This window comes from Achromobacter xylosoxidans A8, assembly GCF_000165835.1.
GTDB classification, from domain to species: domain Bacteria; phylum Pseudomonadota; class Gammaproteobacteria; order Burkholderiales; family Burkholderiaceae_B; genus Achromobacter; species Achromobacter xylosoxidans_B.
On sequence record NC_014640.1, the window covers coordinates 4,162,980 to 5,057,863 of the forward strand.

The 894,884-nt window shown below is 66.1% G+C and carries 861 protein-coding genes, 7 tRNA genes, 4 pseudogenes and 2 riboswitches (2 of these 874 cut by a window edge); of the genes and pseudogenes, 379 read left to right on the forward strand and 493 right to left on the reverse strand.

Annotated elements, in window-relative coordinates:
- Positions 1–172: the 3' portion of a ribulose-bisphosphate carboxylase large subunit family protein gene (locus tag AXYL_RS19160; protein ID WP_013394503.1), read on the forward strand. The gene continues 1,106 nt to the left of window position 1, outside the view; only the last 172 of its 1,278 coding nucleotides appear in the window; its start codon lies beyond the left edge, outside the window; it ends in the stop codon at positions 170–172.
- Positions 169–1,542 (forward strand): four-carbon acid sugar kinase family protein, encoded by a 1,374-nt coding sequence (locus AXYL_RS19165; RefSeq protein WP_013394504.1) that lies wholly within the window; start codon positions 169–171, stop codon positions 1,540–1,542. Before AXYL_RS19160 ends, AXYL_RS19165 begins: the two co-directional genes overlap by 4 nt.
- A 14-nt stretch (positions 1,543–1,556) precedes the next feature.
- Here AXYL_RS19165 and AXYL_RS19170 read toward each other — a convergent pair whose 3' ends face one another.
- The 6 genes from AXYL_RS19170 to AXYL_RS19195 are packed head-to-tail and all read right to left on the reverse strand — an operon-like array spanning position 1,557 to position 6,675.
- Positions 1,557–2,654, reverse strand: a complete 1,098-nt coding sequence (locus AXYL_RS19170) for a CaiB/BaiF CoA transferase family protein (protein ID WP_013394505.1) — start codon at positions 2,652–2,654, stop codon at positions 1,557–1,559.
- 28 nt (positions 2,655–2,682) lie between these two features.
- Positions 2,683–3,513 carry an SDR family NAD(P)-dependent oxidoreductase gene (locus tag AXYL_RS19175; RefSeq protein WP_013394506.1) on the reverse strand — a complete coding sequence of 277 codons (831 nt, stop codon included), beginning with the start codon at positions 3,511–3,513 and terminating at the stop codon, positions 2,683–2,685.
- 34 nt (positions 3,514–3,547) lie between these two features.
- Positions 3,548–3,970, reverse strand: a complete 423-nt coding sequence (locus tag AXYL_RS19180) for a MaoC family dehydratase (protein ID WP_013394507.1) — start codon at positions 3,968–3,970, stop codon at positions 3,548–3,550.
- A gap of 13 nt (positions 3,971–3,983) precedes the next feature.
- The gene (locus AXYL_RS19185) at positions 3,984–4,427 is read right to left on the reverse strand and encodes a MaoC family dehydratase N-terminal domain-containing protein (protein WP_013394508.1); all 444 of its coding nucleotides are present in this window, start codon (positions 4,425–4,427) and stop codon (positions 3,984–3,986) included.
- Positions 4,428–4,455: 28 nt separating this feature from the next.
- Positions 4,456–5,649, reverse strand: coding sequence for a lipid-transfer protein (locus tag AXYL_RS19190; RefSeq protein WP_013394509.1), 1,194 nt, complete (start codon positions 5,647–5,649; stop codon positions 4,456–4,458).
- 39 nt (positions 5,650–5,688) lie between these two features.
- On the reverse strand, positions 5,689–6,675 hold the full coding sequence (locus tag AXYL_RS19195) for an NAD(P)H-dependent flavin oxidoreductase (RefSeq protein WP_013394510.1): 987 nt from the start codon (positions 6,673–6,675) through the stop codon (positions 5,689–5,691).
- A 98-nt stretch (positions 6,676–6,773) separates the two neighbouring features.
- Between AXYL_RS19195 and AXYL_RS19200 the strand changes: the two genes are divergently transcribed.
- From AXYL_RS19200 to AXYL_RS19240, 9 genes are all read left to right on the forward strand, one after another.
- Positions 6,774–9,449, forward strand: coding sequence for a LuxR C-terminal-related transcriptional regulator (locus AXYL_RS19200; protein WP_013394511.1), 2,676 nt, complete (start codon positions 6,774–6,776; stop codon positions 9,447–9,449).
- 75 nt (positions 9,450–9,524) lie between these two features.
- Entirely contained in the window at positions 9,525–10,526 is a 1,002-nt protein-coding gene (locus AXYL_RS19205) for a Bug family tripartite tricarboxylate transporter substrate binding protein (protein WP_013394512.1), read from the forward strand.
- 109 nt (positions 10,527–10,635) lie between these two features.
- A complete protein-coding gene (locus AXYL_RS19210; RefSeq protein WP_013394513.1) occupies positions 10,636–12,957 on the forward strand; it encodes an acyl-CoA dehydrogenase family protein in 2,322 nt (773 codons plus the stop codon).
- A gap of 14 nt (positions 12,958–12,971) precedes the next feature.
- On the forward strand, positions 12,972–14,183 hold the full coding sequence (locus AXYL_RS19215) for a CaiB/BaiF CoA transferase family protein (RefSeq protein ID WP_013394514.1): 1,212 nt from the start codon (positions 12,972–12,974) through the stop codon (positions 14,181–14,183).
- On the forward strand, positions 14,183–15,004 hold the full coding sequence (locus tag AXYL_RS19220) for an enoyl-CoA hydratase/isomerase family protein (protein WP_013394515.1): 822 nt from the start codon (positions 14,183–14,185) through the stop codon (positions 15,002–15,004). The genes AXYL_RS19215 and AXYL_RS19220 overlap by 1 nt, the downstream gene beginning before the upstream one ends.
- A 63-nt stretch (positions 15,005–15,067) precedes the next feature.
- The gene (locus AXYL_RS19225) at positions 15,068–16,051 is read left to right on the forward strand and encodes a Bug family tripartite tricarboxylate transporter substrate binding protein (protein WP_013394516.1); all 984 of its coding nucleotides are present in this window, start codon (positions 15,068–15,070) and stop codon (positions 16,049–16,051) included.
- A gap of 1 nt (position 16,052) precedes the next feature.
- Positions 16,053–16,859 carry an enoyl-CoA hydratase/isomerase family protein gene (locus AXYL_RS19230; RefSeq protein ID WP_013394517.1) on the forward strand — a complete coding sequence of 269 codons (807 nt, stop codon included), beginning with the start codon at positions 16,053–16,055 and terminating at the stop codon, positions 16,857–16,859.
- 160 nt (positions 16,860–17,019) lie between these two features.
- Positions 17,020–18,393 (forward strand): amidohydrolase family protein, encoded by a 1,374-nt coding sequence (locus AXYL_RS19235; RefSeq protein ID WP_237709916.1) that lies wholly within the window; start codon positions 17,020–17,022, stop codon positions 18,391–18,393.
- A gap of 115 nt (positions 18,394–18,508) precedes the next feature.
- Positions 18,509–19,486 carry a Bug family tripartite tricarboxylate transporter substrate binding protein gene (locus AXYL_RS19240; RefSeq protein WP_013394519.1) on the forward strand — a complete coding sequence of 326 codons (978 nt, stop codon included), beginning with the start codon at positions 18,509–18,511 and terminating at the stop codon, positions 19,484–19,486.
- Between the two features lie 33 nt (positions 19,487–19,519).
- On the opposite strand, the gene AXYL_RS19245 is transcribed toward AXYL_RS19240, so the two are convergent.
- Complete coding sequence (locus tag AXYL_RS19245; protein WP_013394520.1) at positions 19,520–20,593, reverse strand: porin; 1,074 nt, start codon at positions 20,591–20,593, stop codon at positions 19,520–19,522.
- A gap of 191 nt (positions 20,594–20,784) precedes the next feature.
- Positions 20,785–22,323 (reverse strand): amidohydrolase family protein, encoded by a 1,539-nt coding sequence (locus AXYL_RS19250; protein WP_080551079.1) that lies wholly within the window; start codon positions 22,321–22,323, stop codon positions 20,785–20,787.
- A gap of 151 nt (positions 22,324–22,474) precedes the next feature.
- Between AXYL_RS19250 and AXYL_RS19255 the strand changes: the two genes are divergently transcribed.
- Positions 22,475–23,380 (forward strand): LysR family transcriptional regulator, encoded by a 906-nt coding sequence (locus tag AXYL_RS19255; RefSeq protein ID WP_013394522.1) that lies wholly within the window; start codon positions 22,475–22,477, stop codon positions 23,378–23,380.
- Between the two features lie 64 nt (positions 23,381–23,444).
- Positions 23,445–24,344, forward strand: a complete 900-nt coding sequence (locus AXYL_RS34080) for a TonB family protein (RefSeq protein ID WP_013394523.1) — start codon at positions 23,445–23,447, stop codon at positions 24,342–24,344.
- A 77-nt stretch (positions 24,345–24,421) separates the two neighbouring features.
- On the opposite strand, the gene AXYL_RS19265 is transcribed toward AXYL_RS34080, so the two are convergent.
- Entirely contained in the window at positions 24,422–25,144 is a 723-nt protein-coding gene (locus AXYL_RS19265) for a GntR family transcriptional regulator (protein ID WP_013394524.1), read from the reverse strand.
- A gap of 153 nt (positions 25,145–25,297) precedes the next feature.
- On the opposite strand from AXYL_RS19265, the gene AXYL_RS19270 reads away from it, so the two are divergent.
- The 5 genes from AXYL_RS19270 (at position 25,298) to AXYL_RS19290 (ending at position 31,197) form a co-directional block, all read left to right on the forward strand.
- Positions 25,298–26,269 carry an Ldh family oxidoreductase gene (locus tag AXYL_RS19270; protein ID WP_013394525.1) on the forward strand — a complete coding sequence of 324 codons (972 nt, stop codon included), beginning with the start codon at positions 25,298–25,300 and terminating at the stop codon, positions 26,267–26,269.
- 30 nt (positions 26,270–26,299) lie between these two features.
- Positions 26,300–27,526 (forward strand): iron-containing alcohol dehydrogenase, encoded by a 1,227-nt coding sequence (locus AXYL_RS19275; protein ID WP_013394526.1) that lies wholly within the window; start codon positions 26,300–26,302, stop codon positions 27,524–27,526.
- Positions 27,527–27,557: 31 nt separating this feature from the next.
- Positions 27,558–29,006: an NAD-dependent succinate-semialdehyde dehydrogenase gene (locus AXYL_RS19280; RefSeq protein WP_013394527.1), complete on the forward strand. Its 1,449-nt coding sequence runs from the start codon at positions 27,558–27,560 to the stop codon at positions 29,004–29,006.
- A gap of 70 nt (positions 29,007–29,076) precedes the next feature.
- The gene (locus AXYL_RS19285) at positions 29,077–30,165 is read left to right on the forward strand and encodes an isocitrate/isopropylmalate dehydrogenase family protein (RefSeq protein WP_013394528.1); all 1,089 of its coding nucleotides are present in this window, start codon (positions 29,077–29,079) and stop codon (positions 30,163–30,165) included.
- A gap of 48 nt (positions 30,166–30,213) precedes the next feature.
- Positions 30,214–31,197: a Bug family tripartite tricarboxylate transporter substrate binding protein gene (locus tag AXYL_RS19290; protein WP_013394529.1), complete on the forward strand. Its 984-nt coding sequence runs from the start codon at positions 30,214–30,216 to the stop codon at positions 31,195–31,197.
- Between the two features lie 15 nt (positions 31,198–31,212).
- On the opposite strand, the gene AXYL_RS19295 is transcribed toward AXYL_RS19290, so the two are convergent.
- The 5 genes from AXYL_RS19295 to AXYL_RS19315 form a co-directional block, all read right to left on the reverse strand.
- Positions 31,213–33,513, reverse strand: coding sequence for a DNA internalization-related competence protein ComEC/Rec2 (locus AXYL_RS19295; protein ID WP_413772862.1), 2,301 nt, complete (start codon positions 33,511–33,513; stop codon positions 31,213–31,215).
- Positions 33,514–33,753: 240 nt separating this feature from the next.
- Positions 33,754–34,686 carry an SDR family NAD(P)-dependent oxidoreductase gene (locus AXYL_RS19300; RefSeq protein WP_013394531.1) on the reverse strand — a complete coding sequence of 311 codons (933 nt, stop codon included), beginning with the start codon at positions 34,684–34,686 and terminating at the stop codon, positions 33,754–33,756.
- 2 nt (positions 34,687–34,688) lie between these two features.
- Complete coding sequence (locus tag AXYL_RS19305) at positions 34,689–36,230, reverse strand: AMP-binding protein (RefSeq protein WP_013394532.1); 1,542 nt, start codon at positions 36,228–36,230, stop codon at positions 34,689–34,691.
- Positions 36,231–36,433: 203 nt separating this feature from the next.
- On the reverse strand, positions 36,434–36,853 hold the full coding sequence (locus tag AXYL_RS19310) for a MaoC/PaaZ C-terminal domain-containing protein (RefSeq protein ID WP_013394533.1): 420 nt from the start codon (positions 36,851–36,853) through the stop codon (positions 36,434–36,436).
- A gap of 11 nt (positions 36,854–36,864) precedes the next feature.
- Positions 36,865–37,311: a MaoC family dehydratase N-terminal domain-containing protein gene (locus AXYL_RS19315; protein WP_013394534.1), complete on the reverse strand. Its 447-nt coding sequence runs from the start codon at positions 37,309–37,311 to the stop codon at positions 36,865–36,867.
- A 205-nt stretch (positions 37,312–37,516) separates the two neighbouring features.
- On the opposite strand from AXYL_RS19315, the gene AXYL_RS19320 reads away from it, so the two are divergent.
- The 4 genes from AXYL_RS19320 (at position 37,517) to AXYL_RS19335 (ending at position 41,141) form a co-directional block, all read left to right on the forward strand.
- On the forward strand, positions 37,517–37,915 hold the full coding sequence (locus AXYL_RS19320) for a Zn-ribbon domain-containing OB-fold protein (RefSeq protein ID WP_013394535.1): 399 nt from the start codon (positions 37,517–37,519) through the stop codon (positions 37,913–37,915).
- An 11-nt stretch (positions 37,916–37,926) separates the two neighbouring features.
- Positions 37,927–39,075, forward strand: a complete 1,149-nt coding sequence (locus AXYL_RS19325) for a thiolase C-terminal domain-containing protein (protein ID WP_237709917.1) — start codon at positions 37,927–37,929, stop codon at positions 39,073–39,075.
- Between the two features lie 55 nt (positions 39,076–39,130).
- Entirely contained in the window at positions 39,131–39,871 is a 741-nt protein-coding gene (locus AXYL_RS34395) for a TetR/AcrR family transcriptional regulator (protein WP_013394537.1), read from the forward strand.
- Between the two features lie 64 nt (positions 39,872–39,935).
- The gene (locus tag AXYL_RS19335) at positions 39,936–41,141 is read left to right on the forward strand and encodes a benzoate/H(+) symporter BenE family transporter (protein WP_013394538.1); all 1,206 of its coding nucleotides are present in this window, start codon (positions 39,936–39,938) and stop codon (positions 41,139–41,141) included.
- A gap of 36 nt (positions 41,142–41,177) precedes the next feature.
- Here AXYL_RS19335 and AXYL_RS19340 read toward each other — a convergent pair whose 3' ends face one another.
- The 3 genes from AXYL_RS19340 to AXYL_RS19350 are packed head-to-tail and all read right to left on the reverse strand — an operon-like array spanning position 41,178 to position 44,603.
- Entirely contained in the window at positions 41,178–42,740 is a 1,563-nt protein-coding gene (locus AXYL_RS19340; protein WP_158307668.1) for an amidohydrolase family protein, read from the reverse strand.
- 20 nt (positions 42,741–42,760) lie between these two features.
- Positions 42,761–43,735 carry a hypothetical protein gene (locus AXYL_RS19345; protein ID WP_013394540.1) on the reverse strand — a complete coding sequence of 325 codons (975 nt, stop codon included), beginning with the start codon at positions 43,733–43,735 and terminating at the stop codon, positions 42,761–42,763.
- Between the two features lie 10 nt (positions 43,736–43,745).
- Positions 43,746–44,603 (reverse strand): DUF2272 domain-containing protein, encoded by an 858-nt coding sequence (locus AXYL_RS19350; protein WP_013394541.1) that lies wholly within the window; start codon positions 44,601–44,603, stop codon positions 43,746–43,748.
- 482 nt (positions 44,604–45,085) lie between these two features.
- Here AXYL_RS19350 and AXYL_RS19355 point away from each other — a divergent pair, with 482 nt between their 5' ends.
- The 5 genes from AXYL_RS19355 to AXYL_RS19375 all read left to right on the forward strand — a co-directional run bounded on the left by AXYL_RS19355 (position 45,086) and on the right by AXYL_RS19375 (position 50,388).
- Complete coding sequence (locus AXYL_RS19355) at positions 45,086–46,609, forward strand: amidohydrolase family protein (RefSeq protein WP_013394542.1); 1,524 nt, start codon at positions 45,086–45,088, stop codon at positions 46,607–46,609.
- 117 nt (positions 46,610–46,726) lie between these two features.
- The gene (locus AXYL_RS19360) at positions 46,727–47,836 is read left to right on the forward strand and encodes an ABC transporter substrate-binding protein (protein WP_013394543.1); all 1,110 of its coding nucleotides are present in this window, start codon (positions 46,727–46,729) and stop codon (positions 47,834–47,836) included.
- 9 nt (positions 47,837–47,845) lie between these two features.
- Positions 47,846–48,697: an ABC transporter permease gene (locus AXYL_RS19365; RefSeq protein WP_013394544.1), complete on the forward strand. Its 852-nt coding sequence runs from the start codon at positions 47,846–47,848 to the stop codon at positions 48,695–48,697.
- Positions 48,694–49,503, forward strand: a complete 810-nt coding sequence (locus AXYL_RS19370; RefSeq protein ID WP_013394545.1) for an ABC transporter permease — start codon at positions 48,694–48,696, stop codon at positions 49,501–49,503. The genes AXYL_RS19365 and AXYL_RS19370 overlap by 4 nt, the downstream gene beginning before the upstream one ends.
- A gap of 15 nt (positions 49,504–49,518) precedes the next feature.
- Positions 49,519–50,388 (forward strand): ABC transporter ATP-binding protein, encoded by an 870-nt coding sequence (locus tag AXYL_RS19375; protein WP_013394546.1) that lies wholly within the window; start codon positions 49,519–49,521, stop codon positions 50,386–50,388.
- 47 nt (positions 50,389–50,435) lie between these two features.
- Here AXYL_RS19375 and AXYL_RS19380 read toward each other — a convergent pair whose 3' ends face one another.
- The 9 genes from AXYL_RS19380 to AXYL_RS19420 form a co-directional block, all read right to left on the reverse strand.
- A complete protein-coding gene (locus tag AXYL_RS19380) occupies positions 50,436–51,389 on the reverse strand; it encodes a Bug family tripartite tricarboxylate transporter substrate binding protein (RefSeq protein WP_013394547.1) in 954 nt (317 codons plus the stop codon).
- A gap of 138 nt (positions 51,390–51,527) precedes the next feature.
- A complete protein-coding gene (locus AXYL_RS19385; RefSeq protein ID WP_013394548.1) occupies positions 51,528–51,947 on the reverse strand; it encodes a nuclear transport factor 2 family protein in 420 nt (139 codons plus the stop codon).
- 8 nt (positions 51,948–51,955) lie between these two features.
- Positions 51,956–53,179, reverse strand: coding sequence for an NAD(P)/FAD-dependent oxidoreductase (locus tag AXYL_RS19390; protein WP_013394549.1), 1,224 nt, complete (start codon positions 53,177–53,179; stop codon positions 51,956–51,958).
- Entirely contained in the window at positions 53,176–53,496 is a 321-nt protein-coding gene (locus AXYL_RS19395; RefSeq protein ID WP_013394550.1) for a non-heme iron oxygenase ferredoxin subunit, read from the reverse strand. Before AXYL_RS19395 ends, AXYL_RS19390 begins: the two co-directional genes overlap by 4 nt.
- A 2-nt stretch (positions 53,497–53,498) precedes the next feature.
- Positions 53,499–54,767 carry an aromatic ring-hydroxylating dioxygenase subunit alpha gene (locus AXYL_RS19400; RefSeq protein WP_013394551.1) on the reverse strand — a complete coding sequence of 423 codons (1,269 nt, stop codon included), beginning with the start codon at positions 54,765–54,767 and terminating at the stop codon, positions 53,499–53,501.
- Positions 54,768–54,789: 22 nt separating this feature from the next.
- Complete coding sequence (locus AXYL_RS19405) at positions 54,790–55,281, reverse strand: aromatic-ring-hydroxylating dioxygenase subunit beta (RefSeq protein ID WP_013394552.1); 492 nt, start codon at positions 55,279–55,281, stop codon at positions 54,790–54,792.
- A 35-nt stretch (positions 55,282–55,316) separates the two neighbouring features.
- Entirely contained in the window at positions 55,317–56,420 is a 1,104-nt protein-coding gene (locus tag AXYL_RS19410; protein ID WP_013394553.1) for a cupin domain-containing protein, read from the reverse strand.
- Between the two features lie 57 nt (positions 56,421–56,477).
- Positions 56,478–57,476 carry an ornithine cyclodeaminase family protein gene (locus AXYL_RS19415; RefSeq protein ID WP_013394554.1) on the reverse strand — a complete coding sequence of 333 codons (999 nt, stop codon included), beginning with the start codon at positions 57,474–57,476 and terminating at the stop codon, positions 56,478–56,480.
- Positions 57,469–58,341 carry a fumarylacetoacetate hydrolase family protein gene (locus AXYL_RS19420; RefSeq protein WP_013394555.1) on the reverse strand — a complete coding sequence of 291 codons (873 nt, stop codon included), beginning with the start codon at positions 58,339–58,341 and terminating at the stop codon, positions 57,469–57,471. The genes AXYL_RS19415 and AXYL_RS19420 overlap by 8 nt, the downstream gene beginning before the upstream one ends.
- Before the next feature lie 216 nt (positions 58,342–58,557).
- Here AXYL_RS19420 and AXYL_RS19425 point away from each other — a divergent pair, with 216 nt between their 5' ends.
- On the forward strand, positions 58,558–59,289 hold the full coding sequence (locus tag AXYL_RS19425) for a GntR family transcriptional regulator (protein WP_013394556.1): 732 nt from the start codon (positions 58,558–58,560) through the stop codon (positions 59,287–59,289).
- A 15-nt stretch (positions 59,290–59,304) separates the two neighbouring features.
- Complete coding sequence (gene thiM, locus AXYL_RS19430; RefSeq protein WP_013394557.1) at positions 59,305–60,123, forward strand: hydroxyethylthiazole kinase; 819 nt, start codon at positions 59,305–59,307, stop codon at positions 60,121–60,123.
- A gap of 3 nt (positions 60,124–60,126) precedes the next feature.
- Here thiM and AXYL_RS19435 read toward each other — a convergent pair whose 3' ends face one another.
- Positions 60,127–62,229 (reverse strand): TonB-dependent receptor, encoded by a 2,103-nt coding sequence (locus tag AXYL_RS19435; RefSeq protein ID WP_013394558.1) that lies wholly within the window; start codon positions 62,227–62,229, stop codon positions 60,127–60,129.
- 287 nt (positions 62,230–62,516) lie between these two features.
- Between AXYL_RS19435 and AXYL_RS19440 the strand changes: the two are divergent.
- Positions 62,517–64,256 (forward strand): annotated as a pseudogene (locus tag AXYL_RS19440) (5'-nucleotidase C-terminal domain-containing protein); the annotation flags it as partial.
- 341 nt (positions 64,257–64,597) lie between these two features.
- On the opposite strand, the gene AXYL_RS19445 reads toward AXYL_RS19440, so the two are convergent.
- Genes AXYL_RS19445 through AXYL_RS19465 form a run of 5 tightly spaced genes read right to left on the reverse strand, consistent with a single transcriptional unit; the run spans position 64,598 to position 70,374 of the window.
- The gene (locus tag AXYL_RS19445; protein WP_013394560.1) at positions 64,598–65,362 is read right to left on the reverse strand and encodes an ABC transporter ATP-binding protein; all 765 of its coding nucleotides are present in this window, start codon (positions 65,360–65,362) and stop codon (positions 64,598–64,600) included.
- Positions 65,359–66,345, reverse strand: coding sequence for an iron chelate uptake ABC transporter family permease subunit (locus tag AXYL_RS19450; protein ID WP_013394561.1), 987 nt, complete (start codon positions 66,343–66,345; stop codon positions 65,359–65,361). The genes AXYL_RS19445 and AXYL_RS19450 overlap by 4 nt, the downstream gene beginning before the upstream one ends.
- Positions 66,338–67,330, reverse strand: coding sequence for an ABC transporter permease (locus AXYL_RS19455; protein WP_013394562.1), 993 nt, complete (start codon positions 67,328–67,330; stop codon positions 66,338–66,340). Before AXYL_RS19455 ends, AXYL_RS19450 begins: the two co-directional genes overlap by 8 nt.
- Before the next feature lie 32 nt (positions 67,331–67,362).
- Entirely contained in the window at positions 67,363–68,313 is a 951-nt protein-coding gene (locus AXYL_RS19460) for a siderophore ABC transporter substrate-binding protein (RefSeq protein WP_013394563.1), read from the reverse strand.
- A 42-nt stretch (positions 68,314–68,355) separates the two neighbouring features.
- A complete protein-coding gene (locus tag AXYL_RS19465; protein ID WP_013394564.1) occupies positions 68,356–70,374 on the reverse strand; it encodes a ligand-gated channel protein in 2,019 nt (672 codons plus the stop codon).
- A 212-nt stretch (positions 70,375–70,586) separates the two neighbouring features.
- Here AXYL_RS19465 and AXYL_RS19470 point away from each other — a divergent pair, with 212 nt between their 5' ends.
- Positions 70,587–71,300 (forward strand): response regulator transcription factor, encoded by a 714-nt coding sequence (locus tag AXYL_RS19470; RefSeq protein ID WP_013394565.1) that lies wholly within the window; start codon positions 70,587–70,589, stop codon positions 71,298–71,300.
- Complete coding sequence (locus tag AXYL_RS19475) at positions 71,300–72,691, forward strand: ATP-binding protein (RefSeq protein WP_013394566.1); 1,392 nt, start codon at positions 71,300–71,302, stop codon at positions 72,689–72,691. The genes AXYL_RS19470 and AXYL_RS19475 overlap by 1 nt, the downstream gene beginning before the upstream one ends.
- Before the next feature lie 15 nt (positions 72,692–72,706).
- On the opposite strand, the gene AXYL_RS19480 is transcribed toward AXYL_RS19475, so the two are convergent.
- Genes AXYL_RS19480 through AXYL_RS19490 form a run of 3 tightly spaced genes read right to left on the reverse strand, consistent with a single transcriptional unit; the run spans position 72,707 to position 75,479 of the window.
- Positions 72,707–73,525: a TatD family hydrolase gene (locus AXYL_RS19480; protein WP_013394567.1), complete on the reverse strand. Its 819-nt coding sequence runs from the start codon at positions 73,523–73,525 to the stop codon at positions 72,707–72,709.
- A 39-nt stretch (positions 73,526–73,564) separates the two neighbouring features.
- Entirely contained in the window at positions 73,565–74,254 is a 690-nt protein-coding gene (locus tag AXYL_RS19485) for an ABC transporter ATP-binding protein (protein WP_041653982.1), read from the reverse strand.
- Entirely contained in the window at positions 74,247–75,479 is a 1,233-nt protein-coding gene (locus tag AXYL_RS19490; RefSeq protein WP_237710035.1) for a lipoprotein-releasing ABC transporter permease subunit, read from the reverse strand. Before AXYL_RS19490 ends, AXYL_RS19485 begins: the two co-directional genes overlap by 8 nt.
- A gap of 178 nt (positions 75,480–75,657) precedes the next feature.
- Between AXYL_RS19490 and AXYL_RS19495 the strand changes: the two genes are divergently transcribed.
- Positions 75,658–76,602, forward strand: a complete 945-nt coding sequence (locus AXYL_RS19495) for a hypothetical protein (protein WP_013394570.1) — start codon at positions 75,658–75,660, stop codon at positions 76,600–76,602.
- On the forward strand, positions 76,584–78,284 hold the full coding sequence (gene recJ, locus AXYL_RS19500; RefSeq protein WP_013394571.1) for a single-stranded-DNA-specific exonuclease RecJ: 1,701 nt from the start codon (positions 76,584–76,586) through the stop codon (positions 78,282–78,284). Before AXYL_RS19495 ends, recJ begins: the two co-directional genes overlap by 19 nt.
- A gap of 94 nt (positions 78,285–78,378) precedes the next feature.
- Here recJ and AXYL_RS19505 read toward each other — a convergent pair whose 3' ends face one another.
- The gene (locus tag AXYL_RS19505) at positions 78,379–79,689 is read right to left on the reverse strand and encodes an MFS transporter (RefSeq protein WP_013394572.1); all 1,311 of its coding nucleotides are present in this window, start codon (positions 79,687–79,689) and stop codon (positions 78,379–78,381) included.
- Between the two features lie 259 nt (positions 79,690–79,948).
- Between AXYL_RS19505 and prfB the strand changes: the two genes are divergently transcribed.
- The 4 genes from prfB to AXYL_RS19525 all read left to right on the forward strand — a co-directional run bounded on the left by prfB (position 79,949) and on the right by AXYL_RS19525 (position 83,720).
- Positions 79,949–81,053, forward strand: a protein-coding gene (gene prfB / locus AXYL_RS19510) for a peptide chain release factor 2 (RefSeq protein ID WP_148260614.1) whose coding sequence is annotated in 2 segments (ribosomal slippage) — positions 79,949–80,029 and positions 80,031–81,053 — 1,104 coding nt in all. Because the reading frame shifts where the segments join, the coding sequence is not laid out codon by codon here.
- A gap of 41 nt (positions 81,054–81,094) precedes the next feature.
- On the forward strand, positions 81,095–81,850 hold the full coding sequence (locus tag AXYL_RS19515; RefSeq protein WP_013394574.1) for an SDR family oxidoreductase: 756 nt from the start codon (positions 81,095–81,097) through the stop codon (positions 81,848–81,850).
- 10 nt (positions 81,851–81,860) lie between these two features.
- Positions 81,861–83,384, forward strand: coding sequence for a lysine--tRNA ligase (gene lysS / locus AXYL_RS19520; protein WP_013394575.1), 1,524 nt, complete (start codon positions 81,861–81,863; stop codon positions 83,382–83,384).
- 15 nt (positions 83,385–83,399) lie between these two features.
- Complete coding sequence (locus tag AXYL_RS19525) at positions 83,400–83,720, forward strand: preprotein translocase subunit TatB (RefSeq protein WP_013394576.1); 321 nt, start codon at positions 83,400–83,402, stop codon at positions 83,718–83,720.
- A gap of 21 nt (positions 83,721–83,741) precedes the next feature.
- Here the strand turns inward: AXYL_RS19525 and AXYL_RS19530 are convergent, their stop codons facing one another.
- From AXYL_RS19530 to AXYL_RS19565, 8 genes are read right to left on the reverse strand one after another with little or no spacing between them, the layout of a single operon-like run.
- Positions 83,742–84,368, reverse strand: a complete 627-nt coding sequence (locus AXYL_RS19530) for a TetR/AcrR family transcriptional regulator (protein WP_193353253.1) — start codon at positions 84,366–84,368, stop codon at positions 83,742–83,744.
- Between the two features lie 16 nt (positions 84,369–84,384).
- Positions 84,385–85,539, reverse strand: coding sequence for a thiolase family protein (locus AXYL_RS19535; protein WP_013394578.1), 1,155 nt, complete (start codon positions 85,537–85,539; stop codon positions 84,385–84,387).
- Complete coding sequence (locus AXYL_RS19540; protein ID WP_013394579.1) at positions 85,536–87,395, reverse strand: AMP-dependent synthetase/ligase; 1,860 nt, start codon at positions 87,393–87,395, stop codon at positions 85,536–85,538. The genes AXYL_RS19535 and AXYL_RS19540 overlap by 4 nt, the downstream gene beginning before the upstream one ends.
- On the reverse strand, positions 87,392–88,186 hold the full coding sequence (locus AXYL_RS19545; protein WP_041655753.1) for an ABC transporter ATP-binding protein: 795 nt from the start codon (positions 88,184–88,186) through the stop codon (positions 87,392–87,394). The genes AXYL_RS19540 and AXYL_RS19545 overlap by 4 nt, the downstream gene beginning before the upstream one ends.
- A 52-nt stretch (positions 88,187–88,238) precedes the next feature.
- Positions 88,239–89,420: an ABC transporter substrate-binding protein gene (locus tag AXYL_RS19550; protein WP_013394581.1), complete on the reverse strand. Its 1,182-nt coding sequence runs from the start codon at positions 89,418–89,420 to the stop codon at positions 88,239–88,241.
- A 55-nt stretch (positions 89,421–89,475) separates the two neighbouring features.
- On the reverse strand, positions 89,476–90,513 hold the full coding sequence (locus AXYL_RS19555) for a branched-chain amino acid ABC transporter permease (protein WP_013394582.1): 1,038 nt from the start codon (positions 90,511–90,513) through the stop codon (positions 89,476–89,478).
- Positions 90,514–90,516: 3 nt separating this feature from the next.
- Entirely contained in the window at positions 90,517–91,395 is an 879-nt protein-coding gene (locus AXYL_RS19560) for a branched-chain amino acid ABC transporter permease (RefSeq protein ID WP_013394583.1), read from the reverse strand.
- Complete coding sequence (locus AXYL_RS19565; RefSeq protein ID WP_013394584.1) at positions 91,395–92,219, reverse strand: ABC transporter ATP-binding protein; 825 nt, start codon at positions 92,217–92,219, stop codon at positions 91,395–91,397. Before AXYL_RS19565 ends, AXYL_RS19560 begins: the two co-directional genes overlap by 1 nt.
- A gap of 230 nt (positions 92,220–92,449) precedes the next feature.
- Between AXYL_RS19565 and AXYL_RS19570 the strand changes: the two genes are divergently transcribed.
- Positions 92,450–93,253, forward strand: coding sequence for an enoyl-CoA hydratase/isomerase family protein (locus AXYL_RS19570; protein ID WP_013394585.1), 804 nt, complete (start codon positions 92,450–92,452; stop codon positions 93,251–93,253).
- Between the two features lie 26 nt (positions 93,254–93,279).
- Here AXYL_RS19570 and AXYL_RS19575 read toward each other — a convergent pair whose 3' ends face one another.
- Genes AXYL_RS19575 through AXYL_RS19585 form a run of 3 tightly spaced genes read right to left on the reverse strand, consistent with a single transcriptional unit; the run spans position 93,280 to position 96,268 of the window.
- Positions 93,280–94,065 (reverse strand): enoyl-CoA hydratase/isomerase family protein, encoded by a 786-nt coding sequence (locus tag AXYL_RS19575; RefSeq protein WP_041654010.1) that lies wholly within the window; start codon positions 94,063–94,065, stop codon positions 93,280–93,282.
- A 14-nt stretch (positions 94,066–94,079) separates the two neighbouring features.
- Entirely contained in the window at positions 94,080–95,291 is a 1,212-nt protein-coding gene (locus AXYL_RS19580; protein WP_013394587.1) for a CaiB/BaiF CoA transferase family protein, read from the reverse strand.
- 2 nt (positions 95,292–95,293) lie between these two features.
- Positions 95,294–96,268: a Bug family tripartite tricarboxylate transporter substrate binding protein gene (locus AXYL_RS19585; RefSeq protein ID WP_013394588.1), complete on the reverse strand. Its 975-nt coding sequence runs from the start codon at positions 96,266–96,268 to the stop codon at positions 95,294–95,296.
- Positions 96,269–96,397: 129 nt separating this feature from the next.
- Between AXYL_RS19585 and AXYL_RS19590 the strand changes: the two genes are divergently transcribed.
- Positions 96,398–97,357, forward strand: a complete 960-nt coding sequence (locus AXYL_RS19590; RefSeq protein ID WP_013394589.1) for a LysR family transcriptional regulator — start codon at positions 96,398–96,400, stop codon at positions 97,355–97,357.
- Here the strand turns inward: AXYL_RS19590 and AXYL_RS19595 are convergent.
- The 11 genes from AXYL_RS19595 to uvrB form a co-directional block, all read right to left on the reverse strand.
- On the reverse strand, positions 97,350–98,234 hold the full coding sequence (locus AXYL_RS19595; protein ID WP_013394590.1) for a methylglyoxal synthase: 885 nt from the start codon (positions 98,232–98,234) through the stop codon (positions 97,350–97,352). The genes AXYL_RS19590 and AXYL_RS19595 overlap by 8 nt on opposite strands.
- 139 nt (positions 98,235–98,373) lie before the next feature.
- Positions 98,374–98,568, reverse strand: coding sequence for a Fe-S cluster assembly protein IscX (gene iscX / locus AXYL_RS19600; RefSeq protein ID WP_013394591.1), 195 nt, complete (start codon positions 98,566–98,568; stop codon positions 98,374–98,376).
- Positions 98,568–98,909 carry an ISC system 2Fe-2S type ferredoxin gene (fdx, locus tag AXYL_RS19605; protein WP_013394592.1) on the reverse strand — a complete coding sequence of 114 codons (342 nt, stop codon included), beginning with the start codon at positions 98,907–98,909 and terminating at the stop codon, positions 98,568–98,570. Before fdx ends, iscX begins: the two co-directional genes overlap by 1 nt.
- A 9-nt stretch (positions 98,910–98,918) precedes the next feature.
- Positions 98,919–100,781: a Fe-S protein assembly chaperone HscA gene (hscA, locus tag AXYL_RS19610; protein WP_013394593.1), complete on the reverse strand. Its 1,863-nt coding sequence runs from the start codon at positions 100,779–100,781 to the stop codon at positions 98,919–98,921.
- 72 nt (positions 100,782–100,853) lie between these two features.
- Positions 100,854–101,366: a Fe-S protein assembly co-chaperone HscB gene (gene hscB, locus AXYL_RS19615; protein ID WP_013394594.1), complete on the reverse strand. Its 513-nt coding sequence runs from the start codon at positions 101,364–101,366 to the stop codon at positions 100,854–100,856.
- Positions 101,367–101,369: 3 nt separating this feature from the next.
- Positions 101,370–101,693, reverse strand: coding sequence for an iron-sulfur cluster assembly protein IscA (iscA, locus tag AXYL_RS19620; RefSeq protein ID WP_013394595.1), 324 nt, complete (start codon positions 101,691–101,693; stop codon positions 101,370–101,372).
- 2 nt (positions 101,694–101,695) lie between these two features.
- Complete coding sequence (iscU, locus tag AXYL_RS19625; RefSeq protein ID WP_013394596.1) at positions 101,696–102,100, reverse strand: Fe-S cluster assembly scaffold IscU; 405 nt, start codon at positions 102,098–102,100, stop codon at positions 101,696–101,698.
- A gap of 33 nt (positions 102,101–102,133) precedes the next feature.
- Complete coding sequence (locus AXYL_RS19630; protein ID WP_013394597.1) at positions 102,134–103,345, reverse strand: IscS subfamily cysteine desulfurase; 1,212 nt, start codon at positions 103,343–103,345, stop codon at positions 102,134–102,136.
- Positions 103,346–103,366: 21 nt separating this feature from the next.
- On the reverse strand, positions 103,367–103,909 hold the full coding sequence (gene iscR, locus AXYL_RS19635; RefSeq protein ID WP_013394598.1) for a Fe-S cluster assembly transcriptional regulator IscR: 543 nt from the start codon (positions 103,907–103,909) through the stop codon (positions 103,367–103,369).
- 194 nt (positions 103,910–104,103) lie between these two features.
- Entirely contained in the window at positions 104,104–104,595 is a 492-nt protein-coding gene (locus AXYL_RS19640; protein ID WP_006386176.1) for a low molecular weight protein-tyrosine-phosphatase, read from the reverse strand.
- A 250-nt stretch (positions 104,596–104,845) separates the two neighbouring features.
- Positions 104,846–106,966: an excinuclease ABC subunit UvrB gene (gene uvrB / locus AXYL_RS19645; protein WP_237709918.1), complete on the reverse strand. Its 2,121-nt coding sequence runs from the start codon at positions 106,964–106,966 to the stop codon at positions 104,846–104,848.
- Between the two features lie 75 nt (positions 106,967–107,041).
- Here uvrB and AXYL_RS19650 point away from each other — a divergent pair, with 75 nt between their 5' ends.
- Together AXYL_RS19650 and lexA are read left to right on the forward strand one after the other, a co-directional pair.
- The gene (locus AXYL_RS19650; RefSeq protein WP_013394600.1) at positions 107,042–108,241 is read left to right on the forward strand and encodes an amino acid aminotransferase; all 1,200 of its coding nucleotides are present in this window, start codon (positions 107,042–107,044) and stop codon (positions 108,239–108,241) included.
- A gap of 180 nt (positions 108,242–108,421) precedes the next feature.
- On the forward strand, positions 108,422–109,072 hold the full coding sequence (lexA, locus tag AXYL_RS19655) for a transcriptional repressor LexA (RefSeq protein ID WP_013394601.1): 651 nt from the start codon (positions 108,422–108,424) through the stop codon (positions 109,070–109,072).
- A 123-nt stretch (positions 109,073–109,195) separates the two neighbouring features.
- Here the strand turns inward: lexA and lon are convergent, their stop codons facing one another.
- The 5 genes from lon to AXYL_RS19680 form a co-directional block, all read right to left on the reverse strand.
- Entirely contained in the window at positions 109,196–111,646 is a 2,451-nt protein-coding gene (gene lon, locus AXYL_RS19660) for an endopeptidase La (RefSeq protein WP_013394602.1), read from the reverse strand.
- Between the two features lie 259 nt (positions 111,647–111,905).
- A complete protein-coding gene (clpX, locus tag AXYL_RS19665) occupies positions 111,906–113,204 on the reverse strand; it encodes an ATP-dependent Clp protease ATP-binding subunit ClpX (RefSeq protein ID WP_013394603.1) in 1,299 nt (432 codons plus the stop codon).
- Positions 113,205–113,304: 100 nt separating this feature from the next.
- Positions 113,305–113,958, reverse strand: coding sequence for an ATP-dependent Clp endopeptidase proteolytic subunit ClpP (clpP, locus tag AXYL_RS19670; protein WP_013394604.1), 654 nt, complete (start codon positions 113,956–113,958; stop codon positions 113,305–113,307).
- A 4-nt stretch (positions 113,959–113,962) separates the two neighbouring features.
- The gene (gene tig, locus AXYL_RS19675; protein ID WP_013394605.1) at positions 113,963–115,273 is read right to left on the reverse strand and encodes a trigger factor; all 1,311 of its coding nucleotides are present in this window, start codon (positions 115,271–115,273) and stop codon (positions 113,963–113,965) included.
- A gap of 169 nt (positions 115,274–115,442) precedes the next feature.
- Positions 115,443–116,198 (reverse strand): M48 family metalloprotease, encoded by a 756-nt coding sequence (locus AXYL_RS19680; protein WP_013394606.1) that lies wholly within the window; start codon positions 116,196–116,198, stop codon positions 115,443–115,445.
- A gap of 260 nt (positions 116,199–116,458) precedes the next feature.
- On the opposite strand from AXYL_RS19680, the gene AXYL_RS19685 reads away from it, so the two are divergent.
- Entirely contained in the window at positions 116,459–117,010 is a 552-nt protein-coding gene (locus AXYL_RS19685; protein ID WP_013394607.1) for a TIGR00645 family protein, read from the forward strand.
- A gap of 141 nt (positions 117,011–117,151) precedes the next feature.
- Here the strand turns inward: AXYL_RS19685 and AXYL_RS19690 are convergent, their stop codons facing one another.
- The 5 genes from AXYL_RS19690 to AXYL_RS19710 all read right to left on the reverse strand — a co-directional run bounded on the left by AXYL_RS19690 (position 117,152) and on the right by AXYL_RS19710 (position 119,879).
- Entirely contained in the window at positions 117,152–117,358 is a 207-nt protein-coding gene (locus AXYL_RS19690) for a cold-shock protein (protein WP_006225311.1), read from the reverse strand.
- A gap of 334 nt (positions 117,359–117,692) precedes the next feature.
- A complete protein-coding gene (locus AXYL_RS19695; RefSeq protein WP_013394608.1) occupies positions 117,693–118,256 on the reverse strand; it encodes a DUF924 family protein in 564 nt (187 codons plus the stop codon).
- 231 nt (positions 118,257–118,487) lie between these two features.
- Positions 118,488–118,691, reverse strand: a complete 204-nt coding sequence (locus AXYL_RS19700; RefSeq protein WP_006220190.1) for a cold-shock protein — start codon at positions 118,689–118,691, stop codon at positions 118,488–118,490.
- A 375-nt stretch (positions 118,692–119,066) separates the two neighbouring features.
- Positions 119,067–119,387: a hypothetical protein gene (locus AXYL_RS19705; protein WP_013394609.1), complete on the reverse strand. Its 321-nt coding sequence runs from the start codon at positions 119,385–119,387 to the stop codon at positions 119,067–119,069.
- Positions 119,388–119,480: 93 nt separating this feature from the next.
- On the reverse strand, positions 119,481–119,879 hold the full coding sequence (locus tag AXYL_RS19710; RefSeq protein WP_013394610.1) for a hypothetical protein: 399 nt from the start codon (positions 119,877–119,879) through the stop codon (positions 119,481–119,483).
- Between the two features lie 124 nt (positions 119,880–120,003).
- Between AXYL_RS19710 and AXYL_RS19715 the strand changes: the two genes are divergently transcribed.
- Positions 120,004–120,303 (forward strand): DUF2513 domain-containing protein, encoded by a 300-nt coding sequence (locus AXYL_RS19715; RefSeq protein WP_041655757.1) that lies wholly within the window; start codon positions 120,004–120,006, stop codon positions 120,301–120,303.
- 19 nt (positions 120,304–120,322) lie between these two features.
- Here AXYL_RS19715 and AXYL_RS19720 read toward each other — a convergent pair whose 3' ends face one another.
- The 3 genes from AXYL_RS19720 to AXYL_RS19730 form a co-directional block, all read right to left on the reverse strand.
- On the reverse strand, positions 120,323–120,595 hold the full coding sequence (locus AXYL_RS19720; RefSeq protein ID WP_013394612.1) for a hypothetical protein: 273 nt from the start codon (positions 120,593–120,595) through the stop codon (positions 120,323–120,325).
- A gap of 79 nt (positions 120,596–120,674) precedes the next feature.
- Complete coding sequence (locus AXYL_RS19725; protein WP_013394613.1) at positions 120,675–121,061, reverse strand: RidA family protein; 387 nt, start codon at positions 121,059–121,061, stop codon at positions 120,675–120,677.
- 23 nt (positions 121,062–121,084) lie between these two features.
- Positions 121,085–122,242, reverse strand: coding sequence for a DSD1 family PLP-dependent enzyme (locus tag AXYL_RS19730; protein ID WP_013394614.1), 1,158 nt, complete (start codon positions 122,240–122,242; stop codon positions 121,085–121,087).
- A gap of 98 nt (positions 122,243–122,340) precedes the next feature.
- Between AXYL_RS19730 and AXYL_RS19735 the strand changes: the two genes are divergently transcribed.
- Complete coding sequence (locus AXYL_RS19735; protein ID WP_013394615.1) at positions 122,341–123,246, forward strand: LysR family transcriptional regulator; 906 nt, start codon at positions 122,341–122,343, stop codon at positions 123,244–123,246.
- On the opposite strand, the gene AXYL_RS19740 is transcribed toward AXYL_RS19735, so the two are convergent.
- Together AXYL_RS19740 and AXYL_RS19745 are read right to left on the reverse strand one after the other, a co-directional pair.
- Positions 123,243–123,641, reverse strand: coding sequence for a RidA family protein (locus AXYL_RS19740; protein ID WP_013394616.1), 399 nt, complete (start codon positions 123,639–123,641; stop codon positions 123,243–123,245). The genes AXYL_RS19735 and AXYL_RS19740 overlap by 4 nt on opposite strands.
- Before the next feature lie 62 nt (positions 123,642–123,703).
- Entirely contained in the window at positions 123,704–124,894 is a 1,191-nt protein-coding gene (locus AXYL_RS19745) for an MFS transporter (RefSeq protein ID WP_013394617.1), read from the reverse strand.
- A gap of 93 nt (positions 124,895–124,987) precedes the next feature.
- Here AXYL_RS19745 and AXYL_RS19750 point away from each other — a divergent pair, with 93 nt between their 5' ends.
- The 4 genes from AXYL_RS19750 to AXYL_RS19765 all read left to right on the forward strand — a co-directional run bounded on the left by AXYL_RS19750 (position 124,988) and on the right by AXYL_RS19765 (position 128,089).
- On the forward strand, positions 124,988–125,572 hold the full coding sequence (locus AXYL_RS19750) for a TetR/AcrR family transcriptional regulator (RefSeq protein WP_013394618.1): 585 nt from the start codon (positions 124,988–124,990) through the stop codon (positions 125,570–125,572).
- Between the two features lie 118 nt (positions 125,573–125,690).
- The gene (locus tag AXYL_RS19755) at positions 125,691–127,133 is read left to right on the forward strand and encodes an MFS transporter (protein WP_013394619.1); all 1,443 of its coding nucleotides are present in this window, start codon (positions 125,691–125,693) and stop codon (positions 127,131–127,133) included.
- Positions 127,134–127,227: 94 nt separating this feature from the next.
- Positions 127,228–127,536 carry a hypothetical protein gene (locus tag AXYL_RS19760; RefSeq protein ID WP_013394620.1) on the forward strand — a complete coding sequence of 103 codons (309 nt, stop codon included), beginning with the start codon at positions 127,228–127,230 and terminating at the stop codon, positions 127,534–127,536.
- A gap of 121 nt (positions 127,537–127,657) precedes the next feature.
- Positions 127,658–128,089 (forward strand): hypothetical protein, encoded by a 432-nt coding sequence (locus tag AXYL_RS19765; protein WP_013394621.1) that lies wholly within the window; start codon positions 127,658–127,660, stop codon positions 128,087–128,089.
- A gap of 25 nt (positions 128,090–128,114) precedes the next feature.
- Here AXYL_RS19765 and AXYL_RS19770 read toward each other — a convergent pair whose 3' ends face one another.
- Entirely contained in the window at positions 128,115–129,764 is a 1,650-nt protein-coding gene (locus AXYL_RS19770; protein WP_013394622.1) for an intermembrane transport protein PqiB, read from the reverse strand.
- A 176-nt stretch (positions 129,765–129,940) separates the two neighbouring features.
- On the opposite strand from AXYL_RS19770, the gene AXYL_RS19775 reads away from it, so the two are divergent.
- On the forward strand, positions 129,941–130,426 hold the full coding sequence (locus tag AXYL_RS19775; protein ID WP_013394623.1) for a GNAT family N-acetyltransferase: 486 nt from the start codon (positions 129,941–129,943) through the stop codon (positions 130,424–130,426).
- A 24-nt stretch (positions 130,427–130,450) separates the two neighbouring features.
- On the opposite strand, the gene AXYL_RS19780 is transcribed toward AXYL_RS19775, so the two are convergent.
- From AXYL_RS19780 to AXYL_RS19815, 8 genes are all read right to left on the reverse strand, one after another.
- Complete coding sequence (locus AXYL_RS19780; protein ID WP_013394624.1) at positions 130,451–130,759, reverse strand: hypothetical protein; 309 nt, start codon at positions 130,757–130,759, stop codon at positions 130,451–130,453.
- A 66-nt stretch (positions 130,760–130,825) separates the two neighbouring features.
- Complete coding sequence (kdsA, locus tag AXYL_RS19785; RefSeq protein WP_013394625.1) at positions 130,826–131,683, reverse strand: 3-deoxy-8-phosphooctulonate synthase; 858 nt, start codon at positions 131,681–131,683, stop codon at positions 130,826–130,828.
- A gap of 92 nt (positions 131,684–131,775) precedes the next feature.
- Positions 131,776–132,339 carry a cytochrome b gene (locus AXYL_RS19790; RefSeq protein WP_013394626.1) on the reverse strand — a complete coding sequence of 188 codons (564 nt, stop codon included), beginning with the start codon at positions 132,337–132,339 and terminating at the stop codon, positions 131,776–131,778.
- Between the two features lie 77 nt (positions 132,340–132,416).
- On the reverse strand, positions 132,417–133,106 hold the full coding sequence (locus tag AXYL_RS19795; RefSeq protein ID WP_013394627.1) for an MgtC/SapB family protein: 690 nt from the start codon (positions 133,104–133,106) through the stop codon (positions 132,417–132,419).
- A gap of 51 nt (positions 133,107–133,157) precedes the next feature.
- A complete protein-coding gene (gene aqpZ, locus AXYL_RS19800; RefSeq protein ID WP_013394628.1) occupies positions 133,158–133,871 on the reverse strand; it encodes an aquaporin Z in 714 nt (237 codons plus the stop codon).
- Positions 133,872–134,128: 257 nt separating this feature from the next.
- Complete coding sequence (locus tag AXYL_RS19805; protein ID WP_013394629.1) at positions 134,129–134,521, reverse strand: VOC family protein; 393 nt, start codon at positions 134,519–134,521, stop codon at positions 134,129–134,131.
- A 148-nt stretch (positions 134,522–134,669) separates the two neighbouring features.
- Complete coding sequence (locus AXYL_RS19810; RefSeq protein ID WP_013394630.1) at positions 134,670–134,999, reverse strand: hypothetical protein; 330 nt, start codon at positions 134,997–134,999, stop codon at positions 134,670–134,672.
- A gap of 44 nt (positions 135,000–135,043) precedes the next feature.
- Positions 135,044–135,376 carry a hypothetical protein gene (locus AXYL_RS19815; RefSeq protein WP_013394631.1) on the reverse strand — a complete coding sequence of 111 codons (333 nt, stop codon included), beginning with the start codon at positions 135,374–135,376 and terminating at the stop codon, positions 135,044–135,046.
- 1,168 nt (positions 135,377–136,544) lie between these two features.
- On the opposite strand from AXYL_RS19815, the gene AXYL_RS19825 reads away from it, so the two are divergent.
- From AXYL_RS19825 to AXYL_RS35440, 3 genes are all read left to right on the forward strand, one after another.
- The gene (locus tag AXYL_RS19825; RefSeq protein ID WP_013394633.1) at positions 136,545–137,201 is read left to right on the forward strand and encodes an SOS response-associated peptidase; all 657 of its coding nucleotides are present in this window, start codon (positions 136,545–136,547) and stop codon (positions 137,199–137,201) included.
- Between the two features lie 37 nt (positions 137,202–137,238).
- On the forward strand, positions 137,239–137,532 hold the full coding sequence (locus AXYL_RS19830; RefSeq protein WP_013394634.1) for a hypothetical protein: 294 nt from the start codon (positions 137,239–137,241) through the stop codon (positions 137,530–137,532).
- Between the two features lie 87 nt (positions 137,533–137,619).
- Entirely contained in the window at positions 137,620–137,850 is a 231-nt protein-coding gene (locus AXYL_RS35440; protein WP_013394635.1) for a CrpP-related protein, read from the forward strand.
- A gap of 45 nt (positions 137,851–137,895) precedes the next feature.
- On the opposite strand, the gene AXYL_RS19835 is transcribed toward AXYL_RS35440, so the two are convergent.
- Together AXYL_RS19835 and AXYL_RS19845 are read right to left on the reverse strand one after the other, a co-directional pair.
- Complete coding sequence (locus AXYL_RS19835; protein WP_041655761.1) at positions 137,896–138,132, reverse strand: hypothetical protein; 237 nt, start codon at positions 138,130–138,132, stop codon at positions 137,896–137,898.
- Between the two features lie 854 nt (positions 138,133–138,986).
- Complete coding sequence (locus AXYL_RS19845) at positions 138,987–139,598, reverse strand: hypothetical protein (RefSeq protein ID WP_013394638.1); 612 nt, start codon at positions 139,596–139,598, stop codon at positions 138,987–138,989.
- Between the two features lie 897 nt (positions 139,599–140,495).
- Here AXYL_RS19845 and AXYL_RS34900 point away from each other — a divergent pair.
- Complete coding sequence (locus AXYL_RS34900; RefSeq protein ID WP_148260615.1) at positions 140,496–140,717, forward strand: CrpP-related protein; 222 nt, start codon at positions 140,496–140,498, stop codon at positions 140,715–140,717.
- A 12-nt stretch (positions 140,718–140,729) separates the two neighbouring features.
- On the opposite strand, the gene AXYL_RS34085 is transcribed toward AXYL_RS34900, so the two are convergent.
- From AXYL_RS34085 to AXYL_RS19960, 22 genes are all read right to left on the reverse strand, one after another.
- The gene (locus AXYL_RS34085) at positions 140,730–141,215 is read right to left on the reverse strand and encodes a hypothetical protein (protein WP_013394639.1); all 486 of its coding nucleotides are present in this window, start codon (positions 141,213–141,215) and stop codon (positions 140,730–140,732) included.
- Complete coding sequence (locus tag AXYL_RS19855) at positions 141,212–141,622, reverse strand: M15 family metallopeptidase (protein WP_013394640.1); 411 nt, start codon at positions 141,620–141,622, stop codon at positions 141,212–141,214. The genes AXYL_RS34085 and AXYL_RS19855 overlap by 4 nt, the downstream gene beginning before the upstream one ends.
- Entirely contained in the window at positions 141,619–141,909 is a 291-nt protein-coding gene (locus AXYL_RS19860; protein WP_013394641.1) for a phage holin family 2 protein, read from the reverse strand. Before AXYL_RS19860 ends, AXYL_RS19855 begins: the two co-directional genes overlap by 4 nt.
- 18 nt (positions 141,910–141,927) lie before the next feature.
- A complete protein-coding gene (locus AXYL_RS19865; protein WP_148260616.1) occupies positions 141,928–144,195 on the reverse strand; it encodes a hypothetical protein in 2,268 nt (755 codons plus the stop codon).
- A gap of 54 nt (positions 144,196–144,249) precedes the next feature.
- On the reverse strand, positions 144,250–146,904 hold the full coding sequence (locus tag AXYL_RS19870) for a host specificity factor TipJ family phage tail protein (protein ID WP_041654013.1): 2,655 nt from the start codon (positions 146,902–146,904) through the stop codon (positions 144,250–144,252).
- Positions 146,905–147,478: 574 nt separating this feature from the next.
- The gene (locus tag AXYL_RS19880; RefSeq protein ID WP_013394645.1) at positions 147,479–147,994 is read right to left on the reverse strand and encodes a DUF1833 family protein; all 516 of its coding nucleotides are present in this window, start codon (positions 147,992–147,994) and stop codon (positions 147,479–147,481) included.
- On the reverse strand, positions 147,984–148,484 hold the full coding sequence (locus AXYL_RS19885; RefSeq protein WP_013394646.1) for a hypothetical protein: 501 nt from the start codon (positions 148,482–148,484) through the stop codon (positions 147,984–147,986). Before AXYL_RS19885 ends, AXYL_RS19880 begins: the two co-directional genes overlap by 11 nt.
- A complete protein-coding gene (locus AXYL_RS19890; protein ID WP_013394647.1) occupies positions 148,481–151,261 on the reverse strand; it encodes a phage tail tape measure protein in 2,781 nt (926 codons plus the stop codon). The genes AXYL_RS19885 and AXYL_RS19890 overlap by 4 nt, the downstream gene beginning before the upstream one ends.
- Before the next feature lie 3 nt (positions 151,262–151,264).
- Entirely contained in the window at positions 151,265–151,570 is a 306-nt protein-coding gene (locus AXYL_RS19895; RefSeq protein ID WP_013394648.1) for a DUF1799 domain-containing protein, read from the reverse strand.
- An 8-nt stretch (positions 151,571–151,578) separates the two neighbouring features.
- The gene (locus AXYL_RS19900; protein ID WP_013394649.1) at positions 151,579–151,890 is read right to left on the reverse strand and encodes a phage tail assembly chaperone; all 312 of its coding nucleotides are present in this window, start codon (positions 151,888–151,890) and stop codon (positions 151,579–151,581) included.
- Positions 151,887–152,543 (reverse strand): phage tail protein, encoded by a 657-nt coding sequence (locus tag AXYL_RS19905; RefSeq protein ID WP_013394650.1) that lies wholly within the window; start codon positions 152,541–152,543, stop codon positions 151,887–151,889. The genes AXYL_RS19900 and AXYL_RS19905 overlap by 4 nt, the downstream gene beginning before the upstream one ends.
- A 61-nt stretch (positions 152,544–152,604) precedes the next feature.
- Positions 152,605–152,943, reverse strand: coding sequence for a DUF3168 domain-containing protein (locus AXYL_RS19910; RefSeq protein WP_202798611.1), 339 nt, complete (start codon positions 152,941–152,943; stop codon positions 152,605–152,607).
- Between the two features lie 7 nt (positions 152,944–152,950).
- On the reverse strand, positions 152,951–153,448 hold the full coding sequence (locus AXYL_RS19915) for an HK97 gp10 family phage protein (RefSeq protein ID WP_013394652.1): 498 nt from the start codon (positions 153,446–153,448) through the stop codon (positions 152,951–152,953).
- Entirely contained in the window at positions 153,441–153,794 is a 354-nt protein-coding gene (locus AXYL_RS34405; protein WP_013394653.1) for a head-tail adaptor protein, read from the reverse strand. The genes AXYL_RS19915 and AXYL_RS34405 overlap by 8 nt, the downstream gene beginning before the upstream one ends.
- Positions 153,791–154,267, reverse strand: a complete 477-nt coding sequence (locus AXYL_RS19925) for a phage gp6-like head-tail connector protein (protein ID WP_013394654.1) — start codon at positions 154,265–154,267, stop codon at positions 153,791–153,793. The genes AXYL_RS34405 and AXYL_RS19925 overlap by 4 nt, the downstream gene beginning before the upstream one ends.
- 2 nt (positions 154,268–154,269) lie before the next feature.
- Positions 154,270–154,524, reverse strand: coding sequence for a hypothetical protein (locus AXYL_RS19930; protein WP_013394655.1), 255 nt, complete (start codon positions 154,522–154,524; stop codon positions 154,270–154,272).
- A gap of 51 nt (positions 154,525–154,575) precedes the next feature.
- On the reverse strand, positions 154,576–155,820 hold the full coding sequence (locus AXYL_RS19935; protein WP_013394656.1) for a phage major capsid protein: 1,245 nt from the start codon (positions 155,818–155,820) through the stop codon (positions 154,576–154,578).
- Between the two features lie 2 nt (positions 155,821–155,822).
- Positions 155,823–156,662, reverse strand: a complete 840-nt coding sequence (locus tag AXYL_RS19940; RefSeq protein WP_013394657.1) for a head maturation protease, ClpP-related — start codon at positions 156,660–156,662, stop codon at positions 155,823–155,825.
- Positions 156,640–157,926: a phage portal protein gene (locus AXYL_RS19945; protein ID WP_013394658.1), complete on the reverse strand. Its 1,287-nt coding sequence runs from the start codon at positions 157,924–157,926 to the stop codon at positions 156,640–156,642. The genes AXYL_RS19940 and AXYL_RS19945 overlap by 23 nt, the downstream gene beginning before the upstream one ends.
- Before the next feature lie 8 nt (positions 157,927–157,934).
- The gene (locus tag AXYL_RS19950; RefSeq protein WP_013394659.1) at positions 157,935–159,641 is read right to left on the reverse strand and encodes a terminase large subunit; all 1,707 of its coding nucleotides are present in this window, start codon (positions 159,639–159,641) and stop codon (positions 157,935–157,937) included.
- Positions 159,642–159,645: 4 nt separating this feature from the next.
- Positions 159,646–160,107, reverse strand: coding sequence for a terminase small subunit (locus AXYL_RS19955; RefSeq protein ID WP_013394660.1), 462 nt, complete (start codon positions 160,105–160,107; stop codon positions 159,646–159,648).
- A gap of 363 nt (positions 160,108–160,470) precedes the next feature.
- Positions 160,471–160,803 (reverse strand): HNH endonuclease signature motif containing protein, encoded by a 333-nt coding sequence (locus tag AXYL_RS19960; protein ID WP_013394662.1) that lies wholly within the window; start codon positions 160,801–160,803, stop codon positions 160,471–160,473.
- A gap of 198 nt (positions 160,804–161,001) precedes the next feature.
- Between AXYL_RS19960 and AXYL_RS34415 the strand changes: the two genes are divergently transcribed.
- The 3 genes from AXYL_RS34415 (at position 161,002) to AXYL_RS34905 (ending at position 162,378) form a co-directional block, all read left to right on the forward strand.
- The gene (locus tag AXYL_RS34415; protein WP_080551082.1) at positions 161,002–161,187 is read left to right on the forward strand and encodes a type II toxin-antitoxin system HicA family toxin; all 186 of its coding nucleotides are present in this window, start codon (positions 161,002–161,004) and stop codon (positions 161,185–161,187) included.
- Between the two features lie 70 nt (positions 161,188–161,257).
- Positions 161,258–161,671 (forward strand): type II toxin-antitoxin system HicB family antitoxin, encoded by a 414-nt coding sequence (locus tag AXYL_RS19965; protein WP_013394663.1) that lies wholly within the window; start codon positions 161,258–161,260, stop codon positions 161,669–161,671.
- A 32-nt stretch (positions 161,672–161,703) separates the two neighbouring features.
- Complete coding sequence (locus AXYL_RS34905; RefSeq protein ID WP_013394664.1) at positions 161,704–162,378, forward strand: hypothetical protein; 675 nt, start codon at positions 161,704–161,706, stop codon at positions 162,376–162,378.
- 115 nt (positions 162,379–162,493) lie between these two features.
- On the opposite strand, the gene AXYL_RS19970 is transcribed toward AXYL_RS34905, so the two are convergent.
- The 9 genes from AXYL_RS19970 to AXYL_RS20010 form a co-directional block, all read right to left on the reverse strand.
- On the reverse strand, positions 162,494–163,291 hold the full coding sequence (locus AXYL_RS19970) for a hypothetical protein (protein ID WP_013394665.1): 798 nt from the start codon (positions 163,289–163,291) through the stop codon (positions 162,494–162,496).
- 208 nt (positions 163,292–163,499) lie between these two features.
- Entirely contained in the window at positions 163,500–164,153 is a 654-nt protein-coding gene (locus tag AXYL_RS19975; protein WP_013394666.1) for a hypothetical protein, read from the reverse strand.
- Positions 164,153–164,575: a hypothetical protein gene (locus AXYL_RS19980; RefSeq protein ID WP_237709919.1), complete on the reverse strand. Its 423-nt coding sequence runs from the start codon at positions 164,573–164,575 to the stop codon at positions 164,153–164,155. Before AXYL_RS19980 ends, AXYL_RS19975 begins: the two co-directional genes overlap by 1 nt.
- Positions 164,572–165,276 carry a hypothetical protein gene (locus tag AXYL_RS19985; protein ID WP_013394668.1) on the reverse strand — a complete coding sequence of 235 codons (705 nt, stop codon included), beginning with the start codon at positions 165,274–165,276 and terminating at the stop codon, positions 164,572–164,574. Before AXYL_RS19985 ends, AXYL_RS19980 begins: the two co-directional genes overlap by 4 nt.
- Entirely contained in the window at positions 165,260–166,090 is an 831-nt protein-coding gene (locus tag AXYL_RS19990) for a YdaU family protein (RefSeq protein WP_013394669.1), read from the reverse strand. Before AXYL_RS19990 ends, AXYL_RS19985 begins: the two co-directional genes overlap by 17 nt.
- On the reverse strand, positions 166,087–166,581 hold the full coding sequence (locus AXYL_RS19995) for a nuclease domain-containing protein (RefSeq protein WP_013394670.1): 495 nt from the start codon (positions 166,579–166,581) through the stop codon (positions 166,087–166,089). The genes AXYL_RS19990 and AXYL_RS19995 overlap by 4 nt, the downstream gene beginning before the upstream one ends.
- Positions 166,578–166,877: a hypothetical protein gene (locus tag AXYL_RS20000; RefSeq protein WP_013394671.1), complete on the reverse strand. Its 300-nt coding sequence runs from the start codon at positions 166,875–166,877 to the stop codon at positions 166,578–166,580. Before AXYL_RS20000 ends, AXYL_RS19995 begins: the two co-directional genes overlap by 4 nt.
- Positions 166,870–167,085 (reverse strand): hypothetical protein, encoded by a 216-nt coding sequence (locus tag AXYL_RS20005; RefSeq protein ID WP_049797839.1) that lies wholly within the window; start codon positions 167,083–167,085, stop codon positions 166,870–166,872. Before AXYL_RS20005 ends, AXYL_RS20000 begins: the two co-directional genes overlap by 8 nt.
- A gap of 86 nt (positions 167,086–167,171) precedes the next feature.
- Entirely contained in the window at positions 167,172–167,615 is a 444-nt protein-coding gene (locus tag AXYL_RS20010; RefSeq protein WP_013394673.1) for a phage regulatory CII family protein, read from the reverse strand.
- Positions 167,616–167,871: 256 nt separating this feature from the next.
- Here AXYL_RS20010 and AXYL_RS20015 point away from each other — a divergent pair, with 256 nt between their 5' ends.
- Together AXYL_RS20015 and AXYL_RS20020 are read left to right on the forward strand one after the other, a co-directional pair.
- Positions 167,872–168,132 carry a hypothetical protein gene (locus tag AXYL_RS20015; protein ID WP_013394674.1) on the forward strand — a complete coding sequence of 87 codons (261 nt, stop codon included), beginning with the start codon at positions 167,872–167,874 and terminating at the stop codon, positions 168,130–168,132.
- Positions 168,133–168,517: 385 nt separating this feature from the next.
- Positions 168,518–169,222, forward strand: coding sequence for a S24 family peptidase (locus AXYL_RS20020; protein WP_013394675.1), 705 nt, complete (start codon positions 168,518–168,520; stop codon positions 169,220–169,222).
- Between the two features lie 24 nt (positions 169,223–169,246).
- Here AXYL_RS20020 and AXYL_RS20025 read toward each other — a convergent pair whose 3' ends face one another.
- Entirely contained in the window at positions 169,247–169,786 is a 540-nt protein-coding gene (locus AXYL_RS20025; protein WP_013394676.1) for a hypothetical protein, read from the reverse strand.
- A gap of 374 nt (positions 169,787–170,160) precedes the next feature.
- Between AXYL_RS20025 and AXYL_RS20030 the strand changes: the two genes are divergently transcribed.
- From AXYL_RS20030 to AXYL_RS20040, 3 genes are read left to right on the forward strand one after another with little or no spacing between them, the layout of a single operon-like run.
- The gene (locus AXYL_RS20030; protein WP_013394677.1) at positions 170,161–170,358 is read left to right on the forward strand and encodes a hypothetical protein; all 198 of its coding nucleotides are present in this window, start codon (positions 170,161–170,163) and stop codon (positions 170,356–170,358) included.
- A 39-nt stretch (positions 170,359–170,397) separates the two neighbouring features.
- Positions 170,398–170,583 (forward strand): hypothetical protein, encoded by a 186-nt coding sequence (locus AXYL_RS20035; RefSeq protein ID WP_013394678.1) that lies wholly within the window; start codon positions 170,398–170,400, stop codon positions 170,581–170,583.
- A 10-nt stretch (positions 170,584–170,593) separates the two neighbouring features.
- Complete coding sequence (locus tag AXYL_RS20040) at positions 170,594–170,899, forward strand: hypothetical protein (protein ID WP_013394679.1); 306 nt, start codon at positions 170,594–170,596, stop codon at positions 170,897–170,899.
- 261 nt (positions 170,900–171,160) lie between these two features.
- Here the strand turns inward: AXYL_RS20040 and AXYL_RS20045 are convergent, their stop codons facing one another.
- On the reverse strand, positions 171,161–171,364 hold the full coding sequence (locus tag AXYL_RS20045; RefSeq protein WP_193353254.1) for a cold-shock protein: 204 nt from the start codon (positions 171,362–171,364) through the stop codon (positions 171,161–171,163).
- A gap of 243 nt (positions 171,365–171,607) precedes the next feature.
- On the opposite strand from AXYL_RS20045, the gene AXYL_RS35415 reads away from it, so the two are divergent.
- Complete coding sequence (locus AXYL_RS35415) at positions 171,608–171,736, forward strand: hypothetical protein (RefSeq protein WP_272941961.1); 129 nt, start codon at positions 171,608–171,610, stop codon at positions 171,734–171,736.
- Positions 171,733–171,960, forward strand: coding sequence for a hypothetical protein (locus AXYL_RS34910; protein WP_013394682.1), 228 nt, complete (start codon positions 171,733–171,735; stop codon positions 171,958–171,960). The genes AXYL_RS35415 and AXYL_RS34910 overlap by 4 nt, the downstream gene beginning before the upstream one ends.
- Here AXYL_RS34910 and AXYL_RS34095 read toward each other — a convergent pair.
- A complete protein-coding gene (locus AXYL_RS34095; RefSeq protein WP_013394683.1) occupies positions 171,957–172,586 on the reverse strand; it encodes a DUF6680 family protein in 630 nt (209 codons plus the stop codon). The two genes, AXYL_RS34910 and AXYL_RS34095, sit on opposite strands and share 4 nt — an antisense overlap.
- Before the next feature lie 177 nt (positions 172,587–172,763).
- On the opposite strand from AXYL_RS34095, the gene AXYL_RS20060 reads away from it, so the two are divergent.
- Genes AXYL_RS20060 through AXYL_RS20090 form a run of 7 tightly spaced genes read left to right on the forward strand, consistent with a single transcriptional unit; the run spans position 172,764 to position 176,501 of the window.
- Positions 172,764–173,735 carry a hypothetical protein gene (locus tag AXYL_RS20060; protein WP_013394684.1) on the forward strand — a complete coding sequence of 324 codons (972 nt, stop codon included), beginning with the start codon at positions 172,764–172,766 and terminating at the stop codon, positions 173,733–173,735.
- Positions 173,732–174,409 carry a hypothetical protein gene (locus tag AXYL_RS20065; protein ID WP_013394685.1) on the forward strand — a complete coding sequence of 226 codons (678 nt, stop codon included), beginning with the start codon at positions 173,732–173,734 and terminating at the stop codon, positions 174,407–174,409. The genes AXYL_RS20060 and AXYL_RS20065 overlap by 4 nt, the downstream gene beginning before the upstream one ends.
- Positions 174,406–174,912: a hypothetical protein gene (locus AXYL_RS20070; protein WP_013394686.1), complete on the forward strand. Its 507-nt coding sequence runs from the start codon at positions 174,406–174,408 to the stop codon at positions 174,910–174,912. Before AXYL_RS20065 ends, AXYL_RS20070 begins: the two co-directional genes overlap by 4 nt.
- Positions 174,909–175,130 (forward strand): hypothetical protein, encoded by a 222-nt coding sequence (locus AXYL_RS20075; protein ID WP_013394687.1) that lies wholly within the window; start codon positions 174,909–174,911, stop codon positions 175,128–175,130. The genes AXYL_RS20070 and AXYL_RS20075 overlap by 4 nt, the downstream gene beginning before the upstream one ends.
- The gene (locus AXYL_RS20080; RefSeq protein WP_013394688.1) at positions 175,130–175,411 is read left to right on the forward strand and encodes a DUF4031 domain-containing protein; all 282 of its coding nucleotides are present in this window, start codon (positions 175,130–175,132) and stop codon (positions 175,409–175,411) included. The genes AXYL_RS20075 and AXYL_RS20080 overlap by 1 nt, the downstream gene beginning before the upstream one ends.
- Positions 175,408–175,848: a hypothetical protein gene (locus AXYL_RS20085; protein ID WP_013394689.1), complete on the forward strand. Its 441-nt coding sequence runs from the start codon at positions 175,408–175,410 to the stop codon at positions 175,846–175,848. The genes AXYL_RS20080 and AXYL_RS20085 overlap by 4 nt, the downstream gene beginning before the upstream one ends.
- A complete protein-coding gene (locus tag AXYL_RS20090; protein WP_013394690.1) occupies positions 175,845–176,501 on the forward strand; it encodes a hypothetical protein in 657 nt (218 codons plus the stop codon). The genes AXYL_RS20085 and AXYL_RS20090 overlap by 4 nt, the downstream gene beginning before the upstream one ends.
- Before the next feature lie 19 nt (positions 176,502–176,520).
- Here AXYL_RS20090 and AXYL_RS35190 read toward each other — a convergent pair whose 3' ends face one another.
- Positions 176,521–176,673 carry a hypothetical protein gene (locus tag AXYL_RS35190; RefSeq protein ID WP_013394691.1) on the reverse strand — a complete coding sequence of 51 codons (153 nt, stop codon included), beginning with the start codon at positions 176,671–176,673 and terminating at the stop codon, positions 176,521–176,523.
- 157 nt (positions 176,674–176,830) lie between these two features.
- Here AXYL_RS35190 and AXYL_RS20095 point away from each other — a divergent pair, with 157 nt between their 5' ends.
- Together AXYL_RS20095 and AXYL_RS20100 are read left to right on the forward strand one after the other, a co-directional pair.
- Complete coding sequence (locus AXYL_RS20095) at positions 176,831–177,130, forward strand: ASCH domain-containing protein (RefSeq protein ID WP_013394692.1); 300 nt, start codon at positions 176,831–176,833, stop codon at positions 177,128–177,130.
- A complete protein-coding gene (locus AXYL_RS20100; RefSeq protein ID WP_013394693.1) occupies positions 177,127–177,357 on the forward strand; it encodes a hypothetical protein in 231 nt (76 codons plus the stop codon). The genes AXYL_RS20095 and AXYL_RS20100 overlap by 4 nt, the downstream gene beginning before the upstream one ends.
- Here the strand turns inward: AXYL_RS20100 and AXYL_RS20105 are convergent.
- The 3 genes from AXYL_RS20105 to AXYL_RS20115 all read right to left on the reverse strand — a co-directional run bounded on the left by AXYL_RS20105 (position 177,332) and on the right by AXYL_RS20115 (position 179,126).
- Positions 177,332–177,874 (reverse strand): hypothetical protein, encoded by a 543-nt coding sequence (locus AXYL_RS20105; protein WP_013394694.1) that lies wholly within the window; start codon positions 177,872–177,874, stop codon positions 177,332–177,334. The genes AXYL_RS20100 and AXYL_RS20105 overlap by 26 nt on opposite strands.
- Positions 177,875–177,916: 42 nt before the next feature.
- Positions 177,917–178,657 carry a tyrosine-type recombinase/integrase gene (locus AXYL_RS20110; protein ID WP_148260618.1) on the reverse strand — a complete coding sequence of 247 codons (741 nt, stop codon included), beginning with the start codon at positions 178,655–178,657 and terminating at the stop codon, positions 177,917–177,919.
- A gap of 382 nt (positions 178,658–179,039) precedes the next feature.
- Positions 179,040–179,126, reverse strand: a tRNA-Leu gene (locus AXYL_RS20115).
- Between the two features lie 47 nt (positions 179,127–179,173).
- Between AXYL_RS20115 and dapC the strand changes: the two genes are divergently transcribed.
- The 9 genes from dapC (at position 179,174) to AXYL_RS20160 (ending at position 190,641) form a co-directional block, all read left to right on the forward strand.
- On the forward strand, positions 179,174–180,370 hold the full coding sequence (dapC, locus tag AXYL_RS20120; protein WP_013394696.1) for a succinyldiaminopimelate transaminase: 1,197 nt from the start codon (positions 179,174–179,176) through the stop codon (positions 180,368–180,370).
- Between the two features lie 25 nt (positions 180,371–180,395).
- Positions 180,396–181,217 carry a 2,3,4,5-tetrahydropyridine-2,6-dicarboxylate N-succinyltransferase gene (dapD, locus tag AXYL_RS20125; RefSeq protein ID WP_013394697.1) on the forward strand — a complete coding sequence of 274 codons (822 nt, stop codon included), beginning with the start codon at positions 180,396–180,398 and terminating at the stop codon, positions 181,215–181,217.
- On the forward strand, positions 181,218–182,351 hold the full coding sequence (gene dapE / locus AXYL_RS20130; RefSeq protein ID WP_013394698.1) for a succinyl-diaminopimelate desuccinylase: 1,134 nt from the start codon (positions 181,218–181,220) through the stop codon (positions 182,349–182,351).
- A 13-nt stretch (positions 182,352–182,364) separates the two neighbouring features.
- On the forward strand, positions 182,365–183,261 hold the full coding sequence (gene prmB / locus AXYL_RS20135; RefSeq protein WP_013394699.1) for a 50S ribosomal protein L3 N(5)-glutamine methyltransferase: 897 nt from the start codon (positions 182,365–182,367) through the stop codon (positions 183,259–183,261).
- The gene (locus tag AXYL_RS20140) at positions 183,258–185,192 is read left to right on the forward strand and encodes an ABC-F family ATP-binding cassette domain-containing protein (protein WP_085947807.1); all 1,935 of its coding nucleotides are present in this window, start codon (positions 183,258–183,260) and stop codon (positions 185,190–185,192) included. Before prmB ends, AXYL_RS20140 begins: the two co-directional genes overlap by 4 nt.
- A 123-nt stretch (positions 185,193–185,315) precedes the next feature.
- Complete coding sequence (locus tag AXYL_RS20145) at positions 185,316–185,804, forward strand: RNA polymerase sigma factor (RefSeq protein ID WP_013394701.1); 489 nt, start codon at positions 185,316–185,318, stop codon at positions 185,802–185,804.
- Positions 185,805–185,806: 2 nt separating this feature from the next.
- Positions 185,807–186,724: a FecR family protein gene (locus AXYL_RS20150; protein WP_013394702.1), complete on the forward strand. Its 918-nt coding sequence runs from the start codon at positions 185,807–185,809 to the stop codon at positions 186,722–186,724.
- A gap of 117 nt (positions 186,725–186,841) precedes the next feature.
- On the forward strand, positions 186,842–189,475 hold the full coding sequence (locus AXYL_RS20155) for a TonB-dependent receptor (RefSeq protein WP_013394703.1): 2,634 nt from the start codon (positions 186,842–186,844) through the stop codon (positions 189,473–189,475).
- Positions 189,448–190,641 carry a cytochrome-c peroxidase gene (locus tag AXYL_RS20160; protein WP_013394704.1) on the forward strand — a complete coding sequence of 398 codons (1,194 nt, stop codon included), beginning with the start codon at positions 189,448–189,450 and terminating at the stop codon, positions 190,639–190,641. Before AXYL_RS20155 ends, AXYL_RS20160 begins: the two co-directional genes overlap by 28 nt.
- A 66-nt stretch (positions 190,642–190,707) precedes the next feature.
- On the opposite strand, the gene AXYL_RS20165 is transcribed toward AXYL_RS20160, so the two are convergent.
- The 3 genes from AXYL_RS20165 to AXYL_RS20175 are packed head-to-tail and all read right to left on the reverse strand — an operon-like array spanning position 190,708 to position 194,518.
- Positions 190,708–191,013, reverse strand: a complete 306-nt coding sequence (locus AXYL_RS20165) for a chorismate mutase (RefSeq protein WP_013394705.1) — start codon at positions 191,011–191,013, stop codon at positions 190,708–190,710.
- Positions 191,014–191,018: 5 nt separating this feature from the next.
- A complete protein-coding gene (locus AXYL_RS20170; RefSeq protein ID WP_013394706.1) occupies positions 191,019–193,313 on the reverse strand; it encodes a UvrD-helicase domain-containing protein in 2,295 nt (764 codons plus the stop codon).
- Complete coding sequence (locus AXYL_RS20175) at positions 193,310–194,518, reverse strand: fatty acid desaturase (RefSeq protein WP_013394707.1); 1,209 nt, start codon at positions 194,516–194,518, stop codon at positions 193,310–193,312. The genes AXYL_RS20170 and AXYL_RS20175 overlap by 4 nt, the downstream gene beginning before the upstream one ends.
- Positions 194,519–194,873: 355 nt before the next feature.
- On the opposite strand from AXYL_RS20175, the gene AXYL_RS20180 reads away from it, so the two are divergent.
- A complete protein-coding gene (locus AXYL_RS20180; protein WP_013394708.1) occupies positions 194,874–195,269 on the forward strand; it encodes a hypothetical protein in 396 nt (131 codons plus the stop codon).
- Between the two features lie 14 nt (positions 195,270–195,283).
- On the opposite strand, the gene AXYL_RS35445 is transcribed toward AXYL_RS20180, so the two are convergent.
- Together AXYL_RS35445 and purN are read right to left on the reverse strand one after the other, a co-directional pair.
- On the reverse strand, positions 195,284–196,654 hold the full coding sequence (locus AXYL_RS35445) for an RsmB/NOP family class I SAM-dependent RNA methyltransferase (RefSeq protein WP_041655791.1): 1,371 nt from the start codon (positions 196,652–196,654) through the stop codon (positions 195,284–195,286).
- Positions 196,655–197,768: 1,114 nt separating this feature from the next.
- A complete protein-coding gene (purN, locus tag AXYL_RS20190; protein ID WP_085947881.1) occupies positions 197,769–198,425 on the reverse strand; it encodes a phosphoribosylglycinamide formyltransferase in 657 nt (218 codons plus the stop codon).
- Positions 198,426–198,559: 134 nt separating this feature from the next.
- Here purN and AXYL_RS20195 point away from each other — a divergent pair, with 134 nt between their 5' ends.
- The 4 genes from AXYL_RS20195 (at position 198,560) to coaBC (ending at position 204,286) form a co-directional block, all read left to right on the forward strand.
- Positions 198,560–199,525 (forward strand): bifunctional riboflavin kinase/FAD synthetase, encoded by a 966-nt coding sequence (locus AXYL_RS20195; RefSeq protein WP_013394711.1) that lies wholly within the window; start codon positions 198,560–198,562, stop codon positions 199,523–199,525.
- Entirely contained in the window at positions 199,515–202,376 is a 2,862-nt protein-coding gene (gene ileS, locus AXYL_RS20200) for an isoleucine--tRNA ligase (protein ID WP_013394712.1), read from the forward strand. The genes AXYL_RS20195 and ileS overlap by 11 nt, the downstream gene beginning before the upstream one ends.
- Before the next feature lie 2 nt (positions 202,377–202,378).
- Positions 202,379–202,918, forward strand: a complete 540-nt coding sequence (lspA, locus tag AXYL_RS20205) for a signal peptidase II (RefSeq protein ID WP_013394713.1) — start codon at positions 202,379–202,381, stop codon at positions 202,916–202,918.
- 168 nt (positions 202,919–203,086) lie between these two features.
- Positions 203,087–204,286, forward strand: coding sequence for a bifunctional phosphopantothenoylcysteine decarboxylase/phosphopantothenate--cysteine ligase CoaBC (gene coaBC / locus AXYL_RS20210; RefSeq protein ID WP_013394714.1), 1,200 nt, complete (start codon positions 203,087–203,089; stop codon positions 204,284–204,286).
- A gap of 98 nt (positions 204,287–204,384) precedes the next feature.
- Here coaBC and AXYL_RS20215 read toward each other — a convergent pair whose 3' ends face one another.
- The 8 genes from AXYL_RS20215 to AXYL_RS20250 all read right to left on the reverse strand — a co-directional run bounded on the left by AXYL_RS20215 (position 204,385) and on the right by AXYL_RS20250 (position 211,110).
- Positions 204,385–205,278, reverse strand: coding sequence for a cation diffusion facilitator family transporter (locus AXYL_RS20215; protein WP_013394715.1), 894 nt, complete (start codon positions 205,276–205,278; stop codon positions 204,385–204,387).
- Positions 205,279–205,302: 24 nt separating this feature from the next.
- The gene (locus AXYL_RS34425; protein ID WP_041654015.1) at positions 205,303–205,605 is read right to left on the reverse strand and encodes a zinc-ribbon domain-containing protein; all 303 of its coding nucleotides are present in this window, start codon (positions 205,603–205,605) and stop codon (positions 205,303–205,305) included.
- 136 nt (positions 205,606–205,741) lie between these two features.
- Positions 205,742–206,731, reverse strand: a complete 990-nt coding sequence (locus AXYL_RS20225) for a Bug family tripartite tricarboxylate transporter substrate binding protein (RefSeq protein ID WP_013394716.1) — start codon at positions 206,729–206,731, stop codon at positions 205,742–205,744.
- Between the two features lie 117 nt (positions 206,732–206,848).
- Positions 206,849–207,535: an AroM family protein gene (locus AXYL_RS20230; RefSeq protein WP_013394717.1), complete on the reverse strand. Its 687-nt coding sequence runs from the start codon at positions 207,533–207,535 to the stop codon at positions 206,849–206,851.
- Positions 207,532–208,461, reverse strand: a complete 930-nt coding sequence (locus AXYL_RS20235; RefSeq protein WP_013394718.1) for a DUF1177 domain-containing protein — start codon at positions 208,459–208,461, stop codon at positions 207,532–207,534. The genes AXYL_RS20230 and AXYL_RS20235 overlap by 4 nt, the downstream gene beginning before the upstream one ends.
- The gene (gene pepE / locus AXYL_RS20240) at positions 208,458–209,162 is read right to left on the reverse strand and encodes a dipeptidase PepE (protein ID WP_013394719.1); all 705 of its coding nucleotides are present in this window, start codon (positions 209,160–209,162) and stop codon (positions 208,458–208,460) included. The genes AXYL_RS20235 and pepE overlap by 4 nt, the downstream gene beginning before the upstream one ends.
- A gap of 76 nt (positions 209,163–209,238) precedes the next feature.
- Positions 209,239–210,006 (reverse strand): IclR family transcriptional regulator, encoded by a 768-nt coding sequence (locus tag AXYL_RS20245; RefSeq protein WP_013394720.1) that lies wholly within the window; start codon positions 210,004–210,006, stop codon positions 209,239–209,241.
- Positions 210,007–210,159: 153 nt separating this feature from the next.
- Positions 210,160–211,110, reverse strand: coding sequence for a LysR family transcriptional regulator (locus tag AXYL_RS20250; RefSeq protein WP_013394721.1), 951 nt, complete (start codon positions 211,108–211,110; stop codon positions 210,160–210,162).
- 137 nt (positions 211,111–211,247) lie between these two features.
- Here AXYL_RS20250 and AXYL_RS20255 point away from each other — a divergent pair, with 137 nt between their 5' ends.
- Both AXYL_RS20255 and AXYL_RS20260 read left to right on the forward strand, forming a co-directional pair.
- Positions 211,248–212,240: a Bug family tripartite tricarboxylate transporter substrate binding protein gene (locus AXYL_RS20255; protein WP_013394722.1), complete on the forward strand. Its 993-nt coding sequence runs from the start codon at positions 211,248–211,250 to the stop codon at positions 212,238–212,240.
- 16 nt (positions 212,241–212,256) lie between these two features.
- A complete protein-coding gene (locus tag AXYL_RS20260) occupies positions 212,257–213,684 on the forward strand; it encodes an amidase (RefSeq protein WP_013394723.1) in 1,428 nt (475 codons plus the stop codon).
- Between the two features lie 13 nt (positions 213,685–213,697).
- Here AXYL_RS20260 and AXYL_RS20265 read toward each other — a convergent pair whose 3' ends face one another.
- Positions 213,698–214,738, reverse strand: coding sequence for a metal-dependent hydrolase (locus tag AXYL_RS20265; protein WP_013394724.1), 1,041 nt, complete (start codon positions 214,736–214,738; stop codon positions 213,698–213,700).
- A 106-nt stretch (positions 214,739–214,844) separates the two neighbouring features.
- Between AXYL_RS20265 and AXYL_RS20270 the strand changes: the two genes are divergently transcribed.
- From AXYL_RS20270 to AXYL_RS20295, 6 genes are all read left to right on the forward strand, one after another.
- Positions 214,845–215,483 (forward strand): DedA family protein, encoded by a 639-nt coding sequence (locus tag AXYL_RS20270; protein WP_013394725.1) that lies wholly within the window; start codon positions 214,845–214,847, stop codon positions 215,481–215,483.
- 16 nt (positions 215,484–215,499) lie between these two features.
- Positions 215,500–216,021, forward strand: coding sequence for a hypothetical protein (locus AXYL_RS20275; protein ID WP_013394726.1), 522 nt, complete (start codon positions 215,500–215,502; stop codon positions 216,019–216,021).
- 69 nt (positions 216,022–216,090) lie between these two features.
- Positions 216,091–216,777: a dUTPase gene (locus AXYL_RS20280; RefSeq protein WP_013394727.1), complete on the forward strand. Its 687-nt coding sequence runs from the start codon at positions 216,091–216,093 to the stop codon at positions 216,775–216,777.
- Positions 216,778–216,955: 178 nt separating this feature from the next.
- On the forward strand, positions 216,956–217,678 hold the full coding sequence (locus tag AXYL_RS20285; protein ID WP_013394728.1) for a 2OG-Fe(II) oxygenase: 723 nt from the start codon (positions 216,956–216,958) through the stop codon (positions 217,676–217,678).
- Positions 217,679–217,728: 50 nt separating this feature from the next.
- Positions 217,729–218,433, forward strand: a complete 705-nt coding sequence (locus AXYL_RS20290; RefSeq protein ID WP_041655795.1) for a 2OG-Fe(II) oxygenase — start codon at positions 217,729–217,731, stop codon at positions 218,431–218,433.
- Positions 218,433–219,179, forward strand: coding sequence for a 2OG-Fe(II) oxygenase (locus AXYL_RS20295; protein WP_013394730.1), 747 nt, complete (start codon positions 218,433–218,435; stop codon positions 219,177–219,179). The genes AXYL_RS20290 and AXYL_RS20295 overlap by 1 nt, the downstream gene beginning before the upstream one ends.
- Before the next feature lie 63 nt (positions 219,180–219,242).
- Here AXYL_RS20295 and AXYL_RS20300 read toward each other — a convergent pair whose 3' ends face one another.
- Complete coding sequence (locus AXYL_RS20300) at positions 219,243–220,178, reverse strand: LysR family transcriptional regulator (RefSeq protein WP_013394731.1); 936 nt, start codon at positions 220,176–220,178, stop codon at positions 219,243–219,245.
- Positions 220,179–220,324: 146 nt separating this feature from the next.
- Between AXYL_RS20300 and AXYL_RS20305 the strand changes: the two genes are divergently transcribed.
- Positions 220,325–221,314 (forward strand): tripartite tricarboxylate transporter substrate binding protein, encoded by a 990-nt coding sequence (locus AXYL_RS20305; RefSeq protein ID WP_013394732.1) that lies wholly within the window; start codon positions 220,325–220,327, stop codon positions 221,312–221,314.
- A gap of 23 nt (positions 221,315–221,337) precedes the next feature.
- Entirely contained in the window at positions 221,338–222,405 is a 1,068-nt protein-coding gene (locus AXYL_RS20310) for a maleylacetate reductase (RefSeq protein ID WP_041655797.1), read from the forward strand.
- Positions 222,406–222,447: 42 nt separating this feature from the next.
- On the opposite strand, the gene AXYL_RS20315 is transcribed toward AXYL_RS20310, so the two are convergent.
- From AXYL_RS20315 to AXYL_RS20340, 6 genes are all read right to left on the reverse strand, one after another.
- Complete coding sequence (locus AXYL_RS20315) at positions 222,448–223,560, reverse strand: NADH:flavin oxidoreductase/NADH oxidase (protein ID WP_013394734.1); 1,113 nt, start codon at positions 223,558–223,560, stop codon at positions 222,448–222,450.
- A gap of 106 nt (positions 223,561–223,666) precedes the next feature.
- Entirely contained in the window at positions 223,667–224,437 is a 771-nt protein-coding gene (locus AXYL_RS20320; RefSeq protein WP_013394735.1) for an amino acid ABC transporter ATP-binding protein, read from the reverse strand.
- Positions 224,434–225,105, reverse strand: coding sequence for an ectoine/hydroxyectoine ABC transporter permease subunit EhuD (gene ehuD, locus AXYL_RS20325; RefSeq protein WP_013394736.1), 672 nt, complete (start codon positions 225,103–225,105; stop codon positions 224,434–224,436). Before ehuD ends, AXYL_RS20320 begins: the two co-directional genes overlap by 4 nt.
- Positions 225,102–225,755 carry an ectoine/hydroxyectoine ABC transporter permease subunit EhuC gene (gene ehuC, locus AXYL_RS20330; RefSeq protein ID WP_013394737.1) on the reverse strand — a complete coding sequence of 218 codons (654 nt, stop codon included), beginning with the start codon at positions 225,753–225,755 and terminating at the stop codon, positions 225,102–225,104. The genes ehuD and ehuC overlap by 4 nt, the downstream gene beginning before the upstream one ends.
- Before the next feature lie 9 nt (positions 225,756–225,764).
- Positions 225,765–226,673 carry an ectoine/hydroxyectoine ABC transporter substrate-binding protein EhuB gene (ehuB, locus tag AXYL_RS20335; protein ID WP_013394738.1) on the reverse strand — a complete coding sequence of 303 codons (909 nt, stop codon included), beginning with the start codon at positions 226,671–226,673 and terminating at the stop codon, positions 225,765–225,767.
- Positions 226,674–226,849: 176 nt separating this feature from the next.
- Entirely contained in the window at positions 226,850–228,004 is a 1,155-nt protein-coding gene (locus AXYL_RS20340; protein WP_013394739.1) for an ABC transporter substrate-binding protein, read from the reverse strand.
- Positions 228,005–228,276: 272 nt separating this feature from the next.
- On the opposite strand from AXYL_RS20340, the gene AXYL_RS20345 reads away from it, so the two are divergent.
- Complete coding sequence (locus tag AXYL_RS20345; RefSeq protein WP_013394740.1) at positions 228,277–228,702, forward strand: OsmC family protein; 426 nt, start codon at positions 228,277–228,279, stop codon at positions 228,700–228,702.
- Positions 228,703–228,831: 129 nt separating this feature from the next.
- A complete protein-coding gene (locus tag AXYL_RS20350; RefSeq protein ID WP_013394741.1) occupies positions 228,832–230,121 on the forward strand; it encodes an Nramp family divalent metal transporter in 1,290 nt (429 codons plus the stop codon).
- Here the strand turns inward: AXYL_RS20350 and AXYL_RS20355 are convergent.
- A complete protein-coding gene (locus AXYL_RS20355; protein WP_148260721.1) occupies positions 230,094–231,053 on the reverse strand; it encodes a LysR family transcriptional regulator in 960 nt (319 codons plus the stop codon). The genes AXYL_RS20350 and AXYL_RS20355 overlap by 28 nt on opposite strands.
- Before the next feature lie 201 nt (positions 231,054–231,254).
- On the opposite strand from AXYL_RS20355, the gene AXYL_RS20360 reads away from it, so the two are divergent.
- Positions 231,255–232,160, forward strand: coding sequence for a LysR substrate-binding domain-containing protein (locus tag AXYL_RS20360; protein ID WP_013394743.1), 906 nt, complete (start codon positions 231,255–231,257; stop codon positions 232,158–232,160).
- A 62-nt stretch (positions 232,161–232,222) separates the two neighbouring features.
- On the opposite strand, the gene AXYL_RS20365 is transcribed toward AXYL_RS20360, so the two are convergent.
- Positions 232,223–232,444, reverse strand: coding sequence for a hypothetical protein (locus AXYL_RS20365; RefSeq protein WP_013394744.1), 222 nt, complete (start codon positions 232,442–232,444; stop codon positions 232,223–232,225).
- A 197-nt stretch (positions 232,445–232,641) separates the two neighbouring features.
- A complete protein-coding gene (locus AXYL_RS20370) occupies positions 232,642–233,250 on the reverse strand; it encodes a TetR/AcrR family transcriptional regulator (RefSeq protein WP_013394745.1) in 609 nt (202 codons plus the stop codon).
- A 104-nt stretch (positions 233,251–233,354) separates the two neighbouring features.
- Between AXYL_RS20370 and AXYL_RS20375 the strand changes: the two genes are divergently transcribed.
- A complete protein-coding gene (locus AXYL_RS20375) occupies positions 233,355–234,638 on the forward strand; it encodes an MFS transporter (protein WP_013394746.1) in 1,284 nt (427 codons plus the stop codon).
- 73 nt (positions 234,639–234,711) lie between these two features.
- Here AXYL_RS20375 and AXYL_RS20380 read toward each other — a convergent pair whose 3' ends face one another.
- Positions 234,712–235,413 (reverse strand): GntR family transcriptional regulator, encoded by a 702-nt coding sequence (locus AXYL_RS20380; RefSeq protein ID WP_148260620.1) that lies wholly within the window; start codon positions 235,411–235,413, stop codon positions 234,712–234,714.
- 128 nt (positions 235,414–235,541) lie between these two features.
- Between AXYL_RS20380 and AXYL_RS20385 the strand changes: the two genes are divergently transcribed.
- Genes AXYL_RS20385 through AXYL_RS20395 form a run of 3 tightly spaced genes read left to right on the forward strand, consistent with a single transcriptional unit; the run spans position 235,542 to position 238,660 of the window.
- A complete protein-coding gene (locus tag AXYL_RS20385; RefSeq protein WP_013394748.1) occupies positions 235,542–236,537 on the forward strand; it encodes a Bug family tripartite tricarboxylate transporter substrate binding protein in 996 nt (331 codons plus the stop codon).
- A 51-nt stretch (positions 236,538–236,588) separates the two neighbouring features.
- Positions 236,589–237,389, forward strand: a complete 801-nt coding sequence (locus AXYL_RS20390) for an enoyl-CoA hydratase/isomerase family protein (RefSeq protein WP_013394749.1) — start codon at positions 236,589–236,591, stop codon at positions 237,387–237,389.
- Positions 237,390–237,409: 20 nt separating this feature from the next.
- A complete protein-coding gene (locus tag AXYL_RS20395) occupies positions 237,410–238,660 on the forward strand; it encodes a CaiB/BaiF CoA transferase family protein (RefSeq protein ID WP_013394750.1) in 1,251 nt (416 codons plus the stop codon).
- Between the two features lie 330 nt (positions 238,661–238,990).
- Here the strand turns inward: AXYL_RS20395 and AXYL_RS20400 are convergent, their stop codons facing one another.
- The 13 genes from AXYL_RS20400 to clpS all read right to left on the reverse strand — a co-directional run bounded on the left by AXYL_RS20400 (position 238,991) and on the right by clpS (position 262,103).
- Positions 238,991–239,722 (reverse strand): ABC transporter ATP-binding protein, encoded by a 732-nt coding sequence (locus AXYL_RS20400; RefSeq protein ID WP_013394751.1) that lies wholly within the window; start codon positions 239,720–239,722, stop codon positions 238,991–238,993.
- The gene (locus AXYL_RS20405) at positions 239,719–240,519 is read right to left on the reverse strand and encodes an ABC transporter ATP-binding protein (RefSeq protein ID WP_013394752.1); all 801 of its coding nucleotides are present in this window, start codon (positions 240,517–240,519) and stop codon (positions 239,719–239,721) included. The genes AXYL_RS20400 and AXYL_RS20405 overlap by 4 nt, the downstream gene beginning before the upstream one ends.
- The gene (locus tag AXYL_RS20410) at positions 240,516–241,604 is read right to left on the reverse strand and encodes an ABC transporter permease subunit (protein ID WP_013394753.1); all 1,089 of its coding nucleotides are present in this window, start codon (positions 241,602–241,604) and stop codon (positions 240,516–240,518) included. The genes AXYL_RS20405 and AXYL_RS20410 overlap by 4 nt, the downstream gene beginning before the upstream one ends.
- On the reverse strand, positions 241,601–242,530 hold the full coding sequence (locus tag AXYL_RS20415) for a branched-chain amino acid ABC transporter permease (RefSeq protein WP_013394754.1): 930 nt from the start codon (positions 242,528–242,530) through the stop codon (positions 241,601–241,603). The genes AXYL_RS20410 and AXYL_RS20415 overlap by 4 nt, the downstream gene beginning before the upstream one ends.
- Positions 242,531–242,687: 157 nt before the next feature.
- Positions 242,688–243,833: a branched-chain amino acid ABC transporter substrate-binding protein gene (locus tag AXYL_RS20420; protein WP_013394755.1), complete on the reverse strand. Its 1,146-nt coding sequence runs from the start codon at positions 243,831–243,833 to the stop codon at positions 242,688–242,690.
- A gap of 237 nt (positions 243,834–244,070) precedes the next feature.
- Positions 244,071–247,892 (reverse strand): trifunctional transcriptional regulator/proline dehydrogenase/L-glutamate gamma-semialdehyde dehydrogenase, encoded by a 3,822-nt coding sequence (gene putA / locus AXYL_RS20425; RefSeq protein ID WP_013394756.1) that lies wholly within the window; start codon positions 247,890–247,892, stop codon positions 244,071–244,073.
- 195 nt (positions 247,893–248,087) lie between these two features.
- Positions 248,088–248,804: a membrane integrity-associated transporter subunit PqiC gene (locus AXYL_RS20430; RefSeq protein ID WP_013394757.1), complete on the reverse strand. Its 717-nt coding sequence runs from the start codon at positions 248,802–248,804 to the stop codon at positions 248,088–248,090.
- A 5-nt stretch (positions 248,805–248,809) separates the two neighbouring features.
- Positions 248,810–250,474, reverse strand: a complete 1,665-nt coding sequence (locus AXYL_RS20435) for an intermembrane transport protein PqiB (protein ID WP_013394758.1) — start codon at positions 250,472–250,474, stop codon at positions 248,810–248,812.
- A 39-nt stretch (positions 250,475–250,513) separates the two neighbouring features.
- Positions 250,514–251,830, reverse strand: a complete 1,317-nt coding sequence (locus AXYL_RS20440) for a paraquat-inducible protein A (RefSeq protein WP_013394759.1) — start codon at positions 251,828–251,830, stop codon at positions 250,514–250,516.
- Positions 251,831–251,838: 8 nt separating this feature from the next.
- On the reverse strand, positions 251,839–254,151 hold the full coding sequence (gene clpA, locus AXYL_RS20445) for an ATP-dependent Clp protease ATP-binding subunit ClpA (RefSeq protein WP_013394760.1): 2,313 nt from the start codon (positions 254,149–254,151) through the stop codon (positions 251,839–251,841).
- A gap of 55 nt (positions 254,152–254,206) precedes the next feature.
- On the reverse strand, positions 254,207–256,429 hold the full coding sequence (pbpC, locus tag AXYL_RS20450; protein ID WP_013394761.1) for a penicillin-binding protein 1C: 2,223 nt from the start codon (positions 256,427–256,429) through the stop codon (positions 254,207–254,209).
- Positions 256,426–261,627, reverse strand: coding sequence for an MG2 domain-containing protein (locus AXYL_RS20455; RefSeq protein ID WP_080551084.1), 5,202 nt, complete (start codon positions 261,625–261,627; stop codon positions 256,426–256,428). The genes pbpC and AXYL_RS20455 overlap by 4 nt, the downstream gene beginning before the upstream one ends.
- A 161-nt stretch (positions 261,628–261,788) precedes the next feature.
- Complete coding sequence (gene clpS / locus AXYL_RS20460) at positions 261,789–262,103, reverse strand: ATP-dependent Clp protease adapter ClpS (protein ID WP_006383989.1); 315 nt, start codon at positions 262,101–262,103, stop codon at positions 261,789–261,791.
- 225 nt (positions 262,104–262,328) lie between these two features.
- On the opposite strand from clpS, the gene AXYL_RS20465 reads away from it, so the two are divergent.
- On the forward strand, positions 262,329–262,574 hold the full coding sequence (locus tag AXYL_RS20465) for a cold-shock protein (protein ID WP_006220277.1): 246 nt from the start codon (positions 262,329–262,331) through the stop codon (positions 262,572–262,574).
- Between the two features lie 200 nt (positions 262,575–262,774).
- Entirely contained in the window at positions 262,775–263,182 is a 408-nt protein-coding gene (locus AXYL_RS20470; protein ID WP_148260723.1) for a DUF192 domain-containing protein, read from the forward strand.
- A gap of 94 nt (positions 263,183–263,276) precedes the next feature.
- On the opposite strand, the gene pcaF is transcribed toward AXYL_RS20470, so the two are convergent.
- From pcaF to xseA, 5 genes are all read right to left on the reverse strand, one after another.
- Positions 263,277–264,482, reverse strand: a complete 1,206-nt coding sequence (gene pcaF / locus AXYL_RS20475) for a 3-oxoadipyl-CoA thiolase (protein WP_013394765.1) — start codon at positions 264,480–264,482, stop codon at positions 263,277–263,279.
- 174 nt (positions 264,483–264,656) lie between these two features.
- Positions 264,657–266,051, reverse strand: coding sequence for a chloride channel protein (locus AXYL_RS20480; protein ID WP_013394766.1), 1,395 nt, complete (start codon positions 266,049–266,051; stop codon positions 264,657–264,659).
- A gap of 72 nt (positions 266,052–266,123) precedes the next feature.
- Positions 266,124–267,815: a methyl-accepting chemotaxis protein gene (locus AXYL_RS20485; RefSeq protein WP_013394767.1), complete on the reverse strand. Its 1,692-nt coding sequence runs from the start codon at positions 267,813–267,815 to the stop codon at positions 266,124–266,126.
- 277 nt (positions 267,816–268,092) lie between these two features.
- Positions 268,093–268,671, reverse strand: coding sequence for a superoxide dismutase [Fe] (gene sodB, locus AXYL_RS20490; RefSeq protein ID WP_013394768.1), 579 nt, complete (start codon positions 268,669–268,671; stop codon positions 268,093–268,095).
- A 174-nt stretch (positions 268,672–268,845) separates the two neighbouring features.
- Positions 268,846–270,213: an exodeoxyribonuclease VII large subunit gene (xseA, locus tag AXYL_RS20495; RefSeq protein ID WP_041654018.1), complete on the reverse strand. Its 1,368-nt coding sequence runs from the start codon at positions 270,211–270,213 to the stop codon at positions 268,846–268,848.
- Positions 270,214–270,564: 351 nt separating this feature from the next.
- Here xseA and AXYL_RS20500 point away from each other — a divergent pair, with 351 nt between their 5' ends.
- The 10 genes from AXYL_RS20500 to rpsT all read left to right on the forward strand — a co-directional run bounded on the left by AXYL_RS20500 (position 270,565) and on the right by rpsT (position 278,679).
- Complete coding sequence (locus tag AXYL_RS20500) at positions 270,565–271,188, forward strand: MotA/TolQ/ExbB proton channel family protein (protein ID WP_013394770.1); 624 nt, start codon at positions 270,565–270,567, stop codon at positions 271,186–271,188.
- Entirely contained in the window at positions 271,185–271,598 is a 414-nt protein-coding gene (locus AXYL_RS20505; RefSeq protein WP_013394771.1) for an ExbD/TolR family protein, read from the forward strand. The genes AXYL_RS20500 and AXYL_RS20505 overlap by 4 nt, the downstream gene beginning before the upstream one ends.
- A complete protein-coding gene (lpxK, locus tag AXYL_RS20510) occupies positions 271,595–272,638 on the forward strand; it encodes a tetraacyldisaccharide 4'-kinase (protein ID WP_013394772.1) in 1,044 nt (347 codons plus the stop codon). Before AXYL_RS20505 ends, lpxK begins: the two co-directional genes overlap by 4 nt.
- 74 nt (positions 272,639–272,712) lie before the next feature.
- Complete coding sequence (locus tag AXYL_RS20515) at positions 272,713–272,895, forward strand: Trm112 family protein (protein ID WP_013394773.1); 183 nt, start codon at positions 272,713–272,715, stop codon at positions 272,893–272,895.
- A gap of 11 nt (positions 272,896–272,906) precedes the next feature.
- On the forward strand, positions 272,907–273,671 hold the full coding sequence (gene kdsB, locus AXYL_RS20520) for a 3-deoxy-manno-octulosonate cytidylyltransferase (protein ID WP_013394774.1): 765 nt from the start codon (positions 272,907–272,909) through the stop codon (positions 273,669–273,671).
- Positions 273,672–273,762: 91 nt separating this feature from the next.
- Positions 273,763–274,419, forward strand: a complete 657-nt coding sequence (adk, locus tag AXYL_RS20525) for an adenylate kinase (protein ID WP_013394775.1) — start codon at positions 273,763–273,765, stop codon at positions 274,417–274,419.
- A 133-nt stretch (positions 274,420–274,552) separates the two neighbouring features.
- Positions 274,553–275,311 carry a 3-hydroxyacyl-CoA dehydrogenase gene (locus AXYL_RS20530; RefSeq protein WP_013394776.1) on the forward strand — a complete coding sequence of 253 codons (759 nt, stop codon included), beginning with the start codon at positions 274,553–274,555 and terminating at the stop codon, positions 275,309–275,311.
- A gap of 109 nt (positions 275,312–275,420) precedes the next feature.
- Positions 275,421–276,980, forward strand: a complete 1,560-nt coding sequence (gene murJ / locus AXYL_RS20535; protein ID WP_013394777.1) for a murein biosynthesis integral membrane protein MurJ — start codon at positions 275,421–275,423, stop codon at positions 276,978–276,980.
- Positions 276,981–277,171: 191 nt separating this feature from the next.
- Positions 277,172–278,152: a FecR domain-containing protein gene (locus tag AXYL_RS20540; RefSeq protein WP_013394778.1), complete on the forward strand. Its 981-nt coding sequence runs from the start codon at positions 277,172–277,174 to the stop codon at positions 278,150–278,152.
- 263 nt (positions 278,153–278,415) lie between these two features.
- Positions 278,416–278,679 carry a 30S ribosomal protein S20 gene (gene rpsT, locus AXYL_RS20545; protein WP_006396042.1) on the forward strand — a complete coding sequence of 88 codons (264 nt, stop codon included), beginning with the start codon at positions 278,416–278,418 and terminating at the stop codon, positions 278,677–278,679.
- A 132-nt stretch (positions 278,680–278,811) separates the two neighbouring features.
- Here the strand turns inward: rpsT and AXYL_RS20550 are convergent, their stop codons facing one another.
- Positions 278,812–279,720 (reverse strand): LysR family transcriptional regulator, encoded by a 909-nt coding sequence (locus tag AXYL_RS20550; RefSeq protein ID WP_013394780.1) that lies wholly within the window; start codon positions 279,718–279,720, stop codon positions 278,812–278,814.
- 176 nt (positions 279,721–279,896) lie between these two features.
- On the opposite strand from AXYL_RS20550, the gene AXYL_RS20555 reads away from it, so the two are divergent.
- Genes AXYL_RS20555 through AXYL_RS20565 form a run of 3 tightly spaced genes read left to right on the forward strand, consistent with a single transcriptional unit; the run spans position 279,897 to position 283,879 of the window.
- Positions 279,897–281,468, forward strand: coding sequence for a GMC family oxidoreductase (locus AXYL_RS20555; protein WP_013394781.1), 1,572 nt, complete (start codon positions 279,897–279,899; stop codon positions 281,466–281,468).
- Positions 281,465–282,937: an aldehyde dehydrogenase family protein gene (locus AXYL_RS20560; protein ID WP_013394782.1), complete on the forward strand. Its 1,473-nt coding sequence runs from the start codon at positions 281,465–281,467 to the stop codon at positions 282,935–282,937. The genes AXYL_RS20555 and AXYL_RS20560 overlap by 4 nt, the downstream gene beginning before the upstream one ends.
- Positions 282,938–282,979: 42 nt before the next feature.
- A complete protein-coding gene (locus AXYL_RS20565; protein ID WP_013394783.1) occupies positions 282,980–283,879 on the forward strand; it encodes a catalase in 900 nt (299 codons plus the stop codon).
- Here the strand turns inward: AXYL_RS20565 and AXYL_RS20570 are convergent.
- Positions 283,837–284,790 carry a LysR family transcriptional regulator gene (locus AXYL_RS20570; RefSeq protein WP_049797844.1) on the reverse strand — a complete coding sequence of 318 codons (954 nt, stop codon included), beginning with the start codon at positions 284,788–284,790 and terminating at the stop codon, positions 283,837–283,839. The genes AXYL_RS20565 and AXYL_RS20570 overlap by 43 nt on opposite strands.
- Before the next feature lie 116 nt (positions 284,791–284,906).
- Between AXYL_RS20570 and lysA the strand changes: the two genes are divergently transcribed.
- Positions 284,907–286,142, forward strand: coding sequence for a diaminopimelate decarboxylase (lysA, locus tag AXYL_RS20575; RefSeq protein ID WP_013394785.1), 1,236 nt, complete (start codon positions 284,907–284,909; stop codon positions 286,140–286,142).
- A gap of 6 nt (positions 286,143–286,148) precedes the next feature.
- On the opposite strand, the gene garL is transcribed toward lysA, so the two are convergent.
- The 6 genes from garL to AXYL_RS20605 form a co-directional block, all read right to left on the reverse strand.
- Positions 286,149–286,916: a 2-dehydro-3-deoxyglucarate aldolase gene (gene garL, locus AXYL_RS20580; protein WP_041655817.1), complete on the reverse strand. Its 768-nt coding sequence runs from the start codon at positions 286,914–286,916 to the stop codon at positions 286,149–286,151.
- Positions 286,917–287,014: 98 nt separating this feature from the next.
- Positions 287,015–288,010: a tripartite tricarboxylate transporter substrate binding protein gene (locus tag AXYL_RS20585; RefSeq protein WP_013394787.1), complete on the reverse strand. Its 996-nt coding sequence runs from the start codon at positions 288,008–288,010 to the stop codon at positions 287,015–287,017.
- 47 nt (positions 288,011–288,057) lie between these two features.
- Positions 288,058–289,803, reverse strand: coding sequence for an L-arabinonate dehydratase (gene araD, locus AXYL_RS20590; RefSeq protein WP_013394788.1), 1,746 nt, complete (start codon positions 289,801–289,803; stop codon positions 288,058–288,060).
- A gap of 47 nt (positions 289,804–289,850) precedes the next feature.
- Positions 289,851–290,891, reverse strand: coding sequence for an Ldh family oxidoreductase (locus AXYL_RS20595; RefSeq protein ID WP_413772875.1), 1,041 nt, complete (start codon positions 290,889–290,891; stop codon positions 289,851–289,853).
- A 121-nt stretch (positions 290,892–291,012) separates the two neighbouring features.
- The gene (locus AXYL_RS20600; RefSeq protein WP_013394790.1) at positions 291,013–291,786 is read right to left on the reverse strand and encodes a FadR/GntR family transcriptional regulator; all 774 of its coding nucleotides are present in this window, start codon (positions 291,784–291,786) and stop codon (positions 291,013–291,015) included.
- Positions 291,787–291,875: 89 nt separating this feature from the next.
- On the reverse strand, positions 291,876–292,805 hold the full coding sequence (locus AXYL_RS20605) for a dihydrodipicolinate synthase family protein (RefSeq protein WP_013394791.1): 930 nt from the start codon (positions 292,803–292,805) through the stop codon (positions 291,876–291,878).
- A 225-nt stretch (positions 292,806–293,030) separates the two neighbouring features.
- Between AXYL_RS20605 and AXYL_RS20610 the strand changes: the two genes are divergently transcribed.
- The 3 genes from AXYL_RS20610 to AXYL_RS20620 all read left to right on the forward strand — a co-directional run bounded on the left by AXYL_RS20610 (position 293,031) and on the right by AXYL_RS20620 (position 296,165).
- Positions 293,031–294,044, forward strand: coding sequence for a tripartite tricarboxylate transporter substrate binding protein (locus AXYL_RS20610; RefSeq protein WP_013394792.1), 1,014 nt, complete (start codon positions 293,031–293,033; stop codon positions 294,042–294,044).
- Between the two features lie 74 nt (positions 294,045–294,118).
- The gene (locus tag AXYL_RS20615; RefSeq protein ID WP_013394793.1) at positions 294,119–295,105 is read left to right on the forward strand and encodes a Bug family tripartite tricarboxylate transporter substrate binding protein; all 987 of its coding nucleotides are present in this window, start codon (positions 294,119–294,121) and stop codon (positions 295,103–295,105) included.
- 103 nt (positions 295,106–295,208) lie between these two features.
- On the forward strand, positions 295,209–296,165 hold the full coding sequence (locus AXYL_RS20620) for a 2-hydroxyacid dehydrogenase (protein WP_013394794.1): 957 nt from the start codon (positions 295,209–295,211) through the stop codon (positions 296,163–296,165).
- 147 nt (positions 296,166–296,312) lie between these two features.
- Here the strand turns inward: AXYL_RS20620 and AXYL_RS20625 are convergent, their stop codons facing one another.
- The 4 genes from AXYL_RS20625 to AXYL_RS34915 form a co-directional block, all read right to left on the reverse strand.
- Positions 296,313–296,552 (reverse strand): hypothetical protein, encoded by a 240-nt coding sequence (locus AXYL_RS20625; protein ID WP_013394795.1) that lies wholly within the window; start codon positions 296,550–296,552, stop codon positions 296,313–296,315.
- 162 nt (positions 296,553–296,714) lie between these two features.
- A complete protein-coding gene (locus AXYL_RS20630) occupies positions 296,715–297,494 on the reverse strand; it encodes a sulfite exporter TauE/SafE family protein (RefSeq protein ID WP_013394796.1) in 780 nt (259 codons plus the stop codon).
- A 93-nt stretch (positions 297,495–297,587) separates the two neighbouring features.
- Positions 297,588–298,949: a DNA repair protein RadA gene (gene radA / locus AXYL_RS20635; protein WP_013394797.1), complete on the reverse strand. Its 1,362-nt coding sequence runs from the start codon at positions 298,947–298,949 to the stop codon at positions 297,588–297,590.
- Positions 298,950–299,038: 89 nt separating this feature from the next.
- Positions 299,039–299,221 (reverse strand): hypothetical protein, encoded by a 183-nt coding sequence (locus AXYL_RS34915; RefSeq protein WP_148260621.1) that lies wholly within the window; start codon positions 299,219–299,221, stop codon positions 299,039–299,041.
- A 142-nt stretch (positions 299,222–299,363) separates the two neighbouring features.
- Here AXYL_RS34915 and AXYL_RS20640 point away from each other — a divergent pair, with 142 nt between their 5' ends.
- Positions 299,364–299,978 (forward strand): hypothetical protein, encoded by a 615-nt coding sequence (locus AXYL_RS20640; RefSeq protein ID WP_013394798.1) that lies wholly within the window; start codon positions 299,364–299,366, stop codon positions 299,976–299,978.
- 96 nt (positions 299,979–300,074) lie between these two features.
- On the forward strand, positions 300,075–300,539 hold the full coding sequence (hpaR, locus tag AXYL_RS20645) for a homoprotocatechuate degradation operon regulator HpaR (protein ID WP_013394799.1): 465 nt from the start codon (positions 300,075–300,077) through the stop codon (positions 300,537–300,539).
- Here the strand turns inward: hpaR and hpaD are convergent, their stop codons facing one another.
- Positions 300,540–301,391: a 3,4-dihydroxyphenylacetate 2,3-dioxygenase gene (gene hpaD, locus AXYL_RS20650; protein WP_013394800.1), complete on the reverse strand. Its 852-nt coding sequence runs from the start codon at positions 301,389–301,391 to the stop codon at positions 300,540–300,542. It abuts the gene before it with no gap.
- Positions 301,392–301,429: 38 nt separating this feature from the next.
- Positions 301,430–302,896, reverse strand: coding sequence for a 5-carboxymethyl-2-hydroxymuconate semialdehyde dehydrogenase (hpaE, locus tag AXYL_RS20655; RefSeq protein ID WP_013394801.1), 1,467 nt, complete (start codon positions 302,894–302,896; stop codon positions 301,430–301,432).
- Between the two features lie 201 nt (positions 302,897–303,097).
- Here hpaE and AXYL_RS20660 point away from each other — a divergent pair, with 201 nt between their 5' ends.
- The 4 genes from AXYL_RS20660 to hpaI are packed head-to-tail and all read left to right on the forward strand — an operon-like array spanning position 303,098 to position 306,555.
- On the forward strand, positions 303,098–304,138 hold the full coding sequence (locus tag AXYL_RS20660) for a fumarylacetoacetate hydrolase family protein (protein WP_013394802.1): 1,041 nt from the start codon (positions 303,098–303,100) through the stop codon (positions 304,136–304,138).
- A 15-nt stretch (positions 304,139–304,153) separates the two neighbouring features.
- Complete coding sequence (locus AXYL_RS20665) at positions 304,154–304,903, forward strand: fumarylacetoacetate hydrolase family protein (protein WP_013394803.1); 750 nt, start codon at positions 304,154–304,156, stop codon at positions 304,901–304,903.
- Between the two features lie 33 nt (positions 304,904–304,936).
- Positions 304,937–305,740 (forward strand): 2-oxo-hept-4-ene-1,7-dioate hydratase, encoded by an 804-nt coding sequence (hpaH, locus tag AXYL_RS20670; RefSeq protein ID WP_013394804.1) that lies wholly within the window; start codon positions 304,937–304,939, stop codon positions 305,738–305,740.
- A 14-nt stretch (positions 305,741–305,754) separates the two neighbouring features.
- The gene (hpaI, locus tag AXYL_RS20675; RefSeq protein ID WP_013394805.1) at positions 305,755–306,555 is read left to right on the forward strand and encodes a 4-hydroxy-2-oxoheptanedioate aldolase; all 801 of its coding nucleotides are present in this window, start codon (positions 305,755–305,757) and stop codon (positions 306,553–306,555) included.
- A gap of 34 nt (positions 306,556–306,589) precedes the next feature.
- On the opposite strand, the gene AXYL_RS20680 is transcribed toward hpaI, so the two are convergent.
- The 3 genes from AXYL_RS20680 to AXYL_RS20690 all read right to left on the reverse strand — a co-directional run bounded on the left by AXYL_RS20680 (position 306,590) and on the right by AXYL_RS20690 (position 309,292).
- Entirely contained in the window at positions 306,590–307,339 is a 750-nt protein-coding gene (locus AXYL_RS20680) for an alpha/beta fold hydrolase (protein ID WP_013394806.1), read from the reverse strand.
- Between the two features lie 10 nt (positions 307,340–307,349).
- Positions 307,350–308,327 (reverse strand): Bug family tripartite tricarboxylate transporter substrate binding protein, encoded by a 978-nt coding sequence (locus AXYL_RS20685; RefSeq protein WP_013394807.1) that lies wholly within the window; start codon positions 308,325–308,327, stop codon positions 307,350–307,352.
- Positions 308,328–308,398: 71 nt separating this feature from the next.
- Positions 308,399–309,292: an MBL fold metallo-hydrolase gene (locus AXYL_RS20690; protein ID WP_013394808.1), complete on the reverse strand. Its 894-nt coding sequence runs from the start codon at positions 309,290–309,292 to the stop codon at positions 308,399–308,401.
- Positions 309,293–309,400: 108 nt separating this feature from the next.
- Between AXYL_RS20690 and AXYL_RS20695 the strand changes: the two genes are divergently transcribed.
- Positions 309,401–310,354 carry a LysR substrate-binding domain-containing protein gene (locus AXYL_RS20695; RefSeq protein ID WP_013394809.1) on the forward strand — a complete coding sequence of 318 codons (954 nt, stop codon included), beginning with the start codon at positions 309,401–309,403 and terminating at the stop codon, positions 310,352–310,354.
- Between the two features lie 22 nt (positions 310,355–310,376).
- Here the strand turns inward: AXYL_RS20695 and AXYL_RS20700 are convergent, their stop codons facing one another.
- Positions 310,377–310,757 carry a tautomerase family protein gene (locus AXYL_RS20700; protein ID WP_013394810.1) on the reverse strand — a complete coding sequence of 127 codons (381 nt, stop codon included), beginning with the start codon at positions 310,755–310,757 and terminating at the stop codon, positions 310,377–310,379.
- Between the two features lie 81 nt (positions 310,758–310,838).
- Here AXYL_RS20700 and AXYL_RS20705 point away from each other — a divergent pair, with 81 nt between their 5' ends.
- Complete coding sequence (locus AXYL_RS20705; protein WP_013394811.1) at positions 310,839–311,696, forward strand: LysR family transcriptional regulator; 858 nt, start codon at positions 310,839–310,841, stop codon at positions 311,694–311,696.
- A 5-nt stretch (positions 311,697–311,701) separates the two neighbouring features.
- Here the strand turns inward: AXYL_RS20705 and AXYL_RS20710 are convergent, their stop codons facing one another.
- Together AXYL_RS20710 and alr are read right to left on the reverse strand one after the other, a co-directional pair.
- Complete coding sequence (locus AXYL_RS20710; RefSeq protein ID WP_013394812.1) at positions 311,702–312,421, reverse strand: SDR family oxidoreductase; 720 nt, start codon at positions 312,419–312,421, stop codon at positions 311,702–311,704.
- Positions 312,422–312,574: 153 nt separating this feature from the next.
- Positions 312,575–313,702, reverse strand: a complete 1,128-nt coding sequence (alr, locus tag AXYL_RS20715; RefSeq protein ID WP_013394813.1) for an alanine racemase — start codon at positions 313,700–313,702, stop codon at positions 312,575–312,577.
- 131 nt (positions 313,703–313,833) lie between these two features.
- On the opposite strand from alr, the gene hpnC reads away from it, so the two are divergent.
- Genes hpnC through hpnE form a run of 3 tightly spaced genes read left to right on the forward strand, consistent with a single transcriptional unit; the run spans position 313,834 to position 316,848 of the window.
- A complete protein-coding gene (hpnC, locus tag AXYL_RS20720) occupies positions 313,834–314,664 on the forward strand; it encodes a squalene synthase HpnC (protein WP_013394814.1) in 831 nt (276 codons plus the stop codon).
- Position 314,665: 1 nt separating this feature from the next.
- Positions 314,666–315,529 carry a presqualene diphosphate synthase HpnD gene (hpnD, locus tag AXYL_RS20725; RefSeq protein WP_013394815.1) on the forward strand — a complete coding sequence of 288 codons (864 nt, stop codon included), beginning with the start codon at positions 314,666–314,668 and terminating at the stop codon, positions 315,527–315,529.
- On the forward strand, positions 315,526–316,848 hold the full coding sequence (hpnE, locus tag AXYL_RS20730; protein WP_013394816.1) for a hydroxysqualene dehydroxylase HpnE: 1,323 nt from the start codon (positions 315,526–315,528) through the stop codon (positions 316,846–316,848). The genes hpnD and hpnE overlap by 4 nt, the downstream gene beginning before the upstream one ends.
- A 24-nt stretch (positions 316,849–316,872) precedes the next feature.
- Here hpnE and AXYL_RS20735 read toward each other — a convergent pair whose 3' ends face one another.
- Together AXYL_RS20735 and AXYL_RS20740 are read right to left on the reverse strand one after the other, a co-directional pair.
- The gene (locus tag AXYL_RS20735) at positions 316,873–317,265 is read right to left on the reverse strand and encodes a fluoride efflux transporter CrcB (protein WP_013394817.1); all 393 of its coding nucleotides are present in this window, start codon (positions 317,263–317,265) and stop codon (positions 316,873–316,875) included.
- Positions 317,266–317,271: 6 nt separating this feature from the next.
- Positions 317,272–317,826 (reverse strand): HdeD family acid-resistance protein, encoded by a 555-nt coding sequence (locus AXYL_RS20740; protein ID WP_013394818.1) that lies wholly within the window; start codon positions 317,824–317,826, stop codon positions 317,272–317,274.
- 188 nt (positions 317,827–318,014) lie between these two features.
- Here AXYL_RS20740 and AXYL_RS20745 point away from each other — a divergent pair, with 188 nt between their 5' ends.
- From AXYL_RS20745 to AXYL_RS20765, 5 genes are read left to right on the forward strand one after another with little or no spacing between them, the layout of a single operon-like run.
- Entirely contained in the window at positions 318,015–318,641 is a 627-nt protein-coding gene (locus tag AXYL_RS20745; RefSeq protein WP_013394819.1) for a PepSY-associated TM helix domain-containing protein, read from the forward strand.
- Positions 318,642–318,668: 27 nt separating this feature from the next.
- Positions 318,669–319,184 (forward strand): DUF2271 domain-containing protein, encoded by a 516-nt coding sequence (locus tag AXYL_RS20750; RefSeq protein WP_013394820.1) that lies wholly within the window; start codon positions 318,669–318,671, stop codon positions 319,182–319,184.
- 20 nt (positions 319,185–319,204) lie between these two features.
- The gene (locus AXYL_RS20755) at positions 319,205–320,005 is read left to right on the forward strand and encodes a DUF4198 domain-containing protein (RefSeq protein ID WP_013394821.1); all 801 of its coding nucleotides are present in this window, start codon (positions 319,205–319,207) and stop codon (positions 320,003–320,005) included.
- Between the two features lie 14 nt (positions 320,006–320,019).
- A complete protein-coding gene (locus AXYL_RS20760) occupies positions 320,020–321,045 on the forward strand; it encodes an FAD:protein FMN transferase (protein WP_013394822.1) in 1,026 nt (341 codons plus the stop codon).
- 4 nt (positions 321,046–321,049) lie between these two features.
- On the forward strand, positions 321,050–322,420 hold the full coding sequence (locus AXYL_RS20765) for a sulfite reductase subunit alpha (protein WP_013394823.1): 1,371 nt from the start codon (positions 321,050–321,052) through the stop codon (positions 322,418–322,420).
- Between the two features lie 15 nt (positions 322,421–322,435).
- On the opposite strand, the gene AXYL_RS20770 is transcribed toward AXYL_RS20765, so the two are convergent.
- Positions 322,436–323,395, reverse strand: a complete 960-nt coding sequence (locus AXYL_RS20770; protein ID WP_013394824.1) for a tripartite tricarboxylate transporter substrate binding protein BugE — start codon at positions 323,393–323,395, stop codon at positions 322,436–322,438.
- A gap of 32 nt (positions 323,396–323,427) precedes the next feature.
- Positions 323,428–324,897: an N-acyl-D-amino-acid deacylase family protein gene (locus AXYL_RS20775; protein ID WP_013394825.1), complete on the reverse strand. Its 1,470-nt coding sequence runs from the start codon at positions 324,895–324,897 to the stop codon at positions 323,428–323,430.
- A 127-nt stretch (positions 324,898–325,024) separates the two neighbouring features.
- Here AXYL_RS20775 and AXYL_RS20780 point away from each other — a divergent pair, with 127 nt between their 5' ends.
- Positions 325,025–325,990 carry a LysR family transcriptional regulator gene (locus tag AXYL_RS20780; RefSeq protein ID WP_013394826.1) on the forward strand — a complete coding sequence of 322 codons (966 nt, stop codon included), beginning with the start codon at positions 325,025–325,027 and terminating at the stop codon, positions 325,988–325,990.
- 16 nt (positions 325,991–326,006) lie between these two features.
- Here the strand turns inward: AXYL_RS20780 and AXYL_RS20785 are convergent, their stop codons facing one another.
- The 3 genes from AXYL_RS20785 to AXYL_RS20795 are packed head-to-tail and all read right to left on the reverse strand — an operon-like array spanning position 326,007 to position 328,551.
- Positions 326,007–326,450 (reverse strand): SRPBCC family protein, encoded by a 444-nt coding sequence (locus AXYL_RS20785; protein ID WP_013394827.1) that lies wholly within the window; start codon positions 326,448–326,450, stop codon positions 326,007–326,009.
- 47 nt (positions 326,451–326,497) lie between these two features.
- Positions 326,498–327,328 (reverse strand): phosphoenolpyruvate hydrolase family protein, encoded by an 831-nt coding sequence (locus AXYL_RS20790; RefSeq protein WP_013394828.1) that lies wholly within the window; start codon positions 327,326–327,328, stop codon positions 326,498–326,500.
- A gap of 11 nt (positions 327,329–327,339) precedes the next feature.
- Entirely contained in the window at positions 327,340–328,551 is a 1,212-nt protein-coding gene (locus AXYL_RS20795; RefSeq protein ID WP_013394829.1) for a Tm-1-like ATP-binding domain-containing protein, read from the reverse strand.
- 138 nt (positions 328,552–328,689) lie between these two features.
- On the opposite strand from AXYL_RS20795, the gene AXYL_RS20800 reads away from it, so the two are divergent.
- Positions 328,690–329,370, forward strand: coding sequence for a TetR/AcrR family transcriptional regulator (locus tag AXYL_RS20800; protein ID WP_013394830.1), 681 nt, complete (start codon positions 328,690–328,692; stop codon positions 329,368–329,370).
- 10 nt (positions 329,371–329,380) lie between these two features.
- Here AXYL_RS20800 and AXYL_RS20805 read toward each other — a convergent pair whose 3' ends face one another.
- From AXYL_RS20805 to AXYL_RS34210, 6 genes are all read right to left on the reverse strand, one after another.
- The gene (locus AXYL_RS20805) at positions 329,381–330,031 is read right to left on the reverse strand and encodes a GntR family transcriptional regulator (protein WP_013394831.1); all 651 of its coding nucleotides are present in this window, start codon (positions 330,029–330,031) and stop codon (positions 329,381–329,383) included.
- Between the two features lie 73 nt (positions 330,032–330,104).
- Positions 330,105–331,151 (reverse strand): hydroxyacid dehydrogenase, encoded by a 1,047-nt coding sequence (locus tag AXYL_RS20810; protein WP_013394832.1) that lies wholly within the window; start codon positions 331,149–331,151, stop codon positions 330,105–330,107.
- Positions 331,148–331,825 carry an RraA family protein gene (locus AXYL_RS20815; protein ID WP_013394833.1) on the reverse strand — a complete coding sequence of 226 codons (678 nt, stop codon included), beginning with the start codon at positions 331,823–331,825 and terminating at the stop codon, positions 331,148–331,150. The genes AXYL_RS20810 and AXYL_RS20815 overlap by 4 nt, the downstream gene beginning before the upstream one ends.
- A 34-nt stretch (positions 331,826–331,859) precedes the next feature.
- Positions 331,860–332,825, reverse strand: a complete 966-nt coding sequence (locus AXYL_RS20820) for a Bug family tripartite tricarboxylate transporter substrate binding protein (RefSeq protein ID WP_013394834.1) — start codon at positions 332,823–332,825, stop codon at positions 331,860–331,862.
- Between the two features lie 65 nt (positions 332,826–332,890).
- Positions 332,891–333,766, reverse strand: a complete 876-nt coding sequence (locus AXYL_RS20825) for an NAD(P)-dependent oxidoreductase (protein WP_013394835.1) — start codon at positions 333,764–333,766, stop codon at positions 332,891–332,893.
- Positions 333,767–334,054: 288 nt separating this feature from the next.
- Positions 334,055–334,873 carry an IclR family transcriptional regulator C-terminal domain-containing protein gene (locus AXYL_RS34210; protein ID WP_013394836.1) on the reverse strand — a complete coding sequence of 273 codons (819 nt, stop codon included), beginning with the start codon at positions 334,871–334,873 and terminating at the stop codon, positions 334,055–334,057.
- Between the two features lie 137 nt (positions 334,874–335,010).
- On the opposite strand from AXYL_RS34210, the gene AXYL_RS20835 reads away from it, so the two are divergent.
- The 9 genes from AXYL_RS20835 (at position 335,011) to AXYL_RS20875 (ending at position 343,637) form a co-directional block, all read left to right on the forward strand.
- Positions 335,011–336,588 (forward strand): alkaline phosphatase family protein, encoded by a 1,578-nt coding sequence (locus AXYL_RS20835; protein WP_013394837.1) that lies wholly within the window; start codon positions 335,011–335,013, stop codon positions 336,586–336,588.
- 50 nt (positions 336,589–336,638) lie between these two features.
- Entirely contained in the window at positions 336,639–337,607 is a 969-nt protein-coding gene (locus AXYL_RS20840) for a Bug family tripartite tricarboxylate transporter substrate binding protein (RefSeq protein ID WP_013394838.1), read from the forward strand.
- A gap of 72 nt (positions 337,608–337,679) precedes the next feature.
- Positions 337,680–338,174: a hypothetical protein gene (locus AXYL_RS20845; RefSeq protein WP_013394839.1), complete on the forward strand. Its 495-nt coding sequence runs from the start codon at positions 337,680–337,682 to the stop codon at positions 338,172–338,174.
- 29 nt (positions 338,175–338,203) lie between these two features.
- Positions 338,204–339,217 (forward strand): hydroquinone dioxygenase large subunit, encoded by a 1,014-nt coding sequence (locus tag AXYL_RS20850; protein WP_013394840.1) that lies wholly within the window; start codon positions 338,204–338,206, stop codon positions 339,215–339,217.
- 35 nt (positions 339,218–339,252) lie between these two features.
- Positions 339,253–340,713 carry an aldehyde dehydrogenase family protein gene (locus AXYL_RS20855; protein ID WP_013394841.1) on the forward strand — a complete coding sequence of 487 codons (1,461 nt, stop codon included), beginning with the start codon at positions 339,253–339,255 and terminating at the stop codon, positions 340,711–340,713.
- 9 nt (positions 340,714–340,722) lie between these two features.
- Positions 340,723–341,595, forward strand: a complete 873-nt coding sequence (locus AXYL_RS20860; protein ID WP_013394842.1) for an intradiol ring-cleavage dioxygenase — start codon at positions 340,723–340,725, stop codon at positions 341,593–341,595.
- Positions 341,570–341,947 carry a Rieske (2Fe-2S) protein gene (locus AXYL_RS20865; protein ID WP_013394843.1) on the forward strand — a complete coding sequence of 126 codons (378 nt, stop codon included), beginning with the start codon at positions 341,570–341,572 and terminating at the stop codon, positions 341,945–341,947. Before AXYL_RS20860 ends, AXYL_RS20865 begins: the two co-directional genes overlap by 26 nt.
- A gap of 74 nt (positions 341,948–342,021) precedes the next feature.
- Positions 342,022–343,212: an FAD/NAD(P)-binding oxidoreductase gene (locus tag AXYL_RS20870; protein ID WP_013394844.1), complete on the forward strand. Its 1,191-nt coding sequence runs from the start codon at positions 342,022–342,024 to the stop codon at positions 343,210–343,212.
- The gene (locus AXYL_RS20875) at positions 343,209–343,637 is read left to right on the forward strand and encodes a DUF1641 domain-containing protein (protein WP_013394845.1); all 429 of its coding nucleotides are present in this window, start codon (positions 343,209–343,211) and stop codon (positions 343,635–343,637) included. The genes AXYL_RS20870 and AXYL_RS20875 overlap by 4 nt, the downstream gene beginning before the upstream one ends.
- A gap of 151 nt (positions 343,638–343,788) precedes the next feature.
- Here the strand turns inward: AXYL_RS20875 and clpB are convergent, their stop codons facing one another.
- A complete protein-coding gene (gene clpB / locus AXYL_RS20880) occupies positions 343,789–346,395 on the reverse strand; it encodes an ATP-dependent chaperone ClpB (RefSeq protein ID WP_013394846.1) in 2,607 nt (868 codons plus the stop codon).
- Positions 346,396–346,531: 136 nt separating this feature from the next.
- Between clpB and AXYL_RS20885 the strand changes: the two genes are divergently transcribed.
- From AXYL_RS20885 to AXYL_RS20920, 8 genes are all read left to right on the forward strand, one after another.
- Positions 346,532–346,966, forward strand: coding sequence for a gamma-glutamylcyclotransferase (locus AXYL_RS20885; protein WP_013394847.1), 435 nt, complete (start codon positions 346,532–346,534; stop codon positions 346,964–346,966).
- Positions 346,967–347,063: 97 nt separating this feature from the next.
- Complete coding sequence (locus AXYL_RS20890) at positions 347,064–347,792, forward strand: helix-turn-helix domain-containing protein (protein ID WP_013394848.1); 729 nt, start codon at positions 347,064–347,066, stop codon at positions 347,790–347,792.
- Positions 347,793–347,854: 62 nt separating this feature from the next.
- Complete coding sequence (locus AXYL_RS20895) at positions 347,855–348,991, forward strand: hypothetical protein (protein ID WP_041655825.1); 1,137 nt, start codon at positions 347,855–347,857, stop codon at positions 348,989–348,991.
- Positions 348,992–349,185: 194 nt separating this feature from the next.
- Positions 349,186–350,490, forward strand: coding sequence for an MFS transporter (locus AXYL_RS20900; protein WP_013394850.1), 1,305 nt, complete (start codon positions 349,186–349,188; stop codon positions 350,488–350,490).
- Between the two features lie 62 nt (positions 350,491–350,552).
- A complete protein-coding gene (locus AXYL_RS20905; protein WP_013394851.1) occupies positions 350,553–351,005 on the forward strand; it encodes an ArsR/SmtB family transcription factor in 453 nt (150 codons plus the stop codon).
- Positions 350,891–351,355: an SRPBCC family protein gene (locus AXYL_RS20910; protein WP_013394852.1), complete on the forward strand. Its 465-nt coding sequence runs from the start codon at positions 350,891–350,893 to the stop codon at positions 351,353–351,355. The genes AXYL_RS20905 and AXYL_RS20910 overlap by 115 nt, the downstream gene beginning before the upstream one ends.
- Positions 351,356–351,409: 54 nt before the next feature.
- Positions 351,410–352,111, forward strand: a complete 702-nt coding sequence (locus AXYL_RS20915) for a DUF899 domain-containing protein (protein WP_013394853.1) — start codon at positions 351,410–351,412, stop codon at positions 352,109–352,111.
- Positions 352,062–352,547, forward strand: coding sequence for a hypothetical protein (locus AXYL_RS20920; protein ID WP_237709921.1), 486 nt, complete (start codon positions 352,062–352,064; stop codon positions 352,545–352,547). Before AXYL_RS20915 ends, AXYL_RS20920 begins: the two co-directional genes overlap by 50 nt.
- Here the strand turns inward: AXYL_RS20920 and AXYL_RS20925 are convergent.
- The 3 genes from AXYL_RS20925 to AXYL_RS20935 form a co-directional block, all read right to left on the reverse strand.
- Positions 352,528–352,863 carry a 2Fe-2S iron-sulfur cluster-binding protein gene (locus AXYL_RS20925; protein WP_013394855.1) on the reverse strand — a complete coding sequence of 112 codons (336 nt, stop codon included), beginning with the start codon at positions 352,861–352,863 and terminating at the stop codon, positions 352,528–352,530. The genes AXYL_RS20920 and AXYL_RS20925 overlap by 20 nt on opposite strands.
- Positions 352,864–352,889: 26 nt before the next feature.
- Positions 352,890–353,477 carry an NUDIX domain-containing protein gene (locus AXYL_RS20930; RefSeq protein WP_013394856.1) on the reverse strand — a complete coding sequence of 196 codons (588 nt, stop codon included), beginning with the start codon at positions 353,475–353,477 and terminating at the stop codon, positions 352,890–352,892.
- Positions 353,478–353,566: 89 nt separating this feature from the next.
- On the reverse strand, positions 353,567–354,586 hold the full coding sequence (locus tag AXYL_RS20935; RefSeq protein ID WP_013394857.1) for a zinc-dependent alcohol dehydrogenase family protein: 1,020 nt from the start codon (positions 354,584–354,586) through the stop codon (positions 353,567–353,569).
- A 163-nt stretch (positions 354,587–354,749) separates the two neighbouring features.
- Between AXYL_RS20935 and AXYL_RS20940 the strand changes: the two genes are divergently transcribed.
- On the forward strand, positions 354,750–355,670 hold the full coding sequence (locus tag AXYL_RS20940) for a LysR substrate-binding domain-containing protein (RefSeq protein ID WP_013394858.1): 921 nt from the start codon (positions 354,750–354,752) through the stop codon (positions 355,668–355,670).
- A 5-nt stretch (positions 355,671–355,675) separates the two neighbouring features.
- On the opposite strand, the gene AXYL_RS20945 is transcribed toward AXYL_RS20940, so the two are convergent.
- The 12 genes from AXYL_RS20945 to AXYL_RS21000 all read right to left on the reverse strand — a co-directional run bounded on the left by AXYL_RS20945 (position 355,676) and on the right by AXYL_RS21000 (position 365,800).
- Positions 355,676–356,929: an Hsp70 family protein gene (locus AXYL_RS20945; RefSeq protein ID WP_013394859.1), complete on the reverse strand. Its 1,254-nt coding sequence runs from the start codon at positions 356,927–356,929 to the stop codon at positions 355,676–355,678.
- 65 nt (positions 356,930–356,994) lie between these two features.
- Complete coding sequence (locus AXYL_RS20950; protein ID WP_041655827.1) at positions 356,995–358,173, reverse strand: RhtX/FptX family siderophore transporter; 1,179 nt, start codon at positions 358,171–358,173, stop codon at positions 356,995–356,997.
- Between the two features lie 25 nt (positions 358,174–358,198).
- A complete protein-coding gene (locus AXYL_RS20955) occupies positions 358,199–358,627 on the reverse strand; it encodes a cupin domain-containing protein (RefSeq protein ID WP_013394861.1) in 429 nt (142 codons plus the stop codon).
- A gap of 56 nt (positions 358,628–358,683) precedes the next feature.
- Positions 358,684–360,753: a TonB-dependent siderophore receptor gene (locus AXYL_RS20960; protein ID WP_013394862.1), complete on the reverse strand. Its 2,070-nt coding sequence runs from the start codon at positions 360,751–360,753 to the stop codon at positions 358,684–358,686.
- Positions 360,754–360,922: 169 nt separating this feature from the next.
- Positions 360,923–361,801: a helix-turn-helix transcriptional regulator gene (locus tag AXYL_RS20965; protein WP_013394863.1), complete on the reverse strand. Its 879-nt coding sequence runs from the start codon at positions 361,799–361,801 to the stop codon at positions 360,923–360,925.
- 96 nt (positions 361,802–361,897) lie between these two features.
- The gene (locus AXYL_RS20970) at positions 361,898–362,227 is read right to left on the reverse strand and encodes a hypothetical protein (protein ID WP_013394864.1); all 330 of its coding nucleotides are present in this window, start codon (positions 362,225–362,227) and stop codon (positions 361,898–361,900) included.
- Between the two features lie 152 nt (positions 362,228–362,379).
- The gene (locus AXYL_RS20975) at positions 362,380–362,604 is read right to left on the reverse strand and encodes a DUF3820 family protein (RefSeq protein ID WP_041655832.1); all 225 of its coding nucleotides are present in this window, start codon (positions 362,602–362,604) and stop codon (positions 362,380–362,382) included.
- Between the two features lie 5 nt (positions 362,605–362,609).
- Positions 362,610–363,161, reverse strand: coding sequence for a cysteine hydrolase family protein (locus AXYL_RS20980; RefSeq protein WP_013394866.1), 552 nt, complete (start codon positions 363,159–363,161; stop codon positions 362,610–362,612).
- A 23-nt stretch (positions 363,162–363,184) separates the two neighbouring features.
- Positions 363,185–364,093: a sigma-70 family RNA polymerase sigma factor gene (locus AXYL_RS20985; protein ID WP_013394867.1), complete on the reverse strand. Its 909-nt coding sequence runs from the start codon at positions 364,091–364,093 to the stop codon at positions 363,185–363,187.
- Positions 364,094–364,105: 12 nt separating this feature from the next.
- A complete protein-coding gene (locus AXYL_RS20990) occupies positions 364,106–364,552 on the reverse strand; it encodes a carboxymuconolactone decarboxylase family protein (RefSeq protein ID WP_013394868.1) in 447 nt (148 codons plus the stop codon).
- 115 nt (positions 364,553–364,667) lie between these two features.
- Positions 364,668–365,315 (reverse strand): glutathione S-transferase family protein, encoded by a 648-nt coding sequence (locus AXYL_RS20995; protein ID WP_013394869.1) that lies wholly within the window; start codon positions 365,313–365,315, stop codon positions 364,668–364,670.
- 11 nt (positions 365,316–365,326) lie between these two features.
- Complete coding sequence (locus tag AXYL_RS21000) at positions 365,327–365,800, reverse strand: OsmC family protein (RefSeq protein WP_013394870.1); 474 nt, start codon at positions 365,798–365,800, stop codon at positions 365,327–365,329.
- 163 nt (positions 365,801–365,963) lie between these two features.
- Between AXYL_RS21000 and AXYL_RS21005 the strand changes: the two genes are divergently transcribed.
- Positions 365,964–366,389 carry a copper resistance protein NlpE gene (locus AXYL_RS21005; protein WP_013394871.1) on the forward strand — a complete coding sequence of 142 codons (426 nt, stop codon included), beginning with the start codon at positions 365,964–365,966 and terminating at the stop codon, positions 366,387–366,389.
- 83 nt (positions 366,390–366,472) lie between these two features.
- A complete protein-coding gene (locus AXYL_RS21010) occupies positions 366,473–367,210 on the forward strand; it encodes an ABC transporter substrate-binding protein (RefSeq protein WP_041655839.1) in 738 nt (245 codons plus the stop codon).
- A 71-nt stretch (positions 367,211–367,281) separates the two neighbouring features.
- Here the strand turns inward: AXYL_RS21010 and AXYL_RS21015 are convergent, their stop codons facing one another.
- Together AXYL_RS21015 and fmdA are read right to left on the reverse strand one after the other, a co-directional pair.
- On the reverse strand, positions 367,282–367,614 hold the full coding sequence (locus tag AXYL_RS21015; RefSeq protein ID WP_013394873.1) for a zinc ribbon domain-containing protein: 333 nt from the start codon (positions 367,612–367,614) through the stop codon (positions 367,282–367,284).
- 11 nt (positions 367,615–367,625) lie between these two features.
- Positions 367,626–368,855, reverse strand: coding sequence for a formamidase (gene fmdA, locus AXYL_RS21020; protein ID WP_013394874.1), 1,230 nt, complete (start codon positions 368,853–368,855; stop codon positions 367,626–367,628).
- A 260-nt stretch (positions 368,856–369,115) separates the two neighbouring features.
- On the opposite strand from fmdA, the gene AXYL_RS21025 reads away from it, so the two are divergent.
- Complete coding sequence (locus tag AXYL_RS21025; protein ID WP_013394875.1) at positions 369,116–370,309, forward strand: two-component system sensor histidine kinase NtrB; 1,194 nt, start codon at positions 369,116–369,118, stop codon at positions 370,307–370,309.
- Positions 370,310–370,333: 24 nt separating this feature from the next.
- Here the strand turns inward: AXYL_RS21025 and AXYL_RS21030 are convergent, their stop codons facing one another.
- Entirely contained in the window at positions 370,334–370,723 is a 390-nt protein-coding gene (locus AXYL_RS21030; protein WP_013394876.1) for a response regulator, read from the reverse strand.
- Positions 370,724–370,892: 169 nt separating this feature from the next.
- Here AXYL_RS21030 and AXYL_RS21035 point away from each other — a divergent pair, with 169 nt between their 5' ends.
- A complete protein-coding gene (locus AXYL_RS21035) occupies positions 370,893–371,258 on the forward strand; it encodes a hypothetical protein (protein WP_013394877.1) in 366 nt (121 codons plus the stop codon).
- 40 nt (positions 371,259–371,298) lie between these two features.
- Here the strand turns inward: AXYL_RS21035 and AXYL_RS21040 are convergent, their stop codons facing one another.
- On the reverse strand, positions 371,299–372,783 hold the full coding sequence (locus AXYL_RS21040) for an aminotransferase class V-fold PLP-dependent enzyme (RefSeq protein WP_013394878.1): 1,485 nt from the start codon (positions 372,781–372,783) through the stop codon (positions 371,299–371,301).
- A gap of 108 nt (positions 372,784–372,891) precedes the next feature.
- Between AXYL_RS21040 and AXYL_RS21045 the strand changes: the two genes are divergently transcribed.
- Together AXYL_RS21045 and AXYL_RS21050 are read left to right on the forward strand one after the other, a co-directional pair.
- On the forward strand, positions 372,892–373,365 hold the full coding sequence (locus AXYL_RS21045; RefSeq protein WP_013394879.1) for an Lrp/AsnC family transcriptional regulator: 474 nt from the start codon (positions 372,892–372,894) through the stop codon (positions 373,363–373,365).
- A gap of 207 nt (positions 373,366–373,572) precedes the next feature.
- Positions 373,573–374,730 carry a porin gene (locus AXYL_RS21050; protein WP_013394880.1) on the forward strand — a complete coding sequence of 386 codons (1,158 nt, stop codon included), beginning with the start codon at positions 373,573–373,575 and terminating at the stop codon, positions 374,728–374,730.
- A 173-nt stretch (positions 374,731–374,903) separates the two neighbouring features.
- Here the strand turns inward: AXYL_RS21050 and AXYL_RS21055 are convergent, their stop codons facing one another.
- The 13 genes and pseudogenes from AXYL_RS21055 to AXYL_RS21115 form a co-directional block, all read right to left on the reverse strand.
- Complete coding sequence (locus tag AXYL_RS21055; RefSeq protein WP_013394881.1) at positions 374,904–375,266, reverse strand: winged helix-turn-helix domain-containing protein; 363 nt, start codon at positions 375,264–375,266, stop codon at positions 374,904–374,906.
- Between the two features lie 30 nt (positions 375,267–375,296).
- Complete coding sequence (locus tag AXYL_RS21060; RefSeq protein WP_013394882.1) at positions 375,297–375,602, reverse strand: DUF4148 domain-containing protein; 306 nt, start codon at positions 375,600–375,602, stop codon at positions 375,297–375,299.
- A gap of 133 nt (positions 375,603–375,735) precedes the next feature.
- Positions 375,736–376,398: a class I SAM-dependent methyltransferase gene (locus AXYL_RS21065; protein ID WP_013394883.1), complete on the reverse strand. Its 663-nt coding sequence runs from the start codon at positions 376,396–376,398 to the stop codon at positions 375,736–375,738.
- 341 nt (positions 376,399–376,739) lie between these two features.
- On the reverse strand, positions 376,740–377,231 hold the full coding sequence (locus AXYL_RS21070; protein WP_063827958.1) for a methyltransferase domain-containing protein: 492 nt from the start codon (positions 377,229–377,231) through the stop codon (positions 376,740–376,742).
- 442 nt (positions 377,232–377,673) lie between these two features.
- Positions 377,674–378,435, reverse strand: a complete 762-nt coding sequence (locus AXYL_RS21075; RefSeq protein ID WP_013394885.1) for a hypothetical protein — start codon at positions 378,433–378,435, stop codon at positions 377,674–377,676.
- Positions 378,436–378,799: 364 nt separating this feature from the next.
- Positions 378,800–379,576 carry a hypothetical protein gene (locus AXYL_RS21080; protein WP_013394886.1) on the reverse strand — a complete coding sequence of 259 codons (777 nt, stop codon included), beginning with the start codon at positions 379,574–379,576 and terminating at the stop codon, positions 378,800–378,802.
- Positions 379,577–379,786: 210 nt separating this feature from the next.
- A complete protein-coding gene (locus AXYL_RS34430; RefSeq protein ID WP_148260622.1) occupies positions 379,787–380,344 on the reverse strand; it encodes a hypothetical protein in 558 nt (185 codons plus the stop codon).
- Between the two features lie 100 nt (positions 380,345–380,444).
- Positions 380,445–381,011: a hypothetical protein gene (locus tag AXYL_RS34920; protein ID WP_013394888.1), complete on the reverse strand. Its 567-nt coding sequence runs from the start codon at positions 381,009–381,011 to the stop codon at positions 380,445–380,447.
- Positions 381,012–381,279: 268 nt separating this feature from the next.
- Positions 381,280–382,140, reverse strand: a pseudogene (locus AXYL_RS21095) (IS3 family transposase); the annotation flags it as partial.
- On the reverse strand, positions 382,131–382,463 hold the full coding sequence (locus AXYL_RS21100) for a transposase (RefSeq protein WP_013394409.1): 333 nt from the start codon (positions 382,461–382,463) through the stop codon (positions 382,131–382,133). The pseudogene AXYL_RS21095 and the gene AXYL_RS21100, both read right to left, overlap by 10 nt.
- A gap of 269 nt (positions 382,464–382,732) precedes the next feature.
- Positions 382,733–382,948 (reverse strand): hypothetical protein, encoded by a 216-nt coding sequence (locus AXYL_RS21105; protein ID WP_013394889.1) that lies wholly within the window; start codon positions 382,946–382,948, stop codon positions 382,733–382,735.
- A 1-nt stretch (position 382,949) separates the two neighbouring features.
- The gene (locus tag AXYL_RS21110; RefSeq protein WP_013394890.1) at positions 382,950–398,150 is read right to left on the reverse strand and encodes a hemagglutinin repeat-containing protein; all 15,201 of its coding nucleotides are present in this window, start codon (positions 398,148–398,150) and stop codon (positions 382,950–382,952) included.
- 55 nt (positions 398,151–398,205) lie between these two features.
- A complete protein-coding gene (locus AXYL_RS21115) occupies positions 398,206–399,912 on the reverse strand; it encodes a ShlB/FhaC/HecB family hemolysin secretion/activation protein (protein WP_013394891.1) in 1,707 nt (568 codons plus the stop codon).
- A gap of 458 nt (positions 399,913–400,370) precedes the next feature.
- On the opposite strand from AXYL_RS21115, the gene AXYL_RS21120 reads away from it, so the two are divergent.
- The 7 genes from AXYL_RS21120 to AXYL_RS21150 all read left to right on the forward strand — a co-directional run bounded on the left by AXYL_RS21120 (position 400,371) and on the right by AXYL_RS21150 (position 408,571).
- Positions 400,371–400,883: a winged helix DNA-binding protein gene (locus AXYL_RS21120; RefSeq protein ID WP_013394892.1), complete on the forward strand. Its 513-nt coding sequence runs from the start codon at positions 400,371–400,373 to the stop codon at positions 400,881–400,883.
- Positions 400,884–400,892: 9 nt separating this feature from the next.
- A complete protein-coding gene (locus tag AXYL_RS21125; RefSeq protein ID WP_013394893.1) occupies positions 400,893–402,746 on the forward strand; it encodes a dipeptide ABC transporter ATP-binding protein in 1,854 nt (617 codons plus the stop codon).
- A gap of 54 nt (positions 402,747–402,800) precedes the next feature.
- Positions 402,801–404,333: an ABC transporter substrate-binding protein gene (locus AXYL_RS21130; RefSeq protein WP_013394894.1), complete on the forward strand. Its 1,533-nt coding sequence runs from the start codon at positions 402,801–402,803 to the stop codon at positions 404,331–404,333.
- 162 nt (positions 404,334–404,495) lie between these two features.
- Positions 404,496–405,419 carry an ABC transporter permease gene (locus AXYL_RS21135; RefSeq protein WP_013394895.1) on the forward strand — a complete coding sequence of 308 codons (924 nt, stop codon included), beginning with the start codon at positions 404,496–404,498 and terminating at the stop codon, positions 405,417–405,419.
- 5 nt (positions 405,420–405,424) lie between these two features.
- Positions 405,425–406,294 carry an ABC transporter permease gene (locus AXYL_RS21140; RefSeq protein ID WP_013394896.1) on the forward strand — a complete coding sequence of 290 codons (870 nt, stop codon included), beginning with the start codon at positions 405,425–405,427 and terminating at the stop codon, positions 406,292–406,294.
- A 34-nt stretch (positions 406,295–406,328) separates the two neighbouring features.
- On the forward strand, positions 406,329–408,068 hold the full coding sequence (locus tag AXYL_RS21145; protein ID WP_013394897.1) for a peptidase M14: 1,740 nt from the start codon (positions 406,329–406,331) through the stop codon (positions 408,066–408,068).
- 65 nt (positions 408,069–408,133) lie between these two features.
- Entirely contained in the window at positions 408,134–408,571 is a 438-nt protein-coding gene (locus tag AXYL_RS21150) for an acetyltransferase (protein ID WP_013394898.1), read from the forward strand.
- A gap of 35 nt (positions 408,572–408,606) precedes the next feature.
- On the opposite strand, the gene AXYL_RS21155 is transcribed toward AXYL_RS21150, so the two are convergent.
- The 6 genes from AXYL_RS21155 to AXYL_RS21180 all read right to left on the reverse strand — a co-directional run bounded on the left by AXYL_RS21155 (position 408,607) and on the right by AXYL_RS21180 (position 414,017).
- On the reverse strand, positions 408,607–408,792 hold the full coding sequence (locus AXYL_RS21155) for an oxidoreductase-like domain-containing protein (RefSeq protein ID WP_013394899.1): 186 nt from the start codon (positions 408,790–408,792) through the stop codon (positions 408,607–408,609).
- Complete coding sequence (locus AXYL_RS21160) at positions 408,789–409,397, reverse strand: GNAT family N-acetyltransferase (protein ID WP_013394900.1); 609 nt, start codon at positions 409,395–409,397, stop codon at positions 408,789–408,791. The genes AXYL_RS21155 and AXYL_RS21160 overlap by 4 nt, the downstream gene beginning before the upstream one ends.
- Positions 409,398–409,473: 76 nt before the next feature.
- Complete coding sequence (locus tag AXYL_RS21165) at positions 409,474–410,076, reverse strand: class I SAM-dependent methyltransferase (RefSeq protein WP_013394901.1); 603 nt, start codon at positions 410,074–410,076, stop codon at positions 409,474–409,476.
- The gene (locus AXYL_RS21170) at positions 410,073–411,722 is read right to left on the reverse strand and encodes a lytic murein transglycosylase (RefSeq protein ID WP_013394902.1); all 1,650 of its coding nucleotides are present in this window, start codon (positions 411,720–411,722) and stop codon (positions 410,073–410,075) included. Before AXYL_RS21170 ends, AXYL_RS21165 begins: the two co-directional genes overlap by 4 nt.
- 135 nt (positions 411,723–411,857) lie before the next feature.
- Positions 411,858–413,240, reverse strand: coding sequence for an MATE family efflux transporter (locus AXYL_RS21175; RefSeq protein WP_013394903.1), 1,383 nt, complete (start codon positions 413,238–413,240; stop codon positions 411,858–411,860).
- A 54-nt stretch (positions 413,241–413,294) separates the two neighbouring features.
- Positions 413,295–414,017: a hypothetical protein gene (locus tag AXYL_RS21180; RefSeq protein WP_148260624.1), complete on the reverse strand. Its 723-nt coding sequence runs from the start codon at positions 414,015–414,017 to the stop codon at positions 413,295–413,297.
- 174 nt (positions 414,018–414,191) lie between these two features.
- On the opposite strand from AXYL_RS21180, the gene AXYL_RS21185 reads away from it, so the two are divergent.
- From AXYL_RS21185 to AXYL_RS21200, 4 genes are all read left to right on the forward strand, one after another.
- Positions 414,192–415,127, forward strand: a complete 936-nt coding sequence (locus AXYL_RS21185) for a LysR family transcriptional regulator (protein WP_013394905.1) — start codon at positions 414,192–414,194, stop codon at positions 415,125–415,127.
- Between the two features lie 60 nt (positions 415,128–415,187).
- Positions 415,188–416,138, forward strand: a complete 951-nt coding sequence (locus tag AXYL_RS21190; RefSeq protein WP_013394906.1) for an adenosine deaminase — start codon at positions 415,188–415,190, stop codon at positions 416,136–416,138.
- Between the two features lie 148 nt (positions 416,139–416,286).
- A complete protein-coding gene (locus tag AXYL_RS21195) occupies positions 416,287–417,555 on the forward strand; it encodes a carboxylesterase family protein (protein WP_013394907.1) in 1,269 nt (422 codons plus the stop codon).
- Between the two features lie 73 nt (positions 417,556–417,628).
- The gene (locus AXYL_RS21200) at positions 417,629–418,579 is read left to right on the forward strand and encodes a Bug family tripartite tricarboxylate transporter substrate binding protein (protein WP_013394908.1); all 951 of its coding nucleotides are present in this window, start codon (positions 417,629–417,631) and stop codon (positions 418,577–418,579) included.
- 23 nt (positions 418,580–418,602) lie between these two features.
- On the opposite strand, the gene AXYL_RS21205 is transcribed toward AXYL_RS21200, so the two are convergent.
- Positions 418,603–419,232, reverse strand: coding sequence for a TetR/AcrR family transcriptional regulator (locus AXYL_RS21205; RefSeq protein ID WP_013394909.1), 630 nt, complete (start codon positions 419,230–419,232; stop codon positions 418,603–418,605).
- Positions 419,233–419,375: 143 nt separating this feature from the next.
- Here AXYL_RS21205 and AXYL_RS21210 point away from each other — a divergent pair, with 143 nt between their 5' ends.
- Both AXYL_RS21210 and AXYL_RS21215 read left to right on the forward strand, forming a co-directional pair.
- Entirely contained in the window at positions 419,376–420,869 is a 1,494-nt protein-coding gene (locus AXYL_RS21210) for an MFS transporter (RefSeq protein WP_013394910.1), read from the forward strand.
- A 144-nt stretch (positions 420,870–421,013) separates the two neighbouring features.
- Positions 421,014–422,402 carry an amidohydrolase gene (locus AXYL_RS21215; RefSeq protein WP_013394911.1) on the forward strand — a complete coding sequence of 463 codons (1,389 nt, stop codon included), beginning with the start codon at positions 421,014–421,016 and terminating at the stop codon, positions 422,400–422,402.
- 48 nt (positions 422,403–422,450) lie between these two features.
- On the opposite strand, the gene AXYL_RS21220 is transcribed toward AXYL_RS21215, so the two are convergent.
- Positions 422,451–422,948 carry a GNAT family N-acetyltransferase gene (locus AXYL_RS21220; protein ID WP_013394912.1) on the reverse strand — a complete coding sequence of 166 codons (498 nt, stop codon included), beginning with the start codon at positions 422,946–422,948 and terminating at the stop codon, positions 422,451–422,453.
- 175 nt (positions 422,949–423,123) lie between these two features.
- Here AXYL_RS21220 and AXYL_RS21225 point away from each other — a divergent pair, with 175 nt between their 5' ends.
- Positions 423,124–423,927: an aspartate dehydrogenase gene (locus AXYL_RS21225; protein WP_013394913.1), complete on the forward strand. Its 804-nt coding sequence runs from the start codon at positions 423,124–423,126 to the stop codon at positions 423,925–423,927.
- A 25-nt stretch (positions 423,928–423,952) separates the two neighbouring features.
- On the opposite strand, the gene AXYL_RS21230 is transcribed toward AXYL_RS21225, so the two are convergent.
- Entirely contained in the window at positions 423,953–425,821 is a 1,869-nt protein-coding gene (locus tag AXYL_RS21230; protein WP_013394914.1) for an ABC transporter ATP-binding protein/permease, read from the reverse strand.
- A 205-nt stretch (positions 425,822–426,026) separates the two neighbouring features.
- Between AXYL_RS21230 and AXYL_RS21235 the strand changes: the two genes are divergently transcribed.
- From AXYL_RS21235 to AXYL_RS21245, 3 genes are read left to right on the forward strand one after another with little or no spacing between them, the layout of a single operon-like run.
- Positions 426,027–426,407, forward strand: coding sequence for an RNA-binding S4 domain-containing protein (locus AXYL_RS21235; protein WP_013394915.1), 381 nt, complete (start codon positions 426,027–426,029; stop codon positions 426,405–426,407).
- 46 nt (positions 426,408–426,453) lie between these two features.
- Complete coding sequence (locus AXYL_RS21240) at positions 426,454–426,816, forward strand: translation initiation factor Sui1 (RefSeq protein WP_013394916.1); 363 nt, start codon at positions 426,454–426,456, stop codon at positions 426,814–426,816.
- A 19-nt stretch (positions 426,817–426,835) separates the two neighbouring features.
- On the forward strand, positions 426,836–427,189 hold the full coding sequence (locus AXYL_RS21245; protein ID WP_013394917.1) for a DOPA 4,5-dioxygenase family protein: 354 nt from the start codon (positions 426,836–426,838) through the stop codon (positions 427,187–427,189).
- 4 nt (positions 427,190–427,193) lie between these two features.
- On the opposite strand, the gene ppk2 (AXYL_RS21250) is transcribed toward AXYL_RS21245, so the two are convergent.
- Positions 427,194–428,429, reverse strand: coding sequence for a polyphosphate kinase 2 (gene ppk2 / locus AXYL_RS21250; protein ID WP_013394918.1), 1,236 nt, complete (start codon positions 428,427–428,429; stop codon positions 427,194–427,196).
- Positions 428,430–428,616: 187 nt separating this feature from the next.
- Between ppk2 (AXYL_RS21250) and AXYL_RS21255 the strand changes: the two genes are divergently transcribed.
- The gene (locus AXYL_RS21255; RefSeq protein WP_041654030.1) at positions 428,617–429,096 is read left to right on the forward strand and encodes a hypothetical protein; all 480 of its coding nucleotides are present in this window, start codon (positions 428,617–428,619) and stop codon (positions 429,094–429,096) included.
- On the opposite strand, the gene AXYL_RS21260 is transcribed toward AXYL_RS21255, so the two are convergent.
- The 7 genes from AXYL_RS21260 to AXYL_RS21290 form a co-directional block, all read right to left on the reverse strand.
- Positions 429,071–430,261 (reverse strand): trans-sulfuration enzyme family protein, encoded by a 1,191-nt coding sequence (locus tag AXYL_RS21260; RefSeq protein ID WP_013394920.1) that lies wholly within the window; start codon positions 430,259–430,261, stop codon positions 429,071–429,073. The genes AXYL_RS21255 and AXYL_RS21260 overlap by 26 nt on opposite strands.
- Positions 430,262–430,315: 54 nt before the next feature.
- Complete coding sequence (locus tag AXYL_RS21265; protein WP_013394921.1) at positions 430,316–430,972, reverse strand: methionine ABC transporter permease; 657 nt, start codon at positions 430,970–430,972, stop codon at positions 430,316–430,318.
- Positions 430,953–432,059, reverse strand: a complete 1,107-nt coding sequence (locus tag AXYL_RS21270) for a methionine ABC transporter ATP-binding protein (protein WP_013394922.1) — start codon at positions 432,057–432,059, stop codon at positions 430,953–430,955. Before AXYL_RS21270 ends, AXYL_RS21265 begins: the two co-directional genes overlap by 20 nt.
- A gap of 15 nt (positions 432,060–432,074) precedes the next feature.
- The gene (locus AXYL_RS21275; protein WP_013394923.1) at positions 432,075–432,890 is read right to left on the reverse strand and encodes a MetQ/NlpA family ABC transporter substrate-binding protein; all 816 of its coding nucleotides are present in this window, start codon (positions 432,888–432,890) and stop codon (positions 432,075–432,077) included.
- A gap of 155 nt (positions 432,891–433,045) precedes the next feature.
- On the reverse strand, positions 433,046–433,471 hold the full coding sequence (locus AXYL_RS21280; protein ID WP_237709922.1) for a CopD family protein: 426 nt from the start codon (positions 433,469–433,471) through the stop codon (positions 433,046–433,048).
- Between the two features lie 93 nt (positions 433,472–433,564).
- A complete protein-coding gene (locus AXYL_RS21285) occupies positions 433,565–434,431 on the reverse strand; it encodes a DUF2242 domain-containing protein (protein ID WP_013394925.1) in 867 nt (288 codons plus the stop codon).
- 214 nt (positions 434,432–434,645) lie between these two features.
- The gene (locus tag AXYL_RS21290) at positions 434,646–436,022 is read right to left on the reverse strand and encodes a spinster family MFS transporter (protein WP_013394926.1); all 1,377 of its coding nucleotides are present in this window, start codon (positions 436,020–436,022) and stop codon (positions 434,646–434,648) included.
- A 124-nt stretch (positions 436,023–436,146) separates the two neighbouring features.
- Between AXYL_RS21290 and AXYL_RS21295 the strand changes: the two genes are divergently transcribed.
- From AXYL_RS21295 to AXYL_RS21305, 3 genes are all read left to right on the forward strand, one after another.
- On the forward strand, positions 436,147–437,157 hold the full coding sequence (locus AXYL_RS21295; protein WP_237709923.1) for a helix-turn-helix domain-containing protein: 1,011 nt from the start codon (positions 436,147–436,149) through the stop codon (positions 437,155–437,157).
- Between the two features lie 116 nt (positions 437,158–437,273).
- Positions 437,274–438,371, forward strand: coding sequence for an NAD/NADP-dependent octopine/nopaline dehydrogenase family protein (locus tag AXYL_RS21300; protein ID WP_013394928.1), 1,098 nt, complete (start codon positions 437,274–437,276; stop codon positions 438,369–438,371).
- 16 nt (positions 438,372–438,387) lie between these two features.
- Positions 438,388–439,383, forward strand: coding sequence for a 3-hydroxybutyryl-CoA dehydrogenase (locus AXYL_RS21305; protein ID WP_013394929.1), 996 nt, complete (start codon positions 438,388–438,390; stop codon positions 439,381–439,383).
- A 17-nt stretch (positions 439,384–439,400) separates the two neighbouring features.
- On the opposite strand, the gene ampC is transcribed toward AXYL_RS21305, so the two are convergent.
- Positions 439,401–440,537, reverse strand: a complete 1,137-nt coding sequence (gene ampC / locus AXYL_RS21310; RefSeq protein ID WP_237710043.1) for a class C beta-lactamase — start codon at positions 440,535–440,537, stop codon at positions 439,401–439,403.
- A gap of 156 nt (positions 440,538–440,693) precedes the next feature.
- A riboswitch (glycine riboswitch) is annotated at positions 440,694–440,786 on the forward strand.
- 1 nt (position 440,787) lies between these two features.
- A riboswitch (glycine riboswitch) is annotated at positions 440,788–440,876 on the forward strand.
- Positions 440,877–440,920: 44 nt separating this feature from the next.
- Between ampC and AXYL_RS21315 the strand changes: the two genes are divergently transcribed.
- The 3 genes from AXYL_RS21315 (at position 440,921) to AXYL_RS21325 (ending at position 442,826) form a co-directional block, all read left to right on the forward strand.
- Positions 440,921–442,150 (forward strand): D-amino acid dehydrogenase, encoded by a 1,230-nt coding sequence (locus AXYL_RS21315; RefSeq protein WP_013394931.1) that lies wholly within the window; start codon positions 440,921–440,923, stop codon positions 442,148–442,150.
- Positions 442,151–442,221: 71 nt separating this feature from the next.
- Positions 442,222–442,503 carry a type II toxin-antitoxin system Phd/YefM family antitoxin gene (locus AXYL_RS21320; protein ID WP_013394932.1) on the forward strand — a complete coding sequence of 94 codons (282 nt, stop codon included), beginning with the start codon at positions 442,222–442,224 and terminating at the stop codon, positions 442,501–442,503.
- Complete coding sequence (locus tag AXYL_RS21325) at positions 442,500–442,826, forward strand: type II toxin-antitoxin system RelE/ParE family toxin (RefSeq protein ID WP_013394933.1); 327 nt, start codon at positions 442,500–442,502, stop codon at positions 442,824–442,826. Before AXYL_RS21320 ends, AXYL_RS21325 begins: the two co-directional genes overlap by 4 nt.
- Positions 442,827–442,904: 78 nt before the next feature.
- Here the strand turns inward: AXYL_RS21325 and dmpG are convergent, their stop codons facing one another.
- The 5 genes from dmpG to AXYL_RS21350 form a co-directional block, all read right to left on the reverse strand.
- The gene (gene dmpG / locus AXYL_RS21330; protein WP_013394934.1) at positions 442,905–443,948 is read right to left on the reverse strand and encodes a 4-hydroxy-2-oxovalerate aldolase; all 1,044 of its coding nucleotides are present in this window, start codon (positions 443,946–443,948) and stop codon (positions 442,905–442,907) included.
- A 12-nt stretch (positions 443,949–443,960) separates the two neighbouring features.
- Positions 443,961–444,866 (reverse strand): acetaldehyde dehydrogenase (acetylating), encoded by a 906-nt coding sequence (locus AXYL_RS21335; protein ID WP_013394935.1) that lies wholly within the window; start codon positions 444,864–444,866, stop codon positions 443,961–443,963.
- Between the two features lie 41 nt (positions 444,867–444,907).
- Positions 444,908–446,191, reverse strand: coding sequence for a TRAP transporter large permease (locus AXYL_RS21340; RefSeq protein WP_013394936.1), 1,284 nt, complete (start codon positions 446,189–446,191; stop codon positions 444,908–444,910).
- Positions 446,188–446,670 (reverse strand): TRAP transporter small permease, encoded by a 483-nt coding sequence (locus tag AXYL_RS21345; RefSeq protein WP_013394937.1) that lies wholly within the window; start codon positions 446,668–446,670, stop codon positions 446,188–446,190. The genes AXYL_RS21340 and AXYL_RS21345 overlap by 4 nt, the downstream gene beginning before the upstream one ends.
- Before the next feature lie 143 nt (positions 446,671–446,813).
- Positions 446,814–447,836, reverse strand: coding sequence for a TRAP transporter substrate-binding protein (locus tag AXYL_RS21350; protein ID WP_013394938.1), 1,023 nt, complete (start codon positions 447,834–447,836; stop codon positions 446,814–446,816).
- A gap of 260 nt (positions 447,837–448,096) precedes the next feature.
- Between AXYL_RS21350 and AXYL_RS21355 the strand changes: the two genes are divergently transcribed.
- Complete coding sequence (locus AXYL_RS21355; protein WP_013394939.1) at positions 448,097–449,524, forward strand: FAD-binding oxidoreductase; 1,428 nt, start codon at positions 448,097–448,099, stop codon at positions 449,522–449,524.
- 54 nt (positions 449,525–449,578) lie between these two features.
- Here the strand turns inward: AXYL_RS21355 and AXYL_RS21360 are convergent, their stop codons facing one another.
- The 8 genes from AXYL_RS21360 to AXYL_RS21395 all read right to left on the reverse strand — a co-directional run bounded on the left by AXYL_RS21360 (position 449,579) and on the right by AXYL_RS21395 (position 458,446).
- Entirely contained in the window at positions 449,579–450,376 is a 798-nt protein-coding gene (locus tag AXYL_RS21360; protein WP_041655857.1) for an IclR family transcriptional regulator, read from the reverse strand.
- 109 nt (positions 450,377–450,485) lie between these two features.
- Positions 450,486–452,042, reverse strand: a complete 1,557-nt coding sequence (nadB, locus tag AXYL_RS21365) for an L-aspartate oxidase (protein ID WP_013394941.1) — start codon at positions 452,040–452,042, stop codon at positions 450,486–450,488.
- A 20-nt stretch (positions 452,043–452,062) separates the two neighbouring features.
- Entirely contained in the window at positions 452,063–453,202 is a 1,140-nt protein-coding gene (nadA, locus tag AXYL_RS21370) for a quinolinate synthase NadA (RefSeq protein ID WP_013394942.1), read from the reverse strand.
- A 146-nt stretch (positions 453,203–453,348) separates the two neighbouring features.
- Positions 453,349–454,137: a PhzF family phenazine biosynthesis protein gene (locus AXYL_RS21375; RefSeq protein WP_013394943.1), complete on the reverse strand. Its 789-nt coding sequence runs from the start codon at positions 454,135–454,137 to the stop codon at positions 453,349–453,351.
- 93 nt (positions 454,138–454,230) lie between these two features.
- A complete protein-coding gene (locus tag AXYL_RS21380; protein WP_013394944.1) occupies positions 454,231–454,728 on the reverse strand; it encodes a transporter suffix domain-containing protein in 498 nt (165 codons plus the stop codon).
- Between the two features lie 14 nt (positions 454,729–454,742).
- The gene (locus tag AXYL_RS21385) at positions 454,743–455,807 is read right to left on the reverse strand and encodes a DUF2955 domain-containing protein (protein ID WP_013394945.1); all 1,065 of its coding nucleotides are present in this window, start codon (positions 455,805–455,807) and stop codon (positions 454,743–454,745) included.
- Entirely contained in the window at positions 455,797–456,906 is a 1,110-nt protein-coding gene (locus AXYL_RS21390) for an HlyD family secretion protein (protein ID WP_013394946.1), read from the reverse strand. The genes AXYL_RS21385 and AXYL_RS21390 overlap by 11 nt, the downstream gene beginning before the upstream one ends.
- Positions 456,899–458,446 (reverse strand): efflux transporter outer membrane subunit, encoded by a 1,548-nt coding sequence (locus AXYL_RS21395; RefSeq protein ID WP_013394947.1) that lies wholly within the window; start codon positions 458,444–458,446, stop codon positions 456,899–456,901. The genes AXYL_RS21390 and AXYL_RS21395 overlap by 8 nt, the downstream gene beginning before the upstream one ends.
- Positions 458,447–458,692: 246 nt before the next feature.
- Between AXYL_RS21395 and ppk2 (AXYL_RS21400) the strand changes: the two genes are divergently transcribed.
- From ppk2 (AXYL_RS21400) to AXYL_RS21410, 3 genes are all read left to right on the forward strand, one after another.
- Positions 458,693–459,514: a polyphosphate kinase 2 gene (gene ppk2, locus AXYL_RS21400; protein WP_013394948.1), complete on the forward strand. Its 822-nt coding sequence runs from the start codon at positions 458,693–458,695 to the stop codon at positions 459,512–459,514.
- Between the two features lie 47 nt (positions 459,515–459,561).
- Positions 459,562–459,816: a hypothetical protein gene (locus AXYL_RS21405; RefSeq protein ID WP_013394949.1), complete on the forward strand. Its 255-nt coding sequence runs from the start codon at positions 459,562–459,564 to the stop codon at positions 459,814–459,816.
- A 135-nt stretch (positions 459,817–459,951) separates the two neighbouring features.
- A complete protein-coding gene (locus AXYL_RS21410; protein ID WP_013394950.1) occupies positions 459,952–460,398 on the forward strand; it encodes an SRPBCC family protein in 447 nt (148 codons plus the stop codon).
- Positions 460,399–460,431: 33 nt separating this feature from the next.
- Here AXYL_RS21410 and AXYL_RS21415 read toward each other — a convergent pair whose 3' ends face one another.
- A complete protein-coding gene (locus AXYL_RS21415; RefSeq protein WP_013394951.1) occupies positions 460,432–461,016 on the reverse strand; it encodes an SAM-dependent methyltransferase in 585 nt (194 codons plus the stop codon).
- Between the two features lie 174 nt (positions 461,017–461,190).
- Between AXYL_RS21415 and AXYL_RS21420 the strand changes: the two genes are divergently transcribed.
- A complete protein-coding gene (locus AXYL_RS21420) occupies positions 461,191–461,646 on the forward strand; it encodes a DUF1801 domain-containing protein (protein WP_013394952.1) in 456 nt (151 codons plus the stop codon).
- Positions 461,647–461,697: 51 nt separating this feature from the next.
- Here AXYL_RS21420 and AXYL_RS21425 read toward each other — a convergent pair whose 3' ends face one another.
- The gene (locus AXYL_RS21425; protein WP_013394953.1) at positions 461,698–462,654 is read right to left on the reverse strand and encodes a LysR family transcriptional regulator; all 957 of its coding nucleotides are present in this window, start codon (positions 462,652–462,654) and stop codon (positions 461,698–461,700) included.
- Between the two features lie 162 nt (positions 462,655–462,816).
- Here AXYL_RS21425 and AXYL_RS21430 point away from each other — a divergent pair, with 162 nt between their 5' ends.
- Both AXYL_RS21430 and AXYL_RS21435 read left to right on the forward strand, forming a co-directional pair.
- Positions 462,817–463,827, forward strand: coding sequence for a Bug family tripartite tricarboxylate transporter substrate binding protein (locus tag AXYL_RS21430; protein WP_013394954.1), 1,011 nt, complete (start codon positions 462,817–462,819; stop codon positions 463,825–463,827).
- A gap of 27 nt (positions 463,828–463,854) precedes the next feature.
- Positions 463,855–465,570, forward strand: a complete 1,716-nt coding sequence (locus AXYL_RS21435) for an N-acyl-D-amino-acid deacylase family protein (protein ID WP_013394955.1) — start codon at positions 463,855–463,857, stop codon at positions 465,568–465,570.
- An 84-nt stretch (positions 465,571–465,654) separates the two neighbouring features.
- On the opposite strand, the gene AXYL_RS21440 is transcribed toward AXYL_RS21435, so the two are convergent.
- Positions 465,655–466,302, reverse strand: coding sequence for an IclR family transcriptional regulator (locus tag AXYL_RS21440; protein ID WP_041654055.1), 648 nt, complete (start codon positions 466,300–466,302; stop codon positions 465,655–465,657).
- 94 nt (positions 466,303–466,396) lie between these two features.
- On the opposite strand from AXYL_RS21440, the gene AXYL_RS21445 reads away from it, so the two are divergent.
- Both AXYL_RS21445 and AXYL_RS21450 read left to right on the forward strand, forming a co-directional pair.
- Positions 466,397–467,365, forward strand: a complete 969-nt coding sequence (locus AXYL_RS21445) for a Bug family tripartite tricarboxylate transporter substrate binding protein (RefSeq protein ID WP_013394957.1) — start codon at positions 466,397–466,399, stop codon at positions 467,363–467,365.
- Between the two features lie 14 nt (positions 467,366–467,379).
- Entirely contained in the window at positions 467,380–468,255 is an 876-nt protein-coding gene (locus AXYL_RS21450) for a TauD/TfdA dioxygenase family protein (protein WP_013394958.1), read from the forward strand.
- 15 nt (positions 468,256–468,270) lie between these two features.
- On the opposite strand, the gene AXYL_RS21455 is transcribed toward AXYL_RS21450, so the two are convergent.
- Positions 468,271–468,750: a thioesterase family protein gene (locus AXYL_RS21455; protein WP_041654058.1), complete on the reverse strand. Its 480-nt coding sequence runs from the start codon at positions 468,748–468,750 to the stop codon at positions 468,271–468,273.
- Positions 468,751–469,099: 349 nt separating this feature from the next.
- Between AXYL_RS21455 and AXYL_RS21460 the strand changes: the two genes are divergently transcribed.
- On the forward strand, positions 469,100–469,654 hold the full coding sequence (locus tag AXYL_RS21460; RefSeq protein ID WP_013394960.1) for a hypothetical protein: 555 nt from the start codon (positions 469,100–469,102) through the stop codon (positions 469,652–469,654).
- Between the two features lie 60 nt (positions 469,655–469,714).
- On the opposite strand, the gene AXYL_RS21465 is transcribed toward AXYL_RS21460, so the two are convergent.
- Positions 469,715–470,695 (reverse strand): GlxA family transcriptional regulator, encoded by a 981-nt coding sequence (locus AXYL_RS21465; protein ID WP_041654061.1) that lies wholly within the window; start codon positions 470,693–470,695, stop codon positions 469,715–469,717.
- A 170-nt stretch (positions 470,696–470,865) separates the two neighbouring features.
- Here AXYL_RS21465 and AXYL_RS21470 point away from each other — a divergent pair, with 170 nt between their 5' ends.
- Together AXYL_RS21470 and AXYL_RS21475 are read left to right on the forward strand one after the other, a co-directional pair.
- The gene (locus AXYL_RS21470) at positions 470,866–471,222 is read left to right on the forward strand and encodes a DUF1428 domain-containing protein (protein ID WP_013394962.1); all 357 of its coding nucleotides are present in this window, start codon (positions 470,866–470,868) and stop codon (positions 471,220–471,222) included.
- 54 nt (positions 471,223–471,276) lie between these two features.
- Positions 471,277–471,780, forward strand: coding sequence for a VOC family protein (locus tag AXYL_RS21475; protein WP_013394963.1), 504 nt, complete (start codon positions 471,277–471,279; stop codon positions 471,778–471,780).
- On the opposite strand, the gene AXYL_RS21480 is transcribed toward AXYL_RS21475, so the two are convergent.
- Both AXYL_RS21480 and AXYL_RS21485 read right to left on the reverse strand, forming a co-directional pair.
- A complete protein-coding gene (locus AXYL_RS21480) occupies positions 471,777–472,298 on the reverse strand; it encodes a DUF1993 family protein (RefSeq protein ID WP_013394964.1) in 522 nt (173 codons plus the stop codon). The genes AXYL_RS21475 and AXYL_RS21480 overlap by 4 nt on opposite strands.
- A gap of 138 nt (positions 472,299–472,436) precedes the next feature.
- Positions 472,437–473,519, reverse strand: a complete 1,083-nt coding sequence (locus AXYL_RS21485; protein WP_013394965.1) for an alpha/beta hydrolase family esterase — start codon at positions 473,517–473,519, stop codon at positions 472,437–472,439.
- A gap of 210 nt (positions 473,520–473,729) precedes the next feature.
- On the opposite strand from AXYL_RS21485, the gene trhA reads away from it, so the two are divergent.
- Positions 473,730–474,374, forward strand: coding sequence for a PAQR family membrane homeostasis protein TrhA (gene trhA, locus AXYL_RS21490; protein ID WP_013394966.1), 645 nt, complete (start codon positions 473,730–473,732; stop codon positions 474,372–474,374).
- A gap of 17 nt (positions 474,375–474,391) precedes the next feature.
- Here the strand turns inward: trhA and AXYL_RS21495 are convergent, their stop codons facing one another.
- Both AXYL_RS21495 and AXYL_RS21500 read right to left on the reverse strand, forming a co-directional pair.
- Positions 474,392–475,579 carry an FAD-dependent oxidoreductase gene (locus tag AXYL_RS21495; protein ID WP_013394967.1) on the reverse strand — a complete coding sequence of 396 codons (1,188 nt, stop codon included), beginning with the start codon at positions 475,577–475,579 and terminating at the stop codon, positions 474,392–474,394.
- Positions 475,580–475,642: 63 nt separating this feature from the next.
- Entirely contained in the window at positions 475,643–476,410 is a 768-nt protein-coding gene (locus tag AXYL_RS21500) for an AraC family transcriptional regulator (protein ID WP_013394968.1), read from the reverse strand.
- A 151-nt stretch (positions 476,411–476,561) separates the two neighbouring features.
- On the opposite strand from AXYL_RS21500, the gene AXYL_RS21505 reads away from it, so the two are divergent.
- Both AXYL_RS21505 and AXYL_RS21510 read left to right on the forward strand, forming a co-directional pair.
- Complete coding sequence (locus AXYL_RS21505; RefSeq protein WP_013394969.1) at positions 476,562–477,374, forward strand: sulfite exporter TauE/SafE family protein; 813 nt, start codon at positions 476,562–476,564, stop codon at positions 477,372–477,374.
- Positions 477,375–477,585: 211 nt separating this feature from the next.
- Positions 477,586–477,999 (forward strand): DUF4168 domain-containing protein, encoded by a 414-nt coding sequence (locus tag AXYL_RS21510; RefSeq protein ID WP_013394970.1) that lies wholly within the window; start codon positions 477,586–477,588, stop codon positions 477,997–477,999.
- A gap of 34 nt (positions 478,000–478,033) precedes the next feature.
- On the opposite strand, the gene AXYL_RS21515 is transcribed toward AXYL_RS21510, so the two are convergent.
- Positions 478,034–478,471 (reverse strand): helix-turn-helix domain-containing protein, encoded by a 438-nt coding sequence (locus AXYL_RS21515; RefSeq protein WP_013394971.1) that lies wholly within the window; start codon positions 478,469–478,471, stop codon positions 478,034–478,036.
- A 79-nt stretch (positions 478,472–478,550) separates the two neighbouring features.
- On the opposite strand from AXYL_RS21515, the gene AXYL_RS21520 reads away from it, so the two are divergent.
- The 4 genes from AXYL_RS21520 to AXYL_RS21535 all read left to right on the forward strand — a co-directional run bounded on the left by AXYL_RS21520 (position 478,551) and on the right by AXYL_RS21535 (position 481,339).
- Complete coding sequence (locus tag AXYL_RS21520; RefSeq protein WP_013394972.1) at positions 478,551–479,045, forward strand: DUF2938 domain-containing protein; 495 nt, start codon at positions 478,551–478,553, stop codon at positions 479,043–479,045.
- 89 nt (positions 479,046–479,134) lie between these two features.
- On the forward strand, positions 479,135–479,662 hold the full coding sequence (locus AXYL_RS21525) for a GNAT family N-acetyltransferase (RefSeq protein WP_013394973.1): 528 nt from the start codon (positions 479,135–479,137) through the stop codon (positions 479,660–479,662).
- Positions 479,663–479,678: 16 nt separating this feature from the next.
- On the forward strand, positions 479,679–480,527 hold the full coding sequence (locus AXYL_RS21530; RefSeq protein WP_041655864.1) for an arylamine N-acetyltransferase family protein: 849 nt from the start codon (positions 479,679–479,681) through the stop codon (positions 480,525–480,527).
- A gap of 113 nt (positions 480,528–480,640) precedes the next feature.
- Positions 480,641–481,339, forward strand: coding sequence for a glutathione S-transferase family protein (locus AXYL_RS21535; RefSeq protein ID WP_013394975.1), 699 nt, complete (start codon positions 480,641–480,643; stop codon positions 481,337–481,339).
- A 25-nt stretch (positions 481,340–481,364) separates the two neighbouring features.
- Here AXYL_RS21535 and AXYL_RS21540 read toward each other — a convergent pair whose 3' ends face one another.
- From AXYL_RS21540 to AXYL_RS21565, 6 genes are all read right to left on the reverse strand, one after another.
- A complete protein-coding gene (locus AXYL_RS21540) occupies positions 481,365–482,126 on the reverse strand; it encodes an ABC transporter permease (RefSeq protein WP_013394976.1) in 762 nt (253 codons plus the stop codon).
- Complete coding sequence (locus AXYL_RS21545; protein WP_013394977.1) at positions 482,123–483,046, reverse strand: ABC transporter ATP-binding protein; 924 nt, start codon at positions 483,044–483,046, stop codon at positions 482,123–482,125. The genes AXYL_RS21540 and AXYL_RS21545 overlap by 4 nt, the downstream gene beginning before the upstream one ends.
- Before the next feature lie 104 nt (positions 483,047–483,150).
- Positions 483,151–484,080, reverse strand: a complete 930-nt coding sequence (locus AXYL_RS21550; protein ID WP_013394978.1) for a dihydrodipicolinate synthase family protein — start codon at positions 484,078–484,080, stop codon at positions 483,151–483,153.
- Between the two features lie 2 nt (positions 484,081–484,082).
- Positions 484,083–485,255: an L-rhamnonate dehydratase gene (locus AXYL_RS21555; RefSeq protein WP_013394979.1), complete on the reverse strand. Its 1,173-nt coding sequence runs from the start codon at positions 485,253–485,255 to the stop codon at positions 484,083–484,085.
- 46 nt (positions 485,256–485,301) lie between these two features.
- A complete protein-coding gene (locus AXYL_RS21560) occupies positions 485,302–486,336 on the reverse strand; it encodes a 4-hydroxythreonine-4-phosphate dehydrogenase PdxA (RefSeq protein ID WP_013394980.1) in 1,035 nt (344 codons plus the stop codon).
- 7 nt (positions 486,337–486,343) lie between these two features.
- Positions 486,344–487,318 carry a Bug family tripartite tricarboxylate transporter substrate binding protein gene (locus AXYL_RS21565; protein ID WP_013394981.1) on the reverse strand — a complete coding sequence of 325 codons (975 nt, stop codon included), beginning with the start codon at positions 487,316–487,318 and terminating at the stop codon, positions 486,344–486,346.
- Between the two features lie 127 nt (positions 487,319–487,445).
- On the opposite strand from AXYL_RS21565, the gene AXYL_RS21570 reads away from it, so the two are divergent.
- Both AXYL_RS21570 and AXYL_RS21575 read left to right on the forward strand, forming a co-directional pair.
- The gene (locus AXYL_RS21570; protein WP_013394982.1) at positions 487,446–488,378 is read left to right on the forward strand and encodes a LysR family transcriptional regulator; all 933 of its coding nucleotides are present in this window, start codon (positions 487,446–487,448) and stop codon (positions 488,376–488,378) included.
- 108 nt (positions 488,379–488,486) lie between these two features.
- The gene (locus tag AXYL_RS21575) at positions 488,487–488,828 is read left to right on the forward strand and encodes a zinc ribbon domain-containing protein YjdM (RefSeq protein WP_013394983.1); all 342 of its coding nucleotides are present in this window, start codon (positions 488,487–488,489) and stop codon (positions 488,826–488,828) included.
- Positions 488,829–488,903: 75 nt separating this feature from the next.
- Here AXYL_RS21575 and AXYL_RS21580 read toward each other — a convergent pair whose 3' ends face one another.
- The 10 genes from AXYL_RS21580 to AXYL_RS21625 all read right to left on the reverse strand — a co-directional run bounded on the left by AXYL_RS21580 (position 488,904) and on the right by AXYL_RS21625 (position 497,008).
- Positions 488,904–489,140 carry a hypothetical protein gene (locus tag AXYL_RS21580; RefSeq protein ID WP_013394984.1) on the reverse strand — a complete coding sequence of 79 codons (237 nt, stop codon included), beginning with the start codon at positions 489,138–489,140 and terminating at the stop codon, positions 488,904–488,906.
- Positions 489,141–489,156: 16 nt separating this feature from the next.
- Positions 489,157–489,366, reverse strand: coding sequence for a FixH family protein (locus tag AXYL_RS21585; RefSeq protein WP_013394985.1), 210 nt, complete (start codon positions 489,364–489,366; stop codon positions 489,157–489,159).
- Between the two features lie 20 nt (positions 489,367–489,386).
- Complete coding sequence (gene ccoG, locus AXYL_RS21590; protein ID WP_013394986.1) at positions 489,387–490,877, reverse strand: cytochrome c oxidase accessory protein CcoG; 1,491 nt, start codon at positions 490,875–490,877, stop codon at positions 489,387–489,389.
- A 76-nt stretch (positions 490,878–490,953) separates the two neighbouring features.
- On the reverse strand, positions 490,954–491,904 hold the full coding sequence (ccoP, locus tag AXYL_RS21595; RefSeq protein ID WP_013394987.1) for a cytochrome-c oxidase, cbb3-type subunit III: 951 nt from the start codon (positions 491,902–491,904) through the stop codon (positions 490,954–490,956).
- Positions 491,901–492,077, reverse strand: a complete 177-nt coding sequence (locus AXYL_RS21600; protein ID WP_013394988.1) for a cbb3-type cytochrome oxidase subunit 3 — start codon at positions 492,075–492,077, stop codon at positions 491,901–491,903. The genes ccoP and AXYL_RS21600 overlap by 4 nt, the downstream gene beginning before the upstream one ends.
- Positions 492,078–492,079: 2 nt before the next feature.
- Positions 492,080–492,811, reverse strand: coding sequence for a cytochrome-c oxidase, cbb3-type subunit II (gene ccoO / locus AXYL_RS21605; protein ID WP_013394989.1), 732 nt, complete (start codon positions 492,809–492,811; stop codon positions 492,080–492,082).
- Between the two features lie 10 nt (positions 492,812–492,821).
- The gene (ccoN, locus tag AXYL_RS21610; RefSeq protein WP_013394990.1) at positions 492,822–494,309 is read right to left on the reverse strand and encodes a cytochrome-c oxidase, cbb3-type subunit I; all 1,488 of its coding nucleotides are present in this window, start codon (positions 494,307–494,309) and stop codon (positions 492,822–492,824) included.
- A 136-nt stretch (positions 494,310–494,445) separates the two neighbouring features.
- Positions 494,446–494,622: a cbb3-type cytochrome oxidase assembly protein CcoS gene (gene ccoS / locus AXYL_RS34215; RefSeq protein WP_013394991.1), complete on the reverse strand. Its 177-nt coding sequence runs from the start codon at positions 494,620–494,622 to the stop codon at positions 494,446–494,448.
- On the reverse strand, positions 494,619–495,593 hold the full coding sequence (locus AXYL_RS21620; RefSeq protein ID WP_013394992.1) for a membrane protein: 975 nt from the start codon (positions 495,591–495,593) through the stop codon (positions 494,619–494,621). The genes ccoS and AXYL_RS21620 overlap by 4 nt, the downstream gene beginning before the upstream one ends.
- Before the next feature lie 146 nt (positions 495,594–495,739).
- The gene (locus AXYL_RS21625) at positions 495,740–497,008 is read right to left on the reverse strand and encodes an adenosylmethionine--8-amino-7-oxononanoate transaminase (RefSeq protein ID WP_013394993.1); all 1,269 of its coding nucleotides are present in this window, start codon (positions 497,006–497,008) and stop codon (positions 495,740–495,742) included.
- Positions 497,009–497,156: 148 nt separating this feature from the next.
- On the opposite strand from AXYL_RS21625, the gene AXYL_RS21630 reads away from it, so the two are divergent.
- From AXYL_RS21630 to AXYL_RS21650, 5 genes are all read left to right on the forward strand, one after another.
- Entirely contained in the window at positions 497,157–498,347 is a 1,191-nt protein-coding gene (locus AXYL_RS21630; protein ID WP_041654063.1) for an aminotransferase class I/II-fold pyridoxal phosphate-dependent enzyme, read from the forward strand.
- 26 nt (positions 498,348–498,373) lie between these two features.
- Positions 498,374–499,030, forward strand: a complete 657-nt coding sequence (locus tag AXYL_RS21635; RefSeq protein ID WP_237709924.1) for an alpha/beta fold hydrolase — start codon at positions 498,374–498,376, stop codon at positions 499,028–499,030.
- Positions 499,027–500,463, forward strand: coding sequence for a dethiobiotin synthase (bioD, locus tag AXYL_RS21640; protein ID WP_013394996.1), 1,437 nt, complete (start codon positions 499,027–499,029; stop codon positions 500,461–500,463). Before AXYL_RS21635 ends, bioD begins: the two co-directional genes overlap by 4 nt.
- Positions 500,464–500,840: 377 nt before the next feature.
- Positions 500,841–505,019: a hypothetical protein gene (locus AXYL_RS21645; protein WP_013394997.1), complete on the forward strand. Its 4,179-nt coding sequence runs from the start codon at positions 500,841–500,843 to the stop codon at positions 505,017–505,019.
- 9 nt (positions 505,020–505,028) lie between these two features.
- Entirely contained in the window at positions 505,029–509,672 is a 4,644-nt protein-coding gene (locus AXYL_RS21650) for a hypothetical protein (RefSeq protein WP_013394998.1), read from the forward strand.
- Between the two features lie 74 nt (positions 509,673–509,746).
- Here AXYL_RS21650 and aceA read toward each other — a convergent pair whose 3' ends face one another.
- Complete coding sequence (gene aceA, locus AXYL_RS21655; RefSeq protein ID WP_013394999.1) at positions 509,747–511,066, reverse strand: isocitrate lyase; 1,320 nt, start codon at positions 511,064–511,066, stop codon at positions 509,747–509,749.
- Positions 511,067–511,391: 325 nt separating this feature from the next.
- Here aceA and queF point away from each other — a divergent pair, with 325 nt between their 5' ends.
- On the forward strand, positions 511,392–512,216 hold the full coding sequence (gene queF, locus AXYL_RS21660; RefSeq protein ID WP_013395000.1) for an NADPH-dependent 7-cyano-7-deazaguanine reductase QueF: 825 nt from the start codon (positions 511,392–511,394) through the stop codon (positions 512,214–512,216).
- A gap of 15 nt (positions 512,217–512,231) precedes the next feature.
- Here the strand turns inward: queF and AXYL_RS21665 are convergent, their stop codons facing one another.
- The 13 genes from AXYL_RS21665 to AXYL_RS21725 form a co-directional block, all read right to left on the reverse strand.
- The gene (locus AXYL_RS21665; protein WP_013395001.1) at positions 512,232–513,233 is read right to left on the reverse strand and encodes a cytochrome-c peroxidase; all 1,002 of its coding nucleotides are present in this window, start codon (positions 513,231–513,233) and stop codon (positions 512,232–512,234) included.
- A gap of 108 nt (positions 513,234–513,341) precedes the next feature.
- Positions 513,342–514,646, reverse strand: coding sequence for an MFS transporter (locus AXYL_RS21670; protein WP_013395002.1), 1,305 nt, complete (start codon positions 514,644–514,646; stop codon positions 513,342–513,344).
- 185 nt (positions 514,647–514,831) lie between these two features.
- The gene (pgsA, locus tag AXYL_RS21675; RefSeq protein WP_013395003.1) at positions 514,832–515,404 is read right to left on the reverse strand and encodes a CDP-diacylglycerol--glycerol-3-phosphate 3-phosphatidyltransferase; all 573 of its coding nucleotides are present in this window, start codon (positions 515,402–515,404) and stop codon (positions 514,832–514,834) included.
- A gap of 215 nt (positions 515,405–515,619) precedes the next feature.
- A complete protein-coding gene (gene uvrC / locus AXYL_RS21680) occupies positions 515,620–517,446 on the reverse strand; it encodes an excinuclease ABC subunit UvrC (protein WP_013395004.1) in 1,827 nt (608 codons plus the stop codon).
- On the reverse strand, positions 517,409–518,467 hold the full coding sequence (nagZ, locus tag AXYL_RS21685) for a beta-N-acetylhexosaminidase (RefSeq protein WP_013395005.1): 1,059 nt from the start codon (positions 518,465–518,467) through the stop codon (positions 517,409–517,411). The genes uvrC and nagZ overlap by 38 nt, the downstream gene beginning before the upstream one ends.
- 57 nt (positions 518,468–518,524) lie before the next feature.
- Positions 518,525–518,962 carry a holo-ACP synthase gene (gene acpS / locus AXYL_RS21690; RefSeq protein ID WP_013395006.1) on the reverse strand — a complete coding sequence of 146 codons (438 nt, stop codon included), beginning with the start codon at positions 518,960–518,962 and terminating at the stop codon, positions 518,525–518,527.
- A 42-nt stretch (positions 518,963–519,004) separates the two neighbouring features.
- A complete protein-coding gene (gene pdxJ, locus AXYL_RS21695) occupies positions 519,005–519,745 on the reverse strand; it encodes a pyridoxine 5'-phosphate synthase (RefSeq protein ID WP_013395007.1) in 741 nt (246 codons plus the stop codon).
- Complete coding sequence (locus AXYL_RS21700; protein WP_013395008.1) at positions 519,742–521,229, reverse strand: efflux transporter outer membrane subunit; 1,488 nt, start codon at positions 521,227–521,229, stop codon at positions 519,742–519,744. Before AXYL_RS21700 ends, pdxJ begins: the two co-directional genes overlap by 4 nt.
- Positions 521,226–524,459 carry an efflux RND transporter permease subunit gene (locus AXYL_RS21705; protein ID WP_013395009.1) on the reverse strand — a complete coding sequence of 1,078 codons (3,234 nt, stop codon included), beginning with the start codon at positions 524,457–524,459 and terminating at the stop codon, positions 521,226–521,228. Before AXYL_RS21705 ends, AXYL_RS21700 begins: the two co-directional genes overlap by 4 nt.
- Positions 524,460–524,521: 62 nt before the next feature.
- A complete protein-coding gene (locus AXYL_RS21710) occupies positions 524,522–525,784 on the reverse strand; it encodes an efflux RND transporter periplasmic adaptor subunit (RefSeq protein ID WP_013395010.1) in 1,263 nt (420 codons plus the stop codon).
- A 197-nt stretch (positions 525,785–525,981) separates the two neighbouring features.
- Positions 525,982–526,347 carry a helix-turn-helix domain-containing protein gene (locus AXYL_RS21715; RefSeq protein WP_013395011.1) on the reverse strand — a complete coding sequence of 122 codons (366 nt, stop codon included), beginning with the start codon at positions 526,345–526,347 and terminating at the stop codon, positions 525,982–525,984.
- A gap of 193 nt (positions 526,348–526,540) precedes the next feature.
- On the reverse strand, positions 526,541–527,734 hold the full coding sequence (locus tag AXYL_RS21720; protein WP_013395012.1) for a DUF3734 domain-containing protein: 1,194 nt from the start codon (positions 527,732–527,734) through the stop codon (positions 526,541–526,543).
- Between the two features lie 33 nt (positions 527,735–527,767).
- On the reverse strand, positions 527,768–528,358 hold the full coding sequence (locus tag AXYL_RS21725) for a DUF4136 domain-containing protein (protein WP_013395013.1): 591 nt from the start codon (positions 528,356–528,358) through the stop codon (positions 527,768–527,770).
- A 158-nt stretch (positions 528,359–528,516) separates the two neighbouring features.
- Here AXYL_RS21725 and AXYL_RS21730 point away from each other — a divergent pair, with 158 nt between their 5' ends.
- Positions 528,517–529,311, forward strand: a complete 795-nt coding sequence (locus AXYL_RS21730) for a TOBE domain-containing protein (protein WP_013395014.1) — start codon at positions 528,517–528,519, stop codon at positions 529,309–529,311.
- Positions 529,312–529,315: 4 nt separating this feature from the next.
- Here the strand turns inward: AXYL_RS21730 and AXYL_RS21735 are convergent, their stop codons facing one another.
- The 8 genes from AXYL_RS21735 to AXYL_RS21765 all read right to left on the reverse strand — a co-directional run bounded on the left by AXYL_RS21735 (position 529,316) and on the right by AXYL_RS21765 (position 535,059).
- Complete coding sequence (locus tag AXYL_RS21735) at positions 529,316–530,002, reverse strand: sulfate/molybdate ABC transporter ATP-binding protein (protein WP_013395015.1); 687 nt, start codon at positions 530,000–530,002, stop codon at positions 529,316–529,318.
- Entirely contained in the window at positions 529,999–530,685 is a 687-nt protein-coding gene (gene modB / locus AXYL_RS21740; RefSeq protein WP_013395016.1) for a molybdate ABC transporter permease subunit, read from the reverse strand. The genes AXYL_RS21735 and modB overlap by 4 nt, the downstream gene beginning before the upstream one ends.
- A gap of 23 nt (positions 530,686–530,708) precedes the next feature.
- Complete coding sequence (gene modA, locus AXYL_RS21745) at positions 530,709–531,467, reverse strand: molybdate ABC transporter substrate-binding protein (protein WP_013395017.1); 759 nt, start codon at positions 531,465–531,467, stop codon at positions 530,709–530,711.
- Between the two features lie 143 nt (positions 531,468–531,610).
- Positions 531,611–531,961, reverse strand: a complete 351-nt coding sequence (speD, locus tag AXYL_RS21750; protein WP_041654064.1) for an adenosylmethionine decarboxylase — start codon at positions 531,959–531,961, stop codon at positions 531,611–531,613.
- Positions 531,958–532,119: a hypothetical protein gene (locus AXYL_RS35195; protein ID WP_013395019.1), complete on the reverse strand. Its 162-nt coding sequence runs from the start codon at positions 532,117–532,119 to the stop codon at positions 531,958–531,960. The genes speD and AXYL_RS35195 overlap by 4 nt, the downstream gene beginning before the upstream one ends.
- A gap of 4 nt (positions 532,120–532,123) precedes the next feature.
- Positions 532,124–533,593, reverse strand: coding sequence for a DUF4178 domain-containing protein (locus AXYL_RS21755; RefSeq protein ID WP_013395020.1), 1,470 nt, complete (start codon positions 533,591–533,593; stop codon positions 532,124–532,126).
- Between the two features lie 6 nt (positions 533,594–533,599).
- Positions 533,600–534,631: an SPFH domain-containing protein gene (locus AXYL_RS21760; RefSeq protein WP_013395021.1), complete on the reverse strand. Its 1,032-nt coding sequence runs from the start codon at positions 534,629–534,631 to the stop codon at positions 533,600–533,602.
- Between the two features lie 41 nt (positions 534,632–534,672).
- Positions 534,673–535,059: a DUF350 domain-containing protein gene (locus AXYL_RS21765; RefSeq protein WP_041654065.1), complete on the reverse strand. Its 387-nt coding sequence runs from the start codon at positions 535,057–535,059 to the stop codon at positions 534,673–534,675.
- Positions 535,060–535,148: 89 nt separating this feature from the next.
- Here AXYL_RS21765 and AXYL_RS21770 point away from each other — a divergent pair, with 89 nt between their 5' ends.
- The 3 genes from AXYL_RS21770 to AXYL_RS21780 all read left to right on the forward strand — a co-directional run bounded on the left by AXYL_RS21770 (position 535,149) and on the right by AXYL_RS21780 (position 539,635).
- Positions 535,149–536,660 carry a polyamine aminopropyltransferase gene (locus AXYL_RS21770; protein ID WP_013395023.1) on the forward strand — a complete coding sequence of 504 codons (1,512 nt, stop codon included), beginning with the start codon at positions 535,149–535,151 and terminating at the stop codon, positions 536,658–536,660.
- Positions 536,660–538,291, forward strand: coding sequence for an NAD(P)/FAD-dependent oxidoreductase (locus AXYL_RS21775; RefSeq protein ID WP_013395024.1), 1,632 nt, complete (start codon positions 536,660–536,662; stop codon positions 538,289–538,291). Before AXYL_RS21770 ends, AXYL_RS21775 begins: the two co-directional genes overlap by 1 nt.
- Before the next feature lie 96 nt (positions 538,292–538,387).
- Positions 538,388–539,635: an NAD(P)/FAD-dependent oxidoreductase gene (locus AXYL_RS21780; RefSeq protein ID WP_013395025.1), complete on the forward strand. Its 1,248-nt coding sequence runs from the start codon at positions 538,388–538,390 to the stop codon at positions 539,633–539,635.
- A 65-nt stretch (positions 539,636–539,700) separates the two neighbouring features.
- On the opposite strand, the gene AXYL_RS21785 is transcribed toward AXYL_RS21780, so the two are convergent.
- The 3 genes from AXYL_RS21785 to AXYL_RS21795 all read right to left on the reverse strand — a co-directional run bounded on the left by AXYL_RS21785 (position 539,701) and on the right by AXYL_RS21795 (position 542,777).
- Positions 539,701–540,495: an ABC transporter ATP-binding protein gene (locus AXYL_RS21785; protein ID WP_013395026.1), complete on the reverse strand. Its 795-nt coding sequence runs from the start codon at positions 540,493–540,495 to the stop codon at positions 539,701–539,703.
- A 1-nt stretch (position 540,496) separates the two neighbouring features.
- Complete coding sequence (locus tag AXYL_RS21790; RefSeq protein ID WP_013395027.1) at positions 540,497–541,387, reverse strand: ABC transporter permease; 891 nt, start codon at positions 541,385–541,387, stop codon at positions 540,497–540,499.
- 418 nt (positions 541,388–541,805) lie between these two features.
- Positions 541,806–542,777 (reverse strand): ABC transporter substrate-binding protein, encoded by a 972-nt coding sequence (locus AXYL_RS21795; RefSeq protein ID WP_013395028.1) that lies wholly within the window; start codon positions 542,775–542,777, stop codon positions 541,806–541,808.
- 273 nt (positions 542,778–543,050) lie between these two features.
- Between AXYL_RS21795 and AXYL_RS21800 the strand changes: the two genes are divergently transcribed.
- Positions 543,051–544,007 (forward strand): aldo/keto reductase, encoded by a 957-nt coding sequence (locus AXYL_RS21800; RefSeq protein WP_013395029.1) that lies wholly within the window; start codon positions 543,051–543,053, stop codon positions 544,005–544,007.
- Positions 544,008–544,049: 42 nt separating this feature from the next.
- Here the strand turns inward: AXYL_RS21800 and AXYL_RS21805 are convergent, their stop codons facing one another.
- From AXYL_RS21805 to AXYL_RS21855, 11 genes are all read right to left on the reverse strand, one after another.
- Positions 544,050–545,021: a Bug family tripartite tricarboxylate transporter substrate binding protein gene (locus tag AXYL_RS21805; protein ID WP_013395030.1), complete on the reverse strand. Its 972-nt coding sequence runs from the start codon at positions 545,019–545,021 to the stop codon at positions 544,050–544,052.
- Between the two features lie 197 nt (positions 545,022–545,218).
- On the reverse strand, positions 545,219–546,760 hold the full coding sequence (locus AXYL_RS21810) for a malonate--CoA ligase (protein WP_013395031.1): 1,542 nt from the start codon (positions 546,758–546,760) through the stop codon (positions 545,219–545,221).
- Between the two features lie 5 nt (positions 546,761–546,765).
- The gene (locus AXYL_RS21815; protein ID WP_013395032.1) at positions 546,766–547,557 is read right to left on the reverse strand and encodes an enoyl-CoA hydratase/isomerase family protein; all 792 of its coding nucleotides are present in this window, start codon (positions 547,555–547,557) and stop codon (positions 546,766–546,768) included.
- A gap of 45 nt (positions 547,558–547,602) precedes the next feature.
- The gene (locus AXYL_RS21820) at positions 547,603–548,949 is read right to left on the reverse strand and encodes a malonyl-CoA decarboxylase domain-containing protein (protein ID WP_013395033.1); all 1,347 of its coding nucleotides are present in this window, start codon (positions 548,947–548,949) and stop codon (positions 547,603–547,605) included.
- Positions 548,900–549,652, reverse strand: coding sequence for a GntR family transcriptional regulator (locus AXYL_RS21825; RefSeq protein ID WP_013395034.1), 753 nt, complete (start codon positions 549,650–549,652; stop codon positions 548,900–548,902). Before AXYL_RS21825 ends, AXYL_RS21820 begins: the two co-directional genes overlap by 50 nt.
- Positions 549,653–549,821: 169 nt before the next feature.
- Complete coding sequence (locus AXYL_RS21830) at positions 549,822–550,592, reverse strand: spermidine synthase (protein ID WP_013395035.1); 771 nt, start codon at positions 550,590–550,592, stop codon at positions 549,822–549,824.
- Positions 550,593–550,645: 53 nt separating this feature from the next.
- On the reverse strand, positions 550,646–551,686 hold the full coding sequence (locus AXYL_RS21835) for an acyl-CoA dehydrogenase family protein (RefSeq protein ID WP_013395036.1): 1,041 nt from the start codon (positions 551,684–551,686) through the stop codon (positions 550,646–550,648).
- Between the two features lie 5 nt (positions 551,687–551,691).
- A complete protein-coding gene (locus AXYL_RS21840) occupies positions 551,692–552,879 on the reverse strand; it encodes an acyl-CoA dehydrogenase family protein (protein ID WP_013395037.1) in 1,188 nt (395 codons plus the stop codon).
- Between the two features lie 4 nt (positions 552,880–552,883).
- Positions 552,884–553,852, reverse strand: a complete 969-nt coding sequence (locus AXYL_RS21845; protein ID WP_013395038.1) for a Bug family tripartite tricarboxylate transporter substrate binding protein — start codon at positions 553,850–553,852, stop codon at positions 552,884–552,886.
- Positions 553,853–553,888: 36 nt separating this feature from the next.
- Positions 553,889–555,973, reverse strand: coding sequence for an acetate--CoA ligase family protein (locus tag AXYL_RS21850; protein WP_013395039.1), 2,085 nt, complete (start codon positions 555,971–555,973; stop codon positions 553,889–553,891).
- Positions 555,970–556,773, reverse strand: a complete 804-nt coding sequence (locus AXYL_RS21855; RefSeq protein ID WP_013395040.1) for an enoyl-CoA hydratase — start codon at positions 556,771–556,773, stop codon at positions 555,970–555,972. Before AXYL_RS21855 ends, AXYL_RS21850 begins: the two co-directional genes overlap by 4 nt.
- A 148-nt stretch (positions 556,774–556,921) precedes the next feature.
- Here AXYL_RS21855 and AXYL_RS21860 point away from each other — a divergent pair, with 148 nt between their 5' ends.
- Positions 556,922–557,656 carry an IclR family transcriptional regulator gene (locus tag AXYL_RS21860; RefSeq protein WP_013395041.1) on the forward strand — a complete coding sequence of 245 codons (735 nt, stop codon included), beginning with the start codon at positions 556,922–556,924 and terminating at the stop codon, positions 557,654–557,656.
- Positions 557,657–557,752: 96 nt separating this feature from the next.
- Here the strand turns inward: AXYL_RS21860 and bktB are convergent, their stop codons facing one another.
- Positions 557,753–558,934 (reverse strand): beta-ketothiolase BktB, encoded by a 1,182-nt coding sequence (gene bktB, locus AXYL_RS21865; protein ID WP_013395042.1) that lies wholly within the window; start codon positions 558,932–558,934, stop codon positions 557,753–557,755.
- 177 nt (positions 558,935–559,111) lie between these two features.
- On the opposite strand from bktB, the gene AXYL_RS21870 reads away from it, so the two are divergent.
- Both AXYL_RS21870 and AXYL_RS21875 read left to right on the forward strand, forming a co-directional pair.
- Entirely contained in the window at positions 559,112–560,017 is a 906-nt protein-coding gene (locus AXYL_RS21870; RefSeq protein ID WP_013395043.1) for a LysR family transcriptional regulator, read from the forward strand.
- Between the two features lie 81 nt (positions 560,018–560,098).
- Positions 560,099–560,539, forward strand: coding sequence for a CBS domain-containing protein (locus AXYL_RS21875; RefSeq protein ID WP_013395044.1), 441 nt, complete (start codon positions 560,099–560,101; stop codon positions 560,537–560,539).
- Positions 560,540–560,570: 31 nt separating this feature from the next.
- Here AXYL_RS21875 and AXYL_RS21880 read toward each other — a convergent pair whose 3' ends face one another.
- Entirely contained in the window at positions 560,571–561,335 is a 765-nt protein-coding gene (locus tag AXYL_RS21880) for a TSUP family transporter (protein ID WP_013395045.1), read from the reverse strand.
- Positions 561,336–561,624: 289 nt separating this feature from the next.
- On the opposite strand from AXYL_RS21880, the gene AXYL_RS35335 reads away from it, so the two are divergent.
- From AXYL_RS35335 to AXYL_RS21895, 3 genes are all read left to right on the forward strand, one after another.
- Positions 561,625–563,253: an FxLYD domain-containing protein gene (locus AXYL_RS35335; RefSeq protein WP_013395046.1), complete on the forward strand. Its 1,629-nt coding sequence runs from the start codon at positions 561,625–561,627 to the stop codon at positions 563,251–563,253.
- 210 nt (positions 563,254–563,463) lie between these two features.
- On the forward strand, positions 563,464–566,055 hold the full coding sequence (acnB, locus tag AXYL_RS21890; RefSeq protein ID WP_013395047.1) for a bifunctional aconitate hydratase 2/2-methylisocitrate dehydratase: 2,592 nt from the start codon (positions 563,464–563,466) through the stop codon (positions 566,053–566,055).
- A gap of 203 nt (positions 566,056–566,258) precedes the next feature.
- Positions 566,259–566,858 carry a hypothetical protein gene (locus tag AXYL_RS21895; RefSeq protein WP_013395048.1) on the forward strand — a complete coding sequence of 200 codons (600 nt, stop codon included), beginning with the start codon at positions 566,259–566,261 and terminating at the stop codon, positions 566,856–566,858.
- Between the two features lie 13 nt (positions 566,859–566,871).
- Here the strand turns inward: AXYL_RS21895 and AXYL_RS21900 are convergent, their stop codons facing one another.
- The 8 genes from AXYL_RS21900 to AXYL_RS21935 form a co-directional block, all read right to left on the reverse strand.
- Positions 566,872–569,076 (reverse strand): TonB-dependent receptor, encoded by a 2,205-nt coding sequence (locus AXYL_RS21900; protein WP_013395049.1) that lies wholly within the window; start codon positions 569,074–569,076, stop codon positions 566,872–566,874.
- A 249-nt stretch (positions 569,077–569,325) separates the two neighbouring features.
- On the reverse strand, positions 569,326–570,843 hold the full coding sequence (locus AXYL_RS21905) for a M81 family metallopeptidase (protein WP_013395050.1): 1,518 nt from the start codon (positions 570,841–570,843) through the stop codon (positions 569,326–569,328).
- A complete protein-coding gene (locus tag AXYL_RS21910; RefSeq protein WP_013395051.1) occupies positions 570,840–572,123 on the reverse strand; it encodes a Zn-dependent hydrolase in 1,284 nt (427 codons plus the stop codon). The genes AXYL_RS21905 and AXYL_RS21910 overlap by 4 nt, the downstream gene beginning before the upstream one ends.
- 47 nt (positions 572,124–572,170) lie before the next feature.
- Positions 572,171–572,869 (reverse strand): ABC transporter ATP-binding protein, encoded by a 699-nt coding sequence (locus tag AXYL_RS21915; RefSeq protein WP_013395052.1) that lies wholly within the window; start codon positions 572,867–572,869, stop codon positions 572,171–572,173.
- A complete protein-coding gene (locus tag AXYL_RS21920; protein ID WP_013395053.1) occupies positions 572,866–573,645 on the reverse strand; it encodes an ABC transporter ATP-binding protein in 780 nt (259 codons plus the stop codon). Before AXYL_RS21920 ends, AXYL_RS21915 begins: the two co-directional genes overlap by 4 nt.
- Positions 573,642–574,631: a branched-chain amino acid ABC transporter permease gene (locus tag AXYL_RS21925; RefSeq protein WP_013395054.1), complete on the reverse strand. Its 990-nt coding sequence runs from the start codon at positions 574,629–574,631 to the stop codon at positions 573,642–573,644. Before AXYL_RS21925 ends, AXYL_RS21920 begins: the two co-directional genes overlap by 4 nt.
- On the reverse strand, positions 574,631–575,488 hold the full coding sequence (locus AXYL_RS21930) for a branched-chain amino acid ABC transporter permease (RefSeq protein ID WP_013395055.1): 858 nt from the start codon (positions 575,486–575,488) through the stop codon (positions 574,631–574,633). The genes AXYL_RS21925 and AXYL_RS21930 overlap by 1 nt, the downstream gene beginning before the upstream one ends.
- 89 nt (positions 575,489–575,577) lie before the next feature.
- The gene (locus AXYL_RS21935) at positions 575,578–576,777 is read right to left on the reverse strand and encodes an ABC transporter substrate-binding protein (protein ID WP_013395056.1); all 1,200 of its coding nucleotides are present in this window, start codon (positions 576,775–576,777) and stop codon (positions 575,578–575,580) included.
- 320 nt (positions 576,778–577,097) lie between these two features.
- Here AXYL_RS21935 and AXYL_RS21940 point away from each other — a divergent pair, with 320 nt between their 5' ends.
- Positions 577,098–577,934 (forward strand): FadR/GntR family transcriptional regulator, encoded by an 837-nt coding sequence (locus AXYL_RS21940; protein WP_013395057.1) that lies wholly within the window; start codon positions 577,098–577,100, stop codon positions 577,932–577,934.
- A 72-nt stretch (positions 577,935–578,006) separates the two neighbouring features.
- On the opposite strand, the gene AXYL_RS21945 is transcribed toward AXYL_RS21940, so the two are convergent.
- Genes AXYL_RS21945 through AXYL_RS21955 form a run of 3 tightly spaced genes read right to left on the reverse strand, consistent with a single transcriptional unit; the run spans position 578,007 to position 581,434 of the window.
- A complete protein-coding gene (locus tag AXYL_RS21945; RefSeq protein WP_013395058.1) occupies positions 578,007–578,993 on the reverse strand; it encodes a Bug family tripartite tricarboxylate transporter substrate binding protein in 987 nt (328 codons plus the stop codon).
- Positions 578,994–579,047: 54 nt separating this feature from the next.
- Positions 579,048–580,550 carry an AMP-binding protein gene (locus tag AXYL_RS21950; RefSeq protein ID WP_013395059.1) on the reverse strand — a complete coding sequence of 501 codons (1,503 nt, stop codon included), beginning with the start codon at positions 580,548–580,550 and terminating at the stop codon, positions 579,048–579,050.
- Entirely contained in the window at positions 580,547–581,434 is an 888-nt protein-coding gene (locus AXYL_RS21955) for an SDR family oxidoreductase (RefSeq protein WP_041655877.1), read from the reverse strand. Before AXYL_RS21955 ends, AXYL_RS21950 begins: the two co-directional genes overlap by 4 nt.
- Positions 581,435–581,582: 148 nt before the next feature.
- Here AXYL_RS21955 and AXYL_RS21960 point away from each other — a divergent pair, with 148 nt between their 5' ends.
- Positions 581,583–582,512, forward strand: coding sequence for a LysR family transcriptional regulator (locus AXYL_RS21960; RefSeq protein ID WP_013395061.1), 930 nt, complete (start codon positions 581,583–581,585; stop codon positions 582,510–582,512).
- A 290-nt stretch (positions 582,513–582,802) separates the two neighbouring features.
- Complete coding sequence (gene acnA, locus AXYL_RS21965) at positions 582,803–585,508, forward strand: aconitate hydratase AcnA (protein WP_013395062.1); 2,706 nt, start codon at positions 582,803–582,805, stop codon at positions 585,506–585,508.
- 89 nt (positions 585,509–585,597) lie between these two features.
- On the opposite strand, the gene AXYL_RS21970 is transcribed toward acnA, so the two are convergent.
- Positions 585,598–586,374, reverse strand: a complete 777-nt coding sequence (locus AXYL_RS21970) for a DODA-type extradiol aromatic ring-opening family dioxygenase (protein WP_013395063.1) — start codon at positions 586,372–586,374, stop codon at positions 585,598–585,600.
- A 209-nt stretch (positions 586,375–586,583) separates the two neighbouring features.
- On the opposite strand from AXYL_RS21970, the gene AXYL_RS21975 reads away from it, so the two are divergent.
- The 3 genes from AXYL_RS21975 to efp all read left to right on the forward strand — a co-directional run bounded on the left by AXYL_RS21975 (position 586,584) and on the right by efp (position 589,610).
- Positions 586,584–587,786 (forward strand): DUF2863 family protein, encoded by a 1,203-nt coding sequence (locus AXYL_RS21975; protein ID WP_013395064.1) that lies wholly within the window; start codon positions 586,584–586,586, stop codon positions 587,784–587,786.
- Between the two features lie 6 nt (positions 587,787–587,792).
- Positions 587,793–588,905 carry an elongation factor P maturation arginine rhamnosyltransferase EarP gene (gene earP, locus AXYL_RS21980; RefSeq protein ID WP_013395065.1) on the forward strand — a complete coding sequence of 371 codons (1,113 nt, stop codon included), beginning with the start codon at positions 587,793–587,795 and terminating at the stop codon, positions 588,903–588,905.
- 144 nt (positions 588,906–589,049) lie between these two features.
- A complete protein-coding gene (gene efp / locus AXYL_RS21985; RefSeq protein ID WP_013395066.1) occupies positions 589,050–589,610 on the forward strand; it encodes an elongation factor P in 561 nt (186 codons plus the stop codon).
- Between the two features lie 71 nt (positions 589,611–589,681).
- Here efp and AXYL_RS21990 read toward each other — a convergent pair whose 3' ends face one another.
- The 17 genes from AXYL_RS21990 to AXYL_RS22070 form a co-directional block, all read right to left on the reverse strand.
- Complete coding sequence (locus AXYL_RS21990; RefSeq protein ID WP_013395067.1) at positions 589,682–590,140, reverse strand: DUF1178 family protein; 459 nt, start codon at positions 590,138–590,140, stop codon at positions 589,682–589,684.
- Between the two features lie 139 nt (positions 590,141–590,279).
- Positions 590,280–590,984, reverse strand: a complete 705-nt coding sequence (locus AXYL_RS21995) for a DUF2968 domain-containing protein (RefSeq protein WP_013395068.1) — start codon at positions 590,982–590,984, stop codon at positions 590,280–590,282.
- A 117-nt stretch (positions 590,985–591,101) separates the two neighbouring features.
- Entirely contained in the window at positions 591,102–592,496 is a 1,395-nt protein-coding gene (locus AXYL_RS22000; protein ID WP_013395069.1) for a sigma 54-interacting transcriptional regulator, read from the reverse strand.
- 49 nt (positions 592,497–592,545) lie between these two features.
- Complete coding sequence (locus AXYL_RS22005; RefSeq protein ID WP_237709925.1) at positions 592,546–594,639, reverse strand: pilus assembly protein TadG-related protein; 2,094 nt, start codon at positions 594,637–594,639, stop codon at positions 592,546–592,548.
- A 50-nt stretch (positions 594,640–594,689) separates the two neighbouring features.
- Complete coding sequence (locus AXYL_RS22010; RefSeq protein WP_013395071.1) at positions 594,690–595,130, reverse strand: DUF3613 domain-containing protein; 441 nt, start codon at positions 595,128–595,130, stop codon at positions 594,690–594,692.
- Positions 595,131–595,152: 22 nt separating this feature from the next.
- Positions 595,153–596,022: a tetratricopeptide repeat protein gene (locus tag AXYL_RS22015; RefSeq protein WP_013395072.1), complete on the reverse strand. Its 870-nt coding sequence runs from the start codon at positions 596,020–596,022 to the stop codon at positions 595,153–595,155.
- Positions 596,022–597,017, reverse strand: a complete 996-nt coding sequence (locus tag AXYL_RS22020) for a type II secretion system F family protein (RefSeq protein WP_013395073.1) — start codon at positions 597,015–597,017, stop codon at positions 596,022–596,024. Before AXYL_RS22020 ends, AXYL_RS22015 begins: the two co-directional genes overlap by 1 nt.
- A gap of 12 nt (positions 597,018–597,029) precedes the next feature.
- The gene (locus AXYL_RS22025) at positions 597,030–597,953 is read right to left on the reverse strand and encodes a type II secretion system F family protein (protein ID WP_013395074.1); all 924 of its coding nucleotides are present in this window, start codon (positions 597,951–597,953) and stop codon (positions 597,030–597,032) included.
- Complete coding sequence (locus AXYL_RS22030) at positions 597,953–599,314, reverse strand: CpaF family protein (protein WP_013395075.1); 1,362 nt, start codon at positions 599,312–599,314, stop codon at positions 597,953–597,955. The genes AXYL_RS22025 and AXYL_RS22030 overlap by 1 nt, the downstream gene beginning before the upstream one ends.
- A 33-nt stretch (positions 599,315–599,347) precedes the next feature.
- Positions 599,348–600,673, reverse strand: coding sequence for a pilus assembly protein CpaE (locus tag AXYL_RS22035; RefSeq protein WP_041654070.1), 1,326 nt, complete (start codon positions 600,671–600,673; stop codon positions 599,348–599,350).
- Positions 600,670–602,031 carry a type II and III secretion system protein family protein gene (locus tag AXYL_RS22040; RefSeq protein WP_013395077.1) on the reverse strand — a complete coding sequence of 454 codons (1,362 nt, stop codon included), beginning with the start codon at positions 602,029–602,031 and terminating at the stop codon, positions 600,670–600,672. The genes AXYL_RS22035 and AXYL_RS22040 overlap by 4 nt, the downstream gene beginning before the upstream one ends.
- Before the next feature lie 64 nt (positions 602,032–602,095).
- Complete coding sequence (gene cpaB, locus AXYL_RS22045; RefSeq protein WP_013395078.1) at positions 602,096–603,055, reverse strand: Flp pilus assembly protein CpaB; 960 nt, start codon at positions 603,053–603,055, stop codon at positions 602,096–602,098.
- A complete protein-coding gene (locus AXYL_RS22050) occupies positions 603,052–603,540 on the reverse strand; it encodes a TadE/TadG family type IV pilus assembly protein (RefSeq protein WP_013395079.1) in 489 nt (162 codons plus the stop codon). The genes cpaB and AXYL_RS22050 overlap by 4 nt, the downstream gene beginning before the upstream one ends.
- 1 nt (position 603,541) lies before the next feature.
- On the reverse strand, positions 603,542–604,003 hold the full coding sequence (locus tag AXYL_RS22055) for a TadE/TadG family type IV pilus assembly protein (protein WP_013395080.1): 462 nt from the start codon (positions 604,001–604,003) through the stop codon (positions 603,542–603,544).
- Positions 603,949–604,470, reverse strand: coding sequence for a prepilin peptidase (locus tag AXYL_RS22060; protein ID WP_013395081.1), 522 nt, complete (start codon positions 604,468–604,470; stop codon positions 603,949–603,951). The genes AXYL_RS22055 and AXYL_RS22060 overlap by 55 nt, the downstream gene beginning before the upstream one ends.
- Before the next feature lie 141 nt (positions 604,471–604,611).
- Positions 604,612–604,809 (reverse strand): Flp family type IVb pilin, encoded by a 198-nt coding sequence (locus tag AXYL_RS22065; RefSeq protein WP_013395082.1) that lies wholly within the window; start codon positions 604,807–604,809, stop codon positions 604,612–604,614.
- Between the two features lie 122 nt (positions 604,810–604,931).
- Positions 604,932–605,762: an MHYT domain-containing protein gene (locus AXYL_RS22070; RefSeq protein WP_013395083.1), complete on the reverse strand. Its 831-nt coding sequence runs from the start codon at positions 605,760–605,762 to the stop codon at positions 604,932–604,934.
- A 546-nt stretch (positions 605,763–606,308) separates the two neighbouring features.
- Here AXYL_RS22070 and AXYL_RS22075 point away from each other — a divergent pair.
- The 3 genes from AXYL_RS22075 to AXYL_RS22085 all read left to right on the forward strand — a co-directional run bounded on the left by AXYL_RS22075 (position 606,309) and on the right by AXYL_RS22085 (position 610,605).
- On the forward strand, positions 606,309–607,970 hold the full coding sequence (locus AXYL_RS22075; RefSeq protein ID WP_013395084.1) for a ShlB/FhaC/HecB family hemolysin secretion/activation protein: 1,662 nt from the start codon (positions 606,309–606,311) through the stop codon (positions 607,968–607,970).
- A 348-nt stretch (positions 607,971–608,318) separates the two neighbouring features.
- Positions 608,319–610,031: a collagen-like triple helix repeat-containing protein gene (locus AXYL_RS22080; protein ID WP_013395085.1), complete on the forward strand. Its 1,713-nt coding sequence runs from the start codon at positions 608,319–608,321 to the stop codon at positions 610,029–610,031.
- 28 nt (positions 610,032–610,059) lie between these two features.
- A complete protein-coding gene (locus AXYL_RS22085) occupies positions 610,060–610,605 on the forward strand; it encodes a MarR family winged helix-turn-helix transcriptional regulator (RefSeq protein WP_013395086.1) in 546 nt (181 codons plus the stop codon).
- A 46-nt stretch (positions 610,606–610,651) separates the two neighbouring features.
- Here the strand turns inward: AXYL_RS22085 and AXYL_RS22090 are convergent, their stop codons facing one another.
- The 7 genes from AXYL_RS22090 to AXYL_RS22120 form a co-directional block, all read right to left on the reverse strand.
- Positions 610,652–612,349, reverse strand: a complete 1,698-nt coding sequence (locus AXYL_RS22090; RefSeq protein ID WP_013395087.1) for an ABC transporter ATP-binding protein — start codon at positions 612,347–612,349, stop codon at positions 610,652–610,654.
- Complete coding sequence (locus AXYL_RS22095) at positions 612,346–613,854, reverse strand: ABC transporter permease (protein ID WP_013395088.1); 1,509 nt, start codon at positions 613,852–613,854, stop codon at positions 612,346–612,348. The genes AXYL_RS22090 and AXYL_RS22095 overlap by 4 nt, the downstream gene beginning before the upstream one ends.
- A 5-nt stretch (positions 613,855–613,859) precedes the next feature.
- Positions 613,860–614,837 (reverse strand): ABC transporter permease, encoded by a 978-nt coding sequence (locus AXYL_RS22100; protein WP_013395089.1) that lies wholly within the window; start codon positions 614,835–614,837, stop codon positions 613,860–613,862.
- Positions 614,834–617,071, reverse strand: a complete 2,238-nt coding sequence (locus AXYL_RS22105) for an ABC transporter substrate-binding protein (RefSeq protein WP_013395090.1) — start codon at positions 617,069–617,071, stop codon at positions 614,834–614,836. The genes AXYL_RS22100 and AXYL_RS22105 overlap by 4 nt, the downstream gene beginning before the upstream one ends.
- A gap of 121 nt (positions 617,072–617,192) precedes the next feature.
- On the reverse strand, positions 617,193–617,852 hold the full coding sequence (locus AXYL_RS22110) for a thermonuclease family protein (protein ID WP_013395091.1): 660 nt from the start codon (positions 617,850–617,852) through the stop codon (positions 617,193–617,195).
- Between the two features lie 62 nt (positions 617,853–617,914).
- Positions 617,915–618,919 carry a magnesium and cobalt transport protein CorA gene (locus tag AXYL_RS22115; RefSeq protein WP_013395092.1) on the reverse strand — a complete coding sequence of 335 codons (1,005 nt, stop codon included), beginning with the start codon at positions 618,917–618,919 and terminating at the stop codon, positions 617,915–617,917.
- A 63-nt stretch (positions 618,920–618,982) separates the two neighbouring features.
- A complete protein-coding gene (locus tag AXYL_RS22120; protein WP_041655886.1) occupies positions 618,983–621,088 on the reverse strand; it encodes an ATP-dependent helicase in 2,106 nt (701 codons plus the stop codon).
- A 119-nt stretch (positions 621,089–621,207) separates the two neighbouring features.
- Here AXYL_RS22120 and AXYL_RS22125 point away from each other — a divergent pair, with 119 nt between their 5' ends.
- Complete coding sequence (locus AXYL_RS22125; RefSeq protein WP_013395094.1) at positions 621,208–622,104, forward strand: DUF72 domain-containing protein; 897 nt, start codon at positions 621,208–621,210, stop codon at positions 622,102–622,104.
- Here AXYL_RS22125 and AXYL_RS22130 read toward each other — a convergent pair.
- Positions 622,090–623,601 carry a PLP-dependent aminotransferase family protein gene (locus tag AXYL_RS22130; protein WP_013395095.1) on the reverse strand — a complete coding sequence of 504 codons (1,512 nt, stop codon included), beginning with the start codon at positions 623,599–623,601 and terminating at the stop codon, positions 622,090–622,092. The genes AXYL_RS22125 and AXYL_RS22130 overlap by 15 nt on opposite strands.
- Before the next feature lie 95 nt (positions 623,602–623,696).
- Here AXYL_RS22130 and AXYL_RS22135 point away from each other — a divergent pair, with 95 nt between their 5' ends.
- The 3 genes from AXYL_RS22135 to AXYL_RS22145 all read left to right on the forward strand — a co-directional run bounded on the left by AXYL_RS22135 (position 623,697) and on the right by AXYL_RS22145 (position 627,552).
- Positions 623,697–624,962, forward strand: coding sequence for a 4-aminobutyrate--2-oxoglutarate transaminase (locus AXYL_RS22135; RefSeq protein WP_013395096.1), 1,266 nt, complete (start codon positions 623,697–623,699; stop codon positions 624,960–624,962).
- 123 nt (positions 624,963–625,085) lie between these two features.
- Positions 625,086–626,555: an NAD-dependent succinate-semialdehyde dehydrogenase gene (locus AXYL_RS22140; RefSeq protein ID WP_013395097.1), complete on the forward strand. Its 1,470-nt coding sequence runs from the start codon at positions 625,086–625,088 to the stop codon at positions 626,553–626,555.
- 142 nt (positions 626,556–626,697) lie between these two features.
- A complete protein-coding gene (locus AXYL_RS22145) occupies positions 626,698–627,552 on the forward strand; it encodes an inositol monophosphatase family protein (RefSeq protein ID WP_013395098.1) in 855 nt (284 codons plus the stop codon).
- A gap of 161 nt (positions 627,553–627,713) precedes the next feature.
- Here AXYL_RS22145 and AXYL_RS22150 read toward each other — a convergent pair whose 3' ends face one another.
- The 7 genes from AXYL_RS22150 to AXYL_RS22180 all read right to left on the reverse strand — a co-directional run bounded on the left by AXYL_RS22150 (position 627,714) and on the right by AXYL_RS22180 (position 637,385).
- Positions 627,714–628,532 (reverse strand): NAD-dependent protein deacetylase, encoded by an 819-nt coding sequence (locus tag AXYL_RS22150; RefSeq protein WP_013395099.1) that lies wholly within the window; start codon positions 628,530–628,532, stop codon positions 627,714–627,716.
- Positions 628,533–628,634: 102 nt separating this feature from the next.
- Positions 628,635–629,582, reverse strand: a complete 948-nt coding sequence (epsC, locus tag AXYL_RS22155; protein ID WP_013395100.1) for a serine O-acetyltransferase EpsC — start codon at positions 629,580–629,582, stop codon at positions 628,635–628,637.
- Positions 629,583–629,756: 174 nt separating this feature from the next.
- Complete coding sequence (galE, locus tag AXYL_RS22160; protein WP_013395101.1) at positions 629,757–630,806, reverse strand: UDP-glucose 4-epimerase GalE; 1,050 nt, start codon at positions 630,804–630,806, stop codon at positions 629,757–629,759.
- Between the two features lie 13 nt (positions 630,807–630,819).
- The gene (gene pgi, locus AXYL_RS22165; protein WP_013395102.1) at positions 630,820–632,487 is read right to left on the reverse strand and encodes a glucose-6-phosphate isomerase; all 1,668 of its coding nucleotides are present in this window, start codon (positions 632,485–632,487) and stop codon (positions 630,820–630,822) included.
- A gap of 13 nt (positions 632,488–632,500) precedes the next feature.
- On the reverse strand, positions 632,501–633,904 hold the full coding sequence (locus AXYL_RS22170; RefSeq protein WP_013395103.1) for a phosphomannomutase/phosphoglucomutase: 1,404 nt from the start codon (positions 633,902–633,904) through the stop codon (positions 632,501–632,503).
- Between the two features lie 20 nt (positions 633,905–633,924).
- The gene (locus tag AXYL_RS22175; RefSeq protein WP_013395104.1) at positions 633,925–636,186 is read right to left on the reverse strand and encodes a GNVR domain-containing protein; all 2,262 of its coding nucleotides are present in this window, start codon (positions 636,184–636,186) and stop codon (positions 633,925–633,927) included.
- A gap of 62 nt (positions 636,187–636,248) precedes the next feature.
- Positions 636,249–637,385, reverse strand: a complete 1,137-nt coding sequence (locus AXYL_RS22180) for a polysaccharide biosynthesis/export family protein (RefSeq protein WP_041654095.1) — start codon at positions 637,383–637,385, stop codon at positions 636,249–636,251.
- A 242-nt stretch (positions 637,386–637,627) separates the two neighbouring features.
- Between AXYL_RS22180 and AXYL_RS22185 the strand changes: the two genes are divergently transcribed.
- The 13 genes from AXYL_RS22185 (at position 637,628) to AXYL_RS22245 (ending at position 650,935) form a co-directional block, all read left to right on the forward strand.
- Complete coding sequence (locus AXYL_RS22185) at positions 637,628–639,037, forward strand: undecaprenyl-phosphate glucose phosphotransferase (RefSeq protein WP_013395106.1); 1,410 nt, start codon at positions 637,628–637,630, stop codon at positions 639,035–639,037.
- Positions 639,027–639,545, forward strand: a complete 519-nt coding sequence (locus AXYL_RS22190) for a GDP-mannose mannosyl hydrolase (protein WP_080551086.1) — start codon at positions 639,027–639,029, stop codon at positions 639,543–639,545. Before AXYL_RS22185 ends, AXYL_RS22190 begins: the two co-directional genes overlap by 11 nt.
- Before the next feature lie 5 nt (positions 639,546–639,550).
- A complete protein-coding gene (locus tag AXYL_RS22195) occupies positions 639,551–640,981 on the forward strand; it encodes a mannose-1-phosphate guanylyltransferase/mannose-6-phosphate isomerase (protein WP_013395108.1) in 1,431 nt (476 codons plus the stop codon).
- 61 nt (positions 640,982–641,042) lie between these two features.
- A complete protein-coding gene (locus AXYL_RS22200) occupies positions 641,043–641,405 on the forward strand; it encodes a VanZ family protein (protein WP_013395109.1) in 363 nt (120 codons plus the stop codon).
- A 10-nt stretch (positions 641,406–641,415) separates the two neighbouring features.
- Complete coding sequence (gene gmd / locus AXYL_RS22205; RefSeq protein WP_013395110.1) at positions 641,416–642,525, forward strand: GDP-mannose 4,6-dehydratase; 1,110 nt, start codon at positions 641,416–641,418, stop codon at positions 642,523–642,525.
- A gap of 6 nt (positions 642,526–642,531) precedes the next feature.
- Entirely contained in the window at positions 642,532–643,485 is a 954-nt protein-coding gene (locus tag AXYL_RS22210; RefSeq protein WP_013395111.1) for a GDP-L-fucose synthase family protein, read from the forward strand.
- Between the two features lie 38 nt (positions 643,486–643,523).
- Entirely contained in the window at positions 643,524–644,840 is a 1,317-nt protein-coding gene (locus AXYL_RS22215; protein WP_013395112.1) for a lipopolysaccharide biosynthesis protein, read from the forward strand.
- A gap of 20 nt (positions 644,841–644,860) precedes the next feature.
- Entirely contained in the window at positions 644,861–645,763 is a 903-nt protein-coding gene (locus AXYL_RS22220; RefSeq protein ID WP_013395113.1) for a glycosyltransferase family 2 protein, read from the forward strand.
- 27 nt (positions 645,764–645,790) lie between these two features.
- Positions 645,791–647,086 carry an O-antigen ligase family protein gene (locus AXYL_RS22225; protein WP_013395114.1) on the forward strand — a complete coding sequence of 432 codons (1,296 nt, stop codon included), beginning with the start codon at positions 645,791–645,793 and terminating at the stop codon, positions 647,084–647,086.
- Complete coding sequence (locus AXYL_RS22230; RefSeq protein ID WP_013395115.1) at positions 647,079–648,209, forward strand: glycosyltransferase; 1,131 nt, start codon at positions 647,079–647,081, stop codon at positions 648,207–648,209. Before AXYL_RS22225 ends, AXYL_RS22230 begins: the two co-directional genes overlap by 8 nt.
- Before the next feature lie 13 nt (positions 648,210–648,222).
- Positions 648,223–649,110, forward strand: a complete 888-nt coding sequence (locus AXYL_RS22235) for a glycosyltransferase family 2 protein (RefSeq protein ID WP_013395116.1) — start codon at positions 648,223–648,225, stop codon at positions 649,108–649,110.
- Positions 649,107–649,667: a putative colanic acid biosynthesis acetyltransferase gene (locus AXYL_RS22240; protein WP_013395117.1), complete on the forward strand. Its 561-nt coding sequence runs from the start codon at positions 649,107–649,109 to the stop codon at positions 649,665–649,667. The genes AXYL_RS22235 and AXYL_RS22240 overlap by 4 nt, the downstream gene beginning before the upstream one ends.
- Positions 649,664–650,935, forward strand: a complete 1,272-nt coding sequence (locus tag AXYL_RS22245; RefSeq protein WP_013395118.1) for a glycosyltransferase WbuB — start codon at positions 649,664–649,666, stop codon at positions 650,933–650,935. The genes AXYL_RS22240 and AXYL_RS22245 overlap by 4 nt, the downstream gene beginning before the upstream one ends.
- A gap of 117 nt (positions 650,936–651,052) precedes the next feature.
- On the opposite strand, the gene AXYL_RS22250 is transcribed toward AXYL_RS22245, so the two are convergent.
- The 3 genes from AXYL_RS22250 to AXYL_RS22260 all read right to left on the reverse strand — a co-directional run bounded on the left by AXYL_RS22250 (position 651,053) and on the right by AXYL_RS22260 (position 654,999).
- Positions 651,053–651,718: a response regulator transcription factor gene (locus AXYL_RS22250; protein ID WP_013395119.1), complete on the reverse strand. Its 666-nt coding sequence runs from the start codon at positions 651,716–651,718 to the stop codon at positions 651,053–651,055.
- Positions 651,719–652,077: 359 nt separating this feature from the next.
- Positions 652,078–652,830 carry a response regulator transcription factor gene (locus AXYL_RS22255; RefSeq protein WP_013395120.1) on the reverse strand — a complete coding sequence of 251 codons (753 nt, stop codon included), beginning with the start codon at positions 652,828–652,830 and terminating at the stop codon, positions 652,078–652,080.
- A gap of 564 nt (positions 652,831–653,394) precedes the next feature.
- A complete protein-coding gene (locus AXYL_RS22260) occupies positions 653,395–654,999 on the reverse strand; it encodes a hypothetical protein (protein WP_013395121.1) in 1,605 nt (534 codons plus the stop codon).
- Between the two features lie 381 nt (positions 655,000–655,380).
- On the opposite strand from AXYL_RS22260, the gene AXYL_RS22265 reads away from it, so the two are divergent.
- The 10 genes from AXYL_RS22265 to AXYL_RS22310 all read left to right on the forward strand — a co-directional run bounded on the left by AXYL_RS22265 (position 655,381) and on the right by AXYL_RS22310 (position 669,636).
- Positions 655,381–656,046 carry a TetR/AcrR family transcriptional regulator gene (locus AXYL_RS22265; protein ID WP_013395122.1) on the forward strand — a complete coding sequence of 222 codons (666 nt, stop codon included), beginning with the start codon at positions 655,381–655,383 and terminating at the stop codon, positions 656,044–656,046.
- Between the two features lie 47 nt (positions 656,047–656,093).
- The gene (locus tag AXYL_RS22270; protein ID WP_013395123.1) at positions 656,094–658,442 is read left to right on the forward strand and encodes an acyl-CoA dehydrogenase; all 2,349 of its coding nucleotides are present in this window, start codon (positions 656,094–656,096) and stop codon (positions 658,440–658,442) included.
- 12 nt (positions 658,443–658,454) lie between these two features.
- A complete protein-coding gene (locus AXYL_RS22275) occupies positions 658,455–659,750 on the forward strand; it encodes an acetyl-CoA C-acetyltransferase (RefSeq protein ID WP_013395124.1) in 1,296 nt (431 codons plus the stop codon).
- On the forward strand, positions 659,747–661,705 hold the full coding sequence (locus AXYL_RS22280) for a 3-hydroxyacyl-CoA dehydrogenase NAD-binding domain-containing protein (protein WP_013395125.1): 1,959 nt from the start codon (positions 659,747–659,749) through the stop codon (positions 661,703–661,705). The genes AXYL_RS22275 and AXYL_RS22280 overlap by 4 nt, the downstream gene beginning before the upstream one ends.
- A 77-nt stretch (positions 661,706–661,782) precedes the next feature.
- Entirely contained in the window at positions 661,783–663,105 is a 1,323-nt protein-coding gene (locus AXYL_RS22285; protein ID WP_013395126.1) for an OmpP1/FadL family transporter, read from the forward strand.
- Positions 663,106–663,175: 70 nt separating this feature from the next.
- Positions 663,176–665,566, forward strand: a complete 2,391-nt coding sequence (locus AXYL_RS22290) for a 3-hydroxyacyl-CoA dehydrogenase/enoyl-CoA hydratase family protein (protein WP_013395127.1) — start codon at positions 663,176–663,178, stop codon at positions 665,564–665,566.
- A gap of 1 nt (position 665,567) precedes the next feature.
- Complete coding sequence (locus tag AXYL_RS22295) at positions 665,568–666,767, forward strand: acetyl-CoA C-acyltransferase (protein ID WP_013395128.1); 1,200 nt, start codon at positions 665,568–665,570, stop codon at positions 666,765–666,767.
- Positions 666,768–666,784: 17 nt separating this feature from the next.
- Positions 666,785–667,330, forward strand: a complete 546-nt coding sequence (locus AXYL_RS22300; protein WP_013395129.1) for a PaaI family thioesterase — start codon at positions 666,785–666,787, stop codon at positions 667,328–667,330.
- Positions 667,294–667,884, forward strand: coding sequence for a chalcone isomerase family protein (locus AXYL_RS22305; protein WP_013395130.1), 591 nt, complete (start codon positions 667,294–667,296; stop codon positions 667,882–667,884). Before AXYL_RS22300 ends, AXYL_RS22305 begins: the two co-directional genes overlap by 37 nt.
- 48 nt (positions 667,885–667,932) lie before the next feature.
- Positions 667,933–669,636 (forward strand): AMP-binding protein, encoded by a 1,704-nt coding sequence (locus AXYL_RS22310; RefSeq protein ID WP_013395131.1) that lies wholly within the window; start codon positions 667,933–667,935, stop codon positions 669,634–669,636.
- A 51-nt stretch (positions 669,637–669,687) separates the two neighbouring features.
- On the opposite strand, the gene AXYL_RS22315 is transcribed toward AXYL_RS22310, so the two are convergent.
- Both AXYL_RS22315 and AXYL_RS22320 read right to left on the reverse strand, forming a co-directional pair.
- Positions 669,688–671,256, reverse strand: a complete 1,569-nt coding sequence (locus tag AXYL_RS22315; protein ID WP_013395132.1) for a sulfatase-like hydrolase/transferase — start codon at positions 671,254–671,256, stop codon at positions 669,688–669,690.
- Positions 671,257–671,266: 10 nt separating this feature from the next.
- Positions 671,267–672,241 (reverse strand): tripartite tricarboxylate transporter substrate-binding protein, encoded by a 975-nt coding sequence (locus AXYL_RS22320; protein ID WP_013395133.1) that lies wholly within the window; start codon positions 672,239–672,241, stop codon positions 671,267–671,269.
- 166 nt (positions 672,242–672,407) lie between these two features.
- On the opposite strand from AXYL_RS22320, the gene AXYL_RS22325 reads away from it, so the two are divergent.
- The 6 genes from AXYL_RS22325 (at position 672,408) to AXYL_RS22350 (ending at position 679,633) form a co-directional block, all read left to right on the forward strand.
- Positions 672,408–672,932, forward strand: a complete 525-nt coding sequence (locus AXYL_RS22325) for a MarR family winged helix-turn-helix transcriptional regulator (RefSeq protein WP_013395134.1) — start codon at positions 672,408–672,410, stop codon at positions 672,930–672,932.
- 241 nt (positions 672,933–673,173) lie between these two features.
- Positions 673,174–675,300 carry a TonB-dependent siderophore receptor gene (locus AXYL_RS22330; protein WP_013395135.1) on the forward strand — a complete coding sequence of 709 codons (2,127 nt, stop codon included), beginning with the start codon at positions 673,174–673,176 and terminating at the stop codon, positions 675,298–675,300.
- Positions 675,301–675,448: 148 nt separating this feature from the next.
- Positions 675,449–676,474, forward strand: a complete 1,026-nt coding sequence (locus tag AXYL_RS22335; protein WP_013395136.1) for a 2-keto-3-deoxygluconate permease — start codon at positions 675,449–675,451, stop codon at positions 676,472–676,474.
- Positions 676,471–677,688 (forward strand): D-threonate kinase, encoded by a 1,218-nt coding sequence (dtnK, locus tag AXYL_RS22340; RefSeq protein ID WP_013395137.1) that lies wholly within the window; start codon positions 676,471–676,473, stop codon positions 677,686–677,688. Before AXYL_RS22335 ends, dtnK begins: the two co-directional genes overlap by 4 nt.
- Positions 677,685–678,737, forward strand: coding sequence for a 4-hydroxythreonine-4-phosphate dehydrogenase PdxA (pdxA, locus tag AXYL_RS22345; RefSeq protein ID WP_013395138.1), 1,053 nt, complete (start codon positions 677,685–677,687; stop codon positions 678,735–678,737). Before dtnK ends, pdxA begins: the two co-directional genes overlap by 4 nt.
- 5 nt (positions 678,738–678,742) lie before the next feature.
- Positions 678,743–679,633, forward strand: coding sequence for a GntR family transcriptional regulator (locus AXYL_RS22350; protein ID WP_013395139.1), 891 nt, complete (start codon positions 678,743–678,745; stop codon positions 679,631–679,633).
- A gap of 92 nt (positions 679,634–679,725) precedes the next feature.
- Here the strand turns inward: AXYL_RS22350 and AXYL_RS22355 are convergent, their stop codons facing one another.
- On the reverse strand, positions 679,726–680,394 hold the full coding sequence (locus AXYL_RS22355; RefSeq protein ID WP_013395140.1) for a FadR/GntR family transcriptional regulator: 669 nt from the start codon (positions 680,392–680,394) through the stop codon (positions 679,726–679,728).
- Between the two features lie 187 nt (positions 680,395–680,581).
- On the opposite strand from AXYL_RS22355, the gene AXYL_RS22360 reads away from it, so the two are divergent.
- Both AXYL_RS22360 and AXYL_RS22365 read left to right on the forward strand, forming a co-directional pair.
- Complete coding sequence (locus AXYL_RS22360) at positions 680,582–681,451, forward strand: fumarylacetoacetate hydrolase family protein (RefSeq protein ID WP_013395141.1); 870 nt, start codon at positions 680,582–680,584, stop codon at positions 681,449–681,451.
- Positions 681,452–681,511: 60 nt separating this feature from the next.
- The gene (locus AXYL_RS22365) at positions 681,512–682,483 is read left to right on the forward strand and encodes a tripartite tricarboxylate transporter substrate binding protein (protein WP_013395142.1); all 972 of its coding nucleotides are present in this window, start codon (positions 681,512–681,514) and stop codon (positions 682,481–682,483) included.
- 33 nt (positions 682,484–682,516) lie between these two features.
- On the opposite strand, the gene AXYL_RS22370 is transcribed toward AXYL_RS22365, so the two are convergent.
- From AXYL_RS22370 to AXYL_RS22390, 5 genes are read right to left on the reverse strand one after another with little or no spacing between them, the layout of a single operon-like run.
- A complete protein-coding gene (locus AXYL_RS22370) occupies positions 682,517–684,013 on the reverse strand; it encodes a class I adenylate-forming enzyme family protein (RefSeq protein ID WP_013395143.1) in 1,497 nt (498 codons plus the stop codon).
- A 9-nt stretch (positions 684,014–684,022) separates the two neighbouring features.
- A complete protein-coding gene (locus AXYL_RS22375; protein WP_013395144.1) occupies positions 684,023–684,757 on the reverse strand; it encodes a CoA-transferase subunit beta in 735 nt (244 codons plus the stop codon).
- Positions 684,750–685,583, reverse strand: coding sequence for a CoA transferase subunit A (locus tag AXYL_RS22380; protein WP_013395145.1), 834 nt, complete (start codon positions 685,581–685,583; stop codon positions 684,750–684,752). Before AXYL_RS22380 ends, AXYL_RS22375 begins: the two co-directional genes overlap by 8 nt.
- Before the next feature lie 33 nt (positions 685,584–685,616).
- Entirely contained in the window at positions 685,617–686,339 is a 723-nt protein-coding gene (locus AXYL_RS22385) for an enoyl-CoA hydratase/isomerase family protein (protein ID WP_013395146.1), read from the reverse strand.
- The gene (locus AXYL_RS22390; protein ID WP_013395147.1) at positions 686,336–687,505 is read right to left on the reverse strand and encodes a CaiB/BaiF CoA transferase family protein; all 1,170 of its coding nucleotides are present in this window, start codon (positions 687,503–687,505) and stop codon (positions 686,336–686,338) included. The genes AXYL_RS22385 and AXYL_RS22390 overlap by 4 nt, the downstream gene beginning before the upstream one ends.
- 284 nt (positions 687,506–687,789) lie before the next feature.
- Between AXYL_RS22390 and AXYL_RS22395 the strand changes: the two genes are divergently transcribed.
- Positions 687,790–688,758: a Bug family tripartite tricarboxylate transporter substrate binding protein gene (locus AXYL_RS22395; RefSeq protein WP_013395148.1), complete on the forward strand. Its 969-nt coding sequence runs from the start codon at positions 687,790–687,792 to the stop codon at positions 688,756–688,758.
- 12 nt (positions 688,759–688,770) lie between these two features.
- Here AXYL_RS22395 and AXYL_RS22400 read toward each other — a convergent pair whose 3' ends face one another.
- The 3 genes from AXYL_RS22400 to AXYL_RS22410 form a co-directional block, all read right to left on the reverse strand.
- Positions 688,771–689,535 (reverse strand): IclR family transcriptional regulator, encoded by a 765-nt coding sequence (locus AXYL_RS22400; protein ID WP_013395149.1) that lies wholly within the window; start codon positions 689,533–689,535, stop codon positions 688,771–688,773.
- 61 nt (positions 689,536–689,596) lie between these two features.
- Positions 689,597–690,223 carry a cysteine dioxygenase gene (locus AXYL_RS22405; RefSeq protein ID WP_013395150.1) on the reverse strand — a complete coding sequence of 209 codons (627 nt, stop codon included), beginning with the start codon at positions 690,221–690,223 and terminating at the stop codon, positions 689,597–689,599.
- 141 nt (positions 690,224–690,364) lie between these two features.
- Positions 690,365–690,985 carry a hypothetical protein gene (locus AXYL_RS22410; protein WP_148260625.1) on the reverse strand — a complete coding sequence of 207 codons (621 nt, stop codon included), beginning with the start codon at positions 690,983–690,985 and terminating at the stop codon, positions 690,365–690,367.
- 185 nt (positions 690,986–691,170) lie between these two features.
- On the opposite strand from AXYL_RS22410, the gene AXYL_RS22415 reads away from it, so the two are divergent.
- The 3 genes from AXYL_RS22415 to AXYL_RS22425 all read left to right on the forward strand — a co-directional run bounded on the left by AXYL_RS22415 (position 691,171) and on the right by AXYL_RS22425 (position 692,549).
- Complete coding sequence (locus tag AXYL_RS22415; protein ID WP_013395152.1) at positions 691,171–691,773, forward strand: helix-turn-helix domain-containing protein; 603 nt, start codon at positions 691,171–691,173, stop codon at positions 691,771–691,773.
- A 101-nt stretch (positions 691,774–691,874) separates the two neighbouring features.
- Entirely contained in the window at positions 691,875–692,123 is a 249-nt protein-coding gene (locus tag AXYL_RS22420; RefSeq protein ID WP_013395153.1) for a hypothetical protein, read from the forward strand.
- Between the two features lie 204 nt (positions 692,124–692,327).
- Positions 692,328–692,549 (forward strand): DUF3079 domain-containing protein, encoded by a 222-nt coding sequence (locus AXYL_RS22425; RefSeq protein ID WP_041655893.1) that lies wholly within the window; start codon positions 692,328–692,330, stop codon positions 692,547–692,549.
- A gap of 90 nt (positions 692,550–692,639) precedes the next feature.
- On the opposite strand, the gene AXYL_RS22430 is transcribed toward AXYL_RS22425, so the two are convergent.
- Positions 692,640–692,716 (reverse strand) — tRNA-Arg (locus tag AXYL_RS22430).
- Between the two features lie 334 nt (positions 692,717–693,050).
- Here AXYL_RS22430 and AXYL_RS22435 point away from each other — a divergent pair.
- From AXYL_RS22435 to AXYL_RS22445, 3 genes are all read left to right on the forward strand, one after another.
- Positions 693,051–693,740: a DUF3313 domain-containing protein gene (locus AXYL_RS22435; RefSeq protein WP_013395155.1), complete on the forward strand. Its 690-nt coding sequence runs from the start codon at positions 693,051–693,053 to the stop codon at positions 693,738–693,740.
- Between the two features lie 82 nt (positions 693,741–693,822).
- Positions 693,823–695,265 (forward strand): DUF1254 domain-containing protein, encoded by a 1,443-nt coding sequence (locus tag AXYL_RS22440; protein WP_013395156.1) that lies wholly within the window; start codon positions 693,823–693,825, stop codon positions 695,263–695,265.
- 98 nt (positions 695,266–695,363) lie between these two features.
- Entirely contained in the window at positions 695,364–696,140 is a 777-nt protein-coding gene (locus AXYL_RS22445; RefSeq protein ID WP_013395157.1) for a hypothetical protein, read from the forward strand.
- Between the two features lie 82 nt (positions 696,141–696,222).
- Here the strand turns inward: AXYL_RS22445 and AXYL_RS22450 are convergent.
- The 9 genes from AXYL_RS22450 to cysS form a co-directional block, all read right to left on the reverse strand.
- A tRNA-Arg gene (locus AXYL_RS22450) sits at positions 696,223–696,299 on the reverse strand.
- A gap of 126 nt (positions 696,300–696,425) precedes the next feature.
- A tRNA-Arg gene (locus AXYL_RS22455) sits at positions 696,426–696,502 on the reverse strand.
- Positions 696,503–696,614: 112 nt separating this feature from the next.
- Entirely contained in the window at positions 696,615–697,679 is a 1,065-nt protein-coding gene (gene mnmH / locus AXYL_RS22460) for a tRNA 2-selenouridine(34) synthase MnmH (RefSeq protein ID WP_013395158.1), read from the reverse strand.
- A 152-nt stretch (positions 697,680–697,831) separates the two neighbouring features.
- Positions 697,832–697,924, reverse strand: a tRNA-Ser gene (locus AXYL_RS22465).
- A gap of 87 nt (positions 697,925–698,011) precedes the next feature.
- Positions 698,012–699,277, reverse strand: a complete 1,266-nt coding sequence (locus AXYL_RS22470; protein ID WP_041654177.1) for an aspartate kinase — start codon at positions 699,275–699,277, stop codon at positions 698,012–698,014.
- Positions 699,278–699,419: 142 nt separating this feature from the next.
- Positions 699,420–700,394 (reverse strand): tRNA lysidine(34) synthetase TilS, encoded by a 975-nt coding sequence (gene tilS / locus AXYL_RS22475; protein WP_041655896.1) that lies wholly within the window; start codon positions 700,392–700,394, stop codon positions 699,420–699,422.
- Between the two features lie 151 nt (positions 700,395–700,545).
- Complete coding sequence (locus AXYL_RS22480; protein ID WP_013395161.1) at positions 700,546–701,511, reverse strand: acetyl-CoA carboxylase carboxyltransferase subunit alpha; 966 nt, start codon at positions 701,509–701,511, stop codon at positions 700,546–700,548.
- A 36-nt stretch (positions 701,512–701,547) separates the two neighbouring features.
- On the reverse strand, positions 701,548–702,192 hold the full coding sequence (locus tag AXYL_RS22485; RefSeq protein WP_013395162.1) for a DNA-3-methyladenine glycosylase family protein: 645 nt from the start codon (positions 702,190–702,192) through the stop codon (positions 701,548–701,550).
- Positions 702,193–702,212: 20 nt separating this feature from the next.
- Positions 702,213–703,667, reverse strand: coding sequence for a cysteine--tRNA ligase (cysS, locus tag AXYL_RS22490; RefSeq protein ID WP_013395163.1), 1,455 nt, complete (start codon positions 703,665–703,667; stop codon positions 702,213–702,215).
- A gap of 308 nt (positions 703,668–703,975) precedes the next feature.
- Here cysS and AXYL_RS22495 point away from each other — a divergent pair, with 308 nt between their 5' ends.
- The 3 genes from AXYL_RS22495 (at position 703,976) to AXYL_RS22505 (ending at position 706,069) form a co-directional block, all read left to right on the forward strand.
- Positions 703,976–704,659, forward strand: a complete 684-nt coding sequence (locus AXYL_RS22495; RefSeq protein WP_013395164.1) for a tetratricopeptide repeat protein — start codon at positions 703,976–703,978, stop codon at positions 704,657–704,659.
- A 134-nt stretch (positions 704,660–704,793) separates the two neighbouring features.
- Positions 704,794–705,303 (forward strand): peptidylprolyl isomerase, encoded by a 510-nt coding sequence (locus tag AXYL_RS22500; RefSeq protein WP_041654179.1) that lies wholly within the window; start codon positions 704,794–704,796, stop codon positions 705,301–705,303.
- Positions 705,296–706,069 (forward strand): UDP-2,3-diacylglucosamine diphosphatase, encoded by a 774-nt coding sequence (locus tag AXYL_RS22505; RefSeq protein ID WP_013395166.1) that lies wholly within the window; start codon positions 705,296–705,298, stop codon positions 706,067–706,069. Before AXYL_RS22500 ends, AXYL_RS22505 begins: the two co-directional genes overlap by 8 nt.
- A 96-nt stretch (positions 706,070–706,165) precedes the next feature.
- Here the strand turns inward: AXYL_RS22505 and AXYL_RS22510 are convergent, their stop codons facing one another.
- The 3 genes from AXYL_RS22510 to azu all read right to left on the reverse strand — a co-directional run bounded on the left by AXYL_RS22510 (position 706,166) and on the right by azu (position 709,276).
- On the reverse strand, positions 706,166–707,029 hold the full coding sequence (locus AXYL_RS22510; RefSeq protein WP_013395167.1) for an undecaprenyl-diphosphate phosphatase: 864 nt from the start codon (positions 707,027–707,029) through the stop codon (positions 706,166–706,168).
- A gap of 19 nt (positions 707,030–707,048) precedes the next feature.
- Positions 707,049–708,632, reverse strand: a complete 1,584-nt coding sequence (locus tag AXYL_RS22515) for a TerC family protein (RefSeq protein ID WP_013395168.1) — start codon at positions 708,630–708,632, stop codon at positions 707,049–707,051.
- Between the two features lie 194 nt (positions 708,633–708,826).
- Positions 708,827–709,276, reverse strand: a complete 450-nt coding sequence (gene azu / locus AXYL_RS22520) for an azurin (protein ID WP_013395169.1) — start codon at positions 709,274–709,276, stop codon at positions 708,827–708,829.
- A gap of 282 nt (positions 709,277–709,558) precedes the next feature.
- Here azu and AXYL_RS22525 point away from each other — a divergent pair, with 282 nt between their 5' ends.
- From AXYL_RS22525 to AXYL_RS34440, 8 genes are all read left to right on the forward strand, one after another.
- Positions 709,559–711,811, forward strand: a complete 2,253-nt coding sequence (locus AXYL_RS22525; protein WP_080551087.1) for a NosR/NirI family protein — start codon at positions 709,559–709,561, stop codon at positions 711,809–711,811.
- 52 nt (positions 711,812–711,863) lie between these two features.
- Positions 711,864–713,780: a TAT-dependent nitrous-oxide reductase gene (nosZ, locus tag AXYL_RS22530; RefSeq protein WP_013395171.1), complete on the forward strand. Its 1,917-nt coding sequence runs from the start codon at positions 711,864–711,866 to the stop codon at positions 713,778–713,780.
- 5 nt (positions 713,781–713,785) lie between these two features.
- A complete protein-coding gene (locus AXYL_RS22535) occupies positions 713,786–715,081 on the forward strand; it encodes a nitrous oxide reductase family maturation protein NosD (RefSeq protein ID WP_013395172.1) in 1,296 nt (431 codons plus the stop codon).
- Positions 715,078–715,980, forward strand: coding sequence for an ABC transporter ATP-binding protein (locus AXYL_RS22540; protein ID WP_013395173.1), 903 nt, complete (start codon positions 715,078–715,080; stop codon positions 715,978–715,980). Before AXYL_RS22535 ends, AXYL_RS22540 begins: the two co-directional genes overlap by 4 nt.
- Complete coding sequence (locus AXYL_RS22545; RefSeq protein WP_013395174.1) at positions 715,977–716,807, forward strand: ABC transporter permease; 831 nt, start codon at positions 715,977–715,979, stop codon at positions 716,805–716,807. The genes AXYL_RS22540 and AXYL_RS22545 overlap by 4 nt, the downstream gene beginning before the upstream one ends.
- On the forward strand, positions 716,804–717,304 hold the full coding sequence (locus AXYL_RS22550; protein WP_013395175.1) for a nitrous oxide reductase accessory protein NosL: 501 nt from the start codon (positions 716,804–716,806) through the stop codon (positions 717,302–717,304). Before AXYL_RS22545 ends, AXYL_RS22550 begins: the two co-directional genes overlap by 4 nt.
- A 25-nt stretch (positions 717,305–717,329) precedes the next feature.
- Entirely contained in the window at positions 717,330–718,328 is a 999-nt protein-coding gene (locus AXYL_RS22555; RefSeq protein ID WP_013395176.1) for an FAD:protein FMN transferase, read from the forward strand.
- An 81-nt stretch (positions 718,329–718,409) separates the two neighbouring features.
- Positions 718,410–719,758 (forward strand): IS3 family transposase gene (locus tag AXYL_RS34440; protein ID WP_085947818.1). Its coding sequence is split into 2 segments (ribosomal slippage): positions 718,410–718,857 and positions 718,857–719,758, totalling 1,350 coding nucleotides; the frame shifts between segments, so codons are not numbered across the junction.
- 74 nt (positions 719,759–719,832) lie between these two features.
- Here AXYL_RS34440 and AXYL_RS22570 read toward each other — a convergent pair.
- The gene (locus AXYL_RS22570; protein ID WP_013395177.1) at positions 719,833–720,618 is read right to left on the reverse strand and encodes an inositol monophosphatase family protein; all 786 of its coding nucleotides are present in this window, start codon (positions 720,616–720,618) and stop codon (positions 719,833–719,835) included.
- A gap of 130 nt (positions 720,619–720,748) precedes the next feature.
- Here AXYL_RS22570 and AXYL_RS22575 point away from each other — a divergent pair, with 130 nt between their 5' ends.
- Positions 720,749–721,540: an RNA methyltransferase gene (locus tag AXYL_RS22575; protein ID WP_013395178.1), complete on the forward strand. Its 792-nt coding sequence runs from the start codon at positions 720,749–720,751 to the stop codon at positions 721,538–721,540.
- Positions 721,541–721,604: 64 nt separating this feature from the next.
- Here the strand turns inward: AXYL_RS22575 and AXYL_RS22580 are convergent, their stop codons facing one another.
- Positions 721,605–722,594, reverse strand: a complete 990-nt coding sequence (locus AXYL_RS22580; protein ID WP_013395179.1) for a Bug family tripartite tricarboxylate transporter substrate binding protein — start codon at positions 722,592–722,594, stop codon at positions 721,605–721,607.
- Between the two features lie 159 nt (positions 722,595–722,753).
- Here AXYL_RS22580 and AXYL_RS22585 point away from each other — a divergent pair, with 159 nt between their 5' ends.
- A complete protein-coding gene (locus AXYL_RS22585; protein WP_013395180.1) occupies positions 722,754–723,515 on the forward strand; it encodes an IclR family transcriptional regulator in 762 nt (253 codons plus the stop codon).
- Between the two features lie 74 nt (positions 723,516–723,589).
- Here the strand turns inward: AXYL_RS22585 and AXYL_RS22590 are convergent, their stop codons facing one another.
- The 5 genes from AXYL_RS22590 to AXYL_RS22610 all read right to left on the reverse strand — a co-directional run bounded on the left by AXYL_RS22590 (position 723,590) and on the right by AXYL_RS22610 (position 729,572).
- Positions 723,590–724,423: a mechanosensitive ion channel family protein gene (locus AXYL_RS22590; RefSeq protein WP_013395181.1), complete on the reverse strand. Its 834-nt coding sequence runs from the start codon at positions 724,421–724,423 to the stop codon at positions 723,590–723,592.
- Between the two features lie 152 nt (positions 724,424–724,575).
- Positions 724,576–725,691 (reverse strand): DUF1513 domain-containing protein, encoded by a 1,116-nt coding sequence (locus tag AXYL_RS22595; RefSeq protein WP_013395182.1) that lies wholly within the window; start codon positions 725,689–725,691, stop codon positions 724,576–724,578.
- The gene (locus tag AXYL_RS22600) at positions 725,681–726,769 is read right to left on the reverse strand and encodes an imelysin family protein (protein ID WP_013395183.1); all 1,089 of its coding nucleotides are present in this window, start codon (positions 726,767–726,769) and stop codon (positions 725,681–725,683) included. The genes AXYL_RS22595 and AXYL_RS22600 overlap by 11 nt, the downstream gene beginning before the upstream one ends.
- On the reverse strand, positions 726,769–728,277 hold the full coding sequence (locus AXYL_RS22605) for a di-heme oxidoredictase family protein (protein ID WP_013395184.1): 1,509 nt from the start codon (positions 728,275–728,277) through the stop codon (positions 726,769–726,771). The genes AXYL_RS22600 and AXYL_RS22605 overlap by 1 nt, the downstream gene beginning before the upstream one ends.
- On the reverse strand, positions 728,274–729,572 hold the full coding sequence (locus AXYL_RS22610) for an imelysin family protein (RefSeq protein WP_013395185.1): 1,299 nt from the start codon (positions 729,570–729,572) through the stop codon (positions 728,274–728,276). The genes AXYL_RS22605 and AXYL_RS22610 overlap by 4 nt, the downstream gene beginning before the upstream one ends.
- 220 nt (positions 729,573–729,792) lie before the next feature.
- Here AXYL_RS22610 and AXYL_RS22615 point away from each other — a divergent pair, with 220 nt between their 5' ends.
- From AXYL_RS22615 to AXYL_RS22630, 4 genes are all read left to right on the forward strand, one after another.
- Positions 729,793–730,719, forward strand: a complete 927-nt coding sequence (locus AXYL_RS22615; RefSeq protein ID WP_013395186.1) for a LysR family transcriptional regulator — start codon at positions 729,793–729,795, stop codon at positions 730,717–730,719.
- 107 nt (positions 730,720–730,826) lie between these two features.
- Entirely contained in the window at positions 730,827–731,627 is an 801-nt protein-coding gene (locus AXYL_RS22620; RefSeq protein ID WP_013395187.1) for a class II aldolase/adducin family protein, read from the forward strand.
- Between the two features lie 82 nt (positions 731,628–731,709).
- Positions 731,710–732,669, forward strand: coding sequence for a Bug family tripartite tricarboxylate transporter substrate binding protein (locus AXYL_RS22625; protein WP_013395188.1), 960 nt, complete (start codon positions 731,710–731,712; stop codon positions 732,667–732,669).
- 10 nt (positions 732,670–732,679) lie between these two features.
- Positions 732,680–733,675 (forward strand): D-2-hydroxyacid dehydrogenase, encoded by a 996-nt coding sequence (locus tag AXYL_RS22630; RefSeq protein WP_013395189.1) that lies wholly within the window; start codon positions 732,680–732,682, stop codon positions 733,673–733,675.
- 55 nt (positions 733,676–733,730) lie between these two features.
- Here AXYL_RS22630 and AXYL_RS22635 read toward each other — a convergent pair whose 3' ends face one another.
- From AXYL_RS22635 to AXYL_RS22645, 3 genes are all read right to left on the reverse strand, one after another.
- Positions 733,731–735,050, reverse strand: coding sequence for an MFS transporter (locus AXYL_RS22635; RefSeq protein WP_013395190.1), 1,320 nt, complete (start codon positions 735,048–735,050; stop codon positions 733,731–733,733).
- 45 nt (positions 735,051–735,095) lie between these two features.
- Positions 735,096–735,767: a DUF4286 family protein gene (locus AXYL_RS22640; RefSeq protein WP_013395191.1), complete on the reverse strand. Its 672-nt coding sequence runs from the start codon at positions 735,765–735,767 to the stop codon at positions 735,096–735,098.
- Positions 735,768–735,893: 126 nt separating this feature from the next.
- Positions 735,894–736,805: a LysR family transcriptional regulator gene (locus AXYL_RS22645; RefSeq protein ID WP_041655899.1), complete on the reverse strand. Its 912-nt coding sequence runs from the start codon at positions 736,803–736,805 to the stop codon at positions 735,894–735,896.
- Between the two features lie 362 nt (positions 736,806–737,167).
- Between AXYL_RS22645 and AXYL_RS22650 the strand changes: the two genes are divergently transcribed.
- A complete protein-coding gene (locus AXYL_RS22650; protein WP_013395193.1) occupies positions 737,168–737,875 on the forward strand; it encodes a GntR family transcriptional regulator in 708 nt (235 codons plus the stop codon).
- Positions 737,876–737,911: 36 nt separating this feature from the next.
- Here the strand turns inward: AXYL_RS22650 and AXYL_RS22655 are convergent, their stop codons facing one another.
- Positions 737,912–738,442 (reverse strand): antibiotic biosynthesis monooxygenase, encoded by a 531-nt coding sequence (locus AXYL_RS22655; protein ID WP_013395194.1) that lies wholly within the window; start codon positions 738,440–738,442, stop codon positions 737,912–737,914.
- Between the two features lie 337 nt (positions 738,443–738,779).
- Between AXYL_RS22655 and AXYL_RS22660 the strand changes: the two genes are divergently transcribed.
- The 3 genes and pseudogenes from AXYL_RS22660 (at position 738,780) to AXYL_RS22665 (ending at position 740,798) form a co-directional block, all read left to right on the forward strand.
- On the forward strand, positions 738,780–739,334 hold the full coding sequence (locus tag AXYL_RS22660; protein ID WP_013395195.1) for an NADPH-dependent FMN reductase: 555 nt from the start codon (positions 738,780–738,782) through the stop codon (positions 739,332–739,334).
- A gap of 145 nt (positions 739,335–739,479) precedes the next feature.
- A pseudogene (locus AXYL_RS34445) lies at positions 739,480–739,635 on the forward strand (integrase); the annotation flags it as partial.
- The gene (locus tag AXYL_RS22665; protein WP_013395197.1) at positions 739,632–740,798 is read left to right on the forward strand and encodes a PDDEXK nuclease domain-containing protein; all 1,167 of its coding nucleotides are present in this window, start codon (positions 739,632–739,634) and stop codon (positions 740,796–740,798) included. The pseudogene AXYL_RS34445 and the gene AXYL_RS22665, both read left to right, overlap by 4 nt.
- A gap of 634 nt (positions 740,799–741,432) precedes the next feature.
- On the opposite strand, the gene AXYL_RS22670 is transcribed toward AXYL_RS22665, so the two are convergent.
- On the reverse strand, positions 741,433–741,648 hold the full coding sequence (locus AXYL_RS22670; protein WP_013395198.1) for a dodecin: 216 nt from the start codon (positions 741,646–741,648) through the stop codon (positions 741,433–741,435).
- A 188-nt stretch (positions 741,649–741,836) separates the two neighbouring features.
- Between AXYL_RS22670 and AXYL_RS22675 the strand changes: the two genes are divergently transcribed.
- Positions 741,837–742,343: a DUF6496 domain-containing protein gene (locus AXYL_RS22675; protein WP_013395199.1), complete on the forward strand. Its 507-nt coding sequence runs from the start codon at positions 741,837–741,839 to the stop codon at positions 742,341–742,343.
- Between the two features lie 26 nt (positions 742,344–742,369).
- Here AXYL_RS22675 and AXYL_RS22680 read toward each other — a convergent pair whose 3' ends face one another.
- Entirely contained in the window at positions 742,370–743,272 is a 903-nt protein-coding gene (locus AXYL_RS22680) for a LysR family transcriptional regulator (protein ID WP_013395200.1), read from the reverse strand.
- A 113-nt stretch (positions 743,273–743,385) separates the two neighbouring features.
- Here AXYL_RS22680 and AXYL_RS22685 point away from each other — a divergent pair, with 113 nt between their 5' ends.
- From AXYL_RS22685 to AXYL_RS22695, 3 genes are all read left to right on the forward strand, one after another.
- Complete coding sequence (locus AXYL_RS22685; RefSeq protein WP_013395201.1) at positions 743,386–744,180, forward strand: SDR family NAD(P)-dependent oxidoreductase; 795 nt, start codon at positions 743,386–743,388, stop codon at positions 744,178–744,180.
- A gap of 15 nt (positions 744,181–744,195) precedes the next feature.
- Positions 744,196–745,209, forward strand: coding sequence for a zinc-binding alcohol dehydrogenase family protein (locus tag AXYL_RS22690; protein WP_013395202.1), 1,014 nt, complete (start codon positions 744,196–744,198; stop codon positions 745,207–745,209).
- A 164-nt stretch (positions 745,210–745,373) separates the two neighbouring features.
- On the forward strand, positions 745,374–745,607 hold the full coding sequence (locus AXYL_RS22695; protein ID WP_013395203.1) for a hypothetical protein: 234 nt from the start codon (positions 745,374–745,376) through the stop codon (positions 745,605–745,607).
- Between the two features lie 51 nt (positions 745,608–745,658).
- On the opposite strand, the gene AXYL_RS22700 is transcribed toward AXYL_RS22695, so the two are convergent.
- The 3 genes from AXYL_RS22700 to AXYL_RS22710 form a co-directional block, all read right to left on the reverse strand.
- Complete coding sequence (locus tag AXYL_RS22700) at positions 745,659–746,015, reverse strand: hypothetical protein (protein ID WP_013395204.1); 357 nt, start codon at positions 746,013–746,015, stop codon at positions 745,659–745,661.
- A 75-nt stretch (positions 746,016–746,090) separates the two neighbouring features.
- Entirely contained in the window at positions 746,091–746,999 is a 909-nt protein-coding gene (locus tag AXYL_RS22705) for an aldose 1-epimerase (protein WP_013395205.1), read from the reverse strand.
- An 88-nt stretch (positions 747,000–747,087) separates the two neighbouring features.
- Entirely contained in the window at positions 747,088–747,978 is an 891-nt protein-coding gene (locus AXYL_RS22710) for a LysR substrate-binding domain-containing protein (RefSeq protein WP_013395206.1), read from the reverse strand.
- 121 nt (positions 747,979–748,099) lie between these two features.
- Between AXYL_RS22710 and AXYL_RS22715 the strand changes: the two genes are divergently transcribed.
- The 5 genes from AXYL_RS22715 to AXYL_RS22735 all read left to right on the forward strand — a co-directional run bounded on the left by AXYL_RS22715 (position 748,100) and on the right by AXYL_RS22735 (position 752,353).
- On the forward strand, positions 748,100–748,888 hold the full coding sequence (locus AXYL_RS22715; RefSeq protein WP_013395207.1) for a 3-hydroxybutyrate dehydrogenase: 789 nt from the start codon (positions 748,100–748,102) through the stop codon (positions 748,886–748,888).
- Between the two features lie 76 nt (positions 748,889–748,964).
- Complete coding sequence (gene fahA / locus AXYL_RS22720) at positions 748,965–750,275, forward strand: fumarylacetoacetase (RefSeq protein ID WP_013395208.1); 1,311 nt, start codon at positions 748,965–748,967, stop codon at positions 750,273–750,275.
- Positions 750,276–750,346: 71 nt separating this feature from the next.
- Complete coding sequence (locus AXYL_RS22725) at positions 750,347–751,306, forward strand: tripartite tricarboxylate transporter substrate binding protein (protein WP_013395209.1); 960 nt, start codon at positions 750,347–750,349, stop codon at positions 751,304–751,306.
- Positions 751,307–751,538: 232 nt separating this feature from the next.
- Positions 751,539–751,946 carry a hypothetical protein gene (locus AXYL_RS22730; RefSeq protein WP_013395210.1) on the forward strand — a complete coding sequence of 136 codons (408 nt, stop codon included), beginning with the start codon at positions 751,539–751,541 and terminating at the stop codon, positions 751,944–751,946.
- Between the two features lie 74 nt (positions 751,947–752,020).
- On the forward strand, positions 752,021–752,353 hold the full coding sequence (locus AXYL_RS22735; RefSeq protein WP_013395211.1) for a hypothetical protein: 333 nt from the start codon (positions 752,021–752,023) through the stop codon (positions 752,351–752,353).
- Between the two features lie 140 nt (positions 752,354–752,493).
- Here the strand turns inward: AXYL_RS22735 and AXYL_RS22740 are convergent, their stop codons facing one another.
- Entirely contained in the window at positions 752,494–752,958 is a 465-nt protein-coding gene (locus AXYL_RS22740; protein WP_049797851.1) for a hypothetical protein, read from the reverse strand.
- A gap of 397 nt (positions 752,959–753,355) precedes the next feature.
- Here AXYL_RS22740 and mutS point away from each other — a divergent pair, with 397 nt between their 5' ends.
- The 3 genes from mutS (at position 753,356) to AXYL_RS22755 (ending at position 757,675) form a co-directional block, all read left to right on the forward strand.
- Complete coding sequence (gene mutS, locus AXYL_RS22745; protein WP_013395213.1) at positions 753,356–756,040, forward strand: DNA mismatch repair protein MutS; 2,685 nt, start codon at positions 753,356–753,358, stop codon at positions 756,038–756,040.
- Complete coding sequence (locus AXYL_RS22750) at positions 756,037–757,230, forward strand: cupin domain-containing protein (RefSeq protein ID WP_013395214.1); 1,194 nt, start codon at positions 756,037–756,039, stop codon at positions 757,228–757,230. Before mutS ends, AXYL_RS22750 begins: the two co-directional genes overlap by 4 nt.
- Positions 757,231–757,447: 217 nt before the next feature.
- Positions 757,448–757,675, forward strand: coding sequence for a hypothetical protein (locus tag AXYL_RS22755; RefSeq protein ID WP_013395215.1), 228 nt, complete (start codon positions 757,448–757,450; stop codon positions 757,673–757,675).
- Between the two features lie 242 nt (positions 757,676–757,917).
- On the opposite strand, the gene bamC is transcribed toward AXYL_RS22755, so the two are convergent.
- The 4 genes from bamC to AXYL_RS22775 form a co-directional block, all read right to left on the reverse strand.
- A complete protein-coding gene (gene bamC, locus AXYL_RS22760; protein WP_013395216.1) occupies positions 757,918–759,042 on the reverse strand; it encodes an outer membrane protein assembly factor BamC in 1,125 nt (374 codons plus the stop codon).
- 17 nt (positions 759,043–759,059) lie between these two features.
- Entirely contained in the window at positions 759,060–759,965 is a 906-nt protein-coding gene (gene dapA, locus AXYL_RS22765; RefSeq protein WP_013395217.1) for a 4-hydroxy-tetrahydrodipicolinate synthase, read from the reverse strand.
- Between the two features lie 87 nt (positions 759,966–760,052).
- Positions 760,053–760,700 carry a site-2 protease family protein gene (locus tag AXYL_RS22770; RefSeq protein WP_013395218.1) on the reverse strand — a complete coding sequence of 216 codons (648 nt, stop codon included), beginning with the start codon at positions 760,698–760,700 and terminating at the stop codon, positions 760,053–760,055.
- A 69-nt stretch (positions 760,701–760,769) separates the two neighbouring features.
- Positions 760,770–761,396, reverse strand: a complete 627-nt coding sequence (locus AXYL_RS22775; RefSeq protein WP_013395219.1) for an L-threonylcarbamoyladenylate synthase — start codon at positions 761,394–761,396, stop codon at positions 760,770–760,772.
- 86 nt (positions 761,397–761,482) lie between these two features.
- Between AXYL_RS22775 and AXYL_RS22780 the strand changes: the two genes are divergently transcribed.
- The 3 genes from AXYL_RS22780 (at position 761,483) to AXYL_RS22790 (ending at position 763,817) form a co-directional block, all read left to right on the forward strand.
- Positions 761,483–762,337, forward strand: a complete 855-nt coding sequence (locus AXYL_RS22780) for a neutral zinc metallopeptidase (RefSeq protein ID WP_013395220.1) — start codon at positions 761,483–761,485, stop codon at positions 762,335–762,337.
- A gap of 182 nt (positions 762,338–762,519) precedes the next feature.
- Positions 762,520–763,056, forward strand: coding sequence for a hypothetical protein (locus tag AXYL_RS22785; protein ID WP_013395221.1), 537 nt, complete (start codon positions 762,520–762,522; stop codon positions 763,054–763,056).
- Positions 763,053–763,817, forward strand: coding sequence for a DUF1828 domain-containing protein (locus AXYL_RS22790; protein WP_013395222.1), 765 nt, complete (start codon positions 763,053–763,055; stop codon positions 763,815–763,817). The genes AXYL_RS22785 and AXYL_RS22790 overlap by 4 nt, the downstream gene beginning before the upstream one ends.
- A 7-nt stretch (positions 763,818–763,824) precedes the next feature.
- On the opposite strand, the gene AXYL_RS22795 is transcribed toward AXYL_RS22790, so the two are convergent.
- Entirely contained in the window at positions 763,825–764,097 is a 273-nt protein-coding gene (locus AXYL_RS22795) for a hypothetical protein (RefSeq protein ID WP_041655905.1), read from the reverse strand.
- 291 nt (positions 764,098–764,388) lie between these two features.
- The gene (locus tag AXYL_RS22800) at positions 764,389–765,126 is read right to left on the reverse strand and encodes an ArsR/SmtB family transcription factor (protein ID WP_013395224.1); all 738 of its coding nucleotides are present in this window, start codon (positions 765,124–765,126) and stop codon (positions 764,389–764,391) included.
- 85 nt (positions 765,127–765,211) lie between these two features.
- On the opposite strand from AXYL_RS22800, the gene AXYL_RS22805 reads away from it, so the two are divergent.
- On the forward strand, positions 765,212–766,480 hold the full coding sequence (locus tag AXYL_RS22805) for an MFS transporter (RefSeq protein ID WP_013395225.1): 1,269 nt from the start codon (positions 765,212–765,214) through the stop codon (positions 766,478–766,480).
- Here the strand turns inward: AXYL_RS22805 and AXYL_RS22810 are convergent.
- From AXYL_RS22810 to AXYL_RS22820, 3 genes are all read right to left on the reverse strand, one after another.
- Positions 766,440–767,072: an FMN-binding negative transcriptional regulator gene (locus AXYL_RS22810; protein WP_013395226.1), complete on the reverse strand. Its 633-nt coding sequence runs from the start codon at positions 767,070–767,072 to the stop codon at positions 766,440–766,442. The two genes, AXYL_RS22805 and AXYL_RS22810, sit on opposite strands and share 41 nt — an antisense overlap.
- Before the next feature lie 95 nt (positions 767,073–767,167).
- Entirely contained in the window at positions 767,168–767,581 is a 414-nt protein-coding gene (locus tag AXYL_RS22815; RefSeq protein ID WP_319946386.1) for a GNAT family N-acetyltransferase, read from the reverse strand.
- A gap of 127 nt (positions 767,582–767,708) precedes the next feature.
- Entirely contained in the window at positions 767,709–767,903 is a 195-nt protein-coding gene (locus tag AXYL_RS22820; RefSeq protein ID WP_013395228.1) for a hypothetical protein, read from the reverse strand.
- A gap of 271 nt (positions 767,904–768,174) precedes the next feature.
- On the opposite strand from AXYL_RS22820, the gene AXYL_RS22825 reads away from it, so the two are divergent.
- The 13 genes from AXYL_RS22825 (at position 768,175) to AXYL_RS34925 (ending at position 780,372) form a co-directional block, all read left to right on the forward strand.
- On the forward strand, positions 768,175–768,870 hold the full coding sequence (locus AXYL_RS22825; protein ID WP_013395229.1) for a DUF3313 domain-containing protein: 696 nt from the start codon (positions 768,175–768,177) through the stop codon (positions 768,868–768,870).
- A gap of 200 nt (positions 768,871–769,070) precedes the next feature.
- Positions 769,071–769,238 carry a hypothetical protein gene (locus tag AXYL_RS35200; RefSeq protein WP_013395230.1) on the forward strand — a complete coding sequence of 56 codons (168 nt, stop codon included), beginning with the start codon at positions 769,071–769,073 and terminating at the stop codon, positions 769,236–769,238.
- Positions 769,235–769,690 carry a YiiX/YebB-like N1pC/P60 family cysteine hydrolase gene (locus AXYL_RS22830; protein ID WP_013395231.1) on the forward strand — a complete coding sequence of 152 codons (456 nt, stop codon included), beginning with the start codon at positions 769,235–769,237 and terminating at the stop codon, positions 769,688–769,690. The genes AXYL_RS35200 and AXYL_RS22830 overlap by 4 nt, the downstream gene beginning before the upstream one ends.
- 238 nt (positions 769,691–769,928) lie before the next feature.
- A complete protein-coding gene (locus tag AXYL_RS22835) occupies positions 769,929–771,578 on the forward strand; it encodes a hypothetical protein (RefSeq protein ID WP_013395233.1) in 1,650 nt (549 codons plus the stop codon).
- Positions 771,579–771,647: 69 nt separating this feature from the next.
- On the forward strand, positions 771,648–772,550 hold the full coding sequence (locus tag AXYL_RS22840; protein WP_013395234.1) for a LysR family transcriptional regulator: 903 nt from the start codon (positions 771,648–771,650) through the stop codon (positions 772,548–772,550).
- Positions 772,551–772,739: 189 nt separating this feature from the next.
- Positions 772,740–773,678 carry a hydroxymethylglutaryl-CoA lyase gene (locus AXYL_RS22845; protein ID WP_013395235.1) on the forward strand — a complete coding sequence of 313 codons (939 nt, stop codon included), beginning with the start codon at positions 772,740–772,742 and terminating at the stop codon, positions 773,676–773,678.
- A 9-nt stretch (positions 773,679–773,687) separates the two neighbouring features.
- A complete protein-coding gene (locus AXYL_RS22850) occupies positions 773,688–774,656 on the forward strand; it encodes an SMP-30/gluconolactonase/LRE family protein (RefSeq protein WP_013395236.1) in 969 nt (322 codons plus the stop codon).
- Positions 774,657–774,684: 28 nt separating this feature from the next.
- A complete protein-coding gene (locus tag AXYL_RS22855; RefSeq protein WP_013395237.1) occupies positions 774,685–775,707 on the forward strand; it encodes a TRAP transporter substrate-binding protein in 1,023 nt (340 codons plus the stop codon).
- Positions 775,708–775,710: 3 nt separating this feature from the next.
- Positions 775,711–776,295: a TRAP transporter small permease gene (locus AXYL_RS22860; protein WP_013395238.1), complete on the forward strand. Its 585-nt coding sequence runs from the start codon at positions 775,711–775,713 to the stop codon at positions 776,293–776,295.
- Positions 776,292–777,572 (forward strand): TRAP transporter large permease, encoded by a 1,281-nt coding sequence (locus tag AXYL_RS22865; RefSeq protein ID WP_013395239.1) that lies wholly within the window; start codon positions 776,292–776,294, stop codon positions 777,570–777,572. The genes AXYL_RS22860 and AXYL_RS22865 overlap by 4 nt, the downstream gene beginning before the upstream one ends.
- 31 nt (positions 777,573–777,603) lie before the next feature.
- The gene (locus AXYL_RS22870; RefSeq protein ID WP_148260626.1) at positions 777,604–778,782 is read left to right on the forward strand and encodes a CaiB/BaiF CoA transferase family protein; all 1,179 of its coding nucleotides are present in this window, start codon (positions 777,604–777,606) and stop codon (positions 778,780–778,782) included.
- A gap of 126 nt (positions 778,783–778,908) precedes the next feature.
- Positions 778,909–779,871 carry a Bug family tripartite tricarboxylate transporter substrate binding protein gene (locus tag AXYL_RS22875; RefSeq protein ID WP_013395241.1) on the forward strand — a complete coding sequence of 321 codons (963 nt, stop codon included), beginning with the start codon at positions 778,909–778,911 and terminating at the stop codon, positions 779,869–779,871.
- Between the two features lie 249 nt (positions 779,872–780,120).
- Positions 780,121–780,372, forward strand: a complete 252-nt coding sequence (locus AXYL_RS34925; protein ID WP_013395242.1) for a hypothetical protein — start codon at positions 780,121–780,123, stop codon at positions 780,370–780,372.
- Positions 780,373–780,615: 243 nt separating this feature from the next.
- Here the strand turns inward: AXYL_RS34925 and AXYL_RS22880 are convergent, their stop codons facing one another.
- From AXYL_RS22880 to AXYL_RS34115, 21 genes are all read right to left on the reverse strand, one after another.
- Complete coding sequence (locus tag AXYL_RS22880) at positions 780,616–781,017, reverse strand: hypothetical protein (protein WP_013395243.1); 402 nt, start codon at positions 781,015–781,017, stop codon at positions 780,616–780,618.
- A complete protein-coding gene (locus AXYL_RS22885; protein ID WP_013395244.1) occupies positions 781,014–781,424 on the reverse strand; it encodes a M15 family metallopeptidase in 411 nt (136 codons plus the stop codon). The genes AXYL_RS22880 and AXYL_RS22885 overlap by 4 nt, the downstream gene beginning before the upstream one ends.
- A 34-nt stretch (positions 781,425–781,458) precedes the next feature.
- On the reverse strand, positions 781,459–781,767 hold the full coding sequence (locus AXYL_RS22890; RefSeq protein ID WP_013395245.1) for a hypothetical protein: 309 nt from the start codon (positions 781,765–781,767) through the stop codon (positions 781,459–781,461).
- 92 nt (positions 781,768–781,859) lie between these two features.
- Positions 781,860–782,270 (reverse strand): hypothetical protein, encoded by a 411-nt coding sequence (locus tag AXYL_RS22895; protein ID WP_013395246.1) that lies wholly within the window; start codon positions 782,268–782,270, stop codon positions 781,860–781,862.
- A gap of 5 nt (positions 782,271–782,275) precedes the next feature.
- On the reverse strand, positions 782,276–783,328 hold the full coding sequence (locus tag AXYL_RS34110; protein ID WP_013395247.1) for a hypothetical protein: 1,053 nt from the start codon (positions 783,326–783,328) through the stop codon (positions 782,276–782,278).
- Positions 783,318–783,992: a DUF2612 domain-containing protein gene (locus AXYL_RS22910; protein WP_013395248.1), complete on the reverse strand. Its 675-nt coding sequence runs from the start codon at positions 783,990–783,992 to the stop codon at positions 783,318–783,320. The genes AXYL_RS34110 and AXYL_RS22910 overlap by 11 nt, the downstream gene beginning before the upstream one ends.
- Positions 783,989–785,200 (reverse strand): baseplate J/gp47 family protein, encoded by a 1,212-nt coding sequence (locus tag AXYL_RS22915; protein WP_013395249.1) that lies wholly within the window; start codon positions 785,198–785,200, stop codon positions 783,989–783,991. The genes AXYL_RS22910 and AXYL_RS22915 overlap by 4 nt, the downstream gene beginning before the upstream one ends.
- A gap of 7 nt (positions 785,201–785,207) precedes the next feature.
- Entirely contained in the window at positions 785,208–785,558 is a 351-nt protein-coding gene (locus AXYL_RS22920) for a hypothetical protein (RefSeq protein WP_013395250.1), read from the reverse strand.
- Positions 785,555–786,286 (reverse strand): Gp138 family membrane-puncturing spike protein, encoded by a 732-nt coding sequence (locus AXYL_RS22925; protein ID WP_013395251.1) that lies wholly within the window; start codon positions 786,284–786,286, stop codon positions 785,555–785,557. Before AXYL_RS22925 ends, AXYL_RS22920 begins: the two co-directional genes overlap by 4 nt.
- Positions 786,279–787,160 carry a baseplate hub protein gene (locus AXYL_RS22930; protein ID WP_013395252.1) on the reverse strand — a complete coding sequence of 294 codons (882 nt, stop codon included), beginning with the start codon at positions 787,158–787,160 and terminating at the stop codon, positions 786,279–786,281. The genes AXYL_RS22925 and AXYL_RS22930 overlap by 8 nt, the downstream gene beginning before the upstream one ends.
- Positions 787,157–787,432, reverse strand: a complete 276-nt coding sequence (locus AXYL_RS22935) for a phage baseplate plug protein (RefSeq protein WP_237710046.1) — start codon at positions 787,430–787,432, stop codon at positions 787,157–787,159. Before AXYL_RS22935 ends, AXYL_RS22930 begins: the two co-directional genes overlap by 4 nt.
- A gap of 20 nt (positions 787,433–787,452) precedes the next feature.
- Positions 787,453–788,097, reverse strand: coding sequence for a hypothetical protein (locus AXYL_RS22940; RefSeq protein WP_013395254.1), 645 nt, complete (start codon positions 788,095–788,097; stop codon positions 787,453–787,455).
- The gene (locus AXYL_RS22945) at positions 788,097–789,761 is read right to left on the reverse strand and encodes a phage tail tip lysozyme (protein WP_013395255.1); all 1,665 of its coding nucleotides are present in this window, start codon (positions 789,759–789,761) and stop codon (positions 788,097–788,099) included. The genes AXYL_RS22940 and AXYL_RS22945 overlap by 1 nt, the downstream gene beginning before the upstream one ends.
- 168 nt (positions 789,762–789,929) lie before the next feature.
- On the reverse strand, positions 789,930–790,364 hold the full coding sequence (locus tag AXYL_RS22955) for a hypothetical protein (protein WP_013395257.1): 435 nt from the start codon (positions 790,362–790,364) through the stop codon (positions 789,930–789,932).
- 1 nt (position 790,365) lies between these two features.
- Entirely contained in the window at positions 790,366–790,797 is a 432-nt protein-coding gene (locus tag AXYL_RS22960; protein ID WP_013395258.1) for a phage tail fiber protein, read from the reverse strand.
- A 9-nt stretch (positions 790,798–790,806) separates the two neighbouring features.
- Positions 790,807–792,285 carry a DUF3383 domain-containing protein gene (locus tag AXYL_RS22965; protein ID WP_013395259.1) on the reverse strand — a complete coding sequence of 493 codons (1,479 nt, stop codon included), beginning with the start codon at positions 792,283–792,285 and terminating at the stop codon, positions 790,807–790,809.
- A gap of 4 nt (positions 792,286–792,289) precedes the next feature.
- Positions 792,290–792,823 (reverse strand): LIC_12616 family protein, encoded by a 534-nt coding sequence (locus AXYL_RS22970; RefSeq protein WP_013395260.1) that lies wholly within the window; start codon positions 792,821–792,823, stop codon positions 792,290–792,292.
- Between the two features lie 300 nt (positions 792,824–793,123).
- Positions 793,124–793,384 (reverse strand): hypothetical protein, encoded by a 261-nt coding sequence (locus AXYL_RS22975; protein WP_013395261.1) that lies wholly within the window; start codon positions 793,382–793,384, stop codon positions 793,124–793,126.
- Positions 793,381–793,737: a hypothetical protein gene (locus tag AXYL_RS22980; protein ID WP_013395262.1), complete on the reverse strand. Its 357-nt coding sequence runs from the start codon at positions 793,735–793,737 to the stop codon at positions 793,381–793,383. Before AXYL_RS22980 ends, AXYL_RS22975 begins: the two co-directional genes overlap by 4 nt.
- Positions 793,730–794,419 carry a hypothetical protein gene (locus tag AXYL_RS22985; RefSeq protein ID WP_237709928.1) on the reverse strand — a complete coding sequence of 230 codons (690 nt, stop codon included), beginning with the start codon at positions 794,417–794,419 and terminating at the stop codon, positions 793,730–793,732. Before AXYL_RS22985 ends, AXYL_RS22980 begins: the two co-directional genes overlap by 8 nt.
- A gap of 40 nt (positions 794,420–794,459) precedes the next feature.
- Positions 794,460–795,290 carry a YdaU family protein gene (locus AXYL_RS34115; protein WP_013395264.1) on the reverse strand — a complete coding sequence of 277 codons (831 nt, stop codon included), beginning with the start codon at positions 795,288–795,290 and terminating at the stop codon, positions 794,460–794,462.
- 111 nt (positions 795,291–795,401) lie between these two features.
- On the opposite strand from AXYL_RS34115, the gene AXYL_RS23000 reads away from it, so the two are divergent.
- Positions 795,402–796,505: a helix-turn-helix transcriptional regulator gene (locus AXYL_RS23000; RefSeq protein WP_013395265.1), complete on the forward strand. Its 1,104-nt coding sequence runs from the start codon at positions 795,402–795,404 to the stop codon at positions 796,503–796,505.
- 595 nt (positions 796,506–797,100) lie between these two features.
- Here AXYL_RS23000 and AXYL_RS23005 read toward each other — a convergent pair.
- The 3 genes from AXYL_RS23005 to AXYL_RS23015 form a co-directional block, all read right to left on the reverse strand.
- Positions 797,101–797,787 (reverse strand): hypothetical protein, encoded by a 687-nt coding sequence (locus tag AXYL_RS23005; RefSeq protein WP_237709929.1) that lies wholly within the window; start codon positions 797,785–797,787, stop codon positions 797,101–797,103.
- Between the two features lie 443 nt (positions 797,788–798,230).
- Positions 798,231–798,503 carry a DUF6881 domain-containing protein gene (locus tag AXYL_RS23010; protein WP_013395268.1) on the reverse strand — a complete coding sequence of 91 codons (273 nt, stop codon included), beginning with the start codon at positions 798,501–798,503 and terminating at the stop codon, positions 798,231–798,233.
- A 136-nt stretch (positions 798,504–798,639) separates the two neighbouring features.
- The gene (locus AXYL_RS23015; protein ID WP_041654195.1) at positions 798,640–799,239 is read right to left on the reverse strand and encodes a hypothetical protein; all 600 of its coding nucleotides are present in this window, start codon (positions 799,237–799,239) and stop codon (positions 798,640–798,642) included.
- Between the two features lie 56 nt (positions 799,240–799,295).
- Here AXYL_RS23015 and AXYL_RS35090 point away from each other — a divergent pair, with 56 nt between their 5' ends.
- Positions 799,296–799,436 (forward strand): hypothetical protein, encoded by a 141-nt coding sequence (locus AXYL_RS35090; RefSeq protein WP_013395270.1) that lies wholly within the window; start codon positions 799,296–799,298, stop codon positions 799,434–799,436.
- A 20-nt stretch (positions 799,437–799,456) separates the two neighbouring features.
- Here the strand turns inward: AXYL_RS35090 and AXYL_RS23020 are convergent, their stop codons facing one another.
- Positions 799,457–800,077, reverse strand: coding sequence for an HNH endonuclease (locus AXYL_RS23020; protein ID WP_013395271.1), 621 nt, complete (start codon positions 800,075–800,077; stop codon positions 799,457–799,459).
- A 423-nt stretch (positions 800,078–800,500) separates the two neighbouring features.
- Between AXYL_RS23020 and AXYL_RS23025 the strand changes: the two genes are divergently transcribed.
- Entirely contained in the window at positions 800,501–800,758 is a 258-nt protein-coding gene (locus AXYL_RS23025; protein ID WP_237710047.1) for a transposase, read from the forward strand.
- Positions 800,755–801,180, forward strand: coding sequence for a hypothetical protein (locus AXYL_RS23030; protein ID WP_237709930.1), 426 nt, complete (start codon positions 800,755–800,757; stop codon positions 801,178–801,180). Before AXYL_RS23025 ends, AXYL_RS23030 begins: the two co-directional genes overlap by 4 nt.
- Before the next feature lie 25 nt (positions 801,181–801,205).
- On the opposite strand, the gene AXYL_RS23035 is transcribed toward AXYL_RS23030, so the two are convergent.
- Positions 801,206–801,281, reverse strand: a tRNA-His gene (locus AXYL_RS23035).
- 182 nt (positions 801,282–801,463) lie between these two features.
- On the opposite strand from AXYL_RS23035, the gene cls reads away from it, so the two are divergent.
- Positions 801,464–802,921, forward strand: coding sequence for a cardiolipin synthase (gene cls / locus AXYL_RS23040; protein WP_041655921.1), 1,458 nt, complete (start codon positions 801,464–801,466; stop codon positions 802,919–802,921).
- Positions 802,922–802,953: 32 nt separating this feature from the next.
- Complete coding sequence (locus AXYL_RS23045) at positions 802,954–803,868, forward strand: LysR family transcriptional regulator (RefSeq protein WP_013395275.1); 915 nt, start codon at positions 802,954–802,956, stop codon at positions 803,866–803,868.
- Between the two features lie 43 nt (positions 803,869–803,911).
- Here the strand turns inward: AXYL_RS23045 and AXYL_RS23050 are convergent, their stop codons facing one another.
- The 3 genes from AXYL_RS23050 to AXYL_RS23060 are packed head-to-tail and all read right to left on the reverse strand — an operon-like array spanning position 803,912 to position 806,888.
- On the reverse strand, positions 803,912–804,703 hold the full coding sequence (locus AXYL_RS23050; protein ID WP_013395276.1) for an enoyl-CoA hydratase: 792 nt from the start codon (positions 804,701–804,703) through the stop codon (positions 803,912–803,914).
- A 12-nt stretch (positions 804,704–804,715) separates the two neighbouring features.
- A complete protein-coding gene (locus AXYL_RS23055; protein ID WP_013395277.1) occupies positions 804,716–805,684 on the reverse strand; it encodes a Bug family tripartite tricarboxylate transporter substrate binding protein in 969 nt (322 codons plus the stop codon).
- 22 nt (positions 805,685–805,706) lie between these two features.
- Positions 805,707–806,888: a CaiB/BaiF CoA transferase family protein gene (locus AXYL_RS23060; RefSeq protein ID WP_013395278.1), complete on the reverse strand. Its 1,182-nt coding sequence runs from the start codon at positions 806,886–806,888 to the stop codon at positions 805,707–805,709.
- Positions 806,889–807,145: 257 nt separating this feature from the next.
- Here AXYL_RS23060 and AXYL_RS23065 point away from each other — a divergent pair, with 257 nt between their 5' ends.
- Positions 807,146–808,120, forward strand: coding sequence for a Bug family tripartite tricarboxylate transporter substrate binding protein (locus AXYL_RS23065; protein ID WP_013395279.1), 975 nt, complete (start codon positions 807,146–807,148; stop codon positions 808,118–808,120).
- Between the two features lie 79 nt (positions 808,121–808,199).
- Here the strand turns inward: AXYL_RS23065 and AXYL_RS23070 are convergent, their stop codons facing one another.
- From AXYL_RS23070 to AXYL_RS23100, 8 genes and pseudogenes are all read right to left on the reverse strand, one after another.
- The gene (locus AXYL_RS23070) at positions 808,200–808,628 is read right to left on the reverse strand and encodes a PaaI family thioesterase (protein WP_013395280.1); all 429 of its coding nucleotides are present in this window, start codon (positions 808,626–808,628) and stop codon (positions 808,200–808,202) included.
- A 92-nt stretch (positions 808,629–808,720) separates the two neighbouring features.
- Positions 808,721–810,823 carry a 3-hydroxyacyl-CoA dehydrogenase NAD-binding domain-containing protein gene (locus AXYL_RS23075; protein WP_013395281.1) on the reverse strand — a complete coding sequence of 701 codons (2,103 nt, stop codon included), beginning with the start codon at positions 810,821–810,823 and terminating at the stop codon, positions 808,721–808,723.
- Positions 810,824–810,848: 25 nt separating this feature from the next.
- Positions 810,849–811,964 carry an acyl-CoA dehydrogenase family protein gene (locus AXYL_RS35345; protein ID WP_237710048.1) on the reverse strand — a complete coding sequence of 372 codons (1,116 nt, stop codon included), beginning with the start codon at positions 811,962–811,964 and terminating at the stop codon, positions 810,849–810,851.
- Positions 811,959–813,146, reverse strand: a pseudogene (locus AXYL_RS35350) (acyl-CoA dehydrogenase family protein); the annotation flags it as partial. The pseudogene AXYL_RS35350 and the gene AXYL_RS35345, both read right to left, overlap by 6 nt.
- On the reverse strand, positions 813,136–813,798 hold the full coding sequence (locus tag AXYL_RS23085) for a 3-oxoacid CoA-transferase subunit B (protein WP_013395283.1): 663 nt from the start codon (positions 813,796–813,798) through the stop codon (positions 813,136–813,138). The gene AXYL_RS23085 and the pseudogene AXYL_RS35350, both read right to left, overlap by 11 nt.
- A complete protein-coding gene (locus AXYL_RS23090) occupies positions 813,795–814,484 on the reverse strand; it encodes a 3-oxoacid CoA-transferase subunit A (RefSeq protein WP_041655929.1) in 690 nt (229 codons plus the stop codon). The genes AXYL_RS23085 and AXYL_RS23090 overlap by 4 nt, the downstream gene beginning before the upstream one ends.
- 8 nt (positions 814,485–814,492) lie before the next feature.
- Positions 814,493–815,653 (reverse strand): thiolase, encoded by a 1,161-nt coding sequence (locus tag AXYL_RS23095; RefSeq protein WP_013395285.1) that lies wholly within the window; start codon positions 815,651–815,653, stop codon positions 814,493–814,495.
- A complete protein-coding gene (locus AXYL_RS23100; protein ID WP_013395286.1) occupies positions 815,650–816,039 on the reverse strand; it encodes a Zn-ribbon domain-containing OB-fold protein in 390 nt (129 codons plus the stop codon). Before AXYL_RS23100 ends, AXYL_RS23095 begins: the two co-directional genes overlap by 4 nt.
- A gap of 216 nt (positions 816,040–816,255) precedes the next feature.
- On the opposite strand from AXYL_RS23100, the gene AXYL_RS23105 reads away from it, so the two are divergent.
- Complete coding sequence (locus AXYL_RS23105; protein ID WP_013395287.1) at positions 816,256–817,128, forward strand: NAD(P)-dependent oxidoreductase; 873 nt, start codon at positions 816,256–816,258, stop codon at positions 817,126–817,128.
- Positions 817,129–817,210: 82 nt separating this feature from the next.
- Here the strand turns inward: AXYL_RS23105 and AXYL_RS23110 are convergent, their stop codons facing one another.
- Positions 817,211–818,473, reverse strand: coding sequence for an MFS transporter (locus AXYL_RS23110; RefSeq protein ID WP_013395288.1), 1,263 nt, complete (start codon positions 818,471–818,473; stop codon positions 817,211–817,213).
- 272 nt (positions 818,474–818,745) lie between these two features.
- Here AXYL_RS23110 and AXYL_RS23115 point away from each other — a divergent pair, with 272 nt between their 5' ends.
- Positions 818,746–819,645 carry a DMT family transporter gene (locus AXYL_RS23115; protein WP_013395289.1) on the forward strand — a complete coding sequence of 300 codons (900 nt, stop codon included), beginning with the start codon at positions 818,746–818,748 and terminating at the stop codon, positions 819,643–819,645.
- Here AXYL_RS23115 and AXYL_RS23120 read toward each other — a convergent pair.
- Together AXYL_RS23120 and AXYL_RS23125 are read right to left on the reverse strand one after the other, a co-directional pair.
- Positions 819,642–820,142 carry a cupin domain-containing protein gene (locus AXYL_RS23120; protein WP_013395290.1) on the reverse strand — a complete coding sequence of 167 codons (501 nt, stop codon included), beginning with the start codon at positions 820,140–820,142 and terminating at the stop codon, positions 819,642–819,644. The two genes, AXYL_RS23115 and AXYL_RS23120, sit on opposite strands and share 4 nt — an antisense overlap.
- Before the next feature lie 52 nt (positions 820,143–820,194).
- Entirely contained in the window at positions 820,195–820,851 is a 657-nt protein-coding gene (locus AXYL_RS23125; RefSeq protein ID WP_013395291.1) for a GntR family transcriptional regulator, read from the reverse strand.
- 193 nt (positions 820,852–821,044) lie between these two features.
- On the opposite strand from AXYL_RS23125, the gene AXYL_RS23130 reads away from it, so the two are divergent.
- Both AXYL_RS23130 and ggt read left to right on the forward strand, forming a co-directional pair.
- Positions 821,045–822,019, forward strand: a complete 975-nt coding sequence (locus tag AXYL_RS23130; RefSeq protein WP_013395292.1) for a Bug family tripartite tricarboxylate transporter substrate binding protein — start codon at positions 821,045–821,047, stop codon at positions 822,017–822,019.
- Between the two features lie 24 nt (positions 822,020–822,043).
- Positions 822,044–823,639: a gamma-glutamyltransferase gene (gene ggt, locus AXYL_RS23135; RefSeq protein ID WP_013395293.1), complete on the forward strand. Its 1,596-nt coding sequence runs from the start codon at positions 822,044–822,046 to the stop codon at positions 823,637–823,639.
- A 140-nt stretch (positions 823,640–823,779) separates the two neighbouring features.
- Here ggt and AXYL_RS23140 read toward each other — a convergent pair whose 3' ends face one another.
- The 5 genes from AXYL_RS23140 to AXYL_RS23160 are packed head-to-tail and all read right to left on the reverse strand — an operon-like array spanning position 823,780 to position 831,902.
- Positions 823,780–825,225: an ArnT family glycosyltransferase gene (locus AXYL_RS23140; protein WP_013395294.1), complete on the reverse strand. Its 1,446-nt coding sequence runs from the start codon at positions 825,223–825,225 to the stop codon at positions 823,780–823,782.
- Entirely contained in the window at positions 825,216–826,241 is a 1,026-nt protein-coding gene (locus AXYL_RS23145; RefSeq protein ID WP_013395295.1) for a glycosyltransferase family 2 protein, read from the reverse strand. The genes AXYL_RS23140 and AXYL_RS23145 overlap by 10 nt, the downstream gene beginning before the upstream one ends.
- Before the next feature lie 21 nt (positions 826,242–826,262).
- Complete coding sequence (locus tag AXYL_RS23150; protein WP_013395296.1) at positions 826,263–829,433, reverse strand: CusA/CzcA family heavy metal efflux RND transporter; 3,171 nt, start codon at positions 829,431–829,433, stop codon at positions 826,263–826,265.
- 13 nt (positions 829,434–829,446) lie between these two features.
- On the reverse strand, positions 829,447–830,631 hold the full coding sequence (locus tag AXYL_RS23155) for an efflux RND transporter periplasmic adaptor subunit (protein ID WP_013395297.1): 1,185 nt from the start codon (positions 830,629–830,631) through the stop codon (positions 829,447–829,449).
- Positions 830,632–830,645: 14 nt separating this feature from the next.
- The gene (locus tag AXYL_RS23160) at positions 830,646–831,902 is read right to left on the reverse strand and encodes a TolC family protein (protein ID WP_013395298.1); all 1,257 of its coding nucleotides are present in this window, start codon (positions 831,900–831,902) and stop codon (positions 830,646–830,648) included.
- A 228-nt stretch (positions 831,903–832,130) separates the two neighbouring features.
- On the opposite strand from AXYL_RS23160, the gene AXYL_RS23165 reads away from it, so the two are divergent.
- From AXYL_RS23165 to AXYL_RS23180, 4 genes are all read left to right on the forward strand, one after another.
- Complete coding sequence (locus AXYL_RS23165) at positions 832,131–832,472, forward strand: DUF4148 domain-containing protein (protein WP_013395299.1); 342 nt, start codon at positions 832,131–832,133, stop codon at positions 832,470–832,472.
- Positions 832,473–832,626: 154 nt separating this feature from the next.
- The gene (locus AXYL_RS23170) at positions 832,627–833,316 is read left to right on the forward strand and encodes a heavy metal response regulator transcription factor (protein ID WP_013395300.1); all 690 of its coding nucleotides are present in this window, start codon (positions 832,627–832,629) and stop codon (positions 833,314–833,316) included.
- On the forward strand, positions 833,316–834,665 hold the full coding sequence (locus tag AXYL_RS23175) for a heavy metal sensor histidine kinase (RefSeq protein WP_013395301.1): 1,350 nt from the start codon (positions 833,316–833,318) through the stop codon (positions 834,663–834,665). The genes AXYL_RS23170 and AXYL_RS23175 overlap by 1 nt, the downstream gene beginning before the upstream one ends.
- 159 nt (positions 834,666–834,824) lie before the next feature.
- Positions 834,825–835,298: a DUF4148 domain-containing protein gene (locus tag AXYL_RS23180; protein WP_013395302.1), complete on the forward strand. Its 474-nt coding sequence runs from the start codon at positions 834,825–834,827 to the stop codon at positions 835,296–835,298.
- 51 nt (positions 835,299–835,349) lie between these two features.
- Here AXYL_RS23180 and AXYL_RS23185 read toward each other — a convergent pair whose 3' ends face one another.
- Together AXYL_RS23185 and AXYL_RS23190 are read right to left on the reverse strand one after the other, a co-directional pair.
- Positions 835,350–836,855 carry a tripartite tricarboxylate transporter permease gene (locus AXYL_RS23185; RefSeq protein ID WP_013395303.1) on the reverse strand — a complete coding sequence of 502 codons (1,506 nt, stop codon included), beginning with the start codon at positions 836,853–836,855 and terminating at the stop codon, positions 835,350–835,352.
- A 183-nt stretch (positions 836,856–837,038) separates the two neighbouring features.
- On the reverse strand, positions 837,039–838,010 hold the full coding sequence (locus AXYL_RS23190) for a Bug family tripartite tricarboxylate transporter substrate binding protein (protein WP_013395304.1): 972 nt from the start codon (positions 838,008–838,010) through the stop codon (positions 837,039–837,041).
- A gap of 130 nt (positions 838,011–838,140) precedes the next feature.
- On the opposite strand from AXYL_RS23190, the gene AXYL_RS23195 reads away from it, so the two are divergent.
- From AXYL_RS23195 to AXYL_RS23225, 7 genes are all read left to right on the forward strand, one after another.
- On the forward strand, positions 838,141–839,085 hold the full coding sequence (locus AXYL_RS23195; RefSeq protein ID WP_013395305.1) for a LysR family transcriptional regulator: 945 nt from the start codon (positions 838,141–838,143) through the stop codon (positions 839,083–839,085).
- A 132-nt stretch (positions 839,086–839,217) separates the two neighbouring features.
- Complete coding sequence (locus AXYL_RS23200; RefSeq protein ID WP_049797953.1) at positions 839,218–841,293, forward strand: hydantoinase/oxoprolinase family protein; 2,076 nt, start codon at positions 839,218–839,220, stop codon at positions 841,291–841,293.
- A 9-nt stretch (positions 841,294–841,302) separates the two neighbouring features.
- On the forward strand, positions 841,303–843,039 hold the full coding sequence (locus AXYL_RS23205; protein ID WP_013395307.1) for a hydantoinase B/oxoprolinase family protein: 1,737 nt from the start codon (positions 841,303–841,305) through the stop codon (positions 843,037–843,039).
- A complete protein-coding gene (locus tag AXYL_RS23210) occupies positions 843,036–844,721 on the forward strand; it encodes a thiamine pyrophosphate-dependent enzyme (RefSeq protein ID WP_013395308.1) in 1,686 nt (561 codons plus the stop codon). Before AXYL_RS23205 ends, AXYL_RS23210 begins: the two co-directional genes overlap by 4 nt.
- Positions 844,718–845,020, forward strand: a complete 303-nt coding sequence (locus AXYL_RS23215; protein WP_013395309.1) for a (2Fe-2S)-binding protein — start codon at positions 844,718–844,720, stop codon at positions 845,018–845,020. The genes AXYL_RS23210 and AXYL_RS23215 overlap by 4 nt, the downstream gene beginning before the upstream one ends.
- On the forward strand, positions 845,011–846,393 hold the full coding sequence (locus AXYL_RS23220; RefSeq protein WP_013395310.1) for an FAD-dependent oxidoreductase: 1,383 nt from the start codon (positions 845,011–845,013) through the stop codon (positions 846,391–846,393). The genes AXYL_RS23215 and AXYL_RS23220 overlap by 10 nt, the downstream gene beginning before the upstream one ends.
- Positions 846,390–847,508, forward strand: coding sequence for an NAD(P)/FAD-dependent oxidoreductase (locus AXYL_RS23225; RefSeq protein WP_013395311.1), 1,119 nt, complete (start codon positions 846,390–846,392; stop codon positions 847,506–847,508). Before AXYL_RS23220 ends, AXYL_RS23225 begins: the two co-directional genes overlap by 4 nt.
- A 43-nt stretch (positions 847,509–847,551) precedes the next feature.
- Here the strand turns inward: AXYL_RS23225 and AXYL_RS23230 are convergent, their stop codons facing one another.
- On the reverse strand, positions 847,552–848,313 hold the full coding sequence (locus tag AXYL_RS23230) for an IclR family transcriptional regulator (protein ID WP_041654199.1): 762 nt from the start codon (positions 848,311–848,313) through the stop codon (positions 847,552–847,554).
- Positions 848,314–848,489: 176 nt separating this feature from the next.
- Here AXYL_RS23230 and AXYL_RS23235 point away from each other — a divergent pair, with 176 nt between their 5' ends.
- The 6 genes from AXYL_RS23235 (at position 848,490) to AXYL_RS23260 (ending at position 855,272) form a co-directional block, all read left to right on the forward strand.
- Complete coding sequence (locus tag AXYL_RS23235) at positions 848,490–849,833, forward strand: NAD(P)/FAD-dependent oxidoreductase (protein WP_013395313.1); 1,344 nt, start codon at positions 848,490–848,492, stop codon at positions 849,831–849,833.
- Between the two features lie 47 nt (positions 849,834–849,880).
- Positions 849,881–850,903: a dipeptidase gene (locus AXYL_RS23240; RefSeq protein WP_013395314.1), complete on the forward strand. Its 1,023-nt coding sequence runs from the start codon at positions 849,881–849,883 to the stop codon at positions 850,901–850,903.
- 17 nt (positions 850,904–850,920) lie between these two features.
- Positions 850,921–851,916, forward strand: coding sequence for a tripartite tricarboxylate transporter substrate binding protein (locus AXYL_RS23245; RefSeq protein ID WP_148260628.1), 996 nt, complete (start codon positions 850,921–850,923; stop codon positions 851,914–851,916).
- Positions 851,917–852,036: 120 nt separating this feature from the next.
- The gene (locus AXYL_RS23250; RefSeq protein WP_013395316.1) at positions 852,037–853,047 is read left to right on the forward strand and encodes a Bug family tripartite tricarboxylate transporter substrate binding protein; all 1,011 of its coding nucleotides are present in this window, start codon (positions 852,037–852,039) and stop codon (positions 853,045–853,047) included.
- A gap of 51 nt (positions 853,048–853,098) precedes the next feature.
- Positions 853,099–854,862 carry a gamma-glutamyltransferase family protein gene (locus AXYL_RS23255; protein ID WP_013395317.1) on the forward strand — a complete coding sequence of 588 codons (1,764 nt, stop codon included), beginning with the start codon at positions 853,099–853,101 and terminating at the stop codon, positions 854,860–854,862.
- A 176-nt stretch (positions 854,863–855,038) separates the two neighbouring features.
- A complete protein-coding gene (locus AXYL_RS23260; RefSeq protein ID WP_013395318.1) occupies positions 855,039–855,272 on the forward strand; it encodes a hypothetical protein in 234 nt (77 codons plus the stop codon).
- A gap of 3 nt (positions 855,273–855,275) precedes the next feature.
- Here AXYL_RS23260 and AXYL_RS23265 read toward each other — a convergent pair whose 3' ends face one another.
- Positions 855,276–855,482, reverse strand: a complete 207-nt coding sequence (locus AXYL_RS23265) for a hypothetical protein (RefSeq protein ID WP_013395319.1) — start codon at positions 855,480–855,482, stop codon at positions 855,276–855,278.
- A 143-nt stretch (positions 855,483–855,625) separates the two neighbouring features.
- Complete coding sequence (locus AXYL_RS23270) at positions 855,626–856,024, reverse strand: PRC-barrel domain-containing protein (protein ID WP_013395320.1); 399 nt, start codon at positions 856,022–856,024, stop codon at positions 855,626–855,628.
- 192 nt (positions 856,025–856,216) lie between these two features.
- Between AXYL_RS23270 and AXYL_RS23275 the strand changes: the two genes are divergently transcribed.
- The 4 genes from AXYL_RS23275 to AXYL_RS23290 all read left to right on the forward strand — a co-directional run bounded on the left by AXYL_RS23275 (position 856,217) and on the right by AXYL_RS23290 (position 859,469).
- Positions 856,217–856,567 (forward strand): hypothetical protein, encoded by a 351-nt coding sequence (locus AXYL_RS23275; protein WP_013395321.1) that lies wholly within the window; start codon positions 856,217–856,219, stop codon positions 856,565–856,567.
- A gap of 182 nt (positions 856,568–856,749) precedes the next feature.
- Entirely contained in the window at positions 856,750–857,706 is a 957-nt protein-coding gene (locus AXYL_RS23280) for a glycosyltransferase family 9 protein (RefSeq protein ID WP_013395322.1), read from the forward strand.
- Positions 857,681–858,799 carry a glycosyltransferase family 4 protein gene (locus AXYL_RS23285; protein ID WP_013395323.1) on the forward strand — a complete coding sequence of 373 codons (1,119 nt, stop codon included), beginning with the start codon at positions 857,681–857,683 and terminating at the stop codon, positions 858,797–858,799. Before AXYL_RS23280 ends, AXYL_RS23285 begins: the two co-directional genes overlap by 26 nt.
- Positions 858,800–858,863: 64 nt before the next feature.
- A complete protein-coding gene (locus AXYL_RS23290) occupies positions 858,864–859,469 on the forward strand; it encodes a hypothetical protein (RefSeq protein ID WP_013395324.1) in 606 nt (201 codons plus the stop codon).
- A 51-nt stretch (positions 859,470–859,520) separates the two neighbouring features.
- Here the strand turns inward: AXYL_RS23290 and AXYL_RS23295 are convergent, their stop codons facing one another.
- A complete protein-coding gene (locus AXYL_RS23295; RefSeq protein ID WP_013395325.1) occupies positions 859,521–859,910 on the reverse strand; it encodes an OsmC family protein in 390 nt (129 codons plus the stop codon).
- 255 nt (positions 859,911–860,165) lie between these two features.
- Positions 860,166–861,131, reverse strand: coding sequence for a Bug family tripartite tricarboxylate transporter substrate binding protein (locus AXYL_RS23300; protein ID WP_013395326.1), 966 nt, complete (start codon positions 861,129–861,131; stop codon positions 860,166–860,168).
- A gap of 149 nt (positions 861,132–861,280) precedes the next feature.
- Between AXYL_RS23300 and AXYL_RS23305 the strand changes: the two genes are divergently transcribed.
- The 3 genes from AXYL_RS23305 (at position 861,281) to AXYL_RS23315 (ending at position 865,246) form a co-directional block, all read left to right on the forward strand.
- Entirely contained in the window at positions 861,281–862,237 is a 957-nt protein-coding gene (locus AXYL_RS23305; protein WP_013395327.1) for a helix-turn-helix domain-containing protein, read from the forward strand.
- A 107-nt stretch (positions 862,238–862,344) separates the two neighbouring features.
- Positions 862,345–863,712 carry a glycolate oxidase subunit GlcF gene (glcF, locus tag AXYL_RS23310; protein ID WP_013395328.1) on the forward strand — a complete coding sequence of 456 codons (1,368 nt, stop codon included), beginning with the start codon at positions 862,345–862,347 and terminating at the stop codon, positions 863,710–863,712.
- Between the two features lie 7 nt (positions 863,713–863,719).
- On the forward strand, positions 863,720–865,246 hold the full coding sequence (locus tag AXYL_RS23315) for an FAD-binding oxidoreductase (protein WP_013395329.1): 1,527 nt from the start codon (positions 863,720–863,722) through the stop codon (positions 865,244–865,246).
- Positions 865,247–865,306: 60 nt separating this feature from the next.
- On the opposite strand, the gene AXYL_RS23320 is transcribed toward AXYL_RS23315, so the two are convergent.
- The 5 genes from AXYL_RS23320 to AXYL_RS23340 are packed head-to-tail and all read right to left on the reverse strand — an operon-like array spanning position 865,307 to position 870,053.
- The gene (locus tag AXYL_RS23320; RefSeq protein ID WP_013395330.1) at positions 865,307–866,398 is read right to left on the reverse strand and encodes an SDR family oxidoreductase; all 1,092 of its coding nucleotides are present in this window, start codon (positions 866,396–866,398) and stop codon (positions 865,307–865,309) included.
- Between the two features lie 7 nt (positions 866,399–866,405).
- A complete protein-coding gene (locus tag AXYL_RS23325) occupies positions 866,406–867,377 on the reverse strand; it encodes a Bug family tripartite tricarboxylate transporter substrate binding protein (protein WP_013395331.1) in 972 nt (323 codons plus the stop codon).
- Between the two features lie 59 nt (positions 867,378–867,436).
- Entirely contained in the window at positions 867,437–868,354 is a 918-nt protein-coding gene (locus AXYL_RS23330) for an SMP-30/gluconolactonase/LRE family protein (RefSeq protein ID WP_013395332.1), read from the reverse strand.
- 11 nt (positions 868,355–868,365) lie between these two features.
- Positions 868,366–868,692 (reverse strand): hypothetical protein, encoded by a 327-nt coding sequence (locus AXYL_RS23335; protein ID WP_013395333.1) that lies wholly within the window; start codon positions 868,690–868,692, stop codon positions 868,366–868,368.
- A 2-nt stretch (positions 868,693–868,694) separates the two neighbouring features.
- On the reverse strand, positions 868,695–870,053 hold the full coding sequence (locus tag AXYL_RS23340; RefSeq protein WP_013395334.1) for an acyclic terpene utilization AtuA family protein: 1,359 nt from the start codon (positions 870,051–870,053) through the stop codon (positions 868,695–868,697).
- Between the two features lie 109 nt (positions 870,054–870,162).
- On the opposite strand from AXYL_RS23340, the gene AXYL_RS23345 reads away from it, so the two are divergent.
- The 6 genes from AXYL_RS23345 to AXYL_RS23365 all read left to right on the forward strand — a co-directional run bounded on the left by AXYL_RS23345 (position 870,163) and on the right by AXYL_RS23365 (position 875,855).
- On the forward strand, positions 870,163–871,056 hold the full coding sequence (locus AXYL_RS23345) for a LysR family transcriptional regulator (protein WP_013395335.1): 894 nt from the start codon (positions 870,163–870,165) through the stop codon (positions 871,054–871,056).
- A gap of 249 nt (positions 871,057–871,305) precedes the next feature.
- Positions 871,306–871,779, forward strand: coding sequence for a (2Fe-2S)-binding protein (locus AXYL_RS23350; protein WP_013395336.1), 474 nt, complete (start codon positions 871,306–871,308; stop codon positions 871,777–871,779).
- Positions 871,776–874,067, forward strand: a complete 2,292-nt coding sequence (locus tag AXYL_RS23355) for a xanthine dehydrogenase family protein molybdopterin-binding subunit (RefSeq protein WP_013395337.1) — start codon at positions 871,776–871,778, stop codon at positions 874,065–874,067. Before AXYL_RS23350 ends, AXYL_RS23355 begins: the two co-directional genes overlap by 4 nt.
- A 2-nt stretch (positions 874,068–874,069) precedes the next feature.
- Positions 874,070–875,140, forward strand: a complete 1,071-nt coding sequence (locus tag AXYL_RS23360) for an XdhC family protein (protein ID WP_013395338.1) — start codon at positions 874,070–874,072, stop codon at positions 875,138–875,140.
- 78 nt (positions 875,141–875,218) lie between these two features.
- Positions 875,219–875,401 carry a type II toxin-antitoxin system HicA family toxin gene (locus tag AXYL_RS34450; RefSeq protein WP_013395339.1) on the forward strand — a complete coding sequence of 61 codons (183 nt, stop codon included), beginning with the start codon at positions 875,219–875,221 and terminating at the stop codon, positions 875,399–875,401.
- A 61-nt stretch (positions 875,402–875,462) separates the two neighbouring features.
- The gene (locus AXYL_RS23365) at positions 875,463–875,855 is read left to right on the forward strand and encodes a type II toxin-antitoxin system HicB family antitoxin (protein WP_041654201.1); all 393 of its coding nucleotides are present in this window, start codon (positions 875,463–875,465) and stop codon (positions 875,853–875,855) included.
- A gap of 124 nt (positions 875,856–875,979) precedes the next feature.
- Here the strand turns inward: AXYL_RS23365 and AXYL_RS23370 are convergent.
- The 7 genes from AXYL_RS23370 to AXYL_RS23400 form a co-directional block, all read right to left on the reverse strand.
- Positions 875,980–876,056: transfer RNA gene (locus tag AXYL_RS23370), tRNA-Arg, on the reverse strand.
- Between the two features lie 85 nt (positions 876,057–876,141).
- Entirely contained in the window at positions 876,142–876,726 is a 585-nt protein-coding gene (locus tag AXYL_RS23375; protein ID WP_013395341.1) for a helix-turn-helix domain-containing protein, read from the reverse strand.
- A gap of 12 nt (positions 876,727–876,738) precedes the next feature.
- Complete coding sequence (locus tag AXYL_RS23380) at positions 876,739–878,031, reverse strand: NAD(P)/FAD-dependent oxidoreductase (RefSeq protein ID WP_041655948.1); 1,293 nt, start codon at positions 878,029–878,031, stop codon at positions 876,739–876,741.
- A gap of 11 nt (positions 878,032–878,042) precedes the next feature.
- Complete coding sequence (locus tag AXYL_RS23385) at positions 878,043–878,732, reverse strand: amino acid ABC transporter permease (RefSeq protein ID WP_013395343.1); 690 nt, start codon at positions 878,730–878,732, stop codon at positions 878,043–878,045.
- A gap of 2 nt (positions 878,733–878,734) precedes the next feature.
- Positions 878,735–879,427, reverse strand: coding sequence for an amino acid ABC transporter permease (locus AXYL_RS23390; RefSeq protein WP_013395344.1), 693 nt, complete (start codon positions 879,425–879,427; stop codon positions 878,735–878,737).
- Between the two features lie 4 nt (positions 879,428–879,431).
- A complete protein-coding gene (locus AXYL_RS23395; RefSeq protein ID WP_013395345.1) occupies positions 879,432–880,223 on the reverse strand; it encodes an ABC transporter substrate-binding protein in 792 nt (263 codons plus the stop codon).
- A gap of 142 nt (positions 880,224–880,365) precedes the next feature.
- A complete protein-coding gene (locus tag AXYL_RS23400; RefSeq protein ID WP_013395346.1) occupies positions 880,366–881,115 on the reverse strand; it encodes an amino acid ABC transporter ATP-binding protein in 750 nt (249 codons plus the stop codon).
- A gap of 150 nt (positions 881,116–881,265) precedes the next feature.
- Between AXYL_RS23400 and AXYL_RS23405 the strand changes: the two genes are divergently transcribed.
- Both AXYL_RS23405 and AXYL_RS23410 read left to right on the forward strand, forming a co-directional pair.
- Positions 881,266–882,768, forward strand: coding sequence for an aldehyde dehydrogenase family protein (locus AXYL_RS23405; protein WP_013395347.1), 1,503 nt, complete (start codon positions 881,266–881,268; stop codon positions 882,766–882,768).
- 137 nt (positions 882,769–882,905) lie between these two features.
- On the forward strand, positions 882,906–884,198 hold the full coding sequence (locus AXYL_RS23410) for a phospholipase A (RefSeq protein WP_013395348.1): 1,293 nt from the start codon (positions 882,906–882,908) through the stop codon (positions 884,196–884,198).
- 23 nt (positions 884,199–884,221) lie between these two features.
- Here AXYL_RS23410 and pdxK read toward each other — a convergent pair whose 3' ends face one another.
- The 6 genes from pdxK to AXYL_RS23440 form a co-directional block, all read right to left on the reverse strand.
- Positions 884,222–885,055, reverse strand: a complete 834-nt coding sequence (gene pdxK, locus AXYL_RS23415; RefSeq protein ID WP_013395349.1) for a pyridoxine/pyridoxal/pyridoxamine kinase — start codon at positions 885,053–885,055, stop codon at positions 884,222–884,224.
- A 35-nt stretch (positions 885,056–885,090) separates the two neighbouring features.
- On the reverse strand, positions 885,091–885,453 hold the full coding sequence (locus tag AXYL_RS23420) for a cupin domain-containing protein (protein WP_013395350.1): 363 nt from the start codon (positions 885,451–885,453) through the stop codon (positions 885,091–885,093).
- 43 nt (positions 885,454–885,496) lie between these two features.
- The gene (locus AXYL_RS23425; protein WP_013395351.1) at positions 885,497–886,051 is read right to left on the reverse strand and encodes a helix-turn-helix domain-containing protein; all 555 of its coding nucleotides are present in this window, start codon (positions 886,049–886,051) and stop codon (positions 885,497–885,499) included.
- Between the two features lie 104 nt (positions 886,052–886,155).
- Positions 886,156–886,938 carry an aldolase gene (locus AXYL_RS23430; protein ID WP_013395352.1) on the reverse strand — a complete coding sequence of 261 codons (783 nt, stop codon included), beginning with the start codon at positions 886,936–886,938 and terminating at the stop codon, positions 886,156–886,158.
- A 28-nt stretch (positions 886,939–886,966) separates the two neighbouring features.
- On the reverse strand, positions 886,967–887,608 hold the full coding sequence (locus AXYL_RS23435; protein ID WP_013395353.1) for a glutathione S-transferase family protein: 642 nt from the start codon (positions 887,606–887,608) through the stop codon (positions 886,967–886,969).
- 2 nt (positions 887,609–887,610) lie between these two features.
- Positions 887,611–888,579 carry a Bug family tripartite tricarboxylate transporter substrate binding protein gene (locus AXYL_RS23440; protein WP_013395354.1) on the reverse strand — a complete coding sequence of 323 codons (969 nt, stop codon included), beginning with the start codon at positions 888,577–888,579 and terminating at the stop codon, positions 887,611–887,613.
- A gap of 519 nt (positions 888,580–889,098) precedes the next feature.
- Between AXYL_RS23440 and AXYL_RS23445 the strand changes: the two genes are divergently transcribed.
- The 8 genes from AXYL_RS23445 to AXYL_RS23480 form a co-directional block, all read left to right on the forward strand.
- On the forward strand, positions 889,099–889,425 hold the full coding sequence (locus AXYL_RS23445) for an ArsR/SmtB family transcription factor (protein ID WP_013395355.1): 327 nt from the start codon (positions 889,099–889,101) through the stop codon (positions 889,423–889,425).
- Between the two features lie 13 nt (positions 889,426–889,438).
- A complete protein-coding gene (locus AXYL_RS23450) occupies positions 889,439–889,921 on the forward strand; it encodes an ArsI/CadI family heavy metal resistance metalloenzyme (protein WP_013395356.1) in 483 nt (160 codons plus the stop codon).
- Positions 889,922–889,929: 8 nt separating this feature from the next.
- Positions 889,930–890,430, forward strand: a complete 501-nt coding sequence (locus tag AXYL_RS23455; RefSeq protein WP_013395357.1) for an arsenate reductase ArsC — start codon at positions 889,930–889,932, stop codon at positions 890,428–890,430.
- Between the two features lie 4 nt (positions 890,431–890,434).
- The gene (gene arsB, locus AXYL_RS23460) at positions 890,435–891,514 is read left to right on the forward strand and encodes an ACR3 family arsenite efflux transporter (protein ID WP_013395358.1); all 1,080 of its coding nucleotides are present in this window, start codon (positions 890,435–890,437) and stop codon (positions 891,512–891,514) included.
- Positions 891,515–891,517: 3 nt separating this feature from the next.
- Positions 891,518–892,708: an MFS transporter gene (locus AXYL_RS23465; RefSeq protein ID WP_013395359.1), complete on the forward strand. Its 1,191-nt coding sequence runs from the start codon at positions 891,518–891,520 to the stop codon at positions 892,706–892,708.
- Between the two features lie 31 nt (positions 892,709–892,739).
- Positions 892,740–893,162: an arsenate reductase (glutaredoxin) gene (gene arsC, locus AXYL_RS23470; protein ID WP_013395360.1), complete on the forward strand. Its 423-nt coding sequence runs from the start codon at positions 892,740–892,742 to the stop codon at positions 893,160–893,162.
- Entirely contained in the window at positions 893,155–893,877 is a 723-nt protein-coding gene (arsH, locus tag AXYL_RS23475; protein WP_013395361.1) for an arsenical resistance protein ArsH, read from the forward strand. The genes arsC and arsH overlap by 8 nt, the downstream gene beginning before the upstream one ends.
- 411 nt (positions 893,878–894,288) lie before the next feature.
- Positions 894,289–894,884 carry the start of a nuclease-related domain-containing protein gene (locus AXYL_RS23480; protein WP_013395362.1) on the forward strand. Its footprint extends 1,573 nt past the window's final position, so only the first 596 of its 2,169 coding nucleotides appear in the window; the start codon lies at positions 894,289–894,291; its stop codon lies beyond the right edge, outside the window.

The window sequence follows — 894,884 nt, forward strand, 5'->3', positions numbered from 1 at the left end:
GCTGTTCATGTCCGGCGGCGGCATCCTCGCCCACCCCGACGGCCCCGCCGCGGGCGTGCTCAGCATCCGCCAGGCCTGGCAGGCCATGCGCGACGGCGAGCGCCTGGAAGACTATGCCCGCAATGCGCCCGAACTGCGGCGCGCCATCGAATGCTTCGGCCACCGCGCATGAGCGCAACCGCGCACACAGACACGCCGCTGGAACCGCGGCAGGAAACGCGGCCGCGGCTGGGCTGGTACGGCGACGACTTCACCGGCGCCACCGACACGCTGGCGGAAACCGCCCGCGCCGGCCTGCGCAGCCTGCTGTTCCTGGGCGTGCCGACCCAGGAACAGCTGCGCCGCGCCGGCCCGCTGGACGCCATCGGCATCGCCGGCGCGGCGCGCGGCATGGCGCCGACGGAAATGCAGGCCGAGCTGCGCGCCGTGGGCCGCTACATGGCGGGCGCGGGCGTGCGCGTGCTGCATTACAAGTGCTGCTCCACCTTCGACAGCGCGCCGCAGGTGGGCAGCATCGGCGCCGCGGTGCTTGAACTGCGCCGCCACATGCCCAACCCGCTGGTGCCCATCGTCGGCGGACAGCCCAGCATCGGCCGCTATTGCAGCTTCGCCCAGTTGTTCGCGCGCGCGGGCTCCGCGCCCGAGATCCACCGCATCGACCGCCATCCGGTCATGCGCGCGCATCCCGTCACCCCGATGCACGAGGCCGACCTGCGCCTGCACCTGGCGGCGCAAGGCCTGCCGGACATCCGCTCCTTGCCGCACACGGCCTACCCGCGCCTGCGGCGGGCAGCCGACGCGCCGCTGCTGGACGACTGGATAGACCAGGTCATCGAGACCACCGACGGGCCGCTGCTGCTGGACCTGGTCGACGAGGAACAACTGGCCGTCATCGGCCGCCTGATCTGGCGCGCGGCGTCCTGCCTGCCCTTGCTGGCCGTGGGTCCCAGCAGCGTGCAGCAAGCGCTGGCCCGCGCCACCCCGGCAGGCGGCGCAAACGCCACGGCCGCGCCGCTGCAGGCCGCCAGCGGCCCCGTGCTGGTGGTGGCCGGCAGCCTGTCGCCCGTCACCGCCAAACAGATCGACGCTTGCCGGCAGTACCAGCGCCAGCCGCTGCAAGCGGAACGGCTGCAGCGGGATCCCGCCTACGCGGCGGAACAGGTCCGGCAAGCCGCGGCCATGCTGGCCCAGGGGCGCAACGTGCTGGCGCACACCGACAGGCCGGCGCAGGCGCTCGGCGCGCATCAGACCGCCGCCACCGCGCGCGCCACCGGCAAACTGGTGGCGGACATCGTGCGCGCCAGCGCGCAAGCCGGCACGCGCCTGTCGCGCATCGGCATTGCCGGAGGCGACACCTCCAGCCAAGCCACCCTGGCCCTGGGCCTGTGGGGCCTGGCGTTCCGCTGCGTGCTGGCGCCCGGTGTCACCGTCAGCCTGACGCGCAGCGACGACCCAGTGACCGACGGCATCGAACTGATGCTCAAGGGCGGGCAGATGGGCGGCGATCTGCTGTTCGACGAGCTGGCGCTGGGGCAGCGCTGAACGCAGACCGATCTTCACCTCGGAAGCCAGACCTCGCCCGCGCCTCGCTCCAGCGCGGCGAGCACCTCCGCCGTGTGCTGGCCAGACGTCGGCACCTCGCCAGCCGGCAGGGCCACTCCATCGAAACGCGGCGCCGCACGCGCCTCCAGGCGTCCATCCCGCTCGAAATACACGCCGCGCGCCTGCATATGCGGGTGGCGTGCGGCCTCTTCCGGGCTGAACACCGCGCCAAAGCAGACGTCGGTTCCCTCCAGCAACGCGCACCATTCCGCACGCGTGCGCTCGACAAAGATCGCGGCGAACTTGCCCCGCAAGGCCGGCCAACGCTGCCGCTCCCATTGCGGAAAGTCGACCGGATCGAGTTCCAGCTTGCGCAGCAGCAAGGCGTAGAACTGCGGTTCGAGCGCGCCCAATGTGATGTACTCGCCGTCCTTGCAGCAATAGCTGGAAAAAAAGTGCGAGCTGTCATGCACGTTCTCGCCCCGACGGCCCGTGACCAAGCCTTTTGCCTTCGTCGCCAGCATCAATGAAAGCAGATGCGCCGAACCGTCGACGATGGCGGCATCGACCACCGTGCCCAAGCCGGTCTCGCGGGCTTTCATGACCCCCGCCAGGATTCCGATGGCCAGATAAAGCGCGCCGCCGCCGATGTCTCCGAGGGCCGTGATCGGGGAAATCGGCGCTTCGCCCCGTGTTCCCGTGTAATAAAGCGCCCCCGACAGGGCGATGTAGTTGTTGTCGTGGCCCGCGGCCTGCGCCAGCGGGCCGGTCTGGCCCCAACCGGTCATGCGGCCATACACCAGCCGCGGATTGCGCGTGTGCAACGGGTCCGGCCCCAGGCCCAGCCGTTCCATTACGCCAGGGCGCATCCCTTCGATCAGGACATCGGCCTGTTCTGCAAGCTTGAGCACCGTATCCCGGCCTTGCGCCGACTTGAGGTCCAGGGCGACCGTGCGCTTGCCGCGGTTGATGACCTGCCGTTCGTCCGCCCGCCGCACCGGATCGGCTCGCTCGACCGCAATTACGTCCGCGCCCAGGTCGGCCAGGTGCATGGCGCAGAACGGGCCCGGCCCCAGTCCGCAGATTTCGACGACTCTGATGCCTGACAACATGATTGCCTCCTGGATCCGTGAACCCGCCTCAAACGCTGCCCATGCCGCCGCCGCACACCAGCACCTGCCCGCTTACGTAGTCGGACTCCGGCTGGCAGAACAGGTAGACGGCGCCTGCGGCTTCGGCCGCCGTGCCGGGGCGGCCCAGCGGGATGGACTTCTTCGATTGTTCCATCAGGGCCTCGCCTATCCCGACCTTGATCTCGCGGCCTTCGATATGCACCGTCTTGCTTTCCGCCCCGGTCAGTGGAACGGTCAAGCGAGTTTCAATATGCCCGAACGCCACCGCGTTGACGTTGACCTTGAGCCGGCCCCATTCGCGCGCCAGGGTCTTGGTCAATCCCAGAATGCCAGACTTGGCAGCCGAGTAGTTGGACTGCCCCACATTGCCCCCTGCGGCGATCGAAGAAATATTGACCACTTTGCGGAATACCTCGCGGCCTTCCGCCGCCTCGGCCTTGGCGGCCGCGGAGATCACGGGGTAAGCCGCCCGCAGGATGCGGAACGGCGCCGTCAGGTGGCAATCCAGAATCGCGTACCACTGCTCGTCGGTCATCTTCTGGATAACGTTGTCCCAGGTGTAGCCGGCGTTGTTGATCATGATGTCTATGCCATGAAAATGCTCGACGGCGGTGCCGACCAGGCGTTCGGCGAAGTCGGTGGCCGTGACGCTGCCCACGCATGGCTGGGCGATGCCGCCGCGCGCGCGGATCATCTCGACCACTTCATGAGTGGGATCGGCATCCAGGTCGTTGACCACCACGCTGGCGCCTTCCGACGCCAGCTTGAGGGCCACTTCGCGGCCGATGCCGCGGCCGGCGCCCGTGACGATGGCGGATTTGCCGCTGAGTTTGCTCATGTCTTCTCCAGATAGCGTTGGTATTGCCTGTCGGTCAGGGCAAGGCCAGCACCGCCGTGCCCAGCAGCTTGTCCTGCCCATATTGATTGCTGCAGCGGATCGCCACCTTGATGCGGCGTTCGCCGCCGGCCTCGGACTTTTCAATGATCTCGCCAGTGCATAGCGGCGCATTTCCCAGATGGGTGATGCCGGTGAAGCGCATCGCCATGCCGCGCAGCGCCGCCTGCGGCGCCCAACCGGTCAACAACCGCCCGAGATAGGCGGCCGACAGCATGCCGTGAGCGAACACGTCGGGCATGCCCGAGCGCCGGGCAAAATCAATATCGACGTGTATCGGGTTGTGATCGCCCGACGCGCCGCAGTACAACGCCAGCGTGGTCCGGGTGACGGCAGGCAACTGCAGCGGCGGCAGGATGTCGCCCACGCACACGGTGTCATAGCCAGGGATTTCGCGCATTGTCCGGCCCTCCTCAGCCACGGCGTTCGACGATGGTGCAGCGCAGATCCGCCACATGCTCGCCGTTCTGGTTTTCAACCCGGGTTTCCTGGACCACGAAATGCAGCGCGCCGCCCTTCTTGTCGTAGACATCGGCCACGCGTGTGTCGAAGAACAGCCTGTCGCCGGCATGCGCCATGCAGTGGTACTCGAACGCCTGCTCGGCATGAAGAATGCGGCCGAGGTCCAACTGCAGGAATTCCAGGATGCCGGCCAGCTCCGCCACTTCGCTGTTCAGGCAGAACAGGAAAGTCGGAGGCACGGGCAAGCCAGCATGGCCGGCCTCGCTGGCGGCGCCCGCGTCGGTGTAGATCGGATCCGTCTCGCCAGTCGCCAGGGCGAAGAAGCGCAGGCGTCCCGGTTCAACCGCTATCTCGCCGCGCGAGACGCGCCGGCCTATGAAACTGCTGTCTGCCATCTGATCGCTCCTTGATAGGGCGTCCGCATCAGGACGCGCCGCACCCATACAGGGTGACCACGCAAGCCCCGCCCAGTCCCAGGTTGTGTTGCAGCGCCAGCCGCGCCCCCTCGACCTGGGTCGGACCTGCGGCGCCCCGGATCTGGCGGGTGAGTTCGTAGCATTGGGCCAGACCGGTGGCGCCCAGCGGATGGCCCTTGGACAGCAAGCCGCCCGACGGGTTGGTGACCACCTGTCCGCCATAGGTATTGGCGCCGTCCATGACGAAGCGCTCTGCCTCTCCCTGCGGGCAGAAGCCCAAAGCCTCGTAGCTGAGCAGTTCGTTGTGGGCGAAGCAGTCGTGCAGCTCGGCCACCGCGATATCGTCCGGGCCGACGCCCGATTCCTCGTAGACCCGTAGTGCCGCCTCGCGCGCCATGCTGAAACCCACCACTTCGATCATGGACCGCGTGTCGAACGTTTCCGGGCCGTCGCTGGTCATGGACTGCGCCAGGATGCGGACCGTGGCGCGGACGCCGTGCTTTCTGGCAAATGCCTCGGAACACACGACTGCGGCCGCGGCCCCGCAAGTCGGCGGGCAAGCCATCAATCGGGTCATCACGCCTGGCCACACCACCGGATCGTTCAATACCTCTTCGACCTCAATCACCTTGCGGAAGATTGCCATCGGGTTGTTGGCGGCGTGACGACTGGCCTTCGCGCGTATCGCCGCAAATGTCTCCAGGCGGGTGCCGTACTTCTCCATGTGCTCCTTGCCGGCGCCGCCGAACTGCAACAGCGCCATCGGCATGCCTTCCTCTGCCTGCCGTGGATTCAGCGCTCCCGCAATGTCCAGGAACGCGCCCAGCGGCGCGGGCCGGTCATCCCAATGCGCTTTCAAGGCGCCGGGCTGCATCTGTTCGAAGCCGAGCGCGATAGCGCAGTCCACCGCCCCGCTGGCCACCGCCTGGCGGGCCATGAACAGCGCGGTCGATCCGGTGGCGCAGTTGTTATTGACATTGATGACCGGGATACGCGACAGGCCGACCGGATAGAGCGCGGCCTGGCCCGCGCAGGAATCGCCATAGACGTAGCCGACGTAGGCCTGCTGCACCAAGTCGTATGGAATGCCGGCATCGGCCAGCGCCATGCGCGCGGCCTGCGCGCCCATTTCGACGTACGTGTCGCTGGCGCCGGGCTTCTTGAACGGGATCATGCCGACCCCCGCAACTACGATGGACATGGAGTGCTCCTGAGTGATGGTGTTGGTACTGGACCCGCCTCAGACGGATATCCCCGCATCGGCCGCCACGCCAGAAAGCCGCGCACGAGCCGCCTCGTATTCCAGCCGCATGGAGGCCACGATGTCGCGCGTCGGCACGATGGCATCGATGCAGCCCACCCCCTGGCCGGCAGACCAGATATCGCGCCACAGTTTTCTGCGCGGCTCGCCCTGCGCCGCCAGGGTTTCGCGGTAGCTGTCGCGCGTGGGCAGCCGATCCGTATCCAGCCCCAGATCGGCGATGCTCTGCTTCAAGTAATTGGCGTGAACCCAGGAAAACAGGTCGCTATAGATGACGCCATCCGTACCCGCCTCCAGCACCGCCTGCTTGTAGGCTGGCTCGATGCTGGCCTCAGGACTGGCCAGGAAGCGCGTGCCCACATAGGCAAGGTCCGCGCCCATGGCGCGCACCGCCAGCACATGCTCTCCGGTGCTGATCGCCCCAGCCACGAGCAGCAGGCCATCGAACCAGCGCCGCACTTCGCCCACGAGGGCAAAGGGCGAAAGGTTGCCGCCATGGCCGCCTGCCCCGGCGCATACCAGGATGAGGCCGTCCACGCCCGCGGCTGCCGCCTTGCGCGCGTGGCGTTGGTTGATGACGTCGTGCAACACCACGCCGCCGTAGCCATGCACGGCGCGCACCACGTCCTTGGGATCGCCGACCGACGTAATCACGATAGGCACGCGGCGCCGCACGCACGTTTCGAGATCGGCATGCTGCCGGTCGTTGGAGTGGTGCAGTATGATGTTTACGGCATAGGGGGCCGCCGGCGCCGAGGGATGCACCGAGTCATGCGCCACCAACGCCGTCTCGATGCGCGAGATCCATGCGTCGAGTTCTCCTGGTCCACGCGCATTCAATGCCGGGAACGAGCCCACGATGCCGGCTTGGCACTGGGCCAATACCAGATCGACGCCGCTGGCGATGAACATGGGAGAAGCGACTACGGGCAGTCGCAGATTGCGTAACACGGAGAGCTTGGTCATGGAATGAACGAGTCGGGTGGTTCGTGCAGGAAGTAAAGCACCGGGAACGCCCCAGGCATCCCACCCCGAAAGAGTAGGTCCCAGGATCGACGCGACCGATGCACTCCAAAACCGATTCCATGTCCGCAAGAGGCCCGCTGGTGGAGCGGCCCCGTCTGCTGGAGCGCCTGGCGCAGGCTCGTGGCCGACGCTGTGTCGTCCTGCACGGTCCGGCCGGCAGCGGCAAGACCAGCCTGATGCTGGCCTGGCGGCGCGAACTGGTGGCAGCCGGCGTGGACGTAGCCTGGCTGGCCCTGGGCCGGGCTGATGACGACCCCGCCCGCTTGTTCGATGCCCTGCAGACCGGCCTGCGCAGGGTCGACCCCGCCCTGGTGTCGGAAGCCGCCGTGCTGGCCGGCCGCGGCAATGATGCCAGCGCCATCGAAGCGGCGGTGATCGCCCTGGTGCGTGCCATTGCCGCCCATCCGCGCGAACTGGTGCTGATGTTCGACGATGCGCATCATCTGCGCGACCCGCGCGTCGCTGGCGCCGCGCAACTGCTGCTGGACTACGGTCCGGCCAATCTGCAATGCGTCCTGTCGGCGCGACGCCAGCCTGCCCTGGCCTTGGGGCGGCTGCGCGACCAAGGCCAATTGGCAGAGCTAGGCATGGAAGAACTGCGCTTCACGCCCGAGGAATCGGCTCAACTGGCGCACAACCTGCTGGGCTCGATCGACGAAAACACCGCCGCGCAGTTCTACGAACAGACTGGCGGCTGGGTGGCGGGCCTGAAACTGCTATGCATGGATCTGCGCCATGTGCGCCGCGGCGCGCCGGTACGCGACGCACGCAGCTTCGCGCGCTACTTCGAGCAGGAGGTCATCGAGCAGCTCCCGCCGGAACTGGTCGCCTTCCTGATCCGCTGCGCGCTACCTGAACACTTCAACATCGAGTTGTGCGCCCAATTGTTGGGCGACGCTCCCGACATCGGAGCGAGCCTCGATCAGTTCGCCATGCTGGAGCGGCAGGGCCTGTTCATGGTCCCCGCGGGCCCGCGCTACCCCGATGGTTGGTGGCGCCTGCATCCGCTGCTGCGCAATGTGCTGACCGCGCGGCTGGATGCGCTGGCGGCAGAGCCGCTGCGCGCGCTGCACACCGCGGCCTGGCGCTACTTCGCGGCGCATGGCATGCACTATGACGCGGTGCATCATGCATTACGCGCCGGGGCGGTGGACGACGCCACCGCCCTGGTGGAAGCCTGTGCCGCCGAACTCTTTGCGCGCGGCGACCTGCGCCAACTGGTGGGGCTGATGCGCCTGCTGCCGCCGGCTGCCGTGCGCGCCCACGCGGGCCTGCGCCTTTGGGTCGCCTGGACCCAGCTGTATGAGCAACGCTTGTCCGAATGCGCCCGCACCATAGAGCAATTGCAGGCCGACCTGGTCGGCGCCCCGGCGCGCGAGCGCTACCGCCTGACACTCTTGCGCGGCTTGCTCGCAGTACAGCGCGACGACACGGCCGCGGCAATGGCCGTACTGCCGCAATTGCTGACGCCTCCGGACGATGCCGACGGCATCACCCTGACCGGCCGCCGCTGCCTGCTCACCTGGATCCATCTGTATCAAGGCCAGTACGAAAAAGCGCGTGTCGCGCAATTGGAAGGCGCCACGCCCACGGTGCAGGGACAGCCGCTCTACGGTACGCCGATAGGCCTGTTGGCCGGCCGCAGCCTGGTCGGACTGACGCATGCGGTGCAGGGACAGGTCATACAGGCGGAGAGAGTCTACCGCGACGTCCTGTTCGAGGCCGAGCGGCGCGGGCCGAGCTGCGCCGATGCCGGTACCCTGGCGGCGGCCCTGCTGGGCGAAGTGCTGTATGAACTGAACGACGCGCAGGGCGCGCTGAACCTGCTGGAGCCACGCCTGGAAGTCATGGAGCGCGTATCCATCCCGGACACTCGCGTACGCATGATGCTGGTCCTGGGACGAGCGCGCTGGATGATGGGCCGCCCGCTGGATGCCATGGACTACCTGGAGCAATCCCGCGACTACGCAAGTCGCATGGGACTGGACCGCATGCTGTCATACGCGCTGCTGGAGATGCTGCAGTTCCGCCTCAAGCAAGGCGAACGGCAAGCCGCGCACGAGCTGCTGCAGGAACTGGAGGCGCTGGATGCCAGCCACACCGGCTCCGAGGTCGGCACGCTGAGCGAGATCCTTGTCGTCGCCGAACGCGCGCGTATCCGTCTGTGGCTTGGTTCCGGCGACCTGGACCTGGCGCTGACGAGGCTGGAGTCCCTGGCGGAACTCTGCCGCCAGCGAGGCCGGGTGCGCCGCGTGCCTTTTCTGCAGCTGCAGGCCGCGGCGGCCCTGCGGCAACTGGGCCGGCACGATTCGGCCCGCGACCATGTGCGCAGCGCGTTGCGGCTTGGCCATGAACTCGGCCTGGTACGCACGCTGCTGGACGCGCACGAGGACGTGCCCGCCCTGGTCGGCGACGCCCTGCGCGATCCCGCACTGGATGCCGTGCTGGGCTTCTACGCCGAACGGCTGACGGCAGCCGCGCGCGACCCTGGCGCCGGCACGCCGGCCCCGGCCGCGCCCAGCCGTCCCGGACTGGAAGCGCTCAGCCCGCGCGAAATCGAAATCGCGCAGTTGCTTGCGCAGAACCTGCCCAACAAGAAGATCGCGCGCGCGCTCGACCTGTCCCTGAACACGGTCAAGTGGCATCTGAAGAATGTCTACGGCAAGCTGGGCGCAAGCGGGCGCGACGAAGTGATGGAACGGCTCAGGCTCTAGGCCCCCCCATCAGGGGTGGGGGCTGGCGGGGCCGGCAGGCAGCACGATGCCAGCACCAGAACGAAGAGACCGCCCATGCCTTCCATGCCCCCGCGCCCTTCCGTCGTCCTTCTGCTGCGCACCGGCGCGCTGCTGTTCTGCGCCGCCCTGCTCGCCGCGCCAGCCCGCGCCGACTACCCTGAACGTCCGGTGCGCCTGCTGGTGGGCGTGCAGGCCGGCGCCAGCACCGACACCCTGACTCGCCAGTTGGCCCAGCGCCTGAGCGAGCAGCTCGGCCGTCCGTTCGTGGTGGAGAACAAGCCCGGGGCCGCCACCCGCATCGCCATGGAGGCCGTCAGCCGCGCACCGGCCGATGGCTACACCCTGGGCGTGGCCAACGCGGTCAGCGCCAACTTTCCCATGATGTTCGACGACTTTGCCTTCATCCCCGGCAAGGACTTCACCCCGATCAGCCTGCTTGGGCGCGCGCCCTCCTACCTGGCGATCCGGGCCAGCCTGCCGGTAAGGAACGTGCAAGAGTTCGTCGCCTACGCCCAGGCCAACAAGGGCAAACTGAACTATGGCCAGGGCAGCAACGGCAGCAACCCGCATCTGGCTGCACGGCTGCTGGTTCAATCGCTGGGAATCCAGGCCACGGAGGTCGCCTACAAGGGCAACGCACCCACCGGCATCGCGCTGGCGTCTGGCGAAATCGATTTCGCGATTCTCGAATACCCCTCGGTGCGCCCGCTGGTCGAACGCGGCAGCGTGCGCCTGCTGGCTGTCACGGAGCCGCGCCGGGCGGCGCTGGCGCCTGACGTTCCGACCAGCACCTCACAAGGCCTGACACCCCGGCTCGAAGGTGTCACGCCCTGGTTCATGTTGGTGGCGCCCGCCGGCACGCCCGCCAACGTCATCGAACGATTGAACCGCGAGGTCAATCAGGCGCTGCGCTCGCCCGATGTGCGCCAGGCCGCGGAGGCCGCAGGTCTTGAACCGGCAGGCCTGGACGTCGCTGAAACACAGGCCTACTTCCTGCGTCAGCGAGAAAGCGCCGCGCAGTTATCGCACGAATTGAATGTCTCGCTGAAGAACTGAGGCTGTCGCCCCGTCTTGCCACGGCGCAGCCGCGGCCCGATTCGTCTCCGGCGAGCACCCCAGCCACGACTGGAATGCCTTGCCTGGCCTTTGAGGATCCCTGATCGCCATGTCTACCACCCCGCTCTCCACCGATCTCGAAACCTTCCGCACGGAAGTACGCCTAGCCCTGGAGGGCCTCCTGCCACAGGATATCCGTGCCGCCGTGCAGGCGCAGTGCCTGGTCACGCGCGAACAGGCGCAACGCTGGCACGGCATCCTGCACGCGCGCGGTTGGGGCGCGCCCGGATGGCCGCGCGAGCACGGCGGGCCAGGCTGGTCGCTGGCCCAGCAAGCCGTGTTCCGGGAGGAACTGGCCGCCAGCGAGGCGCCGCGCTATGAGAACCTGGGCATAGACACCATAGGTCCGACCATCATGCGTCATGGCACGCCGCAGCAATGCGCCACTTTCCTGCCGCGCATCCTGTCGTTCGAGGATTTCTGGGCGCAGGGCTACTCCGAGCCTGATGCCGGCTCGGATCTGGCATCGCTGCGCACCGTAACGCGCCGCGAAGGTGACCACTACGTGCTCAACGGCACCAAGATCTGGCAGAGCTACGGCCATTGGGCCAACTGGGTGCTGGTGCTGGCGCGCAGCGATGCCGCGGCGCAGCGCAAGCAAGACGGCATTTCCGTGCTGCTGGTGGACATGACCGCGCCTGGCGTCACGGTCCGGCCTATCCGCTTCATGCATGGCGGCGTTCTGCACGTGCAGATTTTCTTTGACGACGTCCGCGTGCCGCTGGCCAATCTCGTGGGCGCCGAACATGCGGGGTGGTCCGTCGCCAAGGGCCTGCTGGTCACCGAACGCCTGTTCGTGGCCCGTGTGGCCGAGACCAAGGCCGAACTGCAGGCGACGCGCCGGCTGGCGTCCGGTCGCGGACCGGGAGGAGCTTCACTGCTGGAACAGGACGTCTACGCGCGACGCTATGCCGAGCTGGACATCCGGGCGCGCGCCCTGGACGCGTCCTGGTGGCCCGCCGTGGCCGCGGTCGAACGAGGAGAAGAGCCCGCGCTGGCGGCCTCGCTGCTCAAGCTGCAAGGCAACGAAGTCCTGCAGGACACCCATCAGCTCCAGTTGGACCTGTTGGGCGGCGACGCGTTGGCCTTCGACCCCGCCGCCGTCGCGGGCGCCCCTTCCGATCCGCCCCTATCGCCGCGGCATGCCGGCAATCTGTCGATGCACGTCTGGCGTTACCGCGGCATCACCCTGGGCGGCGGCACCTCGGAGATTCAGCGCGGCATCGTCGCCAAGGCAATCTTCGGCGGCCAGACCGAAATCGACATGCCGCAAGCCTTGCCCGAGCAACAGGCGATGCTCGACGATGGCCTGCGGCGGCTGCTGGCCGATACCTACGACTTCGACCGGCGCCGCGCCATGCTGGAAGCCGCCGCGACGCAGGCTCCTTCCTTCTGGGCGGGCTACGGCGAACTGGGCTTGCGCGGTTTGATGGTGCCAGAGCGCGATGACGGCTTCGGCGGCGGCCTCTCCGATCTCGTGCCAGTCATGGAAGCGTTGGGCGAATTCCTGGTGCTCGACCCGGTGCTCTGGAGCCACCTGCTGCCTCTGCAACTGTTGCTGGACGCGCCCGGCTACGCGGGACGCGCCGCCGCCATCGCGGCACTGGTGGACGGCCATCCCATCGCCTTCGCGCATGGCGAGCGCGGCGCGCCGCTGACGGCGCGCCGCGATGGCGATGGCTGGCGCCTGTCTGGCGTCAAGACGCAGGTGCTGGGAGGCGACAGCGCGCGCCGGGCGCTCGCCAGCGCTCGGCTGGAAGGAGGCGGCAGCGCACTGTTCGATTGCCCCATGGGAACGTCCGGCATCCAGGTGCGCGCATACCGTCTGCACGATGGCCGCGGCGCCGCCGACCTGACGTTCGACGACTTGCGCCTGCCGGCCAGCGCCCGCGTGGCCGGCCCCGAACGCGCCGATGGCATCATCGACGAAGCGCTCGCCTTCACAACCATCGCGCTATGCGCCGAGACCGTCGGGGCCATGCGCCAGGCGCTCGCTCTGACCATCGAGTACATGCGCACCCGCAAGCAGTTCGGCCGCAATCTGGCCGAAAACCAGGCCTTGCAACATCGCGTGGTCGAGCATTACCGCAACTGGATACATGCACGCGCCTTGCTGCGCGAGGCTGTGGCCGGGTGGGATACGGCTTCGCCGTCGGAGCGCGCCATACGCGTCAGCGCCGCCAAGTGGATGGCGGGCCGCGCAGGCCGGGGCATCGCCCTGGACGCGCTGCAACTGCATGGCGCGGTCGGTTTCCAGGAGGAGACCGCCATCAGCCACTATGCGCGCCGACTGGCCGCGAACGATGTCCTGCTGGGCGACGCTGTTTTTCACCTGGGCCGCTGCGCTGCCCTCAATGGTCCATACGCATGAAGGAAGCATCCGCCATGAACGCCTCCCACCCGGGCCGCGGCCCCCTGCAGGGCCTGCGGGTCCTGGACATTGCCACCATCGTAGCCGCGCCCTCCGCCGCGGCGCTGCTGGCGGACTACGGCGCCGAGGTGCTGAAAATCGAGTTGCCCGGCGGCGACGGCTGCCGCAGCTTCCCGCCGCACAAGGATGGCAAGCCCCTCTGGTGGAAAGTGACCAACCGCAACAAGCAACTCATCTCGCTGGATCTGCGCAAGCCCGAGGGCGTCGCCCTGCTCAAGCGCCTGCTGCCGCGCTTTGACGTGCTGATCGAGAATTTCCGTCCAGGCACCCTGGACCGCTGGGGCCTGGACCGCGACACACTGTGGGCCATCCAGCCGCGCCTGGTGATCCTGCGCACCACGGCATTCGGCCAGGACGGCCCATACCGCGACCGCGCCGGATTCACCAGGATATTCGAGGCCATGGGCGGACTCACCTACATCACCGGCGAGCCGGACGGCCAACCCATGCACGCCGGCTATCCGATAGGCGACTCCATCGGCGGACTGTTCGGCGCTTTAGGCATCATGACCGCCCTTTGGAAGCGTGCGCGCACCCCCGACGCGCCCGGCGAGGAAATCGACCTGGCTCTGACCGAGGCCATGTTCAAGCTGATGGAATTCCTGCCGCTCAAGCACGACCTGCTGGGCGAAAACCACGGGCGCTCCGGCAACACCAGTCAGTATTCGGCGCCCACCGGCGTGTTCCGCAGCCGTGACGGCGATTGGGTATCCCTGTCCGGCAGCACAGACACCTTGTTCGCCGCGAATTGCCGCGCCATCGGCCGCGAGGACCTGATCGCCGATCCGCGCTACGCCAGCAACGCTGCGCGCTGCCGCCACACTGAAGCCTTGAACGCGCTGTTCGCCGAATGGTTCGCGCAGCATGATCTGGCGGACATCCTGCAGCGCTTCGAGCAACACCAAGGCACCCTGGCGCCCATCTACTCGACCCGCCAGATTGTCGACGATCCGCAGATGCGCGCGCGCGGTTTTCTGCGCACGGTGCCAGACCGGGACTTCGGCACGGTCCGCGTGCAGGATGTAGTGCCCCGTTTCCGCAACGATCCCGGCCATGTCTACAGCACCGGCGGCGACATCGGCCAGGACAACGACACGATCTATGGCGACTGGCTGGGTCTGGATCCGGCAGAACGCGCGGCGCTGCGCGAACAAGGAGTGATCTGATGGAAAAACTGAACTTTCGTGAATCCCGCCTCGACCTGCATGCCGACGGCGTGGCAGTCTTCCACCATCTGCGCGGCGAGGCGCGCAGCCCCCTGTCGATGGCGCTGCGCGACGACTACGCCGACATGCTGGCCGCGGTGCGGGAGCGCCAGGCGCGGGCCCTGGTGCTCGCGGGCGGCGAAGGCGCCTTTTGCGCCGGCGGCGACGTCAAGGCCATGCAGCAACGGTTGGCCGACGGTTCACAATCCGCGGGCGTGCGCCAGCGCCTGCAGGATATGCATATCTGGCTGCAACAACTGCGGGACCTGGAGATCCCGGTGATCGCCGCGGTTGACGGGGCAGCCTGGGGCGGCGGGTTCGCGCTGGCCTTGTGCGCCGACTTCATCCTGGCCACGCCCCGGGCTTCTTTCTGCATGGTGTTCCTGCGTATCGGCGCCCTGCCCGACATGGGCGCGCTGCACCTGCTGCCCCGCGCGGTCGGGCTGCCCAAGGCGAAAGAACTGCTTATGACCGGGCGGCGCATCGACGCACAGGAAGCCGAGCGGCTGGGCTTTGTGCTTGCCTTGCATGAACCGGAAGCCTTGCAGGCCGAAGCGCTGGCCCTGGCGCGCCGCTTCCTGCCCGCTTCGCGCGTGGCCCTGGGCTTGACCAAACGCCTGGCCAACCGAGCATACGAACTGGACCCGGCCACCATGGCGGAACTGGAGGCCTGCGCCCAGGTCTCCTGCCTGGCCGAAGCGGATCACGCCGACGCGCTCGAACGTTTCGTGCAGAAGCAGCCCATGCGCTACGACTGGGACGGCAAGGCTCCGCCCGCCTGAATCGCCCGTTTACGGCGACACTGACGACCATAACGACGATAACTATCCCACCAAGGAGACATCATGAGCGGAATCCGACACGCAGGAGGCAGGCGGCGCGCGTGCGCCATCCTGATCGGGGCGACCTTGCTGCCGCTGGCCGCCTGGTCCCAGGGGCCGGCCAACCCGATCACCTTGATCGTGCCGTTTCCCGCCGGCGGCCCGACTGACGCAGTCGCCCGCAGCGTGGCGCAGCACATGAGCGAAACCCTGGGTCAGACGCTGATCGTGACCAACCGGCCCGGCGCCGGCGGCAGCATCGGCTCCTCGGCGGTGGCGCATGCCGCTCCCGATGGCCTGACCTTGCTGGTCGGCACCGCCGCCTTGATGACCAATCCCTATCTCTATAAATTGAACTTCGATCCGATGAAGGATCTGCAGGCGATAGCGCTGCTGGCGAAGACGCCCGTCTTCATCTGGGTCGACAGCCGTTCTCCGTTCCGGAGCTTGCCGGATCTGTTGGCAGCCTTGAAAGCCAACCCTGGAAAATTCAACTACTCATCCTCGGCGCCCACCACGCTAGCCCATCTTGGCAGCTTGCGCCTGCTCGACGAGGCTGGCGTCAAGGCCACCCACATCAATTACAAGGGCTCGGCCCAGGCCACCACCGACTTCCTGGGTGGCGTGTTCTCGATCTACTTCGAGGTCGGTCAGCCGCTGGCGCCGCATCTGGCCGCCGGCAAGGTGCGGCCCCTGGCTGTGCTGGCGGACAAACGCAGCCCCTTGATGCCCGACGTGCCCAGCATCACCGAGTTCGGCTTGCCCGCCATCAACGCAGAGCCTTTCATGGTGCTGCTCGCGCCGCACGGTACGCCCGCAGCGTTGATACAGCGCCTGAACGAACACGCCCACCGGGCATTGCAGGCGCCATCCGTCCGCGGCAAGCTGGGCGCGCTTTACTTCGAGGTCGACGAGGGAGGCCAACCGGCAGGCGTGCAGGATTGGCTGCGTGCACAATCCAGCCAATGGGGCGACGTCATCGCCAAACACGGACTGAAGGCGGAATGACATGGCCGGAACCCCTGATGCGCAATCCGTGACCTGGCATGTACAAGACCATGTCGGGCACATCATGCTAAACCGTCCCGAGGACGCCAACGCGATCGACCTGCCATTTGCCCTCGCCTTTTCCCGTGTCGTGGAGCAGGCCGCGCGCGCCGATATCGGCGCCGTCCTGCTGTCCGCGGCCGGCAAGCAATATTGCGCCGGAGGCGATATCAATGCCTTCGCCGCCTGTGAAGGCACGCTGGACAGCCTGATAGGCGAACTGCTGGACATCCTGAATCCGGCCGTCGCCCGCCTGGCCGCCCTGCCGCTGCCGGTGATCAGCGCCGTGCATGCGCCCGTGGGCGGCGCCGGCATCGCATTGGCGCTATGCGCCGACATCGTCCTGGCCTCTCCGGCCATGAAATTACGCGGCGGCTACTCGGCCCTCGGGCTGAGTCCGGACATCGGCGCATCGTACTTCCTGGCTCTGCGCGCAGGCGCCGCCCGCGCCAAGTACATATTGATGACGAACCGCGCCATGCCCGCCGAGGAATGCCTGCGCCTGGGGCTGGTGGACGAGGTTTGGTCGCAGGAGGACCTGCAAGACGCCGCCGTGGCATTGGCCGGCCGCCTCGCGGCGGGCGCGACCGGCGCCTTGGGCGGCATCAAGCGCCTGTGCGAGGACGCCGGCAGTCATGACTTGCCCACTCACCTGGAACACGAACGCCGCGCCCTGCTGCGCTGCGCGCGCGCCGCGGATTGCCGCGAAGGCATTGCAGCCTTCCGACAAAAGCGTCCGCCCCGTTTCGACGATCCGCGCATCGACTGAACTCGGCGTGGGCGCCAAGGCCATTCTTTTGCTATTGGAAAGCCATTGTTTCCCATACCTGGATTTATCCGGCCAATGGAAGCTGACAGAATCTGTGCTCCCCAAAGGAGACACGGAAGACATGGCAAGAACATTGATAAAACATGCCGGCATCCTGAGCATGGATGCAAAGCTCGGCGAACTGCATGGCGACGTCCTGATCGATGGCGACCGCATCGCCGCGATCGGCCCGGACCTGCAAGCGCAGGACGCTGAGGTCATCGACGCCAGCGGCATGATCCTGATGCCCGGACTGATCGATGCGCATCGCCACGTATGGGAGATCATCGACATGGGCCGGCTGGTGAAATCCCGACCGGCCGAGTATGCCAGCAACTACCAGAAGTGGAAGATGCGGACCATCGTCTGCATGACGCCCGAGGACAATTACCTGGCTGAACTCGTGGGCGGACTGGAAGCGATCAATTCCGGCGTCACCACGGTTTTCGACTTCGCCCATGGCCAGCCCACCGAGGACCGCGCGCTCGCCGCCGCCCAGGGGCTCAAGGATTCGGGCATCGCCGGCTGGTTCGGTTTCCAGCTGGGCGTGTCCTCGTCCTACGGACCCGGCGACACGGTGCCGCTGGCCCAGGCCGACGGCCAACGCATCGCCAAGACCACGGAAACGCATTGGCGCACCGCCGAGCGCCTGCAGCGCGAGTATTTCTCCGATAGTTCGGCACCGCTGCAGCTAGCGCTGGCGCCTAGCGGCAACAACGGCAGCGCGCTGGACGACATCCGCGCCGAATGGGGCCGGGCCCGAGGCATGGGCGTCGGCATGCTCGCCGCCCATATCCACAAGCCCGAGGCGCCCCACCCCGCCGGCTTCATGGGGCATCGCGACTCGGGCATCGGCGACCTGCACGAGGCCGGCCTGCTCGGGCCGGACTATCAGGCCACGCACGCCAACCGCCTCACGTCCGAGGAATTGGCCATGCTGCGTGATACCGGCGGCATGATCTGCGCCACCGCCATGGGCGAGTTCCCCTATGTCATGTCGGCCGACAAGGGGCCGTCCGTACATGGCCGCTCGCGCCGCGCGGGCGTGCCCACCGGCATGGGCATCGACATCTCCCTGGCGTTGCCGGGCGACTACTTCGAGCATATCCGCGCGACCTACTGGAACCTGTACCTGGATCCGGAAGTCCGCGACGTGATGAAGGCCTGTTCCTCCGACTACATCCTGGACTTCGCCACCGGCCTGGGCGCCAAGTCGGTGCGGCTGGGAGACACCGCCGGCACGATCAGCGTGGGCAAGCGCGCCGACCTGGTATTGCTGAGCACCGATCGCATTGGCTTCGGCATGGCGGGCAGCCTGGCCGACCGCGTGGTCAGCTTCGCCAGCACGGCGGACGTGGACAGCGTGTGGATCGCCGGCAAGGCGCGCAAGCGCCACGGCCAGATGTTGGGCGTAGACTGGCCCGCGCTCAAAAAACGCCTGGTCGAAGCGCAGGAGCGCGTTGGCCAGTTGGCGGCCACGATACGTCTCGTCTGATCGTCATTTTTCCTTCGGACGCCTTCAACATGGCGGCTGCAGACCTCGCCAGGACACGCATCCTGGACATGTCGCAGCCGCCGCGGGCGTTTCACGCGTACAGGATTTTTCGAACATGAAAAAGATACTAGGTATTGCCACCCTCGCCGCCCTCCAGGCCTGTTTCACCCCAGCCGCCGCGCAGGGCGCGGATTCCTGGCCAAACCGGCCGGTGCGGATCATCCATGGCTTCGCGCCCGCCGGTCCCATCGATAATTTCGCGCGCCTGCTGGCCGCGCAATTCAACGACCGCTTCGGCGAGCCGGCCATCGTGGAGGGCAAACCGGGCGCCGGCGGCACCATCGCCGCGCGCTTCGTCGCACGCAGTCCGTCGGACGGATACATCCTCTACCTGATGGCCTCCGGCCATGCTTCCGCGCCCGGCCTCTACAAGTCCCTGGGCTACGATCCCATCAAGGACTTCACCATGATCTCCGTCGTGGCCCAGAGCCCTTATGCCGTGATCGCCAATCCCGCCGCCGGCTACGGCTCGATGCGCGAACTCATCGACGCGGCCCGCCAGCAGCCGGAGAAAATCGACTATGGATCCGGCGGCATAGGCAGCGGTATGCACCTGGCCGCCACGCTGCTGCAGGCACGCACCGGCGTGCGCCTGAACCACGTGGCCTACAAAGGCGGCGGCGCGCCCGCGCTGGCGGTGATCGGCGGCGAGGTTCCCGTCATCATGACGGCCCTGGCGGGCATGAGCACCTATATTGCTGAAGGCAAGGTCAAGCCGCTGGCGGTCACGACCGCGCAACGCTTTGCGCAGTATCCCGATGTGCCCACTCTGTCGGAAACGGTAGCCCCCGGCTTCGACGTCACGGCCTGGTATGCCTTGGCGGGTCCCAAGGACCTGCCGCCCGCCATCGTCGCCAAGCTCAATGATATGGTGCGCGACACGCTGCAACGCCAGGACATCATCGAAAGCCTGCGCCTGCAAGCGGCGGAACCGGCGGCGTCCAGCCCGGCCGTGGCGCAGGAGCTGCTGGCCAGCGAAGTCGCCCGGTGGCAGAAAGTCGTCCGCGAGGAAGGCCTGGCGGACATGAACTGAACCCGCATGGCGCGCCGCAGCGCGCCATGCCCCTCAGAACTTGTGGCGGATGCCTAGCGCCACGGCGGCCTGGCTGTCCTTGCCAGCCGGCAGCGTGCTCAGCGGCGCGAAGTTCAGCGCCGAATTCCGCGCATAGGCAGCGGCCGCATACAGGTCGGTGCGCTTGGACAGGCCGCCGTACACGAGTTGCAGCGCATGCTGCCGGGGATTCGGCGGATTGCCCGCCCCCGCCCTGGCCTTCACGTCGTCGTAATAGAAGGCGGCCGTGATCCGCAACACAGGAGAAATGCGGTACCCGACTCCGATCCACCACATGTCGTCGCGTTGGTTCAGATTGCCTGTCGCCGTCTTGTCCTGCGCCCACCGGTAGCCTATGGTCAACCGCCACGGGTCCGGCGCATAGGTTGCGGCCAGGGCCAACTTGCGCAGCCGGTTGGATGCGGCTGCCGCCACGCCGCCCGATTGGTCATAGACCGCCGCCAGGCCGAAAGGGCCGGAGAGGTAGCTCACGCCGCCGCCCCAGGCCGACCGCTGGTACGGCGCGCCGGATGCGTCATCGAGCTGGTAGTGCGCCTGCGCGGCCAGCGGCCCCGTCGCGACACGATACTTGACCGAATTGTCGAGGCGCAGGTTGCCCATGAGAAACGGCATGGGCTCGTAGGCGCCCGCGTAGGTCAGGGGCATGAAGGCCGGCAACAGGTCGAACATGCTGACGTATTGCCGCCCGAAACTCAGCATGCCGTAGGGGCCGTTCAGGCCCAGGAATGCCTGCCGGTTGAATGGCCGCCCCGCCTCGCCCATCGCCCCCGTGTGCATATAGAAGCCGCTCTCCAGCGCGAACACGGCCTGCGTTCCTCCGCCCAGGTCCTCCACGCCCCGCAACCCCCAGCGAGAGCCGGACAGTCCTCCCGAATTCATCCGCAACGCGGACCCTCCGGACGAGGACGAATCCGCAGACGAGCGATTGTTGCTCCGGTACTCGATATAGCTGTCGGCCAGCCCATACAGCGTCAGGCTGGACTGTGCGAGTGCCGATGGCCCGTATCCAGCACAGACAGCCAAGGCCGCCCATTTCGCCAGAGCTTTGAATTGCGTGCTGCACTTCATGAACACCCCCCTTTTTGACTTCGTTATGTTTGCCATGGACGGCAACAAGCCTGCCGCAGGACGCAGCAACTCCCGGCGCCGCGCGAACCGGGATACGCGCGGCGCCGTACTACAGGCAGGATTGATGAATGCCGGCGGACGCCGGCCTCATGCAGGAAGCGGGCCCGCGCTCAGGCGGACCCGCGCCCGCGTCACGCGGTGAACGTGATGGTTTGCGCCTGACCGCTGATGCGTTGCTGCACGGCGGCGAGCTCCGCTTTGAGCTTCGCCCAATCCACGTCGAGCATCTTGCCGTGGCGCTTGCGGGCCCGGCCGGCAACCCAGACGCTATCGATGTCCGCCAGGGAGGCGAAGTTGGCGACGCGATCGGCCAGACTGCCCTGCATGGGGAATCCGATGCGGTCCGTGGCCAGCAGCACCAGGTCAGCGCGCTTGCCGACGCTGATGCTGCCCGCCATGTCCCCCGCCCGGACCGCGCTCGCCCCGAGCGAGGTCGCGAACGCCAGCGCGTCCTGCGACTTGTACTCGCGCACGATCTCGCGCCCTTCCGGCTCCAGGAACAGGCTCAGGAACGCGCCGCGCACATGTTCGAAGAAGTCCTGCTGCACCACCAGCGCGCCATCGATGCCAATGCCGGTCGCCACGCCGGCCTGACGCGCGCGTCCATGGGAAGAAGCCATCATGTTGGGCGACAGCATGTAGGGAAATTCGCCCACCACGGTAGCGCACAGCATGCCCCCCGTATCGCGCAACAGTCCGAGTTCCTCCGCCGTCAGGCGGTTGCCATGGGCGAGGTGATAGTCCGGCCCCAACAGCCCAGCCTCGTACAGATCCTGGATGCCGGACCCGCGGTGGCCGATCGCGCCCAACGGCTTGGGCGCCGGCGGTTTGTGCACGTGCGCCGCGAGCAGCTTCACGCCCGTGTCTCGGACCCGCGCCCATTCCTTCTTCACGTCCGCGACCGCGCGGCCGATGGCGTCCGAGGGCGCCAGCCCCAATTGCAGCGGCGCGATGCCATCCGAGAATATTTCGGAGCGCAGCCGCTCCACGGTGCGCCAGTTCTGCTCGGTGGTGGTGGTGAGATCCGCCTGGACCCGCGCCATGGAGACCGTTGATCCAGGACCGAACGCCAGCGTGCGTCCGAGCTGGAACGCGAACCAGCCGTTGACGCCCGAATCGCGGATGCCGCGCGCCGCGGCCAGCGCCGTTTCCTCGGAGGGCTGCCCATGCGCATAGTCCAGCACCGTGGTCACGCCCGAGTCGATGGCCTGCAGGCCGCCAATCAACTCCACCAGGTAGTTGTCTTCCGGCGTCATGCAGGCCATGGTCCGGCGTTGCCATCCCAGATAGGCGCGCGAGTATCCCGTGGGGTCCATCTTGACCAGGCGTCCGGCGTCGATGCACTGCCAGAGATGGCGATGACCGTCGACCATGCCAGGCATCAGGATTTTCCCGCTAGCGTCGATAACGTCCGCGTCGCCCGCGGACAAGTTCCTGCCTATGGCCGCGATGCGGCCCTGGTCGATCAGCACGTCCGCGCCGGTCATTTCCTGATGCTGCGCGTCCATGGTCAGCAGGTCCGCATTCCGGATCAAAGTCCGGGAGAATCCCGATGCGGGGCGCGCGGCCACGGTGAACTTCCGAAGGGGCTCCTGCGCAAACGCGTTGCCGCTCGCGGCAGCAGCCGCCACCCCGCCCAAGGACAGGCGCAGAAAGGATTTCCTGCTCATCTTGATTGCGTCCCAAGACTCCAACGGAACGCCTGTTCTTTTCTGTGCCACGCTAGTCTCCCTCGTTATAATCAGCCGCGATATTGACATCGCCAGGTCCCGTGATTAAAGGGCTGCTTCAGAAATAAACGGTTTCGCTGCGGGAAAAAATATGAATCGCCTGGTGGCAATGAGCGTCTTCTGCAAAGTCGTCGAACATGGAAGCTTCACGGTCGCCGCAACACGCTTGGACATGTCCACCGCCTCGGTCAGCAAGAACGTGTCCGCGCTGGAAGACCACATCGGCACGCCGCTGCTGGCGCGCACCACCCGCCGTATCGTGCTCACGGACGCGGGCAAGACCTACTACGACAAATGCTCGCGCATCCTGGAGGATGTCGAGGAAGCTGAACGCACCGCCGGTCAGGTCCAGACCACGCCGCGGGGGCTCTTGAAAGTGCGCGCGCCCATCTCCTTCGGCAGCGCCAACCTGGGCCGCCTGATCACCGCATTCACCACGAGTTTTCCCGAAGTCACTGTCGAGATGACGCTCAACGACAGGTATCTCGATCCGGCCGAGGAAGGCGTCGATGTGGCGCTCTACATCGGCGCCACGCCCAAGCATTTCGCGGCCGGCGCCCAAGCCATCGCCACCCTGCCCAGAATGCTGGTCGCGGCACCGCTCTACCTCGAGCGCCAGGGCCTCCCCACGGAAATCCAGGACCTCGCCAGCCACCAATGTTTGGTCTACACGCGCGGCGCCAGCCCCAGCGAATGGCGCTTTACGCGCAACGGCGTGGAGCAGACCGTCCACGTCAGCGGCTCCCTGCGCTGCAACAACAGCCAGACCCTGCACGACGCCGCGCTGAGCGGCGCCGGCGTCGGACTGTTGCCGACCTTTCTGGTGGCGCAGGATCTGGCTTGCGGCCGTCTCACGCACCTGCTGCCGGATTGGCAGCCTGCGGAAAGAAACCTGTACGCCGTGTATCCGCAACCGCGACGCTCTTCGCCCAAGGTGCGCGAGTTCGTCGAGCTGTTGGCCAGCAATCTCGATTTGGGATCGCCGATCGCGTCCTAGCGGCCGGGTTATGCTGCCAACGCGCCCCGCTTGCGGGCGCCATTCACTCTGGAGACTCGCCGACATGAACTGGCCGCTGCGCACTTGGACAATCGCCGCGATCACGCTGTGCGCATCCACCACCGTCTTGGCCGCCGCACCGGCCGATCGGGCCGAATGGACCAGCGGCGTCATGCGCAAGCTGCATCGCGACCTGTCGATGCCCAAGGAAGCGCAAGGCCTGGATGGCTCGCTGAGCCTGCGCCTGCGGCTAACGGTGATGCGGGACGGCAGGATCGCTGCGGTGGAACTGGCCAGGTCCTCGGGTCATGTCGCCGTGGACATAGCGGTCACCCGCATGATCCAACGCGCCAGTCCGCTGCCGGCCTTTTCCGCCGACATGCCGGCCGACAAGGAAATCTTGATGGTACCGGTGCGTTTCGAGATCGAAGATCAGCCCCCGCGGCCCACACGCAATGTGCAGCTCCGCTACGCCGACCCGGCGCGCGGCTTCGGCGTGACCGTGCCCGCCCCCTACCAGATCGCGCGGGTCGGCAAGTCCGAGGAATTCGACGTGCTGGTGCAGATCGCCAGCACCGCCAGTACTCCGCAAGCAGCGGGTGCGGCGGGCTATCTGTGCGGCGTCGGCTTCAGCACACCGCGCAAGGCGCTGAAGACCCACCCCGGCGCCGAAGCCCCGCTCTCGGCCGCTTCCCGGCTGGCGGCCGCCGTAGCCATTCTGGCCGCGCAAAACGAGTCGCCCGGACAGCGGAGCGGCTTTGAATTGCAGGGCGTCAAGGGCATCGACTACCTCGCCCCGGCCGGCAGCAGAGCGGATGGCGTGCCCCTGCTGGAGTACAACGCGTTGCTGGACAGCCCCACGCTGCGTGTCGCCATGCGCTGCACCACGACGAGCCGCGACATGCCAGGCGCCCTGTCCGCATTCCGCCAGATACGGGACGGAATCAGCCTGGGCAAGCAATAGGGCGGGCTCCCCGCCCCGCCCTGGCCGAGGGACTCCCGCAGCGCACGGCGGCGGGAATCGAAACCCGACGCCTCGACTCAGTCCAGCATTTCAAAGAACGGCGCCATGCGCTCGCGCGATCTCAGGATGTGGTCGCGCATGGCGGCCTGCGCGCCGTCGGCGTCACGCGCCTCCAGCGCCTGCACGATGCGCGCGTGTTCAGTCACGGCTTCCTCGGTGACCCGCGAGTGGAAGCGCAGCCGGAACAGATGGGTATGCGCATACAGCCGCGCCAGCGCTTCGGCCAGCAGCTCGTTGCCGCTCTGCTGCGCAATCCAGGAATGGAACTGCGCGTCCAGCACGGCGAACTTGCCGTAGGCCACGCGCGCGTCGTCGGCGCTTGGGGCGCTCATCGCAGCAGACAGCGCGGCCAATTCCTGGCGCGCCGCGTCCGTCATGTGCTGCGCGGCCAGGCTCGCCCCGAACGGCTCCAGTTGCAGGCGCAGTTCATACATCTGCTCGAAGCGCCGGCGCGTGGGCATGGGCGCCGCACTGTATCCCACGTGGTGGGTCTTGACGACGAGGCCTTCCGTTTCAAGCCGGATCAGCGCAGCGCGTATTGGCGTCTGCGACACGCCCAATTCGCGCACCAGCGCATCGACCGCGATACGCATGCCGGGCGCGATCTTCAAGGAAATGAGCTGCGACAGCAGCGTCTCATAGACCTCATCGCCCAAGGAGCGCACGCGCTCGCCCAGGCGCTGGCCGCTCGCCGGCGCGTTTGATGGCGCGGCTCCGGAACCGAGAGAGAGAGTCGTCATGGTTGTTTCACCCAGGTTTGCCAACAATGTGTTGACGTCCAATTTGTTACGAGGTTAGCATAAATCAGATCGTATTTCGGATCCGATCGGATTTAACAACTTAACGAGACTATGACGACAACGATAAAAACGGGGGAGGCAAGGCGGGCTTGCATGCGCGCGCTGGAACTGGCGGGGACCCCCACGAGCCACGCCGCGACACAGACCAGCCTGCTGCTTGAAGCCGAATTGCGAGGCCGGGCTTCCCACGGCCTGCTACGGCTTCCGCGCATCATCGAACGGATCCACAACGGCGTGGCCGACCCGAAAACCCGCGGCGCCGCCGTTTGGCGCTCCCCCGCCTTCCTGGACATGGATGGCGAACGAGGCCTGGGCCCGGTCATCGCGTTGGCGGCCCTTGACCAGATCTGCGACCGCGCCCGCGACACGGGTATCGCGATCGCGGCGGTCAGCAACAACAACCACATCGGCATGCTGGCGTTGTATGCGGAACAGGTGGCCCGTGCAGGCCAGATCCTGCTGGCCCTGTCGACCAGCGAAGCCCTGGTACATCCATGGGGCGGCCGCCGCGCCCTGATCGGCACCAATCCCATCGCGATCGGCGTGCCTACCGAGGACGAACCCTTCGTGCTGGACATGGCCACCAGCCAGGTCGCCATGGGCAAGATCCACGACTACGCCAACCATGGCCGGCCGCTGGACCCGGGATGGGCGCTGGACGGCGCGGGCAATCCCACCACGGACGCCACGGCCGCCAAGGCAGGCGCACTGGCGCCCTTTGGCGAAGCCAAGGGCTACGCGCTGGGGCTGGCGTTTGAACTGCTGGTGGCCAGCCTGACGACATCCGCGCTCGGCACGGCGGTCAAGGGCACGCTGGATTCCACCGAGGTCTGCAACAAGGGCGACGTCTTCATTGTGGTCGAGGCGGGGTCGGGCGCGGTCGCCGACCGCATCACCCGCTACCTGGATGAAATCCGCGCATGCCCCGCCCTACAGCCTGAGCGGCCCGTCGCGGTACCGGGCGACCGGGCGCGCGCCGAACGCCGGCAACGCCTGGACACCGGCATCGAGCTGGCCGACGAGGTCTGGCACCGCATTCTCGATCTGGCGCAATGCGCCGCCTGAACGCACTACGACTTCCCTCAAGGATCCGCAATGACTGATTTGTTTGGAATCATGCGCGCGCCGCGCGCTGTCTTGTTCGGCAACGGCCAGCGCCTGGCATTGGGCCGCGTCGCGGCCGCCCTGGGCCAACGCGTACTGATTTGCACCGACGAGCGTTTTGCCGGCACGCCCGAAATGTCCGCACTGCTGGCGTCGCTGGAAACCGCGGGCGTGCGCGTCCAGGTGTACGACCGCACCCAGCCCGACCTGCCGGTCGAAGGCGTCTACGAATGCGTGGCCGCGCACCGCGCCTTCCAGCCTGATGCCATTGTCGGGCTGGGCGGCGGCAGTTGCCTGGATATGGCCAAACTCGTAAGCCTGCTGCTGGCGCACGGCGGACAAGCGTCCGACTATTACGGCGAGTACAAAGTACCCGGCCCAACCATCCCTGTGATCGCACTGCCCACCACGTCGGGCACGGGCTCCGAGGTCACGCCCGTGGCCGTGCTGGCCGACAGCGCTCGCGACCTGAAGGTCGGCGTATCCAGTCCGCACCTGATACCCCACACCGCCATCTGCGATCCCGAGTTGACCCTGACTTGTCCCAAGGGGCTGACCGCCATCGCCGGGGCCGACGCATTGACCCATGCCATCGAGGCCTTGACCGCCGTCCGGCGCAGCCCCGACGCCGACATCGCGCAGACGCGCGTGTTCGTCGGCAAGAACGCCTTCAGCGACCAACAGGCGCTGGTCGCCATCCGCGCGCTCGCGTCGTATCTGCCTCGGGCGGTCGAGAACGGCGCCGACCTGCACGCCAGAGGGCAGGTCATGGCCGCGGCGCTGGCCGCAGGCCTGGCTTTCGGCGTGGCCGGCACCGCCGCCGCTCACGCCATCCAGTACCCCATCGGCGCCCTGACCCACACGGCGCATGGCGCGGGCGTGGCCACGCTGATGCCCTACGTCATGGACTTCAATGCGCCGGCCTGCGCCGCCGACTACGCGGCGATCTCACAGGCCATGGGGGATACGGAAACCGATCCTCAACGCCTTGCCGGCAACGCCCCGCGCCATGTCTACGAACTGTTCGCGGGCATCGGCATCCCTGCAACGCTGGAAGGATTGGGCGTACGCGCCGACCAGTTGGACTGGATCGCCGAGCAATCCATGCTGGCCGCGCGCCTGGTCACGAACAATCCCCGCCCGCTGGACCAGACCGGCATCGCGGCCATCGTGGCCGCTGCCCACGCAGGCCGCGGCTCGTTTCGCCCATCCCGATAACCCCTACCCCATCCCTATCCGGAGCTGACACATGACCATCGAGGCCAGCAAGCTGTCCACTGACCTTTACATCGACGGCGCCTGGCGCGCCGCCACCTCGGGGCGCCGCATCGACGTGTTCGACCCGTCCACCGAGCAGGTAATCGCAAGCGTGGCCGACGCCACGCTGGAAGACGCCGCCGCGGCCGTGGATGCCGCCGCGCGCGCCGCCGCCGGCTGGGCGGCCACCCCCGCCCGCCAGCGCGGCGAAATCCTGCGCAGATGCTATGAACTGATGGTGCGCGACGCCGACGACCTGGCCCGCCTGATCTCGATGGAGAACGGCAAGGCGCTGGCCGACGCGCGCGGCGAGGTCGCCTATGCCGCCGAATTCTTCCGCTGGTTCTCCGAGGAAGCGGTGCGCATCAACGGCGACATCAGCGTGTCGCCTGGCGGCGCCAGCCGCATCATCGTCCAATACCAGCCCATAGGCATCGCCCTGCTGGTCACGCCGTGGAACTTCCCTGCCGCCATGGCCACCCGCAAGATCGCACCCGCACTCGCGGCAGGCTGCACCTGCATCCTCAAGCCCGCCACCGAAACGCCCTTGACCGCGTATGCCGTCATGCGACTGCTCGAGGAAGCCGGCGTGCCTCCGGGCGTGGTCAACGTGTTGACGACGTCGTCGGCGGGCAAGTTCGCCAATGCCGTGCTGGACGATCCGCGCGTGCGCAAGCTCTCCTTCACGGGGTCGACGGAAGTGGGCCGTGTGTTGCTGCGCAAGGCTGCGGACTCGGTCATCAGCTGCTCGATGGAGCTGGGCGGCAACGCGCCGTTCCTAGTCTTCGACGACGCGGACATCGACGCCGCCGTGGAAGGCGCCATGATCGCCAAGATGCGCAACGGCGGCGAGGCCTGCACGGCGGCCAATCGCTTCTACGTGCAGCGTGGCGTCGTCGAGACGTTCAGCGCCAGGTTCGCCGCCCGCATGGCGGCGCTGAAAACCGGCGACGGCGTCAATCCGGACACGCAATGCGGCCCCCTGGTCAATGCCGGCGCGGTGGACAAGGTGGCCTCGCTGGTGGACGACGCCGTGGCCAAGGGCGCGCGCGTCAAGGCCGGCGGCAAGCGGCTGGACCGTTCCGGCTATTTCTATGAGCCCACCGTGCTGGTGGACGTGCCGGCCGACGCCGACCTGCTGACCGAAGAGATCTTCGGCCCCGTGGCGCCCATCGTGGCCTTCGATACCGAAGACGAAGCGGTGGCATTGGCCAACGCCACCGAGTACGGCCTGGTGGCCTACGTCTACACCCGTGACCTGGCCCGCGGCCTGCGGGTCTCCGAGAGCATCGAAAGCGGCATGATCGCCCTGAACCGGGGCCTGGTGTCGGATCCGGCAGCGCCCTTCGGCGGCGTCAAGCAAAGCGGCCTGGGCCGCGAAGGCGCGCACCACGGCCTGCTGGAATTCATGGAAGCGAAATACATCTCGACCAACTGGTAACTCCGAGCGGCCGCGTCGCGCGCGCGGCCGCCCCTCCCATTTCGAACCCCAAACGAGGAGATAGCCAGACATGGCTAAATATGAAATTGCGACCATCGACGGCGATGGCATCGGTCCGGAGGTCTGCCAGTCGGCGATCACCGTGCTGAAGGAAGCCTGCGGCTCCGGCCTGCTCGCGTTCAGCAGCTACGACGGCGGCGCCGACCACTACGTCAGGTCGGGCTACGTGCTGCCCGACGACACCTATGCGGCCTGCAAGGCGGCCGACGCCATCTTGCACGGCGCGGCAGGCATGCCTGGCGTGACCTATCCCGACGGCACCGAGGTCGGCAACGACCTCCACTTGCGCCTGCGCTTCCGGCTCGACCTGTACGCCAACGTGCGTCCCATCCGGCTATACCAGGGAGTCGACTCGCCGCTCAAGCACTTCCAGCCGGGACAGATCGACTACGTGATCGTGCGCGAGAACACCGAGGGCCTCTACGCCAGCCGTGGCGGCGGCATCGTGCTGCGCGACGAAGTGGCCACCGACACCATCGTCGTCACCCGCAAGGGCATCGAACGCGTGGCGCGTTTTTCATTTGAACTCGCCCGCCAGCGCAAGGGCGCGCCGCGCGACGGCAAGCGCCGCGTCACGGTATGCGACAAGGCCAACATCCTGCGCACCTACGCCTTTTTCCGCGCCGTCTGCGACGAGGTCGCGACGTCCTACCCCGACGTCGACATCGACTACGCCTATGCCGACGCCATCACTGTGCACATGCTCAAACGGCCGGACTTCTATGACGTGATCGTGGCCGAAAACATGTTCGGCGACATCATCTCCGACCTGGGCGCCGCCACCATCGGCGGCATGGGCCTGTCCGCCTCGGCCGAACTGGGCGACACGCACGGCCTGTTCCAGGGCGCCCACGGTTCCGCCCCCGACATCGCCGGCCAGAATGCCGCCAGCCCGCTGGCCACCATCCTGTCGGGCGCGCTCATGTTGCGCTGGCTGGGCGACAAGCATGCCGATGGCGCGTTGACCGACGCCGCGCAGCGCATCGAGCTCGCCGTCGAACAGGTGCTTGCCAAGGGAGACCACGTGCCGCGCGACCTGGGCGGCACCGCAAGCTGCACCGACATGACCCAGGCGGTCTGCCGCGCGCTGTCCCGCTGAGCGGCGTACGCATCCACACACACAAAAGCAATGACGAGGAGACACCCCATGCTACGCATCACCCCCATCCTGTGCGCCGCGCTGACCGCGGTATCGCTTGCCGCCCCCGCGGCGGCCCAGGACTATCCCAGCCGTTCCATCACGGTCATCGTGCCCTTCGCGCCGGGCGGCACCAGCGATACGCTGGGCCGTCTGGTGGCAACTTCCCTGGCCAAGCAGCTGGGCCAGACCGTGGTGGTCGAGAACTCCGGCGGGGCCGGTGGCCTTATCGGCATGCAGAAGCTGCAAAAGAGTTCGCCTGACGGCTACACCCTGGCCTTCAACAACATGTCGCTGGCGATCCTGCCGCACCTGCATCCCAAGGCCAATTACGATCCGCAAAAGGAACTGGCGCCCATCGGCATCGTCGCTACCGTGCCGATGGTGCTGTCGGTCAGCAACAAGAGCGGCATCCAGGACCTGCCCGCCATGCTCAAGCGCATCCGCGACACGAACGCCGTCAAGCTCAACCTGGGCTCCAGCGGTCCCGGCAGCACTGCGCATCTGGCAGAGGCCATGTTCCTGCACTTCGCCAATGCGCGCGGCGAACTCATTCCCTATCGCGGCACGGGTCCCGCGTTGACCGACCTGATGAGCGGGATGATAGATGGCGTCATCGACCAGACCGTGACCATGCTGCCCCTGCACCAGGACAAGCGCGTCAAGGCCATCGCCGTCACCGGATCCGCCCGTCTGGCGCAGAGTCCGGACATTCCCACCTTTGCCGAGGGCGGCCTGCCCGAGTTCGACCTGGCGATCTGGAACGGCCTGGTCGCGCCCGCAGGCACTCCCCAGCCCGTCGTCGACAAGCTGTCCGCCGCCCTGTCCCAGGCCATCGACACGCCCGAGTTCAAGACGCGTCTGGAACAACTGGCGGCGCAGGCTCCGGCTACGCAAGAACGCGGTCCCCTTGCTTTCGCCGATCTGCTCAAGCGCGACTCGGAACGGGTGTCCTCGCTGGTCAAGAGCGCGAACTTGCTCGGCGCCAACTAAGCGTCGCGGGCGGTCTCAGGGGCCATGCCAGTACCGCCGCCCGCGCTCCCGCTCAGCCCAAACCTCCAGGCCCTCGGGACCTGAGCTCGCCATCACCGCGCCATCGCGGTCGCTGCGCCAGAAGGCGGCGCCGGCCCGTGTCCATCGCAGCTCCACCGCGCGAGCCGGATGGTGGAAGCGGTTCAAGTGTCCCGCCTGCGCGATCGCATGGCCGGCGGCCGCGGCGGCCACCAGGTCCCTGCCCGAGGACGACGCCGAGCCATGATGCGGCGCCATCACCACGTCGATGCGCGGCAAGTCCTGGACCAGCGCGCTTTCCTGCGCCACGCCCACGTCGCCCGTCAGCAACAGCGAATGTGACTTCCCCTGCACCAACAGCACGCAGCTATCGGCATTGCGGCCCTGCCCGCCCTTGCCGCCGGCATCCACCGGATTCAGGAAGGTGAACGCCACGCTGTCCGCCTCCCAGCCCTGGCCGCGCCGGCAACGCCCCATGTCGTCAGGCAAGGGCGGTGCAATGCTGCCCGCGTCCGGCCACAACCCAATGTCGCGGCGCAGGAACGCGGCCACATCGAACGAGGCAAAGCCGCGTAATGCCGGAACCGCCGCCAGCACAGCGCGCAAGCCACCCACGTGATCCAGGTCGGCGTGCGACAGGACCAGCACGTCCAGCTGCCGGATACCGCGCGCCAACAGGAATGGCGCCACCACGCGCTCGCCCGCGTCGCTGCCGCCGTAGTGGCGTGGGCCCGCGTCGAACAGCAGGGTTTGGTTGGCGGTCTCCACCAGGATGGCGCTGCCCTGCCCCACGTCCATCGCGCTCATGCGCCAATGGCCCGGCTCGGGCCGGTCGGGCCGCCAGAACAGCAGCGGCAGCATGCAGATCCACCCCAAATGCCTGCCCGGCCATCCGCGTACCTGCAACGCCCATGCCATCCCAGCCACCGCCAGCAGCAGCCAGGGCCATGGCGCCGCCGCGACCGGCACGCTGGCCCAGGCGGCGTTGCCCACCCAGGACACGGGCGCCATGATCAGGTCGAACGCCAGCAAGCCCCATTGACCCGCGAACGCGGCCAGCGCCTGTGCGCCCGGCAGCACCGACAAGGCTGCGCACAGCAAGGCCAGCGGCGTCACGACGAAGGTCACGACGGGAATGGCCACCGCATTGGCCAGCGGCGAACCCAGCGACACCTGGTGCACCAGGAAGGCCAACAGCGGCGTCAGGCCTACGGTCACCATCAACTGCAAGCGCGTCGCCTGCGCCAATCTGGCCACGCAGCGCCGGCGCCAGCCGGCCTCGTGGTCCACCGGCGCATCCGCGATACGCAACAGCACCGCCACCGCGCCGAACGACAGCCAGAATCCCGCCGACACCGGCGCCCAAGGATCCAGCGCCACCACCACAGCGGCGGCGCACGCCAGTACCCGGCCGGCCGACAGCGGCAGGCGCGACACCGCCGCCGCCAGCACCACCGACAGCATGAAAAAAGTGCGCCGCGCCGGCACACCCCAACCGGCCAGCAGGCAGTACAGCAACGCGACCAACGCGGCCGCCGCCCCGCCCGCCACGCGCGCGGGCACGTGCTCGGCCAACCCCGCGCCGCGCCAACGTCCCCGCCGCCACAGTGCCGCCACCAGCACCCCGGCGATGCCCGCTATCGAGGTCACGTGCATGCCGCTGATCGACACCAGATGCGTGATGCCGCTGCGGTTGAACAATCGCCAGTCGTCGCGCGCCACGCCGGCCTGATCGCCGATGGCCAGGGCGATCAACACCGGCGCGTAGCGATGCTCGCCCAGGGCCGCGCGCAAACCCTCCCGCACCCGATGGCGCGCCCGCTCTATCGCGATGCCCGGTGTCGCCCAAGGCCGGTCCGCCAGCAGCCTGGGCTGCCCGCGCACCGTGCCCACCGCGCGTATCCCCTGCGCGAACATGCGCCCTTCCGCATCGGGCCCGGCGGGATTCAGCAGACCGTGGGGACGCCGCAGCACCAGCGCCATGCGCCAGACCTGGCCGGGCTTGAGTTCAGGTAGCGCGGCCTGCGGGCCGGGCGGCGCCTGCCAGCTGACCTGGATGCGCGACGGAATCCCTGGCGGCGCCGGCTCGTCCAGTTCGGCCAGAAAGCGCTGGCTGCGCGCATCGCCGTCCGGCAACTCCGCGACGCGCAGCGCCAGGCGCGACACGGCATCCTGGTGCGCATCCGACAGCCTATCGTCAAGCCTGGATTGCGCTTGCAGGCTGGCATTGAGCAGGCCCGCACATAGGCCCAGCGTCAGGGCCGCGAGCAAGCGCCCGGCGCGGTGCCGCAGCCGCATGCCGACGGCGGGCGCGAGCAGGCACGCCCCCGCCAACAACCATGTGGCCCCAGCTCCTGGAAGCCGGGGGCACAACTGGATCAATCCCGCGCCCGCCACGAACGCCATGCAGAAAATTCGGCCTGTGATGTGCGACTCCCGAAACGGGACAGCGTAGGCCGAGGCGCGGCGTTGCGGCGGATAGTGTGTATGTTTTCAGCCAGCTCGGCTGAACGCAGATCAGAAGCGCTGGCGCGCCTTCTAGCCCGCTGACGCGTTAGCCAGCTGTGCCGCGAACACGCTGGGCGGCAGACCATCGGCAACCTGCTTGAAGGACTTTTCCAGCATGGAAGACAATTGATCGAACTGCCAGGGACTCGAGGAACTGATCTGGCGTATCTCTTCCGGATTGCTGTACAGCCCCACATCGAAACCGCCAGCGGACAGCGTGCGGCCAGTCAGCCAGCTCGATCGTTCGCTGGCAAGATACAGCACGATGGGCGCGATATTCTCCGGCATGAGCGCGGCTATTCCGGGACTGTCCACATCGCCCACCTTCTTGTCGCTGGGAATCGTGCCGGTCAACCGGGTCGCGGCCACCGGCGCAATGGCGTTCGCCGTAACTCCATATCGCGCCAATCCTTGCGCCAACGAATACGTCAGGCCCACCACCCCCATCTTGGCTGCGGCGTAGTTCGCTTGCCCGGGAGACCCTTGCAAGCCCGAAGCCGAGGTGAAGTTGATGATGCGATAGTTCCCGTTCGGGTTGCGCTGCTGGCGGAAATAGGCCGCCGCCGGCTGGACAGTGCTGAAATGCCCCTTCAGGTGTACGCGGACGACGGCATCCCAATCCGCCTCGGTCATGTTGAAGATCATTCGATCGCGCAAGATGCCCGCAACGTTGACGACGATATCGAGCTTGCCGAATTTCGCCACCGCCGTCTCGACCAGCCGCCGCCCGGTTGCCACGTCGGCAATGTCACCGGCGTCGGCAACGGCGCTGCCTTTCAGATCGTTGATCTGCTCGGCGACGCGATGCACCGGGCCGTTGTCGCCGCCAGTGCCGTCCGGGCCGGTACCCAAATCGTTAATGACCAGATTCGCGCCCTCTCGCGCGAAGGCGAGCGCGATGGCAGCGCCAATTCCCTGTCCTGCTCCCGTGATGATCGCGGTACGGCCTTTCAGGATACCCATGCTCAAATCTCCATTTTGGATGTGTTGTAACGATCTCTGAGAACATTCCTCTGCAGCTTCCCCGCTTCCGTGCGGGGTAGCTCATCAAGAAATTCATACCTGCCCGGGCACTTGTAGCCGGCCAGGGTTTCGGCCGCGTAGGCCCGGAGTTCTTGAACCAAGGCTGCCCGGTCGCTGCCTGCGTCGGCAGGCTGTATCACCGCCAGGACGCTCTGCCCCCATTCCGGGTCGCTGACTCCAATGACCGCAACATCCTTCACCGATCCGTGGGTAATCAGGCGGCCTTCGATTTCAGCGGGATAAATGTTCACGCCACCCGACAGGATCAGATCGTTGCGGCGGTCGAGAATGAACAAGAAGCCATCCTCATCGATGGTGCCGATGTCGCCAGCGGTCGCGTAGCCATCGTCAAGACGGGACGACCGGGTCTTTTCTTCATCGTTGTGATAGGAATAATCGGTCATCGCGCTACGCGCATAGATCATGCCTACTTCGCCCGCGGGCAGTTCCTGCCCATTCTCATCGACGATCCTGAGCACCGTTCCAGGTGCGGCCCGGCCCACCGTTCCTGGCTTGCTCAGCCAGTCCTCCGGGCCCACCATCGAGTACATGCCAGCCTCGGTCGAACCGAGGTATTCCCAGATTTTTGGCCCGAGCCATTTCATCATCTTGAACTTGACATCGATCGGGCAAGGCGCGCCGGCATGCACCACGCACTTCAAGCTCGAAACATCGTATTTCTTGCGGTTTTCCAGCCGCAGCAATCTGACAAAATGGGTCGGCACCATGTGCACGGTCGATACCCGATATTTTTCGATATCCCGCAATGCCAGTTCGGCATCGAACTTGTTGCGGCAAACTATCGTATGGCCGCGATGCAGGGACATCATCGCCCATGCGGCAGGCGCCGAATGATAGAGGGGCGAGAACACCAGGTGACAACCAGGGTCATGAGAAACGCCAAACAGATCGAGCGCGTCCGGGAGGTTGCCGATGACATCCTCGGGGCTCTTGTCCGCGAGCTTGCGCTTCACGCCCTTGGGCCTGCCGGTAGTCCCGGATGTGTAGCCCATCCACGAGCCCGCGCTGCGTTGATCGGGGACGCGGCTGTCCGCCTTCAATTCGTCGAATCCGCCCCATCCACGCTCTCCTCCCTCGATGCTGAAGCGCATCGCTGGCAATTCGGCGGAGGCAAGGCCGGGCGCGAACTCATTTGACGCGATCAGCATCTTTGAGTCGCTATCGCGCAAGATGTAGACGATCTCCTCGGCAGTGAGGTGCCAATTGATCGGCACCATGTACAGCCCGAGCTGCCCCGTGGCCAATGCAAGCTCGAAATAAGCTTGACAGTTCTTTAGAAGCACGGCGACCGCGTCACCCCTACGCAGACCTCGCGCGCGAAGTCCATTCGACAGTCTGTTGACCTCGTCCAGCAACTTGCCAAAGGTCGTCGTCGTTCCGTCCGCCTCGATGTACGCAATGCGCTCGGGATGCCTGCTGGCGAGGCTGTAGAAACCTTTCGATTCGGGTCCTTTGCCGTGCATGGGTCTTCCTCCAATGATTTGCTGTGCAAACTCGGTCTCTTTCATCCGGAATTTGGCGCTTTTTTTACGGACGTTTTTTGTCTGTAAATAATAATATTGCGGTTCTTTGAGGTCAAGCGGCTAGGCAAATTGTCCGGTTTCGAGAGACGGGCGAACGAGTTCGCACGCGAGCGGCGCGTTGCCTTGAGGACGACATTGTGGCGTCAATAGGCCGCCACTACCGCCTCGCCAATCACCTTCTGCGCACCGTTCTGGTCCGCGCAGCCCAGGCTTAGCTTGACGAGCTTATCCCCCTGCGCGGTGGACTTTTCAATCACGCGCCCGACGCAATGAGGCTTGTCGCCCACGTTCGTAATTCCCGTAAATCTCACTGACATGCTGCGGATGTCTTCCTGCGGTACCAGCTTGGTCAGCAACCTTCCCAGATATGCGGCCGAAAGCATGCCGTGCGCGAATACGTCCTGCATTTTTGCCTTTCTGGCGAAATCGATATCCACATGAATCGGGTTATGGTCGCCGGATGCGCCGCAGTACAACGCCAAGGTGGTCCGGGTGATGGCCGGTATATCCGTCAGCGCGATCTCATCTCCGACCGAGATGGCAGAAAAATCAATTCTTTGCATGGGTATTCTCCTTATCCGTTTCTACGCTCGACGATTGTGCTGCGAAGCTGCGCCACCGCGTCCCCATTGACGTCGCTCACGGCAGTTTCCAAGACGACAAAATGAAGCTGGCCGTCTTTCTTGTCGTATACGTCGGCCACCTTGGTTTCAAACTGCAGGACGTCTCCGGCATAGGCCATTTTTTTATAGGTGAAAGCCTGCTCGGCATGCAGAACGCGCGCCAGATCGAGTTGCAAGCGCGACATGGTATTGCTGGAGGCCGCGGCCTCTCCATTTAGGCAAAACAGGAAGGTCGGCGGAATCGGAATACCTCTGTAGCCGGCGGCAAGCGCCGCGGACTCTTCAAAGTAGATCGGATTGTTCTCTCCGATTGCTTTTGAGAAAAATTTCAACCGCCCCATCTCCGCCGTCGCGGTTCCCCGCGACAGGATCGTCCCGATATCAGTCGGCTCAGCCATAGCGCATCTCCGTGGAAAAAGTTTTCGCTCTGGTACGCGCGGACGCCGCAGACCGCCAATCCCCTGCCTTCAGGACTGTTGACACGCCCGTACGCCAGCACTATTATTTTCAGACTTATTTCGTCCGTAAATCGTAGCACGGAAATTGCAGAGATCAATAGCAAGTCAACGCAACGCCATCGTCAATCAAACCGAAACGACATTCATGAAGCCCATACCTACACCAGACACCCTTCCATACTGGAACGCGGCAAAACAAGGCCGGCTCGAAATTCAACATTGCAATGATTGCGGCCAGTTCTACTTCTATCCGGGGATTTTCTGCCGGCATTGCCTTTCCGATCAGGTCCGGTGGAAGCAGGTTTCCGGAAAAGCAAAGTTGATCTCCTATGTGATCAACCACCGGCCCATCCCGGGCAATGAGGGCGCATCACCCGTCATCGCCCTGGTCCAGCTGGCCGAAGGCCCTCGCATGATGACCAACATCGTGGGCATCGCGCCCACACCGGAAAACCTGGCATTGGACATGGACCTGATCGTCGACTTTGTGCAGCGCGATGGCATATCGCTGCCCGTGTTTCAGCCCGAGGGAATCAGCAAATGAGCGAAAAAAACATGCATGGCGGCAACGTGGTCATCGTGGGCGCCGCCGAAACCGATGAGATTGGCATCGTTCCCTCCAAATCCGTGATCGCGCTTCACGCCGAAGCCGCCAGAAACGCCCTGCGCGACGCAGGCTTGTCACCCTCGGACGTAGACGGCATCGCCACCGCAGGACTGATGCCGATGGAGGTTACGCACTATTTGGGGATCACCCCCAGATGGATCGATGGCACGATGGTCGGCGGATGCAGCTTCCTTTCCCATGTGCGACACGCCGCGGCCGCCATCGCTTCGGGCGCCGCGAACGTGGTCCTCATCACGCATGGCGAGTCCGGCCGTTCACGAGTCGGGGCGCCCGCCTGGACCATCAACGCGGCGGCAGCGGAAGGACAATTCGAAGCGCCATACGGGGCCGTGGCGCCATACTCGACCTTTACCGTGCCCGCCTTGCGCTTCCTGCATGACCGCGGCATGGGGCCGCGGGATCTCGCGGAAGTCGTGGTCGCGCAGCGAAAATGGGCCAGCCGCAACTCCCGCGCCTTGCGCCGAGAAATCGTCACGGCCGATGAAGTGTTGTCCGCGCCTGTCATCGCTTACCCGTTCACGCGCGACATGTGTTGCGTCGTCACGGACGGCGGCGGCGCCCTGGTATTGACCAGCGCCGAGCGGGCCGCGAACCTGCCTTCGGCGGACCGCGCGGTCTTCTTGCTGGGCTCCGGCGAATCCGCCGAATCACGGCTGGTATCGCAAATGGAAGACGTCAGTTCGTTCCAGTCCTTCCGCCGATCTTCCAAAGAGGCGTTCGAAACCAGCGGAATCAGCCATGACGATGTGGACCATCTGATGTGCTACGACGCGTTCGCGCACTTGCCGCTATACATGCTCGAAGATATCGGATTCGTGGGCAAAGGCGAGTCCGGCGCCTTCATTGCCGAGGGCAATACGCTGCCGTCCGGCAGGCTGCCCATGAATACCAATGGAGGGGGGCTCTGCTACACTCATACGGGCATGTACGGCATGTTTGCCATTCAGGAAGCAGTACGCCAGTTGCGAGGCAGCGCCGAAGCTCAGGTCCAAGACGCGCAGCTTAGTTTTGTACAGGGCGTGGGGCTGTTTTTTGCGGCATCGACCAGTCTGGTACTAGCCGCCAGCCGCCCCTGATTCCCGTAAGCGGGTATACGCCTGGCATCTGAGCGGTAAGTCCCCCCGAAGGAGCATGCGCGATGGCGGCATGCTCCGTTTTGCTTTATGGCGCGCCTTGCTCGCCATCCGCTTCGTATCCGAGGGCAGAATTCTGAATCCGTCTACACCTGGCCGCGGCCGTCCAATAGATCCTACGCTCGAACCCCGGGTCTTTGCCGCAACACTCACCCTCTATAAAGAGCTGGGCTGGGCCGGACTGACCATCGATGGCGTTGCGCGTGCGGCGAAAGTCGGTAAAGCCGCGATCTACAAGCGCTGGCCCAACAAGGAAGCCTTGATTGCGGACACCTTGCAGGACATGTCCGCCCCATTTCCGGATTTCGGCAATACCGGATCCCTGCGCGGAGATCTGGTCCACCTGGCGGTCGCCATCCTGCGATTCTATGCGCAGGGCTACGGGCTCATCGTCGCCCGGGTCCATATCGAGGCAAAGCTCTTTCCGGAAGTACTGGGCAGATCGCTGGCAGGCTGGGAACGCCATAGCCGGGAACACGGACGCAAGATCATCCTGCAGGCGATGGCGCGCAATGAAATCCCGAAAGACGTCTCCCCTGCCCTGGTACTCGATCTGGTCGCCGGCGCGCTGCTGAATCACTTCCTGTACACCCCAGACGACAAAATGGAATTGCTTCAGAAAAACTGCGCGAGCTATGCCGAAACGGTGGTCGACTTCGTGCTGCGCGGCGTGGGCTACCAACCCATCCCGCCTGACAGCTCGCCGGCCACTCCGGCCCGGCCAGCCCGCGGCTCATAGGGCGACATTTCCTGTATTGTGTCGGTGCCCGGCAAGATGCTTCACTCATTAATGAGATAAGTCCATGGCCCACCCAGACACGATTCCAGCCGCTCCATCGTCATTCCCGGCAACCGAGCTGACGAACGCTTTCGTCGCCTTCCTGTTCTCCGCGTCCGCGCCGGTGGCCATCATCCTGAGCGCGGGCGTGAAGGGAGGCCTCAGCCAGGCGACTCTGGCTTCGTGGATATTTGCCGCATTCGTGCTCAACGGCATCCTCACCATCGTGATGTCCGCCATCTACCGGCAGCCGCTCGCCTTCCTCTGGACCATCCCCGGCGCGGTGCTGGTCGCCAGCGCCCTGCAACATCTGCCCTTTGCCGAGGTCATCGGCGCCTATCTGCTGACCGCCGCGCTGATGCTGGTGCTGGGATTGACGGGCTGGGTCGGCGCCATCATGGACCGCATCCCCATGCCCATCGTCATGGGCATGGTCGCCGGCGTCTTCCTCAGCTTCGCGCTGGACTGGATCAAGTCGTTCGCATCCGATCCCTGGCTCGCGGGCGTCATGACCGCCACCTTCTTCCTGGTCTCGGTCTTCCCTGCCGTGCAAAAGCGGCTATCGCCCATTATCGGCGCGCTGATCGCGGGAATAGGCGTGCTGATGTTCATGGGACGAGCGCCACAGCTGGAACACGTGACGCTGGCGACCTCGGTGGCCAGCCCGCAGTTCTACGCGCCGGTATTCTCCTGGGCCGCGGCATTCGAGCTGGTGCTGCCTCTTGCGGTGACCGTGATCGCGGTGCAGAACGCGCAAGGGATTGCCGTGCTGAGGAATTCGCTGCATCGGCCGCCGGTCAATGCGATCACCAACGCCTGCGGCGTGTTCTCGGCGCTGACCGCCTGCCTGGGCTGCGTCTCGACCTGTCTGGCCGGTCCATCGAACGCCATCATCGCCTCCGGCGCCGACGCGTCGCGGCACTGGCTGGCCGCGATCTTCCTGGGCGTGATGGTGATCGTGTTCGGCCTGTTTTCGCCGCTGGTCACGCAGGCGCTGCTGGCCACGCCCGCCGCCTTCGTGGCCACGCTGGCGGGGCTGGCGCTCCTGCGCATCCTGCAAGGCGCGTTCCATACCGCTTTCCGCCAGCACTTCACGCTGGGCGCCCTGGTCGCCTTCCTGGTGACCCTGGGCGGCCTGCCCCTGCTTGGCATCGGCGCGCCGTTCTGGGGCGTGGTGTTCGGCGTGGCGACCAGCTTCATCCTGGAGCGCGCGGATTTTTCGAAGACCTGATGGCCAAAATCGAGCGGACGGCGCACAAGTACTGACTCAAGAAACCGGAGGCGGTTGTGCTGCTTTGCCAAAACAGCCAATCGCATTGCCTCCAAAGAGCGATTCAGGATTTATGAAATCTCTCGTCGCTCGCAAGATTTCCGACGGATACCGGGCCCATGCGCGCTCTTGAGAGAGCATGTGCCAATCGCTGCCATACATGAGTCTGGCATTCAGCACTGCATGAGTTTCGAAGATCCTCTTCAATTGATCGCGCGCGATGCAACTCTCCAACTTTCCACATCTCAGATTTTCCCAGTAACCCGTATCGCCATAGAGGTTCTTCCCCGCGCCAGCCTCCATCAGTGCGGCAAACCCGGCTGACCAGCCCTCAAGATCGTCTCCCCCAAAGTGGCCGATGTTCACACGGGGCGAGTCCAGTTTCATCAGCGCTTGCGTCCATCCCTGCGGGCTTGCGTACTCGTCATGCAGGTCATCCAACCCCATTGTTGATGCGCCGTGAGCCATCACCGGTACGTCCAGACGCTGGGCAATGTTCCACATCGCCGTCAGCTCACGTTCCAGGGCTGCGCCCGAGGGTATCCCCGGGCGCATCGGGTGAACGTCAGGGTTTACAAGCGGCCTGAATCCGTTCGGCGGGTAAATCTTGATGCCGACAAACCCCCGCCTTTCTATCGCGTCGGCCACCCGCAAGCGCACCCGCTTGGGGTCCAGCACCGCACTCCAGGGGTTGTACGCAACCAAGGGGCGCATGTATCCATTCGACAGCACTGAAAGCAACTGATGCAGCGCTATCTGGCTCTCTTGCGATGAAAGGGCTGCGGGAGCCAGCCAATAATCAAAGTCGACCAAGGAAGCAAACACGCGGTCCACCCCGAAAGCCTGGTCACCGGTGGTGAACGACTGCTGGTACGCGAGCAGGTTCATCCATCGATAAGACAGCATGTATCCCACAAAACCCACAACACCTTCGCGATATGCTCCACCTCCCTGGGCCGCGCCATCGCTCATGGGTTCTACCAGTCCTCCGGTCTCGGTGGCTTGAAAAACCATTGCCATCGTGTCCGGTCCCAAGTTTCCGTCCACCCCTCCCTGTGTAAAGCTCGCTGGCGCCGCATCGTTGTAGATCGTCTCAAATTCGGTTCCTCGTACCACCTCGAAGAAGAAGGCTGACTGTCTTTTCAAGAACTCTGCTCGCCGCTGGTGCAGGACAGTTTCGCTTGCCTCTGGCGGCAGGCCCATTACCGCATGGTTGCGGGCCATCCCGACAAGCTCTTTGATTTCTTCATCGGCGGTCGGCGCCAGGGATGCAATCCGGCCGGCAAGTGGGGCCAATGCCCTAATCAGCGTCCTGGATACTCCGGACCTGCTATGCGCAACCGGTCCCGCCAGGAATCCTTCCACCGGCACATCGCTGGCATTAAAGAAGTGCGCGTGGGTATCGACCACCCAAGCCGGAGCGCCCTCGGCCTTCCGCCCAGGACGCGGTGTCAGGATAGGGCTGAGGCCCTCGGGCGGAGCGCTGCCTTGAGCGTTTTCCGAAGCTCGGCGCGGCCATCGGCACCCCCCAACAAAGGGCAGCGCGGCGAGCGCGCTCAAGAGTTCGCGACGCCGGGGTTTCATACAGGGAGCCAGCTCGCGCGGCTTAGTTTGCGCGAATGGCGCGGCTCAGGCTGGTTCTCCGCGAAAAAAGAAAATGAAACGTGCGTCTCGTCGATATCGACGAGACCATAGTTCCTGTACGTCTCTCCTACCGTCACGGCGTATTTCACTGCCGCGCCCGATGAGGTCGCCTCATGCAGGGGCCAACCCGTGGTGAAAAAAGCATCGGACTCGTTACGGTGGATATCGCCGCTGAGCACCAGGATCTTGCTGATGGCTGCCCGACCAAGCAGCCACTCCCAGTCACCGGCATACCCAACCTTGTAATCAGCACAGGTGGAGCCACTGGCGAAGAGGTGAATGGCATCAGGTGCGCGCTCCATAGCAGCGTCGAAGCCGGCTCTTTGTCGGGCGCCCAATATCGTGCGCGCGTCGTCTGGAATCAGCCAGGTTCCCGTACGCCAGCTACGCACATCGGCAAGATGCAACATCACGTCATTCGACAGCTTGATACTTGGCGATTCCAGAGGCGGCTGATTCTCCTTCCAAAGGGACGGAGCATTGTAGGCATTGGGAAATGAGCCCGCCGCCATGCCTTTTTTCAGAGTCCTACGAAACGCCTCATGCAGGGCAGTGCTGATACGCAGTTTCGGCGCCTGAGCGGGGCTTTCCCTGGCAACCGCTCCCAGGACATCATTCCATAGGCAGTCGTGATCGTCCCAAGTCGTCCAGACACGACCTGTTGGCAACGACTTCACAAGTCTTGAGAACTGCGCCTGCTGAAGCAGCTCGCTGTACCGAGAAAACGCATGCTTGGCAAAGTCGTCCACGCCCATATCTTTTGGATGCCCTGCTTCCTCGACATGTATGTCCAGGTACATGCTGTCACCGAGCAAGATCAGATGATCTGGCGCTTGCGCCCTGATCCAGTCCCAAACGGGTTGGTCATTGAATACATTGGTGGCGATGCAGGACGCAAATGCGATGCGCATAAGAGTTCCCTCAAGCGATTCGATTTTTCATCAGGACAATTGCTTCTCCAACCAACTTTCCCTTATCGAATCGCTGGTTCTTTCCGAGTTTTCCGTCGGCGGTCAGCTGGTATCCGGTGACGAAGACGGACTGCCTGACGTTGCCGCCCACGGCCAATGCAACCTCGGAACCTACCGCCACGACAATGTCAGAATGGCTAGGAGCCTCCGGATTTTTCGTCGCCGCGAGATATTGGTCGAACGCGAAGGGAGTTCCCCGCCAACTGCCGATGATGTCGCCGACCTGCGGCTTGTCTTCCGTTAGGGGAACACCCCAGAACGGCGCGGACGCATCCTTGCTTGCCCCCTTCTTGATGGCATCCCACATGAACCTCGCGTGGCCGATGGACTGCTTGAAGGCCTGGTACTCCGGGATAACCTTCGCCGCGTTCCTTACCATGAGGGAAATGGCAACGGCAGACCAGGGGTAAGCAGTATCTTTCCCGGTCAGGTTCTTACCCAGCGCCTTCCACATTTCGTGGATGTAGCTGCTATAGGGTTCAGCGTTCTCTTTACCCTGCCCTTTGTCGAATCGAAGCCACTGCTCCACCGCGGCCGCCACAAGCGCTTCGCGGGCGCGCGTAGCGGGTGACCGCAACGTTGGCTGTTTGGCCTTGGCCCACTTGAACTTCGAGTCCGCCAGGCCGTCAACCGAGTATCCCTGGAGCGGCACCCCGCCAATTTCCGTTTGAACGTGATGCCACCCACCGGGCGCGTCCCCCAGATCGAAGATTTCCTCGCCTAGCGTGAGACTGCCGATCGGTGAGTTCTTCACAGTACTGGGCGTGGCCCGCAGGTTGACAGCCTCGACATTGACGAAACGTTTCATGAGACGCTCCCTGACCGCACCCGGGCATTGGCCGCTGTGCACGCCAAACCGAGACAACGATCTCTATCAACTCAATATGCAAAAAGCCGGCACCTTTTCCAAGGTGCAGTGCAAGCCAAAGTACGTGAAAAGATCCGCATCATCTCTCCGCCAATTGCATGAAACACAATGGCGCAGATACCATCCGCACACACGAAAATCCCGGGCAAGAGGTGCTCCCCTCAAGTTATTGCCATAGGAGCGATGTGCGCGGCCTTGGCCGAAACCATGTTAGGAGCGTCTTTTTGTCGGCGCATACCCAAATTTGAGTATGCGGACCGCAAGACCCGTCCATTGCCACACCCAAGCCATAAGCACATCACTCAGTTAGAAATTGCGTATCAGTCGTTTGGCCTGACGACCATCTCCCGTACTGTGATCAGTCCGCGCCAGCCTTGCCGAATCCGCAAGGCGCCGCGTTCGTTTCACTCTCGGAGACCCGCATGAACGACCGGCTGCACCGTACCCAGGCTTCCCGCTCCGCCGCCATCAAGGCGAAGCTGGACTATCCCGTGATCGATACCGACGTACACGTCAACGACTATGCGCCTGTGCTGGAGGACTACATCCAGCACTATGGCGGCTCCAAGCTGGTGGATGTGCTGCGCAAGACGCAGGGCTCGCGCTTCGCCACCAAGTCCCAGGGCAAGGACTGGTATCAGCAGACGCCCGCGGAACGACAACACAACCGCACGCTGCGTTCGCCCTGGTGGGCGCGCGTCACACGCAATACCCTGGACCTGGCCACGGTCACGCTGCCGGAGCTGCTATATGAACGCCTGGAGGAGCAAGGCTCCGACTACTCCATCCTGTTTCCCAACGACGTGCTGGCGCCGCTGGGCGCGGGCGACGAATACCGTCAGCCCTTGCATCGCGCGATCAACCATTTCCATGCGGACCAGTACCGCAAGTACAGCGACCGGCTGACGCCCGTGGCGGGCATTCCCCTGAACACGCCGCAGGAAGCCATTGAAGAACTCGAATTCGCCGTCAAGACGCTGGGGCTGAAGGTGGCGAACATTCCGGGCGGCGTGCGCCGGCCGATCAAGGCCATCGCCGACAAGTACCCGCCGGCGGAGTACCCGGAGATCGCGCGGCATGCGTCCTACGTCGACTTCTTCGGCCTGGACAGCGAGTACGACTACGACCCGTTCTGGGCCAAGGCGGTGGAACTGGGCGTGCCGCTCGCCACCCACTACGGCAGCCAGGGCTGGACTGGCCGACATTCCATCAGCAACTACATGTTCAACCATATCGGCCATTTCGCCGATGGTTCCCAGGCCTTCGCCAAGGCGCTGTTCTTCGGCGGCGTGACCCGGCGCTTTCCCGATCTGCGCGTGGCCTTGCTGGAGGGTGGCGCGGATTGGGGCGCGCATGTGTATGCGCACCTAGTGGACCGCTGGGAAAAGCGCAACCGCAACGCCGTGCAGCAATACAACCCGGCCAACGCCGACGTGGAGCTGTTGGCAGACCTGTTCGAGCGCTACGGCGCCGGACTGCTGAACGGACGCGAAATCAACAAGGACACCCTGCTGCGCGACAGCCTGGGCCTGTCGGCGTTGCATCACAGCCGCGAGCCCCAGGGCGATGAGCTCGACGACTTCGCCGCGGCCGGCATCGACAGCGTGGAGGATATCCGCAAGCGCTGGGTCGACAGCTTCTACTTCGGATCGGAGGCCGACGACCGGACCATAGGCGCCGCCTTCAACGACCGCGCCAACCCGCTGAACACCAAGCTCAACGCGATCTGGTCGTCGGACGTCGGCCACTGGGACGTACCCGACCTGACCGAACCGCTGGCCGAAAGCTGGGACCTGGTCGAGGACGGCGTGATCAGCGCGGCGGACTTCAAGGCCCTGGTGTTCGACAACCCCTACCGCTTCTATACCCAGGCGCACCCCGAGTTCTTCAAGGGCACGCGCATCGAGCAGAAGCTGCAGGCGCGCTCCCAGAAGCGCGCGGCCTGACCCTCACCGCAAACCGCACTGCCACCCGCCGGTTCGCGCCGGCGGATGGACAGTCCTGCCCGCGGCTGGCGCGCGCCGGCCCGGGCCTGTCTTTCATCATCATCTTACGGAACGACCATGCGCACCCTGCCCTCTCTCCACAGCCTGATTTCACGCCTGATGCTGGGCGCTGCCCTGTGCGCCGTCAGCCTGGCCTCCCTGGCCGCGCCCGACGTGGTCCGTATCGGCTTGGCGACCGCCGGCGGCGGCGACCCCATCACCTGGGGCGGCTCGCCGGGCGGCGTGGCGCGCGCCAACAACTGGCTGGAGGAAGCCTTCCAGGGCACCGGCACCCAGGTGCAATGGCTGTTCTTCAAGGGCGCCGGCCCGGCGGTCAACGAAGCGCTCTCGAACAAGCAGATCGATTTCGCCTACCAGGGCGACCTGCCGTCGGTGGTGGGCCGCTCCAACGGGTTGAAGACCCGCATCCTGCTGGGTAGCGGCGTGCGCAACAACCTGTACGTCTCCACGCCCAAGGATTCCGCGCTGCAATCGCTGGACGATTTGAAGGACCGCAAGGTGTCGATCTTCCGCGGCACCAATGGCCATCTGGTCGCGATCAATGTGCTGGCCTCGCGTCAGCTGACCGAGCGTGACATCAAGGGCGTCAACCTGGACACCGGCAGCGCGCAGGCGGCGCTGGTCTCCAGTGGCGTGGACGCCGCCTTTGGCGGCTATGAGTACTTCAAGCTGCGCGACCAAGGCCTGGCGCGCATCATCTACTCGACCAAGGGCCAGGATCCCTCGTTCACCCGCCAGGCGTCGTTGTTGGTGCGCGAGGACTTCGAGAAGGAGAACCCCGAAGCCGTGCAGCGCGTGGTCGACGTGTTCGTGCGCGCGGCGCAATGGTCCTCCGACGAACAGAACCGCGACGCGCTCTTCAAGGTCTGGGCGCGCAGCGGCACGCCTTACGCGTCCTGGCAGGCGGAGTTCGAAGGCGAAGTGCTGGCCGTGCGCAACTCGCCGCTGCTGGACGAGTTCCTCGCCGCGCGCTACCAGGCCGTGGCGGACGATGCCCTGAAACTGAAGCTGATCCGCCGTCCCGTGAGCGTGGACGGCTGGTTCGAGCCGCGCTACCTCGACGCCGCGCTGCGCAAGGCCAATCTTGCCACCCGCTGGACCGCGTTCAACGCGCAGGGCCAGCCGGCGTCCGGCGAACGCCAGGCCAACGCCGCCACGGCACGATAAGGAGTGGTCATGTCCACGAATACTCTGAGCGCGCCGCTGCCGTCCGCGCGCCATGCACCTCTTGATCTGCTGCGCAACGCCGGCGGCCGCCTGCTGCCCTGGCTGCTGCCGCTGGCGTTGCTCGCGCTCTGGCAGCTGGGCGCGGCGCAGGGCTGGATCTCCCCGCAAGTGCTGCCTTCGCCCCACTTCGTCTGGCTGACCTTGCAGGACCTCTACAGCAGCGGCGACCTCTGGCTGCACGTGCAGGCCAGCATGCAGCGCGTGCTGGTGGGCTTCGCGGCCGGCAGCGCGTTGGGCCTGGCGCTGGGCGCGGCGATGGGATTGTGGCGTCCGCTGGAAGCCTACATCCTGCCCACCTTCAACGCGCTGGTGCAGATTCCGGTACTGGCCTGGCTGCCCTTCGTGCTGCTGCTGGTAGGCATAGGCGAACCGCTGAAGTACATCCTGATCGCCAAGGCCGCGCTGGTGCCGGTGACGCTGAACACCTTGCAGGGATTCCGGCAGACCCCGAGCAACTTGCTGGAAGTGGCCCGCGTCTATGGCTACACGCGCCGCCAGCAGGTGCTGGAAGTGGTGCTGCCGCATGCGCTGCCCACGCTCTTCACCGGCCTGCGCCTGGGCTTCACCAAGGCCTGGCTGTCGCTGGTCGTGGTGGAGCTGGTCGCGTCCAGCGAAGGGCTGGGCTACCTGATCGTCTATGGCCGCCAGCTGTTCCAGCTGGACCTGGTGATGGCGGCGGTGCTCGTGGTGGGCGCCATCGGCTATGCCATCGACAAGTTGTTGGACCTGGCCGAAGTCCGCGCGGGCGGCGGCCAGGCCGCTACCCGCCTGGGTACGACGTCCACGGGAGCCCACGCATGATGGCGGCATTTATCTCCTCGCCTCCCGCCGCCCGCCGCGCAAGCCGTTGGCTGCAAGCACGCTGGCGCGGCCTGGTGCTGCCCGTTGCCGCGATCCTGGTCTGGTGGGCGCTGGCGCGGCTGGACTGGGTCTCCACGCCCTTGCTGGTGTCGCCGGGCAAGGTGCTGGACACCGCGGCCAGCCAGATCTCCTCGGGCCGGCTGTGGCGCGCGCTGAGCGCGAGCCTTGCGCGTGAATTTACCGGCTTCGCAATAGGCACCGTGCTCGGTCTGATACTCGGCGCGCTGCTGGGCCTGCTGCCGCTGTTCAACCGCATCGTGGGCCCCAGCTTCAATACCTTCAAGCAGATCTCGCTGTTCGCCTGGATTCCGCTGATCTCGGTTTGGTTCGGCCTGGGCGACGTGGCCAAAGTGACGTTCCTGTCGCTTGCGGCCCTGGTGCCCGTGGTCGTCAATACCTGCGACGGCATACGCAGCACGCCCACGGCCCTGCTGGAGGTAGCACGCGTGTTCGGCTATTCCCGCTGGCAGACCTTGCTGCACGTGGTGCTGCCGTCGGCGGCGCCTTCGATCTTCACCGGCGTGTACCTGGCGCTGATCTACTCCTGGCTGGCGACCATAGGCGCGGAGTACCTGTTGGTGGCCGGCCACGGCATCGGCAATACCCTGATCGAAGGCAGCGAACACTTCCAGATGGATCTGGTGATCTTCGGCATGTTCGTGATCGGCCTGGTGGGATGGACCATGAATGCATGGGCCCGCGCGCTGGAGCGCCGGCTGACGCGGCACCGCCCGGGCGCCGCCTGATAAAGAAGGAAAGGAATGACGAGCATCTTCGGCAAGGAATTGAGTATCCGCGGCGTGGGCAAGCGGTATGCCGGCCCCGGCGACGGCGCGCAGGCGCTGCAAGTGCTGCACGACATCAACCTCGACGTGTCCGCCGGGCGCTTCGTCAGCATTGTGGGCGCCAGCGGCTGCGGCAAATCCACGCTGCTGCGCCTGATCCTGGGGCTGGACGGCGACTACTCCGGCCAGATCCTGCTGGATGGCAAGTCAGTGCAAGGCGCGGGCCTGGACCGCGGCATCGTGTTCCAGGACCATCGCCTTTTCCCATGGCTGAACGTGGAACGCAATATCGCGACGGCGCTACGCAACGCGCCCTTGTCGAAGGCGGAAAAGCGCGAGCTGGTGGCCGAGCATATCGCGCTGGTCGGATTGCAGGGCTTCGAGCAGTCCTACCCGCACCAGATTTCGGGCGGCATGGCGCAGCGCGTGGCGATCGCGCGCGGCCTGGTCAACCGGCCGCGGGTGCTACTGCTGGACGAGCCGCTGGGCGCCCTGGACGCGTTGACGCGGTCGCGGTTGCAGAACGAGCTGCAGCGCATCTGGCAACACGAAAAGATCACCATGGTGCTGGTCACCCACGACGTGGAGGAAGCCGTATTCCTGGGCGACCGCGTGGTGGTGATGCAGCCGCGTCCGGGCCGCATACGCCGCATCGTCGACATCGATCTGCCGCATCCGCGCCACCGCAGCGATCCGCGCTTCATCCGGCTGCGCGATGACGTGCTGAGCGATTTTCTCGATCCGGACGGGCGCGTGGCCGACAACGAACCGCTGCCGCCTCCCGGAGGACTGGCGGCCACGGTGGGAGCCTTGCCCGCATTGGGACGCTTGCGCATGGCTTGGTAGGAAGCCGGCGGCTCACGCCGCCGGCTTCCACTGCGAGGGTCCGCCGCTCAGTCGATCGACGCGCCCGCCACCTTCACCACCTTGCCCAGCCGCGCGTACTCTTCCGCGCCGAACTCCGCCAGCGACTGGCGCGAGGTGGCCGACGGAATGGCGCCGCGAGACTCCAGCATCTTGCGCACTTCGGGCTGCTGCAACGCGCGGTTGACGGCGGCGTTGAGCTTGTCCAGCACCGCCACCGGCGTACCCTTGGGCGCGTACAGGCCGTCCCAGGCGAAGAACTCATAACCCTTCAGGCCCGCCTCGTTGATCGTGGGAATGTCCGGGTTGGACGCCACCCGCTCCGGCGTCGTCACGCCCAGCGCGCGCAGCTTGCCTGCCGCGATCTGCCCCGACACATTGGGCATCACGTCGATCATGAACGAAATGCGGCCGCCCAGCAGATCGGTCATGGCCGCGCCACCGCCCTTGTAGGGGATGTGCATGACCTTGGTCCCCGCCATCTGGTTCAGCAGCTCACAGGCCAGGTGCGAGGACGTGCCGTTGCCCGCCGAACCGCAGGTCAGTTCGCCGGGGTTGGCCTTGGCATAGGCCAGCAGCTGCGCCAGGGTCTTGAAGCGCTCGTCCGTGGCGTTGACCACCAGCGCCGCGGCGATGACCGTGAAGCGCGAGATCGGCTCGAAGTCGGAAGGCGCGTAGCCCGGCGACTTGTACAGCCAGTGGTTGGTGGCCTGGGTGCCGTTGGTGCCGTAGGCCAGCGTGTAGCCGTCGGGCTTGGCGCGCGCGGCGATCGAGGTGCCGATATTGCCGCCCGCGCCGGGGCGGTTCTCGACGATGATGGATTGGCCGAGTTCGCGCGACAGCGGTTCCGCGACCAGGCGTGCCAGCGTGTCGCCGCCGCCCCCGGCCGCGAACGGCACCACCAGCGTGATCGGGTGGGTCGGCCAGTCGGCCTGTTGCGCCTGGACGCCGGACACGACGGCCGCACAGGCGGCCGCCAACATGCATTGCAAGATTCTTGAAGGTTTCACGGTTTGTCTCCTGAGGAATTTTAGTTTCGCGTCCGCTGCTTTTTGAATAGTCCGGACGCGCGAGCTTGTATCGGTTCGGGGTAGGCGGGGATCTCGGTGATGCTCATGCCGTCATTCCGGCGGAAGATGGCGGCGGCTGCTCTTGTCGGCCAAGCGCCAGCCGCCGTCCGTCTCCACCAGCACGTCCTGGCATTCGCGGATGGCCACCAGGCGCGGCGCGCCGCCTTGTTCATGCGGCACGCTGTCGTAGGCGGTCAGGAAGTAGCCGACCGTCGCTCGCGCGCCGGCCAGTTCGATCAGCCGCAAGTTGGTGATGACATGACAGGTGCTGCGTTCCGGCGCGCGGGCATTCAGGGCTTCCAGGATTTCCTGGCGGCCGGCAAGCCGGCGTCCCTGCCGCTGCCAGACGCCGTCCTCGGCCATGAGCGCGGCGGCGGCCTCGTGACGCCGCGTGTCCAGGGCGTGAAAGAATTCCAGCACCACGGATTCGCAGGCCGTCTTGGCCAGCATGGGCAAAATCGGGTTTTCCATTGCGATCCTCATTCAATCTGGGCGCTGGCCAGCGGCACATCCGGCCGCTGCAACAACGCCGGGTCCAGGGCCGCGCGCTGCGCGATCCATTTGCGCAGCTGGCGGAAATCGCGCGCCGCATCCACCGATACGCCGGCCACGGCGCGACCACCGGGGTCCAGCGCCACCGACAGCAAGGCGCGGTCCCCCGCCTGGGGCCGCAGCACTTCGCTGCAGGCCAGGCCAGGGAATCCGACGATCTGCACCATGGCGTCGTATTGCTCCGACCAGACGGCGCCGGTCGGCGCATAAGGCTCGCCCAGTCCCAGCGCCGACAGCGCGGCGGCCGTGCCCTGGTCCTGCGCGTTCTGCCAGGACTCCATGCGCGCGTGGCCGTCCTCGGCCGCCAGCACCGCGACGTCGCCCGCCGCGTAGACGTCGGGCGACGAGGTCCTGCAATATGCGTCCACCAGCACGCCGCGTTCGCAGGCGATGCCGGCCTCGCGCGCCAGTTCGTCATTGGCCCGCAGGCCCACGCCCAGCACGATGGCGTCGGCATCCAGGCGGGTGCCGTCGGACAGTTCCGCCACCGGACGGCCGTCCGCCTGCGCCAGCACCGCGCGCAGACCGGTGTTCAGCCGCAAGTCCACGCCATGCGCGGCATGCAGCGCGGCCAGGTGCGCCGAGACGCCGGGCTGCACGCTGCGGGCGCACAGCCGCGGCCCTTGCTCCAGCACAGTCACGGCGCTGCCCGACTGGCGCGCCGTCGCCGCCACCTCCAGCCCGATCCAGCCGCCGCCGACCACGACCAGGCGGCGGCCCGGTCCCAGGCTGGCGCGCAGGCGCAAGGCGTCGCCACGGGTGCGCAGCACGTGCACGCCCGGGCCGTCGATGCCCGGCAGCGCGGGCACTATCGGTCTGCCGCCCATGCACAGGATCAGCTTGTCGTAGGCAATGGCGCCGCCGTCCGAAGCATCCACCTGCCTGTCAGCCAGGCGCAGGCGCGTGGCCGCCACGCCCGGCTGGAACTCGATACGCAGCCCGGCCAGCCGATCGGCCGAAAACAGCTCGGTGCTTTCAGGCACGGCCTGGCCGCCCAGCACCGCCTTGCTCAAGGGCGGGCGCTCGTACGGCGCGTGAGCTTCATCGCCCAGCAGCACGATGCGGCCTTCGTAGCCGCGCTCGCGCAAGGTCGCCGCGGCCCAGCCGCCCGCCTGGCCCGCACCGACCACCACCATGGCGGCCGAGCTCATGCAGCCTCCGCCTTCAGGTAGACCGTGCCCGCCTCCACCCGCACCTCGTAGCGGCGCAGGTCCGTCGTGACCGGCGGGCATTGCGGCTTGCCGGTGCGGATGTCGAAAACGCCCTGGTGCAACGGGCATTCGATGGTACCGTCCTCCAGGTAGCCATCGGCCAGGCTGGCGTTGCCGTGCGGGCAGCGGTCCTGCGTGGCGCAGATATCGCCTTGCAGGTCGTAGAGGCAGACGCCCTCGCCTTCGTGCACCACGCGCAGGGTGCCGGTGTCGGGCGAAATGTCCGACACCATCGCCACAGGTTTCCAGGTATCCATGCTCACAGCCCCATCGCCTGGCGGTAGTAGTCGTAGAAGGACCGGATCAAGACCTCGGTCACCATGTAGTCGGCGGGCTCGGTATCGCGGCCGCCCATCTCGACGATGCCGCGCGCTTCCGGATAGCCGGTAACGCCGATCTGCACCTGGTTCAGCATTTCGCTGTCGTCCATCGACACGAAGCCAGCGGGACCCAGCAGGTTGGCGTGCTTCAGGCGCAGGCGGGTCATTTCCTCGTCGTCGTCCTCGTAGCCGTAATAGGTGAACACCAGCTCATGCTCGGTGGGGCTGCGCGGGATGACGTGGCGGGTCTTGAGCGAATTGGCCTGGATGCCGAACTGGGCGGCGGGAAATACCCAGGCGCCGCCGACACGGCCGCGGTTGAACTCGGCGCGCGGGGTCACCGTTTCCAGGTCCAGCAGTTCGAGGTCGTCGCGGAAGCGGCTCATTTCCGTGGTCGCTTCAGTCTTCTTCTTGCCCTCGTTGTGCGACACCATCACGCTGTGCGCGCCACCGCCCGTGGGGATGCACTCGGACTTGGAATCCGCGCGCCACAGGCCGAAGGTGATGTAGAAGGTGTGCAGCAGCGTGGCGTGGTACGGATCCTTCAGGTTCTCGAGGTACATCTTCCAGTTGCTGGGGATCAGCTGGCGGCTGTAGCCCAACAGCTTGAGCGGCTTGCCGGGCAGCATGTGGTCGATCTCGGCCAGCACCTCGGGGCCGCAATAGTCCTCGAAACTGGGCGCGTCCTCGGCGAAGGTGGCCCAGATCGAGCCGCCGCGGTTCACGCTGCGCAGCTTGCGGATGCCGTTCTGCTTGGGATCGAAATCGCGCGGCATGCCCCCCTTGCCCATGGCGCCGCGGCGGAACGGCACGCCCTGCAGATTGCCGTTCAGGTCATAGTTCCACTGGTGGTAGGGGCAGGTGAAATCCTCGACCTTGCCGGTGTTCTGCCAGCAGATCTGCGCGCCGCGGTGCGCGCAGCGGTTTTCCAGCACGTTGATCTCGCCTTCCGCGTTGCGGACCATGACCACGGGGCGGTTGCCGATCCAGTTGCGCTTGTAGCAGCCCACTTCGGGCACTTCGCATTCCAGGCCCACGTAGTTCCAGGTCTTGCCGCCGAAGAACACGTCCATTTCCTTCTGGAAGATGGCGGGATCGGTGTAGACCCAGTTGGGGATGCGCGTGTAGCCCTCCTTGGGCCAGCGGCGTTCGATATGGATGGGGGCCGCCGCCGGAGCCTCCGGCGCGGTGGTGTGGGAACAGGTCATGAGAGGTATCCTCGGGGCGGATTCAGATGGGAACGATGAGCGAGGTGCGCACGCGGTAGTTGTCGTACACGCAGTCGCGGCGGCTGAAGGCCAAGCCCTCGGGCGTCACGCGCACCACGTCCAGGTAGCGGCCCACCATGTTCAAGGTGGGCTCCCGGTCGGACAGGGACTCCATCACCGCGAAGTTGGCCTGCGCCACGATGTGGTCGCCCTGCACTTCCAGCACGCGTACGCCGCTGACGAAGTGGCGCAGCGAGCGCGGCTCGAACATGGTGGTTTCGCGCAGGGCCGTGACGCGGTCGCGCACCATGTTCTTGTTCATGCAGTAGATCAGGCCCAGCGGCAGGCCGGCGTCATGGTTCTCGCGCGACAGCACGCGGTAATGGCAGTCTTCGGTGAAGAAGCCAGGCCAGTCCTCCAGCCGGTCTTCGTCCAGGCAGTAGGCGTAGTCGTCGTAGAAGTCCCGCAGGCGCGCGCGCAGCGCCGGGGTGTCGGAAAGCTCGGTCATGGTCATTGCGGATCCAGGTATCGGTTCTAGGAAATCGCGTGCTAGCGCGGCGTGGCGGCCAGTTGCGCGCGGTTGCTTTCGAAGCCGCTCTGGCTGCCCAGCGCCAGGATCGGCTCCTGCATGCGCTCCTGCCAGATCAGCGACTCCATGGCGATCTGCAGCGGATGGTCCTGCACCGTCAGCGCGGAGGTGGTCTCCGTGCCCGAGTGATGCGAGTGCATGGCCCAGCCCGGCGCCGACAGGATCAGGTCGCCCGCCTTCCAGTCCAGCCGCGTGCCGTTGACCTTGCTGTAGCCGTTGCCGCGCAGGTAATAATTGATGGCCGACGAGCTGTGACGGTGCGGCACGTGATGGTTGTCCGGCGGCGACGAGGAAATGGTGGCGAAGAAGCTGTGCGTGGTGCCGATGCGGCGTTCGGTCGCCGGGTTGTACAGCACGAACAGGCGGCGGCCGTTGTAGCCGCGCGCCATGTCCTCGACGCTGGGCAGCTGGCGCGAGACCGCGGCCCAGGGCCAGTGCAAGGCCTTGGATTCCAGCACCTCGATGTCGATCAGCCATTCGTAGCCCAGCAGCCAGGCGCCTTCAGGCGTGATCTGCTCGCGCAGCGCCAGGTCGCGCGAACGGGCCGCATCCGGCGCGCGCGGCGGCACCGGCTTGGTGTTGGCGTCGGCCGGCGGCACGCCGCCCTCGAATTCCTCGACGTAGTGGATCTCCAGCTTTTCCAGCAACGGCGCGTTGGAGTACGACAGCCGCACCCACGGCGTCTTGCCCTCGTTACGGTAGGAATGCACCTGCATGGCGGGGGTGTTCCATACGTCCCAGTGCCCCACGCGGATGTCGCGCCCGGCCACCGTGGCCACGCCCTCACCGCTGATACAGATCTCCAGCATGTTGGAGTTCTTGCGCAGGTTGTAGGTGCTCTCGCCCGGATTGACCACATTGACGGTGACGTCCGTTCCCGGGGCCAGGCCCAGACCCGGCGCCGTGGCTTCAGGGTGCACGATGAGGGACGCGCGGCGGCCGTTGTCCGGCCGGGGCGCGTCCGTCAGGCGCGCGATCTCAAGATCGATATCCTCTTTGGGGATGACGATGGACTGCCATTTGTTTTGTTCCCGCGGACTGGCGCCGCTGACATCGACGAACATGGGGTCTCCTCTTGCCGCCGGCGCCTCGCGCCGGCTGTCTGGTGATGCGGATTCGGTTCAGGGCTGCGACAGCAGCAGGTTCTCGCGGGTCTGCGGCGGCAGCGCCACGCCCAGGCCATGGTCGCGGGCATGCTCGTACACCACCCGCGCCATCGCCAGGTCGGACAAGCCCATGCCCATGCCCTTGAAGATCGTCAGCCGGGCGTCCTGCGGGCGGCCTGCGTCGGCGGCGAGCAGATCGCTCAGCACCGTAACGCCCTGCCACGGCGCGCCGTCGGCGCCGTAGCGCTCGCGCAATTCACGCGAGCCGCGGCGCGCGTTCTCCATATCGTCCACCACCACTCGGTCCGCGCGCTCGAACACGTCCTGCGCGAATTCGGCCTTGGCCGGCAGGATCGCGCCCACGGCGTTCAGGTGCCGGCAATCAGCCAGCATGGCCGCGTCGACGAAAGGCTCGACGGCACGCGTGATCAAGGTGACGATCTCCGCGCCGGCCAGCGCCTGCTCCAGGCTGGACGCTTCCTCGATCTCGAATCGATACCTGCCTTGCACGCTGGCGACAAAGGCGCGGCGCTTTTCCGGCGTGGGGCTGTAGACGCGCACGCGGCGCAGGTCGCGCACGGCAGCCAGCGCGGCCAGCTGAGTCACGGCCTGCGGCCCTGTGCCGATCAGCGCGGCACAGGACGCATCGGCCGGCGCCAGCGCCCGCGTGGCGACGCCGCTGATCGCGGCGGTGCGCAGCATGCCCAGCGCGCGCGCCTCGATCACGGCGCGCAGAAAGCCCGACTCGGCATCGAACAGGCTGAACAGCGAGCCGCCGCCGTTCTTGGTATGGACCCAAGTCTTGAATCCCGCATAGCCGCCGGCGCCGGTCTGCACCGAACCCAATGCATGCATCGAACTGCCGTCGCCCCAGGTCGCCAGCGCCTTGGGCAGGTTGCGCGCCTGCTCGCGCCCTTGCGCGACCAGCATGGCATGCAGGGCTTCGATCGCCTTGGGAATGTCCAGCACCGAGACCACGTCCCGTTCCGTCAGGTACCGCAGCGCATCAGTCATGCGCGTCTCCTTGTTGGTCGGCGGCGGGCTCTTCCGCCACCGTGTTGACCAGTGTTCCGATGCCGGGAATCTCGACTTCCAACGTGTCGCCGACGTTCATGAAGCGTGGCGGCTTGCGGCTGGAGCCGACGCCCTCGGGCGTGCCGGTGGCGATCACGTCGCCGGGCGACAGGCGGGTGAAGCTGCTGATGTAGGCAATCAGCTCGGGAATGGGGAAGATCAGGTCGGACACCTGGCCGTGCTGCATGACCTCGCCGTTGAGGCGGGAAATGACTTCCAGGCGCGCCGGATCGCCGATCTCGTCGGCGGTGACCAGACAGGGGCCGAGCGCGCCGCTGCGCTCGAAGTTCTTGCCCGGCGTCACTTGCGCGTTGTGCTTCTGGAAATCACGCACGGAGTTCTCGGCCATGCAGGTGTAGCCAGCCACGTGCGCCAGGGCGTCCTTGGCAGCGATGTGGCGGCCGCCGCGGCCGATCACCACGGCCAATTCGGCCTCGTAGTCGAACCGGTCAGAAGCTTGCGGTTTCCACACCGGGTCGCCATGGCCGACGAAACTGTCCGCAAAGCGCGCAAACAGCGAGGGATGGGCGGGCAGTTCGCGCCCGGCCTCGGCCACATGGCGGCCGTAGTTCAGCCCTACGCAGAGGATCTTGCGCGGCGCCACGACCGGCGGCAGCAGACGCAACCCGGCCAGGGGCAAACAGGCCGCCGGGTCTTGCGCCTCGGCGGCGCGCGCGATCTGCTCCACCCCTGCCTCCAACGCCGCGACCATGTCCGGCCAGATCTGCGTCAGCGCCACGACCTCGGTGCCGCGCAACACGCCCCAGGCGCTGCGGCCTGCCTGAACGAAGCTGATGAGCTTCATGTTGTCTCCTGTGCTTGCGGTGGCTTATCGCATGCATTGAGAGATTTCTTTGCATGCATTCGTCGCCTTATTCGTACTTGAACCGCTGTTTTTCCGAATTATTGCATGCAATTTTGATAAATCGCAAGGCGAAGAAGGTTTTTTTATTGACTATTGCATGCAATTTTGACGGTACACTGAAAGCCTTCAAAGACCGGGATCCGCCCACATCTCTCTATGGCCGCACAAATCGATAAAGTCATTTCGGAACTCCGGGACATGGTGCTTTCAGGCGTGCTGCAGCCCGGGGAACGCGTGGTCGAATTGCAGTTCTCGGCGCGCCTGGGCGTGTCGCGCACCCCGCTGCGCATCGCGCTGACCGAGCTGGAAAAGGAAGGTTTGCTGGAACGGCTGCCGTCGCGCGGCTTCCGCGTGCGGGCCTTCACCGTGGACGAGATCGGCGATGCGGTGGACGTGCGGGGCGTGCTCGAAGGCATGGCGGCGCGCCTGCTGGCCGAGCGCGGCGCGTCGCAGGAGGTGCTGGACCGACTGTCGCAGGCGGTGGAAGAAGGACGCGCCCTGTTGGCGCCGGCCCGCCGCGATCCCAACACCACGGTGGATGCGCGCGCCTGGGGGCAGATCAACCGGCGCTTTCACGAGATCCTGTGCGAAGCCGCGGGCAACCGCGCGCTCTTGTCGGCGCTGGAACACAACAACAAGACGCCCCTGGCCGGCCCGGCCGCGCTGACCCTGCCGTCCACGCCGTCGTTGCTGGAAACACCGTTCGTGCTGCGCGCGCAGGCGGACCACGAAGACCTGCTGCGCGCCATCACGCGCCGCGAGGCCGTGCGCGCCGAAAACCTGATGCGCGAACATGCCTACCGCAGCCGTGAAAACAAGCGCGTGCTGCTGGAATCGCTGCGCGGCGCCCTGCCCGCGCAGCCCGGGCTGTCGGACGTCAGCGCTTAATCAGAGCCCCTACGCATGCAACACACCCCAGACCTTTCCGCCCAGGCGCTCATTTCGCGCGAGCTTTTCACCGCCTTGCGCCGCGATGCGCCGCTGGTGCAGTGCCTGACCAATTTCGTTTCCATGAACACCGCGGCCAACGTGCTGCTGGCCATGGGCGCCTCGCCCGCCATGGTGCATGCCCAGGAAGAAGCGCCCGAGTTCGCGCGCCTCTGCGGCGCGGTCGTGATCAATATCGGCACCCTGTCCTCGCCCTGGCTGGACAGCATGCTGCTGACCGCCGCCTCGGCCAACGAAGCCGGCATCCCCTGGGTGCTGGATCCGGTGGCCCACCACGCCACCGCCTTCCGCCGCGACGCGGTGCGGCGCCTGCTGGACCTGCGGCCCGCCATCATCCGCGGCAATGCCTCGGAGATCATCGCGCTGGCTGGTGGACAAAGCGCGGGCAAGGGGGTGGATACGGGCGACGCCGTCGCGCAGGCGGAAGCATCGGCGCACGCCCTGGCCGTAAGCCTAGGCACGGTGGTGGCAGTCACCGGCGAAACCGACTACGTCACGGATGGAACGCGCGCCGTGCGCATCGCGGGCGGCTCGTCCCTGATGCCGCGCGTCACGGCCACCGGCTGCGCGCTGACGGCGCTGGTCGGCGCCTGCGCCGCAGTGTCCAAGGAAGACCCATACTCGGCGGCTGTTGCCGCCTTGTCGTGCTTCGCCATCGCGGGCCAGCGCGCCGGTGAACTGGCGCAAGGACCCGGATCGTTCGCGTGGCGCTTCCTGGATGCGCTGGCGGCGTTGGAAGCGGACGACCTTGGCCGGGAATCGCCGCTGCGCTAGCCATTACATGCGGTACTGCAGGCTCAGCATCGCATTGCGCGGCGCGCCCGGCATGTTCAGGTTGGGGCTGCTGCCGTGGGCCGACACGATGTAGCCGGCGTCGAACAGGTTGTACACGTTCAACTGCACCGAATACGGTCCCTTGCGCCACCACGCCGCGGCGTCGGCCGTCACATAGCCCGGCAGCCTGACGGTATTGCCCGGATTGGCGTAGCGCGCGCCCACCAGGTTAAGGCCGGCGCCCACGCCAAAGCCCTCTCCCAGGTCCTTGGTGACCCAGACGTTGCCGGCGTGGCGCGGCGTCAGCGTGGCGCGTTTGCCTTCCACGTTCTTGCCGCCGTCCCGGGCAATGGATTCAGTGATACGGGCATCGAGGTAGGCGTATCCCAGCATCGCGCGCCAGCCGTCGCCAAGTTCTCCCGCCAAGGTCCATTCCGCGCCGTCCGTGCGCTGCGTGCCGACCGGCACCAGCGTGTTGGTGACGGGGTTGTTGACCTTGATATCGGTGCGCTCCAGGCGGAAGACTGACACCGTGGTCGACAGCTTGCCACCAAGGAAGTCGTACTTGGCGCCGATTTCGTAGTTGGTGGTTTTCTCGGGCGCCAGGTCGGCGTTGTTCGCGGCCAGCGAGAACGCTTCGCCGGATGGCTGGTACGACTGGCTCCACGAAATGTAGTACGACTGCACCGAATCGGGCTGGAACACCAGGCCCAGGCGCGGGCTCCAGTTGGAATCGGTACGGGCCAGGTTGGTGCCGTTGCGGCGGTCTTCGGTCTTCTGCTCGAAGCGGTCGTGGCGCACGCCGCCCAGCACTTTCCAGTGTTCGCCCAGCGACACCATGTCCTGCACGTACAGGCCCAGGGTGTTGAAACGGCCCAGGTTGTCCGTGCCGGGACGGCCGCCCAACTGCAAGGGCAAAGTCGGCAGCACCGGATCGAACAGGTCGACGGTCGCCACATTATTGGCCGAGTAGTTCACCAGGTCCTTGTTCTGCTGGCCGACCTCCACGCCGTACAGGATCTCGTGCCGCACCGCGCCCCACTGCGCGCGTTGCGTCAGTTCGGTCTGGTTGGTCCAGCCGTGTTCTTCGCGCATCACGTTCGAGCGGTTCAAGGTCACGGTCCTTGCGGCCTCGTTCACGATGCCGGGCAAGGTGTTATTGCGATCCAGGGTGTAGTGGTAGTAGCGCGTGGCGTTGCGCAGCGACCAGTTCTCGTTGAAACGATGGTTCAGCGTGGCGGCATACGACTGCACCCGCGCCTGCGAGTAGTCCGCGTCGCGCGCGTTTTCGGCGCCGTAGTAGGTGGAAGGATCCACCTCCACCGGACGGCCATGGTAGGCCGGGATGCCAAAGTCCGTGACGCGGCGGTCTTCGAGGAATTCGGTCTGCAGCAGCAGCGTCGTATCCTCGCCCAGGCGGAATTGGGCGGACGGCGCTATCGCCTTGCGGTCCAGGAATTGCTTGTCGCGGTAGCTGTCGCCCTTCTCCACCGCGCCGGTCAGGCGCCACGCCATGCTGCCGCTTTCCGTCGAACGGCCCAGGTCCAGATCCAGGCGCCGGTCATTCCAGGAGCCGTAGCTCAGGCCCAGTTGCGTGATGTCCTCTCCGGGCTTCTTGGTGATGCGGTTGATCAGGCCGCCCGACGATCCTCGGCCGTACAACACCGCGGCCGGTCCCTTGATGACGTCGATGCGCTCGACGTTGGACAGGTCGCGGAAATACAGCGCGTCGTCGCGGAAGCCGTCGACGAACTGGTCGGCGATGGCGGTAAAGCCCCGGATCGACACCTGGTCGCGCTGTCCATCGCCAGTGGAGAAGCTCACGCCCGGCACGTTCTTCAACGCGTCCTGCATCGAATTGGAGTGCTGATCGCGCATGACCTCCGCGGGCACCACGTTCACGGTCTGCGGAATATCGCGCAAGGGAACATCGATCTTGGTGGCGCTGGACGAGTCAGGCGGGTTATAGCTTTGCGCCGCCGCGTCGTTGCCGTACACGCTGACGGCGGGCAAGGTTGGAGTGCTGGTCTGGGCTTGCGCGGGAGCCGGGCTGGCCAGGGGTGCCAGGACAATCAATGCTGCGGAAATCGAACGAGGGGCGTGCATGGCCGTGCTGCGTCTTTCTAAAGTAGTTTGAAATGGAACGATCGGCGATTTTCCGGTTAATGAGAATAGGTCGCAATCTTTTTGTCATTTCGTTGCCGGCGGGCCACGATAAATGAGACAGGCGTCCAATTCAGTTCCTTGTCAGTACGTGTATGCCACCCGTGCGCGAACCGTGGCCGCGCCAGCCTTCGCCCATGTCACGGCCGGGTCACACGCTGTCCCCAAAATTCCTTTCCTTCAAACCCGGAGGAAAGACGGTGAAGCCGAATCTAGGAAAGATCCTTGCAATGTCCGCCAGCGCCGCGCTGTTGGCGGGCCTGGCCGCTTGCGGCGGCGATGACGACGACGATGACACGCCCGCGACGCCACCGCAGGCCAGCGTGCCGCAGGGCTCCACGCTGGACGTGGCCATCCTGGGCACCACCGACCTGCACGCCAACGTGCTGGGTTACGACTATTACAAGCTGGCTGAAGACAAGAGCTACGGCGTGGACCGCACGGCCACGCTCATCGCCAATGCCCGTAAGCAGAACGCCAACACCCTGCTGTTCGACAACGGCGACACCATCCAGGGCACGGCCCTGTCCGACTACCAGGCGCTGGTGGCCCCGGTGCAATGCAGCGACATGCTGGCGATCTACAAGCAGATGAAGCTGCTGGCCTATGACGCCGCCACGCTGGGCAACCACGAGTTCAACTACGGCCTGCCCTTCCTGTCGCAGATCACGAATACGGACCTCGGGCTGGCCGGCATCGGCAAAGGCACGGCCCAGACCAACCCCGCCGGCGCCAAGGACTGCGCGGCGCCAGGCTTTCCCTTCGTGTCCGCCAACGTCGTATCGGCTGCGAGCAAGCAGCCCGTCTTCAAGCCCTGGGTGGTGCTGGACAAGACCTTCAAGGCCGCCGATCCCAACGGCAAGCAAATCGACGTTGCGCTGAAAGTGGGCGTGATCGGCTTTGCGCCTCCGCCCATCCTGCAATGGGACAAGGCCAACCTCGAAGGCCACGTCGAAGTCTCCGGCTGGAAGGAGTCGGCGCAGCGCTACGTGCCGGAAATGCGCGCGGCGGGCGCCGACCTGGTGGTGGCGCTGGCGCACGGCGGCATCGACATGGTCACCGCCTATAGCCCCGCCATGGAGAATGGCGCCGGCTACCTGAGCCAAGTACCCGGCATCGATGCCCTGATCACCGGCCACCAGCACCTGCTGTTCCCCGACACCAACGCCAAGTCGCAATTCGCGGGCCAGCCCGGCATCGATCTGGAGAAGGGTCTGATCAACGGCGTGCCCGCGGTGCAGGCCGGCCAGTGGGGCAACAACCTGGGGCAGATCACGCTCAAGCTGGCGTATGACAAGAGCTGGCAGGTGCAGAAGGACGCCACGCGCGTGCAGCGCATCTCCACCCGCCTGACCGCGCAGAGCGGCGCCACGCCCGCGACCTACGTCGAACCGGATGCCGCCACCCAGCAGCTGGTGCAGGCGGAACACGCGGCCACCATCGCCTACGTCAAGACACCCATTGGCCAGAGTCGCTTCGACATGGCGACCTATTACGCGCTGGCGGGTGACGTGTCGGCGTTGCAGATCGTGAACATGGCGCAGATCGATTATCTGGCGGACTACATCGCCAAGAACAAGCCGTCATACGCCGCGCTGCCCATCCTGTCCGCCGCTGCGCCCTTCAAGGGCGGACGCAACGGTCCGGGCGACTTCACCTACGTGAAGCAGGGCAACATCGCCATCAACAACGCCGCCGATCTGTACCTGTACCCGAACACCCTGCAGGTAGTGCGGGTCAGCGGCGACATCGTGCGGCAATGGCTGGAGAAGACGGCCGAACAGTTCCGCCAGATCGACCCGGGCCAGGTCGCGCCGCAGGATCTGATCGACACCGGCTTCCCGACCTTCAACTTCGACGTGCTCTACGCCGCCGGCAACGCCCTGCAGTACGAAATCGACGTGACCAAGCCCAAGGGCTCGCGCATCACGAAGCTGACGTACCAGGGCGCGCCGCTGGATCCCGCCGCGCAATTCCTGGTGGTGACCAACAACTACCGCGCCAGCGGCGGCGGCGACTTCCCCGGCCTGGCCGGCGGCAAGGGCGACATCGTGCTGCAAGCCCCGGACGCCAGCCGCGACGTGCTGATCAGCTACATCAGAAAGCACCCGGATCTGGACCTGGCAAGCTATGGTCTGGACCGCAGCTGGCGCTTTGCGCGGGTGGGTGCATTGGCTGGACCGGTGGTGTTCGCGTCGGTGCCGGGGACGCTGGCCATGGCCGCGGCGCATGGCGTGGACAACGTCAGCGTGCATGACGCCACGCCCGACCCGGTGACCCAGCTGTCGCGCTACGCGGTGGATCTCAGCCGCTAAGGCTGGCGGTAGTAGACGCAGATGCGCCGGCCGCCGATCTCGTGCACCTCGATCGGCAGCTCGTACAGTTCGCTCAGGATCTCCGGCCGGACCAGTTCGGCCGGAGTCCCCTGATGCGCGATGCGCCCTGCCCGCATCGCCACGATGCGGTCCGCGTAGGTGGACGCGAAATTGATGTCGTGCAGCACCAGCACCACGGTCTTACCCAGTTCGTCCGCCGCCCGCCGCAAGGTGCCCATCATGGCGACGGCGTGCTTCATGTCCAGGCTGTTCAAGGGCTCGTCCAGCAGCACGTAGCGCGTGTCCTGGCACAGCACCATCGCGACGAAGGCGCGCTGGCGCTGTCCGCCCGACATCTCGTCCAGGTAACGGTCGGCCAGCGGCTCCAGGTTCAGGTAGGCAATGGCGCGGTCGATGTGGTCCTTGTCGTCAAGCGTCAGCCGGCCGCCGGTATGCGGATAACGGCCGAACGCGACCAGGTCCCTCGCCGTCAGCCGCAGTGGCAGGTGGTTGTCCTGGCGCAGGATGGCCAGGCGGCGCGCCAGCTCGCGGCTGTCCGCCCGCGTCACGTCCAGGCCTTCCACCAGCACCCGGCCGGCGGACATGGGCAGCAAGCGGCTGACCATGGACAGCAGCGTGGACTTGCCCGCGCCGTTGGGGCCGATGATGGCCGTAACGCCGCCCGCCGGCAGCGCCAGGCTGACATCGTCGACCACCACGCTATCGCCGTACTGCTTGCTGATTTTCTGGATCTCTATCATCGGCGCCCCCTGCGCAGGATCAGGACGAGGAACATCAGGCCGCCCAGGAATTCGATCACCACGCTGACGGTGGTGTTCAGGCCCAGCACGCGTTCCAGCAGCGTCTGGCCGCCCACCAGGAAGATCACGCTCAGCAGCACGGCCGCCGGCACGGTGTGGCGGTGCCGGTCGGAACCCATGGCCTGATAGGCCAGGTTGCTGACCAGCAGGCCGAAGAAGGTCACCGGACCGACCAGCGCCGTCGATACCGACACCAGCACCGCAATGGCGGCCAGCGTCAGCATCAGCGTGCGGCGATAGTCCACGCCCAGGTTCACCGCAATATCGCGGCCCAGCGCCAACACGTCGTAGCGGCGCCGCATGCGCCACACCAGCAGGGACGCGGCGCACACCGCGGCCAGCGCGATCGGCAGCAGGCCCACGCGCACAGTGTTGAAGCTGGCGAACATGCGGTCCTGCAGCACCAGGAACTCGTTGGGATCGATCAGCCGCACCACGAAGCTGGACAGGCTGCGGAACAGCAGGCCGAAGATGATGCCCACCAGCATCATCAGGTGCAGGCTGCGCACCGCGTCGGAGAACAGCCAGCGGAACAGCAGGCAGGCAAACGCCGTCATGGCGCCGACCTCCAGCAGGAACGCCGCCACCGGATGGCTGGCGGCGGTGGCCGCCTGGCCGAAGCCGAACACCACCACCGCCTGGATCAGCAGGTACAGGGCGTCGAAGCCCATGATGGCGGGCGTCAGGATGCGGTTGTGGGTGATGGTCTGGAACAGCACCGACGACACCGCCACGGCATAGGCCACCAGCAGCATCGCCGCCAGCTTGGCGCCGCGGAACGGAATCACGAAGGACCACTGGCCATTGGCGCCCAGGGTCATGAAGGCGACGGCACAGGCCAGGGCGGCCGCGCCCAGCAGCCATAGGCGCCAGGCTTGCGGCGCGCGGACCGGCGCAGCTGCGCGGATTGCGAATTCAGCCAAGTCGGTTCCTCCGCGTGCGCAACAGCCACAGGAACAGGATGCTGCCCAGCACGCCGACCACCGTGCCGATGGGAATCTCGTAGGGATGGATCACCAGCCGGCCGATGACATCGCAGGCCAGCACGAACACCCCGCCCAGCACCGCCACGTAGGGAATGGAGCGGCGCATGTTGTCGCCCAGTACCAGGCTGACGGCGTTGGGCACGATCAGGCCCAGAAAGGGAATGCTGCCGGCCGTCACCACCACCACGGCCGAAATCGCGGACACGATCAACAGTCCCGCCAGCGTCAGCCGCGCATGGTTCAGGCCGAGGTTGGCGGCGAACTCGCGGCCCATGCCCGCCACCGTGTAGCGGTCGGCGGCCGCGTAAGCCGCACAGGCCAGGCCGAAGCCTATCCACAGCAGTTCATAGCGCCCCCGCAGCACGCCCGAAAAATCGCCCGTGGTCCAGGCATGCAGCGACTGCAGCAGGTCGTAGCGGTAGGCGACGAAGGTAGTGGCAGCGTGGATCACGCCGCCCAGGATCAGCCCGATCAGCGGCACGATGAAGGGCGTGCGCAGCGGCACGCGCTTGAGCAAGGCCAGGAACAGCAAGGTGCCAGCCAGCGCGAAGCCCGTGGCCGTGAGCATCTTGCCGATGACCGGCGTATCCGGCGCCAGCAGCGTGACCACCAGTATGCCCAGGGTGGCGGACTCCACCGTGCCCGCGGTAGTGGGCTCCACGTAGCGGTTGCGCACCAGCATCTGCATGATCAGCCCCGCCACCGCCAGCGACATGCCGGCCAGCAGCAAGGCGAGCGTGCGCGGTATCCGGCTGACCATCAGCAGGCGCCAGGCCCGCTCCGCGTCCTCGCCGCCGCTCCACAGCGCGGCCAGGCTGAGCTGGCCGGCGCCCAAGCTGATGCTGGCCGCGCACAGGGCCAGCAGCAAGGCGACCGCCGCCGCCAAACCGCCCCAACCGCCTATCGACTGCCGCCAGCTCACCCGCAATGCTCCCGCCGCTCAGGCATAAGGCTTTACTTGCCCGCCGCCAGCGCGCCAGCGATCTCGTCCACGTTCTGCTGCATGGCGGTCAGGCCCGCGCTGCCCAGCAGATACCAGTTGTAGCCGTTCAGGTAGACCACGCGCTGGTTCTTCCAGGCCTTGGTCGGACGCACCAGCTCGTTGTCCAGCATGCGCTGGGCCGACACGCCTTCGCGGCCGATGGCGGCATCGCGGTCGATCACGAACAGCCAGTCAGGGTCGGTCTGCGCGATGAACTCGAAGGAGATCGCCTGGCCGTGGTTCGACACGCTCAGCCCCGTCGTCGCCGGCTTGATGCCGAAGGCGTCGTGGATCACGCCGAAGCGCGAACCCGGGCCATAGGCGCTCATTTTGCCGCCGGTGGTCAGCACGATCAGCGCGGTGCCGGCGCTTGCCGCCTTGCCGTTCAGATCCGCGATCGAAGCGCGCAGCGCGTCGAGCTTGGTCTTCGCAACGTCCTGTTTGCCGTAGATGGCGGCCAGCGTTTCGGTGTTGCGCGTGACGCTGCCCACCAGATCCTGGGCGTTCACCGTCAGGTCCACGGTGGGCGCCAGCTTGGCGAGTTCGTCGTACTTGGGCGCGGAGCGGCCCGCCACGAAGATGAGCTGCGGCGCGGCGGCGTGGATCACCTCGTAGTTGGGCTCGAACATCGAACCCACCTTCAGGTAGCGCTGATCGGCATACTGGCTCAGCTGCGGCGGCCACTTGGCGACCGTCGGCACGCCCGTCGCGTCCACGCCCAACGCATGCAGCGTGTCCAGCACGGCCAGGTCCATGACTACCGTCTTCGCCGGGTTGGCCGGTACGGCGGTTTCACCGCGCGCGTGCTTTACCGGCACTGTCGCCTGCGCCGCGCATACCGCCGTAGCGGCGCCGAGGACCAGCGCGGCCCCGGCCTGGACCGCCCAACGCCGGACGCGGCCTGCTTGCGTTTGCTTCTTCATGCATACCTCTTCATGTAGCGGGCGCCAGGCGCCCTTTCAAACTCAGAACTTGACGCCCACGCCCAGCCAGTAGCGGCGGCCGTCCTCGACATAGCCGTAGTCGTCGTACGTGACCAGCTTGTCGAACAGGTTGTAAATGCCGGCGTACACCGCCACGGTCTTGTTCACTTGGTACGAGCCGCCCAGGTCCACGAAGGTGTAGGAAGGCGCCACCACCGACGAGGAAGACGGGCCGGTGATGGGCTGGCTTTCCTTGCCGCGGTAGTTCAGACGCGCCCATGCCTGCAATGCGTCCGAGGCCTGCCAGTTCACCGTGGTGGTGAACAGATGCTTGGGCAGCTGGTTCAGCGGCTGGCCCTGGTACTGGCCGGACTTCTGTTCCGACTTGGTGAAGGTGTAGCTGCTGGTCATGGACCAGTCGCGCGACAGCGGCAGCTTCAAGTTGGCTTCCACGCCGCGCGAATTGGCCTTGTCCACGTTCATGTAGGTGGTCGGGTCCGAGCCGAACTGGTTCGGGCCGTCCGTGCACTGGGTCGCCGGGCAAGCCACGCGGGTGATCTTGTCCTTGAAGTCATTGTTGAAAATGGTCAGGCCGGCGTTGAAACCTTCGCCGTCGTCATACAGGATGCCGATTTCCTCGGTCACCGACTTCTCGGGCGTCAGGTCCGGGTTGCCGTACATATTGCCGCCGCGGCTGACCTGGCCCCAGCCAGCCACCGTCTGGCGCAGATCAGGCGCGCGGAACCCCGTGGACACGCCGCCCTTCAGGGTCCAGCGGTCGGCCATGTGCCAGACGCCGTACAGGCGCGGGCTGAAGTGCGTACCGAAGTTCTCGTCTTCGTCCATGCGCAGGCCGGTTGTGACAGCGAAGGTCTCGGTCAGGCGCCATTCGTCCTCGGCGAACAAGGCCCACTGGTAGCGGTCCACCTTGCTGGGGCCGTTGGCCAGCTGGTTGCCGGTCTGGTCGTTCAGGCGCTGGCTCAGGTAGCTGCCGCCCAGGGTCAGCATGTGCGAGCCCAGCGGCAGCGTCCAGCTGGTCTGGATGTCCAGGTTCTTGATCTTCATCTGGCGCGAGCGGTTGTCGAATTCTTCCTGCTGCACGTAGCTGTCCGACACGCCCCAGCCCCAGCGTCCGGTGTGCGACAACGCCCACTTGTTGCTGCGGTAGTCGGTATCGGACGAGGCCGGGCAGCCGTTGCGCCCGCAAGCCTGGCCGGGCGGCAGCGGCTCAACGGTCTTGCCCAGCGTTTCGTGCAGCTTCTGGCGCATGGTGGTCGCTTCCAGCACGATGTCGTGGTCGCGGTTGGGCGTCAGCGCCAGCTTGGCCGTGACGCTTTCCGAGTTGCGCTTGCGGAAGCCGTCGACGATGTCGTCTTCGTCGCGCTGCGTGGCCTGGCCGTAGATCTGCAGGCCCAGCAGGTCGGTCTTGATCGGGCCGGACAGGTAGAAGTTGCCCTGGTAGATGTCGCCCGACTTGTTGCTTTCCTGGATGGTCGTGTCCAGGCGGATCTCGCCGCCCCACTCCGACGGCACCTTGCGGGTGATGATGTTGATCACCCCGCCCATCGCGTCCGAGCCGTACAGCGAAGACATGGGGCCGCGCACCACTTCGATGCGCTCGATGGCGGAAAGCGGCGGCGTCCAGCCGCCTTCGACGCCCGTGGAGTCCGAGTTGGTGCGGGTTTCGCGCGAATTCTGGCGCTTGCCGTCGATCAGGATCAGCGTGTACTTGGGTCCCATGCCACGCAGGCTGATGTCCTGGCGGTCGCCGCCGCCGGTGACGATCACGCCCGGCACGTCCACCAGCGCGTCGTTGATGTCGCGATAGAACTTCTTGTCCAGGTCCTCGCGGGTGATCACGCTGATCGACGCCGGCGCGTCCTGGATCTGCTGCTCATAGCCCGAGGCCGTCACCACCACGGTATCCAGCGTCTTGGCGCTGTCCGCGCTTTGCGCCCACAGGGGCTGCGCCACGCCGAAACCCGCGGCGCACAGGGCTGCCGCCAATTGCGTGCGCGAACCCGGACCGCGCCGGCCGGCGACCATTTGTTTGCTGCTCATGATTCCAATTTCTCCCGTCCCAGGCCTGCGCCGCACCCCGCGTGCGGCGTCCGTCCTACCCCGTACTTATTAATGAAAACCATTCTCATATTAGAATTGGAGCTGCCGGGAGCCAGCAACACGCTTTCCGCAACTTTTATCTTCTTTGAACTTCTTGACACTCCGGTCCGCGGCCATAAGCCAAACTGCCGGATGCAGAACCGACGACACGCATGCCTTTTTCCCACGCTCCGGCGACGCGCCGCATCCTGCTGATCGACGACGATGTCGAGCTCGCGCAGATGCTGCGTGAATACCTGGAACCCGGCCATTGCCAGCTCACCCTGGCGCATAGCGGCGCGCACGGCCTGGCCCTGCTGGCGCAAGACGACTACGACCTGGTGCTGCTGGATTTGATGCTGCCCGACGGCAACGGGCTGGATCTGCTGAAGCAGTACCGCCAGCGCTCGCGCCGGCCCGTCATCATGTTCACCGCCCACGGCGGCGAGACGGACCGCGTGCTGGGCCTGGAGTTCGGCGCCGACGATTACCTGGCCAAACCTTTTAGCCCGCGCGAACTCAAGGCCCGCATCAGCGCGGTGCTGCGCCGCTTCGAGGAAGTGCCCGACACCGCCCGGCCCGCCTTGGCGTTGGGCGCGGTGTCGCTCGACCCCGCCACCGGCCTCTTGCGGGTGGGCGACAGTGAAATCGCGCTGACCGGCGCCGAGCAGCGCATCCTGGAAATCCTCCTGCGCACGCCGGGCCAGGTGGTCGGACGCGACCAGATCGGCCTGTACGCGCTGGGCCGCAAGCCGGACCGCTACGACCGCAGCATCGATACCCACATCAGCGCGCTGCGCAAGAAGCTGCGCAGCGACAGCGGCGCCGAAACGCTGGCCATTCGCAACCTGCGCGGCCTGGGCTACGTGCTGGCGGGCGCGGACTGATGGCCTGGCTGCCCGCCCGCTCGCTGTTCTGGCGCGCTTTCCTGACTTTCTGGGGCGCGATGGCCGTCATCCTGGTGTGCGGCATGGTGCTGACGGCCGCGGTCGCCTGGTACCGCTTCAACTCCCTGGACGGCCTGAATCCCGGCAACCTCACGCGCGACGCAGCGCAGATCGCCCGCACCGAAGGCGAGGTCGGCCTGAAGCGCTGGGTTCAGGCCATGGACCAGCGCTACTCGGCGCTGAAGATCTACGTCATGGACGCTCAGGACGCCGACATCCTGGGCCGGCGGCTGCCCGCCCGCATGGAAGACTGGTTGAGCGATTTCCGCGCAGGACCCGACCGCTCGCCAAAGGCGGACTACCTGCCCGCCGACCCCACCGGCGAACGGGTCTCCTGGTGGGAACCGCAAAAGCTGGTGCTGCCCGATGGCTCGGTGCTGCTGATGCTGTTCCTGCCGTTCGATTCTTCGCATTGGGAAGTGCTGGCCCTATCGCCGGTCGCGCTGGCGCTGGTGCTGTTCGCGTTGGCGGTGACCGCTCCGTTCTGCTGGGCTCTGAGCCGCCACGTGACGGCGCCGTTGGCGCAGCTGCGTCAGACCACTCATGCTCTGTCGGCCGGCCGGCTGGACGTCCATACCCCTGCCAAGCTGGCTCGCCGCAAGGACGAACTGGGCCTCTTGGCACGCGACTTCGACGCCATGGCCGACCGCCTGAAGGCCCTGGTCGACACGCGCGAGCAGTTGCTGCACAACATTGCGCATGAACTGCGCTCGCCGCTCGCGCGGCTGCGGCTGGCGGCCGAACTGGCGCGGCGCAAGGACGAACGCCAGGACCTGCAGCTGGATCGCATCGAACTCGAATGCGAACGCCTGGACGCGCTGGTTGGCAACACCTTGAGGCTGGCGCGCCTGGGCGCCTTGCCCGTCCCCACCGAAAACCTGGACCTGGCCGAAGTCGTTTCCGACGTGGTCAATGATGCCCGCTACGAAGCCGGCGGCCGGCAGATAGGCATAGAGTGGCAGCAACAGGCCCCGGTGCCGCTCATCGGCGATCGCTGCAGCCTGGCCAGCGCCATCGAGAATGTGCTGCGCAACGCCCTGCGCTTCGCGCCCGCGCACAGCGCGATCCGCGTGCGCCTGCTATCGAACTCGCAGGAGGCCTGCCTGGAGATCGAAGATCGCGGGCCGGGCGTGGCATCCGAAGAACTGGAAGCGCTGTTCGAGCCCTTCTACCGCACCGCATCGGGCGCGCGCAAGGCCGGCAGCGGCGCCGGGTTGGGGCTGTCCATCGCCCAGGCCGCGGTGGCCGCGCACAAGGGCACGATGTCGGCCCGCAACATCTCGCCGCAAGGGCTTTGCGTGCGGATGGAGCTGCCGCGCCTGGCCGGCTGAACCGGGCAGCCGCGGTCAGTCGGCATCGGCCAGGATCGCGGCCGGCAGCCGCGGCAAGACACGCATGGCATTGGCCGTGGTGGCATGTGCCACCTGCGCGGGCGTGATGCCGCGCAGTTCCGCCAGCGTGGCGGCGATGCGGACCAATTCCGCCGGCGCGTTGCGTCGCTGCGGCGGATGCAGCCAGGCCGGGGGAATGTCCGGCGCATCGGTCTCCAGCACCAGGTGCGCCAGATCCACGTCCACCGCATGGCGGCGGATCTGCAAGGCGCGCTCATAGGTCATGGCGCCGCCCAGGCCCAGCGCGAAACCCTGCTCGATGAAGGCCTGAGCCTGCTGCGCGCTGCCGTTGAAGGCATGCGCAATGCCGCCGATACGGGGATGGCGGCGCAGGTATTTCAAGAGGATGTCCTGCGATCTGCGCACATGCAGCAGCACCGGCAGGTGGAACTCGGCGGCCAGCGCCAGTTGGGCGGCGTAGAACCGTTCCTGGCGCTCGCGCGGCTCGCCAGAAGCGATTTCAGGAACGAAGAAGTCCAGGCCGATCTCGCCGATGGCGACGAAGCGCGGATCGCCCAGCGCTTCCTTGACGGCCGCACGTAGCGCGTCCAGATCATCATCGCTGGCGCGCTGCACATACAACGGATGAATGCCCAGCGCATAGGCGCCGCCGGCGGTCTTGCCGGCCAGATCGCGCACCACGGAAAAATTGGCGCGCTCGACCGCCGGAATCACGATGGACTGGACGCTCGCCTCGCAGGCGTCGTCGGCGACCTGCTCGCGGTCGGCGTCGAACTCGGCGGCATCCAGGTGGCAATGGGTATCGATCAGCATGGGCGCGACCTCCTTGCCCGGATTATCGCCCGGCGCGCCCTAACCCGAAACCAGGCGGCCGTTTTCCATCAGCAGTTGGCGATCGGCGCGGGCGGCCAATTCCGGATCGTGGGTGACGATGGCGAAGGCCGTGCCAGATTCCTGGTTCACCCGCGTCAACAGTTCGAACATGTTGTGCGCGGTGTGGCGGTCCAGGTTGCCGGTGGGTTCGTCGGCCAGCACGCAGACGGGACGCGTGACCAGGGCCCGCGCCAGCGCCACGCGCTGCCGCTCGCCGCCGGACAACTGCCCCGGGAAATGCCCTTCGCGGGCGGCCAGGCCCACCATGCCCAGGACTTCGTGGGCGGCAGCCCGCGCGCGGTCGCGGCTCTCGCGGCGCACGATCAGCGGCATCGCCACGTTGTCCAGCGCGGAAAACTCCGGCAGCAGGTGGTGAAATTGGTAGACGAAGCCCAGGCTGCGGTTGCGCACCGCGCTCTTGCGGCCCTCGGACAGGCCGACGGCGAGCTGGCCATCCACCGAGACGGAGCCGCTGGTGGGCACGTCCAGCAGGCCCAGGATATGCAGCAACGTGCTCTTGCCCGAGCCCGAGGCGCCGACGATGGCGACCATTTCGCCGCGCGCCACCGTCAGGCTGACGTTGCTCAGCACTTCGATGCGCGCGGGGCCTTCGTCGTAGACCTTGACGATATTGTCGGCCTGCAGCGCGTGAGTCAGCATGTCAGTCATGGCGCAGCACCTGTGCGGGTTGCAGGCGCGAGGCGCGCCAGCTGGGATACAGGGTCGCCAGCAACGACAGCACCAGAGAGGTCACGCCGATGGTGACGATGTCGCCCATCTGCGGATCCGAAGGCAAGGCGCTGATGAAATAGATTTCGCGCGGCAGGAAATGCACGCCCAGCAGGCCCTCGATGAACGGCACGATCACGTCCACGTTGTAGGCGATCAGGATGCCGCCCGCCACGCCCAGCAGCGTGCCGATCACGCCGATCAGCGCCCCCTGCACCAGGAAGATGCGGGCAATCTCGCGCGGGCCGGCGCCCAGCGTGCGCAGGATGGCGATGTCGGACTGCTTGTCCTTCACGGCCATGACCAGGGACGACAGCAGGTTGAACGCGGCCACGGCCACGATCAACGCCAGAATCAGGAACATCATGCGCTTTTCGGTCTTCACGGCCGCGAACCAGGTGCGGTTGTTGCGCGACCAGTCGCTCGCCATCATGTAGGGCGGCAGCACCTTCTGCAGCTCGGCCGCCACTTCCGGCGCGCGCTGCATGTCGGCGACGCGCAGGCGCACGCCGGCGGTGCCGCTATCGCGGAACACGCGGGCGGCATCCTCGTCGTCGACGAAGGCCAGCGAGGAATCGTATTCATAGTGGCCGGACGAGAACACGCCCACCACGGTGAACTGGCGCATGCGCGGCGTGAAACCCGCCGGGCTGATCGAGCCTTGCGGCGCCATCATCAAGAGCGTGTCGCCCAGCTTCACGCCCATGCCATCGGCCAGTTCATTGCCCAGCACCACGCCGAAACTGCCGGGCTTGAGGTCGGTCAGCTTGCCCGACACCATCTGGCGCGGCAGGTCCGAGACATTGCCTTCGGTCTGCGGATCGATACCGCGTACCTGCACGCCGCGCAAGGCCTGCCCGCGCACCAGCATGCCTTGCGCCGCCACGAATGGGGCGCCGGCCTTGACCTCGGGGTTCTTCTCGGCGGCGGACGCGAATTCCTGCCATCTCTCCAGCACCCGCTCGGGCGCAGCCCCCGGAATATAGAGTTCGATGTGCGGCAGCACCGACAACATGCGGTCGCGCACTTCCTTCTGGAAGCCGTTCATTACGGACAGCACCACGATCAGCGCGGCAACGCCCAGCGCGATGCCCGCCATCGAACTGGCGGCGATGAAGGAGATGAAGCGATCGCGGCGGCCGCGTCGCTGACGGATTCTGGCCAGCCCGGCATAGCGGGCGCCTATCCATAGTTCGTAGGGTATTTTCAGCACGTGCGCATTATGGCATTAACCGCCTGGATTCCGGCCCGCGGATGTGCGGTTCGGAGACCAGGCGTTTCAAGCTATGGCAGTCCGCGGCGCCGCTTAGTTCCCGGCGCCTGCGGGGACTACAATCGCGCCCATGCTGATCGTCATTCCGGGCGCCCTGCCCGCCCTACCCTTTGCCGCCGAACTGGCCAAGCTGTTGCCTGAACGCGCGCCCACGCTGCATGGCTGGCTGCTCGCCGGCAGCGCCCGGCCCCAGGCCCATGACCGGCGCGCGCAGGGCTGCACGCCCTACGAAGCCTGGCTGCTGGACCGCGCGGGCTACGTCCCCGAGCCCGGCCTGCCGCCCGGCGCCGGACTCGGCCCGCTGCTGGCCGGGGCGCAAGCCGAAGGCAGCGGCCCCATCTGGCTGGCCGAACTGGTCCATCTGGCGCTAGGCACGGACCAGGCCACCTTGCTGGATCCCGGCCTGATGGACCTGCGCGCCGAGGAAACGGCCGCCCTGCTGGACACCGCCCGCCCCCTGTTCGAGGACACGGGCTTCGCGGTTGAAGAACTCTCGCCCGAACGCTGGCGCCTGCGCCTGCCGGAGGGCCTGCGTCCGCAGACCGCCAGCCCGCTGGCCGTGGCTGGACAGCGCCTGAACGACTGGTGGCGCCAGGACGCGGAAGCGCGCCCCTGGCGCCGGCTGCTCAATGAAATACAGATGGCCTGGCATGAACACCCGGTCAACGACGCCCGCGCGGCGCGCGGCTTGCCGCCAGTCAACGCGCTATGGTTGTATGGCGGCGGCACGCCCTGGACGCAGTCCCGGCCGACCCCGGCGCAGGTGTACGCCGATCTGGACGCCCCGCAGCGGGCCGGCGATTGGGCCGCCTGGCTGGACGCCCTGGCAGCGCTGGACGCGCAGCATCTGCGCCCGCTGGCCGGCAAGCATGGCCTGCCGGCCGCGCCCGCCGAACTGCTGCTGCTGGGCGACGACCGCAAGGTCGCCCTTACCCTGAAACCGCGCGGGGGCCTGCTCGGCTTGCTGCCCGCGCCCAAGAAAAACTGGAGCGCCTGGTGGTCTCACCCCGCTTAACCGTCCGCACGCCCGACCTGCAGGCCTGCCACATCCTGGAAGCCTCAGGCATCCACCCTCTGCTGGCCCGCCTGTGGGCCGCCCGCGGCGTCACCCATCCTGATCAAACCCAGCTCGCCTGGAAGTCGCTGCTGCCGCCTAACGGCCTGACGCATTCGGACCACGCTGCCGGCGTGCTGGCCGACGCCATCCAGGCCGGCAAGAAGCTGCTGATCGTGGCCGACTATGACTGCGACGGCGCCACCGCCTGCGCGGTCGGCCTGCGCGCCCTGTCCGCCATGGGCGCCGACGTGGACTTCCTGGTGCCCAACCGCTTCGAAACCGGTTACGGCCTGTCGCCCGCTGTGGTCGACCTGGCAGTCCGGCATCGCGCCGGCAAGCCCGACATCATCATCACGGTCGACAACGGCATTGCCAGCGTCGACGGCGTGGCCGCGGCCAACGACGCCGGCATCGGCGTGGTCATCACCGACCACCACTTGCCCGGCGACACGCTGCCGGCGGCCCTGGCCATCGTGAACCCGAATCAGCCCGGCTGCGGCTTTCCGTCCAAGAACCTGGCGGGCGTGGGCGTCATTTTCTACATGATGCTGGCCCTGCGCGCCGAACTGCGCCGCCGCGGCGTCTACGCGGCCGATGGCGGCCCGCGCCTGGACGCGCTGTCCGACCTGGTGGCGCTGGGCACGGTAGCCGACGTGGTCAAACTGGATGCCAACAACCGCCTGCTGGTCACCCAGGGCCTGCAACGCATGCGCGCCGGCCGCCTGCAGCCCGGCTTGCGCGCACTGTTCGCCGTAGCCGGGCGCGAGCCGCGCGCGGCCAACGGCTTCGACCTGGGCTTCGCGCTCGGCCCCCGCATCAATGCGGCCGGCCGTCTGGCCGACATGAGCCTGGGCATCGCCTGTCTGACCACCGACGACGAGGCGCAGGCGCTGGAAATGGCGCGCGAGCTCGACAACATCAACCGCGAACGCCGCACGATCGAAGCCGAAATGCGCGAGCAGGCGCTGGCCGCCATGGAAGCGCCGAACGCGGCCGCAGGCGCCACGGTCTGTGTGTTCGACCCGGGCTGGCACCAGGGCGTGGTGGGCCTGGTGGCCTCGCGCCTGAAGGAAAAATTCTGGCGCCCGACGCTGGCCTTTGCGCCCGCGGGGGACGACGAAATCCGCGGTTCGGGCCGCTCGATCCCCGACGTGCACCTGCGCGACGCGCTGGACCTGGTGTCCAAGCGCCATCCCAACCTGATCCGCAAGTTCGGCGGCCACGCCATGGCGGCCGGCCTGACCCTGGGGCGCGAGGACTTCGCCGCCTTCGCCCCCGCTTTCGACGCCGCCGTGCGCGAGCTGACGGGCCGCGATACCTTCGAGCCAGTGATCGAGACCGACGGCTCGCTGGAATCGGGCTACGCCAACGCCGACGTCGCCGGCATGCTCCAGCAGCAAGTCTGGGGCGCCGGCTTCGCCGCCCCGCTGTTCCTGGACGAGTTCGTGGTGCGCAACCAGCGCCTGGTCGGGGAAAAGCACCTCAAACTGTCGCTGGAGCGCGGCCATCAGCGCTTCGACGCCATCTGGTTCGGCCACGACCAGTCGCTGCCCGAACATATCCAGGCGGCTTACCGGCTGGAGCAGAACGTGTGGAACGGGATGGTGTCGGTTCAGCTGGTCATCGAGCACGCGGGCTGAGGCCCGCCATGGGCGCAAGCCCCGATAAGGCGGGAAACGTCGCACGCGGAGCGGACCCGGGTACCTGTCCCGGGCCGCTCGCACGGCGTCCGGCCTACTTGTTCACCAGCTTCGCAGGCTGCGCCAGGGCCACCAGCGCGCCCACCACCAGGCAGCCCGACAACATGTAGAGGCCTGTATTGGTTGTGCCCGTCATGTCCTTGAGCCAGCCCACCAGATACGGGCTGACGAAGCCAGCCAAGTTGCCCACCGAATTGATGAGCGCGATGCCGGCCGCCGCGGCGGTGCCGCCCAGCAAGGCCGTGGGCAGGCTCCAGAACAACGGCAGTACCGTGCAGATGCCGATATTGGCCACCGTCAGCGCCAAGATCGCCAGTACAGTGTTGCCGCTCCAGATCGCCGAGAACAGCAGGCCCAGCGCGCCGAACAGCGCGGGCAAGGCCACATGCCAGCGGCGCTCCCGCAGGCGGTCGGAGTTGCGCGAGATCAGGATCATGCCGATCACGGCGAACAGGTTCGGAATCGCCGTCAACAGGCCAATGGCCAGCGGACTCTGCACGCCCGTACTCTTGATCAGGGTCGGCATCCAGAAGCCCACGCCGTACAGCCCCATCACGAACGAAAAGTAGATCAACGCCATCGCCCACACCCGCGGCTTGACCAGCGCGGCGCGGATCGGCGGATCTTCCTTCTGCTGTTCCTCGGCCGCAATATTGCGGATCAGCACGGCCTTTTCATTGGCAGTCAGCCACTTGGCCTTGTTGATGCGGTCGTCTAGATAGATCAGCACCAGAACGCCGATCAGCACGGACGGAATCCCCTCCAGCAGGAACAGCCACTGCCAGCCCGACAGCCCGTGGTCGCCGTGGAAGGTGCTCATTATCCAGCCGGAGATCGGGCCGCCGATCAGCCCGGACATGGGCACCGCGGTCATGAAAAAGGTCGTGATGCGGCCGCGCCGGGCCGCCGGATACCAGTAGGTCAGGTACAGGATGATGCCCGGAAAGAATCCGGCTTCCGCCGCGCCCAGCAGGAAGCGCAGGATGTAGAACATGTGCACGCTGCTCACGAACATCATGCAGGCGGAAATGATCCCCCAGGTAATCATGATGCGGGCGATCCAGATCCGCGCGCCCACCTTGTGCAGGATGATGTTGCTGGGAATCTCGAAGATGAAGTAGCCGATGAAGAAAATGCCCGCGCCCAGCCCGTACACGGTTTCGCTGAACTGAAGCTCTTGCAGCATCTGTAATTTGGCGAAACCCACGTTGACGCGGTCCAGGTAGGCCACGACGTAGCACACCACCAATAGCGGCACCAGCCGCCAGCCTACCTTGCGGTAGATCCGGTCTTCCTCTGTCGCCGGGATCGCCGGCGAAACCCCGGGGGCCATCGCGTTGTCCATCTATGTCTCCATTCCTCTGTCGGGATAGGCCGGCAGCTCGCCGGCGCCGTCGCGGTCCATCCCGTCCCGATCAGGAACGGCCGGGCCGTTGCCCCCAGCCTAGAACCCCCGTCTTGACAAAAAACTGAACAATTCGGATTTTCTGGCAGAAACCTCCGCGATAAGATCCGTCCCCCTTCTTGTCCACTGTGGCCGCGCACTTGGCCCAAGCACGGTAAAATGTTCGGTTTCGCACAAAAGTCATCAGGACAGGATCATCATGGAAGCCGAACGTCAGAACCAGCTCGCAGCCCGCCTCGCCGATTACGCGGAGCGCGAACAGGCTCTACGGAGGTATCTTTGACTACGATGCCAAAGCTGAACGCCTGCAAGTCGTAAACGCCGAACTCGAAGACCCGGCGGTCTGGAACGACCCCAAGCACGCCCAGGACCTGGGCCGTGAAAAGAAAGCCCTGGAAGACGTGGTGGAAACGCTCACCGCCCTGGGCTCGGGCCTGGCCGACTCGAACGAATTGTTCGAACTGGCCGCCTCCGACGACGACGACGCGACCCTCGAATCCATCGAGCAGGATGCCGACGCCTTCCAGGAAAAGCTGGAAGCGCTGGAGTTCCGCCGCATGTTCTCCAATCCGGCCGATCCGCTGAACTGCTTCCTGGACATCCAGGCCGGCGCCGGCGGCACGGAAGCGCAGGACTGGGCCTCGATGCTATTGCGCCAGTACCTGAAGTACGCCGAGCGCAAGGGCTTCAAGGCCGAAGTGCTGGAAGAATCCGACGGCGATGTCGCGGGCCTGAAGTCCGCCACCATCAAGATCGAAGGCGAATACGCCTTCGGCTACCTGCGCACCGAAACCGGCGTGCACCGCCTGGTGCGCAAGAGCCCGTTCGACTCCTCGGGCGGCCGCCACACCTCGTTCGCCAGCGTCTTCGTCTACCCCGAGGTCGACGAATCCTTCGAAGTCGAAGTGAACCCCGCCGACCTGCGCGTGGACACCTACCGCGCTTCCGGCGCGGGCGGCCAGCACATCAACAAGACCGATTCGGCCGTGCGCCTGACCCACATCCCCACCGGTATCGTGGTGCAGTGCCAGAACGACCGTTCGCAGCACCGCAACCGCGCCGAAGCCATGCAGATGCTGAAGTCCAAGCTCTACGAACTGGAAATGCGCAACCGCATGGCCGAGCAACAGAAGCTGGAAGACTCCAAGACCGACGTGGGCTGGGGCCACCAGATCCGCTCCTACGTGCTGGACCAGAGCCGCATCAAGGACCTGCGCACCAACGTCGAAATTTCCAACACCCAGAAGGTGCTGGACGGCGACCTGGACCCCTTCATCCAGGCCAGCCTGAAGCAAGGCATCTAAGTTTCGCGATACTTCCCCTCAACGCATCCAGAGGTTCACGAATGTCCGACACCATCGTAATTCTCACCGGCGCATCGCGCGGCATCGGCGCCGCCATGGCGCGCGGCCTGGCCAAACCGGGCACCCGGCTGATCACCCTGGCGCGCCGGGAAGATCCCGAACTGGCTGCCTATGCCCGCTCGCAGGACGCGCAGCTGGAACAGCTGTCCGTGGACCTCTCGGACCTGAATGCGGCCGAGACCGCCGCGCAGCGCATCTGCGCGTCGCTGCCGCGTGACGCCCGCCGCTATCTGCTGATCAACAACGCCGGCACCGTGCACCCCGTCGCCGGCACCGACGCGCTGGTCGACGGCGCGGCCATCGCCGCCGCCTTCAACCTGAACGTTAGCGCCGTGATGCTGCTCACGGCGCGCTTCCTGGCCGCGGTCGAGGACCTCAAGGCCGACCGCCGCGTGCTCAACATCTCCTCCGGCGCGGGCCGCAACCCGAACGCCGGCTGGGGCGTCTACTGCGCCACCAAGGCCGCGCTCGACATGTACTCGCGCGTGGTCAAGGCGGAGCAAGGCGCCGACGGCGCGCGCATCGTCGCGCTGGCCCCCGGCATCGTCGACACCGACATGCAGGTCGCCATCCGTTCCAGCGATCCGGAAAGTTTCCCGGCGCTGGCCAAGTTCCAGGAGTTCCACGCGACCGGCAAGCTGTCCTCGCCCGCCAACGTGGCCTCCCGCATCCTCGCCTACCTGGACCGCGAAGATTTCGGCACCACCGAGATCGACGACATCCGCAATTACGACTGATTCCCCGACCATGACCGACCACTCGACCACTCCGGCGCCCGCCCAGGACGAAAACCGCTTGATCGCCGAACGGCGCGCCAAGCTGGCCAAACTGCGCGAAACCGGGGTCGCGTACCCCAACGACTTCGTTCCCGACGCCCGCGCCGCCGCCCTGCATGACAAGTACGACGGCCAGGAGCAGGAAGCGCTTGCCGCCAGCCCCGTCACCGTCAAGGTCGCCGGCCGCATGATGCTCAAGCGCGTCATGGGCAAGGCCAGCTTCGCCACGCTGCAGGACAGCACCGGCCGCATCCAGATCTACCTGGACCGCGGCACCCTGGGCGAAGACAGCTACGCCGCGTTCAAGCAATGGGACATCGGCGACATCATCGCGATCGAAGGGTCGGTCTTCAAGACCAACAAGGGCGAACTCTCGGTGCACGCCGCCAGCGCGCGCCTGCTGTCCAAGTCGCTGCGCCCGCTGCCCGACAAGTTCCACGGCGTGGCCGACCAGGAACTGCGCTACCGCCAGCGCTACGTCGACCTCATCATGACGGACGCCACGCGCCGCACCTTCGAGGCGCGCAGCAAGGCCGTGGGCAGCATCCGCCAGTTCATGCTGAACGCCGGCTTCCTCGAAGTGGAAACCCCCATGCTGCACCCGATTCCGGGCGGCGCGGCAGCCAAGCCCTTCGTCACGCACCACAATGCGCTGGACATGGAAATGTACCTGCGCATCGCGCCCGAGCTCTACCTCAAGCGCCTGATCGTCGGCGGCTTCGAGCGCGTCTTCGAAGTCAACCGCAACTTCCGCAACGAGGGCGTGAGCCCGCGCCACAATCCTGAATTCACCATGATGGAGTTCTATGCGGCCTTTGCGGAATACCGCTGGCTCATGGACTTCACGGAAGAGCTGATCCGCCAGGCCGCCATCTCGGCCACCGGCAGCGCGGTGCTGACCTACGGCGAACGCGAACTCGATCTGTCCAAGCCGTTCGACCGCCTGACCATCTGCGAAGCTATCCTCAAGTACGCCCCCGGCTACACCCAGGCGCAACTGGACGATGCGGCCTTCGTGCGCGCCGAACTCAAAAAGCTGGGAGCCGATGCCGACGGCCCGGTGCTGTCGCGCGCCGGACTGGGCGCGCTGCAGCTGGCCCTGTTCGAAGAGACCGCCGAAGCCAAGCTCTGGAACCCCACCTACATCATCGACTACCCGGTGGAAGTCTCGCCGCTGGCGCGCGCCTCCGATACCCGCGAGGGCATCACCGAGCGCTTCGAACTCTTCATGACCGGCCGCGAAATCGCCAACGGCTTCTCGGAATTGAACGATCCCGAAGACCAGGCCGAGCGCTTCCGCTCGCAGGTCGAGGCCAAGGACGCGGGCGACGAGGAAGCCATGTTCTACGACGCGGACTACATCCGCGCCCTGGAGTACGGCATGCCTCCGACGGGCGGCTGCGGCATCGGCATCGACCGCCTGGTCATGCTGCTGACCGACAGCCCCAGCATCCGCGACGTCATCCTGTTCCCGCACCTGCGCCGTGAAGACTAAACGGCGGCTGGCATCATGATCTTCAAGATCCTGATGCTGCTGCTGGTCGTGGCGGGGCTGATCTACTGGATCAAACAGCCCCGCGGCGGCCAGCCCTACACCTCCTATCCGGCGGCGCGTCCGCGCCGGCCGGTGTTCATTGCTCTGTGCATCGCCGCGGCGCTCTCGGTGGCGGCTTCCCTGACGACCTTCCTGCTGTGGGCAGGCGGCGTGGCGGGCGGCGTCACCGGCGGCGGCTATCACGGCCAGGTGGATTTCCTGCTGCCCGTGGCGGGCACCCTGCTGGCGCTGGCCGTCGTCTGCGCCGTGGGCGCATTCTTCAAGCGCCGGGGCTGAAGTCCTGCCCTGGCGGCCCGCCTATTCCGGCCATTTGCCGGCTCCCGCCGGCAGCGAGGGCAGCGATGCCTGCAACATCGCATCGATGAACTCGGCAGGCCGCAAGCGGCCGTCCGGCTTGTACCACTGCACCGTCAGGTTCATCGCGCCCAGCACGCAGCGCTTGATGACGCGCGCATCGCCCTGCAGCAGTCCCACGCCGACAGCGGCCGCCACCGCGTCCTGCCACATCGTCTCGTAGCGGTCGCTCAGCGATTTCACGGCCGCGCGGCTGGGCGGCGAAAGACTGCGCCATTCGTAGACCAGCGCATTCATGGCGTCGCCACCGGCGCCATGCAGCATGCTCCACATGTGCACGCGGAATAGCGCGGCCAGCCGGTCCGCCGGCGCCTTGTACCGCGCCAGCGCCCGTTCGCCGTCGTCTATCACCTCCTGGATGCCGTTGTTCATCACCGCCACCAGGATCTCTTCCTTGCTGCGGAAATGATGGAACAGGCTGCCGGACTGCAAGCCCACCGCCCGCGCCAGCTCGCGCACGGTGGTGCGTTCATAGCCGTGCTTGCAGAATAGCTGCCCCGCCGTCAGGACCAGCTCGCGCCGGCGTTCGGACTCCGATCCCTCGTCCCGCCCTTGCGCGGCCTCCCGGATTTTCTCCATGGTGCGGTCACAGCCTTTGAATGATGGTCGCCGTGGCCATGCCGTGGCCGATGCACATCAGCTGCATGCCCAGCTCGCCTTCGGTGGCTTCCAGTCCCGTCAGCATCTTGGCCATCAGCCCGGCGCCGGTGGCCCCTAGCGGATGGCCGTGAGCGATCGCGCCGCCCCAAGGATTGACGCGCGACAGCTTGGCGCCCAGTTCGCGCTGCCAGGCCAGCACCACGCTGGCGAAGGCCTCGTTGATCTCGATCCAGTCTATGTCCTCCAGGCTCAGGCCGGCGCGCGCCAGCGCCTGCCGGGCCGCCGGGATCACGCCCGTCAATTGCAGCACCGGGTCCGATCCCACCACCACCCGCGCCAGGAAGCGCGCGCGCGGCCGCAGGCCGTCGGCCAAGGCCGCATCGCGATCCGCCAGCAGCACTGCGGAGGCGCCGTCCGCCAGTTGGCTGGCGTTGGCGGCAGTGACGCCGCCCTGGCCCGGCAGCCGCAAAGCAGGCGCCATGGCCGCCATGCGGGCGGGATCCGTCTTCTCGCGTATGCCTTCGTCGCGCCCGGCATCTGCGCGCGGCCCCGGCAGCAACTCGGCGTGGCGGCCGGCCTGCGCCGCGCTCCAGGCGCGCGCATGGCTCTCCCTGGCCCATTCGTCCATCTCGGCCTGGGACAGCTGCCAGCGCTCCGCAATCCGCTCCGCGCTCTCGATCTGATGAATCAATGGATAGCGTTCCAGCAAGGCGGGGTTCAAGCCTTCAAAGCCGCGGAACTCGCCCTGGCCCAGCGTCACGTCCAGGAACATCGGCACCCGGCTCATGCTTTCGACGCCGCCGGCCACCACGTAGCGCATGTCGCCTGCGGCAATCGCTTGCGCGCCGAAATGCACCGCCTGCTGGCTGGACCCGCACATGCGGTTCAGCGCCACGCCCGGCACGCTCTCGGGCAAGCCCGCCAGCATGGCGGCCAGCCTGCCGATGTTGGCGCCCTGCTCGCCCGCCTGGCTGACGCAGCCCGCGATCAGGTCCTCGACCTGCGCGCCCGGCAGTCCGGCTCGCGCCAGCAGGCCCTGCACGGTCTCGGCCAGCAGCGTGTCCGGCCGCGTATCGGCCCACCATCCGCCGCGCCGCCCGAAGGGCGTGCGCACGGCCTCCACGATCACGGCTTCATTCATGCCGTCGTCTCCTCAACGTAGAGCGCTTCGATTTCATCCGCATAGCTGCGGTAGATGCTGGCGCGCCTGACCTTCATGGTCGCGGTCACTTCGCCGTCATCATGGTCCAGTTCCTTGGTCAGCAGATGGAAGCGCTTGATCTGCGCCACGGGCGCGAGGCCCGCGTTGGCGCGCGCGACCTCCTGCTGCACCAGCTCGCGCACCTGCGCGCATTCGGCCAACGACCGGAAATGCGTGAAGGCGATGCGGCGCGACTCGGCCCACTTGCCCACCGTATCGAACTCCAGCTGGATCAGCGCGGACACGTACTTCCTGCCATCTGCGATCACGATGCATTCCTTGACGTAGGGGCTGCCCTTGACCGCGTTCTCGATCTCGGAAGGCGTCAGGTTCTTACCGCCCGCCGTGATCATGATGTCCTTCAGGCGGTCCACGATACGCACCCGGCCCGCTTCTTCAGCCACCACATCGCCCGTGTACAGCCAGCCGTCGCGCACGGTACTGGCGGTGGCTTCCGGGTTCTTGTAATAGCCCTGGAACACCATCTCGCCGCGCACCAGCAGCTCGCCGGCATCGCCCATGCGCCATTCCACCCCCAGGATGGGTTCGCCCACCGCGCCCACCTTCACGCGGTCCGGATGCTGGCCGAAGATCATGCCCGCCGACTCCGTCAGCCCGTAGACCTCGATCAGCGGCACGCCCAGCGTACGGAAGTAGCGCACCACGTCGGGCGAGATCGGCGCGGCCCCCGTCATGGCCACGCGCACCCGCCGCAGACCGATGAAGTTCTGCAAGGCGCGCAACACCAGCCAGTACCAGAGCCAGCGGGTCCAGCGCTCGCGCAGCGTGTATTGCGCAGGAGACTTCTCCAGGAACGGCGTGCAAGCCGCCAGCGCGCGCCGGTACAGCCATTGCTGCAAGCGCCCCGCTTCCTGCATCTTGATCGAAATGGCGGCGTGCAGCTTTTCCCAGATGCGCGGCACGCCCAGGAATATCGTCGGCGCGACTTCGCGCAGATCTTCCTGCACCGTGCGTATCGATTCGCCGAAGTTCACCTGCGCGCCCAGATAGAGGGGCACGAAGGTGGAGAGCATCTGTTCGGCCACATGGCACAGCGGCAGGTAGGACAGGTGCACGCTATTGCCGTCCATCGCCAGCCGCTCGGCGATGCCCGGCGCCACGCCGCGCATATTGCCGTAGCTCAGCATCGCGCCCTTGGGCTTGCCGGTGGAGCCGGAGGTGTAGATCATGAGACCGGTGTCGTCCAGCCGCTGGCCGTCCAGCGCCTGGTTCAGGGCAGCGAGCTCGGCCGCCTCGCGCCGCGCGCCTTCGGCCTCGATCTCGGCGTAGGTCACGATGCGCTCACGCTCCGCCGGCGCATAGGAGCGCAGGCCCTTGGTCTCCATCATGACGATGCGGCGCAAGAGCGGCAGCCTGTCGGCCACCTGCAGCACCTTGTCGGTCTGCTCCTGGTCCTCGCACACCACCAACTCAACATCCGCGTGCTCCAGCACGTAGCCCATTTCCTCGGCCGGGCTGGTGGAGTACACGCCCACCGCCACCGCGCCGACCGCGCCCGCTCCCATCTGGGTCAGCAGCCATTCCACGCGGTTCTCGGAGACGATGGCGACCCGTCCGCCCGCGCTCAGACCCAGGGCGCGCAGGCCCAGTCCCACGCGGCAGGCCCGGCTCCAGTATTCCGCCCAGGTCATGGGCTTCCAGATGCCGAAGTCCTTCTGCCGGATGGCGATGGCCCCCGGCTGGCGGCGCGCCTGCTCGCGCAGCATCTGCGGCAGCGTCAGGGCCGGCCACGCCTGCGCCGAAGCGCCGGAGATATCCATGTGCTTGTCCGTCATGACAGCCAGCGCTTGCGGCGCTTGTAGTGCTTGATGTCGCGAAAGCCGCGGGCCTCGCCCGTGCCGCCCACGCCCAGGTAGAACTCGCGCACGTCCGGGTCCGCCGCCAACTTTTCGGCGCTGCCGTCTATCACCACCTTGCCGGTTTCCATGATGTAGCCGTAATGGGCCACCGCCAGCGCCACCGAGGCGTTCTGCTCCACCAGCAGCATCGACACTCCTTGCTCGTGGTTGATGCGCGCAATGATGGAAAAGATGTTCTCCACCAGCATCGGCGACAGGCCCAGCGAAGGTTCGTCCAGCAGCATCAGGCTGGGCTGCGCGATCAGCGCGCGGCCGATGGCCAGCATCTGCTGCTCGCCGCCCGACAGATAGCCCGCCAGGCCGCGGCGGCGCTCGAACAGGCGCGGGAAGTAGCCATAGACCAGATCGAAATCGACCTTCGCCCCCGGCCTGCCCGTCAAGGCATAGGTCGCGGCCACCAGGTTCTCTTCGACAGTCAGGTCCTCGAACACCCGGCGCCCTTCCATCACGTGCGCCAGCCCCGCGCGCACCAGGTTCTGCGGCCTGGCGCCCGCGGTGTCGCCGCCATTGAAGACGATCTGCCCGCGCACCAGCGCCCCGTCCTCCAGGTCCAGCAGGCCGGACACGGCCTTCAGCGTGGTGGACTTGCCGGCGCCGTTGCTGCCCAATAGCGCCACGATGCTGCCGGCCGGCACCGACAAGGACAAGCCGCGCAGCACCTGCACCGCCTTGTTGTAGACGACTTCGATATTGTTGATATCGAGCACCGCCGGAGCCGGCGGCGCGGCCTGCGCCTCATGTCCAGGGTTCACTGGCGCCTCACTTCAGCACGATCCAGTCGGAGGCCGGCACCATCTGCTTCTGCTTCACGTCGGCGCGATAGATCCGGCCCACCGGGATCGAATTACCCTTGATCGAAATCGGCACGCCGATCAGGCCGCCCGTGTCGAAATCCTTGATGCCGTCCAGCGCCGCCTTCATGTTGGCGCTGGTCAGCTCCTTGCCGGCGTCCAGCGTGCGCTTGGCCACCTCGGTGAACAACATCGCCGCCAGGAACCCCTGCATGTAGCCCGTGCTCTGGTACGTCGGGCGCATCTCGCGGATCTTCTTCAGCATCGGCGCATCGGCCGCGGTATCGTAGTAGTAGCGGTACGGCATCACGCCCATGAAGCCCTCGGCGTCCTCGCCCATCTGCATCACGGTGGAGTTGTCCATGGTCCAGAACGTGCCCATGTAGCGCGTCTTCAGGCCCATGCGCTTGCCCTGCCCCACGAACTCGGGAATGGGCGCCAGCACGTAGCCGTGGAAGATGGTGTAGTCCGGATCGGCGCGGCGCAGTTTGATGACCTCGGTCGACACGTCCACGCTGCCCGGCGGCGTCATGATCTCGGTCGCGACCTTCAGGCCCAGCTTTTCCGCCACCGCGCGCGAGCTGGCGATGGGATCGCGGCCGAACTCCGTGTCCGAATACACGAACGCCACCTTGGCGCCGGGCTGCTCCTTGGCGATGTAGCGCAGCAGGATGCCGAACATTTCCGTGTAATCCGGTCCCAGCATGAACTGGGCCGGATACTTGGCCGGATCGTTCAATTCGGTGGCAAACGACGCGCCGGTCATCAGGATATCGCCCGTGCGGATCAACTCGGCATTGATGGTCTTGGAGAAACCGGTGGAGTCGCCGTAGTAGAAGTTCACCTTGTTCTGGCTGGTGATCTTCTTGAACGCCGCCACCGACGCATCCACCTTGTAGGCCGTGTCTTCCGGCACGTAGCGCAGCTTGCGCCCCTTCACGCCGCCCTGGTCGTTGACGATCTTCACGTAGTCGGTAATGCCGGCATGGATGCCCTGCCCCGCGAAGGCGAACACGCCGCTCAGAGGGATGGAGCCGCCCAGCACCAGGTCCTCGGCCCCCTGCGCGGCCGGCGCCGCTGACAGGGCCGCCGCCAGGCCCAGGGGGGCCAACAACCTCGATAAACCGCTGCCGATCCGGATGCGCTTCATGGTTAGTCTCCTGAGGGTCTTATGGATGGCCGCCGCCGCGCTCGCCTCGCATGGGCTAGGTGCGGAAGGGCCAGAGGTGGAAGTAACGGCGCACGCGCCGCCAGATTTCCGCGAGCCCGTGCGGCTCGAAGATCAGAAAGCCCACGATCAGCAGGCCGAAAACAATGGTGCGCACCGGCGAGATCAGGCGCAGCGCGTCGCCGCCCACCGGCAGCCAACCGACGATCAGCTTGAGCAGTTCCGGCACCATGGTCATGAAGATGGCGCCCAGGATGGAGCCCAGGATCGTGCCCATGCCGCCCACGATAATGGCGGCCAGGAAGAAGATCGACATGATCAGCGGGAAGCTCTCGGGGGTGACGACCCGGAAGAAGTAGGCCCACATGCCGCCCGCCACGCCCGCATAGAACGAGGACAGGCCGAACGACAGCAGCTTGTAGCGCAACAGGCGTATGCCCAGCACCTCGGCCGAGATGTCACGGTCGCGTATGGCGATGAAGGCGCGGCCGATGCGCGTGCGGAACAGGTTGGCCGCGCCCAGCACCATCAGCGCCGTCACCGGCACGATCAGCCAGTAGATCTTGAACGAGGTGTCCAGGTCCACGCCCAGCACCCGCGCCGGCGGCACCTGCATCCCCGTCGTGCCGCCCGTGAACTGCCAGTTGGCGAAGATGAAATGCGCGATGAACGAGGCGGCGATCGTGGCGATGGCCAGGTACAGGCCCTTCACCCGCAGGGACGGAATGCCGACCAGCAGACCACCCAGCATCGCCACCAGCCCGCCAGCCACCAGATTCAGCAGCACCGGCGTGCCCAGCCGCTGCTCCAGCACCGCCACCGTGTACGCCCCCAGGCCCATGAAGGCCGCCTGCCCCAGGCTGACCAGGCCGGTATAACCCGTGAGGATGTTCAGCCCCGTGGCACTGGCGACATTGATGGCCACCAGGCAAGCCAGGTACAGCCAGTAGGCATCGGCCACGAAGGGGAACATGACCAGGGACGCGGCCAGCAAGACCAGCCACGCCTTCTGCGTACGGGTGTCGAACAGCGCTTCGTCCGCAAGATAAGTCTGCTTGGCAGTCGCGATGCGCATCGGTCAGAGCCTCTCGATTTCACGGGTGCCGAACAGGCCGTAGGGCCTGACCATCAGCACCACCACCAGCACGATGAAGGTAGCCAGCAATTTGTATTCGCCGCCCATGTAGGCGCCGGCCCAGGCTTCCAGCAGGCCGATGAAGACGCCGCCCACCAGGGCGCCGGCCACGCTGTCCAGCCCGCCCACGATCACCACCACCAGCACCGACAGGCCGAACACGCCCATCGACGAAGAAATGCCGCCGATCGCGCCGACGATTACGCCCGACACCGCGGCCAGCGCGCCCGCCGCCACCCAGGCCAGCGAGAACACGCGCGGCACGTTGATGCCCATGGCATACGCCGCGCCCTGGTCCGAGGCCGTGGCGCGCAACGCCACCCCGCCGCGCCAGTAGCGGAACACCACCAGCACCAGCAGCGCCAGCACCACCGCCACCCAGAAACCGTAGAACACCTTGGGCGCGACGAATGCCTCGCCTATCATCACCGGCGAACGCGGCATGAATTCCGGCAGGCGGCGCTGGTCGGCCGTCCAGATCAGTTCCACCGCGCCCACCAGGATCGACGCCAGGCCCACCGTGATCATGAACACCGAGATCGGCGCCTCGCCCAGCATGGGACGGATGGTCAGGCGCTCGACCACGGCGCCCAGCGCACCCGACACCACCACCGCGCCCACGATGGCCAGCCAGATCGGCCACTCCATGCCCGTGGCGAAGGCGTAGAACACGTAGGCGCCCAACATCAGGAATTCGCCGATGGCGATGTTCACCACCCGGGTCGCCTTGTAGACGATGACGAAGGCCAGCGCCGCCAGCGCATAAAGTCCACCGCTGCCCAGCCCGGCCAGCGTGACTTCCAGGAAGAACAGCCAGTCCATCAGGCCGCCTCCCGCAGGCGGCGGCGCAGGTCGCCGACGTCGCCCGCGCCCAGATAGGCCTGGATGACATGGGGATCCGCCTGCACCTGCGCAGGCGTGCCGTCGGCGATCACCTGGCCGAAGTTCAGCACCACCACGTGGTCCGACAGGTCCATGACCATGCCCATGTCGTGCTCCACCATCAACACCGTCACACCCCATTCGGAGCGCGCGTCCAGGATGAAGCGCGCCATGTCGTCGGTCTCTTCGCGGTTCATGCCCGCCACCGGCTCGTCCAGCATCAGCACCTTGGGATTCATGGCCAGCGCCCGCGCCAGCTCCACGCGTTTCTGCAGGCCATAGGACAGCGCGGCCACCGGCGCGTGGCGGATGTGGTCGATTTCCAGGAAGTCGATGATGCGTTCTTCGATGTCGGCGCGCAGCGCCATTTCTTCGCGGCGCGCCCGCCCCAGATAGAACAAGGCGTCCAGCACATTGGTGCGCAGGTGGGCGTGGCGGCCCAGCTTGATGTTGTCCAGCACGGTCATGCCGCGGAACAGCGCAATGTTCTGGAAGCTGCGGGCCAGGCCCAACCGCGCGCGTTCCGGCGCGGCCATGCGCGTGATGTCGCGACCCTGGAAGCGGATCTGCCCGGACGCCGGACGGTAGAAACCGGAAATGGTATTGAACAGCGAGGTCTTGCCCGCGCCATTGGGGCCGATGACCGTGGTGATGGACCCAGGCGCCACGCGAAAGCCCACGCCGGTAAGCGCCTTGACCCCGCCGAACGCCAGCGTGACCCCATCCACCTCCAGCAAGGCAGTGCTGTCGGACTGATCCACCATTTGTCTCCTCGCTTTTACATGCGAAGTTTTTATCGACGTCGGTCTGGCGAACCCGCGAGGCAGGAGATGCAACGAACCTGTCTTTACCTACGCCAGTACAGCGCCGGAAAATCGTTCTATGCGTTACGCTAAGCGTGCTTAAAAGAAAACCAAGCAAGCGCTCGGTTCAGACCATAGCATCGCGGTTTTTGGATCGACAGCTGGTACTTACCCGATAACGGAGACTCGCCATGACCCAAGGACTTCCCGTCTTCCAGACGCTGTTTCTGGAGACCGACGGCGCAATCGCGACCGTGACGCTGAACCGCCCCGATGCCCTGAATGCCATCGACGTGGCGCTGGCGCAGGACCTGCAAGGCGCCGCGCAATGGCTGGAAACGCGCGATGAAATCCGCGCGGTCCTGCTGCGCGCCACCGGCAAGGCTTTCTGCGCCGGCGGCGACATCAGCATGTTCATGGGCGACCCGGCCCAGGTGCGCGCCACGCTGCTGGACCTGTTCACGCCGTTGAACGATTTCATCGCGCGCATCGCCCGCATGGACAAGGTCTGGATCGCCCAGGTGCACGGCATCGCCGCGGGCGCGGGCCTGTCGCTGGTGCTGGCCTGCGACCTGGCCATCGCCGATGCCGAGGCCCGCTTCATGACGGCCTATCTCAAGCTTGGAGCGACGCCGGACGCCGGCATGACGCACGGCCTCACGCGGGTGCTGGGCGCCCGACGCGCGCTGGACCTGCTGCTGCGCCATGACGCCTTCTCCGCGAACGACGCGCTGGCCTGGGGCATCGTCACGCGTACCGCCGCATCCGGCGAACTTGCCCAAGCGGCGCAAGCCTATGCGCAGGACATCGCCCGCCACGCGCCGCACGGCATCGCCGGCGCCAAGGACCTGTTGCGTTCGGCCGAGCACGCCACGCTGGAAACCCAGCTGGCCGAAGAAACGGCGCGCTTTTTGGACACGGCTGCGCGCCAGGATTTCGCCGAAGGCGTGCGGGCGTTCCGCGAGAAGCGGACGCCGCAGTTCAAGGGAAAGTAGGCCAATGCACGCACGCGGCGCCGGCTCTACCCGCCGTTGCGCAGCCCGCTCCAGTCCGGCGCGCGCTTTTGCACGAAGGCGCTCAAGCCCTCGCGCGCCTCGGGCGTGGCGGCTGCATTGCAGAACACTTCGACCGCCGTCGCCACCCTGCGACGGTATTCGTTGTCGTTGCTGTAGACGAAGGCGCGCCGCCCCATCGCCAGGACTTGCGGCGGCTTGTCCGCCAGCGAGCGCGCCAGCAGGCGGGCCTGCTCCAGCAATTGCGCCGCGGGCGCGACGCGCGCCACCAGCCCCAGCCCGTGCGCCTCTTGCGCATCGAAGATGCGCCCGGTGAACAGCAGGTCGAACGCCCGGTGCTTGCCCACGATGCCCGGTAGGTGCACGTAGTGGATCGCCGGCAAGACGCCGACATCGATTTCCGGATAGCCGAAAGTGGCGGTATCCGCGGCCACCACCAGGTCGCTGGAAATGGCCACCGTCATGCCGCCGCCGCGCACCGCGCCCGACACCACCGAGATCGAGGGCTTCGTCAGGTTGAACTGCGTGTCGTAGAGCTTGATGTACAGCTTGGACAACAGCGCATGAATCCGCGCCGGCGTGCTGTCCAGCAACTTCTTCATGTCCAGCCCGGCGCAGAAGCGCCCAGGCAAATCGCTGGCCAGCAGCACGGCGCGCACCGCGGGATCGGCATTGGCCCGTTCCAGCGCGGCGATCAGCGCGTCCAGCATGTCTTCGTCCAGCGCATTGACGGGCGCATGGCACATATGGATTTCCGCAATCCGATCGCGGACTTCGTATCGCAGGAATGTCATCTGTCTTCTCGCATTCAGGAATGGGTTTGCACGCTGCCCGACGCCAGCAGCGCTTCGATTTCAGCTTGCGCGTAGCCCAGCTCGGCCAGGACTTCGCGAGTGTGCTCACCCAGCACGGGCGCGGGCAGCGCAGCCTGGCGAGGCTGGCGGCCGAACCGTATCGGCAGGCCGACGTTGCGGACCTCGCCCAGCACCTTGTGCTCACTCTTGACGATCAGTTCGCGGGCAGCGACCTGCGGATGCGCCAGCGCTTCGTCCAGCGTGTGGATGGCGGAACAAGCAATGCCCGCGGGCTTGAGCGCATCCAGCCATTGCGCCACGCTGCGCGTCTGCATGCGCGCCTGGACCAGCGCGACCGTCTCGGCAAAATGGCGGACCCGGTCGGCGTTGGTCGCGAATTGGGGCGCATCGACATGGTCCTGCAGTCCCGCGACCGCGCAAAAGCGCTGCCATTGCGCATCGTTGCCCACGCCCAGCATGATGTCTCCATCGGCCGCGCGAAACGCCTGATAAGGGCACATGGCCGGATGGCCCGTGCCCATGCGGCGCGGAATCTGGCCGGTGCGCCAGTAGTTCTGCGCCATGTACGACATCAGGCCAAGCGAAGTGTCCAATAGGGAAACGTCCAGATACTGTCCCTTGCCGGTCTGGCTGCGCTCCAGCAGCGCGGCCAGGATCCCGCTCAGCGCGAACGAGCCCGTGCCCAGGTCCACCGGCGAGAAGCTGGCGCGCGCGAAATTTCCATCAGGCTCGCCCATGGTGCTGATCATGCCGCTGAAGGCCTGCAGCATGACGTCATAGCCCGGCTCCTCGCCCATCGGGCCCTCGCGGCCATAGCCCGATATCTCGCAGTACACCAGACGGGGATTGAGGCCGCTGAGCGTCTCGTAATCCACGCCCAGGCGCGCGGCGGTCTTGCCGCCAAAGCCCTGCAACACCACATCCGACTGTTGCGCGAGGCGGTGCACCACGGCGCGCCCTGCCGGCGTCTTGAGATCCACGGCCAGGCTGCGCTTGTTGTGGTTCACCGCCAGGAAAGTTGCGGATTGGCCGGCATCCTGCGGCAGCCAGGCGCGCGTGTCGTCGCCCTTGCCCACGGGTTCGACCTTGATCACCCGCGCGCCCAGTTCGCCCAGATACTGGCCGCATAGCGGCCCGGCCAGCACCTTGCTCAGGTCCAGGACGGTGATGTTCTTCAACGGCATCATGCGTGCTTCAGTCGACATGATTACTGCTCGCCCTTCAGGCCGATGGTTTGCGCAGCCTGGGTCCATTGCGCGGTTTCGCGCTTGAAGAACGCATCCAGTTCGGCGGGAGCGACTCGGAAAGCCTCCGCGCCGCGCTCCTGCATCGCCTTGCGGTAGGCATCGCTCGCGACCACTCGGGCCACGGCCTCGCGCAGCTTCTGCACCACGTCCGGCGGGGTGCCCGCAGGAGTCTGCAGGGAGAACCAGAATTTGAGATCCAGGCTGGGATAGCCCGCCTCCTTCAGCGTGGGCACGTCCGGCAACAAGGGCGAACGCTCGGCGGCGGTAATCGCCAGCGCCCTCAGCCGGCCGCCTTGCACCTGGCCGAGGCTGGTCGACATGCTGTCGAACAGGAAATCGACCTGCCCGCCGATGACGTCGGTCACGGCGTTCGCGCTGCCCTTGTAAGCCACGCCCACGGCCTGAAAACCCGCAAGCTTCTGCAACGACGCGCCATAGACGTGCGGCGAACTGCCGGGGCCGAAGGTGGCATAGCTGAGCCCGTTCTTCATGTCGCGGCCGCGCTGGACCAGCTCGGCCAAGGTCTTGACCGGCGTGCGCTCGGGATTGACCACCAGCAGATTGGGCATGGCGCCCGTCGTGCCGACCGGCACATAGTCCTGCAGCGGAGCCATCTTCGCGCTCGGGTACATCAGCGGATTGATGGCCTGCATGGCCACCGTGTTGTGCATCAGCGTATAGCCATCCGCGGGACCGTTCAGCACGCTCTGGTAGCCGACATTGCCGCTGGCACCCGGCTTGTTCTGCACGATGACCTGCTGCCCCAACTCGCGCGCCAGAGGCTCGGCCACCAGGCGCGCGATGAAATCAGTCGGACCGCCGGCCGAAAACGGCACGACCAGCGTAATTGGCTTGGCAGGCCAGGTACCTGCCAACGCCGGGCCGGACAGCGCCGCCGCAGCCGCGCAAGCGGCAAGAATTCTTTGGAACGCCATGATGTCTCCGTTGTGTTCTTAGAGGGATGGCGTCCATTATGCGAAGCGTCTTGATATATTAGAAATACCGTTTAAATATGCAGGCCATAATAAATTTGTGATGGCCTGCCTGCACGAGGTTCACGCATCATGTCGATGTCCATCCGCGCGATGCAATGCTTTGTCGCCGTGGTTTCCACTGGATCGATCAGCCGCGCCGCCGCCGCGCTCCATGTCGCGCAACCCGCGCTAAGCCTGCTGATACGCAATCTGGAAGAGGATCTGGGCGTGGTGCTGTTGCATCGCAGCGCCCGCGGGGTCACGCCAACGGCTGCGGGATCGCGCATGCTGGCGCACGCGCGCGAGATACTTGGCCGCATCGACGCGGCGCGCGCCGACGTGCGCGAAGACCTCAGCGCACCGCGCGGGACCGTCTCGCTGGCCATGTCCATGTCCATGGCCAAACTGCTCACCGTGCCGCTCCTGCGCTTTTCCCTGGAACACTGGCCCGGCGTCTACCTGAAGATCATCGAGTCCAGCACCGGGTACATCCCGGGCTTCGTCAGTTCCGGCCATGCCGACCTGGGACTGACCTTCAGCGACGACGCCTCGGTCGACCTGCGCTTCCAGTACCTGATAGATGAAGAACTGGTCGTGGTTTCGCCGCCGTCGGCCAAGCCGCGCAAAAAGCCGGCCCCAGCCGCGCTACGTGCGCTGCCGGTCATGGATCTGCACGCGCTCGCCGAATTGCCGCTGGTATTGCCTGGCAGCCAGCACAGCCTGCGCCGCCTGCTGGACCAGTATCAACAACAGGAGCGCGCCGAATTCCGCGTCATTGCCGAGGCCAACGCCATTCCGCAACTGATCGAACTGGCGCAGGCTGGCATCGCGCACACCATCCTGTCTTACGCGGCGGTGCACCAGGAAGCCGCGCGCGGCGAGGTCATCCTGCACCGCATCGTCAAGCCGCGCCTGGCGCGGCCCGTGTTCCTGTGCAGGTCCGATGTCCTGCCATTGTCCATGGCAGCATCCGCCGTGGCCGACCGGGTCAGCCGCATCATCACGGACTCCCGACCTGGCGACGCGCCCACCCGGGCCAGGTTCAGATGACGCGCTTTTCCACCGCCTGCGCCCAGCGCCGCGCCACCACCGGCGAAGTGGCGCAGGTCGCGGACTCGGTCACCACGCGCACCGCGCGTTCCAGCAGCTGGATGTCGGCCTCGTGCTGGCGGGCCACATGCGGATCTTCGAAGAAGATCACGCGCTGGCATTGGTGTTCCAGCACCAGCTCCGCGATCTGGGCGTCGCCGCCCAGCGGCCCGCTCAGGTAGCGGTGCACCCAGGGCGTATCCTTGGGCCAGCCGCGCGACCAGGCCAGGTCGTTCAAGCGGCCGCCGGTGGTGCCTGTGGCCACGCGCCGCGCAAACCGCGACAGCACGTCGAAATGCTCGCTGGCGAACGCCACCATCTCGTCCTTGAGCGCATCGTGGGCGATCAGCGCCACGGTCTGGCCGGTGAAGTTGAAATGGCGCGAAGCCGAGACATCCGGCGGCAAGCCGGCATGGACGCGTTCGACTTCCATCCATTCGATGGCGCCCGCGAGCGTCGAAATGAACGGACGGCCGTGCGTGATGCACTGGCGCTTGAGCGCCAGCGCCTCCGGGAAAATCGATGACGGGTCGACGGGATCGATCAGGTAGATCGCGCCGTCGAACGGCGCCTGCCCGTCGCGCCCTTCCGTCACCCGGGCCACCAGCTTCATCAAGCCGCCCTCACGGCCGTAGGGATAGCGGATCAGCCCACCGTAGCCCTGCAGCATGCCCTCGCGCACGATCGCATCGTGGGTGCGGCCGACGGTGTGCAGCTGCACCCCCAGCTCGCGTATCGTGCCCGAACATGCGCGCAGCCAGGTAAACAGCGCGGCATCGGGAGTTTCGTGGTGCAGCCGGTTGGCGGCCAGGCCAAAGCGCAATTGGGCAGCGGGCATCGGTGGACTCAGGGAGGTAGGGACGACAGGAAGATCCTTGATGATACCGTGGCGGACATGGCCGCGGCGGGTTCGGCCCGCATCTGCAGCGCTCCAAAACAAAAAACGCTCCCCGCAGGGAGCGTTTTCGACTCAGCGATCAATCCGCCTCATCGATCCAGGCCATCTGGATGGCCTCCAGGATCTTTTCACCACAATGCGCGGGGTCGTCGTTGAAGCCCGGCAAGGCCAGGACCCACTCGCGCAGCTGCACGAAACGCAGCGTCTTGGGATCCTCGTCGGGGTGCGCGTCGAGCAGCGCTTCGGCGATCTGGTAGGTGTCGGTCCACTTCATCAATGGCCCTCTTTGGCGTGGTTGATGGTGTACTTGGGAATCTCGACCGTCAGGTCGGCGTCGGTCACCAGCGCCTGGCAAGACAGGCGCGAGGTCGGGGTCAGGCCCCAGGCCTTGTCCAGCAGATCCTCTTCGTCGTCGGTGGCGTCTTCCAGCGAAGAGTAGCCCTGCTTGACCACCACGTGACAGGTCGTGCACGCACACGAGAGTTCGCAGGCGTGTTCGATATCGATGTGGTTGTCCAGCAGCACGCGGCAGATCGACACGCCCTTCGGCGCGTCTTCGATTACGGCGCCTTCCGGGCAGTAGTCGGGATGAGGCAATACAGTCAGTTTCGGCATAGCGTGTTATCAGGCAATCTCATCAAGTTTGCGGCCCGCCAGCGCGGCGCGGATGCTGCGATCCATCCGGCGCGCAGCGAAATCATCGGTCGCGGCCGACAAGGCCTGGACTGCGTCCTTCACCGTGTCCACGTCCTGGGCGTCCTGGGCTGCCATGGCGGCCTGCAGGCATTCGTCCACGCGCTTGCGTTCCTCGGCGTCCAGCAAGTCGCCGTCGGCGGCCAGCGCGGCCTGCACCGACTCGACCAACTGGCGGGCGTCCACTTGTTGCTCCCGCAGCATGCGGGCGCGGGCATCGGTATCGGCTTGCGCCACGCTGTCGGCCAGCATCTGCGCGATCTCGTCATCCGTGAGGCCGTAGGACGGCTTGACGGACACCATGGCCTCGACGCCTTTGCTCTGTTCGCGCGCGGTCACGCTCAGCAGGCCGTCGGCGTCCACCTGGAAGGTCACGCGGATGCGCGCGGCGCCAGCCACCATGGGCGGAATGCCGCGCAGTTCGAAACGGGCCAGCGAGCGCGAATCGGCGACCAGGTCGCGTTCGCCCTGCACCACGTGGATGCTCATGGCCGTCTGGCCATCCTTGAAGGTCGTGAATTCCTGCGCGCGCGCCACGGGGATGGTGCTGTTGCGCGGGATGATGCGCTCCACCAGGCCGCCCATGGTTTCCAGTCCCAGCGACAGCGGAATCACGTCCAGCAGCAGCCAGTCCTCGCCAGGCGCACGATTGCCTGCCAGCAGATTGGCCTGCAAGGCGGCGCCCAATGCCACCACCTGGTCCGGATCCAGATCGGTCAATGGCTGCGAGCCGAACAGCTTGCCCACGGCCGCGCGCACGACCGGCATGCGCGTGGCGCCGCCGACCATCACCACGCCGCGCACGTCGGCCGGCGTCAGCGCAGCGTCGCGCAAGGCGCGGCGCGCGCAGTCCAGCGTACGGACGATGAGAGGCTGGGCCAATTCTTCGAATGCCGCCCGCGTCAGGCTCGTGTCCACGGTCCTGCCGTCGGACAATGCCAGCTTCAGGCTGGCGGCATCCGCATCCGACAAGGCTTCGCGCGCGGCGCGCGCCGACATCAGCAGGCGGCGGCGATCCGCCGGCGTAAACTCGCCGGGAGCAAGCCCCGCCACCACATGATCGACGATCAACGCATCGAAGTCGTCGCCGCCCAGCGCGGTATCGCCGCCCGTGGCGATGACTTCGAACACGCCCTGGGTCAGGCGCAGAATGGAAATATCGAATGTGCCGCCGCCCAGGTCGTACACGGCATACACGCCTTCGGCGGCATTATCCAGGCCGTAGGCGATGGCCGCCGCCGTCGGTTCATTCAGCAGGCGCAGTACGTTCAGACCAGCCAGACGGGCGGCGTCGCGCGTGGCCTGGCGTTGCGCGTCATCGAAATAAGCGGGCACAGTGATGACGGCGCCGACCAGATCGTCGCCCAACACGTCTTCGGCACGCTGGCGCAGGACGGCAAGGATCTGCGCCGATACTTCGACCGGGCTCAGGTCGCCCTGGACGGTGCGGATGCGCACCATGCCGGGCGCGTCCACGAATTCGTAGGGCGCGCGGCTGGCGCGCGCCTCTTCCAGCGAACGGCCCATGAACCGCTTGACCGAAACAACGGTGTTCAACGGATCCTCGGCCTGCTGCGCCAGCGGCTCGCGGCCCGTGGTGACCTTGCCGCCCGCGAAATAGCGCACGGCGGAAGGCAGCAAGGCGTGGCCCTGCGCATCCGTCAGCACTTCGGCGACGCTGCTGCGCACAGCCGCGACCAGGGAATTGGTAGTGCCCAGATCAATCCCGACCGCCAGCTTGCGCTGGTGCGGCGCGGGCGATTCGCCAGGCTCGGATATCTGCAATAAGGCCATGATTCTGCTTTTATGGTCAGTAGGCGGCGCGATGCCGGCGCCCGCCTCGCGGGCGCTCCGGCGCGCCCTGGGCTATGCGGCGGGCTGGGCGTGCGCCAGTTCTTCCGCCAGCTTCTCCACGAACATCCATTCCCGCACCTTGAGCCCGGCCGCCGCGTAGTCGCGGTCCTGGTCCAGCAAGCGGGTCAGCGTGGCCCGCATGGTGGCGCGCGCCTGCTGCAACTCCGCTTGCAAGGCCGCCAGGCCGTCAGCGTCGTCGCGCGCGTCGTCCAGCATCTCGCGCCAGGTCATCTGCTGCATCAGGAACTCGGGGTCCATGGCCGTGTTGCTCTCGGTCTGCAGGTCCACGCCCGCCTGCTCGCACAGGTAGCGCGCCCGCAGCAAGGGATCGCGCAACAGGCGGTAGGCCTCGTTGGCGCGCGCCGCCCACTGCATGGCGACGCGGCGTTCCGCGGGGCTGGCAGTGGCATAGCGGTCGGGATGCACCTGCGCGGCGACAGCGCGCCAGGCGGACTCAAGCGCCTGGGCGTCCAGATCGAAGCGCGCCGGCAAGCCGAACAGGCTGAAGTGATCGTCTACAGCCAAGACCTACACCGTGAACGACTCGCCGCAGCCGCAGGTCGCCTTCTCGTTGGGGTTGCGGAACTTGAAGCCTTCGTTCAGGCCTTCGCGGGCGTAGTCGAGTTCGGTGCCGTCCAGGTAGGACAGGCTTTTCGGGTCGATGAAGACCTTCACGCCGAAGCTTTCGAACACCACGTCTTCCGGCGCCACGTCGTCCACGTATTCGAGCTTGTAGGCCATGCCGGAGCAGCCCGTGGTCCTAACGCCGAGCCGCAAGCCGATACCCTTTCCGCGCTTCTGCAAGTAGCGGCCGATATGGGTGGCAGCCTGTTGGGTCAGGGTAACGGACATGTTCAGCCCGCCACAGCTTCGGCCGGGGCCGTATGCTTTTCTTTGTAGTTCTGCACCGCGGCCTTGATCGCGTCTTCGGCCAGGATGGAACAGTGGACTTTCACGGGCGGCAGGGCCAATTCTTCGGCGATCTGCGTGTTGCGGATGTTCATCGCTTCGTCCAGGGTCTTGCCCTTGACCCATTCGGTCACGAGCGAGCTGGAAGCGATGGCCGAACCGCAGCCGTAGGTCTTGAAGCGCGCGTCTTCGATCACGCCGGCTTCGTTCACCTTGATCTGCAGCTTCATCACGTCGCCACAGGCGGGTGCGCCGACCATGCCGGTGCCCACCGATTCGTCCGACTTGTCGAACGAACCGACGTTGCGCGGGTTTTCGTAGTGATCCAGAACTTTGGTGCTGTAAGACATGTTAATTCTCCACGAATTTCTAGGCGCGGGCGCTTAGTGCGCAGCCCACTGAACGGTGTTCAAGTCGATGCCTTCCTTGGCCATTTCCCACAGCGGCGACATATCGCGCAGCTTGCCGACGCGGCTCTTGAGCAGTTCGATGGCGTAGTCCACTTCCTTTTCGGTCGTGAAACGGCCCAGGGTGAAACGGATCGAACTGTGCGCCAACTCGTCGTTGCGGCCCAGGGCCCGCAACACGTAGGACGGTTCCAGGCTGGCCGAGGTGCAGGCCGAGCCGCTGGAGACGGCCAATTCCTTGATCGCCATGATCAGGGATTCGCCTTCGACATAGTTGAAGCTGACATTCAAATTGTGCGGAACGCGCTGATCCATGTCGCCGTTGAGGTAGACCTCTTCGATCTGCGACAGGCCTGCCCACAGGCGGTCGCGCAGCATGCGAATGCGCTCATTTTCGGTGCCCATTTCCTCGCGGGCCAGGCGGAAAGCCTCGCCCATGCCGACGATCTGGTGCGTGGCCAGCGTGCCCGAGCGGAAACCGCGCTCATGGCCGCCACCGTGCATTTGCGCTTCGATGCGGATGCGCGGCTTGCGGCGCACGTACAGCGCGCCGATGCCCTTGGGACCGTAGGTCTTGTGGGCGGAGAAGGACATCAGGTCGACCTTGAGCTTTTGCAGGTCGATGGCCACCTTGCCGGTCGCCTGGGCGGCGTCCACGTGGAAGATGATGCCCTTCTCGCGGCAGATTTCACCCAGGGTTTCCACGTCCTGGATCACGCCGATTTCGTTGTTCACCATCATCACCGACACCAGCACGGTATCAGGGCGCAGCGCGGCCTTGAAGGTGTCCAAGTCGATCAGGCCGTTGTCCTTGACGTCCAGGTAGGTCACCTCGAAGCCCTGGCGCTCGAGTTCGCGACAGGTGTCCAGCACAGCCTTGTGCTCGGTCTTGACGGTGACGATGTGCTTGCCGCGTTCGGAGTAAAAGTTCGCGGCGCCCTTGATCGCCAGGTTGTTGGACTCGGTCGCGCCGGAGGTCCAGACGATTTCGCGCGGGTCGGCGTTGACCAGCTTGGCGACTTCTTCGCGGGCGCGTTCGACGGCATCTTCGGATTCCCAGCCAAACGCGTGGCTGCGCGAGGCCGGGTTGCCGAAGTTCTCGTACAGCCAGGGCACCATCTTGTCCACGACGCGGGGGTCGACGGGCGTCGTGGCCGAATAGTCCAGATAGATCGGGCGGGTGGTCATTTCTACAACTCCTGATACTGCTTATACGGTGGCGTTGGCGGCGACGGTCGCGGCCGGAGCATTGGCGGCGCTTGCGGCGCCCCCCACCCGGTTCACGCGTACCGCGCAAGCCTGCGCTTGATTGTTGGCTTCCTGCAATTGGCGCACGCGCTGCTGATCGACCAGATCTTGCAGGGACACCGAATCCAGGTAATCCACCATCTTGCGATTCAACGTAGCCCAGAGTTCGTGCGTCATGCACTTGCCCGGCTTGCCGTCGTTGCCGCTCGTACAGTCCCGCTTGCCGCCGCAACTGGTGGCGTCCAGGGGTTCGTCGACGGCAAAGATGATGTCGGCGACGGTAACGTTACGGGCCAGGCGTGCAAGCGAATAGCCGCCGCCGGGACCGCGCACGCTGTCCACGAGTTCGTGGCGACGCAGTTTCCCGAACAGCTGTTCCAGGTAGGACAGCGAAATATTCTGACGCTGGCTGATGGCCGCTAGAGTGACCGGACCGCTATGCTGCCGCATAGCCAGATCGATCATGGCAGTCACGGCGAAACGCCCCTTGGTAGTTAGCCGCATGGTAGGTTCCCTGTGATTCGGCAATGGCCGCAGGCGAATCCAGCGGTCAATACCCGAGTAATTGGCTCAAGTATAGCCTATTCCCGACTAATTTGGTATGGCTCCCGGCTAGAAAAAACCGCGCATTCGCGCGGTTTTTTTCTGCCCAGTTTCTCCGAGAACCGCCCGGCGGGCAGCCCTGCGGAAAAAACGGATCACGCCGCCTGATACTGGGTAGCGCGCTTGCGCACCAGCTCGAGCACACCCTGACAGGCGTCTTCCAGGTAGTCCAATACCTTGCCGAAACCATCGGCGCCGCCATAGTACGGATCGGGCACGGTGGCCTCCTCGAACTCGTTGGCAAAGCGCATCAGCAGCATCAGCTTGTGCTGGTAGGCCTTGGGGCACTGCTGCTGCATGGCAGACAGGTTGTCCCAGTCCATGGCGAGGATCAGGTCGAAATCGCGGAAATCCTCCGCGGTGACCTGACGCGCTTCGCAGTGCGTGATCTCGTAGCCGCGCTTGCGCGCTGCGGCCTGCGCCCGGGCATCAGGCGCCTCGCCGATGTGAAACGCGTGCGTGCCCGCGGAGTCGATGCGAACCACATCGCCCAAACCCGCGTCGTTCACCAAATGGCGAAACACGCCCTCTGCGCTCGGCGAGCGACAGATATTGCCCATGCAAACGAAAAGTACCTTGGTCATCATGGAAGTAAGTGTGCGGGAAAACCCGAGATAAGGCAAGCTTTTTTTGCGTTTGCGAGATTCGGGCCGAGCCAATACATCGCCATTATTAACTCAAACAAATCATACACTTACGACTGAATCCGGATCCTGCGCCTGAACACTGGACCCGGAGAATTCGCCTGATTGCGACAGCTTGATTGCAACGCAACAGATTTTCTAAAAATTCAGCAGACCGTCAGCCAATAGAAACATTTAGGTACACCAACCTGGCCTATACCGCCCCATCCAGAAGCACCCGCTGCTTCAGCGCGGTCAAGGCGTCGCGGGCGGCCGCCGCCTGCTCGAACTCCAGATTCCGGGCATGGTCCATCATCAGTTTCTCCAGGCGCTTGATCTCGCGGGCCAGGGCCTTTTCGTCCTTCAGGAACTCAGCCGGCACCGCCGCCTCGAGCGCATCGTGCTGCGTGGGCGCGACCACGCCGTCGATCAGCTCGCGCACGGCCTTCTGCACGCCCCTGGCAGTGATGCCATGATCGGCGTTGAATTTCTGCTGCTTGGCGCGTCGTCTCTCGGTTTCTTCCATGGCGCGCTGCATCGAATCGGTGATGCGGTCCGCATAGAGGATGGCGTGGCCATTCAGATTGCGCGCCGCGCGGCCTATGGTCTGGATCAGGCTGCGCTCCGACCGCAGGAAACCTTCCTTGTCCGCGTCCAGTATGGCAACCAGCGAGACTTCAGGGATATCCAGGCCTTCGCGCAGCAGGTTGATCCCCACCAGCACGTCGAACGTGCCCAAGCGCAGGTCGCGGATGATCTCCACGCGCTCTACGGTGTCGATATCCGAGTGCAGGTAGCGCACCCTCACCCCGTGTTCGCTGAGGAAGTCCGTCAGGTCCTCGGCCATGCGTTTGGTCAGGGTGGTGACCAGCACGCGCTCAGCTTGCGAGACGCGCGCCTTGATCTGCCCGAGCAGATCGTCGACCTGCGTGCGGGCAGGCAGGACCTCGACCAGCGGATCCACCAGCCCGGTGGGTCGGACGACCTGCTCCACGACGTTGTCGGTGTGCTCTTTCTCGTACGCAGCCGGCGTGGCCGATACGAATACGCACTGGCGCATCCGGGCCTCGAATTCTTCAAGCTTCAACGGCCGGTTGTCCAGCGCCGAAGGCAGCCGGAAGCCGTACTGCACCAACGTTTCCTTGCGCGCACGGTCGCCGCGGTACATGCCGCCCAACTGCCCGATGGTGACGTGGCTTTCGTCGATGAACATGAGCGCATCGGACGGCAGGTAGTCGATCAAGGTAGGTGGCGGTTCGCCCGGCGCCGCGCCCGACAGGTGCCTGGAGTAGTTTTCGATGCCCTTACAGAACCCCAGTTCCTGCAGCATTTCCAGGTCGAAACGGGTGCGCTGCTCCAGCCGCTGGGCCTCGACCAGATGACCGTCGTCGACAAAACGCTTGACGCGTTCGCGCAGCTCTTCCTTGATGGTTTCGATGGCGCGCAGCACGGTATCGCGCGGCGTGACGTAGTGCGAACCGGGATAAACGGTGAAACGCGGCAGCTTCTGGCGGATGCGGCCGGTCAGCGGGTCGAACAGCTCCAGGCTTTCGATTTCGTCGTCGAATAGCGTCAGGCGCAGCGCCAGCTCCGGACTTTCCGCCGGGAAGATGTCGATGGTCTCGCCGCGCACCCGGAATACGCCACGGGTGAACTCGGCGTCGTTGCGGGTGTACTGCATGGCGACGAGGCGCGCCAGGATCTCGCGGCGGGCGATCTGATCCCCAGCGCGCAGGATCAGCACCATGGCATGGTAGTCGCCCGGGTTGCCGATACCGTAGATGCAGGACACCGTGCCCACGATGATGGTGTCGCGGCGCTCCAGCAGGCTCTTGGTCGCGGACAGCCGCATCTGCTCGATGTGTTCATTGATGGACGAATCCTTTTCGATGAACAGGTCGCGCGTCGGGACGTAGGCCTCAGGCTGGTAGTAGTCGTAATACGAAACAAAGTACTCGACCGCGTTCTTCGGGAAGAACTCCCGCATCTCGGCGTACAACTGGGCGGCCAGCGTCTTGTTGGGGGCCAGCACCAGCGCCGGCCGTCCCATGCGGGCGATCACGTTGGCCATGGTGTAGGTCTTGCCGGAGCCCGTCACGCCCAAAAGCGTCTGGAACATCAGGCCGTCCTCTACCCCCTGCGTCAGCCCCTCGATGGCGGTGGGCTGATCCCCAGCCGGCGGATAGGGTTGGTACAGATGAAACGGGCTGCCCGGGAAGTCGATGAATCCAGGGCCTGGCGCGGACGGGTCCGCCACGGCCGATGCCGCCACGGGATCGGCCGCCGGGTTCGCCGCAGCCCCCGCCGTAATCGGGTCTATTGCGCTCTTAGGCATGCTAGACTCTTCCAGGGTAAACCCCTCATTATCCACAGCAGCCTGTACTGCGTCCACCCACCTCATCAGACTCCCATGAGCACCCTTTTCGATTCCGTCGAACTCGCGCCGCGCGACCCCATTCTTGGCCTGAACGAACAATACAACGCTGATACGCGTCCCGGTAAGGTGAATCTGGGCGTGGGCGTGTACTACGACGATCAGGGTCGCATTCCCCTGCTGGGCGCGGTGCGCAAGGCCGAGGCCGCCCGCATCGAAGCCGCCGCCGCCCGCGGCTACCTGCCGATCGAAGGCATCGCCGGCTACAACACCGGCGCGCAAGCCCTGTTGCTGGGCAAGGATTCGGCGCTGGCCGCCGCCGGCCGCGTGCTGACCACCCAGGCCCTGGGCGGAACCGGCGCGCTGAAGATCGGCGCCGACTTCCTGCGCCAGCTGCTGCCGACCTCCAAGGTCCTGATCAGCGATCCCAGCTGGGAAAACCACCGCGCCCTGTTCGAGCGCGCCGGCTTCGAGGTCGGCACCTATTCGTACTACGACGCCGCCACCCGCGGCCTGAATTTCGACGCCATGCTGGCCGACCTGAAGGCCGCCCCCGCCAAGACCGTCGTCGTGCTGCATGCCTGCTGCCACAACCCCACCGGCGTGGACCCCACCCCCGACCAGTGGAAGCAGATCGCCGCCGTCGTCAAGGAAAACAAGCTGGTCCCGTTCCTGGACATCGCCTACCAGGGTTTCGGCGACGGCCTGACCGAAGACGCCTCGGTCGTGCGCATGTTCGCCGATCTGGACCTGACCATGTTCATCAGCTCGTCGTTCTCGAAGTCGTTCTCGCTGTACGGCGAACGCGTGGGCGCGCTGACGGTCGTGGCCGGCAGCAAGGACGAAGCCACCCGCGTGCTGAGCCAACTCAAGCGCGTGATCCGCACCAACTACTCCAACCCGCCCACCCACGGCGGCACGGTGGTGTCGACGGTCCTGAACACGCCTGAACTCTTTGCCATGTGGGAAGAGGAACTGGCCGGCATGCGCGACCGCATCCGCGAGATGCGCAAGCAACTGGTCGACAAGATCAAGGAACACGGCGGCAAGCAGGACTTCAGCTTCGTGCTGCAGCAGCGCGGCATGTTCTCGTACTCGGGCCTGACCGCCGCGCAAGTGGATCGCCTGCGCGAAGAGCATGGTGTCTACGCCGTGTCCAGCGGCCGCATCTGCGTCGCCGCGCTGAACAGCGGCAACATCGACAAGGTCGCCAAGGGCATCGCAGCAGTGCTTTAAGGCCGCTTGCCGCGCACAGGCCCATCCGGGCCTGCCGCCAGGAACGGGACCTTCGGGTCCCGTTTTTCTTTTGGCGCGGGCCGGCTTTTTCTTTTGGCGCGGGCTGGCTTGCTTTTTTGCGCTGCGTCCCCCAGAATGGCGCTGTATATATGTACAGTCCGCTAGCACCGGATCATCGCCATGGCCAGCAAACTCACTGATCGCCAACAACAAATCCTGGACCTCATCCGGCAGACCGTCGCACGCACCGGCTTCCCGCCGACGCGCGCCGAAATCGCCCTGGCCCTGGGTTTCCGCTCCCCCAATGCAGCGGAAGATCACCTCAAGGCGCTGGCGCGCAAGGGCGCCATCGAACTGACGGCGGGCGCCTCCCGCGGCATCCGCCTGAAAGACGCCTCCCCCACTTCCACGCAAAGCGCGCTGCCGATGCCGGGTCTGGCGCAATTGCTGCTGCCCCTGGTCGGCCGCGTGGCTGCGGGCAGCCCCATCCTGGCCGCCGAGCACGTCGAGCGCGAAGTGGGCGTGGACCCCAACCTGTTCGCCCAGGCGCCCGACTACCTGCTCAAGGTCCGCGGCATGAGCATGCGCGATGCCGGCATCCTGGAAGGCGACCTGCTCGCCGTGAAGAAAGCCTCGGAAGCCCGCAACGGCCAGATCGTGGTGGCCCGCCTGGGCGACGACGTCACGGTCAAGCGGCTGCAGCGCCAGAACGGCCACATCGAACTCCTGCCCGAAAACCCCGATTTCGAACCCATTGTGGTCGAAGCCGGCCAGGATTTTGCGCTGGAGGGCATTGCAGTAGGCCTGATCCGCACACACGCACTGCACTAGACCCCGGCGTTCTGCCTCCGCGCACTACGTAAAAAAACCCCGCCGATTTTCTTGGCGGGGTTTTTTGTTGAAGGCCCTGTCTTGGAGAAACGCCACCCGAGGGCGGCGTCCTCCAGGCGTTCATCAGTGCTTGAGTACCGGATCGGTCGAACCGGGTTCGGCAGGCTTGGCCACCAGGGGTTCCTTGACGGCCTCTTCCTCGGCCAGGGGCTCCGGCAGGCGCTCAAGGGCCATTTCCAGCACCTTATCGATCCAGCGCACCGGCACGATTTCAAGGTGGTTCTTGACGTTGTCCGGGATCTCCGCCAAATCCTTGACGTTTTCTTCCGGGATCAAGACCGTCTTGATGCCGCCACGGTGAGCTGCAAGCAGCTTTTCCTTCAGGCCGCCGATGGGCAGGACTTCGCCGCGCAGCGTGATCTCGCCGGTCATGGCGACGTCGGCGCGCACCGGGATGCGCGACAAGGCCGACACCATGGCCGTGGTGATCGCGATACCCGCGGACGGACCGTCCTTGGGCGTCGCGCCTTCCGGCACGTGCACGTGCATGTCGTGCTTCTCGAAGACGCTGTCGGCAAAGCCCAGGCGGCGGGCGCGCGAACGCACCACCGTGCGGGCCGCTTCGACCGATTCCTTCATCACGTCGCCCAGCGAACCGGTGCGTTGGATGACGCCCTTGCCCGGCATGTCCGCGACTTCGATCGTCAGCAGATCGCCGCCGACTTCGGTCCAGGCCAGACCCGTCACCTGACCGATCTGGTTTTCCTTTTCGGCCATGCCGAAGGCGTAACGGCGCACGCCCAGGAAATCGCTCAGGTTGTCGCCCGTGACGTTGACCGGTTTGACCTCGACGGTCTTGCCTTCAGCCTTGGCGCGGTCGTTCTGGGTCAGCAACTGCTTGATGACCTTGCGGCAGATCTTGCCCACTTCGCGCTCGAGCGCACGCACGCCGGCTTCGCGGGTGTAGTAACGCACGATGTCGCGCAGCGCGCTGTCGTCGACCGTGAGTTCGCTATCCTTCACGCCGTTGTTCTTCATCAGCTTGGGCAGCAGATGGTCGCGGGCGATGTGGATCTTCTCTTCCTCGGTATAACCCGACAGGCGGATCACTTCCATGCGGTCCAGCAGGGCCGGCGGAATGTTCAGTGTGTTGCTGGTAGCCACGAACATCACGTCGGACAGGTCGAAGTCGACTTCGATGTAATGGTCCTGGAACGTATGGTTCTGTTCCGGATCCAGCACTTCGAGCAGCGCCGACGAGGGATCGCCACGGAAATCCATGCCCAGCTTGTCGATTTCGTCGAGCAGGAACAAGGGATTGCGCACGCCGACCTTGGACATGTTCTGGACGATCTTGCCAGGCATGGAGCCGATGTACGTACGACGATGGCCGCGGATCTCGGCTTCGTCGCGCACGCCGCCCAGCGCCATGCGCACGAACTTGCGGTTCGTTGCCTTGGCGATGGATTGGCCGAGCGAGGTCTTACCCACGCCAGGAGGGCCGACCAGGCACAGGATGGGCGCCTTCACCTTGTCCACGCGCTGTTGCACGGCAAGATATTCGAGGATCCGTTCCTTGACCTTTTCCAGACCGTAGTGGTCGTTGTCCAGCACCGTTTCCGCGTTGCTGATGGAATTGTTGATCTTGCTCTTCTTCCTCCAGGGGAGGTTGATGAGCGTATCGATGTAGTTGCGCACCACGGTGGCTTCGGCCGACATGGGCGACATGAGCTTGAGCTTCTTGAGCTCGGCATCGGCCTTCTTGCGCGCCTCTTTGGGCATGTGGGCAGCGATGATCTTCTTTTCAAGCTCTTCGATGTCCGCGCCCTCTTCGCCTTCGCCCAACTCTTTCTGAATGGCCTTGACCTGCTCATTCAGGTAGTAGTCGCGCTGGCTCTTCTCCATCTGCTTCTTCACGCGGCCGCGAATCCGCTTTTCGACCTGGAGGATGTCGATTTCGGTTTCGAGTTGCGTGAGCAGGCCTTCGAGGCGCTCGGAGGTGCCGACGATCTCGAGCATCTTCTGCTTCTGCTCGAGCTTCAGGGGAAGATGTGCGGCGATCGTGTCGGCCAGGCGCCCGGCATCATCAATGCCAGCCAGCGAGGTCAGGATCTCCGGCGGGATCTTCTTGTTCAGTTTTACGTACTGCTCGAACTGAGCCACGATGGCGCGGCGCAGGGCCTCGGTCTCGGAGCCTTGCATGGCGTCCGGTTCGATCGGGCTCACCTGGCAGGTGAAGTGCGAATCGGCGTCTTCGATGCTGTTGATACGGGCGCGCTGGGTGCCTTCGACCAGCACCTTGACGGTGCCGTCGGGCAATTTGAGCATCTGCAGGATGCCGGCTACGCAGCCGATCTCGTAGACGTCTTCGGGGGTGGGGTCATCCTTGCCGGCGGATTTCTGGGCCACGAGCATGATGCTCTTGCCCGCTTCCATCGCAACCTCGAGCGCGCGGATAGAGCGCGGACGGCCGACGAACAGCGGGATGACCATGTGCGGAAACACCACGACGTCGCGCAGTGGGAGCAGGGGCAGGTCGATCGGGTCGGAAGGCAGGGTCTGGCTGGCAGACATAGGAGGTTCCTCGGTATGACTCGGCGTATCGGGGACGGGAGATCCGGGTATACCCGGGCAATCCACGTCGGTTACGTCTGTTATGGGAACAATAGCCGAAAATTCAAGATCTCGGCGCCCGGATAACCCAAAGGCTGGAAAAAACCCCGGGGCGGCACTCCCAGTATGCAAGCGTCGCGCCTGCGGGAAAAGCGTGTTTGCACCCGGGAATGCGCCTTAGGCAAAAAAACCCGTTACAGGAACGGGCTTTTTTGAAATATCAGGCTGCGGCGTCGCGGACTTCTCCGCGTTCTGGCTTGTCGGCAGCCGCGTCCTCGTCGGCGTAGATGAGCAATGGCTTGCCCTCGCCTTCGATGGCGCCCTCGTCCAGCACCACGCGCTTGACGTTGCCTTGGGAAGGCAGGTCATACATGGTGTCGAGCAGGGCCTGCTCGATGATGGAACGCAGGCCGCGTGCGCCCGTCTTGCGGCGCAGCGCCTTGCGGGCGATCGCCTTCAGGGCCGCGGGCCGCACGTCGAGCTCAGCGCCTTCCATGGCGAACAGCTTCTGGAATTGCTTGAGCAAGGCGTTCTTGGGCTCGGTCAGGATCTGCACCAGGGCCGCTTCGTCCAGTTCGTCCAGGGTGGCGACCACCGGCAGACGGCCGACCAGCTCGGGAATCAAGCCGAACTTGATCAGGTCTTCCGGTTCGACTTCGGAGAACAGCTCGCCCACGCCGCGTTCCGACTTGGCGCGCACCGAGGCCGAAAAGCCGATGCCCGATTTTTCGGTACGGTCGCGGATGACCTTTTCCAGTCCGTCGAAGGCGCCGCCCACGATGAACAGGATGTTGGTCGTGTCGACCTGGACGAAGTCCTGGTTGGGGTGCTTGCGGCCGCCCTGCGGGGGCACCGAAGCGACCGTGCCTTCGATCAGCTTCAGCAAGGCCTGCTGCACGCCCTCGCCCGACACGTCGCGGGTGATGGACGGGTTGTCGGACTTGCGGGAAATCTTGTCGATTTCATCGATGTAGATGATGGCGCGCTGCGCCTTTTCCACTTCGTAGTTGCAGTTCTGCAGCAACTTCTGAATGATGTTCTCGACGTCTTCGCCCACGTAACCGGCTTCGGTCAGCGTGGTGGCGTCGGCCATGACGAAGGGCACGTTCAGCATGCGCGCCAGCGTCTGGGCCAGGAGCGTCTTGCCCGACCCGGTGGGGCCGATCAGCATGATGTTGCTCTTGGAGAGCTCGACTTCGTCGCCCTTGATCTCGCCGTGGCGGATGCGCTTGTAATGGTTGTAGACGGCCACGGCCAGCATGCGCTTGGGCGAGTTCTGCCCGATGACGTACTGGTCGAGGAAGGTCTTGATTTCAGCCGGAGTGGGCAGTTCGGAACGAATCGCCGCGCGCGCGGTGGCTTGCGCCTCCTCGCGGATGATGTCGTTGCACAAGTCTATGCATTCATCGCAGATGAATACCGACGGACCCGCGATCAGCTTGCGGACTTCATGCTGGCTTTTATTGCAAAACGAGCAATGCAGCACTTTTGCGTCTGCCGATCCCTTTTTTTCAGGCATATTTCTTTCGTATCTCAGGTAAAGATGCGCCAGGCTGGAACTTAGCCTAGCGCATGCGCTTACTCAAACATGATGGCAGCGGGTCAGATCAACCTGGAAGTCAGCCTTCCGAGCGGGAGGTCATCACCTTGTCCACCAGTCCATACGATACCGCATCTTCGGCCGACATGAAGTTGTCACGCTCCGTGTCTATGCCGATGCGTTCCATGGTCTGGCCGGTGTTTTCAGCCAGGATGCGGTTCAGGCGTTCGCGCAGGTCCAGGATCTCGCGAGCCTGGATCTGGATATCCGAGGCCTGCCCTTGGGCGCCGCCCGAGGGCTGGTGGATCATGATGCGCGAGTTGGGCAGGGTGAAGCGCTTGCCCTTCTTGCCTGCGGCCAGCAGGAACGCGCCCATGCTGGCCGCCAGGCCGGTGCACAGGGTGGACACGTCCGGCTTGACGAACTGCATGGTGTCAAAAATGGCCATTCCCGCGTACACCGACCCGCCGGGCGAGTTGATGTATAGGGAAATGTCCTTGTCAGGATTCTCCGATTCCAGGAACAGCAACTGCGCCACGACCAGGTTGGCCGTTGCGTCATTGACCGGACCCACCAGGAAAATGAGCCGCTCGCGGAGCAGACGCGAATAGATGTCATAGGCGCGCTCGCCGCGCCCCGACTGCTCGATCACCATGGGAATGTAGCCCAGGCCGGTGGGGGTCACCGAAGACCCGCCATTCATTGCCGCATAGAAATCGGTGAATCTCTGCATAGTGTTACGCCATCCCCATCAACTGATCGAAAGGCACCTTCTCTTCGGTGACCTTGGCCTTTTCCAGCACGTGCGCGACGACATTGTCTTCCAGCACGATAGCCTCGATTTCAGCACGACGCTGGCGGTCAGCCAGGTAATAGCTGACAACCTGGGCGGGTTGTTCGTAGTTCTCGGCGAACTCTTCGATACGCGCGCGAACTTGCTCGGGCTTGGCTTGCAACTGGGCTTGCTTGACCAGCTCCGACACCAGCAGGCCCAGGCGCACACGGCGCTCGGATTCGGTGGCGAAGGCTTCAGCCGGGATCGGCACGGATTCGGCGTTCGGGATGCCGCGCTGCTTGAGCTCTTCGCGGGCAGCGGCGACGCGGCCTTGCACGTCGTTGTCGACCAGTGCCTTCGGCACGTCGAACTTGCCGGCTTCGACCAGGGCGTCCATGACGCTGGACTTGGTGCGGCCAGCCGAGCGGACCTTGACTTCGCGTTCGATGTTGCTGCGGATGTCGGCCTTCAGCTTTTCGACGTCGCCTTCGGCCTGGCCGAGGGACTTGGCGAATTCGCTGTTCAGCTCGGGCAGCACGCCTTCAGCCACTTCCTTGACGGTGATGGTGAATTCGGCGGTCTTGCCGGCGACTTCCTTGCCTTGGTAGTCATCGGGGAACTTGAGCGGGAAGACCTTGCTTTCGCCAGCCTTCAGGCCGCGGGCGGCTTCTTCGAATTCCGGCAGCATGCGGCCTTGGCCGAGCACGAACGGGAAATCTTCGGCCTTGCCGCCTTCGAACGGCACGCCGTCGATGGTGCCGGCAAAGTCCAGCGTGACGCGATCGCCGTCTTGCGAGGCGCGGCCTTCACGGGCTTCGAACGTGGCGCGCTGCTTGCGCAGGACGTCCAGCGTTTGCTGCACTTCGGCGTCGGTGACGGCCGTTTCGTAGCGGGTCACGGCCAGGGTCGACAGGTCCGGCACGGCGACTTCGGGATAGACCTCGAACGTGGCGGTAAACGCCAGCGTGTCGTCGGCAACGCCGTCGGTCTTGGGTTCGAGGTTCGGGGCGCCAGCGACGCGCAGCTTGGCGCCGTCGACGGCTTGTTCAAAGGCACGGCCAACTTGGCCATTGATCACGTCGTAGCGGATGCCGGGGCCATGGCTGCGCTCGAGCATGGCAAGCGGAGCCTTGCCAGGACGGAAGCCGGGGACCTTGGCGGTCCGTGCCACGCGCTTCAATTGCGCCTGGACTTCCTTTTCGACGTCGGCCACCGAGACGGCCAGATCAACACGGCGCTCCAGGCCGGAGAGGGTTTCAACCACAGGCTGCATTAAAAGACCTATTTTCCGAGAGATAAAGAGATGACGGGCGGATAAACGCGGCATTTTACCGGAAACTTCCGGCCCCCTGACGCAAAGGGGCGCGAGCACCCGGATAAGTCCGGATACTCGCGCCCCGTTTTCCACCCGGAACGGGAGGAGAAACGCCTGTACGGACGCTTTATTTGGCCTTGGCGATGCGCTCTTCGATGTGCTGCGCACGCTTGGCCGAGGACGGGTGCGAGCTCATCATATCGCTCTTGCCGCCGTCGAGTTCGGCCAGCTTCTGGAAGGCCGTCACCAGGCCGCGGGTATTGAGACCCTTGGCCTGCAACTGGTCGAAGGAATAATCATCGGCGGCGCTTTCCTGCGATTGCGAGAATTGCGCGTTGATGAACTTCTCGGTCAGGTCGCCCAGTTGAGACGAGCTCAGCGCGGCCACGGTAGCGCCGCCTGCCGCATTGGCGGCGTCGCGCGCGGCGGAAACGGTGTAGGCGGTCTGCATTGCCTTCTTGCTGTGGCCCAGCGCGACGTGGCCGATTTCGTGGCCCACCACGCCCAGCACTTCATCGTCGGTCATCATGTCCATCAGGCCGCTGTAGACGCGGATGCAACCGTTGGCCATGGCCCAGGCGTTGACGTCCTTGGTGACGTAGACCTTGTAGCTGGCCTTCTGGCCGTTGACGGTGCCGCCCAGTTGCTTGGCGATCTTCTGCAGGCGGGCGTCGTACTTGCTGCCGGGAGCAGCAATCTTTTCCTGCGAATCGCTTTGCGCGCAAGCCTTGTCCGACAGGGTCTTGATTTCGGCATCGCTCAGCGTGGCCGCCTGAACGACCTTGCTGCCGGCGCCGACCAGGCCGCCGATGTCCAAAGCCTGGGAGGCGGAGAAAGGGGCGAGCGCAACGCTCAAGGCGGCAACGGTGTAGCGGATCTTCATGGGAACAAACTCCTCTTTACTGGCTCTATGCGAACGAGGCCGCAATTCTATATACGACCAATGCACACAAAGCGTTTCGCCACACAGTTTCGCAAATGCCAGCTTTCCTTACATAAAACCCCAACAAGATCCGCGCAGTCATGCTAGCCGGCGCTTGCGCCGGACTGGATCGCTCTTAAAAAACTGATATCTGCGGCAACGCGGCATTGATAGAATTGCGCCCGCCTTTTTCGCACATACCATTCGGCTCGCACCCACAAATGAACTCCAACACCCCTCCCCGCCTGGGCTTGCTGCCCAGCCTCATCTTCAGCTCGCGCTGGCTGCAACTGCCCCTGTACCTGGGCCTGATCGTCGCCCAAGGCGTCTACGTCATGCTGTTCCTGAAAGAGCTGTGGCACTTGGTGACGCACGCCAGCAGCTTCGGCGAAATGGAGATCATGCTGCTGGTGCTGGGCCTGATCGACGTGGTGATGATCTCGAACCTGCTGGTCATGGTGATCGTGGGCGGCTACGAAACCTTCGTGTCCCGCCTGCGCCTGCAGGGCCATCCTGACCAACCGGAATGGCTCAGCCATGTGAACGCCAGCGTGCTCAAGGTCAAGCTGGCGATGGCCATCATCGGCATCTCCTCGATCCACCTGCTGCGCACCTTTATCGAAGCCGGGACGCTGGGCACCCCCAACGCGCGCTTCTCCGAGGCCGGCGTGATGTGGCAGACCGTCATCCACGCGCTGTTCATCCTGTCGGCGCTGGGAATCGCGCTGGTCGACAAGCTTGCCACGCCGCCCGCCAACCACGCCAAGCACTGACGCCAAATCAGTCTCCGCGAGCCTCGCCCGCCTTGCGGGACGCACCAGGCCTCGGGAGCAAAAAAAGCCCCCGCACATTGCGTGCGGGGGCTTTTTTCTGGGCGGAGCGCCGGGCCGGCCCGGGGCGCTGCCCTGCGAAGGTCAGGCCGCTACCTTGATGTTCTTTGCGCTGGGACCCTTGGGGCCGGTGCCGACCTCGAAGGTGACGCGCTGGTTCTCCTGCAGCGACTTATAGCCTTCGCTGCGGATCTCCGAGTAGTGAGCGAAAAGATCCTTGCTGCCGTCGTCGGGCATGATGAAGCCATACCCTTTTTCGGCGTTGAACCACTTAACGATGCCGGTTGCCATGGAATGTCCTTGAACCTAGAAAAAGCGATTGCTCGCGGGGCGCCAGATCATCAAGGATGGGAGAGGAAGCAACCGCAGTACCACTGACGGCGACAAGTGAAACGCAGACCGCGTCGCTTGAGAATCTCGCTAAACCCAGTGTATTGGCGAACCCCGAAAAACGTCAAATATCCGCAAGTTTGACGGCGCCCCGAAAGCGGCGGAAAGCAAGGCCGGGCAAGGGTTTGCACCGGCGCCATCCACCTGGAATTTTCAACTTGCCACGCGTGGACACAAGCGGATACTTGATGCCGCGCCGCTGCTCGAACAGCCGTTTCCCACGGTCGCGACCGCGCTATCCGGCGAAGCCGCCGGAATCGAGGAATTCCTGCTCTGCCTGCGAGGTCTGCCGGCCAAGCGCGGCATTGCGATGGGGAAAGCGTCCAAAGCGTTTGATGATGTCGCGATGCAGGACCGCCCAACGCAGCGTGTCGGCATCCAGCGGCTCCATCAAGGCCACGCCGCGGTTCTGCGCCGCGAGGTTTTCCGCATGTTCGAAAGGCAGGTAGAAGAACGGACGCAGTTGCGGGTCCACCGCCAGGTCGTGGCCCGCGGCAATGGCGCGATCGGCGAAATACTGGGCCAGCGGGTCCGTGGCGAACATGTGCGCGGTGCCGCGGTAGGCATTGCGGGGAAACTGGTCCAGCAGAATCATCAGCGCCAGAGCGCCCGTGGCGTCATCCAGCCACGCATCCAGCTGGCGCGCCGCGGCTGCCATGTGGGCGGCTTCGAAACGGGCGCGAAAGGCAGCGTCGAACTCCGCGTTCTTACTGAACCATTGCTGCGGACCGGCATCGATCCAGAACGTGACCACGTCCTGAGCCTGCGGGGCAATCTGCGTGGAGAAAGATGAAGTCATGAGAACGCGCATCCTGAAGTCTGAGCAAGGGCGACGATAACAGAGACCGTGCCGGCATTAGGGCTCATACACCAGATGAATGAATCGGGTGCGATTTCAGTATCAGGAATTACCGCACTCTAGGGATTACCCTGACATTATTGGCGGACAGATACTTTCCATGTTTAGGAAATGCTGCCGCAGAAAACAAAAAAAGCCCCACGAGGGGGCTTCTACCGAAAACTCAGACCCTTACAGGACCTGGATCTTCGTGGCTTGCGGGCCCTTGGGGCCATTGGCCGTCACAAAGCTGACGCGCTGGTTCTCTTCCAGAGACTTGAAGCCCGAGCCCTGAATTTCGGAGAAGTGAGCGAACAGATCCTTACCACCCGCTTCCGGAGTGATGAAGCCATAGCCCTTTTCCGAGTTGAACCACTTGACGACGCCGGTTTCCATACTGTATTTCCTAGAGATAATGGGCAAATGCCCGGAGGTCACGAATCAATCAAGGAGGGGACAGTAGAACAATAACGCTGAGCCGGAAAAGGCACGGCACTGAACGAAAATCGCAACGCTTGTGATCGTGTGCCGACACTATCGTTAGGTTCCCCTCACAAGTCAACATAATCCTAAAAAATGCGTGCCAATAATGCAACAAAGAGAAACTGCACGCGGATTTCACACATTTTCATAGGCAATAAGAAGTCCTGCATAGGTGTTTACACCCACGCATCATAAACAAACTATCAAGGCTTATATAAATGCCGCCTGCCCGCGTACGAGGATTTCTTCATACGCCGTTCGGGCTAGCACTTTGGTTTGCCGCCAGGCTTACTCGTCGATAGGTAAACCCAGCAGATCGAGCGCCGCGCCAAAAGCATCGGGGCCCGAGCAAAGGAAAACCGCCACGTCGCCGGGATTCATATTCTCCAGGACTTGGTCGATCTGTTCTTGCGCATTATCAACATTGTCGACACTAGAGGCGTGTATGTCAGCCCCAGCTTCGACCTTTTCACGCGGCACGATGTCTGCGATCGCATTGAGATCCGTCACGCCATCTACGACGTAGACGCTGATGCTCTCGCCATCCAGCGTGGTGTGCAGCTCGACGCCGCCCGCTATGTCGGCAACCTGCCGACTTACTATTTCCATGATCCATCTTCCTTGATTTGCGGGCACCGCCCGCCTGGGCACGCACCTTGCAGGTGCACTCGCACGCCCAGGCGCGACTATAACAGCCTTGGGCTAATGCTTCTTGACAGTAGGACCAAGTGACTGCCGCGCGGCCCCCGAAGTGGCGGCGACGGAACGGGTGCGCACCCCGGCGTCGGCCAGCGCGCGGATCAGCGGCTTCTGCGCCGCCAGGAAGGCGCCCTTCTCCTCTCCGGCCAGCTTGCAGATGAACATCTGCGCCAGCAACTGCGTGCGGCGGGCCTTGCGGTTGTCAGCCTCCTGGGCGAGCCAGTCGCCGACCCAGGCCGCCGCCGCGTCGGCATCTGCCTGCAGCTTGATGTGGCCAAGCAGGTCGAACACGGTCACGCCTGCGATGCGGCCGTCCTCGCCGCGCGTGAGAAAGAGCTTGGCGGCCTGGCCCGTATAGCCGGGGACCAGCGCGAGGCAATCGCGCTCTGCGGGTTTCTTCATGGGATCTGCATGTATCGGTTGTCGAGAACCCTGGACTGTAACCCGGCCGCGCGGCTGTCGCGTGGCAGCAATGGATCTCTGCTATCGTCGCCCTATCTTTTACCCCCAATGAATGGTGGACATCATGCAACGCGATTTCGATCTGGTCGTCACTATCCTGGGCGCCCTGCGCGACGCCCCGGGCCCCAACCTGAGCACGCACGACATCAAGAACGTGGCGCTGGCGCCCCATCCCGAAGAACAGGGCCTGCAGGTAATTGCACACCACCTGGACCTGCTGGAGGACGCTGGCCTGGTCAAGCAGATCAGCGAGACCGCGGCGACCGCGGGCGCAACGCGCTGGCGCATCACCTGGAAGGGCTACGACGCCCTGGAGCAGGATGAGGACGACGAAGACGACGAGGATTTCGACGCGGAAGAATAAGGCGCCGGGCGCCCCAGGCTCAGCGGCGCAGCAGGATGCGCCGCGTCAGCAGCGACGCGGCGGCGCCGATCACCAGGCTGAACATGAAAGCGGCGATCGACAGCATCGCCGACAGCTCGCTGAAGCCGCCGTGGCGGGACAACAGGAACACTGCCACGCCCACCGCCGCCGCCAGCGCGGCAACCCCCAGCAGCACATGCTTGACGGAGCCCAGGCGGCCGCATAGCGAGCCGCCAACCAACGCCGCCGCCACCATCGCGGCCATGGACCAGAACAGGTATTCGTACTGCATGCGGACGGTCTCCCCCGAAGGTATTGAGGCGCAGGCATTATAGGCGCGGCCTCGCACGCGTCCGCGCGTGCGCGGACCGCTAGGCTACGGCGACCACGCTGATCTCGACCAGGGCGCCGTAGTGCAGTTCGCGGGTGGGCACGATGGCCCGCGCGGGCCGGTGATCGCCGAAACACAGTTCGTACACCCCGTTGACCTCGTCCCAGAGCGCCACGTCCGGGATGTATACCGTCACGCTGGCGACGGTGGCAAGCGAGGCGCCGGCCGCTTCCAGGATGGCGCGGACGCTGCGCAGCGCTTCCCGGGTCTGGGCGGCCGCGCCGCTGGCCAGCGCGGGCCGCTCCCCAGGAGCTGCGGGCGGCAAAAAGCCCAACTGCCCCGAGACAAAGATGAAGCCGTTGGCGCGGACCGCCTGCGAATAGTGGCCGGCGGGCGGCGTGGCCTGATGCGTATGGATGAGTTCCATGCGTGCCTCCTCTTGAATGACGGCTACCAGCCGCGAAAGCGTTCCCAATGCGCCACCACTTCGGGCGAACCCGGGCGCACGACCTCGTAGGCGTCGTGCTGGGCGCAGGTGGCGCAGGCGTGGTTGGGCACGATGCGCAGCTTCGCGCCCAGCGGCAGTTCGGGCAGGGCCGCGCCGCTGCCGGGGCGTACCTTGATGATGCCCTGCTCCTGGTTGGTCTCGGCCAGCAGCAGGTCGGGATAGACCGTGCCGTCCGCATCGCACACCAGGCCGTACAACTGATCCACCCGCTGCCTGGCGGTGCCCCGGTCGCGCGACATGGCCATCCATCCGGCGTCGACCAGGATCCAGCCCTTGTCGGGTTGATGGCCGATTACGGTCGTCAGAACGGTGGCTGCAATGTCATCCACCGAACACACGCCCAGCCCTGCCATCACCAGGTCGAAGAATACGTACACGCCGGCGCGGACTTCCGTCACACCATCGAGCCTGTGGGCGAAATGCGCGGTGGGCGTGGACCCCACGCTGACCACCGGACATGGCAGGCCGGCCTGGCGGATCGCCTGGGCGCAGGTAACCGCCGCCAGGCGCTCCTGCTCGGCCATGTCGGCAATGGCTTCGACGCTGTCGCAACCGTAGGACTCGCCGGCATGGGTCATCACGCCCCTCAGGCACGCGCCGTCCTCGTGCAGGACCCGCGCGATCGCCAGCAGTTGCGCGGTGTTGCCCGGCTGCACACCAGCGCGGTGGCCGTCGCAATCGATCTCGATCAGCGCGGGGATGGCGTCACCCGCTTCCCGCCCCCGCTGGGCGACGGCGCGCGCCGCCTCCAGGCTGTCCACCACCACGGTGAGATCCACGCCGCGCCGCCGCAGCGCCAGCACGCGGTCCAGCTTGGCGGGCGACACGCCCACGGCGTATAGCAGGTCGGTGACGCCGGCGGCCGCGAACTGCTCGGCTTCCTGCAGCGTGGACACGGCCGCGGGCCCCTGCGGCGAAGACATGAGCCGGCGCGCGACGTCGATGGATTTGGGCGTCTTCAGGTGCGGGCGCAGTTGCACGCCGTGCCCGGCCATCAGCGCGTTCAGGCGCTCGATGTTGCGCGCCATGCGCGTTTCATCCAGCAGCAGGCATGGCGTGTCGAGGGTATCGAGGGAGGAAGGCGTGGCGTTCTGGTTCATGGCGCTCTCGGCATGGCGGATTGGAATGGCTGAAGTATGGCGCGGCGACAGTTCCGCGTGTTTAATCTGGACTTAATCATCCATTAATCCATGCCTGCATGATCACGACCGAAGACCTGCGTTTCTTCCTCAGCCTGGCAGCGACCCGCTCGCTGGCCGAAGCGGCGCGCGCGCTGGACGTGACCCCGCCTGCCGTCACCCAGAGACTACACACGCTCGAGAAGCGGCTGGGCGTCAGGCTGGTCAACCGCTCGGGGCGCGGCACCGCGCTGACCGACGAAGGCCGGCTGCTGGCCTTGCGGGCGGAACAGATCTGCGGCGAGCTGGGCGACCTGGCCGACGAACTGGCCGGACGCCGGGACGTGGTGGCGGGCCATCTGCGCGTGGTCGCCCCCCTGGGATTCGGCCAGCGCTACATCGCCGGGCTGGTCGCCGAATTCCGCGGGCAGAACGCGGACGTCACGGCCAGCCTGACGCTGTCCGACGGGCCGCCGCGGCTGGCTTCCGACGACTGGGATGTGATGGTCCATATCGGCGAGCTGCGCGATTCGACCCTGGTCGCCTACCCGCTGGCGCCCAACCGCCGGATCCTGTGCGCGTCGCCCGCCTACCTGGCGCGTCGCGGTGCTCCCGCCAAACCCGAAGATCTGCGCGCGCACGACTGCATCGCGCTGCGTGAGAACGATGAAGACGTGACCTTGTGGCGCTTCAAGCACGGGCGTGGCCCGGCCGTGGGAGTGCGCATTGCGCCGGCGCTGTCGAGCAACGCAGGCGAAACCGCCGTGGAATGGGCGCTGGCCGGGCACGGCATCATGGTGCGGTCGGAATGGGACGTGGCCGCGCATCTGCAGGCGCGCGCGCTGGTGCCCCTGCTGCCTGGCTGGAGCCTGCCGTCGGCCGACGTGGTGGCCCTGGTCAAATCGCGCCAGGAACTGCCCGCGCGGACGGCGGGTTTCCTGGCTCATCTGCGCGCCGCCTTTGCCGCGGCGCCCTGGCGCCGCTAGTCCAGCATGGCCTCCGCCTCGATCTCGATCAGCCATTCCGGCAGCGACAGGCCGCTGACGATGACCCAGGACGACGGCGGGGGATCCTTCTTGAAGCGGTCGCGCAGCGCCTGGGCGATGACTTCCTGATCTTCCCTGGCCGTTTCGCAGATGTAGATGCGCAGCATGATGACCTGCGCCAGCGTGCCGCCTGCCGCAGCGAGCACGCGCTCGACATTGTCCAGCGCGGCCTCGGTCTGCTCCTGCAGGCCCGGCCCCGCCGTGCGTTCGTTGGCATCGACGCCAACCTGGCCGGACAACAGCATGCGGCGCTGCCCCGTGACGATGACGGCCTGGCTGAAACCGTATTGCACGGTGTTGGGCACGGTATCGGGATTGACGACGGTTCTGGACATGAGCATCTCCGGGCGGCGCGCCTGAACAGGCGCCGAAACCGCCATTCTATCGACGTGCCGCCTCAGGCGCCGGCACGTCCCGCCACGCGGCCGCGCCCGGCCGGCAAGGCAGCCAGCAGCACGATCGCCCCCGCGCAAACCGCCGTCCAGAACCCCGCGCCCACGCCATGGTGGTCGACCACCCAGCCTGCCAGCGCCGCGCCCGCCGCGACGCCCGCGCCCAGACCGGTCACCAGCCAGGTCAGCCCCTCGGTCAGACGATGGCCCGGCACGCTGCCTTCCACCAGCGCCATCGCGATGATCATGGTCGGCGCAAAGGACAGGCCGGCCAGCAGCACGCCCAGCGCCAAGGTGAGCAGATCGTTTACCAGCAGCAGCGGAACCGTCGTCAACGCCGTGACCGCCGCCGCAACCACCAGAAGGCGGGCAAGCGGCATCTGAAACTTCAACACGCCGAACACCAGACCCGCGACGCAAGAGCCCAGAGCATAGGAGGACAGCACCAGGCTGGCGCCGGCCGGGAAGCCCTGCTGGCGGGCGAAAGCGACGCTCAATACATCGATGGTGCCCACGATGACGCCCATGGCGGCCATCATTGCAAGCAGCGATAGCATGGGAGGCATACGCAGCACCGACGCCTGGCGCCCCTCCTGCCTGAACCGCACCGCGGGCGCCGTGGCCCGCTGCAGGACGAAGGCCGTGACGCCCACCGCCAGCAGCAAGGCGGCGAACAAGGGGCCGGCCTGGGGAAAGAACAGCACGCTCAGCCCGACGGCCAGCGGCGGACCGACAATGAAACTCAGCTCGTCGGCCACGGACTCCAGCGCATAGGCGGTACGCAACTGCGGCTGGTCCCTGAATATCTCGGTCCAGCGCGCGCGTATCATCGCCGGCATGCTGGGCAAGGCGCCCGCCAGCGCGGCGAAGAGGAATAGAGTCCAGTCGGGCGCTCCCCATTGCACGCAAGCCGCCAGGCCGACCAATCCCGCGACGCTCAGGCCCGCCGCCACGGGCAGCACCCTGCCCTGACCGTGGCGATCCACCAGACGGGAAATCCGCGGAGCCAGCAAGGCGGTGGCCAAGGCGAAGGTGGCCGCGACGCCGCCCGCCAGCGCATAAGCGCCGCGCACTTCGGACAGCATGGTAATGATGCCTATGCCGATCATGGGCAACGGCAGGCGCGCCACGGCGCCAGCCAGGACAAAACCCAGGGCGCCGGGCGCCTGGAACAACTCGCGATACGGATTCGACACCGGAAACCCTTGAATGGCATGGACAGCGGCATCGTATTCACATACGATGCGTATGTCAATTTACATACGCACCGTATGTCTTTGGAGAGGAGCATGACGCGTTCCCGCGCCGAGATGATAGAAGCCACCCGCGCCAAACTGCTGGCCACGGCCCGGCAAGCCTTCCGCGAGGCCGGCTACGCGGCCACGTCGATGGACGATTTCACCGCGGCGGCGGGATTGACGCGGGGCGCGCTGTACCATCATTTCGGCGACAAGAAAGGCTTGCTCGCGGCGGTGGTCGAACAGATCGACGGCGAAATGGACCAGCGCCTGGCCGCCATCGCGGCGCGGGCGCCCGATGCCTGGAGCGCCTTGCGCGGACGCTGCCGCGCCTATCTGGAGATGGCGGCCGAACCCGAGATCCGGCGCATCGTGCTGCAGGACGCGCGGGCGGTGCTGGGCGCGGCGGCGGACAGCTCGCAGCAGCAGTGCATTGCTTCGCTGGGCGCGCTGCTGCAGACGATGATGGACCAGGGCGTGATCGAGCAGGCGGCGCCGCAGGCGATAGCGCGGCTGATCAATGGCAGCCTGGTCGAAAGCGCCTTCTGGATCGCGCAGGATTCCGCCGATGGCCCGCGCTTGGCGCAGGCGTTGCAGGCGCTGGACCTGCTGCTGCGCGGGCTGCGCAAGTCCTGACCACGGCCGCGAGCATGGCTGCGGCGCCGCGATACGGGCGTTTGCGGTTGCGCCCAGGCATGCGTATTATCCAATATAAATCTTGTTTAAATAATTTCTCTCGAAGGCGGAAGACCGCGTGAGTACCGGCACAACCCATGTTTCAAGCGCGTCCTGGGCAGATCTGCTGCATGGGACCAATGCCCTGCGTTCCATCGCGCTGGCGGGCGGCGTGGCGTTGCACGCCATCAACGTCTACATCGTCACCACCATCCTGCCCAGTGTCATCAAGGATATCGGCGGACTGGAGTACTACGCCTGGAACACCACGCTGTTCGTCGTGACGTCCATCGTCGGGTCGGCGTTGTCCGCCCGGTTGATCGAAACGCTGGGACCGCGCGCGGCCTATCTGCTGGCCGTCGCGGTGTTCACCGGGGGTTCGGTGGTGTGCGCGCTGGCGCCCAGCATGCCCATGCTGCTGACCGGACGCAGCATCCAGGGCCTGGGCGGCGGCATCCTCTTCGCGCTCAGCTATGCCTTGATCCGCCTGGTGTTCGAAGCGCCGCTCTGGTCGCGCGCCATGGCCCTGGTGTCGGGCATGTGGGGCGTCGCCACCCTTTGCGGTCCCGCCATCGGCGGCGTTTTCGCCCAGACCGGGCACTGGCGGCTGGCGTTCTGGGCCTTGCTGCCCGTTGCCGCGGGCCTGGCCGCGATCGTGGCCCTCAAGGTCGGCGGCAAGGAGTCAGTCCCGCCGGCCCGGCCCAGCCCCCTGCCCCTGACCACGCTGGGTCTGCTGGTGGCCAGCGTGCTGGCGATCACGCTGGCCAGCCTGTCGAAGGATCTGCGCTGGAACCTGGCAGGCATTGCCGCCGGGCTGGCCATCGCCGCGCTGATCGCGGCGGTGGACAAGCGCGCCGCGAAGCGGCTGCTGCCTACCGGCGCGTACTCCATCGCCACGCCCTTGGGCGCGCTGTATGCGGTCATGTGCCTGGTGGTGGCCGCCATCACCACTGAAATCTTCGTGCCGTATTTCCTGCAAGTGATCCATGGCATGACACCCCTGGCCGCCGGCTACATGACGGCGGCCATGGCGGCGGGCTGGACTCTGGCGGCCATGCCCAGCGCCACTCGCAGCGGCCCGGCCGCCAATTTCCTGGTGCGGCTGAGCCCGGTTGTGATCCTGGCCGCGCTGGCAGCCCTGGCCTGGATGACGCCGCGCGCAACGCAGCTGCAGTCCTACCCTGGCCTGGCGGTCTATGTGCTGGCGCTGGCTGCCGTGGGTTTCGGCATCGGCCTGAGCTGGCCGCATCTGCTGACGCGCATCTTCACCGCTGCGCCTGCCGGTGAAGAAACCTTGACCTCTTCGTCCATCACCACCGTGCAGCTTTATGCGACCGCGTTGACGGCGGCGCTGGCGGGCGTCATCACCAACAGCGCGGGCCTGGCGGATCCGGGCGGCGTGGCGGGCGCGCAGCATGCGGCGCAATGGCTGTTCGCGGCGTTCGCGCTGGCGCCGGCCGGGGCCCTGCTGTTGCTCGGCCGGATCACCCGCAACCACGCGCCAGGGGCCATCCAGAAATAGGATTCGACCGGGCCTGCCAGTTTCCGCCAAAGGAAGGATGGAAGGCCCGGGCAGCTTTTGCTACGCTGGGCTCCATCTGCAAGGGGTCCTCGCCATGATCAACAGAATCCGCGTGCTGACCGTACAGCCTTCGTCGCTCTCGGCGCGTTTTGCATTCCTGGGAATCGCCCTGCGCTGGACCCTGGGCGCGACGCCCCGTCCCACCCGCCTGCTGATCGGACCGCACGATCTCGAGCCGGTGGGTTCCGAGGCCGCGTTCTGGCAATTCGCCTTGCGCCATGCGCTTGTCGGCCGATCCTTCCTGGTGACGCGCGGCGACCGCTGGGACTTGGCAGCGTCAGTGGACGGCGACGAAGTCCGCGCTTTCGGCCGCAAGTTCGCCTTGCGGCAATGCCTGTTCTGACTCGGCCGGCGCGGACACTGGTACGCTTACGCGCCCGCCAGTACGGAAAGGACCCGCCATCTCGAATCCCGGCATTACCGTCATCCATATCAACGGCCCGATCAACAGCGGGAAATCCACCGTGGGCGCCGCCTTGGCCGCCCTGCTACCGGCTGCGCGCTTCGTCGACGGCGACGACCACGACGCCCCCAGCCATCTGCCATACCCCGAGCAGTGGGCGCTGGCATTGGCCCGACTCGCCAATCTGATCGCTACCGCGCAGGACCGCTATCTGGTCATCGCCTACCCCTTGGAGCAGGACAGCTACGAACAGATCCTGGCTGCGTGCCAACAACGTGGCGCCCTGCTGCGGGTGGTGACGCTGGCACCCACGCTGGCAGCCGCGCAGTCGGACCGGGGCGGACGCGTACTGACCGAATGGGAGCGCCAGCGCATCGCGCAGATGTACCTCGAAGGCTATGCCACGCGTCCGTTCAGCGACCTGGTACTGGACACCTCGGACACAGATGCGCAATCCAGCGCCCGCCAGATTGCGCAGTGGCTGGGTAGATAGCCAGGGCCAGCAATATTGACGGGCTCTAGCGCGCCGGCTGGCGCTGGTACTGGGCATCCGGTGCGCGGCCGCGCAGCAGCGACTCCGGATGCGCTTGCAGGTAGTCCGCCAGTTCGCGCAGGGACCGCGCGGTGCGCGACAGTTCCTGCAAGACCGCGTTGGCATTGAGCGGCAGGCCGGCGTCGGGACTCAGCACGCTTCCCACGGCAGCCAGCGATTTGCCAGCCTGCCGCAGCATGGCTTGCGCCTCGGGCGCGAGGCGGGTATCCAGCCGCTTCATCAAGCTGGAGGTGGCGCGCAACAACTGGCCCAGATCGGCCCCCAAGCCTTCGAACGGCACCCTGTCCAGCTTGGTCAGGATGCTGTTGATCTGCTGCTGCAGCTGATCCAGGTTGTTCGGCACGGTAGGAATGAAGGGATCCTCTTCCATCTTGAACGACACCGGCTCGGCCTCCGGGAACACCGCCAGTGCGACATACAACTGGCCGGTCAGCAGGTTGCCGATGCGCAGCTGGGCGCGCAGGCCCTGTTTGATCAAGGCGGCCAGCAGCTTGCCGTTGGGATGCTCCAACGTCGAGCCCGAATATTCCTTGATTTCCTCGACCGTCTGCGCGCCCAGGCGTTCGGGATAGACGGTGGCGCCAACCAGGGCGTAGAACTGCTTGATGGCCGGGTCGAACTCCAGGCGGATAGAGTCCACCTGGCCGATAGCCGCGCCATAGGCGTCGATGGGCGCACCTACCACCAGCCCCCGCACCGACTGGTCAAAGCGCATGCGGATATGCAGCGGCGCGCCATCGGGTTGCGCGCGAGCCGCGCCTTCCGACGGAAAAATGGTGAACTCCGTGTCGGCTTTGGCCGTCACGTGCGCGTGCCGCTCGATGGTGTCGAACGCGACGCCCCCCACGATTACCGACAGCAGAGATTGCGAACGCACCTGCAGGCCGCGCGCATCGACACTGAAGTCCACGCCGCTGGCGTTCCAGAAGCGCGTGGCGCTGTTGACGAAATCGTCATTGGGCGCGTCGATGAATACCTGCACATTGACGCCTTCGCCGCTGCTGTCCAGGTGGTAGGCCACCACCTGCCCCACCGCGATGCGCCGGAAGTAGACGGGTGAGCCTATGTCCAGCGAGCCCAGGTCGCGGGCCTTGAGGGTGTAGCGCTTGCCGGCGCGGTCCTGCGGCACTTCGGGCGGGGTCTCCAGGCCGACGAAGCTGTATTTGGTGGCCCGGCTCTCTCCCTCCTGGCGGAACCGGTCGGACGGGTCCACGCCGATATACGCCCCGGAGAACAAGGTGCTCAGGCCCGACACGCCGCTTAGCGTCAGCCTGGGCCGCACCACCCAGAACACGGTCCCTTCCTGCAGCAGGCTGCCGGCTTCCTTGTTGATGCGCACGGTTGCGACGACGCCCGAGCGGTCGGAATTCAAGGCCACGCGCTCGACCACTCCGACGTTGACTTCCTTGTAGCGGACCTGGGTCTTGCCGGCCTCCAGCCCTTCGGCGGTCTGGAAACTGATGGTTGCCGTGGGGCCCGCCTCCATCCAGACGCGCACCACCAGCGCCAGCCCGCCCAAGGCTGCGATGAGAGGCACCAGCCAAATCCATGACAGGCGACGCCTTTTACGGCTTGCTGCAGGCGTGCTGGCGGTGGCGGAGCCAGACTCAGGCATGGGAGATGTCCCCTGTTGTACGCATTGGACTCGAGGGCAGAACGCTTTCAAGAATCGCCCCCGAGCGCCCGACGCGCAAGTAAGGGTATTCCCGAAATCGGCGCGCCAGGCGGCCATGCACGCGGACGGATTCACGGGTAGGATAAGGCCCCCTAAAGTAGTAGTAGGAAGTACCCGTGACTATCGAAATTCGTCCGGCCGTCGCTTCGGATGCGGCCCAGATCCATGCCTTCATCACCGAGCTGGCCGTGTACGAGCGCGCCGCCCATGAAGTGATCGCCAACGCCGACGATGTCGAGCGCACCCTGTTCGCCGCTGACGCGCCCGCCAAGGCCCTGATGTGCCTGCTGGATGGCAAGCCCATCGGCTACGCCGTCTACTTCTACAGCTATTCGACCTGGCTGGGAAAAAACGGCATCTATCTGGAAGATCTGTACATCACGCCGGAGCAGCGCGGCATCGGCGCGGGCCGCGACCTGCTGCGCCATCTGGCGCAGGAAGCGGTGGCCAATGGCTGCGGCCGGTTGGAGTGGAGCGTGCTGGACTGGAACACGCCCGCCATCGATTTCTACAAGTCGATCGGCGCGCTGCCGCAAGACGAATGGGTGCGCTACCGGATGGCTGGAGACGCCCTGCTCAATTTCGCGCAGGGCCGGCGCTAGGCGCCGCCAGCCGACCTGGCGGGATCAGAATTCCGGCAGGTCGAAGAGCGTATACAGGGTCGAACTGGCAACCGGCACGGACGCGAGATGCTCGCGCCCGTCGTCATCCACCAACACGCGCACCGGCCGCAGCGCCACGCTCATGCCGTCCTGGCTGATGGCGGTTTCGACTTCCGCTCCGTCCTTGATGGCCTCGATGACTTCGGATGCCGCCGCCGTCACCGGTTCGGTGACCCAGCCCGGGACGCCGCGTTCGGCCTGGCCCCAGCGCACATAGGCCACATGCCCGCTGACGGGCTCTTTTCGAACGGCGACGATCACATACAAAGACATCCCGGCCTCCCCAATGTTTGGCCCGGATCGTATAACAACTTTGCGCAGCCGTTATGACCGCCAGTCTCAAGGTTCGATGTCGATGGGGGCAAAGGACTTCACCAGGTCGTCCAGCCTCTTCAGCTGGGTCAGGAAGGGCTCCAGCTTGTCCAGCGGCAAGGCGCTGGGACCGTCGCACTTCGCGTTCTTGGGATCGGGGTGGGCTTCCAGGAACAGGCCGGCCAACCCCACGGCCATGCCTGCGCGGGCCAGTTCGGCCACCTGTTCGCGGCGGCCGCCGGATGCCGCGTCCAGCGCCGAGCGCTGCTGCAAGGCATGCGTGACGTCGAAAATGAGCGGCCGGTTGCCGGACACTTTCTTCATCACGCCAAACCCTAGCATGTCTACAACCAGATTGTCATAGCCGAAGCTGGTGCCACGGTCGCACAGGATCAGCTTGTCGTTGCCGGCCTCGGTGAACTTCTCGACGATGTTCAGCATCTGGCCCGGGCTGAGAAACTGCGGCTTCTTGATGTTGATGACGCGCTGGGTCTTGGCCAGCGCCACTACCAGGTCCGTCTGCCGGGCCAGGAAGGCCGGCAGTTGCAGGATGTCGACGACCTCGGCCACGGGAGCGGCCTGCCAGGGTTCATGCACGTCGGTGATGACGGGCACGCCGAATTCCTTCTTGACCGCTTCGAAGATCTTCATGCCCTCTTCCAGGCCCGGACCGCGATAGGAATGGATGGAGGAACGGTTGGCCTTGTCGAACGAGGCCTTGAATACGTAGGGGATACCCAGCTTGCGGGTGACGCGCTGGTATTCCTCGCCGGCGCGCAGCGCCAGATCCATGGATTCCAGCACATTGATGCCGCCGAACAGCACGAAGGGGCGATCATTCGCGCAGCTGATCGAGGAGGAGATAAACACTTCTGGGGCGGTCATGATGGGTGCATCCTGTGGAAATTGGGCAGTGATAGTGCGTAATGTACAACCTGCCCGCCCCGGTTTTCACGCCGCGTCCCTGACGCGCGGCCTTAGCGGCCCGACAGCATGCGGCGCAGCGTCCCGTCGCGCAGGACGTAATGATGGAAGAGCCCGGCCAGCGCGTGCAGCAGCGCCAGCGCGATGATGCACCACGCCACGGTGTTGTGCAGCCCGCCGATGAAGCGGCGCTGCTCGTGATCGATGGCGATCAGCGTGGGCACGTCGAACAGGCCGAAGAACGCGAACGGCTCGCCCTGCGCCCAGCGGAACAGAAAGCCCAGCACGATCTGCGCCGCCATCAACAGGTACAGCAATCCATGTACGCCCGTACTAGCCGTGCGCAGCCAGCCGCTGGACGCCGGCGGCAAGCGCCTGCCCGCGGTGAGGCGCCAGACGGCGCGCAGCACGAACACGGCGGCAAACAGCAGGCCGAACGAAATGTGCAAGTGCTGCAGCAAGCGCCGCGCGGGTGTGCCGCGCGGCAGGAAACCCCAGGTTTCGGCCAGCGCGAACAGGCCCACCACCAGCAGCGCGGTCAGCCAGTGGAATGCGATGGTGATGCGGTCATAGTGCGCAGGGCCGGTGGGCGCGGCAAAGGAAATCGGTGTGGTCACGGAATACGCTCATCATCTGGAGGCAGGTGTGCAAGCGTATTGACATCGGACTTACGGCGTCCTGATTCCGGGCGGCATCAGGCGTTGCCGGTGTCCGAAGTCCATCTGGCCGAGTAGGTCTGCGGCAGCAGGCTGAGGCTGCCCACCAGCTGTTCCACCCGTTCGTCTTCCTGGCGCATGGAATAGACCACCGCGGTCACTTCGGAGCGGCCGCCGTCGCGCTGCTGGCTTTCAACGCCGCGCAGGCGCAGGCTGTGCTTGCCCAGGGCGTTCAGCAGTTCCGCACGCACCAGGGCTTCGTCCGTGGAAGCGCAGGTCAAGGCGATGTTGTAGTAGCGCTCTTCGGTTTCCGCTTCAGGCACGTAGCGGTCCACCAGCCTGGCGCCGCGCCGCAGCAGCACATTGGTAACCAGGATCAGCGCCGTCACCGCACTGGCTTCGGCCAGGAAGCCGTAGCCGGCCAGCACGCCCACGGCGCCGGTAGCCCAGATGGTGGCCGCCGCGCTCAGGCCGCGTATGGTCAGGCCGTCCCGCATGATCAGGCCCGCGCCCAGGAAGCCGATACCGGTCACGACCTGGCTGCCCAGGCGCATGTCGTTACTGGCGTCCAGCAGCGCGGGCAAGGCGGTGTAGGCGGCCGCGCCCAGCGAGACCAGTGCATGCGTCACCACGCCTGCGTAGTTCTGGCGCCATTGGCGCTCGACGCCGACGGCGGCGCCCAGCAGCATGGCCAGCGCAAGATTGATGGCAATCGTAAATTCGTTCATGGGACCAGGATCAAAGATTTGGCCCCATTATCGCCCGGTGCAAGGCCAGGCTTAGCTGCGTTCCTGCGCCGGATCGCTGACCAGCCGGTAGGCGATGGCGCCGACGATCGCCCCGGCGATGGGCGCGACCCAGAACAGCCACAGCTGCTCCAGCGCCCAGCCGCCCACGAACAGCGCGGGGCCGGTGGAACGGGCCGGATTGACCGAGGTGTTCGTCACCGGGATGCTGATCAGGTGGATGAGCGTCAGCGCCAGTCCGATCGGGATCGCCGCGAAACCGGCGGGCGCGCGCTTGCTGGTGGCGCCCAGGATCACGAAGATGAAGCCCGCGGTCAGCACGACTTCCGTCACCAGGGCGGACACCATCGAGTACTTGCCCGGTGAATAGGCGCCGTAGCCGTTGGCCGCGAAGTGGCTACCCTTGAGGTCGAAACCCAGCTTGCCGCTCGCGATGCAGGCCAGGACCGCTGCCGCCACGATCGCGCCCAGGACCTGGGCAATGACGTAGGGCAGGATTTCCTTGGCGGGAAAGCGTCCGCCCGCCACCAGGCCTACCGTGACGGCCGGGTTGAAATGCCCGCCGGAAATGTGGCCTACCGCGAACGCCATGGTCAGCACGGTCAGGCCGAAGGCCAGGGCCACGCCCGCGAACCCGATGCCCAGCTCGGGGAAACCAGCTGCCAGCACCGCCGCGCCGCAGCCCCCCAATACCAGCCAGAACGTGCCAAAGAACTCCGCTCCGCAACGCTTAGAAAGCGAATACATTTCGACTCCCCCGAAAAACGAAAATGCAACGGTATCGCGGGGCGGGAACGGCGACTTTAAAGCAATGTAAATCTTGACAATTCTTGAGCGCAGCCGGACGTGAACACCCCTGCCGCAACCACGGTAACTTCGCCGCGCGGGCTAGGGGATCGCCCGGACCGGCTAGACGGAAAGGTTCACAGGCTGGAATAGCTTGGCAGAATCGGCTGCGCCGGACGGCATCCGGCGCATGGCCTGCACTGCGGCAACGAATGCGCCTAGCCGTGCACAGGCGTGCAAAGCTCCACCAGCGTGCCGTCCGGACAACGCACATACGACACGACCTGCCCCCAGGGCTTGGGCGCGGGCGCGCTCATTTCCCGAGCGCCCGCCGCAAGCGCTCGGGCATGCGCGGCGGCAACGTCGTCGGTCACGAAAGCCACTTCCATGCCCAGAGGCTCGGCCGAAGCGGAAGCCGCCACATGGCCGCCATGGAAATTCGCCTCGCCTAGTTCATGCGCGGCGAACGACAGCGTGGTCTCGCCGGTTTCCAGTTCGCCGTAGGTCTGGGATTCATGCAGGAAGCGCCTGGCGAATCCGAACGCCTGTTCAAAAAAGGATAGCGATGCGGCGACGTCGGGCACGTAGATGATGGTGTATCCGAATTTCATGGTTCGTCCTGGTCGTGGGGATGGGCACCCTGCCCGTGCGTGCACGGGGACGGGAGGCAGCCGAGGGCATGTTCAGATTGAACCAGATAACTGTTTATTTATCCAGTATTTTATGGAGCACACATATACCGGGCGACCGGTCCCCATCCTAGGCCGCGCTCTCTTCCAGCCCGCTGCTGGACCAGCGGTCCACGTCGCGGATCAGATACAACAGGAATTTGGTGTATGCCACGTCCAGCGCCAGCATCCAGGCGGAATTGTCCTGGCGGGCGCAGGAAGCGCGGATGGCGCAATCCAGCGTCTCGGCCAGGTGGCTGATCGTGGCGCCGGACATCCGGAAGCAGATCGGCGCCAGACAGGAGTGTCTGTGGGCATGCCGTAACGCGCTATCGCGCGCCTGCGTCGTGGCTTGGGCGTTGGCCACGTCGCGCAGCAAGCGGTTCAGGATTTCGCACCAGTCGGCCAGCAGCTCATGCACGGCTCACCTCTCAGGGAACACGTCTGCGTCAGGAAGAAGGAGTACTAGGCGGCGGCGTGCAGCACCGTCACCAGCACGGTGGCATCGCGCACACCCAGCAATGCGTGCGGCTCGTGGGCAGCCAGCGCCATGAGCTGGTCTTCGCGCAATTGGCGGATGCCATCGCGCGATGTCACGCTCACTTCGCCGGTGATGCACTGGATGGTGATTTCGCCCGCCACGGCGTGCTGCGGGAGGCCCTTGCCCGCTGGCAGCACCAATTGCAGCAATTGCATGTGCGCGGTCTTCATCAGGCTGACGCTGACGGCCTCCCCGTGCTCGCGATGCGGGGTGCGCAGATCGATGACATCCAGAAATGCAGCGTGCTTGAGCGCCATGGGAGGCTCTCCTTATCGTGCTGTTTTGGGTGCTGTGTTTGATGCGGCCGAGGCGCCGTATGGAAGGCTGTCTGCCGCGCCTCCTGCTGAGAAGCTTTTACCGCGCCTATCGGCAAGCCTTTGCCGAAGAGCGCGAAGATATATCAAAAATGTGCTTTCAGCACGGGAGGTTATCCCTAAGCGCGAAACCCGTGCCGGCAAAAGAAAAGCCCCCGGCACGGATGCGGGGGGCTTTCAGGGCGCTGTTGGCGACATGCCAGATCAGTACCCAAATAGGGTTGGTGCGAAGGAGGGGACTCTCGAAGCTAGTAATGGCGGGGTTCAGTTCGATTTATGGGGCCATTTTGGGGCCACTTATGAGACCGTGTTCAAACCGTTTTCGTCAACCTCCAATCCGTACATGGACCTGAGCTGCCGCAGATCAACTTGGTACCACGTAGCGACCGACCTAGCCTGCTCAGAAATCAGCGGCCATGTGTGCGCTTTATCAGGCATGTGGTCGGACGTCACAAGCAGTACGGCCATCTTTGAGTTCCTGACGGTGATGGTCGCTCCCTGCCCAATGCGTACGCTCAGATTCATGACCTGCTCGGAGATTTCCGATATCTGACTAAGGTCATTGACTAGCCGCACCGTAACGAACGTCGGTACTCCGCTTGCTGGTCTTAGCATCCCATCGAACACGAGATCCTCAACCTGAACATTCGGCAAAACTGTGGCGCCAGTGACCATCCCCAGCCACATTAGCCCAAGAGTTTTTGCGTCCGATACAGCTCGCAGAGCCGTTTCGAACGACTGCTTGACACTAGGCGTAGCAGCCGCGGGGGAATCGCTGCTGACAGGCTGATCGCGTTGGCGGGGCTGGCCTATCCCCTCGAAACCCTCCGCCGCCCTTAGAACGACCTCTTGCGCTTCCTGCCGCAATCGCATGCGCTGCTCACTCGGCGGAGTCTGACTCGCCCCGAGAACGAACCCTGGCCCTCTCAGTTCAGCGCCATCTTCGATACGCGTCGTGACAACCGTGAATAGGGCACTGATGGTCTTTTCAAACCGGAGCAAAGCCCACGCAATCAGTCCGACCCATAACAGGGTTTGCAAGAAAGCCGACACTCCCCTCTCCTATCATCGCGACGACCGAGTGTAGCTGTATGTTACGCGAGGGCCAACCATGTGCAGCCACTATCAGACACTGAAGGATGCCGAGTACCTGCTGAAGAAATTCGGCGTCCAACCTCCCGCGCGCCCCTATTCCTACGACATGCGGCCAGGCTTTGATGGTCTATTCGTCCGACGGCCCGACGGAAGAGCCGGCCGGGAAGCAGTAGTTGGTCATTGGGGCCTGGCACGGCGCGGCACCAGAGTGTCGCCCAAGGTCTCGACCTTCAACGCGCGCTCCGACCGGCTTGAGTCGGCGCGCACATTCCAGGAGGCTTGGCAGGCCGGCCAGCGCTGCATCATCCCGGCTGACGCCATATTCGAGCCAGACTGGCGGCAGAAGTATCAGATCTCTACCCGCTTCACACGAAGCGACGGCGCCCCACTCGGTTTAGCTGGACTCTGGGATATCGCCGTTGATGCCGGTGGCGATCCGATGGAGACCTACACCATGATCACCGTCAATGCCGACGACCACGCGCTTTTCAAGCTCTACCACGGGCTCAAGGACGAGAAGCGCATGGTGGTGCTGTTGCCCGACGATGCCCATGACGCGTGGCTTGACGCGGATCCAAGCCAGGCCATGGCCATGCTGCGCGGCGCGCCAGCGCAGGCGTGGACCGCCACCCCGATGCCGGTAGGGAACGCGACGAATCTGTCACTGTTTTAGACGGAATATACTGGATATTCAACCAGTTTTTTCCGCCATGCCGTTCAAAGACCCGCTCACCTGCGCCGACCTCCGGGCCATCCGGGAGCGTCAGCCCTGGAATCCCGATGTCCTCACCCTGCTGTGGGAGGTGAAGCGCCTGCGCGCGGCCCTACTGCGCATGCACCAGGTGTCCTTTGAACTGAAGCGGCCTGCGGGCCTCATGGGTGGAATCTACGACGACCTGCTGGCCGGCCTGGCCGTGGAGCCCTGTGTGCTGGAGAAAGACCAGATGACCATGGAGCTCCTGGAATCCCCGCGCAAGCTGCGCAAGGGGATGGCGCCGCGCTAGGCCAGGTAGTCCCGCCACACTATTGCAAGCGCTACGCCCCGTGCGCAATACTGACCTTCCCGTGATCTTCTTTTGGAGGGTATAGCAATGCAACGCGACGACATCCGAAAGTTGGGCGCCAAAGCGGCCCGCGAAGGGCTGAGCTTATTCGATTGCCCCTACTACGTAGCCTCCGCGATGCCAGGCCACACGGGCGAGGCTATCCAAGAATGGCGCGAAAAAGTCGACGCCTGGGAGGCTGGATGGACGCAGGAGAAAGAAGTTACAAGACCCCCGCCGAGTAGCCGCAGCCACCCAACAGGCCGACGTGGCATGTAAGTCTTAAGCATGCGCCCCAATGCGGGGCGCACCTGCTAGATTGTTTCACTCCGCGGAAGGATCGCGCGTAAACGTGCGGCGATAGTCTTCAGCCCGCGCTAGAGTCCGATAAAACTGGCCGCCCACACCAACCAGTTCGTGAGTCTCCTCCACGGTCAACCTCGCCTCTATCCGCTCCAGCACTGCGGCATAGGCATAGATCACCTCCGTCCAATCTCCGAATCCCAAATTCTCGGGGCTGGCAGTCGCAATCATCTTAGATACAAACTCGTCCGTATTCACATCGATCCCCAAGAGTCCCTGCAGCGAGCAGCAAGATTCATACCCAGGGTAGCACTGGAAATACAACCGAGCTAAGGGTCCGGGTCCCCGTCCGCTACGTCTGGCATGGTCCAAGACTTGGAATCGCCGCGCAAGCTGCGCAAGGGTATGGCGCCCCGCTAGAGGTTGCTACGGCTGATCTCGCCGAGCCTTGCATCCCGTACCCGCTTAAAGAGCTCAGTGATGCGCGCATCTAGCGCCCTTCGACGCCGAGTTTCTAACTGAAGGCGGCGCAGCTGGATGAAGAGCACAATACAGGCGACGGGAAATGCCATTGCGGAAAGAAGCAAGACCTCAGCGAGTTGAAAGTGCTCATGCTGAATTACAAGGATTCGGATCAGCGCATAGGCATCCGTGCCCACCAAGACCTGATAGCCGACAAATAAATATGCCACGGTGAGGAATACGACCTCCCCCCAACCCTCCCATACTTCTCCGGCTCTAGTCCAATCGCGCGCACGAAACATCGCCTTCTCCCATATGGTGTAACCAATTGATAGAGGGATTTCGTGACGCTATCACAATATCGGGACGGCGGCGCGGGTATTGTCGTCATGCCTTCGATCTATGACTATTTATGCATTTTGCTTCGTCGCCCTCTCGATCAAGTTACATCACTATGGACGCAGTGCGTCTTAGCTCCACTCGCACGTCACTGGAGTGCGAGCACGATCCACAACGCCCGCGAGCGCCTCAACCCAATCGACACCGCGGGCGGCGGGCCCGGCCCTTGCACCTTGTATGTTGGAGTCCGACCAGATGACGGCCGATCTGCTGGAATCGTCCTCCAAGCCAACCAGGTGCGTTGTCTCGTGCTACAGCATCTTGTCCCGGTCTTGCTCGGCCCTAGACGCACCGATCGCGCTCTCTACCTTCCTGACTTCTTCGGGCGGAGGCAGTACGGCAGGGAATCCCAGCGCCTCAATCCACAATTCACGAGTCCACCCCATTGTGTGATAAAGATGGTGGTCTTCGTCTTTTTCCACCGCCTCATAGGCCTTTTTGAGAGTCTTCGCCTCTGCGCCTGAGAGCTTATCAGCCACTAGACCGACCAACTCCCAATTCTGGTGGTCCTTCGTTTCAGCAAGCACCACGCATTCCGCTGCCACAATCTGCGCTGCCGCTGGGTCACCGCCAGTCTTCGCGAGCTCGATGGCAGCGACCAGAGACTGACCATGGTGTCTAACTACTTTGCGTCCAGGTGATTCCTGATTCGGATCCAAGCCCAGTTCCTCAAACACCGTGAGCAAGACCTGCTTGTGCGTAGTCGTCTCTTCCAGGTACTCCTGCCATTCTTTAGCGAGATCCTCGTTCGTGGCACAAGATAGTGCCGCGGTGTAGACCTGGATCCCGCCCAGTTCCGTTTCCAACGCCTGATACAGCAGCTCCTGAATTCTTGCAATGTCACCCTTCGTTTTGGTAGCCATACGGTTCTCCTTCATGGATTTCGGTGTGTACATCCAACCCCTCTCCGCAAATAGCGTGCCCACCCATCGCCCAGCAAACCATTTGCCCAAGCCCACGCGCCTCGCACTGACGGCTCGCATCTGTTGTTTACACAACTCAGCCGCTGACCATCCCTGCACGCAGACGAGAGATTAGGCGGGGAGCGCCAACGCCAGAGCACGTGGGGTGCCCATGCACTGCGAGTGACGCGGTGGCCCTTGCTTGATCAGGCGCTCGCGCCCGATCTTGCGCAGCCCCAATAGCCGGCATGACACTTGCTGCTCCCTTCTCGTCGCAGCGCTCTGTCGCCTGGGTAGTGCATGTCCCGGCGATTAAAGGGCTGACGCCATGAGCGGGCGGCCATCCCGCAGAGCGCTGCGGCATAGGCGCGCGTTGCCAGATCGCGCGACCCTTTGGCGCCCGCCTTGCGCGGGCGTTCTTTCATTCGTGGGCGCTCCGATCGAACGCGCCCACCTGCAGAGGAACCGTCATGCCGAAGCTACCCTTTCACGCTGAATCCGATAACCTCCGCCGCGACGGCCAGCCCACAGTCGACAGCCCGCCTACAGAGCAAGAGAACCCCGACCCTGACACGAACTCTGGCTACCCAGCTGGGGGAAAGGAGCTTCCTGAAGGCGAGGACGCGTTCGGTCGTGACCGTAAAACACAGGAACAAGCCGGGAAGGCTCCGCCTAAAGGGAGCACTCGCGGTCGCTGAGGTTCAGGCGGCGGTGCATTCACGAAGCTGCGGAGGGCGCGGGGCGGCTTGCATGGTGTCCTTGCATCAAGCCCTAATTTCGTTCGGTAACAAGGCTGGACACTCAAATACATGGAGTCCATCGTAAGCCGTAGGCCACATGCCTACTAGGAGGTACGAAATGGACGACATCCATCACCGAGCTGGTCGAGAAGCTGCAAAGTATGGCGTACCCCTTTCGGCTTGCCCGCTCATGAAGGCAGCCAATATGCCTGCCCACATAGGCGAGGCACCAGGCAAATGGAACGCCAAATTGTCAGCGTGGGAAGCAGGCTGGAAGGAAGAGACCGCGGCGCGACTCGCTGACCTTAGGCGGCGAACGCAGCAATTGCTCAACGACTGAGCATTAAGTCTGCTAGGGCCTCGCCTGGAGCGCTTTGGCCCAGGCGTCGCCCTCTCTCATTCCGTCGATGACTCCATCAGCGTCTCTTGCCAACGCAGCATATTCGTCCGTGCACGCTTTGAGAACGTCCCAGGCTCTGGTAGCGGCTTGTTCAGAGAGGCCGGCGCGGGCGGCAGCTTGGGCGGCTCGGGCACGCTGGGCAACGATGGCGTCCCGCAGGCTGTCAGCAGCGCCAGCAGCGGAATCGCGCTCAGCATTCGATAGGCGGATGGCTTCATTGGCATTCTCCAGGCGGCTCGCATATTCGGCCGCCATTTCCTGTTCCTGGCGCCGGTACTGCGCCTCGATCTGGCGGGCGTTGGCTGCCGCCTCCAGTTGCGTGCGGGTGACGCCGGCCGCCTCCCGGTGGGATCCATACCAGGCCACGCACAGCCCAGAGACCGCCACCAAGGCCGCCCCGATCAGGTATGGCGCCGCAGCGCGCAGCAGCGGGTTCATGCCCGCCCCCTCCAGTCGCGCGGAATTTGGAAGTGCGGGCCATCCTTGAACGACTTCCAGTCCCCGCCCCACTCCACCGGCACGCCCAGTTCCGCGGCACACGCCTTGACCACAGCCGCCAAGTCAGCAAAGGCCTGCCAGTCGTTCCACGGAATCGCGCCTCCCACCAGCGGCGCCAGGTCGACGGCATGGCCGAGTCCGTCCGCTTGCGGCAAGTGGCAGCTGGCCATCGTCTGGCTGGCACCGCGCGCGACGTATTCGCGCTGCTGCGCGACCGTTCGCACACCCTCCACCACGGTGAAGTCCACCGCCGTACGCTGGATGGCCAGTCTCACGACCTCGACCAGGTCGGGGTGGACGCCGACCAGCCGCGTCAGGCTTCGCTGCGACAGTTGAAATCCGCTCATTTCGGATCACCTCCGAACTTGAAGGCAATCAGCCTGCGAGCAGCCAGCTCCAGCACCTGTTCGCCCAGAATGCCCAACGCAGCGCCGGCGCCCAGCGTCACCGGCATAGGGGCGTCCGGGAAGGGGATGTAGATCAAGGCTGCCACAGTGGCCACTGCGCTGCCCAGGATCGTGCGCCCGATCACCACGCGCCACGAAAGACGCTCCGTGCTTGTGAGTGCGCGGCCGACTGCAATCAGCGCACCGATGCCCGCCAACCAGGCAAGGTTCTTTTCCCAATCATTCATGAGGTTGCCTCACTCCAATCACAGCAGACGATGCAGCCGAAGGTCATACGACAGCCCGAAAGCACGCCCGGACAGTCCCGCTGAGTCCATGACGATGTTGACTAGCACGTATTGACGCCCGTCCGAGTCGGTTGCGAACGTGGCACTCGATATATCGAGCGAGAGATTTTCATTGGCCTGTCCCGAAAGCGTGGATTGCTGTATCGGTGTCAGAGGGAACAAGCTATTGCTGCCCGGAGAAGATCGGCTTGAGATGAAGTTCCAGGTCTTGCTCCGGGTGCTGAATCGGCCGGCGGCGTTGTGGCGCATGGAACCGTGCAGAGTCAGGTAGCCCACGATTTCATCGGGCTGTTCAATGTCGGCAAACGTGTCGAGGTAGATGACAAACGACGTATTGGCAGGCGTGTTTCCGGTTCCGATGGCCACCGGCCCGCGCGCCTCTGCGTACCCCCCGACAGCGTCCACAAGTGCGAACGGCAGAAGAAGGGTCGGATTACCCCCTATCACTCGCGGCGCGACCAGTGGCGGTCGCACAATGCGCGGCGCATTCTGCATCCACTTCTTGCCTGGGAGGCCGTCTCCCCCAATCCGCATGCCCGGGCCGATCTCGAGGTTTGTGATGTTCCCTCTAGAAGTCAGGGACATCCCCATCACCGGCATCGTCAGGTGCGACACGCGCACGTTTCGCCCGAAATTGACGGCAAAGCACGGCAGCGTCGTCCGCAAAGGCGCGCGCCACTTCACGTAGTGCGCATCGAAATCTGCATCCCCGTACAGGTACAGATACTCGGGCTTCAGCAATATGGATTGGAACTGCGGCAATTCCGCCGTGTCGTCCGCCAGAGTTTCGATGGTCCCATTCTGCAACGAGCCGCCTATCGTCCGCAGGTTGGCCAGCCCCGTTTCGCGGCGGCAGGCGACATTCGAAAAATGGACGTTGAAGGAAGGATGCGCGGAGACGGCCGAATTGCAATCACTGGCGTCCACCCCGTCCACGTAGAGGCCCGACGACCAGTCAGCGGCCTCTACCGTGTGGCGGCAAGCGTTGGCGGTGATATTGGTTGCTCGCACATTGCGCGTGGCGCCGTCCAATATGACCGGATAGGACATGCGAGTAAAAACCGAATCGGTAGCGACAGCGCCGAAACAGCGGTTAAACGAGATGCCGACTCGGTAAATGTTGGTCGCAGTATTGAAGGGCGCCGGCCCCGTGATGACGGGGCTTTCGATCGCCACATCCTGGCACCCCCGAATTTCGATCAGTACGCGCGGCGTGGCGTCCGAGGATATGACCAGGTGCGGGTTGCGCAGGGTAAGGCGTTTCGGCTTGTACGTCATGACCTGGAGCCCTGCATCGCCCGGCGCGTAGCTGAAATTCAGCCCTTCTTCGAGCAATACGTAATCCGTGCCCGTGAACCCCTTGACGCGAATGCAGTCCTTCTTCGTGTCCACCCATTCGGTGGAGGGCGCAACCGTCGTCTCAACATAAAGCAGGTCGCCCACCTCAATGCCGGCCACCGAGTTCAGACGAATCGCCCCGCCGCCCCGCTGCACCGCCTCGGTCACGGTGCGGCCGCTCACGCCCACGGGCGATGCGATCGTGATGCGAGCCGTATCGCCAAACGTGATTTGGTTGCCCCCGAAGTCGATCACGCTATCCCGCGTCAGCGTGATGGTGCGGGAGCCCTGAAAGCGATAGCCCGCATCGGTCCGGGGGAAGAATACAGAGGGTGCCGCAACCAACGCGTTTGCCAAGGCAACGCCAGACTCAGCTGTACCGTTGCCGTCCGCACCGTATCGAAGCGCTGAGCCGGCGTCAGATTTCCTGACCAGATCTAGCGCATCTTGGACGTTGCTTGATCCGTACCCAATCATCACGGACCCGGAATCACCACTACCGGCGGCCTTCGCCAGTTCCTGGCGCAGCGCAGCGTCACCAACCGCCACGAACTTGGACGACTCACTCGCCCACACCCCGGTGGTGGTGTAAGGCAGGCCAAGACCTTTAGAAGCCCGATAGAACTCTCCATCTTTACGAAAAATATGATTCAAGCTGGAGATGTTCAACCCAGGCCCATACTCGCCAAGCACGTCATAGCCAGATGACAGCAAGAACTGCTGGAATCTTGCATGGGAATCTGCCAACACCTTGGCATAGTTGGGTTTGGGTCCACCAAATCGCGTATCGACAACCGCCGGCACATCGTCATTCACAATTCGTTGAAGATCCTGTGCATCGTCTGATGCGTTCCTTAGCTGCTGAATAGAGATCGGGTCAGTTGCCATTTGAGAGCCCATAAAAAAACCCCGCCGTGGCGGGGTAAATCTGATTCGTTTTGCCTAAACAAAGTCGCGATCGTTCTGGTAATAGCGACTGTCATAGTTGATTGCGGTAAGTGGGATAGTGCCGTCGTCATTCGGCGCACCCTTCTCATCCACCAGGAAGGCCATCGCCTCACGAGGGCTATCACCTTCGCCAATGATGTACGCCGTGGGGTTGTAGCCGTCCCCTCGAAGAATGATCGGCGTGCGCGGCTCGCGCTCCAGCAGCGCGAAGCGGGGTCCGCCACCCGACTGAACCACCATGGACTCCACCGAAGCATCACTGCTCTGCAGGAAGATTCGATATGCCTTTCCCGACTTCCAGTCGAATGGCTGAGACAGCTTCACTAGTCGGCCGTCATCGTCCGCAACATCGACGATCTCGCCGTCGCTGCTCTGGCCTCTCGTGTTATCCGCACATCTGATTCTCTCCGTCACCGCGAGCAAGTTTGCCTCTGGTAAAGCGTCGAACTCCGTGGCCACATCCTGGTACTGAAGCTTGTTCCACGCTCGATGGGCATGGATATGCGCCTGCTCGAGAATCCGCACCCCAACCGACTCGATGCGCTTCGGGTTGACGGCTGAGCGGTCCTCCGGCAAGTAAATGGTGACCGGCGAATCATCTTCCGGCCGAATCCACTGGTACTCAAGGCCATCATTCTCGACCGTGCTGCCCTCCGTCCGCCGCTCCGATCCCGGCAGCTTATTGCGGTGATTGAATAGCAGCGTCGCATCCTCGGTGGCGCGCTCGAAGAACAACCGAATCACGCTACCGCGGCGATACGCCCGACAATAGACGGCCTCCGCGATCATCGAAAGCGTTTCTTCAAAAGAGAGGTTATCGCTGTCGATGGTGTAGTTGAACTGAGCGACATCCACGCCGAAGTACTCCCGGATTTCCTGGGTCGTGTTGTAGATGTTGTCGAAATCGACTTCGGCCGGTGAACGGTTGCCAATCAAGGCATCAAGACAGATGGCCGAGATGATATCGGCCACGTCGTTTGTCGGATAAAGCTCGCTCGTGAACGTTGCTCCAGAAACCCTCTTCGGAAGCCTTCGTGTCACCAGCAGATTCAGCTTTCGCTCCTTGACCGCAAGAGCCCCATCCGTGGCAAACGTCACGGACTGCACCGTGGTGACATCGCCGAAATGCGCTTGCTCCACGGCGGAGCAGACGTACAGATCGCGCCATTGGATCTCATCAACCACAGTACCCTCAAATTCCGTATCGGAATTCGTCAGGCGGCGCTCTCGGAATTGCCACCGCCGGCTTGGCTCGCCAGGCAGTTCAGCCTCAAGAGTGTCCGCCCGCACTGCCCGCGTAACGGCCGAACCGCGGATCGTCCGATCGAACACATGCACCGGGCCATAGGGCTCATTGTTCGCGTCAACGCGCTGCGCCTCCATGCGGTAGACAATGTCCCTTCGGTACTGCTGGCGCCCGTTGTCCTTGTATAAGCCGCCCAGCGCCACGGTATTGGCGATCACCCGAGAAATGGGCTGAACGCTTTCAACCGTCAGCCACCCGACCCAACGCTCGCCTGTCGTACTGATGGTCGGATTGAGCAAGGTTGACTGCCCCCCATACTCGTTCGCCATCGTGGTCCAGCCCGCATTGACCGCTGCGGGGTTATCCAACGTCAGGAGGCCAGCAGTGACCGTGTTGACAACGTACTGACCGGACAGATCAAACTGCACAGTGCCCGATGGCCGCGTGAGCGTGGGCGACCCCGTGACGGGCGTCAAGGCTAATCTGAAAGCGCGCCATGCGCTGGAATTCTGGCTGACATCGAGCCTGATGACCGTCAGATCGCGCAGAGCGTCGTAACTCACCGCAACAACACCGTAAATTCCCGTCACGTTGCTGCTCGCGGTATACGGTAAATCGCTTCCTCCACCCGTAGAGTCCGTCCAGCTCACGTAGCCATTGGACACAGTAACAATCTGCCCGGCCGCCCACTCAGCCAGGTGGTTACCCGTAAAGGAGGCTTCACCCCATGCTGTTGGAGCCCCTACGTCCGACCGGAACGTAACGTCAGCAGGTGGCGTATAGGAGAAAGTGCCCTGAGTCTGCGCCGCGTTCTGTATGGAAATCACGTCGCCGGCAATGAACAACTCCGCAAAATCAATGCCGTCATCCTGCGAGACAACCTCATTCGGAGATCGGAACACAATGCCTCGACGAATCACGCTGCCGTAGTCTTGGGGTTGAAGCGTCTGACCATTAACGCTGTTAACGCGCTTGGAAGCAATGACTCGCTGATTGATTGTATTCCCGACGCGCAATTGCGGCGCATGACCACTGTTCGGTGAGGTGAATGGCGCATACACCTCCACAGACGCACCAGGAATCTGCGAAATCATGGTCGTGTCGTCGCGCGCATCATGCAATTCATACGCGCCACGGCCAATGCACATGTACGCGATCTCTTTCTCAACGTGGTTCTCGAACACCTTATAGGGCTGGGCCAACAGGTCAGGGGTCGAGCGAACAGTCCCATAAATGTCGGGCACCCGGCCGTTCACCCGCGCGCGATTGGTACGCTCCGAGAGTCCATTATTCGGAGACTCTTTCTGTACATTCCGAGCTGTAGCGTTCGGAGGCTCCGGCGCAAGGATGGAAGCGAGGATCATCGACGCCGTTGATACTGCAATCGACGCAGCGATGGCCATCCAGGTTCCTGGATCTCGCGGAAACACCTCCACAACGAAAGGACCCGGAAGTGCCCGCAGCGCCATAACATCTGCTGGCCTCTGTGGAGTCACGGCAGTGCCCGTAGCCATGTCGGTGATCCTGCCCCCGGGCGGAAAGCGCGGCCCAAGCTCAGCCTTCAAGAACGACAGAAGATCGTTGACTTGATGGGTTTCCCTTTCCTTATCGGGGGCTCGGAAGATGTGAACAGTAATCACAGATAGAACCTCATATTTCTGTACGTGGCTGAAATTGCCTCGACAAGAAAGAACTGTGGCCCGCTTTCATTGATGTGCAAGAGACGCCGCCGCAGGCAAACACCCATGTGCAATTGGCCGTCTGGCGCGTCCATCAACGCGATTGATGGTGCGACTGTCGGGTCCGCCTGACGCCGTAAGCCGCGGAAGATCTCCACAACACGCCCAGCGCGAAAAGCTCGCTCCTCGACCAGGTGAAGGCGACGGTCGCCCGTCAGATATTCCCAAGCTTCCGCAGAAAAATGCAGGCAGTTGTATGCCTGGCGGTCGTACTCTCTCGACAGTAGGAAATCTATGCTCACAGGAACCCCCTGAGCATTGGGAACAGATCAGTCCGGTATGGAACCCCGGTCTTGCTCGTGTTCACCTGCGGAGCTGTGGCATCGAACTGCGCGCCATCACGTGACCGCGTAATGGGTTGCGCCTGCAACACAATCGGCCCGAACATTGGCCGCTCCAAGTTGTCGGAACGGTAGGTCCGATGCACCACCTTAGGCGGCGACGTTCGAAGCGTCCCGGCAACACGCGCCCGCTGAATTTCGTCTGGAAGGATTTCCCCCAAATCTCCAACAGTGACGGAAATCCCGAAATCCAGAGTGCCGCGGTCCTCCAGTAGCTTCAGCAGCAACGGAACATACCGAAAAAACACCAACTCGCCTGACTCTACGCGCGCCCAAAGTCCATCCCGAAAATTGGCTTGCAGGCGCCATACTTGCGAGAAGCTTGGCTGACTAATTTCAATCGTTTCTAGCCCTACCGCGTTACGCGGCGCGCCAAAGAAGTAGTCCACAAAAATGGCATTTTCATCTGGCATGAGGAAGGTCCTCGTTCACGAGCTTCGCAAGTAGATTCATCATTTCCTTGATCGCCGGGAGGCTGCCGTAAATTGCAAACAGCGTCAGGATTGCCCCCCAGTAATCAAGCGTCTCGTCGTCGAACTCTGGAAGCGATTCAACCTCAAGCTGAAACGTGACGGTCCAACCATCCCCCCCAATCGGTACCGGCCGCGCACTTCCGGGAATGAAATGCGCGACATACCGATTGCTGAGGCTGCTGTCAATGGTCAGGTCGGCGTAGAACGGCCCACCGCCAATCCGCCGCATCTTTCTCCAGAAGCCCATCAGAAGGCCGTATTCCTCGCCAAACACAACATATGTCGCTTGCAGCGTATGGGCCATTGACTGAACCCCTGCGCGATAGCGCCCACTTCCACCTTCCAGAGCGATGCGCTGCGACCCATCCCCGAGAGCGGGCGCATAGCCGGCCTGAATTGGGCGAAACGGCAACACAGGGATATCGGTCATCGGTTTCGCTCCGTTTTAAAGTTGTTCGTCATTGCGCGAGACCCGCGAGAACTCGAACGCCCGAACTGCGCCTCCATCATCTTTGGCCCTTGCTCAAAGACCTGATCGCGGGAGATCAGCACCACCTCGTCGCGAGTCAATCGCTCGACGCGGTAGTCCTGCGGCGTACCGTTGTTATTGATCGTTATGCGTGGTCCCTGGCCCGCGTCCGCGCCCGACGCCGTTGACTTGGTTAACGGAGTCACATAACCCCCCTCTCCACCTGACATCAGATAGGTGCGGCCTTTGTAGTTGTAGAGTTCCGGCCCCAACTCGTTCACTTCATAGAAGGTTCCCGGCGCCGTGGGCCCGCCGCCAGCGCGCCCATCTAGAAGCCCCAATGAAGAGAGACTCCACGGGTTGTTGGCGGCGGTGGTCGTCCAGTTCCCCGCCAAGCCGCCAATCGCACTGCTTAGAAAGCCGGCCAACGGTGCTGTCACATTCTGCTGAACCAGCATCTTCGCGATATCGGCAAGAACTTGCTGCGCGACATTTCCGAGACTGCGAAAATCCAATTTCAGCTTCGTGATCGCTGTGGTTCCAAACGCCTCCAGCCCTTGAAAGGCAGTGGAGAATACGGACTTTGTGCCACCGGCCACGTTCGCAGCTTCGTCGGCGTAGTCCTGCAACGCTGAAGTTGCCCCATTGGCCCAATCCACCTCGGCCGCTTTGACCTCTTCAAAGTAGGCCTGCTGCATTGCCAGCCGCTGCTGAAGATGATCGGCCAGGAGCTGAGTTTCCTCACGGTAAGTCTGTTCCGACACCTTCCCAACGGTCCGATCGCGGGTCGCCTGATCCAACTGCCGCTGGTAATCACGCAGAATGGCCTGGCGGGCACGCAACTCTTCCTGGTCTCGTCTGCCCGTGCCGACCCCAGCAAGCTGGTCGTTGTACTGTCGTTGCTCGACCTCTCGCGAAGAGCTCAGGCTTGCCCGCATCACTTCCACGCGAGCGCTTTCCTGCGCCAGGCGTAATGTCTGTTCTGCGGCCACGTTACGCTCCAACGCCGCGCGCAACTGATCCTGCTGGGCGACCAGGCTCTTTTGGTCGGCCGTTAGGCTCTTCTTCTCCTTAAGATCCGAAATTTGCTGTTCGAACTCCAGCCGGCGCTTCTCCCATGTGCCCAACTTCTCTTGCGCGACGACCTGGCCGCGCAGTGCTGCTTCCGCCTGGGCATACTCCGCGAGTAACCGAGTTGCGCTGTCGTCCCTGGTCGGTGAAGCGCTGCCCCGCTCCTTATACTGACGCTCGATCGCCTCACGAGCGGCCTTGATGTCGGAAGCGGCCAGGGCAGTACCGTCCTTCTGCGCCTTCGCGATGCGTTTGTCCAGATCATCGAACGCCTTGCGCCGTTTTTCTGCCTTGGAGGCGCCATCCTCTACAAGCTTCGCAATCTCCTGCCGCGCCAGGATCGCCTCTCGATTGATGCGCAATTGCTCGGCTTGAGCCTTGGCCGCGTCCTCGGCCTCCTTCTTTTGTGTCTTCAGTGAATCAACAAGCGCCTGTGCCCCGGCCAACCCTCGCTTCTCTTTTTCGCTGATTGCGGCGCCGTTTTCAGTGGCAATGCGGATGTTTTCCGATCGCTGCCTCACCTCCCGCTCTGCCGACCGAATCTTGTCATCAACCGCGGCTTCGCGGCCCATGTCCAGCATCTTGTCCCAAGCCCAGCTCGCCGCGCGCCCCAGGTTATTCCAGGCTGATTCAAGCGAGCCGAGGTTCTCCCTTTGCGCAGCGGTTCGGCTCGTGAGCTCCGAAGCGGCCTGTCGCGCAACGATTTCGACGGCCTCTTGAGCGCGCCCTTGCTCCGTCAGCGCCTGTACCTGTGCAAAAATCGTGCCGTTCAGAATTCCGTAGCGTTCGTTGAGCTCAACAACGGCTTCGACTGGATCCTTGCTCAATTTCGCGAAAGAGTCGACCGTCTTGCCGATTTCCGCTCCAGTTGCCCGCTGCATTTCCGCCGCAATTAGGGCGATGTCGCTAATCGCGGATCCTGCAAAACGTCCGGATGATGCGATGGCGCTCAACGCTTGTACTGCACGGGAATGACTCCCGACGACAGCGCCGAGACCGTGAGCCAAACTCACTAGGTTGTCGGCCGTGACGCCGGCCGCATTCCCGCTCAGAATCAAGCCCTCACGGAAATTCTGCCCCTCCGATGAACCCTTAACCCACGCCACAGTCAGGCCAGCGAGTGCCGCGGCAGCTACGGTATACGGATTCACCAGGCCCAATAGCGCCCCTCCAAGCGCCCGAGCGGCCGGTACGATCCCTCCGAACATATCCTTAAGCTGGCCGCCTTGTTGCAGCAGCACCGTCAAAGGCTGTTGCCCACCCTGGATCGACACAATAATGTCGGTCAACTGAGCAGGCACGCCGCGAAGTGCCGCAGCCTGCTGAGCGGCACTCAAACCGTATTGGTTTAATTGCTTGCCAGCACCGGCCGCTGCTGCCCCCGTTGCGGTCAGCTTCGCCCTCAATTCGTCCAGAATGGACGTGGGCACCTCACGCAACGCGGCGTTATAGAGAATTTGCTGCTTGCGGTTGAATTCAATCGTGTTGGCCTGATTGACCAGAGCATCAACACGACGCCGCTCCGCGGCCGTCAGCTTCGCATAGTCGGCCTGAGCGGCCTCAGACATCCCGCTTGTACCGCGCTTGGCAGCAGCAATAGCGGTATCAAACTGAGAGGTATCGACAACAATGTCTAGCCGCGCAGTGCCTATGCTTTCCTGTGCCATATTTCAACTCTTGTGAAGAAATTCCAGCGCGGCGCGCTCAATAGATCTGAGCGTTCCCATGATCTCGTCCTGCTGGGCCAGATCTACCCCCCTTCGATCCATATCCGAGTAGAGGGCGTTGTAGTCCAAGCCCACCGGGCCGCCAGCACCAACGCGCCATTGCGTATGGTTCCGGGCAAATAGGTCAAATGCAGGCGCGAGATCAGCCCATACCTCAACAGCGGGTCGTTTGAAGAGCGATGGCCGGAAACGCAGCCCGGCCTTTGCCAACGCTTCGGCGGATGGCGGCGTCCAATAGAACGCAGCCACCGCCCCCTTCAGTTTTTTTCACGTTCGACCCGAAGCGCTTCGTTGTAGGCCTGGACGATCGCCAGATCCGCCCCCGGCTGGTGTTGCCGCAGCGTATGAATGGAGGCATCTTCCAGCGGCATGTCAGCGTCCCAGCGCTCGATCAGGTGCAGCAGCAGATCGGCAGTGGTGATCTTCCCTTCCCGCAGCTGCCCCATCAGATCGTCGTACTCGTCCTTGGTCTTATGGCGGAACGAGACGATCAGCTTTTGGGTACGGCCCTGGCCCTTGATGGTGATAACTGCTTCAATAGCCGGATCGGCTTTGATGATGAAGGTCATTGGGCACCATCGTACGTAGTAGTTTCGGCGCGCAGAGACAGAGCGAACGTATTCTGCAGGTTCGCATTGGTGCCGCCGACAGGATTCTTGTTGAAGGACGGGAACCCGTAGTAGTACACGACGCTGCCATCCGGATAGACGCCTTCGACCACTACGGGCGACTTCAGGATGTCGGCAGCGATCAGCTCGCCGTACCACTCCTTCTTGCGGTCGTAGTCCAAGGTGAAAGTCAGGACAACCGGCGTCTTGAACGTGGGTTTCTGCAACTGCTGACTGCGGGGATCTTCGACGTACTGGTACTGGTAATTCTGTTGCTCGCCCCCGGTGATTTGCACATCCTGTATCTGATCCAAGCTGAACCAGTCGGTGACCTTGCGGAAGAAGCCTGCGCCTTTTCCCTGCGGGTAAAGCCGCTGCGGGGTCGTATCAGCCCCTTCCAGCTCGAAACTGCCAGCAGCAGCGGCTGTGGCGCGCCAGACGGTTTCGTCCAGGGCCGGCCAGCCAGAATTGACCACGAGGATGTCGCCATCGGTAGGAACCGTCACCGCAGATGCCACGGGGTTCTTGGCATTGGTGATCGCAGAAATCGCACCGATCGAGCTGATCGTCTTGGAAACGCGAAACTGCGTGCCATTGATGAAAATGGAAGACATATCTTTCCCTCATAAGAAAGCCCGGCACAAAGCCGGGCAAGGAATGAAAAATTGCGGTGTTTTAGGGGAGATGCCAGATCCCAAAGTCCTGACGCGTGCCGTACTTCTTGATTGCCTCTTCGTAGAGACTGGTGGGCGAGCCGTATGGCTCCACGGCCGGAAAGTCGCTTTCGCACAGGGCGGTGCCGATCTGATCGGCGATGGAGCTCGCATGCGCCCGCGTCGTAGCCCAGACAAACACCTGCAAGCGCTGGTGCCGCTTCTCGCGGCGCTTGCCCTCGACGTACCAACGCTCTTGCCCGCCCGCGCCCTGGTAAACGATCAGCGGGAATTCCGGCTTATCCGGTGTGACATCCGGATACGCGCGCCCGCCGACCAACGGCCCCAGCAGCGCTTTCAATTTGGACTCAAGTGTCATCGTTCACCTCTCTGCCCGCCAGAAGCTCAGGCAGGCGCTGCCGCCCGCGCTGTATCATTGCCGCCTGTGCGCGCTCCGAGGCGGCTTCATAGGCCGGCCGCAGAAACGGATAGGCGGGCACCCACTTCGGCGTAGCCAGCCTGCGACGCTTGTCCGTGACATAGCTGCCGTCCGGCTTGCGGACTACGGCATAGATCTGCCAGTGTCCGAACTCCACCAAGTGGCCGTGCGGTGCCTTACGCTTGTTCCAGGTGACTGCGTACTGGACCTCCTGATCTGTCGAGTACCGTTCCCGGAAGGCAAGGTAGATGGCGGCGCCCAGAACTCCGTTGTGCGTATTCACCCGCGCCTTGGCTTCATCCCGCAGCACCTCGCCGCCAGCGACGGCCATCGAGCGCGCCAGGCTGACCCGTGCGGGTCCTAACAGCCGATCCAAGCCCGCAGACCAGCCGGACGTATCGAACGTCGCCTGTAGACCCTTAGCCATCGCCGCCTCCTTGCTCGCAGATCAAGTCCGTCCACTGCCGTCGCCCAAGGTCCATCCGCACATTCTTGATGTCGAAGGGATCGCCGACCGGTTGCCCGTCGTACAGCTCCAGTAGGCGCATCCCCTGGTCGATGCCGCGGCGGAACCGGATCCGGAAACTGTATGCGTTGATGGACGCGCCTATGTCTTCCTGATTGCGGGTAATGGCGCCCATACCGGTCTGACCGCGGGGATCTGCCGGTACTGTTGCAACTTCCACCCAGGATCCATTCGGCTGCCCCGCGTCGTCTTGCCCATCTTCCCGCCGTTCGATCCGAATCCAGGTGCGCAGCGTCCCAGCCCTCATGGCATCATCTCCCGCCTGTCGGCGCGCAGAAGTTCCGGCACCCCTTGAGGAAGCCGAGCGGCGCTTGCACCAACAACCACCTCTTCGCGGTTGGCATACAGATTGCCGAGCGTCAGCCGCACTGCGGCCCTGACACGAGGTGTCGCCACCATGCCGAACAGCACGCGCTGAAAGCCGATCTTCGCTTCCTTCAACCGCTCCGTCGCAAGTGCAGTTGCCATTTGACGCGCAGCCGGGTTGCCAAGATCCGCTGCGGCGGCCATGGCAGCCTCATATGCGTCCTGAGCGTCGCCGGCAGCCTGCGGCAGCGCGTCCTGCGCGGCGACGAGGTCGGCTTGCGCCGAAAAGAATGCGCGGTTGAGATGGCCTGCCACTGCGCTTTCAGCAGCGGCGAGCAAATCGCTCAGCAATGACGCGTCCGCCGGATCGGCGTTGCAATGAGCAATGCACTCTTCAGGCGTCAGCAGTGACATGATCAGTCCTTCGCGCCTTCGGCCAGCGCTACACGGAGCTTGTCGAGGCCCCAGCGTTTGTCATACTTGATCTGCGCCGCGTCCAGCTGGGCCATCAGGTCTTTCTTCTCGTCTGAATCGTCCGCACTCGCTTCCAGCACGCCCAAAGCCCGCGCGCCGGCTTCAAGTTCGGGAGGGCATTCCTCACCGGCCGAAAATTCAACCGGGTAGATAGCGCCCTTCGGCACACCCCGAAACGCCTTGATCAGCTTCGCCATATAACTCTCCTGAGATGGGGAAGGACGCCGGCCGGCGCCTTCCCGCGGTATTTAGTCCGCAGCGACCGTCATGGCACGCATCGGCTCGGGGTTATGCACTCCGCCCCCGACGCGCTTGGTCGTGTAGAACAGCACGTACGGCTTGTTCGTGTACGGGTCACGCAACACCCGCACGCCCACGCGATCGAAGATGGTGTAAGTGCGCTTGAAGTCGCCGAACAGCACCGGCGTTGCGCCGGCCACCGCATCCGGCATGTCAGGAACTTCGGTCAGCGGGAAGCCACCCACGGTGGCGGGTTGACCGGCGACGAAGGACGGCTGCCACAGGTAGTTGCCTTGACCATCCTTCAACTTGCGGACCTGGCCCTGCGTCTTACGGTTCATCGCGAAGCGCGCGTTGCCCGTGAATGCCGAAGGCAGGTCATAGATGAGGTCGATGATGCCGTCCGAAGTGATGGCCGCCGCCGCACCGCTATTCACCACCTTGATCGCGCCGAACGGATGCTTGGCCGCATTGGCGCCGCCGGCAATATAGGTCAGAATCCCGAAGGGCTTGTTCGTGCCGTTGCCCGACACGTAAGCCAGGCCCTCCTGCTTGGAAAACTCGGTTTCCACTTCCCCGCCCAGCCAGCTTTCCAGGTTGATCGCCGCATCGTCGAGCAGCTGCTGCGTTGCGGCGGGGTTTGCGTAGAGCTCCCCCCAGCCGAAGCCCAGCGAAGCAAAGCCGGCGGTGTTGGTCTGCGGCCGGGGGTCCGTCTCGCCGACCCAGCCCGAGGCCGTACCGCCCAGGTTGTAGAGCTTGGTCAGACCCGCGCCCGACACGGGCTGCACCGTCGCCAACTGGCGCATCGGCGACACCAGCACCAGTTTGTCGGTGATGGTGCGATCCCACTCCACCGGGGCCAGATAACCGCCCTCATCTGCGGCGCCCTTGTTCAGCGCCGCCTGCACGTCGCCCTTTTTGAAGTGAGCGTTGAAGGCGTCGCTGTATTCGGAGTCCTTCAGGCGCTGACCGGTGCCGTCGCCCATCTGCGCCGACGCAATCTTCATGTTTGCGTCGTCGATGGCCGATTGAAGCCGGGAGATGTCCGCGTTGATCTTTTCGACCTTGAAGGCCTGAAGCGCATCATGCGTGCCCTTCTTGACCTCATCCAGCTGCTTGGAGTGTTCGTCTTTGAACGTGGCGAACGCTTGGTTCAGCTGTTCGATGAGGGCCTTCACCTCACCCGGGCCGCCAGCATCGGCGCGTACGGAAACCAGCCCGCGGGGGACGCGGGCATTCGATTGTTGCTTCATGTTTAACCTCGCAGGGTTGAAAGTGTGGTTTGCAGCAGGGCTGCTACGTCGTCACCAGCGCACGGCGTGGTGGTTGTGGCAGCGCTCGGCTTGCCGGAAAAAAGTGCTTTGAATGTGTCGCGACGGGAGGTACGGCTATATCCGGCGCGCGCCATTGCGGCTTCCACCTGGGCCAAGGCCCGCCGTTCCCCGCTCGATTGCGGTTGCTCGATAACCGCGGCGCCATCCAGTAGCCCGGTGGCGAAACCATCCTCCACCGCCTGATCAGCGCCGATCCAGGTTTCCTTATCCATAAGGGCTGCGGCCTGTTTCGACGTCAAACCCGTTCGGGCTGCGTAAACCTGGGCCATCGCTTCATCGAACGGCTCCAGCTTCGCGGCTGCGTCGACCAGGTCGTGCCGGTTTCCAATGGCTACTGCCCAGGCGTTGTGGATCATCAGGAACGATCCCTGCCCCATTAGGATGTCATCGCCCGCCATCGCAATTACCGATGCGGCCGACGCTGCCAGCCCCAACACCTTGATGGTTACCTTGGCCTTGTGCTCGCGCAGCGCGTTGTAGATCGCAACCCCTTCGAAGAAATTGCCGCCGGGTGAATTCACGTTCACCGTCACGTCACGGGCCCCGACAGAACGCAGCGCGGCCTGAATACGCTTGACCGTTACGCCGCTGCCATCCCAGGTTTCCCCGATGGCGTCGTAGATGGAAATGGTGGCGTCTTCGTCCGTGCCGGCGGCGCGCACTTGGGGCGCCCACCGCTCCAGCGCGTCCGGGCGCAGATCGAAGTCGGCGGCACCCAGACGGGCGTCCGCCTTGATCTCAGGCAGTTGCAGCAAGCTCATTGGATTTTCCTTTTTGGGTAATGGGATCGCGTAGCTTGTTTGCCTGCGGGTCATCGCTCGCCGGCAGGTCTGACAGGTCGCGGATCTCGTTCTGCCACATCCACGGGGCATGACCGCCGGCGCCGGACGCTTTGGCGAAGTAGTCCGCCTGGTCCTTCAACGTGCCGCGCATCAGAGCCCGCTCGTTGAACTTGTAGGCCAGCTGGTCCAGTTCCTCGTCAGTCAGAAAGGTGCGCATCGCCGCCTGTTCCCACGCCGTGAACCAGAACTGCAGCCCGTACTGCACGAAGAAGATTCCCAACTGCTCGATGCCCGACCCCCAACTGGTGTCGTCCATCATCAAGAGGGGCCGCGGCACGCCGAAGGCGCGCGCTACCTCTTCAATCTGGGCGTTGCGGTTCTCGATGTGCTGCGCTTCGGCTGCGGTCACCTTGAACTTGTTTGCCTTGGCGCCTTCCTCCAACAACATCCAGCGCTCAGCGTTCTCAGCACCCGCAAAATCCGTGTCCAGGGAATTGCGCATCCGCCCGTAGGCCGTATCCGATAGCGCCTTGGGCACCTCCACGGCGCCGCCCGCCAGGTTGCCCGTCCGAAATACGCGGCCAGCGGCGCGCTCGGCGTCGCGCGCCAGTGAGATGGCATCGCGCGCGAGCTTCATACGGCCCAGCCCTTCCACCCCATCAATGGTGATGTCCCGCAGGTGGAACACCTCCTTCTGCGATAGCTTTACCTGCTGGCCATCCGGCCGGGTGTACGTGTAACGCATCTCCCAGCCCACAAGCTCGGCCTTGACGGACCCGAGCGCCATTGGCACCAGGGCGATCGGCCTGCCAGCTGACCAGATAACCCTGGCGTAGGCATTGCCTTGCTGCAGGACATGCAGCTGCATCATGCTTTTGAATTCGAAGGGCGTTTGCCACCCGTTCGGCTTCAGCTTCATCAGCCGATAGCCCGGGTGGTCTTTCGCTGGCGCCTTGGATGCGTCGTTTCGAATCAGGTTGAGCGGCAGCATGCCAAGTGAAGTGACGATCAGCGACACGCACCGCAGTGCGGCCATGTTCCGTAGCGACTCGACCCGGCTGTTGTAGTCGCCGCTGCGGATGTATTCCAGCAGCGCTGGATCATCCAAGCCTCGGAACGCCTGCCCCCTGGGCTGCGCCGACGCCTGCGCGCTTTCTAGCGCAATGGTGGGCTCAAGCCGCGGGCCGGCTTCAGGCGCCGACTCGTCCGCCGAGCCGCCCAGAAAGCGGTCCAGTAATTTCATGGGTTCTCTCAGATAAATCGAATCCCGCGGGACTCGTATACCGACCGGCCGGAGGCCTCGGGATTAAGGACCATCAATTGCGCTGCATCGAATGTCGCCATCAAGGGATCAATCTTCGCGGTGCCGCTCGCCTGCTTGGTAATCAAGATGCCGTTGGCGCGCAGTTCGATACGAGCATTGCCCACAGCCCAAGACATCAGAGCCTGATCGCCATGTACGAAGGTGCCTTCGGCAAGCTTGCGCTCCACTGTCTTGATGATGCCGCCCAGCTTCCAGCCCTGCGACACACCGACGATCAATTCCTCGGGGATTTCAGCCTCTACCAGCGCGTCATTGAAGGTCACGCCGTTTTGGTCGGCACCGATGCCACATTTCTCGGGGAACAAGCCAGCGTCGTACACCTGGCGGATGAGGGCCGCCAGTTCTGCGGTGTCATCGCCGATCTGCTTGACTATGACCAACTCGCCAGCCCGTTCGAAGTCGCGCAACCTGGGTTCAATCTCTTTGCGGCGCTCCAGAACAGACGGGTGCGCCCAGGCTCGCGCCCAATGCAGCCAGTTTCCCGTCCCACGCTCGCGCCCTAGAAATGCCAGGCCCAGCAGGTCATCCAGGCCACCGCCGTCGATACCGGCCGTGACAACTTCGGAACGCTCCATCAGCGCGCGAAGCGTCAGTACTCGCTTCCCCCGCTTTAGCCAGTGATCAGCACCTGCCCAACGGCCAGAACGCAGGTTCAGCCCGATCTCGACATTCAGATGCTTGGCAAGAAATTGTTGGAATGCTCCGTCCGTTCTGGCCTGCAATAGCTTGAGCTGATCCCCCAACCATTCGGCGCTGACCGAGCGGCCGAGGTTCGGATTGGTGATGTAGAAGTTCGCCGGGTCGAGATAGGCTTTTGCCTCGACCATTTCTTCCGGAAACTCGTACAGGATGCCGAGCGTCTTCGGATCGACCACGCGCCCGTCTCGCACATCGCGCCAGTAGGCGAGCTTTTCTTTGAAGACACCCGCCGGCGGCTCATCGCTTTGCGTCGTCAGGTAGATGACCCAACCTTCATCCCGGGATATCTGGCCTCCCAGCGCCTCAAGGAACATCGCCACGGCGTTCGCCCGCTTGCCAAACAGCCAAAGCTCGTCAACTAGAATGCGGCCCGATTTCTTGCCCGACACCGTGTCGGTGTCGGCGGCGACCACCTTCAGGCTGTTGCGCGTCGTCCGGTGCGTAATGGTGCGAACGTGGTCCTGGACGTGGAACATGTCCGATAGCTCCTCATCGGCCCGAATCATTGCTGCGGCCGGCTTGAAGCTGTTGTCTGCCACCTCCTTTGTCGGCGCCAGAATCAGGTGTTCCTCTTCCTGGCGCCAGCAGATGATGACCGCCGTCAGCATGATGCCGGCGGCAATGGTGGATTTCGTGTTCTTCTTGCTGATGAGCAGGCCATACTCACGGATCAGCTGCTTACCCGTGTCCGCCTCATAGCCACCAAAGATGGCGCGAACGAAGTCAAACACCCATTCTTCGGAGCATTCGCCAAACGTCTGGTGCCGGTATTCGCCGATGGCATCGTCATAGACCTGCGGCAGGTCAACCACCTTCAGCTGCTTGAAGATGCCCAACGCATACTCGGCCTGGTCAGGGAATATTGGTGGCGGAATAATCGACTTGCGCGCCCGTAGCCGATCTGCCCAGTCTGGGCACGCAGTTGTCCAGGCCATTCGCTTACCCCTTCCCGACCACGCGCAGAAGCGGCGGGCGCGGCGGCGCTCCGAACTTGCCTCCGGCCACTGCATCGCCCGCCGCCTTCTTCTTGGCGTCTTTCTTGCCCTGTTCCCCAATCTTTCCATGGACGTAGGGAACCCACGCTTTTGCCGCATCGACCCGCAGCTTCATGTCCTGCTCAGGATCGTTCGCGACTGCCTTCAGGAACTCCAGGGGATCGGAGTAAAGCTTGCCCAGATCCGGCAGCGAAATCTCCGTCCCAGTGGCCGCGGCCTCTTCCTTCAATTTGTTAACTTGTTTAACACGACCGAGAGCTTCCTGAACGTCCTTGTCTTTCATCAGGCGGGACGCTGCAACGGCCGCCCCTTTTTCGCTGTAACCCGCATGGATAGCGGCTTTCGCACCGGACAGGCCCGACTGCAACGCCTGCACAAAGCGGCGCTTTTTGTCGGTTAATGCCATTAACAATCTCGGTTAACAAATCCGGTTAAGGGGAAATTTTCCGCGCATGAGGGAACAGGTGGTTTCCGGAAGGCATACCCGCCAGACTTTCACCCCGCCCCCCCGTTGCCATGGCCCATTACGCCCGTGCACAGGCCTGCCAGGACGCGATCCTAGACGCGCTAGGGTCGCGCCATCACCGTGACTGCACAGCGCGCAACGGCCTTCTGATCGTGCGAACGGACAGGCCGCGCCTAATCCATCGCTGCACCTTACCCCAATGGGGCGTTGCGCCCGTCGTGCGGGCAGCGATGGCCACGCCATAGAGATACCAACGCACCCACCACGCGATATGGATGGAAACCGTGACTGTCTGTTGCGCCATCACTCTCTGCCCCTGTAGCCCATGTCCCGCCGCGTCTTGGCGTCATGGCATCCGGTCTTCCGCCCGTTCACATCGCGTGACACGCACAGAATCTGCGTGTTCGCATCGGTGTCTTCGCCGCCGTCGAACAGGCTCACCTTGTGGTCCAGTTCAAACCCATACGGATAGATGGTCAGCGTCCGGCAATGCGCACAGTGCGGGTCAGCAGACCAGACGTGCAACCGGCGCTCTTGCAGCTTGCGACCCGTCATGCGCTTGGCGCTGGGTGTGGGCGCAGCGGCAAGCCTGGAGCCGGCTATTGCTATGCGCGGCTTGAGGGTCGTGAGCTTCATGCATATTCCCTTTGTGATCTGGCCGGGTGCTATCCACTGCACACCGCCCGGCGGCGATGACCGAATCCCCGAGCGCTAAGCCCAGCGCGCGGACCCTTGATAGCGAAAGGGTGGAGCCTCTTTAAAAAACAACAAAAAAAATGCTCAATGCATCTTTTGTGTTGTATAATTCCTTATCGATTCAACGAAGGGGAGGTAATGAAATACAGCGAGTTCAGGCGGTGGCTACTCAAGCAAGGTGTGAAGTTAGAAGCACACAAAGCAGGAAGCAGTCACTACAAAGCAACCCTTGGAGATCGAATCACCAGCTTTCCAGACCACGGCGCTAAAGAAATCGGTACGGGACTGGTACAGAAGATCAAAAAGGATTTAGGTCTGAAATAAAGGGGGTGGCCCGCAGGGGCCGCCTCTCCCCCGTTGTATGAATGCCTCCCCTGCTCACAGAGGACAAACCATGTTGACCTACTGCTTCACACTGACGCCGGACACGAACGGCACGAATCTGATCCAGTACCCGGATTTTCCCGAAGGTGCCTCGGTAAGCGAAGGCGATCACGACTTGCAAGCCAACGCAGCGGAAGGACTGGAAGCCGTGCTGCAGCTTTACATTGACGCGCGCCGCCCTATCCCCATGCCTGAGGCAGTCGGGGACGGGAGCGTGACGCTGGGTGCGATGACGACGGCCAAAGTGCTGCTGTCTAACGAAATGGTCCGCCAGGGCATCCGCAAAGCAGAGCTGGCTAGACGTCTGGGAATTCACAATCCTCAGGTAGACCGTTTGCTGGATCTGACCCACAGTTCAAAGCTGGAAGCCATCGAAGCGGCGATCCGAGATCTGGGGCGCCGTCTCGACATCTACATTGCCTGACACCACCCGCATCTTTCAAAGCACAAAGCTCAATGTCCCTAGCTGAAGAGACCCAGAATAAAAAGCGTCGAAACCTCATGGTCACCACATTGGCCGTCATCATCGCGGCCTTTCTTGGTCTGAGATTTCCGATCATCTCGGCTGTCCTACCGACCACAACGGATCCAGCCGACGTTGCCTGGAAATTCTGGACCGTACCGGCCGTGCTCATCCTCTACCAAGTATGGAGATGGTCCACAGATAGTGCGACAAAAGAAGAGTATGGCCGTGTGGGGCAGGTGCAAATGAGCAACTACGAAGCTGTGGCCAAACGCCATCTTGTGATTGCCGTGCGTAGGAGTCTCTGCAGGCAACGGACGAGTTACGACATTCGGATCACCTCGGAACTGCCCGACGGCGACGATTGGAGCTGGAGAAAAGCTACTCTCAAAGCTGCCCCTTACATTGCAGGGAGACCCTTGCCAATATCTGACACAGGGCAGGCATTCATCGAATTCACCGTACGCTCGCAGGACACCCTACGGCATGCAACTTCGTCCTTTGGCGTCGTTTACCAAGCGGGAAGGGGCGCGGCGTTCTTATTCCACGCTCAAGCCGCAGCGCTCACCTTGTGGCAATCTCCAGACTGCCAAGATGTAGCAGTACCTTGGCTTCTGGCTCCCATTGCATTGGGAATCTGCGTCTTCAAAGTCGCTGCTCTGACCTGAAGAACAAAAAAACCCGCCAGCTTTCACATGGCGGGTTTTTTCTGGACGCAGTAATACACCGCACCTGAGTGCCGAAACTGAGGAGGCCAGCGCTAGCCCCACGCATCCGCGGTGTTTACTTATCGAGGACTTCCAACAGTTCCGTGACGTAGTAGAGAACGGGCTTTTCCTCTACCGTCTCTACCTTTACGTTGACAATGAACGCCTTGCTGAAGGGATGGGAGACATCGAGCAACATGTGCTTCTTCAATTCCGCCGAGGCAAATCGAACCTTCACCGGTTTCGGATAAATGCTTTCGATCGTGGCTCGGTCTGTGGTTGCGTTTTTTTCCGAATTGGTGGCGCGCGCCCAGTACATCGCTACCTCTTGATGCTCGCCAGCTTGCACTTGAGATTTACTGTCCCATTGCAGCAACATCTTTGCCCTATTCTGAATAGCATTTGCCTCAGTACTATTCAATGAAAAGACATTAATGACTCCGTGGTTCTCGATGGTCCCAACATTGAGTTGGGCTGCCGCATCCTTTGCCACGGGCTCGACGAACTTTGAAACATTGCGCAGGGTAACTGCGTCGAGCTTTTGAGCCTCTGATTTGTCGCGTCCTAGCAGGACACTGGCAACGGTCTTCAGATGGTTAGCAAAATCGTGCACGACGTTGTACTGCTCAATCAGCGGTATGGCCACGGATGCCAACGCGCCTAGTGTCGCCACTATGCTGCCCTGCCGTATTTCTTTGATATATAGCTTGGCATCTGGCACAGCTGAAGCCAGGCCAAATCGCTCCAAATAATGAGCGTACTGGTTGCCGGCCCCGAGCATGCTATTTGCGAAATCTAGCAGCTCAACCGGTTCCCCATTCTTAAGTTCGATGACAACTTGCATATTGGAGTCGATCAATACTTCCGCTGCCACAAATGCCTCCCGTCTCTATTTGTGACTGGAGTTTACAAGGCCAATCGGAAGCAAAATACTGGATAAACATACAGTAATCGATTAACTCGCTTGTGCCAAGCGCAAAAAACCCGCTGGCTTCCGTCGCAGCGGGTTTCTGAAAACGCACTTATTCAAAGTGACTAAACAGGGCGAACTTTAGCAGACAAATTTCACCTGCGCAACAGGGTCAATCACACAGGCCCTTTGCCGCCAACAGATCAGCCGCGTACTCCATCGCGAGCGCTTCGACGCCTTTCTGGCCCACGCCACGCTCGCCGCCCTTCTGCTTCGTGGTGCGGGTCCCGTACAGCCAGAGCTTGACCTTGCCGTTGTGATTGGTAGCCGTCGCCGCGCTTACGCCAGCCCGCTCAGCCGCATCGGAGAGCTTCACGTCCTTGCCGAAGTAGCGCGCCACGATTGCATCGCGCAGGACGCGCGGCGTCGGATGCGCGGACAGGGCATCGCACGCCGCCGCGTCGGAAATCTCGCGCACGGCCGCCAGCCAATCATGCCGATCAACAGTACCCTGGCAGCACTTGCAACGGTCGGTGCGGGGTGCGAAGCGTGCGACCAGGATTGCACGGTAAAGACGGGGCAGCTTTTCCAGCGCGCCCAATACGAACGCAGCCTGCGCGGCTCCATCCGTGCCGCCCAGGCCCTTTCCCTCGGCACCAGCCTGGGATTGAGCCTGTGCGAGGCGCGCCATCATGGGCTTGTCATACACCTGGTCCGTATGGTTGTAGGCAAAGGTCAGCGCCGCGTGAGCGGTGGCAAACAGTCGGCTCGGTTGCGCTTCTACGACCGGGGTCGATGGAAAGCGCGAAAGGGTCAAAGTAGTCATCAGATAATCCCCGGGGAATAAGTCACTTTCGCGGGCAGCATTTCCCGCATCCATTGCATTGCTGCTTCCCATGCGAAGGTGACGGTATGCCGCCCCCGGACAGGAAAGGTTCTTGGGTTGACGTGGTGGGCATCCACCATCACCGATTCACCACGCGCCCCCGTTTGTCTGTAGATCAGCACCGGCACGCCCTGCTCGCCAGCCTGCTGCTGCGCCTGGCGCCACCACGCGGGCAAGCAAAGCGTGTTGGCGTGCTTGCATTCGATGACGATGTGCGCAAAGGCAGGGTCGTCCGCAACCACATCGCTATCGTCTGCGGCGTTGCGCACGCGCCGACGCCATACCTTCCCAGTCGCCTCGGTCAGCAGGTTGGCCACCTTGCGCTCATACGCCGCCCCTTTGTTACGCTGCATTGCGCTCATGCCTGCGCCCCCGTGTCCGGATAGGCGTCCATGGCAGCTTTCGCCATGGCAATGACCGTGGGCGAATACTGCCGACCGCCCTTCTTGCCCGCTTCGGCGAGGATGCGCTTTGCACCGCGCCGAGGATCACGGCCAGACTCATTCATGATCGCGCCCGCCCCCATCGCCCTGAGCGCCTTTTCAGCGTCCTCTTTAGTGGCCTGCGTAGCGCCCGGGGCCGGCAACGCTGGCGCAGGAGTCGGCACCGCATGCCATTGACCGTGCGCAAGCTCTTCGGAGAATGCACGCTCCCAGCGCGCCTTCAGGACCGCATAGCCGCAATTCAGCAGGTCATGCGTGCCGACTGCCACCGCCGCCCAGTAAATGGCCGGATGTGGCCAGTTACCGATTTCACCGCGCCGCCGGGCATTCATACCGGCCACCGCGTCGTGGAACGCAACCTCAGGCACCGTCCATGGGCGACACAGGCGCATGAACTCCGGCAACGTCGGGGGCCAATCGCGGCTGAGGCAGGCAACAAGGCCGACACGCGCTTCCGCTTCCGTGTAGCCTGCCAGCTTTTGATTCCATGCGTCCTTGACCTCGCGGGGCGTCAGCCCTTCCCATGCCTGGGCGAACTTGGACCCGTACATCAGGCGCAGTTCCGCGACGACCATGCCACCCAGCGCAGCGTCAACGGCCGGATTAGTGAGTTGTGACATCGATGATCCCCATGTCGATTTCGGTCCGCGGCGCGCCCTGTGCAAGCGACGCGCCCAGTTCCTCATTCCACGATGCGCGCCGCTGCGCCGCACTCGGCTGGCGCGCAGGTCGCGCAGCCCCCGAACGCAAGACGCGTTGCAGGTAGCCCACGGGCTCAATCGCCTGGTCGTCCACGCATAGCTGGATGGCCCGAACGATGTCCTCGTCCTGGTGCGACTTGCGGAACATGCCCAGCATCGAACGGGCTTGCTTCTCCGGCTGACCAGCAGCGATCAGCAAGGGCAATCCAAGGGCGAAAATCTGGTCTACGGCCGAAGGCGGCTCCGGCGGCGTGCCGCCCGTTCCGTTAGGAACGGAATATTTATTGGTTATTGGTTCTTGGTTAGGGTTACGACTGGGTTTTTCCTGGCCCCCCACTGGGTTTTCTGTGGGTTCCGCCTGGGTTCCTTCTGGCAACCCATCAGAAACCGACTGGGTTTCGTTGGGTTTCTTCTTCGGCCTTCCGCCCGCCTTTCCGTTATCCCGGTTGGTTTTCGCCTTCTGCTGATACGCGGCGATTTCGCTATCCGCCCGCTTATTGCGCCAAGCGCCGTCCACCAACTCGAAGAACTCCTGCAAGATCATCGGCACCGCAGCGCGCTCTTCCTCCGTCCGCGCCCCCACCCAACGGCAGACCTGCTGCATGTCGTCTTTGATCGGCTGTTCCTCGGCGTAGTAGCGGCGCAGGAGGCGGCTGTAAATGGCGTCCTCAATCAGGCTCAAGTGCATCGTGGCCTGGGCGTAGTCGCCGATGTTGTGGCTGTAGTAGTTCATTCGGTGACTCCGTAGAGCGCCTGATAGCCGCGCTCCGCTTCCTCGGGCCACTTGCCCAAGGCGATGATGCGCAAGCGCGTAAGACGCAGCCCGGGAACGAAGTAGCTCAGCTTCATTTCCCACGGCGCGGTTGATTGATCCAGGAAGAAGTGGCACCCGCCGCAGCCGAAGGCAATTGCCCAGTCGTGCGCCTTGATCCCCTTCCCTTTCCCGTCGCGGATCTGGTTGGAATGGCAGGCCACAGTCGTATCTGTGCCGCCCTGGCAGTACTTGGGCACGCGCAGCAAGCATTCCTCGCCCTTGGCAAGGTCCAGCAGCGCCGGGTTGCGATAGACGGTCTTGGGCGGCTTCTTGCCCTTCTTGTGCGCCTTCATGGCCGCACGGGGCGGCGGCAGCGGCTTGGCGCGCATCATCGGGGCCTTGGCCTTCAGCGGCGCGCCACGCTTCATAGGCGTCTTCTGGCGAAGGGGCGTCTTGCGTTGCAACGTCATGCCGCCCCCGTGTGCTTTCGAACGCGCCACCATGCCGGCAGATGCCACGCGTTCATGCGCTGCCTGACCAGGCCGGCCCGTACCGCGTCGAACAGGAACGATCTGACGGCACATCGGGCAGCTTCGCCCCGCGAGGTGCTGGACCAGGGATCGACCGGCTGCAACGTAGGCTCAACGATTGCCCGCAGCGCCCCCACGTCCACCCGGCGCGGGGTGTCGATGATGGCCTGGCGGACGGCTTCCACCGTCTTCGCTGGCACGCGGTAGCCCCTGAACATGTGCAAGCAGTCAGCCATAGATGCCGCTCCATGCCACGAACGGCTTGCGGATGGCCGTATGGAACAGCCCTGCTGCTTTCGCGTTGTGGTCCAACTCCGCGCGACTGGCGACTCCGCACATGTCGCGCACGTACTGCGCCGCGTGCTGGCTCGGGGCCACGCCCTCGGGGACGGCGCCGATGCGGGAAACAACCCACCGCTGGAACTTCGCGCTGCTGCACATCATTGCAGCCGTGCGCGACAGCGCCGCCCCCTTACGCTCCGTGGACGGGACACGCGCCCGCACGGGTACACCCGATGTTCCGCGCTGCATCATTCTTCGGCCATCCCGCTCAGACGGTTCGCAACACTCGCCACAGCCTCCATGACCACGCGTCCAGCAGCGGTGACGCGTGCCACCTCCTGCTGGTCCACGCCGCCGTCGGCCAGAGCGTCGTACACCTCATGACCAAACTTGCCGTGGGCGACCATCAGGCCGGCGACCTGCTCCAGCACGGAAATGTCGCTTTCGCCACATGCCTCCGGAGCCTTCACCAGCAGATAGCCATTGCAATGCGCAAACGCCGCCAAGATCCGGGCATCCCCCGTCATGCGGACGATGCGATCCGCCTCGGCAAGCGTCAGGTGGTGCGTGTTGTTGTTGGGATTGACCTTGTTGCGCAGGACGGCCGCCGAAATGCCGACCAACGGCCCCAATGACTCGCTCCCGCCCTTGTACTCATGCACCGTCAAATCGGCCGCAGTGGTGATGTTCATTTCCTGATTTCCTGAACGTATCTATTGCTCAGCAGCGGCCTTACGATGCGCTGCATGGAAAAGCGAAGTGCGCCCTACACATCCAACGGCCCGATCTGGACCTTGTCGCTAGGCTTTGCCGGTGCCGCCGGCAGCGGTGCCGGCTGGGCCGGCATCGTCGCGCTATCCATGCGCTCTCTCCTTCAAATGGGTGGTCAGCCCCTTAGAATGTTTGCTCTCACACAAAGCACTCGCCCCGAACAGGAGGGGGCCGACCATGGAAAACTTGCAGCAGATCACCGAAAACATCTGCCAACTGAAGGGCGAACTTTTCGCCATGCATGCCCTGTTGGACGCCATGTTCCAAAGCATCCCGATGGACCAGTTGCGGACCTTGGCGCAAGCGCATGCCCAATCGACGGAAGCTGCGCGCGTGGTCCTGCTCAACAGTGCAACCTCGGGCGAATTCGTCATTTCCGCCTTCGACGATCATTCGGAGAACTTGTCTTCCAGGCTGCAGAACCTCGCTGGCCTATAGCCGACTCGAAGAACTTCTTCTGGGATGCCGCGTGACTTGTCGGGCACATCGTGACGGCGTGGCGCTCCAGCGCAGGCTGGATCAGCCACAGGACGAGTCGGGCATAGAGGCTATGCATGGGAAGGCTCTTGGTTGGGCTTCGGCAGCCGGAACAAATCAGGCCGCAATGCGCGCAGGTACTGCCTGCGTGCCTTTGGAATTCCTGATCGGCGCCATTGAGAAACGGCCTGGGGCTCGCATTCGCACACCTTCGCCAATGCGACGGTTCCACCAAAGGCATCAATAATTTCGTTGTCGGGATGTTTGTCGGCCATAAGCCGTATGGAACCATACTTACATCCCATATAGCAAGCATTCTTACATTGAGGTATGGAAGAATCCTTACATGCACACATTCGGCGACCGTCTGAAATTTGCGATCAAGCTGCGTGGCACCACGGCCGCGGCACTTGCTCGACATCTTGGGGTAGCGCCCCAGGCCATTTACCAGGTGCAATCTGGTAAGTCCGGAGCTATGAACGCGTCGAATGCTGCTTCAGCGGCTGAGTTCTTAAGGGTTCCTATCCGCTGGCTCACGGACGGAGAGGGCTCAACTCCAAGCCTATTGCCGAAAGACACGCCGGCCCCTGTTCAACCCGGCCCTTCCGACTTCGATGCCAATGTCGTGCCAGCACCGATAGGCAGCCGCCGTGTCCCGTTGATTAATTATGTTCAGGCAGGCGAGCTAACAGAAATCGGCGTTTCGTTTTCTGGCGAGGCAATGGAGTACCTGCTCACCGACCTCCGGCTCTCCGACTATTCATTCGCGCTGGAAATCCAAGGCGACTCGATGTCGCCAGAGTTCCGCCCCGGCGACCGCATCATTGTGGACCGCGAGGTATGCCCAAGACCCGGCGACTTCGTTGTTGCGCGAAATGGTGGCTATGAAGCCACGTTCAAGAAGTACCGGCCGCGCGGCATAAGCGAAACCGGCCATGAGGTTTTTGAACTGGTGCCACTGAACGAGGACTACCCTACGCTCTACAGCGAAAGACAACCGCTAATAGTTATCGGCACAATGGTAGAGCATAGGAAGTACTACCGCAGATAGAGTTAGCTAAGATTCCCTAACGGGCTAAAACGTGGCCTTGCAGATAGCAAAGACGCGTTCCATGGCTTGCTTCGCGCCAGCAATGGGAAACTCAATATCAGTTGTCTCAAACTGATGACTGTACTGTCTCACTAAGAGCGTTTTGCCATTCATGATGAAGCGGGAAAACCAGCGCGCCTTTTCTGCGTCAAACTGAACCGCCCCGTCTTTCACGTAACGCCACTGCTCTTCCGTCTTGCTCTGCTTGTCGACACGATAGACAAATGGGCGCGTCTTGTCGCGCCCAGTTTCGCCCTGGTAAGGGCCAAGAACCTGCACGTACATCCCATCCCCGACGGAATCACACTTCACCAGCAAAGCGGCCCTGGGTGTTCCAACGCTACGCGCTATAGCTATGCCTCGGGTGGTGTCATCCATCTTATCGACCAACTCTTCGACCTCCCAGTCCGTAAACCGCTCCTTCACATTCGTGGCATGCGCTACCGTGCCCCACACCGTTGCTGCTGCGGTCAGCGAAACTGCCGCCAGCAAGAACCCTTTCAACATATCTTCCTCATCGAACATCTGTAAATAGTAGCCATACCGTGTAACAGAAAATCAGGAAGCAATCCACCGCGCTACCTGGGCATTTTTTATCCATTGATGTAAGAATACTTGCATCAAACATATTTATATGGAATCATACTTACATCGCTCTTTAACAACCGAGGCCGCCCGCCCCCGCAAGGGAGGAAGGGCGAAACAGGACAACCAGGCGCCAGCGCGCCCCCGGACCCTGTGTGCCTGGTCCTCGCGGCCAGGCAACGCCCAGCCGGGCGTGGCGACGATAACCCCGGCCTCTTTCCGATTCCGCTGAAAAGCGGGTTTCGGCCAGCGCCGCGTGCGGCGCTTACCGAAGCCAACAACCCCGCCACCCGGCGGGTAACAGGGAGAACAGCATGTCCGCAAGCCTCAAGCTCTGCCGCCGAATCTACCGCCTGGCCGAATCACGCGGCCATGCATTCGACGCCAACACCTATTTGAGCCTGCGTGGCGAAGGTTGGGCCGCAGACGACGCGCTGATGTACGCACGCCGCGCCTACTGCGGCCAGGCAAAGGCCTACCGCCCGCGCCAACTGCGCCCAGACTGGGCCTGACCTTCCCTACCCCGCCCCGTCCGGGGCAAGGAAACCACCATGGAAACCACTTTCGCGCTTAGCTACGCGATTTCCAAGCAACTCGCAGCCGCCGAGGCAATCACCACCAGCTACGGCGATATCCCCCTCGATGACGAAATGCGTGCCGCCCTCGATGCAGCCCTGCGGCCCGTCCTCAAGCGCCGCTTGAATGCGCTCATCAGCGAAGTTCAACCCCAGCACTGAGGAAATGACCATGAAAGACACAGCAATTGGGATCGATCCAGCCGCACCGGGCAGCGAGCTGACCACCATCCAGTTTTTGGGCTGCAAGGATTTCGAAGCATTCAACGCCGCCGAGGACTGGTGCCGCAAGAACGACATCGCCATGGGCAGCATGGAGCGTGATTGCCCTATCGGTTTGATGTGGGGCGCTGACGCTCACGAGGTCAGCAAGTGGACTCGCATGACTCGCGCCGAGCAAGACGCGATGGACGGGCGCCTGACCGGCAACAAGCGCCACGGGCCGATCACGATCACTATCATGCCGCGCACGGCCTGACAGCCCCGGCTCATGCCCCGCGTGCGGGGTATCGGCAGGCGCTGTTGCCTGAACACCATCCCATCAATCCACGGAGCAATGCCATGCTCGAAGCACTCGTACGCTTCATTGAAGAACTGATCGACGTTTTCAACTTCGGCAGCAGCATCACCAAGTAGGCTCGACGGAGCCCAAAAGCAAAGGGCCGAATCCAATGTTTCAAAGGATCCGGCCCCACAACCTGCTACCCAGCTGCCCGCATTCCAGCGAGCAACTCGGCTACTAAATCGGCTTGATCATCGTCGCCGTCGGGCCTTTTTGCCCTTGGCCAGCAACGAATGACACTCGCTGGTTCTCTTCCAGAGATTTGTGGCCATCACCCTGAATTTCAGAGAAATGGGCGAAGAGGTCTTTGCCACCCAGCTCCGGCATGATAAAGCCGAAGCCCTTGTCGTTGTTAAACCACTTCACGATACCAGTTTCAATCTTCAATGTAAGTCCTAGATTTGCAGGGAAAAATGTTCCCGGGGCCACTATCGGTGATTAGCCCCAACAAAGATATGTCCGTTACGAATTAACACATATCCTGCAACCGCTTCCCGGTTGCTTCGGAGAGCGGGCCGGCGCCGCTACGTCACCGGCGCAAAAGTGACTTTCCAACGTGAAGCGATGACCGGGCCTCCGGCCTGCTCTCCGAAGCCCACCACCGCGCAATCCGCGCAGATCCCCATGCCATCAACTATCCCCGCCATCTGGTGGGGCCTGGCGCTGCTCGCCCTGGTGGCGGTGGCCCTGGTCCGCATCGGCAACTACTTCACCCGCCGCTATGTCGCGGCCGATCCTTGGAGCCCCACATGAACACCATCAGCGCAACTGCGCCCCCAGCCCGCGCTGGCGTTCGATCTGCCACGGTCAAAGTCGCAACACAATTGGCCGAGTTCATCGCCCCCAGCGACCACGCAGGAAAGGGCAACTGGGACAGCAACAAGTGGCCGCCGCCTATCGCGTGGATCGGCGCAGCCGTCTTCGCCTTCATCTTTCTGGTGGTCCTGCCCTGGCTTGGTCGTGGTGCAGGCTTCTAATGCGCGTTGCTACCAACGTTGTCACGAATGGCACTCAACAGGCTCGTTACTTCATTGCGAAAGTTAACTTCACTTTCGGGCGTCTCTACTTCTCGAAGGGCAAAGCCCAAATTTCGTTTGCCACTTAGTACGTCCTCAACCAAGCGACGAATGTCGTTCTGCTGCTGCTCCACCATGTAATGAGCATCCGGCGTGTATTGACCGGTCTGAAGCCGCACCGGATCGAAGTGATACCCACGCTCCCGAGCGATCGCTCCAAGCAATGCAAAGAAATACTGCTCAAGCTGGGCAGACCAAATATTCAATGCCGCACTGTCCATTGTTCCAGCGTTCTGCTTCAGGTGGTGGTGCATGACACTCCACGCGTCCACTACAGCCTGCTCCGATTTTGTTCGCTTCCGATCCCCTGACCCATAGTAGGTCAAATCGATCATATTCAAAGCTGCGACATGCTCGGCTGAAAGCCTCGCCCCCCTCGTGCGCATCAGCGTTTCGAACAGGAATTCGCGCCGTTCATTTCCTCTTCGACGTCGCTCAATCCATTGCTGAGCTTGCACTGCAAATATCGGTCCCATCAGGGTCGCAAGGACGATGAGGCCATCGCTAATCGTTATCGAACTTTCCATACGTTCCCCACATGAAATAGATAACCGAACGCCCTCTTTCCGGGTGCGGCATGGGTCATACCTGCGAAGCCCTGGGACGAATAGAAAGCAGCGTACAGCGTGATTCAAATATTCCTAAAAGAAGTGGCGATAACGACTATCTGTGTTCCTAAAAACCAACATTTTTGAGGCTTCACCATGAATCAGAATACGGCAGTGTCCTTTCGCCAAAAGATCCTGTCCAAGGAAATAAAGCGCGCCCATGCAATGCAGGTCCGGTATGAGGATCTGCATGTCGAACCCGGCTTCAACCTCCGCGTCCCAATCGAACGCCTGGGCGGCAAGCTTCGCCAGCAGGCCGAAGCGGCCGAAGAAAGCCTGTTCCGCCACATCATGTCCGGCGATCAGTACCCCGCGCTTGAGGTTCGCCCCCGCGCCGAAGGTGGGGTCTGGATCGTGGACGGCCACCGCAGACACAGGAACATCGGGCGGGCAATCGCTGCCGGCGCTCCGCTCCAGGACAAGGACGGCTTTGTGATGATCGACGTCGTTGCGTTCGAAGGCAACGACGCCGAGCGGACGAAGCGCGTCATCTCCAGTTCGAAAGCGCAGGGCCTGTTCATCCTCGATACCGCGCTTGGATATGCGCGCTTGGCACGCTTCAAATGGGACAACGACCGAATCGCAGAGATTGAAGGCGTCTCTGCCGTATGGGTCGGAAAGCTTCTGACCCTGGCGAACGCCAATACCGACGTTCATGACCTCATCCTGGCTGACCTGGTGAAGCCCACCGTAGCGATTGCAGCAGTCGAAAAGTACGGCGAAGCTGCCGGCGAGTATCTGCGAAATCGGGGAAAGACCACGGTCGGCGATATCAAGGGCCGGCCCCTCCCCCACAAAGTCGTCTCCCCGCTCATCAGCGGCGTGGACTCCTTCATCAAGGGACTGGACGCCAACCAGCGCGCAATCCTCATCGACATCCAGGAAGGCCGCGTAGCAGCCGACACCATCACCGTGCCCACATCCGCCCTGCTGGACCTGTTCCAGGCCCACGGCGCCGTCGAAACCGTCCGCGCCAAACGCGCCGAGAAAGCCGCCAAGGAGGCACAGCAAGCCGCCCCCGATACACAGGCACCTATAGACCTTGAACAAGAGGAAGCCACCGCATGAGCGCCCTTACCGAAAACGAATTCCTGCGCGACGTGGCCGATCACGTCATGGAGGTCATGTGGGATGAAGGCGTGTACCGCCACATCCGGTTCCGCGAGCCCGGCACGATGTGCATGCACTTCGATCTGATCACCTGGCCGGGATACCTCTGCTACACGGGCGACATGGGCACCTATGTGTTTACGCGCCTGGCTGACATGTTCGAGTTCTTCCGCACAGATCGAGAATATGCGCAGCGCGGGCGCCGACTGGCTGTCAATCTGTCGTACTGGTCCGAAAAGCTTGAGGCCGTCAACGGCAGTCGGCGCGGCGGGGCTGCCGAAGAGTTCGACCCGGCAAAGTTCCGCAAGGTCATAGAAGAGTATCGGCTGAACTGGATCCGCGGCGATGCGCGCAGGCTGTTGACCAAGGACGAGCGGCGCGAACTCTGGGAGGCAGTGGATTGCGACGTGCTGAATCGGATCGATGATGGCGAACACTACGCCTGCACCGCTGCAAACGACTTCAATTGGACCCCGTCCCGCTATACCCCCGGCCCTGGCCGTACCTGGTTCTTTGACGATCTCTGGGAACACAACTTCAACGATTACACGCGCCGGTTCCGCTGGTGCTGCTTCGCCCTTGCCTGGGGCATTGAAACCTACGACGGCAGCAAGGAGGAAGTCACAGCATGAGCGCCCCCGAGATATCCATCCCCGTTGAAGTCGTGGACGCCGCCATCAATGGCTGGTTCAGCACCCTCCCGGATAGTAGGGATCAGCAGGAGCATTTCCGCATTCGCATGCGCGCTGCCCTTGCGGCGGCGGGCTTCTCCGCTGCTGGCGATGCGCATGAGCTCAAGCGTAAAACCGACCTGATTGCTGAGCTCAGCAAGATCATCCACAACATGACGGTCGCGCAGCAGGCGGCTTGGATCGAGTGGCAGCACGGCGCAGGCGCCCAGGCAGGCATGCGGTGGATCGAGAACGGCTTAGCTGGGCCGGGTCAAATTCCCGAGGAGGATGAACCCTACGGCACCGAGGCGCAGGCGTACTTCGACGCCAACCAGGCCGATCCCTTGCCTGCATGCCATTGCGGGCGCCCGTCCAACATCCTCCATATGGGCAACGGGTACTGCTCGCAGGAGCACTATGCCTCCGCCATTGCCGCCCAGCAGGGCAAAGGGGGTGAGGCATGAAGACGATCCAGCTTATCGATGTGGCCCACGTGGAAGCCGCCGCCCAGGAAATGGCGAAATACGCAGAGTCGTGCCGGCGTGCGGCCAAGGACGTTCCGATCCTGGCCGACATCTACACCGCGCAGGCGCTCTCCGGCGACATGGCGGCGCGCTACCTGCGGACGATCATCGAGCAGCACGGGCGTATCGCGGCCGCCTCTCAGCAGCAGGAGGGGTGATGGCGGTCTATGTCGACAACATGCAGGCGCGGTTCGGCAGGATGGTCATGTGCCACATGGTGGCCGACACCGACGACGAGCTGCACGCCATGGCAGCACGGATTGGCGTGGCCCGCCGCCATCACCAGTCGGCAGGCACCTACCGCAGCCACTACGACATCTGCATGACCATGCGCACCAAGGCGGTGAACGCCGGCGCCCAGGAAATCAACCGCGCCGAGCTGGGCGCGCTGCTTAAGAGCAAGCGCCAAGCCGTCGCGAAAGCCAAGGAAAGGACATGACCGACCACACCACCGCCGCCCAGGCGGCAATGCAGGAAACACTCTTCGATTGCTATAGCGTCAACGGCGAGGACTTCCAAGATGGCTGCGCAAGCGAAGCGCTACAGGCGCTCGACGACGATGGTCTGCTGACGCTAGGCACCGAATACCGCCTGGGCGTATCGGTAAGGCCTGACCCCGCCGACTTCTTCGATGTGGATCATCTGATTGAACAGATGCAAGAGAGCGCCCACGACGCAGGCGGTGAATTTGCCGAGGACTACCTGGCAGACGTTACCGAGGAACAAGTTCGGGAGCTGGACCGCGTGATCAAGGCCTGGCTGTCGTCGGTCAATCCCAGCGTCACGTTTTTCAGGGTGAAGGAGATCCAGACATTCAAGGTCACGCAGGAAGACATCAACGAAATCCACGACCGAACCGGCAAAGGGACAGCATGAGCAACCAGAACACCGCCGCCCAGGCGGCAACGCAGGAAGCCCACCGGATCGCTGCGGCCGACGAGTATTTCGCGGCCCGAACCTGGATCATGGACACGAACGACCACCGGCGCCTCTTCGAGGCCGGCTTCGACCGTGCCTACACCCTGCTGTCCAAGCTGCGCGCCCCTGTAGCCGACGAGCATGAGGGCTTCGAGGCTTGGCGCAAACACGCGTTGTCGTGGACGACCCCAGCCACAACGGGAATTTCCTTTGCATGGGACGCGTGGCAAGAGCGGGGACGCCGCGCTGCCCTGGCAAGCGCCCCTGTAGCCGGGGAGGCGGTGGCGTGGCGTGTCACGCACTCGCGCTGCCCCAAGCCCGGCTGGCAGGATGCAGCGCGCGAACCACCACCCAGCCATGACGAGGTGAAGCAGCAGGACTCGGATTTGATCTTGGAATTGGCCTATGCCGCGCCCCAGGCCAGCGAGGCGGTGCGCGTTCATCAACTGGAAGCTGCCCGCATCGCATATGCCCGCGAGTTCCCGCCCGATGAAAACGGCGATCCCGACGTGGGCAACATCCACGCGAACATCCGCAAGCTCAAGTCGCAGCTTGCCGCCCTGTCCACGCAACCGGGCGCGCAGAAGAAACGGGAGGCACCTAATGCGTAGCGTGCCTCCCAGAATGCGATTAGCAGTTGCCCTTCTTGGCCTGCCCCGGCGGACAGAATCCGCCGCCACCACCACCGCCATGCGGATCGACGATCACGGCGCCATCTGGCGTGTAAACGGCACAGCCGGCCAACAGAGTGGCCACGATGGCCAAGCTACAGAGAATTTTCATATGAAAGACTCAGGGTTGAAGATGCGCGCAGTTTATTGCCCTTCGATGAAACAAGGCCAAAGCGGCGGTTACAGGCTGTACGACCACCTCGCCCGTGTCCGCGCAGCTGCGGAAATCGTTTCCCAGGCCCACCCCGACAACAAGGACGGAGGCGCGAATGGCTGACCTGCATCTGGCCCTCAAGGGCGAATACTTCGACGCCATCAAGGCCGGCACGAAGACCGAGGAATACCGGCTCTGCACACCCTACTGGATGAAGCGCCTGGCCAGCCCATTCGGTCTGTACGACCGGATCGTGCTGACCCGGGGCTACCCTCACCACGACGACGCCGACCGCCGGCTGGTGCTTCCCTGGCAGGGCTACACCATCAAGCAAATCACGCACCCGCACTTCGGCCCGGATCCGGTCACGGTCTACGCCATCGGCGTGCGCATCGATGACATGGGGCACCGATGACCGTCACCATGGAGCAAGACGAACTGCAGCGCCTGCTGGTCGAAGCGGCGCGCCTCGGGGCCAACCACGCCATCGAGGACCTGGTTTGCTATCACCTACAGGACGCCTGCGTCCGTCTCGACATCAGCTACAACACTCTGAAGAAGCGGATTGCCCAAGGCAAGATCCACTGCGTCGATGGGCGAATTACTGGCGCGGAAATCAGGCGGTATCTCGCGGCCGTGTAGTTAAGTCCACCGTCGAAAGCCAGCTGATGGCGGTAAACCAGAACTTCCCGAAGCACATCACAAAGTCCGCACGAAGGTTTCCACCGCCAAAGGCCCATCGCTCGCCCGGGAATTTATTAGGAAGCTCGAGGAAACCCTCCTCGATTGGCTTCCACCCGGATCCACTATCAACCACCGCACGCAGCCCATTTACAAGACGGCCGAGCTGTTTTAAGTCACCCTCGTCAATGCCCGTCTCGTCCCGATGAGCCAACTTGTTGCGCATTTTATTGATGTGATGCATGACAGCCACCAGCGGGACAGGCAACCCAGCGACTGCCGCGTATCCCAACTTATCCGAGAAGTTTCGCGGTATGGGCGCAAATTGCTTGACGTCCGAAGGCAGCAGTACATCACGCGTAACTTCCAAAAACGCCTCGGCCAGCAAATGCAACCGTAGGACGGTTCCTAGTTCGTCGTCGGTCTCGGCCGCACGCACCAGCACGTTGTACTGTAAATCCAACTTATCAAGGTCCATATCTGAGCCCGTATGCGCGATCAAAAAGTGAGGGCACCGGCCTTAGCCCAAGCGGGCTGCGATGCTTGACCCATGGGGGTTGTAATAGACCATCGCCATCTTGGGATCGGTCCAGCCAAACATTTTGCACAGGTCCAACACGTCGATTTTCTTGGCAATCATCGTCGCTGCGGTATGCCGAGTATCGTGAAACGTGAAGCCAGACAGCTCTGCGCGCTCGCGGTACTTGCGGAACAAGGCATCCAGCGATGCCGGCCGGATTCCGAAGACGAGGGTTTCATCCCAGCCTTTCATCCGCCTCAGGATCGCCCGAGCCCGCGTCGACAGTGGCACGTCGCGCGGCCGGTCGCTCTTCGTGTCGGGCAGATGCGCATGCAGGTCGTGCACATTCGCCCATGTCAGGCCGCACAGTTCCCCAGCGCGCATGCCCGTGCGCAGCGCCAGCATCATGCAGTTGGCAACTGCCTCTGCGGTGCTGCCGATGCGCCCCGAGCGCTGATAGCCCATCTCGCGGAGCATCCTGCGCACCTCGGGCATACTGATAATCCGATCGCGGTGCTTGCCCTTAGCGGGCTTTCGGATCCCGCGGACGGGGTTTAGTTCTACCCACTCCCATTCCAGTCGGGCCGATTCGAACACCGACGCCAGCAGGCTCAGCTCACGCAATACCGATGATGGCCCAATCGTCTTGGCGCGATCATCCCGGAAGGCCCCAATATGCTGGGCGGTCACCTTGGACATGGCTAGATCGAGCGGCAGCTTGTAGCTCTCGAAGGCAGCCAAGCGCACCTGTTCCCACCGCTCACCCTTCCGCTGCGGGGACACTTCATCGCTGTATTTTCGCAACGCTTGGCGCAGCGTATGCAGGTCGCCGGCCGGCTTAATGGCGTGATCCCGGATATGGGATTCACGTTTCGCCGCCCATTCGACGGCCTCTCGCCGCGTGGGAACACCTGGCTGTCACGGACGCCAAGCAGTTTTATTTGTGCCCGATACCCTTTTGCGGTCTTCTGGATGCTTGCCATGTGGGGCCGAGAGCGGGGCTCAGATGGGGCCGGAGACTGCGAATTCTTGCTTTTTGGCAGTCAACCGATCACCCACCCGCCCTGCTAAGCCGTTGATTTGAAAGAAATTGATCATAGCCGATCAACGGTTTGAATAGTCTTGGTGCGAAGGAGGGGACTCGAACCCCTACACCTGTTACGGCGTCAGGACCTAAACCTGGTGCGTCTACCAATTTCGCCACCTTCGCGTTAAGCCAAGCCCGCTATTGTAGCTTGCTTGTTAAAATCTTGCGTCATGAATCCGCGCCTCGATGCCCTACACCCCTATCCGTTCGAAAAACTGCGCGCTTTGCTGGCTTCGGCCAGCCAGCAGTCGGACGGTCTGACGCCCATCAATCTGTCGATCGGCGAGCCCAAACACGCCGCGCCCGAGCGCGTCGAACAGGCCATCCGCGACAGTCTCGCGGGCCTGTCCGTGTACCCGTCCACCAAGGGCGACCCTGCCCTGCGCAGGGCGATCTCGGAGTGGCTGGCGCGGCGCTACAGCATCCCTGCCCCCGATCCGGAAACGCAGGTGCTACCGGCGCTGGGCTCGCGCGAGGCGCTGTTCGCGTTCACGCAGACCGTCATCGATCCGTCCGCCGGTTCGGTGGTGATCTGCCCCAACCCGTTCTATCAGATCTATGAAGGCGCGGCCCTGCTGGCCGGCGCCACGCCCTACTTCGTCAACGCCGACCCGGTGCGCAATTTCGCCAGCGACTGGAACCAGGTGCCGGACGACGTCTGGAAGAAGACGCGCATGGTGTTCGTCTGCTCGCCGGGCAACCCGGCCGGCAACGTCATGTCGCTGGACGAATGGGAAACGCTGTTCGAACTGTCCGACCGCCACGGCTTCGTGATCGTATCGGACGAGTGCTATTCCGAAATCTACCTGGACGAAGGCAATCCGCCGCTGGGCGGGCTACAGGCGGCGCGCCGTCTGGGTCGCGATACCTACCGCAACCTGGTGGCGTTCTCCAGCCTGTCCAAGCGCTCCAACGTGCCGGGCCTGCGTTCGGGTTTCGTAGCGGGCGACGCCGCGCTGATCGGCCGCTTTCTGCTGTATCGCACGTATCATGGCAGTGCCATGAGTCCGATCGTGTCCGCGGCCAGCATCGCGGCCTGGACCGACGAGGCGCATGTGAAGGACAACCGCCGCCTGTACCGCGAAAAATTCGACGCCGTCGTGCCCATCCTCCAGAAGGTGCTGGACGTGTCCCGCCCGCAGGCCTCGTTCTATCTGTGGGCGGCCACGCCGGGCTCGGATACGGCCTTCGTGCGCGACCTTTTTGGCCGTACTGGTGTTACCGTGCTGCCGGGCAGCTTCCTGGCGCGCGAGGCGCACGGCGTGAACCCCGGCCAGGGCCGCATCCGCATTGCTTTGGTGGCGCCTTTGGCTGACTGCGTGCAAGCAGCCGAGCGCATCGCCCATTTTGTGCATACTTCCGTTTGATCAACCTTTTAAGAGCTGAGCCGCTATGACTCTCGACCTGCAGACCACCATCGAAAAAGCCTGGGACGACCGGGCCAACCTGTCGCCCACCGACGCCAGCGCCGAAGTGCGCGAAGCGGTCGAGCGCACCATCGACGGCCTGGATCTGGGCCGCTTGCGCGTGGCCGAGAAAATCAACGACGACTGGGTCGTGCACCAGTGGATCAAGAAGGCCGTGCTGCTGTCGTTCCGCCTGAACGACAACGCCATCATGGGCCAGGCTCCGCTGCAGTTCTACGACAAGGTGCCGCTCAAGTTCTCGGAATACGGCGACAACGCCTTCAAGCAAGGCGGCTACCGCGTGGTGCCGCCGGCCGTGGCCCGCCGCGGCGCCTACCTCGCCCGCAACGTGGTGCTGATGCCCTCCTACGTGAACATCGGCGCCTACGTCGACGAAGGCACCATGGTCGACACCTGGGCCACGGTGGGCTCCTGCGCCCAGATCGGCAAGAACGTGCACCTGTCGGGCGGCGTGGGCATCGGCGGCGTGCTGGAACCGCTGCAAGCCAACCCGACCATCATCGAAGACAACTGCTTCATCGGCGCCCGCTCGGAAGTCGTGGAAGGCGTGATCGTCGAAGAGAACTCGGTGCTGGCCATGGGCGTGTTCCTGTCGCAAAGCACCAAGATCTATGACCGCGCCACCGGCAAGATCACCTATGGCCGCGTGCCCTCGGGTTCGGTCGTGGTCCCGGGCTCGCTGCCGTCGGCCGACGGTTCGCACAGCCTGGCTTGCGCGGTCATCGTCAAGCGCGTCGACGCGCAGACCCGCGCCAAGACCAGCATCAATGATCTGCTGAGGGCCTAAATGAGTACTGCCGTACTGGATCTGGTCAAGGACCTGATTGCCCGCCCTTCGGTCACGCCGGCCGATGAAGACTGCCAGGCCACGCTCGCCGCGCGCCTGGAACGCATCGGCTTCACCTGCGAGACCATCGCCCAGGGCGGGGTCACCAATCTGTGGGCGCGGCGCGGTAGCGCGGCGCCGCTAGCCGTGTTCGCCGGTCACACGGACGTGGTGCCTCCGGGTCCGCGCGAAAAGTGGGACAGCGATCCTTTCGTTCCCACCGAGCGCGATGGCTACCTGTACGGCCGCGGGGCGGCCGACATGAAGAGCTCGATCGCCGCCTTCGTGGTGGCGGCCGAGGAATTCGTGGCGGCCCACCCGCAGCATGGCGGCTCGATCGCCCTGCTGATTACCTCCGACGAAGAAGGCCCGTCCATCGACGGCACCGCCATCGTCTGCGACGCGCTGAAGGCGCGCGGCGAACAGATGGACTATTGCATCGTGGGCGAGCCCACTTCGGGCGACGTGCTGGGCGACACCTGCAAGAACGGCCGCCGCGGCTCGCTGTCGGGCAAGCTCACGGTCAAGGGCATCCAGGGCCACGTGGCCTACCCGCATCTGGCGCGCAACCCCGTGCACCAGTTGGCGCCGGCCCTGGCCGACATCGTCAACATCGAATGGGACCAGGGCAACGAGTACTTCCCGCCCACCACGTTCCAGGTGTCGAACCTGAACTCAGGCACCGGCGCCACCAACGTGGTGCCGGGCGAGGCCGTAGCGCTGTTCAACTTCCGCTTCTCGACCGCCAGCACGCCGGAAGGCTTGCAGGCGCGGGTGCACGAAGTGCTGGACCGCCATGGCCTGGAGTACACGCTGGACTGGGAGCTGGGCGGCGAGCCCTTCCTCACGCCGCGCGGTTCGCTGACGGATGCGCTGGTCTCGGCCATCCGCGACGAAACCGGCGTGACGGCAGAACTCTCCACCACCGGCGGCACGTCCGATGGCCGCTTCATCGCCAAGATCTGCCCGCAGGTCATCGAATTCGGTCCCTGCAACGCCACGATCCACAAGGTCAACGAACGCGTCGAAGTGGCATCGCTGGATCCGTTGAAAAACATTTATCGGCGCACGCTGGAAAACCTCCTGCTCGCCTAGAAAGAAGTCCCCTATGTACCAATCCGCCCGCCAAGAACTGCTGACCCTGCGCGACCTGATCCGCTACGGCGTATCACGCCTGAACGCCGCCCAGGTGGCGCTGGGGCACGGCAGCGACAACGCCTGGGACGAGGCGGTCTACCTGACGCTGCACGCCTTGCATCTGCCGCTGGACACGCTGGAGCCCTTTCTGGACGCCCGCGTGCTCAGCGAGGAACGCAACCGCGTGCTCGAACTGATCGACCGTCGCGTGACCGAGCGCCTGCCCGCCGCCTACCTCACCAACGAGGCCTGGCTGCGCGGCCACCGCTTCTACGTGGACCAGCGCGTCATCGTGCCGCGCTCGCCCATCGCGGAATTGCTGGACCAGGGCCTGGCGCCCTGGGTGCAGGATGCGCTGGCGGTCGAGAACGTGCTGGACATGTGCACGGGGTCCGGCTGCCTGGCGATCCTGTCGGCGCTGGCCTTCCCCTACGCCCACGTGGACGCGGTGGACGTGTCGCCCGACGCGCTGGAAGTGGCGCGCCGCAACGTCGACGACTACGGCCTGGCGGACCGCCTGGACCTGCACGCAAGCAATCTGTTCGACAATCTGCCGCCACGCCAGTACGACGTGATTATCTGCAACCCGCCTTACGTCAACAGCGGCTCGATGGACGCGCTGCCCCAGGAATACCGCCACGAACCACAGCTGGCCCTGGCCGGCGGCGACGACGGCATGGACCTGGTGCGCCGCATTCTCGACGCGGCGCCGCGGTTCCTGACCCCGGAAGGCGTGCTGGTGCTGGAGATCGGCCACGAACGCGACTTCTTTGAAGCCGCGTTCCCGCAGCTGTCGCCCGTGTGGCTGGACACCGAAGAAGCCTCCGACCAGCTTCTGCTGCTTACCCGCGAGCAACTCAGCCTGTGATACGCGCTACTGGATTGACCCTGCGCCGCGGCACCAAGGTGCTGCTGGACGGCGCCGAATTCGTCGCGCACCCGGGTGAACGCGTGGGCATCGTGGGCAAGAACGGCGCGGGCAAGTCCTCGCTATTCGCGCTCTTGACCGGCGCGTTGGACCTGGACGCCGGCAACCTGGCGATGCCGGCCGGCTGGCGCATCGCCAGCGTCAAGCAGGAACTCGAAGCGGACGAACGCCCGGCGCGCGAATTCGTCATCGACGGCGACACCCACCTGCGCGAACTGCAGGCGCGCCGCGCCGAACTGACGGACGAGCAAGGCACGCAGATCGCTGAAGTGGAAGCGGCGCTGGTGGAAGCCGGCGCCTGGAGCGCGGCCTCGCGCGCCGAGCAGCTGCTGGCCGGCCTGGGCTTCAAGCCCGCCGAATGGATGCAGCCGGTGGCGAGCTTTTCCGGCGGCTGGCGCATGCGCCTGGCCCTGGCCCGCGCGCTGATGGCGCCGTCCGAATTGCTGCTGCTGGACGAGCCCACCAACCACCTGGATCTCGACGCCATGCTGTGGCTGGAGAAATGGCTGGCTGCCTATCCCGGCACCGTCATGCTGATCTCCCACGATACCGAGTTCCTGGATGCGGTCGCCAAGTCCATCCTGCATTTCGACCACGCCAAGCTGGTGCGCTACCGCGGCGGCTATGGCGACTTCCTGACGCAACGCGCCGAGCGCCTGCGCCAGACCAATATCGCCTACGAGCGCCAGACCCGCGAAGCGGCCCGGCTGCAAGGCTTCATCGACCGCTTCAAGGCCAAGGCCTCCAAGGCCAAGCAGGCGCAAAGCCGCGTCAAGGCGCTGGCGCGCATGCAGGTGCTGGCGCCCTTGCATGCCGAAGCGGGCATCGATATCCGCATCCCCTCGCCCGATCAGGTGCCGGATCCGCTCTTGACCCTGGAGCACCTGTCGGCCGGCTACACGGACGCCGAAGGCAACGCCGTGCCCATCCTGCGCGACGTGACGCTGATGGTGCGCGCGGGCAGCCGCGTCGGCGTGCTGGGCGCCAACGGCGCCGGCAAGAGCACGCTGATCAAGACCCTGGCCGAAGAGCTGCCAGTGCAGGCAGGCGAACGCCGCGCCTCGCGCGGGCTGGCCATCGGCTATTTCCATCAGCACCAGCTGGACATGCTGGACGTGGACAGCACGCCCATCGCCCATCTGGCGCGCCTGGCCCCCGAGACCCGCGAACAGGAGCTGCGCAACTACCTGGGCGGCTTCGGTTTTTCCGGCGACACGGTGACCAGCAAGGTCGGCCCCATGTCCGGCGGCGAAAAGGCGCGCCTGGCGCTGTCCCTGATCGTCTGGCAAAAGCCCAACCTGCTGCTGCTGGACGAACCCAGCAACCACCTGGACGTGGAAACGCGCGAGGCCCTGGCCGCCGCGCTGGCGGACTTCGGCGGCAGCATGCTGCTCGTGTCCCACGACCGCCATCTGCTGCGCACCACGGTGGACAGCTTCTGGATCGTGGCCGACGGGGCGGTACAGGAGTTCGATGGCGACCTGGAGGACTACCGGGACTGGCTCGCCGCGCGCAACGCCGGTGAACGCGCCGAAGCGGCGCGCGAGAACGCCGAAGGCGGCGAACCGGTGGTGGACCGCAAGGCCCAGCGCCGCGCCGAAGCCGAACAGCGCCAACGCCTGTCCGCCCTGCGCAAGCCGCTGGAATCCAAGCTTGCCAAGATCGAGACCGAAATGGAGAAGCTGCGCGCCAAGCTGCATGCGCTGGACGCCGTCATCGCCGACCCGGACCTGTACTCGGACGCACGCCGCGCCGAACGCCAGAAGGTCATGGCCGAGCACGGCGAACACGGCAAGCGCATGGACGAGCTGGAAGAACAGTGGCTGGAAATCCAGGGCTCGCTGGAAGAGATCGAACAGTCCGAGGCCTGACGGCTTGCGGCGGGCGCCCTGCCCGCCGCCGCCTCACTGTTTCCGGTTAATCTAGAAATAGAAATCGTTATCATTTATACTCTGCCGCGAATTTGACTCTATCTGGCGCCCGGCGCCGGCGACATGTCTTCGCTCACGGATGTATTTCTCCGCCATTACCGAGAGGTGCTGGGTTTCCTCTCTTTGCGCACCGGCTCGCGCGACGTCGCGCAGGACTGCGCGCAGGACACCTGGATCAAGCTGGCGGAATTCAAGGACAGGACGCGTCCCGACAACGACCGCGCCTACGTGTTCCGCGTGGCCGCCAATATCGCCACCGACTGGCACCGGCGCCGCAGCCGCGAACTGGCGGCCACCGCCGATTACGCGGCCTCGCGGCCTCCTCAGCATGAACCCGACACCCTGGATGTCGCCGCCGCACGGCAGATGCTGCGCCGGCTGGAAACCGCCCTGCTTGCCCAACCCCGCCGCAGCCTGGATGTGTTCGTACTGCACCGGCACGAGGGCCTGAGCTATCGCGCCATTGCCGAACGTTTCGCGATCTCGGTCAGCGCGGTGGAAAAGCACATGATGCGCATCCTGCTGGCCTGCGACCAGGCACTGGCGTCCTGACCATGGCTGCCCCCCGTATCCGCAGCGCCCAGGAAGAAGCGTCGCGCTGGGTCGTGCGCCACAGCGGCCAGGGCATGGATGCGCAGGCCCAGGCGGAGTTCGAAGCCTGGTACCGGGCGGACGCCAGCCATGCCGACGCCTACGAGCGGCTGGCGCGCCTGTGGCGGCGGATGGGTGAAATCGAGCGCGGCAAGCTGGCGCCGCGGCGCGCGCGCAAGCGTGGCGCTGCAGCGGCGCTGGCGTTGCTGGCAGCCTGGCCGGCCTGGCAATTGCTGCGCACGGCCCATCCCGGCGCCGATTACACGAGTGGCGCCGACGTGCGCCGCGTGGCCCTGCCCGACGGCTCCAGCGCCACGCTGGATGCGGATTCGGCCATCGCCATCGACTTCGCACCGGGCAAGCGCGAGGTCAGGCTCCTGGCCGGACGGGCGCTGTTCACGGTCGCACCTCGCGCCCCCGGCGGCCCGGATTTCACGGTAGTGACGCCAGACGCCTCCGCCACCGCGTTGGGCACCCGCTACTCCGTCGCGCGCGAAGTCGACGGCTCGCGCGTGGTGGTCTACGAACATCGCGTGGCGGTCCAGTGCCTGACCTGCCAGGATGGGCAGAGCCTGGCGCTGGACGCGGGCCAGGGAGCTGCCGTGTCGGCAACAGGCATCCTGCGCCTCGCCGCTGCGCAAGAACCGGCGCCGGACTGGAGCCAGGGCCTGCTGGCATTCAACGATGTCGCCTTGCCCGAGGCCGCGGCCCGACTCTCCCGCTATGGCGGCAAGCACATCCTGGTGCTGGGTGAGGCAGCACGGAGTTTGCGCGTGTCAGGCACCGCCAGCATCGGCGATCCCAAGCGCGCCCTGGCGCTGCTGCTGGCGCAGGCCAAGGTCGGCATCACCGAACTGCCGGGCCTGCTGATCGTGCGATGAAGCTTATCTTCAATCGGTAAATGAGAATCGATATAAATTATTCATGAGCAATCCGATGAGGTAACCCGCGCCTGGATACGTCCTACGGCTGATATCAACACCCGCCTGGACGCATTCATGCAGTTTCACCCCTTCAACCGGCGCGTTCGCCGGTCCAGCGCTTCCGCAGCGCTGCTCATCGCCGCCTTGATCACGGTCTCGCCAAGCGCCGCCCAGCCCGCCGCGCGCGCCGCCTACGACATGCCGGCGCAACCGCTGGGCGAAGCGCTGCTGGCGCTGGGCCGGCAAGCCGGCCTGGAGATTTCGTTTCCGCCTGCGGCGGTGGCGGGCAAGACCTCGCCCCCGCTGCAGGGTGAGTATTCGCCGCTGCTCGCGCTGAACCACCTGCTGGCGGGGTCCGGCTTGGCTTTGCGCGCGGAGGGGCCGGGCCGCTACATCGTCTACGTAGACAAGACCAACCTGTTTTCCGCCCTGCGCCTGGACGCCGTACGGGTCTATGGCGAACAGATCGGCGAGCGCATCTATACCCGCGAGGACATCGCCGAGACGCCCAGTTCCAACCGCGACCTCAGCACGCTGGTGGCGACGCATCCGGCGGTACGCACCAACCCAGGCGCCGCCGGCTCGCAGAACCGCGGCTCGCTCAATGTGGAGGACATATCCTTCCACGGCTCCAGCCCCTACCAGAACCTGTTCCAGCTCGACGGCATGGACGCGACCAACCGCGTGGACCCGGCCAGCAAGAACCTGAACCTGCAGGTCGGCAATGTGCCCAGCAATCCGCAGTCGTACTTCGTCGACACGAGCTTGCTGGAGGAAGTGCGCGTACACGACAGCTTCGTACCCGTGGAGTACGGCCGCTTCACGGGCGGCGTGGTGGACGCCAGATTGCGCCGCTTTTCCGGCGAAAACCGCTTGAATCTGGACTACCGCTGGAACACTTCCAAAATGACGCGGCAGGAGGTGGCCGAGGGCGAACAAAACAGTTGGGCGCAGGGCAAGCCGGGCTATTCACCGGAATGGAAAAAGCGCTTCTACTCCGCCGTGGGCGACCTCGCCTTCAACGAAAAATCAGGCACCGTGCTGGCCATGTCGCGCCGCGAATCGGACATCACCCGCTGGAACATGGGCGTGGATGACAAGGGGCAGCCGGCGCCGGGCCAGGCGGCCTACAGCGACCGGATTGACAACTTTCTGGGCAAGTTCAGCGTGCGCGCCAGCGCCGATACCACGGCCGACCTGACGCTGAAATACAGCGACCGCAGCGAAACCCTGGCCAGCGACCTGTTCCGGCACACGCGCTGGGACAACAATCATGAGGCGCGCGGCATAGGCGTCAACGTAGACCACTACTTCCAGGGCGGCCGGCTTGCGCTGCAGGCGGGCTGGGACCGGTCGCTGAGCAACCGCGAATCCGTGGGTGACGAGCTGGTGACATTCAGCCCCTACCAGCTGCCGCGGTACACCGCGGGCGGCTTCGGCAAGGAGCAGACGCGCCAGGACACCTGGACGCTGAAGGGCCGGGTCGACCTGGATCCGGTGCGCACGGGCGTGTTCACGCACAGTCCATATGCAGGCGCGGAACTGAACCAGGTGCAGGCCAACTTCGAGCGTTTCCAGGAAAGCCACTCCTACCAGCGCGCCTACAACCGCGACGGCAGCTATCGGGATTTCAGTAAGGTCCGCTACCTGCCCGGCACCGTGGACGTGAACTACAACATGGCCAGCCTTTATCTGTCGGACCGCATCGAATGGCAACGGCTGGCGCTGGACGCCGGCCTGCGCTACGACCGCGAGACCTTCCTCGGCAACAGCAACCTGTCGCCGCGCACGCGGCTGGATTGGGACATGTTCGGTTCGGGCGATACCCTGCTCAGCGCCGGCTGGTCGCGGTACTACGGGGCCGGCGTGCTGGAGACGGCGCTCAGAGAGGAACGTAGCCGCCTGCGACGCCAGGTGCTGGACAAGAACGGCAAGCCTGTGGCGGACGGCAGCAAGGAGTACTACGTCCAGTACAAGGGCCTGCGCATGCCCTATGACGACGAATGGGCGGTCTCGCTGCGCCAGCGCATGGCGGGCATGGAAGGCGTGCTGAGCTATGTACGCCGCAACGGCCGCGACCAGTGGAGCATGACCGGCAACGACAAGGACGGCTACCGCTACAGCAACGAAGGCCTGTCCACCACCGACGGCGTCAGCCTGTCGCTGCGCACGCTGGAGCCCTGGCGCCTGGGCGAAACGCGCTGGAACATGCAGGCAAGCTGGAGCTGGCAGAAGCGCAAGACCAACGCGGACCTGGTCGAAGGCTACAGCGGCGACGCGCGCGACCCCGGCGACTACGTGATCTACAACGGCTCGCGCCTGCGCGCCATCGATCTGCCGCCAAGCTCCTTCTACCAGCCGCAGATCGCCACGCTCAGCCTGACGGGCGCGTGGCCGCGCGCGGGCCTGACCTGGAGCAACATGATGAACTGGCGCAGCAAGCGCGACGCCACCGTCTATGTGGGAGTGGGCCCGCGGCCCGAGTATCTGGAGCGCTTCGAATCCGGCGAGATCCCGTCCTACTGGACCTGGGACACCAAGCTTTCCTGGAATCCCACGTTCGCGCGCAGCCTGGAATTCACGGTCGAAGTCCTGAACGTGCTGGACCGCCGACCTGCCCTGACGGCCAGCAATCCGAACGTCAAGACCGATCGCAGTACCTACCAGACGGGACGGGAACTATGGCTGCAAGTCGGTTATCGCTTCTGATCCTGGGCGCGGCGCTGGCGCTGGCGACGCCTTTGGTTCGCGGGGACGGCGGCCAGGCCCGGACGCCGGCCGCCGGCCCGTCCGGCTGCCACGGGCCGGCGGGCTGGGATGCGGCTTGCCTGCGGCCGCACTACTCGGGGCCACCCGCGTCCTGGCCCGCGCCTTCCATCGATCCCGGCGTGGCCTGGCACGAATGGAGTGCAGTGCCCCCTGCCACCAGCCCACCCCTGAGTTGGACCGCCGCCAATGCCGGCCAGCAGGAGTTGGCCGCCGACGTCGCGCGTCCGGCGGTCGTGACTCTGGGGCAGATGCTGTTCTTCGATACCGCGCTGTCGCGCAAGGGGCAGGTGTCCTGTGCTTCCTGTCACCTGCCGCAGCGCGCCTTCACGGACGGGCTCGCGCTGGCCGTGGGCGAAGACAGACTGATGGGCAGGCGGCGCTCAACCCCGCTGTACGCGGCTCCGTTCGCACCGCGGCTATTCTGGGACGGGCGCGCCGCCAGCCTGAAGGAGCAGGTGCTGGGCCCCATTCACGATCCCCGCGAAATGAACCATGACGCCGGCGGCGCCGTGGCGCGCCTGCTTGAAACCGAGCCATATCCGGCGCAGTTCCTGCTGGCGTTCGGCGCGGCCTCTGCGCCGCAACCGCCGGTGGACGCGGACCGCTTGGCGCGCGCGTTGGCGGCCTACGTCGCAACATTGCGTCCGGAGCCGACGCGCTTTGACGAATTCCTGGAAGGCCGTTCCCAGGCGCTGGACGATACCGAGTTGATCGGCATGCATCTGTTCCGCACGCAGGCGCGCTGTATGAATTGCCACAGCGGCCCGATGCTGACCGACCATCAATTCCACAACATCGGCCTGTCGTTCTATGGCCGCCGCAATCAGGACCTGGGCCGCTACGAAGCGACCCGCGACCCCGCCGACCTGGGTCAGTTCCGCACGCCCAGCCTGCGCAATGTGTCGCGCGCCGGCCCTTGGATGCACAACGGGCTGTTCGCGGACCTCAAGGGTTTACTGCGGATGTACAACGCCGGCATGGGCCGCGATCCGGCGCCCGCCGATCCGCCCGATCCGTACGCGCCGCGCAAGTCCGAGCACATCCGACCGCTGGAACTGAGCGCGGACGAAATCGACGCCTTGCTGGCGTTCATGCGGGTCTTGTAGGAAGAAAGGGAAAGGCGGCGCGCGGGATCTCTGCAGACGAAGATCCCCGGCGCCGCCGTCCTGGCATTACGAGTACGGACGCTCGCGCAGGCGGGTGTGGTGGTCGACCACGGTGTCGATCACTTCACGCAGGATGGTTTCGGCAAGGGCGGGCGGCACGCCCGCCTCTTGCGCCAGGCGACGGATGCGCTCGACTTGCTGTTCCTCGCGCTGGGGATCGACCAGGTCCATGCCCAGGTCGCGCTTGAGCTCACCTATCATATCCGTGCAACGGAACCGCACGCCCAGCAGCAGCATGATCTGCTGGTCGATTTCATCGACCTCGGCGCGCAGCGACGCCAACTCGGCTTTGGGAGAATCGTTGTTGGCCATGTGTGTCAACCCTGAACAATATCGAGTTTGGCGATGCCCAGCGCCAAGGTCTTGGCGCCCACGTCGCGGAACTGGATTTCAGCCTGGGCGTCCTGCCCTGCTCCGCTCAGGCTCACGATCGTGCCATCGCCGAACCGCGCGTGATGCACGCCCTGCCCCACACGATACTGCTTGTCGCCCACCGTGACACCGGTAGCGACGCCACGCGGTTGACGCGGCGCAATGGTATTGGTGGGCTTGCGTCCGAAAGCGTCGCCACGATTGCCGCCACCCCAGCCCGCGCCCGTGCCGCCGACCTGGGCCAGACCGGCCTTGGGCGACAGCCACTTCAGGTGCTGTTCCGGAATTTCGTCCAGGAAGCGAGAACGCATCGCGTAGCGCGTCTGGCCATGCAGCATCCGGCTTTGTGCCAGGCTGATGTACAGGCGCTGGCGCGCGCGCGTAATGGCCACGTACATGAGGCGGCGCTCTTCTTCCAGTCCGGAAGCTTCCAGGACGCTGTTCTCGTGCGGGAACAGCCCCTCTTCCAGGCCGGTGATGAACACGGCGTCAAACTCCAGGCCCTTGGCCGCGTGCACGGTCATGAGTTGCACGGCGTCCTGGCCCTGTTGGGCCTGGTTGTCGCCGGCTTCCAGCGCCGCATGCGACAGGAACGCCGCCAGCGGCGTCAGGCCGTCGGACGCCACAATGGGCGCGTCCACCACGCCCGCATTGAGCGTGGAGGCCGTGTCCTGTTCGGGCACCACGCCAGCGGGCATGCCGTCGTAGTTTTCCTCGGACGCGAACACGGCCGCGGCCGTGATCAGTTCATTCAAGTTTTCCAGACGTTCCGCGCCTTCGCGTTCGGCCTTGTAGTGCGCGTTCAGGCCGCTGGCCTCGAGCATGTGCTCGACCATTTCCGGCAGCGGCAGGTCGCGGGTCTCTTCGATCAGGCGATGGATCAGCTGCGCGAACTGCGCCAAGTTGGAACCGCCCTTGCCCGGCACCAGAGCCACGGCCGCGTACAGGCTGGTGTCGTGCGCGCGCGCGGCGTCGCCCAATTGCTCCAGCGTGCGCGCGCCGATGCCGCGCGTGGGAAAGTTGACGACCCGCATCCAGGAGGTATCGTCGTGCGGGTTGGCCATCAGGCGCAGGTAGGCCAGCGCGTGCTTGATTTCCTGGCGCTCGAAAAAGCGCAGGCCGCCGTAGACCTTGTAGGGAATGCCGGCGGAAAAGATGGCGTGTTCCAGCACGCGCGACTGCGCGTTGCTGCGGTAGAGCACGGCGATCTCGCGGCGCAGGCTGCCTTCGCGGATCAGGGAGCGGATCTCGTCCACGATCCACTGCGCTTCCATGCCGTCGGACGGCTGCTCGATGACGCGCACCGGCTCGCCGTCGCCCTGCTCGGTCCAGAGATTCTTGCCCAGCCGGCCGGTGTTGTGACCGATCAGCGCGTTGGCCGAATCCAGGATGTGGCCAAAGGAACGGTAGTTCTGCTCCAGGCGGATCACGGTGCCGCGCGCGTAATCGCGCTCGAAGTCGGCCATGTTGCCGACGTTGGCGCCGCGGAACGCGTAGATGGACTGGTCGTCGTCGCCCACCGCGAAGATCGCGGCGCCACCGCCGGCCAACAGACGCAGCCACTTGTATTGCAGCGTGTTGGTGTCCTGGAACTCGTCGACCAGGATGTGGCGGAAACGGCGCTGGTAGTGCTCGCGCACGGGCGCGTTGCGCGACAGCAGTTCGTAGGCGCGCAGCAGCAGCTCGGCGAAGTCCACCACGCCCTCGCGCAGGCACTGGGCCTCGTAGAGTTGGTAGATCTCGATCAGGCGGCGGCGATGGGCGTCGTAGGCTTCGACGTCGGCGGGACGCAGGCCCTCTTCCTTGGCGCCGTTGATGAAGCGCTGCACATCGCGGGGAGGATACTTTTCGTCGTCGACGCCGTTGGCCTTCATCAGCCGCTTGATCGCCGCGAGCTGGTCGGTGACGTCCAGGATCTGGAAGCTCTGCGGCAGGCCGGCATCGCGGTGATGCGCGCGCAGCATGCGGTTGCACAGACCGTGGAAGGTACCGATCCACAGGCCGCGCGTATCGATCGGCAGGATGGCCGACATGCGCGCGAGCATCTCGCGCGCCGCCTTGTTGGTGAACGTGACCGCCAGCAGCCCAAAAGGCGAGGCCTGGCCGGTTTGAATCAGCCAGGCCATGCGGGTGGTGAGCACCCGGGTCTTGCCGCTGCCCGCCCCGGCCAAGACCAGGGCGTGCTGCGGTTCTAACGTTACTGCGGCGCGTTGTTCAGGATTGAGCTTCTCTAGCATCATGCCGCGTAGCGGCGCAGACGTTGAGCGAATTGCTCGAGCCCGGCGATGCCGCTTTGCTGGGCGCGCTGGCACCAGGCCTGCAGGTCATGAAGAAGCTGTTCGCTGCTGGCGCTGGAGCTTTCCCAGATGCGGCCGAGTTCGCGGCGCATCTGTACCAGCGTGGCCAGCGACTTGTTCTGGGCGATGGCCTGGTCCACGGCGGCAACCTGTTCGGGCTGGAGGATGTCCTCGTTGCGGTGGATGGCGCGGCGCACGCTGTGCAGCTTGGTCCAGTCGCACTCGGCGCTGCCCTTGTTGCGCGAATCCTTCAGCTTGGCCAGCTCTTCGCGGGCCGCGCTCTTGATCACGTCCGCATAGCGGGCCATGACTTCGTAGCGGTGCGTGATCACGCCTTGCAGGGTGCGCAGGTCGATGCCGGTCTTGCTGTCGTCCAGCTTGAGCTTGGGCGCAACCTTCTTGATCTTGGCCAGGCCGAAGAACTTCAGGATGTTGATGTAGCACCAGCCGATGTCGAACTCGTACCACTTGGCCGAGAACTTGGCCGACGTGCCGTGGGCGTGGTGGTTGTTGTGCAGTTCTTCGCCGCCGATCACGATGCCCCAGGGGAACACGTTGGTGCTGGTGTCCGGGCTGTTGTAGTTGCGGTAGCCCCAGTAGTGGCCGATGCCGTTGACGACGCCGGCGGCCCAGAAGGGAATCCAGGCCATCTGCACGGCCCACACCGTGACGCCGATGGCGCCGAACAGGGCGACGTCGATGGCGAGCATGCTCAGCACGCCCCACAGGCTGTGCTTGCTGTAGACGTTGCGCTCGAGCCAGTCGTCAGGCGTGCCGTGGCCGAACTTGGCCATGGTTTCCTTGTTGTTCGATTCTTCGCGGTACAGTTCCGCGCCGCGGAACAGCACCTTCCAGATGCCGAACAGGATAGGCGAATGGGGATCGCCTTCCTTTTCGCACTTGGCGTGGTGCTTGCGGTGAATGGCCACCCATTCCTTGGTGACCATGCCGGTCGTCATCCAGAGCCAGAAGCGGAAGAAGTGCATGACGGCCGGATGCAGATCCAGACCCCGGTGCGCTTGGCTGCGATGGAGGAAGACCGTGACCGCCACAATCGTGATGTGCGTCACAACCAGAGTGAACACGACGACCTGCCACCAAGTAGCTTGGGTCAGACCGCCGGCAATGAAGGAAAGGATGTAATCCATAAAGCTGTTAGGAGCCTCGCTAGAGAAGTGCCTGGAGTTTAGCTTACCTTGACCGACTTATGACAAGGTAGTTTCAAAATAGTTTTTGAGCGAAATCAAGGACTAAGCCTCGGTTTTTCAGGGCAAAAAACCACTCTCGCCGCCAGAAACGAAGGTTGCGAGGCCGAGCCTTGCGGCACGCGGCGCTAGGGCCGTCCTCCCCAGGGAACGTGGGGGGCATACGCGAAGGCGCAAGGTTTGGGCTGGATTTCGTCGTTAAAGTTCCTGTCAGCTGGGCATCCGGTCTTGAAGCAGACTCGCGGCTGGCGCACACTGCGGGTGCTTTGCTGACCAAACTGTCTCTTTTGCCCAACTGATGTTGCTGAAAAAAATACGTCCCCAATTATTTTGTACCGTGGCCGCGCTGGCAGCCGCCCTGCCTGCCTCCGTTCCCGCACAGACGGTGAAGTCGGGCGACGTCGCCGTGTTGGCCTCGTACTACGAGATCCGCGGCGCGGACTGCCTGGCGCTGCGCGCGCCGCGGGTATCGCTGACCATGATGCCGCGCCTGGGCAAGGCCAACATCATGCAGACGCGCGGCCAGTCCAGCGATTCCGGCCGCTGCGCCTACCAGGCCGTGCCGGTATCCCAGGTGGTCTACCAGGCGGACCAGCCCGGCAATGACAGCCTGGCCTGGGAAGTGAAGTACCAGAACAAGACGCTCGGCACGCGGCGCTACAGCGCCACGGTGGTGGTGACGCCGGGTCCCTGACCCGGCGTTCCCGTTCAGGCCGGCTGATCCTGCGGGCCGGCCGCGGTTTCCTTGGCCGGCGTTTCCGCCGATGCTTCGGTCGACGTTTCAGCGGGGACATCGTCGGCGTTCGCTACCTCGGCGTTCTCAGCCCCGGCTGCCGCGCCCTTCTTCCTGCGTTCGAACACCGCGGCAAAGAAGCCGTCGGTGCCGTGCACGTCAGGGCGCAGTTGGACGTAGGGTCCGTCCAGCTTCAGGGTTTCGCAGCGGGCGGCCAGAATTTCGGCGGCGTCCAGGCGCTCGAAATCGGGGTGGCTGGCCAGGAAGCGCTCGGCCTGCACCTCGTTTTCCTCGGCCAGCAGGCTGCAGGTGGCGTAAACCAGGCGGCCGCCCGGCGCGACGCAGCGCGCCGCACTGTTGAGAATGCGTTCCTGCAACTGGCCCAGTTCGGCCAGCGCCTCTGGGTGCTGGCGCCATTTCAGGTCCGGATTACGGCGCAGGGTGCCGATGCCGCTGCACGGGGCGTCGACCAGCACGCGCTGGGCCTTGCCGGCCAGGCGCTTGACGCGGGCATCGTTTTCGCTGTCGATGACCACGGGTACCACGTTGGACAAGCCGCTGCGGGCGAAGCGCGGCTTGGCGCGCGCCAGGCGGGCCGCCGACACGTCGAAGGCGTACAGGCGGCCGGTGGAGCGCATCAGCGCGCCCAGCAGCAGCGTCTTGCCGCCCGCGCCAGCGCAGAAGTCGATGATCATTTCGCCGCGGCGCGGCGCCACCAGCAGGGCCAGCAGTTGGCTGCCTTCGTCCTGGACCTCGATGCTGCCGTTCTCGAACTGCGGCCAGCGGTTGATGGCCGGGCGGCCTTCCATGCGGATGCCCCAGGGCGAATAAGGCATCGCGACCGGTTCGTAGCGGCCGGCGCCCTGCTGCAATTCCGTCAGCATGGCGTCGCGCTCGACCTTCAGCGGGTTGACGCGCAAGTCCAGGCTGGCCTGGCGGTTGAGCGCCTCGATCAGGGTTTCGGGGCTGTCCATGGCGCCCAGGCGCTCGTCCAGCCAGTCAGGAATGCTGCCGCGCACGGCGCGCGGCAGCGTCGCCAGATCGATCTGCGACACGCGTTGCAACCATTCGGCTTCAGCGGCGTCCATGCCTTCGGTCAGGGCCTCGGCGCCCAGCGTCGCGGCCAGGCCCAGGATGGCCAGGCGGCGCGAGGCCGGACCGACACCGCTTTCGCCGAATTGGCGGTAGCGGCGCAGATGGCGCAGCACGTCATAGACGGCTTCGGCGACTTCGGAACGGTCGCGCGCGCCCAGATTGGGGTGATGGCGCAGCCAGTGCGACAGGGCCGCGTCGGCCGGATAGGTCCACTGCAGGATTTCGCCCAGGACGCGCTGGACCTGGTCGATACGGATGGCCGCATGCGACTGGCGCGGGCGGTTGAACTGGGGCTTGGGCGGGCGGTCCTGGCCGCCGTCGCTGCCGCCGCCGCGCGGGCCGCCATACTGGCCCCGCTCGCCACCGCGATCATCGCCTCGCGGCGCGCCGTAGGACGGACGCGAGTCCGAGCGGCCTTCGCGACGGTCCGAACCATAGGACGCGCGTTCGCCGCCACGGCCTTCACCGCGCGGGGCGTCATAGGACGGACGCGAGTCCGGACGACCTTCGCGGCGTTCCGAACCATAGGAAGCGCGTTCGCCGCCACGGCCTTCGCCGCGCGGAGCGTCATAGGATGGGCGCGGACCCGGACGGCCTTCGCGACGCTCCGAACCATAGGACGCGCGTTCGCCGCCGCGGCCTTCGCCACGCGGAGCGTCATAGGATGGGCGTGGACCCGGACGGCCTTCGCGGCGCTCCGAACCATAGGAAGCGCGTTCGCCGCCACGGCCTTCGCCGCGCGGAGCATCATAGGACGGACGCGGGCCCGGACGGCCTTCGCGACGTTCCGAACCATAGGAAGCGCGTTCGCCGCCACGGCCTTCGCCACGCGGGGCGTCATAGGACGGGCGCGGGCCCGGACGGCCTTCGCGGCGCTCCGAACCGTAAGGGGCGCGCTCGCCGCCACGGTTTTCACCGCGCGGGGCGTCATAAGAAGGACGCGGCGCCGGACGGCCTTCGCGGCGCTCCGAACCGTAGGAGGCGCGTTCGCCGCCACGGTTTTCGCCACGCGGGGCGTCATAAGACGGACGCGGGCCCGGACGGCCTTCGCGGCGTTCCGAACCATAGGAGCCGCGCTCGCCGCCACGGTTTTCACCGCGCGGGGCGTCATAGGAAGGACGCGGCGCCGGACGACCACTGGCGCGCTCGTCGCGGCTGCCGCCCGAACGATCGTCACGGGCGCTGTCGCGCGCGACCGGCGTGCGCGCATCGCCCTTGGGGCGCGAGAAGAAGGACCGACCGTCGCGGCCTTCGGAGGCGGCCCCGGCGGCGCCTGCCGGACGGGAACGCGGAGATTGGGGTTTGCTCATGGTGTATTCCAATGGGGCGGAGGGCTTCCGCCCGAAAAATGCGATTCGGGGCCGCTCAGGCGGCCGGCGACCAGGCGAACAGGCGGTCGGGATCGCCTTGCACGTTCACCCGGTGGTCACTGGTCAGGGTAACCCGGCCTTCAGCCAGCCAGCGCACCGCCGCCGGAAAAGCGCGGTGCTCCACCGCCAGCACGCGCTCGGCCAGGGCTTCGGGCGTATCGCCCGCCAGGACCGGGACGCAGCCCTGGGCGATGATGGGGCCATGGTCCAGCACCGGCGTGACGAAATGCACAGTGCAGCCATGCACGCGCACGCCGGTAGCCAGCGCCTGGGCGTGCGTGTGCAGTCCCGGGAAAGCCGGCAGCAGCGAGGGATGGATGTTCACCAGCCGGCCGGCATAGTGATTGACGAAGCCCGGCGTCAGCACGCGCATGAAGCCCGCCAGGATGACGTAATCGGGTTCGTAGCGGTCGATTTCGGCGGCCAGCGCGGCGTCGAAGGCTTCGCGGCTGGCGTAGTCCTTGTGGTACAGCGCACCAGTGGGGATGCCCTGGTGGGCTGCCCATTCCAGGCCCGCGGCGTCGGGCTTGCTGGCGATGACGGCGGCGACTTCGGCAGGCCAGCCCTCATTGCGGCAGGCTTCGGCCAATGCCTGCATGTTGCTGCCGCGTCCCGAGATCAGGATGACGATGCGGCGCTTGATGGTAGATATTTCCGGCAAGATAAGGAATTCCAAGGGAAATCGGGCCCGTCCGCCCTCCAGAATCCCGCGTGCGGCAACAGCCTGGACGCGCGTCAGGAGGAAACAGGAACAAACCCGGAATCCAAAATTGTAAACTCTCGCTCGTGAAACCATCGCTGCGCATCTACCGATCCCTGCCCCCGCCCGACCGGCGCGCCCCTTGCGCGCTGACGATCGGCAACTTCGACGGCGTCCACCGCGGACACCAGGCCATGCTGGCGCGCGTCTGCCAGGTCGCGCGCGACCGCAACCTGACGCCCGCCGTGATGACCTTCGAGCCGCATCCGCGGGAGTATTTCGCCACCCTGAACCAACGCCCGGAACTGGCGCCCACCCGCATTTCGGGTTTGCGCGACAAACTGGCCGCGCTGGCGCGCTACGGCATCTCCCAGGTCGTGGTGGAGCGCTTCAACGCCCGCCTGGCTGAAATGTCGGCCAACGCCTTCATCGAACAACTGCTGGTCCAGGGCCTGCACGCCAAATGGCTGCTGGTGGGCGAGGATTTCCGCTTCGGCCACAAGCGCAGCGGCGACATCGACCTGCTGCGCGAGGCCGGCCTGCGCCATGGCTTCGAAGTGCAGACGCTGGCGGACGTGACCGACCAGCAAGGCCACCGGATCTCCAGTTCCGAAGTGCGCACCGCGCTGGCTGTGGGCGATCTGGAACGCGCCCGCCACCTGCTGGGCCACCCGTACCACATCAGCGGCCACGTGATCCACGGCCAGAAGCTGGGCCGCACACTGGGCTTCCCCACCATGAACCTGCGCGTGGCGGAGCGCTGCGCCGCGCGCTCCGGTATCTACGTGGTGCAAGTCTACGGCCTGGCCGACCGTCCGTTGCCGGCGGTCGCCAGCCTGGGCGTGCGCCCCACCGTCGAAGACCGCGGCCGCGTGCTGCTGGAGTCACACCTGCTCGACGAGACCATCGACGCTTACGGTAAACTCGTACGCGTCGAATTCCTGCAAAAGCTGCGGGACGAAGAAAAATTTCCTGACCTCCCTTCCCTGACTGCCGCCATCGCCGAAGACGCGCGAAACGCGCGCGCCTATTTTGCCGTTCATGGACTATAAAAAGACCCTCAACCTGCCCGATACCTCCTTCCCCATGCGGGGCGACCTCGCCAAGCGCGAGCCCGCCTGGATTTCGCAGTGGGAGGAAAACCACGTCTACCAGGCAATCCGCGCCGCCAGCCGCGGCCGGCCGCGCTTCGTGCTGCACGACGGCCCGCCCTACGCCAACGGCGACATCCACATCGGCCACGCGGTCAACAAGATCCTGAAGGACATCATCGTCAAGAGCCGCAACATGGCCGGCTATGACGCGCATTACGTGCCGGGCTGGGACTGTCACGGCATGCCGATCGAAATCCAGATCGAAAAGAAATACGGCAAGCACCTGCCCGTGGCCGAAGTGCAGTCCAAGGCCCGCGCCTACGCGCTCGAACAGATCGACCGCCAGCGCAAGGACTTCAAGCGCCTGGGCGTGCTGGGCGAGTGGGATCGTCCCTACATGACGATGAACTTCAGCAATGAAGCCGACGAAATCCGCGCGCTGGGCCGCATCCTGGACAAGGGCTACGTGTTCCGCGGCCTGAAGCCCGTGAACTGGTGCTTCGACTGCGGCTCGGCCCTGGCCGAAGCCGAGGTCGAATACGCCGACCGCGTCGACCCGGCGGTGGACGTGGCCTTCCCGTTCGCCGAACACGCCAAGCTGGCCAGCGCCTTCGGCCTGGACTCGGTCGACGATGGCGCCATCGTCATCTGGACCACCACGCCCTGGACCATCCCGTCCAACCAGGCGCTGAACCTGCATCCCGAGATCGAATACGCGCTGGTGCGCGTGTCGCCCGCGCCCAAGTTCGGCCCCCTGCTGCTGATCGCCAAAGAGCGCGTCGAAGCCTGCCTGAAGGCCTGGAACCTGGAAGGCGAAGTCATCGCCACCGCTCCGGGCGCGGCGCTGTCGGGCATCGAGTTCCGCCATCCGCTGGCGCAGTTCAATGCCGCCTACGACCGCAAGTCGCCCGCCTACCTGGGCGACTACGTGACGGCCGACTCCGGCACCGGCGTGGTGCACTCGGCGCCGGCCTACGGCATCGAGGACTTCGTGTCGTGCAAGGAGCACGGCATGAAGGACACCGACTTCATCAGCCCGGTCATGGGCGACGGCAAGTACGTGGACAGCCTGGCGCTGTTCGGCGGCCTGTCCATCTGGGACGCCAACCCCAAGATCGTCGAGGCGCTGCAGGAAGCCGGCGCGCTGATGCACGTGGAAAAGCACAAGCACAGCTACATGCACTGCTGGCGCCACAAGACTCCGATCATCTACCGCGCCACCAGCCAATGGTTCGCCGGCATGGACGTGAAGCCCAAGGACGGCAGCCCGACCCTGCGCGAATCGGCGCTGGCCGGCATCGACGCCACGGCCTTCTATCCGGCCTGGGGCCGCGCCCGCCTGCACGCCATGATCGCCAACCGTCCGGACTGGACCCTGTCGCGCCAGCGCCAGTGGGGCACGCCGATGGCCTTCTTCGTGCACAAGGAAACCGGCGCGCTGCATCCGCGCACGTCCGAACTGCTGGAACAGGTGGCGCAGCGCGTCGAGCAAGGCGGCATCGAAGCCTGGCAGACGCTGGATCCGCGCGAGCTGCTGGGCGACGAAGCCGACCAGTACGAAAAGAATCGCGACACGCTCGACGTGTGGTTCGACTCGGGCAGCACCCACGCCACCGTGCTGGGCGGCAAGGACGGCGACTTCGCCGGTTCGCACGGCGCTGAACTCGCCTGGCCCGCCGACCTGTACCTGGAAGGCTCGGACCAGCACCGCGGCTGGTTCCATTCGTCGCTCCTGACCGGCTGCATGCTTTACGGCCAGCCGCCCTACAAGGCGCTGCTCACGCACGGCTTCGTGGTGGACGGCCAGGGCCGCAAGATGAGCAAGTCGGTGGGCAACGTGATTGCCCCGCAGAAGGTATCCGACTCGCTGGGCGCGGAAATCCTGCGCCTGTGGGTGGCCTCCACCGACTACTCGGGCGAACTGTCCATCTCGGACGAGATTCTCAAGCGCGTGGTCGAAGGCTACCGCCGCATCCGCAACACGCTGCGCTTCCTGCTGGCCAACCTGGCCGACTTCGACGCCGTGACGCAGGCCGTGCCCTACGGCGAACTCTTCGAGATCGACCGCTACGCGCTGGCCATGACGGCGCAGATGCAGGCGGAAGTCCAGGCCAACTACGAACGCTACGACTTCCACCCGGCGGTCTCGCGCCTGCAGACGTTCTGCTCGGAAGACCTGGGCGCGTTCTACCTGGACATCCTGAAGGACCGCCTGTACACCTCGGCCGTGGACAGCCGCGCGCGCCGCTCGGCCCAGACGGCCCTGCTGGACATCACGCAGACGCTGCTCAAGCTGATGGCGCCGATCCTGTCCTTCACCGCCGAAGAAGCCTGGAAGGAACTGGTCAACTCGGCCCTGAAGAATCAGGCCGACGCCGCCCGCACCACCATCTTCACCGAGGTCTACCACGCCCTGCCGCCGTTCGCGGACGCGGACGCCTTGTCGGCCAAGTGGACCCGTCTACGCGCCATCCGCGCCGAAGTCCAGCGCAAGCTGGAAGAAGTGCGCACGGCTGGCGACATCGGTTCCTCGCTGCAGGCCGAAGTCGATCTGTACGCCAACGGCGCCGACCAGGAACTGCTGGCCAGCCTGGGCGACGACCTGCGCTTCGTGCTGATCGTCTCGCGCGCCACCGTGCATGCAGGCGAAGGCGAGACCCGCATCGAGGTCACGCCGTCGGCGCACAAGAAGTGCGAGCGCTGCTGGCACTGGCGCCTGGACGTGGGCCAGGACGCTGACCACCCCGAGATCTGCGGCCGCTGCGTGTCCAATCTGTTCGGCTCGGGCGAAGCCCGCGACAAGGCTTGAGCATGGCCCGCCCCTCCGAACCCGGAGTGACGGGCGCCACCGCCCCCGCCCGCGCCGCGCCGGCGCGCGTGGGCGGCTGGCTGGCGCTGGCATTGCTCATCATCGTGCTGGACCAGCTGACCAAGGTCTACTTCAACACCTCGTTCCAGTACGGCGAGCGCGTCAACGTGCTGCCGGTCTTCGACTTCACGCTGATGTACAACCGGGGCGCTGCGTTCAGCTTCCTGGCTTCCGAGGAAGGCTGGCAGCGCTGGCTGTTCACCGGCCTGGGCTGCGTGGCGGCGGTGGTCATCACCATCATCCTGCGCCGCACTCACGGCCAGCCGCGCTTCAGCCTGGCACTGACCCTGATCCTGGGCGGCGCCATCGGCAACGTCATCGACCGCGTGGTCTATGGCCACGTGGTGGACTTCCTGTTGTTCTACTGGAACGACTCCTACTTCCCCGCCTTCAACCTGGCGGACGTGGGCATCAGCTGCGGCGCCGTGCTGCTGGTGCTGGACGAGCTCCTGCGAGGCCGCAAGGCCAAGACCCAGGCCTGAAAACGGCCCGGCCGGGGCGCCGCCATGCCCCGGCCTCCCCCCTCTTTCTCACGGTTTTTGTCCTGCTTGATGCCCCCTGAACGCATCGCGAACGGCGCAATGCCGCAATGCAGAATAAAATCACTGTCCGTTCCTCGTTTACACGGCGCTGAACCCGCCGCCTCCCTCATGCTCGACCTCGCCCGCAAACGCATCGTCCTCGGCCTGACCGGCGGCATCGCCTGCTACAAAATCGCTGAACTGGTGCGGCGCATGACCGAACAAGGCGCCACCGTCGACGTGGTGATGACCGAGGCGGCCACGCACTTCATCACCCCGGTCACCATGCAGGCCCTGTCGGGCCGCCCGGTGTTCGTGGACGCGTGGGACGCCCGCGTGCCCAACAACATGGCGCACATCGACCTGACGCGCGGCGCGGACGCGGTGCTGATCGCGCCCGCCAGCGCCGACTTCATGGCCAAGCTGGCCCATGGCATGGCCGACGACCTGCTGTCCACGCTATGCCTGGCACGTGCCTGTCCCTTGCTGGTGGCGCCCGCCATGAACCGCGAGATGTGGGCCAACCCGGCCACGCAGCGCAACGTCGAACAACTGCGCGCCGACGGCATCAGCGTGCTGGGACCCTCCGCCGGCGAACAGGCTTGCGGCGAAACCGGCGACGGCCGCATGCTGGAAGCGCATGAGCTGCTGACCGACCTGATCGCCTTCTTCCAGCCCAAGCTGCTGGCCGGCCGCCACGTGCTGCTGACCGCGGGCCCCACGTCCGAACCGGTGGACCCGGTGCGTGTGCTGAGCAACCGCTCTTCCGGTAAGACCGGCTACGCGCTGGCGCGCGCCGCGCGCGAGGCCGGCGCCCGCGTCACGCTGATCACCGGCGCCACCTTCTTGCAAGTCCCGCGCGGCGTCACCGCGCTGTCGGTCACCACCGCGCGCCAGATGCACGACGCCGTGATGGCCAGCGCGGCCGACGCCGACATCTTCATTGCCGTGGCCGCCGTGGCGGACTGGCGCGTCAAGAACGTCAGCAACCAAAAGCTAAAGAAGACCAGCGAAGGCGGCGGCGCGCCCGTGATGGAATTCGAACCCAATCCGGACATCCTGGCTGAAGTCGCCAAGCTGCCCAATGGCCCCTGGTGCGTGGGCTTCGCCGCCGAAACCGAAAAGCTGGCGGAACATGCCGAAGCCAAGCGCACGCGCAAGGGCATTCCGCTGCTGGTGGGCAACCTGGCGCACAAGGTCATGGACGCGGACACCACTGAACTGGTGCTGTTCGACGAACAAGGCACCCACCCCCTGCCCGCCGGCGACAAGCTGGACGCGGCGCGGCGCCTGATCGCCGAGATTGCCGCGAGAGTGCCCAGCAAGTAAAAAACCAGGCCTCGCGGCTTGGCCTGGCTGCTGATGAACCCCTGTCCTCGGACAGGGGTTTTTCTTTACTGGCGGCTCTGCCGCGGGATTGGCCGCGCTCAGTGGATGTGTTCGTCGGCCGAACGATCCTCGCGCTCCATCTGCAGCGTCGTATGGTGCAGGTCAAAATCCTCCTGCAAGCGGGCTTCGATGGCGCAGCGCACCTGTTCGCCGTCCGCCCCGGGCGCCAGCACCACATGGCCCGTGAGCATCGGATTACTCTGCGTCACCGCCCACAGATGGATGTCGTGGATGGCGGCCACGCCGGCCGTGCCAGCGATGGCATCGCGCACGGCCTGCAGGCTCATGCCCGGCGGCACGCCTTCGAGCAGGATATTCACGCATTCGCGCAGCAAGGTCCAGGTGCGCGGGAACACCATGAAGCCTATGCCTACCGCCAGCGCGGAATCCACCCAGCGCCAGCCGGTGAACCAGATGAGCACGGCGCCGACGATCACGCCGATTGAGCCCAGCATGTCGGCCCATACCTCCAGGTAGGCGCCCTTCACGTTCAGGCTCTCGTCCTTCGCACTGGCCAACAGGCGCATCGAGATCAGGTTGACGACCAGCCCAACCACGGCGACGGCCAGCATCCCCAGCGACTGGATGTCCTGCGGCGCCGACAAGCGCTGGTAGGCCTCGTACAGGATGTAGAACGCCACGCCCAGCAGCACCAGCGCGTTGACCGCCGCCGCCAGGATCTCGAAGCGGGCGTAGCCGTAAGTGCGCATCAGGTCGGCCGCCTTGCGGCCCGCGCGTATCGCCACCAGCGCCAGCAGTAAAGCCATGGCGTCGGTCAGCATGTGCATGGCATCGGAAATCAATGCCAGGCTGCCTGTGATCATCCCGCCCGCGATCTCCACCAGCATGAACGTGCTGGTCAATGCAAAGGCGATCCAGAGGCGGGATTCGGGCAAGGCGCGCACGTCACCGTGCTGATGGCTGTCGCTCATGGCTGTCCTGGTCGTGGAAGGAAATCAAGGCTGAACCGTGCGCGCGACCGCGGTGCCGCACTGTCCGCAGAAACTCGCTCCTGGGGCAAGCGCGGTACGGCACTGGGGACATGCGGCCGCCGCGAGCGAGGCGCCGCATTGCGAACAATACCGGCTGCCCGCAGGCTGCGCCGCGCCGCAACTATTGCAGGCCACGCCTGCCGCATGCGAGGAAGCGCTTTGCGGCGGATTGCCGTGGGAGCCCCCCCGATGGCCATCGTAGCCATGACGGCCGCCGTAACCATGGCGGCTGCCCTGTCCGCCCAGCAGATGCTTCAGTATGCCCATTTCAGACTCCGAATCGCCGTTCCGGCGTATTGCCAGGCCTCATGAAAAAGCCTGAAGTAACTTCAGAGTCAAGCTCGGCAGCGTGGAACATAAAAAAACCCTCCGTGTTACTGGAGGGTCTTTGGGGCAACCTGGCTTACTGTTCCAGGCTGATGTTGGCCGCCTTGACGATGTCGGCCCATTGCTGGCGGTCCTTCTCCAGGAATTGGCTGAACTGCTCAGGCGTCATGCCGGTGACCGGCTCGGAACCCAGGCCGGCCATCTTCTCGACCAGCGCGGGCTGCTTCAGCACGTCCTGCATGGCCGCGTAATAGGCAGCCAGCACGTCGGCGGGCAGGCCGGCGGGCGCGAACACGCCCTGCCAGGTCGGCATGTCGAAACCCTTCAGGCCTTGCTCATCCAGCGTCGGCACGTTGGGCAATTGCGGCGCGCGCTTGATCGAAGCCACGGCGATGGCCTTGACCTTGCCTTGCGAGGCCAGCGGCGCGGCGGTGGAGATGTTGTCCATCGTCATGGCGATGTGGCCGCCCAGCAGATCGGTGATGACGGGCGCGGCGCCGCGATAGGCGGCGTGCGGCACCTTCACGCCCAGCTTGTACAGCATGGTCTCGGCGATCAGGTGGTTGGAAATGCCCACGCCAGCAGTGCCGTAGGTGGCGGTCGGCGTCTTCTGGAAATACTCCTTCAGTTCGGCCAGGTTGTTGGCCGGCACGTCCGTGTTGACGATAACCACGTTGGGCTGCACCGCGGCCAGCGTGATGGGCGTGAAATCCGCCGGCTTGTAGTTGGTGCCCTTGGGATTCAGGACATGGGTAATGGCCATGGAACCGGCGGCGGCAATGCCGATGGTGTAGCCGTCGGCCGGGGACTGCGCCAGGCGGTAGGCCATGATGTTGCCGCCGGCGCCGGCCAGGTTTTCGACCACGACGGGCTGGCCCAGGCGCTGCGACAGCGGCTCGGCCAGGAGGCGCGCCAGGGTGTCGGCGGAACCGCCGGGCGCGAAGCCCACCAACAGGCGCACCGGCTTGGCGGGTTTCCAGGCGTCGGCGGCGTAGGCCGGCGCGGCCGTCAGGGTTGCGACGGCGAACAGTGCGCCAGCGGCGCGATGCAGATTACGGCTGAACATGAAAAACACTCCCAACGATTGATTGACGAAGCCCGCTTCGTCTCCTCTCGCCGCTCGTCCGCCCCGGCCTTGCCGCGCATCGCTGTGTGCGGCAAGGCTGGAACGGTTCCCGCGGCGTTATTCCAGTATTTGCGCCAGCGCCTGCGCCACCATGCGGTTGGACAGCAGCACCGGCCGGCCCGAGGCTTGCGCCACCGCCTGGCGCATGCGCTCGGCGTAGCCCATGCAATGCATGACGATCAGGTCGCAGGACGCGAGTTCGCGGCCCGCCTGCTCGAAGTTGCGCGCGGCCTGCGCCGCGTCGGCTTCGTAGGGCGAGGCATGCACGACCAGGGTCTCGCAGGACAGCGGCACGACCATGTGGAAGGCGTCGACCTGCGCCTCCAGCGGCACTACCAGCCCCACCTTGCGGCAATGCTCGGCCAGGCCGGCGACCAGGTGGTCCACCACCTGCTGCGGCTCGACCACCAGCGTGCGCATCGGCGCGATCGCGGTGCCGGTGCACAGCGGCACCAGCACGTCGTAGCCCGCCGCGTCGGCCTGGCGCATGACCTCGGCCAGGCGCGCCTCGGCGGCGGCCGCGTCCAGTTCGATCTGCGAGCCGTCGCGCATGCGGGTGGCAAAGCGGTACTCGCCCGGCTTGGGCGCCAGCGCGGCCAGGCCGGCGGCATCCAGGCCGTCCAGCGCGCCGAACTCGTCGATGCGCACCTGCTCGCCCAGGAGCGGCGCCATCTCGGGCACCACGTCGCTGCGCGGCGACTGGCCGATGGTGAAGAACGCCACGCGGCGCGGCTGCGCGCTCATGCCGCGCCCGCGTCGACGCGGCCCACCGTCTGCAGATGCGCCATCGAGCCGTAGCGGCTTTGCAGCGCGGCCCATTCGGCTTCATCCACGAAGCTCATCGCGCCCTGTCCGTAGAGCTTGGCGATCTCGATGCAGAAGCGCATGGCGACGTCGGCGTCCACGGCGTTGGTGACGCCCGTGGCGCAGCCCGGCACCGTGGTCTGCGCGGTCAGCGCCACGCCCACCACCGGCGCGCCGGTAACGATCGTGGGCTGCATCAGCGAGTTCACATGCCACAGGCCGTTTTCGTAGGGCGTGATGTCCTGCGTGGTCAGCGGCAGAGTCACCGGCAGTTCGCCGCTGACCCAGCCCATGACGTCCAGCATGGTTTCGGGAATGCGCAGCAGATAGCCCTGGCGCGCGACCGGCGTCAGCGCCACGCCACGGTGGTTGACCAGGCGGTTGCCGCGTGTGGTGTCGACCGACAGAATCGCGTCCATGCGCGGGTCGACTTCATGCGACATCATTTCGCGCATGGGGAACGGCGAGCGCATCATCGGCACCGGATGGTGCGGCCGCGTGCCGGCGCGCGGGCAGATGTGGGTGCGGATACGCACCGTGCCCGGCAGGACGTCGCCCTGGCGGGCCATGGCCATCAGCTTGAAGGCCGCGGCGATGGCGACCACCGCGCCGTCGCTGTCGGACACCAGGCCGGTGACCGCGGGACGCGCGCCGATGCCGCCCAGGCGGCCGACGATGCCGAGTTGCGGCGCGGCGTCATCAAGGCCGGGAATCACGATGGACAGGAATTCGGTGGCGGCGCCGTCGCGCTCCAGCCGGGTCACCTCGACCTCGCAGTTGCCAGCCGCGCGCAGTTGCCCGGCAACGGCCTCGCCGGTGATGTGGGCGGAGGACAGCAGTTCGATGGTATCGATGACGTGCTTCATGCCGGGATCTCCACGGGGCCGGGGCGGAACACGCGGGGCTCTTCGCGGCCGATGAACAGCGGCGCATCGTGCGGGCCGATCAGATCGATCTGGCTACCGCGCACGCGCAGGGCCGAGCCTTCCGGCAGGCCGAGGACGGGCATCTGCGGGTTCAGCGTGCAGAATTCGGCCAGGCGCTGGGCGCGGGTTTCGCCGCGATGTCCGGGCGGATGCGCGTTGGTGTAGTGCGGGTTGATCTGGAACGACAGCAAGCCCAGGGCGTCGAAGCCTTGCGGGTCGGTGATGGGCATGTCGTTGGTGGTGCAGATGCTGGGGCAGCTCAGGTTGGAGCCGGCGCTCCAGCCCAGATAGGCCGCGCCCTCGCGCACGCGGCGCGCCACGACGTCAAGCAAGCCCAGGCGGCGCAGCTGGCCGAGCAGGTTGAAGGTGTTGCCGCCGCCCACGATGATGGCCGCGGCGCCCGCCAGCGCGGCCGCGGGATCCTCGGCGCGATGCAGCCCCTGGATGTCCAGGCCGGTATCCGCCAGCGCCGACGCCACCAGCGCGGTGTAGTCGTCCCAGTCGCGCGTAACGCCGGCGTACGGCACGAAGACGGCCGGCGCGCCTTGCGGCAGCGATGCGATCAGTTCGCGGATGTCGGGCAGCGCGTGGACCAGATAGCCGGCATCGCTGCTGGAGTTGCTGAGGAGCAGTAGGTTCATGTGGAGGATTTCCGTAAGGGGATTTTCTGGATGTCCGGCGGCGCGGACGCATCTGTATTTGTGAGCCTGCAAGCGTTCAGGCCAGCCAATAGGGATCGTTCAGTTCGCGCCCCAGCGCCCCGACCTGCCGCAGCACGGACTCGCGCAAGCGCGCGACGCGGTCGGCATCGGCCTGGAAGGAAACGAAGGACAGGCACAGGCCGCGCAGTTCGCCGGTGGCGGGGTCGCGCACGGCGGCAGCCACCGCGCCTATGCCCGGCATGGCCTGGTCGATGGCCACGCCGCAATGGTCCGCGCGGGTCTGCGCCACCAGGCGGACCAGGTCGCCGACCGTGGCGGGACAATCGCGGCCTTCGGTGGGCAGCGGCTGATCGGGATCGGTGCCATACAGCGCCTGGAACTCCGTTTCACTTAAACGCGACAACAGCGCCCGGCCCATGGCGGTGCCCGAAGCGGCGCGGCGCGAGCCGGGCGGCGACAGCACCTGCACCGGGTGCGAGCCGTTCAGGCGTTGCAGCACCACGGTTTCGCGCTGGTTCAGGGTAGAGAGATAGGCGGTCAGGCCGCTGTCGTCGGACAGCCGGGTCAACACGGCGCGGCAGGCATCGTCCAGCGGCGTGGCCGCCATGCCGGCGCGCACGGCCTGGGCCAGCATGGTCCCGGCGCGATAGCGGCGCGTGGCGGCGTCCTGGTCGAGCAGGCCGTAATGCTGCATCTGATTGAGCAGGCGCGATGCGCTGCTCTTGGGCATGGACAGGCGAGCCGCCACTTCGGTGAAGCTCAGCTCCGACGCGCCTTCCGCGTACAGCCCCAGCACGCGCTGGACGCCATCGAGAATACTCATGCTTGTTCCATAAATCGGAACTTATGTTCCTTTAAGTTGAACAAGAATAATGCAGGGGCTGGATGGCGGTCAATACGGAAACGCCATGAAAAAGCCCCCGGGTCACCGGGGGCAGAAATCCGTCGGATCAGCCTGTCGAGAGGAATGGAACCCTTACTCGATCGTCTTCCCGTCCTGCGGCGCACCGCAGAATTGCAGAAACCGATGGAGCGGAGGATGCCGTTCGGCGGCGCGCTGCCAAGCGATGATCGTGGGCGGATTGTGTTCGTGCAGGTCGACCGGCAGGATGACAGCCTCGGCTGCTCGGGTCAGACGTTGCGCCGCCGCCAGCGGCAGCATGACCAGATAATCCGTGCTGCGGATGAACTCGTCGGTAAGCAGCAGATCGCTCACCTGGATACCACGCAGCGGCAGGCTCAAATCCGCCCCCAGAAACAACGCGGTCAGCTTGTCATGCATCATCGTGCCCGGACGCGGCTTGCACCAGGGCTGCGCGTGCAGATCCTTCAGCGTGAGGCGCCGCCGCGCCGCCAGCGGCGATAACCGCGCATTGGCGACAACCACCAAGGGCTGCGGCGCCACCAGCCGCAAGCGGCCCAAGCCGGGTGCGATCAGCTCGGGTGCGTCGTAACACACCAGCGCATCCAGCTTGTCGTCCAGCAGCAGATCCGCCATGGCGCGATACCCGCCAGCCTGCACGTCGAGGGCAACGCCCGGCTGCGCCTGGTTGAAGGCATGGATCAACGGCGCCAGGCTCAGTTTGCCCATATCCGTGGCCACGCCGATCCGTAGCTCGCCTTGGTGGCCGCCGCGCACGTCCATGACTGTCTGGGCCAGCCCGCGCGCCTGCGCCACCACGGCTTCCATCATGGGCAGGACCTGGCGGCCCATTTCCGTCGGACGCTTGGCATTGCCCATGCGCTCGAACAACTTGAATCCCAACTGCGATTCCAGTTCAGCCAGGGTTTTCGAGACCGCTGATTCGCTCACGTTCGCGGCCACGGCGACCTCCTTGGCCGAGGGCGCATCGCGCAAGGCCAGCGCAATCTGCAAATGCCGCAGCTTGAGGCGGGAGGCTAGGGACTCCAGGGATGGCTTGAGCATTTCCTCAATACCTTGAGCAAATAATTCACTATACGGTAAAGCCAGGCGATCCGATCATAGTGGCATAGCGCGTGGCCATGGGCCGATCCGAGGGCATCAGATCCGCGGACGTGAAGCCGCGCCGACAGGAGACCGACTTGCTGGACCGCACCCGACTACTTGCCTTCATCCTTGCCGCCGCGACGACGGCCTGCCTGCCACCCAGCGCCATGGCCCAGGAGCCGGCCGGCGGCGACAAGGTCGTACGCCTGATAGTCGGCTACGCAGCGGGCGGCGCGGCCGACGCCGTGGCCCGCGCCTACGCCGAACAGCTGCAGACGGCGGGGTATGCCAATGTCATCGTCGAGAATCGTCCCGGCGCATCGGGACGGCTGGGTTTCGATGTGGTGAAGCGGGCCAAGGCAGACGGCCTGATCTTGTATCTCGGCTCGTCGCCAATGTTCGTGATCTTTCCCCTGACCTACAAGAAGCTGGGGTACGACCCGGATCACGACTTGCGCCCCGTCGCTCTGGTGGCGGACGTGCCTACCGGCGCTGTAACGGGCGCCACCCAACCGTATGGCAGCATGGCTGAATACGTGCAATGGGCCAAGCAGGCAGGCGCCAAGGCGACCTTGGGCCTGGCGACGCAAGGCAGTCCCGGTCAGCTTGGAACCATAGAGATGGGCAGCCAGAACGGCCTCGAAGTCGTGCCGGTACTCTACCGCGGCGCTGCGCCCATGCTGGTGGACGTGGCCGGCGGCGAGGTATCGATGGGCTGGGACGCCGTCGCCAGCATGCTGCCGCTGTACAACGCCGGCAAGGTGAAATTCCTGGGCGTGGCCGGCAGCCGCCGCCTGCCCACGCTGCCCAATGTGCCGACGCTGCTGGAACAGGGCTACCCGCAGTACCAGCACGCCGCCAGCTGGTATGGCGTGTACGCGCCCGCAGCCACGCCGGACGCCACCATCGCCCAGCTGGAACAGGCTTTCATCGCGGCCGGCAAGCGGCCGGCGCTGGTGGAAAAACTGCAGACTGCGGGCTTCCTGGTCGAACCCCAGGACGCACAGGCCGCCAAGCGCCGCATCGGCGTCGAGCGCGCGCACTGGGCCCCCATCGTCAAAGCCGCCGGCATTTCCTTCGACGAATAGGCGGAACGTGGCTTCGATGAGCGATTCTCTTTGCGAGCTGAGCGCGGTCGAGGCCGCGCGCCTGGTCCGAACCAAGGCCGTGTCCCCGGTAGAGCTGGTACGCGCCTCGCTGGACCGGGCCGAGCGACTGCAACCCGTCCTGAACTGTTTCATCACCTTGTGCGCCGACCAGGCTATCGCCGAGGCCAGGCTTGCCGAAGCCGCGCTGATGCGCGGCGATGCGGCGGGCCTCTTGCATGGCCTGCCCTACACGGTGAAGGACCTGGTCAATACCGCGGGCGTGCGGACCACCTTCGGCGCCGTGCCGTTCAGCGCGAACGTGCCGGCCGAAGACGCCGTGGCGGTGGCGCGGCTGCGCCAGCATGGCGCCATCCTGATCGGCAAGACCACGACGCCTGAGTTCGGCTCCAAGTCGATGACCGATTCCCCGCTGTTCGGCCATACCCGCAACGCCTGGAACCTGGAACGCACCTGCGGCGGTTCGAGCGGCGGCGCCGCCGCGGCGACGGCCGCCGGCATCACGGCGCTGGCGGTGGCCAGCGATGGCGGCGGCTCCACCCGCATTCCCGCCGCGTGCAACGGCGTGGTGGGATTCAAGCAAAGCCTGGGCGCGATACCGCACAGCCAGGCGCAGGACGCCATCGGCAACCAGACCTATGTGACGCCGACCACGCGCAGCGTGGCCGATACCCGTTTGATGATGGCGGCCATGGCCGGCCCGCACGATTGCGATCCGTGGTCCCTGGGCGTGCCCCGCGCCGACTACGCCGGCGCGGCGGCCTCCCACGAAACGCTGCGCGGCAAGCGCATACGCTACTGCGCCGCCCCGCCCGGCCGCCCCGTGGCTGCCGACGTGCGCCGCGCATTCGAGGCGGCACTGGCGCGCCTGGCCGATCTGGGCGCGGAAGTCGAGCCGTTCGACGGCGCGGGCTTCGATGTCGAGCCGATCTGGCGCGTCATCAACCATACCGTCTGGCGCACTCGCTTCCTGCCCCTGATCGAGCGCGAACCCGACGCCTACAGCGCCACCTTCCGGCGGCAGATCGCCACCGCCGCGGCGTTCAGCGCCCAGCAATACCAGGAAGCCATGTTTGCCCGCACCGCGCTCTATCGCAAGGTGCAGGCGCTGTTCGATCAGGCCGACCTGCTGGCCATGCCGACCATGTCCCGCACCGCCTTGCCGCTGGGCACGGACATCTTCGACACCATCGACATTGACGGCCGCTCGTTCGGCGACATCCGCGCCCATTGGTATCCGTGGACCATGCTGTTCAACCTGACCGGCCACCCCGCCGTCAGCGTGCCTTGCGGACTGGGCCAGGATGGCCTGCCGCTGGGCTTGCAACTGGTTGGCCCCTGCCACGGCGACCTGCAGCTGCTGCTGGCCGCCGAGGCCTACGAGCAGGCCTGCGCGCCGCCGCCGCGGCCGCCGGTGATGGCATAGTCCGCGTCCCGGCCTATCGCGTCGACAGCTCCGACCACTGTGCCAGCGGCAAGGGCGGCTGCGCATGCAGGATGCGGCCCAGCACCAGCTTCAGTTCAGCCCAGCCGCCGCGCTCGGTGGGCCAGCTGGACGGCGTCACCGCCTGCCAGCTGCCGTCCGCCGCGCGTTCCGCCATCTTGAAGCGGAAGGTGTAATGGCCCGCCATGCCCATGCGCAGGTCCGTCACCACCAGCGCGTTGCCTATGACGTCGTAGCGTAGCCAGTCGTCCGTGAACCAGCGCAGGCGCTGGTGCAGCGGCGCGTCCGCCAGCGCCTGCGCCACGTCCAGATTGAGCGGCTGGCGCAGCCATTCCGGCGGATCCCGGTCGAACAGGCTGCTGACCGATTCGTAATAGTGGCCGTCGGGCGTCTTGGCGATGACGCGCCACACCAGCGTGTTGAAAGGCATGGGCACGGCGCGCAGTTCGCTGACGGCAATGCCCTGCGCCTGCATCGCCTCGCGCACGCGGTCCTCGGCGGCAATGCGCGCGGCCAGCCCGAATCCCAGGTAGGCCGTGCTGAAGACCAGCGCGGCGGCCAGCAGCCTGCGCGCGGTGCGCGTCATGCCGAAGCCGACGGCGAACAGCACCGCCAGCAGCAACGGCACGGTATAGACCGGGTCGATGATGAACACGGCGGCCCAGCTTTCAGGGATGAGCGCCAGCGGCCAGAACAGCTGCGTCCCGTAGACCGTGAAGGCGTCCAGCACGGGATGGGTCACCAGCACCAGCCATAAGGTCAGGAACAGCCGGCGTCCGCTGTACGGCGCCTGCGGCCAGTATTTGCGGATCAGCCAGGTCAGGAAAACCGCCAGGCCGGTCAGCACGAAGACCGAATGCGAGAAACCGCGGTGGTAGGTCATGAGCGACACCGGGTCCGGGTAGCTCATCAGCACGTCCAGGTCCGGCACTGTCGCCAGCGCCGCGCCGTAGATCAGCGCCCGGCGCCCCTGCACCCGTCCCAACAGGGCGCCCTGTATGCCCGCGCCCAGCACCGCCTGCGTAACCGAATCCATAACTCTCCAACATTTAGCTTCATCCAGACGGACTATACGGCGCACCGGCAGTTCCGCAGGCGTTAACATACCCGATTGCGTTCAGCTAAATTTCAACTTTGTATCCATGGACCAATACGTCGACCAGATCGCGATGTTCATCGAGGCCAACCAGGCCTGGGCGGGCCCGATTACCTTCCTGCTCACCCTCGGCGAATCGATGGTGCTGCTGGGCCTGTTCATCCCGGCCACGGCCCTGATGCTGCTGACCGGCGGCCTGATCGGCGCGGGCACCCTGAACCCCTGGAGCATCATCGCCTGGGGCATCGCCGGCGCCATCGTGGGCGACGCCCTGTCCTACTGGCTGGGCCGCTGGGCCGGTCCCGGCGTCCTGCGCCGCTGGCCGCTGAAGCAACAGCGCAGCGGCGTGGCGCGCGCCCGCCTGTTCTTCTACCGCTACGGCTTCGCTTCCGTGCTGATCGGCCGCTTTCTGGGGCCTATCCGCTCCACCATCCCCACGGTCGCCGGCGTGATGGGCATGGGACACAGCCGCTTCCAGCTGGCCAACGTCACGTCCGCCATCCTGTGGATGCCGTTGATGCTGGCGCCGGGCTACATCACGGCGCGCAGCCTGGGCACGGCGGACAATGCGCAACAGATTGCCATGATGATCGGCGCGGGACTCTCGGTGCTGCTAGGATGCGGGCTGTTGATAGCCATGCTGCGCAAGCGCCGGGTCCCGGCGCGCCAACGCCGCGGCAACTGAACCGGAGAGAGGGGCCATGGCCATAGATGGGGAGCCCAGGAATGGCGACTTCGCGCGCTATATCGAGAACCTGACGCGTGCCGGCGGCGTAACGCCGGGGCAGGTTCCCGACAAGCGGGCGCAATCCCGCCCGGCAGCTCCCCCGCCCCCTCCCGCGCCCCCGGCCTCTCCCTCTGAAACGCTATCCGGCGCGCCCTGGGGCAAGCCGGCCCCGCCGCCCCTGCAATCGCGGCAAGCGCCCGCGGCTCCGGGCCAGACAGATGCCGCCGAGGTATCGATGGCCCGCCAAGCCACCCAGCGCAAGATCGGCGTCATCCTGACGGTGGGCGGCATCCTGGCCGGCTGGGCCGGAGCGCGCATCATCTTCGAAGCCCTGCGCGGCCCCGGGTTCGACCTGGACGAGGCCATGCCCGCCGTCTTCCTGTTCTTCTTCGCCATGATGCTGTTCAAGGCCGCCCGCAACGCGCGCAATCCGCGCGGCAAGGCGCCGCTGCCTCCGCTCAAGCGCTCTTCTTACCGCAAGGACGGAGACGCCTGATTCCGCCACCGGGGCGGCCCGGCTCGGGCGGGCAATGGTGCTAACATTTCCGCCGCTGTCGAAAGACCCATGAACCACGGAGTGAAAGTGAATAACGTAGTCGGATTGAACCAGGCCCAGGCGGCCACGATGCTGAAGCTGCAGGGCCACTTGAACAGCATGATCAATCCGGATTGGGTCAACGGCGGAGCCCGCTTCCTGCGCGCCGCCTTCGTCGAATCCGCCGAGGCGCTGGAACACTACGGCTGGAAGTGGTGGAAGAAGCAGACCATCGACCTGCCGCAGGTGCAAATGGAACTGGTGGACATCCTGCACTTCTACCTGTCGCACACCATCGTGCAAGCCCGCGGCGACATCGGCGCCGCCGCCGGCGCGCTGGTCGCCGACCTGTCCGGCCCGGCCTCGGTCGCGCTGGACGGCAAGACCCACACGCTGGACCAGTTGAACGTGCCCGAGCTGCTGGAACTGATCGGCGGCCTGGCCGTGTGCGGCCGCGCCAGCTTCAAGGTGCTGGAACAGACCATGACGTCCTGCGACATGAGCTGGAACGACGCCTACACGCAATACGTGTCCAAGAACGTGCTGAACATCTTCCGCCAGCAGCATGGCTACAAGGAAGGCACTTACATCAAGATCTGGAACGGCGAGGAAGACAACGTCGTGCTGGCCCGCCTGCTGTCGCAGCTGGACCCCGCGCGCGAGGATTTCGCCGACCAGCTGCATCGCGAACTGGAGCAGGCGTACTCGCGCCTGTAAGCGCCCGCCTGCCCCGCCCGCCTGAAAGACGCCGCGCTCGCGGCGTTTTTTCATGGCGGAGCCGGCAGCGCCAGGCTCCCAGGGAAGCGCGCTTCCCAGCCAAGCGCAAGGAACGGAGTTTTAAAAGAGGCGTGAGTTTTTATACTGAACGGGTCTTCAAGCGCAGAGAGGATCCGGCATGCACGCCGCGGCAAGCGAGAACCAGGCGATGAACGCCGCCCGCTATGACTGGGTGACTGTGGAGCATGCCCTGGATGCCCATGGCAACGCCGTACTTCCCCGACTGCTGACGGCGCGGCAATGCCGCGGCCTTTCCGCTCTTTACCCGGACGAAGCGCGCTTCCGTTCGCGCATCATCATGGCGCGCCATGGATTCGGACGCGGCGAATACCAATACTTCGCGTACCCCTTGCCGCCGTTGCTCGACTGCCTGCGCCATGCGCTTTATGCCCGGCTCGCGCCGATAGCCAACCGCTGGAATCAACAACTGCGCAAGGATACGCAGTACCCGCCTGAACTGGACGCCTTCCTGCAACGCTGCCATCGGGCGGGCCAGGCCCGCCCCACGCCATTGATGCTGCAATACGGCGAGGGCGACTACAACTGCCTGCACCAGGATCTCTATGGCGAGCATGTGTTTCCGCTGCAGGTCGCCATCCTGCTGTCCGAACCCGGCAAGGATTTCACCGGCGGCGAATTCGTCATGACCGAGCTTGGCGCCAATGGCCAGCGCGCCGACGTCGTGGCGCTGAACCAGGGCGACGCCGTGGTGTTCACCGTCAATCAACGGCCTGCGGCGGGCGCGCGCGGGCCGCGCAAGGTCGCCATGCGGCACGGCGTGAGCCGCGTGCGCGGCGGCCTGCGCCACACCGTGGGCCTTATCTTCCATGACGCAGCATGACGCCACGCTGGCTTCCGAACATCGATGAGAACCCTATGCATGACAGCGGCATGACCGCCCTCGAGACCCGCCTGGAGCGCCTGGATTGGGCAGACATCGGATCGCAGCTCGATACCGAAGGCTATACCTTGCTGCCCGGATTGCTGGACACCGAGCTGGCGCGCAGCCTGGCGCGGCAGGTCGACGCGCCGCAAGCCAGGCGGGTAAGCCTGGAATCCAGCGGGCTGGGGCGCGGCGAGCTGTACTACTTCGACGCCGCCATGCCGGCGCCGCTGGAGCCGGTGCGCGCGTCGCTGTACCGCCGGCTGGCCGGCCATGCCAATCGCTGGAACGAGCGCATGGGCGCCAGCCTGCGCTACCCCGCCGAGCTGCCGGAATTCCTGGCGCGCAACCGGCAGGCGGGCCAGACCAGGGCGCGCTCTCACCTGAACCGACTCGGCGTCGACGACTACGTGGCGCTGCATCAGCGCAATGATGGCGAGCAGGTATTCCCCATGCAGGTAGTCGCGCTGCTGTCCGAACCGGGCGATGGCTTTCAGGGCGGCGAATTCGTGATGACGGAGCAGCGTCCGCGCATGCAGTCGCGTCCGATGGTGGCGCCGCTCAAGTTCGGCGACGCCGCCATCATCGCCACGGCGGAACGCCCCTTCTCGGGTTCCAAGGGCGACTATCGCGTCAATCTCAAGCATGCCGTCAGCCGCGTGCGCAAGGGCGAGCGCGTCGGCCTGGAACTGTATTTTCACGATGCGCCCTGATGCCAACCTGCACCATGCCGACAACGATCCTGCAACACGAGCCGCCTGAAGCCCGGATTGCGGCGGCCGACTGGCAGGCCGCCGAAGACGCGCTCGGCCGCGATGGCTACGCCGTCCTGCCCGCGCTGCTGACGTCCGCCCAGTGCAGGGAACTCGCGCGCAGCTACACCGACGAAGCGCGCTTTCGCAGCCGCATCGTGATGGAGCGCTATGCGTTCGGCCGGGGCGAGTACAAGTACTTCGGCTACCCGCTGCCCGACGCCGTCCAAGGCTTGCGGCAGTCGCTCTATCCTCGCCTGGCGCCCATCGCCAACCGCTGGCATGCCGCCATGCGGATCGAGGAACGTTTTCCCGCGACCCACGACGAGTTCCGCGACATCTGCCATGCGGCGGGCCAACGGCGGCCCACGCCGCTGCTGCTGCGGTATCAGGTGAACGATTACTGCTGCCTGCATCAGGACTTGTACGGCGATCACGTCTTTCCGTTCCAGGTCATCTTCCTGCTGGACGAGCCAGGGCGCGACTTCGAAGGCGGCGAACTGCTGTTGGCCGAAAGCAACCCCAAGCAGCCTGGCCGGGCCGACGTGGTGCCGCTGCGGCAAGGCGATGCCGTGGTGCTTGCCGTCAACCACAAGCCGGTGCGTTCGGGGCGCGGCTATTACCGGGCCCATCTGCGGCACGGTGTCAGCCGGCTGCGCAAGGGCGAGCGGCACACGCTGGGGATCATTTTCCACGACGCCAAATAAGGCGCGGCGCCAGCGGGGCCGCCCAGCCGCGGATGACGACCGCGCAACCTGTTTCCAGGCGCGTCAGGCCGCGCGCGCCGTCTCGATGGCCGCGTCCCACACCAAAGGGGAGCCGATCTGCCGCCGCAACTGCTCGGTGAAAGCGCGGATACGCGCATTGGCGCGCGGCATGGCGCGCAGCAGATAAATGCCGCTTTCCGGCGGCGGACTGGCGTCCTCCAGCGTCAACTGCACCAGGCGCCCGGCGCCGATGTCCGCGCCCGCGGACCAGTTGGGCATGAGCGCGATGCCCAGCCCTTCCAGCGCCGCGAACCGGCGCGCGTCGCAATCGTCGCATTCCAGCACGAATCGGGCGTCCTGCGCCCACTGGCCATCGCCCAGCTCGCGCCAGCCGCGCACGCTGGTGCTGTGGCGCCGGTCGATCAGGCGATGGCGCGACAGGTCCGCCAGCGTGCGCGGCACGCCATGACGCTCCAGGTATGAGGGCGCGGCGCAGATCAGGTAGCGATGGCTGCCGATGCGCTGCCCGATCAGGCTGCTGTCGGGCTGCTGCCCCACCCGCACCACCACGTCCATGCGCTCCACCACCGGGTCCACCACGCGCTCGGTCAACTCCAGCTCCACCTGCAACTGCGGATGGCGTTCGCCCAGCTGCTGCAGCATGGGCACCACGTAGCGCCGCGCGAACGCGGGCAGGCAACTGACGCGCAACAGGCCTTGCACGGTCTGCTCCAGAGATATGACTTCGGAGCGCGCCTCGGTCATGTCGTGCAGGATCTTCACGGCGCGCTCGTAGAGCACCTCGCCTGCCTCGGTCGGCATCAGGGCGCGGGTGGAGCGCACGAACAGCGGCACCTTGAGTTCGGACTCCAGCGCGCCGATCTGCCGCGCCACGGACGAGGCCACCATGCCACGGCGGCGGGCCACCTCGGAAAAGCTCTGAGCGCGGGCGACGTCGACGAAGATGGACAGGCTTTCGGCGAATTTGACGGTTTTCATTTGTGCGTATGGCGCAAAAGGCTTTGGCGTGCGACGCCAGCTTTCCTGGGGAATTTGCCAATTACGATACCGTGCATGGCCGCACTTTGGCAATTTTGACAAAGATAGACGGCCGGATACAACGACGATAAGCCCAGGAGACCCGCATGCCCCCTATTACCGCCCCCCGCCGCTCGCCCCGCGCCCTGCTGGCGACCGCCGCCCTCGCCGCAGGCGCCTGGGCCACCGCCCTGCCCGCGCTGGCGGATTCCTATCCCAGCAAGCCGGTGACGATCGTGGTGCCTTTTGCCGCGGGCGGCACCGTGGACCGGGTAGCGCGCCAGGTGCAGCAGGCGCTGCAGGACAAGCTGGGCCAGACGGTGGTCATCGACAACCGCGGCGGCGCCGGCGGCACCATAGGCACGGCGCTGGTCGCCAAGTCCGCGCCCGACGGCTACACCGTGGAAATGGTGTTCGATTCCTACGCCACCGAGCAGCACATCTACCCCAAGCTGCCCTATGACACGGCGCGCGACCTGACCGGCGTGTCATACATGGTGCGTTCGCCCATGGTGCTGGCGGTGACGGCCAGCGGCCCCTACCAGACGCTGGCCGATTATGTGGCGGCCGGCAAGAAGGGCAGCGTGTCCTACGCCTCGGTCGGCGCGGGCAGTTCCAACCACCTGGCGGCCGAAATGTTCCACCAGGCCGCGGGCACCAGCGGCATCCATACGCCCTACCGGGGCGGCGGTCCGGCCGTGTCGGACCTGATGGGCGGACACGTGGAATCCATCATCGCCAGCCTGCCGCTGGTGCTGCCCCACATCCAGAGCGGCAAGCTGCGCGCGCTCGCGGTGACCGCGCCCAAGCGCGTCGCCGCCCTGCCGGACGTGCCCGCCATCGCCGAAAGCTATCCGGGCTTCGAGATCTATTCCTGGGTGGGCATGGTGGCGCCGGCGCAAACGCCGGCGGCGACGCTGGACAAGCTGGCCGACGCCACCATCGCGGCGCTGCGCGACCCGGCCGTCGCCGGACGCATCACCGAATCCGGCTTCGAAGTGGTGGCCGGCGGCCGCGACGACATGAACCGGCTGGTGCAAGCCGAATCCCAGCGCTGGGGCCAGCTCATCAAGAACCGCGGAATCGTTGCACAATGACCGATATGCCGACCGGGAACGCCATGCAATCCTTCATCTACGCCAGCCGCGCCCAGCGCGTGGTCTTCGGGCCGGGCAGCCTGGGCGGCCTGGCGGCCGAACTCGATACGCTGGGGCTGCGGCGCGCGCTGGTGCTTTGCACGCCGCCGCAGCGCGCGCAGGCCGAACGGGTCGCAACCTTGCTGGGCGAGGCGCGCGTGGCCGGGATCTTCGACCAGGCCGTGATGCACGTGCCGATCGAGATCGCGCGCCAGGCGCGGGAGGCGGCGCGCGAGCTGGGCGCCGATTGCGCGGTGGCCGTGGGCGGCGGCTCCACCATCGGCCTGGGCAAGGCCATCGCCCTGGACTCCGGGCTGCCAGTCATCGCGGTGCCCACCACCTATGCGGGCTCGGAAATGACGCCGATCTACGGCATCACCGAGGCCGGCATGAAGAAGACCGGCAAGGATGACCGCGTCCTGCCGCGCAGCGTGGTGTACGACCCGGAACTGAGCCTGTCGCTGCCGGTATCGATGAGCGTGACCAGCGGCATCAACGCCATCGCCCACGCGGCAGAGGGCCTGTATGCGCGCGACGGCAATCCGATCATGGACCTGATGGCGCAGGAAGGCATACGCGCGCTGGCGCAGTCGCTGCCCGCCATTCACGCCGGCGCCGGCGGCGCGGCTCTGCTGGAGGCACGCAGCAACGCGCTCTACGGCGCCTGGCTGTGCGGAACGGTGCTGGGCAGCGTGGGCATGGCACTGCATCACAAGCTCTGCCACACGCTGGGAGGCAGCTTCAACCTGCCGCACGCCGAAGTCCACACCGTGGTGCTGCCGCAAGCCCTGGCCTACAACGCCGCGGCCGCGCCGCAAGCCATGGAGCGCATCGCGGCGGCGCTGGGCGCGCCGGCTGCGGCGGCTGGCGTGTTCGACCTGGCCCGTTCGCTGGGCGCGCCCACCGCGCTGCGCGATATCGGCATGCGCGAGCAAGACCTGGACCGCGCCTGCGACATCGCCTTGCAAACGCCCTACCCCAATCCTCGTCCGCTGGAACGCGAAGCCTTGCGGACCCTGCTGCAAGACGCCTACGACGGCACGCGGCCCTGAGACGGGGTTCCGGCAGGCCGCGGACTAGCCTGCCGCTTTCGCTTAGCGCTGGCCGAAGCGGGTTTCGCCGAACAGCGCCTTCTGATCCCGCGGCTGCGAGCGCCAGTATTGGCGCGGCGCGCTGACCTGGCCGCCCAATTGCGCCGCGGCGTGCCAGGGCCAGCGCGGGTCATACAGCATGCCGCGCGCCAGCGCGACCATGTCGGCCTGACCGTGCTCCAGGATGTCTTCCGCCTGTTGCGCCTCGGTAATCAGGCCCACCGCGATGGTGGGCATGCCCACCTTGCGCTTGATCTCGTCGGCGAACGGCACCTGATAATTCGGCCCGGCGGGGATCTTCTGCTGCGGCGAAACGCCGCCGCTGGAGACGTCGATGAACTCGCAGCCCCGTTCCTTCAAGGCCTGCGCCAACACCAGCGTCTGTTCCAGATCCCAGCCGCCCTCGACCCAATCGGTGGCGGATACGCGCACGCCCAGCGCCACGGACGGCGGCGTGACCTCGCGCAGCGCCTGGAAGACTTCCAGCGGAAAACGCATGCGGTTCGCAAGCGAGCCGCCGTAGGCGTCGTCGCGCCGGTTCGACAAGGGCGACAGGAACTGGTGCAGCAGATAGCCGTGCGCAGCGTGCAGCTCGATCGCGTCGAAGCCCAGCCGGATAGCCCGCTGGGCGCTGGCCACGAAGGCGTCGCGGATGCGCGCCAGGCCCGCCGCGTCGAGCGCATGGGGCGCGGGTTCGGACGCATTGTGCGGCAGCGCCGAGGGCGCCCAGCCCTGCCAGCCGCCAGCCTCGGGCGGGACCAGTTGGCCGCCGTTCCAGGGCGCGTCGCTGGAAGCCTTGCGGCCCGCGTGGGCGAGCTGTATGCCCAGCTTGATGGGCGCATAGCGGCGGATGGCGGCGACGACGCGGCCGATCGCCGCCTCGGTTTCGTCGGACCACAGGCCCAGATCTCCCGGGGTGATGCGGCCGTCGGGCTCCACGGCGGTGGCTTCCACGAACAGCAGCGCGGCGCCGGACAAGGCCAGGTGTCCCAGATGGATCATGTGCCAATCGGTCGCCAGGCCATTTTCAGCCGAGTACTCGCACATGGGCGCGATGACGATGCGGTTGGCCAGCTCCAGCTGGCCGATGGAGATGGGACTGAAAAGCAGGGACATGCTGGAGCCTCCGGGGCATGGGATGCGAAAGCATAGCGCCCCAACCCGGCTGGCGGCCTGAATACCGCAGGCCCGGGCGGGGTCAACCGCAGCCGCGAGCGATGCGCTACTGCCCTTCGATCACCGAATCCAGGAACTGGCGCGTGCGCGCCTCTTGGGGCTGGCTGAACAGCACCGACGATTCGGCGTCCTCGACGATATTGCCCTCGTCGAAGAACAGGGTCCGGTCCGAACTGCGTTCGGCGAACTTCATCTGGTGGGTCACGATGATCATCGTCATGCTGCGCCGGGCCGACAGGTCGCGCAGGATTTGCAGGATGCCGCCCACCAGTTCCGGGTCCAGCGCCGAGGTCACCTCGTCAAACAGCATGATGTCGGGACACATGGCCAGCGCGCGCGCGATGCCCACGCGCTGCTTCTGCCCCCCCGACAACTGCGCCGGATAGACGTCGAGCTTGTCGCCCAGGCCGACCATTTCCAGGTATTCCACGGCGCGTTCGCGCGCCTGGATGCGCGACATGCCCAGCACGTGCAGCGGCGCCTCCATGGCGTTGGCCAGCGCCGTCATGTGCGGGAACAGGTTGAAGTGCTGGAACACCATGCCGATCTTGCCGCGGACCTTGCGCAGATGGTCCGAATTGGGCCCGGCGGGGCGGCCCTGGGCGTCGGTCCACATGGGCACGCCATCGATCTCGATGTCGCCGCTGGTGGGCCGGTCCAACGTCATCAGCACGCGCAGCAGGGTGGACTTGCCCGAGCCCGAAGGGCCGATCACGGCCACGGTCTGGCCCGACGGGATCTCCAGGTTGATGCCGCGCAGCACCTCCAGATCGCCGTACTGCTTGCGCAGGTTCTTGATGCTTACGCTGGCGCTCATCGCTTTCCTCCATATCGTTGCAGGCGGGCCTCCAGGCCGCGCACGCCCCAGGCCGCCACTAGGCTCAGCGCCAGGAACAGCAGGCCCACCAGGGTCAGGGGCTCGGTGTAGCGGAACGTCGCCGAGCCGATCATCTTGCTTTGCTGCAGCAGTTCCACCACGGTGATCGCCGACAGCAGCGGCGTGTCCTTGAACATGGCGACCAGGTAGTTGCCCAGCGCCGGCACCACCGGCGGAATCGCCTGCGGCAGCACCACGCCCACCGCCGTGCGCCAGCGCGACATGTTCAGCGCGGTGGCAGCCTCCCATTGGCCGCGCGGCACCGCCTCGATGCCGGCACGGTAGACCTCGGCGCAATAGGTCGCGTAGTGCAGGCCCAGCGCGGCGATGCCGGTGGCCAGCGGCGACAGCCGCACGCCGGTCAGGGGCAGGACGTAGAACAGGAAGTACATCTGCACCAGCAAGGGCGTGCTGCGCACGAACTCGATCACGAAAGCCGTGGGCAGCGACACGATGCGCAGGCGCGAACGCCGCAACAGCGCCAGCGCCAGGCCGAGCGTGACGGCCACCAGCATGCCCAGCACGGTGGCCTGGATCGTGATGAGCAGCGCGGAGCCCAGCGTGGGCAGGATTTCCAGGGCGAAGGACCAATCGAATACCGGCTTCATCGCACGCGCACCTTGCGTTCCAGCAGCCGCACGCCGGCCGTGATCAGCAGGGCCACGGCAAAGTACATCAGCAGCATCAGGGTGAAGATCTCGGTGGTGCGCAAGGTCTCGCTGCGCAGCAACTGGCCGCGGAAAGTCAGGTCGGTGATGGTGATGAGGGACACCAGCGCGGTGTTCTTCAGCAGTTCGATCAGCAGGTTGCCGGCCGGCGGCAGCATGGCCGGCACGGCCTGCGGCACCACGATGCGGCGCATGATCTGGCCGCGCGTCAGGTTCAGCGCGACGCCGGCTTCGCGCTGGCCCGGCGGCACCGCGCGGATCGCGCCGCGCACCACTTCCGCGCCATAGGCGCCGGCATTCAGCGCCAGCACCACGATGCCCACCAGCATGGCGGGCAGTTGCACGCCGAACAGCGGCAGCACGAAATAGAACCAGAACAGCTGCACCAGGGCCGAGGTGCCGCGGAACACCTCGACGTAGACCGCCGCGATCCAGCGCAAGGGACGCAGGGACGACAGGCGCCCGATGCCCGCGGCCAGCGCCAGCGGGACGGCCAGCACCACCGCGCCGGCCATGATCTCAAGCGTGACCGCCAGCCCTTGCAGCAGTGGCGGCACGAGCTCGGCGAAATGCTCGGATATCAACCGCATGCGCCCCCCTTACTGGCCGGCGCACAGCTTGGCGGCCGTGACTCCCTTGGGCAGCTCCTGCGGGGTGAAGCCGAAGGGCGCCACCAGCTTCTGGTGTTCTTCGGTACCGATGAACTTGGCCAATTCAGCGTTGAAAGCGTCGGCAAAAGCCTTGTCGTCGGAACGGAAAGCATAGGCGCCGTAGCCGCGCACATCCTTGCCGTCGATGACGGGGTCCTTGAACGGATCGGCCTTCTCCAGGCCGCTGGCCGCGCTGGTCTTGCCCATCAAGTCGTTGACCGTGAGCGCCGTGGCCGCGTAGGCGTCGGCGCGCCCGGCCTGCACGCCGGACAGCGCGCTGACCGCGTCGGGAAACACCACCACTTGCGCCGGCGGCACCTTGATCTTGGAGGCGTACTCCGCTTCGATCGCGCCCACCACCACGCCCAGCTTGGCGTCGGGATTCTTCATCACGTCTTCGTAGCTGTGCAGGTTCTTGGGATTGCCCTGCTTGACCAGGAAGGACTGGCCGACGCCATAGGTGGGGTCGGAGAACGCCACCTGCTGGCAGCGTTCGGGGGTGACGTACATGCCCGCCGCGATGATGTCGAAACGCTTGGCCTGCAGACCCGGAATAAGGGAGCCGAACTCGGTCAGGACGCCCTCCACCTCGTTGATACCCATGCGCTTGAGCACTACCCGCGCGATCTCCACGGACTCGCCCGTGACCTTGGCTTCCTTGCTGTCCATGTAGGCGAAAGGCGCTTCGTTGGCGTAGCCGATGCGTATCTTGCCGGCGGCCTTGGCGGCCTCCAGGGTGGACGCCGCGGCGGGTGCGCTCGCGGCCGGCGCAGCCTTGTCGGACCCCGAGTCGGAACATGCCGCCAGCACCCCCAGGCTCAAGGCGGCAAGCAAACGTCTGGATCGGATCAGGCTCATGGCAGTTTCTCCTGTATTTATTTCGAGGTATATGGATTCACTAAAAATAATACGCTATTAAATGATTTCTACACGAATGATGTGTTCGAAAAAAAGCAGGCCGCAGCCTGCTTTTCGATCCGTCGCCCTATGAGAGGTCAGGACAAGTTACGAATGGTAGACGTCTATGTCCCCACTTACTCCGCGTAGGAAAAACGGCCGTTCTTGACGATGCCCATGACTCGGGCGCGCTCGTCGAAGCCTTGGTGGTTGTCCTTGGTGATATTCAGGACGCCATTGGGCACAACCAGATCACGCGTGTTTTCCAGGGCGTCGCGCAGCGCCGCGCGGAACTCCGGGGTGCCGGGCTTGGCGCCAGTTTTCAGCGCCCGCGCCACCGCCGAATCCAGCAACATCCAGGCGCCATAGGCGTCGCCCGCGAACTGGGTCAGCGTGTTGGCGCCGTAGCGGGCTTCGTACTTGTCGGCGAAGGCCACCGCCACCTTCTTGACCGGGTTGTCGTCCGGCAGCTCGCGCGCCACCACGCCGGGGCCGGTGGGGAACAAGGTGCCTTCCACGTCCGCGCCCCCGACCTGCAGGAACTCCAGCGTGCCGATGCCATGCGTCTGGTAGATGGCGCCGGTGTAGCCGCGTTCCAGCAGCGTCTTCTGCGGCAAGGCGGAAGGCGTGCCGGCGCCGGCGATCAGCACGGCGTCGGGCTTGGCGGCGATGACCTTCAGCACCTGTCCCACCACCGACGCGTCGGTGCGCTGGAAGCGTTCCTGCGCCACGATCTTCAGGTCGGTCCCGGCAGCGGCGGTGAACTCCTTCCACCAGCTGTCGCCGTAGGAATCCGCGAAGCCGATGAAAGCCACGTTCGTCAGGCCCTTCTTCTTCATGTCCGCGACCAGCGCGGTGGCCATCAACGAATCGTTCTGCGGCATCTTGAAGGCCCAGGCGCGTTTCGGATCCGACAGCGGCTCGACGATGACGCTGGACGCGGCCAGCGCGATCATGGGCGTGCCGGTCTCGGCCAGCACGTCCAGGCCCGCCAGTGCCGCAGCCGTGGTATTGGGGCCGACGATGGCGTCGACCTTGTCTTCCGAGGTCAGCTTGCGCATGTTCTTCACCGCCCTGCTGACGTCGGTGCCGTCGTCCAGCACCACGTAGCGGGCCGGCTCGCCGCCCAGCGTGGCGGGCCACAGGCGGATCGCGTTATTGGTCTGGATGCCGATGGCGGCGGCCGGGCCGGTCGTGGACACGTCCACGCCGATGACGATTTCGGCGTGGGCGGACAAGGCGGGGACGGCCAGCGCGACAGCGCAGGCGTAGCGGACGAGCTTGTAAGACATGACAGCAGTTCTCGGCGAAGTTTGAGCAGATGCCCGTATTTTGCCTGATGGGCGCGCGCCGCCTTGCGACGCGCATCAAGCAGTCGCGCTGCAAGACCAGCGGTTACATAGGCTTGCCGTTGCGCGCAGACGCTTTCCGCGCCTAGCGCCCATGCCCGCCGTATCATCGGTCATGCCAACCCAGGCAATGCGCTCCGCTCCCAGCCGGCGGCCCGCGCCCTCCCACACCGGCCGCGCTCGCGACGGGCGCGGCCCTACTACAGGAGTCACGCATGAAGAAAACCGCAACCGCCCACTGGTCCGGCGACCTGAAGACCGGCAAGGGCACCATCTCCACGCAGAGCGGCGCGCTCAAGGAACAGGCCTACGGCTTCAATACCCGCTTCGGCGACACCCCGGGCACCAACCCCGAGGAGCTGCTGGGCGCGGCCCACGCCGGCTGCTTCACCATGGCCCTGTCGAACATCCTGGCGGAAGCAGGCATGGTCGCGCAAAGCCTGGACACCAAGGCCGAGGTCACGCTGGACAAGGTGGACGATGGCTTCTCGATCACTGCCGTCCACCTGACCGTGGAAGCCGTCATCCCCGGCGCCAGCGCCCAGGCCTTCGAGGACGCCGCCCGCAAGGCCGAGAAAGGATGCCCGGTGTCCAAGGTTCTCAACGCCAAGATCTCCATGGACGCGAAGCTCAAGTCCTGATCCCGCTGCGGCCCAGGGCCCGTCCGGCGAGGGCGGCGCCATTGGGCCAGCCTATCCCCTGCTTGCCCAAAATCAATTTGACGCTCCGCCCCTGCGAGAGAATGATGAGAATCATTCTCAGGAGCGAGCATGAGCCAATTCATCTACGCGATATCCGGCGGCAGGACCGCGCTGGCGCAGGACGTGCAGGTGTCGGCGGGACTGCGCCGCATCGCTGGCCCGGGCATCCTGGTGGCCGTGGGCTATATCGATCCGGGCAACTGGGCCACCGACATCGCCGGCGGCAGCGGCTTCGGCTATGGGCTGCTGCTGGTTGTGGTCATCTCGGCCCTGCTGGCGCTGGGCTTCCAGATCCTGGTGTCGCGCCTGGCGCTGGCTACCGGCCAGGACCTGGCCACGCTGACGGCCCGGCACCTGTCGCCGCGCCTGGCCAGGACGGCCTGGCTGGCCGGCGAGGCGGCAATCCTGGCAACTGCCCTTGCCGAGCTCATCGGCGGCGCGATCGCGCTGCGCCTGCTCTTCGGACTGCCGCTGATCGCGGGCGTCGCGGTCACCGGCGTCGGCACCTTCGCCGTGCTGGCGTTGACCCGCGGCAACGCCGACAAGCATGAACGCTTCATTGCCCTGCTGCTGTCGGTGGTCGCCATGTCCTTCGTGTTCCTGCTGTTCAAGGCCAATCCGGCCTGGACCGAAGTGGCGCACGGCGTCACCCAGACCGGCCGGGCGCTGCGCGACCCGCAGGGCTTCCTGATCGCGCTGGGCATACTCGGCGCCACCCTGATGCCGCACAACCTGTACCTGCATTCGGGCTCGCTGGCCCAGCGCGCGCAGCAACTGCCGCCCGCCGCGCGCGACCTGGCCATGCGCGTGGCGCGCAACGACACCATCGTGTCGCTGGGCCTGGCGATGCTGATCAACGCCGCCATCATGATCGTCGCCGCCGCATCGCTGTCGGGTTCGGGACTGATCGTCTCCAGCCTGGACGACGCGCATGCCGTGATCGGCCAGACGCTGGGCGTGGGCGCGGCCATTGTGTTCGCCGTGGCGCTGTATGCCGCGGGCCAAAGCTCCACCATCACCGGCGTGCTGGCCGGACGCATTCTGTCCAACGGTTTCCAGATCCGCCAGGGCTGGTCCGACCGGCGCCGCGCGCTTGCAACCCGGTTGCTGGCGGGCGCGGCGGCGGTCGGCCTGTTGGCGTTCACCGGCGGCCAGGACCCCGACAGCCTGCTGGTGCTGAGCCAGGTCATCCTGAGCCTGGCCCTGCCCTTTGCGCTCGGCCCGCTGGTGCTGCTGGCCTGCCGCAAGAGCCTGATGGGCAAGTACGTGTTGCGCGGCGCCTGGGCCTGGGCGGCGATTGCGGCCACGGTCGGTATCCTGCTGCTGGACGGCTATCTGGTGGCTGACATGCTGGTCTGAACCCAGGACTGGCCGGTGGCCTCGCCGCGCGGCGCCGCGCCGCGGCGGAGCTCGATGGCCTCCCGCAACATGCCGATGATGGCCCGGGTCTTCCGTGGCAACGGCCTTTGCGGCGGCGTCAGCGCGGTGACCGGCAGCGAACGCATCCGATGGTCGGACAGCAGGCGCACCAGCCTGCCGGACGCCAGCTCCGCAGCGCAAGCGGGCTGCTGCACGACTCCGATACCGCCCGCTCCCAGAATGATGTCGAACATCGCGCGCCAATGCGTGGTGGTGACGGCCGTGCGGATTGCCGCTGGCCGGCTTTCGCCCGCGGCATCCATCATGGGCAAGGCCTTGTTCTGGAAAGCGTCCTTGACGCGGATGAAGGGATGCCTGGCGAGATCCTGCCTGTTGAGGACCGGGCCGTACCGGTCTAGATATTCGGGCGTGGCCACCAGCACGTGGTCCACCTCTCCCAGCGGATAGGCAAGATAGCGCCCGTCGCCGGCGCTCCCCAGGCGAATCGAAAGATCGACCCCTTCGACGGCCGGATCCACGGCCGCGTCGTTGAGGATCAGATCCATCAGCAGGCCCGGGTGTTCGTTCCGCGCCGCGATCAACGTAGGAACCACAACCTTTTCGCCGTAGCAATGGGCGGCGGCGATCCGCAGCGTGCCGCCGATCTCCTGGCCCGTCGCCCAGACGGCCTCGGCCGCCTCGGCTGCCGAAGCCAGCAAGCCCTGGCTGCGTTCGTAGAAGATTCTGCCCGCTTCGGTGCACTTGAGCGCGCGTCCCGTGCGCAACAGCAAGGTGGCGCCCAGGAAGCGCTCGAGTTTCTCGATGCGTTCGCTCACCGCTGGCTGCCCCATGCCCAGGTCGCGGGCGGCGCCCGACATCGTCTCGCGTTCGACGACGCGGACGTAGATGCGCATCGCTGCCAAAAGATCCATACCCATCCCGAAATTCCACCCGCCGCCCCCCAACGTGCATGCATGCGCAAGCCGGGGACTTTGGAGTGCGCCCGCTTTCGCAATCCTGCGCAACCGCCGCAGCACTCCCAGGGCGCATTCTAGGGATGCCTACGTAAACCGAAAAGCCAAAATTCTCTTATCATCGTTTCCGTTTGGTTTACACATAAACGGCGGTGGTCCATGAAACCCAACCAGTTGCAGGCATTCGTCGCGGTCGCCACGCAACACAGCATCCGCGCTGCCGCCCGCAGCTTGGACGTTTCGGCGCCCGCCGTGACCAAGATCGTGCGCGAACTGGAGCGCGAACTCGGCGCCGCCCTGGTCGAACGCAGCGTCAAGGGCATCACGCTCACGGAATGCGGGGCGGCCCTGCTGCCCCGCGCGCAGCTGCTGCTGGATGACATGCGACGGGCGCGTGACGAGGTCGCTCAGTTGCGTGACGGCAATGCCGGCCAGGTGCGCGTGGCGGTCAGCGCCGCGTTCGCGCAGACCTTGTTCATCCCGACGTTCCGGCGGTTGCGGCAACGGCGCCCCGGCGTTTCGCTGCACGTCAGCGAAGCCGGCCTGGCAGGCATTCTGACGCGGCTGCGCGAGCCGCAGGTCGATTTCGCGGTCATGCATGCAGACCCGGAACTGTTGCAGGACGAGTTCGAATGCCAGCCGCTGTTCCCGGTGCGGCTGGTGGTCGGCATGCGCAGGCAACATCCCTTGCGCAACCGGCGCTCGATGCACGAACTGCTCAACGCTGAATGGGCCTTGCCCGGCGATGGCGGCGATCCGCTATCGGCCACGACCCGACTGTTCGCGTCGTTGGGCATGCCGGTGCCGCCACGCGTGGTGCAAGGCGATTCGCTCACCGCGGCCCTGGCCCTGGTGTCGCAGACGGATCATCTGGGACTGTTCGTGGAGCCGCTGGCGGACGCGGTCTTCAAAAACCTGGGCATCCGGCGCCTGGAGCTTGACGATGCGCTGCCGGTCCTGCAGGTCTGCGTCATACAGCGCAAGGGCAGCGACCTGACGCCAGCCGCCCGGCAATTCATCGCCTGCCTGCGTGAAGTCCTGGACGAGACTCAACTGGCGCCATGAAAAACGCCGGCAGATTGCCGGCGTTTTCGCTCGCGACGCTGCGCGCGTCGCTCCAGGGCACTTCAGTGATAGGCGGAAACCACGGGGTGTTGGCGGCGGCCAGCGTCCATGTCGTGCAGCACTTCACCCACGGCGCCGCCAAACGCCGCCAGGCGCACTTTCAGGCGCAGCCAGCGCGAGCCGGAGGCATAGCCGGACAGGCTTTCCGCGATGATGGCGTCATGAATCAGGGTACGTTCCAGCTCATCCGACATGCGGGCATTCTTCAGCGCGGTATCGCTCATGGTTCTCTCCTTGAGAAAGCGATGTGGAACAACACGAGTCCATCTTAGACCTGTGCTTGCTGCGTCGCAATAAATTTCTCAAGCATTTTTTTGTGCGTTGCGCAATGGGTACAAACACCAAAAATGGTGCACATGTGCACTGCTGCCTGCACCTTGCTGGTGCCGCCCCCGTCCCCTCGATCTGGAGGCGCGCCGTATCAGGCCTGTGCCAGATGCGCCTGAATCAGCATGTCCGCCATCTGCGCGACCCGCCCGGCAGGTCCGCCTTCGCCGAAAAGCTGACTGGAGACGAAGGCGCCCTCGAACAACAGCAACAAGCCATCCCCCAGTGCGTCAGGGTCGGCCGCCCCCATTTCCGCCGCCATGGCGGCTAGGCGCCGGCGCAGCTCCGCCTTGTGCTCCACCGCCACGGCGCGCGCAGGATGACCGGCTTCGGGATACTCGACCGCCGCGTTCGTCAGGCCGCAGCCGCGGTATCCGCTCTGCACGGCCCGCCCGGCCAAGCCGGTCAGATAGGCCAGGATCTGCGCACGAGGGTCTCCCGGGTGCGCCTCGCAAGCCGCGTCAAAACGCGCCCAGAATTCAGCGTCGTAGTCGCGCAGATAGGCCGCCGCCAACTCATCCTTGGACGAAAAGTTGCGGTACAGGCTAGGTTTGGTCACCCCCGCCTCGCTGACGATGGCGTCCACGCCCACCGCCCGGATGCCGTCCCGATAGAACATTTCGCGCGCGGTCTTGCGGATGCGATCGGCCGCCAGCGGCGGCTTGGATGCGGGCCGGTCGGCGGCGGTGGTTTTGCTGGCCATGGATGGGCTCCTTTTCCGGATGACGGACGCGACGAGAAATCGCTTGACTATGTTACTGACCGGTACGTACTATTCGCAAACCCCATTACGTACCGGTCAGTAACATGAGTATAGCCCAGCCTCCCATTCCTTTCCGGCGCGCCGGCCAGAAGTACGCTTTCGTCGTCGTCGCAGTCATTTTCCTGGCCCTGCTGGTTTCCGCCGGCCTGCGTTCCTCGCCCAGCGTGCTGCTGGTGCCGCTGGAAGAAACCTTTGGCTGGAGCCGCAGCACCATCTCCCTGGCCGCCGCGGTCGGCATCTTCCTGTATGGCATGGTCGGCCCCTTCGCCGCCGCGGCGATGGAACGCTTCGGCTTGCGGCGGGTGCTGATCGGCGCCCTGGTCGTGATGGCAGCGTCCAGCGCGGCCAGCGCCTTCATGACCGAGTCCTGGCATCTGTTGCTGACCTGGGGCGTGTTCTCGGGCCTGGGTTCGGGCGCGGTGGCGGTGGTGCTGGGCGCGACCGTGGTCAACCGCTGGTTCACCAAGCACCGCGGCGTGATGATGGGTCTGTTGACCGCTAGTTCCGCAACCGGCACGCTGGTGTTCCTGCCGGTGCTGGCGGCGCTGGCCTCGTCCGGCGACTGGACCCGCGTGGTCTGGACCGTGGCGGCCGCGGCGGCGGCGCTGGTGCCGCTGGCCTGGTGGCTGGTGCCGGACCGCCCCGCCAGCGTCGGGCTGGTGCCGTTCGGCAGCGATCCGCATGCGCCGCCGGCGCCCGCCGCGCCGCGCACCGGCATGCTGGCCGCCACCTTCGGCGCGCTGGCGCGGGCCTCGCGCACCCGCACCTTCTGGTTCCTGTTCGCCACTTTCTTCGTTTGCGGCTTTACCACCAACGGTCTGGTGGGCACGCACCTGATCGCGCTTTGCGGCGACCATGGCATGCCCGAGGTGCAGGCCGCGGGCCTGCTGGCGCTGATGGGCATTTTCGACCTGATCGGCACCACGGCGTCCGGCTGGCTGACCGACCGCTACGATCCGCGCAAGCTGCTGTTCGTCTACTACGGCCTGCGCGGGCTGTCGCTGATCTACCTGCCCTATTCCGACTTCTCGTTCTACAGCCTGTCGATCTTCGCCATCTTCTTCGGCCTGGACTGGATAGCCACGGTGCCGCCCACGCTGCGCCTGACGACCGAAGCCTTCGGCGAGCGCGATGCCCCCATCGTGTTCGGCTGGATCGTCGCCGGCCACCAGTTGGGCGCCGCCAGCGCCGCCTGGATGGCGGGCGCCGTGCGCGAAGCGCAGGGCAGCTACCTGATGGCTTTCGTCATCTCCGGCATGACGGGCCTGATCGCCGCCGTCATCGCGCTGATGATAGGCAGGCAGCGCGCGGTGCCGCAGCCGGCCTGAACGCGACTGCGGGCGGACCGCCAGCCCCCGGCCGCGCGCCGCCCGCGCAAATCACAGGCCTACACAGGCCTAGTCAGGCCTTGGCTGCGCCACCCGCGCGCCCGCGCAAGTTGTAGGTCTTCTTGCTGCCCACATGCTTGCGGATGAGCGACTCCGCAAGCTCGCCATCGCGCCGCATCAGCGCCTGGACGAAGGCCTCATGGTCGGCCACCGCCGCCGTCCATTCGTCGATATCGAAATTCGACTTGTAGCGCAGCGCCTGAACCTGCAGGTTGAACCTGTCATAGGAATGCGTCAGCGCCGGGTTGTGGGCGGCGCGGTTGATGGCGATGTGCGTGCCCATGCTGGCCGCGAAATACGCGCGGATGTCGCGCTGCTCATACCCCTGCAGCATCTGCGCGTGCAGTTGCGCGATGTGCGCCAGCTCCGCGTCCGTCGCGCGCTCGGCGGCGCTGCGCACCGCCAGGCCTTCCAGCACCGACAGCACATCGAAGATGTTTTCGACGTCATCGGCCGACAACTCGATCACCATCGCCCCGCGCTTCGGCTGCAAGGTCACCAGCCCGTCCGAGGCCAGCATGCGGTAGGCCTCGCGCAGCGGCGTGCGCGAAATCTTCAACTGCTCGCACAGGTCCCGTTCGTTGAGCCAGGTGCCCGGCTTGAAGGTGCCGTCGATGATGAGCTGCCGCAGTTTCTCGGCCACCACGGCCGGCAGCGTGGGGTGATGGATGGCCAAATCGGGGACGGACTGGTCCATAACTTCAGGGTTAGCCATGAGTTGTTGCCACTCGCTAATTCGACTATTTTTGTATCTGGTATACCAAACACCAGCGGCATACCAACCTGACCCCATCATAGATCAAGCAACACGCGGGCAGGCTTACAACCACCAAGGAGACCCATATGCACAAGCACGCTCGCGCCTGGGCCGGCGCCCTGGCGTTGACCGCCAGCCTGGCCGCCGCCAGCCCCGCCCTGGCGCAGGACGCATCCAAATGGCCGGAACGGCCAGTACGCCTGATCGTCGGTTTCGTGCCCGGCGGCGGCACCGACGTGTCGGCCCGCATCCTGTCAGCCCGCCTGTCCACGCTGCTGGGCCAGCAGGTCGTGGTCGAGAACAAGCCCGGCGCGTCGGGCCTGATCGCGGCCGACTTCGTGGCCAAGGCCGACGCGGACGGCTACACGCTGCTGCTGGCCAACATGCAGTCCACCGTCGCCGCGCCCTACGTGGTGCAGTCCAGCGTCGACCCGATCAAGGATTTCACGCCGGTGCGCTACATCGGCTCGGTGCCCAATGTGCTGGTGGTCAACCCGGCCAAGCACAGCTACGCCAGCGTGCAGAACCTGGTGGACGACGCCCGCGCCAAGCCCAAGCAGCTAACCTACGCGTCTTCCGGCATGGGCAGCCCGCAGCACCTGAGCGCCGCGCGCTTTTCGCAGATCGCGGGCGTGAGCATGGAACACGTGCCCTACAAGGGCAGCGGCCAGGCCATGACCGACCTGCTGGGCGGCAGCGTGGACATGAACTTCGACACCTTGCCCGGCGCCATCAACCAGATCCAGGCCGGCAAGCTGCGTCCGCTGGCCGTGACCAGCACGGAACGCAGCAAGCGCCTGCCCGACGTGCCCACGCTGGCGGAGTCCGGCATCAAGGGCCTGGACGTGGTGCAGTGGTACGCGGTGCTGGCCCCGGCCAAGCTGCCCAAGCCGGTCCTGGACAAGCTCGACCAGGCCCTGAGCCAGGCCCTGGCCGATCCCGAGATCAAGGCCAAGCTGGCCGACCAGGGCATGGAACTGGGCGGCGGCCCCAGCAATCCCGCGGCCTTCGCCAGCTACGTCCAGGATGAATGGAGCAAGTACGGCAAGCTCACCGCCAGCCTGGGCCTGACCAAGCAGTAAGCCCGCAGCAACCCGGCGGGGGTGCGCCCCCCGCCCAAGCAAAGGAACACCATGAGCGCTACCCCCAATTCCGATTCCTCCCCCATCCTGCGCCAGCGCGACGGCGACATCGTGACCGTAGTGCTGAACCGCCCGGAAAAGCTCAACGCCTTCACCATAGACAGCTGGCGGCTGCTGGGCGACACCTTCCTGGAGCTGGACGCCGACGACAGCGTGCGCTGCGTGCTGCTGCGCGGCGCGGGCGAGAAAGCCTTCTCTCCCGGCAACGACATCAGCGAATTCGAGACCGCCCGCAGCAACAAGCGTCAAGCCATCGAGTACGGCGCGGTCATGCGCCGGACCATAGAGGCCATCGGCAACTGCCGCCATCCCGTGGTGGCGCAGATACACGGCATCTGCGTGGGCGGGGGCATGGAGATCGCCAGCCTGGCCGACATCCGCATCTGCGGCGCGAGCTCGCGCTTCGGCGTGCCCATCAAGAACCTCGGGCTGGTGATGTCGTATTCGGAACTGGCGCCGCTGGTGCGCCTGGTCGGCCCGTCCGCTGCGCTGCAGGTGCTGCTGGAAGGCACCATCTTCGACGCCCAGGAAGCGTTGCGCCTGGGCGTGGTCACGCGCGTGGCGCCCGACGACCAGGTCGCCGCGGAAGCGCAGGCCGCCGCCCGCCGCATCGCCGACGGCGCGCCGCTGGTGGCGCGCTGGCACAAGAAATTCATCCGCAACCTGGTGGACGGCAAGACCTTGACCGACGCCGACCGCGACGAAGCCTTCGACTGCTTCGACACCGAGGATTTCCGCACGGGCTACCAGGCCTTCCTGGCCAAGGCCAAGCCGCAATTCAACGCCCGCTGAACCCCATGCAAGGAGGACTCATGCATAACGATACCCAGGGCGACACCCAGCGCCCCGCCGGCGCGCTCGCCGGCATGCGCGTGATCGAGCTGTCGCAGATCATGGCCGGCCCGACCTGCGGCATGATGCTGGCCGACATGGGCGCCGACGTCATCAAGGTCGAGAAGATCGACGGCGGCGACGACTCGCGCCAGTACCGCGACCCGCAGATCAACGGCATCTCGGCGCCCTACCTCATGCTCAACCGCAACAAGCGCGCCATCGCGCTGGACCTGAAGCACCCCGAGGGCAAGAAGGTGCTGCTGCGCATGATCCGCGATGCCGACGTGGTGACCGAGAACTTCCGCAAAGGCACGATGGAGAAACTGGGCCTGGGCTACGAACGGCTGCGCCAGGAGAACCCCGGCCTGATCTATTGCGCGGTATCGGGCTACGGCACCACCGGCCCCTATGCTGACAAGGGCGGTTTCGACCTGGTGGCGCAGGGCTTTTCCGGCCTGATGGCGATCACCGGCGAACCGGGCGGGCCGCCGCTGCGCACCGGCAATTCGGTCGCGGACATCAACGCCGGCCTGCTGGCGGCCTTCGGCGTGCTGGCGGCCTATCAGCACAAGCAGCGCACCGGCGAAGGCCAGATCGTGGAAACGTCGTTGCTCGAAGCCAGCTTGCAGCAACTGTACTGGCATGCCGCCATCTATTTCGGCAGCGGCGTGTCGCCCGGCCCCACCGGGTCGGCGCACGTGCTCAGTGCGCCGTACCAGGCGTTTCCCACTGCCACCGACTGGATCATCATCGGCGGCGCCAACGAGAAGAACTGGCAGCGCATCACTCAGGCGCTGGGCAAGCCGGAATGGGCCGAAGATCCGCGCTACGCGCGCAACCGCGACCGCATGCAGAACCGCGATCAGCTGGTGGAAGAAATGTCCGCCATCCTGAAGAGCCGCAGCGCGCAGGAATGGCTGGACGTTTTCGACGAGGCCGGCGTGCCTGCCGGACCGGTGCATTCGATCGCGCAGGCGTTGTCGCATCCGCAAACGCTGGCGCGCGGCATGGTGGTGGAACAGGATCACCCGGTGGCCGGCAAGGTGCGCACCGTGGGCATGCCCGTGAAGCTGTCGGCCACGCCCGCGCAATACCACCGCGCGGCGCCCAGGCTGGGCGAAGACACCATCGCGATCCTGGGAGAGTTCGGCTATGGCCAGCAGGAAATCGACGCACTGATCGAGGCTGGCGTGGTCACGGCTGTGGACCGTGAACGCGCATCGGTTTAGGGCATTTTTGGCGGAATTGCTGACGATCGGTTTTGTGAGGCGGGGTTCTTGAGTCGCCGGCGTCCGGACTGCGGGATTCCGATGCTCGCCCCAGTGGGGCTGCGCTTCGGATCCCTCCGCCCGGCCACCGGCTCAAGGCATCTGCCCATGAACGGATTCCGAAACCAATGCACTGGGCGACTGCCAGCCGAGGCTGCCCGGAGCCATCCGAAGCGCAGCCCCACTGGGGCGAGCATCGGAATGGCGCAGGGCGGCCTCGGCGGCTAAAGAACCCTGACGTCCGCAAGCTCGAAGCCCTGCCCCGCCCGCCCCCAAGATCCTGGCCGCGCCCTACTCAGACTCGCCCAGATAAGCCGCGCGCACCTTGGGATCGTGCAGCATGTCACCTGCGGGACCGGACAGGATGATCTCACCAGATTCCATCACGTAGCCGCGATGGCTGTTTTCCAGCGCCAGGCGTGCATTCTGCTCGATCAGCAGAATGGTGACGCCTTCGCTGGCGATGGTGCGCACCACCTCGAAGACCTTCTCCACCATCAGCGGCGCCAGGCCCATCGAGGGCTCGTCCAGCAGCAGCAGCTTGGGACGCGCGATCATGGCGCGGCCCATCGCCACCATTTGCTGTTCGCCGCCCGACAAGGTGCCGGCCGCCTGCTTGCGACGCTCGGCCAGGCGCGGGAACAAGGTGAAGACGCGGTCGGTGTCTTGGCGGATCTGGGCCGCGTCGCGGCGGATGTAGGCCCCCATCGCCAGGTTTTCCTCGATCGTGAGCTGGCCGAAGATGCCGCGTCCTTCCGGCACCATGACCAAGCCGCGGCGCACCAGTTCATGCGATTTCTGGCCGCCGACGGACTGGCCGCCGTAGACCACTTCGCCGCCCGCCAGCGGCACCAGTCCGCAGATGGCGCGCAGCGTGGTGCTCTTGCCGGCGCCGTTGGCGCCGATCAGGCAAACCAGCTCGCCTTGGTCCACGCGCAGGTCGATGCCGCGCACGGCGCGAATGCCGCCATAGGAAACCTGCAGGCCCCGCAATTCCAGTAGGGGTTGGGATACTGCCGTCATGCCGGGCGCTCCTGATGAATCTGCGGATCCTGCGCAGCGCCGGCGCCCAGATACGCTTCAATGACCTTGGGGTCGCGCTGCACCTGGGCAGGTTTGCCCATGGCCAACACCTTGCCGTATTCCAGCACCAGCACGCGGTCGCACAGGCCCATGACCAGCTTCATGTCGTGCTCGATCAAGAGCACGGTGACGCCGTCGGCGCGGATCTTTTCGACCAGCTTGCGCAGCACCACGGTTTCCGACGCGTTCATGCCGGCCGCCGGTTCGTCCAGCGCCAGCAGCTTGGGATCGGTGGCCAGGGCCCGCGCGATCTCCAGGCGCCGCTGGTCGCCGTAAGGCAGCGAGCGGGCGACGTCGTTGGCGCGGTGGCCGATGCCGACGTAGTCCAGCAATTCCTGCGCTCGCGCTTCCGTCGCGGCCTCTTCGGCACGCGTGCCGCGCGTGCGCAGCACGGCGCCGAACACGCCCGACTTGGTGCGCATGTGGCGGCCGATCATCACGTTTTCGATGGCGCTCAGGTTGGCGAACAGGCGGATGTTCTGGAAGGTGCGCGCCAGTCCGGCAAAGGCGACTTCATGCGGCTTCTTGCCGGACATGGATACGCCATTGAAGGTGCAGCTGCCCTCTTCCGGGATGTATAGGCCGGTCAGCACATTGAACAGCGTGGTCTTGCCCGCGCCGTTCGGACCGATCAGGCCGTAGATCTCGCCCTGCTCGATGTCGAAGCTGACGTCCGACAGCGCCTGCAGGCCGCCGAAGCGCTTGCCCAGTCCCTGGGCTTGCAGCAGTTTGCTCATGCCGCGCCTCCCTGGGTCTTGGTCGCCAATTCACGCTTGCGCACCGCCGACGGCCACAGGCCGGCCGGACGGAACAGCATCACGCAGACCATGGCCAAGCCGAACAACAGCATGCGTATGCCTTCGGGGTCCAGCACCACGGCGCCGAACAGCATGTGCTGCACGGGCTCGACCACGGCGCGCAGGAATTCCGGCAACGCGGCCAGGATCAACGCCCCCAGGATCACGCCCGGAATGTGGCCCATGCCGCCCAGCACCACCATGCACAGGATCGAGATGGATTCCATCAGCGAGAAGCTCTCGGGGCTGACGAAACCCTGCATCGACGCGAACAAGGCGCCCGCCACGCCGCCGAACGACGCGCCCATGGCGAACGCCAGCAGCTTGATGTTGCGGGTATTGATGCCCATGGCCTTGGCCGCGATCTCGTCTTCGCGGATCGCTTCCCAGGCGCGGCCGATGCGCGAATTCTGCAGGCGCACGCAGACCACCACGATGATCAGCGTGATCGCCAGCAGCAGGTAGTAGTACTTTTCCGGCCCGGTCACGCGCAGGCCCAGCAGGCTTTCCGTGCGGCCGAAGGCGAACTCGCCCACCTTGAAGGTATCGATGCGGTTGATGCCCTGCGGCCCGTTGGTGATGTTGACCGGCGCGTTCAGGTTGTTCAGGAAGATGCGGATGATTTCCCCGAAACCCAGGGTGACGATGGCCAGATAGTCCCCTCGCAGCTTGAGCGTGGGCGCCCCCAGCAGCACGCCGAACAGGCAGGCCACCGCCAGCGCGATCGGCAGGATCGCCCAGAACGGCAGGTGCAGGCCGAAGTGCGGCGAGGCCAGCAGCGCCCAGGTATAGGCGCCCACCGCGTAGAACGCGATGTAGCCCAGGTCCAGCAGCCCCGCGAAGCCCACCACGATGTTCAGGCCCAGCGACAGCATCACGTACAGCAGGGCGAAATTCAGGATGCGCACCCAGCTCTGGCCGGCCATGCCGATCACAAAGGGCAGCACCGCCAGCACCACGCCGATCAGCGCGATGCCGATCAGGTTGCGGGTGGAGAACCCGCTGCTTTTCAGGTTTGCGCTCATGCCCGGTCTCCCACGCGTTCGCCCAGCAGGCCGGACGGACGGAAGATCAGCACCAGCACCAGCACGAAGAACGCGAACACGTCCTGGTAGTGGCTGCCGAGGAAGCCGCCGGTCAAGTCGCCGATGTAGCCCGCGCCCAAGGATTCGATGATGCCCAGCAACAGGCCGCCCGCCATGGCGCCGACCAGGTTGCCGATGCCGCCCAGCACCGCGGCCGTGAAGGCCTTCAGGCCGAGCATGAAGCCCATGGTGTATTGCGACACGCCGTAGTAGGTGGCGACCATCATGCCGGCCACGGCGGCCAGCGCCGAACCGATCAGGAACGCCGCCGAAATCACGGTGTTGATGTTCACGCCCATCAGCCCGGCCACTTCGCGGTTCTGCGCGGTGGCGCGCATCGCCGTGCCCAGGCGGGTCTTGTGCACCACGGCCAGCAGCCCGCCCATGATCAGCGCCGCGATCACCACGATGGCGATCTGCAGCGAACTCATGCGCGCGCCTGCAATCTCGAACACCTGCGGCGACAGCACTTGCGGGAAGTTCAGATAGTTGCGGCCCCAGCCCATCATGGCCACGTTCTGCAGGATGATGGACACGCCGATGGCGGTGATCAGGGCAGCCAGGCGCGGCGCGCGGCGCAGCGGCCGGTAGGCGACGCGCTCGGCGGTCCAGCCCACGGCCATGCACAGCGGCACGGACACCAGCAGGCCGACGCCCAGCACCACGAAGGCCGAGGTCGAAGGATCGCCGCCCACCAGCGAGATGGCGATGGTCGTCGCCGCCATCGCGCCTATCATGACGACGTCGCCATGGGCGAAGTTGATCAGCCCGATGATGCCGTACACCATGGTGTAGCCCAGGGCGACCAGGGCGTACACGCTGCCTAGCGTGACGCCGTTAATCAGTTGTTGAATGAAGATATCCATAGGGGCCGCGGAATAAGCCTGGAAAAATCGCGCGGATCGCGCGGTGGCGGCCCTCGGGGCCTGCCACGGCGCCGCGCATGGCGCGCGCCCGGCGGCGCGCACGCTGCGATGCGGACGGGAAGCAGCTGCGCCGCCTCTCCGCCCCGGTCAAGCCGCCTTAGTTGGCTTGGCTGACCATCGTTTCAACCATCTCCCACTTGCCGTTCTTGACTTCGTAGATGGTGACCGAGATTTCCTTCAGGTCGCCCTTGGCGTCGTAGGAAATGTGCTCGCTGGTTGCGCCCTTGCGGTTCAGCTTGGCCAGGGCCGGCAGGTACTTCTCGGGCTTGGCCGAGCCGGCCTGCTCGATGGCGGCGATCATGTTCCAGGCGCCGTCATAGGCGTAGGGCGCATAGACGCCGGGGGCCTTCTTGAAGCGCGCCTGGTAGCGCTGCTCGAAGTCCTTGCCTGCCGCCATCTTGTCCAGCGGCACGCCGGCCAGCGAGGCGTAGGTGCCGTCGGCGGCGTCGCCAGCCAGCTTGATGAAGGTGTCGCTGCGGGTCATTTCGCCCGAGACCAGCGGCGCCTTCAGGCCCAGCGTCGCCAGTTGGCGCTTCATGGGACCGGATTGCGCGTCCAGGCCGCCGTAGAAAATGGCGTCGGGCGCGGAACCCTTGATGTTGGTCAGGATGGCGGTGAAGTCGTTGGCCTTGTCGGTGGTGTATTCGCGGCGCACGACCTGGCCGCCAGCGGCCTTGACGGCCTTTTCGACTTCGTCGGCCAGGCCCTGGCCGTAGGCGGTGCGGTCGTCGATGATCGCAACCTTCTTGGCCTTCAGGCTTTCCACCATGAACTTGCCGACCGCGGCGCCCTGCTGGGTATCGCTGGTCATCATGCGGAAGGTGGTTTCGTAGCCTTGCTTGGTGTATTCGGGCGACGTGGCCATGGCGATCTGGGGCAGACCGGCTTCATGGTAGACGCGCGAAGCGGGGATGGTCGTGCCCGAGTTGAAGTGGCCCAGGATGCCGACCACGTCCTGGTCGACCAGTTGCTGGGCGACCTGCACGCCGACGCGGGGATCGGCCTGGTCGTCGCGCGACACCAGCACGAACTTGGCGGTTTCGCCGTCGACCTTGATGCCCTTCTTGTTGGCTTCTTCCAGGGCCAGGTTCAGGCCGTTCTGCATGTCCTCGCCATAGTGCGACTGCGGACCGGTAAGCGGTGCGGCAAAACCGAACTTGACGTCGGCGGCCTGCGCGGAGGCGGCCATGCCGGCGGCGGCGATGCTGGCGGCGAGAAGCTTCAAAGTGGTGCGGAACTTCATGGGTATCCTCCGAGTGTCGGACTTAAGACCTTGTTATACCTGAGCTTTTAGCCAGGCCTTTGGTTTTTCACTACTGCAAGCCCGATGTAGCGGGAGCTTGCGCATGCATGTTCTGCAAAATCCGGAAGCCGGGTTGCGACTTCCGAATTTGAGGTGCGACCGGATTTTGCTTCCAGTGCAACCCCGCCCGATATTGGAGATAACCCTTGGATACCCAAAGGTTGCCCCCGGTCGCCCTCAACCTATGGTCATCAGGCTGGCGTTACCGCCCGCCGCCGCCGTGTTGACGCTGATGGATCGCTCCGTCAGCAGGCGCTCCGGCACATAGCCCGCGCCGGCCGCGATCGCGTCGGAAGTCAGACCATGTACCGACAGGATGGCGCCCGGGCGCTGGGCGATGCGCTGGTTCAGCGCCTGCAGCGCGTCGCCATCGCCTTCAAACAGCACGGCCTGGTAATCCGCCTGGTCGACCTCGTCGTCGGCCAGGATGCCCGCCTGCTCCTGCTGGCTGGCGTCCAGCGACGCCAGCAGCGCCTGCGCCGCGGGCGTGTCCGCGAACCAGGCGTGGTTGCCGGTGAGCTTGGCGACCGACCACTGCGCCCGCGCGCCGGCCTCGGTGGCAGCCACGCAATAGACCGCGCCGCGCGGCTCGACCATATAGGTGTTGGTCTCGCCGGTCGGCCCCGGCAGCGCAATGCGCTGCGGCAGCGGCGCCGCCGCGTCCAGCGCCGGCGGCAGTCCCGCCGGGCGCGTGCCCAGCAGCCGGTACATGTAGAGCGGACCGCCGGCCTTGGGGCCGGTGCCGGACAGGCATTCACCACCGAAGGGCTGCACGCCCACCACCGCGCCCACGATATTGCGGTTGACGTAGACGTTGCCCGCATGGACCTGGCCGGTCACGTGCGCAATGGTTTCGTCGATGCGGGTATGCACGCCGAAGGTCAGGCCGTAGCCGGTGCCGTTGATGGCGTCCAGCAAGGCATCCAGTTCGTCGCGCTTGTAGCGCACCACGTGCAGCACCGGGCCGAACACTTCGCGCGTCAGTTCGCTGACGTTGTCGATTTCGATGATGGTCGGCGGCACGAAGGTGCCGTGGCGGCATTCGCCGTTGAGCTCGACCTGATCCACGCGATGACCCGCGGTGCGCATCGTTTCGATGTGCCGCTGGATGCCGTTGCGCGCTTCGGTGTCGATCACGGGACCCACGTCTACCGACAAGCGGTCGGGATTGCCCACGCTCAGTTCGCGCATCGCGCCGCGCAGCATGGTCAGCACATGCTCGGCATTGTCTTCCTGCACGCACAGCACGCGCAGCGCCGAGCAGCGCTGGCCGGCCGAATCGAAAGCCGAGGTCAGCACGTCGAACACGACCTGCTCGGACAGCGCCGAGGAATCCACCACCATGGCGTTCTGGCCGCCGGTTTCGGCGATCAGCGGAATGGTGTGGCCGTGGTCGTCCAGGCGGTCCGCCAGCGTGCGTGCGATGATGCGCGCGACGTCGGTGGAGCCGGTGAACATCACGCCGCGCACGCCCGGATTGGCAACCAGCTGGGCGCCCACGGTTTCGCCGCGGCCCGGCAGCAGCTGCACGGCGCCTGCGGGCACGCCTGCCGCCCGCAGGATGGCCACGGCTTGCGCGGCAATCAGCGGCGTCTGTTCGGCCGGCTTGGCCAGCACCGTGTTGCCCGCGGCCAGCGCCGCCGCGATCTGGCCGGTGAAGATGGCCAGCGGGAAATTCCACGGGCTGATGCACAGCACGGTGCCCAGCGGGCGGTGCGTGTCGTTGCTGAATTCGGTTTCGGCCTGGTCCGCGTAGTAGCGCAGGAAGTCGACCGCCTCGCGCACTTCGGCGATGGCGTTAGGCAGCGATTTGCCGGCCTCGCGCACGATCAGGCCCAGCAGGGTCTGCATCTGCTCTTCCAGCAATTGCGCGGCGCGGCGCAGGCACTGGGCGCGTTCGGCCACCGGCGTGGATTGCCAGATCGGAGCGGCGTTGGCGGCGGCGCGCAGCGCGGCCTCGGCCTCGTCCGTCTGCGCCTCGACCACATGGCCCACCACATCGCGCAGATTGGCCGGGTTGCGAACTTCCATGGCGCGGGAAACATCCCAGGCTTCGTCGCCCTCGCCCAGCATGGGCCCGGCGCGCCACGGCATGCCGGCGCTGGCCAGCAGGGCCGCTGACAGCGAACCCAGGCGATGCTCGTTGCTCAAGTCCAGGCCGGCCGAGTTGGCGCGGGCGCCCTCTTGCAGATCGCCATAGAGTTCGCGCGGCAGCGGGATCTTCTCGTGCGGCGCGCCCAGCGGCACGATGCGCGCGGCGGCCTCAACGGGGTCGGCCACCAGGTGCTCGACCGGAATGCTCTCGTCGCCAATCAGGTTCACGAACGAGGTGTTGGCGCCGTTTTCCAGCAGGCGCCGCACCAGGTAGGCCAGCAAGGTTTCATGGGTGCCGACCGGCGCGTAGATGCGGCAGGGACGGTTCAGCTTGCCCTGGGACAGCGGACCCACGACTTCGTCATACAGAGGTTCACCCATGCCGTGCAGACACTGGAACTCGTACTGGCCCGGGTAGTAGTTCTGGCCGGCCAGTTGATAGACCGCGGCCAGGGTGTAGGCATTGTGCGTGGCGAATTGCGGGTACACCGCCTCGGGCGCGCCCAACAGCTTGCGGGCGCAGGCCAGGTAAGCCACGTCCGTGTAGAGCTTGCGGGTATAGACCGGATAGCCCTCCAGGCCGTCGACCTGGGCGCGCTTGATCTCGCTGTCCCAATAGGCGCCCTTGACCAGTCGCACCATCACGCGGTGGCGGCTGCGGCGGGCCAGGTCGATCACGTAGTCGATCACGAAGGGCGCCCGCTTCTGGTAGGACTGGATGACAAACCCGATGCCGTTCCAGCCGTCCAGCTCGGGCTCGAAACAGAGTGCCTCCAGCAGGTCCAGGGAAATTTCCAGGCGGTCCGCTTCCTCCGCGTCGATGTTCAAGCCGATGTCGTAGCTGCGCGCCAGCACGGTCAGCGCCTTCACGCGCGGCAGCAGCTCGGCCATCACGCGTTCACGCTGGCCGCGCGAATAGCGCGGGTGCAGCGCCGACAGCTTGATCGAGATGCCCGGACCTTCATAGATGCCGCGGCCGGCGGCAGCCTTGCCGATGGCATGGATGGCCTGTTCGTACGAGGCGTAATAACGGTCCGCGTCCTCGGCCGTGGTGGCGGCCTCGCCCAGCATGTCGTAGGAATAGCGGAAGCCGCGGGCTTCCATCTTGCGGTTGTTGGCCAGCGCTTCGGAGATGGTCTGGCCCGACACGAACTGCTCGCCCATCATGCGCATGGCCATGTTCACGCCCTTGCGCACCAGCGGTTCGCCGCCCTTGCCGATCAGGCGGGTCAGCGCCTTGGACAGCGACTGTTCGCTGCTCACGGCCACCAGCTTGCCCGTGATCATCAGCCCCCAGGTGGCGGCGTTGACGAACAGCGATTGCGAGCCGCCCATGTGCGACTTCCAGTCGCCGCGGGCAACCTTGTCGCGGATCAGCGCGTCGCGCGTGGCGCGGTCGGGAATGCGCAGCAGCGCTTCGGCCAGGCACATCAGCGCCACGCCTTCCTGGCTGGACAGCGAAAACTCCTGGATCAGCCCTTCCACCCCGCCGCCGCTGCGCTTGCCGCGCAGCTTCTTGACCAGGTCGGCGGCCATGGCATGGATCTTTTCCAGATTGGGCATGCGGGCCTGGCCCAGCAGTAGCGGCACGCACTCGGGCTCGGGACGCCGGTAGGCGGCGGTGATGGCCGCGCGCAGCACCGACTGCGGTTGCACGTCCTGACCGAACTCGTAGAACGGTGGGGTGGGCGCCGCATGGCCCTCACCCGCTTCGTCCTCACCGCCTGCATCCATGCCCAGGTGGGACATCTCGGCGGGCAGGTGGCCGCGCTCGATCTTGTCCAGGTAGGAAAGGATCGCCTGCTTGTGCAGCCAATGCGGCGTGCAGTTGAGTTTTTGCGCGGCGGCCTTCAGCCGGTCGCGGAGCGCGTCGTCGACTTTAACGCCTAGGGTCGTGCTGGCCATAAGAGATTGCTTCCTGTCGCATGGCAAAGGTGATACCAGGCCCTAGCGGGACCCGGTATGGGTAGGACCGTATGCTAGACAGGTTGCAACTTGGTTTGCACTATGGTTAACCCTAGGTTAACCAATTGAGATAAAGCGGAATTTTGGGCTGGCGCGTGCAGCGCTTGCGCCAGCCCGTTCTCCTGCGCGCGGCCCTCAGTCCTTGAGCGCCGCGCAACCCAGCATCTGGACCGAAGCCGATCCCGCCGGGGTCTGCCCGCGGATGGCCGAGGCCATGGCGCCGGCCAGGCTGACCACGGCGCGCTGCTGCGCGGCGATCAGCGCGGGCACGCCCTCTTCCGTCACCGGTTCCGTGACCACGCTGCGGCACAACAGGCCGGAACCCTTCATATTGACCGGCCGCACGCGCCAGGTCGCATCCAGCTGGGCCATGCGGCCCGATTCCAGCTCGAAACGCTGCACATCGGTCTGCACGCGCCAGACCGCGGCGCCCGGCCCCGGCTTGACCAGTTGCACGTCCAGCGCGCCAAGCTCGCGCTTCAGCGCGTCCGACAGCGCGCCCCGCAGTTCGTCGCCCAATGGCGAGCTCCAGCGCTCGGAGTAGAGCGCGGCCAGGCTGCCCTCGCCGGTGCGGACCATCAGTTGCGGCTGATCCGCCTGCGTCGAAATGTTGACCGGCTGCACTTCGATCAAGAAGTTGGCCGGCGCCACCCCAGCCCCCGGGGCCTGCGCTGCCGGCACCTGCAAGGTGTGGTACTGCACGGGCGCCGAGGAACCGCAGCCGGCCAGCGCGGCGGTCAATGCCAGCAAGGACAGGACAGGACGCAAACGCGGCGTCAACCTGCCTGCGGACCGGGGCTGCCCGGAACTGGGGTGCGCCTGACCAGCGCGGGGGAATGGGCGTCTATTCATGGGTTTCAGTTCCTGACAGGACCGGCGCCGGGGATCGGGTCTGGGCCGCGGCCGCGCAACAAGGCCTCGGGGTTGGCTTGCAGGAAGTCGGCCAGGGCGCGCAGCGAACGAGCCGCGCGGCCCAGTTCCTGCATCGCCTTTTCCGTATTGACCGGCAAGGAAGCGTCGGAGGCCAGCAGCGCGTTGACCTGCGCCATCGATTCCTTGGCCTGCTTGAGCATGTTCTGCGCTTCGGGCGCGACCTGCTTGTCCAGGCGGTTCATCAGCTTGGAGGTGCTGGCCAGCGTGGTGCGCAAGTCTTCGCCGATCTTGTCGAACGGGATCTTCTCGATCTTGGCGACGATGTTGCTGATCTGCTGCTGGAGCTGATCCAGGTTGCCAGGCACCGTCGGGATCATGGCCGGGTCCGACAGCTTGAATTCGACCGGCTTGGCGTTCGGGAAGTCGTCCAGCGCCACGTACAGCTGGCCGGTCAGCAGATTGGCGGTGCGCAACTGCGCGCGCAGGCCATGCTTGATCATGCCGCCCAGCAAGCGGTTGCCCGCGGCGTCGCCGTCCTTCACGGCGCGCTCGCGCACTTCGTCGAACACGCGGCCCAGGCGCTCCGGATACAGGGTGGCATCCACCAGCGAGTAGAAGCGCTTGGCGATCGGATCGAAATCCATGTTGATCTGCGTCACGTTGCCCAGCGTGATGCCGCTGAAGTCGATCGGCGCGCCCACCGTCAGGCCGCGGATCGACTGGTCGAAACGCATCCGGATCGGGAAAGCCTCGCCGTCCGGATTGGCCTTAGCGGCCGTCTCGGTCGGGTACAGGTCGAACTGGGCATCGGCTTGCGCCGGCTTGCCGGCGTCGCGCGCGCTGATGACCGGTTCGAACGCGACACCGCCCACCGCCATCGATACCAGCGATTGCGTGCGTACCTTGAGGCCATCGGCATTGACGCTGAAATCCACGCCGCTGGCGTTCCAGAAGCGCGTGCCCTGGGTCACGAACTTGTCGTTGGGCGCGTCCACGAACACCTCGACGTTCACGGCCTTGCCGGTCTCGTCGAGCGCGTAGCCGATCACGCGGCCGACGTTGATGCGGCGGAAATACACGGGCGAGCCGATGTCCAGGGACCCCAGATCGGACGCCTTGAGCTTGAAGCGCTTGCCGGCGCGGTCGTGCGTGACCGCTGGCGGGACTTCCAGGCCCTCGAACTGCAGCTTGGTGGCCTTCTTGGAACTGTCCTTGCCTTCGACCGCGTCCACGCCGATATAGGCGCCAGACAGCAGCGTCCCCAGGCCGGACACGCCGCTCACGTCCAGGCGCGGACGCACCACCCAGAAGTTGGTGCCTTCGCGCGCCAGGTCCGAGACATCCTTGGACAGTTCGGCCTGCACCACCACCTTGGTACGGTCTTCGTTGAAGCCGATGGACCGCACCGTGCCGATGTTCACGTCCTTGTAGCGCAGCTGGGTCTTGCCGACTTCCAGCCCTTCGGCCGTGTAGAATGAAATGGAGATGTCAGGCCCTGCCTGCATCCAGGTCCGCACGACCAGCGACAGGCCCATCAGGGCCGCCACGATGGGCACCAGCCAGATCCATGAAATCCGGCTCTTCTCCTTGCGCGAGATCGCGGGTGAGGCAAACTTCTCTTCACCGGATCCGGGTGCTTGCTCGGACATCTACTATTCCTTGTTCGTGGGCCGAAGCCGCGGCGCTTCCTAGCCCAATTCCTTGCCGGCCACGGGCGCCGCCTGGCGCCCGCCCTCCACCGGTGGCGATTCTATTTCACTTTGATCTTCAAGGTCCCAGCTGCGGCGCAGGTCGAAGCTCATGGCGGACAGCATGGTCAGGATCACGACCACGCCAAAGGCCGCCGCGCCCGCACCAGCGCTGATCTCCATCAAGCCCTGGAAATCGGCCAGGGCCGCCAGCAATATAACGACAAAAACGTCCAGCATCGACCATTGCCCGATGAACTCGACCATTTGATACAAGCGTGTGCGCGGACGCAGATTGGTGGTGCTGCGCCATTGCTCGGTCAGCAGCAGCAGGATGAGCGCCAGCAGCTTGGTCAGCGGCACCGCCACGCTGGCGATGAAGACGATCAGCGCGATATCCCATGAACCCATTTCCCAGAGTTCGACCACGCCGCCCAGGATGGTGTGGGCGCTGTCGCCCAGCACGGAACGGACCTGCATCACCGGCAGCACGTTGGCGGGAATGTAAAACACCACGGCCGCCAGCAGCAGCGCCCAGGTGCGCGCCAGGTGGTCCGGCTTGCGGTAGTGCACCTGCGCCTCGCAACGCACGCAGTGATGTTCTTCTTCCGGATTGGCTGCCCGCGGCACGGCCTGCACCTGGCCGCATACATGGCATCCGGTCAGGACGCTGTCCGGCCCGGCTTGCGGCACATGCACGGGCACCACGCCCACGCTCTCGGCATAACGCCACAGCACGTGTGGCGACAGGCGCCCCAGCATCGTCAATAGAATGGTCAGAAGGCCGAACGCGCCCAGGCCTATGCCCGGCGCCACCGCCGCCATGCCGGCCAGCTTGACCACCGCCACCAGCACACCCAGCAGAAACACCGGAATCATGCACCAGGGCCGCAGCGCGCCCAACAGGCGCATCGCAGTCCGAAAACCCGCGGGCTCGCGGCCGCGCGAGAGCGGCCCCAACACCCACAGCAGGACGCTCAGCTGCAGCAAGGGCAGCACGAAACCCGCCAAGCCCGTCATGATGGCAACCACCCAGTGGTCCTGCCGCCAGGTGATAGAAATGGCGTCCAGCAAGGAGGCTTGCTGCACCATGCCCTGCACGGCCATGGACGCGACGGGATAGGCATTGGCCACCCCGAACACGATGAGGGCGGAAATGGCGAGCGCTAGCCAATTGGACAAAGTAAGCCCGCTGTAGCGCCACAAGGTGGCACCGCAGCGGGCGCAATTGGCGGTCTCTCCAGGTTCAAGCTGATGCCGGCGATAGATGCTTGCGCAGTGTTCGCACTCGATCAGCGGCTGGCGGTCCGCGGTCATTGAGTCGCCTAATCGACCAGTTCGACTTCCTGTTTGTCAGGCGCATCCGACGAGGGCGGCTTGCCGCTATCGTCGAAGTCCAACTTGACCTTGCCTTCCTCGTCCAGGTCCACCGTAACCGTGCCGCCGTCGACCAGCTTGCCGAACAGCAGCTCGTCGGCCAGCGCGCGCCGGATGGTGTCCTGAATGAGGCGCTGCATGGGGCGTGCGCCCATCAGCGGATCGAACCCTTCCTTGGCGAGATGTTCACGCAGCGTGGTGGTGAAGATCGCTTCCACGCGGCGCTCGTGCAACTGGTCTTCCAGCTGCATGAGGAACTTGTCCACCACGCGCAGGATGATTTCGCGGTCCAGCGGCGCGAACGGAATGATCGCGTCCAGGCGGTTGCGGAACTCGGGCGTGAACATGCGGCGGATTTCCGCCATTTCGTCGCCCACCACGCGCGAATTCGCGAAACCGATGGACGGACGGTTCAAGGTTTCGGCGCCCGCATTGGTCGTCATGATGACGATGACGTTGCGGAAGTCCGCCTTGCGGCCGTTGTTGTCGGTCAGCGTGCCGTGGTCCATGACCTGCAGCAGGATGTTGAACACATCCGGGTGCGCCTTTTCGATTTCATCGAGCAGCAGCACGCAATGCGGCTGCTTGGTGATGGCCTCGGTCAGCAGGCCGCCCTGGTCGAAACCGACATAGCCCGGAGGCGCGCCGATCAGGCGCGACACCGCGTGCCGTTCCATGTATTCCGACATGTCGAAACGCAGCAGCTCCACGCCCAGCGTGAACGCCAGCTGGCGGGCGACCTCGGTCTTGCCCACGCCGGTGGGGCCGGAGAACAGGAAGGCGCCGATCGGCTTTTCCGGCTTGCCCAGGCCCGAACGCGCCATCTTGATGGCGGCGGACAGGGCCTCGATGGCGTTGTCCTGGCCGAACACCACGGTCTTCAGGTCGCGGTCCAGCGTCGCCAGCTTGCTGCGGTCATCGTTGGAGACGGACTGCGGCGGAATACGCGCGATCTTGGACACGATGTTCTCGATGTCCACCTTGCCGATCACCTTCTTCTGGCGCGAGCGCGGCAGCAGGCGCTGCGCAGCGCCGGCCTCGTCGATCACGTCGATGGCCTTGTCCGGCAGATGGCGGTCATTGATGAAGCGCGCCGACAATTCGGCCGCGGCCGACAGGGCGGCAGCCGAGTAGCGCACGCTGTGGTGCTCCTCGAAGCGGCTCTTCAGGCCGCGCAGGATCTGCACGGTCTGCTCGACGCTGGGTTCGGCCACGTCGATCTTCTGGAAACGGCGCGACAGCGCATGGTCTTTTTCAAAGACGCCGCGGTACTCGGTGTAGGTGGTGGCGCCGATGCACTTGAGCTGCCCGGACGACAAGGCCGGCTTCAAGAGGTTGGACGCGTCCAGCGTGCCGCCGGAAGCCGAACCGGCGCCGATCAGCGTATGGATTTCGTCGATGAACAGAATGGCGTCGGGGTTGCCGCGGATCTGCTTGAGCACGCCCTTCAGGCGCTGTTCGAAATCGCCGCGGTACTTGGTGCCAGCCAGCAAGGCGCCCATATCCAGCGAAAAGACCTGGGCGGCCTGCAGGATTTCGGGCACTTCGCCGCGCGTGATGCGCCAGGCCAGGCCTTCGGCGATCGCGGTCTTGCCCACGCCGGCCTCGCCAACCAGCAGCGGGTTGTTCTTGCGGCGGCGGCACAGCACCTGGATCACGCGCTCGACTTCGTGCTCGCGCCCGATGAGGGGATCGATGCGGCCCGCCAGCGCGGCGGCGTTCAGGTCGGTGGCGTACTGGTCCAGCGGCGACTGACGCGATTCGCCCTGTTCTTCACCATTGGTCTGCTGCTCTTTCTGCACGGCGGCGGACTCCACCTGGGGCTGTTTGGTAATGCCATGCGACAGAAAATTGACGACGTCCAGCCGCGTCACGCCCTGCTGTTGCAGGTAGTACACGGCGTGCGAATCCTTTTCGCCGAAAATGGCCACGAGCACGTTGGCGCCGGTGACCGGCTTCTTGCCGGTGCCGCCCGCCGATACGTGCATGATGGCGCGCTGGATCACACGCTGGAAACCCAGCGTGGGCTGCGTGTCGACCTCGGCGCCGCTTGGGATCACCGGGGTGTTCTCCGAAACGAACTGGCGCAGGTTGCGGCGCAGGTCATCCAGGTTGGCGGCGCATGCGCGCAGCACTTCAACGGCCGAAGCGTTGTCGAGCAACGCCAGCAGCAGATGCTCGACGGTAATAAATTCATGCCGGGCCGAACGGGCCTCGACGAAAGCCATATGCAGGCTGACTTCAAGCTCTTGAGAAATCACGCTTCCTCCGTAACGCATCGAAGCGGGCAAATACACGATTCATATTCTATGCCGATCATGGCGTAACGCCAGCGATTTCAAAAACCACTCTATCGTGGCGGCCTTGCGTATCCATGACGGTAAGCGTATATCGGCCGTCCATGGCCAGCACTAATTTAAACGGATGACCCGACGCGCCGTGACCCACCACGCGCCCGTCCAGCATCCACCATACTTCGCCTTCTGTTCCTTGCACGTCCACATCCAGCGCCACTTCGCGCCCGCCCGGCACGGGCCGCAGCACCGAACCGCTGGCCACCCCGCCCAGACGCAAGGGTCCGCGCGAAGCGTCGGCGTAGCCGGCAAAAGACGGCGGCGCCGTTTCATTCAGCACCCAGGCTGCGCGCTGCTCCGGACATACGCCGGATGGCACGCTGCCGAGCTTGTAACCCAGGGGCCAGCAAGTCACCGCGGCCTGCACCGTTTCGGGCCTGACGCGGACCTGTTGGGCGCCTTCGGGCAAGGCCGCCACGATATCCTGCAGTAGCGGCGCCGCCACGTTGGCCCCGAAAAATCCAGGGTTGGGCGTGCCGTCCGGACGGCCGACCCAGACGCCCATCGTCCACCTGTCGGTCACTCCGACGGCCCAGGCGTCCCGGAATCCGAAACTTGTCCCGGTTTTCCAGGCCAGTTGCCGCGCCGGACTGCCCGACTGGTAGAACGGCCGGTCCGGATGGCCGCCGCTCTCCAGGATGTCGCGGACGATCCAGGCCGCCCCAGGACTCATCATACGGGACTCGACCTTCGCCTGCTCCGGCCGCAGGCGGGGCCGTCCGGAGACGCCACCGCGGGCCAAGGCCCGGTAAGCGCCCACCAGTTCTTCCAATGTGGTGCCGCCCCCGCCCAAAATCAAGCTCAAATTCGGTTCGGCGCCCGCAGGCAAACGTAACCGTACCCCGCCGGCCAGCATGACCGAGGCAAAACTGCTGGGCCCGACACGGTCCAGCAGGTCCACCGCCGGGACGTTGAGCGAGCGCTGCAGGGCCTGCGCCACGCTGATCGGGCCGGCAAACGCTGCCTGGAAATTGCCGGGCGCGTAGCCGCCAAACGACATCGGCGCATCCATCAGCAAGCTTTCGGAGTGGATCAGGCCCTCGTCGAGCGCCTGGGCATACAGGAAGGGCTTGAGGGTGGAGCCTGGCGAACGCACGCCGCGCACCATGTCCACGTGGGCAGCGCGGCTATCGTCGGAAAAATCCGCGGAGCCCGCGTAGGCCTTGACCTCCAGCGTATCGTTGTCCATCACCAACACGGCCATCGACACCTTGGGCGGCAAGCCGTCCACCCGGTCCTGAAGCATGCGCTCCACCGCGGCCTGCATATCCGCGTCCAGGGTGGACGTGACCACCGCGGGCCGCTCGCCGGGGCGCCGGCCGGCGCTGCGCTGACTGCCCGCCTCCTGCAGCAGGCGCTGCGCGGCCAGGGGCGCCAGCCAGCGCGCCCGCAGCGGCGGCGCGACCACGTTCTCGATCTTGGCGTCGGCCACCTCCGCAGGGGTCCAGCGGCCGAGTTCGACCATGCGGTCCAGCACCTTGTCGCGCGCGGCCTGCGCGGCCTCCGGATGGCGGTCGGGACGCAGGCGCGACGGCGCCTGCGGCAAGGCGGTCAACATCGCCGCTTCGGCCGGGCTCAGGTCGCGCGCCGGCTTGCCCAGCCACAGGCGCGAGCCCATTTCCACGCCCTCCACGATGCCGCCCATGGGCGCGTGGGTCAGATACAGCGACAGGATCTCGTCCTTGCTGTAGTGCATTTCCAGCTGGATCGCACGCCAGGCCTGCCGCAGCTTGGCCGACATGGAGCGCGAAGGCTTGCCGGCCAATTCCGGATCGATCAGCCGTGCGACCTGCATGGTCAGGGTGGAGCCGCCCGAGACGATGCGGCGGTTGGTGGCCCACTGCCAGCCAGCGCGCGCCATTGCCACCGGATTGACGCCCGGGTGCCAGTAGAACCAGCGGTCCTCGTAGGTCAGCAGCGTTTCCAGATAGCGCTCAGACACCTGGTCGGGCGTGACCGGATAGCGCCAGATGCCGTCGCGGCTGGGATAGTTGCGCAGCGGCGTGCCGTCGGCGGCCACGACGACCGCCGCGCCGCCCGAATCCACGGCCGGCAAGGGATAAAGGCGGTCGAGCGTGAATAACGACGCGGCCAGCGCAAACAACGCGCTGGCCGCGAAGATTCCGCGCCGCCGCCAGCGGCGGGCGCTCGAGGCGCCCGCCACGGGGGTGGCGGCGGGGTTCAAGGACGCTTGGCGCCGCGGTCGCGGATCTCTACCGTGCTCCATTGCTCGCCTACGCCCCGGATTTCAGGCCGGTACATGTCCTCGGCCACCGTCGACGGCACCGCGTAGCGGCCCGGCGTCACGACGCGCACCAGATAGAACACGTCCACCTTGCCGCGTCCCAGCGACACCGCGGCCACATAGCGGTCGTCGCGGAACTCGCGGTGCTTGATGTTGGGATCGGACATGGCTTCGGCCACGCGGCGTCCGCCGATCGTCCATTCCTGCATCTCGGGGCTTTGCGACAGGTTCAGGTTTTCGACTTCAAAACCCGCCGGCACGCGGTCCACCAGCAAGCCATCCGGAATGTTCTGGTTGGCGCTGGCCTGCACCCACACCACCAGCATGTCGCCGGTCTGCAGGCTGCCGCCATCCCACGGACGGCCGTCCGGACGGTACCAGCCGCGCTTGAGCTGGATGATGTCGCTGCGCGGCGCGGGCGTGGCGGTCGGGCTGCCCTGGATGTCGTACTCGACGAACAGGGCTTGGCTGCCGGTGTTCAGCAGTTGCGTGCCCGCCAGATCGGCCGCCGACAGCGACACGCTCTGGTCGCTCTTGCCGCCGACCAGCGGCTTGCTGACGCCGTTGACGGTCAGCGTGGCCGACCAGGGCGTGGACTTGTCGCCGCCCAGTGCGCGAGCCGTCAACAGCAGGGCCATCTGCTCTTGCGTCGACAGGTACGAGCGGTTGCCCAGACGGCTGGCCAATTGCGTCAGCAGATTTTCCAGGCGCTCATGGCGCAGCTCATACTTGTTGGCGATCGCATAGGCCAGCGCGTAGTCGCGCACGCTGCTGCCGTAGTCGCCCAGCCAGTCGTCGTAGTAGCCGGAATTGCGGCGCGCGTTGAGTCCGTACTCGCGCGCCATGGCCTGGTCGAGCGCACTCTTCATGCGCCCTTCGTCGCCCATCAGCTTGAACGCGGCCGCCAGCTGAATCAGCGGCAGCGGCGAGCGGGCACGCTCCTGGTAGTTGTCGTACAGCTGGCGCACCGTGGACAACGGCGCCTTCTTGTCGCGCGCCAGCGCCAAGGCGGCAGTGGCCAGGCCGGCGAAGCGGCGGTGGTCTTCCCGCAGGATGCTGGCGTCGTTGGCGTCGTAGCGTCCGGACTCGAGGTTGCGCTTCAGGTTGGCCGACCAGGTGCCGAACGCGCCGGAGCTCTGCTGCACCTGCTCCAGCAGCCACTGGCGCGAACGGTCCAGCGATGCCTCGGGCACCTCGAAACCGTTGTCGCGGGCGTCCTGCAGGAAGCCGACGGCATAGGCCGTCAGCCACACGTCGCGCGAGGACGAGCTGCTCCACAGGTTGTAGGAACCGACGGCGTTGCGCATGCCGGCCAGGCGGCCGATCGCGCCAGCCACCTTGGCGTCGCGCTCGGCCTTGGTGCGCGGCTTGAGGCCGAACTGCTTGGCCGCTTCCTCATCCAGCATGACCCACGGCAGCGTCGCGCTGATGGTCTGTTCGGTGCAGCCGTAGGGATAGTTGAGCAGCCCCTCGACCAGGCGGTTGACGTTGATCGGCGGACGGTTCGAGACCGTCATGCTGACCGTGGTCGAATCCGGGTAGTAGGAAGCCACCCACGACGCCTGCGGCGCATTGGCTTCGCCCGGACCCACGCGCAAGCGGCGTACCTGGCGCTCGGCCGCGTAGGCCGGTTGCACCTGCAGCACGGATTCGCGCACGATGTGCACGGGCTTGCCGCCGCCCTGCCCGTCGACGGTCAGGCGCATCAGGCCCAGGCCGTACGAACCGGTAGTCGTGGCGGTGAAGCGCAGCGTGGTGCGCTGCTTGTCCTTCAAGGTCACGGTCTTGACGCCGTCGACGATGCCCAACGGATCCAGCGCTTCCAGCTTGACCGTCACCTTCTGCTCGGCGCCGCTCATGTTGGTCAGGTCCAGCGCGATCGCGGCCTGGTCGCCCGGCGTGATGAAGCGCGGCGTATTCAGCTCGGCAACGATGGGCGCCGCCACCACCATTTCGGTGTCGGTGCTGCCGTAGTTGTCCGGCGTGAAGGCCACGGCCATCAGGCGCAGCGTGCCGTTGAGGTCGGGCAGATCCAGCGGAATATCCGCCTCGCCTTGCTCATTCAGCGTGACCGGACCGGAGAACAGGTCCACCAGCTTGACCTTCTTCGGCAGGCTCTTGCTGTCGCCGCGCATGGCGGCGTCGCCGCCCCACTTCAGCTTGCCCTTGGTGCCGTCCATCTTCTCGATCAGCTTGCCGTACATGTCCAGCAATTCGGGCGCGTAGCGATGCTTGCCGAAGAAGTAGTCCAGCGGATCGGGCGTCTTGTACTGGTTGATGTTGAGGATGCCCACGTCCACCGCCGACAGGGTCACGGTGGCCTGCTTGCCCTGGGCGCCGTCGACCTTGACGCGCACGGTCGCCTTGGTTTCGGGCACCGCCTTGGGCGGCGCGGTCAGCTTGACGTCCAGCTTGCGGTCGCCGCTGGCGATCGGCAGGAAGGTCAGGCCCAGCGCGCGCGCCGGGGTCACGCGGTCGCCTTCGCTGCCGGGACGGAACACGGCGGCGGCGATGTACAGGTCGTGGCGCTTCCAGCTCTTGTCGACCGGAATCTCGACCTGCGTGCCCGTCGCTTTCACGGCCACCCAGGTGGACCACAGCATGCGGTCGCCTTCGACAGTGATGAGCGCCTGGCCGTCATGCGGCGGCGTCAGGGTCAGCTTGACCGTGTCGCCCGGTTTGGCGGGAACACCTTCGAGCTTCATCTGCACGCGGTCAGGGCGATTGCCCATGGAGTCGGCGTCCTGCGCGTTCCAGCCGGCGTAGAAGCGGTAGCGCAGGGTCTGGCCGGTTTCGGGATCGGCGATCTCCAGGCGGTAGCGGCCCCACTTCACAGGGACGGTCAACTGGGCGCGGTCATTCAGCGCGATCTCGCGCGAATCCAGCAATTCGTCGGTTTCTGTGTAGCCGCTGTTCCAGCCGCGCTGGTCGTCGAAACGCCAGTAGTACTGGCGCTCTTCGCGGTACAGGCGCATCTGCGCCTGCGCCAGCGGCGCAATCTCGCCCTGGGCGTCCACGCGCAGCACTTCAAAACTGGCAGGCGCGCCTTCGCGGGCCACGTCGCCGTCAAATTGCGGACGCACGGCGATCAGGCGGTCGGCGGGCCAGACGCTGCGCTCGATCGAGCGCACCACCGGACGGCCGCCCGATTCGAGCAGGCTGGCCGATACGCGAACCTTCATCGGCGAACGCGTGCCGCCGGTGCGCGGGTCGACCTCGAGCTGGCCATGGCCCTTGTCGTCCAGGGCCGCTTCGGGCAATTCCTCGAAATGGCGGCGGCTATCGTCGGCCACGTCGCCGAAGATAAAGCCGGGCCATTGCTGGGGCAGCGCAAAACGGTCGCGCTTGACCTGGAAGCTGGAGAGCAGGCGGTTGCCGGCGGCGGGCGCGCCGTAGAGATAGTCGCCCTGCACGTCGATGGTCAGCGTTTCCTCCGGCGACAGCACTTCCTGGTCGGAGGTCAGCGCCATCTTCATGCGTTCGGGCAGGAATTCCTCGACCTGGAACTTCCAGGACGCGTCCGGCGCGCGCGACGCGGGGTCCACGCGCAGTTCGAGCATCCAGGTACCGGTTTGCGCGTCCAGCGGCAGATCGATGCTGCGTTCGATGTAGCCGGGCAGATCTTTCTTGGGCTGCCACAGGGTGGTCAGCACCGTGCGGCCGTCGGGACGCTTGATGGTGGCGGTCAGGGGCGACGGCGCCAGCATGCGGCCGTCCAGGTCGCGCGGCAGGACCGACACGTTGAAGGTTTCGCCGGGGCGGTACAGATTGCGGCCGGCGTAGACGAACAAGTTATTGGGGCGCGAAACGTGGCCGCCGGTGTCGAATTCCGACAGGTCCAGGGCGGGTTCGCCCAGGGCCAGCACCGTCATTTCCTTGTCGCGCGAGGCGCGGATGACGCGCGCATTGGCGAAGCTGCCATCAAAGCGCACATGGCCCTGGCCATCGGCGGCGGCCTTGGCCAGCGACTTGCCGGCGCCGTCCACCAGTTCGAACACGGCGCCCGAGATGGCGGTGCCGCTCTTCAGCGACACGGAATAGGCTTCGATGCGGTCGCTGTAGCGGCGCGCGTGCAGGCCGATGTCGCTGACGTAGAAATACGTCACCTGGTATTCGTAACGGAAACGGCCGGGCTGGCTCATCACCGCGACATAGATGCCGGGTTCCTGCAGTTCCTTGATGCCTTCGACCGGCAGGAAGGTGACATGGCGGCGGTTGGGCTTGTCGTCGGTAACGAAACGGCCTTGATAGACGCTGGTCGTCAGCGAGTTCAGGCGGTCCAGATCCCAGTTGCTGACCGAGCCTTTCAGGCTGCGGTTGTCGGAATAGCGCCAGCCGTCCTCATCGTTGCCACCATCGTCTTCCTCATCGGCGGAGGCGCCGGTATTGCGGCCAATGCCCAGCACCGTGTCGAACAGTTCGGGCACGCGCTCCGGCGACACGCGCAGGAATTGCACGTCCACTTCGGACACGTTCACCGTGGCCACGGGCAGACCGCCGTTTTGGCCGGCCGGCAGCACCACGCCGCGGCTGGCGAAATAGAACGAAGGTGGCATGGCCTGCGTGCTCACCTCGCAATTCGAGGCTTCCGCCAGCTTGACCCCTGCGCCCGCGCCGGGCAGCCCGGCGCGCACCGAAATCGCGTAGGAACGCTGCGGCTGCACGTAGGGGAAATAGACCATGCGGGGGTTGTCGCCGACCACCCAACTGCCCTTCAGGATCTTGCCTTTGGGCGCCGAGTCGCCCGGCCGTACCGAGGCAGGCTGATCGCCGCTGGTGGCGGACGATTCATGGTCCTGGTCGCTAGCCGTGCCCGTGTCGGTCACCTGCAGAAAGCTGTCCAGGTTGGACTTGGCGTCCACCGGCTGAGTGAAAGTCACCGCGAGCGCCAAGGTATCGTTGTACTGGCGCGGCTGGCAGGAAAGCGCCGCGAAGGGATCGGCCGCGCCGACCACCGCGCTGGCGGGCAACGCCGGTTTGGCGTCGCCACCCGTCGGAGCCGCAGGCTGCGACACGACGGCTGGCGCCGGGTTGGCGGGCTGACGCTCCTTGCCCATCCACCAGCCCACGCCGATGGCGCCGGCCAATACCACGACCCCGGCTGTCGCCAGCCAGGCCTTGCTGATCTTTCCACTCACGGTAAATCTCCCGCTCACTCAAATATTCAGACGCACCGCCCCTTAGCGGCGGAGCTGCCGACCTGATCATTCCGCGCGCTTCTCGGGTACGCGGATACTGCATTTCAAAATAACCGGACAACACAACGCCGCCATGACAGGCGGCGCATCAAATGCTGGGTTCAGACGGGTTCCATCACGCATTGCAGAGGGTGCTGGCGCGCCCGCGCGTACTGGGCCACTTGCGCGATGCGCGTCGCGGCGAGGTCGCGGGGATATACCCCGCAAACACCACGCCCTTCGTGATGCACCTGCAACATGATCCTCGTCGCCTCTTCGTGATTCTTATTGAAGAACTTTTGCAGTACTTTCACGACGAATTCCATCGGGGTGTAGTCGTCGTTCAGCAGCAGGACCTGATACATCGGAGGCGGCGCGGCGCGCGCCGGAGCCTTCTCGACGGCCAAATCATGCTGGGTATCCAAGGTAGAACTCATAGGGCCGCTATTCTATTTAAACTGGGGACGGCTAGCGTGCAACTTACGGAAAATTACACGTAGAAATGCGTAGTTTCCATACTTGACGCCGCAAAGAAAAGCGGCGCATTATCCACGCATTCTGGGGTTTTCAACTCATCGAAAATCTGCCAGGAAGCCGGAGGGGGGACAGGGGTCTAGGCCGCGATGCCCTTCGTCAACATACGATTCAATGAGGCAGTCCGCATGTCTGATACGACCGCAACCGCCGTCCAAGGGGACAATCCCAAATCGACGGGCACCGTCAAATGGTTCAACGATGCAAAGGGGTTTGGCTTCATTACGCCCGACGACGGCGGTGAAGATCTGTTCGCCCATTTTTCGTCCATCCAGATGAATGGTTTTAAAACCCTGAAGGAAGGCCAGAAAGTCGCCTTCGAGATTATTCAGGGGCCCAAAGGCAAACAGGCGCTTAATATCACGGCTGCCTGAGTTACCCTTAAAGCGCAACGGTAAGGTTGCGCCATTATTCAGGCGGGGCTTTCGAGCCCCGCCTTGTTATTTTTCATTCATTGCGCCAGGTCATGCCCAAGAACGCCGTTTTAATTCCTGTCAGCCTCACGTTGTTCAAGACAGCGTTCTTCAGAAACCTCCTGCCGAAAGCCCTGGCCCCCGCCCTCGCCGCCATCGCGATGGCCCTGCCCGCAGCGGCTGGCGCGCAGCAGACTGGCCCGCAAGCGCCTCTGCCCACCACCCAGCTATCGGCTGGCATCCATATTATCCGCGCAGAAGTCGCCAACACGGAAGCGACCCGCCGCGACGGCCTGATGTTCCGCAAGGAGCTGCCCGGCAACGACGGCATGCTGTTCGTGTTCGAACAGCCCGACGTGCAGTGCTTCTGGATGCGCAACACCCTCCTGCCGCTCTCGATTGCCTTTATCGCCGACGACGGCACGATCGTCAACATCGAGGACATGGCGCCACAGACCGAAGATCCGCATTGCGCCAAGAAGCCGGTGCGCTACGCCCTGGAAATGGCCCAGGGCTGGTTCGAGCAGCACGGCATCAAGGCCGGCAAGAAGCTGGACGGCCTGCCCTGAAACAGCCCGCCGGCAGATATGAAAAGGGAGCCCTCGAGGCTCCCTTTTCGTTCCAGCACGCATGGGCCGCAGGCGGCCCAAACGTGCCCGGCGATTACACGCGCTCGATAATCAGCGCGATGCCCTGGCCCACGCCGATGCACATGGTGCACAGCGCATAGCGACCACCGGTGCGGTGCAGCTGGTTGATCGCGGTGGTGGCCAGGCGTGCGCCGCTGGCGCCCAGCGGATGGCCCAGGGCGATGGCGCCGCCGTTGGGGTTCACGCGCGGGTCGTTGTCGGCAATACCCAGCTGGCGCAGCACGGCCAGGCCCTGGGCGGCAAACGCCTCATTCAGCTCGATGACGTCCATCTGCTCGAGCGTCAGGCCGGTCTGGGCCAGCACCTTCAGCGTGGCGGGCGCCGGGCCGATACCCATGATGCGCGGCGCGACGCCGGCCGTGGCCATGCCGACCACGCGGGCGCGCGGGGTCAGGCCGTGACAAGCGGCAGCCTTTTCATCGGCCAGCAACAGCGCGGCAGCGCCGTCGTTGACGCCCGAGGCATTGCCGGCGGTGACGGTGCCGCCTTCACGAACCACGCCCTTCAGCTTGGCCAGCGATTCCAGCGTGGTTTCACGCGGGTGCTCGTCCTTGCTGACGACGATGGGATCGCCCTTTTTCTGGGCGATCGACACGGGCACGATCTCGGCGTCGAAGAAGCCTTCTTTTTGCGCGCGCGCGGTCTTCTGCTGGCTGGCCAGCGCGAACAGGTCCTGGTCTTCGCGGCTGATCTTGAAATCGTCGGCGACGTTCTCGGCCGTTTCGGGCATCGAGTCCACGCCGTATTGCGCCTTCATCAGCTTGTTGATGAAGCGCCAGCCAATGGTGGTGTCGTAGATCGCGGCGCTGCGCGAAAAGGCGCTGTCGGCCTTGCCCATGACGAACGGCGCGCGGCTCATGCTTTCCACGCCGCCGGCCAGCATCAAGCCGGCTTCGCCGGCGCGGATGGCGCGGGCGGCGCCGCCGATGGCGTCCAGGCCCGAACCGCACAGGCGGTTGACGGTGGCGCCGGGCACTTCGATCGGCAGACCGGCCAGCAGCGTAGCCATGCGGGCCACGTTGCGGTTGTCTTCACCCGCCTGGTTGGCGCAGCCCATGATGGCGTCGTCCAGTTCTTCCCAGCGCACGCCGGGATTGCGCGCCACCAGCGCCTTGATGGCTACGGCGGCAAGATCATCGGGGCGCACGGAAGCCAGCGCGCCGCCGTAGCGGCCGAAGGGGGTGCGGATCGCGTCACAAATAAAAGCATGCACGGTCATGGGAAGCTCGAAGTAAGTGAGAAAAAATCCGGATCGGCCGATCTTAACGCAGCGCTTTCGCGCCAAGTTGGTGCACCTGTGGGATGTCCGCTGCACGGACAGTGTCCAATGGCTGTTCACCCAAACGGTGCGCGCGGCGAGCCCTGCGCCGGGACGCGGGCCCGGGTTTTGAACTCAGGCCGCCGGCGGCCTGGCGGCGCGCGCCGTGTCCACGATGGCCTGCCGGCGGAAGCGTCCGGCGGCCAGATGATAGAAGGGTTGCGGGCAGAACTGGCGCGACACGCCCGAGGCCAGCAAGGATCCCACCAACAGCCAGAACAGCATGGGCTGGCTGCCCGTCATTTCCATCACCACCACGCTGGCGGTCAGGGGCGCCTGGGTCGCGGCGGCCAGGAAGGCTGCCATCGAAATCAGCACCAGCACGCGGTGATCCACGCCATCTCCCGCCAGTTGCCAGATGTGATGGCCGATGCCCGCGCCCGTGGTCAGGGCGGGCGTGAAAATGCCGCCAGGTATGCCGGCCCAATAAGACGCGACCGTGGCGGCCAGCTTGGCCAGGCCGAAACTGGCCGGCGCCGCGTCCTTCCCCGACAGCAGGTCCGCCGCCACGCCATACCCCGTGCCGTAAACGCTGCCCGCCGTGGACAGGCCGATGACGGCAAGGATCAAGCCCATGATGAAGGCCGTCCAGATCGGATGCGCGCGGATCCAGGCACGCCAGGACTGCGGCGCGCTGCCGGCCGCCCCCTTGCCGAGCAGACGGGCGAATATGCCGCCCAGCGCGCCGTTGAGCGCCGCGCAAATGACGACCCACATCACCATGCCATGGGCCAGCGGCGCGCCGCCGAAGACGCCGAAGTAAGGGTTGTTGCCGACCACGGCCACGACCAGGAAGCCCGAGGCCAGCACCCCGATCAGCACCAGCCGCTGCCAGCGCAGCACGGTGCCCCGTCCCAGTTCCTCGATGGCGAAGATAACGCCGGCCAGCGGCGCGTTGAAGGCGGCGGCCAGGCCACCCGCAGCGCCGGCGGCGATCAATTCATTGGCGTGGAAGCCGCGCAGTTGCACGCCGCGGCGCTTCCAGAAGTCGCCCCAGGCCAGCATGAGGGCGGCGCCCACCTGCACCGACGGCCCTTCGCGGCCGATCGACGCGCCGGCCAGCATGCCGAAGAATGCGAGGGGAATTTTCCAGAGGGTCTGCCCCAACGCCACCAGGCTGTTCTGGCTGGGACCCGGCGGCAGCGACAAGGCGCCGATGACCTGGGGAATGCCGCTACCGGAGGCGTTGGGCGCAAAACGCAAGGTCAGCCAGCGCAAGGCAGCCAGGCTCAGGGGCAGGACCAGCAAGGCCAGCCAACCGTTGTAGGCCACCCACTCGCGATTCCATTCCAGCGCCTTGTCGGCCAAATAGGCAAAGCCCAGCGACATCAGCGCCACCAGACCGGCGCCTCCCAGCAGCAGCCCCATCTGCACGCTCTTGCGCGACAGGCGGTTGATCTGGCGCACCTTGCGATGCGCCCACCGGCGCGGGCCGGCCAGCAGCCGGCGTAGGGGGTCGGGCAGGTTCATGGGCAAAAGCCGGCGCGGTTGAAAGTGGCTAACCTTACCACTCCCACCTGACCGGCAGCCCACAGCGCGAGATCAGAACGTCGACCAGTCGTCGTCCGAACCTTGCGCCAGCGACGGACGCGCCGCAGGCGCCGCCGCCTTGCGCGGCGTGGCGGGCACGGCCTGCACCAGGCGGACCTGGGCTTCGCGCGCCGAGCCGCCACCCGCTTCCACCTTGAAGCGGCGCACTTCCTGGGCCAGCCGGGTGGCTTGCTCCTGCATGCTGGCGGCCGCGGCGGCCGCCTCTTCCACCAGCGCGGCGTTCTGCTGGGTCACGGTGTCCATCTGCGCCACAGCCTGATTGACCTGGCCGATGCCGGCGGACTGCTCTTCCGAGGCGCTGGCAATCTCGCGCACCAGCGTGGCGACCTGACGCACGCTGTCCACCACCTCGCGCATGGTGCGGCCGGCCTCGTCGACCTGGCGCGTGCCGCCCTCGACGCGCGTGACCGACTCGTCGATCAAGGCCTTGATCTCCTTCGCGGCCACCGCCGAACGCTGCGCCAACGTGCGCACCTCGCCCGCCACCACCGCAAAGCCGCGGCCCTGCTCGCCCGCGCGCGCCGCTTCCACCGCGGCGTTGAGCGCCAGGATGTTGGTCTGGAAGGCAATGCCGTCGATCACGCCGGTGATGTCGGCGATGCGACGCGAACTGTCGGAGATCGCGCTCATGGTCTGGACCACGCCGTCCACCACTTCGCCGCCACGCACCGCCACGCTGGACGCCTGGTTGACCAGGCGGTCCGCTTCGCTGGCGTTGTTGGCGTTCTGCTGCACGGTGCTGGTCAACTGCTCCATCGACGCCGCGGTTTCCTCCAGCGACGAAGCCTGTTCCTCGGTGCGCTGCGACAGATCGGCGTTGCCCTGGGCGATCTGCGAGGATGCCGAAGCAATGCTCTCGCAACCGTCGCGCACGTCCTTCACGATGCGCGCCAGGCTTTCGTTCATGGTCTTGAGCGCGCCCATCAGGTCGCCGGTTTCGTCGCGCGTGGCGACCTGGATGTCGGTCGTCAGGTCGCCCGCCGCCACCTGGCGCGCGGCCGTCACGGCGTGTTCCAGCGGACGCACGATGCCGCGCGTCACCAGCCAGCCCAGCAGCATGCCGACCGCCACGCCGATCACGGCCAGGGCGAGCATGAGCGCGCGCAGATTTTCGTAGAGATCCGTGCCGTTCTGCACGCTTTGCGCGGCGACGGTTTCCTTGATCTTCGCCAGGCTGGTCATCAGATCGTCCAGCTTCTGCGACGAGGCGATCACGCGAGCTTCGACCTCGGCCACGCGCGGATCGGCCTGGGTCAATGGCCGGGCCTGGGCGGCGGCGAAAAACGCGGCGGACTCGCTCTTCCAGACCTGTTCGGTCTCGGCGAACTGCGCCAGCAGACGCTTGCCATCTTCCGAATAGAAATTGGCCGCGGCCTTTTCACGCAGCTTGTCCATCTGCGCGACGGCGTCGTCGAACTGCTTGCGCAGCGCCTGGCGCTCCTTTTCCGTGGACGCGGCCAGGTAGCCATTGCGGGCGCGGCCCGCATAGATCAGATTGATATTGGCTTCCTTGACGTCCGAGATGCCGCGCAGCTCGGTGTCGTAAAGCCGGTCGTTCATTTCATTGATGCGCGCCAGGCCCCAAACTCCGAAGCCCCCGATCGCACCGCCTATCACCGCCACCAGCAAAAACGCGCCCGACAGGCGCGCGCCGATGCGCAAACCCGAAAAAAACCGCAACATGCTTCCCTTCCCTGTAGTTACCACGGTTTATGGCGGGCATGCCGCAGCCGTGGACCCCGTGGTTCAGTCGCCGACCGGGGCCAACGATAGTGGTTGCCAAACCTAGGGATAACCCGGAAGAAAAGCCGGTTTGTTCTTTATTTCCCCGCAATGGATTCGACAATCGACAGGGATTTCGCAAACTGAATTTTTACTGAACAAAAAGAAAACCCCAGGCTTGCGCGAGGGGTCTGTTCAGGGTCGCGGCGCAATGCCGCGGCAGGCCTGGCTTTGCCGGTCAGGCGAAGTTCTTGGCCGCGAATTCCCAGTTCACCAGCGCCCAGAAGTTTTCCAGGTACTTGGGACGGGCATTGCGGTAGTCGATGTAATAGGCGTGTTCCCAGACATCACAGGTGAGCAGCGGCTTGTCGGCCGTGGTCAGCGGGGTGGCGGCGTTGCTGGTATTGACGATGTCGACCGAGCCGTCGGCCTTCTTGACCAGCCAGGTCCAGCCCGAACCGAAGTTGCCGGCGGCCGACTTGTTGAAGGCTTCCTTGAAGGCGTCAAAGCTGCCCCACTTGGCATTGATGGCGTCAGCCAGCTTGCCGGTGGGAGCGCCGCCGGCCTTGGGGGCCAGGCTGTTCCAGTAGAACGTGTGGTTCCAGATCTGGGCGGCGTTGTTGAAAATGCCACCCGAGGACTTCTTCACGATGTCTTCCAGCGACAGCGTTTCGAATTCCGTGCCCGGGATCAGGTTGTTCAGGTTCGTGACGTAGGTCTGGTGATGCTTGCCGTAGTGGAACTCCAGCGTTTCCTTGGAGATGTGCGGAGCCAGTGCGTCCAGTTCGTAAGGCAGGGGGGGAAGAGTATGTGCCATTGAGGTTCCTTCTGTTGAGTGCACGATCAAGCCGTTCAATTGTATCGGCAACTACTGAGGATACCGCGTTAACCCCCCGCCCGCGCGGGGTTAAGGGACGCATCTGCTTATCACTGGAAGCATGTACTCATGAGGGCAGGCGCTTGACCCGCCAGGCAGGCGCGCGGCCTGCGCTTAGGACGCTTCGCGACTATCGCGGGTACGCGTGACTGCGACCTCGGCGCCGCCATGCGCGAAGCTCAGGTCCAGCGCCTGCCCCGCCGCCAGCGCGGCCGCGTCGCGCACGATGCGGCCCTGCTCGTCGCGCGCGATGGCGTAGCCGCGGGCCAGCGTGTTGCCCGGGTCCAGCGCGCGCAATTGCGCCGTGGCGGCGGCCAGCCGGTTGCGCCGCTGCACCAGCAGCCGCGCATGCGCCTGGCCGAGCTGGCGCGCCGCGCCCGCCAGGCGGTCGGCGGCACGGCCGGTGTCCGGCACCCGATGCGCCAGGCGCTGGGTCAGCAGATTGACGCGCGCGGCGCGGCGCTCTTGCGGACCGGACCAGGCGGTGGCCAGGCGGAAACGCAGGCTGTTCAGGCGCTCGCGCTGGTGCTCCAGGCGCTGGGCCGGCGACACCAGTTGGGCGGCGGCGCGGTCGAGCCGCTGGGCGGCGCGCTCCAGGCGGCGCTGCTGGCCCCGTGTCATGGCCTCCGCCGCCTGCATGACCCGGCCGAGCAATTCGGAACGCGGCACGCAAGCCAGTTCGGCTGCCGCGGTCGGCGTCGGCGCGCGCACGTCGGCCACGAAATCGGCAATGGTGAAATCCGTCTCGTGCCCCACGCCGCTGATGACGGGGATTTCGCTGGCCGCGACCTCGCGCGCCAGCGCTTCGTCGTTGAAGCTCCAGAGATCCTCGATGCTGCCGCCGCCGCGCACCAGCAGCAGCGTGTCGACTTCCGCGCGCTGGTTGGCCGTGCGCACCTGGGCGGCCAGCCGCCCTGCCGCGTCCGCCCCCTGGACCGGCGCCGGATAGATGATCACGGGCACCTGGGGTGCACGCCGCGCCAGCGCCGACAGCACGTCCCGCAACGCCGCGGCGTGCAGTGAAGTGATCACGCCGATCGCGCGCGGCAGCCCCACGGGTTCGCGCTTGCGTGCCGGATCGAACAGGCCTTCGGAAGCCAGTTGCTCCTTCAGGCGCAGGAAGGCCTCGTACAGATTGCCTAATCCTGCCCGCCGCATGGCGTCGGCCTGCAGCTGATAGTCGCCACGGGGCTCGTAGAGGGACACCCGGGCCCGGATTTCGACCTGATCGCCTGCCCGCGGCGTGAAACCCACCGCGCTGGCGCGGCTTCTGAACATGACGGCGCGCACGGAGGCCCGGCTGTCCTTGAGCGTGAAGTACCAATGCCCGGAAGCCGCCGCTGTGAAGTTGGAAATCTCTCCACGCACCCACAGCGCCGGGATGCTGCGCTCCAACAACTGCCCCACGGCTTGATTCAGCTGGGCAACCGTCAGGATATCCCGCGCAAATACGTTGTTTGTGACTGTAGATTCAATTGTCATGGGGCTTTCCGATGCGTACCTGTCCACAGGGGCCGCGTAGCGGGCCGCAATCATACCGCGTCCCAGCATATTTGCAGCAACCGGCCCGAAAGCCAGCAAATTCGAATTAAATCATTGATTTTTATAGATATTTATCAAAAACAGAGCTGCTCGCAATTGAAGCAAACAAGTGCAAGCCCTGTGCCCATAAGCATTCCTGGGAAGTTTTGCACAGAATTATCCACAGGATCTGTGGATAGATTGGGGGTCGTACCGACTTGCCACACCCCCCGCCGCGCCGTTACAGTTTCGGCTTGATCAGTTGCCGGTTTGCGCGCCCTTGCGCGCCGGCTCCCCCGGGAGTTGAACGCTTTGCTTTCCATACTGCGCGAGGCCGGCTGGCCGATCTGGCCCCTGCTGGCGACATCCGTCCTGGGCCTGGCGCTGATCTTCGAGCGCTTCCTCTCCCTGCGCCGCGGCTTGGTCATGCCGCGCGGCCTGAGCGATCAAGTGGCTGAAATGCTGCGCAACCGCCAGGACACTCCCGAATCGATCAACCGCCTCGAACGCAACTCGCCGCTGGGCCGGATCCTCGCCGACGTGATGCGGCACCGCCACCTGCCCCGCGAAGAACTGCGCAACGTGGTCGAAGACACCGGGCGCGCCGTCGCCCACGATCTCAGCCGTTATATTCCCGCCATCGGCACCATCGCCGTGGTCGCGCCCCTGATGGGCCTGTTCGGCACCGTGGTCGGCATGATCGAAATCTTCGGTTCCTATACCCCCGGCGGCGGCGATCCCGCCCAGCTGGCGCGCGGCATCTCGATGGCGCTGTACAACACCGGCTTCGGCATCCTCATCGCCATTCCCGCCATGATCGCGCACCGCTACCTGCGCAGCCGCGTCGACGGCTACCTCAGTGCCATGGAACAGGCCGCGTCGCGCCTGGTCCGCGCCGTCTCGCCCGGATCCGCCCCGCGCGAGGGCCGTTCATGAATTTCCGCGGCCCCCGCGGCGACCGCGATGAGCTGGATATCAATCTGATCCCGCTCATCGACGTGCTGCTGGTCATCCTGATCTTCCTGGCGGCGACCACCTCCTTCGCCCGCTTCACGCAACTGAAGGTGACCCTGCCCCAGGCCTCGATGGAACAGGACACGCCCCCAGCGCTGGAAGTCGCCGTCAGCCAGGACGGGCGCTACGCGCTCAACGGCACCCTCATCGATGTCTCCACGCCGCCCGAAATCGCCGACGCCCTGCGCCAGGCCGCGGCCGGCAAGACCGAGCCGCTGGTCGTCATCAATGCCGACGCCCAGGCCACCCACCAGTCCGTGATCAACGTCATGGAAGCCGCCCGGCTGGCTGGCATCGGCCGCGTCAACTTCGCCGCGCAGACCACCCGGTGACCGCCAAGCATGCTTCGACGCTGCTGGCGCGCCAATGGCAGCACGGCGGCTGGCTCTCCAATCTGCTGCTGCCGCTGTCCAGGCTGACCGCCTGGGAAGTGGCGCGCAAGCGCCAGCGCTATCTGGACGGCAGCCGCAGCGCCTATCGCGCCCCCGTTCCCGTCGTGGTGATCGGCAATGTCTACGTCGGCGGCACCGGCAAAACGCCCATGGTCATCGCCACCGTCGAAGCGTTGCGGTCGCGCGGCTACACCCCTGGCGTGGTCAGCCGCGGCTACGGCGTCAAGGTCGGCCCCCACGCCCGCGTCGGGCTGGGCGAGCTGGAAGCGGCCCGTTTTGGCGACGAGCCCGCGCTGATCGCCCGCGCCACTGGCGCCCCGGTCTCCGTGCACCCGAAACGCGCCCTGGCCGCCCAGGCCCTGCTGCGGGCCCACCCCAAGGTGGATGTGATCGTCTCGGACGACGGCCTGCAGCATCTGGCGCTGGCCCGCGACATCGAAATCGTGGTGCAGGATGAACGCGGCGTGGGCAATGGCCGCCTGCTGCCCGCCGGTCCCTTGCGCGAACCGGCCGAACGTCTGCGGGAAGTCGACGTGGTGGTGACCAACATCGGCACGCCCGACGGCCAGCCGCAAGCCCTGGGCGCCACAGGCCAGCCGCGGCAGGTCAGGATGTGGCTGGAACCGGGCGACACGCGCCAGATCTCGGGGCGCGGCAAGCGTCCGCTGGCGGCCTTCGCCGGACTGCCCCGCGTCGCGGCGGCGGCCGGCATCGGCAACCCGGAACGTTTCTTCACCACGCTGCGCGGCGCCGGCATCACGCTGGCAACCGCACTGCCCCTGCCGGATCATCACGCTTACACCGAATCGCCTTTCCGGGCGCTCACGGCCGACGCCATCCTGGTCACGTCCAAGGACGCGATCAAATGCGCCGCCCTGGACGACCCGCGCCTGTGGGAAGTCCCGGTACGCGCCGGCTTTTCCGATCCGCAGTTGTTCGACTGGCTGGCGCAGGCCTTGCGCCAACCGGCGCGGCGGTAGAAAAACGCCAGCCTGGCGGTGCCGCGGCGGCAAAGCCGGTCCGGCCCCAGGCAAACTGTTTTAGAATTCCGATCATGGAATCCCGCCTACTCGACATCCTCGTCTGCCCGCTGTGCAAGGGCCGCCTCGAACACGACCGGCAGCAAGCCGAACTGGTCTGCCGCGCCGACCGCCTGGCCTTCCCCGTGCGCGACGGCATCCCCGTCATGCTGGAATCGGAAGCCCGCGCGCTGGACGACGCCCCCGCTGCCCCCTGAACCGCCGCCGCATGAGCTTCATCGCCCTGATCCCGGCGCGCACCGCCTCGACCCGGCTGCCCGACAAGCCGCTGGCCGACATCGCTGGCAAGCCCATGGTCGTGCGCACCGCCGAGCGCGCGGCGCTGTCCGGCGCTGCCCGCGTCTATGTCGCCACGGACGACCTCCGCGTCCAGCAGGCGGTCCAGGCGCATGGGCTGCAAGCGCTGATGACCCGTGCCGACCACCCGACCGGCACCGATCGCCTGGCCGAAGCCGTGGAGCAACTGGGCCTGCCCGACGACGCCATCGTGGTCAACGTGCAGGGCGACGAGCCGCTGATCGAACCCGAACTGATCGACGCCGTCGCAGCCAAGCTGCAAGCCAGCCCCGAGGCCGACATCGCCACCTGCGCCTGCCCCCTGGCCGACGCCGACGCGCTGTTCAATCCCAATGTGGTGAAGCTGGTCTGCGCCGCGGACGACCGCGCACTGTACTTTTCCCGCGCCCCGATCCCCTGGGCGCGCGACGCGCTGGCCTCGGGCGAACGTATCCTGGCTGAAGGCCTGCCCGCGTGGCACCACATCGGCCTGTATGCCTATCGGGTGTCATTCCTGCGCCGCTACCCGCGCTTGCCGCAGGGCGCGCTGGAACGCTTCGAATCGCTGGAACAGCTGCGAGCCATGGAACACGGCCACGTCATCGTCGTCCATCGGGCGTCCCACCCTCCTGCCGCAGGCGTAGATACCCCGGCAGACCTGGAACGCGTCCGAGCGGTCTACAGCAAGCAGATATAAGGGTTATTTCCTATGGCGCGGCTCCGCATCGGCTGCTGCATTGCGGCATAATTCCCCGGATCACAAAAAATACACCCCTTCAGGAGCACTCATGCGTCTCATCTTGCTCGGACCTCCCGGCGCCGGCAAAGGCACCCAGGCCGCGTTTCTCACCCAACACTTCGGCATTCCCCAGATCTCCACCGGCGACATGCTGCGCGCCGCGGTCAAAGCGGGCACGCCGTTGGGCATTGAAGCCAAAAAGGTCATGGATGCCGGCGGTCTGGTTTCCGACGAGATCATCATCGGCCTGGTGCAGGACCGCCTGCAGCAGCCCGACTGCGCCAACGGCTACCTGTTCGACGGCTTCCCCCGCACCATCCCGCAGGCCGACGCGCTCAAGAGCGCCGGCGTCAAGCTGGATTACGTGGTGGAAATCGAAGTCCCCGAAGAGGACATCATCGAACGCATGAGCGGGCGCCGCGTGCACCAGCCCAGCGGCCGCAGCTACCACGTGCGCTTCAACCCGCCCAAGGTCGAAGGCCGTGACGACATCACCGGCGAAGAACTGATCCAGCGCGACGACGACCGCGAGGACACCGTGCGCAACCGCCTGTCGGTGTACCGCGAGCAGACCCGCCCCCTGGTCGATTACTACTCGTCCTGGGCGCAGCAGAATCCCGCCGATGCGCCGAAGTACCGCAAGATCTCCGGCGTCGGCGCGGTCGAAGAAATCAAGGCGCGCCTGTACGCAGCCGTCCAAGGCTGATCGGCGCCTCGATGGCTCACAGGCCTTCGGCGCCGGCTCCGGAACGCATCGCGTCCGGCCGGCCCCGAAGGCCTAGTCATATCCGGCGCCTGCCGCGCCGCTTTCATCCCTAGAACTCACTGGTGGTAGACACATGGAAATCGCGAACAAGGTATTCATCGTCACGGGCGGCGCGTCCGGACTGGGCGCCGGCACGGTGCGCATGCTGGTCGAAAACGGCGCCAAGGTCGTTATCGCCGACGTGCAGGACGAGCCGGGCTCGGCCCTGGCCAAGGAACTGGGCCAGCGCTACGTGCACTGCGACGTGACCCAGGAAGCCGACGGCAAGAACGCCGTGGCGGCCGCGCTCGAACTGGGCACGCTGTTCGGCCTGGTGAACTGCGCCGGCGTCGCGCCCGCCGCCAAGATCGTCGGCAAGAACGGCGCGCATCCGCTGGAACTGTTCCAGAAGGTCGTGTCGATCAACCTGATCGGCAGCTTCAACATGATGCGCCTGGCCGCCGAGGCCATGAGCGCCAACGCGCCCGAACCCACCGGCGAACGCGGCGTGATGATCAACACCGCCTCCGTCGCCGCCTTCGACGGCCAGATCGGCCAGGCCGCCTACGCCGCTTCCAAGGCGGGCGTGGCCGGCATGACCCTGCCCATCGCGCGCGACTTGTCCAAGGCCGGCATCCGCTGCATGACCATCGCCCCCGGCATCTTCGGCACGCCCATGATCTTCGGCATGCCGCAGGAAGTGCAGGACTCCCTGGCCGCCAGCATCCCCTTCCCCGCCCGCCTGGGCCGCCCGGAAGACTACGCCAAGCTGGTCCACAGCATCATCACCAACGACATGCTGAACGGCGAAACCATCCGCCTCGACGGCGCCATCCGCATGCCGCCGAAGTGATGTAGTACAAAGACAGGCCCACCAGGTGGGCCTGTTTTCATTGGGCGTCTCGCGCTTGCGCGCAGCCTCGCCGGGCCGGACCGGCCCTTTTTTTTCAGTAGTCCTATCCATGAGCCTGTTTCGTTCGGCGGCCACGGTCAGCAGCTTCACCCTGCTGTCCCGCATTTCCGGCCTGATCCGCGACATCCTGGTGGCCCGCGCCTTTGGCGCCGGCCCCATCACCGACGCTTTCTGGGTCGCCTTCCGCATTCCCAATCTGCTGCGCCGCCTGTTCGCCGAAGGCGCTTTCGCCCAGGCCTTCGTGCCCATCCTGGGCGCGGCGCGCAACAACCGTTCCGAGGCCGAGGTCCGCACCCTGCTGGACCGGGTGGCCCTGCTGCTGACGGCGGCGCTGATGTTCATCACGCTGATCGGCATTGTCGCCGCGCCCTGGGTCGTGTCCGCCATGGCCAGCGGCCTGCGCGGGGCGGACCGCGATACCGAATTCGGCGCGGCGGTCTGGATGACGCGGATGATGTTCCCCTACATCTTCTGCATGTCGCTGATCGCCTTCGCCTCGGGCGTGCTCAATACCTGGCGCCGCTTCGCCGTGCCGGCCTTCACGCCCGTGCTGCTCAACCTGGCCATGATCGCCGCCTGCATCTGGCTGGCGCCGCGCATGGACGTACCGGTCTACGCGCTGGCCATCGGCGTCATGATTGGCGGCGTAGCGCAACTGGCCGTGCAATGGATTGCGCTGGCGCGGCTCGGCCTGACGCCCCGCTTTACGCTGCGGTTCCGCGAAGCCTGGGGCGACCCCACGGTACAACGCATCCTCAAACAGATGGCGCCCGCCACCCTGGGCGTCTCGGTCGCGCAGATCTCGCTGCTGATCAACACTAACATCGCCACCTGGCTGACGCCGGGCAGCGTGACCTGGCTATCCTTCGCCGACCGCCTGATGGAATTTCCCACTGCTCTTCTGGGCGTGGCGCTAGGGACGGTGCTGCTGCCCAGCCTGTCCGCGGCCCATGCCCGCGACGACCACGGCGGCTACAGCGGGCTGCTGGACTGGGGCCTGCGCCTGGTGCTGCTGCTGGGCCTGCCGGCCGCGGTGGGCATGGCGTTGCTGTCCGATGGGCTGGTTGCAACGCTGTTCCACTATGGCGCCTTCGCCGCCCAGGACGTGACCCAAACCCGCCTGGCGGTCATTTCCTATTCCGCCGGTCTGATCGGCCTGCTGGCCGTGAAGATCCTGGCGCCCGGCTTCTACGCCAAACAAGACATCCGCACGCCGGTAAAGATAGCCATCGGCGTGCTGATCACCACGCAGCTGATGAACCTGGTGCTGGTGCCCCTGATGGCGCATGCCGGACTGGCCCTGGCCATCGGCCTGGGCGCCTGCCTGAACGCGCTGGCGTTGCTGATCGGACTGCGCCGCCGCGGCGTCTATCAGCCCGGTCCCGGCTGGACCGCGTTCGCGCTGCGCCTGCTGCCCGCGCTGGCGGCGCTGGCGGCCCTGCTCTGGTATGCGGACGGGCGCATCGACTGGATAGCCCTGCAGTCCCACTCCGGACAGCGGGTGGCCTGGTTGGCCGGGGTGCTGGCGGCCAGTGGAGCGGTCTACTTCGGAATGTTGTTACTGTTTGGCTTCCGCCCTAGGGACTTCGGCCGACGTCCGTCGCGTTAAGTTCGGACAATCTGCCTATATACCCCTCAAAAGCCGGTCTTGTACCGGCTTTTTTGCATTAGATTCGTCAAGAATTGACAATCAGCCGGTAATCTTTGGTAAAAAACCTTTATTATTTACAAATTGCCATCGAAAGGATCCCCCTTGAAGCACTGTGGGGACATGAAGTGAAGTACGCCCAAGGACAACCCATGGCGGACCAGGTAATCAATTGGCTGCTGTTATTGCGCTCCGGCAAGGCGACCGCACAGGACTATAACGACTTCCTGGCGTGGCGCGCTGCCGACCCAGCCCATGAAAACGCCTGGCAGCAGCTGACCGGCTCACTGGAAGGCTCGACGTTCGGCCGGCTTGGCGATGCCTATCCCGCAGGTTACGCCACCGCCGGCCCTGCCATCGCGCCACACGCGGCCCCTCCCGGCCCCGGCCCGGGCCCCGTCATCGCCCCTCCACGCCGCCGCTTCCTGGCCGGCGCGCTGGCGCTCGCCGGTACGGGCGCCTGTGCGGCTTACGTGGGCAACGCCTTCTATCCCCTGGGCAACGTCGCCGCAGATGCCGCCACGGCCACTGGCGAACGCCGCCGCTATGTGCTGTCCGACGGCAGCCAGTTGCTGCTGGACGCCCGCAGCCGGGTCAACCTGGACTTCACCCCCGCCTACCGCCAGGTCCGGCTGCTGGATGGCGCCGTGACGGTGTCGGTGGCTCCCGACTCGCGCCGCCCCTTCCTGGTCCAGACGGCCGAAGGCACGGTCCGCGCCCTGGGCACCCGCTACATGGTGCGCCAACAGGCCCAGCGCACCCTGGTGGTGGTGCATGAACACGAGGTCGAAGTCGAAACCATGTCCGGCGGTCACGGCACCGTCCGGGCCGGCACCGGTGCCCGGTTCGACGCGGCACGCATGGACACCCCGCGCGCCGAACTGATGGCCGAGGCCGCCTGGGAAGCCGGTTGGGTCGAAGCCCGGGGCCGTCCCCTGGCCGAAGTGATCGCGGCGCTACGCCCCTACCGCAGCGGCACCCTGCGCGTTTCCATGGCCGCTGGCGGCCTGCCGGTGTCCGGCCATTTCCCGCTGGACGACACCGACGCCGCGTTGGACACGCTGCGCGACATCATGCCCATCCACGTCCGCCGCTTCACCCCTTGGTTCGTCTCCATCAACGTCGCTACCTGACAACGCCGCGCCCGGCGTTCCGCTCTCGAGGGCGGCTTCGTTGTATACTAGTTACGGTGTTTTTATCCAGTAGGCGCCACGGATTTTCCTCAAGGCTTTACATGAGGACCATCCGCAAGGGCTCTCCAGCCCGGGGAATTTTTCCCGCAGCGCCCCCGCCCGGTTGACGGGCGCTCCCTCGGTCGATCAGACATTAAAAGCTTGCAATCCCGCAGGGACTTGCTACAATGTTCGACTTTGCCGAATTCAACTTATATAGCAACATGGCCAATACCGCCCAAGCCCGCAAGCGCGCTCGCCAATCCGTTGAGCGCAACAAGCACAATTCCAGCCTGCGCTCGATGCTGCGCACCGCCATCAAGCGCGTTCGCCAATCCATCGCCGCTGGCGACAAGGCTGCGGCTGGCGAAGTGTTCCAGAAGGCCTCCAGCGTGATCGATCGCGTGGCCGACAAGAACATCATCCACAAGAACAAGGCCGCTCGCCACAAGAGCCGCCTGGCTGCCGCCATCAAGGCGCTGGCCTAAGCCATTCTGCCGCCCTGTTTTCAGGGCGTCACGAATACGGCAAATGAAAAAGGATGCCCCTGGGCATCCTTTTTTGCGTCCCCGGCCGCCGCAACGCGCCTATCCCATTCCGGCAACCGTCGACTGAGGCAGCTACAGTTGCGACGCGATCCTCTCGGCAAAGAAATCGATGAACGCGCGCACCCGGGCGACCTCTGCCGAGCGGGGCGCCCATAGCAGCGAAACGCTGCCGCGGCTATCCGTGTAGTCCTCGAGCACCGGCGTGAGCCGCCCCGCCTCCACATCGTCCTTTACCAGGTAGTTCGGCACCTGCACGATCCCCAGTCCGCTGATCGCCGCGGAAGCCAGGGCCTCGCCATCGTTCAAGATGCCGGAAGGCTTAAGCGGCTTGTCCGGCTGCTCGCCCTTGAACGCCCAGGTTTCTGGCCTGCCGGTGGTCGGAAACCGGTAATAGATACAGCAATGTCCGCTGAGATCCGCCGGCGTCCGCGGCGTGCCGCGCTGCGCCAGGTATGCCGGCGAGGCGCAAGTCGTGAAGCCATGCGGTCCGATCCGGCGGGCCTGCAGCCCGGAATCCGCCAATTCGCCCAGCCGCAGCGCCAGGTCGTAGCCGTCCTCGATCACGTCGACGATCAGGTCGTCGAGGTTGATATCGACCAGGACCTCGGGGAAGCTCAGGTGAAATTCGCTGAGCGCCGGCAACACGATCCGGCGGCCCATGACAGTGGGAACGCTGATCTTGAGACGGCCACGCGGCGCATTCTGCACCAGGTGCAGTTCCCGTTCCGCCTCCTGGAGGTCCTTCAGGATCTTGGCGACATGACGATAGAGAACCTCGCCCTCGCCGGTTGGGCCCAGCGAGCGGGTGGTGCGATGCAATAGCCGCACGCCCAATCTGAGTTCGAGCCGTTCGACCGCCTTGCCCGCCGCGGATGCGGACAGGCCCAGCTTGCGCCCGGCTGCGGCAAAACTGCCGGATTCCACCGTGGCCGCGAAAGCGACCAACCCACTGAACGATTCTATCGAGAAGATTCCGGACATAGGTTCGCGAGTCTAGAGACGGCCACCCATCTTCTGTCTGAGACGGTACGGATGAATGATGCACCCAAATGAACGACTGATGAAGCGGCGGCACCTGCCTGATCCGATCGGTCTTCCGTGCGTTCATTCAAGCCGCCAATCCTGACACAAGCTGGAATTTTTTGATCGAGGCCGCTATGAAAATAGGACTGCGTCACCCTCCGGGATCAGAAAAATCAGAAGATAAGAACGCCGCCTTCGACGTCATCGTGGTTGGAGGCGGGTCAGCGGGCGCCGTGCTGGCCAGCCGCCTGAGCGAAGACGCATCGCGCCGCGTGCTGCTGCTCGAGGCCGGCCGGGCCTACCCGCCCCATGCCTATCCCGATGCCGTCCGCGCCCAGAACATCATCGGCGGCGATGCCGGACACGACTGGGGATATTCATCCCTGCCGGGCTGGGGCGGAAAATCGTTCCCGGTTCCGCGGGGCAAGGTGCTGGGCGGCTCTTCGGCCGTGAATGCCGGCGTCTGGATGCGGGCGCCCGCCGCAGACTTCGCGCGATGGACCCGTGCCGGCCTGCCGCATTGGTCCATCGCCGACGTGCTGCCGTTTTTTCGTGGCAGCGAATGGACCGCCTCGGGCGCCGACCAATGCCATGGCCGCTCCGGCCCGGAACCGGTGCACCAGCTGCAGGACGACGAAATCTCCGACATGCAGCGCGCGTTCCTGGCCTCGGCCCAGATGGCCGGCCATCCCAGGGTCGAGGATTTCAATGGCGACGCACCATTCGGTGTCGGCCCCTATCCCATGAACAACCGCATGGGACAGCGGCTGAATACGGGCATGACCTATCTCTCGGATGCGGTGCGCGCGCGCCCCAATCTGACGATCCGCAGCGAAACGCTGGCGGACCGCATCGAGATCGAAGGCGGCCGGGCCCAGGCCGTGATCCTGGCCGATGGCGAGCGGATAGCGGCCGGCGAGATCGTGCTGTCTGCCGGCACATACGGATCGGCCGCCATCCTGCTGCGCTCCGGCATCGGGCCGGCGGCCGACCTCGAGGCATTGGGTATCCCCGTCGTGGCCGATCTTCCCGTCGGCCAACGCCTGCAGGAGCATCCCTTCTTCTTCACGATCTGGGCCGCGCATCCCGAACGCCTGGGGCTGCCCATCCCGCCGGTCGGCGCCATCCTGTGGACGCAATCATCCCAAGCCGGACCGGGCGACGGCGATCTGCAGGTCAGCGCCGTGCACTATGGCGATCCCGCGGAATCCCCCACCGGCGCCATCTTCATGCTGGCCCTGGCGCTGACCCGCCCCACGTCCACCGGCACGCTCAAGCTGCTGGACCGCGATGCCCGCACAGCGCCGCTCATCGACCTCAACATCCTCGGGACAGTGCGCGACCGGGAACTGATGGTCGAGGGCATCCAACTGATCCGCCAGATGGCGAGCCAAGGTCCGCTGTCCGAGATCATCGCGCAGGAACTCGTGCCCGGCCCGGACGCGGCCGACGCCGCGGCGCTGGAAGCGGCCCTGCCCAAAGCGCTCGACATCTACCATCACCCCACCTCGACCGCGCCCATGGGCGGCGACGGCGCTCCGGCCGCAGTGACGGACTACCAAGGCCGCGTCCGCGGCATCGCCGACCTGCGGGTCGCCGACGCATCCAGCTTTCCTGATGTGCCCTCGGTCGCCACCAACCCCACGGTGGTCATGCTGGCCGAGCGCGTCAGCCACTGGATCAGGAATACGGAGGCCAAATCGTGAACGACACCGCAAGCATCGCCTGGACCCGCAAGGCCTACAACTGGATCGGCGGCGTCCAGCGCTCCGAAGGTCCTTTGAAGGAATCGATCGACCCCGCCACCTACAACGTCATCGGCCACTATCCCGACAACGGCCTGATGGCAGCGAGATCGGCCGTCGCCGCGGCCGCGCGGGCCTTTCGCGCAAGCTCTTGGGCGCACGACCACGAACTGCGCGCCCGCGTGCTGGAGCAAGTGGCGCGCGCCTTCGAACGCAACCGCCAGCGGCTGCTGGACATCCTTTCGCTCGAAAACGGCAAGATCAAGGGCGAAGCCGGTTTCGAGCTCGACATGATTCCCAGCAAGCTGCGCTACGCGGCCGCCGCGGCCCTGCTCGAAAGCGGCCGGGCGCTCACGCCCAGGCCCGGCAGCATCTCCATGATCCTGCGCCAGCCCATGGGCGTGGCAGGCGTGATCGCGCCCTGGAATTCGCCGGCGGTGCTGACCATACGTTCGCTCGCGCCAGCGCTGGCGGCGGGATGCACCGCGGTCATCAAGCTGCCCGGCCAGGTGGCGCAAACCGCCAGCTTCATGGCCGAGGTCATGGCCGAAGCCGAGGACCTGCCGGACGGCGTGATCAACCTGTTCTTCGAAAGCGGGTCCGAGGGCTCCGCCTATCTCGTGGACTCGCCCGAGGTTCCCGTCATCAGCTTCACCGGATCCACCCGCACCGGCCGCGCGATCAGCGGCGCCGGCGCCAGGCACTTGAAGCGCTTCGGCATGGAACTGGGCGGCAAGACGCCCATGATTCTGTTCGATGACGCGGACGTGCACGGCGCACTGCCCGTGCTGGAAAAAGCGCTCACTGTCTTCAGCGGCCAGTTCTGCATGACCGGCTCCCGCCTGCTGGTGCAGAGCGGCATCTATGCAGCAGTACGGGACGGACTCGCCAACCGGCTGCGCAAGGTCAGGGTCGGCCCGGCAGCCGATCCTGCCAGCGACATGGGGCCCCTGATCGACCGCGCCAATGTCGAACGCGTCGACCATGCGGTCGACCTTGCGATCGCGGCCGGCGCCAGCGTCGTCGAACGCGGCGGGCCCGTGAACACGGGCCCTTTGGCCAGCGGCGCCTTCTACCGCCCCACCTTGCTGGAAGTGTCCGACAACAGCCTCGCCATCGTCCAGCAAGAAACCTTCGGCCCGGTGCTGACGATCCAGCGCTTTGCCGACGAGACTGAAGCCATACGCCTGGCCAACGACAGCGAATACGGTTTGGCCGCCAGCGTCTGGACCCGCGACGTCGATCGGTCGCTGCGCGTCGCCCAGGCCATCGACGCGGGCTCGGTGTGGATCAACGACTGGGCCAAGGTCTACGACAACACCGAGGAAGGCGGCTTCAAACAGTCCGGACTCGGACGCCTGAACGGTCTGGCCGCGCTGGAGGATTTCATCGAGTACAAGCACATCGCGCTCAAACCTGGCCTCGGGTAGCGCCGGCGAGCCAGAACATCCATTAGAAAAAAGGAGACTCCCATGCCGGATTCCATCGCCGCAAAGCTGATCGACGCGCTCCATGCGGGCGCGGACGTCCCGCCAGGCTGTCGTGTCAATCACGCGCGCGGACTGCTTGTGGAAGGCAGGTTCCTCGGCGTGCCCCTGGCAGCGCAATTTTGCGCTTCGCCCATGTTCGACGACGCGGAGCTGCCGCTCATCGCCCGGTTCTCGGACTCCGGCCCCGACCCGCGGATTCGCCAGGACAGTCCGCAAGCCGAACCGCGCGGCCTGGCCGTGCGCATCGGGCAGGATTCCCAGTTGGTGCTCGTCGGCCACTCGCTCGAAGGCTTCCCCGCGCAGGACCCGCAAACGTTTCTTGCCTTCATACAGGCATTGAACACCCAGCACACGGCCCCCGAATCGCTGCAAGCCCACCTGGCGGCCAATCCCCCGGCACAACGCTTCGACCAACTGCGGCACGACGCCCTGCCCACGGGCTATGCCTCCCGCAGCTATCACATGCTTCATGCCTACCGCCTGACGGCCGCGGATGGCCAGACGCGAACCGGCAGGTTGACGATCCGGGGCAGGAACGCCGACGGGGCGCACAAGGCCCTGGCCGGCCGGAACTGTATGAACGAGGCCCTGCGCCATGCCATGGAAGCGGGCCCGGTGGCGCTGGAACTGGCGTTCACCCCGGCGCCGGAACAAGGCGCGACGGACGACCTGTCCACGGCCTGGCCCGGACACGGCAGCTCGATGCTCCTGGGATACCTGATGCTGGAGCGTATCGCGCCAGATCAGGACGCGCAACGCGCCCTGGTGTTCGACCCTTCCATCCTGCCTGCCGGCATCGAGTTCGCGGGCGACCCGCTGCTGAAGGCGCGCTTGCAGGCCTACCGGCTGGCGGCAGAGCGACGACTGCGCGGCGTTCCCTGATCCAGGTCTGACGCCAGGCGGCTCCGGGCTGCCTCTGCCGCTACGCGCAGTGACGCCATCAGCGCGCCCACCAGCGGATTGCCCGGCCGATGCTCCGGAAACACCACGCTGACCCGGAACGGAAACGAGCGCGTCAAGGGACGGATATGCAGCCCCCGGCCGACGAAATCCAGCGCCGTCAGCGGGTTCACGATGGCTAGGCCGAGGCCCTGGCGCACGAAGGTGCAGACGGATACGGCGGTCGTCGTCTCGACGATGGAGCGCCGCAGCCCGCCGGCTTCGGCAAAGGCTTCATCGAGCTGGATCCGGTAGGGATCGCTGGAGGACAGGCTGACGAACGCATGGCCTTCGAAATCAGCCAAGTCCATGCGCTGCTTGCCCAGCAGCGCGTGGCCGTCGGGCAGCACGCAGACCTCGTCCACTTGCAGCAGCAGCTCCACCCGCGTGCCGGCCGGCGCTGCGTCGTGCTCGGTCAGGCCCAGGTCATAGCGCTGGGCGCTCAGCCATTCCTCCAGGAAGGGCGATTCCTGCGTCTCCAGCGTCAGGCTGACCCCAGGATGGCGCTCATGGAAGCGCCGGAACGCATCCGGCAGGATGGAATGAGAGAAGACCGGCAAGGCGATCACCGATAACTGCCCGCCCTGGTAGGCCCGCAGGCGGGCGGCAGCCGAGGCCACCCGCTCCAGGCCGGCATAGGACTGGCGCACCTCGTCGAACAGCGCCAGGCCCGGCATGGTGGGCCGCAGCCGCCCCGCCACCCGGTCGAACAGCGTGAAGCCTATGCCCTGCTCCATGCGCGCCAGTTCCCGGCTTACGGTCGGCTGGGACGAGCCCAGCAGTTCGGCTGCCTTGGTCACGCTGCCGGCAATCATGACCGCGCGGAAGACTTCGACTTGCCGGTGCGTCAGCATGGCCCCACCCATATCAGGAATGAATCGACGAAGGAAATATAAGCATTTTACTGGATGACCGAAGGCAGGCATCATGCCGCCTTGTATTCACCTCCACAAACAAGGTTTCGCCCGCCATGGCCTTCGATCCGCGCCAACTCACCCAACTCGCCGCCGAACACGGCACGCCGCTCTGGGTGTACGACGCCGCCGTCATCCGTGAACGCATTGCGCAATTGCGCCGCTTCGACACCATCCGCTATGCGCAAAAGGCCTGCTCCAACCTGCACATCCTGCGCCTGATGCGGGCCGAAGGCGCGGTGGTGGACGCGGTCTCGCTGGGCGAGATCGAGCGCAGCCTGGCCGCCGGCTTCCAGCCCCAGGGCGAACCGGAAGGTATCGTCTTCACCGCCGACCTGATCGACCACGCCACGCTGGCCGCCGTGCTCAAGCACGGCATCACCGTCAACGCTGGCTCCCTGGACATGCTGGCCCGCGTCGGCCAGGCCTCGCCCGGCCATCGCGTCTGGCTGCGCATCAACCCGGGCTTCGGCCATGGCCATAGCAACAAGACCAACACCGGCGGACCGCAAAGCAAGCACGGCATCTGGATCGGCGACGTGGCCGAAGCCATGGCCATCGTGCGCCGCCACGGCCTGAAGCTGGTCGGCATCCACATGCATATCGGCTCGGGCGTGGATTACGCCCACCTGTCCAGCGTCTGCGACGCCATGGTCGACGTGGTGGCCTCGCTGGACCACGACATCGAGGCCATTTCCGCGGGCGGCGGCCTGTCCATCCCCTACCGCGAAGGCGATGCCCGCATCGACTGCGACCACTACTTCGAGCAATGGAACGCGGCTCGCCAGCGCATCGCCGAGCGCCTGGGCCACGAGATCCGCCTGGAGATCGAACCGGGCCGCTTCCTGGTCGCCGAGGCCGGCGCGCTGGTGTCGGAAGTGCATTCGATCAACCGCCGCCCGGAACGCGACTTCGCGCTGGTCGACGCCGGCTTCAACGATCTGATGCGCCCGGCCATGTACGGCAGCTACCACCGCATTTCAGTGCACGCGCCCGACGGCAGCCAGCCGCAGGGAGCGGCCGAAACCCGCATCGCCGTGGCTGGCCCGCTGTGCGAATCGGGCGACGTGTTCACGCAGGACGCGGGCGGCGTCGTGTCCGACCAACTGCTGCCGCAGCCGCGCATCGGCGATTTCCTGGTGTTCCACGACGCGGGCGCCTATGGTTCATCGATGTCCTCGAACTACAACAGCCGGCCGCTGGCGCCGGAAGTGCTGCTGGACAACGGCGCCGCCCGGCTGATCCGCCGCCGCCAGACGATAGGTGAATTGCTGGCGCTGGAAGACGCCTGAGCATCCTCAGGTCGGGAAGGCCTCGCGCAAGGCGAAGGTCGCCTGCTTGAACACGCCCAGGTCGGTGCCCACCGCCACGAAGTGCATGCCCATGTCCAGGTAGCGCCGCGCATCCGCATGCACCGGCGCCAGGATGCCCACCGCCTTGCCTTGCGCCGACACCCGCTGGTACAGGTGGCGGATGGCCTCCTGGACTTCGGGATGGCCCGGATTGCCGATATGGCCCAGCGCCGCGGCCAGGTCGGACGGCCCGATGAACACGCCGTCCACGCCTTCCACCGAGGCGATCTCATCGACCGCGTCTATGCCCGGGCGGCTTTCGATCTGCAGCAGCACGCAGATGTTGTCGTTGATGGTGTGCAGATAGTCCGGCACCGTGCCGTAGCGGTTGCTGCGCTGCGCGCCCGCCACGCCGCGCATGCCCTGCGGCGGATAGCGCGTGGCGGCCACCGCGCGGCGCGCGTCCTCTTCCGATTCGATGAATGGAATCAACAGGTTGTAGAAGCCGATATCCAGCAGCCGCTTGATCTCCACCGGATCGTTCCACGACGGCCGGCCCACGGCGGCGCTGGCGCTGCCCTGCAAGGCCTGTAGCTGCTGCAGGAACATCGGCACTTCGTTGGGCGAGTGCTCGCCGTCCAGCAGCAGCCAGTCGAAGTTGGCCAGCCCCACGAGTTCGGCCGTGATGTGGCTGGACATGCACATCCAGAATCCGATGAGCCGTTCGCGCGCCAGGATGCGTTGCCGGAAACGGTTGGGTAAGGGTGAGTTCATTGCCATCTACGCTTCATAAAAAAACAGGTGGATCCAGGCCCGCGGGCCTGGCCGTGCATTCGATCCGTGGACTCAAGCCACGCAAGTAGTCCAGGCATTCAATCCATCTTCGCGCCGGACGCCTTGGCCGCCTTGCCCCACTTGGCGATCTCGTTATCCACGAAGGCCGAAAACGACTTGGGGTCGTCCGCCACCACCACGAAGCCCCCGCTCTCCAGCTTCTGCCGGATGTCGGGCGAGGACAGGGCCTTCACCGTTGCCTGGTTCAGGCGCTGGATCACGGCGGGTGGCGTCTTCGCGGGGGCCGACAAACCGAACCAGGACTCGGCCGAAAAGCCCGGATAACCGGATTCCGCCACGGTGGGCGTGTCGGGGTAGGCAGGGTTGCGCTTGGCGCTGGCCACGGCCAGCGCGCGCAGCTTGCCCGAGGTGACTTGCGGCAACAGCGCGTCCTGGTTCAGGAACAGTACCGAGACCCGGCCTCCGATGGTGTCGGTGATGGCGGCAGCACCGCCCTTGTAGGGCACGTGCACCAAGTCGATCTTGGCGTCCTGCTTCAGCATTTCCATGGCCAGGTGGCCGGAGGAACCGCTGCCCGAACTCGCATGCGTGTACTTGCCCGGGTTCTCGCGAGCCAGCTTGATGAAGTCCGCGAAGGTCTTGCCCGGAAAGTCGTTGTTGGCCACCAGCACGTTTGGGCCGGTCGCCAGCAACGAGATATGCGCGAAGTCGCTATTGCGGTACGGCATGTTCTGGTAGATCGCGTAGCTGATGGCGTTGGAGCCGACACCCGACAGCAGCAGCGTGTAGCCGTCAGGCTCCGCCTTGGCCACCATGTCGGAGCCGATATTGCCGTTGGCGCCGCCCTTGTTTTCCACCACCACGGTCTGGCCCAGTTCCTTGGACAGCTCGGCCGCCAGCAGGCGGCCCACCGAATCGGTGCTGCCGCCCGCGGGAAACGGCACCACCAGCTTGAGTTGCTTGGTGGGCCAGGCCGCGCCCTGCGCCATCAGCATGCCGGGCAGCATGGCCAGCGCCCCCGCGGCCGCCAGGATGGCCAGGCGGGCGCGCGCCGCCGGTTTGTTCTGTTGCATGGTTGTCTCCTCTTTGGGTTTTTTAGTATGTGCGCCCGGTGTCCGGGTCAGTGGATTTCAGGCTCGCCCGCGGCCGGAGCGCGCGTCTCGGTCTGAAGAAAATCGAAATCGCAGCCCGTGTCGGCCTGGCCGATGTGCTTGAGGTACAGCACGCCGTAGCCGCGCTCGAAACGCGGCGGCGGCGCCTGCCAGGCGGCGCGGCGCGCGGCCAGTTCCTCGTCGGACACCAGCAATTCCAGACGCCGCGCCGGCACATCCAGCGTGATGCGGTCGCCGTCCTGCACCAGCGCCAGCGGGCCGCCCACATAGGCCTCGGGCGCCACGTGCAGCACACAGGCGCCGTAGCTGGTGCCGCTCATGCGCGCGTCCGAAATGCGCACCATATCGCGCACGCCCTGCTTCAAGAGTTTTTGCGGAATCGGCAGCTGGCCCCACTCCGGCATGCCGGGCGCGCCCTGCGGCCCGGCGTTCTGCAGCACGATGACGCTGTCGGCATCCACGTCCAGGTCTGGATCGTCGATGCGCGCGGCCATATCGTTGTAGTCCTTGAAGACCACCGCGCGGCCCGTGTGCACCTGCAGCTGCGCCTCCATGGCGGGCGGCTTGATCACCGCGCCGTCGGGCGCCAGATTGCCGCGCAGCACCGCCAGCCCGTCGCGCTCGATCAGCGCCTGCGCGCGCGGCCGGATCACGTCTTCGTTGAAGATGCGCGCCCCCGCGATGTTCTCGCCCAGCGTGCGGCCATCCACGGTGCGCTGCGTGGTGTCCAGCAGGTCGCCCAGCTGCACCAGCATCGCGCGCAGGCCGCCCGCGTAATAGAAGTCTTCCATCAGGTACTTGCCCGCCGGCCGCAGATTGGCCAGCACCGGCGTAGTGCGCGCAAGATGATCGAAGCGGTCCAGGTCCAGCCCGAAGCCGCTACGGCGGGCCATGGCGATCAGGTGCACCACCGAATTGGTCGAGCCTGACAGCGCCAGCACCGTGCGCACGGCATTGTCGAAGGACGCGGCGGTCAGCAGGTCGGACGGCTTCAGGTCTTCCCATACCATCTCCACGATGCGCTTGCCGGTCAGGCTGGCCATCTGCGCGTGGCGCGAGTCCGGCGCGGGAATCGACGAGGCCCCCGACAGGCACAAGCCCAGCGCCTCGACCGCGCCCGTCATGGTGGAAGCGGTGCCCATGGTCATGCAGTGGCCGGGCGAGCGGGCGATGCCGTCCTCCACGCCCTGCCAGTCTTCCTCGGTGATGTTGCCGGCGCGCAGTTCGGCCCAGTACTTCCAGGTGTCCGATCCCGAACCCAGGGTGTTGCCGTTCCAGTTGCCGCGCAGCATGGGGCCGGCCGGCATGAAAATGGTGGGCAGGTCCATAGATACCGCGCCCATCAGCAGCGCCGGCGTGGTCTTGTCGCAGCCGCCCATCAGCACACAGCCGTCCGCGGGATACGAGCGCAGCAGTTCTTCCGTCTCCATCGCCAACAGATTGCGGTAGAGCATGGTGGTGGGCTTCTGGAAAGGTTCCGACAAGCTCATGGCCGGCATTTCCACCGGGAAGCCGCCCGCCTGCCAGATGCCACGCTTGACCTCTTCGACGCGCTGCTTGAAGTGGCTGTGACAGGGGTTGATGTCGCTCCAGGTATTGATGATGGCGATCACCGGTTTGCCGGCGTAGTCCGAGCGGTGATAGCCCATCTGCGCGGTGCGCGACCGGTGGCCGAACGAGCGCAGGTCGCGCACGCCATACCAGCGGTGGCTGCGCAGTTCTTCGGGTTTCTTGCGCTTGTCTGAATTGCTCATGTCTCTGTTCCTGTGCTCTTGGGCAAGGGTTTATAGGGAAGATGGAATCACGCCGCGTCCAGCAGATAAGGCGTGCCTGCGCGCTCGCAGATGGCGCGCAGGCGCTCGGCCAGCGCGGCGGGTATGGGGATGCCCTCGCGCAGCCGGCGCGCGCGCTCGGCGGCTTCGGGCTCGCCCGCCACCAGCACCGGTTCGTCCGGATTGGCGGGCGGCGTATCGTGCATGGCGTCGATCATGTCGTCCATGTCGGACTCGAACGAACCGGCCGCGCGGAACGCGTCGGGGTTCAGGGCCAGGAAGAAATGGCCCACGTCGTCGGGCTCGCCCGGACGGCGCGTCGGGGCGCGGCGCGCGGCGAAGGCGCTGCCGCTGAGCGTGCCGCCCAGGATCTGCGCCATCATCGCCAGGCCGTAACCCTTGTGGCTGCTCATGGCGGCGGTGCCGCCCAAGGGGGTCAGGCCGCCCTCGGGATGCTTGAAGATGAACTGCATGGCGGCGGCCGCATCGGTGACCGCCCCGCCCTGCCCGTCGACCGCCCAGCCCGGCGGCAGCGGCTGATCCAGGAAGTCATAGACCTTGACCTTGTTGGCGGCCACGGTGGTGGTCGCCATGTCCAGCAGAAACGGCTCGTTGTAGGCGGCCGGCGCGCCGAAGGCGATGGGGTTGGTGCCCAGCATGGGCATGGCGCCGCGCGTGGGCACCATGATGACGCCGTTGGCGCTGCTGGTCACCAGTCCGACCACGCCGCGCTCGACCGCCATGCGCGCATAGACGCCAGCCGCGCCGAAGTGATGCGAATTACGAACCGACACGGCGCCCACGCCATGCTCCAGCGCCTTGTCCACGGCCAGGTTCATCGCCTGCGCCGCCACCGGATAGCCCAGGCCGCCCATGCCGTCGATCAGCGCGCTGGCGCCGCCGTCGCGCAGGATCCGCGGCCTGGCGTCCAGCCGCAGGCTGCCGGCGCGCAGCTTGTCCTCGTAGGCCGGCAGCATGGAGATGCCGTGCGAATCGATGCCCAGCAGGTCGGTGCGCGCCATCAGGCCCGCGGTGATGTGCGCCAGATCCTGCGCCATGCCCCATGCCATCAATACCTGCAGGATCTGCTCGCGGACCTGCTCCACCGGCACGTCCGCCGCTATGACTCCGTTCCCTGGCACTCTGGTCTCCTGTGGTTCTGGTTCGGTCGCGGCGGGCGGGCGGCGAAGATCAATCGCGCTCGCGGTCCACCAGCCGGTGGCGGGCCTGGCCCAGGTGGAACTGCATGGCGACGCGGGCGCGCTCGCTGTCCTGTTCGCGGATCGCGTCCAGGATCGCCGCGTGCTCGTCCACCACGCGCTGCGCGCGCTGGCGCGAACCGGTACGGGTCAGGTTCAGGGTCAGGCGCATGAAGCCGCTGATGGATTCGTGAATGCTTTCCAGCACGCCCAGATAGAAGTCGTTGCCGCTGGCTTCGGCGATGCTGGCATGGAACGCCAGGTCGGCCTCGGCCGATACCTGGCCGCGCGCCAGGCTGTCGGCGAAGGCCGCATGCGCGTCCGCGATCTTCCTGAGCTGCTCGTCGGTGCGGCGCAGCGCCGCCAGGCGCGCGGCGTCGCCCTCCAGCGCCACCCGCACCTCCTGGGCCCGCAGATAGGCGCTGACGTTCTGCACGTCGTTGAAGGTCTTCAGGCGCGGCGCGGGCGCGTGGCTGACGAAGGTGCCCAGCCCCTGGTGCGCGGTGATCAGGCCGTCGGCGCGCAGCCGCAGCAGCGCCTCGCGCACCACCGGCCGCGACACGCCGAAGCGTTCGGAGATCTCGTTCTCGGAAGGCAGCTTGTCGCCCACGTTCAGTCCGCCGGACACGATCTGCTCGAAGATCTGGCCGTAGAGCTGGTCAGCCAGGCGGACCCGATGCCCGCGTTCGAGCACCAACGCACCCGCGGCGTCGGATTCGGCGGGCGCCTGCGGCGCAGGCGCCGGTGTTGCTTTGGGTCGGGCCACGAAACCTCCTCGATGCTATGGCGCAGTCCGCAATGGCGGGACAGCGCTCATCGTACCGTCAATGCGCGCGCCCCGGCCCGCTTGCGGGTTCACGCGGCGGCCGCCTCCCGGTCCCAGGCCGCCAGGGCCCGCGCCACCGGCGCCACGCGCTCGCGCTCGGCGGCGGAGATGCCGGTCAGCAGGGGCAGCATCGGCCCCATGTCCGCCACGCCCGACAGCGTCACGGCATCGTGCAGCACGCGGATGGGGCTGATGCTGTCGCGGCAGTCCTCCAGGCCCAGGTACTGCTGGCGCACGGCTTCGGCTTCGTCGTAGCGGCCGTCGCGCAGCAGATGCAACAGGCGCATCGAGCCTCGCGGCGCCACGCAAACCGAGCCCGAGGTAAAGCTCTTCAGGCCGAAATCGCGGTAGTGCACAATGGCCGGGCGCTCGCCGATGCCGCTAACGACCCAGCGCGCGTCCACCGCCTGCAGCAGCGACGACAGATACGTGTCCTGCGACGGGTCGTCGCGGACCACGGCGTACTTGAAGGCCACGATGCGGCCCTCTTCGATCAGGCGCGCGGCGCTTTCCGGCGCCAGGTAGCCGGACGACTTGATGTAGATCACCGCAGGCTTGCCCAGCGCGTCCGTGAAGCGGCGCACGCCTTCGGCCAGTCCCGCGTCCGTATAGGGAAAGGACATGGGCAGCAGCATGGCCGTGGGAAAGGCGCGCGTACGCAGGATCGCCGCCTGATCCATCATCTTGCCGTAGTCGGGCCCCACCGAAGGCAGGATCCAGGTGTCCGCACCCGCCAGTCCGGCCAGCATGTCGACGATGCGCGCGTACTCGCCCACGCCCACGTTATAGAAATTGGCATTGCCGCCATACATCACGTTGCGCACGCCGCCCGCTTCCAGATGGCCGAGCAAGGCCTTGTTGGCCGCCTCGTTCAGCGAAAGATCGTCGTGGCGCGCCAATGGCGGCACGGCAATGACCGAACGCTGCAAATCCTGCGCGGTGACCGGGGAGGTTTTCATGGGCGGGGGCTCCTGGCTGATCCAGCTATCGGGTGTAGGGGTTCGAAAAAGTATACTTGGTTGACAAGCACAAGCTCAATACATATATTTGTTTTACAAGTAGTCAGGCAGCAAAACGCAGGGCGCCGCGGGGTGCCATGCGGCTTCAAAGCCTCGGGCCATGCCAGGGGCGGAATACCCCCAGAAACGATGCGCGGCCACGCGCACACCGAGGAGACGAGTTCCATGCATGCAGCCCCTGCGCGAGGCCGGTCCGTCCTGTCCGCCCTGTCTACCGCCGTCCTGACGGCAGCCGCCTTGCTATTGCCAGCCGCGCCGGCGCTGGCCGGCTACCCCGAGCGCGACGTCAAGATCATCGTGCCTTTCCCGGCCGGCGGCACCACCGACATCGCGGCGCGCATCGTCGCGGCCGAACTGGGCAAGACCTGGAACAAGGCCGTGGTGGTGGACAACAAGGCGGGCGCCGGCGGCAACGTCGGCACGGCCGAAGCCGCGCGCGCCGCGCCGGACGGCTACACCCTGCTGATGGGCACCGTCAGCACCCATGCCATCAACCAGTCCGTCTATGCCAAGCTGCCCTACGACCCCGTCAAGGACTTCGTGCCTGTGACCCTGGTGATCCCGGTGCCCAACATCCTGGAGCTCAACCCCGCTTTCGCCGACAAGCACGGCATCCGCACGGTGGCCGACCTGATCAAGTACCTGAAGGCCAATCCGGGCAGCGTCAACATGGCGTCCACCGGCAACGGCACTTCCACCCATCTGTCGGGCGAGCTGTTCCAGAACATGACGGGCACGCGCATGACCCATGTGCCCTACAAGGGCAGCAGCCCGGCCCTGACCGACGTGATGGCCGGTTCCGCCGATCTGATCTTCGACAACCTGCCGTCCTCCATGGGCTTTCTCAAGAGCGGCAAGCTGCGCCCGCTGGCGGTCACCAGCGCCCAGCGCTCGCCCGCCCTGCCCGACGTGCCCACCATGGCCGAGGCCGGCGTGCAGGGCTATGACGCGTCCAGCTGGTTCGGTCTGCTGGCGCCCGCCGGCACGCCGCAGGCGGTGGTCGACAAGATCCAGCGCGACGTGGCCGCCGCCCTCAAGCTGGAATCGGTGCGCGCGCAGTTGCAAGCGCAGGGCGCCACACCGTCCGGCAACACCCCGGCACAGTTCAAACAGTTCATGGCGCAGGAGTCCGCCAAATGGGCGGAGGTCGTGAAGAAATCCGGCGCCAAGGTCGACTGACCCCAAGCCGATCCGGGCCCGTCCGCAACGCGTGGGCGGCGGGCTCTTCACCAGCACGCGAACCAGGAGACACCATGAACAAACTGATGAGCGCCGCGGCCATGGCAGCCGCCGTCGCCGCGGGCGCCGTGCTGCTCGGGACGCCCGCAGCGCAGGCCGCCGGCTATCCCGACAAACCCGTCACGATGATCGTGCCCTTCGTGCCAGGCGGATCTTCCGACATCACCGCGCGCTCGGTCACGCCAGGGTTGACGAAGATCCTGGGACAGACCTTCGTGGTCGAGAACAAGCCTGGCGCCAACAGCGCCATCGGCGCGCAGGCGCTGGCCCGCTCCACGCCCGACGGCTACACCATGATGGTCGGCTCCATCGGCACCTTCGCCATCAACGAGGCGCTGTACAAGAACCTGTCGTACAACCCCAGCAAGGATTTCGAATACCTGACCCAGGCGGTGCGCAATCCCAACGTGCTGGTGGCCGCTCCCGCATTTCCGGCCAGCACCGTCGCCGAACTGATCGAGTACGCCAAGAAGAATCCGGGCAAGGTGTCCTATGCCTCCTCGGGCACGGGCTCGTCGGACCACCTGTCGGCCGTGCTGTTCCGCCAGCGCACCCAGAGCACGGGCGTGGACGTGCCCTACCGCGGCGGCGGCGCGGCCATCGCCGACCTGATCGGCGGGCAGGTCAACGTGTCGTTCCAGAACCTGGGCGCGGTCCAGACCCACATCAAGGCCGGCAAGCTCAAGGCGCTGGCCATCACGGGCGACGCCCGCGCCGCCGACCTGCCGGACGTGCCCACGCTGGCCGAGGCCGGCATCAAGGACATGGTGGTGTATTCCTGGCAGGGCTTCGCGGTGCCCAAGGGCACGCCCGCGCCCGTCGTCCAGCAACTGTCCAAGGCGTTGCAGACCGCGCTGCGCGATCCCCAGACCGAAAAGACCCTGCAAGGCCTGGGCTTCGAGGTCGTGGCCAACACGCCGCAGCAGTTCACGGCGTTCCAGCAGGCCGAGGTCAAGCGCTGGAAGGACGTCATCCAGAAAGCCAATATCCAGCTCGAGTGAGGCCGCGATCAGACTGCAGGGTGCCCCTGGCGGGCATCCTGTCAGCCTGGTTCAAGGCCGGATCAAGTAGCATCAACGTTTTGCCACCCACCTGTACGACAACATGACCACCAAGCATCGCATCATCCAGGTCGGCTCGCTGGCCGGTTCCCCCTACGCCAACAAGACGCTCGCGGACCGCTACGACGTCGTCGAACTATGGAAGTACCCGGACCGCAAGGCGGCGCTGGCCGAGCATGGCAAGGGCATCACCGCCGTCGTCACGTCCGCCACCTTTGGCGCCAACGCCGAACTCATCAACGCCCTGCCCGACCTCAAGGCCATCTGCAGCTGGGGCGTGGGCTACGAGACCATCGACGTCCAGGCCGCCAAGCAACGCGGCGTGCAGGTCAGCAACACCCCCGACGTGCTGACCGACTGCGTCGCCGATCTGGCCTGGGGCCTCTTGATCGCGGGCGCGCGCCACATGGGCCAGGGCGAACGCTTCGTGCGCGCGGGCCAGTGGGGCCAGGTGCATGGCGGCATTCCGCTGGGCCTGCGGGTCAGCGGCAAAAAGCTGGGCATTGTCGGCCTGGGCCGCATCGGCGAGGCCATCGCCCGCCGCGGCATGGGCTTCGACATGGACGTGCGCTACCACAACCGCCGCAAGCGCGATGACGTCGAGTACGGCTACGAGGCCTCGCTCACCGATCTGGCCAAGTGGGCCGACTTCCTCATCGTGGCCACCGTCGGCGGTCCCAGCACGCGCCATCTGGTGAACCGCGAAGTGCTGGAAGCGCTGGGCCCCACGGGCATCATCGTCAACATCGCGCGCGGCCCCGTCATCGACGAAACCGCGCTGGTCGCGGCCCTGGAAGCGGGCAAGCTGGGCTGCGCCGCGCTCGACGTGTTCGAGCACGAGCCCAAGGTGCCCGAGGCGCTGCTCAAGACCGACAAGGCGGTGCTGCTGCCGCATATCGGCAGCGCCACGCTGGAAACCCGCATGGCCATGGAGAACCTGATGCTGGAAAATCTGCAAGCGTTCTTCGAAACCGGCCGCGTGATCACGCCGGCGGAGTAAGCCCGCCATCCGCCGCGGCCCCGGCCGCGGCGCGCCCATGAAAAAGCCTCTCGGCGCCCATACCGAGAGGCTTTCGACTTTCCGGCCCCCGCGGGAATCGGAAGTCGTTTACGCAAAGGAACTATCAGGCCGCAAGGCCCGTCGCGATTACTTCGCCGGCGTCGCGACGCCGGAATGCTCCGTCTTCGCGGCCCCTCCCGACTTGCCCGCCGCCGGTTTGGCGGAGGTCTTGTCGGACTTGTGATGCTTGTGCTGCGCCTGGGTCTTGGTTTCACCCGTCTTGGACGTGGCATCGGCGCCCGCCGCAAACGCTGTAGGCGCGGCGGCAAGACCGAGGCACAAGGCCGAGGTGGATAGGAACGCAGCAATACGGGAGTGAGTCGTCATTTCATGAACTCCTGAATGTAAAAGGACCGGGATCCTTTTTTCGACACGGGGCGGCAACATCGCCGCTTTACCCGTTCCCGTTTGAACGGGACCCATCCAGAAGGTTCAGCGCGGAACCAGAAAATTGCGGTCGCTAACGCTTCGAAATATGGCGCGGACGGTTCAGCTCTCGAAGGCCAGCAGCGCCACGGTAGCGAACAGCATCAGCGCGAAGCAGGCTCTCAGCTTGCGTTCAGGCAGCCGGTACGCAAGCTTCACGCCGATGGGCACGAACAACAAGCTGCCCAGGGCCAAGGGTACGCCCACCAGCCAGTCGGCCTGCCCTGCCCAGGTGTAGGTGATCAAGGCGATGAAGGAACCCGGTATCACCATGCTCAGCGCAAGCGCCTGCGCGGTAGTCTGCGGCAGCCGGAACACGGTGGTGATGATAGGCACGGCCAGCACCGCGCCGCCCACGCCAAAGAAGCCGCCCAGCGTGCCGCACAGCATGCCCAGTACGCTGGCGCGGCGCGGCGTGAAGACCGGCGCCGCGCCCTTGGCCGCAGGCTTGCGCGCGGCGGCGGGACGCGAGGCGCGCCAGGTCTGCCAGACATAGAACAGCGCGATGAAGAACAGGAACACGGCGAAGCTGCGGCGCAGGATGCCGGAGTCTATGCCCAGCGCCAGCTGCGCGCCGACCCAGGTGAACACCACGGCGCCGGCGGCGCCCGCCAGCGCCACGCGCTTGTCGATGCGGGTCTGCTGGTTGTACTTGCGCACCGCCATCATGATGGTGGGCAGGACCATGATCAGCGCCGTGCCCTGCGCCAGCTGCTGCGACATGCCCATCAACAGCACCAGCGCGGGAATCGCGATCAGGCCGCCGCCGATGCCCAGCACGCCGCCCATGAAACCGATCAAGCCGCCGGCGGCCAGGCACGCGGCGATAACTAACAGACTCACGTCTTGCTCCAGCAGGCCCGGCCTGTGGCAGGCCGGGCTATCAAATTACCGATACCAATCTGCGCAGGCGGCCGGCATCCGCCGGCGCCAGCGTCAGCGCAACTTGTCCAGCGCGGCGTCCAGCCGGTCCACCGCCCAGATCTCCAGCCCTTCGATGGGCTGGCGCGGCGCATTGGCCTTGGGGATCAGGGCGATCGAAAAGCCCAGCTTGGCGGCTTCGCGCAGCCGCTCCTGTCCGCGCGGCGCGGGCCGGATCTCGCCCGCCAGCCCCACTTCGCCGAAGGCGATCAGGCCGCGCGGCAGCGGCTTGTCGCGCAGCGAGGACATGATGGCCAGCAGCACCGGCAGGTCGGCCGCAGGCTCGGTGATGCGCACGCCGCCCACCGCGTTGACGAAGACGTCCTGGTCGAAGGTGGACACGCCGGCGTGCCGGTGCAGCACCGCCAACAGCATCGCCAGGCGGTTGCCCTCCAGGCCGACCGTGAGCCGGCGCGGGTTGGGCGCGTGCGAGCTGTCCACCAGCGCCTGGATTTCCACCAGCAGCGGGCGCGTGCCTTCCTGCGTGGCCATGACGCAGGATCCCGCGACCTGCTGCTCGTGCTGCGACAGGAACAGCGCGGACGGATTGGCCACGCCGCGCAACCCGCGGTCCGTCATGGCGAAGACGCCCAGTTCATTGACCGCGCCGAAGCGGTTCTTGAAGGCCCGCACCAGACGGAACGAGGAATGCGTGTCGCCCTCGAAATACAGCACGGTGTCGACGATGTGCTCCAGCACCCGCGGCCCGGCCAGCGCGCCGTCCTTGGTGACGTGGCCGATCATGACGATGGCGATGCCCGTCTGCTTGGCCAGGCGCGTGAGCTGCGCAGCGCATTCGCGCACCTGCGAGACCGAACCCGGCGCCGCGCTCAGCTCACTGCTGTACAGCGTCTGGATCGAGTCGATCACGGCGACAGTGGGCTTCTGCTCGGAGACCGCCGCCTGGATCGACTCCAGCCGGATCTCGGCCAGCAGGTTGACGTTGCCGGTCTGCAGGCCCAGGCGGCGCGCGCGCAGCGCCACCTGCTCGGCGGATTCCTCGCCCGTGACGTACAGCACATTGGTGACTTCCGACAGCGCGGCCAGCGCCTGTAACAGCAGGGTCGACTTGCCTATGCCCGGATCGCCGCCGATCAGCACCACGGCGCCGGCCACCAGGCCGCCGCCCAGCACGCGATCGAACTCTTCCAGTCCGGTGGGCTGGCGCGGCGTTTCGCGGGCTTCGATTTCAGACAGGCTGCGCACCGGGCTGGCGGCCGCCAGCGGCGCATAACGGTGCGAGGCGGCGGCGGGGGCCGACGACTCCACGGTTTCTTCCAGCGTGTTCCAGGCGTTGCAATGCGGGCATTTGCCCTGCCACTTCGGGGTGGTGCCGCCGCAATCGGAGCACACGTATACGGTTCGGGATTTGGCCATGCGCGAAAGTGTACCGGCAAGCCAGGGCTGCGGCGCGCGTCAGGCGCGCGCATTCGTCCCGGCGCGCACCATGACGGTGCGCCTATCTGTCATTCTGCTTTCAAAAACAGGGACAAGCTGAAGTTACATGATGCAAACTCAAGAAATTCTCTGGCGGATTTCTCCAGATCGCGCATAATCATCAAGTGCAGCGCATTGACGAACCGTCCGGCCCAGGGCGGCATACCTGCAACCGTACGCCCCAGGGCGCGGATGCGGGAATCGCGGCGCAATCACCCTGCGGCTTTCCAGGAAGCCGCCTAAACCGGAACAGGACCCGAGCCACGACGAGACCGCCGGACCACCGGCGCGGCGTGCGTAGAGGTCAGACGCGGATGCGCCTTGCCACCAGGCGTATGCGCGAGGAGTACGCGCATGAGCATTACCTACCGCCCCCCTTTCGACGAAGACGATGAACGGGAGCTGCGCGCCTTGTACCGTAGGCATGGCCCCGCGGCCAGTCCCGAACTGGACGCCGCGGTGCGCCGCAGCTGGCATCCCGGCCATAGCTGGCACCCGGCCTGGGGCGCAGCCGCCTGCGCCGCCATGGTCTTCGGCCTGTTCGCCTGGACCGAAATGCGCGAAGCCCAGGACTTTACCGAGCAAAACACGCCGGTCATCGCTCCGCACGAAATAGGGACAAGCTCCGAACGCTCGCCCGCCCTGCTTTCCACGCCGGCGGAAGCGCCCGCCGAACAGACCGCGCCCGTCACCGAGCGCGTGGCCGCGCCACCGCAGGAAGCCGCGCCGCAAGCCGCCCCGGCCCAGGAAGCCGCCGCCGCGGAACAGCCGGCCGCCGAGCCTGCCGCGCCGGAAACGCCTGCCCTCAGCGACCAGGACATCGAAGCCCGCGTGACCCATATCCGGGCGCTGGTGCGCGAGGAACAGCCGCAAGAGGCCATACAGGCGCTGCGCGAATTGCAGCAGGCTGCCCCCGATCTGGAGCTGCCCGACGACCTGCAGGAACTGGCTCAGCAGATCCCGTCCTGACCGCCGCTGCCCATCGGCGCCGCGCTTTGCGCGGCCGATGGGTGCGCATGTCCGATATCAACCGGCGCAGCTCGGCTTCTTGCTAACATAGCCGCCATGAGTCCGAGCTTCCACCACCGCAATCTGCCCCATCTGCTGCTCTACGCGCGCGAAACCTTGATGGCGCATTTCCGCCCCATCCTGCACGCCGCAGGCGTCACCGAACAGCAATGGCGGGTCCTGCGCACGCTGAGCGAGGTGGGCTCCATGGAACCCAACCAGATCGCCCGCACCTGCCAGATCCTCAGCCCCAGCCTCACCCGCATGCTGGCGGGCATGCAGGAACAGGGCCTGATCAAGCGCGCGCGTTCCAGCGCCGACCAGCGCCGCCAGGAAATTTCGCTGACGCCCAAGAGCAACAAGCTCATCGACCGCATGCGGCCGCAAGTGGATGCGAAATACCAAGAGATCGAGGCCAGGATAGGCAAGGAATTGCTGGACCGCCTGTACCGCGACGTCGACACCATGGTTGAACTGATCAAGCGCGAGCCCGCCGACCCGCGCGCCTCCGAGGAAGAATGATCAGGCCGGCACGGGGAAGATCGCGTTGATCTGCCCGGTGCCGGAACTAGCGAAGTAGTCCGTCACGATCTCCACCGGCTGGTCGTAGCCGTCCCAGCCCAAGAGGCCCAGCAGCATCGCGGTATCGTGCATGCCGCCCTCGCCCACGCACAGGTCGGCGTATTCGGGCAGCATGGCGCAGAAGGTTTTCCAGTCCCCCTGGCGCCACAATTCCACCACGCGCAAGTCCACCTGCCGGAAGAACTCGCGGCTGATCTGGTGCATGGCGGCCTCGGGGCTGCCGTTGTCGTTGAAGCGATGCGATAGTGAACCGCTGGCCAGCACCGCCACGCGGCTGTCGCTGGCCTCGATGGCCTGGCGCAGCGCGGCGCCGAAGCGCCGGCTATCGTCCAGCGAGTGCCAGGCGCACCAGGCGGCGACCGATACCACGTTGAAGTGTCCGTCGCCGTTCATGTAGCGCATGGGCACCAGGGTGCCGTACTCCAGTTCCAGGCTGTCGATTTCGTGCGAGCGCGTGCCTACGCCCGCGGCGTTGGCGCATTCGGCGATGCGGCGGCCCAGCTGAGGATTGCCGCGGTAGGCGTAGTCCATGTCTTTGATGAAATGCGGCAGCTCGTTGCTGGTGTAGCGGCCCTTGAAGCCGCTGTTGCAGTTCACGTGATAGCCGCCGTTGACCAGCCAGTGCACGTCCAGCACCACGATGCTGTCCACTTCCAGGTCGCGGCAACGCTGGCCGATGATGCGGTGTCCCTGGATCGCGGCCTCCCTGCAGCCCTGGTGCTTGCCAGGCAATTCCGAAAGATACATGGACGGCACATGCGTTACCTTGGCCGCCAGCGCGAGCTTGCCCATGATGCTAGTCTCCTCGTTCTTGTCAGTCCGGACCGGGCTCAGACGCCCCATCTGGGGATGTGGTGGCTGCCCATGGACACGCACACGTTCTTGATTTCGGCAAAGACCTCGTAACTGTATTCGCCGCCTTCGCGTCCCGTGCCGGATTCCTTGGTGCCGCCGAAGGGCTGGCGCAGGTCGCGCACGTTCTGGCTGTTGATGAATACCATGCCGGCTTCGATGCCACGGGCCAGGCGGTGCGCGCGGCCGATGTCGCTGGTCCAGATGTAGGACGCAAGGCCATACTTCACGTCGTTGGCCAGCGCCAGGCCCTCGGCCTCGTCCTTGAACGGCAGCAGGCAGGCGACCGGGCCGAAGATCTCTTCCTGCGCGCAGCGCATGCGGTTGTCGACGTCGGCCAGCACCGTGGGGCTGACGAAATTGCCGCCCGACAGATGAGCCGGCAAGCCGGCGGGCCGGTCCACGCCACCCGCGAGTATGCGTGCCCCCTCCTGCTCGGCCAGACGGATGTAGCCCGTGACCTTTTCCCAGTGCTGGCGCGTGATCATCGCGCCCACATGGGTATCGTCATCGGTCGGGTCGCCTACCGCCAGGCGCCGCGCGCGTTCGGCGAACCTGAGCACGAACTCGTCGTAAATGGTCTGCTGGATGAAGATGCGCGAGCCCGCGGTGCAGCGTTCGCCATTGAGCGAGAAGATGGTGAAGAGCGCCGCGTCCAGCGCCCGTTCCACGTCGGCATCGTCGAAGATCAGCACCGGCGATTTGCCGCCCAGCTCCATCGAGTACTTCTTGACGCCGCCGGCGCTGGCCAGGATCTTCTTGCCGGTCACGGTGCCGCCCGTGAACGAGATCGCGCGCACGCCGGGATGGCGCACCAGCGCGTCGCCGGCGGTGGCGCCGTAGCCCTGCACCACGTTCAGCACGCCGGCCGGAATACCGGCCTCCAACGCCAGCATGCCCAGCTGGTCCGCCGTCAGCGGCGAGAGTTCGGACATCTTCAGCACGGCGGTATTGCCCAGCGCCAGGCACGGCGCGGTCTTCCACGTGGCCGTCATGAACGGCACGTTCCAGGGCGACACCAACGCGCACACGCCCACCGGCTGATACAGCGTGTAATTCAGCATCTGATCGTCCACCGGGTAGGTGTGGCCGTTCATACGTGTGCAGACCTCGGCGAAGAAATTGAAGTTTTCCGAGGCGCGCGGGATCAGTTGCTTGCGGGTCTGCGAAATCGGCAGACCGGTGTCGCGGGTTTCCAGTTCCGCCAACTGCGGCACGTTCTGGTCTATCAGTTCGCCTAACTTGCGCATCAGGCGGGCGCGTTCCTTGGCGGGCGTGTTGGCCCACTTGGGAAAGGCCTCGGCCGCGGCCGCGACAGCCGCGTCGATTTCGGCCTGCCCGCCGGCGGCCACCTCGGCGATCGCCTCGCCCGTAGCCGGGTTGCTGGTGATGAAACGGTCGCTGCTGTCGACCTGCTTGCCATTGATCCAGTGCTTGATGCTCACGCGCGGCTCCTCGTCCCGATTGCGCCGGATCGGCCGGCGCAAATTTTATTAACACGTTAACGTTATGCTTGCCGGACGATGCTGTCAACGCCGGGAAAGCCCCAGGCGATGCCAAGCGCCGAAACCTTCTGGCGGATTGTTGTTACCGCGGTTTTTCATTAATATAGTTAACATGATAATTACATTCAGTGGAGCAAGGCCATGCCCCATATCTGGATCGAATACTCGGGCAATCTGGCCCTGGATACGCAGGCCCTGATGCGGACCGTGCAGGACGCCGCCGTGGGCGACGGCAGCCTGTTCCCGCTGGCCGGCGCGCGCACCCGTGCGCTGCGGGTGGACGACTGCCTGATCGTCGACGGCCATCCCGACAATGCCTTCGTCCACGTGGTGCTGCGCATCGGCCACGGCCGCAATGCCGAACAGAAGGCCGCGCTCGGCGAACGGGTGTTCCAGGCGCTGAGCGCCGCGCTGGCGCCGCAGATGGCGGCGCGCCCGCTGGGTATCTCGATGCAGATCGAGGAAGCCGACCCGGTGCTGAACTACAAGCTCAACAACTACCGCGAACACCTGGCCGCGCGCGCCATGGCCGCCGCAGCGCCTTGGCCGAGGACCGTGGTGGGCGCGGCGCTGAACACGCGCCAGGCGCTGGCCGCGCTGGGCGATGCCGTGGATTCCGCTCCCTATAAGGCCGCTCCCAAGGCGCCGGTGCTCTATATCAAGCCCGCCAACACCTACGCCCGCAATGGCGACGTCATCACCCTGCCCGCCGACGTGGACGCAGTCGAAGTGGGCGCCTGCCTGGGCGTGGTGTTCGCCCGCCGCGCCACCCGCGTCAGCGAAGCCGAGGCGCTGGATTACGTGGCGGGCTACCGCGTGGTGGCCGACCTGTCGGTGCCGCATGCCAGTTACTTCCGCCCGGCGCTCAAGCAGAAATGCCGCGACGGCTTCTGCCCCATCGGCCAGGATCTCGCCCCCGCGGCCGCCGTCGGCGACCCTGGCTCGCTGGACATCGAAGTGCGCATCGACGGCCAGGTGGCGCAACGCGCCAGCACCGCCGACCTGATCCGTCCCCTGGCGCGGCTGATCGCCGACGTCACCCAGTTCATGACCTTGGAAGCCGGCGACATCCTGCTGGCAGGCGCCCCTCACGGCGCGCCGCAAGCCCGCGCCGGACAGCGCTACGACATCCGCATCGCGCGGGTCGGCGAACTGGGCAATTCGCTGGCCGCCGCCCGATAAGCACAGGAGCCCGTCATGAAACATGCCCGCATCTCCCTGGATGGCGTGATCCACGCCGCCACCGAAGCCGGCCCCGGCCAGGTCCGCCTGGCCGACGGACGCGTGTATGCCGAAGACGCAGTCGACTGGCTGCCGCCCTTCGAACCGCGCACCACTTTCACGCTGGCCATCAACTATGCCGACCACGCCAAGGAACTGGCCTTCAAGGCGCCCGATGAACCGCTGGGGTTCCTCAAGGCCGCCAACACCTTCGTCGGCCACCGCGCCCGGACCTTGCGCCCCGCCGACGTCGCCTTCATGCACTATGAGTGCGAGCTGGCGGTGGTGATAGGCAAGACCGCCAGCAAGGTCAGCCGTGCCCAGGCTTATGACTGCGTGGCCGGCTACATCGTGGCCAACGACTACGCGCTGCGCGACTACCTCGAAAATTGGTACCGCCCCAACCTGCGCGTCAAAAGCCGCGACACCTGCACGCCGCTCGGCCCCTGGCTGGTGGACCGCGACGACGTGCCCGACCCCATGAACCTGAACCTGCGCACCACCGTCAACGGCGTCGAGACGCAGCGCGGCAACACCCGCGACATGGTGTTCGACGTGCCCGCGCTGATCGAGTACTTCAGCAGCTTCATGACGCTCTCACCCGGCGACCTGATCCTGACGGGCACGCCCGACGGCATCGTCAACGTGCAGCCCGGCGACGAAGTCGTGACCGAAATCGAAGGCGTGGGGCGGCTGGTCAACACGCTCGTCCCCTACCCCGACTGATTCCACTACAACTCCACTACACCTGGAACCCCGATGCTAGACAAAGATACCGTGCGCGCCATCGCCGCGCGCCTGCACGAAGCCGAACGCACCCGCCAGCAGATCCACCAGATTTCGCTCGAGTACCCCGACATCACGATCGCCGACGCCTACGCCATCCAGCGCGCCTGGATGGACATCAAGCTGGCCGAAGGCCGGATCAAGCGCGGCCACAAGATCGGGCTGACCTCGCGCGCCATGCAGCAGGCCTCGCAGATCGACGAACCCGACTTCGGCATGCTGCTGGACGACATGTTCTTCAATGACGGCGCGGACATCCCCGCCGGCCGCTTCATCCTGCCGCGGCTGGAGGTCGAACTGGCCTTCGTGCTGGGCAAGCGCCTGCAAGGCCCCAACGTCACGCTGTTCCAGGTCTACGACGCGGTCGACTACGTGGTCCCGGCTCTGGAAATCATCGACGCGCGCTCGCACAGCATCGACCCCGACAGCAAGCGTCCGCGCAAAGTGTTCGACACCATCGCCGACAACGCCGCCAACGCCGGCGTGGTGATGGGCGGACGGCCGGTGAAAATCGGCGACCTGGACCTGCGCTGGATCGGCGCCATCCTGTCGCGCAACGCCGTCATCGAGGAAACCGGCGTGGCCGCGGGCGTCTTGAACCATCCCGCCAATGGCGTAGTATGGCTGGCGAACAAGCTGGCCGCCCACGACGTGGCGCTGGAAGCCGGAGAGATCATCCTGTCGGGTTCCTTCACCCGTCCAGTGCTGGCTCGCCCTGGCGATACCTTCAACGTCGATTACGGCGTGCTGGGTTCCGTCAACTGCCACTTCATCTGACCGCGGCTCCATCCATGGACATACTGACCAATACCTTCAAGCAGACTCTGCGCAGCGGCAAGCCCCAGATCGGCCTGTGGGCGGGCCTGGCCAACGCCTACTCCACCGAGATCATCGCCGGCGCCGGTTTCGACTGGCTGCTGATCGATGGCGAGCACGCCCCCAACACCTTGCAGACCACGCTGCAGCAGCTGCAATCCATGGCCGCCTACCCGGTCGCGCCAGTGGTGCGCCCGGCCTGGAACGACGCGGTCCAGATCAAGCAGATCCTGGACACGGGTGCGCAGACGCTGCTGGTGCCGATGGTGCAATCCGCCGAAGAAGCCGCCGCCGCCGTGGCCGCGGTGCGCTATCCGCCGCAGGGCGTGCGCGGCGTGGGCAGCGCGCTGGCCCGTTCGTCGCGCTGGAACCGCATTCCCGACTACCTGCGCCGCGCCAACGACGAGATGTGCGTGCTGGTGCAGATCGAAACCCTGCGCAGCCTGGACGCGCTGGAGGACATCCTGGCGGTGGACGGGGTGGACGGCGCCTTCATCGGCCCCGCGGACCTGGCGGCCAGCATGGGCTACCTGGGCCAGCCCGAGCATCCGGAGGTGGTCAAGACTATCGACGACACCATCGTGCGCATCGTGCGCAGCGGCAAGGCAGCCGGCATCCTGCACAGCGGCGTGGACCGCGCCAAGCACTATCTTTCGCTGGGCGCCACTTTCGTCGCGGTAGGCGTGGACGCCACCCTGCTGGCGCGCGCGGCTGAACAGCTGGCGGGCCAGTTCAAGAACACCGCCGCGCCCGCTGCGGACCAAGGTCCCTACTGATCCGGACGCCGGGGGCCGCAGCCCCCGGCCCGCATCACTGCCCCGCCAGGAAGCCGCGCACGGCGGCGTTGAACAGCAACGGCCGCTCCAGGTGCGCGGCATGCCCGCAATCCGGCAACACGCACAGGCTGCCATGGGTCAGCGCCGCGCGCAGCGCCAGCGCCGAAGCCAGCGGATGGCTGCGTTCATGTTCGCCCGATATGACCAGCACCGGCGCGCGCACCGCGGCCAGCGCCTGCGTGTGGTCCACGCCGTCGACGGCGGCGATCATCGAGGCCGCGCCCGCCGCGCTCATCGACACGCCATCTTCCAGGCAGGCCGCATAAGCGGGCGCCTGCTCTCCCGCCGCGAACCAGGTCTTCAGCACGCGCCGCGCCGTGGCGCGTGGACCGTCCGCGCGCAGGCGCGCCAAGGTCTGGTCCATGGGTTCGAAACGCGCACCGCGATCGACCCGCAGGCCCGCGCCATACAGCACCGCCCGGCCCACGCGCCCAGGAGCCGCGCACAGCAATCGCTGCGCAACGAAACCGCTGAACGAATGCCCCAACACGTCGAAGCTGGCTATGCCCAACCGGTCCGCCAGGGCGACGAGCGCGTCCGCGTAAGCCGGCAGGCCCTGCAAGGGCGGCGCGTTCGCGCCACGCCCGAAGCCCGGCCAATCGATGGCGATCACGTCATGCCTGTCGGCCAGCGCGCCAGCCAGCCCGTCCCAGATCGCGGACGAAGAACAGAAGCCGTGCAGCAGAAACAGCGGGCGGCCCGAGCCGCGGCGGTTGTATTCCATGGCGCGCGCCTCAGTTGTCCAGCACCACCCCGGATTCGCGCACCACCGCCTGCCACTGCGGCGCTTCGCTGCGCCAGGCCGCGGCAAAGGATGCCGGCGTGTCCTGCCCGGGCACGAAGCCGCCGGCCAGGAAGGCCTGGCGCACCTCCGGCAAGGCCAGCACCTCGTGCAGGACGTCCGCAAAGCGCGCCACGCGCTCGGGCGGCGTGCCCTTGGGCGCGGCGAAGCCCCACCAGTTGCCCTGCACCACGTCCGGCATGCCGGCCTGGGCCGCGGTAGGCACGTCGGGCAATCCGGCAAAGCGCTCGGGCGCCGCCACCGCCAGGGCCCGCACCTTGCCCTGCGGCATATAGGCGGCCGCGATGCTGTAGCCGCCGATGTACATCTGGATCTCGTTCGCCAGCAGGGCCTGCACCCCCGGCGAAGAGCCGCGGTAGGCGATGTGCGTCATGCCCGCGCCCATGGCATGGGACAGGCGGTAGCCGGACAGATGCGGCGTGGTGCCCATGCCCGGCGAGCCATAGTTCAGCTTGCCGGCGTGGGCCCGCGCATACTGCGCGAACTGGGCGTAGTCCTGCGCCGGCACCTGCGCGCTGACATAGACGAAAGCCGGCACGTCGGCCAGCTTGCCCACCGGCTCCAGATCCGCCAAGGGATCAAAGCCCAGCTTGCGGTACAGGAACTGGTTGATGACGAAATTGTTGGTCGCGCCCAGCACCAGCGTGTAGCCGTCGGGCTTGGCGCGCGCCACTTCCAGCGCGCCGATATTGCCGCCGGCGCCGGTCTTGTAGTCAACGATCAGGGGCTGGCCCAGGCGTTTTTCCAGCAAGGGCTGGATCTGCCGCATGGCGACGTCGCCCGCCGCGCCCGGCGCATACGGCAGGACGATGCGGATGGGGTGATCGGGATACTGCGCCCGGGCGGCCAGCGGCAAGGCCGCCGCGCCCAAGGCAAGCAAAACGGATACGGCGCAAGTCCGGTACGTCATGGTGTTCTCCCTGGCCGGCGGGCGGCGCCCGCGCGCGCCGGCCTCGCGGCCGGCCGGTTTCCTCGCGAGCGCTAGAGATCGATGCGCATCAGGTCGTGGGCCAGCCGCAGCGGACCCGAATAGTTCTTGCGGATGTCGGCCACGATCTCGTCCATCAGGTGCGGCCCCATCAGTTCCACCGGCAGATGCTTGGCGGCAGCGCGCTTGATCACCGGACTGGTCGAATCGAAGTGGCCAAAATGCGTCGCCACCAGGCTCTTGACGCCCGCGCGGCTGGCGATGATGCCGAGGTCCGTGGGACTGGTGTGCGCATAGGTGCCCACGCCGGTCTTGGCGCGGTGCGCGATGAACGATTCGGGGAAAGTGCATTCATGGATCAGCAGGTCGGCGTCCTGCGCCAGCCGCACCATGGCTTCACAGGGCGCGGTGTCGCCGCTGAAGGCGATGACCTTGCCCTCGGCCTCCACCCGCACGCCGAAGCACTCACACACGTCGCGCGGAATGTGCTCGACCCAGTCGACCGAAATGCGCACGCGGCCATCGTCGAATACCGGCCCGGGACTGACTTCGCGCACTTCCGGACGCATGGCTTCCAGGTTGGCCTGGCGCACGGGATAGGCGCTGCGCGCCTGGTAGTCGGTATGGTAGGCGCCGTTCTCGAACAGGTGGTCGACGAAATGGCGCGTGCCCTTGGGCCCCAGCACCAGCGGCGCGCCGGTCTTGTTCAGCATCCAGCTGGAGATGACGAAGTAGGGATAGTCGCAGATATGGTCGTGGTGCAGGTGCGTCAGGAACACGAAACCCACCTTGGCGGGATCGACGTTGGCGCGCACCATCTGGCGCGTGGCGCCCTCGCCGCAGTCGAACAGATAGTGGGTATCGTCATCCAGGGTCAGCAGGATGGCCGATTGGCCGCGGTCGGGATCGGGCAGCGCGGCACCGGTTCCCAGCATCGTGATTTTCATGTTTTCCCCTTTTACGCAGGACAGTTGAACTGCGATCCAGTATAGGGATGGGGTGCATACAATCTAATCAATTATTAGAATGCTGTGATAACCAAAAGGAATTGCAAAATGCCAGCCACTCCCCGCATTCCAGAACTGCACCACATCGGCGGCCGCCTGCGCATGCGCCACCTGGACCTGCTGCGCGCGTTATACGCGCTGGGCAGCGTGCACAAGGCCGCGGCCGAGCTCGGCATGACGCAGCCCGCTGCGAGCAAGCAATTGCTGGAACTGGAAGACATGTTCGGCGTGCCGCTGTTTCAGCGCACGCGCCGCGGCATCGTGCCCACGGGCTTTGGCCACGCGCTGGCGCGCAAGGCCGACGTGCTCTGGTCCGACCTGTCCGGCGCCCGCAACGAGATCGCCGCGCTGGCCGCCGGCGCCAGCGGCCGCATCCGCGTCGGCGTGCAGCAGGTGGCGCTGCCCGTGCTGGTGCCGCGCGCCCTGCAACGCCTGCGCGCCGACCACGCCGGCGTCACCGTCATGCTGCAGGAAGGCGCGCACGATGCGCTGCTGGCCGGCCTGGCGCGCGGCGAACTCGACTGTGTGCTGGGCCGCCTGATGCTGGACGCCACCCAGCCCGTGTTCCGCACCGAAGTGCTGTACGAAGAGCCGATCTGCGTGGTGGCGCGCGTCGGCCATCCGCTGGCCAAGTCCACCCGCATCACCGCGGCCGCGCTGGCGCGGCAGGACTGGATCCTGCCGCCGCCGCAGGCGCCGCTGCGCCAGCGCATCGACTCCTACTTCGCCGAACAGGGGCTGACGCTGCACGCCCCCATGGCCGAGTCGGTATCGCTGCTGGCCAACGAGGTGCTATTGCGCAGCAGCGACCTGCTTTCCGCCATGCCGCGCGCGGTGGCGCAGCACTATGCCGCGCTGGGTGTGCTGGCCATCCTGAGGTTCCGTCCCGACTGGAACCTGCCGCCGGTGGGCGTGGTGCAGCGGGCGCAGGTGGAAGCGGCGCCCGCCTTGCAGCGCTTTCTCGATGCGCTGCGGGTCGAAGCCGGCGCGTTGGGCGCGTAGCGCCGTAAGCGCCCCTCTGCTCTCAAGCGTATTGCGCGAGCCCGTGGCCGAAAGACCAGTTCTCTTTCGCCACTTCCACCAGGTTCACGAACACGTCCTCGGGCCGCAGGCCGGGATCATCGCCCAAGCGTTGCGCAATCCGCTGGAACAGCGCCTTCTTCTGTTCCAGGCTGCGCGTGTTGTTCGCCGTGATCTGGATGTACACGAGGTCGTCGCTGCGCGCCACATCCATGTAGGTCGGGCTGTAGCGGAAGTTCGACGCGTCATGCTCGGTCATGGTCATGAATTGGTCGTCTTCGGGCACATTGAAGGTTTCGCGCATGGCCAGATAGATGTTGTCGAAAATGGCCTGGCGGTAGGCTTGCGGCTTTCCGGCGCGCAATGAGACATGGACTAGCGGCATGGTGGATTCTCCCTGTTGGACCGCTTCATATTAGCCATTCTGATAAGCTATTTGTCTATATTTCAATGATAAGCATCTGAAATGACTGAGCGCTCGCTGGATGTCGCCGCCGTCAGGGCCTTTGTCCGCATTGCCGAGCTGGGCAGTTTCACGCGCGCCGCCGAAGTCCTGCAAACGACACAGGCGGCCATCAGCCTGAAACTCAAGCGGCTCGAAGACCGGCTGGGCTTCCGCCTGATCGAACGCACGCCGCGGTACGTGGAGCTTTCGGCGCGAGGCGCCGCCTTTCTTGGACAGGCGCGCGAACTGCTGGCGGCGCACGACCGCGCGCTGTCCGCGGCTGCCGAGGGCAGGCAACGCCTTGCCATCGGCATCAGCGAACACGTGGCGGGCCCTGAACTGCCGGCGCTGATCGCACGCATGAACGCGGCGGATCCCCGGCTGCTGATCGAAATCCGGATTGCCTCCTCCGGCGACCTGCTCCAGAGCTTCGACCGGCGTGAACTCGATACGGTGATCGTGCGCCTGCATGCGGGACGCGACGACGGACAGGTTCTGACCAAGGAAAAATTCGGCTGGTACGCGGCGCCCGGTTGGCAGCAGCGGACAGGAGAACCGCTGCCCCTGGCCACCATGGCGCAACCTTGCGGCGTGCGCGCCATCGCCGAACAACTGCTCGACGAATCGGGCATACCGTGGACGGAGGTCTTTGTGGGCGGCGGCGTGATGGCGGTTGCGGCCGCGGTAATGGCGGGACTTGGCGTGGCGGCGCTGTCTCCGCGCATGCTGCCCTTCGGCGCGATCGACGCGGGCCCGAGGCTCGGACTGCCCGCCCTGCCGCAATTGCCGGTCTTATTGCACACCAGGGTCAGGGATGGCCGCGCGCGCGATGCGCTAACGGCCCTGGGCGCCGCGTTCCGCAGCGCCGTGAAAGGCTGAAAGCCTCAGGAACGGCCGCCCAGGCTGCCGCCGCCGTCCACGCCCAGCACCTGGCCGGTAATGAAGCCGGCGTCGTCCGACAGCAGGAAGGCGATCGCGGCAGCCACTTCGGCGGGCGTGCCCAGGCGCTTCATGGGCACGGAGGCCAGCGCGCGCTTTTCGGCATCGCTGCCGGCCGGGCGCGTGGCCCGGAACATCTCGGTTTCGATCGGACCGGGTGCGACCGCATTGGCGGTGACGCCGTATTCGGCCAGTTCGAGCGCCCAGGTGCGGGTGCAACCCACCAGCGCGCTCTTGGCGGCCGAATAGGCGGTGCGTTCCATGCCGCCATGGATGGCGCGGCTGACCACGTTGACGATGCGTCCGGCGCGGCGCACCTTCATGGATTCGATGAATGCCTGGGTGACCTGCACCGCCACGCGCACGTTCAGATCCAGCACGTTGTACAGCGTGGCCAGGTCGATCTCGCCCAACGGCTGGGGCGAAACGATGCCCACGTTGTTGACCACGGCGTCGACCGGGAATTTCTCGCGGATCTCGCGCAGCACTTCCTCGGTGCGGCCGGCGTCCGCCAGGTCACAGGCGTAGAGGTAGCCCGGAAAATCCACGTCGGTGGTGTTGCGCGCGATGCCAACCACATGACAACCCATGTCGGACAGCCGCTGAGTAAGCGCCCAGCCTATGCCTTTGGTGGCGCCCGTGACGAGCACGCATTTGTCCTTCATGGATAGAAACCTCGCTGGTGTTTTCTTGGTGAAAAACGGGCGCTTGGGCGCCCGGTCTTCCAAGTAGACACCATCCGGCGCCACCTGTCTTGTAAATTGCGTAGCAATTCTTGCCTGCCGGACAGCCCGCCTGACGAGGTGGAACCGGCCGGCTCAGACGTCCCGGGTGACCGGAACGCGTGGCGCCAGGGCGCACAGCAGCTCGTAGCCAATGGTGCCGGCGGCTTGGGCCACTTCGTCCACGGAGGGGCCTTCCTCGCCCCAGAGCGACACGGGCGAACCGACGCCGGCGGCGGGGACAGGCCCCAGATCGACGATCAGCATGTCCATGGAAACGCGGCCCACCAATTGGGTGCGGATGCCGGCCACCACCACCGGCGTGCCGGTGGTCGCGTGGCGCGGATAACCGTCGGCATAGCCGCAGGCCACGATGCCGATGCGCATGGAGCGGTCGGCGCGGAAGATGGCGCCGTAGCCGACCGAATCGCCGGCCTTCAGATCCTGCACGGCGATGATTTCCGAGCGCAACGACATGGCTGGTTTCAGGCCGAAGGAAGAAGCTTCGGCGTCCGCAAACGGCGATGCGCCGTACAGGCAGATGCCAGGGCGCACCCAGTGCGCCTGCGTTTCCGAGGCGACGGCGATCTCGGCGAAGCGCAGCGTGGCGGCCGAATTGCAGACGCTGATGGCGCCCGGCATCTTATGCGTCACCGAATTGAACAGCGCCAGCTGTTCGTTCACGCCTTGGGGGCCGTCGGCGCAGGCGAAGTGGGTCATCTTGCCCACCGAACCCAATACACCCTGCTGTTGCAGCAGCATGGCGCGTTCATGCGCCGCGGCGTAGGCGGCGGGGCTGAAGCCCAGGCGGTTCATGCCGCTGTTCAGCTTGAGCATGATGTCGACGCGGCGCGAGAAGCGCGCGCGGGCCAGCATGTCCAGTTGCTCCCGGTTGTGCACCGTGGTGCTCAGGTGGTAGCGGTCGACAAGGTCCAGGTCGGAGGGTTCGAAAAAGCCTTCCAGCAGCAGGATGGGACCGCCCCAGCCCGCTTCGCGGCAGCGCACGGCTTCGTCCAGGTCCAGCATGGCCAGGCCTTGCGCCTTCGAGAAGCCGGCGACGGCCTGCTCGATGCCGTGCCCATAGGCATTGGCCTTTATCACGGCCCAGATCGAGGGCGGCAGGCCCGACGCGGCCTCCGCGGTCTGGTCCAGGTGGCGGCGCACGGCCGCGAGGTTATGCGCTAGCGCGGAGACGGAGACGGTGGCGGAGATTGGACGCGGCATGGTGTGGGATCCTGTGGCGCTTAAGTCTAACTGATCCGCACCTCACGCGGCATTGCGCCGTGTCACCGGGATGCGACTACTCTAAAATGGATTGATCCAGGCCCCGCGGGGCCAGATCCGCCAGTCCAAATATGCCCATCGATCACTACGAGAACTTCCCCGTCGCCTCGCTGCTGCTGCCGCGCAGGCTGCGCGGCGCCGTGACCGATATCTACCGTTACGCCCGCGCGGCGGACGATATCGCCGACGAAGGCAGCGCCACCGACGAAGAACGGCTGAAGCAGCTGGCCGCGTTCCGCGCCGAGCTGCACCGCATCGGCGCCGAACCGGGCGCCAGGCCCGAACCCGGCTCGCCCGAACTGGCCAGCATCTTCGTCCCGCTCGCCGCCACCATCGCGCGCCACCAGTTGCCGATCACCCCCTTCTACGACCTGCTGTCCGCCTTCGAACAGGACATCAGCGTCAAGCGCTACGAAGACTACGCCACGCTGGCCGACTACTGCACCCGCTCCGCCAATCCCGTGGGCAGGCTGATGCTGCACCTGTTCGAAGCCACCAATCCCCAGAACGTGAGCGAGGCCGACGCCATCTGCACCGGCCTGCAACTGGTGAACTTCTGGCAGGACGTGCGGGTGGACTGGCACAAGCAGCGCGTCTACCTGCCGCAAGAGGACCTGCGCCGCCACGGCGTGACGGACGAGGACCTGGCCGCCTGCCGGCTGACGCCCGCCTGGCGCGACCTGATGGCCTTCGAAGTCGAACGCGCCCGCGCACTGCTACACTTCGGCGCTCCGCTGGCGCGCCGCCTGCCGGGCCGCATGGGCCTGGAGCTGCGCCTGGTGGTGCAAGGCGGGCTGCGCGTGCTGGAGCGTATCGAGGCGGGCGGCTACGATGTATTCATGAATCGCCCCGAATTGGGCGCCAAAGATTGGGCCATCATGATGTGGCGCGCAATTACCTGATATGACCCCTGACGAATACTGCCAGGAGAAAGCCGCCAAAAGCGGTTCCAGCTTCTACTACTCTTTCCTCTTCCTGCCGCCGGAGCGGCGGCGCGCCATCACGGCGCTGTACGCGTTTTGCCGCGAAGTGGACGACGTGGTCGACGAATGCACCGACCCGTCGCTGGCCCGCGTCAAGCTGGCCTGGTGGCGCACGCAGGTCGACCAGATGTACAACGGCAATCCGGACCATCCGGTGACCCGCGCCCTGCAACCGCACCTGCAAAGCTGTTCGATCACCCGCGAACGCCTGCTGGCCGTGGTCGACGGCATGGAAATGGACCTGGACCAGACCCGCTACCTGGACTGGCCGGGTCTGCGCAAGTACTGCTGGCACGCCGCCGGCGTGGTGGGCGAACTGTCCGCCGGCGTCTTCGGCTATTCCGACCCCAAGACCCTGGTCTATGCGGAAAAGCTGGGCCTGGCGTTCCAGATGACCAACATCATCCGCGACGTGGGCGACGATGCCCGCCGCGGCCGCATCTACCTGCCCGTCAACGACATGCAGCAGTTCGAGGTCAAGGCCTCGGACATCCTGAACGGCGAATACTCCGAACGCTTCAGCGCGCTGATGAAGTTCCAGGCCGATCGCGCCCGCGAGCTGTACCGCGAGGCCATGAGCAACCTGCCCGAGGTCGACCGCCGCGCGCAGCGCCCGGGCCTGATGATGGCCGCCATCTATCACGCACTGCTCGACGAGATCGAACGCGACAACTGGCAGGTGCTGCATCAGCGCATCTCGCTCACTCCCCTGCGCAAGCTGTGGCTGGCCTGGAAGACCTGGGTGAGCGGCGGACGCGGACTGGTCCGCCGGTTGGCCCGGTGAAGGCCGCGGTCATCGGCGCCGGCTGGGCCGGCCTGGCAGCCAGCGTCGCGCTGCGCGAAGCGGGCGCCAAGGTCACCGTCTTTGAAGCCGGCCATACGCCGGGCGGCCGCGCCCGGCGCGTGTTCCACACCGATTTCGACGCGCCGCTGGACAATGGCCAGCACCTGCTGTCGGGCGCCTACAAGCACACGCTGGCGCTGATGCGCCGCGTCGGCCGCAACCCGGACGCCTTGTTGATGCGCCGGCCCTTGCAGCTGGCCAGCCTGGACGGCCGCTTCCGCCTGGCCGCGCCGCGCCTGCCCGCGCCGCTGCACATGGCGGCGGCGATCCTGCGCGCGCGCGGCCTGTCCTGGAAGGACCGTCTCGCGACCCTGCGCCTGATGCGCGGCTTGAAAGCCATGTCCTGGACGCCGCCGCGCGACTGGACCGTGCTGCACCTGCTGCATTACCACGCGCAATCGGACGCCCTGATCCGCCAGATCTGGGAACCGCTGTGCCTGGCCGCGCTGAACACGCCCGCCGCCACCGCCAGCGCCGCGCTGTTCGCGCGCGTGCTGCGCGACAGCCTGACCGGCAGCCGCGAAAACAGCGACATGCTGCTGCCCTGCACCGACCTGTCCGCGCTCTGGCCCGACGCCGCCGCGCGCCAGGTAACCATGCGCTACGGCAGCACCGTGCGCCAGCTCCGCCCCTCCCGCGAAGGCGTCGACATCAACCAGGAACGGTTCGATGCGGCCGTGCTGGCGGTGCCGCCTGCCTTCGCCGCGCGACTGCTAGACGCCCCGCTGCGCGAGGCCGGCGCCAACGGCCTGCTGGACGCGCTCAAGGCATTCGACTACATGCCCATCGCCACGTTGAACCTGCGGCTGCAGGATCCCTGGCGCCTGCCCGAACCCATGATGATGCTGCGCGAAGAAGCCGCCCGCGACCACTACGGTCAATGGCTGTTCGACCGCGCGCAACTGGCCGGCGACACCAAGGCCGGCGAACTGGCCGTGGTGACCAGCGCGGCCACCGGCATCGCCGAACGCAACCGCCAGCAGGTCATCGAAGCGCTGATCGACCAGGTGGCGGAACAGGCGGCGCGCCATCCCGCGCGCCTGCCGGCCATGCCGGAAGTGACGGCCGCGGAACTGTTCATCGAAAAACGTGCGACCTTCGCGGCGGTGCCGGGTCTGACCCGCCCGCTGAACTCCACGCCCTGGCCCACGCTGGCGCTGGCCGGCGACTGGACCGACACTGGCTATCCGGGGGTGCTGGAAGGCGCGGTGCGCAGCGGCCTGCAGGCCGCCCGCGTGCTGGATCCCGCCGTGGCCTGAGCGCCGCCGCGGCGCCTGCCAGCCCTAGCGCAGCAGGCTGGCGGTGGCCAAGCCCGCCGCCGTCAGCAGCAGCGAACCCGCCAGGCTGAAGCCCGCATAGCCCAGCGCGCTGGCGTAGGCGCCGCGCTCCAGCATCGCCACCGTCTCGGCCGAAAAGGTCGAGAAGGTGGTCAGCCCCCCCATGAAACCCGTGATCGCGCCCAGCCGCACCCAGGCCGGCCATTCTGGATGCCCGGCCACCAGCGCCAGCGCCAGGCCCACCAGATAGCCGCCGGCCAGGTTCACCGCGAAGGTGCCCCAGGGCCAGGACTCCACGTTCAGCCACAGGCTGACCAGCCAGCGGACCCAGGCGCCGAACATGGCGCCCACGCCCACGGCCAGGAAATTCAGGGGAATCAGGGTTTGATACGCGGACATCGGGCTTCAGGACGCCTTGTGCTGTTTGAGGCGGAAGGAAAAAACCAGCAGCAGTATGCCGAAAAACACGGCGTAGGCGCCAATCACCCAGACCAGCGCGAGCGCGCCGGCGCCGGGCTGCATGATCAGCATGCCGCCGAACAGGATGGACACCAGGCCCGACAGGCCCAGCAGCCATTCGTTGCGGATGTCCTTGCGGAAGCGGATGGCGGCCACGACCTGGAACACGCCGGACACCAGCGCCCAGATCGCGATGATGTAGAGCAGGACCAGCGCAGTCAGGCCCGGATAGACGAAGGTCACGATGCCGGCCGCGATGCCCAGCAGGCCCACGATGATGAGCGCCCACAAGGGCTTGCCGTTGTCGCGGATGCGCACCCCCGCAACCAGGGCCAGCACGCCGTCCACCAGCGCGAAAGCGCCCCATACCAGCACCAGCGCCGACAAGGTGATGGCGGGCATGAGCAAGGCCATGAGCCCGAAAAGGATGGCGACGACGCCGCGCAACGCCACCCAACCCCAATGACGACCGATCTGATCCACGACTTGCTGTTCAAGCATGACGACCTCCGGTGTTTGTAACGGGTGGCCTATGTTATCTCCGCCAGGCGGCAGGCGCCACGTCGCGCCCGGCCCGCCAGCGGCGCCGCCCCGAAATCGATTGAAATTTCCTTGGGCGGACAAGGGCGGCATTTATAAGAGTCATTCTCATTAAATGTTAGAATCCGCGGGCTTTCACCCTATACCCCATGGACAGTCAACCCACTCCCCGCCGCCGGGCCTATTGGCTCAAGACGCTGCACCAATGGCATTGGATCAGCTCGGCGTTGTGCCTGTTGGGCATGCTGCTGTTCGCGGTCACGGGCCTGACCCTGAACAATGCCTCGCACATCGAGGCCAAGGCAGTGGTGACCAGCCGCGAAGCGCACATGCCCGCCGCCGTCCTGCAGCAACTGACCCCCGCGCCCAAGCAGAAAAAGGCTCCGTTGCCCGCGCCCGTGGCGCAGTGGCTGGACGACACGCTGGACACGTCCGCCGCCGGCAAGCCGGCCGAGTGGTCCGCCGATGAGGTCTACCTGTCGCTGCCGCGCGCCGGCGGCGACGCCTGGCTGTCCATCGACCTGGCCAGCGGCGACGTCGAATACGAACGCACCGACCGCGGCTGGATCTCGTACCTGAACGATTTGCACAAGGGCCGCAACACCGGCCTGGCGTGGAGCTGGTTCCTCGACATCTTCGCCGTCGCCTGTCTGGTCTTTTCGCTGACCGGACTGGTGCTGCTCAAGATGCACGCCGGCAACCGCAGCGCGACCTGGCCCATGGTCGGCCTGGGCGTGGTGATCCCGGTGGTGCTGGCCCTGCTTTTCATACATTGATTCCAACGATCCGCCCTGGAGATTTCCATGCGCAAGCTGTTGTTGTCGGCCCTGCTGGCCGGCCTGATCGCCCGAACGGCCCAAGCGGCCGACATCGGCCTGTCCATCGAGATCCCGCGCCTGGATGTGGCCGAGTACCACCGTCCCTACGTGGCGATCTGGATCGAGAACCCCGACCAGAGCGTGGCCACCGACCTGGCCGTCTGGTACGACGTGGCCAAGAAGAACGACGAAGGCACGGAATGGCTCAAGGACATGCGCCAGTGGTGGCGCCGCAGCGGCCGCAACCAGAAGTTCCCGGTGGACGGCGTCAGCGGCGCCACCAAGCCCGTGGGCAAGCACGCCCTGAGCTTTGACGCGGCCAGCAAGCCCCTGTCGGGCCTCAAGCCCGGCCAATACGCCGTGGTGGTCGAAGCCGCGCGCGAAGTCGGCGGCCGCGAGCTGCTGCGCATCCCCTTCCAATGGCCGCCGCAAAAAGCCGAGCAGTTGACGGCGCGCGGCGAACACGAACTGGGCGCCATCGCGCTCGACCTGAAACCCTGAGACCTCCTAGGAGCACAACGATGAAATCCGCCGCCAAACTGGCCGCCGCCCTGGCGCTGTGTCTGCCCTTCGCCTCCCAGGCGCATGACGTCTGGATGGTGCCATCCTCGACCGTGCTGTCCGGCGTCGACAGCTGGGTCACCGTCGACGCCGCCGTCGGCAACGACAAGTTCTACTTCAACCACGCGCCGCTGCGCCTGGACGGCCTGGCCGTGACGGCGCCGGACGGCAGCGCCGCCGAAGCCGATAACGTCAACAAGGGCAAGCTGCGCAGCACCTTCGACCTGCAACTGAAGCAGGCCGGCACCTACCGCGTAGCCGTGGTCAACGACGGCGTGTTCGCGCGCTGGAAGGAAGACGGCAAGAACAAGCGCTACTTCGGCAAGCCCGAAGGTCTGGCGCAAGCCGTGCCGGCCAAGGCCGATGAGCTGGAAGTCTCGCAAAGCCTGGGCCGCGTCGAAACCTTCGTGACCGCCGGCAAGCCCTCGGCCGTGAAGCCCGTGGGCCGCGGCCTGGAACTGGCGCCCGTGACCCACCCGAACGACCTGTTCACCGACGAACCCGCCACCTTCCAGATGCTGCTGGACGGCAAGCCCGCCGCGGACCTCGAAGTCAACGTGGTGCCCGGCGGCAGCCGCTATCGCGACAAGGTCGGCGAGATCCAGCTGAAGACGGACAAGGACGGCAAGTTCTCGGTGAAGTGGCCGCAGCCCGGCCTGTACTGGATCGAGGCCGGCATGGAAGACGCCAAGGTCAGCGTGCCGCAAGCCAAGAAACGCCGCCTGTCCTACGCCGGCACCGTCGAAGTGCTGCAGCCCTAAACCGCTGCAGGCGCATGGCCAGTACTCCTTCCTACGCCCAGCACGGCGCGCCGGCCACGGCCGTGCGCGTCGCCTACGGCGCCATGCCGGCAATGCCGGCGGCGCCCGCGGCGCTGGCCGGCGCCACCATGGGCACCACCTGGTCGGCGCGCATGGCGCTGCCGGCCGGACGCACGGAGGCCGCTGCGCGCCAGGCCATCCAGGCCGCTCTGGATGAGGTGGTCGCCCAGATGAGCACCTGGGAAGCCGATTCCGACATCACGCGCTACAACCAGGCTGCATCCGGCTGGCAGGATCTGCCGGCGGAGTTCTTCCACGTATTGAGCCATGCCTTGGCGCTGGCCGAGGACAGCGGCGGCGCGTATGACCCCACGGTCGGGCCGCTGGTGAACGCCTGGGGTTTCGGGCCGCATCAGCGCGCGTTTGAACCGCCCTCGCCCGCCGCCATCGATGCCGCGCGCGCCCGCTGCGGCTGGCGCCGCGTACAGCTCGATGCCGAACGCCGCGCCGCACTGCAGCCGGGCGGCGCCTATCTGGACCTTTCCTCCATCGCCAAGGGCTACGGCGTGGATCGCGCCGCGATGGCGCTGGATGCCCTGGGCATTGCCCATTACCTGGTCGAAGTGGGCGGCGAGTTGCGTGCGCGCGGCCGGCGGCCCGACGGCCAGTCCTGGCGCGTGGCCATCGAAGTGCCGGACGCCAGCGACGACCACGCACTGGCGTTGCCGCTGTGCGACCGCAGCATCGCCACCTCGGGCGACTACCGGCGCCACGCCGGCAGCGGCGACGAACGCTACGCCCACACCATCGATCCGCGCAGCGGCCTGCCGGTACGCAACCAACTGGCCTCGGTCACCGTGCTGCATCAAGGCTGCATGCAAGCCGACGCGCTCGCCACCGCCCTGACCGTGCTGGGCGAAGACGAGGGCCTGGCCTACGCGCGCCGCCACGATCTGGCGGCCTTGTTCATCCTGCGCGAGCGCGACGCCTGGCGCGTCGCCGCCACGCCCGCATTCCAGGCGCTGGCCGCCATAGCCTGACGCCATGCCAGCAACACGATTGATCGCGGCGGCATGCGTGGTGGGAGCCTGGCTGCTGCTGTGCGTCTGGGCCCGGCGCCGCGCCCTGCGTCACGAGGCGCAGCAGGCGCTGGCGCTGCAAGCCCTGCAAGCGCCGGTCCCCGAAGACACCTTGCTGATCGCCTACGCCACGCAGACGGGCTATGCCGAATCGCTGGCGGCGCAGACCGCCGACTCCCTGCGCGCGGGCGGCCTGGCAGTGCGCGTGGCCGCCATGGAACAACTGGACGCCAAGCGCCTGGCGGAGTACCGCCGCATGCTGTTCGTGGTCAGCACCTATGGCGAAGGCGATCCGCCCGATGCCGCCGCGGCCTTCGCCGAACAGATGCAGCAGGCGGCCCCCGCGCTGGCCGGCGCGCATTACGCAGTGCTGGCGCTGGGAGACAGCGAATACGCCCAGTTCTGCGGCTTCGGCCATCGCCTGGACGACTGGCTGCACGCGCAAGGCGCGACGCCGCTGTTCGACCTGGTCGAAGTCGACAACGGCGACCCGGCAGCCCTGCGGCATTGGCAACACCACCTGGGCCTGTTGGCCGGACGCAGCGACCTGCCCGACTGGCAAGCGCCGGTTTATGAATCCTGGCGGCTGGCCGCGCGCGAGCCGCTCAATCCGCAAAGCCAGGGTGGCCCTTGCTACCTGCTGACGCTGACGCCGCCCGCCGATAGCGCGCGCGATTGGCAGGCGGGCGACATCGCCGAAATCGGCCCGCGACGTGAGGCCGGCGGGCCCTTGCTGGCGCATCGCGAGTACTCGATCGCTTCGTTGCCCGAAGACGGCTCGATTCAATTGCTGGTGCGCCAGATGCGCGGCGCCGACGGTGCGCTGGGACTGGGTAGCGGCTGGCTGACCCACGTCGCCCAGCCCGGCGACGCGATCGACCTGCGCGTACGCGTCAACCGCAATTTCCACGCGCCGGCCGACGAGCGCCCGCTGCTGCTGGTGGGCAACGGCACCGGTCTGGCCGGCCTGCGCGCCCTGATCAAGGCGCGCCGCGCCGCGGGCCACCGGCGCAACTGGCTGGTCTTCGGCGAACGCAATGCGGCGCACGACTGGTTCTGCCGCGAAGAGATCGAGGCCTGGCGCGAGGACGGCACGCTGGAACGCGTGGACGCGGTGTTCTCGCGCGATCAGGCTGAGCGCCGCTACGTGCAGCACCACCTGCGCGACGAGGCCGAGGCCGTGCGCGCCTGGGCCGACATGGGCGCCGCCATCTACGTCTGCGGCAGCCTGCAAGGCATGGCCGGCGGCGTGGACGCCGCCTTGCAGGACATCCTGGGCGCCGCGCGCCTGCAGGCCATGCAGCGCGACGGCCGCTACCGCCGCGACGTGTACTGAACGCGGCCGCTACGCTTACTGCAGCTTGATATCGGCCTTGTCGATCACGGTCTTCCAGCGGTCACGCTCGGCGCGGATCTGCTGGCCGAATTCGGCCGGAGTATTGCCCAGCGGAAAAGCGCCCGTCTCTTCCATCTTGGCCGCGGTGGCGGGATCGCGCACGGCGCGCGCGAAGGCGTCAGCCAGCTTGTCGCGCACGTCATCAGGCATGCCGGCCGGGCCCACCACGCCGTACCAGGCGGTCACGTCGTAGTCCTTGTAGCCCTGCTCCGCGAACGTCGGCACGTCCGGCAGGCGCGGATTGCGCTGGGCGCCGGTGATGGCCAGGGCGCGCAGGTGATTGCTCTTCAGGTAGGGCAGCGACGAGGGGAAATTATCGAAGATCACCGGCACCACGCCGCCCACCGTGTCGGTCAGCGCGGGCGCCGATCCGCGGTAGGAGATGCTGTTCATCTTGCCGCCGATGATCTGCAGGAACCAGATCATGCCCAGGTCGTTCACGCCGCCTGCGCCGGCGTTGGCATAACCGTCCTTGTTGGGATTGGCGCGCACGTGCTCGACGAACTCAGCCAGCGTCTTGGCCGGAAACTGCGGATTGACGCTGAGGATGTTGGGGCTGGTAACCAGGTTGCTGACGGGCGTGAAGTCCTTGACCGGGTCGTAGGCCAGCTTGGGGAACAGGTGCGGCGCGGTGCCATGCGTGCTGACGGTGGCCAGGCCGACGGTGTAGCCGTCCGGCTTGGCGCGCGCGGTGGCGGTCATGCCTATGGTGCCGGACGCGCCCGTGCGGTTCTCCACCACGATCTGCTGGCCCAGGATCTCGCCGGCTTTCGCGGCGGCGAGACGGCCCACGATGTCGGTCGGTCCGCCGGCGGGAAACGGCACGATCAGCGTAATGGGATGGTCGGGAAATGCCGCGTGGGCGGCGGGCAGCACGGCGGCCAGCGCCAGGGCAACGCAAGTCTTGCGCATCATGGGTATGTCTCCTGTAGGGATGGTTGGAATTCTTATGTGGCTGCACTGGCGGCGGCTTGCGCCATCGCCTCGCGGCGCAGGATCTTGCCGGGGCGGGCCGTCCCGGCTTCTGCCGGGAAGACCTGTTGGCCATTGACCAGCACGTGCTCCACCCCGGCGGACGCCAGCGTCGGCGACTCCCAGGTGGCGCGGTCCTCGACCGTGTCGGCGTCGAACACGACGATGTCGGCCCAGGCGCCCTCGCTCAACTGGCCGCGTCCGCCCAGGCCGAACACACGCGCCGGCAGGGACGTCATCTTGGCGACGGCGCTCTCCAGCGTCATCAGTTCGGCCTCGCGCACATAGCGGCCCAGCACGCGCGTGAAGCTGCCCCACAACCGGGGATGCGGATGGGCGTCGTTGGGCAGCCCGTCCGAGCCCACCATGCAGCACTCGTGCTGGAAGATGCGCTGGACCTCGGCCTCGTCCATCGCGAAATAGATGGCGCCCGCCGGGCACAGGCGCTGCGCCGCCGAGGTCTTGTCGCAGCCCCAGCGCGCCGCGATGTCGCCAAGGAACTGGCCGCTGCATTCCGGATGCGGTGTGGACCAGGTGATGCGTATGTCTTCGATGATTTCGGCGCGCTCCGGAATCAGGATGGTGGAACTGCCGGGGTACGGGTAGATGTCCAGCGCCACCTCGACGCCCTCGCCGCGCGCGCGGTCGATGTTCGCCAGCGTGGCGCGGCTCTTGCCCCAGTTCTGCGGCATCATGCACTTATGGTGCGACAGCACGGTGGCGCAGCCGGTATTGCGCCCCACCGAGAGCACCTCGTCGACGGCCTCTTCGACCGCGTCGCCTTCGTTGCGGATATGGCTGGTGTGCATCGCGCCGCGCGCCGCCGCCACCCGCGCCAGGCCTTCCAGCTCAGCGGGGCGGGCCGCGCCGCCGGGCTGGTACGCCAGGCCGGTGCTGAAGCCCACCGCGCCCGCGGCCAGGGCTTCGTCCAGCATGCGCTGCATGCTCTCCTGTTCTTCGGCCGTAGGCTGCGCCGCAGGGTCGCGCATGGCGGCCAGGCGCAGGTTGGCGTGCCCCACCAGCGCCGCCACGTTGATCATGGGCCGCTGCACGCGCAGCTCGCTGAAATAGGCCTGCATATCGGCGAACAGGGGCGTTTCCCCCAGCAGCGCCAGCGCCGCGGCGGTATTGCCCGGCAAGGGCGCGGGCGCGCCGCTCACGCCGCAATTGCCCACCACCACCGAAGTAATGCCCTGGCTGGTCTTCCATTCCAGGCCGGGCCGTTCCACGAACATCAGGTCATCGTGGCCGTGCACGTCGATGAAGCCCGGCGCCACGATCTTGCCGCGCGCGTCCACCCTGTGCGCAGCCGCTGCCCCCGACAGGTCGCCGATGGCGGCGATGCGTTCGCCCGCCACGCCCACGTCGGCGCGGCGCCGGGGGCCGCCCAGGCCGTCGACGACCCAGCCGCCTTCGATGATCAGATCCAGAGGTTCCTGCCGCATGGTGCTCCCGCCTTGAGGGTCTTGCCGGCGGACGCGCTTGAATCCGCGGACGCCGAAAGGGTCTAGTATCGTCGGCCCGATCAATCTGGGAAAATTGTTTTAATTGATCCATCTATCATGATTTGAAATGAATCGTCTGCCCAAGCACGTCACCCTGAAACACCTGACCGCCTTCGTCGCGGTGGCCCAGGAATCCAGCTTCACGCATGCGGCCAAGCGCCTGTTCCAGACTCAGTCGTCCGTGACCAGCCTGGTGCGGCAACTGGAGGACGCGCTGGCCACGCAGCTGTTCGCGCGCACCAGCCGGCGCGTGCTGCTGACAGCGGCGGGCGAGGAATTCCTGCCGCGCGTCATGCGGCTGCTGGCGGATTTCGATGGAGTGATAGACGATGTGCAGCGCTACGGCGCGCTGGAGCGCGGACGCGTCGGCGTGGCGGCGGCGCCGTCGGCCATCACGCAGATCATCGCGCCCGCCGCCGCGGCCTACTCGGCCCGCTATCCGGCCGTGCGGCTGTACCTCAGCGACGACAACTCCGGCCGCATCCAGCGCAAGGTCGCCGCGCGCGAAGTGGATTTCGGCTTGACCAGCCGCTGGGCCGACGCGCCCGGACTGCAGTTCGACGCCCTGCTGGAGGACCGCTTCGGCGTACTGTATCGGGAGGACGACGCCAGTCTGCGCCCGGCGCGCGACGGCACGATGCGCTGGTCGGATCTGGCCGGCCGCAAGCTGGTCGGGGTGGTGGACGAGACCGGCATCATGGCGCTCTTGCGGGCCCGCGCCGACCTGCCGATAGAGGCCGGCGCGCCCTTCTACGAGGCTTCCAGCACCACCTCGCAGGCGGCGCTGGTCCAGGCCGGACTCGGCGTGGCGCTATTGCCGGCGCTGGCGGCGCAACGGGTGATGGAGCCCGGCCTGGCCTATGCCCTGCTGGCCCGGCCCACGGTGGTGCGCACGGTCTGCATCATCCGCCACAAGGAATACCCCTTGAGCCCCGCCGCGCAAGCCCTGATCCACGCCATTCACGACTATCTGCGCACGGCGCAGTTGCCGGCCGGCTGCAAACGCATGCCGGCCAAAGGCTTGAAAGCGTAAAAGCAGCGCGGCGCGCTCAGGCCCCGCGCAGCTTCTCGTCTAGCGCCGCCAGTCCCGCCGCGAACACGTTGCGACCCACGGCGTTCACTACGTCGCTCAATTCCGCGCCCTCGACGCGGAAATCCGCCCACCATTCCACCAGCGTCTGGCCGCCTTCGGTGACGGCATGCAGCGACACGCCGGCGGTGTAGTCGCGCATGGGCAGGTCGGTCTCGACGATGGAATAGCGCAGCGCCGTGCCCGGATCGTCCAGCATCAGCAACTGCTCGCGCACGAAGCCGGAAGGCTTGAGCGACAGGTGCCGCACGCTGCCCACGGCGTCATGGCGGCCGCCCTCTTCCAGGCGGCTTTCGGCGATGCCGGGGTGCCAGTCGGCCAGGCCGTTGAAATCGCGGAAACTGGCCCAGACTTTCTGTAGCGGCGCGTGGATGATGGCGCTGACGTATACGGTGTGCGGCATGCGGACTCCTGCGGGCGCGCGGCCCAGGGATTGAGGAAACTACGGAATCAGAACGTCAGGCTCTTGAATTCGCGGGTCGCCGCGGTCAATGCCTGTTCAGTCGGCAGCCGCTCCATCGAGCTGGCGCCGTAGAAGCCATGGCAATGCTTGCACGCGCGCAGCACGTGGGCCGCGTCTTCGGGCGTGGCTATCGGACCGCCATGGCACAGCACGATGATATCCGGCCGCACCGCCAGCGCGGCCGCGGCGATGCGGTCGATGGCCGCCACGCAGTCGTCCAGCGTCTGCGCGGTTTCCGCGCCGATCGAGCCGCCAGTCGTCAGGCCCATGTGGGCCACGATGATGTCGGCCCCGGCCTTCGTCATGGCAACGGCGTCGTCCTCGTTGAACACGTAGGGCGTGGTCAGCATGCCCTTCTGATGCGCCAGACGGATCATGTCCACTTCCAGCGCATAGCCCATGCCGGTCTCTTCCAGATTGGCGCGGAAGGTGCCGTCGATCAGGCCCACGGTGGGAAAGTTCTGCACGCCGGCAAAGCCCTGGCGCTTGAGGTCGTCGAGAAACACGTCGAAGTCGCAGAACGGATCGGTGCCGTTGACACCGGCCAACACCGGTGTCTTCTTCACCACCGGCAGGACTTCGCGCCCCATGTCCACCACGATCTCGTTGGCGTTGCCATAGGCCAGCAGGCCGGCCAGCGAACCGCGGCCCGCCATGCGGTAGCGGCCCGAGTTGTAGATCACGATCAGGTCGATGCCGCCCGCTTCCTCGCACTTGGCCGACAGGCCGGTGCCCGCGCCACCGCCGACGATGGGCGTGCGCGCGCGCACCATGGCGCGATACTTGTCCAGGAGTTCGTTGCGGTCAAAGCGCGGCATGGCGGCGGTCCTCAGTGTGTGGCGATTTCAAGAAATTGGTCGACCGCGGTCTGGGCGAACAGCGGGTCATTGATGTGGCAAGGCACGCGCACCAGGCGGCGGTCGGCGGTCTGCACCAGATTCGCCTCCAGCGCCGCGTACAGGGCAGCGTCGGCCTCCGGGTCCCAGAACGCCTGGCCCGGCGCGTCCAGCGCGGATACGCCGCCTTCCGGGATCAGGAAGCGCACCGGCCCCTGGCACTGGTTCAGGCGGGCGGCGATCCACTCGCCCTGGCGGGTGTTTTCTTCCACGGTGGTGCGCATCAGCGTCACCTGCGGATTGTGCGGATAGAACTTGCGGCCGCGGTAGCGCTCCGGCACGGTGTCCATGGCGCCGAAGTTCACCATGTCCAGCGCGCCGCAGGAGCCCACGTAGGGCAAGCCGGTGCGGGCCACGGCGCCGAAACGGTCCTCGGTGCAGGCCAGCACGCCGCCGAACAGGAAGTCGCAGACTTCGGTTGTGGTCAGGTCCAGCACGCCGCCCAGCAAACGGCTGTCCAGCAGCTTTTCCATCGACTGCCCGCCCGTGCCCGTGGCGTGGAATACCAGGCAGTCGTAGCGGGACTCCAGCAGCGGCGTGACTTGCTGCACGCAGGCGGTGGTGACGCCGAACATGGTGATGCCCACGGCGGGCCGGCCGTCGTCGGCGACCGCGCGGGCGGCCTGCCGGAAGGCGCCGCCGATCGCGCCGGCGGCGTTGGCCAGCACCCGGCGCGAAATGCGGTTCAGGCCCGCGACGTCGGTCACGGAATACATCATGGCGATGTCCGACGGCCCGACATAGGGCGCGACATTGCCCGAGGCCATGGTCGACACCATCAGCTTGGGCGTGCCGATGGGCAGCGCGCGCATGGCCGGCGTGATCAAGGCGGTGCCGCCCGAACCGCCCAGGCCCAGCAGCGCGCCGATTTCCGCATTGGCGGCAGCGTAGCGTTCGAAGGCCAGCGCCATGGCCGCGATGGCCGTACCCCGGTCGCCGGTGAAGACCGCGCCGGCGCCCCCGGGATGGCTGGCGGCCACCTCGCTGGCCTGCACCTGGGCCGCGCTGGCGGCGCCGGAGGTGGACACGTCCACCGATACCGGGTCCAGCCCATCCCGCCGCAGCAGGTCCATCACGTATTCGGCCTCTTGGCCTTTCGTGTCGTAGGTGGCGGCCACGTAGACCCGCCGGTTCGAATGCGTCATGACTCCTCCGCGGGCGGCTACACTCGGTGCGCGCCTCGATATGTGAGGCCGCTAGGCCTGTAGAATCTAGAAATGAGACGAAAGAATCATACTGAGACACCTGTCTCACGTCAAACTCCCGCCCCCTCCGCAACCGGCATGGCGCGGCTGATCGCGCCGGCCAGTCCGCAGGCCGCCGCCAGCGGCGAGCCGCCGCACGGGCCGCGCGCGCGCATGCGCAAGACCCTGCTGGATGCGGCGCAGCGGCTGATGGCCGAAGGCATCACGCCATCGGTGGCCGAACTGGCCGAACACGCGCAGGTCTCGCGCGCCACCGCCTACCGCTACTTTCCCAGCCAGAGCGCGCTGATCGCCGCCGTGGTGGACGAGAGCCTCGGCCCCATCCTGGCCTGGGACTCGGCCGCGCCAGACGCCGCCGGGCGGGTCGACGAACTGCTGCGCTTCGCCTATCCCCGGCTCGAATCGCATGAAGCGCCGCTGCGCGCCGCCATCATGGTGTCGCTGCAGCAGCACGCCGAGGCCAGCGCCGGCCGTGGCGGCGCCGAACCGCGGCTGGTGCGCGGGCATCGCGTCGACATCCTCAAGCGCGCCATCGCGCCGCTGTCCGCCGAACTGACGCCGGCCCAACTGGACCGCGTGACGCAGGCCCTGTCGCTGGTCTACGGCACCGAGGTGTTCCTGGTGTTGAAGGACATCTGGAAACTGGAACTGCCCGAACTCACGGACGTGGCGCGCTGGACCGCCCAGGCCATCATCGCGCAGGCGCTGGCCGAGGCCGGGTCCGGCAAGGAAGCGCCAGCAAAGCGCGTCCGGAAGTAACGCCGGCCCGCTACTGGCCCGACTTGCGGTGGCTGCGGAAAAGCAGATGCGTGGCAGCCAGATGGAAGCGCATGGCGATCTGGGCGCATTCCGCATCGCGCGCGCGCAGCGCCGCGATGATCTGGCGATGATGCTCCACGCTGCGCAGCATGTCGTCCTTGGTGTAGAAGTAGAACGAGCCGATGATGATGGGCATGTCCAGCAAGCTTTCCACCATAGACCGCACGCGGGCGGATTGCGCCGCTTCGAGCAGCGCGTGGTGGAACTGGTTGTTGAAGTGCTGCACCTGCGCGACGCTGTCGGGAGCATCGGCGTTGATGGCATCGAGCATGCACTGGTTGATGCGCTCGAGTTCGCCTATCTGCTCCGGGCTGGCCCGTTCGGCCGCCGCCTTGGCGGAATACGGTTCAAGCAGCATGCGCAGCTCGAACGCTTCGTCGATGTCGCGGTCCTGCCAGCCCAGCACCACGGCTCCGCGCCGGCCTTCGTGCTTGACCAGACCGTCCGTCACCAGGCGTTCGATCGCGCTGCGCACCGGCGTCCGGCTGACGGAGAGTTCGGCGGCGATGTGTTCTTCGCGCAGCCGTTCGCCGGGCATGAAAGCGCCCGCCATCAAGCGGCGGCGCAACTCTGCATAGACGTAATCGCGGGCGCTCGACATGATGGCGCATGACTCCAGATCAGGGTTCTCGAACTATACCGGAAGCCCATCCCGGCAATCGCGCCTGGCTGCGTCAATACTGGCGTTGCGCAAGCCGCTCCAGGAACCTGGGCCAGACCTCCGGATTCAGCAGCCGTTCGGGGCGGCGTCCGGCCAACATTTCCATGATCTGGCTGGCGGACCCTTGCGCGACCTTGCGCCGGCCTTCGTGCGTGACGCCTCCCGTGTGGTAGGTCGCCACGACATCGGAACGCAGCAGCAGGCCATGCCCGGGCGGGGGAGGCTCCTCGTCCCAGACATCCAGCCCCGCGCCGGCCAACCGCCCGTCCTGCAAGGCGGCAAGCAGCGCCTGCTCGTCATGGATGCCGCCGCGCGCGGTCGAAATGAACAGCGCGCCGGGACGCATCCTGGCGTACGCCGCGGTCCCGATCATGCCCCGCGTGTCGTCATTCAGCGGGCAATGCAGGCTCACCACGTCGGCCTGTTCGAGCAGTTGCGGGAGGCTCACGGGCTCGGCGCCGCGGGAGCGGATTTCCTCGGGCGCAAGCAGCGGATCGCATGCCATCACCCGCATGCCGAAGCCGGCGGCAATACGTGCCACTCGGCGGCCAATTTCACCGATGCCCACGATCCCCAGCACGCGCCCTTCGATCTCGCGCCCCATCAGGGCCTCGCGCGAGGCGGCGGATCCCGCCAGCAGCGCAGACTGGGATTCACGCAGGCGCTTGACCAGCGACAGCAGCAAGGCAAACGTCATTTCCGCCACTGACGCGGCGTTGGCGCCGGCCTGGTTCACCACGGCCACCCCGGCCTGCGTGCAGGCCGCTACGTCCACGGTGTCGTAGCCCGCGCCGCCCGAGGACACGCAAAGCAGTGCCGGGCACTGTGCCAGCAGGCTTTCCGACACTTGCCAGCGCGCGGGGACCTCGTCCTTGGCCGCGCTGACATGGTAGGCATGCGCGCCGGCCAATCCCGCCGCCGTGATCGTCTCGTCGCGCGCAGGCAGCACTTCGACGCTCAAGCCGGGCTCGCCCTGGATGCAAGCGTCGAACGCAGGGTCGATCCAGAGATCCAACCGGACGATGCGCATGCCGCCCGGCAGCCGCGCCGTCACGCTCACGACCGCGCCTCCGTGCAACCCAGCTGCTTGAGCCGGGCATCGACCCAGGAGGTATCCAGCGATCCCGCCGCGATGTCAGCCAGCATCTTCGTTTCCAGTTCGTGCTTGGACGCGGCAGCCAGATAGACCGCTTCAGTCTGCTCGAACGGAATCGACAGCAGGCCGTCCTCGTCGCCCAGGATCAGATCGCCCGGCGCAATCGTCATGCCGTTCAGGGAAATGACGCAGTTGATCTCGCCGGGCCCGTCCTTGTAGGGCCCCCGGTGGGTCACGCCGGCCGCATAGACCGGAAACGCGCCGCGGCGGATCGTGCCGCTGTCGCGGATCGCGCCATTGATCACAATGCCCGCAATGCCGCGCGTCTGCGCGTAGCTGGTCATGATTTCGCCGATGATGGCGTTGGTCAGGTCGCCACCCGCATCCACCACGATCACGTCGCCGGGCTGCGCCAGATCAAGCGCCTTGTGCACCAGCAGATTGTCGCCAGGGCGGGTGCGCACGGTCAGGGCCGGACCGGCCAGCGGGCTGCCATCGTGCATGGGCTGCAAGCGCGCACCGCCGGCCGTCATCCGCGACATGCAGTCGCTGATGTTGGCGACCGGCACGCCTTTGAACTTGTCCACGGTTTGCTTGCTTGCCGCACGCTTGCGGGCGTGGATCTCAAAACCGATCATGTTTGCTCCTGTCGGGAATTGCAATGCGTTGCCATTACTGTTTGGGAATGCCGGCGTCCTGCACGACCTTGCCGAAGATCTCGTGATCCGCCCGATGCTGGCGAGCCAGATCCTCGGGCGCGCCCTTGAGCACGCTATAGCCGGCGTCTTCCAGTTTTTTCACCAGTTCTGGCTGGGACTGGACCTGCTGCAAGGCCCGGTTCAATGCGGCGACCACGTCATCCGGCGTCTTGGCGGGTGCCATCAACCCCCACCATATCGACTGGTCGATCGTCTTGAATCCGCTTTCCACGAACGTGGGCACGTCGGGCAAGGCCGGCGCGCGTTCCTTGGCAACCACCGCCAGCGCGCGGACCTTGCCGCCGCGGATCTGCGGCAGCAGCGAAGCCACGGAGCCCACATACATATCGATGCGGCCGCTGGCCAGGTCCGGGAACGCCTGGCCCCAGCCCCGGTAAGGCACATGCATCAACTCCATGTTCGCGGCCTTGCGCCAGAGATAGCCGGTCAGGTCGCCAGTGCCGCCGATGCCGGGAATGCCGAGCGAAACCTGACCAGGGCGAGCTTGCGCTGCCTTGACCACATCGCCGACCGTCTTGAACGGGGATTCGGGCAGGACCACGAAAACGCTCGGCGATGTGGCCACGGGACCGACATGCCGGAAATCCTTGAACGTGTCGTAGCTGAGCTTGTTGTAGAGCCAGGGATTCAGCACGATGTTGTCGGTCTGGGCCATCACCAGCGTATGTCCGTCCGGACGCGCGCGGGCGGTGGCGTCCAGCGCCAGGTTGCCGCCGGCGCCCGGCTTGTTCTCCACCACCATGTTCCAGCCCTGGTCCTGACCGATCGCGCTGCCGATCATGCGGGTCAGCGTATCGGTGCCGCCGCCAGGCGGAAACGGGGAAATGAGCGTGATGGGCGCCGTGCCCATATCCGCCGCGTTCGCGGCGGCGCAACCCAGCACCAGCGTTGCCGCCAGGAGTTTCTTCAGAGCCTTCATTGTCTTCCTCGCACAGTTGATTCTTGTTGGATATGCCGTCGCTGCGTCGCGATGCAGCGCGGCGCTCAGCGCTCGCGCGCCAAAGCCGTCAGCCAGGCCAGGCGCGCCTCGACCGAATCCGGCAGATTGAAATCGCCACTCGCCCGCGCGTCCTGGATGCCCATGCTGGTGCGGCTGAAAAGCCGTTCGACGCCGTCCAGAACCAGGGGCTCCAGTCCCGCCTCGATCAGTTGCTCGCGGGCTTCGCGGACTTCCGCCTGCCGGCGCTGGGCATGCAGCACGTGGGATCGGACGAACGAATCCATGAAGGCCGTAAGCGGCGTCTGGTCTATGTCCGCCAGCACCTCGTAAAGCGAGGCTCTCAATCCCATGGATTCGGCCGCCACCAGGCATTCCACCGCCAGGCTTTCCATGCCCTTGGTCATGATGCTGCGCAGCAGCTTCAGGCGCACGGCATCGCCCGCCGCTCCCTGTATGGCGCGCGCCGGCGCCCCGCCGCTCTCTGCCAGCCGCAGCACCGCGTCCGTGCCGGTCCCCGCGCAGAGCAAGGGCGTGCGTTCCGCCAACAGGGCAATGGCGCCCATGATCGCGACGTCGGTGAAGTCGATGTTCCGTTCCGCTGCGGCCGCCGAAGCGGCCTGCATGTCGGGCGCGCTGGCTGTCGTGAAGTCGGCATAGACCGCGTCCTGGCGCATATGCGGAAAGCTCTGCCGCGCCATCTCCAGCGCCGCATGGCCGTACACCGCCGACACGACGATATCCGCCTCTCCCAGCCATGCGCCGGGCTCGGCGTGCAATCCCGCGCCATGACGCCGGGCGCGTCCCGCCATTTCCTCGTCCTGCCGCAACTCGCAGATCCCGACCAGCGTATGCCCGGCGGCGCCCCATGCCTGCGCATAGCAGGAACCGACCTCGCCGCAGCCCAACAGAGCAATTTTCATCTCTAAAAATACATAAAAAAACAATGATGCTTTATAGAATGAAAATTTCGTTGATATTATTCGTGTAAACCCTATGATTTCTATATTTTTAGTACATTAAAAAAACATTCATTGACCCAAGCCTGTACCCGGCCGGTCGCAACCAGACGCCCGCAAGCGCCGCGCCACGCGGGGCAGACGCCGGATTGGCGCATGCCCTCGCGATGGTTGGCGGTCGTTCAGAGAGAAGGGATGGCGCGATGCGCGGAGCTGCTCGGCAGCCAGCTGCCGCAGTGCATTCCTGGCGCCTCAGGCGCGCCGGACCATGCCGGCGGAGATGGCTCGCGCCGTGCGGCACAGCGGCTCCAGGCACTGCTCGACCATCTGCCCGGTCGAGCGCACGCCCTGGATCCACACAATGTTGACGCAGCCGTACAGCTTTCCCGGAGCGGCCATGATGGGCACGGCAATGGCCTCCAGCCTGTCGTTCTGGTCCTTGCGGGTCTTGTCGTAGTCGCCGCCGAAGCGTTGCTCGCGCAGGGCATAGCCCTGGCGGCGCGTCTGCTCCAGCAGCTTGGCCACGGCGGCGCAATCGTGCGCCAGCGCGTCGCCCTCGCGGCGGCTGCGGCGCAACGCCTCCAGGATCGAATCGCGCTCTTTGTCGGCGCAGAACGCCAGATAGGCCCGCCCCACCGCGGAGCGCAGCATGTTGATCTGGAAGCCGATGTTGTCGCGGCGGATGGTGAAGTACGACTGGCTGCGATTGGTTTCGCGCACGATCATGGCGCTGCCGCGCCGCACCGTCAGGTCCGACGGCCATAGCACCTCCGCCTGCAGGCGGTCCAGCTCGGGCGCCGCGCACTGGCCCAGCAGGTCCAGCACGCGCGCGCGCCGGCTGGGTTCATTGAGCGAACTGGCCGGGCAGAAATAGTCGTCGGCGATCCGCCGCCAGATCAGCCCGCGCAATTGCAGCGTCGCCAGGATGCGCAGCAGCGTGGCCTTGGCATAGCCGGTGCGCACATGCAATTCCTGCAAGCTTGCGCCCTGCGTGGCGCGCACTTCGTCCAGCACGATCAGGCCGCGCTCCAGCGCATCTATGGTCTTCACCTTCGGCGTCCAACGGCTCATTGCGCCCTCTTCCACAAATCTGGAAATTTCACCCAGTGAAACTCTAGCAAAACCTGCTTGAGCCGCCCAGCCCCCGCGAAATATCGTGGCGTCTATCGCAAGCCGTGGTGGCTGGCGGAACCGGACGAGAGGCGGGAATGAGCGGACAGGCTGTACGCAATGTGCTCTGGATCATGTGCGACCAACTGCGCTGGGACTATCTGTCCTGCTATGGGCATCCGCGCCTGCGCACTCCCAATATCGACCGCCTGGCCGCCGAAGGCGTGCGCTTCGACAATGCCTTCGTGCAGGGGCCGGTCTGCGGCCCCTCGCGCATGTCCTATTACACCGGCCGCTATGTCACCAGCCACGGCGCCGTGTGGAACTTCGTACCCATGCCGGTCAGCGAAATGACGCTGGGCGACTATCTGCGCCCGCTGGGCGTGCGCGTGGCGGTGGCGGGCAAGACCCACGTGGAAGCCGACAGGGCCGGCATGCGGCGCCTGGGCCTGGACCCGGCGAGCGCCGTGGGCATCCAGGCGGCGCAAGGCGGGTTCGAGCCCTATGACCGCGACGATGGCATCTGGCCGCCGGGCTTCAGCGATGAATCGCACCGCTACACGCAGTACCTGCGCCAGCAAGGCTACGACGGTGCCAACCCCTGGCACGACCACGCCAATTCGGCGCTGGGCGCCAACGGCGAGATCCTGTCCGGCTGGAACATGCGCTATGCCGGCCTGCCGGCGCGCGTCGCCGAAACGGACTCCGAAACGCCCTACATGACGCGGCGCGCGATCGAGTTCATGGAGCAGAGCGGCGAGCAGCCCTGGGTGCTGCACCTGTCCTACATCAAGCCGCACTGGCCCTATGTTGCGCCCGCGCCTTACCACGCCATGTATTCGACCTACGACATCCAGGCGGCCAAGCGCGTTGCGCGCGAACTGGAGAATGCGCATCCCGTGCTGCAGGGCTTTCGCCAGGCGGAGGTCAGCAGGAACTTCTCCTGCGACCAAGTGCGCGAGACCGTGATACCCACCTACATGGGCCTGATCAAGCAGCTCGACGACCAGTTGGGCGTGCTGTTCGACTATCTGCGGCGCAGCGGCCGCGACCAGGACACCATGGTCATTTTCTGCAGCGACCATGGCGACTACCTGGGCGATCACTACCTGGGCGAGAAGGAGCTGTTCCACGACTGCGTGGCCAAGGTGCCGCTGATCGTGCGCCTGCCAGGCGACGACGCCCGGCGCGGCGGCGTGGAATCGCGGCTGGTGGAAGCCATAGACCTGGTCCCCACCATCCTGGACGCCCTGGGCGCGGAGATTCCCGACCACATCCTCGAAGGACGCTCCCTGTTGCCGCTGCTGCGCGGCGAGGAACCGGCAGACTGGCGCCGCGCCGTGTACTCGGAAAACAACTACGCGTTCCGCGACTTCGTGCGCGAGCCGCTGGGCCGTCCCGCCGACGGCTGCCACACCATCATGGTGCGCGACCACGAATGGAAGTACGTCCATTTCGAAGGCCTGCGCCCCCAGCTATTCGACTTGCGCGCCGACCCCGACGAATACGACGACCTGGGCGCGGACCCCGCGCACGCAGCCATCCGGGAACGCTACCAGGCCATGCTGTTCGACTGGCTGCGCAACCGCAAGATCCACCCCACCGTCAGCCACGCCGCCATGACGGGATGGACACGCAAGGAGGAATCGGCCGGCATCCATATCGGCAGGTGGTAGCGCAGCGCGCCTGGACCCGCGCGCCTGAAAAATAAACGTCAGGAGACAGCATGAAACCGCATTTACTTGCGCTGGCAGCCTGTGTGGCCGCCAGCACGGCGTCGCACGCCCAGCCGAAAGAGGACTGGCCCACGCGCGCCATCCGCATCGTGGTCGCCTTTCCCGCGGGATCGCCGGGCGACACGGCGGCGCGCATCGTGGCCGACGCCGTGGGACAGTCGCTCAAGCAGCCGGTCATCATCGAGAACCGGCCCGGCGCGGGCGGCAACATCGGCGCCGAAGCGGTGGCCCGGTCGCCCGCCGACGGCTACACCTTTCTCGAGGCGCCGGACACAGTGGTCACCATCAACCCGGCCATCTACCGCAAGCTGAACTTCAAGGCCGACGACCTGACGCCCGTGGTCGCGCTGGCGAACTTCAACCAGATGCTGGTGTGCTCGCCCGCGACGGGCCTGCGCACCCTGGCGCAGCTGGACGCGCAGGCCAGGAAGACGCCCGGCGCGCTCAGCTATGCCTCCGGCGGCCAGGGCGTGCCGGGACATCTGGCCATGGAGCTTTATCTGTCGGGCGCAGGACTGGACATCCTGCATGTGCCCTACAAGGGCCCGTCGCCCGCCACCCAGGACGTGCTGGCCGGGCAAGTGCCCTGCGGCTATCTGGCGTCGCCCGTGGTCGCGCCCTACGTCGCGGCCGGCAAGCTCTACGGGCTGGCGGTGTCGGGCAGCGCGCGCTCGGTCCAGGCATCGGACGTGCCGACCATGCAGCAGGCGGGCGTGGCCGGCTACGACGCCACCTTCCGCGAAATGCTGTTCGCGCCCAAGGACACGCCGGCCGCCATCGTGCAACGCATGAATGAAGAGGTGGCGCGCGCCCTGGCGCTTCCCGAGGTGAAGCAGAAGCTGCAAGGCAACGACCTGGATCCGCAGCCCGAATCGCCCGACGCCACCGCGCTGCGCCTGCGCGAGGACGCCGCCAAATGGACTGCAGTCATCCGCAAGATCAACCTCAAGGTGGACTGACACACCCGCCCCGCTCCCGCCGTCCGCGCCACTTCCGCCGCGCGCACGGCATTCCCCGCCAAAGGAGGCCACATGAACGCCGCAACACCCGCCACCGTCTTCGGCTCGCTGAAGGACTACCGCAAGGGCTCGATCGAGATCACGCAGGGCTCACCGCGCCACTACGTCTTTTCCAACATCTTCGAGGTGGCGGCCAACTCCGCGCCCTACGAAAAAGTCGTGGTCGGCAAGAACCTGGAGTACGTCATCGAAACCCTGCGCGCCGAAGGCGTGTCGCCCTGGTACGCCTGCAGCCATGACGAGTTCGCCATCCTGATGGACGGCCAGGCCCAGGTCGAGTTCCTGGCCCTGGACCAGCCGCCCGCCAGCGCGGACGGCAGCGTGCTGGCGGGCCAGGCTCCGGCCGGCAAGCCCATGGGCCGGGTGCTGCTGGGCCGCGGGCACCAATGCCTGCTGCCCGCCGGCTGCGCCTACCGATTCACCGCGCCGTATCCGGGCGTGCTGCTGATACAGACCCGCGCGGGCGAATTGTCCGTCGAGAAGTGGGCGGACATCTGCCTGCAGTAAGCCCCCCCTTTTCCTTCAGGAGTACCGATATGGCCATGCTGGACACACACGCCCCCTCTTTCGCCGCCGGCAAAGTCGCCGCCGGCGCCGCCGACGCCGCCACCGGCTACAAGCGCTTCGACCTGGGCGCGTTCACCTTCATCCGCGACGAATACTTCGTCAAAGTGCACTGGCCCTCCAAAGGCCAGATCCGCACCCACGCCATCCCGGCCGATGCCTTCCTGCGCGCGCTGATGCGCGACGTGGCCTGGGGCTTTTTCTATGGCTGGGTCAACTTCGACCACGTGTTCGGCACGCGCAACCATTACGGCAAGGTGGACGTCTACGCCGGTTCGTTCAACGGCGTCATGAAGGCGGCGGGCGTGGACTACACCGAGACTTTCGACACCCCGCTCATCATGGCCACCTTCAAAGCCATGCTGCACGACTGGACCAACGAGGGTTTCGATCCCTTTGCCGCGCCCGAGGAGACCGGCTCGGCCTTCGGCCGCAAGCATGGCGACAATATCGCCGCCATCGAGCGCTCGCGCATCGCCACGCGGCGCATGCCGGGCCTGCCGGAAGACTCGCCGCTGCGCGACGAACTGCCGGTCAACCGGGCCTTCGCCGACGTGACCCAGGACGAGCCGCAGATCCATGCCGAGCCGGGCTACGAAGGCGCGCTGCATGCGTTCAGCCTGTTCAAGTACCTGTCGCGCTCGGACGTCACCTGGAATCCTTCGGTCACTTCCGTTTGCGGCGCCAGCCTGTTCTGCCCCACCACCGAGGAATTCATCCTGCCGGTGTTCCACGGCAACGACCGCGTCGAATGGTTCCTGCAGCTGTCGGACGAGATCGTCTGGGACATCGGCGACAAGGACACCGGCGCACCGCGCGCCCGCGTCACCATGCGCGCCGGCGACATCTGCGCCATGCCCGCCGACATCCGTCATCAGGGCTATTCGACCAAGCGCTCGATGCTGCTGGTCTGGGAGAACGCCACGCCCGACCTGCCCCAGCGGTATGAATGCGGCGAACTCGCGCCCTACCCGGTCGAGTTCTGAATCCGCCCCCTTCCACTCATTACGTACCCAGAGCCATGCAGAACAAACTCTTTATCGACGGCCGCTTCGTGGACGCCGCCGCCGGCGGCACGATAGACGTGCTCAACCCGCACGACGCCACCCTCATCACCGCCATCGCCGCGGCCGAAGCCGAAGACGTGGACCGCGCCGTAGCGGCCGCGCAGCGCGCCTTTCCCGCCTGGTCGCGCATGGCCGCTGCCGAACGCGGCCGCCTGCTGCTCAAGCTGGCCGACCTGATCGAAGCCAACTCGGAAGAACTGGCGCAGTTGGAGACGCTGGACACAGGCCATCCGATACGCGACACGCGCGGCCTGGACGTGCCGCGCACCGCCGGCTGCTTCCGCTACTTCGGCGGCATGGCCGACAAGCTGCAAGGCAGCGTCATCCCGGTGGAAGCCGGCTTCCTCAACTACGTGCAACGCGCGCCCATTGGCGTGGTCGGCCAGATCGTGCCCTGGAATTTCCCCTTGATGTTCACCAGCTGGAAACTGGGACCCGCGCTCGCGGCCGGCAACACAGTGGTGCTCAAGCCGTCCGAACTGACGCCGCTGTCGACCTTGCGCATCGCCGAACTGATGGCCCAGGCGGGCTTTCCGGCAGGCGTCGTCAATATGGTCCCCGGCTACGGCCACACGGCGGGACAGCGGCTGGCAGAACATCCCGACGTGGGCAAGATCGCCTTCACCGGTTCCACCGCCACCGGCCGCCGCATCGTGCAAGCGTCCCAGGGCAATCTCAAGCGCGTGCAGCTGGAACTCGGCGGCAAGGGCGCCAACATCGTGTTCGACGACGCCAACCTCGACGCCGCCATCAACGGCGCGGCCTGGGCCATCTTCCACAACCAGGGGCAGGCCTGCATCGCGGGTTCGCGCCTGATGCTGCACGAGAAGATCGCCGATGCCTTCCTGGAGCGTTTCACGGCGCTGGCCGACTCCATCCGCCTGGGCGATCCGCGCTCGCCCGACACCGAAATGGGTCCGCTGACTTCGGCCCAGCACCGCGACAAGGTGCTGTCCTACGTGAACATTGCCGCCGAACAGGGCGCGCGCGTGCTGGCCGGCGGCACAGCGCCCGGCGGCGAGCTGGCCCGCGGCTACTACGTCGCGCCCACCATCGTCGAAGCCAGGCCCCGGGACCGCGTCGCGCAGGAAGAAGTGTTCGGCCCCTTCGTCACCGTGCTGCGCTTCGGCAGCGACGAGGAGGCGCTGGCCATCGCCAACGCCACCGACTACGGCCTGGGCAGCGGTTTGTGGACGCGCGACCTTGCGCGCGCCCACAAGCTGGCGGGCGCCATCCACGCCGGCATGTGCTGGATCAACTGCTACAAGCGGGTCAATCCCGGCAGTCCGTTCGGCGGTGTGGGCCAGTCGGGCTATGGCCGCGAGATGGGCTTCGAGGCCATGCATGACTACACTGAGGCCAGGTCCGTGTGGGTCAATGTGGACGCCGCCGTGCCGCCGCATTTCAAGCGCTGAGGAGCCGCCATGAACCCTGCCCTGCCGAACGCTGAAACCGCCTTGACCGACACGGTCGCCGCAGCCTACGCCCAGACGCCGGATCCCAGGCTGCGCCAGTTGATGCAGTCGCTGGTGCGGCACCTGCACGCCTTCGTCGCCGACGTCGAACCCACCGAGGCCGAATGGATGGCGGCGATCCGGTTCCTGACCGAAACCGGCCAGATCTGTGACGGCGTGGTGCGGCAGGAGTTCATCCTGCTGTCCGACACGCTGGGCGTGTCGATGCTGGTGGACGCCATCAACCACCGCAAACCCGGCCAGGCCACCGAAAGCACGGTGTTCGGCCCCTTCTACATCGCCGGCATGCCCGAGCGCGCGGCCGGCGAGGACATGGCGCAGACGCCCGGCGCGCCCGCGCTGGTGCACGGGTACGTCCGCGACACCGAAGGCCGGCCGCTGGCTGGCGCCGTGCTCGACGTATGGCAGACGGCCGCCAACGGCATGTACTCGGGCCAGGACGTAGAGCAGCCGCAAGGCAATCTGCGAGGACGTTACCGCAGCGGCGAGGACGGCTACTTCGCGATCCGCACCATCCTGCCGGTGTCCTATCCGATCCCGGGCGACGGCCCAGTCGGCCGCATGATGGCGGCGACAGGCCGCCACGTCTTCCGGCCCGCGCACCTGCATTTCATGATCGACGCGCCGGGACACCAGCGGCTGGTCACCCATCTGTTCAATGCCGGGGATCCGTATCTCGAGTCGGATGCGGTGTTCGGCGTGAAGCCTACGCTGGTGCTGCAATACGACCGGCAACACGCGGATTCGGCGCTGGGCCGGCGCCATGGATTCGATTCGGACTTCCACGAGGGGCGCTATGACTTCGTGCTGCCCCGCGCTTGAATCCGCAGCGGAGGCTGCGCTGTGCCGGGTCGACGATATTCCAGACGGCGGTTCGCTGACCGTGGACATCGGCGCGCAGCCGGTGATCCTGCTGCGGCGCGGGCAGTCGGTCTGGGGCTACCTGAACCGCTGTCCGCACTTCTCCGTCACGCTGAACGCCGCGCACGGCGCTGTCCTGACCTATGAAGCCCAGGTGCTGATGTGCGCACATCATTCGGCCTTGTTCCGCTTCGAGGACGGGCTGTGCATCGAAGGCCCCTGCCAGGGCGCGGCACTGGATCCCCAGCCACTGCGCGTGGATGCGGGACGCGTCTACGCCGGCCGCGGCACGCTCCTGGATCCTGCTGGTTGACGCAGCCCGCCACAATTGCTACACACACAGACGCATTGCACTTGCCCTCAGAATCTCTCCATAAGAGGTGGTTTATGAACAAGCGTATTGTTGTCGTAGGCGGCGGCGTAGGCGGCACCATGCTCGCCAATCAGCTGGCCGGAAAGCTCTACCCCGAGATCACGCGCGGCGAAGTCTCCATCACGCTGCTCTCGGACACGCCGGATCATTACTACAAACCGGCGTTCATGTACGTGGCCTTCAACCTCTTCTTCCAGGAAGAACTGAAACGGCCGGAACGCTCCCTGCTGCGGCCCGAAATCGAGTTCCGCGTCGACAAGGTCACGCGGTTCCACTTCGACCGCCAGGAAGTCTCCACGCAGAGCGGCAAACGCTACGGCTATGACTACCTGGTCATCGCCACGGGCTGCGTGCCATCCCCCGAACGCATCGAAGGGCTGAAGGAAGCCGGGGATCATTTCTACCAGTACGCGCCCGCCAGGCAGCTGGCGGACCGCTTGTCGCGCATCGAACGCGGGCGAGTGTTCATCAGCGTCACCTTCCCCAAGACGCCCAACGTCCCACACCAATGCGGCATCGCGCCCATTGAAACCACGCTGATGCTGGACGACTACCTGCGGCGGCGCGGCGTGCGCGACAAGATCGAGATCGCCTACACCTACCCGACCACCTCGCAGCTGCTGCGCAACTGCCTGTTCCTGCAACGCCCGACCTGCGAAGTGCTGCCCGCCATCTTCGAGCAGAAAGGCATACAGTTCCAGCGCGGCTTCACGCTGTCGCGGGTGGACCCGGAGCGGCGCATCGCCTATTCGGAGGAAGGCGGCGAGCAGCCCTTCGACATCCTCATGGCCACGCCGCCGATACGCGCCGTGGACGTGGTGCTGGAATCCGGCGTGTCGCAGGCCGAGAACAATGAAGGCTGGCTGCCGACCGACCACGAGACCCTGCAGGTCTACGGCCTGCAGAACGTCTACGTCATCGGCGACACCGTCGACCTGCCGGTCAGCAAGGCGGGCGGCTCCTGCCACAACCAGGCGCCCGTGGTCGCCAACAACATCGCGGGCGAGATCCGGCTGGGCCATCCTTGCAGCGTCTATGACGGCCGGGTGCAGGCGGTCGCCCAGATGGGGCTGAACGCCGGCATGCCGCTCTGGTACGACTACACCCACGACGTGCTGCCCACGCCGCCCACCAAGCTCGGCGGCCTGCTGCGCCACGGGTTCAACCGCGGCCTGTACTGGGCCGTCGCAAGGGGAATGCTATGAACGCGCCGCATGAAGCAAGCGCCACCCAGGCCGCCGATACGCCATCCGCATTCCTGGGCGGAGGACCTGGCGCGCGCGCGTTGGCCGACAGGCTGGGGCTGCTGGCCGAAGCCGGACGGCTGGACAATATCGCCGACCTGCTGTCGCTGACCTCGGACCTGGTGGACCTGTTGGACCAGTCCATGGTGGAAAAGCTGGCGTTGCTGTCGGAGCAGGCCAGCAGCGCCGCCTGGACCGCCGCCAACACCCTGCGCGACGCCCATGCCCGCACGCTGCAGGAAGCCCGCCCGCCGAGCCTGACGGGCCTCATCGGCCTGCTGCGCGACGAAGACACGCGCCGCGGCATGGCCGTGGTGCTGCGAGCGCTGCAAACGCTGGGCCGGCAGATGGCGGCGCAGCGCAAGGACTACGCGGGCGTTACCTGAGGCTGCGCCGCGCGGCTGCACACCTCCTGGCGTCCGGCCATCCGCGGATACCAGGACCGCGCATGTAAAAACCCCCGGCAGCTGGATTTCAGTCCAGCTGCCGGGGGTTTGTTCTATGCGCTGCGGTATGCCCGCCGCGCGCCGGACCTGTTTACTGCAAGGTCCGCGTGAAGACGAACTGCCCGTCCTGCCAATCCACCGGCACCACGTCGCGCGGACCGAAGCGGCCTTCCAGGATCAGCCGAGCCACCGGGTTCTCGATCTGCTGCTGGATCGCGCGCTTCAAGGGGCGCGCGCCGAACACTGGATCGAAACCGGAGCGGGCCAGTTCCGCCAGCGCGGGTTCGCTCACTTCGAGGCGCATCTCCTGCTTTTCCAGGCGCTCGCCCAGGCGGCGCAGCTGGATGCGGGCAATCGACTCGATATGCTGCGCTTCCAGGCCATGGAACACCACCACTTCATCGATGCGGTTCAGGAATTCAGGACGCAGGGTCTGCTTGAGTTCATCCCACACCACTTCCTTGACCACGTCGTAGGGCTTGCCCGCCAGGCTCTGGATATGGTGCGAGCCCAGGTTGGACGTCATCACGATGACCGTATTGCGGAAGTCCACCGTGCGGCCCTGGCCGTCGGTCAGGCGGCCGTCGTCCAGCACCTGCAGCAGCACGTTGAAGACGTCCGGATGGGCCTTTTCCACTTCATCCAGCAGGATCACGGAGTACGGCTTGCGGCGCACGGCCTCGGTCAGATAGCCGCCCTCTTCGTAGCCCACGTATCCGGGCGGCGCGCCGATCAGGCGGGCCACCGAATGCTTCTCCATGAATTCGCTCATGTCGATGCGGATCATGTGCTCTTCCGAGTCGAACAGGAACTCGGCCAGGGCGCGCGTCAGTTCGGTCTTGCCCACGCCGGTGGGGCCCAGGAACAGGAACGAACCATAGGGCCGCGACGGATCCGCCAGGCCGGCGCGCGAACGCCGGATGGCGTCGGACACCAGCCGCACGGCCTCGTCCTGGCCCACCACGCGCTTGTGCAGGTATTCCTCCATGTGCAGCAGCTTCTCGCGTTCGCCCTGCATCATCTTGGACACCGGGATGCCGGTGGCGCGCGACACGACCTCGGCGATTTCCTCGGCGCCGACGCGGGTGCGCAACAGGCGCGGACGCCCTTCGCCGCCCTCGGCGTCCTCGGCCGCTTCCGCGGCGCCCACTTCGGCCGCCTTCAGGCGCGCTTCCAGGTCAGGCAGCTTGCCGTACTGCAACTCGGCCAGCTTGTCGAACTGGCCCTTGCGCTGCAGTTCCGCCATTTCGGCGCGCACGCTGTCGATTTCTTCCTTGATGGCCTGCGTGCCTTGCACGGCCGCCTTCTCGGCCTTCCAGATTTCCTCGTAGTCGTTGTATTCGCGTTGCAGCTTTTCGAGTTCGTCCTCGATCACGCCCAGGCGGCGCTTGGAAGCGTCGTCGGTTTCCTTCTTGACGGCCTCGCGCTCGATCTTGAGCTGGATGATGCGGCGGTCGAGCTTGTCCATCACTTCCGGCTTGGAATCGATTTCCATGCGGATGCGCGCGCCGGCCTCGTCGATCAGGTCGATGGCCTTGTCGGGCAGGAAGCGGTCGGTGATATAGCGGTGCGAAAGCTCGGCCGCGGCCACGATGGCCGGGTCGGTGATTTCCACGCCGTGGTGAATTTCATAACGCTCCTGCAAGCCGCGCAGGATGGCGATGGTGGACTCCACGTCGGGCTCGTCGACCAGCACCTTCTGGAAGCGCCGCTCCAGCGCCGCGTCCTTCTCGATGTACTTGCGGTATTCGTCGAGCGTGGTCGCGCCGATGCAATGCAGTTCGCCGCGCGCCAGCGCCGGCTTGAGCATATTGCCCGCGTCCATCGCGCCTTCGGCCTTGCCTGCGCCCACCATGGTGTGGAGTTCGTCGATGAAGACGATGTTGCTGCCGTCGTCCAGCGACAGCTCCTTAAGTACGGCTTTCAGGCGTTCCTCGAATTCGCCGCGGAACTTGGCGCCGGCCAGCAGCGCGGCCAGGTCCAGCGACAGCACGCGCTTGCCGCGCAGGGTTTCGGGAACTTCGTCGTTGACGATGCGCTGCGCCAGGCCTTCGACGATGGCGGTCTTGCCCACGCCGGGTTCGCCGATCAGCACCGGGTTGTTCTTGGTGCGGCGCTGCAGGATCTGGATGGTGCGGCGGATTTCATCGTCGCGGCCGATCACCGGATCGAGCTTGCCCTGGCGGGCGCGCTCGGTCAGGTCCATGGTGTACTTGGACAGGGCTTCGCGGTTGGATTCGCCTTCCGCGCCGGAGACGTTCTCGCCGCCGCGCACGGCGTCGATGGCGGCTTCCAGGGCCTTTTTCTGCAGACCCGCATCACGCAGGATGCGGCCGGCGTCGCCTTTGTCGTCGGCCAGGGCCAGCAGGAACAGTTCGCTGGCGATGTAGGTATCGCCACGGCGCGCGGCTTCCTTGTCGGTGCGCGTCAGCACCGCCTGCAGGTCGCGGCCGACCTGGACGTTATCGTCGCCCTGCACCTGCGGCAGGGACTTCAAGGCGCTGTCGATGGCCGACTGCACCCGGTTGACGGCTACGCCGGCGCGCGCCAGCAGGCTGCCCGCGCCGCTGTCGGAATCCGACAGCAAGGCGGAGAGCACGTGGATGGGCTCGATATAGGGGTGGTCGTTGCGGGCGGCCAGACTTTGGGCGTCGGCCAGGGCTTGCTGGAACTTGGTGGTCAGTTTGTCGAATCGCATAATGGTCGTTTGGCTTGTTGGGGAGCCTGACCGATACGTGCCGGCTGGCTCGATATCCTGAATATGCGGCCAGATGCGAGAATTTCAACACCTTGCCCGCGCCATGGTTTTTCGACGTGCAGCAACAATCTGACTTATGAGCATATACGTTTTTGTCTACGGCACGCTACGCGCGGGCGAAATCAATGATCTGGCGCAAGCCGCCGCGCGGCGCGGGCTGCCGGCGGCGCGCTACGTCGGCCGGGCCAGCGTGCCGGGCAGACTGGTGGACTTCGGCGACTGGCCGGGCCTGATCCCCGTGGACGACGGTCGGCGCGTGCGCGGCGACGTGTTCCAGGTCGCGCCGGCCCTGGTGGCCCTGATGGACGAAATCGAGGAGTACCAGCCCGGCAAGCCCTGTTGCTTCGTGCGGCGCGAGGTCCTGGCGCGTCTGGAACCGCCCGCGGCAGCCTCCGAACTGCGCTGCCAGTACTACCCGATAGACCCGGCCCTGCGCGGCACGGCAGCCGATATCGACGCCGACGATTGGGTCGCATACCGCCTTGCCCGCCCCCTCCCGAGGGGCCGGTAAGACGCCCGTAGTAACAACGGACTACAATACAGCTTGTCTTAAGCTTTATACCCATGCCGGCATGCGTCCGCGCAATGGGCACTATAGAGGTCATCGTATGCAAAAACGGGTCCCCGTTGCCCCTGATGCCGCCCACTGCTCCACCTGCATGCTGGGGCATGTGTGCGTGCCCGTGGGCATGGCAGCCGCCGAAGTGGAAAAGCTGGACGAACTGGTCAGGGAACGTGTGCGCCTTGAAAAAGGCAAGCCGCTCTATTCGCTGAACCACCCGCTCGACGCCGTCTACAGCGTGCGCTTCGGCAGCCTCAAGACGCAGTTGGAAGACGCGACCGGCCAGATCCAGGTCACCGGCTTCCACCTGCCCGGCGAAATCGTCGGCATGGACGGCATGCTGGATGGCAAGCACGTTTCGACCGCCGTCGCGCTGGAAGATTCCGAGGTCTGTGTCATCCGCCTGGCCGATATCGACCGGGTCGCGGCCCACCTGCCCTCGCTGCAGCAGCAGTTCCGCCGCCTGATGAGCCGCGAGATCAACCGTTCGCACCAGATGCTGGCCTCGCTGGGCTCCATGCGCTCCGAACAGCGCCTGGCCGCGTTCCTGCTGAACCTGTCGCAGCGCTATGCGTCGCTGGGCTATTCCTCCACCGAGTTCGTGCTGCGCATGAGCCGCGAGGAAATCGGCAACTACCTCGGCCTGACCCTGGAAACGGTCAGCCGGCTGTTCTCGCGCTTCGCGCGCGACGGCCTCATCAAGATCAACCAGCGCGAGGTCCGCATCCTGGACCTGCCCGCGCTCAAGCAGCTGCTGGGCCAAGAGAGCTGCTGAACGCCCGCCGCGCCATGCGCCGCGCGCCCATCCTCCCCCTGCTTCAAGCGCGCCCGGGACGCATGCGCGCCCTGGCAGCCTGGTGCGCCCTGGCGGCGCTCGCGCCGCTGGCTGCGTACGCGCAGACGCCGCTGCCTGATCCCTACGACTATAGCGAAACCGCGCCCGCGCCCAAGCGCGCGGCGCCCTTGCGCTGGCAGTCCGTGGAACTGGGCAAGCCCGGCCACCGCTACAAGATGCCGGTCTACGCCAACCGCGACCTGGCAAAGGACGACCTGCGCAACATCAAGCAGGTCGTGGTCGTGATCCACGGCGTCAAGCGCGATGCCGACCGCTATTACGAATCCGTCGCCGCCCTGCTGGCGCACAACCCCGAGCGGGCCCGTGACACCCTGATCCTGGCGCCGCGCTTCTCGGGCTCGATCGATTCGGGCTTCGGCGGCATGGCGGCATGGCGCAAGGCCAGTTGGGAGGACGGCGAAGACAGCGTGCAGGCCACGGGACGCCCCGCGCCGGTCAGCTCATTCCAGGTGCTGGACGACCTGCTGCGCAGCCTGGACGACCGCAAGCGCCTGGCCTCGCTGGCCGGCATCGTGCTGGCCGGCCACTCGGCCGGAGCGCAACTGGTGCAGCGCTATGCGGTGCTGAACAACATCGACGGCCCGCTGCGACGCGACGGACTGGCGCTGCGCTACGTCATCGCCAATCCCTCGTCCTACCTGTACCTGAGCAACGAACGCCCGCGCGCCGACGGCAAGGGCTATGCGCCCTACGAACGCGGCATCTGCCCCACCTACAACCAGTACAAGTACGGCCCGGACAAGCTGCCCGCCTATTCGCGCGAGACCGACGAGTCCAAGCTCTTCGTGCGCTACGCGGCGCGCGACGTCACCTATCTGCTGGGCGGGGCCGACAACAATCCCGAAGACCGCCTGCTGGACAAGACCTGTGGCGCCGAAGCCCAGGGCGCGACCCGGCTGGCGCGCGGCACGGGCTATGTGCAATACGAGCACGTGCTGGCGGCACGCGGCGCCAGGCCCGTGACGCTGCATCGGCGCGCGTTCGAAGTAGCCGGCATCGGCCACAACAGCAAGAGCATGTTCGGCTCGGTCTGCGGCACGCGGGCGCTGCTGGGCGACGAGGCCCAGACGGCCGACGGCGCCGCGCCCTGCGTAGTCATCAAGCCGCGCGGCAAGTAAGGCGGCGCGCCCCATTCGGCGCGCAGGCCTGACAAAAAACTGAACGAAAAACAGCGCCGCAGAGCGTGCATTTCGGCACGGGCAGGCGCAACATAACGCAATGCGTGTTCCATTTCGCGGCTGGCCCGCCGTCATGGGTCGAGGCGGCGAGCGCGTGTCCGGCGTCCCCCGACAAACGCACCCGAAGGACGGATATGACGCAAGCATATCTCGACATCCCCGACGCAAAGCGCCGCATCAAGGCGATCTTCATCGGCTCCATGGGCAATCTGGTGGAATGGTATGACTTCTATGCCTACACCGCCTTCGCGCTGTACTTCGCCCCCGCCTTCTTTCCCTCCCACGATCCCGTCGTCCAGCAACTGAACGCGGCCACGCTGTTCGCGGCCGGCTTCATCGTGCGCCCGCTGGGCGGCTGGCTGTTCGGCCATCTGGCGGACCGGCACGGGCGGCGTCTGTCGCTGATGGTGTCGGTGGGGATGATGTGCGTGGGCTCGCTGATCATCGCCATCACGCCCACCTACGCCACCATAGGCCTGGCCGCGCCGGCCCTGCTGGCGCTGGCGCGCGTGGTCGAAGGCCTGAGCCTGGGCGGCGAGTACGGCGCCAGCGCCACCTACCTGACCGAGATCGCGGACCCCGAGCATCGCGGCTTCTATTCCAGCTTCCAGTACGTCACCCTGATAGGCGGCCAACTCTGCGCCATCCTGGTGCTGTTGCTGCTGCAGAACGTGTTCCTGACCCACCAGCAGCTGGTGGAATGGGGCTGGCGCATTCCCTTCGTGATCGGCGCCATGCTGGCCATCATCACCGCCCTGATGCGGCGCGACATGCCCGAGACGGACTCGTACAAGGAAGCGCAGAAGGCGCCCAAGCCGCAGACCAGTTCGCTGCGCGGCCTGCTGCAGTATCCGCGCGAGGTAGCGATCGTGGTGGGCCTGACTGCCGGCGGCACCGCGGCGTTCTATACCTTCACGACGTACATGCAGACCTTCGTGCGGCAGACCTCGGGCTTCTCCGATATCGTCACGACCTACATCATCGCCGGCTCGCTGATCTTCGCGCTGATCCTGCAGCCGGTCTATGGCGCGCTGTCCGACAAGATCGGGCGCAAGCCGCTGCTGGTGTTCTTCGGCGTGGCGGGCGCCGCGCTCACCGTACCCATCCTGATGACGCTGTCGCACACGCGCTCGCCCTTCATGGCCTTTCTGCTGATCTGCGGCGCCTGGGTGTTCACGGCCGGCTACACCTCCATCAACGCGGTGGTGAAGGCGGAACTCTTCCCCACCAACATCCGCGCCACCGGCGTCGCCGTGCCCTACGCCGTGACGGTGTCGATCTTCGGCGGCACGGCGCCGGCCATCGCCCTGTTCTTCAAGCAGCAAGGGCATGAGGAGTGGTTCTACTACTACCTCGCTGGGATCATCTTCCTGTCGCTGCTGGTGTACGCCACCATGCGCGACACCAAGCACCGCTCGGCCATGCACCAGCACGCCTGATTCCTGATCGCGCCAACTTTGTTGCTTGACAGCCATGCCGTTGCGGCTTAATACTTAACCCTATGGTTAAGTTTAAAGACGACATGCTCGACAGCATCTTCTCGGCCCTGGCCGACGGCACGCGGCGCCGGGTGCTGGCCGACCTGGAACAAGGCGCGGCCTCGGTCAGCGAGCTGGCCCGGCCGCACGCCATGTCCCTGCCCGCCTTCATGAAGCATCTGCGCGTGCTGGAAGACGCCGGCCTGATCGCCCGCGCCAAGGACGGCCGCGTCGTCAATTGCACGCTGTCGCCCGAACCCATGCGGGCGGCATCCGACTGGCTGGCCCGCTACGAGAAGTTCTGGAGCGGACAGCTGGATTCGCTGGCGCGGTACCTGTACCACGAGGAAGAGGTCCACCCATGGAAAACCGAAGCACCCAAGACGAATCAGCCCCCATCGAACTCCGGCTCAAGCGGCGCTTCGACGCCCCCGTCGAACGCGTCTGGCGCGCCTGGACGGACCCGCAAGCGCTGATGCGCTGGTTCGGCCCGGCCGAGACCCGCAAGGTACTGCGGGCGGAAACCGATGTGCGCGTGGGCGGCGCCTATGAGGTGGGCTTCGCCACCGAGGACGGTCTGGAGCACCATGCCAGCGGCCACTACCGCGAAGTCGAGCCGCAACGCCGGCTGGTCTTCACCTGGGCCTGGCGCGACACGCCCGCCGAAGTCTCGTTGATCACGCTTGAATTCACCCCCGCGGGCGGCGGCACCGAGCTCGCCTTCCTGCAGACCCCGTTCGTCGACCAGGCCACCCGCGACAGCCATCAGCATGGCTGGGCTGGCGCGCTGGAGCGGCTGGCGGCCCATCTGGCGAATCCGGCCTGAATCCCGGCCACTCGCCCTACCCGGGCCTACCGGCCCGTTCCGAGGAGACACACGATGCAGACCGATCACCCCGTCGTATCCCGAGCGCAATGGGACATCGCCCGCGAGGCGCTGCTGCGCCGCGAGAAAGAACTGACCCGGGCCCACGACGCCCTGGCCCGCGAGCGCATGGCGCTGCCCTGGGTCAAGGTGGACAAGCCTTACCGCTTCGAGGGCGAGGCCGGCGCCGTGGGCCTGGCCGAGCTGTTCCAGGGCAGAAGCCAGCTCATCGTCTACCACTTCATGTTCGGCCCGGACTGGGAAGAAGGCTGCGTGGGCTGCTCGTTCCTGGCGGACCACATGGACAGCGCGATCTTGCACCTGCGCCAGCATGACGTGACGGTGGTCGCCGTGTCGCGGGCTCCGTACGCCAAGCTGGACGCGTTCAAGCGGCGCATGGGCTGGCGCTTCCCCTGGTATTCGTCCGAAGGCTGCGATTTCAACTTCGACCTGCAGGCCAGCGTGCCCAAGGCCGACGGCGGCATGGAGGAAAATTCCGGCGCCAGCGCGTTTTTCCGCGACCCGGACGGCGAAATCTTCCATACCTATTCAAGCTTCTCGCGCGGGGTGGAGCGGCTGGCCGGCGCCTACAACTACCTGGACTTCGCGCCGCTGGGCCGCAACGAGCACGGCCCGCACTTCAATCTGGGCGACTGGGTACGCCACCATGACCGCTACGACGACGCCCCGGCGCACGCCTGCCACGCCTGCGGCTAGGCCCAAGCCTGGCCGTGCCGTCCGCCTGGCCTCCGACGCGGCATTCCTGTGGCTGGCCTGCACCGCCGCCATGGCCGCGGGCCTGTGGGCGGATACGCTGCGCACGCCTGCGGCGCTGCTGGCCAGCCAGTGCGCGGCGCCCGGCGGATTGCTGGAGCAGGCGTGGCGCCATGCCGCCCTGATGCCCGCCAGCAGCGCGGCCATGCTGATCGCCGCATTGTTGCCGCTGCCGGGCGCTCCCCGCATGGCTGCGCGGCTGGCCTGCGCGCTGGCGATGGGGCTGGGCATGCTGGCGGGGGCTCAATGGGGCATGGCGGCGGCCCTGGCCGCGGGCGCCGCGCCGTTCGGCGGCATGGCCGCGGGCATGGCGCTGGGCATGGCGGCCGCCATGGCCGCTGGGGTGCTGATCGCCGCCGCTAGCGCCGCGCTCCGGTAAGCGGGCGCGGCGGCGTCCCTGGCGCGGCCTCGATGGGCGCGGCCAGCGGCGCCTGGATTTCAAGCGCGGATCCGGCCCGCGCCACGCAGGGCAGGATCCAGCCTTCTTCCTTCTCGTCGCGCGACAGCCCCGGCCATTCGATGCTGTAGGAGATCTCTCCTTCCAGCAGCAGGCACATGCAGGCGCGGCAGGTGCCGTTGCGGCACGAGCTGGGCAGCTTGATGCCGGCGGCCTGGGCCGCCAGCAGCACGGAGGTATCGGCCGGCGCATCGAAGCGCAGGCCGGCAGGCTGCACCAGAACGGGAAATGCGGACATGGTTGGACGGATCTCGCGGGCGGGCCTCAGCCCGCGTTGTCCTGCCAGTCCAGCTGCCAGGCGCCCGACAGCACGTTCTGCATCCACAGCACGCAGGTCAGCGTCTTGGCGTCGGTGACTTCGCCCTGGGCGCAAGCCGCGATCAGTTCGGCGGGGTCCGCGCTGATCACGTCCAGGAATTCATCCTGGTCCAGCTGGCGTGGTCCGGCGCGCAGGCCGCGGGCGAAGTAGATGTGGATGATCTCGGTGGAATAGGCGATGGCCAGGTGCAAGGCGCCCGCATGGGCCCACTGCGCAGCGGTGTAGCCGGTTTCCTCCAGCAGTTCACGCTTGCCGCAAACCAGCGGATCCTCGCCCGGGTCCAGCTTGCCCGCGGGAAATTCCGTCATCACGCGCCCGATGGGATAGCGGAACTGCCGTTCCAGCAAGACCCGGCCATCATCCAGCAGCGGAATCACCACCACCGCGCCCGGATGCACCACATATTCGCGCGTGGCCGTGTTGCCGTTGGGCAGGCTGACCGTGTCGCGGCGGATCTTCAGGAAGGCGCCGTTGTACGGCGCCTCGCTGGCAACGAGTTTTTCTTCGAGATGGGAATCGGGCTTGCGGGTCATGGGGGTCGGCTACCTCAAGGAACACGCAGGCGGCTGGCCCACGCGGGCAGCACGAGCTTACCATCGCTGCCCGCCTCCCCCGATGACGCCTACTCCGCGACCCGGATGACGATCTTGCCGAAGTGCCGGCCCGACGCCAGGTGCTCGAAGGCCTCGCGCGCTTCGGCAAACGAGTACACGCGGTCGATGACAGGGGCGATGCGCGCCACGTCGACAAAGCGCGCCACGTCCTCAAGCATCTTGCGGCTGCCGACGAAGATGCCTTCCAGGCGCTTGACGCCCGCAATCAGGGCCAAGGGCGCCACCGGCACGGCCGCAAAGCCGCTGACGCCGCCGATGACCGCGATGGTGCCGCCCATGCGCGCGGCCGCCACGGAACGTTCCAGCGTGCCTTCGCCGCCGACTTCCACCACCACATGCGCGCCTTCGCCGCCGGTCAGGCGCAGCACCTCGTCCTGCCATTGCGGCGTCTCGCGGTAGTTGATCGTCAGGTCCGCGCCCAGTTCGCGCGCCCGGGCCAGCTTGTCGGCGCTGGACGAGGTGATGATGGCGCGCATGCCGGCCGCCTTGGCCAGTTGCAGGCCCCAGATGGAAACGCCCCCGGTACCCAGGAACAGCGCCGTCTGGCCCGCCTTGGCGCGTCCGGCAACGAACAGCGCGTTCCATGCGGTGACGGCGGCGCAAGGCAGGGTCGAGGCCTGCTCATCGCTCAGGGAGTCCGGCGTGGCGACCAGGGCATGCTCGGAAAAGATGCTCTCGGTGGACAGCAGGCCGTCGGTGGCGGCGCCCGGGGCCAGCGCCACGGTGGCGGGCGTGGGTTCGCCATCGATCCAGTCCGGCATGAACGCGCCCATGACGCGGTCGCCGATCTTGAAGCGGGTCACGCCCGCGCCCACCTCGATCACCTCGCCCGCGGCGTCGGAGGCGGGTATGACCGGGTCGCCCGAACCCTTCAGATACTCGCCGCGCGCCACCATGAGATCGCGATAGTTCAGCGACACCGCCTTGATGCGCACGCGCAGCTCCAGGGGAGCCAGGCTGCGCGGTTGACGCGTGACGCGTTCCAGCGAAGCGATGTCCTTGCCGCTGGTGATGGTGTAGGCCTGCATGTTGTTTCTCCTGTATCGGTTCAAGAAAGCCGCCTTTCGGCGTCTGCCGCTAGATGTGGCGGCCAAGTACCGATAAGATATATGGGAATTAATTTCCCCAGTGGCGAATCTTTTTCTTTTTACCGATTCCAAATTGGAACCAATCAGGACGAAGGAGCCCGTGATGGCAACCGCGATCACCTATGACAGACTGAGCGGCATCGAAGTCTTTGTGCAGGCCGTTGAGGCAGGCAGCTTCGCGCTGGCGGCAGAACGCCTGAACCTGACGCGCTCGGCGGTGGGCAAGTCCATCGCGCGGCTGGAGGCGCGCCTGGGCGCGCGGCTGTTCCACCGCACCACCCGTCAGCAGAGCCTGACCGACGACGGCCAGGCCTACTACGACCGTTGCGTGCGCGCGCTGGCCGAGCTGCAGACCGCCGAAGCCGAGCTGGACAGCGGCCGCCGCGAGCCCCAGGGACGCCTGCGGGTCAGCGCGCCCCTGGTGTTCGGCCGGCACTGCGTCGCGCCGGTGCTGCGCGAACTGGCGCTGCAACATCCGCAGCTGCAGATCGAGATCTCCTTCAACGACCGGGTGGTGGACCTGATCGAGGAAGGCTATGACCTGGGTATCCGCGTGGGCGAGCTGCCCGACAGCGCCAGCCTGGCCGCGCGCCGGCTGGGCATGCAGACAATGGGAATCGGAGCGTCTCCCGCCTACATCCAGGCGCACGGCCGTCCAACCACGGTGGACGAGCTGACGCAGCACTCCTGCATCGCCTACACGCACAACGGCATCGAGAGAGGCTGGACCGTGAAGGGAGCGGACGATCAGGTCATGCAGCTACGCTTGCGGCCGTGCCTGCGGCTGGACGACCTGCAAGCCATCGCGGATGCCGCCATCGCCGGTGCGGGGCTCGCCTGGCTGCCCTGCTGGATGCTGACGCACTATGTGCGCACCGGAGAGTTGGACGTGCTGATGCACGGCGACCGCCTGGCCGCGCAAGAGGTGCATGCGGTCTGGCCGCAAGCGCGCTACCTGCCGTCCAAGACACGCGCCGCCATTGATGCGCTGGCGGCGCGCGTGCCGGCCATGCTGGCCGCCTGAGCCGCTCAGCCGAACTTGCGGCGGGCGTCCAGCGCCAGGCCGGCGCCGATGCTGCCGAACAGGTCGCCTTCGACGCTGCGGGCGTCCGGCACCAGGGCCGAGACGGATTCGCGCAAGCGCGGCACGCGGCTGGAGCCGCCGGTGAAGAACACCGTGTCCACGTCGGACGTCGACACGCCGGCATCGCGCAGCAGCGCGCCCACCGTGGCCTCGACCTTCTCGATCAACCGGCCGACGCAGGCGTCGAACGACGGCCGTGTTACGTCCACGCCCAGCTCCGGCGCGATGCGCGACAGGTCGATGCGCGCGGCCGGCGTTTCCGACAGCGCAATCTTGGCCTCTTCGACCTGCACCGCCACCCAGTGGCCGGCGCGCTGTTTGACCAGGTTGAGCAGCAGATCGATCTTCTCGCGGTCGCCGGCTTCGGCGCGGATGTAGGCGAAGTGCTCGGCCGCCTTGCGGGTATAGGCCTGGTTGATGGTGTGCCAGCACGCCAGGTTGCCGTATTGCGTGGACGGCACGTCCTTGCCGCTGCGCAGCTGGCTGCCCAGCCCCAGCATCGGCATCACGTGGGCCAGGCTGAGCTGCTTGTCGAAGTCCACCCCGCCGATGTGCACGCCGCCATACGCCAGGATGTCCTCGCGGCGGTCGGCCTTGGCGGCGCGGCCGGGTCCCAGGCGGATCAACGAAAAGTCGGAGGTGCCGCCACCGATGTCGATGACCAGCACCAGCTCTTCGCGGTCGATCTGCGATTCATAGTCGAATGCGGCCGCCAGCGGTTCGAACTGGAATTCGATATCGGTAAAGCCCACGCTGCGCGCGATCTCGCCCAGCGTGTCCTGGGCGGTCTGGTCGGCGGCGGGGTTGTCGTCCACGAAGAACACCGGCCGGCCCAGCACGGCGCGCGTGAAGCCGCGACCCGCCGCGGTTTCGGCGCGGAGCTTGAGTTCGGCGATGAAGCGCGTCAGCAGGACGCGGAACGGAATCGAACGGCCCTGCACTTCGGTCGAGCCATCGATCAGCGAGCTGCCCAGCAGGCTCTTCATCGAGCGCATCAGGCGCCCGTCGTAGCCGGCCAGGTAGTCGGAGATGGCGGCGCGGCCATAGCTGACCTCGGCGTCTTCATCATGGAAGAAAATGGCCGAAGGCAAGGTGGTCTTGCCGTCTTCCAGGGCCAGGAGCGCGCGCTGATCGGGGCGGCTCCAGCCCACGGTGGAATTGGACGTGCCGAAGTCGACGCCGCATGCGGTGGAAATCATGAGGAATTCTGGGGCTGAAAGCAAAACGGCGCACAAGTGTAGCCGCAACCGCCAGAATCGCCATATCAGCCCGCGCGCGCCAGCGCCCTGGCCGTGAACGCCAGCGTCGCGGCGGCCACCAGCAGGCCGCTGGCAAAGCCGCCGGCGTAGCCGACCTGGGCCGCCAGCCCGGTCATGAGCGACGAGGTCAGGATCTCGCCCAGGTCGCGGGCGCTCTGCACCGCGGTCATGTCGGTGCCGGCCTGCTCGCCCCGGCTGGCGAAGCGCATGGCCAGCGTCATCAGGGCCACGGACGCGGCGCCCGCGCCGAACGCGCCCAGCGCCTGCGCCCCCAAGGCCGTGCCGGCCTGCGCCGGCGTCCAGCCCTGGGCCTGCGCCAGCCAGGCCAGCGCCGCCGCGCCCGAGGCGGCCAGGCCCAGCGCCAGCACGGCACGCGCACCCAGCCGGCCGATCAGCCATGCGCCGCCGCCGCAGCCCAGCAGCACCGTCACCACGCCGCCCGCCATGCCGATGCGCCCCACCGCCTCGACCGCCCAGCCCGCATCCACCAGGAACAGCTTGGACAGGCCGTAGCCCGCCACCGCGGTCATGGCCGACAGGAACGCGGCCGCGGCCAGGGCCCAGGCGCCGGGACGCCGCACGAAGGCCGCCAGCGTGGCGCGCTGCCGCGCCGCGGGCGCCGTCAGCGCGGTTTCGCGCCAGGCGGCTGCCAGCAACAGGCTGAACGCCACCACCGCCGCCAACATCAACAGCGCGCCGGTCTGGCCCACATGGCCGGCCAGCACCAGGCAGCCCGGCCCGCCAAAGAAAAAGCCCACCATCGTGCCGCCGACCTGCACAGCGTTGGCGCGCGCCAACGCCTGCCCATGGAAGCGTTCCGCCGTCAGGCCGTCGGTGGCGATGTCCTGCGTCGCGCTGGCCAGCGACGCCAATGCCATCAGCGCCACCACCCAGCCCGCCGCAGCGGCATCGATGCCCAGGAAGGCCAGCGCCAGCAGGCAGGCCAGCACGATGGCCTGCATCGGCAGGATCCAGCTGCGCCGCCGGCCCATGGCGCCGGTCCAGCGGTTGTCCACCACGGGCGCCCACAGGAACTTCAGCACCCACGGCAAGCCAACCAGCGGCAGCCAGGCCAGCGCGTGCAGGTCCGCGCCATCGCGGCGCAGCAGCGTGGGCAAAGCCTCCATGGCCACGCCCAGCGGTATGCCCTGGGAGAAATACAGGGCGCCTATCATCACGAACATGCGTCCGTCTGCATTGCGATTCACTTCAGATTTCCTTCAACGAGGGGCTGCGGGATTGGGGCTCATCCGCGTGGCGGTGTTCACTACCCTGCCCCGGCGTCACGAACAGGATCTTGCCGGGACAGGCCACGTGCAGCCGGTGCCACACGCCGCGCGGCACGATGGCGCTGCGGCGCGTATCCAGCAGCAGGTCGGTCTGGGCGCCGTCCTCGGCCATCAGGGTGACCACCACGCGCCCTTCCAGCACGCAGAGCATTTCGTCGCCGGCAGGGTGGCGTTCCCACACATCGCCATGCACGTCGGCGTCGCTGGCCACGGCCTTGATGCCGACCAGCCATTCGTCCTGCGGCGCGAGCCGGCGCAGCCGGCCCACGTCGCGCATGGCGCCGTCGCGGCCCAGCGCCACGAAATGGTCCAGCCAGTCGAACACGGGCCCGGTGTCGGGTGCATTCATCGATCTCTCCTTCTCGTTGGCGGCGGACGTCCGCGAACGGCGCCCGCCGCGGGTCATCAGTATTCGGCGCGCAAGGTCAGCATGACGTTGCGGGGCTCGCCGTAGCGGTTGTTCCAGGCGGTGCCCGACAGGCTCTGGTAGTAGCCGCGGTCGAACAGGTTGTTGACGTTGAGCGACGCGGTCACGTGCTTGTCCACGCGGTAGGCCATGCGCAGATCCACCAGTGCGTAGCCGCCCTGGCGCAGCGTGACGGGGCCGGACACCGTGGAGTAACCCGACTGCACCTGCAGGCCGCCGCCCACGCTCAGGCGCCGCTCCAGCCCGGGCAAGGCATAGTTCGTCCACAGCCGGAAGATGTGCTTGGGCGTGAAGCGCGCGAAAGGCTGTCCGCCGGACTCCGAGTCCGTCAGGTACTTGCTGGTGTTGAAGGTGTAGCCCGCCGCCACCGTCCAGTAGGGCGTGATGCTGCCGGAGGCTTCGGCCTCGATGCCGCGGCTGCGGACTTCCCCGCCCGAGATGTAGTAGCAGTTGCGGCCCACGCAAGGCCAGGCCGGGTCTTCCTGCGCGCGGTTCTTCTGCTGGATCTGGAACACGGCCAGCGACACGTTCAAGGCGCCGTCGGCCAGTTCGCCCTTGACGCCGGCCTCGTAGTTGGTGCCGGTGATGGGATCCAGCGGCTGGCCATCGCGGGTCAGCTCGCCCTGCGGCTGGAACACCTGCGCATAGCTGCCATAAAGCGACCACTGGCGGCCCAGGTCCACGATCAGTCCGCCATACGGCGTGAACTCCGGATCGATGCGCTGCCGCGCGCGCGGCGCGCTCTGGTTCCACCAGCTCATGCGTCCGCCCAGCACCAGGGTCACCGGATCGGCCAGCGAAAAGCGGCCCATGCCGTAGACGCCTTGCTGCTTCAGCCGGGTTTCGCCGGGCGAGGTGTACGGTCCCACGCCCGGCTCGGGCACGCTGTGCGGATCCCAGTCGAACACATTGACCGGCACGTTCGGATAAGGCGTCAGGTCCGCGCTGTACTGCTCGGACGTGGTGCGTTGGGCATTGCCGCCCAGCAACAGTTCATGGCGCCGGCCGAACAGTTGCACCGGGCCGCCGACATAGGCGTCCACGCTGGCCTGGGTGTTGTCGAACTTGTAGGCGGCGCCCATCAGGGATGAACCCAGCCCGGTCTGGCGGTCTATCGCGCCATAGGCGCCGGCGTACTTCAGGTTGCTGTCGGCGGTCAGGTAATTGGCGCTGACCTTGGCGCTCCAGCCCTGGCCGAAGCGATGCTCCAGGTCCGCGAACACGCGCGTCGTATTCCAGTTGAAACGGTCCCAGGCCGCGTCCAGGTAGGTCGAGCGCTTCAGGCCGATATCGCCGCCGTCCTTGTACAGCGGCACGCCGGCCATGTTGGTGGTGGAGCGGATGCGCTGATATTGCAGGCCGGCCGACAGCACGGTGTCCCGCCCCAGGTCCACTTCGCCGATGCCGTAGAACAGCGCCGACTTCTGGTCCGCCACGTCGTAGAAGTAGCCGCGGTCCTCCACGGCGCTGACGATGCGGCCGCGCACGCTGCCGCTGTCGTTCAGCGGACCGCCCAGGTCGGCTTCGGCGCGGTAGCGGTCCCAACTGCCGGCGCTGAGCGAGCCGTTGAAGGACAGCTCGCGCTGCGGCCGCTTGCGCACCAGGTTGACCGTGGCGGCGGGGTTGCCGGCGCCGTGCATCAGGCCGTTGGCGCCGCGCAGGATCTCCACGCGCTCGTATACCGCCATGTCCTGCGGCGACGCGGCCATGTTGCCCATCAGCACCGGCACCCCGTCCTGCTCGAACGAATCCACCTTGAAGCCGCGCGCGTAATACGCGGTGGTCAGCAGTTGATAGGGCTGCACCGTGATGCCGGTGGCGTGCTGCATCACCTCGTCCAGGCTTTGCAGGTTCTGCTCGCGCATCCGCTCCTGCCCGATCACCGTCACCGACTGTGGAATCTCGCGCAGCGTCAGCGGCAGTTTGCCCAGGGTCGCCGTGTCCTGCGCCACGCCCTCGCCGCTGACCGTCACTGCCGGCAGCGACGCGGCCTCCTGCGCCAGCGCCGGCCCCGCAGCCACCGCCAGCCACAGAGGCCAATGGCGCACACTCGACGCGTTCCTGCGCGGCGCCCCCGCGCCCGTTTTCACCTGTTTTCGCACTGCCTGTCCTCTTAGAACTTTATTGAGAATAATTCTCAAGTAATTCTAAAAACGAGGGCGGCCGCGTGCTGGCGATTGCGGAAGTCTTGCTGGCGATTGCGGAAGTTTCGGCGCTTCAGCGGCCGGGCGCGACGCTGCTGGGCAGCACGCCGTAGCGGCGCAGGAATGCCTTGGTGAAGTGCGAATCGGTGTAGCCGCAGGCATAGGCCGCCTCGGATACCGTATAGGCGCCTTCGGCCAGCAGGACGTGGGCCTGCTCCATGCGCCTCTCGCGCACATAGGCGTAGACGCTCTGGCCGAACAGCTTGCGAAAGCCGGTGGTGAGCTTGTTGACGTTGACGCCTGCGCGCCGCGCCAGTTCAGGCAAGGACGGCGGATCCTGCAGGTTCGCGGCGACCAGGTCGCGCGCATGATGCAGGCGTTCCACGTCCGCCCGCGTAAGGCCGCGCGCATGCGCATCCAGCTCCGCAGGTTGCAGCGCGCCCAAGGCGAGCGCGGTCAGTTCCAACGCCTTGGCCGACAGGTACATGCGCTTGAGCGCGCCCTGCACCGGGCAGGCCAGCATCTGATGGCCTAGGGCCTCCAGCTTGCGGTCCGCCCGCATATTGGTTTCGGCGTAAGCGCCGTCGGCCCCCGGCGCGCGCAACAGGGCAGCCAATTGGGCCGGGTCCATGCAGAAGGCGTCGCGCAGATGATCCAGGCCCGTGCGCAAGGACACGAAGCGCAAGGACTGGTGGGCGCCGAATTCATGCTCCATGCCCATCGCGTCCTGGCAGACGCTCAGGTGCAAGGCGGGGCCGCTCACGCGGGTAGGCGCCGTGCCGCGCACGCTATAGCGCAGATCCCCATCCAGCACGAGCACCAGCTTCAGTCCAGGATCCAGGCGCTCCTGCACCCGCTCGTCGCGGCCAAAGCGCAGCGTGCCGCCGGCCAGCGACATGGCGGGCGTGGCGGCCGACAGGGTCCAATCAGGTTCGGGTGAGGCGACGGTCAAAGTAGCGGCTCCGCGGCGAGCAGCGCTGTTGATGAGATTGAATATTATTACCGTTTGACCCGAACGGAAAGCCGCCCGCCTGGCGGGCAGCGCGATTTATTGTTGCCGGCGCTGCTCCAGCTCCTTCAGACACTGCGCCACGCCGGCCTGCATCTGCGCATTCGACACGGCGGCGCGATCCGATACCTCGCGGCAACGCACGTACTCGGCCTGGCTTTCCGGCGTATCGCGGATGACCGCGGGCGCGGCGCCTGGCTCGGGCGTGACCGTCATGCGCAGCGTGGAAGGCGGCGAGAGGCTGCCGTCCTTGGAGCGCACGCTGGGGTACTGGTATTCCTGCGTGGCTGGAGGCGCGTTCTGCGCTTGCGCGGCGCCCGCTGCGCACAGGGCGGCCAGCAGGAAAGCGGATATGTGGAGTTTCTTCATGGCGACCTCTCTTCAATGAGCTGGCGTCCAGGGAGCGGACCGCGACCGCTGGACAGGCCGCACTATCGTATCCCCGGGCGCCCATGCACAGCGTGCCAAGACGCTACACAATCCGCCACAGTTGTTTCCCGGGGTTTCTCCCGCAGGCCGGCCTACTTCTTCGGGGCGGACTGACGCAAGGGGGCCAGCAATGAAGACAGCCCGTTGTGGTCCAGCTCGTGCATCAGGGCCAGCAGGCGCCCCAGCTCGCCCGGCGGAAAGCCCTTGCGCGCGAACCAGGCCAGGTACGGGCCGGGCAAGTCGGCGATGAGGCGCCCCTGGTACTTGCCGAAGGGCATGGTGCGCGTGACCAGCAGCGATAGCAGTTCGGGATCCATGGAGATCACCGCCCCGCCCTGGCGGCGAAAACGATATCCACCGCGGGCACGGCGGCGATCTTCACGCCGAAACTGGCAATGGACGACAAGGTCGCATTGTGATGCGCGCGGATCTGCGCGCCCGGCGCGTGTGGCTTGTCCTGGGTGGTATGGGCGTCCGCCGCCAGCGTGACGGGAAAGCCCAGCGCGGCCGCGCGGCGCACGGTCGTGTCCACGCAGAACTCGCTGGCATAGCCGCACACCACCAGCTCCGTCGCGCCGGCTTGCGCCAGCACATCGGCCAATTCGGTGCGCAGGAAGGAATCGGGCGTGGTCTTGCGCACGCGGACGTCGCCATCCGCCGGTTGCAGCCGCAAGTCCAGCTGCCAGCCCGGCAGGCCGTGGTCCATGGCGCTGCCGGGACTTTCGTGCTGCACATAGATGACGGGCGCGCCAGCCTCGCGGGCGCGCGCGGCCAGCGCATTGATGCGGGCCAGCACGGCCTCGGCATCGGCCGGCGCGGGAGAGGCCTCGAACAGCGCGCGCTGCACGTCTATCACGATCAAAGCGGACGTCATGTATTTCTCAAAGAGGTCGGGAATCAGCGTTGCGGCAGACTGGGCGGCAGCGCCGCGACATGGCGCAGCTTATCAGGGTTGCGCACGATGTAGATGGCGGTGATCCTGCCGTCGCGCACCTCCAGCGTGGTGGACCGGGGCAGACCGTCCAGCTCGGTCGCCAGTACGCCCGGCATGCCGTTCAGCTGCGTCACCACGGCCTCCAGGAACTGGCCGCTGGGCTTGGACGACAGGCCGGCGAAGAAGCGCGCGATCTTGTCGCTGCCCAGGATGGGCCTGAACACAGCCAGCTTCTTGCCGCCGCCGTCGGCATGCAGCACCGCGTCCTCTGCCAGCAGGCTGCGCAACGCGTCCACGTCGCCCGCCCGCGACGCCTGCCAGAAGGCATCGGCGATGCGCGCGCCCTCCTGCTCCGTCACCGCGAACCGCGGACGCGCATCACGCACGCGGCTGCGCGCCCGCGCGGCCAACTGGCGGCAGGCGGCCTCGTTGCGGCCCAGCGTCGCCGCGATCTCGGCGAACGGCATGTCGAACACGTCGTGCAGCAGAAAAGCGGCCCGCTCGAGCGCCGACAGCCGCTCCAGCGCCAGCATCAGCGCCACCGACAGATCGTGCGCGATTTCCCCCGCCCCCGGCGCCTGATAGCTGGCGGCGTCGGGCAAGGGTTCCGGCAGCCATGGTCCGACGTATTCCTCGCGCCGCGCGCGCGCCGACTTCAGCTGGTCCAGGCACAGACGCGTGACCGTGCGCGACAGGAAGGCGCGCGGCGTTTCGACCTGACCGCGGTCCGCGTCGCGCCAGCGCAGCCAGGCGTCCTGCACGACGTCCTCGGCCTCTGCCCATGAACCCAGCATGCGATAGGCCAGGCCCTGCAGATGCCTGCGATGGGGCTCGAAGTCGGCAACGGCATCGGAAATGGCGGATGCGCTCATGGAGCCAGGGCCTCAGTGCTTGGGATGCTGCGAGCGGAACCCCACGGCGATGCGGTTCCAGCTGTTGATCATGTTGATGGCGACCGTCAGGTTGACCTGCTCTTCCTCATTGAAATGCCTGGCCATTTCGGCGTAGTCGGCGTCCGGCGCGCCGGTCTCGGGCAACCGGGTCAGCGCTTCCGTCCACGCCAGTGCGGCGCGCTCGCGTTCGCTGTACAGCGAAGACTCGCGCCAGGCGTCCAGCAGGTACAGGCGCATTTCGGTTTCGCCCTGCTTGCGGGCATCGGTCGAGTGCATGTACAGGCAGTAGGCGCAGCCGTTGATCTGCGAAGCGCGCATCTTCACCAGTTCAAGCAGGCTGTGTTCCAGGCCGCAGTTCTCGACGAAGTCGTTCAGGGCGATCATCGCCTTCATGGCCTTGGGCGAGGCGGTGTAGGCGTTCAGGCGGGCAGTGCTCATGGGTCTTTCTCCAGCAAGGTCGGCATGCGCCGCGGAATGCAGCGCCATCACCCCCCTAGGACGAGATAGCCTGGCAGGATGTGACATCGTCCATCGGGAAATTTGTAAATCCGGCCTAGAAATCCAGCCGCCCGCGCAACTCCCCGAACGGCACCATCACATGCTCGCGATAGGCGGGACGGGCCTGCAGGCGCTCGTACCAGGCTTGCAGATGGGGCATGGGCGGATGCGGGATATCCAGTTCGAAATAGCGGTAGAGCGTGGTGCCGGCCGGGATGTCCGCCAGTCCCAGGGACTCGCCGCACAGATAGGGCCGGTCCGCCAGCGCGCGGTCCAGCTGCCGCAGGCAGGCGTGCGTGGCCGCGACGGCGCGCTCGATGGCCGCCGTGTCGCGCTGGGCCTCCGGCGTGCGGTAATAGCCCCAGAACACGCCCGTCAGGAAAGCCGGCTGCAAGGCGGTCTGGGCCCAGTCCATCCAGCCGTCGGCGCCCGCCCGCTGCGCCGGGTCGTCCGCCCAGAACCGGCCAGCGCCGTCGCGCGCGGCCAGATAGCGCAGGATGGCATGGGACTCCCACACCACCGTGGCGCCGTCGCGCAACAGCGGCACCTTACCGTGCGGGTTCATGGCGCGAAATTCGGGCGTGTCCAGCAAGCCGAACTGGCCGCCGGCCAGCACGTGCTCGTATTCCAGGCCCAGCTCGCCCGCCAGCCACAGCACCTTTTGCACATTGAACGAACTGCGGCGTCCCCAGATGGTCAGCATGGCGGTGGCCCTCAGTCGGCGTGCACGATGCGCGGCTCGCAGCGCACCGGGAAGTTGACCGAGTTGGCGATGAAGCAGAAGTGATGCGCGCGCTCGTGCAGCTCGGCCGCCAGCGCCGCGTCGTCGCCGGCGCGGATGGTCACTTCGGGCCGCAGGGTGACGGCGCTGAAGGCGCCGCCGCGCTCGCGGTCCTCGACCATGACGCCTTCGGCTTCATCGCGGTAAGCCTGCACCGTCACCCCTTCAACCGCGCAGAAGTGCAGGTACCACAGCTTGTGGCAGGCCGACAGGGACGCCACCAGCATGTCCTCGGGATTCCAGCGCGCGGGATCGCCGCGGAAGGCCGGGTCGGACGAGCCCGGCACATCGGGCTTGCCCGCCGCGCGGATCAGGTGGTCGCGGGAATAGGCGGCGTAGCTGGAGGTGCCCGTACCGGTGTTGCCGGTCCAGTCGACGGTGACGTTGTAACGGTGTTCGCCTTTCATCGGAATCGTCCTATTCAAGGGAGAAGGCCCAGGCCGGCGCGCCCGGAAAACAGCCTAGCGTAGCGCATGCGCGGCCGCGCCAGGCCCGCGCGCTTTACATCCCGTTTCAGCACCGCCCCGTTACTATCCGTATCGTGACCGGTCTGCCAAACAGGAGCTCGCCATGATGAAAACCACCCTGACCTGCGCCCTGACGCTAGCCCTGCTCGCCGGCTGCGCGCCTTCCCGGCCCGGCTCCGGCGGGTCCGTGCCCGTCGACAGCCACACCGCCCGCGATTCGCTGGACTGGGCCGGCAGCTACGAAGGCACCCTGCCTTGCGCAGACTGCCCGGGCATCCGCACCCGGCTGACCCTGGAGCAGGACGGCCGCTACGAAAGACAGACCCAGTACCTGGACCGCCAGCCGCAGCCCGAGGTCGTAACCGGGACATTCAGCTGGGAATCCGACGGCAGCACCATCCGGCTCGACGCGTCCGGCGATAGCCAGCGCTATTTCGTCGGCGAAAACCAGGTAACCATGCTGTACCGCGACGGCACCCGCCCGACCGGCCCGCTGGCCCCGCATTACGTCCTGCGCCGCGCCCAGTAACGCATCGCGCAACGCGGGCGCTTGCGGCTATGCTTGCCGCATCGTCCGCGCCCGTGCGCGCGATCCCCATGCCCAAGGAAATCATGAAGACCGATCACGAGCTGCTCTCCGCCTTCGCCCCCACCGGCACGCTGCGCGCGTCCATCAACCTGGGCAATCCCATCCTGGCCAACGCAGACCCCGTCACCGGCCAGGCCGGCGGCGTGTCGGTGGACCTGGCCACTGAACTGGCGCGGCGCCTGGACGTGGGGCTTGAACTGGTGGTGTTCAAGTCGGCCGGCGAATCCGTCAACGCCGTGGCCGCCGAACAGGCCGACGTGGGCTTCTTCGCCATCGACCCGCTGCGCGGCGCCCAGATCGCTTTCACCGCACCCTACGTGGTCATCGAAGGCGCCTACCTGGTGCGCCAGGACTCGCCCATCGCCAGCATGGAGGAAGTGGACCGCAAGGGCCAGCGCGTGGTGGTCGGCAAGGGCAGCGCCTACGACCTGTACCTGACGCGCGAGCTCAAGCAGGCGGAGATCTTCCGCGCGCCGACCTCGCCGGCCGTCGTCGACACCTTCTTGCAGGAAAACATGGAAGTCGCCGCAGGCGTGAAACAGCAGCTTGAAGCCGACGCACAGCGCCTGGGCGGCCTGCGCCTGCTGGACGGCCATTTCATGCTGATCCGCCAGGCCATGGGCGTGCCCAAGAGCCGCGGCGACAAGGCCAGCGCCTACCTGGCCGCCTTCGTCGAAGCCATGAAGAAATCGGGCTTCGTCGCCGAAGCCCTGGCCCGCCACAAAATCCAGGGCGCCGCGGTGGCGCCGCTGGAAGCCTGAACCGGCGGGCATACGTGCGGTAAGAACAAGGCCCCGCACAAGCAGGGCCTTTGCACGCTGGCGGCACGTTCTCAGTGGCTGATCATCCAGGGCCTGGCGCCCGCGAATGATTTTGCCCCGTCCGACGTGGTACGCGTCTTGCCGCCCGTCTTGCCGCCGGAACAACATCCGCAATTCATGCCGTGGCCGGACCGCGAGCTGCGCGGCTCGTGCGCGCTGCGCTCGTTGACGGCGCGCGCCCGGTTCACCGCGGACGACAACGCCGAAATCGCCGGCGCTCCGCCCACGATGCGGCCGCACATCGCGCCGCATTGCGGGCAGGCGGCGGGATCGCGCCACCGGGCCAGCGGCACCAGCGCCGCGAACTCGCCGCAATCGCCGCAGGCATAGTCATACATGGGCATGGCGGCTTCTCCTAGCGGTCGCGCGACAGCGGCATGTCCACGCCACCCTGGATGTGCTTGACGGGGCCGGACGCCGAGGGCTGGATGTCGAAATCGAATATCTCCGTCGGCAGCCACAGCGTGGCGCAGGAATTGGGTATGTCCACCACCCCGCTGATATGCCCCTGCACCGGCGCGCAGCCCAGCAGCGAATACGCCTGGGCGCCCGAATAGCCGAACTTCTTCAGGTATTCGATGGCGTTCAGGCAAGCCTGCCGGTACGCGACGTTCACATCCAGATAGTGCTGCTTGCCGGATTCATCCACCGAAATCCCTTCGAAGATCAGGAAGTCCTTGTAGGCCGGCGTGATCGGGCTGGGCTTGAAGATCGGGTTCTTGATGGCGTACTTCTCCATGCCGCCCTTGATCAGCGACACGCGCATGTGCACCCAGCCCGCCATTTCAATGGCGCCGCAGAAGGTGATCTCGCCGTCGCCCTGCGAGAAATGCAGGTCGCCTACTGACAGGCCGCCGCCCTGCACATAGACCGGAAAAAACACCCGCGCGCCGCGCGACAGATCCTTGATGTCGCAGTTGCCGCCGTGTTCGCGCGGCGGCACGGTGCGCGCGCCCTCGCCCGCCGCCTTGTCGCGGTCGGCGCCCTGCATGGCGCCCATGTGCGCCGTCTTCGGCGCGGGCGGATTGGCCAGCGGCGGAACGCGGTTGGGATTGGTGTCGATCAGCGCCTGCTCGCGCCGGTTCCAGGTGTCCAGCAGCTTCTTGTCGGGCAGGCAGCCGATCAGCCCGGGATGGATCAGCCCGGCGAAGTTCACGCCGGGAATATGGCGCGACGAAGTGAACATGCCATGGAAATCCCAGATGGATTTCTGCGCATGCGGAAAATGCTCGGTCAGGAAACCGCCGCCATTATTGCGGCTGAAAAAGCCATTGAAACCCCACAGGCTGTCCGGCTTCGCGCCGATGTCCAGCAGGTCCACCACCAGCAAGTCGCCGGGCTCGGCCCCTTCCACGCCCACCGGCCCCGAAAGAAAGTGCACCGTGGACAGGTCCACGTCGCGGACGTCGTCGGCGCTGTCATCGTTCTTGATCGCGCCGCCGGTCCAGTCATAGGTTTCCAGCACGAAGTCGTCCCCCGGCTTGACCCACACGGCCATCGGAATATCCGGATGCCAGCGATTGTGGATCTGCGCGTTCTCGTAGGGGGATTGGGCCAGGTCGACCTTGATGAGGGTGTCGGTCATTCTCTTTCATCTCCAACGTAACGTGTTGATAAAACAGAAATTTCTATCTTCGACCGTTTAACACGAAGGCGCATGGCAGCGCTTGCGGGTCGTTGATATGTGAAGCACAGTAGGCGAGTTTTGGAACGCCGTAAACTGGGTTTCCGACCAGTAGCCCAGGGATGGTTCAAGGCGAAGGATGGCTGCGGGCGCCGCACCATTGCACGGTCGGTTTCGTCGATGAATAATTGGTGCTCCCAGCACCGCGAATTGGAGTACCAATGAGCCTCGTCGAGCCCCCGAAAGAAGGGACTGCTGCCCCTTTCAGCAGCTTGGCCCAATTGGATGAACCCTACCGCTACCAGCTTCTGGTGGAGGGCGTCCTTGACTATGCGATTTTCCTGCTCGACGCCAATGGCTTCATTGCAAGCTGGAATGCCGGCGCGCAGCGCTTCAAAGGCTACGAAGCCGCCGAAATCATCGGGCAGCATTTCTCGCGCTTCTACACCGATGAAGATCGCGCCGCAGGCGTCCCGCAGCGGGCCTTGGCCATCGCGTCGAGCGAAGGCAGATTCGAGGCCGAGGGCTGGCGAGTCCGCAAGGGCGGCTCGCGATTCTGGGCCAGCGTGGTCATAGACCCCATACGGGACGGTTCGGGCAAGCTCATCGGTTTCGCCAAGGTCACGCGCGACATCACTGAAAAGCGGCACAGCCAGCTCGAGTTGCAGGCGACCCAGCTGGCTCTGCATCGGGCCCAGCGCATGGAAGCGCTGGGGCGCGTGACTGGCGGCCTAGCCCACGATTTCAACAATTTCATCTCGGTCATCGACGGGGCCGCGGAGTTGCTGCGCAACCCCGAACTCGCGCCTGAAAAGCGCGTCAAGTACCTCAATGCCATTGCAGATACGGCGCAGCGGGCGACCCACCTGACCCAGCAAATGCTGGCGTATGCGCGCCGCCAGCCTCTCGAACCCTCCCAGGTAGACGTCGGTCTATGCATCGAAGGGATGAAGCCGATTTTCCAGGCAACACTTGGAGCAGCAGTCCGGGTGCAGTACCAGCTCCCTGATGATCCCTGCCTCATTTGCGCCGACGTCAGCCAGCTGGAAAACGCCTTGTTGAATCTGGTGGTCAATGCCGCCGACGCCATGCCTTTCGGCGGCAATGTAAGAATTGCAGTCAGCTGCGTGGACTCGCGCCCGGATGAACAGGGAGGCCTCGCCGCCGGGCCGTTTGTCGCCGTCAGCGTTTCGGACGATGGCGAAGGCATCGCGCCGGAAATTCTGGACCACATCTTTGAACCCTTCTTCACCACCAAGCCGGAAGGCAAAGGAACGGGCTTGGGCTTGAGCCAGGTTTTCGGCTACGTCTCGCAAACAGGCGGTCACGTCGATGTGGCCAGTTCCGCCCAAGAGGGTACGACATTCACCCTCTACTTCCCCAAGGCCTCCCCCGGGCAGGGGGCCGCACAATGATGGTATTTCGGCCCGCCTGCTTCCTTAGTAGCTGAGGCACAGCACTGTTTCCAATTCACGGATCAACTCATCCGCAGCCCATGGTTTCAGGATGAACTTCGTCGCTGGCGGAAGATCACCCGCTGTGGGGTAATGACGGCCGGACGTGAGAAGCACGGCAATTTCGGGTGATTGACTGCGTATTCGCGCCGCCATCTCGAGGCCATCCATGGAGCCCGGCATCTCGATGTCCGTAATGACCGCGCGTATGTCGGGACGCTCCCCGAGCCGCTCCAGCGCCTCGTCGGCATTGCCCGCCTCGCAGACGGCATAACCCTCCCCGGCCAATATCTCGGCCAGTATCCATCTGGCGGTCTCGTTGTCATCGACAACGAGAACAGCCTTCCGCCCAGCGCAGATTTTGGCATCCGTCATATGTCCCAACCTGAATGGTGGAGCCGGTGGATTTTCGAGGCCTTAACGGCATGCGGGAGTCAGCAAGCGTCATGCCTGTCTACAAAGGGCCGATCGCATCGGCTCCTGTCCCGATTTTCCCAGCAGTTATGATGCTGCCCATTCTGTCGCACTATCAAGGTATCTCCGCATGGCCGCCCTTAACCGCCGTACTCTTGCCGTCCTGCTCATCTGCACCGCCAGCGCCAGCGCGCCCGCAGTCGCGGAAGACTGCATCGCGCAGATCGAGGCGGAGCAGGCGCGCATCGACCGCGCGCAGGACGTGCAGCGCACGCGCGAGGCTTCCAACGACCTGCAATTGAATCGCGAACTGTGCCAGGGCCGGCTGGACCTGCTGGATGCCCGCTACGCCCTGGTCGACGACTTCGAGGCTTGCCGCCGCCAAGGGGTGGAGTTTCCGGCAAGGATGGCGCGCGCGCTGAGCGACGCGTCCGACGAATTGGCGGACAAGAAGGCCGCGTGGATCAGAACCTGCGGCCTCCAGATGAAGGACTGAATGAGGGATGGAGCGGTCCGCCTGGCGGCGGGCGCGCGTCTCACGCGGCCTGCTTGTCGGCGCTTTTCGGGAAGAAAATCGCGCGGCTCGGGTCGAAGCCGTAGCGCTGCTCGAACTCGGTTGCGTCCGCGGCCAGCGCCAACACCGAATCCAGGATGAAATCGGCCTTCTCGTCCGCCAGCAGCACGCTGAAGTTCAGCCGGATGAAGCCCGGCTTTTCCATTTCCCGGCCGTCCAGGATGGCCTGGCGCATCTGCAGCGATTCATCCGCGCCGATATCCAGCAAACGATGCACGTAAGGACCCGCGCAAGCGCAGCCGCCGCGCGCCTGGATGCCGAAGCGGTCGCTCAGCATGCGCGTCACCAGTTGCTGATGCACGAAGCCGCCGCGGCCATTGCGCACCCGGAACGAAAAGATCGGCAAGCGTGCCGCCGTCAGCGAACCCAGCAGTTCCAGTTGCGCCGCGCCCTGCCATCTGGCCAGCGCGCGTTGCACGAAGTGTTGATTGCGCTGGCGCATGAAGTCCGCGCCCAGCGCTTCCTTCACCAGCAGCACCAGGGCGGCACGGATATCGCCCACCACATTGGGCGTGCCCGCTTCCTCGCGCGCTTCCAGGCTGCCGCTGTAGTCATGGCCCACGGGCGAAACGAAGCGGACCGTGCCGCCACCGGGCCAGGTGGGCGTGGTGTCCAGCACCGCGTCGCGGCGCACGATCAGCACGCCAGACGCGCCCGGGCCGCCGATGAACTTGTGCGGCGAGAAAACAATCGCGTCGATCGCCGCATCGGCGGCGGGCGTCATCCGGATCGGCAGATAGGGCGCGCCGCCGGCATAGTCCCACAGCATCTTGGCGCCCGCAGCGTTGACGCGCCGGGTCACTTCCGCCACATCCGCCACGATGCCCGTCACGTTCGAAGCCGCCGACAGCGCGCAAACCACCAGCGCGCCCTCCCCGGCTTGCAGCGCCGCATCCAGCTGCGCCAGGTCGGGGCCGCCTTCAGGGCTTTCCGCCAGCTCGACGATTTCCGCGCCGCATTCGCGCCACGGCAGGATGTTGGAATGATGTTCGTAGGGGCCAATGATGACGCGCACCTTGCGGCCCGCGGCGATGGCCTCGCGCACGCCGAACAGATGCACCAGCCGATTGATCCCCGCCGTCGCGCCCGAGCCCGCAAAAATCACCGCGTGCTCATCGCCCGCACAGCAGCAGCGCGCAATCGCCGCGCGCGCCTCGCGGCGCAGGCGGGTAATGAAGCCGCCGCAATAAGACGCCTCGGTATGCGAGTTGGCGTAGTACGGCAGCACCTGCTCCAGAACGAAGCGCTCGACCTGCATTAGCGCCCGGCCGGACGCAACGTAATCCGCATAGACCAGTGGCTTGACGCCATAGGGACCGTCGACCACCGCATCCTTGCCGATCAGCCCATCGGCCAGCGCCGCGGCGACGTCGTCCGCCTTCAGGCTTTCTTGAAATTGCTGCAACGGGGTAGCCGGGGCGGAGGCGGTTTTGGTGATCGTATTCATGTCGAGGATATTCCTGGGAACGTCGGAATATCATACGATGGGGTGAAATTTAAAACCTCACCTAATTTTTGCCTGAATTCATGAAAATTGGGTAATTTGATCTTTTATATGGAAAAAATAGACAAGTTTGATCTGAATATCATCTCCTGCCTGCAAAAGGACGGCGCGCTGTCGCAACGCGAGCTGGCCGATCGCGTCGGCCTGTCCCAAAACGCCTGCTGGCGCCGGCTGCAGCGTCTGAACGCCTGCGGCATCATTCGCGGCACCCGGGCCGAGGTCAACCTGGTCGAACTGGGGCTGGACCTGACGGTCTTCGTAATGATCCGCACCAGCCACCACGCCAAGGCCTGGGCCGATGGTTTCCGGCAACACGTGGGGCGCCTGCCCGAAGTGACCGAGTTCTATCGCATCGGCGGAGATTGGGACTACCTCATCAAGGTGGTCTGCCGCGGCATGGCCGGGTACGACCGCTTCTACCAGAAGCTGATCACGGATTTCGAGCTGTCGACGGTGACGGGGTTCTTCAGCATGGAGGCCATCATCGAGAACCGGCCGCCGGATCTGGGAGGGCTGGAGGGCTAAGACCAGCGGCCAGGCACCGCGTCATGTGCGATCCACGCGGACATGACAAAACCGTGATGCCGGGACGATCAGATTTGTAATTTCAGCGACCGCGGATTGTCGGGCAACGGCCTTCACACTGGCCCTGCCTATCCGCCAGAAGACATGTTTTCCGTGGCTTCCGGTCGGTATGACGCATATCGATCTTCCCTGCTCACGGAGTCCACAATGAAAAAGCTATACGTCGCGGCGGCCGCCACGGCACTGTCCGGCGCCGCCTATGCGCAGTCCTCTTCCGTCACGCTCTATGGCCTTATCGATACCGGCATCGGCTACGCCAACGTCGACGGCACCTACACCGATCCCGCCACCGGCAGCCGCACCCGCGTCGACAGCAGCCGCATCGGATCCACCACCGGCACCACCGCGGGTTCGCGCTGGGGCCTGCGCGGCAAGGAAGACCTGGGCGACGGCCTGTATGCGCTGTTCCAGCTGGAGTCCGGCTACGACAGCCGCAACGGCAACTCGCTGCAAAGCGGCCGCCTCTTCGGCCGCGAAGCCACGGTGGGCCTGGGCAGCGCCGACTGGGGCGAGGTCCGCCTGGGCCGGCAGTACAACGTCGCCGCGCGCTACTTCACCGGCATGTTCGGCTCATCGTTCGGCGGCGGCTTCAATCAATTGAACACCGGCGCCGGCCTGGGCTTCAGCTCGGCCTACTTCGTGCGCTACGACAACCTGATCGTCTATGAAACCCCGTCGATGGCCGGCTTCAAGGGCGCCGTCGGCTACGCCTTCAACGCCGACGACCGCCGCCTCGCCCAGACCGGTTTCGCCACCGCCGACAACACTCGCGCCATCACCGCCGGCCTGCGCTACGACAACGGCCCCGTCATGGGCTTTGCCACCTACGACCAGCTCAACGCCTCGAACAAGCTGAGCCAGAGCCAGACCGATGCCACGCCGCGTTCCTACATCATCGGCGGCTCCTACGACTTTGAAGTCGTCAAGGTGGCCCTGGCCTACAACCGCATGACCGACGGCTGGTTCGCCGGCAAGGGCTTCCCCAACGGCGGCAGCATCGGCGGATTTACCGGTACGCCGTCCTACGCCTTCGTCAAGGGCTTCCGCTCCAATGCCTACATGCTGGCGCTGGCCGCCCCGGTCGGCAAATCCGGCGGCGCCTTCGCATCGTGGCAACGCGCCGACGCCAACAACAAGCAGCTCACGGGCGGTGACGCCACCAGCAACACCTACAGCCTGGGCTACAACTACAACCTGTCCAAGCGCACCGATCTGTATGCGGTGGCCTCCTACACCACCAACTGGGCCTTCCTGGACAACGCCAAGGCGACCGAGGTGAATATGGGCATCCGCCATCGGTTCTAGCGCCAGCTTTCATAAAACGCTGCAAGCAGGAAATCCCTTGATCGAGCCCTCCTCCGCGAAGGGAAGGCCTGATGATCGCCGCGCGCCTTTCGGGTGCGCGATTTTTTTTCCTGGTATCGCGCGGCGCATGGCGACCCGACGCATGGCGACCGCCGTTCAAGAACTTGTGCGCGTCACAACGGGCCTTCCGTCAGCAGGTAGCTGCCGCCCCGTATCGTATGCAGCAGCTTGGGACCCGAACCCGCATCGACCTTCTTGCGCAGCCGGCGCATCGCGACCGCAACGGCATGGGACTTGAAATTGCGCTTGTCGTGGACATGCAGCTTCATTTTCCAGACCTGCTCGGCAAGCTCCCAACCCACACACACCACCCCGGGCCGCTGCATCAGGAAAGCCAGCAAGCCGAACTCCTTGGGCGTCAGCGGCAGGAACTGCCGGTTGCGATAGGCGCGGCAACGCAACAAGTCCAGCTCCAGGTCGGCAAGCTGCAACCTGGGACTGGACTCGGGGGGATTGATGACGGAGGAGTCAGCCACGCCGGGCTCTCCCGCCGCGTCGGCCGGCTATCAGCGCAGCGCGTTCTGGCGCTGCACTTCGGCTTGATACTCCGGCCCCGAACGCAGGCGGAAGTACTCAGTGAATGCGGCCTTGTACTCCGGGCTGTAAATGTCCGGCGTCTCCTCGCCACGCCAGAACCGGTCCACGCCCGCGCGCTTCCAGAGCGCCAGGTCGGCCAGCACTTCGGCACGCGTCAATGACGGACCGTAGGGATTGGCCAGGCCGGCGGGAGGCGACGCAGGCTGCGCCAGCGCCGCGCCGGTAGCGGCGGCCGACAGCGCCAGGATCAATGCGGCTTTGCGGATCATCTGCATGCTTAATTCCTATATATCGTGGAGGGGACTGCACGATCAAATTCTAGGAAGGCGATGCAGACAGAAAGCGGATAGCGGGATTACGTTTTTGAAATGCTGAGCCATACGGACGCGGCTGCGCGCTCTGCCATGGCTACCAAGCCAGGCCCTGCTCCGCAAGCCCGAGGCGCCGGGGCCTCAAGAACACATAGCAATGCTGGAACCCGTCCGCCACGACGTGCCGCGCACCCGTCATCCCGGCGATGCCGGGCTCAAATGTCTTGTAGACCTGAAACCCCTTGGCCTGCTCGACCTTGAAGCTCAGACGATCGGGCTTGTCGTTATAGCCGAGCACCAGCATCCCATCGCCCGTCAGGACGCGATGGCATTCAAACATCAATTGATTGAATGCCTCCTCGGTATCCAGGCCAAAACCGATCAACCCATTGGCAAACACCACATCAAAACTGTGGGGTGGATAGTGAGAGGACAGCTCTGTCGCCGAGCCCACCACGTGCCTGTTGGGCTGGCCGTAGGCCGCATTGCGCGGATTCAGGTCGATTGAATAGAAGTCAAGACTCAACAGCTGGTCGTAATGCCAGTTGTGCTTATCCAGACCGATGAAAAGGCACCTGGCCACGGGAGCCGCCGCGCCGCGCCGGAAATGTTCATTGACGTAGTCAAAGACCTCTTGCTCCATGAACATCCGGCTAGGCACCCGTAGCTGGAAATTGGCGCCCAACCTTCTTAAGAGAGCCGGAGAAACCCGGAAAATAGCGCGCTTCAGGGCGTAGGTTATTTTCTTGACGAACTTCATGAGCCCCAAAAACCTCAGAAAGAACTTAATAGCGTCGAGCACGCTAGTGGCCTTGCCGCTGAGCGTCAGCCGAAGTTTCAAATTCTATGTTTTGGCGGAGGTTTTCTATCCAGAGTTTTTCTGAATTGGTATTTACTTTTTTTGTAGCGACGACAGGCCTCAACGCCGGTTTTTGGGGCGGAACCGTCGTGAGAAATAAATAAGATTGGAGGCAGGCATCACCGCGCGATCGTCCCGATCCGGCAACGTAGCTTGCGCTACCGCTAGGCGTGATCAGGCTGCATGCATGCAACCACATGCACGCAGCTCTCTATTCCCTGCAGTCCTGACCGCGCGCCAGCTCAAGCCGCAGCAGCAATATCCATCTCTCCGGCGACATGCCCCATGCGCCGTGGCCGCAGGAATACATAGCAATGCTGAAACCCGTCCGCCACGACGTGGCGCGCCCCTGTCATACCCGCTATGCCAGGCTCGAAGGTCTTGAAGACTTGATAACCCGGGGCCTGCTCAATATTGAAGTTCAGGCGGTCGGGCTTGTCGTTGTAGCCGAGCACTAGCATTCCATCGCTGGCCAATACGCGATGGCATTCAAACATCAATTGGTTGAACGCTTCCTCGGTATCCAGGCCAAACCCGATAAGCCCATTGGCGATCACCACATCGAAGCTGTTCGGCCGATAGTAGGAAGACAGTTCGGTTGCCGAACCCACCACGTGCCTGTTGGGCTGGCCATAGGCCGCATTGCGCGGATTCAGATCTATTGAATAGAAGTCCGGATCCAGCAGCCGGTCGTAGTGCCAGTTGTGCTTATCCAAACCGATGAAGCAGGTCACGCCGTGTCCGTACAAAACCATGGAGATGGCCGCGTCCCAAGGGAAAGAGTCCTGGCCGGGCTGCTCGATAGGCAGCAGTCTGATGAATCAATTTGCCGGCGCTGTCCCAGTGCGTCGCCCCGTTGCGCTGCCCTGGGATAGGAATCCTGCGTCGTAGCCGCTCAGGAGGGAGCCTGAAGCTACGCTTCTTCTATTGATAGCTAATGGCTGGCCAGGGCGATTCTTAATGTCTTGGGTTTGTTTTTTGAATTTTTTTCGCCCCAAAAACTCCCCCGGCAATCCCCCGCAAAAGCGATGATGTGGATTCAGACGGTCAGTGCAGCATTGCGTCCAGTACTTCAGCCGGGGGCTTGAACCTCAACATTTTTCCGGGGCGAGAGTTTAGCTTGGCGGCAACTGAATCAAGCTCGCCGGCCAAGGACGTTGAGTCATCGGGCGTTACCTACTTCGCCGTGGGTTGATCCGGGAAATGGAAGATCTCGGTGTAAAGCGGCTCGCTCCAATAATTCAGCCTCGCGCTCAGTTCGCCGCGCGCGCCCTTGTAGTCTTCAAGCAAGCCCGGGTAGGTAAGGAAAGTCTTGTCCGACTCGCCGTAGAAGCGGTCGAAAAAGCGCGACATCAGCGCCGTTCCGTCCTCGTCCTTCAACGCATACTCGATGATCGTCACTGGCTTATAGGTATCTGTAGCGGACCTGGCTCCATATCCGGCGCTGAGTCGCAAGATAAGCTGCATGTAACCCGCGGTGGGCTCCATATCCTTGGACACGCTCGCTGCCAGATTGTCGCCGCCCGAAGGGCGCGTCACCTTTGTGACCTTCACTCCCCGGCCCTCCTTGGCAATCAAGTCGGCGACATTGCGCGCGAACATCTGGTTGATGCTCTCATCGGGAAAGTTCTCGGCAACCAGTTTGGAGAATTCCTCGGAGCGACGTTCCGCACGCGCCTTGAAGTCCAGTTTGTGCGCCGCGTCCGCCGTCATGCCCATCAAGAGACCTACCGGGCCAAGAATGCCGAGCACGTTAGCCGCTTGGGATCCGCCAAGATCCATGACCACGAATTGATCGTCGTGATAGAAGATTTCCACCGGTTTGCCGGACTGGATGAGGGCCTGATTGGCCTGTTTATCCAATTGGTATTTGGGCGTCGGCTGCTTGACTGCGCATCCGCTCAGGAAAATAAGAACAACGGAAAGCAACTTCTTCATGTTTCAACTCGCAAAAGACAGCCTAAGTCCTGGCGTTGAAGCATCCCCGTGGCTATACGCGAACTCCCGACTCGCGTTCATCCGGATGCCGCCCCAGAGGACTCTTGCCATTTGGCTTTTAAGTTTCACATTGAAACTAATTGTCCAATAATTTTGCCTTAAACGACAATAAATAACAATAGATGTCTTTTTGTAAATTAACAACAAAGCAAGTTATTGAAAGACGTTGAAGCAAGAAGCGAGAACGATCGCGTAATTGACGAAAAATTGAGCTTGTCAGAGGACCGAACGAAGCGAGGGCCGGCCGTCGAGCCAGCCGAGTAGGAAATCAATGTCGTTGTCCAGGCGCTCCCCCATGCCCGGATCAAGTCACCGTGGCACTCGGTGCGAGTTGAACACCCTCTTCCATGGGCTTAAGCGCCAGCGTCCGATAGCTGACCGACATCGAGGTCACGGAAATCAGAGTGGCGGCGAATGTCGCGATGGCGCTGTACAGGTAGTATCCGATGCTCGGCTCTCTCGGCATCTGCAGCACAAAGATCCGGGCCGCCTCCAACAGCAGCAACAGCGGCACCGGCAGCGCGGCCACGGCCAGCAGGCGCAACCGGTTGCCTCGCACCAGCGGCGCGATCCGCGATATTTCCATCTTGCCGGTCAGGGCGGCGTGCGGCAATGCCAGGAAGATGTAGCCCATGAAAAAACACGGCGCCAGCACCAGCAGCAGTACCAACACAACGCCGAGCCAATGTGAGCCGTCCGGCCCCTGCGCGAACAACATCACGATGTAGCACAACAGTGTCGCCACGAACATCAAGGCGGCACCCACGATCAGCACGATGAAATACATGCGCTCCGGCTTGCCCGCCACGACGCGCGCGGGCGGCGTCTCGCCCAGCAGAATGCATCGGTGCCAAGCCACCGCCGCCAATACCGGCGCGGCCGTGCTCACCACCCAGCCTGTCAATTCCAGCAGTTTGCTGTGCTCGACATACGCCATGTAATCCAGGTGCATGCCGAGTGCAATGCCTGCCAGCAGGATCAGGATCAACAGGGGCGACGCGCCGATCAACGGTCCGCCGTGGTCGCCCAGGTAATCGAAGGTTTGGCGGGCGACCCGCAGTATTGGTAGTTTTTGCCGCACAACGCACTCCGTGAATGCCCCGACTCTCTAGTTAGGCGTGGACCGTCGCCAGTCTGGCAGTCGATAGCCAAATCCAGATGACCCAAAAGGTCAGATCAAGACCGGCATATGGAAATGGCAGGGTAGGCACGTCAGCCCATGCTTCAGCCATCTACAGCGAAGACATGACCAAATCTCCGCTACCAAACTAACGGCAGACGCATGCGGTTCTTAACTTCCGTTGGCCGCACAAGCCTTCGTGGGAGTGAGTTCAATGAGTCGGCTGGCGCTGTCTACGCCGTCCACGCCTAGGTCTTCGACGATTACTTTGCGATCCCGAACATATATCTCGTAGTTCGCGCCAGCTATCGGCGTGAAATAGCCTGCGTCACGCGTTTCGCGCATATAAATGGAGACGCCCGGCGAATGATACTTACCACCGACCTGACCATATATGGTCAAGGGAATGCCGGCCTTTATGATGAATTCATCGAAGACAGCATCGCCACGCTTTGAAGTGGGAGCCATGCCAACGCTGCGACTGCCCTGATAATGGCTCCGCTGCATGGTCTCCAACCCTTCCCCATGTCCCAACAGGCCAGGACTGGTGTAGCAGGTACGATCAAAATCCAGACGAATTCGATCGGCGGTGTAGACAAAAACACGGACGCGTGAGTTTTGGGTCGCGTCGTAGCTATTGAGAATATTAGGATTTGTTGCTGAGCAACCTGAGAGCCCACCTGATATCACTAATACAGAGACCAATATTCGAAACACAAAATTTGACACTTCACGAACCTCGGCACAAGATAAATTCTGATGCTTGCATCAAGCGAAGACTACAGTTTCAGCTGAAGAAACCCAGCCCGACGCCCTGCTAATTGATAGATTATTTCCCGAATGCATCACGAGGTTCCGCGAAACGCAGCAGGCCAGTCTTATGACATTGGTAGGGATACTTCTCGATGCACCGCTGCACCATGGAGCGCGCCAGCTTGTTCGCGACATCCGCTGCGATCCGCTGTCCCTCGGCGTTCGGCCCACGGTTTGAAAAGTCGCGCAGCGAGATCCCATACGTATCTTCTGCCATGCCCCGGTACTCGCCCGACTCCGCGTCATACAGACGAATACCCACCGATACGCTGGCAGGATACTGCTGAGAACCCTCAAATGCGTTCGGCTGGCTCACCGCGACTACATACTTGACGCCTGCGGTCAGTGCATCCTCTTTCATCGTTTCCGGCCTGGCCGTCTTGAGGTCGAATTTGCGCAACTTTAATATTGCCTTGACACCCGCCGCATCCATGGCAGCTGGCAGTTCGGCATTCAACGCGTTGCATACTGATTCGGCAGCGTAGGTCGCAGGATAGGCTGTTCTGGCACCTATGAAACCGACACTCGCGATCTTCTTTTTGAAATCGCAATCGGTGATGTATATCAGCACCGGACTGATCATCTCGCGAGGTTCCGGGTTCGTTGCCAAGGCTGCCGGCGGCGAGCCCATGATGAAGGAGCAGCCTGCGGAAGCGAATAGCGAGGCGAGTGTCAATATAAATCTACAGAAAAGCATAGTCTTCTAATTCTCTGATTTCTAAGAAATCTACCTAAAAGAGCTTCCGACTGGAATCAGCCATCATCCCTGGCCATTTACACATTCACTCGTCATCAGCTGATTGATGCCTCTATGTCAGACTGAGCTGACCCGGATTTCTCGGACAGTTTGGTTAAGACACGGAGGCCTCGACCTGGGCAGGGGTTCGATAACCTAGCCCCTGGTGGATTCGCTGGCGGTTATAGAAGACCTCAATGTAGTTAAAGATCGCCAGCCGCGCATGCTCCCTGCTGTGGAAGACCTTGTGATGCGTTAATTCGTTCTTTAAGTTGCTGAAGAAGCTCTCTGCGACGGCATTGTCGTAGGGATCCCCCTTGGCGCTCATGCTGATGATGATGCCGTGGTCCTTAAGCATGCCTCGGTACTCTGCCGAACTGTACTGCGCACCGCGATCGCTGTGGTGCAACAGTCCAGGATCGGGACGGCGCCGGGCTAGGGCCATTTGAAGTGTATGGATCAACAACCTGCGGTCGGCCTTCTCGGCCATGCTCCAGCCGATCACCGACCGAGAGTAGAGATCCAGCAGTACGGCCAGATATAGCCAGCCTGTCCGTGTTGGTACAACCGTTATGTCGCCCACCCAGACTTTATTGGGACATTGCACGGTGAACTGACGTTGCAGGCGGTTCGGGGCTGGCCCCAGCAGCGAATGCTTCTCCAGCCGACGAAACCGCTGCTTGCGCAGCGCCTCGATGCCGGCTTGGCGTCGCAGTCTTGCGACGCGATGCTTGCCGCACGCCACGCCGTTGGCGTTAAGCGCGCGCCAGGTCTTTTCCGCGCCATACGCTTGCCGGCAGGTCTGATGGGTCTGCTCGATGGCCGCGAGCAGCTTGACGTCCTCTTGCTGCCTTGCCGAGGGTTCACGACGTTGCCAGTCGTAATACCCGCTGCGGCTGACGTGCAAGGCCCGGCATAACCGAGCGACCCGGAACTGCTGCTGATGAGCCTGCACAAAGGCGTACCTCACGGCAGTTCCCGCGCAAAGTACGCTGCCGCTTTTTTTAAGATATCGCGCTCTTCGGTGACCTCGGCCAACTGACGCTTGAGGCGCTGAATCTCGGTCTGCTCGTCGGTGCGAGCCTTGCCTTTACCGGGAAATGAGACGTCTGGGCCGTGTGTCGCCAGCTCTTTCTTCCATCGGTAAATAATCGACCGCTTCACGCCCAGCATCAGCGATAGTTGCGTGCCGCTGACCTTGCCTTCCTCCAGTTGTCTGACCGCCTCGATCTTGAACTCCCGACTGTGATACTGGCGTTTGGCTTCAAGCGGCTTGCCTTCGGGTTTGGATTTATCCATGGGACACCTCCTTCAAGTATTGTCTACTTCTTCGGGTGTCCGGAAAACCCGGGTTAGCTCAGACTAGATTTAGATAACCAGAAAATCTAGCCTGATATCTTATTTAGACACCTTATTTATGTAGTCTGACTACCTTATTTATGGAAGCCGTCATTGCGATCAATTTTAGCCAGCACGAGAACTTCTCCCGTTTTCCGTGATTTTCTACTCGACCAAAAAAATACCCGACGCTCTTCTTTTCGAGCCCCTGAACGCAATAACCTTAAAATTCAGTACTTCCCTTTTTCCCTGAAGGGCTTGACATTAACCATAGCGGCCTTCGCCGCATACATACCCACGCCCCCAACCACCACTCCGATCAGGGCCAAAAAATAAATATCAAACCGCAACCCAAGCAGGGCCAAGACAACCCCAACCCAAATTAACAATCCTCGGAACCAGCGCTTGAAATTTCCTTCCGCGATTATCACGCCATAGAAACTCATGTCATCTCCTACCAACACTATTCAAATAACCATTGCTTTTTACCAACTCCGCAAGCTCATTAATAGCGGGCGCAAGCACTGGATATCTATCTGACGCAAAAGCGCCTACCATATCAACGGTCGAATCACTTACAGATTTTTTCCAATTTGGCCTCACCATTTGCTCGAACAGACTACTTGCAGCACCTATCGCGGTGGCGGCACCAGCAACTGGGGCATTTCCCGCGGCAGTTGCTGCAGCAGCGATTCTCCCGGCCATACTCGACACCCAAGCGGCGTTATCTGCAGCTCGAATCGCCTGTTGAACATGACCCAGCTGAGTCATGTTCGGAGCCAAACCAGCTACACATTCGGCTGTTGCGCAGTACCTAGCCACAGTATCATCAATTGGAATATAGCCTGTTCGTGGACTAGTATCACGAAAAATCGGAGCAGGCAAATACTGGGCCATATATGGAATTTCACTTTTATTTACGAAATCAGCTATGAATGCCTGAATAGCCGGATCCACCTTTCCCGCTTTCTGAACATAGACAACCGAGCCAGCCTCATTTGACCATACGGCTCCCGAGTCAGTTTGCGTCACACCACCAATCTGAACATCAGGTACCCCAGGATAAGTCGTGCCTCCGATCACGAAACTCATCTGGCGCATTTGATCTTCAATATATTCAAGCGAAACATCTCCACCTTTCGCGCGTATGGCATCGGCAATTTTTTTTGCGACCGCCCTTTCTTCGGGATGCAATTGCCGGTTGTACATGTCCGCAACGGAGGCCCCCCCTGCTCCACTGAGCCCACCAGCAGCCCCGCCAGCCGCACTACCGATGACGTTGAGAATCACCCTGGTAACTTGCTCTCGCGCTTCGCCTGACAAGCCCGCAACGGCTTGTTCCACTTGCTCCTTAACCAAGCTGGTTGCAAGATCTCCCGCAACCGTGCCCGCAATAGCCCCAGCTACATTTCCCCCGCCCAACGCCGCAGCAATCCCCGCCACTGCCGCATGCAACCCGATCGCGCCCGGCTTACCTTCCCCCCAAAGATCCGGATCCTTCTCCTTTAGGGTCTTCAGCGCATCCCCCGCAAGCTGCATCCCCAACTGGCCGAAGGCTTGCTGGAACTCCAACTGCTCGCGGACCTTGTCCTTGTCGAAGATCTGCCCAATGCTGCCGTTCGCGCCAGCAGTATCCCGACTAAGCCCCGCCGTGCTATCCCGGCCGCTGTCCTTGTCCGAACGCACCTCAATCGTGCCCGGAGCAATCGCAGCGTAGGTAGTGCCGGAATCGCTGCCGCTGGTTTGGCCGAAGCTGAAGCCCGACGGTCCCCCCTTGTTTGCGCCGCCCTTGTTGGCAACGTCGAAGGCTCCTGACATGCCCAGATTCACGCCCACGGTGGTGGACTTGTACTCGGCCTTGTTCTTCAGGTCGGTAAAGCCCAACGTTTCCGTCGACAGCCTGTTCTTCGCGGCATCGGCATCGCTGGCGATCACCGCGCCGTCGAGCTGGGTATGTTTGCCCACGGAGACGTCGAAGCCGCCCGAACCCGCATACAGTCCGGACTGCTCAATCACGCTGTCGTAGTTCGACTTGGTCTTGCCCGTGCTGGCGCCGATGTAGGCGCTGCCCGTCATGGAACCGAAGCTGAAGCTGCCGCCCGCGTTGGCCTGTTTCTGCTTGGCGTTGTAGCGGTCCGTGTCCTGCTGGCTGGCTATGGTCAGATTCCTGCCGATGTCTGCGCGGATGCTGTCGGCGCGCGCTTGCGCGCCTTCCAGCAACGTGTCGCGGCCCGAAGTCAGCGTCAGGTTGTCCCGGGCGCTGATCTGGGTTTCGCGGTACGTCGTGCCGTTGCCCTTGGCGTTGCCACTGCCCATGTAACCGCTGGCGAAGATGTTGATGCCGCCACCGCTACCGCTGTCGGATACGCCAATGCCCACGCCCACCTTCCACCCGCTGTTCTTGTTGGTTGAGGTCTCCGTGGAACTCTGTGCCTGGCTCAGCAGCGAAAGATCGTTCGTGGCTCCAAGCAGCACGTTCTTGCCAGTGACATCGCTTCCGATGATGGACAAATTGCCCGAGCCCGGAACGCCTCGCTCACCCAAGGCCACGATGGAGACATTGCCGCCTCCCATGACGGAAGAGCCGAATACCGACTCCTGCGTGCGCTTCGTTTCGCTGACCGATTTGCTGGCGCCTACGCTAATCTGGATCTGCGCGCTGGCGTTCTCCTTATCCGCTGCCGTGGCATTGGTTCCTTCTGCAGCCTCCAGCATGCGATTGGCCTGCACCGCCTGATAGGCGGCCTGGCCCACTTTGACCGCGGCCAGGCGGCCGCTCTTGGCATCGTCTGCCTGTTTGAGCGTGCCGTGTATCTGTTGGGCGGCACCGAGCACGCCGCCCGCCACGCCTATCGTGATTCCGGATTGCTTGAACTCGTGGTACTCGTGCTGACGGGCTTCACCGACGCCAGCGATGATCGCCACATTGCGGCCGCTGATCGAGATATCTCCGTCCTGCGCCAGTACGTTGCTGGCGAAGATTCCCACGTCGCGCCCGGCGTCGATGGTCAGATTGCCGCCCACGCTGCCGACAGTGCTGCTGGAGTAGCCTCCGCTTTCGCCCTTCATCCAGTCGGTTCGTTGCTGCTTGCTATAACCGACGCTGAAGCCACCGCCACCGCCAAAGCCAGACTTGGTCACCTTCTCGTACTGGTAGTCCTTGTACGACTCGGTCGCTGCGGCAATGTTGATGTCCCGATTCGCCATCAGCGTGACGTCGTTGTCCCCGATGACATTCGACCCCACCACATTCAAATCCCGCCCAGCCATCAACACCGCCGTGTCACCGGTAAAGGTCGACCCCTTGGCCTGTTCCCAGTCGCTGGAGGAGATGGTGTGCGTGGTCTTGGACGACAGGAAGCTCTTGGTCTTGTAGCGAACCTCGTCATAAGCCGAGCCGGTTTCCACCCCGGCGACCAGGTTGATGTCGCGTCCCGCGCCCACCGCCAGCTGCTTGCCAGCAGTGACTTCGGCCGCACGCGCATTGACGTCCTGGCCCGCGACCAACGTGAGATTGCCGCCCGCCGCGATGGTCGAGCTGACTTCGGAGCTGGTGCTCAGGTCGTGGCGGTTGTTCTTCTTCAAGACCAGCGATTCGCCGTGGCTCTCCGTAAGCGTTTCCAGGGCGATGTCACGCCCGGCCTGCAGGCGCGCGTCATCCTTGACCGAGACTTGCGCCGCGGTCAGCGTGATGTCGCGGCCAGCCTGCATGTTGAGGTTGCCTGCGTCGACGCGGGCCACGCCGCTGACGTGCGTGCCCCAGGTGCTGCCGAAGTTCTCGGAGGCCGCGGTGGACGTCAGGGCGATGTCTCGTCCCGCCTTCAGGGCGACGTTGTCGCCCTTGATCAGCGACACCAGATTGGTCAGGTCCTCGCGCGCGGCGAGGTCGACGGTGGAGCCCTGGATCAGGCCGCCGCCCTGGTTGACGATGTTGCCGGCGGTCATGACGGTGGCTTCGCGCGCGCCGATGGTGCCGCTGTTGACGATGTCGCCTTCGGCTTCCAGCTTGACGTTGCGGCCGGCCATGAGGGTGCCGTCGCCCTTCAGGTCGCCTTCGCGCACCAGCAGGTAGACCTGCGGAACCAGCACGGTCTCGGTGGTGCCGTCGGGCAGCGTGACGGTCTGTTCGACCAGCCAGACCAGGTCAGTGCTGAGTTGGCGCTGCTGCGCCTCGGTCAGCGCCACGCCGAGCTGGATGCCGTTGTCGCGGGCGAACTGCGCACCGGCAGCGAGCAGGGCCTTGTACTGGCTGTCGTTGTCACTGTACTTGTCGAGGAAGCGCTGGCCGGTGGTGGCCAGGATCTGGTCGGACACGAGCTTCTGTTCATAGAAGCCGTCGCCCAGGCGCTTGGGTTGGCCCGAGGGCGTCAGGAATTTGGCGCCCGCGGGCACCAGCGAATCCCAGCTGCCCAGGCGCGCGCCGGACAGGTTCTGGCCGTCGGCTGCGGCGGTGGCGCCGCTGGCAGAGAGCGAGCCGCCCGCGCCGAGCGCGGCGCCGGCGAGGCCGGATGCGCCTTGCGCGTCCAAGCGCTGGCCGTCCAGGCCGCTATTGGCGCCGACCGTGGCGCCGGCCTGACCCGCGTTCGAGACCGAACCCGCGCCGACGCCGGCATTGACGGCTCCGGAGTTGCCTTGGTCGTCCAGGCGCTGGCCTTGCAGGCCGTTGCTGGCGCCGACAGTAGCGCCGCCCTGGCCCGAAGTCGAGACCGAGCCCGCGCCAACGCCGGCATTGACCGTGCCGGCCGCGCCGGGTTGGTCGTTGCGTACGCCCGTCACGCCGCCGCCCGAGCCGACGCCGTTGCCGATGCTGGTGCCAGGCAGCGCGCCCGGCTGGCTCAGCAGGTCCAGCAGGTAGTCGCTGGAGACGGTCGGACGCTGGCCGACGAAACGCGGATCGGTGGCGACGACGTAAGGCGCATCCGGCCTGCCATTGACGGTGTAGAGCTGGCTGTCCGGAATGCCGGCAGGATGGGAGACAGTGCGCACCACCGTGCCGCCAGGCAGGCCGACGCTGGCGACCAGCACTGGTCCAGGCGCGGCGCCGCCATTGCTGGCGCCGGGTCGGGAGCCGTTGAGCTGGACGGCGACGTTGCCGCCGGAGGTGCCGACCGGCAGTTCGATGGGCTGGCCCGCGAGGGTGGCGTTGTAAGCCTCGGAGTATTCCTTGCGGTCGCGCGAACGCGCCTGGGTAACCGTCATGGTCCCCGTCCGCGTGACGGTACGTTCACCGCCCGCGCCGATGTTGTTGATGGCGGGACCGGCCACCGTGAGCGCGCCGCCTGCGGCGATCTGGCTCTTGTCATTGGTGACTGAGCCCGTGAGCGTCATGGCCCCACCCGACAGGATCTTGCCGGGGTCGGACGAGAGGGTACGGGTCTCGGTAACGGTCTCCTGCACCTGGTAATAGGTGAACGTGCCGACCAGGCGGTTGTTGAAGTCGGCGTTGAATGCCCGGATGCGCGCTTCCAACTCCATGTGCGGCGCCTTGTAGGCGGCGTAGGCTTCTTCGTAAGCCTTGCGGCGCGCTTTCTCGGCTGCGCAGCCATCGATAATCGCGCAGTTGTCATACAGCGGCGGAACCCAGACCGGCATGGGGCCGGCCGGAGGCGTGACACCGAAGACAGACCAGATGCGCTCTCCGGAACCGTAAAGGAATTTCTCCGGCCGGTCCCAGCAAAGGTCGGCCGCATCGCCGCCGCTGCACCCGACGTCGGGAGGGGTATAGGTCGGCGTAATGGGCGAAGTCTCGCCGCCCCTGCCCTTCTTGCTCGGCGTGTAGTCGAACGGCGGTCCATAGCGCGACGCCGGATACTGGGTGGACGGCAGCAGGAACATGCGTTCCGGATCATCGTTCAGCCAGGCCGGATCCTTGCTGCACATAGGCGTCACTTCGTCGCACAGCCAATTGGTCTCGGCGTCGTACATGTCGGTGGTACCCGCCGGGGTGAAGTACACCTTGGACGTGCTGGACACCTGCACCGTTTCGTTGCTGTAGCGGTCGTTCTGGTTGCGGATGGACGCGGCCGAGATGTCGGCATTGCCTGCCGCTTCAATAGTGGCGGACGCGTTCAGGAGCGAACCGGCCTGGCCGATGGCGCGGCCGGCGGCGTCCAGCGCGCCGCCGATGCGCAGGTCGGCGCCCGCGTAGACCAGCGCGTGGTCGCGGTTGACCAGCGAGCCCACGCCCAGGTCCATGCTCCCGCGCGATGCGATGACGGCTCCGCCGCCCGCGCCTGCACCGTTGACCAGCGTGCCTGCCTGGATCGACACGGCATCGCCGTAGATGCGGCCGGTGTTGTCGACGCGGCCCGCGGTGATGCGGGTCGAAGCGCCGTCGATGAGGCCGGCGTTGGTCAGGCCCTGCGTCACCGTGATGCGGTTCTGGCCGCCGGCCAGCAATTGGCCGGAAGCCTGGTTGTTCAGCGAGTCCGCCGAGATGCTCAGGTCGCGGCCGGCGCTGATCTTGGCGCGGTTGTCCAGCGCGCCGCCCAACGATAGATTGAGGTCGCGACCGCTGGAGATGTCGCCTTCCTGGTTGAGGGAGCCGGCATACGCGAACGACAGGTCACCCGCGGATTGCAGCACGCCCAGCCCCTGCAATACTTGCGCGATGACGGTCAGGCTCTTGCCGGCTTGCAGCGTGCCCTGCGTGTTCTTGAGCGTGTCGGCGTCGATACGCGCGCTGCCCTGGGAAGCGATGGTGCCGCCCGTGTTGTCCAGTTCCTTGGCGCCCAGGCTCAGGTTCTCGATCGCCTCGATGGAGCCGCCCTGGTTGTTGACGCGGTCCGCCACGATGGAGACGACCTTGCCCAGCACGCCCTTGGGCGGGGCGCCGGCCGCGGTCAGCGTGCCGCTGTTGTCCAGGCTGGCTGCGTTCAAGGTCAGCAGGTTGTCGGCCTGGATCAGGCCGCCACGGTTGTCCACCGCGCCGGTGGCGGTAATGGTCAGGTCGCGGGCGGCCAGCGTGCCGTCGCGGTTGACGACGCTTGCGGCTTCGATGCGCGCATCGCCGGCCGCGGCGATCACGCCGCCTGTGTTGTTCAGCGTGCCGCCCAGCTTGATGGTCGCATCGCCGGTCGAAGTCAGCTTGCCGCCCTGGTTATGAAGATTGGCGGCGTTGATAGCCAGGGCGCCGCCTTGCACCACCGCGTTGCGGCTGTCGACGTCGCCTGGCGTGGCTAGCGTGACCTTGCCGATGGCGGACAGCTTGCCGCCCGCCAGATTCAAGCTGCCCCCGGACAAGCTCAGGTCCTTGCCGGCCAGGCTGGTGCCGCCGTGGACAATGGAGCCTCCCGTCAGCGTGATGCTGCCCGGCTGGCTGAGCGCGCCGTCGGCGCCCACGCCCGCCACGAAACGGCCGGCGTTGGAGAGTTGTCCCAAGGCGGTTGCGATGAGGTCGCCGCCGGCCAACACCGATCCAGTGTTGTCCAGCGTGGATCCGGCCCACAGCTTGGCCTGCGTGCCCGCGGACGCGACGCCCGCGTTGAGCAGCGCGCCGCCGGCGCTCAGATCCAATCCCGCACCGGACTGCAAGCGGCCGTCCGCCGTGACGGTGAGCTTGCCGCCGGCGCTGGCGATCAGTGCGCCCGCCTGCGTGGCGGCGACACCGCCCAGCGTTGCGTCCGTGCCTGCCCGCAGCGTCATGCCTTGTTCCGCCGCGGCCGAGCCGAACGCGGTGAGCGCGCCGCCCGCCAGCGCGGTCAGACCGCCCCCGGCCTGCAGGCGCGAAGCCGCGCCCAGCGCGATGTCGCCGCGCTGCGCGGTCAAGGACAGATCGCCTTGCAAGGCGGCGACGGTACCGTCGACCGTGATCTTGTCGCCCGCGGTCAGCGTTTGCGAACCGCCGGCCAGCATGCGTCCGGCCGCCTGCAACGCCTCTTGGGCGGTCGCAGTCAGAGTACGGCCGGCCTGCGCCAGCCCCGCCGCGCCCACGGCTACGTTGCGGCCCGTCAGCGTCAGGTTGGCGTCGGTCGCGGCGGTGCCGTCTACCCGCGCGTCGCGCGCGGCGGCCAGCAGCATGTCGCCCACCGAACTCAAGGCGCCCGTTGCATACAGGTCGCGGTCGGCGCGGGCAGTCAGCGTGCCTGCGGCTTGCAACTGGCCGTTCTGCTTGACGATGAGATCGCGTCCGGCTGTGATCGAGGCATTGCCCGCCGCGCGTTCGCCCAAGGCAGCGGCAAGGCCGCCCAGCAGGACGTCTCCACTTGCGGCGAGCGTCAGGCCGCCGCCCGAGGCAATGACGCCGTCGGACCCCAGGTTGGCGCCTGCGCGCGCGCTGAGCCCGTCGGAGGCCTGCATCCTGCCGCCTGCACCGACCAGCAGGTTCGCGCCCGCGTCGGCCGTCAGGCCGCCTTCCAGCGCCGTGGCGATGCCGTCGATGCGGATATCGCGCTGCGCGCCCAGGACGATGGGCGAGCCGGCGGTCGCCGTGCCCGTGATGAACAGGTCGCGCCCAGCCTGCGCCTGCAACGTGCCGCCCGCGGCGCCTGCGCCCGTGGCGGTGCCGGCCGTGCCTGCGATGCGCAGGTCCTGGCCCGCGCCCAGCAGCAGCTTGCTGCTGCCCTGGGCCAAACCCGCCTGGCCGATGGTGAGATCCCAGGCCGCATCCGCGCGCAGGGTGCCGTTGGCGACGGTCTTGCCGTTCAGTTCGGCGTCCGTGCCGGCCTTCAGCGTGATGTCCTGCTCGCCCGAAATCGTGCCGTTGGCCAGCAGCTTGCCGCCAGCCTGCGCCGCCAACAGTCCGCCCGCCTGCAGCGCGCTTGCGCCGCCCAGCGTCATGGCGCCGCCGCTATTCACGGTGAGCGCGCCCGCATCGGCCAGGACCGTGCCGTCCACTGCCAGATCCTTGTCGATCCGCAGCGCCGCGGATTGGCCCGCCACCAGCGTGCCTGCCAGCGTGGCGCTATCGGCCTGCACATCGACCGAGCCATCGGCCTGCAGACGCGCGTCCGCGCTGGTGGCCAGCGCGCCGCCGGCCTGAAGCGCCAGCTTGCCGGCCGCGAGGTTCTGGCCTTCGAGGCGGATATCGGCAACCGCGTCCAGGATCAGATCGGCCAGCGAGGAAATCGTGCCGGCCGCCGTCAGCGAACCGCCCGCGCGCGCTTGCAGCGCGCCGCCGGACAAGGCGCGGCTGCCGGCCGACAGGGCCAGGTCTTCGCCTGCGATCAGGTCCAGGGCGCCGTTGGCGGATGCTGCCGTGCCGGACAGATCCAGGCGGCCCCCGGCGGTCAGGCTGGCGCCCTTGTCGCCGCGCATGACCCCGGCCATCTCCAGATTGCCCGCGGCCGCGATCCGCGCCTGCTCCGAGGCGTCCAGCTGCGCCGCCGCGCCGATGCGCAGATTGCCCCTGGCGCTGAAATCCAGCGCGCCGTCGGCGCCCAGCTTGCCATCCGCGCGCGCATCGCGCACAGCCTGTAGTTCCGCGCCCGCGGTGGACACCAGAACGCCGCCCAGCGCCAGATCGCGGCCGGCGTCGGCCTGCACGCCCTTGCCCTGCAGCTGGCTGCCCGCCCCAAGCAACAGGTCGTTGCCGCTCTTGAGCCGCAGCGCGCCGCCATAGGCGAGCGCGTTGCCCTCCACGCGCAGGTCGCGCGCGGCGTCCAGCGACATGCCGCCTTCGGCCAGCGCCGTGCCGGCGAGGTTCAGATCCTGCCCGGCCTGGAGCGTCATCGATGCGTCGGATTGCAGATGCGAACCGCTAGCCGCCGTCAGCGCCTGGCCCGCCTTCAGGTCCAGGCCGCGCGCGGCGTAGACCTGTCCCGCCACGGCCGCGTTGCGCGCGGCCTGAAGGGTCAGGGCGTCCAGGGAACTAAGCGCGCCCGCCACGCGGAGATCGCCTAGCGTCGTGACGCTGACCGCGCCCTTGGCCGCGACCCGCGCCAGCCCGCTCATCGACAGATCGCCGCCGGCGTTCAAGCTCAGGCCGCCGGCGCTGGCGGCAAGCGTGCCGTCCACGGACAGCTTGCCAGTGGCATCCATGCTCATATCGCCGTTGCCGCGCCAGGCGCCGGCCAGCGTCATGTCGTTGCCGGCCTGGGCCCGCGACGAACCTTCGGCGTCCCATTGCGCCGTCTTGCCCATGACAAGGTCGCGCGCGGCAATCAGCGAGATGTTGCCAGTGGCCGCGGCCTTGCTGTCGATACGCGCGTCGCGTCCCGCGTTCAACACGATGTCGCCACGCGCGGCCATCGCGCCGCCCGCTTGCACATCGCCCTTGGCGCTCCCCGACACGCCTGCGCCCTGCGTGCGGCTGGCGTCGGCCAGGCGCAGATCGTTGCCCGCGTTCATGACCAATTGGCCGCCGTAGGCCAGCGCCGCGCCGTCCACCCGCACATCGCGCCCGGCCTCCAGCGTCAGGCCCTTGTTGGTTTCCGCCTCTCCGGCCAGGACCAGGTCCTGCCCCGCGCGCAAGGCCATGGCGCCTTCCGATTGCAGGCGCGCATCCGCGCCGGCCAGCAGTTGTCCTATCGCCTCCAGCAGCAGCGGACCGCCGGCCAGCAGCTTGCCCGTAATGGTGGCGTCGGTTCCCGCTTGCGCCGTCAACCCGGCCAGCGAGGACGCCGTGCCAGCAACGTTCAACGCGCCCTTCGTGATCATGGACAAGGGGCCGCCTGCTTGCGCATTGCCGCCCACCGTCATGTCACCGTCCGCGGCCAGTGTCAGCGCGCCCTGTGCCGCGCCGGCCGTGCCGCTGACATCCAGCGCGCCTCCCGCACGCAGTTCCGTGCCCTGGTTGCTGAGCAGGCTGCCCGACAGCGCCACATTGCCGCCGGTCTGCAGGCTGGCAGCGCCCGTCGCTTGCAACTGACCCGTGACTTTCGCCGTCTCTTGCGCGCGCAGCGTCAGGTCGCCGTCGGCGCCCAGCTTGGCGCCGAACACCGCGTCGCGGCCTGCCGTCAGGGTGGCCGATCCCGCCGCCACCATTTCACCGCCGGCGATGAGGTCGCGCGTCGCTTGCGCCGTGACGCCCTTGCCTTGGGTCTTGCTGGCATTGCCCAGCAGCAGGTCGCTGCCGGCATTCATGAAGAGCTCGCCGCCATAGGCAAGCGCGCTGCCGTCCACGCGCAGATCGCGCGCCGCGTCGATCGCGATGCCGCCGTCGCTCAAGGCGGCGCCCGCGAGGCTGGCGTCCTGGCCTGCGCTCAACGTCATGTTTTTGGACGATTGCAGTTGCGCCGCGGATCCCGTGCGCAGGTCCTTGCCTGCCTGCAACGACAAGGCGTCGCCGGACAACAGCTTGCCGTCCACCGTTGCGCCGCCTGCCGACACCAGGGTCAATGCGCCCTGGCTGGCCAGCTCGCCAGCCACCGACAATTCGCCGCCGCTCTCGCCGCGCAGCGTGCCGCCTGCCAACGCCTTGCCGCTGGCGCCTATTGTCAGGTCGCCTCCGGCCAGCAGGTCGATTCCGCCCGATGCTGCCGAGGTCGCGCCGTCCAGGCGCAAGGCGCCCCCCGCTTCGATGCGGTTGCCCTGGTTGCTGCGCAGTGCGCCCGCCAGCGTCGCGTCCTGCCCCGCCTTGAGTTGCGCCTTGCCTTCCGCGTCCAGTTGAGCGCTTTGGGCGAGGGTCAGATTACGCCCGCTATCGAGCTTCAGGTCGCCCGCGGCCACGGTCTTGCCGCCCAGGCTGGCATCGCGGCCCGCAATCAATGCGATATCGCCGCGCGACGCCATGGCGCCGTCCGCCAGCAGATCGCCGCCGGCACGCGCGGTCACGCCCTCGCCCTGCGTGCGGCTGGCGTGGTCCAGGCGCAGATCTTTGCCCGCGTCCATGGCCAGTTGGCCGCCGTAGGCCAATGCCGCGCCGTCCACGCGCAGGTCGCGCGCGGCATTCAGCGTCAAGCTCTTGTTGGCTTCCGCCTGACCCGCCAGAATCAAGTCTTGGCGAGCGCGCAACTGCATGGCGTCTTCCGATTGCAGGCGCGCATCTGCGCCCGCAACCAGCTGGCCTATCGTTTCCAACAGCAGTGGGCCGCCGGCCCGCAGCTTGCCGTTGATCGTGGCATCGCCCGCAGCCTGGGCCGTCAGCCCAGCCAGCGAGGACACCGTGCCTGACACGTTCAGCGCGCCCTTGGCGACCATGGACAAGGGACCGCCGGATTGCGCGTTGCCGCCCACGGTCATGTCGCCACCCGAGGCCAGGCTCAATGCGCCCTGTGCCGCGCCGGCCGTGCCGCTGACATCCAGCGCGCCTCCCGCCCGCATTTCCGTGCCCTGGTTGCTGAGCAGGCTGCCCGACAGCGCCACATCGCCGCCGGCTTGCAGGCTTGCGCTGCCCGTCGCTTCCAGCTGGCCCGTGACCTTTGCCGTGTCTTGGGCGCGCAGCGTCAGGCCCCCGTCGGCGCTGAGTTTCGCGCCGATAGCTGCATCGCGGCCCGCGGTCAGCGCCACGGAGCCCAGCGCCACCATCTCGCCACCCACGTCGAGATCCCGTCCCGCGAGGGCGCTAATGCCCTTGCCCTGGGTCTTGCTGATATCGCCCAGCCACAGATCACGACCGGCGCTCATCGACAAGCCGCCGCCGTAGGCCAGCGCGCTGCCGTCCAGGCGCAGCCCGCGCGTGGCGTCTATCGATATGCCCCCGTCGCTCAAGGCGATGCCCGCGAGCTGGGCATCCTGGCCCGCGCTCAACGTCATGCCCTTGGAGGATTGCAGTTGCGCCGCGGATCCCGTGCCCAGGTCCGTGCCTGCGCGCAGCGACAAGACATCGCCGGACAACAGCCGGCCGTCCACTGTCGCGCCGCCTGCCGATGCCAGGCTCAGGCCGCCTTGGCCCGCCAGTTCGCCGGCCACCCGCAAGGCGCCGCCGCTTGCGCCGCTCAGCGCGCCGCCCGCGTATGCCTTGCCCTGCGCGCCCACCGACAGATCTCCGCCCGCGAGCAGATCGATTGCGCCAGCGACAGAAGACGTTTCGCCGTCCAGGCGCAGCTTGCCCCCGGCTTCGACGCCTATGCCCTGATTGGTGCGCACCGCGCCGGCCAGCGCCGCGTCTTGTCCGGCCTTGATCTGCGCCGCGCGTTCCGCCTCCAGCAACGCGCCCTGCGCGATCGTCAGATTGCCTCCGCTATCCAGCGTCACGTCGCGGGTAGCGACCGTCTTGCCGCCAAGCTGCGCATCGCGCCCCGCCATCAGCTCGACGTCGCCGCGCGCAGCGATTGCGCCGTCCGCTTGCAGATCGCCGCCCGCGCGCGCCGACACGCCCTCGCCCTGTGCGCGGCTGGCGTGGGTCAAACGCAGATCGTTGCCGGCGTTCATCGACAGTTGGCCGCCATAGGCCAATGCCGCGCCATCCACGCGCAAATCGCGGCCCGCGCCCAGCGTCAGGCCGGCATTGGTTTCCGCCATGCCTGCCACGGACAGGCTCTGGCCCGCGCGCAGCTGCATGGCGCCGTCCGACTGCAGGCGCGAATCCGCACCCGCCGCCACCTGGCCTATCGCTGCCAGCAGCAGCGGACCGCCGGCCAGCAGCTTGCCGTTGACCGTGGCATCGCCCGCCGCCTGGGCCGTCAGCCCCGCCAGCGAGGACACCGTGCCCGCCACGTTCAGCGCGCCCAGCGTGCGCAGCACCACCGGCCCACCGGCCTGCGCGCTGCCGCTGACGGAGAGGTCTTCGCCAGACGCCAGGTTCAGCTCGCCTGCCGCCGCGCCCACCGCGCCGCTGATGGCGAGCGGACCCGCCGCGCGCAGGTCCACACCCTGATTGCCGCTGAGACTGCCCGTGAGCGCAATGCCTGCCCCGGACTGCAGCCGCGCGCGCCCCAGGGCTTCCAGTTGCCCCGTGACGGCCGTCGCGCCTTGCGCGCTCAGGTCCAGGTCGCCGCGCGCCAGCACTCGCGCGCCCACCGCGGCCTCGCGTCCGGCCTTCAATCCGGCCGCGTTCTCAGACACCAGTTCGCCATCGGCCCGCAGATCGCGCGCCGCGTCCAGCCCGACACGCTTGCCCTGCGCCTTGCTGGCCGCGCCCATGCGCAGATCGCCGCCGCTCTTCAGATCCAGCGCGCCGCCGTAGGCCAGCGCGCTGCCGTCCAGGCGCAGGTCGCGCGTGGACTCGATCAGCATCGCGCCATCGGTCAAGGCCGCGCCAGCCAACGTGACGCCCTGGCCCGCGCGTATCGCCATGCCGCGTCCGGATTGCAGTTGCGCGCCGGCCTCCGATACCGCGTCCGCGCCGGCCTGCGCCTGCAGCGCGCCAGATGCGTACACCTGACGCGACAGCAGCATGTCGCGCCCCGCCTGCAACGTGACGCCTTCCTTCGCGGACACCACGCCGCCCGCCGTGGAGACGCCGCCGCTTTGTTCCCCCGGCGCAGCCGGTTCAGGCGTCTTGCCGGGTTCCGCGCCGGTGCCGGAGTCCGAGCCGGAACCCGTGCCAGTTCCCGAACCCGACCCCGTGCCATTGCCGGCTCCCGTGCCGGTGCCGGTCCCCGCGCCCGTGCCGCCGCCTTGCCCTGGTTGCGGCACGACAGCCTGTCCCGCCACCTTCAGGTTGCGCCCCGATTGCGCGCGCAGGTCCTGGTCCGAAGTCAGCAGACCTCCCGACAGAGAAAGGTCCTTGCCCGCGGCCACGCGTAAGGCGCCCTGCGTGCGCAGGCTGCCCTGCGCGCCCACCGCGACATCGCCGCCGGCCTCCACATTCAAGGAGCCGCCCGCGCCCACGGCGCCCTGCACGGACACGTCGCGCGCAGCCGCGAGCGCGGCTGTTGCGCCGGCCTGCGCCGCGCCTTGCACGGCCAGATCGCGGCCGCTGTCCACGCGCAGATTGCCGGCTGCCTGCGCCGTGCCGCGCGGCGCGATGCGGACGTCGCCCGCCGCCGTGACTTGCAGATCGCCGGTCAGGGCCACCAGGTTGCCGCCGATGTTCACGCCCACCCCAGCCTCGGTGCCGATCAGGCGCACGCTGTTGGCATACATGCCGCCCAGCGCCGCGGTATCCAGCGCCACTTCGGGCGCCGCGCCTTCCCCTGCCTGCGCCGAAACGGCCCCGGAGGCGTAATCGACGCGCGCCGCGCCCGCGGTCACGTTGAGCTTGTCGGCCCAGACGTCGGCATTGATCTCCAGCGTGCGCGCCAGGAGATCCACCTGGCTGAGATTGGCGCCGTTCAGGCCGGCGCCATCGATGCGGATCTTGCCGGAAGCGATATCGAAACCGATGCTGCCGTCAGGCCCGACCTGCGGTTTGCCCGTGGTCAGGGTGGCGCGGTCCGCATTCAGAAAACCGCAGCCGTTGCAGGTGATGCCTGCCGGGTTGGCGACGATCACATTGGCCCGGTTGCCGGCCACTTCCAGGGTGCCCAGCAGTTGCGACGGATTGGGCGCGGTGACCTGGTTGAGAATGGTGCTGGCGCGCTGGTTGCCCAGCATGGGATTGCCGCCCACCTGCCCCGCCAACTGGGTCTGGCTGGCGCCGCCGCTGTTGTTGAGCACCGCGCCGGACGGACCGACGTTGAATTGCGTGTAGCGGTTGTTGGACACGCCGCCGGCCGAAGGCGGCGCGATGTTGATGACGGGCACGCCGTTGCTGACGCCAACGGAAGGCTTCGCGCCTGCCACGCTCTTGTCCACCGAGATCGGCAAGGTCTGCGCCAGCACTGGCGACCAGACCTGGGTAAAGACGACGGACCAGACGATCAGGGAGCGAAGCTTGGACATCATGCGTATCCGGGTGGACTAAGAATGGACGGCGGTCAGGCGGCACGCGGCCGCCAGGTCAGAACTCGAACATCAGCACCGCCGCGAACACGGTCGAGGCGGTTTTCAGGGATTCAGGCTTTTTCAGCGGCCAGCCGGCGGACAGGTCATAGCTGGCATTGACATAGGGCATGGCGATCCGTCCGCGCAGCCCGGCCACGGCGCCGACCAGCGTGCGGCCAGACAGCGACGCCGCCGACGGACCGCCCACCCGGCCCACGTCCAGACCCGTGTACAACTGGTGGCCAGGCACGCGCAGCAGCTTGTCCAGGCTCAGCGACAAGTCGTTGCGCAAGGTCCAGCCGTCCTCGGCGGCCAGCGTCATCTGGCCGTCGAAACCCCGCACCGCATAGCGGTTGCCGATGGTGAAGTAGTCGGACGGCACGATGGGCGTCTTGGCGTGCTGGATCTGCCAGTTCAATTGGTAGGCCCAGGGCTGCTCCGCCAGCTCGAACGGCAGATGCAGGCCGGCGTTGGCCGAAACGATGGTGCTGCGCCCGTTCCAGTCCGGATCGCCATAGACATAGCCGGGCCGGTCGGACAGCCCGGCGAGCGTGCCGCGCACGCCCCCGCCGATGTCCAACGCGGCGCGGCCCAAATAGTGGCGATGCCCCAGGTTGAACTCGTAGCCGGTGACGTCGCGCCGCTGCACTTCGATGTCCACATCGTTGAGCGTGCTGGTGGTGCGCTTGCGCAGCAGGGTCAGCGATGAGGTGCCCTTGTAAGTGGCGCCGCGATACGGCACCACCGAGACGCCCGCCTGCACCTGCTTGGTGGTGCCGCCGTAGATGATGGGTTCATCGAAGCCGGCCACGGTCTGCCGGTAGGTCGATTTGCTGGCCCCGGCAAAGAAGGTCCAGTAGCCGAAGGGAACGCTGTAGTTCAGGGAAGCCGCGCGCGTGTTCGACTCCGCGTCGCGCCAGCGCGCATTGCTGTTCCATGACACCGACAACTGGTCGTACAGAAACAAGGGCGAGTCCAGGGTCAGGCCGGCGTTGACCTGGTACTTGCCGATAGCGTCCATACCGGCGTTGTCGCCGCCGATGTATCCATGCCAGCGCTTGCCGGTGCCGGGACGGATAAGGATGTCGGAATCACCCAGCTCCGGTCCGGGAGCGACGTCAATGGCCGCGTCGGCCTGGCTGCCCAACCTGCGGATGTTCTCCAGCGCCTGGTCCAGGTCGCGCTGGTTCACTTCGCCGCCCGGCCCGGTGGGCAAGGCCGTGCGCCACCAGCCTATGGCGCCCTCGCCCTTGACGGCGGAGATGCGGCCCGGCAGGTAGCGCAGCGTCAGCGTGCCCGCAGCCAGCGATTGTTCCGGCACGACCACCCGCGCGGTGACGAGTCCGCGATCGATCAACAGGCCGATCAGATGTTCCTGCAAGGCCCGCAGTCCCAGGCCGCCCACGCAATGGCCAATCACGGCATCGGCTGCGCGCGCCAGCGATTCGGCAGGCTGCGCTCCGTCCCAGACGACTTCCTTCAGGGCGAAGCAAGGCGTTTCGACCGGCAGGACCAAGCCGCCGGCAGCCGGCCCGGCGGGCGACAACACGTCTGGCCGTTCGGCCGCGCGGGCGCGCTGCGCCCCCAGTTCCTGCTCTTGACGACGTTCGATCTCGGTGGCGCGCAGGGCTGCCTCGGGCAGCGGCTGAGCGCCGGAACCGGCGGCAAAAAAGCCAGCCGCCAATGTGCCCGCGGCCATGCGCAGGCGCCAGTAGTGATTCATGCCGGTACGGCGCCTGCGGACGTGCGCGGCGCTCCTTGTTGTCTATGTATGAAACTAAATGTTTGCCAAGTTTGCCTTAACGCACAATTAATTACAATAAATATCTGATTGTATACAGGCTACTATCAAAGCACTTAAATGAAATTAGGAGATAAAGACTGATTAATTGGGGCATGAATGCCATAGTTCCGGGGTGCGGAACTATCACGATTGGACCAAGCGTGATTTGATATGAAACAAAACGCTAACAGCTCGGCCGCGCCGCCAGCAGCTGCTTTTTTGGTGCCAGCCTTTTTATTCGAGCATCTGGAGCGGATAAATAAGGGGCGTCCGAAAGCTTGCGGCCCACCTTGTTCATACCGGTTGCACACGGGTTATCCCGGATACGGCCACATCCACAAATCGTCAATAATTCGCCAACGTTTTATCGCCGATCCGTCCCCTTCCCCTGCCAGCCCATGCCTGTATCCGTCCGGGACGCCATTGTTTCCTCCTCCCACCTGGCCTCTTCAGCTCCCGAGCTTTCCGAAGTCGAATTCGGCCTGATCATCGCCTCGCATGCGTTCAACCGCTGGATGGTGCGCTGCATGGCCTGTGCGGGACTGCCCGAGCTGACCTCGCTGGACATCCTGGTGCTGAACCACGTATTCCATCGCGGCCGGGGCAAGAAACTGGCGGACATCTGCTTCACGCTCAATGTCGAAGACACCCACCTGGTGAACTATTCGCTCAAGAAGCTGGAGCGCCTGGGCGTGGTGCAAAGCGCCAAGACTGGCAAGGAAGTGATCTACACGGCGACCGACGCTGGCGCAGCTGCGATCCAGCGCTACGCCGAAGTGCGCGAGCAGTGCCTCGTCAAACCCTTCATCGACTCCCCCGCCGCGGACGAAGCCAGCCATCAGCTGGCCAACACCCTGCGCGCCCTTTCGGGCCTGTACGACCAGGCTGCCCGCGCCGCCACCTCGCTGTGAGAATCCACGTTGTCTAGCATTTCTGCATCCACTTCCGCCCCGCTGTTGTCCGTGCGCGGCGTGTCGGTCGACTTCAATACCGAAAACGGCGTGTTCCGCGCCGTCGACAACCTGGATTTCGAGGTGCGCCCCGGCCGGACGCTGGCCATCGTCGGCGAATCCGGCTCGGGCAAGTCGGTCACGTCCATGGCCATCATGCGCCTGACCGACTACACCAGCGGCCGCATCGCCACGGGCCAGATCCTGTTCCGCGACAGCGCCGACCGCGAAATCGACCTGACCGCGGCCTCCGACGAAGACATGCGCGCCATCCGCGGCAACGACATCGCGATGATCTTCCAGGAGCCGATGACCTCGCTGAACCCGGTCTTCACCATCGGCGACCAGATCGTCGAGGCCATCATGCTGCACCAGCAGCTGTCGCGCTCGGCCGCGCGCCAGTCCGCATGCAAGCTGCTGGAAAAGGTGCGCCTGCCCGACGCCGAGCAGATGCTGGACCGCTATCCGCACCAGCTATCGGGCGGCATGCGTCAGCGCGTGATGATCGCGATGGCGCTGTCGTGCCAGCCGCGCCTGCTGATCGCCGACGAGCCGACCACGGCGCTGGACGTCACCATCCAGGCGCAGATCCTGAACACCATCCGCGAACTGCAGCGCGATCTGGGCACCGCCGTGATCTTCATCACGCACGACATGGGCGTGGTGGCGGAAATGGCCGACGACGTGGTGGTGATGCTGCGCGGCAAGAAGGTCGAGCAAGGCACGGTGGACGAAATATTCAACGCACCCAAGCATCCCTACACCCGCGCGCTGCTGGCGGCGGTGCCGCGCCTGGGCAGCCTGACGGGCCGCGACCTGCCGCTGCGCACGCCGCAGACCGTGCTGGAAGGCGACACGCTGCGCGAAGTGGGCGAGACCCGCGAACAGGACACGGCGCGCTACGACGAACCGGTGCTGCGCGTGGAAAAGCTGACCACCCGCTTCGACGTGGGCCACAATTTCTTCGGCCGGGTCACGCACCGCGTGCATGCCGTGGAAGAAGTGAGCTTCGACGTCTATCCCGGTGAAACGCTGGCGCTGGTGGGCGAATCCGGCAGCGGCAAGTCCACCATCGGCAAGACCCTGCAGCAACTGGTGGCGCCGACCTCGGGCGCCGTGCGCTACAACGGCCAGGACATTTTCTCGATGGACAGCGCCGGCCGCCAGCGCCTGCGCCAGGAGATCCAGTACATCTTCCAGGATCCCTACGCTTCGCTGGATCCGCGCAAGACGGTGGCCTTCAGCATCGCCGAGCCGATCCGCACGCACGGCCTGCTGAGCGGCGAGGACGCCATCGCCCGCCGCATCGGCGAACTGCTGGAACAGGTCGGCCTGAAACCGGAACACGCCAAGCGCTATCCGCATGAATTCTCGGGCGGCCAGCGCCAGCGCGTATGCATCGCGCGCGCGCTGGCCAGCAACCCAAAGCTGATCATCGCCGACGAATCCGTGTCGGCGCTGGACGTGTCGATCCAGGCGCAGATCCTGAACCTGCTGATGGACCTGCAGAAGGACCGCGGCCTGTCCTATCTGTTCATCACGCACGACATGGCGGTGGTGGAAAAGGTCAGCCACCGCGTTGCGGTCCTGTATCTGGGCCAGATCGTCGAACTGGGCACCCGCCGCCAGATTTTCGAATCGCCGCAGCACGCGTACACGCGCAAGCTGCTGGCCGCCGTACCCGTGGCCGAGCCCGGCCGCCACATCGACACCTCGCTGATCGAAGGCGAGATCCCCAGCCCGGTACGGCGCGTCGGCGACGAGCCCGCCATCATTCCCCTGGTTGAATTCGCGCCCGGCCACCAGGTGGCCCGCGCGGCTTGAGCCGCATCCTCTTTCCACGTCGGCCGACCCGACTTCCCGTCCCTGGAGTTGAACATGCTCTCCCTACGCAAAACCTACACCGCCACCGCCCTGGCTTTGGCGCTGGGCGGCGCGCTGCCCGCCGTCTTCTCGACCGCGCATGCCGCCGGCACGCTCAATGTCGCCATCAACCAGGACCCGGGCAGCTGGGATCCGATCGACACCTTCGTGACCTTCTGGGGTTCGGTGGGCAGCAACCTGTATGACGGCCTGACCATGCGCGGCGCCGACCTGAAACTGCAGCCGGGCCTGGCCACCAGCTGGGAATACCTGGACGACAACAAGCGCCTGCGCTTCAAGCTGCGCGAAGGCGTCAAGTTCCACAACGGCGAACCCTTCAACGCCGAGGCCGTGAAGTTCACCTTCGAGCGCCTGTTGGGCGCGGAAGGCGCCAAGGGCCCGCAAAAAGCCAACTACGACTCGATCGGCGAGATCAAGGTGGTGGACGAATACACCGTGGACTTCATCCTGAAGCAGCCCGATCCCGTCCTGCTCACCAAGCTGGCCGGCTACGGCGCCATGATCGTGCCGCCCAAGTACATCAAGGAAAAGGGCGAGGACAACTTCAACATCAACCCAGTCGGCACCGGCCCGTTCAAGTTCGAAAGCTACCAGCCCAAGGTCAACGTGACGCTGACGCGCAACGACGACTACTGGGGCGGCAAGCCCAAGCTGGACAAGGTGGTCTACCGCTTCATCGGCGAGCCCGGCACCCAAGTGGCCGAACTGCAAGCCGGCCGCATCGACATCGCCACCCTGATCCCGCTGGGCCTGATCGAAACCGTGAAGAAGTCCGGCAACGCCGACGTCATCTCCACGGGCGGCCCGGTTGCCTTTGCCCTGCGCTACAACACCAAGAACGGCATCACGCAGAACCGCGACGTGCGCCGCGCGCTGATCATGGCGGTGGACCGCGACGCCATCGTCAAGCAACTGCTGCTGGGCCAGGCCAAGACCATCGCCAGCTTCCAGGGCCCGCAATCGTTCGGCTACAACCCCGAGCAAAAGCCCCTGCCCTTCAACCCCGCCGAAGCCAAGAAGCTGCTGGCCGCCGCCGGCGTGAAGCCGGGCGCCACCGTGCAGATCGACGTGCGCGGCAGCGATTCGAACTTCCGCGAAGTGGCCCAGGCCGTGTCGGGCTACCTGCAAGGCGTGGGCGTGCGCGCCACGATCAAGCCGTATGAAACCGGCGTGCTGCTCAACGACATCATCCCGGGCGGCAAGACCGGCGAGATGTGGCAGAACCAGTGGGGCGGCTGGACCTACGACTACGACAACACGGCCTACCTGATGTACCACACGGGCCAGAAGTGGAACCCGTACGACAACGACGCCAAGCTCAACGGCATGCTGGAAGCGCAGCGCACGGTCTACGACGTGAAGAAGCGCGAAGCCATGCTGCAGGAGATCGCCGGCTACGTGGCCGACCAGGCGCTGGAACTGCCGCTGTACAGCCTGAACACGATTGTCGGGGTGAACAAGCGCGTGAAGGACCTGGAAGTGCCGGGCGACATCCGCTTCCGCTTCCTGAACGCCGCTATAGAGTAGCCCCCCGAAGCGCTGCGCGCTTCCCCCCAGGGGGCATGCCTGCGGACCGGCAAAGCCGGCTCCGCGGCATCCCGCTAGATTGATATACGTTGAAGCGTCGGCGATGTCCGTTGCCGCATTAACCCCACCGACCCGTTCCGGTGCAAGCCGGGGCGGTGATTTATGACCGGATTTCTCATCAAACGCGTGTTGCAGGCCGTCTTCGTGATCGTGGCCGTGACGCTGCTCGTCTCCTATGCCGTGCGCCTCACCGGCGACCCTGCGCTGATGCTCAGCCAGGGCTCGGGCAGCGTCACCGAGCAGGACCTGGCCAATATCCGCCAGGCGCTGGGCTTGAACCGCCCCTTCCACGAGCAATACCTGTCTTATATGCAGGGACTGCTGCATGGCGATTTCGGCCGCAGCTTCATGGGCGGCACCTCGGTCGCCAAGCTGATTGGCGACGCCCTGCCCGCCACGCTGATGCTGGCGTTCACTTCGCTGCTGGCGTCCATTCTGATCTCGTTGCCGCTGGGCATCCAGGCCGCGATCAAGCGCGGCAAGGCCACCGACCAGGCGATCCGCATCCTGTCGCTGGTGGGGTTGTCCTTCCCCAACTTCTGGCTGGCGCTGATGCTGGTGCTGCTGCTGTCGATCACCTTCCCGCTATTGCCGCCGTCCGGCTGGAGCGGTCCCGCCAGCCTGGTGCTGCCCTCGCTGACGATGGCCATCATCCTCAGCGCCACCAATATCCGCCTGGTGCGCACCACCATGCTGGAAACGCTGTCGGCGCAATACATCATGGTGGCGCGCAGCAAGGGCCTGAAGGAACGCGTGGTGCTGTACAAGCACGCGCTGCGCAACTGCGCGATTCCGCTCATCACCTACCTGGGCTTGCAGTTCGGCGGCTTGATCGGCGGCATCGTGGTGATTGAAATGGTCTTCAACTGGCCGGGCCTGGGCACGCTGGCGTTCGATGCCATCTCCGGCCGCGACTACCCGGTGTTGCAAGGCACGGTCACCGTGCTGGCCACCGTCATCGTCCTGGTCAACCTGATCGTCGACATCGCCTACGGCATCGTCGACCCCCGCATCCGCACGCGCTGAGCCTTATGCAGACTACTACCCCCACCGCCGCCGCCCCCAAGGCGGCCAAGCCCCGCAGCCGCTACCGCTCGCTGGAATTCGTGCTGGGCGTCGTGCTGACCGGCACCATGATCCTGCTGGTACTGACTTCCGGCTGGCTGTTCCCCGATGGCGGCGAAGCCATGGACCTGGCCGCCCGCCTGACCGCGCCCTTCGCTTCGGCGGCCCATCCCTTCGGCACCGATCCGCTGGGCCGCGACGTGCTGGCGCGCGTCATCGTCGGCGGCAAGATCTCGCTGACGGTGGGCTTCGTCTCGGTCGTCGGCGGCGCGCTGCTGGGCATCGTCATGGGCCTGATCGCCGGCTATTACCGCGGCTTCTGGGACATGATCGTGATGCGCTTTGCCGACGTGCAGCTGGCACTGCCGTTCATCCTGGTGGCCATCACTTTCATCGCCATCCTGGGCGGCGGCCTGTTCAACGTCATCTTCTTCATGATCGTGTCGCAGTGGGTGCAATACGCGCGCCTGGTGCGCGCCCAGGTCCTGGCCCTGCGCGAGCGCGAGTTCGTGCTGGCCGCCCGCGCCTTCGGCGTGCGCGACCTGGCCATGATCCGCCACCACATCGTGCCCAACCTGCTGGGCCCGCTGGTCATCCTGATGACCCTGAACGTCGCCAACAACATCCTGCTGGAAAGCAGCCTGACCTTCCTGGGCCTGGGCGTGGATCCCATGATCCCGAGCTGGGGCGGTATGCTTGCCGACGGCCGCACCTACATGCAGACGGCCTGGTGGGTCAGCGTCTTCCCGGGCCTGGCCATCATGCTGACGGTACTGGGCCTGAACCTGCTGGGCGACTGGCTGCGCGACCGCCTGGACCCGACCGGCAAGGTCTGAAGCCGCCCCGGTCCGCCTGAAAGGAATATCGAGTATGTCTTTGCTGGAAAAAACATTCGACCGCACGCTGGACGCCTGGACCCACGCCTACATGGCGCCGGCCTGGCGCGGCGCGGTCGTGGAAGGCTGGCTGTTCGAAGGCGTGGAGGCGCGCCGCGCGGCGCAGGAACGCCTGGCCCAGGCCGGCGTCACGGCGCGCTTTCGCAGCGCCTACAAGCCGCTGCTGCACTACTTCCTGGAAGAGGTCGAGCGCGCAGGGCTGGCGTCCGTCGTGGTGCGCTATCCGCTGCACGAACAGGCCCAGGCCAAGCGCTTCACGCTGGAAGCCTATCCGCTCATCGCGCTGCTGCACGGCGTGGACGTCGCCATGCAGCCCGGCGCGGACGACCTGCATTACGACGTCAGCCTGAGCTACGTTGACGGCCGCAAGATCGATACGCGCGTCTATGCGCCGAACCAGATCGGCTACGCCCAGGACGGCACGCCGGAGCTCTCGCCCACCGGTTGGCTGCGGGTGCGCGACGCCGAAGGCGCGCTGCAGACCGATGCCGCCCAGGCCACCGAGTACCAGCAGGCATTCCGCGCCATCGTGGACACGGTGCGCAACCATGCCTGGGGTGCGCACGAGCCCTATTTCGAACGCCTGGAAATCCGCGTGGACCTGCCGGGCATCGACTTCGCCCTGCCGGTGGACGAGGAAATCGTCAGCACCTTCGAAGCGCTGCACGAAGACATCTATTTCTCGCTGCTGGAACACTTCCAGAAGCATTCCGGCCGCCCGTCCGGCGACCGCGGGCTGCAACCCGGCCAGATCATTCCCGACATCCGCCGCCACGACGGGGCGGCGCGCGTGCAGATCTCGCTGGAACATTTCGGGGCTTTGACGCCCGTCGCTCCCGCCGCGCCCGATGCGCCGCTGGCCCAGCTCCGCGAACCGCTGTCCGCCGGGCAGATCGCCGGCTGCATGGCCGCGTTCGGCGGCGACGCCTTCCAGGCCGTCTCGCGCCAGGGCCGCCCGGTGCTGGGCACTTATCTGCGCGGCCCCGGTCCCGCCGTCTTCATCTCGGGCGCGCAGCACGCCAACGAAACCTCCGGCGTGGTCGGCGCCCTGCGCGCGGCGCAAACGCTGGCCGAGCGCGGCGATGCCCATTTCGCCCTGATCGCCGCCGAAAACCCGGATGGCTACGCGCTATTCAACCGCCTGCGCGAACACCATCCGCGCCATATGCTGCATGCCTCGCGCTACAGCGCGCTGGGCGATGACATCGCCTATCGCGAACGCGCGCCGTTCTTCGAGCGCGAAGGCCGCCACCAGGCGCACGCCATCAGCGGCGCGCAGTTGCACATCAATCTGCACGGCTATCCCGCCCATGAATGGACCCGGCCGCTGTCCGGCTATCTGCCGCGCCACTTCGAGCTGTGGACCATCCCCAAGGGCTTCTTCCTGGTGCTGCGCCATCATCCGGGCTGGGGCGATCGCGCCCGCCGCCTGATCGAAGGCGTGACCGCCAGGCTGGCCCGCAACGTCCCCGGCCTGGTCGAGTTCAATGCCCGGCAGCTTGAACTATTCCAGGCGCACGCGCTCGAAACCGGATTCGATGTGCTGAACGGCATCCCGGTGCAGATCAGCGAAAGCGACCGCGAAGACCTGCCCATGGCGCTGATTTCGGAGTTTCCGGATGAAACCGTCTACGGCGACCGATTCGTTTTCGCGCATACTGTGCAAATGGAAACCGTCCTGGCGGCGACCGAGCTCTACCGCGCAGGGCTCTAGCGGCAAAAAAGCCCGGCGCAGGCCAAGGACCACGCCGGCACCCGACCTGTAAAACCATTAGAAAAATGAATATCCGAGAACGCAACCACGGCGATGACCTGGCCCTGGTGGACATCTGGCTCCGTTCGGTACGCGCCACCCACACGTTCCTGACGGAAAAGGAAATCCAGGCCATGTACCCGCAGGTGCTCAACACCCACCTGCCTTCGGTACGGGTCTGGGTCTGTGAGGACGATGCCGGCGAAGTCGCCGGTTTCATGGGCCTGAATGGCAACAAGGTCGAAATGCTGTTCGTGGACGCCAACAAGCGCGGCAAGGGAGCAGGCCGGCGCCTGCTGAATTTCGCGCGTTCGCTGCACGGCACCCTGCTGGTGGACGTGAACGAGCAGAACCCCCAGGCCCATGGCTTTTACAAGCACTACGGTTTCGAGGACGTGGGCCGTTCGGCGCAGGATGACTCGGGCCGCCCCCGCCCCATCATCCACATGAAGCTGGCGGGCTGAGGCCCTGCTGACGCCCCGTCCCCCCTGACAGGCGCCTAGCCCTTGGATTGCTCCGGATGCCTGGCCCGCCAGGCTTTCAGCGCTTCCCGGTAGTCGTCCATGGCTTCGTTATAGGTGTCATAGACGCAGGGTATGCAGCCGCTGTTGCAACACTCTTCGGGCGCGGGCGCTTCGGGCGGAACGGGCTGCGGGTCGTCGACGGGGATCTGCTTGGTGCTCATACCCGAATCTTAGCGCCGATGCCGGGTGCAGCGTCCGCGGCCGGCAGCGGCCATTCGGCACGGCGGATTTCGTAGTGGCGCTTGCCGACGCCGCCCGCGCCCGCGCCGCCGATCTGGCGCATGCCGCATTTTTCCAGCACCCGGCAGGACGCGGCGTTCTCTTCCAACGCCACGGCGGCCAGCGCGTCCACCGACAGCCGCTTGAACCCCAGCGACAGCAGCGCCTGGGCGATTTCCGTGGCGTATCCCTTGCCCCAGCTCGCGGGCAGGAAAGCATAGGCCACCTCGACCTCGTCGCGGCCCCGCGACTGGGTACGCTTCAGGCCTGCCCGCCCCGCCAGCAGGCCGCTGGCGCGGTCAGTCAGCACATACATCCCGAAGCCTTGCTCGGCCCAATGCTCGACGTTCTGCAATAGATAGCGGCGGCTGGCCGACTCCGTCCGGGTGCCGCCCATGGTCGCCATGAGGCGCTCGTCCGCATGCATGGCGGCAATGAAGGAAATATGCGTGTCATCCATGCGCAGGGCATGCAGCCTGGCGGTCTGGAAGGTATCGGGGAGTAGCGCGGCAGGCATGGCGGGCGGAAGGAACAGGATGCCGGACATGATACCGGCGGCCGGCCCGCCGGCCCATCGTCCAATGGACGAATCCCGCGGACCGAGGCCGGACCGGGATTCGGCTTCAGTCGCGGCGCAGGCCCAGGAAACTCCAGCGCACGTCGGCGCGGTCCAGCATGTCTTCGCGTGAACTGAGATGGTGCGAAGACAGGCCGTGGCCGGCTGCCAGCGCGATCGTTTCCTGCGCGGACACGTCGAACATGCGGCGTCCTTGCGGCACCGGACCGTGCCGCAGCGACATCAGGATCTGGCCTTGCGGCGCCAGCAGCGCGGCCAGCGCCTGCATGCCCAACCTGCGTTCATCGGCGTCCAGATGCATCCACACGGCCGTCAGCATGATCACGTCGAATACCCGGCCCTGGCGCCGCAAGAGGGCCAGTTCGGGCAGAGCGTCGTCGACCCACTCCAGGTTGGGCAGCGCGTGACGGCGCTGACCCTCCTGGCGGAGTTCGGGCGTGGGTTCGGCCGCAACCACTGCATGGCCCATCCGCGCCAGCGCGGCGGCGTCGCGCCCTGACCCCGCGCCTATGTCGGCGATGCGCGACGGCGCCGAGGGGATCAGGTGCGCCACGTCGCGGTGCACGTCTGCGAACGCAATGCTCTCGTACTGGTCTGCCAGGGCTGCGGCGTTTTCGCCATAGCCCTGCGTGCCGGCGGCTCCTGTCATTGCTGGGCCGCCGGGCGGGCCTGGATCGCCGCGGGCGGCCAGGTGGCCTTGATCGCATCGTAGATGCGCTTGCCCACGCGGCCGTCCTCGGGCAGCTTGCGCTTGACCTGTTCTTCGCGCACGGCATCGCGGGTCTTGCTGCCCGGGATGCCATCGGCCACGCCTACGTCATGGCCCAGGCCATAGAGCATCTCCTGCAGTTCCTTGATCTGCGCGCGCGACAGCCCCGGATCGTCCGTGGGCCAGGCCGCGACCAGGTCCGGACCGCCTTGCAGGCGGTTGAGCAGCATCGACACCGCCAGGCCATAGCGGCGCGACTGGTTGTAATGCAGGATGGCGTCGAAGTTCACGGTGGCCAGGAACACCGGGCCGGCGGAGCCGGTGGGTGCGAACAGATAGGCCTGCTCTTCGTTGCCCGAGGGCAGCTTCAGCGCCGAGCCGTTGCCCTGCTTCAGGCCGGCCTGGGCCCACTGGGCAATCGTGCGGCGGTCCTGCGAGCCCACGTATTCCGCGTCAGGCGAGGCCGGGATGGCGGCGGCCAGCTCGGCCGGCACGCGCACTTCAATCACGGCAGGCAGATTGTGGGTCCACTTGGCGCGGCGCTTGCGCAGGTGGTTGGCGGTGGAAGCCAACGCGTCGGGCAGCGAGTTGTACAGGTCGATCTTGCCGTTGCCGTCGCCGTCGGCGGCCAGTTCATAGAACGAGGTCGGGATGAACTGCGTCATGCCGAAGGCGCCGCTCCAGGAGCCGATGAAATTATCCGCCGGCACCACGCCATCACGCAGCAGGCGCACCGAGGCGTAGGCGTTCTTTTCCCACAACTGCTTGTTCTCGGTGCAGGCGCGCGTCAGCCAGGCGTCCAGCACATTGGTCTTGCCGACCTGGCGGCCGTAGTTGGTTTCGATGCCGAAGATGGCGACCAGCGTGGCCGGGTCGACCTGATACTGCTGGCTGATGGCCGACAACTGCGGACCGTATTTGGCAAGCACCGCGAGGCCGTCGCGCACGCGCTCTTCGTCCACGGTCTTGGCGATGTAATCCCACCAGGCTTCGCGCCCTTCGGGCTGGCCCTTGGCGGATGCGACCGTGGTGGGCAGCAGCTTGGCGTTGGCGGTGTACTTGTCCCAGTCCGCCACGGTCAGGCCGTTGGCCGTGGCGCCCTTGCGCAGCTTGGCGATGCAAGCCTTGGTGTCGAGTTCGGTCGGAATGATGACCGTGGGAGCGGGCGCGGCGGTGGCGGCCGGCGCTGCCGGAGCGGCGGTAGCAGCCGGCGCAGCGGTGGCGGCGGGAGCGGCGGTCGCCGCCGGAGCCGCCGCTGCCGGGGCCGCCGTGGGCGCGGGCAAGGTTGCGGGCGCAGGCAAGGTTGCCGGCGCAGGCGCGGCCGACCTGGGAGGCAACGCCTGGCCGGCCCGGTCGTCAACCGAAGCCGCCGGCGCATTGCTGGCAGGCGCGGGCGCATCGTCGAAGCTGCGCTTGGGCGTCAGGGCAGGCAGGGTCTGAACCGGCACTGCGGGCTGGGCGCGCGAACCGGTGGCGGAAGCGGGCCCCTGCGCCTGCGCGGCGCCGGCAGCAGCGGCGGTAAAAGCCGCGGCCAGCAGCACGCGGGAGAAGGAGTCGATTCGAAGGCGTACGGAACGCTGACGCATGGCTATCCTGAAAAATCGAAGTCAGCCGGGATCGTACCGCGACCGGCCATCAAAATCGAACGCATCGCAAGACCAATCCGCTTGCAGGGCCGCGCCCACGGGCCAAGCCAGCCTGAAAGCAGCTTCGCGCCGTCCCTAGGCGGCTTGCCTCACGCCCACCGCGCTGTTCGCGGGCGGCGCGCGCAGCACGCGCCGGCACAGCAGCATCGCGATCAGGCTGAACAAGGCGAAGCCCGCCGTCTGCCCCGCCAGCACGCCTTCCGGGCCGCCGTAATGCGCGCCCAGCCAGACGAAGGGCAAGGTGCCGACGGTGGCGCGCAGCCAGCCGATGACGGTGGAGTACGTGGCATAGCCCAGGTTGTTGAATACCGCGATGGCGACGAAATACAGGCTGTTGAGCGCCCAGGCGAAACTGCCGTAGCGGCAGAAGAAGACGATCAGGTCGCGCCCCGGCCCGGTCACCTGGAACAGGTCGGGCATCCAGGGCGCCAACAGGGCCAGCAGGACAGCTACCGAGAAGCCGTAGATCAAGGACCAGCGCGTGGTCAGGCGCGCCGTCTCCTGTACGCGGTCCCATTGCCCGGCGCCCAGGTTCTGTCCAAGAATAGGCCCGATGGCACCCGGCAACACGAAGAACAGCGCATAAGTCAGTTGCAGCACCCGGTCCACCACCGTCGCGCCCGCCATCACGCTGGAGCCGAAGCCCGCATAGGTGGACAGGGTGAAGATGACCGCCGCGGGCGTGGCCAGCGTGGTCAGCGCGGCCGGCAAGGCGATCCGCCCTATCGCGCCCAGGTGCGCGCGCAACGCGGCGCCTGTGGGCCAGGCAACCAGCCGGTGCTTGCGGAAGACCAGCCAGGCGCCGAGCGCCACCGTGACCAGGCGGCCCATGCCGCCGGCCCAGGCCACTCCCACCATGCCGCCGTCCAGCACGAAGATGACCAGCGGGTCCAGCGCCGCGACCGTCGCCGTCCCCGCCAACAGCACCCACATGGACTGGCGGCCATGGCCTGCGGCGCGCAGCAGGTTGGACAGCATCATGCCCACGCCCATCACGACCGCGAACGGGGTCGTGATGAGCACGTAGGACAGCAGATGCGCGCGCACGTCCTCTGCCAGGTCGATGGCCGCCGTGTAGGGGCCGATCACGGCCAGGAACAACGCGCCGGACACGAGCGCGGCCGCGGTCATCAGGACCAGCGAAGCGCCGCCCAACGCCCGGGCGCGCGGCGCATCCCCCGCCCCCAGCGCGCGCGACACCAGGGCCGTGCCGCCCACGGCCACGCCGATGCAGATCGAGATGATGGTGAACTGCGTCATCGATCCGAAGCCCACCGCGCCCAGCACCGCCTCGTCCTTGAGCGTGCCCAGGTATAGCAGCGACAGGAACTCCACCGCGAACACGGCAAGCATGCTGGCCCAGCCAGTCAGGACCATTTCCAGCACATGCGGGCCCATCGGCCCGGAAATGAAGCGGGCGCGCGGGTCGGCGGCGGCGGAAGGATTTGCGAAACTCATGTGGCAATCAGATCAACTGCGGCCCAGGCCGCGGGAAATAGGAAGGTCGCGCGTTCAGCGCCCCACGGGCGCGAACCAGTACTGGTACACGCTGCCTTCGTTCGAATACCAGGGCAAGAGGCCGATGCTGTCGGACTCCCGCCGTACCGTCAGCAGCAGGCCGCCCCTCTCGGGCCGCAACAGCGCCACGTGGCGCCGCACGCCCATCGACTCGTACTGGTGCCAATCATGCCGCACGCTGACCCACAGCCGGCCGTGGCTGCAGCCGCTGACACGCCGGATGCCGTCAGGCCGGGACGGCCGGGCCGCGCTAGGCCGGGCCGCGCCAGGCAAGGCGGCGGGATCCTGCGCACCATTCAGCTGCGTCAGATGGCCGGACGAGCGCGCGCCCTGTCCGTCCAGCGCCAGCACCTGCCATCCCTCCGCGGCGGCCGTGAAGGCCACCGTGGCCTCGGGTCCGGAGCGCCATTCCGGCAGCGGGTTGTCGTCCATGCCCGGCAGGTCCAGCGGGTACCTCAGGAAATTGCGCAGGTCCGGCAACGCGCCGGCCTCGCGATCGCCCGAGACGAACTCGCCTTGCGCCCGGTAGGTGCCGGCCAGATCGGGGCATTGCGCCGGATCGGCAGGCAAGGATGCGAGCGTCCCGTCCCGGAAGGGCGGCCAGGTCACGGCCACGCCGTCGACCTTGGAAGCGCCGCAGCCGCTCAGCGTCAGCGCGGCCAGCGCCAACAGGGCGAGCCGGCCCATCCCCCGCGCGCCGCATACCGCTGCATTCATGGCTGTCCCTATTCTTCTGCCGGCCGCGCGACCCGCGCCGCGCCTGCGACGATCGGCCTGGCGCGAACTATATCCGAATCCTGGCCGGCCGAATCCCGGCCGGCCGAATCCCGGCCGGCGTTGCCAAGCGCGCAGCGCGGGAGAATAATCGGCATCTCCCTCCCGACCCGCGCCATGACACCGTTCCGAGGCAAGCTCCGCATCCGCCACCTGGAAATCGTGCTGACCGTCGCCGAATTGGGCAACCTGTCCAAGGCAGCCGCCCAGTTGCACAGCACGCAGTCCGGCCTGTCGCGCGCCATCGCCGAAATCGAGGAGCTGGTCGGCGCGCGGCTGTTCGAGCGCACCGCCAAGGGCACCACCTGCACGCCGCTGGGCGAAACCATGTGCCGCCACGCCCGCCTGCTGCTCACCGATTTCCGCAAGGCCGAGATCGACCTCGCCGCGGTCTCGCGCGGCGACGAGGGCAGCCTGACGGTAGGCTGTTTTTCGATGTTCGCGGGCTGGCCGGTGGCCGAGGCCGCGCGCGCCTACCGCCAGGCCTATCCGCGCATCACGCTCACTATCGAGATCGGCACGCATGAACGGCTGATCGAAGACCTGGACGCGGGCGCGCTGGACGTGCTGATCAGCCGCTTCTCGTCGACCGTCAATCCGCAGATCTACCGCTCCACCACGCTGCTGGAAGATTCGGTGGTGCTAGCCTGCGCCACGCATCACCCCTTGGCCCTGCTGCCCGGCGCCACGCTGGCCGATTACGTGGTCTACCCCTGGATCACCGCCCTGCCCGGCAGCCGCATCCGCGGCGAACTGGAAATGTCGCTGCGCCAGGCCGGCCTGGAAATTCCGGATATGATCGGCGCCCTGTCGCTGGAATTCGGCCGCGAAATGCTGCTGGACGGCCTGTACCTGTGGATGCTGCCCGGCAGCGTGGCCGCCATCCGGCAGGCGCGAGGCGAACTGGTGGTCCTGCCGGACAGGCCGGTCCTGCGCAAGTCGCCGCTGGCCGCCATCTGGCGCCGCGACCGCCCCAGCACGCGACAGGCGCGCGCCTTCGCCGCCCAACTCCAGCTCGCCATCCAGGCCGACGCCATCGCGCTCACGGCCTGAGCCTGCAAGCGCATTGCGCGTTATCCTGGACAGGCAACACTTTTCTTGATCGGAGCACCCATGTACGACTGGCTCAACGCACTGCCCAAGGCGGAACTGCACCTGCACCTGGAAGGTTCGCTCGAACCCGAGCTGCTGTTCCGGCTGGCGCAGCGCAACGGCGTGGCGCTGCCGTGGCCGGACATCGAGTCCCTGCGCGCGGCCTACGACTACGGCAATCTCCAGGAATTCCTGGACCTCTATTACCGCGGCGCGGACGTGCTGCGCACCGAGCAGGATTTCTACGACCTGACCTGGGCCTATCTGCTCAAATGCCGCGAGCAGAACGTGGTGCACACCGAACCGTTCTTCGATCCGCAGACCCACACCGACCGCGGCGTGCCCTTCGAAGTGGTGCTGAGCGGCATCGGCCAGGCGCTGGCAGACGGCCGCAAGCAACTGGGCGTGAGCAGCGGGCTGATCCTGAGCTTTCTGCGCCACCTGCCCGAAGAGCAGGCCATGCGCACGCTGGAAGCCGCCCTGCCCCACCGCGACGCCTTCATCGCCGTCGGCCTGGACAGCAGTGAAATGGGCTTTCCGCCGCGCCTGTTCCAGCGCGTGTTCGAGCGCGCCCGCGCCGAAGGATTGCCCGGCGTCGCGCATGCGGGCGAAGAAGGGCCGCCCGAATACATCTGGGAAGCGCTGGACCTGCTGAAGGTGCTGCGCATCGACCACGGCGTGCGCGCCGCCGAAGACCCGGCGCTGATCGCGCGCCTGATCGACGAGCAAATTCCGCTGACCGTCTGTCCGCTGTCCAACACCCGGCTGCGCGTGTTCGAGCACATGCGCGAGCACAACATCCTGTCGCTGCTGGACGCGGGCGTAAAGGTCACCGTCAACTCCGACGATCCCGCGTATTTCGGCGGCTACGTCAACGAGAACTTCCACGCGCTGTACGACCATCTGGGCATGTCACGCGCCCAGGCCCAGGCCCTGGCGGACAACAGCCTGGACGCGCGCATCCTCAAGTAGCAAGCGCGCCCCCAGCCCAGCCATGCGGATTGCGCATGGCAATGTTCGAAACCTGCATGCCTGGCGCGGCTCATTCCTCCCTACCATAGTCCGACCGCCGCGGCGCCTGCCGCGGCCGGGCCATGGACCAATACACAAGGGGCAGGATATGAGTCAGTTGGTAGAGGCGGCGCTGCAGGCAGGCACGCTGACCGGCGTGCAGCAAGGCGGCGTTTGCCGCTACAGCGCCATTCCCTATGCGCAGGCGCCAATCGGCCGCCTGCGCTTCGCGCCGCCGCAACCCGCCGCATGGCGCGGCAAGCTCGACGCCACCCGGCCGGGACCGGTCGCGCCACAATTGCCCTCGCGCCTGCGCGGCGCCATGGGTGACTTCAACGCCGAACAATCCGAGGACTGCCTGCACCTGACCGTGTGGACGCCGGCCGCCGACGGCAAGCGGCGGCCGGTGGTCGTGTGGCTGCACGGCGGCGCCTGGCAAAGCGGCGGCGGCGCGCTGGACTGGTACGACGGCGCGAACCTCGCGCTACGCGGCGACCTGGTGGTGGTCGCGGTCAACTACAGGCTGGCCGCGCTGGGCTGGCTGTATGTGCCTGGCCAGACTGCCAACGCGGGCCTGCTGGATCAGGAAGCCGCCATAGCCTGGGTGCTGGACAACATCCAGGACCTGGGCGGCGATCCCGAACGGCTCACGGTCATGGGCCAATCGGCGGGCGCGTCCTCGATCTGCGCCATGCTGGCGCGCAAGCCGCGCTTCTCCCGCGCCATCCTGCAAAGCGCGGCGCTGGGCCGGGGCTTTCGCAGCGCGAAGCAAGCCGACGCGCTGGGGCAAGCCTTCCTGCGGGCCGCGGGCGCCGACTCCCTGGAGGCCGCGCGCGAACTGCCCGTGACGGCATTGCTGGCTGCGCAGCAGGCGCCTGCCGTGGCCGAAGTACTGCGCGCCGAGGGCAGCAGCCGCAGCCAGTTCGCCCCGGTGCTGGACGGCCAGGTGCTGCCGCAAGACATCGCGCCCGCGCTCGAGCAGGCCGCGTCCCGCGCCGACGTGGTGGTCTGCTATACCCGCGACGAAATGGCCGCCTTTCCCGGCAATGGCAGGGATGCGTCCGACCAGGAACTGGGCGACGAGGTATTCGGCGCGCCATCGCGCCAGTGGGCGCGCGACGCCGCTGCCCAGGGCCGCCAGGCCTGGCTGGCGCGCTTTGACGTGGCGCCCACGGCGAACTTCGGCGCCTGCCATTGCATCGAGCTGCCCTTCGTCTTCGACACGATGCCGGCCTACGCCGGCGCGCCCATGCTTGCCGGACTGCCGCCTGCGCAGGCGCGGCAACTGGCCCAGGCCACGCAGCAGGCATGGATCGCGTTCATCCGCGGCGACGGGCCCGGCTGGCCGGCGGCTCCGCATATGCAGATCCTGGCCTGAGCGCGGACCTCACGCGCATCGGCGCGGGCGCACTCGGCCCGCGCCTCAAACACATCAAAACAAGGGGAATTCCATGTTCAAGCAAACCGTGCTGGCGCTAGCGCTGCTGACGCCGCTGGCGGCCACGGCCGCCTATCCCGACAAACCCGTCAAGATCATCGTCTCCAATCCGCCTGGCGGTCCTGTCGACGTCATGCTGCGCGTGCTGGCCAGCAAGCTCGGCGCCGCCTGGGGCCAGCCGGTGGTAGTGGAGAACAAGCCCGGCGCCTCCGGCATCATCAGCACCGGCGCGCTGGTCAAGTCCGCGCCGGACGGCTACACGCTGGGCATGGTGGTCGCCTCGTCCGTCACCATCGTGCCTTTCGCCGTGGACAGCCTGCCGTTCGACACGCAGAAGGACCTCAAGCCGATCTCGCTGGTCGCGCGCACACCCTTCATTTTCATCGTGCCCAAGGACAGTCCGCTCAAGACCTGGGAAGACTTCGTGCGCGAAAGCAAGGCGCGCAACCTGAGCGTCGGTTCGTTCTCCATCGGCACGGCGTTCCACCTGGTCTGGGAACAGACGGCGCGGCGCGCCGGCATCAAGGCCCTGTACGTGCCCTCGTCCTCGTCGGGCAAGACGCAGAACGACCTGATCGGCGGCCAGCTCGACGTCGGCCTGGACGCGCCTTCGAGTTCCAAGGGCCTGATCGACAGCGGCCGGCTGCGCGCCCTGGCGATCACCAGCCCGCAACGCTTCGGCGGCCTGCCCGACACGCCCACGCTGGAGGAATCAGGACTGAAGGGCTATGCGCCGCAACCGTGGATCGGGTTGATGGCGCCCGCCGGCATTCCGGACGACCGGGTCGCGCTGATCCAGAAATCGGTGGCGGACATCCTGAAAGAACCCGCGATGCGCGCGCAGATGGAAACCCTGGGCATGATCCCGATCGGCAGCACGCCACAGGAACTGGCCGCGACCATCGAGGCCGACCGCGCCGACATGGGGCCGCTGATCAAGGAATTGGGCATCAAGCTGCAATAGCAGCGATCACGGAGGGGCGGGCCTCAGCCCGCGCCCAGCGTGCGCAGGAACATCGCCGACAAGGGGCCGGACAACGCCTGCGCGTCGCGCCGGCCCTGCGCAATACTGGCGTCCACCGCGCCATGCATGCCGTGGTAGAGCACGATGGCGGTCAGCGCCGCATCTTCCAGCTGCCAGCAGCCGGCGCGCGCGCCCGCCTCCAGAATGGCTTCCAGCTGTTCCAGCACGGCGCTTTTCTCGGCCACGCCGCGGTCGGGATGCTGGGCGTCGTGGAACACCACGTCATGCAGCTCATAGCCGTCGAAGTAGGCTTCGACCCCCGCCCGGGTCCAGGCGCGCAGCCGCGCCACGCCGTCGTCCGGCGCACAGGCTTGCACCTCGCGGTCGATATGGTCCAGGAACCCCTGCGAGAACTTGGCCCGCAGCGCCGCCAGCATGTCGTTCTTGGACGTGAAGTAGTGATAGAACGTGCCCTTGGCCACGCCCGCGCGCTCCACGATCTCGTTGATGGTGGCAGCCTCGACGCCCTTCTGGATGAAAAGCGCTTCCGCGGCCGCCATCAGCTCGTCCAGCCGCACGGCGGCCGGTTTGGTGCGGGGTTTGGGAGCGGCGTCCGGGCCTGGCAAGGCAGACGGGTCGGCGGGAGCAGGCATATCGTTCAGGGTCGGTTCAGTAGCAAGGCGCCAGTGTAGAGGAGGCGCGGGGACAGGGCCAAAATTTGAGAATCGTTCTTCTTTCCATTGACCGACGGTCGGTCGATGAATAGAATAACGCTTCCTCTACTCTGCGTCCCGCCATGCATCCCGCACGCCGCCGCGCCCTGGTCCTAGCCGTCAACCTGGGCAGCTTCATCACCATCCTGGACATCAGCATCGTCAACGTGGCCCTGCCCACCATGCAGGCGGCCCTGCGCATCGACATGGCCGGGCTGCAATGGGTGGTGGACGCCTACGCCCTGTTCCTGTCGGCCTTCATGCTGTCCGCCGGCCCCTTGGGCGACCGCTACGGCCGCAAGCGCTCCTGGCTGGCGGGCGTGCTGCTGTTCACCGCCGGATCCGCCCTGTGCGGCTTGGCGGACAACCTGACGGCGCTGCTGATCGGCCGCGCCGTGCAGGGCGTGGCCGGCGCCCTGCTGGTGCCGGGCGCGCTATCGCTCTTGACCCAGGCCTTCCCCGATCCCAAGGAACGCGCCCAGGCCATCGGCATCTGGGCTTCCTGCAATGCGATTTCGCTCATCGTGGGCCCCATGCTGGGCGGCGTGCTGGTGGCCCACTTCAACTGGCAGAGCATCTTTCTCATCAACCTGCCGGTGGGAGCGCTGGCCATCGCGCTGGGCGCCTGGAGCATCACGGAAAGCGCCCATCCCGAACACGCCGCATTCGACCCCGCGGGCCAGGCGCTCAGCGTGCTGTGGCTGGGCGCGCTGACCTATGGCCTGATCGCCGCCGGCGAACACGGCTGGGCCGCGCCGCAAGCCACCATTGCGCTCGCCATCGCGGCCGCCGGCCTGCTCGCCTTCCTGTGGGTCGAGCACCGCGCCGCGCGGCCCATCCTGCCGCTGGGGCTGTTCCGCGACGCCAGCTTCGCCATCACCAACTTCGCGTCTTTCGTGCTGGGCTTTTCCGCCTACAGCAGCCTGTTCTTCTTCTCGCTCTACCTGCAACACGTACGGGGGCTGTCGCCGCTGGCCACCGGCTGGCAACTGGCGCCGCAGTTTGCCGCGGCCGGGCTGGTGTCGCTGGTATTCGGCCGCCTCAATCTGCGCTTCGGCCTGCCGCGCCTGATGATCGCCGGCTTTGCGTTCATCGGCCTGGCCATGCTGGGCATGACCAGCTTCGAGGCCCACACGCCGTATGCCGTGTCCGGCGCCCTGCTGGTGCTGCTGGGCCTGGGCACCGGCCTGGCGGTTCCCTCGACCAGCATGGCCGTGATGGCCACGGTGCCGCGCGAACGCTCCGGCATGGCCTCGGCCACCATGAACGCGCTGCGCCAGACCGGCATGACGATAGGCATCGCGCTGTTGGGCGCGCTGATGAGCGGGCGCGCCATCGAAGCGCTGACGGGCTCGCTGTCGCGGCTGGGCGCGCCCGACGCGCAAGCCCTGGCGCGTGCCGCCATCACCTTGCATGAGCTGCCCGGCCAACCTGGCAACGCGGCGGAATTGGCCGCCGACGCACTGGCCGGCGGCTTCCATGCCGCCATGCTTTTCGCAGGCACGGCATCGCTGCTGGCGGCGCTGTTGCTGCTGTTCCTCGCGCGCGGCGCGAAGAACGTTCTACGCACCGCATGAACCCCGGATTCCGGCGCGCGGAATTCCATTCGCCGGAATCAAAACGGCCTGTTTTTAAGCGTTGGTAACAAACGCGCCCGCCTTCTTGCGCTTCGGTAAGATCCTCGTCCAATAACAGGTTAACAACCACGAGGAGAGCAAAACATGCCTTACCGCAAACCCCTGTTCCGCCTGGCCCCGCTGGCGCTCGCCGCGCACCTGCTGATGTCTGGCCCGGCCGCCGCGCAAAGCGCGCCCGGCACCCAAGGACCGCTGGTTCCCGCGCCCAATCCCGCGCTTGCCGCGCAGATCGATCAGCGCGCCAAGGCCATCGAGGACAAGCTCATCGCCTGGCGCCGCGACATCCATGAACACCCCGAACTGGGCAACCAGGAAAACCGCACCGCCAAGCTGGTCGCCGACCACCTGCGCGCGCTGGGCATGGAAGTGAAGACGGGCGTGGCCGGCACCGGCGTGGTCGCCGTGCTCAAGGGCGGCAAGCCCGGCCCGGTGGTCGCGCTGCGCGCCGACATGGACGCGCTGCCCGTCAAGGAACAGGTGGACCTGCCCTTCGCCTCCAAGGCCAAGGGTACCTATCTGGGCAAGGAAGTGGACGTGATGCATGCCTGCGGCCACGACACCCACACCGCCATCCTGATGGCCACGGCCGAAGTGCTGGCCGGCATGAAGGACCAGCTCCCCGGCAGCGTGAAGTTCATCTTCCAGCCCGCCGAGGAAAGCCCCGCCGACTTCGAGCCGGACGGCAAGAAGATCTGGGGCGCGAAGATGATGGTGCAGGAAGGCGTGCTGGAAAATCCCAAAGTGGACGCCATCTTCGGCCTGCATGTGTCCAGTTCGTATCCCGTGGGCAAACTGTCGTGGCGCAGCGGCCCCGCCATGGCCGCCGCCGACCAGTTCTGGATCGACGTCACCGGCAAGCAAACCCATGGCGCGCGCCCCTGGTCTGGCATCGACCCGATCGTGGTCAGCTCGCAGATCATCCTGGGCCTGCAGACCATCCCCAGCCGCCAGATCAACAGCATGCTGGAGCCGGCCGTCATCACCGTGGGCGCGATCCACGGCGGCAACCGCATGAACATCGTGCCGGACAACGTCGCCATGACAGGCACCATCCGCACCTATGACGAAGGCATGAAGAAGGACATCCACCAGCGCATCGCGCGCACCGCCGACATGATCGCGCAGAGCGCGGGCGCCAAGGCGGACGTGCGCGTGGTGGAGCTGTACAACGCCACCGTCAACAATCCCGCGCTGACCGAGCAGATGGGTCCCACGCTGCGGCGCGTGGCGGGTGAAGGCAACTACGGCCTGCAGCCCAAGTCCACCGCGTCGGAGGACTTCTCCTTCTACCAGGAGAAGGTGCCGGGCATGTTCTTCTACCTGGGCGTGACGCCCAAGGGCACCGACGTCGAGAAGGCCGCGCCCAACCATTCGCCGCGCTTCTATGTTGATGAGTCCGGCCTCATCAACGGCGTGCGCGCGCTGTCGAACCTGACCGTGGACTACATGACGCAGGCGCAGAAAGGCAGTTGATCCGCGCGCCTGGCGCGCTTGAAGCAAGCCCGCCGCCGCCCGCGCCGGCTAGGCCGTTGCTTCGAAACCCGGGTGATACGCGACCTGGCCTTGCGCCGGGCGCGTGTACACCTGGGCCATGAAGTACTCCGGCGGCACGCCGGGATAGGTCAAGCCAGGCATCTGCGCAAAGCCGAATCGCCCGTAATACGCCGGATCCCCCATGACCACGCAGCCGGCGGCGCCCAGCGCTTTCAAGCGCTCCAGGCCGTCCCGGACCAAGGCCGCGCCTATGCCCTGGCCTTGCAGTTCGGGCAGCACCGCCACCGGTCCCAGGCCATACCAGTCCGCCGAGCCATCGCTGACCGTCACCGGAGAGAAGGCGACGTGGCCTGCGATGCGCCCATCCACCCGCGCCACCAGCGACAGCGCCAATGCCCCCGCTTCGCGCAGCGCGTTGGTGATGTAGCCCTCGGTCTGCTGGCTGTGGGGGTGGTCTTTGAACGCGGCTTGCGTCAGCGCGAAGATCGCGTCGCGGTCGCCCGGCGCTTCGGGGAGGATATGCATGCCTGTACTCCTGTCGATCCAGGCGCAAAGTGTAGCCGGGCATGGTCGCCATTCCGCATTGACGCCTGCCGGCACGGTGGCTACAGTGGCCGACAGCCCGGCGCCGCGTTCTCGCATAGTCGCCCAGCCCCTTCCGAACCACCCGCGGCGCGCCGCGGCCCTACTCTGGACCCTTATGAACAGCTACCGCGTCGGCATCGCCGGCTTCGGCGCCATCGGCCAAGCCGTGGCGCAATCCCTGGACGCCGGCCTGCCCGGCCTGACGCTCGCCGCCGTGGCGGTGCGCGATCCCAAGGCCCCACCGGCCTTTGCCTGGACCCAGGCCGCGCCCGCCTACACCACCATCGGCGCGCTGCACGAGCACTGTGACGTGGTGGTGGAATGCGCGCCCGCCGCGGTGTTCCGCGACATCGCCGAGCCCGTGCTGCGCGCCGGCAAGAAAATGGTGGTGCTCAGTTCCGGCGCCTTGCTGCGCCATGACGACCTGATCGAACTCGCCCGCCAGCACCACGGCCAGATCCTGGTGCCCTCGGGCGCTATCCTGGGCCTGGACGCCATTACCGCCGCGGCCGAAGGCGTCATCCACTCCGTCACCATGATCACCCGCAAGCCGGTGCGCGGCCTGCTGGGCGCGCCCTACCTGACCGACAACAACATCGACATCGCGGACATCACCGAGCCGCGCCTGATCTTCCGCGGCTCGCCGCGAGAAGCGGCGGTGGGCTTTCCGGCCAACCTGAACGTGGCGGTCAGCGTGTCGCTGGCCGGCATCGGCCCGGACAAGACCACCCTGGAAATCTGGGCCGATCCCTCGCTGGAACGCAATCTCCACCGCGTCGAAGTGGTGTCCGACTCGGCCTCGTTCTCGATGGAAATCCAGAACATCCCGTCGGCCAATCCCAAGACCGGCCGCATCACTGCGCAAAGCGTGATCGCCGCGCTGCGCAAGCTGACCGGTCCGCTGCGCGTGGGCACCTGATCGCTGCCGGGCGGCTGGGCGCCGACTAGGCCGCCGCCCGCTGCAGCCCGCCGGACCGGCCATCCGCGGGCTGGCGGCGCTGCGCGGAGCCGCCCGCCGCGGCCATCGGCCCGACCCGCCAGTTCCCCGCGCCATCCAGATCCAGCCTGTCCGTGTGGAAGGCGTCGAGCGTGCTGCGATGCCCCACACTGACCAGCATGCAGGATGGCAGCTCCTCGCGCAGCAGGCTATACAACGCATGTTCCAGCCCTTCATCGGTAGCTGACGTGGCCTCGTCCAGGAAGACGATGGCGGGCCGGTTGTACAGCACGCGCGCGAACGCCACGCGCTGCTGCTCGCCTATGGACAGGATGCGGGACCAATCGGCCACCTCATCCAGCCGGCCGACCAGATGCCCCAGATTGACCTGCCGCAGCGCTTCGGCCAGGCGCGCATCGTCCTCGGGTTGCGCCAGCCCCGGATATGCGACCGCGCCACGCAGGTCGCCCAAGGGCAGATACGGCCGTTGCGACAGGAACAAGGCGCAAGCGCCCTGCGGCCGGCGCACCAAGCCGTGCGCATAAGGCCACAGGCCCGCCAGCGCACGCAGCAAGGTGGTCTTGCCGCTACCCGACGGCCCCTTGATCAGCAGGGCCTGGCCCGGCCGCAAACTCAGGTTCAGATCGCGCAGCAGGACCGTGCCGTCGGGCCGCGCCACCTGCACGGCCGCGATGTCCAAGCCGTCGGGCAAGGGCTCGGTCTGCACTGAGGGCAGCGCGCGCGCGGCCTCGTTGGCATCCAGAAAGCCGTTCAGCCGGTCCAGCGTGGCGCGGTACTGCGCAAAGGTGTCGTAGGAAGTCCGGAAGAAGGATAGGGAATCCTGCACTTGTCCGAAGGCCTGCGAAGTCTGGATGACATCGCCCAGCTTGATCGCGCCGCTGAAGAAACGCGGCGCCTGCAGGATGAAGGGGAACACCACCGCGACCTGGCTCACTGACAGGTTGAAGCCGTCGAACTTCAGCCCCCGGTACACACGCGCCCACAAGTTGGCGATATAGGCCGAGAAACGTGTCCATAAGGTGGCGCGCTCCACGTTCTCGCCTTGATAGAACGCCACATTCTCCGCGTTCTCGCGCAGGCGGACCAGCGCGTAGCGGAAGTTCGCCGTCAGCCGTTCGGACAGGAAGTTCAGCTTGATCAGCGGCCGCCCGATCTTGAACGCGAACAAGGTCGCCACGATCACATACAGGTACACCATGAACACCATGGCGCGCGGGATCTCCACGCCGGCCACGGTCAAGGCGCCGGACAGGCCCCAGAGGATGGAAGTGAACGCCACCAGCGAGACCACCGCGCTCAGCGCGCCGATCGCCAGCGTGCGCGAGCCCGTCACGAACATGGCGATGTCCTGCTCGATGCGCTGGTCGGGGTTGTCGACCGGAGCGTCGACGAAATGGCCGCGGTAGTAGGCGCCCGCGCCCAGCCAGTCGCGGGTCAGGCGATCGTTGAGCCACACGCGCCAACGGATGTCGAAGGCCTGTCCGGCATAGCTGGCGGCCAGCGTGCGCACCACGTGCACACAGGCCAGCACCGAGAATATGCCCAGGAAATGCCAGAACGCGCTTTGATCCAATGCCTGCAGCGCGCTGTAGAAGCCGTTGTACCAAAACGAAAACAGCACAGTCATGCGCACGGCGAACATCGCCAGGAACAACAGCAGCGCCAGCATCAACAAGGGACGCCAGCTGCGCCGAGGGTTCAGATACGGCCACGCCAGCCGCCAGAACTTGCGTCCCCAGTCCGTGTAGCGCGCGAGCATGCCCACCACCAGCACCAGCACGACGGCGGATATGCCAAACGCATGCGCCAGCCAGAGCCCGCTTTCCGCCAGTTGTTGCTGCCAGTTCAGGTCCATGAGTCGATTGCCCTCCGATACGCGTTTCTGGTTAGACGAGACGCGCGCATCGAGTTCCGGCGCACAGGCCGTTTTAAGCCTGGCTTAAGCGTTCTGGCAGGGTGAGCGAAAGCGATCTGACAGCAAGCGCCTGCCTCGCGGGCCGGCAGGCTTCCCGCGGCGGCTATCATGGACACCTGAGCAGCAATCCGGCAGGTACGGGACGATGGACAAGATCCGGCTAGACAAATGGCTATGGGCCGCGCGCTTCTATAAGACGCGCAGCTTGGCCGTGCAGGAAATCGGCAAGGGCCGGGTATTGGTGAACGACCAGCCCGCCAAGCCCGCGCGCGAGGTCGCCCCCGGCGACCTGGTCACGGTGCGCAAGGAAGACCCGGCGCTGCACGTGCGGGTGATGGGCGTCAGCGGCGTGCGCGGCCCAGCGCCTGTCGCACGCCAGCTCTACGAGGAAACGCCCGAAAGCGTGGCGGCGCGGGAGCGCGCAGCGGAAATGCGCCGCCTGGCGCCCGAACCCGCGCTGGGCATAGAGGCCGGCCGGCCGACCAAGCGCGACCGGCGGCTGATAGACCAGATGCGCGGCAAGTAATCCGGCCGCGCCGACGACGATCAACTTTCTTTTTCGCAAGCCCATCATGAAAAGCAGTTCTACAGGCGGCCTGGTCTATTCCACCGACGGCGGCCGCATGTGTCCCGAATGCCGCAAGCCGCTGCCGCAGTGCCTGTGCAAGCAGGCCGCCCAGGCGCTTCCCGCCGGCGATGGCGTGGCGCGCGTATCGCGCGAAACCAAGGGCCGCGGCGGCAAGAGCGTCACCGTGGTCAAGGGCCTGGCGCTGGATGGCGCGGCGTTGAACGCGCTGGGAAAGCAGCTGCGCAACGCCTGCGGCTCGGGCGGAACGGTGAAGGACGGCGTGATCGAAATCCAGGGTGACCACTGCGAGCGCGTCATGGAAACCCTGCAAAAACAAGGCATCCGCGCCAAGCGCGCGGGCGGCTGACATCGACGGAGTACTAGCAATGACCGATCTGCAAACCAGCGATGTCGCCAGTTGGCACGCCCACGTGTATTTCGACGCCGCCAGCCGCGACGCGGCGCACGCGCTGCGCGAACGGATCACCGCGCGCTTTGCCGGCAAGATGGAAATGGGGCGCTTCCATGAGCGCCCCGTCGGCCCGCATCCCCAGTGGAGCTACCAGATCGCCTTCACGCCGGAGCATTTCGCGGAGATCGCCACCTGGCTGACCCTGCATCACGGGGCGCTGGATGTCTTCATGCACCCCAACACCGGCGACTCGATCCGCGACCACCGCGACTGCGCCGTCTGGATCGGCCGCAGCTACACGCTGAATCTGCAGGCGCTGGGCGCCTGAACGGCTACAGCGCGCGGCCCACGATCAGCGAATCCAGCGCCATCATGGGATCGCCGCTCTTGCCTTCATACGGCAGGCGGCTGAGCACATAGCGCATCGCATTGATCCGCGCGCGCTTCTTGCAATCGGACTTGACCACCACCCAGGGCGCGTCCGCCGTGTCGGTGTGCGCGAACATGGCTTCCTTGGCGCGGGTGTAGTCATCCCACTTGTCCAGCGAGGCCAGGTCCACGGGGCTGAGCTTCCATTGCTTGAGCGGATGCACCTTGCGCTGCAGGAAGCGGCGGCGCTGTTCTTCCTGGCTGACCGAGAACCAGAACTTGATCAGGTGGATGCCGCTGCTGACCAGATGGCGCTCAAAATCCGGCACCTGGCGCAGGAAGTCCAGGTATTCGTTCTGGGTGCAGAAACCCATCACGCGTTCCACGCCGGCGCGGTTGTACCAGGAGCGGTCAAACATGACGATCTCGCCCGCGGTGGGCAGGTGCTGCACGTAGCGCTGGAAGTACCACTGGCCCTTTTCCGTGTCGGACGGCTTCTCCAGGGCGACCACGCGCGCGCCGCGCGGATTCAGGTGTTCCATCATGCGCTTGATGGTGCCGCCCTTGCCCGCGGCGTCGCGGCCTTCGAACAGGATCACGACGCGCTGGCCGGTGGCCTTGACCCAGGCCTGCAGCTTCAGCAGTTCGACCTGCAGGCTGTATTTCTGCCTTTCGTAGTTACGGCGCAGCATACGGTGGCGATAGGGATAGACGCCTTCGCGCCAGTCCGCGGCCAGCTCGTCGTCGGGGTTGCGGCGCACGCGCGGCGCCGCCGAATTGGCTTCCACCAGCGCGCGGTGCACGGCCTGCGCATCGTCCGGCGACAGCTCCTCGATGACCGAGCGCAGCGCCTCGCGGGAATGGGCGGGCGCGCTGACGTTGTAGCGGCGGGCAATATCGGCCAGGACCGCCACGGTCTCCTGGCGCGCGGCATCCTGGCGAGCGACGACGCGCTTGCGCACATTGAGAGCCGGCTCGGCGGCGGCTGCCGCGGATATGGGATCGACCGCCGCGGGAGCGCCCGCCGCGGGGGCCTTCGCCGCGCGCGGTTTGCGACTGGTGGTCACAGGCGTGACTACCGTTTTGACCACCGTCTTGGTGGCCGGCTTGGTGGAGGCGCTGGCGGTCCGCCTGGCGGCGCGCTTGCGCGGCGCTTCCGCTACGGTTTGCTCGGTGGCTGGGCTTGTCTTGTCTGTCATCGATCCTGTCCTCGCTACGCTGATCGTCCTGCCCGCGGCTGCCGGGCTTGCGCCTGCGGCCTTGGCCGGGAAAAGCGCAAACGCTACCCCGAGCCCTGCCCTGCGGGTTTGACTACGATCAAACGTTGTAACATTTTTGCAGCGACGAAGGCCGCTACACTGGCCTCCCTTCATCCGCCTCCGCGCCATGTGGTCATTCATCAAACGGCTGCTCGCCGGTCCGACACCACCCGAGAATCCCTTGCGCGAGACCGTGAGCTTCGACGCAACCGGTTTCACGCGCAGCAGTGAGCTGGCGCGCGCCCTGGGCCAGCAGGAGTTCTGGCCCTGGAGCGACATCCAGGAATTCGGATTCCGCTACACGCAGGCCATCTACCCCGATCCCTGGTCGGGCGACTACATGGAGGGCCTGTGGTTCCTGCGCGTGCCCAGCGACGGCGGCGGGCTGATGGCCATGGAGCTCGACGAGGCAACGCTGGACGTCGAACGCCTGCCTCCCGCCCTGCTGCACAACATGCCCGGACTGGACATGGGGGCGCTGCGCGCGGGGCTGGCAGCCGCCGCGCGCGGACCGCGCAACTTCGAGTGCGCGGGAGAATGGGTAGCCTGGCGACGCGGCACAACCACGCCCCCCGCGGCCGCTACAGCCGGTCCAGGCCCTGCCTGAGATCGGACAGGATGTCTTCAGGCGTCTCCAGGCCCACCGACAGGCGCAGCAAGCCCTCGGACAATCCATAGCGTTCGCGGTCCTCAGCCGTGTAACTGGCGTGCGTCATCGACGCGGGATGCTGGATCAGGGTTTCAGGATCGCCCAGGCTGACTGCGATGCGCGCCAGCTTCAGACTATTGAGCAGCTTGCGGCCAGCGGTCAATCCGCCCTTCAACTCGAACGCGACCAGGCCGCCGCCCGCCGATTGCTGGCGGCGCGCGATCTCGGCCCCCGCAGTATCGGCCAAGCCGGGATAGAACACGTCGGCCACCGCCGCATGCTCGCGCAGCAGCTTGGCCACCCGCAAGGCGGATTCGCTATGGCGCGCCACGCGCAATTCCAGCGTCTTGATCCCGCGCAGCACCAGGAAAGCCGTGAAAGGCGACAAGGTGGCGCCGGTGAAGTAGCGCAACCCCTGCAGCCGGATGGCATCGATGTGCTCCTTGCGGCCCAGCACCGCGCCGGCCAGCAGGTCGCCGTGGCCGCCCAGGTACTTGGTGGCCGAATGCAGCACGATGTCCGCGCCATGCTCCAGCGGCCGCTGCAGCACCGGCGTGGCGAAGGTGTTGTCGACGATAGTCAGCACACCTTTGCCGCGGGCGATGGCGGACACCGCCGCGATATCCACCAGACGCAGATTCGGATTGGCGGGCGTTTCAAAGTAGACGGCACGCGTCTTGGGGCCGAGGGCCGCGGCCACGGTCTCGGGACGGGTGAAGTCGGCAAACACCGCGCGCACGCCAAACCGCGCCAGGCCCTGCGTGAACAGGGTGAAGGCCGTGCCGTACACGATCTGGTCCACCACGATCTCGTCGCCGCTTTGCAGGAGCGAGAACAGGGTGGCCGAAATCGCCGCCATGCCGGAAGCGGTCACAACGCCCGCTTCGGCGCCCTCCAGCGACGCCAGCCGCTCTTCCAGCAACGCCTGCGTCGGATTGCGGGTGCGGCCGTAGACGTAGCCCTGCTTCTCGCCCAGGCGGATCTGGTCGAAGGCCTCGATGCTGTCCTGGGTGTAGGTGGAGGTCAGGTAGAGAGGCGGCGCCAGCGCGCCCTGCTCGTCCAGCGGGTCGTAGCCCAGGTGGATGGCGCGCGTGGCGAAGCCGTGTTGCGTGGACTCGGTCATGTCAGTGTTCCTGTGTTTTCAAATATGGCCGGAGCGTCGGGCTGCGGCACAGAGTCAGCGTTTGTGGTCGGCGCGGCGCGACAGCCATTCGCCGGTGAATTGCACAATGGAAACCAGCGCGATCAGGATCACGATCACCTCGAACATGACGCGGGTCTCGTAACGTTCGTAGCCGTAGCGGATCGCCAGGTCGCCCAGGCCGCCGGCGCCGACCGCGCCGGCCATGGCCGAGGCGTTGATCATGGCAATGACGCTGACCGTCATGCCGCCGATGATGCCCGGCAGGGCTTCCGGCAACAGCACGTGGCGCACGATGTGCCAGCGGCGGCAGCCCATGGCGCGCGCTGCCTCCACCAGGCCGTGGTCCACGTCGTTCAGGCTGACCTGGGCAATGCGCGCGAAGAACGGCACCAGATTGGCCGACAGCGGCACAATGGCGGCCCAGGTGCCCAGCGTGGTGCCCACCAGGAAACGCGTGAACGGCAGCATCGCCACCAGCAGGATGATGAAGGGGATGGCGCGGAAGGTATTCACCGTCACCGACAGGACCTTGTTGAAGCGCGGCCTGGGATACAGGTTGCCCGACGCGGTGACGGTCAGCACCACGGCCAGCGCCAGGCCCAGAACGATGGCAATGACGGCGGATACGCCCACCATGGCCAGGGTCTGCAGAAAGGCCTGCAGGTATTTATCAAGCATCGGCAGCGACATAACCCAGCACCTTGATCTGATCGGCCACCAGCGCGGCGCGCGTGGCCTCTTCCTGTAATGCGCCCGCGGGCACGGAAACCAGCAGACTGCCTTGGGCGTGGCCGCGCAGACGGTCCAGGCCGCCATGCAGCAGCGTCGCGCCGGGGCCGAGCGCCGCCAGCGCCTGCAAGGACACGCCCTGCGGGCGCCCCTGCCCTGTAAAGCGCAGCCGCAGCACCGCCACGCCCGCCCGGCCTTGCAGGTCGGGCACCAGCCTGCCCGCCAGGTCGGCCGGCAGGTCGTGCTGCAAAGGCCGCAGCAAGGCCCGCGTGGCAGCGGCCTGGGGGTTGCCGAACACGCGCCAGACCTCGCCTTCCTCGACCTTGCGGCCGCCGTCCAGCACCAGCACCTTGTGGCAGACCTCGCGGATCACCGCCATGTCGTGCGTGATCAGCACCACCGTCAGGCCCAGTTTGCGGTTGATGTCCAGCAGCAAGGCCAGGATCGACTGCGTGGTCTCGGGGTCCAGCGCCGACGTGGCTTCGTCGCACAGCAGGATCTCCGGCTGATGCACCAGCGCGCGTGCGATGCCGACGCGCTGCTTCTGGCCGCCGGACAGCTTTGCCGGATAGGCGTCGGCCTTGTCGCGCAGCCCCACCAGCTCCAGCAGTTCTTCCACCCGCGCCCGCGCGGCCGCGGGCTTCACGCCTGCCACGCGCAAGGGCAAGGCCACGTTCTCGGCCACCGTCTTGGCCGACAGCAGGTTGAAGTGCTGGAAGATCATGCCGATGCGGCGGCGCAGGCCCACCAGCGCATGCTCATCCAGGCCGCCCACATTGACGCCGTCCACCAGCACGCGGCCGGCGCTGGGCCGCTCCAGCATGTTGATGGAACGCAGCAGCGTGGACTTGCCCGCGCCGCTGCGTCCGATGATGCCGAACACCTCGCCGCGGGCGATGGAGAACGACACGTCGGACAAAGCGGCCACCGGCCCCTGCGCGCCCTCGTAGCGCTTCTGCAAGCCTTCGAAGACGATGTGCGCGTCAACCGACGGCGTTTGCGGCGCGGCGTCGGCCAGCCCGCTCACGGAAAATTCGTATTGCATCATTGCCCGCTTCCAGTCTCAGAAAACCGGAATGACCGAACCTTCGTACTTGCTCAGAATGAACTGGCGCACCTCTTCGGAGTGGTAGGCCTTGACCAGTTCGGGCACCCAGGGCGCGTTCTTGTCCTGTTCGCGCACCGCGATGATGTTCACGTAGGGATTGTTGTCCTTCTTTTCCACCGCGATGCCGTCGCGCGTGGCGATCAGCCCGGCCTGGTAGGCGAAGCTGTTGACGATGGCCGCGGTGTCCACGTCCGGCAGCGAGCGCGCCAGCACCACGGAGGCGCTTTCCACGAAGTTGAGCCTCTTGGGGTTGGCGGTCACGTCCGCCAGCGTGGCCGTGCCGGTGGCGGGATCGAATCCGTCCTTCAGCGTGATCAAGCCCTGGTCGCGCAGGATGACCAGCGCGCGCGTCTGGTTGCTGGGATCATTGGGGATGCCGACGCGGGCGCCCTCGGGCAGGTCCTTCAGCGACTTGTACTTCTTGGAGTAGAACGCGATGGGCGAGATCAGCGTGTTGGCCACGGACACGAGCTTGTAGCCGCGCTGCTTGATCTGGTCGTTCAGGAAAGGAATGTGCTGGAAGGCGTTGGCATTGAGGTCGCCGTTGTTGAGCGCCTCGTTGGGGCTGGCGGTGCCGGTGATGATGACGGGCTCCACCGCCAGGCCATTCTTCTTGGCGACCTGCGCCACCACCTCCCAGATCTGCTCGTCGACGCCGCCGCGCACGCCCACCTTGAGGGGCTTGGGATCGGCCGAAAACGCCGGGCCATGGAACATTGCCGCCGAAGCCAGCACCGCGCCCAGCAGGCGCTTGAAGAAACGGGAAGTCATATTGGAATCGCCTCTCAGGCTATGCGGTTATGAGAGAAACGATTCTAGGGAGGGGGACGGACCGCGCGAACGAATAGTTCGTTGAGTCCTTATTACAGGGGCGTTTGGTTATGGCGGCTGGGCATATGGTCCCGGCACATGTCCGGCCGCGCGGATCAGAAAGGCTTGACGACCACCAGCGTCACGATGACCGCGGAAGCGATGACAGTGAACGGCGCGTACAGGTCCACCAGCGGCGGGCGCTTGGCGCTGCCGTTGGCCATGCGGCGCAACGCCGCGCTCTGGATACCGAGCAGCGCCGACAGCGCCAGGGCGAAGGCCACCTTGACCCAGATCCAGGTCATGGCGAACCAGCCGAAGGTCATGGCCAGGTGCAGGCCGACCAGCCAGGTCAACACCATGGCCGGCGTGGTCACGTACAGCGTCCAGCGGCGCAAGGCACCCAGCATCTTGCGTTCTTTCGGCGCTTCTTCACTGTCCTGCGGCTGCGAGGACAGCAGGAAGAGCGACACAAACAGCGATCCGCCCAGCCAGGCGACCACGGCCGCGACGTGGAGCATTTTCAGGAGTTGATAGGTCATGATGCCCGGCATTATCGCCGGATTGCGGACCGCGCCGTGTAGCGGCGCGGCGCATCCGTTTGCGCTACGGCAAGCCAGCGCGGCGACGCGGACCTACTTGGCCGCCTCCGGGCTGGCCGGAGCCGCGGGCGCGGGCGTTGGTGTTGCTGCGGGCGCGTTGGACGCAGGCGCGGCAGATGCGGGCGCAGGCGCGGCGGACGGAGCCGTCGTCGACGCAGGCGCAGCGCTCGCAGGCGTAGCGGACGCGGGCGCGGCCGGCGAACTGGCGCCGCCCGCCGCTGGCGCTTTCGGAGATTCACCGGCGCCATTGGCCGCCGCCGGATTCAGCGTGTCAGCCGGTTTGTCGGGCGATTCCGCCGGCTCGGCCGGCGCGATCTTGGGCTGCGGCTTTGCCCGGCCGGCCGCAGGCGTGGGCGGCGCGGCGGCAGCCTGCGCATCCGGCAGGAAACGCTGCAATAGCTGGAAAAACCCTTCATAGAACTTGGGCCGCGCGACCGTCTGGCTGCCCGTCTTCACCAGCGAGTCGTCGCTCGAGCCGAACGGCATGGACACCTGGCCCAACACGCTTACGCCCACGCTGGCCGAGCTGTTGGTGCGCTTGATCGAGTAGCGGTCCTGCACCGCGTTGGCGAACACCGTGGCGCGCTCGTTCGCGCCGCCGTCGGAGGCGCATTCGATGTTGAAGGCGATCTGCGTGTGCTGTCCGCTTTCGTCCTGGAAATTCTTGTGCCCCGTGACCCGCGAGCCCTCGAACTTGTCGATGTTGTAGCCCTGGCTCAACAAGGCGCGGCGGCCGGCATCGCAGGCCGCGACGTTACTCGCGGCGACGGTGCGCGAGTAGGTGTTGTTCTGGGTGAAATCTTCTTTTTCGAACTCTGGCTTGGGGGATGAGCACCCTGCCAGGACGCCCGTCAGGACAAGCAAGGGGACCAGCAATGGACGGCGGTAAACAGGGGGCATGAATTGGGGTCCGGCATGGGACGGCGTGGGGCGCGGCCAGCCAGCATGGCGGCCCGCCCACTGCGCCAGGCACGGAACAGTGATGCGTAAAGCGTTTGTTATAGCGCATCCCCGGCACCATTTCCTTTACCAGGGATGTGTAGTTCAACGCAGAGGTAACAGGATCCAAAAAAGGGCCGCATCGTGCCCCCGGGGCAGCCGCTGGACGCCCCTTTCAGGACGACACGCGCGCGGGCTCCAGCGGCCGGAGCTCCTGCGTTTCCAGGTTCAGGCTGCGCCGGTAGTGCTTGCAGCCCAGCGCCAGCAAGACGATGCACAGCACCGTCGCCACGCCGACCAGCACGGACATGGATTGCCCGACCGCCGCCGGGTTCTTGAACAACCGGTCCGTCAACATGGCCACCGCAGTGGTGCCCAGCCCCAGCCCGATCAGGTTCGAGATCAGCAGGAACAGCGCCGACACCTGCGCGCGCAGTTGATTGGGAGGAAGTATCTGCATCGCGGCCGTCGAGGTCGGCATGGGAAACGACGCAAAGAACATGGCGGGCAGCAACAGCCCCACCGACAGCCACAGGGAATCCACCTGGGTGAAGATCACCGCCGGCACCGCCATGCCCGCCGCGCCGATCACCCCGGCGCGCAGCGGTGCATCGCTGTAGCCCCGCCGGGCCAGCCAGTCCATCAGCCAGCCGCCGCAGAACACGCCTGCGGTATTGGCGACCAGCACCACCACGCCCAGCATGTAGCCGGCATCCACCGGCGACATGCCGAACTTGCGCATGTAGAACGCCGGCGTCCAGCCCAGCAGCGCAAACAGCGCCATCGCATAGAACGAGAAGCCCAGGTAATGGCAGAAAAAGGTGCGGCGGTGGCGGCCGAGGAAGCGAAAAGTGTCCTTCATGGCGGGCTTCTGTACCTGCCCCGATGCATTGCGCCGCAGGCCCAGCCGCTGCGGATCGCGTACCGTCAGCAGGATCAGCAGCGCGATCAGCAGGCCGGGCAGTCCCACGATGAAGAAGGTCACCTGCCACGGGCGCATCGCGCCTACCCAGGGCAAGGTGACCGTGTCCACGCTCTTGAGCAGATCGATGACGTAGCCGCCGATCAGAAAAGCCATGCCGCCACCGATGAACGAACCGATCGAATAGACCCCGACGGCGCGCCCCAGTTTTTCACGCGGAAACATGTCGCTGAGCATGGAGTACGTGGCGGGCGACAGCGCCGCCTCCCCCACGCCCACGCCGATGCGCGCGAGGAACATCTGCGCGAAATTGCGCGACAGGCCACAGGCCGCCGTCGCCAGGCTCCAGAACGCGACGCCAATGGCGATGATCTTGGGGCGCGAATAGCGATCCGCCAGCAGCGCGATGGGGATGCCCATGAAGGCGTAGAACAGCGAAAACGCCAGCCCGTGCAGCAAGCTGAATTGCGTATCGGACAGTTGCAGATCGTGCTTGATGGGCTCGATCATCAGCGCCAGGATCTGCCTGTCGACGAAGGAAAATATGTACGCTAGCATGCATATCACCACGACGTACCACTCGTAGGCGTAGCTGGGTTTTGATCCGTGCCGCGGGCTGCCGTCAGTCATGGTTTGTTTCCCTTGTATGGTGGTGAGATCTGCCCATCGCCCAACGGGCGAGGTTGCGCCTCACTTGCTTGCAGGCCCATCTTTTGTAGGTCTTTGCGCGGCCAGCCTCTGTACGCCTGACGCAATGACTGTTCCCGCTGCGCAGGAAAGCATGTTCAACGACACCAATCCGCTGGACCGCCATTGCTTGCTGGACTCGGGCAACATCGCCGAGATCAAGGATCAGGTCAGCCAGCACCTATGGTCGCACCGCATGTGCGTGCCCCCGGGAAAACCCCTGCAGTCGCGGCTGTATGGCGTGTTCTTCGGCAACGCCGCGCTGTTCGATCTGCATTACGGCGCCGAGGTCGAGATCGACGCCGGCGACATCGCCAGCTACTACCTGATCCGCATCACGCTGCAAGGGTCCGGACTGATCACGCTGGGTAAGCGCAGCGCCTCCATGAACGCGGGCAGCCTGACCATCTCGTCGCCGTCCGAACGCAGCGTAATCCGCATCGGCCGCGACTGCCGCAACCTGATCCTGCGCATCGAACGCGAGGCGCTGGAACGCCAGCTGCAACGGCTGCTCGAGCGCCCCCTCAAACAGGCGCTGGTGTTCGACCTTGAAATTGAAGCCGACGCGCCCGGGCCGGTGGCGGTGCGTGAAACGCTGGACTATCTATGCCGGCTGTACCGCCATCCCGCCATCGAGGGCGTCACGCAGACTCTGGCCGCCGGTTTCTCGGACTACCTGCTGACGCTGCTGCTGACCCAGCTGCCGCATAACTATTCCACAGCCTTGCAGGCGGATCGCCGCCAGCCGCTGCCCCTGCACGTGCGCCGGGCGCGCGACTACATAGAAAGCCATCCGGACGAACCTCTTTCGCTATCGGACCTGGCGGCGCACTGCGGCGTATCCGTGCGCACGCTGCAAAACGGCTTCGCGCAGTTCCTGAAGCAAAGCCCCAGCGACTACGTGCGCAATCAACGGCTGGTCTTGGTGCATGCCGCGTTGGAGCAAGCCAGTGAAGGCGACAGCGTCACCGACATCCTGCTGCGGCACGGCATCGCCAGCTTCGGACATTTCGCCACGCATTACCGCAAGCGCTACGGCTGCCTGCCATCGGATACCCTGCGCCGCAACAGGCACTAGGCGCCGCCCGGCGGCGCTGGATTCGCTTGCCGGATCGGAACGCCGCTTGCGCGTTCGGCGCAGCCCCGCCTGCAAGCCGCCGCTAGGATCGAGACTCCACCAGACGGAGCTTGTCCATGAGAATCAGCGTCATAGGCGGCGGCCACGGCTGCTACGCGGCAGCGGCCGACCTGTTTGAAAAAGGCCATCAGGTGCGCTGGTGGCGCCGGGACTGGGCTGCATTCCAGGGATTGCGGGACGCAGGCGCGCTGGCCGTCACCGACTATCGCGGCAGCCGCCAGATCCCGCTGGGCGATGGCCCCCAGCAATTGCAGCTGGTGCGCGACCTGGCCGCGGCCGTGGGCGATGCGGAACTGCTGGTCATTCCCCTGCCGTCGACCACGCACGAAGCCCTGGCGCAGGAATTGGCTCCCCTGCTGCGCGACGGCCAAGTCGTGTTCCTGCCGCCTGGCACCTTCGGCAGCTACGTCTTCGCCCGCGCCATGAAAGACGCCGGCAATCCAGCGGATACCGCCTTTGCCGAGACCGGCACCCTGCCCTACCTGGCGCGCAAGCACGGCGAAAAGGTCGTGATCAGCGGCTACGCCACCCGCCTGCCTACCGGCGTCTTTCCACGCCGCCTGTCCGAGCACGCGCTGGCCGTGGTCCAGCGCGCCTACGCCAGCATCGAACCGATAGAGGACGGGCTCTCCGGCGCGCTGATGAATGCCGGTCCCGTCATCCACCCGCCGCTCATCATGATGAACGCGGGTCCGCTGGAGCACTTCGACAAATGGGACATCCACAATGAAGGCACGCAGCCTGCAATACGGCGCGTGACCGACGCGCTGGACGCGGAGCGCATCGCCATCCGCGTCGCCCTGGACTATGCCGCGCCGCACTTTCCGCTGGCCGACCACTACGCTGCCACGGGCGACGAATGGATGTACGGCCGCGGCGCTCACGGCAGGCTCACCGACAGCGGCGACTGGCGCGAGGACATAGACCTGCACACCCACCGCTACATGCTCGAGGACACGCGGCTCGGCCTGTCGTTCCTGGTGTCCGCCGGCCGCTGGGCGGGCGTACCCACGCCGGTGGCCCAAGGCCTGCTGAGCCTGGCCAGCGCGGTGACCGGCCGCGACCTCTACGCCGAAGGGCGCACGCTGGAGCGCCTGGGCCTGGACCGCCTGTCGCGCGACGAGATGCGCGAGCTGTTGACCGAAGGCTGCTGAGACGAGGATGCATGCCATGAACGAGAAACTGTGCGTGATCGGCGCCGGCCGCATGGGCGTGGGCATCACGCTGTCATATATCCACGCGGGGCTGGACGTCACGCTGATAGACATCAAGCCGCGCACGCCCGCGGAGCAATCCGCATACTTTTCCCGAGTGCGGGATGAGCTGCGCCGCGAACTGGGCATCCTGGCGCGGCTGGGCTTGCTGGACGCGTCGCAAGCGGACATCGCGCTGGCGCGCGTCCGCCTGCGCACGCGCCAGGACGCGGCGGCAGACTTGCGGCAGGCTCGCGTGGTGTTCGAAGCCGTACCCGAACGCCTGGACGCCAAGCGCGATGCTTTTCTTTGGCTGGGCGCCGCCTGCGCGCCGGACAGCATCATCGCTTCCACCACGTCCACCTTTCTCGTCACCGAACTGGCGGAACTGGTGGAAAGTCCGCAGCGCTTCCTGAACGCGCACTGGCTCAATCCCGCCTACCTGATACCGCTGGTGGAAGTCAGCCGCGGCCCCCAAACCAGCGAGGCCGCCACACAGGGCCTGCTGCAAGTGCTGCGCCTGGCCGGCAAGAAGCCGGTGCAATGCGCACCCGCCGCCGGCTACATCGTGCCCCGCATCCAGGCCCTGGCCATGAATGAAGCCGCCCGCATGGTGGAGGAAGGGGTGGCCAGCGCCGAAGACATCGACACCGCGGTACGCCTGGGCTTCGGCCTGCGCTTTTCGGTGCTGGGCCTGCTGGAATTCATCGATTGGGGCGGCGGCGATATCCTCTACTACGCCTCGCGCTACCTGTCCGATGCCATCGATCCGCGCTTCGCCTCGCCCGCCGTCATCGCCCGCAACATGGAGCAAGGGCGCAACGGACTACGCGACGGCCAGGGCTTCTATGACTATGCCGGCATGGACGTGAACGCCTACAAGATGGAGCGGCTGGCGCAGCTGTGCAAGCGGCTGGAAGTGATGGATATGCTGCCCCGCTTCGACGCGGCGCGGCAGCCACCCGTGCGCTAGCCCTGCGGCCAGCGCGCCTACTTATCCAGTTCGCCCAGGATCTTGTAGGCCAGCCGCACCCGGGCCTCGTTCGGATAGTTCCGGTTGGCCAGTATCACGATGCCCAGCTGCTTCGACGGCACGAACGCCACGTAGCCGCCGAAGCCGTTGGTCGAACCCGTCTTGTTGATCCACACGGCATCCTGCGGCGGCAGCGGCGGGTTCAGCGCGGTCACGGCCTGGCTCTGGCTGTTGTAGTTGCCGGCATTGGCCGTCAATAACGCGTCCAGCGCCACGGGATAGCGCAACTGCTCCCAGGCCAGGTCCTGGGTCATGTCGCCCAGCTGGTAATAGCCGACGTGCGTCTGCGCGATCGCGTTGCGGAGTTCGGCATCGGCCACATTCAGGCCCATGTTCGCATCGACAAAGCGGATCAGGTCACGCGCGCTGGTCTTCACGCCGTAGGCTTCGTCCGCCAGCACGCCAGGATTCACCCGCACAGGAGCGTCCTGCTTGTTGTAGCCCTGCGCGTAGTCCGCCAGTCTCGCGCGCGGCACGTCGATATAGGTGCTGGTCAGGCCCAGCTTGGGAAACAGGTCCCGCTCCATGGCCGTCTTGAACGGCCGGTTCAGGCTCTTGGCGGCGATCACGCCCAGCATGCCGATGCTGGGGTTGGCGTAGGTGCGATACGTGCCGGCGGCGTGCTCGGGCGTCCAGGCCTTGAGATAGGCCATCAGCTGCGCCTGGTCCCGCACCGTACCGGGCACCTGCAGGGGAAAACCGCCGGTCGTGTGAGTCCCCAGATTGATCAGGCTGAGCTTGGCGAAGTCGCTGCCGGCCAGCTCGGGCAGGTATTTGGCCGGGCTGTCGCTCAAGGCGAGACGGCCGCGCGCCTGCGCGTAGCCGGCCAAGGTTGCCGTGTAGGTCTTGCTGATGGACCCGACTTCGTAAAGCGTATCGCTGCCGGCAGGCTTGCCCGTTTCCTTGGACGCCACGCCGTAGTTGTAGAAGCGCTGCGTCCCGTTCTGGGTAATAGCGATCGACAGGCCGGCGATGCCGTGTTCACGCATGACGGCCTGCGCCGCTTCATCGACCTTGCGGTCCACCTCGGACTGGCCGGCATACGCCACGGCGCAGCCGCCGGCCATCAGCGCAAACAATCCCGTGCGCAACATTCCGCTCAAGCGCATTCTCGTCATCCCATGTGGTGTTGAATTTCCGCGACGCCGTAGGCCGGCGACGCGCATGCATCGTAACGCGACGGGACGATTCATTGGTATTAACCCTTGGTCTCATTCCTGTGGATTTTGGCTATCCTCGCCTCGTCGATCCAAAACCCCGCAGAAGAGACCTGCCCCCCGCGGCAGGCGCCGACGGAGCAACCGCCCCGGAAACTCTCAGGCAAACAGGACTGCGCGGTCTAGACAATCTGGAGAGAGGCGCCAAGCGCGCCCACCGAAGGGGAACCCGCCGCCTGCGCCGCGGGTGAAGCTCTCAGGTACAGAGACAGATGGGGTGCTGCGGCCGGGTGGCCGCGGCCACCCAATCTGGAGCCATCATGCCCCGCATCGCCATCATTGGCGCCGGTATCACCGGCGTCACGTCCGCCTATGCCCTGAGCAAACTGGGATACGACGTCACCGTCTACGACCGCCAGCGCTACCCCGCCATGGAAACTTCCTACGCCAACGGCGGCCAGTTGTCGGCCAGCAACGCCGAGGTCTGGAACAGTACCGCGACCATCCTCAAGGGCCTGCGCTGGCTCGGACGCCACAACGCCCCGCTGCTGCTCAATCCCCGCTTCAGCTGGCACAAGTATTCCTGGCTGGCGCAGTTCATCGGGCAGATCCGTAACTACCGCAAGAACACCATCGAGACCACCCGCCTCGCCATCGCCGCGCGCCAGCACCTGTACGCCATGGCTGAAGAGGAAGGGATAGATTTCGACCTGGAGCGCCGCGGCATCCTGCACATCTACCATGACGCCGCCAGCTTCGAGACCGCGCGCCGCGCCAATGCCCTGCTGCAGGAAGGCGGGCTGGAGCGCTACGCGGTGTCGCCCCAGGAAGCGCGCGACATCGAACCCACGTTGCAAACCTCCTGCTACGGCGGCTTCTACACGCCCTCGGATGCCACCGGCGACATCCACAAGTTCACAAGCGGCCTGGCCCGCGCCTGCGAGCGCCGCGGCGTGCGCTTCGCGCAGGATGCCGACATCCGCAATATCAGCCTGGACGGCGCGCCCTACGTGCTCGACGTCGCGCGCGAAGGCGGCGCGCGGCGCGAACAGCATGAAGCCGACGCCATCGTGGTCTGCGCCGGCGCCGTCAGCCGGCAATTCGCCAGGCAGCTGGGCGACAGGCTCAACATCTATCCGGTCAAGGGCTACTCCATCAGCGTGCACCTGGACGACGCCGCCAGCCAGGCCGCCGCGCCGCAGGTCAGCCTGCTGGACGAAGCCGCCAAGATCGTCACCAGCCGCCTCGGCGACCGCTTCCGCGTGGCCGGCACGGCGGAGTTCAACGGCTTCAACATGGACATCCGCGCCGAACGCGTGCAGCCGCTGGTGGACTGGACCCGCAAGCACTTCCCCGGCATCCGCACCTCGCGCGTGGTGCCCTGGTGCGGACTGCGCCCGATGACGCCCAGCATGATGCCCCGCGTCGGCCCCGGCAAGCGGCCGGGCGTGTTCTACAACACGGGGCATGGGCATCTGGGCTGGACCTTGTCAGCGGCGACGGCGCAGATGCTGGCGGCGAGCGTGAGGATGCGACTGCGCGAGGCTTGACCTGATGGAGGGGGACTGAATTCAGACTATAATCGGTCTTACTGACATATCCACTCGGAGATCAGTCCCCCATGAAATACTCGACTCAAGTCAAACCGATTTCCTATCTCAAAAGCCATGCAGCCGAAATCGTGACGACTCTCTCGCAAACTCGCGAGCCCATGCTCATCACGCAGAACGGCGAGGCCAAGCTGGTTGTCATGGATGTTGAAAGCTATGAAGAACAGGAACAGGCCATGGCCTTGCTCCAGTTGCTCGCGCATGGCCGCAAGGAAATAGAGGAAGGCCGGATCACGCCTGCCGCAGATGTCTTTGCCCAGATCGAAGCGATGGACAAGGATGATGAAGAATGAGCCACAAGGTTGTCTTTCTTCAAACCGCGGTAGACGACCTTCATGAAATCCGGCGGTACATCCGCAAGCACTTCACGCAAACGACGTGGCTGAACGCCTATTCCAAAATCAAGAAGGCGATCCTGAAACTTGAGCAATTCCCGAATGCAGGACATGCGCTGCCGGAGCTTCCGGTCACGCATTTTATGGAAATCGTCGCCGTGAAGAATCGCGTGATCTACGAAGTCATTGGAGACCGGGTCTATATCCACATCATTTGTGATGCCCGCCAGGACTTCAAGACGAAATTGAGCAGACGGCCTGTGCGAATGCTCAGGCCGTAAAGGCAAAGCGCTTGGCTGGCGCGGCGCAGCACCTGCTGACCGGCGTACCGTGAACCCGACGCCGGCCGGCAACCCGCCTCAGGCGGCGCTGGCGGCGGTCGCCCGCTTTTGCCGCAGCAGGGACAGGGCCGTATCCTCGATCATGTCTTCCTGCCCGCCTATCATGCCGCGGCGCCCCATCTCGACCAGGATCTCGCGCGCCGGAACGCCGTACTTCTGTTCCGCCCGCTTGGCAAAGAGCAGGAACGAGCCATACACGCCGGCATAGCCCAGTGTCAATGCGTCGCGGTCGATGCGGATCGGGAAATCCATGATGGGGACCACCAGGTCTTCCGCCACGTCCTGGATCTTGAACACGTCGACGCCCGTCTGCGCACCCATCAGGTCCAGCACCGACACCAGCACTTCCAGAGGCGTGTTGCCCGCTCCCGCGCCCAGTCCGGCCGCGGCCGCATCGATGCGCCCCGCGCCAGCCTCGATGGCGGCGATGCTGTTGGCCACGCCCATGGCCAGGTTATGGTGGCCGTGGAACCCCAGTTCCGTCTCCGGCCGCAGCGCGCCGCGCACGGCTTCCAGGCGGGACTTGACCGTATGGGGCAACAGATGCCCGGCCGAATCCGTGATGTAGATGCAATTGGCGCCGTAGCCCTCCATCAGCTTGGCCTGCCGCACCAGCCCTTCCGGACTGTTCATGTGGCTCATCATCAGGAAGCCCACCGTGTCCATGCCCAGCTTGCGCGCCTCGGCGATATGCTGTTCGGCCGTGTCCGCCTCGGTGCAGTGCGTGGCCACCCGCAGGGTGTGCACGCCCAGCGCATGCGCGCGCCGCAGGTCCTCGACCGTGCCGATGCCCGGCAACAGCAAGGCGGACACCTTGGCCTGTTTCATGACCGGAACCACGGCCGACAGGTATTCCTCGTCCGAGTGCAAAGGGAAGCCATAGTTGACCGATGCGCCGCCAAGGCCGTCGCCGTGGGTGACTTCCAGCAGCGGCACGCCTGCATCGTCCAGGCCACGCGCAATCGAGACCATCTGATCCAGCGTGATCTGGTGACGCTTGGGATGCATGCCGTCGCGCAGCGTCATGTCGTGCAGTACGACTTTCTTGCCTTTCAATTCCATGGTCTTCATCTCCTAGTTTGCTGCCTGGGCGGCGGACGCCAGCATCTGCTCGGCGAACATTTCGGCGCTGCGCACGGCCGCCGCGGTCATGATGTCGAGATTCCCCGAATACTTGGGCAGGTAGTCGCCCAGGCCCTCGACCTCCAGGTAGACCGACACCCGGTTGCCGTCGAACACTGGTCCGTTGACCAGGCGATAGCCCGGCACGTACTTCTGCACTTCGGCGATCATGGCGTGCACGGACTCGGTGATGCGCGCCTGGTCCGGCTCGCTCTCGGTCAGGCAATGGACCGTATCGCGCATGATCATCGGCGGTTCCGCCGGATTGAGGATGATGATGGCCTTGCCCCGCTTGGCGCCGCCGATGCGTTCCACCGCGCCGGCCGTGGTGCGGGTGAACTCATCGATGTTCTTGCGCGTGCCCGGCCCCGCCGAGCGCGAGGACACCGTGGCCACGATCTCGCCATACGCCACCGGCTGCACGCGCGACACCGCATACACCATGGGAATGGTCGCCTGGCCGCCGCAGGTCACCATGTTGACGTTGTTCTCCTGCCGGCCCGCCAGATCCTTGAGGTTTACCGGCGGCACGCAGTAGGGGCCGATGGCGGCCGGCGTGAGGTCAATCACCTTGACGCCCAGCGCGGTGAGCTTGTCCGAGTTTTCCTTGTGCACATAGGCGCTGGTGGCGTCGAACGCGAAGCGGATGCCAGCCTCCTCCACGTGGGGAAGCAAGCCGTCCACGCCGTCGGCGGTGACCTCGAGGCCCATGTCCCGCGCGCGCTGCAACCCGTCTGATTCCGGATCGATGCCCACCATCCAGACCGGTTCCAGCACCGCACTGCGCTTCAGCTTGGCCAGCAAGTCGGTGCCGATATTGCCCGAGCCGATGATCGCGGCCCGCAGTTTTCCTGACATGCTTTACTCCTGGTTTGATAGAAAAAAAGAACGCGGACCCGCTAGTTGCCCATCAGGCTCAACGGCGCCAGCGAGAGCGCGGGCACGTATGTGATCGCCAGCAAGGTGACGATCATGGCCGCGATGAAGGCGAGGGAGCCGGCCGCGGCTTTCTCCAACGGAATGCCGCCGATGCGGGCGCCGACGAACAGATTCACGCCCACCGGCGGCGTCACCATGCCGATCGCCAGGTTGACGATGATCACGATGCCGAAATGCACCGGATCCACGCCGACCGCCATGACCACCGGCAGCAGGATGGGCGTGAGGATGATGATGGCCGCTATCGTCTCCATGAACATGCCAACGAACAGCAGCAGCGCGTTGATCAGCAGCAGGATGACGATGGGGTTGTCCGTCAGGTGCACGATGTAATCGGCGATCAGGAACGGAATGCGCTCGATCGCCAGCACGCGCCCGAAGATCGTGGCCGTGCCGACGATCACGATCACGGTGGCCGAGGTCAGCGCGGACCCGGCGATCACCTGGTACAGCCCCTTGAACGTCAGCTCCTTGTGCACGAAGGCGCCGACGACGAAGCCGTAGAGCACGCCGACCGCAGCCGCCTCCGTGGGCGTGAACACGCCGCCGTAGATGCCGCCCAGAATGATGACCGGCGCCAGCAGCGCCCACTTGGCATCCCACACCGCCGCCGCGATTTCGCGGCCGCTGTAGCGGCGGTCCACGCCGCGGTAGCCATGCTTGCGCGCGCTGACGTAGGCGACGATCATCAGACCCACGCCTATCAGCAGGCCGGGGATGATGCCGGCCAGGAACATCTTGGTGATCGACACATTGGCCGACACCGCATAGATGATCATCGGGATGCTGGGCGGAATGATGATGCCGATGCTGCCTGCGGCGGCGATCAAGCCGACGGAGTAGCCCTTGTCGTAGCCCTGCTGGGCCATGGCGGGCAGCATGATGCCGCCGATGGCCGCGACCGTGGCGGGCCCCGAACCGGAAATCGCGGCGAAGAACATGCAGGTGACGATGGCGATGATGGCCAGCCCGCCGGTATAGCGCCCGAACAGCACGTTACCCACATTGAGCAGGCGCCGCGACAGTCCGCCCTGCCCCATCAGGTCGCCGGCCAGGATGAAGAACGGCACCGCCATGAGGGGAAAGGAATCGATGGAGGTGACCAGGCCCTGCGCGATGTAGCTGCTGCTGACCTTGCCGCTGTAAAGCAACGCGACCGCGGAGGCCAGGCCCAGGGAAATGGCGATGGGAACGCTGAGTATCAGGAGCGCCAGGAAACTGCCGAACAGCAATAGCGAGATCATGCCCGGCTCCCTTGGCGCAATGCGCCCAGCTCGAGAAAAATACTCTGGATCAGCCGCAGGATGACCAGCCCGAAACCCACGGTAGGCGCCAGATAGATCACTCCCATGGGCAATCCCAGCGACGAAGAGGTCTGCCCGAACTTGAAGATCTTCAACGTCAGCGCGTAGCCTTCCTTCACCACCAGCGCGGCGAACACGATGAACAGCAGGTGCGACAGGACCACGAAGCAGGCCTTCAGGCGGCCCGGAAAGCGGGAAATCGCCGCCTCAACGCAGATATGCGCATTGCGCTTGACGGCGTAGCTCACGCCCAGGTAAGTGGCCCAGATGAAGCAATAGCGCGCCAGCTCTTCCGACCAGGCCAGCGAGCTGTCCATGACGTAGCGCATGAAGACCTGCGCGCAGATCAGCAGCGACATGGTCGACAGCAGGAGCACGATCAGCATCTCTTCCAGATGCTTGTCTAGAAATTTCCACATGGTGTCGTAGTTCCGAAGACAGCCGGCTCGCGGCGGGCAGCGGCCCGGCCGCGCCACCGCGCTTGCGGCTACCGGCTTGAACACGCGCGCCCGCCAGCGGCGCGGCGCGCGCAAGGATGAGGCGGCCTAGGCGCCGCGGGCGCTCAGCTACCCGCCTTGTTCACTTCAGCCACGATCCTGTCGACGATGGTGCCGCCCACCTTCTTCTTCACCATCTCCTGGATCGGCCCCATCTTGCCGGAGAACGCCGACAGTTCCTCGGGGGTCAAGGCGGTGAAGGTGACCGTCGTCATCGCGGCCTCGGCCTTCTCGTCGGCCTTCTGCGCCAGGTCGCGCTGGTACGCGGTGGTGTCCTTGACCGCCTGTTCGAGGATCTTCCTGTCGGCATCGCTGAAGCGGCCGTAGACGTCCGGATTGATCAGCAGGGGCCAGGGCGAATAGACATGGTTGGTCTTGGTGATGTACTTCTGCACCTCGTCGAACTTCATGTCGTAGAACAGGTTGATCGGGCCCTCCTGCGCGTCGAAGGTGCCCTGCTGCAGCGCAGTGAAGAGTTCGCCGAAGGCCAGCGGCGCCGGATTGGCGCCTTCGGCCTTCCATGCGGCGATGTGCACTTCGTTTTCCATGGTGCGCATCTTCATGCCGGCCAGGTCCGCGGGCGACTTGATGACCTTCTTGCTATTGGTCAGCTGGCGAAAGCCGTTCTCCCAGTACGCCAGGCCCTTGATCCCCACCTTGTCCAGGCTGCCGAGCAGCCCTTGCCCGATCTCGCCATCCAGCACGCGATAGACGCTGGCCCGGTCCTTGAACAGGAAGGGGATGTCCAGCGCGAAGAATTCCTTGTTGAAATTGCCCAGGACGGCGGACGACACGAAGGTCATGTCCACATTGCCCAACTGGATGCTTTCCACCAGTTCGCGCTCGCTACCCAGCTGGGAGTTCGGGAAGATCTCCATCGTGATACGGCCATCGGTCTTGGCCGCGAGTTCCTTGGCCAGATGTTCCAGAGCCAGGTGCCCGGTGTTGCTGGTGGACGCGGCATGGCCCGCCTTGAGCACGATCTTTTCCGCGGCGGCGGCATGGCCTGCGTAGCCGGCGGCCAACACGCCCAACCCGACCGCCATCGCCGCGGACCGGAACAGCTTTCTAGTGATACCCATCATCATTTCTTTGTCTCCAACAATGCGCTGTTCCCGTGGGAAACAGACCTTTCTTCTGCGGAAAATCAGCGGATCCAACTGCGCTGACGCGCGGCGGTTTCCTGGCCCTGGGCGCTCGGACGGACGCCGCAGGGCCGGTTGTGTGTGCCGTCGGCGCATTCTAGATTGATGCTAAACTTTTTTCAAACCCTGAGAACATCTCTCAACATATGAGAGATTATAAAAACGGCATTAGCGTGAAAGACACGTCAAAAGGAGTGATGCACATGAAGATTGCGGCGCCTGAAGCGGCATCGGTTCCGTGGAGCCCGGAGCAAATGCTGGCCGCGCTGCGGCGCGAACCTGGCATCGGCGAGGTGCTGACGGGCGCCGACATCGACGGCAAGCACCTGCATGACTGGAGCGACGAACAAGGCGGAACGCCGCTGGCATTGGCGCGTCCGCGCAGCACCGGCGAAGTCGCCTGCCTGCTCGCCTTGTGCCACGCCGCGAGTTTCCCGGTGGTGCCGCAAGGAGGCCTGACCGGCCTGGCGGGCGGCGCCGTGCCGGTGGAGCGCTGCGTGCTGGTTTCGTTGGAGCGCATGTCCGGCGTCGTCGAAATCGATGCGGCCTCGGCCACCATGACCGTGCTGGCCGGGACGCCGCTGCAGACCATCCAGGAGGCCGCCCAGGCAGCCGGATTCTTCTTCGCCCTGGACCTGGGCGCGCGCGGCTCGTGCCAGATCGGCGGCAACATCTCCACCAACGCCGGCGGCAACCGGGTCATACGCTATGGCATGGCGCGCGACCTGGTGCTGGGCCTGGAGGCCGTGCTGGCCGACGGCACCGTGCTTTCCATGATGAACAAGATGGTCAAGAACAACGCCGGCCCCGATCTGAAGCACTTGTTCATCGGCACCGAAGGCACGCTGGGTATCGTCACGCAGGCCGTGTTGCGCCTGCATCCCGGCGTATCGGGCGCCAACACGGCGCTGGTGGCCGCGCCCGACTTCGGGTCGGCCATCAAGCTGCTGCGGCATGCGCAGCAACGCCTGTCCGGACAGATCAGCGCATTCGAGGTGATGTGGCAGGACTACTACCAGGCGGCCACCACCGCCGGCGGCATCGCCGCGCCGCTGCCCGCCGTCCACCCCCTATACGTGTTGCTGGACCTGCAGGCGGCAGCCCCCGAGGAAGACGCAGCCAGGTTCGAAGCCGTGCTGGAGCATGCGCTTGCCGAAGGCTGGATCGCCGATGCAGCCATCGCGCAATCGCACGCCGATGCCGAGGCATTCTGGGCATTACGCGACTCCATCTCGGAGATGCTGAAGACCTATGCGCCCACCATCAACTTCGACGTATCCGCGCCCATTTCGCGCATCGAGGAATGCGTCGGGCGCATGAAAGAGGCGCTGGCGCGGGACTTCCCCTCGGTGCAGGCGATCTATTTCGGGCATGTGGGCGACGGCAATGTGCATATCGTGGTCGGCCCCTTGCCGGCTGACGGGCATCGCACGGAAAAGCAGATCGAAGCCGCGTTCTACGGCATCGTGCGCAGCCTGGAGGGCTCGGTCTCGGCCGAACACGGCATCGGGCTGCACAAGCGCCCATGGCTGCATTACAGCCGCAGCGAGGCGGAGCTGGCGCTGGTCCGCCAGCTCAAGCAGGCTTTGGATCCGCTAGGCATCATGAACCCCGGCAAGATCCTGGCCTAGACCTGTTCCCCTGGCCCGATCTTGCCGGCAGGCGCCCGAAGCGGCGCCCGCTGCTCAGCCCTGGCTGCTGCCAAGTTCCGCGCTGATCCTGCGCGCCGCTTCGCATACCACCGGCACCAGCGCGGCCATGCGCTTTTCATCCATGTATTCCAGGGTGCTGGAGACGCTGACGGCCGCGACCGTCTTGCGGCGACCGTCGCGGATGGGCGCCGCCACGCAGCGGATGGACGGTTCGTCCTCGCCCGTGTCATAGGCGTAGCCGGCCTGCGCGTAGTTGCGCATCAGCTTCAGCCATGCGGCTTTCGATACAGGCAGGCGCAGCAGATGGCGCTGATTCTCGTAGATGGCTTCCCACTCCTGCTCGCCGGCGTCGAGCAGCAAAGCCTTGCCTACCCCGGTGGAGATCAGCGGCTTGCTGCCGCCGATGCGCGAACTGATTTCGATCGCACGGCGGCTGGCGATCTTGTCCAGATAGATGACCAGCCCATGATCCATGGTCGCCAGGTGCACGGTATCGGATGTCTGGTCCGCGAGGCCTTGCAGGATGGGGCGCGCAATCTGCGTCAACTCCACTTCCGAATAGGCGTGGAAGCCCAGCTCCAGCAATTTCCTGCCCAGCATGTAGCCGCGCTGCGGATCGCGCTTCAGATAATTGCGCCGCGCCAGCGCCAGAACCATGCGATGCACCGTGCTGTAGGTCATGCCGGTGTGCTGCGCGATATCTCCCAGATCGCTGACCCCCGCGGCCACCGATTCGATGATGTCCAGGCCGCGCAGCAACGTCTGGCTGGCGGCCGGTTCGGGGCGCGCGGCCTTGTCCTTTTCCTTGGTCTTGGCCGTCTTGGAGGACATCTCTGCTTGCTTCACCTGTTTCACCATACCGCCGCGTGCATTGCGTGCCGCGCATCCAGTTCGCCCAAGACTCTTGATCCGATGATGCCTGAGTCCCGCCGACGGTATTCTACGGTATTGCGTATGGCGCAAGCGCCTGTGTTTCGGCGCGGATCGGCCTGTCCCTGTTGAAATGCGCGCCCCGGCTTTCATCGCGCGCGCTGGCCGCACGCACGATCAGATCCGCAACCAGGGCCAGGTTGCGCAGCTCCAGCAATTCCAGGCTCACTCCCTCACGCAACAGCCGCGCCTCCATCTCCACGCGCAGCGGTCCAATGAAGACGGCCGCGCGCGTGAGCGACGCGTCGCTGCGCAGCACGCCCACGTCCCGGCTCATCAGCTGGCGCAGGTCCCGCCGCAGCGTCGCCAGGTCCGCGGACGCCGGACTGGTCCTTCGGTCGGCGGCCTGCAAGCGGCTTGCCGCTGGCAAGAGGGCCTGCCCCAGGATGTCCTGCGCGGCAGCCCTGCCCATGACCACGCACTCCAGCAGCGAGTTGCTGGCCAGGCGGTTGGCGCCATGCAGTCCGGTGCAGGCCGCCTCGCCTACCGCATACAGGCCAGGCAGATCGCTGCGCCCCGCCATGTCCGCGACGATGCCGCCGCAGGTGTAATGCGCGGAGGGCGCCACTGGAATGGGATCTTTCGTGATGTCCAGGCCCAGCGCCAGGCACCGCGCATGGATGGTGGGAAAGTGCTCCCGCAGAAACGCCGGCGGCTGGTGGCTGATATCGAGGTGCACGCATTCCAACCCATGGCGTTCGATCTCGCTCTGGATGGCGCGGGCGACGATGTCGCGCGGCGCCAGTTCGGCACGCGGGTCGTGCGCCGGCATGAAGCGGGCGCCATCCGGCAGGCGCAGCACGCCGCCCTCGCCGCGCACGGCCTCGGAAATCAGGAAGCCGCCCGCCTGCGGGTGGTGCAGGCCGGTGGGATGGAACTGCGTGAATTCCATGTTGGCGACGCGGCAGCCCGCGCGCCAGGCCATGGCGATGCCGTCGCCGGTGGCCGCGGCCGGCGCGGTCGTCGTCTGGTACGCCTGCCCTGCACCGCCGCTGGCCAGCACCACATGGCCGGCGGCGGCGTCGAAAATCCGTCCGCTGCGCAGGTCCAGCAGTCGCACGCCCACGCAGCGCGCTTCCGCGGCGCCCGCGGCGTCGTCCAGGATCAGGTCCACTGCGCAATGCGCCTCCAGCAGCGTGATGCGCGGATGCCGCCGCGCACGCTCTTCCAGCGCTGCGATGATGGCGCTGCCGGTCGCGTCCGCCGCGTGCGCGATGCGGCGCAGGCCGTGCCCCCCCTCGCGCGTCAGGTGCAGTCCATCCAGCTCCGCTGTGAACGCCACGCCCTGCTGTTGCAGCCACGCGATCGCGCCGCATGCGCGGGCAATGATGCCCTGCGTGGCGGGCAGATCGCACAGGCCGGCGCCCGCGATCAGGGTGTCGCGCACGTGCGCCTCCACGCTGTCGTCCGCCGCCAGCGGCGCGGCGATGCCGCCCTGGGCCCGGTTGCTGGCGCTATCGCGCAATTCACCCTTGGATATCAGCGCGACCCGCCGCCGCGGAGCCAGTTCCAGCGCGGCGGCCATGCCGGCCAGCCCGCTGCCGATGATGATGACGTCGAATTCCATGAGCGGACCTCCCGTAGTCCTTATGCCGGCCCGATTCTGGCGTACAGCGGCGTGTCTTGCGCCAGGTCGCCGCTGGCCTGCACCCGGCGCTTGCGCCGTTCCGCGAAGTCCAGCATGCGGTCGATCGGCGCCTTGGCGCGCAGGCCCAGCGCCGGATCCAACCTGATTTCGTTGCGGCCGTGCTCCAGCGTCTCGGCCAGATTGGTCAAGGCATTCATGGCCATCCAGGGACATTGCGCGCAGCTCTTGCAGCTGGCGCTGTCGCCCGCCGTGGGCGCGGCCAGGAAGATCTTGCCGGGCGCCTGCGCCCGCATCTTGTGCAGGATGCCCTGGTCGGTCGCCACGATCAGCAGGCCGGTGTCGAACTTGCGCGCGGCCTCGATCAGCTGGGTGGTCGAGCCCACCACGTCCGCCTGCGCCAGCACCGCCGCGGGCGACTCCAGATGCGCCAGCACCTTGGCCTGCGGATGTTCGGCGCGCAGCAGCTCCAGTTCGACGCCCTTGAACTCGTCGTGCACCAGGCACGACCCCTGCCACAGCAGCATGTCGGCGCCGGTCTGGCGCTGCACATAGTCGCCCAGATGCCGGTCCGGCGCCCACAGGATTTTCTCGCCGCGCGCATGCAGGTCCGCGATCACGTCCAGCGCGATGGACGAGGTGACGACCCAGTCCGCGCGCGCCTTCACTTCGGCGCTGGTGTTGGCGTAGACCACCACCGTCCGGTCCGGATGGGCATCGCACCAGGCCGCGAAATCGGCGGCGGGACAGCCCAGATCCAGCGAACACGTGGCGTCCAGGTCCGGCATCAGGATGCGCTTGTCCGGGCTCAGGATCTTGGCCGTCTCGCCCATGAAGCGCACGCCAGCCACCACCAGCGTGCGGGCCTCGTGATCGCGCCCGAAGCGCGCCATCTCCAACGAATCGCCGACGCAGCCGCCGGTCTGTTCGGCCAGTTCCTGCAGTTCCGCATCGACGTAATAGTGGGCGACGAGCACGGCGCGTTCGCGCGCCAGCAGTTCGCGTATGCGCGCCGCGCAGGCTGCGCGCGCGGCGACAGGCAAGGGTTCGGGCACGCGCGCCCAGGCTTGGCCGACGGCGCTGGGGCAGCTGGGCGTGGCGGGCAGATCGAATTCGACGTACCGGCGGTTGGGGGTATCCATGGATGCGTCTCCTCGCGGAATTTTTATGCTCAATCTGAGCATTTAATGATCAAAAAAAGAGCACTGTTTATGCTAGTGTTGAGCATAAATAGTGTCAATCTCTTTTTTCAGCGCCGCTGCGCGCCCTGGCAGCGGCCCGGCCCCGCTCAGATAAAGATCGAGCCGCGCATATACAGCGCCGCCTGGCCGCTGATGATCACGCGGCCGTTGTCCAGCACCTCGCATTGCAGTTGGCCCTTGCGCGCCCCGCCCTGCTGCGCACTCAGGCTGCGCTTGCCCAGGCGCTGGGCCCAGTACGGCGCCAGCGAGGTATGCGCCGATCCGGTCACCGGATCCTCGTTCACGCCCACGCGCGGCCCGAACCAGCGCGTCACGAAATCGAATTGCGCCGACGGCGCCGTCACCGCCACGCCGCGCGTGTCGAAGGCCGCCAGCGCCGCGAAGTCCGGCTTCAAGGCATCGATCAGCGCTTCATCATCTATCACCACCAGATAGTCGTCCGTCTTGCAGAACGCCTGCGCGCCCGGCAGTCCGAGGGCCTGCAGCAAGCCCGCTGGAATTTCCTGCGATTCGGGCCGCTTGGCCGGGAAATCCATCGCCAGCCGGTCGCCGGCGCGGCGCACCTGCAATTCGCCGCTGCGCGTGGCGAAGCGCAGCACATCCTCGGTTGCGCCCAGTTGCTCGAACAGCACCCAGGCCGACGCCAGCGTGGCATGGCCGCACAAGTCCACCTCCACCGCGGGGGTGAACCAGCGCAGCTCGTAGACATCGCCCTTGCGCACGAAGTAGGCGGTTTCCGACAGATTGTTTTCTTCGGCGATGCGCTGCAGCGTTGCGTCCGGCAGCCACGCCTGCAGCGGCACCACCGCGGCGGGGTTGCCGCCGAAGGGAGCGGCGGTGAAAGCGTCTACCTGATAGATATCGAGTTGCGGCATGGCGGGTCCTGGTTGATGGCTGAGATTGCGCGTTGGAACGCAAGCCGGCATTTTCCTATGAAAATGCCGGCGCACATGCTCAAGCCGCGGCCGCTACACCGTGCGCACGAACAAGGCCCGCAGCTTGCTCCAGAAATCCCCTCCCAGCACGAAGAAGCTGGCGATCAGCATGAGGTCTCCGGCCAGTTGCGCCTGCCACAGATTGGGCCGCAAGCCCGGCCACATTTCGTCGATGTAGGGTTCCAGCACCGAGGTCAGGATGGGCAGGAAGAACATGACCAGGCCGATGGCATGGCGCACGCGGCCGACCTTCTGCACGGGAGCGAGTTTCTTGGCGTGGCCGAACACGATGGACTTCAGCCGCTGAAAACCTTCCTTGCCCATGACGGCAATACAGCTCAGCAGCAGCACCTTGTTGGCGATGAACACGGTGCCGGTGAGCGCCGCGATGCGCGAACCCGGCACGTCCATGTAACCCGCCACCGGGATCAGAAACCACAGAGCGAAGGCGATGATGAACAGTCCTATCCCGCATTTGAAGCGCCATCCCGCCGCGGGCGCGGGTTGGGCTGGTTCGTCTGGCAATGACATGGCTGCCTCCTGGTTCAAACGTCTTGAGGGACTGCGGTTGAAGGATTCTGTACAGGTGGCTGACTGCCTGGCGTACGGGCCCGGGGTTCGAGCAGGCGCAGCATCAGGCAGGCGTAGAGCGTGACGCCGATGAACAGGCCCATGCGCACCGCGAACGCGGTGTAGACGTCCTTGCCCGCGGCGCTGTCCTGCACCGATTGGCCCAGCAGGATGATCAGCGTCACCAGCGTGTTCAGCCAGAAGCTGGGCGGATGCGGGGTCGGACTCAGCCGATAGAGCTTGCGCGCGGCCACGAGGCCGAACAGCAGCATCCAGAGAAAGAACATCCACAGGTTCACGAACAGGCTCAGCGCGCACCAGAAAGCGACGGCCAACGCGCCGCCGAGCAGGGTCGAGCCCAGCAGTTCGCGCGCCGCGCCCTGCGCCGCCGTGACGCAGCTTTGCCGCCCCAGGCTGACCGACTTCAGGATGATGGGCATGTAGCCCAGCGGGTCGGTCAAGGCCAGCAGGAAAGCCGGCATCACCACGAGCGAAGCGCGCAGGGCCTTGCGGCTGGCCTCGTCCGGCGGCAGGATCGGAGCCGCTGGCGGCGCGGGCGCGGCCGACGGCTCGGGGAACAGCAGGTGGCAGCCGCCCAACGCCAGAACGGCGACCAGCAGGCCTTTGCCGAGCGCCTCGATCACCAGGGCGGCCAGCGCGAAGTCGACCGTGCCGGCGGCGGAAATCATGGTCAGGCCGATGATGAGGAAAGTCGACAGCAGGTTGTTGCCGCCGCGCAACCCATAGAGGAAGGCGTAATAGAGGCACAAGGCGATGAGCAGCACCCCGCTCAAGGGGTAGTAGCGCAGCAAGGGGCTCAGCAGCAGGCCGATCGCGGTCGTGAGCAGCGCCATCAGCATCAGGCCCAGCCCGCTCTTGAACGACAGGGGCCGGTTCATCGAAGCCAGCAACAACACGCCCAGCACCGGCGCGACCATGGGAATGGGCAGGTCCAGGCCGAAGCTGACGGCCGTGCAGAAAGCGGTGCCCACGCCCACACGCAGTGCGCGCCGGCCGCGGGGATCGGGATCAGTACGCATAGGAGAGCCAGCTCATCAGCCGCATGTACGCGCGGCCCAGCAGGTTGAGCGGATTGCCGGAACTGGGAAAGGCCATGACCTCGGCTTGCCCGCCCACGCGCACGCCACTCAGGGCCGGCAGATCGCCTGGATCGAATTCCACGATAACGGGAAAGCGCTGTGCCGGCCGCAGCCAGTCGCGGCTGTTCTGCACCGTGGGCAGGGAGCCCGGCGGCGTGCCCGGCCCCACGTTGACGCCATAGCCGACGCTGCGCACGCGGCCCTTGAAGATCTGTCCGGGCAATGCGTCCAGGATGATCGCCACCGGCGTGCCGGGCTCCACATGGCCCAGGTTGTTCTCCGTCATTTCCGCGCTGATCCAGACGTCATGGATGGCGATCAGCGTCATGACCGGGTTGCCGGCGGCGGCGAACTGTCCGGCATCGGTGCGCAGGTCGGTGATCAGTCCCGCCGAACGCGCCCGCACCTGCGTATTGGCCAAATCCAGCTCGGCCTTTTCCAGCGCGGCCGCGGCGCTGCGCAGCTTGGCGTTGTCTTCCTCGCTGCCGCCTTCCTGTTCGCGCGCGCGCTGCACTTCGGCCCGCGCCGCGGCGACCTGGCTGATGGCTTGCGCCAAATTCGCCCGCGCGATTTCCAGCCGCCGCAGCGAAACGGTGCCCTGATCCTCGCGATACAGGCGTTCGAGCCGGGTGCTGTCCTGGCGCGCCTTCAGTTCGTTGGCCTGCGCGGCGCGCAAGGAGGCCTGTGCCGAATCGATGCCCGCGGTGCTGGCGCCGATCTGCCTGCGCGTGGATTCCAGGTCGGCGCGGGCTCGGTCGACGGCGATGCGGTAGTGCTCGGGGTCGACGTCGAACAGCACCGCGCCGGCGTCGACGTCCTGGTTGTTGCGCACGTGCACCCGGGTCACGCGCCCCGAAACCTCCGACGCCACTGGCACGACAAAAGCCTGCACCCGCGCCTGCTGGGTGTATGGGGTGTAGCGGTCGGCCAGCAGATACCAGGCCAGGCTCAGGACGATGAACAGGACTGCCCATCGAACGCCCTTTTTCGCTGGGTCCGGCGCGGCCGCGGCGGCTGGCTTGGATGGCGAGTCACTCATCGGGTCGCACCTTTTGCGCGGACACGGCGGCGGCCGGGGCAGGCGCCGGTTCGGACAGCAGATCGCCCCAATCGGTGCGCTGCCGCATCTGTTCGCGGGTCGCCGGGTCGAGCACCGGCTCCGCGCTGTACCAGCCCCCGCCCATCGCCTTGTACAGGGCGATGAGGTCGCTTACCGCGCCGCCCCGGTTCACGACATAGGCGTCCTGCTGGACCGCCAGCGCCTGCTGCGCGTCCAGCACCCGCTGGAAATCGGTATAGCCCTCGCGATAGAGCGCGTTGGCCAGGGTGAGCGAGCGCCCCGCGGCCTGCGCCGACTGCTGCAGGATGCCGTCGCGCTCCAGGGCCTTGATCAGGCCGCTGGCCGCGTCGTCGGCCTCGCGCGCCGCCTGCCGGACGTCATCCTGGTAGGCCACGATCAGTTGCTGCAGCCGCGCGTCTTGAACGCGCACATTGTTCTGCAGGCGGCCATGGTCGAACACGTTCCAGCTGAGGGCGGGACCTGCCAGCAGCGCCATGCCGCCCGCCGTGCCGGCCAGCGACGTGGCGGACCAGGCAATGCTGCCCAGCAGGGTCAGCGAAGGATAGAGATCCGCCGCGGCCACGCCCACTTGCGCCGACTGCGCGGCGATGCGCAGTTCCGCGGCGCGGATGTCGGGACGGCGCAGCAGCAGGTTGGCGGGCACGTCCTGCAACACCGCCCGGCCGATCAGCGGCACGACCGCCGTCTTGTCATCCAGTTCCGGCATCGGGCCGGGCGGGCGGCCGACCAGGACCGCCAGGGCGTTGCGGGTCCGCAAGATCTGGCTTTCGAATTCGGGGATGGTGCCCAGGGTGCTCAGGTACTGCGTCCTGGCCTGCTGCAAATCCAGCTCATCGGTCTCGCCGCTGCGGAACAGTTTTTGCGTGATCTCGTAGCTGCGCTTCTGGATGCCGGCGTTGTCGCGGGCGATCCGCAGCCGCGCCTCGGCGGTGCGCAGCGCGTAGTAGCTTTCGGCCACCTGGGCGTGCAGCAGCACCAGCACGTCGTCGCGATTGGCCTGGGCCTCGAAGTACAGGGCGTCGGCCGACTCGATGGCGCGGCTGAACCGGCCCCAGAAATCCAATTCCCAGCCTATGTCGAAGCCGGCGCTGTATTGCCAGAAGCTGCTGGGACGCGGATTTCCTTCGGCCGAGCGCGATGACCGGTGCTGATACAGGGCGTTGGCCCCGACCACCTGCGATTGCGGGTAGCGGCCGCTCTGGGCGATGCCGAGTTGCGCGCGGGCTTCCATGATCCGCAGACCCGCGATGCGCAGGCCGGCGTTGTTCGCGTCGGCCTGCGCAATCAGGTATTCGAGGACCGGATCGCCGAAGACTTGCCACCACTGCCGGGCATCGGGCTGCAGCTGCTGGAGGCTGGCCTGCTGCAGCGCGGGCGTGTTCCAGTCCGCGGTCCAACTGGTGCGCGGGGGCTCGAAATCCGGCCCGACACGCATGCAGCCGCCCAGGCACAAAGTACCGATCAGCAACAGCCGATTCGAACAGGTCAGCGGCGACATCGGGTATCGGGTCCGTGTAGAGCCTAACCGCCATGGTCCACGACGCAACTCCGGCCTTGCCGGAGCGCGGTGTGCGAATTGATTCTATTGGCCTTTTCCGCTTCTCGCCAGAGGCGCATGTCGAAGCAAGAACTAGACAAAAAGCACTGCTGCCGCCTGCTTGTGTACAAAGGGCGACGGTCGGCGCTACAGTAAAAAATTCCAACGTTCCGCCCGTTTCCCCGCAGCATATTCTGGAGTGCCATCATGAACGCTCAGAAGAAGGCAGCAGCAGAGGACAAGCCGCCGGCGCAAGCCAAGCTTTCGGGAAAGCAGTACGCCGAGGAACTGGCCCGGCTGCACGTGGAACTGGTCAAGGTCCAGGAATGGGTCAGCCAGACCGGCGCCAAGGTCTGCATCATTTTCGAAGGACGCGACGGCGCCGGCAAAGGCGGAACGATCAAGGCGATCACCGAGCGCGTCAGTCCGCGCGTCTTCCGGGTGATCGCCCTGCCTGCCCCCTCGGATCGCGAAAAAACCCAGATGTACATGCAGCGCTACCTGCCCTACCTGCCGGCGGCGGGCGAGGTCGTGATCTTCGACCGCAGCTGGTACAACCGGGCCGGCGTCGAACGGGTCATGGGCTTCTGCACCAAGGATGACGTCAAGATCTTCCTGAAAGGCGTGCCGCTGGTCGAACGGGCCATCGTCGGCTCGGGCATCATCCTGCTCAAGTACTGGCTGGAAGTCAGCGAAGAAGAACAGACCCGCCGGCTGCAGGCCCGCATCACGGATGAGCGCAAGATCTGGAAGCTGACCAGGATGGACCTCGATTCGTACAGCCGCTGGTACGATTATTCGCGCGCCCGCGACGACATGTTCGCGGCCACCGACACCAGCGTGTCGCCCTGGTACGTCGCGCAATCGGACGACAAGAAAAAGGTACGCCTGAATATCATCAGCCACCTGCTCGCCCACATCCCGTACAAGCGCATGCCGCGGCCCAAGGTGAAGCTGCCCAAGCGGCAGAAAGCCGGCGGCTACCGCGATCCGGGGCATCCCTTGCGGATGGTTCCCGCCAAATTCTGAGCGGCGCGCTGCCCTCTCCCGCCCGTCAACACCCAAGGAGAACGATCTTGGCTGCCCTGCTGATCAACCACGTGGAAGAAAGCACCTCCGACGAAGACATCCGGAGCTTTCTCATGAAGTACGGTTTTCCGTCCTTCGACCGCATCCAGCGCGTACCGAGCGAGGGGGAGCGGCCGGCCGTCCTGGTGACGTTCGACGGCACCGGCCCCGAAGACCTGCGCGTGCTGGCGCCCCGCATACACCAGGTGTTCTGGAAGAACCACACGATCGCGGTGCTGGTCATGCGAGAGCCCATTGAATAAAGGGCCGCATCGCGCCGATCCAGATCGTGACCAGATGTGCTTTTTAAGGGTTTCCCCCAGGATTGCGGGTGTCGATTTCCGGTCAACTCGTACGTCGTGTCAGTACGCACAACTTTTTTCAAAGGCGGACTTACCATGACTACCGGAACCGTAACCCTGCATCGCGTCATGCGCGCGCCGGCCGAACGCATCTATCGGGCCTTCCTGGAACCCGACGCGATCGCGCGCTGGCTTCCTCCTTACGGCTACACCTGCCTGGTCCACCAACTGGACGCCAAGGTCGGCGGCATGCACAAGATGTCGTTCCGCAACTTCGGCACCGGCCACAGCCACAACTTCGGCGGCGAGTACCTGGAACTGGTGCCAAGCCAGAAGATCCGCTACTCCGACCAGTTCGACGATCCAAACCTGCCCGGCCGCATGCAGACCACCGTCACCCTACGCGAGGTCGCCTGCGGCACGGAGGTAAACATCGTGCAGGAGGGCATACCCGCCGCGATCCCGCCGGAGATGTGCTACCTGGGCTGGCAGGAGTCTCTGGCGCAACTGATGCGACTGGTCGAACCCGAGATTCCCGAGTGAGCGTCAGCGTGCCGCGAACCGGCTGGCCCGGCTTCACTTCTTTCTTGCAATGAACTGCACCACGCATGCCGGCCCCGTGTGGAATATGCCCTCGACCACATCGCGCTCGATCTCGCGCGCAAGCAGCACCTGGCAATTCGGGAAGTCCTGCTCCAGGTCCGCGAGCGCCATGAGCATGTCCGCGTCCGGAGGGCCGCCCGTGCCGCGGCCCAGCTGCGCCTTCCGGTATGCCTCCAGCAGGAGGATGCCGCCCGGCTTGAGCGAAAGTTCGGCCAGGCGGTGCACTCTCTTGCGCAAGCCGCTGGGCATGTGGGCGAAGATCGACACGACGGCGCCGAAGGATGCTGGCGGCGGCTCGTACCCGGCGAAGTCCGCCGTTTCGGTGCGGATCGACACGCCCTTTGCGGCCGCCAGCCTGCGCGCCTTGGCCAGCCCGACGGCGGAACCGTCCACGCCAAGCACGTCCAGGCCCAGCGAGGCCAGGAAAACGGCGTTGCGTCCCTCCCCTTCGGCCACGCTGAGCACCGGCCCGGAAAGCAGGCCCGCGTGCTCAGCCAGAAAGGCGTTCGGCTCGGTCCCATACACGTACTCGTCAACGGCGTAGCGTTCGTCCCACATATGCTTGCACTCCCTGAATGCTCGTCATGGCCCGCCGCCAGGAAGGGTTCCCGTCCGGTCCGCGCCAGAAAGCAGCCAGTCTTGCACTTCAAGTCGACTTGAGGTCAAGCAGATCACGCGGCCGGATTTCGCCCAATTGCGGGTCTATCGCCCCCCCATCGAAGGAGACCATGCATGGCAGAAAAGCCTCTTGCCAAAGCAACGAAAGCCGTCAAGAAAACCAGCTCGCAGCCTGTCCTGTTGTCCGGCGGCAATCCGCAGATCGCCAAGGGCTACGGCGACGCGCCGGTGCAGGCGTACATCGCGGCCATGCCGGGCTGGAAGAGCGGCCTCGGGCGCCGCCTGGACACACTGATCGAGCGCGCCGCGCCCGGCGTGCAGAAAGCCGTCAAGTGGAACTCGCCGCTGTATGGCATGGAAGGCCAAGGCTGGTTCCTGAGCGTTCACTGCTTTACCAAGTACGTGAAGGTGGCGTTCTTCCGCGGCGCAAAGCTGCAGCCCGTGCCGCCTGGGCCGTCCAAAAGCCAGGACACGCGCTATCTCGACATCCGCGAGGACGACGAGCTGGACGAAGCGCAGTTCATGGCCTGGGTGAAGCAGGCCAGCGCGCTCCCCGGCGAGCAGATGTGAAAGCGGCGGCCAGGGCCCTGTCCGCCACGGCCATTGCCGCGGGGCAGGACGCTAACGCCGGACCTGGCGCTTCTTCGCCGCCGCGGCGCGGGGCGTTGCCGCGTCCGACAGCAGGTCCTGCACCAGTTCTATGACCCGCTCCGCGGTTGGGGAAAGCGTGCGGCGCGCGCGATGGATGACGCTGTAGGTCAGCGGGCCGGCGGCGGGATAGGCCAGCGGCAGCGGTTCCAGCACGCCCTGCGCCAGTTCGGCCGCGATGGCCTCGCGCGTGCAGAACAGCACCACGTCGCTGCCCAGCGCCACGTCGCGCAGCGTGGCGACGCTGTCGCATTCGAAGGCGATGGGCAGGTCTTCCGGCCGCGCCACCTGGTACAGCCGGGCCAGGTACTCGCGCGCCCGCAGCGGCAGGTCGGTGGCGGCCAGGCGGTACTGCGCCAGCGCGGCGCGCAGGCGCGGCTTGCCCAGGCCCTGCAGCGGATGGCCGGCGCGGGTGAACAGGCCGCCGTGCTGCGGCGGCAAGGGCCGCACTGTGAAATCGCCGGGCGGCGGCAGGCTGTGCGTCACCGCCACGGCCAGATCCAGCTTGTCCTGCTGCAGCTTGTCCAGCAGGCGCTGCCAGCTTTCGATCTCGACGTGCACGCTCAGGCCGGGATGTTCGCGTGCGATGCGCACCAGCAGCGGCGACAGGAAGCCGGCCGCCGGAAACGCCCCCACGCCCAGGTTCACGCGGCCCGTGTCGTGGCCGCGTATCAGTTCGGCTTCGCGCCGCAGGTCGCGGGTTTCTCCCAGGATGCGCTGCGCGCGCTCCAGCACCATGCGGCCAGCCTGCGTCGGCGTCACGCCCGTGGACGCCCGGTCCACCAGCACCAGCCCCAGCGAGTCTTCCAGCGACTGGATGCTGCGCGTCAGCGCGGACTGCGTCAAATGCAGCCGCTGCGCCGCCCGGGAGTAGTGCTTTTCCTCGGCGAGCACGGCGTAGTGCTGGAGCGACCGTATTGTGAGGCTCATGTATTTTTCTCATCAATATTGGGCTAAATATGCATTTGATTGCGCGCAAACGCAAGACTACAAACGACTTGCCGCGACGGAAAAAATGCAGCACCGGCCGCCCTGTGGTGAACCTCATTCCAGAGCAATGCAAGACATTGCCTACCCCCAGGAGGAGACAACATGAACCGCAAGTCGTTTTTGAAGCTGTTGGGTAGCAGCGGGGCTGCGATGCTGGGCGCCCTGGCCTGTCTTTCGGCGGCTGCCGCCCCCGTCACCCAGGCGCCGCCCTGGCCCGGCGGCGGCAAGCCCATCCGCCTGGTGGTGCCGTTTCCGGCCGGATCCGGGTCGGACGCGCTGGCGCGCATGCTGGCAATGAAGGTCACGCAGCGCACCGGCGCGCCGGTCATCGTCGACAACAAGCCTGGCGCCGGCACCATGATAGGCGCGCAGGAAGTGGCCCGCGCCAACCCCGACGGCTACACCCTGCTCTACACCATCGTCGTCACCCACACGCAGAATCCGCATCTGTACAAGAAGCTGCCCTACGATCCGGTGAAGGACTTCACTCCGGTCATCCAGGTGGTGCGCTCGGCCACCGTGCTGGTCGCCAACAAGGACGCGCCGTTCTCGACCACGGCGCAGATGATCGACTACGCCCGGGCCAATCCCGGCAAGTTGAACTTCGCTTCCTACAGCCCCGGGTCCACCTCGCATCTGAACGGCGAGATCCTGAAGCAGCAGACCGGCATCGACATCGTGCACGTGCCCTACAAGGGCACCGCCGACGCCAGCCGCGCGCTGCTGGCGGGCGAGGTCCAGGTCTACTTCGACGGCACGGCCACCGCCGTGGAGAACGCACGCGCCGGCAAGGTCAAGCTGCTGGGCCCGGCCACCGACCGCCGCCTGAGCGTGCTGCCGGACCTGCCCACCCTGAAGGAGCAAGGCATACCCGGGCTGGACATCGTCGGCTGGCAGGGCATCTTCGGCCCTGGCGACATGCCACCGGCATTGGCCGAGCGCGTGGCCCAGGTGTTCCGCGAAGCGCTGGACACGCCCGAGGTGACTCAGAGCATCGTGTCGCAGGGCAACGAAGTCAGCGGCGCGGGCCCCAAGGAATTCGCGCAGATCGTCCAGCAGGACAGCGTGCGCTGGGGCGCCGTGATCAAGCGCATCGGCCTGGTCCTCCAGTAACTCCGCGCGTATCGAAAGGAGAGCGCAATGCATGATCTGGTCATACGCGGCGGCACGATCGTCGATGGCTCGGGCCAGCCCCGCTACCAGGCGGACCTGGCCATAGAAGACGGACGCGTGGTCCAGGCCGAAGGCAAGGCCGGCGCCGCGCGCCGCGAGATCCGCGCCGACGGCTGCCTGGTAGCGCCGGGCTGGGTCGACATCCACACCCACTACGACGGCCAGGCCACCTGGGACCCGTACCTCAGCCCTTCCACCTGGCATGGTGTCACCACCGCCATCATGGGCAATTGCGGCGTGGGCTTCGCCCCCGTCAAGCCGGAACGGCGCGAGTGGCTCATCAAGGTCATGGAGGGCGTGGAGGACATCCCCGGCTCGGTGCTGTCCGAAGGCATCCAGTGGGATTGGGAGACCTTTCCCGAATACCTGGATGCGCTGGACCGCCGCCCCAAGGCGCTGGACGTGGGCGCGCAGATCCCGCACAGCGCGGTGCGCGCCTATGTCATGGGCGAGCGCGCCATCCACCACGACGAAGCCTCGCCCGCCGACCTGATCGCCATGCGGGAAGTCGTGCGCGAAGCGCTGGCCGCGGGCGCGGTCGGGTTCTCCACCTCACGCACCTTTCTGCACAAGTACGACGAGCGCAAGTATCCGCCCGGCACCTTCGCCACCGGCGAAGAGATCACCGCCCTGGGCTCGGTCATGGGAGAAGTCGGCCATGGCGTATTCCAGATGACCGCCAACCATCCCGCCATGGAAGGCGAAATGCCCTGGCTGGAGCAGCTGGCGCGCCACAACCGCCTGCCCGTGCTGTTCAACCTGCAGCAGACCGACGGCGCGCCCGACGTCTGGAAGCAGATCGCCGCCAGCCTGGAGCGCGCGCACCGCGAAGGCGTGCCGCTGCTGGCAGGCATCAGCGGACGCCCGCTGGGCATACTGTTTTCCTGGCAGAGCACGCTGCACCCGTTCATCGCGCATCCCAGCTACCAGCCGCTGCATGCCCTGCCGCTGGCGGAGAAACTGGCCCATCTGCGCGACCCGGCCACGCGCAGCCGCATCATGAATGAACAGCGCGGCCTCTTGGACCGCCGCGCCGAAACGCTGTTCAGCAGCTTCCACAAGATCTACCGCCTGGGCAGCAATCCCGACTACGAGCCGCTGCCCGAGGAAAGCGTGGCCGCCATGGCGCAGCGCGACGGCCGCGCACCGCTGGAAATCGTGTACGACCTGATGCTGGAGAACGACGGCCAGGCCATCCTGTACTACCCGTCCTTCAACTATTCGTACGAGAACCTGGATCATCTGCACCAGCTCATGCAGCACCCCAACACCGTCAACAGCCTGTCCGACGGCGGTGCGCATTGCGGCTACATCTGCGACGTGAGCATGCCCACCTTCATGCTCAGCCACTGGACCCGCGACCGCCGCCGCGGCCCGCTGCTGGAGCTGGAACACGTGGTCAAGCGGCAGACGCGCGATACCGCCAGCGTGTACGGACTGCTGGACCGCGGTCTGCTGCAGCCCGGCTACAAGGCCGACGTCAACATCATAGATCCCGCTGCCGTGCGCGTGCATTGCCCGGAAATGGTGTTCGACCTGCCGGGCGGCGGCCGCCGCCTGATCCAGCGCGCCGACGGCTATGTGGCCACGCTGGTCAACGGCGTGCCCATCTTCGAGGGCGGCGCGGCCACGGGCGCGCTGCCGGGCAAGCTGTTGCGCGGGGCGCGCAGCCAGCAGGCATGAAGCACATGGGGCAGGCTTTCCGGCCGACCCTATGTGCCAGCCGGGCGCCAGTCCTCGAGGACTGAGTCCGCGGTCCCGCCACGCCTACACCACGCCGACCCGGATCACCCCGGCGATGGTCTGGGCCGCCTGCTGCAAGGCGGGCACCATGTCGGCCTCCAGCCGGTCGCCTTCCACTTCCGGCGCGGCCACCGATATCCCCACCGACAGCAGGCGCGAGCCCGCCTGCGGCACGGGCACGGCCACCGACACCTGGTTGCTGTCCGGATAGTCGAACCGGGTCCACTGGCCCGGCGCCAGGCGCAAACCGCCGGCCAGCGCGCTGGCCGGCGGCAGCACGCTGCCCACGCGCAGATTCATCACCACCAGACGGCGGCGCTCGGCCGGCGCCATGGCGCGGCCGATGATGATCACCCCCTCGGGATTGGCCTCGCCCAAATTGGAAGTTCCTGAATAGGCATCGGCCAGATTCTGCAGGATCTCCTGCACGGCATCCGTGACGCCCAGGCTTTCCATGGCCGCGAACCCCAGTTCGAAGACCTGCGGCGTGAGGCGCCAGCGGCTGTCTTCGCGCGCGGCGTAGCCCTCTTCTTCCAGCGTCTGCAGGAAGCGCAGCACGGTCGCGTGCGGCAGTTCGACGGCGCGCGCCAGCTCGGCCAGCGTGGGCCGGCCGTTGCCGCGGAAGGCCCGCATGATGGATAGACACCGCTGGATCGATCTATTATTCTTCAATCGTTCACCTGATAAACGTATTGATCACTAGGTGAACATTACACATAAACGACGCTCCCGGCAAGACCGGCGAGCCAGGGAAGGAGACATATCAATGAAACGCATCGCACTCGCCTTGGCGGCGGGTCTCGTGTTCTGTACGGGATCCGCCGCGGCGCAAGCAACGTGGCCTGCGCAGCCGGTCAAATGGATCGTGCCCTATCCGCCGGGCGGATCGACGGACATGCTGGCCCGGCTGGTCAGCCACAAGCTCGGTGAGCGGCTGGGCCAGCCCGTCATCGTCGAGAACAAGGCCGGGGCTGGCGGCAACATAGGCACCGATTTCGCCGTCAAACAGCCGGCCGACGGCTACACCATCGTGATGGGCAATATCGGCCCCATCTCGATCAACCCCGCGCTTTATCCGGACCTGCCGTACAAGCCGCAGCGGGACCTGGCGCCCGTCACGATGCTGATGAGCGTGCCCAACCTGCTGGTGGTCAATCCCTCGGTACCGGTGCGCTCGGTGCAGGAACTGATCGCCTACGCCAAAAAGTCGAAAGCGCCGCTGGACTACGCCACGCCCGGCGCGGGCACCTCGCTGCACCTGGCGGGCGAACTGTTCGCCTCGTCCGCGGGCGTGCGCCTGACCCACGTGCCCTACCGCGGCAGCGCGCCGGGTCTGAACGATACGGTGGCGGGCCACGTGCCCATGATGTTCGACAACATGCCCTCGGCGCTGCAACTGGTGAAGGCAGGCAAGCTGCGGGCGCTGGCGATCACCAGCACGGCGCGCTCGCCGCAGCTGCCCGACGTGCCGACCATGGCCGAGGCCGGCCTGCCGGGCTATGAGATCGCCGGCTGGTTCGGCGTGCTGGCGCCGGCCGCCACGCCCAAGCCCATCATCGAGCGCTTGAACAAGGAACTGCTGGCGGTGCTGGCCATGCCCGACGTGCGCGAACAGATAGACGCCATGGGCGGCATCATTTCAGCCGAGGGACCAGCAGACTTCGGCCGCTACATCGCGGCGGAAACCGATAAGTGGGGCGCGTTGGTCAGCAAGGCGCAGATCAAGCTTCAATAAGCAAGGAGACAAGCATGAGCACGTATCGCCATCTGGAAACCCAACCGATAGCTGGCGCACTGGGCGCCGAGATCCGCGGCATCGATCTGTCGCGGCCCTTGTCGGACGATCAATTCGACGACGTGCGCGCCGCGCTGCACGAGCATCTGGTGGTGTTTTTCCGCGACCAGCAGCTGACGCCGCAGCAGCACATCGATTTCAGTTCGCGCTTCGGCGAGCTGCTGGAAGTGCCGTTCGTGCGGGCACTGGACGGACACCCGACCATCCTGCCCGTGATGAAAGGCAAGTCGGAAACCACCCGGCGCCTGTTCGGCGGCCTGTGGCACACGGACATGAGCTACGCCGAGGAGCCGCCGCTGGGCTCGGCGCTATACGGCCGCGTCATACCGCCCTATGGCGGCGACACCATGTGGGCCAATATGTACCGCGCCTATGACGCCCTGTCGGACAAGCTGAAGCAGATCCTGGACGGGCTGGGCGCGGTGCACAGCGCGGTGCGCTCCTATGGCGCGGGCGGCGCGGTGGTGAACAACGGCGACCCAGCCCACAAGATGGACGTGCGCACCGACGACCGCGCCGCCAGCGAGGTGGTCCACCCCGTGGTGCGCGTGCACCCGGCCACGGGCAAGAAGGCGCTGTATGTGAACGGCACGTACACGCTGCGCTTTGACGGCATGACCCAGGAAGAAAGCGAACCCCTGCTGCAATTCCTGTACCGCCACGCGGCGCGGCCGGAATTCACCTGCCGCTTCCGCTGGACGCCGGGTTCGCTGGCGCTGTGGGACAACCGCTGCACCCAGCACCTGGCGATGAACGACTACGACGGCTTCGACCGCGAGATGCACCGCACCACGATCTCGGGCGACCGGCCGATCGCGGTCGCGCGCTAGGCTATCCGGAATGGCTCAGCGCGGCGGCTTCAGCGGCAAGAGCCGCCGATAGCCTGCCGGCAGCGGCTGGGCGGCGTGCTCTGCGACCGTGCGCGCCAGCCGCTGCGCCAACTCCGGCGGGAACGGCTTGGCGCGCCGCGTTTCCAGGTCCACGTGCAGCGACAACTGCTCCATCGTGGCCGCGACGTAGCCGTCGCGCGTCTGCATCAACTCCATCAGGCACAGCAGGCGCTTGTCATCCGCTTCCAGCAGGCGGATGCGCAGTGCCAGCGGATCGCCCGCCAGCACTTCGCGCAGATAGGCCACGTGCACGTTCATCGTGTAGATGCCGCAGCGCGTGGCCTCGGTGTAGTCCAACCCTACCCCGACCTCGCGCAGCAGCTGGAAGCCGACGCGATCGAAGATGCCCACGTAATGGGCCGCGTTCATGTGGCCGTACTCGTCGATCCAGGCGGGATCCACGCTCAGGGTCGTGGACGGGAGGGCTGATGTCATGGCTTCCTCGGGGACAGGGTTTCGCTCAACGCATGACATTAGCCGAGGCCGGCCGGCGGATCAACGCCGGCGGCTTCGTACCGGGGAGGAAGCCGTAGGTCGTAAGCCCCACGGACTGCACGCCGTCCTCGCACTAGTTCCTCCCGTCTGGCCGGCGCCGGCCAGATGGCGGATGGAACGCCAGGCCGCCGGGAAAATGGTCCATCCGCGCCCCGCCATCCAGGCGATAGGCGAACGGCGTCATATACCGCACCCTGGCGGACAGGCGTAAGTAGACAAGTTCGCGTCTTGATTCTCAAGGCGACGCTGCAAACGCGCAGAGGCGCGCGCTCAAGGTCGGGGAACCAAGATGAATATCCTGTTGGCGTTCACGCCATTCATCGTGTTTGTCATCATAGAAAGAACCGTCGGCGTACTGGAAGGACTGGCGGCCGGCACCTTCGTTTCCGCCGGGCTGGTGCTGCGCGACTGGCTCAGCCCCGAACGGCGCATCAAGATCCTGGAAACCGGCACGCTGCTGCTGTTCATGGGACTGACCCTGTATGCCCCGATGGTGGACGGCGATTCCTGGACGATCGCCCAGGCGCGCCTGCGGGTCGACGCCGGGATGCTGGTCCTGGTGCTGCTGACCCTGGCGCTGCGCCGGCCATTCACCCTGGAGTACGCGCGGGAAAAAGAACCGGAGTATGTCTGGAAGAACCGCCGCTACGCCCGCATGAACTATGCCGTCGCAATGGCTTGGGCGCTGGCCTTCGCGACCATGGTGGCGGCGGACGCGCTGCTGCTGTACAGGCCGCAACTGCCGCAGGCCATCGCGATCGCCGTGACGGTGGCGGCGCTGGCCGGCGCGATGAAATTCACGGCTTGGTATCCGGACCGGGTGTCGGCGACAACGCTGAGGTAGGCCGCCTCGAATCGGCAGGCCGCGCGATACGCGGGCGTACCGGTATCGGCGCTGAAGCAGCTACTGGAAGTGGTAGCGTTCGCGGTAGCCCACCGGCGACATGCCGCAGTACTTGTTGAAAATATCGCGGAAGGCCTTGGTGTCGTTGTAGCCGACTTCGTACATGACCTCGGCCACGCTCTTGCGCGAGGTTTCCAGCCGCTTCTTGGCGGCTTCCACGCGCACCCGCTGCACATATTCCACGATGCTGTTGCCCGTGGCCTGGCGAAAGCGCCGCTCCAGCGTGCGGCGGCCCATGGCGTGGCGGTCGGCCAGTTCCTCGACGGTGATCTTTTCCGTGTAGCGGCCTTCGATGTAGTCCTGCACCGCGCGCACGACCTCGTCGGCGTGGGACTTCTGCCCCATGAACACCGTAAACGGCAGCTGGCTTTGGCGGCTCCAGTCCAGCTGGAAGTACTTGGCGCACCAGATGGCGGTATCGCGATCGGTGTACTTTTCGATCAGGTGCAGCACCAGATGCGCGGCGGAGAACGCGCCGCCGCTGGTGTAGATGCCGTTATCGGCCATGACGATGCGGTCGCTGACCCATTGCACGCTGGGAAACAGGCTGGCGTAGAGGTTCTGCGCCACCCAATGAACCACCGCCTGCTGGCCGTCCAGCACGCCGCCCGCGGCCAGCAGCGCGGCACCCATGCACAGGCTGGCGACTTCGCCGCCCTCGCGGTGATGGCGCGACAGCCATTCGATCAGTTCGCGGTTGGACAGCACCGCGTCGGACACCGATCCCAGCAACGGCGGCGCGATGCAGATGTCGATGTCATGGGCATCCGCCAGGACCATGTCGGCCTGCACCGTGATGCGGCCCTGGTCCAGGCGGACTTCGCGGGTCAGGGCCAGGGTGCGCACCGTGAACCGGGGTTCGCGCCCATGCGCGGCCAGGTATTCGTTGGCGACCAGAAAGCCGTGCCTGGCGGTTTCCAGCGAGGCGATGTTCGCCCCCAGGGGCAGCAGGAAAGCGACGTTTTTCATCCTGCAAAGCATACCCCCGCCGGCTGTCGCAATCCACCCTCAAGATTGTCGCAATTGCCTATCGGAAATCGCTGCCGATCTCGATACAGTGACACTTACCGGAATGAGATCCGGGCTGCGCCAGAGGCGGCTTGCGGGCGCCCTGGCGCGGAACAGAACAACGTGGATCCAAGGAGTTACTAATGGAAAAGTATGTAGACGGTTTCCTGCTGCCGGTGCCCAAGGCCAACCTCGAAACCTACCGGAAGATGGCCCAACAGGCGCAGACAGTCTGGCTGGAGTATGGCGCGCTGGATTACCGCGAATGCGTCGCGGAAGATATCGACAAGGAAGGCGCTGGCTCGTTCAGCGCCGCCGCCGGCGCGCGCGAGGGGGAGACGGTGGTGTTCGCGTGGATCACCTACGCCAGCAAGGCGGATCGCGACGAGATCAATGCCAAGGTCATGGCTGACCCCCGCCTTGGGGAAAACTGCTGCGAAGGCGTATTCGACTTCAAACGCATGTGCTGGGGCGGCTTCACCACGCTGGTAGGAAACTGAGGCGATCGGGAATCCTTCCCCGCCCTTTCAAACTGAACATTCTGGAGACCCCCCATGGCAAATCCTGCAAGCAAACCCATCCCCGAAGGCATGCACACGCTCACCCCGCACATCGTGTGCGAAGGCGCGGCGGATGCCATCGACTTCTACAAAAAGGCTTTCAACGCCGAGGAGCTGGCGCGGCTGCCCGGCCCCAACGGCAAGATCATGCATGCCGCCATACGCATCGGCGATTCCGTCATGATGCTGATGGACGACTTCCCCGAATGGGGCAGCCTGGGTCCGAAGGCGCTCAAGGGCACGCCCGTTACGCTGCATCTCTACGTCAATGACGTGGACGCCGCCATGAAACAGGCGGTGGCGGCCGGGGCCCAGGTGACCATGCCCGTGGCGGACATGTTCTGGGGCGACCGCTATGGCCAGGTGGTGGATCCTTGCGGCCACCGCTGGTCCATCGCCACGCACAAGTTCGACCTGACGCCGCAAGAGGTGCAGGAGAACATGGCGAAGATGGGTCCGATGGACGGCTGCGGCGATCCGTCAAAGAAACAGGGTTAAGCGGCCGGCTGCGGATACGGTCCCAGGAAATCCAGCTTGCCGATCTTCACTCCCGCGTGGCGCAGGATGGCGTACGCCGTCGTCACGTGGAAGTAGAAGTTCGGCAGCGCGAACGTCAGCAGATAGTCGTCGCCGCGGAATTCCTGCTTGAAGTCGCCGAACGCCAGCGAAACCTTGCGGCCTTCGGCGCCATCCAGCCTATCCGCCGCCACCTCCTGCAAGTACGCAACGGTGGCGGCGATGCGCTGCTGCAATTGCTCGAAAGTGGTTTCCTCGTCGGGGAATTTGGGCGCTTCCACCCGCGACAGGCGCTGCACGGCGAACTTGGACGCATCGCTGGCGCGCTGAATCTGGCCGCTCAGCGGATACATGTCCGGAGCCAGGCGGGCATTGATGAGCTCGGCCGGATCCATGCCGGCGGCCGCGGCATGATCGGCGGCCTTTTGCAGCAGCGCGGCCAGGACGTTGAGACCGCGGACGAAGGCAGGCACGCTGGTCTGGTACATGGAAAGAGACATGATGGGGACTCCGGACAAGAACTGGGCGGCCCGCGCGGGACGCGTCGGCGCGCCGGGGAATACGCTGATCTTACCGCCGCGCCCGAGGCCGGGCTCCGGCCCCTTATGAGCTCGAAAACGCGGCGCCCGGACCCTGGCCTATTCCGCCTGGCCGGGGGCCACGCGGCGCTGCCCCTGAAAGAAGCGCCAGATCAACGCCGAGGCGTCCGGCCCGCTGCGCGCGTGATACCTCACCGAGGCATCGCCGCCGCTCCAGGCATGCTCCACCAGCGTGATTTCGCATAGCCGAAGCACTGTCCGGCTGCCGCGCAGCATGTCCACGCGGCGGTAGGATTTGTCGGTACCCAGGCCCAGCACGCGCTCGACCGGCACGCTTTCCGGCGGCAGGTCGTTCACGGCGCGGAACTGTTCGAACAGTTGCCTGGCGTTGCGCGGCGCCACCGTCGGGTCCAGTTGTCCTTGCAGAATCATGGCGGGCATGCCAAGCCGGAACACGGCCGGATCCGCGACCCGTTCCAGCAAGGGCAACAGCGGCTTGAGCGCGCCGCGCCGCATGGTGCCGATGCCGCCGGTGGCGCTGTGGGCGTCGCCGGCCACCGGCCCGGAATGCATGGCCACCGCAGCGATCAGGCGCGGATGCCGCAAGGCCACCAGCGCGGCCATGCCTGCGCCCGCCGACAGGCCTGCGATGTAGATGCGTTCGGGGTCCAAGGCATACTTGGCGCACTCCGCGCGGATCAGCGCGGCGATCAGATCGGCTTCCGCCCCGCCGTGCGCGTCGTCCGGCTGGAACCAGCGCCAACAGCGCTGCACCTGACGGGCCATGGACTGCTGCGGATACAGCACCATGAAGCCGCCCGCATCGGCCCATTGATTCATGCGCGAGCCGCGCGCGAACGAGAGCGAGGTCTGCCTGCAGCCGTGCAGCATCACCACCAGCGGCATGCCGGCGCGCGGCGCGGCAGCGGGCGTGTAGCGCGCGAAGGTGAGACGGCGGCCTTGCCCGTCCGAGAATTGCCGGGAGGCTTCCCAGCGGCCCGCCCCCAACGAAGGCGCGGCGGCGCTGCGCGAGGCAGAGGCCGCCGCCGGCTTGGCCGCCTTGCGCTTGGGCGCGCCGCGCTTCTTGGCGGTCTTGGGAACGGCCATGCGCATGGCGGCGCGCTGCAATTTGCCGATCTTCTTCGCGGCCTTGAAAAACAGATTGGTAAAACTGCGCGCCATTGCGAGGCCTCGGCCAGTAAACCTGCGTTTGCTTGCGCGCTGAATGTATCACAGAGTAACTTCCAGACTGCCCTTTTCGCGTGCCGGCGCCCCACCCGATTTGCAGTAGATCAAACGGGCTGCACGCTGCGCGCGGCAAGCCCGCTTGTCGGCTTGAGCCGCCGCGCCAAAGCGCCTAAGGTGTACACCTGAACCAACCAAGACGCATTCATGTTCCCCAACGACAGACCCCAGACCCTGGGCGAGGAAATCGCCAACGCCATCAGCCACGGCGTCGGCGCCGCGGGCGCCCTGGCCTCCGCCCCCATCCTGATCCTGGCCGCCGTGCGCCAGGGCGACGCCGCCTTCATCGCGGGCGCTGCGGTCTTCGCCGCGACGATGTGCCTGCTGTACCTGGCGTCCACCATCTATCACGCGCTGCCCAAGAGCCGCGCCAAGCAGCTGTTCAACGTGCTGGACCATTCCGCCATCTATCTGCTGATCGCGGGCACCTACACGCCCTTCGCCTTGGGCGCCCTGCGCGGGCCCTGGGGCTGGACCCTGTTCGGCCTGGTCTGGGGCATGGCGCTGCTGGGCGTGGGCTTGAAAGCCAGCAAGCGGCTCAACCGTCCCGCCATCTCCACGGGCCTGTACCTGGCGATGGGCTGGCTGGTCATCATCGCGGTCAATCCCCTGATCGAGCGCGTTCCCAGCGGCGGCCTGTGGTGGCTGGTGGCGGGCGGGCTGGCCTACACCGGCGGCGTGGTGTTCTTCGTGCTCGACAACCGCTGGCGCTACAGCCATTTCATCTGGCATCTGTTCGTGCTCGCAGGCACGGCCTGCCACTTCTTCGCCGTGCTCTGGTACGCGGCCTGAGCGCCGCCCCGCAACGCTCAGCCGCGGCCCGGTCCGCCCGGCTGCGGCATGGCCAGCAGTCCGCGCTTCATCAGCGCCTTCATGCCGGGCACCAACAGCCCGCCGCCGAACAGCAGATCGCGCCATAGCCCCGGCCCCGAGGCCTGGAAGCAAGGCGTCAAGGCGCGGCTGAGCGTCTGGTACATGCGCGAAGGCAGCAGCCGGCTGCGGGCGTAGCGCGCCGGCCCGGCGGCCGCGCCATGCTGCGCCAGGTTCCGCGCCAGCGCCAACGCATCCAGCACTGCCAGGGTCGTTCCCAGGCCCAGTTGCGGGCTCATCGCGTGGCCCGCGTCTCCCACGGCGCAGTACGGACCCGCGGCCAATCCGCGCGGCCAGGTATGGCGGTAGGTAGCCACCGCCAGATCGTCGTGCCGCGTGATCTGGTCCACCACCGGCGCGGCCTCGGGCCACAGGGACAGCATGCGCTCCTTCCAGGCGCCGATGGGCGCGGCGCGCCAGGCCGGCAGGGCATCGTGGCGGATGCTCCAGAACAGCGACAGGCGCACGCCCCGCGGGCCGATCTCGGTAGGCAGCAGGCCCATCATTTCGCGGGTGCCGCGAAAGCGCTGCAATAGCTGTGTGGCGCCAGCCCAATCGGGCGTCCAGAACTGGCCCCACAACGCGCCCCACGCGTAGACGCGCGAACTCGCCGCCAGCCCGACCTGCTCGCGCAGCGCGGAGGCGGCGCCGTCGGCCACCACGAACACATCGAAGCTGGACTCGGCCCGGGCTTCGCCCGTGCCGTGCGTCACGTGCGCCCTGCCCTCGCGGGTCGCAAGCGTCTCGACCGGACAGCCGAACGAGAACTCGGCGCCCGCGCGCCGCGCCGCCTCGAACAGCACCCCGCCCAACGCCGCCCGCGTCACCGCCCGCGCGCCGTCGCCCACGTAATCGATGTCCACGACCCGCCAGCCGCGATGCGACAGGCCCAGTAGCCGGTCGATCGGCGCGCCCACGTTCAGCGCCGCCACGTCCACGCCCAGCGACTTGAGCGCGCGCACCCCAGGCGGCTGCAGCAACAGTCCCGCGCCCAGCGTGGTGAACCCCTGGTGCTTTTCAAAGACGCGCACCTGATGGCCGGCTTGCGCCAGCGCCAGCGCGGCGGCCAGTCCGGCGCTGCCCGCGCCGGCGATGCCGATGGATAGCGGCGTATGCGTAGTAGTCATGAAGTGGTCTAGCCCGGCTGCCCGAAGGGGCTGCCGCGGGAGCCGGCATAGTACCAACTGCCCTCACGCTTCGCGCAGGTACTCCGTGGGCGGCCGGCCCAACACCCGCCGGAACATCGTCGAGAACGCCGCCGGACTCTGGTAGCCGAAATCCAGCGCGATGGCGGTCACCGGATCGCCCGCGGCCAGCCGTGTCAAGGCCAGCACCACACAGGCGCGCTGACGCCATTCCGAAAACGCCATGCCCGTCTGCTGGCGGAAATGGCGGCTGAATGTGCGCGGGCTCATATGCAATCGTTCGGCCCAGGTTTGCGGCGCGGCGCGCGCGTCTGGCGCGGCGATGAAGGCCCTGCACAAGGGCGCCAGGCGCTTGTCGCGCGGCAGCGGGATATGCAGCGGCAGCACCGGCGCGCGCTCGACCTCATGCAGCAGCAGGGCCGCCAGCGCGCCGTCGCGCCCCGCCAGGTCGTACTCGGCCGGCATGTCCACCGCGTCCAGCAGCAGCTGCCGCAGCAACGGCGAGACCTCGATCACTTCGCAGGCCTGCCGGTCCGCGCGCGCCGCTCCGGGCTCGACGTAGGCGCTGCGCGTGCTGACATCCAGCATGCGGACCTGGTGCGTTACGCCCGCCGGGATCCACACCGCGCGCTGCGGCGGCACCACCCAGTTGCCGTCGCGCGTGACCACGTGCATGACGCCGGTGGCGCCATACAGCAGTTGGGCGCGGCGATGCGCATGGGCTGGCAGCAGCCGGCCGGGCGGATAGTCGTTGCCGATGGCGACGACGACGCGGTCCAGATGGTCGTAGCGGTCGATGTGGGTATTGCGCATCGTCTGGGGCTCATGGTCTGGGACTCATGGCCTGTTCATGCCGACTGCCCGGCGGGTCGATTGGCCGAAACTCGAACATTATTGTCTCATCCTCGAAAGCAGGCCACAGCCCGCAGCCGTATCGTGACTGCTTTCCCTGGAAGGACGCAGCATGCTTTATCTGATTCTGGCCCTGTTCGGCTGCTTGAGCGGCGTGACCACCGTGCTGTTCGGTTTCGGCGGCGGTTTCGTCGTGGTGCCCGTGCTGTACGCGGTGCTGACGTCCGCGCACGGGGCGCACGACGCCATCGGCCTGGCGGCCATGCACATCGCGGTGGCCACGTCCACCTGCGTCATGATCGTGAATTCGATCGCGGCTACGCGCAAGCACCAGCGCGCCGGCAACATCCTGCGCGCCTATGTGTGGCCCCTGGCCGGCTTCATCGCCGTGGGCGCGGCGTTGGGCGCGCTGGCCGCCACCCGCGCCAGCGGCGATCTGGTGCGCTATGCCTTCATCGCCTACCTGGGCGTGACCATCCTGGACTGCCTCTTGCGCCAGGGCTTCATGGCGCAGGGGGACGAGCAGCCCCGTCCGCTGGGCCACGGCGTGCTGGTGGGCGGCGGCCTGGCCATCGGCGTGGTCGCTGCCTTCCTGGGGGTGGGCGGCAGCGTCATGACCGTGCCGCTGCTGCGGCGCCGCGGCCTGCCCATGGCCAAGGCGGCGGCGATGGCCAATCCGCTGACGCTGCCCGTGGCGGTGGTGGGAACGCTGGCCTACATGGCGGCAGCCGGCGGCCTGGCCGCGCCCCTGGCGCCGTGGGTCGTGGGCTATGTGGATCTGCTGGCCTTCGCCGCATTGGCGCTGGGCTCGTTGGCCGGCATCCGCCTGGCCGCGCCGCTGATCCCGCGCATCCCGGACCATCTGCACGCCCGGGTCTATGTGCTGCTGCTGGCGCTGGTGATGCTGAGCATGCTGCTCATCTAGGACCCGTCCCGCAAAAACCTAAGGAAACATCGCGGCCAGCAGCGACTACGAAACCGCGCAAAACGTTTCCGCCGCGCCCTTGGGGGGCTCCCTCCCAGGGCGCTTGCGCATCCCGTGGCCTGCCGACACAGGAAAACACATCGCGAAACTTGCCCCGAGGCGGGCCGGGTTGTCATCATGGCCCGACATTCAACCGGAACAAGGAGGTTTCATGCAGCGTTCCACTTATGCATTCCTGTCCGCCGCCGTGCTGGCGACGGCGCTGTCCGGTGCTCCCGCCCTTGCGCAGCAAGCCAGCCAGGCCCAAGGCCAGACCCAGGCCCAGCCGCGCATGGCGCCCCCGCCCGCGATCCAGCCGACCGACCAGCAACTGCAGCGTTTCGCTTCGGCATCGCAGAAGATTTCCGGCGTCGTCGACGAATACCGCCCCAAGGTCGACGCCGCCAAGACGGATCAGGCCAAGCAGAAGGTCGTTGAGGAAGCCGACGCCAAGATGGTGAAGCTGGTGCAGGCCGACGGCCTGAGCGTCGAGGAATTCAACGGCATCGGCCAGGCCATACAGCAGGACCCCCAGCTCAAGCAACGCTTGATGAGCATGGGCAAGGGCGCCCCCGCCGCGAAGTAAGGCTCTCCGAGAGCTAGCCCTGGCGCCATCCGTCCTACTCTGGACGGGTGGCGTTTTTTTGTTTTCCGGTTGCCGTCCTGCCCTGCTTCACCCTGCCCGCCGCGGCCTTGAGCAGGCGCTGGAAAGTCGGACATTGCGCATGGTTGGGAGCCGGACATACCGCGGCATGGCGCAGGCCCTGGCTCATGGCCCGCAAGCGCTTGATGGTCGCGTCGATGCTGTCGGCCTTGTCCAGCAATAACTGCCGGTCCACCTGCGGCGCTCCCTCGGGGGTGAGCATGGCCTGGATCTCGTCCAGCGACAGGCCGCCGGCCTGCCCCAGCGCAATCAGCGCCAGTTGATCCAGCACGCCGGGCGCAAAGCGCCGACGCTCGCCGGCGGCGCTGACCGCCGCGATCAAGCCCTTATTTTCATAGAACCGCAGCGTGGAGGCCGGCAGGCCCGTGCGCCGGACCACTTCCGAAATATCCATGGCGCTCTCCTTGACTTGAAGTTGACTTCAACTTTTATCATGCCCGCATACGATGATTTCATCAATGCAAGGACCGGACATGATATCGATGGAAATAGCGGCAAAAGTAGTTTTGATCGGAATCGGCGCGACCGTCGTGATGGACCTGTGGGCCATGCTCCAGAAGGCCCTGGGCATGCCCACGCTGGGCTACGCGATGGTTGGCCGCTGGGTGGGCCACTTGTGCCGGGGAACATATGCGCACGCCAATATCGGCCGGGCCGAGCCCATACCCGGCGAATCCCCCCTGGGGTGGACGATCCACTACGCCGTGGGCCTCGCTTTCGCCGCGCTGCTGATCGGCGTCCAGGGCGCGGCGTGGCTGCGCGATCCCACCTGGCTGCCTGCCGTGGCCGTGGGCCTGGCGACCGTCGTCATGCCCTTCTTCCTGATGCAGCCCGCCATGGGCGCAGGCATCGCCGCATCCCGCACGCCTACGCCCTGGAAGAACCGCCTGCGCAGCCTGGTGACGCATGCGGTGTTCGGGTACGGCCTTTATCTGTCCGCCGCCTTGCTCAAGCTGGTGTGGGACTGACGCCTTCCCGGCATGCTCCAGGCCGAGCCATCTAAGATGGAGCCGAGCAGGAATCCCCTGAACGACCCAGACCCGGAGGAATTTTGACCTTGACCGCAAAACCCGCTGACGAACTGACGATCCGCCGCGCGAGCGTGGAGGATGCTCCCGCCGTATTGCAGATCTTCGACGAGGTGATTGCCTGGTTCGTCGGCATGGGCAACGAGGGCCAATGGGGAAGCGAGCCCTGGTCGGCGTTGCCGCAGCGTATCGCGCGAGTGACGGAGTCCTGCGCGCTGCCCGGGGCCTGGGTGGCCGAGGGGCCGGGAGGCGGCATCCATGGCGCGCTGGTACTGGGCGACGCCATGCCCTACGTGCCCGCGGCAACCGGCCCGGAAGTCTACGTGAGACTGCTCGTCGCCTCCCGGGATGCGCGGGCGCGCGGCATCGGCAGACGCCTGCTGGCCTTTGCCGATGATCAGGCGCGGACCGCCGGGGTGGACCGCCTGCGCGTGGACTGCTACGGCGGCGGCAGCGAAGCCCTGGTGCGCTTTTATGAATCCTGCGGCTACGCCCGGATCTCGACCTTCGACGTAAACGGTTGGCCCGGCCAATTGTTGGGCCGCAAACTTGGGTAGACCCTGAATGACTGCAATTCCAGACGCTTTCCTCGCGCACTACTTCGATCGCATCGGCTATCACGGCTCCGTCGAGCCCACGCTGGACGCGCTGCGGCAACTCCATCTGCTGCATCCGCAAGCCATCCCGTTTGAAAACCTGGCGCCGTATACCGGCCAACGCGTTCAACTGGACCTGGACGCCCTTGTTGAAAAGATGATCGCGCGGCGGCGCGGCGGATACTGCTTCGAGCACAACACGCTGCTGCTTGCCGTACTGCGACAGATGGGCTTTCACGTCACCCCGCTGATCGCGCGGGTGCGTTGGCAGGTGCCCGCGGAAATCCACACGGGGCTGACCCATATGCTGTTGCGCGTGGAACTGGAGGGCCGCAGCTGGTTCGCCGACGTAGCCTTCGGATCCACTACGCAGACCGCCCCTCTGGAATTCCTGCCCGGTATCGCTCAAACCACTCCCCACGGCGTGTTCCGCATCGCCCTGGCGGGAGATGAGCTGAGCCTGGAGTTCCAGACGTCCGCCGGCTGGCAGACGGTATATCGCTACACGCTGGAACCCGCGGCCGACGTGGATTTTGAAATCGGCAACTGGTACACCTCGACCCATCCCCAGTCGGTGTTCCTGAACAGCCTGCTCATCAGCCGCACCCAGCCCGGCGCCCGCGAACTGATGGTGAACGATACCTACACCCGCCGCGACAACGACGGCAGCCTGCAGAAGCATCAATATGCCGACGCGTCGGCGTGGGCAGCATGCCTGCGGCAACGCTTCGACCTCGATCTTGGCCTCGATGAAGCCGTCAGCCTGTTCCGGCGTGTCGCGGCGCACAGCGCTGAAGCGGGCGTCGCCGAACTCGCTCCAGGCTGACCCTGCCGAACGGCCAGCGCGCGCGTTGTCGGGCGCCAGTCAGCCTTGCTGCCTGCGCAACCGGTTATCCTGTTCCGGATTCCCTCACCGACACGTAGAAGGAGCGCAGTATCTTGACCCCGGAACTCACCCTCTATGACCTGGCCGGCGCCGATGCCTCGCTGCGCTTCAGCCCGCATTGCTGGAAAACCCACATGGCCCTGGCCCACAAGGGCCTGAGCGCGACCACGGTGCCCTGGCGCTTCACGGAAAAGGAAGCGATCGACTTTTCCGGCCAGAAGCTGGTGCCGGTGCTGGTCAACGGCACGCATGTGGTCAGCGATTCCTGGCAGATCGCCTGCTATCTGGAAGACACCTTCCCCGAGCGGCCCTCGCTGTTCGGCGGCGCCAGCGGCCGCGCGCTGAGCCTGTTCGCGAATTCATGGGCCGACACCACGCTGGTGCCGACGCTGGCGCGGCTGCTGCTGCCCAGCATCCACGGCCTGATCCATGAAAAAGACCGGGACTATTTCCGCGCCACGCGGGAAAAGCGCTTCGGCAAGCTGGAAGACCTGCCCGCGGGCTACGAGGATCAGGTTGCCGCCTTGCGTTCCGCGCTGCTGCCCTTGCGGCAGATGCTGGGCAAGCAGCCCTATCTGGCGGGCGAGCAGCCGGCCTATGCCGACTATGCCGTGTTCGGCATGTTCATGTGGGCGCGCTGCACCAGCGTGCTGGAACTGCTGGCCGGGGACGACCCAGTCCATGCCTGGCGCGAGCGGCTGCTCGACGCCTACGGCGGCCTGGCGCGCCGCGCGCCGACGGCGCAATCCTGAGGCGCCTGCCCCGCGTTGGCGGGCGTCAGGTCTTCAGCCGGTAGCCGGTCTTGAAGATCCAGCGCACGCCGACCAGGCAGGCCAGCAGGAACACCAGCGTCATGCCCACGCTGACGCCGACGCTGACGTCCGACACGCCATAAAAGGCCCAGCGGAAGCCGCTGACCAGGTAGACCACCGGGTTGAACAGAGTGGCGGTCTGCCAGAACGGCGGCAGCATCTTGATCGAATAGAAGGTGCCGCCCAGGAAGGTCAGCGGCGTGATGATCATCAGCGGGATGATCTGCAGCTTCTCGAAGCCGTCGGCCCAGATGCCGATGATGAAGCCGAACAGGCTGAAGGTGACGGCCGTCAGCACCAGGAAGCCCAGCATCCAGAACGGATGCGCGACCTCGAACGACACGAACAGGCGCGCCGTGGCCAGCATGATCAGCCCCAGGATGATGGACTTGCTGGCGGCCGCCCCGACATAGCCCATGACGATCTCCACGTAGGAGATGGGCGCCGAGTGGATTTCGTAGATGGTGCCCGAGAACCTGGGCATGTAGATGCCGAAGGACGCGTTGGCGATGCTTTGCGTCAGCAGCGACAGCATGATCATGCCGGGCACGATGAAGGCCCCGTAGCTCACGCCGTCGATCTCGACCATGTGCGAGCCGATGGCGGAGCCGAACACCACGAAGTACAGCGAGGTGGAGATCACGGGCGACAGCACGCTTTGCATCAGCGTGCGCCAGGCGCGGGCCATTTCAAACAGGTAGATAGCGCGGATGGCGTGGAAGTTCATGATTGACCGTGCACCAGGCTGACAAAGATATCCTCGAGCGAGCTTTCCGACGAATTCAGGTCGGTGAATTCGATCTCCAGCCGGGCGAGTTCGTGCAGCAGCCGGGAGATTTCCCCGCCGCCCTGGTTATCGTAGGTATAGACCAGCTTGTGGCCGTTGTCGGACAGGTCCAGCTGGAAGGCGTCCAGCGCCGTGGGGATGCCGGGCAGCGGCGCCTTCAGGGTCAGCGCCAGCTGGCGCTTGCCCAGCTTGGCCATGAGAGCATGCTTTTCCTCGACCAGGATGATCTCGCCCTTGCGGATCACGCCGATGCGGTCGGCCATTTCCTGGGCTTCCTCGATGTAGTGCGTGGTCAGGATGATGGTGACGCCGCTTTCGCGCAGCTGCCGCACCATTTCCCACATGCCGCGCCGCAGTTCGACGTCCACGCCGGCGGTGGGTTCGTCCAGGAACAGGATGGCGGGTTCGTGCGACAGCGCCTTGGCGATCATGACGCGGCGTTTCATGCCGCCGGACAGCGCCATGATGCGGCTGTCCTTCTTGTCCCACAGGGACAGGTCGCGCAGCACTTTCTCGACGTAGGCGTGGTCCGCCGGCTTGCCGAACAGGCCGCGGCTGAAGTTGACGGTGTTCCAGACGCTTTCGAACGCGTCGGTGGAGATCTCTTGCGGCACCAGGCCGATCTTGGCGCGGGCCGCCCGGAATTCCGAGACGATGTCGTGGCCGTCGGCCAGCACGCGGCCGGCGGTGGGATTGACGATGCCGCAGATGATGCTGATCAGCGTGGTCTTGCCCGCGCCGTTGGGCCCGAGCAGGGCGAAGATCTCGCCGCGCCGGATGTCCAGGTTCACGCTCTTGAGCGCCTGGAATCCGGATGCGTACCGTTTGGATAGATCCTGAACTGAAATGACCGGCTGCACACGCGCCCCCGACTGGATGGATAGCCAGGGATTTTAACCGTCATGCGTGACAGGCTTGTTCGGTGTGACGGAACAGTGTGTTTGGCGGACTGCGCAATCCCTGCTCAGCGCCCCCAGCGCAGCACCAGCGGGTCCAGGCGGCGGGCGGTCTCCAGCAGGCCCTGGCGGACCTCCTCGCGCATGGCCGGCAGCGGGTGGCGCGGCGCCTCGCAGGCGATCACGCCGCCGGCCTTCATCAAGGCCTTGGCGCTGAGGATGCCGCCCTGACGGTTCTCGTAATTGATCAGGGGCAGCCAGCGTTCGTACAGGCGGTAGGCCTCGTCCCGCCTGCCGGCGCGGTGGGCCTCGATGATGGGGCGCAGGCCGTCGGCGAAACCGCCGCCGGTCATGGAGCCCGTGGCGCCGGCGTCCAGGTCGGGCAGCAGGGTGATGGCTTCCTCGCCGTCCCAGGGGCCTTCCACGGCCGCGCCGCCCAGCGCGATCAGGTCGCGCAGCTTGGAGGCCGCGCCCGCCGTCTCGATCTTGAAGTAGGCCACGTGTTCGATCTCGCGCGCCATCCGCGCCAGCGCCTGGGCCGAAAGCGGCGTGCCGGCCACCGGCGCGTCCTGGATCATGATGGGGATATCCACCGCGTCCGACACGCGCTGGAAGAACCCCGTCACCTGTTCCTCGGACACGCGGATCGTGGCGCCATGGTAGGGCGGCATGATCATCAGCATGGCGGCGCCCTGCTCCTGCGCGCGGCGGCTGCGCGCGGCGCAAACCTGGGTGCTGAAGTGCGTGGTGGTCACGATGACCGGCACGCGGCCGGCGACGTGTTCCAGGATGGACCGCGTCAGGATCTCGCGCTCTTCGTCCGACAGCACGAACTGCTCCGAGAAATTGGCCAGGATGCAGAGACCGTCGACGCCCGAGTCGATCATGAAATCCACTGCCCGCTTCTGGCTGGGCAGGTCCAGCTCGCCGGACTCGGTGAAGGTGGTCGGGACCACCGGGAATATGCCGCGATAGCGCGGGTTCTGGTAGGTAGCCATGGTTATTCGATGAAGTTGAAGTGCTTGAGGTATTCGGTCTTCAGCGTCAGGCCCAGCCCGGGCTTGTCGTCGTCCAGGTCGATGAAACCTTCCTTGGCCACCGGCTCGCCGTCGAAGATGTAATAGAACAGCTCGTTGCCGACTTCCACGTCGAACATGGGGAAGTACTCGCTCATCGGCGAAGCCAGCGTGCTCATCGTGAGGTGGTAGTTGTGCATCTGACCGGCATGCGGCACGACCGGCACGCTGTAGGCCTCGCACAGCGCGTTGATCTTGTGCGCCGCCGTGATGCCGCCCACGCGGTTGGTGTCGTACTGCACCACCGACACCGCCTTGCGGTCCAGCAGCTGCTTGAAACCGTAGAGCGAGAACTCGTGCTCGCCGCCGGAGATCGGAATCGAGGTCAGCTGGTTCAGTTCCGCATAGCCGTCGATGTCGTCGGCGATGACCGGCTCTTCCAGCCAACGTGGCTCGAATTTCTCCAGCTTGGGCAGGATGCGCTTGGCGTATTCCAGGTTCCAGCCCATGTAGCACTCCAGCATCAGGTCGGTGTCGTAGCCGATCACCTCGCGCACCGCCTCCACCGATTTCAGGTTCTCCGACACGCCCTTCTGCAGATGCGCCGGACCATAGCCGAAACGCATCTTGAAGGCCGTGAAGCCCTGGTCCAGATAGGTCTGGGCTTCCTCCTGCATGGCTTTCAGGTCGGTGCGGTAGAGCTTGGAGTAATAGACCGGGATCTTCTCCTTGGTGCGGCCGCCCAACAGCTTGAAGACGGGCTTGTTCACCGACTTGCCCAGGATGTCCCAGATGGCCAGGTCGATGGCCGAAATCGCGGCCATGGTCACGCCCTTGCGGCCCCAGGCGTGGGTGGACCGGTACATGCGCTGCCACAGGTATTCGTAATCCCAGGGATCCTGCCCGATCACCAGCGGCGCCAGGTACTGGTCGATGATGGCCTTGGCCACGCGCGGCGCCAGCGCCACATTGCCCAGGCCGACGATGCCATCGTCCGTCTCCACCTCGACCACGGTCCAGCCGTGGAAACGGAAGGTGCTCATGGTTTCCTGCTTGGAATACAGCAGGTCCATGGCGTTGGAGCAGAAGTTGCCCTGCGGCGGCACGGTCTTGCCGGTCCATTCGTAGACGCGGGCGCGGACGGATTTGATCTTCATGTAGCGTTCCTGCTTGAAATTGGGGGTACGGAGTGAATACGGCGGATCAGCCCGCCTGCGTCCGCGAGGCGCGGTGCGACAGGCCCATGCGGCAAGCGATCAGAAAGGCCTGCCAGGTGGCGTCCAGGTTGGCGCGACCCTGGCCGGCGATGTCATACGCCGTGCCGTGCGCCGGCGTGGTGATGGGAATGGGCAGGCCGCCCTGCACCGTCACACCGCGCGAGAAGCCCAGCAGCTTGATCGCGATCTGGCCCTGGTCGTGGTACATGGTGACGATGGCCTGGAACTCGCCGGCCTGCGCCTTCAGGAAGATGGTGTCGGCCGGGAACGGCCCCTGCACCGGCAGGCCTTCCTCGTTCAGCTGGCGCACGGCCGGCGCGATGATGTCCACCTCTTCGCGGCCGCAGGTGCCGCCGTCGCCGCCATGCGGGTTGAAGGCGGCCACCGCCACGCGCGGCTCGGCCATGCCGTTGGCCTGCAGCGAACGGTAGATCAGACGAGTCGCGGCCTTGATGCCGTCGATGCTGAGCGCGGCCGCCGCGTCCTTCAACGGAATGTGCGAGGACACGCGCGAGGTCCACAGATCTCCCAAGGTGTTGAATTCGCAGAAGTAGCCGGTCACGCCCAGGTACTGCGCGAAGTGGTGCAGTTCGTCATCGTGCCCCAGGCCACCCAGCTTCATGGCGTATTTGTTCAGGGGCGCGAAGCAGATGGCGTCGACATGGCCGTCGCGCGCCGCGTCCATGCAGGCGTTGAGCACCCGCAGCACGGATGCGCCACCCGCCGCCTCGGCCTGGCCGAGGTGCACCTGGCCGGGCTGGATGGTGTCCATGGCCAGCCAGGCGGGCGCGCCGCTGTCCGGCCGGCCGCGCACCGCCTCGATGCTGTCCACGGCTTGGGTGGCGACCTGCACGCCCGCCACCCGCTGGCCTTCGCGCCACAGCCACTCGTCGCCCACCAGCACGATGTTTGCCCGCTGCGTGGCTTCTGACCTGGCCAGCAGGCGCGCGATCAGTTCGGCGCCGATGCCGGCGGGATCGCCCAGGGTCAGGGCGATGACGGGTTTCTGCTGCGTGCTCATGTCTGGGTCATTCCACGGAAATGTTGTTCTTCTTGATGACGCCGGCGTAGCGCTGGTTCTCGCTCTTGTGGAACTGCGCGAACTGCTCCTGGGTCATCGGGTTGATGTCGGCGCCGATCGCCTGCAGGCGGGCCTGCGTGTCCGGCAGCGCCAGGATGCCGTTGACCGCGTCATGGATACGTTTCTGGTTGGCGGCGGGCGTGGCGCTGGGCATGTAGATGCCATACCAGGCGCTCATTTCCACGCCGGGCACGCCGGCTTCGGCCATGGTCGGCACGTCGGGCAGCTGGGCGTTGCGCTTGGCGCTAAGGACGGCCAGCGCGCGCACCTTGCCGCTCTTGATATGGGGAATCACGGAAGACGCGGTCTCGAACGCGATCTGCACCTGGCCGCCCATCAAGTCCACCAGCGCCGGGCCGCTGCCGCGGTACGGGATGTGGATCATCTGCACACCGGTGGCGTCCTTGAACAGTTCGGCGGCGATGTGCTGGGTGCTGCCGGAACCGCTGCTGGCGAAGTTGTAGGTACCCGGCTTGCTCTTGAGCAGCGCGACCAGTTCCAGCACCGACTTGGCCGGCACGTCGTTGTTGACCACCAGGATGTTGGGCACGGCGCCCACGAACACCACCGGCGTCAGGTCGCGGTCGTTGTCGTAGCCCAGCTTCAACAGGTGCGGCGCGATGGCGTGGGCGGTCGAGACGCCCATCACCATGGTGTGGCCGTCGGTGGACTTGGCCGCCAGGTCGGCCGCCAGCGTATTGGATGCGCCGGGCTTGTTCTCCACCACCACGGTCTGCTTGAGCAGAGGACCCAGCTTGTCGGCCACCGCGCGCGCCATGGCGTCGGTGCCGCCGCCCGGGGCCGATCCCACCAGCAGGCGCAGGGGCTTGTTGGGCCAGTCGGCGTTTTGCGCCTGGGCAGGCGCCAGGGCCGACAGGCACAGGGCGCCGGCCGCCATCGCGGCCAATAGCCGAGTCTTCATGGTTGTCTCCTTGGTTGATGTTTTTTTGCCCTGGGACGGGCAATCTTTTATGGGTCCATCTTAGAAAGAAGCTTCGTTTCCGTAAAATGAAACTTTTGCACCAATCGTTCACCTGAGGCGATCAATCATGGAACGCGCCATCCACGTCCCCGCCCTGCTGGCCCGCCTGCGCATGCGGCAGATCGTCCTGCTGCTGGCGATCGAAGAGCGCGGCACCCTGCGCGCGGCCGCCAGCCAGCTCAACATGACCCAGTCCGCCGCCAGCAAGATGCTGCACGAACTGGAGCTGGCCATCGGCCAGCCGCTGTATGGCCGGGTCGGCCGCGGCCTGGCCCTGACCGCGGCCGGCGAGTGCGTGATGGGATACTTCCGGGGCATGCGCGGGACGGTCTCGTCGCTGGCCCGCGAACTGGAGGAGCTGCGCCTGGGCAGCGCCGGCAAGCTGTTCATCGGCAGCATCATGGCGGCCTCGCCCGGCCACCTGACCGACGCCCTGCTGCGGCTGAAGCAAACCTATCCGCTGCTGGCGGTGGAGATTTCCACCGGCACCAGCGACCTGCTGATCGGCCGCATGAACGAGGGCAAGCTGGACGTGGTGATCGGCCGCATGCTGACACTCTCCGACAGCCAGTACGTCTTTCGCCCCATCGGCGACGAGGCCTTGTCGGTGATCGCGGCGGTGGACCATCCATTGGCCGGCCGCAAGCGCGTGGGCTTCGAGGCCATGCTGGCGTATCCCTGGGTGCTGCAGCCGCATGGCAGTCCTATGCGCGACGTGATCGAACAGGAGTTCCGTTCGCACAACGCCGCCACACCCAAGGGACTGATCGAATCGGCCTCCATCCTGACCACCACCAACCTGGCGATGAAATCAACCATGCTGGGGGTGATACCGGAATCAGTGGCCAGCCGCTACGCGGCGCATGGCCTCCTGGCGATACTGCCCTACCAGATCCGGCAGAGCCTCACCGCCTTCGGCAGCATCGTGCCGCGGGACCGGCCGCTGAGCGCGGCCGCGCGTCATTTCGTAGGCCTGCTGCATGGCGACAAGACGGTTTGAGGCCGCGCAATGTAAAGGGGAAAACGGCCCCCGGCGCGGGGAAAAACAGGTCTGGCGCAGTACAATCGCGTGTTGCGCATCGCGCTTTTTTTTGATCGAGGTCCACACGTGAGCGCATTGCCCGCCTGTCCCAAGTGCAAGTCCGAATACACCTATGAAGACGGCGCCCTCTACGTCTGCCCGGAATGCGCGCACGAATGGTCGTCGCAAGCCGCCGAGTCCTCCGACGAGGCGGCCAAGGTCTATCGCGATTCGGCCGGCAACGTGCTGCAGGACGGCGATACCGTCACCGTCATCAAGGACCTGAAGCTCAAGGGGTCGGGCGGCGTGATCAAGATGGGCACCAAGGTCAAGGGCATCCGCCTGGTCGATAGCGACCACGACATCGACTGCAAGATCGACGGCTTCGGACCGATGAGCTTGAAGTCGGAGTTCGTGAAGAAGGTCTAGCAGCGCGGCGCGTGGTGGGTTGCGCGCGGTGGAGCTTCCGGGTTCTTGCCGGAAGTCTTGCGCGCCCTGCCCATCCTACAGATCCTCGGTTTCTTCCGGCTTGGGCATCAGGTACGCCGTCAGCGTGCTGGACAGTCCCGCCATCACCCATAGCACGAAGAAAGACACGGTATAGAACCCCGTGCGTCCCGTAGGGACGTGGCCGAAAATCGCCACGTCCAGCGGATCGATCAGGGCGAAGATCAGCGCGCTCCCCGCCGCGGCCGCCATGAACGACGGCCACAGGATCCACATCAATGATCGCAAGCCCATCTGTTGTTCTCCCGGGTTACGGATTGGCGCTGGGCGCAACCTGCTCGATGACCAGGCCGCGCTTGACCACGCCCTCCTGGATCGGCTGGTTGCTGAAGTTCGAGAAGGCGAAGTAGATCGTGATGAAGCAGCCTATCATGGCCGCGAACGGGCCTGCCATCAGGATCCAGGGCCAGGGTTCGCGGTACCAGGGCTTGGCGGCTTTGGCGGATTGGGCGGGGTTCATGGGCATGTCCTTTTCAATGCTCAGTCGGGTACATAGAAGCTGGCGGGCTCGTCGGTCTCGACCGGACGGCTCTCGCCGTCCTGGCCGCGCGCGCGCAGCGTGATGGCATGGGCGCCGGGCTCGGCGCCGGCCGGCGCGCGGATCACCATGGGTACCAGCTTGTTGGCCGCCGCTTCGACGTCGACCGTATCCGAACCCTGCTGCCCCATCATCACCTTCAGGCCGGGCATGCCTTCGGCCGCGAGCTGCAAGCGCATCGGCTGGTCGGAAGTATTGATGATCTGCAGGCGGTACACGTTTTCGATCATGCCGCCGGCGACTTCGCGTCCCAGCGCGCCGCGGTCGCGGATCACATCCACCCGCAAGGGGTTGCGCAGGGCCAGCGAGACCACGAAGGCAATGGCCAGCGCCAGGATCAGCGTGCCGTAGATCAGCACCCGCGGACGCAGCAGATGGGAACGGGCGCTCTTGGTGGATAGCCCGTCCAGCATGGCGCGTTCCGAGGTGTAGCGGATCAGGCCCGGCTCGTACTGCATCTTGTCCATGACCTGCTCGCAGGCGTCGATACAGGCGCCGCAGCCTATGCACATGTATTGCAGGCCGTCGCGGATGTCGATCCCGGTCGGACAGACCTGCACGCACAGGCTGCAATCGACGCAGTCGCCCAGCCCGGCGGCCTTGTGGTCCACCTTGCGCGAACGGCCGCCTCGCGGATCGCCGCGGCGCTTGTCGTAGGTGACCACGAAGGTGTCGGGATCCACCATCACGCTCTGGAAGCGTGCGTAGGGGCACATGTACTTGCACACGGACTCGCGCATGAAGCCCGCGTTGCCCCAGGTGGCGAAGCCGTAGAACAGCATCCAGAACCACTGCCAGGGGCCCAGTTGCAGCGCGAACAGCTCATGGCCCAGTTCGCGGATGGGAGCGAAATAGCCGATGAAGGTGGAGCCCGTCCACCAGGCCAGCGCGATCCACAGGAAGTGCTTGGTGATCTTGAGACGCGCCTTGCGCCAGGTCCAGGGCGATTCGTCCAGGCGGATGCGCGCGACGCGGTCGCCTTCGACCTTGCGCTCGATCCACATGAAGATTTCGGTATAGACGGTCTGCGGACAGGCGTAGCCGCAGAACAGCCGTCCCGCCACCGCGGTGAACAGGAACAGCGCCAGCGCCGAGATCACCAGCAGCACAGCCAGGTAGACCACGTCCTGCGGCCACAGCACCAGGCCGAATAGATAGAACTTGCGCGCGCCCAGGTCGAACAGCACCGCCTGGCGGCCGTTCCACTGCAGCCAGGGCAGACCGTAGAAAATCAGCTGCGTAAGAAAGACAAACGCGATGCGCCAGCGGGCGAAGATGCCGCTGACAGAACGCGGGTAGATCTTGCTGCGCACGCCCGCCAGCGTCTGTTCCAGGGTTTCCGTCCCGGGACGCGGCGGCCTCACGTGCGGCCGCCAGGGCGGCGGGTCACCGTCAGGCGAATTGCCGACCCTTGCGGCTGACCCATCTTCCATTTGCTGCTCCCTGCTGTAAGTCCAGTGATATGGGGGCCGCGCCAGGCGCGGCCCCCGGACAAGCTCTGTAAAGCCTTTACTTCGTTGCCGTGGCCGGCGCGGCGCTCGCCGTCGCTTCGGGTTTGTTCGACAGGCCCCACACCCATGCCGTCAGGATCTTGATCTGCTCGGGCGTCAGGATGTCGCCGTGCGCCGGCATGCGGTTATCGCGCCCATCCAGGATGGTCTTGACGATGGTGGCCTCGGAACTGCCGTAGAGCCAGACGTCGTCCGTCAAGTTGGGCGCGCCCAGCGCCTGATTGCCCTTGCCGTCGACACCGTGACAGGCCACGCAGTAATTGGCGAACTCGCGCTTGCCGCGGAACACGCGGACCGGATCGGCCGTCAGGTCCGACAGCGAACGCACGTATTGCGCGATGTCGCCAGCGGTCTTGGCGTCGATCGCGGCCTTCCACGGCGGCATGACGCCGATACGGCCCTGCGTGATGGTCTGCGTGATGGCTTCAGGCGAACCGCCATGCAGCCAGTCGCCGTCGGCCAGGTTGGGGAAGCTGGGTCCGCCCTTGGCGTCCGAGCCATGGCATTGCGCGCAGGTGTTCAGGAACAGGCGCTGGCCGATTTCGCGGGCGCCCGGATCCTGGGCGATCTGCGGAATGTCCATGGTTTCGAAGCGCGCGTAGATCGGGCGTACGGCCTCGGCCATCTTGGCCTGCTGCCTGGCCACTTCTTCCGTGCTGCTGTAGCCCAGCTGGCCCTTGTATTCGCCCAGGCCCGGCATGAAGAACAGGTAGCCCAGGGCGAAGGCGCAGGCCAGCAGGTACATCCAGGTCCACCAGCCCGGCACCGGGTTGTTCAGCTCGGTCAGGTCGCCGTCCCAGACGTGACCCGTGTCCTCGACCTTGCCATTGGCTGGCTTGGTGCTGAGCCAGCGGCGCTGCGTGTACAGCAGCCAGACGCACCAGACCACGCCGCCCACGGCGACGATCGAGATAAAATACCCCCAGAAGCCATTGACGAAATCGCTCATGACCGATTCGCTCCATCTTGTTGTCCCTGCCCGAACTCATCGGGCAGTGCGAACGGCAGCATGGCCGATTCGCGGTTGGCGCTCTGGCGGCCGCGCGAGCAGGCCCACCAGACGATGCCGAAGAAAGTTGCCATCGAGATGGCGGTGACGATTGCGCTCAGGTAGCCCAGCATGATCAGCCTCCCGCGGCCGCGGGCGCGGCGGCTTGAGTGGCGGGCTGCGCGGCGGACTGGGCCGCCTTCTTGGCCGCTTCCGCCTGCTTGGCCTGTTCGGCCTGCTTGGCCTTGCGCACGCCCACGCCCAACCCTTGCAGGTAGGCGACCAGCGCGTCTTCCTCGGTCTTGCCTTCGATGGCCTGGGGCGCCGCCGAGATTTCCTCGTCCGTGTAGGGCACGCCCAGCTTGCGCAGGGCGCGCATGCGGGCGCTCACGTTCTCGCCGGTGATGACGGTCTTTTCCAGCCAGGGATAGGCCGGCATGTTGGACTCCGGCACCACCTTGCGCGGATCGCGCAGGTGGATGCGGTGCCAGTCGTCGGAGTAGCGCTCGCCCACGCGCGCCAGGTCGGGACCGGTGCGCTTGGAGCCCCACAGGAACGGATGGTCGAACACCGATTCGGCGGCGATCGAATACGACCCGTAGCGCTGCACTTCGGCCGCCAGCACCCGCACCTGCTGCGAGTGGCAACCGACGCAGCCTTCGCGGATGTAGACGTCGCGGCCCATCAGGCGCAGCGGGCTGTAGGGTTCGACGCCCGCGACGGGCTGGGTCGTGCTGTGCTGGAAGAACAGCGGCACGATCTGGACCAGGCCCGCGAAGGACACCACCAGGATGCTGGCGATGATCATCCAGCCGATGTTCTTCTCGAGCGTCTGGTGGGAAAAGAAACCAGATTTCTTGTTGGCCATGATGTCCTCGTCAAACAGTGGCCGGCGCGGCGGTCACGGGGACCGGCTGGCGTGCGGCATGGGGATCGTCTTGCGGAATGGCGGGGTTGACCGGCTGCGCGCCGCGCACCGTCATCCACACGTTCCAGGCCATGACGAAAACCCCCGACAGGAACAAGGTGCCACCCAGCAAACGGATCAGGTAGTACGGGACGCGCGTCTTCAGTTCTTCCACGAAGCTGTAGACCAGGGTGCCGTCGCTGGCGGTATCACGCCACATCAGGCCCTGCTGCACGCCGGCGATCCACATGGCGGCGATGTACAGCACCACGCCGATGGTCGCGATCCAGAAGTGCAGTTCGATGGCCTTGACGCTGTACATCTTTTCGCGGCCATACAGGCGCGGGATCAGGTAGTAGAGCGAGCCGAAGGAGATCATGGCGACCCAGCCCAGCGCGCCCGAGTGCACGTGGCCGATGGTCCAGTCCGTGTAATGCGACAGCGCGTTGACCGTGCGGATCGACATCATCGAACCTTCGAAGGTCGACATGCCGTAGAACGACAGCGCCGTCACCATGAACTTCAGGATCGGATCGGTGCGCAGCTTGTACCAGGCGCCCTGCAAGGTCATGATGCCGTTGATCATGCCGCCCCAGGACGGCGCCAGCAGGATCAGCGAGAAGGTCATGCCCAGCGACTGGGTCCAGTCCGGCAGCGAGGTGTACAGCAGATGGTGCGGGCCCGCCCACATGTAGGTGAAAGCCAGCGCCCAGAAGTGGACGATGGACAGGCGGTAGGAATAGATGGGACGGCCGGCCTGCTTGGGCACGAAGTAATACATCATGCCGAGGAAGCTGGTAGTCAGGAAGAAGCCCACCGCGTTGTGGCCGTACCACCACTGCACCATGGCGTCCTGCACGCCGGAGTAGGCGGAATAGGACTTCCACAGCGACACCGGCATCTCGATGTTATTGAAGATGTGCAGGATGGCGATGGTCAGGATGTACGAGCCGAAGAACCAGTTGGCCACGTAGATGTGCTTGGAACGGCGCTTGATGATGGTGCCGAAGAACACGATGGCATAGGCCACCCAGACCAGGGTGATCAGGATGTCGATGGGCCATTCCAGTTCAGCGTATTCCTTGCTGCTGGTGAAGCCCATGGGCAAGGTGATGGCGGCGGCGACGATGACGATCTGCCAGCCCCAGAACGTGAACGCGGCCAGCGGGCCGCAGAACAGGCGCGCCTGACAGGTGCGCTGGACCACGTAGTACGAGGTCGTGAACAGCGCGCTGCCGCCAAAGGCGAAAATCACCGCGTTGGTGTGCAGCGGGCGCAGGCGGCCATAGCTCAGCCATGCGGTGTCAAAGTTCAGCTGCGGCCAGATAAGCTGCGCAGCGAGAAAAACGCCCACAGCCATGCCAACGATGCCCCACACTACCGTCATGAGCGCGAACTGCCTCACGATCTTGTAGTTGAAGGTGTCGGCCTTGCTTGCGATTGCGGCGCAATCGTTCATCGCCCTTCCCCTAAAGTAACAAATAGCTCCAGACTGCAATGATGGGACTAGTCACAAGGGGCAGCGTTGATCTGGATCAAGCATCTGGCTGCGCGCAGGGGAACGCGGCGCCGGCGCAACGGGTCCAGGCGCGAAATCAAACGCGGCGTTCAGCCGCGCGGCTGGCGGGTCCGCTGTCGTCATCGAGCAGGATGGCGCGACCCGCGTCGTCGGTGTCGTCGTACTGGCCGTTGAAAACGGCCCACCACAGCGACACCCCGATGGCCAGCACGAACAGCAGGGACAAGGGCAGCAGCAGATAGAGGATGGTCATTGCGCCGCTTCCAGCGCGGCGGCGGGCGCTGGCGCACCAGACCAGTCGCGGCGGCAAAGGCGCCACGAGTTGTAGGCCACCGCCAGCGAGGACACCAGCATGGTGATCGCGGCCAGCCACGGCGTGACCCAGCCGATCAGCGCCAGCGGCGTCATCAGCAGATGCCAGATCAGCGAACCGTACAGGTTCTGGCGCGCGCGGCGGCGCGCCTCGCCCAACAGCTCATCCAGCGCCGCGTCGGGCATGTGGGGATGGGCGGCCAGCGCCGAATGGGCGGAGGCCATGGCGGTGGGCACCGCCATCGACATGGCGCAGGGACAGCTCATCACCAAGAGCGCCACCATCACCGGGATGCTGTGCGCCGGATCGATGTAGGCCCAGGCGGCCGCTGCGGCCAGGGCCAGCGCGACCTGGGCCATGACGAAGCGCGAGGCCAGCCGGTCGGCGCGCGCGCCCAGGTCCAGACGCTGCGCCTCCACGCGCTCGTGGCGCGATCCGCCCGCCGCGCCGCCGAAGGACTGGCGGGCGCACAGTTCCAGGTAGCGCGCGGTCAGCAGAAAGGCCACGAACATCGTGACCGAGTCGAAGTACACCTCGCCCCGCCCCGTATAGGTGGCGTGGACGCTGGGTATGAAGGCGGCGACGATGCCCAGGGCCACCGGCACGTCCATGCCGGCGCGGCCGTGGCGCAGGTTGTCGCCCGCGTGGCGCCAGATCGGCCAGGCCGAATACACCACCACCGGCACGGTCAGCGCGAAGCTGGCCCAGTTCATCAGCACGATGGCCCAGTCCAGCGTTTCCAGCGCATCGGCGGGCATGCTTTCGTGCCGCAGGTAGCCGGGCCAGGCGAACATCATCACCTGCATCATCGCCAGCCACGCCAGCGACAGGCGCACCAGCGCATGGCGGCGCTGCTGGCGGTCGGCGTCGGACAGGCTGGCCGGGACGGCGAAGATCGATTTTGCTCGCATGCGCCGATGTTACTCAGCGCGTTACAAGACTGCCTTGATCTGGATCAAGGCGGGTCCGGCCGGTTTGCCCCGGCAACGCGGACGGGCTCGGCGCCGCCCGGATTGGAGGAGCCCGGCTCTGGGGGCCGGGCTCGGGAGCGCCTGGCTCAGGGCCGCTGGCGACGCAGCACGTCCACCACGGCTTGCATCAAGCTGGCCAGTTCGCCCTCGGCCATGGTCAGCGCCGGAGTCAGGTAAACCACATTGCCGAAAGGCCGCACCCAGACGCCGGCTTCGACCAGGCGCCGCTTCAGGCCCTCGCGGTCGGCGATGCCGTCCAGTTCGACCACGCCGATCGCGCCCAGCACGCGCACGTCGCGCACCCAGAGCAGTTCGCGGCAGGGCTCCAGGCCCGCCGCCAGCGCCACCGAGATCGCCTGCGCCTGCGCCAGCCGCGGCTCGGTCTCGAACAGATCCAGCGAGGCGTTGGCCGCGGCGCAGGCCAGCGCGTTGCCCATGAAGGTGGGGCCGTGCATCAGCGCATGCGAGGGATCGTCGGACCAGAAGGCCTCGAACACGCGCTTGCTGGCCACCGTGGCGGCCAGCGGCAAGGTGCCGCCGGTCAGCGCCTTGGACAAGGTCACGATGTCCGGACGGATGCCGGCCTGTTCGAAGGCGAACATGCTGCCCGTGCGGCCGAAGCCGGTGAAGATCTCGTCGAAGATCAGCAACAGGCCATGGCGGTCGGCCAGGCGGCGCAGGCGGCGCAATACTTCCGGGTCATGCAGCAGCATGCCGCCTGCGCCCTGCACCAGCGGTTCGACCAGGATGCCGGCCAGCCGGGATCCATGAACCTCCAGGTGGGCCTCCAGCGCGGCCAGCTCGGCCTCGCCGCGCGGCAGGTCGACGATGTCGTGCCCGGCCAGCATGCCGCGGAACAGGCTGTGCATGCCCTCGTCCGGATCGCAGACCGCCATGGTGCCGAAGGTGTCGCCGTGATAGCCGCCGCGGAACGCCAGGAAGCGGCTGCGGCCGCGTTCGCCCTGGTTCAGCCAGTACTGCAACGCCATCTTCATGGCGACTTCCACCGCCACCGAGCCGGAATCCGTATAGAAGACGCGGTCCAGCCCCGGCCCCAGCATGGCGGCCAGGCGGCGCGCCAGGGTCAGCGCCGGCTCATGGGTCAGCCCGCCGAACATGACGTGCGGCATGGCGTCCAGCTGCGCGCGCACCGCCTGGGCGATGTGCGGATGGTTATACCCATGGCAGGCCGTCCACCAGGACGCGACGCCGTCGATCAGGCTGCGGCCATCGGCCAGTTCGAGCCTGCTGCCGTGGCTGCGCACCACCGGCAGCGGCGGCGTCGCCGTCTTCATTTGGGCATAGGGAAGCCAGATATGGGGCTGGCCCTGGGCCACCCAGTCGGGCGTGTGCATGATTCACCTCTCGATACCGGCGGCGCGCCTGGGGGTCCGTCCGGCGGATCCGGCCAGGACAGGGGCGGCGCCCGCCTCCACTACAATGGCTCGCATTCTACGGCCAGGCGCGGGCACGCCCGCTGCCGGGCCGCTGCCGGAAATATTGATGTCCAAGCTGGATCCGCTTTTCTCCTCCGAATTGGCGCGCGCCGAAACGCGCCGCGTGCGCCGCCGCCTGCGCACCGCCACCACCGCCGCCCCGGGACGCCTGGTCCTCGAGGGCGAGCCGGTCCTGAACTTCTCCAGCAACGATTACCTCGGCCTGTCGCGGCATCCGCTGCTGGTCGAACGGTCGCGCGAATGGGCGGCCCGCCACGGTGCGGGCGCCCAGGCCTCGCGCCTGGTGACGGGCAACCTGGACCTGCACGAACAGGTGGAGGCCAAGCTGGCCCGGCTGAAGGGCACCGAAGCCGCGCTGCTGCTGGCCTCGGGCTGGCAGGCCAATGCCGCCGTGCTGCCGGCGCTGCTGCGCGCCGCCGCCAGCCAGGGCGAGGTCGAGCTGTACGCCGACAAGCTCAACCATGCCAGCCTGCACCACGGTTGCCAGGCGGCGGGCGTGAAGCAGATCCGTTTCCGGCACAACGACCTGGACCATCTGGAAAGCCTGCTGGCGGCCAGGGCGCAAGCCGAGGCCCCCGGCCAGACCGTGTCGCGATTCATCGTCACCGAGAGCGTGTTCAGCATGGACGGCGACCGGACCGACGTGGAACGGTTGGCCACCCTGGCCGACCGCTACCGCGCCTTCGTCTACCTGGACGAGGCGCACGCCACCGGCGTGCTGGGTCCCAACGGCATGGGCCTGGCGGGACTGGCGCCCGGCCGCATCGACCTGGCCATGGGCACCTTCAGCAAGGCGCTGGGCGGATTCGGCGCCTATGTGGCCGGTTCACGCGCGTTGTGCGACTACCTGATCAACGCCTGCTCAGGCTTCATCTACACGACGGCGCTGCCGCCCGCGGTGCTGGGCGCCATGGATGCGGCGCTGGACCTGGTGCCCACGCTGGACGCCGAACGCGCCCGGCTGGCGACCTCGGGCGACAACCTGCGCGCCGCGCTGCGCTGCATGGGATTGGACACGGGGGCATCCTCCACCCAGATCGTGCCCGCCATCGTGGGCGACGAAGCCCGCGCCCTGGCGCTGGCCTCGGGGCTGGAACAGCGCGGCCTGCTGGCCGTGGCGATCCGCCCGCCCACCGTCCCCGCCGGCACCAGCCGCCTGCGCGTCACGCTGAGCGCAGCGCACCGCGACGTGGACGTGGCGCGGCTGATCGATGGCTTCGCCGCCGCGCTGGCGTGATGGGCGCTGCCTCCATGCAAGCCGGTATGCCCCGCCCCACCCTGCTGTTCGTGCACGGCTGGGCTTTCGACGCCTCGGTCTGGGCGCCGCTGCGCGCCGAACTCCAGGAATGGCCGCAAGCCGCTTTTGATGCCGGCTACTTCGGACCTGAGCAAGAGCCGGCCATCGTGGGCCCGGCGATCGCCATCGGCCATTCGCTGGGCGTGCTGCGCCTGCTGCGCCAACTGCCGCCAGGCTGCCTGGGACTGGTGTCCATCAACGGCTTCGCGCGCTTCACCGCCGGCGCGGACTTCGAAGCCGGCGTCGCGCCGCGCGTGCTGGAGCGCATGTCGAGGCGGCTGTTCTCGGACCCCGTGGCGGTGCTGCGCGACTTCCGCCAGCGCTGCGGCGACGACTCCGATGTCGGCGAGCCGCGGCTGGCGCCGCTGGCGCGCGACCTGCAAGCCTTGCGCGACGAAGACCGGCGCGCGGCCCTGGCGGCGCTGCCCGTGCCGCTGCTGGTCCTGTCCGGCGCGGACGATCCCATCGTTCCCGCGCCCATGACGCAGGCGGGCTTTGCCGGCCGGGCCGACGCGGAGATCCACGAACGCACGGGCGGCGGCCACCTGTTGCCGGTGTCGGATGCCGCCTGGTGCGCGGCGCATATCCGCGCCTTCATTTCCCGCCTGGCGGCCGCCGCATGACCCAAGCCCCGCGCAACGCCGGAATCGGCGCGCGCTTCGGCGCCGCGGCCCAGGCCTATGAAGACCACGCGTCGATCCAGCGCTTGGCGGCCGAACGGCTGGCCAGCGATATCGCCCTGCTACCCTTGCCCGCCCGCCCGCGCATCCTGGAGATCGGCTGCGGCACCGGCCTGCTGACCCAGGCGCTGGCGCGCCGCATCGGACCCGCCGACTGGACCGTCACCGACATCGCTCCCGGCATGCTGGCTGCCTCGCAACGCGGCCCGGCCCTGCCGGGCACGGCCCGCTACCAGTTGCTGGACGGCGAGCATCCGGCCGGGCTTGCGGGCGGCTATGACCTGATCTGCTCCAGCCTGGCGGTACAGTGGTTTTCAGATCTGAACGCGGGGCTGGGCCGGCTGGCCGCGCTGCTGGCGCCGGGCGGCTGCCTGGCGGTGGCAACGCTGGCCGACGGCACGTTCCAGGAATGGCAGGATGCCCATGCCGCGGCCGGACTGAGCGCCGCCACGCCGCGCTATCCCGCCGTTGCCGCCATCCATCCGGACAGGGGCAATCTGGCCGGTGGCGTGCGCAGCGAACGGCTGATACAAAATCATCCTGACGGGCTGCGTTTCCTGCGCGGTCTCAAGGGCATAGGCGCCACCGCGCCCGCCCCCGGGCGCGCGCCTCTGGGCGCGGCGCAGTTGCGGCGGGTATTGGCGGCGTTTGACGAACAAGGAGCCGGGGTGACCTATCACCTGGCCTACGGTATGTGGAAAAAATCCAAGCAACACCCCACCGGCGTTTTCGTGACCGGCACCGATACCGGCATCGGCAAGACCCTGGTGTCCGCGATCCTCGCGCGCGCCTGGAACGCCGACTACTGGAAACCGGTGCAGACGGGCGTGGCGGAAGAGCCAGGCGACACCGAAACCGTGGCGCAACTAGCCGGGCTGCCGCCTGAACGCCTGCATCTGCCCGCCTATGTGCTGCAGGCGCCGCTGTCGCCCTGGGCCGCCGCCACGCTGGAAGACACCATCGTCGACGCCACCAGCATCGTGCCGCCGGCCACGCAGGCGCCGCTGATCGTGGAAGGCGCGGGCGGCCTCTACGTGCCGATCGACGACAGCCACATGATGATCGACCTGATCGCGCGGCTGGACCTGCCGGTGGTGCTGGCCGCGCGCAGCGGCCTGGGCACCATCAACCACACCCTGCTCAGTCTGGAAGCCCTCAAGCGCCGCGGCATTCCGGTGCTGGGCGTGATCATGAGCGGGCCGCTTTCGGCGGGCAACAAGGAAGCCATCGAGCGCTTCGGCGAGGTGCGCGTGCTGGCCGAGATTCCGCCCCTGTCCAAGGTCGACGCGCAGACCGTCGCGGCGCTGGCCAGCGCCATTCCGCCACTGGCGGAATGCCTGCAGGCGCTGGGCGATGCGCCGGCCGTAGCCAGCTAGGCCCCGCACGCGGCCCCGGAACAGCGCGCTTTCCGGGGCCGGAGCCGTTACGCATTCGTACAAAATAAATTCCGCCTGCGGCCGCCCCCGCTTTTAGCGGATGCATGCCGCTGCATCGCTTTCCGGCTACGCGGATGGCGCCCGCAGCCTCATGCAAAGCATGAACTTCCCGAGTGAAGGCGCAGGCCTTCTACATCCTTCAGCCACATCCGGATTCTCAAACCGGCGCTGCCGCGGCAGCCGCCGCCGCGCGGCTGCGCGTTGTTGACTACTAACGCAACACAACGATAATTTTCGCCACATTGGCAGTTCGATTCGCAGGTAGCTGGACGTGCAGGATTTCGTTCCTGGGTTTCCTTATTTGCAGGAGAACTGGCATGGTCACCAGAAGGCTGAACATTCCTGTCTTGGCCCCAAATCCCAACCGCAATTTCTTCGACGGCACCCGCCCAGGCCAAGCCGTGCTGCGTCCGGCCGATCTGCTGGCCTTGCGGCTGGAGCTGCGCAATCTGACGGTCACGCCGGGCCAGCCGCCCCGCCTGAAGAAGGTGGGCGACGGGGCCGCCACGCTCATCGTCCACTTCCCGCCGCAGTCGATCACCGAAGAAACCTTCTTCGAAAAGCCGCCTCCCGACACCGCCGACCAGCCCGCGCCCCGCCCCACGCCGGACAAGCCGGCCCCCCCTCCCGGCGAGGAAGAAGATCCCACCGGCCCGCCAGTGCGTGCGCGCATTGCCGGCGAATCGCGGCTGGCCTTTGCCATTCCCGACGGCTTCGACGTGCCCTATACGCTGGAAGGCGTGCTGGCGGCGATGGAGTCCCTGCCCCAGGCCGTGGCCGCCAACGCGCGCCCGCCGGGGCCCAGCGCGCCGCGCCTGAACCTGCGCGACCTGTTCGACAAGCGCATCGACAAGCTCTCGCCGGTGCAGCGCGCGGCGCTGTCGAGCTTCGCGCTGCGCACTGCGCGCATCGTCACGCAACAACATGCGCCCGCGGCACTGCTGCTGCGCCAGGCGGGCGGCGCGCCCGGCCTGCGCGCACTGCGTCTGGATGGCGGCGCGCCCGTCCGTGAATTGCAGCGCACCAGCGCCCTGATCGAAATCCTCAGGCGCGGCCCCAAGCCCGCGCTGCCCGCCGCGCAACAGACGGCGATCGAACTGCCCTGGCGGCTGATCCTCAGCCCGCATGCAGACGAGCGCTGGCGCCACGCCAAGGCGCCGGCGACCTCCGGCGCCACGCAGCACACCGAGCTCTGGCATACCCAGCTGCTGGCCGCGCAGCCGGAGGACAGCGCCCGGGCGCCGCTCGCGGACGATCCCCGGCCCACCGTGCGCGCGGTCTGGGCGCTGGGCGGCGAAGGCACGACCAAGCCCATGCAGGCGGCGTTCCCGGTGCCGACGGTGACCTATCTGCCGCAGCCGAACACCTCGCCCTTCCGCATGCCGATGGACGATTTCGACCGCTTCCAGATCGCGCACCTGTCGTCGAACTTCTCCGTCGCCAACTACACGCCCCAGCCCGTCGACGCCAAGCTGCTGATGCTGTCCGCGCTGGGCGCGTGGCTGGATTCGCGCGGCAACTGGGACGCGCCGGGGCTGTCGCTGGAAGAATGGACGCATCGCGGCGCCATGGGCCGCGACCACTACGTCCGCGTCGTCTACAAGGGCCTGCTGTATCCCTTCGGCCACCGCGCCTCGCTGGTGAAGGTCAGCGAGCGCAAGTTCCATACGGGCAGGCCGGGCAACACGGCCTACCTGCGCCAGCGCCTGTTCATCATCGTGCGCGAGCGCGAGCGTGTCTACGCCGATCCGCAGCTGCAGGCGCGGGACGACACGGGGAACATGATCTTCCTGCATCGCCGGATGCCGTTCTCCAGCGTGCGCATCCTGACCACCGTCACGCCCAGCCTGGACCCTCCCTCCTCCCAGGCCAGCAACATCGACGGCCTGGGGCAATTGCTGTTCTGGCCGTGCATAGGCGGAATCCCCTTCCGCTTCGCCTGTTCGGCCACCGACATCGACGGCCGCAACGTGCAGTTCGATCTGCCCATGATCTTCATGGACGGCGGCCGGGCCTGCCCGCGCAAGCTCAGCGGCCAATGGCTGACACCAGACTATGCGAACGCGGAAATTTTCGCGCAGCAGACGCGGGAGGCCTGGCGCAACGCCGAATCCAGCCGCCGCACCGCGCAGTTCAAGCAGCAGCGCGTCACGTTCGCCTCGCCGCTCAAGCCCGGCGATACCGCCGCGCAAGCGGAAACGATCGAGTTCGACGGCCTGGTCGATCCGGGCAATACCCAACTGCGCGCCTACAGCGACTCGCTGAACGGCCCCCTGTTCTATCCAGGCATCAAGCGCGCCGCGATCCGCATCGCCGCGCTGGCCGAACTGACCGGCAGCGACAGCAACAGCGGGCTGAGCTGGAACGATCACTACCTGCGGTTCGGATTCGACTCCGCCAACGTCGGCCAGGTCTTCGGCAACATAGACGCCGAGCCCGGCTACCGCGGCGATGCCGTGTTGAACTTCTCCGCGCAAGGCGACCGCGCAGGCGGCTTCGTGCAGCCGAATCTGCGCCCCACGGCCCTGTCGCGCATGGCCGGCCCGGTCAGCGGCAAGGTGGCGGACTTCGTGGCCGGCAAGATGAGCGGCCCCGACATCTTCCCCAAGGTCCTGTCCTCGGACCTGCCCTTTCCGCTGCTGTTCGGCTGCATTCCGCTGGGCGACGTGATCGAGGCAGTTTCCAACGCAGCCGGCACGCCGGAACAGGTGCCGCGCTTCGTATCGGAAGCCTGTTCCCAGCTTGAAAGCCTGGTCAACGAAATGGGTCGGCTCTACGGCCTGGTGGCGGACCTGGCGCAGCAGCCGGGCCGCATCGCCGAAGCCGCCTTGCAGGTGCTGAAGGACACCTTGCAGGATCTGCTCGGCCAGGCGCAGGCCTATGCCCAGAACCTGGTGCAGGACGCGAAGGCCCGCGTCAACGCGCTGATGGCCGCGCTGGAGGCGGTGCGCGCACAGGTCGCGCTGCTGGCCGGGCAGTCCTTCGACGCCGCGCCCGCGCTGCCGGGGCTGCCCGCGGTGCTCACCGCCGCGCGCGACGCCGCCACGGCGCTACGCACGGCCGCCGACGCGAAGGTCAATGGCGTGGGCTTGCCCGACGGCTTGCGCCTGTCGCTGCGCCAGGCCGCCAATACCGCCGGAATACTGCTGGACAGCGTGGGCGTCGTGCCCGCGCTGCTGGTGCAGGGCAAGGCGCTGTACGACGCGCTCGATGCGGTGGTGGGCCAGCCCGGCCAGCTGGACGAGCTTTTCAGCGACGCCGCGACGCTCACCCCGCGCCTGCAGGCCATCACCGACGCCGTCGGGCCGCTGTCCGGCACCATCGGCAGTGCGCGCCTGCTCGAAGGCGCGCCGCGCCAGATCGCGCAGACGGCGTTGAACGCGGTCAAGCTGGCGGTCGATGCGGTGCTGGCCAGCGCCGAGCTGCTGGAACTGCTGACCGGCGATGAACTCACCCTCCGCTTCGATTGGAATCCGGTGATCAAGAGCTGGTCGATCAAGCCCGGCGACCCGCCGCTGTTCCGCGTCAACGATGCGCGCGGCTTCCGGGTGGCAGTGGAAGCGCGCGTGCGCAAGAACGGGCAGAGCGCGCCCAAGATGTCGGTAGTCTGCTCGCTGAAGGACTTCGACCTGGTGCTGATCGCGCCGGCCAGCTTCATGGAACTGAATTTCGAGAAGATCGAATTCCGCATCGACACGGCCGCGAAGATGGACGTGGACGTGCTGCTGACCGACATCAAGTTCGTCGGCCCCCTGTCCTTCGTCGAAACGCTGCGCGACCTGATCCCACTGGACGGATTCTCCGATCCGCCTTACCTGGACATCTCGGCCAAGGGGGTGGACGCGGGCTTCGACGTGGCGCTGCCGGCCGTCGCCATCGGCGTCTTCAATCTTTCCAACCTGAGCCTGGGCGCGGGCTTCACCGTGCCCTTCATCGGCCAGCCCCTGTCCGTGCGCTTCAATTTCTGCACGCGCGAACAGCCCTTCAATCTGTCGGTCTGCATGTTCGGCGGCGGCGGCTTTTTCGGCATCACGCTGGATCCCAGCGGCGTCCAGCTCATGGAGGCCGCCTTCGAGTTCGGCGCCAGCGTGTCGGTGAACCTGGGCGTGGCTTCGGGCGGCGTGCACGTCATGGCGGGCATCTACTTCCGCATGGAGAAGAACGCCTGCTCGCTGGCCGGGTACTTCCGCATGGGCGGCTGCGTCAGCGTGCTGGGCATCGTCAGCATTTCCATCGAGATCTACCTGGAATTGCGCTACGAGTTCGAAAGCGGCAAGTGCGCGGGGCGCGCCACCATCACCGTCGAGATCGAAGTCTTCATGTTCTCGATGAGCGTATCGCTGTCCTGCGAGCGCAAGTTTGCCGGGTCCAACGGCGACCCGGGCTTCCGCGACCTGATGGGGCCGCGTCCCGAGCTGCCGCTGGCACAGGAGCTGGCGCTGATCGACAACAGCACCGAGTACGCCTGGCGCGAATACGCCGAAGCCTTTGCCTGAGGAACGTCCATGGCCAAGCAAACGATAGTCTGGACCGCGATCCCCAACGGCCGCGTGCCGGCCGGCCCCGATGCAGGCCGGCTGCGCATCTCCATCGTGGCCTCGCCGCGCCTGACGCCGCAGGCCGCGGACGAGCAGCAACTGCACGCCTACGCCGACTGGGTCAACTGGCCGCGCACGCTGGAACGGCTGCGCTTCGTGCTGAACACCGGCATGGCGGAGATCGAGCTGGAGCCGCAGGCGCAGGCCGACGCGGCGTTGTGGGAACGGCTGCTGCCCAAGACCACGCCGGTCGCCGGCTTCGTGTTCCGCGACATGAGCAAGGTCAACCTGTTTTCGTATTCGGTGGCGGGCGTGCTGGGCCTGGCCCGCAAGCACTACGGCAGGCTGGCGGTGCAGGCCACCGGTACGCCACCCACGCTGCTGCCCTGGCGCGACGCGCATCCGGGCCTGAAGGACATGCTGGGCGACTGCGGCACGCGCACGACCTACATCTCGCTGGGCGACCGGCGCGTCGAGATGCCGCTGCCCGGCTTCGACCGCTTCTTCGACGACAGTGGCGACGGCGCCGAGCGCGTGCTGCGCTCGCAGGTCTACGGTCCGCACAGCATCTATGAGGGCCGCGCCGCAGCGCCGGGCGTGAACGCCGAGGGCAATCCCCAACCCGGGGTGAGCTTTCCGCTACGCGCCCTGCCCACCCGATGGAACGATGGCGGGCTCGCCGGCCCCGACCAGAACCTGATGAAGCTGTGGAACTCGCAGGCCGAGTACACCCTGTTCCAGGCTAACCGCTTCTATCGCCGCGATCCACCCACGGCGCAACAACGCAGCATCCGGCGGCCGGATGGCGAGAACGTGCCCGCGCCGCCCGCCCAGCCCGAAATGGATTTCCACGCCATCGTCGCGTCCTACGGCGACTATCCGGCGCTGCTGCGCCAGCTCGGTCTGGTCATCGACTGCCTGCTGCCGGCGGACTCGCCGATCGCGCAGCAACTGGCGGCCGCACCCGCAGCGCAAGGCTATTTCTTCCTGACCCTGCGCTGGGAAGACGGCCACGACGCGGGCGACGACGCTTGCCCCGCCACCGCCTGGACGGGCGACGCGGAACGCTTCACCACGCGCCCCCGCAACCCCGCCGACCATGAGCGCGGCATGCTGAAACTGCGCCGCGCCGACGACAGCTGGAACCTGTACGAGCCGCGCAGCCCCTTCGACGTCTATCAGGCAGACCCCGACGGCGCGGCGCTCAAAACCGTGGACTTCGTGCTGAGCGCCCAGAACCTGATCGCCAAAAGCCTGGCGCTGGGCGCCGACGGCGCGGTGACCTACACCACCGGCGACAAGCAAGGCGTGGCCGCGCTGCGCTCGGGCGGCCTGGGCGTGGCGCGCCGTGGCCGCGCCTGGGAAGTGGCGCAGAACGCGGCTGCCGCGACCCTGAAGAACGCCGCCTTGTCCGGCGCGCCGGGCAGCATCGTGCTGTATGCCGAGGACCTGCTGCGCGGCTATCGCGTGGACGCGCAGCCGCAAGCGCCCGGCGATCCGCCGCCCTGGCGCTCGCTGTGCCAGCGCGCCGGCGCCTACCGCTGCACCGACGGCGGCGCGCCGCTGCAATTGCCCGACGACGAGGGCTATGTCAAAGGCGCCTCCACCAGCGGCGGCGAGGACCCGGAAGACCAATACCTGCATGAATCCCTGTTCCGCTGGACCGGCTGGAGCCTGGTGGCGCCGCGCCCCGGGCGCACCCTGCGCGACCGCGTGGACCCGGATAGCGGGGTGCAGGGCGAGACGCCGGAAGACGTGCAGGACACCGCCACGGAAAAAGGCAACGGCCTGGCGGTCAGCTTCACGGCTGCCAAGGGCAGCCTGCCGCGCCTGCGCTTCGGCATGCCCTACCGCTTCCGCGCGCGCCTGGTGGACCTGGCCGGCAACAGCTTGGCGCTCGACGATCCCTCGCTCAAGCAGGACGACAACGCCACGCAGCCGGTCGTCTACTGGCGCTTCGAACCCGTCGATCCGCCGGCGCTGGTGCAGCGTGCCCGCGTGAGCGAAGGCGAATCGCTGGAACGCATGGTGATCCGCAGCAATACCGGGTTGGATCCGGCCGCCTACCTCGACAGCCCCGACTTCAAGCAGGCCCGCCTGCAGGACGCCTCCAAGGACTTCGCGTACACGGCAGTCAACGAACGCCACGTGGTGCCGCCCAAGGCATCCCAGCTGCAATGCGAAACGCACGGCCTGTTCGACGCCATGATGGGCGATCCCGCCGGCATCAAGCAGGCCTATGAAATCGCGGCCCGCGATGCGGCCACGCTTTACGACAAGGGGCCGGACACGGACATAGAACTGGTGACGCCGCAGGCGCTGGAGCAGGTGGCGACCACCGAGCAGGTGCCGCCGCGACTGCCCTCGGCCGAGCAGCCTACCGGCGAGCGCCTGGCCGCCGGGCAGTATGTCATCCACCGCGAAGCCCAGGTGCTCACGCCCTATCTGCCGGACCCGGCGGCCGGCGGCATCGCGCTGCGCGCCCAGCCAGGCTACGCCTTGCCCGGCGTCACCGGCCCCAAGGTGCTGGGCCCCAGCGCCGTCATCGCGCAGACGCCTGCCCAGGAGCTGGTGCTGCTGGTGGCGCACGCATCCAAGTGGCCCGACACGCAGGGCTTGCGCATCGTGCTGCAAGAGCGCCGCGCCACCCTGACCGATCCGCCCTGCTCGGAGGACTTTCCCGACGATGGCCTGCCCACCTGGGACGAGGCCAAACGGGTCCTGACCTTCTACCTGCCCAAGGGCCGCATCGCCCGGCTGCGCTATTCCAGCTTTGTGAATCCCGGCCTGGCCAACACCTTCGGCATACCCGCCTGGGCGAACAACGAGGGCGAGCGCGCCACGCTGCGCCTGTCGTCGGTGCTGGGCGGCTGCTGGATGGTCACGCCCTATCGTCCGCTGGTGCTGGTGCACGCAACGCAGCAGCCGATATGCGAGCCCCTGCTGCTGATGGCCGAGGAACCGCAGCGCGGGCCTGGCGATGCCCACGCGGACCTGTACGCCCGCGTGCGGCTGCACGGCCCCACCACCGGCAAGGTCGAGATCGAGGCCGACTGGCACGAATGGGTGGACGACCTGCAGAAGCTGCGTCCGGAACGCCATGCCGGCCATGGCGTGCTGGCCGAGGTCCCCTTGTCGGAAAACTACGCGAACCTCTTCAGCCTGAGCAACGCGGTGAAGGAACAACTGAACGCCGACGGGAAGCTGCGCGCGCGCGGCGACCGTCATGAGTTCGGCGACACCCGCTTCCGGCTCATCCGCTACCGCCTGCGCGCCGCCACGCGCTTCCGCGAATACCTGCCGCCCTCGCTTTACGCGCAGACGGACAAGGTCACGCGGCTGGGGCCCATCGCCGATGGCCCGCTGGTAGAAGTGGGCGCGGACGATGACCCCGGCGCCCCGGTGCTCAGGCGCGACGGCCGGGCGCAGAACACTGTCGTGCGCGCCAGCGCGCCGCCGGACGCCCCCGTCCTCACCTACGTGGTGCCAACCTTCCGCTGGCAGGAAACAGCGGGCGCCGGCAAGCTGGACGTGACGCGGCTGGGCAATGGCTTGCGGGTCTGGCTGGAGCGCCCCTGGTTCTCTTCCGGCGACGGCGAGCTGCTGGGCGTGGTGATCGCGGGCGACGGCCAGAACTTCACCGACATCGGCAATCCGCTGACGCCGCTGGTGACGCAGTGGGGCATGGATCCTCTGTGGGAGACGCCCCCGCCCAAGCACAAGGCGCGCGTGTCGGACTTCTCCGCGCGCGTCACCGACGAGCAGGTCTACCTGCAGGAAATCCCGTCCCAGCTGGTCCACGTGGTCGGACACCGCGTGCGCTGGAGCGAGGAACGCGCGCGCTGGTATTGCGACATCGAACTCGATCCCGGCCGGACCTACATGCCCTTCGTGCGCCTGGCGCTGGCGCGCTATCAGCCCAACGCCATCAGTTCCGCCAAGCTGTCGCGGGTGGTGCAGGCCGAGTTCTCCCAGGTGCTGCCGCGCCGACGCGCGGTGTTCGAAATCAAGCGCGGCCGGCTGACGTTCAGCCTGCGCGGCGTGGTCCCCAAGCATGGGCCCATGAAGTTCCCGCTGGACTCCGAGTACCTGAACATCTCCTTCATCCCCGGCATAGGCCAGACCGCCGAAAGCGGCCGCAACCGCGTGGAACTGGTGCTGCAGACGCGCGATCCGGCGTTGGACAGCGACCTGGCCTGGAGCGATGCCAAGGTGCTGGCATCGGGCCTGCTGGACCCGGCGGGACCGCCCCCCCAGCCGTCCGGCCCGGGCCCCATCCTCATAGACCGCATGCGCGAGCTGCCCATCCTGGAAACCGCCACGCCCACGACGCTCGCCGATCTTTCGCGCCTGGGCAACGTGGTGGTCGGCCCGGTGGTACGTTTTCCGCCCGTGCTGGAAGGCCCTCTGTTGGGGGAACTGCTGGACCCGGTCATCTGGACCGCCAGCGCCGCGCTCCCCGACAGCGGCGGCAAGCCGGTGCGCATCGCGGTGCGCGAGTACGAGCGCTACTACACCGACAGCGCTGTGCCCGAACGGCGCGCCGGCGCCACGCAGCAGCGCCGCGTGGTGGAGGAAAGGCTGGTGTACTCGGCGTTCTTCGGGCTCTAAAAAAAAGGGGTGCCCGAAGGCACCCAAATCCACCCTACAACAGCAACTACAACTGCATAACTCTCCTGCGGCGCTTACGCGACCTTCTGCTCCTTGCCGTGTTCGAACTGGGCCTCTTCCGTCGAGCCCGTCAGCGCGGTGGTCGAGGACTGGCCGCCTTCGATGGTCTGCGTGACGGCGTCGAAGTAGCCGGTGCCGACTTCGCGCTGGTGCTTCACGGCGGTGAAGCCCATTTCAGCAGCGGCGAATTCCTTCTGCTGCAGTTCGACGAAGGCGCTCATCTGGCGGCGGGCGTAGCCGTGGGCCAGTTCGAACATGCCGTAGTTCAGCGCGTGGAAGCCGGCCAGCGTGATGAACTGGAACTTGTAGCCCATGGCGCCCAGCTCGCGCTGGAACTTGGCGATGGTGCCGTCGTCCAGGTTCTTCTTCCAGTTGAACGAGGGCGAGCAGTTGTACGCCAGCAGCTTGCCCGGGAACTGGCGATGGATGGCCTCGGCGAACTTGCGGGCGTATTCCAGGTTGGGCGTGGACGTCTCGCACCAGATCAGGTCGGCGTACGGGGCATAGGCCAGGCCGCGCGAGATGGCCTGGTCGATGCCGGCCTTGGTGCGGAAGAAGCCTTCGACGGTGCGCTCGCCGGTGATGAAGGGACGGTCGTTTTCGTCGACGTCGCTGGTCACCAGGTCGGCTGCGTCGGCGTCGGTGCGGGCCAGCAGCACGGTGGGCGTGCCCATCGTGTCGGCCGCCAGGCGCGCCGACACCAGCTTGGCCACGGCCTCGCGGGTCGGAACCAGCACCTTGCCGCCCATGTGGCCGCACTTCTTCACCGAAGCCAGCTGGTCTTCGAAGTGCACGCCCGAGGCGCCCGCTTCGATCATGGCCTTCATCAGTTCGAAGGCGTTCAGCACGCCGCCGAAGCCGGCTTCGGCATCCGCCACGATGGGCGCGAAGAAATCGATGTAGCCTTCGTCGCCCGGGTTCTTGCCTTCCATCCACTGGATCTGGTCGCAGCGGGTCAGCGAGTTGTTGATGCGGCGGACCACCTGCGGCACCGAGTTGGCGGGGTACAGCGACTGGTCGGGATACATTTCGCCGGCCAGGTTGGCGTCGCCGGCAACCTGCCAGCCCGACAGGTAGATGGCCTTCAGGCCGGCCTTGACCTGCTGCATGGCCTGGTTGCCGGTCAGGGCGCCCAGCGAATTCACGAAAGGCTCGCTATGCAGCAGTTCCCACAGGCGGGTGGCGCCGCGGCGCGCCAGCGTGTGTTCCACGCCGATGGAGCCGCGCAGGCGGATGACGTCCTCGGCGCTGTAGTCGCGCTTGATGCCTTGCCAGCGGGCGTTTTCGGCCCAGTCCTTCTGCAGATTGCGGATTTCGGTTTCGCGGTGGCTCATGGTGATGCTCCTGGTCAGTGATGGGGAAGACTTCAAAAGATTCGCGTCCTGCGTTGCGTGAATCGTTGGACAAAGTCTATGCCTCTGCTGCGGAGCAATGTGGGCTTATGTCTTATACAAGACGAAAAATATTATCCTTATAAATCAATTATTTATAAATTCAATTTCGTATTGCGAAACGCAATTATCATCTGTGAAATGGGTTCCCGCTGCTGCGCAGCAGCGGCTTTCACATGACGAAGGTTACATTTCACGATATGGAAAATCAGGCTTTTTTGCCAACGCCTACAATGCGCTCATTCTTCAAGTTTCCGATGACTCCGCTATGACGCTGTCCCACGGCCCGCTGGGCCAGAGCGTGGCCTACGCCTCGCAATACGACCCCTCGCTGCTCTTCCCCATCGCCCGGTCCCACAACCGCGCTGCGCTGAACCTGGAAGCAGGCAAGCTGCCCTTCACCGGCGTGGACCTGTGGAACGCCTACGAGCTGTCGTGGCTGGACGCCAAGGGCAAGCCGCGGGTGGCCATGGCCACCTTCTCGGTGCCGGCCGACAGCCCCAACATCATCGAGTCCAAGTCCTTCAAGCTTTACCTGAACTCGTTCAACCAGACCCGCCTGGTCAATTCGGCCGCCTTGCGCGGCCGTCTGGAACGCGACCTGAGCGCCGCCGCCGGCGCGCCGGTGGGGCTGGATTTCTTCCTGCCGCAGCGTTTCTCCGAATTGCAGATGGGCGAGCTGGCCGGCATCTATATAGACAAGCTGGACATCGAGATCGACACCTACGAGCCCGCGCCCGAAGTGCTGCGCACCCGCCCGGGCGAAGTGGTCGAGGAAACGCTGGCTTCGCGCCTGTTGAAATCGAACTGCCCCGTGACGGGCCAGCCCGACTGGGCCAGCGTGCAGATCCGCTACCGCGGCGCGCCGATAGACCGCGAGTCGCTGCTGCGCTATGTGGTGTCGTTCCGCCAGCACGCGGAGTTCCACGAGCATTGCGTCGAGCGTATCTTCAGCGACATCATGCAGGCCTGCCGGCCAGAGCAGCTGACGGTCTATGCGCGCTACACGCGCCGCGGCGGGCTGGACATCAACCCGTGGCGCAGCAACTTCGAAGCCGGCCCGCCGGCGGACGTGCGCACCGTCCGCCAGTAGGACCCCGCAACCGCCCTACTTCACAAAGGGTTCGGGCCGCGGCGTGTCGTCCGCCGACGGCGGCAGCACCGGATACTGGAAGGCCGGCTGATCGCCCGTCAGCGTCTTCAGGAACGCCACGATCTGCGCGTTCTCATCCGGCGTGAAGGTCCGGCCCAGCTGCAAGCGGCCCATCACATCCACGGCCTGCGTCAGCGTGGCTGCCTCGCCGTCATGGAAGTACGGATAGGTCAGCGCCACGTTGCGCAGCGTCGGCACCTTGAAGTTGAAGCGGTCGGCGTCCTTGCCCGTCACCGCCGCGCGGCCCTCGGCCTTGTTCTCGGTGACGTAGGGCGTGACCAGGCCCATCTTCTGGAACGAATTGCCGCCCACCGCCACGCCGTTGTGGCAGGCCACGCAGCCGCTGTTCTTGAACAGTTCGTAGCCCGCCAGCTCGCGCACCGTCAGCGCCTTCTGGTCGCCGCGCAGCCACTGGTCGAAGCGCGAGTTGGGCGTCACCAGCGTTTCCTCGAACGCGGCCAGGGCGCCGGTGACCTCTTCGATCGTGATGTCGTCCTTGCCGAAGACCTGCTTGAATTCCGCCCGATAGCCGGGGATGGAGTTCAGCACCTGCACCGCCAGCTCGTGGGTGGAGGCCATTTCCATGGGGTTGGCGATGGGGCCGCCCGCCTGCTCGCGCAGATCCTTGGCGCGGCCGTCCCAGAATTGGGCGATGTTCAGGCTGGAATTGAGCACCGTCGGCGAGTTGATCGAGCCCTGCTGCCACTTGTGGCCGATCGAGGCCTTGAGATTGTCCGATCCGCCCATGCCCAGGTTGTGGCAGGAATTACAGGAAATCGCGCCCGAGCGCGACAGGCGCGGATCGAAGAAGAGCTTCTTGCCCAGCTCGACCTTGGCCGGCTCCTTGATGACCGCCGGCTCGACCGGCTGTATCGGTTCCTGCGTGGCCGCGCTGGCCAGACCCATCCAACTGCCCAAGGCGACCCCTGCCGCCAGCAACGCGCTTGCCCTTCTCATTTGCTTCTCCTGAGTAATGACCACTTCACTGACAAGGTCATTACATCAGAGAGACGCCGCATCAACCTTGCGTAGGGTCAAACCGCCGGGGCGCCCGCCCCGGCGGGTTCAGGATCGTGCGGCAGCCGAGGCCGGGGCCGCGGGTTCCGCGCGGCGCGCCTGCACCGCGATCCATTGCGCCAGGAAGGCCGCGGCGGCGAACGCCACGCCGGCACCCACCCAAGGACCCTGGCGCAGGCCGGCGTCCAGCAACAGGCCGAATGCCAGCGGGCCCAGCGCCGAGCCCACGTCCATGCCGGAATACACCAGTCCATAGACGGATCCGGTGGATCCCTTGGGCGTGACGCGGCGGATCAGCATGTCGCGCGACGGCGCCGCCACGCCGGAGCAAAAGCCAGCCAGGGCCACCACGGGCGCGGCCAGGACTGCGGGTACCAGGCCCAGCGCCAGCACCACCAGGGTCAAACCCGCCAGGATCAGCGCCACCATTACGGTGCGCTCGGTGCGCGGATTGGCCGAGACCAGGAAACCGCCCGCGGCCATGCCGACGGCGGAAGCCACCATATAGCCGGACAGCGCCGAACTGGCGGCGACCTTGGACAGGTCATACAGCTGGCCCAGCAAGGGAATGGTGTAGTTCTGCACCGAGGACAGCGCGATGGAGGTGCAGGCGAAGAACAGGAATGCGCCCCACAGCGCCGGCTTGGACAACAGCGTGGCCAGCGTGGTCAGCACGCTTTCCTGGGGTTTCGCGGCGGGCTTGGCGGCAGCCTTGCCGGTTTCCGCGTCCGCATGGCCTTCCAGCGGCGACGGGCCGCCAAGCAGGTCGCGGCCTAGTATCGTCAACAGCAGCACCAGCGCCACCAGCCCGGCGGCGCTATAGGCCGCCACGCGCCAGTCCGCCAGCAAGGTGATGCTGGTCATGAAAACGGGGGTCAGCGCCCAACCCAGGTTGCCCGTCAGCCCGTGCGCGGAGAACGCGTGCCCCAGCCGCGCTGCGGAAACCCGATGGTTGATGATGGAATAGTCGGCAGGATGGAACACGGAATTGCCGATGCCGCCCACGACCGCCGCCGCAATCAGCATGGCGTAGCCGTTGGCCGATCCGATCAGCACTCCCGACAGCACGAAACACGCCAGCCCGAACCACAGCACCGGCCGCGCACCGATCCGGTCGACCACGAAGCCCGAAGACGCCTGGCCGATGCCGGACACCACGTAGAACGTGGACACCAGCAGCCCAAGGCGGGCGAAGTCCAGGCCGAACTCGTTGCCCAGCGAGACATAGAGCGAGGGCAGCACCAGTTGGAAGAAGTGGGAGGAAGCATGGGCCACGCCGATCAGCATGATGAGCTTCCAGTCGCGCCGGCGGGCGGCGGCGTCCAGGGCCAGGGTATTCGCAGCGGTGTTCATTGCAGGCAGCCGCGGTCAGCGGCGGGTGGCGCGGCGCCAGGGGCGATGCGCAGGTTGTCTCCGGCAACGCCCGGTGCTCCGGGCGTTGGACTATGAGGCGCCATGCCGGACATGCCGGCCGATCGCTCTTTATACGTGACGGCGGCCGCCTTGCGCGAGCCGGGCCGCCGTTGTGCAAACCAATACTACAGGGCCTTTTCGCGGATGGCGGGCCAGGCGCGCTGCAGGTAATACAGCATCGACCAAACCGTCAGCACCGCCGCCACGATGATCAGCACATCGCCCAGCAGGCGCGCGCTGACGCCGTAGATCGGCTGGTTGTACAGCAAGCACGGAATCGCCACCATCTGCGCGGCCGTCTTGAACTTGCCCAGCCGGTGCACCGCCACGCTGGCGCTGGCGCCGATCTTGGCCATCCATTCGCGCAGGGCGGAAATCGTGATTTCACGGCCGATGATGATCAGGGAAATAAAGGCATCGACGCGGCTGAGGTCCAGCAGGACGATCAGGGCGGCGCAGACCATCAGCTTGTCGGCGACCGGATCCAGGAAGGCGCCGAACGCCGAGGTCTGGTTCCAGCGGCGGGCCAGCCAGCCGTCGAACCAATCCGTCAGCGCCGCAATAATGAAAGCCCAGGCGGCGAAGGTGTCGCGAACAGGGACCGACATCCAGCTTTCGGGCAGGTAGAACAGCCCGACCACCAGCGGAATCATGGCGATGCGCAGCCATGTCAGGATAATGGGTACATTAATTGGCATAGTGTCCGTATGCTACATCAAGAGTGGGGTAGCCCCCCCCCCGAAGCGCCGGAGGCGCTTCCCCCCAAGGGGGGCTCCGCTGCGGACCGGCGGAGCCGGATCCGCGCGGCCTGGCTTTGCGCTACGCCCCTTGCTGCATCTGCGTCCGAAGTCGTGCGGCATTCGCGTTACATGAGGTGTAGATTGCTTTTGCAGCCGGCATCTACGCACGGACGTTACCGCAAGGCTTCATAGATGCGAATGGCCAGGTCCTGGGAGATGCCGTCGACCGAGGCCAGGTCTTCGATGCTGGCGGAGGCCACACCGGAGAAGCCGCCGAAGCGGGCCAGCAGGCGCTGGCGGCGGCGGGCGCCGATGCCTTCGATCTCTTCCAGGCGGGACACGTTGCGGGCCTTGGCGCGGCGGGCGCGCATGCCGGTGATGGCGAAGCGGTGCGCCTCGTCGCGCACCTGGGCGATCAGCATCAGCGCGGCGGACTCGCCGCCCAGCGCCACCGGCGGCCGGGAGTCGGCGAACACCAGGGTTTCCAGGCCGACCTTGCGCCCCTCCCCCTTGGCCACGCCCACCAGCGTCTGGACGTCCAGGCCCAGCTCCACGAACACCTGGCGGGCGACTTCCACCTGGCCCTTGCCGCCGTCGATCAGCACCAGGCCGGGCATGGGCGCCTCGCCATCGGCGACCTTGGCGAAGCGGCGGCTCAGCACCTGGCGCATGGCGGCGTAGTCGTCGCCCGGCGTGATGCCGCCGATGTTGTAGCGGCGGTATAGCGAGGGCTGCATGTCGTGGTGTTCGAACACCACGCAGGACGCCTGGGTGGCTTCACCGGCCGTGTGGCTGATGTCGAAGCATTCGATGCGCAGCGCATCCAGTGCGGCTTCGTCCGTGTCCAGGTCCAGCGCTTCGGCCAACGCCAGGGTGCGGGCCGCGCGGGCGCCGGACTCGGTCAGCGCGCGGGCCAGGGCCATTTCGGCATTCTTGGTCGCCTGCTCCAGCCAGGCGCGGCGCGCGCCCTGCGGGCGCGTTAACACGCGCGACGGCCGTCCGCCCGCCTGTTCCACCAGCAAGCCGATCAGGTCGGGATCGGGCAAGGCGTGCGAACAGACCAGCACCGGCGGCATGGCATTGTCGGTGTAGTGCTGGGCGACGAAGGCCTCCAGCACCTGCGGCGCGGCCTCGCCTTCGGCGTGCGAGGGAAAGAACGGCTTGTCGCCCAGATGGCGGCCGCCCCGCACCATCGCCAGGTTGACGCAGACTTTGCCGCCGGCGATCGCCACCGCAATGATGTCGGTGTCTTCGCCGCTGACGTTCTCCATGGTCTGCTGATGCAGCACGCGCGCCAGCGAGCCCATCTGGTCGCGCAGCGCCGCGGCTTCCTCGAAGCGCAATTCGCTGGCGGCCTGCTGCATCCGGTTTTCGATCTCGCCCATCACGTCCTTGGCTTCCCCGTTCAGGAAGCGCACGGCGCGCTGCACGTCGCGTTCGTAATCGGCCGCCTCGATCGCGCCGACGCAGGGCGCCGAGCAGCGCCCGATCTGATGCAACAGACAGGGCCGCGAACGGTTGGCGAAGACCGAGTCTTCACAGGTGCGCAGGCGGAATACCTTCTGCAGTATCTGGATCGTTTCGCGCACGGCCCAGGCGTTGGGGAACGGCCCGAAGTACTGGCCGCGCTTGTTGGTGGCGCCGCGGTAATAGGCGATGCGCGGCCAATCGTGGCCGGTGATCAGCAGGTAGGGATAAGACTTGTCGTCGCGGAACAGGATGTTGTAGCGCGGCTTCAGGGTCTTGATGAGGTTGTTTTCGAGGATCAGCGCTTCCGCTTCGGAGCGCGTCACCGTCACCTCCAGCCGCGCCACCTTCGCCACCATCTGGGCGATGCGGGGGCTGGCCAGGTTCTTCTGGAAATACGACGAGACGCGCTTCTTCAGGTCGCGCGCCTTGCCGACATACATGACCTCGCCGGCCGCATCCAGATGCCGGTACACGCCCGGCAGATGCGGCAGGTCAGCCAGGAACGATTTGAGATTGAAGTCGTCGGGCATTCTGGTAACGGCTTTCAGCCTGCAAGGTATCCCAGTCCGGCGCATCAAAGCGCGGCATCAGGCGGCGGATGCGGGCCACGGATTCGGCCGGGTGCTCGAACTTCAGGCGCTCGAGCAGCTCGTCGGCCAGGTCCGGCCGGTTGCATACCAGCACCATGTCGCAGCCGGCGCCCAGAGCGGCGTTGGCGCGGTCGAGGATGTCGCCTGCCACCGAAGCGCCTTCCATGGTCAGGTCGTCCGAGAACACCACTCCATCGTAGCCCAGACGGGTGCGCAGGATGTCCTGGACCCAACGCTTGGAAAAGCCTGCCGGGTGCTTGTCGACCTTGGGATAGATCACATGCGCGGGCATGACCGACGGCAGCACCGCGTCGCCCAGCCAGGCATACGGCGCAGCGTCGTCCTTCAGTATCTTGTCCAAGGGACGCGGGTCCACCGGGATCTCATGGTGCGAGTCCGCTTCCACGAAACCGTGGCCGGGGAAGTGCTTGCCGCAGGCCGACATGCCCGCCAGCTGCAGGCCCTGGATCAGCGCGCGCGACAGCATCGCGACCACGCGCGGATCCTGGTGGAAGGCGCGGGTGCCGATCACCTTGCTGACGCCGTAGTCCAGGTCCAGGACAGGCGTAAAGCTCATGTCCACGCCGCAGGCGCGCAGCTCGGCGGCCAGCACGTAGCCGGCTTCGGTGGCCAGGCGCATGGCTTGCAGCGGATCGCGGTTCCACAGCACGCCGAGATCGCGCATGGCGGGCAGCGGCGTGAAGCCGTCTTCGCGAAAACGCTGCACGCGGCCGCCTTCGTGGTCCACCAGGATCAGCAGGGGCTCTTTGCGAGCCTTGTGGATCTGGCGCGTCAGCTCGGTCAGTTGCTTGCGGCTTTCGAAATTGCGGGCGAAAAGAATCACGCCGCCCACCAGAGGATGGCGCAGGCGCTTCTTTTCCGCCTTCGTCAGCGTGTATCCCGCCACATCGACCATCACGGGGCCGGGCGGCAGCACCGCCTTGGATTTCTTCTTGGCCATGTCAGGCTTCCTTCTGTCTGAGTCTGGCAAGCCGGCGGCAGACACGGGGTCCGCCGATCAGGGCTTGCGTTCAACCACCACGTAAGCGGCGGCCATGTCGGATTCGTCGGTAATGGATACGTGCGCCGCGCCAAACCGCTGCTCATACCATTGCAGCAGTTCGGGCGCGATCACCAGCACGGGACGCCCGCCGGGCGCATTCAGCGTCTGTACGCGGCGCCACGTCATGGGCATGCGCATGCCCAGGCCGATGGCTTTGGAAAATGCTTCCTTGGCCGCGAAGCGCGTGGCCAGGAAACGCAGGCCGCGCACCGGGTCGCGGGCGCGGCGCGCATGGAATTTCTGCAGTTCTTCCGCGCCCAGGATCTTTTCCGCGAAACGATCGCCGTGGCGCGCCAGCGCGCGCTCGATGCGGTCGATGCGCAGCAGGTCCATGCCGATGCCGGCAATGGCGCCCGCGGGCGCGGCGGGGCGGGAGGCGTCAGCCATGGGCATGCCCGCGCGTCCGGCGGCAAGCAAGCAGCATCGGGTTCGCGGTCACAGCCCGCGCAGCGCTTGCAGGCGGGCCTGCACCATCAGCGCCTTCATGTCGCGCACCGCCTTTTCCCAGCCGTCGAACACCGCCTGCGCCACGATGGCGTGGCCGATGTTGAGCTCGGCAATGCCGTCCAGCGCAGCCACCGGCTTGACGTTGCCGTAATGCAGGCCATGGCCGGCATTCACGCGCAAGCCATGGCGCAACCCTTCGGCCACGGCCAGGCGCAGCCGTTGCAGTTCGGCCTCGGCGGCCTCCCCTTCGGCTTCGGCATAGGCGCCCGTGTGCAATTCGATCACCGGCGCGCCGGCCTGGGCCGCGGCCGCGATCTGCACCGGATCCGGATCGATGAAAAGCGACACGCGGATGCCGGCCTCGGCCAGCAGGCCCACGGCGTCCGACACGGGCCCCATGGCGCCAGCGACTTCCAGGCCGCCTTCGGTTGTAAGCTCGGTACGCTTTTCGGGCACCAGGCAGACGTCGCTAGGCTTGACCGCGCAGGCGATCTCCAGCATTTCCGCCGTCACCGCGCATTCCAGGTTCATGCGCGTGCGCAGTTGCGGGCGCATGGCGTACACGTCCTTGTCCTGGATATGGCGCCGGTCTTCGCGCAGATGCAGCGTGATCAGATCGGCGCCGGCATCCTCCGCGCGCAACGCGGCGAGCACCGGGTCCGGATAGGTCGTGTGGCGTTGTTGCCGCAGCGTGGCAACGTGATCGATGTTTACACCAAGTTCTATCATTGCACTTTCGTTGTTTCTTCCCAGCCGCCGCCCAGGGCCTTGTACAGTTCCACGCGGTTGATCAGCGCGGCCAGGCCAGTCTGGACCAGAGAGAGCTGGGCATTGAAAAAGTCCACCTGCGCGGTCTGCACCTGCAAGTAGCTGTCGATACCGTTGGTATAGCGCAGATTCGACAGTTCCAGCGTGCGTCCGGACGCGTCCTGCAAGGCGCGCTGGGCATCCAGCTGCGCCCCGTAGGTAGCTTCGCCCGCCAGCGCGTCCGAGACTTCGCGGAACGCCTGCTGAATGGACTGTTCGTACTGCGCCACGGCGATATTGTCGCGCGCCTTGGCCAGGTTCAGCCCTTCGCGGATGCTGCCGCCGGCAAACAGCGGCGTGGTGATCGAAGGCGAGAAGCTCCAATAACCCTGGCCGCCCTTGAACAGGTCGCCCAACGACGGGCTGGCCACGCCCAGCAGGCCGGTCAGCGAGATGGTCGGGAAGAACGCCGCGCGCGCCGCGCCGATATTGGCGTTGGCGGATAGCAACTGGTTTTCCGCGGCCATGATGTCCGGGCGGCGTTCCAGCAGGTCGGACGGCAGGCCGGCAGGCACCGTGGCCAGCAACTGGTCGCGGCCGAACACGGCGGGCGCCGGCAGGTCCGGCGGCAACGGCGTGCCAACCAGCAGCACCAGCGCGTTCATGGCCTGGGCCTGGGCGCGGGCCAGTTGCGCCAGATCGGACGAGGCCGTATCCAGCAGCGTCTTGGCCTGGTTCAGGTCCAGTTCGGAGGCCACGCCGCCGTCGAAACGGCGCTTGACCAGGTCGTAGGACTCCTGGCGCGATGCCAGGGTGCGCTGCGTCAGTTCCAGCTGGACCTCGGCGGCGCGCAGATTGAAGTACGACTGCGCGACCGCCCCGACCAGCGTGATCTGGGCGCTCTTCTGCGCCTGTTCCGTCGACAGGTATTGCTGGTACGCCGCCTCGGAAAGGTTGCGCAAGCGGCCGAACAGGTCGATCTCGAAGGTGGTCAGGCCGATGCCGGCCTGGTACGAGCTGCTGATGGAACCCGAGCCGGGCTGCCGCATGTTCTGCGGCAGATGCTGGCGCTGGCCTTGAATGCCGGCGCCGATGCTGGGCCATTGCGCGCCGCGCTGGATGCCGTACTGGGCGCGGGCTTCTTCCACGCGTTCAACCGCCACGCGCAGGTCGCGGTTGTTGACCAGCGACAGCTCGATCAGGCTTTGCAGGCGCGGATCGCGGAAGAATTCGCGCCAGCCCAGATTGGCGGCGGGCGTGCCGTCCTGCGGCATGACCGCGGTGGACGGTTGGGTGCCCAGCGAAGTGGGCTTGGCATAGCCGCCGTACTGCACCTTGGGCTGGTCGGGCCAGGCGTCCGTCACCGGCGCGTCGGGGCGCTTGTAATCAGGCGCCAGCGAGCAGCCGGCCAACGCCACCGCCACGAAAGCGGACAAGGCGGTCTGTTTGAACTTCAGGGCTTTCATTCCTTGCCCTCCTGGCCACCGTTGGGTTGTGCGGGATGTTGCGCGGCGGCGTCCGGGGCAGCCTGTCCGGCTGCAGCCTTCTTGGCCGCCTGCTCTTCTTCGAAGGCGCGCAGTTCGGCGCCCAGCAGGCGCGGCCGGGTCTTGAACAGGCCCAGCACCACCACGAAGAAGGTCGGCACGAAAATCACCGCGAACGGCGTGGCGGCCAACATGCCGCCCAGCACGCCCAGACCCACGGCGCGCTGGCTGGCGGCGCCGGCGCCGGTCGCCATGGCCAGGGGCACCACGCCCAGGATGAACGCCAGCGAAGTCATCAGGATGGGGCGGAACCGCAACCTGGCGGCTTCCACCGCCGACTCGTACAAGCCCATGCCGCGCGCGTACTGGTCCTTGGCGAACTCCACGATAAGAATGGCGTTCTTGGCCGCCAAGCCGATCACGGTCACCATGCCCACCTGGAAGTACACGTCGTTGGACATGCCCAGCGCGCTGATCAGCGCCACCGCGCCCAGCATGCCCAGCGGCACCACCAGCATCACCGAAATCGGGATGGCCCAGCTTTCATACAGGGCGGCCAGCACCAGGAACACCACCAGCAGCGACAGGCCCATCAGGATCGGGGCCTGATTGCCGGCCTGGCGCTCCTGATAAGAAAGGCCGTTCCACTCGTAGCCGAAGCCCTGCGGCAACTCGCCCACCAGGCGTTCCATCTCGGCCATCGCCTCGCCCGTGGTGTAGCCCGGCGCGGCGTCGCCGCTGATGCGCATGGACTCGTAGCTGTTGTAGCGCACCACCTGCACCGGGCCCTGCTTCCATTCGGCCTTGACGAAGGTGGACAGCGGCACCATGCCGCCCTGACCGTTGCGCGCATTCAGCTGCAGCACATCATTGAGCTGCATGCGGTACGGCGCGTCGGCCTGCACCCAGATGTTCTGCATCCGGCCCAGGTTGGGGAACTTGCTCAGGTAGGCGGAACCGACCGCGGTGGAAATCAGCGAGGCAGCCTCGTTGAAATCCACGCCCAGCGCGGCCGCCTTGTCGCGATCGATGGTCAGGCTGAGCTGCGCGCCCGGTCCGAGGCCGGTGATGCGCACCTGCGACAGCACGGGGCTCTTCATGACCAGGCCCATGAGTTCGCCGGTGGCCGCGGCCAGGGCAGCGGAACCCGCCGCGCCGCGATCCTGCAGGCGGAAGTCGAAACCGGTGGCGTTGCCCAGGGACGAGATGGCGGGCGGCACCAGCGTGAACACCTGCGCGTCATGGATGCCCATCAACTGCTTCTCGAAGGCCCGGAAGGCGATTGCGCCCGCGGAATCCTTGCGCTCCTTGCGTTCGCTGAAGTCCTTCAGCGTGACGAAGGCGATAGCGGCGTTCAGGCCGTTGCCGTTGAAGCTGTAGCCCTGCACGGCGATGATGTTCTCGACCGCGGGCACGTCCGAGAAGTACTTCTCGACCTGCTCGATGACCTCGACCGTGCGGTTGGCCGTGGCGCCGGTAGGCAGCTCGATGTTGCTGACCACATAGCCCTGGTCTTCCTCGGGCAGGAACGACGACGGCAGGCGCAGGTACAGCCAGCCCAGCAGCACGACCAGCAACAGGAAGGCCAGCATCATGCGGCCGCCCTTGTGCAGGATCCGCGACACCCAGTTCTGGTAGTTGTGGGTGGTGGCGTCGAATTTGCGGTTGAACCAGCCGAAGAAGCCCTTCTTGTCCTCGTGGTGGCCCTTGGGCACCGGCTTGAGGATGGTGGCGCACAGCGCCGGGGTAAAGGTCAACGCCAGCAGCGCCGAGAAGAAGATGGACACGGCCATCGCGATCGAGAACTGGCGATAGATCACGCCCACCGAACCGCTCATGAAGGCCAGCGGCAGGAACACCGTCACCAGCACCAGCGTGATGCCGATGATGGCGCCGCTGATCTGCGGCATGGCCTTCTTGGTGGCTTCCTTGGGTGGTAAGCCCTCCGTGGACATGATCCGCTCGACGTTCTCCACCACCACGATGGCGTCGTCCACCAGAATCCCGATGGCAAGCACCATGGCGAACATGGTGAGCACGTTGATGGAGAACCCGAGCGCCAGCATCACCGCGAACGCCCCCAGCATGGCCACCGGCACCACCAGGGCCGGGATCAGGGTATAGCGGACGTTCTGCAGGAACAGATACATCACCAGGAACACCAGCACCATGGCTTCAGCCAGGGTGTGGACCACCTGCTCGATCGACACCTTCACGTAAGGCGCCGTGTCGTACGGAATGGAGTAGGTGATGTTGCCCGGGAAGTACTTGGACAGTTCTTCCATCTGCTGGCGCACGCCCTGCGCGGTAGCCAGCGCGTTGGCGTTGGGCGACAGCACGATGGCGAATGCGGCCGTCGGCTTGCCGTTCAGGCGGGCGCCGAACTGGTAGTTGTCCGCACCCACTTCGATGCGGGCGACGTCGCGCAGCAGCACCTGGGAGCCGTCGGTATTGGCGCGCAGGACGATCTTGCCGAAGCCCTCTACCGTGCTCAGCTGGCCGTTGGCCGTGACCGTGGCGGTGATGCGCTGCGAGTCCGGGTTGGGCGGCGCACCGATGCTGCCGCCGGAAATCACCACGTTCTGCTGGGCGATGGCCTGGTTGACCTGCGACATGCTCAGGTTGAAACCGACCAGCTTGGCGGGATCGACCCACACGCGCATGGCGCGCGGCGCCGCGAACAGCTGGAACTGGCCCACGCCGGGCACGCGGGACACCGGGTTCTTGATGTTGCGGGTGATGTAGTCGGCCAGCGCGGTCTGGTCGAGCGAACCGTCGGTGGACGACACCGCCGCCACCATCAGGAAGCCAGTACTGGTCTGCTCGTATTGCAAGCCCTGCTGCTGCACGGCCGTCGGCAACTGCGCGACCACGTTGGACACGCGGTTCTGCACGTCCACCTGCGCCAAGTCTGGGTTGGTCCCGGGCGCGAAGGTCGCGGTGATGGTCGAGGTACCGTAGGAATCGCTGACCGACTCGTAGTAGATCAGGCCCTTGGCGCCGTTGAGCTGGTCTTCGATGATACTGGTGACCTGCTCGGCCACTTCGTTGGCCGACGCGCCGGGGTAGGTAGCCGTGATCGTGATCGCGGGCGGCGCCACGTCCGGGTACTGCGAGATCGGCATGTTCGGGATCGCCAACACCCCGGCCAGCAGGATGAACAGGGCGACTACCCAAGCGAAAATCGGTCTATCAATAAAAAATTGCGGCATGTGGGCTGACTCTGAAAGCGATGCTCACCAAAGAGGAACGCGGCGCTTACGCCGCGTGCCGCTTAAGATTTCTGGCCTGCGGCCTTGTCCTGCTGCGCAGGCTCGGCCGGCTTGGCGCCGGGCTGCGGGGCGGATTCCGCGGGCTTGGCGCCCGGTTGCGCGGGAGCCTGGCCGCCCGCTGCGGGCGTGCCGTTCTTCCATTCGCTGGCCTGCACCGGCGCACCCGGGCGGACCTTCTGGAACCCTTCCACCACGACCACGTCGCCAGCCTTCAGGCCGCTGGTGACGATCCAGTTGCTCTTGAGAGCGCCGCCAGTGGTGACCGGTATCTGCTCGATCTTGTTGTCCTTGACCAGCAACAGGCTTTGCAGGCCATCCGCGGTACGCTGCAGCGCCTGCTGCGGCACCATCAGGGCCTTGTCGTCCACGCCCTGCTCCAGGCGCACGCGCACGTACATGCCGGGCAGCAGGATGCCGTCGGGGTTGGGGACTTCGGCGCGCAGGTTGACCTGCCCCGTGGTCGGATCCACGGTGATGCCGGTGAACAGCAGCTTGCCCGGCTGGCCGTACTCGGAGCCGTCTTCCAGCACGATGGTGGCGCGCGCCGTGTCCTTGCCGACCTGCTGCAGCTGGCCGCTGGCGAAAGCGCGGCGCAGGGATGCGAGTTCCGCGGTGGACTGGGTGAAGTCCACGTAGATCGGATCCAGCTGCTGCACCGTGGCCATCTGCGTGGCGGAGGTGCCCTCGACCAGCGCGCCTTCGGTGACCAGCGGCTTGCCGATGCGGCCGGTGATGGGCGAGGTGACGTCGGTGTAACCGAGGTTGATCGCAGCGTTGTCCTGCGCGGCCTTGGCGGCGGCGACGGCGGCGTCCGCCTGGCGGTACGAGGCCACGGCGTTGTCGTATTCCTGCTTGCTGACGGCGTTGGCCTTGACCAGCGGCGCGTAGCGGTCGGCCAGCAGCTTGGCGCTGAACAGATTGGCCTGAGCCTGCTTGAGCTGCGCCGTGGCCTGATCGTAGGCGGCCTTGTAGGGCGCCGGATCGATCTTGAACAGCAGTTGGTTTTCCTTGACGTCCCCGCCCTGCTCGAAGGCGATCTTCTGGACGATGCCGGTGACGCGCGAACGGATCTGCGCGTCCCGGACGGCATCGACGCGGCCAGGCAGGTCGGACACGATGGGCGCGCGCTGCGGCTGGATCGTAATGACGCTGACTTGGGGCATGCCTGGATTCATGTGCGGCTTTTCACCGCAACCAGCCAATATCAGTGCGAGGACCCCACCAGAAAAAACCAGCCCTGAAACACGTTTAGGCGAAAACCGCATTGAAACCCCCGCGTAGCGTAATTAACCGTAATCGCGTCATGTAATCGCAGTATTTAACCGCGGCTCTGGCCGCGATCAAATAAGAAGCATGCGTCATCAAGGCACGTAATCAGCCCAGTAATGTAACTCAGTTATTGGGGAAATCACTGATTTTTAGTGCTTCAAATACCACGCGCGAGGGGATTTCGTACAACAAATCAGGTCTCGGAAAGCTCCCGCAGCTTGCCCAGGAACACATAGCCCATGCCATGGACCGTATGCAACGGCAGCCGGGCGCCAGCCAGCAGGACCTTGCCGCGCAGGCGGCATATGGCCACATTCAGCGTGCGCATCGTGGTGCGCTTGCGGGCGGCCATGAATTCATCGCGCCGCAGTTCCCTGGCGGGATTGCCCGCCAGGCAAAGCAGGCAAGTGCGCTCCAGGGCAGTCAGGCCGATGCGGATGCCCTGGGGCGTAAGCAGGGTCCAGCCCTGGTAGACCAGGGTCCACCAGCCGTCCAAGGCGTAGGGAGTGTCGGCCGCGCGGGCAGGCGCGACTTGGGCAAGGCGAGCGGGGGCATTCACGACGGATCTCCACCAGGACGGCCCGCGCCGCGCGGGATGGCGGCCGGCTCCCGGAACAAGGTTGCAACTTGCCCCGAAAGACTACCGCCGGAACCCGCCTATGTTGGATTTACAGGGCACCTATAGGACCAATCCGATCGGCAACCTGCCCCGCCCTATCCAGAAACACCGGCCGCGCCTTTGCCCCGCGAGTTCAGGTGCGCTTGCCGTTGCGGTGGATATCGTGGGTGACGAAGCAACTGTCCTGGGTCGGGCGGGCCAGGATGCCGGGCTTGGCCAGCGTGGCGCGAATGTCGGACAGGCCGGACTCCCAGTGCTCGCGCATGGCCTCGGTGCCGAACTCGTAGTCCTTGGAGTAACGCTCCCGGTGCTTGGACTCGTAGATGAGGTTGATGATGTTGGTGGCCGGCGTATGGGACAGCTTGCGGATGTCGTCGAACTCAGCCGCCTTGCGCTCGGCTTCCGGCAGCTTCGCCAGCAGACGCTGCAAGCCGTGGCGCAGCTTGAGCACGCGCCGCATCTGGTCCGTGACCAGGCGGGTCCGGCTGGAATACTGGATGTCCTTCTGGCGCTCGGCCACTTCCTCCAGGTTGGTCGGCAGGCCGCCGCGCGCCGGCCACAGATCGACCTGGAACGCCAGCGTGTCGCGCATGTTGTCCGTGGTCAGCACCTGGGCCAGCGGCGTGTTGGACACGATGCCGCCGTCCCAATAGTGTTCGCCGTCGATCTCGACGGAGGGGAAGCCTGGCGGCAAGGCGCCCGAGGCCATGATGTGCTCGGGCCTCAGGGTGTCCTTCAGGCTGTCAAAATAGGCGAAGTTGCCGGTCCGCACGTTGACCACGCCGAAACTGGCGCGCACGGCTCCGCTATTGAGCAGGTCGAAATCCACGAATTCCCGCAAGGTCGCGGCCAGCGGCGTGGTGTCGTAGAAGCTGGTGGACGCCGCGCCCCTGCCGTGCACCAGGTAGGGCGGCGGAAAACGCGGTTTGAAAAAGCCCGGTTGGCCCGAGAACAGGGCCTGGAAGGCCGACACATGCCCGTTCATGACGGGTGAGCCGAAGCCGAACGGCAAACCTTCGAACATGGGCCCGAGCGTCTCGCCCCAGGGCACCGAGGCGAAACCCGCCGGCCGGCAGATGGCTTCCCAGAAACCACGCAAGCGCTCCACCCGCTCGTCCTCGCGGGAACCCGCGATGATGGCCGCATTGATCGACCCGATGGAAATGCCGGAAATCCAGTTGGGCCGGATGCCCGCTTCGTGCAGCCCTTGGTACACCCCGGCCTGGTAGGCCCCCAGCGCTCCCCCGCCCTGCAGCACCAGGGCGACGACTTCATAGGGCGGCGTATCGCCGGTGTCTTGGGTCGGGGCCTTGCGGCGAGTACTCATACGGCTTCCTCTAGGCAGGGCTGGCGGACCGCCCTACTTGCTTTTGTCCGGCACTTGCGGCGTGCCCACGCCCGCGCGGAACGGATACTTGGAGAAAATCTGCGCGACCACCTTGTCCGTGTTCTCGGGCGTAGCGGCCGCGTCGGGCTGGACCTCGCCCACCGCCAGGCCTTCCCAGACCAGCTGCCTGCGGCGCATGTCGACCAAGTCGATATTCAAGGTGCCCTCAGTATATTGGTAGACGTCGTCGCCCCAACCGTAGCCGGGCCAGCCGCCGTAGAAGCCGGCGCGATAGCCGTAGTACGGGCCCATGGGCGGAGCGGCCGGCGTGACCTGCACCTTCTGCTGCAGCTTGGCGCTGAAATTGACCAGCAGGTCGGGATTGGAGGCGCTATAGGTATAGCCGCGCATTTCCATCTGGCCGCGCGTGGCGTTCTTGAGGCGCTCGGTCAGCAAGCTACTGTAGCCCGCTTTGTCCGTGCCCAGCGGCGTCATGTACCCAAATGTCCGATACTGGGCGAAATTCGCCTGGTGATCGTAGTCGCTCTTGACGGTGGGACCCGAGGCGCAAGCCGCCAACAGAGCCGTCATGGAACCCGCAGCCAGCAATTTGAACGCTTTCATGTCGTTTTCTCCGAGAGCCCGATGCTCGAACATAGTGCCGCGAAGCCCACAAAATTTCAACAGAATCTCATTCGCATCGCTCCCGCAGCAAAACGCTGAAGCAACCGCCGTCCATTACACTTTCATCTGTCCCATACCCTGACCACGGCACGACACAAATGTTGGAACTTGACGGCTCGATTTGGTTTCGCTCCGGCGCCCAGACCTGGGGCGGCAAAAACCGCATAGACCTGCTGGCGCAAATCGACGCTACTGGCTCGATCACGGCCGCCGCGCGCGCCGTGGGCATGAGCTACAAGGGGGCCTGGGACGCCATCGACGCCATGAACAACCTGGCGGGCGAGCCTTTGGTGATCCGGGCCGCCGGCGGCAAGGGCGGCGGCGGCACGCGCCTGACGGACCGCGCGCGCGGCCTGATCGGCACCTTCCGCGCCCTGGAGGCCGAACACCGCAAGTTCATGGAAAACCTGACCCGCGCTGGCATGAACGCCAGCGGCGACATCGACCTCATGAGGCGTTTCATGCTAAAGACCAGCGCACGCAACAAACTGCTAGGCACCGTCATCCAGATCCGCGCCGGCGCCGTCAACGACGAAATCGTGCTGCGCATCGCGGGCGGCCTGACCATCACGGCCACCATCACGCGCGAAAGCACGCAGGAACTGGGATTGGCGATGGGCAAGGAGGCGATCGCGCTGGTCAAGGCGTCGTCGGTCATCGTGGGCGCGCCCGGCCCCGGCCTGCGCCTGTCGGCGCGCAATCAGCTACCGGGCAAAATCACCGCCCTGCGCCCGGGCGCCGTCAACAGCGAGATCCTGATCGGACTGGACGGCGGCGTGACGCTGGCGGCCATCGTCACCAATGAAAGCGCACAGGATCTGGCGCTGGACGTAGGCGCCGACGCGGTGGCGATCTTCAAGGCTTCCAGTGTGATACTCGGCGTGCTGGACTGACCTTTCAGACGCCCACGTCCTCATCGTGGCGCCGCACCCTGCCCTCGCGCACTTCGAACACTTCGTCGGCCAGCGCGTCCACGTCGGCCGGGTCGTGCGTGATCAGGAGCATGGGTACGTCCAACTGGCGCTGCAAGGCGTTGAGCTCCGAACGCATCTTGCCGCGCAGCTGCGAGTCCAGCGCTGAAAAGGGCTCGTCGAGCAGCAGGATGTCCGGCCGCAGCATGAGGGCTCGCGCCAAGGCGACCCGTTGCTTCTGCCCGCCCGAGATTTCGCTGGGATAGCTGCCCACAATGGAGCCCAGCTCGAACGCGTCCACCCAGCGCTGCGCCTCGGGCCCGACCTCGCGCCTGGGCGGATTGCGCCAACCGCGCCGCAATCCAAAAGCAATGTTCTGCGCCACGGTCAGATGAGGAAACAGGGCGTAGTCCTGGAACAGATAGGCGACGCGGCGCGACTGCGCGGGCAGGCTGACGCCGGCGTCGGCATCGAACAGCACGCGGCCGTTGATCTCGATGCGGCCCGAATCGGGGCGCAGCAGACCCGCCACCGCGCGCAGCGTCAGGCTCTTGCCCGCCCCCGACGGACCGAACAGCGCGATGCGCTTGGCCGAGGAATCGAACGCCACGTCCAGCCCGAAGCGCCGGTCGCCGGACACCATCTGCTTGCGCACCCGGATGTTGACGCTCATAGCGCGCCCCCGTTGCGCCGGCCGCTGCTGACAGGCACCAGCTTGCCGGCCAGCAGCAAGACCACCACGCAGGTCACCGAAGTGACCAGCACCAGCATGTTGGCGGTGGCATCGTCACCTGCCTGCACCGCCTCGTAGATGGCGACCGACAGGGTTTGTGTGCGCCCCGGCAGGTTGCCGGCGATCATCAGCGTGGCGCCGAATTCGCCCAGCGCCCGCGCGAACGCCAGCAGCACGCCGGCAGCGATGCCGCGCGCGGCCAAAGGCAGCGTAACGCGGAAGAACACCCCCGCCTCGCACACGCCCAGCACGCGCGCCGCGCTTTCGAGCTGGCTATCGACGTTTTCGAAGGCCGCGCGGGCCGATTTGAACACCAGCGGAAACGCCACCACGGAAGCCGCGATCACCGCGCCCTGCCAGGTGAAGACCAGTTCGATGCCCCAGTCCGCCAGCGTCTCGCCGATGATGCCGCGGCGCCCCAGCAACACCAGCAGGTAGTAGCCGAGCACCGTGGGCGGCAGCACCAGCGGCAAGGTCAGCAGCGCGTCCAGAAGATCGCGGCCCGGCCAGCGCCAGCGCGACAGGCCATAGGCCGCGGCCGTGCCGGCCACGGTCGCCAACAACGTTGCCCAGCCTGCCACTTTCAGGGAAAGCAGCAGGGGCACCCAAACCGGATCACTCATCAATGCCTACGATTCAACAGGTATCAGGGCTTCTGGAAGCCGTAGCGCGACAGTATCGCCTGACCCGCTGGAGACAGCACATAGGCGACGAAACTTTCGGCTTCTTTGGCGGCGGCTTCGCGGGTGGTGACGGCGATGGGATAGGTCACCGGCGTCTGCGACGGCACGCGTACCGCGACCTTGACCTTGTCCGCCATGATGGCCGCGTCGGTCGCGAACACGAAGCCCGCGTCGACCTCGCCGCGCGCCACGTAGTCCAGGCTCTGGCGCACGTTCTGGGCCAGCACGCTCTTGGCCTGCACTTCCTTCCACAGGCCGGCCGCTTCCAGCGCGCCCTGGGTATAGCGGCCCACCGGCACCGATGCCGGGTTGCCATAGGCGATGCGCTTGACGTCGTCGCGGGTCAGGTCCTTGAGCGCGGTGATGTTGGCCTTGCTGTCGGCGGGCACGATCAGCACCACCTGGTTGGCGGCGAAGTCCACGCGGGAGGCCGGCTTGACGGCTTTTTCCTCGACCGCCTTGTCCATGGCCTTCTGGTCGGCCGAGGCGAACACGTCGGCCGGCGCGCCCTTGACGATCTGCTGCAGCAGCACGTCGGAAGCGCCGAAGTTCAGGATGACCTTGGTGCCGGCGTGCTCTTTTTCGTAGCCTTGCGCGACTTCCTTGAAGGCATTGGTCAGGCTGGCGGCGGCCGACACCACCAGGTCGCCGGCGTTGGCATTGGCGCCCCATGCGGCGGCCAGCGCCAAGGACAGCGCCACGATCGGACGTTTGCAGAACATGTTCTTCTCCCAGAGGAAATCGCTAAGTCGGTAACGAAATATATATAGGTATATAACGCCCGTCAATTTGGCTTCCCGGGGGACCGTTGAGCAATATCAAGGAGTGGTGGCCATGGCTTCCGGCCCAGGACCCGGCGCAGGCTTCAGCCGCGCGCCACCGTGGTCGCGTGCACCGACTCGGGCGCCAGCAGCGTCCGCAGGTGCTCCAGCGCCAGCTCGGGCCGCGCCGCGCCGCACATGAAGACGTCCAGCGCGGCGAACTGGTGCTCGGGCCAGGTGTGGATGCTGATGTGGGATTCGCTCAGCAGGACCACGCCGGTCACGCCAGCGCCGTCGCCGAAATGATGAAAATGCGCGCTGAGCACGCGCGCGCCCGCCGCCTGCGCCGCGGCGACCAGATCGCGTTCCAGCGCCTGCGCGTCGGTCAGGCGATCCGCCGGCACGCCGCGGAAATCCGCCAGCACGTGGCGGCCAGGGGTAGCATGCGGGGTCACTTGTGGGATCCGCCCGAGGACCAGCCCGAGCCGCCGGACGAACTGCTGCCCCAGCTGCTGCCGGAGCCGCCGCCAGACATGCGCGCGCCCGGCGAGCTGACCCCGGTGGCGAAGATCACCACCACAATGGCGTAGACGGTATATAGCAGCTTGCCCATCTTGTCATTCGTCCTTGCCGGATAGTTTGTCCGCCAGCGCCGCCGGAATCCAGAGGAACGCCGCGCCGATCAGAAGAGGAACGATGCCCCCGCTGAAGATATTGTCGAAGTTCAGGAAGGCCAGCGCGATCAGGGCCGTCCAGGCAAACTTGCGATACCCCCCGGGTTTGCCGCTAAGCGGCATGGCCTTCTGCTTGGCCAGTTCAGGGTCCCCGAACCATTCGGCCAATTGCGCCGGCGCCACCGGCCCCGAGGCCGACCAGCCCAGTTCGGACTCGCTCAGCTCGCGGGTCAGTTTGAGGTTGCCAGCCTTGTAATCCGTGATCTTGGTGCTGTCGCCGACCTTGACGCGCCAGTTGAACGCGCCCAGCGCCAGCTCCACGCGCGAGGTGTAGTCGTACAGTTTCTGATAAAGCTTGGAGTTCCAGCGCACGCTGCTGGCGTTGTTGTGGCTGGGCCAGGTGTCGCACACCCGCACGCGCTCCCACCCTTCGTCGGTTTCCACCAGCCAGATGAATCCCTTCACCGGATTGAACAGCAGGTACTCGATCCAGTCGGACGGTTCCTCGGGATCCGGATCGGCGCACTTCATCAGGCCGATGAGCGTATAGGAAGCGCCGTCGATCTTGGCCACCGCGCCCAGCGCCAGCGTGGTCTTGACGGCCTTGACCTTGCGGGCCTTCTCGATGACTTCGGCGGTGGGACCCGAGCAGTCGACCGCGGCCGCGCACGAGGGGCAGACCACCTGGGTGGCCATGGCGGCCACGAAACTTATCGGCCCGCCGCAGTTCGGGCAGTCCAGCGCCTTGATCTGGCCACGGAAACGGCCGGCCGTCTCCTCGACCTGCTCGTTGGTCCGCAACGATGCCGCCTGCATGGCGGACAGGTCGAACGCCTTGCCGATGTACAGCTCGGGCTCGGGTCCGTCGGAAAAGTCCAGTGTGAGGAACGCGTCCAGGCAGCGGTAATCCGCCACCTTGGCCAGCCAGCCCTCGCCCGGCACGAACGGCAGCTCGCCTTGCGTGCCGCCCGCCTGGCAGGCGCGCACGTCGGCGGCGGTGTAGCGCTGCCCGTCCAGCTTCAATTCGTCGCCGGGCGCGATGTCGTCGAACGCCGGCATGCCTTGCGTGGACTTGACCTTGCGCCGCCGGGTCACGGCGTACTGGCCCGAGGCGTCCGACAGCCAGCCGTCGGAGCCGTCTTCGAACCAGAGGTACCACTCGTTCCAGAAGCCGTCTTCGTAGCGCAGCTGGATGCGGCCGATCAGATCGAAGCGCTTGCCTTCATGGGTGCCGGCCGCGCCCAGGCACAAGGGCGAGTAGTCCTCCAGGACTTCGGCGGCCTCGCCGATGCGCTTGACCGACTCGGCGTCCTTCAGCAAAGTGCTGCGGCAGGCGCCGCAGACCGCCATGACGGATGCCGCGGACGTGAATTTGACTGGGGCGCCGCACTGCGGACACAGAACCTGCTGCATGGAGCCTTAGCTGGTGAGTTTCTTCAGCACTTCGGCCTTGGCCGAATCGTAGTCCGCGGCCGTGATCAGGCCTTTGTCCAGCAGGTCCTTGAGCTGCTGCAGCCGCTGCGCCGGATCGCCGCCCGCTGCGGCAGGCGCCTGCTGGGCTGGCGGCTGCGCCGCCTGCTGCGGCTGCCCCTGGGCGCCGGCCAGGCCCGCGGCCATGGTTTGGCCCAGCGCCGCGCCGGCCGCCAGGCCCGCGCCGATGCCGGCGATGCCACCCTCGTTCTGCGCCGCCATCGGGATGGCCGTGGCGGTCTGATACTGGGTGAACTTGCCCAGGTCGCCGGCCATGCCCATGGAAATCCGGGTGTCCAGCGCTTTTTGCAGTTCTTCCGGCAGCGAAACGTTCTCGACCGTGAAGTTGTCCAGCTTGACGCCGTAGCGGTCAAACACCGGTCCCAGTTGCTCGGCGATGCTCTGCGACATCAACCCCTGGTTGCCGGCCATGTCCAGGAACGGCACTTTGGAGCCGCCCAGCGCCGTCGTCATCGCCGCGACCACCATGTTGCGCAACTGCGCCTCCAGGTCGTCCACGGTGTATTCGTCGCGCGTGCCGCTGATCTCGCGGTAGAACTTGGCGGGATCGGAGATCTGGTAGGAATACACGCCGAAGGCGCGCAGGCGCACCATGCCGAACTCGCTGTCGCGCAGGGTCACCGGCTGGGCCGTGCCCCAGCGCCGGCCCAGTTGCAGGCGGGTGCTGAAGAAGATCACGTCCGACTTGAAGGGCGACTCGAACAGCTTGTCCCAGTTCTTCAGGTAGGTCAGGATCGGCAGCGTCTGCGTGGTCAGCTTGTACATGCCGGGGCCGAACACGTCGGCCACCTTACCCTCATTGACGAACACCGCCATCTGCGACTCGCGCACGGTCAGGCTGGCGCCATACTGGATTTCGAAGTCCTGCATCGGATGGCGCCAGGCGAGCACGCCGTCGCGGTCCTCGTTCCATTGCAGGATGTCGATGAACTGCTTGCGGATGAATGAACCGAGACTCATGAGTAGTCCTCCTGTCAGATCGGGTTCGGCGCCTGTCCGTATCAGGTCAGGCTGGCGGCGTTGACGATGCCGGCGGCGATCGAAATCGACCCGATCAGCCCGCCCATGGCGATGTTGTTTTCTTCGATGGCCTCGTTCATGCCGCGCACGGCCTGGGACACGCCCACGTACACGACGATCTGCACCAACATGGCCACAAGCCCCCAGAGCAGGAACATGGCATAGCTGGCGTGGATCGCGATGCTGGAGCACAAGGTAAAGCTGAAGCCCACCAGCGCGCCGCCATATGACAGCACCGCGGCGATATTGCCTTCTCGGATCAGCTCGAATTCCTTGTAGCGCGTGACGGCCGTGTAGACCAGGGTGAAGACACCCAGCATGGCAAGCGCGGACGCCATATAGATCAGATAGGTCACCACCGGATGCATTGCTTCTCCCATTGCCACCCTCCTAATTGCGCGCAGTATATACGGCGCGTTCGATATACTGCGAACGCATTTTTCGTGTCGGACACCTCATGCGCGACCGCGTTCTCATTCTTTCGGTATTGATCGTCGCCTCCTGCGGTTTGGGCTATGAGCTCATCAGCAGCGCGCTGGCCAGCTATTTGCTGGGGGATTCGATACTGCAGTTCTCTTCCGTCATCGGCTGCTATCTGTTCGCCATGGGCATAGGCTCGTGGTTGTCAAAATATGTAAGAGACGAAGACGTTTTGAATCGCTTCATCGATGTGGAGCTGCTGGTCGCCCTGTTGGGCGGCGTCTCCGCCGCGGTGCTGTTCCTGGTCTTCGCCTGGATGGCCGCGCCCTTCCGCGCGGCCCTGTATGTAGGCGTGTTCCTCATCGGCCTGATGGTCGGCATGGAGATCCCGCTGGTGATGCGGGTGTTCAACCAGCGCAAGACCGAGTTCCGCGAAATCGTCAGCCGCGTGCTGACCTTCGACTACCTGGGCGCACTGGCCGTGTCGCTGGTGTTCCCGCTGCTGCTCGCCCCCAAGCTCGGCCTGCTGCGCACCAGCTTCCTCTTCGGCATCATGAACGCCAGCGTGGCGCTGTGGACCACCTGGCTGTTCCGCGCGGAGCTCCACCGGCCCGGCGAGAAAGCCATCCGCGCCAGCGTAGTGATCGGCTTCCTGGGGCTGGGCTTCATCTACTCCGGCAACATGACGGCCTGGGCCGAGAAGGGCCTGTACGGGGACGACGTGGTGCATGCGGAAACCACCCAATACCAGCGCCTGGTGGTCACGCGCTGGCATGACGACCTGCGCCTCTACATCAACGGCAACCTGCAGTTCTCGTCGCGCGACGAACACCGCTATCACGAAGCGCTGGTGCACCCCGGGCTGCAAGCCCTGCCCTGGGCGCGCAACGTGCTGGTGCTGGGCGGCGGCGACGGCCTGGCCGTGCGCGAAATCCTCAAATACAAGAATATCGAACGCGTGACGCTGGTGGATCTGGATCCGGCCATGACCGGCCTGTTCTCGCGTTCCGAGCCGCTGGTCAAGCTGAACCAGGGGTCGTTGAAGGATCCGCGAGTCACGGTCATCAACGACGATGCCGGCCGCTGGCTGGAAACCCATGCCGAGGTCTATGACTACATCGTGGTGGATTTTCCCGATCCGTCCAATTTCGGCCTGGGCCGCCTGTACTCGGTGCCGGTCTATCACCTGATGGCGCGCCACCTGGCCGAGAACGGCTATATGGTGGTGCAGTCCACCTCACCCTATTTCGCGCCACGCTCGTTCTGGAGCGTCGATGCCACCCTGAAGGAAGCCGGGCTGAACACCTGGCCGTACCACACCTATGTGCCGTCCTTCGGCGACTGGGGTTTCATCCTTGCCAGCAAGCGCCGCGACTACGAGCCGCCCGCCAGCATTACCGTGCCGACACGCTATCTGGATCCGGTCACGACGCGCGAACTATTCCACTTCCCCGCCGACATGCCCGCGCTGGCGATGCCGCCGAACCGCTTGAACGAGCAGTCGCTCGTGCGCTACTTCGACGAAGACTGGCGCAAGGTCATCCGCTGATGCGGCGGCGCAGCTTCCTGCTGGGCGCGGCCACGGCAGCGATTGCCGGCACCGCCGGGTATTACCGTTCGCGCATCGTCGAGACCACGCCGGAAATCCATTACCCAGGCATGCAGGCGGGCCACGCCCTGCGCGACGGCGCAGCCTGGCCACAGCCCTCGGCCAACCACCAGCGCGACGTCGTGATACTGGGCTCGGGCGTGGCGGGCCTGTCCTGCGCCTGGAAGCTGGCGCGCGAAGGGCATACCGATTTCCTGGTGGTGCAGGGTCCCGAATTCGAAGGCAATGCCGCCGCCGGCCTGCGCGACGGCCTGGACTACCCCTTGGGCGCCCACTACCTGCCGCTGCCCTCGCTGGCCTCCACCCATGTGCGCGAGATGCTGGCCGACTTCGGCATCATCGAGCGCGGCGCAAGCGAGGCCCGCCCCTACTACGACGAAACCGCTTTGGTGCACTCGCCCCAGGAACGCCTGCTGCGCGACGGCCGCTGGGAAGAAAGCCTGCTGCCCATGAGCGGGTTACCGGAAGCAGACCTGGCGCAGCATCGCAAATTTCTTGCCCTGATCGAACGCCTGCACACGCAGACCGGCAACGACGGCCGCAAGGTCTTCAGCATCCCGCTCACGCTTTCGTCGCGGGACCCGGCCTGGCGCGCGCTGGACGCCATCACGTTCAAGCAATGGCTGGAACGCGAAGGCTATACCTCGCCCGCGCTGCACTGGTACCTGAACTACTGCTGCCGCGACGACTACGGCGCGCAGTACGACGTGGTTTCGGCCTGGGCCGGCCTGCACTATTTCGCCAGCCGCGACGGCCATGCCGAAAACGCGGGCGAAGGCGCCGTGCTGACCTGGCCCGGCGGCCTGTCGACGTTGATGCAGCGCATGCGCGACGCCATCACGGACAAGCTCGGCCATGCCGGCTGGCTGGTTGCCGGCACCGCGGTCCGGATGCAGGAAACGGCCGCCGGACCGCAGGTCACTTGCCTGAGTTCGACTGCCGCATACACGGTGCAGGCCCGCCGCGCCGTGTGCGCAATGCCGTTGTTCGTGGCCCAGCGCATCCTGCCCGACATCCGCGCCTACGGCTACGATCCGGCCGTGCACGCGCCGCCGCATGCGCCCTGGATGGTGTCGAACTTCGTCATGGAAAGCTATCCCGCCGAAGTCCCTGGCGAACCGTTGTCCTGGGATAACGTCGTCTATCAGGGCAAGGCGCTGGGCTACGTCGTCTCCACGCACCAGCTGCTGCGCGTGGCCCGTACACCGCGCTGCGTCTTCACCGCCTACCACGCGCTCAGCGAAATGAAGCCCGAGGCCGCGCGCCAGTGGCTGACGCGCGCCAGTCCGGAGGAACTGCGGGCCGAGGCCGCGTCGGATCTGGTCGCGGCCTACGGCCAGGAATTCTGGCGCCACGCGCACCAACTGGAAATCACGGTGCGCGGCCATGCCATGGCCTCGCCGCTATGCGGCTACCTGTCCAATCGGGGATTGGCCGCGCTGCGCGACGTGGACGGTCCGATCCTGTTCGCGCACTCGGACCTATCGGGCTATTCCGTGTTCGAGGAAGCCTCGTGGTGGGGCGTGGCTGCCGCTGGGCGGATCATGGGCCAAAAGCCGCCGCAGGCCTGAAGTTCGCGCGCCGCGTTTTCGCCGGCCGCCTGCAATACAATTCCGCGAGCTTGCCGGGCATCACGGCACCTCCTGACCGGACTCAGATAAAAAGACATGGGAAAGCACGTCGTTGTCCTAGGCGCGGGTATCGTGGGCGTCTGCTGCGCGCTGGAACTGCAGCGCCGCGGCCTGTCCGTCACGCTGGTGGACCGGCAGGAGCCGGGGCTGGAAACCTCGCTGGGCAACGCCGGCGTGATCGCCCGCAGTTCGCTGATGCCGTTCAACCATCCGGGCCTGTGGGCCCAGTTGCCCCGGCTGCTGAAGAACGACACCGTGCAGTTCCGCTACAAGCTGGGCTATCTGGCGCAGAACCTGGGCTGGGCCGCCCGCTTCCTGCTCAACGCCCGACCGGCGGTGTTCAGGCAGACCGTGGAGGCGTTGGACGGTCTGATCCGGCTTTCGGCGCCGGAGCATCTGCGGCTGTTGAACGAATCGGGCGCGGCGCACCGGCTGCGCGATACCGGCTGGATTTTCCTGTACCGGTCTGAACAGGGCTGGAACAGCGGCGAACTGTCGCGCAAGACCTTTGCCCAGTACCAGGTGCCGACCCAGATCCTTGCACCCGGCGAGCTGGCGGAAATCGAACCCGCGCTCGCACCGATCTTCCAGCGCGCGCTATGGATCCAGGGCTCGTATTCCGTCGATGATCCGCACGAGGTGGTGGCGGCCTACGCCGCCCTGTTCCGCCGAGCCGGCGGCACGTTCAGATGCCTGACCGCCAGCGCCATCCGCCGCGAGGGCCAGGGCTGGATCGTGCAAGACGCCCAAGGGTCCGAATCAGTGGCAGCGGATCGATTGGTGGTGGCGCTCGGCCCCTGGTCGAAGCGCCTGCTGAAGACAACGGGCATAGACCTGCCCATGGCGTTCGAGCGCGGCTACCACATGCATTACAGCGGCGTGGACGGCGCCAGCCTGACGCGTCCGGTCTACGACACCGGCGGCGGCTATGTGCTGTCGCCCATGGCGCGCGGGCTGCGCCTGACCACGGGCGTGGAACTGGACGCCTGCGAGGCGCCTGCTCGGCCGCTGCAGCTGGAACTGGCTGAAGCGCGGGCTCGGGAAGCATTTCCGCTGGAGCGGCGACTGGATCCCGAAGCGTGGCTGGGGCGGCGTCCAACGCTGCCCGACAGCCGGCCGATGATAGGCGAGGCGCCGCGCCACCCCGGCCTGTGGCTGGCGCTGGGGCATCAGCACATCGGTTTCAGCACCGCGCCCGGCACCGCGAGGATATTGGGAGAACTCATGTGCGACGGCGTTGCGGCTGCCGGCCACGAGGCGTTCCGGCCGGGCCGGTTCATCTAGGCCGGCAGGCCGCCCTGCACAGCCTGCGGGAACCGGCTGCGACTCACGCAGCCGGCAACTGGCGCTCAGCCCAGCAGCAAGGCGTCGTCGGAAATCTTCTCGCCGCGCACGCGCTCGAACATGGCCAGCAGGTCCGGCACATCCATGCCGCGGCGCTCGTCGCCCGATACGTCCAGCACCACCTGCCCCTGATGCAGCATGACGGTGCGGTCGCCCACGTCCAGCGCCTGGCGCATGCTGTGCGTCACCATCATCGTGGTGAGCTGGCTTTCGGCGACGATGCGCGCCGTCAGCTGCAGCACGAAGTCCGCCGTGCGCGGATCCAGCGCCGCGGTGTGCTCGTCCAGGAGCAGGATGCGCGAGGGCTGCAAGGCCGCCATCAGCAGGCTGACCGCCTGGCGCTGGCCGCCCGACAGCAGGCCGATGCGGTCGGTCAGGCGGTTTTCCAGGCCCAGGCCCAGCGTGGCCAGGCGCTCGCGGAAGCCCTCCTTCATGGAGGCCTTGACCGCGCGACTGTAGCCGCGGCGCGCGCCGCGCATCTGCGCCAGCGCCATGTTCTCTTCGATGGTCAGGTCTTCGCAGGTGCCCGCCATGGGGTCCTGAAACACGCGGGCCACGCGGCCCGCGCGCGCCCACACCGGCTGGCGCGTGACGTCGACGCCGTTGATGTCGATGCGGCCGGAGTCGACCGGCAGGTCGCCCGACACCGCGTTCAGGAAGGTGGACTTGCCGGCGCCATTGGAGCCGATGACGGTCACGAACTGGCCCGAGGGGATCTCCAGCGACAGGCCGCGTAAGGCGCGGGTCTCGATGGGCGTGCCAGCGTTGAACGTAATTTTCAGGTCTTTTGCGGACAACATATCAGCGCACCTTTTTGCCGACCAGGCGGCGCTTGAGCATGGGAATGACCAGGGCGAACGTGACCAGCACCGCGGTGACGAGGTTCAGGTCTTGCGCCTTCAGGCCGATGAAATCGCTGTTCAGCGCCAGGGCGATGAAGAAGCGGTAGACGATGGCGCCGATGATGACGGCCAGCGTCGCCAGCACCAGCTTGCGCGACGGCAAGATGCTTTCGCCCACGATCACGGCGGCCAGGCCGATCACGATGGTGCCGATGCCCATGGAAATGTCCGAGCCGCCCTGGGTCTGGGCAAACAGCGCGCCCGCCAGCGCCACCAGCGCATTGGACAACGCCATGCCGCCCAGGATCATGCGGCCGGTATTGACGCCCTGGGCACGGGCCATGCGGCCATTGGAGCCGGTGGCGCGTACCGCCAGGCCGGTCTGCGTGGCGAAGAACCAGTCCAGCGCCAGCTTGGCCAGGATCACGATCACGATCAGGATCAGCGGCCGGGCGACATAGTCCGACAGCCATTCGGGCTGCAGGACGGTGAATACGGTGGATTCGGTGATCAGCGGGACGTTGGGCTTGCCCATGATGCGCAGGTTGACCGAGTACAGCGCGATCATCATCAGGATGCTGGCCAGCAGGTCCATGATCTTCAGCTTGACGTTCAGCCAGCCGGTGACCAGTCCGGCCGCGGCGCCGGCGACCGTGGCGATGACGGTGGCCAGGAACGGGTCGGTGCCCGAAGCGATCAGCGTGGCACAGACCGCGCCGCCCAACGGAAAGCTGCCGTCAACGGTCAGGTCCGGGAAGCGCAGCAGACGGAACGAGATATACACGCCCAGAGCCACCAGGCTGAAGATCAGGCCGATCTCCAACGCGCCTAACAACGAGAACAATGACATGGGTCAAATCCAATCAGTAAGAAGCGAGCATGTTAAGAACTTGCACGAAGGCAAGAAACGAGCATATTAAAGAGTTGCAACGTCGGATATCTTGCGTTTCGGGGTCAGTTTTACCCCAGCTTTCGCAAGAAACGTTTCTCGGCGGTGGATTTTCTCTCGTTTCCTGCCAAAGCGTTCCCGTGCCGGGCGGCCGCGCCGCCAGCAGGAGTCTGCAGGACCATTCAGGGAGCAAAAACGCCGGGCGGGCTCAACGCCGTAAGGCGGGCCGCCGGCCATTCAAGACCAGCACATTGCGCCGGGCCGCGAGCATCTTGTGAATGCTGCCGCCCTGAAGACCATGGGGTAAGGCAAGACACCAAAAACTAAAACAAACCCCGCTCACGCCGGGTAGGCATGGCGGGGCAGATACGGCTGATTATTACTTCACAACCACCGCGGCCGACTTGATGATCGCGTCGGACAGGGTCACGCCCTGCTTGGCGGCCGCGCCCGGGTTCACGTAGAGCTCGAGCTTGGAGATCGTTTCCGAAGGGATGGCGCCGGGCTTCTCGCCCTTCAGGATGCGCACCACCACCTTGCCTGTCTGCACGCCCAGGTCGCGGTAGTTGATGCCCAGGGCGGCGATGCCACCGCGCTTGACGCTGTCGGTGTCGGACGCGATCAGCGGGATCTTGGCGTCGTTGCCGACCTTGACCAGCGACTCATAGGCCGACACGACGTTGTTGTCGGTGTTGGTGTAGATGACGTCGACCTTGCCGATCAGGCTGCGGGCCGCGGAAGCCACGTCCACCGAACGCGGCGCGGCCGCTTCGACCAGGCTCATGCCCGACTTCGGCAGGATTTCCTGCAGCTTCTTCACAACCACGACCGAGTTGGCTTCGCCCGGGTTGTAGACAATGCCCACGCGCTTGGCGTTGGGGACGATTTTCTTGATCAGTTCGACCTGCTTGTCCAGGGCCAGCAGATCCGACACGCCGGTCACGTTGGTGCCCGAGGCGTCCATGCTGGCGACCAGCTGGGCGGCGACCGGATCGGTCACGGCGGAATACACCACCGGCACGTCCTTGGTGGCCGCGACGACGGCCTGGGCCGAGGGCGTGGCGATCGCGACGATGGCGTCGGGCTTGTCGCCGACGAACTTGCGCGCGATCTGGGCGGCGGTGCCGTTGTTGCCCTGGGCGCTCTGGTATTGCCACTTCAGGTTCTTGCCCGGCTCGTAGCCGGCTTGCTTGAGGGCGTCCTGCACCCCGTCACGCACGGCGTCCAGCGCCGGATGCTCGACGATGGCGGTCACCGCCACCGACTTCTGCTGCGCCGCCACCGGCGCGGCGATAGCCATCGCCAGCGCCATGGCGCCAACCGTCAGAAAATGTTTTTTTCCGATCAGCATAGTTAAGCTCCTTGAACCCTTGTATTTGCTCATTATTACGGCGCCGCTGGCGGCTCCCCGCCGGCCGGACTAGCCATAAAGCCGTATAGTCTAACTTGCCGCCCACCCAAAACGTTTCGGGGGAATCCCTGAAATGGTGCATGCCGCAACGGCATGCCCCGCGACGGGGCGCAGCGGCGTAAATATACTGAAAAAGCCCGGAATCGCATCGGCCGGATACCCAGAAACCGGACTTTTTACCCGCCGCCAACCGCAGCATCCAGAGGCCTCACCATGATCAAACGCGCATTGGGCCGTTCCGGCCTGCAGATCCCCCCGCTCACCTTCGGCGGCAACGTCTTCGGCTGGACCGTCGACGAAGCCGGCACCTACTCGCTGCTGGACGCGCTGGTGGACGCCGGCCTGAACTTCATCGACACGGCGGATGTGTATTCCCGTTGGGTTCCGGGCAACCAGGGCGGGGAATCCGAAGCCCTGATCGGCAAATGGCTCAAGCGCTCGGGCAAGCGCGACCGGGTACTGATCGCCACCAAGGTCGGCATGGAGATGGGGCCCGACGCCAAGGGCCTGGCGCCGGCCTACATCCGCCGTTCGCTGGAAGCTTCCCTGGCCCGGCTGCAAACGGACCACATCGACCTGTACCAGTCGCACCAGGACGATCCCGACACGCCGCTGACCGATACCCTGGCCGAATACGCCAAACACATCGAATCTGGCAAGGTGCGCGCCATCGGCGCATCCAACTACACCGCGGTGCGGCTGTCGGAAGCGCTGATCGCGAGCGAGCGGCACAGCCTGCCGCGCTACGAGAGCATTCAACCCGAGTACAACCTGTACCGGCGCGAGCCCTTCGAGTCGGGCTTGCAAAGCCTGGTGAAGACGCAGCAGATGGGTACGATCAACTACTACGCGCTGGCCAGCGGGTTCCTCAGCGGCAAATACCGCAGCGCGGCCGACGCAGGCAAGAGCCCACGCGGCCGCAAGATCGTCGAGGCCTATCTCAACGAGCGCGGCTACCGCATCCTGAAAGCGCTGGACGAAGTGTCCGAGGATGCCGGCTGCACGCCCGCCCAGGCCGCACTGGCCTGGCAGATCGCGCAACCCGGCATCACCTCGCCCATCGTCAGCGCGACCTCGCTGGAACAACTGGACGAATTGGTCAAGGCTGCCAGCCTGACGCTGACGCATGATCAGCTGGCCAAGCTGAGCCAGGCGAGTGAATGGCGGTGAGGGTAGGCGCGCGCCATAGGACGCGCGCCTGACTTACGGCCATCAATCCAGCTTCACCCCCGAGTCCTTCACCACCTTGGCCCAACGCCCAACCTCGCTGTCGACGAACTTGCCGAACTCGGCGCCTGTCAGCGTGGGCACGGCCGAACCGTTGCCGGCCCAGGTTTCCTTGATCTTCGGCGCGTTCAAGGCCTTGGTGATCTCGGCGCTCATCCTGTCCACGGCTTCCTTGGGCGTGCCTGCGGGCGCCCAGATCGCGTACCAGGTCGACACCACGTAGTTCGGCACGCCGGCCTCGGCGGCGGTCGGCACGTCGGGCAGCGATTGCGAACGCTCGGTGGCGGCCACGGCCAGCGGCTTGATCGTGCCGGAACGGATATGGCCCGCGGACGAACCCAGGCCGTCGAACGCCAGGTCCACCTGCCCGCCGATCAGGGCCGACAGCATGGGCCCCGCGCCCTGGTAGGGCACGTCCACCAGCTTGATGCCGGTCTGCATGGCGAACAGTTCGCCGGCCAGGTGGTGCGTGCTGCCCTTGCCCGCCGTGCCGAAGTTGATTTCTCCGGGACGCTTCTTGGCGTAGTCGATCAGTTCCTGGACCGTCTTCACCGGCAGCTTGGCCGGATTGATGACGATGACCTGCGGCGGCTGCGCCACCAGCGCTACCGGCACGAAGTCCTTCTGGATGTCGTAGTTCAGGTTCTTGTACAGCGAGGGGGCCAAGGCGTGATGCGCGCCGCCCATGAAGAAGGTATAGCCGTCGGGCCTGGCCTTGGCCGCGACGCCCGCGCCCACGGTCCCGCCTGCCCCGCCCTTGTTGTCGATGACCACGGGCTGGCCTAGCTGCGTGGTCAGTTGCTGGGCCAGCGGACGAGCGAAGGTGTCCGTGCCGCCGCCGGCGGGGAACGGGACGATCAGCGTGATCGGGCGTTCGGGCCATTGCGCGGCGGCGACACCGCCAAAACCCAGGGCGGCCACGGCGAACACGGCCGCGGCGGTGGTGCGATATTTCATATTGTCTCCTCTTGCTGCAGCATGGGGACGGCGCGGTTTTGTGCGTCTCGTCTCTTGAAGTTCTTGTAGGGAATGGGCTGCCTGGACCTGCGGTTGGGTGTGGACGTGGACTCCTGAAAGATGGCCTGCACAGCGCGAACGCCGCGCCCGGCCGGGAAAATCCGCTACCCGGAGCCGGGCAGCGGTCCGGGCGAACGTCAGAGCGTCTTATAGGTTTCGCGCAACACGTTCTTCTGCACCTTGCCCATCGTGTTGCGCGGCAGTTCGCCGACGATGTGCAGGCGCTTGGGCACCTTGAAATTGGCGATGCGCGATTTCAGCTCGGCCTGCATGGCGTCCGCGTCCAGCGCCACGCCATCCTTGGGCACCACCACTGCCACCACGGCCTCGCCGAAATCGGCATGCGGCACGCCGATGACCGCCGATTCAGCCACGCCGGGCATGTCGTCGATCAGCGTCTCGATTTCCTTGGGGTAGACGTTGAATCCGCCGGAAATGATCAGGTCCTTGCTGCGGCCCACGATGGACAGGTAGTCCGCGGGCACATCGCGTCCGGCGGACTCGCCGCCCCAGCGGCCCACGTCCCCGGTCTTGAACCAGCCGTCCGCGGTGAATTCCTCGCGGGTCTTTTCCGGCATGCGCCAGTAGCCCGAGAACACGTTCGGTCCGCGCACCTGCACATTGCCGATCTCGCCCGGCGCGAGCGCGATGCCGGCATCGTCGACCACCCGCACCTGCACGCCAGGCAAGGCGCGGCCCACGGTGCCTGCCAGGCGCTCGCCCAGCTTGGGGTCATAGGGATTGGAGGTGAGCATGACCGTCTCGCTCATGCCGTAGCGTTCCAGGATGGCGTGGCCGCTGCGCTGCTGGAAGTCCGAGAAGGTCTCGGCCAGCAAGGGCGCCGAACCCGAAATGAAGAGGCGCATGTTGGCGCAAACGTCGCGGTCGAAGCGCGGGTCGGCCAACAGGCGCACGTAGTAGGTCGGCACGCCCATCATTACCGTGCTCTGCGGCAGGTAGCGCAGGGCCTGGTCGACGTCCAGCTTGGGCAGCCAGATCATCCTGGCGCCGGCCAGCAAGGCGCCATGCGAGGCCACGAACAGCCCGTGCACATGGAAGATGGGCAGCATGTGCAGCAGCACGTCGTCCGAGCGCCAGCCCCAGTACTCGTGCAGCACTCGGGCATTGGCCGCCAAGTTGCCATGCGACAGCATCGCGCCCTTGCTGCGGCCGGTGGTGCCGGAGGTGTACAGAATGGCGGCCAGGTCATCGGGCTGGCGCGCCACGGTCTTGAAGGTCTGCGGCAGACCGCCGGCGGCATCCAGCAGCGAGCCGCTGCGGTCCTCGTCCAGCGTGTACACGTGCGCGGTGCCTGCCTTGTCGGCAGCGCGCTGCACCCAGTCCAGGTTCTTGCTGGCGCAGACCACCACGGCCGGCTCGGCGTTGCCCAGGAAGTACTCGATTTCCGATTCGCGGTAGGCGGTGTTCAGCGGCAGGTACACCAGGCCGGCGCGCAGCGTGGCCAGGTACAGCAGCAGCGCTTCGGGTGATTTCTCGACCTGCACCGCCACACGCGAACCCGCCGGCAGGTCCAGCGAGGTCAGCAGGTTGGCCAGGCACGCGGTGGCGCGATCAATATCGTCCCAGGTGTATTGCAGGTCGGGCGTTTCCAGCGCGACTTTGCTGCGGTCTTTGGGAAAGCCGCCTTGCAGGACAGCGTATAGATTTGCGTTGCTCACCTTGTCTAGTCTCCGGAAAAGGAAGGGTCCTCGCCGGCCAGGAAAGCGCGCACGCCCTCCTTGTGGTCCCGGCTGTCGGCGTACGAGAAATAATCCTGGTATTCGGCTTCGGTCAAAGCGCCGCCCGCGGCGAGCCTGCGCGACAAACGCTTGTTGATGCGGGCCGCCAGCGGCGCGCCGGCGGCGATGCGCCGGGCGCTGCGCGTGGCCGCGTCGGCCACCTGGTCGTCGGCGACGATGCGGGTCAGCAGGCCGAGTTCGCGGGCCTCTTCGGCGCCGAAGACGCGGCCTTCGAGCAGGATGGCCAGGGTGGCGGCGCGCCCGACCAGGGCCAGCAGGCCGCTCATTTCGTCGGGTGCCATGGGAAAGCCCAGGCGGTTGATCGGCACGCCGAAGCGAGCCGACTCGCCGGCGATCCGCAGATCGCACTGGCTGGCGATCTCCAGGCCGCCGCCCACGCATACGCCCTCGATCTGCGCCACCACAGGATGCGGACACAGGGCGACCGCCTGCAGGGCAGGCGCCAGCACCTCGCGGTGGTAGCGCTGTACGCCGGCCATGTCGCCGCGCTGCGCGGGGAATTCGCGGATGTCGGCGCCGGCGGCGAAATTGCCGCCCTCGCCGCGCACGATCACGCAGCGCAGGGCGTCGTCCTGCGCGACACGGGTGAATACGTCCCGCAGTTCATGCCACATGCCCACCGTGATCGCGTTCAGGCGCCCCGGGTGCGACAGCGTCACCCGGGCCAGATCGCCCTCGCGCTCCAGCAGCACGCGGCCGGCCACGTTGTCCGTCATGTCTCCTGCCCTCTTTCTTATGTTGTTGGGTAGCGGGCGCGGCGCTTACGCCACGCGTCCCACGCCGCGGCTGACCTGCGGCTTGCCTTCTCCCAGCAGGGCCAGGTTGTCGTCCAGTTCGTCCAGGTCGTAGAGGTAGTTCACCATCATGCCGCAGGACTGCTTGAGCCCCTTGACCGAGGTATCCGCGGCCCAGTTGAGCCGTTCGATGCGCGCACCGTTGCCCAGGTGAAAACGCGCCACCGCGTCCACCGGCATGCCGTTCTTCATGGACTGCAGATAATTGGCCGTCAGGCGGAAAGCGGCACGCTTGACCACGTCCACGGCCTTGCCTTGGGCCGCCTTGGCCAGGCGCGCGACCCAGCGCTGCCCATCGGGCACGCCCTCGCGCTTGCGCGACTTGGCGCGCACCTTGTCCTCGCGCACGATGGCCTCCACCGCCTCGGCGTCCAGCTTGGCCAGCCAATCGGCGAAGCCCGGGATGGGCGACAGCGTGGCGAAGGACTTCAGCTTGGGCAGTTCGTGCAGCAGCTGCTCGACCACCCGCTTGAGCAGGAAATTGCCGAAGCTGATGCCCTTCAGGCCGGGCTGCGTGTTGGAGATGGAATAGAAGATGGCCCAGCGCGCCTTGTCCAGGTCCTGCGGCGGCAAGGTGCTGTCCAGCAGCACCTGCACGTTGTCGGCCATCTGGCTGGCGAAGGCCACTTCCACGAAGATGAGCGGCACGCCCGGCATTTGCGGATGGAAGTAGGCGTAGCAGCGGCGGTCCGGCGAAACGCGGCGGCGCAGGTCGTCCCAGGAGGTGATCTCGTGCACGGCCTCGTAGAGGATCAGCTTTTCCAGCAGCGACGCCGGCGAATCCCAGGTCAGCGGCCGCAATTCCAGCAGGCCCACGTCGAACCAGGCGGACAGCAGGCCTTCGAGATCCTTGTCCAGCGTCTGGATGCCCGCCACCTGCTTGCGCCAGCGCAGCATGTCCGCGCGCAGTTCGACCAGGAAGCGCAGGCCCTGGGGCTGGGCGTTGAAGCGCTTGAACAGGCGCACGCCCTCGCCGCCGTCGCCCGCATAGCCGCCGCGCGCCTGCGCCAGCGCCGTCAGCATCAGCCGGCGGTCCTTGCCGTCCGCGGCGCTGTACTGCTCGCACCAGCGGCGCGCCAGCTTGTTGGCGGCCACATCGGTCAGGCGCGCTTCGAACAGGCGCCGGACTTCGGATTCGCTGGGCAGCCGGCCGCGTTCCCACAGTTTGCCCAGGCGGGACATCAGGCCGGCGCTTTCAGCGGCGGCAGCAGCGGCAACGGCCGGCGCGGCACCGGCCGCCGCCTCGACGGCATCGGCCTCGGGCTCAGGCGTGCGTGCGCCGCGCGCGGGTGCGAGATTGGCGGGTGCGGACATGGGCGGGCTCCTCGATGACGATGGGATCGGACGGCGCCGCGTCGGCAGCATCCGCATGGCTCAATGCGCGCAGCGCTTCCAGCTGCCGCATCAGATGGTTGTGCGCGAGCGCTTGCGCGGCCTCGCAGTCGTGCGCCTTGAGCGCCTCGAATATGGCCAGGTGCTCGGCGCAGGACTGCTGGATGCGGCCCGGCTGCGACAGACTGCGGTGGCGCGACAGGCTCAGCACCTTGCGCAGATTGCCCACCATGTCCGACAGCCATTGGTTGCCGGCCAGCGCCTGCACCGCCTCGTGGATCAGGTAATTGGTCTTGTAGTAGGCATCGATGCGGCCGGCCTGGGCGTGGCCCGCCAGCGCCGCGTGCAGCGGCTCAAGTTCGGCCAGTTGCGCATCGCTGGCCTTGCGCGCGGCCTCGAAGGCGCAGCGCCCTTCCAGCATGGCCATCAGTGGGAAGATGTCTTCCAGGTCTTGCGCCGACAGCTCGTTGACGAAGCAGCCCCGGCGCGGCTCCAGCCGCACCAGCCCTTCGGTGGCCAGCACCTTGAGCGCCTCGCGCAAGGGAGTGCGCGAAATGCCCAGCTCGCCCGCCAGGCGCAATTCGTCGATCCATTCGCCGTTACGCAGGGAGCGCGCATGGATCATGCCGCGCAGGCGGTCCGCGACTTCCAGGTAGAGGGCTTGCCGGACGATGGGTAGGGTCATGGGTCAGCGGCCTGGACTATGCCGTAATTCATAATTATGAATAAGACCATGATAGAGCCGGATGCGGGAAAAAGAAAACCCCTTACGTCTCGGTAGCTACCCTAAGAAAAAAAGGGCCCCCCGCCTTGCGGAGGCCCGGTGGCCCGTCCTTGGAAAATTGGACTGGACGTCAGAAGTGCAATACCCCGTCCACCGCGTGGCGGGTCAGCGAGCGGGCCCAACGGCGCGCCGGCAGGCCGTACTTGGCCTCCACCACCTCGGCCCGGGCCAGCAATTCGGCGGGCGTGACTTCCAGTCGCGGACCGGAGAATGCCAGCACGATCTGGTTGCCCGCTTCGACTTCGGGCAGCAGCACGATGCGGTCGTCGAAGGCCTTGGAGAGGTTGTCGATGTTCTTGCCGAAGCTCTCGTGGCGGCCGAACAGGTTCACGGCCAGCACGCCGACCTCGCCCAGCACGCGGCGGCAGTCGCGGTAGAACTTCACGCTATCGCGCACCGGTCCCTCGGCGGAAGCGTCGTACAGGTCCACCATCAGCACCGGGCAGCGCCCCGCGTTCAGGGGATCGGCCACCCAGGCGCCAGCATCGGCGTGCTCGACTTCGAGACGATTCGCGCCAGGCAGACGGAAGAACATATGGCAGGCCGCCGTCACGCGCGGATTCCACTCCACGGCCAGCAGCGGGCTGCGCGTGTGCTTGACGCAGTAGCGCGCCAGCGAGCCGGCGCCCAGGCCCAGCATGCCGATGGCTTCGTCCTTGGGCGGCTCCAGGAACAGCAGCCAGGCCATCATCTGGGCGGTGTATTCGAGCACCAGCTCCGACGGATTCTTGATGCGCATGGCGCCCTGGACCCAGACGGTGTTGAAGTGCAGATAGCGGACGCCGTCCACCTCGGACAGGGTCGGCTGGTCCAGCTCGGAAGGAAAGTTCGATTTGTGCATGGCGGCGATTGTAGGTCGGACGCCGCCCTTGCGTCAGGCGCCCGACCATGGCGCTAGGCCGCCTGCCTGACGCCCCCGCCCTCCCAGATGCGTTCCAGCAGTTCCGCGCGCGACGCTTCCGCCTGCAGGCTGGCTGCCAGGCGCAGCACCCGCTTCAGATACAGATGCGCATCGCACTCCCAGGTGACGCCCAGGGCGCCATGGACCTGGATGGCGTTCTGCGCGGCGCGCCGGCCGGCTTCGACCACCAGCAGCGGCGCGAAGAGGCTGTCGCGTTCCGTCGTGGCGGCGCCCGCATCATGCGCCGCGACGGCCGCGATGCCCGCCAGTCTGGCGTCGTCCAAGGCCATCCAATCCTCGGCCAAGCGATGCTTGATCGCCTGGTTGGCGCCAATGGCGCGGTCGAACTGGCGGCGCTCGCGCGCATGGGCTGCGGCCATTTCCAGCGCGGCCGAGGCCGCCCCCAGCAGCTCGGCCGAACGCAGCAGGCGCAGCCGCGTGCGCAACCGCTCCCAGGTTCCAGCCTCGACCTCCAGTTCGACGCTCTCCAGCACCCGCGGACGGACCACGCGCGCCACGGGCATGGTCGGATCGAGTCCGGCGGAACCGGACACTGGCGCCAACACCTCCAAGCGCAGGTGGGTGGCGTCCAGGCGCCGCGCCGCCAGGACGCGCACGCCCTCGCCCGCGCCTTCGATAAAGGCGGAGCCGTCGGGACGCATGGCGGCGTCGGCGAAATACGTATCGCCCGCCATCACGGCACCCGCCCATTGCGCGGCCAACCCTGCCGCTCCCGCCGCGCACAAGGTTGGCAGCACCACCATATTGGCCGCCAGCGGCAGGCTCAGCAGGTGCCGCCCGGCGGCTTCGGCCACGATCCAGGCTTCACGCATGCCCAGTCCCAGCCCGTCCTGTTCGGCCGGCGCCAGCAAGGCCGGCCAGCCCTGGGCGGCGATCTCGCGCCACTGCGCCAGGCGCGCTTCATAGGGCTTGCAGGCCGCGGCGCGGGCCACGGATGGCGGATGGCGGTCGGCCAGAAATCGCCGGGCCGCGTCGTCCAGCATGCGCTGGTCTTCGGTCGGATGCAGATCCATGAGGTTCAAGCCTTGGGCAGGCCGAGCATCTGCTCGGCGATGATATTGCGCTGGATTTCGGAGGTGCCCGCCAGTATGGTTTCGGCGCGCGACCACAGGTAGGCGTGCGTCAGTTCGGCGGCATGCGCGTCGGGCGCGCCGTCCGCCAGGCATGCGTCCTCGCCCAGCAATTGCAGCGACAGTTCCAGCAAGCGCTGATGTGCTTCGCTCCAATGGATCTTGGTGGACGAGCCCTCCGGCCCCGGCGGATCCCCGCGCATCGCGCCGGCCAGCGCGCGCTGCGATTTCAGCGCCAGCACGTGACTGTCGGCCGCCAGCCACGCCCACTGCTGGCGCACCGCCGCCGAAGACGCCGGCACATGGCCATGGGCATCGGCGCGCAAGGCCAGTTCGCGCACCTCGCTCAGTTCCTGCGCGAAGCGCACCAACCGCGGGATGAAGTAAGTGCCGCGCTCGAAACTGGCGGCGGCCATGGCTATCTTCCAGCCCTGGTTCGGCTCGCCCAGCAGGCAGTCCCCGGGCACGAACACGTCTTCGAAGAACACCTCGCAGAATTCGGCCTCGCCCGTGATCTGCCGGATGGGTTCGACCCGTACGCCGGGGCTGCGCATGTCGACCAGCAGGAAGCTCAGGCCCCTGTGCTTGGCCGCCTGCGGATCGGTACGCGCCAGCACGAAGCACCACTGCGCGCGGTCGGCGAACGAGGTCCAGATCTTGTGGCCGTTCAGCCGATAGCCGCCGGGCGCGGCCTCCGCCCGTGTGCGCACCGACGCCAGGTCGGAGCCGGCGCCCGGCTCCGAATAGCCCTGGCACCAGACTTCGCGGTTCGACAGAATGCCGGGCAGGAAACGGCGCTTCTGCGCCTCGCTGCCGAAATGCAGCAGGGTCGGCGCCAGGATGCCGTGTCCGATCAGGTTCACGCCTAGCGGCGCGCCGCAGCGCGCGTGCTCTTCGTGGAACACCGCCTGCCGCGACAGCGGCAGGGCGCGGCCCCCGTGTTCCTTGGGCCAGCCCAGCCCGGACCAGCCGTTGGCGCACAGGGTGTCCTCCCACGCGCGCCTGAAATCCAGGCTGCGCGGATCCGCCCCACCCGGCCAATCCTTGACGAAACGGGCGTAGGCCGATGCCAGCCAGCCGCGCAGGTCCAGGCGGAACGCCTCATCTTCCCGCGCGGCGCTTTCCAACTGCGTCATGCCATTACTCCAGGCGGATGTTCGAGTCGCGCGCGACCTTGGCCCAGGTGGTCACGTCCTGGCGGATGAAGGCGGCGAAAGTCTTGGGATCGCTGCCGATGATGTCCAGCCCCAGGCCGGTGAACTGCGCCTTGACGTCGGGCTGCTGCAGGATCTGCGCCAGGTTGCTGTAGATCTTGTCCACCACCGGCTGCGGCGTGCGCGCCGGCGCCACCAGGCCCAGCCAGGGCATGGCCGAATAGCCCGGCAGGCCCGAGGCCGCCACCGTCGGCAGGTCCGGCACCGAGGCCGAAGGCTGGGCGGTGGTCACCGCCAGCACGCGCAGCTTGCCGTCCTTGACGAAGGGGCCGGACGAGGCCCAGGCATCGAACATGACCTGCAGGCGGCCCGCCACCAGATCGTTGAGCGCCGGCGCACTGCCCTTGTACGGGATGTGCGTCATCTGCACGCCCGCCATGCTGTTGAAGAGTTCGGCCTCCAGATGGGTCGAACTGCCCGTGCCGACCGAGCCGTAGCTCACTTTGCCCGGATTGGCCTTCAGGTAGGCGATCAGTTCGCCCACATTCTTGGCCGGCACCGAGGGATGTACCTCCAGCACGTGCACCACCGAGGCCACTTGGCTGATGGGCGCGAAGTCCTTGATCGGGTCGTAGTTCACCTTGGCGTAAATGCTGGGCGCGATGCCCAGCGACGAGGCCGCCATCAGCAAGGTATAGCCATCGGGTTCGGCGCGCGACACGTAGTCGGACGCGATCATGGTGCCGCCGCCCGGCTTGTTCTCGACGATCACCGGCTGACCCAGCTTGCCGCTGAGCTTTTCCGCCAGCAAGCGGCTCATGATGTCGGTCGCGCCGCCTGGTGAGAACGGCACCACGATGCGTATCGGGCGGTTGGGATAGCTGTCCTGGGCCATGGTCTGGCCCGTGACGCCGATGCAAGCCAGCGCGACGCCGGCCAATAGTTTCTTCATCATGCTTGTCTCCTCCTGGGGGGCATTGCGCGCTTGGCGCTACGGGGTTGCGGGCAGGATCAGCGCGTCCAGTACCGCGACGCCTTGTCCCGCCTCTTTGATCAGCAATGGATTGACTTCGATTTCCGCCACATGCGCGGGCGCGGCAAGCAGGGCATTGCCCACCGCCACGATGCTTCTGCACGCAGCCGCCACGTCGGCTTGGGGCTTGCCGCGGTAGCCGTCCAGCAGCGCGTAGGCCTTGAGCTCCTGCAGCATTTGCAGCGCGATGTCCTCGTCCACCGGCAGCAGGCGATGACTGGTGTCCTGGTACAGCTCGGTCAGCACGCCGCCCAAGCCCACGGTCAGCACCGGGCCGAAGACGGGATCGCGCGTGGCGCCGACGATGATCTCGGCCACGCCGCGTTCCATCTTCTGCACCATCGTGCCGTCGATGCGCGCGTCCGGCTGCGCCGCGGCCGCGGCACGCGTTACTTCGGCAAAGGCGCGGCGCACGGCCTCGTCGTCGGCCAGGTTCAGCGCCACGCCGCCCGCCTCGGTCTTGTGCGCGATGTCGGCGCTCAGGATCTTCAGTGCCACCGGATAACCGGCTGCACGCGCTTGCGCGACGGCTTCGTCCGCATTGACGGCCGCGCCCACCCGCGCTTGCGGCAAGCCAAAAGCGGCCACGTATTCGCGCGCGTCGGCTTCGTTGCAGGGCAAGGCTGGAACGGCGGCCGCGGCCAAGTCCGGCGCCGCCGCGATGCGTTTGGCGCCGCGCGCCTCGCACCACAGCAGGTAAGGCGCCAGCGTTGCGACCGCCAGGCCCAGGTCCTCGAACACGGCCACTTCCGCATCGCGCAGAGCGGCGCGGCTCTGGGCCAGGCCGGTATCGATGGCGACGAACAGCCGTTGATGCCGGCGCGACACATCCGTCAGCGCGTCGGCCATGCGGTCCAGCATATAGCCGGGCGCGTACACGACCACCGCGTCGATCGCGTCGGTCGTGGCCAGCGCCTCCAGCACGGTGTGCACGAAAGCCGGATCGTTGACCACGTTGCCGGTAACGTCCACCGGATTGCCGACCATGCCGTAATCTGGAATACCGCCGCGCAGCACCGCCTGCAGGTCAGGCGGCAGATCGGGCAGGTCCAGTCCCGCGCCGATGAACTTGTCCGCCAGGATCGCGCCCAGCGCGCCCGACATGGTCAGCACCGCGACGCGCTTGCCCGCCGTGCGGTGCCGCAGCGTGGCCAGGCTGGCCAGGTGCGCCATCTGCGCGAAATCGTTGGCCTCGATCACATTCAACTGGCGAAACGCCGCGCCGTACACGCGCCGGTCTCCGGCCAGCGCCGAGGTATGCGACTGCGCCGCCTGCGCGCCCTTGTCCGTGGTGCCGGCCTTCAGTGCGATCAGCAACTTGCCCTGGCGCTCCAGTTCGCGGCAGGCGCGTATGAAGCGTTCGCCGTCGCGCAGCTGCTCGATGTAGCCCAGCACGATTTCCGTCTGCGGATCCGCCGCCAGGTACTCCAGGTATTGCGAGAAATCCAGGCAGGCCTCATTGCCGGTATTGATGAAGTGCGAGAACGGCAGGTCCAGCCGGCGCGCGATCGCGTAGACCGCCGCGCATACGTTGCCGCTCTGCGTCAGCAGGCTGACCTTGCCCGGCCCCGTCTGCGCCGGCGCGGTCTTGAAAACCGAGGCGAACGCCGTGTGGGCCTGCGTGTTCAGGTTGGCGAAGCCCATGCAATTCGGACCCGCCACGGCCATGCCGCTTTCGGCCACGAAGGCCTCCAGCTCATCCTGCAGGCGCGCGCCCTCGCCGCCCGCTTCGGCAAAGCCCGCGGCGTAGACGATGGCGGCGCGCACGCCCTTGGCGTGGCAACGGCGCAGCATGGGCGTGACGTCCGCGGCCGCGATGGCCAGCACCGCCAGGTCCACCGGCTCGGGCACGGCCTCGATGTCAGGCCAGCAGCGGCGGCCGAACACTTCCTGGTACTTGGGATTGACGGGATAGATGCCGCCCGCGTAGCCGAAGCGCGTCAGCAGCTCCAGCGGCATGCCACCGATGCGCCCGGCGTTGGCGCTGGCGCCGATCATCGCGATGGAGCGCGGATTGAGCAAAGGGTCCAGAGACGGGGTCATGCTGCCTCGCCCTTCTTATTGCGCTGGATGGCCTGCGCCAATCCGCGTTCGCGCACGGCCTGGAATTCCTCGCTCAGATGCGACAGCTGGTGTGTGTCGAAATGCGCCGACAAGGCGGTGCGGAAGCCCTGCGCGTCGGCCGTGCGGTTCAGCGAACGCTTGATCAGGCGCAGGCCAAAGGGCGGCGCCTGCGCGATGCGCTGCGCCAGCGCCAGGGTCGCGGCGTCCAGTTCGGCTTCGGGCACAACGCGGTTCACCATGCCGATGCGCAGCGCTTCCTGGGCGTCGACCTTTTCGCCGGTGTAGAGCATTTCCTTGGCCTTGCGCAGACCCATGACCCAGGGATGGATCAACACCTCGGTCGCGGCCGCCGCCAGCGTGTGGCCCACCGGATCGGAAAAGTATGCGGTGTCGGAACACACCACCAGGTCGCACATATTGGCAATCATGAAGCCGCCCGCCACGCAGGCGCCCTGGACCTGGGCCACCGTCGGCTTGGGAAAGTCCCAGATGCGCATGCAGTAGCCGTAGTAGCGGCGCGACTCGTACTCCCAGCGCTCTTCCACCGTGAAATCGGCGCGCTTGGCCTGCGCTTCCTTCAGGTCGTGGCCGGCGGAAAAGTGTGCGCCGCGGCCGGCCAGCACCACGACCCGCACCGAGTCGTCCTGTTCGGCGCGCGTCAGCGCGTCGTCCAGTTCATCCAGCATCTGCTGGCTTTGGGCGTTGCGCGCGGATTCGCGCGCCAGGCTGATGCGGCATACCGAGTCGTGCCGCTCGACGGCCAGGGTGGCGTATTCCATGGTCTCCTCGTCCTTGTTCTGCCGCGCCTTGAAAGGCGGCGCGGTCGACTGGATTGAATTAACGCACTCGGAATCCTAAAATACAAAATATTCAATCAATATTTCCCACATTATGAACAACAGTGGTTCCACAGGCGGTACCCAGAGCATGCGACGCGCCCTGGGCCTGCTGCGCGTGCTGGCGCAGCATCAGGAAGAAGGCATAGACCTGCAAGGCGTGATGGCCGAGGCCGGGCTGGAGCGCTCCACCGCGCACCGGCTGCTCAGCTGCCTGCTGGAGGAACAGTTCGCCGAACGCGACGCCCAGACCCGGCGCTACCGCCTGGGGGTCGATTCCATGCAATTGGGATTCGCGGCGCTGCGGCGCACGCCCTTGCTGGACGCGCTGCGTCCGTTCGCACAGAAGCTGGCGCGCCTGTCGGGCGACACGGTGTTCCTGGTGATACGCCAGGGCGACTACGCCCTCTGCCTGCTGCGCGAGGCCGGCTCATTCCCCGTGAAGGTCTTCACCATCGACCAGGGCGAGCGGCGCCTGCTGGGCGTGGGCGCGGGCGGACTGGCATTGCTGGCTACCTTGCCCGACGAGGAAATCGCCGCGCTGTATGCGCGGCATTCCGCCGCCTATGCGCAAATCGGCGCGTCCAGCGCCGCCTTGATGAAATCGGTCAGGCAGGCGCGCACCGCGGGCTATTCGGAAATCGTGGACACCATCACGCCCGGCGTTTCGGGCGTGGGCGTGGCGTTCCGGGTGTCGGAACTGACCTGGGTGGCTTTCAGCTTCGGCGCGATCAGCAGCCGGCTGGACGCGCCCCGGCGGGCGCAGATGGGCGCGCTGCTGCGCGCCGAATGCGAGGCGTGGGCCCAGGATTACCTGGAAAAATAGAGCCCCACGCTGCGCGAACTTGCTGCCCCAAAAGGGGGCAGCCCAGCGGTAGAGCGGCCGCCGCGCTAGCGTGCCGCCGCCGCCCCCCCTGGTGCGTCAGATCCGCTCGAAAATGGCGGCAATGCCCTGGCCGCCGCCGATGCACATGGTCACCAGCGCGTAGCGTCCGCCCACGCGCTGCAGTTCATGCAGCGCCTTGACGGTGATGATCGCGCCGGTGGCGCCGATGGGGTGGCCCAGGCCGATGCCGCTGCCGTTGGGGTTCACCTTGGCCGGATCCAGCTTCAATTCGCGCGACACCGCGCAGGCCTGCGCCGCGAACGCTTCGTTGGCTTCGATCACGTCCATCTGGTCCACCGTCAGGCCGGCGCGCTTGAGCGCGGCCTGCGTGGCCGGCACCGGACCGATGCCCATGATGTTGGGGTCCACGCCGGCGTGGGCGTAGGCCACCAGGCGAGCCAGCGGCTTGATGCCGCGCTTGGCCGCGACCGAGGCGTTCATCAGCACCACGGCGCCCGCGCCGTCGTTCAGGCCCGAAGCGTTGCCCGCGGTGACCGTACCATTTTCCTTCTGGAACACCGGTTTCAGCGTCGACAGGTTTTCCGCCGTGACATCGCGGCGCACATGCTCGTCGGTGTCGAACACCACTTCGCCCTTGCGCGACTTCATCACCACCGGCACGATCTGGTCGCGGAAGTAACCCGCGTCGATGGCGGCTGCGGCGCGGCGATGCGATTCCGCGGCCACGGCGTCCTGGTCCTGGCGGCTGATGCCGAACTTGGCCGCCACGTTCTCGGCGGTCACGCCCATGTGCATGCGGCCGAACGGATCCGACAAGGCGCCGGTCATCATGTCCAGCATGACGCTGTCACCCATGCGCGCGCCCCAGCGCTGCGCCGGCGCGATGTACGGCGCGCGGCTCATGCTCTCGGCGCCCGCGCCGATGGCGATTTCAGCATCGCCCAGCATGATGGTCTGCGCGGCGGACACGATGGCCTGCAGGCCCGAACCGCACAGGCGGTTGACGTTGAAGGCGGGCGTTTCCTTGGCGATGCCGGCGTTCATGGCCGCCACGCGCGACAGGTACATATCGCGGGGCTCGGTGTTGATGACGTGGCCCACGGCGACGTGGCCGACCTCATCGCCCTTGACGGCGGCGCGTTCCAGCGCGGCCTTGATGACGGTTGCGCCCAGGTCGCACGGCGGCACGTCTTTCAGCGCGCCCCCGAAATCGCCGATGGCAGTGCGGACGGCAGAAGCGACGATGACTTCATTCATGGTGTTTCCTCCTTGTAATGCGTTCCATCATACCGCCGCCGCCCGGCCGCCGCCTCCTCCCCAAGGCTTGCGCGCGACGCGCAAGGCGCCATCACCCGATAGCGAAGGGATAGCACCAATGCCCGGATCGATACGGAAGTCATATCATCCACGCCAACCGCCTTTCGGAGCGCCCTCATGGATTTCCGTCATCTGCAGCAGTTCCTGGTCCTGGCCGAAACGCTGAACTTCCACCGCGCAGCCGAAAAGCTGCACATGTCGCAGCCGCCGCTTTCGGTGTCGATACGCAAGCTCGAGGAGATGGTGGGCGTGCCGCTGTTCCAGCGCGGCCGCCAGGGCGTGAAGCTCACCGAAGCCGGCCTGGCGGCGCTGGACGAAGCCCGCCGCGCCCTGTTCCACGCCGAGCAATTCCGGCAGGCGGCGCGCGCGGGCGCCGCGGGCGAAGGCGGCACCGTGCGCATCGGCTTCGTCGGCTCCGCCACGCACGGCGTGCTGCCGCGCATCCTGCCGCCGTTCCGGCAACGCTATCCTGGCGTCACCGTGGTGCTGCGCGAAGCCACCTCGATACGCATCATGCAGGAACTCGAGGAAGACACGCTGGAGGTCGGCATCGTGCGCGTGCCGGTGGCGATGGGATCGAACGTGCGCCTGGCTCCGCTCACGACCGAGAACTTCGCGCTGGCCGTGCCCAAGACGCATCCGCTGGCGCGGCGCGGCCGCATCCGCCTGGCAGACCTGGCCGACGAACCCTTCATCATGTACACCGCCAGCGAAGCCGCCGGCCTGCGCATGGCCGCCATCAACGCCTGCCAGCTGCGCGGCTTCACGCCCCGCATCACGCAGGAAGCGGTGCAGGTGCAGACGCTGCTCAGCCTGGTGGAAAGCGGCCTGGGCGTGGCGCTGGTGCCGGCCGGCGGCCGGCGCTTGCCCGGCACCAACGTGATCTACAAGACGCTGGCCGATTTTCCAGCCGATGCGTCGATCGGCATTTCCCTGGCATGGAACCCCGCCACCGAGCGCAGCGCCACGCGCAACCTGCGCGAAATGGCCAGCCAGGCGTTCCGGGACAAGACCGCGAAATAGGCGGGCCGCTTGCGGCAACACGGCCGCCAGGCTTAGGATGGAGCATGGGTTTTATCCTCACCAGCGATCCGGGAGCGCATCGTGAAGACAGTTGCTGAGATACTCAGGGAAAAAGCCAATCATTCCGTCGTGACGGTTTCGCCCGACGCGTCGGTGTTCGAAGCCGTCAAAATCATGGCGGAACGCAGCATCGGGGCCGTGGTGGTGGTCCAGGGCGATGCCGTGCTGGGCATGCTGACCGAGCGCGACTACGCCCGCAAGATCGTGCTGCAGGATCGCTCCTCGCGCACCACGAAGGTGCGCGACATCATGACCGATTCGGTGTACTACGTCGGCCGCGCGGACACCCGCGAGCACTGTATGGCGATGATGACGGAACGCCACTTCCGTCATCTCCCTGTCATCGAGGACGGCAAACTGATCGGCCTGCTTTCCATCGGCGACCTGGTCAAGGACGTCATGAGCGAACAGAAGTTCATCATCCACGAACTCGAACGCTACATCACCGGCGAACGCGGCTGACGCCGCGTCCCGCGCGCAACGGGACTCGCGGCTAGCCGGCAGCGAGCGCCCTGAACGCCGGCACGATCAGTCCCATGCCGGCCGCCAGCAGCAGCACGAACACCATGCGCTTGACGGTCTGCATCGAGCCCGCCGTGCTGTAGCGGCGCGCCACCCAGGTCACGCCGATCACGACCGGCAGCGCCAGCAGGCTCAACCAGAACGACGAGGCCATGAAGGCGCCCTGCCCGGTCACCAGCGCCAGCCGCACCACGGCGTTCAGCGAAAACAGGATCAGCAGGCTGTTGCGGATGGCCGCCAGCGGCAAAGGCTGGCGGTACAGGTGATAGACCATGGGCGGCCCGGCGCTGGAAAACAATCCGCCCAGCACGCCCGACACGGCCCCGAAGAAGACGAACGATCCGCGCGAGGACACGCTCGCCAGCGGCTGCGCGCGCGCCACCAGCAGCACCGCGCAGCCGAGGATCGTGCAGCCCAGCAGCAACTGCAGCAATACGCTCATGGATCCGCTGATCCAGGCCAGCGCGGCAACGCCCGCCCCGACGCCGACCAGACTGCTGGCCATGGCGGGCCGCATCAGCGACCAGTTCACCTGGGGCTTGGCCCGCGCCAGCGTCACCGCCGCGTTCACCAGCGACAGCACGCTGACCACGTTGGCCACTTCGGATACGGACGCCAGCTGGAACACGCCCGACAGACCCAGCAGCACCAGCCCGAAGGCGAAGCCCGTCATGGTCTGCGCATAGGTGGCGAGCGCCACGCAAGCGAGGAACAGCAAATATTGGGAAATGCTCATGCTAATGGGTAGAGCCTGACCTGCCTCGGCTCTGCCCGGAGCGGCGCGTTGCGCGGCGCGGGAGCGGATCGACGGGGTACAGCGTAAGAGGTCTGCTTGGGATCTGTTTTTTCGCCGGCGATGATAGCACCGGGAGGCCCGTCCACATACTTTGTCACAAATGGATGCGCTCGTGCACCATGCCCCGGGTGACGTGCCGCTATCCTTGCCGCCCTGTGTATCCCTTGCGCCTTTGCTCCCGCCGCGGCATCCGCCGCGCCGCCTGAGTGCGGCGCGCGTGCCCGCAAGAATGACGCCCAAACAGACCACGATCAACACGGTAACGCTGACCTGCTCGACCTGCGGCAGCGCCCAATTCACCAAGCTGGACACCAACGAATACCGCTGCAGCCATTGCCACGCGGTCACGCTGGTCGAAGACAACGTCGCCCAACGGCTGGAGAAGATCCTGCGCGGGATGCAGCAGCCGGCTGCCAAGCCGCAGCTAGGTCCGCGCGCCATCGCGGCGATCGCGGTCGCCGTGGCCGCCGTGTTCGTGGTGCCGCTGGTCGCATCCATGCTCGGGTCCAAGCCGACCGTCACGCGGCAGCCGCCGGCGCCCCCTCCCATCGACGCCGCGCTGGTCAAGCTGACCGACGTGCAGGAAATCCGCGTCCGCGACCGCACCCAGCTGGTCATGATCATGCGCAACGAGACCGGCAAGAAGATCGACGTGCCGCGCGTCACGGCGTCGTTCTTCCAGGGCGAACTGTCGCTACCGTCGAACTCCGGTTCGGCGCCGGCGCGCTCGCTGCAGCCGGGCGAATACACGCCTGTCACGATCTCCACGCCCAGCCAGGCCTACAGCCGCTACACGCTGCAGGTCTCGCAGCCGAGGCTGGCGCGGGACCGGAACAACGAGGTGGCCGCCAGCAAGGTGCAGCTGGTGCGCAACGATGGCGCCTACCGCCTGGTCGGCCTCCTGAAGAACAACGGCGCCAACGAGGCCAACAGCAGCCAGATCACGGTGATGCTGTACGGCGAGGACGGCAAGCTGATCGGCACCGGCAACGGCTACGGCGCCGCCAGCCCGCTGGCGCCGAACGCGCTGACCTCCTTCGACGTGCGTTGCGAAATGCTGGCCGAAGGCCCGGTCGCGTCCTATGACTACATGGTGCAGAGCGAAAACCCGGCCGTCTCGCCGGCCGCTCCCAAGGAAGAAACGCCGCCCAGCCGCATCGTGCGCGTCAGCCCTGCCGACCCGCGGGTCATCGAACACGTGCGCCTGAGCACCGAGGAACTGCTGGATCCGGGCTTCGCCCTGTTCGACGCCAGCGCGCTCAAGCTGTCGGCTCCGCGTCGCCTGCTTGACGAGATCGAGCGCCCGGTCATGTATGCCGAGCTGGTCAACACCAGCGACCAGTACGTGGTCCTGTCGCCCAAGGCGGACATCTCGCTGTTCGACGGTTCCCGCCGGCTGGAGGTGCGCCAGAGCTGGAGCCTGCCGGCGCGCCTGTACCCTGGAGAACGGGTGCCCGTGGCGCTGACCGGCCGCATCGACCGCTACACCGAGGTCAAGACCGACTGGCTGCCCGCCAAGCGCGCCGCCCTGCCCGGCCCCCGCCCCAAGCTGGCCGTCACGGTCGAGAACACCGAGGCCCAGGTCGGCACCGGCACCCTGAACTTCACCCACCGGTTCCGCTACAAGTACGTGACCGTGCATGGGCGCGTGCGTAACGACAGCCAGGCCGAAGTGGAAAACGTCAGAGTCTGGGTCAGCCTGTACGACGCCCAGGACAAGCTCACCGGCGCGATATACCAGGAACTGCGGCTGCCCAAGCTCAAGCCAGAGGAAAGCGCGCCGTTCCAGGTGGACGTAAAGCAGTACGGCGGCAATTTCACGCGGGTGGGCGTGGTGTACGAAGCCGGGCCGCGCTAAGCCGCTGCCCCGGACATACCCGCCCGGCGCCCCTGCCGGGCTTTCCCTTCCTGCCTCGCCCCCCCAGGGCGCGCCGCCCCGCGTCGCCCTTAAGCAACAGCTATGGGCTCAAGTCTTATATAAGATATAAGACATTTGCTTGCGTCCCCCTGTTCCCTCTACAATTCGGCGAACAACCCTTCTTCCAACCCGACTTTGAGCAGGCCTCACATGCTGGATAATTACCGCCAACACGTTGCCGAACGCGCGGCTCTGGGGATTCCCCCGCTGCCCCTTACGGCCAAACAAACCGCTGAACTGATCGAACTGCTCAAGAACCCGCCCGCAGGCGAAGAGCAGAACCTGGTCGAGCTGCTGACGCACCGCGTGCCGGCCGGCGTGGACGACGCCGCCAAGGTCAAGGCTTCGTACCTGGCCGCCGTGGCGCTGGGCAAGGAAGCTTGTGCGCTGATCAGCCGTGCCAAGGCGACTGAACTGCTCGGCACGATGCTGGGCGGCTACAACATTGGCCCGCTGGTCGACCTGCTGGACGACGCTGAAATCGGCACCATCGCCGCCGACGCGCTGAAAAAGACCCTGTTGATGTTCGACGCCTTCCACGACGTGAAGGAAAAGGCGGACAAGGGCAACGCCAATGCCAAATCCGTGATGCAGAGCTGGGCCGACGCCGAATGGTTCACCAGCCGTCCGGAACTGCCGCAAAGCCTGACCATCACCGTCTTCAAGGTGCCTGGCGAAACCAACACCGACGACCTGTCGCCGGCTCCCGACGCCACCACCCGCCCCGACATCCCGATGCACGCCCTGGCGATGCTGAAGAACAAGCGCGACGGCGCCGCGTTCGAACCGGAAGAAGACGGCAAGCGCGGCCCGGTCAAGTTCATCGAAGCCCTGAAGGAAAAGGGCCACCTGGTCGCCTACGTCGGCGACGTGGTCGGCACGGGTTCGTCGCGCAAGTCGGCCACCAACTCGGTGCTGTGGTTCACCGGCGAAGACATCCCCTTCGTGCCGAACAAGCGCTTCGGCGGCGTGTGCCTGGGCAACAAGATTGCCCCGATCTTCTACAACACCATGGAAGACGCCGGCGCCCTGCCGATCGAACTCGACGTTTCCAAGATGGAAATGGGCGACGTGGTCGAACTGCGCCCCTATGAAGGCAAGGCCTTGAAGAACGGCGAAGTCATCGCCGAATTCGAAGTGAAGTCCGACGTGCTGTTCGACGAAGTGCGCGCCGGCGGCCGCATTCCGCTGATCATCGGCCGCGGCCTGACCGCCAAGGCGCGCGAAGCGCTAGGCCTGCCGGCCTCGACGCTGTTCCGCCTGCCCAAGGATCCGGCCGATACCGGCAAGGGTTACACCCTGGCCCAGAAGATGGTCGGCCGCGCCTGCGGCATGCCGGAAGGCAAGGGCATCCGCCCGGGCACCTACTGCGAACCGAAGATGACCTCGGTCGGCAGCCAGGACACCACCGGCCCCATGACCCGCGACGAGCTGAAGGACCTGGCCTGCCTGGGCTTCTCGGCCGACCTGGTGATGCAGTCGTTCTGCCACACCGCCGCCTACCCCAAGCCCGTGGACGTCAAGACGCACCACACCCTGCCGGAGTTCATCAGCACCCGCGGCGGCGTCTCGCTGCGCCCGGGCGACGGCGTGATCCACTCGTGGCTCAACCGCATGCTGTTGCCCGACACCGTCGGCACCGGCGGCGACTCGCACACCCGCTTCCCCATCGGCATCTCGTTCCCGGCCGGCTCGGGTCTGGTCGCCTTTGCCGCCGCCACCGGCGTGATGCCGCTGGACATGCCGGAATCGGTGCTGGTCCGCTTCAAGGGCAAGCTGCAACCCGGCGTGACCCTGCGCGACCTGGTCAACGCGATCCCGCTGTACGCCATCAAGCAAGGCCTGCTGACGGTCGCCAAGCAAGGCAAGAAGAACATCTTCTCCGGCCGCATCCTGGAAATCGAAGGCCTGCCCGACCTGAAGGTCGAACAAGCCTTTGAACTGTCGGACGCTTCCGCCGAACGTTCGGCCGCCGGCTGCTCGGTGTTCCTGAACAAGGAACCGATCATCGAGTACATCAACAGCAACATCGTGATGCTGAAGTGGATGATCGCCAACGGCTACGAAGACGAGCGCACGCTGGGCCGCCGCATCAAGGCCATGGAAGCCTGGCTGGCCGATCCCAAGCTGCTGGAGCCGGACGCCGACGCCGAATACGCCGCCGTGATCGAAATCGACCTGGCCGACGTGCACGAACCCATCGTGGCCTGCCCGAACGACCCGGACGACGTGAAGACGCTGTCGGAAGTCGCCGGCGCCAAGATCGACGAAGTGTTCATCGGCAGCTGCATGACCAACATCGGCCACTTCCGCGCAGCCTCCAAGCTGCTGGAAGGCAAGCGCGATATCCCGGTCAAGCTGTGGGTCGCCCCGCCGACCAAGATGGACGCCACGCAACTGACCGAGGAAGGCCACTACGGCGTGTTCGGCACCGCCGGCGCACGCACGGAAATGCCGGGCTGCTCGCTGTGCATGGGCAACCAGGCGCAGGTGCGCGAAGGCGCGACGGTCATGTCGACCAGCACCCGCAACTTCCCGAACCGCCTGGGCAAGAACACCAACGTGTACCTGGGTTCGGCCGAACTGGCCGCGATCTGCTCGAAGCTGGGCCGCATCCCGACCAAGGACGAGTACATGGCCGACATGGGCGTCATCAACAAGAGCGGCGACCAGATCTACCAGTACCTGAACTTCGACAAGATCGCGGACTACAAGGACGTGGCTGACGTCATCGAAGTCTAAGCGTCGGGCAGCGCAGCCTGGCTGCATCGCCTGCAAGACGGCCCCGGAGAAATCCGGGGCCGTTTTTCTTTTCCTGGTGCATGCGGCATAGGTCGGAGAATTTCAGGGACGGAACTTTTTGCGCGATACGTTTTCATACAATCGCGGTAACTTGTGACATCCACTCCCCCAACCCTGCCCCGATCTCCGGAGGAAGACCGCCAATGACCCGGCTTTTGCTGCCGCCCCTGCTATTGCTGGCGCTCGCCGGCTGCGCCACCGCGCCGCCCTCGAATCCCGAGAACATCTGCGCCATCTTTCGCGAAAAGCCGGACTGGCACGATGCCGCCCTGAAGGTGCAAAAAAAGTGGGGCGCACCGGTGCCGGTGCCCATGGCCATGATGTACCAGGAGTCGTCCTTCAGGCAGGACGCGGTGCCGCCGCGCTATTACTTCCTGGGCTTCATCCCCTGGGGCCGCGTCAGTTCCGCCTACGGCTACGCCCAGGCCAAGGACGAGACCTGGGACGATTACAAGAAGGATGCAGGAGGCTGGGGCTCCAGCCGCGACGACTTCGCCGACGCGCTGGATTTCATGGGCTGGTACATGAACAAGACCCAGCGCATCAATGGCGTGTCCAAGTCGGACGCCTACGGCCAGTACCTGAACTACCACGAGGGCTGGACCGGCTACCGCAACCGCAGCTTCGATCGCAAGGCCTGGCTCAAGACCGTGTCCAAGAAAGTCCAGGCCCGTGCCGACAAGTTCGCCTCGCAGTACAAGGGCTGCGAGGCGGACCTGACACGCGGCGGCTGGTTCTGGTGAACGCCGCCCAGCCTTAGAAGTCCATGCTCGCGCTGAGCAAGAAGGTGCGCGGTCCGCCCAGCACCAGGTAGCCGTTGCCCGGATAGCCGCCCACCGAGGACCAGTAGTTGCGATTGGCGATATTGTCCACGCGGGCGCGCAGGGTCACGACGTGGCCGTCCACATCCATCATGTAGCGCAGGCCCGCATCGAAGCGGGTCCAGCCCGGCACCTTGAGCGTGTTGGCGTCATCCGCATAGGACGAGCCGGTGTAGACCACCCGGCCATCCACGGCCAGGCCCGGCACGCCGGGAATATCCCACTCCACGCCCATATTGGCCTGGAAGCGCGGCACGCCGATCACGCGGTTGCCGTCGATGGACGGGTTGCCGGTGGAGATCTGCTTGGCGTCCAGCCAGGTCAGGCCGCCCAAGAGGCGCACGCTCTTGATGGGTTCGCCGTACATCGTGAGTTCCACGCCCTGATGACGGTCCTTGCCCGAGGTCGTCAGCTCGTTGCTGGCGTTGTACATGGCGCGCGGCTTATCGGTGGAGAACAAGGCCAGTCCCGCCCCCAGGCCATCTCCCTCGTACTTCGCGCCGATTTCCTTCTGCTTGGAGACAAACGGCGGCAGGCTCTGGCCGGCATTGGGCACCGGCTTGCCGCCGGCATTGGCCGGGGCGGTCGGCCCCGCGACCAGCGCCTCGATGTAGTTCGCGTACAGCGAAACGCTGGGCGCGACCTTGACCACGAGGCCCGCGGCGGGCGAATTGTGGCTGGCGTCGTAGGCGCCGTTTTCCTTGCCGGTGTTGTATGCGTAGTCGCGTTGCGACAAGCGCTGATGGCGGATGCCGGCCGTGAGCAGCACCTTGTCGTCCAGGAACGACAGCGTGTCGCCGATGGCGTAGCTGCTCAGGCGGGTGCGGCCCTGCAGCGCCGGATCGTCCAGGTCGTTGCCGCGCAGCGCGGTGGCGCTGAACGGCGGCTTGTCATACGAAATCGGGTTGTAGATGTTGGTGGGATAGGTGTTCTGCCAGTCCATCACATAGGCGTTCTTCTTCTTCAGGTCGAAGAAGGATGCCGACACGACGAACTCGTGGCCCACCGGGCCGGTGCGCACTTTGCCTCGCAGGCCCAGTTCGCCCGTATTCACGCTGTCCTCGCGGGTGTTGTCGAAGCGGTAGAAGGTGCCCGCGCCCGTGCTGCCGTTGGTCAGCGTGACGTTGCCCAGCGAATTCGCTTCGTCGCTGCGGCGCATGCCAAAGGCCGCATAGGCGGTCAGCTTGTCGCTGAAATCATGTTCGCCGCGCACGGTGCCGAAGACATCGCGCTCGTTCGAATACGACCACGGCTGAGCATAATTGGAGCTGGCGTCGGGCGCGTCCGGCACTTTGGTGACGCCGGCGCCCAGCGTCACGTTGGGACGCGCGCGCTTGAGCTTGTTTTCCTGCCAGCCGATGTCCGCAGACAGGCGGGTGTCGGCCGAACGCCAGTCCAGGCCTAGCGAGACCAGGCTGGTGCGCGAGTGTTCATCGTCGATGCCGGTGTCGCCGCTGCGCTGCGCGGCGTTCAAGCGGATGCCGGTGCTGTCGCCGGGACCGAAGCGGCGGGCGATGTCGGTGGACAACTGGAACTGCCCGCCGCTGGACACGCCGGTGGTAACGCGGGTCAGAGGTTCGTTCGGCGCGCGCTTGGGCACCAGGTTGATCACCCCGCCGATGCCGCCGCCGCCGGGCGAGGCGCCCGTCAGGAAGGTCGAAGCGCCGCGCAGGACTTCCACGCGCTCGAACAGCTCGGTGGCGATGTACTGGCGCGGCAGCAGGCTGTAGAGGCCGTTGTAGGCCACGTCGTCCGACCCCAGGATGAAGCCGCGGATGAAGTACGACTCCTGGAAGTTGCCGAAGCCGCGCGCCACGCGCACGCCCGAATCGTTCTGCAGCACGTCGCCCACGCTGCGGGCCTGGCGGTCCTGGATCAGTTCATTGGTGTAGCTGGTGATGCTGAACGGCGTGTCCATCACGTCTTGGGTGCCGAACAGGCCGATGCGGCCGCCGCGGGCGACCTGCCCGCCGGCAAAGGGTTCGGCCAGGCCGCCGGCCGAGGCGTCGGCGCTGGCCTCGACCTTGATGGCGTCCATGGAAACCACGGAGCCGGTCTGGTCAGACGCGGATTGGGCGTGGGCAACGGGGAGATAGCACGGCAGCGCGGCGGCCATGCAGGCAAGAGTTCGGATTTTCATGTCGGGGAGTTCGCAGGCAGATATCAAAATCCCGATGGGGTCACGCGCGCACTGGAGAACTACGGATGCGTCTGGAATGTGCCGGAAGGCCGGGGCCTTGCCGGGCCGGCTGCGCCAAAGGGGACTGGGATTGCTGAGCGCTCATTCTACGGCAAACGGAATCATTCTCATTTATGTTACTTTTTGTTTGAGAATGTCCGTTGCCGGGGCGCCACAGCTGTCGAGCGCGGCGCCCCGCTTCCCGCCAGGCTATCGACCGTCCGCTACGCCTGCGCGGGGGTCATAGCCGGACGCCGCCATGGTTTCCAACGGGTACAGCGGGCGCGCGCGCCGGCGGAACTCGAACAGCGACCAGTCGGAACTGGTGACGCCAGGGCTGTCGCATTCGACCAGCGCCTGGGAGATCGGCACGAACACCGGCCGGCAATACATGCGCGACTTCACCAGCACGAAACGGGCGCGGGATGGGTCCAACCCCAGGCTTTGGAACACGCCCAGATCCCAGGGCTCGTGGGTCTGCTCGGTCAGCACCAGCTGCGCGGCGCCTATGTCCAGCACCGCGCTGCGGCCCATGCAGGCCAGTTGCCCGGTGTAGGTCGGGCCGGTGATCACATATTCGCCGTTGCTCAGCGCGCGCACGGTGCCGCGCAGCGTGACGGGCTGGGCGCCGCGGCCGATCTCGTCGATGGCGCGCTTGTTGCCCACCGGCAGCTCCACCGTGGCGCCGACGCCCGCGCGGGTCAGTTCCGCGACGGCCTCCGGGTCGCAGTACAGCCCGGCCTGGATGCCTTCCAGTCCGGCCTCCAGCGCGGCCATCAACACGTCCAGGGTGTCGCAGGTGCCGCCGCTCATACAGTTGTCGCCATGGTCCAGCAGCAGCACGGGTTTGCTGGCGCCCTCGGCCAGCGCCTTGGCCCGCGCCAGCGACGCGGCCAGTGGCTCGCTGTCGTAGTAGAAGCCGTCGCGCTGTTCCCAGATCAGCGCGGCGACCTCTCCCGCCACGCGCTCCGCCTCGGCGCGGTCGCCGTCGGCGACGGCCACCACGCTGACGCAGGGATACGGGATGTCGGCCAGGCCGAAGCCCGCCAGCACCGATACGCCCAGCGCGCCCGCGGCCTCGGCCTGCCGCGCCGCTTCGACGGCGGCGCGCATGGCCCCTTCGGCCGTGTTGCTGCGCAGGGAATGCGACACCAAGGGCAGCCGGCGCCACGCCATGACCGGCTTGCACTTGCCGTCCATGCCCGCGAACAGCAACCTGCCGGCGTGCTCGCCGGTTTCGTACATGTCGATGTGGGGATAGGTCTTGAAGCTGACGATGACGTCGGCGTTGTCCATCATCTTCTGCGTGACGTTGCCATGCAGGTCCAGCGCCACCGCGACCGGCACGCCGGGCGCGGCGGCGCGCAGCCGTTCGAGCAGATCGCCCTCGCCGTCGTCGGTGGTCTCCACCGCCATGGCGCCATGCAGGTCCAGCAGGATGACGTCGCAGCCCGGCGCAGCGGCCACGATGCGGTCGCACAATGTGGCGTAGGCCTGGCCGTCGACGCGGCCGCTGGGATAGGCGGTGGCCGAAACCGGCGTGACCAGCTCGGCGCCGCGCGCTTCGGCCAAGTCTATGAACGCCGACATCGCCGTGCGCTTGCCCTTGTTCTCTTCATAGGCCGTCGCATCATAGGCCGGGCCGCCGTTGCCGAAGGCGGACAAGGGCGTGGGCACGGGCGAGAAGGTATTGGTCTCGTGATTCAGACGCGCGATCAGCACCTTCATTGCACGCCCCCTTGCGCGAACTGGATACGGCCGCAGCAGCGCAGCATGGCGTGCAGCAGCACATTGCAGCCCGCCTCCAGGTGCTCGGGCTGTGCGTCCTCGATTTCGTTGTGGCTGATGCCGTCCTTGCAGGGCACGAAGATCATGGCGGTCGGCGCCACCCGCGCCATGTAGACGGCGTCATGGCCCGCGCCGCTGATCACGTCCAGCGAATCCAGGCCCAGCGTGCCGGCGCCGTCGCGGATCGCCTGCACCAGCCGGGGCTCGAAGGGCTGCGGCGGGAAGTACACGACCTCCTTGCTTTCGACCTGGAAGCGGCCGGGCTCGGCCAGTTCTTGGCAGGCGCGCGCGAACGCCGCGGCCATGCTGTCCAGCGTGGCGTCGTCGGCCGCGCGCAGGTCCACGGTGAGCGCCACGCGGCCCGGGATCACATTGCGCGAATTCGGGTAACCGTCGATGCAGCCTACCGTGCCGCGCCCGTGCGGCGCGTGCTCCAGCGCAATGCGGTTGACCTCCAGCACCAACCTGGACGCCGTCAGCAAGGCGTCGCGGCGCAGTTCCATCGGGGTGGGTCCGGCGTGCGCCTCCTGGCCGGTAATGGTGACGTCGTACCAACGCTGGCCCAGGGCGCCTTGCACCGCACCGATGGTGATGCCCCGATCCTCCAGGATGGGGCCTTGCTCTATGTGTGCCTCGAAGTAGGCGCCGACCGCCCCCGGCCGCGCCGCTTCCGGGCCGGCGTAGCCGATGGCGCGCAGCGCTTGATCCACGCTGACGCCGTCGCGGTCCTGCGCCGCCAGGGCGTGCTCCAGCGTGAAGGCGCCGGCATACACGCCCGAGCCCATCATCACAGGCACGAAGCGCGAGCCCTCCTCGTTGGTCCACACCACCACTTCCAGCGGCGCCTCGGTGGCGATGCCGCGTTCGTGCAGGGTGCGCAGGACCTCGATGCCGGCGAGCACGCCGTAGTTGCCGTCGAATTTGCCGCCAGTGGGTTGGGTGTCGATATGGCTACCCGTCATGACGGCGGGCAGGTCGTCACGCAAGCCCGCGCGGCGCATGAAGATATTGCCGATGGCATCCACGCGCACGCTGCAGCCCAGCTCGCGGGCCCAGGCGCAGACCAGGTCGCGGCCCTGCCGGTCCAGGTCGCTCAACGCCAGCCGGCACACGCCGCCCTTGTCGGTGGCGCCGATGCGGGCCAGCTCCATCAGCGAGTTCCAGAGCCGGCTGCCGTCGATGCGGATGCCGCTGACGGCCTCCAGTGTGTTCATTTCCATGGTGTTTCCTTGAATCCTTGCTTCCTGTTTCGCCTCGCGGACGGTCCCTATACGCCCACGCCCAGATATCGGTCCTTCACGTTCTCGTCCGCCATGAAGGCCTCGTTGCTGCCCTGGTAGACGATGGATCCCTGCTCGATGATGAAATGGCGGTCGGCCAGTTGGGTGCAGACCTCCAGGTTCTGCTCCACCAGCAGGATGGTGACGCCGGCCTGCTTGATGGATTTGATCTGCGCCACGATTTCCTCGACGATCACCGGTGCCAGACCCTCGACCGGCTCGTCCAGCATCAGCACGCGCGGATGGTTCATCAGCGCGCGGCCGATGGCGAGCATCTGCTGTTCGCCGCCGGACAGCTGGCCGCCGCCGTTCCTGCGCCGCTCCTTCAGGCGCGGAAAGATGCGGTAGATGTCTTCCAGCTGCCAGGGCGAATCGCGGCGCATGCCCAGCTTCAGGTTCTCCTCCACCGTCAGCAGCTTGAAGATGCCGCGGTGCTCGGGCACCAGGCAGATCCCCATGGACGCGATCTTGTGCGCCGGCAGCCCGGCGATGTCGCGCCCGCCATAACGCACCGCGCCGCCCTTGGGCGCAATCACGCCGGCGATGGTCTTGAGCGTGGTCGATTTGCCCGCGCCGTTGCGCCCGAGCAGGGTGATCACCTCGCCCTGCGGCAGCTCGAGCGACACGCCTTGCAGGATGTGGCTCTTGCCGTAATAGCTGTGTATGGCGTCGACATGCAGCATCATGCCCGGCCTCCCGTGATCATGTTGCCCAGGTACGCGGCGCGCACCCGCTCGTCGCTGCGGATCGCGTCGGGCGCGCCTTCGACCAGCACGCGGCCCTGCTGCATCACCGTGATCGTGTCGGAGATGTCCATCACGATGTTCATGTTGTGCTCGATCAGTACCACCGTGTGGTCGTCGCGCAGGCTGCGGATCAGCCGCTTCATTTCCTCCAGGTCGTCCACCCCCATGCCGGAAGTCGGTTCGTCCAGGAAGATGGCGCGCGGCCTGGCCGCCAACGCCATGCCCACCTCCAGGCGCCGCTGCTGGCCATGCGACAACGCGCCCGCCGCAATCCCGGCCAGCCGCGACAGGCCCAGCCGTTCCAGCGCCGCGTCGACGACCTCGCGTTGCGCCCGGGGGCCCGTGGGCGGATGCCAGCAATCGAAGGCGCCGGCGCGATGCGCGCCCTGCGCCGCCAGGCGCAGGTTCTCCCGCACCGACAGGTTGGCGAACAGGCTGGTGACCTGGAACGAGCGCGCGATGCCGCGCTGCACGCGCTGGAAGTCGGCCTCCTGCGTGACGTCCTGGCCGTCGAACACAATGCTGCCTTCGCTGGTGCGCAACGTCCCCGTCAGGATGTGGAACAACGTGGTCTTGCCGGCGCCGTTGGGCCCGATCACGGAATGCACCGTGCGCGGCCGCACCTGCAAGTCCACCCCATGCAGCGCCACGAACTTGCCGAAGCGCTTGACGATGCCGCTGGCTTTCAGCAGCGGCGCGGAATTTTCCTGGTTCATGCGCTGCCCTCCTTGGCGGCCGGCTCCCCGCCGGCAGGCTTGCGCCGCAGCGCCAGCCAGATGCGTACTCCCAGCCCCCACAAGCCCTTCTGCATGAACAGGCTGACAGCTATCAGCAGGAAGCCCAGCAGCATCAGCCAGCGCGGCCACAAGGTGGAGAGCCAGTCCGCGAACAACACGTAGAACGCGGCGCCCAGCACCGAGGCGAACAGGTTGCCGGTGCCGCCGATCACCGTCATGACCAGGATCATCTCGCTGCTGTGGTATTCGATGCTGGACAGCGGCGCGATGCCGGTCATCATCGCCAGGAAGGCGCCGGCCAGCGCCGTGACCGCGCCGGAAATGGCGAAGGCCGACAACTTGAAGAGGCGCACGTTATAGCCAACCGCCATGGCGCGCGCCTCGTTGTCGCGGATCGCCAGCAGGGTGCGGCCGAACACCGAATTGGTCACCCGCAGCAACAGCCAGAACACCACCAGGAAGCACACCGCCACGAAGGCATAGAACTGCCAGGGCGTAGCCAGCGGCATGAGTTCCATGCCGGCGACGGAAAATGCCGGACGCGGCACGTCCAGCAGGCCGTTGTCGCCCCCGGTCAGGTCGGGCAGGCTATATGCCAGGAAGTAGAACATCTGCGCGAAGGCCAGCGTCAGCATCACGAAGTAGGTGCCGCGCTGGCGGATTGCGAACCAGCCCACCAGCGTGGCCCCCAATGCGCCCACTACCATCGCGGCCAGCAGCGCCAGCGGCATGGGCAGGCCGGTGCGCGTCAGCAGGATACCGACGGCATAGCTGCCCAGGCCGAAGAAGATGCCCTGGCCGAACGACAGCAGGCCGGTGAATCCAAGCAGCAGGTTGCAGCCGAGCACCGCCAGGGAATAGATCAGCACTTCCGTGGCCAGCGAACCCGACTGCATGCACAGCGGCAGCAGCAGGACCACGGCCAGCGCCAGCAGCAACTGGGCGTGAGATTTCAAGCGCGTCATCATCCTCTCCCCATCAGGCCGTGCGGACGCAGCAGCAGCACTGCCGCCATCGCCACATAAATCATCAGCCGCGCGCCTTCCGGCCACAATGTGCTCATTACGCTCTGCACCACGCCGATAAGCAGGCCGCCGACCAGCGCGCCGAAGAAGCTGCCCATGCCGCCCACCACCACGATGACGAAGGCGATGCCCAGCGCCTCGATGCCCATGAAGGGCTCCACGCCGCGGATCGGCGCGGCCAGCACGCCTGCCAGGGCCGCGGTCGCCGCGCCCAGCGCGAACACCAGGCTGAACATGCGGAACACGTTGATGCCCAGCATGGACACCATTTCGGTGGATTCGCTGCCGGCGCGCACCGCGCTGCCCAGCCGCGTGCCTTCCAGCACGTACCAGAGCAGCAGCGAGAAGACCGCGGTGAAACCGATCACGAACAGGCGGTACTTGGGATAGATGAAGCTGCCCCACATGACCACGCCCTGCAACGCGGACGGCGCGGCGACGTTGTCGCCTATCGGGCCCCAGATGACGATGACCAATTCCTGCAATACCAGCGCCAGGCCCACGGTGATCAGGATGTGGAACTCGTGCGCCTGTGCGTAGACGTGGCGCAGCAGCACTTTTTCAGTCACCCAGGCGAATGCCCCCACCAGCAGCGGCACGATGGCCAGCGCCAGCCAGAAGTTCAGGCCCCACTGGATGGCCTGGAAGCAGAAGTAGGCGCCCAGCAGATAGAACGCCCCGTGGGCGAAGTTCACGAAGCGCAACAGACCGAAGACGATGGACAGGCCGACTGCCAAAAGGAAGTACAGCATGCCTACCCCGATCCCATTGATGATCTGGAGGAGATAGACGTTCATTGAAATGCCCGATGGAGGAAACGAAAGGCCGCGGGGCTTGCGGCGACCACGGACGCGGCGCGTCCGCGGTCGCCCGCCTCAGGGGCGCGCTACAGCTTGCAGCCGGTCTCCGCGGGCGGCAGGAAAGAGCGGCCGCTATGCACGATCTCGGCATAGTCGTCCTTGTCCTTCATGTCCTTCTTGGCGCGGCCCTTGAGCAGGTAGTAGTTCTTCAGGACCTGGTGGTCTTCCTTGCGGATTTCCTCCTTGCCCGTCAGGCCTTCGTAGGCCATGCCCTCCATCACGGCGATGACCTTGGCCGGGTCGGCGCTGCCGGCCCGGGCGATGGCGTCCAGCATGATGCGGGTGCAGATGTAGGAGCCCGCCAGGCTGTAGTTGGGATTGGCGCGCGTCTTGTCCCGGGACAGCTGCACCAGTTCCTTGTTCAGCGGCGAGTCGATGCCGTGCCAGTACTGCGCGCCGAAATACACGCCTTCGCACAGGTCGGCGCCCAGGCCTTCGAACTGTTCCAGGCCCGACGCCCAGGCCACCAGGATGGTGCAGTTCTGCTTCATGCCGAAGCTGACGGCCTGGCGCAACGTGTCCGAGGACTGCGAGCCGAAATTCAGGATCAGCAGCACGTCCGGCTTGGCCGCCATGGCGTTGGTGAGGTAGCCGCTGAACTCCTTCTCGGTCAGCGAGTGGTAGCTGTTGCCCACATGCTCGATGCCTTTTTCCTTGAAGATCGCCTTGGCCGCGCCGAGCAGGCCGTCGCCGAACACGTATTGCGGCGTGATGGTGTACCAGCGCTTGGCGTTGGGCAGCTTTTCGAGCAAGGGGCGCACGGTCTGTTCGATGGCGCCGAAGGTGGGTACGGACCAGCGGAAGGTCGCGCGGTTGCAATCCTTGCCGGTGATTTCGTCCGCGCCCGCGGTGGTGATGAAGACGCCGCCGGCGCGCTCGACTTCCTTGCCCATGGCCAGCGCCTCTGATGACAGGATGCCTCCGGCGAAGAACTTGACGCCCTTCTGTTGCGAGATTTCCTGCACCTTGCGCACCGCCGTTGCCGGCTTGCCCTCGGTGTCCAGCACGGTGTAGGCCAGCGGCCGGTCCAGCGCGCGGCCGTACTGTTCCAGCGCCAGTTTCATACCCAGGTCGGCGTACTTGCCGTTGGCGGCAAAAGCACCCGACATGGGCACCGGACACCCGAACTGGATGGCATCGGCTTGCGCCAACGCGGACCGGGCGGCCCACAATGATCCGGGCACCGCGCCAAGCGCGGCCATTTTCAGCAGGTTGCGGCGATTCAAGATGGTTCTCCCTGGCTGCCGCTGGCGCTGCCGCGGCATATTGACGATGTCGGGCGCGCACCATGCGCGTCCCCATTCCGACTCTGTCTGCTCCGAGCTCCCGTGCCAGGGCCGCCGCCACGCGGGCGTACTCGCAAGTCCTGGCGCTTCGTGCCTATACTGCGACTACCATCCTATTTATCATGATAAATAGGATTATTATCATGATCAGTTTGGCGAGCCGGCTCTGTCAATAGCGGGCGCATCAGGTATAACCCGGGGTCCGCGCAGTACCGCCACGGGGCCACCCCGCGCACACCACGCAGCAACGGAGGAACGCAATGGCGTTCAACAGTCATGACCTACAAGCCGCGGGCGCGTCGAGTCCGCCCAAGCGCAGCGACCTGGTCGCCGAGGAGATCAAGCGGCTGATCACGGCCAAGAACCTGTTGCCAGGCGACAAGCTGCCGCGCGAGAGCGAGTTGCAAAGCATGTTCTCGGTCAGCAAGAGCACCATGCGCGAAGCGCTCAAATCGCTGGAGGTGCAGGGACTGGTGAAGGTCAGCACCGGACCGGGCGGCGGCGGCACCGTGGTCGAGGTGCCGCTGGACCGCACTTTCCAGCTGATGCAGAACTACCTTTTCTTCAAGGAAGTGCGGATCGAGGACATCTACCAGGTGCGCAAGCTGCTGGAGCCCGAACTGGCAGCCAGCGCCGTGCCCTTCCTGACAGAGGCGCATTTCGCCGCGCTGGAGGAAAACATCGCCTGCTGCGATCCGTCCGCAGAACATGTGGACGATCCGCTGGCACAGCGCCAGGAAGAGATCAATTTCCACGACATCTTCGCCGCGGCCTGCCCCAATCCGTTCCTGCGGTTCAGCTGCGAGATGACCAACGAAATGATCCGGCAACTGACCGTGTTCGACAACGAGATGCCGTTGTCCGAACAGCAGCGCTTCGGCAGCGCCAACGCGGGTTTCCACCGCAAGATCCTGGCGGCGGCGCGCGAGCGCGACGTCGAACAGGTGCGCGACCTGATGAGCGGGCACATGCAGGACGCGATGCGCTCGGTCAAGCGCATGCACGGCAAGCTCGAGGGCCGGTTGATCCTGGACTCCGAGATGTCGCGGCGCAACGTCACGCGCAAGGCTCGGCGCGGCGGCAGCAAGAAGGCCTGAGGGCGGCGGCCGCTTGCGCCAACCCTCAAGCGGTGCGAACCAGCCGGGCTCACTCCCCCGGCCGTCGCCGACTCAGTCCAGCTTGATGTGATTGGACTCGATCACCGCGCCCCAGCGCTGGCGGTCTTCCTGCACATAGGCGTCGACGTCGGCCTGGCTGCGCGGCGCCTGGATCACCAGGCCCAGCGGTTCGAAGCGGCCGCGGAACGCCGGATCCTTCAGTACCTTGTCCAGCGCCGCCTGCAGGCGCTGCGCCTCGGCCTGCGGCACGGCGCGCGGCACGGCCAGGCCAAACCAGGTGGCGGCGCGGAATCCCGGAAAGCCGCTTTCCGCCACGGTCGGCACCTCCGGCAGCACGGCCAGCCTTTCCGCGGTGGTGACGGCCAGTGCCTTGATCTTGCGTTCCCGCACCAGCGGCAGCGACGTGCTGACCACGTCCACCATGAGTTGCGTGTCGTTGCCCATCAGTGAGGTCAGCGCGGGCGCGCTGCCGTTGTACGGGATATGCGCCACGTCCATGCCGGTGCGTGATTTCAGCAGTTCGGTCGCCAACTGCAGCGGATTGCCGATGCCCACGGAGGCGTAGTTCAGCTTGCCAGGCTGCGCCTTGGCATAGGTGACGAATTCAGCCAACGAGCCGGCCGGCACCTCGTTGTTGGCCACCACCACCAGCGGCAATTCGGCCGCGATGCCGAGCACGCGGAAGTCGCGGGCGGCGTCATAGGCGATGCGCTGGTAGAGCATGGGATTGAGCACCATGCTGGCGTTGCTGGCGAGAAAAACCGTATAGCCGTCAGGTGCGGATCGCGCTACCTGGGTGGCGGCGATCATGGTGTTGGCGCCGGGCTTGTTCTCCACGACCACGGGTTGCCCGAGGTCGCGCGACATGCCCTCGGCCAACACCCGCGACAATTGGTCGGCGGATCCTCCTGGCGTGTACGGCACGACCAGTTTGACCGGCTTGTCCGGAAACGCCGCCAACACGGCGGAAGGGCCCGCGAGCGCGAAGATCGTTGCGGCCGCGATGCGACGCAGCCTGTGGTTCAGTCTGTATGCCATGCTTGTCTCCCGAGCTATCGTGCTCTTGTTGTCGCGGCCGTGCGCCGCGCTCCGCTATACCTTGCGCTGCCTGCCCGCCCAGAATTCGGCGCGCAGCCTGCGCTTGGCGATCTTGCCGTTGTCGTCGCGCGGCAGTTCCGCGCGCAGTTGCAGTTCGCGCGGCACCTTGTAGCGCGCGAGCCGTTGCGTCAGCCATTGCGTCAGCGCCTCGGCCTCGGGCAAGGCCCCCGCCGCGGGCTGCACCAGCGCCATCAGCCGCTCTCCGTATTCGTCATCGGGCACGCCGAACACGGCGCAATCCGCCACGCCCGGATACTGCATCAACTGATGCTCGATCTCGGCGGGATAGATGTTCACGCCGCCCGAGATCACCAGATCCGATTCGCGGTCGCATACGTACAGATAGCCGTCCGCATCCAGATAGCCCAGGTCGCCCAGGCCGATGAGCCCGTCCTTCTCGACCTCGGCGCGGGCCTGGGGATTGTTGCGATAGGTAAAGTCCGCATAGGCCGGCTGGCGCACGTGGATCCGCCCGATTTCGCCCGCCGCGCAAGGCGACCCGTCCTCGGCATAGATCCTGATCTGCGCCCCGCCGACGGGCCGGCCGGCGCTGCCGGGGCGGGCGAGCGCTTCGTGCGAATCGATGACCGTGACCATCCCGGCCTCGCTGGAGGCATAGGTTTCATGGATGACGGGGCCCAACCATTCGATCATGGCGCGCTTGATTTCCGGCGCGCAGGGTGCGCCCGTCGAGGCCACGAAGCGCAGCGACGACAAGTCGTATGCGGCGCGCGTGGCGGCATCCAGCTTCAACAGGCGCACGTACATGATGGGGACCAGGTAGACCGTATCGATGCGATGCGTCTCGATCAGGCGTAGCACCTCGATGGGGTCGAACCTGTCGGTCAGCACGAAGGTCTCGCAGACCCGCAAGGCCACCTGTGCGTACACGCTGGGCGCGCTGTGATAAATCGGCGCGGGCAGCAAGGCGCGCGAGCCCGGGCGCAGGCCGTAGGCCGCTTCCACCACCGCTTCGACCTGTTGCTGGTGGCGCGCCAGGTGTTCCAGCGGAAATGGCGCGCGCACCACCCCCTTGGGCCGGCCGGTAGTGCCGGAGGTATAGGCCATGTGGCCGCGCGGCGCCACGCGCGGACCATCGTAGGGCGGCTGGCTGTCGCGCCAGGCGTCGTAGTCCGCCTGCCCGGGCTGCGCCGCGCCAGGGCCGGCCAGCAGCACAGGCAGACCGGCCGGCAGCGCATCGCGCAGCGGCTGCCACAGGTCGGCGTGGGCAATCAGCAGCCGGGCGCCGCTGTCTTCAATCAGGAACGCCACTTCGGCGGCAGTGAAATGCCAGTTGATCGGGCAGTAGTAGCAACCCAGCCGCTTGCAGGCCTGGATGATCTCCAGGTAAGGCAGGCCGTTGCGCAGCAGCACAGCGATCACGTCGCCTTCCCCCACGCCCATCGCAGCCAGGCCGGCGGCGACCTGCTCGCCGCGCGCCGCCAGCGCGGCGCCTGACAGACGCTCGCCGCCCGCATGGATGGTGCTGTCCGTCATGAGGCCTCCGTGCTGCGCTGCGCCTTGTCCTGCGCGGTGCGCGCTTCGATCGCCTGACGCGCGGCAGCCCAGTCGGCGTCGCTCCATTCGGCGTACTGCTTGAAATAGGCGCCGTTGGCCAGATAGTCGCCGCCATCCAGCGCGATGGTCTGGCCGTTGATCCAGTCGTAGCCCGGACTCAGCAGGAAAGCGGCGAGTTCGCCTATGTCGTGTCCGGTGCCGAGACGCCGCATCGGGTTCTGCTGCGTCTGGGTGTCAGCGCCCTGGTCCTTGGGCCGCAGGCGCGCGCTGGCGCCTTCGGTCGGAATCACGCCCGGCGCGATGGCGTTGAGGCGAATGCCGTGGCGGCCCCATTCGATGGCCAGCGACTTGGTCATGGCGTCTATGCCGGCCTTGGACATGGCCGAGGGAACCACGAAGGGCGAACCGGTCCAGACCCAGGTCACCACGATAGACAGCACGGCCCCGCCCGTGCCTTGCGCAATCCAGCGCTTGCCCACGGCCTGGGTGGTGTAGAAAGTGCCGCGGAACACCGTGTCGGCGATGGCGTTGAAGCCGCGCGGCGAGAGCTTCTCGGTGGGGCTGATGAAGTTCCCCGCGGCGTTGTTGACCAGGCCGGTCAGCGCGCCATGCCCGGTCCAGATGGCTTCGACGGCGGCGTCCACCGCCTCGGCATCGCGGATATCCACCGCCTGGACGTGGACCTCCGCGCCGTACCGTTCGCGCAGGCCCGCGGCGGCTTCTTCCAGCACGGCGGCGCGGCGCCCCCAAAGGTGCAGCGACGCGCCCAGCGCCGCCAGCCGCTCGGCCATGGCGTAGCCCAGGCCGGTGCCGCCGCCGGTGACGAGGATGCGCTGGCCACGGAACAGGTCGGCGCGGAACATGGTTTGCGGGGCGGTCCCGCCGGGCTGGTTTTGAGGCATGGCCTGGTCTCCTGTTTGGTGGAGGCCAGAATATCAACCAGCGCCACGCCGCGACAATCCCGCAGTTTGCGTAAACTATGTTTCCTCACAGTCAACAATAAGACCGCGCATGCCCGCCCTGCCCGCGTTGGATCTCAATCTGATACAGCTGTTCGTCACCATCGTCGACGCGGGCACGCTGAGCGAAGCGGCGGTGCGCCACGGCGTGACCCGTTCGCACGTCAGCCGCAACCTGCAGAAGCTGGAACGGGCTTTCGGCGCCCAGCTCATCCGGCGCAGCACCCGCAGGCTGGAACTGACGCAGCAAGGCTCGGTGCTGTATGAACACGGCGCGCGCATGGCGCGCGAGGTCGAATCCGCCCGCCACGCCCTGCAGAAGCTGGGCTCGGAACCGGCGGGCCATGTCCGGCTCAGCATTCCCACCGGGCTGGGCGAGCTGGACCAATTGCGCCCGCTGCTGGTGAGTTTCGCCCTGCGCCATCCCTCGCTGACCCTGCGCGTGCTGTTTTCCAACCGGGTGAGCGACCTGATTTCCTCGGAAATCGATGTGGCGTTGCGGGTGATGACCACCCCGCCCCAGGATTACGTGGCGCGCGCGCTCGGCGACGTCAAATGGGTGCTGTGCGCGGCGCCCTCTTATCTGGAACAATTCGGCGCGCCGGCCCATCCGCGCGACCTTGCGCGCCTGCACTTCCTCGGTCCGCCCGATCCCAGGCCCCTGGTCACGCTGCGCCTGCGCCGCAAGGACCAGCTGCACGAGGCCAAGCTCGCGCCGCGGCTGCAATCGGAGTATTTCCCGTTCCTGGCCCAGGCCGCGCGCGCCGGCGCGGGCGTGGCGCTGCTGCCCGCCTATGTGGTGTACGCGGACATCGCGGCGGGCCGCCTGACGCCCGTGCTCCCCGCCTACCAAGCCATGGGGCCGGGCGACAAGCTGTTCATCCTGACCACGCCCAATCCCTACCCCTCGACCGCGCAGCGCGCGGTGGTCGATTTCCTGCGCACGGAGCTGACCGCGCTGCTGCGCCATTTCCTGGCATAGCGGCCGGGCGGCCGCCATCGTTCCCGGCTCGCCGCGGCGCGCCGCAACATCCGCGTAGGACTTTCTTGATAAAAGAGGCTTGCGGCTCGCGCGCGCCTCGGCCAGAGTATCGGGTGAGGCCAAAAGCCGCGCCGCCCCTGATTGCAGTAGGGGAACTTTGACGGTCCGGCTAAGTCTTATATAAGATATAAGACATGCAGCCGCGCAGGCGTCAGTCTCACATAGAATGACAAATGCCCAAAAACGCCAGAAAATGCCGGCTTCAACCGGGCAAAACCACGGAGTCCATCATGCCGCACAACACCCTAGACACCCTCAAGAATTTCAAGATCGGCAATAAATCCTGTCAGTACTATTCGCTGCCGGCGCTGGGCAAGTCCCTCGGCATCGACGTGCAGCGGCTCCCGGTTTCGATCCGCATCGTGCTGGAGTCCGTGCTGCGCAATTGCGACGGCAAGAAGGTAACCGAAGAGCACGTCAAGCAGCTGGCCAACTGGCAGGCCAATGCCCGCCGTGAAGACGAAATTCCGTTCGTGGTGGCCCGCGTGGTGCTGCAGGACTTCACCGGCGTGCCGCTGCTGGCCGACATCGCCGCCATGCGTTCGGTGGCCGACAAGATGGGCAAGAGCCCCAAGAGCATTGAACCGCTGGTGCCGGTGGACCTGGTGGTGGACCACTCGGTCATGATCGACTACTTCGGCACCAAGAATGCGCTGGACCTGAACATGAAGCTGGAATTCAAGCGCAACCAGGAGCGCTACCAGTTCATGAAGTGGGGCATGCAGGCGTTCGACACTTTCGGCGTCGTGCCTCCGGGCTTCGGCATCGTCCACCAGGTCAACCTGGAATACCTGGCGCGCGGCGTGCACCTGGATAAGCAGAACAACGTCTACTACCCCGACTCGCTGGTGGGCACCGACAGCCACACCACCATGATCAACGGCATCGGCGTGGTGGGCTGGGGCGTGGGCGGCATCGAAGCCGAAGCCGGCATGCTGGGCCAGCCCGTGTACTTCCTGACCCCCGACGTGGTCGGCGTGGAACTCAAGGGCAAGCTGCGCGGCGGCGTCACCGCCACCGACCTGGTGCTGACCATAACTGAAATGCTGCGCCGCGAGAAAGTGGTGGGCAAGTTCGTCGAATTCTGCGGCGAAGGCACCGCCAGCCTGTCCGTGGCCGAACGCGCCACCATCGGCAACATGGCGCCGGAATACGGCGCCACCATGGGCTTCTTCCCGGTCGACGAACGCACCATCGACTACTTCCGCGGCACCGGCCGCACGGAAGACGAAATCGCCGCCTTCGAAGCCTACTTCAAGGCCCAGAAGATGTTCGGCGTGCCCAAGGCAAAGGACATCAATTTCACCAAGCTGCTGACGCTGGACCTGTCCACCGTCGCGCCGTCGCTGGCGGGCCCGAAGCGTCCGCAGGACCGCATCGAGATCGGCAACGTCAAGAACACCTTCATCGACCTGTACTCCAAGCCGGTCGCCGAGAACGGCTTCAACCAACCGGCCGAGAAACTGGAACAGACGTTCACCACCAGCGCCGGCACCAAGGTCAAGAACGGCGACGTCCTGATCGCCGCCATCACGTCCTGCACCAACACGTCCAACCCCAGCGTGCTGCTGGCGGCCGGCTTGCTGGCCAAGAAGGCCGTCGAAGCCGGCATGACCGTGCCCAAGCACATCAAGACCTCGCTGGCCCCTGGCTCCCGTGTGGTCACTGAATACCTGACCAAGACGGGCCTCCTGCCCTACCTGGAAAAGCTCGGCTTCGACGTCGCCGCCTACGGCTGCACCACCTGCATCGGCAACGCCGGCGACCTGACCCCGGACCTGAACGAAGCCATCACCGGCAACGACCTGATCTGCTCGGCCGTGCTCTCGGGCAACCGCAACTTCGAAGCCCGCATCCACCCGAACATCAAGGCCAACTTCCTGGCCTCGCCGCCGCTGGTGGTGGCCTACGCCCTGGCCGGCACGGTCACGCGCGACCTGATGACCGAACCCGTGGGCCGCGGCAAGAACGGCGACGTCTGGCTGGGCGACATCTGGCCGACCACCGAGGAAGTCGAGTCGCTGCTGAAGTACGCCCTGGATCCCAAGGCCTTCGAAGCCAACTACGGCCAGGTCAAGAGCAATCCCGGCAAGCTCTGGGAGAACATCAAGGGCGTCACCGGCGATACCTACAACTGGCCTGATTCCACCTACATCGCCGAGCCGCCCTTCTTCGACGGCTTCGGCATGACGCCGGGCGCGATGCCGGCGGTCAAGGGCGCGCGCGCGCTGGGCGTGTTCGGCGACTCGGTCACCACCGACCACATCTCGCCGGCCGGCTCCATCAAGGAAACCTCGCCCGCGGGCAAGTGGCTGAAGGAAAACGGCGTCATGAAGGCCGACTTCAACAGCTACGGTTCGCGCCGCGGCAACCACGAGATCATGATGCGCGGCACCTTCGCCAACGTGCGCATCAAGAACCTCATGATCCCGGCGCTGCCGGACGGCAGCCGCTTCGAAGGCGGCGACACCCTGTTCCAGCCCAGCGGCGAGCAGATGTCCATCTATGACGCGGCCATGAAGTACGTCGGCGCCGGCACGCCCACCGTGGTGTTCGGCGGCGAAGAGTACGGCACCGGCTCGTCGCGCGACTGGGCCGCCAAGGGCACCCAGCTGCTGGGCGTGAAGGCCGTGATCACCCGCAGCTTCGAACGCATCCACCGCAGCAACCTGGTCGGCATGGGCGTGCTGCCCCTGCAGTTCAAGGGCGCGGACAGCGTGCAGTCGCTGGGCATTACCGGCGAGGAAACCTATGACATCTCGGGCCTGGAAAACGGCATCAAGCCGATGCAGGACGTGACGCTGACGATCACCCGCAAGGATGGTTCGAAGCAGGACGTCACGGTGCTGCTGCGCATCGACACCCCGATCGAGGTGGACTACTACCAACACGGCGGCATCCTGCCCTTCGTGCTGCGCCAACTGCTGGCGGCCTGATCCCTGCCTGATCAGCAAAGCAATGCCCCGGCAACCGCGAGGTTGCCGGGGCATTTTCATTGCGAGCGCGGCTCGGCGGCTGCGCCCGATCAGTCCGCGAACTCGTAGGCGTCCATCGCCAGCGCGCCGTAGGAGACTTCGTCGTTCAGGCGTCGAAAGCCCGCCCCGCCTGCACCCAGCGCCACGTACAGCGGCATCAGGTGGTCGTCGTGCGGATGGGCCTGCGCCGCGCCCGGCGCCTGCGCTTCCCAGTCCAGCAGCGCCGGCAGGTCGCGCCCGGCAAGCTTGTCGGCGTACCACTGCTGGAAGGCCGGCACATAGGGCAGCGCGGGCGCGTCCTGCGGCATGCGCACGTGGCGCAGGTTGTGCGTCAGCGAGCCCGAGCCGATGACCAGGATGTCCTCGTCCCGCAGTCGGGCCAGCGCGCGGCCGAGTTCCAATTGCCCGGCCGCGTCGCGGCCCATGTCCAGGGACAGTTGCACCACGGGCACGTCCGCTTCCGGATAGAGGTAGCGCAGCGGCACCCAGGCGCCATGGTCCAGCGGACGGCGCGGATCCAGGTCGGCGACGATGCCCGACTCGGCCAGCAAGCCCTGCACCCGCGCCGCCAGCTCAGGCGAGCCGGGAGCCGGGTACTGCAGCGTATAGAGTTCCTGCGGAAAACCGCCGAAATCGTGCCAGGCCACCTGGCGGTCGCGGGTGGACAATGCCAGGCCCTCGCCCATCCAGTGCGGCGACACCACCAGGATGCCTTTGGGCTTGCGGCCTTGCGCCGCGCTCCAGGCGGCTAGCGCCGGGCCGGTCTGGCCGGGCTCGACGGCGAGCATGGGGGATCCATGGGAAACGAAAAGCGTAGGCCAGCGCATGGCGGTGCCTCCTGATATTGAGTCGATGTGAGCATTTTCCGCCGTTTCATCTCAGCAATAAATAACCTTAATTGACATTAACTATTGCTACTTAAGCATCAGTAAGCTCATAGGCTCATCGCTGCGAGCTCTGGCAGGGCCGTCGCGCCGCAGTGCGCGCCGGGCGTTAAACTACGAAGTTGCACACTTACTGGACGCTCCCCGAAGTTATGGCCCGATCCCGCAGCCAATCCGCTCCCCGCCTCACCCGTGACGCCGCCAAACTGGTCACGCTTGCCCAGGCGCTCAACCGCTCGGGCAGCCGCCTCGAAGACGTGTTCTGGGAGAACCTGCTTGGCGAAGCGATTCCGAAGTTGCTGAAGGCGGGGCAGGACGCCCCCCTGGAAGCGGCCCTGGACCACCTTGCCCAGAGCGATGTGGGCGCCTACGAGATCCTGATCGAACAGGCCGAAACCCTGTCCGAATCGATGAAGATCGAGAAAAATGGCGTCCGCCATGACATTTTGCTGGTCGTGGCGCCCATCGTCGCCTGGACCCGCTACGCCATCCCTACCGGTCCGATTTCGGCCAGCGCGCAACAGGCGCTGGTCGCGCAGCTGCACGGCCATGTCCTGTCCAGCAAGGCTCGCAGCACGCTGATGCCCATGCTGGTCAGCGTGGACCAGATGCCGCGCACCTTCTCCGAAACCTGGCAATGGCTGCAGCGCCTGGGCACGCAGGCGCTGGGCGCCGAAACCACCAAGCCCGCCCTGAATACCGAGACCGAAACGGCCAACATGCTGGCCGACACGCGCTACATCGTGGCGGCCGTCGCGGTGCCCGAAGGCGAGCCGATCTTCCGCTGGCAGGAACAGCTGGGCGAGGCCGAGGCCAGCCGCGACGCCTGCCAGGAACAATGGGCGGCGCAGGCCCAGCCCACCCTGGCCAATCTGCTGCCCGGCTGCGGTTTCGAAGCCCTGCTGCCCGACGCCTACTACGTCAGCAACCGCGAAGCCGACCGGCGGGTACGCCCGCTGTCGCTGCGCGCGGCGGTCAGCTGGCTCGAAGGCGCGGTCAGCCTCGAAGCCTCCCAATTGCGGGCAGTGGTGGCCGGCTGCGGCGAAAGCCGCATCGACGAGTATCGCATCGGCTTTACCGCCCGCAGCAGCAACGACGTCTACTACGGCTGCGTCTGGCCCCTGTATGGCCGCGAAGAAGACCTGCCGGCCGATGAAGGCCAGCCCGACGTGGTCGACGAGATCGCCGCGCTGCTGAAGGAATACGGCGTGACCGAAGTGCGCCGCATCCCCGGCGTGCTGCCGCCCGAGTATTGCGAAGACTGCGGCGCGCCCTACTTCCCGAATCCCCTGGGCGAACTGGTGCACGCCGAACTGCCCGAGGACGCGGAAGCCTCCCCGGCCAAGTTCCACTAGGCGGCAATGCAAGCGGACATCTTCTGCCGGGTCGTCGACAACTACGGCGACATCGGCGTCTGCTGGCGGCTGGCCCGCCGGCTGGCGCACGGCCGCGGCTGGGATGTGCGCCTGTGGGTCGACGACCTTGCCAGCTTTGCGCGCATCCAGCCCGGCATCGTTGCCGGGCTGCCGCGCCAGCAACTGGTCGGCATCGACATCGTGCACTGGTCAGATACGCCGGATCCGGCGCTCAGCGCCCGCGACGTGGTGATCGAGGCCTTCGCCTGCGATCCTCCCGAGGCGTTCCTGGACAGCATGCGCCGGGTGCATCCGGCCTGGATCAACCTGGAATACCTGAGCGCCGAGGCCTGGGTGGAAAGCTGCCACGGCCTGCCCTCGCAACGGCCGGACGGGCTGGTCAAGCACTTCTACTTCCCCGGTTTCACCGCCGCCACCGGCGGCCTGCTGCGCGAACCCGGCCTGTCAGCCGAACGGGACCTCCTACAGGCATCGCCGCAAGATCAGGAGGCCTTCCTGCGATCGCTGGGGGTGGGGCAAGATCTGCTGTTGCGCCGCCGCGACGGCGCACGCACCGTGTCCCTGTTTTGCTACCCCACCGCGCCGGTGGCGGCGCTGGCCGCTGCGCTGTCCGCCGACCCGCGCCCCAGCGTGCTGCTGGCGCCCGAGGGCGTGGCCCCCGGCCTGGAAGCTGCCTGCGTGACGCCGGGCGCTCCGCTGATCGCCCGGCTGCCCTTCGTCGCGCAGCCGGATTTCGACCGGCTGCTGTGGTGCTGCGACCTGAACTTCGTGCGCGGCGAGGATTCCTTCGTGCGCGCCGCCTGGGCCGCGCGCCCGCTGGTCTGGCAGATCTATCCCCAGGATGAAAACGTGCACCTGGAAAAGCTGGAGGCCTGGCTGGCCCGCTATCCGGCCCCGGAAACTGCCCACGCGCTGATCCGCGCCTGGAACCAAGCGGAAACCGGCGCAACCTCCGCGGCGCTGCCGGCCGCCCTGGCGCCAGCCGCCTGGGCGGACTGGGCCGCCGCCGCGCGGGCCTGGGACGCGAGCCAGGCGGCGCTGCCGGATCTTGCCGAAAATCTGGCTGATTTTTGCGCAGACTTGGCCAAGAAACGTTAGAATAGAGAGTTTTCCGAGCGCCCTGTATTTGTCGGGCCTCTACTATGACGCCTCCCGGGGTGTGCACGAAGCCGCTAGAAGCTATAGCTGCGGCGGCTTTTTGCAAGCACGGCGAGTGCACCCATCACCCCCGGAGTTTTATCGATGAAAACCGCTCAGGAATTGCGAGTCGGCAACGTGGTCATGGTCGGCAAGGATCCCCTCGTGGTCCAGAAGGCCGAATACAACAAGTCTGGCCGCAACGCCGCTGTTGTGAAGCTGAAGTTCAAGAACCTGCTGACCGCCTCGGCCAGCGAATCGGTCTACAAGGCCGACGAAAAGTTCGAAGTCGTCCAGCTCGACCGCAAGGAGTGCACCTACTCCTACTTCGGCGACCCGATGTACGTCTTCATGGACGAAGAGTACAACCAGTACGAAATCGAAGCCGAAAGCATGGGCGACGCCCTGAACTACCTGGAAGAAGCGATGCCCGTGGAAGTGGTCTTCTACGACGGCCGCGCCATTTCGGTTGAACTGCCCACGACCATCGTGCGCGAAATCACCTACACCGAACCCGCCGTGCGTGGCGATACCTCGGGCAAGGTGACCAAGCCCGCCAAGATCAACACCGGCTACGAACTGAACGTGCCGCTGTTCTGCGCCATCGGCGACAGGATCGAAATCGACACCCGCACGAACGAATACCGCAGCCGCGTCAACAACTGATCCGGCAAGCAGGCAGAAAAAAAGCCAGACCTTCGGGTCTGGCTTTTTTATTGCCGCGGTGCGCACTGGCGCTACTGCAAGCGCTCGTCGTCCAGGAAGTCCGGCACGGCCATGACGTCGATGCCCTCGTCGGCCAGCGCCACGCGCTCCTCGGGCGTCGCCGTGCCGCGGATCGGGCGGTCATCGGCATCGCCTTCGTGGATGCGGCGCGCTTCTTCCGCGAATCGCGGCCCCACGTTCTCGGTATTGCGCAACAGCGTGCGCACCTGGCGCATCACGGCCGCCTGCAAGGCCGCCATCTTGTCGGCGTCGGAGGCGTTGGCAAGCACGGCCGGCTGGGCTGCCGGCGCGTGCAGGTGGGCGACGTTCAAGCGCGGCGCGGACAGCCGCTTCGTGATGCTGGCGGAACCGCAAACCGGGCACGTGACGAGGCCGCGCGCCTGTTGCGCGTCGTAGTCTTCGTGCGAACTGAACCAGCCCTCGAAAATGTGGCTGTGCTCGCACTGGAGGTCGAAAACTTTAAGTGCCATGGCGTCTATATGGGGTGCAACTCCCAGAATACAAGAAAGCGCGCGCCTCGGGCTGCTAGTCCCTGGCGTGCGCAATGCCTTTCCCGGCTGCCCAGGACAAAGCGGGCCCGCAGGCCCGCTTTTCCGGCTGCCCGAAGGCTTATTTGGCGCGGTTCTGCGCGGAGGGATTCCCCACCTGCGCCTGCTGCGCCTGCAAGGCGTCGATCTGGCGTTGCAGATCACGCAGTTGCTGGCGCACGTCCTTCTGCTGATCGGCCAGCGCCGTGGCTTCCTGGCGCGATTGCTCCTGGCGCGCCGCCACCTGCTCTTCCTGCTGCATGCGTAGCGTGCGGTCGGCCTGCAAGGTGCTCAGTTCGGCGCTGCGGCTGGCCAGCAGCTTCTCGGCATGCGCGTACTCGGCCTGCATCTTGATGCGCTTGATGTCCACCTCGGCCAGGTCGGCCGATTGGGCGACGAAGGCGCGGTAAGTCGCTTCGGCCTGCTTGTCCGACTTGGTCTTCACCACGCGCCAGAAATCCTTTTGCTGGAACAGGGCGACGTAATAGGTCAGGTCGTCCGGCTTGAACAGCAGGCTGGCGCCGTAGGTGCCGTTGTAGGCGGTGCGCAACTCCGACACCTGGCGGCTCTGGATCAGGCTTTGCAGCTCCGACAGCGTGGAGGCCGGGCGCGCGGCCGGCGGCGGCGCGGGGGGAGTCACGGGCGTGGATGCCGCCTGGGTATCCTCGACCTGTTTAACCGTGGGCCGGGGCGCTTCGGATTGCGCGCTGGCGCAAGCGGCCAGGCCGGACAGGGCCGTGCCCAACAGCGCCATGCGGACGGCGCCACGGATAAATTGGACGTTCATGCCTTCCCCAAAAAAATCGTTGCGGAACTATAGCAATTTATTGCGGCCGGGACAGACGCGCTTACATGCGGCGGACCCGGAACTGTCGCCCCCTACGGGCCATTCCCTATTGCGTGTTCATACGGTCTCGGCAACGCCATCGGCGGGTTCGCCCTGGCCTGCGCCCAGTTGCAGCTTGCGCATTTTTTCCCACAACACCTTGCGGCTGATGCCCAACGTGTGGGCGGTGTCCTGGCGGCGCCAGCCGTTGGCGTCCAGCGCCGCCAGCACACGCTCGCGCTCCGCGCGTTCGGCATCGGTGAAGACGGCGGGCTCGGCCCGCGCGCCGGCCGCCGCGCCTGCCACGCGCAGCGGTTCGGCCAACTGGTCGAAAATGCGTTCGATGCGCGGCGGGTCCCAGGCCTGGAATTGCCGCCGCACGATGGCGACGCGCTCGGCGACGTTGGACAGCTCGCGCACATTGCCCTCGTAGCGCGTGCGTGAGACGCGGTCCAGCAGCCATTGGGGCGGTTCGCTGTCCACGCCCTGGCCCTGCAGCAAGGCGCGGAAGATCGCCGCCTTTTCTTCCGGCCCGCGCTGCTCCAGGTTGGGGATGCGCAGTTCGATGACGGCCAGCCGGTAGTACAGGTCTGCGCGGAATTCGTCCTGCCCCACCAGCACCCGCAAATCCTTGTTGGTGGCGGCGACCAGGCGGAAGTCCACCGGCACCTCCACGGTCGAGCCCAGCCGCGTCACCGTGCTTTGTTCCAGGACGCGCAAGAGCTTGACCTGCTGGTACAGCGGCAGATCGCCGATCTCGTCGAGGAACAGCGTGCCGCCGCTGGCCTGCTCGAAGTAGCCCTTGTGCGCGCCTATCGCGCCGGTGAAAGCGCCCTTGGCGTGGCCGAAGAAATGCGCCTCGAACAGGCCTTCGGGGATGGCGCCGCAGTTGACCGCCACAAAGGGGCCGCCGAACCAGGCGGCATGGTCGTGCAGCAGGCGGGCAATGCGCTCCTTGCCTACGCCGGTCTCGCCATGGATCAGCACGTTGCTGCGACAGTCGGCATACATTTCCGCCTCGGCCAGCAGGTCCTGCATGCTCGCGGACACGGCGATCAGCGGCTGCTCGCGGCGCGGCGCAGAACGCGTGAGCTGATTCAGCGTGCCCAGCAGCTCATACAGCAGCTTGCGCAGGTCGGCCGTCGTGAACGTCAGCGGCAGCGTATAGGAGTATTCCGGCGGGTAATAGCGCGGGTCGCGCCCGCGCGCTTCCGCGGCCACCCAGATGACAGGCAGGCCCTGCGCCGCCAGCCAGTCATAGCCGCTGAAGCGCTTGTCGCCCATCACGGAGACCGACACCAGGGCCACGGCCGGCCGGGTCAGGTCGCGCGGCGGCGGAAATGCGGTGCCGGCGTCCGCCCGCAGCAGCGACACGTCCATGCCCGCCAGGCAGCGTTCGGCGCGGCTGGCGATGTCGGAGGTGCCCTCCCAGACGTACACATCGAATTCTTCGCGCGCGAAATTCTGGCTCATCGCTTGGACCATGCGTGAAGGAAAGGGATAGGGGTCAGGAGCTTCGTCATCAGTACACCAGGCGGGGCTTGCCGCAATCCACGGAGATCAGGGATACGTCGGTCTGGCCCAGGCTCAGGCCCAGCGCGTTCAGCAACTGCTGCAGCACCGCCGACAGCGAATCCAGCAGAGGGGCCAGCAAAGCCATGACGACGGACAGCACACCGCCCACCTGGTCATCGCCGCTCAAGGCCAGCGTGCCGACCGCATCGATGCGGCACAGGCGTATCTTGTCCGGCGCAAAGAACAGGGCGCAGGCTACGTCGCTGAGCGGCGCCGCCAAGAGCGATTTGAGAATATTTCCGACCAATTGCAGCGTGCCGCCCAGCACCCCTGTCAGGCCGCCCGTGGTCAGGCGTGTACCCAACTGGTCCATCGCGGTCTTGGACCACTGCATGTCGTTGACGACTTTCGAGACCGTCTTGCCCGCGTTGTTCGGGTCTTCGCCCACCAGTTTGGCTGCGAGGTCGCTGCGTTCCTTTGCGCTCAACGGCGTGCCGGTACTGTAGAGGTCGCCCAGGATGCCGCCGATCAGCGCGTCCGCCAGATTCGCGACCAGCTTGGACAGGTCCAGGTTGGTGGCGTTGACGGTCGCGGTGGAATTGGGCGACGGCGGCGCGGTCAAGGTCACCGGCACGGGCGCCGAGGAATTGAACACCGGCAGCGCAACCCTGGCAGTGAGCGGCAGTATGCCCAGCACGTTCAAGACCTGGTAGCGGCCAACGGAGCCGAATGCGCTGGGTTCGCAGCGGTTGGTGAGCGACTGGAAATTGGCGGATTTGGTGTCGGTGTTGGACTCCATGCCCGGGAAACGTCCCAGGCAGACGCTGGCCGCGGCCGAGGTCACGTCGATCATCGCCTGGTTTTCGGCCAGCGGCGCTTCGCACAGCTTGCGCAGCGTGCCCGTGGATTGCGCCACGTCGATGATGATGGGCAGGTCCACTTTGGTGTTCAGGGTGTTGGCCAGCAAAGGCCCCACCAGCGGGATGGTGCTGGTGTTGACGCGCAGATACACGCGAATGCCGGCGCTGACGGCCTGCACGCCTACGCCACCTACCGCCACCGCAGGCGGCTCGACAATGCGCACCCGCGCGTCCAGTCCCAGCAGCGGCACGCTCAATCCCAGATTGATCAGGTTGCTGCCGTTGGCAATGGCCAGGCCGGTTTCCAGAATGTTGAGCGCATTGACCTTGGCCTGCAAGGCGGCGCTGGGATCGCCGCCCACCACGTCCAGATTCAGCACGCCGCCGTCGCCGAACAGTTTCACGGGCAGGTTCAGCGGCATCAGGTCCAACACCGTGTTAATGGCCCCGCTCAGCAGCCCGACATCGGCGTTTGCGGTTCTCTGCTTGTCGATGACGCTCAGCGTGGCGCGCAGGAGCTGACCCAGGGTGAGGTTGCTTAGCGCCGTCAATTGCTCGGGCGTGCCCACGCCGGCCGCCACCGACAGCGGCAGGCCCAGCGCTTCCAGCAGGCCGGCCGGGGTGATGCCGACATTGGCCAGGCCGGCGGCGTCCAGCACATCCAGTTGCGTGGGCGACGCCCCCGCCGTGGCCAGCAATTGCGACAGCAGGCCGCCCCGCTCCAGCCGCAGCAGCCGCGATCCCACCGTGAAGGTGGCCACCGGCTGCGTGTTGGTGGCCACCGCCGCGACCGACGCCGTGACCCCGCCCACGCCGGGGATCAGATTGGCCAGCTGCTTGCGCACCGCAACCCGCACCGCGTTATAGGCCTGCCCGCCCGCCGCGTCGAAGACATGCATGCCGGACGCGTCGGACCGTGTCGGATCCCACACCTTGCATTCCACCGTGAAATCCGCGGCCGTGAACAAGTCGAGGATGTTCGGCACATTGGCCAGGGCCGAGGCCTTGCCCGCGGCGGCGGCCCGGGCGCAATCCGCGCTGGAGCCCAGGTTCAGGACCTGCACGGCCGACAGCGCCGCCAGATCCGCCGCCTTCTGCATCTCGCGCTTCATGTAGTAGCCGTAGGCGAGCTGCAGCACGCCCAGCAACACCACTCCCACCAGCACCGCGAAGACCACGGCGACGGTCATGCTGCCGCGTTGCCGCGGCGGCGAGGAAGGATGTGGACGGCCGGCAGACATGCTATTGCGACTCCGTTTCCGCAGGCGGCGGAGAAACAGGTTCCCTGGATTCACTGGACGTTGGGGATCTCCACATTCCGGTCGAACCACTCTGGAATCGGACGCTTGAAGCTTTCCAGATAGCGGTTCCAGGCCGCCGTGGAGACCGGCCCCAGCACGGGCAAGGCATTACCGGCGCGCCGGCCGTCGGCCTGCGCCGCCAACAGGCCGCGCGTCACATCGCCGAAACCCTCCTGCGCCGCGGGCGCGGCGGCCGGCGCTTGCGGCAGCGGAGTCTGCATCTGCTGCACCACCGGCCGGTCGGGCATGGCGGCTGCGGGGGTCGATGCGGGCGCAGGCGCAGACGCAGACGCCGGCGCGGGCGCGCCGCTCGGAGCGCCCGACATGCTGCCCGTCAGCGGCGCATTGGATTGCGCATGGCCGGCGGAAGGCGCCAGCGCCCCCAGGGCGCAGACCAGGATGAACAATGCGTGCTGGGTCGAATGAGACATGGCAGTCTTCCTCAAGACAGGGTTAGCGCACGATGGGGCCGTTGCCCAGCCCTTCCATCAAAGGGCTCATCATCGGCATGACCGTCTGCCCGCCGCTGGACACCCTGGTCGCCGGCGCGTAGGACGCGCCCGGCACCGGGGCCAGTTGGCCGCGGATCTCGGCGGCCAGTCGCAGCACCTGGCCGCGCGCTTCCTCGCTCAGTTGCGCCCGCTCCATCAGACGCTGCGCCTTGAGCGGATCGCCCTCGACCAGCAGCAGCACCGCCAGGTTCGCCAGCACCTTGCCGCTTTCCGGCGTCAATTCAGCCGCCTGCCCCAGGGGCACGCGCGCGCCCGCCGGATCGCCCGCCCGCAGGCGCGCGTAGCCCAGGTCGCCCAGGATCCGAGCGTCCATGGGCGCCAACCTGGCCGCGCGCGAAAAGTAGTCGGCCGCCTGGTCGAACTGCCCGCGCGAACCGGCGATCAAGCCCAGGCCATGCCAGCCCTCGGCGGCCTGGTCGGTGGCGGTCAGCGCGCGGTAGGCCTGCTCACTCTGCGCCGCCTGTCCGGTCTGGCGCAGCGCCTCGGCGCGCAGCACCGCCACCCGCGCGTCGTTGCCGTACTTCTGCTGATAGCCATCGATGTACGCGAGCGACGCGTAATAGCGCTCCTGGCGCTGCGCCTCGACGATCATGGACAGCATCATCTCTGGTTCCTTGGGCCGGCTCTTGCTCTGGGCCTCGTCTTCCTTCTGACGCATCAAGGCCTGTTCCTGCTGCTGTTGCTGGATCAGCTGCCAGGCGGATTCCGCGTTGTTGGTCTTGCATCCACTCAAGCCCGCGCCCGCAGCCAGCACCGTGGCCGCCAGCGCGCAACGCCATGCGCGCGACCTGCTTTCCGTTCCGCCGTTCATTACATGCCCCCCATGCGCGACAAGCCGCGCAATACCGCGATAAACCCCGCCCCGCCCGTCACGATCAACAGCGCGGGCAGCAGCGTCACGATCATGACCCCGGTCATCTTGACCGTGGTCTTGCCCACCTTCTCCTTCAATTCCAGGCGCCGCTTGTCCCGCAGGCGTTCGCCGAAGCGGTTCAAGGGCTCCTGCACCGCGCCGCCGTGCTGGTCGACCTGCGCGATCAGGCGGCAGATGGCGGACAGGTCGTCGTTGTCGAAGCCCGCGGCCAGCCTGGCCAGCGATTGCTCGCGCGTGCGGCCGCGCACATACAGTTCGGAGGCCAGGCGCAATTCAAACGCCAGCACCGGCAGCACCTGGCCGAACTCCTTGACCAGCACCTGCAGGCTCTGGTCGATCGACAGGCCCACGCCCTGCAACAGGCGCAGCAGGTCTATCAGCAGGGGCAGCTCGTCGGCCGCCTGCCTGCGGCGGCGCGCCAGGCGCCGCTGCACGATCCATTTGGGCAGCATGTAGCCGATCGCGAAGCCGAGAAAACCCGCGACCAATGCGCCCATCGGCATGTCGGGAAGGTGCTTGCTCAAGTCCAGCGTGACCGCCGCCACCGGCAGCAGGATCGCCAGGCCGACCCGGATCAGCACGAAACGCGAACGCGCGGTGCCAGGATTGGCATAGCCCGCCATGTCCACCAGCTTGCGGTCCTCGGAAGCCAACAGCGCGTCGGCCAGCCGGCCTTCGCTCAGGCGTTTGCCGAAGGTGTCGGCCGCCCGCGTTGCCGCCGCCAGCCGCCCCTGCCCGCCTTCGCCGCGCAGGGGCGCCGAGGCCGCGCCACCCTCGCGCGCGGCCAGCGCCTGATCCACCACCTGGCGGCTGCGGCTCTGGCTGCGCAGGCGCCGCGCCATTCCCAGGCCCAACACCACCAGGCCGGCAGCCACCAGCATCAGCGCCATCGCCAGCACGGTGGTTGCGTTCCAGGATTGCAGGGTGTCCATGCGGCGCTCCCTTCAAATGGCCTTGGCCATGCGATACAGCCAATAGCAACCGCCGACCTGCAGGCACACGGCGGTCAGCAGCATCCTGAAACCCTGCGGGTCTTGCCACAGGCCCATGAACAGGTTGTTGTTCGCAACGATGATGAAGCCCGCGATGCCCACGGGCAGCAAGGCCAGGATCCAGGCTGACAGCCGGACCTCGGCCGAACTCGCGGTCAATTCGTTGCGCGCCTGGGCCACGTCGCGCATGAAGGCCGCCATGCGTTCCAGCACCTGGTCGCTGCGGCCGCCGAAGCGCATGGCCAGCGACACCACCGCCGCGACCATGTACAGCTCCTTCAGCCCGTACAGACGCGATACTTGCGCCAGCGCCGCGTCCAGCTCCTTGGAGCGGCTCAGGCTGGACGCCGTTTCCACCACCTCGCGCAAGGGTTCGTCGGTGGCGGCCGCGGCAGTCTGGAACGCCGCGCCCATGCTGTTGCCGATGGTGAGCAGGCGCACGATGTTGTCCAGGAACGCGGGCAACTGCGAGATCATGCGCCGCTGGCGTTTGTCGGCCCGCAGCCACAGCAGGAAGTAGGCAAACACGGCCAGCAGCAGCAAGGTCACCGCTCCCGACAGCGGACCCAGCAAAACCCAGGCCAGCGCTGCGCCAGCAACGACAGGAAGCGCGATGCGCAAATACAGGCCGACGCTTTGCCGCAGTCCGGCCAGGCGCAGCAAGCGGTCCCAGCCGGAAAAGCCGCTGCGGAATTCGCGCGAGCTCTCGGCAAAGGGCGCATCGGCGCTGGCCTCGTCCCGGCCCCGCTGCAGTTGGCTTTCCAAAAAGGCGGAGCTGGCCGCCCGGCGCGCGCTGCGGCCGGCATGGCGCCACAGCAGCACCGCGCCGATCGCCAGCACCGCCGCCAGGATCGCAAGCACCAGGGCTTCCAGCATCAGCGCCTCCTGCTCCAGAATCCGCCGCCCCCGCCATCGCGGTCGTCCGGCGGGTTGTCGTTGGCGCGCGCTTCGTTGCGCATTTTTGCCAGCTTGGGCGTATGGGGGTGGATGCCCAGCCAGGTCCAGCGGTCCTTCTCCTCGCCGTCCGGCGCCGCATAGGATTCGTGGCGATAGAGCTCTTGCGTGGAGATCACGTTGTCGCCCATGCCCGTGATCTCGGTCACCGACAACACCCGGCGCTTGCCGTTGGACAGGCGCCCGATCTGCACGATGAAATCCAGCGCGCTGGCGATCTGCCGGCGCAGGCTGTCCTCGCTGCCCTGGAAACCGGCGAAGCCGGCCAGCATCTCGATGCGGTACAGGCATTCGCGCGGAGAGTTCGCGTGGATCGTCGCCATCGAACCTTCGTGCCCGGTGTTCATGGCTTGCAGCATGTCCATGACCTCGGCGCCGCGCACTTCCCCCACCACCACCCGGTCCGGCCGCATCCGCAGGCTGTTGCGGATCAGCTCGCGGATGGTGACGGCGCCGCTGCCGTCAAAGCCCCCCTGACGCGATTCCAGCCGCACCACATGCGGATGGTTGAGCGACAGTTCGGCGGTGTCCTCCACCGTCACCACGCGTTCCGTTTCGGGGATGAAGAACGCCAGCGCGTTCAGCAGCGAAGTCTTGCCCGAGCTGGTGCCGCCGGACACCAGGATATTGCAGCGGTTCTTCACCGCCTCGTTCAGCAGCCGGTAGATCTCTTCGTCGAAGCTGCCCAGCGTCAGCAGGTCCGCCGGCTTGAGCGGGTCCTGGCGGAATTTGCGGATCGACACCATGGGGCCGTCCACCGCCAGCGGCTCGATCACCACGTTCAGGCGGCCGCCGTCGGGCAGGCGCGCATCCACCATGGGGCTGGATTCGTCCAGCCGGCGGCCGATCGGGGCCAGGATGCGGCGCACGATGCGCAGCACGTGCTGGTTGTCGGTGAAGCGCAGCGTCTCGCGGGCCAGCACGCCGCGGCGCGAGACGAAAACGTTGTCGTAGCCGTTGATCAGGATGTCTTCCACGGCCGGGTCCGCCAGCAGGTCCTCCAGGGGTCCCAGGCCGGCCAGTTCCTTCGTCAGCGCCTCGGCGATGGCGCGCATTTCGCCTTCATTGATGGGCACCCGGCGCAGGCGCACGAAGCTCGCGACCTCGATGTCCACGAACTCCTGGATCGCCGACCTGGCCCAGCGGCCGAACTCCGCGCCCAGCTCTTCGATGCGGGACAGCAGGTGCTCGTAGGCCGCCGTCTTCACTTCCTGGTAGCGGTCCGACGCCACAAAGCCTTTATCGCCGTCGCCGCCGAACTCTATCGTCGCTGTCATGATCATGTCGGGTCCCGTTACCGTCCGTCTGTCTGTCCGTCAACCGACCACCATGCGGCGGTGCACGCCGGGCAGCCAGGTGGCCAGCCAGCCTGCCCGCCCGCCGGGCGTGTTCTCCTCCGTGCAGAGGCGTTCCGCCAGCGCCTGCACCGCGCGCACATAGACATCGCGTTCGGCCTCTTCGTGCAACAAATGCCCGCGGTTCGTGCACACCATCAGAGGCAGCGTGCGGTCCGGCAGCGTGCCCACCAGTTCCAGCTGGAAGCGTTCGGCGATCTGCTGCGCGGTCATGCCGTAGCGCTCGTCATAGCGGTTGACGATGAGGCCCAGGCTGCGCCGCTCCACGTGCAGCTGCTCCAGCTCCTGCAGCAGGCCGGCCAGCGACACCAGCGCGCCCACGCTCTGATCGGTCACGATCCAGTTGAGCTGCGAAGCGCGCGCCAGGCCCGACACGAACTCGGGGTTGGTGAAGCCGCCCGAATCGGCCACCACGACCGAAAAATGCTGGCGCATGCGTTCGAATACCAGCAGCGAATCCGACTGCGACACGTCGCGCATCTGGCCCAGGTCGCGCGGCAGCGACAGCACGCTCAGGCCATTGGCCGTGTGCGCCATGGCGGATCCCAGCAACGTGGAATCGAGACGGCGCAAATTGCGCGCAGCCTCGGCGAAGTCGAAGTCGCCGCCTATGTTCAGGTAGAGCTGGCAGTCGCCGACGGGCCAGCCCAGGTCCATCAGCGCAACCCGGCTGGACAGGGGTAGCGGTTCGCCGGCAGGCTTGGGCGCCTTGGCGCCGGAAGCGGCGCGCTGGCCGTGCGCAAGCGCCAGGCGGTCCTGCAGCATGCCCGCCAGATGCACCGCCAGAGTGCTGGTGCCCACGCCGGGACGCGCACCCAGCAGCACGACGCTGCGGCGCGTGCCGTCCATGCGGCCGCCCGACGGCCGGTCGAGCAGGCGCAGCACTACTTCCTTGATCTCCTGCGGCGCCACCGAGGGGTCGACGAAATCGCTGACGCCCGCCCGCAAGGCGGCGATCGCCCCCTCCGGCTGGCTCAGGAAGCCGACCGCCACGCGCGGCACCGTCGGCGCAATGCGCGCCAGCAAGCGCGCCAGTTCGGCGGACTTGAACAGCTTGCCGGGTTCCTCGTCGCTCAGGGTGAAATCCAGGAACACCACCTGCGGCGCGATCTCCGTCAGGCGCCGCGCCAATTCTTCGATGCGCGGCGATTCCTGGGTCAGCATCCCCAGGTCGCCCAGAGCCTGCCCCAGCTGCGCGGCGACCGCGTTGCCTTGGGAGCAGAACAGGAACCGCGTGCCGTTTTGCAGGCCCACCCATTCGCTGGCATGTGTCTTCATATTGCTCACCGTGAAAAGCCCGGCATCTGCTGGCCGCCCATCGGGCCGGTCAGGTAATAGCCCCAAGCGTTGAATGCCGTATCCGTCTGCTCCTGCTTCGCTCCCGGCAGCGGCAGGGCCACGCCGCGCGCGATGGGGCGCACCAGGCGCGGCGTCACGACGATGACCAGCTCGGTATCCTCCTGGGAGTAATCGACGCTGCGGAAGAAGGAGCCGATGATGGGCAGGTCGCCCAGCATGGGCACCTTGTTGACCATGGCCTTGGTCTGGCGCGACACCAGGCCGCTGATCACGAAGCTTTCGCCATCGCCCAGTTCCACCGTGGTGTCGGCGCGGCGCGTGCGCAAGGCCGGGATGATGGTGCTGGTGTCCGCGCTGGTGTTGATGGCGATGCCGTTGGTGTAATCCAGCTCGCTGGCCTCTGGCGCCACCTTCAGCGAAATACGGTCGCGCGACAGCACGGTGGGCGTCACGGTCAGGCCGATGCCGAAGGGTTTGAAGGTCACGTTGACCGTCCCCAGGCCGCCCGCCTGCGGAATCGGCAATTCGCCGCCGGCCAGGAAGCTGGCGCTCTGCCCCGTCAAGGCCACCAGGGTCGGCTCGGCCAGGACGCGCGCCATGCCGTTGGTCTGCAGCAGGCGCAGCCGCGCCGAGAAGTTGTTGGAGTCATAGAACAGCGAAAAACCGGACGCCAGCGCGCCGCCCAGGCTGGCAGGCATGGTGGAGCTGCCGCCGCTCCAGGGGCCGTTGCTGGCCGTGAAGCTGATGCCGGCCGCCTTCATCACCGAACGCGACACTTCCACGACCTTCACCTCAACCTGCACCACGCCGCCGGTGCCCGCGGTCGACATGTCCACCACGTTCTTTTCCCCGCCCACGGCGGACGCCGCCATGGTGGCCGACGCGATCTGCCCCAACTGCGACTCGGCATGGCCCGACACGACGGCGTGGCCGTCGGCGATGTCGACGTTGGCGCCCCCGCCCAGGCCCCGGCTCGCCAGCGCGCCCTGCACGCTGCCGCCGACGCGGACGTTCCATATCTGCGGCGCGGCGTTGTTGCCGGTCCAGATCTGCAATTGCGTGGTGCCGGGCTTCTTGCCATATAGCAGCACGGAGGCCGCGCGCTTGCCGGTGGCGGGCAAGACCTTCACGTCCGCCACGTCGGGGTCGCCGATGGCGATGCGCGCGGGCGCGCCGCCATCCAGCACGAGGCTCTGCTGCCCCTTCACCGCCATCGAGATGTCGCGGACCGGCGCATTCGCGCCAGCCGCCGGCGCCGCGGTCTGTGCCAGGCTGAGGCCCCCCAGTGTCATCGCTGCCGCGGCCGACAGGAGGCAGATCATGGTGGTGCGCTGATGTTTCTTCATGTGCAGGACCTGATGATGGAAAGAGTCCGGCTGCGGCCAGCGCCTGGTCCGCCCGCAGCCCCGTTCAATAGCGCACGCGCTCGGATTTATCTCCTCGGATGATTTCCACCGTCCGGCCGCCGCCAGAACCCTGGGGCCGGCTCGCGGCGCGGGCGGCCGGCGCCAGCGCCGCGGACGTGGTGCCGTCCAGTTGCACCAGGCTCTCGCCGGCATAGGCGCGGTTGGGGCCCGACTGCAGCGACTCGCGCTGCGCGACCGTCAAATCGGCGCGGACCGGCAACACCGTGCCGCGTCGGGCGAACAACTGCGCGTCCGGCATGCTGTCGTCGCCCACGGGGCGCAGCGCCAGCTGCAGGCGGCCCGCGCGGCCGGCCAGCATCAGTTCGTTGACCCGGTCGACCGGCACGGCCAGCACCGCGGTGCGCGCCGGCTGGCCCGGGCCGCCCTGCTGCAGGGCCGACTTTTCGTCCGGCCCTTCCACCGAGGCTCTGCCGTAGGCCAGCACCCGCACCTGGGACTGCAACAGGCGGGCCTGGCCTACCGCCACTTCGGCGCTTTTTTCGATCATGAAGAACACGTCCACCATGTCGCCGGGGACGATGCGATTGCCGCCGCCTATCACTTCGTCCACCGCGATGGCGACGGCGCGCTCGCCTGGCTTGAGCTGGCGTGCCAAGCCTTGCGTCAACAGACTGGGCACGATCGGATCGCCTGCGGCGATGTCGACTTTCGCCACCGCGCCTTCCAGCGGCGCGATGTCGGCAAAGCCGCCGGACAGCGCGACCTGCCACTGGGCCACCGTCAGCATGCTTGCGCTGTCGATGCGCGAACCCGCGGGAATCGGTTGCCGGGCCACCACCACCGGATGGAGCTTGAGCGGTTCCGCCGGCGCCGCCGCGACAGGCGCGGGCGCCACGCCGGGCGGAGGACTGGCCGGCGCCGAGGCCAGGCGCCAGGCCACGAAGGCCAGCACCAGGCCCGCCACCAGCAACATACCCGCGACGATCTTGCTCAGACTGCTCATGGCGCCCCCTGCGATATCTGCACAACGGCCTGCGATTGCAACCTGCCGGGGATCCAGTTCCGGTTCGCGCCCGGCAAGGCGGTGATCAGCCCGCGCACGGTCTCCAGCAGCGGCCAGGACTGGGTGTTGTAGGTCATGGCGACGGTGGCGCAATCGGCCTGCCTGCCGCCCGCCCCGGTCCAGGCGCAGGGCGCGCGCGTGGCGCTGCACAGCACCGCCGAACCGGCGGAGAACGAGCCCATCGCAGCGAAACACGCCGCTGCCGGCACATCGGCCTGGCCGTTGAATCGGGCGTAGACCGCGGCGCGCGCGCCATCCGCGGCGGCCGCAGCCAGTTGCTGCTGCATCCAGAACAGCGCGCCGAACCCGACCACGCCGCAAATGAAGAGCAACAGCAGGGTGAGCGTCAGCGAAAACTCCAGCGCCGCAATGCCACGCTGGCGTTTGCGTGGAACGTTCCCGGAGCATTGCGCATAGGCTCGCATCTCAGCCTCCCCCGCCCAGGGCATTGCCCAGATGCACGGTCGCGCGCGCGCTCAGCACGCTGGAGGCCGGCATCAGCGCCGCCTGCAGCAATGGCACCGATGGAATGAGCGGATGCGCGCCATACGCATAGGACACGTTGACCTCGATCTGGTCCTGCGCCAGCGGCAAGCCGCTGCAGGCGCCGCCGGCCGCGCTGCTCAGCGCCCCCGCGCTGCCGCAGACCGCCACCTGCACCGGCGCCGCGGACAGGGTGCTGATCCACTCCGCCTGGTACAACGCCGAATCGCGTCCGGCATTGGCCCGCGCCGTCAGCGACGCGGTACCGGCCTGCCACTGCAAGACCTTGCGCGCGCCGTCCTGCGCGGCCAGCGTCACGGAATGCTGCGCGGCGACCACCAGGGAGTACGTCAGGATCCCGTAAAACACCAGGAAGAACACCACGAATACCAGGGCGAATTCCACGGAATAAGAACCGCGCTGAAGGCGGCCAGGCCCAGATAAGCGGCATACGGAATCTGGCGCGCGCGGTTGCTCAGCGCCCAGACCCGCGACACCGCCAGGTACCCCAGTCCATGCAGGCCGGCCAATACGCTGGCCAACGCCAGCGTCACCATCAGCGGCGCGAAACCGAGCAAGAGCCCGAGCACGGCGATGGCCTTGATATCGCCCGCTCCCATCAGCCGCCTGCGCCATAGCGGCAGGAAAAGCACTGCAACCAGAAATCCGGCCAGCGCCATCAACCATCCCGACCAGCGCGGCGGATAGGCCCAGCCCGGCGCCAGCAAGGCCGCCAGCAGCCATAGCAATTGACCCGCGAGTCCCGCGACGATCAGCCGGTTGGGGACGCGGCGATAGCGCAGATCGGCGTGGATCAGCGCCACGATCCAGCATGCAAACAACAGCCACCACAGCACTTCCCCTGGATACAAGGCAAGACCTTCAAGAAAACGACTTCAACGACGGACGCGTCGGGACTGACGCGGACTCCTTCAATCAAGTGATGCCATGTTGCGGGTACGCGCCGCGGCGGCAAGGAATACATCGCCGCCACGACGCGGACTGGTTGCAGCTCAAGCCGGAGGCGTAGTGGTACCGGTCTTGGCGTTGTCCAGCTTGGTGCCTAGTTCCTCGAACATGCCTTTCAAGGACCCGGTAAATGCCCCCACCGCGACGATGAGGGCTACCGCCACCATTCCCGCGATCAGCCCGTACTCCAGGGCCGTGATGCCGTCTTCGTCATTCCAGAACTGCGCAAGTGTTGCTTTCATGTCGAGCTCCATGGGTCTCGATTGATGACCGGGGCTGTTCTTCAAGCAACAGAGCCAGCCCCCTAAAGCCTGGAACCGCCCACGCGCCGCGCTCATTGCCGCGGCGCGCGTCCAGGGTCCAGCTAACCCGGCCCCGGCGTGGTTCCGGGCAATCTGTCCGCAACCACGCCAGGGGCCGATTCAATGATCGAGTCGATGCGCTGCGCCGTGCGCGCGCGAAAGCGTTCGGAAGCGCGCTGCAAATGCCAGCGCATGAGGAGCAAGGTGACTGCGGACAGCGCGAAAGCGACGTATGGCAGCATGGCGCCGCCGATATGCAGGCCGATGGCGTCGTTCGTGGTGGTGCAGATGACCGCGCCCGCCGCCGCGCCGGTGTAATGCATGCCGCAGACCGCGACGGCCATCAAAATGGCCGCGCCGATGCGCTGGCGTTCATTCTGGGTATTGAAGGCGAGCCAGAGCGCGGCAGTGGCCGCGACGACGGCGATCAACACCGACAAAACCACCAGCGGCAGATTCCAGAGCAATACCGCCGGCATGCGCGCGGCGCTCATGCCCACATAATGCATGGAAGCGACGCCGAACCCCGCGGCGCAGCCCCCTACCAGGCAGCGCAGGAAAGTGAATCGGTCGCGGCCGACATACCAGAATGCCCAACCGGAAAACCCGGCCGCAACCATGAAACTGAGTATCGTCAGGCCGACCTGGTAACCAACTTCAAAAGGCAGGTTCTGCGCCAGCATGCCGATGAAATGCATGCTCCAGATACCCACGCCACCCATCGCCACCGCGCCGATGACGATATAGCCGACGCGGATTTCACCATCCTGGGTTTCCGCGCGGATACCCGCGGCGGCCAACAGGGCCACATACGAACCCAACGCCGCAATCAGGAATGAAAGCGCCACCAGACTGCCATTGAAGGAGAGCGGAACGACATCACCCGGGCTCATGTGCTCTCCCGGTGTGGCAAGCGGCTGCGGCAGCGCGCGGCCGGCAAGCTGTTGCAGTGCTTCTTGCGGTAATCCCCAGCCATCTTCGCCTCCGGGCGGGTCCACACATTTTGCGTATTTTTGATACGTATCTTTAGTTTATATATTGCCAAATCATACACATCAGGGTTTTCACTGAATTTCGCGATATTGCGACAGAAGATGTGTAACGGATGGACCTAAGTTTTCGAAAACATTAATAAAAACCGCCAAAGCTCGCTTATCTTTGCCTGAAAATATATTACGCAACAAAAGAATATTCCGAAATAATGTAAATGCAGCCACTTTACGGAGGCGGAATTTGAAATGAATTGTCATTCAACCAGAAATACTGGCACCATACGCCCACCGCTAACTGCAACTTTGTCTTAACACTGTTGCTACCCTTTTCAATCCAATACTCGATCGGGTCCGGGTATCCGTTCAGAAGCGCCAGCGGAAATGAGAGACGAAAAAGGCAAGAGCAGCAGATCCCCGGCGAGTCCGCTTTGTCTCGCCCTCTTGTGCATGGTGGCAGCCGGCACTCAGGCCCGGGCCGAAGGTCCGCTACGCGGCAATCCGGTGGACGCCATGCCGCGCATTGAGCGTCCGCCCTCGGCGACGCAGCCTCCGCCCTACGTCCAGACCGCCACGCCGGAACAGCTGGCCTTGCAGGCTCGCCTGGCGCAGCGCATCGTGCCGCGCAATTTCGACGTCAGCGGCGTGCGCGCCATCCCGTTCGAGGAAGTGTCCGGGCTGCTCACCCCGCTTGCGGGCAAGGAAATCAGCCTGGGCGAACTTGTCCAGGAAGTCGACAAGATCACCCAGCTCTACCGCGACAAAGGCTTTCCCCTGTCGTTCGCGCTGCTGCAGAACCAGACCTTCGCCAACGGCCTGGTGGTGGTGACGGTGGTCGAGGGCTACATCGCCAACGTGCGGATCGAAGGCGATATCGGCAACGCGCAGGACAGACTGGAAGCGCTGGCCGCGCCCATGCAGGAGGAAAGGCCGCTCAAGCAGGCCACGCTGGAACGCCAACTGAACCTGATGCGTACCGTGCCGGGCGTCAAATTCACGCCGAGCCTGGATCTGCCCCGTCGCGCCGATGGCGCCACCGAACTGGTGCTGGCGGCCAGCCGCCAGCCCGTCAGCCTGACCGGCGGCATCGCGGACCTGGGTACCGGCATGCAGCCCATCGTGAATCTCGCGACCAACAGCCTCACCCCCCTGGGCGAGCAAGTGAAGCTGACCGCCTCGGTGCCCTTCAATACCGATGACGTGAAGTACGTGTCGGGCGAGATCCGCGTGCCGATCGGGGCGGACGGCCTGGCCGTCAAGATCGATGGCTATCACTACGACGCACGGCCCCAGGACGACGCCATCGAAATGTTGGGCTTCGAGCGCCGCGTGAAGAACGACCGCATCGGCATCGGCGTGAGCTATCCGTTCCTGTTGAACAACACCCGCTCGCTGACCGGCACCGTGGGCGTCTACGCGGCCAATTCCAAGGACCGCTACGAGGCCCGCAACACCGACCGCTGGCTGCAGCAGGATGCCCAGGTGCGCGCGGCGACCGCCGAGATGCGCTACATCCAGGTATCCGAGACCAAGGCCACCGATGTCACGCTGAGCGTGGCCAAGGGGTTTGACGCCGCGGGCGCAAAAAAGGACATCGCGACCAACTATGGCTACTCTGCCACCCCGCTGCTGGACCTGGATTTCACCCGCTACAACCTGAACGCCAGGCAGACCTTTGTGCTGCCCGCCCAGATCGGCCTGGTTTTCTCTGGCGCGGCACAGTACTCCAGCAACATCCTGCCTTCTTCCGAACAGGTCTCGTACGGCAGCTGGCGCTACGCCATGGGCTATCCGCAGGGCGAACAAAGCGGCGACAAGGGCGTGGGCGTGTCGGCGGAAATCAATCGCCGCTTCGGCGTGGGCTGGGAATACCTTTCCAGCGTGCAGCCTTACGCCCTGGTCGACTACGCGCGCACTTGGTACAACAACAAGGACCTGCAGACCCTGAATCAGCGACACCTGTCCTCCGTGGCCCTGGGCTTGCGCTTTACCGACGACAAGTACTACCTGTTCGATTTCAACGTAGCCAAACCGGTGGGATCGGCCACGGTCAACGACGACCGGAACGTGCGTTTCAACGCCAACTATTCCCTGTTCTACGACGCGTTCTAGCCGCTCGGGACGAGGCGGCCGGCAGATCGATGAACGCCCGTTACGACGGGCGTTTTTTCTTGGGCGGCGCTGCCGGCGTTACGTAACGTCCGCCGTAACGTTACGTCGGATGGGCGGCTTTCCGTAACAATCGCAGGCTCCGGGCGATCGCAAAAATGAGGATTTTCCAGATTTAAGGAAAACCCTTGTTTTCATTCCTATCCCATTGATAACAAGGCGATTTAACTCACCGAAAATTGCCGCAAATACCGCTTTGCGGGCATGGCGAAAAATCTTGGCACGATTTGTGCATAAGGAAGCGTATCGGGTTGTTTCGACGCCTGACTCTTCCAACCAAAGGAGTTCGCCATGCATACCCATTCCGACACGCGCCGCCTGCAACGCGTCCTGACCGCCACCATCCTGGCCACCGCATTGGTAAGCGCCCTGGCCGCCTGCGGCGGCGGTGGCGGCGGGAAGAAAACCGCGGGACTGCCCGGGACCGACATCCCGACCAACCCCGGTGGTGGCGGCCTTGATCCTGGCGGCGGCCTCAACCCTGGCGGCGGGACCAATCCCGGCGGCGGTACCAACCCCGGCGGCGGTACCAACCCCGGTGGTGGAACCAACCCTGGTGGCGGCACCAATCCCGGTGGCGGGACCGACCCCGGCGGCGGCACTAATCCTGGCGGCGGCACCAATCCGCCGCGCGTGAGCGGCCTGTTGGAAACCACGCTGGGCAATACCGGCGCGGCGCTCGACAACACCCTGCCCTTGAACCTGGACACGACCTTGGCCGGCGTGGGCAAGGCGCTGGATCCCACGATCAAGCCGGTAGCCGACACCGTGGTCGGACTGACTCAACAGATCGGCGCGACTACCGGTTTGGGACAACCCACCGACGGCGTCGTCAGGCAGGTAGGCGGCCTGGTCAGCGACCTGGGCACCAGCGTCAAAGGATCGGGACTGCCCGGGGGCCTGGGCGCGGGCGTGGGCGGCCTGGTGGACGGCCTGGGCAAGACCGTGGCCAGCACTGGCGGCCTGCTGAATGCGAACGCCAACAATCCGAATCCCCTGACGACCGTGCTGGGCAACGCCACCGGCGCGGTGGGCGCCTTGACGGGGGCACTGTCGGGCCAGGGCGGGCTGCTGCAGCCGATCACCCAGGTAGTCGGCGGCGTGACTGGCGGCGTACTCAGCGGCCCCAACACGCCGCTGCTCGAGCCTGCGCTCGGCAACGTCGGCAAGACGGTCGACAACGTGCTGCCGCTGGGCTTGCAGCCCGTGCTGGCCGGCGTGGGCGGCGCGCTGGATCCGACCGCCAGCCCACTGGCCGGCAAGGTCGTCGGACTGACGCAGCAAGTCGGCGATACCACCAAGCTGGGCGCGCCGGTAGCCGGCCTATTGAGCAGCCTGGGCGGCACGGTCACCAATCTGGGCGGCGCGTTGCCGGGTGGCACGCCGGGCTTGAACGGCGTACTGCAAGGGCTGGGCGGCGCGGTCGCCAGCGCGGGCGGCCTGCTGCATGCCACGCCGGGCAACGCCAATCCCCTGGGTTCGACGCTGGCGAACGCGACGGGCGCGGTGGCCTCTCTCACCGGCGGCCTGGGCCTGGGCGGCGTGACGGGCGGATTGACGGGCGGCGCCAACGGCACGGGCGGCCTGCTGGCCCCGGTGACCGGCCTGCTGGGCGGCGTGACGGGAGCGGTGGGCGGCACGGCCGGCGGCGGATTGCTGGGCGGACTGGTCGGTGGGTTGACGGGGGCTGGCGGCGCTGCGGCAGGCGCCGGCGCCTCGGCCGGGACGAACGGCGGCGGACTGTTGGGCGGGCTGGTGGGAGGCGTGAACGTCGCGGCCGGCGCCGGGGCCGGTGCGGGAGCCTCTACCGGGGCGCCCGCCAGCTCGGGAGGATCTGGTGGCACGACGGGCGGCGCCGCAGCCAATGGCGGCCTGCTCGGCGGACTGCTGGGTGGCGTGACGGGCAGCCTGACGGGCGGCGCGGCGGCGGGCGGATCGTCTGGCGGGACTGCCAACGGCGGCCTGCTGGGCGGACTGCTCGGCGGCCTGGCCGGGAAGAAGTGATCCATCGCAACCGCCAGGAATCCACATCATGCTGCAACAACAGACCTACTTTCACCACGAGCATGTGACCGGCATGGCTGAATCAACGGGAAGCAACCGGCGGTCCGGCATGCTGGACGAGATCGTCCTGCTGCTGGGTCGGCAGTTCGCCGCCTACAACGCGGCATGCCAGTCGGCGCTGGCGGAAAAGCTGGGCATGCCCCCGGTGGACCTGAAGGCGCTGGAGCTGGTCATGGAGTTCGATGCCCTGCCCACCGGACATCTGGCCCAGTTGCTGGGCGTCAGCTCCGGCGGCGCGACCGCCTTGATCAACCGGCTGGAAGCCGCCGGTTATGTCCAGCGCGGCCGCCACCCGCTGGATCGCCGGATGATCGTGATCCGGCCGGTCGAGGAGCAGTGCCAGGCGCTGGCCCAGGAACGGCGGTGGATCGCCGAGGCCATCGCCACGACCGCGCGCGGCTATGACACCGCGGAGCTGGAAACGGTGCATGCCTTCCTGATGCGTTGCGGCCGCGGCGTGAAGCGCGACACTCAGGCCTGGCTGGAGGCAGGCAGCGCGCATCAGCCCGGGTAGAAAGGCGGCGGCAGGAGCATCGCCCCCGCCGCCGCTTCAAACCGGATCAGGCCGCCTCGGGCGGCCCGAAGTGCAGGCGCGGCACGGCGGCCAGCAGCCTGCGCGTCATGTCCTGACGCGGCTGGTGCAGCACCGCGTCGGCCGGTCCCAATTCGATGATGCGGCCTGCGTCCATGACCGCGATGCGGTCCGCCAGATACTCGACCACGCCGAAGTTGTGCGTGATGAACAGATAGGCGATGCCGAGCTCGTGCTGCAGTTCGCGCAGCAGGTCCAGGATCTGGGCCTGCACGGAAACGTCCAGCGCCGACGTGGGTTCATCGCAGATCAGCACTTTGGGTTCGACCGCCAGCGCCCGCGCGATCGCGATCCGCTGGCGCTGGCCGCCGGAGAATTCGTGCGGATAGCGCGCCAGGGTATTGGACGGCAGGCCCACGCGCTCGATCAGCCGCGCGGCGTGGGCGCGGCGCGACTCTTTGTCCATGCCGGCGCGCAGGGAGGCCAATCCTTCGTCCAGGATGTCGCCCACGCGCATGCGCGGGTCGAGCGAGGCATATGGGTCCTGGAAGATGATCTGAATGTCCTGTCTCAGGCGCTGCAGCGTGCGCCGGTCCGCGGACAACAAATCGTGCCCCTGCAGCATCGCGCGGCCCGATACGTGCGCGCCATCGATCAGGCGCAGCAGCGCCTTGCCCGTGGTGGTCTTGCCGCAGCCGGACTCGCCCAGCAGGGCCAGCGTTTCACCTGCCTTCAGCGTAAAGGCCACGCCGTCCACGGCCTTGACCCAGGACGCGATACGGCGCAGCGGCCCCTTGCGCACGGGGTAATGGACCTTCAGGTCCTGCACGTCCAGCACCACGCTGGCGTCGCGCGTCTTGGGGCTCCCGGCCATGCGGGCGTCGTCGCGCGCCATGGCCTCGCGGCCGCTTTCGGTCAACGGCGTGCCGCGCTTTTCAAACGTGGGAATCGCTTCGAACAGCTGCCGCGCATAGGGGTGCTTGGGCGCGCGAAAGAACTCCTCGGCGTCGGCGCTTTCAACAATCTCGCCGCCGCGCATCAGCGCCACGTGATGGGCGACGTTCTTCACCACCGCGAGGTCGTGCGTGATCAGCAGCACCGCCATGCCCATTTCCCGCTGGATGTCGGCCAGCAGGTCCAGCACCTGCGCCTGCACCGTGACGTCCAGCGCCGTGGTGGGCTCGTCCGCGATCAGCAGGACGGGTTCGGCCGCCAGCGCAATGGCGATCATGACGCGCTGCTTCTGCCCACCCGAGAACTGGAAGGGATAGTCGTCGATGCGCCGCTCGGGCTCGGGGATGCCTACCCGCCGCAGCCAGTCCACGGCGCGGGCGCGCGCCGCGGCGCCGCGCAGGGGCGTGTGGGCAATCAGGGTCTCGATGATCTGGTCGCCCACCCGCATGACCGGATTCAGACTGGTGGACGGCTCCTGGAAGATGATGCCGATGCGCCCGCCGCGCACGCCGCGCATGGCGCTTTCCGGCAGACGGTTCAGGTCTTCGCCGTCCAGGTCGATCTGCCCACCCACGATGCGTCCGGCGTCGGGCAGCAGGCGCAACAGCGCCAGCGCCGTCATGCTTTTGCCGCAACCCGATTCGCCGACCAGCGCGAAGGTCTCCCGCCTGGAGATCGCCAGATGCAAGCGCTTGACCGCATGCGTCATGCCGCTTTCACCGGCGATGTCCACGTACAGGCCATGTACGTCGAGCAAAGGAGCCTGGCTCATGGGGCATCTCCCGGACGGGACTGGCGCGTATCGGTGGCCAGCGCCGTGCGCGGCGCCCGGCCGAACAGGCCGAAGCGCGCCATGCGGCCCGGCTTGTAGCGCCGCGTGCGCGGATCGAAGGCGTCGCGCACCGCGTCGGCGAACAGGTTGGCCGCCAGCACCAGCGCCAGCATAAAGACGAATGCGGTCATCAGGTTCCACCAGATCATGGGGTCGCGGGACATTTCCAGCCGCGCGCCGTCGATCATGGAACCGAAGGAATTCATGCTGGGATCCACGCCTATGCCCAGATAGGACAGCACCGCCTCGTACAGGACCAGGCCGGAGAATTCCAGCACCACGGTGATCAGGACCAGGTGCGCCACGTTGGGCAGCAAATGGCGGGTCATGATGCGCCAGTGCGACACGCCGAAGGCCCGCGCCGCCTGCACGTATTCCAATTCGCGCAGCTTGAGGGTTTCGGCGCGCAGCAGTCGGCACAGCCCGGCCCAGCCGGTAAAGCCCAGGATCATGCAGAGCAGGAACAGCCGCAGGTCGGCGCGCGCGGCCGAAGTGTCGAACAGATCCGCGTGGTTGTCGATGTACACCTGCATCATCAGCGCGCAGGCGGCCACCAGCAGCACGCCCGGAATCGAGGTGATGGTGGTGTAGAGATACTGGATGCCGTCGTCGACCTTGCCCTTGAAGTAGCCGGCGGCGATGCCGAAGACGATGGCCGGCGGCAACATCGCGATGGTGGTGAGGCTGCCGATGACCAGCGCCGTGCGGATGCTCTTGAGCGCCTGCCACAGCACGTCGTTGCCGATGCGGTCGGTGCCCAGCGCGTGATAGCCGCTGGACAGGCCGGCCAAGGCGCCCGCCGTCAGGCACAGCAGCGTGAAGGTGACGGCCATGGCGCGCCAGGGCACTTCCGAATAGCCGCCCTGCGGATCCCCGGCGGCAAGCCGGGCCGCGCGCCGCCTGGCCAGGCCGGCGTACATCAGCCCGATCACGGCGGCGGACACCGCCAGCCCCGCGGCCAGGCCCAGCCCGAGCCGCTGGGCCACATCCCCCAGGTGATCGCGGTCGGGATCCTGCAGGTGGACGCCCGCGCCGCGCAGGCGGGGAAAGTCGCGCACCGGCTTGTCATTGACGAGCATGGTTTCCTTGGTGAACTGCCGTACCGCCAAGGGCTCGGAATAGGTTTTTTCCGGCGTGGTCAGCACGGACCCCGTGAGCAGGCCGTCCAGCGCCGAGCGCACCGCGGGCGCATAGGCCGGCGGCGCGTCGGCGGCGGCGCCCGGCGCCGGCGGCAGCAGCGGCCGGTAATGCACCGAGTCCAGCAGGCCCACCACCACGAAGGCGGCCAGAATCACGGCCGAACACATGGCCGGCGTGTCGCGCGCCACGCGCGCCCAGGTTGCGCGCAGGTTCGGGCTGCGGCGCACGTGCCAGACATAGGCCAGCGCGCCCAGCACCATGAGCCAAAGCGCGATATCGGTCCAGAGAAAGACGAACATGGGCATGGCGGCTACTCGAATCGGACGCGGGGGTCGGCCAGCGTGTAGGAAATGTCGGCCAGGATCAGCCCCACGATATAGAGCGCGGCGCCCAGGAACACCATGGCCCGCACGATGGAGAAGTCCTGCGCGTTGATGGCGTCGATGGTGTAGCTGCCCAGGCCCGGAATGCCGAAGAAGGACTCCGCGATCAGGCTGCCCATGAACAGCAGCGGCAAGGCCGCCACCGTGCTGGTCAGGATGGGCAGCATGGCGTTGCGCAGCACGTGGCGGAACAGCACGATGCGTTCGGCCAGCCCCTTGGAGCGCGCGGTGCGCACATAGTCCTTGCCGGTCTCTTCCAGGAACAGGGTGCGGTAGAAGCGCGCCTCCGGCCCCAGCCGCGACACGATTGCGACCAGCACCGGCAGCGCCAGGAACTTGACCACGTCCAGCCCGCCCGAAAAACCCGAGAACGGCACCAGCCGCAGCAGCTTGGCGAAGACCCATTGGCCGGCGATGATGTAGAACAGGCTGGATATGGACAGCAGCAGCACGCAGACCACCACGCCCCAGAAGTCGAGCCGGGTGGCGCGGAAATACACCAGCGTCAGCGAAAAAACGATGCTGACGAACAGCCCCAGGAAAAAGGTAGGCACTGCCAGGGCCAGGCTAGGCCCCATGCGCGTCTTGATCTCGCGGCCGATGTCGCGGCCGCCGTCGGAGGCGCCGAAGTCCATGACCAGCAAGGGCACCGAACGCTGATAGAACACTGTGTCGGTCAGCTGGGCCGCGCCTTCCGCCTTGGCATTGAAGAACAGCGGCTTGTCGTAGCCGCGCTCGGCCTTCCATTTTTCCACCGCGTCCTGATTGACGCGCTGCCCGCCGATGGCCAGCCGCGCCATGTCGTCGGGCGTGTTGACCGCGAAAAACAGGACGAAGGTGAAGAGGTTCACGCCGATCAGGATCAGCACGCCGTACAGCAACCGGCGGATCACGTAGCCGATCATGATTGATGCTCCTTGCCCAGGGCCGGCGTGAATGCCGTCTGGCGTTCGCGCCGCTTCAGCGCCACATACGAAGGCCAGATCGCCAGCGCCAGCAACAGCGCGAACAGGCCGATCGGCCACCACCGCGGATAGTTCCACTCGTCGATCTTCTGCTGCCGAAGGCCGGCATCGATCTTCATGTACTGCAGCGTGTTGCGGACCATCTGGGTCGGCTTGGCGTTGCCGACCCACTGCTGGTAGGCGCCGCCCGACATCGGGAAGTAGCCGAACATCCAGGGCGCGTCGCGCTGCACGATGGCGATCATTCTGGCGATGAGCTGTGCCTTTTCGGGACCGTCGTCCAGGAACTTCATCTGCTCAAAGAGGCGGTCGAACTCGGGGCTGGCGTAGTTGGCCGCGTTCTCGCCGCCGCCCTTGGCCTTGGCATTGGGGCCGTAGAGCAGGAACAGGAAGTTCTCGGCGTCGGGATAGTCGGCGTTCCAGCCCCACAGGAAGATCTGCGCCGACCCGCGCATCATCTTGTCCTGGAAGCGGTTGTAGTCGGTGGCGCGCACGTCCAGCTGCACGCCGATCTTGGCCAGTTGGCGCCGCATCCAGTCGAACTGCGGATTGGAGCCGCCACCCTGCATCGAGTCGTAATAGAGCACCAGCGGCGCGCCCGTCTTGGCGTTGCGGCCATCGGGGTAGCCGGCCTCGGCCAGCAGGCGGCGGGCCACGTCCACGGACTTGCGCACGGGCTTGCCGTCCACCAGGTCGTAGACCACGGGGTTCACGCCTTCGGGCGGTTCACGGTAGCCGAGCACGCCCGGCGGCACCGGACCGTAAGCCACCGAGGCCTGGCTGTTCTCGAACACGGCGACGTATTCTTCCCAGTCGAACGCGATGCTGATGGCCTGGCGCAGCTTGCGGTTCTTTGCTTCCTGTTCCGGCGTGTCGCCCTTGCCCACCACCGGGTCCAGCCAGTTGAAGCCCATGTACCAGTTGGCGGTTTCGACGGTCGTCGGCAGCTTGATGCCATGCTCGCTGTACAGGCGCGCCTTGTCCTGGCTGTCGCCGGCCGCGACCAGCATGGCCACGCCATACTCGCCGCGCTCGATCTGCGGCACGTCGTAATAGCCCTGCAAGAACTTGCCGGTCAGCGGAATGGCTTCCTTTTCAACGCTGAATTCCGCGCGGTCGATGAAAGGCGTGGGCTTGCCGCAGTCGGCCAGCAGGCCGGCGGCCGCGTCGCCGGGCTCGCCTTCGCAGGGATAGGGCTCGCCATGGAAATTGGGATTGCGGCCCAGCACGTGGCGGCGGTTCTGCAGCGACTCCACCAGCATGTACGGACCGGTGCCCACCGGCCAGGTGTTGAACGACAGGTCGTGCGCCCCCATGCCGGGCTGGCTGTAGAAGCGGTCGGCTTCCCAAGGAATCGGCGCGGTGAAGGTCATGGCCAGCCAGTACTTGAACTGCGGATACTTGCCGTTGACGCGGATGCGCAGCGTGTGCGGATCCAGCGCCTGCACGCCCGTGAAGCCGTCGGCCTCGCGCAGGTCCAGCCAAGGCGGCGCGCCGGCCCCGCCCGGCATGTCCCGCCGCAGCGCCTGGTCGCGCTGGCGCAGCCGGTCGGCGTATTCCTTCAGGCCGGCCACATGCTCGGTCATCAGGCTGGAAATCGGCGACACCACGCGCGGGCTGACCAGGCGACGGAAGGCGTAGACGTAATCGTCGGCCGTCAGTTCGCGCGTGCCGGTGCGGGGGAAGTCGGGAATGTAGAACTTGTCGTCCAGTTCGCCTGCGGCCAGCGGAAAGTAGTCGTAGCTGCCGTCGGTCTTGCGGGCGAAGGCCGGATGCGGCGCGTAGCGCGCGCCGGGCCGGATCTTGATGTCGTAAACGCTTTGCGCGATCTGCTCGCCCGGGGTGTCGGCGGGCAGCGTGTTGCCCTGCGCGTCGAGGTAGACGGGCGGGTCGATGGACGCCGCCGCGCGCGGCACCAGTTCGTAGGGCCGCTTCAGATAGTGGTAGCCGTACAGCGTCTCATAGATGTTGTACGTATAAGGGGTTTCGTCGCCGGAATAAGAGCTGGCCGGGTCCAGATACTTCGGCGAGCGCTTGACGAAGGCGGAAAACAGCGTGTTCTGGCTTTCGGCGCCGGACGGATACGGGCTGTTGATGGGGCTTTCTTGCGAGCAGCCCGCCAACGCCAGCGACAGCAGCATGGCCGCCGCCCAGAGCCGCTTCAATGCACGCATGGAAACCTTCCCTTCGAATCGTTGCGACAGAGGATAGCAAACACGGGCCGGGGGCCATACCCAGGCATCCCCCAGGGCCGCTTGCGCGCACGAGCGGCTGCGCGGCCCAGCCCCCGCGGCCTCAGCCGCACTGGCGCTGCCGCCAGCAGTCGTAGCGCCACTTCCAGGGTTGCATGGCGCCGGGCTGCGCCCACAGGCCGCGCCCGGCCGCCTTGGCCTGGCGCTGCAGGTCCGGCATGGCCTTGTCGCGCAGGTAGTCGCCCTGGCGCGCGGTGTAGGCCCAGGCGTAGCCGGCTTCCACTTGCAGGCGGTTGGCCGAGAGGCCGTCGTCCAGGATCAGGGCGCAGACTTCCCGGCCGTACTGGTCCTTCTCGTAGCACTGCGCGGTGAGCGTCTTGCCGGCGACCAGGCTGGCCAGGTTCTTGCGCGCGGCCTCGGCATAGGGCTGCCCGGGCTGGTCGGATCCATGGCCTTCCTCGGGCGCGTCGATGCTGTCCATGCGGATACGGTGCTGGCCGTCGGGCGCGCGCAGGGTCACGGTATCGCCATCGGCCACGTTCACGATCGTGCCCGTGAGCGTGTAGCTGCCCTGCGGGATGTCGCCAGCCAACGTCGCGCCCGGCCGGCCCTGGGTTGAGGAAGTCGGACGTTCGGTCCGGTCCTGGCCCTGCTTCCCCGAAGGCTGCAGCCAATTGACGATGGCGCCCGCCGCCGCAAGTATCAGGGCGACGATCAGGGCGGTCAGCTTGCTGCCGCCGCGAAAGTTAGGTTTGCCACGCACCGCCAGCGCTCCAGGTAGGAAAACGCAGGCAGTTTGCCATAAAGGCAGCGCGCAAAGCCGTGCTACAACCAGCCCGACTTGCGGAAGCGCCAATACAGGACCGAACAGATCGAGATAATGACGCCCAGCGTGACGGGATAGCCCCAGGGCGATTTCAGTTCGGGCATGAATTCGAAGTTCATGCCGTAGATGCCGGCGATGGCGGTGGGCACCGCCAGGATGGCGGCCCAGGAGGCCAGCTTGCGGGTGGTGTCGTTCTGCGCCGCCTGGCCTATCATCAGGCTGGCTTCAAAGGCGAAGGCCAGGGATTCGCGCAGCGAGTTGAACAGTTCGTCCACGCGCAGCACGCGGTCGGCCACTTCGCCAAAATACGGACGGGCATGCTCGTCCACCGCCGACATCTCGACCCGCGCCAGGCGGCGGCAGATCTCGGCCAGCGGCGACACCACGGTGTGGATGCGCAGCAGGTCGCGGCGCTGGCGGTACAGCCTGCGGATGTCCGAGTCCTTGGCGCCGCGGATCAGCAGCTTCTGTTCGGCGCCTTCGACCACGGATTCGATCTTGCCGGCCGCCGCGACGTAGCGGTCCACCAGCCAATCCAGCAGTTCCGAAGCCACATAGTCGCTGCCGCGCTTGAGCAGGTCGGGCGACGCTTCAAGACGTTCGCGCAAGGGGCTGTGGCCGGCGGTGGCGCCGCGCCGCACCGTCACCAGGAAGCCGTCGCCGATGAGGAACTGGGTCTCGCCGAAGATGGGGCGCTCGGCCTCGACTTCCACCGTGATGGCGACGATGAGGATCATGTTGCCATAGTCGATGATCTTCGGCCGCCGGTGGGACTCCAGCATTTCTTCCTGGTTCTTGTCGCAGGCGCCGAGCTCACTGGCGACCTTGGCCAGCATTTCCGGGCGCGGATTGCGCAGGCCGATCCACAGCATGCCGTGGTCCTGGCTGACGTACTGGGCGACTTCATCGATCGGGACCTCGCGGTCCCGCCGGCCGTTCACGTAGGCGATCGATGCGACGACTTCTCTCTTCGAGTCGTCGGCGGCATGTTCTTCAGTAGCCATAAACACCCTTTAGCAATGCGATCCCTGCCGGACAGCTTATATATCGGCCGATGATAGCCCAGCCTAGGAGAACAGGTTGCGCACCCGCTTGGCCACGTCCACGCTGGGCGCTTGCGGTTCCTTGGGCACGCCGCGCCCTTCGGGCAGGTCCGGCGGTTTGGGCAGGTGGTCGAACAGCGGCAGCATCGCATTGGTGATGTAGCGCGTGCGCGATCCGTAGACGTGCCGGTCGCCCATGCCAGTCTGCTGATGCACGTAGAAGCGCTGCGGCACGATCAGCTGCAGGCGTTCCTTGGCGCGCGTCATGGCCACGTACAGCAGGCGGCGCTCTTCCTCGATTTCCTCGGCGGTGCCGGTGCTCATGTCGGACGGGATGCAGCCGTCGACCACGTTCAGGACGTAGACCGCCTTCCATTCCTGGCCCTTGGCGGAATGGATGGTGGACAGGATCATGTAGTCCTCGTCGCGATGCGGCGCGCCGGACTCGTCGCTGGTGGCGTCCGGCGGGTCCAGCGTCAGTTCAGTGAGGAAGCGTTCGCGCGTGCCGTAGCCAGCGGCGATGCGCGCCAGCTGGTCCAGGTCCGCGCGGCGCACGCGCGCATCGTCGTACAGGCGCTCCAGCTGCGCGCCGTACCAGCGCAGAGCCAGGTCCACGTCGGCAGGCCATTTGAGCGCGGGATCGCACAGCGCCGCGTAGGTGTCGGCGAAAGCGCCCCACTCGCCCTGCGCCGCCGCGCCCGGCTTGAACTCGCGCAAGGCGCGCAGGGGTTCGGCGGACGCCGACATGGCGTCCATCAGCTTGCCGGCGGTGGCCGGGCCGATGCCGGGCAGCAATTGCGCCACGCGAAAGCCCGCCATGCGGCCGCGCGGATTCTCCGCCCAGCGCAATAGCGACAGCAGGTCCTTGACGTGCGCGGCCTCCAGGAAACGCAGGCCGCCGAACTTCACGAAGGGGATGTTGCGGCGGGTCAGCTCCAGTTCCAGCGCGGCGCTGTGGCTGGCGGTGCGGAACAGCGCCGCCTGCGACTTGAGCGTGGCCCCGCCTTCGCGCTGCGCCAGCACCTGGTCGGCCACCCAGCGCGCCTGGCCGGCTTCGTCGCTGACCGTCACCAGTTCGGGCAACTGGGACGACTTGCGGTCGGTCCACAGGTCCTTGGCGTAGCGCTCCGTGGCCAGGCCGATCACGGCGTTGGACGCGTTCAAGATGGGCTGCGTGGAACGGTAGTTGCGGTCCAGCGTGATGACGCGGGCCGGCGTGGGGAACTGCCCTGGAAAATCCAGGATGTTGCGCACCGTGGCCGCGCGGAACGAATAAATCGACTGGGCGTCGTCGCCCACCACCGTCAGGCCGCGGCCGTCAGGCTTCATTGCCATCAGGATGGCGGACTGCAGGCGGTTGGTGTCCTGGTACTCATCGACCAACACATGGTCGAAGCGCGCCCCCACGTCGGCCGCGATGCCGGGATCGCCCATCATTTCGGCCCAGTAAAGCAGCAGATCGTCGTAGTCCAGCACCTGCTGGTCCTGCTTGGCCGCGACGTAGGCGCGGAACAGGTTCTTGAGTTCGTCCTCCCATTGCGCGCACCAGGGGAAGGCCGTCTTCAGCACGTCGGCCACCGGCGTCTGACTGTTGACCACGCGCGAATAGATGGCCAGGCAGGTGCCTTTGAGCGGAAAGCGCGACTTGGTGGACGACAGCCCCAGCTCGTGGCGCACCATGCCCATCAGGTCCTCGGCGTCGCCGCGGTCATGGATGGTGAAGGCTTCGGACAGCCCGATGCGTTGCGCGCAATCGCGCAGCAGGCGCGCGCCGATGGCATGGAAGGTGCCGGCCCAGGGCAGCGACGGCGCCTGCTGCGTGGCGCGCAGCCGCATCACCCGCTGCAGCACCGAGCCCACGCGCCGCTCCATTTCCAGCGCCGCGCGGCGCGAGAAGGTCAGGAGCAGCATGCGCTGCGGATCGGCGCCGTTGAGAATCAGGTGCGCCACCCGGTGGGCCAGCGTATTGGTCTTGCCCGAGCCGGCCCCGGCGATCACCAGCAAGGGGCCGTCGTCCCCCGGCGCGCCAGCCACGCCGAACTCGGCGGCCTCGCGTTGGGCGGGATTGAGATCGGCCAGGGGATCGGGGCGTTCGGCGGACGGGGAGGACGTATCGGTTTGGTCGGACATGGGGCGGGGCCGCAGCATGGCAGCCGCTGAAAACGGCGAGCCCGGACATTGCCGGGCTTCGGATGAACACTGTATATTTATACAGAATTTTTTCAATAAAGTCTGATTCACCTGTGGCCATGCGCCTCTTGACCGGCACCGCCTCCTGGACCGACCCCACCCTGCTGGCCTGCGGCCGCTTCTACCCGCCGGAGGTCCGCAGCGCCGAAGCGCGGCTGCGCTTCTATGCCTCGCGCTTCCCCATGGCCGAGGTCGATTCCAGCTACTACGCCATGCCCACGGCCGAAAACGCCTATCTCTGGACACAGCGCACGCCTGAAGATTTCGTCTTCAATATCAAGGCCTTCCGGCTGTTCACCGGCCATCAGACGCCGCTTTCCTCTCTGCCGGCGGACATCCGGCGCGAGCTGCCGGACTGGCCCGAGCCCGTCATCTACCACGACCGGATGCCTGCGGACCTGCGCGACGAACTCTGGCGCCGCTACCAGCTTGCGCTGGAACCCTTGCGCATGGCGGACAAGCTAGGCGCGGTGCATTTCCAGTTTCCGCCCTGGATCCGCCGCGACGCGCGCGGCCGGGCACGGGTCGCCGACTGCGCCCGGCGTATGGAGGACAATCTGGTCTCGGTGGAGTTCCGCCACCGCAGCTGGTTCGAGTCGCCCTCGGCGACCGCGGACACGCTGGCCTTCGAGCGCGAACTGGGGGTGGCGCATACCGTGGTGGACAGCCCGCAAGGCTTTGAGAACACCGTGCCCGCAGTCTGGGAATGCACTCACCCGGAACTGACACTGCTGCGCCTGCATGGGCGCAACACGGCCACCTGGAACGTGTCCGGCGCCGCCTCCTCGGGGCGCTTCCAATATGAATACTCGGAACAGGAACTGGCCGAACTGGCCGAGCGCTTCTCCCGGCTGGCGGCGCAAAGCGCACAGGCGCACGCGGTCTTCAACACCAACTTTGAAGATCAGGGCATGCGCAACGCCGCGGCCTTCGCGGCGGCGCTAGCGCCCGCCTGACACCGCCAGCGCCGCGGGCGCGCGCGCCACTTCGTTCAGGCTTTCCAGCAGCACTTCGAATTTGCGCGCGATGTCGTGTTCAGGCACGCAGGCGTAGCCCAACAGCAGACCGGGCCGGCGGCCCTCGTCGTTGACGTAATAGCGCGACAGCGCGCGCGTCAGCACGCCCTTGCCGCGCGCCACGTCCACCACGCGCAGGTCGTCCATGTCCTCGGGCAGCGTCAACACCAGGTGCAGCCCCGCCATGCTGGCGTCGCGATGTAGCCAGTCGGGTCCCAGCCGCCGTTCGATCAGGTTGACCAGCATGGCGCGACGGCGCCCGTACAGCATGCGCATGCGGCGGATGTGGGCGGCGTAGTGGCCTTCCGAGATGAACGTGGCCAGGGCCGCGTGCGTCATCAGATGCCCTTCGCGGTACAGCTCGGCGTGCGCCGCCTGGAACGCCGCGGTCAGGGTCTTGGGCAGCACCAGATAGCCCACGCGCAGGCCCGGGTACAGGGTCTTGCTGAAGGTGCCCATATAGATCACGGGCGCATCAGGCTCCAGTCCCAGCAGCGAGGCGATCGGCCGGCCGGAGAAGCGGAATTCGCTGTCGTAATCGTCCTCGATGATCCAGCTGCCGCTTTGCCGCGCCACCGCCAGCAGTTGGCGCCGGCGCGTCAGCGACATGACCGGCCCCAGCGGGTACTGGTGCGAAGGGGTGACGAAGATGAAGCGCGGCGGCGTGCCGACGGTCTCCGGCAGGCGCATGCCCTCCTCGTCCACCGGCAGGTGCACGGTATGCAGGCCATTGGCCTGCAGCACGGTGCGCGCGCCCCAGTAGCCCGGATCCTCGACCCAGGCGGTCTCGCCGGCCTCGCCCAGGATGCGGGTGGTCAGGTCGATGGCCTGGTGCGAGCCCTCGGTGATGATGATCTGCTCGGGATCGCAATCGATCGAGCGGGTCAGCGCCAGATGCTGCGCCAGCGCCTCGCGCAAGGCGGGCAGCCCGCCGCCGTAAGCGTAGGTCAGCAGGTCGGGCGAGGGATTGCGCCACAAGGCGCTGAAAATGCGGCCGAACTTCTTATGCGGGAACTCGGTCAGGTCCGGCACGCCGGGCATGAAGGCGCCCCATTGGTAGGGCGAGGCCGAGACGCCGTCGACGATGGCGGCGCCGCGCGGCGACAGCGCCGGGCGCGGCTGCGCGGGCGGCGGCTGGCGCATGCGCCGGCCGCTGGCCAGGTAGGAATCCGGCACCGAGGCGTTGACGAAGGTGCCGTTGCCCTGGCGGCTGCGGGTGTAGCCTTCAGCCAGCAGCTGGCTGTAGACGTGGACCACCGTGTTGCGGGCGATGCCGAGCTCGGCCGCCAGGTCGCGCGAGGCGGGCAGGCGCGAGTCCGCGGCAATGGCCCCATCCAGGATGGCTTCCCGGATGCCGCGGTACAGCCGCTTGTTCATGGGCTCGCTGGAGCCGTCCGCCAGCCGCAGCTGCAGCAAGTCACCGACGATGGACCGCAATTGGTTCTACCTGATTTATAAAAGTGGTTCCCACAAGTGGGGCCATCGTAGCATTAAATAAGGTTTTCCCGCCCATCATGCTCGCAGAGGCTGAGATGAAGAATCAGGACCTGAATACCCGCCGTTCCCTGGCCACGCCGCGCGGCGTCGGCGTCATGTGCGACTTCTACGCGGTGCGCGCCGAAAACGCCACCCTGTGGGACGCCAATGGCAAGGAATACATCGATTTCGCAGGCGGCATCGCCGTCCTGAACACGGGCCACCTGCACCCGAAGATCAAGGCCGCCGTTGCCGCGCAGCTGGACAACTTCACGCACACGGCCTACCAGATCGTGCCGTACGAAGGCTATGTCTCGCTGGCCGAGCGCATCAACCGCCTCGCCCCCATCGACGGCCTGAAGAAGAGCGCCTTCTTCACCACCGGCGTGGAAGCCGTCGAAAACGCCGTCAAGATCGCGCGTTCGGCCACCGGCCGCTCGGGCGTCATCGCCTTCTCGGGCTCGTTCCACGGCCGCACCATGCTGGGCATGGCGCTGACTGGCAAGGTCGCCCCGTACAAGCTGTCGTTCGGTCCGATGCCGGGCGACATCTATCACGTGCCCTTCCCCAACGCCACCCAGTCCATCAGCGTGGCGGACTCGCTCAAGGCGCTGGACCTGCTGTTCAAGTGCGACATCGATCCCAAGCGCGTCGCGGCCATCATCATCGAACCGGTGCAGGGTGAAGGCGGCTTCAACATCACCCCGCCCGAGTTGATGACGGCGCTGCGCAAGGTCTGCGACGAGCACGGCATTCTGCTGATCGCCGACGAAGTCCAGACCGGCTTCGGCCGCACCGGCAAGCTGTTCGCCATGGAGCACCACTCGGTCCAGGCCGACCTGATCACCATGGCCAAGAGCCTGGGCGGCGGCTTCCCGATATCGGGCGTGGTCGGCCGCGCCGACGTCATGGACGCGCCCGCCGCCGGCGGCCTGGGCGGCACCTACGCCGGCAACCCGCTGGCGGTCGCCGCGGCGCATGCCGTGCTGGACGTGATCGCCGAGGAAAAGCTGTGCGAACGCGCCGACGCCCTGGGCGACAAGCTGCGCGCGCATCTGGAAGGCCTGCGCGCCAAGGTTCCGGGCATCGCCGACGTGCGCGGCCTGGGTTCCATGGTCGCCCTGGAACTGAACGATCCCGCCACCGGCAAGCCGGACGCGGAAGCGGTCAAGCGCGTGCAAGCCCGCGCCATCGAAAAGGGCCTGATTTTGCTAAGCTGCGGTGTGTACGGCAACGTCCTGCGCTTCCTGTACCCCTTGACCATCCCCGACGCCCAGTTCGATCGCGCGCTGGCCATCCTGTCCGAGGCGCTTGCCGCCTGACGCACAGGGCCTGAACTACCGGTATTTCGGCGGGCAGGCACAAGTTTTGCGGGCGTAGCGGGTTATCCGCCACGCCCGTAAACGTTTCCTGGCCCACCGCTTCCCTTCAAGGAGACTGCAACAATGACCGCACTGACTCATCCCCTGGCGCGCCCCGACCTGCTGCGCGACGCCTGCTACATCGACGGCAAATGGGTAGCCGCCGGCAACGGCCCGTCCATCCCCGTGGACAATCCCTCCACCGGCAAGACCATCGTGTCCGTGCCCAAGCTGGGCCGCAAGGAAGCCGAACAGGCCATCGCCAGCGCCGAAGCCGCCCTGCCCGCCTGGAGCGCCAAGACCGGCAAGGAACGCGCCGCGATCCTGCTGAAGTGGGCCCAGCTCATGATGCAGCACCAGCAGGACCTGGCCGCCATCATGACCTCCGAGCAGGGCAAGCCCGTGACCGAAGCCGCCGGCGAAATCGCCTATGCCGCCTCGTTCCTGGAATGGTTCGGCGAAGAGGCCAAGCGCATCGACGGCGACATCCTGCAAAGCCCCAAGGCCGGCCAGCGCCTGATGGCGCTCAAGCAGCCCATCGGCGTCACCGCCGCCATCACGCCGTGGAACTTCCCGGCCGCGATGATCACGCGCAAGGTCGGCCCGGCCCTGGCCGCCGGCTGCACCATGGTGGTCAAGCCCGCCCAACAGACGCCGCTGACCGCGCTGGCGCTGGCCGTGCTGGCTGAAGAAGCCGGCGTGCCCGCGGGCGTGTTCCACGTCATCACCGGCAGCTCGCGCGAAATCGGCGCGGCCCTGTGCGAAAGCGACGTGGTGCGCAAGCTGAGCTTCACCGGCTCCACCGAAGTCGGCCGCACGCTGATGGAACAATGCGCGCCCACCATCAAGAAGCTGTCGCTGGAACTGGGCGGCAACGCGCCCTTCATCGTGTTCGACGACGCCGACCTGGACCGCGCCGTCGACGGCATCCTGGCCTCCAAGTACCGCAACGCCGGCCAGACCTGCGTCTGCGCCAACCGCATCTACGTGCAGGCCGGCGTCTACGAAGAGATCGCCAAGCGCCTGGTCGCCAAGGTCGAAGCCATGAAGGTCGGCGACGGCTTTGCCGACGGCGTGACCCAGGGCCCGCTGATCGACAGCAGCGCCGTGGAAAAGGTGCAGGAGCACATCGCCGACGCGACGTCGCACGGTGCCAAGGTGATCGCCGGCGGCAAGCCGCATGCGCTGGGCGGCACCTTCTTCGAACCGACCGTGGTGCGCGACGTGACCCAGTCCATGCGTTTCGCGACCGAGGAAACCTTCGGTCCGGTGGCCCCGCTGTTCCGCTTCGAAACGGAACAGGAAGTCATCGGCATGGCCAACGACACCATCTTCGGCCTGGCCGCCTACTTCTTCACCCGCGACTACGCCCGCATCTGGCGCGTATCCGAAGCGCTGGAGTACGGCATCGTCGGCATCAACACCGGCATCATCTCCAACGAAGTCGGCCCCTTCGGCGGCGTCAAGCAATCCGGCTTGGGCCGCGAAGGCTCCAAGTACGGCATCGAAGAGTACCTGGAGATCAAGTACCTCTGCGTGGACCTGGGCGCCTGAACGGCCCCTCGCGCGCGGCCCTGGCCGGCATCGGCCAGGGCCGCGCGCATTTCTTGCGCGGGTTTCCGGGAGTCCGATATGTTGCATCCCGCCCCGCGTCCGGCGTGGTAGATTTGCGCGTTCCCCGAACGAACGAGTCCGTATGAGCAGAACCTTTACCCGCGAGGACACCCGCCGGCTTGCCGCCATCCTGGCCGAAACGGCGCAGACGGAAGTCATGCCGCGCTTTCGCAATCTGCCGGAAGGGGCGGTGCGCGGCAAAAGCTCCGCCCGGGACCTGGTGACCGACGCGGACGAAGCCGCCGAGCGCCTGATCGCGACGCGCCTGGCCAAGCTGCATCCGGGCGCCGTGCTGATCGGCGAGGAAGCCTCGGCGCGCAATCCCGCCCTGCTGAACATGCTGGTCGACGCCGACCTGGCGTTCCTGATCGACCCCATCGACGGCACCCGCAACTACGTGGCGGGGCTGCCCTTGTTCGGCATGATGATCGCCGCCTGCCACCGCGGCGACGTGATCGCGGGCGTCATCTACGACCCGGTCAGCCGCGACAGCGCGTTGGCCGTGCGCGGCGAAGGCGCCTGGATGGAATATGAAAACGGCAAGCAGGTCCCGCTCGCGGTGGCCAGCCCCGCGCCCCCCGACGACATGGACGGCCTGATCTCGACCGGCGCCTTGCCCGAGCCGCTGCGCACGACCGTCAACAGCAATCTGTCGCGGCGTGGCAGCACCGGCTCGCTGCGCTGCGCCGCGCATGAATACCGCATGCTGGCCGCGGGCCACTGCCATGTCGCGCTGTATAACCAGTTGACCGCCTGGGATCACGCGGCCGGCTGGCTGTTGCACCGCGAGGCCGGCGGCTACGCCGCGCACTTCGACGGCTCCCCCTACAAGCCCACGCACCGCACGGGCGGCCTGCTGTACGCGCCGGACGCCGGCAGTTGGCACGCGGCTCGAAAGGCGCTAATGGGGGACATGGCGGAAGCCAGCGAGACTTGACAGATCGCCCCCGGGAACGTTCAAAAACTCGGGGTTATCCCTAGGAATTATCCACAGTTCCTGTGGACAACCCTATGGAAAGGTCTGTAACAGCGGAAAAAAACCTTTTCAGGCCAAGCACTTGCTTAGACCGGTCAAAAACCGGCCGGCCGCAGGCCGCTTTACAACGCGTCCAGCGCCTCGGCGCAAGGCAGTTCCACCTTGAGGGTAAGCATGCTGTCGGCGCGGGTGCGTCCCAGATTGATGGCCGCTATCGGCATGCCATTGCGCGAGGCCGCCGACACGAAACGGTAGCCCGAATACACCATCAATGAAGAGCCCACCACCAACACCGCGTCAGCGTTCATGAGGCCGGCATTGGCGCGATCCACCCGCTCGCGCGGCACGGTTTCGCCAAAGAACACCACGTCGGGTTTGACCACGCCGCTGCAGCGCGGACAGGGCGGCACCTTGAAGCGCGCGAAGTCTTCGCCTTCCAGATCGGCGTCGCCATCAGGCGCATCGGAAGCATCCAGCAGCATCCAGTCCGGATTGCCGTCCTGCAGCGCCTCCTGCCAGGCCTGGCGGCCGCCGCGCCAATCGCAGGCCATGCAGCGCACCTCGTCGAGCCGGCCGTGCAGGTCCACGACCTCGCGGCTGCCGGCGGCCTCGTGCAGGCCATCGACGTTCTGCGTCACCAGCACCGAGACGCGGCCGCGCGATTCCAGCCGCGCCAGCGCCCGATGCGAGGTATTGGGCTGCACGTGGCCAAAGCGGCGCCAGCCCACCATGCTGCGCGCCCAGTAGCGCGCCCGCGCCAGTTCGCCGCCCATGAAGGTCTGCAGCGTCATGGGCGGCTTGCGCTTCCATTCGCCTTCGGTGTCGCGGTAATCGGGGATGCCGGAGTCGGTGCTGACGCCCGCTCCCGTCAGCACGAACAGCCGCGGATGGCGGTCGACAAAGCCGCGCAGCGCGGCCAGATCAGAGACTCGTGTGTCCATCCAGGCTCCTCAGTGCCGGCCACTACAAATGTCGGCCACCGCAACACGGCGGCCACCGCAAAACGGCGGCCGCCGCAAAACGGCGGCCGCCGCGAACACCGCTCAGCCGCCCAGGCCACAGTCGGGCATGTCGCTGACCAGGCTGGCCTGGGTCACGTTGCTGCCGGGCGGCACGCTGCGGGTCAGCCAGACGTTGCCGCCGATGGTCGAGCCCTTGCCGATGGTGACGCGGCCGAGAATCGTCGCGCCAGCGTAGATCACCACGTCGTCCTCGATCAAGGGGTGGCGCGCCAGGCCCTTCTTGAGTTCGCCGTTTTCGCCGGGCGGGAAGCGCTTGGCGCCCAGGGTGACCATTTGATAGAGGCGCACGCGGTCGCCGATGATGGCGGTCTCGCCGATCACGACGCCGGTGCCGTGGTCGATGAAGAAGCTGCGGCCGATGGTGGCGCCCGGGTGGATGTCGATGCCCGTGTCCGCATGCGCGATCTCCGCCACGATGCGCGCCAGCATCGGCGCGCCCAGGCGGTACAGCACGTTGGCCAGGCGGTGATGGATCATCGCCGCCACGCCCGGATAGCACAGCAGCACTTCGTCCACGTTGTGCGCGGCCGGATCGCCCTGGTAGGCGGCGGTCACGTCCAGGTCCAGCGCGGCGCGCACGCGCGGCAACTCAGCGCCGAACTGCCGCACGATCTCGATGGCGCGCTGGCGCGTATCCGCGGGTTCCGCCTGTTCGGGCCGGCCCACGTATTGCAGCTCAAGACAGACCTGGTGCAGCAGTGCGTCCAGCGCCGCGCCGATGGTATGCCCGACATAGAAGTCCTCGACCTCCTCACGCAGGTCGATCGGCCCCAGGCGCATCGGGAACAGGGCGCCACAGAGGTTCTTGACGATCTGGCGCAGGCTTTCCTGCGAGGGGAACTCGCGCAGACCCGCGTCTTCGCGCAGACGGCCGCGCGGACCACGCCAGGCCACGCGCGCCTCGTGCAGGCCGGACACGATGCTGTCCAGGTTCCAATGGGCCGGCGCGTTGTAGGTCGGCCCGCTCATGACCGCGGCTCCTGCTGGGAGCCAGTAGACGGATTGAATTCAAACATGGGTGCGCCTCGTTGACGGTGCATGGCCGCGGCGGCTTGGCCGCCGGGCAATGCTGCTTCGCAATATTTCCGTCAACTGTAACCGCTAGCGCCGGTTTCGCGGAATCCATCCGACACGGCGCAGGGGTTATGTCCCCACGTCCTGATCGTAGCCTTGAGGATTGCCCTGCTGCCAGCGCCAGCCGTCCGCGCACATCGCATCCACGCCATGCGTGCTGCGCCAGCCGAGCAAGCTGGCCGCCAATGCGGGATCGGCCCACATGCGCTCGATATCGCCGGGACGACGGGCTTGCGCGCGCACGGGAATCCGGCAGCCGTTGACCCGCTCGAACGCATGCACCAGCTCCAGCACGCTGGTGCCCTGCCCCGTGCCCAGGTTGACCGCCACGAACCCAGGATGGCTCTCCGAATATGCGAGCGCCTGCACATGCCCTTGCGCCAGGTCCATGACGTGCAGATAGTCGCGCACGCCGGTGCCGTCGGCCGTGTCGTAGTCGTCGCCGAACACCCGCAGGTAGGGCTGACGCCCCACCGCCACCTGGGTGATGAAGGGAAACAGGTTGTTCGGAACGTCGCGCGGGCTTTCGCCGATCTGCCCGCTATGGTGCGCGCCGATGGGATTGAAGTAGCGCAGCGTGACCGCGCTGAAGGCCGGGTCGGCCCTGCAGACGTCGCGCAGCACCTCTTCCACCATCAGCTTGGTGCGGCCATAGGGATTGGTCGGCGCCAGCGGGTGCGCTTCGGTGAACGGCAGGTACTGCGGCTCGCCATAGACCGTGGCCGATGAACTGAAGACCATGCGCGTCACGCCCGCCTCGCGCATGGCGCGCAGCAGCGCCACTGAACCGCCGACATTGTTGTCGTAGTACTTGAGCGGATCGGCGACCGACTCGCCCACCGCCTTGCTGCCAGCCAGGTGCAGCACCGCCCGCACCGGCGCGCCGCGCGCGGCCGATCCGGCCAGCACCGATTCGACCAGGCCGGGGCTGCGGATATCCCCTTCCACCAGCGGGATCTCCACGCCGCACAGGCGCTCGACGCGGCGCACGGCCTCGCGGCTGCCGTTGCTGAAGTCGTCCAGCACCAGCGGCCGCTGGCCCGCCGCCAGCATCGCCACCAGCGTGTGCGTGCCGATGTAGCCGGCGCCGCCGGTCACCAATACATGCAGGTCCGGCATGGCCCGGCCTCCTTCACAGATGCGCCGCCACGCCCGGCACCCAGGCATGGCGCGGCCGCGGCGCCTGCGCATGGCTGCGGTAGCGGTCGATCCAGTACGAGGTGGACGCGTCGTGGCCCCAGTCCACCACGCCGGCCGACACCGGCACCGCCAGCTCGCGCTCGATGCCGGTGGCCAGGCGCTTGCCCAATTCCACGCCCCATTGGTCAAAGGGGTTGATGCCCCAGACCACGCTCTGCACGAACACCTTGTGCTCGTACAGGGCCAGCAGCGCGCCCAGCCCGCGCGGATCCAGCTGACGCAGCACGATCAAGGTGGAAGGCCGTCCGCCCGGATGGACCATGTGCTGCGCCAGGCTCAGCGCCCGTTCCTGGTCGTCGATGTGCGCCACGTCCATCAGCGCCTGCTCCAGGCACTTGCCGCGCAGCAGCGCCTGGCGCTGCGCCAGGCAGTTGGCCAGCAGCATGCGGTGCGCATCCGGACTGTCGGCATGGCCTTGCAGGCTGGCGATGAAGTCCACCGGCGCGCCGTCCTCGCTCTGATGCAGCCACTGGAAAAAAGTGTGCTGGCCGTCGGTGCCCGGCATGCCCCAGATGATGGGCGCGGTCGGCACGCCGACCGCCGCGCCGTCGCCCGCGACCCGCTTGCCCAGCGATTCCATTTCCAGCTGCTGCAGGTAGGTCACCAGGTGCAACAGCCGCGCGCTGTAGGCCGCGATGTTCAGAGAGTTTTGTCCCAGCACGCTGCAGTTGACCAGCCCCGCCAGCGCCAGCTGGATCGGCGCATTCGAGGCGAACGGCGCCTGCTGGAAATGCTGGTCCATGGCCTCGGCGCCCGCCCGCATGCCGATCAGCACGTCCGCGCCTACCGTCAGCGCAATCGACAAGCCGGCTACCGACCAGACCGAATAACGCCCGCCGACCCAGTCGCACATCTTGAAGATCTGGCTGGACGGCACGCCCAGCGCCCGCGCCGCCGACACATTGGCGGTGACCGCGGCCAGATGCTCGGACACATCCGCCACGCCGCCCTGCTTGAGCCAGGCGATGGCGGCGCGCGCATTGTGCAGCGTCTCGGCGGTGGTGAAGGACTTGGACGACACCACCACCAGGCAGCGGCGCGGATCCAGTCCTGCCACCGCGTCATGGAACGCGTGGCCGTCGATGTTGGACACGAAGCGGATCTGCCGGCGCTGCGACGCGCCGCCGAACGCCTGCACCGCCAGGCGCGGCCCCCAATCGCTGCCGCCGATGCCGATGTGCAGCACCGTGTTGAAGTCGGCCGTCTGGTCGACGCGGCGCACGAAGTCAGTCATGCGCGAGTGCTCGCAAACGGAGTCCGCATCCTGCCCATCGGGTTGTTCCCGCGTGCGTCCGGCGCGCAGCGCCGTATGCCATGCCGGCTTGCCCTCGGTCCAGTTGACCGGCTCGCCCGCGAACAGCGCCTGGCGCGCGTCCGCCACCCCGCGCGCCTGCAGCAGCGCCATGGCCGCGGCTTCCAGCGCCGGCGACTGCCGTTGCATGCTCAGGTCCACGCACAGACCCGCCGCCTCGATGACCTTCAGCGCCGCGCCGTCCAGTTCCGCGCCGTGCGCGGCTTGCGCGAACGCCTGCCACTCAGGGCTGTCCGCCAGGCCGGAATTCGCCCTTAGCGCCTCAACCGCATACTTGGCCTTTCCCATCGCGTGATGCTCCTTAAAACGGTAAACGAACATGAGGGGCAATGCGCCGGAACGCGTTGCGGAAATCCTCCTCGATACGGGCCAGAGCGGCCACGGTGTCCCCTTCAAAACGCAATACCACCGTCGGCGTGGTGTTGGACGGACGCGCCAGGCCGAAGCCGTCGGCGTAATCCACCCGGATGCCGTCCAGATCGTTGATGGACTGCGCGCCGGGAAACTGCCCCTGCGCGCGCAGCGCTTCCACCAGGTCGAACTGTTCGCCTTCGGCGGTTTCCAGCTTGATTTCAGGCGTGGCGCAGGACTGCGGCAGGCTCTCCAACAGGGCCGACGGATCCGGCGCCCCGGACAGGATCTCCAGCAGCCGAGCGGCCGCGTAGATGCCATCGTCGAAGCCGTACCAGCGCTCCTTGAAAAAGATGTGGCCGCTCATCTCGCCCGCCAGCTGCGCGCCGGTCTCGCGCATCTTGGCCTTGATCAGCGAATGCCCGGTCCTGCACATGGTGGCCTTGCCGCCGGCTTCCGTGATCGCGCGCGCCACATGGCGGCTGCATTTGACGTCGTACAGGATCTCGGCGCCCGGGTTGCGCGCCAACACATCGCGCGCCAGCAGGATCAGCAGGCGATCCGGCCAGATGATCTGCCCCGTCTTGGTCACCACGCCGAGGCGGTCGCCGTCGCCGTCGAACGCCAGGCCGACCTCGCAGTCGGAATAGCGCAGGCAATAGATCAGGTCCTGCAGGTTCTGCGGATCGGCCGGGTCCGGATGATGGCCCGGGAACGAACCGTCGACTTCGCAGAACAGTTCGACCACTTCGCAGCCCAGGGCGCGGAACAACGCCGGCGCCGCCGCGCCGGCCACGCCGTTACCGCAATCGATGGCGATCTTCATCGGCCGCGCCATGCGGATGTCGCCCATCAGGCGCGCCGTGTAGCAGGGCATGATCTGCATCTGCGTGCGTCCGCCCGAGGCGCTGGCCGACTCGATCGGCAGCCGCATCGCGTCGCGCAGCGCGGTGATGCCCTCGCCGTACAGCGAGGCGCCGTCCAGCACGATCTTGAAGCCGTTGTGCGCGGGCGGATTGTGGCTGCCCGTGACCGCGATGCCCGCGCCGGTGTCCATCAGGCGGGTCGCGAAATACACCATCGGCGTGGTCGCCATGCCGATATCGATGACGTGCATGCCCGCCGAACGCAAGCCGGCCTGCAAGGCGGCCGCCAGCTCGACGCTGCTCAGCCTGCCATCCCTGCCCACCACGATGGACCGCGCCCCCAGTTCGCGGGCCTGGGTCCCCGCCGCCATGCCCAGGCTGTGCGCGAACCGCGCGTCGATCTCTTCCGGCACCGTGCCGCGTATGTCATAAGCCTTGAAAACCGCATCCAGAATTTGCGGGGTATCCCAGCCAAAAGTTCCGTGCATGCCAGTTTCTCCGGGTGGCGTTATTTAGGGCCGTTCTGTTTGAAATCGCCGTAATACGCCGCACGGGAGTAGCGATAACTACCGTACTTGGACCGGAAGCCGAAGCGTTCCGGCATGAGCTTGAGACCGTTGAAAAGCACGCCATCCACGGGCGCGCCGGCTTGGATCAGGCGCTTGGCCGTCTCGCGGATTTCACCTACCGTGTTCATGCCCGAGCGCACCACCACCATCACCGCGGCCGCATGCGTGCCGACCACGGCCGCGTCCGGCGACGACAGCACGGGCGCCGTGTCCAGGATCACCATGTCGTACTGCGATGCCAGTTCGCGCAGGGTTTCGCCGAACACCGGCGAGGCCAGCAGTTCGGAAGGATCGAAGGTGACCGCGCCGGTGGCGATGAAGTCCACGCCTTCGGACACGCTGTGCTTGCGCACCTGGGTCAGCGGGATCGTTCCCGACAGGACCTCGAACAAGCCGTCTTCCTTGGGCACGCCGAAGTAGCGGTTGAGCTGGCCCTTGCGGAAGTCAGCGTCGATCAGCAGCACGCGCTTGCCCACGCCGCCCTGGATGAAGGCGAAGTTGGCCGACAGGAAGGACTTTCCCACGCCCGCCACCGGCCCGGTGAACATGACCATGTTGTTGGCCGACTGGCGCAGCGACGCCTGCAGCACGTTGCGGAACGACCTCAGGCTTTCGATGGGCGGCGCATTGCCCTGGCTCTGGGCCAGCAGCGCGGGCACGCTGGCATTCTTGCGCCGGCTGCGCCGCCACAGCTTGTCCTGTATGTCGCTGTACGGAATGGCGGCCAGCACCGGCAGGCCGGTATGGCGCTCGACGTCGTCGGGTTCGGACAGGCCGCCGAACAAGGCGTTGCGCACAAAGGCGCACAGCATGCCGAAGATCAGGCCGAAGGCGGTTGCGACGCCGATGATGATGGCGGCCTTGGGGCGCACCGGCTTGTCGGGCTGCACCGCCGAGTCCAGGATGCGCACGTTGCCCACCTTGCCGGCGCGGATCAGGCGCAGCTGCTGGGCGTTGTTGAGCAGCGCCGTGTAAAGCTCGGTGTTGACGCGCACGTCGCGCACCAGGCGCACCACGTCCTGTTCCAGGTCGGGCAGTTGGCGGATGTTGTTGCCGATGCGGTTCACGTCCCCGGTCAGGCCGGCGATCTGGCGGTCCAATGCCACGATGCTGGGGTGGGTCGGCGCAAAGCGCGTGATCATTTCCTGGCGCTTGGAGCGCAGCTCCATCACCTTGGTCTGCGCGTCCACCGACTGCGCCAGGATCAGCTTGGCCTCTTCGCTCAGGTCGATGGTGCCGCGCTTGTTGCGCAAGGAGTTGTACTTGGTCTCGGCCGCGTCCAGCTCGCCCTTGAGCACCGGCAGCTGCTGTTCGAGGAACACCAGCGACTTCTCGGCCTGCGCCGACTTGCGGTTGACGTTTTGCTGCACGTACTCCTGGCCGATCTGGTTGAGCACGGCGGTGGTCAGCGCGGGATCATTGCCTTCCAGCGTGACGCCGATCACACCCGAGGTGCGGCCGCGCTCGAAGATGCCCAGGCGCCCCTGCACGTCCTCGATGGCGGCCAGGCGCGAGCTGCGCGACACGGTGAACTCGGTGCCGGGGCGTCCCGTCAGCGCATCGATATGCACGTCCATGGCACCGCCGCCAGGCAGCCTGAAATGCTCGGGCTTGCCCACCGTGCCGTTGAAAGTGGCGCCGGTGAACTTGTCGCTCAGCGTGTAGCGTCCTTCGCCCAGCGTGGTCACGCGAAACGGCTTGCCCAGCCATTCGTTGGGCACGTCCAGCTGCGAAATCGCGATGGCTTCGCCGCCCCAGGCGTAGCCGCCGCGCGGAAAGCTCGACGGGTACGGCAGGCTTTCATAGCGCTGCGCCAGCCATTCGCCGATCACGGGGAAATAGCGCGGCTTGGCCTGGATGTACAGCAGGAACTTGTCGACCGCGGGCCCGACCACCATGCGCGAGCGCAGCACTTCCATTTCGCCCGAGGTCTCCGCCTTGGTATCGAACATGGAGGAAACATCGCCCAGCAGGCTGCGGCTCTGCCCCTGGGGCATTTCCTCTTCCACCTGCACGATGATGTCGGCCGAATACACCTTGGGCGTGATCATCACGTAAGTGAGCGCCCCCAGTAATGCGAGCAGAGTGATCGCAATGATCATCCACCGGTTGGAGAAGATGGCGTCCACATGGGACGACAACGGAGTTTCCTGCTGGCGAGCCGGCACGGACGGCTCGAACGATTCGATGGGCAACGACATGCAGCTCTCCAAGAGAAGACGCCGCCGCGGTCGCGGCGTCCCCAGGCGTGGTTTAAGGCGGACTAATCTATGGCTTTCACGGTCTGTACGGTCTGGGCGCTCGGGAACAGGTTGCTGATGAAGCGGTTCCACCGCACCAAGCCGGCCGTGTCCACGAACACAACATCTTTGGGTTGCAACTCGAACTTCTCCGCCACCGCAAGAGTCTGCGGCGAGCCGGCGTTCAGGTGGAACACCAGCGGCGTCGCTTGCTCAGTGCTGCGCACAACGAATATTTGCGACGGGTTCGAGGTCAGCTGGTTCGGTCCTCCGGCCAAGCCCAACGCCTCGGTCAATGACATGCGTCCGTCACGCATCACTGCCGCGGTGGGCAAGGTCACCTCGCCCATCACGAAAACCTTGCTGTCGTCGCGCGGCGTGACCCTCACGATGTCGCCCGACTTCAGCAGCACTTGATTCAAGTCCTGGCCACGCTCGATCAGCGCGGGCACGTTCACGCGAGTACGGCGGCCATCCCGGATCACATAGACTGCGCTGCGGTCTCCGGTCGGCAGAATGCCGCCGGCCCTGTTGATGGCTTCCAACAGGGTCATCGGAATATCGTTGATCGCGATTGCGCCCGGCGTCTTGACCTCGCCATCCACGTAAACACGCTTGCTGCGATATCCCAGAACGCGTACGGTGATCTGCGGATCCTGGATGTATTTGCCTGAACTATTCACTATGAGATTGCGCGCCTGAAGTTCCGTCAACCCGGCCACTTTCAGCAATCCCGCATACGGAAATTGGATATATCCAGTGGATGAAACCGTATAGCCCGGAATGCCCGAGGCAGTATCCCCAATGGCTAATTCCGTGACCCCTGTCCCGATGGCGTAGGTTTGCGTCGGAAGGACGAGTTCAGGGTGATCCCACACTACGATCGAGAGGATGTCCCCCGGCCCGATCAGGTACGGCCCGGACTTGCCGTAGAGCTTGTCGACGCCTTCGTTGTCGAGCAATGCCTGGCGCGCGCGCTGGTCTTCCAGCACCAGCGACGGCGTGATTTCCTTGATTACTGCCTTGGAGTTCGGATCCAGCGGATCCGCAAGCTGATTGGCGTCAAAGGTCATACCGGGAGACAAGGCGCAAGCGCCCAGCGAGGACACGAGCGCGATAGCTGCTATGCCTCGGCTCAACGTTCCGAAAAATGTCGTCATGGCAAATCCACTTGTGAATGACTTCGTTGCTTGGAGTGAGCCCGATGCGTAACGGGTTGCGACATTCCACTCTCTTTTCCTAAGCCCGCACATTCGACGGATGTCCTAAGCCTTCTCCTACATCGTTTGGAGGTTTCGGGTGCGTTGCGCACTCAATAAGATTTTGTCGGTAGCCACAAGCTTTGCGGCAGTGCACGGTTTTTGCTCGACGCAGAGCGGCTCCCCACGAACAGGAGTGCGCGATGGACCCGTCCCAAACGGACACGTCGTCTAGATTCAGCGGGGCAAGCTATCTCTACCGCTTGCTCGATGCCGCGATCGTCATCACCTGCGGCCTGACTGCCACCGGCTTGAAATTCTCGGACGATGCCTTGGCGGATCCTCCGCAAATCCATCTGTTCCTTGTATATCTGTGCGGCCTCGGCGTCGTTGCCATCTTTCCGGCCTTCCGCCTGTATGTCTCCTGGCGCGGCCGCCTGCTCACCGACCTGGTGGTGCGCAGCCTGGCAGCGTGGGCGCTGGTGTTCGCGCTGGGCATCTGCATCAGTTTTCTCATGCACCAGACCGCGGCGATATCCCGCGTATGGGCGGCTACGTGGTTCGGCATGTCGGCGCTGACGCTGGCCGGCTTACGCATTGCGGTCTACGCGGTGCTGGGCGCCGCGCGCGACCGCGGGCTGGACCGCAAGCGCGTGCTGCTGGTTGGCTTTGGCGCTCTGGGCCACGACCTGTGGCGCCGCGTCGAGCAATATCGCGGCGCGGGCTACGAAGTGGCGGGCATCTACGCCGAACCCCATGAAAACCTGCCGCCGCAAGTCCGCCGCCTGCATGACCTGGACGAACTGCATGCCTTCGTGCATGAGCACACCGTCCGCGAGATCTGGATCGTGCTGCCGATGGAGGCGGGCCAGGAACTGCGCGAAGTCCTCTATCACCTGCGCAACGACCTGGTGGATATCCGCTGGATTCCCGACGTCATGTCGATCCAGCTGTTGGGGCATCGCATCGGGGAATTCCTGGGCCTGCCCGCGATACAGCTCAACAGCCTGCCCGCCGCTGGCGTGCGGGGCTGGGCCAAGGAGATTTTCGACCGCAGCTTTGCCTTCTGCGCGCTGATCGGGCTGTCGCCGGTCATGCTGACGGTGGCTTTCCTGGTCAAGGCGACCTCGCGCGGCCCGGTGTTCTTCACCCAGCCGCGGCTGGGCGTGGACGGCAAGGTCTTCCACGTCTACAAGTTCCGCACCATGACGGTGCACCAGGAGCACGGCGTGGTCACCCAGGCGACCCGCAACGACGCGCGCATCACGCGCATCGGCGGCTTCCTCAGGCGCACCAGCCTGGACGAGCTGCCCCAATTCCTGAACGTGCTGATGGGCGACATGTCGGTGGTGGGCCCGCGCCCGCACGCGCTGGAGCACAACGAAATGTACAAGGACCTGGTCCAGCGCTACATGATGCGCCACCGCGTCAAACCCGGCATCACCGGCTGGGCGCAGGTCAACGGCCTGCGCGGACAGACGGACACGCTGCGCAAGATGAGCGACCGCATCGAGTACGACATTTATTACATCCAGCACTGGACGTTCAGGATGGACCTGCAGATCATCGCCCGCACGGCGGTATCGGGATGGACGGGCCGCAATGTCTACTAGACCCTTGGGATGGCCCGAACGATCCGGGCGGCAACGGGCCGCGGCCGCCGGCGGCGTACTGGCGCAGGCGGAATTCCGCCAGGCGGTCGAAATGTTGCCGCTGGTTTCCATCGACCTGCTGCTGCGCGACGCCGCGGGCCGCTACCTGACCGGCCTGCGCGCCAATCCTCCGGCCCAGGGCGCCTGGTTCGTGCCGGGCGGGCGCATCCGCAAGAACGAGACCCTGCACGACGCGCTGCGCCGCATCGCCCGCGAAGAGTTGGGCATCCCGGTCAACGAACTGGCCTGGACTCCGCGCGGCGTGTACGAGCACTTCTACGGCACCAATTTTGCGGGTGAAGCCGGACGCTCCACCCATTACGTCGTCCTCGCCTACGAGGCCGAGCTTTCTTTGGACATTTCCAGCCTGCCCCAGGCCCAGCACCGCAGCTACCGCTGGCAGCCTGCCCGGGCCATCGCCGCCGATCCCGGCGTGCACCCCTACACCCAGGCCTACTTCAAGGAGTGAGCGCCATGACCAACCCCCCTCCCCCGTACCGGGCAGTCATACTCTGCGGCGGTTCAGGCTCGCGCCTGTGGCCGCTGTCGCGCGAACTGCTGCCGAAGCAGTTCATCCGTTTGACCGATGACCGCAGCCTGCTGCAGAACACCCTGCTGCGGCTGGGCTCGGCCGGCGCCGAGGCCCGGCCTACCCTGGTATGCAACGACGCGCACCGCTACATCGCGGCGGAGCAGGCGCTGGAGCTGGACATCAAGGACGTGGAAGTGATCCTGGAGCCGTTCGCCCGCAACACGGCGCCAGCCATCGCCGCTGCCACCCTGCGCGCCATGCGCGACGGCGAGGATCCGGTCATGCTCATCATGCCCTCGGATCACGTGCTGGAAGACGGCGAGGTGCTGCGCGCCGCCTTCGCCGAAGCCTACCGGGCCGCCCTGCAGGGCGCGCTGGTGACGTTCGGGATCAAGCCCACCGCCCCGCTGAGCGGCTATGGCTACATCCAGGCGGACGAACCCGGCGTCATGGCGCCCGCGCGCCGGGTGCGCCGCTTCGTCGAAAAGCCCTCGCCCGAGGTCGCTCAACGTTTCATCGAGGATGGCGGCTATTACTGGAACAGCGGCATGTTCGCCTTCCAGGCCTCGGTGTTCCTTTCGGAAATGGCGCGCCTGGCGCCCAAGATGCTGGAACAGGTGCAGGCGGCGGTGGCCATCGGCCATGGCGAGAATGCGCTGTTCCACCTGGACGGACCGTCGTTCGAAGCCTGCCCCAGCGATTCCATGGACTACGCCATCATGGAGCGTACCGACAGCGCCGTGGTTATCCCCCTGGCCGCCTCGTGGAGCGACGTCGGCGCCTGGGACGCGGTCTGGGGTATCGCCCAGAAGACGGAGGAAGGCAACTCCACCACCGGCGACGTCATGGTGGAGGATTCGCGCAACTGCCTGATCCACTCCACCAGCCGGCTGGTCGCCTCGGTGGGCCTGGACGACATCGTCGTGATCGAAACCGCCGACGCCGTACTGGTGGCGCACAAATCGCGCTCGCAGGACGTCAAGCGGCTGGTCGAGATCTTCAAGACGCAGCACCGCTCGGAGCTCAACCATCACCGCGAGGTGCAGCGGCCCTGGGGATCCTATGACTCGGTGGGCCAGGGTCCGCGCTACCAGGTCAAGCGCATCACGGTGAAGCCCGGGGCGCGCCTGTCCTCGCAGATGCACCACCACCGCGCGGAACACTGGATCGTGGTGTCGGGCACGGCGCGCATCTACAACGGCGACAAGCAGTACCTGCTGACCGAAAACCAGTCGACTTACATCCCCCTGGGCGAGATCCACAGCCTGGAGAACCCTGGAAAGATCCCGCTGGAAATCATCGAGGTTCAATCGGGGGCCTACCTGGGCGAGGACGACATCGTCAGATTCCAGGACATGTATGGCCGAGTGTGAGGAGCCTCCACGCCGCGCGCGCTTGCCTGCCTCCGAGAAGGAGTCTTTCTTCAGGCCAGGCATGGCGCGGATCTGCCTGCCCTTTGCAGGCCTGTTCTTCGCCGTGCTGGTCACGGTGGGCAACCTGCCGGGCCTGGCCGCCGAGATGTCGGACGCCTTTGGGGACAAGCGCCTGCATCTTGCGGCTTACGCCTTCCTGACCACCTTGATCTATTTCTCGGTCAACCGGCGTCCCGGACTGACGGCCCTGCTGGGGGTGGCGGCCCTGGGCGCTTTGGATGAAGCAATCCAGTCCTTTTTTCCGTATCGACAGGCTGATTTATTAGACCTTTTGGCCGATATCTCCGCGGCTGGTGCAACAGTAATCTCATTGCACATTGGTACCGCAGCCTTCGGCTCCTTTCGTGCAGTCACTAAGTCTTAAGGATACAACCATGCCAAAACGGGCACTGATTACCGGCGTTACTGGCCAAGACGGGGCCTATCTGGCGGAGTTTCTGCTGGCCAAGGGCTATGAGGTCCACGGCATCAAGCGGCGCGCTTCGCTGTTCAATACCGCGCGGATCGACCATCTGTACCAGGATCCGCATGACCAGCCCCGCAATTTCGTGCTGCATCACGGCGATATGACCGACTCTTGCAGCCTGATCCGCATCGTGCAGTCGGTGCAGCCCGACGAGATCTACAACCTGGCCGCCCAAAGCCATGTCGGCGTCTCGTTCGAGGAACCCGAGTACACGGCCAACGCCGACGGCCTGGGCACCCTGCGCCTGCTGGAAGCCATCCGTATCCTGAAGCTGGAAAACAAGGCACGTTTCTATCAGGCCTCCACCTCCGAGCTGTATGGCCTGGTGCAGGAAACGCCGCAGAAGGAAACCACGCCGTTCTACCCGCGCAGCCCGTACGCGGCGGCCAAGCTGTATGCCTACTGGATCAGCGTGAACTACCGCGAAGCCTATGGCATGTATGCCTGCAACGGCATCCTGTTCAACCACGAATCGCCCAAGCGCGGCGAGACCTTCGTCACGCGCAAGATCACCCGCGGCCTGGCCCGCATCGTGCTCGGCCTGCAGGAATGCCTGTACCTGGGCAACCTGTCCGCGCTGCGCGACTGGGGCCATGCCCGCGACTACGTCGAAATGCAGTGGCTGATGCTGCAACAGGACACGCCCGAGGACTACGTCATCGCCACCGGCATGCAGTACAGCGTGCGCGAATTCATCAATACGGCGGCGCGCGAGCTGGGCATCCTGCTGGCCTGGGAAGGCGAAGGCCTGGAAGAGACCGCCACCGTGCTGTTCTCGCCGGTGCATGACATCAAGCCGGGCCAGGTCATCGTCCGGGTCGATCCGCGCTACTTCCGTCCGACGGAAGTGGAAACCCTGCTGGGCGATCCGACCAAGGCGCGCGAAAAGCTGGGATGGTCGCCCCGCACCTCGTTCGCGCAACTGGTCAAGGAAATGGTCGAAAGCGATCTGCGCGACGCGCGGCGCGATGCCCTGGTCGAGCAGAACGGCTACGAAATCTACGCCTACAAGGAGTAGCACGACATGACGAACCTGGAGCAACGCGTCTTCGTCGCGGGCCATCGCGGCATGGTGGGCGCCGCGATCACCCGCGAACTGCAGCGCCGCGGCTACCGCAACGTGCTGACCCGCGGCCGGGACGAGCTGGATCTGGAGAACCAGAACCAGGTCAACCGCTTCTTCTCGACCACGCCAGTCGACGTGGTGTACCTGGCCGCGGCCAAGGTCGGGGGCATCCTGGCCAACCAGACGCATCCGGTGGAGTTCCTGTACAAGAACCTGATGATCCAGTGCAACGTGATCCGCGCCGCCTATGCGGCCGGAGTGCGCAAGCTGCTGTTTCTGGGTTCGTCATGCATCTACCCGCGCGAAGCTCCGCAACCGATCCGCGAGGACGCCTTGCTGACGGGGCCGCTGGAAGCCACCAACGAGCCTTACGCCATCGCCAAGATCGCAGGGCTGAAGCTGTGCGAGGCCTACCAGCGCGAGTTCGGCGCGCGCTTCATCTGCGCCATGCCGACCAATCTGTATGGCCAGCATGACAACTACGACCTGCAAAGCAGCCATGTGCTGCCCGCGCTGATCCGCAAGTTCCACGAAGGCCGGGAAGCCGGCCAGGAAAGCGTGTCGATCTGGGGCACCGGCGCGCCGCTGCGCGAGTTCCTGTACGTGGACGACCTGGCCCAGGCCTGCGTCATGCTGATGGAGCATCCGCAAGCGGAAGGCATGTACAACATCGGCGCCGGGCAGGACATCTCGATCGCCGACCTGGCCAGGCTGGTGGCCCGCGTCGTCGGCTACGAAGGCAATATCGTCTACGACAGCAGCAAGCCCGACGGCACGCCGCGCAAGCTGATGGACTCGGCCCGCGTGCAGGCGCTGGGCTGGAAACCGGAGATCTCGCTGACGCATGGCATCACGCTGGCCTACGGGCATTTCCTGCGTGAACGCACCCAGCATGCGCTGCCCGTGGCCTGACGGCCTCGCCAGAACCCTTATGCCTACAGGCCCCAGCCATGCTCGGATTCCTCAGGAAACATGTCGCCGGCAATGCCTCCTTCTGGGGGCTGGTGGAGTATGGCATCGGCCCGGTCGCGGCGCTGGTGGCCCTGCCCATCCTGTTCCGGCAGCTGGGGACCGTGGGCTTCGGCCAGTACTCCATGATCATCGCCCTGGCCGGCTTCGGCAACGCCGCCAACCTGGGCGCTGCCGTGACCGCGACCAAGCTGGTGTCCGAGCGCATGCACGAGCCGGGCGGCGCCTATCGCGCAGCCGGCGTGAGCATGTCGCTGATCGGCTGCGCGCTGGCGGTCGTGACCCTGGCCGCGGTGCTGCTGTGGGGCGTCGTGGGCCTGGGCTGGCCAGAGGCGACCTTCGGCGGCGTGGCAGTGACCATGCTGGCCATGCCCGCGCTGGCCATCTACCTGACGCAGCAATATGACCAGCTGTTCTCAGGCTGCCTGAAGGGCCGCGAGGACTTCCGCGCCACGGCGCTATGCGAAGTCTTCAGCCGCACCGGCACCATGGCGCTGGCCTGCGCCACGGCCTGGCTGACGGCCTCGCCGACCTGGACTGGACTGGCGCAGGCGCTGGGACTGCTGGTTGCGGGCAGCGTGAAGATGCGCGTGTTCGCGCGCGCCTATGGCCGCATCCTGGTGCGCCCGGTGCGCGACCGCGGCGCCATGATGGACGCCTTCAAGTTCTCGCGCTGGTCCTGGCTGAACAGCCTGAGCGCCCTGGCCTTCGGCTCGGTGGACCGGGTGCTGGTCGGCAGCCTCATGGGGCCGGCGGCGCTCGCGATCTACACGGTCGGCGTGCAGGTCGGCCAGATCATCCATACCGCGTCGGTCGCCATCTTCCAGAAGGCCATGCCGCGCGTCACCCGCCTGTCGGTTTCGCCGCCCTACCCTGGCGCGGTCGAACACGAGATCCGCCGCATGATGCTGTGGAACCTGGTGCTGTCGGCCAGCGCCACGCTGGCAGTGCTGGCGGTCAGCCATCCGCTCTTGAACCTGCTGCTGGGGGACAACGTCGCCAGCGGCCATCTGGGCACCTTCCGATTGCTCATCGTGGCCTCGGGGCTGCTGTCCCTGAACGCCGCCGCGCACTTCTCGCTGCTCGGGCTCGGCAATTCCCGCGCGGTCGCCATCCTGAACGGCCTGGGCGGCCTGGCGATGCTGTGCGTCATGGCGGGCTTGGTACACGCGGCGGGCGAGCACGCCGCGGCCTGGGGCCGCATGGCCTACGCGGCGATCACGCTGGCCGGCGTGGCCCTCGCCATCCGTCAATCCCGGCCCGACTTTCCGGGCGCCTTGCCTGCGGCCACCCGTTAACTCACATGCTGAGGTCCTACATGCGCAAGCGTCATAACGAGTATTCACGTCAGCTCATCGACTTCGTCCGCGAGTTGCGGCCGCCGGCGCCGATTGCCGGCAGCCTGTTGCCGAAAGTGACCATCGTGACCCCCTCGTTCAACCAGGCCCGCTTCCTGGAACGCACCATCCTGTCCGTGCTGAACCAGGGCTATCCGCGGCTGGAGTACATCATCATCGACGGCGGCTCCACCGACGGCAGCGTGGACATCATCCGCAAGTACGAGCGCTATCTGACCTATTGGGAAAGCACGCCGGACCGCGGCCAGTCGCATGCCATCAACAAGGGCTTCGAACGCGCCACCGGCGATTACGTCGGCTGGCAGAACTCCGACGACCTGTACTTCCCCGGCGCCTTGCGCAAGCTGGGCGCCGCGGCGTCCAAGGGACGCGCGCCTATCGTCAGCGGCAATCTGTTCGTCGCCGACGCCGACAACAAGATCTTCCGCAAGATCCATTACACCCCGGTCAACCGCGGCACGCTTACGGTGGTGAAGGCGTCCATCCCGAACCAGTCGGCGATCTTCCGCCGCGACCTGTTGCAGAAGTACGGACTGCTGCAGGAGAGCATGCGCTACTGCATGGACCTGGAACTCTGGAGCCGGTTGCTGCGCGAAGGCAAGAACCTGATCGTGCCGGACGCCATGGGCGTGTACACCGCCCATGACGAAACCAAGACGGCGCTGATGCAGGACGTGCTGCTGGAGGAGCGCGAGCAGATCGTCACGCGCATCCGCCGCACGGAACCGGGCCTGGGCAAGCTGTTCGAGCTGTCCTGCCGCGCGTCCAAGGTGGCCGCGCATGCGCGCCAAGGAGACCTGTCCTATCTGTTCGAAAAGCTGACCACCAAGATATTCGGACGCGACGACTGGGCTTCGCACTAGCGCCCGTCCAAACAGAGAAGAGCCGCAATGAGCACGCACCGCCGCCTTTCCACCTTGCATCTGCTGGGCCTGTTCGCCTTCACGGCGCTGGCCCTGAACGACGACCGCTTCGTCCTGGGGGTCGGCAGCTTCAAGCTGTCGCCCTTCGATTTCCTGTTCGTCGCCATGCTGGTGGTCAAGGCGCTGCGGCTCGCGGACCCCGCGGCCTATGCGCTTCCCCGCGGCCCGCTGGGCATGCTGCTGGGTATCCAGGCCCTGTCGGTGATCTACCTGCTGCTGGTATCGCTACACCACCCGGGCATCGAGACCGGCGACGTGGCGCGCGACCTGCGCATCGTGTTCTATTTCCTGTGCACGCCCTTTCTTTGCTACAAGGACATCGACAGCCCGGCAGCCTATGCGGTGCTGCAGAAATACATCGTGGCGTCTTGCCTGGCCGTCGCCACCCTGATGCTGGCCGAGCAGCTGCAGGGCTTCAGCGTGGCGAATCCGCTGCGCAACGTGCGGCTGGGCGTCTGGGCCATTCCGTTCGGCGTGGTGTCGCTGCTGTACTTCCGGCGCACCCTCAATGTTTCCGGACCCAAGGCCTACGCGCTGACCGTCTACATGCTGCTGGCCCTGGTGTTTTCACTGAACCGCAGCCAATACCTGCAGCTGGCGATCTCGGTAATCATCGCCGTGCTGCTGGGCGCGGGCCCCGAAATCCGGCGGCGCGCCGTCCTGGTCTTCGCGCCCGCCGCGGTCGCCGGCGTGCTGGTGTTCGCCAGCATCGGCTACCTGGACGTTTTGACCAATCGCATCTTCAGCGTCGAGCGCCTGGACGAAGACTCCAGCTATGGCGCGCGCGTCCAGGAAATGCAGGGGCAGATGGACTTCTTCGCCGAAAGCCCGGTGTTCGGCAAGGGCGCGGGCTTTCGCAGCTGGGTCATGGGCGAGAACGGCTTCGAGCTAAGCACCTTCGCCCACAACTCCTGGGCCTTTTATCTGATGAAGTTCGGCGTGGTCGGGACCATCATGATCATGCTGCCGCCCGTGCTCATCCTGCTGCTGACCCTGCTGCGACGATATGCGCATCCGGGCCTGGAGCTGCACCGGCGCTACCTGCTGGCCACCGCTCCCATCTACATCTTCATCGACTCGCTTTCCGGCGGCCTGGCCTACGCGCCCAAGACCGCCTTCACCGGCTTCCTGCTGTGCTATTGCCTGTCGCTCATGCGCAATGCCCAGCTCATGCCCGTGCCAGAACAAGGAACGACATCCGCCCCCAGCCACCGTCCGGACGTTGCGCGCCGGACGCCAACTCGAGTGATCCCACATGCCTGATGTCTTGTTTGTTGCGCCAGACCTGCACGGCGGCGTAGGAAGATGTGTCGCTTTCATCGTGGATGCCTTGCCGGAACAAGGGGTGGATTCCGCCTTGTTCCTGCTGCGCTCGCGCATCCGCGAATACCCCGTAGCCAACCCCAAAGTCACCCGAGCCCTGCCTGTCAACGAATCTCCCGCCGCGCTGCGGCTGATGCTGCCCGTGGCCTTCTTCAAGCTGCTCCGGCAGATCCGGCGCGACAAGCCCGCCATCGTCTGCTCGCACGGCCTCTTGTGCAATATGCTGGTCATCGTGGCCAAGAAGCTGCTGCGCGGCAAGTTCAGCACGGTCGCCTTCGAGCACAGCAGCCCCGCCATCCATTACGGCGCCTCGCGCATGCGGCGCCTGAAATGCTGGCTGGTCAGCCAGACCTACCGCCGCCACGATGCGGTGGTCGGCGTATCGCGCGGCGTCAAGGAAGACCTGGTCAGCATGTTTCCGCCGCTGCGCGGCAAGGTCCACACCATCTACAACGGCGTGCCGCTGGACAATGTCCGCGCGCAGGGCGGCCGCGGCGCGGACGAAGCCTTGCAATCCGCGCCCTACCATGTGGTGGCCGTGGGCCGGCTCGAAGCGGTGAAGGACTATGCGACGCTGATAGACGCGGCCACGCTGCTGGACGACCCCGGGATCCGCTTCACCATCCTGGGCGAAGGGTCCGAGCACGCCGCCCTGCAGAAACGCATCGATGAAAGCGGCTCCCGCACCCCGGTCACCCTGGCCGGCCATATCGACAATCCGTTTCCAGTGATCGCGGGCGCCGGCGCCTTCGCCCTGACTTCCCTGCGCGAGAGCTTCGGCAATGTGCTGGTGGAAGCGCTATGCCTGGGCGTGCCGGTCATTTCCACCGACTGTCCGCATGGCCCCGCCGAAATCCTGGATTCCGGCCGCTATGGTTTGCTGGTTCCGGTGGGCGACGCAGCCGCCCTGGCCGAGGCGGTTCGCCGCCTGGCCTACGACGCGGAGATGCGCGAGAGGCTTGCGGTCCAGGGGCCCGAACGCGCCGACGCCTTTTCCCTGGAACGGCATTGCCGCAACGTCATCGCCCTCTTCCGCCCGCTGATGCAGCGCGGCACGCCCTGAACAGGACAGCATCATGCAGAAGATACCGGTATCGGTCGTCGTCATGACGAAGAACGAGGAACGCAACATCAACAAATGCCTGAAGGCGCTGGTCGAATTCGACGAGGTTTTCGTGGTGGACTCCAACAGTACCGACGCCACCTGCGCGATGGCGACGGCGCTGGGCGCCAAGGTCTCGAATTTCCAGTGGAACGGCAAGTATCCCAAGAAGAAGCAGTGGTGCCTGGAGCAGCTGCCGTTCTCGCATCCCGTGGTGCTCTACGTGGACGCGGACGAAGAGATGACGCCGGGCCTGGCCGCCGAGATCCGCGAAGTCCTGCCGCGCTTCGCGGCGGGCACGGGCGGCGCCTTCGTGCCGTTCGACTACGTGTTCTGCGGCAAGAAGCTGGAGCACGGACACCGCGTCTACAAGCTTGCGCTGCTGGCCCGCGACCGCTCGCGCTTCCTGGACTACGATGACCTGGACGTGGCTCACATGTGGGAAGTGGAAGGCCACTATCAGCCGCAGGTGGAAGGCGAGACCTTCGCCCTGCGCCAGCGCATGGTGCACAACGACCATGATTCGCTGTTTCACTACTTCGACAAGCACAACCGCTATTCCGACTGGGAAGCGAACCTGCGCACCAAGGGCCTGATGAACGATCCGCGCGAGGCCAATGTGGGCGCGCGCGCCCTGCTCAAGCGCATCTTCCAGGCCATGCCGTTCAAGGCGCTCACCTCGTTCCTGCATTCCTATGTCTTCCGCCTGGGCTTCCTGGACGGCAAGGCCGGCTATGACTACGCGGTGGCGCGGGCCATGTACTACTGGCAGATCCGCATCAAGACCGAGGAAATCCAGAAGGCGCGGCAGGCCAGCGCTGCCGCCGCGCGCGACGACGCCGTGGCGGGGGCCGCCAAATGAGCGCCCTGCAACGTCTGGACCGTTTCGCGCTGGCGCCTGGCCAGCGCGGCCGCTCCGCCCTGACCGTGCAGCTCTGGTGGACGGTGCAGGCGACGCTGTTCCGCTGGTCGCCGCAGGTGGCCTATGGCTTTCGCCGCTGGCTGTTGCGCTGCTTTGGCGCGCAGGTCGGCCGCAAGGTGCTGATCCGGCCTACCGCCACCGTGACCTATCCGTGGAAAGTCGAAATCGGCGACTACGCCTGGATCGGCGACGACGCGGTCATCTACAGCCTGGGCCCCATCCATATCGGCGCCCACGCCGTGGTGTCGCAGCGCAGTTACCTGTGCGCCGCCGACCACGATGCGGGGCAGCCTGAATTCCCCTTGCGCGAGCGCGCGGTGCGCATCGAGGACGGCGCCTGGGTGGCGACCGACGTGTTCATCGGCCCCGGCGTGACCGTGGGACGCGAAGCCGTGATCGGCGCGCGCAGTTCGGTGTTCCGCAACATGCCGCCCGCCATGATTTGCCACGGCAACCCGTGCCGTCCCATCCGCCCGCGCCAGGCTGGCCCGGCATGAAAATCCTCATCTACGGCATCAACTACGCGCCCGAACTCACCGGCATAGGCAAGTACAGCGCCGAGCTGGCCGAATGGCTGGCCGCGCGCGGCCACGAGGTCAGCGTGGTCACGGCCCCGCCCTACTACCCGCAATGGCAGGTGCATGAGGGCTACCGCGCCGGCCGCTACCGCAAGGAAATCCTGCGCGGCGTCACCGTGCGCCGCGCCCCGCTCTGGGTGCCCGGACGTCCGGGCGGCCTCAAGCGCCTGATCCACCTGGCCAGTTTCGCCCTGTCCAGCCTGCCGTCGCTGTTGCGCGCCGCCGCCGGGCGGCCGGACATCATCCTGGTGGTGGAACCCGCGCTCTTCTGCGCGCCCGCCGCCTGGCTGGCCGCGCGGCTTTGCGGAGCCCGCGCCTGGCTGCACATCCAGGATTACGAAGTCGACGCCGCGTTCGAGCTGGGGCTGCTCAAGGGCGCCGGCCTGCGCGCCACGGTGCTCCGGGCCGAACGCTGGCTGATGCGCCGCTTCGACCGCGTCTCCACCATCTCCAATCGCATGCTGGACCTGGCACGGGCCAAGGGCGTAGACCCAGGGCGCGCCGTGCTGCTGCCGAACTGGATCGACGTGGATGCGATCGCGCCACAAGCCGGCGGCCGATATCGGGCCGAACTGGGCATACCGGACGACGCCATCGTCGCGCTGTATTCAGGCAACATGGGCGGCAAGCAAGGCTTGCAGACCCTGGCCGACGTGGCCCGCAGGCTCGGCCGCGAGACGCGGCTGTGGTTCGTGTTCTGCGGCCAGGGGCCCGAGCGCGCGCCGTTGCAACAGCAATGCGAGGGCCTGGCCCGCGTCGTCTTCCTGGACCTGCAGCCAGCCGAACGCCTCGGTGAACTGTTGAACACCGCCGACATCCATCTGTTGCCGCAACGCGCCGGCGCCGCCGACCTGGTGATGCCGTCCAAACTGACCGGCATGCTGGCCAGCGGCCGGCCCGTGGTGTGCGGCGCGTCGCCCGGCACCGAGCTGGCCGGCGTGGTGGCGCGCTGCGGCCTGCTGACCCCGCCCGAAGACGGCGCCGCCATGGCCGAGGCCGTGCGCAAGCTCAGCTACAACGCGCAGATCCGCGAAACGCTGGGCGCTGCGGCGCGCCAGTATGCGCAGGCGCACCTGCATGTGGACAGCGTGCTCGCTGCGGCCGAACAGGAATTCGAGAACCTCATCGGCGCCAAGGGCAAACGTGCCGCCCGCGCGGCGCAATCCGACGCAAACACAGGCGCCTGATCGCGCGCCTGACCCATCGACGCCCTGCGGGGCTCAATTTCCTGGCTGCGCTTGTCGATGGCTTGCGCGCGTCCGAAGGCGGAGTTCCCGCATCGGAACTTCCGCGCTTGCGCCATCCTACGCGTCGGGATCGTGCTTGGCTGGCGTCGAGCCATTGCCGCTTCTGACCAGCCCCATCTGCACCGCGATGTAGGCCGCCTCCGCCTGGTTGCGCGCGTTGAGCTTCCAGTACAGGGTGCGCGCATGGCTTTTTACCGTGGCCACGGAAATGCCGACCTGCTGGCCGATCTCCCGCATGGTCTTGCCCTGTACCAGCAATTGCAGGATTTCTTCCTGCCGTTGCGTCAATTCCCTCAGTTCCTGGGTTGGCGGATGCGATGCGCCCTGAGGTCGGGCCGCGGGCTGCGGATAGCATTCGCCGCCCGCCATCACCAGGCTGACCGCAGCCGCCAGCGCGTCGGGACTGGAGGCCTTGGGCATGTAGCCCGCGACCCCTGCCCGCGCACACGCCGCCATGACGCCCGGGTCCAGCACCGAGTAAAGCACCAGCACCAGCCGCGGCATGAAGAACGCCATCGACTGGGACAGGAGGCCAACGTCCTGCTCGGCCAGGCCGCTGCAACCCATCACCAGCAACTCGACTGGGCGGTTGATCGAACTGGACATGGTGAGCAATTGGGCTGGCGAGATGGCCAGAATGTCATCGGTGTTCCGCGCACGCTCCAGCACATGCTGGATCGCGACACGGAGCAGAGCGTAGTCTTCGATCAGTACGGTTGTCATCCCGGGGGGAACCTTGTGACGCATGGCCCATACACGGTTCCCATGACGCTGGCGCATCATTGCTGCAACGGCAGGCTGCTGGCGTCACCGACCTCACGGGAATCTCGTCCGCGGCGCTGGATCGCGATGGCGAGGCGGAGTGGTTCGCCTTCTCGATCCAGACTTGCGGACACAACCCATGCTATCAGCGGCTACGTTCGCTGAATCTCGTTCAGGAGGATGATTGGTGGAGGAATGCAGCAGCACTGCGACCGCGGATACTGCTGTGTATGAATTAGCCAGGATGGCTATGCGCATTCCCGGCAGCAATGGAACGCGAACGTCCCAGGCTGCCGGGCAGGCAGCGCAACCTGCCTTGGTTACCCGAGCTTGCGCCCATAGAGCTGCCCGGCGTCCACATCCCTGCCATTGGGTTCATGCCATTCCAAGGTCGCGCCACGCTGCAGCGCCGCGTATACGGCTTCGCCCTTGTTCTTGACATGCAAGCGCTGGTAGAGCGTGCACGCATGCGTCTTGGCCGTGGCCACCGAAATGTTCAACATCCTGCTGACGGTCTTGATCGGATAACCGCGCGCCAGCAGCACCAGCACTTCGTATTGGCGCGGCGTGATCTGCAACAGCTGCGCGCCGGCGCTGACGGGCATGGAACCCTTGCTGGCGGCGGCATCGTCGGCGTCCCTGGCCGGCAAGGCGCAGACCGCTTGCGCCGGAGCCTGCAATGCCTGTTCGCTGGGGAAGCACTGCCCGCCCGCCATGACCAGGCGAATGGCCGCTTCAAGAATCTCCACCGAAGCCGTCTTCATCAGGCAACCGTAGACGCTGGCCCCGGGCAGGCCCTGTACCGGCATGGGCAGGGGCATCACGTCCGTCAGCAGCAGAATCCGCTTGGGCGTGAGCACGCGCTGGATTTCATGCAGCGCGCTCCATGCTTCGTCGGTATCCACCGGCAATCCGTAGATCAGCAGATCGGCGCCCGCGTGCACGCCGTCCGCCTTGGAGATGTCAGCCAAACCCATCCCCTCGATTTCCCACACATCATCCAACTTGCTCAGAATCTGCCACAACCCCAACCGCAGGAGCGGATGGGCTTCAATCAGGACCATCTTGGCCATGGTGTCCTCCCGGTTTTTCGACGGGCCTAGAAGGGATCTTCGCTGTGCTGAAGACTATTTTTTTTCCAGCCCCGCAGTGCGAGTCTGCAATATCCCGGAGTATCTAATGAAGCTGGCCCGGGGCATTTGGGCTGGGAGACTTTGGTAGCCAACATAACGGATGGCATGGACCCATCTTATGGTTCGAAATTGTCAAAATCAAGACGTTTCGGCTCGATATAATCCGACAAAAACAGAAATCATTCGTTAGCCTTAATCATCATCGTAAATACGGAGGAGACGCGCTCCTCAGCCGTTCCGGCGCTAGGGTTTTCACCAGCAATTCCCCATACGGAGCTTGCGCTTTCCCTATGGAACATGCAGTGCGGGCACGGGCTTCCGGCTAAGGCAGGCCATTGTTACAGCCATAAAAAAGCCGCGCCGCGGCATCCGCCGGGCGCGGCCTGGAAGTTCCGGAATCAAGGCAACAACTGTCTATATGTTTCCGCGGACACATCAAGCCCGTGCGTCTTTCTCGTAATCGAAATATAGGTAACATTTTTATTTTTGCGTTTCCGGCACGATTTACTCCATATAGGCGAAGTCAAATACCGTATGGCCGCCCTGATGATGCCAATGGTGCATTGAAGCATGGCGTTTTCTCAGGAAGCTCGCGTAGTGGATTTCGCCGTCCGTTTCCACGTAGGTGGAGGGCGACAACTCCTCGATCCGGTTCAGCGACACGCCCTTGCCGTAGTGGCAGAAGCCTTGGTATTGGGCGCAACGGATCACCTCTCCGCCAGGCGACACAACGATTCCGGCGTTGCGGGCCCGCATGGGGTTGCGGACGATGGGGTTGCAGGCATGCGGCGTCCACTCGGTCGAGCGCGGCGAATCCGAGAAAAATGCGAAGAGCTCATCGCAATGGCTTTGGCCGTCGGTCCGGTCGATATTTGTTAATAACCACCAATATTCTCCGTGCTTGAAAATAATGGTATCGACGGCGGATATATTAGTCATGAGATTTACATCAAGCTCCCACTTAAGCGGGAAATCGGTGCATTTCCATAGCTCTATACTGCGATTTCCGCAGGTTTCCGGCACCATGTAGGTAACGCCTTCGTGCTCGAATATATACGGGAACGACAAATGATAGGGTAGGTTCAAGGCCGTCCCCAGCAGGCGGAAAGCCCCGTCCGAGTAGGTCGCGACCGAGATCGTGCCCTTGCGGGAGGTAAAATCGTAATCCTCGAAAAATATATATGGCTTTTTATCCTGGGTATATACAAACGGATCTGCGAAGAATCTGCCCTTGGGCGGCTGCAACACCATGGCCTCGGACACGACCGCCTGCTGCCGGGCAGACGGAAACATACCAATCCGCCAGCGCACATTGCGCTTCATGATGCGCCGCACAACCAAATCCGACATTAACCATGCCTGGCGCGCAATATATGCGGCGCTATCCCACTCCACCGGATCCTCGCGCCGCAGGCCGCTCATGATCTGCATGGCGGGCGGCGCCACGCCTTGCTTGACGCGGGCCAGCGCCTGCAACGCGTCGTACACCATGAAATTTCCCAGGCTGAACGCGCGCGCCTGATTCTTCAACCAGAACACTTCGGTGTTGAAACTGCGCTGGTCCAGCAGTTCGTCCTGATCCTCCCGCGGCCCCACGCGCCAGAGTTTTACCGTGGTGTGGTCCTCGCGTTGGAAGACCTCCCAGAAGCCGGCATAGCGGCTGGTCGCCACCGCAATATCGGAATAACTCAGTTGCCACACGCCCAGGCGCGCCCAACCCGCCATTTGCTCGCGAGTGGCCGGCGATGCGCCCAATGTGATGACCAGATCCAGGGCCTGCGCCGCGACCTGGCTTTGCGCCTCGGCCGCTGGCATGCCAGGCGCCAGCGACAGGACGGCGGCCGTATCCGGCGGCATGCTTGCGCGCATGTCGCGGCAGGCCAGCGCCTGCCGCTGCTTGGCCGGCAACAACCGCGCTTCCAGGCGCGACAAGACGCCAAACAGGGCGCGCGTACTCAGGCGAGGAGACTTATCCCCGCCTTCCAGGTTCATCACCAGCAAAGCAGCGACTTCAAAATCCTGGCTATGCGTGAGCCAATCCACCATCTCATGCATCCAGCCGGGTTGCTCGTACCCGTCAACCAGCAGTCCCACTCTGTAGGTTTTCATTTCTCCTGCTCCTGTGCCAGGGCTTATCGGCCTTCCGTCCGGTACGGCGAACGGGCTAGCCAGTGCGTATTCAGGGGCGCGACAGATTCTTGTCTTCGCGCTGATACTGCGGGGTTTTGCGCGTCCCTTCCAGACCACATTCATCCTAGGTCGGCAGTCCGAGGACGAATGGCTCAGAATCATGCGCATACACTAGGAAATCGCTACTACCTACGCATGAGATTCGTCATCCCTCTGGTGGAGCCGGGCGAAAATCCGGCCGGTCCAGAATGTGCGACGCGCGTGCCGCTAGTGGTAAACCCTATTGGGGATAGCCGAGGCTCGCGTCTCAGCCATCTCTCACGCATAATTGTTTTTAAACGAACGTTTGAATTCAACCTTATGCAAGAAATCAGACCATCCCTCACCCGTGAATCCATCCTGGACACCGCCGAGGCCTTGTTTGCCCAGCAGGGACACGATGGCACCTCGATGCGCCAGATCACCACGGCCGCCGGCGTCAATCTGGCGTCGGTGAATTACCACTTCGGCTCCAAGGAGTCACTCGTGCAGGCGGTGCTCAAACGGCGCCTGGAAGTGCTGAATCGCGAGCGTTTGCGCCTTTTGGATGAACTGGAGGCGCAAGCCGAAGGCAGACCCCTCAAGCCGTCGCAGATCGTGGACGCTTTTTTCGGCACGTTGCTGCGCCTGGCGGCCGATCCCGCCCAGGCCGGCAGCACCTTCCTGCCCCTGCTTGAACGCACCATGACCGACCCCTCGGATTTCATCCGCGCGCTGTTCGCGGAGGAATACGCGGACGTACTTGAGCGCTACCGCAACGCATTGTTCGCAGCCCTGCCCGACGTGCCTCGCGCCGAGATCGTATGGCGCTTCCAGTTCATGCTCGGCGCCACGTCGTACGCCATCATCGGCACCGACCTGCTGCGCTCGGTCACCGGCTGGACCATCGACGACGCCGAACAGCCCGATAACCCGAACCTGCTGCTGCCGCGCCTCATGAGCTTCCTGCTCGGCGGCCTGCGCGCGCCGCTGCCGCAGGTGCCCTGAGCGCGACGCGCCCGCAGACGGAACAGAACCTCCACGGAGACAAGAAAATGAACGCAGTCATCCTCGCCCTGGTCATCGTCGCGCTGCTGGCCGCGGTCGTGCTGGGCGTGCGTCCCATCCGCCGCGCCCTGCTGTCCGCTCCGATCTTCAATCTGTACCGCACGGTGCTGCCGCAGATGTCGGACACCGAGCGCGATGCGCTCGAAGCGGGCACGGTCTGGTGGGAAGGCGAATTGTTCCGCGGCCGCCCCGACTGGAGCCGCCTGCTGGCCTATCCTCGCCCGCGCCTGAACGATGACGAACAACGCTTTCTCGACGTCCAGGCCGAAGAGGCTTGCCGCATGGTCAACGACTGGCACGTGACGCAGGAAAGCTACGACCTGCCGGCCGAAGTCTGGAGCTACCTGAAGACCCAGGGTTTCCTGGGCATGATCATTCCCAAGGCATACGGCGGCCTGGGGTTCTCGGCCTATGCCCACTCCGAAATCGTGACCAAGCTGTCCACGCGCTCGTCGGCCCTGGCGGTGTCGGTCATGGTGCCCAATTCGCTTGGCCCCGCCGAACTGCTGCTGCATTACGGCACCGACGAACAGAAGAACCACTATCTGCCGCGCCTGGCGCGCGGCGAGGAAGTGCCCGCCTTCGCGCTGACCAGTCCCTGGGCCGGCTCCGACGCCGCCGCCATCCCCGACAGCGGCATCGTCTGCAAGGGCGAATGGCAGGGCCGCGAAGTAATAGGCATGAAGGTCACCTGGGACAAGCGCTACATCACGCTGGCGCCCGTGTGCACCCTGCTGGGCCTGGCGTTCCGCCTGTACGATCCCGACGGCCTGTTGGGCGGCGCGAAAGACCTGGGCATCACCTGCGCACTGGTGCCGCACGACCATCCCGGCGTGGACACCGGCCGCCGCCACTTTCCGCTGAACGCCATGTTCATGAACGGCCCCACGCGCGGCACGGACGTGTTCATGCCGCTGGACTTCATCATCGGCGGCCCGGCCATGGCCGGCCAGGGCTGGCGCATGCTGATGGAATGCCTGGCCGCGGGCCGCTCGATTTCGCTGCCCTCGTCCAACACCGGCATGTCCAAGCTGACGACGCGGGCGGTAGGCGGCTATGCGCGCGTGCGCAGCCAATTCCGCACACCCGTCGGCAAGTTCGAAGGCGTGGAAGAAGCGCTGGCGCGCATCGGCGGCAACACCTACATGATGGACGCCGCGCGCAGCATGACGGCGGGCGCGGTGGACCTGGGCGAAAAGCCCTCGGTCGTGTCCGCCATCGTCAAGTACCACGTGACCGAGCGCGCGCGCCAGGTCGTCAACGACGGCATGGACGTCATCGGCGGCAAGGGCATCTGCCTGGGACCGTCCAACTTTCTCGGCCGCGCCTATCAGCAGATTCCCATCGGCATCACCGTCGAAGGCGCCAACATCCTGACGCGCAGCCTGATCATCTTCGGCCAGGGCGCGATCCGCTGCCATCCCTACGTGCTGGCTGAAATGCAAGCCGCGCAGTCGCCCGACCGCAAGCGCGGCCTGGACGATTTCGACCTCGCCTTCTGGGGCCACGTGGGCTTCGTCGCGAAGAACAAGCTGCGCGCCTTGGGCACCGCGCTCACCGGTGCGCGCTTCGTCGGCGTCAACGCCGACGTCGCACCCGACATGAAACGCTACTACCAACTGCTCAGCCGCTACAGCGCCGCCTTCGCGCTGCTGGCCGATACCTCCATGCTGGTGCTGGGCGGCAGCCTGAAGCGCCGCGAGCGCCTGTCGGCGCGCCTGGGCGACGTGCTGTCGCAGATGTACCTGATCAGCGCCACGCTCAAGCGCTTCGAGGACGAAGGCCGCCAGGCGGCCGATGCGCCGCTGGCCCACTGGTCGATCCAGGACGCGCTGTACAAGTTGCAGGAAGCCATCGAAGGCGTGCTCGACAACTACCCCAACCGCTTCGTGGCCTGGAGCCTGCGCCGCCTGGTCTTCCCCTGGGGCCGCACGCAGTCCCTGCCGTCCGACCAACTGGGGCAGGACGTGGCGCGGCTGCTGATCAACCCGAGCGCGACGCGCGACCGCCTGACCGCGGGCTGCCATCTGCCGGCTACCGAAGCCGAACCCGTGGGCGCGATCGAACTGGCCCTGGCCGCCACGCTGGACGCAGAACCCATCGAAGCCAAGATCCGCGAACTTGAAAAGCGCGGCGCGCTTGACGGCAATCCGCAGGCCAATGTGCGCGACATCGCCGACGCCGCCTTCGCCATCGGCGGCATCACCCCGGAAGAATTTGCAGTGGTGAAACGCCGCAACCGCTTGCGCGACACGGTGGTGAAAGTGGATGATTTTCCCTTTGACTTGCGCGCCGCGGACCAGGGCAGCCCCGCGGCCGAACGCAGGGTCGCCTGAAGGAGGCAGCGGATGGCATTCAAACCGGTTTACGTCGTCGACGGCGCCCGCACGCCTTTCCTGAAGGCGCGCACCGGCCCAGGCCCCTTCGCCGCCGGCGATCTCGCAGTGCAGGCCGGGCGCGCCCTGCTGCTGCGCCAGCCCCATGCGCCCACGGACCTGGACGAGGTCATCGTGGGCTGCGCCGCGCCGTCCCCCGACGAAGTGAACATCGGCCGCGTGATCGCGCTGCGCCTGGGCTGCGGCAACAAGGTGCCGGGCTGGACCGTCATGCGCAATTGCGCATCCGGCATGCAGGCGCTGGATTCCGCCATCGCCAACATCCAGTCCGGCCGTTCCGAACTGGTGCTGGCCGGCGGCACGGATGCCCTGTCGCGCGCGCCGGTGCTGTACTCGGACGAGATGGTGCGCTGGCTGGCCAGTTGGTATGCCGCCCGCGGCATGGGCGCCAAGCTCGCGGCATTGGGCCGCTTCCGACTGCGCAACCTTGCGCCCGTCATCGGCCTGCTCAAGGGCCTGACGGACCCGGTGGTCGGCCTGTCCATGGGACAGACCGCCGAGAACGTCGCGACCCGCTTCGGCATCGACCGCGCGGCGATGGACGCCTATGCGGCCCAGAGCCATGCGCGCGCGCTGGCGGCCCGCGCGGCCGGCGCGCTGGGCGAGATCTCGCCGCTGATCGACACGCAAGGCAAGCTCTATCCCGACGACGATGGCGTGCGCGACGACTCCACGCCCGAAAAACTCGCCAAGCTCAAACCCGTGTTCGACAAGCCCTGGGGCAACATCACCGCGGGCAACAGCTCGCAAGTGACGGACGGCGCCGCCATGCTCACGCTCGCTTCCGAGGAAGCGGTGCGCAAATGGAACTTGCGGCCGCTGGGCCGCATCGTCGACAGCCAGTGGGCCGGCCTCGATCCCGCGCAGATGGGCCTGGGTCCGGTACATGCGGCCACACCCATCCTGCAACGCCACGGCCTGGGCCTCAATGACCTGGACTTGTGGGAGATCAACGAGGCCTTCGCCGCCCAGGTGTTAGGCTGCCTGGCGGCCTGGCGCGACGATGCCTATTGCCAGGAGCATTTCGGCACGCCGGCCTGGGGCGACCTCGATCCGGCCCGGCTCAACGTCGATGGCGGCGCAATCGCCATCGGGCATCCCGTGGGCGCTTCCGGCGCCCGCATCGTGCTGCACCTGCTCGCGGCCCTGAAGCGCCGCGGCGCCAGACGCGGCATGGCGGCCATCTGCATCGGCGGCGGCCAAGGCGGCGCGATGCTGGTCGAAACCCTGGACGAGGACCGCCCATGACGACACTGGATACGCTATCCCACTGGCGCCTGGACCGCGATACCGACGGCCTGGCGTGGCTGACCTTCGACCGCGCCGGCAGCGCGGTCAATGCCTTGTCCGCCGACACCATGGGCGAGCTGGCGGTGGTGCTGGATGCGCTGGACGCAGTCCCGCCCGCGGGGTTGATCATCCAGTCCGGCAAGGCCACGGGCTTCATCGTGGGCGCCGACGTCAATGAATTCGCCAGCCTGGACACGCCGGAACAGGCGCGCGCGCTGGTCGCGCGCGGCTGGAATCTCTTCAACCGCCTGGCCGCGGTGCGCTATCCGACGCTGGCGCTGATCCAGGGCCACTGCCTGGGCGGCGGCCTGGAGCTGGCGCTGGCCTGCCGCTACCGGCTGGTGGCGGACCAGCCCGGCACCTCGCTCGCGCTGCCCGAAGTGATGCTGGGGATTTTCCCCGGCTGGGGCGGCATGCTGCGCCTGCCGCAACTGATAGGCGCGCCCGCCGCGCTCGACATGATGCTGACCGGCCGCGGCGCCGACGCGCGCCGCGCCGCCGCATTGGGTCTTGCCGACGCGCGCGTGCCGCCGCGCCTGCTGCTGGCCGCCGCGCGCCAGACGGTGCTGTCGCGCAAGGCGCCGCGCCGCGCGCGCGGCTTCGGCGGCTGGGCCAACCGCTGGCCGCTCAAGGCCATCGTCGCCAGCCGCGCCCGCAAGCAGATCGCCGCCAAGGATCCGCTGGGCCACTATCCCGCCGCGCCCGCCATCGTCGATATCTGGGAAAAACACGGCGGCAACGCCCTGCAGGCGCCCGCGCTGATCGACCGCATCATTTCCTCCGACACCGCCCGCAACCTGCTGCGGGTGTTCCGCCTGCAGGACCGGCTGAAGGCCAACGGCAAACAGGCCGGCATCGCGCCCGCGCGCCATGTGCACGTGGTGGGCGCCGGGGTGATGGGCGGCGATATCGCCGCCTGGTGCGCGCTCAAGGGCATGACGGTCACCTTGCAGGACCAGGACATGGCGCGCATCGCGCCGGCCATCAAGCGCGCCGCCCAGCTGTACTCGCGCCGCCTGAAGGATCCGCGGCTGGCGCGCGCGGCGTTCGACCGCCTGATGCCCGACCCGGCGGGCGGCGGCGTGCCGCTGGCCGACATCGTCATCGAAGCCATCAGCGAACAGCCCGAGGCCAAACGCGCGCTCTACCGTTCGCTGGAACCGCGCATGAAGGCCGATGCCCTGCTCGCCACCAACACCTCCAGCCTGGCACTGGAGACCTTGCGCGCAGGCCTTGCGCACCCAGAACGTCTGGTGGGCATCCACTTCTTCAATCCCGCGGCCAAGATGCCCCTGGTGGAGGTGGTGCACGCCGAAGGCGACGCAGGCGACGCGCAAGCCCGCGCCTGCGCCTTCGTCGGGCAGATCGACAAGCTGGCGCTGCCGGTCAAGAGCGCGCCGGGCTTCCTGGTCAACGCCGTGCTGGCGCCCTATATGCTGGAGGCCATGCGCAGCGTGGATGAAGGCTTGGCGCCCGAGGCCGTGGACGCGGCCATGGTCGCCTTCGGCATGCCGATGGGACCGCTGGAGCTGGCAGATACCGTGGGCTTGGACATCGCGCGCGCGGCAGGCGAGGAACTTGCTGGCGGCGCCGAGCCGCCGCGCTGCCTGGCCGAGCGCCTGGCGCGCGGCGACCTGGGCAAGAAGAGCGGCCGCGGCTTCTACATCTGGCGCGACGGCAAGCCGGCCAAGGGCGCCAGCCCCGCCGGCGCGCCCGCCGGACTGGCGCAGCGCCTGATCCAGCCGCTGATAGACGCCACGCGCCAGCGCGTGGACGCGGGCATCGTCGCCGACGCCGACCTGGCGGACGCGGGCGTGATTTTCGGAACGGGGTTCGCGCCATTCACGGGCGGCCCCTTGCATTACCAGAGCAGTAAAGCATTGCGCGATATAAGACCGGCTGAGGCCGATTAGGACCTGTACCCCCTAAACCGGAACGACAAGACCGGCAGTGCCATAGAGACATCTATCCATCACGAGGAGGCAGTACCATGAGCAGACGTTCATTGTCCCTGAGCACCTTGTCGGCCCTCGTGGTCGGCCTGGGCGCGACCACGGCAACGCACTCGGCCGGCTTTCAGCTCCTGGAGCAGAACGCCAGCGGCCTGGGCAACGCCTATGCGGGCTCTGCGGCGAATCCGGAGAACGCCAGCATCATCTATTACAACCCGGCCGGCATGACCTACCTGCCCGGCTTCAACGTGTCCGGCGGCGTCAACCTGATCAAGCCGTCGTTCAAGTTTTCCGACAACGGCGACAGCCGCAACCCCAGCATTCCCGGCCTGCCGGGCACCGGCCTGGGCGGATCGCGCCCGACCGGCGGCAACGGCGGCGACGCCGGCAACCTGGGCGTGGTGCCCAATATGTACGCCTCCTGGCAATTGAACGAGCAGTGGTACATCGGCCTGGGCGTGGGCGCGCCCTTCGGCCTGATGACCGAGTACGACGACGGCTGGGTGGGCCAGTACCACTCCAACAAGTTCGAGATCAAGACGATCAACGTCAACCCGTCGATCGCCTACAAGGTCAACGAGAAGTTCTCCATGGGCTTTGGCTTGAATTGGCAGCACATCGACGCCAATTACAAGAAGAAGACCGTGCTGCCGGTTCCAGGCCTGCCGCTGGGCACCACTGGCGACGCCGACTTGAATCTCAAGGGCGACGCCTGGGGCTGGAACGTGGGCTTCATGCTGCAACCGACGGAAGACACCCGCATCGGCCTGTCCTACCGCTCCAAGATCAAGCACACGGCCAAGGGCGATACTGACATTACCAGCATCTATCCGCGTGGCAACTCGGTGTCGTTCGACGCCAAGGCAACCGTGTCCCTGCCCGACACCCTGATCCTGAGCGCGGCGCACCAGTTGAACGAACGCTGGGAGCTGCTGGGCGACGTCTCATGGACCGGCTGGAGCAGCATCCCCAACCTGAAGATCCGCAACTCGGGCCCTGGCGCGCGCGATGACGAGCTGCCGCTGAACTTCCGCGACAGTTGGCGCGTCGCCCTGGGCGCCAACTACAAGTTCGCGCCCAACTGGAAGTGGAAGTTCGGCGTCGCCTTCGACCAGTCGCCCGTGTACAAGGAAGCCGACCGCCCGACCTCGCTGCCGGACAACGACCGCTACTGGCTCTCGACCGGCGTGCAGTGGCAGGCCACCAAGGACACCACGCTCGACGTGGGCTATACCTATCTCTATCTGCGCAAGACGGACATCGATACGACGTCCGGCAGCCAGCTGACCAAGGGCCGCGTCGCGGGCACCTATGACAGCAATGCCCACATCCTGGGCATACAGCTGTCGTCCCGCTTCTAACCCGCCCCGGATGGCGGGGCCCGGCCTCGACCGGACCGCCTCGCCATCCGCATTTTTTCAGGAGACTGCCTTGAGCAAGTTCGTCGTCAAACACGTCGCCGTCCTGGGGGCCGGCGTCATGGGCGCGCAGATCGCCGCCCATCTGGCCAATGCCGGCGTGCCCGTCACGCTGTTCGACCTGGCCGCCCCCGAAGGCGACCGCAACGGCACGGTCAAGAAGGCGATCGCCGGCTTGAAGAAGCTGGAGCCCGCGCCGCTGGCCGGCGCTGCGCGCCTGGCGTACATCACGCCCGCCAACTACGACGACGACCTGGAACGCCTGCGCAGCTGCGACCTGGTCATCGAGGCCATCGCCGAACGCATGGACTGGAAGACCGCGCTGTACGAGCGCATCGCGCCGCATGTGGCCCCTGGCGCCATCATCGCCTCCAACACCTCGGGCCTGTCGATCGACGCGCTGGCCAACGCCCTGCCCGCGGGCCTGCGCGACCGCTTTTGCGGCATCCACTTTTTCAATCCGCCCCGCTACATGCGGCTGGTGGAGATCATCGCCACCTCGCACACCCAGCCCGCCGTGCTCGACCAGCTTGAAACCTGGCTGACCTCGACCCTGGGCAAGGGCGTGATCCGCGCGCTGGACACGCCCAACTTCGTGGCCAACCGCATCGGCGTGTTTTCGATCCTGGCAGCGATGCACCACACGGCCCGCCTCGGCCTGGCGTTCGACGAGGTCGACGCGCTGACCGGGCCGAAGATCGGCCGCCCCAAGAGCGCCACCTACCGCACCGCCGACGTGGTCGGCCTGGACACGCTGGCCCACGTGGTCGGCACCATGGAAAAGAATCTGCCGGACGATCCCTGGCACCGCTACTTCAAGCTGCCCGAGTGGCTCTCGGCCCTGATCGCCAAGGGCGCGCTGGGCCAGAAGACAGGCGCCGGCGTCTACCGCAAGCAGGGCCGCGAAATCCAGGTGCTGGACCTGAAGGCGCAGGACTACGCGCCCGGCGCCGGCAAGCTGGCCGACGAAGTCGCCGCCCTGCTGAAGGAACGCGACCCGGGTAAGCGCTTTGCCGCGCTGCGCGCCAGCGGCCACCCCCAGGCCCAGTTCCTGTGGAGCCTGTTCCGCGACATCTTCCACTACAGCGCCGTGCAGCTTGAACACGTGGCCGACAACGCCCGTGACCTGGATCTGGCCATGCGCTGGGGCTTCGGCTGGGCCCAAGGTCCGTTCGAGACCTGGCAGGCCGCCGGCTGGCAAGCCATCGCCGCCGCCGTTGCCGAGGACATCGCCGCCGGCCAGGCCATGAGCGATGCGCCGCTGCCCGCCTGGGCGCTGGAACCGGACCGCCAGGGCGTGCATGCGCCGCAAGGCTCCTACTCGGCGCGCACCGGCCAGCTGCGCCCGCGCTCGACGCTGCCGGTGTACCGCCGCCAGCTGTTCCCCGAGCGCGTCTACGGCGAAGGCGCCAGCGAGCGCGGCGTCACGATCTGGGAAAACGAAGGCGTGCGCCTGTGGAACCTGCCGCAGGCCGACGCCGGCGTGGCCATCCTCTCGGTCACCTCGAAGAACCACACCCTGGGCGCCGAAGTGCTGGAAGGCATCCTGCAGGCGGTGGCGCGCGCCGAACGCGAATACGACGGCCTGGTCATCTGGCATGACGCGCCCTTCGCAGTGGGCGCCAACCTGCAGCAGGTCGCCGAGGCCTGCGCCGCCGGCCAGTGGGACATGCTGGAAGCCACGGTCGAGAAATTCCAGCGCACCTCGCAGTCGTTCAAGTACGCGCAGATTCCCACCGTGGCGGCGGTGCAGGGCATGGCGTTGGGCGGCGGCTGCGAATTCCTGATGCATGCCTCGCACCGGGTGCTGGCGCTGGAAAGCTATGTCGGGCTGGTGGAAGCCGGCGTCGGGCTGATTCCGGCCGGCGGCGGCAGCAAGGAATTCGCCGGTCGCGCCGCCGCCCTGGCGGCCACGACCGCCACGCCGGGCGAGGTCTTCCCCTACCTGCAGCCGGTGTTCCAGACCATTGCCATGGCGCAGGTCGCCAAGAGCGCGCTCGAAGCGATCGCCACGGGCTTTGCCCGCGAGCACGACATCGTCGTGTTCCATCCGGACGAACTGCTGTACGTCGCCATCGGCCAGGCCCGCGCCGCAGCCGAGGCCGGCTACACGCCGCCGCCCCGCCTGCGCGACATTCCCGTCGCCGGCCGCAACGGCATCGCCAACTTCGAAATGGTGCTGGTCAACATGCGCGAAGGCGGCATGATCAGCGCCCACGACTACCGCGTGGCGCGCAGCGCCGCCGTTGCCCTGTGCGGCGGCGAGGTCGAAACCGGCGCCAAGGTCGACGAGGAATGGTTGCTGGCGGTGGAACGCAAGGAATTCGTGGCGCTGCTGCGCACGCCTGAAACGCAGGCCCGCATCCGCCACACCCTGGACACCGGCAAGCCCCTGAGGAACTGACATGAGCAAGCAGATTCAAGACGCCTACATCGTCGCCGCCACGCGCCTGCCGGTGGGCAAGCGCAACGGCGCCTACATCACCACCCGCCCCGACGACATGCTGGCGGCCGCGCTCAATGGCGCGCTGGCGCAGGTCCCGGGCCTGGACGCCGCGCGCATCGACGACGTCATCGCCGGCTGCGCCATGCCGGAAGCCGAACAGGGCATGAACGTGGCCCGCATCGGCCTGTTGCTCGCCGGCCTGCCGCAAAGCGTGGCCGGCGTCACCGTGAACCGCTTCTGCGCCTCCGGCCTGCAGGCGGTGGCTGACGCCGCGGCCCGCATCCGCACCGGCGAAGCCGACATCATGATAGGCGCCGGCACCGAATCCATGAGCGCCATGCCGCAGATCATGGGCAACAAGGTGTCGATGAACCCGGCCATCTTCGAACACCAGGAAAACATCGGCATGGCCTTCGGCATGGGCCTGACCGGCGAGAAGGTCGCCGAACGCTGGAAGGTCTCGCGCGAGGACCAGGACGCCTTCGCCCTGGCCTCGCACCAGAAGGCCTGCGCCGCCATCGCCGCCGGCCATTTCCGCGCCGAGATCACCCCCTATGAAACGGTGTCGCGCCAGCCCGGCGACGCCAGCGGCACGGTGCGCGTCACGCGCCGCCTGGTCGAGGTGGACGAGGGTCCGCGCCCGGACAGCAGCGCCGCGGCGCTGGCCCGGCTGAAGCCCGTGTTCGCCGCGCGCGGCAGCGTCACCGCCGGCAACAGCTCGCAGATGTCCGACGGCGCCGCCGCCGTGATCCTGGTGTCCGACCGCATCCTGCGCGAATTCAACCTCAGCCCGCTGGCGCGCTTTGCCGGCTTCGCCGTGGCCGGCGTGCCGCCCGAGGTCATGGGCATCGGCCCCGTGGCAGCGATTCCCAAGGTGCTGCAACGCGCCGGCATCGGCCAGGACGCGCTGGACTGGATCGAACTGAACGAAGCCTTCGCCGCCCAGTCGCTGGCCGTCATCCGCGAACTGAAGCTGGATCCGGCCAAGGTGAACCCACTGGGCGGCGCGATCGCACTGGGCCACCCGCTGGGCGCCACGGGCGCGATCCGCACCGCTACCATCACCCACGGCCTGCGCCGCACGGGCGGCAAGTACGGGCTGGTGACCATGTGCATCGGCACCGGCATGGGCGCGGCCGGTCTGTTCGAGGCGATGTAGACGGAGCGGCGCGGAACATGAAGCCCTATTGGTTCAAGAACCTGTCGCCGACCTGGCGGGCGCGCCTGATGCGGGTGGGCTTCAACCTGCATCCGGCGTTCCGCGCCACCGGCGGCAAAGTGGTGCATGTCTCCGCGGACTTCCACCATATCCGCATCAAGCTGCCGCTGCTGCGGCGCACCCGCAATATCGTCGGCTCGATGTACGGCGGTTCGCTGTTCGCCGTGACCGACGGCGCCCACCCCACGATGCTGATGTCCGCGCTGGGCGCAGACCATATCGTGTGGGACAAGGCCGCCTCGATCCGCTACCGCAAGCCGGCGTATGCCACGCTGTACGTGGACTTCCGGCTCGCGCCCGGCGAAATCGCGGAAATCCGCGCGATCCTGGCGCGCGACCATGAAACCACCCGGACCTACACGGTGGAACTCAAGGATCGCGACGGCGTGGTCTACGCCGTCGTGGAACGCACGATCTATATCGCAGACAAGAAGTTCTACAAACAAAAGAACACTGGAGGAGACTCATGCGCCGTATCCCCGGAGGGCGAACCCTCGCCCTGAGCCTGATGCTTGCCGCCTGCCTGGCTGGCGCCCCCGCCCAAGCCGCCGACCTGGAAGTCGCCGGCGTGCGCGTGCCGGACAGCCTGTCGGAGGGCGGCCGCGCGCTGGTGCTGAACGGCGCCGGCGTGCGCACCAAGTTCGTCGTCAAAGTCTACGTGGCCGCGCTGTACGCCACCGCGAAAACCAGCGATGCAGCCGCGCTGATCAACAGCGATGAACCGCGCCGCATGCGCCTGCGCCTGCTGCGCGACGTGGACAGCAAAAGCCTGGACGAAGCCCTGCAGGACGGTTTGCGCGACAATAGCTCCGCGCAGGAACTGGCCGAGCTGAAAGCGCCGGCCGGCCGCCTGTCCGCCCTGATGGCGGAAATCGGCTCGGTGCGCGAAGGCGACGTGGTAGACCTGGATTTCGACGCCCGCGGCGTCGCGGTCATGGATAACGGCAAACTGCGCGGCCGCATCGACAGCCCCGCATTCGCGCGCGCCCTGCTGCGGGTCTGGCTGGGCGAAAAGCCCGCCCAAGCCTCCCTGAAAAAAGCCCTGCTGGGCGGCTAGCGCTCCAGGCGCGTCCTGCAGTACAGGCCCTAGACGGAAATCCGGTAAATGGAACGAATCTGGCAGAAAAGCTATCCCGCGGGCGTACCCGCGGAGATCGAGATGGACGGCGTGACGACGCTGGCTTCGGTCGTGCGCGAGAGCTGCCGGCGCTATGCCGGCAAGACCTCGTACATCAGCATGGGCAAGTCGCTCAGCTATGCCGAGCTGGACCGGCTGACGCGCGACTTCGCCGCCTGGCTGCACGCCAACGGCCTGGGCCGCGGCGACCGCGTCGCGCTGATGATGCCCAACCTGCTGCAGTACCCCGTGTGCCTGTTCGGCGCCCTGCGCGCCGGCTGCGTGGTGGTCAACTGCAATCCGCTCTACACCCCGCATGAACTCCAGCACCAGCTGGCCGACTCGGGCGCCCGCGTGATCGTCGTGGCGGACAACTTCGCCGCCACCGTGCAAAAAGCCCTGGGAGGGACCGCGATCGAGCGCGTGGTGGTGACGTCCATCGGCGAGCTGCTGGGGCCGCTCAAGGGGCGCCTGGTGGATTTCGTGGTCCGCCGCGTCAAGCGCATGGTGCCCGCCTGGTCCCTGCCCGGCGCCGTCCGGTTGGGCGATGCGCTGCGCGCCGCAGCCGCCGCGCCCTTCACGGAAGTCGCGCTGGACCAGCGCGACCTGGCCTGCCTGCAATACACCGGCGGCACCACCGGCGTGGCCAAGGCGGCCATGCTGACGCACGGCAACCTGGTGGCCAACCTGAACCAGGCCTATGCCTGGGTCAGGCCGCTGGTGACCGAAGGCGAGGAATGCATCGTGACGGCCTTGCCGCTGTATCACATCTTCGCGCTGACGGCGAACTGCCTGACCTTCATGAAGATGGGCGCCAGCAACCTGCTCATCATCAACCCGCGCGACATCCCCGGGCTGGTCAAGGAAATGCGCAAGGTGCCGTTCTCGGCCTTCACGGGCGTAAACACGCTGTTCAACGCGCTGCTCAACAACCCGGATTTCGCACGCCTGGATTTTTCGCGGCTGCGCCTGACGATGGGCGGCGGCATGGCGGTGCAACGCTCCGTGGCGGACCGCTGGCGCGCCGTCACTGGCCGTTCGCTGGCGCAGGCCTACGGCCTGACCGAGACCTCACCCGCGGTCACTATCAATCCGCTGGACGTGCAGGAATTCACCGGATCGATCGGCCTGCCGGTGCCGTCCACCGAAATTTCCATCCGCGACGACGAAGGCCGTGAACTGGGCATAGGCGAGACCGGCGAAATCTGCGTGCGCGGACCCCAGGTCACGCAGGGCTATTGGCAACGGCCCGACGAAACCGCGCTGGTGCTGTATCCGGATGGGTTTCTGCGCACCGGCGACGTCGGCTATGTGGACGAGAAGGGTTACGTGTTCCTGGTGGACCGCAAGAAGGACATGATTCTGGTGTCTGGCTTCAACGTCTATCCCAACGAGGTCGAGGACGTGGCCGCCCTGCATCCGGGCGTGCGCGAAGTGGCGGCGGTGGGCGTGCCAGACGAGCGCTCGGGCGAAGCCGTCAAGCTGTACGTGATCCGCAAGGATCCCGCGCTGGATGCCGAAACCCTGATCGCGCATTGCCGCAAGCAGCTGACCGGCTACAAAGTACCGCGCTACATCGAGTTCCGCGATGATCTGCCACGCACCAATGTCGGCAAGATCCTGCGCCGCGAGCTCAAGCCGGCAGCGCAGCAGGCCGCGCCGGCGCCCGTCCGGCAGCCGGGCCAGGCCTGAATCCGTTGGCTCGCCGGGAACGCGAGCCAGCGCCTTGCGCCCCTGGCCGGACTACCACTGGCCGAAGTACACCCCTGCCCGCTTGTGGGCGTTGGTACCCTTTTCCACGGCTTCGTCGCTGATGGTGGTACGGCGCTTGGCGCGCAGCATCCACTCCAGCAGGCGCTGGCGCAACGCCTGGCGCGTTTCGGCGTGCGCGCTGCTCGCGCCCAGGTCCTGGTACTCGTCGGGATCCGCCTGCAGGTCGAAGAGCTGTTCGCGCTCATCCAGCCAGTACACGTAGCGCCAGCGGTCAGTACGCACCGACCAGGCGCGGGCGTTCTGCGGGGTCTTGCCGCAAAGAACGCGAGCCTGGCGGAAGCTGTAGTCCAGCTCGGAATACACACAGTCGCGCCATGGCGTGGCGGCGTCGGGCCCGTGCAGCAAGGTCTGCAGTTCACGGCCCTCCAGCCGGTGGCCTGGCCCGGGCGTACCCAGCGCGCGCAGTACCGTGGGCACCAGATCCACGCTTTCCACCATGTCGTCCAGTGCACGGCCGCGGGTGGCGTCGGCCGCGGCCGAAGGGTCCATGACGATGAAGGGCACGCGCTGCGCGGTGTCGTAGAACAGCTCTTTTTCGCCCAGCCAATGATCGCCAAGGAAGTCGCCGTGGTCCGAAGTGAACACGATGAGCGTGTTCTTCATCAGGCCCGCGCCCTCCATGTAGTCGAACAGCCGGCCCAGATGATCGTCCAACTGCCGGATCAAGCCCTGGTAGGCCGGACGCACCACGCGCACGCAGTCGTCGGTGGAAAAGCTGACGCTCTCTTCATGCTGCCGGTAGGCAGCCACCACCGGGTGCGCGGTCTCCAGTTCTTCCCGATTGCGCCGGACCGGCAGGCATTGGTCCGGGGTGTAGAGCTTGTGATAGGGATCCGGCGCCATGTAGGGCCAGTGCGGCTTCACGTAGCTCAGATGCAGCACCCAAGGCTGGCTGCCGCGCCGCTTCATGAAGTCCAGCGCCTGGTCCGTCATGTAGGCGGTCTCGGAATGCGGCTCGGCCACGCGCGCGGGCAGATGCGCGTTGCGCATGTTCCAGCCGCTGACCACCTGGCCGCCCGGGTCCACCGCGGCGATCACATAATCGGTCCAGGGGTCCGCGCTGTTGTAGCCGTGGCGCCGCAGAAAGGCGGGATAGCCGCTTTCGTCGCCCGGCGCGTGATGGCCGTCGTAGCGGTCCAGTTCGGTGAAGCCGCCGCGGCTGAGCAGTACGCCCAGCTCGGAGCTGCCGTCGATCGCCAACCGCTCCATGCCGGCCTTGTCGGGAATGATATGGGTCTTGCCGGCCAGCGCCAGCTCGCGGCCCTGTCCCGCCAGGTACTCGCCCAGCGTGATCTCGTTGACCGACAGCGGCACGCGGTTCCAGGTGGCGCCGTGGCGCGAGGGGTAGCGGCCGGTGTAGTAGCTCATGCGCGACGGTCCGCACACGCCCGAGTTCACGAAGGCGCGGTCGAAGCGCGCGCCGCGCGCCGCCAACGCGTCCAGGCTGGGCGTCTGCAGGTAGGGATGGCCATAACAGCTCAGGTGATCCGCCCGCAGCTGGTCGGCCATGATGAACAACACGTTCTGCACATCGCTCATCGCCGTCCTCCTATTGCGTGGCCGTGAAGCCGGATGCGCGCACCACGGGCTCCCATTGCTTGCGGTAGGCGGCCAAGGCGTCGGCCGTACCGCGCGCATCCAGCGACACCGGCTCCAGGTACGCGGCGCGCACGGCTTCCTGCATGGCGGGCTCGCGCAACACCGCCGCGATGTCCGCGCCCAGCCTGTCCGCCTTGGCCTGCGGCATCGCGGCTGGCGCGAAGAACGCGTTCCAGCCGTCAGCCGCCAGGTTCACCCCGCCCTCTTTGAAGGTGGGCACGTCCTTCAGTTCGGCATCGCGCGCGTCGCCGGACACGGCAAGGATGCGGATCTTGCCGGCGCGATGCTGCGGCAGCAAGGTGTCCAGCGTATCTATGCCTTGCGGCAGGATGCCCCCTATCAGTTCGGAAATCAGCGGCGCCGATCCGCGGTAGCCGACCACTTCCGGTTCCTGGCCCAGTTCGCGGCCCAGCATCAGCGCGAAGAAGTGCGGCAGGCTGCCGGTGGCCGGCACGCCCACGGCGAACTGCTTGGGGTTCGCCTTCAGCCACTGCCGCAGGCCGGCCAGGTCCTGGATCGGCGAATTCGCCGCCACCGCCAGCGCAAACTTGTAGCTGCTGACCAGCGACACGGGCTTGAAGTCGCGCTGCGCGTCATAACCGGGTTGGGCGTAGACCAGCGGCGCCACCACCATCACGGCCGGGTTCGCCAGCATCAGCACGTTCTGGCTGGCCGGCGCCGCGTGCAGGGCTTGCGCCGCGATGCGGCCGCCCGCCCCCGTCTTGTTCTCGACCACCACAGGCACGCCGACCCGGTCCTTGAGCCGGTCCGCGACCAGCCGCGCGATGCGGTCCGAACTGCCGCCCGGCGGATAGCCCACCACCACCGTCAGCGTCCCGTCCAGCGGGGCCTGCTGCGCGCCGGCTAGCGGCGCGCCCCCCGCAAGTATCACTGCCGCGGCAGCGCCTGATATCCATCTACGCATGGTCCACTCCTGGAGACAGCGGCCCGCTGTCGATTATGGTTGTCACTGCATGGCCGATACCCAAATAGGGAAATTGAATTTAGCAACGCGCGCATTTGTTGATCTAATCCAGGACTGCCCATAACGATATGCAGCGCGAACTGCAACGCCACCTGGAGGAAACGCCATGCCGAACATCCCCGAACCCGGCCAACGCCAGCTTGCCGACATGCTGATGTACCGGCTGTACCAGGCGTGGTCGCAATCCAATCCGGTATTCCTGCGCCTGTGCGAAGGACGCTTTGGCATCACGCGCCGCGAATGGCGTGTGCTGGCCTGTGCCGTCGAGGGCGGCACCATGAATTCGGCCGAACTGGCGGCCGCCGCCAAGCTCGACCTGACGCGCACTTCGCGCACCCTGGGCGCGCTATGCGAGAAAGGCTGGCTGCGCCGCCTGCACGACAGCGCGGACCGCCGCGTGGTGCGCGTGGAAGCGACGGCCGAAGGCATTGCCCGCTACGACGCCCTGCTGCCCGAGGTCTCGCACCTGAATGACCTGCTGGTGCAGGACCTGAGCGACGACGAGGTCGCCTTGCTGCGCGATTTTCTCGGCCGCATCGAGCAACGCGGCCGCCGCATGGCCGAGGACAATATCGTCTCGGAAAAGGCCAGCCGGCGTGAAGGCGGCACCCGCCGGCCGCGCTACGCCTGACCCCGATCTGTCGCGCCTCGCCAACAGGCGCGTGGCGGCAACGCCGCTTCCGGATGCGGCCGCAAGCCACTGATAGCACGGCGTTTTTCCCCTTCCACCTTACCGCCCGGCAAGCTTTGCAGGGCTTTTTTACATCTGCGGCCCATGCATTTCCTGACAGCCGCGACCCACTAAATTAATAATAGTTATCGTTGTCATTTGCATACGCAATCGGCTGATATCAGGCCGCAGGGGAAATCCATTGAAACGCCACTCTCATTCCGCCGCCCGGCGCGCGCGGCCGCTGATCCTGTTGCCCACCGCCGCCGCGCTTGCGGCCTGCCTGGGCGCCACAGCCCAGGCCCAGTCCGCCGCATCCAGCGAACCCGCCACCATCCTGCCCGCCGTGCAGGTCACCGGCACCGGCGAAACCGCGACCAGCCCAGTCGACGGCTATGTCGCCACGCGCAGCGCCACCGCGACCAAGACCGACACGCCTTTGTCGGAAACGCCGCAGGCAATCACCGTGATTCCCCGCGAGCAAATCGTGGACCAGGGCGCGCAGAACATCCAGGACACCATGAACTATGCGGCCGGCGTACGCCCCAATGCGTATGGCGTGGACAACCGCGCCGACTACGTGCGCGTCCGCGGCGTGGAACCGGTGCAGTACCTGGATGGCCTGCGCCAGTATTTCAGCTTCAACAATCCGCGCACCGAGGTTTATGCGATGGAGCGCGTGGAAGTGCTGCGCGGCCCTTCCTCCATGCTGTACGGACAGGGCAGCACCGGCGGCATCGTCAACCTGGTCAGCAAACGCCCGCTGGAAGAAACGCAGCGCGAGATCGGCTTGGTGCTGGGCAACCACAACCGCCGCGAGATCCAGGCCGACCTCACGGGTCCAGCCAGCGAGGACGGCCAGTGGCTGTACCGCGTCATTGCGGTGGGGCGCGACAGCGACACCCAGGTGCAGTACGCGCCGGACGACCGCCTGATGCTGGCGCCGTCCTTGACCTGGCGCCCCAGCGCGGCCACCTCGTTGACGCTGCAGGCTACCTGGCAGAAGGACCGCGCCGGCACCACGCAGTCCTTCCTGCCGTGGAGCGGCTCGGTGCAGGAAAATCCCAACGGCCGCATCCCGACCCGGCGCTTTGCCAGCGAGCCCGGTTTCGACGCCTACGACACCGAACAATTCAACGTGGGCTGGCTGTTCGAGCACCAGTTCAACGACACTTGGAAAGTGCGACAGAACTTCCGCAACACGGTCAGCAGCGTCGACTACAAGACGCTCTATCCCAACGTCTACGGCGCGCGCCGCGGCGATTCCTACATCGATCCGGAACAGACCACCGTCGACCGCATCTTCTACGTCAACAAACCGCGCATGCGCACCCTGCTGGCCGACCAGAACCTGGAAGGCAAGCTGAACTGGGGCCGCACCGAGCACACGGTGATCTTCGGCATGGACTATTCGCGCTACCGCGAGACCAGCCAGACCGCCGGCGGCGCGGGCTCGCCGTTGAACCTGTACCACCCCGTGTACGGCAACGCGCCCGAGTATGAACTGTCGGACAACCCCAAGATCAACCAGCAGCAGATCGGCTTCTACGCGCAGGACCAGATCAAGTTCGACAAAAACTGGATCTTCCTGGCCGGCATCCGCCGCGACCGCGCCGACAGCACCACCGAAGGCCAGGACCGCGAAACCGACATGGCCACCACCAAGCGCTTCGGCCTGATGTACGCGGCCGGCAACGGCTGGTCGCCCTACCTCAGCTACAGCGAATCGTTCACGCCCATCGCCGGCGCCGACTTCTACAACCAGCGCTGGAAGCCCATGCGCGGCAAGCAGGTCGAAGCCGGCATCAAGTACATGCCGAAGGACGCCGACATCGAGTTCACGGCGGCCGCCTATGACCTGCGCGAAAAGAACCGCCAGACCAACGATCCGAACAACCCGAACAACCAACTGCAGGCCGGCAAGACCCGCACCCGCGGCGTGGAGTTGGAGCTGCGCGGCCGCGTCACCAAGGACGTGGACGTGATCGCCAACTACATCTACACCGACCTCGATCCGCAGCTGGAGGCGCAGCCCAAGCACATGGCCTCCATGTGGGGCAAGTACCGCTTCGCGCTGGCCGGCCAGCCTGGCTTCGCGGTGGGCGCGGGCGTGCGCTACCTGTCGGCGTTCCGCGACGGCGGCGCTCCGGAAACGCCGGCGGTCACGCTGTTCGACGCCATGCTCAGCTACGACAACGGCCCTTGGCGCTATGCGTTGAACGTGAACAACATTGCGGACCGCACTTATGAAGTGGTCTGCCTGGACCGCGGCGACTGCTTCTACGGCGCGCGCCGCACCGTCATGCTGAGCGGCGCCTACCGCTTCTAAAATCGGAACTCCCTCCTGGGCGGGAAAACCTGTACGTACATGCTGTACGTACAGGTGTACACTACGGTTTTTCATCCCTGATCAACCATCTGACAGACGCGCGCTCGAACGTCTGCAACCCAGAAAAACCGTCCTGGAGACTCCGATAGTGTCGACCGAAACTACCCGCTCGCCCTTTTTTGGCACGATGCAGAAAATCCCCGGTGGATTGATGCTGGTGCCGCTGATCCTGGGTTCCCTGATCGGCACCTTCGCGCCCGACGCCCTGGCGATCGGCGGCTTCACCACGGCGCTGTTCAAGAACAGCGCCCTGCCCCTGATCGCGCTGCTGATCTTCGCCACCGGCACTCAGGTCAATGCGCGCACGGGCGGCCCCATCCTGGCCACCGCCGGCACCATCCTGTTGATGAAGACGCTGGTGCCCGCCACCCTCATCATCATCCTGGGCAGCTATGTCGGCCTGGACGGCGTGCTCGGCGTCTCCATCCTGGCGCTGCTGGCGGCCTTCGACAACAGCAACGGCGGCCTGTGGCTGGCCTATACCGGCCAGTACGGCGACGCCCGCGACCGCGGCGCCTATGTGGCCAGCGCGGTCAACGACGGCCCCTTCTTCAGCCTGCTGTTCCTGGGCGCCTCGGGACTGGCCGACATCCCCATGATCGCCCTGGTGGCGGCGCTGGTGCCGTTCCTGCTGGGCGTGGTGGTCGGCAACCTGGATCCCAAGTGGCGCGACGTGCTCAAGCCCGTGCCCAACATCGTCATCCCGTTCTTCGCCTTCGCGCTGGGTACCGGCATCAACCTGGGCGCCGTGGTTTCGGGCGGCATCAGCGGCCTGATCCTGGGCCTGATCATCAGCCCCATCACTGGCGGCCTGGTCTACCTGGGCTATCGCTACATCCTGAAGCGCGGCGGCAAGAGCGGCCTGGGCTTCGCGGCCGGCACCACCGCCGGCAACGCCATCGCCACTCCCGCGGTCGTGGCGGCAGCCGATCCCAACTTCCAGCAATACGTGTCGACCGCCACCGCGCAGGTCGCTGCCTGCGTGCTGATCAGCTCGATCCTGGCCCCGATGCTGGCCTCGTACTTCCTCAAGCGCGCCGGCGAGCTCAAGTCCGAGGACGCCGACCCCACGGTCGCGCCCGCCCTGCGCGAAGCGCGCGGAGAAGCGCTTTGAATCCCGCCATCGCCATCGTCGCCGATGACCTGACCGGTTCCGGCGACACGGCGGTGCAGTTCGTGCGCGCCGGCTGGAGCACGCACCTGTCCATCGGCGGCGCCGACCAGGCGCTGTCGGGTCCGGGCGCCGCCGGCGTGGAAGTGTTGGCGGTCACGACCAACAGCCGCCCCCTTTCGGCCGTCGACGCGGCCGAAGTCGTCTGGCAGAACGTGCGGCGCCTGCGCGCGGCCGGCGTCACGCGCCTGTACAAGAAAGTTGACTCCACCTTGCGCGGCGCCTTCAAGGCCGAGATCGACGCGGCGCGCGAGGCTTGGGGCCCGGACACCATCGCGGTGATCTGCCCGGCCTTTCCGGCCACCGGCCGCACCGTCGAACAAGGCGTGCTCTACGTCAACGGCAAGCCGGTCACCGAGACCTCGGCGGCCACCGATCCGGTGACCCCCGTGACCGAAAGCCATATCCCCACCCTGCTCGGTTGCGCGCACGTCGCGGCGCAGGAAGACGACACGCCGCAAGCGCTGGCTGCGCGCATCCGCCAGGCAGGCAAGACCGTGGTGGTCGATGCCGCCACTGAAGTCGACTTGGAGCGCCTGGCGCGCGCCATCGGCCTGCTTGGCGTGCACGCCCTGCCCGTGGGCGCGGGCGGCCTGGCCGTGCCGCTGGCCCGGGTCTGGGCCGGCGCCGACCAGACCGCGCCGGTCGTGGTGGTGGTGACCTCGCAGCACAGCGCGGCGCGGGCGCAAGCCGCCGCGCTGCAAGCCTCGGGCGCGGACACCTGGACGCCCTCGCTGGCCCAATTGGCCGACGACGCCGCATGGCAGGCCTGGAGCCAGCCGCTGCTGCAGGCGCACGCGCAAGCCCCCGCGCAGGCCGGTACGGTGCTGCTGCTGGCGCCTGAGGGCCAACTGGACGGTCTGGATTCCGAGACCGTCGCCGCGCGCCTGGGCAGCCTGGCCGCGCAATTGATCGCCAGCGCCAACGCGGCCGGCGTGGTCGCCACCGGCGGCGACGGCGCGCGCAGCGTGCTGGTGGCGCTAGGCGCCCGCGGCATTGCGCTGGTGGATGAAGTGATGGGCGGCGTGCCCCTGGGCACGCTGACCGGAGGCACGGCCGCCGGCCTGCCCGTGGTGACCAAGGCCGGCGGCTTTGGCACCGAAGATGTACTGGTTCGCGCGGTGCGCGCGATCCGCGACAGGAGATTCAAGCGATGACACAACCCCAATCGGGCAAGCTGCCCCTGCTGGCCGTAACCCTGGGCGACGTGGCGGGCATCGGACCGGAAATCACCGCCAAGATGCTGATGGGCCATGATGAACTGCGCCAGAAGGCCCGCCTGCTGGTGGTCGGCGACGTGGACGTGATGGCCAATGCCGTGCGCAGCCTGGGCGGCGACCCCGCTATCGTGCGCAAGCTGGAGCGCGCGGCCGACTGCGCCAACACTCCTGGCACCATCGAAGTGCTGCAAGCCGGCCCCTCGCTGGCCCATGTGAAGCTGGGCGAGATCAGCGCGGACGCGGGCGACGGCTCGGTACGCTTCGTCACCACGGCCTGCGCTCTGGCGCGCGCCGGCGAGGTCGACGGCATCGTCACCGCCCCGCTCAACAAAGCCGCCATGCATGCCGCCGGCCACAAGTGGCCCGGCCACACCGAGCTGCTGGCGCACGAGTTCGGCGTCAAGACCTTCTCGCTGGTGCTGTCGGCCGGCGACCTCTACATTTTCCACGCCACCACCCACGTGTCGCTGCGCCAGGCCATCGAAGACCTGACCCCGGCGCGCATGCGCGCGGTGCTGCGACTGGCCGGTTCGTTCGCCCAGGCGCTGGGCCGCGGCGACCAGCCGGTGGCCGTATCGGGCCTGAATCCGCATGCCGGCGAAAACGGCATCTTCGGCAGCGAAGACGCCGACATCCTGGCGCCCGCCGTGGCCGAAGCCAATGCCGCCGGCATCCTGGCCGCCGGCCCCATCCCGGCCGACGCGCTGTTCCCGCAAGCCGTGCGCGGCAAGTGGAAGTTCGTGATCGCCTGTTACCACGACCAGGGCCACGCGCCCTTCAAGGCGGTGTATGGCGACGACGGCGTGAACATCACGGTGGGCCTGCCGGTCGTGCGCGTGTCCGTGGACCACGGCACCGCCTTCGACATCGCCGGCAAGGGTATCGCCCGCGAGGACAGCCTGATCCTGGCCGCCGAGCGCGCCGCGCATCTGGCCCCGGGCTGGACGCATGTGTGGGAAACTGCGCGGGCACAAACCGGAGGTTGATTCCCATGGCGCCCGCCACGCACGACGCATTGCCCGTACTTGACCGCTCCGGCGATATCCCGCTGCACGCCCAGGTGGCGACCCTGCTGCGCGGATACATCCGCACGAACAAGCTCGCGGCCGGCGCCGTGCTGCCCAGCGAGGCAGCGTTGTGCGACCGCTTTGGCGTGGCGCGCAGCGTGGTGCGCCAGGCGCTGGCGGCCCTGGCCACCGAAGGCCTGATCCAGCGCGAAACCGGGCGCCCCGCCAGCGTGGCTGCACCGCAGGAGCACCGCCGGCTGGTGCAGCGCTCCACCGGCCTGTACGAGCAATTCGCGCAGTCCGGCGTGGCCTTGCAGACCCGCGTGCTGGCGTTCGCGCGCGCCGAGCCGCCCGCCGACGTGGCGGCCTTCTTCGGCACCACGCAGTTGCTGATGCTGGAACGCCTGCGCCATGTGGCCGACGCGCCGCTGGCCTACGTGCGCACCTGGCTGCCCGTCGCCGCCGTGCCCGGCCTGCGCGCCGACGATCTGACCGACGCGTCCCTGCACGGCGTGCTGACGCGGCGCTTCGGCCTGCGTCCCGGCGCCGGGCGCAATCAGATCCGGGCAGTCGCCGCCGACCGGACGCTGGCGGAATTGCTGGGTACGCAAACCGGCACGCCCCTGCTGATGCTGCAAGGCCAGGGCATGGACCAGCATGGCCGGCCGCTGGAATGGTTCACGACCTGGCACCGCGCCGAACAACTGGTGTTCGACGTGGACGTCAGCATGGGACATGAAAGCGTGCAGCCCCGGCTGCAGTCCCCCGCCGCGCCCGCCGACATCCCGGCTGGGGAACACGACCCGCTGGCGCGCGCCCAGGCCCTGGTGGCCGAACTATCCGCCGAACTGGCCAGGCTGCGCGGGCAGTCCTGAACCGGTTGTCCGACGCCGGCCGGCCTTGCCGCCGGCCATCGATCCCGTAGCAGCCGCAGAGCCCGTGCCAGGGCTTGCAGACGCTGCAGCCCCTATCCCAGCAAATTATCCCTGACGTGCAGCAGATGCCGCCGCACGGCCTCCATGGCGCGCTCGGCGTCGCGGTCATGCAGCGCGTCGACGATCTCGCGGTGCTCCACCTGATAGGACGCGCGCCGCTCTGGCGTCAGGCTCTTGCGCTTCAAGGCGCCCCAGGTCGCCTGCGACCGCGCCGCCGTCATCAGCGCGAATACCTTTTCGATGAAGAGATTGTGGGTGGCCGTGGCCATCAATTCGTGCAGCCTGGCGTCCCAGATCTCGAACGCTTCGAAACTGTCGGCGGCCTCGGCCCGCGCACAGGCGTCCTGCATGGCCGCGAAATCGGCGGGGCTGCCGTGCTGCACCACCAGCGCCGCAATGGCCGGCTCCAGCACCAGCCGCGCCGCCATCAATTCGGCCGGGCTGGTGGACAGCACTTCGGCACGCAGCAGTCCTTCAGCCTGCGCCAGGGTCGAGGACGGATTGGCATAGGTGCCGCTGCCCACTCGCTGCGAGATCAGGCCTTCGTTCTTCAACTCGGCCAGGGTGCGGCGCACCGTTGAACGGCTGATGCCGAACTGTTCGCTCAGGGCGCGTTCCGTGGGCAGGCGATGGCCGGGGGCCCACGCGCCGGATTGCAGATTCTCGATGATGACCGCGCGCAGGGCGGAAGCTTTGTCCATGGACCTTTCCAGAATGGCTAGCGGCCAGATGATACCAATTCAGACCAATAAGCGCCCGAAAACTATTAATTTTTATAGGAGAATTGGTTCAGTTGGTATATTCTTCTGCGAAATTGGGCCTGAAAAATCAAGTAATTGGTACTTTTTGGTATTAAACAGGGCGGCCCGAACCGCCCAGGGAGCAAGCATGAAAATCGCAGTATTCCGGATCAATGGCGAACGTCGCATCGGCGTGGTTGCCGACGACGGCGCCAGCGTGACTGCCCTGGATTTCCCGCGCGAACTCGCGGCGGCCGGCGCGCTGACGGCCGTGGAGTGGCTGGCCGAAGGCCGCGCCTTGCCGGGCAAGATCGGCTCGTCCTACCGCTGGGACCAGGTGGAGCATGAAGCGCCCTTGCCGGCGCAGCGGCGCAACCTGTTCTGCGTGGGGCGCAACTACCACGCCCACGCCAAGGAATTGCGCGACTCCGTCTTCAAGGACAACGACGCCAACCCCGAATCCTGGCCCATCGTGTTCACCAAGGTGCCGCAGACGGTGGTCGGTCCGTGGGCTGACGTGCAACTGCCCGTGGGCGTCTCCGACAAGATCGACTACGAAGCCGAACTGGCGGTGGTGATCGGCAAGGGTGGCCGCAATATTTCCCGCGCCGAGGCCATGAGCCACGTCATCGCCTACACCGTGGTCAACGACGTCACCGCGCGCGACGTGCAGATGCGCCACCAGCAATGGGATCTGGGCAAGTCCTTCGACACCTTCTGCCCCATGGGTCCCTGGCTGGTGACGGCCGACGAAATGGACGGCCAGAAGACCCGCGTGCGCTGCTGGGTCAATGGCGAGCTGCGCCAGGACGGCAACACCGAAGACCTGATCTTCGACATCCCCACGCTGATCGAAACCTGCTCGCGCGGCATCACGCTGTATCCGGGCGACGTCATCGCCACCGGCACGCCGGCTGGCGTGGGCCAGGGCCTGAATCCGCCGCAGTTTCTCAAGCACGGCGACGTGGTGCGGGTGGAGATCGACGGCATCGGCCAGATAGAAAACCGCTTCGTCTGAGCCCAAGAGCCCCGGAATGAACACGGGGCGGCTCGGCAGTAAAAGCACAAGGAGTGAGACATGAATCTGCGTTGCTACCGGGCGGCCGCGGCTGCCTTGCTATGGCTGGGAGCCGCGAACGCGCTGGCTGCCGGCTATCCTGAACGTCCCGTGACCATGGTGGTGCCGTTCCCGCCCGGCGGCGTCGCCGACACCATCGCGCGGCCGCTGGCCCAGGCCATGGGCGACAAGCTGGGCCAGGCCGTCGTCATCGAGAACAAGGGCGGCGCGGGTGGCGCCATCGGCATCGGCCAGGCCGGCCGCGCCAAGCCCGACGGCTACACGCTGCTGATGAGCCTGTCGTCCATTTCCATCCTGCCCGCGGCCGACCGTCTGCTGGAACGCAAGCCGGCCTATCAGCTGGATCAGTTCGTGCCGATTGCGCGCATTACCGCCGATCCCACCGTGCTGGTGGTGCGCGCGGACGCGCCATACAAAACGCTGCAGGAATTCGTCGACGCGGCCAAGAAGCAGTCAGGCAAGTTCAGCTACGGCTCTTCCGGCATCTACGGCACCATGCACGTGCCGATGGAGATGCTGCAGAACGCAGCCGGGATCAAGATGATGCACGTGCCCTTCACCGGCGCCGGCCCCGCCGTGCAAGCCCTGGTGGGCGGCCAGGTCGATGCCCTGGCCACCGGGCCGTCCAGCGTCATGCAGCTGATCCAGGCCGGTCGCGTCAAGGCGCTGGCGCATTGGGGCGACGGCAAGCTCGACAGCCTGCCGGAGGTGCCGTCCTTCAAGTCGCAGGGCTATGACATCAGTTTCGTGCAGTGGTCGGGCGTGTTCGCCCTGGCCGGCACGCCGCCGGCCGTCATCGACAAGCTGCGCCAGACCGTCAAGGACATCGCCAACAACCCTGAGGTCCGGGCCCGCATCGCCGGCACCGGAAGCCCCGTGCAGTACCTCGACGCGCCGGCCTTCGACGAGTACTGGAAGAAGGACTCGGCTTCGCTGGAAGTGGCGGTCAACCGGATCGGCAAGGTCGAATAGCCGCGCACCGCGAAGCGCGCGCGCCCTGCCCGCTCACAACCGCAAGGCCGCCGGCGCCAACTGGCGCGCCAGCGCCTTGCGGTCGACCTTGCCCACCGCGTTCTCGGGCAGGCGCTCGATCCACAACACCTCGCGCGGCACATAGATCCGGCCCAGGTGCGCCAGCACCTCGGCCTGTATGCCGGACGCATCCGGCGCGGCGTCGCCCGCGCGCTGCACGAAGATCACGGGCACCTCGCCAAGATCCTCGTCGGGCGCACCCACCACGCAGCAGGCGGCCACGCCCGGCAGGCCCGTCACCACGCCCTCGATCAGCGCCGGCGAGATGTTCTCGCCGCCGCGGATGATCACGTCCTTGATGCGGCCGGTGATGCTCAGATATCCCTGCTCGTCGAAACGTCCCAGATCGCCCGTATGCAGCAACTGCGGCGTGCCGGCGTCGGCGCTGTCCACGCCCACATAGCCCAGCATCAGGCTGTCGCCCGCGATGCAGATCTCGCCTTCGTTGCCCGGGGCGGCGAAGGCGCCGTCCGGCAGGCGCAAGGTCACGCTCTGGCCGGCCAGCACCGTACCCACCGAGCCCACGCGGCGCGCGGCGGGCGGGTTCATGGTGGAGGTGCAGGTGGCCTCCGACAGGCCATAGGACACCACCAGCGGGCAGCCCAGGAAGGCTTCGATGCGCCGATGCAGGGCTTCGGTGATCGGCGCCGAGCCGCAGCGCGCAAAGCGCAACGCCGCCAGGCTTGCCGGGTCGAACTGCAGTTCGAGCATGCGCGCGTACATGGTCGGCACGCCGGTGATGATGCTGGGCCGGAACGCGCGCAGCAAACCCGGCATATCGTCCGCCCGGAAGCGTCCCGCCAGCGCCACGCAGGCGCCCGCCAGCAGCGGCGCGAAGATCTGGTTGTTGAGCGCATTGGTGTGATGCAGCGGCATCACGTGCAAGAGCCGGTCATCCTGCGTCAAGCCGGTATGCGCCAGCACACCGCGCGCATTGTTCGCCAAGCCGCGGTGGCTCAGCAGCACGCCCTTGGGATTGCCGGTGCTGCCGGAGGTAAACAGCAGCAGGCCCGCGTCGCCCGGCGTGGCCTCGGCGCTGCCTGTCCAATCCAGCGGGCCTCGCGCCACGCCGGCCGCGCCCAACAATCGGTCTGGCGCCAGCCCGCTGGCCCGCGCCGTCGCCGCGTTGGCCGCGTCGTGCAGCACCCAACCCAGCCCCACCGCCGCCACGCGGCGAGCAGTCTCCGCATCCGACAGGCGCGGCTCCAGCGGGCACGGGCAGGCGCCCGCAGCCATCGCACCCAGAATCGCCAGCACCTGCCCCAGCGACCGCTCCATTGCGATGGCCACATAGCTGCCGCGCGCCACGCCGGCGGCGCGCAGGCCGCCCGCGATGCGCCCGACCTCCTGGCGCAGATCGGCATACGTCAGCGTGCCGTCCACGGTCACGATAGCGGGCCGTTCGGCCCATTGCGGCTGGCTCCACAGGCGCGCGAACGCGGCCACCAGCGTGGCATCGGCAAGCGTCATGGCGACCTCCTAGCGCAGCGCGACGGCGGCGTCGCGTTCGAACTGCCCGTCGGGATCCAGCTCGCGCAGGGCGCGCGTCTCGGCCGCGGTGGGCGGCGCAGACGGCTCGGCGTCGCTGGCGTCGAATTCGAAACCGGTGCGCTCGCGCACTTCGGACAAGCTGGACTCCGGATGCCAGGACTGCAAGGCCAGCCGCCCGTCGCGCTTGACGAACACGGCGATCGGCGTGACCACGCCGTGGAATCCGCCCCAGGACGTCATGAAGTCCAGCTTCGGCACGAAGGCACGGCGCGAATGCTCGGTGCGCCAGGTGCAGGCGCGCCTGGCGGTGGGCAGCATCACCGCGCCGCCGCCGCCGCCCGGCAGGCGCACCTTGGGCTCATGCCAGTCGCCGATGCAAGAATTGTTGGCGCAGCCTGCGCCGTCGATTTGCGCCGCGCCCAGGAAGGTCAGGTCCATGCGGCCGCGCGTGCACAGGTCGTAGAAATCCTCGTTGGAGAAGATCGACGCCGTGTGCTCGGCCAGCACCGGATCGGAACTTGAGATGGGGACCTGCGAAGGCCGCGGATTCACACCGCCGGCCACGTTGATGTAGACGAAATCCCAGTCATAGGCGCGCTTGGCCAGCAGGCAGGCCAGCATGGGCAGGGTCGAATTCACGCCACTGAAAGTGATCTCGTCCGGCCGGATGAAGCGAGCCAGATTGGTGACGATGTACGAAAAGCCCGACCATTGCTCAGCCATGCTGCACCTCCCGCGCTTCGGGCGCCGCAGCCATGTGCGCCTGCAGATCGCCTTGCTTGTCCATGTATGCCTCCACCGCCGGATAGTCGATGGCGTAGTCCGGCCAGCAGGATCCCGGCCATGCGCCCTGCGGCGCCACGGCGTAGGCCTGCACCATGAAGAACGGCACCAGCGTGGCTTCCGGATTGGCTTCGAACACCGTGCTGTCGACCACCTTCTCGGCCACCACCAATACGCTGCCCGCGGCGCGCGACATGATGCGGTCCCAATGCGCGGTGCCATGTACCCGCACGTTGCCCAGCGCGTCCACTTCGGAAGCATGGATCACGGCGTAGTCCGGGCGGATCGCCGGCACCACCCAAGTCTGCTGCCCGCTGCCATAAGGGTCGTCCAGGCATTTCCAGCCATTGAGCTCGGGCAGGCCGCTGCCATGCAGGCCGCCGCAAGGCTGGAACGGCACGCCGAAGGCCGCCGCGCGCAGACCGGCCGTGAGGCTGGCGCAGGCATGTTCTTCCAGCTCGATCTCGCGGCGCTCCACGGCCTTGCGGTACCAGGGCGCCAGGCCGAAGTTCCCTTCCATGGCCACGATGCCCGCGCGCACGCGGCGCAGCGCGCCGGCGCGGCACAAGATGTCCACGTCGTAGCCCGGCGATTGCTTGATCAGTTCCAGGTCGCGCCGCCCCTGCCGGATCAGTTCGCGCACGAAGGCGAACGGTCCGCGGTGCAGGAAGCTGCCGCCCAATGCGATCGATGCGCCGTTGGGCACCAGCGCCGCCAATTCCGCCAGCGTGCGCTGCTTGTTCTTCTGATTGAAACCCGATGCCATGATGTCTCCTTCCCTGCCTGTTCTTTTTCGTGGTCAGCGCGCCTGCAGATACGCGGCCACCCGGCCCTTCAATCCCGGCTGGGCGGCGGAGCGCACCAGGCGGGCAAGATCGGTGTCGGGCGTTTCCGCCGACAGCGCCGCGTACAACTGCACGCGGCTCGCACTGCTCAGCGCGGACGCGGCGTCGAGCGCGTCGCGCTCGACGTCCTGCCAATCCGGCGCGTCGGCGAGGCGGCTGGCGAAGCCGTCGCGCAAGGCTTCTTCCGCGCTGAACGTGGCCGCCTGCTCCAGCACCGCGCGCGCCCGCTCCGCGCCCACCAGGGCCGCGTAACGGCGGGTGCCCAGCACCAGCCCGAACTTCAGTCCGGGCATGCGGAAGGTGGCGTCCGGCGTGCTGATGCGCCACTTGCAGGCGCCGAACAGGTCCACGCCCGCCCCGAAGTTGCGGCCATGCGCCAGCCCCAGCGTCAGGCAGGGCGAGGCCGCCAGCCGCTGCAACAGCATCTCGATGCGCACGAAGCGCAGCAGCAGATCGCCTTCGCTCTGTTCCTGCCAGCCGCCGAAGTCGAAGCCCGCGCTGAAGTTCCTGCCTTCACCCTTGAGCACGATGAGCTGTGCGCCGCCGGACTCGGCCTCATCCAGCGCGGCGATCAGCGCTTCCACCAGTTCGGCCGACAAGGCATTCATCTTGTCGGGCCGCGACAGCGTCAGCACGTAGGCCGCGCCCTGCTTGTCGATGCGCAGGACGCCACTCATGCCGTCGTCTCCTTCTTGCCGGCGCGCAGCGCGCCCAGCACTTCATCGTTGTGCTCGCCCAGGGCCGGAGGACGGCGGCGCAGGGCCGTGGTCTGGCCGTCGAAGCGCACCGGCAGGCCGAAGGTGCGCGTGCGCACGCCATTGGGCAGATCCACGGGCTGCACCCAACCCATGTGTTCCACCTGCGGATCGGCCAACACTTCCGAATAAGTGTTGATGGGCGCGCAGGGCACGCCAGCCGCGCGGAAACGCGCCAGCCAGGTCTGCGCGTCCTCGGCTTCGAAGATCGCTTCCAGGATGTCGCGCAGCGCCGCCTGATTGCGCGCGCGGGCGCTGGTATCGGTAAAGCGCGGATCGGCCAGCAGGTCCTCGCGGCCCACCGTTGCGCACACGCCCTTCCACAAGGCCTGATTGCCCGCCGCCATGCCGAAATAGCCGCCCTTGCAGCGGAAGGCCTGGTACGGCGCGTTGCGCGGATGGGCCGATCCCAGCTTGACGGGATCCTTGCCGCTGCCGAAGAACTCCGAAGTCTGCAAGGCCGCGATGCCCAAGGTGGCGCCCAGCATGGGTACGTCGATATGCGTGCCCTGCCCGCTCGCCTGCGCCGCGCGCAAGGCCGACGCGATGGCGAAGGCGCCATACAGGCCGGCCGAAAAGTCCGCCACGGGAACGCCGCACTTCACCGGTTCGCCGCCGGCTTCGCCGGTCACGCTCATGAGGCCGCTCATGGCCTGGATGGTCAGGTCAAAACCGCCTTCCTGCGAGCGCGGGCCCGACTGGCCGTAGGCCGAAATCGAGCAATAGACCAGCTTGGGATTGGCCTCGCGCAGTTGCGCATAGCCCAGCCCCAGGCGATCCATCACGCCCGGGCGGTTGTTCTCGATCAGCACGTCGGCGGAAAGCGCGAGTTCGCGCGCCAGCGCCACGTCGCCAGGGTCCTTCAGGTTCAGCGTCACCGAACGCTTGTTGCGGTTGAGGGACGCGAAGTTCTCGCTGTAGCCCTCGGAAATGGGCGGCCAGCTGCGCAACGTATCGCCGCCTTCGGGGTTTTCGATCTTGATCACGTCGGCGCCCATGTCCGCCAACAACATGCCGCAAAAAGGCCCCGCCGCGACATTGCAAATTTCCAGCACCGTGATGCCGGCCAGCGCCGAACTGGGTGTCATGTCTGACCTCTCGTTATGAAAATTCAATATTTGGGACAAAGAAAACATTATAAGAGCACGCCTTCCAGGCTGGCATGATCCAGCGAAGAGCCGTTGCAGGCCGGCATATCTTCGCGAAATTCCTAGTGCAATCCCTAGGTGCAGCGCTTAATTGTTGACCAGCATATCACCCTGTGGAATTCTAAGTAAACCATTTATTGATACACGAGTCCTATATATTAGGATTTAATAAAAGGACCGCGGCCCCTGCGCATGCCGGCCCCACCGACACCAAGGAGACTTCCATGAAGAAAACGTGGCGCATTGCCCTGACAGGCGTGGTGCTGGTTTTGGCAGGCGGCGCGGCCTCGGCCGACAACTGGCCGACGAAACCCGTGCGCATGGTGGTCCCCTTCCCGCCCGGCGGCGCGACGGATGCCGCCGCGCGCATCTATGCGCAACACCTGGGCGACTACCTGGGCCAGAGCGTGGTGGTGGAAAACAAGGCGGGCGCGGGCGGCGAGATCGGCGCGGAATACGTGGCCAAGTCGGCGGCCGACGGCTACACCCTGCTGATGGGCGCCGTGGGCAGCCACGCGATCCATGCGGCCATGCCGGACAAGCCCGGCTATGACTTCGGCACCGCCTTCGTCGGCGTGTCGATGGCCACCAGCATGCCCATGGCCGTGGCAGTCAACAGCAGCAAGATTCCCGCGAAGAATATTCAGGAGCTGATCGCTTTGGCCAAGAGCAAGCCCGGCACCATCACCTTCGGTTCGGCCGGCCCCGGCACTTCCCAGCACATGGCCGGCGAACTCTTCCAGGTCGTGACCGGCACCCGGCTCATGCACGTGCCGTACCGCGGCAGCGGCCCCGCCATCACCGACCTGCTGGGCGGCCAGATCGACATGGTGATCGAAACGCTGCCGGCGCTGCTGCCGCAGGTCGCGACCGGCAAGATCCGCCTGCTGGGCGTCACCACCGCCACGCGCGCCACCGCGCTGCCGGATCTGCCCACGCTGGCCGAGCAGGGCGTGAAGGATTATTCGGTCGCCACCACCTACGCCTTGTTGGCGCCAGCGGGCACGCCGCCCGCGGTGGTGGACAAGCTTTCGGCTGGCATGCAAAAGGCCGCCGCCATGGCTTCCGTACAGCAGGCTGCGCAGAAGCTGGGCGCCGACGCCGTGGCGACCACACCCGCCGACACCAGCCGCGTGCTCAAGCAGGAAGTCGCCCGCTGGGCCGACGTGGTGCGTTTGTCGGCGGCCAAATGAGGGCGCGGCCCGCTACTGGTCCAGATAGCCCCGGCGATAGCCCATCCCCTGCGAGATGGACTGGGCACAGGCAGCCACGTCCGGCGCCAGCTGCTTCATCCTGGCGGCGCTCAGGCGGTCCAGCGGACCGGAGATGCCTATCGCGGCCACGGGCTGATCCAGGCTGTTGAACAAGGTCACGGCCAGCCCGCCCACGCCTTCGCGCCATTCGCCGCGATTGACCGCGTAGCCGATGCGGGCGATCTTGCGCAGCTCGTCCTTCAAGAGCGGCATGGACACGATGGTCGATGGCGTATGGCGCACAAGCTTGTCGGCGTAACGCTCGACATAACCTTCCGCCTGATAGGCCAGCAGCGCCTTGCCTGTGGCGACGGCGTAGGCCGGCGCGCGTCCGCCCACCATCGAATAGGCGCGTATGGGTTGGGGGCTGTCGATCTTGTCCACATAGACCACGTCGAAGCCGTCGAGCACGGACAGGTGCACGGTTTCGCCGGTCTGGTCGGCCAGCGTGCGCATGAAGGGCGCGGCCAGTTTGCGCACGTCCAGCTGGGCCAGCTGGCGCGCCGCCAGCTCAAATAGCCGCACCGCGCCGCGATACCCCCCGCCGTCGTCGTCCTTGATCACGTAGCCCGCGTGTATCAGCGTCTGCAAGGTGCGGTGCGTGTTGCTGCGGGTCAGCCCGACACGGGCGGCCAACGCATCGATGGTGCGCGGCGGATTGTCCACGTCGGTCACCGCCTCCAGCACCATCAGACCTTTGAGCAGCGTCTTGTCCATTATTTATTTTCCTAATATTTAGGACAAGAAAATAGCATGAGACGCCGCGCGCGAACAGGTGCTAGCTTGCGCCCCCGGCGAGGGCGGCCCGCACGGCTTCCGAGCGGTCCCACAGGTTCGGCAGGGTGGCCGACGAATACCCGGACACGAAAGGCTTGGCCTGACCCGTCGCGGGATCATAGACATGGCGCGACACGGCGCCGATGTTGCCGCCGTAGAGATGCACGCTGATGGACACCCGGTCCGCATGAGCGTTGGACACACGATGGATATCGCCTTCGGCGGGCGACAGGCACTCCACGTCGCCCGGTTGCAGCGTGGTCGAGGCGTCCGCGGGCGCGACGCTGCCGTCCAGCCCGCGCACATAACGCTGGTTGACCTCGGCCCCGCGCAGCATGCCCACGTAGCCCCAGACCTCGTGATCGTGCACCGGCGTGAACTGGCCCGGCCCCCACACAAAGCTCACCAGCGAAAACCGCTCCAGCGGATCGCAGTGCAGCAGGTATTGCTGGTAGTACTGCGGATGCGGCGCGGTACAGGCCTCGGGCAGCCAGTCGTCATGGCGCACCAGGTCGGCGAACGCAGCCTGCAGTTCCGGCGTCTGCGCCAGCGCGGACGGCGTGGCCAGGCGGGTAGCGGTGGCGATGAAGCGGCGCAGCCTGTCCAGGCCGCCTTGAGATTCGGGCATTGCGTCTCTCCATGAATTCTGGAAATCCCAGATTGAAAAAACAGTATCCATGATTCAGGACAGATGCGCAGCCTTGCCCCTGTCGCCGCCCTGGTAATCGCGACTAGCCTTTCTTGACTGGCGCGAGCGCAGGCTTCGGCCTCACCACTTGCAGCCCCGATCCGTAACGGTATCGGCCAGCAAGAACGGCAAGGCCAGCAAGCCCATGTCCGCATGCGCGTTCTTGCACGGCGGCCGCGCGCTCTTGGCGATGCCCCGCGCGATCTCGGATTGTTCGACTGGCGCCTTGGGTCCGAGGCGCACGGCGGGTTCTCCGCGCGCCCGCGGCATGCCCGCCGCTTGCGCGTCTTCCGGGCGCCAGGCGAAATCGCGCCGAGGATCCGGCGCGCCTGACGATGCCGCGGGCGTCCCGTCCGATTGTGGCGCGGATGGCGCCGGCGCCCTGCGCGCGCCGGATCGTTGCCGCGGCGCCACCGCGGGAGCCGGCGGCATGTCGATGCGGGCGGGTTGAGCAGGCACGGAGCCGGACCTGTCCTGCATCTTTTGGGCCGGTAGCGCGGACGGCGCCTTGGCTGGCAGCAGATCCACGAAGAACGGCAGTTCCGGCGCGCGCGCGCCGCGCATGCCGACGGGCTCGATCCGCTCTCGCCACCACAACCCCGCAACCACCGCATGCAGCGCGCACGCCGCCAGCAGCGCCCACCATGCCACCCTTCTCGCGCGCGGCCGCGCATCCACGATTCCAGCCGCAGCCAGATGCATCGCCACCACTCGAACAGTACGCCCCGGACAGCGGGCAACGCGGCGATGATAGCCCCGAGCGCAGTGAAGATTTGTGAAGATATTGAGGGCTGATGTAGCGCACAATCATGTACTCAAGTCAGGCGAGGGGAAACCCCAAATCCCACCACCAGCACCCCGGGATACAGTGGCGGATAGGCTTCGCCGTGGAGATTATCATTCCGTTTTCCTGGAGACTTCCCGACGTGTTTGTGCGTTCGCCGGACGGTGTCTTGCACCGTGTGGTGCGCCACGCCACGACTACGGAAACCATCGCCCAACTTGAAAGCATGCCCAGCAATTACCACCTGGATTGCGAATGCATGCTCGATAACGGCGAGACCCTGCACTGGATCGGCGACAACCAATATCGCCAATTGAATGGCGGCGCCATTTTCACCGCCGAAGCTGCAACCACCACGCCTCGCGGCGATTCCCGCAAGAGCGCTGCCGCCAAGAGCAGCCTGCGCGACGCGCGCAGAAAAGCCGCGCCGCGCAAAGCCCCCGCGCAGGGGCAGAGTCATTTACCATTAGCTGTCGTCAATCTAAAAACCGGCAACGACTGGAGCCTGATACGCGCCTGGCGCGAGCATCTCAATATCAGCACCGCTGATATGGCTGCACGCCTGGGCGTGGACCACTCCATCTATATCGAACTGGAAAGGCCGCGCCCACGGCCCAGGCAGGTTATCCTGGACCGCGTATCCGAAGCCCTGGGCGTCTCTCCCGACCAGCTCGACGATTCATTGTTTGGAGGGCACTTTCATTAGCGCCCGGCGCGGGAACATCCAGCTTCCCGCCCCGGCGCACTGAAATGCCCGAACGACTTTGGCGCCGTATATCCAATGGCCCGCGCATGGAGGTATCGCATATGCTCGGCACCGCAAGACGATTGACCGACGTCCTCGCCACCGCGCCGGACGGCACGCTCTACCGCATTGAACGATTTGTCTCAGACCCCGACGCGTACTCCGCCTTGGGCACCTCGCGTTTCGATCCGAAGACGCATTGCATATGCCGCACCAGCACGGGCGAAAAGGTCTCGTGGCTAGGCGGACAGACCTACCGGCTCGTAAAGAGCGGCACCTCGCTGACGGCGGTGGACCGACGACGCCGCTAGGCGCAGGAGACCGCTGCCGCGGCGGCGGTCCCTTCCCCAAATCCTGCAAGACAGCCGCCCGGCGCGCGACATTGCGCACGTGCGGCGCAGGCGCTCGCGCTTGAGCCAGATCAAGGAATTCCGTGCACGCCCGGCAGTACGCTGGATGCACACATGGAAGATCGGCGCCGCCGCCGCGGCGCCCTCAGGCAACAGGCACCCGGCATGGCCAAGAAGTTTCCCTTGCACCCGAAGCACCCCGAACGCATATGCTGGGGCTGCGACCGCTATTGCCCTACCGATTCGATGGCTTGCGGCAACGGCTCCGGCCGCACCATGCATCCCGCCGAGACGCTGGGAGACGATTGGTACACGGTCGGCGACTGGGGATTCGACGCGGACGACAAAGCCCAAGCCCAGGCGCCAGTCCCACCTGCTCCGCGCTGACGCGACATTCCCGCCGCAAAACAAAAAAGGCCTTCGATCCAAGATCAAAGGCCTTTCTATTTTCTTTCTGTGTAAGCCAAGCAAGAAGCTTGGTGCGCCCGGCAGGATTCGAACCTACGACCCCCTGGTTCGTAGCCAGGTACTCTATCCAGCTGAGCTACGGGCGCTCCGAAAGAGGCGTGTTTATACCATGAAAAATAAAGCACGCGCAAATCGGCCCGACCAAACCGGTCGCCCACCCGTATCCAGCCGCCGGCGCATTCAGACTCTGACGGACCTTTTCCGCGCAATGCCTTCCACAAAACGCACGCAAAGGAAATAGTTCAGAAAACCCAGTTCATGCAGCCGCATTGCGAAACTTCCGCGTTCGAAAAATAATTGGCTTCCCGTGCATATAGGTCAAAACATGCGCCCACGAGCGGAAAGCAGCTTTTGCACGGGACCTCTCGCCGACGCCTGCAGCCGGGGTTCCCATGCCCCATATCGTCAGAAGGAACTTGCATGAAGATCAAGAATTCCTCGGGCGCGCTTCTCGTCGGCATCGCCGCCGCGATCCTGGCGGCCGGCTGTTCCACCGCGCCGAAAACGACGGAGTCCGGCTTCCTGCCGGATTACTCGCAGCTGCACCAGGCGCCCGCGCCCGACGGCGGCACCCGCCTGGTCTACCTGAATCCCGACTTCAACCCATCGCGCTATACCGCGGTCTGGCTGGAGCCCGTCGTGTATTACCCGGAGCCGCAGCCTTCCGCGGACGTTTCCCTGGAAACCCTCACCGAGATCCGCAATGCGGTCAACGAAACGCTGCGACGCAAGGTCGGCGAGCAGGTGCGGCTGGTTGATCGCGCCGAGCCCGGCGTCGCCCACATACGCATCGCCATCACCGCGGTGGGAACCTCGGAGCAAGCGCTGCGCGCCTATCAGTACATCCCCATCGCCTTGGTCATGACCGAGGCCCGGGCCGCCATGGATGGAGGCATGGCACGCAACGCGACTGTCGCCATCGAATCGCGGGTCACGGACAGCATGACGGATGAGTTGCTGTATGCCTCCGTGCGCGGCGGCACCGGCGAGAAGGTCGCCAACGCCACTCAGGGCGCGGGCGGCGTGCGCCTGTCCAAGCTGCAACCGTTGATCGATGAATGGACCACGGGCGCGGCGCGAGAAATCGGAAAGTACGTCCGGCAGCGGTAACGCAAGGCATCGGCCGGGCGCAGCCTTGCCTGCGCCACGGCTATTCGTGATTTTCAAACCATGATTTCGTTGGAGCGATCCTATGAAGCTGACACGCCGCACATTGAATGCAGGTGGCCTTGCCCTACTCGCAACCAGCGTCCTGGGCGCGCCAGCCCGAGCCGCCGATGGATTGGTCGCGGATTTTCCCGAAGGCGACGAGCAGTTCGGACTGGCAACGGATGTCTACGTCTATGCCTATCCCCTGGTGACGATGGAGATGACCAGAAGAGTCATCACCAACGTCGCGGAGCCCAAGGGGACGCGTGCGCCGATGGGACATCTCATCAAGCTGCGCCAGTATCCCGATGCCAAGTTCCGGGACGTGACCGCGCCGAACGCCGACACGCTCTACACCACTTCCTTCTTCGACGTCGGCGACGAGCCCTGGGTCGTCAGCCTGCCCGACATGAACGGACGCTATGCCCTGTTTCCGATGCTGGACGGCTGGACCACGGTATTCGACGTGCCCGGCAAGCGCACGACTGGCACGGGGGCCCAAACCTACGTAGTCAGCGGCCCCGGATGGGAGGGCGCGATTCCGCAAGGCATGACCCACTACAAATCCCCCACCAGCATCGTCTGGCTGCTGGGCCGCATCTACTGTACCGGCACGCCTGAAGACTATGCGCAAGTGCACAAGCTGCAGGACGAAGTGAAGCTCTGTCCATTGAGCGCATGGGGCAAGGACTGGAATCCGCCACCGGGCAAGGTCGACCCCGCCATCGACATGAAAACCTCGGTGCGCGACCAGGTCAACAACATGGACGCGGTCGAGTACTTCAGCTTGTTTGCCCAGTTGCTCAAGCGCAATCCGCCGAGCGCCGCCGACGCGCCCATCGTGGCGAAAATGGCTGCGATAGGCATCGTGCCCGGCCAGGACTTCGACAAGAACCAACTCGACCCCGCCATTGCCAAGCGCGTCCCGCAAGTCGGATTCGGGCGCATCATGACGCACTTCAAGGCCAGCGACGGCGACATCCAGGACATCGACGGCTGGGGGTTCACGACCAAGACGGGCATCTACGGCACCAACTACATCCAGCGGGCACTGATCACCGCGATAGGCCTGGGCGCCAACCGCCCGCAGGACGCCATCTACCCCACCTCCCTGAAGTCCGATACCGGCGCCATCAAGCGCGTCTACAACGGTTCCGAAAAATATGTGCTGACCTTCAAGAAGGGCCTCACTCCACCCGTCTCCGGCTTCTGGTCGTTGACGATGTATGACGCGAGCTACTTTTTCGTCGATAACCCGCTGAACCGCTACTCGATCAGCGCGCGCCAAGCCCTCAAGGCGAAGCCAGACGGTTCGATCGATCTGCTCATCCAGCATGAATCGCCCGGCCCCGACATGGAGTCGAACTGGCTGCCCGCCCCCAAGGGAAAGTTCATCCTGATGATGCGCCTCTACTGGCCCAACGAAAGCAACCCGTCGATCATCGACGGCTCCTGGACCTTGCCTCCCGTAAGAAGGGTCACCTGATACCGGCGCTGCACTCCGCCGGCGCCAGACCGGCTTTGCGTCCACGGCGGGCGTGATGGATTCGATTCATCACGCCCGCGGCTTGGGGAGGGTTTGCGATGAAAAAGATAGTCATGGGCTGCCTGGCTTGCGGGCTGCTGCAAGCCGGGGCCGCGCTGGGCGCCGAAGCGGATCCGGCTTCCGCGGCAGGCTCCCTGCCGTCAAATGAATGGCAGTTTTCGGTCACGCCCTACTTCTGGGCCGCCGGCCTGTCCGGCAAGACGTCGGTATCGCGTTCGCCCGTCATCGATGTCCACGCGGACTTCGACAAACTGTTGGACAACCTCGACTTCGGCGCCATGCTGATAGGCGATGCGCGCAAAGGCCGCTACAGCATATTCGGCGACCTGATCTACACCAAGATCGGCACGCAAGGAGATACGCCGCACGGCTTGCTGGCCAGCAGCGCGGACGTAAAGACTTCCACCTTCGCGGGACTGCTCGGGGTCGGCTATTCCGTGCTGGAAAACTCGCCGCATCAATTGGATGTGGTGGCCGGCTTGCGCGTCTGGTCGGTCGATACCGACATCACGCTCAAGGGCGCGCACCTGAATGGCAGAACGCGCAGCGACGGCGCCACCTGGGTCGACGGCCTGGTGGGCGTGCGCGGAAACTATGTCCTGAGTTCGAAGTACTACATCACCGGCTGGGGCCTGATCGGCGCGGGCGGGGCAGAAGCGGATTGGGATGTGGGCCTGGGCCTGGGCTACAACTTCAGCAAGAATGTCTCGGCGGCGATAGGCTATCGTGCGCTGGGCGTGGATTACAGCAGCGGCGGCTTCAAGTTCGATGCGGTGCTGCAAGGGCCGATGGCGGGCGTGACGATCCGCTTCTAGATGCGCTGGCGCAAAACAAAAAGGCCTTCGATACGAGATCAAAGGCCTTTCCATTTTCTTTGCTGTATTGACCAAGTGAACTTGGTGCGCCCGGCAGGATTCGAACCTACGACCCCCTGGTTCGTAGCCAGGTACTCTATCCAGCTGAGCTACGGGCGCTCCGGCAAAGAGGCAAAATTATATCAGAAAAATCTTGCCGTTTTTACTGCTTTTGCTACTGCTCTTGCCATTTACATGCTTATTCAATGCCGCACTGGCCGATTAAAACCAATCCAGAATCAAACTTGGTGCGCCCGGCAGGATTCGAACCTACGACCCCCTGGTTCGTAGCCAGGTACTCTATCCAGCTGAGCTACGGGCGCGTTTGCGTTTAAAAGCAAGCCTTGAATAATAGCGTTATTTCACGAAGCGCGCAAGTCAGACGCTGATAAATCCAAGCAAGGCTGCGACGGGCTCATGCCCGATCGAGCACGCTCAAGCCGTCCTGCCCGCCCCATCCAGCTTGGCCAGCAACACCCTCGCCTGCTCCACCACATCGCCGTCATTGGGCCGGAAGTCCAGCCGCAGCGCCTGCGGCAATTGCGTGAAGTGCGCGTGGCAGCTGCGCGCATAGGCCGGGTCGTAGTGGCGGTCTATCAGTTCCTGCGCCAGCGCGGCGCGCGCGCCGCTGTCGACCAGGGCCAGCCAGCCGCTCACGCGCTCGCGGCTGTGCAGGCCGATCATGCGCTGGAGCTGCGCCTTCAGCGATTCAGGATCGTCGAACAGATGCGCGTAATCCTGCAGCAAAAAGGCTGCGCGGTCCTCGCGGCTGGAGCGGACTTCGACGCACGGACTTGCATGCACCGCCGTCAACAGTGCCGCAGGCAAGGCGACCGCGCCGATCTTGCGACTTTCCGCTTCGACGAACACCGGCTTCGAGGCATCGAACGCGCGCAGGCTCTGTGCCAGCTGTGTATCGAAGCCCTTTTGCGAGGGCTGCGCAACGCCGGCCCAGGCGCCCAATAGCGAGCCGCGATGCGAGGCCAGGCGCTCCAGGTCCAGCGTCTGCGCGCCGGCCTGCTCCAACGCGTTCAACAAGCGCGTCTTGCCGCTGCCAGTGGGTCCGGCCAGCACGATGTAGCGCAAGCCCAAGGGCAGGCTTTCCAGCGCGTCCAGCGTGGCTTGGCGATAGGTCTTGTAGCCGCCGTCGAGCTGGCGCGCGCGCCACCCTATCATGTTGAACATCGTCGTCATGGCGCCGGAGCGCGTGCCGCCGCGCCAGCAATAGATCAACGGACGCCAGCCCTGGCGCCGGTCCGCGAAGGTGGTGTCCAGATGCGCGGCAATATTGCGCGCCACCAGCGCCGCGCCGACGCGCGAGGCCTCGAAGGGCGAGACCTGCTTGTACAGCGTACCCACCACCACGCGTTCTTCATTGCTCAGCACCGGAGCATTGATCGCGCCGGGAATGTGGTCGTCGGCGAATTCGAGCGGCGTGCGCACGTCGATGACTTCATCGAAATCGTCCAGCCGGTCGAGCGTGGCGAGCAGGTGTTTCAAGGGATCCGCGCCTGAAAGGGAATCTGCGATTTTCTCATGCGAGGCAGGCTCGCTCACATACTTGCCGCGAGCCCATGAAAAAACCCGCAATCACTTGCGTGATTGCGGGTTTTTTATCTCCGGTGCTGACCGAAGCCAGATCGGAGAGAATCTGGCGGAGATGGTGGGATTCGAACCCACGATGCAGTTTTTAGCCACATACTCCCTTAGCAGGGGAGCCCCTTCAGCCTCTCGGGCACATCTCCGAAGAGAACGAGATTCTAGCACGACTTTTTTCACTCTTGCCCGCTATCGGACATACATCGCAAAAAAAATCGTGCCGGAGTCTTATATCAAGCCTTTTCGCCAGGCGCCTGGTCCAGGCCGAAGGCCTTGTGCAGCGCGCGCACGCCCAGTTCCATGTACTTGTCGTCGATGATCACCGAGGTCTTGATCTCGCTGGTGCTGATCATCTGGATGTTGATGCCTTCTTGCGAAAGCGTCTGGAACATCAGGCTGGCCACGCCCACGTGCGAGCGCATGCCGATGCCGACGATGGAGACCTTGGCGACCTTTTCGTCGGTGGACAGTTCACGCGCGCCCACGGCGGGGATGACTTCGCGCTTGAGCAGATCGACGGCGCGGGCGAACTCGTTGCGGTTGACCGTGAACGAGAAGTCGGTCGTGCCAGCCACGGACTGGTTCTGCACGATCATGTCGACGTCGATGTTGGCAGCGGCGACCGGACCCAGGATGGAGAAGGCGATGCCGGGCTTGTCCGGAACGGCCAGCAAGGTGATTTTGGCTTCGTCGCGGCTGAAGGCGATGCCGGAGACAACGGCGGCTTCCATTTTTTCGTCTTCCTCAAAAGTAATCAGCGTGCCCGAGACCATTTCTTCTGCGAGCGGGATAAGCGGGTCGGTCAGCGAGGACAGGACCCGGACCGGCACACGGTATTTGCCGGCGAATTCAACCGAACGGATTTGCAGGACCTTGGAGCCCAGCGACGCCATTTCCAGCATTTCCTCGAAGGAAACGACGGCCATGCGGCGCGCTTCCGGCACCACGCGCGGATCGGTCGTGTAGACGCCGTCCACGTCGGTGTAGATCAGGCATTCGTCGGCCTTGATGGCGGCCGCCACGGCCACGGCCGAGGTGTCGGAACCGCCACGGCCCAGCGTGGTGATGTGGCCTTCGGGGTCGATGCCCTGGAAGCCAGTGACGATGACCACGCGGCCGGCGTCCAGATCGGCGCGGATGCGCTCGTCGTCGATCGACGAGATGCGCGCCTTGGTGAAGGACGAGTCGGTGCGCACGGGCACTTGCCAACCGGCATAGCTGCGCGCCGGCACGCCTTCGGCCTGCAGCGCGATGGCCAGCAGACCGCTGCTGGCCTGTTCGCCGGTGGCGGCAATCATGTCGAGCTCGCGGCTGTCGGGCTGGGGCGTAATCTCGCGCGCCAGGCCGAGCAGGCGATTGGTCTCGCCTGCCATCGCCGACGGAACAACGACAACCTGGTGGCCGGCAGCGTGCCACTTCGCGACGCGACGCGCCACGTTCTTGATGCGCTCGACCGAGCCCATCGAAGTACCGCCATATTTGTGAACGATCAGGGACATCTCGTACTCTGGCTGGGAACCCGCCGCAAAAGGTTGACGGGCAAAGCCGTATATTCTAGCGCGACGGTAAAAATTTGCGCAGCTTGTGCAAAATTCCGTCCACGCCGCGACTTTTGGGGGACACCAAGCGGGACGGGCCCGCCTACTCCCTGGGTTCGACCCAGACCCTGCCCCGGTGGCAACGGATGACGTGGCCGGCCTGCTCGACCCGCAACTGGCGGTCATGGCCCAGGCTGTGCAGCCCGCGCAGCTGGCGCAGCAGATCGCGCATCCTGGCGTCGGTCGGCATCCTGGCGCCATTGCGTTCCAGCCAGTGCCGCAGCACATGCGCCTGGCGCGCCTCGGACAATCCGCGCCACGCCTGCAGCGAAAAGCTGGCGCCGTCGCCGGAAGGGTCGAGCGTGGCGAAATCTTCCCGCGCCACCTCGTCAAGGATCTCGGCCGCCTCGCCCATGTGCCGCGCGTGCCGCGCGACGATGCCGCGCCACCCCGGCCAGCGGGCGTCCAGCACCGGGGCCAGCAATTCGCGCAGAGCGGCGCGCGTGTAGTGGGGATCGGCATTGGTGGGATCCTGCACCGGACGCCAGCCGGTGGCTGCCGCCACCGCATCCGCGGCATGCAGGATCGCGTCGCGGTCCACTTCCAGCCAGGGGCGCAGGTAGAGCAGGCCATCGCGCCTGGACACCGGCGCCATGGCAGCCATGCCGGCCAGACCGGTGCCGCGCAACAGGCGCAGCAAGACGGTTTCCGCCTGGTCGTTGCGATGATGGGCCAAAAGGATATGCGTCACGCCCTGCTCTCGCGCCAATTGCGCCAACGCGGCATAGCGGGCATCGCGCGCCGCCGCCTCGATCCCTTTGCCCGCGGCCTGGGCCACCTCGACCCGCGCCACCGACAACGGCAGCGCGAGCAGATCCGCCAGCGTGCGCACATGCTGCGTCCATGCATCGGCGGCGTCCTGCAAGCCGTGATGCACATGGAACAACATCAGTTCCATGCCCAACTCGCGCACCAAGGCGGCCGCGTGCACGGCCAGCATGGCCGAATCGGCGCCGCCGCTGAGCGCCACGGCGATGCGCGGTGGACGCTCAGGCAGAGCCAGCAAGGCCCGGCGCAGTGCCGTGATCAGTTCGGGCGAAACGGGAAGGGAATGAACGACGCCCGCCTCGGCCCGGTGCGTGGCGGCGGGCGTCTGGCGGGCGGTCATGGCGAGATGGCGCGTGGCGCGAGGCCGTGGCGCCGGCACATGGGCCGGCGCCCTGCCTGCTTCAGGCGCGCGCTTCCTGGTAGGCGCCGTAGGACAGCAGGCGCTGGACGCGCTGTTCCACGAGCTGTTCGGGCGTCATGCCCTGGAGCTGGCGCAGGGCATCGCCCAGCGCGCGGCGCAGCAGGCGGGCCATGACGCGGGGATCGCGATGGGCGCCGCCCACCGGTTCGTTGACCACGCGGTCCACCAGGCCCAGATCCTTCAGGCGCGGCGCGATGATGGCCAGGGCCTCGGCGGCCTCGGGCGCCTTGTCGGCGCTGCGCCACAGGATCGAGGCGCAGCCTTCCGGCGAAATCACGGCGTAGGTCGCGTATTGGAGCATCAGCACGGCATTGCCCACGGCGATGGCCAGGGCCCCGCCCGAACCGCCTTCGCCGATGATGGTGCAGATCACGGGGACCTTCAGCTCGGCCATGGCGTAGAGGTTGTGGCCGATGGCTTCGGACTGGCCGCGCTCTTCGGCGCCGATGCCGGGATAAGCGCCCGGGGTGTCCACGAACGTGAACACGGGAATGCCGAATTTTTCAGCCAGACGCATCAGGCGCAGGGCCTTGCGATAGCCCTCGGGACGCGGCATGCCGAAATTGCGCGCGGCGCGTTCCTTGGTGTCGCGCCCCTTCTGGTGGCCGATGACCATGCAGGGCGTGCCGTTGAAGCGCGCCAGGCCGCCGATGATGGACTGGTCGTCGGCGTACATGCGGTCGCCGTGCAGTTCATGGAAGTCGGTGAACATTTCGCGCACGTAGTCCAGCGTGTAGGGACGCTGGGGATGGCGGGCGACCAGGGCCGTCTGCCAGGGCGTGAGCTTGGCGTAGATTTCCTTGGCCAAGGTCTGGCTCTTCTGCTGCAGACGTCCGATCTCGTCGGAGATGTCTACGGCCGAATCGGCCTGCACGTAGCGCAGCTGCTCGATCTTGTTCTCAAGCTCGGCGAGCGGTTGTTCGAATTCCAGAAATGTATTGCGCATGTAGTGTGGTTCCGTAGATGGGCTGCCTGGCTTGCGTCAGTACTGGACCGGAGTCGGTTCCAGACTGCGCCACAGATACCAGGTCGCCACGGTACGCCAGGGTTGCCACGCCAACGAGACTTCGCGAGCCTCGAAACGCGAGACAGGCTCGCCGCTGAAATAGTGTAGCGAGATTGCCTTGAGCAACCCAGGATCATCCAGCGGCAGGACATCAGGCCGCTGCAGATTGAAAATCAAAAACATCTCCGCCGTCCAGCGGCCTATGCCCCGGATGGCGGTCAGTTCGGAAATGACGGCTTCGTCGTCCATTGCCGCCCATTTCTCGGGATGGACCCGGCGCTCGCCGAAATGCACGGCCAGGTCCAGCACGTATTCGGCCTTGCGCTGCGACAGCCCTGCCGCGCGCAAGCCTTCCAGGCCGACGCGCAGCACGGCGACGGGCGTGGGGCGCTTGCCCACGGCCTCGATGAACTGGGTCCAGACGGTGTCGGCCGCCTTGCTGGACACCTGCTGCCCGATGATCGCCCGCGCCAGCGTCACGAAAGGCGTGCCGCGCGACGTCAGCCAGACTTCGGGATGCTGGGGAATGATCTTTTTCAGGATGCGGTCGCGCCGCATCAGATGGGCTACGGCGGCTTCCCAATACTCGGGCTTGGGAATCTCGAGGTCGGCAGTGGACATGGCGGGCGGGTCCTGCGGCTTCAAGCCCGACGCCATTGCGTCAGGCCGCCCGGCTTGTCGTCGAGCTCGATGCCAGCTTCGCGCAGTTCCGCACGGATGCGGTCGGCTTCGGCGAAGTTGCGGGCCGCCTTGGCGGCCGCGCGCGCGTCGATCAAGGACTGGATGGCCTCGGCGTCCAGCGCACGGCGCTCGCCCTGTTCGATGGCCGCAGCGGAATAACGGGTGGGCGACTGGAAATACGCCGCTGGATCCTGCTGCAGCAGGCCCAGCAGGGACGCCAGCGCCTTCAACTGGCCGGCGCTGCGCGCGCTCTTGCCGCGATTGGCCTCGGAGGCCAGTTCGAACAAGGCCGCGATCGCGCCCGAGCTGTTGAAGTCATCGTCCATGGCCGCCTTGAAGGCCTGGGCCTGCGGCTCGTTCCAATCGATGCCCTGCGCGTCAGCGGGCACGTTCTGCAGCGCCTGGTACAGGCGATCGAGCGCGTTCTGCGCGTCGATCAGGTTGTCTGGCGTGTAGTTTTGCGGGCTGCGGTAGTGGTTGCGCACGATGAAGAAGCGCACCATTTCCGCTTCGCGCGGATTGACGCGGTAGACGGCCTGGTCGGCCGCCGGCTCTTCCTGGGCGATGGTCTGGCGGATGGTGCGGAAATTGCCCAGGGACTTGGACATCTTGTCCGAGTCGACCATGAGCGGACCGCAATGCATCCAGATATTCGCCAGCGTGCCGCCGAAGGCCCCCTCGGTCTGGGCGATCTCGTTTTCATGGTGCGGGAATTTCAGGTCCGGGCCGCCGCCATGGATATCCAGCGGCAGGCCCAGCAGCGATTTGCTCATGGCCGAGCACTCGATGTGCCAGCCTGGACGGCCCAGCCCATAGGGCGATTCCCACTTGGTATCGGCCGGTTCTTCCGCCTTGGCGGACTTCCACAGCACGAAATCCAGCGGATCACGCTTGGCCGAACCAACCGCCACGCGCTCGCCTGCGCGCAGGTCGTCCAGCGTCTTGCCCGACAGCTTGCCGTAACCGGCAAAACCACGGACAGCGAAATTCACGTCGCCATCGTCGGCTTGATAGGCCAGGCCGTTCTGTTCGAGCTTGCCGATGATGTCGAGCATATCGCCGACATATTCGGTGGCGCGCGGCTCGCGGTCCGGCGTCTCGACGCCCAGCGCGCGCTCGTCGGCGTGCATGGCGTCGATGTAGAACTCGGTGACTTCGCCGATGCGGCGGCCGGTCTCGACGGCGCGGCGGATGATCTTGTCGTCGATATCCGTGATGTTGCGCACATAGTCGACCGCCAGCCCGCTGGCGCGCAGCCAGCGCTGCACGACGTCGAACGACACCAGCATGCGGGCATGGCCCAGGTGGCAGAAGTCATAGACGGTCATGCCACACACGTACATGCGCACCTGACCGGCCTGGGCCGGCTTGAACGGTTCTTTGGTACGCGACAACGTGTTGTAGATTTGCAGCATGGCGCTTATAGGCTTTGTCTAAATTTTCCGTGGCGGTTGCGGAAAGTTGCTGCCGAAGGAAAATACCTTCGGCGCGTGCCGCCGGGCCGGATTTCGATCCCAGGCCATAATCCCACTGGCGCTGACCATTCCGAGCCCGCATTCGAAGGCCCGCATTCCAAGCCGGTTCCACGAACGATATCGCCGGGCTTCGTCCCCGATGTCGAGCCAAAACACAACCGGGGCTAAAATGGCGGTCGTCAAGTATAGCAAGCGGCCCGGTCGCGCGCGTAAGCGTCGGCCTGCCAAGACTTTTAACGGATGCCCAAGTGACTATCAAGCCGCGCTTTCGCGTCGCCCTGCTCGCCCTGGCCCTTGCCGGCGCACCGATTGGCGCCTCTCTGGCCCAGTCGATGGCCGGCGGCGGTGGAACCAACCCCAACGCCAACCGCACCACCCTGGATCCCATCCCGCCCGAGGGCGGCTGGGACAGCCTGGCCAAGCTGCTGGAAGCGGCCAAGCCGGGCGTCGACACGCGCCTGACGCCGTCGCCCTCGCAGATCACTACGTACATCGAGCGGCTGCTGAACCACGGCGACAACGAAGAAGCCCTGGCCATGATCGAAAAACGCCAGGAACAGATCAAGGACCAGCGCGGCACCGACGTGCAGCTGATGTTCCAGCACGCCCGCGCGCTGGCCGCCCTGAATCGCACCGACGAGGCCATCGGCGTCTATACCGAGATGACCAACCGCTTTCCGGAGCTTCCGGAACCTTGGAACAACCTCGCGGCTCTATATGCTGGCCGCGGCGAACTCGACCGCGCGCAGGACGCCCTGTCGATGGCCCTGCGCGCCGACCCGAACTACGCCGCCGCCCGCGCCAATATGGGCGACCTGCAACTTCTGCAGGCCTTAAGCACCTACAAGAAGGCCGCCAGCGACGGCGTGCCCGGCATGCAGGAAAAGGTCCGCGAAGTCGAAACCATGCTGAAGGATAAACACGCCAAATGATGTCCCGATACTCTCCCCTACACCTGCTGCGCCTGACGGCGTGCTCGTTCGCGCTGGCGGCATTCGCCCCGGCGCTCGTCAGCGCCGCCCCTGCGGCAAATTCCTCCACCTCCACCTCTGAAGGCACAAAAACCATGAGCACCAACCCCCGCGTCAAGCTCCAGACCAACCAAGGCGACATGGTCATCACCCTGGATGCCGCCAAGGCGCCCAAGACCGTCGAAAACTTCCTGACCTACGTCAAGGAAGGCTTCTACAACGGCACGGTGTTCCATCGCGTGATCGACGGCTTCATGATCCAGGGCGGCGGCTTTGAGCCCGGCATGAAGCAAAAGCAGACCCATGCCCCCATCGAAAACGAAGCCAACAACGGCTTGAAGAACGACAAGTACACCCTGGCCATGGCCCGCACCAGCGATCCGCACTCGGCCACGGCGCAGTTCTTCATCAACGTCTCCAACAACGACTTCCTGAACTTCACCGCGCCCACGCCGAATGGCTGGGGCTATGCCGTGTTCGGCACCGTGACCGAAGGCATGGACGTGGTCGACAAGATCAAGAACGTGAAGACCGGCAACAAGGGCTTCCACCAGAACGTCCCCAACGAAGACGTGATCATCGAGAAGGCCGAAGTTCTTGAATAAGATTGCGCTGTCCGGCCCCATCTGGCTGGCGTCCGACCTGCATCTGGGACCGGCCACGCCGGCCACCTCGGAGGCCTTCCTGGCCTTCCTGGAGGCCGCGCGCGAGGAAGCCGGCGCCCTGCTGCTGCCGGGCGACATCTTCGATGCCTGGATCGGCGACGACGTGATCCGCGCCGCGCCGCCGTGGCTCGCCACGGCGCTGACGGCGCTGCGCGACACGGCCAGCCGGATTCCGGTCTGGCTGGGCCGCGGCAACCGCGACTTCCTCATCGGGGAAGAGCTGGCCCAGGCCCTGGGCGCAAAGCTGCTGCCCGAGCCGGCGCTGCTGGAAACGGACTATGGCCAGATCCTGCTGACCCATGGCGACGAGTTCTGTACGGACGACGCCGCCTACCAGCAGTTCCGCGCAATGGTCCGCGATCCGCGCTGGCAGGCCGAATTCCTGGCCAAGACGATTCCCGAACGGCTGGCGATGGCGCAGCAGGCGCGCGGCGAAAGCCAGGCCGCCAACCAGACGAAATCCATGGAAATCATGGACGTCAACGCCGCCGCCATCGAATCCGTCTTCCGCGAAACCGGGGTGCGCGTGCTGGTGCATGGCCATACCCATCGCCCCGCCCGCCACGTGCTGGAAGTCGACGGCAAGAAGCGCGAACGCTGGGTCCTGCCCGACTGGGACTGCGACCATGTATCGCCGGCCCGCGGCGGCTGGCTGGTCATCGACCGGGACGGCCTGCAGTTCTACGACCTGGAAACGGAAGCCTAGCTCCCGGACGCGCCACATCGCGACGAAAAACAACGAGGGCCGCGCAAGCGGCCCTCGTCATTGCTGCTGCCGGCGCGCCGGCAGTGTCCTCGACGCTCAGCGCGTGAAGATCCAGGCAGCCACCACGCCGCCGAAGATGATCCGATACCAGGCGAACACCCGGTAGGTATGGTTGGCAACGAAGCGCAGCACGGCGCGCACCACCACCATCGCGCTCAGGAACGCGGCTACGAAGCCCACCGCGATGCCTGTCAGGTCGTGCTGGGTGAGCAGCTCCATGTTCTTGTACATGTCGTAGACCGCCGCGCCCAGCATCGTGGGCATCGCCAGGAAGAACGAGAACTCGGTGGCCGTCTTGCGCTGGATGCCGGCGATCATGCCGCCGATGATGGTGGCGCCGGAGCGCGAGGTGCCCGGGATCATGGCCAGGCATTGCGCCACGCCCACGCCCAGCGCCTGCTTCCAGGTGATCTGCTCCAGCGTGCGGGCCGTGGCCCGCTCGTCCGACGCCGTGTCGTCGGCCGCGCCCGGCATGTCGCCGGGCGTGTGGTGCGTCTTGCGCTCCACGTACAGCATGATCAGGCCGCCCAGCACCAGGGTCACGACCACCACGGCCGGGTGATAGAAGACGCTCTTGATGGACTTGATGAAGATCGCCCCGATGACGGCCGCCGGCAGGAAGGCGATGATCAGGTTGCGGGTGAAGGCAACCTCGCTGGGCACGCCGGTCAGCGTGCCGCGGATCAGCGTCAGCAGCCGCGCGCGGAACACCCACATCACCGCCAGGATGGAGCCCAGCTGGATCACCACCTCGAACACCTTGCCCTGGCTGGATTCGAAGTTGATCCAGTCTCCCACCAGGATGAGGTGGCCGGTGCTGGACACGGGAATGAACTCCGTCAGGCCCTCGATGATGCCCAGGATGAACGCTTTGATCAGGTATAGAGTGTTTTCGGTCACGATGGGAGGTCGGTTCCAGTTAATCGTTGGCTAGGGATTCGTCGTCGGCGAGCATTTCCTGGGGACGCTTCTCTACGCGCACCAGTGCGATGCGGCGGCCGTCCATTTCCAGGACTTCAAAGCGGAAATGCTCATGGTGGACTTCGTATTCGCAGACGTCGCCCGGCTTGGGCAGATGCCCGAAACGCGATAGCAGGTACCCCGCCAGGGTTGAAAAATCCTGGGCGTCATCGACCAGGCCTTCGGTTTCCAGCACCTGCTCGACATGGTGCAGATCGGCCGCGCCGTCGATTTTCCAGGTGTTGTCGCCGTCGGCAACGATGTCGGGCAGTTCGTCTTCGTCGGGAAACTCGCCGGCAATCGCCTCGAAGACATCGATGGGCGTCACCAGCCCCTCGATGGCGCCAAACTCGTCGGCCACCAGCACCAGCTGGCCGCGCGAACGCTTGAGCGTATCCATCAGGCGCAGGATGCCGATGGACTCGTGCACGATGATGGGGTCGCGCAGGCGGTTGCGGCGCACCCTGCCCTCGGTGATCAGGTCCGCCACCAGGTCCTTGGCGCGGGCGATGCCCAGCACCTCATCGAGCGAACCGCGGCATACCGGAAAGAAACTGTGCGGCGCCTCGGTCAGCTGGCGGCGGATGGTTTCCGGATCGTCGTCGATGTTGATCCAGGAAACATCCGTGCGCGGCGTCATGATCGAGCGGATGGAGCGTTCGGCCAGCGTCAATACGCCGCTGACCATATTGCGTTCCTCGACCCCGAAGGCCGGAATGGCCGGGCCGTTCGCGCTGGGCATGTCGGCCTCGTCGGCGGGCGGCCGCTTGCCCAGCATGCGCAGCACCGCGGATGCGGTGCGTTCGCGCATCGGCCGGCGCGCGTCCAGCTTGAGCAGGTTGCGGCGCGCCACCTGGTTGAGGGCTTCGATGGCGACCGAGAAGCCGATGGCCGCGTACAGATAGCCCTTGGGCACCTTGAAGCCGAAGGCTTCAGCCAAGAGCGAGAAGCCGATCATCAACAGGAAGCCCAGGCACAGCACCACCACCGTGGGGTGAGCGTTGACGAAACGCGTCAGCGGCTTGGATGCCAGCAGCATGATGCCGATGGCGATGACGACGGCGATCATCATGATGGCCAGATGGTCCACCATGCCCACCGCGGTGATGACGGAGTCCAGCGAGAACACCGCGTCCAGCACCACGATCTGCGTCACGATCACCCAGAAGCTGGCGTACACGCGCGGCCCCGACGAGCCGCCGTGCTGGGAGCCCTCCAGGCGCTCGTGCAGTTCCATGGTGCCCTTGAACAGCAGGAACAGGCCGCCGATCATCAGGATCAGGTCGCGGCCCGAAAACGACAGCGGGCCGATGGAAAACAGGGGGGCGGTCAGCGTGACCAGCCATGACATGACCGACAAGAGGCCTAGACGCATGATGAGCGCCAGGCTCAGGCCCATGATGCGCGCGCGGTCGCGTTGCGCCGGGGGCAGCTTGTCCGCCAGGATGGCGATGAAAATCAGGTTATCGATCCCCAGGACGATCTCAAGGATGACCAGGGTAAGCAAGCCGACCCACGCAGTAGGGTCCAGCAGCCACTCCATCAGGAGCTCCAGAAGTTACACGACCGGTAATCGTACATGGAAAATCCGTGACACGCCGGTGACGAGCCCCGTCCTTTTGCCTGAGGCAGGCACGGTTTAGGCCTGGTGAACCAGGGCATCCGCAGCCTGGCTCCATGGCAAAAAAACAAAAAAAACCGGCCCGTGGCCGGTCTTCGCGTCTGGCAGAGAGCCGGTCAGCTGCCGAGCTTGAGCGTGCCCTTCATCATGGCCCAATGGCCGGGGAAGGAGCAGAAATAGGCATAAGCCTCGCCCGGAGTCAGCTTGGATACGTCGAACGTAACCGAATCCGACTCGCCGCCGCCGATGACCTTGGTGTGGGCGATGACGCGGGTGTCGCCCGCCTTGACGTAATCCTGCGGCAGGCCGGCGTTCATGCCGTCGGTGGCCACGGCCGTCTTGTCGGCTTCCTTGGTCAGCACCCAGTTGTGGCCCATGGCGACCTTGGCCATTTTGCCGACGTGCTTGAGATGCACGGTGAATTGCTTGCAGCTTTTGTCGACGACCATTTCCTTCAGGTTGTACTGCATGGCGTCGTTGCTTTCTATGGTTGCTTCGCACTGAGCGGCCAACGCGGGCAGGCTGGCTGCGGACAGAACGATGGCTAGGGTGGCTTTTGCCAGCATGGAGATTCTCCGTAAACGTTGGCGGCTCTTCCGACACGCGTGAGGCACATGCCTCGCGTCGCTGCCGCCACGCACAAGTCTATGGCGCCCCGCAAGCCGCGCTATTGACGGACATCAATAGCGCCTCGTTCACCCCCTTCAAAACGGGGATATCCCCTACGCCGCATGAGGGTATTGCCGCCGAGCGGCCTGCGCGCGCGCGCCGATTGACAAACCGCAATACGAAGGACGCCGCGTGTTCTTAGCATGCCTGCAAACAAACACAATCAGCAGAGTCCGAAAATGCAAGGCAGCATAGCGGCGGGGCGTGGGATCAGGCGGTACACGGGGTTCATTCATGCGGTTCTGCTGGCCTTGCTGCTGCTATGCGCGCAGGCCGCCAGCACCGCGCAGGCCCAGCGCTTGCCGGACTTCCTGGGCGGCACCCCGATCGGACAGATCTTCCCCGGCGCGGACCGCGCCGATCCGCCCGCCGGCAAACCCATGGCCGCCAAGGTCTATGCGGGCGCGCGCCAGCTGGGCGTGGTCTATCTCACTTCCGACGTCGTCAACACGCGCGGCTACTCCAGCAAGCCCATCGACGTGCTGGTCGGCCTGGCGAACGACGGGCGCATCGTCGGCGCCCGGCTGGTGGAACACCATGAGCCCATCGTACTCATCGGCATTCCGCAGTCCAAGGTCGACCATTTCATCAGCGGCTATGTCGGGCTGAACTTCGTGGACTCCCCGCCTCGCCATGGCGCGCCGCCGCCGGTGGACATTATCAGCGGCGCGACCGTCACCCTGATGGTGATCGGCGACAGCATCACGCGCTCGGCCATCGCCGTGGCCCGCGCCTACGGCATCGACAAGACTGCCGCCCCGGCGCAGCAGGCCGCGCCCGCCGCCGCCCGCGTGGTGGACGAAACGCGCGATGCCGTCCAATCCTGGCAGGACCTGCTGGAGGCCAAGGCGGTGCGCAACCTGCGGCTGAGTCCGGAGGACGTGAACCAGGCGTTCCTCGCATCGGGCAGACGCGATGCGGCCGCAAACGCCGAGGGCAGCGCGGACGCGGACGGCTTCATCGACCTGTACGCCGCGCTGGTCAGCGTGCCCGCCATAGGCCGCAGTCTGCTGGGCGACACGGAATGGCAGCGCCTGAAGGAAAGGCTCAAGCCCGGCCAGCAAGCGGTGCTGGTGGCCGGCAACGGCGCGTACTCGTTCAAGGGGTCGGGCTATGTGCGCGGCGGCATCTTCGACCGCATCGAGATCATCCAGGATGAAAGCAGCTTCCGCTTCCGCGACCGCAACCATCAGCGCCTGGCCGACGTAGCTGCGCAAGGCGCGCCGGCGTTCCGCGAAGTGGCGCTGTTCGTGGTGCCCGAGGACGCCACGCTGGATCCGGTCGCGCCCTGGCGCCTGCAGCTCATGGTGCAGCGCGTGCTCAGCGTCAGCGACAAGGCCTTCGTGACGTTCGACCTGGGCTATGAGCTGCCGGCGGCCTACACCCGTCCGGCCGCTGGCGCGCAAGCGGCCGCGGCTCCCCCGGCTCCCGCCGCAGCCGTCCCGGCCCAGGCTGAGGAACCAGCGCCCGCGCTGTGGAAACAGATATGGCATGGCAAGGCCGGACAGGTCGCGGTCCTGACCGTGGCGCTGCTGGTGCTGGTCGGTATCTTCTTCTTCCAGGACCAATTGACCAGCCGCCCCCTGCTGCACGACCGCCTGCGACTGGCGTTCCTGGCGTTCGCGCTGTTCTGGATCGGCTGGTACGGCCAGGCCCAGCTGTCCATCGTCAACGTGCTGACTTTCTTCTCGGCGCTGCGCAGCGACTTCCGCTGGGAATACTTCCTGATGGATCCGCTGGTGTTCATCCTGTGGTGCGCCACCGCCATCTCCATGGTGTTCTGGAACCGCGGCGCCTTCTGCGGCTGGCTGTGCCCCTTCGGCGCCCTGCAGGAACTCACCAACCGCATCGCCCGCCGCCTGGGCGTGCGCCAGCTCAAGATCAGCCACGGCGTGAACCAGCGCCTGTCGACCCTGAAGTACGTGATCTTCCTGCTGCTGTTCGGCTTTTCGCTGTACGACCTGGCGCTGGCCGAGCAGCTTTCCGAAGTCGAACCGTTCAAGACCGCGATCATCCTGCGCTTCATGCGCTACTGGCCGTTCGTCGCGTTCGCCGTGGCGCTGCTGGCCGCCGGCCTGTTCGTGGAGCGCTTCTTCTGCCGCTACCTCTGTCCGCTGGGGGCCGCGCTGGCCATCCCCGCCCGCCTGCGCATCTTCAACTGGCTGCGCCGCTACCGCGACTGCGGCAACCCCTGTCAGCGCTGCAATCTCGAATGTCCGGTGCAGGCGATCGATCCCACCGGCGAGATCAATCCGAACGAGTGCATCCAGTGCCTGCACTGCCAGATGCTCTATCACCACGAACAGAAGTGTCCGCACCTGATCCAGAAGAAGGCCAAGCGGGAGCGCCGCCGCGCACCGGCGGCCGAACCAGCCGAGCAAGTCATCGTCATGCACCGCGCGCCGAACCCGAACAGCGAACCCGGCGCCTGAACCCACTTTCCGCACAGCGGCGCCCGGCGCCGTCCCTACCAAGGAGTTATCCATGTCCGACAAGAACCCCGACAAGGCCGGCCTCACCCGCCGCAGCTTCCTCGGAACCGCAGCCATCACGGGCGCCGCAGGCCTGGTGGCGGGCGCGCAGATCTCCACCGCCCACGGCAAGGACGCCAAGGGCGGCGCCAATGGCGTGCTGGGCCATGTCGCCCCGGGCGAGCTCGACGAATACTACGCTTTCAATTCCAGCGGCCAATCGGGCGAGGTCCGCGTGCTGGGCCTGCCGTCCATGCGCGAGCTGGTCCGCATTCCGGTCTTCAACCATTGCAGCGCCACCGGCTGGGGCCGCACCAACGAAAGCCGCAAGATCCTGACCGAAGGCCTCACCCCCGAGACCCGCGAATACCTGAAGGACAAGGGCGGCGTGTTCATCAACGGCGACGCCCACCACCCGCACCTCTCGTTCACCGACCGCACCTACGACGGCCGCTACCTGTACATCAACGACAAGGCCAACAACCGCGTCGCCCGCATCCGCCTGGATGTGATGAAGACGGACAAGATCACCGAACTGCCCAACGTGTCCGGCGTGCACGGCCTGCGGCCGCAGCGCTACCCGCGCACCGGCTATGTGTTCGCCAACGGCGAGCACATCATCCCCCTGCCCAACGACGGCAAGGTGACGGACGATCCCAAGAAGAACTTCTTCGCCATCTACACCGCGCTGGACGGCGACACCATGAAGGTCGCCTGGCAGGTGCTGGTCGACGGCAACCTGGACAACGGCGACGCCGACTACCAGGGCAAGTACTCGTTCTCCACCTGCTACAACTCGGAGAAAGGCGTCACGGTGGAAGAAGCCTCGGCCAACGAGCAGGACTGGGTCGTGGTGTTCAACATCAAGCGCATCGAAGAAGCCGTCAAGAAGGGCGACTTCAAGACCATGGGCGGCGTGCCGGTGATCGATGGGCGCCACGGTTCCAAGTACACCCGCTACATTCCGGTGCCGAACTCGCCGCACGGCTGCAACGCCGCGCCCGACGGCATCCACCTGGTGCTCAACGGCAAGCTCTCGCCCACCGTCACGGTGCTGGACGTGCGCACGCTGGACGACCTGTTCGACGACAAGATCAAGCCGCGCGATTGCGTGGTGGCCGAACCCCAGCTGGGCCTGGGCCCGCTGCACACGGCATTCGACGGCCGCGGCAACGCCTACACCACGCTGTTCATCGACAGCCAGATGGTCAAGTGGAACATAGACAAGGCCAAGCGCGCGTTCAAGGGCGAGAAGGTCGATCCGATCATCCAGAAGCTGGACGTGCACTACCAGCCCGGCCACAACCATTCGACCATGGGCGAAACCCGCGAGGCCGACGGCAAGTGGCTGGTGTCGCTGAACAAGTTCTCCAAGGACCGCTTCCTGAACGTCGGCCCGCTCAAGCCCGAGAACGACCAGCTCATCGACATTTCGGGCGACGAAATGAAGCTGGTGCATGACGGCCCCAGCTTCGCCGAGCCGCATGACATGTGCCTGGTGCACCGCTCCAAGGTCCATCCCATCAGCGTCTGGAAGCGCGACGACCCCATGTGGGAAGACGCCCGCCAGATGGCCAAGAAGGACGGCGTGTCGCTGGACGATGCAGCCAAGGTGGTGCGCGACGGCAACAAGGTGCGCGTGTACATGATGGCGGTCGCGCCCATGTTCAGCATCAAGAAGTTCGAGGTCAACCAGGGCGACGAGGTCACCGTGGTGGTCACGAACATGGAGGTGATCGAAGACTTGACGCACGGCTTCACGCTGGAAGGCCACGGCATCGCCATGGAGATCGGACCCCAGGCTACCGCCTCGGTCACCTTCACGGCAGACCGTCTGGGCGTGTACTGGTACTACTGCCAGTGGTTCTGCCACGCGCTGCACATGGAAATGTCCGGCCAGATGGTCGTGCATCCCAAGAAGACCGTGTAGCGCTTATGAAGCTCGCCGCACTCTTGACGATGCGCGCCGGCCAGGCCGCCCGCGCCGTGCTGCTGGCGGCCGCCGGGCTGGCGTTGCCGGGCGCGGCGGCCGCGGCGACGCTCGATGTCGCCGCCGGCGCGGACCTGGCGGCGGCCGTCGCCGCCGCCCAGGCCGGCGACGTGCTGAAACTTGCGCCGGGCTCCTATGCCGGCGCCATCGTCATCGACAAGCCGCTGACGCTGGAAGGCCCGGCGGACCGCTCGGCCATCATCGCCGGCACGCGCCAGGGGCGCACCGTCTGGGTCCAGGCGGCGGACGTGTCCCTGCGCAACCTGACCGTCACGCGTTCCGGCCTGAGCCTGTCCGACATGGACGCGGGCATCTTCCTCGACCGCGAAGCGCACCGCGCGGTGGTGGAGCGCAACGACATCCTGGACAACCTCGTGGGCGTGCACGTCTGGGGACCCGCGGACGCGACCGTCCGCAGCAACCGCATCGTGGGCAACAAGGAGCTGCGCGTGGCCGAAAGAGGCAACGGCGTGACGCTCTGGAACACGCCCGGCACGCGCGTGCTGGACAACAACATCTCGGCCGGCCGCGACGGCATCTTCGTCAATACCAGCAAGCTCAACACCTTCAGCGGCAACCGCTTCCACGACCTGCGCTACGCGGTGCACTACATGTACACCAACGATAGCGAGATCAGCGGCAACGTCTCGACCGGCACCGACATCGCCTACGCCATCATGTATTCGCACCGGCTGGTGGTGCGCGACAACGTCGCGCTGGACAGCCATGAGCAAGGCCTGATGCTGAACTACGCCAACCACTCCACCATCGCCAACAACACGGTGGACCGCGCCGGCAAATGCGTGTTCATCTACAACGCCAACCGCAACACCTTTCTGGACAACCATTTTTCCAACTGCGACATCGGCGTGCATTTCACCGCCGGGTCGGAAGGCAACCGGATCTCGGGCAATGCCTTCATCAACAACCGCAACCAGGTGAAGTACGTGGGCACCCGGACGCTGGACTGGTCGGTGGACGGACGCGGCAACTATTGGAGCGACAACACCGCGTTCGACCTGGACGGCGACGGCATCGCCGACACCGCTTACCGGCCCAATGACGTGGTCGACCAGTTGCTGTGGCGCGCGCCGGCGGCCCGCATCCTGCTGAACAGTCCGTCGATTTCCATCGTGCGCTGGGCCCAGTCGCAGTTCCCCGCCATCCTGCCCGGCGGCGTGATCGACAGCGCCCCGCTGATGCAGCCCCCGCCCACCGCAAGCACCAAGGAATCCCCATGAGCACCGACCTTGTGGCGCTTACCGGCGTCAGCAAGCACTATGGCGCGCAGCAGGCCATCGACGGCCTGGATCTGCAACTGCGCGAAGGCGAATGCGTCGCGCTCGCCGGACACAACGGCGCCGGCAAGAGCACGATGATCAAACTCATCCTGGGGCTGATACGCCCCACCCGCGGCCGCGTCGCGATCTTCGGCCAGGACGCCCACAGCCCGGCCGCCGCGCGCCTGCGCGGCAGGATAGGCTACCTGCCTGAAACCGTGGCGCTGCACCCCTCCATGACCGGCGAGGAAACCCTGGCGTTCTACGCCAGGCTCAAGCGCCAGCCCCTGTCCGGCAACGCCGCGCTGCTGGAGAAGGTCGGCATCTCGGGCGCCGCGCGCCGCCGCGTCGGCGGCTACTCCAAAGGCATGCGGCAGCGCCTGGCGCTGGCCCAGGCGCTGCTGGGCCAGCCCCGGGTGCTGCTGTTCGACGAACCCACCACGGGCCTGGACCCGGCCTCGCGCCTGATGTTCTACGACATCGTCCATGAGCTGCGCGCCGCTGGCGCCACGATATTGCTGAGCACCCATGCCCTGTCCGAACTGGCAGGCCATGCGGACCGCATCGTCGTGATGAAGGCGGGCAGGAAGATCGCCGACGGCGCGATGTCGGCGCTGCGGCGTTCCACCGGGCTGCCCATCCGCATCCGCCTGACATTCGCCGACGCCGACGCGCCGCCACCTGGCGGCGATTGGCGCCGCATCGAGGCCGGACGCTTCGAGCTGGCCTGCCAGGAAAGCGGCAAGGTCGACGCGATCCGCGGCATCGGCGCACTGTCGTCCACGATTGCCGACCTCGACATCCAGGTCCCGGGCCTGGACGACATCTATGCACATCTGCTTGAACGGGAAGACGTATGAACGCGGTATGCACCATCATCGGCAAGGAAATCCGCGACGGCCTGCGCAACCGCTGGGTGCTGGCGACCGCCCTGCTGCTGGCCGCCCTGGCGCTGGCGCTGGGCCTGTTGGGCAGTTCGCCCACCGGCACCGTCAAGGCCGAACCGCTGACCGTCACCGTGGTCAGCCTGTCCAGCCTGTCGATCTTCCTGGTGCCGCTCATCGCCATGCTGCTGGCCTATGACGCCGTGGTCGGCGAAGTCGACCGGGGCACGATGGCACTGCTGCTCAGCTATCCGGTGTCGCGCTGGCAGGTGCTGATCGGCAAGTTCATCGGCCACCTGGCCATCCTGGCGCTGGCCACGGGCGCGGGCTACGGCTCGGCCGGCCTGGCGCTGCAATGGGCCTACGGCGGCCTGGACGCCAGCGCGTGGCAGCCCTTCGCGCTGTTGATCGGGGCCAGCGTGCTGCTGGGAGCGAGCTTCCTGGCCATGGGCTATCTGATCAGCTCGCTGGTGCGCGAGCGCGCCACGGCCGCCGGCATCGCCGTCGGCGTCTGGCTGTTCTTCGTGGTGATCTACGACATGGCGCTGCTGGGCGTGCTGGCGGCCGACCAGGGCCGCCACGTCAGCCCCGGCCTGCTCAACGCGCTGCTGCTGCTCAATCCCTCGGACGTATACCGCCTGCTGAACCTGACGGGCTTCGAGAACATTTCGCTGTACGCCGGCATGGCGGGCGTCAGCGACCAGGCCAGCCTGCCCATTGCCGCGCTGATCGCGGCGCTGCTGCTGTGGATCGCCGTGCCGTTCCTGCTGGCGACGGCGGCTTTCAGGAACAAGCCGCTATGAAACGCTTGCAACTCGCCCTGGCCATTTCCATCCTGCTGCTCGCCGCGGGCTGCGGCAGCGGCGCCGCGCCCGAAACCGCGCCCCCGCCCCAGGCCGTGACCACGGAGTCCGTCGGCCACTACTGCGGGATGGCGCTGAATGAGCACAACGGCCCCAAGGGGCAGATATTCATCAAGGGGCAGGCGGCGCCGGTATGGTTCTCCTCAATCAAGCAGGTCTTCGCCTACACCCTGCTGCCTGAAGAACCCAAGGGCATCAGCGCCATCTACGTCAACGACATGTCCACCGCGGGCGCGGGCGGCGCGCCGGACCCGGCCGCCTGGATCGACGCACGCCAGGCCTACTACGTCATCGAGGGCCGCTACGTCGGCGGCATGGGCGCCGAAGACGCCATCCCGTTCTCGCAGCGCGACCGCGCCCAGGCTTTCGCCGACGCCTACGGCGGCCGCGTCGTCACCTTTGCCGACGTGCCGGAAAGCTATGTCTTCGCCCAATAGTCCGCGCCCCTACAGGCCTATCGCCATGAACCACACCCGCCGCCGTTTCATCGGCATCGCCGCCGCAGCCAGCGCGCTGGCGCTCGCCCCCGTCGCCGCGCGCCGCGCCGCCGCCTCGGTCGCCCCCGTCACCTGGCAAGGCACGGCGCTGGGCGCCGATGCCGAACTGCGCCTCTACCATCCCGACACGGCGGTTGCCCAGCGCCTGATCGCGCAGTCCCTGCAGGAACTGCGGCGGCTCGAGGCGATCTTCAGCCTGTATCGCGACGACAGCGCGCTCTCGATCCTGAACCGCCAGGGCTTCCTGGAAAATCCTCCGGCCGACCTGCTGCGGCTCTTGAGCGAAAGCCGGCGCTACAGCAAGCTGACCGCAGGCATGTTCGACCCCACCGTGCAGCCGCTATGGCAGCTGTATGCCGACCACTTCTCGCAGCCTGGCGCCTCTCCGGACGGCCCGCCGCCCGAGGCCGTGGCGCAGGCGCTGTCGCGCGTGTCCCATGCCGACGTAATGCTGGACAGCAACCGCATCGAAATGCTGCGGCCCGGCATGGGCATCACGCTCAACGGCATCGCCCAGGGCTACATCACCGACCGCGTCACCGACCTGCTCAAACGCGGCGGGCTGGAACGGGCGCTGGTGGACATGGGCGAAATACAGGGGCTGGACAGCCGCGCCGCGCCGCAGCCGTGGCAGGTCGGCATCGCCGACCCGCGCGACCCGGCGCGTCTGCTCGCCAGCGCCAGCATGGGTAACCAGGCCCTGGCGACTTCCGGCGGCTACGGCACCGCCATCGACGCCGCGGGCCAGTACACCCATCTGTTCGATCCACGCACGGGCCACGCCCGGCCGCGGTATCTGAGCGTCTCCGTCATGGCGCCGTGCGCAACCATGGCGGACGCGCTGTCCACGGCTTTCTCGCACATGCCGCTGGAAGCGACGCAGGAGGTGGTGCTGGAACTGGGATTGCGCGCTTGGTTCGTGCTGCTGGATGGGAGAGTGATGCCGCAAGGCCAGGCAACCTGAACTTCCAGCGCGCATGAAAAACCGGCCATCTGAACTGACCCCCGAAAGTTGGACGTAGATCCAACCTTCGGGGGTTTTTACATGACGAAGTACGACGAGCGCTTTAAGCTGCGCGCGGTCAAGAAATGTTTATCAGGGCAACACAGTATTGAGTTGATTGCTGCTGAACTGCAGGTCGACTACTCGATGCTGCGGCGTTGGGTGTCGGGTTTTCAGATCCATGGGCGCGCGGCCTTGGCCAAGAAGTCCGGTCACTATGACGCGCAGTTCAAGCTGAGGGTGTTGAAGCACGCCGAGCGGGAGGGGCTGTCAGACCGAGAGGTGGTCGCGCTCTACGATATTCGGTCAGCGGGTTCGATAGGCCAATGGCGCGCTCAGTATCATAAGCATGGTATTGGGGCGTTGGAGCCCCAGCCGAGAGGACAACGCGCCATGCCACATAAGTATCCCCCCGAGCCAGTGCCCAAAGACATGACCGAGGAGGAGCTACGCGAAGAGGTCGCGAACCTGCGAGCGGAGCTGGACTACCTAAAAAAGCTCGATGCCTTGATCGAAGCGGAAAAGACCCAAGCGCTCGTTGCAAAGCGCAAGTGGTCCAAGAATTGAGGCATAAGCATCCGCTGGAACGGTTGCTGCGCGCAGCCAAACTGTCGCGCAGCACGTTCTACTATCACCTGAAGGCGCAGGGCGCTGCCGATCAGTACGCTGATTTGAAGGCACGCATCAGTGCGGTCTATGCACGCCACAAGGGCCGCTACGGCTATCGCCGGATCACGGCCGCGTTACGCCAGGCGGGGGAATTAGTGAATCACAAAACGGTACAGAAGCTGATGCAGAGGCTGGGCCTGAAGTCGTTGGTGCGAGTCAAAAAGTACCGCTCTTACCGAGGCCAGTCGCATCACGTGGCGGCCAACGTGCTGGCGCGCGACTTCGTTGCTGAGCGGCCGAACCAAAAGTGGGTTACCGATGTGACCGAGTTCAAGGTACGAGGCGAAAAGCTGTATCTGTCGCCGGTCATGGACCTGTATAACGGTGAGATCGTGGCCTATGAGACCAGCCAACGGCCAGTGTTCAAGCTTATTGGCACCATGGTGAAGAAAGCGCTGGCGCGGCTCAAGCCCACCGACAGCCCCATCCTGCACTCAGACCAGGGCTGGCAGTATCAACATCCCCAATACCGCCGCATGCTGGCAGATCGGTCGCTTACCCAAAGCATGTCGCGCAGGGGAAATTGTCTGGACAACGCCGCCATGGAGAGCTTCTTTGGCACGTTGAAGTCCGAATTCTTCCACCTGAATCGCTTCGAAAACGTCGCGCAGTTACAGGCGGGCATCCGCCAGTACATCCGTTATTACAATCACGAACGCATCAAACTCAAGCTAAAAGGCCTGAGTCCGGTGCAGTACCGAGCTCAGGCCTTCGGGCTTTAGCTTCTGATCATCCAACTTCTGGGGGTCAGTTCAATCGGGCCGGTTTTTTTTCTTTCAGGCGGAGCCGCCCGGCCTCAAGCCGCCGAAGGCGGATTCAGCGAGGACAGCATCTGCGTGAAGATCTTGGGGCTGGCGGCCAGCACGTTGCCGGTGTCCATCCAGCCTTGCTCGCCGTCGAAGTCGGCGACCAGGCCACCGGCTTCCAGCACCATCAGGCTGCCCGCGGCCAGGTCCCAGGCCTTCAGGCCCACGCCGCAGAAGCCGTCCAGGCGGCCGCAGGCCACGTAGGCCAGGTCCAGCACGGTGGAGCCCAGGCGGCGCACGCCGGTGCTGCCTTCGGCCATCTGGCGGAAGCGCGCCGAGCCTTGTTCCGGATCGCCGGAGTTGGGCCAGTGCGCGCCCAGCAGGGCCTCGTGGTAGCGGGTGCGGCCCGAGACGCGCACGCGGCGGTCGTTCAGGAAGGTGCCGCTGCCACGGCTGGCCGTGAACAGTTCGTTGCGGGTCGGGTCATAGATGACCGCCTGCGTGACCTGGCCGCGGTGCGTCAGCGCGATGGACACGGCATAGTTGGGCAGGCCGTGGATGAAGTTCGTGGTGCCGTCCAGGGGATCGATGATCCACTGAAACTCGGCCTGGTCGGGGCCTTGCAGGCCGAATTCCTCGCCCAGGACGGCGTGGTCCGGATAAGCTGCGCGCAGCGTCTCGACGATCGACTCCTCGGCGGCGCGATCGACTTCCGTGACATAATCCCGCGGCCCCTTGCGAGCCACGCTGAGTCGTTCCAAATCCATGCTGGCACGGTTGATAATGGTGCCGGCACGCCGGGCCGCCTTGATGGCGATGTTGAGCATCGGGTGCATAAAATTCCGTACGAATGCGATGAGTTGGCTTGATGGTAGGCCGCTTGCCGCCCCCCGGTCCGCCGCAGTCCCCATAGGGGAAATCGACCCAAAAAACCAGGAAGGCACTAAGCCAAACGTGCCATTTTAAATGACTCAAGCATTTTCACGCGTTCGCTTCATTATGGTGAACCCCAGCCACCCCGGAAACGTGGGTTCGGCGGCCCGCGCCATCAAGACGATGGGCTTCTCCGAACTGGTGCTGGTCGAGCCTAAATTTCCAGATGTAACAAGTCAGCCGGAGGCCGTGGCGCTCGCCAGCGGCGCCCTGGACGTGCTGGAAAACGCCCGCATCCACGACTCCCTGGAAGAAGCGCTGGCGCCGGTCACCATGGCTTTCGCGCTGACCGCCCGGGTGCGCGACCTGGGCCCCCCGCCCTGCGACATCCGCCAGGCGGCCGAACTGGCGCGCGCCCATCTGGGCGAGACGGCCGAAGGCGTCGCCGCCGTGGTGCTGGGCACCGAACGCGCTGGCCTCACCAATGCCCAGATCGCGCTGTGCCACCGCATCTGCCATATTCCCGCCAACCCTGAGTACAGCTCGCTGAACGTGGCTCAGGCCCTGCAGCTGGCCGCCTGGGAGCTGCGCTACGCGCTGCTGGTGGATCAGGGCGCGGCGCTGCTGCCCGCCTCCACCGCGCAAGAAGCGCCGCGTGGCGCGGCGCCGGCCTCCAGCGAAGCCGTGCAGGCGTTCCTGGCGCACTGGGAAGAGGCGCTGATCGGCGTGCAGTTCCTGGATCCCGCCCACCCCAAGAAACTGATGCCGCGCATGCGGCACCTGTTCTCGCGCCATGCCCTGAGCCGCGACGAGGTGGACATGATGCGCGGGGTCTGCACCGCCATGCTGGCCACGGCGCGCCGCAACGGCGGGGCAAAAAAATAGGGGCAGGCTCACGCCTGTCCCCTAGCAAGGTTTACCGGGCGGCGCGCCGCCCGGAAATCGAAAATCAGTCCACCTTGGCGCCCGAGGCCTTGACCACCGGGGCCCAGCCTTCCACCTCCGACTTGATGAACTGGCCGAATTCGGCCGGCGTGGTCTTCACGCCGACGGCGCCCAGCTTCTCGAAGCTGAGTTGCACTTCGGGCTTGTCCAGCGCCTTGACCATGGCCGCGTTGAGCTTGTTCACGACTTCCGGCGGGGTGCCAGCGGGCGCGATCAGGCCGAACCACGAGGACACGTCGAAGTTGGCGAAGCCGGATTCCTTCATGGTCGGCACGTCAGGGGCGCTCTTGGAGCGTTCCGTGGTGGTCACGGCCAGGGCGCGCAGCTTGCCCGACTGCACGTGCGGCCAGGCCGACGGCATGTTGTCGAACATGAATTGCACCTGGCCGCCGATCAGGTCGGTGACGGCCGGCGCGCTGCCCTTGTAGGGCACATGCAGCACGTCGATGCCGGTCTGCATCTTGAAGAGTTCGCCCGCCATGTGGATGGAGGTGCCGCTGCCGGACGAGGCGAATGCCAGCTTGCCGGGATTCTTCTTGGCGTAGTCCACCAGTTCCTGCACCGACTTCACGGGCACTTGCGGATTCACCACCAGGATGTTCGGCACCTTGGCGCCCAGCGCCACCGGCGTGAAATCCTTGGTCAGGTCGAAGTTGACGTTCTTGTACAGCGTCTGGTTGATGGCGCTGGTCACGGCCACGAACAGCAGCGTGTAGCCGTCGGGGTCCGCGCGCTTCACCTGGTCGGTGGCAATGTTGCTGCCGGCGCCCGGCTTGTTCTCGACCACGAAGGACTGGCCGAGGCTTTCGGTCAGTTCCTTGGCCATGATGCGGGCGATCACGTCAGTGGTGCCGCCGGCGGAAAAACCGACCACGATGCGGACGGGCTTGTCGGGGTAGGCAGCATGGGCGGAACCCATGGCGAATGCGCTTGCGGCGGTAGCCAGAAGGGTCGCGGCGATACGCCGCAGTCCAGGCTTTTGACCTGTAGTCATAGAGTCTCCGTGCAGGTACTGTCCATTGAATGGACGATTTGAATTGTTCGATGCAGCATTCTGAGCTATACACATGCACTGCATCAAGGTAGAGTCCACGGCACGGACAGTGGTTTTCCCTTGAACATTCCGTAATAACCCGAGTTTTCAGAGATTTTCATGCAAGATAGCGACGCTGGGGCCGCAGGTCCACGCACATTGCGGCGCGGATTGGCCGTCCTGGCCGCCCTGCGGGACCAGGGCCCCGATGGCCTGAGCGTGACCGATATCGCCCGTCTCACGGGCATACAGCGTCCCACCATCTACCGCCTGCTGGCCGCCCTGCTCGACGCCGGGCTGGTGCTGGCCGTGACTGGCACCAAGAAGTACCGCGCCCAACTGGCGGTGGACCCGGACACGCGCTCGCGCGATCCGCGCGTGCGCCAGTTGCTGCCCGTGCTGCGCCGTCTGGCCGACCGCACCGGCGACGCGGTATTCCTGGTCGTGCGCGAAGAGGACGACTCCATCAGCCTGCATCGCGAGATCGGCAGCTATCCGGTGCAGATCCTGGCCACCTATGCCGGCAAGCGCCAGCCGCTGGGCGTGGGCTCGGGCGGCATGGCCTTGCTGGCCGCCCTGCCCGACGACATCGCGCGCGGCATCGTCGAGCGCAACTCCGGCCGGCTGGATGAATATGGCGGTATGACGCCGCAGGAAATGTTCCGCCTGATCGAAAACACCCGCGCCCGCGGCTATTCCGTGGTGGGCAACCACGCGGTGCGCGGCGCGCTGGGCGTGGGCTGCGCGCTGCTGGACGCGCAGGGCGCGCCGATCCTGGCGGTCAGCGTCACGGCCATCATCGACCGCATGCCGGCCCAGCGCCAGCGCGAAATCGCCGGCTGGATCAAGACCGAGCTGGCGCGCCTGTCGATGCAGGCTTGAAGCCTGCTGCAGCCAGCAAAAAAAACGGGCGCCCAGAAGGCGCCCGTTGTCATTCCAGCAGAGATCGGCCCGCTTCAGGCCGCCGCTCCGGGCTTGGCGTTCTGGATCTCGCGCATGGGAATCGGCGGCTGGAAGCCCGCGTCTTCCAACGACTTGCGGATGTCCTGGTACAGGCCCCAGCGCAGGTCCCAATACTTGGCTGATTCGGTCCAGACGCGCACGTTCACGACCACGCCGTTTTCCTTGTAGTCGACCACCTTCACCAGCGGTTCAGGATCCTTCAGCGTTTCCGGACGGGCATCCACGATGGCGCGCAGCTTGGCCACCACGACTTCCAGATTGTCGCCATAGCGCACCGGCACCGGGATATCCAGGCGGCGCGTCTTGTTGCGGCTGTAGTTGGTGATGGTGGCGTTCCACACCGTGCTGTTGGGCAAGGTCAGGTGGATGCCGTCGACCTGGACCAGGCGCGTCAGGAACAGGCCGACCTCTTCCACCGTGCCGTCCACGCCCGTGCTCAGCGCCACGTATTCGCCGGCGCGTATCGGGCGCAGGATCAGCAGCATGATGCCGGCGGCGATGTTCTGCAGCGTGCCTTGCAAGGCCAGGCCCACGGCCAGGCCGGCGGCGCCCAGCACGGCGATCAGGCTGGCCGTCTGCACGCCGAAGCGCGCCAGCACCGCGATGACAGTGAAGATGCGCACCGTCCAGACCACCGTGCTGTAGAACATGGGCACGATGGTGGGATCGATCTTCTTGGAGCGCGTCGCAGCGCGGCGCACCCAGCTGCCCAGCAGGGACGACACCCACCAGCCGATGATGAGGATCAGCAGCGCAACCGCCAGATTGAGGCCCAGGTCCACCAGCTTGGGAGCCCAGGCGTTAAATTCTTTCAAGGCTTCTTCCATGGATACTCCTGCGGAAAAGTTGAGGCCGCGAGAGCAGCCCGGCAGCGGGCGCCTTGCGGCCTGAAAAAAGCAGCCGAAAACTTTATCAGATGGCGCTTGCGATCAGGGCCGCATCGCGGCCCTGTTGTGTCAAGCTTTGTAAGCACGGCGGATCAAGCCCGCGCCGGGATCTTGCGGAAATGGTTATCCCAGGACACCTCGCGCGACGGTGCCAGCACGGGTTGTTCCGCGCCCGAGGCGTCGATGCGCAGCATTGCTCCCAGGCCGCTGCTCAGCAGGAAGCCCTCGCCGGCCGCAGGCGCCACGCCGCAGCCGTCCGCCAGCTCGGTCGTGCCCAGGCAACGGCCGCTGGCCGCGTCCCAGTAGATCACCTGTCCGCCCACCGGACTCGAGGTCGCGACCACCGCGCCGGCCGCGTCCACCGCCACCGAGCCGACGTAGTTGCGCATCTGCCGCAGCGCCTGCGCGGGCCCTTCGAACAGTTCCAGCCGCGCGCCGCGCCGATGCCGCCCCACCAGCGCCGGCCGGTCGGAGGCCGGACCCATGTACTGGCAGCCGAACCAGACGCTGCCGTCGGCGGCCAGCGCGAGGTGGCGGATGGACAGGCGGTGCAAGGAGGAATCCAGCTCCACTTTCTCAAGCAGTTCGCCGCTGGCCGCGTCGATGTAGGCCAGCGAGGGCCGCATCGTGTCCAGATTCAGTTCCAGCTTGCCGTAGTCGGGATGCGTCAGGATGCCGCCGTTGGCGACGCACAGCGTCTTGCCGTCGGGCATCAGCACCACTTCATGCGGACCGATGCCGCCGCTGTCGAACTCGCCGATGCGGCGGTACGCGCCGCCGGGCGAGGCGTCGTACAGGCCCAGCACGCCCCGGCCCGCTTCAAAATCGTTTTCGGTGGCGGCCAGCAGCCGGCCGCCGTCCACATAGGCGCCGTGGCCGAAGAAGTGACGTTCCTCGTGCATGGGCAAAGCCTGGGGCTCACCGCCGCGCAAAGAGAAAGCCAGCGCGAAGAAACCCGGCTGACGGCCGAAGACGACGGCTCTTTCCCCCGCGGCATCGATGGCGAAGCTGTGCCCGCGCGCGGGCATGGGCACCACCAGCCTATCGTGTCCGGCCTCGTCCAGCAGCGCGGTTTCATCCCGCCCGCCGCGCTTGCGCGCGCTCAGGTACAGGACTTCGCCGTCCTTGGGAGCTGCCGCCAGCGCAGCCGCGGGCGCCAGGCCCATCGCGGCCGCGAGCGACAGGAAGCGGCGCCGGTCAATCGCCATCGAGCGCGTTGAATCCGATCGTGACGCCCAGGGCCGGCGCCAGATTTTCATCGACGATGGCCTTGGCGTTCTTCAGGGTCAACGCCGCCAGGGTCAGCTGACGACGCCCGTCTTCCTGCGCCAGCGCCTGCTCCAGCGGAACCGGCACGGCTTGCAGCGTACGCGCCGCGCTGGCCAGTTCGCCGCGCACGGACTCGGCCATCCAGGCGTCGCCCTTGGGCAGCGCATAGGCGCCCGCCTGGTAGAAGGCCTGCAGCCCGTCCAGGTTGGCCGCCAGCAGGCGCGTGGACAGCTGGCTGCGCCAGAATGCGGCGCGCTTGGGCCGCGCCGCTTCGGGCGTCTCGCCAAGCACGGGCAGGATCTTTACGTCGCGCGCGAACTGCAGTCCGGTGGAGAGGGACTTCATGGCCTCGGCCGCGACTTCCTGCTGATCGCGGTACAGATCATTGCCGGCCTTGGGTTGCGCGAACTGCCGGCCGAAATCGCCTTCGGCGCTCCAGGCCTGGGCTACATCGCGCGTGATCTGCCTGACGTTGGCGGCCACCGCCCGGGCGTAATCGCAGGCGTAGGCGTCGACCTTCCCGCCATCCTGCCGCAGCAAGGCCGGCTCGCCGTACAGCACGTATTCCAACGCGGGCAGGCCCTGCACGGCCACGCTGCGTCCCGCCAGGGCGCCGGGCACGAGCAAGGCGCCGTCCTGCGCGGCGATCAGCGCCTGCACCTGCTTGGGCATGACGCCGCGCGTATCGGGCCAGAAGGCCAGGCGCTCGTAGCGGTTGGCCTGCACCAACGGGCCGAAGCGCAGGAACTCGATGCCGGACCAGGCCAGGGCCAGGTTCTCGAAAGCCTCTTGGACGCGTGCGGCGTCCGCCGCGCCCGGCTGGGCGCACCAGCGGCCCAGCGCGCCGTCCAACGCCGACGCCGCATCCACCATCCTTGCCACGGCGGGACGGGCGTAGTCGCGCGCCAGGCGCTCGCCCAGATCGGAGGGCGGTGCCGCGAGCGCGGCCGAGGGCGCGGCCACGGCCAGGGCGGCCGCCGCGGCGCGTTTGAACACTTCTTGGACAAATCCGGCCATCACAGCGACTCCAGGAAACGGATGAGATCGGCGCGTTCTTCGGGCGTCATCGCCACCACGCGGTCACGCGCGGGCTTGGCCTCGCCGCCATGCCACAGCACGGCTTCCAGCAAGGTGCGCGCGCGCCCGTCATGCAGCCAGGTCGCGTTGGGATTCACGGTCTTGGTCAGGCCTATGCCCCACAGCGGCGGCGTGCGCCATTCGCGGCCATTGGCTTCGCCGTCGGACACGCCGTCGGCCAGGTCCTCGCCCATGTCGTGCACCAGCATGTCGGTGTACGGCCAGATCAGCTGGAAGCGGTGTTCGGGCTGCTTGGCGTTGCGGCTGGTGACGTACTTGGGCACGTGGCAGGCGACGCAATTGGCTTCGTAGAACAGCTTCTTGCCAGCCAGCACGCGCGCGTCGTCGGCATCGCGCCGCTGCGGCACGGCAAGATTGGTGGAATAGATGGTGACGAAGTCCATCAGCTTGGCCGGCACTTCTTCCGGACCAAAGCGCGGCTGCGCGCCATGCGGCATGTCCAGGCACTGCTTCTGCGAGGGCGTGCAGTCGCCGGAATGCTTGGGGAACAAGGGCGTGGACAGCCCCATGTCGTTGGAGAAGGCGGCAGCGCTCTGCTGCTCCACCGTGGGTTGGCCGGCCTTCAGGTTGAAGCGGCCCAGCACGCGCGCGCCGGTGCGCACATCGGTGACCCAGTTGGCCTTGCCGACGATGCCATCGCGCTTGTCCGCGCCCACGTTGGCCAGGATGTCGGCCTCGTGGATGGATTCCAGCAGGCCCAGGCCGATCATGGGCGGCGCCAGGCGCGGCGAAATCTGCGTGTCCGCGCGCATCGGACCGTAACCCAGGTTCTCGATGCGGTAGGCAGGCTTCATCAGGGTGACGGTTTCGCCGCCGTTGAGCGCGACCGCGACCGGCTGGTATTCGATCTCCATGCGGCCTTCGACGGGCAGGCCCGCCACCGCGAAGTTCTGCAATTGCACGCCGTAGACGGGTTCGGGCAAGGCCGCGATCTCACCCGGGGCCAGCTTGGGATGGCCGCGATCGGGCCCTTGCGGCACCGCCAGGCGCAGCAGCAGCGCCACCGCGTCGGTGCGCTCCAGGGGATCGAAACCCGGCACCGTGCCGCGTCCGTCCTTGGTATGACAGGCCTGGCAGGAACGCGCGTTGAACAGCGGCCCCAGGCCGTCCGAGGCCTGGGTGGAGGCAGGCGCCGAGACCCAGTCCTTGCGGAACAGGCCGTTGCCGACCTGGAATTCCTGGCGCCCCTCGAAGCTCATGTTGGCCGACGGCTGCGAAAAGATGTCGGCGTTGATGAGCTTGTTGGTGGTGGTGGCGCCGGCCTGCATGGTCTCGAAGGTTTCCACCTTCGAGAAGTCCTGCGTAGGCGCGGTGATTGCGGTCACGCGCTTGAGATCCTCGGGCGTGAGGTCGTCGCGCTCGCTTGGAGCGGCGGCGGCGCCGGCATGGGCCGACGCCGCCAGTACGGCGGCTAAAACGAGTTTCACTTGAATACGGCGTCAGGTTTATCCAGGCTGTCGGAACCTTCGATGGCGACCTTGCCCAGGTCCAGCAGGGCAATCACGCGCTCCAGGCTGCGGGTCTGGTCGACCAGGCGGTCGATGGCGGCCTGCACCACGGCGTTGCCTTCCTTGTTGCCGTCCGAAATCATCTGGTCGTAGGTTTCGACCGTTTCGGCGCGCGTCTTCATCGCCTGCATGGCGGCCACGGTGGCGTCCAGCTTGGCGCGCACTTCGGCATCCAGCTTGGGATCGCGCGCCTTGACCAGCTCCGACAGGCTGGCGCCCTTGACGGTCTTGCCGTCGATGCGGGTGTAAGCGCCCAGGTAGACGTTGCGGATGCCAATCTGGTCGTAGTAGTGCGAGTTGTGCGTGTTGTCCGAGAAGCAGTCGTGCTCTTCCTCGGGATCATGCAGCATCAGGCCCAGCTTCATGCGTTCGCCGGCCAGCTCGCCGTAGGACAGGCTGCCCAGCCCGGTCAGCATGGCGATCAGGCCTGCCTTCGGATCTTCCTCGACGGCTTTGCGCGCGGCGCCGTCCTTCTTCCAGTTGCCGACCATCTCTTCCAGGTCCGTCACCAGCAGGTCGGTCACGGCCTTGAGGAATTCGACGCGACGCTCGCAGTGGCCGCCCGTGCATTGCTTGGTGTCGAAGTCGGTGTGCGGGCGGTTGCCGGCATGGCGCTCCTGCGGCGTGCCCTTGCGGTCGGCCGGCGCGGGGCCGGTGCCGTTCAGGTCCTGGCCCCACAACAGGAATTCGATGGCGTGGTAACCCGTGGCGACGTTGGCCTCGTTGCCGTCGGCCTCATGCAGAATCTCGGACAGCAGTTTGGGGGTGATCTTGCTGACGTCGACGGTCTTGCCGCCCACCGATATCTTGGAGTTGGCGATGACATTGACCGCGTAGTAGGCGTTCTCGTCGTTCTCGGTGCCGTAGGACGCGTCCACGTAGTCGATCAGGCCTTCGTCCAGCGGCCAGGCGTTGACGCGGCCTTCCCAGTCGTCGACGATGGGGTTGCCGAAGCGGTAGGCCTCGGTCTGCTGGTACGGCACGCGGGCCGCCAGCCAGGCTTCGCGCGCGGCCTTCAGCGTTTCGGCGCTGGGCTTGGCGATCAGGGCGTCGATGGCGGTGCGCAGGGTCTTGGCGGAGGTCAGCGAATCTTCATAGCCGGCCAGCGCCAGATCCGAATACGTGGCGACCACGGCCTTGGGTTCCACCGCGGCCTGAGCCGTCCCCCCGAACACCGCGGCGGCCAACACCGCTCCCAACAGCAACTTGCGCATCGATTTTCTCCCGTAACTCGAACGGCAACCGCCCCCACGGCGGCCCGCTCAACCTCGAATTTTGAGGATGAGAGTGTAAACAATTTTCGTTTGGTGTTCAGAATAAAGTCAGATACCTGACATTTCTTTGAACCGGCAGACAGGTTTTCCCCGAGTCGGCAAAGCGGCGCGCGGCCATCGGCAGCGACTACTATCCTCTACTCCGCCCCCGCCTTGCGCCATGGAACTCCGCCAACTCCGCTACTTCGTCCGCGTTGCAGAACTGGGCAGCATCGGCCGCGCGGCGCGCGAGCTGGAGGTGGTCGCCTCGGCGCTCAGCCAGCAGATCAGCCGCCTGGAGAGCGAACTGGCCACGCGGCTGCTGGTGCGCACGCCCCGGGGCGTGGTGCCGACGCCGGCCGGCACGGCCTTCCTGCGCCAGGCGCAACTGACGCTGCGGCATGCGGAAAACGCCGTCGCGGCAGCGCGCGAGGCGCGTCTGGCCGGCATGGTCAGCGTCGGCTTCGCGCCCACCACCGCATCGGTGCTGGCCCGGCCGTTCTACGCCGCCATGGCCGAACGCTATCCGAACGTGCGGCTGCATCTGGTCGAGGGCTTGTCGGGCAACCTGGGCGAACTGCTCACGGGGCGGCGGCTCGATCTGGCCGTGCTGTTCCAGAACGACAGCAGCCAGGGCCGCAGCGCCATCCCGGTGCTGGACGAAAGATTGTTCCTGCTGGCCCGGCGCGGCATGGTCGCGCTGCCCGACGGCGAGCCCATCACCATGGCGCTGCTGGGCAGCCTGCCGCAGGCCGTGACCAGCAAGGCCCACGGCCTGCGGGCCTGGGTTGAAGCCGCCTTCGAACGCGCCGGCGTGGAGCCCTGGATCGGCGTCGAGGTCGACGGGCTGACCACGCTGATGGATCTGGTGCAGGCCAATCCGCTGGCCACCATCCAGCCCGGCGCGGCCGTGGCCCGGGTCGAATCCGGGCTGCTGAGCATGCATCCCATCGACGATCCCTTCCTGTTCCGCCGCAACCTGGTCTATTGCATCAACGACGAAGAACTGTCACCGGCGGCATTGGCCGCGCGCGTGGTGCTGCTGGACGTGATGCGCGCCCTGGTACGCAACGGCGGCTGGCCCGGCGCAACCCTTCTCGATTCGTGATGCCCCCATGCCGGGGCCATGGCTAGGCCCTGCCCAGCTGCGCAGATAAATTGCCACGCATGGATGCCGTGGCATGGTGCGACGGCAATGGAGCTTCACGAATTCCGATGACCACTGACACCCAAGCCGGGGGACGCCTGCGCATAGCCTCGATGCGTCCGCATTGCACCGAAGCGGAATGGAAGGCCCGCGTCGACCTGGCGGCCTGCTATCGCCTGGTCGAAATCTACGGCATGGCCGACATGATGGCCAACCACATTTCGGCGCGCGTGCCGGGCGAAGACAACGCCTTCCTGATCAACCCCTACGGCATGATGTACGAGGAGATCACGGCGTCCAGCCTCATCAAGGTGGATCTGGACGGCAGCATCCTGGCGCGGCCCGATTTCGGCGAGCTGGACTACGGCATCAACAAGGCCGGCTATGTGATCCACAGCGCGGTGCACGCGCACCGCCATGAAGTGGATTGCGTGATCCATACCCATAGCTGGGCGTCGATGGCCGTGTCCTCGCTCGAATGCGGACTGCTGCCCCTGACCCAGACCGCCATGCGCTTCCTGAAGATCGGCTACCACGACTACCAGGGCGTGGTGCTCGGCGTCGAGGAACAAGCCTCGCTGCTGGCAGACCTGGGCCAGGGCGAAGCGCTGATCCTGCGCAACCACGGCGCCCTCACCGTGGGCCGCAGCGTGGGCGAAGCCTTCAACTGGATGCACCGCCTGGAGCTGGCCTGCCGCTCCCAGCTGGCGGCCATGGCGACGGGCGCGCCGCTGCAACCCGTGGCCGCGTCGGTGCTGCAGGAAACCTGGAACAACTATCAGCCCGGCACGCGCCGGCCCTATGGCGTGATGGAGTGGCCCGCCCTGCTGCGCAAGCTGGACCGGCTGGACCCCAGCTATCGCGACTGAGTTTTTTCGATTTTGCAGGCGCCGGCCGGCGTGGCGGCACGGCGCCATCGAAAACACCACCATGCCCACGCGAGGAGACATCATGAACACTGCACGAGCCCTGCTCGCTTCCGCAGCGCTGGCTGGCGCCTGTACGCTGGCGCCGGCCGCGGCCGCGGACTATCCCGACCGGCCGGTCAAGGTCATCGTGGCGTTCTCGCCCGGCGGCACCACCGACACCCTCACGCGCAGCGTCACCAATACCCTGACGCAGAAGCTGGGCCAGCCCTTCGTGGTCGAGAACAAGCCGGGCGCGGGCGGCAACATCGGCACGGAGTTCGTGGTGCGCGCCCCGGCCGACGGGCATACCCTGATCGTCAATTCCGTGGGTCCCATTGCCGTCAATCCCTCGCTGAACAAGCTGCCCTACAGTCCGCTGACCGATCTGATCCCCATGGTGCAGATCGCCACCGTGCCCAACGTGCTGGTGGTGCCGCCCTCCTCCCCTGCCAAGGACATCCAGGGCTTCCTGAAGTACGTCAAGAGCGCGCGCCAGCTCAACTACAGTTCCACCGGCGTGGGCACGTCCTCGCATCTGTCGAGCTACATGCTGATGGACGAGCTGGGCGTCAACGCCACGCACGTGCCCTACAAGGGCGCGGACGCGGTCAACGACCTGCTGGCCGGGCGCATCGACTTCATGTTCGCCACCATTCCATCCGTGATCGGACATATCCGTTCCGGCAAGCTGCGCGCGCTGGCGGTCAGCACCGCGCAGCGCTCCGCCACCCTGCCGGAATTGCCCACCATTGCAGAGTCCGGCTACCCGGGCTTTGACGCCGGTTCCTGGTTCGGCTTCTTCGCGCCCAAGGGTACGCCGCAGCAGGTGGTGGAGGTCGTCAACCGCGAGGTCAACGCGGCCCTGCCGGCGCTCAATGAACAGATGCTGCGCGAAGGCGCCGAGCCGGTTGGCGGCACGCCCGCGCAATTCGGCGCCTTCATCAAGCGCGAACATGACAAGTGGGCGGTACTGGTGCGCAAGTTCGCCCCCGAAGCGCATTGAAGCCGGCGCCATGACCCAAGGTACCGACATCCGCATCCTGTGCTCGCCGGCCGAAGCCCCGCCATTGCGCCTGGCGCTGGACCGTACGCCGGCCGCTGGCCGCTATGCGCTGGTCCATCCCGTGGCGGGCCAGCCCATGGCGGCCGAGGCCGCCTTCGTCTCGCGCGACATCACGGGCCATTCGACCAAGTTCGAAATCCAGCCATCCACCGCGCTGTATTACGAGGCGATGCGGCATGCGCCGGCGCTGCGCTGGGTGCACGTGCACTCGGCCGGCGCCGACCGCGAGATCTACCAGAGCTTGCACGCGCGCGGCGTGGCGGTCACGACCTCGCAGGGCGCCAGCGACCCGGTGGTTGCCCAGAGCGCCATCGCGGGAGTGCTGGCGCTGGCGCGCCGCCTGCCGCTGCTGGCCGCCGACCAGCGCGACCGCGCGTGGCGTCCGCTCCTGGATGGGCGCACGCCCCGAGACCTGGCCGGCCAGCATGCCGTGGTGGTGGGCTGGGGCGGCATAGGCCAACGCATCGGCGCGCTGCTGGGCGCGCTCGGACTGGAATTTTCGGTCGCGCGCCATAGCGGCGCGTCCGTGCCGCAGGCCCGCCATACCGTGAGCTACAGCGAACTGCCGTCCCTGCTGCCCGCCGCCGATTGGCTGGTGCTGGCCTGCCCGCTCACGCCTGTCACGCGCAACCTGGTCGGCCGCGAGGCGCTCGCCGCGCTGCCCGCTCATGCCATGGTGGTCAACGTGGCCCGCGGCCACGTGATCGACGAGCCCGAACTGATCGCGGCGCTAAGCACCCAGCGCCTGGGCGGCGCCTTCCTGGACGTGTTCCAGCATGAACCGCTGCCGCCGGATTCCGCACTGTGGGATCTGCCCAACGTCATCGTCACGCCGCACAGCGCCGGGTTCTCGGACGGCAATGCCGCGCGCGTGCGCGCCCTGTTCGTCGACAACCTCACTCGCTGGCTCGCAGGCGAACCGCTGGCCCATCGCAGCATTGCCTGAATGGCCTGTCGCCGCCCGGACGCAAGTCCGGACGGCGACAGGCCATTCAGTAGCCTCAGCGCTGCAAGGGCGACTTGGCCGTTTCCCTTGCGGCCAGCACCGCCACCGCCGTCACCGCCAATGCCGCCGCCACGTACAGCGAAATCGCAAAGGTCGAGTTCCAGGACTTGAACAGGCTGGCGATGATCAGCGGCGCGAACCCACCGCCGACGATGCCGGCCAGCGTGTATGCCAGCGAAGACCCCGCATAGCGCACGCGGCCCGGGAACTGCTCGGTGACGAATGCGGCCTGCGGGCCGTACATCAGCGCGTGGATCAGCAGGCCCACTACAACCGCCGCGCAGATGGCGATGGGATGCGCGGTGTCCATCAGCACGAAGAAGACGAAGGCCCAGATCATGCCCAGCACCGCGCCTGCCAGGTACACCGGACGCCGGCCGATCTTGTCGGACAGATGCCCGCACAGCGGCACCGCAAGCGCGTTCAGCGCAGCCCCCAGCATGGTGGCAGTCAGGGCCATCGGCCGCGACAGGTGCAGCACCGTCGTCACGTAAGTCAGCGTGAACACCACCACCAGCGCATAGAGCACGTCGGAACCGATGCGCGAGCCGCCGGCGATCAGCAGCTGGCGCCAGTACTGTCCCAGCACTTCCTTGATGGGAGTGGCGGCGGTTTCGCGCTTCTGTTCCATTTCCAGGAATACAGGCGTCTCTTCAACGCCGCGGCGCAGCCACAGGCCGAACAGCACCAGCGCCACGCTGGAGACGAACGGCAGGCGCCAGCCCCAGGCCTGGAAGTCCTCGGGGCTGAGGAAGGCCGAGACCGCCGCGATGAAGCCCGTGCCTATCAGCGTGCCGCAGGACGGTCCGATCTGCGTGAACGAAGCGTTGCGCCCGCGCTGGTCCGGCTTGCCGTGCTCCATCGACAGCAGCACCGCGCCGGCCCATTCGCCGCCCAGGGCCACGCCCTGCACGAAGCGCAAGGCCACCAGCGCCACCGGCGCCCACACACCCCAGGACGCGTAGGTCGGCAACAGCCCCATCAGGCCGGTGGAAATGCCCATGATGACCAGGGTGGCGACCAGGACGAACTTGCGCCCCAGCCGGTCGCCCAGATGCCCGAAGACAAAGCCGCCCAGCGGCCGCGACACGTAACCCACGGCATAAGTGGAAAAAGCCAGGATGGTGCCCGTCAGCGGGTCGAAGGACGGAAAGAAGATGGAGTTGAATACCAGCGCCGCCATCAGGTTGTAGATGGTGAAGTCGTACCACTCCAGCGTGGTGCCGACCGAACTGGCCAGAGCCAGCCTGCGCATCTTGTTGGGCGCCGCAGCCGTCTTGATCGCCGCGGCGTCGTACAGGGTTTCTTCAGCCATGGGGTTCCCCTTGAATATGATGTTTGCTGCCAGGCCGCGACGGGCTTAGCGCAGGTCGGCAGCCGCCAGCTTCCAGCCCAGTTCCAGCAGCCAGGCGCCGGACGGATCGGCATCGAAGGCGCTGCAGGCCTGGTCGCGCAAGGCATGCGCGGCCGCCGCGGAGCTCGCCTCCACCACGAACAGGGGCGCCAGCACGCGGTTCTCGGCGGACTCGCGCGGCAGGGGCGTGCTGAGCGCCGCATCCGGCACCAGCAGATAGGACTGCACGAAGCCGTCGGCCTCTGCCAGCTGGGCGCCCAGCGCGCTGGCCCGGACGACCTGCGCCTCGCCGTCGCCAGTCGCCGGCAGCGGCAGGACCACGAGTTCGCTGCCGGAGCCGAAGCCGGTCACGGCCCGCACGGCGCAGACGCGGCGCATGGGATCGCGCATCCGGTCCAGGTTGGTCACCGACCATGCGGTCTGGCGTTCGAACGCCGCGCGGTAATCGGACGTAGTGAAGGCCGCCAGCGATTCGGTGCGGTACAGGCCCAGGTACTTACGGCCGCCCTGCCGCGACAGGTAGCGCGCGCCCGACAGGAAGCCGGGGATGCGCACGCGCTCTTCCACGTGCTCGCGGTCGTACCAGCGGTTGAAATCGGCGTCGTGGGCGGCGTCGGCGTCAGTAGCGACGAACAGCAGGCCGTGGGGCGGGAGAGAGGATTCGGTGTGCGTGCTCATGGGCGGAAGACAGGAAATTCCTTCGATTGCGGAAGGCTCCATCTTCAGCCGGCCGACTGGCGGCGGACAAACGAGTAATTTTTCTGCGCGGCAACAGAATTACTGAAAGACGCCCTAGGGATAACACTATTGCGCCGAGCCCAATCGCGGCGCAATGACCGAGGAAGTGAACTGGTCCGAAGCGCGGCTGGCGAGCTCGGCCACCAGCCGGATCGCATCCGACCCGGCGCTTTCCAGATAGCTCACCACCAGCAGCTGGGGCGGCACCGGAATGTCGCAGCGGATGATCTGCACTTCGCCGCGCGCCACGTACTCGTAGATGGGCGGCAGCGGCACCAGCGCGCGGCCGAATCCGCTGCGCACCAGCCGCGCCAGCGCGGAGATCGAACTGACGCAATGCACCTTGCCCTGCGGCATGCCGACTTCGCGGTACAGGGCCTTGAGCGCTTCATGCGGTTGCGATCCCGGACTCATGGTCAGCACCGGCTCGCTCAACAGTTGCTGCGTGGTCAGCGCTTCCTCGTCGCCGGCCGGCCCGACCCAGCCCATCTCCATGGGCAGGCAGGTAGTGCTGATGATGCCGCTGTCGTTCAGCAGATCGGTCTGCAACGCGATGTCGAGCGTCCCTTCACGCAGGCCGCGGTGCAGGGCCCGCGTGGTCTCGGACGTGAGCTGCACTTCGATGCCCGGATAGGTGGAGCGCAGATTGGTCAGGAAGCCGATCAGCCAGGTATGCACCACGGTCTCGATGGCGCCGATGCGCACCAGGCCGAAGACCTCGTCACCGCCCTTGCCCAGCGACAGGATCTGCTGGCGGATCTCCAGCAGCCGCTCGCCGTAGTCCAGCAGCCGGGTGCCGGTGGCGGTCAGCCTGAGCTCCTTGGCGTCGCGCTCGAACAGGCGCGCGCCGATGTCCTCTTCCAGCGAGGCGATGCGGTTGGCCACGGCGGCCTGGGTGATGTGCAGGCGGTCGCTTGCCGCCCGGAAACTGCCCAGGCGCGCCGACCACAGAAAGGCTTCGACAAAACGCGTATTCATCTCGGTACGACGCGGCAAGGCATCGCGCAAGGGTCCAGAACCCCGGAGCGGCAAGCTCCGATCCCTCCACATGCTACCGCCATAAGGCCGGACGCGGCATGGGCTGCGGTGTGTCCGCATCAATGGTGCGTCGCGCACCAAAGTGGCTCAGGCGCGGCACCAGCGCGAGGCAGCCTGGTCCGCTCCCGCGCGCCGGCCTCACGGCCGGCAGTTGGCACGGCTCTTGCTTGATGCCTGGTATGCCAGCTTGTCCACCAGCGCCGCTTTCCGCGCACACCAGGAGTCCCGCATGATCCGCCGCAACGCATCCGCCGCCGTCAACGCTCCCCGCGCTCGTTGAACCACCGATCCGAGGCCACTATATGGGAACCGCCTTTGCCATCATCGACATACCGCGCACGCTGGCCGATACCGCATACGGCACGCTGAAGCGGGACATCCTGGACTTCCGGCTGGCGCCGGGCGACCGCTTTACGGAAACCGAAATCGCCGACCGCCTCCAGGTCAGCCGCACGCCGGTGCGAGAAGCCCTGTTCCGCCTGGAGCGCGAAGGCTATCTGGAGGTGCGGCAGCGCAACGGCTGGTTGGTCAAGCCGCTGGACTTCAACACGCTAGACCACTTCTACGAGCTGCGCAGCGTGCTGGAAGCGGCCGCCGTGCAGGCGCTGTGCGTGTCCGCCAGCGCCACTGGGCGGCAGCGCGCGCTGCGCCCATTGGCCGACCTCTGGCTGGTCGACGAAAGCGAGCGCTCCAGCGATTGCGAGCGGCTGGCGGATCTGGACGAGCGCTTCCACATCGATCTGGTCGCCGCCGCCGGCAACCCGGAGATCGCACGAGTGCATCGCGCCGCCACCGAACGCCTTCGCATCGTGCACCGCTTGGCATTCACCGTGCCCGAGCGCATCGGCAAGGTTTACGAAGAGCACGCCGCCACACTCGAAGCCGCGCTGGCCGGCGACGCGCCACGCGCGATGGCGCTGCTGCACGTGCATATCCAGGGCAGCCAGGCCGCGGCGCGTGAGATCACGCTGCACCGCCTGCATGCCGCCCGCGGCGCACGCGCGGCATGACGTCTGCCCACGCGGGCGGTGCGCGCGTACCGCGCCTCAGCCCGCGCGCAGCCAACGATGCAGCAGGCGGAACACCAGGGGCATGCAGAGGTACACCATGACCGGCGTCAGGGCCACGCTGGTGATCAGCACGCGCCAGAACACCGGCAGGAGGCTCAGCGGTTCGCTGGCCAGAATGGAAAACGCCAGCAGCACCGGAAAATAAGCCAGCCAGATGCTGACGGCCTGTTTCCAACGCGGCGGCGCGCTGGTCCTGGGCGCGAACCAATCGTCCGTGCCGCTGACGCGGCGCTCGTGGCTGGCGCGCACCAGCGCCGCGCCGCGTTCCAGCCACATGCGGCGCGGCAGGGAGTTTTCCCAGCGGCCGAGGCTGGCCGCGTCGGCAAAGCGCAGCACGATCTGATACTGGTCTCCACCCTCCGGCGGCTGCAGCACGCCAGAGCCGAGAAAGCCTGGAAAGCCTGCGGCGAGGATTTCGCCCTGGCGCATCCAGGACAGGAAATCGCCATAGCGTTCGGGGGTGATGCGCCGGGTGACCAACAAGGTGATCGGGGCGGGACTGGACATGGCGGAACTCCTGGGACGGCGCGCAGCTTGTTATGCGGTACTCATGCAGTATCAACGCAGTATTAACCCTAGCAAGCGGCATGCCAGGACTGTCTGCCCTCGCTGCGCCCCCGCCATGGCATGCGGCCGGGTTGCGGCGAGCGAGAGTGCGCACCGCGTGGCACACCACTATGGTGAAGCACCCGCATTCCGCACCACGCTGGTGCCTCTCGCGGCCAGAGCTGCGACGACATCAGGGCGTCATGATCCTGAATAACCATATCCGCGATCGTGATTGAGCGTGCCTGCGTACAGGTCTACACTGAGATTCCCGTCCACCCCTTGGAGCCTGCGCCCCATGAGCACCTATAAGATTGCCGTTTTCGTCGGAAGCCTGCGCGCTGCCTCGTTCAACCTGCGGCTGGCCCGCGCGCTGGAAAAGCTGGTGCCCGCGGACTTCAAGTTCGAATACGTGAGCCTGGGCGACGTGCCGCTCTATAACCAGGACAACGAGAACAACCTGCCCGCCCCCGCCGCCAAGCTCAAGCAGCAGATCGCCGACGCCCAGGGCATCCTGTTCGTTTCGCCCGAGCACAACCGCTCCGTGCCGGCTGCCATCAAGAACGCCATCGACTGGGGTTCGCGTCCCTGGGGCCAGAACTCCTGGACCGGCAAGGCCGTCGGCATCGTCGGCACCTCGCCCAGCGCCGCCGGCACCGCCCTGATGCAGCAGCACCTGCGCAACATCCTGGCCGCCGAGGGCGCCAATGCACTGACCACGCCGGAAGTCTTCCTGCAATTCACGGAAGGCCTGGTCGACGACCAGTACAACATCACCAACGAAGGCACCCGCAAATTCCTGCAAGGCTGGGTGGACCGCTACGTGGACTGGATCAAGAAGTTCAACGCCTGATCGCCGCCGCTGCCGGCGCGGGCTCCTCCCGGCCGGCAGAGATCGCCCGTCTACCTCCGGGCGATCCAGCCCCCCGATACGTCGGGGGGCTTTTTTTGGTTCAACGATGACTCCAGTACCGCAATTCCGGATTACGCCAAGGCTAGAGGTGGGCATGAAGCTCACAGGCCACAAGACCGTGGCGATGTTTATGCACTATGTTCATACCGAGGACAAACCGGTGCGGGATGCGGCCGAACTGGTGGCGAATCGGCGGCTTGCGATTATCGGGGTCTCCCGTTCTATGGAGGCAACAACATGACAAGGAAGACGCCTGTGGCAGCGGAGAAACGCGCCGCCCTACCGGCTGGCTATGTCGGCATCCACGGTGGCATTGTGGAGTTACTGGATGCCGCGCGCCAGGCAGCGGCGCGCAGCGTCAATGCGCTAATGACGGCCAGCTATTGGGAGATTGGCCGCCGAATCGTGGAAGCTGAGCAGAAGGGCAGGCGGCGGGCCGGTTACGGCGAGCAGTTGATGGAGCGGTTGTCCGCCGATCTGACGGCTCGATTCGGTCGCGGCTTCGGCGTCAACAACCTGGAAAGCATGCGGCGTTTCTTCCTCGCCTACCCCCAGCCCGAGATTTCCCAGACACTGTCTGGGAAATTGGAGAACGAGCCTCCCGCAGAGAAATCCCAGACAGTGTCTGGGAAATTAAGCCTGTCCGAACTGGCCCAGGTCTTCACCCTGCCGTGGTCGGCCTATGTTCGGCTGCTTTCGGTCAAGGATGACCATGCCCGCCGGTTCTACGAGGCCGAGGCGCTGCGCGGGGGCTGGAGCGTGCGTCAGCTCGATCGGCAGATCGGAAGCCAATTCTACGAACGCACTGCCCTGTCCAAAGACAAAACGGCGATGCTGCTCAAGGGTTCTGTCGCCAAGCCCGAGGATGCAGTCACGCCCAACGACGCGATCAAAGACCCGTATGTGCTGGAGTTCCTCGACCTCAAGGACGAGTATTCAGAATCCGACCTGGAAGCGGCCTTGATCCAGCGCCTGGAAGACTTCCTGTTGGAGCTGGGCGAAGGCTTCACGTTCGTCGGGCGGCAGCGCCGGCTACGCATCGACCAGACTTGGTATCGGGTGGATCTGTTGTTCTTCCATCGCAAGCTGCGTTGCCTGGTCATCATCGACCTGAAGCTGGGCAGCCTGACCCATGCCGATGTCGGTCAGATGCATATGTATTGCAACTATGCCAAAGAGCATTGGGCCTACCCGGATGAGAACCCGCCGGTGGGCCTCATCCTGTGTGCCGACAAGGGCCATGCTCTGGCGCGGTATGCGCTCGATGGCTTGCCGACCAAGGTGATGGCCGCCAACTATCGGACGGTGCTGCCGGATGCCGAGTTGTTGCAGAAAGAGTTGGAGGACACGCGGCGTCTACTGGAATCGCGCGCTTTGAAGAAGCCCGAGCAATCCCAGCGATAGCCGGGCGTCCCGGTGTGCGCTACTGCGCGGCGTGGGGGCTCACACTTATCCCCGCCATCTGTGGAGAAGGTTGAGGACAGCCTTGGGGCATAGTGAAAATCCCCTTTCCCGCCAGGCACTTGCAAGTGCCGATCAAAAATTGCGCAATCATCCTTTTGGATGATTTTTGGCCCACTTATCCACTGAAATCGGGATGAACCGGCGGACTTGCGCCGCAACCGCAAGGCAATGTGCATTTGTCCCCGCGTTCTGTGGAAAAGCATGAGGACAGTATGAGGGCAGGTCGGAAATCCCCTTGCATATCAAGCGCCTGCAAGGGGTGGTCAAGAATGGCTCAAACGCCGTATCGACGTGCCCCGGTTGTCCCCGGCAAATGTGGATAAGCCTGAGGACAGTATGAGGGCAGCCTGCAAAATTCCTTACAGGCCAAGCACTTGCAGGGGCCGCTCAAGAAACGCTCAAGTCCCCCGGCCCGGCGATGCCGCGACGATAGAGGACGGCGGGAGACGAAAGCGAGACAGGCTTGTCCCCACCGAATGTGGACAAGCCTCTGCACAGTCGGATAACAAGCTGAAAAAACCTTTATCCGACAATCACTTGGAAGGCGTGCTCAAGAAAGGAGCAGCAAGCGGACTCACTCGTTCCCTTCCAGCCGCATGCCTATCTTCAAGCCGACCTGCCAGTGCGCCACCTTGCCGTCCTTGATGTGGCCGCGCACTTCGGTGACTTCGAACCAATCCAGGTTGCGCAGCGTCTCGGACGCGCGCGCAATGGCCTGGGCGATGGCATCGTCGGTGGACTTGGTGGAAGAGCCCACCAGTTCGATCTGCTTGTAGACATGATTCGACATAGCTCGTCTCCGCTTAGGGGGTGAGTCGTGCATCGTCGGCCTGGCGGCGGTGTTCCGGCGCTTACGACCGGCAATCCATTCGAACACACAGCATACGCCCACGGCGCTAGAGTGGTGTTACGAGTTCCGTCGCACCGGCCTCGGCGCGGCGGAGCGCGTTCCCGCAACGCAAGCAAGGAGGTGTCGTCATGCCTGAACGAAAAACCCTGGAACGAGCGGCGCGCGACAAACGCCAAGGAAAATCCGCTTCCACGCAGGCCGGAGAATTCGTGCGCGAGGAAATCGAACACGTGCGCGAAGGCAAGCACGGCGTGCGCTCCACCAAGCAGGCCATCGCGATCGGGCTGTCCAAGGCGCGCCGCGCTGGCGTGGCGCTGCCCACGCCCAAGAAGGCCAGCGCAGCAACCAAACGCAAAGCCAAGCAGGACAGCGATGCGGCCCATGACGGACATGCCAAGTCCACCAAACGCGCCAAGGCCACCACCACCGCACTGAAGAAGGAAAGCGCCAAGCCCGCATCGCGCACCGCCTTGTCGCGACAGGCCAGCGCCTCGGCATCCAAGCGTAGCGCCGCCGCCCGCTCGGCCGCGGCCAAAAAGGCTGCCGCCACCAAGGGCGCTGCGGGACGTTCCGCAGCCGCGAAGAAGGCCGCCCGCACGCGCGCGGCGAACCAGCGGGCCAGCCATGCGCATTAAGGCGTATGGCGATCTGTGAGGCCGGGCTAGCCGGCCTCGAACGCCTTGAAGCGCTCGTGCAGGAACTCGCGCAGGCGCTTGACCGCCGGCGACAGCAGCATGCGGTGCACGCACAGCAGATACAGCGGCGAGGGCTCGCTGGTGTAGTCGGCCAGGACTTCGATGAGCCGGCCCGCCCGCAGATCGGCCAGCACGTCATAGCGCGATTTGTAGGCCAGGCCATGGCCGGCCAGCGCCCATCGGCGCACCAGTTCACCGTCATCGCCCACGCGGTCCCCCTTGACCGGGACGGTGAGCGCGGCGCCCTCGTGCCTGAAGGCCCAGCGGTCATGCAGGGTTTCGCCCAGCACGAAGGACAGGCAGTTGTGGCGGCGCAGGTCATCGGGCACTTGCGGCACGCCATGGCGCGCCAGATAGGCGGGCGAAGCGCAGACGACGCGGCGGTTGTGCTCGGACAGCGGCAGCGCCACCAGCCCGGAGTCGTTCGGCGTGCCATAGCGCACCGCCAGATCGACCGGCTGTCGGTACAGGTCTGCCAGGCGGTCGCTGATGCGCACCTGGAGGTTGACGCGCGGATGCCGCTCCTGGAACTCGTCCAGCCACGGCAGCAGCACGTGGCGGCCCAGGTCGGACGGGATGGACAAGGACAGGGTGCCGGAGATCTCCGTCTTATTGCGCGCCACGGCGTTGCGGCCCGCTTCCAGCGCCGACAGCGCCGAGCGGGCATGCTCCAGGTAGCGTTCGCCGTCGCTGGTCAGCCTGAGACTGCGCGTCGAACGCACGAACAGGCGCGCCTCCAGGGCCAGTTCCAGGCGCTTGAGCGCCGCGCTGGCGACGGCGGGCGTCAGGTCCAGTTCGCGCGCGGCGGCGGAAAAGCTGCCCTGGTCCGCCGCCGCCATGAATATCCTCAGATCCTCGAAGCGCACCATGCCGGCCTCATTTTCAAAAAATTATTGAAACTGAGTGCGATGCTAGCCGCTTTTTCCCCGCTCTGGACTGGGTAATCATGGCTGCATTCCCCCGACACGCAAGGAGCCACCCCATGAAAATCGAACTGAACGGCAAGAAGGCCCTGGTCACCGGATCGTCCGGCGGCATCGGCCTGGCCATCGCCGCGGGCCTGGCCGAGGCCGGCGCCGAAGTCGTGCTGCACGGCCGCAGCGCCGACAAGCTGGCGCAGGCCGCCGCCTCGCTCGCGCAGCAGTTTCCCGCTGCCCGCGTGAGCACCGTGCAGGCCGACCTCGCCACCGCCGACGGCGCGGCCGCGGTCTCGGCCGCCCATCCCGATGTGGACATCCTGGTCAACAACGCCGGCTACTTCGCGCCCAAGTCCTTTACCGAAATCACGGACGACGACTGGCAATACATGCTGGACACCAACGTCATGAGCGGCGTGCGCCTGTCGCGCTATTACCTGCCGCGCATGCTGGCCGCCGGCTGGGGCCGCATGGTCTTCATCTCCAGCGAATCCGGCGTGCAGATCCCCGCGGAAATGATCCACTACGGCGTCAGCAAGACCGCCTTGCTGGGCGTGTCGCGCGGGCTGGCCGAATTGACCGCCGGCACCGGCGTCACCGTCAATGCCGTGCTGCCCGGCCCCACGCGTTCGGAAGGCGTGTCGGACTTCTTCGCAGAAATGGCCAAGGAGCAAGGCGTGACGCAAGACCAGATGGAACGCGACTTCATCGCCCAGCACCGCCCCACTTCGCTGCTGCGGCGCCTGGCCACGGTGGAAGAAGTGGCCAACATGGTCGTCTACACCTGCTCGACGCAAGCCGCGGCCACCAATGGCGCCGCGCTGCGCGTGGACGGCGGCGTCGTGCGCTCCATCATCTGATCACGGCCTGAACCCATGAAAGCCATCGCCTACTTCAAGAACCTGCCCGCCGACCACCCCGAAGCGCTGCAGGACATCACCCTCGCCGACCCCGTACCCGGCGAGCGCGACCTGCTGGTCGAGGTCCGCGCCATTTCGGTCAACCCGGTGGACGTGAAGATCCGCGCCAACCGCAAGCCCAAGGACGGCCAGCCCGAGGTCATAGGCTGGGATGCCGCCGGCATCGTGCGCGCGGTGGGCGCCAAGACCAGCCTCTTCAAGCCCGGCGACCGCGTCTGGTATGCGGGCGCGTTGAACCGCCCCGGGGCCAACAGCGAGCTGCATGCGGTCGACGAGCGCATCGTCGGCCGCATGCCCGCCAGCCTGGACTTTGCCCAGGCCGCGGCGCTGCCGCTCACCACCATCACCGCCTGGGAACTGCTGTTCGACCGGCTGCGCGTGCTGGATAACGGCGCGCCCAGCCAGGGCAGCCTGCTGGTCATCGGCGCCGCAGGCGGCGTGGGATCCATCCTGGTGCAGCTGACGCGCCAGCTGACCGGCCTAACGGTGATCGGCACCGCCTCGCGTCCGCAAACGCAGGCCTGGGTCCGCGAGCTGGGCGCGCATCACGTCATCGACCACAGCCAGCCGCTGGCCGCCGAACTCAAGCGGATCGGCTTCCAGCACGTCAGCCACATCGCCGGCCTGACCCAGACCGACCAGCACTTCGCGCAGATGGCCGAAGCGATCGCGCCGCAAGGCAAGATCGCCCTGATCGACGATCCCGCCGCGATCGACGTGCGCCTGCTCAAATCCAAGTCGGCGTCGCTGCATTGGGAGTTCATGTTCGCACGCCCGCTGCACGGCACGCCCGACATGATCGCGCAGCACGAACTGCTGAATCAGGCCGCCCACCTGATCGACGAAGGCACGTTGCGCACCACGCTGGGCGCGCACTACGGCAAGATCAACGCCGAGAACCTGCGTCGCGCCCACGCCTTCATCGAAAGCGGCAAGGCACAGGGGAAGATCGTGCTGGAAGGTTTCTAGGAAGCCCGCGTCATGCCTCGCCGCCAACCGCGGCGGGGCATCTCGCAATTGCAAGCAGAAAGCAGTACAAACTCGACTGCGCGCAATCGCATGCGCAACGCCATCGGGAGTCTCTTCTGCTCGACCACATTCTCAATCAGACGCTTGAACCCCTGCTCTGGGGTATGGTGGCCTTTACCCTGCTGATGCTGAGGCTGGCGCCCCTGCAAGGCTGGAAGGCCGTCATCGTCGCCGGCATCACGGCGGGGCTGGTCTTCGACACCATCCAGTTCCGCGTAGGCCCGCCGCGCCTGTGGGACGCGCTGGTGCTGGGTTCGGTGCTGGCCGCCTTGCTGGCGGCCGCCGTGCTGGAACTGCTGTTCCTGCTGCTGCGCCGCTCGCGCCCCGAGCGGGCCTGAGGCGGCAGGCAAGCCTGCGGTCCGGACCGCAGGCGCCTCGCGCGCACGCCGTCAGGCGCGCCCTTCCCGCTTGGCGCGGGCATGAGGATCGTTGATCTCGGCCTCCAGTTCGGCGATCAGCCACTCCAACCAGCCGTTTTCGCTGCGCGCGTAAACCACCGCGGCGGGCGTCTTGCCGCTGCGCCAGCCCGGCTGATGCGCATCCATCCACGCGCCCAGGCTCTTGTGCGGCGCCAGCAGGCCCGACAGCCAGGACCACAGGTAATCAGGCACGTTGCGGCGGAATCCTTGCGCGCAGGCGTAGAGGGTGGGCTCAAGCGGCAGGTTGCCGGCGCGGGCCAGCCTGGCCTGCACGCGGCGCAGGGTCTCGGCCGCGGCCTGCAATTGTTCGGTGCTGAGCTTTTTCATTCGAGGACTCCTGATCTTGGTTTGCCCGGATTATCGCCGCAGGCAGCGGCGCTTTCCAAGCGCCGCTTGCAGCCATCAGGAACGCGCCGCCCGGGGCGGTTCCAGGCTCAGCAACGCGGTCGCGCTGAAGCGCGCGCCCGGTTCCAGCACCCGCATGCCGGTGCGCGTCTCGCCGCCCGCCGCCAGGTTGAACGCGTCCGCCACATTGGTGACCGGCTCCACGCACAGGAACTCCGAGCCCGCCGCCGTGTACACCACCAGGTGCGCAAAGGCCGGATCGGCATGCAGCGACAACTGATGCCCATCTGGCCAATGCAGGGTGGCCCGCCCTTCCCATTGCGACAAATAGGTATCGCAGCCGCTGGCCGAACGCCGCAGTTCGCGCACGTGCACGGCCTTGCTGCCGGCAGGCAGTCCCTCCGCGTCCGCGGTCCACTCGCGGCGCGCATGCAGCGTGACGCGCTCGGCCGTGAAATAAGGATGCAGCCCCAGACCGCAGGGCATGGACGTGTCGCCCAGATTGACGATGGACAGCGCCACGCTCAGGCCGCGCGCGTCCAGCTGATAGCGCTGCACGCATTCGAAGGGCCAGGGCCAGCCCAGCACGCCGGCGGGCTGCGCCAACACCAGGTCGACGCTGTCCGCGCTCAGGCTGCGCACGCTCCATGCCTGATACAGGCCCGCGCCATGGATCGCATAAGGTCGGCCGGGCACGGATTGCAACGCGTGCCTGGCGCCGTTGAAAGTGAACGCGCCGTCGCGGATGCGGTTGGAGTACGGCGCCAGCGGGTATGAGCCTGCCCGCGGCCAGCTTCCCGCGGGCCATTGCGTGTCGGTCAGCGGCACGATCCAGTCGTGCGCACCCGTGGACAGCCGGGTCAGGCGACCGCCGCCGCCCGGCGCAAATTCGGCCTGGTGCGGGCCGCTGGCGATGGTGATGCGCTCGCTGGCGTCGAGCGTGGCCGGGACGGATAAAGCCTGCATTTGAATGAAACTCCGGCGGCGGAAACGGGGCCGCGCGCTGCGATTGTGCCGTCCCCGGACTGGCGGGCGCAAGCGACTGCCGGACGCCTCATCCCGCCTCGACTTCGACGCCGCACAACGCCAGTAGCCGGCTCAACGCAGGATTCCGGTTGGTCTCCAACCACGCGATGCCATGCTGCAGCTTGGGCGCGTCCGCCGGCAACGGACGAAACACCACGCCCTCCATGTTGAGGGACTCGATGTCCCGCGGAATGATGGCCACGCCGGTGCCGGCCGCGACCAGGCACAGCAGGGTCTGGGACGCTTCCGTTTCCCGCACCACGCGCGGCAGGAAACCCGCCTCCAGGCAGATGGCGTCCATGGCGCCGCGCAGGTGGAAGCCCTTGCCCGAGGGATAGGCGATGAACGGCTCTTGCGCAAGATCCGCGACGCCCAGGTCCGCCTTGCTCGCCAGCGGATGCGCGTCGGCCAGCGCGATGGAGAACTCGCTGAGCATGAAGCCGTGCGACACGATATGTTTGCCCTCCAGGGGCAGAAAGCACAGTGCCGCATCCAGCGTGCCGTCCAGCAGTTTCAGACGCAGTTCGCCAGTCGGCAGCGGCCCCTGGATGTCCAGCGCGATATCGCTGTATAGGCGCCGGCAGTCGCGCACCAGCCCCGGCAGGCGCACATGGCTGGCGCGTCCGGTATAGCCCAGCCGCAGACTGCCGGTCTCGCCCCGGCCGGCCTTGCGGCAGGCCTCCACCGCGCCGTCCAACTGCCGGAACATGGGCTGGATGCTGTCCAGGAACACGCGGCCCGCCACCGTCAGCGCGACCTTGCGCGTGCTGCGGTCGAACAGCTTCACGCCCAGTTCCTCTTCCAGTTCGCGGATGCGCTGGCTCAAAGGAGGTTGGGCGATGTGCAAGCGCAGGGCGGCGCGGGTGAAGTTCAGTTCCGTGGCAAGGACCATGAAGCTATGCAGGTGGCGCAGTTCCATGTCGGGTATCGGTTATTGATATTCCATGAATATAAATGATGTTCCGATAATAAATTGGACGACTCAATCCCCAAGCCCTAACCTGCCACGCATCCAATAAACACACAGCGTGGAGACAAGCATGGCTGATCTTTCGGGGCGGGTGGCCCTGGTAACCGGTTCGACCAGCGGCATCGGCCTGGCCGTGGCGCGGCGCCTGGCGCGCTCCGGCGCGACGCTGGTGCTCAATGGCCTGGCCGACGCTGCCGCAGCCGATGCGCTTTGCGCCGAGTTCCGCGACACCTATGGCGTGCCGGTCCGCTTCCAGCCCTGCGACCTGCGCAAGCCGGCCGAGATCGAGGCCATGATGGCCGAGCTGAACCAGGTCTATGGCGCGCTGGATATCCTGGTCAACAACGCCGGCATCCAGCATGTGAGCCAGATCGAGGCCTTTCCGGTCGACAAGTGGGACGACATGATCGCCGTCAACCTGTCGGCCAGCTTCCACACCATGCGCACCGCGCTGCCGGCCATGCGCGCGCGCAACTGGGGCCGCATCGTCAACATGGCGTCCATCAGCGGCTTGCGCGGCCGCGCCGGCAAGACCGGCTACAACGCCACCAAGCACGGCCTGATCGGCCTGACCAAATCCGTGGCGCTGGAAACCGCGCAGACCGCCATCACCTGCAACGCCATCTGCCCCGGCTGGGTACACACGCCGCTGGTGCAGAAGCAGATCGACGCGCTGGCCGAACGCGAAGGGCTGGACAATGCCGCGGCCACAAACCGGCTGCTCGGCCTGCGCCAGCCTTCGGGCAAGTTCGTCACCCTGGAACAGATCGCCGGCCTGTGCGAATTCTTCTGCTCGCCCGACGCCGACGAAGTCCGCGGCGTGGCCTGGGCCATGGACGGCGGCACCACCGCAGCCTGAAGCCGCAGCGGCGGCCTCCATTGAACATGCGCGCAGGCCGCACAGCGATACCGACAACGCCCCCGAGGAGTACAAGATGCTGGACCACACCCACGCGCCCACCGCCAAGAGCTGGGTCGACGGCGCCGACGGCCATCCGGATTTCCCGTTGCAGAATCTGCCGATGGGCGTGTTCCGCCACGATGGCGGCACGCCGCGAATCGGCGTCGCCATCGGCGAGCAGGTGCTGGATGTCCGGGCCGCCGTGGAACTGGGCCTGCTGGACGAGCTGGAGCCGGTCGCGCGCCAAGCGCTATCGACGCACAGGCTCAACGACTGGATGGCCTTGCCCGCCGCCGCCCGCAAGGCCGTGCGGCACGCCCTGTTCGCGCTGCTGGACGCCGCACACCCAGCCAGCGCGCGGCACGCCTCGCTGGCCGCGCGCCTGCTGCATCCGCAGGCCCAATGCGAGCTGCTGCTGCCTGCGGACGTGGGCGACTACACCGATTTCTATGCCGGCATCCATCACGCCAGCCACGTGGGCAAGCTGTTCCGGCCCAACAACCCGCTGATGCCGAACTACAAGCACGTGCCCATCGCCTATCACGGCCGCGCCTCCTCCATCTGCGCGTCCGACACACCCGTGCGGCGGCCGCGCGGCCAGGTGAGGACGGCGGCCGGCGTCGACGTCCCGGCCTACCGGCCATCCGCGCAGCTGGACTTCGAACTCGAACTGGCGATCTGGATCGGCCCCGGCAACGCGCTCGGCGAGCCCGTGCCGCTGGAGCAGGCCGCCGGCCACGTGGCCGGCTATGGCCTGTTGAACGACTGGTCAGCCCGCGACATCCAGGCTTGGGAATACCAGCCGCTAGGCCCCTTCCAGGGCAAGAATTTCGCGTCCACGGTTTCGCCCTGGGTGGTGACTGCCGAAGCGCTGGCCCCGTTCCGCAGCGCCGCGATGGCGCGCGGCGATGGCGATCCTGAACTGCTGCCCTATCTGCGCCACGCCGACGACGCCGCCACCGGCGGACTGGCCATCGCGCTGCAAGCGTGGCTGTCCACACCGCTGATGCGCGAACGCTCACTGGCGCCGCAACGGCTGGCGGCATCCGATGCGCGCCATCTGTACTGGACTCCGGCGCAGATGGTGGCGCAGCACACGCTGGGCGGCTGCAACCTGCGCCCGGGCGACTTGCTGGGCTCGGGCACCATCTCCACGCCCGACGACAGCGGCCACGGCAGCCTGCTCGAACTGACGCATGGCGGCAAACAGCCCATTACCCTGCCCTCGGGCGAAACCCGGCTGTTCCTGGAGGCCGGAGACGAAGTCACCCTGACGGCCCATTGCAGCCGCGAGGGTTTCCAGCGCATCGGCTTCGGCGCAAGCCGGGCGCGCATTATCGATTGACGTTCAATACCAGGCATCCCGCTAGACCTGGAGCCGGCCGGCGAGCCGGCGGCACACAAAGGAGGAATGACATGAAGAAGATCCTGGCAGCAGGCATGATGGTCCTCGCAAGCGCAAGCAGCGCCCCCGCGCTGGCGCAGGACTTCCCCAACCACCCGATCCGCCTGATCATCCCCTACTCCGCCGGCGGCGTCACCGACGTGGTCGGCCGCGCCCTGGCCGAGCAATCCGGCAAGCGCCTCGGCCAGACCGTGGTGGTCGAAAACAAGACCGGCGCCAACGGCACGCTGGGCGCCACCCAGATGCTCAACACCGCGCCCGACGGCTATACCGTCACCATGGTGCCCATCGGCATCTTCCGCATGCCGCACATCACCGGCACGCGCTACGACCCGATCAAGGACCTGACCTACATCTCGATGATCGCCGGCTACAACTACTACGTCGCAGTCGCCGCGGACTCGCCCTGGAAGACGCTGGACGACCTGGTCGCCTACGCCAAGTCCAAGCCCGACACGATTTCCTATGGCACGCCGGGCGCCTACAGCAGCCAGCACATCGCCATGGTGCAGCTGGGCGAAGCCGCCCAGGCCAAGTGGACCCACGTCCCTTACAAGGGCGACGCCGACGCACTGACCGCCATGCTGGGCGGCCACATCCAGGTGCTGGTCGGCGCCAGCACCATCCTGCCCTACGTGGCCTCGGGCAAGGTCCGCATCCTTGCGTCGCTCGGCGACAAGCGCTCGCCGGACCTGCCGGACGTGCCCACCCTGAAGGAAGCCGGCTATCCCGTGGTGCACACCTCGCCTTTCGGCATCGCCGGCCCCAAGGGCATGGACCCGGCGGTCATCGCCAAGCTCGACGGCGCCTTCCGCGACACCCTCAAGGACGAGGCTTTCCTCACGCTGCTGCGCCAGTCCGGCGTGTCGCCGCAATACATGGATACCGCGACCTACACCAAGGCCGCCCAGGCCAGCGCGGAGACGGAGCGTGAGGTCATCAAGAAGTTGGGGAACATCATGAACAAATGAGGTACAGGCAAGGTCCGCGTGCGTCGGATCCAACGCCCTCTCAACTGTAATAAAACGTAAAATCCCAAGTACCCAAGAAACGCCCCAGCAATGGGGCGTTTTCCGTTGGGCCGGATTCCGGCGCACGCGGGATGTGGAATGCACGCCACACCCCCCACTTTCCATGTCGGCGACCTGCTGGCATCATGCGGCGCGTAGGGCACCTGTCAAGCATCTGAACAAGGAAGAAAAAGTGCGATTCAGTTTTCTCAAGGCCCTGCTAGTCTGCCTGTGCGGCGCCATGCTGAGCGCCTGCACCACCTGGGACGTGGCGATGCTGCGCCACAAGGGCAAGCCAGTCAACGACATCGTGACCGAGTGGGGCGTCCCCGATCGCGTGTACGCCAGTGAAGACCTGCCGATCGGGCAATTGGTCTACATGTGGCAGACCTCCGGCGAAGTCTCGTGGGACGAGGCCGTCGGCAGCTTCTACGTTCCCCCGCCGGGCGGCGTCAGCTACGGCTTCGGCAACAACACGGGCACCATCTACCAGCGCCGCACCGGCGTCGCCAGCTGCTACACCATGCTCCACGTCGACGAGAAGGGCATCGTCGTCGGCGGCGACCTCGTCAACAACGGCACGACCTGCAAAATGTGGTGATGGCGGCGCCAGGCGGATCGCCCATGCGCCTCGCCAACCGGCCTCCCATCGGACAACCCGCAAGAGAATTCCTGATGACGAACATGAAAACCACCCTCATCCCCTTGCTCGCCCTAGCTCTGCTGTCCGGCCCGGCCTTCGGCGCCGAGAAAAAGCCCACGGAGGGCGACATTTCCCGGGCCATCGCCTATACGGATGTGATGCGCGCCTACGCCTACAGCAAGCAAGCCGCCGAGTTCAAGGCGCGCTTCGACAAGATCGGCCCGGGCGCCGACGGTCTGGAAGCCATGACCAATGCAGCCAACCTCATGAGCCTGGCAAACCAGGCCATGCGCGCGGCCTGCGCACGCGAACCGCATTATGTGGAAAAAGGCATCGAGGCCTTTCGCTGCAGCAAGATCAAGTAGCCGGTCCTGAACAAGCCGTTTGAACCGCCGTTGCAGAACTGACGGCGATTGCAATCGCACTCTTTCGCAGGAACCTGCAACCAGGCCGCCATGCCCGCGGCCTGCGGCTTTCGACAAGACCACCGCCCGTTCTCTTCAATTCAGCGGGCGCCTGCTGGATGACGGGTATCGGCTTTGTTGTTTCTCCCCTTGCTGGTCGTCGTGTCGTAGCCGCCGCTCAGATTGGACGTACTTCGGGAACTGGCGCCATCGCTGTATCTCGTGTCGTAGCCACCGCTCAAGTTGGACGTGCTGCGCGAGTTCCGCCCATCGCTGTAAGTCGTGTCGTAGCCGCCGCTCAGGTTGGACGTGCTCCGGGAGGTGGTGCCGTCGCTGTACCTCGTGTCCAAGCCGCCGCTCAAGTTGGATGTGCTGCGCGAAGTCCGCCCGTCGCTGTACATCGTGTCGTAGCCGCCGCTCAGGTTGGACGTGCTCCGCGAGGTAGTGCCGTCGTCATAGGTGCAGTCTTGCCCACCCGACAGATTGGACGTGCATCTTTCCGCCTGCGCGGTCGCGGCTGCGAACACGGCAAGCACGACGAAAGACAACATGGGTGCGATTTTCATTTTGATCCCTATGGCGTGGAGGCTGATGCCGTCATCGCCGCGTTGTTGTGCGGCGTGGCGACCACCATAGCGACTATTCCCGCGAGCGGATGCAGCGGTTTTGCGCAAAGCAATTTCAGCCGGTTTCGGGCCGGTTCAGTCGGTTTCCTGGCCTCATTTTCCGTACGCCCGCCCTGCCTGCCGGCGTAGCAATTCAATTGCTTCTGTTCTCGCCAAGCGCCGGCGACCGAGCAGTCGGCATGGCCATATTGATACGACCTGGGGCAGCAGAGACCTGCGCCGACACAGGGCACGAGGTCATCAAGAAGTTGGGCAATATCATGAACAAATGAGTTCCGGACAAAACCAGCATCCGTCCCTCCCCGCAGCAGTCCAAGCGCCCGATACAATCACGGGCATGAATTCCGCAACGCAAAACACCGCCGCCGACGCCCACCCGGGCCACACCCCCATGATGCAGCAGTACCTCCGCCTGAAGGCGGAGGCCGGCCCCCTGCTGCTGTTCTACCGCATGGGCGACTTCTATGAAATGTTCTACGAAGACGCGGAGCGCGGCGCGCGTCTGCTGAACCTGACGCTGACCAAGCGCGGCTCGTCCAATGGCACGCCGATCCCGATGGCCGGGCTGCCGGTGCATGCCATGGAGCAGTACCTGGCGCGGCTGGTCGCCATGGGCGAGTCCATCGCCATCTGCGAGCAGATCGGCGACCCGGCGACATCCAAGGGGCCGGTCGAGCGCCGCATCGTTCGCATCGTCACGCCCGGCACGCTGACGGACGACGCGCTGCTGCCGGCCAAGGCGGACCGCGCGCTGGCCGCCGTGTTCGTCGGCGGCACGGCGCGCGCGCCGCGTGCTGGGCTGGCCTGGCTGAACCTGGCCAGCGGCGAGTTCCGCGTGACCGAATGCGCGCCGGCGCAGCTGGAATCCGAACTGCACCGCATCGCGCCGGCCGAGATCATCTGCGCCGAGAGCGCCGAATTCGACTTCCCCTTCGAAGGCGCCCGCGCCCGCGTGCCCGACTGGCACTTCGAAGGCGACAGCGCGCGCGCCCACCTGCTGGCGCACTTCAAGACCGACACCCTGGCGGGTTTCGACATCGAGGACATGCCGGCCGGCATCTGCGCCGCGGGCGCCCTGCTGCGCTACGCGGCCCGCACCCAGTCGCAGGCCCTGGCCCACGTGCAGAGCCTGTCGGCGGAGCGCCCCGGCCAGTACGTGCTGCTGGACCCGGTCACGCGCCGCAACCTGGAACTGACGCAGACGCTGTCCGGCGAAGATTCGCCGACGCTGTTCTCGCTATTGGACGGCTGCCGCACGCCCATGGGCAGCCGGCTGCTGCGCCGCTGGCTGCACCATCCGCTGCGCGAGAACGAGCAGGCGCTGGCGCGCCAGCAGGCCATCTCGGCGCTGCTGGCGGGCCGCATGGACGTGGAGCAGACCTTTGGCGCGGCCGGCTTTGGCGCGGCTGGATTTGGTTCGGCCGGCCTGCTGGAGTCCCTGCGCGGCGCGCTGAATGCATTCCCCGACATCGAGCGCATCGCCGCCCGGCTGGCGCTGCGTTCGGTACGTCCGCGCGAACTGGCCAGCCTGCGCGACGCGCTGCAGGCGCTGCCGGCGCTGCGCGACCTGGTGGAACCGATGGCGGACTCGCCGCGGCTGGGCGAACTGATCTCGCACCTGTCGGTGGATCCGGCCCTGGCCGCCCTGCTGGTGCGCGCCATCGCCGCCGAACCCGCTGTCGCCATCCGCGACGGCGGCGTGCTGGCGGCGGGCTTCGACGCCGAACTCGACGAGCTGCGCGGCCTGGCGGCCGACGGCGGCGACTTCCTGGTGCAGCTGGAAGCGCGCGAGCGCGAGCGCACCGGCATCAGCAATCTGCGCGTGGAATTCAACCGCGTGCACGGCTTCTACATCGAAGTCACCAAGGGCCAGACCGCCAAGGTGCCGGAGGACTACCGCCGCCGCCAGACGCTGAAGAACGCCGAACGCTACATCACGCCCGAACTCAAGACCTGGGAAGACAAGGTGCTGTCGGCCCAGGACCGCGCGCTGGCCCGCGAGAAATGGCTGTTCGAGCAATTGCTGGACGTGCTGGCCGAACACGTGCGGCCGCTATCCGACTGCGCCGCCGCGCTGGCCGAACTGGACACGCTGGCCGCCCTGGCCGAACACGCCCGCCGCCACGATTGGATCGCGCCCGAATTGTCCGAGCAGGCCGACATCGACATCGAGGCCGGCCGCCACCCGGTGGTGGAACATGCCATCGAACGCTTCACGCCCAATGGCTGCCGGCTGGAACCTGCGCGCCGCATGCTGTTGATCACCGGCCCGAACATGGGCGGTAAATCGACCTATATGCGGCAGGTGGCGCTGATCGCGCTGCTGGCGCGCATCGGCAGCTTCGTGCCCGCTTCGCGCGCCCGCATCGGCAAGATCGACCGCATCTTCACCCGCATCGGCGCGGCCGACGACCTGGCGGGCGGCCGCTCGACCTTCATGATGGAAATGACCGAAGCAGCCGCCATCCTGTCGGCCAGCACGCCCAACAGCCTGGTGCTGATGGACGAGATCGGCCGCGGCACGTCGACCTATGACGGCCTGGCGCTGGCCTGGGCCATCGCTTGCCGCCTGCTGGCCCACAACCGCGCGCTGACGCTGTTCGCCACCCACTATTTCGAACTGACCCGCCTGCCCGCGGAACAGCCGGCCTCGGCCAACGTGCACCTGGCCGCGGCGGAATCAGCCGGCGGCATCGTCTTCCTGCATGAAGTGCGCGAAGGCCCGGCCAGCCGCAGCTACGGGATCCAGGTGGCGCAGCGCGCGGGCGTGCCCGCCGCCGTGATCCGCCAGGCCACGCGCGAACTGGAACGCCTGGAAGCCCAGGGCGCCCCCACGCCGCAGTTGGGCCTGTTCGCGGCCGCGGCGGACGCCGACGCCCAGGCCTATGCCGAAGCCGACCGCACCGACGACCTGGAAGCCCTGGACGCCCTGCGCGAGGAACTCGCCGCCGTCGACCCGGACAGCCTGACCCCGCGCGAAGCGCTGGACGCCCTCTACCGCCTGAAGAAGCACCTGCAATGAACCTCGACCTTCCCTTGGCCCTGCTGGGCAACCAGAGTCCCAACGACTTCATGCGCCGCCATTGGCAGCGCAAGCCCTTGCTGATCCGCCAGGCCATCCCCGGCTTCAAGCCCCCGCTCACGATCGCCGCCATCAAGAAGCTGGCGCGCCGCGACGACGTAGAGTCGCGCCTGATCTGGCGCGAGAACGGCGAGTGGCAAATGGAGAACGGCCCCTTCGCGCGCCTGCCCAAGGACAATGAAGGCGACTGGACCCTGCTGGTGCAAAGCGTGGACCTGCACAGCGATGCCGCATCCGAACTGATGCAGCTGTTCCGCTTCATCCCCGACGCGCGCCTGGATGACGTGATGATCAGCATCGCCAGCCACGGCGGCGGCGTGGGTCCGCACTTCGACAGCTACGACGTGTTCCTGCTGCAGGCGGCGGGCGAGCGCGAATGGCGTTATGGCCGCCAGAAGGACCTGTCGCTGGAACCCGGCCTGCCGCTGAAGATCCTGAGCCGCTTCGAGCCCGAGGAAACCGCCGTACTAGCCCCGGGCGACATGCTTTACCTGCCGCCGCAGGCCGCCCATGACGGCGTCGCCGTGGGCGACGGCTGCATGACCATCTCCATCGGCTTTCGTGCGCCCACGCAGGCGACGCTGGCGCGCGGGCTGCTGGAAGCGGCCGCGGACCAGGTCATGGCGCGCGTCGGCCTCCTGGGCGGCCCCTATGGCGAACCCGCTCTGCCCGGCCCCAAACTGTCCGCGGTCTATCGAGACCCCGGCCAGTCCGCCGTCGACACGCCCGCCGCCCTGCCGGACGCGCTGGTGGCCGCGACGCTGGAAACCGTGGAAAAGCTGCGCTTCGACGATGCGCTGGCCTCGCGCTTCCTGGGCTGCTGGCTGACCGAGCCCAGCAACCTCAGCGTGTTCGATGCGCCCGAAAGCATGGACGTGGATCTGGAAGAGGATTGGCCCGCCAGCGGCAGGCTGGTGCTGGACCGCCGCAGCCGCATGCTGTATCGCGGCAAGCAGCTCTTCATCAATGGCGAGACCGCCATGACGCCGGCCGACGCCGCCTTGCGCATGCTGGCGGATGCGCGCAGCCTGGATTGCTCGGACCCGTCCTGCGCCCGCCTCAGCGACGAAGCTCGCTCCTGCCTCGCGGACTGGCTGGACTCGGGCTGGATCCGCTACCAGTCTGCGTAGCATCCGGACACCCTCGCGTATCAGTCCTGTACAGAAGGAAATCAGGTCTGATACGCGGGACACATCAAGAAAGAGATAACACGAAGCTGAAAGGTTTGTTGCCGTTAGGATGCGACCTTTTTAACTTTCATACGCGTTGCGCCCGTGTGTTCCTGTAGCCTGACCTCTGGTTTCCCCTAATGGGGTTTCAAGAGTCGTCATCTACAGGAGTCTAAAAATGATGAGCAAAACCTTGATTATTGCCTCGGTGCTGGCCGTTGCGCTGAGCGCCTGCAACAAGAAGGAAGATGCCCCGGCGCCCGCGACCAACCCCGCTCCGGGCGCAAGCACGCCTGCCCCCACCACGACGCCCCCGGCCACCTCTCCGGCTCCGGCGCCCACGCCCAACACCACGCCGGGCGGCGGTTCGACCACCCCGGGCGGCTCGACCACGCCCGCGTCCTAATAAAAAAGCAGAGACGAACCCCCGCTCTGAGGACGCAAGAAAAAGCCCTGGCTGTACGCAGCCAGGGCTTTTTTACGTCCAGATGGCTTGTGAGCAAGAGACCGCAACCGCAGCGCATCGCGGCTCGGGGTTCGCGCGTCCCGCAGTCTGCAAGGCGCTTGCAAACCCGCCCAAATAAAAAAGAGGCCCCAGCGGGGCCTCTCTTGCGCAGGCCTGCGCATAAGCGCAGAACCGGGCCGGTCTTACATCTTGTCCTTCAGCACGCTCAGCAGGCGCTGGGCGGTGGCGCTGTTGTCGCGGGCGCCATTGGCATCCAGCACGGTCACCGTGGTCTGGTCGCCGGTGGCGGCCAGGTGGATACGGTACTGGGGCGCCTCGGCCTTCTTGTCGCCCGAGAACATGCGGCTGAAGAAGCCCGGCTGCTCGATCTTCTCGCCCGTGTCGGTGTCGACATAGCGGACGAAGTAGTCGCCAGCGGAGCGGTCGCGGTCATCCACGGCGAAGCCGCCGCCGTCCAGCGCCACGCCGACACGGCGCCATGCGCGGTCGAAGGATTCGCTGACGACGAGCGAGGCGCCTTGAGCGCGGACGTCCTGCTGCACGGCGGGCTTCTGCGGCGCGGCCTCGGCCTGCTGCACCAGCTTGCGGGCATTGTCGACGTCGGAACCCAGGTAGACCATCATGCGCGCCAGCATGGCGGCGTTCAGGCCCGGATCTTCCTTGCCGTTCTGCCATTGCACCTGGTTGCCGTCGGCGCCCACGCGCTTTTCCAGCATCTGGCGATGGCTGACGTAGACCTCGGTATGGCCGTTGACGCGTTCGACGCGAGTGCGGAATTTCTCGCGCTCGCCGCTATCCCAGGCCGATTCCAGGATCATGCCCAGCGCCTGGCGCAGCCAGCTTTCCGGGATCTTGGCGCGGTTTTCCGCCCAATCGGTTTCGATCAGGCCGGCGCTCGGGTTGTTGCTGGCCACGGTAAAGCCGCTTTCGGTCCAGAAGTCGACCAGACGCGGGAAGATGTCTTCCGGCGGACGGTCCACCACCAGCCAGCGCAGGTCGCCGTCGCGCTCGACGCGCATGTCCTGGCGGCCGGGCAGCACGTTGCTGGTCTTCGGCTGGCTGGCTTGCGCCTGGCCCTGTTGCTGGAACTGCGAATAGGTGGTCGAGCCCGAAGCCGGCGCGCGGTAGCGCGGATCGGCGTTGGCCTGGGTCAGGTCGGGCGGGATGCTGAGAGGCTCTCCACGCTGCGTGACTGCGCTCTTGTAGTTGACGGACTCTTCATTGCCCAGGAATTGATTGACCTCGCTGCAACCGGCCAACAACACCAGAGACATCAATGCCGACAAACCGGCATGACGCTTGTTCATACGTATCCTCACGATATTTAGAGCAGGCCCGTTTCCTGGAGCGCAGCGCGCACGGTCGCGTGGTGCTGTGTTCCCAGTTCCACCAGCGGCAGCCGGTAACCCAGTGCGCTGCGGCCCATTTCGGCCAACGCCCACTTGACAGGGATGGGGTTGGCTTCAACGAACAAAGCCTTGTTCAGACGCGCCAGGTACGCATTAAGTTCACGCACCTTGGGCACATTGCCGGCCAGGGCGGCGGCACAGAGCTCGCGCATGAGCTTCGGCGCCACGTTGGCCGTAACGGAAATATTGCCACGCGCGCCCAGCAGGATCAGGGCGGCGGCGGTGGGATCATCGCCGCTGAAGACCTGGAAACTGGCCGGCGCTTCGCGCAGCAGCAGGCCGCCGCGGGCGATGTCGCCCGTGGCGTCCTTGATGCCGATGATGCCCGGCACCTGCGCCAGGCGCAGGATCGTTTCGTTGCTCATGTCGGCAACGGTACGGCCCGGCACGTTGTACAGGATATTGGGCAGATCGACGGCTTCCGCGATGGTGCGGAAGTGGCGGTACAGGCCTTCTTGCGAGGGCTTGTTGTAATAAGGAACGACCGACAGGCCGGCCTGCGCGCCCACCGCCTTGGCATGGCGCGTCAGGTGGATGGCTTCGTCGGTGGAGTTGGCGCCCACGCCGGCGATGACCGGAATGCGGCCCGCGGCGTGTTCGACTGCAACGCGGATCAACTCCGCATGTTCTTCCATGGAGACCGTGGGCGACTCCCCGGTGGTGCCCACCACCACCAGCGCGTCGGTGCCTTCCTGGATATGCCAGTCGATCAGCGACCGGTAGGCAGCGTAGTCCAGGCTGCCGTCGGGCTGCATGGGGGTGACCAGGGCCACCATGCTGCCTTGGAAATTAACGCCTGCGGCGGTTGCAGGGGATGCCATAAATGTAGGGCTCCAACACCCCGCGGCGGGATGCCCCGGGGCCAGAATCAATGAAACCGTTGAGTTTAACGGATATTGGCTGAAATCCTACAGAAACCACTGGACGATGGTCGTCCCCAGGGCGAGCACGGGGCGCATCAATAGCCAGAGCACGTCCGTCACCAGCAGGATGACGACGATCACCAGGCCATACGGCTCGATTTTCGAGTATTGCCAGGCCAGGCGGTTGGGCAGCAGGCTGAAGAGGATGCGTCCCCCGTCCAGCGGCAAAATCGGCAGCAGATTCAGGGCCATGAGCACCAGGTTGACATTCACGCCGGCGACGGCCATTTCGAACCAGAACGATTCCTGCAGGCCGGACTCCAGGAAGAGGCGCAGCGAAAACGCCCACAGCACCGCCATGAACAGGTTGGCCGCAGGACCTGCCAGCGCCACCCACAGCATGTCCTGCTTAGGACGGCGCAAGCGGCCGAAATCCACCGGCACGGGCTTGGCCCAGCCGAACAGCATGCCCGGGCTGCCCAGCAGCTTGGACGCCAGCAGGATCGCCACCGGCACCAGCAGCGTGCCGACCGGATCGATGTGCCGCGCGGGGTTCAGGCTGATGCGCCCGGCCTCATAGGCCGTGGGATCCCCAAACATGCGCGCGACAAAGCCATGCGCGGCTTCGTGCAGGGTAATGGCGAAGATGACCGGTATCGCGTAGACCGCAATGGTTTGGATGATGTCGTTCATGGCGAACCGGATTGTAGATGAGCCGCGCGCCGGCGCGTGCCGGCGTGCAGGTCGGCGCGGCGGACGCGCTCAGGCAAGACCGAGGGTGGCAGGATCGCCGCGTCCGACACGCACCACCACCGGCTCTTCGCTGGTAAGGTCGATCACGGTAGTGGGCGATTGCGGGCAGGCGCCCGCGTCGATGATGGCTGCCAGGTCGTGGTCGTAGCGTTCGCGGATTTCTTCCGCGTCGTTCAACGCTTCGGCCTCGTCCTTGGGGATGAGCGTGGTGGACAGCAGGGGCGCCCCCACCTGCTCCAGCAGGCCCAGCATGACCGCATGATCCGGCACGCGGATGCCGATGGTCTTGCGCGACGGGTGCGACACGCGGCGCGGCACTTCCTTGGTGGCTTCGAGGATGAAGGTCCAGGGCCCCGGCGTGGCGGCCTTCAGCAATCTGTACTGGCGGTTGTCGACGCGCGCGAAGTGGCCGATTTCGGCCAGGTCACGGCACAGCAGCGTGAGATGATGGCGTTCGTCCAGGCCTCGCAGGCGGCGCAGCCCGTCGGCGGCGTTCTTGTCGTCCAGCCGCGCGACCACGGCATAGCTCGAATCGGTAGGCACCGCGACCAGCCCGCCATCGGCCAGCCATTGGGCCGCCTGCTTCAGCAGGCGCGGTTGCGGATTCGCGGGATGGATATCGAAATACAAGGCCATGGGTTTATCCTAACACTCTTGAAGGCTGCTCAGTACAGAGCGGCGATGCAAAATGGCGGGAACGCCGACCCGCCCGGAGAAACAGTATGCGCCTTGATGACTCGCGCGAAAGCGACAATGTGGAAGACCGCCGTTCCAGCGGCCCACGCATCGGCGGCCGCGGCACCATCGGCATAGGCACGATCGTGCTGGCCCTGGTCGCCATGTATTTCGGCGTGGATCCCAGCGTGGTCCTGCAGATGGCCGAAGGCCCGCCCGCGCAGCAACAACAGGGGCCGGCCACGCGTCCGCCCGCCAACGATCCGCAGGCCATCTTCGTCTCGAAGGTGCTGGGCGAAACCGAAGACACCTGGAGCGCCATCTTCCAGAAGGACCTGAACCGCCAGTACGTGGCGCCCAAGCTGGTGCTGTTCCGCGGCGCCACGCCCACGGCCTGCGGCACCGGCCAGTCGGCCATGGGTCCGTTCTACTGTCCGGGCGACAGCAAGGTGTACATCGACCTGGCCTTCTTCGACGAATTGCAGAACCGCTTCAAGGCGCCGGGCGATTTTGCCCAGGCCTATGTGATCGCCCATGAGGTCGGACATCATGTCCAGCACCTGCTCGGCATCTCGGACCAGGTAGACAACCTGCGCCGCCGCAATCCGTCCCAGGCCAATGCCTTGTCGGTGCGCATGGAATTGCAGGCCGACTGCTTCGCGGGCTTGTGGGCGCAACGCGCCAACGCGGCGCGCAACATCCTGGAAAGCGGCGACGTGGAAGAGGCGCTGGGCGCCGCCACCGCGATCGGCGACGACCGCCTGCAGAAGCAAAGCCAGGGCTATGCGGTGCCCGATTCCTTCACCCACGGATCGTCGGCGCAGCGCGTGCGCTGGTTCAAGCGCGGCCTGGAGAGCGGCAGCATCAAGCAATGCGACACGTTCGGCGCCACCTCGCTGTAGACGCGTGAGCGCCTGCCGCCGCGCCGCCTCTTGAGCTGTACATCCATACAGCAAAAAGAGCGGCGCGGTCTTCATCTTGTAAGATGACGCCCCCTCGCAGTGTTGCGTGTGCGCCCGCCGCCGCGCGGCGCATGCCAGGCGCGCTTCCGGCGCGCGCATTTCCAAGACCCTAGATCAGTTCCATGGCCAACAAGTTCGAACCGTTAATCACCGTTGATGAGGTGCAAGAGATTCTTGCCGAACCCAAGGAAACCGTAAAACCGATCGCCTGGGTGCCGAAACCCGCCGCCAGCAATCTCCAGTGGCTGGAATTCGCCTGTGCCTGCCGGGTCAAGGGCGACGTGCGCGAAGACGTGATCTTCCGCGCGATCTATCGCGGCGCGCGCACGGCCGTGCACGGCCAGGCCACCATCTTCCTGGCCGAGGCGTTCTGTGCCAGCCTCTTCGTGGGCCCGCACCGCGTGTTCGGCGTGGACACCGACGACTCCTTCCACACCAGCCTGGTGGGCGAAGGCCGGCCGCAGTACCGCAAGCCGCTTGCGGACCGCAGCCATGAACACATCTGGGTGGACGAAGGCGAAGGCTATGCCGAACCCATCGTGCCCGCCCTGCAGAATATCGGCGCGCTGATGCAGTACTTCCTGCCGCGGGCGAACCTGACGCTGACCGGCGGATTCGCGCATCCCCTCAAAGGCCGCCAAATCGAACTGATCCTATGAGCACTTTCCTGGAAGCCTCCGGCTGGACCGTCCTGCCGGCGGGCGAACACGCCATCCGCGCCATATCGCCCATGACGCTGGGCCTGGACGGACAGCACGCGGCCTTCTTCATCGCGCATCCCGACGAGTCCACGTTCTACCTGACCGACGCCTGTGAGACCTCGATGCACGCGTCCAGCTACGGCATCGACCTGGCGGCCAAGCGCATCGACATCCTGAACGAAACCCCGGGCGTCAGCCTGGCGCATTTCGACCGCGACGGCGCCATCGTCGCGTCCGGCCCCAATGCGCAGTTGCAGGAAGCCCTGTGGGATGCGGTCAAGCTGGCGATGGCGCTGTCGTTCCAATGCGCCAAGTGGATGCCCAAGTTCAGCCAGCTGCGCTTCCGCGCGCAAGTCGGGCGGGCGCTGGCGGCAGGCGTGGGCGCGAACCGCATGGTCAAGGGCGCGCGAGCCAAGGGCAGCAGCGGCCACACGGCGGATTTCGCCTTCGCCGTGCGCGCAGCCAGCAGCACCGCGCTGACGTACATCGAGCCCATCGCCCTGAAGGCCGGCAAGAAAATGGATTGGACGCAGGTCTACCAGACCCACGGCAAGATGTCGGACGTGAAGATGGCGGACGCGCGCAACTCGCGCATGGTCATCCTGGAGGACGGCGCCTCGGCCGAGGAGTTCAAGAAGGCGGTGACCATCCTGGAACAGTCGGCGAGCGTGCAGACGCTGGCCAAGACGCGCGATTGGCGGGAAGTCTTTTCCGGCTAGGCCAGCGTCAGGCTGGCATGTTGGTCAGGCCGTCGACGATTTCGCGGCCATGCAGGATGGCTGCATGCACCGCTTCGCGCGGACTGTAGACAAAACCGCCCTCGGCAAAGCGCGGGACCGGATATTCGTCGCCGCCTTCGAGCACGGCGCCTGCCTGGACCACCATCACTGACGCGATAAATACGGGGCCGCTGGATTGCGCCTGAACCTCGGCGTCTGCGCCCCGGGACACTTTGGCCGTCAGCCGGTATCCCTTGTAGATCAAATTGTTCTGATGCACTTCGGATGCCCTCTTTGTGCGACCCAGCATACCCTGGCTGTCCATGACAGTTCGGATATGTTTTGTAACGCGCGCAGAAAATAGAAACACTGTTGCATCGCACGAATTGTGTCCCCATTTTTTGGAGACACCGCACAGGGAACCTGCCAGGCGCGCATGGCAAGGCCTGATGCGGCTTGCGGCGCGACGCGGAGCGCTATTCCATCACCTCTACGCACCGACTCCCGGGGATTTCCCTAGATCTGTTGCATATGCACACTTTGCCGCAAGCCGACGCCGGTCGCGCCGCGGCTACGCGGCAACATGCCGGTCGCGCTGCGCGGCGCCTGCGGCGGACTGGTCATCGGTTGGGCCGAAGAAGGCAGGAAACTGCTTTTCGCCCTTTTTCGAGACGCTCAGCGCGCGCGAATCCAGGTCCTTGCTGATCCAGCCGCGGCGCGTCAGCGCATCCAGCAGGGCCGCGCCCAAAGCGCCGCCGAGGTGCGAACGGCGTTCGCTCCAATCCAGGCAGGAACACGCGAAGCGCCGCCGGCGTTGGCGCGCCTGCGCCACGTCCACGCCGATCTGCGCCAGCGCCGCCTCGCCCAAGGGAGTCAACATGTAGTCGCGCCCGTCCGCCGCCAGCCACTGGCGCGACAGCATGGCGTCGTGGATGCGCACGGCCAGCGTGCCCGCCATGTGGTCGTAGCAGGTGCGCGCTTCGCGCAGCGCGGAAGGGGTATTCGGCTTGAACGGCACCCGTTCGGCGCCCGCTACCACCAGCAGGGCCTCCAGCGCATGCCCGACCTCGCTGTTCGCCAGGCGGTAATAGCGATGCTTGCCCTGCACGGCCATTTCCACCAGGCCCCGCTCCCGCAGGCGTTGGAAATGGCTGCTGGCCGTAGAGGCGCCGATGTCAGCGGCGGCGGCCAGTTCGGTCGCCGTGCGGGCGCGGCCATCCAGCAGCACGCACAGCATGCGCGCGCGCGCCGGATCGGCGATGGCGCCCGCCACGGCGGAAAGACTGGCGTCGGCGAACTCGGATTCCATGATTCGGCTCATACCAAAGTGTTGTGTGCAATCTCAAGCATACTGCGACTCAACACAACAGGACAGCCGGCTCCGCCGGACATTCATGCGCGCACCCCCGAAATTCTTTGGCTGGACGGTTCTTTACGCCACCTTCGCGCTGGCGGTCTTCGGCTGGGGCGTCGGCTTCTACGGCCCGCCCGTGTTCCTGCACGCGGTGGCGCAGCGCACCGGCTGGGGCGTAGCGCTGGTGTCGGGCGCCGTCACGCTGCACTTTCTTTGCGGCACCTTGGTGGTCGCCAATCTGCCGCGACTGTACCGGCACTGCGGCGTGCCCGCGGTAACGCTGAGCGGCGCCGTGCTGCTCGCGCTGGGCGTGGGCGGCTGGGCCACGGCCGCGCAACCCTGGCAGTTGTATGCCTCCGCGCTGTTCTCGGGCATGGGCTGGGTGACGCTGGGCGCCGCCGCCGTCAACGCGCTGATCTCGCCCTGGTTCGTGCGCCAACGGCCTGCCGCGCTAGGCATGGCCTACAACGGCGCCAGCGTCGGCGGCATCGTCTTTTCGCCCTTGTGGGTCTACCTGATCAGCCAGGCAGGATTCGCCCAGGCGGCCTTGTGGGTCGGCGTGACGATGGTGGCGGTGATTGCCGTGCTCGCGCGCAAGGTTTTTGCCGTTACGCCGCAGCAGCTCGGGCAGGATCCGGACGGCGCCGCGGAGCCCCCCCAGGCGCCAGCGGCGGCCATGAACGCCGCAACGCCTGCGCCGGTGGCGGACCTGTGGCGCAACCGGCCCTTTCTTACTTTGGCCGCCGGCATGTCATTGGGCCTGTTCGCCCAGATCGGCCTGATCGCGCATCTGCTTTCCCTGCTGGCGCCGCTGCTGGGCGCGCAAACCGCCGGCCTGGCCATGGGACTGGCGACGGCCGCGGCCATCGGCGGGCGCACGCTGGTGGGATGGTTGATGCCCGCCGGCGCAGACCGGCGCAAAGTGGCTTGCGTGGCTTACGCCATCCAGATCGCCGGTTCGCTGGTCCTGATGCTGGCCGCTGAACACGCCTGGGCCATCTGGCTGGGCGTGTTGCTGTTCGGCTCGGGCATAGGAAACGCGACCTCGCTGCCGCCGCTGATCGCGCAAACCGAATTCGCCCGCGAGGACACGCAGCGCGTGGTGCCGCTGATCGTCGCCATGTCGCAAGGCGCCTATGCCTTCGCGCCGGCGCTGTTCGGCCTGCTGCGGGCATGGTCGGAACAGGCCGGACAGCCGCTGCTCTGGTTCCTGGCCTTGGCAGCCAGCCTGCAGGCCGCCGCCATCGTCAGTTTTTCCCTGGGGCGGACTACTCCAGCCCGCCGCGGCGGGCAACCAGCCCGGCCATGACGGCATCGCCGTTTTCGCCCGCCAGGCCTTCCGCCACGCCGCGCCGGTCGGCAACCGTGCGGTTCTGGCTGACCTTCCATTTGCCTTCGATGCGCGTGATGGGAATCTCCACGCCCACGATGGCGCGCATCTGCGCCGCGATGAAATCTTCCGGCGCGTCGGCCACGCGCCAAGGCTGCGCGCGCGCTTTTTCCTGGCTGTCGGTCAGCGCATCGAGCTGCGCACGCAGCCAGGCCGGATCGTCCTGGATCACCGGCGTGCCCCACACATGCACGGCGACGAAATTCCACGTAGGCACGACCTTGTGCGTCTCGGCCTTGGTCGGATACCAGGACGGCGTGACGTAGGCCTGCGGCCCATGGAAAACGGCCAGGCATTCCCGCCCCGACGCCAGGTCGGCAAGCTGCGGATTGGCGCGGGCCACATGCAGGCGCAGCACGCCATGCGGCCCCTCGGGATACAGCAGACAGGGGATGTGGTTCGCCATCAGCCCGCCCTCCCCGCTGGTCGTGAGCACCGCAAGGGGATGGGCGCGGATGAAATCATGCTGGACTTCGAGCGAGTCTTCGCGAAAGGCGGACGGCAGGTACATGGCGGATTCGGCGGTTGCGGGTAAAACGACAACATACCGCCATCGTGGCTCCATTTCCAGGACCAGCCAGGGTCCATTTCATGGAGCCAGAGGCGTCACGCCGGCAACCGCTTTTCCAGCAGGATGGTGGTGAAGCCGCTGTCCCATTCTTCATCAGGATAGGTGTCGATTTCGGCGTAGCCGTGCTTCCCATAGAACCGGCGGCTGCGCTGGTTGAAGGAGTCGGTCTCCAGCCGCGCGCGTCCAAATCTCGCGTCGCGGATGGCCGCTTCCATCCAGGCCAGCAAGGCGCCGCCAACGCCCCGGCCTTGCCTTGCGGGGTGCACATGCAAGGCCCAGATGAAGTCGTTCTCCCAATCCGCCATGCCCGCCGGCACGCCGTCCATCTCGCACACCATGAAGAGGTTTCCCCGCGCGCGCACGTACTCGGCCGTCTTGCCGCTGGCGCGGAACTGCCGGTCCCTTTCCGCCGTCATCTCAGGCATCCACGTGCCTTCGTAGGTGCGCATCAACAAGTCTTCCAGCCAGGCTGCGTCCTCAGGCCGGGCCGGCCTGATCAAGAATTTCTGTTGTTGGTCCGTCATGCGCGGCAGTGTAGCAATGCCCGCCGTGGCCTCGAAGCAGATGCGCGCGCGGCTATCGTCGCACGCGTTCGTATGCCTGGTTCATGCGGTCCCGCGCCCCGGTTTCGTTGGCGTAGGCGCGGTCGTAGGTGTCCAGGCAATCCTGTGTGGGATTCGGCCACTTGATCGCGGCGATCGCGGCGGTGAGCTCGTCGCGGGACCGCTGCCAATCCTTGACGGCGGCATACCACTGCTTGGCGGTGTCCATAGTTGTCTCCCTATGTGCACTCGTCCATCGTAGTCCCGCTGCGGCTTCTTGCGGCGGCTATTACGGCCTACCCGGAATGGCGCTTCCGCTTGCCAAAAACAGCATCCGGTTTTCCCAAAATGGAATTCTGCTTTCCGGCGGAACAAGAGTTTCATGCCGCCTGTAGCGCTAAAGCCGGATCGGAATGGAGCAATAATTGGCCCGCCCCCGGCGCGCGTGCGGCCCTTTCCGCCCGCCGCGCCGGGCATCACTTTCAGGAAAAGAGAAGAACATGAAGATCCGCCTCGCTCTGGCCGCCTGCTGTGCGGCGATCGGCCTTGCCGGCTGCACCAACCTGCCCAAGCCGCAGAACTACTCCACCTCTCTGGGCGAAAACCAAAGCCGCCTCAAGCAGGATCCCGACTGGAGCGCCGGCATGGTCTGGGTGCGGCCCGGCCCGCCCATCGCCAGCCAGTATCAGAAAAAGCTCATCCTGGAACCGGTGCAATACATTCAAGGCGACCGGCCGGACGAACTGGACATGAAGGGCGACAGCGCCATGCGCGAGCGCGCGCTGGCCTACTTGAACGAGGCGCTCCGGCGCGAGTTCGAACAAGCCGGCTATCAACTGCTGACTCGGCCCACGCCGCACGCGCTGCGCCTGAGCGCCGCCATCACCGGCACGTTCCGCAACGAACGCGACCCCAGGATGATGGAATACATCCCCATCGGCTTCGTGATCGGCCAGACCGTCAAGGCGGCCGGCTACCGCGACCAGTCCGCGCGCCTGCTGCTCGAAGCCGCCTTGCGCGACGCCAATACCAACGAGTTGCTCATCACCTCGCTGGGCACCGTCACGGGCGGCAATCTGCCCGCGGACCGCAAGCCCACCGCGGACGACGTGCGCAGCGCCATCGACGACTGGGCGCTCCACGCACGCGAACAGTTCGACCGCATCTGGCTGGAAGACCGGCCGGAAGCCGGCTAGCGCCTGCGTCCATGCCAAGGGAGCGTCCTGTCAGAGTTGACAGGCCCTGATCCTGCAGGGCGGAACATAAGAGGCTGGAGCGGGTCGAATCCATCGTTTTTTCACCTGAAAATCACGATGTGATGAATATTGACGTCAACCCTCACTTACCCAGCGCCACGGCTAATGCTACTGTTCCGCCTGTGCAAGGAGTACATGCAATGGATCAGAAAACCAAGCCCTGGGCTTTTCCCAAGCCGCATCCGGAAAATACCCCGCGGGGCGAACGCAACAAACAGGAGTTCGACGCTCCCGCCCAAGACCCCAAACCCGCGGCCAAACCCCGCGCCAAGAAGGAGACGCCGGCCGCCAGCCGGGCTCGCACATGAGCCCGGCGCCGTGGGCGCGCGCCGCCACCGCGGCCGTACTGTCCGCGCTTTCCCTGGCCGCAGCCGCAACCGCCGATGTCCAGACGGGCGACCTGGTATTCCAGCAATCCCGCTCTGCGCAAAGCCTGGCCATCCAGCAGGCCACGCATTCGCCATACAGCCACATGGGCATGATCGTCATGCGCCAGGGCGCCCCCTATGTGCTGGAAGCCGCGGCCAGCGTCAGCTACACGCCGCTCGAACAATGGGCCGCGCAAGGCGAACGCGGCCACTACGTGATCAAGCGCCTGCGCGACGATGCGCGGCTCACGCCTGCCGCGCGGACGCAGCTGGCAAACGCCGGCGCCGCGTTCGTGGGCAAGCCTTACGACCTGGTGTTTGCCTGGTCGGACGACAGGATCTACTGCTCGGAATTGGTCTGGAAGGTTTACCAGCGCGCGCTGGGCGTGTAAATCGGGGCGCTCGCGCCGCTCAAGCGCTTCGACCTTTCATCCCCGGCGGTGCGCGCCAAGATGCAGGAGCGCTACGGACGGGACATCCCCTGGGATGAACCCATCATTTCGCCTGCCGCCATGTTCGATTCCTCCCTGCTCCGGACGGTGGCCGAACGCTAGCGGCGCAGGCGGAACGACTGCGCAAGCTGCGCTAGCATTCGGCATCGACAAGGCGCAGCCGCGCGGAGAACTGGCAATGGCCATGATCACGGATCCGCTGCTGCGAGGCAGCGGCAAGATTACCGGAGTTTTTTTCGACCCGACCGGCGAAATCGCCGCCGTGGCTTCCGAATTTCCCTTGCTGGCGAATCCGCGTGCGCGCGCCGCTTATGGCGGGCAAGCCTTGCGATACCGCGTCGCCCTGTACCGCCGCGGCGGCCTCGCCCCTTTCGCCGCCCTCGACGATCTGCGCTTCCCCGTCAACGACGTGGCCTTCCATCCGGCCCAGAGCGTCGTTGCGATTGGCGCCGGCAGCTATGACGGCGGCTACCTGTTCGAAGGCGACCTGCTCGCCTGGGACTGGCATAGCGGCCGGCGGCAGCGATTCTTCAACCGCATCCCCGAAGTCGTGCGCTGCGCCTACAACGCCGCCGGCGACCAGATCGAAGCGTGGGTCCGGCCCTGGGACGAGGAGTGGGAGGGACTGCCCGAGGACGTACACGACGCCGCGTTCAACACCCTGTTTGCGGTGCGCATCCCCTACGACCAAGCGAGCTGGTCCTCGCCCTGCTCCAAGGATCTGGAACTCTCCCGCGATGGGGGTTCGTCAGCGGACGAGCCGTCCGCCGACACGCCGGCGCCCCAGGCCCGCCTTGCGCAATGGCTCGGTCTGCCCGAGCTGGCGAACCGGGGCGCGATCCGCGATCTCGCCTGGCTGGACCACCAACGCATCGCCGTGGCGCACGACGGTTGCCTGCTCGAGATCCATGACACCGGCGGCGGCCCGATAGCAACATACACGGGCGCCGGATACGGAACCGAGATCATCCGGGCGGCGGGCATCCACGTGCACGTCGTGGAGCCTTCGAACCGGCCCGGCATGACATGGCGCCAGGACTCCAGGCTTTACTCGCTGACGGACGAAGGACTGAACCTCGTCGCCGAGTACGACGGCGAGTTCACATTCTCGGCATCAGCTCCCGGCATATTGCTGGGCCGCATGAACCGCGTCCCCGCGGCCAGGAACGCGCAGGACCGGTTGCGCGACCTGCATTCAGGCGCCGAACGGCGCGTGGACCTGGGACACTACGACTGCTTCAATCACTACATCCGCATCAGCGGCGCACCGTCGCTGTTCTGCGTGCAGGGCACGCCGGCAAGCTCCCACGAGGCCAAGCGCCTGTGCATGGTCGCGCCCGATGGCCAGGTCAAACCGCTTTGGCCCGTGCTCAAGGCCAACGGCAAGCCCGACAGCCACGCCATGGAGCTTTGCGGCTGCTATGTCGAGGATAAGCAAGGCGCCGGCCTGGTCGTCAGCGGCCGGCATTACTCTCCCGCCGTCCACGTCGCCTGCGCCGGCTTCATATACCGCAAGCCGCTGGACCGCGACCGCGAACTCTGGCGCCATCCAACCACCGCGTCGGCCAGCGCGGTCATATTCCTGCCCCGCCCCGGACTGATCGCGGCCGCATTTCTGGACGGTGGCCTGTTGCTGCTGGACGCCGCCTCGGGCGCAGTCCGGCTGCGCGCCGCAATGCGGTTGGACGGTCTGCCTACGCTGGTCCACGCCATGGACGCGCAGGGCGAACAACTGGCTCTGGGAACAGCCGACGGCCGGATAGCCGTAACCACCATCGGCGAGCTGCTGGCGCAGGACGCGGCGTCGGGCTGGGTGGAAATCGGCTAGGCGTAATCCCCTAGGTCCGCCGCGCGAGACACCCGCTATCCTCGCGAACGTGTCTATACGCGGCTACCCATGACTCCTCGTCTGGATCTATATACCCTGCAGGTGTTCCTGGCAGTGCTGGAGGAAGGCAGCATCGCCGCTGCCGCCACGCGCGAGCACATCGCGCCATCCGCGCTTTCCAAGCGCTTGTCCGAGCTCGAACGCGTCCTGGACGTGCCGCTGTTCCAGCGCCATGCGCGCGGCGTGGAGCCGACCAGCGCCGCGCATGCGCTGGCGCGGCGCGCACGCACCCTGCTGCATCAAACCCAGGATCTGGCCGCGGAGATCCGCGACTACTCCACCGGCTTGCGCGGCCGCGTGCGCGTCGCGGCGAACCTGTCCTCCATCGCCCAGTTCCTGCCCATGGAACTGCGCCGCTTCCTGACGCAGCATCCCAACGTGCAGATCGATCTGGAGGAATCCGTCAGCGCCGGCGTCACGCGTGCCGTGATCGACAACGCTGCCGACATCGGCGTCTACACACAGTCCGATGACGAGATCGGACTGGATATCTTTCCCTACCATCGCGACGTCATGGCGTTGGTCGCGCCAGCGGGACACCCTCTATCGCGGCACCTGCAGGTGTCGTTCGCCGATACGCTGGATTACGACCACGTAGGCATGCACCGGGGCAGCGCCGCGAACTATCTGTTCACGCGCGAGGCTGCCTCCATGAACCGCTCGCTGCGGCTGCGCTTCCAGGTCACATCCTATGACGCACTGGTATCCATGGTGCGCGCGGACCTGGGGATAGGCATCGTGCCCACCAAGGCTCTGTCCGCGTACGTGTGTGACGAGCTTTGCATCATTCCGCTGACCGATGCCTGGGCGCGCCGCCAATTGAAATTGTGCGTGCGCAGCAACGAATCGCTGTCGGGAGCCGCCCGGCTGCTGCTGGATCACCTGATCGTGCAAGCCGCAACGCAGCAATAAGGCAACCAGGTCTGCCCGCGCGCGAAGCATCCGGCTCCAGCCATCGCATTTCGCGATACCCCGCCGAAGATTCACGATTTGTCCTGCCTGGGTCCCATCGCAGAAGATGGTGGCCGACAACCCATGTCCCGGACATCGCCGCGCAAGGCCCCTGCGGGCGCAGGATCCGGGCGCCAGGAGACCGAAGCCGTGAGCCTTCCAGACCGAGTCGAAATCGTGGAAGTCGGCCTGCGCGACGGACTGCAGATCGAGTCCGAATTCGTGCCCACCGACACCAAAATCCAGATCCTGAACGCGTTGATAGATGCAGGCGTGCGGCACTTCGAAGCCACGTCCTTCGTCTCGCCGCGCGCCGTGCCGCAGATGCGCGACGCCCAGGAAGTGCTGCAGGGCGTGCGCAAGCGCCCCGGCGTGGTGCTGGGCGCGCTGGCACCCAACCGCAAGGGCGTCGAACGCGCGCTGCAATCGCAGGCCGACGAGATCGTCGTGTTCCTGTCCGCCACCGAAAGCCACAACACCAAGAACCTGAACCGTCCCGTCGAACAGTCGCTGCGCGACATCGAGGACATCGCGCAACTGCTGAAGGGCCATCCGATCAAGCGCAAGGGCGCGATCGCCGTCGCCTTCGGTTGCCCCTTCGACGGCGACGTCGACCTGGGCCGCATCCGGACCATCTTCGACCATTTCGTCCGGCAGGGCTTCGACGCCGTGACGCTGGGAGACACCACCGGCATGGCCACGCCCAAACTGGTGCGCAGCACGGTGGAAGCGCTGCGCGCCGATCATCCCGACGTCAAGATCTCGCTGCACTTCCACAACACGCGCGGCATCGGTCTGGTGAATGTGGTGGAAGGCCTGCGCGCCGGCATCACCTCTTACGAATCCTCGCTGGCGGGGCTGGGCGGCTGTCCGTTCGCACCCGGCGCCACCGGCAACATCTGCACCGAAGACCTGGTCTACCTGCTCGACGAGATGGGTGTGGACAGCGGCATCGACCTGGGCGCGCTGATCAAGGTGGCCCAGCGGCTGGAAGGCATCGTCGGCCGCGGCCTGCCCGGCCAGCTGATGAAGGCGGGGCCGCGCCTGCGTCTGCACGACTACAACGTCGCCGCCGGCGCGATCGGTTAAGGAGGCCGCATGGACAGAGAATCGAATCGCGACGCGCTGCTCGGCCTCTCGGCCGTGCGCGAGACCGGCGTCAACCTGAACCGCCCCGAATGCGTGCTGAGCACCGCGGCGGGCGATCTCTACGTGTCGGACAAGGCCGGTGGCATACGCCACATCCTGCCCAACGGCAACGCCCGCCTGATCGGCGCCCAGCCTGGCCTGATCCCCAACGGCTTCGCGCTGCTGCGCGACGGCTCGTTCGCCGTGGCGAACCTGGCCGACGACGGCGGCGTCTGGCGCGTGCAGCGCGACGGCGCCGCCGCGCCTCACATCATGGAGATCGACGGCGTGGGCCTGCCCAGCGTCAACTTCGTCTGGCTGGACGACCGTGAACGTCTGTGGATCTGCGTCAGCACCGTGCGCCGCGGCGACCACCAGTTCCGCCGCGACATCGCCGACGGCTTCATCGCCCTGCATGATGAAAATGGCACGCGCATCGTCGCGCAGGACGTGCATTGGACCAACGAATGCCGTACCGATCCCGCGGGCACGCACCTGTACGTCAACGAAACCTTCGGCCGGCGCCTGCTGCGCTTTCGCATCGGCGCCAACGGCGACCTCAGCGAACGCACGGTCATCACGGAGTTCGGCAAGGGCACCTATCCCGACGGCATGGCGGTCGATGAAGAAGGCCACATCTGGGTGGTCAGCGTGGTCTCCAACCGGGTGATACGAGTCAGCCCCAAAGGGGAGCAGCAGCTCGTGCTGGAAGACGGCGACGCCGCGCACATCGATCGGCTGGAGGCCGAGTACCTGGCCAACCGCCTGAGCCGCCCCATGGTCTACGACAACCACAGCAAGCGGCTGCAGAACATCACCAGCCTGGCGTTCGGCGGCCCCGACCGCAAGACCGCATACATGGGCTGCATCAATGGTTCAAGCCTGGCGGTGTTCGATTCGCTGGTAGCGGGCATCAAGCCCGTGCACTGGAACTGGTAGGCCGGATCCGCATTCCGGAGGAGACATCATGAACAAAAAACACTCGTCGTTCCTGGTCCGCGCCTCGGCATCCCTGCTGGCGCTGTCGGTAACCCTCGCCGGGGTGTTCGCGCCCATGGACGAGGCGCAGGCGCGGGAAATGAAGATCGCGACCATCGCCGCGTCCAACAGCCCCTGGGACCACGCCATGCGCGCCTTCGCCGAGGAAGCCGCCAAGCAATCCCAGAACGACCTGCAAGTGCACATCTACACAGATGGGCAATTGGGCGACATCAGCAAGATCCTGTCTTCCATGCAATTAGGCACCCTGGACATGGGCTACTTCGGCCTGGGCTCCGTCGTGTTCCTGCGCGGCGCCCAGCCGCTGAACATCCTGTACGCGCCTTATCTGTTCAAGAGCGGCGAACAGGCCGAGCGCATCATCAACAGCGACGAGTTCGCCCAGATCTTCGACGACGTGGCCAAGAAATCCGGGGTCCGGGTATTCGCGGCCTTCGGCATACGCTCGCCGCGCGCGCTGCAAACCGTGTCGCGCCCGATCAACAAGCCCGAGGACGTCAAGGGCCTCAAGCTGCGCGTTCCGTCCATTCCCATCCTGAAAACCACCTTCGAGAAGCTCGGCGCGCAGGTCGTGCCGCTGGGCATGACCGAGATCTACACCGCGCTGGGCCGCGGCATGATAGACGGCCAGGACAATGGCTTCGACCTGTCGATTCCGCTGCGCTTCCATGAAGAAGCCAAGTATTGGGCGGCCACGGATCACGCCTACGAGTTGACCGGCTGGTTCATTTCCGAGCGCGTCTGGCAAAGCCTGGACGCCAAGCAGCGCCAGGCGCTGACCGAGGCAGCCAAGGCCGGCGGCAAGGTCGCCACCAAGCTCGACCAGGAACTGGACGACAACGCGGTCAAGATCCTGAAGCAAGCCGGCGTCACGTACACGCAGCCCGACAAGGCCGCGTTCAAGGCGGCCCTGGCCACCGTCTATCAGCAGTACGAAGGCAAGGATTGGCCGGCCGGTATGGTCGAGCGCATCCAGAAGATGCAGGAGTAGCAGATGACCGCGCCCATGCCCGCGACGACGGTACGCCCGGCGGTTCACGCCACATCCGGCTGGCGCGGCCTGGTCCTGCGAGCCGACCGCACCGTGTGCTGGATCGGCCGGCTCGCTGTCGCCCTCACCCTGGCCATGATCCTGGTGTTCTGCTTCGCCCAGGTACTGGACCGGTATCTGCTGAAAACGCAGTTCGACGCCTGGGACCAGGTCGCCCGCATAGGCATGCTGTGGTGTGCGTTCGTCGGCGCCGCCATGGCCCTGCGCGAACGCCGCAACGTGGTGATAGACATCATCGACCGCCATTTGCCGGAACGCTTGCGGCGCGCGCGCGACCGCCTGTTCGATGTCCTGCTGCTGGCACTGGCAGCGACCCTGTTCTACAAGGGCCTGGACGTGGTCGCCGTGGGGAACTTCCAGGACATCGTGGGGACGCCGTTCACCTACGCGGTCAGCTACGCCTCGCTGACCGTGGGCATGGTGTTCTTCATGCTGTTCCTCGCCTTGCGCCTGCTGATCCCCAACGCTCCCCCGCCGCATGACGCCTTCGCGCACGACGAGCTCGACGCTTCGGGAACGCATCCATGATCCTCTTCTCCGTCGTGCTTTTCGTTGTGCTCATCCTGGTGGGGCTGGACATAGGCTTCGCCATGATCACCGCGGCCCTGATCGGCATGCTGTTCAAGGGCGGCGGCGGGGTCGATATCGCGCAGGCTCCGCTCTCGATGCTGGGCGGCATAGACGAGACCGCGCTGGTCGCGATTCCGCTGTTCATCCTGGCGGGCGAACTCATGAACCGCGGCGGCGTCACGCTGCGGCTCATCAACTGGTCCATGGCCATGGTCGGACACATGCGCGGCAGCCTGTCGCAAGTGTCCCTGACCACCAACCTGGTCATGGCCGGCATCAGCGGTTCCGCCGTGGCGGATGCAAGCGCCATCGGCACCGCGATGATCCCCTCGATGAAGCGGGAGGGCTACCGGCGCGGCTATCCCGAGGCCGTCATCGCCTGCGGCGCCATGCTGGGCCCCATCCTGCCGCCGTCGATCCCGATGATCGTGTACGCGGTGCTGGCCAACCTCTCCATCATCCGCCTGTTCCTGGCCGGCATCATTCCCGGCTTCATGCTGCTGGCAGGCTACATGGCGATTTGCGCCTGGCAGGCGCGGCGGCACGGCTACAAATCGCGTCCACGGGCCAGTTGGCCCGAACGGGCCAAGGTCACGCGCGCCTCCATCTGGGCGCTGATGATGCCGGTCCTGATCATCGCCGGCATACGCTTCGGCCTCCTGACCGACACCGAGGCGGCCGCGTTCGTTGCCATGTACGCCCTGCTCGTAGGCCTGGCCGTGTACCGGGAACTGAAGCCGGGCGAACTGGGGTCGGCGTTCTACTCGGCCGGACGCACCATGGCGGTGGTCCTGTTCCTGCTGGCAGCCGCCGGGCCGTTCAGCTGGCTGATCAGCGAGTCGCGCGTGGCGGCCACCATCGCCCAGGGCATACTGGGCATTTCCGACCAGCCCTGGGTCGTGCTGTTGACGGTGAACGTGTTCCTGATCCTGGTGGGCAAGATCCTGGAGCCGCTGCCGGCGATGATCATCACCTTGCCGGCGCTGCTGCCTATCGGAGTCCAGCTGGGCATGGACCCCATCCAGTACGCCATGATCCTGATCCTGAACCTGATGACGGGCATGCTGACCCCGCCTGTCGGCATCCTGCTGTTCGTCACATCCGCCGTGGGCCGCACTCCAATAGGCCCCATCGTGCGCGAGATCATTCCCTTCTTCATCTGGTCGCTGATCGTGCTTGCGCTGATCTGCGCCTTTCCTCCACTGACCTTATGGCTGCCAGGACTGGGCGGCTGACCGAAAACCAAAATCTGAGCAGATGCACACCATGCCACTTACCGGAATCCGCGTCCTGGACCTGACCCGCATCATCTCGGGACCGTACTGCACCTCCATCCTCGCCGACATGGGCGCAGAAGTGATCAAGATCGAAGCCCCCGGCGAGGGCGACCCGATCCGCCGCCAGGGGGTGGTCAAGGACGGCCTGAGCTGGTACTTCGCCAACTACAACCGCAATAAACGCTCGGTGACGCTGGACCTGTACAGCGCGGAAGGCAAGGACATCCTGCGCCAGCTGATACCGCATTGCGACGTCGTGGTCGAGAACTACCGACCCGGCATCATGGACAAGATGGGCTTCGGCGACGAGGCCCTGAAAGCCCTGCGGCCGGACATCATCCATTGCAGCATCAACGGCTTCGGCACCTCCGGTCCCTATCGCGACCGGCCCGCGTTCGACTTCATCGCTCAAGCCATGAGCGGCTTCATGAGCCTGAACGGCGGCGAGGACGATCCGCCCATGCGCGCCGGCCCGCCCATCAGCGATCTGGTCGCCGGCCTGAACGGCGCGCTGGGCGTGGTCGCCGCGCTGTTGCGCCGCGAACGCACCGGCCGCGGCGACTCCATCAGCGTCAGCCTGCTGTCCAGCATGATAGGACTGCTCAGCTTCCAGGCGTCGAACTACTTCGCCAGCGGCGAGCTGCCCCCGCGCACCGGCAATGACCACGGCATCGTCGCGCCCTACGGGCTGTTCGAGACCGCCGACGGCCAGGTCGCGATCGCTCCGTCCAACGACGCCATGTACGAGAAACTGCTGGACGCGCTGGAACTGCCCGAACTGCGCGCGCATCCGGATTTCCGGGCCAACGCCGACCGCATGCTGAACCGCGCCTCCATCAAGAGCGCCATCGAAGCTCGCACCCGCCAGAGGGACAGCCACTATTGGATCGAACGTCTGAACCAGTATGGCGTGCCTTGCGGGCAAGTGTTGAACCTGCAGGAAGTCTTCGACGATCCGCAGGTGGCGGACCAGCAAATGGCGATCGACGTCCCGCATCCCGACGGCCAGCAAGTGCGTATGCTGGGCTTTCCCATCAAATTCGCCGAGGCCCCCTGCCAGGCCCGCAGCGCCGCGCCCGCGCTGGGCGCGGACACCGACGCGGTCCTGGAGGAACTGGGCCTGTCCCGCGACCGGATCCGGGAACTACGCGAGACAGGAGCCGTCTAGCCACCATGGCCTTATTTGTCGCCGCCCGCGGCAACCGAACCCGCAGTACGCATCAGCAGCATCCGCAGTAACCGACGTCTGGCGCTCACGACCGGACGCGCCCACCAAGGAATGGAGACCACAACCATGCTACGTGCCCTTATGCTCTCGGCCTGCGCGCTCGCCGCCTGCGCCCCCGCCGCTGCACAGCAGTACCCGAACCAGCCCATACGGGTCATCGTGCCGTTCACCCCTGGCGGCGGCACCGACTTCCTGTCGCGCACCGTCGCCGCCAAGCTGTCCGACTCGGTCAAATGGAACGTCGTCGCCGAGAACCGTCCCGGCGCCGGCGGCACCATAGGCATCACCACCGCCGCGCGCGCCAAGCCGGACGGCTACGAGATCGTCATGGGCCAGGTCGACAACCTGGCCGTGGCCCCCTCGCTCTACGCCAAGCTGGCCTATGACCCGGTCAAGGACTTCGAGCCCATCGGCATCGTCGGCGAAGCCCCGCTGGTGGTCGTGGCCGGCAAGAACGGTCCGTACAAATCCCTCAAGGACCTGATCGCTGCCGCCAAGAAGGCGCCGGGAACGATCAACTACGGCTCGCCGGGAGCAGGCACCATCACCCACCTGGCCGCCGAACTGCTGCAGCTCCAGGCAGGCATCAAGCTCGTCCACGTGCCCTACAAGGGATCGGGGCCGGCCATGGCCGACCTGCTCGGCGGCCAGGTGCCCGTCATCTTCACGTCCATCCCCTCGGCCGCGCCGCAGATCAAGGCCGGCAGCGCCATTCCGCTGGCGGTGACCTCGCTCAAGCGCAGCCCGGCGATGCCCGACGTACCCACCATCGCTGAATCCGGCTATCCCGATTTCGACGTGCGCGTCTGGTACGGACTGCTGGCCCCCGCGAACACGCCCAAGCCCATCATCCAGACGCTGAACACGGAGCTCAACAAGATCCTCGCGCTGAAGGATGTGCAGGACGCGCTGGCGGCGCAAGGCGCAACTGCCATGCCCACCACACCCGCGCAGTTCTCGCAGACCATCGCGGCAGACTACAAGAAGTGGCGCGGCGTCATTCAGTCCGCCAATGTGAAGCTTGAATAAGGTCGGATCCAGGCTCCGCGGCGACCGCCGATACATCAAACCGCGACTTCATTTCAACGCCCGCCCGGCCTTGAAAACAGCCTAGATCAAACGCATGCACCGCCTCATGCGTATGCACGACGCTCCCTGGGGAAGCGCCGTGCATACGCTTGGATGATGGGCCCCAGCAGCATTGACAGCGATACGGCCAATCGAGACGATGACCTCGGCACCACAGGTTTCAACGTGGCGCAGTGAAGGAGGCTCATCATGTCAATCTCATGTAGACGACTGGAGGATGTGATTGCGGTCTCGGCAGCTGGAGACCAATACCGGATCGAGCGACATATCATTCAAGAACCCGCGACGGACGACAGTCCCGATCCACACATAGTGCTGCAATGCCGCCTGTCCACCGGCGGCACCGTGATCTGGGAGGGTAAGGACGTGTACCGGCTCAAATCAGGTGAAATCCTCCGGCCGGTGAATCGCAGGAAGAAGAAGAATCCTTTTGAAGGGTAGGAATGAAAAGCCCGCGGCTTGCGCTTGCGGGCTTTTGCTTGGGGTGGTGAAAGACGGTCCGGAGCAACGGCCTGCCGGACTGCTCTCGACAATCTCCATGCTCTTTTGCAAGGCGGCGCCTTCAAACGAATGGTCAGGCCGCATTAGGAACTTTCCCACGCCTGCACCACCGCGCGATGCCGTGCCGCGCACTCCCCATACTGAACAGCCAAAGCCATATAGCTGCGCGCCAGATCATCCCAGCTATCGCTGGTCACCTCGGGCACTGGTGGACACGGCTGCGCCAGATTGGCCGGCAGAATTGGCGAGGCGGCCGGCTGCGTTGATGTACCGCAGCCGCTCAGCGTCAATGCGGCAGCCAGCAGGCAGAGGGCTTTGGACTTCGACACGGGTATACCTCTCGATGGTCTTGGGAGCGGTGTTGCGCAGCGCAGCGAGCGCGCCCTCCAGGGTGTCGGAGATCCCGCCCAGACGTGCCGTCTGCCGCTTGAACTCGGCGAGCTCGGCCAGTGCGTGATCGGCGTTTGCCTGGTCGATGCCGGCCTGGTATTGGTTGGCGCCATACCAACGCACGCCCAGGACGATGACGACCACTAAGGTCGCTCCGATCAGGTACGGCGCCAAGGCGCGCAGGGATGGAATCACGCGCTCCCTTTCCAATCGCGCGGAATCTGGAAATGCGGTCCGTCCTTGAGCGTCTTCCAGTCGCCACCCCATTCCACGGGAACCGCGAGTTCCGCTGCGCATGCTTTGACCACAACGGCCAGATCGACAAAGGCCTGCCAGTTGCTCCAGGGAATCGCCCCATCAATCAGAGGGGCAAGGTCCACGGCATGGCTCCAGCCATCCGCCTGCGGCAAGTGGTAGCTGGCCATCGTCAGGCTGGCGCCCTTGGCCACATTCTCGCGTTGCCGCGCTATGGTTCGGACTCCCTCGATCACGATGAAATCGGTCAGCGTTCGTTGAATCGCCAGTTTGACAATCGCGACCAGGTCGGGATGCACACCGACGAGGCGATCCACGCTGCGTAGTGATAGCTGAAACGCGCTCACGGATGAGCTCTCCGGATGAATAGAACGATGCACGTCAGGCCCCTCTGCCGCGCACTCGGTCGATCACGGCCTGCCACAACGCGCCTATGGGAACAGCCTGCACCACATCCCATCCGCGAGAGACGACGGCCATGCCGAACATGCCAGTCAAGAACCCGGCAAGGCCTTCCGGAATCTCCAGCAGCAGCGATAGATACGGGGCCGCGTAATACGCCACCAGCGAACCGCTTCCGGCCATGCTCAGCCTGGCCGGCCACGATCCTTGCAAATAGCGCATCGAAACAGCGGCCCCCAGAACGCCGGCGAACTTTGCCGCAAGGGCATCGAAATCTTGGACGTTCAATTTCGCCTCCTTTTGGAAAAGAAATGACCCCGCGAAGCGCGGCCTGTGCATACACCAGATGGTATTGAAGACATCTGTACGCCATGGAACGGTCAGATATCTGGCGCAAGAAGCTCATCGCGCCGCTTCGGCAGCAGCAAACCTTTGCTGACGTACAGATCGATCCCCGCAGCGACGGCTGGGTCCTCCAGGTCGATGAAGTCCGCCCGGTTGAAATCGTCGTAGACAAGGCCGACTTCCATGTCGGCAAGTTGCGCCTGGCGGATTGCCAACTGCTCGTCCATGGAAAAACGGCGAACGAATTCCCTTGAGGTGTAGCGTGTCTTGACAGGCAGAGGCGATGGCTCCGGTCGAGAGAAATTTCCGTCATTGAACGAGTCGCCAATCATGACTTCTCCGCTCACGCCCACCCAAATGAAGTCGGGATGGAATCGCCCCATGGGATCGACGTCGGTCAGTTCAGCGACCACGCCACCCTGAATATGCGCCCAAATTTGTCTCATATCTCTCACCATTGAATAAGAACGGCGCCATGGGCGCCTGCCGCGCCGGCAGTGGCAATGCGCCCACCGCCGCCCATGCCAGGCGCAGGAACACGGCTCGGGTCAGCGCCCGCGAACGGCGACCATCCGCCGCCGCCGGCGCCCCCGTAGAGGGGCGCCGTTCCACTCCCGTACTGCGGGCAATTACCGTATGCGCCCCGCCACCCGAAACCCGTCGTTCCTGCCACGATCCCCCCTGCGGGACTGTTGGCGATAAGCAGACCGCCATCGCCGCCCTCGCACGAGCAATAAGTGCCGAACGACGACGCTCCGCCAGCCGTGCCGTTAGTACCGACGGACGGGCCACCCGCGCCACCCGCCCCGACCGTGACAGTGACGGACGAAACCGCCGAGATATCAAACAGCCCTTCCCAGTAGCCACCCTGACCGCCGCCGCTTGGCCCTGGCGCCGTGGCCACACCGCATGCGCCGCCTCCGCCGGCGCCATAGACGCGTACGTATACCTTTGACGTACCGGCCGGTTTGTCGAAGGTATACACGCCGGGTGACGTGTAGGGTTGATACCCGGTAACGGCGGCCAAGGCTTGTGCCATCTTGAGTGGCGTGATGGCAGTCGTGTCATCAGTCAGCGCCCGCGCCTGGGCGGTAGAGGCAATGCCCGCGGGAAGCCCTATCCAGTCCGCCCCGCCTGCATCGGGATTGCCCATGTTGTTGTCAGCCAGATTCAGCCAGTATCCATTCGCGGCCGCCTGCTTCAGCACGGTCCCTTTGGGATAGCCTCCTATGGCCGTGCTGAACGTGACATCGTAGGAGTAGCCGGCCCCGGCCTGCCCCCAACGCACAGCTGCACTGAGGAAGTTCAAGATCCCGTTGAAATCGGCGCCATACGGGGGAACCCCTCCCGCCGCCAGCGGCGTCATCGTCAAAGGCGGAAACCCATCGGTGAAAGACGCTAGTCCGGGCGTTACTCCAGTCTGCGATGCGACAGGAATGGTGTTCTTCGTCCCGCTGTTCGCAAACGGGACGGCCGATTTGTTGGGTGCATTGCTAGCTTGCATTGATAAGCCCCGAAGAAGTGAAAAATACGCCCGAGCCGAACGGCTGCATCAGCGCCTCGTGGAATCCGAACGTGGTGGAAAGATCGACCTGCAGAATGTTCGCCAGGACCGCCGCCGGCTTGGGTATCGCGCCGGACTGAGTCAGGATGGCGATCTCATGGGGTGCCAGCGCAAACTCGAACACATAGCGGAACTCCATCTTTCCGGTGTCCGATACGTAGCAACGCCCGCGCCCCGCAAACAGTTTCGACAGCAGCCGGTTCAAACTGGGCGAAGTGCAATCCGAAATATTGGCCAGCGCCTTGACCAGGATCAGCGTGCGATACGCATCGTCGGCCAGCCGATACGTCTGCGTCGCCTGCTCGCCCGTGTAAAACGGCGCCTGGTCGAAGGGCTGCCAGTTCAGCGCCTCGTCATACCCCAGGTAGGTGACGTCGCCCGGGATGGTCAGCATCCGGCCGACATCGACGATCCTGCCCCAGATGTCCAGCCCGAAGCCCTGCGCGGTCTCGACGTTCCAGACGAAGTCATGGAAGGAGTCGAAATCGGCGTCCGGGTTGATGTAGTCGTCCATGTCGTTGATCAACTGGACCAGCGTGGGACTGTTGGCGTACTGGCTGATGAGGGTGCGGGCCACCAGCCCCGGCTTCGGCGCGACGCTCATATCAAGGTCACCGAGATATCATCGGCCGTCACCGTGGGCCGGCGGTTGATCGGAACGGCCAGGCTGGCGGCCGACGGCGTTGCCGCCCCCAGAAGCAAGGAAAGTATGGAGACCGCCGGGCTCAGCACCGAAATGGGCGCATAGAACCGGCTCGCATAAATGGTCGAACCGATACGCGCTCTCTGCCCGCCATCCCCGCCGTTGAAGGCGTCCGCGATCGCCTGCTTGGTCAAAGCCACAATGTCCGATGGCAGGGCCGGGTTGTCAGCCAGCTGCACCGCGAAACGCACGGGCAATGCCGCAGGCGTTTCCCATGTCACGACATACGACGGGTAGGGATAGGCGTAGCCCTCCTTGTCCTCCATGGTGTAGGAGGTGTTGCCGTTGTAGTCGGAACCGTTGCTCTTCTTGCGCCAGATGGCATCGGCAATATCCGCTGCCTCCCCGCCCGTCACCGCCACCCAGATGGAATGCGGACGCAGGACGACGCCGCCTACCGTCTTCGGCACGGCGAGATCATTCTCTGTCACATAAACATCGATGACGCCCTCCACGTTCGCCACATTGGCGTAGATCGCGGGGATCGAGCCGCGCGCGTTCAGCGCCACCGACTGCCGCCGGCGCTCCTCGAACTCGGCCCTGCTTTCCAAATGGCTGCCCACCGTTGCGGCGTCTGCGTTCGACACCGAGTCCCAACCGGGGATGGCCTGATAGATCTGGTTCAGTGCGCCAGGCGCGCAATCCACCGGTCCATCGACCGAGCAGGCGAAGGGAAGATCGATGCGCCCGCTGGCAGGGATGGTTCCCGCCTGGGTGCACAGGTACAGATTGCCATCCACCGCCTGGGCGCGGGCGCCCACTGGGATGGTCACGCCCGCCAGGCCTGTGCACGTGGCAATGACGGCGGTAGGCGTACCAGGCTTGCGGTCCAGGAAGTAGATCCGCCCGATGGCGTCCTGCATGCGCCCTTGCGCGAAGGCCGGGTCAACCTGGTTCACGTAGGCCGCGAATTCGTTGTTCTTGTCGCCGATGATGGCGGTGGTGCTGGAGGCCAACTGGCCCTGGGGCGTTTCCAGCGCGGGATTCAGCCCGCCGCCGAACGCGGCGTCCATGTCGGACAGGACGCCGGCCAGGATGTCGGATTCGTTGGGCAACACCAGCCCTTCCGGCGTGAACTGCACGCGCGGTACTTTCGAGTTGTTCGGCATGGTTTCCTCAGAAACTGACGGTTTGCGTCGTTCCGTCTTGCAGGGTGATTGCGACGTAGCCCGCCAGGGCGCGGTCGGTATAGGAGGTCAGCGTGCAGATCGCGCTGGCCACTTCGGGGACCGTCATCGCGGCACGCCTGACGTGCTCTCGCACCAAGGCCAGCGGCGGCTGATGGCCCAGGAATTCTTCCCAGTAGGGAACGCCAGGGAGGGTGTTGTAGAACAGTTCGCCCCTGAACAGCTTGATGGCGCTGGCGACGTCCTGCGCGACGGCATAGGGCTTGGACGCCAGCGCGATGTTGCCCGCGGCGTCGAGCACCAGATCCCAGGCGGTCCGGTCTAGCAGCAGGGTGTTCAATTGGGCGCTCCTGTATTTGCCGGCCCGCTCTGCACGCCGGAATGCGTGTGGGTACTGCCCACGTCCTTGCCGTTGTTGCGCAGCGTACCCAGCGTGTTCATGTCGCCTTGCCAGGTGGACGTGCCGCCCAAGGATCCGCCGCCCTGCCGCACCGTGCCGTTAAGCACGATCCGGGGAGAGTTCAACGCGCATTGCGCGCTGGCGTTCAATTCGATGTCGGGCGCGCTGACTGTCACCTTGGAGGGTGAGACCACGTTGATGCCGCCGGCCGTGAACTGCACGTACTGGACCGGCGTCCCATTCAGCAGACCACCGAAATACAGTCCATCCGCCATGTCGTGCGAACGCCAGGAACCAGGGTTGTTCTGCGCCTTCGAAGTCTTCACTAGCGAGATGTCCCGATTCGCGAAAGCCGCCATTCCGATATCGCCTGCCTTCGGGTCCAGGATGACGGCGTCCGCTCCGCCCTGCAGGCGGAAGTAAGGAAGGCGATGCAGGACGCCATGTGGCACGGCATTGCCGGCCCCATCGAGCTGGTTGACGAGCGGCTGCACATCGACGAAACCCACCGGCGACAGCCCGCCTGAATTCGTCACCGACACCACCTTGACGAGCGTCGCCGTACTGACTCGATTCAGGGCCTGGCTGATCAGGAACTGCAAGGCGCCGAACTCGCTGTCGCCCTGGCCGGCTTGCGCCAGACCTGCGTATCCGTATTGCTCAGCCATGGAGATTCCTTTCGCACACCGCCACTGACTGCCAGACGCCGCCGGGGACTTCCGCCTCCAGCTTGTGGGACAGACTCACAATGATCCACTCGCCGTGCGCGGGTTCTACGGTGCTGATGACTTGCACTCTTTTTCCCAACCCAAGATGCGGGTTGTAGAGCGTTGTCAGTTGGAGTCCCTTGCTCGTAAAGGCCGGATATCCGATCAACCCCGTTTCCGGCGCCACGAGAATCGGATCGCCCTTTCTGAATCCGCCCTCCGGCCAGACTGACAGGACGCCGCGGTCTATCGTGAAGTTGACTCGGGCGGCCTTCGCGCAACTGCGTAGTTGGTCCATGTCGGTTCCGGAAAAATAGGGATCGGCCAATACATAGTCCTCCCCGCTTTTTTCACCCTTGTATCCCATCGATCTGGCGATATCGCACATGATTTCTTGCGCCTTTTTCGCGCCGCGAAAGGACCTGGCGGATGCGGACTTTAGCTGCTTGGCCCCGGCCACCTCGGCCTTGACCGTGAATACGCCCCCCGCAGCCGCTTTACCTTCTGCACCCATTCCATAGCCAGCCCAGGCTTCGAGGATGTCTCCCTCGTAGACCACGCAGGGAACACCGGAATCGTCCCCGGCGTCGATCCGGACAAGGTTCTTTCCCCGGCGTTCCTTCATGACGGGTCCTATCGTCGTCAGCTTGTTCATCAGGTCTTGATTCAGCCCGTGGATCAGCAGGGTCAGCGGACTGTTTTCGAAGGCGGTGTAGGCGGGAATATCCACCGTCGTCCGGTAGCCGCTGAGCGTTACGTCAGGCCCCTGCTCGTCGCCAAACTTTCCTTTACCCAGGCTGATGGTCACGTCCAGCCGTCGCTTGATGAAGCTCATAGTTCCAGCGGCTCCAGGTAAGCCAGGACGAAGCGCGAGCCGAGATCCTGATACTGCGGGTCGGCGTGGCCCTGGGTGTCCACAAAGGCCAGATCCCCAACGAAGCCCAGGTAGGCAGCCCGCACAAGCCGTACCCGGTCATGGCAAAGCACCGTCGTCACGATAGGCGCATTGTCGAGTTCAAGATCCAGATAGAGTCCGGTCGACTTCTGATGGACGGCGATCTGGCAGTTCTGCCCGGACAACACGACGCTGAGCGTTTGCGCCGGCACGGGTCTCAAGGGAATTCTCTTCATTGGATAGGCTCCAGATCCGCCACCTTGTTCTGGTCGCGCCGGGGATAGGCGTCAATCTCGAACGCCTGTACCTGGCCATTGCTCTCTTCATTCGCGCCGCTGGGGTCCTGCGTGGCCGGCGATAGCGGGACGGCCGTCTGCCGGACTTCGAGCAGGGTCAGATCGACGACCAGGAGGCTGGAGCCGTTCTTGTCGGCGCGGGTGTACGAGTACTTCACCAGGTTGGCCGACGGATAGACGATCTCGGGCGTCACCACTGAGTACAGATCCGTGCTGCCGACGATGCGCTCCAGCACGGACAACATGACGTTGCGCGATGCCGGGTCGCCGCCGTGCGCCAGCTTGATGGTCGCCTCGAATGGCGCATCGACCTTGTTGAAGGCTGAAAACCCACCCTGCTCCGAGGGATAACTGGATATCTGGGTGGTTTCACTGAAGGCGATGCTGAGAAACGTCTCGAAGACCAGCATCTGTTGCCCATCGGCGCCGTACAAGCCCCAGCGAGGAGGACCGAAGATCAGATCGGTCAGCGCCCCCGACCCGAAGCTTGCCAGCTCGGAGATGGAAGGAATGGTCACTTCGCGGAAGACCGCCGGTACGCCCGGACTGCTCGGGACATCGGGAAAAGGAACAAGTGGCATCAGAACATCCCCGTATTGCCTTGTTGGACGAGATTCTGGGAGCCCCCCACTCGTCCCAAATCACGAGCGATTCCCGCACCATCCGTCGCCTGCGTCACAATCGTGATGGGGCCGTGGATATGGGTTTCGGAGGTATTGTTGGTGGTAGCCGTGCTGCTCGGAATGCCGGCAGCGCTGGCTTGCGCTGCCGCAGCTGTAGTAGCCGCAGCCGCGGCGCCTCGTTCCTGATCTTCAAGGGAAAGCGTCCCATGGATTGCTCCGGCAGCGGCGGCGAGCTTGCGCTCTTCGCTTGAGCTGGCCCCCTCGGACTTGCTCAACCCAAAGTGGCGGTACACGGCCACGCTGGCCTGGGCCGGGGTGGTCGCGGCTGCCAGATGTACTCCAGCCCTACGCCTGGTGCTCTCCAACTCGCTGGCGACGAAATCCAGCTGCTGTTCAACCGTGGACTCGCGCATGTCCATGCCATATACGCGCTTGAAGTCGGCCTGGCGTCGCGGATTCCATAGTCCGATGCCAGCGGAAACGCCATCAGCGCCCACGGCCCTGGGGTCCAAGTTGCTTTGGGCCTGCAGGTTGGCCACGAGCCCCACGGCCGCCTCCCGGGCATAGCCCTTGGACTCGAAGTACCTGACCGCATCGACGACCTCCTTGCTCTTCAGCGCGGGATTTCTCATCGCCGCCAAGGTTTCATCCTCGCCTGAGTTCAAGTCCTTGCTGCCGAACAACGATGCGACGACTGCCGCGACAGGTCCCGCCGCTCTCAGCGCCACAGGTCCCAAGCGTTTCAACACACCCAGGCCTGTCGCCGCGCCAGCGCCCCCGAGGGTTCCAAGAGCCGTAGCCACGGCTCCCAAGGCAGATGCCAGGCTCAGCAGCGAATTCGCCCAGGACAGAATCTTGAGCGTCCCCAGCACGAGCAGGACGTTTTGCCATCCTCCCACCGCCTGCGCCGCCGAATCGACTGCATCAATGAACTTCACGATGGCCTGCGCCGCGCCGTCGACCCACTCGACGATCTCGTCTCGGTTCTCAAGCAGATAATCGCCCCAGCCCTGTGCGAGCGAGATAAGCCGCTCAAACGCCGGCATGAGCGCCAGCAGCACCTTGACGCTCACCGATTCAAACGTGTCGCGCAGGTCCAGGTACCGGTCGCGCAGCTGCGAGGCAGCTTCCGCATCGTTGCTGGAGATGGCAGCGCGTTTCTCCTGGACCTGAAGCAGCCGTTCGAGCTCGTCTGGCCCGCGCTTGAACAGATTGAACAGGCCCTCGCTGATGCCCATGTCCTGGGCGGCCAGCGCGGCCTGGGCCCTGTCCTTCTGGTAAAGATCGGCAATGATCCTCGACCTGGCCAGCAGGTAGGTGTTCCCATCTTTGAGGTCGCCGACATTGCCGCCGTTGCGAAAGAACCCAGGTAGCGAGTCCGCGGCGGATCCGCGGTTGAATCTGGCGACCTCGCTCGAGGATTCCTTCAATTGGGCGGAAATGGCTTCGGCAGTTCCGCCCGCCCGCTCGGCCGCCTTCTGCCACGCGGACAGCCGCTCGGTGCTCATATCCAGATTCTGGGCCATTTGGGCCAGACTGACCGCACCGGAAAAGCTGTCCGCCGCGAAGCGCTTCGGATCGAACCCCGCAGTGACGAGCAAGGCATCGATGATGGTGGCCATGCAATTACCTCGGTTCAGCTAGGACGCGCCTGTTGTGTGCGTCCACCGCAATCACCTCAAGCAAGTTGTACAGGTCCTCGGCACCATAGACCGTCTGCAGATCGTGCAGCAGGCCCGGGTGCCGGGAAATCACCGCGCCAATAATCCGGGGAATATTGGCGTAGCGGATCAGGCGCGTGCCGCCGTTGTGGACTTGGAGCCCGAAGTCGATGGGGCGGCGGCCGTAAAAAAATCCAGGTGCAAGCCCAGGACTTTCTTGCGCAGCGTGAACAGGGTCGCCACCTCCTCGACATCGCCGGACATGAGCTCGCGCGTCACATTCGGGCTGGGCTGGATCTGCACGCAATCCATCATCTTGTCCAGCAGCGGCTTGGCGCTGTCGAAAGGCAGCTTGGCGATGGCCTTCATGCCCATGGCAGCCACGCCGGCCAGCCCTGCCTCGGCGATGTTGTCCGGGATTTCCACCCCGGCGTTCATCAACGAAAACAGCGCCCGGCCGGCCCATTCCTCGGCCTCGTAGGCAGAAAGCTCCGTCAGGATGAACACCTTGCCCTTGTCGCGCCCTTCGGCGCCGATGGTCAGGGTTGTCTGCTTTCTGGCCATGTCACACCAGCGCCGGAGAGACGTTCTGCCAGGTGATCTGGAACGCCATGGGTTGGAGCATCGCCTTGGCGTCCGGCGCCGGCGGAATCTGCGTCAGCACACCGCGGGTCAGCGTGTACTTGCGATCGATCGACGGGATGTTGAGGGTTCCGTTTGCATAGAACACTTCCCGGGCCGTTTCGCTGGCCGCCATCCAGATCTCGAAGACGCGCATGGACGGGGAGTCGGGCTGGATCGTGATGATCTGCACGCGGGGAACCGGCACGTAGCTGGCCGACATGCGGCCGTCCACGCCCATGGTTACCTGCGCGGGCGTGGCAGCCTCGAAGGTGAAGGCACTTTCGGAGGCATAGCCCTCGATCTTCTGCGGCACCGGAAACACGCCGCCCACCGCAAGCATCAGAACCGAGTTGGCACTGGTCAAAGTCGCCATGTTGAATCCTTAAAGAATGGCCAGCGAGGCCAGGGTGATCTGCTGGACGGAACCGCCGTCCAGGTACCAGAACGTCAAGGGCGGCGTGCCGCGGGCCTCTCGCACCTGCGGGGTCGCGTCCTTGATCTGCAGATACCAGCCGCGGGTCTGGAGCGTGTCGGAGATATCCACGCCGGCCTGGCTGTTGATCTGCGCCTTCTGCTGGCTCGACAGCGTCACGCCGGCGCGGATGGCGCCGAAGTTGACCGCGGCGTTGATCGGGTCCAGGCAGGCAGCGTCGATCAGCGTGTAGCCGTCGATGTTGTAGGGGATGGAGTTCACCTGGGTCAGCAACGTCATCAGCGCCTGTTGGAACGCCGCGTTCAGCCAGATCTGGTTGACGTAGGTGTCGACCCACTTCCAGTTGCCACTGACCTGGCCAGGGTAGAGGAAACGGAAGCGATCGTTGCTGGTCGCGTAGTCGCCATAGAAGTTGTAGCCGTTGTCGATCAGGGTCTGCGCGGTGGTGGCGTCGGTCACGGAGAACGCGAGGCCCGACTGGCCCTTGAACGCCAGGGTGGCGCGGCCGTTGGTGCGTTCGAAGTCCAGCGACGCCACCGTGCCCAGCACAAAGGCCGCGTGCTGAACGTCCTTGTAGACCGGCACGGAGCCGGAGTACTCGTTGGCGCTGACGATGGCGGCCCAGTTGGACGTATTGCCCTGCTGCGTGGCGGTGACGTCAGTGTCCCAGCCGACGTAGGCGTAACGATCGCCCTGGGCGTTGGTCCAGGCCGAGAACGCCACTTTGCCGGCCGTATCGGGTTCGAACGTCGTCATGAACGCTGCCCAGTTCTGGGTCAGGTCGGTGATCCGGCCCATGTCCACTGCCGGAATGCCAGCCGCTGCGCCCTGCGACAGAACCGCGGCCGTGCCCTGCGTCAGCTTCAAGCCCGACGCGAGGGTGCCGCTGCCGTAGGACACCGTGCTGGCGGCGCCGTCGGTAGCCGAGGTGATGACAAAGGCGGCACGCTGCGCGTCATAGGTGCAACTTGCGCCCAGGGTGGTGAACGCCGCCTCGATGGTTGCAGCGGCATTCGAGAAACTCGTCGCCGTCGACAGGTCGATGCTGGCGGAGGTCTTGGCCACGCCATCAATGGTCACCGTCAGGATGCCGGACAGCGCCTGCAGCTGGGTCAGCGTCACCGTGGCCATGGAGCCGCCACGCAGATAGGCCGAAACGGCTGCCGTCGGATATTGGGCGAACAGCAGATTGCCCGGCTTGCGGGTCGAGTTGTCGAACCCATTGAAGTAGACGTCGGCCAGGGCGGCCTCGGTCGAGGTTGGACCGAAGAAGCGCTGTACGTCGCGCGCGGTCGCGAAACTCTGGACGGTGCCGATGGGGACGGCAGTATCGTTGGTCAGGATCAGGCCGTTCAAGTCGAGCGCCGATCCGCCGGCTGCGATCACGCCAGGGACTACCTGGACGATTTCACTGGCGGGAATGGACATAGCGTTAAGCTCCCGTAGGGTAGGTGGTGTCGGCCTCGATGAGGCCCACGTGAAGTTGGTCCGCGAACTGCTGCGGCACGGTGATGGATGGGTTGAACTGCAGGACGGCGTCGAATGACCACCGCTCGAAGGTCTGGCTTGCTCCGCTGTCAAAAGGCAATTGCTTGAGCTCGCCCGCGTATAGCGGCTGGGCTCGTCCCAGGCTCTCCAGGAACTCGCACCCGTACTGGCTGCGCCAGGCGATCGCTAGCGTGAGCGCCAGGTCCTGGGCCCGTGCTCCGTAGCCATCCACCCGGGCAGACCATTGCGTGGCCTGGGTCATGCTGCGCGTCCCCGCCGCGGGCGACGGATCGGCATAGGCCATGACCGGAACAGAAAGTCCAAGCGCCGCCAGCGGCGTAATGACGATGCACTCGCGCGGCGGAGTGGGAACCCAATTGGACAGGCCGCGGAAAACTTCGCAGTCGACCAAGGTCTTGAAGAAGGCGACGAGGTCCGCTACCAGCTGGTCTTCTGTGATGCTGATCTGAACGCTCATGGAGTTGGAGTCCTGCCAAAGAAGTAAGCATCGAAACGAAGCGCCAAAATGCAAAAGCCCCGGCACTTGGCCGGGGCTGCATTTGCTAGGGGCGCAATGCCCCGGGCCCATTGTGACCGATTGCGTGACCTGAGAAACGGGGTCTTGTGACGGAACCGTCACACGCCATGCAGAATCGAGTCGGCGCCCTGCCGAAGAGGCCAAGGCAACATGCCCAAAAGCAAAAAGCCCCGGCGCGTGGCCGAGGCTTCATTTCCTGGGGACGCAATGCCCCGGACCCATTGTGACCGATTGCGTGACCTACGGGGCGGGGGCTTGTGACGGAACCGTCACACGCCATGCGTAGGTCCGCCCGTGGCCGCCCGCTACAGGCTCTTGAATCAGCACGCTGCCAGTATCCTGCAGCGCATCCATGGCGCGCTGAATCCCTCTTTGCATGCGCGTCTTTTCCGGAAGGGACAAAGACCGGCCATGCGACACGTGCCGCACCAGCTCCATCAAGCGGAATGAGCGTCCGGGATAGCAGGCCATCAAATCCATCACCTCGTGCGCGTACTTCACGCCAGCCTCCTTTCGACCAGGCTGCGAAACAGGCCCAGGTACAGTTTGTATTCGGTTTCGGTCAGGGCTACGCCTGTCGTATCGGCGATCCAGTCCAGCGCTTTCGCCATGCGCGCCCGGCCCTCCAGCTGGCCAAACATCACGTTTTTCTGTGGGTACTCGGCGATGATGATCATCCGCTCGTGCCAGGGCAGTGCGGCATGCATCGCCTCGACCTCCATGGCGTGGTGATGGTTGATGGGCCGGTAGTCCTCCTCTTCGGACACGTACACCTCCATGTTCCCCACCGTAGCGCCGGACCAGGTCCACCGTACCCAGTTCCATATCAAATCGTCGCCCGTCAATTTACTCATCAGCCACCTCGCATTGTTTACCTGTCTTGCCGTTGGAACCGTTCTTCAGACGGTCCGCTGTTTCCTGGCTTTCGCCCTTGGCGCGCTGGATCATGTCGGCAATGCCCTTGCTCGGGTAATCGCCGCGAGCGATGCGCGCTTCCCACTTTTCGATCCAACTCCGATGCGGGCGCCCACGGTCCCTCAATACCTTCTGCGCGCCCATTTTCTTGAGCGCCGCCTCGGCCTCGGCGCGCGTCGCCATGGTCTGTCCGGGCGCCGGCAGCGCCGGGCGCGGTAGCGGGATGTCCGCCCATGCGCCCTTTGCCAGTTCCTCGTTCAAGGTCTTCTCCCACCGCGCCTTGATCGCCCCATAGGTGCAGCCCAGCAGATCCACCGTGCTGACGCCTACCGCCGCCCAGTACACCGCCGGATGCGACCAGACGCCGGGCTCCCCCCGCCTGCGGGCGGACATGCCGCGCACCGCCTCGTGATAGGCCACTTCCGGGACCATCCACGGGCAACATGATTTGATGAACTGCGGCAGCGTCGGCGGCCATTCCTGGGTGAGGCAAGCGACCAGGCCACGGCGTACCTGGACTTCATCCAGGCCCGCCAGTTTCTGATTCCATGAATCTTTCAGCTCCCGCGCCGTCAGGCCCTGCCATTGCTGCGCGAACTTGGCGCCGTACATCAGCAGCATTTCATTCACCACCAGCGCCCCAAGGGTGGCGGGCTGGACGTCAGCGGCTGGCATCGATCGTCCCCATGTATCGTTCGCGCGGCCGGCCTTGGTCGGCCAGGACCTCGCGCAGTTCATCGGTCCAGTCGGCCAGGCGTTGCGCCCTGCCTGTCGTGGGGTTGTTCCGGGTACGCGGAGGAAAGAGGCCCTGATACCCGCCCGCGATGCTGTTTGCGATCACGGCGCCCGGCTGGTGCCCTTCGGCGAGATAGCCAGCAAGCTGCTGCAACTGACGTCTGGCGCCCTGCTCGGTCACCGGCTTTTTGCGTGCCTTGCGATCGGCAATCCAGCTGACCCAGTCCTCGCGGTCGAGCCAATCCGGGAGATCGATCACGGAGGCGTCGAATGCGCTGCCTCGCTTGCGAGGGGTGGAGGGGTGATCTTCTGGTTCCTGGTTCTTGGTTCCTGGTTCTTGGTTAGCTTCCGATCCGGATTTTTCCCGGCCATGGCCGGGTTCCTCGTCGGAACCCATGGGAAACCCGCTGGGTTGTTCCGAACTGCGGTCGCCCTGCCTCGGCCGGCCTCCCCGCCTGCCGTTGGCTTTGGCGGTCTCGGCCTTGAGGTGATAAGCGGCAATCTCCACGTCCGCGCGCTTGTTGTGCCAATGGCCGTCCCGCAGGACGAAGAACTCGGACAGGACCTGCGTGGCGGCTTCCCTTTCTTCCTCGGTCCGCGCCCCCACCCACCGGAATACCTGCTGCAGGTGGTCCACGATGGGCTGCTCTTCCGCGTAGTACCGGCGCAGCAGACGGCTATAAATGGCATCCTCAACCAGGCTGAGGTGCGCCGTGGCCTGGGCGTAGTCGCCTATGTTGTGGCTGTAGTAGTTCATGCGTGCTCCTGCATCCTCCGCCCGTTCTTACCCGACTATCATTTTTAAATCTTAGAATGCTAAGATTCTAAATGCAAGCCAACTAAGATTGTTTTTGTTTAGCATCCTAAGATGACCTTTCAGAAGCGAATCACACAGGCGTTCAACGAGGAAGCGACCCGCCGGGCGGACGCGGCCGAACCACGCCTGACCAAGACAGACCTATGGAAGGCAGCAGGCGCCTCTTCCGGCGCGGCAACGCATTGGTTCAATGGCTCCAACGGCATGGACATGGCAACCTGCATCAAGGTTGCCCCGCTGCTGCGCGTGAACGCGCAATGGCTGTATGACGGCAGCCCGCCGAAACTGCCTGCACGCGATGGCTCCCTTGCAGCCGCTGCGCTGGCAATTCCCCCTGCGCCCTGGCCCTTCCCTGGCATCCCGGAAGAACAAGTGCGCGCCTTGCCCCCGGACCAGCTGAACAAGCTGCAGGGCGCGCTCGCATTGGCGATCGCTCAACTGAAGTTGGGGATCGATGTCTCGCCTACCCCTGCCGCGCCGCCGATGCCGATGCCGACGGTCCTGCGCAGCGACTCGCTGATAGACAGCTATCTGTCGCGCGACGAATTCCCGCTGCGCATCGATGGCCTGCCCGCGGCGCCGTGGGAGGGAGGCAAGACCACGCACCAGACCGAGCGCGAAGGCCGCGTCCGGATCAGCACGCAGACTGGCGTGGTGGCGAATGTGGGAGTGGGTGAGCCGCCCGCGGCCAACGACAGATTCGAGAAGGTTCCCGAGCTGGCCGACGTGCGCCTGGCGGCGGGCGACCCCATCGAAAATCACGCCGAAGAACAGACCGGCATGATCCAGTTCCGCAAGTCGTTCCTGCGGTCGGTAGGTGCGGACAACGGCAAGGGGCGCGTCGTGTACGCGAAGGGCGACAGCATGGAACCCGTCATCCGTGACGGCGCTGCCTTGCTGGTGGTCCCCAACGAAAGCCTGACGCTGCAGGACATCGCCGCCGGCGGCGTCTATGCCATCAACTACGACGGCAAGATGATCGTGAAGACGGTGGCCAGGGAACGGCTAACCGGGCAATGGGTGGCGCGATCGTTCAATTCCTTGCACGATGACATCCCGCTGGAGAACGGGGCATCGGTGCGGGTGCTGGGGCGGGTTGTGTGGGCGGGTGCACGGTTGCGGGATGATGAGGCGGGGCGGTGGCGGGCTGAGTGATGGGAGTCTCGGACACTCTCGGCCCTGACCGACTTACCGCCTGGCGGATTCCGCCGGGAGGAATGGCCCCCGACAACTAGCCGGAAACTCCTGGCGATCCGCAACTGGCAATAGCCGCCGCCCAACGAACCCAAGCACCTCAAAGACCCTGGGATGCCCCGAGCGGGGCAGGATACTCTGTCTACCAGGCAGCGAGCGATCTTACCGAAGCGAGTCTGGCTTGGCCGTCGAAATCGCAAAAGCCAGGCTGTAGGCGCCGTTAGGGCTTGAATTTCCTTGCCTGGGGCCACTCCACTTATCGGAATGCGGTCGACTCCAAGGTCAGCATTCCACCGCTGGCATCTCTCACCGCCGCAGCGCACGGACGTAGTAGCCAGAGCGGCTGATGCCGAACATCCGGTAGATGTGGCTAACGGAATAGGCCTTCTGTTGCAGATGCGCCACCAAGACAAAGGTCACTTGAATTCGCGAGCAAAGAAGGCGGTAGTGCCGGTACTGGCCCTCTGGAGCCAGCCTACCAAGCCGCCCTTCCCCAAAAGCCCGCCTCCAGCGCTCCTGCCTAGAAACACCGCTTGCGCAAAAACAGAGAGGAGCACTATTCCGACTTGTGCAGCAAAACCAATGCGCCCCCATTGTCAACGGCGGCTTTCGCAGAAACGTCCGATAGAGTTACGACGAACGCCCCTCCCGCCTTGGAGGTCAACGTGCTGAACACATGCGGCGCTTGATCAATGAAGACCGCAAGGGCGGAAAACGTGAAGTCTTTACCCGTGTCATTCCTTACCTTGATGGTGAACTTCAAGTCCGTGGCGCCGATCGGAGAATTTTTTTGAGCGGCAACAATCTTGGCCTTGATTTTCTGAGGAACGCCGACCGACAGTAGCCCCTCCTCATTGGATCCCAAGTTGATGTGCGAATCCGACGCGAGCTTTCCGTCCCTGTCTTTGTCGAGAAAAATCGGCAATGAGAATCGTGCGAATGAATTGAACCCCTTTCGATAACACTCTGCGTACTTAGCATCGGAAAAAATGCCTGGAACGGCTTGCTGCACGTCCAGCAAGACCTCCGAGGGCTGGCGCGAATCCTCAAGACTTTCGCAGGCTGGAACCTCCACCAGTAGATTGCCTGCGAGTTGCTTGGTCGGCGAGGTAAGCAGGTCGGATAGGCTGACCTCAGTCTCGACCGTTGTCTTGCAGCCAGCGATCAAGGCCGTGGCAAAGGCTAACAAGGCGGCTTTTTTTACTCTCGACATTTTTTCTCCATATGCGATGTCGACGCCCACTTGTGCGTGCAATTGGGGGCAAGCCTTCTCACTTTAACAATTCCCGACGATTTGTATCCAAATCACTGCAGATTGGTTGCCCGCCTTGAGCGGCTTTTTTGCGCCGGTAACCGGTCACACGCAGTCGCCCCTGGGACACCTCGGCGGTAGACATTAGCGCAAACAGCCAGTGTCGAGTCTGGCCCGTTTCTTTCAGGATTCGCATACTGATTAACAAGGAGAACGAACATAGCCAATGCCCCACATCGGGGCCGCGCGCGGGCGCGCCCAGTTCCACGTAGATGGTGCGAAACAGCAACCGGGTGCCACCGCCGCGGAAGACCAACGCAAGCGAAGCACTGAAAGTGGAGACAGGCCGGATAGACGGTAGAGAAACGCCTGGTACTCGACCAGGCGGTTTCGGCCAGCGCTGCGAGTCAGCGCTTACCGAAGCTGGCGGCCGACTATCTGCATGCGTCCCAAAGGGCCTCGAAATCGGCAGCTGTAATCAATTGAGCTGTGAACTGCCGATCGATATTGATCTCTTCGACCGTCGGCACAGCCATCGTCCCAAGCGCTGTCCTAGGCGTCTCCTGAAAATCGGAAGCAGCATCAACGCTTCCGTCCTCAAAAAATTCCAGCTTCCGACGCTCGAAGCGGTCCGCGTCTAGCTCCGAAACCATCCGAATTGGATCCTCCTTAGATCCGGATGACCAAACCACACTGATGTACTCCATCCAATGCTCCTCTGAGTTCATATTTCGTCACCTCGCTGGCGGGCTAGCCACTACGCCGGTTCCGGATGCTCTCCTGCCTCAAGGTCCGCTGATAGCCCCGGCTCATGCCCCGCGTGCGGGGTGGTGCCCTTCGTGCTCACAAAGCAATATCACGCGAAGCATGGGGAGGGCACTTTCGACGCCAACGCTCTCCTACGCTGCCCCGATATTGCAGCCGAGGCGAATCGTCTGGCGAAGTTATTGCCTCGGCGATCAGTAGTTGTCGTTCCTTCAGGCCGGCGGGAGCTTCTTCATAATTCAACTCCTTCGCGCTGACACTGGCCCAGACAAACAACGCGTCCTCGGCGATTTCGTATTCCTTTATGAGCTTTCCAGTCGGCCCGAGATAGCGCTTGTTGCCAATCTTTAGGCCCGTCGCGCCCGAGCGATTTGCCAGGCCCGCCAAGGTGTTCATGTCTTTTTCCCAAGCGGCAGCCACTCTCGGCGCGTACTTCAGCTCGATCGCACCGACTATGCGTCGTGCATTGCAGACCAGAACATCAGGTAGCACAACGGAATTTCCATCTTCAGACTCCAAGCGCGGCTCCACAAATAGGCGCCACACCTTGTCCTTTTTATGAACCCCGAAATCCCTGAATAGGTAGGTACAAAACAAGGTCTGAAGAGCCGCTTCCGAGTTGATTTCCGCATACACATAGTGCTCAGAGATGCACGCGTTCCAAGCGTTGCGGATCATGCCTGCCAATCTTCTACGTTTCACCATGGATTTCAGATGACTCATACAAAGCCGCAATGATAGAGGCATCTTCCTCCCGCCAGTTTTCCCTCGTCTCATTGCTCAGCCAATGGAGCAATGCCATGCTCGATTTCATCGTCCGCTTTTTCGAAGAACTGCTGGATATCGCCAACTTCGGCAACGACATCAACAAATAGCGACGATCCTCGCCCATCGCCTAGTCGAGAGCGAAGTTTCCCGCCCAACGCTCGTAGTGCTGTCGCATGGCTTCTGCATCGGGGCGCTGCATCTCGCTATTAGGGAGCCGCATCATCTGACCGTGATACTCACCGTAGCTCGGGCGCGCCTGATCAGACATTTCCACCGTCCAACTGACTGGACACACCCGCAGCAATCCCAAATCAAAAAGCGAGTGAACATCGGCGCGGAGCAACACGCCATTCGTCACATGATTGGTGTGCTCACCTCGATACGGCTTAATGTGTGCGCCCTCCAGAATCTCCCTGACTGGGCACCCCGTCACCGCGCAGCGCTCGTTATATGCGGCAAAAAGCTCTCGGCGAAACTTGGGCTGGCCCTGCCTGCGGGCAATGCTCATCAAGACCTTCGTCCTTCCATCATTATCATTCGTCGCATCGAATGCCTTGGCGCCTTCCAACTCGACCTGAACTCGGACTATCTCTGGCGAATCGCTGACCCGGAAGGGACGCATATTCCCTTTAGAATCCGCAGCAAGCTCCCAAATGCCATGGACGGCATGGATCAGGATCATAGAGTTCGTAGACGATATCTTCGACGTCGTCACGCCTGTACAGCGCATCCATTGGATGCCAGCCATCGGTACGCCTTGCCGACCGATTTACCGCCCATGCACTTCTCCCGAACTCGTTCACCGACAGCATCCGTAGGTCCGGGCCGACGTTTGCCCGCTTGAAGTCAGGTACTCGTTCGACCGTGTATGCCTCGACTTGCTTGGGGCTGGCACGCCCACCCAATTGTCGAACAGCTTCGAGCGTCCATCGCCAGCTTTGCTTGCCGTACTTGTAGTCCCGCTTTTTATCTCGTTGAAGGACGAAGGATCTAGGCCGCGTACCAAAATGCCGGATGTAGTGAAATGGCCCCAGATACCGAAAGCCAGCTCCGCTGTGCTCATGTGTATTGACCCAGTGAAAACCTGCTCGCGTCATAATCGAGGGAATTGACGATGAGCACGAAGATGGAAGACGACATCAAACGCTGAACGGCCAAGCGCAAGAGCGCGCTGGTGCTGGACATCATCCAGGGCAAGACCATCGTGGCCGAGGCGAGCCGCCAATACGACCTGTCGCCCTCGGAGGTCGAGCAGTTGGTCGATGATGGCAAGCGGGGTATGGAGAACGCGCTGCGCGCCAATCCGCAGGACGTGCGCGAGCAATACGAGCGTCAGCTCAAGGACCTTCAAGAGGCCTATGGCGAGGCGATGCTGGAGCTGCGCGCGAGAAAAAAATTGCAGTCCCTGCTGGGCGAGGACGAGAAGTGATCGAGATGATCCGCCAGGGACTGCAAGCCGAAGGCATCACCGTCTCGATCGCCACGGTGTGCCGCTGGTTCGGTGTGCCGCGCCGTTCGGTTTATTACAAACCGGTCAAGTCGCCGCCGAAGGTCGATCCGAAGTTCGTCACCCCGATCAAGGCGATGATTGAAGAGTCGCCGTCGTTTGGCTACCGGACGGTCGCGCATCTGTTGGGATTCAACAAGAACGCCGTGCAACGCGTGTTCCAACTGATGGGCTGGCAGGTCCGCAAGCGGCCGATTGGCTTGAGGCCACGAATCCAGGCACTGCCGTCGGTGGCTAACCTATTCCAAATGGCTGGATGGAGATCAGAACGACTTGGAGATGAGCCGGCTAGAAACGGCGATTTCTCCCCAGAATCTCCCCGAGAAAGCAAAACAGACGCCTAAGCGTCTGTAATGTAAGGGGAATTCTTGGGGTGGCTGATGGGGCTCGAACCCACGACAACTGGAATCACAATCCAGGACTCTACCAACTGAGCTACAGCCACCTCTGGTACTGCTTTCTTCCTTGCTGCGCCGCTTCGAAAGCTGCTCAACAACGAAGAGGCCGAATTCTAGCACGTTTTTTTGAAGATGTGAAAACAGCCGCCACTTCCCCACTTGCCAGGGCCAGCCGCCTTGCTATCCTTCGCCATTGATCATCTACGGAGGCCGCGCTTACGCCATCGCCATGGACCGCATACACGCAATCTTGATCGATTATTGGCCCCATCTGGTTTTTGCCATCAGCATCGTGGCCGGGACGGGCGCGGCGGTGCATGCCGCGATGACCAAGCAGGACGTGCGGGCAGCCATCGGCTGGGTAGGCGTGGCGCTGTTTTCGCCGCTGTTCGGCGCGCTGTTCTATTTCGTAGCAGGCATCAACCGGATCCGCAAAACGCGGCTGTCGCAGCAGCGCGACGAGGCGATGGTGGTGGATGCGGAGCAGGTCGAGACCGCGCCCGTGGACGTGGCGCCGATCTCGGGCCAGCAGTTCTCGTCGCTGAAGGTGCTGGGCGACCGTGTCAGCCGCTTCCGCCTGCTGGGCGGCAACGCGGTGCGGCCGCTGGCCGGCGGCGACGAGGCCTATCCGGCGATGCTGCAGGCGATCCGCGAAGCGCGCCACGCGGTGGCGATGCAAAGCTACATCTTCGACAACGACGCCATAGGCCGCGAGATGGCGCAGGCGCTGATCGAGGCGCGCGAGCGCGGGGTCGAGGTGCGGGTGCTGATCGACGCCATCGGCTCCAAGTATTCGCGCCCGCCCATCGTGCGCATGCTGTCGCGCGGCGGGGTGCCGGTGGCGCGCTTCATGACCAATCCGCTGGGCGTGCTGCGCATGCCCTATGCCAACCTGCGCAGCCACCGCAAGGTGCTGGTGGTCGATGGACGCGTGGGCTTTACCGGCGGCATGAACGTGCGCGCGGCCTTTGTCAGCGCGCTGGCGGGCGACGGCACCAACCGCGATACCCACTTCCGGGTGGAAGGGCCGATCGTGACGCAGTTGATGTCGGTGTTTGCGCACGACTGGAACTTCACGACCCACGAATCGCTGCCTGCCAAGCCCTGGTTCGATCCCGAGGCCCTGCCGCCCACGGGCGACGTGCCGATGCGCTGCGTGCCGTCAGGCCCCGACCGCGCCCTGGGCAGCACGCACAATATGCTGCTGGGCGCGCTGGCGGTGGCGCAGCGCCATGTGCGCATCCAGTCGCCCTACTTCCTGCCCGACCAGACGTTGATCGGCGCGCTGGCTACGGCCGCGCGGCGCGGGGTGGTGGTGGATATCGTGATTCCCGGCAAGAACAATCTGCGGCTGGTCGACTATGCCATGACGGCTCAACTGGACCAGGTGGTGCGCACGGGCTGCCGGGTCTGGCGCTCGCATGGCGCGTTCGACCATTCCAAGCTGATGACGGTGGACGATGCCTGGGCCTATGTGGGCTCGTCCAATCTGGACCCGCGCAGCCTGCGGCTGAATTTCGAGCTGGACACCGAAATCTACGATCCGGGCGTGGCGCGCTGGATCGGCGCGCGGGTCGACGGGTTGATCGCGCAAGGCCGGCGCGAAACGCTGGAGAACCTGCTGCGGGCGCCGTTCGCCAAGCGCCTGCGCAACAAGGTGATCTGGCTGGCCACGCCCTATTTGTGACGATGCCGCCACAACTACGGTAATCTTGCGCGATGCGCTACGAACTTACCGATCTCCGCCTGTTCCTCGCGATCGCCGAGGCAAAAAGCCTGTCTGGCGGGGCCAACGCCGTGCACTTGACGGCGTCCTCGGCCAGCTACCGGCTGAAGAACCTGGAGTTCGCGATGGGCGTGCCGCTGTTCAAGCGCGAAGCCCGCGGCATGGAACTGACGGTGGAAGGGACCTTCGTGCTCAAGCATGTGCGCTCGCTGCTGGCCGGGGTCGAGCGCATGCACGGAGAGGTCAGCGGCTTCGCCAGCGGCCTGAAGGGCAGCGTCAAGCTGTTCGCCAACAGCAGCTCCCTCAACGGCTTCATCGTGCCCAGCCTGAGCCGTTTCCTGTCGGCCAATCCCAACGTCAACATCCTGCTTGAAGAGCGCTCCAGCAATACGATCGAGGCGGCCATCGCCGGCCAGGAAGCCGACATCGGCATCTTCGCAGGCCGCGCCAAGTCCGCCGGCGTCAACGCCATGCGCTATGCGGTCGACGAACTGATCATTGCCGCCCCCTTGAACCACCCTGTGGTGGAAAGCTCGCCCGTACGCTTCCCTGCGGTGCTGGACCTGGATTTCGTCTGCATGAGCCGCAACAGCAGCAACTACGTGTTCTTGTGCGACATGGCCAAGCTGGCCGGCAAGACGCCCAAGGTACGCATCCACGTGCATACTTTCGACGCGGTGCTGTCCATGGTGGAAGCGGGCGTGGGCGTGTCGCTGGTGCCGCGCAGCGTGGCCGCCAACGCCTTGCGCGAAAAGAGGATCGCGGCCGTAGCCCTGAGCGAACCCTGGGCCCTGCGCGAACTGACGCTGGTCACTCAGGCGGGGGTGCCGCCCTCGCCCTTCGTCGAGCAGGTCGCGGAGTACCTGCTCGACGATCCTATCGTGGCGGCCACGCGCGAGCAGGACTGACACTTCGTCAGGAGCCAGGCGTCCCGGCGTGGACCGGACCAGATCAGGCTTTGGCGCGGCGCTTGTTTTCCAGGAATTCGTTCATGAACTTCTGCGGTTCGCCGGTGTTGAACGCCACGGCGAATTCACCAACGCTGTCCTCGATCGCCTCATCCACCGGCATGGTCTCCCACCGCCGCAACAGCTTCTTCTGCTGACGCAACACGGCCGGCCCCAGCGCGGCGAATCCTTCCGCCAGCTTGCGGACGGCGTTGTCCAACTCAGCCTGAGGCACCGCGGCGTTCACCAGGCCCCAGTCCTGCGCGCGCCGCGCATCGATCAGATCGCCCGTCAGCAGCATCCAGGCGCTGTTGGCGGCGCCGATCAAACGCGGCATGAGCGCCGCATGGATCACCGAGGGTATGCCCACCTTCACCTCGGGCATGCCGAACTGTGCGTGATCGGCGCAGATGCGCAGGTCGCAAGCCAGGGCGAATTCCAGGCCGCCCCCCAGGCACCAGCCAGGAATGCGCGCGATGACGGGCGCCGGGAAATGGCGGACGTCATTGCAAAGGTCTCGCAGGTTCGAAATGAAGCGCTGCGCCGTCGGCTCGTCGAGCGCGGCCATTTCCGCGATATCGGCGCCCGCGACGAAGGCACGGTCGCTGGCGCCGCGCAGCACCAGCACGCGGACCGACTCATCCGCGCGCAGCCATGCCAGCGCGTCCCGCAGGCCGTCTATCACAGGCGTGCTCAGGATGTTCAGTGCGCCGGCGTCCAGCATGGTCAAGGTGGCTATGCCGGACTCCTCGATCTCGGCTCGGGCATGGGGAAGGACGTGGGATCTGGTGCTCATGAAACCTCCTTGTTATTGCATCTTCTCGAACTTGATGTCCTCGACCACCGTTTTCCAATGGCCGTAGGATTGCGCGATCAGCGCGCCGAACTCGTCCCGCGACATCGGGCTGGGCACGGCGCCCTGCTTCTCGATGGCGTCCGCGGTCGCCGGATCGGCCAGCGCCTGCCGCACGGCCGCGTTCAGCCGGTCCAGCACCGTTGGCGGCGTGCCCGCGGGCGCGGCCAAGCCGAACCATGAGGGGTTGTTCATGGCCGGCAAGCCGGCCTCGGCGTAGGTCGGCACGTCCGGCAATACCTTGAGCCTGCGCTTGGCCGCCACGGCCAGCGGGCGGATGCGCTGGGCCTGGATCAGCGGATAGGAAGACGGGATGTTGTCGAATACGACCTGTACCTGCCCTGCCACCAGATCATTCAGCGCCGGTCCCAGCCCCTTGTAGGGAACGTGCAGCATGCGGGTCCCGGTGGTCTTCAGGAACAGTTCTCCGTTCATGTGGCTCAGGCCGCCGTTGCCGGACGAGCCAAAGGCGTATTTGTCGGGCGATGCCTTCAGCAACTGTTGAAACGCCGCCAGGTCCTGCGCAGGCAGCGACGGATTCACCACCAGCACATTGGGCACGTCGGCCAGGTTGCTGATGGGCGCGAAGTCCTTGACCGGATCGTAGGCGCTCCTGGCGTAGACGTTCGGATTGACCGCATGCGAGCTTTCGACGGCCATCACCAGGGTATAGCCGTCGGCAGGCTGCTTGGCAGCGTAGGCCGAACCGATGCTGCCGCCGGCGCCCGGCCGGTTCTCAATCACCACGGATTGGCCGAGCTGCTCGCCCAGCTTGCCGCCGACCACGCGGGCGATGATGTCCGTGGTGCCTCCCACGGCATAAGGGACGACCAGCCGGATGGGCCGGTCGGGATATTCGGCGGCCGCCATGGCCGGCAAGACCAGGCAGACGCATGCCGCCAGGCGGAATCGGGAAAGTTTCATTGTTTTGTCTCCTCGGGGGGTATTACTGCAATGCGGGATCCGGCAGCACCGCTGCCGTGTGTTCGCCCAACAGCGGCGGCGCCGCCCCCAACGCTTCGGCGGGGGTGCCGGCCAGCATGGGATTGCGCACCAGGCGCACCTCTCCCAGCGCGGGATGCGTAGCGGTCTGCAGCAATCCGCGATGCAACACCTGCGGATGCGCGAAGACCTCGTCCAAGGTGTGTATCGGCCCCCAGGGCACGCCCGCCGCGTCGAAGGCGTCCGTCCAGCGCTTGCGCGCCGCGGCCGCCAAGGTTTCGGCGATCAGGGGCCGCAGGCTGTCCATGTGGGCCAGGCGCGCGCTGTTGGTCGCGTAGCGCGCATCGGCCGCCCATTCGGGATGGCCGGCCACGCCGCTGAAGCGCGCGAACTGGCCGTCGTTGCCTATCGCCAGGATCAGGTGGCCGTCGGCGCAGGCGAAGACCTCGTAGGGCGCGCAATTCGGATGCGCGTTGCCGCTGCGCTTGGGCGCCTCGCCCGAGACCAGGTAATTGGCGCCCTGGTTGGCATTGAGCGCCACCGCGACGTCAAGCAGGCATATATCCAGCGGCATGCCTTGTCCGGTCTGGTCGCGCTGGCGCAAGGCGGCAAGCACTGCGGAGGTGGCGTACATGCCCGTCATCAGGTCCACCACCGCGACGCCGGTGCGCAGCGGCCCCGCGCCGGGCGTGCCATCGGGCTGCCCCGTGTAGCTCATCAGTCCTCCCATGCCCTGGAATACGTAGTCGTATCCCGGCTTGCCCGCCAGGGGACCGGACTGGCCATAGCCGGTGATGGACAGGTAGATGAGCCGCGGGTTGACGCTAGCCAGCGAGGCATAGTCGAGCCCGTACTTGCGCAGGCCTCCGGCCTTGTAGTTCTCGACCAGGATGTCGGCGTCGGCGACCAGTTCGCGCACGCGGGCGGCCCCAGCCTCGGTGGCGAAGTCGATGGCGACGGATTGCTTGCCGCGGTTGCACGCCATGAAATAGGCCGACATGGAGGCCTTGCCGTCCGCGGACCGCAGGTCTGGCGGCCCCCAGCCGCGCGTATCGTCGCCGCGGTCGGGATGCTCCACCTTGACGACTTGCGCACCGAGGTCCGACAGGTTCTGCGTGCACCATGGGCCCGCGAGGATGCGCGACAGGTCCACGACTTTGACGCCGCGCAAGGCATTGTGAAGCATAGTTTCTCCGTGATTCAGGCGATCCGGAAAAGTATGCAGGCCGCCTTGCGCGGTGAGGAGTCGAATGTTTCGAACGCTGTGTTCGTCGCCATTCAAGCCGCCGGCGCGCCCTGCGGACCGGCACAGTCCTTTAGAAAACCGCGAAAGTTGGGTTCGAATATTTCGGATGGAGTAATGCGCGGGCCGCCTCCATACTGGCCGCACGGAGGCGTGGCTGCAGTCGCGCCGCCTTGACGACAAGACTCCAGGAGACAACCATGATCCGCAATATCCTGCGACGCGGCGCGTTCGGCGCGCTGCTCGCGAGCAGCCTGGCGGCGGGCGCCGCCCACGCCGCGTATCCCGACCATCCCGTCACCGTCGTGGTGGCCTTCGCCCCCGGCGGCATGACCGACATCGTCGCCCGCCTGCTGTCGGCGGAACTGGGCAAACGCTTCAACCAGACCTTCGTGGTCGAGAACAAGCCGGGCGCTGCCGGACAGATAGGTACGGAATTGGTCGCGCGCCAGAAGAACGACGGCTATACCCTGCTGGTCAGCGCCACTGGGCATGTGATCGGCCCGGCGGTCAACGACAAGGTCCGCTATGACCCGATCAAGGACTTCGAACCCATCTCGATTCTCGCCCGCGCGCCGAATCTGGTGGTGGTCAACGCGGGCCTGCCGGTCAAGACCATCCCCGAGTTCCTCAGCTGGGGCAAGTCGCAGCCTGGCGTGCCCTATGGTTCGGCGGGATTCGGCGGATCCACCCATCTGGGCGGCGAATGGCTGAAGAAGATTACCGGGGTGCCGATGGAACACGTGCCCTACAAGGGCGCGTCGCCGGCCACCAACGCGGTCGTTTCGGGCGAGCTCAAGGTCGCGGTACAGGACGCGATGAGCGTGGCGCCCTTCATCAAGTCCGGACAGTTGCGTCCCATCGGCGTCGCCAGCGCCGAACGCAGCAAGCTGTTCCCGGATCTGCCCACCTTCGCGGAATCCGGCGCGCCCGGCCTGGACGTCTACACCTGGCTCGGCTTCTACGCGCCGGCCGGCACCGACCCGGCCATCGTGGCCAAGCTGAACGAAGCCACCAACCAGATCATGAACTCGCCCGAAATGGTTCAGCGCCTGGCCGGACAGAACAGCGAGCCGCTAGGCCCGATGACGCCGAAACAGGTAAGCGGCTTTGTCGCGGACGAAACCGCCAAATGGCGAAACGTGGTTCAGACCACTGGCGTCAAGGTGGAGTAGACACAGCAGAGGCGACGCAGGCCGCCCTTGCGGCCGGCGCGGGCGCTAGGGTCTCGTCCCGTACCTGCGGGACGGGACGCTAGCCGTCCGACGCCGGCGCCGACGCCGCGCGCACGGCAAACACCGCGTTGGCCTTGAGCATGACACGGCCTTCCACCTGCAACAGGCAAGTGGCGTAGATCAGGCGCTTGCCCTGCTTGTCGATCTGGACGTGTGCCTCGAGCCAGTCGCCGGGCTTGACGGGGTTCATGTACTCCACCGACATCTGCACGGTGACAACCGACACCTGCGCCTGAGTGGCGATGGTATGCCCCAGCGCGCTGTCGGCCAGGGTAGCCAGCAATCCGCCGTGGGCAATGGCATGCATATTGGTGTGGGCCAGGCCCAGGCGCAACGCGAGCACATTGTCGCTGTCGCGCTTGTACAGCGCGCCCAGTTCGGCAAGATGCGCCATGAAGGGACTGCTCGGGCGCCAGGGCGCAAAACCGGAAGGTATGGAGTCTGTCATGGCTGGGATTTATGTCTGGGGGAATACAGTATCGCAAAGAAGGCCGCGGCCGGCATGACGCCGGGCGCGGCCGTGGCCATGGCGCGGACGCGTCAGAATGCGGTCCTGCCCTCTTTCACCAGCCGCTCGAGCAGCGGCGCGGGCGTCCAATGTTCGCCATGGGCGCGCTGCAATTCCCGGATTTTCTCCAGCGTCTCGGCCAGCCCCAGGGTCTGGGCATAGAACATGGGGCCGCCACGCGCGCCCGGAAAGCCGTAGCCGTGGACATAAACCACATCCACGTCCGAGGCGCGCTGCGCGATGCCTTCCTCGATGATGCGGGCCCCTTCGTTGGCCAGCGCCAGCATGCAGCGCTCGACGATTTCCTCATCGCTGACCGGCCGCCGCGCGATGCCGGCCTCGCGCGCGCATGTCTCGATGATGCCGTCCACCACGGGATCCGGCAGCGGCTGGCGGCTGCCCGGCTCGTAGCGGTAATACCCTGCCTGGGTCTTCTGGCCAAAGCGGCCCAGTTCGCAGATGCGGTCCGCAACCTTGGAATAGCGCAGATGCGCGGGACGGGTGGGCGCCAGCCGCTTGCGCGTGGCCCAGTTGATGTCCATGCCCGCCAGGTCGGCCATGGCCAACGGCCCCATGGCCATGCCGAAGCGCGTAAGCGCGCCATCGATCTGCTGCGGGCTGGCCCCTTCTTCCAGCAGAAAGCCCGCCTCGCGCCAGTATCCCGTCAGCATGCGATTGCCGACGAAGCCTTCGCATACCCCGACCAGCACCGGAATCTTGCCGATTTGCTGCGCAACCGCCATGCAGGTCGCAATGACGTCGGCGCCGGTGCGCGCGCCGCGCACCACTTCAAGCAGCTTCATGACGTTGGCCGGACTGAAGAAATGCAGGCCTATCACCGCCTCGGGGCGCGCCGTGCAGGTCGCTATCTCGTCGATGTTCAGGCGCGAGGTATTGGTGGCCAGGATCGCACCGGGCTTGCACACCGCATCCAGTTGCCGGAAGACGGCCTGTTTGACCGCCATGTCTTCGAACACGGCTTCGATCACTAGATCCGCCTGCGCCAGGTCCTGCATGTCCAGGCTGGGAGCAATGCGCGCCATCCGGGCCTCGACGCCAGCGGCATCGAGCTTGCCCTTGGCGGCGGTGATTTCGTAGTTCTTGCGGATCAGGGACATGCCGCGGTCCAGTGCCGCCTGCTCGCGCTCGTACAGCGTCACGTCGTAGCCGGCATTGGCATATGCCATGGCGATGCCGCCGCCCATGGTGCCGGCCCCCAGAATGCCGACGCGGCCGATCCGGCCTGCGCTACCGCCACCGGTGACGCGCGGCGCTTCCCTCTCGGCGAAGAACAGGTGGCGCAGCGCTTTGGAGGCATCGCCCTCGACCAGCGCGTCGAACAGGCGGCGCTCTTCATCCAGCCCCGGCTCGATAGGCTGGCGCGTAGCGGCCTCCAGGCAATCGATGACTGCGCGCTGCGCAATTGCGTTGCGCGCCTTGGGATTGACGCCAGCCCGCGCCGCAGCGAAATCCACGCCGCCCGCGTCCAAGGCGCGGCGCGCAGCAAGCGGATGCGAGTCCTGTGCGGCACGTTCACGCGCGTAAGACAGCGCGAAATCCAGCAGATCGCCTTCGGCGACCGCATCGACCAACCCGACCGCCATGGCCGCCGTGGCATCCATGGGCTTGCCGGACTGAATCATGTCGAGCGCGCGCGACACGCCTATCAATCGCGGCAGGCGCTGGGTACCGCCGCCGCCTGGCACCAGGCCGAGGTTCACTTCAGGCAGCCCCATTTTGGAGTCCGCCTGCGCGACGCGGTAGTGGCATCCCAGAGCCAGTTCCAGCCCGCCGCCCAAGGCGAAGCCATGGATCGCGGCCACCACCGGCTTGGCGGATGCCTCGATCGCGGCAATGACGTCGCGCAGCATGGGCTTGGCGGTGGCGGCCGGCGTATTGAACTGGCGGATATCGGCGCCGCCGCAGAACGCCTTGCCGGCGCCGGCGATGACGATGGAGTCCACGCCTTCATCGGCCAGCGCCAGGGCCAACCCTGCATGGATGCCGCTGCGCACGGTATCGCCCAGGCCGTTGACGGGCGGGTTATCAAGAAAGATCACGGCCACTCGCTCCTGCAGGAGGTAGCGGGTGGTTGGGGATAGGTCGCGGGACGGCGATGCGGCGGGCAAGTTCATGGTGTACCTCGTTCAGCGGCGCGGCTCAGGCCGTCGCCAACCGTTGATAGCGGTTGAGATGGTGCCGGGTGTCGCCCAGCGTGTATTCGATAGCCAGCAGCCGCTTGACGTAGTGGCCCACCGGGAGTTCGTCGGTCATGCCCATGCCCCCATGCAGCTGGATGCTTTGGTGGCTGATATAGCGCGCGGCCGCGCCGCAACTGGCCTTGGCGGCGGACACCAGCTGCGCCCATGGGCGCGCGTCCGATTGCGCCGCGCCTGCCGCCAGCCAGGTCAGCGAACGCGCCTGCTCCAGCGCCAGCAGCATGTCCACCAACCTGTGCTGTACCGCCTGGAAGCGGCCTATGGATTGGCCGAATTGGCGGCGTTCCGCGACGTGGTCGCGGGTGGCGTTCAGCAGTGCTTGCATGGCCCCCAGCGCTTCCGCGCACAGCGCCACGCGCGTGGCGTCTGCCGCGAACGCCAGGGCATCGGCTGCCGGACCCAGCCGCGCGGCGCTGTCGACGCGGCAGTTCTTCAGCCTGATGTCCGCGTAGGGACGGCCGTCCAGGCCGGGCGCGCCTTGGCGCTCCAGGCCGGGCGCATCGGCTTTGACCAGAAATACCGCCGTTCCCGATTCGTCACGTGCCGTGACCAACAGTTGCCGGGCGCCCGCGCCATAGGGTATGCGCCGCTTCACGCCGTTCAGTAACCAGCCGCCGCCTCCGCGCACAGCGGTCACGTTCAGATCGTCAATCGGCCAATCCGCATCTGGTTCAGCATGAGCCAACAACGGCGCGGCGCCTTGCGCGATCTCGGCCAACAGCGCGCTCACCCGCTCACCTTGCGGCAGGCGCGCCAGCAGTTGGCCGCAAAGCAGCGCGCTGGCGTCGTAGGGTTCGACCACCAGATGACGTCCGAAGCGCTGCATGACCACGCACAAGTCCGCGAGCCCGCCATCCATCCCGCCTGCCGATGCCGGCAACCCCAGGCCCAGCAGCCCCATGTCGGCAAAGGCGCGCCAGTGCGGCGAAGCTTCGGGGTCCGCATCGCCGGGCAACGCGGGCCGGGCGGCGGGAGACGGATACTCCCCCTGAAGGTACCGTCCGACGGCGTCATCGAGCGTGCGCTGGTCTACGCTCAGGTCGTCGGCCTCGCCCAACGCCAGCTTGGCGATGATGTTCTTCTGGACCTCGTCCGTTCCGCCGTAGATCGAAATCTTGCGCAGGTTGAGATAGAAGCCGGGCATGGCTTCCAGTTCCTCTGCCGTTGTCGGAGCGCCCCGCGCATAGTCACGCTCCAGCGCACCTGAGTCATAGGCGAGCGCATGCGTACCGGCCGTGTCGACCAGCGCTACGCTGATGCGCTGCGCCAGCGTGGACCCCAGGTACTTCAATATCGAAGCTTCCGCGCCGTGCCCTGCGCCGCGCTGGTCGCGCGCAATCAGCCGCAGATTGGTCTGCTCCAGGGCCAGCGTATCGATCTCCAGCTGCGCCAGCCGCTGCGCGAAAACAGGATCTTCGACCAAAGGACGGCCGTCCGCCTGGCGTTGCGCCGCCAGCCGCTGCAGATGGCCCAGTTCGCGCTTGGCGCGGCCCACGCGGGCGGCGCCGAAACGCTCGTGCGACAACAGGTACTTTGCGTATGTCCAGCCATGGTCCATTTCACCGACCAGATGCGAGGCAGGCACCACGACCTCATCGAGGAAAACCTCGTTGATCTCTACTCCGCCGTCCAGCGTGCGGATCGGCCGTAGCGACACCCCGGGACTGCGCATGTCGATGAGCAGGAAGGAAATGCCCTCTTGCGCCTTGGCCTCGGGGTTGGTACGCGCCAGGCAGAACATCATGTCGGCGTACTGGGCGTAGGTGGTCCAGGTTTTCTGCCCGTTCACCACGAAGACATCGCCCTCGCGGCGAGCGCGGGTACTCAGCGCAGCAAGGTCGGAACCCGCACCCGGTTCGGAATAGCCCTGGCACCACCAGTCCTGCCCGCTGAGGATGCGCGGCAGGAAGTAGCTTTTCTGCCATGCGGAGCCATAGGCCATGATGACGGGCGCCACCATGCGCAGCCCGAACGGCACGGTTTCGGGCGCGCCCGCCAAGGCGCACTCCTCGTCGAACAGGTTGCGCTGCTCGATGCTCCAGCCGGCCCCGCCATGCTCGGCGGGCCAGTTCGGCGCGACCCAGCCGCGCTCGTTCAAGATCCGGTGCCAGCGCAGGAAATCCTGCTTGTCCAGCCGCTGATGATCCATCACCTTGCGCCTGAGGTCGGCGGGCAGGCGTTCTTGCAGGAATGCGCGGACTTCGCGGCGAAAGTCCTCGAGGGAGCAATCAAGCGGCATCGGGCAGATCCTCCGCGAAGCGCAGCGGCGCGTCGGTCGCCGCCTGCAGGGTTACGCGGGTGAGGCCCGGCGCCATGTCGCGCACCAGAAATCCCTCGGGCGTGACGTCGAGCGTGGCGAGGTCGGTATAGACCCGGTCCACGCATGCCGCGCCCGTCAACGGCAGGTCGCATAGCCGGCGCAGCCGCGAGCGGCCGTCGCGGGTAAGGTGTTCCATCAGCACGTGGACCCGTTTGGCGCCCACGGCCAGGTCCATGGCGCCGCCCACCGCCGCAGCCACGCCGGGCTGGCCCAGCGACCAATTGGCCAGGTCGCCGGTTTCCGACACCTGGTAGGCCCCGAGGATGCAGTAGTCCAGATGTCCCCCGCGCATCATGGCGAAGGAATCCGCATGATTGAAGAAGCTGCCGCCCGCGGCCATGGCGATGCTCTGCTTGGCCGCGTTGGTCAGGTCGGGATCGACCGGATCGGCCTCCGAGCGTGCGCGCATGCCGAGTATGCCGTTCTCGCTATGGACGATGACGCCATGCTCCGGCCTCCAGTAGTCGAGCGCCATGACGGGCAAGCCGATGCCCAGATTGACGTAGGAGCCGGGAGGGATGTCCGCCGCCGCGCGGCGCGCGATGTCCTCGCGGGAGTATCGTTCGATCATTGCAAGGCTCCAGTCAATTGGGCGTCGCGAATGCGCAGCACGCGCTGCACGAAGATGCCGGGCGTGACGATGTGCTCCGGATCCAGTCCGCCCACCTGCGCCAGCGTATGAACCTGCACGACGGCGGTGGCCGCAGCCATGCACATCAGCGGACCGAAATTGCGTCCCGCCTTGCGGTAGATCAGGTTGCCCAGGGGATCCGCGCAATACGCCTTCACCAGCGCGTAGTCGGCGTGCAGGGGCTCCTCGAACACGTGCCCCACGCCTTTGATCATCCGTGTCTCCTTGCCTTCGGCCAGCAGCGTGCCGTAGCCGGTGGGCGTGAAGAATCCGCCCAGGCCCGAACCTGCCGCCCGCAGGCGCTCGGCCAGCGTGCCTTGCGGCACGCACTCGTAGTCGATCAAGCCGTCGGCATAGGCCGATTCGAACGCCTGGGACTCCGCGCCGCGCGGATACGAGGCGATCAGCTTGCGCACGCGGCCCAACCGGATCAGCCGCGCCAATCCGCTATCGCGGGCGCCGCTGTTGTTGCACACCACGGTCAGCTCACGCGCGCCCAGCTCCACCAGCGCATCGAGCAATTCGACGGGTTGGCCGGACAGGCCGAAACCGCTGACCAGAACGGTGGCGCCGTCCGGGATATCCCCCACCGCTTGCGCGGCGCAATCTACTGTCTTGTTCATCATGGCGGCCATCAAAGGGAGTGGGAAAGAATGGCGGTGGCCTGGCTGGACAGCACCCCGCCGTTGCCGTGCACCAGCGCGACGTCGGCCTTGGGCACCTGGCGTTCCCCTGCCTCGCGGCGCAGTTGCGCCACGGCCTCGATGACGAGGAAGATGCTGTACATGCCCGGATGCGTGAACGACAGGCCGCCACCGTTGGTGTTCATCGGCAGGTCGCCGCCCGGCTCGATGCGCCCGCCGCCGATGAACGCGCCGCCCTCCCCCTTGGCGCAGAATCCCAGGTCTTCCAGAAAAAGGATGGGATTGATGGTGAAGGCGTCGTAGAGTTCAACCAGGTCGATGTCGGCGGGAGTCAATCCAGCTTCCGCGAACGCGGCCCGGCCGGAGTCCACCGCGGGCGTGACGGTCACGTCCGGCATGCACGATATCTGCCGGTGCCAGTGGGCGTGCCCGGCGCCTAGCACATAGATGGGGCGCGGATGAAGGTCGCGGGCCCGTTCGGCGCGCGTGACCACGAAGGCGCCGGCGCCGTCGGTCACCAGGCAACAGTCGCGCACGGTCAGGGGGTCCGAGATCATCTTGGCGCCCAGCACCTCTTCGATCGTCAGCGGCGTGCGCAGAAAGGCATCCGGATTCAGTTGCGCCCATTTGCGCGCCGCCACCGCAACCTCGGCCAACTGGCGCCGCGTGGTGCCATATTGGTGCATGTGGCGCGCGGCGGCCAGCGCGTAGCTGGATACCGGATTGAACGGCTTGTAGGGATGCTCGTAGGGCTGCGGGTCCAGCGCCGCCCGCATCTGATTGATCTGCGTGCTGCTGGGCGCGCTGCGCGGATTGGCGCCGTAGCAGATCAGCACATGCTCGCACTGGCCGGCCTCGATCGCCATGGCCGCGACCTTCAGGTCGGCGATGAACGACGATCCCCCGAACATGGTGCTGTCTGAAAAGCGAGGCCGGATGCCCAGGTACTCCGCCATCCGCATCACCCACCATGGCGAGGTCAGGCTCGAGGTGATGATGCCGTCGATATCCTGCATCCTCAGGCCGCTGGCAGCCACCGCGCGGTGGGAGGCCTGGGCGATGATTTCCTGTTCGGAACGGCCTTGGCAGTCGCCCAGGCCGGCCATGCCGGTGCCCAGGACGGCGATCGCGCCGCGATAGCTTCTAGTCATGGCCGCTCCTCCTGTCCGACGAACACCAGCAGCGGCGCGCCCTCCACGGCATCGACCCTGGCGCGGACCCGCAGGCCGATAGCCACCGCTTCCACCGGCATGTCGACCACGCGGCTCATCAGGCGCGGACCTTCGTCCAGATCCACCAGGCACACGGTGTAGTCGCCGCCCTTGTTGCGAACCACGGTGGTGGAATACACCACGCCGTCGCCGCTGGGTTCCACCCAACGCAGGGCGTCGGAACCGCAATGCGGGCAGACTACCCTGGGATAGAAATGATGCCTGGCGCAGGCCTGGCATAGGGGAATGACGAAGCGGCCCTGCGCGAGCTGCTCGAAGTAATGGCGCTCGGCGCTGGGCGCCGGCTCGTTTGCGGTTTGCGGCATTGATGTATCCGCCTGCGGGCGGTTGTCTCCGTTGTAGTTCGATCCGCGCCAGGCATGGCCGGCAGAAGTGGATCGATTTTAGGAATGGCTCCCGCCCCTTACCATCCGAAAGATTCGAAGGCTACTTTCGGCATATTCGAAGCGCGCCGGCGCCGCCCGCAAGTCAGAGTAAGATTTACGCCATAACAAACCCCTACATGGCAGGAGCAGTGGAAGATGGCAAAAGTCGGCATGGTTGGTATCGGCCTCATGGGCCATGGCATCGCAAGCAATCTGGTCAAGCACGGACATGCGCTGACGGTGCTGGAGCATCCGGGCAACCAGCCGCTGGACGCGCTGAAGGCCGCGGGCGCGGCCAGCGTGGCCGATGGCGCCACGCTGGCGGCCCAGTCTGACGTGATCATCCTCTGCGTCACCGGCAGCCCGCAGGTCGAGGCGGTGCTGCTATCCGAAGGCGGCGTGCTGGCGGGCCTGCGGCCGGGTACGGTCATCATCGATTGCTCAACGGCGATTCCCTCGTCCACCGTGAAGGTCGCGCAGGCCGTGGCGGAATGCGGCGGCCGCTTCCTGGACGCGCCGATGACGCGCACCCCCAAGGAAGCCGCCGAAGGCCGGCTCAACCTGCTGGTGGGCGGCGATGCCGCGCTGTTCGAGGAATGCAAGCCGCTGCTGGCCTGCTTCGCCGAGAACATCACGCATGCCGGCCCCATCGGCGCCGGGCATCGCATGAAGCTGCTGCACAACTACGTGTCGCTGGGCGTGGTCGCCCTGCTGTCGGAAGCCGCGGCTTGCGCCCTGCGCGCGGACATCGACCCGGCGGTGTTCGCCGACGTGCTGGCCAAGGGCGGCGGCGGCGGCGTGGCGCTGGAACGCATCAAGCCGTACCTGCTGGAACAGGATCCGTCCTCGCTGCGGTTCTTCATGTCGAACGCGCAGAAGGACCTGTCCTACTACAACACCATGGCTGCGGAAACGGGCGCGGTGCGCGAAATCGGCGCTGCCGTGCAGCACACCTTCGACCAGGCCGTCACGCAAGGCGGCGGCGACCGCTACGTGCCGGAACTGGTGTCGCTGCTGAAGGACCGCTAGGAAGTTCTACCCTGCCATCGCCTCCGTTGCCGCGGACGCGATGGCGACACTGCGGGCGGCATCGGCCCGCAGTCGGCGGGGCTCAACCTCCCGCCACCGCCACTGCGCGCGGCAGGCCCCGCGCCGGCAGGCGCAGGGAAATCAGAGCGGCTGCCAACAGCAGCGCGCCCGCCGCCCCGAAGGCTACCCAATGCGTGCCGAAGGTCTCGTAGGCCCAGCCGCCCAGCCATGAGCTGATCATGCCGCCGACCTGGTGGCCCAGGTAGACCAGTCCGTAAAGCACGCCCACCAGCCGCACGCCGTAGACGTCCGCAAGAATGGCCGACGACAAGGCGATGCTGCCGGCCCACGCGATACCGCCCAGGGTGGCGGCGGCGTACAGCTCCCAATGCGCGCCCACCGTGACCAGCGCGAAGAAGCCCAGCCCGCGCACGAGGTAGATCGCAGCCAGGATGGCGCGCCGTTCGACCTGGTCGGACATGCGCCCCAGGACCAGGGTGCTGAAGATAGCGACCAGGCCGATCAGTCCTATGCCCAGCGAACTGGTGGTGGCGTCAAAGCCATGGTCCATCAGCATGGGCACGCCGTGCGTGCCCAGCAGGTTCATGCTGAAGCCACAGGCAAACAGGCCCAGCGCCACCTGCCAGAAAGGCAGCGAGTTCAGCGCCGCGCGCACATTGGGCGCAGGCCGCTTGGAGGCGGCTTTGGCCGGTCCCGCCTTATCGATGATCTGGTGCGGCAGCAGGTCGGTGTGCTCGGGCGCTTCATCTCGCATGACGAAGAGCGCCGCCGGCACCGTCAGCAGCGCGAACAGCACGGCAAAGGCCAGCAAGGTCTCCCGCCAGCCCACGGCCGAGATCGCGAAGGTCAGGGTCGGCGTCATCAGCGCAATGCCGGCCATGGAGCCTGTGGAAAGGAAGAACAGCGCCATGCCGCGCTGGCGCGTGAACCAGCGGCTGATCACGGGCGTCAGCGCCACCGGACTGGTGAAGCCCAGGCCGATGGACAGCGCCACCCCGAAGGACAGCAGAAATTCGATGGGTCCGCGCGCGAAGACCGTCCAGATGATCGACAACACAACGATGGCGGTACCGGTCAGCAGCACGAAGCGGGTGCCGCGCGTGCCGACCAGATAACCCGCCAGCGGCATGGCCAGCCCATAACAGAGCATACCGAGCGCGACGATGCTGGACAGCGTGCTGCGCGTAAAGCCCAGGGATTCCGCGATGGGCAGGAAGAACGGCCCAACCCCCATGCGCAGACCGACGGTCAACAGGGTGAGTACCGTCGCAGCTCCTACGATATTCCAGCCGAAATACCAGCCGCCCGACTCTTGCTTCTCCACTTGTGCTTCTCCTCGATATCTTCTTGTGGCCGCTTTGCGCGCCCAGATTCACCGACGCCGCCAAAAAAGGCGCGGCGGGGGCAAGAAAAAAGAGGCGTGCACCGGCTTGTCGTCGTCGGCGGGCTGAAGCCGCCGGACGTGTCATATTACTCCCGGCTATATGCCTGCTCCGGTCGAAATCCGGGAATCTGTTCGGTGAGCGGTCACCGAAGCGCTGTATATTGCTCGCCATTTCGTAGCGCCCAAAGCAGACCGTGAAGTCCAAGACCTCGATGTTCGCCCTGTCCCGCCAGGAAATCGCCCTGGTGCTGGTCACCATGCTGTGGGGAAGCACCTTCCTCATCATCCACATCGCCATGCAGCACAGCGGGCCGCTGTTCTTCGTGGGCGTGCGCTTTACCATCGCCGGACTGATGGCGCTGCTGATGTTCCGCAAGCACATGGCGGCGATCACCCGCCAGGAGGTCGGCGCCGGCATCGCCATCGGCTGCGCCCTGTTCCTGGGCTACTTCCTGCAGACCTACGGCTTGCAGACCATCACCAGCAGCCAGTCCGCCTTCATCACGGCGATGTACGTGCCTATCGTGCCGCTGCTGCAATGGGCCGTGCTGAAGAAGCCGCCCGGCCTGATGAGCTGGGTGGGCGTGGCGCTGGCCTTCGCCGGGCTGATCCTGCTGGCGGGTCCGCAAGCAGGCGCCCTGAACTTCAGCGCGGGCGAAGCCGCGACGCTGGCCGGGGCTGCGGCGATTGCCGCCGAGATCATCCTGATCGGCCACTTTGCCAAGAAGGTCGACAGCCGCCGCGTCACCTTCGTGCAGTTGCTGACCGCCGGCCTGGTGTCGTTCGCGCTGATGCCCGTCATGGGCGAAGCCGTGCCCGAATTCTCCTGGCTGTGGGCGGGCGCCGCGATCGGCCTGGGGCTGGCCAGCGCCATCATCCAGCTCACCATGAACTGGGCGCAGAAGTCGGTGTCTCCCACCCGCGCCACCGTCATCTATGCGGGCGAGCCCGTGTGGGGCGGCATCGTGGGACGCCTGGCCGGTGACCGGCTGCCGGCGCTGGCGCTGGTGGGCGCGGGGCTGATCGTGGCCGGCGTGCTGGCGAGCGAAGCCAAGATTGGGCGCAAGAAGAAGCCGCAAGCCGCGACCCGGGGCGCGGAAGGCGCCGACTAGCGCGCCAGGCGCGCGATCAGGCCGGCCTGAGCGGGGTATAGCCGTTGCAGTTCGGCAGCGTCGGCCAACTCGAACTCGCTGAACTCGAAGCCCGGCGCCACCGTGCAACCGGCCAAGGCGTAACCGGCCAGGTCGGCCGGATTGGCCAGTTCCGCCGCGAACCAGCTGCCGGCCGGCACAAGCGCCTGGAACACGGCATCGGGGTCCGCCAGCGCATCGCCCAAGCGCAGGCAGCGGTAGCCCCCATCCGGCGCCAGCACATGGACATGCAACGCATTGCCCGCATGGAAATGCCAGAGTTCGTCGGACCGGATGCGGTGCCAGGTGGACCAGGCGCCGTCGCACAACAAGTAGTAAATGGCGGTGCTGGCCGAGCGGAGCGCGCCGTCGCCGCGCGTCACGGAGTCAGCGGCGCGATAGGTCTCGCGGTAGTAGCCGCCTTCCGGATGCGGCAACAGTTCCAGGCGGTGAATCAGATCGGCGGCGGATGCGGTCATGGCGGGACGGGCGCGTGAGGAATGGCGCCAGTCTAGAGCAAAGCCGCAAGTCCTAGGCGGCCTGCTCCAGGAACGCCTGCAAGGCAGGCACCGTATTCAGCACATGCTGGCGCATTGCCGCTTCGCAGCGCGCCGGGTCGCGGGTCTGCAGCGCGGCGATCAGTTCCTGGTGCGATTCGCGCACCCGCAGGACGCGGCCAGGCTGCGCCACCCACAGGCGCATATAGGGTTCGACGACGGAATGCAGTTCGGATATCTGGCGCAGCAGGCGCGGCTGCTGGCAGAAGCTGCACAGGTATTCGTGGAATTCGCGGTGCGCGGTGATCCAGTCCAGGTGTTCGCCCGGCCCCTGCTCCAGCTGCTCCAGCAGCAGGGACAAGCGGCGGATGTGCTCGGCGCCCATGTGCAGCACCGCGTTGCGCATGGCCAGGCCTTCCAGCACGGAGCGCATTTCGAACACTTCCAGCATTTCCTGCTGATTCAGGCCACGCACCACCGCGCCGCGGTTGGCGCGGATCTCGACCAGTCCTTCGGAAGCCAGACGGCGCAAGGCGCCGCGCACCGGCATGCGGCTGGTGCCGATCTCGGCCGCGACCACCTCGGGTACCAGGCGCTGGCCGGGCGCGTAGCGGCCCAGGCGGATTTCGCGCTGCAGGTGCAGGTACGCCTCGTCTTCGGCGCTGATCGCTGTCTTCTGGAATTGCAGCATTGGGGATCCAGGGTTAGGGCCAGTCAACACTAAAAGGAGCCTCGCACAGGCCCCACGAAGCCGCCATGATAGATAACCGCAAAAATAACACAAATTGGATCCAGTGATCCATGGATGCAAATCCTAATAGTCCTGGACCGCCTGCTTGCGTCTAATCCCTGCACGCACTCCATAACGCGATCAAGGGGAATTCATGAAGTTTCGTCTCATCCGGGCGCTGGCAGGCGCCGCCGCCGTCGCCTTCGCAAGCCAGGCCGGCGCCCAGGCGATCGACTGGCCGCAGCATCCGGTGCGCATCGTCGTGCCCTTCCAGGCCGGTTCCGCCACCGACCTGATTTCACGCCAGCTGGGCGCCGCGCTGTCGACGGAACTGGGCCAACCCTTCGTCGTCGAGGCTCGTCCGGGCGCCGCGGCCGCCATCGGCAGCGCCTCCGTCGCGCGCGCCACGCCCGACGGCTACACGCTGCTGATGGGCGGCCCCGCCGCCATCGTCACCAACCGCTTCCTGCAGAAGCGCCTGTCCTACGACCCCGACGCCTTTGCGCTGGTGTCGATGGTGGCCTACACGCCCAACATCCTCTTGGCCAACCCGTCGCAGCCGTTCAAGACCCTGCCGGAAATGGTGGCCTACGCGCGCGCCAACCCGGGCAAGCTGACCTATGCCTCGTTCGGCACCGGCACCACGTCTCACATGGCGGGCGAAATGCTCAAGTCCGTGGCCGGCATCGACATCCTGCACGTGCCGTACAAGGGCGCGGGCGAAGCCATCCCGGCGCTGCTCAGCGGCCAGGTGTCGATGTATTTCGACACCATCATGACCGGCCTGCCCCAGGCCAAGAGCGGCGCGCTGCTGGCGCTGGGCATGTCCAACGCCAAGCGCTCGGCGCTGGCGCCGGAGATCCCCACCATCGCGGAGCAAGGCTACGCGGGCTACGACATCGCGCCTTGGTATGGTCTGGTCGCCCCCGAAGGCACGCCCGCCCCGGTGCTCGACAAGCTCAACCGCGCCGTCAACAAAGTGCTTGCCGATCCGGCGCTGCGCAGTAAGCTCGCGGAAGCCGGCGCGGAGCCCCGTGGCGGCAGCCGCGAGGAATTCGCGGCTTTCATCAAGGCCGAAATCCCGCGCACCAAGCAGCTGATCGATCAGGCCGGCATCACGCCCCAGTAATCTTCATCACGAGTTCCCGCATCCATGTCTTTACCCTTCGATTGGTCTTTCCCCTATGCCTCCCGCAAAATGCCGGTCCTGGCCGCCAACGCGGTCGCGACCAGCCAGCCGCTGGCGGCGCAAGCCGGGCTGCGCATGCTGCTGGCCGGCGGCAATGCCGTGGACAGCGCCATCGCCACCGCCATCGCGCTGACGGTGGTCGAACCCGTCATGAACGGCATCGGCGGCGACATGTTCGCGCTGGTCTGGCATGACGGCCAATTGCACGGCCTGAACTCCAGCGGCTGCGCGCCCGCCGCGTGGACGCCGGACTACTTCGCCGGTCGCGACGCCATGCCCGGCACCGGCTGGGGCACGGTGACCGTGCCGGGCCAGGTTGCGGGCTGGAAGGCCTTGTCGGAACGCTTCGGCAAGCTGCCTTTCGCGCAGCTGTTCGAACCCGCCATCGCCTATGCCGAGGAAGGGTTCGCGGTATCGCCCACCATCGCCCGCCAATGGGCCACGCAGGCGCCCAAGCTGGCGCAGGAGCCGGGCTTCGCCGCCGCCTTCCTGCCCGAGGGACGCACGCCGCAGGCCGGCGAATGGTGGCGCTTTCCCGCGCAAGGCAAGACGCTGCGCGCCATCGCCGAAAGCGGCGGCGAGAGCTTCTACCGCGGTGAACTCGCCCAGAAGATTGCCGATTTCGCCAGCCAGACCGGCGGCGCGCTCGGCGCCCAGGACCTGGCCGAACACCGCCCCGAATGGGTCGCGCCAATCTCGCAATCGTTCCGCGGCTACGAGCTGCATGAGATTCCGCCCAGCGGCCAGGGCATCTCGGCGCTGATGGCGCTGGGCATGTTGGAGCAGTTCGACCTGGAAAGCATGGGCCGCGACAGCGCGGACTACTACCACGTCAGCATCGAAGCGATGAAGCTGGCTTTCGCCGACCTGCACCACCACGTCGCCGATCCGCGTCATATGCGCACCAGCGCTGCCGCCCTGCTGGACCGCTCCTACCTGGCCGAACGCGCACGCCAGATCTCCATGGATCGGGCCAGCATGCCGGTCGCAGGCACGCCCGCCACCGGCGGCACCGTGTACCTGACTGCGGCCGACGCCAGCGGCACCATGGTGTCCTTCATCCAGTCCAACTACCACGGCTTCGGTTCCGGCGTGGTGGTGCCGGATACGGGCATCAGCCTGCATAACCGCGGCCTGAACTTCGTGCTCACGCCCGGCCATGCCAACCAGGTCGCGCCGCGCAAGAAGCCGATGCACACCATCATCCCCGCGTTCGTCACGCGCGGCGGCCAGCCGCTGATGTCGTTCGGCGTCATGGGCGGGTCGATGCAGGCCCAGGGCCATCTGCAGATGGTCACGCGCCTGGCGGCGTTCGGCCAGAATCCGCAGGCCATGAGCGACGCGCCGCGCTTCCGCGTGGAAAAAGGCCCGGTGGTCAACGTGGAATCGCACTTGCCCGCGGACGTGGTCGACGCGTTGCGCGCGCGCGGCCACAACGTCGCGGTGGCTCCTGCGGACAGCCTGGAGTTCGGCTCGGCGCAGCTGATCTGCCGCCTGCCCCAAGGCGGCTACGTGGCCGCTTCGGACTCGCGCCGCGACGGTCAGGCCGTGGGCTTCTGAGCCCACGTCGGCCAGGCGCCCGGCCTGGCCGGGCTCGACGCGCCGAGCATCGCCGCCGCTGCTGGCGGCGATGCGCATTTCGGACTATCGGATCACGCGGCGCAGACGGTCGCCCGTGTGATCGGCCAGGCCTGCACGCCCTAGGGCGGCGCTTGCGGCCCGGCGATCAGCAAGACATAGCGCCGGCTCGAGTAGACGGGCGCCAACACCGTGCCCAGTTGCTCGCGCACTCGCGGCAAGTCCGCTTTTTCCACCGCCAGAAAGACCCTGCCGCTCTCCCGGGGCAACACAGTCGCCACGCCGTCCACCGGCACCAATCCGGCCTGCCCGCGCGAGTAGTAGCGCGCCGAAAACGGCAGGCTGTCGACGAAGTAGAGCTTTTCGTTGGACGCCATCAACGCATCCGCCCTGGCGACCAACTGCTTTTCCGTTTTGAGCCGTTCCGGATTGGCCTGCAGCATGGCGCAGAAGACGATCACCGCAACCGGGGCCAGCGCCATGCAGGCCAGCGCGGCACGGCCCGGCGCAGAAGCGCGGGCGCGGCTCAGGCATACGCCTATCGCCAGGGCCAGCGGCGGCAAGGCCGGCAGCACGTAGGTCCACAGGATGTTGCCCGACAAGGTGAAGAAGACCGGCGTGGCTGCGCCCCAGGCCAGCAGATAGGTCCAGCGCGGACGGCGCAGCCATCTCCTGGCCTGCGCCGCGGTCCCGCAGCCCCGCCAGCGGCGCGCAAGCAGCCAGACGCCGAACAGCCCCCAAGGCAGCGATGCCACGACGCCGTCCAGCCAGATGGCGCCATAGGGCCGGCGGTGCGCTGAACCGTAGAGGTCCCCGCTCCAGCCCGCATCGACGAAGCGCAGGAAGTGTTCGCCGACGATGAAGTACTGGAGGAAGCCCGGCGTCTTGATTTCCGCCGCCACGTACCAGGGCAGGACCAGGACAGCCAGCATGATGGCGCCCGCCACCCACGGCAGGCGCCGCAGGTCGGCCCTGGCGGTCCCCTGCCACAGCATCCACGGCACGATGGCGCCCGCCACCAGCACTGCGGCCAGCGGGCCCTTGGACAAGAGGCCGATGGTCAGCCCCAGGAAGAAACCGTAGCGCCATAACCCCGCCGCGGGCCCGCGCGACAGGATGAATGACGCCATGCTGAGCGTGACGCCCAAGGCCAGGAACGGATCGGTCAACACCGCCCCGGCCGCGACCATGGGCAGGAACATGGAGGCGTACACCAGCACGGCCCATCTGGCTGCCTGCGCCGTGTACAGGCGGCGGCCCAGCGCATAAAGAATGGCGAGCGTCGCCGCCGTGGCCAGCAGTGACGGGAACCGGATGCTGAATTCGCTCAGGCCCAGCAGCCGGATCGACAGCGCCTCGGCCCAGAATCCCAGCGGGGGCTTGCCCCAGAACGGCACGCCCGGCGCGAACCAGGGCGTGATCCAGTCGCCGCTTTCCGCCATCAGCCTGGCGATCTCCGCGTAGCGCGGCTCGGACGTGTCGGCGAATGGCACCAGGACCATCGCCAGCAGGCGCACGCCCAATATCGCCGCCAGGCCGGCGGCCACCGCCCGGGCGCTCAGCTGCAAGCTGCATCCCTCCCATAGCCCGACGCCGTCACGCCCGCGGAACCGCTGTGCTGGACGTCGCGCACCAGATAGACCGGCCGCTGCTTGCTTTCCAGGTAGGTCTTGCCCACATACTCGCCCAGCAGGCCGATGGTGATGAGCTGCACGCCGCCCATGAAGGTCATCATCGCCATCAGCGAGGGATAGCCCGCAACGTCATCGCCGAATATCAAGGTCTTGAAGATGATGCCGGCGCCGAATACGGCGCCACCCAGGGCCGCGACCGCGCCCAATCCCGTCGCCCAGCGCAAGGGCGCGGTGGAAAACGAAGTGATGCCTTCCATCGCCAGGCGGAACAGCGCCAGGTAGCTCCATTTGGTGGTGCCGGCGGCGCGCGGCTCGCGGTCGTAGTCGATGATCCGGGTCGGCATGCCCACCCAGGCATACAGCCCCTTCATGTAGCGGCAGCGTTCGGGCAGCTGCATCAGCGCCGTCACGGCGCGCCGGCTCATCAGCCGGAAATCGCCGGTATCGGGCGGGATCGCAGCCTTGCTCAGGCGGCTCAGCAGGCGGTAGTAGGCGTAGGCGGAGAACCGCTTGAAGGCGCTCTCGCCCGCGCGGCTGCGCCGCCGCATGCTGACGACGTCCGCGCCCTCCTGCCAGGCGCGGACCATCTCGGGGATGACCTCGGGCGGATCTTGCAGATCGGCGTCCAGCACGATGACCGCGGCGCCGGCCGCATGCTCTATCCCCGCCGTCATCGCGGCCTCCTTGCCGAAGTTCCGGCTCAGCCGGACCAGCTTGATGCCGCGCTCCTCGCGCAGCAAGGCCTGCAGGTATTCGGCGCTGCCGTCGCTGCTGCCGTCGTCCACGAATACGATTTCGTACGGCAGCCCCAGCGCCTTCAACACCCGCCGCAGGCGCTCGTGGCAGGCCGGCAGCACCTCCCTCTCGTTGAGGAAGGGAATGATGACGGACAGCTGTATCGGGCTGATTGCGCCCAGCACAGCGATATCGATATCGGGTCTGGCATTCATCGGATCGCCTCTCTGTCGGGCCTAGTCCCGGGCAAGCGCCGGTTTCGACAGTTCAAGTTCGTCGGCGTCGTCATTCCTGTGCGCCAGGCGGTACAGGGCCGGCAGCACCAGCAGCGTGAGAATGGTGGAAGAAATGATGCCGCCGATCACTACCGTGGCCAGCGGGCGCTGCACTTCGGCGCCCGTGCCGGTGGCGATCGCCATCGGCACGAAGCCCAGCGAGGCCACCAGCGCCGTCATCAACACCGGGCGCAGGCGCGTCAGCGCGCCGATGCGCACGGCCTCGGCCACCGACTTGCCCTCTTCGCGCAGGCTGCTGATGAACGACAGCATGACCAGGCCGTTCAGCACCGCCACTCCGCACAGCGCGATGAAGCCCACCGCCGCGGTGATGGAAAGCGGAATGCCACGCAGCCACAAGGAGATCACGCCGCCGGTCAGCGCAAAGGGAATGCCGGTGAACACCAGCAGCCCGTCCTTGACGTTGCCGAACATGGCGAACAGCAGGGCGAATACCAGCAGCAGCGCCGCCGGCACCACGATCTGCAGGCGCTTGGCCGCGGATTGCAGCTGCTCGAACGTGCCGCCCCAGGACGTCCAGTAACCCGCAGGCACCTGCACTTTCTCGCCGATAGCCGCGGTGGCCTCGGACACGAACGAGCCCAGGTCACGGCCCCGCACGTTGGCGCTGACCACGATGCGGCGCTTGCCGTCCTCGCGCGAAATCTGGTTGGGGCCCGGCGCCAAGTCGAAGGTGGCGACCTCGCTCAGCGGGATGTAGGCCGCCTGCGCCTGGCCTTCCTGCCTGGGCAGGGCGACAGGCAGCGTCTTCAGCGCCGCCAGGTTCTCGCGCACGGCTTCGGGCAGGCGCACCACGATGTCAAAGCGCCGGTCGCCCTGGAAGAAGGTCCCTGCCTCGCGGCCGCCCACCGCAATGGCCAGGGTGTCCTGCACGTCCGCCATGCTCAATCCATAGCGCGCGGCGCGGGCGCGGTCGATGTTGACTGTGAGCATGGGCAGGCCGGTAGTCTGCTCCACCTTCACTTCCGAGGCGCCCGGTATGGTCTGCAGGACCTCGGCGATCTCGGCCGCCGTGCGGTTCAGCACGTCGTTGTCGTCGCCGAACACTTTCACCGCCACATCGCTGCGCACGCCCGAGATCAGCTCGTTGAAGCGCAGCTGGATGGGTTGGGAGAACTCGTAGTTGTTGCCGGGGACTTTGCTGGCTTCCTCCTGGATCGCCGCCAGCAATTCGGCGCGGGTCTTCCTGGGGCTGGGCCACTGGTCGATAGGCTTGAGCATGATGTAGCCGTCGGAAATGCTGGGCGGCATGGCATCGGACGCGATCTCCGCCGTGCCGGTACGGGCGAATACGCGCTCGATCTCCGGAAACTTCTGCTTCAGCCGGGTCTCCAGCTGCTTCTGCATCTCGACCGACTGCGTCAGGCTGGTGCCCGGAATCCGCAGCGCCTGGATCGCCATGTCGCCTTCGTTCAGGTTGGGAATGAACTCGCTGCCCATGCGCGCCGCCAGCACCCCGCTCAACACCACGAAGACGGTCGCGCCGGCCAGGATCAGCGGCGTGCGGCGCAGCGCGATTTCAAGCAAGGGCTCGTAGCGGCGCTTGGCCCAGGCCATCAGGCGATTCTCTTTTTCAGAGACGTTGTTGCCCATGAACAGCGCCACCGCCGCGGGCACGAAGGTCACGGACAGGATCATCGCCCCCAGCAACGCCAGCACCACGGTCAGGGCCATGGGATGGAACATGCGCCCTTCCACCCCGCTAAGCGCGAAGATGGGCAGGTACACCACCATGATGATCAACTGGCCGAACAGCAGCGGCCGCCGCGCCTCTCGCGCTGCCGCGAAGACCTCGTGGAAGCGTTCGCTGCGCGTCAGCGGCCTGCCATGGTGCGCCCGCGCATGGCTCAGGCGCCGCACGCAGTTCTCCACGATGACCACCGCGCCGTCGACGATGATGCCGAAGTCCAGCGCGCCCAGGCTCATCAGGTTGGCGCTGACCTTGTAGGTCACCATGCCGGTGAAGGTGAACAGCATGGACAGCGGGATGATCATGGCGGTGATCAGCGCCGCGCGGATGTTCCCCAGGAACACGAACAGGATGACGATGACCAGCGCCGCGCCTTCCAGCAAGTTCTTCTTGACCGTAGCGATGGCCTTGTCGATCAGGTTGGTGCGGTCGTAGACCGTCACGGCCTGTACGCCGGCCGGCAGCGATTTGTTGATGGCTTCCAGTTTGACGGAAACGGCCTGCGACACCGCGCGGCTGTTCTCCCCTATCAGCATGAACACCGTGCCCAGCACCACTTCCTCGCCGTTGCTGGTCGCCGCGCCCGTGCGCAGCTCGCGCCCGATGGACACCTCGGCCACGTCACGTATGCGGATCGCCTGGCCTTCTACTGTCGCCAATACCACGTCGCGGATGTCGTCCATGGACTTGACCTGCCCGGGCGCCCGGATCAGGTACTGCTCGCCCTTGCGCTCGATGTAGCCTGCGCCGATATTGGCGTTGTTCCGTTCCAGCGCGGTCATGATGTCGGTCAGCGCCAGCCCGTAGGAGGCCAGTTTCTCGGTGCTGGGCGCCACCTGGTATTCCTTGGCGTAGCCCCCAATGGCGTTGATCTCGGTGACGCCTGGGATGTTGCGCAGCTGCGGCTTGATGATCCAGTCCTGGATCTCGCGCAAGTCCATGGGGGTGTAGGGCGTGCCGTCCGGCTTGCGGGCGTCGTCCCGAGCCTCCACCGTCCATAGATAGATCTCGCCCAGGCCCGAGGAGATCGGCCCCATCATGGGCGTCACGCCCTCGGGCAGGTTCTCCTTCGCTTCCTGCAGGCGCTGGTTCACCAATTGGCGGGCGAAGTAGATGTCAGTGCCGTCCTTGAAGATGACGGTCACCTGCGACAGGCCATAGCGCGACAGCGAACGCGTCTGCTGCAGCCCCGGCAGGCCGGCCATCACCGTCTCGATCGGATAGGTGACACGCTGCTCGGTCTCCAGCGGCGAATAGCCTGGCGCACCGGCATTGATCTGGACCTGCACATTGGTGATGTCCGGCACCGCATCGATGGCGAGCCGGGAATAGTTGTAGACGCCGATGGCGGCCATGCCCAGGGTGACGAACAGCACCAGCCAGCGTTGTTCGATGGCGAAACGGATCAAGCGTTCAAACATGTTCCGCCTCGTCTCAGTGCGCGTGCTCGGCGCCGGCCTTGCCCAGCTCCGACTTGAGGACAAAAGTGTTTTCGACCGCATAGCGCGTGCCGGGCGCAAGTCCCGACAGCACCTCGACCCGGTCGTCCGAAGCCTTGCCCAGTTTCACCGGCTGCACCAGAAAGCCGCCCGGCACCTCCACGAACACGGTGGGCTCGTTGTCGACGGTCTGGACCGCGTCGGCCGCCACCGTTACCGCGGCGTCGGACATCCGGGTCACCACGTCGACCGAGACAAACAGCCCGGGACGCCAGGCCATGTCCGGATTCTCCAGCGTGACCCGCGCGGTAGCCGTACGCGTCTGCTGCCCCAGCAGAGATCCTATATATGAAACCGTGCCTTCCGCCTTGCCGGCAAACGCCGCAGAGCTCACGCTGGCCGCTTCGCCCACGCGCACGTCCTGCAGGTCCTTGGGCGCGATCACGAATTCAGCCCATACCGTGCGCAGGTCCGACAAGGTGAAGATGCTGGCGTTGTCCGGCAGCGCTTCGCCCAGCGCGATGTGCTTTTCCACCACCACGCCGTCGAAGGGCGCGCGGATCTCCAGGCTGCCCAGGTCCTTGGAGCGCGGCTCGGCGCCCACCGTCCGCAGCTTCTGCTCGGCGTTCTGCACGGCGATATCGGCCTCCTGCAGCGCGGTGCGCGCCGCCTGGTAGTCCTGCTCGGCGGACACCTTTTCCTGCCACAGGCGCAGTTCGCGCCTGTGGGTCTGGGCGGCAAGATCGCGCCGCTTGGCCGCGGCCAACCATTCGCTGCGCAGCTCGGACAGCGCCGAGCTGGACAAGGTGGCCAGCAGCTCGCCCTTTTTGACCTGCTGGCCCAGGTCCGCCGACACGCTTTGCACCACGCCGGCCATGCGCGGCACCACGTGCGCGGTGCGGTCCGCGTTGAATTTGATTTCGCCCGGGAACTGGACGGACGTCGCCAGCGCCGCAGGCGCGGCGGCTTCGGACTTGATGCCGGCCACCGCGATCTGCTCGGGCGTCAGCGCGATTTTTTCCTGTTCCTTCGGCGCCTCCGCGCCTTGTTCCGTCTCGGCATGCCCGTGGTCCGCTTCGCCCGCGGCCTGCGCCGGGTACGCGGGCGCCAGCAGCAGCGCCACGCACAGGCCGGCCGCCGTCCACATCATGGGGTGTTGCTTGTTTTTGTGTTTTGCCATTTCTTATGCTCGTTTCAACGTCCGAGAATGCGGTCGATATCCGCGGAAGCCTGGTACACGGATGCCAGCACCGTCAGGTAGGCGATGTTTCCGTCGGACAGGGTGCGCTGCGCGTCCAGCACTTCCAGGAAGCCGAACTTCCCTGCTTCGAAGCCCTTGCGCGCGGCGTCATAGGCCTGGGTGGCGCCCGGCAGCACCGCGGTCCGGTACTCGCGCGCGGAGCCCACCGCCAGATCGAAACGGGTCACGGCCTGCAGCAGTTCGCCCATCAGGCTGGATTCCAGCTCGCGGAATTGGTCCTGCGCCTTGTAGGCCTGCATGGTGGCGGCGTAGACATTGCCCTGGTTGCGGTCGAAGATCGGCAAGGGAATGGAAACGCCAAGCTGGGCCTTGTTGCGGCCTGCCTCGTTATCGCGGGCCACGCCCGCGCTCAAGGTGATGTCCGGATAGCGCTTGCTCTTCTCCACCTCCAGCTGCGCCTGCCCCAGGTCGACGGCGAGCTTGCCGCCCTGCATCCTGGGCGTTGCGGCCAGGCCAGCGCGCAGCTCGTCGATGGACGCCCGCTCCGGCAACGTTTTCAGATCCCCACCCACGCTGGCGAAGCCAGGCTCCGCTTCGCCCCAGAGCAGGCCGAGCTTGCGGCGCGCGCCCAGCAATGCCGCCTCGGCGCCGCGCGCCTCGATGCGCGCATTGGCCAGCGCGACCTGGGCCTTGCTGCCTTCCAGCGGTGGCGCCTTGCCCGCGGCCACGCGCCTCTCGGCCAGCCGCAAGGCGCCACTGGCGATGTCCACGGTGCCGCGCGTCACACGCACGGATTCCTGTGCCACCGCCACGTCGAAGAAAGCCGCGATGACCGCCGCCCGCAGGCCGGCCCGCGTGCCCGCCACGTCCTGGCGTGCCATGTCCCTGGACAGGCCTGCCGCCTTGACCCGCGCGGCGCGCTTGCCGCCCGTCTCCAGCGGCATGTTCAACATGGTGGTGGTGGTGCGCGTGGCCGATTTCGTATCGTCCACGCTGACGTCGATGGAAGGGTTGGGCAGCAGGCCCGCCTGCGTCAGCAGGCCTTCGGTCGCCGCGGCCTCATTCTTTGCTGCGGCGAATCCGGGATTGCGTTCCAGCGCGGCGGCCAGGGCGTTCTCCAGCGTCAGCACGGCGCCTGTCTGGCTCTGCGCCATGGGCACGGGAGCGCGGACCGCGCCTGCGTCCTGGGCGGACGCGGACGCGGCGATCATCAGGGCCGCCAGGGTCAGCGGCAAGGCAGATACATGCATGGTTCAACCAAGGAAGGTGCGAGCCGGCAATGTATCCAGACGGGCGCGTCAATCGACCGACAGAAAAATGACATTTCCGTAAGGTTCTCGGGCCTTACAAAAACGTAATCAGGGAGTTCGGGAATTGACGGACATCGGTCCGTAGAGTGTCACCGTCGCTACACAAACAGCGTGTATGCGCCTGACGGAACACCGCTACCGGCGCCACGCCCAACCTGGGAGATATCCATGAAGATCAAAACCGTCGCCGCCGCCCTCGCCCTGGGTTCCGCGTTGGCCCTTCCCTTTGCCGCCAGCGCCTCCAGCACCTGGCACCAGACCAATACGGAAATCGGCTACGCCATCGCGCCGGACCACGCCACCGCCGGCAAGACACGCGAAGAAGTGAAAGCCGAGCTGGCCGTGGCCAAGTCCGACCCGAAGCAGTGGTTCCTGACCAATCTGAACGCCGCCAAGCCGGGCTGGGTCAGGCAAGGCACCTCCCGCACCCGCGCGGACGCCATGGCGGAAATCGAGGCCATGACGCCGGCCGAACGCGCCCGCCTGGACGCGATCTACACCCCGGGCTGAACCGCCGGCCCCGTGGCGGACGCGTCCCGCGTGCCTGCCGGCGCTGCGCAGGGCGGCTGGGCCGCCCTGTTTGCGTTTCTTTCCCCGCCACGATTCCGCCTAGAATAGGACGCAGGATCCGAGGACTTCCGCGCACTCTTTTTATTCCGCTGATATGAAAGTACTCGTAATCGAAGACGAAAAAAAACTCGCCGAGTACTTGCGGCGAGCGCTGACCGAACACAACTACGTCGTCGACGTGGCCCTGGACGGCGTCACCGGCCTTCATCTGGTCCGTGAAAGCCAATATGATCTGGTCCTGCTGGACGTGATGCTGCCGGCCATGGACGGTTTTTCCGTGCTGGCCGAGATCCGCAAGACCAGCCGCGTCCCCGTCCTGATGCTGACCGCGCGCGACAAGCTCGAAGACCGGGTCAAGGGCCTGCGCGACGGCGCCGACGACTACCTGGCCAAACCGTTCGCCTTGTCGGAGCTGCTGGCCCGCGTGCTGGCGCTGGGCCGGCGCAGCGGCCACGGCCAGACCGAAACCATCGCCCAGAACGTGCTGCGCATCGACGGGCTGGAGCTGGACCTGCTGCGCCGGCGCGCCAGCCGCGACGGCGTGCGGCTGGACCTGACCGCCAAGGAATTCACCTTGCTGGCGCTGCTGATGCGCAAGCAGGGAGAAGTCCTGTCGCGGCTGGAGCTGGCCGAACAGGTGTGGGACATCAACTTCAACAGCAACACCAACGTGGTCGAGGTCGCGATCCGCCGCCTGCGCGGCAAGGTCGACGAACCCTTCGACAAGAAGCTGTTGCATACCGTGCGCGGCATGGGCTACGTGCTGGAACCGCGGAGCGACTGATGTCCGGGCAGCGCCCCAAATCGCTGCATCGCTGGCTGTCGCGCTGGCTGGCGATCCAGACCTTCATCGCACTTGGCCTGGTCTGCGTCGCGGTCTATTACGCGACCAACCTGAACCTGGCCAGCCGCCAGGAGGCCTTGCTGCAACAGAAGGTCGAAGTCGTGCGGCACCTGGTCGAGGAGAACGCCGCCAGCCAGGACTCGACCCGCCTGCGCCACAAGCTGAGCGACTTCTTCTATGGCCGTCCTGATTTCTCGCTGGTGCTGGAAATTGACGGCGAAAAGGTCTACTACGGCAGCCCCATCGCCGGCGACAACGATTTCCACCATGAGCGGCGCATTGCCTTCACGCTGCCCTATCCCGGCGCGCCCGGCGACGCCATGAACGCGGAACTGGTGCTGGACATTTCCAGCGACATCCTGCTGCGCAAGGCGCTGGCCTGGACCCTGTTTGCCTGCGCCCTGGCGGGCGCCATCGTCGTGGCGGCGGTGGGAACGTTGCTGGTGCGCCGCGGGCTGGCGCCGCTGGACGCGCTGGGCAAGCAGGCGGCGCAGCTGTCTCCGGACCGCATCGGCGAACGGCTCGACGAAAGCGGCCAGCCCTGCGAGATCCGGCCGCTGGTGCGCCAGTTCAACGCAGTGCTCCAACGGCTTGAGCGCGCCTACGTGCAGATGGAAGGATTCAACGCCGACGTCGCGCACGAGATGCGCACGCCGCTGGCGACCCTGATCGGCGAGACCGAGCTGGCGCTGAGCACGCGCCCATCGCCACAAGCGCTGCTGGAAACGCTGGGCTCCAATCTGGAGGAACTGCAACGCCTCTCCAGCATCGTCAACGACATGCTGTTCCTGTCGCAAGCCGACCGCGGCGCGCAGGCCCGAGGCAGCTGGCAGGACAGCCTGTCCGCCATCGTCCAGGAGGTCACGCAGTATCACGAGGCCGAAGCCCTGGACGCCGGAGTCGATATCGCCGTGGTGGGCGATGCGCCGGCCCAGGTCGACCGAACGCTATTTCAGCGCGCCGTGTCCAACCTGGTCTCGAACGCCGTGCGCTATGCCGCCCCGGGCAGCGTGATCGAAGTCGAGATCGCGCGCGGCGCCCCCGAAGAAATCCTGATCTCCGTGCGCAACCAGGGCGAGCCGATACCGGAAGAGCATCTGCCGCGGCTTTTCTACCGCTTCTACCGCAGCGACACCTCGCGCGAGTTCGACGCCAACCACCATGGGCTGGGGCTGGCCATCGTCGCCGCCATCGCCCGCATGCACGGCGGCCGCAGCTACGCCAGATCGGCGGACCGGACCACGACCATAGGCTTCAGCATCGCGGCGGCGGACATTACAGAAAGCTAATCCGCCTGTCCGGATTCTGTCCGCGCTCGCTCCCTAGAATTTCTCCCATGCCGCTTGAAGACCGGCCGCCACAGCGGCTTTCAAGGGCGCCGGCCTCAGGGAGGCCATCTGCCTCCCCTGGATTGTTGAGATTGCCGGACCACGTTCCATGGAGAAATTATGAATCGTCTGACCCTGTTGATCCTTGCCATTTCCGTTGCCGCTGCGGCCCCGGCTGTCCAGGCCGAGCCGAAGACCCGCGAACATGTCAGGCTCGAGCTCGAGCAGGCGAAGAACGCCGGCCTGGTCACGTACGGCGAGCTGGACTATCCGCCCGCCATCGCGCCCGCCCAAGCAGGCAAGACCAGCGCCCAGGTTGCCGACGAGCTGCAACGCGCCAAGGCCGCCGGCCTGGTCATCTACGGCGAGCTGGACTACCCGCCGTCCCGGCCCGCCACCACATCCAAGACGCGCGCGGAAGTGCGCGCCGATCTGAACCTGTGGAAGCGCTCGGGCATGGCGGACCTCTATCGCGGCGCACAGGAGCCTGACGTGTTCAGCCTGAAGTACCGTCAGCGCTATGCGGAGTATGTCAGGATGCGTACGGGCGCGGAGTATCGGCAGCAGTTGGAGATCGAGAACGGCAGGCAGTAAGCGCCGCCCGAAGCGCGACTCGGCATACCTACAGCAGGAGCGGCCGCCTCCTCAGTCCTCTTCGACAAATGCCTCCTCGCGCTTCTTGCGGATATTCGGCAAGGCAACCAGCACCACCAGCACAAGCGCCGCGCCCAGCAAGGACGCGGACAGCGGCCGCTCCACGAAAGTCGTGAAATCGCCGCGCGACAGCAGCAGGGCGCGGCGGAAGTTCTCTTCCATCATGGGGCCGAGCACCAGGCCAAGCAGCAGGGGCGCGCCCTCGCAGCGCAGCTTGCTCCAGATGTAGCCGACGACGCCGAAGAAGGCCGTCATGTACAGATCGAAGGTGTTGTAGTTGAGCGAGTAGACCCCGATCGTGCAGAACACCAGGATCGCGGGGAACAGCACGCGGTAGGGAACCTTGAGCAGCTTGACCCAGAGCCCGACCAACGGCAGGTTGAGTATCACCAGCATCAGGTTGCCGATCCACATCGACGCGATCAGGCCCCAGAACAGCTCTGGATGGCTGGTCATGACCTGAGGGCCGGGTTGGATGTTGTGGATGGTCATCGCGCCCACCATCAGCGCCATTACCGCATTGCCCGGAATGCCCAGCGTCAGCAGCGGGATGAAGGACGCCTGCGCGCCGGCGTTATTGGCCGATTCCGGCCCGGCCAGTCCTGCCGGGTGGCCTTTGCCGAAACGCCCGGGTTCCTTGGACAGCTTCTTTTCCAGCGTGTAGGAAGCGAAGGCCGACAGTACCGAGCCGCCCCCGGGCAGGATGCCCAGCATCGATCCGACCGCCGTGCCGCGCACGATCGCAGGCGCCGCCTCGCGGATCTCCTGCCGGTTGGGATACAGCGAGCCTACCTTGTCCGTGATCTCGACCCGCTTGTCCTTCAGTTCCAGGTTGTTCATGATCTCGGCAAAGCCGAACACGCCCATCGCCACGATCGCGAAATTGATGCCGTCCTGCAGTTCAGGAATGCCGAAGTCGTACCGGGCCACGCCGGAATTGACGTCGGTGCCGACCAGGCCGAGCAGCAGGCCCAGCAGGATCATGCAGATCGCCTTGACCAACGAACCGGAGGCCAGCACCACCGCCCCCACCAGGCCCAGCGTCATCAGCGAGAAGTACTCGGCCGGCCCGAACTTGAACGCGACCTCGGCCAGCGGCGGCGCGAATGCCGCGATCAGCATGGTGGCCACCGATCCCGCAAAGAAAGAGCCGATGGCGGCCAGCGACAGCGCGGCTCCGCCGCGGCCGTTGCGGGCCATCTGGTGACCGTCGAGCACCGTGACGACCGCCGACGTCTCGCCTGGCAGGTTGACCAGTATGGCGGTGGTCGAGCCGCCGTACTGCGTACCGTAATAGATGCCAGCCAGCATGATCAGCCCCGCGACGGGCGGCAGCACATAAGTGATCGGCAGCAGCATCGCAATGGTGGGCACGGGTCCCAGGCCAGGCAGCACCCCCACCAGCGTGCCCAGCACGCATCCCAACAGCGCATACAGCAGGTTTTCCGGCGTAAACGCCACGGAGAACCCCAGCATGAGGTTATCGACAAGTTCCATCCCCGCTCCTTGGAGTTTTTATCGTGATACGAAAATAGATCGTAGTACGATATAAAACACCAAGAAACCCGGGTTTTTACGGACTGGGGAAGCGCAGCTGAAGAATGGCGGGCGCGCTGTCGATCTGCGCAACCCGCTCGCTACGATGCGATGCCGAGGTCATGCCGCTGACGCGGCATGGCTTCACATCGGTTTGAGATCGACCTCTTTGGCGATCCTGCCAAAGGTTTCCAGGTCGCTCTTCACGCGGGCGGTGGTTTCAGCCGGCGTGGATACGCGCGGAATCATCGCCAGGTCCAGCAAGCGCTGCTTCATTTCCGGCTTGGCGAACTCGCGCGCCAGGGCCTGCTGGATCTTGTCGACGATCTCGTCCGGCGTGCCCTTGGGCGCGGCCAGGCCGAACCAGGCGACCGCGGAGAATCCCGGCAGGCCGGCTTCGGGCGCGGTGGGCACGTCGGGCAAGGCCGCCACGCGTTCCGGATTGGTGACGAACAAAGGCCGCACCTTGCCGGCCTTGATGAAGGGCGTCTGCACGCCGGTGTTGTCGAGCACCGCGTCGATGTGGCCGCCCAGCAAGTCATTCATGGCCGGGCTGCTGCCCTTGTAGGGCACGATGTTGACCTGCATGCCGGCGGCGCGGGCGAACATGAGCTGGGTCAGATGCTGCTGCGTGCCCAGGCCAGCGTTGCCGAAGGTGATCTTGTTGGGATTCTTGCGGCCGTAGTCGATGAATTCCTGCAGGTTCTTGGCGGGGAATTCATTGTTTGTGACCACCACGAAAGGCAGGTCGACCAGCACCGTGATCTGCTTGAAGTCTTCCAGCGGCTTGTAGCGCAGCTTGTAGACATAAGGATTGACGGCCATGGTGCCGCTGGCGGTCAACGCCAGCGTGTAGCCGTCCGGCTCGGCGCGCGAGACGAACTCGGTACCCAGCACGCCGCCCGCGCCCGGCTTGGCCTCGACAATGGCCGGCTTGCCCAGTTCGGCCTGCAAGGCCTGCGCCGCGAAGCGCGCCAACATGTCGGCCGACCCGCCGGTCGCGTACGGCAGGACGATCGTGATCGGCTTGCTGGGATAGGCGTCCGCGGCCATCGCGGGCGCGGCGATCCCGGCCGCCAGACAGGCAGCGGCCAGAGTTTTCAGATGCTTGACCATCAATGATTTCCCCTCGTGGTGTAACGACTGCGCTTGCACCCGGGGAAGATTAAGCGGTCCCGTGTTATATGGCTAATCAACAATTAAAATAGATCTCTATCACCAACGTTGATAATCACCCGGGACCGCCATGCTGACCTCGATGGACCTGAACCTGCTGCGCATCTTCGACGCGGTCATGACCGAACGCAACGTCACGCGCGCGGCCTCCGCCCTGCACATGACGCAGCCCGCGGTCAGCAATGCCATCAACCGGCTGCGGCTGACCTTGAAGGATCCGCTGTTCGTGAAGATCCAGGGCGGCGTACTGCCCACGCAGCGCGCCGAACTCCTATGGCCCCCGATCCGCGACGCGCTGGCCCGCATCGCCGACACGCTGGAACGCAACGACTTCGATCCGGCGCGCTCCGAGGCCGTGTTCCGCATGGCCATGTCCGACTACGTGGCGGATCAGGTCATCCGACCGCTGTTCGTGGAACAGCAGACAGTGGCGCCCAATGTCCGCATCCACCTGCATCCCTACTCGCTGGACAACGCCGGCGTGCTGCTGGAGAAAGGCGAAGTCGACATGGCGGCGGGCGTGTATTCGAACTTCGGCTCGTCCCTGCGCACCCTGCCGCTGGAAACGCTGACCTACGTCTGCGCCATGCGCAAAGGCCACCCGCTGCTGGCGCAGCCGCGCTTCACGCTGGACAACTTCCTGCGCGCGCGCCACCTGATGGTGAGCCTCTTGGGCACCCCGACCCTGATCGACCACGAACTCGCGCCCCACGGCTACAAGCGCAATGTGGTGCTCACCATCAACCAGTTCGCGCTGGCCCCGCGCCTGCTGGCCGAGACCGACCTGATCTGCGTGGTGCCCCTGAACACCGTGCGCAACAGTCCCTATAGTCATTTGCTGGAAGCGGTGGAAGCGCCCTTCCCCTTCGCGCCGCGCACCGTCAACCTGATCTGGCACGAACGTTCGGACAATATCCCCGCGCATCGCTGGCTGCGCGAAGAGATCCTCAAGGTCTGCCAAGCGCAAGGGATGGTGTTCGATCAGGCGCAGCCGGCTGAGTCTCATCCGTATTGACGTACTGACAAATCATTCACCACAGTGATAATCACTGATACCAATCTTTGATTGGACCGAATGATGGTGCGTCAATAGCATTCTGGTCATCCCACTCCCGGCGCCTTGCGCGCCAGCATCCTGGAGACCAGCGTGACCCAGACCGCATCCGCCCCGGGCGCCCGCCGTTTTCGCGTCGGCTTCGACGTAGGCGGCACGTTCACCGATTTCACCCTGCTTGCCGAGCACACCGGTGAACTGCATTACTACAAGGTGCCTTCGACACCGCATGATCCGTCCGAGGCCATCCAGACCGGCCTGGCCCACCTGATACGCGAACACGAGATCGCCGGTTCCGAACTGGCGCACGTGGGCCACGGCACCACGGTGGCCACCAACATGGTCATCGAGCGCAGGGGCTCGCGCTGCGCGCTGGTCACCACGCGCGGCTTTCGCGACGTGCTGGAGATCGGCCGCCAGACGCGTCCTCACCTGTACGACTACAACGTCACCAAGCCGCAGCCGCTGGCGCCGCGCGAGTGGCGGTTCGAAGTGACCGAACGCATCGGCGCCGACGGTTCGGTGCTGCAGGCGCTGGATGAGGACGAGGTGGTGGCGGTGGCGCGCGCACTGGCCGCGGCCCGCGTCGAATCGGTCGCCATCTGCTTCATGCACAGCTACCGCAATGATGCGCACGAGCGCCGCACCCGCGACATCCTGGCCGAACACCTGCCGGGCGTCTACCTGAGCGTGTCCAGCGAGATCCTGCCGGAATTCCGCGAGTACGAGCGCATGTCGACCACCGCGCTCAATGCCTACGTCGGCCCGCGCATGGCCGGCTACATGCGCAACCTGGTGAGCTCCGTGCGCGCCATGGGCGTGGCGGCCGAGCCGACCACGGTGCACTCCAACGGCGGCCTGATGTCGGTGGAATCGGTGCTGACGGCCCCCGTGCGCACCTGCGTGTCGGGTCCCGCCGCCGGCGTGATCGGCGCGACCGAACTGGGCCGCGTGGCGGGCCTGCCCAATCTGATCACCTTCGACGTGGGCGGCACCAGCACCGACGTGTCGCTGGTGGCCGAGCTGCGGCCGCTGTTCACCTCCAGCCGCCTGGTGGCCGACTATCCGGTCAAGACCCAGATGGTGGATGTGCACGTCATCGGCGCGGGCGGCGGCAGCATCGCGCGCATCGACGACGCCGGCGCGCTCAAGGTCGGCCCGCAGAGCGCGGGCGCGGTGCCCGGCCCCATCGCCTACAACCGTGGCGGCGAAGTCGTGACCATCACCGACGCCCACGTGGTGCTGGGCCGCCTGAATCCGGTTGCGCTGCTGGAAGGCCGCATGGCCGTCCACGCGCGCCAGGCGCGCGAAGCGCTGGAAGCGCAGATTGCCCGCCCGCTGGGGCTGAGCGTCGAAGAAGCCGCCTACGGCATCCTGCGCATCGCCAACTCCAACATGGCGCGCGCGGTGCGCGCGGTCTCCACCGAGCGCGGGCATGACATCCGCAAATTCGCCCTGTGCGCGTTTGGCGGCGCGGGCGGCCTGCATGCCGCCGAACTGGCGCGCGACTGCGGCATCGACACCCTGCTGATCCCGCAGGAGCCCGGCACCATGTGCGCGCGCGGCATCCTGCTGTCCGACATCTCCATGGACTTCGTGCAGACCTTGATGGCCTACGCCACCGCCGACGGCTGGACGGTGGTCCGCCAGGCGCTGGCAGCCCTGGCCGGCAAGGCCCGGGCCTGGCTGTCGAGCGAAGGCGTGAATGACGCGGAGCAGCGCCTGTCCGCCGTCATCGACGCGCGCTACCAGGGCCAGAACTTCGAAATCGCCGTGCCGCTGGACGGCATGCAGCTGATGCCGCTGGACGAGTTCGTCGCGGCATTCAGCGCGGCGCACGTGCGCGAGTACGGCTATGACGCCGCCGGCCGTCCGGTGGAGATCGTCAATTGCCGGGTGCGCGCCATCGGCCTGGTGCCGCGCGCGCCGCTGGCCCGCGTGCCGGGCGGCGCCAGCGTGGACGGCGCCCTGAAGGAGCGCCGCAACGTGTATTTCGAGGGAGCGGGCTGGGTCGACACGCCCATCCTGCGCCGCGCCCTGCTGCCGGTGGATGCGCCGGTGGACGGGCCGGCCGTGATCGAGGAAATGAGCTCGACCACCGTCGTGCTGCCGGGCCAGCAGGCGCGCGCCGACGAATACGGCAACCTCATCGTCAACCTCAATCCCTAAGGCGCTGCCATGACCAAGCAATCGACTTCCGCCGCCGGCACCGACACCTTCGACCCCATAGAAATGGAGGTCTTCAGCAACCGCCTGCTGTCCATTACCGAGGAGATGGGCAACACGCTGATCCGTTCGTCCTTTTCCACCAACATCAAGGAGCGCAAGGATTGCTCCGTGGCGCTGTTCGACGCCGCCGGCCGCCTGGTGGCGCAGGCGGCCCACGTGCCGGTGCACCTGGGATCGCTGTCCGGCGGCATAGACGCCGTGCTGCGGCGCTACGGCGCGGCCGGCGTGCGGCCGGGCGACGCCTTCCTGTGCAACGACGCCTATCTGGCGGGCGGCACGCATGCGCCCGACATCACCGTCATCACGCCCATCTTCCACGAAGGCGCGCTGCGCTTCTTCGCGGCCAACATCGGCCACCATACCGACGTGGGCGGCGCCGTTCCGGGCTCCACCTCGCACCATCTGAAGACGGTGTGGGAGGAAGGCATCCGCCTGCCCGCCATGCGCATCGTGCGCGAAGGCGAGCTGGACATGGACCTGCTGGAGATGATCGCGCACAACACGCGCGAACCGGACAACCGCATGCACGACATCCGCGCCCAGATCGCCACCAACGACAAGGGCGCCAGGCTGATGCTGGAACTGGTGCAGCAGTCCGGCCTGCAGACCGTGCTGTCCGCCATCGACAGCATCATGCTGTACACGGAACGGCGCCTGCGCAACCGCATCGCGCAACTGCCCGCCGGCACTTATACCTTCACCGAGCGCATGGACGACGACGGCATGGGCGGCGACCCGGTCACCATCCAGGCCAACGTGCAGGCGCGCGACGGCCAGCTGCACGTGGATTTCACCGGCACCAGCAAGCAGGCGCGCGGCGCCTTCAACCTGCCCGCCAGCGCCTTGAACGCCAGCGTCTACTTCGCCGTGAAGGCCATGCTCGACCCGGAGCTCATGCCCAACAACGGCCTGTTCCAGCCCATCACCATCACCGCCCCCGAGGGCACCATCACCAATCCGCGCTTTCCGGCGGCGGTGGGCGCGCGCGTCACGACCGCGCAGCGCGTGGCCGGCACCGTCATCGGCGCGCTGGGCCAGCTGCTGCCGCCCGACCGCGCCATGGCCTCGTGCAACGACGTCATGCCTTCCATGCTGTTCTCCGTACCCATGCAGGACGGCAAGGGCACCTTCGTCTACCTGGAGACGCTAGGCGGCGGCGCGGGAGGACGCGCGCAGGGCGATGGCATGGACGGCATCCAGGTGCACGTGACCAATACCTCCAACCTGCCTGCCGAAGCGCTGGAGATCGAATATCCGCTGCTGGTCGAGGAGTACGCGCTGGTCAACGATAGCGGCGGCGCGGGCCGCCATCGTGGCGGCATGGGCATCGCGCGCCAGATCCGCTCGCTGCACGACCAATTGATCTGCACCATACGCTGCGACGCCGCGCTGTTCGGCGCCGCCGGTTTGAACGGCGGCCTGACCGGCGGCACGTCCCGCGTCGTGCAGAACCCAGGCCGCGCGGACGAGCAACGCCTGCCCAACAAGATCGCCAGCCATCCCCTGGCCAGCGGCCAGTCCGTGCGCCTGGAGACGCCAGGAGGGGGCGGCTACGGCCTGCCCGCCGAACGCGGCGCCGCCGCCATCCGCAACGACGTGCTGGGCGGCAAGGTCAGCCGGGCCGCGGCCGAACGCGACTACGGCGCGGAGCGCGTGGCGCGCGCGCTGCAAGGAGACGCGGCATGAGCACGCCCGCCCCCGGGCCGCGCAGCGGCGGTGAATTGCTGGTCGCGCAGTTGCAGGCCTATGGCGTCGAGCGCGTCTTCATGGTGCCGGGCGAGAGCTTCCTGCCCTGCATCGACGCGCTCTACGCCAGGCGCGACACGATTGAAACCGTGGTCTGCCGCCAGGAAGGTGGCGCCGCCTACATGGCGGAGGCGCACGGCAAGCTGACCGGCCAGCCCGGCATCTGCTTCGTCTCGCGCGGCCCGGGCGCGACCAATGCCGCGATCGGCGTGCACACGGCAAGGGAAGACTCCACGCCCATGATCCTGCTCATCGGCCAGGTCGGCAGCGATACCGTCGACCGCCAGTGCTTCCAGGAAGTGGACTACCGCGCCATGTACGCGCCGCTGGCGAAATGGGTCGCGCAGATCGAACGGGCCGACCGCATCCCCGAGTACCTGGCGCGCGCCTGGGCGATCGCCACCGGCGGACGCCCGGGGCCAGTGGTCCTCTCCCTGCCCGAAGACATGCTGTCCAGTCTCGCCGACACGGCATTGGCTGCCCCGGCGGCGGCGCCCTGCTCCCGCCCCGCCGACGCGGACATGCTGCGCCTGCGCGATTTGCTGGAAGCCGCCGAACGGCCCTTGCTGCTGCTGGGCGGCTCGCGCTGGCCGGCCGCCGCGCGCGCCGCCGTGCGCGACTTCGCGCTGCGTTTCGATCTGCCCGTGGCCACCGCCTGGCGCCGCCTGGAGCTGTTCGACAACGATCATCCCAATTTCGTGGGTCAGGTCAGCGCCAGCATGCCTGCGCACCAGAAGCGCGCCGTCATGGACAGCGACCTGGTCATCGCGCTGGGCACCCGCCTGTGCGAGCCGACCACCATCAACTACGAATGGCTGGCCTCGCCCACGCCGCGCCAAACCCTGGTGCACATCCACCCCGACGCCAATGAGATCGGCCGGCTGTGCACGCCGGCGCTGGGCATGGTCGCCAGCGTCGAAGGCTTCGCCCAAGCCGCTGCTGGACTGGCGCCGACGCCGGGATGGCAGCCGCGCCGCCGCGGCTCTAAAGCGGCGGCCCCAGCCCCTGCGCTAGCGCCCACACCCGGCCCGCTGGACCTGAATGCGGCAGCGCGCCACGTCGCCGCCACCTTGCCCCGGCGCTCCTGCGTCACCGTGGGCGCGGGCAACTATGCGCTCTACGCGCACCGGCATATCGCCTTCAAGGGACCGGGCAGCCAGCTTGCGCCCGCTGTCGGCGCCATGGGCTATGGCCTGCCCGCAGCCATTGCGGCCAAGCTGCGCGACCGCGATGCCGCGGTGGTCTGCTTTGCCGGGGATGGCTGTTTCCAGATGACCATGCAAGAACTAGGCACCGCCGTCCAATATCGGCTGGGCATCGTGGTGCTGGTCTTCAACAACGGCCTGTTCGGCACCATCCGCTTGCATCAGGAGCGCGCTTACCCCGGCCGCGCGCTGGCGACGGAACTGGTCAACCCGGATTTCGCGCGGCTGGCGCAAAGCTACGACGGCTACGGCGCCGCGGTCGAGCGCACGGAGGATTTCGCGCCTGCCTATGACGCCGCGCTGGCATACGCCCAAGAGCACCGCATGCCAGCCGTCGTGGAATTGCGCTACGACGCCGACATCATCCTGCCGGACCGCACGCTGTCGCAGTTGCGCCGTACGGAGACCGTTGCATGAAACCGCTGCTGCACCGCGTGTCCGCGCCCGACTCTGCGCCGCTGCGCCTGAGCTGGAACGGCCTGCCTTTGCAAGCCCATCAGGGCGACACCGTGCTGACGGCGCTGCTACTGGCCGCGCAGCAACTGCGCGTCACCCTGGGCGAAGGCGCGCCGCGCGCCGGCTTCTGCCTGATGGGCGCCTGCCAGGATTGCTGGGTGCAGACGGCGGACGGCACGCGCCTGCGCGCCTGTTCCACCGCGGCCGAAGACGGTATGGAGCTGGTCAGCGCCCAGCCAGGAGAACTCGCATGCCGCTGAATCCGCCCGGCGCCGATGACACGCCGCGCATGGTGGTGGTGGGGGCCGGGCCCGCAGGCGTGCGCGCCGCGCAGACGCTGCTGCGCCACGGCGTGCGTCCGGTGATCGTGGACGAAGCCGCCTTGCCCGGCGGCCAGATCTATCGCCAGGGCGCAGCCCCGCGCGGCACGGCGCGCCAGCGCTATGGCTTCGAGTGGAAACGCGCGCAAGCCATCCACGCGGCGGGCGCGGACCTGGCTGCCCGCGCCGACTACCGCGCCGCCACCGCGGTGTGGAACGCCGCGCCGGGCAGCCTGGACCTGGTCCGCGACGGCGAGCTGGAAACCCTGGCCTACACCCGCCTGCTGCTCGCCACCGGCGCCACCGACCGCGTGCTGCCCTTCCCGGGCTGGACCCTGCCCGGCGTCTACTCGCTAGGCGGCGCGCAGATCGCGCTGAAAAGCCAGGGCTGCCTGTTCGGACCGCGCATCGTGTTCGCCGGCACCGGCCCCCTGCTCTATCTGGTCGCCTACCAATATGCGCGCGCCGGCGGCCAGGTGCAGGCCGTGCTGGACTGCGCGCCGCTGGGCGGCCAGGTCCGCGCCGCGCCGGCCCTGCTGAGCCAGCCCGGCATGCTGGCCAAGGGCCTGTACTACCTGGGATGGCTGCGCGCCCACGGCGTGGCCGTGCACCATGGCGCGCGGCTGGACGCAGCGCAGGGCGCAGGCCGCATCGAAAGCGTGCTCGCGACCCTCGACGGCAAGCCGCAAGCCATCGCTTGCGATGCGCTGGCGGTCGGCCATGGGCTGCGCGCCGAAACGCAGCTGGCCGACCTGCTGGACTGCGCTTTCGACTTCGACGCGGCACAGCGCGCCTGGCTGCCGCGCCGCGACACCGACGGCCGCAGTTCGACCACCGGGGTCTACCTGGCCGGCGACGGCGCGGGCATAGGCGGCGCCGTCCTGGCCGAGCTCGCGGGCGAACGCGCCGCGCTGGCCATGCTGGCGGATAGCGGCATCGCCGTCAGCGCCGCCAGGGTGCAGTGGCTGGCCCGCCGCCAAGCTCGCTGGGCGCGGTTCCGGCGCGGCCTGGACCAGGCCTTTCCCTTGCCTGGCGCAAACTGCGACGACTCGGTCATGGTCTGCCGCTGCGAGGAAGTGCGCGCCGGCGCGCTGCGCGCGGCGGCCGGGCAATACGCCATCGACGACCTCAACCGGCTGAAGGCGCTGACACGCATCGGCATGGGCCTGTGCCAGGGACGCATGTGCCAGGCGGGCGCGGCCGAACTGCTGGCCGACTGCCGCGGCCTGGCGTTGGCGGACATCGGCCGGCTGCGCGGCCAGGCGCCGGTCAAGCCGCTGAACCTGTCCATGCTCGGCAAGGCGCAACCATGAACCCACTGCATACGGAAGTCGCCATCATCGGCGCGGGCCTGGTGGGCGCCAGTGCCGCCCTGGCGCTGCGCCGCATGGGCGTCGCCACTACGCTGATCGACGGCGGCGCGAGCGGCGCACGCGCCAGCGGCGTCAACTTCGGCGGCGTGCGCCGACAAGGACGCTCGATCGAACAACTTTATCTGGCGCAACGCGCGCACGGCATCTGGTCGCGCCTGCCCGAACTCATCGGCACCGACGCGGAATACGTGCGCAGCGGCCACCTGAAACTGGCACGCACCGAATCCGACCTGGAAAAGCTTTGCGCCTACCGCGACAAGGTCAGCGACTTTGACCTGGGCCTGGAGATCATCGAGGCCGCCGAGCTGCGCCGCCGCTTTCCCGCGCTAAGTCCGGACCTTGCCGGCGGCTCGCTGTGCCCGCAAGATGGCCAGGCCAATCCGCGCCTGGTGGCGCCCGCCTTCGCCCATGCCGCCGCCCGCGCCGGCGCCCAACTGCTCGAACACTGCGCCATCACCCATGCGGATACCCAGGGCAGCGGCTTCCTGCTGACCGCCGCCGACGGCCGGCGCATACGCGCCGCCACGGTCATCAATGCGGCGGGCGCCTGGGGCGCGGCGGTGGCCCGGTGGTTCGACGACGACATGCCCTTGCAGGTCAAGTATCCGACCATGCTGGTCACCGAGCCGCTCACGCCCCAGATCGGCGTGTCGCTGGGCGTGGAAGGCGGCGGCTTCTATGCCCGGCAGGTCGCGCGCGGCAACGTCGTCATGGGCGGCGGCTACGGCAGCGCGCTGCCGGGAGACCGCAGCCGGCCTGGCCGCGCCGCGCTCGCCGAGCTAGGACGCGCCGCACCGACCGTACTGCCCGCCCTGGCTTGCGCCAGCGTGATCCGTTGCTGGTCCGGCATCGAAGGCTACTTCGCCGACAAGAACCCGGTGATCGGATTCAGCCCCCGGGTGCCGCAGCTGCTGCATGCCTTCGGCTTCTCGGGCGGAGGATTTCAAATCGCGCCGGCGGTGGGCGAGGTCATCGCCGAAATGGCGACGGGACGCGGCGGCTTGATGATGGCTGAAAAGTTCTCGGCCAGCCGTTGGGATGCTGCCCAGACGTGACCCCGGGCGGGCGCCGCGCGGCGGCTTGCGCGGCCGGTCCGCATCAATTGCGCTTGCTGATCGCCCTTGCCGCCCTGATCACCAGCGGCCCCAACTCCTCGCGCGCGCGCTCCAGCGACCAGCGCGGCTTGGGCACGGATATGTTGAGCGCGCCCAGGGGATTGCCCTGGTCGTCATGGATGACCGCGGCCACATTCAGGTCCCCGGCGTAGAACTCTTCGTCGGCATAGGCATACTGATCGCGCCTGGCCTCTTCGATCAAGGCGCGCAGCTTGCCTATATCGGTGGTGGTGCGCGGCGTGTGCTTGACGCACGTGATGCCGCGCAACTTCAGTTCGAGTTCTTCCGGCGGCAACAAGGCCCATAGCGCGCGCCCCGAGGCAGTCGCCACGCACGGTATCTGCGTGCCTACCGGCAGGTACTCGGGAATGTGCCTGGCTGGCGCCACGCGCATCACGAACACCATGTTGTCGCCATCGGGCACGGCAAGGTTGACGATCTCTCCGCACTCCTGGTTGACCTGGTGCAGCACCGCATGCGCATGCTGGAACAAGGGCTGCCGGTAAAGATAGCTGTAGCCCAGACCCACGGCCTTGACGGTCATGCTGTAGCGCTTGCTCCGCGGATCCTTGGCCAGGTAGCCGGTTTTCTCCAGCGTGTAGGCCACGCGCTGCGCCGAGCCGATAGTGATGCCGTTCTCGCGGGCCATCTCCTGCAAGCTCAAGGAGGCGTGGCCGCGGAAGGACTCCAGCACGGCCAGCCCTTTTTCCAGCGACTGGATCATCAAGGCGGAAGGTTCAGACATTCGGGTTCCGTGTGTATGGCTGGGAGGGAATTTTGTCCGCAAAAACCGGGAAAGCAAGCTGGCCTAGGGAAACCCTTACGTTGTGGCCTGGCCCCGCGAGCAGTATAAGAACACCCAGATTTATCGATATACGTATATTGTTATCGAATAGCGATAATTAAACAAATTGGGGTTTCATGCAAGCGTATCCATCCCATGACCCGGCGCTGGCCAACGCCAGGCCACAGGCCGCGAACGGCAGTTCAGACGCAGCCTCGGACACGGCGCTGCCTGCCGCTGTCGACGTCGCCATCGTCGGCGGCGGCATCATCGGCATCAGCACTGCCTACGCCCTCGCGCGCGCCGGGCTGCGGGTCGCCGTGTTCGAAAAAGGCACGCTGGCCTGCGAGCAATCGTCGCGCAACTGGGGCTGGGTGCGCACACTGGGACGAGACCTGCCTGAAGTGCCCCTGGCCCAGCGCGCGAACCAGCTGTGGCAGGAGATCCAGGCCACGGTGGACGTGGGCTTCCGCCGCAGCGGCATGTTCTACCTGCAGGAAAACGACGCGGACGCGGCGGGCCACCAGGCCTGGATCGACGGCGCGCGCGCGCATGGCGTGGATGCCCGCCTGCTGGATAACCGCATGCTGCGGAAAATGCTGTCGTCGACCGGACGCGCCTGGACGGGCGCCATGTACAGCCCCACGGACGGCGTCGCCGAACCGCAGTTGGCAACGCGCGGCATAGCCTCACTGGCCCGCGCAGCGGGCGCGCACATCCTGGAAGGCTGCGCCGTGCGCGGCGTGGAACGCAGCGCTGGCCGCGTATCCGCCTTGCTTACCGAGCGCGGCCGCGTCGCAACCCAGGCGGTACTGGTCGCAGCCGGCGCCTGGTCGCGGCTGTTCTGCGGCAACCTGGGCGCCGACTTCCCGCAATTGAAGGTCCGCGGATCCGTGCTGCGCACGACCCCGCTGGACACGGGCCCGTTGGCCGCCATCAATGGCAAGGATTTCACCTGCCGCAAGCGTGCCGACGGCGGATACTCGGTATCGCAGTTCGGCGCATCGATGGCGGACGTGGTGCCCGACACCTTCCGCCTGATGCCTCATTTCTTCAGCACGTGGCGCGCCAACAGCAGCTTCGTGCGGCTGCGCTTCGGCAAGCGTTTCTTCGAGGAACTGAAGATTCCGCGCCATTTCCCGGCTGATCGCGTATCGCCCTTCGAACGGCATCGCGTGCTGGATCCGTCGCCGTCCAGGCGCGGCGTGGAGCAGGCGTGGCACAGGCTGGTCCAGGCCTTTCCCGCCTTCCGCGCAGCGCGCATCGCGCAGTCCTGGGCCGGCTACATCGACGTCACGCCCGACGCGATGCCCGTCATGGACGCGGTGCCCGGGCTGCCCGGGCTCTACCTGGCTTCCGGCTTCTCGGGCCACGGCTTCGGCATCGGCCCGGCGGTTGGCGAAGCCATGGCGCAACTGATCCAGGGCCAGACGCCGGCCATCGATCTGCACCCATTCCGATACGGCCGCTACGGCACATGACGGCGGCAAGCCTCCGAACACTCATACAACCACAGGGGAATTCTTTCATGGATAGCCACAGCGTCGACCTGCATCGCCGCGCCACCGTCGTCGATGGCCTGGTCTTCTTCAGCGACGGCAGCACCCGCGACATGCTGACCGGCGGCGTCAGCGCCATCAACGTCACGATCAGCGAGATGGGTGCGGACTTCGAGCAGGCGCTGCGCGACTGCATGGCCTGGCGCCAGCGCTGCGCCGCGCCGGACTCGCCCTGGCTATTGGTGGAAAAGGCCGATGACATCGCCCGCGCCAAGCAGGCCGGCAAGCTGGGGCTCATCATGGGCTGGCAGAACGGCAAACCGCTGGGCGACCAGATCGACCGCGTCGCCCTGTTCCATGAATTAGGCATGCGCGTCATCCAGCTGACCTACAACGAAGCCAATCTGCTGGGCGACGGCTGCCTGGAAAAACGCAACGCCGGCCTCAGCGACCTGGGCGTGAAGATGGTCCAAGAGATGAACCGGGTCGGCATCGCCATCGACCTCAGCCACTGCGCGCCGCAGACCTGCCTGGATGCCGCCCATCACAGCAGCAAGCCCGTGCTGCTGACCCATGCCAACGCCAACGCCGTCATCACGCGTCCGCGCAACAAGTCGGACGAGGTCATCAAGGCGGTCGCCGCGACCGGTGGCGTGGTCGGCTGCAGCATCCACGCCTACCTGAGCTGGCGCGGGGATCCACGCCAGCAACCCTTGCTGTCGGACTTCGTCGCCAACGTGAAGTACATCGGCGAACTGGTCGGCTACGAGCATGTGGGCATCGGCACCGACTTCCCGTCCGTCGACACCTATGAGGCCGTGCGCCACGTGATGGTGATGTCGCGCACCAAGTACGCCAAATCGGGCGGCGACTTCTCCGATGCCTTTGGCGACGTCATGGAAGCGCGCTATCCCGTCGAAACGCCGACGCCAGCGCAATTCCCCGCGTTCACCCACGCGCTGCACCAGGCCGGGCTGACCGACAGCCAGATCCTGGGCGTGCTGGGCGGAAACTTCCAGCGCGTATTCGCGCAAGCATGGGCCGCCGCCTGAATCGAATGGAGACCACCATGACCCTGCGCCTGCACCGCTACTTCACCGCCGCGCTGGCTTGCGCGGCCCGCGCCTTGCCGCTCGCGGGCGCCGCCATCACGGCGCCAGCTGCCGCTGCCGCCCCCTATCCCGCCCAGCCTGTCCACATCATCGTGCCCTACCAGGCGGGCGGTTCCACCGACATCGTGATCCGCAAGTTCGCCGAACTCGCCGCGCCCGGACTGGGCCAGGCCATCGTCATCGAGAACCGCGGCGGAGCCGGCGCGACCATGGGCGCGCGCGCCATCAAGGCTGCTCGTCCCGATGGCTATACGCTGGCCGTCCTGCCCAGCCCGGTCTATCGCATGCCCCACATCCAGGACATGGGCTACGACCCTACGCGCGACTTCACCTACGTCATGATGCTCAGCGGCTACACGCTGGGCGTGGCGGTGCCTGCCGCCTCCCCGTACAAGACCTGGGCCGACTTCATCAGCTACGCCAAACAGCACCCGAATGAAGTCACCTATGGCACGGCCAGCGTCGGCAGCGCCTCCAACGTGATGATGGAAGACATCGCCAGCCGCAACGGCGTGACCTGGCGCCATATCCCCTACAAGGGCGAATCCGAGGTGCTGACCGCGGTGATCGGGGGCCAGGTCACGGCGTACGCCGGCTCGACCACCGTGCAGCCCATGGTGCAGTCCGGCAAGATGCGCATGCTGGTCACCTGGGGCGAACAGCGCAGCGCCCAGTATCCCGACACGCCCACCCTGCACGAAGTGGACGGCACGCCGCCGGCCAACGCGCCATTCGGCATCGCCGGCCCCCAGGGCATGCCGCCCGCCGTCGTTTCCAGGTTGCATGCCGTCTTCAAGCAGGTGGCCGAATCCGATGCCTTCAAACAGATCCTGACCCAGTACGGGCAGGAGCTGGTCTACATGGACGGCAAGGACTATGCCGCCTATGCCGCCCAGCAGTACGCCCTGGAAGCGGAGATCGTCCGCAAGCTGGGGCTGGCCGCCAACAAGTAAGGCGCCACGGCCCGGCTGCGCCGCCGCAGCCGGACCGATTCGGCTTGGGGCCGCGCACGATCCGACAACAGCCGGGGGCCACCAGGGCCTCGGCCAGCAAGAAGAGTCCAGGAGATATCCATGATTGTTCGAGCACTCGCCATTCTGCCTACACGCCGCCGCGCTCTCGCAGCCTTGTGCGGCCTGGCCGGCCTGCTGGCCGCCGCACACCCGGGCGCGGCGCTGGCCGAGGCATGGCCCGCCAAGCCGATACGCCTGATCGTCGGCTACCCACCCGGCGGCGGCACGGACACGGTGGCGCGCATGCTGGCGCAACAATTGGGCCAGGAACTCAAGCAGCCCGTCGTGGTCGAGAACCGCGCCGGCGCGAGCGGCACCATCGCGACCCAGCAGGTCGTGCGGGCCGAGCCCGACGGCTACACCGTGCTGTTCGCCACGGCATCGCCGCTGACCGGAGCGCCGCTCACGGTCAAGGACCTTCCCTACGACCCCATGAACGACCTGATCCCGGTCACCCGCATCGGCGGCGGCCCCTTCATCCTGGTCGCCAACCCGGGGTTCCCGCCCAACACGCTGCCTGAACTGGTGGAGTGCGCGCGCAGCCGCCCCGGAGAGGTCAACTATGCCTCGCCAGGCATCATGACCGCCAACTTCTTCTTCTCCGAGCAGCTGAACATGGATGCCGGAATCAAGACCACGAACGTGCCCTACCGGGGCAGCGCGGCGCTGCTCAACGACGTCATGGCCGGCCAGGTGCAGTACACGCTGGACACGCCGGGCACCACGCTGCCCTTCATCCGCAACGGCAAGCTGAAGGCGCTGGCCATCTTCAGCGACCAGCGCCTGGACCGGGCGCCCGAGATTCCCACCGCCAAGGAAAGCGGCTATCCGAACCTGGTCGGCGGTTCCTGGTACGGCCTGCTATTGCCCAAGGGCACGCCGCCCGCGATCGTCGATGGCCTGTACAAGGCCACCAAGACCGCCTTGTCCAGCGCCGACGTGCGCGCCGCCATGGAAGCGCGCGACGTGATGGTGGAAGGCAGCTCCCCCGACGAATTCCGCAGCTACCTGCAAGCCGAGTTCAAGCGCTGGCAGGACGTGACGCAAAAGCTGGGCATCAAGCCGCAATGATCATTTGAAGCCGCGCAGGCAAGCAGGAACCTCTTCCGACCGGAGACTTCGATGTCCAATTCCCCCCTCGCCCCCGACTTGACCGCCGGCAGCGCCCCCTCTTCCATGCGCCCCGCGCTGGCCGGCCTGAACCACATGATCTCGGCCGGCCACTACCTGGCCACGCAGGCCGGCATGGACGTACTTCAGGCGGGCGGCAACGCCGTCGACGCCGGCGTGGCGGCGGGCATCGCCTTGGGCGTGGTTCAGAGCGACATCGTCAACTTCGGCGGCGTCGCGCCCATCCTGGTCTACCAGGCCAAGACCCGCAAGGTGTGGAGCATTTCCGGGCTGGGCTATTGGCCCAAGGCCGCACGCCTGGAGACCTTCCTGGAAAAACACGCCGGCACGATCCCGGCGGGCGTGCTGCGCACCGTCATTCCGGCCGCGCCCGACGCCTGGATCACCGCGCTGGAACGATTCGGCACCATGGGCTTCGGCGAGGTCGCGGCCGGCGCCATCCGGCTGGCGCGCGAGGGCTTCGTCATGTACCCGCTGATGGCCGAGGTGCTGGCCGAAAACGAAAAGAACTACGCCCGCTGGGCTTCCAGCGCCGCGATCTACCTGCCTGGCGGCAAGCCGCCAGCGGCGGGATCGATATTCCGCCAGGCCGACCTGGCGCGCAGCATCCAGTACATGGCCGACGAAGAACGCGCCCATCGCGGCGACGGCCGGCAGGCCGGCCTGGCCGCCGCCCGCCGCGCGTTCTACGAAGGCGACATCGCCGCGGCCATCGTCAAGTATCACAAGGAAGCAGGCGGGCTGATCACCCACGAGGACCTGCGCGGCTTTTCCGTCGAAGTCGATCCGGCGCTGTCCACCGACTTCCACGGCACGCAGGTGCACAGCTGCGGCTTCTGGTGCCAGGGACCCTCGCTGCTGCAAATGCTGAACATTCTTGAGCCTTGCGATTTGCGCGGCCTGGGCCACAACTCCGCCCCCTATGTGCACCTGCTGACCGAAGCCATCAAACTGGCTTTTGCCGACCGCGAGGTGCACTACGCCGATCCGCGCCATGCCCAGGTGCCGCAAGCGGCCTTGCTGTCCAAGGAATACGCGCGCGCGCGGCTGGCCATGATCACCCGGGATCGCGCCGGTCCGGACATGCCGCCGGCGGGCGCGCTGCCCGAGGCGCGCGATATCGACCTGCGCGCCGCCGGCCCCGAAGACATGGCGCGCACGGATCCGCGCCTGGATACCTCCTACGTGGCGGTGGTGGACAGGGAAGGCAACGCCTTTTCGGCCACGCCCAGCGACGGTTCCTACAACGTCCCCGTCATCCCGGGAACCGGCATCTGCGCTTCCGGGCGCGGCAGCCAATCCTGGGCCGAGGCCGGCCACCCCTGCGCAATCGGGCCGGGCCGCCGACCGCGGCTCACGCCCAACCCCTCGCTGGCCATCCGGCCCGGCCAATACGTCATGCCTTACGGCACGCCGGGGGGCGACGTGCAGTGCCAGGCCATGTTGCAGACTTTCCTCAACATGGAGGTGTTCGGCATGGACGTGCAACAGGCGGTCGAGGCTCCGCGCTTTGCAAGCTTCAGCTTCCCCTCGTCGTTCGAACCGCACAACGCCATGCCGGGCCGGCTGATGATCGAAGACATGATCGCGCGCGGCGCGGGCGAAAAACTTGCCGAAATGGGTCATACCGTCAAATGGTGGCAAGGCCACAGCTGGCGGGCCGGCGCCGTTTGCATGGTCAGGCATGACCTGGACAGCGGCGTGCGCTGGGGCGGGGCGGACCCGCGCCGGCCGGCTTACGCGGCGGGGTGGTAAGTCGGCGCGGCGCCCCGAACGCACGCCGCTGTCCAGGCATGACGCCTGCTGCATCTGCCGAGCCGCCTGGGCGCCATGAGCGGGAACAGCGATTGCTGGTGAACGCCAGATACCCCACTAGATGCGCAGACCTGCAGGCGTATCTGCAACCAGTGCGCTTGCTGCGGAACATGCATATGGATCGCGAGGAACTATTGGCACAAATGATCGCCACGCCAGCGATCGACCGGGACTTCAATGACTGGCCCGAAGTATTGGCCAACTATGCCGAATGCCTGGTCGCGCTGCAGCCGAGGCTGCCGCCAGAGGAACTGGAAAGGCTGGTACGCGTCGGCGCGGATTTCTACCGCACGCTGGCGCGCGCCGAACAATACCGGCACATGTCTGTCTGGGACGAGCAGCAGCCCTAATGCTCAGCCGTACGTGTATGAGCGCCGGCGATATGCTTCCTTGACGTAGCGCTGGAGTTCGGCCTCGACCGGCGAGACCGTCGCCGCCGCTGGCTCCGCGTGAGGGTCGAGCAGGCGCCGCGCGGCTTCCAGCGTGCGCCGCGCCCTGAGTTCACCCTCGCTCAAAATCTCGATGGAAGGCGCCGTCGTTTCGCGTTCGAACTTGTCCATGACGCTACTCCTGTAAGTAAGGGGATGCAGCAGTCCGCTACATCAGCAAGCGGCGTGCCTGCGGCCTGGGCAGTTCACCCCGTGAGGCGATGGCTGCCGCAAAAAAAGGGCGGCCGATAGCCGCCCTCTTCATCACTTCCGATTTACCAATAGGGATCCTGGTTGTAGTACTTGTGCACGCTCAGCGCCCAACTTTCATCCGCCATCCTGGGCCAATCATCCTTGTCGAAACCCGGCGCGTTCTTCAACACCTCCTTGTCCACGTTCAGGATGAAGCACTTACGGTCCGTGTCCAGGGTCAATGCCGCCCATGGAATGGCAAAAAGCTTGTCGCCCATCCCCAAAATGCCGCCCCGCGACAACACCGCATAAGCGACTCGTCCGCGTGGCACATCTATCATGATGTCCTTGATGGATCCCAACCCCTCGCCCGCCGCGTTGACGACGTCGTTGCCCTCCAGGGTGTCCGCAGCCATGACTTCCGGGCCAGGCCCGGTTGCCGAGTCCTTGGGCCCGCCAACAATATTGGTTTGATGCTCCATGCGTTTCTCCTGTGCGGGGCCGATCCCCACGTTGAAATCCGATTGCGGCGGCACCCTGTGCGCCGATCCGGGACAAGTACTCCAGCAAGCGCCATGCCCATCGGGCGCCGCCCGCGCCCGGTATCTCCTAGTCATGTCAATGGGCACGGCGCTTGCGGATCGCATCCCGCTATCCCACATAGGAGCGTATTCATGAAAATCCGAGCCCTCACCTACGCGCTGGCCCTGTCCGCCGGACTGGCTTCGGCCGGTGCGCTGGCGCAGTCCGCCATGCCCACCTCGCCCTCCAACACCCCCAACGACGGCACTGCCGTTCCCCCGAACCAGCCCGTGCCTCCGGGACAAATACCGCCCGCGCCGAATGCGACGCCCAACACGCCGACCAATCCGCCCAATATGAACAAGGGCGACCACACCAAGTCCGACAAGCACACGACCGACAAGCAGGGCCGTCACCGCGAGGCCAACGACAACGTGCCCGGCACCAAGGGCGGCGGAGCCACGCCGCCTGCGGGATATCCCAACACCGGTGGCTCCAAGTAAGTCCGCCGCTGCAGCAGGACTGGCAACCGCCAGAAAGGTTGTTTAGTTTTGTGCAGTAGCGCCGGCATGTTCTTCACACTCCTTAAAAGACCTCGGAAAGATTCGTTCGACTCGATCGATACATTGCGCGGCAGCGGTCCCTGGACCCCCGAAAAATCGCTGCCGCGCAAACGAGGCCACCCATGCCGGAAGTCGTTGTCTATGTCAGAAGCCAGCCTCGGCTGGGTGATCAGATCGTCGCCCTGCCGGCGCTTTATCAACTGAAAACCTGGTGGGCGTCCAGGCGGATCCGGGTGGTCGCCCGCGACGACCTGGCCGGCTTTTACCGGGGCGTGCCCTGGGTCGACGAGTTCGTGCGCGCCGCCACCTTCGGGGACTATCTGCGCACGCTAAAGAGGAACACCCCGGTCTGCGTCAGCCTGCATCACAGCAGCGAGCGCTTTGGCCTGCTCAATCTGCTGCGCCGGCCCGCCTTGCGCTTCGGCTTTCGCAACGAGCGCGTGAGCGATCTGGTCTGGACGCATTGCCACCGCAAGAACATTGCCGAATACATCGGCCTGGCCAATCTGCGCCTGCTGGCCTCCTATCGCGGATTCGACGCCGAGCTCGCGGCGCGGCGCTGCTTCCAGGCGCTGGCGCGCCCGCATATCGATGAAGCGCCGCGCGCCGACGTGGTGCTGATACCCGGCGGCGGTTCAGGCGAGTTCAAGCGCTGGAGCCTGCTGAACTATCTGCGCCTGGCCGAGAGGCTCAAGCTGCTGCTGGGTCAGCACACCCGCTTCCTGTTCGTGCTGGGAGAACAGGAAACCGTCGAACGCGACAAACTCGAAACCTTGCGGCGCCCGGAGTTCTCGATCGCCTATTGCCGCTCCGTGCCGGAGCTCAGCGCCATCATGCTGCGCGCGCGCCTGGTCGTGGCCAACGATTGCGGCCCCTCGCATATCGCGCAAGGCGCCTGCGTGCCCTATGTCGGCGTTTTCAACGAGTCCAATCCCGAGTGGTTCTGGGACCGGCCCTACTCCGCCGCAGTCGTTCCCCGCCATCCCCGCGAAGGCATCAACGCCATCACGCCCGACGACGTGCTGGCCGCCTGCCGCAAAGTCCTGGAGCATCATGCGCATCCTGCATACGTTGGCTGAACGCAGCCTGGGCGGGCTGGAATTCCGCGTCCTCGAACAATCGGCATGGCTGCAACGCCACGGCTACGAAGTCGCCATTGCCGCGCCCGCGGACAGCGAAATCGGGCGCGAAGCGCGGCAGCGCGGTCTGCGCGCCGTGGACATCGCCTTCGACTCCGCCTACTCGCCCGCCACGGTCCTCAAGCTGCGCCGCGCCGTCAAGGCGCTGCGCATCGACATCATCGACAGCCACAGCCGGGCGGACGGCAAGACGGCCGCGCTGTGCCGCGACCTGTGCGCGGTCGTCAGGACGCGCCATTTCGCCAAGCCCATGCGCTCCTCGCCGCGGCGCCGGCTGGAATGGAAACTCGGCTGCGACCACGTCATCGCGACCAGCCTGCTGGGCAAACAGGAAATCCTGGCCGCGCGCCTGGCCGCCCCCGAACAGATCAGCGTGGTCGGAGAATGGGCCGCCGACGAGTTCTTCCTGCCCGGCGACACGCCGCAGGCGCGCCTGCGCACCCGGCAAGCTCTGGGCATGCGCGCTCCCGACAGCGCCTGCGTCATCGCCACCATAGGCATGCTGCGCCCCGAGAAAGGCCAGTCCGACCTGCTGCGCGTGGTGCAGCGGCTGCACGCCCAGGGCATGCCCGCCATTGCGCTGGTGGTCGGCATGCCCACGGCCAGTACCAAGCCCTATGCCTATGCATTGCATCAACTGACTGTCGACCTGGGCATATCCGAGCATGTGGTGTTCGCAGGCCATCGCAACAATGTTGCGGAAATGATCCGCGCCGCCGACGTGGTGCTGGTGCCTTCGGCCACCGAGGCCTGGTCGCGCGTCGTGCCCGAGTCCTATGCGGCGCGGCGCCCCGTGGTCGCCAGCGATGTCGGCGGCCTGCCGGAAATCGTCACGCCGGGCCAGACCGGCTGGCTGGCGCCGCCGGGCGACGTCGCCGCTTACGCAAACCGCATCATGCAGATCCGCGGCAACCCCGCGCAGACTGCGGCCATGGTCGGCAACGCCCGCGCCTACGCGGATGCGAACTTCCGCTTGGCGGGCAAGATGTTCAGCACCCTGGAGGCGTACAAGCGCGCGCTGCGCCCCGGCTGACGGACGATCGTCACGGCGAAAGCGCTATCATGGTGCCCCCGATTTATTTACCCGATTCAGTCCCGTGACCAAGCCCGCCCTACTGCTCGTCCTGGCAATCGCCTTGACGGGTTGCTCCAAGCAGGAAGAAACACCCTGGGAACGGCTGCAAGCCGCCACGCCGAAACTGCAGCTGGACGCCAATACGCCCGAAGCGGCGGTGAAGTCCTGGTGGCAGGTCCGCGACGCGCACGACCGCTACACCGCCACCGCCTGCAAGGAAATGGCCGAGCTGTACCGTCCGTTCAGCGCGGCCGAAGACTCCCTGTCCACGGCGCAGCTCCAGACGCGCCAGAACGGCGACGAAAAGTGCAGCCTCGAAACCTACGAGCGCAGCGTCGTCAACGTCGATGTCCAGTCCGACACGCGCGCCTTCGTCGTCGCCCAGATCCGCAACACCACGCCCTCCACCCCCGGCTTCCCCGTCGACAACGACGAGCGCGACCGCAAGGAACGGGGCGTGCGCATGCAGTACCTGCTGGAACGCGCCGACCAGACCCAGGGCTGGAAGATCGCCCAGGTATTTGGCCGCAACCGCTACTGCGAAGTCGCGCCGGTCAACGGCTGGTGCCCGCTGTACAACCGCGCGGCGGGGTCGGCGAATAGCTACGTCTTTGAGTTCAGCCAGTAGCCGAGGCGAGGGCAAAAGCGCGATCTGCCCGCAGGTGTCGGTGCCCTCTGGTCAGGCATCCAGGATGACAGCGGGCCGTACCCGCACCGCCTTGCCCAGCGTTCGCGCGACCGGCGATGCCTGCGCGGCCCCGCGGACCAGATCCAGCTGCGCCGCCGTCAGCGCCGCCGCGAAGCGCAAGCTGACCTCGAATCCGGTTTCGTGGTCCAGGCGTTCGATGACGACATCCACCGTACTCTCGGGCAAGGCGATGCCCGCCCGCTCCGCGGCCATGTCGATGGACATGCAGACACAGGCCGCAAGCGCGCTTTCAAGCAACTCGTGCGGCCGCATGCCTGTGTTTCCTCCTTTGCCGTCCTTGCGCGTGTCCGAGAGCAGGACATTCTGCCCGTTCGTTACCTCGACACCATAAGGCTCGCCCAGCCGCTTCGCCGTCACCATGTCAGTCTCCTGTTGTGGAATGAAAGGCATGACAGGCTAAGCCCCGATTGGACGTCGAGGAAGGCCTGCGGAGGTACTGGTACCGGCAGTGACAGGATGGGGGGTCGCATCCTCCTTCTGTCGCAGCCATTGCACGGGCGAAAGCGTGGGGCTTGTGCTGATGCGACCGGTCCGCGCCCAGGGCTCCACGCGCGCCGATTGCGGCACATACTCCGCAACCTGAAGGCTTTTCTCCGGCCCCCCCCTACCACCCACCTACTGCACAGGCGACAGGTTCGCCGCCTTCGCCGCCGCGGCATACATCGGAATCTCCCGGGCCATGGTGTCGGCCAGGACCTGCGGCGCACTCCCTACGGGATCGATGCCCAGTTCCAGCAAGCGATTGGCCACGGCGGGCTCGCGCACGGCGAGGGATACGGTGGTCTGCAGCTTCTCGATGACGGCTGGCGGCGTACCCGCCGGGGCGTACAGGGACGACCAGAATGACATGGCGAAGCCCGGCGCGCCGGACTCCGCGACGGTAGGCACGTCGGGCAGCAAGGTAAAGCGCTTCGCCCCCGTGACGGCCAGCGCCTTCAGTCGGCCGCTGCGGATCTGCGGCAATACGGCAGCGGTGTCGATCAGCGCAAAGTCGATCTCATTGGCCAGCAACGCAGCAACCACGGCGGAGTTCCCTTTGTAGTTGACCACCTCCGTTTCCAGGCCGACGCGTTTGGCGAACAGTCCGGTAGCGAGCTGGAAGGAGTTGGCGCCCGAACCTGCGAACAGAGGCTTGCCGCTCTTTTTTCCCTGACCAACCAGATCGGCTACCGAGCGCGCCGAGCTGTCCGCCTTGACGGTCAGGATCATCGGAATGTCTCCGACGAGGGAGATCGGCGCGAAATCGGCGACGGGGTCGTAGTCCAGGTTGTTGTAGATGGCCGGATTGACAGTCATGCCGCTGCTTGGCCCCACCAGCAAGGTGTAGCCGTCCGGCTCCGCCCGTTTGACGGCGCCGATGGCGATGGCGCCGCTGGCGCCGGGCCGGTTCTCCACGATGAAGGGCTGGCCCAGGCGACGTTGCAACTGCTCGGCCATCAGGCGCGCCAGGATATCGTTACCGCCGCCCGGCGCGAAGCCCACGATCATGCGCACGGGCCGCGCCGGATAGTCTTGCGCCGCGGCGCCACAGGCCGACACTGCAAGCACAGCACCTGCCCACAAAGATAAAAACCGTTTCATGCCACACGCTCCATTCGTTGAACCTAGTGCGCCGTTACTGGGGAATGCACGAATGGCCCATTCTCCACCGCCTCGCTACATTGGGCACGACCCAAGGTGCCAGCCGATGCGGCTGGCAGCGACAGCGCGCAACGTATCCCGGAGCCGAGATGGCACCTGAATGGCACAACTGGAGCACCCACGATCACGGCCAGCACGCCCTGGCGTTCTGGCAGGATGCGGTCTGCGCCGGTGTGCTCGATTCTGAATTCCGCGCCGAACCCGACGCCGGATTCGCGGGCACGATGTTCAGCCAGAACCGCGCGGGAGTCCGGCTCGTGAACTTCGCGAGCTCCCCGCACATGATCCGGCGCTCCCAGCGGCAGGTCAGCCGCCTCAATGGCGATCACCTCATGCTCAGCCTGCAATTGCAGGGCAGCGCCTTGATGTCCCAGGGCGACGAGCAGTTGTGCCTGCGGCCGGGAGAATTCGGGCTGCTCGACACCGGGTCCGCATTCGACATTACGTTCCCGGAAGCGACCTCGCGCCGGCTGGTCCTGTTGCCGCGCCACGCCTTGAGCGCGCGCGCCCCAGGCATGCGGCGGCTACGCGCGCCGGCCAGCCTGCCGGCCGACATGCCATTCGCGCCCGTGCTCACCGAAGCCATGCGCCTGCTGACCGATACAGAGGTCAAGCTCCAGGACCGCACCGTCGACACGCTGCTGGATGCCGTCATCGAAATCGTCGCGCTGCAGTGCTCATCCATGGCGGACGCCGCGGCGCCCCCTTCCACCGAACTGAGCTTCGTCGGCGTGAAGCGCCACATCGATACGGCAATCGCCAACCCGGACCTGTCGCCCGCAACGGTGGCCGCCGCCTGCCGCATATCGGTCCGCACCCTGCACCGCCTGTTCGCGCGGCATGCCGCGCTGTCGTTCGAGGCCTACGTGGTGCAGGCCCGCCTGGCGCTCGCGCATGAGCTGCTGGCGGCCGGCAAGACCCGCACGGTCAGCGAGGCCGCCTTCGCCTGCGGCTTCAACAATCTCTCCCACTTCACGCGGCGGTTCTCCGAGCGATACGGCGAATTGCCCGTCAATCTGCTCAAACAAGGGCAGACTCGCAGCTGAATGACGCCCTGGGCGGCGTCCGCTGGCGCGCTGGGTACAGCCCCGCGCAGCTCCCGACGGCAGAATGAGCTTCATCCCGGCCCTGGCCGGCAAGCTTCCGTCGCACCATGCCCAAGACCATCACCATCCACCGCCAAGACGCGGTCCGCGCCGCCACCGAGAGTTGCGTGCATTTCGGCTTCTGCACCGCGGTCTGCCCTACCTACGTGCTCGATGGCGAAGAGCTTGATTCACCGCGCGGCCGGATCGCGCTGGCGCGCGAGATGCTGGACAGCGGCAATGCGCCCAGCCCGGCCGCCGTGCGCCATCTGGACCGCTGCCTGTCCTGTCTGTCGTGCGAAACCACTTGCGCGGCCGGCGTCTCGTATCACGCAATCATCGACGGCGCCCGCGAGCACATCGAACAAAGCAAGGCGCGCCCGCTGACTCAGCGCTTGCTGCGCTCAGCGCTGGCCCGTGTGCTGACGACTCCCGCGCTGCTGCGTCCCGCCGCAGCCGCAGGTCGCTTGCTACGCAGCGTCACGGGCCGCCTGGGCGGGCCGCTGGGCGCTTTGGCCTCCCTCTCCAGCGCCCCCGCGCTGGCGGCGTTCGCGCCGCGGGCCGAGGCCGAACCACAGCCGCCCGCCAACGCGACGCGCCGCGTGGCGCTGCTGGACGGCTGCGCCCAGTCGGTGCTCGGCGCCGAGATCAACGCCTCGGCCAAGCGCCTGCTCACACGCGCTGGCTACGCCGTCGTCGCGGTACCCGGTGTGCAATGCTGCGGCGCACTCGAACTGCACATGGGACGACGCGAGGCCGCCACGCGGCACATGAAACAGGCCGTCCGCAGCTGGTCGGCCGCGCTGCAGGCCGGGCACATCGACACCATCATCAGCACCACCTCAGGCTGCGGTTCCGTTATCAAACGTTATGAAGAACTGCTTTCCGACCGCCCCGAACTGTCGGCGCAAGTGCGCCTCGTGGTCGATGCCACCCAGGACATCGCGCAGATCGCCGCCGGCCTGCCGCTGACCGCCAGCGGCTCGGCGCTAGGCCTGGCCGTTTCCTATCACGACTCCTGTTCGCTCAAGCATGGCCTCAAGATCGAACGGCCGCCGCGCCGCGCACTGGGCAAGCTGGACATGGAAGTGCGCGACATCGCGGAATCGCACCTGTGCTGCGGCTCGGCAGGGACCTACAACATTCTCGAGCCGGCCATCTCGGACCGCCTGGGACAGCGCAAGGCAGGCCACGCCTCGGCTGGCCAGCCGGACGTGATCGCCGCCGGCAACATGGGATGCCTGGTGCAGATCTCGCGCTTCACGTCCGTGCCCGTGGCGCACACGGTCCAGTTGCTGGACTGGGCCACCGGCGGGCCGCCCCCGCGCGGCCTTGAAGACTTCCGGCCCAAGCCGCCGCAGGCGGCGGCCAACGCTCCAACGCCGGCGGCCACGCCGGTTCCGACAACCGCCGGCAGCGGCGACCTTCTGTGGTGAATGACGAATGCCTACCAATGACCCTATCGTAGATTTCGCCAATGCGGCGGCGGCCGAGCTAGGCGCGGACGCCATCACGCTGGGCGACGACGTCCTCGGACGCTACGGCGAACATACGCTGCCCAGCGCCGACGTGCGCCCCGGCGCCGTCGCCTATCCCGACTCGACCGAGGCCGTGCAAACGCTGGTGCGCCTGGCCAATCGGTTCCGCGTTCAGCTCTATCCCATCAGCAATGGCCAAAACATCGGCCTGGGCACCCGCTCGCCCATCCGTCCCGGCCAGGTGGTGGTGGACCTGGGGCGGCGCATGAACCGCATCCTGGAAGTCAACGAGACGCTGGGCTATTGCGTGCTCGAACCCGGCGTGAGCTTTCGCGCCATGCACGACGAGCTGCAGCGCCGGGAAAGCAAACTGATGATCTCGCCCACCGCGGGCCCGTCGCAGGGCAGCATCCTCGCGAACGCCCTGGACAAGGGCGGCGGCAGCGGCGCCTACGCCGATCATTTCGGCATGAGCTGCGGCATGGAGGTGGTGCTCGGCAATGGCGACGTGATCCGCACCGGCGACGGCAGCCTGGCCGGGTCCTCGCATCCCAACTGGCACGTTTCCAAATACAGCTTCGGCCCGACGCTGGACGGTCTGTTCTCTCAATCCAACTTCGGCATCGTCACCCGCGTGGGCATGTGGCTCATGCCGCGGCCGCCGCATATCGAACCCTTCTTTTTCACCTTCCCCGACGACGAAGACCTGGGCGAGATCGTCGAACGCATCCGTCCCCTGAAGCTGAGCAACTTCGTGCCGACGCTGATCCGCGCCACCAACGACTTGTATCTGCTGTCCTCGGCGGCCACCAACCCGGAGTACGCAGCCAACGGCGGCAAGCGCGCGCTATCCGACGAGGGCCGCGCCGCGCTGCGGCGGCAGTATGACCTGGGATCCTGGACCGTATCGGGCGCCGTGTACGGCGCCAGCCGTGCCGCCGTGCAGCCCCAGATCGACCGCATCGCCCAGCATTTCCTGGCCTCGGGCAAGGGACGCCAGATTCCCATGGAGGAAGCTGAGGACATCGGCCCCCTGCACATCGCCATCAACTCCAACACCGGCGTGCCGACCGACAGCGAATTGAAGATGCTGGGCTGGCGCCCGGGCGGCGGCGCGATCTGGCTGTCGGCGGGCTCCCCCGTCGCGGGCGACATCGTCAACGACCTGCAGGCGCAGGCGCGCCGCATCTGCCACGACCACGGGCTGGAATACCTGCTGTCGAACGTTTGCGGCGCGCGCTTCGCCCGCGCCATCCACGCGATCATCTACAACCGCGAAGACGCCGACGAAACCGCCCGCGCAGACGCCTGCTACCGGGCGCTGGCCCAGCTGTTCGCCGAGCGCGGGATCTTCGTAGGCCGGGCGCCGACCATGTACCACGGGTTCCATCAGGCCCAGCGCATGCCGGAGTTCGTGTCTGCCTGCGCGTCGATCAAAGCCGCGCTGGACCCGAATGGCGTCATCGCCCCGGGCAAATACGGCATCGAGTGAAGATGGACTCCCGGGGCGTGCTGCGCCCCGGGCAGCGGCGGGCAGCACGCCCCCCTTCTCTCAAACCAGGCGGGGTGGAAGTATCCCCCGCTCCATCAGCACCCCAAGCCAGTGCTTGACGCAAGCTTCGGTATCGTAGGTCTGCGTGAAGCCCGCCTGCTTGATCTTCACCGTGCTGACAAAGGCCGGAGGGGGCGGCGCTTTCAGGCCGTAGCCGAACCGGGCATCGGCGGAAAAATGGGATTCGCCCAGGATCTGGCCCATGCTCAAGGGCCGCAAGCCATGCCGCTTGACGATCTCGTCCCATAACTGCGCGCGGCTGGGCAGATATTCGGCCAGGCAGACGGGCTGGTCCGGCCCCGCTTCGACGCACAGGAACTCCGCCAGCGACGGCCACAGATCGCGCCAACTGAAGACTTCGCCGTTGGTCAGGTTGTAGTGTTCGTTCCAGGATTGCGGGTTCTCAGCTGCCCAGACGCCCGCATCGCCGATGAGGCGCACGTCCACGGCTTCGCGTGGGTAGGAAATATGCCCCGGATAGCCGAACGGCTTGCCTTCCGCTTGGCACAGCGCCGCATAGACGCCGATCACCGGCACGGTATTCATCGCCACGCCCACGTTGGGGCCGACCACGATGGTGGGACGGAATATCGTCCAACCAAAGCCGCACTGCGCGGCCCTTTCCCGAATGTAGTCTTCCTGGAACCAGTAAGAGTTCGGATGGTCGTCCCGAGGCTGACGCTCGCGCGCCGGAATGCGGATCGGGTGCAGGTGCACGCCATAGGCCTTGGTGCCTTGCAGCACCGTGACATGGCGCAGCCCGCCGCTGCGGCTCAGCGGCTCGATCACGTGCCTGATCATGCTCAGGTTGGTGGACATCTGCTCCGCGTCCTGCCAGCCCGCAATGAGGCCGGGCTTTTCATAGACGGCCGCATAGAAGACATGCGTGACTTGCGGCAAGGACTCGAAGGCGCGGCGGCAGGCCTCGGCGTCCTGCAGGTCAACCTGCAAATGCGTGAACGGCCGTTGGCTGATGATTTCCGGGCGCCGCCGGGAGACGGCGATGACTTCCCAGCCGGCGTTCAGGAAGGAGTCGACGGCAGCAGAGCCGACCAAGCCGCTGGCGCCAGTGACGATAACGGTGCGCGACATGATTCCCTCAATCCATGACCAGGTTGATCTGCTTGAACAGCTGCTTGAAGCGCACGTACTCATCCGCCATGCGCTTGCCGAAGTCCTCGCGGCTGTCCGTGGACGGAACTATGCCCAGGCCGGCGAATTTCTCTTGCGTTTCAGGGTTGCTCACCGCCTTGACGATCTCGTCGTGAAGGCGATCCAGGATGGCCTGCGGCGTACCGGCGGGCGCGACGATGCCGTACCAGGCGACGCTTTCGGCGCCCGGCAGGCCGGCTTCGGCAACGGTGGGCACGTCCGGCAGCAGCGGCGAGCGTTTGGTATCGGCCACGGCCAGGGCACGCAGCTGGCCGGACTTCACGAAAGACAGGATGGGCGGAACGCCGCTGATGACCATCTGGGTGCGCCCGCCCAGGGTGTCGGTGATGGCGTCGCTATTGCCCTTGTAAGGCACGTGCAGGATCTCGGTCTTGGACAGGTGCTGGAAAAGTTCGCCCGCGATATGGCCGCTGGTGCCGACGCCCGCCGAGGCGTAATTGACCTTGTTCGGATTGGCCTTGATGTAGGCGATCAATTCCTTCAGGTTCGTCACCGGGATCGAAGGGTTGACCAGGATGACGTTCGGGCCCGTGGCCACCAGGGCGACCGGCGCCAGATCCTTGAGCGCGTCATAGGGCATTTTTTTGCGGGCATTGGGATTGACCGTGATCGGCCCGGCGGACGCGAAACCGATGGTGTAGCCATCCTTGGCAGACTTGGCGACGATGTCGGTACCCAGGTCGCCGCCGGCGCCGGGCTTGTTCTCGACGATCACCGGCTGGCCGAGCTGCTCGCTCAACGGTTTGGCAACCAGGCGCGCAATGATGTCGATGGAGCTGCCCGGGCCAAACGTGGCGATCAGGCGGATGGGGCGCGCGGGATAGGCATCGGCGGCCTGCGCGCTGGTGAAGGCGGCCAGGCTCAGGGCCAGCCCGGCAATCAATCGGTAGGAAATCATGGTGTTGTCTCCGGTGTGCAGTGATTTTTTTTGCGTGGATGGGGAGCGTGCCAGGCGAGTCAATCGCCGTGCGAGTACATCGGATTGCCGGGATGCGGCAGGCGCGCGCGCAGAATGACGCCCTGCTCCGCTTCGGTGATGTACAAGGTGCGCATGTCCTCGCCGCCAAAGGCGACATTGGTGGTGCGCATGCCTGCGCAGGACCGGATGCGGTAGAGGGGTTCGCCCAAGGGGCTGAACAGCCATACGGTGCCTGCCTGGGCATGGACGATGGCCAGGTTGCCGGCGCTGTCGATGGCCATGCCATCCGGCCCGGCCGTGCTGCCGGATAGCTGGATGAACCGGCTGGCCTTCTTCATCTGGCCGCCGGGCTCCAGGCGCAGCGCATAGATCGCATTGTCGTGCGTGATTGCCACATAAAGCACATTCTCGGCCTTGTTCATGACCAGGCCGTTGGGCCCGGCCAGGCCGTCCATCAGGAGGTCTACGGTCTTGCCATCGGCGCGCAGGCGGAAGACGCGGCCGGTCGGGTTCTCCAGCGCGCTTTCGCCCTGGTCGGTGAAGTACAGGTCGCCGTTGGATGCGAAGAACAGATCGTTCAGGCCCTTCAGGCCTTCGCGCTGCACATGCTGCAGGTACGGCCGGATGCTGCGGGCTGCGGGATCCAGCAGCATGAGGCCGTGGAGGTGGTCGGCAACGAAGATGCGCCCATCGCGATGGATCTTCAAGCCGTTGGGTTCGCCTTCGTAGCTGACGACGACTTCGAAGTTGCCTGCCGGGTCCACGCGCAGGATGCGCCCGTGCGCCAGATCGACGCACCACAGATTGCCGGCGCGATCGAAGGCAGGCCCTTCCAGGAAGGAGTGCATCTTCACGTGCCGCGCCGCGAGCCAGGTCGAAGGCTGTTCGGTCAAGTGCAGGGATTCGGGCAGCCGGGCGAACACCTCGGTGCCCATGGGTTCAGCGGGAGGATACATTGCGGGTCCTTTCAGGATTGCGGTTGGCTGCCTGGAAGCTCGATTCCCAGCATCAGCGAACTGAGCGACTTGCCGTGCGGATCCAGGCGCAGCGAGCGCGTGACGCCGCCGGATAGCACGTTCGGGATGACGAAATTCAGCGCTCTCAGGCTTGCCACCTCGTAGCGCCGCACCTTCCCTGCTCCCAGATGGGCGAAGGCCTGTTCGACGCATTCGGCGGTCAGCGCCTGGCGCAGCACGCGCCAGCCGTCGTCGTCGTAAGCAATGACGGCGATGCTCGAGGTATTGCCCTTGTCGCCGGCGCGCGCATGCGCGAGGTCGTAAACCAGAATGCTCATGCTCAAGCTCCCAAGGTAATCACTTCCGGGGTGACCCAGCCGCGCGGAATCAGCAAGGCATCCACGGCGATGACCTCCTTGGCGCCCAGGTTGACCGGGCCGCCTGCGCCATAGGGCCCCTGCATGTTCAACTGCCGCACGTGGTCGCCGAGCCGGTGGGCGCTTTTCTTGTCGGGGCAGCGCGCGGCGACCCGCAGGCGGACCTCGTAGGGCTGGCTCGCCAGGGCTTGAGCATGGTCGCCATGCAGGCTGCTGATGCCGATCAGGTCGACCTGGATCTCGCTGGCTACGCCGCCATCGAAGCGGAACCTTTCCTTCACCGTGTCGGCCGCCAGCCGGGCCCGGGCGATGGCGTTGACGCCCGCGTAGGCGACTTCGCCCGAACCTATCCAGCCGTCGAAGTAGCCGACCACGACCTTGTAGCTGTCGGTGCGTGGCGCGGCGTGAAACCCGCGCACGGCCACCCGGTCAGCGTTCTGCTCTTCGAAATTCAGGCCTTCCAGGTTCAGTACGCAATCGGGCGTGATGTAGGCCGCCGGATCGTGAATCTCGTACAGTGCCTGCTCGGTGCAGGTCATGCGGTCGAGGCGGCCGCCCGAGCCAGCGGGCTTGCCTATGTAGAGCTCGCCGTCGCCGTACAGATCGGCATAGGGGTAGGCCAGCTCGGCCAATCTTGGAACGTCTTTCTTGCCGGGGTCGGCGAAGTAACCGCCCGTGATCTGGGCGGAGCACTCCAGCAGGTGGCCCATGATGGTGCCGGCCGCCAACCTGGGCAGGTCGTCATAGCCCCAGCCATGATGATGCAGCGCCACGCCCAGAAACAGCGAGGGATCGGCCACCCGGCCTGTCATCACCACGTGGGCGCCGGTGGCCAGCGCATCGCGCACGACATCGGCGCCCAGATAAGCGTTCGCGGAGGCCAACCGGGGCAGGATCGATTCCAGCGGCAGGTCGCGATCCATCAGGCGCAGCTCGGGATGCTGGCGCACCCGGTCGGTCACATCGTCGCCGACGACGGCGGCGCATTTCAGCTCATGCCAGCCCAAGTCCCGGCCGATGTCGAGTGCCGCCTGGGCGGCACCGGCCGGATTGGCCGCGCCCATGTTGGACACCAGCCGCACGCCCTGCTCCCGGCATGCGGGCAGAAAGGCGCGCATGCGCTCCTGCAGCATCGGGTTATAGCCGTGAGCCCCGTCGTGCTTGCGCGACAGCGTTTCGCGCGCGATCGTCCGCTCGGCCAGGCACTCGCACACCAGGTAGTCGATATCGCAGTCTTCCAGCAATGGCATGGCGGGGCCGATGCGGTCATCGGCCATGCCGGCGCCGACGCCGATGCGCAGCCGCTTGCGCGGGTCATTCATGTCTGTCTCCGTCCGTGTTTACGGTTCGGACCAGTATCGTGCGACTTTCCTGATCTGGAAATTGATATATTTATATCTTGGTAATAACTCAAACGCATCACGCAAGCGAATGACCCTGACCATTTCCGAATTGGAGGCCGTGCTGCTGGTGGCCGAGACGCTCAACTTCCGCATGGCCGCGGAACGCGCGCACATCTCCCAGCCCGCGCTCAGCCGGCGGGTGCAGGCCGCCGAGCAAAAACTCGACGCCAGGCTCTTCGACCGCGACAAGCACGGCGTCGCGCTTACCGCCGCCGGCGCGGAACTGGTGCCCATTGCGATGCGCATGCTGTCGGAGTTCCGCGATTCGCTCAGCGATCTGTCGGAGTTCATTGCGGGCCGTCGCGGCAGCATCAATGTCTGGGCCCTGCCCTCGGTCGCCTCCGCCCTGCTGCCGGCGGCAGCGCGCGCCTTCCAGAAGTCGCATCCGCAGGTGCGGCTGAACATCCACGCGGTCTCTGCGCGCCAGATCACGCAGGCCGTATCGGAAGGCAACGCCGACATCGGCATATCCATCGAAATTCCGGACCAGCCGGCTAGCGTGACCTTCTCTGCGCTGCTGCAAGAGAAATTCGTCCTGATCTGCCCCATCGACGATCCGCTGGCGCGCAAAAAGCGCGTGGACTGGAGTGTTTTCGCCGACCGTCCCTATATCGCGAGCGGTCCGGCCAGCAGCATCCGCCAGGTTACCGACCGGATTCTTGCCGCCTCGGGGCGGATGCCGGAGATGAACTACGTGTCCGACAATATTTCGGTGGTGGGCGCGATGGTGGCCGCCGGAGTCGGCATCGCGGCGGTCCCGCAGTTGGCTCTGCGTTTGATGGACGCCACGCGCCTGTGCAGCTTGGCGCTGCATTCGCCCAGCGCCACGCGGGAAATCGGCATATTGCTCAAGAAGCAGCGCTCCTTGTCGGCGGCAGCGCTGCATTTCCTGGATACCTTGCGGCAGACAGACCCGGCCTAGGGTCGCGCGAGAGGCAAGGCCGATCGCAACCGCAGGAGCTTTATCAGTTGTTGAAGCAGCGGCTGCAATAGGAGGTAGTCGGACGTAGCGCACTCTCACCACCGGCTCAGGCTCTTCCCGCTTGAGTTCTGTTTAGAACAATTAGGCAGAATTTTTGAACTTTTAGGCAGAATTCCGATTTAAAGAAGTGATTCACTCACGGTTCAGGCAAGCTTTCTCCGGCCATGCCCGCCCTCCAAGGATTCCTCCATGACCCAACTTCAAATCAACGGCCAGGCTAAGGATATCGACGTCCCGGGCGAAACGCCCCTGCTCTGGACTTTACGGGATGAACTCGGCATGACCGGCACCAAGTTCGGGTGCGGCATGGCATTGTGCGGCGCCTGTACCGTGCACATGGACGGCGCGCCGATCCGGTCCTGTATCACCCCGCTCTCCGCCGTGGCTGGCCACAGCATCACGACCATCGAAGGGATAGAGGCGGATGCGGTCGGCCGGGCCGTGCAGCAAGCCTGGATAGAACAGAACGTTGCCCAATGCGGCTACTGCCAGGCGGGCCAGATCATGACCGCGGTAAGCCTGCTCAAGGCCTCGGCGCAGCCGACGGATCAAGACATCGAGGACGCCATGAGCGGCAATATCTGCCGTTGCGGCACCTACCCCCGCATCCGCGCAGCCATCCAGCAGGCTGCCAAGCTCCTGGCCCAGGGAGGCAAGCAATGACGCACACTGCTCAACTTTCCCGGCGCGGCTTTCTGCTGGGCGCCTTGGGCGCGTTCACCCTGACGGTCACGGCCAAAGGTTTGATCACGACAGCCTGGGCCGCCGAGCCCTCCGCCCAGAAGTACGGCGCTGACAGCATGCCCGGCGGCACCGTCGACGATCCGCTGGTTTTCGTCAGCATCGCCGCGGATGGCACCGTCACCATCATCGCGCACCGCGCCGAAATGGGCACGGGCGTGCGCACCAGCCTGCCCATGGTGGTGGCCGACGAGATGGAAGCGCGCTGGGAGCGCGTGAAAGTCGTACAGGCGCAGGCCGATGAAGCGCGCTATGGCAACCAGAACGTGGATGGCTCGCGCAGCGTGCGCCACTTCCTGATGCCCATGCGGCGCGTCGGCGCGGCCGCCCGCCAGATGCTCGAAGCCGCGGCGGCGGCGCGCTGGTCCGTTCCGCTGGCCGAGGTCAAGGCGGTGCAACATGAGGTGCTGCATCAGCCATCCGGCCGCCGTTTGACTTATGGCGAGCTGGCGGCCGATGCGGCCAAACAGCCTGTCCCCACGGGCGACGCGCTCAAGCTCAAGGATCGGAAAGAGTTCCGCTACATCGGGAAGGACCAGGTGCGCCTGGTGGACCTGGAGGCCATCGGCAAGGGCCAGGCCAGCTACGGCATGGATATGCGGCTGCCTGGCATGGTCTATGCCGTCGTCGCGCGCCCACCGGTCGTCGGCGGCAAGCTGCGCCGTCTCGACAGCGCCAAGGCGCTGGCCGTGCCCGGAGTGCTGAAGGTCGTGGAGATTCCGCCGATGCAAGGGGCACCCGCGTTCCAGCCCCTGGGCGGCGTCGCAATCGTCGCGCGCAACACCTGGGCGGCGCGTCAAGGCCGCGACGCGCTGGAAATCGAATGGGACGATGGCCCCAACGCCAGCTATGACTCAAGCGCCTACCGCCAGACGCTGGAATCGGCGGCGCGCAAGCCTGGCAAGACGATGCGCAGCCAGGGCGATGCCGCGCAAGCCTGGGCCAAGGCGCCCGAAGCCGAGCGCGTCGCCGCGGAGTACTACGTTCCCCATCTGGCCCATGCCTCGATGGAGCCGCCGGCCGCCACCGTCCGGATCAAGGATGGCCGCGCCGAGGTCTGGACGTCGGTCCAGAACCCCATCGCCGCACGCGATGCCGTCGCCATCCGGCTGAAACTGGAGCCCGCCAAGGTCACGGTCAATGTCTTGCTGCTGGGCGGCGGGTTCGGCCGCAAGTCCAAGCCCGATTTCGTGGACGAGGCCGCCATCGTCGCCCGTGCCATGCCCGAAGGCACGCCAGTCAAGCTGGTGTGGACGCGTGAGGACGACATTCATCATGACTATCTGCATACCGTGTCGGTCGAACGCCTGGAGGCCGTCCTGGACCAGAACGGCCAAGTCCAGTCCTGGCTGCACCGCAGCGCCGCCCCCACCATCGCCTCTCTCTTCGCGGAAGGCGCCAAGGGCCAGCAGCTGTTCGAATCGGCCATGTCGGCCATCAACATGCCGTACCGCATTCCCAACGTCCAGGTGGAAACGGCCGAAGTGGAAGCCCATGCCCGCATCGGCTGGTTCCGCTCGGTAGCCAACATTCCGCATGCCTACGCGGCCCAGTGCTTCATTGCCGAATTGGCCCACCGCGCGGGCAAGGACCCCAGGGATTTCGCGCTCGACCTCATCGGCCCGGCGCGCAGGATCGACCCGGGCACGATGGCCGACACCTGGAATTACTCGGAATCCCCCGAGCGCTACCCCTATGACACAGGCCGCCTGCGCGGCGTGATCGAAGCGGCTTGCCAAGGCGCGGAATGGGGCAGAACCCTGCCCCAGGGCCATGGCCTCGGGCTGGCATTCTGCTACAGCTTCATGAGCTACACCGCCACCGTGGTCGAAGTGGCCGTGGATGCAAAGGGCGAGGTGCGCGTGGTGGCCGTGGACATGGCGATGGACTGCGGCCCGCAAATCAACCCCGAACGCATCCGCGCGCAGATGGAAGGCGGCGCCATCATGGGCCTGGGGCTTGCCCTTGCCAGCGAGATTACGTTCGAGCAGGGCCGCGTGAAGCAGAGCAACTTCCACGACTATGAAGTGCTGCGCCACAATGCTTCGCCGCGCGTGATCCGCACGCATCTGGTCAACGACGATCACGCCCTGCCTCCGGGCGGCGTGGGCGAACCCCCGGTACCGCCCGTGGCGCCCGCGCTGTGCAACGCCATCTTTGCCGCCACCGGCAAGCGGATCCGCAGCCTGCCGGTGCGCAGGGTAGCCTAGGCATGGAGACGGTCGACGTCCGCGTTTTGCGCGAAGCCCGCGCCTGGCTGGCGGAGGGGCACAGGCTGCTGCTGGCCACGGTGGTCAAGACCTGGGGTTCATCCCCGCGCCCCGTCGGATCCATGATGGCCCTGCGTGAAGACGGGCGTTGCGTCGGCTCCGTATCCGGCGGCTGCATCGAAGACGACCTGATACACCGGTATACCCGCGCCTTTGGCGAGGGCGCCATTGCGCAAGGCGCGCCGGAACTGGTGCGCTACGGGATTGAAGCCGACGAAGCGCGCCGGTTCGGACTGCCTTGCGGCGGCACGCTGGAGCTGCTGCTGGAGTTCCAGCCGGACTACGAAACGCTGGACGCCCTGGTCCGGCGGCTCGAATCCGGCCAGTTGGTCCAGCGCAGCGTCGACGTAACCACCGGAGCGGTGACATTGGCGCCGGCCTCGACGCCCGCGGCAGTGCAATTCGACGGCGCAACGCTTTGTTCCACGCTTGGACCGCAGTACCGGATGCTGCTCATCGGCGCAGGCGCATTGGCGGAATACCTGGCCACCATGGCCTTGTTCAACGACTTTGCCGTGACGGTCTGCGATCCGCGGGGAGAACACGTGGGCAGTTGGTCCGTGCCCGGCGTGCACATCACCCGGGAAATGCCCGATGACGCCGTGCTGGCACTGGCCCCTGACACGCGCACCTGCATCGTCGCCTTGAGCCATGATCCCAAGCTGGACGATCTTGCGCTCCTGGAAGCGCTACACAGCCCGGCTTTTTACGTGGGCGCCATTGGTTCGCGCCGCAATACCGGCATCCGCAGGCAACGGTTCATGGAGCATTTTGGCGAAACCGCCGCATCCCTGGAACGGCTGCATGCGCCCGTCGGCATACACATCGGCAGCAGGACACCCGCGGAAATCGCGGTGAGCATCATGGCGGAGATACTTGCTGTGAAGAACGGGGTCGGATTGCCTGCCACCATCGATGGTTCTTGCCAGGTGCTACCTGCAGCACACTGTCCCGCGGTGGATGACCCAACCCCTGACGCCATGAGCATCGCGCCCTGGGTAGTGAAAGGGTAAATAAAAAAGCCCCGCGCAAAATATGGCGCGGAGCATCCCGATGTGTATTATACACACTGATGTGTGTATAATACACACATGGACAGCAAGGAACTGATCAAACAGCTAGAGCGGTCCGGGTGGAAACTGCGAGGAGTTAAGGGCTCCCACCATGTTTTCATCCACCCAGACCGCCCCGGACATATCAGCGTCCCTCACCCTAAAAAGGACCTCGGCATCGGACTACTAAACAGCATCCTCAAAGCAGCTGGTTTGAAGTGAGGCACAGCCCCCGGAGCAATCCGAGGTCTGCTAGACCATGCCACACAAGGAGCACACTAAAGTGAAATATCCCATTGCCATTGAACCCGGCAGCGACACTCACGCGTGGGGGGTCGTGGTCCCTGATCTGCCCGGCTGCTTCTCGGCAGCGGACGAAGGGATTGACCAAGCCATCGAAAACGCCAAGGAAGCCATTGAATTGTGGATTGAAACGGCCATCGACTCCGGCGATCCCATTCCTCCGGCAACCAGTATTGCCAATCATCAGGCCAATCCGGAATTTGCAAACTGGATTTGGGCGATTGCTGATGTGGATCCTGCGGTCCTCGATGAAACTGTTGAGCGCGTGAACATCACCATTCCGCGCCGCATCCTCAAGCGCTTGGATGACCGCGCTCGCGCCGCAGGTGAAAGCCGCAGCAGCTATATCGCGCATCTCGCCATGACAGCCTGATGAAGCATGTAGAGTCGGATTCACTCAGCAGAAAGCCCCGACCGGAATATCCGTGTCGGGGCTTGCTTGTTTCTACCCCGCCGCGGTGCGCGTCATTGTAAGCGCTTGACTCCAGGGGCGATCCTGGCGCGGCAGGAGGGGCTCGAACCCCCGACCCCGGGCTTAGAAGGCCCGTGCTCTATCCAGCTGAGCTACTGCCGCGCGATGTGGTGATGGCCCGGAAAGGATCCGGGCGGCGCATTTTACCTTGTTGTGGCCCGCTTGGCAGGCCGGCGGCGCTGGCGCCCTATTCCTCGCCTATGTCCGCATGGGTCGACACCCACAGCACCAGGGCGTCGTCCGGGCTCAGGCTGATCACTCGGTGGCCCATGCGGCTGTCTATATAGAAGCTTTCCCCGGCCTTGAGGCGAGCGGGTTCGTAGAACTCGGTATAGAGCTCGACTTCGCCTTCCAGGACGTAGACGAATTCCTCGCCGCGATGGCGGCTCCAGTCGTGGAATTCGTCGAAAGAGCGTGCCTTGACGCGGGTGTGGAAGGGCATCATGCGCTTGTGCGACAGCGCGGTGCACAGCAGGCGGTGGTCGTAGTACGGCGTGTCGTATTGGCGCCCTTCGCCCTGGCGGCTGAGGCTGCGGCGGCCGGTGCCCATGTGGGCGTCGGACGCAGTGAAAAGTTCGGCCACGTCCAGTTCCAGGCCGGCCGCGATCTTGATCAGGTTGTCATAGGTGGGCGACAGCAGGCTGTTTTCGATCTTGGACAACGTGGACGCGGACACGCCGGTGGCCGCGGCCGCCTGCTTCAAGGTCCACGCCCGCGCGTGGCGCAAGGCTCGCAGCCGCTGTGCCAACACGCTCTGTTTGTTGCCTTCCATCTATGCACCCTGTCATGCGCGCGACCGCCGCTCCCGCCACCAGTCGCGCGCCTGGTAAGACCAATAAGTTAATTGCACCGCCGCCGTGCCCAAGCCACCGCCGTTCCAGGCCAGCCCGAACGGCGCAAACAGCTTGTAGCGCTGGGTGTCGCCCGCGATCCCTTCGGCGACCACCCGGCCGCCGATCGAGGCGGTGTTCATGCCGTGTCCGCCGAACGCCGTGCAATACCAGACGTCCGGCGACAGCTGGCCGATCTGCGGCATCAGATGCCGCGCGTAAGCCATGCGCCCCGACCACGCCGTCTCCACCCGCAGCCCCTGCAATTGGGGGTAGACGGAGAGCAGTTCGCGGCGCAGTGACTCCGCCAGATCTGGCGGGTCGTCGACACGGGTGGTGATTCTACTGCCCCAGCCGATGCGCCCGCCATCGAGTACGCGGTAATAGTTACCGGCGCGCCGGTCGTCGCCGATGGCGGCGGTGGTGCGGATCGCTTCGCGCACCCGGTCGCCCAAGGGCTCGGTCAGCATGATGTAGGTGGCGATGGGCAGCATCGCGCGGCGCAGCGCGGGCACCACGCCCTCGGTGTAGCCACCGGTGGCCAGCACCACGGTGCGGGCCTCGACCTGGCCCTGCTCCGTCTTCAGGCGTTTGACTGCGCCGTCCAGGGCCGCCTGCGTGACGGGCGAGTCCTCGTGGATGCGCACGCCCAGGCGCGCGCATTCTCGGGCCAGCGCGCGGGCGTAGTTCAGCGGATGGAAGTGAAAGGACGCGGGGTCCTCCACGCCCTGGTGGTAGACATCGGACAGCAGGCGCTCGCGGACCTGGTTGCGGCTCAAGAGGCGCACGTCGCGGCCGAAGTCGCGCTGCTGGCTGTCGCACCACTGCCGCAGGGCGTCGGTCGCCTCATAACGCACCACGCGCAGCCGGCCGTCGACCTTGCAGGCGTCGACGATGTCCAGGTCGCGGATGTTGTTGCGAATGATCTCCACGCCCTCCATCGACAGCCGGTAGAGCTTGCGGTAGTGGTCTTCGTCGACGTGCTTCCTGATGGCGTCGGCCCCGGCGGAAAATGCCGGCGACACCGAGCCCCCGTTGCGTCCCGAGGCCCCCCAGGCGATGCGCCGCCCTTCCAGCAAGGTGACGTCGCGGCCACGGCGGGCCAGTTCCAGCGCGGTGGACAGGCCCGCCAGTCCAGCCCCGACCACGCAGACATCGGTGCTGACGGTCTCTGCCAAAGGCGCATAGCGGGTGGTGTCGTCGGCCAGCGTGCGCTTGTAGTAGGTGTCGATGTACTCGGAAGCCATGGTGGTCGGCATCAGTTCAGGCCTGCGCCCTGCAAGCCGCCCGTCAGGCGCTTTTCCAGCCAGTTGGCCAGGCGCAGCAGCGGGTAGCAGTAGATGAAGTAGATGGCGGCGATCATGCCGTAGATGAAGAGCGACTTGGCTGGAAAGGTGATGATGAAGACCTCGCCTTGCCGCGTCAGTTCGGTGATGCCCACCACGGACAGAATCGCGGTGCTCTTGATCAACATGACGTAGACGCCGCTCATGGGCTGCACGATCAGGCGCATGGCCTGCGGCAGGATGACCAGCCGCAAGATCTGGAACGGCCTCAGGCCCAGCGTCATGGCGCCTTCGGTCTGGCCGCGCGGCACGGCCTGGATCGCGCCCATGACGATTTCCGCAACGTAGCAGGACGTGTAGACAGACAACGACACGAAGGCCGCCGTGCCGGAATCCCAATGCAGCATTTCGATGCCGGTACTGGGCAGCACGAAATAGAAAATATAGAGCTGCACCAGGAACGGCGTGCCGCGCAGGATGTGGATGTACAGGCCCAGCAGCTGATGCACGCCGCGGATGCGGTAGCTGCGGATCACGCCGATCACGAAGCCCAGGAGCGATCCCGCGATGATGGCCACGAAGGAGATCTTCAAGGTCTCCCAGAAGCCCTTCAGCAGGAAGGGCAGCACGACGCCGGCGGTGGAAAGATAGGAATCCAACATGCTTACCTCGCGTTCCAGGCAGGACCCGCCAGCCAAAGGCTCACGCCGCGCGACAGCAGCAGCATGCAGGCGTAGATCAGCAGATAGCCGGCCGCGATGGTCAGGAAGCTCTCGTTGGGTACGATGCGGTCGCTGTTCATCTGCACGCCGGCCGCGACCAGTTCGAACACCGTGATCAGCGACAGCAGCGACGTGTCCTTGATCAGCACGGCGGTCTGGCCTAGCAGGGGCGGCAGCGTGTTGGCGAAAGCCTGCGGCAGCACGACATAGCGCAGGCGCTGGCCGTAATTCATGCCGCAAGCCTTGGCGCCTTCGATCTGGCCGCGCGGCACGGATTCGATGCCCACGCGGATGATCTCGCTCATGTAGGCCGCATGGTGCAGCGTCATCGCCATGATGCCCAGCAGCATTTCGCTCCAGCCCTTGGCGCCCGGCACCAGCATGGGCACGGCGTAATAGACCAGGTAGATCTGCACCAACAAGGGGGTGGAACGGATGAATTGCACATAGGCCGCCACCGGCCGCCAGACGAGGGCGCGGGGCGACATATGCGCAAGCGCCAGCGGGATGCCGGCCAGCACCGACAGCACCAGGCTTGCGCCCGCCGCGATCAGGGTGTTGGCCAGGCCGGTGGCGAACTGGCCCGTGTACTGGCTGACGATGCGCCAGTTATAGAAATCGAGCAGCCAGTCCATGGGCTCAGTGGTCTTTCTTCCAGTCGGTGGAGTACCAGTACTTCACCTGTTCGGGCAGCGTGTTGTCGGCCGTCTTCAAGGTCTGCCAGTTATCCAGCCAGAACTTCAGGCGGAAGGCGTTGGGACCGACGGCGAAGGCCAGGGGCTCGCGCACCATGATGCCGTCCAGCACGCGCAGGTTGCCGAAGTCGACCAGGAACTGGTTGGCGGTGGACAGCGACATGATGCCGGCGTCCAGCCGGCCACTGGACAGGGCCTGCCCGACCGGCGCGCTGCCGCCCGAGAATTCCTTCATGGTGGCCTTGGGCAACATCTTCTTGCCCACTTCCGCATAGGTGCTGGCGCCCAGCACGCCCACGGTCACGCCGTCCTTGTTGAGTTCCTCGTACGACTTGTAGGGCGAGTCCTTGGGCACCACGGCCACGGTGTCCGCGTAGAACATCGGGGTGGAGAACAGCACCTGGGCCGCGCGCTGCGGCGTGGGCGTCATGTCCGCGGCCACCATGTCGGCCTTGCCGGACAGCAGCGCCGGGATCAGGCCCTTCCACTCATAGTCCTGCAGCACCAGCTTCACGCCCAGGTCGTCGGCCATGCGCTTGGCCACTTCCACGGCCAGGCCGGTGCGCTTGCCGGTCTTGTCCATGAAGCTCATCAGCGGCCCGGAGGTCTGCACCGCGACGCGCAGTTCACCGCGCTTGAGAATGTCGCCCAGCTCGTCGGCCTGCGCCGGCAAGGCCACCGTGGCGGCCGCCAGGGCGACGCCGGCCACGCCCAGCCATCGTTTGATTTTCAGCATTTCCTACCCCTTGTGGTGAATGGACTCACGTCGTTCCGGGCAAAGCACAGTGCGCCGGCAGCGCCCGGATCAGCCGGACCGGCCCTGGTTACCGCCGGACGCCACACTCGCGGACCGCCCGTTGCTACCTTGCTGCTAGGGACTACAGAATCTTTTCCAGGAAGGCGCGGGTACGCGCTTCCCGGGGGTGGCCGAACACCTCGTCCGGCGTGCCCATTTCCACGATGCGGCCGGCGTCCATGAAGAGCGCGCGGTCACCCACGTCGCGGGCGAAGCCCATTTCATGGGTCACCACGGCCATGGTCATGCCGTCGCGCGCCAGCGCGCGCATCAGTTCAAGAATGCCTCCCACGGTTTCGGGGTCGAGTGCCGAGGTGGCCTCGTCGAACAGCATCAGCTTGGGGTCCATGGCCAGCGCGCGCGCGATCGCCACGCGCTGCTGCTGGCCGCCGGAGAGCTGGCTGGGATAACGCGCGCCGTAGTCGCCCACGCCGACGCGGCCCAGCAGTTCGCGGGCGTAGCGTTCGGCGTCGGCGCGGGCGCGGCCGCGCACCACGCGCTGGGGTAGCGCGACATTGTCCAGCGCAGTACGGTGTTGGAACAGGTTGAAGTGCTGGAACACCATGCCGACTTCGGTGCGCCAGCGGTTGACGTCGGTGGCCGGGTCCGTGAGCGACACGCCGTCCACGCGGATGGCGCCGCTGTCTATGCTTTCCAGGCCGTTGAGCGTGCGCAACAAGGTGCTTTTACCGGATCCGGACGGGCCGACCACCACCATGACCTCGCCGCGGCCGAGCTGGCAATCGATGCCGTCCAACGCCAGATGCGGGGCCTGCCCGTCGCGTTGATAGGTCTTGCTGACTGCCTGGACGACCAGCAGAGGTTCCGCCACGGATCCACCTTCGTATGAGTGCTGCCTTGGTTTAAAAAGGTTTCGCAATTCATGCTGGAGTTTCGTATAGTAAATTTTTTTCCAGAATCGCCACTTAGGCATAACCCTTAAGCGAAGACAGGCTCTTCGCAGGCAACCCAAGGAACCGGCATGGACACTCCCCAAGACATCCTGCGCGCGCTCGGGCTGAACCCGGAATCGCTCACGGGCGGCACGCTGCGCGCGCGCAGTCCGATAGACGGCGCCGAACTGGCCCGGGTCCACGAGCACACGGTGGCCCAGGCCCATTCCGCCATCACCCGCGCGCGCCAGGCCAGCCTGGCATGGCGCGACGTGCCGGCGCCGCGCCGCGGCGAACTGCTGCGCCTGTTCGGCGAAACGCTGCGCCAGCACAAGCGCGAGCTGGGCCGCCTGGTCAGCCTGGAGGCCGGCAAGATCGTGGCCGAAGGCGAAGGCGAAGTGCAGGAAATGATCGACATCTGCGACTTCGCCGTGGGCCTGTCGCGCCAGCTCTACGGACTGACGATCGCCTCCGAGCGCCCAGGCCATCGCATGATGGAAACCTGGCATCCGCTGGGCGTGGTCGGCGTGATCAGCGCGTTCAACTTCCCGGTAGCCGTGTGGTCCTGGAACGCCGCGCTGGCGCTGGTCTGCGGCAACGCCGTGGTCTGGAAGCCATCGGAAAAAACCCCGCTGACCGCGCTGGCCTGCCAGGCGCTTTTCGCCCAGGCCGCGCAACGTTTCGGCGATGCCCCCGCCGGCCTGTCGGAAGTGCTGATCGGCGGTCGCGAGATCGGCGAGGCGCTGGTGGATTCGCACGCCGTGGCCCTGGTGTCGGCTACCGGCTCGACCCGCATGGGCCGCCAGGTGGGTCCGCGCGTGGCACAGCGCTTCGGCCGCGTGCTGCTGGAACTGGGCGGCAACAACGCCATCATCGTCGGCCCCACCGCCGACCTGGACATGGCCGCGCGCGGCATCGTGTTCGGCGCCATCGGCACGGCCGGACAGCGCTGCACCTCGACGCGCCGACTGATCGTGCATGAAAGCGTGGCCGACGACCTGGTGCAGCGCCTGCACAAGGCCTATGCCAGCGCCACCATCGGCAACCCGCTGGACAGCGGCACGCTGGTCGGCCCGCTGATCGACCGCGTATCCTTCGACGCCATGCAGGCCGCGCTGACGGCGGCGCGCGAACAGGGCGGCAAGGTCACGGGCGGCGAACGCGTGCTGGCCGAGCAGTATCCCGAGGCCTGGTACGCGCGCCCCGCCATCGCCGAAATGCCGGGCCAGACCGACGTGGTCTGCCACGAAACCTTCGCGCCCATCCTGTACGTGATGCGCTACACCGATTTCAACCAGGCCCTGGCCTTGCAGAATGGCGTGCCGCAAGGCCTGTCGTCCGCCATCTTCACCAATGACCTGCGCGAGGCCGAGACCTTCCTGTCGGCGGCCGGCTCGGACTGCGGCATCGCCAACGTCAATATCGGCACCTCGGGCGCCGAGATCGGCGGCGCCTTCGGCGGAGAAAAGGAAACCGGGGGTGGGCGCGAATCGGGCTCGGACGCGTGGCGCAACTACATGCGCCGCGCGACCAACACGATCAACTATTCGCGCCAGCTGCCGCTGGCGCAGGGCATCAAGTTCGGCGAGTAGGCCCGCGCGCAGCCCTGTCCCCACAAGCCCCCGCCGTGCGCGGGGGCTTACGCTTTCTACATACGATTAGCCTGGCTTACAAACTGTAGCCGGGGTCGATGCTACATTTCCTGGTCACAAAACTACGTTATGAGCCGATGACCATCAGCCGTCCAGCACGATCCGCCCTCCTCCTGCGCACCCTTGCCGCCGCCCTGGCCATGGGTCTGGCGGGCGCAGCCACCGCGGGCGTGTCGTACCGGCTGGATCGTCCATCGGCCGCCCCCGGCGAGACCGTCACCATCGAAGCGGTGTACTTCAACGAAGGCACCGCCCGCTCCAACTGGGAAGCCCCGCCCGAACTGGTGCTGCAATGGCGCGGCCAGGACGGCCAGATCGTGCGCAGCCTGGCCAAGCTGCGCGGCGGGCCGGCCAGCTTCAGCGTGCCGGTCAACAACTTCGCGCGCATGGCCTGGACGGCGGTCGTGCCCGCCACGGCCAACGGCCTGCAGGCCGTGTCCATCGAGGGCCAGCCGGCGATGATGGCGCTGGACGCCACCGGCCGCGACAGCGGCACCTTGGCCAGCACGCCCGCGCGCGGCCCGGTGGTGGACGCCAGCAGCGGCCAGCCCGTGCCCGCCGCCGCCGTGGCCGCGGTCGGCGCTTCGCCCGAAGGGGGCCCTTCGCCCGACGCTTCCGCGGTGCCTACCGTGCAGCCGCAGAACGCCTTTGACCGCTTCCGCAGCTCGGTTTCCGAATACAAGCCGGTGTACTTCGACATCGGCACGCGCGGACAGACCACCGCGCGCTTCCAGATCAGCGCCAAGTACCGCCTCTTCAGCCCCGCGGGCGACCGCCCGGCGACCTGGGACGAGAACTTCTACCTGGCGTACACACAGACGTCGCTGTGGGACCTGCAGGGCGATTCCATGCCCTTCATCGACACCACCTTCAATCCCAGCGCCTTCTGGCTATCCGACAATATCTGGCAGTCGGCCAGCCAGAACTGGCGCTTCGGCATGAACACCGGCGTCGAGCACAACTCCAACGGCAAGGACGGCGCGGATTCGCGCTCGTTGAACGACGGCTATATCGAACCGCGCTTCCACTACCGCTTCGACGGCGGCAGCACGCTGACCTTCGCGCCGCGGGTCAAGGCCTACTTCGGCGTCGCCAGCGAGAACAGCGACTACGCCGACTACGCCGGCCACGTCGACTGGCAATTGCGCTGGGCCCAGGACAACGGCGCCGTCATCTCCGCCATGTACCGCCAGGGCGATCAGAAGCGCCGCACCACCCAGCTGGATTTCGCCTGGCCGCTGCAGCGCACCTGGCTGAACATGAACGGCTACCTGCATCTGCAGTACTTCAACGGCTACGGCGAAACGCTGCTGGGCTACAACCAGCGCAACGAATCGCAGTTCCGCGTCGGCCTGTCGCTGGTGCCTTAAGCCCGCCGATCCGTCGGGGCGTCCTAGCCTTCCATCGCCAGTTCTTCCCAGCCCAGTTCGCGGGTGCGCTCCAGCGCCACCGTGACCTGGGCGGCGGCGGAGCGCACCCCCTCCACTAGCTCCTGTCCAGTCAGCAGCCGCGCCGTGACGCTGGCCATGAACACGTCGCCGGTGCCGTGCACCGAGGGCGGGATCGCGATCTCCGGATGCGTCACGACGGTGGCCTGCTCCCGCGTCACCACCGCCAGCTGCAAGGTGCCGGCCGCGGCGGCCATGGGCGCCGCGCTGGTCACCACGATCCAGTCCGGACCGCGCGCGATCAGTTCGCGCGCCGCGGCCACTACTTCGTCAATTGATGACAGGGCGCGCCCCACCAGCAATTCCAGCTCAAAATGGTTCGGCGTCATACCGTTGGCCAGCGGCACCAGCAGGTCCCGGTATTGCTCGACCAGTCCTTCGTTCACGTACAGGCCGTCGTTGCGGTCGCCCATGACGGGATCGATATGGATTTTCACGTCCGGCCGCGCGGCGCGCAGCGCGGCCAGCCAATCGGCAAGCAACCCGGCCTGCCCGGGCTGGCCCAGGTATCCGCACACCACCGCCCGCGCCGTCCTGCTGACGCCGCGCTCGTCCAGCCCCTGCAACAGCCCTTCGAACCAGTCCAGCGGCACCGCGCCGCCGTGCAAGGTCGGATAGTGCGGCGTATTGCTCAGGATGACGGTGGGCACCGCGATCGCGTGCAGGCCCGCCTTGCGGAAGACCGGCATGGCGGCGTTATTGCCGACGCAGCCATACACGACCTGGGATTGGACGGAAACGATATCCACCTGCGCGGTAACGGCGGGGATTGCGCTCATGGGGCTGGCTCCTGGCTGCCGCGGTTTACGCGGCGCTACATGCGGGTGATGAAATAGATCTTCTTGACGAACTGGTCGACTTCCCAGCGGCCGGTATAGCCCTCGGGCATGACGAAGGCTTCGCCCACTGTCAGCTCGTGCACGGTGCCATCCGGGTCGACCAGGCGCGCCGAGCCTTCGACGATGTAGCCGAACTCGATGTAGCCGGTGGTGTTGGACTGGAACACGCCCGCGGTGCTTTCCCAGACACCGGCCTCTGCCTTGCCGCCATTGCCTTCGAAAGCGGTCACGGTGCGGAACGCGGCGTCGCCCGAGAGCGGACGGCGCGGCTTGCCGGGCACCGGGTTCTTCATGGGGCCGGCGTCGATGCGGACGAGGCGCGATTGGTCGTTCTTCATGGCGGTTCCTGTATGCGGATAGATGATGAGTCCGGAGGCCTGCTCAGTGCGCGGCCACCACCAGCACTTCGGCCATGGCCCGGCTGACGGTGCGCATGCGGTGTGGCAGTTCGGAATCGAAATAGACGGAATCCCCGGCTTCCAGGCGTAACTGGCGCTCGCCCACGTGAACCTCGATGGCGCCCTTGAGCACCAGCAGGAATTCCTCGCCGGGGTGCGGAAACACCGCGGTCGCATCGGGAAATTCGCGCGGCGGATGCACCACGAAAGGCTCCATCGCCTTGACCTTGCGACGGCCAGCCAGCGACTCGTAGTGATACTCGCTGCCCAGTCCCCGGCGCTGCAAGGCCTCGCGGTCCGCCACCCGCACCACGCTGACGACTTCCTCCTGCGCGGCGTCGTCCGTGCCCACCAGTTCCGACACGCCCAGGCCGTACGCTTCCGCCAGCCGCAGCACGGTGGAAATGGAGGGCTCGCTCAGGCCCCGCTCCAGTTTGGAGAGGTAGCTCTTGGTCAATCCGGTGCGCTGCGCCAGCTGTTCCAGGGACAGGGTTTGCTGGCGGCGAAGGGCGCGCAGGCGGTGCGGCAGGTCTATCATCGGCGGGGTTGCGGGCGAAGATGCGAAATACGGTCGCGGAATACGACCGGTAAGCATGCCCTAATCCGGCCCCGCCGTCGAGCCGGCCCCGCCCGCAGCGGCCATCAGGCCAGCACGTCGGGATGCGCCCGCAACGCGCGCCGCGCATAGTACGAGAAGCCGACTTGCGAGCGCTTCGGCGTCAGGATCCAGTCATGCGCCTCGCGGCCCAGGGCCGGCGGAATGGGTTGGATCTTGCCGGCGGCCATGGCCAGCAGCTGCATGCGGGCGGCGCGCTCGAACTGCAGGGCCAGCACGCACGCCTCTTCCACCGAACCCGCCGCGATCAGCATGCCGTGGTGCGACAGCAGGATGGCGCGCTTGGAACCCAGCGCCGCCGAAATGATCTCGCCTTCCTCATTACCCACCGGCACGCCGGGCCAATCCTTCAAGAAGGCCACGTCGTCGTACAGCGTGCAGTTGTCCATATGCGAGACTTCCAACGGCACCTCCAGCATCGACAGCGACGCGACATGCAGCGGATGCGTATGGATGATGCAGTTCACGTCCGGACGCGCGCGGTAGACCCAGGAGTGGAAGCGGTTGGCCGGATTCGGCATGCCGCCGCCTTCCTGCACGCGCAGGTCCTCGTCGACCAGCAGCAGGTTGCTGGCGGTAATCTCGTCAAAGCCCAGGCCCAGGCGCTGCGTGAAATACCGGTTCGGCTCCGGCGCGCGCGCCGTGATCTGCCCGGCCAGGCCGGAATCATGCCCGCCGTCGAACAGGATGCGGCAGGTCAGCGCCAGGCGTTCGCGCAGGCTCCATTCGGGCGTCTCGAACTGGCGCTGCATTTCGGCTTTCGCCCGCGCGATCAGTTCGTCCTTGCCCAGGTGCATCGTATCGGCCATCGTCGTCACTCCTAAGATTGTGTTCGTGTCATGCCGCTGCGATCAGCGGCGTAAAGCCGGGCAAGGCGCGCATGCGCGCCAGCCAGGCGTCGATATGGGCGAAGCCGGACAGGTCGTAACCGCCCTCGGCCGCCATGCTCGTATAAGGGAACAGCGCGATGTCGGCGATGGTCGGCGCGGTTCCCACCAGATAATCGCGGCCCGCCAGATGCGCATCCATCAGCGCGGCCGCCTTCATGCCGATCTCGCGCCACGCCTGCATGGCCGGATCATCCACCTGCGCCGTGCGGCGCAAGTGGATCAGCAGCCGCGGCTGCGCAAAGGCGTGCATGTGCTGGGTCTGCTCGAAGCTGAGCCAGCTGCTGACCTGCGACTGCTCCAGGCGGCCGGCGGGCAGCCAGGGCGTGCCCAGTCCCAGATACCAGAGGATGGCCTGCGACTCGGCCAGCCACTCGCCCTCTGGCGTCAGCAGGGCCGGCACCTGGCGCCACGGATTGATGCGCGCGAACGCCTCCGTCTCCAGGTCGCCCTGCACGATGTCGAAGGTGCGCCGCTTGATCGGCAGGCCCATGTAGCCGCAAGCCAGCCGGATCTTCCAGGCATTGCCCGAACGCAGCGTATCGGCCAGTTCCAGCGGCTTGCCCGCCAGCGGATGCGGTGTCTGGTTCATCGTCAGTCCATCTTGATGTTGGCGCGTTTCACAATCTCGGTCCACTTGGCCTTCTCGCCGGCGATGAAGCGCTGATACTCATCCGGCTTGCCCGTGTACAGCTGCGTACCCTGGGACGCGAGCCGCTCCTTCAGTTCCGGCGACGCCAGGGTCTTCTGCAACGCGGCGTTCAGCTTTTCCAACACTTCGGGTGGCGTGCCCGCGGGCGCGAAGAACGCGTTCCACGAACTGATCTGCAGGGCCGCGTCACCCACTTCGTTGCTGGCGGGCACCTCGGGCGCGGAAGGCAGCCGCTTGTCGGCAGCCACCGCCAGCGGGCGCAGTTTGCCGGACGCAGCGTGCGGCATGATCACCGGACTGGCGTCCATCACCACGTCCACCTGCGCGCCGATGGCGGCGTTCACCGCTTCGCTGCCGCTCTTGAACGGCACATGCACGATATCCACGCCCGCCGTCAGCTTCAATAGTTCCAAACCAAGGTGCGGCGAACTCGCGTTGCCTGCCGAACCGAAATTCAGCTTGGCCGGGTTGGCCTTGGCATAGGCTACGAACTCGCTGAAGGTCTTCGCCGGCACGGCCTCCCGGACCGCCAGCAGATACGGCGATCCCGACACCATGCCCACCGGCGCGAACTTGTCCGCGTCGTAGCTGAGCTTGCTGTAGATCAGCGGGTTGACCACCTGCGTCCCGACCGTGCCCATGAAGATCGTATAGCCGTCGGCCGGCGCGGTGGCGGCCACCTGCGCCGCAATCACCCCGCCCGCGCCCGGCCGGTTCTCGATCACGATGCTCTGTCCCAGCGCATCGCCCATGCCCTTGCCGACCTGGCGCGCCACGATGTCCGTGATCCCGCCCGCGCCGAAAGGCACCACCAGCCGGATCGGCCGATCCGGATAGGCCGCCGCTTGAGCCCCGCTGCCCGCCATCGCCGTCACCAGCGCCAGCGCGCCCGCCATCTTGGAAATCTTCATGTCATCCCCCGTGGGCTCCGCCTATCGGAGCTCCAATGACACAAAGTGTCCTATAGAGCATTGATTTTCCGCAAGGAAAATAGATTTAGGGAAAACCCTTAGAGGTAGGAATAAAGTTCGCCTTTTTGGTTGAAGTTCGCCTTTTGGCTTTGGTGGGCAACACTTGCTATTACGCGGGCATCTTCTCTTATTCTTTGTGGATGGACGTCCTGCAGGCTGAAGAAAGGCGAACTTTGCAATAAACGCTATTGAATTAGCGCGACAGTCCAAGCTGGCAGATTTGGGGCATGCGCGTACGGGCATTGGGGAAGAGACACGGGCGTCTCGAGCACTCGGCCCTAAGTTGGGAGTTGTAAGAGAAGAAAGCCGTGCCTTGTATGGAAGGCCCGGGGGTGCTGTGGTCAGTGGCCGCTTCCGGCTGTGCAGCCAGGAGCTGCCACTCGCGTTCCCGGTGAACGCTTGATAGTGCCTCATCGTCCAATGTGGTCTTTTATTCAATATTCGTTGTATGATTGAATCATGAATGAAGATCAAGCAATCTCCGCTCTCGCAGGCCTTGCCCATCCTCAGCGGCTACGCACGTTCCGCGCCCTGGTTGTGGCCGGGCCTCTCGGCCTCACGCCCAGCGTGCTTGCCGACCAACTCGGCGTTGCAAGGAACGCATTGTCCTTTCACCTGAAGGAGCTAGCCCATGCCGGCTTGGTGAGCGTCGAGCAACAGGGCCGCAACCTAATCTATCGCGCCGACTTTTCCCGAATGAATGGGTTGCTCGGCTACCTCACCGAACACTGTTGCGAAGGTGCGCCCTGCGAGGCTTCCGCCATCGCCAGCTGCACGACCTGCTAACCGGGAGTTCCCCATGAAGCGCTTTCATGTTCATTTGCACGTCGACGACCTGGCCAGAAACATCGGCTTCTACTCCCAGTTGTTCGCGCAGGAGCCCGCACGCGTCGAATCGGATTACGCAAAGTGGATGCTTGACGACCCTCCAGTGAATTTCGCGATATCAACGCGCGGCGCTGGCGGAGGCGTAGACCATTTCGGGATTCAAGCCGATAGCGCAGAGGAACTGGAGGCGTTGAAGTCCAGCGCTGAGACTGCCCGCCTGGTCCTAGAGGATCAGGGGGAAGCATCCTGCTGCTACGCCCGCAGCGAGAAATACTGGATCACAGATCCACAAGGTCTGGCCTGGGAACACTTCCACACGCTCGGCACCATTCTGACCTATGGCGCGCCAGCCGGCCAGGCCACCGCACCGATCTGCGCTGCACCGCCGGTAAAAGCGCCGGCGCCCACTAGTTGCTGCACCCCGAAGGCAACCATCGCCACTCGCTGCTGCTAGGAATTTCTATGTCGCACTCACCTTTTAACGTGCTGTTCCTTTGCACGGGTAATTCCGCGCGTTCAATTCTGGCCGAAGGGCTGCTCAATGGACTCAGTCCTGATCGTTTCCGGGCGTACTCCGCCGGCAGCATACCCAAGGGCGAAGTCCATCCCCTGGCACTGAACACCCTCAAATCGTATTCGCTGCCGACAGGCGGCTACCGTAGCAAGAGCTGGGACGAGTTCGCGGGCCCCGAGGCTCCAAAGATGGACTTCATCATCACGGTGTGCGACAACGCGGCAGGCGAAGTTTGCCCCGTGTGGCCCGGCCATCCGATGACTGCGCATTGGGGTGTGCCGGACCCTGCCGCGCATGAGGGAAGCGAAGAAGAACGCATCAAGGCCTTCCACGACGCAGCGCGCATGCTCAAGCGTCGTATCGAACTGTTCCTGTCTTTGTCGCTTGATCGCCTTGACGCCATGTCGCTCCAGGCCGAGCTGCGTGGTATCGGCCAGTCGCGGGAGTAGTCCGATGACGTCCAATACTCAGGCGGCGCCGGCTCCGCGACAACGCCCCGGGATGAGTGTATTCGAGCGCTACCTCACGCTTTGGGTCTTCCTTTGCATCGTGTTGGGCGTAACGCTGGGCCAGCTCATGCCGTCGTTGTTCCAGACGATTGGACGCCTGGAAATCGCCCAGGTAAACCTGCCAGTTGGAATCCTGATTTGGGTGATGATCATTCCGATGCTGCTCAAGGTGGACTTCGGTGCACTAGGCCAGGTCAAGCAGCATTGGCGCGGCATCGGCGTGACGCTCTTCATCAACTGGGCCGTCAAGCCTTTCTCGATGGCCTTCCTGGGGTGGCTTTTCATCCGCCAAATTTTCTCCCCTTGGTTGCCCTCCGACCAATTGGATAGCTACATCGCCGGCCTGATTCTCCTGGCCGCGGCGCCGTGTACTGCCATGGTCTTCGTCTGGAGCCGGTTGACCGGTGGCGATCCGGTCTTCACGCTGTCCCAGGTGGCTCTGAACGACACAATCATGGTGTTCGCCTTCGCGCCCGTGGTTGGACTATTGCTGGGTCTATCGGCCATCACCGTTCCGTGGGACACGCTCTTGGTGTCAGTCGGTCTGTACATCGTGATTCCGGTCATTCTCGCCCAGCTCTGGCGCCGCGCACTGCTTCGCCGCGGCCAAATGGCGTTTGAAGCGGCGCTGGAGCGAATCGGGCCGTTCTCGATGGCGGCGCTGCTCCTGACGCTGGTACTGTTGTTCGCATTCCAGGGCGAAGCCATCATCGGCCAACCTCTGGTGATCGCAATGTTGGCCGTGCCGATCCTCATCCAGGTGTTCTTCAACTCGGGCTTGGCGTACTGGCTCAACCGCCGCGTTGGAGAGAAGCACAACATTGCGTGCCCATCTGCGCTGATCGGTGCATCCAACTTCTTTGAGCTTGCCGTCGCCGCCGCGATCAGCCTGTTCGGATTCCAGTCTGGCGCTGCCCTGGCTACTGTCGTGGGCGTGCCTATTGAGGTGCCCGTGATGTTGCTGGTCGTGCGGATCGTCAATCAGAGCAAAGGCTGGTACGACGCCGGCGCCAAGCGGAACTGATTCGTGCCCGGCGCCCCGATTCGAGTAGTCGGCACACTGGGAACCGCTCAGACCCTAGCCTGGGCGTCGTCCTACTACTTGCCCGCGATGTTGGCAGCTCCGATAGCCCGCGACTTGGGCGTACCTGCGCCCACGGTATACGCGGCCTTTTCGCTCGCCATGGTCGCATCAGCGTTGGTAGGTCCCTGGGCAGGACAAGTGATCGATCGTCGCGGCGGGAGAATCGTCCTGGTCAGCACGAGTTTGCTGTTTGCGTCGGGGCTGGGAATGCTTGCCGCCGCTCAAGAGGTGTGGACAATGGTTGCCGCCTGGCTCGTTATCGGGGTGGCGATGGGATCCGGACTCTACGAAGCGGCCTTCTCCAGCCTGGTGCGCCTATATGGTCATCATGCCCGCGGCGCCATCACCGGGATTACGCTGATTGCTGGGTTCGCCAGCACTGTGGGTTGGCCGCTTTCTGCCTGGATGGAAGCCCAGTTTGGTTGGCGCGGCGCTTGCCTGGGGTGGGCAGGTTTGCATCTATTGGTCGGCCTGCCTCTGAATGCCTGGCTCCCTAGGGCGGCAGCTGTCTCGAAGGCAGAAATCCCAAGTGCCTCCAACAACGCACACGTCCAGTCGTCCCCACCTTCTTCCGAGCCGAAACAGCAGGTGTACGCCACGGCCCTCCTTGCCTTCGTCTTCGCAGCAACGTGGTTTATCAGCACTGCGATGGCAACGCATTTGCCGCGAATGCTGGAAGCCACAGGCGCGACGCTCACAGCTGCGGTGGCGGTCGGCGCGCTAATCGGTCCCGCACAGGTGGCTGGACGCCTGCTTGAGTTTGGATTCCTGCGCCAGGTTCATCCGTTGTTGTCGGCCCGGCTGGCGGCGCTTGCGCATCCCGCCGGCGTTGCGGTGCTGCTGACCGGCGGCCCCGCGATGGCCCCGGTACTCGCCATTCTGCACGGGGCTGGCAACGGCATTCTGACCATTGCCAAGGGCACATTGCCCCTGGCGTTGTTCGGCCCTCAGGGCTATGGCGCTCGCCAGGGCTGGTTAATGATGCCGGCGCGAGTCGCGCAAGCGGCTGCCCCGTTTCTCTTCGGCCTTGCCTTGGACTCCTGGGGGGCCAACGCGCTGTGGCTATCCGGTGGCATTGGCTTGGCCGCATTCGGCGCGCTTGTGGTGTTGAGAGCGCGGCCCACGGCCAATTGAAATTCTAGTTTTGTATCAACAGAGAGATGTCATGAGTTCCATCACGATCTATCACAACCCTGCTTGCGGGACATCCCGTAATGTCCTCGGGCTGATCCGAAACAGCGGCGAAGAACCGACAATCATCGAATATCTGAAAACTCCGCCCAACGCTGAAACGCTGAAGGCCCTGATCGCCGCTATGGGCATACCGGCGCGCGACGTGCTGCGGAAAAAGGGAACTCCCTACGACGAATTGGAGTTGTCGGATCCGAAATGGACTGAGGAACAGTTGATCGACTTTATGCTCCAGTACCCGATCCTGATCAATCGTCCCATCGTGGTGACGCCACTGGGCACTCGCCTGTGCCGGCCGTCGGAAGCAGTCCTGGACATTCTGCCCCAGGCCCAACGTGGTGCCTTCAACAAGGAAGACGGCGAGCCTCTGATCGACTCGGAGGGCAATCGTGTCTAAGGTTCTCGCCGATTTGCCCAACGTTGACCCGTCCCTGTTCGCACAACCGAGCACGGCCGAGTTGTTCTCGCCCGCGCGCGCTACTCATGCGCCTCGCTTCTTGCTGCTATACGGGTCATTGCGCGCGCGCTCGTACAGCCGCTTGGTCGCCGAAGAGGCCGCACGCCTGCTCCAGGCCCTAGGTGGCGAAACCCGACTGTTCAACCCCTCCGGGCTGCCGCTGGTCGATGATGCCGACGAAGACCATCCGAAGGTCCGGGAGCTTCACGAAATGGTTCAATGGGCGGAAGGCATGCTGTGGAGTTCGCCAGAGCGGCACGGCGCGATGACCGGACTAATGAAGACGCAGATCGATTGGATCCCTCTGTCGGTTGGCGCCGTGCGCCCGACCCAAGGCAAGACCCTGGCGGTCACGCAGGTCTCCGGCGGATCACAGTCCTTCAACGCGGTGAACCAAATGCGCGTCCTGGGGCGTTGGATGCGCATGCTGACCATCCCGAATCAGTCGTCGGTTGCCAAGGCCTACCAGGAGTTCGATGATGCCGGTCGGATGAAGCCCTCACCCTACTATGACCGTCTCGTCGACGTCGTTGAGGAACTCATGAAGTTCACTCTGCTCACACGCGATGTCGCGCCATATTTGGTCGACCGCTATAGTGAGCGCAGAGAATCTGCCACTGCGCTGTCCGCACGGACGAGGCAGCAATCGATATAGCCCTCGAGGCTCCAACGCTCAAAACTGCGCTGTCTCGCGGGCTGAAGGAATGCCCGCTTTGGGTCGGAAGCCGTCATTTGTGAACGGCAGCTTCCGCCCCATATCTGCCGTTCGAGACTCCGCGTCGGACGACCGCTCCTGGCCGATAGCAGACCGATTCCGACGCCCGCTTTTTCCATGACTGCCATTTGACGGCCATTCGTCAGCATTCGCTATGTGGTCGAATCAGTTCTCCACCGCAAGCCAATCAATGCACCGTCGGGATTGAAGGCGGCCACAGCCAAAGCAGCGTTCTATGGGACATGGGAGTTCGGGTGGTCAGAAGCTGCTGAAAACCGGAGCGAATCTGATCGCTCCGAGTTCGCGCTCAGCTTGTGGACACGCTGGTGATTGGCACGCTATCCTCGATAGATGAAAGCAAAAAAATCGCGCCCGGAGTCTGAAATCTTCGCGGATCTGCGCTCACTATGCGTCAAGCCGGGATACATCCACACCCTGGCATTTCTTTGCTTTCGGGACAACATCATCCAGTACGCGGGGGAGATGAAGGAAGCGGACATGCGCCGCATGTTCGAGCCGTCCCGGCTGATTCGGACGGAGATCAACACGCTGTTTGGCCTCATGGTGAAAGCGGAGGTCGACTGGTCGCTACCGTCACCTCTTGTGCAACAGGAGTACCTGAACGCGAGCGAGTCGCTGCTCGAAGAGTTGCATCACGCCTTATCCGGCGTCTGGCTGCAAGGTCTTACCGCGGCAGCTGTCGGAAACCAATTGGTCAATCCTTTCGAGCAGGCCGAAGCGCTGCGGGAGCCAATCTTCTACGGAGGGGAATCAGCCTACAACTTCCAATACTTGGAGCTCGCCGCCAAGCGGTACGCCGCCGATGCGGAGTGGTTGCAGGAGCACCGCGGTTATTCGATCGCAGAAGCCGCTACAGTGACGAGAGCTGTCGAGCGCGTGCATGCTGCCAAATTCGTCTCTCTCCGAGAGAGGATGCGAAAGCTGCC

What these genes read in the sequence shown, in the direction of transcription:
- AXYL_RS20925 (WP_013394855.1), bottom strand. Translation starts at nt 352,863, where the DNA reads ATGTCCGCATTTCCCGTTCTGGTGCAGCCTGCCGGCCTGCGCTTCGAT.
- AXYL_RS21505 (WP_013394969.1), top strand. Translation starts at nt 476,562, where the DNA reads ATGCTTTATCTGATTCTGGCCCTGTTCGGCTGCTTGAGCGGCGTGACC.
- AXYL_RS21005 (WP_013394871.1), top strand. Translation starts at nt 365,964, where the DNA reads ATGATGAAAACCACCCTGACCTGCGCCCTGACGCTAGCCCTGCTCGCC.
- coaBC (WP_013394714.1), top strand. Translation starts at nt 203,087, where the DNA reads ATGCTCGACCTCGCCCGCAAACGCATCGTCCTCGGCCTGACCGGCGGC.
- clpX (WP_013394603.1), bottom strand. Translation starts at nt 113,204, where the DNA reads ATGCCTGAAAAAAAGGGATCGGCAGACGCAAAAGTGCTGCATTGCTCG.
- AXYL_RS21465 (WP_041654061.1), bottom strand. Translation starts at nt 470,695, where the DNA reads ATGCTTTGCAGGATGAAAAACGTCGCTTTCCTGCTGCCCCTGGGGGCG.
- AXYL_RS20935 (WP_013394857.1), bottom strand. Translation starts at nt 354,586, where the DNA reads ATGCAGGCCTACACCATCACCAGCGGCAAGGACATCGCTTCGCTGGAA.
- AXYL_RS20860 (WP_013394842.1), top strand. Translation starts at nt 340,723, where the DNA reads ATGAACCCTGCCCTGCCGAACGCTGAAACCGCCTTGACCGACACGGTC.
- AXYL_RS20570 (WP_049797844.1), bottom strand. Translation starts at nt 284,790, where the DNA reads ATGCTGACGCACCGGCAAGTCGAAGTCTTCCGCGCGGTCATGATTGCC.
- AXYL_RS22000 (WP_013395069.1), bottom strand. Translation starts at nt 592,496, where the DNA reads ATGAGCCAGAATTTCGCGCGCGAAGAATTCGATGTGTACGTCTGGGAG.
- AXYL_RS21795 (WP_013395028.1), bottom strand. Translation starts at nt 542,777, where the DNA reads ATGCTGATCGGAAAAAAACATTTTCTGACGGTTGGCGCCATGGCGCTG.
- AXYL_RS20745 (WP_013394819.1), top strand. Translation starts at nt 318,015, where the DNA reads ATGGACAGTCAACCCACTCCCCGCCGCCGGGCCTATTGGCTCAAGACG.
- AXYL_RS21960 (WP_013395061.1), top strand. Translation starts at nt 581,583, where the DNA reads ATGCCCGCCCTGCCCGCGTTGGATCTCAATCTGATACAGCTGTTCGTC.
- AXYL_RS22635 (WP_013395190.1), bottom strand. Translation starts at nt 735,050, where the DNA reads ATGGCTGAAGAAACCCTGTACGACGCCGCGGCGATCAAGACGGCTGCG.
- AXYL_RS20890 (WP_013394848.1), top strand. Translation starts at nt 347,064, where the DNA reads ATGCAAAAACGGGTCCCCGTTGCCCCTGATGCCGCCCACTGCTCCACC.
- AXYL_RS34905 (WP_013394664.1), top strand. Translation starts at nt 161,704, where the DNA reads ATGTCCCTAGCTGAAGAGACCCAGAATAAAAAGCGTCGAAACCTCATG.
- AXYL_RS20390 (WP_013394749.1), top strand. Translation starts at nt 236,589, where the DNA reads ATGAGCGCTACCCCCAATTCCGATTCCTCCCCCATCCTGCGCCAGCGC.
- AXYL_RS20235 (WP_013394718.1), bottom strand. Translation starts at nt 208,461, where the DNA reads ATGAAGCACGTCATCGATACCATCGAACTGCTGTCCTCCGCCCACATC.
- AXYL_RS23345 (WP_013395335.1), top strand. Translation starts at nt 870,163, where the DNA reads ATGACCCTGACCATTTCCGAATTGGAGGCCGTGCTGCTGGTGGCCGAG.
- ccoS (WP_013394991.1), bottom strand. Translation starts at nt 494,622, where the DNA reads ATGACCATCCTCTATCTGCTGCTGCCCTTGTCCCTGCTGTTCGTGCTG.
- AXYL_RS20930 (WP_013394856.1), bottom strand. Translation starts at nt 353,477, where the DNA reads ATGACCCGCAAGCCCGATTCCCATCTCGAAGAAAAACTCGTTGCCAGC.
- AXYL_RS22005 (WP_237709925.1), bottom strand. Translation starts at nt 594,639, where the DNA reads ATGTCTGCCGGCCGTCCACATCCTTCCTCGCCGCCGCGGCAACGCGGC.
- AXYL_RS21385 (WP_013394945.1), bottom strand. Translation starts at nt 455,807, where the DNA reads ATGCGTACTGATCCCGATCCCCGCGGCCGGCGCGCACTGCGTGTGGGC.
- AXYL_RS21585 (WP_013394985.1), bottom strand. Translation starts at nt 489,366, where the DNA reads ATGAACCCCGCCCAATCCGCCAAAGCCGCCAAGCCCTGGTACCGCGAA.
- AXYL_RS22710 (WP_013395206.1), bottom strand. Translation starts at nt 747,978, where the DNA reads ATGGAACTGCGCCACCTGCATAGCTTCATGGTCCTTGCCACGGAACTG.
- AXYL_RS21510 (WP_013394970.1), top strand. Translation starts at nt 477,586, where the DNA reads ATGCAGCGTTCCACTTATGCATTCCTGTCCGCCGCCGTGCTGGCGACG.
- AXYL_RS20835 (WP_013394837.1), top strand. Translation starts at nt 335,011, where the DNA reads ATGAGCGGACAGGCTGTACGCAATGTGCTCTGGATCATGTGCGACCAA.
- AXYL_RS23305 (WP_013395327.1), top strand. Translation starts at nt 861,281, where the DNA reads ATGGCACCTGAATGGCACAACTGGAGCACCCACGATCACGGCCAGCAC.
- lon (WP_013394602.1), bottom strand. Translation starts at nt 111,646, where the DNA reads ATGTCTGCCAGCCAGACCCTGCCTTCCGACCCGATCGACCTGCCCCTG.
- dapE (WP_013394698.1), top strand. Translation starts at nt 181,218, where the DNA reads ATGAGTACTGCCGTACTGGATCTGGTCAAGGACCTGATTGCCCGCCCT.
- AXYL_RS23285 (WP_013395323.1), top strand. Translation starts at nt 857,681, where the DNA reads ATGCGCATCCTGCATACGTTGGCTGAACGCAGCCTGGGCGGGCTGGAA.
- AXYL_RS21050 (WP_013394880.1), top strand. Translation starts at nt 373,573, where the DNA reads ATGAAAAAGCTATACGTCGCGGCGGCCGCCACGGCACTGTCCGGCGCC.
- AXYL_RS21195 (WP_013394907.1), top strand. Translation starts at nt 416,287, where the DNA reads ATGAGTCAGTTGGTAGAGGCGGCGCTGCAGGCAGGCACGCTGACCGGC.
- AXYL_RS22100 (WP_013395089.1), bottom strand. Translation starts at nt 614,837, where the DNA reads ATGATCGGCTACGTGATCCGCCGGTTGCTGTACGGCGTGCTGATCCTG.
- AXYL_RS20805 (WP_013394831.1), bottom strand. Translation starts at nt 330,031, where the DNA reads ATGTCGAGCGCCCGCGATTACGTCTATGCAGAGTTGCGCCGCCGCTTG.
- AXYL_RS20775 (WP_013394825.1), bottom strand. Translation starts at nt 324,897, where the DNA reads ATGCGGCAGGAACCTCTGGATCTGATCATCGAAGGCGGCTGGGTCGTC.
- AXYL_RS19590 (WP_013394589.1), top strand. Translation starts at nt 96,398, where the DNA reads ATGTCGATGTCCATCCGCGCGATGCAATGCTTTGTCGCCGTGGTTTCC.
- AXYL_RS22265 (WP_013395122.1), top strand. Translation starts at nt 655,381, where the DNA reads ATGCAAGAAATCAGACCATCCCTCACCCGTGAATCCATCCTGGACACC.
- AXYL_RS21275 (WP_013394923.1), bottom strand. Translation starts at nt 432,890, where the DNA reads ATGACTTCCCGTTTCTTCAAGCGCCTGCTGGGCGCGGTGCTGGCTTCG.
- AXYL_RS21215 (WP_013394911.1), top strand. Translation starts at nt 421,014, where the DNA reads ATGCCTTACCGCAAACCCCTGTTCCGCCTGGCCCCGCTGGCGCTCGCC.
- AXYL_RS22075 (WP_013395084.1), top strand. Translation starts at nt 606,309, where the DNA reads ATGGTGGCAGCCGGCACTCAGGCCCGGGCCGAAGGTCCGCTACGCGGC.
- AXYL_RS21870 (WP_013395043.1), top strand. Translation starts at nt 559,112, where the DNA reads ATGGATTTCCGTCATCTGCAGCAGTTCCTGGTCCTGGCCGAAACGCTG.
- AXYL_RS22365 (WP_013395142.1), top strand. Translation starts at nt 681,512, where the DNA reads ATGAATCTGCGTTGCTACCGGGCGGCCGCGGCTGCCTTGCTATGGCTG.
- AXYL_RS22355 (WP_013395140.1), bottom strand. Translation starts at nt 680,394, where the DNA reads ATGGACAAAGCTTCCGCCCTGCGCGCGGTCATCATCGAGAATCTGCAA.
- AXYL_RS20355 (WP_148260721.1), bottom strand. Translation starts at nt 231,053, where the DNA reads ATGGATCTTTTGGCAGCGATGCGCATCTACGTCCGCGTCGTCGAACGC.
- AXYL_RS20105 (WP_013394694.1), bottom strand. Translation starts at nt 177,874, where the DNA reads ATGGACCTTGATAAGTTGGATTTACAGTACAACGTGCTGGTGCGTGCG.
- lysS (WP_013394575.1), top strand. Translation starts at nt 81,861, where the DNA reads ATGACCGACCACTCGACCACTCCGGCGCCCGCCCAGGACGAAAACCGC.
- AXYL_RS19795 (WP_013394627.1), bottom strand. Translation starts at nt 133,106, where the DNA reads ATGAACGAATTTACGATTGCCATCAATCTTGCGCTGGCCATGCTGCTG.
- AXYL_RS34110 (WP_013395247.1), bottom strand. Translation starts at nt 783,328, where the DNA reads ATGCAAGCTAGCAATGCACCCAACAAATCGGCCGTCCCGTTTGCGAAC.
- AXYL_RS20380 (WP_148260620.1), bottom strand. Translation starts at nt 235,413, where the DNA reads ATGGCTAACCCTGAAGTTATGGACCAGTCCGTCCCCGATTTGGCCATC.
- AXYL_RS22215 (WP_013395112.1), top strand. Translation starts at nt 643,524, where the DNA reads ATGCTCGGATTCCTCAGGAAACATGTCGCCGGCAATGCCTCCTTCTGG.
- AXYL_RS19315 (WP_013394534.1), bottom strand. Translation starts at nt 37,311, where the DNA reads ATGGCTGAGCCGACTGATATCGGGACGATCCTGTCGCGGGGAACCGCG.
- AXYL_RS34925 (WP_013395242.1), top strand. Translation starts at nt 780,121, where the DNA reads ATGTCAATCTCATGTAGACGACTGGAGGATGTGATTGCGGTCTCGGCA.
- azu (WP_013395169.1), bottom strand. Translation starts at nt 709,276, where the DNA reads ATGCTGGCAAAAGCCACCCTAGCCATCGTTCTGTCCGCAGCCAGCCTG.
- AXYL_RS21580 (WP_013394984.1), bottom strand. Translation starts at nt 489,140, where the DNA reads ATGGGCTTGCGATCATTGATGTGGATCCTGTGGCCGTCGTTCATGGCG.
- AXYL_RS19445 (WP_013394560.1), bottom strand. Translation starts at nt 65,362, where the DNA reads ATGATAGAGATCCAGAAAATCAGCAAGCAGTACGGCGATAGCGTGGTG.
- AXYL_RS23000 (WP_013395265.1), top strand. Translation starts at nt 795,402, where the DNA reads ATGACCTTTCAGAAGCGAATCACACAGGCGTTCAACGAGGAAGCGACC.
- AXYL_RS21380 (WP_013394944.1), bottom strand. Translation starts at nt 454,728, where the DNA reads ATGTCATTGCCAGACGAACCAGCCCAACCCGCGCCCGCGGCGGGATGG.
- AXYL_RS20155 (WP_013394703.1), top strand. Translation starts at nt 186,842, where the DNA reads ATGCAGTTTCACCCCTTCAACCGGCGCGTTCGCCGGTCCAGCGCTTCC.
- AXYL_RS19710 (WP_013394610.1), bottom strand. Translation starts at nt 119,879, where the DNA reads ATGAAGAAACCCGCAGAGCGCGATTGCCTCGCGCTGGTCCCCGGCTAT.
- ccoG (WP_013394986.1), bottom strand. Translation starts at nt 490,877, where the DNA reads ATGGAAGATGGGTCAGCCGCAAGGGTCGGCAATTCGCCTGACGGTGAC.
- queF (WP_013395000.1), top strand. Translation starts at nt 511,392, where the DNA reads ATGACGCTGTCCCACGGCCCGCTGGGCCAGAGCGTGGCCTACGCCTCG.
- clpS (WP_006383989.1), bottom strand. Translation starts at nt 262,103, where the DNA reads ATGAGTTCTACCTTGGATACCCAGCATGATTTGGCCGTCGAGAAGGCT.
- AXYL_RS23270 (WP_013395320.1), bottom strand. Translation starts at nt 856,024, where the DNA reads ATGGAGCATCAAACCAATATTGTTGGCGGGCCCAAGGACTCGGCAACC.
- AXYL_RS20905 (WP_013394851.1), top strand. Translation starts at nt 350,553, where the DNA reads ATGGTTAAGTTTAAAGACGACATGCTCGACAGCATCTTCTCGGCCCTG.
- AXYL_RS20565 (WP_013394783.1), top strand. Translation starts at nt 282,980, where the DNA reads ATGCCGGATTCCATCGCCGCAAAGCTGATCGACGCGCTCCATGCGGGC.
- AXYL_RS21520 (WP_013394972.1), top strand. Translation starts at nt 478,551, where the DNA reads ATGATATCGATGGAAATAGCGGCAAAAGTAGTTTTGATCGGAATCGGC.
- AXYL_RS35195 (WP_013395019.1), bottom strand. Translation starts at nt 532,119, where the DNA reads ATGGGCAAGCTGCTATATACCGTCTACGCCATTGTGGTGGTGATCTTC.
- AXYL_RS22325 (WP_013395134.1), top strand. Translation starts at nt 672,408, where the DNA reads ATGCCGAACATCCCCGAACCCGGCCAACGCCAGCTTGCCGACATGCTG.
- AXYL_RS21315 (WP_013394931.1), top strand. Translation starts at nt 440,921, where the DNA reads ATGCCCCGCATCGCCATCATTGGCGCCGGTATCACCGGCGTCACGTCC.
- AXYL_RS23160 (WP_013395298.1), bottom strand. Translation starts at nt 831,902, where the DNA reads ATGCATGTATCTGCCTTGCCGCTGACCCTGGCGGCCCTGATGATCGCC.
- AXYL_RS34085 (WP_013394639.1), bottom strand. Translation starts at nt 141,215, where the DNA reads ATGAACCCGCTGCTGCGCGCTGCGGCGCCATACCTGATCGGGGCGGCC.
- prmB (WP_013394699.1), top strand. Translation starts at nt 182,365, where the DNA reads ATGTACCAATCCGCCCGCCAAGAACTGCTGACCCTGCGCGACCTGATC.
- AXYL_RS19325 (WP_237709917.1), top strand. Translation starts at nt 37,927, where the DNA reads ATGCATGGCGGCAACGTGGTCATCGTGGGCGCCGCCGAAACCGATGAG.
- AXYL_RS19415 (WP_013394554.1), bottom strand. Translation starts at nt 57,476, where the DNA reads ATGACTGATGCGCTGCGGTACCTGACGGAACGGGACGTGGTCTCGGTG.
- aqpZ (WP_013394628.1), bottom strand. Translation starts at nt 133,871, where the DNA reads ATGTATTCGCTTTCTAAGCGTTGCGGAGCGGAGTTCTTTGGCACGTTC.
- AXYL_RS19870 (WP_041654013.1), bottom strand. Translation starts at nt 146,904, where the DNA reads ATGGCCATCGCTGCGTCGATTGCAGTATCAACGGCGTCGATGATCCTC.
- AXYL_RS23275 (WP_013395321.1), top strand. Translation starts at nt 856,217, where the DNA reads ATGAAAATCCGAGCCCTCACCTACGCGCTGGCCCTGTCCGCCGGACTG.
- AXYL_RS21280 (WP_237709922.1), bottom strand. Translation starts at nt 433,471, where the DNA reads ATGACCTATCAACTCCTGAAAATGCTCCACGTCGCGGCCGTGGTCGCC.
- ppk2 (WP_013394948.1), top strand. Translation starts at nt 458,693, where the DNA reads ATGAACGCTCAGAAGAAGGCAGCAGCAGAGGACAAGCCGCCGGCGCAA.
- AXYL_RS22405 (WP_013395150.1), bottom strand. Translation starts at nt 690,223, where the DNA reads ATGCCCGAATCTCAAGGCGGCCTGGACAGGCTGCGCCGCTTCATCGCC.
- AXYL_RS19320 (WP_013394535.1), top strand. Translation starts at nt 37,517, where the DNA reads ATGAAGCCCATACCTACACCAGACACCCTTCCATACTGGAACGCGGCA.
- AXYL_RS19470 (WP_013394565.1), top strand. Translation starts at nt 70,587, where the DNA reads ATGCCTTTTTCCCACGCTCCGGCGACGCGCCGCATCCTGCTGATCGAC.
- AXYL_RS34450 (WP_013395339.1), top strand. Translation starts at nt 875,219, where the DNA reads ATGGACAGCAAGGAACTGATCAAACAGCTAGAGCGGTCCGGGTGGAAA.
- gmd (WP_013395110.1), top strand. Translation starts at nt 641,416, where the DNA reads ATGCCAAAACGGGCACTGATTACCGGCGTTACTGGCCAAGACGGGGCC.
- AXYL_RS23180 (WP_013395302.1), top strand. Translation starts at nt 834,825, where the DNA reads ATGAATCGTCTGACCCTGTTGATCCTTGCCATTTCCGTTGCCGCTGCG.
- AXYL_RS19865 (WP_148260616.1), bottom strand. Translation starts at nt 144,195, where the DNA reads ATGGCAACTGACCCGATCTCTATTCAGCAGCTAAGGAACGCATCAGAC.
- nosZ (WP_013395171.1), top strand. Translation starts at nt 711,864, where the DNA reads ATGTCCGACAAGAACCCCGACAAGGCCGGCCTCACCCGCCGCAGCTTC.
- dapC (WP_013394696.1), top strand. Translation starts at nt 179,174, where the DNA reads ATGAATCCGCGCCTCGATGCCCTACACCCCTATCCGTTCGAAAAACTG.
- AXYL_RS21305 (WP_013394929.1), top strand. Translation starts at nt 438,388, where the DNA reads ATGAACGAGAAACTGTGCGTGATCGGCGCCGGCCGCATGGGCGTGGGC.
- AXYL_RS22305 (WP_013395130.1), top strand. Translation starts at nt 667,294, where the DNA reads ATGCGCCGTATCCCCGGAGGGCGAACCCTCGCCCTGAGCCTGATGCTT.
- ileS (WP_013394712.1), top strand. Translation starts at nt 199,515, where the DNA reads ATGGACTATAAAAAGACCCTCAACCTGCCCGATACCTCCTTCCCCATG.
- AXYL_RS22540 (WP_013395173.1), top strand. Translation starts at nt 715,078, where the DNA reads ATGAGCACCGACCTTGTGGCGCTTACCGGCGTCAGCAAGCACTATGGC.
- AXYL_RS34910 (WP_013394682.1), top strand. Translation starts at nt 171,733, where the DNA reads ATGAACACCATCAGCGCAACTGCGCCCCCAGCCCGCGCTGGCGTTCGA.
- trhA (WP_013394966.1), top strand. Translation starts at nt 473,730, where the DNA reads ATGTTCCCCAACGACAGACCCCAGACCCTGGGCGAGGAAATCGCCAAC.
- AXYL_RS22525 (WP_080551087.1), top strand. Translation starts at nt 709,559, where the DNA reads ATGCAAGGCAGCATAGCGGCGGGGCGTGGGATCAGGCGGTACACGGGG.
- AXYL_RS21455 (WP_041654058.1), bottom strand. Translation starts at nt 468,750, where the DNA reads ATGACATCAGCCCTCCCGTCCACGACCCTGAGCGTGGATCCCGCCTGG.
- AXYL_RS20270 (WP_013394725.1), top strand. Translation starts at nt 214,845, where the DNA reads ATGGACCAATACGTCGACCAGATCGCGATGTTCATCGAGGCCAACCAG.
- putA (WP_013394756.1), bottom strand. Translation starts at nt 247,892, where the DNA reads ATGGCCAGCACGACCCTAGGCGTTAAAGTCGACGACGCGCTCCGCGAC.
- acnA (WP_013395062.1), top strand. Translation starts at nt 582,803, where the DNA reads ATGCCGCACAACACCCTAGACACCCTCAAGAATTTCAAGATCGGCAAT.
- AXYL_RS21995 (WP_013395068.1), bottom strand. Translation starts at nt 590,984, where the DNA reads ATGAACGTCCAATTTATCCGTGGCGCCGTCCGCATGGCGCTGTTGGGC.
- AXYL_RS22485 (WP_013395162.1), bottom strand. Translation starts at nt 702,192, where the DNA reads ATGTCCACTGCCGACCTCGAGATTCCCAAGCCCGAGTATTGGGAAGCC.
- AXYL_RS20410 (WP_013394753.1), bottom strand. Translation starts at nt 241,604, where the DNA reads ATGAGCGCAAACCTGAAAAGCAGCGGGTTCTCCACCCGCAACCTGATC.
- AXYL_RS20010 (WP_013394673.1), bottom strand. Translation starts at nt 167,615, where the DNA reads ATGAACATCACCACTGCGGCCGATTTGACGGTGCATGAGTACAAGGGC.
- AXYL_RS22895 (WP_013395246.1), bottom strand. Translation starts at nt 782,270, where the DNA reads ATGAGACAAATTTGGGCGCATATTCAGGGTGGCGTGGTCGCTGAACTG.
- AXYL_RS20850 (WP_013394840.1), top strand. Translation starts at nt 338,204, where the DNA reads ATGGCCATGCTGGACACACACGCCCCCTCTTTCGCCGCCGGCAAAGTC.
- AXYL_RS22315 (WP_013395132.1), bottom strand. Translation starts at nt 671,256, where the DNA reads ATGAGCGATGTGCAGAACGTGTTGTTCATCATGGCCGACCAGCTGCGG.
- AXYL_RS20625 (WP_013394795.1), bottom strand. Translation starts at nt 296,552, where the DNA reads ATGACGACTCACTCCCGTATTGCTGCGTTCCTATCCACCTCGGCCTTG.
- AXYL_RS21265 (WP_013394921.1), bottom strand. Translation starts at nt 430,972, where the DNA reads ATGTCGCTGCCGATGCTTGATAAATACCTGCAGGCCTTTCTGCAGACC.
- AXYL_RS22020 (WP_013395073.1), bottom strand. Translation starts at nt 597,017, where the DNA reads ATGGACACCCTGCAATCCTGGAACGCAACCACCGTGCTGGCGATGGCG.
- AXYL_RS23020 (WP_013395271.1), bottom strand. Translation starts at nt 800,077, where the DNA reads ATGGCTGGCATCCAATGGATGCGCTGTACAGGCGTGACGACGTCGAAG.
- AXYL_RS19935 (WP_013394656.1), bottom strand. Translation starts at nt 155,820, where the DNA reads ATGAAGCAACAATCGAATGCCCGCGTCCCCCGCGGGCTGGTTTCCGTA.
- AXYL_RS22255 (WP_013395120.1), bottom strand. Translation starts at nt 652,830, where the DNA reads ATGGCCAAGATGGTCCTGATTGAAGCCCATCCGCTCCTGCGGTTGGGG.
- AXYL_RS19760 (WP_013394620.1), top strand. Translation starts at nt 127,228, where the DNA reads ATGATCAACAGAATCCGCGTGCTGACCGTACAGCCTTCGTCGCTCTCG.
- AXYL_RS21475 (WP_013394963.1), top strand. Translation starts at nt 471,277, where the DNA reads ATGGCAAATCCTGCAAGCAAACCCATCCCCGAAGGCATGCACACGCTC.
- AXYL_RS22620 (WP_013395187.1), top strand. Translation starts at nt 730,827, where the DNA reads ATGACCACTGACACCCAAGCCGGGGGACGCCTGCGCATAGCCTCGATG.
- AXYL_RS22980 (WP_013395262.1), bottom strand. Translation starts at nt 793,737, where the DNA reads ATGAGTAAATTGACGGGCGACGATTTGATATGGAACTGGGTACGGTGG.
- AXYL_RS22425 (WP_041655893.1), top strand. Translation starts at nt 692,328, where the DNA reads ATGGCCAAGAAGTTTCCCTTGCACCCGAAGCACCCCGAACGCATATGC.
- AXYL_RS22680 (WP_013395200.1), bottom strand. Translation starts at nt 743,272, where the DNA reads ATGGTGCGCTTCGAGGATCTGAGGATATTCATGGCGGCGGCGGACCAG.
- AXYL_RS19845 (WP_013394638.1), bottom strand. Translation starts at nt 139,598, where the DNA reads ATGGCTACCAAAACGAAGGGTGACATTGCAAGAATTCAGGAGCTGCTG.
- AXYL_RS20350 (WP_013394741.1), top strand. Translation starts at nt 228,832, where the DNA reads ATGAGCCAATTCATCTACGCGATATCCGGCGGCAGGACCGCGCTGGCG.
- AXYL_RS19565 (WP_013394584.1), bottom strand. Translation starts at nt 92,219, where the DNA reads ATGGTGGATCAGTCCGACAGCACTGCCTTGCTGGAGGTGGATGGGGTC.
- AXYL_RS22815 (WP_319946386.1), bottom strand. Translation starts at nt 767,581, where the DNA reads ATGCGCACCTACGAAGGCACGTGGATGCCTGAGATGACGGCGGAAAGG.
- AXYL_RS22640 (WP_013395191.1), bottom strand. Translation starts at nt 735,767, where the DNA reads ATGAGCACGCACACCGAATCCTCTCTCCCGCCCCACGGCCTGCTGTTC.
- AXYL_RS19560 (WP_013394583.1), bottom strand. Translation starts at nt 91,395, where the DNA reads ATGGACTGGCTGTTCTTCCTGGAAGTCACGCTGGCCGGGCTGGGCAGC.
- AXYL_RS22010 (WP_013395071.1), bottom strand. Translation starts at nt 595,130, where the DNA reads ATGTCTCATTCGACCCAGCACGCATTGTTCATCCTGGTCTGCGCCCTG.
- AXYL_RS20870 (WP_013394844.1), top strand. Translation starts at nt 342,022, where the DNA reads ATGAACAAGCGTATTGTTGTCGTAGGCGGCGGCGTAGGCGGCACCATG.
- AXYL_RS19380 (WP_013394547.1), bottom strand. Translation starts at nt 51,389, where the DNA reads ATGTTGGCGGCCGCCTGTGCGGCCGTCGTGTCCGGCGTCCAGGCGCAA.
- AXYL_RS20665 (WP_013394803.1), top strand. Translation starts at nt 304,154, where the DNA reads ATGAAACATGCCCGCATCTCCCTGGATGGCGTGATCCACGCCGCCACC.
- AXYL_RS21145 (WP_013394897.1), top strand. Translation starts at nt 406,329, where the DNA reads ATGTCTTTGCTGGAAAAAACATTCGACCGCACGCTGGACGCCTGGACC.
- AXYL_RS22300 (WP_013395129.1), top strand. Translation starts at nt 666,785, where the DNA reads ATGAAGCCCTATTGGTTCAAGAACCTGTCGCCGACCTGGCGGGCGCGC.
- AXYL_RS20320 (WP_013394735.1), bottom strand. Translation starts at nt 224,437, where the DNA reads ATGAGCGCCAGCGTAAGCATCAAGAACCTGCGCAAGCAGTACGGCGAT.
- AXYL_RS20060 (WP_013394684.1), top strand. Translation starts at nt 172,764, where the DNA reads ATGAATCAGAATACGGCAGTGTCCTTTCGCCAAAAGATCCTGTCCAAG.
- AXYL_RS21755 (WP_013395020.1), bottom strand. Translation starts at nt 533,593, where the DNA reads ATGCAGCAGGTTCTGTGTCCGCAGTGCGGCGCCCCAGTCAAATTCACG.
- AXYL_RS22370 (WP_013395143.1), bottom strand. Translation starts at nt 684,013, where the DNA reads ATGACGCTTGCCGATGCCACGCTGGTGGCCGCGTTCGCGCGCCTGTGG.
- AXYL_RS19980 (WP_237709919.1), bottom strand. Translation starts at nt 164,575, where the DNA reads ATGAGCGCAATGCAGCGTAACAAAGGGGCGGCGTATGAGCGCAAGGTG.
- AXYL_RS34095 (WP_013394683.1), bottom strand. Translation starts at nt 172,586, where the DNA reads ATGGAAAGTTCGATAACGATTAGCGATGGCCTCATCGTCCTTGCGACC.
- AXYL_RS19725 (WP_013394613.1), bottom strand. Translation starts at nt 121,061, where the DNA reads ATGGAACTCATCCATACGCATCAGGCCACGCCGCCCGCCGGCCACTAT.
- AXYL_RS22350 (WP_013395139.1), top strand. Translation starts at nt 678,743, where the DNA reads ATGGCGCCCGCCACGCACGACGCATTGCCCGTACTTGACCGCTCCGGC.
- AXYL_RS19485 (WP_041653982.1), bottom strand. Translation starts at nt 74,254, where the DNA reads ATGACTGACATGCTGACTCACGCGCTGCAGGCCGACAATATCGTCAAG.
- AXYL_RS19295 (WP_413772862.1), bottom strand. Translation starts at nt 33,513, where the DNA reads ATGCGGCTGCGGCACCGCGCCGGGCGCTTGCTCGCGGCCCTGACGCTG.
- AXYL_RS20955 (WP_013394861.1), bottom strand. Translation starts at nt 358,627, where the DNA reads ATGAATGCACCCGACACCGGGCCCGTGTTCGACTGGCTGGACCATTTC.
- AXYL_RS23155 (WP_013395297.1), bottom strand. Translation starts at nt 830,631, where the DNA reads ATGGCAAAACACAAAAACAAGCAACACCCCATGATGTGGACGGCGGCC.
- radA (WP_013394797.1), bottom strand. Translation starts at nt 298,949, where the DNA reads ATGGCCAAATCCCGAACCGTATACGTGTGCTCCGATTGCGGCGGCACC.
- AXYL_RS20435 (WP_013394758.1), bottom strand. Translation starts at nt 250,474, where the DNA reads ATGTCCGAGCAAGCACCCGGATCCGGTGAAGAGAAGTTTGCCTCACCC.
- AXYL_RS23050 (WP_013395276.1), bottom strand. Translation starts at nt 804,703, where the DNA reads ATGAGCACCAGATCCCACGTCCTTCCCCATGCCCGAGCCGAGATCGAG.
- AXYL_RS20165 (WP_013394705.1), bottom strand. Translation starts at nt 191,013, where the DNA reads ATGGCCAACAACGATTCTCCCAAAGCCGAGTTGGCGTCGCTGCGCGCC.
- AXYL_RS21830 (WP_013395035.1), bottom strand. Translation starts at nt 550,592, where the DNA reads ATGCACAAATCGAACTTTCCTTCCGAGCTGGACCAGCCGACCCTGTCC.
- AXYL_RS23405 (WP_013395347.1), top strand. Translation starts at nt 881,266, where the DNA reads ATGGACACTCCCCAAGACATCCTGCGCGCGCTCGGGCTGAACCCGGAA.
- AXYL_RS22575 (WP_013395178.1), top strand. Translation starts at nt 720,749, where the DNA reads ATGACTCAAGCATTTTCACGCGTTCGCTTCATTATGGTGAACCCCAGC.
- AXYL_RS21670 (WP_013395002.1), bottom strand. Translation starts at nt 514,646, where the DNA reads ATGAACACCGCTGCGAATACCCTGGCCCTGGACGCCGCCGCCCGCCGG.
- AXYL_RS19640 (WP_006386176.1), bottom strand. Translation starts at nt 104,595, where the DNA reads ATGATGACCAAGGTACTTTTCGTTTGCATGGGCAATATCTGTCGCTCG.
- AXYL_RS22120 (WP_041655886.1), bottom strand. Translation starts at nt 621,088, where the DNA reads ATGTCCGACCAAACCGATACGTCCTCCCCGTCCGCCGAACGCCCCGAT.
- AXYL_RS23315 (WP_013395329.1), top strand. Translation starts at nt 863,720, where the DNA reads ATGCCTACCAATGACCCTATCGTAGATTTCGCCAATGCGGCGGCGGCC.
- AXYL_RS19335 (WP_013394538.1), top strand. Translation starts at nt 39,936, where the DNA reads ATGGCCCACCCAGACACGATTCCAGCCGCTCCATCGTCATTCCCGGCA.
- AXYL_RS21415 (WP_013394951.1), bottom strand. Translation starts at nt 461,016, where the DNA reads ATGTGGGACGAACGCTACGCCGTTGACGAGTACGTGTATGGGACCGAG.
- AXYL_RS20710 (WP_013394812.1), bottom strand. Translation starts at nt 312,421, where the DNA reads ATGAAGGACAAATGCGTGCTCGTCACGGGCGCCACCAAAGGCATAGGC.
- AXYL_RS22840 (WP_013395234.1), top strand. Translation starts at nt 771,648, where the DNA reads ATGACTCCTCGTCTGGATCTATATACCCTGCAGGTGTTCCTGGCAGTG.
- AXYL_RS22985 (WP_237709928.1), bottom strand. Translation starts at nt 794,419, where the DNA reads ATGCTGCTGATGTACGGCGCCAAGTTCGCGCAGCAATGGCAGGGCCTG.
- AXYL_RS21270 (WP_013394922.1), bottom strand. Translation starts at nt 432,059, where the DNA reads ATGATGCAATACGAATTTTCCGTGAGCGGGCTGGCCGACGCCGCGCCG.
- AXYL_RS20855 (WP_013394841.1), top strand. Translation starts at nt 339,253, where the DNA reads ATGCAGAACAAACTCTTTATCGACGGCCGCTTCGTGGACGCCGCCGCC.
- AXYL_RS19180 (WP_013394507.1), bottom strand. Translation starts at nt 3,970, where the DNA reads ATGCGCGAAATCCCTGGCTATGACACCGTGTGCGTGGGCGACATCCTG.
- cysS (WP_013395163.1), bottom strand. Translation starts at nt 703,667, where the DNA reads ATGCTGCAAATCTACAACACGTTGTCGCGTACCAAAGAACCGTTCAAG.
- AXYL_RS22830 (WP_013395231.1), top strand. Translation starts at nt 769,235, where the DNA reads ATGAGCCCGGCGCCGTGGGCGCGCGCCGCCACCGCGGCCGTACTGTCC.
- AXYL_RS22870 (WP_148260626.1), top strand. Translation starts at nt 777,604, where the DNA reads ATGCCACTTACCGGAATCCGCGTCCTGGACCTGACCCGCATCATCTCG.
- AXYL_RS19550 (WP_013394581.1), bottom strand. Translation starts at nt 89,420, where the DNA reads ATGAAGCGCATCCGGATCGGCAGCGGTTTATCGAGGTTGTTGGCCCCC.
- AXYL_RS20170 (WP_013394706.1), bottom strand. Translation starts at nt 193,313, where the DNA reads ATGATGCTAGAGAAGCTCAATCCTGAACAACGCGCCGCAGTAACGTTA.
- AXYL_RS19390 (WP_013394549.1), bottom strand. Translation starts at nt 53,179, where the DNA reads ATGAGCTCGGCCGCCATGGTGGTGGTCGGTGCGGGCCAGGCGGGCGGC.
- AXYL_RS22810 (WP_013395226.1), bottom strand. Translation starts at nt 767,072, where the DNA reads ATGTACCTGCCGTCCGCCTTTCGCGAAGACTCGCTCGAAGTCCAGCAT.
- AXYL_RS23070 (WP_013395280.1), bottom strand. Translation starts at nt 808,628, where the DNA reads ATGACAGACTCCATACCTTCCGGTTTTGCGCCCTGGCGCCCGAGCAGT.
- AXYL_RS20770 (WP_013394824.1), bottom strand. Translation starts at nt 323,395, where the DNA reads ATGATGCGCAAGACTTGCGTTGCCCTGGCGCTGGCCGCCGTGCTGCCC.
- araD (WP_013394788.1), bottom strand. Translation starts at nt 289,803, where the DNA reads ATGAGCAATTCAGACAAGCGCAAGAAACCCGAAGAACTGCGCAGCCAC.
- AXYL_RS35440 (WP_013394635.1), top strand. Translation starts at nt 137,620, where the DNA reads ATGCAACGCGACGACATCCGAAAGTTGGGCGCCAAAGCGGCCCGCGAA.
- AXYL_RS20845 (WP_013394839.1), top strand. Translation starts at nt 337,680, where the DNA reads ATGAACGCCGCAACACCCGCCACCGTCTTCGGCTCGCTGAAGGACTAC.
- uvrB (WP_237709918.1), bottom strand. Translation starts at nt 106,966, where the DNA reads ATGCCTAAGAGCGCAATAGACCCGATTACGGCGGGGGCTGCGGCGAAC.
- AXYL_RS21140 (WP_013394896.1), top strand. Translation starts at nt 405,425, where the DNA reads ATGCAGACTACTACCCCCACCGCCGCCGCCCCCAAGGCGGCCAAGCCC.
- AXYL_RS21635 (WP_237709924.1), top strand. Translation starts at nt 498,374, where the DNA reads ATGCCCCGCCCCACCCTGCTGTTCGTGCACGGCTGGGCTTTCGACGCC.
- AXYL_RS20620 (WP_013394794.1), top strand. Translation starts at nt 295,209, where the DNA reads ATGACCACCAAGCATCGCATCATCCAGGTCGGCTCGCTGGCCGGTTCC.
- AXYL_RS20615 (WP_013394793.1), top strand. Translation starts at nt 294,119, where the DNA reads ATGAACAAACTGATGAGCGCCGCGGCCATGGCAGCCGCCGTCGCCGCG.
- kdsB (WP_013394774.1), top strand. Translation starts at nt 272,907, where the DNA reads ATGAGCTTCATCGCCCTGATCCCGGCGCGCACCGCCTCGACCCGGCTG.
- AXYL_RS20945 (WP_013394859.1), bottom strand. Translation starts at nt 356,929, where the DNA reads ATGATTTCCACCGCATGCGGCGTCGACTTCGGCACGTCCAATTCCACC.
- AXYL_RS22065 (WP_013395082.1), bottom strand. Translation starts at nt 604,809, where the DNA reads ATGAAAGCAACACTTGCGCAGTTCTGGAATGACGAAGACGGCATCACG.
- AXYL_RS20100 (WP_013394693.1), top strand. Translation starts at nt 177,127, where the DNA reads ATGACCGTCACCATGGAGCAAGACGAACTGCAGCGCCTGCTGGTCGAA.
- AXYL_RS21175 (WP_013394903.1), bottom strand. Translation starts at nt 413,240, where the DNA reads ATGAGTTTCGCAAATCCTTCCGCCGCCGCCGACCCGCGCGCCCGCTTC.
- AXYL_RS34425 (WP_041654015.1), bottom strand. Translation starts at nt 205,605, where the DNA reads ATGGGCATACTGAAGCATCTGCTGGGCGGACAGGGCAGCCGCCATGGT.
- AXYL_RS20250 (WP_013394721.1), bottom strand. Translation starts at nt 211,110, where the DNA reads ATGCTCAAGCCATCCCTGGAGTCCCTAGCCTCCCGCCTCAAGCTGCGG.
- AXYL_RS23045 (WP_013395275.1), top strand. Translation starts at nt 802,954, where the DNA reads ATGCGCTACGAACTTACCGATCTCCGCCTGTTCCTCGCGATCGCCGAG.
- AXYL_RS21410 (WP_013394950.1), top strand. Translation starts at nt 459,952, where the DNA reads ATGACTACCGGAACCGTAACCCTGCATCGCGTCATGCGCGCGCCGGCC.
- AXYL_RS22245 (WP_013395118.1), top strand. Translation starts at nt 649,664, where the DNA reads ATGAAAATCCTCATCTACGGCATCAACTACGCGCCCGAACTCACCGGC.
- AXYL_RS23085 (WP_013395283.1), bottom strand. Translation starts at nt 813,798, where the DNA reads ATGATCGAACGATACTCCCGCGAGGACATCGCGCGCCGCGCGGCGGCG.
- AXYL_RS22780 (WP_013395220.1), top strand. Translation starts at nt 761,483, where the DNA reads ATGCGCCTTGATGACTCGCGCGAAAGCGACAATGTGGAAGACCGCCGT.
- AXYL_RS22105 (WP_013395090.1), bottom strand. Translation starts at nt 617,071, where the DNA reads ATGCGTGCATTGAAGCGGCTCTGGGCGGCGGCCATGCTGCTGTCGCTG.
- pepE (WP_013394719.1), bottom strand. Translation starts at nt 209,162, where the DNA reads ATGAACCTACTGCTCCTCAGCAACTCCAGCAGCGATGCCGGCTATCTG.
- AXYL_RS21235 (WP_013394915.1), top strand. Translation starts at nt 426,027, where the DNA reads ATGGACAAGATCCGGCTAGACAAATGGCTATGGGCCGCGCGCTTCTAT.
- AXYL_RS21900 (WP_013395049.1), bottom strand. Translation starts at nt 569,076, where the DNA reads ATGAAAATCCGAACTCTTGCCTGCATGGCCGCCGCGCTGCCGTGCTAT.
- AXYL_RS21970 (WP_013395063.1), bottom strand. Translation starts at nt 586,374, where the DNA reads ATGCGCTGGCCTACGCTTTTCGTTTCCCATGGATCCCCCATGCTCGCC.
- AXYL_RS21120 (WP_013394892.1), top strand. Translation starts at nt 400,371, where the DNA reads ATGCCTGTATCCGTCCGGGACGCCATTGTTTCCTCCTCCCACCTGGCC.
- AXYL_RS23210 (WP_013395308.1), top strand. Translation starts at nt 843,036, where the DNA reads ATGAGCACGCCCGCCCCCGGGCCGCGCAGCGGCGGTGAATTGCTGGTC.
- AXYL_RS21845 (WP_013395038.1), bottom strand. Translation starts at nt 553,852, where the DNA reads ATGATGAAGAAACTATTGGCCGGCGTCGCGCTGGCTTGCATCGGCGTC.
- AXYL_RS20610 (WP_013394792.1), top strand. Translation starts at nt 293,031, where the DNA reads ATGCATGCAGCCCCTGCGCGAGGCCGGTCCGTCCTGTCCGCCCTGTCT.
- AXYL_RS23105 (WP_013395287.1), top strand. Translation starts at nt 816,256, where the DNA reads ATGGCAAAAGTCGGCATGGTTGGTATCGGCCTCATGGGCCATGGCATC.
- ehuD (WP_013394736.1), bottom strand. Translation starts at nt 225,105, where the DNA reads ATGAAGCCGGTATTCGATTGGTCCTTCGCCCTGGAAATCCTGCCCACG.
- AXYL_RS19685 (WP_013394607.1), top strand. Translation starts at nt 116,459, where the DNA reads ATGAACTCCAACACCCCTCCCCGCCTGGGCTTGCTGCCCAGCCTCATC.
- AXYL_RS21815 (WP_013395032.1), bottom strand. Translation starts at nt 547,557, where the DNA reads ATGACGGACAACGTGGCCGGCCGCGTGCTGCTGGAGCGCGAGGGCGAT.
- AXYL_RS22030 (WP_013395075.1), bottom strand. Translation starts at nt 599,314, where the DNA reads ATGATCATGACAGCGACGATAGAGTTCGGCGGCGACGGCGATAAAGGC.
- AXYL_RS20990 (WP_013394868.1), bottom strand. Translation starts at nt 364,552, where the DNA reads ATGAGCACTGCCCGCCTGAACGCCTACACCGCCTCGCCCAAGGCCATG.
- AXYL_RS22910 (WP_013395248.1), bottom strand. Translation starts at nt 783,992, where the DNA reads ATGAGCGTCGCGCCGAAGCCGGGGCTGGTGGCCCGCACCCTCATCAGC.
- AXYL_RS19465 (WP_013394564.1), bottom strand. Translation starts at nt 70,374, where the DNA reads ATGAGCAGCAAACAAATGGTCGCCGGCCGGCGCGGTCCGGGTTCGCGC.
- AXYL_RS20305 (WP_013394732.1), top strand. Translation starts at nt 220,325, where the DNA reads ATGCCCCCTATTACCGCCCCCCGCCGCTCGCCCCGCGCCCTGCTGGCG.
- AXYL_RS21160 (WP_013394900.1), bottom strand. Translation starts at nt 409,397, where the DNA reads ATGTCCGGCATCCTGTTCCTTCCGCCCGCCATGCCTGCCGCGCTACTC.
- AXYL_RS19805 (WP_013394629.1), bottom strand. Translation starts at nt 134,521, where the DNA reads ATGAAATTCGGATACACCATCATCTACGTGCCCGACGTCGCCGCATCG.
- AXYL_RS23145 (WP_013395295.1), bottom strand. Translation starts at nt 826,241, where the DNA reads ATGAATGCCAGACCCGATATCGATATCGCTGTGCTGGGCGCAATCAGC.
- AXYL_RS22915 (WP_013395249.1), bottom strand. Translation starts at nt 785,200, where the DNA reads ATGCCGAACAACTCGAAAGTACCGCGCGTGCAGTTCACGCCGGAAGGG.
- AXYL_RS21225 (WP_013394913.1), top strand. Translation starts at nt 423,124, where the DNA reads ATGAACAGCTACCGCGTCGGCATCGCCGGCTTCGGCGCCATCGGCCAA.
- AXYL_RS20940 (WP_013394858.1), top strand. Translation starts at nt 354,750, where the DNA reads ATGGCAACCGCGATCACCTATGACAGACTGAGCGGCATCGAAGTCTTT.
- AXYL_RS21470 (WP_013394962.1), top strand. Translation starts at nt 470,866, where the DNA reads ATGGAAAAGTATGTAGACGGTTTCCTGCTGCCGGTGCCCAAGGCCAAC.
- AXYL_RS21360 (WP_041655857.1), bottom strand. Translation starts at nt 450,376, where the DNA reads ATGTCCTCCAAGACGGCCAAGACCAAGGAAAAGGACAAGGCCGCGCGC.
- AXYL_RS23100 (WP_013395286.1), bottom strand. Translation starts at nt 816,039, where the DNA reads ATGCCGCAAACCGCAAACGAGCCGGCGCCCAGCGCCGAGCGCCATTAC.
- AXYL_RS22270 (WP_013395123.1), top strand. Translation starts at nt 656,094, where the DNA reads ATGAACGCAGTCATCCTCGCCCTGGTCATCGTCGCGCTGCTGGCCGCG.
- AXYL_RS20515 (WP_013394773.1), top strand. Translation starts at nt 272,713, where the DNA reads ATGGAATCCCGCCTACTCGACATCCTCGTCTGCCCGCTGTGCAAGGGC.
- AXYL_RS23010 (WP_013395268.1), bottom strand. Translation starts at nt 798,503, where the DNA reads ATGGAGTACATCAGTGTGGTTTGGTCATCCGGATCTAAGGAGGATCCA.
- AXYL_RS21220 (WP_013394912.1), bottom strand. Translation starts at nt 422,948, where the DNA reads ATGCATATCCTCCCCGAAGCGCCGGGCGACCGCGACGCGATCTTCGCG.
- AXYL_RS21205 (WP_013394909.1), bottom strand. Translation starts at nt 419,232, where the DNA reads ATGCCTGCTCCCGCCGACCCGTCTGCCTTGCCAGGCCCGGACGCCGCT.
- AXYL_RS22015 (WP_013395072.1), bottom strand. Translation starts at nt 596,022, where the DNA reads ATGAACGGCGGAACGGAAAGCAGGTCGCGCGCATGGCGTTGCGCGCTG.
- AXYL_RS21710 (WP_013395010.1), bottom strand. Translation starts at nt 525,784, where the DNA reads ATGCGGTTTTCGCCTAAACGTGTTTCAGGGCTGGTTTTTTCTGGTGGG.
- AXYL_RS21230 (WP_013394914.1), bottom strand. Translation starts at nt 425,821, where the DNA reads ATGGACCTGAACTGGCAGCAACAACTGGCGGAAAGCGGGCTCTGGCTG.
- AXYL_RS20215 (WP_013394715.1), bottom strand. Translation starts at nt 205,278, where the DNA reads ATGAGCGACAGCCATCAGCACGGTGACGTGCGCGCCTTGCCCGAATCC.
- AXYL_RS20755 (WP_013394821.1), top strand. Translation starts at nt 319,205, where the DNA reads ATGAAATCCGCCGCCAAACTGGCCGCCGCCCTGGCGCTGTGTCTGCCC.
- AXYL_RS21790 (WP_013395027.1), bottom strand. Translation starts at nt 541,387, where the DNA reads ATGTCATTGTTCTCGTTGTTAGGCGCGTTGGAGATCGGCCTGATCTTC.
- AXYL_RS22225 (WP_013395114.1), top strand. Translation starts at nt 645,791, where the DNA reads ATGAGCACGCACCGCCGCCTTTCCACCTTGCATCTGCTGGGCCTGTTC.
- AXYL_RS23255 (WP_013395317.1), top strand. Translation starts at nt 853,099, where the DNA reads ATGTCCAATTCCCCCCTCGCCCCCGACTTGACCGCCGGCAGCGCCCCC.
- AXYL_RS21775 (WP_013395024.1), top strand. Translation starts at nt 536,660, where the DNA reads ATGCGGCGGCGCAGCTTCCTGCTGGGCGCGGCCACGGCAGCGATTGCC.
- AXYL_RS21135 (WP_013394895.1), top strand. Translation starts at nt 404,496, where the DNA reads ATGACCGGATTTCTCATCAAACGCGTGTTGCAGGCCGTCTTCGTGATC.
- AXYL_RS22385 (WP_013395146.1), bottom strand. Translation starts at nt 686,339, where the DNA reads ATGAGTGGCGTCCTGCGCATCGACAAGCAGGGCGCGGCCTACGTGCTG.
- AXYL_RS19915 (WP_013394652.1), bottom strand. Translation starts at nt 153,448, where the DNA reads ATGGCTAAGGGTCTACAGGCGACGTTCGATACGTCCGGCTGGTCTGCG.
- AXYL_RS19235 (WP_237709916.1), top strand. Translation starts at nt 17,020, where the DNA reads ATGGATGCAAAGCTCGGCGAACTGCATGGCGACGTCCTGATCGATGGC.
- AXYL_RS20420 (WP_013394755.1), bottom strand. Translation starts at nt 243,833, where the DNA reads ATGAAGTTCCGCACCACTTTGAAGCTTCTCGCCGCCAGCATCGCCGCC.
- AXYL_RS22135 (WP_013395096.1), top strand. Translation starts at nt 623,697, where the DNA reads ATGAAGAATCAGGACCTGAATACCCGCCGTTCCCTGGCCACGCCGCGC.
- AXYL_RS23450 (WP_013395356.1), top strand. Translation starts at nt 889,439, where the DNA reads ATGAAGCGCTTTCATGTTCATTTGCACGTCGACGACCTGGCCAGAAAC.
- iscA (WP_013394595.1), bottom strand. Translation starts at nt 101,693, where the DNA reads ATGTCCGTTACCCTGACCCAACAGGCTGCCACCCATATCGGCCGCTAC.
- AXYL_RS21350 (WP_013394938.1), bottom strand. Translation starts at nt 447,836, where the DNA reads ATGATGATGGGTATCACTAGAAAGCTGTTCCGGTCCGCGGCGATGGCG.
- AXYL_RS35190 (WP_013394691.1), bottom strand. Translation starts at nt 176,673, where the DNA reads ATGAAAATTCTCTGTAGCTTGGCCATCGTGGCCACTCTGTTGGCCGGC.
- AXYL_RS21300 (WP_013394928.1), top strand. Translation starts at nt 437,274, where the DNA reads ATGAGAATCAGCGTCATAGGCGGCGGCCACGGCTGCTACGCGGCAGCG.
- AXYL_RS23435 (WP_013395353.1), bottom strand. Translation starts at nt 887,608, where the DNA reads ATGAACCAGACACCGCATCCGCTGGCGGGCAAGCCGCTGGAACTGGCC.
- pcaF (WP_013394765.1), bottom strand. Translation starts at nt 264,482, where the DNA reads ATGACCGTGCATGCTTTTATTTGTGACGCGATCCGCACCCCCTTCGGC.
- AXYL_RS20540 (WP_013394778.1), top strand. Translation starts at nt 277,172, where the DNA reads ATGGCGGACCAGGTAATCAATTGGCTGCTGTTATTGCGCTCCGGCAAG.
- AXYL_RS20750 (WP_013394820.1), top strand. Translation starts at nt 318,669, where the DNA reads ATGCGCAAGCTGTTGTTGTCGGCCCTGCTGGCCGGCCTGATCGCCCGA.
- AXYL_RS19555 (WP_013394582.1), bottom strand. Translation starts at nt 90,513, where the DNA reads ATGCGCATCGCGACTGCCAAGCAGACTTATCTTGCGGACGAAGCGCTG.
- AXYL_RS21735 (WP_013395015.1), bottom strand. Translation starts at nt 530,002, where the DNA reads ATGAGCGTCAACATCCGGGTGCGCAAGCAGATGGTGTCCGGCGACCGG.
- AXYL_RS23420 (WP_013395350.1), bottom strand. Translation starts at nt 885,453, where the DNA reads ATGAAGAACGACCAATCGCGCCTCGTCCGCATCGACGCCGGCCCCATG.
- AXYL_RS19300 (WP_013394531.1), bottom strand. Translation starts at nt 34,686, where the DNA reads ATGGGTATCCTGAAAGGCCGTACCGCGATCATCACGGGAGCAGGACAG.
- AXYL_RS19940 (WP_013394657.1), bottom strand. Translation starts at nt 156,662, where the DNA reads ATGAGCTTGCTGCAACTGCCTGAGATCAAGGCGGACGCCCGTCTGGGT.
- AXYL_RS19350 (WP_013394541.1), bottom strand. Translation starts at nt 44,603, where the DNA reads ATGAAACGTTTCGTCAATGTCGAGGCTGTCAACCTGCGGGCCACGCCC.
- nadB (WP_013394941.1), bottom strand. Translation starts at nt 452,042, where the DNA reads ATGGAATTCGACGTCATCATCATCGGCAGCGGGCTGGCCGGCATGGCC.
- AXYL_RS20550 (WP_013394780.1), bottom strand. Translation starts at nt 279,720, where the DNA reads ATGTCCGGAATCTTCTCGATAGAATCGTTCAGTGGGTTGGTCGCTTTC.
- AXYL_RS20895 (WP_041655825.1), top strand. Translation starts at nt 347,855, where the DNA reads ATGCGCGCCCTGGCAGCCTGGTGCGCCCTGGCGGCGCTCGCGCCGCTG.
- AXYL_RS21850 (WP_013395039.1), bottom strand. Translation starts at nt 555,973, where the DNA reads ATGACCCCGTCTCTGGACCCTTTGCTCAATCCGCGCTCCATCGCGATG.
- AXYL_RS19230 (WP_013394517.1), top strand. Translation starts at nt 16,053, where the DNA reads ATGGCCGGAACCCCTGATGCGCAATCCGTGACCTGGCATGTACAAGAC.
- AXYL_RS20790 (WP_013394828.1), bottom strand. Translation starts at nt 327,328, where the DNA reads ATGCCGCGCTTTGACCGCAACGAACTCCTGGACAAGTATCGCGCCATG.
- AXYL_RS20555 (WP_013394781.1), top strand. Translation starts at nt 279,897, where the DNA reads ATGAAAATAGGACTGCGTCACCCTCCGGGATCAGAAAAATCAGAAGAT.
- AXYL_RS22775 (WP_013395219.1), bottom strand. Translation starts at nt 761,396, where the DNA reads ATGGCCTTGTATTTCGATATCCATCCCGCGAATCCGCAACCGCGCCTG.
- AXYL_RS22085 (WP_013395086.1), top strand. Translation starts at nt 610,060, where the DNA reads ATGCTGCAACAACAGACCTACTTTCACCACGAGCATGTGACCGGCATG.
- AXYL_RS21030 (WP_013394876.1), bottom strand. Translation starts at nt 370,723, where the DNA reads ATGACGGATGCCAAAATCTGCGCTGGGCGGAAGGCTGTTCTCGTTGTC.
- AXYL_RS19975 (WP_013394666.1), bottom strand. Translation starts at nt 164,153, where the DNA reads ATGACTACTTTGACCCTTTCGCGCTTTCCATCGACCCCGGTCGTAGAA.
- AXYL_RS22590 (WP_013395181.1), bottom strand. Translation starts at nt 724,423, where the DNA reads ATGGAAGAAGCCTTGAAAGAATTTAACGCCTGGGCTCCCAAGCTGGTG.
- AXYL_RS19435 (WP_013394558.1), bottom strand. Translation starts at nt 62,229, where the DNA reads ATGCACGCCCCTCGTTCGATTTCCGCAGCATTGATTGTCCTGGCACCC.
- AXYL_RS20440 (WP_013394759.1), bottom strand. Translation starts at nt 251,830, where the DNA reads ATGACCGCGGACCGCCAGCCGCTGATCGAGTGCGAACACTGCGCAAGC.
- AXYL_RS22855 (WP_013395237.1), top strand. Translation starts at nt 774,685, where the DNA reads ATGAACAAAAAACACTCGTCGTTCCTGGTCCGCGCCTCGGCATCCCTG.
- AXYL_RS23215 (WP_013395309.1), top strand. Translation starts at nt 844,718, where the DNA reads ATGAAACCGCTGCTGCACCGCGTGTCCGCGCCCGACTCTGCGCCGCTG.
- AXYL_RS21335 (WP_013394935.1), bottom strand. Translation starts at nt 444,866, where the DNA reads ATGTCAGGAAAACTGCGGGCCGCGATCATCGGCTCGGGCAATATCGGC.
- AXYL_RS20040 (WP_013394679.1), top strand. Translation starts at nt 170,594, where the DNA reads ATGAAAGACACAGCAATTGGGATCGATCCAGCCGCACCGGGCAGCGAG.
- cls (WP_041655921.1), top strand. Translation starts at nt 801,464, where the DNA reads ATGGACCGCATACACGCAATCTTGATCGATTATTGGCCCCATCTGGTT.
- AXYL_RS19305 (WP_013394532.1), bottom strand. Translation starts at nt 36,230, where the DNA reads ATGCACGGCAAAGGACCCGAATCGAAAGGTTTCTACAGCCTCGCCAGC.
- AXYL_RS21210 (WP_013394910.1), top strand. Translation starts at nt 419,376, where the DNA reads ATGCATCCCGCACGCCGCCGCGCCCTGGTCCTAGCCGTCAACCTGGGC.
- AXYL_RS20995 (WP_013394869.1), bottom strand. Translation starts at nt 365,315, where the DNA reads ATGCTGACCATCTGGGGACGCCGCAGTTCGTTCAATGTGCAAAAGGTG.
- AXYL_RS22610 (WP_013395185.1), bottom strand. Translation starts at nt 729,572, where the DNA reads ATGCGCAAGTTGCTGTTGGGAGCGGTGTTGGCCGCCGCGGTGTTCGGG.
- AXYL_RS19630 (WP_013394597.1), bottom strand. Translation starts at nt 103,345, where the DNA reads ATGACCACCCGCCCGATCTATCTGGACTATTCGGCCACGACGCCCGTC.
- AXYL_RS21100 (WP_013394409.1), bottom strand. Translation starts at nt 382,463, where the DNA reads ATGGATAAATCCAAACCCGAAGGCAAGCCGCTTGAAGCCAAACGCCAG.
- AXYL_RS23095 (WP_013395285.1), bottom strand. Translation starts at nt 815,653, where the DNA reads ATGACTAGAAGCTATCGCGGCGCGATCGCCGTCCTGGGCACCGGCATG.
- AXYL_RS19695 (WP_013394608.1), bottom strand. Translation starts at nt 118,256, where the DNA reads ATGACTTCATCTTTCTCCACGCAGATTGCCCCGCAGGCTCAGGACGTG.
- garL (WP_041655817.1), bottom strand. Translation starts at nt 286,916, where the DNA reads ATGAACTCACCCTTACCCAACCGTTTCCGGCAACGCATCCTGGCGCGC.
- mutS (WP_013395213.1), top strand. Translation starts at nt 753,356, where the DNA reads ATGAATTCCGCAACGCAAAACACCGCCGCCGACGCCCACCCGGGCCAC.
- AXYL_RS22630 (WP_013395189.1), top strand. Translation starts at nt 732,680, where the DNA reads ATGACCCAAGGTACCGACATCCGCATCCTGTGCTCGCCGGCCGAAGCC.
- AXYL_RS22310 (WP_013395131.1), top strand. Translation starts at nt 667,933, where the DNA reads ATGGAACGAATCTGGCAGAAAAGCTATCCCGCGGGCGTACCCGCGGAG.
- AXYL_RS23165 (WP_013395299.1), top strand. Translation starts at nt 832,131, where the DNA reads ATGAAGATCAAAACCGTCGCCGCCGCCCTCGCCCTGGGTTCCGCGTTG.
- AXYL_RS22150 (WP_013395099.1), bottom strand. Translation starts at nt 628,532, where the DNA reads ATGGACACACGAGTCTCTGATCTGGCCGCGCTGCGCGGCTTTGTCGAC.
- AXYL_RS22185 (WP_013395106.1), top strand. Translation starts at nt 637,628, where the DNA reads ATGGACCCGTCCCAAACGGACACGTCGTCTAGATTCAGCGGGGCAAGC.
- AXYL_RS19985 (WP_013394668.1), bottom strand. Translation starts at nt 165,276, where the DNA reads ATGTCACAACTCACTAATCCGGCCGTTGACGCTGCGCTGGGTGGCATG.
- AXYL_RS22850 (WP_013395236.1), top strand. Translation starts at nt 773,688, where the DNA reads ATGGACAGAGAATCGAATCGCGACGCGCTGCTCGGCCTCTCGGCCGTG.
- AXYL_RS21480 (WP_013394964.1), bottom strand. Translation starts at nt 472,298, where the DNA reads ATGTCTCTTTCCATGTACCAGACCAGCGTGCCTGCCTTCGTCCGCGGT.
- AXYL_RS22090 (WP_013395087.1), bottom strand. Translation starts at nt 612,349, where the DNA reads ATGAGCCAGGCTCCTTTGCTCGACGTACATGGCCTGTACGTGGACATC.
- AXYL_RS20405 (WP_013394752.1), bottom strand. Translation starts at nt 240,519, where the DNA reads ATGAGCAAACTGCTGCAAGCCCAGGGACTGGGCAAGCGCTTCGGCGGC.
- AXYL_RS19925 (WP_013394654.1), bottom strand. Translation starts at nt 154,267, where the DNA reads ATGTCACTGCTGACGCCTGAAGAGTGCATTGCTCATTGCAACGCCGAT.
- AXYL_RS22820 (WP_013395228.1), bottom strand. Translation starts at nt 767,903, where the DNA reads ATGGACACCGCCAAGCAGTGGTATGCCGCCGTCAAGGATTGGCAGCGG.
- AXYL_RS20285 (WP_013394728.1), top strand. Translation starts at nt 216,956, where the DNA reads ATGCACGCCGCGGCAAGCGAGAACCAGGCGATGAACGCCGCCCGCTAT.
- AXYL_RS35200 (WP_013395230.1), top strand. Translation starts at nt 769,071, where the DNA reads ATGGATCAGAAAACCAAGCCCTGGGCTTTTCCCAAGCCGCATCCGGAA.
- AXYL_RS20230 (WP_013394717.1), bottom strand. Translation starts at nt 207,535, where the DNA reads ATGAGCGCGCAGCCGCGCCGCGTGGCGTTCTTCACCATCGGCCAGTCG.
- AXYL_RS19410 (WP_013394553.1), bottom strand. Translation starts at nt 56,420, where the DNA reads ATGTTCGTCGATGTCAGCGGCGCCAGTCCGCGGGAACAAAACAAATGG.
- AXYL_RS19200 (WP_013394511.1), top strand. Translation starts at nt 6,774, where the DNA reads ATGCACTCCAAAACCGATTCCATGTCCGCAAGAGGCCCGCTGGTGGAG.
- AXYL_RS22260 (WP_013395121.1), bottom strand. Translation starts at nt 654,999, where the DNA reads ATGAAAACCTACAGAGTGGGACTGCTGGTTGACGGGTACGAGCAACCC.
- ampC (WP_237710043.1), bottom strand. Translation starts at nt 440,537, where the DNA reads ATGTTGCGCACGGGATTGTTTGCGCTGATGGCCGGCGGCTGCGCCGTG.
- AXYL_RS19400 (WP_013394551.1), bottom strand. Translation starts at nt 54,767, where the DNA reads ATGACCTGTTCCCACACCACCGCGCCGGAGGCTCCGGCGGCGGCCCCC.
- AXYL_RS22960 (WP_013395258.1), bottom strand. Translation starts at nt 790,797, where the DNA reads ATGGCGACTTTGACCAGTGCCAACTCGGTTCTGATGCTTGCGGTGGGC.
- AXYL_RS21860 (WP_013395041.1), top strand. Translation starts at nt 556,922, where the DNA reads ATGCGACGCGCCCTGGGCCTGCTGCGCGTGCTGGCGCAGCATCAGGAA.
- AXYL_RS20415 (WP_013394754.1), bottom strand. Translation starts at nt 242,530, where the DNA reads ATGGATATCTTCATTCAACAACTGATTAACGGCGTCACGCTAGGCAGC.
- AXYL_RS22420 (WP_013395153.1), top strand. Translation starts at nt 691,875, where the DNA reads ATGCTCGGCACCGCAAGACGATTGACCGACGTCCTCGCCACCGCGCCG.
- AXYL_RS20290 (WP_041655795.1), top strand. Translation starts at nt 217,729, where the DNA reads ATGACCGCCCTCGAGACCCGCCTGGAGCGCCTGGATTGGGCAGACATC.
- AXYL_RS20245 (WP_013394720.1), bottom strand. Translation starts at nt 210,006, where the DNA reads ATGAGTATTCTCGATGGCGTCCAGCGCGTGCTGGGGCTGTACGCGGAA.
- hpnC (WP_013394814.1), top strand. Translation starts at nt 313,834, where the DNA reads ATGCCCATCGATCACTACGAGAACTTCCCCGTCGCCTCGCTGCTGCTG.
- AXYL_RS22235 (WP_013395116.1), top strand. Translation starts at nt 648,223, where the DNA reads ATGCAGAAGATACCGGTATCGGTCGTCGTCATGACGAAGAACGAGGAA.
- iscR (WP_013394598.1), bottom strand. Translation starts at nt 103,909, where the DNA reads ATGCGGCTAACTACCAAGGGGCGTTTCGCCGTGACTGCCATGATCGAT.
- AXYL_RS19175 (WP_013394506.1), bottom strand. Translation starts at nt 3,513, where the DNA reads ATGAGCAAACTCAGCGGCAAATCCGCCATCGTCACGGGCGCCGGCCGC.
- AXYL_RS22115 (WP_013395092.1), bottom strand. Translation starts at nt 618,919, where the DNA reads ATGGCTACTGAAGAACATGCCGCCGACGACTCGAAGAGAGAAGTCGTC.
- AXYL_RS20400 (WP_013394751.1), bottom strand. Translation starts at nt 239,722, where the DNA reads ATGACGGCAGTATCCCAACCCCTACTGGAATTGCGGGGCCTGCAGGTT.
- AXYL_RS23190 (WP_013395304.1), bottom strand. Translation starts at nt 838,010, where the DNA reads ATGGTCAAGCATCTGAAAACTCTGGCCGCTGCCTGTCTGGCGGCCGGG.
- AXYL_RS23195 (WP_013395305.1), top strand. Translation starts at nt 838,141, where the DNA reads ATGCTGACCTCGATGGACCTGAACCTGCTGCGCATCTTCGACGCGGTC.
- AXYL_RS20095 (WP_013394692.1), top strand. Translation starts at nt 176,831, where the DNA reads ATGGCTGACCTGCATCTGGCCCTCAAGGGCGAATACTTCGACGCCATC.
- AXYL_RS21015 (WP_013394873.1), bottom strand. Translation starts at nt 367,614, where the DNA reads ATGCCCATGTATGACTATGCCTGCGGCGATTGCGGCGAGTTCGCGGCG.
- AXYL_RS22050 (WP_013395079.1), bottom strand. Translation starts at nt 603,540, where the DNA reads ATGCGAGCCTATGCGCAATGCTCCGGGAACGTTCCACGCAAACGCCAG.
- AXYL_RS23340 (WP_013395334.1), bottom strand. Translation starts at nt 870,053, where the DNA reads ATGAATGACCCGCGCAAGCGGCTGCGCATCGGCGTCGGCGCCGGCATG.
- AXYL_RS23220 (WP_013395310.1), top strand. Translation starts at nt 845,011, where the DNA reads ATGCCGCTGAATCCGCCCGGCGCCGATGACACGCCGCGCATGGTGGTG.
- AXYL_RS22140 (WP_013395097.1), top strand. Translation starts at nt 625,086, where the DNA reads ATGACCGCACTGACTCATCCCCTGGCGCGCCCCGACCTGCTGCGCGAC.
- AXYL_RS20740 (WP_013394818.1), bottom strand. Translation starts at nt 317,826, where the DNA reads ATGCTTGAACAGCAAGTCGTGGATCAGATCGGTCGTCATTGGGGTTGG.
- AXYL_RS20980 (WP_013394866.1), bottom strand. Translation starts at nt 363,161, where the DNA reads ATGACGTCCGCTTTGATCGTGATAGACGTGCAGCGCGCGCTGTTCGAG.
- AXYL_RS23175 (WP_013395301.1), top strand. Translation starts at nt 833,316, where the DNA reads ATGTCCGGGCAGCGCCCCAAATCGCTGCATCGCTGGCTGTCGCGCTGG.
- AXYL_RS23325 (WP_013395331.1), bottom strand. Translation starts at nt 867,377, where the DNA reads ATGATTTCCTACCGATTGATTGCCGGGCTGGCCCTGAGCCTGGCCGCC.
- AXYL_RS20065 (WP_013394685.1), top strand. Translation starts at nt 173,732, where the DNA reads ATGAGCGCCCTTACCGAAAACGAATTCCTGCGCGACGTGGCCGATCAC.
- galE (WP_013395101.1), bottom strand. Translation starts at nt 630,806, where the DNA reads ATGCCGGACCTGCATGTATTGGTGACCGGCGGCGCCGGCTACATCGGC.
- AXYL_RS21240 (WP_013394916.1), top strand. Translation starts at nt 426,454, where the DNA reads ATGAAAAGCAGTTCTACAGGCGGCCTGGTCTATTCCACCGACGGCGGC.
- clpB (WP_013394846.1), bottom strand. Translation starts at nt 346,395, where the DNA reads ATGCGATTCGACAAACTGACCACCAAGTTCCAGCAAGCCCTGGCCGAC.
- AXYL_RS21245 (WP_013394917.1), top strand. Translation starts at nt 426,836, where the DNA reads ATGACCGATCTGCAAACCAGCGATGTCGCCAGTTGGCACGCCCACGTG.
- AXYL_RS19165 (WP_013394504.1), top strand. Translation starts at nt 169, where the DNA reads ATGAGCGCAACCGCGCACACAGACACGCCGCTGGAACCGCGGCAGGAA.
- fahA (WP_013395208.1), top strand. Translation starts at nt 748,965, where the DNA reads ATGCTGGACCACACCCACGCGCCCACCGCCAAGAGCTGGGTCGACGGC.
- AXYL_RS21040 (WP_013394878.1), bottom strand. Translation starts at nt 372,783, where the DNA reads ATGAATACGATCACCAAAACCGCCTCCGCCCCGGCTACCCCGTTGCAG.
- AXYL_RS21105 (WP_013394889.1), bottom strand. Translation starts at nt 382,948, where the DNA reads ATGAGTTTCTATGGCGTGATAATCGCGGAAGGAAATTTCAAGCGCTGG.
- AXYL_RS22785 (WP_013395221.1), top strand. Translation starts at nt 762,520, where the DNA reads ATGGCCAACAAGTTCGAACCGTTAATCACCGTTGATGAGGTGCAAGAG.
- AXYL_RS22755 (WP_013395215.1), top strand. Translation starts at nt 757,448, where the DNA reads ATGATGAGCAAAACCTTGATTATTGCCTCGGTGCTGGCCGTTGCGCTG.
- AXYL_RS20885 (WP_013394847.1), top strand. Translation starts at nt 346,532, where the DNA reads ATGAGCATATACGTTTTTGTCTACGGCACGCTACGCGCGGGCGAAATC.
- AXYL_RS22375 (WP_013395144.1), bottom strand. Translation starts at nt 684,757, where the DNA reads ATGGCTGAGCAATGGTCGGGCTTTTCGTACATCGTCACCAATCTGGCT.
- AXYL_RS23395 (WP_013395345.1), bottom strand. Translation starts at nt 880,223, where the DNA reads ATGCTGAAAATCAAACGATGGCTGGGCGTGGCCGGCGTCGCCCTGGCG.
- AXYL_RS22930 (WP_013395252.1), bottom strand. Translation starts at nt 787,160, where the DNA reads ATGAGCTTCATCAAGCGACGGCTGGACGTGACCATCAGCCTGGGTAAA.
- AXYL_RS19830 (WP_013394634.1), top strand. Translation starts at nt 137,239, where the DNA reads ATGCCGTTCAAAGACCCGCTCACCTGCGCCGACCTCCGGGCCATCCGG.
- AXYL_RS22725 (WP_013395209.1), top strand. Translation starts at nt 750,347, where the DNA reads ATGAAGAAGATCCTGGCAGCAGGCATGATGGTCCTCGCAAGCGCAAGC.
- AXYL_RS21325 (WP_013394933.1), top strand. Translation starts at nt 442,500, where the DNA reads ATGAGCCACAAGGTTGTCTTTCTTCAAACCGCGGTAGACGACCTTCAT.
- AXYL_RS22125 (WP_013395094.1), top strand. Translation starts at nt 621,208, where the DNA reads ATGCGCCTCTTGACCGGCACCGCCTCCTGGACCGACCCCACCCTGCTG.
- AXYL_RS34920 (WP_013394888.1), bottom strand. Translation starts at nt 381,011, where the DNA reads ATGATCAGTCCGGTGCTGATATACATCACCGATTGCGATTTCAAAAAG.
- AXYL_RS21555 (WP_013394979.1), bottom strand. Translation starts at nt 485,255, where the DNA reads ATGAAGATCAAATCCGTCCGCGCCCGCGTCTACGAATGGACCGGCAAG.
- AXYL_RS20760 (WP_013394822.1), top strand. Translation starts at nt 320,020, where the DNA reads ATGGCCAGTACTCCTTCCTACGCCCAGCACGGCGCGCCGGCCACGGCC.
- AXYL_RS21000 (WP_013394870.1), bottom strand. Translation starts at nt 365,800, where the DNA reads ATGAAAGGCGAACACCGTTACAACGTCACCGTCGACTGGACCGGCAAC.
- AXYL_RS21855 (WP_013395040.1), bottom strand. Translation starts at nt 556,773, where the DNA reads ATGGAATACGCCACCCTGGCCGTCGAGCGGCACGACTCGGTATGCCGC.
- epsC (WP_013395100.1), bottom strand. Translation starts at nt 629,582, where the DNA reads ATGAGCGGGCCGACCTACAACGCGCCGGCCCATTGGAACCTGGACAGC.
- AXYL_RS22360 (WP_013395141.1), top strand. Translation starts at nt 680,582, where the DNA reads ATGAAAATCGCAGTATTCCGGATCAATGGCGAACGTCGCATCGGCGTG.
- AXYL_RS23205 (WP_013395307.1), top strand. Translation starts at nt 841,303, where the DNA reads ATGACCAAGCAATCGACTTCCGCCGCCGGCACCGACACCTTCGACCCC.
- AXYL_RS21780 (WP_013395025.1), top strand. Translation starts at nt 538,388, where the DNA reads ATGGGAAAGCACGTCGTTGTCCTAGGCGCGGGTATCGTGGGCGTCTGC.
- AXYL_RS23375 (WP_013395341.1), bottom strand. Translation starts at nt 876,726, where the DNA reads ATGGAAGGCAACAAACAGAGCGTGTTGGCACAGCGGCTGCGAGCCTTG.
- AXYL_RS19240 (WP_013394519.1), top strand. Translation starts at nt 18,509, where the DNA reads ATGAAAAAGATACTAGGTATTGCCACCCTCGCCGCCCTCCAGGCCTGT.
- ggt (WP_013395293.1), top strand. Translation starts at nt 822,044, where the DNA reads ATGTCTTTACCCTTCGATTGGTCTTTCCCCTATGCCTCCCGCAAAATG.
- AXYL_RS22380 (WP_013395145.1), bottom strand. Translation starts at nt 685,583, where the DNA reads ATGGCATCGGGTTTCAATCAGAAGAACAAGCAGCGCACGCTGGCGGAA.
- AXYL_RS19170 (WP_013394505.1), bottom strand. Translation starts at nt 2,654, where the DNA reads ATGTTGTCAGGCATCAGAGTCGTCGAAATCTGCGGACTGGGGCCGGGC.
- AXYL_RS20150 (WP_013394702.1), top strand. Translation starts at nt 185,807, where the DNA reads ATGGCTGCCCCCCGTATCCGCAGCGCCCAGGAAGAAGCGTCGCGCTGG.
- dapA (WP_013395217.1), bottom strand. Translation starts at nt 759,965, where the DNA reads ATGGCATCCCCTGCAACCGCCGCAGGCGTTAATTTCCAAGGCAGCATG.
- AXYL_RS22400 (WP_013395149.1), bottom strand. Translation starts at nt 689,535, where the DNA reads ATGGACAAGACGCTGCTCAAAGGTCTGATGGTGCTGGAGGCGGTGACC.
- AXYL_RS23055 (WP_013395277.1), bottom strand. Translation starts at nt 805,684, where the DNA reads ATGAAACTTTCCCGATTCCGCCTGGCGGCATGCGTCTGCCTGGTCTTG.
- AXYL_RS23115 (WP_013395289.1), top strand. Translation starts at nt 818,746, where the DNA reads ATGTTCGCCCTGTCCCGCCAGGAAATCGCCCTGGTGCTGGTCACCATG.
- AXYL_RS22095 (WP_013395088.1), bottom strand. Translation starts at nt 613,854, where the DNA reads ATGCCCATGTTCGTCTTTCTCTGGACCGATATCGCGCTTTGGCTCATG.
- AXYL_RS21645 (WP_013394997.1), top strand. Translation starts at nt 500,841, where the DNA reads ATGGTCACCAGAAGGCTGAACATTCCTGTCTTGGCCCCAAATCCCAAC.
- AXYL_RS19730 (WP_013394614.1), bottom strand. Translation starts at nt 122,242, where the DNA reads ATGAACCAGAACGCCACGCCTTCCTCCCTCGATACCCTCGACACGCCA.
- AXYL_RS21355 (WP_013394939.1), top strand. Translation starts at nt 448,097, where the DNA reads ATGAAGATTGCGGCGCCTGAAGCGGCATCGGTTCCGTGGAGCCCGGAG.
- AXYL_RS20000 (WP_013394671.1), bottom strand. Translation starts at nt 166,877, where the DNA reads ATGGCTGACTGCTTGCACATGTTCAGGGGCTACCGCGTGCCAGCGAAG.
- AXYL_RS21940 (WP_013395057.1), top strand. Translation starts at nt 577,098, where the DNA reads ATGGCGTTCAACAGTCATGACCTACAAGCCGCGGGCGCGTCGAGTCCG.
- AXYL_RS19480 (WP_013394567.1), bottom strand. Translation starts at nt 73,525, where the DNA reads ATGCTGATCGATACCCATTGCCACCTGGATGCCGCCGAGTTCGACGCC.
- AXYL_RS19950 (WP_013394659.1), bottom strand. Translation starts at nt 159,641, where the DNA reads ATGGCCTGGACAACTGCGTGCCCAGACTGGGCAGATCGGCTACGGGCG.
- AXYL_RS22865 (WP_013395239.1), top strand. Translation starts at nt 776,292, where the DNA reads ATGATCCTCTTCTCCGTCGTGCTTTTCGTTGTGCTCATCCTGGTGGGG.
- AXYL_RS20585 (WP_013394787.1), bottom strand. Translation starts at nt 288,010, where the DNA reads ATGCAACAGAACAAACCGGCGGCGCGCGCCCGCCTGGCCATCCTGGCG.
- AXYL_RS20020 (WP_013394675.1), top strand. Translation starts at nt 168,518, where the DNA reads ATGCACACATTCGGCGACCGTCTGAAATTTGCGATCAAGCTGCGTGGC.
- AXYL_RS20265 (WP_013394724.1), bottom strand. Translation starts at nt 214,738, where the DNA reads ATGGATTCGGTTACGCAGGCGGTGCTGGGCGCGGGCATACAGGGCGCC.
- AXYL_RS22740 (WP_049797851.1), bottom strand. Translation starts at nt 752,958, where the DNA reads ATGAAAATCGCACCCATGTTGTCTTTCGTCGTGCTTGCCGTGTTCGCA.
- thiM (WP_013394557.1), top strand. Translation starts at nt 59,305, where the DNA reads ATGCAACACACCCCAGACCTTTCCGCCCAGGCGCTCATTTCGCGCGAG.
- AXYL_RS19720 (WP_013394612.1), bottom strand. Translation starts at nt 120,595, where the DNA reads ATGCAGTACGAATACCTGTTCTGGTCCATGGCCGCGATGGTGGCGGCG.
- AXYL_RS22275 (WP_013395124.1), top strand. Translation starts at nt 658,455, where the DNA reads ATGGCATTCAAACCGGTTTACGTCGTCGACGGCGCCCGCACGCCTTTC.
- AXYL_RS21570 (WP_013394982.1), top strand. Translation starts at nt 487,446, where the DNA reads ATGGAACGCGCCATCCACGTCCCCGCCCTGCTGGCCCGCCTGCGCATG.
- AXYL_RS20985 (WP_013394867.1), bottom strand. Translation starts at nt 364,093, where the DNA reads ATGAGCGCATCCGCCATTTCCGATGCCGTTGCCGACTTCGAGCCCCAT.
- AXYL_RS23015 (WP_041654195.1), bottom strand. Translation starts at nt 799,239, where the DNA reads ATGATCCGCAACGCTTGGAACGCGTGCATCTCTGAGCACTATGTGTAT.
- AXYL_RS21910 (WP_013395051.1), bottom strand. Translation starts at nt 572,123, where the DNA reads ATGGAAATGAACACACTGGAGGCCGTCAGCGGCATCCGCATCGACGGC.
- AXYL_RS21880 (WP_013395045.1), bottom strand. Translation starts at nt 561,335, where the DNA reads ATGAGCATTTCCCAATATTTGCTGTTCCTCGCTTGCGTGGCGCTCGCC.
- AXYL_RS21430 (WP_013394954.1), top strand. Translation starts at nt 462,817, where the DNA reads ATGAACCGCAAGTCGTTTTTGAAGCTGTTGGGTAGCAGCGGGGCTGCG.
- AXYL_RS19245 (WP_013394520.1), bottom strand. Translation starts at nt 20,593, where the DNA reads ATGAAGTGCAGCACGCAATTCAAAGCTCTGGCGAAATGGGCGGCCTTG.
- AXYL_RS20480 (WP_013394766.1), bottom strand. Translation starts at nt 266,051, where the DNA reads ATGAACCTGCCCGACCCCCTACGCCGGCTGCTGGCCGGCCCGCGCCGG.
- modA (WP_013395017.1), bottom strand. Translation starts at nt 531,467, where the DNA reads ATGTTCTGCAAACGTCCGATCGTGGCGCTGTCCTTGGCGCTGGCCGCC.
- AXYL_RS19855 (WP_013394640.1), bottom strand. Translation starts at nt 141,622, where the DNA reads ATGAGCGGATTTCAACTGTCGCAGCGAAGCCTGACGCGGCTGGTCGGC.
- AXYL_RS21550 (WP_013394978.1), bottom strand. Translation starts at nt 484,080, where the DNA reads ATGGCTACCTACCAGAACCCGCGCTATCGCGGCATATTCCCGGTGGTC.
- AXYL_RS23425 (WP_013395351.1), bottom strand. Translation starts at nt 886,051, where the DNA reads ATGATAGACCTGCCGCACCGCCTGCGCGCCCTTCGCCGCCAGCAAACC.
- AXYL_RS19930 (WP_013394655.1), bottom strand. Translation starts at nt 154,524, where the DNA reads ATGGCGAAGCTGATCAAGGCGTTTCGGGGTGTGCCGAAGGGCGCTATC.
- AXYL_RS20840 (WP_013394838.1), top strand. Translation starts at nt 336,639, where the DNA reads ATGAAACCGCATTTACTTGCGCTGGCAGCCTGTGTGGCCGCCAGCACG.
- AXYL_RS20595 (WP_413772875.1), bottom strand. Translation starts at nt 290,891, where the DNA reads ATGGCATGGGGCATGGCGCAGGATCTGGCGCACATCACCGCGGGCCTG.
- acpS (WP_013395006.1), bottom strand. Translation starts at nt 518,962, where the DNA reads ATGCCCATGGCTGACGCCTCCCGCCCCGCCGCGCCCGCGGGCGCCATT.
- AXYL_RS19275 (WP_013394526.1), top strand. Translation starts at nt 26,300, where the DNA reads ATGACTGATTTGTTTGGAATCATGCGCGCGCCGCGCGCTGTCTTGTTC.
- AXYL_RS22655 (WP_013395194.1), bottom strand. Translation starts at nt 738,442, where the DNA reads ATGTCCAGTCCCGCCCCGATCACCTTGTTGGTCACCCGGCGCATCACC.
- AXYL_RS20260 (WP_013394723.1), top strand. Translation starts at nt 212,257, where the DNA reads ATGAGCGATTCTCTTTGCGAGCTGAGCGCGGTCGAGGCCGCGCGCCTG.
- AXYL_RS19265 (WP_013394524.1), bottom strand. Translation starts at nt 25,144, where the DNA reads ATGACGACTCTCTCTCTCGGTTCCGGAGCCGCGCCATCAAACGCGCCG.
- AXYL_RS21150 (WP_013394898.1), top strand. Translation starts at nt 408,134, where the DNA reads ATGAATATCCGAGAACGCAACCACGGCGATGACCTGGCCCTGGTGGAC.
- AXYL_RS20385 (WP_013394748.1), top strand. Translation starts at nt 235,542, where the DNA reads ATGCACAAGCACGCTCGCGCCTGGGCCGGCGCCCTGGCGTTGACCGCC.
- pdxJ (WP_013395007.1), bottom strand. Translation starts at nt 519,745, where the DNA reads ATGATAGAACTTGGTGTAAACATCGATCACGTTGCCACGCTGCGGCAA.
- AXYL_RS20695 (WP_013394809.1), top strand. Translation starts at nt 309,401, where the DNA reads ATGCCAGCCACTCCCCGCATTCCAGAACTGCACCACATCGGCGGCCGC.
- AXYL_RS19770 (WP_013394622.1), bottom strand. Translation starts at nt 129,764, where the DNA reads ATGCCTGAGTCTGGCTCCGCCACCGCCAGCACGCCTGCAGCAAGCCGT.
- AXYL_RS20375 (WP_013394746.1), top strand. Translation starts at nt 233,355, where the DNA reads ATGAGTATAGCCCAGCCTCCCATTCCTTTCCGGCGCGCCGGCCAGAAG.
- AXYL_RS20640 (WP_013394798.1), top strand. Translation starts at nt 299,364, where the DNA reads ATGAGCATTACCTACCGCCCCCCTTTCGACGAAGACGATGAACGGGAG.
- xseA (WP_041654018.1), bottom strand. Translation starts at nt 270,213, where the DNA reads ATGACAATTGAATCTACAGTCACAAACAACGTATTTGCGCGGGATATC.
- AXYL_RS22965 (WP_013395259.1), bottom strand. Translation starts at nt 792,285, where the DNA reads ATGTCCATTCCCGCCAGTGAAATCGTCCAGGTAGTCCCTGGCGTGATC.
- AXYL_RS20370 (WP_013394745.1), bottom strand. Translation starts at nt 233,250, where the DNA reads ATGGCCAGCAAAACCACCGCCGCCGACCGGCCCGCATCCAAGCCGCCG.
- AXYL_RS21155 (WP_013394899.1), bottom strand. Translation starts at nt 408,792, where the DNA reads ATGAGCACCAAGCAGATCCCCGTCGACGACCCGCAGCCCGTTCCGCCC.
- AXYL_RS20430 (WP_013394757.1), bottom strand. Translation starts at nt 248,804, where the DNA reads ATGAATAGACGCCCATTCCCCCGCGCTGGTCAGGCGCACCCCAGTTCC.
- AXYL_RS20800 (WP_013394830.1), top strand. Translation starts at nt 328,690, where the DNA reads ATGGCGCGGCTGATCGCGCCGGCCAGTCCGCAGGCCGCCGCCAGCGGC.
- arsC (WP_013395360.1), top strand. Translation starts at nt 892,740, where the DNA reads ATGAGTTCCATCACGATCTATCACAACCCTGCTTGCGGGACATCCCGT.
- AXYL_RS23170 (WP_013395300.1), top strand. Translation starts at nt 832,627, where the DNA reads ATGAAAGTACTCGTAATCGAAGACGAAAAAAAACTCGCCGAGTACTTG.
- AXYL_RS19220 (WP_013394515.1), top strand. Translation starts at nt 14,183, where the DNA reads ATGGAAAAACTGAACTTTCGTGAATCCCGCCTCGACCTGCATGCCGAC.
- AXYL_RS19700 (WP_006220190.1), bottom strand. Translation starts at nt 118,691, where the DNA reads ATGGAAACCGGCGTCGTCAAGTGGTTCAACTCGGAAAAGGGCTATGGC.
- AXYL_RS19680 (WP_013394606.1), bottom strand. Translation starts at nt 116,198, where the DNA reads ATGAAGATCCGCTACACCGTTGCCGCCTTGAGCGTTGCGCTCGCCCCT.
- hpaI (WP_013394805.1), top strand. Translation starts at nt 305,755, where the DNA reads ATGGACATACTGACCAATACCTTCAAGCAGACTCTGCGCAGCGGCAAG.
- AXYL_RS20365 (WP_013394744.1), bottom strand. Translation starts at nt 232,444, where the DNA reads ATGAGCGATACCGCGCTGAAGAATGCCCGCATGTCGGATGAGCTGGAA.
- AXYL_RS21765 (WP_041654065.1), bottom strand. Translation starts at nt 535,059, where the DNA reads ATGCATCCGGTGGTGACCTATCTGATCTATATGGCGTCCGCGCTTGCC.
- AXYL_RS19650 (WP_013394600.1), top strand. Translation starts at nt 107,042, where the DNA reads ATGAGCACCCTTTTCGATTCCGTCGAACTCGCGCCGCGCGACCCCATT.
- AXYL_RS19705 (WP_013394609.1), bottom strand. Translation starts at nt 119,387, where the DNA reads ATGGAAATAGTAAGTCGGCAGGTTGCCGACATAGCGGGCGGCGTCGAG.
- AXYL_RS21445 (WP_013394957.1), top strand. Translation starts at nt 466,397, where the DNA reads ATGAAACGCATCGCACTCGCCTTGGCGGCGGGTCTCGTGTTCTGTACG.
- AXYL_RS20160 (WP_013394704.1), top strand. Translation starts at nt 189,448, where the DNA reads ATGGCTGCAAGTCGGTTATCGCTTCTGATCCTGGGCGCGGCGCTGGCG.
- sodB (WP_013394768.1), bottom strand. Translation starts at nt 268,671, where the DNA reads ATGGCACATACTCTTCCCCCCCTGCCTTACGAACTGGACGCACTGGCT.
- AXYL_RS19585 (WP_013394588.1), bottom strand. Translation starts at nt 96,268, where the DNA reads ATGGCGTTCCAAAGAATTCTTGCCGCTTGCGCGGCTGCGGCGGCGCTG.
- AXYL_RS22480 (WP_013395161.1), bottom strand. Translation starts at nt 701,511, where the DNA reads ATGCGCAATACATTTCTGGAATTCGAACAACCGCTCGCCGAGCTTGAG.
- AXYL_RS23300 (WP_013395326.1), bottom strand. Translation starts at nt 861,131, where the DNA reads ATGAAACGGTTTTTATCTTTGTGGGCAGGTGCTGTGCTTGCAGTGTCG.
- AXYL_RS20465 (WP_006220277.1), top strand. Translation starts at nt 262,329, where the DNA reads ATGTCTGATACGACCGCAACCGCCGTCCAAGGGGACAATCCCAAATCG.
- AXYL_RS19195 (WP_013394510.1), bottom strand. Translation starts at nt 6,675, where the DNA reads ATGACCAAGCTCTCCGTGTTACGCAATCTGCGACTGCCCGTAGTCGCT.
- AXYL_RS21340 (WP_013394936.1), bottom strand. Translation starts at nt 446,191, where the DNA reads ATGATCTCGCTATTGCTGTTCGGCAGTTTCCTGGCGCTCCTGATACTC.
- AXYL_RS20075 (WP_013394687.1), top strand. Translation starts at nt 174,909, where the DNA reads ATGAAGACGATCCAGCTTATCGATGTGGCCCACGTGGAAGCCGCCGCC.
- AXYL_RS21110 (WP_013394890.1), bottom strand. Translation starts at nt 398,150, where the DNA reads ATGATGTCCAAGCTTCGCTCCCTGATCGTCTGGTCCGTCGTCTTTACC.
- AXYL_RS20175 (WP_013394707.1), bottom strand. Translation starts at nt 194,518, where the DNA reads ATGGATTACATCCTTTCCTTCATTGCCGGCGGTCTGACCCAAGCTACT.
- AXYL_RS21895 (WP_013395048.1), top strand. Translation starts at nt 566,259, where the DNA reads ATGACCCGGCTTTTGCTGCCGCCCCTGCTATTGCTGGCGCTCGCCGGC.
- AXYL_RS23410 (WP_013395348.1), top strand. Translation starts at nt 882,906, where the DNA reads ATGACCATCAGCCGTCCAGCACGATCCGCCCTCCTCCTGCGCACCCTT.
- AXYL_RS20690 (WP_013394808.1), bottom strand. Translation starts at nt 309,292, where the DNA reads ATGAAAATCACGATGCTGGGAACCGGTGCCGCGCTGCCCGATCCCGAC.
- AXYL_RS19190 (WP_013394509.1), bottom strand. Translation starts at nt 5,649, where the DNA reads ATGTCCATCGTAGTTGCGGGGGTCGGCATGATCCCGTTCAAGAAGCCC.
- AXYL_RS22545 (WP_013395174.1), top strand. Translation starts at nt 715,977, where the DNA reads ATGAACGCGGTATGCACCATCATCGGCAAGGAAATCCGCGACGGCCTG.
- AXYL_RS19405 (WP_013394552.1), bottom strand. Translation starts at nt 55,281, where the DNA reads ATGACCATGACCGAGCTTTCCGACACCCCGGCGCTGCGCGCGCGCCTG.
- AXYL_RS23130 (WP_013395292.1), top strand. Translation starts at nt 821,045, where the DNA reads ATGAAGTTTCGTCTCATCCGGGCGCTGGCAGGCGCCGCCGCCGTCGCC.
- AXYL_RS22435 (WP_013395155.1), top strand. Translation starts at nt 693,051, where the DNA reads ATGAAGATCAAGAATTCCTCGGGCGCGCTTCTCGTCGGCATCGCCGCC.
- AXYL_RS35415 (WP_272941961.1), top strand. Translation starts at nt 171,608, where the DNA reads ATGCCATCAACTATCCCCGCCATCTGGTGGGGCCTGGCGCTGCTCGCC.
- AXYL_RS22580 (WP_013395179.1), bottom strand. Translation starts at nt 722,594, where the DNA reads ATGACTACAGGTCAAAAGCCTGGACTGCGGCGTATCGCCGCGACCCTT.
- AXYL_RS19270 (WP_013394525.1), top strand. Translation starts at nt 25,298, where the DNA reads ATGCGCGCGCTGGAACTGGCGGGGACCCCCACGAGCCACGCCGCGACA.
- AXYL_RS22550 (WP_013395175.1), top strand. Translation starts at nt 716,804, where the DNA reads ATGAAACGCTTGCAACTCGCCCTGGCCATTTCCATCCTGCTGCTCGCC.
- AXYL_RS22925 (WP_013395251.1), bottom strand. Translation starts at nt 786,286, where the DNA reads ATGGCTGAGCAATACGGATACGCAGGTCTGGCGCAAGCCGGCCAGGGC.
- AXYL_RS20315 (WP_013394734.1), bottom strand. Translation starts at nt 223,560, where the DNA reads ATGTCCCTGCTTTTCAGTCCCATCTCCATCGGCCAGCTGGAGCTGGCC.
- AXYL_RS19825 (WP_013394633.1), top strand. Translation starts at nt 136,545, where the DNA reads ATGTGCAGCCACTATCAGACACTGAAGGATGCCGAGTACCTGCTGAAG.
- AXYL_RS21665 (WP_013395001.1), bottom strand. Translation starts at nt 513,233, where the DNA reads ATGAGAAGGGCAAGCGCGTTGCTGGCGGCAGGGGTCGCCTTGGGCAGT.
- AXYL_RS19960 (WP_013394662.1), bottom strand. Translation starts at nt 160,803, where the DNA reads ATGAAGCTCACGACCCTCAAGCCGCGCATAGCAATAGCCGGCTCCAGG.
- AXYL_RS23265 (WP_013395319.1), bottom strand. Translation starts at nt 855,482, where the DNA reads ATGGACAAGTTCGAACGCGAAACGACGGCGCCTTCCATCGAGATTTTG.
- AXYL_RS21905 (WP_013395050.1), bottom strand. Translation starts at nt 570,843, where the DNA reads ATGAAGGTGCTGATCGCGCGTCTGAATCACGAGACCAATACCTTCTCG.
- AXYL_RS19735 (WP_013394615.1), top strand. Translation starts at nt 122,341, where the DNA reads ATGATCACGACCGAAGACCTGCGTTTCTTCCTCAGCCTGGCAGCGACC.
- AXYL_RS22195 (WP_013395108.1), top strand. Translation starts at nt 639,551, where the DNA reads ATGACCAACCCCCCTCCCCCGTACCGGGCAGTCATACTCTGCGGCGGT.
- AXYL_RS19475 (WP_013394566.1), top strand. Translation starts at nt 71,300, where the DNA reads ATGGCCTGGCTGCCCGCCCGCTCGCTGTTCTGGCGCGCTTTCCTGACT.
- AXYL_RS22750 (WP_013395214.1), top strand. Translation starts at nt 756,037, where the DNA reads ATGAACCTCGACCTTCCCTTGGCCCTGCTGGGCAACCAGAGTCCCAAC.
- AXYL_RS22145 (WP_013395098.1), top strand. Translation starts at nt 626,698, where the DNA reads ATGAGCAGAACCTTTACCCGCGAGGACACCCGCCGGCTTGCCGCCATC.
- AXYL_RS20085 (WP_013394689.1), top strand. Translation starts at nt 175,408, where the DNA reads ATGACCGACCACACCACCGCCGCCCAGGCGGCAATGCAGGAAACACTC.
- AXYL_RS22665 (WP_013395197.1), top strand. Translation starts at nt 739,632, where the DNA reads ATGACAAGGAAGACGCCTGTGGCAGCGGAGAAACGCGCCGCCCTACCG.
- AXYL_RS23120 (WP_013395290.1), bottom strand. Translation starts at nt 820,142, where the DNA reads ATGACCGCATCCGCCGCCGATCTGATTCACCGCCTGGAACTGTTGCCG.
- lspA (WP_013394713.1), top strand. Translation starts at nt 202,379, where the DNA reads ATGGCCCGCCCCTCCGAACCCGGAGTGACGGGCGCCACCGCCCCCGCC.
- AXYL_RS22685 (WP_013395201.1), top strand. Translation starts at nt 743,386, where the DNA reads ATGAAAATCGAACTGAACGGCAAGAAGGCCCTGGTCACCGGATCGTCC.
- AXYL_RS23065 (WP_013395279.1), top strand. Translation starts at nt 807,146, where the DNA reads ATGATCCGCAATATCCTGCGACGCGGCGCGTTCGGCGCGCTGCTCGCG.
- AXYL_RS20360 (WP_013394743.1), top strand. Translation starts at nt 231,255, where the DNA reads ATGAAACCCAACCAGTTGCAGGCATTCGTCGCGGTCGCCACGCAACAC.
- AXYL_RS23235 (WP_013395313.1), top strand. Translation starts at nt 848,490, where the DNA reads ATGCAAGCGTATCCATCCCATGACCCGGCGCTGGCCAACGCCAGGCCA.
- AXYL_RS21115 (WP_013394891.1), bottom strand. Translation starts at nt 399,912, where the DNA reads ATGAATCACTACTGGCGCCTGCGCATGGCCGCGGGCACATTGGCGGCT.
- AXYL_RS20815 (WP_013394833.1), bottom strand. Translation starts at nt 331,825, where the DNA reads ATGATCGGTTTTGAGATCCACGCCCGCAAGCGTGCGGCAAGCAAGCAA.
- AXYL_RS22390 (WP_013395147.1), bottom strand. Translation starts at nt 687,505, where the DNA reads ATGACACCCAGTTCGGCGCTGGCCGGCATCACGGTGCTGGAAATTTGC.
- pgi (WP_013395102.1), bottom strand. Translation starts at nt 632,487, where the DNA reads ATGGGAAAGGCCAAGTATGCGGTTGAGGCGCTAAGGGCGAATTCCGGC.
- AXYL_RS22040 (WP_013395077.1), bottom strand. Translation starts at nt 602,031, where the DNA reads ATGAAGAAACATCAGCGCACCACCATGATCTGCCTCCTGTCGGCCGCG.
- AXYL_RS23440 (WP_013395354.1), bottom strand. Translation starts at nt 888,579, where the DNA reads ATGAAGATTTCCAAGATGGCGGGCGCGCTGGCGCTGGTGACGGCGATG.
- AXYL_RS21065 (WP_013394883.1), bottom strand. Translation starts at nt 376,398, where the DNA reads ATGAAGTTCGTCAAGAAAATAACCTACGCCCTGAAGCGCGCTATTTTC.
- AXYL_RS20090 (WP_013394690.1), top strand. Translation starts at nt 175,845, where the DNA reads ATGAGCAACCAGAACACCGCCGCCCAGGCGGCAACGCAGGAAGCCCAC.
- AXYL_RS20340 (WP_013394739.1), bottom strand. Translation starts at nt 228,004, where the DNA reads ATGTCTTACAAGCTCGTCCGCTACGCCTGCGCTGTCGCGCTGGCCGTC.
- AXYL_RS21165 (WP_013394901.1), bottom strand. Translation starts at nt 410,076, where the DNA reads ATGACAGGAGCCGCCGGCACGCAGGGCTATGGCGAAAACGCCGCAGCC.
- AXYL_RS19525 (WP_013394576.1), top strand. Translation starts at nt 83,400, where the DNA reads ATGATCTTCAAGATCCTGATGCTGCTGCTGGTCGTGGCGGGGCTGATC.
- AXYL_RS23090 (WP_041655929.1), bottom strand. Translation starts at nt 814,484, where the DNA reads ATGATGAACAAGACAGTAGATTGCGCCGCGCAAGCGGTGGGGGATATC.
- AXYL_RS21060 (WP_013394882.1), bottom strand. Translation starts at nt 375,602, where the DNA reads ATGCAGATGATCCGCAAAGCCGCATTGATCCTGGCGCTGTCGGCCGCC.
- ccoN (WP_013394990.1), bottom strand. Translation starts at nt 494,309, where the DNA reads ATGAACGATTGCGCCGCAATCGCAAGCAAGGCCGACACCTTCAACTAC.
- uvrC (WP_013395004.1), bottom strand. Translation starts at nt 517,446, where the DNA reads ATGCCCGACGACTTCAATCTCAAATCGTTCCTGGCTGACCTGCCGCAT.
- AXYL_RS34115 (WP_013395264.1), bottom strand. Translation starts at nt 795,290, where the DNA reads ATGAACTACTACAGCCACAACATAGGCGACTACGCCCAGGCCACGGCG.
- AXYL_RS21835 (WP_013395036.1), bottom strand. Translation starts at nt 551,686, where the DNA reads ATGGATCTGCATCCGACCGAAGACCAGCGCATGCTGGACGACGCGGCC.
- AXYL_RS23060 (WP_013395278.1), bottom strand. Translation starts at nt 806,888, where the DNA reads ATGCTTCACAATGCCTTGCGCGGCGTCAAAGTCGTGGACCTGTCGCGC.
- AXYL_RS19360 (WP_013394543.1), top strand. Translation starts at nt 46,727, where the DNA reads ATGCGCACCCTGCCCTCTCTCCACAGCCTGATTTCACGCCTGATGCTG.
- arsB (WP_013395358.1), top strand. Translation starts at nt 890,435, where the DNA reads ATGACGTCCAATACTCAGGCGGCGCCGGCTCCGCGACAACGCCCCGGG.
- AXYL_RS20820 (WP_013394834.1), bottom strand. Translation starts at nt 332,825, where the DNA reads ATGAAGGCTCTGAAGAAACTCCTGGCGGCAACGCTGGTGCTGGGTTGC.
- clpP (WP_013394604.1), bottom strand. Translation starts at nt 113,958, where the DNA reads ATGCAGAGATTCACCGATTTCTATGCGGCAATGAATGGCGGGTCTTCG.
- AXYL_RS19420 (WP_013394555.1), bottom strand. Translation starts at nt 58,341, where the DNA reads ATGAAGCTCATCAGCTTCGTTCAGGCAGGCCGCAGCGCCTGGGGCGTG.
- AXYL_RS22280 (WP_013395125.1), top strand. Translation starts at nt 659,747, where the DNA reads ATGACGACACTGGATACGCTATCCCACTGGCGCCTGGACCGCGATACC.
- AXYL_RS21035 (WP_013394877.1), top strand. Translation starts at nt 370,893, where the DNA reads ATGGCCGCCCTTAACCGCCGTACTCTTGCCGTCCTGCTCATCTGCACC.
- AXYL_RS20080 (WP_013394688.1), top strand. Translation starts at nt 175,130, where the DNA reads ATGGCGGTCTATGTCGACAACATGCAGGCGCGGTTCGGCAGGATGGTC.
- AXYL_RS22220 (WP_013395113.1), top strand. Translation starts at nt 644,861, where the DNA reads ATGCGCAAGCGTCATAACGAGTATTCACGTCAGCTCATCGACTTCGTC.
- AXYL_RS19880 (WP_013394645.1), bottom strand. Translation starts at nt 147,994, where the DNA reads ATGCCAGATGAAAATGCCATTTTTGTGGACTACTTCTTTGGCGCGCCG.
- AXYL_RS19250 (WP_080551079.1), bottom strand. Translation starts at nt 22,323, where the DNA reads ATGAGCAGGAAATCCTTTCTGCGCCTGTCCTTGGGCGGGGTGGCGGCT.
- AXYL_RS22675 (WP_013395199.1), top strand. Translation starts at nt 741,837, where the DNA reads ATGCCTGAACGAAAAACCCTGGAACGAGCGGCGCGCGACAAACGCCAA.
- AXYL_RS19575 (WP_041654010.1), bottom strand. Translation starts at nt 94,065, where the DNA reads ATGACATTCCTGCGATACGAAGTCCGCGATCGGATTGCGGAAATCCAT.
- AXYL_RS23125 (WP_013395291.1), bottom strand. Translation starts at nt 820,851, where the DNA reads ATGCTGCAATTCCAGAAGACAGCGATCAGCGCCGAAGACGAGGCGTAC.
- AXYL_RS23240 (WP_013395314.1), top strand. Translation starts at nt 849,881, where the DNA reads ATGGATAGCCACAGCGTCGACCTGCATCGCCGCGCCACCGTCGTCGAT.
- AXYL_RS22210 (WP_013395111.1), top strand. Translation starts at nt 642,532, where the DNA reads ATGACGAACCTGGAGCAACGCGTCTTCGTCGCGGGCCATCGCGGCATG.
- AXYL_RS21730 (WP_013395014.1), top strand. Translation starts at nt 528,517, where the DNA reads ATGTTGGAACTTGACGGCTCGATTTGGTTTCGCTCCGGCGCCCAGACC.
- kdsA (WP_013394625.1), bottom strand. Translation starts at nt 131,683, where the DNA reads ATGACCGCCCCAGAAGTGTTTATCTCCTCCTCGATCAGCTGCGCGAAT.
- AXYL_RS20275 (WP_013394726.1), top strand. Translation starts at nt 215,500, where the DNA reads ATGGCCATAGATGGGGAGCCCAGGAATGGCGACTTCGCGCGCTATATC.
- AXYL_RS22585 (WP_013395180.1), top strand. Translation starts at nt 722,754, where the DNA reads ATGCAAGATAGCGACGCTGGGGCCGCAGGTCCACGCACATTGCGGCGC.
- AXYL_RS22240 (WP_013395117.1), top strand. Translation starts at nt 649,107, where the DNA reads ATGAGCGCCCTGCAACGTCTGGACCGTTTCGCGCTGGCGCCTGGCCAG.
- AXYL_RS20310 (WP_041655797.1), top strand. Translation starts at nt 221,338, where the DNA reads ATGCAATCCTTCATCTACGCCAGCCGCGCCCAGCGCGTGGTCTTCGGG.
- AXYL_RS22395 (WP_013395148.1), top strand. Translation starts at nt 687,790, where the DNA reads ATGAAGAAAACGTGGCGCATTGCCCTGACAGGCGTGGTGCTGGTTTTG.
- AXYL_RS22500 (WP_041654179.1), top strand. Translation starts at nt 704,794, where the DNA reads ATGAGCACCAACCCCCGCGTCAAGCTCCAGACCAACCAAGGCGACATG.
- nadA (WP_013394942.1), bottom strand. Translation starts at nt 453,202, where the DNA reads ATGGATACCCCCAACCGCCGGTACGTCGAATTCGATCTGCCCGCCACG.
- AXYL_RS34210 (WP_013394836.1), bottom strand. Translation starts at nt 334,873, where the DNA reads ATGAGCCGTTGGACGCCGAAGGTGAAGACCATAGATGCGCTGGAGCGC.
- lexA (WP_013394601.1), top strand. Translation starts at nt 108,422, where the DNA reads ATGGCCAGCAAACTCACTGATCGCCAACAACAAATCCTGGACCTCATC.
- pdxK (WP_013395349.1), bottom strand. Translation starts at nt 885,055, where the DNA reads ATGAGCGCAATCCCCGCCGTTACCGCGCAGGTGGATATCGTTTCCGTC.
- AXYL_RS20035 (WP_013394678.1), top strand. Translation starts at nt 170,398, where the DNA reads ATGGAAACCACTTTCGCGCTTAGCTACGCGATTTCCAAGCAACTCGCA.
- AXYL_RS19460 (WP_013394563.1), bottom strand. Translation starts at nt 68,313, where the DNA reads ATGAAGAAGCAAACGCAAGCAGGCCGCGTCCGGCGTTGGGCGGTCCAG.
- AXYL_RS21825 (WP_013395034.1), bottom strand. Translation starts at nt 549,652, where the DNA reads ATGACCCTACCCATCGTCCGGCAAGCCCTCTACCTGGAAGTCGCGGAC.
- AXYL_RS19885 (WP_013394646.1), bottom strand. Translation starts at nt 148,484, where the DNA reads ATGACCGATATCCCTGTGTTGCCGTTTCGCCCAATTCAGGCCGGCTAT.
- AXYL_RS22670 (WP_013395198.1), bottom strand. Translation starts at nt 741,648, where the DNA reads ATGTCGAATCATGTCTACAAGCAGATCGAACTGGTGGGCTCTTCCACC.
- AXYL_RS21045 (WP_013394879.1), top strand. Translation starts at nt 372,892, where the DNA reads ATGGAAAAAATAGACAAGTTTGATCTGAATATCATCTCCTGCCTGCAA.
- AXYL_RS21705 (WP_013395009.1), bottom strand. Translation starts at nt 524,459, where the DNA reads ATGCCGCAATTTTTTATTGATAGACCGATTTTCGCTTGGGTAGTCGCC.
- AXYL_RS21650 (WP_013394998.1), top strand. Translation starts at nt 505,029, where the DNA reads ATGGCCAAGCAAACGATAGTCTGGACCGCGATCCCCAACGGCCGCGTG.
- AXYL_RS20680 (WP_013394806.1), bottom strand. Translation starts at nt 307,339, where the DNA reads ATGGAATACAACCGCCGCGGCTCGGGCCGCCCGCTGTTTCTGCTGCAC.
- AXYL_RS34395 (WP_013394537.1), top strand. Translation starts at nt 39,131, where the DNA reads ATGCGCGATGGCGGCATGCTCCGTTTTGCTTTATGGCGCGCCTTGCTC.
- AXYL_RS19425 (WP_013394556.1), top strand. Translation starts at nt 58,558, where the DNA reads ATGGCCGCACAAATCGATAAAGTCATTTCGGAACTCCGGGACATGGTG.
- AXYL_RS21760 (WP_013395021.1), bottom strand. Translation starts at nt 534,631, where the DNA reads ATGAGTCTCGGTTCATTCATCCGCAAGCAGTTCATCGACATCCTGCAA.
- AXYL_RS20530 (WP_013394776.1), top strand. Translation starts at nt 274,553, where the DNA reads ATGGAAATCGCGAACAAGGTATTCATCGTCACGGGCGGCGCGTCCGGA.
- alr (WP_013394813.1), bottom strand. Translation starts at nt 313,702, where the DNA reads ATGCCGCGTCCAATCTCCGCCACCGTCTCCGTCTCCGCGCTAGCGCAT.
- AXYL_RS21915 (WP_013395052.1), bottom strand. Translation starts at nt 572,869, where the DNA reads ATGATGCTGCATGTCGACGCCATACACAGCTATTACGGCAAGAGCCAC.
- AXYL_RS22470 (WP_041654177.1), bottom strand. Translation starts at nt 699,277, where the DNA reads ATGTCCCTGATCGTTCACAAATATGGCGGTACTTCGATGGGCTCGGTC.
- AXYL_RS23350 (WP_013395336.1), top strand. Translation starts at nt 871,306, where the DNA reads ATGACCCAACTTCAAATCAACGGCCAGGCTAAGGATATCGACGTCCCG.
- AXYL_RS20470 (WP_148260723.1), top strand. Translation starts at nt 262,775, where the DNA reads ATGGCCCTGCCCGCAGCGGCTGGCGCGCAGCAGACTGGCCCGCAAGCG.
- AXYL_RS22535 (WP_013395172.1), top strand. Translation starts at nt 713,786, where the DNA reads ATGAAGCTCGCCGCACTCTTGACGATGCGCGCCGGCCAGGCCGCCCGC.
- AXYL_RS19370 (WP_013394545.1), top strand. Translation starts at nt 48,694, where the DNA reads ATGATGGCGGCATTTATCTCCTCGCCTCCCGCCGCCCGCCGCGCAAGC.
- AXYL_RS21320 (WP_013394932.1), top strand. Translation starts at nt 442,222, where the DNA reads ATGAAATACTCGACTCAAGTCAAACCGATTTCCTATCTCAAAAGCCAT.
- AXYL_RS20505 (WP_013394771.1), top strand. Translation starts at nt 271,185, where the DNA reads ATGAATTTCCGCGGCCCCCGCGGCGACCGCGATGAGCTGGATATCAAT.
- AXYL_RS22770 (WP_013395218.1), bottom strand. Translation starts at nt 760,700, where the DNA reads ATGAACGACATCATCCAAACCATTGCGGTCTACGCGATACCGGTCATC.
- AXYL_RS23250 (WP_013395316.1), top strand. Translation starts at nt 852,037, where the DNA reads ATGATTGTTCGAGCACTCGCCATTCTGCCTACACGCCGCCGCGCTCTC.
- AXYL_RS22080 (WP_013395085.1), top strand. Translation starts at nt 608,319, where the DNA reads ATGCATACCCATTCCGACACGCGCCGCCTGCAACGCGTCCTGACCGCC.
- AXYL_RS19225 (WP_013394516.1), top strand. Translation starts at nt 15,068, where the DNA reads ATGAGCGGAATCCGACACGCAGGAGGCAGGCGGCGCGCGTGCGCCATC.
- AXYL_RS19210 (WP_013394513.1), top strand. Translation starts at nt 10,636, where the DNA reads ATGTCTACCACCCCGCTCTCCACCGATCTCGAAACCTTCCGCACGGAA.
- rpsT (WP_006396042.1), top strand. Translation starts at nt 278,416, where the DNA reads ATGGCCAATACCGCCCAAGCCCGCAAGCGCGCTCGCCAATCCGTTGAG.
- AXYL_RS34080 (WP_013394523.1), top strand. Translation starts at nt 23,445, where the DNA reads ATGAACTGGCCGCTGCGCACTTGGACAATCGCCGCGATCACGCTGTGC.
- AXYL_RS22250 (WP_013395119.1), bottom strand. Translation starts at nt 651,718, where the DNA reads ATGACAACCGTACTGATCGAAGACTACGCTCTGCTCCGTGTCGCGATC.
- AXYL_RS20910 (WP_013394852.1), top strand. Translation starts at nt 350,891, where the DNA reads ATGGAAAACCGAAGCACCCAAGACGAATCAGCCCCCATCGAACTCCGG.
- AXYL_RS22175 (WP_013395104.1), bottom strand. Translation starts at nt 636,186, where the DNA reads ATGTCGTTGCCCATCGAATCGTTCGAGCCGTCCGTGCCGGCTCGCCAG.
- ehuC (WP_013394737.1), bottom strand. Translation starts at nt 225,755, where the DNA reads ATGCGGTTGATATCCGAGCATTTCGCCGAGCTCGTGCCGCCACTGCTG.
- ccoO (WP_013394989.1), bottom strand. Translation starts at nt 492,811, where the DNA reads ATGGCCAACAAGAAATCTGGTTTCTTTTCCCACCAGACGCTCGAGAAG.
- AXYL_RS22800 (WP_013395224.1), bottom strand. Translation starts at nt 765,126, where the DNA reads ATGGAATCCGAGTTCGCCGACGCCAGTCTTTCCGCCGTGGCGGGCGCC.
- AXYL_RS19255 (WP_013394522.1), top strand. Translation starts at nt 22,475, where the DNA reads ATGAATCGCCTGGTGGCAATGAGCGTCTTCTGCAAAGTCGTCGAACAT.
- AXYL_RS21515 (WP_013394971.1), bottom strand. Translation starts at nt 478,471, where the DNA reads ATGGATATTTCGGAAGTGGTCCGGCGCACGGGCCTGCCGGCCTCCACG.
- AXYL_RS23295 (WP_013395325.1), bottom strand. Translation starts at nt 859,910, where the DNA reads ATGGTGACGGCGAAGCGGCTGGGCGAGCCTTATGGTGTCGAGGTAACG.
- AXYL_RS21255 (WP_041654030.1), top strand. Translation starts at nt 428,617, where the DNA reads ATGTGGTCATTCATCAAACGGCTGCTCGCCGGTCCGACACCACCCGAG.
- AXYL_RS22570 (WP_013395177.1), bottom strand. Translation starts at nt 720,618, where the DNA reads ATGCACCCGATGCTCAACATCGCCATCAAGGCGGCCCGGCGTGCCGGC.
- AXYL_RS19890 (WP_013394647.1), bottom strand. Translation starts at nt 151,261, where the DNA reads ATGGCACAGGAAAGCATAGGCACTGCGCGGCTAGACATTGTTGTCGAT.
- AXYL_RS21260 (WP_013394920.1), bottom strand. Translation starts at nt 430,261, where the DNA reads ATGACCGAGTCCACGCAACACGGCTTCGCCACGCGCGCCATCCACCTG.
- AXYL_RS20015 (WP_013394674.1), top strand. Translation starts at nt 167,872, where the DNA reads ATGGAAAACTTGCAGCAGATCACCGAAAACATCTGCCAACTGAAGGGC.
- AXYL_RS22180 (WP_041654095.1), bottom strand. Translation starts at nt 637,385, where the DNA reads ATGACGACATTTTTCGGAACGTTGAGCCGAGGCATAGCAGCTATCGCG.
- AXYL_RS21630 (WP_041654063.1), top strand. Translation starts at nt 497,157, where the DNA reads ATGTCCAAGCTGGATCCGCTTTTCTCCTCCGAATTGGCGCGCGCCGAA.
- AXYL_RS20785 (WP_013394827.1), bottom strand. Translation starts at nt 326,450, where the DNA reads ATGCCGCACACCGTATACGTCAGCGCCATCATCCACGCGCCGCTACAG.
- AXYL_RS21500 (WP_013394968.1), bottom strand. Translation starts at nt 476,410, where the DNA reads ATGCGCAATACCCACATCGACCGCTACGACCATCTGGACCGCGTCGTC.
- AXYL_RS34900 (WP_148260615.1), top strand. Translation starts at nt 140,496, where the DNA reads ATGGACGACATCCATCACCGAGCTGGTCGAGAAGCTGCAAAGTATGGC.
- AXYL_RS19215 (WP_013394514.1), top strand. Translation starts at nt 12,972, where the DNA reads ATGAACGCCTCCCACCCGGGCCGCGGCCCCCTGCAGGGCCTGCGGGTC.
- AXYL_RS23225 (WP_013395311.1), top strand. Translation starts at nt 846,390, where the DNA reads ATGAACCCACTGCATACGGAAGTCGCCATCATCGGCGCGGGCCTGGTG.
- AXYL_RS20005 (WP_049797839.1), bottom strand. Translation starts at nt 167,085, where the DNA reads ATGATGTGCAGCAGCGCGAAGTTCCAGCGGTGGGTTGTTTCCCGCATC.
- AXYL_RS22170 (WP_013395103.1), bottom strand. Translation starts at nt 633,904, where the DNA reads ATGCACGGAACTTTTGGCTGGGATACCCCGCAAATTCTGGATGCGGTT.
- AXYL_RS22410 (WP_148260625.1), bottom strand. Translation starts at nt 690,985, where the DNA reads ATGCATCTGGCTGCGGCTGGAATCGTGGATGCGCGGCCGCGCGCGAGA.
- AXYL_RS22940 (WP_013395254.1), bottom strand. Translation starts at nt 788,097, where the DNA reads ATGCCACTTGTTCCTTTTCCCGATGTCCCGAGCAGTCCGGGCGTACCG.
- AXYL_RS22715 (WP_013395207.1), top strand. Translation starts at nt 748,100, where the DNA reads ATGGCTGATCTTTCGGGGCGGGTGGCCCTGGTAACCGGTTCGACCAGC.
- AXYL_RS22600 (WP_013395183.1), bottom strand. Translation starts at nt 726,769, where the DNA reads ATGGCCGGATTTGTCCAAGAAGTGTTCAAACGCGCCGCGGCGGCCGCC.
- AXYL_RS20030 (WP_013394677.1), top strand. Translation starts at nt 170,161, where the DNA reads ATGTCCGCAAGCCTCAAGCTCTGCCGCCGAATCTACCGCCTGGCCGAA.
- AXYL_RS19945 (WP_013394658.1), bottom strand. Translation starts at nt 157,926, where the DNA reads ATGAAATTACTGGACCGCTTTCTGGGCGGCTCGGCGGACGAGTCGGCG.
- AXYL_RS21975 (WP_013395064.1), top strand. Translation starts at nt 586,584, where the DNA reads ATGGCCCGATCCCGCAGCCAATCCGCTCCCCGCCTCACCCGTGACGCC.
- AXYL_RS22070 (WP_013395083.1), bottom strand. Translation starts at nt 605,762, where the DNA reads ATGAGCCCGGGTGATGTCGTTCCGCTCTCCTTCAATGGCAGTCTGGTG.
- AXYL_RS22945 (WP_013395255.1), bottom strand. Translation starts at nt 789,761, where the DNA reads ATGGCCACCATCATCGATGCCTTGCTCGTCACTGCGGGGTTCGATCCG.
- AXYL_RS22835 (WP_013395233.1), top strand. Translation starts at nt 769,929, where the DNA reads ATGGCCATGATCACGGATCCGCTGCTGCGAGGCAGCGGCAAGATTACC.
- AXYL_RS19285 (WP_013394528.1), top strand. Translation starts at nt 29,077, where the DNA reads ATGGCTAAATATGAAATTGCGACCATCGACGGCGATGGCATCGGTCCG.
- AXYL_RS19205 (WP_013394512.1), top strand. Translation starts at nt 9,525, where the DNA reads ATGCCTTCCATGCCCCCGCGCCCTTCCGTCGTCCTTCTGCTGCGCACC.
- AXYL_RS21450 (WP_013394958.1), top strand. Translation starts at nt 467,380, where the DNA reads ATGAGCACGTATCGCCATCTGGAAACCCAACCGATAGCTGGCGCACTG.
- AXYL_RS23355 (WP_013395337.1), top strand. Translation starts at nt 871,776, where the DNA reads ATGACGCACACTGCTCAACTTTCCCGGCGCGGCTTTCTGCTGGGCGCC.
- AXYL_RS19780 (WP_013394624.1), bottom strand. Translation starts at nt 130,759, where the DNA reads ATGTCTTTGTATGTGATCGTCGCCGTTCGAAAAGAGCCCGTCAGCGGG.
- AXYL_RS21565 (WP_013394981.1), bottom strand. Translation starts at nt 487,318, where the DNA reads ATGAAGACTCGGCTATTGGCCGCGATGGCGGCCGGCGCCCTGTGCCTG.
- AXYL_RS22440 (WP_013395156.1), top strand. Translation starts at nt 693,823, where the DNA reads ATGAAGCTGACACGCCGCACATTGAATGCAGGTGGCCTTGCCCTACTC.
- AXYL_RS20300 (WP_013394731.1), bottom strand. Translation starts at nt 220,178, where the DNA reads ATGAAAACCGTCAAATTCGCCGAAAGCCTGTCCATCTTCGTCGACGTC.
- AXYL_RS20295 (WP_013394730.1), top strand. Translation starts at nt 218,433, where the DNA reads ATGCCAACCTGCACCATGCCGACAACGATCCTGCAACACGAGCCGCCT.
- AXYL_RS19310 (WP_013394533.1), bottom strand. Translation starts at nt 36,853, where the DNA reads ATGCAAAGAATTGATTTTTCTGCCATCTCGGTCGGAGATGAGATCGCG.
- AXYL_RS21130 (WP_013394894.1), top strand. Translation starts at nt 402,801, where the DNA reads ATGCTCTCCCTACGCAAAACCTACACCGCCACCGCCCTGGCTTTGGCG.
- AXYL_RS19505 (WP_013394572.1), bottom strand. Translation starts at nt 79,689, where the DNA reads ATGGACAACGCGATGGCCCCCGGGGTTTCGCCGGCGATCCCGGCGACA.
- AXYL_RS21990 (WP_013395067.1), bottom strand. Translation starts at nt 590,140, where the DNA reads ATGGCACTTAAAGTTTTCGACCTCCAGTGCGAGCACAGCCACATTTTC.
- AXYL_RS21185 (WP_013394905.1), top strand. Translation starts at nt 414,192, where the DNA reads ATGACACCGTTCCGAGGCAAGCTCCGCATCCGCCACCTGGAAATCGTG.
- AXYL_RS20865 (WP_013394843.1), top strand. Translation starts at nt 341,570, where the DNA reads ATGACTTCGTGCTGCCCCGCGCTTGAATCCGCAGCGGAGGCTGCGCTG.
- AXYL_RS19750 (WP_013394618.1), top strand. Translation starts at nt 124,988, where the DNA reads ATGACGCGTTCCCGCGCCGAGATGATAGAAGCCACCCGCGCCAAACTG.
- AXYL_RS22660 (WP_013395195.1), top strand. Translation starts at nt 738,780, where the DNA reads ATGAGCACCTATAAGATTGCCGTTTTCGTCGGAAGCCTGCGCGCTGCC.
- AXYL_RS19740 (WP_013394616.1), bottom strand. Translation starts at nt 123,641, where the DNA reads ATGTCCAGAACCGTCGTCAATCCCGATACCGTGCCCAACACCGTGCAA.
- AXYL_RS20970 (WP_013394864.1), bottom strand. Translation starts at nt 362,227, where the DNA reads ATGAAGAAACTCCACATATCCGCTTTCCTGCTGGCCGCCCTGTGCGCA.
- AXYL_RS22200 (WP_013395109.1), top strand. Translation starts at nt 641,043, where the DNA reads ATGGCGCGGATCTGCCTGCCCTTTGCAGGCCTGTTCTTCGCCGTGCTG.
- AXYL_RS22320 (WP_013395133.1), bottom strand. Translation starts at nt 672,241, where the DNA reads ATGCGTAGATGGATATCAGGCGCTGCCGCGGCAGTGATACTTGCGGGG.
- fmdA (WP_013394874.1), bottom strand. Translation starts at nt 368,855, where the DNA reads ATGACCGACACCCTCATCAAGGTCGACCTGGCCCAATCCCCCTACGAG.
- AXYL_RS19290 (WP_013394529.1), top strand. Translation starts at nt 30,214, where the DNA reads ATGCTACGCATCACCCCCATCCTGTGCGCCGCGCTGACCGCGGTATCG.
- hpaR (WP_013394799.1), top strand. Translation starts at nt 300,075, where the DNA reads ATGAGTCCGAGCTTCCACCACCGCAATCTGCCCCATCTGCTGCTCTAC.
- AXYL_RS21925 (WP_013395054.1), bottom strand. Translation starts at nt 574,631, where the DNA reads ATGACGCGCTTGAAATCTCACGCCCAGTTGCTGCTGGCGCTGGCCGTG.
- AXYL_RS19280 (WP_013394527.1), top strand. Translation starts at nt 27,558, where the DNA reads ATGACCATCGAGGCCAGCAAGCTGTCCACTGACCTTTACATCGACGGC.
- AXYL_RS20920 (WP_237709921.1), top strand. Translation starts at nt 352,062, where the DNA reads ATGACCGCTACGACGACGCCCCGGCGCACGCCTGCCACGCCTGCGGCT.
- AXYL_RS22445 (WP_013395157.1), top strand. Translation starts at nt 695,364, where the DNA reads ATGAAAAAGATAGTCATGGGCTGCCTGGCTTGCGGGCTGCTGCAAGCC.
- AXYL_RS23150 (WP_013395296.1), bottom strand. Translation starts at nt 829,433, where the DNA reads ATGTTTGAACGCTTGATCCGTTTCGCCATCGAACAACGCTGGCTGGTG.
- AXYL_RS21540 (WP_013394976.1), bottom strand. Translation starts at nt 482,126, where the DNA reads ATGAACTTCCACGCCATCCGCGCTATCTACCTGTTTGAAATGGCCCGC.
- AXYL_RS21010 (WP_041655839.1), top strand. Translation starts at nt 366,473, where the DNA reads ATGAAGACCGATCACGAGCTGCTCTCCGCCTTCGCCCCCACCGGCACG.
- AXYL_RS22645 (WP_041655899.1), bottom strand. Translation starts at nt 736,805, where the DNA reads ATGAATACGCGTTTTGTCGAAGCCTTTCTGTGGTCGGCGCGCCTGGGC.
- AXYL_RS20795 (WP_013394829.1), bottom strand. Translation starts at nt 328,551, where the DNA reads ATGACGCATTCGAACCGGCGGGTCTACGTGGCCGCCACCTACGACACG.
- AXYL_RS20605 (WP_013394791.1), bottom strand. Translation starts at nt 292,805, where the DNA reads ATGAAAACCTCCCCGGTCACCGCGCAGGATTTGCAGCGTTCGGTCATT.
- AXYL_RS22955 (WP_013395257.1), bottom strand. Translation starts at nt 790,364, where the DNA reads ATGGCCAGAAAGCAGACAACCCTGACCATCGGCGCCGAAGGGCGCGAC.
- AXYL_RS22295 (WP_013395128.1), top strand. Translation starts at nt 665,568, where the DNA reads ATGAGCAAGCAGATTCAAGACGCCTACATCGTCGCCGCCACGCGCCTG.
- dmpG (WP_013394934.1), bottom strand. Translation starts at nt 443,948, where the DNA reads ATGGAATTGAAAGGCAAGAAAGTCGTACTGCACGACATGACGCTGCGC.
- AXYL_RS21435 (WP_013394955.1), top strand. Translation starts at nt 463,855, where the DNA reads ATGCATGATCTGGTCATACGCGGCGGCACGATCGTCGATGGCTCGGGC.
- cpaB (WP_013395078.1), bottom strand. Translation starts at nt 603,055, where the DNA reads ATGAGCAGTCTGAGCAAGATCGTCGCGGGTATGTTGCTGGTGGCGGGC.
- AXYL_RS21950 (WP_013395059.1), bottom strand. Translation starts at nt 580,550, where the DNA reads ATGACGGACAGCACCATCCATGCGGGCGGCGAGCGTCTGTCAGGCGCC.
- AXYL_RS22790 (WP_013395222.1), top strand. Translation starts at nt 763,053, where the DNA reads ATGAGCACTTTCCTGGAAGCCTCCGGCTGGACCGTCCTGCCGGCGGGC.
- fdx (WP_013394592.1), bottom strand. Translation starts at nt 98,909, where the DNA reads ATGCCGAAACTGACTGTATTGCCTCATCCCGACTACTGCCCGGAAGGC.
- AXYL_RS20915 (WP_013394853.1), top strand. Translation starts at nt 351,410, where the DNA reads ATGCAGACCGATCACCCCGTCGTATCCCGAGCGCAATGGGACATCGCC.
- AXYL_RS22805 (WP_013395225.1), top strand. Translation starts at nt 765,212, where the DNA reads ATGCGCGCACCCCCGAAATTCTTTGGCTGGACGGTTCTTTACGCCACC.
- AXYL_RS34415 (WP_080551082.1), top strand. Translation starts at nt 161,002, where the DNA reads ATGAAATACAGCGAGTTCAGGCGGTGGCTACTCAAGCAAGGTGTGAAG.
- AXYL_RS19535 (WP_013394578.1), bottom strand. Translation starts at nt 85,539, where the DNA reads ATGAATGAAGCCGTGATCGTGGAGGCCGTGCGCACGCCCTTCGGGCGG.
- AXYL_RS22875 (WP_013395241.1), top strand. Translation starts at nt 778,909, where the DNA reads ATGCTACGTGCCCTTATGCTCTCGGCCTGCGCGCTCGCCGCCTGCGCC.
- acnB (WP_013395047.1), top strand. Translation starts at nt 563,464, where the DNA reads ATGCTGGATAATTACCGCCAACACGTTGCCGAACGCGCGGCTCTGGGG.
- AXYL_RS20950 (WP_041655827.1), bottom strand. Translation starts at nt 358,173, where the DNA reads ATGTTCGTGATGATAGGCGCCCTGTATTTCTCCCAGGGCATACCGCTG.
- AXYL_RS34405 (WP_013394653.1), bottom strand. Translation starts at nt 153,794, where the DNA reads ATGAGGGCTGGGACGCTGCGCACCTGGATTCGGATCGAACGGCGGGAA.
- AXYL_RS23385 (WP_013395343.1), bottom strand. Translation starts at nt 878,732, where the DNA reads ATGTTGGATTCCTATCTTTCCACCGCCGGCGTCGTGCTGCCCTTCCTG.
- AXYL_RS22555 (WP_013395176.1), top strand. Translation starts at nt 717,330, where the DNA reads ATGAACCACACCCGCCGCCGTTTCATCGGCATCGCCGCCGCAGCCAGC.
- AXYL_RS19495 (WP_013394570.1), top strand. Translation starts at nt 75,658, where the DNA reads ATGCTGATCGTCATTCCGGGCGCCCTGCCCGCCCTACCCTTTGCCGCC.
- ehuB (WP_013394738.1), bottom strand. Translation starts at nt 226,673, where the DNA reads ATGAGCCTGATCCGATCCAGACGTTTGCTTGCCGCCTTGAGCCTGGGG.
- aceA (WP_013394999.1), bottom strand. Translation starts at nt 511,066, where the DNA reads ATGAGCCACCGCGAAACCGAAATCCGCAATCTGCAGAAGGACTGGGCC.
- AXYL_RS35335 (WP_013395046.1), top strand. Translation starts at nt 561,625, where the DNA reads ATGACGCCCAAACAGACCACGATCAACACGGTAACGCTGACCTGCTCG.
- AXYL_RS21025 (WP_013394875.1), top strand. Translation starts at nt 369,116, where the DNA reads ATGAGCCTCGTCGAGCCCCCGAAAGAAGGGACTGCTGCCCCTTTCAGC.
- AXYL_RS20660 (WP_013394802.1), top strand. Translation starts at nt 303,098, where the DNA reads ATGCCCCATATCTGGATCGAATACTCGGGCAATCTGGCCCTGGATACG.
- AXYL_RS22705 (WP_013395205.1), bottom strand. Translation starts at nt 746,999, where the DNA reads ATGCAGGCTTTATCCGTCCCGGCCACGCTCGACGCCAGCGAGCGCATC.
- AXYL_RS22625 (WP_013395188.1), top strand. Translation starts at nt 731,710, where the DNA reads ATGAACACTGCACGAGCCCTGCTCGCTTCCGCAGCGCTGGCTGGCGCC.
- nagZ (WP_013395005.1), bottom strand. Translation starts at nt 518,467, where the DNA reads ATGGCCAAGAAGAAATCCAAGGCGGTGCTGCCGCCCGGCCCCGTGATG.
- AXYL_RS23280 (WP_013395322.1), top strand. Translation starts at nt 856,750, where the DNA reads ATGCCGGAAGTCGTTGTCTATGTCAGAAGCCAGCCTCGGCTGGGTGAT.
- AXYL_RS19365 (WP_013394544.1), top strand. Translation starts at nt 47,846, where the DNA reads ATGTCCACGAATACTCTGAGCGCGCCGCTGCCGTCCGCGCGCCATGCA.
- AXYL_RS23445 (WP_013395355.1), top strand. Translation starts at nt 889,099, where the DNA reads ATGAATGAAGATCAAGCAATCTCCGCTCTCGCAGGCCTTGCCCATCCT.
- AXYL_RS19595 (WP_013394590.1), bottom strand. Translation starts at nt 98,234, where the DNA reads ATGCCCGCTGCCCAATTGCGCTTTGGCCTGGCCGCCAACCGGCTGCAC.
- AXYL_RS22860 (WP_013395238.1), top strand. Translation starts at nt 775,711, where the DNA reads ATGACCGCGCCCATGCCCGCGACGACGGTACGCCCGGCGGTTCACGCC.
- AXYL_RS19375 (WP_013394546.1), top strand. Translation starts at nt 49,519, where the DNA reads ATGACGAGCATCTTCGGCAAGGAATTGAGTATCCGCGGCGTGGGCAAG.
- AXYL_RS21295 (WP_237709923.1), top strand. Translation starts at nt 436,147, where the DNA reads ATGACTGTTCCCGCTGCGCAGGAAAGCATGTTCAACGACACCAATCCG.
- AXYL_RS21395 (WP_013394947.1), bottom strand. Translation starts at nt 458,446, where the DNA reads ATGTCGCCGCTGACCTGTTCGAATCGGCTGTTGCTGATCGGTACTTTG.
- AXYL_RS23245 (WP_148260628.1), top strand. Translation starts at nt 850,921, where the DNA reads ATGACCCTGCGCCTGCACCGCTACTTCACCGCCGCGCTGGCTTGCGCG.
- AXYL_RS20070 (WP_013394686.1), top strand. Translation starts at nt 174,406, where the DNA reads ATGAGCGCCCCCGAGATATCCATCCCCGTTGAAGTCGTGGACGCCGCC.
- AXYL_RS19345 (WP_013394540.1), bottom strand. Translation starts at nt 43,735, where the DNA reads ATGCGCATCGCATTTGCGTCCTGCATCGCCACCAATGTATTCAATGAC.
- AXYL_RS21620 (WP_013394992.1), bottom strand. Translation starts at nt 495,593, where the DNA reads ATGCGAGCAAAATCGATCTTCGCCGTCCCGGCCAGCCTGTCCGACGCC.
- AXYL_RS22700 (WP_013395204.1), bottom strand. Translation starts at nt 746,015, where the DNA reads ATGAAAAAGCTCAGCACCGAACAATTGCAGGCCGCGGCCGAGACCCTG.
- AXYL_RS22690 (WP_013395202.1), top strand. Translation starts at nt 744,196, where the DNA reads ATGAAAGCCATCGCCTACTTCAAGAACCTGCCCGCCGACCACCCCGAA.
- tig (WP_013394605.1), bottom strand. Translation starts at nt 115,273, where the DNA reads ATGCAGCCTGTGGTTGAAACCCTCTCCGGCCTGGAGCGCCGTGTTGAT.
- AXYL_RS21170 (WP_013394902.1), bottom strand. Translation starts at nt 411,722, where the DNA reads ATGCGTCAGCGTTCCGTACGCCTTCGAATCGACTCCTTCTCCCGCGTG.
- AXYL_RS20180 (WP_013394708.1), top strand. Translation starts at nt 194,874, where the DNA reads ATGTTGCTGAAAAAAATACGTCCCCAATTATTTTGTACCGTGGCCGCG.
- lysA (WP_013394785.1), top strand. Translation starts at nt 284,907, where the DNA reads ATGGCCTTCGATCCGCGCCAACTCACCCAACTCGCCGCCGAACACGGC.
- adk (WP_013394775.1), top strand. Translation starts at nt 273,763, where the DNA reads ATGCGTCTCATCTTGCTCGGACCTCCCGGCGCCGGCAAAGGCACCCAG.
- AXYL_RS19540 (WP_013394579.1), bottom strand. Translation starts at nt 87,395, where the DNA reads ATGACGGACAAGCACATGGATATCTCCGGCGCTTCGGCGCAGGCGTGG.
- AXYL_RS20780 (WP_013394826.1), top strand. Translation starts at nt 325,025, where the DNA reads ATGAATCGTCTGCCCAAGCACGTCACCCTGAAACACCTGACCGCCTTC.
- AXYL_RS22285 (WP_013395126.1), top strand. Translation starts at nt 661,783, where the DNA reads ATGAGCAGACGTTCATTGTCCCTGAGCACCTTGTCGGCCCTCGTGGTC.
- AXYL_RS19580 (WP_013394587.1), bottom strand. Translation starts at nt 95,291, where the DNA reads ATGTCGACTGAAGCACGCATGATGCCGTTGAAGAACATCACCGTCCTG.
- AXYL_RS20345 (WP_013394740.1), top strand. Translation starts at nt 228,277, where the DNA reads ATGAAGAAAACCGCAACCGCCCACTGGTCCGGCGACCTGAAGACCGGC.
- hpnD (WP_013394815.1), top strand. Translation starts at nt 314,666, where the DNA reads ATGACCCCTGACGAATACTGCCAGGAGAAAGCCGCCAAAAGCGGTTCC.
- AXYL_RS21805 (WP_013395030.1), bottom strand. Translation starts at nt 545,021, where the DNA reads ATGAAATATCGCACCACCGCCGCGGCCGTGTTCGCCGTGGCCGCCCTG.
- pgsA (WP_013395003.1), bottom strand. Translation starts at nt 515,404, where the DNA reads ATGCCAATTAATGTACCCATTATCCTGACATGGCTGCGCATCGCCATG.
- AXYL_RS22615 (WP_013395186.1), top strand. Translation starts at nt 729,793, where the DNA reads ATGGAACTCCGCCAACTCCGCTACTTCGTCCGCGTTGCAGAACTGGGC.
- AXYL_RS21285 (WP_013394925.1), bottom strand. Translation starts at nt 434,431, where the DNA reads ATGCCCCCTGTTTACCGCCGTCCATTGCTGGTCCCCTTGCTTGTCCTG.
- hpaH (WP_013394804.1), top strand. Translation starts at nt 304,937, where the DNA reads ATGCTAGACAAAGATACCGTGCGCGCCATCGCCGCGCGCCTGCACGAA.
- AXYL_RS21725 (WP_013395013.1), bottom strand. Translation starts at nt 528,358, where the DNA reads ATGAAAGCGTTCAAATTGCTGGCTGCGGGTTCCATGACGGCTCTGTTG.
- AXYL_RS23075 (WP_013395281.1), bottom strand. Translation starts at nt 810,823, where the DNA reads ATGAACTTGCCCGCCGCATCGCCGTCCCGCGACCTATCCCCAACCACC.
- AXYL_RS22970 (WP_013395260.1), bottom strand. Translation starts at nt 792,823, where the DNA reads ATGAGCGTTCAGATCAGCATCACAGAAGACCAGCTGGTAGCGGACCTC.
- AXYL_RS20765 (WP_013394823.1), top strand. Translation starts at nt 321,050, where the DNA reads ATGCCAGCAACACGATTGATCGCGGCGGCATGCGTGGTGGGAGCCTGG.
- AXYL_RS19905 (WP_013394650.1), bottom strand. Translation starts at nt 152,543, where the DNA reads ATGTCTTCCATTTTCATCAATGGCACGCAGTTTCGCGTTTCCAAGACG.
- AXYL_RS20395 (WP_013394750.1), top strand. Translation starts at nt 237,410, where the DNA reads ATGCATAACGATACCCAGGGCGACACCCAGCGCCCCGCCGGCGCGCTC.
- AXYL_RS19715 (WP_041655757.1), top strand. Translation starts at nt 120,004, where the DNA reads ATGCAACGCGATTTCGATCTGGTCGTCACTATCCTGGGCGCCCTGCGC.
- AXYL_RS20225 (WP_013394716.1), bottom strand. Translation starts at nt 206,731, where the DNA reads ATGTTCAGCCGTAATCTGCATCGCGCCGCTGGCGCACTGTTCGCCGTC.
- murJ (WP_013394777.1), top strand. Translation starts at nt 275,421, where the DNA reads ATGAGCCTGTTTCGTTCGGCGGCCACGGTCAGCAGCTTCACCCTGCTG.
- modB (WP_013395016.1), bottom strand. Translation starts at nt 530,685, where the DNA reads ATGAGTGATCCGGTTTGGGTGCCCCTGCTGCTTTCCCTGAAAGTGGCA.
- dapD (WP_013394697.1), top strand. Translation starts at nt 180,396, where the DNA reads ATGACTCTCGACCTGCAGACCACCATCGAAAAAGCCTGGGACGACCGG.
- AXYL_RS21425 (WP_013394953.1), bottom strand. Translation starts at nt 462,654, where the DNA reads ATGAGCCTCACAATACGGTCGCTCCAGCACTACGCCGTGCTCGCCGAG.
- AXYL_RS21785 (WP_013395026.1), bottom strand. Translation starts at nt 540,495, where the DNA reads ATGTTGTCCGCAAAAGACCTGAAAATTACGTTCAACGCTGGCACGCCC.
- AXYL_RS21720 (WP_013395012.1), bottom strand. Translation starts at nt 527,734, where the DNA reads ATGAGTACTCGCCGCAAGGCCCCGACCCAAGACACCGGCGATACGCCG.
- AXYL_RS22650 (WP_013395193.1), top strand. Translation starts at nt 737,168, where the DNA reads ATGGGAACCGCCTTTGCCATCATCGACATACCGCGCACGCTGGCCGAT.
- AXYL_RS21200 (WP_013394908.1), top strand. Translation starts at nt 417,629, where the DNA reads ATGTTCAAGCAAACCGTGCTGGCGCTAGCGCTGCTGACGCCGCTGGCG.
- AXYL_RS22695 (WP_013395203.1), top strand. Translation starts at nt 745,374, where the DNA reads ATGGTGGCCTTTACCCTGCTGATGCTGAGGCTGGCGCCCCTGCAAGGC.
- AXYL_RS19955 (WP_013394660.1), bottom strand. Translation starts at nt 160,107, where the DNA reads ATGGCATTAACCGACAAAAAGCGCCGCTTTGTGCAGGCGTTGCAGTCG.
- AXYL_RS23390 (WP_013395344.1), bottom strand. Translation starts at nt 879,427, where the DNA reads ATGGACTGGCTGCTCGATTTCTATAACTGGCGCATCGTCAGCCAGTAC.
- AXYL_RS21390 (WP_013394946.1), bottom strand. Translation starts at nt 456,906, where the DNA reads ATGAGTGACTCGCCATCCAAGCCAGCCGCCGCGGCCGCGCCGGACCCA.
- AXYL_RS21625 (WP_013394993.1), bottom strand. Translation starts at nt 497,008, where the DNA reads ATGCACACGCCCGACTGGGTGGCCCAGGGCCAGCCCCATATCTGGCTT.
- AXYL_RS21955 (WP_041655877.1), bottom strand. Translation starts at nt 581,434, where the DNA reads ATGTTCCGCGCCGACCTGTTCCGTGGCCAGCGCATCCTCGTCACCGGC.
- AXYL_RS23455 (WP_013395357.1), top strand. Translation starts at nt 889,930, where the DNA reads ATGTCGCACTCACCTTTTAACGTGCTGTTCCTTTGCACGGGTAATTCC.
- AXYL_RS21920 (WP_013395053.1), bottom strand. Translation starts at nt 573,645, where the DNA reads ATGAACCAGGAAAATTCCGCGCCGCTGCTGAAAGCCAGCGGCATCGTC.
- AXYL_RS19965 (WP_013394663.1), top strand. Translation starts at nt 161,258, where the DNA reads ATGTTGACCTACTGCTTCACACTGACGCCGGACACGAACGGCACGAAT.
- AXYL_RS23320 (WP_013395330.1), bottom strand. Translation starts at nt 866,398, where the DNA reads ATGTCGCGCACCGTTATCGTCACTGGCGCCAGCGGCTTGGTCGGCTCT.
- efp (WP_013395066.1), top strand. Translation starts at nt 589,050, where the DNA reads ATGAAAACCGCTCAGGAATTGCGAGTCGGCAACGTGGTCATGGTCGGC.
- AXYL_RS23360 (WP_013395338.1), top strand. Translation starts at nt 874,070, where the DNA reads ATGGAGACGGTCGACGTCCGCGTTTTGCGCGAAGCCCGCGCCTGGCTG.
- AXYL_RS21600 (WP_013394988.1), bottom strand. Translation starts at nt 492,077, where the DNA reads ATGCTGGGCTACCTGAGCGCAATCGTCACCGCCATCTCGATGGCAACT.
- hscA (WP_013394593.1), bottom strand. Translation starts at nt 100,781, where the DNA reads ATGGCCTTATTGCAGATATCCGAGCCTGGCGAATCGCCCGCGCCGCAC.
- AXYL_RS19185 (WP_013394508.1), bottom strand. Translation starts at nt 4,427, where the DNA reads ATGGCAGACAGCAGTTTCATAGGCCGGCGCGTCTCGCGCGGCGAGATA.
- AXYL_RS20825 (WP_013394835.1), bottom strand. Translation starts at nt 333,766, where the DNA reads ATGAAAATTGCTCTGTTGGGCTGCGGCGAGGTCGGTTCCTGCTATGCG.
- AXYL_RS19860 (WP_013394641.1), bottom strand. Translation starts at nt 141,909, where the DNA reads ATGAATGATTGGGAAAAGAACCTTGCCTGGTTGGCGGGCATCGGTGCG.
- AXYL_RS20735 (WP_013394817.1), bottom strand. Translation starts at nt 317,265, where the DNA reads ATGTCCGCGTATCAAACCCTGATTCCCCTGAATTTCCTGGCCGTGGGC.
- AXYL_RS22825 (WP_013395229.1), top strand. Translation starts at nt 768,175, where the DNA reads ATGAAGATCCGCCTCGCTCTGGCCGCCTGCTGTGCGGCGATCGGCCTT.
- AXYL_RS22230 (WP_013395115.1), top strand. Translation starts at nt 647,079, where the DNA reads ATGCCTGATGTCTTGTTTGTTGCGCCAGACCTGCACGGCGGCGTAGGA.
- AXYL_RS21190 (WP_013394906.1), top strand. Translation starts at nt 415,188, where the DNA reads ATGTACGACTGGCTCAACGCACTGCCCAAGGCGGAACTGCACCTGCAC.
- AXYL_RS19900 (WP_013394649.1), bottom strand. Translation starts at nt 151,890, where the DNA reads ATGACCTTCATCATCAAAGCCGATCCGGCTATTGAAGCAGTTATCACC.
- AXYL_RS23430 (WP_013395352.1), bottom strand. Translation starts at nt 886,938, where the DNA reads ATGGCCGATACGATGCACCTGGGCAAGGACGAACTGATCGCGCGGGCG.
- AXYL_RS22735 (WP_013395211.1), top strand. Translation starts at nt 752,021, where the DNA reads ATGACGAACATGAAAACCACCCTCATCCCCTTGCTCGCCCTAGCTCTG.
- AXYL_RS21420 (WP_013394952.1), top strand. Translation starts at nt 461,191, where the DNA reads ATGGCAGAAAAGCCTCTTGCCAAAGCAACGAAAGCCGTCAAGAAAACC.
- ppk2 (WP_013394918.1), bottom strand. Translation starts at nt 428,429, where the DNA reads ATGACAGACAAGACAAGCCCAGCCACCGAGCAAACCGTAGCGGAAGCG.
- AXYL_RS21840 (WP_013395037.1), bottom strand. Translation starts at nt 552,879, where the DNA reads ATGACGCAGTTGGAAAGCGCCGCGCGGGAAGATGAGGCGTTCCGCCTG.
- AXYL_RS20700 (WP_013394810.1), bottom strand. Translation starts at nt 310,757, where the DNA reads ATGCCGCTAGTCCATGTCTCATTGCGCGCCGGAAAGCCGCAAGCCTAC.
- ccoP (WP_013394987.1), bottom strand. Translation starts at nt 491,904, where the DNA reads ATGAGCGATTTCGTCAATGGCTTCTGGGGGTATTTTATCTCGATCGTC.
- AXYL_RS21375 (WP_013394943.1), bottom strand. Translation starts at nt 454,137, where the DNA reads ATGCCGCAACTCGATATCTATCAGGTAGACGCTTTCACCGCCGCTCCC.
- AXYL_RS20875 (WP_013394845.1), top strand. Translation starts at nt 343,209, where the DNA reads ATGAACGCGCCGCATGAAGCAAGCGCCACCCAGGCCGCCGATACGCCA.
- AXYL_RS20145 (WP_013394701.1), top strand. Translation starts at nt 185,316, where the DNA reads ATGTCTTCGCTCACGGATGTATTTCTCCGCCATTACCGAGAGGTGCTG.
- earP (WP_013395065.1), top strand. Translation starts at nt 587,793, where the DNA reads ATGCAAGCGGACATCTTCTGCCGGGTCGTCGACAACTACGGCGACATC.
- AXYL_RS20280 (WP_013394727.1), top strand. Translation starts at nt 216,091, where the DNA reads ATGAACCACGGAGTGAAAGTGAATAACGTAGTCGGATTGAACCAGGCC.
- AXYL_RS21495 (WP_013394967.1), bottom strand. Translation starts at nt 475,579, where the DNA reads ATGACTACTACGCATACGCCGCTATCCATCGGCATCGCCGGCGCGGGC.
- AXYL_RS21800 (WP_013395029.1), top strand. Translation starts at nt 543,051, where the DNA reads ATGATCAAACGCGCATTGGGCCGTTCCGGCCTGCAGATCCCCCCGCTC.
- AXYL_RS23230 (WP_041654199.1), bottom strand. Translation starts at nt 848,313, where the DNA reads ATGTCTGAACCTTCCGCCTTGATGATCCAGTCGCTGGAAAAAGGGCTG.
- AXYL_RS23185 (WP_013395303.1), bottom strand. Translation starts at nt 836,855, where the DNA reads ATGGAACTTGTCGATAACCTCATGCTGGGGTTCTCCGTGGCGTTTACG.
- AXYL_RS21460 (WP_013394960.1), top strand. Translation starts at nt 469,100, where the DNA reads ATGAATATCCTGTTGGCGTTCACGCCATTCATCGTGTTTGTCATCATA.
- AXYL_RS22515 (WP_013395168.1), bottom strand. Translation starts at nt 708,632, where the DNA reads ATGGAGTGGCTGCTGGACCCTACTGCGTGGGTCGGCTTGCTTACCCTG.
- AXYL_RS22025 (WP_013395074.1), bottom strand. Translation starts at nt 597,953, where the DNA reads ATGCTGGAAGCCCTGGTGCTTGCGATCCTGGCGGCGGTGCTGGCGATC.
- AXYL_RS19395 (WP_013394550.1), bottom strand. Translation starts at nt 53,496, where the DNA reads ATGGATACCTGGAAACCTGTGGCGATGGTGTCGGACATTTCGCCCGAC.
- AXYL_RS19995 (WP_013394670.1), bottom strand. Translation starts at nt 166,581, where the DNA reads ATGACGTTGCAACGCAAGACGCCCCTTCGCCAGAAGACGCCTATGAAG.
- bktB (WP_013395042.1), bottom strand. Translation starts at nt 558,934, where the DNA reads ATGAATGAAGTCATCGTCGCTTCTGCCGTCCGCACTGCCATCGGCGAT.
- bioD (WP_013394996.1), top strand. Translation starts at nt 499,027, where the DNA reads ATGACCCAAGCCCCGCGCAACGCCGGAATCGGCGCGCGCTTCGGCGCC.
- AXYL_RS21560 (WP_013394980.1), bottom strand. Translation starts at nt 486,336, where the DNA reads ATGAGCACGCAGCAGAAACCCGTCATCGCCCTGACCCTGGGCGATCCC.
- AXYL_RS21820 (WP_013395033.1), bottom strand. Translation starts at nt 548,949, where the DNA reads ATGTCCGCACCCGCCAATCTCGCACCCGCGCGCGGCGCACGCACGCCT.
- AXYL_RS21180 (WP_148260624.1), bottom strand. Translation starts at nt 414,017, where the DNA reads ATGAATGCAGCGGTATGCGGCGCGCGGGGGATGGGCCGGCTCGCCCTG.
- AXYL_RS19385 (WP_013394548.1), bottom strand. Translation starts at nt 51,947, where the DNA reads ATGGAAAACCCGATTTTGCCCATGCTGGCCAAGACGGCCTGCGAATCC.
- AXYL_RS20025 (WP_013394676.1), bottom strand. Translation starts at nt 169,786, where the DNA reads ATGTTCGATGAGGAAGATATGTTGAAAGGGTTCTTGCTGGCGGCAGTT.
- AXYL_RS35090 (WP_013395270.1), top strand. Translation starts at nt 799,296, where the DNA reads ATGATAGAGGCATCTTCCTCCCGCCAGTTTTCCCTCGTCTCATTGCTC.
- AXYL_RS21075 (WP_013394885.1), bottom strand. Translation starts at nt 378,435, where the DNA reads ATGAAGAAGTTGCTTTCCGTTGTTCTTATTTTCCTGAGCGGATGCGCA.
- AXYL_RS21700 (WP_013395008.1), bottom strand. Translation starts at nt 521,229, where the DNA reads ATGAAAGCCCTGAAGTTCAAACAGACCGCCTTGTCCGCTTTCGTGGCG.
- AXYL_RS19990 (WP_013394669.1), bottom strand. Translation starts at nt 166,090, where the DNA reads ATGAACTACTACAGCCACAACATCGGCGACTACGCCCAGGCCACGATG.
- AXYL_RS21945 (WP_013395058.1), bottom strand. Translation starts at nt 578,993, where the DNA reads ATGGCATACAGACTGAACCACAGGCTGCGTCGCATCGCGGCCGCAACG.
- AXYL_RS19690 (WP_006225311.1), bottom strand. Translation starts at nt 117,358, where the DNA reads ATGGCAACCGGCATCGTTAAGTGGTTCAACGCCGAAAAAGGGTATGGC.
- hpaD (WP_013394800.1), bottom strand. Translation starts at nt 301,391, where the DNA reads ATGGGCAAGCTCGCGCTGGCGGCCAAGGTAACGCATGTGCCGTCCATG.
- glcF (WP_013395328.1), top strand. Translation starts at nt 862,345, where the DNA reads ATGCCCAAGACCATCACCATCCACCGCCAAGACGCGGTCCGCGCCGCC.
- AXYL_RS19355 (WP_013394542.1), top strand. Translation starts at nt 45,086, where the DNA reads ATGAACGACCGGCTGCACCGTACCCAGGCTTCCCGCTCCGCCGCCATC.
- AXYL_RS19570 (WP_013394585.1), top strand. Translation starts at nt 92,450, where the DNA reads ATGACCCAAGGACTTCCCGTCTTCCAGACGCTGTTTCTGGAGACCGAC.
- AXYL_RS22595 (WP_013395182.1), bottom strand. Translation starts at nt 725,691, where the DNA reads ATGGCGATTGACCGGCGCCGCTTCCTGTCGCTCGCGGCCGCGATGGGC.
- AXYL_RS23380 (WP_041655948.1), bottom strand. Translation starts at nt 878,031, where the DNA reads ATGGCTTCCGAGTACATCGACACCTACTACAAGCGCACGCTGGCCGAC.
- AXYL_RS21290 (WP_013394926.1), bottom strand. Translation starts at nt 436,022, where the DNA reads ATGACTGACGGCAGCCCGCGGCACGGATCAAAACCCAGCTACGCCTAC.
- AXYL_RS23330 (WP_013395332.1), bottom strand. Translation starts at nt 868,354, where the DNA reads ATGTATCCTCCCGCTGAACCCATGGGCACCGAGGTGTTCGCCCGGCTG.
- AXYL_RS20485 (WP_013394767.1), bottom strand. Translation starts at nt 267,815, where the DNA reads ATGTTGCGGTTTTTTTCGGGTTTGCGCATCGGCGCGCGCCTGTCGGGC.
- iscX (WP_013394591.1), bottom strand. Translation starts at nt 98,568, where the DNA reads ATGAAGTGGACCGACACCTACCAGATCGCCGAAGCGCTGCTCGACGCG.
- AXYL_RS22190 (WP_080551086.1), top strand. Translation starts at nt 639,027, where the DNA reads ATGTCTACTAGACCCTTGGGATGGCCCGAACGATCCGGGCGGCAACGG.
- AXYL_RS21485 (WP_013394965.1), bottom strand. Translation starts at nt 473,519, where the DNA reads ATGGCGCGCAGTTTTACCAATCTGTTTTTCAAGGCCGCGAAGAAGATC.
- AXYL_RS21345 (WP_013394937.1), bottom strand. Translation starts at nt 446,670, where the DNA reads ATGTGGAAATTTCTAGACAAGCATCTGGAAGAGATGCTGATCGTGCTC.
- pdxA (WP_013395138.1), top strand. Translation starts at nt 677,685, where the DNA reads ATGACACAACCCCAATCGGGCAAGCTGCCCCTGCTGGCCGTAACCCTG.
- AXYL_RS21930 (WP_013395055.1), bottom strand. Translation starts at nt 575,488, where the DNA reads ATGAACGTCTATCTCCTCCAGATCATCAATGGGATCGGGGTAGGCATG.
- AXYL_RS20900 (WP_013394850.1), top strand. Translation starts at nt 349,186, where the DNA reads ATGACGCAAGCATATCTCGACATCCCCGACGCAAAGCGCCGCATCAAG.
- AXYL_RS19515 (WP_013394574.1), top strand. Translation starts at nt 81,095, where the DNA reads ATGTCCGACACCATCGTAATTCTCACCGGCGCATCGCGCGGCATCGGC.
- AXYL_RS20685 (WP_013394807.1), bottom strand. Translation starts at nt 308,327, where the DNA reads ATGACGTACCGGACTTGCGCCGTATCCGTTTTGCTTGCCTTGGGCGCG.
- AXYL_RS23335 (WP_013395333.1), bottom strand. Translation starts at nt 868,692, where the DNA reads ATGAGCATTCTGGTTTACGACCTCGCGCATGCGCGCGCCGGCGACAAG.
- AXYL_RS23260 (WP_013395318.1), top strand. Translation starts at nt 855,039, where the DNA reads ATGGATCGCGAGGAACTATTGGCACAAATGATCGCCACGCCAGCGATC.
- iscU (WP_013394596.1), bottom strand. Translation starts at nt 102,100, where the DNA reads ATGTCTTACAGCACCAAAGTTCTGGATCACTACGAAAACCCGCGCAAC.
- AXYL_RS20975 (WP_041655832.1), bottom strand. Translation starts at nt 362,604, where the DNA reads ATGGATCCCGAACTGCTATCGCTGCTGGTCACGCGCACCATGCCCTTC.
- bamC (WP_013395216.1), bottom strand. Translation starts at nt 759,042, where the DNA reads ATGAACAAGCGTCATGCCGGTTTGTCGGCATTGATGTCTCTGGTGTTG.
- AXYL_RS20705 (WP_013394811.1), top strand. Translation starts at nt 310,839, where the DNA reads ATGACTGAGCGCTCGCTGGATGTCGCCGCCGTCAGGGCCTTTGTCCGC.
- AXYL_RS19815 (WP_013394631.1), bottom strand. Translation starts at nt 135,376, where the DNA reads ATGGCGCTCAAGCACGCTGCATTTCTGGATGTCATCGATCTGCGCACC.
- AXYL_RS21770 (WP_013395023.1), top strand. Translation starts at nt 535,149, where the DNA reads ATGCGCGACCGCGTTCTCATTCTTTCGGTATTGATCGTCGCCTCCTGC.